The sequence below is a fragment of the Neolewinella marina genome (genome assembly GCF_002631205.1).
Classification (GTDB): Bacteria; Bacteroidota; Bacteroidia; order Chitinophagales; family Saprospiraceae; genus Neolewinella; species Neolewinella marina.
The window spans coordinates 632,428-1,354,473 of the sequence record NZ_PDLO01000001.1 but is presented as its reverse complement, the minus strand read 5'-3'; the positions used below and the strand labels follow the sequence as shown (position 1 = coordinate 1,354,473).

Here is a 722,046-nt window from a genome sequence, read left to right as displayed (position 1 = left end):
TCCCGTCGGTGGTTTTTCGGCCGGGCCACAGGCCCGACGGCCCGGGTTAAGGAGTAGCCGGGCTTCCGGGCCTGTGGCCCGGCGTGAACCTGCTGGACCAGCGTATCAGGCGACTAACTTTTGCCCCGCTCGCTAGGCCGTTACGACGCCGCTCTACGCCGGCCGTTCTGAGAATCATTTGCTTTCCTCCCGTCGGTCATTTTTCAGCCGGGCCACAGGCCCGACGGCCCGGGTTAAGGAGTAGCCGGGCTTCCGGGCCTGTGGCCCGGTGTAAAATTGCTGGACCAGCGTATCAGGCAACTAACTTTTACCCCGCTCGCTAGGCCGTTACTACGCCGCTCTACGCCGACTGCTCCGAAAAGCGTATGCCTTCTGCCCGTCGGTCATTGTTCGGCCGGGCCACAGGCCCGACGGCCCGGGGGGCGACCCGGCAAGTACCTGCCGGACTAGCGCACCAAGCAACTAGCTCGCAAACCGCTAACAAGGCCCTTCGCAAGGTGGAAAGTGATAACCGCTTTACGCCGAGTGCTCCAAAAAGTGTATGCCTTCCGCCCGTCGGTTGTCTTTCAGCCGGGCCACAGGCCCGACGGCCCGGTGGGTGTCCATTCTATTCCTTAATTAACCTTATCCTTGTCCAAAATTTACCCCTTATGATTCGTTCCATCTCCTTTTTGCTGGGGTTTGTCCTCCTTTTTGGGCTCGTCGCCTGCGGCGGCACCCGGGAAGAGACCGACACGGCCGGTGCCACGGCGGTACCTGAATCCGCCAATCAATTCGGCGGACTGGCCCTCTATACCCTCCGCGACACCCTGGCCAAGGATCCCCGGACGGTCCTGCGGGAGGTAGCCGACCTGGGCTACGCCTACATCGAGGCCGCCGGCTACAGCGACGGCAAGTTCTACGGCATGTCGCCCACTGAGTTCAAGAACTACCTCGCCGAGGTGGGCCTGAAACCCGTGAGCAGCCACCACGGCGACGTGACCCGCGACAACGCCGACGAGATGATCGCCGCCGCCAAGGAGGCCGGCTTCCAGTACTTCGTCATCCCCGTACCCCCGGAAGGACGCTTCCAGTTTGATCCCGCCACCCGAACCCTCGGCATGAACGGCACGGTGGCCGAAGCCTCGGACATCATCAACGAGATCGCCGCCAAGGCCGCGGCCCAGGGGATGCAGACCCTCTACCACAACCACGACTTCGAGTTCGTCGCCAACGACGAAGGCATCGTACCCATCGATTACTTCATCGAGAACAGCAACCCCGACCACCTGAACTTCCAGATGGACCTCTACTGGGTAACCAAAGCCGGTGCCGACCCCGTCGACTACTTCAACCGCTACCCCGGCCGCTTCAAGGCCTGGCACGTGAAGGACATCGACGCCCAAGGCCGCTTCGCCCCCGTGGGCACCGGCTCGATCGACTTCGCCCGCATCCTGGCCGAAAAGGAGAAGTCCGGCATGGAATTCTACCTCGTGGAGCAGGACATGACCTTCGACGAGACGCCCCTGGAGGCCATCGAGATCAGTCACGCCGCGCTGGAGGAGATTGGCTTCGAGTAGGATTTTCTGATGCTACTGCGGACGGGTGCCGGCTGGTTTTCAGTCGGCACCCGTTTTTTTTGGCTTCGCTTCCTTCGGAAGCTTGCGGGTTGGTTACCGCAGATTACGCGGATTAGTCGCAGATTCATTTACGTAGTGTCCTTTTTCCCGATTGGTGGCTTGTATACTCGGCGAGTGGAAGTGCCGGCCCGCCCCGGACTGCCCACGCGCCGCGTGGGCCTGATCTTTGTCAATCTGTGAAAACCAATCCGTGGCCATCTGCGGTAGAACTTCCGGTTTTGGTTACCGCAGATTATGCGGATTGGGTGGCAGATTGAATCACGTATTGTCCGCGTTCTCCATTGGTGGCTTCCACTCGGCGAGTGGAAGTGCCGGCCCGCCCCGGACCGCCCACGCGCCGCGTGGGCTTTCATCTGCTTCTCTTTTTCTTTTTCCTTGATGAAAAAGAAACAACAAATCCCCACGAAGCCGGGGGGAGGGGCCCCCGGGTGAAGTACACATCCGGCTTTATCGGCTGCCGAACCCCGGCAGGGCTTAAATCCACAAACTCGCATGATCCTTGCCTCGACCTATAGTGTACGCGGTCCATATTATGTTTCTCCTCTCCCAATAGCATTCTCCCGGCTCATACAGTGTGTATTTTTTAACGCCCTGCCGGGGCCCGTCATCCGGCCGGCTGTAAGGGCGAACCCAGTACTATTTGATGTCCAGTGAGCGTGATCAGCGTAAATCCGCGAAACCAATCCGCGGCCATCCGCAGTAGAACTTCCGCTTTTGGTTACCGCAGATTACCCGGATTAGTCGCAGATTGATTTACGTAGTGTCCTTTTTCACGATTGGTGGCTTCCACTCGGCGAGTGGAAGGTCCGCCCCGTGCCCCCGGACTGCCCACGCGGCGCGTGGGCTTTCATCTGCTTCTCTTTTTCTTTTTCCTTGATGAAAAAGAAACAAAAAATCCCCACGAAGCCGGGGGGAGGGGCCCCCGGGTGAAGTTAACATCCGGCTTTATCGGCTGCCGAACCCCGTCATCCGGCCGGCTGTAAGGGCGAACCCATTACTATTTGATGTCCAGTGAGCGTGATCAGCGGAAATCCGCGAAACCAATCCGCGGCCATCCGCGGTAGAGCTTCCGCTTTTGGTTACCGCAGAATACGCGGATTAGTCGCAGATTAATTTGTGTAGTGTCCTCCTTCCCGATTGGTCACTTCCACTCGGCGAGTGGAAGTGCCGGCCCGCCCCGGATCGCCCACGCGCCGCGTGGGCCAAATCTGTGTTCATCTGCGAAAACTAATCCGTGGCCATCTGCGGTAGAACTTCCGCTTTTGGTTACTGCAGAATACGCGGATTAGTCGCAGATTCATTTACGTAGTGTCCTCCTTCCCGATTGGTGGCCTCCACTCGGCGAGTGGAAGAGCCAAATGCGCCTAATCAGCGTAAATCCGCGAAACCAATCCGCGGCCATCCGCGGTAAAAGTTACGCGCAGCAAAGCCTACCACCGGGATTCAATCCGCCGCACAATAGACTCGCAGAGGGCGTGGGTAGCCCGGATATCCGCCGCCAGGGCGGCATCGTGGGTGGGGGAGCGGGAGATCCGGAGCCAATCGTCAATCATGGCAACGAAGCCGCGCTTTTCCAGGGTAGGCGTCCAGTGGTTGAAGGAGAGGTCGGTGCGCTCCTCCGCGCGGTAGTGGACGCCGGCGTGGAGGTCGTGGAGGGTCCACTGTTGGCCCGGGGTGTGGTAGTCGATCGTTTCGGTGGTGCGGCCGCTCACGCGGTTCATGCCTCCGGTGAGGAGGGTTTCGCCGCTGCACCAGCGGACCTGCAGGTTGGTGAGGAGTCCGTCGCGCAGCTGGGCGTGTACGGTGAGGTCTTCCACGGGGCCGGGAGCGAGGACGCGGAGTCCGTCGACTACGTGGATGAAGTCGTCAAAGACGAAGGTCCTCACTTCCCCCGGCAGGTCCACGCGGTTCTTGTGCCAGGTCACCTGCAGGGGATCCTTTTCCCCCCGCAAGGCGCTGACCAGGGGCGCGTACCGCCGGTTGAAGCCCACCATCAGGGGAACGTTGCGCCGGGCCGCCAAGCGGAGGAGGCGATCCGATTCCGATTGGGAATAGGTGAGAGGCTTGTCGACGAACACCGGGATCCCCGCCTCCAATAAGGCCTCTACCAAGTCGGCGTGACCCTCCGTCGCACTGTGCACCATGGCCGCGTCGGGCCGCCGCGCGATCACTTCCCGGACGCTGGCGAAGGTGTTCGCGATCCGGTATTGCCGCGACAGTCGCTCCAGCACCGCCGTATCCCGCGTACACAACCACGGTTCCACGTCGGAGCGGGTGGCCAGGAGGGGGAGGTAGGCTTTTTGGGCTATGTCGCCCAGGCCGATGAGGGCTATGGAGGTCAAGGGTTCAAGGGGTGAAGGGGTGAAGGGGTGAATGGGTGAAGGAGTGAATGGGGCGTGGCATTTGCCCCTCGCTTTGCTCGGGTGAGCCAAGGGGTGAAGGAGTGAATGGGTGAAGGAGGGAATGGGGTGTGGCATTTGCCCCTCGCTTTGCTCGGGCGAGTCAAGGGGTGAAGGGGTGAAGGGGTGAAGGGGTGAATGGGTGAAGGAGTGAATGAAGTGTGGCATTTTCCCTTGCTTCGCTCGGGAAAGGCACGGGGTCAAGGGGTCAAGGGGCTAAGGGCGTGGCAATTGTCCATCGCTTGGCTCGGGTGGGGGCGTTGCTGGGTGGCATCCTATCCCTTGCTTCGCTCGGGTAGGGGAAGGTAGGGGTTTGGGGGGCAATGGGGCATGGTTTCTGTTCTTGAACTTATTTGGGCGGCGGGGCGCGGGTGCCGGGGAAGGGAGCAAGGCCCACTTGGTTCAGGTATATGGTTTATATTCATTCATGGGTTTGACCCAAAGAGAATATAATGGGATCCGGGTCGTCGGGGGAAGGCGACGCATGGGGGGCGAAGCCGTATGTAAACGCATATATTCGAGTATATACGGATAAAATCGGGTGGTTCGGGGTGCGGCGTATTTCTTCGGGTCAAAACGATGAGGAATACGCTATTGATTCAGAAGGTGGTGGGGCGAACGGGAACGCGCTACGTGTTCCGGCCGAAAGGATACATACAGGACTTCCCGAAGGCTTGTGGGCGAATTGAGGGGGTGGCGTACCACCGGGAACAGCGGTATTGGTCGGCACCCGCGGAAGCGGCTACCCTGAAGGGGCTGAGTGACGTGCTGGGGCGGGATCGGCTGGAGTGGACCTACGCCCTGGTGGAGACGCCTCGGCAACCGGAGCGGCACGGGGATAGCGATACGTTGCCGGCGCGGTGGGAGGATCGCTTGTTGCGGACGGAGGAAGCCCTGCGGGTGCGGCGGTACTCGTGGAGGACGGTAAAGGGGTATACGGCCCACCTGCGTGGATTCTTCCGGGCGTGTAGGGAGCTGGAGCCCGACGAGGTGACCACTGAGACGGTAAAGCAGTACATCCTGCGGCGCTCCGGCGCGGGCGGGTATTCTTCCAGTAGTCAGCACCAGCTGCTGAACGCCCTGAAATTCTGGATGGAGCACATCGAGGGGCGGGAGAAGACCTTCATCGAGCTGCGCCCCCGCAAGGAGCATAAGCTGCCCCAGGTGCTGAGTATGCAGGAGGTGGGTCGGCTGTTCGCGGCGGTGGAGAACCCGAAGCACCGCTGCGTACTCAAGGTGATCTACGGGGGCGGACTGCGGCTGGGGGAGGTGTGCCGCCTGCGGCTGGCGGATGTCCACGTGGACCGCTTGCAGATCTTCATCCGCGGTGGCAAGGGCAACAAGGACCGGTATACCACGCTACCGCAATCGCTGGTCGCCGAGCTGAACCAGTACGTGCAGGCCTACCAACCGGACTACTGGCTGTTCGAGGGGCAGCACGGGGGGCAGTATTCGCCCCGCAGCGTACAGGCCATCCTGAAACGGGCGGTGAAGCGGAGCGGGATAAACCCCCACGCCACGGTACACACCCTGCGCCACAGCTACGCCACCCACCTGCTGGAGCAGGGGACGAGTCTGCGCCACATCCAGGAACTACTGGGCCACAACAGCAGTCGGACCACCGAAATCTACACCCACATCTCCAGTAAGGAGCGGCAGCGCATCATCAGTCCGCTCGACCGGTTAACCGACGGAGGTGGGGAGGAGGAAAACCCTTAAAGGCGGGGTGGGGTATAGGCTAGAGACGGCCAGAACGTTGTACTGGAGGCACTGCGGGGGGTGGCGCGGCGGGGTTTCCGGGCGCGCACACCCGTCAACCCGCGCACACCCGTCAATTCCGCCCCCCGCCACCCCGGGACATTACGTATTATTGGCGGGCGGGTGGCGCACACCCGTCAATAATTTCACCGCCATTGCGGGCGTACATGCAATGCGGGTGTATTAATGTTGGGCGACATGGCCCATTAAAGGGCCACGACAAAACGCGCAGATTAGAGACAATCCGATTCATCTGATCCGTTTAACATCAGCGGGAAAAAAGTTAAATATCGAGATGCCTTGTGTTATACTTGAGTCTACCGTTCGAAACTCAAACTGTATCATTGGAAATGCACATCAATAAGTCAAATAATACATAAGTAACTACACTAAATCATGAAGGCTAAGATTGCATTGTGTATTACGATTTTCATCTTGAATTGCCAAGGATTGTTATACGGCTGTGACTGTAGTACTTCAGTATTTGATCTACCAGCTATCAATGAATATAATAGCTCGTCAAATAAAATCCTGTTCAAGGGCATACTAGTTGGGGCGAAGGATACAATAATTAATGGTGACTATCTTGTAGCGTACAAATACGACTCAATTACCAACTACTCAATGGAACACAACGGATCATTATTGATATTCACACCAGCTAGTAGTGCATCGTGCGGCTTCGAAGATCAGATAGGGAGTAAATCAATAGTAAGCGCTTACCGCGACGATGATCGTTATTTTACTTATAGAGAAGATTGCACTAAAACCGTATCAGAACACAGCGATCCTAAAAAGTTTCAGCAGTGGAATAAATATTTGACTTCGGTTTCAACTGGCGTAGATGGATATTACGAGTTCAAGCAGCCAACAAAGTACTATGACGGGGGAACCATAGATACATCATACAAAGCTCCCTTACTAGAGTATACAATACAAGACGGAACGCTAAATGGGTCTTATAGTCTCTATTCACGCACCGGAATACTTATAGAGACAGGTAAGTATATAGAAGGGAAGAAATATGGTACTTGGGTCTATCGCGAGGTTCAAGACAACATTGATCACGTTGTTGAAATAGTCACCACTTCTAAATATCATGACGGAAGAGTGATGGAAGAACTAACTAAACGTACTTACAAATACTGGTAAGCTAAAATTCAATATGTAGTCTTATAGCATACTCAAGAGATTTCAAAACCTTAATCAACTATAAAAGCAAGTGGTTTTGAAGAATCGCCCAACATTGCGCCATCGTCAAGCCGGCGGTGAGCCTTTCGAGTGTCCAGTAAGCTTTACAAAACTGATTTTAAACTGGTCGAAGTCCAAGATGCTAATTGGTGGAGCCGGCCTGCGGTGGCGCCCCCGTTGGGCGACAGCCTGCCATTAAAGGCAGGCCGAAAGACTATGTACTCAACAAAGTCAATCGAATCATTTATCGATAATTATTATTTTAATAGCCATTAAGAGTAACTTTAAAAGTATATGATTATTTCAATTAGGTGGGTGAGTGTATGGATTTTGTTAGCATGTATGGCTTGTTTTGTAACTCCTTTGAGTGGATGCTATAATGGTGAAGGCAATGAAAATACTAGCATAGATTTGAATAAAGAATTTACACAAATAACAGATATAGCACCAGGAAATAGTAGAATATTCTTCATCGTAGACAGAAGCTATTTATATTATGTGGATGATGGAGATGATTCTGCAACCTTAGTAGATAGCTTGCCGAATGCAGGTTTCATTGTATCTAAGGACGTTTATGTGAAATCGCGTACACAACTATTTAAAGTAATTGAACAACGAACTGATCCGAAGTTGTCAATTGTTCCCGAGCCATTTGACATGGATTCTATCAAATCTATCGGAAAAATTGGAGAAACCTTCGAAAATTACGAAGTTATAGATTGTTGCAATGGAGAATGGGGTGGTACGGTAAGCTTTATCAATAAGTTTGATACAACTCAAGTCAACTCAATTGAAAGCACGTGTTTATTAAAGATATTATCCGGCCCAGAGTATAATATTATATTAAATTACATGATGCATGGTATGGGATCCAGTTCAATATATAAAATACGCTCGGTAGGTGACCTTCCAAATACGGAAATTTGCCATAACTTCGAGTTTAATTTAGATTCCTGGACTTTCGTTGATAGCACAATGCAAGCCATCAATACGGGTGGATTGAATGAACTCATCTTCGATACGACTGGCGTTGAAATAGTTGATGGTCAAATTATCCAAGATAATCTTTATGTTTTATTAAGATCCAGATGGCCGGATAAGATAGATCTGAGCATAATATCCAACGCAGATATCCAGACGGTAGATTCATATGAATTCCCAAAAGAAGATAATGGACTATCCATCGACGGACTTATTACTGCAAACGGTTATGTTTATATCCGCCAATCTTCGTGGAACTATGATCGATTGAAGAATGGGGAAGGTTATGAGAATCAGATAATTATTCACAACATATCTACCGGAAAGTCTAAGACAATTACATTTACAAGATAGATCGCCCAACACTGCGCCCAGCGTCAACCGGGGCTGGGTGATTTGGAACTGGTGATGTCTATTAGTGTCTGGTGTCGCCCCGTCGTCAATGGCCCGAAAGCTCCCGGTGGTCGGTTTCGGTCCATGCCGCCGCGCCGCCCCCTCGTGGGTGGGGTCAAAGTTAGTACCTTCGAATCAATAATGCCCCGGCTGCGTGGGCGCCCCCGTTGGGCGACAGCCCGCCATTAAAGGCGGACCGAAAGATGGGATGGTTCCGCTAAAGCATGTCATTGTCAAAAATATCTGCATCGAAAGCGGGGTTCTATTGTAAGTTTCAGTAAAGTGTAAAGTTGATAATGAGATACGCCAAGATTCTTTTTTGGATACTATGCCCTTGCATCCTAGCTGGCCAGATTGATTATAAATCTGAAATGTCTATCGTAGGAAATTTCGATGATTTCTCGGTTATTGATGATTCCTTGCTTTATATCGCAACAGCTGTAGGAAATACCTATGTAAGCCATAACGGAGGTAAAGACTGGGAATATGGAATCTTACAAGCTGATGAATATGACGGAGAGCACTTCGATAGGGCTCAGTTCTTTAATAAAGATGTCGGTTTAATTTCGGGATATCTGCATGATAAAGAATACAACGATTATCTGTACCGAACCACAGACGGTGGTGCTAGTTGGGAAAAGTTACCTATTGAGTTTGGAAAATGGATTGATGCGGCAGCAATTAACAAGGACGGGCGTGCGTGGTTAGCCTCTTCAGATCAGGTTCTGTACCATTCAGATGATTATGGCAAGAATTGGACAATTCGGGACCGTCCAGAAAACAAGACCAATCAACGAATTATTTCCCTGGATTATACACAAGCTGGAGTGCTTTTAGCTGGTACAGGCTGGAATAGACTCTACTTAAGTTTAGATGATGGAGACAACTGGCAAATAGTGCCTACTCCAAAAGATAATGGATTATATGAAGCTGAGGATGGTCAGCGTCCTAGTATTCAAAAGGTGGTAGCTACAGATAAACACATAATTGTAGCACAAAATGAAAAGTTCTATTATACCGAATATCAACAAATCAATTGGGTCCCACTAAACGGCATAGCTAATATTTTTCGCGATGAAAACAAATTAGCTGTTCTTTACTTAAATGGGAAAGTTTCTTTTGTAAATAGTATAGATTCTGTAGAGATCGTAAACAATAACGTAGATGTATTCTATCGCGCCGTTGCTGGTAAATACAGGAATGGAAAGTTATATTTAGTATCTCCAAGTCAGACAAAAATGGTTTCTCCAAATAGAGTTGTTAACAATGTTCACTTGACAACGGATGTCTCGATAGAGGATATATTCTTTCAACAGTATATTGACTTGTCTAATCGACTTTGGGTGAATGGGAACTTTTCGGTGTACCATAGGCCAAGTTCGAAGCACAAATTTCGCCGGATGCACACAAACAGTGGAGAATTACTAAACGACGTATACACACTTAGCACAGATAGTGCGGTAGTAATTGGGAAACAATTTACAAGTCACAAAATTATTACTGCACATTCTGATATTGATGATAGGGAGCTTGACTTGGCGGAATTTGTTCAAATTCCAGACGTGTCAGGACTTGATAAGATTCGATTTCATGAATACGCATACGGATGCTTTCACGGTGATGAAAATAGGCGGGTTTACAAACTTGATAATAATGAATTAAAGCTCATACGAAGTGAAAGTAATGTCAACAAAGACGTTTACGGTGTAAATGAGAAGAGGAGTTCCTTGATGACTTTAGAAACGTTCCGGGCAATGGGTGAAGAACTCGACTGGGTAATTACAAGCGATAACCACCTCGTCCTACCCACCAGTAAGCAGTATGATTATTCTACACTAGAATTGGAAAAAATCACGAACTACCTAAGTCTGTTAGAAACCACGGCTTTAAACAGCTATAGTACTAATCATAATGTCAGAAAGATAACCTTAGAGTACACGACCGGTGAAACAATATCCTTGTATTGTACTAATGATAGCGAGCATCCATTAAATTTCAACTGGATTGTAGATGTGGGTGGATTGAAGTTCGGCATTACTTCCTTGAATCTATTTGAAGTCTTTAACCTTGGAATGTATCAAAGCAAGAGCGATGAGCTTAGAAAAGAAATGTTACAACTTATAGATGCCAGTGAATAGGATCGCCCAACACTGCGCCATCGTCAAGCCGGCGATGAGGCTTTTGGGTGTCGATGAAGCCATTAGAAGCTTATTTACTGCTTATGCAGATCCAAATACTAGTGGTGGTGAAGCCGGCCTGCGGTGGCGCCCCCGTTGGAGTGAAAGGCTACACTTCGTTCCGCCTTCCACTCCAACGTGAACTGCCCACAGGGTGCCGGACGAAGGACATTTAAAAAAATGCCCTTCATCCAACACCTTGCCTTCGGCAACTCCACAATTTGAAATATTTTTTGAGGCTACGCCTCAACATCATTCCAAATCCCGGAGCTGCGTGGGCAGCTCACGTTGGGTCCAATACAATACCCGCACTACAGCAAGACATACCATCGTCGCGGCATGATGTACGCTCATTCTTGAAGGCCAAAACGTACAATCTTTGTCCTGATTTGTCAGATCAAAATTTTAGAAGATGAGATCGATGCTTCAAGGTGCTAGCAGTAACCGGTGTTGTTGTCGATGTTCGCTATGGACCAAAAGCCTCTGCAGAGCTACGGGTTTCGGACCATGCTCTCTATCGTCAAAAAGACCTTGCCGGGTAACCTATTGTTAGTCCCTGCTGTAAGTGTTTCAAGATTTCAGATGCCATCGCTGAGATCCTCCTTCATATCCGAAGACCGCCTTACCTCAAACCGTGACGTGTACTCTTTGTCCAGGCAAACGTCCTATCTTCCGCACATGAACTTTGATCAAAGGGGACTGCTGATACCACCTGAGAAGATAAGCTTTGAGCAGAGTCAGTTCGCTCAAATCTTTGTCAGGGACTTTCCGGAAAGTAGCACACGTGGATCTCTCTTTCAGGCCTATCAAGATTATTCCGGGTGGTTCACCCAGAAGATCACGGGTAGCTTTGTGCAGTGGATAGGTGGAAGCTTCACGACCGCCAAGCGCAGTCCACAGGATATTGATCTAGTGACGCTATGCGCACAAGAGGATCTGATCAAGCATGATGAGATTTTGGCTTCAGAGACCGAAAAAGGCAACTGGAAGTCAAGGGGAGTGGACGCCTACGTAGTAGGGGTCCGAGCCTACGATGCACCCGACTATCCCCTTTACCGGTCGGACTTCGTATATTGGATACACCAGTTCTCTACGACTCGCAGAGATCGCAGAGGGCGCAAACACGCTAGAGGCTTCGTTGAAATCACCTTTAATGGATACAGCTATGAATAATTACGAAAGCTATTTTGAGGGCGTTGAAGACCGTGCTGTTCAGATCAGTGAGCTCATAGAGGAAATCATCAAACTAGATGATGTGTTGGCAAAACATGATCAGTACGGTTCGACTGGTTTTCAGCGTGAGCAATACGTCGCGAAGCGCAAGGAATACACCGATCGACTGAATCAATTTTTGCAACCTCATAGAATGAAGATAATTAATAACGAGGCCGCGTAAAGCAAGGGAATAATAGTACTGGACCGAACACCGCCTACCCGTATAGCCACCGGTTAAGCTTTGCGGTTCTCTGGTCGGTTAAGAATCAAGCGGAGTGTTCGTCGTAAGCCGTAGTGTTGGATGGTGTAGGCGGCCGTCGGGTAGGCACTCGTTGGAGTGAAAGGCTACACTTCGTTCCGCCTTCCACTCCAACGTGAGCTGCCAACAGGGTGCCGGACGAAGGACATTTAAAAAACGCCCTTCATCCAACACCTTGCCTTCGGCAACTCCAGCATTTGAAATATTTTTGAGGCTACGCCTCAACATCATTCCAAATCCCGGAGCTGCGTGGGCAGCTGACGTTGGGGGAAATGCCACCACCGTCCAACCTGAAACCAGCCTATAATTTATGGTAAGATCAACCAGACTGAGTCCTGCACTTCTTATTCTTCTAGCAGTTACGATTGGTCTTCTTGGTTGTAACGAACCATTTAATGAAGAAAAATGGAAGTCTAAAGGCGTTGATTGGCAATTAAGCGATTCAAGAGAGAAGATGGTACAAGACTTGGTAAACAGCGACACTCTTTTAGGTTTGACAAAAGGAGAGGTTTACCAAATGCTAGGCACCCCTGAATTGCAGGCTTCAAATGATAGTACAATGCAATATTTGATAAGGGAAAAGCACGGTTGGAATATAGACCCAGAGTATATCAAGTACTTCACAATAAAGTTTGATCGAAATGATCTGGTGAAATCCTATCACTTGGAGAAAAATGAGTAGGGTGGTCGATTATAAAGCATAGATAAAATTAAAGCTACCGCGCAGAAACAGCCCGCATGCCTCTAACAAAACTGCCTCGTAGAAACAGCCCGCACTCCTCCTAAAAGCTGCCGCGTAAAACAGCCCGCATCACTCCGAATAAAAAAGCACTTCCGCCAACACCGCGCCATCGTCAAGCCGGCGATGATGGTCTTGAGTGTCGAGGATGCTTTATCGGCTAGGAATCAAAGTTCTTGATCCGTAAGTTGGTTGGTTGTAGCCGGCCTGCGGTGGCGCACTCGTTGGAGTGAAAGGCTACAGGGTGCCGGACGAAGGACATTTCAAAAATGCCCTTCATCCAACACCTTGCCTTCGGCAACTCCAGCATTTGAAATATTTTTTGAGGCTACGCCTCACCATCACTCCAAATCCCGGAGCTGCGTGGGCAGCTCACGTTCGCCGACAGCAATGCCCGCATGACTTCAAAAAAGCCCGCCCAAAGTTGATCAAAGTCATCAACATTCCGTATCTTTCGGAGGTAAGCAACCAAGATGCCCCTTAAGAACCGCCAGTCAGGTAAGTCCCTTGCATACACCATTGAAAAACTACGCGAGGACGATTACCATTGGCTCAGTTCTTCTCCTGACTTTCAATTCGACTGGACGGTAGAAAAGGCAAATGAGGTCTACAAAATCTCTCTGGTGGACGAAGCAGCGACCGTACTTGGCGTCATGTCGTTGACTGATGTACCGGAAGAATTCCGCATTCACCTCAACTTGATTGAGGTGGCGGATACGCAGCGAGGCAAGAAGAAAACCATTGACAACGTTGCCGGCTGCTTAATTGCTTTTGCCTGCCGACTGGCGTTCGCAAGAGGTTATCTCGGATTCGTTTCCCTTCAGCCGAAAACGAAACTGATTCAGTACTACCAGGCCGCTTACGGCTTTCGTCAGTACGGACGTTTACTGGGAATTGAACAGGATGGTGCCATCTCACTAATCCAAAAATATCTAGAGGATGAAAAAGGATAAAAAGCAACTTTATACGGACCTTCTCCAGCGCTACACCGAAGAAGAGGTGGCAGAGTCATTTGTCGCAAGTGAAGAACTACCTGCTGAGGCGCAAGCTAAGGTCCACAAAGAGTTTTTAGAAAAGAGGATGAAATCGCTACAGGGCACAACCGGAGATCAAAAACTCCGGTCGAAGCTATTTGCCTTTAAAATTCAGTTGGAGGACTATTTTACAGCCGACAGTTACCAAGATGAATACAAATTCGGCAACCAGCTCAAAAAGTATATTAAAATAGTGGGCAGGACTCAGACTGAAGTCTCAAGCAATCTGAGCATCCATAAAGCAAGGCTCAGTCGAATCATAAATGGAAAGGAAAATCCTAATCCGGAACTTATGTATCGCCTACAGGAACACAGTTCCGGAGCTATTCCAGCATTTTACTGGTGGAAACTTTTCGCCAAAGAACTAGAATACCAGATAAGGACCGATAAGGAAAAAATGCAGGAGGAGAGCACCAAAGTCACCAATCCGATATCTCTGAGAGCTTGAAAGATAAAAAAGCCATCGGCGAACACCACATCAGCGTTCATGCGCCCTACGGGACGCAGGGCGCCGGCGTAATCGTTGCGTGCAATTAAAAAATGAAACATCGAGTTCAAATATTATCGATTGACCTGATAGACGAGTACGAAGGGACTGTTCAGTTTGAAATTAACGGGAATGACTACAAAGCATTTTTCTACGGAGAAGAATACAAACCAGGACAAAATGCTGAAGTTGAACTCGACCATCTCGAATCTCCGCTTGAATGGGATGTGATATTTACCGAGAATAAGGAGAGCGAACTAAGAATTACAAAGACGCAGAACTCGGAATGGAGTTACTATGGATATGGAAAAATAAAATCGATTGAACCCCTCGTTGCTGACTTTGGAGACATTCAATTGGAACTTGGAAACTGGACAAATGACCCTAAAGTAATTGGCGAATATATTTATTGGGCTATTGACCGATTGGATATAAGTAAGATAAAAAAATAAAAAACTTCACACAACACAGCATTTAGCTTATGGCGGGCGAACGGCTGCCAGCAAGGTTTTCGCTCCGTAGCAAGCTTTGGTCTCTGGGGACAGGAAAGTGCTTCGAAACCGCCACAAGCCATATGCAAACCATTGGAGTGAAAGGCTACACTTCGTTCCGCCTTCCACTCCAACGTGAGCTGCCCACAGGGTGCCGGACGAAGGACATTTAAAAATTGCCCTTCATCCAACACCTTGCCTTCGGCAACTCCAGCATTTGAAATATTTTTTGAGGCTACGCCTCAACATCATTCCAAATCCCGGAGCTGCGTGGGCATCTGACGCTCGGCGCCAGCAAGCCCCCATCACTCCGGATGACAAACTTGCAAAGCAACTAAAAAGACCCTAACTTTGTTGTCTAGCCAGACAACTTAGATGCCAACCTTTTTCACCTTCTATGGTATCAAAATTCAGTTGTTCCACAATGATCACGCTCCGCCACACTTTCATGCGGTTTCAGCTGAATACGAAATATTGATCAATATTAAAACCTTAGAAGTCATGGAGGGCAACATGCCAAAGAACAAGCAAAAATAAATCATCAGTTGGGCGGAAGAAAATCAGCCTATCCTGATTGAAATTTGGGAGGCCCTGCAAAAGAGATAAGTCATGAAGACATTGCCGCGTGTGTTAAAGATTACAGAAATTACGAAGGGGAAGATTTTCTGTGTGTTCAATACTGGCGAATACAGAATTGTAGATCTTAAAAAATTTGCCGCTGATTATGAGCTGACGAATGACTTGCGGTTACAAAAGCTTATCAGCAACCAAGAAGAATTGACCCAAGCGGTAGTGGATAGTGGGACACTGTCGTTTCCCTCTATCCAGCAGACGCTCAAATTATCCAATGGGCAGACATATTCGGTATCTTTTGATCTGGACCCAATAATGCTTTATGAATCAAGTGTAGAAGATATAGAGAGAGAAAAGAAAAATAGGATAGGTGAGCAGTTGAAAGCAGCCCGAAAAAGTGCCGGTATGACACAGGAAGAATTAGCTAGCCGAGTAGGAACTTCAAAAGGTTACATCAGTAGAATAGAAAACAACAGGTCGGATATAGAACTTTCCACTCTTCGTCGCATCATTGAAGTGGGCCTGAATAAAAGGCTCGCAATAACAGATTAATTATTAAAAGCCAGCGCAATATTGAGCCAGCGGCAACCGGGGCGGGGTGAATCCGGTGCCAGTCGGTGCTAGGGGTGCCCGGGTTCGTCCTGGCGTCAATGGCCCGAAAGCTTTCAATGGTCGGTTTCGGTCCATGTCGCCGCGCCGCCCCTTTCTGGGTAGGATGAAATCTTTACCTTCGAATCGATGCAGGCCCCAGCTGCGCTGTCGCCCTCGTTGTGGCCAATCATCCAGCCAAACGTGTACCAAAAATCTAATAAATGTCCCTTATATTCGCCACATGGGACACAAGGCACCATATCAACTTCCACCCCTTCCGCCGGCAACGGAGAAGATCCAAACTATAGCCACGCTCAAGAAGGCCACTACGGCCACTTTCGCGATTGCTGAACTGAAGGGGATTGCAGAAACGATCCCTAGCCAACAAATGCTGGTTAACGCAATCACCCTAAAGGAAGCGAAAGACAGTTCTGAAATTGAAAACATCATTACCAGTACGGACGAACTTTACGAAGCTCTGGCGACCAAGGATAGTGCGGTAAAGCCTCAAACTAAAGAGGTAGTCAATTATCGTAGGTCCATCATGCTTGGATTTGATATATTGAAAGACCAAGGATTTATACGGGTCAACGATATAGTCAATATTCAGAAGGACTTACTCAATAACGATGCCGGCATCAGGTCTACACCGGGTACAGTCCTGAAAAACGATGCTACGGGAGAAGTGGTTTATACACCTCCTCAAGACAAAATTGAAATTGAATCCCTGCTGTCAAACTTCATCAAATACTATAATGACAACACATTAAGAGACGGAGTGCCAGACTTAATATGGTTAGCTGTACTGCATTTCCAGTTCGAAAGCATTCACCCCTTCTATGATGGTAATGGACGCACAGGGAGAATACTTAATATCCTGTTTCTGATAATGAATGGGATGATCGACATTCCCATATTATATCTTAGCTCACATATAATCCAAAACAAGCCAGAATACTACAGGCTACTCAATCAAGTAAACAAAACTGGTGAATGGGAAGAGTGGATTCTGTTTATGCTCGATGCCGTTGAGAGAACTGCCATAGCAACAAAGCGGCAAATTCTTGCCATACGATCCCAACTAAAAGAAAAGATTCAACTTATAAAAACAAGACTACCAAAAATATACTCGCGAGAACTGGTTGAACTAATATTTGAACAGCCCTATTCGAAGATTGAATACGTTGTAGATAAGTTGGGGGTAGAAAGAAAAGCAGCCTCCCGGTACCTAAGGCAGTTGGAGGAGATTGGCGTTTTGACAAGCAAACGGGTGGGCAGAGAAACTATCTACATAAACGTGGATCTATTTACCCTACTGAAAAAATAAGAGCACTGGCCACAACACTGCGCCAGCGGCAACCGGGGCGCGGTGAATTCAGTGCCGGTAAGTTTCCGGGTTGCCGGGGTTCGTCCCGCCCTCAATGGCCCGAAAGCTCCCCTTGGTCGGTTTCAGTCCACGCCGCCGTGCCGCCCCGAACGAAAAAATCCAGACCATTGACAACAACGAGAGTACGAAAAGGTCAGATACTGCAAAGGGCGGGAGAGCTGAACACGAAGGTGTACAAGGTGAAGCGTGGACTGATCAGGAGCTACACCATAGACGAAAAAGGCAAGGAGCATATCTATATGTTCGGCCCCGAAAACTGGATTGTGGCCGATTACTGCGGTCCGCAGGAGCCATGTCAACTCTATATCGATGTCCTGGAGGATGGAGAACTCGAGGTTACTCCGAAGGAGCTACCCGTGGAGGAAATTCCGGATCCTGATGCGCTGCTGAGGCGGCTGCAGGTCATGCAGAACAGAATCGTCATGTTGATGAGCTCGACGGCGAAGGAGCGGTACGAGCATTTTGTCCAGACTTATCCCGACATCATCCAACGGGTGCCCCAAAAAATGATCGCATCCTATCTGGGCATCACCCCGGAGGCGCTCAGCAGGGTGCGGAAGGCTTTGTCCAACCGGGAATAGGCCATCTTGCTTTCTTGATCTACATCAATGCGCGAGCCTGGGAAGGTGCGGATTTTTGCAGGATAAATACAAGAGTAAAATGGCAAATCACCACAACCACAAAGTGACCAATATTGCACTTTGGACGGTCCAGGGGCTCCTGGCCGCATCCTTTCTGATGGCAGGCGTAATGAAGGCCGCGCAGCCCATCGAGGTCGTAGTGGAATCAATTCCCTCCCTGGCGTCTACTCCCGAGGGGTTGATAAGATTCATTGGGATCAGTGAAATTGCGGGGGCATTGGGATTGTTGATTCCCTCCATCTTCCGCTTCAAACCATTCTTGACCGTTTGGGCGGCCCTGGGACTTGCTTTGGTCATGGTCCTGGCCGTAGGGTTTCATGCCGTACGGGCCGAATGGCAAAGTGTCGGGGTCAATGTCATTCTGCTCCTGCTGGCGCTGTTCATCGCCTGGGGGAGAAGTGCCTGGGTGCCCGTACTTGCCAAAAGCTGACCTCAATTCGGCGGGAGACGTCAGTAAAAAGTGGGATCGGCCAGGCCTGAAAAGGACCTTGCCTGGAGCAGGTCCGAATAGGTTCCCTCCCTTACTCCAACGGAGAGGCCCGGGAGTAGGTCAGAAAATCTGTCACCTGCTCATCCTGCAGGGGAGAATGCTTTGGCTGCGCCCCGTAGAAGATAAGGGGGATTGGGAAAAGCCAGGTGACTTCTGCCGGCTCCCCCGTCCAGTCACAAGCGGTTGTTGATCAGGTTGGCCAGCGGAGATAGGGGCCTCCTTTGCTGCGCAGGATATCACGGTTAGTTGTGCAGCGGCGTTTTCCTGGTTGCCAGTTCCATCACGCCGGACGAGGAAAAGGAACTGAGCTGCGCGGCTGCCTCCGGTGGCTGCAGGTCGGTAAGCAATTGAAGCAGTCAGGGCGTGCAGACTCGACCGTCATCCAGCAGGTCTTCCCCCGCTTGTCATTTCTTATCGGCTCCTCGCAGAAGGCTTCCAGGTCAAATGCTTCGTTTTCCTTTGTGATTATGGTGTGTGACAGAAGTTATTGGTTTAAATCGAGACACATCTTCTGAAATGATCTTTGAATAACCAATGAATTGTTGGCTATGGGTTTTGTAAATTAGACCATACGCTCAAAACATCCTTTTGCCATGGTATCCAAGCGGAGCTATATCCTGCCCCTGGCAGTGCTGTCGGTGTTCCTGCTGGGTTGCTCCACTGACTCCAATCTGGAGAAAAGAGTGGATGGGGTATTTGCGCATATGGACTCCGGGGCTGAACCTGGATGTGCCTGCTCGGTCAATCATCATGGAGAACTCGTGTACTCCAATGGCTTTGGTATGGCCAATCTGGAGTACGATGTTCCAATTGGGCCCTCCACCATATTTCACGTGGCTTCCGTTTCCAAGCAGTTCACCGCCATGGCAGTCGAACTCCTGGTAAACGATGGACTGGTATGCTGGAATGACGACGTACGGAAGTACGTCCCGGAGGTACCGGACTTTGGGACACCCGTCACTTTACGGCACCTGGTCCATCACGTCAGTGGGATCCGTGATCAGTGGAACCTCTTGTACATGGCCGGCTGGCGATGGGAGGCCGATGTGGTTACCCAGAAGGATGTACTTGATATCACATCCCGTCAGACGTCCCTAAATTTCGAGCCGGGGGAACGCTTTCTCTACTCCAATACCGGCTATACCCTGTTGGCTGTGGTGGTGGAAAGGCAGACGGGGCAGTCGCTCAGGGAGTTCTGCCGGGAACGATTATTTGAACCGCTTGGGATGAATAACACTCACTTTCATGATGACCATGAAATGATTGTGCCAAATCGAGCGTGGGGGTATGCGCCTGACCAGGAAGGCTTTTTGGGATACAGGGCGTCGATACCTGATTTTGATGTTGTGGGGGCAACCAGTCTTTTTACTACGGTGGAAGATATGTCAAGGTGGGACAAAAACTTCTATACGATGGAAGTAGGTGGGGAAGATGCATTTAACCGACTGCACGACAAGATCACGCTGGCTAATGGAGATACCCTGGACTATATGCACGGCTTGGGCGAAAGTGAGTACCGGGGGGTGAAAATGCAGGGCCACGGCGGAGCTGATGCCGGCTACCGCAGCTATTTCCTCAGGTTCCCGGATCATAATCTCACGGTAACCGTCTTGTGCAATTTCTCTTCCTCCAACCCGGGTCAGTTGGCGCAGGAGGTAGCTGAAATCTATTTGGAAGAGTACATGGAAGCGCCCTTTGAAGGTCAAGTTGCTGAGATAAATTCAAACCCCGCAGGTGATCTGGATCATTTGGCGGGCTATTACGTACACCCCCTGAGTAATGATGCATACGAGATAAAACTGGAAAACGACACCCTGGTTTTCCAGGCTGGTCAGCCGTATAAGCTGATACAAACGGGCGAAAATGAATTTGTACTCGATGGGACAACCACCACCCTGGAGTTGATAGCGGGTGATGGTAGTGTAAGCACCGCCAGGTTTTTACCTGACGATGAACCACACTACAGAAAAGACAGCTGGACGCCAGAGCTTAAAGAACTTGCTGGTTTCGAAGGGGTGTTTTACTCCCGCGAACTCGATACCAAGTACCACTTCGAATTGGTGGATTCATCATTGATGTTCCATCACCGCAAAAAGGAGTCGAATACCATGCAGCCACTGTACAAAAATGCGTTCCGTCTCGACGGGGCGACGGTGCATTTCGGAGAGGATTTGACAACCTTTACGTTATCAGATGAAAGAATCTGGAATGTGAAATTCGAAAGGATCCCGGGGATGGCAGGAAATGAATAGGGAAGGGGGTAAGAGAATCAGTGTTCTGTAGTTGGTAAATGAAGAGAAGCGCACTTATCTGGAGCGGCTAACAGCATGCAACAGGAGCAATTTCCTTAACCCAACCTCATCTTTTGGTCTCCAGGGTAAGTTCAGGTCTCGTACTCCCTTACTCCGGCGCAGGCCCCCACAGGTATTGATTCCCCTGGTTCAGGTTCGCGAACTCGATCGTTACCCGTTCGCTATCCGACACCTCGCGCGTTACTTGTCCGACGATATCGTGAACGGACTCCGGTAGTTCCGTTGTTTGCCCGGCGGAGCGCGGGTTCCAAGCGAAGACGTTGTCGCCGTAGACGTCTTCCGCGTCGATGTTGACGTTATCGCTGGTTTCCACCCGGAACTCGGTGGATGCCGAAGCCGATACAGCGCCCGTCAATCCGGACTTGGCGTCAGTATCAAACGGGCCGCTCCACACGAACCGGTTGTCGCCGAAGAAGTCCTCGCTGTTGATGACTACCCCCTGGCTGTTGGAAACGTGGAAAGTCGTGGGGCTATGGGCGGCTACGGAGCTGTTGATTTCCGGAGCGTTTTCCTGGCGCCCTTCGACGCTCCAGTTGAGGATGTTGTCGCTGCCCTGGTCTTCAAAATCAATGTTCACCTCGCGGCTATTCACGATGTGGAAGCTGGTGGGTACTTCAAAGCGGATTGCGCCACCTACGCTCTGACCGGATCCAGCGGTCCAGTCGAATGTCATGTCGCCCGCGGTGTCCTCGAGGTCAATCCGTACGCGGTCGCTGTCTTCCACCCGGAACGTTAGCGGTACTTCCAGGTCCATCGCTCCGCCGACGAATGCGGCTCCACTGCGTGTGCCACCGTCCCACCTGAAGTCACTGTCGCTGATCAGGTCCTCGACGTCGATGTGGACGTCGCTACTGTTATTCACCACTTCGATCCTGACGGACAGGTTAATGCGCAAGGGGCCGCCGACGCCGCCGGTAATGTCGGCTGTACCGGCGACGGGGTCCGGTTCGGAAGGCGTGCCAACCATCCAGGTGAATGAATTGTCGCCGAATATGTCCTCCAGATTGATGTTGACCTGGCGGCTATCGGAAACCCGGATCAGCACGGGCATGTCTACCTCGAAGGCCCCACCGACGCGGCGGTTCTGGTCTTCCAGTACCTCCAGGCGCTGCCAGGTGAAGGTGTTGTCGCCGAAGATGTCCTCAATATTCAGGGTGATGTTGTTGCTCCCGCTTACTTCGATATTGACGGGCAGTCTCAGGAAGAAGTCGCCGGCATTTGCTCCGTTTGCTGAGCCCCGGCTGCCCGACCAGACAATCGCCGTGTCACTGTAGAAATCGCCGGCGACGATGGTGTCATGAGATTGTTCTGATATCCGGAGGTTTACTGAATCCACGAGGGAATAGGTACTCGCCGCCGCTTCCATTCCATTCACTTCGTCGCCCTCGCAACCGCCGAGCGTGAAGATGGCCAGGGCAAACAGCAGAGTGGAAAGGAGGCTACGGCGGCTTGGAGGGGCAGCTGGGTTGAATGGGCCTGGCCGTGACTCACTGCCGGGTTGCTCTCTTACGTCAATAATGCCTCTCACCAATTCCTCAATCACCTCAAATAAACTCACATCGATAGTTTTGCCAACCCCGCGGGTTGCATGCTGCACGGTTCTGCTTTTTTAACGGACAGGTTGCGTAGGGTGTTTGCTCGGGCACTAGGTGGACTACATTCAAGTCAGTTCTACTGAAAAGTGAATGCGGGGAAGGAGAAGCGTACAGCATACGCTGTTCAAAATGATGGGCTTGGTTACATCTTGCTTTTCAGCGACGCAGCACCAGGTAAAACAGGGCCGTTTGCGGGCGAGATATTCAGGCCCAAACAAACTCAGAACATCAGAAACCAGGTGGTTTTTCATTGTGATGTCTGAAATCCTCACCGATGTGGCACCGGCGGCCTAAATTTATTGGGGAGACTGTTCCATTGCAGGGGGTGAACCGAATCAGATAATAATGAAAGCCGCGGCGCGATACCTCCTCCTGTTTATAATGTTGACCTCCTGTGCAATTAGGGTGCCTGAGGAGGGTGTCACTGACTTCGTAAGCCGACATGCGCACCCGCTGAAGACCGTCCTGCCGGGTAGCCCCGCTGCCGACCTTCGCCCCATCAGGGACATCGTGGGAGACGCCAGGATCGTTGCCTTAGGGGAACCCACCCACGGAAACCGGGAGGTATTCCTGCTGAAGCACCGGCTGATTGAATACCTGGTAACGGAGCTGGACTTCAACGTATTTGCGCTGGAATGCCCCCTGGGCGAGGCGTACGATATCAACAGGTACGTGGTGGAGGGGATTGGTGACCCGGAAAAAGCCCTGGCGGGGATTTATTACTGGATCTGGGACACCGAGGAAGTTCTGGGACTGATCAAATGGATGCGCTCCTACAACGCTGACCCTGCCCACAAGACAAAAGTCAAATTCTACGGGTTTGACACCCAGGATCCGGAGCGGGCCGCGAGGGTCATGCTGGATTATCTGGCGAAGGTTGACCCCGATCTGGAGCAAGATGTGCGTCCTGAGTTGGGTATCCTGGCAGTGCCTTTCTCCAACCCCGAAATCATTGGAAGGCGTCAGTTCATCCCCACGGAATACGATTCCTTGTCTCTGCTGGAAATCCGGCGGGTGATGGAAGCTTTTGACCAGAACAAGGCCGAATACCTAGCAGCCTCGGGAGAAGACGAATGGACATTTGCCCGGCAGCACGCCCGACAGGTAGAGATGTACGTCGAAGCGAATAGCAACGAGGGGAAAAACTACACCAGGATCAGGGACCGGGGGCAGGCGGAGAATCTTGCGTGGATCCTGGAGCAGGAAGGCAGTAATGCCAGGATGATGGTGTGGGCGCACAACAGCCACGTTTCCAACTCGTCACGGTGGAGAACGGAATGGATGGGCACCCACCTCAAGCGCCGGTACGGCGATAAGCTCAGGATTTTCGGGTTCTTCTTCAACCGGGGGCAATTCAGGGCCCTGGACGAAGGCGTTCCCTCCGGGGGGATGCATGATTTCTCCGTGGGCCCGGCGCCGGAAGGTACTTTTGAACACCTGATGGCCACAACCCGCAACGAGGTGGCCGTGCTGGACCTCGGAGACCTTCCCAGCCAGGGTACCGTATTCGACTGGTTCGACCAGGAGAGACCCACGAGAAGCTCCGGAGGAGGGTTTAATGATGCCGAACCCGATAGCTACCTCTGGCCCTATAACCTGGCTTCGGCATTTGACGTACTCGTCTACGTGGATTCAACAACGACAGTCAGGCCCGTGGACGAATCTGATTATGATTATGTATGGCTGCTCGACCGAAAGCTGGATAAGCCCGGAAATACCGGCTTTGAACACAACCGACCCGGAGAGGCCCCGGATGGATGGGTAACCTGGTCGAAATTCAAGCGGCTGGGGGCAGAAATGGAGGTGAGTGATGAGCGCCCCTACCGCGGAAAGAACTCCGCCCGCCTGCACCTTCCAGCGGGACCCAAGTACGGGGAGATCGCGCCGAGCATCAGGCAGTATATCGATGCTGCTCCGTACCGGGGGCATACCCTCCGCCTGCGGATGGCCGCGCGGGCTGAGTTAGCGGATTCCGATGTCGCCTACATCCGCTTGGCCATAGACCCCAAAGCCCTGGATGATGCCCACGAAGGGCTGCCTCCACTCTACGACAGCCTGGACGAATACCGGATCGAATCTCCTGATTGGCGGCTGTACACGATTGATGTCGAGGTTCCCGATGATGCCCATATGATCCACTACGGTATCTACCTGCAGCATTTTGGAACGGCCTGGATGGATGATGTGCAGGTCGAGATTGTAGATTAGGCGGCCGGTGGAATGGATTTACCAACACCCGTACACCCCGCACCGCCCCAGAATCACCAGTAATCGCGCATTGCCCCATGAATAACCTCCTCTTCCTCCTCCTCCTGACCACCCTGGCCTGGGGTGCTTCTTTCCAGCTGCCAGCCCAGGATGTGAACATCATTCCGCGGCCCCAGCAAGTAGTGGTGGGGGAGGGGGGTTTCACCGTGGACGGGGGCACCCCCATCCGGGCCGGGTCGGAAAGCGAGGCAGTGGCGCGGGTCCTGCAGGACGCCATCGGCGAGCGGACGGGGCTACGGCTGGCCATTGGCGGGGACACGGGATCCCGCGCTCCGGCGGTAAAGTTCGAAGTGGATGAAACACTGGGCCAAGAAGCCAACCGGCTGATCGTGAGCGGGGAAGGAATCGATATCCTTGCTTCCGGAAGTGCCGGCTGGTTTTACGGGGTACAGAGCCTGCTGCAGTTGCTGCCGGAGACCGACCAGAGCGTGGAGTCCTTCCAACTGCCGGCGGTAACCATCGACGACGCCCCCCGCTTCGCCTGGCGGGCGTTTATGCTCGACGAGGGCCGCTTCTTCAAGGGGGCGGAGCAGGTAAAGCTGCTGCTGGACGAAATGGCGCGCCTCAAGATGAATGTATTCCACTGGCACCTGGTCGATGACCAGGGATGGCGGATCGAAATCAAAAAGTACCCACTGCTGACGGAGATCGGTAGCAAACGGAAGAGCTCCCAGGTGGGCCCGCTGAAGTGGGAGAGCCCGGTGCAGTCGGCCGAGCCGCACGAAGGATTCTATACGCAGGAGGAAATCCGGGAGATCGTCGCTTACGCCGCCGCACGGCACATCACGGTGGTGCCGGAAATCGAAATGCCCGGCCACTCCAGCGCCGCCATCGCGGCCTACCCCTGGCTGGGCACCGCGAAGCAGAAGATCGAAGTCCCCATCCGGTTCGGGGTAAGTCAGGACGTGTACGACGTAAGCGATCCACGGGTGGTCCGCTTCCTTACCGACGTGCTCGATGAAGTGATCGAACTGTTCCCCTCCAAAGTGATTCACATCGGGGGGGATGAGGTGAAGTACGACCACTGGAAATCCTCGCCCGCGGTGCGGAAATACATGGCGGAGCATGGCCTGGACACCCCCGCGGACCTCCAGGTGTTCTTCACGAATAACATCTCCCAGTACCTGGAAAGCAAGGGGAGAAGGATGATGGGGTGGAACGAGATCATGGGGCACAACCTCCACGATTATCAGGATGCGGCGGATACCGAATCCGACCAGGAGCTGGCCAGCTCCACCGTCGTTCACTTCTGGAAAGGGGATCCGGCGCTGGCTACCCACGCCGCGGAAAACGGCTTCGAGATCGTCAATTCCCTGCACAGCCGTACCTACCTGGACTACAGCTACGAAAGCATCCCCCTGTCGGAAGCGTACGCCTTCGACCCCGTCCCGGAAGGACTGGCCCCCCAGTACCACGATAACATCATCGGCACCGGCTGCCAGATGTGGGGGGAATGGATCCCTACGGACGGACAAATGCACTTCCAGGTCTTTCCGCGGATTGCGGCCTACGCCGAGGTGGGATGGACCAGAAAGGAGAACAAGGACTTCACCGCCTTCAAGGCCGCCCTGCCCGCCCTCCAGCAGCGGTGGCAGCGCAAGGGCATCTACTACGCCCCCGATACGGTGGTCGAAAGGCAGGGGGGCGGAGATTGACCTGGCCTCGCGAAACGGAAAGAAACCCGATTTTATCCAACCTGATATGAAAATACACCGACTGCAATTTTCAATTGATATCGAGGCAGAGAGATCCGCGATATGGCAAGCCCTCTGGGAGGACAGTTCCTATCGCGAATGGACCGCCGTATTCGCGGAAGGGTCCCACGCGGTGACGGACCATTGGAAAGAAGGTAGCAAGGTGCTGTTCCTCGCTCCGGATCGGAGCGGGATTTACAGCATAGTCGAAAGGCATGTCCCGAATGAGGTCATGAAGTTCAGGCACCTCGGCCTGGTGACGGCGGGGCAGGAGCAGCCCCTGGATGATACCACCCGGCAGTGGTCGGGGACCACGGAAAGCTACACCTTGACCGAAGGGGAGCAGGGGACCACGCTTGCGGTGGAGATCGATGTCCTGGACGAGCACCTCGATTTTATGAAAGACACCTTCCCGAGGGCGCTGAAAAAGGTGGCGCGCCTTTCGGTCCGCCGGTAAAACTTAGAATAGCATGAAGAATAGGATCCTGCTGCCGATATATCTGATATTCTGCCCCGTGTTGGCGTACGGGCAGGTCATCGATATGCACCTGCACGCGTACACGGAGCAGGATTTTTGGGTGGCTACCGCCCGCAACGGGTTCGCTCCGGCGGAATCCGCCCGGGACCTGCTGGAGCAAACCATTCGTAAAATGGACGAGCACGCTATTGAATTTGCGGTCGTCAGTGGCAATCTGGAAAGCCTTGCATACTATACACAGGCCGACGATCGGTTTGTCCCCAGCTATCAGGATTACGATGCAGACCTGATACCAGTAGATTCCTTCCTGACCCTGGTGAGAAACGGAGACATCCAGGTATTCGGCGAGGTGATGGCGGTTTACCACGGCCAGACCCTGAACGACGAGAAGTACCAACCCTACTTGAAGATCTGTGAGGAGTACAACATCCCGGTAGCTTATCATACCGGAGGAACCTTCCCGGGGGCCAACGCCAGCATCTGGAAAAAATTCAGGCTGTCCCTGGGTGATCCGCTACTGATCGAGGATGTACTGGTGAGGTACCCCAAACTGAAGGTAAGTTTGATGCACGCCGGGAGCAACTTCTACGCGAACACCCTGCGGATGATGGACCAATACCCCCAACTGTACGCGGACCTGGGGGTTCTGCTGTGGCTTCACCCCGTGGAGCGGGACTATGCGGTCAAATTTCTGGAGTTGGTCAAAGCCTACGGGGTGCTTGATCGGGTAATGTTCGGCTCGGACCAGATGATCTGGCCCGACGCCATCACTGAATCTATCGAATATCTGGAATCACTGGCTTTCCTGACCGAATCGGAAAAGCAGGACATCCTCTACCACAACGCGAAGCGGTTTTTGAATATGGGAGAGTAGGACCACCGGGTGACGGTTTTTCCCTAAATTGATTACCGTAAACCACGACCGGCGGTGCCGGCAAATGAATTCCAGGTCATGACCACGAAAACCATTTCCACCGGCTTGCTACAGGCCGCCATCATCCTCACCGGACTCGGCGCGGTGGTCGTCCTGGCCTGGTTCCCCCTACTGGAGGGGCGGGCCGCGAACCTGGACCTGCCCGCCATCTACCTCGACCCCTTCATCCTCTACGGCTACGCGGCGTCCGCCGCTTTTTTCACGGGACTTTACCAGGTATTCCGGCTACTGGGGTACGTACGGCGGGGGGAGTGCCCGTCGCGGAAAGCACTAGGTGCCCTGAGGATCATCCGCTACTGCGCCATCGTGTCGGCGGTGCTGATCGCGGCGGCCGGACTCTACATTAAGGTAGCCCATCATCCGGACGACGACCCGGCGGGCTTCCTGGCCATGTGCATGATCCTGATCGCGGTGGCGGTGGCGGTGGCATTCGCCGCAGGCAGTGCGGAGAGGAAATGGGGCGCCGCCGTGGGGCGGGAACCCTGAATGGCGGATTAAATTGATTTATTGGTAAATACCAACTCCGGAACATTGGCAGATGAAGCGCATAACGAAATGTGGGCCTTGCCCAGACTATTCTTTCGGATGGATTGGGGGAGCGCAACCGACATTCCGTTCCAGGAGGTCACTGGGCTGGACGCCCTGGGAAATGCGGCGTCCACCGACGATGATCTGGTGTTCACCCTGAATGGCCGCCCCGGCGCGAGAGCCGGGAGTAGCATCACCCTGATGCGCGGGGTATTCCCCAGCGGTAATGATTTCCGGGCCTGGCACGAGGAGATCAGGGCCAAGCCGCACGCCCGCTCTCCCCTGCGACTCACACTGCTGGACGAAGAGGGGAAGCCCGTAATGACCTGGACGCTGCAGAACGCCTGGCTTACCCGGATCGTCTCGGAGGATCATGTCGCGCAAGGCGAGGTAGTCATCGAACGAATGGAGGTTGCCCACGAAGGAATAACTATTGACGTGATGACCTGACCGCCACCCCCCGAATACCTGCCCGCCAGGGCGCCGTTTCAGATCACTGTTTGGCCGTCCTGTCGATCACCGGTCCGTCACGGGCCGTCATTCATTCAAACAAGCAAATGAAGACGTTTCGTATCCTGTTTTTCCTTTTTGCCCTGCTCCTGCTAGGCGTTGCCGGACTCTTAGCGGTCAATCACACCGTAGTATCCCCGGGGCGGGAAGTGGGGCAGCAAGTTGATCAACTAAACGGGGTAGCGGTGTACTACAACGGAAGGGTAGGCAACGTAACGGGCCGCAATACCACGGCGGACGGCTATAACCTGGGACTGAAGTACCAGTGCGTGGAGTTCGTCAAGCGGTACTACTACGAGCACCTGGACCACCGGATGCCCGACAGCTACGGCCACGCCCGGGACTTCTTCGATCCCTCATTGGCCGACGGGAGCCACAACGCCCGGCGGAACCTGACGCAGTACACCAATCCGGGTCAACATAAACCCCGGGTCGACGACCTGCTGGTCTTTGCGGGCACCCTCTTCAACAAATACGGCCACGTGGCCATCGTTTCCCGGGTCGCCGACGACGAAATCGAGATCATCCAGCAGAACCCCGGTCCGCAGGGCAGCTCCCGGGCAACCTTCGCCCTCAGGCAACAGAAGGGAAAGTGGTCCATCGCCAACGACCGGATCGTCGGGTGGCTGCGGAAGGAATAGGCCAGACCCCGGTCGGCCGGGTGGTGGGGTGGCTCGTGTTCCGGTTCAGGCGGGGACGCGGGTGCCCGGGCAACCATCAGGCCCCCTAAGTGGGCGGTTTCCCCTATCTTGATTGCGGCGGCATCGCTGCTTCCATTCAGATAAAACACCCATTCCATGTTATTTTCGAGGGTATTGGCAGTATTCGTCTGCTCCCTTTGGCTGGCCGGCTGTACGGTAATCCGTACGGAGAACGACACCACGCCGCCCACCCTGACCGCCTGGTTGTACAACGTGGAATCCGACCCCGTCATCTTTCGCTCGACCGATGCCGATACGGAGGTGACGAACAACTGTCCGACCAACAACGGCTACTTCGCCGACCTGGACGACAGTACGCTGGAAGTGGGCATCCTGGCCTCCGACCCGGGGGGCGTGGACAACATGAGCATCGAGGTTTCGCCCGTGCGGGTGTCGGACATCCGCAACGTAGTGGCGGTGAACAACCCCGCCCTGACGCCCACCCTGACCCAGACCGCCCCGCTGAAGGTGACCATCTCGGCCGAGTTCAGCAACCGACTCACGGGGCAAATGATCAAATTTGACGTCATGGGGATCGACAGCGTGATGCTCATCGACGCCGCGGCCGTCGACCTGCTGCTGCACCGCGCCGCCTTCGTGGACCCCGACGCCGGTACCTTCTATCCGGCCCGCGTACTGCACAGTGACCTCTGCGGAAACTGATCCGCTCATCGCAGTAATTCAAGTCACGAAAGTATAGGATTGCCTTACCTCAAGCGGCCTTCCTAAAAATCAGCACCTACCGCTCAGGGGCAGGTGACGTTCGGGTTCCAATCCTCGAACAGGCCGGCCGGATTGGCTTTCCAGGCCCATACGTGCAGCTCGAATTTGGCGAACGGTTGGGAGAAGGGATGAAATTCTATTTCTCCGCCAAACTTCGGAGGGGTGTCGCCAATCTGCAGGTATTCGATGGCCACCAGCTTGTAGGTGCCGTTGTTCCTGAGTTCGTACACCAGTACCTCGGGTTCCATTGGATTGTGCACGCCGTCGATTCTGTCATAATGGACAAAGTGCACACCCATTGCGCCTGGTCCAGAGGGATTGGATACGCAGGTCCCGGTATTTGAGAAGCCGTCGTCAATGGCCACCTGATGGTCGTGGTACTTGACGGTAGCCTGCCGGAGCTGCGCGACCAGTTTGCGGGTATTGCTTTTGCCGGCCTTGGTTTCGTACTTCTCTACCGCGGGCGCGAGGGGAGTGGGCGTTGTAAGGTCTTCGTCTTTGGTGCAGGTGGTAAGCGCCAGCAGCGCACCGACGAAGAGTGCGAAGAAAATCCGTTTGTTGTGGTTCATAGTGTGTTGAGTGGTGATTGTCCCTTAAATTACCGGGTAAAGCGTTATCGCGCAATGGGTTAGGTTGGTTTTCTGCGCTACCTTGCGCCCCGCCCATCCCCGCCCCCATGCCCTGGCTCCTCCTCATCATTGCCGGACTTTTCGAAGTGGCCTTCGCGGCCTGTCTGGGCAAGGCCAAGGAGGCCGCCGCGGGGGAGGCCGGCTGGTGGTACGGCGGATTCGTGGTCTGCCTGGCCATCAGCATGTTGCTGCTGCTGCGGGCCACCCAGCAGCTGCCGATCGGCACGGCCTACGCGGTCTGGACGGGCATCGGAGCGGTGGGTACGGCCCTGATCGGCATCCTCTTCTTCCGGGAGCCGGCGACCCTGGCACGCCTGTTCTTTCTTACGACCCTGATCGCTTCCATCGTGGGGCTGAAGGTCGTTTCCCACTGACGCGGCTGGTGGAAAGGCACTTGGGATTTGACGCTTGACGCGCATCCACCAACCCCCGTATTTTAAGTGAGGTAACCGAAATCGTACCCACTATGAAATATCCAACCTTTCCCAAACTGTTGCTGCTCGCCGGCTGCCTGCTTGCCCTGGGCTGCGGCGAGGAACCCGTAGACCGGGAGGCCGAAGCCGAGCGGCTGATGCAGGCAAGTCGCGACTGGTCCGCCGCCGCCCAGGCCCGCGACGTAGAGAAAACCCTGGACTACTGGGCCGAAGACGCGGTGGTGATCACGGCCGGGCAACCCGAGTTGCGGGGGCGGCAGGCCATTCGCGGCATGATCGAGGGCTCCTTCGCGGACCCGAACTTCGCCATCAGCTGGGAGCCCGTCAGTGCCGAGGTTTCAGAAAGCGGCGACCTGGGGTACCTGATCGAGGATTCCCGGATGACTATGGCGGACTCGACGGGTAGTCCACTGGAACAGGAATTCCGTTCGGTGACGATTTGGAAAAGACAAGCGGACGGCTCCTGGAAAAACGTCGTCGACGTGATGAGCCCGCTGGGGGAGGGATAGCGGATCGTAAATCCGCCTCCGGCTGGATTCGCCCTTTCCCCGGCACCTGCGCGCCGCGCCCTTATATTCGAGCTATCGTAATTTGACCACTACCCCAAGACACCGGACCCGATGAAAGAGATTACGGACAGACCGTCCTTCGAACTGACCCCCGGGGGTGAGCTGCGCAACTGGCAGGGCAGGAAGGAATGGTTCTTCAACCGCGACGACACCGACCACTACGAGCAGTACTACGAAGGCCCCTACAAGCGGCAGGAGGTGTGGCAGAAGCGCACCCTGGAACAACTGATCAAGAAGGATGCCCGGGTGAAAACCCTGCTGGAATTCGGCTGCGGCACCACCCGTTTCACCCGCTGGTGGCACGAGATCGGCATCGAGGCCACGGGGGGCGACATCTCCCCCTTCATGCTGGCCCAGGGGCGGCAGCTCTTCGGCGGCGACCTGGTGATGGCCGACTCCCACCACATGCCCTTCAAGGACCACACCTTCGACGCCCTGGCCTTCGTGACCACCTTCGAGTACTACCAGAATCCCGTGCAGGTAATCCGGGAGGCGGTACGGGTGGGCAAATACGGGATCGTCTTCGGGATGATGAACCGCAACACCCCCAAGCTGATCCGGCGCAAGGTGCAGCAGGCCATCGGCCGGAACAACTACTACGTAACGGCCACCTTCTACACCCCGAAGACGCTGCAGGCCCTGATCCGGGAGGCCCTGCCCGACCGGGACTACACCATCAGCTGGAACGCCACGGGACTGCCCAAGTGGTTCCCCACCCAACAGTGGCGGGTGCCCATCGGCGATTTCTTCGGCCTCCACGTGAAACTGAACGACGTCTGATGGGAGCCTTTGAGGACCAAACCGGGAAGGTGAGCGCCCGGGTGTTCAAGGAAGACCTGCTGCCCCGCTGCGGCGCGCCAAGGCCGGAGGTGATCCAGGGGCCTTCCTTTGGCGTGGACACCAGCGTGATCGACCTGGGCAACGGCCTGGCCCTGGCGGTATCGAGCGATCCGCTTTCGCTGATTCCTTCGCTGGGACTGGAGGTCTCCGCCTGGCTGTCGGTCCACCTGCTGGCCAACGACATGAGCACCACGGGCTTCCCGCCGCAGTACGCCCAGTTCGTCCTGAACCTGCCCGCGAGCCTGTCGCGGGCCGACTTCAACGCGTACTGGGGCTTCGTGGACCACCTGTGCAAAGTCCACGGCATTGCCATTACGGGCGGGCACACTGGGCAGTCCGGCGGCCAGGAGTCGACCCTCGCCGGTGGCGGCACCATGTTCCTGACCGCCCCGCGCGGCAGCATCCTGACCAGCAACGGTGCCCGGGCGGGGGACGCCATCGTGGTCACCAAATCGGCCGCCCTCTCCTCCACTTCGTTACTGGCGATGGCCTTTCCGGAAACGGTGAAGGACCGGGCCGGCGTGGAGGTGCAGCAAAAGGCCGCCGAGAACTTCTGGAAGCTGTCGGTGCTGGAGGAAAGCAGGATCGCCGCGGCCACCCTGACCGCCAACCTGGACCTGCACGGCATACACGACGTCACCGAAGGCGGGGTGCTGGGGGCGCTGGACGAAATGGCGCAGGCGGCGGGATTGGGCTTTGCGGTCAACCCGGCGCTGATCCCGGTGGAGCCGGAAGCACGGGCCGTGGCCGAAGTGTTCGGCATCGATCCCTTGTTTGCCGTGGGCGCGGGGTCCATGCTCATCGCCGTGGCCCCCGCGGCGGAAGCTAGCCTGCGCGGCGCCCTGTCTGCGGCGGGGATTCCGGCAACCACTATCGGCCACTTTACCGAAGCGGCGGACAAAACCCTCCTCGCCGACGGTCGCCGGCAAGCGTTCGCGTTCGACGGCAAGGACCCCTACTGGGCGGCATTTTACCAGGCATACGCAGCGGGATGGAAATGAAACGACCCCACGGCGTCTACCTGGTAGTCGATCCCAAAAGGGATTGGCCGGAACTGCTCCGCCAGCTGACCCGGGCCCTGGAGGGCGGACTGGGCCTGGTGCAAGTCTGGAACCACTGGGCGGAAGGGATCTCCCGGAAGCAAAAGCTCGATTTCCTGGGGGAGGTTGCCGCCCGCTGTGGCGAGTACGGGGTGCCGGTGCTCATGCACGAAGACTGGGCGCTGGCCCGCGAGGCGGGCTTGCAAGGAGTACACTTTGACGAAATCCCCGCGGACCCGGCGGCGATCCGCATGGCCCTGGAAGGAAGCATGATCGGGGTGACGGTCGGCAATGACCTGGAAAAAATAGAACGGGCGGGGGAGCTGGGCGTGGACTACATCAGTTTCTGCGCGGTATTCCCTTCGTCCTCCGTGGGGAGTTGCGAGATCGTGCGCCCCGAAAACATCCGGGCCGCCCGGGGCGTCACCGATGTGCCCATCTTCCTGTCGGGCGGTATCCGGCCTGGTAATCTGTCGCGGCTGGCGGGGCTGGACTTCGACGGGGTGGCGGTGATCTCGGGCATCCTGGACGCGGCGGACCCGGCCGCGGCGGTAGCCGCCTACCGCGGTGCCCTCCTAGAACTGAAAAACTGAATCCATGCAAAAGAATCTCCTTGACAAGCTATGCTGCCCCTTCGACAAGGGCGACCTGAACGCCCACATCTTCCGGGAAAATGACAACGGGGATATCCTGGAGGGGCTGCTGACCTGTCCGGCCTGTCGGCGCTATTACCCCATCATATACAGCATCCCGATCATGTCGCCGGACGAATACCGGGAACGGCAACTGGAACTGCCCATCCTGGAGCGCTGGGGACTGAAGGTGGACACTCACAGCCCGTCCTTCGTGCTGGAGGCGGGCAGCGCGCAGAAACTGCTGGGCTGAGTGCCTCACATCCCCTAGCTTTAGGGTAAACGGGTAATGATGCACTACGGAATACCTTGCTGGATGGTCGCCGCCGCCATCCTCCTTTCTTCCTGCGCGACGCGCCTGTCTTCCTTGTCCGACCAGTCTGCCAGCCAGGTCGCAGCATCCTATACCGTGCACCGAGACGTGGCCTACGGGGCGGATCCCGAGCAGGTGATGGACATCTACCTTTCCGAAAGCGCGGCCTTGTACGGCAAACCCAACTACACCATCGTATTCCTGCACGGCGGGGCGTATTACCTGAGCGACAAGGCCAAGGAGGAAAAGTACATCGAGCCCTACCTGCGCAAGGGGCTCAACGTCGTCAACCTGAACTACCGCCTGAAACGCGGCATCGCCACCGCGACGAGCGATCTGCCCCTCGCCCTGAACTTCCTCCAGCACCAGGCTGACGCCTATCCCCTGGAACTCGACCGGGTGATCGTGACCGGATTCTCCGCCGGAGCCCAGATCGCCACCAACGTGGGACTGTCCCGGAACGATCCTTCCTATCCCGACCGGCTGGACGAGGGTATCAAGATCGTCGGCATCATCAATTTTTCCGGGCCGGTGGACCAGCTGGACGTCATCGAGCGGATTTTCGTTGACCATGAATACGAGTTGTTCAGCGCGGCCGGGAAATCCCTGTTCCCCGGGGATGGCTACGCCGATCCCGGGGCGGTGGCCGTGTACGAGCCGGTCAACTACTTCGACCGCCGGGACCCGCCTGTCTTTCTCTGGCACGGGGGACTGGACGATCAGATCCCGCCGGATACCTTTCGGGCCTTCACGGAGAAGTTCCGGGCCGGCAGGGACGTGCTGCGGTACGTACCGCAGGGCAAGCACAGTCCTACGGACAAGGAACTCGCGGCCGCCTACGCGGAGATTTTCGCCTTTCTGGATGATCTGCGGCGGTGAAGGGGAGAACCCTTTTCGCTACGGCCGCCTTTACGGGTAGAAGACAAAGCTGAAAAGATGGAAGTAGTCACCCGGTCGATCATTACCTGTCCGGTCTGCGGGCATCAGCAGGAGGAAGAAATGCCAACGGACGCCTGCCAGTATTTCTACGAATGTGAAAGCTGCAAAACGCTGCTGAAGCCCAAGCCGGGAGATTGCTGCGTATTCTGCAGTTACGGCACCGCCCCCTGCCCGCCCGTGCAGGAGGACCGGCGCTGCTGCTAATCGTCTTCCGGCACCCGCGCGCCGCCGCACCGGAAACCGGGCCCTGACTACCTTAGCCCCGCAACAAGTAAACGACCATGGAAGCACTGAAAGGAAAGAAAGCGATCATCACCGGCGGCAGCCGCGGGCTCGGCAAGGCCACGGCCCTGGCCTTTGCCCGAGAAGGCATCGACGTGGCCATCACCGGCCGCAGCGAGCAACAGCTGAAGGACACGGTGGACGAACTGAAAGCACACGGCGTGGACGCGACCTACGCGGCCTTCGACGTGATCGACTACGAGAGCGTGAAAATGGGCATCGGGAAGATCACCGACCACTTCGGTGCGGTGGACATCCTGGTGAACAACGCCGGCATCGCGGCCTTCGGTACCGTGCTGGAAATGGAGGCAGAGCAGTGGGCGCGTATCGTGCAGACCAACCTGCTGGGGATGTACTACGTAACCCGCGAAGTGCTGCCCCAGCTGGTGGAGAAGAACCAGGGCGACATCTTCAACGTGGCCTCCACCGCGGGGCTCAACGGCAACGCGAAGACCTCGGCGTACTCGGCCTCGAAGTTCGGCGTGATCGGCTTCTCGGAATCCCTCATGAAGGAGGTGCGCAAGCACAACATCCGCGTGACTACCCTGACGCCGAGCACCATCGCCTCGGATATGTCGGTGGAGCTGGGCATCGCCGACCGCGATAGCGCCGACCGCGTACTGCAGCCCGAGGACTTCGCGGAGCTCATCGTGGCCGGCCTGAAGCTGCCCCGCCGGGCGATGCTGCAGGGGGCCTCGCTGTGGTCTACCAATCCGTAAGGGAGGAGCACAACATCTCAAAGGAACACTGCCGCCGGAGCGACTGTGGTTCGCCCTGGACGACGGGAGCGTGGTGGAGTTCGACGGAGAAGCCTTCCAGAGAATATTTTAGCGGCCGACTATTCCCTAACCCCTCCTCACATGCACCTCCGCGAAGCCACCCCGGCGGATCACGACGCCGTCTGGGACATTTTCCATGCCGTCATCCGGACTGGCGACACCTACGTCTATCCCCCCGATACCCCCAGGGCCGACCTGCAGCGGTACTGGTTCGCCGACTATATGCACACCTTCGTGGTGGAAGCGGAAGGGGAGGTGGTGGGCACCTACATCATCAAGGCGAACCAGCCCGGCCTGGGCGACCACGTGGCGAACTGCAGCTACATGGTCGGTGAGCGGGCCCGGGGCCGCGGCGTGGGCAAGCTGATGTGCGAGCACTCCATTGAGTTCGCCCGCCGCAGTGGCTACCGCGCCATCCAGTTCAATATCGTGGTGAGCACCAACGTGGCGGCGGTGAAGCTGTGGCAGCAGTTCGGCTTCCGCATCATCGGCACGACGTCGCAGGGCTTCCGCCACGCTACCCGGGGGCTGGTGGACACCTACATCATGTACAGGGAGCTGTGAGTGGGTCTGCGGCGCGCGGGTGCCGGGAAGGGTGGAAAATCCACTGAAAACCCGTAAATTATAGGTTTACAGCCCTCCGTGGGGGGGCTTGGTCAACCTGGGGTCCGATGGCACACCACACCGGTATTTACGCTGTCCTGATTTTTCTGTTGCTCGGCCTGGCCGGCTGCCGGGACCAGCCCGAAGAGGTAGCGGACGAGCCAACCGCGCTGGACCTGCGGCAGGGGGAACTCATCCTGTGCAGCGGACAGGCGTTCGGGGAGGTACAGTCCGGATTCTCCTGCCGGCCGGCGGTCCGGGAATCCTTTGACCTGGCCATGGCCCTGCTCCACTCCTTTGAGTACGACGAAGCCGAGAAGGCCTTCGGACGGGTCATCGCGGAGGACCCCGAATGTGCCATGGCCTACTGGGGCGCGGCCATGAGCCTTTACCACGCCCTGTGGGCTCCACCGGGGGAAGCGGAACTGGAAAAGGGGGCCAGAATCCTGGCCGCGGCCCGCGAGTTGCCGGCCACCGCGCGGGAGCGGGACTACCTGGAGGCCGTCGGGTGGTACTTCCGCGACTGGGAGACGATCGACGCCAAAACCCGGGCGCGGGACATGTCGGCCAAGATGCGCGAGATCCACGAGCGATATCCGGAGGACACCGAAGCGGCCATCTTCTACGCCCTGACCCTGAACGCCACCGCGGACCCAAGCGACAAGAGTTACCGCAACCAGCGGGAGGCCGGCCGGATCCTCGAGGCCCTCTTTCCCGACCAGCCGAACCACCCCGGCATCGCCCACTACATCATTCACAACTATGACAACCCGGTGCTGGCGGAAAAGGCCCTCCCGACGGCCCGGAAATACGCCGACATTGCACCGGCCTCGGCCCACGCCCAGCACATGCCATCCCACATCTTCACCCGCCTGGGTCTGTGGGAGGAATCCATCGCCGCCAACCTCCGGTCGACCGAAGCGGCCGTGTGCTACGCGGAGGGGGCGGGCCTGGAGGGGCACTGGGATGAGGAACTGCACGGTATGGATTACCTGGTCTACGCCTATCTGCAGCGAGGGGACAATCGCCACGCGGAACAGCAAAACGAGTACCTGAATACCTTCACTAAGCTGTCTCCCGTAAACTTCAAGGGGGCCTACACCCTGGCGGCCATTCCGGCGCGTATTGCGCTGGAGAACCGGGACTGGCCCGCCGCGGCCGGGCTGGAGCTTTCCACCATGGACTTCCCCTGGGCGGACTACCCCTGGCAACGGGCTATCCTTCACTTTAGCCGGGCCCTGGGGGCAATTCACCTGGGGGAGAGGGAAGCGGCCGAAAGGGAAATCGCGACCCTGGATTCCCTGCACACGCGGCTGGCTGCCCTGGATGACCCATACCAGATGAATCAGGTAATGATCCAGATCAAATCGGCGCAGGCCTGGCTAGGTCTGGCCCGCGGGCAGCGAGCCGAGGCCCTCGCCCTGATGGAGGAAGCCGCGACGATGGAGGACAACACCGCCAAACACCCCGTCACCCCCGGGGAGGTACTGCCCGCCCGCGAACTGCTGGGCGATATGCTGCGGGTGCTGGGCCGCCCGGCGGACGCGCTGCGCGCCTATGAGGGCAGTCTGGCCACCCACCCGAACCGGTTCAACGGGTTGTACGGCGCCGCCACCGCCGCGGACCGGCTGGGCGACCACGACAAGGCCCGGCGATACTTCGCCCAGCTGGTCAGCCAGACTGCGGGTACCGATAACCAACGGCCGGAAATCCGGGAGGCGGAGGCTTTCCTGGGCCGGCGCTGAAAAGTGGGCACGGCGGGCCGGGTGTGCGGGTAAGCCGTACATTTCGTCGCCGCACGTGCAGCAACCACTAAACCCGGAACATGCAACCCGACCGCCTCCACCACATCGCCATCATCTGCTCCGACTACGGGCGCTCCAAACGCTTCTACACCGAGGTGATGGGACTGGAGATCCTGAGCGAAGTCTACCGCGAGGAAAGGCAGTCCTACAAGCTGGACCTCGCCCTGGGCGGGCAATACCTCATCGAGCTGTTTTCCTTCCCCGACCCGCCCGCCCGGCCCACGCGGCCCGAGGCCCGGGGCTTGCGGCACCTGGCCTTCGGGGTGAAGGACCTGGACCAATGGGTGGACTACCTGAACCAGCGGGAGGTGGATACGGAGCCGATCCGGGTGGATGAGTTTACGGACCGCCGCTTCACCTTCCTGAACGACCCGGACGGCCTGCCCCTCGAGCTGTACGAAGTGGAGGCTTAGCTCCTGCCGGCGCGGCCGCGGGTGCCGGGGTAAAGCCGTTGGGCCCCGCGAATTTGCGGCATTTCAATGCGGGAAAAGGCTTAGCTTACTTACCGAGTGGCAGGTAAGTGCCCGCCTGCCGGCAAAATGGGCTGCCCATGGTAAAGTCTGGTCCCGTCCTGCACTGGATACTCAGCGCCGCCGACCTGGAGGCCCGGGCGGCCCTGGTCGATCAGTTCTTCGCGCTATACGCCCACGAGGACAACTTCCCCGACGAGAACGAACGGGAGGAGCCCCGCTACATCCTGCAGCGCATCCGGGAGGGGTCCGACAAGCCGCACACCCACCTGATCGCCTACACCATCGACGGCCGGGTGCGGGCGGGGGCCATCTTCGAGTATTACCCGCTCAGCGCCTGCTGTATGCTTACCTACCTGTTCGTCGACAAAAAGGCGCGCGACCGGGGGATCGCCCGGCAGCTGATCGAAACCGACCGGGAAAGGGGTATTCCGGGACTGGTCGCTCATCTCCGCGAACAGGGGCGGCCCGTCCGGGCGGTGTTCTTCGAGACCAACAACCCCTTCCTGACCCCCGAGGGGACGGACTCGATGGCCCCCGCCGACCGGCTCACCGCCTTCTACAAGCTCGGGGCCAAGCGGGTGGACATCGACTACGTACAGCCCCCGCTGGACCGGGAAAAGGCCCCGGTAACCAACCTCTACCTCTGCACCTTTCCGCGGCTGAGCGGCGACGTATTCCTGCTCAGCATCAACACCCTGCTGTGCTTCCTGGTGGAGTTCTACCACAGCCTGGAGGCCCTGGAGGGCGACTTGCCCCGCGAACTGGAAAGGGCCCGCGACTGGACGCCGGGCACCGCCCCCGGTTTCGCGACGGCGGCCATCGAGCGGATGTACGAAAGCCTGCTGCGCAACGACTACGCCGCCGCCGGGGTCACCTACCTGAAGCAACTGCCCCGGCGGGAAAGGCCGCAACTGGTGTTCGGGCGGGCTTCCGTTTGTCTGGAGATCCTGGTGGATGAATCCTACTACCGGATAGGGGTGCGGCAGGGGGGCGCGGCGGGTTACCTGCCCCTGTCGGGGGGCAGCGGGGATCCCGACCCGCTGTCGGCCCACCAGCAGAACGACCGCTTCTGCGTGGTGACCCACTCCTTCGAGACCGACCTGCTGTCGTATGCCTACCAGTCCGCACCGCCCTTCTATACCCGCTGCTTCAACTTTCCGGGTTTCCGGGAGGTGATCGTGCGGTTCCCCCAGACCCTCGCTTTCGTATCCGAGGGGCGGCAGGAAATGCTCTACGTGTTGGCGGACGGGGAGCAGCAGCGGCACGCCACGGTGAGGACGGTGCCCCGGCGCGGGGGCGGGGGCGAGATCATTCACGCGGTGGTGAAGGAGATCCGGCTGAAGGTATTCCTGAACTACACCTACTTCTTCAACAGCGAGATCCGCATCTGGCACCTCGTGTTTTCCGCCCTGGAGGACACCGGGATCGACGAGATCGACCTGATCAAGCTGATGAAATTCTTCAGCGGCTCCCAGGAGAGCAAGACGGAAGCGGAGAAGGTGAGGGAACTCGGCAAGATCAAGTTCGTCATCCCCGGCCGGGAGGATCGGGAGCTGGACGTCATCCAGCTGTTCGAGGAGATGTCCGGCCTCCGTTACGCCAGGCGAGAAGATTACGTAGGGGAGGCTGACCTGCCGGACAAACCCTCCATCCACGCCATCCGCACCGGGGTGGTGGGCATCGATACCGATTACTGCCGCTTCACCGCCGTGGGGGAGGGCGATGAGCAGGACCGGATCCGGGAGGTGCTGGCCCAGCTCTTCGAGAACCTGCGCAGCAATGAGGAAGGGAAGAAGGTGAGCTCGGCAGACGTGCAGCGGCAGTACGCGCGGAACAAGCACGCCGAATACGTCTTTGAAGCCTTCTGCGGCATCACCCTGGGGATCTTCGACTACGACCGTATGGGCTTTGAGGAAGTAAGCGATACCCTGGTCCCCCGCAGCGCCACCGAAAGTTCCTTCCTGACGATTAACCGGGGGGTACTGTCCTCCTTCGGCTACGGCGACAGCGTGTTTGCGGCCTCCGTCAATACGATCGGCATCAACCCCTACCTGCAGATCCCGAGTGCCGTACTGGCCCACAACGAATACGTGGTGAATGATGCCTTCGCCAGGAGCCGGGCGGTGCTGGAGGAGGTGATGGGCGACGAGAGCGTGGTCGACATCCGCAAGCTGGAAGCCAGCCGCAAGCAGATCCGCCAACTGCTGAACATCGACTTCCTGCCGAACGTGTTCCAGTATCCGACGGAGCAGGACCTCTTCGAGTACGGGCTCGTCCACCGCGGCATCCTGGAAAGGCGCAAGCGTACCCAGGCCAACCTGGAACAGATCGACCACCTCATCGAGGAGAGCAACGCCAGCCTCGACCACCGCTACCAGTTCTGGGTGAACGTATTGCTGATGGTGATCTCCATCTTTCAGATCTACGAGGTGGTCACCAGCCTGATCACCGAGATCGGCGGGCCCCGGCTGAGCACCTTCCCCGTGCTGATGAAGCTGACGGTGCTGCTGGTACTCATCGCCATCTGCGTGTACATCGCCCACCGGCTGTACCGGAATTCTTCGGTAGATTCCGGCAAGCGGTTTATCCTGCGGAGCCGTCCTGCCGGGCCAACACCGTGATCAAACTGCGCTGAATGAAAAGTATCTCGCTCCTCTTCCTCCTGGCACTGGCGACTTGCCAGGCACCCGCTGCCGAGCCGGAAGCGGATGCCAGCTGCTGGATAGGGGATGCCTGGTGCGGGCTTAGGGATCGGCTGCAACGATAAACGGGAGTCCTGATCTCCCCGAATAACACCGTGCTAACGGTCCGTACAGTCGGTTGGCGGCCGGAAAAGCGGCGGCAAAGCGCGGGTGCCGGTCCCGCAGCAGAATATTAACTTCGGGCTACCCCCGGCAGAACCCCCTGCCCGCACCCTGAAAGAATTACCCCCCGATGAATTTCCTCCCCCTTGCGCTTCGGCTTTCGGATTACTGCTTCCGGCTGCCCGGCCTGATGTTGCTGGCCACGGTGGTCGCCGTGGGCTGCCGTACGACCGCTGAAAGTTCCCCGCCGGCCGAGCGGCCGAACGTGCTGATCCTGTTCACCGACGACCAGCGGTACACCGCGGTGGGCGCCCAAGGCATCGAGGAGGTGGCCACGCCGGCCACGGATGGACTGATGGCCGAGGGTACCTCCTTTACCAATTCCTACATCCTGGGCGCGCCCCACGGGGCCGTCTGCTCGCCCAGCCGGGCCATGCTGATGACGGGCCGCCATTACTTCAACCTGGAGCTGGGGGTGTACGCGGCCTTCGCCGTGGCCGACAGCCTGCGGGGAGAATCCCGCTACCTCACCTTTCCCGAGTACTTCAAGGCCAACGGCTACCGCACCTTTGCTACCGGCAAGCAGCACAACGGCAGGCAGTGGATCGAGCGCGGCTTCGAGGAGGGCAGGGCACTCTTTCTGGGGGGCATGACCACCCACTTCGGTACGCGGGTGGCGGACTTTGCTCCGGGCAGCGGGTGGTCCGAGCCGTACGCCGACGAGGACAAGTTCTCCAGTGAAGTATTCGCCGACGCCGCGGTGGATTTCCTGCAGCGGGATACCTCCGACGACGCCCCCTTCCTGATGTACGTGGCCTTCACCGCCCCCCACGACCCCCGCACCGCTCCGGAAGCCTACCACGACAGCTACCCGGCCGCGGAAACGGAGCTGCCGGTCAACTTCCTGGAAGGCCACCCTTTCCCCATCGCCGACATGAAGATCCGCGACGAAAAGCTGGCGGCCTTCCCCCGCCGCCGGGAAGAGGTGCAGCAGCACCTGGCCGACTACTACGCCATGATCACGGCCACGGACGCCCAGATCCAGCGGGTGCTGGACGCCCTGGAAGCTTCCGGTCAGGCGGACAATACCATCGTCGTATTCTCCAGCGACAACGGGCTGGCCGTCGGCCAGCACGGACTGCTGGGCAAGCAGAGCGTCTATGAGCACAGCGTAAAGGTGCCCCTCGTCTTCCGCGGGCCGGGCATCCCCGAGAACCACCGGGTGGACGCCCTGGCCTACCTCCACGACGTCTTCCCCACGCTGTGTGAACTGATCGGCCTGCCGGTACCCGAATCCGTCCAAACCGAAAGCCTGGCGCCCGTACTGAAACAGCAGGAAGCGGAGGTAAGGGAGTCCATGCACTACGGCTACAATGCCGGCCCCAACGACCAGCGGATCGACCAGCGGGGCGCCCACCGGGCCGTGCGCCAGGGCGACTACAAGCTCATCGTCAGCAGCAAGGACGGGGTGGTCACCCACCAGCTCTTCAACCTGGCGGAGGACCCCTGGGAGATGGATGACCTCAGCGGGAACGCCGAGCTCGAGCAGAAAAAAGCCGAACTGCTGGCCGAACTGAAAAGCCTCATCGAACAGACCGGTGACCCGGCCGAACTGGACCAGGACATGTTCGGCCTCTTCGCGACGGCCAACCAGTGAAGCAAGTGAGAGAAATACTCCGGTCCGCACCCATTCAATAACCCAGATTTTCCGAGCCTTGAACACCAGCCTTTCCCTTTCCCACGTATTCACCCGCCTCTTAGCCTTTTTGCTGCTGGGGGCGGTCTGGCTGTGCTCCACCGACCTCTACGGCCAGGACCGCGAGCGACCGAACATCCTCTTCATCATGTCCGACGACCACACGGCCCAGGCCTGGGGCATCTACGGGGGCATTCTGGAGGACCTGGCCCACACCCCGAACATCAGGCGGCTGGCCGCGGAGGGTACCGTGCTGGAGAATTGCCTGGTGTCGAACTCCATCTGTACGCCGAGCCGCGCGACCATCCTGACCGGGCAGTACAGCCACGTCAACGGCGTGACCACCCTGGGGGCGGGGCTGTCGCCCGCGTACAACAACATTGCCAAGGAGCTGCAGCGCGGGGGCTACCAGACCTCGGTCATCGGCAAGTGGCACCTGAAGCAGGAGCCCGCGGGCTTCGACTACTACTGCGTATTGCCCGGGCAGGGTGAATACTGGAACCCGGTGATGAAGACGGCGGACAACTGGGAGGACTACTACGGCGGCGGGCGGCCGTACCAGGGATTCAGCTCGGACATCATCGCCGATATGACCATCGACTGGATCGAGCAGCGCGACACCACCCGGCCCTTCCTGGCCATGACCCATTTCAAGGCGACCCACGAGCCCTTCGACTATCCGGAACGGTTCAGCCACCTGTACCGCGACGTGGACCTGCCGGTGCCCGCCACCCTCTACGACCGCGGGCCGGAGACCACCGGGCGCTCGTTCGTGGGACAGTCCATCGACAACCTGACGAAGCGTTACCTGGCGGCCACCGCCGACTCCTCCCTCCGCAAGGATTTCATGAACTACCCCGAACTGCCCTTCTCGGTGGCGGGGCTGACGGCCGACGAAGCCCGGATGAAGACCTACCAGAAGTACGTCAAGGACTTCCTGCGCTGCGGCGCGGCCGCGGACGACAACATCGGCAAGCTGCTGGATTACCTGGAGGAATCGGGCCTGGCGGAAAACACCGTGGTGATCTACACCGCCGACCAGGGCTACTTCCTCGGGGAGCACGGCTGGTTCGACAAGCGGCTCATCTTCGAGGAGTCCATCCACATGCCCTTCGTGATCCGCTTCCCCGGTGAGGTACGGGCGGGCGCCCGCAACCGCGACCTGATCGAGAACGTCGACTTCTCGGCCCTCTTCGCCGACTACGCCGGCGTCGATTATCCCGCTGACATGCAGGGCCGCAGCTTCCGGGAAAACCTGCAGGGCAACACCCCGGACGACTGGCGGGAGTACTCCTACTACCGCTACTGGGACCACTCCCGCGACCGCCCCGGCCACTTCGGTATCCGGGGGCAACGCTACAAGCTGGCCTTCTTCTACGGCAACGGCCTGGCCGTAAACGAATACGCCCCCGGTGAGGCACCCACCAAATACTGGGACTTCTACGACCTGGAAGAAGACCCCCACGAGCTGCGCAACGCCTACGAAGACCCCCGTTACCGGGACATCATCGCCCAAATGAAGGAGGAAATCCTGTCCCTGCGCGAAGTACTGGGCGACACGGACGACGACAACCCGGAAATCCGGGAAATCATCCGCGAGCACTGGAACGACGGAAGCGGGAAGCGGTAATCTCCGGTGCGCCCATCCGTCGGTAGTGATCGGCGATAAGCGGTTATCTTCCCGTATGCGCACCTTCCTTCGAATAGCCCTTGCCGTCGTGGCCGCTTTGCTGTTGTTCTTCGGGTATACGCTGGTTTCCACCGGTTACTTCCGGTCCATCGAGCCGGAGTTTGACGGCCGGGTACTGGATTCGGTGGCCCTGGCGGGGGCGGAGGACATCACGATCGCCCGGGCGGACAGCTTCGCCATCGTCTCCGCTACCGACCGCCGCGGCTTTCCCGCGCCGCCGCAGGAACCTGGTGGGCTTTATTTGATCGACCTGGGCACCCGCGATTTCGCGCCCGTTCCCCTGACGACTGCCTTTACCAGGCCCTTCGCGCCCCACGGGATTTCCCTGTTCAAAACGGAGGGCGGTTACCGGCTCATGGCCATCAACCACGCCGGCGGTCGGCACAGCATCGAGGTATTTAGCGTGCAGGACCGAAAGCTCCGTCATCTCCGCACCCTCACCCATCCCTCGATGGTGAGCCCCAACGACTTGGTGATGGTGGGGGAGGATCGCTTTTACTTCACCAACGACCACGGATTTGCCGGCGGGGTAGGGAAGACGGTGGAGGACTTCGCCGGTCTGCCGCTTTCGACGGTGGTGTACTACGACGGGGAAGACTACCGGGAGGTGGCGGGGGGAATTGCCTACGCCAACGGAATCGCCTACGACCCCCGCCGGGAGCTGCTCTACGTGGCGGCCCTGCGGCGCTTCTCGGTAAAGGTCTACTCGGTCGGGAAAGACGGCTCCCTTTCCCACATCGAGGATATACCCTGCGGCACGGGAGTCGATAACATTGAACTGGATGAGGCGGGTAACCTCTGGATCGGCGCCCACCCCAACCTGTTGAGATTCATCGCCTACGCCAAGGGGAAAAGGGACATTGCTCCCTCGGAGGTCATCCGGGTCGAATACCGCAAGCCGGGCGACTTCACGGTGGAGCGGCTGTACCTGGAGGATGGCAGGGGGATGTCCGGTTCCAGCGTCGCGGTGCCCTGGGGCAACCTGCTGTTGGTGGGCAATGTCATGGACGAGAAGTTCCTGGTCCTGGAAAGGAACCTGCCCGCGTCACCCCGGTAGTCCGTGAACGCTTGGAATCCCGTGGTCAAAGCCGTATCATGCTAACGCGGGAGCCGGAACCTAAGGAAATGGGGAAAAACCGGTTACCTTCGCCCCCGTCCCTGGCCGTCATCCCGCGGCGGACCGGGTACGAATCTGAGCTGATGAAATTTGCGGGGAATATTTGTCCACGACAACGTTTTGACGAGGCGAATTTACCTGCGCGCTAACCGGTCCCGATGAAAGGAATATTGTTTAATATTTTAGAGTATTTCCTTGTAGACAGGATGGGTGAAGACCGGATGGAGCACCTCGTTGCCTCCAGCGGATTGTCGACCCGGGAGCCCTTCGTAGCCCCCGGCACCTACCCGGACGAGGACTTCCTGAAGATCGTCACCCATGCCGCCCCCGAACTGGGCTGCTCCCACCCGGAGTTCATGCGCCAACTGGGGCATTTCGCGTTCTTCAAGCTGGCGGAGCGCTATCCGGTGTTCGTCACTCCCTACGACCATCCCAAGGAATTCCTGAAGACCATCGAGAAGGTCGTCCACGTGGAGGTCAAGAAGCTGTACACCGATACCTACCTGCCCACCTTCGTGTACGCGGAGCCGTCGGAGGAGGAGTTGATCATCACCTACTACTCCAAGCGGAAGCTTTACCACATGATGGAGGGGCTGATCGCGGGCGTCGCCGACTATTTCAACTATACCATCGAACAGTCTCACAACATCTACACCAAGGACGGCGTCGAATTCTGCGACTTCCACCTAAACTTCGCTGCCGGGAATGGAAAGTGAAGCGGAAAAGGTAGAGCGGTACCGGAAGAAGCTGGAACTGGCCGAACGCAAGGTGAGGATACTGGAGGATATGATCGAGGACCGCACCCGGGAGCTCCACCTGAAGAAGGAAGAAAACCTGGAGCTGGAGCTGTTTGCCTACCTGACCTCCCACGACCTGCAGGAGCCCTTGCGGACCATCATCAGTTTCGTGGAGATCCTCGAGGAGGACTACCAGGACAATTTCGAGGGGGAGGCGCGCATGGCCCTGAACTACATCCGCGAAGGTGCCGACCGGATGTCGCTGCTGATCAAAAGCCTGCTGCAGTACTCCAAGGTCGGTAAGAACCGCACCAGGCGGATGGTGAATACCAACAAGGTGCTGAATGAGATCCTCAGTGGCCTGCAGAAATCCATCCAGGAAACCGGGGCCCAGATCGTCTATTCGTCGCTGCCCCGGGTGAACGTCTACGAAATCGAGTGGACGCAGCTGTTCCAGAACCTGATCCATAACGCCATCAAATTCCGCCGGCCGGGGGTGGCGCCCAGGATACGGATAGGGGTGACGGAAGGGGAGGAGGAGTATACCTTCTTCGTGGAAGACAACGGCATCGGGGTGGAAGAGCGGTTCAAGGAGAAGATCTTCGTGATCTTCCAGCGGCTGCACAGCAACGAGCAGTACCCCGGCACGGGCATCGGATTGGCGAATTGCAAGAAGATCGTCGAACTCCACGGTGGGAAGATCTGGTTAGAGTCAGAGGTAGGGGTCGGCAGTACCTTCTACTTCACGATCAACAAAAGCCTCGCCACATGACCACGGAACACGAGTTGCTGTCGGTTCTGCTCGTTGAGGACAACCCGGCCAACGTGTTCCTCCAGAAGCGAATCATTACCAAGCTGGGGTGCGCCGGGGAAATCACCGTGGCCACCACCGGCCTGGAAGCCTTCGAAATGGTGAAGGATTGGCGGGACGCTCCCGACCGCCTGCCGGACCTCATCTTCCTGGACATCAACCTGCCCGCCATGAACGGCTGGGAGTTTATGGACCATTACAACGACCTGGAAATTCCCGCCGAACTGCGCCCCGTAGTGTTGATCCTGACGTATTCCGAATACAGCAAGGACCGGAAGCGGGCCAAAAAGACCCCGGGGGTGATGGGCTTCTACAACAAACCCCTCACCGTGCCCCTGCTGGAGTCGATCCTGCAGCGATACTTTCCGGAACTGGCGGCCGGTAGTTGATCTGGTCGGATGCGTCCCGGCGGGCTATTGCCAACGTCCCTAACATTGCGGCAGAAGATGGAGTTGTGGTAGCAGTTTACCCTCTACAGCCCACAATGCCATGAAGATCGACTTGCTCTACCTGAACGACGTGCACGGGTATCTGGAGCCCCACCCGGAAGTGTTTTACGGAAAGAATGGTCCTTACACGGAAGTGGTCGGCGGGTACGCCCGCCTGGCTGGCCTGATAGAGCAGGTCAGGGCCGGGAATCCCCATACCCTGCTCTTCGACGGTGGGGATACGTTGCACGGTACCCTGCCCGTGGTCGAATCGGAAGGGGAGGCGCTGCTGCCCATCCTGAATGCGCTGGCGTTTGACGCCATGGTGGGCCACTGGGACTTCGGCTACGGTCCCGGGCAGTTGCAGCAGTTGGCGGAGCGGCTGGATTACCCCGTCCTCGGCATCAACGTCTACCAGGAGGATGGTAGCCTGTTCCTGACGCCCTATATGCACCGGCAGGTCGGGGAGGTGAAGGTGGCCGTGATCGGAATTTGCTCCCATATTATCGACAAGACGATGCCGGCGCGCTTCAGCGAGGGACTGAAGGTGACGAGCGGGGCGGAGGAGTTGCCCGCCTACGTCAGGCAGGTCCGCGGGGAAGGGGCGGATATCGTCATTCTTCTTTCACACAACGGGTTTCCCCAGGATGTCCACTTGCTGAAGCAGACGGAGGGCATCGACGTATGCCTCAGTGCCCATACCCACAACCGCCTCTACCGGAGCGTGCGGGTGAACGACACCATCGTCATCCAGTGCGGCTGCCACGGTTCCTTTCTGGGGCACCTGCAGCTGGACATTGAGGGCGGGGCGGTCCGGGATCACAGGTATACCCTGGTGAAGGTCGAAGAGCAGCTAACCCCCGACGCGGCGGTGGAAGCCCTGGTGGCCACGGCGGTGCAGCCGTACCAGTCGCTCAAGGAAACCGTAGTGGGAGAAACGAAGGTACTGCTGCACCGCTACAGCACCCTGAATGCCTCCATGGACAACCTCCTGCTGGCCTCCGTGCGCTACGCTACCGACACCGGGATCGCTCTCTCCAACGGGTGGCGGTACGGGGCCCCGATTCCGGCCGGAAAGATCACCGCCTGGGACCTGTACAATATCGTCCCGATGAACCCTCCCGTGTCCACGGTGGAACTCAGCGGTCGGGAGATCCGGGACCTGCTGGAGGAAAACCTCGAGCGGACCTTCTCCTGCGACCCCCTGCAGCAGATGGGCGGCTACGTCAAGCGGTGCTCCGGCCTGCGGGTGAACCTGCGGATTGAAAACCCGCGCGGGCAGCGAATTCAGGAAATCTACTGCGGCGACGACCACCTGGAGATGGATCGCTACTACAAGGTAGCCTTCGTGACTTCCCAGGGAGTGCCTCCGGGGGTGGGTCAGAAGCGCCAGGAACTGAAGGTCACCGCCGTGGAGGCCATGACCGAATACCTGAAAGAGCACTCGCCCTATACCGATGCCGGGAAGGACTGCTTTCATCTGGTGTAGGGGGGCGTCGCCGCGCGCGGGTGCCGGGCCACCAAAAAAAAAGCCGGGGCCGGGAGCCGATCATCGGGAATGCCTTTTTTGTTCCTGACTGAAGAGCAACGCTTGTTGTCATGCGGACCAATTACAAAAATCGGGAGCCGACGCGTTCCATTCGGGCGGCGGCCCTCATCGGAGTGGGTGTCATGGCCGCCGTGGACGAGATCATCTTTCACCAGGTGCTGGCGTGGCACCACTTCTACGACGGTGCCACCCCCCAGATCGCTCTCCTGAGCGATGGTTTTCTCCACGCGGCGGAGTTGGTCGCCCTCGTAGCCGGCTTTTTCCTGTTGCTCGATCTGCGCCGCAGCGACACCCTGGATACCGGCCGGGCCTGGGCGGGCTTCTTCCTCGGACTCGGGGGCTTCCAGCTGTTCGACGGGATCGTGGACCACAAGGTCCTGCGGTTACACCAGATCCGCTACGTGGAAAACCTGCTTCCCTACGACATCGCCTGGAACGCCGCGGGCCTGATCCTGCTGGCGATCGGCTGGGTGCTGCTGCGTCGCAATAGAATGGAAGGATGAGCGCTTGGTTGCCCCTGGTCCTGGTCTTGCTTTTGGCGCTGGGATATGGCTATGGGCTTTACCGGCTGAGGGATCGCAAGCGGTCCGACGGATGGCGGGCGGCCAGCTTCCTCCTGGGACTCGTCCTGGTCGGAACGGCCCTGCTGCCGGAGGTGGCCCGATGGGCGCACCACGACCTGCGCGGTCATATGGTGCAGCACCTGTTGATCGGGATGTTTGCGCCACTTTTTCTGGTGCTGGGGCAGCCAGTAACCCTGGCGCTGCGGGCCCTGCCGGTGCGGCTGGCCCGCAGGGTTACCGCGGTATTTCGGTATCGCGGGGTGGCCCTGCTGACGCATCCGGTTACGGCTCTGCTGCTGAACATCGGCGGGATGTACCTGCTGTATCTCACCCCGCTGTACGCGTTCGTAGTGCACGCGCCCCACCTGCACCATCTCCTCCATTTCCATTTCCTCGCGGCCGGCTATCTCTTTACCTGGTCCGTGATCGGGGAGGATCCGGTGCCCCGCCGGCCGCGCCTGCGCCTGAGGGTTATCGTACTCTTCCTCAGCGTGGCCCTCCATGCAACGCTCAGCAAGGTCATGTATGCCTACCTCTACCCCCGGGGCGGGATCCACTCCGCGGAGGAAATCCGCGCGGCGGCCAAGCTGATGTACTACTGGGGCGATCTGTCGGAGCTGCTGCTCATCATCGCTGTATTTGCGCTGTGGTACCGCAAGCGCGGGCGGCCGCACTACGACCTGTCGCCGTTGTTGCCGTGAGGTGAGCACATACATCTCCCGTTCGGCACTATATTGCTTTACTTCCGGCGGTGGAACAGCATCCCGATACCTGCAAAAGACCATACCCTGCCTGCGGGAAGGGAATACGGGAAAGCCGAAAACCGACCAGGGTTGGCTCTAACACAACACATTGCAGTATGGTAGAATTAATAGTCCTGTATCCCCAACCGAAGGACGTCGACCGCTTCGAGGAGGACTACGATCGGCACTTGGAAGTACTTCACGAGAAGACGGGCATCCCCGCGGGGGAAAAGCCCTATACCGTGACCCGCTTCCTTCCCGGCCCGGACGGCGATCCTCCATACTACCAGATGTTTGCCATGCCGTTTCCGTCCACGGAGGCCCTACAAGCGACCATGGCTTCTTCGGGAATGCAGGAAGTCGCCGCGGACGCCAACCGGATTTCGACCGGCGGGGCGCCGACCATCCTGGTTGGAGCAGCGCGGTAGGCCCGTGCAGCCCCACCGGACGAAGCGCTAAGTACACAAAACAATAGATGAAAGGAATTGGAAATACCCCCCTGATCAGGCTCAGTCGGTTGACGACGCCGGATATGGCGGAGGTTTACGTCAAGTTCGAAGGGGCCAACCTCACCGGGAGTATGAAAGACCGGATGGCGCTGTCCATGATCGAAGGGGCGGAAAGGCGGGGCGAGCTGAGAGAAGGGATGACCGTGGTGGAGTACACCGGTGGCAGCACGGGCAGCTCACTGGCCATGGTCTGCGCCCGGAAGGGCTACCGGGCCCACTTCGTTTCCTCCGACGGGTTTGCCCGGGAAAAACTGCAGACGATGCGGGCCTTCGGGGCGACCCTGGAACTCATTCCCGCGGAAAATGGCAAGCTGACCGCTGAAGTCATCAACCGGATGATCAAAAGGGCCAAGGAGCTGATCCAGGAACCCAACACGTTCTGGACCGACCAGATCAACAACCCGGACAACAAGCTGGGCTACCACCAGATGGCCCGCGAGATCATTGAGGAGATAGGAACAGGGATCGATGAATTCGTCATGGCCACCGGCGGAGGAGGATGTATATCCGGAAACGCAGAAATATTGAAGGAGAGGTATCCGGAACTGAAAGTCATCGCAGTAGAGCCACTGCACGTCCGGAACATTTCCGGGGGAGAGACCGGCGGAACGCATAAACTGGAAGGGATCGGACTCTCCTTCGTCCCTTCCATCTTGCGAAAAGACCTGATCGATGACGTGATGGCGGTGTCGGACGAAGCGGCCTACCGGACCGCGCGCAACCTCGCCCAACAGGAGGGCATCATCGGTGGTGCCACCTCCGGGGCCAACGTGTGGGCGGCCCTGGAACGGGCGAAAATACTGGGACCCGGAAAGCGTGTGGTGACCGTGGTGTGCGATACGGGATTGAAATACCTGCAGGGAGATTTGTATACTTGAAGGCCGGTGCCGGCAACAGTCCTCGATCAGGCGCACCGTTTTACGCGCCGCAGATACTGAAAGGAATCGAATTGGGGGCGGATATTCCTCACCCAACTGCTCACTTTAGATGCACCCCGTTCACACCAGCTACCAACAGGCGGACACCCTCAAGTTTCCCGGCGCCATTACCCTCAAGTTCCTGCTGTCCGGGGAGCAAACTGATGGGCAACTTGCCATCTTCGAGGACATCGTGGAACCCGGAGTCGGTCCGGGAAGGCATATTCACCACGAGCAGGATGAAACCTTTTTCTTTCTGGAAGGACAGTTCATCGCCGAAGTCGCAGGGGAGCGATTTGAGTTTTCGCCGGGAGACGTGGCCTTCATCCCGCGTGGGACCGTCCATGCCTTCAAGAACATCGGGGATACGCCCGGCCGCTTGCGGTACATCTTCTCACCGGCCCTGTCCATTGAAGCCATGTTCCGCGCCTTTTTCGCCGCCCACGAAGCCGGAACACTGTCGATGGAATCCATGGCGGACATTTCTCTCCTACACGGGCAGGAGTTCGTGGGGCCGCCGCTGTAGGTAAACCAGACTACGAGCCCCGGTATCTGACATAATCTGCGGAAATACCCGAGATTGCCCCCATGCTAAAATTTGCTCTACCCCTGGTCCTGCTCGTGGTTTGTGTGTCGGCCGTATTTGCCCAACAGCGCACCTACTGCAACCCCATCAACATCGACTACGGCTATACCCCCTTCGAGCGGTTTTCGGAGCAGGGGCGCCACCGGGCCACGGCCGATCCGGTCATCGTCAACTTTCGTGATACCCTCTACCTGTTCTCCACCAACCAGGAGGGCTACTGGTACAGCGCCGATATGCTCGACTGGACGTTCGTCTACCGCAAGTTCCTGCTCGACGACAAGTACACCCACGACCTGAACGCCCCGGCGGCCTGGGTGATGGGCGATTCGCTCTACGTCTACGGCTCCACCTGGGAGCTGGACTTCCCCATCTGGAAGAGCGGAAATCCCACCGTCGACGACTGGGAGATCGCCGTGGACACCCTCAACGTGGGAGCCTGGGACCCGGCCTTCCACTACGACGAAGAAGACGACCGCCTCTACCTCTACTGGGGCTCCAGCAACGAGTTTCCCCTGCTGGGTACCGAGATTCGCACCGGGGACCTGCAGACCACCGGCCTCACCCGCCCCATCATGAAGCTGCACCCCGACGACCACGGCTGGGAGCGCTTCGGGGAGTATAACGACAACGTCTTCCTGGCCCCCTTCGTGGAGGGCGCCTGGGTGACCAAACACAACGGCAAGTACTACTTCCAGTACGCGGCCCCCGGCACCGAATTCAGCGGTTACGCCGATGGGGTGCTGGTGAGCGAAAATCCCCTGGGCGGCTTCCGCTACCAGGCCCACAATCCCTTCTCCTACAAGCCGGGCGGCTTCGCGCGGGGAGCCGGCCACGGGGCCACCTTCCAGGACAAGCACGGGCAGTACTGGCACGTATCCACCATCTTCATCTCGGTGAAGAACAACTTCGAGCGGCGGCTCGGCATCTGGCCGGCGGGCTTCGACGCGGACGACGTGATGTACTGCAACACGGCCTTCGGGGATTATCCCACCCTGCTGCCCGGAGCGGCGGAAGGGAAGGACTTCACCGAGGGGCTCTTCGCCGGCTGGATGCTGCTCAACTACCAGAAACCGGTGCAGGTGTCGTCCACCCTGGGCGGCTTTCACCCCAACTTCGCGGTCGATGAGGACATCCGTACCTACTGGAGCGCCGCCACGGGGGAGGCCGGGGAGTGGCTGCAGACCGACCTCGGGGAGGTGTCCACCATCCACGCCATCCAGGTGAACTACGCCGACCAGGACGCGGAGTTCCTGGGCAAGACCCTCGGCAAGAAGCATCAGTACGTCATCCACGGCTCCAACGACGGCCAGGCGTGGGAAGTGGTGGTCGACAAGCGGGAAAACCAGACGGACGTGCCCCACGACTATATCGAACTGCCCGAACCGGTACAGTTTCGCTACCTGAAGCTGGAGAACCACGCCATGCCCACCGGCAAGTTCGCCATCAGTGGCTTCCGCGTCTTCGGACGGGGGGCGGGGGAAAAGCCCGCGCCGGTGGAAGACTTCGTGGTGCTGCGCGCCTCCCGCGAAAAGGATGGCAACCGCCTGGCCTCCTGGATGAAGTGGAGGAACCACCCCGAGGCCGACGGCTACAACATCTACTTCGGCAAGGACCCCGATAAGCTCTACGGCAGCATCATGGTCTACGGCGACAACAACTACTACTTCACCGGCATGGACAAGGCCGATACCTACTACTTCCAGATCGAGGCCTTCAACGAGAACGGCATTTCGGAGCGCTCGGAAGTAAGGAAGGTGGAGTAGGGGCTTTCCTACCGTTAGCCGGAACCTGCGCGCCGCGCCCCCGCATGCAGGTACGGCTCGTAAGCGGGTGCCATGAGCAGTGACAAAAAATCCCTAGCTTCAGGGGGGATTCCCCGTGCTCCCAGCCAACTAAGGCTGCTGCAGGGCGAGTCCCCACACTATACCACGCTCAAACTTTTCGTGCCATGAAGCCTGTGCTCTATTCCTTCTTTCTCCTCCTGCCCCTCTACGCCTGTAATTCGGAACCGGCTCCCGAGGAAGTCGCCCCCGCGCCCCAAATCGAGGATGCCGGCGCGGAATTCCGGACCGAGGAAGCGGACCACGGTGAGCTGTCGGAAATCGACACCGACGAGGCCCGCATCGCCACCGCCGTACTGGCCGCCCCGGAGGCGAGCCGGGCGGGCGCCAAGGTGATCGGCTACAACGCGGCCGGGGAGTTCGTCACCCTGCGGGAGGGCACCAATGAATTCATCTGTCTGGCCGACGATCCCAACCAGGACGGCTTCAGCGCGGCCTGCTATCACAAGGACCTGGAGCCCTTCATGGCCCGCGGCCGCGAACTCAAGGCCGAAGGAAAGAGCGCCCAGGAGATCTTCGCCATGCGGGAGGACGAGGTGAAGTCGAAAAAACTCTCCATGGGCCCCGCCGGTACGGCCCTGCACATCTACTACGGCCCCGAGGCCCGCTATGACGCCGCCACCGGCAAGGTGCCCGGTGCCCAGTACCGCTACGTGGTATATATGCCGTACGCTACCGCCGCATCTACCGGTCTGCCGGAATCGCCCGTCGCGCCCAACCACCCCTGGATCATGGATCCGGGTACCCACCGGGCGCACATTATGATCTCGCCGCTGGCGGGGGAGGAGTAGGCTCTTTCGGGGGTGAACGGTCCTTCCACTCGCCGAGTGGAAGCCACCGATGGAGCAGGAGGATACCACGTATCACTATCTGCGACCTTAATCCGCGCAATCCACGGTACCCAAACCTGAAGCGGCCGCAGGAAGCAAGACGGACCCCGATACTTTCCCTATCCTTGCCCGATGTACCGCACCTTCCTTTCCCTCCTGCTTCTTTGCCTTTGTTCGTGGACGCTGTCGGCCCAGCTGATCCTGCGGATCAGCGAATTGCCAGCCAGTACTCCCGATCCCGTGACCCTCTACGTGGCCGGAAACTTCAACGGCTGGGCACCGGGGAACGCGGACTACCAAATGAAGCAGAACGCCGACGGGAAGTGGGAACTGCGCCTCGACCTGGCGGCCGCCACCTACGAGTACAAGATCACCCGGGGCGACTGGGCCACGGTGGAGGGCACCGCCCAGGGGAATAACCGGCCGAACCGCAGCGTGACCTATGCTGGTGGCGAGCAGGTCGAAGCAATAGCCATCGCCGGCTGGGAAGACGGCGGCGGGGGCGGCGCCCAACCCTCCACGGCGGCGGAGAACGTGACCGTGCTGGACGCGGCCTTCTACATGCCCCAACTGGACCGCCACCGGCGCATCATGCTGTACCTGCCACCCGACTACGCCATCAGCAACCGCCGCTACCCGGTGCTGTACATGCACGACGGACAGAACCTCTTCGACATGGCCACCAGCTTTTCCGGGGAATGGGAAGTCGACGAGACCCTCAACGCCCTCCACGCCGCCGGCGATCCGGGGGTGATCGTCGTGGGCATCGACAATGGGGGCAGCGAGCGCATCAATGAGCTGACGCCCTACGCGAACGCCCGCTACGGGGGCGGGCGGGGCGACGATTACGTGGACTTCATCGTGGAAACCCTTAAGCCCCACGTCGACGCTAACTTCCGGACCCTGGACGGGGCCGAGCATACCGGGATCATGGGATCCAGTCTGGGTGGACTGATCACCCTTTACGCCGCTGCTAAATACCCGCAGGTCTTCGGCCGCGCCGGAGTGTTCTCGCCCAGCCTGTGGTACACCGGCGACATCTACGACTTTGTAGCCGAGGCCGGTCGGCAGGCGCCGCAGCGCTATTACTTCCTGGCCGGCTACGGGGAAAATTCAGCGAGCAACCGCGTCACGGACGACGTAGTGGCCATGGCCCAGCTGCTGAGTGAGGCGGGGTTTTCGGAGGACGAGCTGCGCACCGAACTCCACCAGGACGGACAGCACTCCGAGTGGTACTGGGCGCGGGAGTTCTCGGCCGCCTACCAGTGGCTGTTCGCCGAGATGCCCAGTCAGGTAGCCCGCTTTACGGCGGAGCCGCTGAACCTGTGGCCGGTACCCGCTCGCGATACCCTCCACCTGACGGTGCCCGGCCCCGCACCCACCCACGGTTGGCTCTACGACCAGCATGGCCGGTCGCTGGGGAAGCACCGACTGGAGAGCGACCGACTGAACGTCGGCTCGCTGCCGGCGGGAGTATACTGGCTGCGGCTGCGGTCGGGGAAGCGGCAGTGGGTGGGGCGGTTTGTTAAGGTGGAGTAAGCAGGGACGCTCCCGAAGGCTGACGGGCGAAAAATGTATTTCGGCCAAAGTTTTTATTACGGAAAATTCACACCGTTCACGGCAGTAAAAACCAAACGATCGGGAAGGGGAGGGGGTAACCTGCAAATTCAGTTCGGCTTTCTGCAGGCTGGTGAGGCAGCTTCCCGTCGCTGGCGAATCGGATTTGTCTTGCGAGTTCACACACCCTTATATTGCGCTACTATTTTGGTGCACTTCACCCACTTTCTGAACTCACTAGCATGTTGAATACCCACCAGGGGGCGGCCAATTCCCGCCTCTTCCCCCCTCCGCTATGGCTGCTGCTCGTAGCCTTTCTTTGCTCCACTTCCGGATTGCTGGCCCAGACCATTTCCGGGCAGGTACTCGATAATGAGGACGGCCTGCCGCTTATCGGCGCCACGGTCGCGGAGCAGGGCACGACCAACGGAACCGTCTCCGACATCGACGGCAACTTCACCCTCAACCTGACCAAGCTGCCCGCCGTTATCCAGGTATCCTACATTGGGTACTCCTCGCGGGAAGTGCGGCTGGAGGAGGCCCAATCCGATCTCGTCTTCCGCCTCAGCGAAGGGGCCAACCTTGATGAGGTGGTGGTGACGGCCCTCGGCATCGAGCGCAGCACCAAGAACATCACCTACGCGGTCCAGGAACTGGATGGCGACCAGCTGCGGACCACCCGCGACCCGAACTTCGCCAATACCCTGAACGGCAAGGTGGCCGGCCTGGTAGTTACCACCGGCGCCGGCGGCCCCGGCGGCGCGGCGCGGATCGTACTGCGCGGCAACCGCTCCATCTCGGGCTCCAACAACGCCCTGGTGGTGGTGGACGGTGTGCCCATCGACAACTCCACCCGCGGACAGGTCGGCAACGACTTCGGTGGCTACAACAACATCGACGGGGTGTCGAACATCAACCCTTACGACATCGAGAGCGTGTCCTTCCTGAAGGGGGGAGCCGCCGCGGCCCTCTACGGGAGCCGGGGTGCCAACGGCGTCATGCTCATCACCACCAAGTCGGGCAGCGAAGGCCGCGTGCAGGTCAACGTCAACTCGGGCGTATCCTTCGAAACGCCCAGCCTCCTGCCGGAATTCCAGAACACCTACGGACAGGGCAACGGCGGTACCTCGAACGAGACCGCAGCCGGCAGCTGGGGCGGTGAGACGACCACCTACCCGGACAACGTGGAGAACTTCTTCCGCACCGGCGTGAGCCTGGACAACAGCATCAGCCTGTCCGGCGGTACGGCCACCACCCAGGCCTACTTCTCCTATACCAATAACCGCAACCAGGGCATCATCCCCAACAACGAACTGAACCGCAACACCTTCAACCTGCGGTTGCAGCAATCCCTCGGCAGTAAACTGCACGGCGACTTCAAGGCCACCATCGTGGACCAGTCGATCGACAACAAGGTCAAGGTAGGCGAAGAGAGCGGTATCGTACAGAACCTCTACAAGATCCCCCGCTCGGTGGACCTGGCCGACTATGAGAACTTCGAGGACGAAGACGGTAACCCCCGCTACTGGACTACCTCCTCCATCTACACCAACCCCTACTGGACGCTGAACCGGACCCCGAACGACGACAACCGCGACCGCCGGATGTTCCTGGGCAGCCTGACCTACGACCTGACCGAAAAAATCAAGGTGACCGGCCGGGCCAGCCTGGACCGCTCCAACGACCTGCTGACCTTCCGGATCTACGACCGCACCCTGCTCTTTGCCGGCCCCGGCGGTACCTACCAGGAAGGGTCGGGCTTTTTCCAGGAGAACAACTTCGACCTGTTCCTGAACGGTTACCAGGACGTAAACGAGGACTTCCGCGTCGACTTCCTCGTCGGTACGGCCCTCAACCAGCGGGAGTCGAAGTACACCTTCATCAACGCTAACGGATTGCTGGTGCCGAACAAGTTCTCGACGGACTTCGGCATCAACGTATCAACCAACAGCAGCGTCTCCCAGCGGGAATACCAGTCGGTGTTCGGTACCGCCTCGGTGACCTTCCGCAACTTCCTGGTGCTGGACGCTTCGGCGCGGAACGACTGGTCGTCGACCCTGCCGGCCCCCCACTCCTTCTTCTACCCCTCCGCGGGCCTGTCGCTCATCGTGAGCGATATGGTGCGGCTGCCGGACTTCTTCTCCTTTGCGAAGCTGCGGGGCACCCTCTCCGAGGTGGGCAACGACGCCGATCCCTACCGCCTGCTCAATACCTACAGCGTACAACAGGGCGGCACGAACGGCTTCATCGCCCAGGATGCCACCCGCAACATCCCGGACCTGAAGCCCGAGATCACCCGCTCGCTGGAGTTCGGAGCCGACGTACGGATGCTGCGCGGTCGACTCGGCGTCGACCTGACCTGGTACAAGACCAACTCCTTCAACCAGCTGTTCCTGGTGCCCCTGCCGGCGCCCACGGGCTTCTCCAACCAGTACATCAACGCCGGCAACGTCCAGAACAAGGGCGTGGAACTGACGATTCAGGCCCGGGTAGTGGAGAAGGAAAACTTTGGCTACATCTCTACGGTAAACTTCGCCCGGAACGTCAACGACATCATCGAGCTTTCGGACAAGACCAAACGGGTATTCCTCGGTGGTGGCTTCGGTCGCACGGCTGGTCCGCTGGTCGAGGAGGGTGGCCGCTATGGCGACCTTTACGGCGAAGGCTGGGCCCGCGACGAGCAGGGCCGCTTCCTGGTGGACGACATGGGACTGCCCATAGGATCCGGTGGTGGAGAAACCCTGCTGGGCAACTTCAACCCCGACTTCACCCTGGGTTGGAACAACAAGTTTGACTTCCTCGGTTTCAACGTCTCCCTGCTGATCGACGGTCGCTTCGGCGGCGTGATGGTCTCCGGAACGGACGCCAACCTGGCCTTCGACGGCACCGCGGACTACACGACGGCCTTCCGCGATGGCGGTCTGGTACTGCCGGGCGTCACCGAGGACGGTACCCCGAACAATACGGCCGTCAGCGCCGAACAGTTCTGGACCCGCGTCTCCGGCGGCCGCTACTCCTTCGGAGAGTTCTTTACCTACGACGCCACTAACGTGCGCATCCGTGAATTCTCGATCGGCTACGGCATCCCGGTTCCCCAAAGCCTCGGCATCCGCACCGCCCGCCTGTCCCTGACGGCCCGTAACCTGCTGTTCCTCTACCGCGGCAAGGCCATCCTGGATATCCCCGGCATCCCCGAGCGGACGATGAACTTCGACCCCGACATCCAGCTCGGTGCGGGCAACTACCAGGGCGTGGAGTACGGCAACCTGCCCTCTACCCGCACCATTGGCTTTAACCTACAACTCGGATTCTAGGATCCTTTACCTTAAAATGAAAAATTTCCCACGAATGCTACACTATTCGCACGGGGTGGTCAGGTGCCTCACCATGGGCATCCTCAGCTTCGGCCTCCTGCTGGGCTGTACCGAAGACTTCGAGGAACTCAACGTAGACCAGACCAAGCTGGCCAGCCTCGGGGCTGAAGAGTACCCCTTCCTGTTCAGCAAGGCCCAGTCCTCCTCCTCCTACGCCTTCTGGCGCTACCAGGTGGCCCAGAACCTCTTCGCCGACCTCTACGCCCAGTACTACGCCACCACGGCCACCTACTTCCCCTCGGACCGCAACGTGATCCGCATGGACTGGATGCAGTGGCACTGGCGCCCCATCTACACCGATGCCGTACCCCAGCTGAAGGTGCTGCTGCGGGAGCTCGACCCCGCCTCGCCGGAGTACGCCATGGCCAGCGTCACCTGGGTCTACGCCTTCCACCGCCTGACCGACTACTACGGTCCGGTACCCTACTTCCAGGCCGGAGAGCCGCTGGAGAGCGTGCCCTACGACCCCCAGGAGCAGATCTACGACGACTTCTTCAAGCGGCTCGACGCGGCCCAGGACGTATTCGCGGCCAACGCCGGCGACAACGCCTTCGGAAGCTTCGACCTGATCTACGGTGGCGACGTGGACCAATGGCTCAAGTTCACCAACAGCCTGCGCCTGCGGCTGGCCCTGCGCATCTCGGAGGTTGATCCCGCCCGCGCCCGCGCCGAAGCCGAAGCCGCCGTGGCCAGTGGCGTACTGGAAGATCCGGCCGACGACGCCCTGATGTTCAAAACGGAAGCCGGCACCGATGTGAACGGACTGGCGGGCATCTCCGTCTGGAACGAATTCCGGATGAGCGCCTCGATGGAGTCGACCCTCAAGGGATACGAAGACCCCCGCCTCGGGGTGTATTTCCAACCCGTGAACGAGGACGGCGGTTACGAAGGCCTGCGCAACGGATTGACCCCCGCCCAGCTCGGCGATCCCCAGAACCTGGCCCAGAACAACTCCAACGTCGGCGACCGCTGGGTCACCGGTGGCGGCTCGGCCTGGGCCCGCAAGGGAGCCACCCCCCAGAACATCATGCACGCCGCCGAAGCCTACTTCAACCGCGCCGAAGGCGCGCTTAACGGCTGGAACATGGGCGGTACCGCCGAGGAACTCTACAACGCCGGCATCGAAGCCTCCATGATTCAGTGGGGCATCACCGACGCGGCGGCCATCGCGGCCTACCAGGAGTCCGAAGCCACCCCCGTGGCCCCGAACGACTTCCTGAATTCCCCGCCGGTGTTCAACATCCCGATCGACTTCGCGGACGACGAGCAGATGCAGCGGCGGCAGATCGCCACCCAGAAGTGGCTGGCCCTCTACCCCGACGGCATCGAGGCCTGGGCCAACCTGCGGCGCACCGACATGCCCGACCTTTACCCGGTCGCCAACTCCGAGAACAGCAACCTGCCCGACGGCGGTCGCCCCAACCGCATCCCCTTTATCGACTACGAGAAGAACACCAACGCCGAAGCCGTACAGGCCGCCGTGGGTCTCCTCAAGGGACCGGACAACGTGACCACCCGCCTGTGGTGGGACGTAGACTAACTCACCCCCGCTTACTGATATTCGAATGGGCCCCAATACCTTTGGGGTCCATTCTCATTTATACCATCAACGAAACCGCCCCTTGGCCCGACTTCCCCTCCCGCTCCTGCTTGCCCTGCTGCTGACGTGGGGGTGCCGGAATACCCCCGAAACCCGCTTCACCGCCCTGTCGCCCGCCGACACCGGGGTGAACTTTGTGAACAAACTGGAGGAATCGGCCGAGTTCAACGTCCTGAAATACGGCTACTTCTACAACGGGGGCGGCGTCGGGGTGGGGGACTTCAACCGCGACGGTATCCCCGACCTCTACTTCAGTGGTAACCTCGTCCCCAACCAGCTCTACTTCGGGGAAGGAGGAGCGGAACCCCGCTACCGCCGGGCCCCGGAAAGCGCGGGCATCGCCGCGGCCGACGGCTGGAATACGGGGGTGAGCATCGTGGACATCAACGGCGACGGCTGGCTCGACATCTACCAGTGCCGCTCGGCGGCCGCCAGTCCCCGGCTGCGCCGCAACCTGCTGTTCATCAACAACGGCGACGAAACCTTCACCGAGCGCGCCGCCGAATTCGGCCTCGACGAGTCGGCCTACTCCACCCAGGCGGCCTTCTTCGACTACGACCGCGACGGCGACCTGGACTGCTACCTCCTCAACCACTCCGTACAGGAATACGCCGGCTTCTCCGCCGCCCGCTCCGAACTGAAGGAAACCTACGACCCCCACTACGCCTCCAAGCTGATGCGCAACGATGGTGGAACCTTCACCGACGTATCCCGGGAAGCCGGGGTGGCGGGCAACGTCCTCAACTTCGGCCTCGGCCTGGCCCTGGGGGATTTTGACGGCGACGGCTGGACCGACTTCTACGTTTCCAACGACTTCAACGAGGAAGATTATTACTTCCGCAACCAGCGCGACGGCACCTTCGTCCCCGCCCTGCGGCAGGCTTTCGACCACGTCTCCCTCTTCTCCATGGGCTCCGAAGCCGCCGACCTGAACAACGACGGACACACCGACCTGGTCACCCTGGACATGCTGCCCCGACCCAACGAGCGCATCAAGATGACCTCCGGGGCCGACAACTACCAGAAATACCGCGCCCTGGTCGACAACGGCTTCTATTACCAGTACATGCGAAACATGCTCCACCTCAACCAGGGCGATGGCCGCTTCGCCGAAGTGGGGCAGCAGTACGGCGTCTCGAATACCGACTGGTCGTGGTCGGTACTGGCCGGCGACCTGGACCTGGACGGTTACCAGGACCTCTACATCACCAACGGTTACGCCCGGGACTACACGAATATGGAGTTCCTGAACTACACCGTGGACGTACAGACGCGCGCCCGGGAAAAGGGTGCCGAGGTCGACCTGATGGAGGTGATCGCCAACATGCCCAGCATCGAAGTGGGTAACCTGGCCTACCGGAATCGGCAGGGGGAAGGGTTTGAGGATGTTTCGGATGCCTGGGGACTGGCCAGGCCCTCCCTCTCCAACGGTGCCGCCCTGGCGGACCTCGACGGCAACGGCAGCCTCGACATTGTCGTCAATAACGTCAATGCCCCGGCCGCGATCTACCGCAACGCCGCCCCCGAGGCCTCCTTCCTCGGGGTCGACCTCACCGCCGCCCCCACGGCCCTGGCCATCGGCGCGCGGGTGCGGCTGGTGGACGGAGAAAGCGTGCAGACGCGGCACTTCTACCCAGTGCGGGGTTTTCAGTCCAGCGCCTACGTGCCCTTCCTTTTCGGCCGGGGCGACCGCCGGGGACCGGTGGATTCTGTCGTAATCACCTGGGCGGACGGCCGCGAGCAGGTGATGACCAACCTTGCCCCCGACCAGGTGGTGACCGTAATGCCCGCGGAAAACCGCCTGGCTTCCCTTTCGGCCCCCCCTTCACCCTCCCGTGAGGTTCGCGAACTGCCCTTCGTACATCGCGAGGACCGGCAGAACGACTTCGACCGCCAGTCGCTGCTGCCCTTCATGCTCAGCTACGAGGGGCCGGCCCTCGCCGCTACCGCCGACCTCGTCTTTCTGGGGGGAGCCTCTGGCCAGTCCAGCGCCGTGCTGTCCATTACCGCTTCGGGGGACGTGCGGCTGGATTCAACGGCCTTCGTGGCTTCCGCCGGAGCGGAGGACGTGGCCGCCACCTTTACGGATCTGGACGGCGACGGGGATGCCGATCTGGTCGTGGGGGCGGGCGCGTACGCGGGTGCCGGGAGGGAGCCCGCGGTGCGCGCCTACCGCAATGAAGCGGGGACGTTTCACCTGATGCCCGCGGCCATCCCGGACGATCTCAAGGCCCATGCAGGCGTGGTCGTTGCCCTGGACGTGGACGGCGACGGTGACCAGGACCTCTTCCTCGGATCCCGGGTGCAGGCGGGCGATTACCCCCGCGGAGGCACCTCCTACCTGTTGGTGAACGACGGATCCGCCACCTTCACTACCTCCCGCCCCCTGGACCTGGGGATGGTAACCTGCGCCGTCGCCACCGACGCCAACGGAGACGGGGCTACTGACCTGGTTGTCGGCCGCGACTTCGGCACCGTAGCCCTGCTGACCAATTCCGGAGGAACCCTATCTGTGGACGGGATAACGGACCTCGCTCCCGCGGGGCTGTGGCGCTCACTGGCCCTGGCCGACCTGGACGGCGACGGTGCGAACGAACTCATCGCCGGAAACCTCGGCCTGAACAATCAGTTGGCCGCCGTAACCGATACGGGCCTGACCCTCTACCACGGGCAACCCTTCGGCGCCGACCAGCGGCTGCCCTTACTGGCCTATACCCAGGACGGGCGGGAATACCCCTTCGCGGCCCGCGACGAACTCTTCGCGGTACTGCCCGCCCTCAAGAAGCGGTACCCCGACTATACCACTTACGCCAAGGCCACCATTGGGGAGGTCTTGGGCGACGAACTGGCGGAACTGGAGGTGCTGCCGGCCCCCGAGTTGAGGAGTCTGGCGGTATCCCTGGATCCCGCCGGCCCCGGCACCCGCGCCCTGCCGCCCGCAGCCCAACGCGCGCCTTTGCGGGCCCTCCTCGTTGCGGACGTAAACGACGACGGCCACCCCGACCTCATCGCCGGGGGCAACCTTCACCGGACCCGGGTAAGGATCGGCCGGATGGACGCCAACCACCTGCAAATTTTCCTGAACGATGGTAAGGGGCAACTGCGTTACTTCGGTGACCTGGGCGTGACCGGGGAGGTGACCGGCCTGGCGTACTTCCCCACGCATCGGTGGCTGGTCGCGGCGCGCAATGATGCCCCGGCGCTGCTGATCCAGCTACCCGTGGAATCCTTCCGCCAGCGATAAAAGGACCAAATCGGGGGTTTCCAAAGTGGATTGCGGGGATTAATTTAGGAGACCGTCCACGCCAGCCGGAAACGGTAGGCGGCTACGGAAACCCTATTCGCGTATTCCGGGCAATCAATCCGCCAAAGGCAGGAAAATAACTGTTCGCGGGGGTTGGTCCGGAACAGCACCGGCACCCATCCACACGGCTATGCACAAAGTCCTTATCCTGGCAGGGCTGCTCCTGGTCGCCCCGGCCCTGCTTCCCGCCCAACTGCGCCTTTTGGTAGCCGGTAACCTCGCGGATGCTACCCCGGCTTTCTACGCCGCCCTCGGCGCGAGCATCGATGTGCCGGATGATCCGGCTACCGTCCTGCTGGTTGGCGATTTCGTGCCCGCCTGTACCGACCAGGGGGGCTATCCGACCCTGGCGCCCCTGTTGCAGCTTATCCGGGAACACCCGCGTACTCCGTTCTACCTGATTCCTGGCGACCGCGACTGGGACCGATCGGGCAGAAACGGCCTGGCCTGCGTCAGGGCGCTGGAGGACTACCTGGACGGACAGGAACTGGACAACCTGCACTGGCCCCTGGCCAAGGGCTGCCCCGGCCCCGAGACGGTGGTGCTGTCGCCCACGGTACGGATGATCCTGCTCAATACCCAGTGGTGGAACCACCCCTTCGAAAAGCCCGTGCCGGCGGATGCGGAATGCGACTTCGCGGAGCCTTCGATCGCCTTTGACGAGATCGTGAGCACCATTGATGAGCACCTGGACCAGAACATCATCATTGCCGGACATTTTCCGCCGGTTTCCCAAGGGCGCTACGGCGGGAAATTTCCCCTGCGCGACCATTTCCTGCCCCCGGTCGCGGGAAGCTTCGCCCTTTCGTACCGGCAAAACGTCGGTACGCCGGAAGAGCTGACCAACGTCCGCTTTACCGAGCTGGCCGACAAGCTCAAGGACTACAACAGCCAATTCGAGGGCCTCCTCTTCATCGGGGCCCAGGACGAGAGTCAGCAGCTGCTCCGCTTCGGCCGGAACTACATCGTCAACGCCGGTGCCGCTGGTCCCGGTTCCTGGGTAGCCCGCCACAAGCCCGCCCTGCATACGAGTCGCGCCTCCGGCTTCACCGAGTTGCACTACGCCGCCGACGGCAGCGTCAACTACCGTTACTTCACGGATAACCCGGGCGAGTGGAGCACCCGGCTGTACCGGTCGCCCTGCGAGGAGAGCGGAGGAGAGCTGCCCCGCAACCCCGCCTTCCCGCCCTGCCCGACGGATACCGTGGCCTCCCCGGAACTGGTGAGCCCCGCCACCCCTAACGTCCAAGTCGCCGCCGGACCGCAATACCGCCGTACGGCCCTTGGAGAGTGGTTTCTCGGCCGGCATTACCGGGACGTCTGGACCACGGAGGTAGAAGTGCCGGTGCTCAGGCTCTCCGAAGCGTATGGCGGACTGCAGCCCGTGCGGGAGGGTGGCGGCCGGCAGACCACTTCCCTGGTCTTGCAGGCGCCGGGCGGTGAAAGCTATGCTTTCCGCTCAGTGGACAAGGACCCTTCCGGTACTTTCAGCTACGAACTGCGGAATACCCTCATCGGGGATGCGGTGCGCGACCAGACCTCCTCGGGCCACCCCTACGGTGGGCTCATTGTCGCGCCCCTGCTGGACGAAATCGGTATCCTCCACGCGACGCCTACCCTGTATTCCCTCGCGCCCGACCCCCGGCTGGGCGACTACAACGCCACCTTCGGCAATATGCTCGGCACTTTGGAAATTCGCCCCCAGGGGCCGAGCGGCAAACTGGGCAGGGAGGGTACCTTCGGGGCGGATGAGGTGCTGAAGAGTTTCGAGTTGTTCCGGGAGCGCTTCGACGACCAGGAGGTAAGGATCGACGGTGGGGAGTTCGTCCGCGCCCGCCTGTTCGATCTGCTGATCGGCGACTGGTCGAAGCACGAGGACAACTGGAAGTGGGCCCGTTACGCCGAGGGGGACATCGACCGCATTCGGCCCATCCCCCGCGACCGGGACAATGCTTTTTCCCGCTTGGACGGATTTTTCCCCTGGCTGGCTTCCCGCCGCTGGGCCGTACCCAACCTGGAGCACTTCGGTTTCGCGCCACCGGACGTCCGCAGCCTCACCTTTCAGGCCCGGCATATGGACCGCCTGCTGCTCAGCGGCATCCCCCGGGATGCCTACCGGGAACAGGCGGCCGCTATTCAGTCGGCCTTGACCGATGAAGTACTGGCCCGGGCCGTAGCCATGGTACCCGCCCCGGCGGCCGACGGAAGACCGGCGGAAAAGTACCAGCGTGAGCAGGGCGTACTTCTGGAGAAACTGAAGCGCCGCCGGGACGATCTTCCGGCCTACGCCGATGCCTACTACGCCCTCCACGCCCGCGTCGTGGACGTAGTGGGCACCAACGACGAGGAAGCCTTTCTGCTGGAGGCCCTGCCCGACGGCCGGCTCACCGTCACCGTCACCGACCTGAAGGGCAAGAGTGAAGGCCAGGTACTGTACGAGCGTACCTTCCTGCCCGGGGAAACGAAGGAGGTGCGGCTTTTCGGACTGGGCGACGACGATACCTTCACCACCCGTGGAAGTGTGGGGGATGGCATCCGGGTACGCCTGATCGGGGGGAAGGGGGAGGATGTTTTTACCGCCAGCGGGCCGGAGGATCATCCGAAGAAAGTGTTCGTCTACGACCGGGACGTGGCCCCGCCCGCGGGAGAGGTTCCCGGAATGAAATTCGTCAGGAACTGGCGCGACGAGCTGTACTACTACGACCGCACCGCCCACGCCTACAATACCCTGGTGCCCCTGGCCAGCGCCGGCTTCAACACCTACAACGGTGCCCAGCTGGGCGCGGGGCTGATGTACACCCGCCGCAGCTTCACCCACCGCGACTTCAGCACCCGCTACCGCTTCTTCGCCGAAGGCAGTACGCTGGGGAACGCCGCTCTGGAGGCCAGCGTGGAGTTCGGAGAAGTGCTCCGGCACGCCGATCTCGTCCTGGCCTCCCGCCTCGGGCGGCCCGACTTCTACAACTTCTTCTTCGGCCTGGGGAATAACTCCGTGCTGGATCCCACCCTGGACCGCAACGTCTACTACCTGGTCAGCCTCCAGCATTTCTCGGTGGAGAGCGCGCTGCGCCGGCGGTTTGCGGGCCGCAGTTTCGTGAGCCTCAGCACCGGCTACCAGAACAACAAGACCACCGACCGGGAAGGCACCATCCTGGACCGCCCTGACCGGCTCTACGGCGACGGTGACCTGGTGTTCGCCTACCTGGAACCCGAGGTAGTGATTGACCTGCGCGACCATCCGGTCTTTCCTTCGAAGGGCGTCATGCTGGAAGCGGGGCACAAGCAGGCCTACGGCAAGGACGCGGCCGCCAACTTCGGCGTGAGCCGGATTGCGGCCGAAATCCACTTCAGCACCCGCCGCTTCCCGATCTCGCTCAGCTTCCGGACGGGCTACGCCGCCAGCAGCGGGACGGCACCCTTCTACGAACTCCCTTCCTTGGGGCGGCAGAACGGACTGCGGGGCTTCCAGCGCCACCGCTTCGTGGGAGACGGCTACTTCTTTTACAATACGGAATTCCGCACCCCACTGGCCCTCATCCGCAGCCGCATTGCCCCCTTCGCCATTGGCATCCGGGCCTTTTACGACCGCGGCAAGATTCTGCAGGACGGTGAGGAGGCCCGCGACTACCATTCTGCCTACGGCGGCGGGGTCTACGTGATTCCGCTGTCGCGCTCCTTCACGGTGAGTATGCTGCTGGGATTCTCGGAGGAGGAGACAGGGCTGGTACAGCTCGGGGTAGGGACGAACTTTTAGGTCATTCCTTCACCTTCAGTACCAGTTTCCCCTCCTTCTCGCCGGTGAAGAGGCGGGTGAAGGTGGCGTGGAAGTTCTCGATGCCTTCGTAGATGTCCTCCCGGCTCTTGAGCTGGCCGGCCTGCAGCCATTGCCCCATCTCGCGGGCGGCGGTGCCGTAGTCCTGGGCGTAATCCATCACGATCATGCCCTGCATGGTGGCGCGGTTGACGAGCAGCGACAGGTAGTTGGAGGGGCCCTTCACGTTGTCCCGATTGTTGTACTGGGAGATGGCGCCGCAGATAACCACCCGGGCGTGGAGCCGCAGTCGGGCCAGGGCGGCGTCGAGGATTTCCCCGCCGACGTTGTCGAAGTAGACGTCGATACCGTCCGGGCAGTGCTGCTTCAGTCCCGCGGGTACCGAATCATTCTTGTAGTCGATGGCCGCATCGAAGCCGAGCTCCTCGGTCAGGTAGCGGCATTTTTCGGGTCCGCCGGCGATGCCCACCACGCGGCAGCCCTTGATCTTGGCGATCTGGCCGACGATGGAGCCTACCGCACCGGCGGCACCGCTCACGACCACTACTTCCCCCTCCTTGATCTTCCCAACGTCGAGGATCCCGAAGTAGGCCGTCATGCCCGGCATACCCAGGGTGCCGATGTAGGTGGGCATGGGGGCCAGGGAGGTGTCGACCGGGTAGTAACCCTCACCGTCGGTAACGGTGTACTGCTGCACACCGCCCCAGCCGCTGAGGACGTCGCCTTCCTTGAAGTGGGGGTGGTTCTTCGCCTGGATGACCTTGCCCACGGTGCCGGCCCGCATCACTTCTCCGATGCCCACCGGGGGGATGTAGGAGCGGGAGTCGTTCATCCAGCCGCGCATGGCGGGGTCGAGGGAGATGTAGTGCTGTTCGATCAGCACCTGTCCATCCTTCAGTTCCGGCACCTCGGTTTCGGTGAGCGTCCAGGTGTCGGGGCCGGGCATTCCCGTGGGGCGTTTGGCGAGTATCTGCTGCTTGTTGGTCATGGGTTAGGGCGTTTCTTTGCCGTAAGGTACGCAGGCGCGGGCGCAGGTGCCGTAGGCAAGGCGTGGAGCGGCGTTCCCCGTGAACCCGGCACCTGCGGCCGCGCCCTGAAGCCTATATTGGAGCGTTCTCTGCCTGTCCTGATCCCATGGCGAATTACCACTTCCTCAACGGAGACGCCCTCCTCTCCCAGTTTCCGGCCTCGGTACCGGGGGAGCGGCTGGTGGTCCGTGAATGCCTGGTGCAAGGCCCGGTGCGCGCCCCCGACCTGGAGGCGTTTTTCCGGATGCGGGCGGATTTCCTGAAAGGACAGTACGGGGATGTGGTGAACCTGGACTACGCCGCCGCGGTGGCCGGTGAATTGAAACGCACCCGGGAAATTCCGGCCGGTGATAAGGTATGTCTCTGGTTTGAGGACGACCTCTTCTGTCAGGTCAACCTGTGGTTCACGGTGAGCTTGCTGCAGCGCTGGCGGCCCGCAACTCCGGTTTGGCTGGTGCGCCCTCCGCGGCATACCCCCTATGCGTTCGGGGGGCTATCGGGGGACGAATTAAGGGAGGCCTACGATAACCGCCGGAGACTGGAAGACCCCGGGGCCTTTGCCGACCTGTGGGACGCCTACCGGCTGGACGACCGCCCCCGGTTGCGGCGCACGGCGGAGTCCATGCAGGCGGCACACCCTTACATCCTGCCTGCCGTGGAGGCCCACCTTGACCGCTTTCCTCTCGATGGCAGGGCCGGGCGTCCGGAGCGGGTACTACGGGCTATCGTGGCCGAACTGGGCACGGCGGATGTAGGTCCGGTCTTCCGGGAATTTTCCCGCCGGGCGGGTATTTACGGCTTTGGCGACCTGCAGGTGCAGCGCCTCCTGGTCAGGATGCTGGGTTAAGGAGGTCAATCACACTGGCAGTAGGCATCGATCCCGTCGAGGGCGGCCTTGGCCACGTCGAGGGATTTGTAGATGGCCGTGAGGGCGTCGGCGGCGGAAAGTACGGCGATACCGACCCCGACCGGGCCCAGAACGGCAGCAGCGGCGGATTTTGCGCCCTGGGCGGCGGCGGCCCGGGCGAGCGACTTGGCCAATTGCTGGATGATGATGCCTCCGGCGCCTTTGACGATGCCTACGCCGGCGAGGGGAAGGACGTCGGTCAGCCCTTCCAGCATCCTGTCCTGGACGCACTGGGTGCACTCCCGGGTGGCGATCACGGCGTCGGTTTCACATTCCTCGGCCGAAGGGGAGCAGTCGGCGTAGTCGCTGACGTTTTCCCCGATGATGGGTTCGGTAAGCAGTTTGTAGGCCGAATATCCCGGGATAAGGTCGGTCCAGTCCATGGGAAGAAAATTATAATGGGTGGTGTAGTGTCTCTATAATATAAGGGTTTTCGCGGTGGCCGTGGGGGGCGGGGCGGTCCGGAGTGGGCATAAAACCTGTATACTTGGGTAAAACCGACCACCGCCATGGAGCCCTTCGACCGTACCCGGCACTGGGAAAAGATTTACCGGACCAAGAACCTGGAGGAAGTGAGCTGGTACCAACGCGATCCGGCCACTTCCCTGGGGTTCATTGATGCATTCGCGGTGCCCCTGGACGCCCGCATCATCGACGTGGGCGGTGGCGACAGCTTCTTCGTGGATCGCCTGCTCGACCGGGGCTACCGGCGGGTGACGGTGCTGGACATCTCCGCGGCGGCCATCGAGCGGGCCCGGCGGCGGTTGGGTGACCGGGCCGACGCCGTGAACTGGATCGTCGCCGACGCGGCGGACTTCCGGCCCCCGGAGCAGTACGACTTCTGGCACGACCGGGCCGCCTTCCACTTTCTGACCGACGAGGGGGACATCGAAAACTACCTGGCCAGTGCCCGGGCCGGCCTGGCTCCCGGCGGTGTGCTCGTCATCGGCACCTTCTCGGAGCAGGGGCCGGAGAAGTGCAGCGGGATCCGCATCCGGCAGTATTCGGAAGCCTCCATGGCCCGGCGCTTGGAGGAGCATTTCGAAAAGATCCGGTGCATCACAGTGGATCACCAGACGCCCTTCGACACGGTGCAGAACTTCGTATTTTGTAGTTTTCGCAGGCCCTGACCTCCCCCGGGGTTTCCCAAATCGGCATCCATGAACCGCAGAACCTTCCTCGGCAGTACCGCTGCCTTCGCCGCGACGACCCTCTTTCCCTTTCCGCTATCCGCCCGCGACGGCAAGCGCGGGTACAAACTGGGCCTCCAGCTCTTCTCGGTGAACGAGGACATGAACCGGGACCCCCTGGCAACCCTGCGGGAGGTGAAGGCCATGGGCTACGAAGACTTCGAGGTCTACGGCTTCGACCCCGCCCGCGGCACCTTCTACGGCCGGCCCGCGACCGAGTTCCGGATGATGCTCGACGACCTCGGGCTATCGGCTTCCAGTGGACACTTCGGCTTTTCCCCCCTCCTGGAGGCCGGTGAACCGGACATGGACCGCTTTGTCGACCAGTGCATTGCTGGAGCGGAAACCCTCGGGCTGAGGTACATCACCTGGCCATGGATGGCTCCCGAGCAACGCACTCTGGACACCTTCCGCGCCCTGCCCGCCAAACTGAACGCCATCGGCGCGCGGGTGAAGGAGGCCGGACTGGGCTTCGCCTACCACAACCACGGCTTTGAATTCGAGGACCACGGGGGAGATACTGGTTACGACCTCATCCTCCGGGAAACGGATCCCGACCTGGTCAAGCTGCAGATGGATATGTACTGGGTGATGCACGGCGGGCGCACCACCCCCAAAGCCCTGGTGGCCGCCCACCCAGGGCGCTTCGTCATGTGGCACATCAAGGACATGGACAAGGTGAGCCGCGACTACACCGAACTCGGCAACGGCTCCATCGACTACCGGAAAGTTCTGCCCGACCCGGTCGCTTCCGGCCTTGAATTTTACTATCTCGAGCAGGGAGGGAACTTCACCCACAGTCCCTTGCGCAGCGCGGCGGACAGCGCCGAATACTTTCAGCGGCACCTGCGGAAGCGCATCGGCTGATTCCGGGAGCTCACTCCCTTTGTATCCCTCTATCAAATGGGTCTTTGTGCGATATATTCCCGAAATGAGGAATTAAAACATGGCATTGCAGTTAATTTCCGCTATTTTATTCGGGAATAGAGAAGTGGGTGCAACTGCCCTCGGATGTCCTGGTGACCCGATGGTGGTGACCCCGCTTCGCCAACGCATACGGGCATGATCAGACAGGATGAACAATCGGAAACCACTACGACGGTAGATATTCAGGAGGAGGTACAGCGGATGCTGGAAGCGTACAGCGGTGCGGATATCCGCGTTGCTCACCTGTTGTGCGACCGCCACGCCGATGCGGCCAACGGGGTAGTCCTGCAGTACGAGGACGCTACGGGGGGCGGCACCAGCTGCACCTATTCCGAGATCCGCGACCTGTCGATCAAGTTTGCCGCCGTACTCCGCGGTCTGGGGGTGGGCCGGGGCAGTCGGGTAGCCACGCTGCTGCCCCGTACCCCGGAACTGCTCATTGCCGCCCTGGCCACCTGGCGGCTGGGTGCTGTCCACCTGCCCGTGTTCCGGACGTTCGGGCCGGAGGCCATTCAGTACCGACTGCACCACGGGGCGGCTACCGTCATCGTGACCGACGCGAAGAACCGCCCCAAACTCAAGCACATCCAGGAGCCGGGCCACCCCGTTGCGGTGGTGACTGTGCAGGGAGGGCAACACGATCTGGAGGAGCTCCCCGACGAAAACGACATCCCCTTCTGGCGGAGCCTCCACGCGGCGAAGGAAGAAATTGAAGCGGTGGCGGTCAGCGGCGACGACCCCTTCATCCTGATCTACACCTCGGGCACCGCGGGGGCACCCAAGGGAGTGGAGGTGCCGGTGAAGATGCTCGCCCCGATCGAAGCCTACATGCGCTATGGCCTGGGACTGGTAGAGGCCGACCGCTACTGGAACATGGCCGACCCCGGCTGGGCCTACGGACTGTTCTACGCCCTGGTAGGCCCCCTGCTCATCGATCAGACCACCCTGTTCTACAACGCCCCCTTCAGCATCCAGGCCACCTATCGGATACTGATGAAGTACGGAGTAACCAACCTGGTTACCTCGCCCACCGTCCTGCGGATGATGCGCACCGAGGGATTCCCCGAAGGGTTCCGGAAAAACATCAACCTGCGGGTGATTTCCTGCGCGGGTGAGCCCCTCGGGGCCGAAGCCATGGAGTGGACGCAGACCCACCTCGGCGTTGCCCTCCACGACCAGTACGGGCAGACCGAAGTGGGGATGGTGGTGGCCAACCACCAGGCCCCGCCCCTGCGGCAGCCCCTGCGGCCGGGCTCGGCGGGGCAGGCGTTGCCGGGTTTCCGGGTGGTGATTCTGGGAGAAGACGGCACGGAGTTGCCCGCCGGACAATCGGGGGAGCTGGCCATCGATACCGAGCAATCGCCCTTCTTTTTCTTCCGCGGCTACCTCCAGGACCCCGCCCGCACCGCCGAGCGCTTTACCGAGGGTGGGCGCTACTACCTCACGGGGGATACCGCACGGCAGGACGCCGACGGCTACTTCTACTTTACCGGGCGGATCGATGACGTCATTAAAAGCTCCGGCTACCGCATCGATCCCCACGAAATCGAACGGCTGCTGATCAGCCACGAAGCAGTAACGGAGGCCGCCGTGGTCGGGAAGGCCGACCCGGTGCGGGGGCAGATCGTCAAGGCATTCGTGGTCCTGCGTGATGGCCACGGCGGTTCGGCCGACCTGCGGGAGAACCTGCAGCGGCTGGTGCGGGAGCAGCTTTCCGGCCACGCCTACCCCCGGGAGATCGAGTTTGTCGATCACCTTCCCCGCACGCCCGACGGGCAGGTGCAGCGCTACCAGTTGCGGGAGGATGCAGCGGCCTAGTCCGGGCGCCGGTGCGCCGGTGCCGGGTTAATCCGCAAGGGCCGGCAGCCACCTGGGAATTGCCTAAGTCGGGGGGGAGCAGCCCTCTGTTTTATCCCTTTAGCCACCCACTATGAACCGAAATGAGTTTCTCCGCTGTTCCGCCCTCACCGTTGCCGGCGGCATGATCCTGCCTCTGATGGGTTGTACTTCCACCAGTACCGGCCCGGGATTGCAGGTGGATGACCCTGGCCTCCGCCAAAACTGGGCGGGCAACTATACCTACCGCGCCGAAAATCTCTACGAACCGGCTACCGTTGAGGAGGTGCAGCAACTGGTGAACCGCCTCGGCAAGCAGAAGGCCCTGGGTTCCCGTCACTGCTTCAACAACATTGCCGATAGCCCCCTGAACCAGATCTCCACCCGAAAGCTGAACCGCTTTCTGAAACTGGATGCCGAGAGTGGGACCGCTACCGTCCAGGCTGGAGCCCGGTACGGCGATTTCGCCGAAAACCTCCACCAGCAGGGCTTCGCCCTGCACAACCTGGCTTCCCTGCCACACATCACGGTAGCCGGGGCCTGCGCGACCGCCACCCACGGCTCCGGCGTGACGAACGGCAACCTGGCTACTTCGGTACGTTCGCTGAACCTGGTCAAATCCGACGGGGAGTTGGTGACCATCGACCGGAACCACCCCGATTTTCCGGCCGTGGTCGTCGGACTGGGTGCCTTCGGGGTCGTGACCCAACTTACGCTGGAGGTCCAACCCACCTTTGAAGTGCGGCAGGACGTCTTTGTCGACCTGCCCCTGGCGTCGGCCACCGATCACTTTGACGCCATTATGTCGGCCGGCTACAGCGTGAGCCTTTTTACCGACTGGCAGGACAAGAAGGTCAGCGAGGTATGGGTAAAGCGACGGATGGATCAGCATCCCGAAGATCTCGGGGACGACTTTTACGGAGCCACCGCGGCCACGGAGAATATGCACCCCATTGCAAGCTTGTCCAACGAGGCGGTAAGCGATCAGATGGGGCGGCCCGGCCCCTGGTACGACCGGCTGCCGCACTTCCGGATGGGCTTTACGCCCAGTGCCGGCAGGGAGTTGCAGGCCGAGTACTTCGTGCCACGTGACCGGGCCGTGGAGGCCATCCTGGCCGTTGAAGCCATGAGGGAGGAGATCCACCCCCCCCTGTTCATTACCGAGATCCGGACCATTGCGGCGGATGAGTTCTGGGCCAGCCCCTGCTACGGACGGGATTCGGTGGCCATCCACTTCACCCTGAAACAGGAGGAGGCCGCAGTGATGGCGCTACTGCCCCGGATCGAGGCCGCCCTGGCTCCATTCGGCGTGCGGCCCCACTGGGGAAAGCTCTTCACCATCGACGCGGCTACCCTGCGGCAACGCTATCCCAGGCTGGAAGAATTCGTGGCCCTGGCCCGCACCTACGACCCCGGAGCGAAGTTCCGCAACGCCTACCTGGACGAGCGGCTGTTCACTTGATCGGCGAACATCGCTGGTCCGATACCCCTTGCAGCAGTACAATCCCCGATTATGAAAAACGTACTGATCATTGGCGCCCACGGACAAGTGGGCCAACTCCTCACGGATAAGCTCAACGCCGACGCGGGGTATACCCCCGTGGCCCTCATCCGCAAGGAAGAACAGCGCGCGCTGTTTGAGCAAAAGAGGGTAGAGGCCCGGGTAGCCAGCCTGGAAGACGGGGTGGATGCCCTCGCGGCCCAGATGAACGGTATTGATGCGGTGGTCTTCTCCGCCGGATCCGGGGGGAGTACCGGCCCCGACAAGACCCTGACCATCGATCTGGACGGAGCGGTGAAGGCCATGGAAGCCGCGGAACAGGCCGGCATCAAGCGATTCGTAATGCTCAGCGCCCTCCACACCGACGACCGGAACCGCTGGACGGACGCGGAAGGCATGAAACCCTACTACGTAGCCAAGTACTACGCCGACCGCATCCTGAAGGGGAGCAAACTCGAATACACCATCGTGCGCCCCGGTGCCCTGAAAAATGAGGACGGCACCGGAAAGATCAACACCGCCGAGCCGGACAAGCAACAGGACGTGCCCCGGGCCGACGTAGCCGAGGTGATCCGCGAGGTACTGAACCAGGACCGCACCATCGGCCAGATCATCCCCTTTACGCGGGGCGAAACGCCGATCCGGGAAGCGGTTGGCTAACAAACACTCCATCATGTACCGTATTCCACTTTCCCTGATTTGCCTGCTCCTGTGGTTGGGGGGCGGCGGATTTTCCCTGGCGGCTGGCCAAACGGCTCCGGCCGCGGACACCTCCGCCCTTGATCCGGCCGCAGCTTTTGATTTCTGGGTTGGCGACTGGGAAGTGATTTGGTACGCGCCGGATTCTACCCTCGTGCGGGGCAGCAACCGCATTGAAAAAATCCTGGATGGTCGGGTGCTGCAGGAAACCTTCTCCGATCCCACCCGGCAGTTTTACGGTCGCAGCCTCTCGGTTTACCAGCCCCGCATCGGTGAGTGGCGGCAGGCCTGGGCCGATAACCAGGGCGGGTACTACGATTTCGTGGGTTGGGTAGGGGAGGAGCGCCGCATTTTCTTCACCACCGTTCCTAACGCCCGGGGAGAGCTATACCGCATGGTTTTCGGCGATATCACTGCTGATGCCTTCACCTGGGATTGGCAGGTAATGGCGGCGGGGGCTGAGGGGTGGGTTACACTTTGGCGGATTGATTACCGGCGGCGGTAATTTTGTCAGACATCGGATGTTGTCCTCCGGTCTTTTCGTCAGACATCGGATGTTGAATCCCTTATCTACGTACCATTTCGATGGTATCTAAGAAATACGGGGCTATCCGATCTCTTCGTAAGGCATTTTGGAGGTATATATCTCAAATATGGGAAATATAGCCTTGGCAGACATCGGATGTTGTCCCTATGTCAATTTGTCAGACATCCGATGTCCATTCTCAAAGGTTCAGCCAGTAGGAAACCTTCAGGTTGATTGAGCGGAAACGCGGCGAAAAGGTATCGGTGTAGTAATTGTCGTTGTAGACCAGGTAGAGATCCGAAAGCGGAGCGAACCGCCATTGCAGCCGCGAATTGATGCCCAGGTTATTCCGTTGGTTGCTGTACTGCAGGAGGGTAAGCCAGAAAAGCGACTTGGAAAAAGTCACGTCAAAGCGGGGTGTGAGCAACCACAGGTTGGCATCCGGGTGTGGATCCGGTAACCGGAGACCATCGTAGTTGAGGGCGAGGCTGAATTGCGCCCACGGCTGCACGCGCACGCCGACCAAACCACCAAGGGAGTAGCGGTGACCGTTGAAGAATCCACCTACCCCCGTGTTGGCAGAAAAGGTGACCAAGGAGGCCTGGTTCGACTCAAATTCCGCGGTAACCTGATTAAAGTAATATCCCTGGTCCCCGGGGATGGGCACGGCACCCGGTGTCCGGGTGGGGTCAAAGGGGTTGGCCAGGAAAATATAGTTGTGGAAGGCCTGGAGCTCGAAAGTCGACTGGTCGCGCAGATTGGCCGCCCAGGAAAACCGGAGGGTGTAATCGGTCAGTTTCATATCCAGACTGGGCCTCCGCCAGGTGAGGGCCAACACTTCGAAGCTGTGACTGGCCAGCGGCCCCTTTTTGGGGTAAAAATTGCGGCCTACGAAGTTGCCGGTCTTCAGGTAATCCTTGCGGGGAATAAAGCCCAGGTCCGATCGGAAATCTTCGTTTACATACACCAGGTCGGTGGCAAACCGCCACTTGCGGGTATCCCGGATGAGAAAGGCCTGGGAGGAAAGATTTCCGTCATGGTCGCCGGGCTGGAAGGATTTATGAAGGTAGAATTTCCCGGTCCAGACGTTGTCGGCCGAGGCCAGGTTATAGTCAACACCGACGACCCGGTTGTAGCGGTCTTCCTCCTTGAGGTAGGTTTCCTCACCGAAGGCCTGTCGGTTGACGATGAACGCTCCGACATTCGAACGGCTGAAAACCCGCCGCTGGACGGCGAGCATACTGTTGTTGTTGGAAGGGATCTGGTTGCGGTGGTCGGCCTGCCCCTGGATGTTCAGGAATCCCAACCGCCAGTTCTGGTCGAGTTTCCCGCTGAGGCGGGCGCCGGCCAGGATGCCATTTTCAATCAGGTTGCCGGCAGTATCCCGGGCCAGTCCGATGCGCCGGGAGAAAAAGGGAACCGCGTCCCGCACACTTCCGAAACTGGCGAATAGGTCACTGTTGTCAATGAAGAATTGTCGCTTCTCGGGCAGCAAGACCTCAAAACGAGTGAGGTTGGTAAAGATGTCGTCCAACTCCACGTTGGAGAAGTCGGGATTGATCGTCAGGTCGAGGTTCATCCCGTTGCCAATGGCCACCTTCGCGTCGCCACCGAAGGAGAAGTTATTATCCGTTTGCTCACTGGTGAAATCCTTGCCCGCCCGGGCATTGACGTAAGGAATCAGGGCAAGCGGGGTACGCGAACGGGCTAAAGGACGTTCGAAAACGAGCTCCCCCATGAAGGCCAGACTGGACATCCTCTGGTTCTGGGGTACCCGCACCCAAGTACTCTGCTCGTTGGTCTGGATATTATAGCGGTAGGGCCGGAACCTCCAGCGGTCGCCCGCGTCGGGAAACTTCAGGGAGGTGAAGGGGATCGCCATTTCTATGGTGTAATGGTCCTCGTGCATCTCGCTTTCCGCCAGCCACTTGGCGTCCCAGGTATTGTCAAATCCTTCCCCGCCTTCGGAAACAAGCCCCTCCCGCTGCACCCCGTAGGGGGTTACCCCAAACATGAAGGCGTTTATGCCGTCGCGGAAGGTGTCGAAAAACATACTGACGTTGTCGTTCCGGGTGCCCCGGAAATCTCGCCGCAGACTGGTTACCACGTACCCTTCCCCACTCGTTTCGGCGCGGATGCCCACGTAGAGCATGGTCGGAGAATACAGAATGCGCATTTCCGTTCCGTGCTCCGCCGTAGCCGAGTCGGTAGGGAAGTATTGCAGGAAGTCATCGATGGGCTCAGCGGTGGCCCAGGCTCCTTCGTCGAGCCGGCCATCCAGGGTAATCTCCGCCTCCGTATACCGGGCCGTAATGGATTTCACCGCATCCTGCGCGGCCAGTGGACACAGCCCAGTAGCCAGGAGAACCAGTCCGGTGATGCAGACCGTGAACCACCCTGAGGCAACGGACGAAGTCCTGAATATTTGCATGAACTTTAATAGTAGGTGGAAAGATCGACTTCCAACGGAGCCAAAAACAATCGATTGCTATTCCAAGGACAATCAAGGAATAAATGTACGAACATTAACCGCATCCTCCCTAAGACAACATCGGATGTTGTCGGTCTGACTTTTCGTCAGACATCGGATGTTGTTTGGGTAGGAGGCCGCTCATATAAGGGGGAGCTGACGCAGTTTGGCAGACGAACGGGTCGAGAATGGCCATTTCACTGGGATGACATTGTGTCAGACATCCGATGTCTGCCAATCTGTCACCATAACCACATCCGATGTTGGCGTTCGCCATTATTCACGGCACCTGCGTACCGCCAGATGGAGCTACTCCTGGTGGTTACAGGCGGGAGCAGGATGGTTCTTGCGGCGGTACGCTGGTAACAGGGGTGCGCCGGGAACCCATGCCATATGTGCTAGCGCACGAGTGGGAGTAAGCAGGAATAGACTAAAATACTTCCTGCTGTCTGTCGTCAAACACCGTAATTTAGGAGTACAGGCCCCTGCAGCCTGGCCTGCCCCGCCGATCGCCTTTTTATGGCCTGGCGCACGGGCAGACTGCCGTGCAGTACCGTGTCCGAAGAACTGATTCGCTCGTCTCGGAAAGCGCCAGGGTTTCACCGTACGTACCGGACTGGATTTACTCTTCCCCACGGCGGTGCCCGTGAGGGCTAACCCGGCAGTCAAATGCCAATTACTAAAATGCTATGAAGCGCAGAGAAATGCTGTGGGCCACACTGGCCAGCCTCGCCGTGAGCGGGTGTGCCCAGGCCAATAACCCTCCTAATCCCGCGGATAACGGGTTCCAGGTGAAGCAGGGGGAGGGGCGCCCAGGTAAGCAATACCACATGAAGGCGGTGACCCATAATCGGATGGACGTCAAGATCTCCGGAGACGATACCCGGGGTGCCCTGGCGGTCTTCGAGCAGCAGGGCCAATCGCAGGGTATCGGTCCGCCGCTGCACATCCACCCCAACCAGGATGAGTGGATGCACATTTTGGAGGGGCAGTATTTATTCCAGGTCGGCCAAGGGGAATATCGGGCCGGGCCGGGAGATACCATCTACATGCCCCGCGGCGTACAGCACGCGTTCGTTCAGCTGTCCGACCGGTCAAGGATGCTGGTATCCTACGCCCCGGCCGGGAGGATGGAAGCATTTTTCAAGGCCACCAGCGAGGCTCAGGGGAAACTCAGTCCGGACCAGATCGCCCGTCTCTTCACCGACCACGATATGGAGGTGGTGGGAGGGATGCTCAGTAGGCAGGGGTAGACATCGGATGTTGGGGTGGTGTCAATTTGTCAGACATCCGATGTGTTTCACCGCCTAATGGTTGATTTGGGACGCAATAGCGCCTATTTTGACGAGATGGCCTATCCGATACTGCGGATTTACTAGACTGACATACTGTCATACATCCGATGTCTGACAGACCGTCACCCGACCAACATCCGATGTCTAAATCACCCGAATAACCCCTATCTTCTACCCCTCACCCGCCCCCAAGCCCCCATGTGGCCCCTCACCTCCCGCCGGGAACGCCGCCTCTGGCTCTGGACCCTGGCCGCCGTCGCCGCCATCTTCGCTACCCTCGGCCTCGCCGGGGCGCTGGCCGACGCCGTGCGGGGCACCCCCCTGAACGTGTTCCTTTTCCTGACGGGCTGCCTGCTGGTGTCAGTCACCGTAGTGACCCAGGGGCTCAGGTCGTGGCCCGGACCGGCCGACGCCGCCCTCATCATCGGAATCGCCACGGCCTACTTCATGATCCTGGTGCGGATGACCTCCCCGGTCGAGCGGAGCCACCTGATTGAATACGGGGTAGTGGCCGTCTTCATCCTGGAAGCCCTGCGGGAACGCAAACGGCAGGGCGTTCACGTACCCGTCCCCGCCCTGCTGGCCATCCTGCTGACTACGGCAATCGGGGTGGTCGATGAATTGCTGCAGCTACTCATCCCCGCCCGGGTATTTGATCCCGTCGATATGGTCTTCAACGCCTGGGCAGCCATCATGGCGGTCGGCGTAAGCCTGCTGCTGAGCTGGTGGCGCAAGCGACGCCACCGGAAAGGGCGTGCCGAAGGAACCCCTGAGCCCCCCGGATAGTACGCCAAGGGGTATAATTGTTGTCGATGACCGACATTCTGGCCGACGCCCCGTTGCTGACCCTGGCGATCCTGATTGCCTTGGGAGGAGTAGCCTTTCTCATTTCCACCGTGGCCGGCGGCGGCGGGGCGCTGGTGCTCGTGCCCGTCCTGAACGCCCTGCTCGGAGTGGAGGCCACCGCGCCGGTCCTTAACCTCGGAACCCTGATCGGGCGCCCCGCCCGCCTGCTCATCTTCTGGCGGCACATCCAGTGGCGTGTGGTGGCCTACTATGCCCCGGCCGCGATCATTGGGGCCTGGCTGGGCGGCTACCTCTTCGCCCACTTCCGGCTGGAGTGGCTGCAGGTGGTGGTAGGCGTGTTTCTGGTCAGTACGGTGTGGCAGTACCGCTTCGGGAAGCGCGAACGGTCGTTCCCTATGCGACTCGGTTACTTTATTCCCCTCGGATTGCTGGTGTCCGTGCTGGGCACCATCATCGGGGCACTCGGGCCGATCCTGAATCCATTTTACCTGAACCTCGGCCTGGACAAGGAGGACCTGGTGGCCACCAAGACCGCCAATTCCTTCCTGATGGGCCTCTCCCAGCTGGGCAGTTACACCTTCTTTGGCCTGCTTACGGGGGAGCTGTGGACCCTCGGGCTGGCGCTCGGCGTGGGGGCCACCGCCGGCAATCTGCTGGGCAAGCGCTTCCTGGGTGGCATGAAAAGCATCACCTTCCGCCGGATCCTCCTGGCGTTCATGTTCCTCAGCGGCCTCTTGCTCATTTACGGACAGCTGAAACCGGATTAGGCGGGGCGGCGGCGCGCGGGTTCCGGGGAAGGGGAGTAGCTATCTTCGTCGAATGATGCTACGCCTCTTCTCCCTTTGCCTGTTGTTGACCGGACCGGTTCCCCTGGTGGCCCAGGAGCCAGGTTGTACGCTTATCCTTCCGCGCTACGTATTCGACGGTACGGAGCTGGTGGAGCACCACGCCGTGGTCGTCCGGGCCGACACCATCGCGGCGGTGGGCCACGTCGACCGCATCCAGGTGCCGCAAGGTTGCACCGTCCGTGAATACCCCGCAGCGACACTGCTGCCGGGACTCATCGAAGGCCACGCCCACCTCCTGCTGCACCCCTACGACGAAACCCCCTGGGACGAACAGGTGCTCCGGGAATCCTACGCCGAGCGGGCCATCCGTGGCGCCAACCACGCGGTGCGTACCCTGCAGGCGGGATTCACCACCGTCCGCGACCTTGGGTCGGAGGGGGCAGGGTATACGGACGTGGGCCTCAAACAGGCGATTGAGAAGGGAGTCATCCGCGGGCCGCGCCTCCTCGTAGCCGGCAAAGCCATCGTAGCCACCGGCAGCTACGGACCTAAGGGGTACACCGAGCAGGTTGCCGTACCCCTCGGCGCCGAGGAAGCCGACGGAGTGGACGGCCTCACCCGGGTAGTGCGCGACCAGATCGGCCACGGGGCTGATCTGATCAAGGTCTACGCCGACTACCGCTGGGGACCCGACGGGGAGGCCCGGCCCACCTTCACCCAGGACGAGCTGAACCTCATCGTTGAAATCGCCAACAGCAGCGGCCGCCCGGTCGTCGCCCACGCCGCTACCCCCGAGGGGATGCGCCGTGCCACCCTGGCCGGCGTGGCCACCATCGAGCATGGCGACGGGGGTACGCCTGAGGTGTTCGTCCTTATGGCCGAACGTGGAGTAGCCCTCTGTCCGACCCTGGCCGCCGGTGACGCCATCAGTCAGTACCGGGGCTGGCGCAAGGGCGTCGATCCCGAGCCGGCACGCATCCGGGCCAAGCGGGCATCCTTCTCTCACGCCCTGGCCGCCGGGGTAACTATTGTCGCGGGGGGCGACGTAGGGGTCTTTCCCCACGGCGACAACGTGCGGGAACTGGAAATGATGGTCGACTACGGTATGCCCACGCTGGAGGTGCTGCGAGCGGCGACCTCTGGCAACGCCGACGTCCTTGGCCTGGGTAACCTCGTGGGCCGGTTAACCCCCGGGTTACTGGCTGATCTCCTTATCGTGACCGGTAATCCCCTGGAAGACATTTCCGCGCTGCGCCTAGTCGAGGAGGTGTTTATCGGTGGGCAGACCGTGTACGGCCCGGACCGGGAGGACTGAGGGAAACGCTAATCCCTACCACCGCCAGGTAGCGCCCACACCGACGTCGATTCCCGGGGCCGCAATGCCACTGGCAAAGGGCTGGTAAAAGCGGTCGAGGGCGTTCTCCACCTTCAACTGCAGGGCCAGCCGTTCGCTGGCCCGGTAGTTGGCGTAGCCGTTCAGGGTCCACCAGCCGGGGGTGCCTTCCCCGAAGGGGGTGAGCTCGGGGTTGTCGGCACTGCCAACCAGTTCGAAAGTGTAGCCGTCCTGGGCCGATCCTTCGATGCCGTTAACGGCGTAGTCGTCGAGCTGCTTGCGGACCTGGAAGTTCACCCTTAGCTCAGCGTCCCAGCGGCCGGAGAGGTACCGCAGCCCGGTCCGTCCGTAGGCCGGGGGGATATGGTCCTGGGGTAACGTCAGGTACGCCCCGTCGGGCGCCAGTTGCCGGCGACGGCCGCGCAGCCAGTGGACGTCCGAGTGCAGTTCCCACCGCCGGGCGAGCCGCCACGCAAAGGCCGCATCGAAGCCGTAGATCCAGGCTTTCTCGGCGTTCACGTTGGTGTCGACGAAGAGGGTATCGCCGCGGCTCACGAAGTACGGGAGCCCGTCTGGCAGGGTGGCGGTACTGCGGATGACGGCGTCGCTCAGCAGGGTAGCGTAGGCCGTGAATTCAAGGCGCAGCGGCCCTTCCGTAAGGGCGTAGCCGGCTTCCAGGGTATTCGACCGCTCGGGACCCAGGTCCGGGTTCGGTACCTGTACCCGTCCGCTCTGCTCGCGGAACTTGGCGAAATCATCCACGTTCGGCGCCCGAAATCCCTGGGCAAACAGCAGGCGCAGCTGGTTTCCGGCCCGGCGGTACTGCAGGCCGAGGGCGCCGGTCAGGGCGTCGGAGGGGTTTACGATACCGTCCAGATAGTCGGCGGGCCAGGCGATCGGGTCCTGGGCCCCGAAGGTGGCGCGGAGTTGCTGGTAGCCGTAGCGGATGCCCCCGCGGAGTTGCCAGAAGGAATCCAGGTCGTGGCTGAGGTCGACGTAAGCGCCGCCCCCGAGCAGGCTACTGCCCCCGCTGGGGTAGCGGGTCGCCTCTTCGGCCGGGGTGGCGGTGGAGGTGACGCGGTCGTAACGGGCGTCCAGGCCGTAGCGCAGGTCGGTGCGACCGCTCAGGCCTTTGGCGAAATCTACCTGCAGGGTAGTGGCGCCCACGTCTTCCAGGTTCTGGATGGTCACGGGACTGCCCAGGCGCCGCTGGATGCGGTCCTCCTCTACGTATTGGTGGGCGACCAGGTAGGTGGCCACGTCGTAGAGGCCGGTAGCCCGCCGGTTGTCGAGGCGCAGGCTGCCCAGGGCGCGGGTCTGGGGGCCGTAGTCCCACCGGGCCCACCGCAGCTGTCCGTTGCGGCGCTCGGCGAGGGCGTCGTAACGGGGTACGTCGCCCGTGGTGGAGAACTGCAGGTTGGTGGAGAGCTCCAGCTGATCCCGCAGGCGGAAGCGGAACTTCTGCAGGACGTTGTACTGTGCGTAGCCGCTGCCCACCTGCCGGTTGGGGTTGTCGTTGGTGACTACCTCATCGCCCACGACGTATTCGTTGCGCAGGCCGAAGTCGCCGTAATTGGCCGGGCGGTTGCCGCCGGCGCGCAGGTCGCCAAAGCGGGTGAAGGAAATGTTGGTCACCCCCGCCCAGTGCTGGCCGCCGTATTCCACGCTGCCCGCCAGGTTGGCGGCGTAGGCCGCGCTGCTCAGGTTCGCCGTGGTATAGCCCGAAGTACCACCACCGTCCCGGAAGCGCGGCTGGCGGGTCCGGAAGTGGACCACCCCCCCCAGGGCGTCGCTGCCGTAGGCCAGGGCCCCGGCCCCGTAGATCACCTCGATGCGCTCCAGGGCGTTGGGGTCCACGGTGATGGCATTTTGCAGGTGGCCGTTGCGGTAGATGGCGTTGTTCATCCGTACCCCGTCGACGACCAGCAGCACCCGGTTCGCCTCGAAGCCGCGCAGCACGGGGCTGCCGGCCCCCAGCTGGGATTTCTGGACGTACACCCCACTCAGGGAGGAGAGGGCGTCGGCGGTCGTCAGGCTCTGCACGCGACGGCGTTCCTCGTCGCTGATGGTCTGGATCTGGTAGGGCAGGTCGGCGGCCGTTTCGTCGCGGCGGCCTACCACGGTAGCGATATTTAGCGAGATGCCCTGGGGGTGCGCCGGCAGTTGGACTGTTGCGGTGGGCCCTTGCACCCGCGTGCCCGCCAAAAGAGTGGTTTGGTAGCCCAGGAAGCTGACTTCGAGGGTATCTCCGGCACCCATGCTAACCAATACTTCCCCCTGGCGGTCGGTCAGGCCCACATAGGAGTCCGGCAAACGCACCACGCTCGCGCCCACCAGTGGTTCACCCGCTTCGTCGGTAACGCGCAGGGTGGTCTGGGCGGTCAGGGAGGATGAAAACAGCAGGGCCAGCAGCAGGCCAAGAATCACGGGGGACAGGCGCATTCCACGAAGGTACCCAACCCCTGAGAATCAAAAACTCACTCTTTCGGAATGAGGACGTAGCCCGTCTGCGCCAGGTCGCCAAAGTCGTCGTAGGTCATCGTTACGTAGCCGCCGTTGCCCCAGTTGCGGCCCAGGGAGCTGCGCAGCTCGAAGGTTTCCCGCTCGCCGTCGTAGCCGATGACGGTGAGGAAGTGGGTTTCGGTGATCGGCCCGGTGGGTTCGTAACCGCTCCCCTTCAGGTTGCTGAAGGCGGCGTCGGTGGCCAGCTCCACGATGACCGGGTTGCCGCGGCTGAGGGCCTTGCGGGTCTCGAAGATGCGGTTGCGGGCCTTGGTCTCCGGCCGGAAGAGGTAGCCGAAGTTGTTGATGCCGAAGCGGGCCACGGAGTAGACCGAGTTCGGGATGGTATTGCTGTTGTAGGGAACGATGGCGGCCGAAACGGTGCCGGAGTTCATGAGCAGTCCCAGTCCGTCTACCAGGTTCGGACGGGCGCCGGCGTTGGCCAGGCTCATGGCGATGTAGTCGGGACTGAGGTTATCCTTGAAGTTACTGTTCAGGTTCACGTAGTACTCCAGGGCGTCGGCCAGGGCGTAGGCCCATTCCATGCCGATCTGCGGCACCTGGCGGATGGGCATCATGTAGGGTTTGATGTTCTGGCGGAGCAGGTCTTCGCGGGCCGAGCTGCCGATGCCGGGGATGTAATACATCATCTGGTCGATCACCGCCAGGTCGCTGAGCCCCTGCAGCTTTTCGGCGCTCTTGGCGGTGCCGTAGGGTTGCTGGGCGCGGACGCCGGTGCCGAGGGAAAGCAGGAACAGCAGGGTAAGGAGGTTTCTGAATATCATGGTCGTAGTATCTCAAAGTGACTTCAACGGGAGTAACGCCAAAGGTATAGCTCCGCGTATCTATCCCAGGTCGAGGCCTTGCAGGCCGAGCGCTCAGCGTGTGATGTACACTCGACCCAAAGGGTCTCGGCCTTGAGTGCTCCGCTCTCCTCAGGTCGAGGCCTTGCAGGCCGAGTGCTCGGCGTGTGATGTGCACTCGACCCAGAGGGTCTCGGCCTTAAGTGCTCCGCTCTCCTCAGGTCGAGGTCTTGCAGGCCGAGTGCTCGGCGTGTGATGTACACTCGACTAGAGGGTCTCGGCCTTGAGTGCTCCGCTCTCTTCAGGTCGAGGCCTTGCAGGCCGAGCGCTCAGCGTGTAATGTACACTCGACCCAGAGGGTCTCGACCTTGAGTGCTCCGCTCTCTTCAGGTCGAGGCCTTGCAGGCCGAGTGATCAGCGTGTAATGTGCACTCGACCCAGAGGGTCGCGACCTCAACCCGACGGCAGGTTCCGTACTATTGTCCGCCCTACCTTCCCGATGAAATGGTAAGAATTGCTCCCACCCCCTCCGGTTACCTCCACCTCGGCAACGCGGCCAACTTCGCGGCGAATGCCCTGCTGGCCGCTGGTGGCCGGCTGCTGCTGCGGATCGACGACCTCGACCGGGCCCGCTTCCGACCTGAGTACCTGCAGGACGTCTTCGATGTGCTCCACTGGTTGGAGATCGAATGGACGGATGGCCCGCGCGATGCCACCGACTTTCAGGCCCACTGGTCGCAGGAGTACCGCATGCCCCTCTACCGGGAGGCGCTAGACCGGCTTTCCGCGTCGGAAAGGATCTTTGCCTGCCCCTGTTCCAGGCGGGAACTGGCCGACGGCACCCACGTACACGGATGCCTGAAGCGGGAGGTGGACATGATATCGGGAGGCATCGCCTGGCGGATGGATACCCGCGGAACCGCCCTCCACGACACCATGCCGTGGTTTGCCGTGCGGAAGAAAGACGGACGACCCAGTTACCAGCTGGCCTGTACGGTGGACGATCAATACTACGGAATCAGGGCCTGCGCCCGGGGGGCGGACCTGCTGCCAAGTACGGAAGCCCAGGCGCTGGTGTCCGATCTGCTGGGTTACGCGCCGCTGCGGGAACGCATCCGCTTCGTCCATCATCCGCTATTGACGGAAGGGGGAGAGAAAATTTCGAAAAGCCGGGGGGCTCGGAGCGTCCGGGAATGGGGGGTAAGCTCGGAGGAGGTATTTGGCATTGCGCGGGAGTGGATCGCCGCCGCTACACCTTGATGCCGTCTACCTTGCGGACTTCCTTGATCACCCGCACCGCGTGCTTGTTGGGGCGGATGGGGAAGCCACGGCGTTCGGCCCAGACGAAGGTGAACTCCGCCCCGAGGAAGAGGATCAGGCTGTTGTAGTAGGTCCAGACCAGCAGGGTGACCAGGGCCCCGGCGGCGCCGTAGGTACTGCTGAAATTGGAGTTGCCGATGTAGAGCCCGATCAGGTAGCGCCCCAGTCCGAACAGCAGGGCGGTAAAGATGGCACCGGCCCAGATGTCCTTCCACCGCGCCTTGGCGTCGGGCAGGTAACGGAACAGCAGGGCGAAGATCACGGCGGTGACCAAGGTGCCCAGAACCCAGGTAGCCAACGCGAGCACCGCCGGTCCCAGGGCGGGAAGCATGGTGGCAATCTGGTCGATAAAGCCAATGACCAAGGCATTGACGATGAGGGTAATCATGAGCAGAAAACCCAGTCCGATCACGAAACTGAAACTCAGCAGGCGGGTAAGCAGGAAGCCCACGACGTTGTTGGAGGGCCGGGCCTCAATTTCCCAAATCTTGTTTAGGCTCATTTTCAGGGTAGCGAATACCGTGGAGGCGGTGAACAGCAGGGTGGCTACGCCGATGACGGTGGCCCAGACGCTGTCGCCCGTGGTGTAGGCGTTGCCCACGATCTCCTGCAGCGTACTGGCGGCGTCCGGCCCGAGCAGGCCCTCAAGCTCGCCGTAGAGCCGGCCCGTTACGGCGGCCTCGCCCATGAAGTAGCTGGCGACGGCAATGGCCACCACCAGCAAGGGGGCAAAGCTGAAAACGGTGTAGTACGCCAGGGCCGCTCCCAAGGTAAAGGCGTCGTCCTGACCGTAGTTGCCAAACAACTCCTTGGTGAAGGAAACGGTACGCTGGAAAAAGTTCTTTCGGGCCACTAAACGCTGGTTTCTTCCTACAAAGCGGTTTGCCCGTATGGTGTTCGCCCGGTCGATTTACGTATTTTGCCCGCGACCCTATCCGTATGGAACGACCTCAATTTCCCTCCCAACCCGACCACGGGCTCGCCCGTAAATCCGCCACGCCCCCTTCGCCGGCCCTCACTTCCGTAGCCGGTCACCCCCCCTACCTGCGGGGGCCCTACGCCAGCATGTACGTGGGCCGCCCCTGGACCATCCGGCAGTACGCCGGCTTCAGCACCGCCGCTGAATCCAACGCCTTCTACCGCCGCAACCTGGCGGCCGGTCAGCGTGGGCTTTCGGTCGCTTTCGACCTGGCTACCCACCGCGGTTACGACAGCGACCACGAGCGGGTGCGCGGCGACGTGGGCAAGGCTGGCGTAGCCATCGATACGGTGGAAGACATGGAACGGCTCTTCGACCAGATCCCCCTGGAGAAGATGTCCGTCAGCATGACCATGAACGGGGCGGTGCTCCCCATCATGGCCTTCTACATCGTGGCGGCGGAGCGGCAGGGCGTGGCCCCCGAACAGCTCGCGGGCACCATCCAGAACGACATTCTGAAGGAGTTCATGGTTCGGAACACCTACATCTACCCGCCGGCGCCGAGCATGCGCATCGTGTCGGACATCTTTGCGTACACCGCCGCCCACATGCCCCGCTTCAACAGCATCAGTATCAGCGGCTACCACATGCACGAGGCTGGCGCCCCCGCGGAGGTCGAACTTGCTTATACGCTGGCGGACGGACTGGCCTACGTAAGGGCCGGGGTCGCGGCCGGGCTCGACGTGGACGATTTTGCCCCCCGCCTCAGCTTCTTCTGGGGCATCGGCATGAAGCACTTCACCGAGATCGCCAAATTGCGCGCCGGCCGCCAGCTGTGGGCTGAACTCATGGCCGACTTCAACCCAAAGAATCCCAAAAGCTCCATGCTGAGGACCCACTGCCAGACCAGCGGCTACAGCCTCACCGAGCAGGATCCCTACAACAACGTCGCCCGCACCGCCATCGAGGCCCTGGCCGCGGTTTTCGGGGGTACCCAGAGCCTCCACACCAACGCCCTGGACGAGGCAATTGCCCTGCCTACCGACTACAGCGCCAAGATCGCCCGCGACACCCAGCTTTACCTGCAGCGTGAGCTCGGCATCACCCAGGCCGTCGATCCCTGGGGGGGCAGCTATGACCTGGAACGGGAGACCCAGCGCCTCATTCGGGAAGCACGTCGCCTGATGCAGGAAGTCGAGGAAGCCGGCGGGATGGTGAAGGCCATCGAGTCCGGCCTGCCCAAGCTGCGCATCGAGGAGGCCGCGGCGGTGAAGCAGGCGGCCATCGACTCCGGCCGGGAGCAGATCGTCGGCGTCAATGTCTTCCGCAACAACCAGGGGGCCGATTTCGACCTCATGGAAGTGGACAACGACCGGGTACGCCAGGAACAACTCACCCAGCTCGAGCGCCTCAAGGCTACCCGGGAAACATCCGCCGTCACCCAGGCCCTCGCCCAGCTCACCCAGGCGGCCCGGGGAGAGGAAAACCTGCTGGAAGCGGCCGTGGCGGCGGCGCGCGCGGGTGCCACGCTCGGAGAAATCAGCCAGGCTCTGGAGGAGGTATTCGGGCGCTACCGCGCCACCAATCAGCTCATCAGCGGGGTGTACGCCGGCCACTCTGCCGGCGAACGCCTCCAGCGGGTGCGGCGGTTGTCTGACCGTTTCCACGAAGCCCACGGTCGCCGGCCCCGTATCCTCATCGCCAAACTTGGGCAAGACGGCCACGACCGGGGAGCGAAGGTGATCGCCTCCGGCTTTGCCGACCTCGGCTTCGACGTTGACGTAGGCCCCCTTTTCCAGACCCCCGCCGAAGCCGCCCGGCAGGCAGTGGAGAACGACGTTCACCTGCTCGGAATCAGCTCACTGGCCGCCGGTCACAAAACGCTGGTCCCCGAAGTCATCGCCGCCCTGAAGGAGCAGGATGCGGCCGACATCCGCGTAGTAGTGGGCGGAGTGATCCCCCCCGCAGATTACGAATTCCTGTATGACCACGGGGTAGTGGGCGTCTTCGGTCCAGGCACTAACATCGCCGCCGCGGCGGAGGAAATCCTGGAGATGATGCTGGGCGGCTGAGTCGGTGGCAGACATTGGATGTTGCCATGGTGTCACTTTGTCAGACATTGGATGTCTGACAAAGTGACACGTGTTGTTTTGCTAGTCTTCCGGGAAGTCAAATATTAAAACCACCGGATTGAACCGATTGTAATTGCTGAACCACATCCGATGTCTGACAAGTTGACATGAGGACAACATCCGATGTCTACCCCCCCCCCAGCCTAGTCCCGCGGCGTCCGGATCTGGTAGAACTCCAGCAGCCGCTTGGAGGCCCGGTGGGGGTAGAAGCGCGGCTCCACCCCCCATTTGTTGATGTGGATGCCGGGCTCGGCCCGCTCGTCGACGTACTTGCCGAGCAGGTCGGGGTCGAGGTGGTCGGGCAGGCGGGCCAGGATGCGCTCGCGGGCAACGGACCATTCCTCACCGAGCTGGCTGCGGATAATGCGGATGAAGTCGCGGTCTTCTTCGGTTAGTTGGTGCTGTTGCATGATCTGTTGAGGTTACTGCCCGATGGAGGGGCAAACGTAATCGGGAATGATCCCGGAGGCTTCAATTTCAAGTTCGGCGCTTTCCGGCCGGGTGTTTCCGCTCAGGACCAGGGCGGTGGCCATGCCGTAGGTGTTGCCGCCGAGGATGTCGGTGTGCAGGGTGTCGCCGACCATGAGGATGTCGCCGGGACATACCTCCGGCATATCCAGGGCGACGCTGTCGAGCCCCATCTGGAACATCTGGGTGGCCGGCTTGCCGAATTTGACAAACTTCCGGCCAAGCACGTACTCCGCCAGCCGGGCCACGCTGCCGGTGGCCAGCGCCACGTCGTTGGCCGTGGTGGGGTAGAGGAGGTCGGTATTGGCTACGACTACGGGTACCTGGCAGCGCCGCAGGATGTTGATCAGCAGGTTGATGTCGACGTTCATGTCGTAGCCCTCGTCGTCGAGGAAAGCCACGGCGCCGATCTCATCCAGCCGCTCGAAGTCGACCTCCGAAATCGGGATGGCCTCCAGGCCGGCCCCGATGATGTACTCCGCCGAAGTGGCGGTGCCGAGGTAGGCCACCTTGCCGTGCTTCACCTTCTGCTCGAGGAAGTGGCGGGTGGTGGCCCCGCTGGTGATGATCTCCGAAGCCGGAATATCCTTCATGCCGTAGTAGGCCAGGCGCTCGGCGGCCATGGCCGGACTGCGGGCGGCGTTGTTGGTCAGTACCCGGATGTGTTTGCCGGACTTGCGCAGACGGTCCATGGTCTCGACCGCGCCGGGGATCAGGCCGCGGTGGTTGCGCAATACCCCGTAGCTGTCAAAGAAGATGACGGGGTAGGCTTCAGCGATGTCGGCAAACTGGCTGATGGTATACTTGGATCTCATAGGTTCAGGGCCCGGAGGATTTTGTCGGTCGATAATTTTTCTTCGAGGGTGGGCAGGTGGATTTCCAGGGCGTCCTGCGATAGCTTCTTGGCGAAGGACGGACGGAAAAAGTACTGTCCCAGCCGCAGGACGTAGTTGAGGAGGAAAAAGCGGTAGGCCTCCTTGATGAAGAGCACCTCGGGCCGGGTGAGGGGGAAAATCTCGTGGTAGGCCTGGAGGAACATCAGGAAGCGGTCCTCGGTCAGCCGGTCGGCCTCGTAGGTGAAGACGGTGCGGTCGCCCACCTCGCTGACCACCCGGCTGAGGAAGTAGAAGTCGGTGACCCGGGTGGATACCCGGAACCAGTCGTAGTCCCACCGGCTGGCCAACCGCCCGTTCTGGTCGACGCTGAAGTTACCGATGTTCCAGTCGACGAAGACCGGAATTTTCTGAAAGCCGTAGACGTTGATCCGGAAGGTGTTCTCCAGAAAGAGGCGGCAGTGGTGGGCGATCAGCTCGTAGTGCTCCGGGTAGTCCTGCTTGGCCGAGTTCAGCAGGGCGTTGACGTCGGTGGTCATGTCGCGGTCGCTGCGGGGCAGGGTGTTGGCCACCAGGGTGCAGTCGCGGTGGAAGTAGGCCATCTCCCGGCCGAGTTGCTTCACCTGGTCCTCCGTGAGCCGCCGCGGCGGGTTCTCCTGGATCTGGATGGGGCGGTAGAAGATGATCCAGGCGTCCTGTTCCTCGTCAATGTGGCGGTGGAAGAACAGCTGGGTGCCCTTCATGAGCCCGCGGCTGAGGAAGTTGGCGTAACGCACCGGCAGGTTGTTGGCCAGCACGTTGATGATGGTGTGGTCCTCGGCGAAGCCCTCGAAGGAACCGAAGTAAGTCACCTTGGCGATGAGCACGTTGCCGTCGGCCATCAACAGCTTGAAAACGTGGTTCGTCGAAACCTGCGCACTGATGTCCTCGATGGACCGGATCGAACGGGTGTGGTCATAGGCCCGCCACGCATAGCGCAGGATGTTTTCGTAGTTGGCCATGGAAGAAATACGCGACATGCGAGCCAAGGTAGGGTACTTCCGGAATACCTACCTTTGCGGAGTGTCAACCCCGGCCTGGAGCTGGTGGTTAAATGAAAAAGTCCCGGATCGTGCGAGAAAATCCCTTACCCCTCCTGGTACTCTTCCTGGCCGTAGCGGCCCTGCCCAGCCTGGTGCGTGCCCAGCAGTCGCCACCGGCGGAGCCGGCCCCCGCCGCCGTCGAGTACGACGATTATGATAAGCTGCGCCGCGTCAAGGCCCGCCTCAACCACGGCCCCCACCGCAAGAACCCCCTGGCCGCCGGACGGGTGCGCGTCATCAACCGCACCAAGCAGGAAGCCACTCCCGCCCGCCGGCCCCTGCCCCGTACGCGTGGCCACCGGAGCAATTCCACCTTCACCACCCTGCGCTACGAAGGCCCCAGGACCAAGAAGAAACCACTGACCGGTCCCCGCTACAAGAACCGACAGCCGGATGATCAGTCGTCCGAAGGACGGGGTTAGGCGAGTTCAAAATAGCGCCGCCGCTCCCAGTCGGTAACCGCCCCCAGGTACTGTTCCCATTCCCACTGCCGGGTCGTCACGAAGTGATCCCGGAATTCGGTGCCCAGTAGTTCCGCGGCTTCCTCGCTGCGTTCCAGGGCACCCGCGGCCGCGCCCAGGTGACGGGGAAGTAGTTCCCCTACGGACTGCTCGTAGGCACTTCCCCGCACCGGCTCCTGTTCCAGCTTCAATCCATGCTTGATACCGTACAGTCCGGCGGCCAGGGCGGCGGCGATGGCCAGGTAGGGGTTGGCGTCGGCCCCCGGAACCCGGGTTTCGAGGCGGGTAGCGTCGCCACCGTCTGGTACCACCCGCAGGGCCACCGTGCGGTTGTCCACCCCCCAGTTGGCGCGGGTAGCCGCCCAGGAGCCCGCCACGTAGCGCTTGTAGCTGTTGACGTTTGGCGCAAACAGGGGCATGAGCACCGGCAGCAACCGGAGTTGCCCGGCCAGGTAGGCCTCAAAGGTCTGGCTCATGCCGTAGCGACCCTCCGGATCAGCGAAGGCGTTGCTGCCTTCGCGCCAGAGCGACTGGTGGAGGTGGCCGCCGCAGCCCGGTAAATCCCCGGAAGGTTTGGCCATGAAGCTGGATACGAGACCGTGGGCGTAGCTGATTTCCTTGACGGCCTGCTTGAACAGGATGGCGCGGTCGGCCGCCTCCAGGGCCTCGCGGTGGGCGATGGCCGCCTCCAGTACGCCGGGCCCGGTTTCGGTGTGCAGGCCCTCCAGGTGGATGTCGGCGGCGGCAAGGCGTTCGAACAGCTCCTGCATCAAGTCCGATCGTTGGGCCGTCCGCAGCCCCGAATAGCCGAACATGCCGGGGGAGAGGGGGGTGGAGGAGCGGAAGTCCTTCTCGGCCAGGGATTGGGGCGTCTCCCGGTAGGTGAACCACTCGTATTCGGGGCCGAACCGGGGGGTGAAGCCCATGTTTTCGGCGCGGGCGACCACCCGCCGCAGGAGGGAACGCGGACAGGCCACGCCGGCCACGCCGGGGTCGGTACGGAAATCGGCCAGGAAGAAGGGGACGTTCCCCTCCCAGGGCAGTTGGCGGCCGCTCTCCTCGGCGATGGTGGCGCGCGCGTCCGCGAATCCGGGGTCGGCCGCCGCGTTTCCGTACACCACGTCCTGGCTGTCCCAGCCAAAGATCACGTTGCAAAAGCCGAAGCCCTTTTCCCGGGCCGAGTCAAACTTCTCGCGGGAGATGTACTTCGCCCGCAAAATGCCGTCAATGTCGGCGGCGGCAATCTTTACGCGGAGAGCGGGGTTGTCCCCGAACAGGTCAGGCTTCGTTTGCATTCGGACAAAACTAGCGGATTTATCCAGGATCCGCCACCGCCAATTCCCCGCGCCATGCCCGCAGTGAAATCGTCCCACTTACAGTATTACGTCTACGGAATCTCCGGCCTGCTGCTGGCCGCCGCCATCGTTTCCTACTTCGCGGTGCCCTCCTTCCAGGCGGAGGTGCAGCAGGCCTACTCAATACTGAGCAGTGGCGACAAGCCGCGGATCACGGAGTACGTCCGGGGCTTCGGCTTCTGGGGCCCGCTGGTGGTAATCACCCTGATGACGCTGCAGATGTTCCTCATCGTGGTGCCCTCCTGGTTACTCATGATCATCGCCATCCTGGCGTACGGCAGCTGGTGGGGCAGTCTGCTTTCGGTGCTGGCGGTGACGGTCGCCTCTACGGTGGGCTACGCCGTGGGCAAGGCGCTGAGCCGGGCGGCCCTGACCAACCTGGTGGGGCGCCGCACCGAGGCCAAGCTGGAAAAGACCGTCAACGATTACGGTACCGGGGCGGTCGTCCTCTTCCGGCTGGCCCCCTTCCTGAGCAACGACGCCATCAGTTTCGTGGCCGGCATGCTCAAGATGGGCTACTTCCGCTTCATCCTCGCTACCCTGGCGGGCATCGTACCCCTCACCGTGCTGCTCGCCTTTTTCAGTCAGGACATCGAGCAACTCAAGAGCATCCTCGTGTGGGTGGGCGGCGTGGGCCTGGCCCTCTACATCGTCTACCTGCTCGTGCAGTATTCCCGTCAGAAATAAGGGGGTTATTCCTCGGGGCGGAGGTCGAACCGCCGGCGCAGCTCGTCGAGGGCGGGGTTCTTTTCGCGCATCTTCAGGTACTTGTCCTTGGCGGTCAGCCGCTTTTTCGCCTTGGTCTGCACCGGCTTCAGGCTGTCGTCCTGTTCCAGGATCATCACCAGGTTGGGCCGCTGGAAGGTCTTGCGCAGGTGGGCGATCAGGCTGTCGTCGTCGCGCAGGGAGGCGATGGCGCGGGCGGAGCCCACCTTCACCACTATTTCTTCCTCTCCCCGCACCAGGGGCAGGGCCTGTTTGAGGAATACGGCCAGGGTGGTGCCCTGCTGCTCGGCCAGGAAGGCATCCCAGGCGCCGCGCAGGTGCTCGTCGTCGAGTTCGGGCAGCTCGTCGGCCGGCACTTCGTGGGCGGTTTCTTCTTCCGCTTCGGCGATGAGACTGTCGAGGTTAATGCTGGCGAAGGCCGCGGGCCCGGGGGCGGAGGGCGGGGGCGCCATGGGGCTTATGGGCGGCTGCTCGCCGATTTCCTCGGGGGCGGGGTCCGGGTCAGGACTTTTTTTTTCCGCAACGGGGGCGGGCGGCACTTCTGCGGTGGGCGCGGCCGCGGGTGCCGGGGTTCCAACGGCGGGAGCCAGGCTGACGGGGTCGTTCCGGAAGGCCCGGCGAATCGTTACCATGCGCAGCAGGCTCATTTCCACGTGGAGGCGCTTGTTGCGGGCCAGGCGGAAGCCAAGGTCGCATTCGTTGGCGATGTCCAGGGCGGTCAGGAGGAGGTCGGCCGGTGCGATGGCGGCCTGCTGGTGGTAGCGTTCGCGGAGGCGGTCGCCCACTTCCAGCAGTTGCAGGGTGGCGGCGTCCTTGCACACCAGCAGGTCGCGCAGGTGGGCGGCCAGCCCGTTCAGGAAGAGGTCTTCGTCGAAGCCGCGGCGCAGCACCTCATCGAAGAGCAGCAGCATCCCCGCCCGGTCTTCGGTCAACAGGCAGTCGACCGCCCGGAAGAAGTAGTCGTAGTCAAGGACGTTCAGGTTCTCGATGACGGCCTCGTAGCGAATGGCGTCGCCACTGAAACTGACGATCCGGTCGAAGATCGACAGGGCGTCGCGCAGGGCGCCGTCGGCCTTTTGGGCGATGATGTGAAGGGCCTCCTCGTCGGCGGTGATGCCTTCCTGCTCACAGATCCCGCGCAGGTGCTCGATGATGTCGTTGGGCTGGATCCGCTTGAAGTCGAAGATCTGGCAGCGCGACAGGATGGTGGGGATGATCTTGTGCTTCTCCGTCGTCGCCAGGATGAAGATGGCGTAAGGCGGCGGCTCCTCCAGCGTCTTAAGAAAGGCATTGAAGGCCTGCTGGGAAAGCATATGCACCTCGTCGATGATGAACACCTTGTAGGCCCCCTGCTGGGGCTGGAACCGTACCTGCTCGGTGAGGGCCCGGATGTGGTCGACGGAGTTGTTGCTGGCCGCGTCCAGCTCGGTGATGTTGAGGCTGGCGTTGTTGTTGAAGGATACGCAGCTCGGGCAGCTGTTGCAGGGCTCGTAGTCGGCCGTGCGGTTCTCGCAGTTGAGCACCTTGGCCAGGATGCGGGCCGAGGTCGTCTTGCCTACCCCCCGGGGGCCGCAGAAGAGGAAGGCGTGGGCCAGGTGGTCGGTCTGCAGGGCGTTCTTCAGGGTCTGGGACACGTGCCGCTGGCCGACCACTTCGTCGAAGCGGACGGGACGGTATTTACGGGCGGAAACGACGAAGTTGCTCATTGGCGCGAAGATAGGGACTGGCGGCGCGGCCGCGGTCGCCAATCCGACTTACTGCTCGATCATTTCCCGGGAAACGATCTCGCCGGCGCGGGTATACACCGAGTCGATCCAGGCCGGTTCCTGGCGCACGATCCACATGATGCTGTCGAATTCCTGCCGGGTGTAGCCGTGGTCGGCCAGCACCGAATCGTAGTACACGGCCTGCATGGAATCGCGCACCAGTACGGGCACTTCGGCAATGATGGCTTCGGCGAGCTGGAGGTCACCGAGGGTCTCGCCGAGGCGCGCCGTGTCCACCGGGGGCGGGCCGGGGTCCACCTGGGCGCACCCCAGCAGCAGGACTACCATTGCCGTGGCCAACCGGATGCTCATTTTTTCTGCTTGGGGTAGTAGTAGGCGCTGCGTTGGGCGCGGGCCATCTCCCAGTCCGACCATTTCTTGACCTTCAGCTCGCTGCCGACGATGCCGCAGGTGGGCACGTTGCCGATGTAGTCGTCGTTGCGCAGGTGGTTGGCCACCTCGGTGTAGCCGGGGTTGTGGCCGAAGACCAGCACGGTATTCCAGTCGTCGGGGAGCTGGCGGACGCACTTCTCGATCGTCCGGGGGCCGGCGTGGTAAAGCTGCTTCTCCTTCAGGATGCGGTCCTTGCCCAGGCCGAAGGCCTCGGCGAACACCTTGGCGGTCTGTCGGGTGCGCTTGGCGCTTGAGGTGAGGATGCCGTCAACCTTTAGCCCTGATTTGGCCAGGCGGGCGGCCATGTCCGGGGCGTCGCGCTTTCCCCGGGAGTTGAGGGGGCGGTCGTGATCTTTCAGGTTCGGGTCGGCCCAGCTGCTTTTGGCGTGGCGGACGAAGTAGACTTGTTTCACGTTACTGGATTGATCGGTTGCTTTACCTGCACTTAACGTATACTTTAGGTGGAAGCCACATGCGCGGCCTACTTTTGCACCTTATATAACTGTATACACGATGAATGGTACCCCGGCGAAGATACTCCTGGTAGACGACGAACCGGATATTTTGGAGATCCTCGAGTTCAACCTCCGCAAGGAGGGCTTTGAGGTCGAGACGGCCAGCAACGGGGAAGAGGGCCTGGCAAAGGCCCGGGAGTTTCGTCCCGACCTCATCGTCCTGGACATCATGATGCCCATTATGGACGGGGTGGAGGTCTGTCGCCAGCTGCGCTCCGACAATTCCTTCGACAACACTGTCATCACCTTCCTCACGGCCCGGGAGGAGGACTACAGCCAGATTGCCGCCCTGGATACCGGGGGCGACGACTACATCACCAAACCGATCCGCCCGCGGGTGCTCATCAGCCGGGTGAAGGCCCTGCTGCGGCGCAACGTCCGCCAGGAGGAAGAGGAGGGAGATAGCTCCATCGCGATCGGCGACCTGGAGATTGACCTGGAGCAGATCCTGGTGCGCCGAGGCGACGAGCGCATCGAGCTCGCCAAAAAGGAATTCGACCTGCTCACCCTGCTGGCCACCAAGCCGGGCAAGGTATTCAGCCGCGAGGAGATCTTCAACAAGGTCTGGGGCACCGACGTCATCGTGGGCAACCGCACCATTGACGTCCACATCCGCAAACTGCGCGAAAAGCTGGGTGACCACTACATCAAGACCATCAAGGGCATCGGTTACAAGTTCGAGTTCTAGCCATGCTCAAAAACAGTACCCCCCGTGAGATTTCCATCCGCACGGCGCTCTTCATCGCCCTGGCGGCCGAGGGGGCACTGTTGCTCATCCTGGCCCTCCCTACGGTAGCCTTCAGCTGGTGGCTGCCCCTGCTGCTGGGACCCGCCGTATTCGCCATCAGCTACTTCATCGTCCTGGTCACCCTCGACCGTTACATCTACCGCAAAGTCAAGCTTATCTACAAGACCATCCACAGCCAGAAAGTAAGTACCGATATGAAGCGGGAGGGCATTGATCCCGACCAGCCCATCATCGACGACGTAGAACAGGAAGTGGCCGAATGGGCCGAAAACCAGCAGGAGCAGCTCGACCAGTACGAACGCTTCGCCGAATACCGCCGCCGCTACGTGGGCGACATCAGCCACGAGCTTAAAACACCCATCTTCAACATCCAGGGCTACCTGCATACCCTGATGGACCACGGGTACGACGACAAGAAGATCACCAAATCCTTCATCAAGAAGGCCGCCAAGAACGTCGAACGGCTGCAGACCATCGTGGAAGACCTCAGCGCCATCAGCCGGCTGGAAAGCGGCGACCTCATGTTCGACCCCGAACCTTTCAACATCAAGGACCTGGCCCAGGAGGTGATTGAGGAGCTGGACCTGAAGAGCCGGCAGGCCGGCATCACCCTCGGCTTCAAGCCCGGGGCCGATACCGGCTTCATGGTCAGCGCCGACCGGGAAAGCATCCGCCAGGTACTCGTGAACCTCGTTTCCAACTCCATCAAGTACGGCAACAGCGGGGGCGCCACCCGCTTCGGTTTCTATGATATGGAAACCTATATCCTCTGCGAAGTAGCCGATAACGGCATCGGGATTCCGGAAAAGCACCTGCCCCACGTCTTCGACCGCTTCTACCGCGTGGACAAGAGCCGCAGCCGGCAAAAGGGGGGTAGCGGCCTTGGCCTCTCCATCGTCAAGCACATCATGGAGGCCCACCAGCAGACCATCAACGTACGCAGTACGCCCGGCATGGGCAGCACCTTCGGCATCACCCTGGCGAAAGCCTGATTCCACTTCCGGCAGTCCCGCCTATTGCAATTACGAAAGCTTTCGTATATATTTGTACGAAACGATTCGTACATGATTGCTCCTACGGAAGGTGAACTCTCGATTTTACGGGTACTCTGGGAAGCCGGCCCCCTGACGGTACGTGAGGTAAACGACCGGCTGAACCGCCGCCTGCTCAAGCAACGGTCCGCGGCCGAGCCCCCCGAAAAGCCCATTGGGTATACCACCACCCTGAAGTTGATGCAGGTGATGGCCGACAAGGGCCTGGTACACCGCGACACTTCCGCGCGAAGCCACGTTTATACCGCCGCCGCCGGGCGGGAGCGTACCCAGCAGGGGTTGCTGCGCCGTTTCGTGGATTCGACCTTCGGCGGGTCACGCACCCAGTTGGTATTACGGGCCCTGGGGGAGGGTAACCCCACTTCCGCCGAGCTGGCCGAGATCAAGGACCTGATTAAGCAACTCGAAAAAGAGGACCGCCATGCTTGATCCCCTCCTCGGCACGGCCGGCCTCTACGCGGCCGGAATGACCATTCTCCACTCCTTCTGGCAGGCTTCGCTGCTGGCCCTGTCCCTCTGGCTGTTTGCCCGGTGGGCGGGTTCCACGGCCCACTCCCGTTACCGCCTGGGGTGCGCCCTGCTGCTCGGGCAGGTGGTCGTCTCGGTGTTCACCTTTCTCCAGTACTATGAGCCGGCAGGGGCCCCGGTGGCCGGTCCGTCCGCTGCCTACTTCCTGGCTTCGGTGCCGGAGGTGGTTGCACGGCCAGACTACTTCTGGTCGGCCGACTTCTGGATGTCCGCCCTCGTGGTCAGCTGGGTGGTCAGCATGCTGGCCGGCACCCTGCGGCTGGGCTGGTCGTACGGACAACTGCGACAACTGGCGGCCACGGCCGAACCGGTGAATGAAACGGGCCTGTATGCCGTTCTCTACGAGAAAGTACGGCAACTGGCGGACCGCCTCGGCTACAGTGGTGCGTTGCGGCTAGGTATCTCCGACCGCATCAGCGGTCCCATGCTGGTGGGCCACCTCAAGCCGGTACTCCTCTTCCCCCTGGCCCTGGTCAACGACCTGACCACCGAGGAGGCCGAATCCGTCATCCTCCACGAACTGGCCCACCTGCGCCGCTACGACCACCTGCTGCACCCCCTGCAGTGCCTGGTGGAGATCATCTATTACTACCACCCCGCCATCCACTGGATCGGGGAACGGATCCGGGAAGAACGGGAAAACTGCTGCGACGACCTCGTGCTGCTCCACGGCCCCGGGCGCCTGCCCTACGCCAGGGCACTGCTCTACTTCAGCGAGCACCCGCCGGCGGCCACCGCGGCACTTTCCCTCACCAACGGAGGCGGGCTACTGGCCCGCGTCCGGCGCTTCATCGATCACCAGGAAATCAAGTATACCATGAACAGCCGACTTCTTTTGCTTCCCCTGCTGGCCCTGCTCACCCTAGTGGCTACCGCGGCCTACGTACCCGACGGGGAGACCGTAACGGTAGAATCCACACTGCCGTTCCCCGTCACGGAACCCGCGCTCGCCGCCCCCGACACCCTGCCGCCCGGCAACCACCAGGTCACCAAAATCTCCAACGGCAAAACCACCCGGCTGCGGGTCGAGGACGGGAAGATCAAGGAACTGGAACTGGAGGGCCGGTCCGTGCCGCCGGAAGAATTTCCCGCCCACGAAGAAACGGCCGAAGAACTGCTGGGCATGAAGGATCACCAGAACCACTTCCGCGTGGGTCCCCTGCACTACTACGGTCCCGGGGATTCCCTGCACGGCTTCAAGGCCCTGGCGCGGATCGGCGACCTGGATTACGATAACTTCAACTTTGATTTTGAAGCCCTCGGCGCCCATATGGACTCCATCAGTGGGGAGCTGGCGCGCGTCTACCACTTGGATATGGAAGACGGCGAGGGTATGTTCCGGATGAAGGGATTCAAAATGGACAGCTTCAAGATGCCCTCCTTCCCCGAAATGCCGATGTTCCATCCGTACCGGCGCGAACTCGACGACCTCGACCTGGAGGAACTCGAGCAGCGGGAACGGGAATTACGCGATGCCCTGCGGGAACTGGAAAATCGTCGCAAAAAGCTTTCTGAGGAGGGCGACGACCGCCGCGGTGCCATTGACTGGGTACCCGAAGGGCAACTGGAACGCACGATCGCTCACCGCAAGGCCATGGCCCGGCAGGCGCGGGAGCAATACCTCGCCGAAGGCCGCCGTATGCGCGAGGAATCCCGCGCGCCGCTGGTCGACTGCCCCGAGATGATGGCCGTTGCCCTGGCGGAGGAGCTTCCCCGCGAGATCGAAGTGGAGCGGGTGGTCCGCCGCCTGGACGAGCAGAGCCGGATGATCGGCAGGACCGCGGAGACGATACGCTCAATCAGTGTCGTGCGTGGCGTCTGCCCCGGATAAACGCAGCCTTTACCGGCCAATGGCCATTTCCGCACTCACGTAGCTGAGAAAGCGGTCCAGCGCCTGCCGCTTGTCACCGTCCAGGTCGTAGTCGATGTGGTGGGTGAAGTAGTGGGCCAGGTTGAAGTCGGGACTGGGGGAGGGCAGCAGATACTGCAGCTGGGGCAGGTGGGCGAGGCCTTCCCGCAGGGCGGCGTTGAAGTCGGCCACGAATTCCGGCGACAACTCACGGGTGGTTACCCAGGCCGCGAAGACGAAGGGTAGTCCCGTGTGGTCTTTCCAGGCCGTACCGAGGTCGTAGATGTACGCGAACCGCCGGTCCAGCCCGATGCTGCGGTCGCCGATGACCAGTCCGCCGATGCTGCCCCCTATGTCGTCGATGTAACCGTCGCGGGCGTCGAGGAAGGTGACCTCGTGTTGCCAGTACTCGGCCAGCAACAGCCGGGCCAGCATGACCGAGGTACGGCTGTGGTGGTCGAGGTAGAGGTGGGTCATCTCCTCCAGGGGCACATCTCCGTAGATGCCTACGGTGGCCACGGCACCATTGGCTCCGATGCAGTAGTCGCTGATGATTTCGTAGTGGGGCAACTCCGGAAGTACGGCCACGGGGACCAGGGCAATATCCGCCTGACCGTCCACCAGTCGGCGGGCACATTCGCTCGGGATGGCCAAGTCGAGCTGGAGGCGCTCGCTGATCGGGTTGCGCAGCAGGCCGTAGAGCAGGGGTTTGGTGTTCAGGTAGCTTACGGCCACCACGCGGTGGGTCTGGTCTACCATCTTTCTACGTTGAGGGGGGCGGGCAGGTGGTCGCGGTCGTTTTGCCGGAGGAAATCGTAGCGGCCGGGTCCTTGCCGTTCGGCGACCCAGAGGCCCAGGTTGTTGTGGCGCAGCTCGTTCATCCGCTCAAGGGGGCGGCCCATCATGAGGGTGACCAGGGCGCACATGGCCCGGCCGTGGCTGCAGACCAGAATGCGGGATTCGGAGCGCTCCTCGAGGTGGTGGATGAATTGCTGTAGCCGGTCGCCGAGCTCCCGCGCGCTTTCCCCCCCGCCGATGCGGCCGTCCAGTTGTCCTGCGCCCCAGCCGTTCTTAATCGCCTGGTACTCGGCGATGCTTTCCGGGGTGCCCAGCTTGCCCTCGTGGCTGCCCCAGCACATCTCATTGATGGTCTCGTGCTTTTCCCAGGACAGTCCGCCCTCGATGAAGGGGGCTACCGTTTCCCAGGTGCGCTTCAGGCCGCTGGTGATCACCAGTTCGAAGGGTTCGTCGCGGTAGCGTTCGTGGAAGTGGGCGGCTTGCTGCCGCCCGGTTTCGTTGAGACTGGAATCCACGCCGCTGCCCTGCACGATGCCGCGCAGGTTATAGTCGGTTTCGCCGTGACGAACGAGGTAGATCAGTTTGCGATTAGTCATTTGCAATATGCCTTTTTTTGGATGCCGGCCGGAACCGGGGGGGACTGGTCCAGGGTAGGGTAGCTACACCACCGGCAGGGCCGTGTACCCGCGATATTCCTTGTCGCCGGCGAACTCCACGTCGGTATAGTCGGCCACCACGCCGTAGAGGGTATCTCGTTCGATGGGTTGGCGGCCTACGGCCCGGATCAGTTTTACGAGGTCTTCGGTGCTCAGGGCGGGATTCTTCTCCTCGGCACCGGCCATGGAGTAGATGCGGGTGGTGTCGTCGATGGTGCCGTCGAGGTCGTCGACCCCGAAGGCGAGGCTCAGCTGGGCGGTGGTGCGGCCGATCATGGGCCAGTAGGCCTTGACGTGGTCGAAGTTGTCGAGGTAGATCCGGCCGATGGCGTAGTTACGCAGGTCCTCCACCACGCTGGTTTCGGGCAGGTGGCTGAGTTCGTTGTTGGCATTGCGGAACTTCAGGGGGATGTAGGTCTGGAAGCCCCCGGTCTTGTCCTGCAGGGCGCGCAGCTTTTCCAGGTGATCGATGCGGTGGCGGTACTCCTCGATGTGGCCATACAGCATGGTGGCGTTGGACCGCATGCCCAACTCGTGCCAGATCTCGTGGATGCGCAGCCACTGCTCTCCGCTGCACTTCCCGCCGGCGATCTGGTCGCGGATCTCCTCGGCAAATATCTCGGCGCCGCCGCCGGGCATGCTGTCCAGGCCGGCTTCTTTCATCAGCCGCATCCCCTCCTCGTAGCTGATCTTGGCCTTCTTGAAGATGTAGTGGTACTCCACCGGCGTCAGGGCTTTCACGTGGAGGTCGGGACGGTGGGCCTTGATGCGCCGGAACAGATCGGAGTAGAAGGCCACGTCGTACTGCGGCAGCACGCCCCCGACGATGTGCACTTCGGTTACCGGCTGTTCGTCGTACTGCCGCACGATGTCCAGAATGTCCTCCAGGGAATATTCCCAGCCATCCTCCCGCTTCTTGATGCGACGGCTGTAGCTGCAGAAGGTGCAGGTGTACAGACAGACGTTGGTGGGCTCGACGTGGAAGTTGCGGTTGAAGTAGGTGCGGTCACCGTGCTTGCGCTCACGGATGTGGTTGGCCAGGGCGCCGAGGTAGCCCAGGGGAGCCTCTTCGTACAGCATCAGCCCTTCCTCGGGGGTGATGCGTTGACCGTCCTTAACCTTCAGGGCGGCGGCGCGCAGGTGCGGGGCCAATTCGGAATCGCGGAGCAGGGTGTCCAGGGAGGGAGCGGTCATACGGTCGTGGTTACAATCCGCAATACAACACCCGGCTCAACTTTCAGTTTTTTATGAAACTGTTATCTGGGAATTATCTCATTTCCAGGAGGTCGTAGGTCACCCGGCGGTCATCGGCCGTCCAGTTCTCGGTGTAGGTGATCTGGAGCCGCTGTCCGGTGCGGGGGGGACTGCGGCGCAGCTGCCGGGGCTGGTAGTGGAGGGTCAGTACGCGGCCGGAATCCAGCAGGATGCGGATCACATCGCGGTCGATCTCCAGTAGTTCCCCGCTGGTTTGGAGGTAAGTGGGGGCGTCGCGGAGGGTGGTGGCCGGGACATCCGGAGGAGGCCACTTGCCCACGGCGGGGGCATCGGCGGCGCGGGCCAGGGAGAAGTCGCTGTACTTCAGTTCCGGGCCGGGGCGGTCAATTTCCTCCGCGCCGAGGGCCAGCAGGGCGGTACAGTGTTCCGCCAGGGGGTCGACCAGCAATTCCCCGAGCCGCCGGCGGTCCGCGGCCAGCAGGACCGACAATTGCAGTTCATCCTGGATTCGCTCGGGGTGGGCCTTGGCTACGTCCTCGATGCAGCGCCCGGCCTGCAGGCGGGGATAGACGATCTCCGCCGCCGACATGCAGTTGCACACCTCGTCGGCGAGTTGCTGGAGCAGCGACTGTCCCGACAGGGGGAGGCCCAGCAAAAGGCAGCAAAGGAGGGGAGAAACCTGCATGGCCGGTTGAAAGGATGTTCCTGATGGTAATATACGCCAGGGAACACCAACCGGGGGGGCGGCGCATCCCCCACCGGGGCGTTAACTTACGTACCCTAATATACCCCTATGCGACTCCCGTTCCTCTGCGTCCTGCTCCTGTTGGTGGGCACCTGCGCCCGCGCCCAGCAAGCACCGCCGAACGTTCTCTTCCTCCTCACGGACGACCAGGGCATCGGCGACCTGTCGAGCAGCGGGAACGACAGCATCCGGACACCGAACCTCGACCGGCTGTTGCGCCGCGGGGTACACTTTGAGCGCTTCTACGTCAGCCCGGTCTGCGCACCCACCCGCGCCAGCTTCCTCAGTGGGCGCTACCACCCCCGCACCGGCGCCATCTCCGTGACGCGACGGCGGGAAACCATGGACGACGGGGTGGTTACCCTGGCCGAGCACCTGCAGGAAGCCGGTTACCGCACGGGGCTGTTCGGCAAATGGCACAACGGGGCCACCTTTCCCTACCACCCGGCCGGACAGGGATTCGATGAATTCCTGGGCTTCACCCTGGGCCATTTCAACGATTACTTCTCCGGAGAACTGCGCAACGAAAGGGATGAGGCGGTCCCCTTCCGTGGCGATCTCACCCAGGTGCTCACCGATTCGGCCGCCCATTTCATGTTGGCTGATACCTCACCCTTCTTCTGTATGCTGGCCTACCAGGCGCCGCATACGCCGGTGCAGGTAGCCGATGGCTACTGGCTGAAGGTGGCGGAGCGCGGGCTGACCGACTACAACACTGGCATCTACGCCATGGTCGAATCCATCGATGCCCGCATCGGAGAGTTGCTGGAAATCCTGGAGGCGGCCGGCCGGCTGAGCAATACTCTGGTGGTTTTCGCCTCGGACAACGGCCCGAACGGCGACCGCTACCGGATGGGCCTGCGCGGCATCAAGGGACAACTTGATGAAGGTGGAGTACGGGTCCCCTTCACCATGTTGCTGCCCGGCAACCACCCGGCGAACGGTACTACCATCAGCACTCCGACCGCTCACATCGACCTGCTGCCGACGGTGCTGGAACTGATCGACCTACCGGTTCCCGCGGGACTAGACGGCGTGAGCCTGCTGCCCCTGCTGAATGGCGGCACCCTGGAGCACCGCTTCCTGTATGGCTTTCAACAGGGAATGACCTTCACCGGATACCCCGGCAGCATGCGGGGCGAGCGGCTGCTGTACATCGCCCGCGACAGCCAGACTCACGAACTCTACGATCTGGTGGCGGACCCCGGGCAGAAGTCGAACATCTACTACTGGTCGGGCCACGTCGGTCCCGCCATGGCCCAGCGTTACCGGACTTTCATAGCCGGACTGCAAGTTCCGGAAGTGGCACCCCCCATCGACCTAGAAGCGGGACCGGGCACCATTCGCCTGCTGGCCCACGAGGGAGAACCCAGCGGCCGCACCCGATTCAGCGACCCCAATGGCTGGGCCAACGATTTTTTCGTAGACGTCGGAGTGGACGGGGCCTACTGGCCGGTCAGGTCGCGGGAAGGTGGCCGGTACCGGGTGAAGGTGCGCTATCACCTGGACGCCGGGCAGCCACTGGACGTTCATGTCGGGGCCGGGGAGGAAACCCTGGCGTTCCGGCTTCCGGTGGCGCGGACGGAGGTCGTGCCGGTAGCTGATCGGGTGCCGCGCAAGGAGGTGTATCCCCGGGACTGGGCCGTGCGGGAGGTAGGTGTACTACGGGTGGCCCCTGGGGCATCCCGGATCACCTTTGCCACACCCACCCAGACCGGCCCGGAAACCGGACTGTGGATCAAGGCGGTGGAACTGACCCGGCTGGACGCTACCGCAGAATGACCACCTTGCCCAGGCCGTTGGTGAAGAACTGGTCGGTGCCGTTGTCGTAGGCTTCCAGGCGCTCTCCGCTTTCGTCGGAGGTGATGACGCGGTAGAGATATACGCCATTGGCGAGCAGGTCCCCGTACTCGTCGGTGCCGTCCCAAGTGAAGTCGGTACGGTGGGTGCCCACCCGGATGTCCTCATGCGCCAGAAGATCGATGTCGCGGACGACCCGGCCGGAGACCGTCATGATCTGCACGCGGAAGACCGCCGGGGGGGTGCTGCCGGTGAGGGTGTAGACGAAGCGGGTCTGGGTGGTGAAGGGGTTAGGGTAGGTCAGCACGTTAGTGATGAGCTGCTGGTTCACCACTTCAAAGGTCTGCTGGTAATCGAGGGCACCCGCGCGGTTCCGGGCCCGGTCACTGGCCTGTACCGCCAGGGTATAGACGCCGTCCGCGAGCAGTTCGGGGCGGAAGTACACTTCGGCCAGGTTTTCGCCATCGGCGGGGGCGGGGACGAAGTCGACGCGGTCGTCGGACAGGCGAATCGTCTCGTTGGTGCCGTCCGGATGAGACAGGCGGATGGTGTAGGCGCTGGAGTCGTCGAGGCGGCGGAAGGGGTTTTCATCCCGCAACTGGATGAGGATCTCCGGCTTGGCGCTGATGAGCTCGCCGTCCCGGATCGTGCGGCCGTCGTAGTAGACCTTGAGGTCCGGAGCCACGTAATCCACTTCCACGCCCAGGTCGGTGGTCAGCAGGTTGTTGAACAGTACGTCTTCAGGCTGGTCGCCCTCGGGGTTGAGCCGGAGCTGGACGCGGAGGCCGGAGGTGATGTCCTGGGTGGGCAAGGTGAAAGATACCTTGTCGGATGCCTTCCCGGCAAGGGGGGGCTGCCGCTGGCGCAGGGTGGTCACGCTGTTGCTTTCGTCGAAGACGGTGAGCTCGACCAGCAAACTGTCCATGGGGATGGGCGACAGGTTTTCATACCCGACCTCGATGTGGCCGGCCTGCCCCTGGTCCAGCCGTTCGGGGACGGAGTAGGCAATGGCGGGACTGACGGCCACGTCGCCGGGGCGGCGGTAGTTGGCGTAAATTTCCCTGATGGTCGCTACCGTACGGTCGGTTTCGTCGTACAGCTGGAAGGCAGGCAGGAGGTAGGGATAGGTGGCTGCGTCGTATTTCCTCAGGTCCAGGCTGAAGGAGCGCTGGGAACGAATGTCGAGAGGGTATTCCTCCAGCACCCGCCGGTCGCCGTCGGCCGTCTCGCCCAGCAACTGGAAATAGCAGCTGTCGGCGGTGCCGATGGCCGCGTCGCTGAAGCGGATGGTCAGGTCGTACCAATCCAGGGCGGGACCAATGGGCGGAGTAGTGTAGTTGCCCCGCTGCCAGTTCTCCTGGATGGGGATGAGGACGTAGGTCTGGGCATCCTGGGTAGATGCGATGGCCTCGGCCAGGGGCCCCAGGCCCTTTTGGTAGCCAAAGGTATAGGGGACGGACCCCAGGCTTTCAAGCAGCCGGATTTGCTCGGCGCCTTCGGCCTCCAGCATGCCATAGATGGTGCGGCCCACCGCGGTGGAGTCGGTCTGCCAGTCTTCGTTGTGGTACTCCAGGTCGCTGCCCCGCTGTACACTATATACGAATACGTACTGCCCCTTCTGGACAAACTCGTCCAGGAAGCGGATCAAGCCGTGGCGGCCGGCGGCGGTGCGGGTGTCGAAGCTCCAGGGATCAGCCCAACCAAGAGGAGTATTGTAAGAGCCATCCCCAGCAGAGTACCACCTCATATTATTGATACTATCCACTACTATAACTTGTAGACCAACTTTGATTTTCCAGGGGTGGGGGGAATTGAACCGTTGTCCATTCCAGACAAAACGGGGCATTTCACGACTCTGATAGATCCCATTGAAAATCTCTACGTCCGTAGTAGTTCTGGTATAGCTCCAGTTATTTGATTGTGCGCTTAACTCGATATTATCGGCTGTGCCCTTTACGAACTGGCCGGGGTCGGCGATGGCGTAACCCACCTGCTCCGGTGCCTGGTCCTTTAGGTAGGTGAAGCTGCTCTCACTCCACACATAGCCAGCGTCAACGGTTTGGGAACTGTCAGGGCTTATGCGCCAGTAGTAAGTGGTACTGTCGGTCAGGGGTACGGTAGGGGTATAGCGAATTACGCCACCCGCGGCGGTAATTTCTTCGTCGAGAAGCGGCTGGCGGAATTCTGATTCTCGCGCCACCTGCACCCGGTACTGACGTTCGGGAGCAAGCGGATCGGAGGAACCGGCAATCAGCTGCAGCCCCGCGCCCACGACCGCATATTGTGGAGGGTAGGCCACCTTGGCGGTGTTGGCCACTACGGTAAATGGCACACCGGGGCGGCCGCCGATCACCAGTTCATTGTTGGTCTCGGCGGCGGGGGCGGGCAATTCGTCCACAGTACCGTCCGCGTCGACGGTCACCAGCAGTCGGTTCAGGCCAACGGCCTCCAGGCCAATGTTGGGCAATTCGAGGCTGACGAGGTTGTCGTAGTAAGGCAGGGCAACGGTATGCCGGGACAGTTCCCGTACACCGCCCCGGGGCAGCTCCTGCTGGAACTTAAGGGTGATACTGTCGGGCAGAGACTCTGCACGGGTACCCAGGTTCATCACGCGCAGGCTAACCGTGAAGGAGGAGTCCTGGGCGGGAATCACGGCGGGGGTGAACTTTACGGAGGCGGGGTCGACCACCAGGTCCGGTCCGGGCCGGGGGTGAAAGCGGAAGGCGGGATCGCCGCTGAGGGAGAATTGCTCGAGCAGGATGCCCAGGGTAAAGTTGTTGGTCGCGGCGTAGTCGGCAATGCCGGCCCGGAGGGCATCCCCCACGCCTTCACCGTAGTAGTCGTTGCCCAGGTGCCGGAAAACGCTGCGGGCATAGGTGCCCAGGGCGCTGATGTACCCCAGCCCCTTAGAGGCCGCGAAGGTGATGGCTCCCCCGTCAGGCAAAAAGATGAAGCGTTCGCTGATGCTGCGGCCGGCGGTGAAGGCATCACCGCTGTAGCAGCCGAGGCTCATCATGAACGGGTACTTGCCCGTGTTGTGGTAGTTGTCCGGGTTATCGATGTTGAAGTCGAAGCCTTCAGTACTGGAGTGGCCGTAAAAGGTAATGATGGAGGTGCCAGCGTTAATGCGGTCGAAAATGGTTTCGGTACGGGCATCCTCGATGGGTTCGCTGCTGGTCCGGAATACGCTGGTGACGTTGCCCCCGAATTTGCTGGATTCAAAAATGCGCTCCATGGTCCCCAGGTTGTAGCGGATGGCGGCCTGCTCCCCGGCGGAGGAGCCTCCTCCGAGAAAGAGGGCCTGCTTCATCCAGTCGAGATCGTCCACCGTCTGGCTGGCCAGGCTGATCTGCCGCTCCACGTCCTGGAGCTTGGTGGCGTAGAGGGCTACTTCGGCCGGGGTGATGGCCGACAGCCGGCCGGTGGAGAGTCGGGGCAGCACCTCCCCCAGGCGGGCGGAGAGCAGGTTGTCCGAGGCCGGCAGTCCGAAACTGGGAACGAAGAAGGTGGACCAGGCCGCGGCTAAATCGGCGGGGCGCCGCAAACTGGTGTACTCCCGCCCCTTGCCGATGATGAACAGGTAATGCAGGTTGGGAGCCTTGCGCAGGGCCGCGGCGAGGTAGTTCCGGATGGCCTGGGGGTGGCGCCGCAGTCCATAGCCAAAACCGTCGTATAGGTCTTCCACGTACACGGTGTGGACGCGGTAACCTCCGCCGGCCGGACTGCTCCGGTAACTGGCCAGGGCGTCGAGTCCGGCACCCGCCAGGCGGCGGCTGCTCAGGATCAGGTAGTCGGCATCCGCGGCGGGCAACTGATCGGACAGACTGACCGGGGCGGTGGCCGCAGGTGCCAGCAGGGTAGTGGCCAGTACAAAGGACCGGCGGGTAGCAGAGGCCGGCAGGTTAAAGCGTCCGGCGGATACGGGGGCATAAATCCGCCCGTTGGTGAGGTCGTACAGCCGGGCGGCGGTGGGTACGTTCCCGGAAAACGACAGGGTAAGGGCGTCACCCGCCGGCAGCTGGAAGGGAAGCTGTCCGCTACTGGCTACCGCGGCCGCCGGGTAGGTGACCGACACGAAGGCGAGGTTCGCCTTGTCCTGGTCGCCGGCCAGTCCATCAACCTTTAATGTCGCCTGTTTGCCGGAGAGGGTAAAGGGGTAGTCAAGTTCGTTGACGCTCCAGTCCTCGGAGGTGAATTCCCCCAGTACCTGACCATTTACGCTGATCCGCTGACGGTGCTCATTGCCAAATGCTAGCCCGAACCGCAGGCTCAGCTGGGCAGCGCCGCCCACGGCTTCGGGGAGCGACAGGCTGACCGTCGTGGAGGTGGTGCCGTTGCTCGACAGCAGGTCGTTGTTGCCCCGCTGCCCGTAGCCCTCGGCCAATTCGTAGTGGGAAAACTGAATGGTGGAGCCGGAACTGCGCTGGAAATACTTGCTGGGGTTGTCGGCGTATACCTTTTCCGCCGTCCGCAGGATGGTGGTAGTCACTGCACCGCCCGCTCCGGGGTCAGTCACCGGCGTGAGCCGGTCTGCGGCGGTTACCGCATCTACCACCGTTAGGTAATAGGCCGCCGTATCGGTGTACATCGCGTAGCGCGGATTCAGCTGCTCGGATTGGCCACCGGGAAAGAGGAGGCTGTCGAGTTCACCCCTGGCCGCGCGGCCGTAAAACACAGGACCTCCGGCTGCCGGGTCCAGGGGGACGATGCGCCCGTGGTGGAACATCCGAAAACGTTGTCCTTCACCTTCCACCGTGGGTAGTCCGGCGGCGGCGAGGGCGGCGGAGCCGACCTGGTACACTCCATCCTGGGATACTTCGATGCGCAGAAACGGCTGGCCGGTGGTGTACCATTCGTTTCCGTAGAGGGTGTCCTGCCCCACGGGGACTTGGGCGCGAAGACAACCGCAAACAAGGAAAAAGATCAGGCTGAGGGTAAAGGTGCGCGGCATAGATGGGAGTTCATCCGGCGGTGATCCGGAAGTTGGAGCGGGTAATCGTGAAGGTAACGTTGTCCGGGGCCGGTGGGGTACAGGCGAGGGGGGGAATTTGTCCGGTGCCTGACTTCCTATTCCGCGGCCACTATGCGGATTTCCTGCCAATCACTCTGTCTGCGCAGCGGGGGCATACCACGGTAGGCCAGCCCGAAACCGAGGCGGGCCTCTCCCGCCGGCGCATCCTCCGGTAGGGCAAGTGGGCCGGAGTAGAGCGTACGTTCGGTACCCGCGGGCAGGGCGTCGGTGGCCAAGGGCTCCAGGGGCCAGTACCGGCGCTGGTCGTCGGGGTAAATCAGAATGGCAAACAGGGAAATCGGCCAATCGGCGGTCAATTCCAGGGGTAGGGGGGATTGTATGGAAAGGGTAATCGCGAGGCTGTCGCGGACCGACAGCTGTTCGGGTAATGGCTCAAGGGTCCGCAACCGTGCCAGTCGGGCCACCTGGTAGTTCGCCACCGGCCGCAGCAGCAGTTCGCTTTTCTGGGCCCTGAAGGGTTGGGTGGCGTACCAGTTCCAGTTCTTCTGTCCCGCGATGAGTACCGAATCCCCGTGGTAGCTGCTGTCTCGCCCCCAGAGGTCGTACTGGTTGGGCCGGTAGTCTACGTCGGTGATGGTCCAGGCCGGCTGGCCGCCGCTGTAAAATTCGTAGAGGGAAGCCAGGCGGTAGCTGTTCTCGAAAATGACCGGGAGGCCATCCGCCCGCCGACTCAGTTCCTCTACCCACGGCGCGTGGTCAAAGGGCTTCTCAAAGGGGAGCCATTCCCGGGGGGCCATCAGCAGCAGCCGGGCCACCACCAACAGGAGTCCGGTGGCCAAACAGAGGCGCAGCAGGCCCGACCACCAATCCGGGAACCGGCGCGCCGCCCGGTACGTCAGGTACACCAGGGGCAGGGCCAGAGCGGCCGTCCACTGCGCCTCGGTGCGCCCCTTGGAGGTCGTGTAAAGAAAAAAGAGCAGGAAACCGACGACCAGCCACCGGCAGGCCCGCTCGAAGGCATCCCGACCGTGATCTTCCCGGAAGGTCTTCCAGTAGTGGTAGAGGAGCAGCGGACTGAAGATGAGCAGCTGATTGGCTACGTACTGCAGGGTGAAACTGAAGCGATAGGGGTCGTCGCGCCCACTCAGGTGGTAGCGGAAGGACGGATAGTCGTGGGCGTATTGCCAGTAGAGGTGGGGGAGGAACAGGCTCGCGCCACCCAGCGCCGCCAGCCAGGCACCAGGCTGCCGCAGCAAAAAGCCCAGGTTGGGCAGCACGCTGAAAAGAATGACGATCGCCCCGTGGTACTTGCTGTACATCAGACCCGCCATCGTGAGTCCCCAGACCGCGCCCCGGGCCAGCGATGGATCATCCATAAAGCGGCGGTACGCCAGCAGATACAGGGCGGTGAACAGCAGCAGCGGACCATCCGGCGTGGCGATGAAGCCGTAGACCTGCAACATCGGTTGGGCGAACAGCAGGCCGGCCATCAGCCACAAGTCGCGGCCACGCGGGCGATCGAGTAGGTAGTAGACTGTTGCAAAGGTGGCCGCGCTGGCCAGTACGTGTCCGAACCGAAGCCCCAGGGCTCCGGGAAGCCAGTCGCGCCCCAGGGCCACCAGTACCGCCACGGCGGGCGGGTGGTCGAAGTACCCCCAGGCCAGGTCGCCCGCGTACATCCAATAATAGGTTTCGTCGGGATCCAGGGGTGTGAAGGCCGCCTGGATCAGGTTCAGCAGCAACCAGGCCAGCAGGAGCCAAAGGGGCCGGACGTCACGGAGAAAGGCTTGCATGCCGCGAAGGTAACCCAGCTGGTGGGTCCGGCCCCGGCCTCCCTGTTGATGCTTTGGCGCTTGCGCGGGGGAAGGGCAGGCGCCAAAGTCCTCCGCCCGGACGATGCCGGGAGAAGGACGGTAAAGGCGAACAAGAGACACTGTATCGAAATCAGTCTCGTTCGGGACAAGGATGTTCATAGTGCCGGCCGGAGTTGGCCTGCGGACATAGCTCCGCCAGCTGCCTGAGGGGGCAGTGTACAGCGGTCCGTTTTAACTGGGGGCGATCAGTGGCTATTCACCCGTGCGGGCAGCCAGCAGCAGCCTGGAGGGGCCGTGATCAAAGGAGGGTTTCGAGAGGAAAGACATAGGCGGGTTGTAGGTGTGTTTCCGGTGTAATAGGGTTATTTCAGGCAGGCACTACCCGCCCGCGTAAAGGCTTCACGCCAGGCATTGGGCCACGGCGGGTAAGGTTTCCGGACTGACGGTAAAATTCAACAGATAACCGGCGAAAGCGGAACCGGAAAACCAGGTTCGTATCGCGGTAAACTGGGGCGCTTCCGGAGGACAAAAAAACTGGAAGCGGGGGAGGGTGTAAGGGTTTTAGTTCGAATAGTAATCTACTCTAACATACGAAAAACCCCATGGACAGGTTCTCTCGCGGCCGATAAAAATTGCAAATAAATATATATGTCAATACATTATATGGGTGTACTGGAGTGTATGTACAATTATTGATCATTCAGGAGTATTCCTGGCATATATAGCAATCTGTTTCACAACTGTATGAGGCATCAATTTCACAGTTGTACTACACCTCGTCTGGACGGGCTATCCTCGATACGCCTCCGCGAGGGAAGGGGGAGCGGGGCGAAACCACGGGCCGGTTCATATAATTCCGCCTTCACGAAGGAAATTCCTGGCGACGTTTCTCCCCGCAGAAAGCACGTTCTGTCCGTGCGGACGTATGATTTTCCACCCGGTTTCGGATATTTGCGGCCTATGTCCTACCCAACCTCAGTTTCTATTGCCATTCTCCTGTTCGTGCTGACCGCCTGTGGCGACGGGGCACCCGCCGCCGAGGAAGCCGCGAACCCCGACCTGTCCACCGCCCTCCTCGGCACCTGGGAAACGGTGGAATTCAACGTCGATTACGACACCTACATGGGGGGAGATACCGCCTACGTAGAGCGGATCCGCGAAGCCGACTGGGGACGCAAGTACGGCGTCAACCTGCCCAGCACGGTCTTTACGGCCGACGGCAAGCTGCGGCGCACCCACCGGCTCAAGACCGGTCAGGTGGCCAACATCACCAATGGTATATGGAAGGCCCAGGGCGATAGCCTCTTCGTCATCGAGCCCAACATCACCTATACCTACTACCCCGAACTGGACGGCGACCGCCTGGAGCTCAGTGGAGTAGTCGACCAGGACCAGGATGGCGTTCGCGACGACAAGTTCCGCGCCGTTTACCGGCTGGTCAGCCGCACCCGCTAAAGGTCCAGCTTCAGGTTCAGTTCACTCAGCTGCTCGGCGTCGATCCGGGCCGGGGCGTCGATCATTACGTCGCGGCCCTGGTTGTTCTTCGGGAAGGCGATGAAGTCGCGGATCGAGGACTGACCGTTCATCACCGCGCAGAGGCGATCGAAGCCGAAGGCGATGCCCGCGTGGGGCGGCGCTCCGTACTCAAAGGCGCCCATCAGGAAGCCGAACTGCTCCTCGGCCTCCTCCGGCGTGAAGCCCAGTAACTGGAAGTTCTTTTCCTGGAGTCCCCGGTCGAAGATCCGCACCGAACCCCCGCCGATTTCGGCACCGTTGATCACGAGGTCGTAGGCGTCGGCTTTAAGGGATTTCATCGTTTCGTGGTCGCCGTTCAGCATCCGCTCCACCTCCTCCCGCTTCGGGCTGGTGAAGGGGTGGTGCATGGCGTGGAAGCGCTGGCTGTCCTCGTCCCATTCCAGCAGGGGGAAGTCGACCACCCAGAGGGGTTTGAACACCCCGGCGGGAATCATATCGTATTCGGCGGCCACGTGCAGGCGCAGGTTACCCAGCTGGGTCCGGGTTTTTTCTGCGTCGCCCGACAGGACGAGCATCAGGTCACCCGCCTCGGCACCCGCGGTACGCGCCCACTGTTCGAGGGCCTCCTGATCGAAGAACTTGTCGACGCTCGACTTGTAGCTGCCGTCGGCATTGCACTTGACGTAAACGAGGCCTTTGGCACCAATTTGCGGGCGCTTCACCCAGTCGGTGAGGGCGTCGAGTTGTTTGCGGGAAAGGTCGGCCTTACCCGGCACCCGGATACCGACCACCAGTTCGGCGGCGTCGAACACCTGAAAGCCTTTGCCCTGGGCCACCTCGTTCAGGTCGACCAGTTCCATGCCGAAGCGCAGGTCGGGCTTGTCGGAGCCGTAGCGGCCTACGGCTTCTTCGTAGGGCATGCGGGGGAATTCTCCCAGTTCGATGCCCTTCACTTCCCGGAACAGGTAGCGGGTGAGCCCCTCGAAAGTATTGAGGACGTCCTCCTGGGTCACGAAGGCCATTTCACAGTCGATCTGGGTGAATTCCGGCTGGCGGTCGGCGCGCAGGTCCTCGTCGCGGAAGCACTTTACGATCTGAAAGTAGCGGTCGTAGCCGGCCACCATCAGCAGCTGCTTGAAGGTCTGGGGGCTCTGGGGGAGGGCGTAGAACTGTCCCTCGTTAAGCCGGCTGGGTACCACGAAGTCGCGGGCCCCTTCCGGAGTGCTCTTGATGAGATTGGGGGTCTCCACTTCGATGAAGTCCTGCCCGCTCAGGTAGGCACGTACGGACAGTGCCAGCTTGCTGCGGAACAGCAGGTTGCGCTGCAGGGGGCCGCGCCGCAGGTCCAGGTAGCGGTAGCGCATCCGCAGGTCGTCGCCTCCATCACTCTCGTCCTCGATGGTGAAGGGGGGCACCTTCGACTTGTTCAATACCGTCAGTTCACGGGCCAGGATCTCGATGTCTCCGGTGGGGCGGTTCGGATTCTTGTTGGTGCGCTCCCGTACCGTACCGCTCACCTGTACCACCCACTCGCGGCCCAGTTTGCGGGCCCGTTCGGTGAGGGCCGCGTCGTCGTCGCTGTCGAACACCACCTGGGTGATGCCGTAGCGGTCGCGCAGGTCCACGAAGGTGAGTCCGCCGAAATCGCGGCCGGCCTGCACCCATCCACTCAGGGTCACTTCGGTATCGGTGTCGGTCAGGCGGAGTTCGCCGCAGTTGTGGGTACGGAACATCAGATAAATTTTAGGGCCGCAAAGGTAAAGGTTAGTTGGTAAGGCGGCGGAGCGCGGGTGCCGCAAAAAAAAGAGAGCGCCCGACCGGAAGGTCGGCGCGCTCTCGACTAAACACAGGTTATTATGGTAGTTGGTTTCTTAGGGGGTCACCACGATCCGGGCGGCGCGCTGACCGATCCGCAGGGTGTAGATTCCGGCGCTGAGCTGGGGCAGCTGGAAGGTAGAATGGTTCAGGACGTAGGCGCCGATGAGGCGGCCGGCCGGACCGTACAGTTGAACCTCGGTACCGGCGGCGTCGGCCAGGTCGACCCGTAGCTCCGCTCCCGCCTTTACGGGGTTGGGGCTGATGGAAAGGACGGAAGCTTCGGCGCCGCTGAAGTTGACCGACTGTACGCCGAGTTCGGTGCGGGTACCGTCGTAGTCAAATTGCTCCAGGCGGTAGTAGTTCACGCCATCCCGGGCCGGGAGGTGGCGGTAGTGGTAGCTGTTCAGCTGCTCGGAGTCGCCCTGCCCGGCAACGGTGGCCAGGGTGCGGAAGCTGCGGCCATCAGTGCTGTGGGATACCTGGAAGTGGCTGTTGTCCTTCTCCGCGGCGGTTTCCCAGTGGAGTTCTACCTGGCCGTTGCGGGCCTGGGTTTCCCAGCTCGTCAGCGTTACGGGCATCACCGCGGCCTGGGCTGGATTGAGGAGGGTACAGGCGCCCGAGCACTGCTGCAGCTGCTGGTTGTACATACTTACGCTGTTGGCGCCGTTGCCGTTGTTCTCGCTGGCTACGGAAATGTGGTTGGCACCGTCGCGAATCTTGATTTGGGTACCGCCATCGGGGAAAATAAAGCGGGTGCTGCTCGAACTCAAGGCCGTTCCCTCGAAGCGGGCGTTGACGTTTTTCTCTACCGTAATGATGACCCCGCGGAGATCTTCCAGGTGGTAAAGGTCGATGTTGCCCACGCCGTCTTTAAGGGTAAGGGCGCACAGCTTGGCGTTGCGGTCGGCCGGGAAACAGCCCTGGCTGTAGACCAGCTGGTTATTCTGCTTCTGAATGGTGCAGTGACAGTCGCTCTGAGCGGACAGGTCAAAGGAAAGGAGGGAGGCCGCCAGGAGCAGCCCCAGAAGGGTAAAAAGTCGCATGTAAGGGTATTGTGTTGTTCAGGAAAGACCCGCTGATACCACCAATAGGCAGTTCGGGGCATGTGCTTGAAAATAAGGGTGTTGTGTTGTTCAATCCGCGCCCGCAGAGCCGCACCATTGCGGCCCGGGGCTAGTGTCTGGTAAAATTGTGTGTTGTGTCGTTCAATCAGTGGGGCGTGATACAGCCCGAAATAGTGTCAAGAAAAAAATAGTGTTGTGTTGTTCATGTCAAAAGTCCATAGTGTTATGTAGCCTAAATTCAATAAAGCAATACTCAAAATAAATACTTGTTGTATACAAACAGGTATAGGTAATAACATACGAAATGCCTTCAAGGGCGTTTCGCACACTATCACCAAACAGCAAACAATACTTGCGGGAGAAAACTCAAGGATATTGTGTTGTTCAGTGTGTGTCGAAGAGCCCGTAACAGCGCGCTAACCGGTGTTTCAGCCGCCAATCAAAGGATTGGACGGATAGGCCAACAGGGCCTGGTTAATTAGCGGAATAGACTGTTAAAGCAAAAACCTAAGTAACAAAAAGTCATCTAAGTCGGCGATCAAGACGCATATAAGCGTTTGATCTGTTGATAGTACAAATATAAGGGCACGGGGTTCGGATCAACGTACTTTTCGGGGCATTATTTCAGAATATCGTCCGCATTTAACTTTTGTGAACACTTCGCCCAGGATTGTTATTGCATGCAACGGTTTTGGGCGGGACCGCGGGTGCCTAGTTCCCGCGCAGGATGCCCCGCCCACCCGGCGGCAGGGAGTAGCGTACGTAAGCCCGGCCCCGGGCGTCGGTATGTACCGGCAGTTCGGTGGTGACCCGAGACCCTCCGGGTTGCAGCAGGTGTACCTTGGTCCAGCCTTCAGGCAGCAGGGTGGTCAGCGTCAGCGGCACGTCGTAGGTAGCCGGGGCCAGGGGGGAGGTAAGGGCTACGGTGATGCGGTTTCCCTCCAAAGAGGAGGTAACCCGGCTGCCCTGCCGCTCCCGGATGTACTTGGTGACCGTGGCGAAGGGGGCGATCCACAGGCGGTCTTCCCTTTCCTTGAGGTAGGTAAAGTATTTCCGCAGTTCTTCGCCGGGGCGGGCCGCCCAGCCGTAGTCGTCAACGCCGTGGAAGACTTCCACCAGCCACACGTTGTCGTGGGCCAGGGTGGTATCCACCCAGTCCTTCATTTCCTGCAGGGTGGTGCCGTCGACGGGGCCGCGTTGCCACTGCACGTATTCCCGGTCCTGGGACCCGGGCTGCTCCCGGCTACCCCGGTTCAGTTCCGCCAGATAGGGTTCCGGCATGCGGTTGCGCAGGGCGGGGTAGATGCGGTGGGCGTATTTCATGACGCGTTCGTCCTCGGTGCCGTAGGGGCCCTCGGCGGTGAAGGTGGCGGCAGGTCCCAGCTCCCGCGCAATGTCGGCCCGGCTCTGCTCAAGCTCGTAATGCATATTGACCGAATCCAGAACCGCGAGGCGGGGGTGGGTGACCGTATGGCTCGCGATCTCGTGGCCGGCGGCTTGGTAAGTGCGCAGGTCCTCCCAGGTGGTGGTATCCACGGGGTTATCGTGGAAGACCACCGCATCGGTATCGCGCAGCTCCCCCGCCCGCAATTTGCGATAGGCCTCGTCCATCAGCTGGTAGGCTGCCGCGATGCGTCCGGCCTCGTAGGCCGCTCCCGCCCGTGAGTGGTAGTCGACGGCCTCGGTGGTGCCCGTAAAGGCGATCAGGGAGGCCCGCTCGAAGAAGTTGTCGGCGTTTGTCGCGGTCCGCGCCGTTTCGGCAATGATGTCCGCGGGCGGCCGGCCGATAAACTTTCCCTGCCCCGACCCCGGAATCTTTCCCGTGATGACGTAGAAGGTAGCGTCCAGCCCCAGGCTGTCCAGGATCGGACGGGCCACGGTAAACTGGGTGATGATGCCGTCGTCAAAAGTAATGGATACGGCACCCCGCTTCCCGTCGGGCCAGCGGTCAATCATGGTGGTGCCGGGCAGCTGGGCCAGCACCGGAGCGGAAACCAGCAGGACAAACAGGGCGGTCAGCCGCCGCGGGGAAAGGAAAAGTATTGAGGCCATAGGGGGATCAAGATAGAAAGGGGCGCAGGAAGAAGTAACCCTTCCATGACCACCTGCAGATCAATGGGTGTGTAAACATTGTATGGTGATTGAGTTGTATGCCAGAATTAAAATTTGCCAACGCGGAAATATGCTGTTGTCGAGGGTTGTTTTATCCCCGTTCTCCAACGGAACCTTACACCTACCCCACCTGAATTACCCATTTGGCCGATTGCTCCGGCGATAACCACCTTTCCCTATCATGTTTCGATTTCTCATCCTGGCGCTGCTGGCGGCTCTGGCCCCCGCCCTGCGCGCCAATAACATCGACGTGGCGAATATTTTCCTGGGCGACCGGGACCTTAGTCAACACAGCCGGACCATCCGATTCGACGTTGGCTGGGAAAATTCCTGGCGCGTTACCACCACCCCCCTGAACTGGGATGCGGCCTGGATCTTCGTCAAGTACCGCATCGGCGATGGCGCATGGCAACACGCCACCCTCTCGGGAACCGCACAGGTGCCCACGGGCACCACGGTTGACGTCACCACCGACGGAGTAGGAGCATTCGTGTACCGCTCCGCCCCCGGGGTCGGCGACGTGCTGCACTCCGGCATCGAGGTGGTCTGGGACTACGCGGCCGACGGGGTGACCGATGATGACCTGGTCACCGTTGAAGTTTTCGCCATCGAGATGGTATACGTGCCGGAAGGAGCCTATTTCCTGGGCGCCAATGGTAACGACATTGCTGAATTCTATCAAGTCGACGGGCTCCTGCCCTTGAGCACCGATCCCTACGAAGTGGATTCGGAGGCCAGCATCCGCATCGGCACCCTGAACGGCGACCTCAATTTCCTGGGGGCCACCATTGTGGGCAACTTGCCGACGGACTACCCCAAGGGGTATCGTGGCTTCTATTGCATGAAGTACGAAACCTCCCAGCAGCAGTACGTACAGTTCTTCAACCACCAGCCGGTAACCCGCCAACTTAATCTCGACCTTTCGGTGCAGGGCACCCTCTGCGCAAACCTGGCCCAGTTTCGGCAGACCTTTTGCTGGGACGCGGCCAGCCAGGCAACCACCTCCTATCCCTACGTTCCCATTTCCTTCCTGTCGGTGAACCAGATGTTGTCTTACCTGGACTGGACCGGACTGCGGCCGATGACGGAGTTGGAGTACGAAAAAGCCAGTCGCGGCACCGTTTATCCGGTTCCGGGAGAATACGCCTGGGGCAACGCGGCCATCAGTACGACGGCCTATACGGTGAGCGAGGAAAACAACCCCGACGAGCACGTCGGCAACGCCGACGACGTCCCGCCCTCCGAGGGCAACGGTCTCTACTTTGGCTGCCGGCTCCGGCGGGGCACTGACATCCTGAACGGTCCGGTGCGGGTGGGGGCTTTCGCCGCCAGCGGTACCCGCTTCACCCGCATTTCCAGCGGGGGCAGCTACTACGGTATCCTGGAACTTTCCGGCAACCTCAGCGAACTGGTGGTGACGGTAGGCGACCCGGTCGGCCGAGCGTTCTCCGGCCTCCACGGCGATGGGGAACTCTCCGAGGAGGGGTGGGGCGACGTCCTCGACTGGCCCCTTGGTGGCTTGGGTTACGGCAGCCGGGGCGGCTCGTTCCTGACCCCCCGCAGCTCCCTGCGGGTGTCGGCGAGGGAGTTTGCCGCTACCTACTTCACGGCCGGGGAAGCCCACGGCTTCCGCGGGGTACGCAGCTACCCCAACTAGATTTTTTTACACCTTCTACCCAACAGTATTATGTCTTCCCTGTCACTCCCCGCCGGGGTGGGATCCGCCCTCCGGCTGCTCTTCGCCTGCCTCCTTGCCGCCCATCTGACCGCCCAGCCCATCTACCAGGGTGGGATCGCCGGCGGTGACGACAGCGCCATCATGTCGGAAGCTGTTCTACCCGCCCAATTGACCGAATTCCGGGCAACCGTGGACCAGGCCAACCGGGTGCTCATCCACTGGCGTACCGAGCAGGAAATTAACGTCAGCCATTACACCGTAGAGTTCAGCCCGGATGGCACAGTATTCACGGAGGTAGCGGTGGAGGCCGCACGGCCTGGCCCGAACACCGACGCCCGCCAGTACGCGGTGAGCCTGCCTACCCCGGCAGGGTACGAAGGTTACTACCGCCTGCGCATGGTGGACGCAGACGGAAGTTTCGACTATTCCTCCGTGGAGCGAGTCGACCTCAGCGAACGGGAATGGACCTTCGCTCCCGTAGCCAACCCCGTAGTAAACGGTCAACTTGAACTACGCTTTGGCGACCTGCCCGCGGCTACTTCGCTTAGCCTGGCGGTATACTCCCTGGACGGCCGGCGCCACCACCGGGCGGAACTGCAACCGGGCACGGCGGGTACCTACCGCCTGTCGGCGTCCTTGCCCCCGGCGGTATATCTCGTTACCGTAGCCGGTGACGATGGCGTCCACCGCAGCGAGCGGGTGGTGGTGGGCCGCTAGTCCGGATTCCTCACCCAAACCCGCAACTCCCCGTTGAGGTCGCCCTCCGGGCGGAAGTGGGGGAGGAGGCTCCGCGAGATGGTGGTATTCACTTCCGGGTCGTGAATCCGGCCCACCAGATACCGTACGCTGCGGTCGTCGATAATGCGTTGGGCTTCGGCCGCTTCGTCGATCTGAAAGGCCTGGGTGTGGTGCTCGAACGACAACAGGCTGGAATGCACGTAGGGCGTCGGGACCGGCCGGTCCAGCAGGTGGTAGGTGATCTGAAAGCCGTTGAGTGGGAAGAAGGTTTCCCCCGGCCCGAGGCGGGGCGCCAGGTATTCGGCGATCTGCCGGGGCTCATCCGGTTTCCCCTTATAATAGGTATAGTGCACCACTCCGAGGGCCACCGCCACGGCGGCGACTGCCCGGGGTACCCAGCGGCGGTAGAGTAGCTGCTCCCAGGCGTGGCCCACCCAGGCCCCGACGTAGAGGGCCACAATGGGGTGCAGCTGGATCTGGTAGTGGCCGAAGCGCTTGCCCGTCATCAGTACCACCACGGTGACGAGCAGGAACTGCAGGGCCAGGTAGGCCGTCCAGGGGCCCAGGCGCTCGTCCGACCGGCTCCGCACCTGCGCCACGACGCCCAAAAGCACGATGGGGGCGTAGCGCAGCAGGTAGTCGCCCATGAACTTGAGCCGCAGGTACCAGGGCAGCTCGATGGGGTAGGCCCCGCCCACCTCCACGCTGTAGAACCACAAAGCGTCCACCAGGCCGAGGTGGTAGTAATAGGCCACCACTCCCGCTACCGGAGCCAGGAAACCACCAACCAGCAGCAGCCCCCGGCCCACCATCCGCGCCGGCTCCCGCCGGTAGTACCACACCAGGTACAGCCCCACGGCCAGGGCCTCGGCGGCCACGAAGGGCTTGATGATGAAGCCCGTACCCAGCAGCAGACCGGCCACCAGCCACTGCTTGCGACTCGTGGCCACGGCTGCGGCCACGGCGGCGATGGTGAAGACGTTGAAGAAAATTTCGGTGTTGGGCGATACCCCGTAGAACTTGTATACGCTGCACATCAGGATGTACACCACCCCGGCCACGTAGCCACTGACCGGTCGGTGGGTAGCCCGGAAGGTGGCCACGCTGAGCAGGAATGCGCCCAGGGCCACCACGGCGGCGGCGGCCAGGCGCAGGAGCGCGATGCTGCCGCCCGTGAGCTTGATCAGCGCGGCGTAAACCCAGAAAATGCCGATCGGCTTGGTGTCGATGACGTCGCGCAGGTACACCTCACCGCGGAGCAGCTCGTCGGCGATGACGATGTAGGTGCTCTCGTCGTGGTTGATGACCGAGATGAAGAAGGAGCCCCAGCGCATGGCCACCGCCAGCAGGAAGAAGGACCCCAGAACAACCCACCATGGATACCGCATGCGGCAAAGATAGCGAGGCGCTTGCCTTACCTTAGCCCCCATGTACAAGCGCTTAGTCATCAAGGTCGGCACCAACGTACTTACCCGCGCGGACGGGCGGCTCGACGTGACGAGCATCAGCGGACTGGTAGATCAGATCGCGGCCCTCAAGCAGCGGGGTGTGGAGCTGGTGCTGGTCTCCTCCGGCGCCGTGGGGGCAGGTAGGGAACTGCTGCCCGAACGGCCCGACGACGGGGCGGTGGCCCAGCGGCAGATGTACTCCGCCATCGGGCAGGTCAGGCTCATGGAGCTCTACCGCCAGCTGTTCGCCGGCCACCGGCTGCTGTGCGCCCAGGTACTGGCGACCAAGGGCGACTTCCGCGACGACCTCCACTACGACAATATGCTGAACTGCTTCCGCGCCCTGCTGGTCGACGAGATCGTACCCGTAGTGAACGAGAACGACGTGGTGGCGGTGACCGAACTGATGTTCACCGACAACGACGAACTGGCCGGCCTCGTGGCCCGCATGCTCAAGGCCGACGCCCTGGTCATCCTGAGCAGCGTGGAGGGGCTCTACGATGGCCCGCCGGACGGAGCGGACAGCCGCCTCATCTCCTTCGTCGACCCCGCCGACCGGGACAGCGACCGCGTGGTTCAGGCCCGCAAGAGCAGCGGCGGGCGCGGTGGCATGGCCACCAAGCTGCGCATCGCCCGGGAAACCGCCGCCGCGGGCATCCCCGTCCTGATCGGCAACGGCCGCCGCCCCGGCATCCTCCACCAGCTGGTGAAGGGCGGCTGGCCCGGGACGGTTGTCGGCGGCGCAGGCAATAGTCAACGCCCCTAGGTAGTTCTAAACCGACGTAGCCCCACCCCGCCCATGCGCCTATTTTACCCGCTGTTGTTCCTGGCCCTCTCGTTGCTGGCCGCCTGTGAGGTGGACCGGGATTTCGTGACCGGTGAGGCCGTCCAGCTGCGCTTCGAAGTGGATACCCTCAGCTTCGATACGGTATTTACCGCTCGGGGCAGCGCCACCCGCCTCTTCAAGGTCTATAACGACGGCAGCGAGCCGGTGAAGATCGACCGCATCGCCGTGGCGGGGGAAACGGGCGTCGACTTCACCTTCAACGTCGACGGCACCATGGGGCCGGTGGCGGAGGACGTGGTCATCTTCGCCCGCGACAGCATCTACGTCTTCGTGGAGGTGGAAGTGGACCCCGGCGAGCCCGAAGAGACCAGCCCCTTCATTGCCGAGGACCGGCTGGTGTTTGAAACCGGCAGCGCGCGCAGATCCGTAGTCCTCCAGGCCTTTGGTCAGAACGCCAACTACCTCAACGGCTTCCGCCGGGGCAGTTTCTTCCAGCCCGTCTGCCAGGACGGCACCTTCGTGCTGCCCACCGACCTGCCCACCGTCATCTACGGCTCCATGTTCGTCGACAGCTGCACGCTGCGGGCCCTGGCCGGTACGCGGATCTACTTTCACGGCGGCATCCAGCGTAACGAGGTGCTCGGGGGCAGCGGCATTTTCAACGATGGCTTCATCTACGTGCTCGGCAATGGCCGGCTGGAACTCCTCGGCACCCTGGAGGAACCGGTCATCCTGGCCACCGACCGCCTGGAAGCCGAATACGCCGAAGCCCGGGGCGCCTACCGCGGACTCATCTTCGGGGCCGGCAGCCGGGGCAACCGCCTGGTCCACACCGAGATCCGCAACAGCATCGTGGGGGTGACCGCCGACAGCCTGGCCGAGGTCACCATCGACAACTCCCGCATCGTGAACAGCAGCGGCCCGGCGGTGACGGGCTACCAGTCGGACCTGACCATCCGCAACAGCCTCTTCCATTCCAACTTCAGCAATACGGTCCAGATCCTGAAGGGCGGCAACCTCCGCCTGGAGCACACCACCCTGGCGAACTACGGGGTGGACGCCTCGGCCCTCCTCATCCAGAACTTCGCCTGTGACCCGGTCACCGAACAATGCGTGGCCGCCCCCTTCACCGGCGTCATCCGCAACAGCATCATCAGCGGCTCCCGCGGCAGCGAACTGGCCCTGGCCGACGCTTTTGCGGGGGAACAACCGGGCTTTTTCTCCCTCGAGATCTCCCAGTCGGTGGTACGCACCGATGATGCCTTCCTGCGGAGCAACGACGGGCTGTTCGCCGATTTCTATACCGACTACTGCCGGGGCTGCTACAACCTCCAGCCCGGTGATCCGCTCTACGTCTCGGTGAGCGCCGACGATTATCACCTGGACAGCCTCAGCGTAGCCCGCGACCTGGGCCGTTTCCTGCCGGAACTGCCCCTTGATCTCGAAGGCAACAACCGCGATCGGGATACCCCCGACGCCGGCGCCCTGGAGTGGCAGCCCGCCGACTGACCCAAACCAAACGCCGACCGTCGGCGTTACACCTCGAACCCCAAATCCCCACCCCGCGTACATGGTCGTCACCAACATGCTTTATAACCTGGGCCGTTACGTCAACCTCCTGCGTGATGCTTTTTCGCGGCCCGAGAAATTCTCCATGTACTACAAGGAGACCATGCGGCAGATGGATGCCATTGGCGTGGGCTCGGTGTTCATCGTTTTGCTGATCTCCGTCTTCATCGGTATGGTGACGGCGGTGCAGTTCGCCGACCAGCTGGGCGACAGCTTCGTGCCCTCCTACTACATCGGATACATCGTGCGCGACATCACCATCATCGAGATGGCCCCCACCATCACCTGCCTGGTACTGGCGGGAAAGGTGGGCTCCAACCTGGCGGCGGAGATCGGGGGGATGAGGCAAAAGGAACACATCGACGCCATGGAAATCATGGGCGTCAATACGGCCGCCTACCTCATCATGCCCAAGATCATTGCTGCCGTGGTCGTCATCCCCATGCTGGTGGCCATCTCGGCCTTCGTGAGCATCATCGGGGGCTACATCAGCACCGTGCTGCCGGGTACCATTTCGCACACGGAGTACGTACTGGGGCTGCGGTCCTTCTTCGTGCCCCGCTACGTTTTCATGATGTTCGTCAAGGCGGCGGTCTTTGCCTTCCTGCTCACTTCCGTAAGTTGCTACATGGGCTATTACGTGAAGGGGGGCAGCATCGAACTCGGCCAGGCCAGCACCAACGCCGTGGTCGTGAGCGACGTACTCATCCTGGTCTTCGATTTCCTCATCGCCCTTCTGCTCACCTAAGCCACCCCGATCATGATCCGTACGGAGAATATAGTCAAGTCCTTCGGGGATAACGATGTGCTCAAAGGCATCACCACCGAATTCTACGCCGGCAAGCCGAACCTCATCATCGGCAGCTCCGGGGCGGGAAAGACCGTCCTGCTGAAACTGCTCATCGGTCTGTTCCAACCCACCTCCGGCAAGGTGTACTACGACGATATCGACCTTTTCTCCCTCTCCGACGAACGGCTGCGCGAAATCCGCATGAAGGTCGGTATGCTCTTCCAGGGCAACGCTCTCTTCGACTCCATGACGGTGGGCGAGAACATCCGCTTCCCCATGGATATGTTCACCAAGATGACCCTGAAGGAAAAGGAGAAGCGGGTGGACGAATGCCTCGAGATGGTCAATATGGAAGGGGTGAACGACCGCTACCCCTCGGAAGTATCCGGCGGCATGCAAAAGCGGGTGGGCATCGCCCGGGCCATGGTGCTCGAACCCAAGTACCTCTTCTGCGACGAGCCGAACTCCGGACTGGACCCCAAGACCTCCATCCTGATCGACGAGCTGATCTGCGACCTCACCACCCGCAACAACATCACCACCGTCATCAACACCCACGACATGAACTCGGTCATGGGCATCGGCGACAACATCGTGCTGCTCAAGGACGGCAACCTGGTGTGGCAGGGCGACAAGACCCAGGTACTGGAAAGCAAAAGCTCGGTGCTGCAGGACTTCATCTTCGCCAGCCCCTTCCTGCGCCGCCTCCGCGAGGACGCCCTCAAGCAGCGCCACGCCCAGGAATAATCCGGTGCGCCGCCAACGATTCCCGCCGGCCGCCCGTCTGCCTGGGGAAAATCATTACCCCATGCGCCACCTGATCACTTTCATCCTCATCCTCCTGCTGGCCTCCTGCACCAAGGAAGAGGTGCAGCCGGATTGCCCGAGCGGACTCGGGGTCGGTGACCTGCTGCGGCTGCCCGACGACACCGCCCTGACGCTGGTCAGCGTCCAGGACAACCGCTGCCCCTGCGGCGTCGAATGCGTCTGGGAGGGCTACCTCCAGGCCGTCCTGACCGACGGCGATACTACCCTGAGGGTCTCCACCCAACACGTCTCGGACTCCCTCGGGATTGTCGATGTGGTGTACTACCGCCAGTTCCCCATCGCCATCGACACGGTTACCCTGCTCACGGATGCGTGCAAGCCCCACTACCCCCAGGAAGCCTACTGCATTTCCTTCGTGCTGTCCGACGGGGAGTAGGGGTTGGAAAGGGGAGGCGTATTACCTTTAGCGACCAACCAAGCCCTTCCCGCCATGACCAGTTTGTTTCGTCTTTCCCTCCTGCTCTTCCTTGGCTTCTGCTTTGCCGGCTGCCAGGAATCCCCCGACAACGGCCTTACCGCCGCCCCTGCCCAGCAGCCCAGCGCGGAGGAGCGGCCGGAGTACGCCCTGGTAATCCACGGCGGGGCGGGGACCATCCTGAAGGAGAACATGACCGATGAGCGGGCCGCCGGCATTACCGCCGCGATGAACGCCGCCATGGACGCCGGCGAGGCCATCCTGAAGGCCGGGGGCAGTAGCGCCGACGCCGTGGAGGCCACCATCTGGGTACTCGAGGACAGCCCCTACTTCAACTCCGGCCGCGGGGCGGTCTTCACCAATGCCGGCATCAACGAGCTCGACGCCAGCTTCATGACCGGCCACGATCAGATGGCCGGAGCCGTGGGCGGCATCACCAACCTCAAGCACCCCATCAGCGCCGCCCGGGCCGTGATGGAAAAGTCGGAGCACGTGCTGCTCACCGGCAAGGGGGCCGAGGAGTTCGCCGCCGGCCAGGGACTGGAAGTCGTCGACCCCTCCTACTTCTTCACCCAGGAACGCTACGACGCCCTCCAGCGGGCGCTGAAAGGCGAGCAGGTGGAACAGGAAAAGATTGACGTGGACAAAAAGCACGGTACCGTGGGCTGCGTGGCCCTCGACAAGCAGGGCAACCTCGCGGCCGGCACCAGCACCGGGGGCATGACCAACAAGCGGTACAACCGCCTCGGCGACAGCCCCATCATCGGGGCCGGTACCTACGCCGACAACGCCACCGCCGCCGTTAGCTGCACGGGTTGGGGGGAATACTTCATCCGCTACGCGGTAGCCTACGACGTCCACGCCCGCATGGCCTACGCCGGGGCCTCACTGAAAGAGGCCGCCGATGCCGTCATCCACAACACGCTGGTTGAGAAGGGCGGCACGGGCGGCCTCATCGCGCTCGACGCCCGGGGCAACGTGGCCATGCCCTTCAATACGCCGGGCATGTACCGCGGCTACCTCAAGGCGGGCGGCGAGCGGGAAATCAGCTTCTACGAAGACTGACGATCAGATCGTGGTAAACATCTCGTCCAGGGAGAAGCGGACCTTCTCCTGCTCCTGGGTGGCGTCCTCGGGCGAGCGGTAGCCCACCGGCGCGATCACCGTGGCGGTGAGGCCCTGTTCTTCCAGTCCGAGGATACGGTCGTAGGCAGCTACGTCGAAGCCTTCCATCGGACAGGTATCGATACCCAGTTCCGCGGCGGCGGCCAGCAGGGTGCCCAGGCCGATGTAGGCCTGCCGCTGGTTCCAGCTGCGCACGCTGTCCAGGTCCTTGCCGGCTACCGAGCCCTTCATGTATTCGGCGTAGCCGTCCAGGTTCTCCCGCGCCACGCCACGCACTTCGGCAATGCGGTCTACGTAGGAGTCGATGTACTCGGGAGTCAGGTCGCGCTTGGCGGCGAAGACGAAAACGTGGGAGCTTTCGGTCAGCTGGGGCTGGTTGTAGCTCGCTTCCCGCAGCTGTTCCTTCACCTTGGGGTCTTCGATCACCAGTACGCGGTAGGGCTGCAGTCCGAAGCTGGAGGCCGCCAGGTTGGTGGCTTCCTTCAGGGTCTGCAGGTCTTCGGTACCCACCTGGCGGGTGGCGTCAAATCGTTTCGTGGCGTAGCGCCACTTCAGGCTATCAATGAGGGTCATAATTAATTAGTTGTACCTACATTAATTAATGAGCGGCCAGAAAGTTTTGCCGGCGGCGCGCGGGTGCCAGAAAAAAGGGGGAAGGCCGGGTGGGGGGCTCGGATTTAAATTCTCACTTTTAAATTGTAAATCTGGTTGGGGCGTATTACTTTTGCGTCCGCTTCCGGCATCACCGCCCAGGTGGTGGAATTGGTAGACACGCCAGCTTGAGGGGCTGGTGTCCATTGCGGACGTGCAGGTTCGACTCCTGTCCTGGGCACATCTTCTGACGGCCCTGTTGCTTCGGCAACGGGGCCGTTGTCGTTTTTAGTTGCCGCGCGGCGGTTATACCTTTGGCATTATGATCCTGAGCGCACTGTCCCGGGCCCGCGAGGCGGGCCGCAAGTTGCTGGCCGTCCTGGTTGATCCGGACAAGGCCACCCGGGAGAGCCTGCGGGCCCTGGGCGACCACGCCCGGCAGGGGCACGTCGACTTCTTCCTCTGGGGCGGCAGCCTGGTCAATCAGCCGCAGTCCGAATACTACCTCCGCCTCCTGAAGGCGGTCACCGAAGTCCCGGTCTTGCTTTTCCCCGGATCGGTGTACCAGCTGGACGAACAGGCCGATGGCCTCCTCCTGCTGTCCCTGATCTCCGGCCGTAATCCGGAGTTGCTCATCGGCCACCACGTCACCGTAGCCGGCCGGATCAAAAGAATGGGCATTCCTACCGTACCAACCGGCTACCTCCTCATCGACGGTGGCAAACCGACTTCGGTCTCCTACATGAGCGGTACCACCCCGATCCCGGCCGACAAGCCCGCCATCGCCGCCGCGACCGCCCTGGCCGGCGAGCAACTTGGGCTGCGGCTCATTTACCTCGACGCCGGCAGCGGTGCCCTCCACCCCGTACACCCCCAGACGATCCGCGCGGTGCGCACCGAGGTTGACCTCCCTCTGGTGGTAGGCGGCGGCATACGTACCCCCGAGCGGGCCCGCGAAGCCCTGGAAGCCGGGGCCGACCTCATCGTGGTCGGCAACGGCCTCGAGGGCGACCATAGCTGGCTGCCCACCCTGGCCCAGGCCGTCCACGCCTGCGGTCAGTCCACCGTAGCGGCCAAGTAGGGATTACTCCCGCAACAGGCGAGGGCATCCGCTTTCTGTGCCGGCTAGAACAGCCAGCGGATGCTGCCGTAGCGTTCAATGTTGGCCTCGGCCCGGGGCAGCATGCGGTCGTAGTTGGTCTGCTCCAGGGTGCCGGTGGCGGTGGTCATCAGTAGGTTGGTGTCGGGTTCCTGTTCCAGGATCAGCATAGCTCAGGTTTTGTGAGTTTGGGTTTCAGCCACTTCACAGATGCGCCTTCGGCCAGGTGCATTTCCCCCGGCACCCGCGTCCGCGCCCCTTGCCTTCGCACTTCGCTAAGCGGCAGGCGTTTCCCAGGGCACTTCCCTTCCTCCCATGGCTAACCTGAACCTCCCCGATCCCGCCGCCAAACCCCGCATCGTCGTAGTTGGGGGAGGATTTGCCGGCCTCAACTTCGTCAACCGCATCGATAGCCACCGCTACCAGGTGGTGCTCCTCGACCGCCACAACTACCACACCTTTGCGCCCCTGCTTTACCAGGTAGCCACGGCCGGCCTGGAGGCGCCCGACATCTGCGGTCCGCTGCGGAAGACCTTTCGCGGCAAGCCCGACTTCCACTTCCGCATGCTGCAGGTCCACGATGTCGACCCCGTAGCCCGGCGGGTGCACACCGGGGCCGGCCCGATCGACTACGACCACCTGGTACTGGCTACCGGCACCCGGGCCAACTTCTTCGGCAATACCAACATCGCCACCCACGCCTTCCCCCTCAAGACCGTACCCGACGCCCGCCGGCTGAGGAACCAAATCTTCCAGACCCTGGAGCGCGCCGACCTGACCGATGACCCCGCAGAACGGCAACGCCTCATGACCTTTCTCATTGTCGGTGGCGGCCCCTCCGGGGTGGAAGTGGCCGGTGCGCTATCCGAACTGCGGCGCCACGTCCTTACCCACGATTACCCCGATACCCCCATGGATCAGCTGCGCTTCGTGCTGGTGGAGGGAGAAGAGGAGCTGCTCTCCACCTTTTCCGACCGGTCCAGCCGCGAGGCCTACCGCAACCTGGAGGAGATGGACGTCGAGCTCCGCTTCCAAACGCTCATGACCGACTACGATGGGCGCACCGCCACCTTCCGCGACGGCAGTACGCTGGAATGCAGTACCGTCATCTGGGGGGCGGGGGTGACCGGGGAGATCATCGAGGGGCTCAGTGGCGAAAGCTTGGAGCGGGCCCGCTACCGCATCGATAACCACCTCCGCGTGGCGGGCTACGAAAACGTCTACGCCCTGGGCGACGTGGCCCTGCTCACGAACGACGAATGGCCGCGGGGCCACCCCGGCGTGGCCCAGGTGGCCATACAGATGGGGCGGCGGCTGGCCGAGAACCTGAACAACATTGCCCGGGGGCGGCCCACGAAAGCCTTTCGCTACGTCGACAAGGGCAACCTGGCCATCATCGGCCGCAACCGCGCCGTGGCCGACCTGCCGCGCAACCTCCATTTCAGCGGGGTGCCGGCCTGGTTCGTCTGGGCCTTCGTTCACATCTTTTACCTGATCGGCTTCCGTAACCGCCTGTTCACCTTTCTGAGCTGGGTGGGCAACTACCTCACCTACAACCGCGCCGTGCGGCTGGTGCTGGAACCTACCCTCGACGAGGAGCTGCGGGAAGAAGGGGTGGACGCCGGAAACCGGCCGGGCCTCAGGGGGCCGGCGACCGGAAGGTAAAGGGCATTTCCAGTGGTCCGGAGAAGGAAAGGTCGGTAAACTCCATGTCCATCCGGGCGGTGCCTTCGGTGGCCCCGTCGACCGTCACCCGGCGGTTGCGGGGGAAGGTGACCGGCAGTCCGTCGACGGTGGCGTAGTCGGCGTTGCTCACAGATACCGAGCGGTTCTGCCCCAGCTCCTGCAGCTGCATCGACGAGAGCTGGTAGGTAGCCGGGTCGTAGCGGTAGTCGGTGGCAAATTCCCGGCTGCGGCCGGTGAGGCGGATCGCGCCTTCGGCGCGGCTGACCTCGAGGTCGTCGGTGAGGAAAACCGCGTTGCCGAAGAATATCTCTTGCAGCAGGTCGAAGCGGGCGGGAATCTTGTACTTCTCTTCAATGTAGCTCAGGGGTTCGGCGATGTATTCTCCCTGCAGGCGGTTGTAGAGGAAGAAGCTGTCGGGGCGGATCAAGGCCCGCGCGCCTTCGATGCCGAACTTCTTGACGCTCATCCAGATTGCTTCATCGCGGTGGAGGCGGATGTAGGCGGTTCCACCGATGGAGAAGGATTCGCTTTCGACGTCCACCCGGGCGCGGGCGTCCATCCATTCGGCGGAGGCGCGGTGTTCGTCGATGGACCGCAGTACCTGGGCCAGGCGCAGTTTACCGGTGGCCGCCGCGTCATCGTTGGCGGCGGGTCCGGCCGTCTTGCGTTGGCAGGTAGAGAACAGCAGGAGGACCAGGAGGGCCAGGAGGGAAAAACGCATAGGGAGCGGTTTAGCTTTTGAGGGCGGAGATCTTGTCCGCGAGGGAGGGGGAGCGGCTGCCCGCCGCCCGGGCCCGGGCATAGAGGGAAGCGGCGGCGGCCTTGTCGCCGGCGGCCTTCCGGGCATCACCCATCAGTTCCAGCAGCAGGGCGTTGGTATTGGCCGGGTGGTCGGCGGCCATCAGGGCCGCGGCATCGGGGGCGGCGCGCTGGGCGAGGTAGAAGGCCAGGGGGCCGGCCTGTCCTCCCGGCAACCGGGCCAGGTCCAGGTCGCCCGCCGGGGCATCGTCGGCCAGGGCGGCGAAGGCTTTTTCCAGTTCGGCCACCGCGGCGGCCGCCTCCGGGTTGGCGCTCACCATCAGCTGGGCCTGCTGCAGCAGGTTGCCGGCTTCGGCGTAGTCGGCGCGGAGGGCTTCGGCCAGGGCGTAGTGGACGTAGACGGCGGGCCGGTTGGGGAAGATGTCCAGGGCTTCTTCGGCGTACTTGCGCAGGTCGGCCAGCTGGTTGTCGAGGTAGAGGGCGGCGAGCAGTTGCTCCCACACGGGGTAGACCGTATCGTCCAGCTCGAGGGTGGCCCGGTAGGAGGAGGCGGCTTCGGTGAGGCGGCCGGTATGGAAGTAGAGGTCGCCTTCAATGGCGGCGGCCTTGGCCGCATCCGGGTGGACGCGTCGCAGTTCGGCGGTGAGCGCCAGCAAGCGGTCGGCCAGGGCGCGGTCGTTGGTGTTGGCTACCTGCTGGATCAGCGGCAGCAGTTTGCCCACCTTCAGGTCCAGGTCAACGTCGGCCCGCGCCAGCAGGGCCATCAGCTCCCGGTCGTCGCCGCCGCCTCCGTCTGGGGTGGGCGCAGCGTCCTGGAGGGCCAGTTGGGCGCGGACGTCCGCCGGCTCCCGGCGGAGGATTTCTTGGTACACCTCACGGGCTTTTTTGTCCTCCTCCTGGCTGCGGTAGTAGCCGGCCAGCAGGTGGCGGTAGGCCAGTTCTTCCGGGAAGGCTTCCACCAGGGCGATCAATTCCTGCTCGGCGCGCCGGTGGTCGCCGGTGCCCAGGTAGAGGGCGTGTTTGCGACGGGAGAGCTCCGCATTAACGCCGATGCGGTCCTCCAGGTCGTTGTACACCTTCATGGCGCCGCGGATGTCCTGGGCGCGCACCAGGAAGGCGGCCTGTTCGAGGTAGTTCTCGGCCTGGGAGGGTTGCTGGCGGATCAGTTCGGCGTAGAGCTCGGCCCCGTCGCGGTAGCGGCCGGCCGCCTGGTAGAGGTCGGCGAGGAAGGCCGCGTAGACGTCGTTGGGCCGCAGGGTGTAGGCCCGCCGCAGGGCCTCGATGGCCGGGGTAGTCTGACCGGCGGCGTGCTGCAGGCGGGCGAGTTCGAAGAGGGCGGGGTCGTTGCGGGGGTCTTCCTCCAGCAGGGCCTGGAAGAGATCGATGGCGGCCTCGGTCTTGCCCAGCAGGGCCTCCCGTTTGGCGGCGATGAACTGCTCCTCGAGCTTCACCTCCTTTTCGGTCATCTCCGACTGGGCGGGGAGGGTGGCCAGGGCCAGCAGCAGGGGAAGCAGGAACAGGGTACGCATGGGACGGTAGTAGATAGGCTCGCTACTTACTAACGTTTCAAGCGGGCAAGTAGTGCTGGCAGCCGGAGCAACCCGCTCCCCGACGGCCGGGCGGCCGCCGGGGAGTGCTTGCCGGTTTACTCGACCACGGTGATCTTCATCGTATTCAACCGGCCACGCCCTTCCAGGGGCATGCTGGCGGTGTTGACGATGTGGTCGCCGCTCTGGACGTGGTTGTTTTCCTTCAGGATCTCGACGATGTCCTCCATGGTCTGGTCGGTGCTGGTGAACCCGTCGTAGTGGTAGCAGCGCACGCCCCAGCAGAGGTTAAGGGTAGCCAGCATCTGGGGGATGTCGCTGAAGATATAGATCTTGGCGTGGGGCCGGAAGCTCGACAGCTTGAAGGCCGTGTAGCCCGAGCGGGTCAGGCCGGTGATGGCGCGGGCGCCAACGTTCTGGGCGGCCCAGGTGGCGGCGGAGCTGACGACGTCGCTGACGAAGGTGCCGCTGCGGGCGTTCGACTTCGGGCGGCGCATGCCGATCTCGTAGATCTTCTCGGCTTCCTCGATGATGCTGTTCATCCACTTCACCACCAGGGCGGGGTGGCGGCCTACACTGGTCTCACCGCTCAGCATGACGGCGTCGGTACCGTCGAGTACGGCGTTGGCCACGTCGGTCACCTCGGCGCGGGTGGGGCCGGGGTTGGTGATCATGGAGTCCATCATCTGGGTAGCGACGATCACCGGGCGGGCGCGCTGGATGCACTTGCGGATCACCTCTTTCTGGATGATGGGCAGCTGCTCCATAGGCATCTCGATGCCGAGGTCGCCACGGGCTACCATGATGGCGTTGGAGTGCTTGATGATCTTGTCGATGTTCTCGATGGCCTCGGGCTTCTCGATCTTGGCGATGATCTTGGCCGGGTGCTGGGCGCGGTCGATGTGGGCGCGCAGTTCCTTGCAGTCCGAGTGGTGGCGCACGAAGCTGAGCGCGATCCAGTTCACCGGCAGGGTGAGGATGTACTGCAGGTCCTCGAAGTCCTTTTCGGTGATGCTCGGCAGGCTGATCTTGGTGTTGGGCAGGTTCACGCCCTTGTTGGACTTCAGCTTGCCGGGGTAGAGGGCCTTCAGCTTGACGGTGTCGATGCCGTTGGTGTCGGTGACCTCGAAGACGAGGGTACCGTCGTCGACCAGTACGCGTTCGCCGACGCGGACGTCTTGGGCGAACTGGGGGTAGCTCATGTACACCCGCTCGGCGTTGCCGACGCACTCCTCGTTGACGAAGGTGACGATCTGTCCGGCTTCGAGATCGAGACCGTCGCCCTCCATGAGTCCGACGCGGAGCTTGGGCCCCTGCAGGTCGGCCAGGATGCTGACGTGGGTCTTCATTTCCTCGTTGAGCTGCACGATGAGGTCAACCACTTTCTTGTGATCCTCGTGGGTACCGTGGCTGAAGTTCAGACGGAAGACGTCGACCCCGGCTTCGATAAGGCCCTTCAGGCCTTCGTAGGTGTTACAGGCCGGGCCTACGGTAGCTACGATCTTGGTATTCTGGTGGTCGGTCATAAGAGGTGTAGCTTGAATTTATAGGATAGTGTAGAAAATACAATAATACGCGAAGGTAAAGGAATTACACAGCTTCACGAAGTTAAGGATGGTCCGGGGGACTTACCTAAAGCGTCGGATCAGGGCAGGAGTTCGACTTTCAGGCTGCGGCCGGCGTGGCTGCGCAACAGGGTATCGTAGAGGAGGGTCATGGCACCCGCGTCCGCGCCCCGGGCGCTTTCGGCCCGGAAAAGGGGGAACACGCGGCCGTGGCTGTAGGCGTTGAAGGAGACGGCCAGCAGTTCGCCGTCGCGGGTCTGGACGCCGGTAGCGTTGCCCCAGCTGCGGTGCAGGATCTGGTACATGATGCGCTGCATGGCGTGGAATTTCCACTCGTTCTCCCCGCCGGAACCGTGGACGCTGAGCCAGAATTCGGCGAAGGCTTCGGGCTTCAGTACGGGCACGGGCAGCAGGTCGGCCGCCTCGGCCCGCGCCATGCGGTCGTAGTAGCCGGGGGGGAAGGCATCGGTGATCTCCTCGTAGGACTGGTTCAGGAACAGGGCCTCACCCCGGGCGGCGGTAACGGTGAAGCGGCCACTGTGACCGGGCACGGAGGCGGGCTCGACGGTGAGGTTGCCGCCGCGGTAGCTTTCGGGGATGGCGTCCCAGAAGGCCTGGATGCGTTTCGGGCTCAGGGGCTTGACGCTGTAGACGGCCAGGTCGGGCACCAGGGTGGGCTGGGTCAGGTAGGTGCGCCCCAGCCAGTTGCGGCGCTTGGGCAGCGGCATGGCCGAGACGTAATTGTCGCCCTCCACCAGCAGGTCCCACTCCTTGGCCGTGGCGTTGAGGTACCAGTCGTAGCCGTACAGGCTTCCGTTGGTGGCGTAGTGTACGCAGCTGTTGTAGAGCTGCTTGTCGATTTCTTCCTGGGGGATGAAGCGGATGTCCATACCCGTGGAAACCGGGTTGGACCAAAAAAGGTCACTTCAGTTCGGCCAGTTTCGCCGCGGTGCTGGCCGAGTCGGGATTTTTCTTCAGGGCCAGTTCGAAGTACTTGCGGGCGTAGTAGTCGTTCCCCACCTTGCTGTAGGCGTCGGCCAGGCTGTCGTAGGTATTGAAGGAGTCGGGATAATTCTGGACGTTGAGGTCAAAGACGAAGATGGCTTCTTCTTCCAAACCGGATTCGAGCAGGTCGTAGCCCAGGGCATTCATCTGGAATTCCCGGAAGACGTATTCCTGGGGGTTATTCCGCTGAAGTCCCTTGTACCAGTCCTGGGCCGCTTCCACTCCTTCCTCGGTCAGGATTTTCTTCAGTCGCTCGTGGCCGTAGTTGGCCGGTGGGCCTACTGCCAGCAGGTTGATCTTGAGGATGAGGGGCTGTCCCTGGTTGGCCATGCGTTCGCGGAAGCTCTGGGCCTCTACCGGCACGGTGACTTGTACGCTGCCACCGGCGCCCACCATCATCACGGCAGTGTTCCAGCGGGTATTGGAGGGGTCGCTGCCCACGATGTCCTGCCAGTTTTCGCCCAGGCTGGCCGTTTCGAAGAGAGTTTCCCCGCGGGCGTTCATCACCTTGCCCGACCAGGTCACTTCCTGTCCGCGCATGGGCTTGGGGCCGCTGCCTTCCTGGATCACCTGGAAGCTGATCGACTCGGTGGCCGGCGGGGTGGTTTCCCGTAGCAGCTCCCACACTTCCATGCGGGTGCGCTCCCGCAGCCCATTTAGATGCTCCATTTGCGCGCCCATATCGAGGTCGGGGTGGGTGGCGGCGGCCACTGCATCCCAGGATTCCTGGTAGGTCTGTACCTGGTCCCAGTCTGCGTAAGCGTCCACGGTAGCGAAATTGGCCCCGAAGTCGGTCCCGATGGGAATTACCCGCTCGAACACCGACCAGTTTTCCATTGCGCGGCGGCGGACGTGCTGAGCCATGATGGGCTTGAAAACCTCGTTCTCCATCCTGACGTACTCGGCTTCCTTGCCCGGGGGCACCAGCATATAGTTGACCGAAAGCAGGGGAGCGCTGGGCTCGCCCCGGGTGGTGGAGGCGGGGAAGAGGGCACCGGCGATGGCGTAGGTGATCTCGCTGTGGACTTCGGATACCTCGGCGATGCGCTCCCAAAACTGTTCCGGGGAGGTGTGGGGGAAAGTGAGCTCCACGATGCGGTTCTGCCCGGCGGTGGAGAGGTTGAGTTCCGCCAGCTTGTCGTAGACGTCCACCGAAATGTAGTCGAATCCAGCCTGACCGGCGGTGGGCGATTTCAGGCGGTAGAAGCCGTGCCAGAGCTGGGAACCCTCATTCACCCGCGTCTGGAAATAGGGCAGCATGAGGGTGTTTTCCACCTGCATGAGGTTGCCGTCGGTGTCGCTCAGCTTGGTGACGTGATAATAGATGCGGCCGGAGGAGTCGTCCGACTGGGCGGGGAGGGAGCCTACCCCCAAACAGAGGGCCAGGGCAAGGAGGATAATGCGTTGCATGTCAGCGTGTCGTTACTTGGAGGGACGGCGGGGGTAGCACCATCCATAATGCCCTATAAGATAGGGGTTTTTGCCGTTGTAACACACATATAGTCCGTCACCATATCACCACCTTACGTGGTGGCTACAGGGCCTGGTACACCCGGCGGACGAGCTCGCCGATCTGGTCGGGTTCGAGCCAGCGCGTCACGATCACCAGATCGCGCTCCTCGTCCACGACGATGAAGTTGCCCCCGAAGCCGGCGGCGTAGTAGACGTGGTCGGGTACCCCTTCCCAGCGGCGGTCGCCGGCGTTGAGCCACCACATGTAGCCGTAGCTGGCGTTGGGCGGGGCGGGGGTGCGGATCTGGTCGATCCAGCGCTCGGAGATAAGCTGCTGGTCGTTCCAGCGGCCGCGGCGGGCGAAGAGCAGTCCCAGGCGCGCGTGATCAACGGTGCTGATGAAGAGTCCGCCGCCGTGGTGGCCACCGCCGCTGACCGACTGCATGCGCAGTCCGTCCAGGTCCACCCAGCTGTCGTCGTAGCCGTGCCACCGCCAGGTGGTGCTGGCTCCAATGGGGTCCATTATGCGCTCCTTGAGGACCCGCGGCAGGGGCTGACGCCAGACCTGCAGCAGGGAGTATGCCAGCACGTTTACCCTTACGTCGTTGTACTTGTAGTGGGTACCGGGGGCGTGCAGTTCGCGGTTCTTCCAGTCGTCGTAGCTGCCGGCGGGATCGGGGCGGTCGGTCCAGTCTTCCAGTCCGAACAGGGTCCCCGACCAGTCGGAGGTCTGCTGCAGCAGGTGCTCCCAGGTGATGCCGCCGTTGTGGTCGCCGTGGAAGGTGCCGTCCCAGACGTAGCGACTCACGGAGTCGTGGACCGATTCGATCAGCCCGTCGTCGAGCGCCAGTCCGGCGGTGGTCGACAGATAGCTTTTGGTCACGCTGAAGGTCATGTCCACCCGCTCGGTATCGCCCCAGCTGGCCACCACGTAGCCGTCCTTGATGATCATGCCGGCCGGCCCCCCGCGCTCCTTGGTGGGCCCCCTGAGGGTGTGGCCGGGCTCGCGGCGGAAGCCCTCCAGGATGGCCAGGCGCAGGTCGCGGGCGCCGCTGTATTCGTGGTCGAGGGCGAATTGTACGGCAGAGTCGAGGGTGGGTGCCTCCCGTTCGGCCCACTCGGTGGGGGTGGGGTAGTATTCGGTGGTCGCGGGTGTCGGGGCCTGCGACCAACCGGTATGGCCGAGGAAAAGCAGGATAGCTAGGAGGAATGGCTTCATGGGGGGAAGATAGGTCGAGTCTTTTGGGGATGCTATGACCGCGAAGCCCATTCCTCGGGGTCCCCTCGGAATTGACTTCGCTAGTGGGGGGCGTCCCTTTCAGGGCCGCTGGGGGTTCACGCGCTATGACCGCAAAGCCCATTCCTCGGGGTCCCCGAGGGCTTGACTTCGCTAGAGGGGAGCGTCCCTTTCAGGGCTGCTGGGGGGTCACGCGCTATGACCGCGAAGCCCATTCCTCGGGGTCCCCTCGGAATTGACTTCGCTAGTGGGGGGCGCCCCTTTCAGGGCCGCTGGCGTCGTGGGAGAGAACCGCACGCTTCTTCCAGCTCGATTTATACAATCACAGTGAGCGTCTGGATCGCGCCTGGAGTCGCTCTGCCCGTAGGCTAGCGGGTTGAGGGATTTCCAGCCCATTCATATAATGAGGGGGAAAGGGTAAATTTTGGCAAAATCGGTTCCGTCCGTGGTATTGGGGAGTTGACGGATTTCCAGTCCTAGTGAGGGGACGTACGTGGGATATCGAATCTCGCCGGAAACGGCATCCCCAAGATTTATAAAATTGATGCAATTACGCGATGCAGACTTATTGTTCGCCGGGGAAAATTAAATTAATATCTATTGTATGGGTTACATGTGGTTTGTAGTGTTATAGATAGATAAACGGAATTTGTTTCGGCATGATTCCTGGATTGCCATTGTTTAGTTGGTTTCATTTTATTCAGGTCAGCCTTCAGTTTTATCGCGCTATGTAAGTCAGGGCCCTTATACATACCTCGCCATTTCTCTTCATTGGCAATGATTGATTTCCGGTGATTCGACCGGAACAGGTATTTCACTGGATAGCATCAGTTGATTAACCCACCCAACTTTTAACACACACACATGCAGGCTCGGATCCCTCGCCTGGAGCGGAGGGCCGTGCCCGCTATTTTCTCACCCTTAATTCTTGTTATGCTATGGAAAATGTAAACTATTCCTCGCCTTGTTCCGAGAGGGGAACACTGAAACGAAGGTTCTCTGGACCGGCTCGATCGAGTACAGCTTGGGGCATTCTTTTCGTCCTATTGTTCACCACTTCCTTACTGGAAGCTTCCCACTTTAGGTACGGCTCCATCAGTTGGCGGCATGTGAGCGGGACTACTGTAGAGTTCAAAATTCAGCAGGCGTGGAGGATGAGTGCCTTTTTTGGCAGTACGCCGGCTGTTGGAACACAGACATCCGGCTACGTCGATCGCATCGTCTTTGGTGACGGCCAATCGGAGTCTTTTAAGTTGGAGGTAACATCTGTGGATCCCGCAGAGGATTGGTTTTTTGGAGAGACTACAATCACCCATACCTACCCAAGTAACCAGGATTATACTGCTTACTTCAGCAGTTGCTGCCGCATTGGAGGGATAGCGAACGCAAGTGGGAACTGGCTCATACAAAGTTTGGTCACCTTATCGGCGGGTAAACTGGGGAACAATTCGCCGGTGGTGGCAGTACCACCCATTGTCAATGTTCCCCAGGGAAGTTCGGCTACTTTCAATTTGCCTTCCGCCGATCCGGACGGGGATTCCCGCCGATTCCGTTTGCCACAGTCGGGTGAGTATACCGGAGTCAACCTTTCCGGCTTTTCCATCACCCCGAGTGGGGCGGTTACCGCTAATTTGGGCAATCAATCGGTCGGAACGCTGTTTGCCATGGTTGCGGTTGTAGAAGACCTTGACCTCTCTGGCAATGTTAAGTCGAAGACGATGGTTGATTTTTTAATCAAGGTTGTTCAGCCCTCAACACCGCCAGCTTTTGATTATTCCGTTACGCCAGTGAACGGCTCCGTGGTCTTTGCCCGGCCTGGAAGCGCCGTGAATTTTGGGGTGCGCGCTACCGATACCGACCCAGGCAGTTCCGTAACCCTTAATGCGGTGGGTGTACCGAGTGGAAGCAGTTTCTCTCCGGGGCTGCCGGTCACGGCCAACCCGGTACAGAGCACTTTTTCCTGGACTCCGACTTTAAGCAATCTAGGTACCAATGTTATCAACTTTACGGCAACTGATAACGTCGGTAACCAAGCCTCTACTTCAGTTTCCATCGTGGTAAGTCAGCGGCCGGTGTTCGATGTCCCGCCCACGCCGGCCACTGCAGTACATCAGGTAGTAGCTCCTGGGCAGACCATATCCTATACCGTTCAGGCGTCGGACGACGATCCTACTGATTTGGTCAGTATCACTGAAGCTAAGGATAAAAACTCCGGAGCCGATTTCAGTACCCGGGGGGCAAGCCTGTCGCCGGCCCTTCCTACTGCCGCGGCCAATCCGATCAGTACCACCTTCAGCTGGACACCTGCGGCCGCGGATTGGGGGCATAATCACGTCATCTTCAAAGCGGAAGACAGTTTTAACGAGGTAGCCACTCACGAAGTGAGCATGCTGGTCAACACCAGTCCCGCGTTTACCAGTGTTCCGGTAACGGTTGCGGAAGCGGAGTCCGTCTACACCTACCTGGTTACGGCCTCGGATCCTGACCTCGCATACGGTGACCAGTTGGCTTTGATAGGGATAAACATTCCGCCCTGGCTTACCCTGGTTGATAACGGGGACGGGACCGCTACCCTCAGCGGTTCGCCCACTCTTGCGGAGATTGGATTTCATTCCGTAGAGATTGAAGTTCAGGATATCAACCATCACCATAACGTCGGTGGAATTCCTTCTCAGGTGTTTCAAATAGAAGTCATCAACCCCTGCAACGTCGGACTCAGCCCCGCCACCGTTACTGACCTTACCTGCCCCGGTTCGGATGATGGAGCAATCGCTATTTCTGCTACCGATGCACGCGGCAATGCCACCTTTACTGCCGTTGGTCCGGTTACCGTCAACAGTACCGATGGAACCTTCACCGGCTTGCCTAGTGGTACTTACGAGGTTACCGTTACCGATGATGGTTCACCCAATTGCACCGCCACTCAATCGAATATCATAGTAGGAATTACTACGTACTCCGCCGATAATGATGGCGATGGATTGGGCGACGTTTGCGACCCCGACGACGACAACGACGGCATTCTGGACGTCAACGACAACTGCGTCCTCGCATCCAACTCCGACCAGGCCGACAACGACGGCGACGGTGAGGGCGACGTCTGTGATCCCGACGACGATAACGACGGCATTCTGGACGTGAACGACAACTGCGTCTTCGCTTCGAATACCGACCAGGCCGACAACGATGGCGACGGTGAGGGCGACGTTTGTGATCCCGATGACGACAACGACGGCGTGCTGGACGTGAACGACAACTGCGTTTTCGCTTCGAACTCCGACCAGGCCGACAACGATGGCGACGGTGAGGGCGACGTTTGTGATCCCGATGACGACAACGACGGCGTGCTGGACGTGAACGACAACTGCGTCTTCGCTTCGAATACCGACCAGGCTGACAACGATGGCGACGGTGAGGGCGACGTTTGTGACCCCGACGACGACAACGACGGCTACGCGGATACCAACGATTGCGCGCCTTTTAACCCGGCCATCAACCCGGGCGCCGAAGAGGTCTGCGACGGAGTCGACAACAACTGTAACCTTGTAGTAGACGAAAGCGACGCTCCTGAGCTGCAATCAATCACCTTACCCCTAGATCCCGTGGCCATCAGCGAAGCGGTGAGTATTTCGGCCAACTTTACGGATGTGGATGACGAGGATGGCCACAGTGCAGATATCGACTGGGGCGACGGTACCGTCTCCACCGGCTTGGTGAACCAAAACACCAACTCCGTTAGTGGAAGCCACCAGTTTTCGGCTGCCGGGGTCTACACCGTTAGCGTTACCGTTACAGATGCTTGTGGAGAGCAGGATGTTCTTGTGAGTGCCACATATGTTGTCATCTACGACCCCAGCGCCGGCTTCGTAACCGGAGGTGGATGGATCTGGTCACCGGCCGGAGCCTACGCAAGTGATGCCTCCCTGGAAGGGAAAGCCAACTTCGGTTTCGTCGCCAAATACAAGAAGGGGCAGTCCGTTCCGGACGGTAATACCACCTTCCACCTGAACGCCGCGGACTTCAAGTTCAAGAGTACCGATTACCAATGGCTGACCATTGCGGGCCCAAATGCCAAGTTCAAGGGCTCCGGGCAGGTCAATGGCGCGGGCGACTACGGTTTCATGCTGACCGGCGTAGACGGAGACGTCAACGGCGGAGGTGGTGAAGACAAGTTCCGAATCAAAATCTGGGACAAGGCCACCAGTCAGGTAGTCTACGACAACCAGATGGGTGCGGATGACACCGGCTACGCTACTACCGTGCTCGGTGGGGGCAGTATCGTCATTCACGCGCAGAAAGGATCCAATAAGTCGATGGGAGCACCAACTCCCCCGCCGCCGGCGGCACCCGTGGACGCTGTTACTAACCTGCAGGACCTCCAAATCTACCCGAACCCGGCCCGTGATGAGGTTAACCTTCGTTTTCAGGCCCTTGATCGGGATGCCCGGGTGACGGTCTTCGACGCAATGGGCCGCAGCGTAGTCAACCAATTGGTCCCCGCCGGTCAGGCCCAGCTTCGGCTGGTGCTTCCCGAAGGGAAGTTCGCCACCGGAGTGTATACCATTCGGCTCGCTACGGGGCAGCAGGGTATTACCCGTCGGTTGCTGATCGAGCGGTAGGGACCGGTAGGTCCTCTTGCCACAATGTCTCAGCCCCAGCCCCGCCCGGATCCTCCGGGCGGGGCTCTTTGTACCCAGGATGGTTGGTTACCTCTCGGCTGGCGGTGGGTCAGGAGCTTTTAGGCCCCGTGAATGGAATCGCTGTGTGATGTTGGAGCGCGCCCGAAACCACTCAACCTAATTCTCCCGCCGGGTCCTGGGCCCTGAGTGCCGAGTCGTTGACTTACTATGGAGGTACGGGGGGATTTACCATTTACAATGTACCATGTACCATGGAGGATTTACGGCTAAGCACCCTACGTTCGCAGGCCGTAGTTCAATCACCACCGAGGCACTGAGGTCCACGGAGAACCCCGTCGTACCTCACAGTAGAACTTCGCACCTGCGTGGTTTCTCCACAGCTGCCGTGGCGGCGGCCAGAAGCGTACGGGAAAAAACCAAACAAACCGGCGTTTTCCACATTCCCCGGCACCCGCGGCCGCGCCCCAACCGCTTTTCCACCACCGGTATGTGGAAAACACCCCATGTTTTCCACAATGTGGATAACGTTATCAACAATGTGGATAACTTCGCATAAAATGATATCTTGCTGAATAACAGTTATTTATGAAAAGTTTTCCACACCTTGTGGAGAAATAGACCCCCGCGGGACCCAACCGGCGCCCTATCTTGGGCTTTATACGAGGGAAAACAACAAATTGCGTTGTCCCCCGCAGGTTCCGACTTGCTGATACCACTTAGACTAGGGCGGCGTCCATCCAATAGGGGAGCCGCCTTAGTACGCTGAAAACCATAACGATACGGTTTGCGCCGCCCTTTTTCCCGTTGCCACGGCCGGGGGGAAACGGTTGACCGCACGCCTTTACCTAACCTTCCGCAGTGCCCGGACAGCCATCCGGGCGGCCTAAAAATAGCTACGTATGAACGCCAAACCCGAGCCCATCCTGGTTGAGAATCCCAACCGCTTCGTGCTGTTCCCGATCCAGCACGACGACATCTGGAAGTACTACAAGGACAACGAGGCCTGCTTCTGGACCGCCGAGGAGATCGACCTGAGTGCCGACCTGAACGACTGGAACAACAAGCTCAACGACAACGAGCGCTACTTCATCAAGCACGTCCTGGCCTTTTTCGCCGCCTCGGACGGCATCGTGAACGAGAACCTGGCCGAGAACTTCGTGGCCGAGGTGCAGTACACGGAAGCCAAGTTCTTCTACGGCTTCCAGATCATGATGGAGAACATCCACAGCGAAACCTACAGTCTGCTGATCGACACCTACATCAGCGACCCGGCCGAGAAGGACCACCTCTTCAACGCCATTGAGACCATGCCCTGCGTGCAGAAGAAGGCCGAGTGGGCCCTGCGCTGGATCGACAACGGCAGCTTCGCCGAGCGCATCATCGCCTTCGCCGCCGTGGAAGGCATCTTCTTCTCCGGCTCCTTCTGCTCCATCTTCTGGCTCAAGAAGCGCGGCCTGATGCCCGGACTGACCTTCTCCAACGAGCTGATCAGCCGCGACGAAGGCATGCACTGCGACTTCGCCTGTCTGCTCTACAACGACCACATCGTCAACAAGCTGGAAGACGGCATGGTGACCAAGATCATCAAGGACGCCGTGGAGATCGAAAAGGAGTTCGTCAGCGACAGCCTGCCCGTGAACCTCATCGGCATGAACGCCGACATGATGTGCCAGTACATCGAGTTCGTCGCCGACCGCCTGCTGGTCGAACTCGGCGAAGCCAAGGTATGGAACGTGGAAAATCCTTTCCCCTGGATGGACATGATCAACCTGCAGGGCAAGACCAACTTCTTCGAAAAGCGCGTCGGTGAATACCAGAAAGCTGGTGTGACCTCCGACCGCGACAAGCAGGTGTTTACGCTGGATGAAGACTTTTAGGGATATGCGATTCTCGATTCTCGATATGCGATTTTTGATTTAGCTGCCGCGCGTCCATGCCCGCTTCACCCAATACCCGCTCAGCCCAACTCGAAGACCGGCTTGTTGCATTTGCCGTTCGGATCGTCCGACTTGCGAACGCCCTGCCGAAAAACTTCTCCGGGCAGCACTTCGGCAAACAAATCCTGCGGTCGGGCAGTGCACCGGCATTGCATTACGGGGAAGCCAGGGGAGCGGAATCGGACAAGGACTTCCGGCATAAATGCAGCATCGCCCTCAAGGAATTACGTGAAACCTATATCAACTTGAAAATAATTGATCAGTCATGCTTATTGGAGACCCTGCGTCTCGACGAGCTCCTCGACGAAACCAATCAACTCATCAGCATTTTCGTCCGGACGGTTCGCACCCTGGATGATCGCATCAACCAAACCAACAATTGATACGCATACGAGTATTCTTTTCCGTCTCAGCAAGTTCGATCGTAGTGACGAACGAAGGGAGCGGAGACGTGCGGTAGCCAAATCGCATATCAAGAATCGCATATCCTAAACCATCACCAGCCATGCCAGGCTAACCAATAAATCACCCGGGTTCCGATTCCTCGACGTAGTCGAGATTGCCGCCTGCCCCGTGCGGTAGCAAATCAAGAATCGAGTCTCAAGAATCGAGAATCAAGAATCATAATGCCATGCAAGTAGTAAAAAGATCCGGACGTCGCGAAGACGTCTCCTTCGACAAGATCACCGCCCGCATCAAGAAGCTGTGTTACGGGCTGGACGAGAACTTCGTCGACCACATCACCGTCTCCAAGAAGGTGATCCAGGGCCTGTACGACGGCGTCACCACCGTGGAGCTGGACAACCTGGCCGCGGAGACCGCCGCCTCGATGTCGACCGTCCATCCGGACTACGCCCAGCTGGCGGCCCGCATTGCCATCAGCAACCTCCACAAGGAGACCGACAAGTCGTTCAGCGCCACCATGGAGGGGCTCTACAACTACGTGGACCCCAAGACCGGCGACCCGGCCGGCCTCATCGGCGACGATACCATGCAGGTGATCCGCGACAACGCAACCACCCTGGACGCGGCCATCATCTACGACCGCGACTTCGAGTTCGACTACTTCGGCTACAAGACCCTGGAGCGCAGCTACCTGATGCGCCGCGACGGAGCCGTGGTGGAACGGCCCCAGCACATGCTCATGCGCGTGGCCGTCGGCATCCACCTGGACGACATCGAAAGCGCCATCCAGACCTACCAGCTGATGAGCGAGAAGTGGTTCATCCACGCCACGCCCACCCTGTTCAACTCGGGTACCCCCAAGCCGCAGATGAGCTCCTGCTTCCTGCTGAGCATGACCGACGACAGCATCGAGGGCATCTTCGAAACCCTGCGCCGCTGCGCCCGCATCAGCCAGAGCGCCGGCGGCATCGGCCTGAGCATCCACAACATCCGCGCAACGGGCAGCTACATCAAGGGCACCGGCGGCACCTCGAACGGCATCGTACCGATGCTGAAGGTGTTCAACGATACGGCCCGCTACGTGGATCAGGGGGGCGGCAAGCGCAAGGGAGCCTTTGCCGTTTACCTGGAGCCGTGGCACGCCGACATCTTCGAATTCCTGGAACTCAAGAAGAACCACGGCAAGGAGGAGATGCGCGCCCGCGACCTCTTCTACGCCCTGTGGGTGAACGACCTGTTCATGCAGCGGGTGAAGGAAGACGGGCAGTGGAGCCTCTTCGACCCCAACGAGGCCCCGGGGCTCTTCGACGCCCACAGCGGAGAGTTCGAAGCCCTCTACCACCAGTACGAGCAGGAAGGACGCGCCCGCAAGGTCGTCAAGGCCCAGGAACTGTGGTTCGCCGTCCTCGACAGCCAGATCGAAACCGGCACCCCCTATATCCTCTACAAGGACGCGGCCAACCGGAAGTCGAACCAGCAGAACCTCGGCACCATCCGCAGCTCCAACCTCTGTACCGAGATCATGGAGTACACCAGCCCGGACGAGGTGGCCGTCTGCAACCTCGCCAGCCTGGCCCTGCCCAAGTACGTCAACGAGGAATCCAAGCAGTACGACCTGGACAAGCTCGTGGAAGTGACCCGGGTGGTCACCCGCAACCTGAACAAGGTCATCGACCGGAACTACTATCCCATCGAGGAGGCCCGCAACTCCAACATGCGCCACCGGCCCATCGGTCTGGGCGTACAGGGACTGGCCGACGCCTTCATCATGCTGCGTATGCCCTTCGACAGTGAAGAGGCGCGGCAGTTGAACAAGGACATCTTCGAGGCCATCTACTTCGCCGCCTGTACCGAGTCGATCGAGCTGGCCAAGCGCGACGGCCACTACGAAAGCTACCCCGGCAGCCCCGCCAGCAAGGGCGAGCTGCAGTTCGACCTCTGGGGCGTCACCCCGAGCGACCGCTGGGACTGGGCCGGCCTGAAGGAAGACCTCGCCAAGTACGGCATGCGCAACAGCCTGCTGGTGGCCCCCATGCCTACGGCCAGCACCAGCCAGATCCTCGGCAACAACGAGTGCTTCGAGCCCTACAGCTCGAATATGTACACCCGCCGCACCCTCTCCGGAGAGTTCGTGGTGGTGAATAAGCACCTGCTGCACGACCTGATCGGCCTCGGACTGTGGAACAACGGCATGCGGAACCGCCTGATGCAGAGCAACGGCTCCATCCAGGACTTCGAGGACATTCCCCAGTACCTCCGCGACCTCTACAAGACGGTGTGGGAGATCAGCCAGAAGGTCGTGATCGACATGGCCGCCGACCGCGGCGCCTTCGTCTGCCAGAGCCAGTCGATGAACCTCTTCGTCGAGAACGTCAACTTCGGCAAGCTCTCCAGCATGCACTTCTACGCCTGGCAGAAGGGCCTGAAGACCGGTATGTACTACCTGCGCACCAAGGCCGCCCGCGACGCCATCAAGTTCACCGTCGACAAGGACCAGCTGGTCAAGCAAAGCGACGACGGCGACGGACAGGTGAAACAGGGCAACCGCAACGAATCCGCCAAAATGATTGGCGGCGTACCCCAGCCCAAGCAGGATAGTGGCCCGGCCACTGCCGTTGCCGCTAACGGATTCGAGGAACTCAGCGCCGAACAGACCGCCCAGGTAGGCCAGGCCTGCAGCCTCGATGACCCGGACTGCGTGGCTTGCTCCGCCTAAGGATAAATTGTTTACCCGCATTCACGGCCCGCGACGATTATTCGTCGCGGGCTTTTTTGTGTCCGGCCTGGTGCCGACGGCCCTCGCAGTGCCAATCAAGCGATCGTTACAGGATCTCGCGGTGTCGACGATAGTCGTCCAGCGAGTGTCCGGACATCAAAGAAAAGGTCAGCAGCGCAGAGCATTACGGGCTGGTCCTGAATCATGCGCCAGGGACGGAGCCTCACGATATCTAGGGGTGCGCCCCATTAGGGGCCACCCGCAAAAGAAAAGGCCCGCGATGCTTGCATCGCGGGCCTTCCCAATTCAAACGGTAGGTTCGTCAAGACTAGTAATTCGGGTCCTGGGTAATGGTCGGCTCACCGTTGAGGATCGAGCGGTCGATAGCCTCGGTGGGGATGGGGAAGTACTGGTTCTTGGGAGCGTCGAAGGTAACGCCACGGAGGTATACGCGGTGCTCTTCTTCGCTGTCCAGGTAGGCGTTGAGTACTTCCGACTGAACGCCCCAGCGCTGCAGGTCGAAGAAGCGGTGGCCTTCCATGGCAAACTCCAGGCGGGTTTCGTAGCGGACGGCCTGGCGGGCCATGTCCTTGTCGGTCCAGGGGTCGTCGTAGGTTGCTACCTTGTAGTTGGCGGCTACCTCACCGTCGACGAAGGAGTACTCCTGGCGGCTGTTCTGTCCCTGGACAACCTTGGGCACGAAATCTTCTTCGTTGCCGGCGCGTTCCCGGATCATGTTGACCAGTTCGCGGGCGCGCTCCAGGTTGCCGAGTTCCACTTCCACCTCAGCGAGCCACAGCAGGATCATGCCGTAGCGCATAATGCGGTAGTTGTTAGCCGAGAGGTTACCCCAGCCGGTTACTCCGAATCCTTCGGGCTCGGCCACGTGCTTCATGGAAGAGAAGGGGCCGGCGTAGGAGAGGTCGCGGATGAAGTCGGTCTGGTGGATCTGGAAGGTCTTGAACAGGATACCGGGGCGGCCAACCGTGTGGTCCAGGCGGGGGTCCAGCGGCTTGGTGTACTCGGTCTCGTAGGTTACGTCCTCAGAGTCGAAGGAGTTCAGGTAGGGCAGGCCCTCTTCATTGGTGCGGTAGGCGTTGACGAGGTTCTGGGAGGCCTGGTAGAACCCGCAGCATCCCCAGGGGGCGATGTAGGGGTGGGCCAGACCGACGCCCTGGGTGGCGGCGTCACCGGTAGCGCTGCTCACGGCGTACTGTACTTCCCAGATGGACTCCTCGTTGTTCCGGGTTTCCACCAGGAAGTTGTGGGAGAACTGGGGGGTGAGGCGGTAGCGGCCGCTGTTGATGATCTCTTCGAGCAGGGGCTTGGCTTCCTGCAGCTTGGATACCACGGCGTTGCCGCTGTCGTCCCAACCCTGGTACATCTTGGCCTTGGCCAGGAACGCCTTGGCGGCGTAGCTGGTGGGGCGACCTACCTGGGCCTGGTTGTCGGGCAGTACCGAAGCGGCGGCCTGGAAGTCGGCTTCGATCTTGTCCCAGATCTTGCCGCCGTTGGGGACCTTGGTGGATTCCACGTCGTTGATGTCGTAGACATCGTCACCTACGTAGATGGGGAAGCGCCACATCTTCTGGGCCTCGAAGTGGAAGATGCCCCGCAGGAAGCGTGCCTCGGCGATGATCTGCTCGCGGCGCTCTTCGGTGAGCCCTTCTACGTTGCGGGCGGTGGTGATCACGTCGTTGGTACGTGCCACGCCCTTGTACACGCCACGCCACTTGTTGCGGATGTGCCCGTTGAAGGAGTTGAACTCGTAGCGCTCAAGGAAGGACTGCTCCGGCTGGTCGCCGGCGTCGGTGCCCTTGAGCCCGTCGTCGGAGGTAATGCCACCGAAAACCCAGTTGCTGATCTCGTTGTTCCAGGGCGCCTGGCCGTCGAGTCCGGTACCGTCTACCATGGCGTAGGCGCCAATGAGCAGACTTTCAACCCCCTCGGGGGTTTGGGTGGAAGCGGTACTGATTTGCCCCTGGGGCGTTCTTTCAAGAAACTCTTCGCTGCAGCTCCATAGAACTGTGGCCATCGCCAGTAGCGGAATTATTACGCGGAAGCTATTCATTATTGTTGCGTTTATATCGTGGGATAGTTGGTCCGGGCACTGTGGTTGAGGCCCGGACGAAGGGGGGTGGACTTATTGGAAACTGACGTTAAGTCCAAGGATCAGGCTTCTTGCCGCGGGCATGTAGCCACCGTCAAAGCCGAGCGTCGTGTCGGTGTTGGACTGAATTTCCGGGTTGAGGCCGTTGTAGTTGGTGATCGTGACCATGTTCTGCCCCTGGAGGTATACCTGGGCGTTCGACAGTCCGAGACGGCTGCCCATATCGGTCGGCAGGCTGTAGGTCAGCTGGATGTTCCGGATGCGGAAGAAGCTGCCGTCCTCGATGAGGTAGTCCGAAACCTGGCTGCTGATCTGGTCGTTGGCGTCCATGATCGGCGAGGTGGCGCCGGGGTTGGCGGCTACCCACTGCTCGCGGGGGGCGGTGGGGTTGGTGGGCTGCCAGGCGTCGTACAGTGCCCGCCGGGAGCGGTTGCCCTGGAAGGTGTTGAAGTCGGCGAAGAAGCGGGTGTAGTTGAAGATGTCGTTACCCTGGGAACCGTTGCCGAAAACGTTCAGCTCGAAGTTGCCGTAGCCCAGCGTCAGGTTCAGGCCGTAGGTGAAGTCGGGGTGGGGGTTGCCGATGATGGTACGGTCGGCGTCGGAGATGATGCCGTCCTCGTTGACGTCCACGAAGCGGAACTTGCCGGGAGCGTTGTAGCTGCCGTAGGCGGGGTGGGCGTCGGCCTCAGCCTGGCTCTGGAAGATGCCGTCAGTCTGGAAGCCGAAGAAGGAGGAGATCGGGAATCCGGCCTGGGTGACCGTCATGGACGGTACGCGGGAGCCGTAGCCGAAGATGCGGGCGTCGGGGTCGTTCAGGGCCACTACCTCGTTGCGGTAGGTAGAGAAGTTACCGCCGATGCTGTAGTAGAAATCGCCCTTGCCGCCGGACCAGTTCAGGCCCAGGTCAACGCCTCGGTTCGATACCTCACCTACGTTGAAGGCGGGGGGGGAAGCGTCGCCCGCGCTGAAGGTGATGGGCACCTGCAGGAGTACATCGGTGGTGTTGCGGGTCCACAGGTCAAGCTCGACGTCGAGGCGGCTGTTGAACATGCTGGCGTCGAAGCCCAGGTTGTTGGAGGTGGTCGTTTCCCACTGCGCCAGGGGGTTGCCGAAACTGGCCGCGTCGAATCCGATCACGGGGGAGCTGGGGTTGCCGTCGATGGGGTAGCCGGCGTTGTAGATGTTGGAGCGGTAGGTCGTGAAACCGTTGTAGTCACCAATTTCCTGGTTACCGGTCTGTCCCCAGCCGTAGCGCAGTTTCAGGTCGCTGAATACGCTGTTGAGGCCCGAGAAGAAGGGCTCGTCGGAGACGCGCCAGCCGAGGCTGACGGAGGGGAAGAAGGCCGCGTTGTCGGCGGTGAGGAAGCGCGAAGACTGGTCGTAACGGCCGATGACCTGCACGAGGTAGCGGTCGCGGAAGGAGTAGTTGGCCTGGGCGAACATGCCGAAGAGGGAGAAGTCCTTGAAGGTTCCGCCACTGTTGCTGGCCGTGGTGAGGTCACCAAGGTTCAGGTAGGAAATGATGGCGATGTCCTCCGAGGGGAAGCGCTGGCGGCTGGCGTTGGAGAACTCTCCGAAGCCGCTGATGGCTTCTACACCGGCCAGACCGGAAACCTGGTGGTCGGCCGAAAGCTCCTTGCTGTAGCTGACGGTGTTGGTCCACACCCACTCGTACTCGTAGGAGTCACCGATGCTCAGGCTGTTGATGAAGTTACCCTCGACGTACTCGGGCTGAGGGCGGCCGATGTTGCGGCTGCGGCTGGTGTTGGCGTCCAGACCAAAGCTTGATTTGAAGGTCAGGTCGTCGATGATGTCGAACTCGGCGTAGACGTTACCGAAGGCCCGCAGGTTGTAGTTGCGGTCGTCCTGGTCGCGCGCCAGTACGGCATAGGGGTTGAAGTTGTTGCCCAGGTTGGCGCCCCGGCTACCGGCGAAGTTGCCAGCGATGTCGTAGACGGGCAGCAGGGGGTGGTGCTTGTAGGAGCCGGATACTGCGTTCTGCTCGCTGTTGTTGCTGTAGCCTCCCTTGCGGTTGCCGAAGGAAACGGTGAAGTTCTCCCCGATCCGCAGGCGGTCACTGATGGCCGAGAACTGGGTGTTGGCCCGCAGCGACATCCGCTCGTAGGAAACGAAGCGGGTGATGGCCTCCTGGTCGAAGTAGTTCATGCTGAAGGCGTAGCGCGCAAATTCAGTCGCTCCGGTGGCGGCGATCTGGTGGTTCTGGATGGGGGCGTTCGAGCGGGTCACCTCGTCCCACCAGTAGGTGTCGGCGGAGCGGGTGATGGCGTTGATGTTGCTGGGGGTCAGGGAGTACTCGTCCTCGTTGGCGGTTTCGGCGCCGCTGGGGAAGACGTACTTCGGAATGCTCACCTCACCGTTCGGGCCGAAATCGTACTGTCCGTGGGAGGGGTCCTTACCAGCGTAAAGGTCGGCCAGGTAGAGGTAGCGGCCCAGTTCCTCGGCGTTGAGGACGTCCACTTCCTGGGCGGCGTTCTGCAGGCCGTAGTAGCTGGTGTAGGAGATGGTGGGCTTGCCCAGCTTGCCCTTCTTGGTGGTGATGATCACTACCCCGTTGGCGGCCCGGGATCCGTAGATCGAGGCGGCCGAAGCGTCCTTGAGTACCTGCAGCGACTCGATGTCGTTGGGGTTCAGGTTGTTCTGGTTCCGGGTAGGCACCCCGTCGATTACGTAAAGGGGGCTGTTGTTGCCCACCGTGCCGTAGCCGCGGATGCGGATGGTAGCCTCACCACCCGGAGTGGCGTCGTTCACTACCGTGATGCCTGAGGCGCGGCCCTGCAGCTGCTGGGCAAAGGTGGTGGCCGGGACGGCCAGCAGCTCCTCGGAATCTACCGTGGCCACGGCCCCGGTGATGTCGCGCTTGCTTTGGGCGGTATAGCCGGTGACCACTACCTGCTCAAGCAATTCACCCGAGGTCATGGTAACGTCAATCACCGATTCGTCGCCGACCAGGACTTCCTGGGGCTGGTAACCGGTGTAGCTGAAGGCCAAAATGTCGGAAGGCTCCGCGGCGATGGTGTATTTACCATCCAGGTCGGTAACCGTTCCGGAGGTGGTGCCCTTGATCAATACAGATGCTCCAATCAGTGGGTCACCCGTATCGGCGTCGATCACCGTACCGGTAATCTGGGCATGGAGAAGGTTGGCGCAAAGGAAGGACGCTACCAATAACAGGTAGGCACCCGCCCCGCGGGGAAGTAGAATTCGCATGATTGCTTTGACTTAAGTTGTGCTTTTCAAGAAGCTAATGAGTGTGGACCAACGAAAGTAAGGGATACTGACTAAAGAAAAAATTTAATTGGATTTGCCAGAGGGTAGATAAAATAATGTAGCTACATCTATAAAGGGTGGTTCTTGGAGACTGCCCCAGCGGTAGAGCGTGTGTGAATTGTTGGGGGTCAGCACATTGCAGATGGTTGGGGCTGGATACGGTTCCGTAATGGCGGGAAGTAGATCGAAGTGCTCACATGAATCAGCAAACTGCCTCAGCCGGGTAGTCGGGCCTGTGGCCCGGCGTCAGGAAATCGGGACGCTCGGGTGTCGGCTTCGTCCGACAACCCGAGGTCCTGCCGGTAGTCGGGCCTGTGGTCCGGCGTTGGGAAACCGGGACGCTCGGGTGGCGGCTTCGTCCGACAACCCGAGGACCTGCCGGGTAGTCGGGCCTGTGGTCCGGCCTGAAATACCGCACTGGAGCGGGACGGGTCATTACGGACCTTGCAGCGTGCCCGCCCTCCAGGACAAAGCGCCTGAAAGTGTCCGGTATTTCCAGCAGCATGACGGCTGAAGCCGTCGCTACTCAGCCCGCCGCAGCGCCCGCCACCGCTGCCGCAATTCCCGCAGCTCGTCCAGCCGGCCCCGGTTCTTGTAGTAGCGGCGGCGGCCGAGGCGGAACTTGGTCTTCACCTCCCCGTCGCGGCCGGTGGTGTAGACCAGGAAGACCTTCCAGCCCGCGAAGGCGTAGCCGGTGGTATCCGGCGGGGCGGGCAGGAGGCCGCGGCCGATGTTGCGCAGGGGCAGGGAGACGAGCAGGTCGGGGCCCTCGGTGGGGTGGAGCTCCCCTTCCAGAAATACCTGGAAGCCGGTAGACTGCACCTCGGTACGCGGCAGAGAGAGGCGGCCGTTCTCGACCTTCACTTCCCCTTCCAGGGGGGCGAAGTGGAGGTGGCGGAACCGGTGGGCCATCCAGGCCTTGCGGCCGATACGGTTGAGCATGGGCCAGTCGGCCAGCTCGGCATCGGTGAGGCGGTAGCGGAGCTTTCCCTGGGTGCTGTCCATCAGGATGCGGCCGTCCACTTCGTCGACCAGTCCGCTGACGGAGCCGTCCATGGTGAGCTCACCGCGCAGTACTCCGATGTCGTCGGGCAGGGGGACTTCCATAAGCTTGAGTTGCTGGATAAGGGCTTCCAGGGCCAGGGTGTCGGTGGACCAGCGCGCGGAGAAGGGGGAGACGGGGCGGTCGTCCAGCTGGTAGGTGGCGTCGAAGGCGAAGCGGCCGCCCTCGAGGGTGAAGCCCGACCGCTCGAGCCGCAGTTCGGTGGAGTCAGATAGCCGCAGCCCGGAGTGCAGGTCCAGCAGGGGGGTGGAGCGACCGGCCCAGAAGGTGTCGATGCGCAGGCTCAGGTCGGGGCGAAAGGCCCGGAATATACCACTGGTGGTTGAGAGCAGGGACTGGGGGTCGAAGGGTGCCTGGTCGCTGGTGTCGGGGTTCTCGTACTCCACCAGGTTGCGCAGGTCGGCCCAGTGGAGGTTGGCGGCGGTGGCGTCGGCGCGGACGCGGAAGGTTTCTCCGGGGGTGGGCAGTACGAAGGCGGGTAGGTTGGTGAGTTCCCCGCGGAGTTCCACGGCGCGGCGGGTGGAGTCGGTGAGCAGGTCCATGCGGTAGCTGGCGTTGCCGCCCTCCACGTCAACGGAGAAGTGCTCTACGGGTACATACACTTCGGCGGGGCGGTAGGCGATGCGGCTACTGTCGATGCGCAGTTGCAGTTCGCCGTCGTGGAGGATGCTCCGCAGGTCGGAAGGGTTGCCGTCGATGCACAGGTCGATACTGAATCGGCCGGTGCCGAAGAAGAAGTCGCGGGAGCCGAAGAGCACGTTCACGATCTGGGGATCGCCACCTAGCCGCAGGTGGCTGGAGAGCCCCTGGGGCCCCGGGGAGTAAGCCAGGGAGCCGGCGAAGAGGTCGTTGCGCCCGTCGTTGAAGATGAATTCCCCGGTGTTGGTGCCGGGGCGGATGCCCAGAGCGTCCTCGATGATGCCCGCGTGGTTGAAGGAAATACTGAGGTCGTCGGGCAGGGAGTCGAGTCCGCCCGGCACCTGCACTCCGAAGTGGGTAAGGGCGGGCCGCATCCGGTTCAGGTCGAGGTGGCGGGCCTGGGCGGCGATCTGGAAGGGGGTCTGCCGCTGCCCCGACAGGTCCAGTCGGGCGCCAAAGGCCAAATTGCTGCCCGCCCAGTCGAAGGTGGTGCGCTCCAGCACCAGGGTGTCGCCGGCGAAGCGCAGGCCGGTGGCCAGGTCGGTCAGCGCCAGTACGTCGTAGTAGGCCACGGTATCGAAGCGGGCCTCGACCCGGGGGTGGAACGACCGCTGCAGGCCGCTCAGCGCCACCTTCATGGCCCTCACCTGCTCGGCGGTGGTGTCCTCCTCTGCTGCTGCGGTGGCCTCTTCACCGTTGAAGTAGCCGCCCTGGCCGAAGAAGCCCAGCCAGTCCGTCCAGTCGATCCGGCGCGAGAGCAGGGTCACGTCCGTGCTGACCCTGGCGCCGGGCTGGTCGATCAGCAAGGGGGTGAGGTTATCGATGTTGCCCAGCAGCCGGAAGGAGAATCCGGTGGGCAGGGGCCGACTGGCGAGGCGGAACCCTATATCGCCCTCCTGTTTCGTCACGGTGATAGCCTGGAAGGGCAGGGATACCCCGGCGGGGCGGTACACCACGTCGAGGTTCCAGAACTGCAGGCGGCCGTCGCTGCTGGCGGCCATATCCTCGAAGGAGAGCAGGGAGGCGTTCACGGTGGTGGTGAGGCTGAAGCGGCCGCGGTCGAAGAAGAAGTCGCGGTTCTCCAGCCAGTGGCTCACCGCGGAGGCTGGTCCGGTGATCTGCAGCGGGGCTTCCAGGCGAGCGTCACCGCCGTAAACGGCCACCAGGGCCTGCGGACTCGATATCCGGGTACCTAGGTAGGTAGCGAAGAGGCTGTCCAGGTCCACCCGCATGTTCTTCTTGCTGCCGGGGATGCCGCCGAGGGCCTCGTCGAGGCGGTTGACGATGGTTCCGCGGGTGAAGACGTCCGCGAAGTCGTACTGCTTCACCCTCACCTGCTGCCCCTTCAGGGTGAAGTCGATGGTCACCTCGGGGTCGCCGCCGCTCTCTAGGGTGGTGAGGATGCTGGCCCGCACCGGGAAGCGGCCGCTGACGTGGTATTCCGCGAGTTTCTCCCGCAGCTTGTCGTTCAGCAGGGCGTGGGTGCGGTCGTAGTCGGCATTGTCGTTGGCGATGGTAATGCGGCTCAGGGCCCCCGGGGCCCGGGCAATGGTGGCGCCAATGGTGAATTCCTGGTCGCCGATGCGCAGTGGGGTGGGGGGGAAGGTCCAGGCTTCGGGGGCCAGGCTGGCGGTGATGCGGCCGCTCAGGGGGGCGTCGGTCAGGTAGGCTCCCTTGGTGGTGTTGAAGGCCAGGGCGCGGACGCGGGATGCCAGGAGGGTCTCAATTTCCACGGTCCCGGAATCGCTGCGGGCGGCCCGCGTCCGGAGGGAGTCCACGTAGAGTTCGATGTGCTTGTCGCGGGGCGGATTGCGGAAGGTGACGTCGATGTCGGTAAGGCCGATCCGCACCCCATCCCAGGCCAGCTGGGGCGGGGCCTCGAAGGCGGCGTCTTCGTCGGGGGGGACGGGCTGGTCCTTTTCCCCCAGCAGGGTGCCGGCGTTGAAGCGGCCCGCCGAGTCGCTCACCAGGTAGAGGGCGCCGCCGCGGAGGTCGAGCCGCCGCAGGCTCAGGGTATCGTCGAAGAGGGCGGCCAGGGAGAACTCGGTGCTCAGGTTGTCGAGCCGCAGCAGGGGTGGCGCGTCCGGGGTGCCCACGGTATCGCGTACCACGAGACTGTCGACGGAGACGGTCACCCGGGGGAAGGTGGACCAGGCGGTGATGTCCACCTCCCGGAACACAATGTCAAGGCCGGCGGGATAGGCAATTTCGCGGACCAGCTTTTCTTCGTTGCTGCGCAGGTAGCCGTCCAGCAATACGAGCATTCCCACCGGCAGAAGGATCGCCAGGCCGAGGAGTACCAGTAGCCCGCGAAACAGTATTTTCAGCATAGGATGCGCTTGGGCGGGGGCGGGCGGCGCCTCGTGGGTCGCCCTTACCCCAGCCAATGTATCAAACCCGGCGCTGATGACATCAGTTCGGCGGCCCGCTAACGGTGGGGCCGGCAAAAAAAGTGGGTTTCGCGGGTAACGTTCCGCGGGTTCGTGGAATAGACACCCAAGACACTTTACAGACACTTTTCCGAAGCCCGTCGCCCGCGCCCCGCGGGCGGCGGGTTTTGCTTTTCCGCCACTCCTCCGACTGTATGATAAAATCAGGGCAAAGTGGGGGTGAGGAGCGGGTTGACCTAAGTGGCCGTGAATCACCTGCGGCTGACCACCGACTCCGGCAGCACCGCCCACCACCGGCTGGTAAAGCGGTAGGGAGGGTACGGATTGCCCGCTCCAGGAATCCTACGGCAGTAATTTGTTAGGGCCTTTAAAAAGATTACCTTCGGGAACGGGGTAACCTTTTTACTCCGCACCCATTAACTGAACAGATTATGTCCGATGAGGCCCTGCTGGCGGGCTTGCGGGATTCGGGCGATGACGCCGCAATACACGCCGTTTACCGAAAGTACCGTGATCCCTGTCTGCGTTTTCTCGTCGGTCGGATCATTCCCCCGGAAGCGCCCAACCGCCAGGACCTGGCGGTGGAGCTCTTTACGGAGGCGCTGATAATCCTGGTGGAGAACGTCCGCTCCGGCCGCCTGACGGAGCTGACGGCCCGCCTGGATACCTACCTGAATGCGGTCGCCCGCAACCGCTACCGGAAGCTGCAGCGGCGCAACCGTGAACCGAACTGGGACCCCGACCGGCTGCCCGAAGCCCTGGTGGAACCCCCCAACGGCTCCGAAGCCGAGGAGGTACGCCAGGAAGTACACCGAAAAATGCGGGAGCTTGGCCCCCGCTGCCGGCAACTGCTGGCACACTTTTACTTCCTGCAGCTCGACTGGGCAACCATCGCCGAGGTGCTGGGATACAAAAATGCCGCCTCGGCAAAAACCAATAAAGCCAAGTGCATGGCGCGCTTGCGAGTCTCATATGGAGTAAGCCCACCAACCAAATCAAATGACCCCAACTGAACTTCCGGAAGCCTGGGCTGCGGAGATCGAAGCCTACTACGCCGGGGAGCTTTCCCCCGCCGCGGAGGCCGACCTGCGCCAGCGACTGGCCCACCACCCGGAACTGGCGGAACTGGTCTTCCGGGAGGAAGTCCTCTACCGCGACGGCCTCAACCCCGGTCCCGCGGCCCTGGCCGAACGACAGCGCCTGCGGCAGAATCTCGGGGAGCTGGAGCGGAACCTGCCCCCCGTCATGGCACCCGCGCACCGCCGCCGCCCCCCCGTCCGCTGGCTCGCCGTGGCCGCCGGCCTCCTGCTGGTGGTCCTCGCCTGGTGGCTGCTCCGCCCCGCGGAAGACCCCACCGCCCGCCTGGCCACCGAAGCCTTTGCCTGGCTGCCGCGGCAAGATGCCCTGCTGGGTCCGGGCGACGAAGTCCGCGACGGCCGCACCCTTTACGACGTCCAGCGCTTCGAGGAAGCCTATCCCGCCCTGCGCGAGGAAGTGGCCAGCGGGACCATCGACAGCATCAACCTCCTCTACGCCGGCGTGGCCGCCCTGGGCGCCAAGGAGCCCGCCGCCGCCCGTGAACTGCTCACCAACCTGCTCCAAAGCGGCCGCTACCCCGAGGACGAAGCCGCCATCCGTTACTACCTGGGCCTGGCCGAACTGCAACTCGGCAACCGGGCCGCCGCCGTGGAGCAGCTGAACGCCCTGCCCGACCAGGACCCCCAGCTCACCCAGCGCGCACGCGAGTTGCTGCAACGGCTCGAATCCCTGGAGTAAATCCGGGGCTAAAAACAAATTGAAAAAAATGTATGTCTGCGGGTAACCTTTCCTCCCGGCGGGAATAAAGGGGCAGACACTATTACATACACTTTGGAGATTCCCGCCGGCAGCAACCGCTGCTGGCGGGTTCTTTTTTTTACCTCCAGCCGGTACTGCGGCTACCTCGTTGCCGTTCATACCTCCGGTACCCGCGAAGGGACGACGGATAGTTCCGTCAGTTCCCGAACCGGCCACCCCTTTACCACCAATATTTTTTTCCACTGCACCGCCGGGGCAATACCCCGGCCATTAACCCCCCCCGCATGTTCCGAAACCGCGACGAAGTAATCCTTACCAACAGTCCAAACCGCACCCGTGGCCTCGACGCTACGGCCCTCGACGAATACAGCGTGGGGGGACTGCGCTGCGTCCGGTTCAAGCAGAAACGGGATGCCCCTGGCTTCAACCCCGCGCTGTCGGAAACGGCCGGCCACCCCGGCTGCTACGCCTGCCAGCTGTTGTTGCTGTCCGTTCCCGAGGGGTTCCGCCGCATCAACCTGGATGAAATCCGCGACGAGCACGGCCACCGCGAAAATAGCCTGCCTCACTTCGGCCCCCACCTCGCGGAACCCGCCGGCCCCGTCGAGCCGGTGCTGTTGCACGTGATCTACGACCTGGATACCACCCCCACCATTACGGGCGCTGGCGAGGCACCCCTGGTCACCCAGGACCACTGCGCCGGGGAAAGGCCCAAGGGCGTGACCTACAGCGGAACGCTGACCCCCTGCGCCAAATCCTCCGCAACCAGCTGGTCGGGTAGCGGTCCCGATGCCCAGGGCCTGTTCGTCCGCTACGCCTGGCGGGGGATCTACAACAACGCCGAGCACGAAGCGACCAACGCCGCCCTGGAGTCCCTCTTCAACGGAAAGGATGAGGTTGCCCTGGCTGCCATGATTGCCCCTGACCGTACGGTCATCTGGATTCCCTTCCTGGAGGGGGAGGAGATTGCCGGGGACGGAGGGGCTCACACCGTAGTCACCTTCCAGGATAACGTTCCCTACGAATTAGGCCGGGTAGTTTACCTGGATAAGCCGGGTATATGGGTGGATCCTGAGCTGCGGTTTAGGGTTTAGTGGTTGCTGGTTGGCTGGGTACTGGTTTCTGGTTGGCTGGTTTGCTGGTTGGCTGGTTGCTGGGGGCTGGTTGCTGGTTGCTGGGTTGGCTGGTTGGTTGCTGGGTACTGGTTGGTTGGTTTCTGGTTGGTAATCACCCTTAAATCCCTATATTGGGGGTATCGCCGTTCTGCGGCGAAAGGGAATATTCGGATTGCCGGATATAACCGCACCCAACACACGATTAGGCGACCCCGGTAGGCAAATTAACCGCGTACCGGGACCGGCTGGTTCCTTATTCACTGCCTTGCTTAATCACCCGCTATGTACATCCGTTTTATGTTTCTGTTCGCCCTGCTGGGGTTGAACGCCGTTGCCGTCGCCCAGTGCGAGCAGGAGAGCATCCGCACCCAGATCAGTAACGTTACCGATCAGATGGCCGAAATCGGCTACGAAATGGTCTACCTCACCCGCTGCGGCTCCCTCGGAGAGGGGGAGAGCGCTATCCACGACGTTGAGCTCTACGGCGGGGTACCATACAAGATCTTCGCGGTCTGCGACGGCGATTGTCCCGATCTCGACCTCCAGCTCTACGACGACAAAGGCAAGCTGGTCGACGACGATACCCTCGAGGACTATACCCCCATCGTGGAGGTTAATCCGCCCGCCGAGGCGACCTACCACGCCAAGGTGATCATGTACGACTGCGAGGTAGCCCCCTGCTACTACGCCATTCGGGTGATGGCGGAATAGCCGTTCCCAAGCTTTTGAAAGCATATGCCGGCGGCGCGCGGGTGCCTGTACGCTCGGAATAGCCTGCTCCTACGCGGGAAAGTCGCCTTTCTTGGGTTACGCTTTGGGTCGGAGCAGATAAACGGTTGAACATACTATTCCGGTCATGTATTCCCGTAAAATTATGTTAACCTTGCTGCTCGGCCTCGCGCTGTTGGTGGCCCCGGGTTGCTTTTATATTGATTACGTGGACGACTGGCCGGAAGGGGCCTGGCTGGGAAGCAACGCCGCGGCCTGTCCCTCCGACTCCGCTACCCTTGCGGTTGGATCCCGAATGGCCTCAATTCCAGAGGAGTAGTCGGGGAAGCAGTAAACCCGAAATATGGTGAATAATATTCCGAAAGTTGCCGGAATACATTTTTGCGGGTATATTAAGTAACTAACCTGCACCCTATTACACACACTATTCTATTTCAACACCCGCAGGGGGCTTCGCGGCCTCGACTGCAATACTAAACCCATGCTGTTATGGCCCGAAAAAAAGACCGGGTAAAGATTGAAAACCGGTCCACGAATACTAGTGATCTGGATGTTAAAGCCCTTGACGAATACCTGGTCGGCGGGATGGACTGTGTCCGGTTTAAGAAAAGGCCAGGTGACTCAGGCTTTGACCCGAAACAACCATCGGGTAAACCACCTAACAAGCATTACGATTGTCAGCTGCTATTGCTGACCGTGCCAAAGGGGTTCCGCCGGATTCATTTTGTCGAGATCGCCGATGACAAAGGAAATAGCACTACACCATCAGACAAGTTTGGCGACCCTTTGGCTGAGCCAGCCAGCAAGTTTGAACCGGTATTGTTGCACGTCATCTATGATCTGGATACAACTAGTAAACCCGGGTTAACCGATCAAGAATTGCATCTTCCTAAGGTGGCGCAAGATCACTGCGCTCGGCAAGGTTTAGAGCAACCAAAAAGTGTCGGGACAAGAACGCCCTGTGCCAAATCCTCTGCCAAAAGCTGGACCGGCAGCAGCACTGATGGTCAGGCGCTTTTTGTTCGATACAAATGGAATGAGATCTATAAAAATAATAATAATACGTCAGATTCTCACCAGGATACCCACGATGAAATGACCAAAATTTTCAATAGCAAGAATGACATCGCCATGGCGGCTATGGTAGCCCCTGACCGCACGGTCATTTGGGTGCCTTTTTTGGAGGGTAATGAGGTAGGTGCGGGGCAGGGGTCATACAGGATAGAGAAATGGAAGGATGATCATCCCTACGAACTGGGCCCGGTGATCTACCTCGACAAGCCGGGTATTTGGGTGGATCCGGAGCTGCGGTTTAGGGTTTAGGCTGGTTGGCTGGTTGCTGGTTGCTGGTTGCTGGTTGGGTGGTTGCTGGTTGCCCGCCACTCCAACTACCCCACGATCAATCCTCCCCACTGCTGGGGGCGGGCTACGGCGTTTCCGAGGGTTCCCGACCGGCACTGCCGTTGGGCCAGGGTGAGGCTGGCTGCGGGGGAGTAGCCACTGCGGAGGTAGGTGTAGAACTGTTCCAGCACCCGTCCGGTGGCCAGGGCCGGGACGTCGTAGAGGGAGCCCACCACGTCCGGCACGCCGGCCAGGTGGAAGCTGCGGGTGAGGCTGAAGGTGCCTTCTCCCCGGTTGGCGTGGCCCTGGGCCGTGGAGCAGGCCGCCAGTACCACGAGGCGGGCGCGCAGGTCCCGGGGGCCGATGTGGAGGCCGTTGAGGCTGTCCCGGGCGGTCAGGTAGAGGTAGTTGTCGTACAACCTGCGGGGGTTACCGCGGGCGTGGACCGAGAGGTGAAGCAGGTCGTAATTGCCGGCTTCCTGCAGGAAGTTGCTGCGGACGTTGCTGCCCCCCAGGTAGTGCTCACTGCCGGCCGCGCCCCCGTTCACCAGGTTTTCGCCGAGGGGGGCCAGGTAGAACTGGAGCTCGGGGTGGGTCCAGGCGCCGACGACCGGGTTGGCGGGCAGGGCGTCGAGCCGGCCGGGTTGCAGTTGGCGGTCTACCCGCCAGCTGGGCAGATAGCGGACGCCATAGTGGTCCAGGACGTAGTCGAGCCCGGCGTAGCCCCCGGTAGCGGGGGGGGCAGAGCGAGTGGTCAGGGCCGCGAAGGGCACCGTATTCAGGCTAAGGCTCGGCACGACCAGCAGCTCCCCGCCGGCGGGAAGCATGTCCGCCACCGGTCCGAGAAGATGGTGGTAGAGTACGCCGGCGGTGGCTGAGTAGGCCGCTGCGGCGGTGTCCCGCGCGGTGGTCAGCCGTTCGGTCAATTGACGCGAAAGGTGGCGCACCGAAGTGTCCACGGGGAAGACCCGGAAGGTGTCGCAGTTTACGAACAGCCCGTAGAGAGAGGAGTCGGTTTCCGCGTATTCCAGGAAGACCTGGTCGGGGCCCAGTCCGGCCCGGATATCGTTCAGGTCGGGGAAATCCATCCCCCCCGCGAAGCCATCCAGTTCGGCGGTGAAGCCCGCGCGCATCCGCGCTTCCTGTTGGCGGTACTCGGTGGTGAGGCGGAAGAACTCCCGCAGGTCTTCCCGTGGCAGGGTGAAGTCCCGGCCGTAGCGTTCCTTGAGCAGGTTGATGTCTACCCGCAGTTGCTGGAGGCTGGCCGTTTGCTGATCGTTTGCGGAGCCGTTTTCTCCCGTTACGTCGGCCTCCAGGATGTCGCGCGTCAGCAGGAAGGTCTTGCCCATTTCCATGGCGCGCAACACGGAGGTAGCGTGAGGTTCGCTGGGAACTTCGAGGGCCTGGAGCACCGCGGCGTTCAGGGCTACTCCGAGCAGGCGGTGGCCGATTTCGTTGATCTTGTTCAGGACGCTTTCTTCCTTGGCGGTCTGGAAGGACCGTTCGTAGTCGTCGAGGGCCGCCCGGCAGAGGGCGTTGGCGGCCTGGAGGTCGGCCGGGGCGCCGCGGTCGAGGTAGCGTTCCAGGTAGACGGTGGCCCGGGCCGCCAGGTAGAAGTTGCAGGCCGGACGGGTGGTGCAGGCGAAGGGTTCTTCACCGCCGGGCCTGGTGTAGCCGTCGGGACAGCAGCCGGCGTCCTGCATTTCCCGCCAGAGTTCGTGGAGGGCGGCTTCGTAGTCGCCGGCCATCTGAGCGGCCACCATCAGGCGGTAGCCGGCTTCGGTGCGGTACTTGAAATTTTGGAGCTCGGGGCCTTCGAGCAGGCGGCCGTAGTACACCGTCGCGCTGTCCGTGACGCCGGCGTGGTAGCCCAGGATGCGGTCGGGCAGGCCGAAGTAGGGTAGGGGCTCGTGGGCGCTGGTCCGCAGTTCGGCCAGAATTTTCTCCGCCCGTTGCCGCCCGTCGGGGAAGCGGGCGTACAGGATGGCCAGCTCGTCCAGGGCCTGGCGGTAGCGGTCCGAGCCCGCGCGGCGGTACAGCTCGGCGGCCCGGCGGAACAGGGCTTCACAGGTGGCAAACCCGGCCTGCCGCGCATCACCAGGGGGCAGCGGATCGGTGATTTTCTTGCGGGCCACCCCCTGGGCAATGAGCAGGGCGGCGTACAGTTCGCTGTCCGACTGGTCGGCCGTTTCCAGCCACTGTTTGCCCAGTTCGGCAGCCATGTCCATTTCCAGGTAGGCGAAGTGGAACCAGTTGGAGTAGGCGTGGCTCAGCATCTGCCGCGCCATCCGCTCCGGGGGCGCGTCCTGCGCCAGCAGGGCGGCCGCCGTGTCGGCGTAGAAGTGGATGCTGTCGGGGTAGAGGGAGCGGTCGTAGTGCAGCAGGGCCAGGTACTGGTAGACGTCGGTGCGCAGACCTGTCTCCACCGCCGGTGCCGTATGCTCCAATTGCCACCGCAGTCGCTGCGCCCCTTCGAGGGCGGCCGTGATGTTCAGCTGGTCGTAGTCGTGCACGACGGCCGCCAGGCTATCGCGCATGCCAGAGTCGTCGCGGGAGGGCGTGGCCCGGGTGGGCTCGTCGCCGCAGGAATGGACAAGCAGGACCAGGAACAGCCCGTATAGCAGCCGGGACATAGTAGGGGGTTCAGTATGCGAAATTACGCAAATCGGGCGGTTGGCATTCCCCCCGAACCCGGCACCCGCGCGCCGCCCGCCCGCCGTGCTTACCTTAGGGAAGCCTTAAAGCAAAATATTCGCCCTTCCTTTTCGCTAGTATTGGCGGGGCCCCAGGGTAATACTTTAATATACCGTGTGCCCGTGTACTGATCATATTCCAGACACTACGTAATCGATTAAGGACAACCGTGAAACCGTTGCGGCCACGTATTTCCCACTCACATTCACTCACCCCCCGACTCATGATGAAGTTTATTTTTCTTCTATTCCTTTTTGGAGGCTCTTCCACGGCGCTGCTGGCCCAATGCAGCCAGGAAAGCATTCGCACCCAGATCACCAACGTCACCGGGCGGATGGAAGGCATCGGCTACAGTATGGTGTACCTGACCCGCTGCGGATCGCTGTCCGAAGGAGAAAGCGCCTTCCACGACATTCCCTTGTACGCCGGTACCCAGTACAAGGTATTCGCCGTTTGCGACGGGGACTGTCCGGATCTCGACCTGAAGATCTACGACAGTAAGGGTAACCTGGTGGACGACGATACCCTGGACGACTACACGCCCATCCTGGACGTCAATCCCAGCAGTGAAATGACCTACCGCGCCAAGGTGATCATGTACGACTGCGACGTGGAGCCCTGCTACTACGCCATCCGGGTGGTTGGCGAATAGCCCGCTGCGAACCCCGGCCCGCCCCCTGCGTACAGTAGGGAAAACGCGGGAAACATGACCAAAATCACATCAACCCGGTGGCAACACCAGGTCTACTTCTGGGGCCACCTGGCCAAGGGGCTGGTGTACGTCACCGTAGGCGGCCTCGCCCTGGCTACGGTGGTGGGGCAGGCCAGCGGCGGCCCCGAAGGCCCCCAGGAGATCGTGCGCTACCTCCAGAATGAGCCCGGTGGCACGGTGATCCTCATCGCCCTGGCCCTGGGGCTGTTCGCCTACTGCGGTTGGCGCTGGTACAAGGCGCTGGCCGACGAGGGGAATGAGGGAACCGACGGGGAGGGCATCCTGCAGCGGATTGCCTACGCCATGAGTGGTACGCTGTACGGACTGCTCGGCGTCTACAGCATCACCCAAATCGGGAGCGGCGGGGCGGAGGGCAACAAGCAGACCCTGATCGTGGAGCTGATGCAGCAACCCTTCGGGGTGGTGGCGGTCGGCATCCTTGCCCTTTCGGCCCTCTACGCGGCCTACCTGCAGTTCGACCGGGCGAAAAACGAGACCTTCATGGAGGAGCTCGACACCAGCCGGATGGAGGAGAAGGAACGCCGCACCTACCGCTGGATGGGCAAGGTGGGCTACGGCTCCCGCGTCATCGTGTACCTCATCCTCGCTTACTTCCTGGTGCAGGTGGTCGTGGCCAAGGACCCCAGCCAGTACAAGGGCCTGGGCGGCGTGCTCGAGCTCATCAGCCGTGGCGCCGGCAGCGTCTTCCTGGCCATCATCGCGGTGGGTTTGCTGGTTTTCGGTGTCTTCGTACTCGTCAAGGCCCGGTATCGCGACCTGAGTTAGGAGCAGCCCAGCGGCCGGCGGCGCGCGGGTGCCATCAGAACTCGAAGCCCGGAAACCGGGCGCCGGTGATGCGCCATTCGTTGTCCTCAAGCATGGCTTCTACCACCCCGGCCCCATCGAATGTTTTCGGGGTGCCGCCCGGCGAACGGAGGACCTCGTAGGCTACCAGGTAAAATTGTACGGACTGCTGGTCGCTGGGGGTAGCGATTTGCGGACCGTCGTTGACGATCTCGAAGGCCAGGGGAGTAATCTTTTGGTAGCGGTTGCGCCAGGAATTCAGGTGGCGCAGGGCCCGCTCCCGGGGCACCACCCGGTTGTCGAGGCGTACGCGGCTGGCCAGCAAGTCGGCCGGGAAGGGATTGCCCAGGTCGAAGAGCGCCAGCAGGAAAGCTTCCGTGAGGGCCTCTACGGGGTCGATGTTCGCCAGAAAGACTTCGTCGAACAGGACCACCCGGGTAGTATTGGGTGTCGGAGGTACGATTTCGTGGTTGAGGAGCATGCCGTGGAGGTAACCGTAGAAACTGAAGGCATCCCGTTGGGCCTCTTCACTGTCCAATAGCAGGATGCGCCGCTCCTGGAGGGCATTAATGATCCGCTCGGCCTCGCGACGGGCGGTCTCTTCATCCGGAATGTCGTCGGGGGGCACCAGGGGGAAGGTCCCGAGCAGGTCGCCGATGCGAACGGTTTCTCCCTGGGCTTCAAATTCGCGGATCTGTTGCTGGAAGGCTTCGACCATCTCCAGGGGCATGTCGTCGGAGAAATAAGACTGGCTGCCCATCTCGGCGTCGAACAGGGCGGTCTTGAGTTGCCGCTGGTACTGCTCTTCCTCGCTGGGCGGCTCGGGGCGGGCGTCTGGGTCCAGGTAAAACACAGATCGGAAGTGGTCGGTGGCCACCACGTGAGCCGGCAAATCTCCTTCCGGGGAGAGGCCCACCAGGCCGTAGTACGCCAGGCAGCGCTCGAACAGCCGGACCGAGGCCGCCTGGTCCAGGGAGCGACCGGGGAAATCCGCCGCCAGGTGGGGGAATGCCTTCCGCAGCCGGCGGGTATAATCCTCGACGGGCCGCTGCTCACCGCCCAGCAACAACAAGAGGTAGAAAAGATAGGGGGCAACGTACTGCAGGTCACCGTGCTGGGGGTAGCCATCGCTCCACCCCAGGTTGAATTTGCGGAGGTGGGTCAGGAGGAAATCGCGGAAAATCGCGGTGGGCGGCAGGTGCCGGGCTTTCTTGCCTTTGGCGGTCAGGCTGAGGCGGTTGTTCCGTTTTTTCATCCACCCGAGCTGCAGGAGTACGTGCTTGACCACCTGCAGGGGCAGGTAATCGTCCTCGCCGGAGAGCCGGGTGATTCCCCTTTCGATGGCGTAGTCCGGCAAGCGTCCGGTAGCGTAGCATGCCTTCACTAGTTTACCGGGCAGGTTTCCCTTGGCAGTAAGCCTGATTTCCGCCTTCGCCAACTCATCAAGGAGGTCGGTGGCGAAGCGCAGCAGCGGCAATTCGACCGCGGCGGGGTGGGCTGGGGCCTCCACCAGCTTGACCATGCTGCCCGCGCCCAGGAAGTCGTGGAACAGGTGGTGCACTTGCCGGGGGGTGAGCCCCTCGAAATCATCGAGGGGCTGATCGTTCGGGGAAGGGACGGAACGCATGGTGTGGTGTAGTGTAGGTTATACAAGATAAGGGTTAGGGGGTGATAGTGAAAGGGCCACTTGTCATGGGACGGCCCGGGCGCACGGGGCCCGTCGTCCGAGCCCCCTCCTGCGGGGCTCGCCGGACGAGGCCCGGGCTATCCGGCCAGCTTCCTGCGCTCGACGCCGATGAGTTGGCGGGTGAGGTCGTAGTTGCAGAGGGTTCCGTCCCGGTTGCCGGCGTAATCCGCGGCGGAGGAGTAGGGCCAGTCCTCTGGTGCGATGACCAGATCCCCTTTTGCAGGGTTGTTATGGATGTAGAAGAAGCAGTTGGTCAGGTAGGTGGATCCGGCGGGATAGGTGGGATATTCGTCGGTAATCACTCGCCCCGGCCTCAATTGAAAGGCGGCCTTTGCTGTGGAATGTTGTCGGAACAGACTACCGCGGCGGCCATAGCGGCGGTTGGTGGCCTTGGTGTAGCTGCTCAACAGAATCTTGATGCGGTGGCTAAGCAGTTGCTGGTAATCCGCCGCATCCCCCCGGTTTCTATTGCCGCCGGACTTAAAAACCGGGCTGGGCCCGCACCCAGAGGCATTGGGAACGATCAAAAAATGGAAATGATCCGGCATCAGGCAGTAGCACAGGATATCCGCTACCGGTAGGAGCTCGCGCCTCACTTTCCGGAGGAAGTACAGGTAATCTTCCGGCGACCGGAACACCAACTCATGGTTGTTGCTGTGATTGTAGAGGTGGTAAGCGGTGTGCTGCTGATACATGCTTGTAAATAACACGGAAAGTTTGAAATTAAGTGTCGGTGACACGACGGAATCCCGGGCGGCTTGGCACCTTGACGCGCAAGGCGACAGGGACTATCTTCCGAAAAACATTCGCCCATGCCCACCCAGTACGCCAACGAACAGACCCTGGGGTCGGAAGAGAATATCGCGGAATACCTCAAGCAGTACGCCTGGGTATATGCCTTTTCCCAGGGCTACCGCTTCGGGTCGGGTTCCGAGGGAGAGATACAGTATATGGCGGGACAGGCCGCCGCGGCGATCCTGAATCCGCCGGCCGACTACGGCGGTGCTTCCCCGGCCCAGCTGACCCGCATCGCGGAAAAGCAACTCGGCATTTTTATAGATAATATGATCATTGCCCGGGGCGAGGTATACCTCGACGGAGGGCACGGCGGGGTAATCGGCGAGGATACGCTGGCCTGGGCCAAGGCCCGCCTGTGCCCGATGTGGCCCATCTGCAAATAGGCGGTCATGGGTGACCGACAGATGAAGGCGTTCGACTTTGCCGCCGACAGTACCAAGTTGCTGATCACCCTGGCCACGGGGATGATCGCCCTGACCATCACCTTCTCCTCGGACTTCGTGGGGGATATTTCCGGGGTACCCCTGTGGCCGATCCTCACGGCCTGGGTCTTTTACCTGCTTTCCGTCGTCTTCGGGGTGGCCACCATGCTGTCGATGACGGGGGAGCTGTCGGCGGAAGCGCCCGCCCCGGAGGCCGGACAGCCCACTCCGGACCCCACCGTGTACGCCCCCAGCGTGACGAGCAAGTCGCTGATTCAGATCGCGCTCTTCCTGCTGGCACTGTTGTTTACCTGTATCCACGGGTGCGAGGCGCTGACCCAGCAGCGGGCCGCTCCCGCAGACCCGCCCACGGAGGTGGACGAATAAAGCACTGACCGGCCGGACCACCTTACCTTGGCCTTCATGAGTTTCTCCTGGTACCCGCGCGCCGCCGCCCTGCTGCTCCTACTTGCCTTATTCCTGGGATGTGGAAATGCCGACCCCGATCCGGTTACCCCTGAAGCGGATGCCGAAGAAAGGACCTACGAGCCCCTGGAATGGGAGCCCTACGCACTGGAGGATTCCGCTGCCCTCCGCCCCCGGGGTCCATATTTCACCTACCGGTTATCGACGTTGGTTGCCTTCGGCGGGGATCCGGAACTGCGCCGCTTCATCAATAAGCGCCTGACCGACCACGTGGTGGGTTCCCCCGTGACCGACGGCGGTAACCTGAAAGAGGTGATGCCGGACGTACTGGAACAGCGGTTTACCGACTACCGGGAGCAGGAGCTGGAAGAGGAATGGTTGCAGGAGGCCCCCCACTCCTTCACGGTGGAGGAGGAGGACGCGACGGAAGTGGTCTTTCAGTCGGACAGCCTCATCGTACTTGCTCACAGTACCTACACCTACAGCGGAGGCGCTCATGGGAACTACGGCACAACGCTGCTGGCGTTCGCGACCCGACCGCCCCGCCGCCTGACCCCTGCGGACCTGTTCCGCCCAGGTAGCGAAGCCGAACTCAGCCGACTGCTCATGGCCCGGGCCGATTCGCTGACCGAGGGAGGGCTATTGGTAGATTCCGTGCCGGTGACCGACAACCTGGCGCCCCTGCCCGGCGGGGTCCGTTTCGTATACCCACCCTACGAAATCGCGCCCTACGCAGTGGGGGAGGTGGTGATCGACCTGCCCTACGCCGCAGTGCGGCCCTGGTTGCGACCGGAAGTGGAGAAATGGGTGCAGTAGCCGAGGGACGGAATAGCGAACACCGGTGCCCCTCTGCGGCTTTTCACCGGTAATGCCGCTGCTCCGCCTACTTCCCTGGCTCCTTGCCACCTGCCTTACCGCCTGTTCGGGCGGACCGGACATCAACGTGTTCCCCGTCCAGCAGGATGTACAACTGGGGCAACAGACCGTGGCGGAGATCCTGCAGCAGCCCGATCGCTTTCCCGTCCTTTCGCCTGACGCCCACCCCGCGGTGTACGCCTACGTGCAGGGGATGGTCGACGAGATCGTAGCCACCGGGGAGGTGGCCCACGCCGACGTCTTTCCCTACCGGGTCACCCTGATCGACCAGCCGGTAGATAACGCCTTTGCCGCGCCGGGGGGCTACCTCTTCGTTTATACCGGGCTGCTCAAGTCGCTGGCCGGTCCCGACCAGCTGGCCGGCGTGCTGGCCCACGAAATCGCCCACGCCGCCGAGCGTCACAGTACCCAGCAGGCCACCAAGCGATTCGGGCTGGCTACCCTGGAACGACTGCTGACCGGAGCGGACAACAGCGGCATCCTGGCGCAGATCGCCGGACAACTCATCAACCTGGGCTTCAGCCGGGCCGACGAAGCCGAGGCCGACGCCCGCTCGGTCGACTACCTCTGCGGAACCCCCTACGCCACCAACGGCGCGGCGGGCTTCTTCGAGCAGGTGGAAAGCCGGGGCGGGGTAGTGGAATTCCTGAGTACCCACCCCAGTCCGCAGAACCGGGTAGCGAAGATCAACGCCCGGGCCGCCGACCTGGAGTGTGCGGCAAAGCAGGCCGATGCCGAGGCTTTTCGCCGGCTGTTACAGCAGCTATAGGGTTGTGGGTTCTTCCACGAAATACATGCCCACCTGCCCCATGTTCTTCGCTTCAATCTGTCCGCGGAAGGTGCAGTTGATGCGGTGACGGATGAGGGAGTAGGTGGCCTCGGAGACGTTGATGCGGCCCGGGGCGCTGTTGGCTTCCATCCGGGAGGCCAGGTTGACCGTCTCCCCCCAGATGTCGTAGGCGAACTTCTTCTTGCCCACCACCCCGGCCACGACCGGGCCGGAGTGGACGCCGATGCGAAGCTGCCAGGTATTGCCGTGGCTGTCGGGGGGCAGCCGGGAGATGCAGCGGTGGATGTCGCGGGCCGCCTCGACCACCTGGGTGGCGTGGTCGTCGTCGATGATGGGTAGTCCGCCGGCGGCCATGTAAGCGTCGCCAATGGTCTTGATCTTCTCCAGCCGGTGGGTACTGATGATGTCGTCGATACAGATGAAGATGTGGTCGAGGCGGTCCACCAGCTCGCGGGCGGGCAGTCCCCGGGTAAGGGTGGAGAACTGTACGATGTCCATGAACATCACCGACACCGAGCGGAAGAAGCGCGGCTCGGCGTGCCCCCTTTCCTTTAACTCGGTAGCGATGTCGTCGGGTAGGATGCTGAGCAGCAGGTGGTCCGACTTGGCCCGCTCAAGTTCCACCAGGCGGAGGGTCTCGTCGAGTTGGCGGGTGCGCTTCTGGACCCGCTGTTCCAGCAGCTCGTTCTGCTGGGCGATCACGGCGTTGGCCTCCTGGGCGGCGCGCAGGGCTTCCCGCTGGGCTTCCAGGCGGTCGCGCTTGTAGATGTTGATGCGGTCGGCCAGGGCGAAGGAGAGGAGGGTCACCTCCAGGGCCGAGCCGACCTGCATGGAATTGAGGTGGGGGCTCACCGGCAGGATGTTCAGGGATTCCAGCATGCCGGCGATGAAGCCACCGATGAGTACTCCCCAGGCCAGCAGGTAATACTTGGCCGGTGAAAAGCCCCGGCGGTATACCATCACCCCAAGCACGAACAGGAAGATGGCCATAAGCAGGATACCTACCTGGGCCAGCATGAGGGCCAGCAGGTGAAACTGGGCCACCACCAGGAGGATGATGAGGCCGCCCAGCCCCAGGAAGAAGCGCGACAGCCGGTGAAAGCGAGGGGCCTGGGTCAGGGTGGAGAGAAAGTGACGGGAGAAAAGGACGGCCGAAATGATGGTCAGTCCCGCACTCGCCACCGCATAGCGGTTCAGCTGGGGAAGGTTGGGCCAGAGGTACTGGAAGAGGTACTGGACCACGAAGCCCATGAAAAGGGTGATGCTCAGGAGGTAAAAGCCGTAGTAGAGGTACACCCTTTCCCGCAGGGAGACGTAGATCAGGGCGTTGTACACCATGATGAGCAGCATGAAGCCGAAGTAAATGCCCTGGAGGAAATCCTGGCCGTGCAAGTCTTCGAAGAGCGCCTTGGGGGTGCCCGTTCGCATCGAGAAAAAGAGCGGCTGGAGGGAACTGACGCTCAGGTAATAGGTGCGGGTTTCACCCACCCGCTGGTCAAGGCTCAGCAGGAAACTGGGGACCTGCACGTCACGCTCCGCGAAGGGCAGGTCGTCGCCCGTGCGCCGCAGCAACCGTGGTCCGTCGGTGGCCATCTGGTACAGGGCGACGCGGTCCAGGAAGGCCGAGCCCAGGTGGAGGTAGAAAGGGAGGGGGGAGACCTTGCGGACGGTGAAACGGAACCAGATCTCGTCGGAGGTGGCGGCGAAGTTCGGCGCATCCTGGGGGTGGGGGAGGAAGGCACCCGCCCGGTCGAGTTGGATGGCCTCGTCCACGGACAATTCCCGGTCGCTGCGGTAGTAGGCGGTATGGCGGCCGACGGTCTGTATCCCGCGATCGACGTCCAGTACAATGACGGGCTGGGATCGACCGGGTTGGGCGGCAGCCAGCAACAGCGCGAGGGCGAACAGTCGATGCACCAGGGGGTGACGCATAGCTGCAGGGGGGAGGCTCCGCACTGAGGGGGAAACAGCGATCAGACGAGAACCTTGCCCGAAATTAAAATTACGTCTTTTCCACTTAAATTGCTCACCCGCCCGTAGTTTAGTAAGTGGCTCATTATCAGTCCGCCAGGGCCCGGATGCAGTCCTTCGCACTATGCCAACACAAGTCGCTGCCCCGCTCGAGGATCTCGAGCGGGAGCTTCGTTCCTGGATGGAACCCTTGCGGGAATCCCCGGCGCTGCGGTACGCTTCCCGCCAGCGGTTTTACGCCCGCTACGGCCACCGGCGGGGCGGGGGCGGCGGCCTGGGTAATTCAGAGCTCGCCTTCATGCGCTGGCAGGAGCGGGCCGTTCTGCGCCCCCTGCAGGCCAAGCCCCCCGGCAGCGCCTGGTGGAACTCCGTCAACCTGGGCTACATCTACCACTGCGAGCTGGCCGTGCGCGCCCGGGAACGGGCGGTGGACCCCCGGCTCCTGCCCGCCGCGGCCCAGCTGTGGGTGGAATACCTGGAGCACCCGCGGGAGGTGAGCTGGTACCGCGCCCACAATTCGAGCGTCATCGACGGCTACCTGCGGTACCCCGACCTGGCCGAGCGGGAGGGCCCGGGCGAACGCACCTTCCTGAACGTAGTCCTCTACCGCCTGCTCTTTGCCCAGGCCATGGTGGAGGAGGAACGGTTCGCCTTCGGGGAGCTCGGCCGCATCTTCGCCGCCCCCCAGGGGCCGGCGGTGGACCTGCTTACCCAGCTTTCGGCGTTCTATCCCACCACCTACCCCCTGTCCGAGGCCGACTTGCGTCACCTGCTCGGCCGCTGCCACTGCGGCCACAGCGTGGGGGCGGAGGTGCTCGACAACCTCCTCATCCTGCCGGAGCTCGACCGGCTCTACCGGCTGGCCGCTCGCTGGAACCGGCAACCGCGGCTGGTGGAGCTGATCCGCGACGGCGAACCGGTGTACCCTTCGGGCGGACTGCCCCCTCGCACCCCCCGCCCCTGGGTCGGCCTGCTGGCCGGACTGCGCCGCACCCTCAACCGCTGGACCACCCGCCGGTGGCTTGCTCCCGCCAACTCCTGATCCCATGCGCAAGAAAATCGTCATCCTGGGCGGAGGAATGGCCGCCCTGTCCGCCGCCCACGAACTGACCGACTATCCCGGCTGGCAGGACCACTACTCCGTAACCCTCTACCAGATGGGGTGGCGGCTGGGGGGCAAGACCGCCACCGGCCGCGGCCCCCACGGTCGCATCGAGGAACACGGCATCCATATCCTGCAGGGGTGGTACGATACCACCTTCCGGCTGTTCCGCCAGGTGTACGAGGAGCGCGCCCGCCGGGGCCTGGATCCCGGAAGCCCCTTGAAAGACCTCTTCCGCGATGGCCTGGTGGCCAACGATACCACCCTGCTGACCACCGAGGAGCGGTCCGACCACTGGACGAGCTGGCCGCTGATCTTCCCCCGTACGGAGGAGTTGCCGGGCACCGCGGGGCCCCTTCCCCCCTGGGCCCTGATCCGCAAGGGGATGGCCCTCCTGCTGGAGTTCGTCATGGGCAGCCCCTACGGCAAGGACGCCAATCCGCTGGAGCGGCTGATCCTGGCCCACTTCTTCCCCAATTACGGGCCGGCGCCCCGGGGCTGGCGGGGTTGGCTGACCGGCGCAATGGGCTTGCTCTTGCGCAGTTCACGCAAAGTCATACCCAAAGGATACCAGCGCCTGCTGGACGCCTTCCACGAGGCCCACGCCGACTTTTCGGACGACGATTACGACCACCACCGCCGGCTACTGCGGTCGCTGGGTGACTTCCTCGAGGAGCACGACGACCGCCTCTACGCCGGCCTGAGCGCCCACCCGCGCCTGGAACGCATCATCCTCTTCCTCACCTTTGGCTACTACCTGCTGAAGGGGATTCTGGACGACGTGTACGATCCCACCACCCGTTCTTTCAACTTCGACGCCATTGACCGCTACGACTTCCGGGAATGGCTGCGCCGTCAGGAGGCACCGGATTACTTGCTAAACAGCGTGGTCGTCCGCTTCTTCTACACCGGCACTTTCTCCAACCTCGTCAACGATCGGGGCGGTGCCCTGGCCGCCGGCTCGGCCCTGCAGTTCCTGATCCAGTCCATTGGCTACAAGGGCAGCTTCGTCTATCAGATGCGCTACGGCACGGGGGATACCCTAGTGATGCCCCTTTACCAGCTGCTGAAGGCGCGGGGGGTGACCTTCCGCTTCTTCCAGCGGGTGGAGCAGGTACACTATTCCGACTCCGGCCGCATGGAGCGCATCACCCTCCAGCGGCAGGTGGACCTGGTGGGGGAAGACTACGACCCCGCTATTGTCCTGGCCGACGGCCTCAGTGCCTGGCCCGCCACCCCGCGCTACGAACAGCTGGATCCGGAGCAGGCCCAACGGCTGCTGGCGGCGACCATCGACCTGGAGGACCCCTGGGCCGACTGGCAGGGGGTGGGCACCTATACCCTTGAACTGGGCACCGACTTCGACGAGGTCGTCCTCGGCATTCCGGTGGGCTGCCTGCCAACCATCTGCCCGGAGATTATCGAGCGGGTACCCGCCTGGCGAAAAATGGTCGACCGCGTAGCCACCACCCCCACCCAGGCGGCCCAGCTGTGGATGAAGGTCACCCTGCGGCAGCTTGGCTTCAAGGCCTACGACTGGGGGCTGCCCCTGAGCGGTGGGGCACCGAACGTGGTGGTGTACGAAGACCCGATGTACTCCTGGCTCGACAGCTCCCTGGTGTTGCCCCACGAGCCCTGGCCGGCGGACCACTGCCCGCGCTTCGTGGCCTACTTCACCGGACCCTACCTCCTGTCGGAACCATTGCCGCCCTTCACCGACCACGGCTACCCGGTACGCGAACTGGCGGAGATGGGGAGAGCGTTCCGCGACTACCTGGACCGCTACATGGCCTTCTTCTGGCCCCTGGCCTACACCGACCCGGGCGTCTTCAACGCCATGTTGCTCCACGGCCCTGCCCCCACGGCCACCGCGGAGGAGCGGTACGCCTATCAATACCTCCGCGTCAACGTGCGGCCCACCGACCAATACACCCTCTCACTGCCGGATACCGACCAGTACCGGCTGCGGCCGGGGGGAAGCGGTTTTGCCAACCTTTTTCTGTGCGGGGACTGGACCGACTTCGGGCTCAACGTCGGTTACATCGACGGCGCCATCCAGTCGGGCATCCAGGCGGGACAGGCTCTCCGCAAGGCCGCCAACCTGGGGGGGCACAAGGAAAACTGGGCCCCGGTGCACCGTCCCCGGGCGGCCGACCCGGAGATGGAACTTCCGGTGGCGTGATGCACAATTTCGGCCTCCAACCGACCAACGTTTGGTCAGCCACCAACGTCCTATTCTCGGTGAACCAAATGCGTGATTCACCATGAACAAGTTGAGTGTATTGCCCCTCCTGCTGCTTGCTTTTCTCTCCTTCGCCTGCGAGAAGGACGAGGCCCTGCGCCTCACCTGCGGCCCCGACATCCGCATCGTAGGGTCGGTGGAGGGACTGGCCTCAGACCACTTCATCCTGGAGTCGGCCCGCGTCGAGGACCGCTGCCTGACGGTAGAGATCGGCGCCAGCGGTTGTACGGCCGACCACTGGACGCTGGACCTGGTCACCACCGGGAACGTAGCGGAGAGCAACCCCACCCAGTCCTCGGCCCGCCTGATTTTCGATGACCAGGTCGACGAATTCACCTGCATGGCCTACCTGACGCGGACGTTCTCCTTCGACCTTTCCCCCTACCTCTCGGAGGAGGCCCTGCCCTCGGAGCTTTCCCTCATCGGTACGGACACCGTCCTGCTGGTCGAGTAAGACTCGGGTGCCGGATCGTCGATCAAATCGGGGGGAGGCGTCGGAGCGCATCCCGGATGGTCGAGGGAGTATGCCGAATGGTCGATCGGGTCCCACGGGCGTGATGGCAGGCCTTTCTTTTGCCTGCATAACCCCACCACGATGAGGACTCGTTTGTATCCCAATCTACTTTTTCTTCTTGGCCTGTTGCTTCCCGGCGTCGCTTTAGCCGCCTTCCCCGCGGGCGCGGACGCCGGTGCAACGGCCTTTTCCAAGAGCCCCTCCCGCTGGCTGCCCGCGGCGGGTTCCATCACCGGGGTGGTGACCGACGCCACCGACGGCAGTCCGGTAGCCTACGCCACGGTTAGCCTCTACACGGCCGCCGAGGCACTGGTGAACGGTACCCTTACCGACGAGGCGGGGCGCTTCACCGTCACCGACGTCGCTGACGGTACCTATCGGGTGGAAATCACCTTCCTGGGCTACGAAAAGATCTCCGTTCCCGACGTGACCGTCGCCGGCGGCAAGGCCACCGCCCTGGGCACCATCAAGCTCGGCGCATCGGCTGAACTGCTGGAGGAGGTCACCGTCACCGGCCAACGCTCCCTCATCGAGGAGAAGGTGGACCGACTGGTCTACAACGCCGAGCAGGACAAACTGAGCAAGGGCGGAGACGCCGCCGACGTCCTGCGCCGGGTACCCCTGCTGCAGGTCGACCTCGAAGGCAACGTGAGCCTGCGCGGCAACAGCAACATCCGCGTACTGATCAACAACAAGCCCTCGACAATCATCGCCAGCAGCGTGGCCGACGCCATGAAGATGATCCCCGCCGACCAGATCAAGAGCGTGGAGGTGATCACCAGCCCCTCCGCCAAGTACGACGCCGAGGGATCCGGGGGCATCATCAACATCATCACCCAGAAGAACAGCCTGGCCGGCTACTTCCTGAACGTCGATACCGGCCTGGGGCTGCGGGGCTCCAACCTGGGGCTCAACGGCAGCTACCGCAAGGGCAAGTTCGGCCTCACCCTGGGCGGCTTCGGCAGGGCCTTCTACAACGACGCCGAGACCTCCCTGGTGCAGCAGTTCACCGACAGCCGCAGCGAGCAGTTCGGCGAGGCCAGCGACAACGGCATGTTCGGCCGCTACAACCTGGGACTGGACTATGACCTTACCGACCGGCAGTTCCTCTCCGCCGGCATCCGGTTCGGGCTGCGCAACTTCAACCGCGACCAGCTGCAGACCACCAGCGTCTACGCCAACGAGCAACCGCTGTCCACCTTCCTGCGCGACATCGAAAGCGAGCGCACCGGCAACAGCATCGACCTGAACCTCGACTACCTCTACGTCATCAAGGCCGGACGGGAACTGAGCGTCTCCACCCTGTACAGCACCACCGACGAGAACACCAACTTCGTATCCTCCAGCCTCAACGGCCAGCAAACCGTGCTGAACCGCCTGCAGAACCTGAACGACAACAACAACCAGGAGATCACCCTGCAGACCGACTACATCCACCCCATCGGGGAAACCCAGATCGTGGAGGCCGGCGCCAAGGGCATCCTGCGGCAGGTGAACAGCGACTACCGCTACCTGAGCGCCGAGGGCGAAGGGGCCTTCACGGCCGACGGCTCGCGGCCCGCCGGGCAGCTCGACTACGGACAGGACATCGTAGCCGCCTACGGTGCCTACACCCTCTCCCTGCCCGGGGAAGTGACCGTGAAGGCCGGTATGCGCTACGAACAGACCCGCATCACGGCTACCCAGGACAACGAGGCCATCGAAATCCCCGACTACGACAACTTCGTGCCGAGCCTCAACCTCTCCAAGCGGGTAGGGCAGGCCACAACGGTGAAGGCCGCCTACAGCCGGCGCATCCAGCGCCCGTGGCTCCGGCAACTCAACCCCAACGTGAACCTGGAGAACACCCAGAACATCGAGGTGGGCAACCCCCTGCTGCGCCCCGAACTCACCGACAACTACGAACTGGGCTACAGCAGCATGTTGGGCAAGACCTACCTGAACCTCTCCCTCTTCGGCCGCAACACGGCCAACGCCATCAACGAGGTGCGTACCCCCATCGACAGCCTGGACGGTACCCTGCTGACCACCTACGAGAACATTGGTCAGGAGCAGGCCGTGGGCATGAACGTCTTCCTGAACCTCTACCTGACCAACCGCTGGACGGTCAACGGCGGATTCGACCTCGACTACGCCCGCCTGGAAGGACTGGTGACCGGGCTGGACGGAATCTCCGTCACCCAGACCAACTCCGGCTTCAACTACGGCGGCCGCCTGATGAGCCAGCTGAAGATGAACAACGGCTGGAGCGCCCAGGCCTTCACCTTCATGCGCGGCCGTCGGGTACAGCTGCAGGGCTCGCGGGGCGGATTCGGGATGTACGCCCTCGGCGTCAGCAAGGAAATAAACGAAGGGCGGGGCACCATCGGCCTTTCCGCCGAGAACTTCGCCGGCCAGGGTTGGACCCTGCGCAGCGAACTGGAAACGGCCTCCTTCACCCAGGTCCGCGAAGACCTGCTCCTGAACCGCAACGTGAAGCTGACCTTCAGCTACAAGTTCGGTGAGCTGGAGGCCGACCGCGCCCGCCGCAAGACCCGGGGCGTGAGCAACGACGACCTGATGGGCGGCGGCGACGACGGTGGCGGCGGTGCCGCGGCCAGCCCGGCCCCCACCCAGTCGCGCCGCGCCGCCCGCCGCGCCACCGCTCCGGTAAAGAAGGACAAAAAGGCGAAGCAGGACGACAAAGAGGAATCGGAAGAAGAGAAGCAGTAGCACCAGCTCCTTCTCCCGATCCCAGAATTATGCTTTTGAAGTTTGAGTTGTGATTTTTTATTGAGAAGTGGGTCTGCCCCCGGCCAGCCGTTTCGGCCGGTCAGGGGCACCCCTTCTTTTGTTTGGGCGGGGATGTAGAAAGCTTTCCTATCTTTCACGTCATGCAACGCTATGTAGAGCAACTCTGCGGCGACCTCCTCGCCGCCGCCCAGCGCCGCCGTGAACGCCCCCGACCCCTGGCCGACGAGTACTTCGTGACCGAGGAAGAACGGCAGCGCGCGGAACTCATCCGCCACTTCTCCGACGTGGAACGCTACACCTCCGGGGAAAGCAACCGCAGCATGTACGACACCCTCGGCTTCGAGCCCGAGGCCTTCCCCCCGGCCGAGCGCCTTACCGACCACCAGCTGGAAACCCTGGTCCGCGACCTGCTGGACCTCTGGGCGGCCTACCGCACCCTGGCCGATGCCCCCCAGGGTGTCTCGGCGCGGCTGCTCTACCCCCAGCTCCTCAAGCGCATGCATGACGACTACTTCGATCCCGGCGACGGAGGCTACCTCCACTTGGAATTCTGCGAGTACGAACCCGCCCGCTGCCCCTGGCCGGAAGGGCTCTGCAGCTGCCGCATCGACCTGGGCAATTTCAGCGGGTCCGGGGAGTAGCCGGTGAGGTAAACCCTACGGTTTTTTCATCGGGACTGGCGACATCCCCCGATTCCCCATCTTTCAAGACGCAGCCGACCACGACCACCCACCTCCGGCATGCAACGCGTGTGGGTACCCCTGCAGCGCATCAATATTCGGGCCGGCGCACTCCCCAATGTTCACCGGGTTGACGGCCGGTTAAGGCGAACGGAGAACTCCCGCGCCCGCGCCACCACCCGGTGAAGGAGTGACTGGCTACCCACTTCAGGGCGGTAATTTTTTTATCAGTCTGGAAAAGCTACCTTGTAAATTGGTTAACCAAAAGCCGGTTAACCAATTTGCCCGTCGAGTGGTCATGTAAAACCGGCCGGCGCGCTCCCGTGAAATATGATATAAACTGACGATTCATGCACCAATTGAAAGAAACCGCCTACGCGCTTTCCCTGATCATCCTGGCTTCCCTGACATTCAGCTGTAGCGGGAATTCGGATGCGACCACGGCACCCGCCGCCCCGGACGACATACTGTACCCGAGCGACGTAATTCCCTCCCTCGACCAGTGGAACATTATGCTCGGTGATGGAGAGGTAATCCGCGACCTGACGGATTTTGCCCACCCGGAATACTTTTACGTAGCCCACGACAGCACGGATTGGGTCGTCTACAAAACCCCGAACGGCGGGGTCACCTCCCCCAACTCCCACAACACCCGGACGGAGCTGGGGCAGAAAGCCCGGTGGAAACCCGAAACCGGGGGCAAACTGCGCGGCACCCTCAAGGTAATGCACGTCTCCACCTCCGGAGATGCGCGGGTGGCCTCCTCTTATTCGGTGGTTGTAGGGCAGATCCACAGTGCGGACGGGCACGAGAACGAACCCATCAAGATCTTCTACAAGAAGTTTCCGGGACACGAGCGGGGCTCCGTTTTCTGGAATTACGAAATCAACACAGAGGGCGACAACGACAAACGCTGGGATTATTCCACGGCCATCTGGGGCTACGATATGTCGACCCTCGGCAGCGGTCCGGACAGCTACCCGGCCGAACCGGAAGACGGTGTCGCATTGGGAGAGGAGTTCAGTTACGAGATCAACGTCTACGAAGGAGTGATGTACCTCACCTTCGAGCGGGAAGGATACCCGCCCAAGACCTTTACCAAGAGCCTCCTGGCCTCTGATTACGCGCGGAAGGAGGATATGCCCGAGCAAATCGTAACCCTCTACGCCGGCATCGGTCGCGACGGCACCGAACGCCCCACGGCCTACGCGGGGGAGAAGCAGTTCTTCAAGCAGGGGGCCTACAACCAAACCAATGGCCGGGACCCCGCTACGAATATGGTCTGGAGCAGCGGTGCCGCTACCTACGACGGAAACCTAGCGGAGCAGTACGCCAACGGCAGCTATACCGAAGTTTGGTTCCGGGAATCCTCCATCGGGCCGGGTACAGCACCGGTGCGGTGAGGGACTAAAATGACCGGACCCTCGCGGGTGCGCCGCTGCGCTGGGCACACCACGAGGTCCTGCCGGGCCGTCGGGCCTGTGGCCCGGCGGGAGATGATTACGGACGCTCGCGGGTGCGCCGCTGTGCTGGGCACACCGCGAGGTCCTGCCGGGCCGTCGGGCCTGTGGCCTGGCGTGAGATGATACGGACACGCTCGGGTGCGCCGCTGTGCTGGGCACGCCGCGAAGTCCTGGCGGGCCGTCGGGCCTGTGGGCCGGCGTGAGATGATTACGGACGCTCGCGGGTGCGCCGCTGCGCTGGGTACGCCGCGAGGTCCTGCCGGGCCGTCGGGCCTGTGGCCCGGCGAAAAACTGGGTGGGGGCCAGCACCTACAAGGGGCCGGTGGCCGACCGTCGCTATAATACCGTGCTATTGATAAGTGCTGGCAAACGTCTCAGTCTATGGGTTGGGAATATTTTCCGGTTACGTGATGGTGAGATTTGAGCGAATTGATTTAGAATAAATATCAAGGTAGACCAAAATAAAAATTCCGACATCTGCAGCAACTTTCTGCGGCCTGTTACTAGGTTAGAAGCCATGAAATACGTCCGATAAGACTTATTTATTCTCATCCATCCTATTATTTAAATTAAGTCAAGGAGAGGAAAATTTTGAGAAAAACAATGCTTTTACTTTCTTGGGTCAGATATGCCCACACCTACGACTAATGCTGTCCGGATGCTGCTTAAGCTACTCGCAGCACCCAAGCGATTGACCCGACAAAACTTAGCTGATTTCCTAGGAGTACCCAAGTTAGATACGGTAACTGGATACATGAATAACTTGCGGGCTGCAGGAATTGAAATTGAGCACGACGTTCATTTTCGCTATTACGTGGTACCTCGAAAAGGATTCCAGGAGTTAGAGTATCTCTCCCCGCTTTCAGAAACGGACAAGTCGCGATTGAAAAGGCTACTTGGTCAACTACCAACCGCGGAGGCGACCCAACTTTACAACAAATTGGAATCCCTCTACGATTACCAGCAACTGGGGCTCGAAGCACTGCGTGAACCGGAGATCGAAAAGATCAACGATATTGAACGTGCATGTCGGGAAAAACGTCGGATCCTGCTGGTCGGCTATCGTAGTCGATCGGGTAATGACGTTCGCGACCGTAAAGTGGAGGCTTTTGCCCTCGAGCCGGAGCGGGGCATGATTCGAGCGTATGATGTCGATCCCGATAAACGCCGCACTTCTTTTTTCCTGCTCTCCCGGATGGAGCGCGTAACTATACTTGACGAACCCTGGATGTGCGAAGCGCAGCACTTCTATCGGCAGGCTGATGCCTTTAACATTGTAATGGACAAAACTGAATTGGTCCACCTCACGCTGAAGGTGAGCGCTTATAATGATCTAATTGAGCGTCATCCGCAAGCCCGGCAGTATATCCGTCCAGGGAAGGAAAGTAATACCTATGATTTTCAGGGGCGCATTAATGCTTCGTTCATCGGGTTGATACCGTTTGTACTAGGTAACCATCGCCACGTGGAGGTGCACAGGCCCAAGGGGCTTCTCATTAAGCTCGGAGAGGAAGCTGCCCAGCAACGGAAAAAGTGGATAATGAAAGGGGAGGGGGCACCCTGATTTTTGGGGTGGGATCCGTGTGACCTTTGTAATAGATATCAACGATATGCGAGTAACTTTCAACTTGAGTCCAAATTACCGCCGGATTATTCCGTTCGACTACCAGCAACAGCTAGTGGGCAGGATCCACCAGTGGCTTGGAGAAAACTCATTGCATGACGAAATATCCTTGTACAGCTTAAGCTGGCTTGGTTTTAACGGACAGGTCAGAAACGGGGGCCTGTACTACCCCAATGGAACACACTTTCACGTAAGTGCAGCCAACGATGAGTTAATGGCGGATATTATCGCAGGACTGCAGCGGGATACGGAAGTTAACTGGGGAATGCGTGTAACCAGTATTATGCCCCAGCGCGAACCCACCTTCGGTACAAGTGCTCGCTTTATTATGCAGAGTCCGGTACTAGTCAAGCGCCAAATCGAAGATGGATCCGTGCAGTTTTACTACTACAAGGACGAAATGGCAGCCACATATATGACGCAGACTATGCAGGCTAAGATGAAGCACGCAGGAGTAGTGGGGCGCATCAGCTTACGTTTTGATCGATCCTTCCCCAACCCTAAAATTAAAATGTGCACCTACCGAAAAATCAATAATAAGGCAAGCCTGTGCCCAGTAATCGCGGAGGGTGATCCGCACTGCATCGCATTTGCCTGGAACGTTGGTATTGGAAACAGTACTGGCATTGGCTTTGGTGCCATCAAATAAAACACCATGGAAAAGTTAGATTTGCGATTCTTCCTCGAGCCACCCGAACTGACGCAGAAGGGAGCAATAGAAATCTTTGCTCTGGCACCACTATCTATGGTAAGTGCGCAGCCAGGAACCTACTTCCGTAGCGAGCTGGTACCGCCCCCACAGATGGTTTACGGAATGTTGGAAAATGCACTCGGCTGGCACCTCCCACACCAGACGCGTAAGGAAGTAATGCAAGGACTCACCAAGTTGGCGAAAAAGCAGTTTGGCAAAGTACAAATCTGGAAAGGCCATCCCTGGCTGAGCGGCAAAGAATCGAAGAGTGCTAAGAGTGGGTACTTCAGCCTACTACAGTATCATTTGAGTCTGGAGAAAGCTCTGGTGCCAGAAGATTTGATGACCTACGATGATTTGTGGTCCATGCACTTACGTGATCGTGGAATGAATTTTGTGGGTGGGAGTCGCCGCTATGACTTCCGACTAGAAGGACTCATAACCAAACTACGGTCCACTGCAAAGGAGAAAGGACCAGACAAGCAGGAGGTAGGTGATCGAAAGGAATTTGTCCGAATCGAGCTTGAGGACTTGTATGAGACGGAAGAACAAAAGATTCACAGTAGCTCCTTAGGGGATGCCTTTCCAATGTATTACGTAAGTCCGAAAACCCGTGGTTTCGTGGTAACTCGAACCCCTTACCGCATACCGGTGCGTGCTACGCCAACGGTTTGGCGGATGCTCGAAACACTCGATAGCCTAGCTATGGCCCCAACTTACCTAGGCACCAGTGAGGGGTGGGTCGCCACGAAAATTTCATCCGATGTTTGATCCCAACGATCTCCACCCCCTGCCACGTTACGGACTAGCGGTAGCGATGTTTGACTTTTGGAAGCAAAACGATAACGAATTTCCGCAGATCAAGACATTCAAGCAGTTAGCTACTCTGGCGGATACTTCTTTGGGCTTAAACCACTATGGTTTTCTTCTGGAGAAAAACGCGAATGGTCCAGAAGTTGGAAAATTCGTCTACCGCAATTTTGGAGATGATAGGGGAGGACTCCGGCCAGGGAAATCTAGTGGACAGAACACGGCTAATGGTTACTTCCTTTCCCCTCACGTCCTGACCAGCAACAACTCAGCCATGATGGTCAAGGAGATGGCTGGGCTACGAAAGGCACTCAAGGGGAAGCTGACAAAAAATTATTCGCTTAAGCGTTCGTTCTCACCAATGACCACTAAAATGAACGCGGGAACGCGCTCAATGAGCGACCCTAGTGACGATGTTCTAAGCGCAGCATTCACGGCTGTTGCAACAAGTACCCCACGGAAGGCAGCTGCTTTAGATTACGGTAGTTTCACTAACGTCGGACTCATTCCAGATCTGCCTTTTTATGTTCAGTCAACGGGTAGATACCCGCTCTTCGAATACTTAGTAGTGCTGGATGGAATTCTTCACAATCTAAAGCCGGAAGTACTCACCGGTACTTTCGACGAGAAGAAAAAGCAGTACAAGCGGCCAGATATTTTCAACGGAAATTTCAGGTACGCGCTACGTAACGTGGATTTTGGAAGCTTAGGATTGGTTGCAGCCATCAGTGAGTGGCGCAAGCAGTCGGATCAGCACAGTGAAGAAAAAGTCGAAGAGGTGCTGACCTACCTAGCATCCTTTCCAATATATATCGTTGGGTATGATTCAATCCGACAGGAGCAGTTTGGTCACCATTTGGTGACCCTCACCGAAGGTGGGGTATTGTATGCCATGCTCAATGACTTGTGGAAGGTAGAATTTTACGACTCGGCGGATGGTCGCATGGATTACAGTAATCCTAAGTGGAAGCATCTGATTCGTAACGTTGATCGGTTTCTACGCTTTTTCACCCCGGCTTCTTTTCAAGGATTTCTTTCGCTGAGGGCAACCTACCCAATGTCCTTTTACCTAATATTTCACAAGTACTTTCTTATGCAAGGCATTAACGAATCCATTCTGAAGTCCGCTATGGCTCTCGGGCGTAGTATCAATCAGGCTGCTTACTTCGAAGCCAGGGCCCGCACAGATGCGGACAAAAAGACTAACCGAGACCTATATACCTACAAAACCAGAGTGCTGGCCAGTTTGGAAAGCAACATTCGCAGCGCCCGCACTGCCGATCAATTGTTAGGCCAGCTCAGTACCACGATCGGACGAATGGCTAGTATGGACATCGACAGCGCGGCGGGGCCCTTCTTTGAGGCTATGCTGACTTCAGGGCCAGATCGTATTGAGCTGAAACAAGCACAAAACCTCATCGTCACATTCATGCGGTTACGCCAGGAACACGTCAGTTCAAAGGAAGAAGAACAGGCCGACAAGAATGAACTACCGGTAGATCCCCACGGTGAGGTGGACTATTCGGAGGACGAATAAAAACCTAAAGTCAATTCCACAATTTTAACCGCGGCCCCCCTAAACTCGGGTAACCGCTCAATCCCTCAGTTAAATGGATACCATAAAATCTATTCTAGTAACCGGAGTAGCTACCCTAGAGAACCACGCCGCCAATCGCGGTGAAAAATTGCTAGGCAATGCCAGTAGCGTCAAGCGTCGCCCTGATGGAAGGGTTTACGTCAGCGGGCAGATGCAACGCCACGTACTCTTCAGTGCCCTTGATCGGATCAATGAAAGCGACCCTAACCGAGGAGAAACCTACGTGAGTAACGGAGACGGTATATCTACCAATATCGCTACCGATCTTCGCAGCGATTTGGGTGGCTTCCTGGACACAAATCTAGGTGATTATTCCGGTCGACGTACCGCCCCCCTGTCGGTAACCCCCGCCGTTGCGCTTCGAGAAAGCCAGGTGGGTCAGGACCTGCTCGTACGCCTTAAAATGTCTGGCAAGGACGCCGAGAAAAAACAGGCTCTTACCACAAACGAGTACAGCCAACAGGACGAGATGGTCATGAATTTCCACCTCGACATTGGTGCTGTGGGCGCCACCAAAAAATTTACCTACGAAGGGGAGAGCCACGTAGCGACTCACTATGAGCGGCACGTAGATGATACGGAACACCGCCGGCGAATTCGACTCTTTTTGGAGGCTACCCGTAGCATGACCGACTACGCTAATCAGGCGCGTAACGCCGTGTCTGGCGAACCCCACCGGGTACTTATCGTCCTAGATCCGGGTATGAGCCGCAAAGCTGTACAGTACTTCACGACCGATAGCGAATCGCAGCAAAGGAACATTCTTAAGGAACTGGACGCACGCGGGGCAAAGTATTTCCTTGGTAATGACGCGACCAGCGATGGGGATACGGTGTACGAAGCATACAGCAAAGCCCTAGATTCCCTGAGCAACGCCGCGGTTTACCGGCCCGAGTTTTCGTAATGGATTTGCAGAAAAAGTACGGCAAGCCCAACGGAATTCGTTTAAGTACGCACACCGAAAGTGTGCATCGTTTTGGCTCGGAAGCCCGTGTCACTTGGCCATTCCTAGCCATCAAATACCGTGACTTGACAGGCCTGGACTTGATTGAGCGCTGCGAGCTAGCCGAGCAGTACCACGACTATGGAAAGGGCCGCCGTCCCTGGCAAGAACCCTGTAAACGAGATGTCGATCTGTACCGCAAATGGTTGATAGAACATGGGCTTCCGTACGATCCAGGTGATTATAAGACCCGGGCGCTCTACGAACGGGACTGCTTTAAGCAGAATAAGTCGGCCGCGCCAAACCTAAAGTGCGCAAAGTATCGTCACGAATTTGCCTCTTGTAAGTACCTGCAGGATACCATGCCTGACTTCCCCCACGAATCCTACTGCGCGATTGCAGCACACCACGGCAAGCTTTCTTTATCCCCTCACGTAGAGAGAAGGTGGCAGGAAGATGGCTTGACCGACCCGCTCCAGAGCAATGGACCATTTTATAAACTCTACCAACGGATCGCGCGGGAGCACAACACATACCAACATGCTCCCTACCGGGAAAACGTACTGCGCCGGTTTCAGTACGCAGCCGTTCGAACATTGTTGCGCCTAGCCGATACGCGGGCCAGTCGTTGGGAAGGTATGGGTGACGATGGTATGGTTGCTTTGATTCCCTTTAAACGATCCCGTGGTTACGGTCCAGGTTCAGAGCTACGCCCCGTGCAACAGTTAGCGATCCATGCTGCAGGTGAAGAACGGACAATCCTCCGCGCACCAACCGGTAGTGGCAAGACTTACGCAAGTCTACTGTGGGCTGAGCAGCAGATTTTAGGAGAAAGGCCGAAAGCAGATCGCCTGATTGTAGCTATGCCTACTCGCTTCACCTCAAATGCTATTCTCAAGGAGATTGAGGAGCAATACCTCCCGTTGGAGTTCCGCGAGCAGCCCATATCGTCACCGTCACGTCGAGAAGCCTCACCGGTAAGCCTATATCACTCCAGTGCCTTCTATAGTCTGTATGGAAGCCAGGACGACTATACTCGTAGTAGCCAATCTGTCGAACGGCATAAGCTTAGTAAACAATTAGCGTTCCCTATTACAGTTTGCACTATTGATCATCTGCTAGCGTGCCTCACCGGCCAGAAGGAGGATCATTACGCGACATTCTACTTTCTAGCCAATAGTTGCGTGGTCTTTGATGAGACAGATTTTTATGATCCATTCATACAGGCAAACATGGTCCGGCTTCTAAAAACCCTACGTATTCTGAAGGTGCCTACGCTAATTATGAGCGCCACGGTACCAAATTCGGCTCGGGAGTTATATGGAGTCACTTCGCCGATCAGAGAAGTAGCCCAGCCGGGAAGCGGGCGCGTTACAAAGAATATGTTTTTTCTTGGGCAATCAGTTACACCAGCAGACTGTGCAAATGTCATCGAACAAATGATACAGGCGGGAGAAGGAATCATATATGCTAATACGGTACGTCGCGCACTTGATTATTATCAATACTTACGGGATCAGGACACTGAAGTACCGATTATACTCTACCATAGTCGCTTTACGGAATCCGACAAGCGAAATATTGAGACGTCATTACTGCAAACTTTAGGGAAAACTGCACACCGTAAGGGGCAGGCTCGCGGGATCGCAATTTTGACCCAGATCGGTGAGATGAGCATTAATATCAGCAGTAACCTGATGCTTTCGGACTGTTGTCCTTGGGACCGCCTGGCTCAGCGGGTAGGAAGGCTGGCCAGGTTCGCAACAGAGGCAACTGATCCTGTCCAGGCCCGGTTATACATCACGGAACCCGTGACCGAAACCGGGGAGGCCTATGCCTGGCCTTACGTTATCCCCGAAGAGAATAAACTTAAAACGTTCCAGCCGGGCAGACCCTATCTACAAACCCTGACCCAAATAGCGGCAAGTGCTAACAACGCACAGCCATTTCGCTTGACTCCGGAAATTTTGGTTAGTCTCACAAATGATCTATATCCCAGTGTAGAGACAATCACTGGCGCGGCTCAAGCCAATCAGTTAGAATACGAGAGTCTAATAAAGGGGACATGGCTTATGGCGGGAAGTAATCATATGAGTGTAGATGAAGGTAGCGTCGGGGCAAGCTGGAAAGCTCGGGAGATTGCGGACCAAGTTAGTGTACTTACAATAAAACCTGATGGACTTAAGGTGAGGTCTCAGTCTGCACTATATGATTTCTTTTTGGAGCACGGAGTGAACTGCCCAAGTTACAAGATTGAAGCAGAGTTGAGGAAGGGTGAGGCAGATGGCGGCCCTGCCATCAGCACCCTGTCTATTAGAGTAGGTCGAGAAGATGACGGCAAAGACATGCAGGTGTACTACGCCTTGCCCGGCGCATACCGGCGCGATGTTGGCCTTGCGTCAGTTTACGGTTACCCTTGGCTAGCCGATCAAACGTTATGAGTATTTCCGCCTCCCACCTAACCTACCTCCTCCTCTGCCACCGTAAGCTCTGGCTGCACCACCAGCAGTTGCGGATGGAAGACAACAGCCGCGACGTCGCCGCTGGCAAGCTGATCGATCGAACCAGTTACCGGCGGCGGCCCGGCGGTGGCGTCAGCTCAGTTTCGATGGCGTGAAGATCGATCATTTTGATCCCCGGGAAAAGGTGGTGAAGGAAACCAAAAAGAGCCCGAAGCTTAAATTTGCTCACGTAGCACAGGTGAAGTATTACCTGTACCTCCTGGAACTTCGTGGTATAAAAGCGGCCACCGGGCAGGTAGAATATCCCAGGCAAAAGCGTACTACCGAAGTGTCATTATTGGCTGCGGATCGGGATACCACTATACCGGGGTGGCTAGCCGAAATAGAACGAATCACCCAACTGGAAAAGTGCCCGGAGATCGTGCGAAAATCCTACTGTCGCAGTTGCGCTTTTCACGATTTTTGTTTTTCCTAACCTCGCTCCCACGCGCCGCCGTCATGAAAAGAGCTTACTATCTTTTTAATCCCGGAAGAATGAGCCGGAGGGATAAAACGCTTTGCTTCCAGTCCACAACGGAGAATGGTGAAGATCAGCGGCGATTCTTACCGATAAATGATGTCAGTTCGTTGTACATGTTCGGCAGCGTAGATGCCAATAGTGCACTCTACAATTTCTTAGGTCGTCATCACGTGCCGGTTCATTTCTTTGATTACCACCAGCACTACACAGGGTCTTTTAGCCCGCGAGAACATTTGCTGGCGGGGCAGATGCTGTTGGCACAGACCAATGCATACCGGCTTTCCCGCCGCCGGATGCATCTGGCCACCGGACTCGTGGAGGGCGCAACCTTCAATATGCTGCGCAACCTCAAGTATTACCAGGCCAGAGATCGTGACCTGCGGTCACAGATCGACCGTATTACCGAGCTCCGTCCCCAAATTCATGCGGCTAGTGACGTACCGGAACTGATGGGCATTGAAGGGAACTGCCGGCAGATCTATTACGAAGCGTTTCCGATCATCGTGCCCGGCTACGATTGGAATGGCCGACAAAAGCGTCCACCAAGTAACGAGCTGAATGCCTTGGTCAGCTTTGGGAATGCAATGTGTTATACCCTTTGTCTGGATGCTATTTATAACAGTCAACTTAATCCTACGGTCAGCTTTCTGCACGAACCCGGATTCCGCCGATACAGTCTCGCATTAGATATCAGCGAAATATTCAAGCCACTACTTGTCGATCGCCTGCTCTTCCGTATGTGCAATAAACGAGAACTTGGTAGCCATGATTTTGATTTGGTCGATAATGCTTGTTTTCTCCACGAGCGTGGGCGGAAAAAGTTTGTTGCTGCCTGGGAGGATCGACTAAAAACGGGGATTCAACACCGAAAATTGAATAAGCGCGTCAGTTACCGGTATTTAGTGCGTATTGAATGCTACAAAATAGCGAAGTATGTAATGAAGATCAACGAACAGTACAGTCCCTTTCATGCATGGTGGTAACACCTTAAGAGGCTACCAACAAACATTATATGTACGTAATTGCTGTATACGATGTAGCCACTGAGCGGACAAACAAGATGCTCAAGCTCTGCCGCCGGTACCTGCACTGGGTTCAAAATTCGGTTTTTGAAGGGGAGATTAGAGCAGTAGAGCTCTCGGAGCTGGAAGCCGAAGCACTGGATATTATGGACCCGACGTACGATAGCTTCATAATCTTTACTAACACACATGTTCACCGTGTGAATCGTCGCATTTTTGGCCGTCAGCGAGCCAGTACGGATCAGTTTCTTTAGTCGTCGAAGCAGCGCCGATAGAAAACCAATGCTAGATGCATTTGGTGGGCCATAGAGTATGTGACTGGTAATCAGTAGGATGTGAGGTCGTCGGTGAGCAAGAGAAATTGCGTTACTAGTTGGCGACGCGCTTGGCGGCTGTTTTTTGACTTGAAACGCCAACTAATGCTATGTTTGCTTGTCGTTTTTATCGGGCCCTGAATTGCACCTAGCGGAATTGAAAGTCTTTACGATAGAAGTAGTCCGGAGAACCGAGGGTGACCCTGAATTGCACCTAGCGGAATTGAAAGTTCACGATGCGAGGAGGGGAGCAGCGGGCAGCCATGCCCTGAATTGCACCTAGCGGAATTGAAAGGTGTCTATATGTCCCACAAACTGTTGGTCAACCTCCCCTGAATTGCACCTAGCGGAATTGAAAGTATGTCCACCATGGCCGGTACCGTGCAGGTGACCCCCCTGAATTGCACCTAGCGGAATTGAAAGCTTGCCATCGGTGGCCTTACCCGTCTTGTGGGCTGGCCCTGAATTGCACCTAGCGGAATTGAAAGGCCTTTGTATTCGGAGGTATGCGCGCCCCCACTAAGCCCTGAATTGCACCTAGCGGAATTGAAAGGTGTTGATGCTCCTCAACGTGGTTGGACTTCGGGCACCCTGAATTGCACCTAGCGGAATTGAAAGGTCTTTGCGGGCCATTATCGCCGTGTAAATAGAACCCCCTGAATTGCACCTAGCGGAATTGAAAGTCGATGATGGGGTCGTCATCCGGGGTGGTTTGGGTGACCCTGAATTGCACCTAGCGGAATTGAAAGTCGTGTACGTCCTTTCCCTGCGCCCCGGTATCAGTGGCCCTGAATTGCACCTAGCGGAATTGAAAGTGGATTGATGCCTTTCACGATCTGAACGGCGTAGCCCCTGAATTGCACCTAGCGGAATTGAAAGTTGCTACTACCCATGTTGGTGGCATTTCCGAAACTACCCTGAATTGCACCTAGCGGAATTGAAAGAACGCGAAGCGCTGCGGCGATACTATCGCCTAACCCCCTGAATTGCACCTAGCGGAATTGAAAGCAACATAGGTCTGCTTGGTCGTTTGTCCTAAAGCCCCCTGAATTGCACCTAGCGGAATTGAAAGTTGTAGTGCCTTATACCTTCCTGTTTTTTGGTACGGCCCCTGAATTGCACCTAGCGGAAATGAAAGTCTTTCATGAACATTTCTGCGCCGTCAGCGTGAAGGCCCTGAATTGCACCTAGCGGAATTGAAAGTGCCAAAGACCGAATAGGGGATGCTCTCGATCAGGCCCCCTGAATTGCACCTAGCGGAATTGAAAGTTGCTCATGGCAAACTGGCAGGAATCAACCGAAGCGCCCTGAATTGCACCTAGCGGAATTGAAAGTTGGGGTTGAAGACGATATTGGCGTCAGGCATGTACACCCTGAATTGCACCTATCGGAATTGAAAGATGAATGGTGGTCGCATCTTCGCGGAGGGCGATTTTCCCTGAATTGCACCTATCGGAATTGAAAGTAAACTACGCCACCGCTTCCCCGCAAATGGCTACTACCCTGAATTGCACCTATCGGAATTGAAAGACGTAGCCAAGCCCACTTACGCCTTTGAGCGGGATGCCCTGAATTGCACCTATCGGAATTGAAAGCAGGGAGAACCCCCACGGACGGCACATGACAACAGACCCTGAATTGCACCTATCGGAATTGAAAGTGGGTGGTATTCGTACCTACCTGGCTGGTGTCCGTGCCCCTGAATTGCACCTATTGGAATTGAAAGTGGCTGGAACGCTACGGGGGCCTTGCCCGTCCGGTACCCTGAATTGCACCTATCGGAATTGAAAGGTAAATACCTTACTGGCGTTGTAGACCTTCGCCCGGCCCTGAATTGCACCTATCGGAATTGAAAGGATGTCTACTATGGCCGGTACGGTTCAGGTGACGCTCCCTGAATTGCACCTATCGGAATTGAAAGTCGCTGTGCAGCTCGGCAATCAGCTTCAGTCGCTCTCCCTGAATTGCACCTAGCGGAATTGAAAGGCCGTGTCGAGGATGAACACCACGGCCCCCTCGCCGCCCTGAATTGCACCTAGCGGAATTGAAAGACGTTTTTTGCTGAGGCGTTCGGACCCGGAGAGCAGGCCCTGAATTGCACCTAGCGGAATTGAAAGTCGGAGCGGGCCCGCAAGTGGACGCCCAAGACCGTACCCTGAATTGCACCTAGCGGAATTGAAAGGCCTCGGCATCCGCGCCGGAAAAGCCTTCTACTACGCCCTGAATTGCACCTAGCGGAATTGAAAGTCAATTAAGGTATAAGGTCTACCGGTTCACGGCCATCCCTGAATTGCACCTAGCGGAATTGAAAGAAGTAGCCCGCAAGATCGTAGCGCAGGAAGGCCTGCCCCTGAATTGCACCTAGCGGAATTGAAAGAAAGCCTACCAGGGCAGCGCAGTGGTTGTTCTTCCACCCCTGAATTGCACCTAGCGGAATTGAAAGGGACAATCGCGTTCAAAGCCCCCCGCAGCCCCAAACCCCTGAATTGCACCTAGCGGAATTGAAAGGCCTTACGAATAATTGGACCACCAACTACGTGGTCCCTGAATTGCACCTAGCGGAATTGAAAGTATACAGGGCTATCGTATCGACTGCCTGCGCTGACAGCCCTGAATTGCACCTAGCGGAATTGAAAGCTGATACTCATAGCTGGGGCAGTGAATATCTACGGCCCTGAATTGCACCTAGCGGAATTGAAAGGCTTTCTTCCCATCGTTCCAGTTGGCCGGGAACTGGTCCCTGAATTGCACCTAGCGGAATTGAAAGTGACCCCATTGGCGTGGTGACGGGCGTGGAAGTCTACCCTGAATTGCACCTAGCGGAATTGAAAGATGGTGCCGCCATCTTCCGGGGTGCCGGGGTGCCGGCCCTGAATTGCACCTAGCGGAATTGAAAGGAGGAAGCCAAAAAGGACATTGAGGACGTAAACAAGCCCTGAATTGCACCTAGCGGAATTGAAAGTTTAATGGTGAAGTGATACAGCAGCACGGCGGCAGCCCTGAATTGCACCTAGCGGAATTGAAAGCGCATGACCTGGAATGCAAAACTTTAGAAGTCTCTACCCTGAATTGCACCTAGCGGAATTGAAAGGACGAAATGATCGGTGACACCCTCGTAAAGCGATTCCCCCTGAATTGCACCTAGCGGAATTGAAAGATGGCAAGGGTACTACCCTCGGTGGCCACGTACAGGCCCTGAATTGCACCTAGCGGAATTGAAAGGCAGCATACCCCGTCGCCGGGGTTTGCAGGTAGGCCCCTGAATTGCACCTAGCGGAATTGAAAGGCTGCTCGTGCTTAAGTCGTTCAATATCACGCTTCCCTGAATTGCACCTAGCGGAATTGAAAGGAGTTTGATCATCGTGGTAATAAGGGACTATTTTGACCCTGAATTGCACCTAGCGGAATTGAAAGTTTGCGCTGAATGCCTTCATTGCATCGGGTAGCTTGCCCTGAATTGCACCTAGCGGAATTGAAAGATATTACGTGGTATGCTTTCCTTGCTATGGGATTGCCCCTGAATTGCACCTAGCGGAATTGAAAGTCCTCAACCACCCCATGTTTGAAGATATGGGATTGCCCTGAATTGCACCTAGCGGAATTGAAAGTCTGACTTCTGGCAAGGTTAGCATCGCCACCGACATCCCTGAATTGCACCTAGCGGAATTGAAAGTAGATGGGCCGCAGGTAGGCAAGGCCCGCCACGATTACCCTGAATTGCACCTAGCGGAATTGAAAGCCGTCGAAGTCGATGACGGGGGTTTCCAGGGTGCTGCCCTGAATTGCACCTAGCGGAATTGAAAGCTCAAATGGCCCGCCCGCCGGATGGACTACCGCAACCCCTGAATTGCACCTAGCGGAATTGAAAGTGGAAGGCGTTGAGGGTGTTGGTGGCGCGGCCTCCGCTCTGAATTGCACCTAGCGGAATTGAAAGTTTGTACTGCCCTAACTGGCTGCGCAGCACCGCAGGCCCTAATTGCACCTAGCGGAATTGAAAGTGGATAGCTGGGCCGTTCGCGCTCTGTTTGCGTGGCGCCCTGAATTGCACCTAGCGGAATTGAAAGTACGATAACCTTTAGCCAGGCGCGGCAGGTATTCCGGCCCTGAATTGCACCTAGCGGAATTGAAAGTCCTCGCTTCGTAACATACCCGTCCACTGATTGCCCGGCCCTGAATTGCACCTAGCGGAATTGAAAGGTTTTGGTTTATAATAAGGGTATGCCTACCGATTGGCCCTGAATTGCACCTAGCGGAATTGAAAGGAATTATCGAACGGCTCAAAGTAACCGCCAGCAAAGCCCTGAATTGCACCTAGCGGAATTGAAAGATCGAGACGGGAAAGGAAATCGGGATCCATATTGCGCCCTGAATTGCACCTAGCGGAATTGAAAGTAGGCTAGGTACTTAATCTGCATCTTCACTGGTGTCCCCTGAATTGCACCTAGCGGAATTGAAAGGAAAGTTGGAAATCGCTGCCTACATCAACGACGACACCCTGAATTGCACCTAGCGGAATTGAAAGTCCGTGTCCGGCGTTAACCGAGCGGTAGGATTGTTAACCACCAGCCCCCGGGGGTAGTCCGTCGGGCCTGTAGCCCGGCGTGTAAATCAGTGCTGTGGTGAAATGGGTAGGCGAGGACCTTGCAGTGTGACCTCCCCGCAGGGGCCCAGCACCTGCAAGGGTGCGGTATTTCTGGCAGCATAACGGCTGAAGCCGTCGCTACGCGAATCCCGGGCCGTCGGGCCTGTGGCCCGGGGAAAAACTGGGTGACGGGAAGGACCTTGCAGCGTGCCTGCCCCGCAGGGGCCAGCACCTGCAAGTGTCCGGTATTACTGGCTGCATGACGGCTAAAGCCATGGCTACGCGTACCCCGGGCCGTCGGGCCTGTGGGCCGGCGTGAGATGATACGGACGCTTGCGAGTGCGCCGCTGCGCTGGGCACACCGCGAGGTCCTGGCGGGCCGTCGGGCCTGTAGCTCAGCGAAAAACTGGGTGGGGGGAAGGACCTTGCAGCGTGCCCGCCCCCAAGGCCCAGTACCTGTAAGCCTCCAATGCTACCCACCCCAACCCTCAGGCAACTCCAGTTTGGTAGGCAGCGGCCGACGGATGCGGCGGCGCGCGGGATCCGCTTCCGGGTCGAGGGGGCGGGCCGTGAAGGAGCGCACCTCGCCCGTCACCAGGTCGTAGAGCACCAGCCGGTCGGTGGTAAGGGAATCGATGCGGTAGGGGAGGTGGAAGTCCTGCCCCTCGCGGTAGCGGGCCGGAATACGGCGCTTGCCCAGGAAGTAATCGACGGAAAGGATCAGCTCGCGGCTGTCTTCGTCCACCCGGTAGCGGCCCATCAGGTATCGCCCGGCACCCGCGTCCGCGCCGTAGTCCTGCTGAAAGGTACCATCCGGGGTCAGTAACAACTGGTGAGGAAGGTCGTCCTCGGTCCAGTGGACGGCCCGCAACAGGGAGTCCGGAGACTGCCCATAGAGGCCGAAAAGGGGCAAAAGGAATGTAATCAAGAGGATACGCATGGCGGAAGGGGGTCTGACAAAAGACAAATCCCCGGCCCGGGAGGTTAGCGAATCGGCCGATCTTAACGGTTTGTTGGCCGGAATTGACCGATATGATCGATCCGGTTGTCGGATACCCACCCCGGACGGCGGTAAAAGCGTACCTTTGCGGCCTCAAACTTAAAGCACCCCGACCATGGGCAACGAAGCCTACGATAAACTCTGGAAACTGATTGGCCTGCGGTACAAGAGCCACCCCTGGCACGGTATCGAAATCGGCAACAACGCCCCCGAGGTAGTCAGCGCCTTCATCGAGGTGATCCCCTCCGATACCGTAAAGTACGAGGTGGACAAGAAATCGGGCTACCTGATCATCGACCGGCCCCAGAAGTTCTCCAACATCGTACCGGCACTCTACGGCTTCATCCCCCAGACCTACTGCAAGAACCACGTGGCCGACTTCTGTATGGAGCAGACCGGACGGAAGGACATCCACGGCGACGATGACCCCCTGGACATCTGCGTCCTCACCGAGCGGGAGGTCACCCACGGTAACATCATCGTGAAGGCCAAGGCCATCGGCGGGTTCCGCATGCTCGACGGCGGCGAGGCCGACGACAAGATCATCGCCGTGCTCGATAATGACGAAGTGTACGGCCGTTGGGACGACGTGAAGGACCTGCCCGAATCCATCCTGAACCGCCTGCGCCACTACTTCCTTACCTACAAGCAGCTGCCCGGCTCCGCCCCCAAGTGCGAGATCACCGACACCTACGGACGGGAAGAGGCCCAGGAGGTCATCCGCCGCAGCCAGCTCGACTACGCCGAGGCCTACGGCAACCTGGAAGAAGTGATGAGCGCCACCCTGATGGAAGCCCTTAACTTCGGACAGCGGCAGCGGGGCATCCTCGACAGCCTGTAATAACCCGTAAACCGGGTTACCCTTGCAGTAATCGGGATACGCAGGTATCAACTGTCGCTGCCGAACTTTGCGGGCGTTCGTCGCGCTGCTATCATACCCGTTACAACGTGGTTTGGGCGTTTATCTCTTGCTCTCTCCGCTCAGCTCTACGTTAGCAAGCCTCGCCGACACTCAGGTGTCGCCTGCGTTTGCTGCCTTGATCTGAACGAAGATAGCGGCGACCTAAATCTGCAAACCACGTCGTGCCGGGTATACCACTCCGGTATTGCACCGACTCACGCGCCCCCAATTCGGCAAACCCAACCGACGATCCATGCCCTACCTGCCCGCCCTCCTGATCCTGCTCCTGACGGTCACCGCCTGCGTCAGCCCGCGGTCCACGACTACGGAGGGAGCAATCCCCCTGGCCCGCCAGGGCACCTTCGCGGTCGGAGGCACGGTGAAGCGCAGCCCGGGCACCTTCGACCCCGTCGCCCACGGGGCCTTCAATCCGGGCAACCAATCCACCGCCGGGCAAACCCTCCACGGCGACCACGCCGCCGTGTTCTACCAGCTGCCGGCCCGGGCCCGTGAGCTGCCCTTGGTGTTCTGGCACGGCTACGGGCAGTCGATGCGGACCTGGCAGTCGACGCCCGACGGCCGCGAGGGCTTCCAGACCATCTTCCTGCGCCACCGCTTTCCGGTCTACCTGCTCGACCAGCCCCGCCGCGGACTGGCCGGTCGCAGTACGGAACCCACCACCATCGCGGCGAATACCGACGACCAGTTGTGGTTCGGCATCTTCCGGCTCGGGGTGGGGACCGAGTTCTACCCCGATGTACAATTCTCCCGCGACCCCGCGGCCCTGGACCAGTTCTACCGGCAGATCACCCCGGATACCGGCCCCCTGAACATCGACCTGAACGTGGCGGCGGTGTCGGCCCTCTTCGATACCCTCGGCGCGGGCGTACTGGTGACCCACTCCCACAGCGGCGGACAGGGCTGGCTGGCCGCCCTGGAAAACGACAACATCCGCGGGATCGCCGCCTACGAACCGGGCAGCAACTTCGTCTTCGCGGAAGACGAGGTGCCGGAACCCATTGAATACGTAGGCGGCACGTTGCGCGCCCGGGGCGTACCCCGCGCGACCTTCGAGCGGCTCACCCGCATCCCCATCGTCATTTACTACGGCGACTACATCCCCGATGCGCCGGTAGATAATCCCGGGCAGGAGCAGTGGCGGGCGGCCGTGGCCATGGCCCGCCAGTGGACGGAGGTGGTCAACGCTCACGGGGGCGACGTGACCCTGGTGCAGCTGCCCGACCGCGGCCTCAGGGGCAACACCCACTTTCCGATGTCCGACCTCAACAACCAGGCCGTAGCCCAGCTGCTGCTCGACTGGCTGGCCGAAAAGGGGCTGGACTGACCTTAGAAAACCTGCTTAAACTATCCGATCATGCTCCGTTTGCTCTGTTTCTTCCTGCTCGCCACTACATCGCTGGCGGCCCAGTCCGACGCCCTCTTCCCGCGGGGAGAGAAGGCCCCGAACGTCCACCATACCGGAGACGTATGGCTCTACCACCCCAGCGATGCCGATGACCACTTCGATTACAACCTGGCGGTAGCCACCTTTGCGCCCGGCGCCAAGCTCGACTGGCACCTCCACCCCAAGGGGCAACAACTCATCATTACCGGCGGGGTGGGGTACTACCAGGAGAGGGATCAGCCGGTACGGGTGGTCCGCAAAGGGGAAACCATTAAGTGTACGCCGGGCGTGGAGCACTGGCACGCCGCCACCCCCGACCATGGGGTGACCTACCTGGCCATCACCGGCGATGCACCGACGGAGTGGAAGGAGCCCGTCACCGAGGAAGATTACCTGGCCGTAGGGGCCAACGCCCAGTCGGCCACCGAAGCCGAGCTGCTGCAGCTGAGCCGCGACAAGTGGCAGTGGATGGCCGTCAAGGACGCCGACCGGCTGGCGGAACTCTTCCACGAGGATGCCATGTTCGTCCACATGGGCGGCAGCTGGGGCAAGGAGCGGGAGGTCGCCATCATCCGCAGCGGTGGCATCCACTACAAGCAGGCCGACGTCCACGAAGCCTCGGTGAAGGTGATTGACGATACCGCCATCCTGCTGAACCGCATCACCCTCCTCGCGGTGGTGGGCGGCAACGAAGTGACCAACCCCTTTGAGGTAACGGAGGTCTACAAGAAAATCGCCGGCGAGTGGAAGCTGGCCGCCCTGTCGTTTACGCGGCTGATGTCGCGGTAATCACCCCCTAGTTCACGTTTCGGTAGGCGTTCGGCGTCTGGCCAGTGACCTTCTTGAACATACGGCTGAAGTGCTGGGGGTACTTGAAACCGAGGTCGTAGGCTACTTCCGAGATCGACTTGCCGGGTTCGAAGAGCCGTTCCTTGGCCAGACTGATGACCTTGAGCTGGATGTGGTCCTGGGGCGATTTGCCCGTTTCCCGCTTGATGAGGTCGCCGAAGTAGTTGGCCGAAAGGTGGAGCCGCTCGGCGAAGTAGTTGACGGTGGGCAGTCCCTCGCTTTCCGCCTGTCCCGACCGGAAGTAGTCGTTCAGCAGGCCCTCGAAGCGGGTAAGCACCCCCTGGTTGGCGGTGGTGCGGGTGATGAACTGCCGGTCGTAGAAGCGGGTGCAGTAGTTGAGCAGCAATTCGATGTTGGTCAGCAGCAGCTGGCGGGTGTGCTGGTCGATGAGCTGGTCCAGCTCGGTGGCGATCTTGCCGAGGCAGTCCTCGATCAGCTCCCGCTCGCGGCTGGAGAGGTGGAGGGCTTCGTTGGATTCGTAGGAGAAAAAGGTGTACTGCGGCATCCGCTGGGCCAGGGGACTACCCGGCAGGAAATCCGGGTGGAAGACCAGGGCCCGCCCCTGGGGCTGGTAGTATTCGTCGCCGTTGTGGCCGATCACCTGACCGGGGGCCAGGAAGACCAGCGTTCCCTCGTCGTAGTCGTAGGTGTTGCAGCCGTAGCGGAGGTCGCCGCACTTCACTTCCTTGAGGAAGACTACGTAGAACTCGAAGCACATCCGCCGTAGTTTCCGCGGGTCGGCCCGGGAGAGGTCGATCATGGCTACCAGGGGGTGCTGGGTCTCCTGGTTGTTGAAGGCGCAGTATTGCTTGATCGTCTCGAAAATTAGAACCTCTTCCATGTCGGCTGCTATGTTTATCCTAAGGTAGCGACTGCCGCTCCGCCAATCCAGCCCTGCTGCGGGGAAACCGTAATCGGGGTAGGCATCTCCGTAATCCGGGTAGGGGAGCGGTTCCGCCCCCGGTGGACCTTTACCCGGCCTGCCGGCGTTGGCAGAAGTGGCCGGCGGCGCGCGGGTGCCGGGATGGCCCCACCAAAAATTGTAATGAAATTATGAGCCTTAAACTTCCCCTCTACCTCCTCCTGCTTTTTGGAACCGCCGGCCTGGTTGGCCAGGTTCCACCCGCCGATGTCAACACCGTCTTTCCCGCCGGACAAATGATCAGCGGGGGCAACTTTACCGGCACCGCCTGGGTGGAAAGGCTGCTGGTCGTGGATGATGAGCAACGCCCCGTGGCCGTGGGCAACGTCACCTTCGCACCCAAGGCGCGCAGCAACTGGCACCACCATCCGGCCGGTCAGTCGCTGCTGGCGCTGGACGGACTGGGTTACTACCAGGAGCGGGGCGGCCCGGTGCGCCTGCTCCGCAAGGGGGAGACGGTGCAGTGCCCCCCCGGCGTAGAACACTGGCACGGGGCGGCCAATAGCCAGTGGTTCGTGCAGCTGGCCATGACGAAGGAGCACCCCGACGGACGGGTGATCTGGGGGGAACCGGTGACCGAGGAGGAATACCACCAGGGTATCGCGGTAGAACGGGCCACCACCGACAGCCTGCAGACAATCAATGACCGCTACCGCCACATTGCCACCGTGGCTTCACTTACCACCCTGGGTGAGCTGGAGCGGTTGCAAGCCGCCCTGGGGGATGCCCTCGACGCGGGCCTCACCGTGAACGAATGCAAGGAAGTGCTCGTCCACCTCTACGCCTACACCGGTTTTCCGCGGAGCATCCAGGGACTGCGTACCCTGATGGCCGCCGTAGAGGACCGGCAGTCGCGCGGTATACAGGACGAAACGGGGCCCGAAGCCGGGGAGGTGAACGATAGCGTATCCCGTTACGAGCGGGGCCGCGCCACCCTGGAAGAACTGATCGGCCGGCCGGTGGAGGGGCGGTCCGACTACGGCGACTTCGCCCCGGTCATCGACGTCTTCCTGAAGGAGCACCTCTTCGCCGATATCTTCGGCCGGGACGTGCTCAGCTACCACGAGCGGGAGATCGCTACTATCAGCGCCCTGAGTAGCCTGGACGGCGTGGCGCCCATGCTGCGCGGCCACCTGGGCATCGCCCTTAATCTGGGCATCACCGCGGAGCAGCTGTCTGAGGTATTGCGGCAGATCGATTACACGGCCGGCCCGGCCGCTGCGGGGGCAGCGCGGGAGGTGCTGCGGGAGGTGGTGGGGCTGTAGCGCCCGGCCGCCGGTGCCGTGCGGAAGTAAGCAAATCCCTCCCCGCCGCGTTAGGAGAATAGATCCAAACCCTCCGGTCCATGAAGCTGCTTTTTCTCCCCCTGTTCTTCCTGGCCCTGCTGCGCGCCGACGGCTGCGATAAGTCCGATGCCGGAACCGCCCCGGCGGTGACCGACTGCGGCACGGAGATCCAGGTGCGGGACCCCCTGCCGAGGCTCACCTCCGATGCCTTCAGTGTGGTGTCCGCTACCGCCGAAGGCAGTTGCCTCACGGTCACCATCTCCGCCACGGGCTGCAGTGCCCAGGCCTGGCAACTCCGGTTGTGGACCGACGGACAGGTGAGGGAAAGCTCCCCTACCCAGACTTCCGCCCTCCTGGTCTTCGACGACGGGGTAGGGGAGAATGAGATGACCTGCCAGGCCATCATCGAGGAAAGCTATCGGTTCGATCTGACCCCCTACCTGGAGGCTGGCAGCCGGCCCACCACCCTGGAACTGACCGGCACGGGCACTACCGTCCGCATCGACTGACCGGAGAACCTGGGCCGCGGCTAGCGGTTAGCATTCCCAAAAAGACGCACCATGAAGCTCAACAAAGCCGCCGAGTCGAAAGCCAAACAACTCATCGAGGCCAATCAGTACGTCAAGGACAGCGACTGGAGCGAGGCCCAGCCCACCACTGAGGACGAGAACGGATACCTGGAGCGCCACAGCTGGAAGGAGTACGGGGAGTGGCACCTGGGCATCCACGAGGACGCCAGCAAGGACACCAAGAGTCACTACGGCTTCCCCTATGGTGATTTCCGGCGGGTGCACTACTCGGGCCTCATCGCCATCAAGCAGCGGGCGGCCCAGCAGAACTACGGCGAAATCGAGAAAGCCGCCAACCGGCTGCTGAAGCTGCTGAACTGATCCGAATGCGGAGCCGCCGCCCACAGAACTGTGTCGTATTTACGCTATTGTGGAGAAAGTGCAGACAACCAGGCGGAATATTAGTTGTTTAGGCTGAAAGGGTTGCACCAAAAGGCAATCCGATTGTTTCATTGCACCTGCGCGCTGCGACCGCAGCAGGGGCAAGCCCAGCTTATTTTAACCTTATGAATATGCACCTCAGTCCCGCCCAGCGCGAGGAATTTACCTACCTGAACGAACGACTTTCCCGGTTTGCGGGCCTGGACCCCACGCGGATGGAGGACGCCTACGCCAATCCGGAGTTGATCGAGCGGTTCATCCGGGAGGAAGGAGCGGAATTGACCGACGCCCAGAAGCAGGCCGTCCGCAATTTCGTGGGGTATAAAAAAGGGCATTTCTATCTGGTCAAGCAATACAAGAAATACGCGGTCCTGCTCCAGCAGAATACCCTCTACGGCGTGGTAGGGGTAGACCAGGCGCCGGCCGAAATGGTCGACCAGGGCCTGCCGGTGTATATGGAAGCGGCCCTGCTGCCCTTCAACGACACGATCGTGATGACCTCCTCGACCGTCTGCGAAAACGGCACCGTCTCCCGCTCGGATATTGAATATGAATTTAAACAGATCAAAGACGTGCGCGGCATAACCGAAACCCTTGACCCCCAGCTGCTGGAAGAGCAGACCTCCCCCGCGGCCCAGGCCGCCGAGCAGGAACTGCGCCAGTACCTCCGCACTGCCGCTACCCGCGAGAAACATGCGGGCGACATCAAGAAGATCCTGGATCAGTACCCCGAGCTGCACGACGTGTACATGCAGATGTACTCCAAGATCAGCGCCCGGACCATCAAGAAAGACCTGAAGGCCTGTGGGGTGCGCGAGCGCCACTTCGCCGTCTACCACAACTCGGTGGTGGCCGTAGCCCCCACCCGAGGTGAACTGCTGGAGCAACTCAGCGACCTGAGCTTCGACGGGGTGATGGGACAGTGCGCCTTGTTCCGCCTGTAAACCAGGCGCCGTTCCGTTTTTCATTGTTGTAACTGGCATTTATGCTGGCTGGGGCCTATTTTCGTGTGGCTTTCACACTATGAATACACACACCCACCATGCACATTCCTGCCACCGCCCTCGTCCTCGAGGGCGAAAAATTCGTCGCCGATAAGGTTACGGAACAACTGGAACACCTGGGCTACGACGTCGTAGCCAACACCTCCCGCGGAGAAGAGGCCGTAGCCCGCTGTCAGCAACAGCCCCCCGACCTGCTGGTCGCCGGAGACCACCTGACCGGGCTGATCGAGGCGGGGGTAGCCCTGCAAATGATTCAGGATGCTGCCCCCGTCCCTACCGTCGCACTCGCCGCTGTGGACAAGGCCGCCGGTACGGTAATGCCCCGGGGGAGCAGCGCCGCCGAACTGGCCGCCTGCATCGCCCGCGCTTTCGGCGTGCCCTCTTGGGATGCCGCCACCGGGCCGCCCCAGGACTACATCCTCAACGAGCGCATCCTGCTGCGGCACAATGAGCGGATGGTCAGCCTCGCCATTGCCGACATCCGCTTTGTGCAGGACTACCGCAACTACTCCAGCGTGTCGGTGCCCGGCGAAACCTACCTCATCGCCATTTCCCTGCCCCTGGTGGAGCACCGGCTGGCGGGCAGTGGCTTTCTGAGGGTGCACCGGGATCTTCTGGTTAACCTGCGCCACGTAACCGAAGCGCGCTACGACGAGCTTACCCTCGACCGGGGCATCACCATTCCGGTGGGCCGCCCCTACCGCCGCCGGGTAAACCGGGAGGTGAAAGTGGGGGTATAGGCGAAAGCTGATCCCCCTACGGGCTTCCCGTTACCGAACTTGCACCCGCGCTCCGCCGGCTGCTACACACGTATTTTCATTGTTTGGACGTTGGTATACCTCCGGGCCGGCTGGCGCGGACCGGACCCGGGCGTGCCCCCGACAAAAGATGGCACGACATCTATTCCCGGATTTTCTACCTTTGGCAATCAGGGGTTTATCCCCGACGGCTTTCTAATCTCATGAAATAACCTAATTCTCACTGCCATGCACTCCCTGTTCAGGAGCCTGGTAAGCGGACTGTTCCTCTTACCGCTGTGCGCTTTTGCCCAAAAAGGTATGCCCGTCGCCCTGGACGACCTGGGTACCTGCAACCTCCCCCCGATTTACAGTGAACACACCTACTCCCGGCCCTATACCTTCCGGGATAAGATCCGGCCGAAGGCCCTGACCTACGCCGTCAACTACCTGACCACCGGCGATACCCTGCAGGGGCGGCCCTGTTCCCCCTGGCCGGATTCGGCAAAGAACGCCTTCGAGTACGCCGCGGCCATCTGGTCGGACGTGCTGCAGAACGACCAGCTGATCAACGTCGACGCCTGCTACTCCCTCGCGATGCCCGGCGGCACCCTGGGTTCTACCTCGCCCAGTCTGCGGGCCATCGGGCCCATCCACGGACGGGATGCGGTGATCTACCCCCAAACGATGGCGGAGCAGCTTATGACGATGCAGTTTCCGGGCGCGGACATGAACGTCTTCATCAATGGAAATTTCGCCCCTAATTTCTACTTCGGAACCGACGCCCTGCCGCCGGCAAACAAGGTGGATTTCGTGACCCTGACCCTCCACGAAATGGGCCACGGCCTCGGCTTCCTCGGTACGGCCCGGATCGACGACGGATCGGCCGCCACCGGCACCGAATGCGATGGGGTAGCCGGAAACGGTTGCCTGGGCTATTACTTTTCGGCCAACAGCCAGCCGGCCACCTACCACCCTTCGATTTACGATATGTTCGTGGACCTGGGGACCGACACTTCGGCCCTTACCAGTCTCCTCCCCAATCCGGGGGCGGGGATGGCGGCCGCCCTGAAGGGGGACAGCGCTGGACTTTTCTTCGATGAGACCAACCTTGCGGCCTACCAGAGCGGAACCGGGTCGTATCAGCTGTACACCCCCGCAACCTTTCGGCCGGGCAGCTCCTTCAGTCACTTCGCCGACCCCAGTGAGGCGATGTACTACGCCCTCTCCTACGGGAACGCCGTCCACGATGTAGGCATGGCCGCTACGGTACTTCACCACATGGGATGGCCGGAGGCGGGTGCCGGGCTTCCGGTGGAGTGGCTGGCCTTCTCCGGAGCACCCGCCGAGCGGGGTATCCTGCTGGAGTGGGCCACGGGCACCGAAACCGACAACGCCGGGTTCACCGTGGAGGTGAGCCGTAACGGCGGTTCTTTTGTGGCCATCGGTCGGGTGAACGGGCAGGGAACCACCCGCAGTCGGTCGGACTACCGCTTCCTGGACCCCCTGCCGGCCGCCGGTGATAACCATTACCGGCTGCGGCAAACCGACTTCGACGGACGGGAATCCTTCAGCGAAGTCGTCAGCGTACCCTTTACGGTGGCGGCCAGCCACGTGAGTGAGGTGTACCCCAATCCGGTCCGGGCCCGCCGGGCGTCCATTGATTACCTCAGCGACGCCACCCGCACCGTATCCTTGAGCCTGCTTGACGCGGCCGGCCGGAGGCTGCAGTACCGGGAACATCCCCTCCAGGCCGGCGCGAACCGCCTGGAAGTGGACCTGTCGGGCTTACCCTCCGGCCTGTACCTGGTGCGGCTGGGGGACGGGCGGCAGCCGGTCCACCGACGCGTGATCGTCGAATAACCAGACAAAAAAAGGGGAGTGCAAGTACTTGCACTCCCCTTGCTCGTTTCCGGAAAGTGGTTCTACCGGGCCAGTCCTACGATGAGGCGGCTGGTCTGTGATCCGGTGGTGGGCTGGCTGAGGCGCAGCAGGTAGGTGCCGGCGGGCAGCTGGTCGGCCAGTGGTACCTGCAGGTAGTCGCCGGCGGTGCCACGGAGGTTGCGGGTGGCCAGGGTGCGACCGGCGGCATCGAGTACCTCCAGCAGCAGGGGTTGGGTAGCGTCCAGCGACTGTACTTCCACGCCTACGGTGCTTCCGGTGCTGGGGTTGGGGTGGATGGCGAAGGCCAGGGGCTCCTGGTCCTCACCGCGGTTTACCTCTACCAGTTCGGAGTATGTGAAAGAACCGTCGAGGTCCACCGACTTGAGGCGGTAGAAGGCGGAGCCGCGCAGGGGAGCGGCGTCGACGAGCTGGTAGCTCAGTTCGGTAGCGCTGGCGGAGGTTCCCGCGGCGGAGACCCGGCCTACGGGGCTGAAGGATTTGCCGTCGGCGGTGCGCTCGACGAGGAAGTGGCTGGTGCCGGACTCGTCGATGGTGGACCACTGCAGCTCAACAGTTTCCCCTTGGGGGGTAGCGTCGAAGCTGAGGAGGGTCAGGGGGAGTTGGGCTTGTCCTTCCGATCCACTGGCGGTAGCACCGCTGCCGAACCCGCCCACAAATTGAGCTTGGGCAGGCACAGACAGGATAAGCAGGGAAAGCAAAGTGATAGTATAGCTGAAGCGCATGGGCTTGTTGATTTTTGAGGGGTGGGGGTGGGGGAGCAACATTACAGGCCGCGGACGCCGCGGAACTGCAGCCAGTAGGGGCGGAAGTACTCGTCGGACAGGGCGTTGGTCATGTAGGTACGGTCGGAAGTCTTGAGGTATTCCTCATCGCTGTTGCTGTGACCGCCCCGGATGCCGATGCCGTTCTGGGTCTGGGGCCAGGTAGGTACGTCGGCGTAGCCCGTTTCGGGGAGGAAACCGTTGCCGTGGCGGTTGGTGAAGGCCCGGCCGTCGGCGTGGGTGACGCTGATGACGCCCTCGGCCTGGTTGCCGGAAAGCTCCATGTTGCCGTAGTAACCGGCTCCACTCCACACGCGGGTAGTTCCCAGGTCAAGGCTGCCGGAAAAGATGCCGGACCGCATCGGGCCGAGGCCGAACCGGGTGATGGAGGTGGTCTTTTCGTAGGCGGCGTAGCCCTCGTTGGGGTTGAGCTTGGTGAGGTTGGTCAGGATTTCCCGGGGTTCGTTAGGCAGAGAAGGCAGGAACTTCCACTTGGCAATCTCGTCGGTACCCCAAGCAAATTCGGCCCGGATGGGGGAGAGGGGGCCGCGGCACAGTTTCTCAAACTCCAACTCGGTCATGGGGCGCAGTCCGGACCAGTCCAGGTAGGCCATCATATCGCTGATGGAGACAAAGCCCACCGGTACGTGGGGGGCGGTGGTGGTAGCGTCCTGACCGGATTCGGGGTCGTAGGAGATGCAGTTGCGGGCCAGGCTTTCGTCGGTATTCTTGCCCGTCACATCGGTGATATCGTGTACGGCCTTCTGGGCGGGCGTCAGGGTGTTGAAGAAGTCGACGTACTGCTGCTGGGAGAGTTCGTACTTCATGGCGTAGAACGGACGGAAGCCCTTGGGAAAGGCGGCGGGGATGGGGCCGGAGATGTCGGAGCCAGTGGTGTCCACATCCCGGTAATACAGGCTGTGGGGATCATCCAGAACCGGAATGGCATTCGAAGAGGTAACCCGGTAGGGGTCCGTTTTACTGGGGTGTCCACCCTCAAAGAACATATTTACCTCTTTACCCTTGTGTCCACTGCCGAGGTAGAAGGAACCACCCGGTACGTAGACCATTTCGACGCCGAAGATCTTGAAGTCCATGATCTCGATCAGGTCGATGCCGTTGGCCGCCAAGTTCCACCGCAGTTGGACCTGGGAGTATTTGGCGGTGCCGGTCATGGGCGAAGCTGCGTAGATCATGGCACCGGTTCCGTCCATCACATCCACCACGGCACTGGCAGGGCCGCGACCGGTGGAGAGCATCAGGTGCTGCCAGTCGCCCTCACCCGCGGTGCGGTACTTGGCGAAGACCCAGGCCGCGTCCCAGTTGTTGGGGGCGGAGGTGGTACGCCAGGCGTTTTCCCACCCAAGATTGAAAGTGAGGACGGCAAAGTCCCGGTTGTCGGCCGCGTAGTCGACGCGGAGGTCGACAATCTGGATGTTGTTGCTCAATAAGGTACTGCACGGCAATAGCAGGCAGACGAACAGGTAAAATTTTACCATTTTAAAGAGGCTGCGCCTCGCTGTCCTGGGTAAAGCAACATTGACCGAACGTCGTAAAATCGAAAACGCAAATATGGTTCAGGTCAATAATGCAACATCATTACGTACTGCCTAGCCAGCAGCTGCCGCAATGAAGTACCCTGGAAAGCCAGGCTGATTCTTGAGGAAAAAGTGGTTCAATGATCACTCCCGCAAAAACGGGGCGATGGTGTCTGGTTTTAAAGCAAAAAATGTCTCGAAAACTATACTTAAAACGGGGGGGTGTTAAGTGAATTGCGCGGTAACGTTCTTTTTAACGAAAAAATTATGGGCGCGCTGGCAAATTTATTTTCCGGCAGGATTTTGCCGGAATCGGTCGGGGGTGGGCTCCACCTGACCGCTCCCAAATAGAAAAAGGGAAAGTGTCGCCACTTTCCCTTTCCTCTACCCCGCAGCAATAGTTGCGGGCACCACAATAGTGGCAGTTATCTGGATTGACCTACGATGAGTCGGCTGGTCTGGGAGCCGGTCGAAGCCTGGCTCAGGCGCAGGAAGTAAGTGCCGGCGGGCAGCCGTTGGGCCAGCGGCAGCTGGAGGTAGTCGCCTGCGAAGCCCGTGAGCTGCCGGGCCATCAGCCGGCGGCCGGAGGGGGCGATGACTTCCACTAGGAAAGGCTCGTTCGGGGCGATGGCCTCCACCGCTACACCGATGGCGTCTCCGGTGGTGGGATTGGGCCGTACGCTGAAGGCGAGGGGGAGGTCTTCCGTAGCGCGGTTCACTTCCACCAGGTCGGAGTAGGTGAAGGATCCGTCAAGGTCAACCGACTTCAGTCGGTACAGCGAGCTGCCGGCCAGGGGGGCGGCGTCGGTCAGCTGGTAGGAGCGGGTGAGGCCCAGGGGCGACATACCGGCGGCGGAAACGCGGCCTACGGGCGTGAAGTGGCTGCCGTTGGTGGTGCGTTCCACCAGGAAGTGGGAGGTGCCGACTTCGTGGATGGTCGACCATTCAAGGACAACCTCCGCATCGGCGGGGGTGGCGGTGAAGCTGAGCAGCGTGAGGGGCAGCTGGGCTTGTCCGCCGTAGTCGCTGGCGGTGGCACCACTCCCGAATCCACCCACGAATTGGGCCCACACGGGGGTGACGGTGAACAGGGCGAGGAGCAGAAGGAGGGGGCGGAGGTTCATGGGCTTACTGATTTCTTTGGACATGATGTGATAAGGGGTCAGTGAGTTACAAGCCCCGTACGCCCCGGAACTGCAGGTAGTAGTGACGGGTATACTGGTCGGTGTCGGTGAGGGTGGTGGTGGTGCGGTCGGCTACCTGGAGGGCATCCTCCTTGGAGCCGTTATGGCCGCCCTTGATGCCAAAGCCCTGCTGGGTCAGGGGCCAGGTGGGCACGTCGGCGAACCCGGTCTCGGGAAGCACGCCATTGCCGTGGCGGTTGGTGAAGCCCCGCCCGTCGGCGTGGGTTACGCTGATGACGCCCTCGGCCTGGTTGCCCGAAAGCTCCATGTTGCCGTAGTAACCTGCTCCGCTCCAGACGCGGGTGGTTTCGCTGCCCAGGCTGGCGGAGAAAATCCCCGAGCGGAGGGGCCCCGTGCCGTATTTGGTGGGCTTCGTAGTCTTTTCGTAGCCGGCGTAGCCGCTGTCGTCTTTCAGCTTGTTCAGGTTCACCAGGAGTTCACCGGAGCTGTTGAGTGCCTCGGGCTCGAATTTCCACTTGGCAACGTCGTCGGTTCCCCAGGCGAATTCAGCCTTCACGGGATCCTGCGGTCCGCGGCAGAGCTTTTCGAACTCCATCTCCGTCATGGGGCGCAGTCCGGCCCAGTCGAGGTAGGCCATCATGTCGCTGATGGATACGTGGCCCACCGGGACGTGGGGTGCAGTGGTGGTGGCATCGCCTCCAGTCAGGTGGTCGTAGGTAATGCAGTTGCGGCTGTCGACCGCGTCGGTGTTTTTGCCCGTGGCGCCGGTGACGTCGTGGACCAACTTCTGAACCGGAGTGAGGGTGTTGAAAAAGTCGACGTACTGCTTCTGTGACAGCTCGTACTTCATGGCGTAGAAGGCGCCGTATCCCTTGGGAAATGCAGCCGGGATGGGGCCAGCGAAGTCGGCGCCGTTTCCTGCCTTGTCATCGTAGTACAGCATGCCGGCCTGGTCGCCCACGGCGATTTCATCGGCCGAGGCTACGTAATAGGCGGGGCGGTCCTTTTTGTCGCCGGCGGCGTAGAACTTGTCGGTTTCCCTGCCCTTGTCCGGACTCCCGAGCCAGAAAGCGCCCTCGGGGACATAGACCATCTCAACGCCGAACACCCGGAATTCCAGGTCCTCGATCCATTCCACGCCGTTGGCGGCGAGGTTCCACCGCAGTTTGGTTTGGGCGAAGGAAGCGGGGCCGGCCGTTTCACCGGCGGCGTATACCATGGCACCCGTGCCATCCATAACGTCCACGGTGGCACCGGTGGGGGCCGGGGTGTCCTCGGTCAGGACGATGTGCTGCCATTCCCCGTCGGCCCCTACGCGGTATTTGGCGAATACCCAGGCAGCGTCCCAGTTGCCGGGGGCGGTGGAGGTGCGCCAGGAGTTTTCCCAGTTGAGGTCGAAGGTGAGGAGGGCGTAGCCCGGGTTGCCGGACTCGTGGTTGACCCTCAGGTCGTGGATCTGGATGTTGTTGCCCAAAAGGACACTACAACAAAGGAAGCTGAAAAACGCGAAGTAAAGTTTTGCCACTTTCGGGATTTTGGCTCCTCATCCCCCGGCAGTCAAGGACACGCCGGTACCACATAAAATGGTGCTGTTCGGACTGCCGGAAAGCAGCCGCAACGGAATCAACAATCAGGAGGATCAGGTTTATTCGTGAGAGTAAAAAAGCACAGGAGCCAACCTATCTGCGTAAGTCAATTCCCTGGCTCCTGAAGCAATTACATGCCACGGAGGAGATGCCTAGAAAACGGGGGCACCCTGTTGAAATTGTGGGCGAACGGCTTTTAATCCCCTGGGTTTACCTTTAGCTACATTTTCAACCGATTTTACGACTCACTCTACCCTCCCTAATTGCATGATTTGGACGTCCTGGGTGTCCAATCCGAGTTTTTCCAGTAGGGAGCGGTAATTACCCGCGGCGTGGCGGGCGGATTCCGGCGAAGGGTAGCGGGCTCCGGTGGTGATGGCTACGGTATTTGGGCCCGGGGCGTCTACGAGGCAGACCGTCGACAGTTGCTCCTGTCCCCGCATTCCGGCCGCGGCGAGTTGCTGTAGGCGTACCTCGGCCTCGGGGGTGGGCAGCAGGGCATCGACCACTACGTAGGTGGGGGTATTCGCTTCCACGGTGGGGCAGTCGGGGGCGGCAGGCGCGGGTGCCGGGGTGGATGGCCCAAGGTCCGTGGGGACATCCTGGGCCGGCCCCTCAAGATCGATGTCCGCCGGAGTACGGAATCGAGGATCGGCAAAGGGGTCGGGTACTACCGGGCCGTAGTTTTCCTCGTAGACCAACAGCATGAGCAGCCCCGTCAGCGACAGCAGCAGGGCGATGTTAAGAAAGCGGCGGCGGTTCTGCCGCCGCTCGGCGGGGGTAGCGCCGTAGGCGGGGCGGCGGCTGATTCCGTCCAGGATCTCCTGCTTGCGCCCGTAACGGGAGAGGTAGTCGTTGAAAACGTGCCGCGGCCGGGGGATCTGCTTCAGGGAAAGCCGGCCCCGGGCGTCGACCACGATCAGGCCTACGCCGTTCTTGCGGCATTGCTGCAGGAGGATGCGGTACTCTGCGGGGTTCACGAAGGTGTCTTCCCCCACGGCGATCCAGCTTTCGTTGGCCGGATAGCGCCCCAGTTGCTCGATCGCGGAGATGGAGCGGGCAAACCGCAGCCGCAACCAGGTCACCACGGCGGTGATGAGCACGGAGCCCAGGAGAAAGACGGCCAGCAGCAGCAGGGTATTCAGGGCGTTGAAGTACCACTGGTAGCCCAGCAGGGCAGACAGCCCCACCAGCAGGGCCAGACTAAGCAGTCGGCCCGTCCATTCGGCGCGGCCCCGGTGGACCTTCAGTTTCAGCTGGTGAATGGTGTTGCGGCTCTTGGCCTCTACCACCACCACGTAGGGGCTCGACCGGGTGCGGAGGAACGCCAGCAGCACGTCGGCCCGCTTCAGCCGGGTGTACACCTCCGTGCTCACGTAAGCCGACCGGCGCCGGTAATGGTCGCCGTTCAGGCGGTCGGCCACCGCATGCTGGATGAACTTTTCGGTCAGGGGAGTTGCCATGGGGCAAAGGTAGATGAAATAAAAAGTATAAAAAACTGGTTTGTGCCAACAAAAAGGCGTATTATCGTAGCGGATGAAGCGTGCTGCCAACGCAGCAGCTTATGTTAGTAAAGTCATTCGCCAGCGCCGTACAGGGCGTGGATGCCCGTTCCATCATCGTAGAAGTTAATGCCGGGGGGCAGGTTCCGGAGAACAAGCCCTGGTATAATGTTATTGGCCTGCCCGACAACGCCATTCGCGAGGGCAGCTACCGGGTAGAGACGGCCATCAAGAACAGTAAGTTCAGAAACCTGCGGGTCCGTACCGTCATCAACCTGGCCCCGGCCGACGTCCGCAAGGAAGGGGCGGCATACGACCTGCCCATCGCCGTGGCCTACCTGCGGGCCACCGGACAGATTTCCGGGATACGGGCCGATGGCCTCCTCATGATGGGGGAGCTCTCTCTCGGCGGCGAAGTGCGGCCGATCAAGGGCGCCCTGCCCATGGCCATCCAGGCCCGCCGGCTGGGCTACCGGGGCATGCTGCTGCCGCAGGAGAACGCCCGCGAGGCCGCCATCGTCGACGGCATCGAGGTGTACGGGGTATCAACCCTGCGGGAGGCGGCCGACTTCGTGTCCGGAACCCGGTCCTTGGAACCGGTACGGGTGGATACCCGGGAGGAGTTCTACCGCGACCGGATGTCGTTCGACGTCGATTTTTCCGACGTCTGCGGGCAGGAGAACATCAAGCGGGCCCTCACCCTGGCCGCGGCCGGCGGCCACAACGTCATCCTGATCGGACCGCCGGGAGCGGGAAAGACCATGCTGGCCCGGCGGTTGCCCACCATCCTGCCGCCCATCACCCTCCGCGAAGCCCTGGAGACCACCAAGATCCATTCCGTCGCGGGGGTGCTGCCCGAAGATGCGGCCCTGATCACCCGGCGACCCTTCCGGGCACCCCACCACACCATCAGCGACGTAGCCCTGGTCGGGGGCGGCAGCTTCCCCAGTCCGGGGGAGATCAGCCTGTCCCACAACGGGGTCCTCTTCCTCGATGAACTGCCGGAATTCAAACGCAGTGCCCTGGAGGTGATGCGGCAACCCATGGAGGAAAGGCGCATCGTCATCAGCCGCGCCCGCATCACCGTGGAGTTTCCCTCCGGCTTCATGCTCATCGCGAGCATGAACCCCTGCCCCTGCGGCTACTTCAACCACCCCGAAAAGGAATGCGCCTGCCCACCGGCCCTGGTGAAGCGCTACCTGAACCGCATCAGCGGACCCCTGCTCGACCGCATCGACCTGCACGTGGAGGTGACGCCGGTCCCCCTGGAAAAACTCGCCGACCCCGCCAGCCATCGGGGAGAGGGGAGTGCCGCCATCGCCGCGCGGGTGCAGGCGGCCCGCGCCATCCAGGAGCAGCGGTTTAACGGGCACACGGCCATTTACTGCAATGCCCAGATGCCGAGCCGCATGGTACGCGAACAGTGCCGCCTATCCGCCGCCGGCAATCAACTGCTGAAAACGGCCATGGACCGGCTGCAACTCAGTGCCCGGGCCTACGACCGTATCCTGAAGGTGGCCCGTACGGTGGCGGACCTGGATGGTAGTGCGGACATCGCCACCCACCATCTCGCCGAAGCCATCAATTTTCGCAGTCTGGACCGCGGCAGCTGGGGAGAAAGGCGGTAGGCCGCTACCGGCTCTCCCTCACCTTGAGGATCTTCACCTCCACCCGCTGGTTTCTCTCGTTGCACTCCGGGGTGTCGGTGATGCACACCGGCCGGCTCTTGCCGTAGCCCCGGGGCAGCATTTGGGAGGTGCCGATGTTGAGGGAGTCGAGGTAGTCGATCACCGCCACGGCCCGCTCCTCGCTCAGGCGGGTGGCGAAGACGGGGCCGGCGCGGTAGCTGGCGTGTCCGCCGATCTCCACCACCACGTCGGTGTTGGCGCGCAGGAAATTGGCGATCTCCTCCAGGGCGGCCTGGCTTTCGCCTTCGATCTCGGCGCTGTTGGCCTTGAACTTGATGTTTTCGATGGAGAATACCTGACCGATCTTCAGCTCACCGCGGGTCTGGCCCAGCTTGACCACGGGAGCGGAAGGCTTGGCCGCGGGGGGTGAGGTAGTAGAACGGTTGGGACGGGGAGTGGTAGCCGGGGGACGGGCCGGTGCCGGGGTGGGTCGGGTTTCCGGGGTGGTAGCTGCTACGATCTCGGGTTCTTCCCAGAGGTCCTGGTCGCAGGCCACCGGTTCCAGGGGCCGGATGTTGTCGAGCAGCACGTTTCCGTTGTACGGGAAGAGGATGGGGGTCTTGTAGTAGGCCTCCAGCATCAGGTGGGTGTAGTCCTGCTGGGGCTTCAGTTTGATCCGGTACTCCCGCCAGGTCTGGCTGGTGATGAGGGGGCTCTCTCCAATCACCCGGCCTACGTCACAAACGTCGAATCCGCCGCGGATGCGCAGCTTGATGGGGGTGTCGTAGTTCTCGTCGTTGTCCGTCAGTCGGCTCTTCGAGAGGTAGCGCTCGGAGCGCGCCAGGCGGATGTTGAACTCGTAGCACTGTCCGGCCTTCATAGGGGCGCTCATGCGCTGGCTGACCCGCTCGTAGGTGTCGTTGTCGCGGGTCACCATTCCCAGGTAAGTGTAGCCGTCCTGGGCCGGTTTGTCGACCTTGAACAGCCGCATGGGGTCGGGCTGGATGTCTACCGCCGATTCGCCGGGGAAGCCGCAGTCGAACCACCCCTTGGGTGCCGCCGCTACCCGGGGCATATCTTCGAAGGAGGGATTCGTGAGCAGGATGGTTCCATCGCTCTGGGCCGGCAGGGCTACGGTCAGTATCAGCAAAAGCGGCAGGAAAAGATTGTACATCACGTGTCAGTTGTGCCGGCCGGAAGATGAATTGCCCGCGAAAGGCTCCGGCGTATCCATAGTATTCTAAGTAACGCTCCAATCAACAAATTGGTGCAAAAATTCTGTTATAGCCCCGGGGCCACACCCGTCAAGATGCGAAAATTCGACTACTCCCTGGATTACGGCCAACTGGACCTGCGCGCCCACCCGGAACACTACGCCATCGGCCGGGGGGAGCAGGGCGTGCTGCTGGTCGAACCCTACAAGTCGGAGCTCCTGCCCCTGTGGCGCTTCCGCGATCCGGAAGTGGCGCGTACTTCCTCCGAGGCCATTTACGCCCGCTTTCTGGAGTACCTGGAAGCGAACGACTTTGTGGGCGCCGACATGGCGCGCAAGTTCCTGCAGATGGGGTATACCCGCTCCCGCCGCTACGCCAACTATCCCGGCGGCAAGAAGTACAAGGGGCCGGTGCCGGACGACAAAAAGGGGCAAAGCGGCGCCCACGGCCGGGAACAACATGAGCGCGGCGAGGAAGACCCGATCAAGGCTGAGTCCGCCCGCATATTCAAGGCCCGTTGGGAGGACGCCAAGAACCACCCCGAATACCAACGGCAGAAGCGGGAGTTCCGGGAACGATACGGCTGAAGACTATTCAGTGGCGGATAATTCCTCCGCCAGAGCCGCGATCATGGCGTCGCAGCGGTCGAGTTGCTCCCGGGCCACGAACTCGTTGGCGCGGTGGGCCTGGGCGATGTCGCCGGGGCCGCAGATGACGCTCGGGAATCCCGCGTTGGAGAACTGCCCGGCCTCCGCGGCGTAGGCTACCGTTCCCGTTCGGGAGTTGCCGCTGATCCGCTTGACGAGGTCGACGATGGGCGCGTCCTCGGCGGTGTCCAGGGGCGGCACCGGCGGGTGGAAGGGGAGGTGGGTGATGGAGAATTCCGGGTAGACCGTCCGCCGCAGCTCCTCCCGCTGGCAGCAGAAGGCTTCGAAGTCGGCAAAGATTTTCGCCGCGTCGTCCAGGGGGATGTTCCGGTAGTCCCACTCGAAGCGGCACTCGTTGGCGATGATGTTGAAGGCCGACCCCCCGGCGATCTTGCCCACGTGGATGCTGGTGTGGTTGGGCGAGAAGCGGTCGTCGGTGCGGCCGGCCTCGATGAGGCGGTGCATCTTGTCCTCCAGCCACAGGATGAGGTGGGCCGCTTCGTGGACGGCGTCCACCTCGTCGCGGATGCGGCTGCTGTGGCCCTGGCTGCCCCGCACCACGGTGGTATACACCATGATGCCCTTCTGCCCGACCATGGGCTGCATCATGGTGGGCTCACCAATGATCGCCCCCGCGGGCCGTTCGGTGTAGTGGTCGCGGATGGCTCCGGCGAGCAGGTCCCCCGCCCGGCAGCCCACCTCCTCGTCAAAGCTGAAGGCGAAGTAGACCGGGCGCCGCAGCTCCGCGACCCGCAAGCGGGGCACGGCCGCCAGGCAACTGGCCAGAAACCCCTTCATGTCGCAGCTCCCCCGGGCGTAAAGCTTGTCGCCCCGGGGCGTCAGCTCGAAGGGGTCAGTATCCCAGGGCTGGCCCACGGTGGGTACCACGTCGGTATGTCCGCTCAGGATGATGCCGCCGTCGGTAGCCGGACCGATGCGGCAGTGCAGACAGGCCTTCTCTCCCGTTTCGTCCGGCACCAGGGTGTACTCCACCCCCTGGTCCCGGAGGTAGTCCGCGATCCAGCGGATGATCGACAGGTTGCTCTCTCCGCCGAGGACGGGAAAGGCGACAAGGTGGGAAAGGATTTCGGTGGTGGTCATGTACGAGGTTATTGGCGGGGTAACAAAGCAACGAATATTCCCGGAACCCGCGCTCCGGCGCCCCCGAGCCACGCGATTGTGACTTTAGCGGAAAATTCCCGTCCTAAAGAAGCACACGTAACCAACAGCCCATGAAAGACTTACACTTTACCCTGATTTTCCTCGCGCTCATCCTGGGGGCCGGTACCACCCTTACCGCCCAGGTTTCCGCCCGGCAGCAGGCCATGAGCCGCGGTGATCAACCCTCCCTCGTGCTCGAACTGCCCGGCGCGGAAGACGATGACGTGGAAGACCTCTGGACCGACTGGCTCAAGGACACCTACGGGGTGAAAACCAAATCGACCAAGGGCAACAAGCAGGGGGAACTCTCCAGCCTGAACTTCCAGCTCGAAGGCGTAGGCCGCGGCTCCAAAGTCGACCTGTACAGCCGCGTAAACGAAGTAGGCGACGGCAGTGAACTCACGATCTGGATCGCCACCCCCGCCGGCTACGTCAGCCCCGCCCTGGACCAGGGACAATACGTGGCCGCCGAAAAGATGCTTATGAACTTCGCCCTGGCCGTCAGCCGCGACCAGATCGAGCAGGACGTGGAATCCGAGGAAGACCAGCTGAGCGACCTGGAAAAGGAACTCGACCGCCTGCGCCGCGACAAGGAGAAAGCCGAAAAGGACATCGTGGATGCCCGGCAGAAGATCGCCGACCTGGAAGAAGAAATCCGCCGCAACATCCTCGACCAGGAACGCAAGCAGCGGGAGATCGAGGAACAAATCAGCCGGGTGGAAGCCACGAAGCGGAAGCTGAAGGGATTCTAGGGCCTGGTCCCGTTTCGCCGGCTTGAGCCGGCATGCTGCTTTAGCGTCCGGGCAGTCTGGGCAGCTTGATGGCTGAAGCCGTCGCTACAGGTAGGTCGGGATGCTGCTATGATTTAATGACTCGGGCCGGGAGGCCCTCGACCTTTTTTGCCTCAACCGCATCTCCACGATTACCAAGACCTGGCCACCTTACCTGGCTGCGTCAGGAATTGGCGCTTAGCCACCATCCAGGGAAACCGCAATCAGCTTTCGGAACCCAACATCTCCCGCGCATTCTCACTAACCTCCAATCCGGCCCAGGAAGCGGTGCCTTCGTATACCACTTCGTTGCCGCGTTCGAGGCGTACGGCGAGGCGGGCCTGGAGGCTTTCGTGGATCTTGCCGGTCATGGCCCCGCCAACGGGAACGGCCAGGTGGCCCCCGGTAGCGGGGTGGCCCGTCACCGTGAGGCGGAGCCGGCGGCGGGTGAAGACCAGGGTAACGGTGGACCCACCTTCGGCGAAACGCACGTCGACCCGCGCGCCCGACCAGGTGGTGAAGGTGTACAACTCCCCGTCCAGCAGCAGGGTGCAGAGAAAACCCCGGAAACTGGACTTCAGCCAGGGAATCACCGCTACGCTCAACATCAGGTTGGCCGGCAGGCGGGTATCGCTCAGGTGGTTGCTCTGCCCCCAGATCCAGGCTTCGGGGAACCCGCTACCCCAGTCCTTCTCGGTGTAACCCACGCCGGAGGAGGCGTCGTAGGTCCGGTTGCCCACCTTTAGTGATCCCAGGGTGCGGTGGTGAAAGCTGACCAGCCCGTGGTAGCACTGCATCCGGGGCACGAAACTGTACCACCCCATGATGCCCGGGGCCAGCAGGCGCTTCGGCCAGGGGGTCACGCCGTCGAACCGGAGGTCGACCTGGAGGTCCGGCAAATCGATCAGCAAGCGGTCGGTGGCAAAGCGGTGGGGGCCCAGCTGCACGTCGAAGGTGTAGGCCGCGGAGCGGAAATCGACCGTGGTGTACTGGTAGGAATCGGCGGTCGCCTTCACCCCGTCGAGCACCTGCAGGAAGCTGTGTCCTTCCCCCGCTTCGTCGTAGCTTATTCCCGGGATGAAGGCGTAGGCCAGCTCGTGCTCCGGGACGACCACCTTGAAGTACCAACCTTCGAAGTAGCGCCGCCGCCGGCCCCACCCCTGGAAACGGGGGGGATCGAAAGCAGCCCGGCGACGCAGCAGGAAATCGTCCATGCCGGAAGATAGTCCCCTTCCTGCGGATTGATCGATTCCCGCTATTTTGGGACATCACCACCCCCCGCCGCCGTGTACCGCTTCGCCCCCTTCCTGCTCTTCGCCCTTGCCTGCACCGACCCTTCGCCCGCCCCCGTGCCCTACACCGCCGCCGGGGTTGACGCGGACCTGATCGAGGAGTACGGCGCCGACGAATACGGTATGCGGCCCTACGTCATGGCCCTGCTGAAGGCCGGCCCGAACCGCAGCAGCGACAGTACCGCCGCCGCCGAGCTGCAGCGGGCCCACATGGCCAACATCGACCGGCTGGCGGAAGAAGGCAAACTCGTGCTGGCCGGCCCCTTCCTCGACGACGGTGATCTCAGGGGCATCTACGTTTTCGACGTGGCCACCGTGGAGGAGGCCCGCGAACTGACCGCCACCGACCCCGCCATTGCCGCCGGCAGCCTGGTCATGGAGCTCCACCCCTGGTACGGGTCGGCCGGACTGATGGGGCTGAACGACCTCCACCACCGCCTGCAGGCCGCCCCGGTGGGTGAGTAAGCCGGCACCCGCGGCCGCGCCCCCCTGAACCGCATTACGGCGGGAACGCAGGTGCCATGACCCCACCTACGACCGGCCCTTTGACGTTTATTTAACGCAGGTGCACTGTACAAACAGGGCCTGAATTGCATCTATGGGGGTGAGAACCGCCCGCAAGCCCAGCCCTATGCACTACCTTCTGATCCTCCTCCTCTCCGCCCTCACGGGTACCCTCATGGCCCAGGACCCCACCGATACCTACCGCCGCATCGAAACCCTGACCGGGGAGGGCAAGTACCGCAGTGCCCTGACCCTGGCCGACGAGCTCTATGCCACGGCGGAAGCCCCGGACCACCGGGCGCGGGCCCTCGATTACCGGACCACCCTCACCGGCCGGCTCGCGGAAGACGGTCATCAGGCGGCCGTATATCTCCTCCGCCAGGCCCTGGCCGACAACGCCCGCCAACCCGTGGTGGCCACCGTCACCCACCTGCTGCTCGGGGAGTACTACCACCTCTACGCGGAAAGCAATGCCTACCGCCTGAGTGACCTCACCACCGTGGGCGAAGCAGCCGTGGCAGATACCCTGTCCCTGACTGACTACGGCATGGATCAACTGCTGTACCTGAGCCACCGCCACCTCTACCGGGCCCTGGAACTGGCCCGCGATAACCAGACGCCCCTGGGGGCCATCCCGGCCATCGTCAGCGGTGGGGACCAACGCATCCGGGAAGTGCCCACCCTCTATGACCTGATCGTAGACCGCGCCATGGAGGTGCTGGGCAGCAGCCTCGGCACGGTGACCGACGAGGCCCTGGCCGACGCCGAGCGGGCCCTGCTGCCCGCCGAAGCCTTCGCCGCCCTGGACCTGAGCCTGCACTACAACCTCAGCAAGGGCACCCCCCGCAAACTCCAGCTCTACCAGCAGTGGATCGCCTATCACCTCGACGCCGGTGGCCCCGCCCTGCTCCACGCCGACCTGGAACGGATGCGGTTCGTCCACCGCAGCGGAGCGCCGGACTCCCTCTACCTCGCCGCCCTGCAGCGGATGTACGACAACTACCCGGGAGTGGATATCCGCGACCGCATCCTGGTAGAAATGGCCCGTCTGCTCGACCGCGACGACGAACAGCTGGGTGCCCGCCCCCGCGTGCGCGCCCTGCGCCTCCTCGAGCGGGTAGGGGAGCAAGACCCCGTAGCCCGGGTAGAATCCAGGCAACTGCGGGAGGTCATCACCCAGCCCGTCCTGGAGGCCCAGGCCCTCAGCTATTACCCGCGGCGGCAGCACCTGCTAGTGGGGCTGGGCTACCGCAACGTCGACCGCGTACACTACCGCATCTACGCTTATGACCCCGCCCGAACCGAGCCCGACTCCTACCGGTCCGACGAACGCCTGGCCCAGGTGATGCGCGGGAGGCGCGTAGCCAGCGGCAGCCAGCGGTTGGCCCCGAACGATGACTACAGCCACCACCGCACCGAACTCGACCTCGACCCCCTGCCCGCCGGAGGCTACCGGATGGTGATCGCCGACAACGATGACTTCAACGTGAAATCCTCCAACTTCACGATCATCACCTTCCAGGTGACCGACCTGGCTACCGTAAAGGTGGACGGAACCGACGATGGCGCCCAGGTGCTGGTCACCGACCGCACCACCGGAGCCGCCATCCCCAACGTGGAAGTGACCGTGCGCGAACAACAACGCAACGGCAACTACGTGGAAGTCGTCACCCGCCGCACCGATGCCGGGGGCACCCTCACCCTGCCGGCCACCGAACGCTACCGCAGCTACCAGCTCATCCTGGACCACCAGGCCGGCCGGGACCGGATGGTGACCGAAGCATACGCCTTCAGCCGCTCCGTCAGTCCGCCCCGGGAAACCTTCTTCACCACCCTGCTGCCCGACCGGCCGATCTACCGCCCCGGACAAACGGTACACGTCTACGGCCTCCGCTACCGCAAGGGTGGCGATGAGCTGCCCAGCGTGGTACCCAACGCCACGGTAACCGTGGTGCTCCGTGATGCCAACTACCAGGAGGTGGCCAGCCAAGAAGCCACCGCCGATGCCTACGGCCGTTTCAGCCTGGATTTTACCCTGCCCACTGGCGGACTCACCGGCGAATTCACCCTGCAAACCGAACAGGGGAACGCCAACATCCGGGTAGAGGAATACAAACGCCCCCGCTTCGCCGTCGAACTGGAAACACCCCCGGCGGTGCAACCAGGTGCCGTAGCCACCGTGGAAGGCACCGCCCTGACCTACGCCGGCCCACCGGTAGCGGAAGGGCGCGTCAGTTACCGGGTGTACCTGGAGGAAGTCCGGTGGTTCTACAGCTACTTCCGTGGCGGGGGTGGGGGCGGCGGCGACCGTGAACTCCTCACCAGCGGTACCACCGAAACCGACGCCGGCGGCGCATTTACTTTCACCTTCGCGACCCGCGACAACCTCAACACCGCCGGCTTCCGCCGCTACCGATACGTGGTGGAGGCCGACGTGGCCGACCCCACCGGTGAGACCCACGAGGCGACGACCACCGTAGCCATCCGCGGACAGCGGCCCACCGTGGCCGTGACGCCCCAGCGGGAGACCATCGACCGGGGCGACAGCCTGAAATTGCTGGTGGCTACCGACGCGGCCGACACCTCCCTGCGGCTGCAGCTCAGGATCGTGCCCGTGATCAAGCCCAACGCCGCCCTGCTGGAAAGGGAATGGCCCATGCCCGACCGGCCCGTCATTAACCGCGCGGCGTTCGAGCGGAACCACCCCTATCTGGCCTACGCCCCCGTGCCGGAACTCTCCACCTGGCCTACCCGGGGCGAGGCCGTGTACTCCACCACGGTGGAGCTGGACGGAGCGGAGGTACGGCTCCCGCTGCGGGCCGACTTCCCCGTCGGGCACTACCGCATCGAATTTACTTATCCGGACGGTACCGCCGGAGTGCCCGCTACCTTCAGCGTGTATAGCTCCGCTAATAATGAACTGCCCTTGGGCGTGCTGTACGAACTGGCCGGGGCTCCGGATACGGTGACCGTAGGACAACCATTGAACCTCCGCCTCATCAGCGCCGTCGACCTGCCCCTGGTGCTCCACCAGTGGCAGAGCCGCGCGGGTACCACCAGCGGACGGGCCGGCGGCGGCCGGAGCCTCTCGTTCACCTATACTCCGACGGAGGCCGACCGCGGGGGACTCTCCGTCGAGCTGGCCTTCATCCGCCTGAACCGCCTGCACCGCACCGCCCGACAGTTGTCGCTGCCCTGGGACAACAAAGAACTCACCGCTACCTACGCCACCTTCCGCAACCGCCTGCGGCCGGGAGTCCCCGAGGAGTGGACAATCGTCCTCCGTAACGCCGACGGCAGTTCCGTAGAGGCCGCGGCCCTGGCCACGATGTACGACGCCAGCCTGGACCAGGTTTTTGCCGGACAGGGATGGGAATTTGCCCCCTACCCCCGCTTCTACGGTGGCGCGGCCCTCATTGGCGGCGGCAGTTTCGGCACCGAGTACGGCCGCAGCTACACCCGGCCCGGAGTCGCCGACCGGGATACCATCCCCACTTTGCCCCGACTGCGGCTGGCCGGCGACCGGCTGCAGGAGGTCGTGATGACCGGTATGGGACGGGCGGCCCGCTTCCGCGGCAACGTGGAGGCTATGGCCATGGAGTCCGTGGCCGCGGAAGCACAAATGGATATGGAAAAAGCGGCGGTGACCAATCAGTCACCCCCGCCGCCCCCCGCCCCCGGTGACACGGGGCAGTCCGGGGCCCGCCCCCCGGTAAACCTGCGGACCAAGCTGCAGGAGACCGCCTTCTGGTTCCCTGCCCTCACTGCGGGTAACGACGGTAGCCTCCGCATCAGTTTCGAAAGTCCCGAGGCGCTTACTGCCTGGAAATTCCGTCTCTTCGTCCACGATGCCGAGCTGAACTACGTGCTTTCGGAGCGCGAGGTGGTTACCCAGAAGGAACTCATGGTCCTGCCCAACGTCCCCCGCTTCCTGCGCGAGGGCGATTCCCTGACCCTGACGGCCCGCGTGGCCAATATGACCGACGCGGCGATGCCCGTGGACGTCTACCTGGAACTCTTCGATCCCGCTACGGACGAGGTGCTCGACCTGGCTGCTTTCGGCGGGGCCGCGGGTGCCCGGGAACTCACCGCAACGGCCTCGCTGGAGGCCCAGGCATCGGCTACCGTCCGCTTCCCGCTGGTGGTGCCTGAGGGCCTTTCTGAGCGGGGCGTGATAGGGTACCGCATCGTCGGGCGTGGCGCGACCTTCAGCGACGGGGAGGAGAACGTAGTCCCCGTGCTTTCCGATCGCACCCTGATCACCGTCAGCGTACCCTATTACCTCCGGCGCAACGACCGCAAGACGATTACCCTGCCGCTACTGGCCGACTACGACAGTGAGTCGCTGCGCCACGTGGGCTACGTCTTCGAGGCCACCACCAATCCGGCCTGGCTGGCGCTGAAGGCGCTGCCCTACCTGATGGAGTACCCCTACGACTGTACCGAGCAGGTCGTGAACCGCTACTTCGCCCACCGGATAGCGTACACCACCGTGACCAACAAGCCGGTACTGGAGCGGGTATTCCGGCGGTGGCAGGCCGACAGCACCGCCCTGCTCGGGGAGTTGCAGCGCAACGAATCCCTCACCCAGGCCCTGCTCACCGAAACCCCCTGGGTAAGGGAAGCGCAGTCGGAAACCGAGCAGCGCGCCCGGTTGGCCCACCTCTTCGACCTGAAGAAACTGGCGGAAGAACAGCGCGCCACCCTGGCCAAGCTGGTCGCCCGCCAGGAAAGCGACGGAGCCTACAGCTGGTTCCCCGGCGGCCCTTCGGACCGCTACATGACCCAGTACGTAGTGGAAACCCTGGCCCGCATGCGGCAACTGGGCGTGGTGGATGCGGCCCAGTCGGCTACGGTAAACCAGATCACCGAGCGCGCGCTGGCCTACCTCGACGAAAGGCTGACCGATGATTACCGCCGCCTGTTCGCCGACGTACGCGACTCGGTGGAACTGCGCAACACCTACCGCCCCTCGGCGCTGCAGGTACATCAGCTTTACGCCCGGGCGATGTCCGGCACTGCGGCTGGGAAAGCTACTCCGGCCGTGGAATTCTACCGGGAGCGGGCCCTGGACAGCTGGACCGACTACGGACTGTACGAGCAGGCCCTGATCGCCCTGGTGGCCGACGCCCACGGCGACGGTACCGCGAAAACCATTCTGGAAAGCCTCCGGGAGCGGGCCCTCCACGCCGATGAATTCGGGATGTACTGGAAGTATCCCCGCGGGTTCCAGTGGCACAACCTCCCCCTGGAAACCCATACCCGACTGCTGGAGGCCTTCGGCAAGATCGATCCGCGGCAGGAGGAACTCGACGGCATGCGGCTCTGGCTCCTCAGCAACAAGCGGACCAACCGCTGGCCCACCACCAAGGCGACCGCCGCGGCCGTGTTTGCCCTGCTGAACGGCGGGGAGCAATATCGGGTAGAGGACGAGGCCCGGCCCCTGGTTGCGAGTTGGCCCGGCCTCCCGGGAAATGAACTGGGCACCCGCGTCCGCGCCCTGCAACAGGAAGCGGAAACCGGAACCGGAGCCTTCACCCTGCGCCTGCCGGCCGGGGAGGTGACCCGCGACCACTCCACCGTGAAACTGCGCAACCGCGGCAACGACCTGGTCTGGGGCGGCGTGCACTGGCAGTACACCGAGCTGGCCGACCGGGTGGAAGCGAGCGCCGACGGCCCCCTGAGTCTGGAACGTCAACTCTTCAAGCGCGATGGCGACCGCCTCAGTCCCCTGGCCGAAGGCACCACCCTGCAACCCGGTGACCGCGTGACCGTCCGCCTGACCCTGAGCAGCGACCGCGACCTGGACTACGTACACCTGAAGGATCGCCGCGCCGCTACCTTTGAACCGGTGAACGCTCTCTCGAGCTATACCTACTCCGGAGGACTGGGCTACTACTTCGCGCCCGGTGATGTGGCCACCAACTTCTTCATCGATCACCTGCCCCGCGGAACCTACACCCTGGAATACGATCTCTTCACGACCTACGCCGGTAACTTCAGCAATGGACTGGGAAGGGTAGAGTGTATGTACGCCCCGGAATTTGGTGGGAATAGTGAGGGAGGGAGGGTATTAGTACGGTAGTATTTTAGTTCTTTAGTCTTTTAGTTCTTTAGGCGAATAGGTCTTTCGAGATGGCTATGCCAGGAACGCGAACACCTAAAGCCCTAACCGACTAAAGAACTAAAGCTCTAACGATCTACAACTTCAGCTTCTCAATCCGTTCAGCAAGCGTATCCCGGTAGCTTTTTCCGACGGGCAGACTGGTGATCTTTCCCTTTTCCTTTACTTCTACCATATTCCCCTGCAGGGCTTCGATGCGTTCGAGGTTGACGATGTAGCTGCGGTGGATGCGTTGGAAATTGGTGGTGGGCAGCTTGTCTTCGAGTGACTTCATCGTCTGGAGGGTGATGACGCGGTCGTCGGGCAGGCGGATGATGACGTAGTCCTTCAGTCCTTCGATGTAAACGATCTCGTCGAGGTTGACGCGGACCAGCTTCTTGTCGGCTTTCACGAAGAAGTAGCCGGGGCCGCCGTCCTGTACGGGTAGCGCTTTGGCTTTTTGCTTCAGCTCGGCCTGTTCTACGGCGCGGTTGCAGGCCTGGAGGAAGCGGTCCATGCTGATGGGCTTCACGAGGTAATCGAGGGCGTTGAGCTCGAAGCCGTCGAGGGCGTAGTTCGGGTAGGCGGTGGTGAAGATGGTGACGGGCGGATCCGAGAGTCCGCGGAGGAAATCCGTGCCGGTGAGCTGGGGCATGTTGATGTCCAGGAACATCAGGTCGATGTCTTCCTTTTTGAGGACTTCATTGGCTTCGAAGGCGTTGTCGCACTTGGCTACGAGCTCGATTTCGGAGATCTTTTCGAGGTAGGTTTCGAGGACGTCCTGGGCCAGGGGTTCGTCGTCTACGATAATGGCGTTGATCATGGGTAGTAAAATTTGGTCAATGTGAGATAAAACGGGGCCATTGGCCTTTAGAGTTCCAGGTTCAGGTGAACGGCGTAGGTGGAAGGGGTTTCGGTGATGGTCAGGTCGTGGCGGTCGGGGTAGAGCAGGTCCAACCGGCGGCGCACGTTGACCAGCCCGATTCCTCCACTGGGGCGTGCGGTGTCGGGGGAGCGGGGCAGGACGTTTCCCTTGGTGTTCTCGAGGAAGAAGTGGATGGACCGCTGGTTTACCTTCAGGGTAGCGTGCACGAATCCCCCCTTGAGGGCGGCGTTGATGCCGTGCTTGAAGCTGTTCTCGAGGAAGGGGATGAGCAAGAGCGGGGCGATCTGCTGTTCGGCTACCCGCCCCTGGACGTCGAGGCTGATATCGATCCCGTCGCGCTGCCGCAGCCTTTCCAGGTCGAGGTAATTCTTGAGGTAGTTGATCTCCCGGCTGAGCGGAACGGTGGGTTCGTTGCACTCGTAGAGCATGTAGCGCATCATCTCCGAGAGCTTGATGACGATATCGGGGGCCTTGTCGGACTTCTTGAGGGTGAGGGCGTAAAGACTGTTCAGGGTGTTGAACAGGAAGTGGGGGTTGATCTGGGACTTCAGGAAGCGCAGTTCCGACTGCATGGTCTCGTTTTCCGCCTCCTGTTTTTTACGGTTCTCGGCCAGCCAGTCGGTCATGATCTTGCCGATGGAGCTGATGCCGCCGATGAGGAAGTTGCCCAGAAAATAGGCCTCCATATGCTGGAGGAGGTCCACCTGGATGTTCTCCCGGTAAGAGAAAATGAAGTACTTGATCACCAGCTCCAGGGGGGTGAAGAGGACCGATAGCCCCACGAGGGCCGCCAGGTACACCCAGTACCGCCCCTGCTTCAGGTAGGCGGGAAAGAGGAAGAGCAGGTTGGTGTAGACTACGATGGCGAACACCCCCACCGTAATGAACTCATTGATGAGGGCCAGGCCGAATCCAATCTCCCCGGTCTGCAGCTGTAGGATGACGAGGATGGAGAAAAAGGCGAACCAGGCCAACCCGTGGTAGAACGGACGGCGGACCAACGTGCTCCCCAGGCGGTCGAGGAAATTGCCGAGCTGGGAGCCGGCGGTTTCACGGGTAGCGACGGACATATCAGGCAAAGTACGATAGCGGCCGAAAACTGCCACCCGGCATTCTACCAACCGCGCTGCCGGCCGGACGAGTGGCCGCCAACCATCCGCCGCGTCTCCCTGTTTACGGCGCATGGAAGTCTTACTCGTCACCGTCGTGGCCGCGGCCATCATCTACAAGATCGGCCGGGAAGTGCTGGGCAGCTTCCGCCACCCGGACGATGAGGACCTGCTCGAGTACTGGCAGGGCATCACCCGGGAGGAGGACCGCTCCGCCTACCGGCAGATCAGCGAGCACCTGGCCAGCTGCGACCGCTGCCGCGACCGGCTCGACGAACTGCGCAAGCGGCCCGGCGGCCCCGGTGCACATTCCCCGATGATCACGCGGCGGTACTAAACATCCGGGGGCGGGGCGGTGATTTATGGGTGAGTATCACCCAACCCGATTCCCATGCACATCCAGCGCTTTCACGACGAGACCCTCGACCAGTATTCCTACCTCATCAGTGAAAAGGGGGAGGCCATCGCGGTCGATCCCAGCCGCCGGCCGGGGGCGTACCTGGAGTACCTGAAAGACAACAAACTGCGGCTCACCGCCATCGTGATGACCCACAGCCCCGGTACCTTCGCCAGCGGGTGGGCGGAACTGCGCCGCATCACCGGGGCCGACATCTACGGAGCGGCGACCTACCGCTTCCACGGAGAGGGGCGCTACGTAAAGGCTGGTCGGGCCACCATGATTCCTTTCGGGGACGGCAGCCACCTGCAGACGCAGAAAACCCCGGGGTTCACGGCCGACAGCCTGAGTATTCTGGCCATTGACAAGGACCGCAAGGTGCACGGCATCTTCACCGGAGGCACCCTCCTGCACCTGGGCGCCGGATACCCCCTGCCACGTCTCGACGACCTGAACCCACTGCACGGCTCCAAGGACTACGCCAAAGAGCAATACAACAGCATCCACAAGATCATCGCCGGCTTCGCGCCGCGAGCTACGGTGTTTGCCGGCTTCGGGGAGGACAACCACTTTAGCAAGATGGGCAACGCCACCCACGAGCGGTTTAACCTGACCGAAGCCAAGGCCGAAAGTCCCGTCTTCCAGCAGCCCGATGCCAAGCGATTCGCCGACTGGCTGCTGGAAGACTACCCCTTCGTACCCGCTTACGTGAAGGGATGCCTGGAACAGAATTGCGAGGGCTATCCCGACTGGGCCACCGCCCTGGCCCCCTTCCGCGACTTCCTGACCGAAGAGCACCGCGGCGAACTGCAGCCCCACCAGCCGGTCGTGGCCACCCGCGGCGGAGCGGTCATCCTCACCGAAGCGGAGGCCGCCTCGGAAAGTCCCTCTCCGGCACCGGTCATGCCGTTGGGAGAGAACGTCCTGCTCATCGATACACGGAGGGCGGCCGACTTCCACGCCGGGCACGCCCGCAACGCCATCAACATCCAGGCGGACGGCCCCTTCGCCCTGTGGCTGGGCAGCGTGGTACGCCCCGGCGAGGACTTCCATCTCCTGATCGACCGGAAGGAATCGGCCTATCCCCTGGCCCAGGCCATAGCCAAGATCGGCTACGACCGCCAGCTGCGGGGGGTAACCCAGTGGACGGGAGGGCTGGTCGAGATCGAGCAACCCCCGCTCGACGTGAAACGCCTGAAAGACGATTACGTAGGGAAGTATACCATCGTGGATGTGCGGCCGGCGCCGGCCGCCGCCGAAGACACCCGGTTCTACGGCGCCATCAACCTTCCGCTGTGGCAGCTGAGGGATCGCTGGCAGGAGATTCCCCGCGACCGCCCCATTGTGGTACACTGCGGCGACGGCTACGCCTCGGCCATCGGGGCCAGCATCCTGCGGAAGCACCTTGGGCAGGATGTGATCGTCCACGACCTGGGGCACGGCATCAGGAAAATCAAGGCGGCATAAAAAAACCGTCGGCCGCAATGGATGCGACCGACGGTTGTAGTCAGACTGTCGTAGGGCCTCAGGCGGTTTCCGCCAGGGTGGGGTAGGTGAGGTATCCCTCGGGCCCCGGGGTGTAGAAGGTGTCGTAATCGGGTACGTTCAGTTCGGCGCCTTCGCGGAAGCGCTCGACCAGGTCGGGGTTCGCGATGAACGGGCGGCCGAAAGCCACCAGGTCGCAGCGGCCGCTGCTGATGTCCTGCTCGGCGCGGTGGGCGTCGTAGCCGCCGGCCAGGATGAGGCTGCGGCTGAACGTCTCGCGGATTTTGGCCTTGATCGCGTCGGGGACGGGGGGTGCGCCCATATCCTCCTGGTCGACCAGGTGGAGGTAGGTGACGCCGATCTCGTCGAGCAACCGGGCGGCGGAAACGAAGGTCTCATCGACCGTATCGAAGGACCCCATCTCGTTGAATACGCCATAGGGCGACAGCCGCACGCCGACCCGGTCGCCGCCGATGGCCGCGACGGTGGCTTCGGCGACGTTGCGCAGGAAGCGGAGGCGGTTTTCCACCGAGCCGCCGTACTGGTCGTTGCGACGGTTGGTCTTCGGGTGCATGAATTGCTCGAGCAGGTAGCCGTTGGCGGCGTGGAGTTCCACCCCGTCGAATCCGGCCTCGATGGCCAGCTTGGCGGCATTGGCGTACTCCTCGATGGTGAGGGTGATCTCGTCGATGCTCATTTCGTGGGCAACCGGAATGTCCAGCAGGCCTTTACCGTCGACGTACATCTTGGTTTCGGTCATTTCCACCGGACTGGGGGCCAGGATACGGCCGCCGGCGGGAACGTTGTCGGGATGTCCGACGCGGCCGCAGTGCATAAGCTGCATAAAGATCTTGCCGCCCTGGTCGTGGACGGCGCGGGTTACTTTCTTCCAACCCTCCATCTGCTCGGTGGAGAAGCTGCCCGGGATGCGGGGGTAGCCCAGTCCGTTCACGCTGGGGGAGGTACCCTCGGAGATGATGAGTCCGGCTCCGGCGCGGTTGCCGTAGTAGGTGGCCATCATATCGTTGGGCACGTTGCCCTCCGCCCGCGAGCGGGTGAGGGGGGCCATGACGACACGATTGGCAAGTTTGGTTTGGCCGAGCTGGTACTCGGAAAGGAGATGGTCTAGCATATTTGATTCTTTAGGGTCGGTGTTTAAACGGCGGGGTGGGGGGAAGGTTCCGATTTAGTGTCGATACATTGGATTTGGGGCTGGTCCATGGAAAATTCGTTGGACGACTAAGTGGTCCATGGTGAACTGGTCGGACCACTTAAGTGGTCCGACCACTGAGCGTTGGACCACTACCGCCGCCCCACAAAAAACACCGGCCCGATCGCCACGATCACGAGAACGGAAAACGCCAGCCCCCCGATGGTCCCCGCCGCCAGCGCGTGCCAGAATACCTCCTGCCGCCCCCCGAACAGGAAGGGCGCCAGTCCCGCCGCCGTACTGACTACCGTGAGCAGGATGGGTGTGATCTTGCGGCGCACGGCTTCCGCATAGAGCCCGGCACCCGCGTGCCCGCCATACGCCCGCCGCAGGTAATTGTACTCGCTCAGTACCAAAATGAGGCCGTTCACCGCCAGCCCGGCCACCAGCAGGAAACTGGTGTAGCCCCCCTGGTCCAGCCGTACGTCGAAGCCGTAAAAGGTGAGAAACACCCCGATGCACGACACCGGGATCAGCAGTACGATGCCCAGGGCCTGCCCCAGCGACTCAAACAGCAGCGCGCAGATGAAGAAGATCAGGATCACGGCCAGGCCCATCAGGTAGCTCATCTCCCCGGCGGCCAGCCGCTGGCGATAGTGGTTGCGTTCCGCGGAGAAGCCCAGCGGCAGTTCCGCCCGCAGGGTGTCCAGACAGGCATTCAGGTGGCGCCCCCCGAACTCGGGACTGCCCAGGTACTCGAACTCGACCATCCGCAAGTACTGCTGGTCAATCTTGTGAAGGGCCTGGGGGGCCATCGCTTTCTTCAGTCGGGCTACCGAAGCGAAGGCCAACGCGAAGGTATCCACCGGTACCGACCAGTTTTCGAGCCGCCACCTATCGTAGTCCCCTGCGTCCCTGGTGGTGATGGCCACCGGCTCCCCGCCCGCCAGGTAGAGGTCGGCCTGGTTGCTGCGGTCGAACCACTCCAGGGCCTGCCGGAGGGAATTGACGGCCAGTCCGCGCCGCGCTAGTTCGCGGCGGTCGAAGTCCAGCCGGTATTCGGCCCGGTCGCGTTCCCACCAGTTCAGGTTGGCGTTGGTATCTACCTCCTGGACGCGGGGGTGGTTGAGCAGCAGTTCCGCCAGCCGCCCCGCGTGGCGGTCCAGACCCGACTGATTGTAGCCCCGCATCTCTACGCGGAAGCCGGCGGACCCACCCCCGGAGGCATTGCTGAATCCCTGCCCTACGCCGTAGATGTTCCACTTTACCCCCCCGAAGTTTGTGGCGAAGGCCGTCAGTTCATTTTTCAACCGGAAGGGGAAGGCGGCATTCCCTTCGGGGAAGGTGATCTCCATTGCCCCGTATTGTCCGCTGTTGACCCGGGAGGTATAGCGGTCGATCCGCCCCCCGAAGCCAGCCAGGTACTTTTCCACCAGCAGCAGTACGTCGTTCAGCTGGTCTACCGTGGCGCCCTCGGGCAGGGCGGCGTTCACGTAGAGTTTCGTCTCCTCCGGCGGCCGATAGCCGCTGCCCGCGTATACGTAGTGGGTAAAGAGGCGGAAGCTGCCCCCCAGCCAGCGGTTCACGTGCGGCCGCAGTACGTCGTGGTAGTAGGGGGAGCCAAGGGTCCGGTTGTAGAGCGGCCAGTCGTCTACCCGATTGGGCAGCATCCAAAGGGGAAGCCCGAAGGCCAGGATCGTTGCCACGAGAACCGTTTTGCGGTAGCGGACGAGGGCGGCCACGAGGCGGGAGTACCCGTTGTCGGCAATGGGCGGCAGCCGCTCCGTGTCGGTATTGTCAGGTCGGGGAGTCAGGGCGGGCACCAGCAGCAGGGCTACCGCTACGGAGGTCGACAGGTTGATCGTCATCACCCGCGCGAGTTCGTAGAGTTGGGCGCGCAATTCGGCGGAGAGCAGGAAAATTACGCTCAGGCTTGCCAGGGTCGTGAGGGTGGCACCGGCGATAGCGGGCCCTACCCGACTCCCGCCGGGCCGTCGCAGGGCGTCGAGCATGATGATAACGTTGTCGATCATAATGCCGAAACTCACCGCAATGCCGGCGAAGGCATACAGGTTCAGTTCCACCCCCAACAGCCAGTACAGGAGGAAGGCCAGGCCCAGGTTGACCGCCAGGGCGAACGTCACCACCAGCAGGCGCCGCAGGCTCTGATAGGCCAGCAGCACGAACACCAGCAGGATGCCCATACTGAGTAGCGTCCGGTTGCGGGTCCTGCGCAGTTCTTCCCGGAGGTACTCGGTGGCGTCGTCCTCCAGCCGCAGGTGGTAACCGGGCAAAAGGCTTCCTTCCAGGGCGCGGACGCGGGTGCCGTATTCGTCGGCCAAGCGGAGCCGATTGGCATCGGGCGTTGCGTAGACCAGCAATCGGACGCTGGTTTCTCCGTTGATGCGGTAATAGCCGCGGGCGGGCGGCGGCTCCCGGTATACCCTGGCCAACTCTCCCAGTCGAATCACCTTACCGCTGCGCCCCACCAGTGGCAGCGCTTCCCAGTCACCGGGGGTGAGCGCGACTGCTTCCCCCGGCGCGTCCTGCCGGTAGGCATAAACCGGATTATTGCCGTCTACGACGAAGCCCAGACCACTGCGCGCGAAGTGCTCGCCTAGCCGGGTGCGCACCTCGCCGACGGTAAGTCCCGCTACCGCGATACGGGCGGGGTCCAGCGCAATGCGCCACTGCAGCCGGTTGCCCCCGGTCACCTCCGTGCGTGCAAGGCCTTCCTGCAAACTCAGTTGCGGCAGCAGCCGATCGGTGGCGTAACGGTAGAGCGCGGTGGCATCGACCGGTCCACTCAGGGCGTAGGTGAGTACCGGTGTATCGTACTCCTCGTCGTCAGGGGTAGTGTAGGATAGGCGAGGATAGGTAATGCCAATGGGCAGTTTTGGGTACAGCCGCCGGACTTGGCTGGCTACCCGGAACCGCAGGAAGTCGGCGTCCGTCCCCTCTTCCAGTTGCAGGCGAATGTATCCGCTGCCCTGCCGACTCACGGACCGGATCTCCTGCACGCCACGTACCAGGGCGAAGGCTCCTTCCAGCGGCGCGGTGATCTGCTGTTCCACCGCCTCCGGCCCCGCACCCGGCCAACCATAGTCCACTCGCAGGGTAGCGCCCGTCACCCCCGGCTGCCAGCGCACCGAGAGGCGCGGCAGTAACAGGTAACCGAGTACGGCCAGCGCGGTAAGGAGGAGTAGGGTGGGGAAGGGCTTCACGGTGAAGGTAAAATAAGCGGATATGCGGTAGGGTGGGAAAATCCAGGTGGGCAGCTACGGGAAAATTCACGCTTACTGGACTTTATTGGACAAATTATTGTATCAGGCTTGCCCCCGTGGAGGTAGCCACGTACTTACTTGTGAATAGTACTATCGTCAATACCCAATACAGCTTCGGTAGCCAAAATGCTATGCCCCTGGTGGATGATGATCCATACCGTTACCACGCGAAGCCGGCAGGGGCAAATTAAACTACTTGTATGGCTTAAGCAATTTCAGAAAATTATCCGGTACTCTAACGAAATCCATATGCCTTCAAACCGTTGCTGGCCCAAATCATTTCGCGATTGGTATATCTTGGCAGCGCAATTGAAAGGCTTATTATTACTTGTAATAAACTGCCCTTTACTGCATTGACAATATAGCGTACGGAATAGCTGCACTCCGATCATTTGCGAACTTCTTGCGGTTTAACATCATTAAACCGAATTTGCTGCCAAATGCAGATGATGGTTTGTAATCATCTGGCACCGTAGACTCGCCAATAGCTTTGAATTCCTTATCGAAAGCTACAACGCTATACTTAAAGGGCCACCCATCTTTCTCTGGAACATGAATTTTAGCGAGGCGATAGAAAATCTCATTTTTGCCGTCATAATACAAACCCGTGTAATATGACAATGAATTGTAATATCTGGTATGGTCGGCTTGGTCAGGTTGATCAGCAACATAGTATAGGTCGGAAAACGCGGGAATCTCATCAATTTCGTTAGATTGCATATAATGAGACTCTTCTAAGGTGAAGTTGGTGTTGTAAATGTGCACTTTTTGATCTACCGGAAAAGATACGCAGAATTTCAGTTCCCCCTTGGATTCAAAATGAATAATTGAGGCGTGATATAGATATGGATACAAACCATATGACTGTTGTTTATATATTTCCGGATAATCTATAATTTGTTTAGACGTCCAGGTTCCATGATCAATAATTCTAAAGGCTTTGTTTTGAGATATGTCTTTGTAATTGTGGGATATTTGTGGTACAATTGAAGCGCTGCCAATTGTCAAAGGCAGTCCTTGGTACGAACTGACGAGGTAGATGTTATCGGTGTCAACGGTTCCGTCAACAACAGAGGCAAAATTACTTTTGACTGAGTATATTGATCTCATCATATTGGCTATATACAGGTAGTGTCCAGGTTTAATCATAGCTATTCCATCGCCATCACCAGCTACTTTGATTGACCCTTTCCCTTCTCTTGGCAATGGGAGCTCTTCTACCAATTCACCATCATTAAGATCAAATCGAAAGATTCTTTCATTCGAAAGATTTAGCAAGTATTCTTTTCCGTTATAACTTGCCACACTCATCCCGTGAAGGTTATCGTAATTATACGTATTGCTCGCAATTAAATACAATGAGTCGACTTCTACTAAATCGAGATATTCAAGTTTCGAACGGGGCGTGGGAGAATCAGCGTGTGAAGTGCAAGCACATAGGAAAATGATAATTAAATGGAATATTAGTTTCATGTGAAGAAATTAGCCGCTATTGATTCGATTGAAAACGGTTAACTGGCCAAAGAGGTCTCTGTTATTACGATGTTTGCGATTGACCAATCTTTTATTGCACGTCCAAATCCTTCTCAATCGGCTACGAGCGGCCAATTTTATCCTGAGCGGCGTTGAAGATAATTGCCGATGCTACCGGCATCGCCTCGTTTTTCACCTTGCTCAGAACAGAATTTTATCACTCTCGCTCGATCAGCAAAACTTGGGCATGCTTCTACGATTAAAATTTTATGTAAGTGGTAATATTGTTAATTACATAATCGCAAATTGATATGTTTATCTAGGACGAATTCCTATGTAATAGTAACTGCATGTTTTGTCGAAAATGGGAGGTCGAGAAGTTATTGTTCGATTGGCGGCTTAGATGTTCCTCCAATCACCGTGCCATTACAACCTGGTGTGCCGCCCGAGGCCATGCATATGTCGCCTGTTCCATCACTGCAAGTCCAACAAGAGCCATTATTTGGTCCCGACGCTGAAACCGTGCACGATCCACATTCCGCACCTACTGGAATGGAAATGGCAAAAATTGAAGCAAAGACAATGACCGCAATCGCCATCGACTTTATTTTTACTATCAAGTTTTTATTCATGGTGTATCAATGTTGAACATGCAGTGGAATACTGCATCGCCTTCAAATTCAGGCGAGGCCCGTTACCGATATCCATTATATGGAACAGTATTTTTTATATCAAGCGTATAGATAGAAATGTCGCTAAATGTCGTATTGAAGTTGCGTGATTCGTGGTTAACGCGTGAACGCCTTCATCTTGTGATCGCCTATTCCTGTTGCAGGTTGTATCCAAATACGAGATTATGGTGATCACAACGATAGGGTTGATGACGCTGCTCGATTGCAGCAGTTCTCACTATCGGAGATTTGGCCATCCGGTAGTACTTTTCGGGGATGGCTAAAGCACGATCTGAGTCCGAACTTTCCCGCCTGTGTAGCTTCGACTACGTCTTCGGCCAAATCCTACATCCGTTCTTTAGCAGGCTAGACGATGGCCGCGCCTTCAACGCCAGCTATTCCCTGGGGGATGCCCTACGGGCCGCCTTCGCTATTTACTCGTTCAAGGCCGCTTCCTTGTTTGAGTTTGGTCGCCTGACGCAGGCCGAAGAGCACAACCTGGCCAGCGTGTTCCGCATCGGTCGTATTCCGTCCGACAACTGCCTGCGTAAGCTGCTCGACGGGGTACGTCCGGCCGAACTACGGGCCGGCTTCGGGCGCCTGCTGGATCACCTGCGCGGGGCGGGCCTACTGCGCCGCTAATTCGTCTGGCGAGACTTCGTGGCCGTCAGCACCGCGACGGTACGACCGACCTCTACCATGCGCTGCTGAGCGCTGCCCTGGTGCAGCCCGGCGTGGCCAAAGTATTCCCCCGGGACCACGAGCCGATCACCGGCCGCGACGGGCGGAGCAAGTAAACGGTGTTCCCCTTCGTGACCAACGTGGGACTGACTAAGGACAACGTAGGCCGCTTGCTGGCCATCGGGCGGGCCCGCAGGAAGATCGAAAACGGGATCTTCAATACGCTAAAGAACAAGGGCTACCACTTCGAGCACAATTACGGCCCCGGGGAGAAGAACCTGTGCACGGTAATGGCCTACCTGATTATGATGGCCGTTTGGGTTGACCAATTGCAACAAGCCGCCAACCAGACCTTGCGTACACTGCTCGGTGGACTCAAGACGAAGGCGAAGCTCTGGGATAGCCTGCGCACGGTCTTCCGCAGGGTGCCGGCACCAAACATGCAGAAGTTACACCTCGAAATTGCCGACATGTACTGCATCAGGCTGATCTGACCGATAGTGAGAACCGCTGGCTACCGACAGACTTTTCGTGTTCGATTGGGAGGGAAAGCTGGTCCGGAGTTACCGACTTCCCTACCGTGCCCACACCCTGGCGGTATCGGATCGGGGAACGGTCTTTATCGCATCCGACGACGAAGACGTGCGCATATACCGGAGCGATTCACCATTGTGATCGGAATGCTTATTTTATTTTTCTGAGGACGGCTTAAAAGCGATCAATACCATTCCGTCAATATCTGTATTGGGGTCGGGATTATAGTACTCAACCGGTACTGAGGGCTGATCAGCCAATTTCTGCAACTCCTCAAACTTTTCCTTGAACATCTTCACTATAAAGTAGCCGTTGGTGAGCTTGGTCGGAGTTGTCAGAGTGAACGCTCCGCTTTGGACGAACCGACCGTCAAAAAGCGTATTTCCCGAAGGGTCGGCAATGGACATCTGTGGCCTGGACGTATTTATGCCCGGGGTGTATATCCTATAGGTATAGTTGCCGGAATTAACTGCTTGAGATACGTACGCATAGTCATTCACGACAATTTCGGTGACCGGATCGGCTACGTCTGCCTCGTCGAAGAGGGCCTGGGTCGTTTCCGCGGCGCTAAGGCCGGTTGTGTATGCTGGAAATATGGTGTCCGGTTCCACCCGAAACGTGGTGTCCGTAAACTGTTGGTTAAAGTATAGCGTCCCTTCGTTCCAGAAAAATTCGTGGTAATCCAAAAATGTTTCACGAACGGGCGGCAGAGGGCCTGAACCGGCCAGGCGGACAATTTCTCCCGTACCATCAATATATATAAAGCTATGATGGCGGTCTGGATGCCCGGTTACGCTCCGGTTGTAGTAGATGTCGGTAAACAGCACCAGGTGATCGTTGGGGAGCACCGCCATGTCAGAAAAGTTGATTCCGTGCCGGATGGTTCCTACCTTGGCGCCATTCCGATCATAAACAAAGATGGTTTTGGCGGTCCAGTCGTTGACGTACAATCGGCCACTGTGCTCTGCGAAGGCAACATTGTCAATGTTTCCAGGTGAAGCATCCGGGCCTTCTACACCACAAGCGATCTGCCACTTGATCTCCCCCTCAGTCGAAAAAGAGGTGACGCGGCACCGGTCCCGATCGATGAAAATAAATTGGCCCCCCAGAGTGTCCACGAACATTTCTGACATTGAGGTGCCGGATTTGAGAGTGGCCCCGTAGGGTACATTGACCATTATCGGTTCGGAGAAAAAATGGCCGCCGGCAATTTTATAAGATTGGCCTACCGATCCTGTCGTCGTAGTGTGCAATGGTTCGCTTTCCATAGTGCAGCACTGTAGAATGACTAATAACCAAACATAAGGTAAGCACTTTGACATAGTTTTAAATTATGCCTAGCTCCTGGGGTTAACCCAAAAGCTAGGCTAAAATTGTGGAATAGGTTTATTGTTCATTGCACCCACCACAGCCGGCGGGGGTGCAGGGTGACATGCCGCAACCACACGCTACGCAGGTGCTCGACCCTCCATCGCATACGGCTCGGCACACATGGGCGGTTCCACCACCCTCTGAGCAGGTCATATATGAGCCGATAAATCCACAACCTGCAAATGATGCATTCGGTATGGAGAAGGCTGCCGCGAAAAAAGTTAATAAGACAGCTTTTCTAAACTGCTTAGTAATAGGTGGAAAAGTAAACATGGCACTATGATGTGTTCTCTAGACAACCAATCTAGTAAATGGCCTCCCATTTGAGGTAGTTGGAAGGAGCTACCGTTTACCCAAAATGCGTCGTCTAATCGCAATTGGCAAATATTTGATCTTTAATGTCTTGTGATGTCAATACCGCTCACGAACTGGTTTTCGGCCAGCAGCGATTTGAGGACGTATGAACTTTGAGCTCAGTTAGGACGAAGTCAAGGAACAGCAGTCGACGGTCCACCTGGACCACAATCTCCACCCCGACGCCGCGGACATCTGCGCCTCCGTCCGCGACACCTTCGGGGTAGAGTATACGGTGAGCGGTATGACGGACCTGCGACACCGCCTGGGCTTCGTCTACAAGGAGAGCAGGGCGGTACCGGCCCGGGCCGAGGAGGCCAGCAAAATTGCCTTTGCTGGAAGAACATTTGGGGCCGAAGCTGGATAAAGTGACGCTCGTCGCCTCGCTTCATCAAATTATTTCCGTAATTTCAGCAAGATTTCCGCATCCAATACTTCGTTAGCTTGACACTAATGGCACCTATTCCCTTCAAAACTCGTAGTCAGCTGGCCTACGAATGTTCGGTCCACACCCGAACGGTAACCAGAAAACTTGAGCAACTGGCACCGCATCTGCCCAAGCGACAGCGGTTGTCACCATCTTATCAAAAGCTGTTTTACGTACATTATGGCTGGCCGTCCTGCGTCGATCGCTCGACTTACCAAAATATTCCCCTGCCCCCCCCCCGCCCACTGATCCGGCTCAGTAATTATGGCACGCCTCCATCCTAGTTACCTCTATCTATGTTTGCTCTTCCTAACCCATTGCGGTGGGGGGGAGAAGGTGGAACCGGTAGCCGTGAACCTTTCGGGCGAATCTATAACCGAAGTGGTGGCACCGGAAGTGACGATCGTTCAAGCCCGACTCGGGCAATTACCCCTAAGGCGGCAAACCAACGGCAACCTGCGTGCGCGTCGCGAGATAACGATCAGTAGCCAGATCGGCGGCGTGCTAACCCTGGCTCCGGTGGAAGGGAAGTACTACCGCCGGGGAGACACCCTGGCGGTCACCGACCTGCGCCCGGTGCGATTAGCCGTAGACCGGGCGATGGCCGCGCGTGAGGAGGCGGCGTTCCGCCACCGCGACCTGCTCCTACGCCTATCCATCAACCTTCCACCCGGTGATACCGTCCTGCCCCGACTGGCCCGCGACAATGCGCTTATTCAGTCGGGATTGCCGGCTGCGGAGGTGGCCCTGCGGGAAGCCCACTATGCACTCACGCAGGCCATACAGCTAGCCCCCTTCGCGGGCCGCGCGGCCGAGGTAGAGGCCCAGGCCGGACAATTGGTAGGCGTGGGGGAGGAAATTTGTACCCTAATCGATCCGACGAGCCTCGAAGCGGAGTTCACTTTATTGGAGCAGGAGATTCCCCGACTCGACCAGGGGCACCGGATCACCGTAAGCCCGCTCGCCCTCCCGGAGGTCAAGATTCCCGCCACCCTCGATATCGTCAATCCACGGGTGAACGACGGTGGGCTCCTGCGGGTGCGTGCCCGTTTGGGCAACACCGGGTCACACCGCCTGTACCCGGGCATGAACGTGATGGTAACCATCGCGGGGCACTCCGACGAAGCGGTGCTCTTGCCTAAGGAAGCCTTGGTCCTGCGCTCTGGCCGCCCCGTCGTGTTCACCTACGATGAGGAGAGCGCGCGCGCGAAGTGGCAGTACGTGAGCGTCCTGCACGAGAACGACGAGATGATCGCCGTCGGCGAAGGCGTGGAACCCGGTGCCTCCGTAATCGTTTCCGGCAACCTGAACCTGGACCACGATGCCCGGGTGATCGTCAAAGTGAAATAAAGCCAGTCGCTATCCTACGCCATCTCCTGCACCGTCCCGTAGCCGTACTGCTTTCCTTCGTCGCGGTAGTGGTGTTGGGGCTCTACGCAGCGGTCCGCTTACCGGTGGGCTTACTGCCCGAAGTAGGCATCCCCCGCCTGAGCGTACAGGTGAGTTACCCCAACGCCGCGGCGCGTACCCTGGAAGACGGTGTGGTGGCGCCCCTCCGCAACGCCCTCTTGCAGGTGAACGGGCTAACCGATATCCGGAGCCGAACGCGGGATGAATCCGCGGTTCTTTACCTGGACTTCCCCTTCGGCACGGACCCTGATCTGGCCTTCATCGAAGTCAACGAAAAGATCGACCAGGCCATGGGGCAGTTGCCCCGGGACGTCGAACGCCCCCGGGTGCTGGCAACCGACGTGGCGGATATTCCCGTCGTGCAACTGAGCGTGACCTTGCGGGATACCCAGGCCACGGCCTCCGAAATGCTGGAACTCAGCGAACTCGGCCGCCTGGTGCTCAAAAGAAGACTGGAGCAGTTGCCTGAGGTTGCGTTCGCGGATCTGAGTGGCCAACTTACCCCGCGACTCAGCGTGCGGCCGAACCGGCAGACCTTGCGGGCCGTCGGTCTTACGGAAGATGACCTGGCGCGCCTGCTGAACGAGGCCAACCTGGAAGTGGGCAGCCTGCTGCTGCGCGACGGCGCCTACGAGTACGGCGTCCGCTTCACCGGGGAACTGCGTACCGCGGCCGACCTCGAGGCGCTGTATCTAAAGGTGGGTGGACGGACGGTGCCCCTGGGCGAGCTCGCCACCGTAACCTACGAAGCCCGACCACCCCGCGGGCAGTTCCTGTACGGAGACCACCCCGGCCTGGTCTTCACCCTGCGCAAGCGCGCCGACGCCCGCCTGTTTGCGCTGCAGGAAAATCTTGATAAGTTGCTCGCTGACCTAAGGCAGCAGTACCCTAGTCTGCGGTTCGCGCTGGACAACGACCAGACGGCAGTATTGCGGGCCAGCATCGACAACCTGACCGGGGGGCTACTGTACGGCGCGGGCTTCGCCGTTCTGATCCTTTTCCTCTTTTTCCGCGGCTGGCGCCGCCCGGCTCTGATCGCGTTGGCCGTGCCGGTAGCCCTCCTACTGGCTATCCTGGGCTTTTACCTGGCCGGCCTCACCATCAACGTAGTGTCGCTGGCCGGTCTGATACTGGGCATCGGGCTGATGATCGACAACAGCATCATCGTACTGGACAATATCGACCAGGTGGGCGGGGCGGGGGACCCGCAGGAAATCGCCGCGGCTACCGACGAGGTCATCCGACCGCTCATTTCCTCGGCACTCACCACGGTGGCGGTCTTCCTGCCGATGGTACTGCTCAGTGGCGTTACCGGGGCGCTGTTCCGCGATCAGGCGGTGGCGGTCACCCTGGCCCTCGCAGCCTCCCTGCTGGTGGCCTACTTTCTGCTGCCATTGTTAAGCTTTAAGCTGATCCGTCCGGAGCGGGAGAAGGGCCGCGTCTCGTCCGCCCCGGACCGGGGGTGGCGGGTATTTGACCGGACGGTTTCCGGCTTTGTTCGCCGTCCGATCATGGCAGCGGCGGCCGTGCTGCTGTGGATCGGATTGGGCGTATGGTTAGCCGCCCGGCTGCCGACTACGGGGTTTCCGGAGTTGTCGCGGCCCGATTATGTGTTGGAGGTCGACTGGAATGCCCCGCTGTCCTTGGAGGAACACGGCACCCGCGTCCGCGCCCTTATGGCGGCCTGGCGGCAACGCTTTGGCGGCGAAACGGCCGCCCTGGTCGGGGAACAGGAATTCCTGCTGGCCCAGGAGGCGCAAGCCACTACCGCCACGAGCTTGGAATTGTACCTGCCCAAGCCGCCACGCGATCCGGATTTCGCCAATGGTTTCCTGGACGGCTGGCGCCGCCGCTACCCGGAAGCCGCGTTCGCCTTCCGGCCGCTGCACAATCTCTTTGACCGTATTTTTCTCAACGACGACCCCTATCTGGAGGTGCGCTTGCGGCAGGCCGTCGGTGGCCGCACGCCAGCGTGGGAGGTGGTGGAACCGGTACTGGAAAGTCTGTCGGCCCAGGGGTACCGACCCCAACCCCCCGGCCGGAACGAAGCCATCGCGCTGCGCCTGAATTACGCGCAGTTGCAGGTGAACCGGGTCGACAGCGACCGGCTGCGCGGCCGACTGCTGACGCTTTTCGGGGAAAATGAGGTGACCCGGCTGCGGGCCAACGACCGCGCCCTACCCGTGCTGCTGGTGAACGACGAACCACTGACCACGCGCCGCCTGCTGGAGGCCACCGTTACGAACCGAGACGGGAACGAGATCCCCCTGCAGTACCTGCTGCGGCTTGACCGCCGGCCCGCTTACCGCGTGCTGACGGCCGATCGAGGCGGTGAATACCTGAGCGTGCCCCTGCCCGAAGGGCCGGTCGAGCTAAAAGAACTGACCCCGCTACTGGCCGGCCCGGGGCTGACGGCCCAGGTTGCCGGCCGCTACTTCACCGACGACGGACGGGTGCGGGAACTGGGTGGGGTGCTATTGGTGAGCTTGCTGCTGCTCTACCTCATCCTGGCGGCGCAGTTTGAATCCCTGCTGTTGCCCTTTGTCGTCTTGTTGGTCGTGCCGGTGAGCCTGGTCGGTGCGGTGCTTGCCCTTTACGTCACCGGCGGCACCCTGAATCTGCTGAGCCTGATCGGCATGGTGGTTACGGGCGGGATCGTAGTGAACGACGCGATCATCAAGGTCGATATGATCGAGCGCGGCCGCAGGGCGGGACGGACCGTGCTGGAGGCCATCCACCTGGCGGGGCGGCGGCGGTTACGGGCCATCGTGATGACCTCGCTGACGACCATCCTGGCCCTGGCGCCGGTGCTCTTCGCCGGTGGGCTGGGGGCGGAACTGCAGCGGCCGCTGGCGGTAGCGGTATTGGGTGGGCTTTCCGTCGGTACAATAGGAAGCTTGTACGTGGTGCCGTTGTTGTACCGCTGGTTTTCGGCGTTCGGAACGCGCTGGTCCAAGGAAATTTCATTGGACGACTAAGTGGTCCATGGTAAACTGGTCGGACCACTTAAGTGGTCCGACCACTGAGCGTTGGACCACTACACCACCGCGATCGGCGCCCCCAGCAGCTTGTCCGGTATCCCGAAGCCGTCCACCAACACTCCGGCCTCCGGCCGGAGCTCGGCGCAGAGCTTGTCCACCAGCTTGCGGATCGCCTTGCTTTTCTGGCCGCTGATGTAGCCGCTCTCGAGGTACCAGGCCGCGTGGCCCTCGATGGTGTGGACGGCGTAGAGCTGGATGGTCTTTTTCAGTAGGCTGGAGACATCCGATGTTTCCGAAACATCGGATGTCTCCAGCCCTTCCAGACGATCCAGCGCGGCATCCACCACCAGCTGCTCCACGTAGGCCTCGGCGGCGGCGATCATGTGGGTCTGGCAGAGGAGGCCGGCCTCGTAGGCGCTCTTGCCTTCCTTTATGTAGGCCCGCAGCCGCTGGGCCAGGGTGGTCACCAGCCGGCGGGCGCGGAAGTGGAAGGCCGTCTGGTAGAAGCCGGGGCTTTCCAGGTGCTCGCGGTCGGTCTGCCGCACCACGTAGGGGTTCTGCTCCGTGACCATGGTGGTGACCCGGCGGCCGATGAACTTCAGTACGGCGATGTTGCCGTCTTCCTGGAAGGACTTCTTGAACTCGGTCAGCAGGCTCTTGGCCAGCAGCTGCATGAGTACGGTGTTGTCGCCCTCGAAGGTGGTGAAGATGTCGGTGTCGGCCTTCAGGTCGGTGATGCGGTTCTCGGCCAGGTAGCCCTTGCCGCCGGTGGCCTCCCGGCACTCCTGGATGGCGGCGGTAGTGAACCAGGTGGCGTAGCTCTTCAGTCCGGCGGCCATGGCCTCGATCTCCCGCATGTCGTCCGGCGTGCGGGCCACGAAGCGGTCCAGCAGGTGGTCCAGTCCGAACTGCAGGGCGTAGGCCTTGGCCACCAGGGGCAGGAGGCGCCGCTGCTGGTTGGGGTAGTCCAGGATGATGGTTTCCGAGCGCATGGATTCCGAGGGGAACTGCCGGCGGCGCAGCCCGTAGCGTACCGCGATGGCCAGGGCCGACTTGGCCGCGCTCAGCCCGGCGCGCGGGACGAACACCCGTCCGCCCACCAGGGTGCCGAGCATGGTGAAGAAGCGCTTGCCGGGACTCCTGATGGGACTGTGGTAGCTGCCGTCTTCGGTGATGCCCCCGTACTTGTCCAGGAGGTTGTCCACCGGCACCCGCACCTGGTCGAACCAGATGCGGCCGTTGTCCACCCCGTTGAGTCCCATCTTGTAGCCGTTGTCCGCCACCCGGATGCCGGGCAGCACGTGGCCCTCCGCGTCGCGGATCGGCACGACCACCGCGTGGACGCCGTGGCTTTCCCCGTCGACGATCAGCTGGCAAAAGACCGCCGCCAGGCGGGCGTGTATGGCGTTACCGATGTACTCCTTCCCCGCGGCAATGCTGGGGGAATGGACGATGAGCTCCCGGTGCTCGTGATCGTACACGGCCGTGGTTTCCAGTCCGCGTACGTTGCTGCCGTGGCCCGTCTCCGTCATGGCGAAGCAGCCCGGCAGCTCCAGGGTGCCGGTTTCTCGCAACCAACGATCGTGGTGCCGTTTGCTACCCAGGTTGTACACCGCCCCGCCCCAGAGGCCGAACTGTACGCCGAACTTGATTACCAGGCTCAGGTCGTGGTAGGCAATGGCCTCGAAGGCACCGGCGTACTCCGACATGCTGTCTTCGCCCCCGTATTCCGGGGGGTAGGAGAGGGCCCCGATGCCCTCCTGGGCCAGTTCGCGGCACCAGCGGAGCACCTGCTCCCGGTAGTCCTCCTTGATGCGCAGGGTGGGGCGGTCGAAGGAGGGGCGCAGCAGGATCTTTTTGGTGCGGGCGATGATCCCGGCCCGTTCCCCCTCCAGGATGCGCTGCAGGTCGTTGGGGTCGATGCGGGATTCGGTAATCGCCTCGGCGAGCTTCTGCCGTTGGTCGTAGAGCGGGAAGAGCGAGCGGTAGGTGTCTTCCTGCACCCCGCCCAGGTTGGCTTCCAGCTCTTGCAGGGCGGGCAGCTGCGCGGCCCAGAAGTCGCGGCGCGCATCCGGGTCTTCTTCCGCGGCGAGCCCCAGCCAGACACCCAGTTCGGCCAGGCTGGCGGTGCGGTCCTCGGGCAGTGCCTCCGCCGCCAATCGCCCGCTGCTCAGCCACTGCTGATACCGCTCGCGGCTCGGCGGGCGAGCCGGATCACTCCATTCCCGCAGCACCGGCTTGTCCTCCTCGGTAAGGAAGGGCAGGGCCCCGGCTTGCTGCCGCAGGGATTCCACCTCGGGTACGCTCAGGTGGCGGTCCGACCAAGCGGCGTACAGGAAGGGGATCATGGCCTGGATGCCGGGAGACAGGGAGGTGGAGGCGGGGAGGTCGACGCCCATAGGGATTGGAAGTTTGGAAGACAACGCAATCCGCGCGGCTTCGGTTGGTGGGCCCGGAATACTACCAAATATTGGCCGGTTTTCTTACCTTAATACCACACCTGTCAAGCCCATGGAGATCCTGACCCCCCGCCTCCGTCTCCGTACCTGGAAAAAGCGTGACCTGCCCCACCTGGCAGCCATCAACGCGGACCCCCGGGTCATGGAACATTTTCCCGCTCCCCTCTCCCGCAAGGAGTCCGATGATCTGGTCGAGCGGTTCATTACCCACCAGAAACAGCACGGCTACTGCTACTTCGCCGCCGAACGAAGGGGAGACCGCCGACTGCTGGGCTTCATCGGGCTGGCCAACCAGGACTACCCCGCCTATTTCACGCCCTGTACCGACATTGGCTGGCGGCTGCACCCCGACGTCTGGGGGCAGGGACTGGCCGCCGAAGGGGGCAAGGCCTGTCTGGAACACGCCTTCGGGGAACTCGGTCTGCCGGCCGTTCACGCCGTGGCAGTGCACCGCAACATGCCGTCCATTCGGGTCATGCACGCCCTCGGCATGCAGTACGAGGCTGCCTTCATTCATCCGAAAATCGGGGACCACCACCACCTGCAACCCTGCCTGGTCTACGTCAGTCGCCCGGCGGTGGAAGCGGAGGAGCCAGCCGAATTCCCGGAGGCATAGGGGCGGCGGAGCGCAGGTGCCGGAAACTTTCTTAAGGCCCGCCTACTCGAACAAGCGCACGGTATAGTCGAGCAACGCCGCGCCACCCACCGGTCCGTGGCCGGGAATTACCCATTCTACTTCCGGGTAGGCCGTGCGTACCGCCTTGACCGTAGGCGACCAGGCCTCCGGATCGGCGTCCGCCAGATTCCCCTTTCCGGCGCCGTCGGCCTTGATGAGGCAGCCCCCGAACAGTACGCCGGTCCCGGGGAGGTAGCTGACGATGTTGTCGCGGGTGTGGCCGGCCCCGAAGTAGCGGTTTTCTACCGTGCCCAACCCCACGCTCAGTACCAGCAGGGAATCGAAGCCGTGGCGGGGCACCGCTTCGCCGCGTGCGGCCGCCAGCTCGAGGGTCCGCAGGTGGGCGTAGGAGGGGATCCGCCGCGCGTGGAAGGCATCGAGTCCGCCGGTACAGTCGGCGTGAAAGTGGGTAGCCACCACGGCCGTCGGGCGGGCCAACAGGGCGGTGTCGATCCACGCCAGCAGCTCTTCCGCCCCCGGGCCGTCCGCCGGGGTATCCACCACCACGGCTTCCCCGTCGCTGGCGTACACTATACCATTGCAGGGCACGCGACCGAAGGACTCCGTCTCCAGGTAGCTGACGTGGACGTACACCCCCGCAGCCAGCCGGTCGATCCGCAGCGTGGGCGATTCGTAGACCGTCTCAGTAGCCGCCTGGGCCACCAGCAAACAGGGGGAAAGCAGCAGCCCCAGGGCGGCCAGCAGCGAGGATGTCTTCATGGGTGATAAAGGTAGCGGTCCGTCGGGAGTGATGCCCACTACAGGGCCGGCGCAGGGGGTATTCGCCGGGACCTGGGCACCTGCGCTCCGCCGCCGCCTAGTGCAGACTGATCACCCTCGATATCAGCCAGCGTTCGCCCTCCTGCCGCCAGACGGTGATGAAGCGACTGGGTACGGAGGGCGCGTCCGGTTCCGCCGCGTTCTCGAAGCGGTGGTAGCCGATCGCGATGGCGCCGAAGCCGGGAATGGGGTGAACCTCCACGGTTTGCGGCAGGAGAATCCGGCGGACCTTACCGCAGATATTCTCCTCGATGCCCCGGAGGATCTCGGCCTTGGAGGTGGACAATCCGCCCCGATCGTGGTAGAACTCCAGGTCGTCGGCGTACATGGCCGCCTGGGTTTCCATATCGCAGTTGTTGTAGGCGTCGAAATACCGCTGGTCCATTTCAAGGATGGTGCGGTACAGCACGGTACCGGATGGGCTATAGGCGGGGATGAGTGCCTGGGCGGAGAGGAAGGCGGTGCTTAGCAGGGCAAGGAAGAAGAAGCTTGGGGTAGGGGAAGGACGCATGGTGTCGTGGGTTATTGGAAAGGTTTTGGGTAAGGACGGGACAGTTTGGGAAAGGTGGCAGGGGGAGGCGCATCTTTCTGCGCGGCCTGAGGCCGCATTGTGCTGGCGCGGCCTGAGGCCGCATCGTACATTTGGGTATGCCGAAACTGCGCTTTTCCTTCCCCTGGTTTGATCGCAAGGCCTTCCCCGTGCTTGCGGGGGTGGTAGTGGGCTTGTACCTGCTGGAGGAGGTGCTCACCCTGCGCGAGCAGCACCACTCCAAGGTCAGGCGTTCACTGACGAATACCGCCGTAGCGGCTACCGGATTCACGGTGGTGCGGGCCGCCCTGCTGCCCGCCATGGTGTACGCCGGCGACTGGAGCGAGCGCCACCGCTTCGGACTGGTCCACTGGCTGGGACTGCCCGCGTGGGCGCGTACCACCGCCGCCTTTCTGTTGCTCGACTACACCAATTACTGCTGGCACGTACTTACCCACCGGGTGCCACTACTGTACCGCATGCACCGGGTACACCACAGCGACCTGGACATGGACGTGACCACCGGTTTCCGCTTCCACCTGGGCGAGCAGGTGTTCTCGATCTTCTTTCGGGGGGGCATGATCGCGCTGATCGGGGCCCCGTCGCGACTGGTGCTCGGCTACGAAGCCGTTTTCGAGGGCTGCACGGCCTTTCACCACAGCAACCTGCGGTTGCCCGCCGCGCTGGAACGGGGGTTGGCCCGGATCCTGATCACGCCCCGCGCCCACGGTATTCACCACAGCATCGTGGAGCAGGAATTCAATTCCAATTTCGGGGTGGTGCTTCCCTTCTGGGATTGGCTGCACGGCACGCGGTGCCTGGATATTCGCCAGGAAGAGATCACCATCGGGCTACCCGCCTGGCGTGACCCGGAGGAATTGACGGTACCGCGACTGCACCGTATGCCCTTCGACGAGTTGCGCCCCTGGGCCCTGCCCGACGGTACCGTGCCGCGACGGTTGCCAGCGGCCAACGGGGAGTAATTTATTCGGTTGCGGCGGGCGCGGGTTCCGCGGATTCCGCTCCGGTGCCGAACAACTCAGCGAGGTTGCCGATTACCCAGCTTTCCGGCCAGAGCCACAGTACCAGTCCGCCGGCCGCCAGGGTGAGGGCGGTGGCCCCGATGATGTACTTGGCCAGGCTGCGGGAGCCCAGTACCACGGCCATGCCCGCCTTGAAGATCATGTTGGAGAGGGCCGCGATGAGGATGAGCGACCAGCCCCGCTCGGCGGTCAGTCCGCCGTCCTTGATCGTGTTACTCAGGCTGAGGGTGATGGCGTCCACGTCGGTGAGGCCGCTGATGATGGATACCACGTAGAGGCCCTCCTGCCCGAAGTAGTCCTTGGCCACGGCCACCGCGAAAATGATCAGAGCGTAGAGGGCTCCGAAGATGAGGGCGGCCTTCAGCTGGGCGGGGTTGTCGGGGTCGGGGAGCTCCTCCTCTTCCCCCTCATTGTTGAACAGGTAGAGGCCCAGACAGATCAACGCCATGAAGAACACCATGGCCAGGATGGGCGGGCCGATCACCCCAACTTGTCCGGGGATGACTACGCCCACCTCGATCAGCACGCGGACGAAGGAGATGGTGGAGGCGATAAAGATGACCAGGGCCGCCAGCCGGCCGGCTCCGTTGGTACCCGCCGTCCGCTTGGCGTAGGTGACGGTAGTAGCCGTACTCGAAATGAGGCCGCCGAGAATGCCCCCGGCAATGGTGCCCACGCTCTTGCCGCCCCACTTGTAGATGAAGTAAGCGGTCACGCTGAGGCCCACGATGAGCACCACCATGGTCCAGATTTCCTTGGGGTTCAGCACGCTGTAGGGGCCGTAGTCCGCGTCCGGCAGCACCGGCATGATGATGAAGGCGATGGCCGCTAGTTGCATGATGGCGCGCACGTCCTCCCGGGTCATACTCCCGGAAACCTGGTGGAGGGTGCGTTTCAGCGACAGCAGGATGGCCGTGCCCGCCCCGGTGGCCACGGCCACGGAGGTGGGCCCGATGGGCAGGAAGGCCCCGACGAGGAACATCAGCAGGATGGCAATTTCGGTGGTTTGCCCGATGCCGGCATCGTCCTCCTCCAGGCTTTCGCCGCGCACGAGGTTAGCGGCCACCACGAGCAGGCTGACGGCCACGAGGCCCGCGGCCACGATCCAGATGGAATCCAGCCGCTCGGCAAAGAGGCCGCAGACGGTACCCGTGATGGTGATGAGGGGGAAGGTGCGGATGCCCGCCAATTCCGACTCGGCGCGTTCGCGTTGCAGGCCCACCAGCAGGCCCAGTCCCAGGGAGGTGGCCAGGTGTACAAAGGGTGTGTAGTCCATACTGGAAAATGGAAGCCCCGAAGCGGCCGATCTGTTCGCAGCACCCGGCCGGCATCCCCCCGGATCAGGCCTGCCGCCGCTCGGCCTCCATCAGGCTGCGCAGGGCGGCGGTATCGTAGTATACGTGGAGGGCGGCCACCTTGCCGTCGCGGATCTTGTACCATTCACAGATGTCGAGGGGCAGCTCACCGCCGCCGGGGGCCGCGATGCGGACCGTCACCTGGGTGATGACGGTGTGGCCGTCGACCACCCGCCGGTGCAGCTCTCCACCGCGGACGGAGGCGTAGAACGGCGCGCGGTTCTCGATGAACTGATCCCGGCCGGTGGCCACCGAAAGGGGACCCGTGAAGGTTACTTTCTCGGTCAGCATCTCATGCCATTGGTCGTCGCCGGCCAGGGTGCTGTGGCGGAAGGCGTCAAAGACTTTGTCGGGGGAGTGATCATCCATTTTTATCGTGCAATTGGGCTCGATAGCCAAGGTAATAAACCCGGCGGACGTACCCCCCGGCTCCCCCTGCCGGTTCGTATATATTTGCGGCATGGAACCTTCTGACCTTGATCCGTCGGCGGAACCCGCGCCCCCGCCGGCCCAGCCAGCCTCCAAAAAACGACGGCTGGAGCTCGATCGATCGGACGTCATTGCCCTCATCGCCCTGGCGATCAGCCTGGTGGGTACGCTGGTGGCGATGAAGGAAACCCGCATCCTGCAGGAACAGCAATCCCTGATGGTCGCCCAGCAGTCCGCCAGTGTCCTCCCTTACGTGAACACCAACAAGCAATTTGAGCTGCGATCCGATACCGCCGTACGGGTCGCCCTGAGCGTGGTCAACAGTGGGGTGGGGCCCGCCCTGGTGAGCGAGATGCGCCTTACGCTGGACGACCGGCCGGTCCGCGCCGACTCTCTGGCGGCGGCCATCCGCGAGCGCTATCCGGAAGTGGCGGCCACCCAGGTCCGCAGCAACACCATGGAGGCCGGCGTCCTGCCGGTGGATGCCGACGTGGTACTGGCCACCCTGGAGTTCGACCTGCGGCGGGCTGGATTCGCGGCCGTGAGCGGGGTGATGGACCGCGTCCGCGTCGACATCTGCTACTGCAACGTCTACGGCAGCTGCTGGAAATACCGGGAGGAAGGCTGGAACGAGGCTACGGATGACTGTCCGGCGCCGATGCAGATTCAGGGAGATTGAACCCGCCGGCGAACCCCTCCGCCCGCCCGCGCCTTACCTCCCAAAGCACCCGCCCATGAATCGCCTCCAGCACGAAACCAGCCCCTACCTCCTGCAGCACGCCCACAACCCGGTGGACTGGTACCCCTGGGGAGAAGAAGCCCTGGCCCGCGCCCGCCGGGAAGACAAGCCCATCCTGGTCAGCATCGGATATTCGACCTGCCACTGGTGCCACGTGATGGAGCGCGAGAGCTTTGAGCGGGAGGAAACCGCCCGCATTATGAACGAGCACTTCGTGTGCATCAAGGTGGACCGGGAGGAGCGCCCCGACGTCGACCAGGTGTACATGGACGCCTGCCAGGCCATCAGTGGGGGAGGCGGGTGGCCCCTCAACGCTTTCCTCCTGCCCGACGGGCGACCCTTCTACGCCGGCACCTACTACCCCCCCGAGCCAAAGTACAACCGACCTTCCTGGACCCAGGTAGTCCAGCACCTCGCCCAGACCTTCGCCAACGACCGCGGCAGCCTGGAGGAGCAGGCTGAGCGGCTGGTGGAGAACATCAGTACCGGCAGCGACCGACTGCTCAGGATCGAGCCCCCGCAGGACGGCAGCCAAAGCATGATGGAGCAGCTGCGGGCGGCCTACGACGGCGCGCGCGGCGGGTTCGGCGGGGCACCCAAATTCCCCATGAGCCAGGCCCTGGAGCTGCTGCTTGCCAACGGATTGCTCACCGGAAATAACCAGGACGTCTACTTCGCCGGCCACGGCATGCGCGCCATGCTGGACGGGGGCATCTACGATCAGATCGGAGGTGGCTTCAGCCGCTACACCGTCGACGCCCACTGGCGGGTGCCCCACTTCGAGAAGATGCTCTACGACAACGCCCTGCTGCTGCGGCTGCTCGCCAAACTGCAGATGGCGGCCCCCGACCCCCGCTACCTGCAGGCCATCGGGGAAACCACCGACTGGCTGGAGCGGGAGATGTCGCTGCCTGACGGCGGCTACCGCGCGGCCCTCGACGCCGACAGCGAAGGGGTGGAAGGCAAGTACTACGTCTGGAACTACGAGGAACTGGAAGCCCTGCTGCCCCCCGATGACGTGGAACTGGTGGCCGACTTCTACGGCATCACGCGGGAAGGCAACTGGGAGGAGGAGCACACCAACATCCCCTACCGGCCGGGGTCCCTGCCCACCGTCACCGGCCTGCCCCCCGACGTAGCCGCCGCCAAAATCAAAGCGGCCAGCAAACTGATGGCCGACGCCCGCCGCCAACGCATTCCGCCCGGCGCCGACGACAAGCTCCTCCTGCAGTGGAACGCCCTGCTGGTGTCCGGCTGGTGCTGGTGCTACCGCGCTACGGGCGACGATCGCTACCTGAAGCTGGCGCAAACGCTCTACGATGACCTCGGCCGCCACCTCCAGAAGGACGGTCAGTGGTACCGCAACCTGACCAGCGGACGCCTCGGCGCCCCGGCCTTCCTGGACGACTACGCCGCCCTGGCGGCGGCGGCCCTGGACCTGGGGGAAGTGACGCTGGACCTGGATTACGCCCTGACCGACGCCCGGACCCTGGTGGACCACGTCCTGGACACCTTCTCCGACGACCGGATGACCATGTTCTACCTGCGGCCGCCCACCGACAGTGAACTGCCGGTAGCCACCCAGGACTTCTACGACAACGCCCTGCCCAGCGGCAATTCCCAGATGGCCAGCAACCTCTACCGACTGGGACGGCTCACCGGCGCGGAGCGGTACACCGACCGGGCGGAACGCATGCTGAAAGCCATCGGCGGAGCGGTAAGCCGCTACCCCAGCAGCTTCGCCGGTTGGGGCCTGACCGCCCTGCTCATGCAGCAGCCGGAGCGGGAACTGGTGGTCACCGGACCGGGGGCGCGGGCGGCGGCCCGCCCGTTCCTGTCGGAATACCGACCCGGACTGCTGATCGTCGCATCGGAGGAGGATTCCCATGACCTTCCCTTGCTGCGCAATCGTTACCTTTCGGACCTGCGCTACTTCGTCTGCGAGAACCGCAGCTGCCACCTGCCCGTTGCTACTGCCGAAGCCGCGCGCCAACAACTGAACTGACCAACCATGACCCGCCACCTGTTGCCCCTCGTGTTCATGCTGCTGTTGGGCGGGCTCGCCCCGGTGCACCTCGGGGCCCAGCAACTGGCGCAGTACAGCCTGTACTGGCTCGACCCCGTGCAGTTCAATCCGGGCTACGCCGGCCTGGACAACAGCCTGAGCGTTACGGGCAGCTACCGGACGCAGTGGGTGGGCCTGGACGGGCAACCCAGCGGTCAGCGCCTCAGTGCCCACCTGCCGGTGTACTTCCTCAGCAGCGGATTCGGCGTGGAGGCGGAGCGCGATCAGCTCGGGGCCCGCAGCCTGAACCGTTTCGGCGCCACCTGGAACTACCAACTGGTCACTCCCACGGCCGTCTGGTCGGTGGGCCTGTCCGGGCGCTATTACCAGATGAGTCTTGACGGGGCCGCCCTGCGCACCCCGGACGGCGACTACTCCGAGCCCAATTTCGTGCTTCACAACGACGACCTGTTGCCCAGCGGCAACGAAAGCGCCGGCACCTTCACCCTGGCCGCCGGCATCTACTACCAGGCCGAACGGCTGGAGGGCGGACTATCGGTACGCAACCTTACCGAAAGCGCCCTCTCCTTTCCGGGGCTGGATTACGTGCTGGGCCGGCAGTACCATGGCTACCTGAGGGGCAGCTTCGAGGTGCTGCGGTCCTGGGAGGTAATGCCCATGCTGTTCGGCGTCAGCGACGGGGTGCAGCACCAGCTCAGCGCCGGGGCGATTGCCCGTTACGACGAGAACATTTTTGCCGGGGCAGCTTACCGGGGTTACAATAATCAGACCACGGACGCCATTGTACTCATGGCCGGGTTGAACCTGAGCGATAAATTATCTTTGGCCTACGCCTTCGACGTGACGCTCTCCGAGCTGCAGTCGGTACAGAGCGGCAGCCACGAGATCACGCTGAAGTACAACCTGCGCCAGCGGATCGGTGCCGGGGTGCCGCCGCCGATCATTTTCAACCCCCGGACGAAACAATAACCCGCTTTGTCGGCTTGACGCAAATAGATCACGTCCATTTGTTAAATGTACATACGAGCTTGTCCTTTCGATACTAAGCATGTTTTACCCTTCGTTCCCCCCCTACATACCTTCCCCCTCTAGCCCGAGGAAAATTCCGGTTTTGCGCATGAAAAAGCACTTACAAACAATCCTGGCCGTAGCGATCCTGGCCGTCACCCTTTCCAGCTGCGGTGGCAGCCGGGAAACTGGCGAACTGGTCGGCTCCCTGAACCGACCCACGTGGAAGGGCGTCCAACCCTACGGCATGGTATACGTCCCCTCCGGCTTCGTCCACGTAGGCAACAGCGACCAGGACATCACCGGAACCTTCATCCAGCGCCCGAAGGCCGTGACCATCAACGGCTTCTATATGGACGACACCGAGATCTCGAACAACGAGTACCGGCAGTTCATCGACTGGGTACGCGACTCCATTGCCCACGTGATCCTGGGTGACGTGGACGAAAACGGAAACATCGACTGGGAGATCCCCATCGACTACTCCGACGAAACCCTCGCCGAACTCTACCTCGAGGAGGCCTACGCCGGCCGCCGGCAGGTGAACACCAACCTCTACGAGTACACCTACAGCGAGGTCGACTGGACCGAAGCGTCGCTGGCCCGCCCCCGCGGCATCGACGGACAAGGCATCACCGACTACATCTCCGAGAAGACCGTCAACATCTATCCCGACACCCTCGTCTGGGTACGCGACTTCGCCTACGCCTACAACGAGCCTATGGCCCGGGTGTACTTCAGCCACCCCGCCTACGACAACTACCCCGTAGTGGGCATCGACTGGCACATGGCCCGTGCCTTCAGCCACTGGCGCACCACCCTGTGGAACACCTACAACGAGGAAACCCTCATCGAGGAATTCCGCCTGCCCACCGAATACGAGTTTGAGTACGCCGCCCGCGGTGGCAAGGAGCACGCCCCCTATCCCTGGGGTGGACCCTACGCCCGCAACAGCAAGGGCTGTCTGCTCGCCAACTTCAAGCCCGGCCGCGGCAACTACGCCGACGACGGCGGCTCCTACACCGTCCCCGTGGATGCCTACTACCCCAACGACTACGGCCTCTACAACATGGCCGGTAACGTAGCCGAATGGACCATCACCGCCTTCCAGGAGAACGCCACCAGCTTTGTCCACGACTTCAACCCCGATATCCGCTACAACGCCAAGGACGATGATCCCATCTCCTACAAGCGGAAGGTGATCCGTGGCGGCAGCTGGAAGGACATCAGCTTCTACCTGCAGAACGGCACCCGCACCTACGAATACCAGGACACCACCAAGTCCTACATCGGCTTCCGCAACGTCATGTCGTTCACCGGCCGATCCATCAACGACTTCTAGGAACCCACTACAGCGCATACCTTTGAACGGCCGCTCCGATCCCGGGGCGGCCGTTCCTTTTTGTCATGAACCCTACCCAACTCGCCACCCTCATCAAGACCACCGCCTACGACCTGGGCTTCGGCTTCGTGGGCATTGCCCGGGCGGAGCGGATGGAACCGGAGGAGGCGCGGCTGGAGGCCTGGCTCAACGCCGGCCACCACGGCACGATGCGGTGGATGGAGAACCACTTCGACAAGCGGGTGGACCCCACCAAGTTGGTGCCGGGAGCCCGCTCCGTAGTCTCCCTGCTGTACAACTACTTCCCCGCCGACGATACCCCCAGCCGGGAAGCCCCCAAGCTGGCCCGCTACGCCTACGGGGAAGACTACCACCGGGTAGTGCGCGGCAAGCTGCGGGAACTGGTGGCCCGCCTCGAGGAATCGATCGGTGCGCCCATCGACGGACGGGTCTTCGTAGACAGCGCCCCGGTGCTGGAGCGCGACTGGGCGGCACGGGCGGGCACCGGCTGGACGGGCAAGAATACCCTGCTCCTGAACCCGAAAGCCGGAAGCTACTTCTTCCTGGCGGAAATCATCTCCGACCTGGCGCCCGCTACGGATACCGGCATTCGCGACCACTGCGGCACCTGCACCCGCTGCATTGAAGCCTGCCCCACGGAAGCCATCAGTCCGGCGGGCTACGTGGTCGACGGCAGCCGCTGCATCAGCTACCTCACCATTGAATTGCGGGAGGCGATCCCGGAGGAATTCCGGGGCCGGATGGAGGGATGGGCCTTCGGCTGCGACATCTGCCAGGAGGTGTGCCCCTGGAACCGCTTCAGTACGCCGCACCGGGAACCGGCCTTCGAGCCCCACCCCGACCTGCCGGGCATGGGGGAGCGGGAGTGGCGGGAAATGACGGAGGAGGTCTTCCGGCGGGTCTTCCAGAAATCGGCGGTGAAGCGGACCAAGTTCAGCGGACTGCGCCGCAACATTGATTTCCTGGCGGAGGGGACGGACCCCGTGGAGGATTAACCTGCGGTTTCCCGCTCTTCCTCCGGCGACGGTGCCGGCCGCAGGGCGAACGGCAGCATGATGAACATACCGCCCATGATGGCCATATCCGCCACGTTGAAGATGCCGGTCTGCAGACCGAAGGCCTTCAGGTGTAGCATGTCGACCACGTGGCCGTAGAGCAGGCGATCGACGATGTTGCTGAGGCCACCCCCGACGATGAGGGCCAGGGCCACGACCTGCCAGCCGTTGAGGAACTTCTCCTTGAAGATGTAGTACAGCAGGGCCACCAGCAGCAGGGCGGGGAAGAGGTTCAGCAGCAGCGGCCGCCAGAAGTCGTTCAGTCCGGAACCGATGCTCAGGAAGGCGCCGGTGTTGTGGACGTGGGTGAGCCGCAGCACGCCGTTGAAGAAGAACTGGTCGGGCTCCCCCTGGAGGTGGACGGTGGCCAGGTACTTGGTCCACTGGTCCAGGCCAACGGTGACGCCTACAACCACGAGTACGACGATCAGCCGCGATTTAAAAGTTTTCATTGGGGCAAAGTTAGCGCCTGAACGGCTAGTCGACTACCGGGCACCGAGGATCTCTTGCAGTTTTCGTTCCAGTTCGGCACCCCGCAGGTTGCGGGCCACGATTTTCCCGTCGGGATTGAGGAGCACCGTCTGCGGGATGCTGGTCACGCCGTACAGCTGGGCAAAGTCGCTGCGCCACCCCTTCAGGTCGGAAACGTGGAGCCAGCCGAGCTCGTCGGCCTCGATGGCCTGCAGCCACCGCTCGCGGCGGTCGTCGAGGCTTACGCCCAGGATCTCAAAACCCTGGGCCTTGTATTTCTTGTACATGCGCACCACGTTGGGGTTCTCCCGGCGGCAGGGTCCGCACCAGCTGGCCCAGAAATCGAGCAGCACGTACTGTCCGCGCAGGCTGGCCAGCCGCAGGGAATCTCCATCGGGCGTGAGGCCGGTGAAGTCGGGCGCGGTAGCCCCCACGATGAAGCTGCGCAGGGCATCGGACTGCCGCTGCAGTACGGCGGTGGGTCCGGGATAGATCGTGGCGTACTCTTCGACCAGGCGGTCGGCTACCGCGGCGGTAGCGGGGTGCTTGGCCGGAAGCAGGGCGGCCAGGGCTCCGCTGCGGGCCAGGAAGCGGGCGCGGCTGCCGGCCGGCCACCGGTCGGTCTGATCGAGCACGATCCGGGCCAGGGCGGGGCCGTCGAACTGCCGGACCAGGTTGTTGGTGAAGCTGCGGCCGGCCTCGTAGGTCCACGACAGCTCATTGTAGCCGGGGTCGGTGAAGTCCACGAACCGGAAGTAGGTGTCCACGTAGTGCTCCAGCGGATTGGCGTAGCGGCCGCTGTCGGCGGAGTAATGGCTCAGGTAGGTATTCAGGCTGGCAATGCGCCCCAGCAAGGGGTATTCCTTCTGCAAACGGGCGACCAGGGCCTCCTTCTCGGCGTCCAGTTCCCGCATCATCTCCCGCCCTTCCCGGTTGACGCGGGCGTCCTGGATGACCTCGATGTCCTGCTGCAGGGTAGTGTAGCGCTCGTGGAAGGCCTCGAAGGTTTCGTTCAGCTCCTGGTAGGCGGTATTGATGGCACTGCCCCGGAGGTCCGCCTGCCGGAACTGTCCGCAACGCCCGGTAACCTCTACGGCGGCGTCCTGGCCCAGGATGATGGGCAGCACATCGGCCCCCGAGCTGCCCAGGTAGAGGAATTGGGGCCCGTCGAGTTGGAGGGTGGTGCGGTATACTCCCGCGGCGACCGTGGTCAGCGTATCCAGGGGTTCGAAGCCGGCCCCGGTGAAGGTGAAGAGCTGGGGCGGCTGCTTGCAACCGGCGGCGGTGGCCGTCAGCGTCACGTCGCGCTGGGCGCTCAGCAGGGTGGCGGCCAAGAGGCCGAAAAGGGTCAGGAATACACGCATGGTGCGAATTTAGGGCTTGCCCCGGGTAAGGCCCGTCCCGCCGGCGACGCGGAGCGCAGATTGCTCGATGAAAAGGGGCATTCCGCCGAAAAAGGCCGGCTGACGGGAGGCCCCTCCCAACCCAGGATAGGCCTGAGCCGTTTACCTCGCATGGCAACTTACCGCTCTCCTTTTGACCGCTCGCCGATCGGCACCGTAGCCAGCATCATCATCACCATCGTGGTGCTCTACTTCCTGTTCACCCTCGTGGGTTGGCTCATCGGTATGCTCTACCGTTTCTCGCCCCTCATCCTGGTGGCCGCCCTCATCATCGACTACAAGGTGGTGTTGGGTTACCTCAAGGGCATCAAGAAGCTTTTCGACCGCAACCCGATTTACGGCCTCCTCGCCGCCGGGGCTACCGTGGTCCTTTACCCCTTCGTCTTCCTTTACTTCCTGGGCATGGCCCTCTTCAAGAAGAAGGTGAAGGAGGCACGCCGCGAGGCCGACATCCGCCGCAATGGCAAATGGGTAGACTACGAGGAGGTTCCCGAGGAGCCCCTCGATATCGATACCCACTACGAGGAGCTGCCGCCGCCGCCCGCCCCCCGCCGCCGCGATGAGCCCGGGTACGACGAGTATTTCAAGTAAGTGCTGGGCTGGCTAGCGGCCTGTACGCCGCCCCTGCTCTCCCTGATCTACCTGGTCTGGCAAGAACGCAATCTCCGGAACTGGCAACGGGCCACCCGGGTGACCACCGCCGCTTCCCCCGTTGCCCATCTGCCCACGGTGGCCGTTATCGTTCCCTTCCGCAATGAGGCGGATCATTTGCCCTTGCTGCTGCAGGACCTGTTGTCCCAGGATTATCCCACCGATCGGTACGAAGTTATTCTGGTGGATGACCATTCCGAGGATGGCGCGCTCGCGGGTGCCGGGCCGCTTCCTGCTAATGTCCGGGTCCTCCGGCTCGCCGACCATCCGGAAGTCCTCACCGGCAAGGCCTACAAGAAAGCCGCCCTCCAGCTGGGCATCTCCGCGACGACCGCAGAGGTCATCGTTACCACCGACGCCGACTGCCGCTGCCCCCCCGGCTGGTTAGCCACGATCGGTGGGAGGTTCTCCGACGGGGCGGATGTAGTGCTCGGCCCGGTAATGATCGCTCCGGCAACGGACTTCTGCAGCGCCTTCCAGGCCCTGGATCTCCTCGCTTACCAGCTCTTCACCGCCGCCACCGTGGCGGCGGGCACCCCGGCCCTGGCCAACGGGGCCAACTTTGCCTTCCGCCGCGCCACTTTCCGGGCGGTGGGGGGGTACGCCGGAGTTGACCACCTGCCTTCCGGCGACGACGTGCTTTTACTGCACAAGATCTCCGCCCACGGCGGATGGTCGGTGGAGGCGGTTACCGACCGCCAGGCTCTGGCAACTACCCGGCCGGTTCCCGGTTGGCGGGCCCTGTGGCGGCAGCGGTTGCGCTGGGCGGGGAAGGCTAGCCACTACGGCAGTGCCGCCCTGAATCAGGCGCAAGCCCTGGCCTTTGCTACTTCTCTGGGTATCCTGGGAGGATTGATCGTGGGCATCTGGCAGCCCGCCGTTGCTTTGGGGGCGCTGCTGGCCTGGGGGATCAAGGCGGGCATCGACCGGAGGCTGCTCGGAGCGGTCTGTACCCGTTATGGTCAGGAGACATTGCTGCGGTGGTATCCGGCGGCCCAGTTGCTCTATCCTTTTTATCTGGTTGCCGTAGGGTCCGCGGCCCTGCTGGGCTTTCGCAGCAGCTGGAAGGGGCGGCGGGCCTAGAGACGGGCGGCGGGGGCCACGTCCTGGCCGACAAAAATGCCCTGTTCGTACTTGAAGGTGGCCGTTACGCCGATCATGGCCGCGTTGTCGGTGCAGTATTCCAGCCGGGGCACGAAGGTTTGCCAGCCGCGCTCGGTACCGGTAGTCTCGAGCCGCTGCCGCAGTTCCCGGTTGGCGGAGACCCCGCCGGCCAGGGCGATGCGTTGCAGGCCGGTTTGCTCGCTGGCGGCAATGAGTTTGCGCAGCAGGGTACTTATAATGGCGTCCTGGATGGACGCGCAGATGTCGTGGAGGTGGTTGCGGACGTAGTCCTCCTCCTCCCGGGCCTTGCGCTGCAGGGTATAGAGAATGCTGGTCTTCAGCCCGCTGAAGCTGAAGTCGAGTCCCCCGGGGTCGGGCTGGGCGAAGTCCAGTTCGGGCCGCCCCAGGGCGGCCAGCTTGTCGATCTCGGGGCCGGCGGGGTAGGGCAGGCCGAGCAGCTTGCCGGACTTGTCGAAGGCCTCGCCCGCCGCGTCGTCGATGGTGCGGCCGATGATCTCCTGTTCCAGCGCGGAGCGGACCACCACCAGCTGGGTGTGGCCGCCGGAGACGGTCAGGCAGAGGAAGGGAAACTCCGGCTTCGGCTCCTCGGCGAAGTGGGCCAGCACATGGGCCTGCATGTGGTCCACCTCGATCAGGGGGATGTTGCGGGCCAGGGCGAAGGCCTTGGCAAAACTCACGCCCACCATGAGGGAGCCAATGAGGCCCGGCCCCCGGGTGAAAGCCACGGCATCTACGTCCGCGCCGGAAACCCCCGCCCGGCGGAGCGCTACCTCCACGGTAGGCACGATATTGCGCTGGTGGGCCCGGCTGGCGTATTCGGGGACTACCCCGCCGTATTCGACGTGGACCCCCTGGCTGGCGGTGACATTGCTGAGTACGCGACCGTCCCTGACCACGGCGGCCGAAGTGTCGTCGCAGCTGGATTCAATGGCGAGGATGGTGGACATGGGGCGCGAAGGTAGTACGGTCGGCAGGAAATTGTGGGTCGCCCATACACCAAAAGCACCGGCGGCCGCATCTTAGCGGCGTATATTTATCCCCGGCCGCTTCCACGGCTTAAGGGAAATGTTTTATACTTGCACAAACTAACAGCTCACGATGCGTAAAATATTTAGTCTGGCCTTCATGGTCCTCGCCTTCTTCCTCGGCTGGCTGCTCTACCGCAGTATCGAAGAACCCATCACCTTCGCCGATGAGCGGGCGGTCCGTCAGGATGCGGTTGCGGAAAAGCTGAAGACGATTCGGACTACGCAGGAAATGTACCGTGACATCACCGGGGTATTCGCGCCTAACTTCGACACCCTCAAGCAGGTGCTGCGGAACGAGCGCTTCATGGAAGTAAGAATCATCGGTGACCCCGACGATCCCGATTTCGACCCCACCACCGCCTACGATACCATCTACTCGCCGGCCATCGACAGCGTAGAGGCCCTGGGCATCAACCTGGATGACCTGGAGATCGTACCCTTCACCGAAAACGTGAGCTTCGAGATTTCCGCCGACACCATCGACTACCAGTCGACCAAGGTGCCCGTCGTGCAGGTAGGTATCCCCTACAAGGAGTTCATGGGCCGCTTCGCCGACGCCCGCTTCAAGCGCTACGACCAGCGCTACGACCCCAACAAGCCGATCAAATTCGGTGACCTGAGCAAGCCCAGCTTGGCGGGGAATTGGGAGTAAGTAACTACGATATTGCCACTGCGGCCTTCCGGCGCGACCGGACGCAGGATTACGAACTGTCCATCCTTACGGGGGTGGACAGTTTTGCGTATATCATCCGCGACCGCACCCAGAACCAGCTGCTGGCCTACCGCTCCTACAGCTTCGGCCGGGAGGAGCAGACCGACTACCCGGCGGCCCTGCAGCGACTCATCGCCGCCGACGAGCGACTCCAGGACACCCGCTACGGCAAGACGGTGCTGGCCTGGGACACCCCGGTGCTCACCCTGGTGCCGGCCGCCCTCTACACGCCGGGGAACCCCACCGCCTACCTCGACCAGCTGACGGTGATCGGCCTCGACGATGAGGTGCGCCACGAGCACTTCCAGGAACTGGACGGCGAGCTCATCTACGCCGCCCGCCGCGACCACATCCACGCCGCGGAGGAGCAGCTCCACGCCCTGCGTACCCAGCACTACGGCGGCGCCCTGCTTACGGCCTGGGGCCGGCGGTCCCGCCGCCTGGGCGAAGAATCGATCTCCTGTTCGATCCGCGACAACCGCCTCTTCCTGGCCGGCCACCGCAACGGGGCACTATTGTACTTCAACACCTTTCGGTACGACAACTCCCAGGATGGGGTCTACTACCTCCTCCTGGCCTTTGACCAGTGTGGCTTCACCCCGGACCGGGTACCCCTCTACCTCAGCGGGGAGGTAACCACCAGCGGTGAACTTTACAACCAGTTTTACCGCTACGTAGAGGACGTCCGCTTCAGTGCCTACCCAACGCCCCCGGCGGCGCCGCCGGAACTGTCGGGGCTGCCCCCCCACCTTTACTTCGACCTCCTTTGCCTGGGCTAAGCCCGGCCGTAAACCTACTGTCATGCGTATCATTTCGGGGAAATTCAAGGGCCGCCGCTTCACCCCGCCCGCCGACAACTGGCCGACGCGGCCCACCACCGACTACGCCAAGGAAGGTCTGTTCAACCTGCTCAACAACCGCCTCTATTTCGAGGACCAGCGGGTGCTCGACCTGTTCGGCGGTACCGGCAGCCACGACTACGAGTGGATCAGCCGCGGCTGCTGCGACGTGACCTATGTGGACAAACACGGCCCCGCGGTGGCCTTCGTCAAGCAGACCATTGCCACCCTGGGGGTGGAAGAGTGCATCCAGATCCTGCGCATGGATGTCTTCCGCTTCCTCGAGCGGCCCGTCAGCCAGCCCTACACCTACATTTTCGCCGGCCCCCCTTACCCGCTGCCCAACATCCCGGAACTGCCCGACCTGGTGTTCAACGCCGGGCTGATCGCCCCCGGTGGGCTCTTCGTGCTCGAACACAACCCCCACCACGATTTCAGTGAGGACCCCCGTTGTACCGAAGTGCGGAAGTACGGAAAAACGATCTTCAGCTTTTTCCAGACGGAGGCGGAAGAGGATAGTGAGGAATAATGCATGCGCCTGACCAAAGTCAGGCTCCTCTGGTAGGTCATTTTGCCGCCAGGCTGCGTTATAGGGCCAAATCTTCCGGCATGCGCTTCCTGCTGATCTGCTTTCTATTGTTCTCTACGCTGCTTTCCGCCCAGACCCTGGAGCGGAGTTTCGGCCTGGAGGTAGCTCCCCACTACAACCAGCGGCGGATTTCGGGAACCAACAACATCACCTTCACCCAGCTGGACCGCATCGACAGCCTTGAGACCGGATCAGCGGGCTACGTCCTTGGCCTAAGCTACGAATCGCGGGTCGACCGCATCGGCTACACCACCGGCATCCGCTACGCCCGGGTGGGCTACGCTACCCTGGAGCAGGAATCGGGGCAGCAGACTACCTTCTCCGACCGGGTCACGGGCCACTACCTTTCGCTGCCCTTCGAGATCAACTTCTACCAGGACGTCTCCGAAAAGGATCGGGCGCTGTTCCTCCTCGGCGTAGCCGGACAGTACCACCTGGGCACCCGCACCCGGCGGACCTCCTTTTCGGACGGGGGAGAAACGGGATCCGAGGTCCTCGCCGACGATGCCACCTACCGGCCCGTGGTCCTCTCGTTCATTACCGGCATCGGCTACGACCGCAAGCTGTCCAGCGACTGGGCCATCCGCTTCCAGCCCACCTTCCAGTTTTTCCTGAACGGCAACCTGCGGCCGGATACCGACATCCTGGCCAACCGCAACTACTACCAGGTGGGGCTGCGCGTCGTGGTGCGGAGATTGTTTATCTGACGGGGCGAACGCGGCATTTGAAAGTTGCGTTCGGGAAGGACGATCCTGTCTCACCCTAGCCTTTCCCCTTATGGCCTTCTACGGACACGTTATTAAAGCCCTGATCCGCACCAAGCACACCTTACTCCCCCACGAACCCTCCGATCCCGCCGCCGCCCAGGAAGAGCAGCTGCGCGACCTGCTCGAGACCGCCAAGGACACCGCCTTCGGTAAGTACTACAACTTCTCCCGCATCCTGGAGGCGGACGACATCCGCCAGGCCTACCGCGAGGAGGTACCCATCCACGATTACGAAACGATGAACGAGGAGTGGTGGAAAAAGCAGCGCCACGACCCGGACATCACCTGGCCCGGTCGCCCGCGCTTCTTCGCCCTCAGCAGCGGCACCACCGGCAAGAAAAGCAAGCGCATCCCCGTCACCGACGATATGCTGGAGTGCACCCAGCGGGTGGGCCGCGCCCAGGCCGAATGCCTCGCGAACTTCGATTTCGACGCCGACCTCTTCGAGAAGGACATCCTCATGCTGACCAGCTCCGCCGACCTGCGGGAACGCGACGGGTACAAGGAAGGGGAGATCAGCGGCATCAACGTGAGCAACATGCCCGAATTCATGGAGGGCGTGTACAAGCCCGGACTGGAAATTGCCCAGATCGAGGACTGGGACGAGCGGGTGCAGCGCATCGCCGAGGAAGCCCCCAATTGGGACGTGGGTGCCCTGGCTGGTATCCCCTCCTGGATGGTCATGATGCTGCGCAAGGTGATCGAGCACAACAAGCTGACGAACATCCACGAGATCTGGCCCAACCTCTCCATCTACACCACGGGAGGCGTGGCCTTTGAGCCCTACCGGCAGACCTTCGAGAGGTTGCTGGACCACCCCATCACCATCATGGACACCTACCTGGCCAGCGAGGGCTTCTTCGCCTTCAACGCCCGCCCGGATACCATGGCCATGGAGCTGGCGCTGGACCACGGCATGTACTTCGAGTTCGTACCCCACGACGCGCGGGGCTTCGATGAGACGGGCACTATGCTGAAGAAGCCCGAGGTCTTCGATTACCGTCAGGTAGAGGAGGGGGTTGACTACGCCCTCATCGTCTCCACCCCCGCCGGCGCCTGGCGCTACATGATCGGCGATACGATCAAGTTCACCGACCTCAGCCGCATGGAGATGGTCATTTCCGGCCGCACGAAATATTTCCTCAACGTGGTGGGAAGCCAACTTTCCGAGGAGAAACTCAACAAGGCCATCGCCGAGCTGAACAAGCAGACCGGGGCGGCGGTCAAGGAATTTACTGTCGGCGCCCTGAAGCGGGAAGAAGACGGGGAGTACATCCACCAGTGGGTGCTCGGCCTCGAGAGCGGTGACCTCGACCCTCAGCGGGCGGAGCAAATTCTCGATGAGCACCTGCAGGACGCCAACAAGAACTACAAGGTGGCCCGCCAGAAAGCCCTGAAGGGACTGCGCGTGCGCGTCGAGCCGGCAGACCGCCTCTACGCCTACCTCGAGCAGACCAAGAAGAAGGGCGGGCAAATCAAGTTCCCGAAGGTGATGCCGGAGGAGAAGCTGCGGGAGCTGCTGGCGTTTTTGGGGGGCTCGTCCAAGGGTTAGTGGTCGGACGGGTTAGTGGTCCGACCACTTAAGTCGTCCGACCACTTTCCCTTGGACCACTAAGTCGTCCAACGATTTAGCGTTGGACGAACTCAAACATTCTCAGCCCCCTGCCATTAAAAAGGGACACACCTGGCTCGAGCTGGCCGGCCAGCGGAACCCATCTTTTTTCCTAACCAAACCATCCCACCATGAACGTCCTATTCGTACTCACCTCCCACGACAAGCTGGGCGATACCGGCAAGAAGACCGGATTCTGGATCGAGGAGTTCGCCGCTCCCTACTACACCCTGCTCGACAAGGGCGCGAACATCACCGTAGCCACCCCCAAGGGCGGAAAGGCTCCGATCGACCCCAGCAGCGACACCGAAGACGCCCAAACCGAAGACACCCGTCGGTTTAAGCAGGACGAAAAGGCCCAGCAGGTAATCAACAACACCAAAAAACTGAGTGAAGTCTCCGCCGATGACTTCGACGCCGTCTTTTACCCCGGCGGTCATGGCCCCCTCTGGGACCTGGCTGAGGACAAGACTTCCATTGAGCTAATCGAAACCTTCAACGAACAGGAGAAGCCCATCGCTTTCGTCTGTCACGCCCCGGCGGCGCTGAAGCACGTCAAGGATGCGCAGGGAGAACCCCTCGTTAAAGGAAAGAAAGTCGCCGGTTTCACCAACAGCGAAGAAGAAGCGGTCCAACTCACCGATGTCGTCCCCTTCCTCGTCGAGGATATGCTGAAGCGCAACGGGGGCAATTACACCAAGGCGGCCGACTGGAACGTCCACGTCGTCCAGGATGGCAACCTCATTACTGGCCAGAATCCGGCCAGCTCTAACAAGGTGGCCGAAATGCTTTACGCAGCGGTCAAGTAGGATACTGAATTTAATTGAGAAGCCTGCATTCCTTGGGGGAATGCAGGCTTCTGAGTTTCCAGACAGGCCTTCGTCCAACCACCAAACGGCGGACCAGCCCCTGCCCCCCGCCCCCATAATCCGTAAGCAGGGTAGGCATTCCCGTAATCCGGGTCAGATAGCGCTGGTTACAGGCCCTACCTTGTGGCTGAATGCGGCTGCTCAACGCCAGTCCCTCGCCCCTGCCCAAAATCGATACCATGAAATCAGTTTTCACCGCCCTGTTCGTACTTGCCCTCTCCACCGTTTCCTGGTCACAGGCCAGCAGTCCGGAGCAACGCATTGCCGTACTGTCCAAAACCAAGTGGGAGTGGATGGCCGACAAGCAGATAGACAGCCTGGCTATCCTCTTCGACGACCGGTCCAGATTCGTGCACATGAGCGGCACCTGGGGCAAGGAGCGTGAGCTGGAAATCATCGAAAGCGGGAGCATTCACTACAAGCAGGCCGACGTCCACGACGTCGTGGTTGAAGTTTTCGGTAACACGGCCATTGTGTGGAACCGCATTACCCTCATCGCCCACGTGCGGGGCAATGAGGTTTCTAATGAGTTCACCGTGACGGAAGTGTACCAGCAGCGGGCCGGCGAATGGAAGATGCTGGACCTGACCTTCAGCAGCGTCCGGGATACTCACGCCCTGGAGCACTAGCCCTGGTTGGTCGGAGGACTTAAGTCGTCCGACCACTAACCCGTCGGACCACTTAAGTCGTCCGACCACTTTACATTGGACCACTAAGTCGTCCAACGTTTCAGCGTTGGACGAACTCACATCAGCCCCAAAATCAGGTACAACCCCGCCGCAATACCCCCCGCCAGACCGGCGTAGGGCAGCTGGGTCTTTACGTGGTCGATGTGGTCGGTGGCCGAGGCCAGGCTCGACAGGATGGTGGTATCCGAAATCGGGGAGCAGTGGTCGCCGAAAACACCCCCGCCCAGTACCGCGGCGATGGCCATGAGCACGTTGGCGTCCATCTCCTGGGCCATCGGTACGGCAATGGGGATCATGATGGCAAAGGTGCCCCAGCTGGTCCCGGTGCTGAAGGCAATGAAGCAGGTGACCACGAACACCAGGAAAGGTACCAGCCCCGGTGAAAGCCACCCCCGCGCCAGCTCCGATACGTAGATACCCGTCTCCAGTTTCTTGCAGAGCGCGCCGATGGCGAAGGCCAGCAGCATCAGCAGGGCCAGGGGAATGAGACCGGCAATGCCCTTCAGGACGAGGTCGACCGACTCCCGGATGCCGAAGATGCCCTGGGCCTTGTAGATCGCCATGGACACCAGGATGGCGATGGTCACCGAGGTGAGCACGGCCGTGGAGCCACTGCCGCTGCCGATCGATTGGAAGAGCATGGCACCCGCGCCCGCGCCCTCCCCCAGCAGCGTTCGGGCGTCCGCCCAGCCCGTATACGCCAGCATGAAGGGCATACACACCACCATGACCACGATGGGTACCACCATGTTGAAGGCCCGGTGTTCGATGCCTTCCTTGGCCTCCACGCTGGTGAGCGATTCGTCGACTACCGGCTGGGCATTGTCGTTGAGCACCTTGCCCGCCCGCGCCCGCCGCTCGGCGTGTTTCATGGGGCCCCACTCCACGCCGGTGAGCACCACGATGGGCACCAGCGCCAGGGCCGCGAAGGCGTAGAAGTTGTAGCTGAGCGCCTGCAGCATGGTACCAAAGGGGTTGGCGAAGCCCTCGGCCGCCAGCAGGGTCATGATGAAGGCCCCCCAGCCGTTGAAGGGGATGAGGATGGAACTCGGGGCCGAAGAGGAATCGGCGATGTAGGCCAGCTTCTCCCGGCTCAGTCCGAGCTTGTCGAAGATCGGACGGTAAAGCGTACCCACCGTAAGTACGCTGATGCTCGATTCCACGAAGACCAGCACCCCGGTGATCCACGCCAGCAGCTGTACCACGATGCGGCTGGACCCGTCCTTGCGGTCCTCGTAGGCCCGCAGCCGCCGGTCGATGCTCTCGATGAAGCCATTCACGCCCCCGCTGCGCTGCATGAACACGATGAGGGCCCCCACCAGGGCGCAGAACATGATGGTGCGTGTGTTGCCAGCGTCGGCGAAGACGTCGACCAGCCCCTGCAGGGTGTCCAGGAAGCCCAGCCACGGGTTGCCGCCGGCCAGGATCACGTAGCCCAGGAAGATGCCGACGATGAGGGATATGAAGACCTGCCGCGTCAGGATGGCCAGGACAATGGCGATAACGGGCGGCAGCAGGGTGAGAAAACCGAGGGTTTCGGACATGGAGGATCGGATGGTATGGGGCGTAACCCGCCGGAGATGGGGGCGGCGGCGCGCGGGTGCAATGCTGAGCAAACCTAAACATTAGCCCGCCAATCCACGGTTAGTAGGGTAGGATCAATGCCCAACCCGGATGGCTACTACAATAAAAACAATCGACCACAATTTAATCAAAGCCTTCGCCAAGTCGCGCAACGGTTCACCCGCCATGGTCGACCAGGTCGCCGACGGCTACAGCAGCCAACCCCTGCGGATCCACTTCGACGACCGCGATAACGAGGATACCTTCGACCTCAATCCCGTAAGCTGGGAAGTCTTCTTCGCCGAGATGCGCAACCGGGAACTCGCCCTGGCCTACGAGGAAGACGGCGACGACCCCTACTACTACGAGTTCGTACCCGCAAACGGTTAAGTCATGGCGGTTGTACTCATCGGCGGGGGCACCGGATTCGTGGGCATGCACCTGTCGCGCCGACTGCGCCGCGACGGCCACGAAGTGCGGCACCTGAGCCGCTCTCCCGATCCCGACGCCGAATTCCCCGCATATTACTGGGACGTAGACATCGGTGCCATCGACGAGACGGCCTTCCGCGACGTCAGTTACGTGATCAACCTGGCCGGCGCCGGCATCGCCGACGCCCGCTGGACCGACGAGCGCAAACGGGTGATCATCCGCAGCCGCACCGAATCCACCCGCCTGCTGACCGCAACCCTGTCCCGCCTCGGCATCACCCCCGCCCTCTACCTCTCGGCCAGCGCCATCGGTTACTACGGCGACCGCGGCGAGGAACTAATCACCGAGGATGCGCCCCCGGGACACGGCTTCCTGAGCGAATCCTGCCTGGCCTGGGAGACGGCGGTGGAAGAAGTCAGCCGCCTGGGCATTCCCACCTTCATCAACCGCACCGGAATCGTACTCCACCCGGACGAAGGCGCGCTGCAAAAAATGCTCATTCCCCTGAATGCCTGGACCTCCACCTATTTCGGCAGCGGACAGCAGTACTACAGCTGGATCCACATCGAAGACATCGTAGGCATCTACGCCTACGCCTTGGAGCACCGCCTCACGGGTATCTATAATGGCTGTTCGCCGAACCCCGTCCGCAACCGCCACTTCGCCGCGGCCCTCGGTCCGGCTCTCGGTAAAAGTGCCCTGGTGCTGCCGGCTCCCGAAGCCGCCCTGAAGCTGGCCCTCGGGGAGATGAGCCACACCGTCCTGGACAGCGCCCGCTGCTCAGCGGATCGCATACAGGGCGCCGGCTACCGCTTTGCCTACCCCGAACTAAGCCAGGCCCTCGAACAACTGCTGGGGTGACCTTTACCTACGACGGCACCTTCCCGGGCCTGCTCTCGGCCATCTTCGAAGCCTTCCGCCTGAAGGCCGAAGGGGTGGATATCGTGGCGGAGGACCGCTATCAGCAGCAACTGTTTGCGGCGGCCATTCCCGTAGCCACCGAGGCAGATCACGCGAAGCGGGTAGCCGCCGGGCTGAAGAAGCGCAGCGGAAACGACAAGGTCGTGGAACTCCTGCACCACGCCTTCCTCACCGAACAGCCGGAGGTGGAGCGGCTGATCTACTATTTTGTCCAGCGGCAGATGGCCGTCCATGCCCTCGACGTGAGCAAGGACGCAAGCGACGACCGCATCCGCCAACTGCTGCGGTTAAAGCAGCAGATGGGTCGGGAAGTCCACCGCATGCACGCTTTCGTTCGCTTTCAACAAACACCGGATGGGATGTACGCGGCCCTCGTCAATCCCGACTTCAATTGCCTCCCCCTCATCGGCGACCACTTCGCCGCCCGCTACCCAGCCATGGAATGGCTTATCTACGATACCCGCCGGCACTACGGCCTGTACTGGGACAGCCAGTTGAAAAAAGCCAGTTTCATCACCCTGGACGCCGAGCAGGACGGAAGACTGCGCAGCCTCTCCGAACAGCAACTGGACGAATCCGAAACGGGGTATCAGCAACTGTGGCAGACCTATTTCCGGGCCGTGGACATTCCCGAACGGCAGAACCTGAAACTCCACCTCCAGCACGTCCCGAAACGCTACTGGAAATACCTCACCGAAAAGACCGGATCATAAAGCGGTCGCAGCCGGAATGTCCCGTATTCCCCAGGGGAGCCGCCAGGGGGGTGAAGCCGTAGCTGGCGTACAGCCTGACCGCGGCGGTCATGGCCCGCACCGTTTCCAGGTACATCCGTTCGTAGCCATCGGCCTCAGCGGCCTGCAGGCACTTCTCCAGCAGCATCCTTCCGCCACCCAGTCCGCGGCTTTCAGGGAGGAGGTACATCTTGCGCAGCTCACATACCGTGCCGTCGCCACCCGCGAGGGGAGCGTAACCGCCCACGCCCACGGGCCGTCCGTCCTGGGTGAGCATATAATAGGCCGACCGGGGGGCGGAGTAGGCGGCGTACATGTCCGCCAGTTCCGGGTCGTTGATGGAGAACCCCTCGCCGACGCAGTTGAATTCCGGCATGACCGTACGGACGATGCGGGCTACTATGGGGTTGTCGGCCGGGGTGATGGGGCGCAGTTGCAGCATCAGTAGGATTCGTCGAGTTGATAGATGGCGGGCAGATTGCGGCCCAGCCCGTCGTAGTCCAGTCCGTAGCCCACCACGAATTTACTGGGAATGGTGAAGCCAACAAGGTCAACCGGCACCGGCACCTGCTGGGCTTCGGGCTTGTGGAGCAGGGTGACGAGGGTGATGGACCTGGGTTGTAGCTCCCGGAGCATGGGCAGGAAAGCCTGCATGGTGAGTCCGCTGTCGATGATGTCCTCTACAAGGACGATGTCCTTGCCGCGGATCAGCTCGGCTTCCGGCGGAATCAGCAGCTTTACCTGGCCCTCTGAGCGGGTACCCGAGTAACTGCTGGTGCGCACGAAGCAGACTTCCCCGTGGAGGCCGCTGGCCCGCAACAGGTCAGCGGCGAATACGAAAGCTCCCTTCAGCATGACCACAAAGCAGGGATCGCCACCGTAGAGCCGGCGGCTCAACTCCTCACCGAGCTCCCGGACGCGGGATTCCAGTTCCTCCGCCGACAGGAAAGGACGGAAGTGGAGCTCGTGTAGCTGGATGCGATTGGTGATCGGGGCGGACATAAATAAGCAAGTTTTTACGACGTGAAAACAACCGCGTGGAACCTTCCGGGGAACCTGAGGTGTCGTCAGCGATTATTCGCCGATGGCCTGGAAGGAACATAATTACGGATGAATGAATTCGGCAAAATTATATTTCAGAAAATAGCATGTGACAATCAAATTGTCGGGACATGAAAATGTGTTGATTTTGTCATTTATGGAATTTCCGATTAAAATTGGGCAGATTGTGGGCCGTTCGGAAGGAAAGTTTTACGACAGCGTAAAATTCCCAAATACCGGAATCGCAGGATTTATGGGGGATAAGTGTAAAAATCACTGTTTTTAGCCCTTATATTTGAATCAACGCTTGGCCAACCGGCCTCACCGGCGTTTGAAAATAATTTGGTTTTATTTGGTTAGGGCTGAGGTAGTGCTGTGGTGGCACTGCCTCTTTTTTATTTCCACCGTACGGTAATATCGGCGTCGAGGTCATCCCCGAAGCGGTTCACCTGATCGGTGTGCAAGTGGTAGCCGCTGAGGGGGTCGTAGACAAGGTGGTGGTCGCCCTGGCTGAGCACGGTCCCCGTCTTGCGGATGATTTCCACCCGGATCGGGCGGTCATCGCGGCTCACCACCGTAAGCCGGCGGGTCTGCATACTGCTGTCGATTGCGGTGTAGGTGCGAACGAGGCGACCTTCGGATTCCTGTTTGTCTACGGTATACTTGTCGAGGTAGGCCGGTTTATTGATGTCGGCCTCCCGGAAGACCTTCAGGTCGTTGGCAAAGTTGAGGTCGCTGAGCTCCTTGGTTTCCGTGGTACCGTTCAGGTGGATGGTCTTGGTCACCGTGGTTCCTGCCTGCTCCAGGCTATCGACCTGGGCATCCATGTAGGAGGCCAGGTCAAAAAAGGGTTCCTCGGTCATCTCTTCCCGGAGTTCGTCGGCGTAGCAGCCGGTAAGGAGGAGGGGAAGCAAGAGGAAGCGAATCAACATGCCGGTTGGGGTTTGGCATATAACGCACGATCGCCGGAATAGTCGAATCCTCACTCTGGCAGGGCGAAGGCGACGTAGCGGTCGCCGGAAGGCGTGCCCAGCTTGCCACCCCCGCAGGCCACGACCACGTACTGGCGGCCGCTCACGGAGTAAACCGAGGGGGTGGCGTAGCCCGCCGCCGGCAGGGGGGCTTCCCACAACAATTTGCCGTCGCGGCTGCGGAAGGCGCGGATCTTCTCGTCCAGGGTAGCGGCGATGAAGACCAGTCCGCCAGCCGTAGCCACCGGGCCGCCGTAGTTTTCACTGCCCGTACTGCGGATGCCGCGTTCCACCAGGTCGGGGTATTCACCGAGGGGTACCTGCCAGCGGATATCTCCTTTGTCGAGGTCGATGGCCGTCAGGGTGCCCCAGGGCGGGGACGTTATGGGGTGGCCGTCGCTGGTCTTCAGCCGCTTGTAGCCGTCCATAATGTAGGGGTAGGGCCAGGCGCCCTCGCCGGTGGCCTCTTCCTTGTCGCTTGCTCCGGCCTCGGCCGTGATCTCTTCGGGGGAAGCATCCGCGTCCAGGGTGAGCAGCCACTCGGCCACGGCCTTCACCTGTTCGTCGGTCAACCAGCCGATGGCCGGCATGGCCCCGCGGCCGTTCCGAATCAGCTGAGTGATCGCGGGTGCATCGAGGCGGTCGGCCAGTCCGAGGAGCGATGGACTCTGGAATACGCCCCCGCCCCGCAGGTCGGCACCGTGGCAGGCCTGGCAGCCAATGGCGTAGACGCCCCGCCCGGAGTCTGCGCCAGCCAGTCCTTCCACCGGATTCATCTTCAGCATCCAGGGCATTTCGTTGGCGTTGACGAACAGAAGTCGATCACTCGGCGACCAGGCCGCGCCGCCCCATTCGGCCCCGCCGTCGAAGCCCGGAAACATTATAGTGCCTTCCTCACTCGGGGGCAGGAAGGGGCCTCCGTACCGGCTGCGGGCCAGCAGTTCCCGCGCTTCGCGGTTCATCGTGGTGTCGAAAGGGTAGAGGTCTTCCGGCGTCAGTTCCTGTCGGGTGAAGGGTGGGGGGGAAGTGGGTATGGGTTGGGTGGGGCTGCTGTACTCCCCGGCCAGGTCGGAAGCCGGGAAGGGCCGTTCTTCCACCGGGAACAGGGGCGTACCACTATCCCGGTCAAAGAGAAAGAGGTACCCGCCCTTGGTGGTCTGGGCCACCGCCTCGATGTCCCGGCCCCCGTGGTTGACGGTCAACAGCACGGGCGGTGCCGGCAGATCGCGATCCCAGACGTCGTGGTGGACGGTTTGGTAGTGCCAGATTCGCTCGCCGCTGCGGGCGTCGAGCACCAGCACGGAGTTGGCGTAGAGGTTGTCGCCGGGGCGGTTGCCGCCGTAGAAGTCGTAGGAGGCCGAGCCCGTAGGAATAAAGACGTGTCCACGCTCCGCGTCCAGGCTCATGCCGGCCCAGGCGTTGGCCCCGCCGGTCAGCGGGGATCGTTCCGCCGGCCAGGTTTCGACGCCGGGGGTGCCGGGGTCCGGCAGGGTCTTGAAGGTCCACCGCAGCGCCCCGGTATGGAGGTCAAAGGCCCGGATGTGGCCGGGGGCCGCGCCGAGGTCCTCGCTCACCCGCCCACCGACGATAATGAGGTCCTCGAAGATGATCCCCGGGCTCGTTGAGACGACAAATTGCTCCCGCGCCGCGTCGCCCAGCCCGGTATGCAGGTCCACCCGGCCCCCTGTGCCGAAGGTGGTCACCGGCTGTCCCGTAGTGGCGTCGAGGGCGTAGAGGAAGGCCCCGGCGGGGTAGTAGATACGCCGTTCTTCTCCGTCGGTCCAGTAGCTCAGTCCGCGGTTGGTACCCATGCCGAAGAGTTCCTCACTGAATACGGCCGGGTCGAAGGTCCACCGCTCCCGCCCGGTGGCGGCGTCCAGGGCGAAGGCCTTGAGGCGGGGGTTGGTGCCGTAGAGGACCCCGTCAACGATGAGGGGGTTACACTGGATCTGGCCGCGGTTGAGGGAGTCAAGGTCACCGGAGGCGTAGGACCAGACCTGGGTCAACCGGGCAACGTTCCCGGTGTCGATTTGCTGAAGGGCACTGTACTGGGTGGTGGCCCGGTCGCCGAGGTAGTGGGCCCAGTTCGCGGGATCTTCCTGGGAGGGCTCCGACCCGGAGCAGGCGAACAGCATCGCAAGCAGGCAGAAACCGCAACTGCGGCTACGGGATATCTTCATCCGGGTAATATCGCAATTCGGCCACTCATCCTTGCCCCGCGAGCCGTCCCGTTCAACTACGCTACCTTACAGCTGTTAATACGCCCAAACCAAGAGTATGAAAGCCGCCCCCGACGCCAACTTTGCCACCCAGTGTATCCACGGAGGACTGGAGCCCGACCCCCAGACCGGAGCCGTGATGACCCCCATTTACCAGACTTCCACCTACGCCCAGTCGGCCCCCGGCGAGCACAAGGGCTACGAGTACGCCCGCACCGGCAACCCCACCCGTACCGCCCTGCAGAACAACCTGGCCGCCCTGGAAAAGGGGAAGTTCGGCATCTGCTTCAGCAGCGGCCTGGCGGCCATGGACGCCATCCTGCGCACCCTGCGCCCCGGCGACGAGGTGCTGGCCAGTGACGACCTCTACGGAGGCAGCTACCGCCTGCTCACCGCCGTACTGGGCAACTTCGGACTGAAGAGCCGCTTCGTGGACATGCGCGATGCCGACCGGCTGGCCGAACTGATCACCGACGAGACCAAGCTCCTCTGGATCGAGACGCCCACCAACCCGATGCTCAATATTGTAGATATCGAGGCCCTCACCGCCCTGGCCCGCGAACGGAATATCCTCACCTGCGTCGATAACACCTTCGCCAGCCCCTACCTGCAGCAGCCCCTGGAACTGGGCGCCGACCTCGTGCTGCACAGCGCCACCAAATACCTGGGAGGCCACAGCGACGTGGTGATGGGCGCCGTCATTACCCGCGACGAGGAGCTCGCCAAGAAAATCTACTACCTCCAGAACGCCGTCGGCGCCGTACCCGGTCCCCAGGACTGCTTCCTGGTCCTCCGCGGCATCAAGACCCTCCACCTGCGCGTACAACGCGCTTGCGAGAACGCCCGCCGCATCGTGGAGGTACTGCAGCAGAACGACCTGGTCGCCAACGTCTACTACCCGGGACTCGCCGATCACCCCCGCCACGATATCGCCAAGCGGCAGATGCGCGACTTCGGCGGTATGGTCAGCTTCGACCTCAAGGAGGATACCCTGGAAGCGGCCACCCAAGTGATGAAGAACACCCAATACTTCACCCTGGCCGAAAGCCTCGGGGGAGTAGAGAGCCTGATCGGCCATCCGGCCTCCATGACCCACGCCAGCATTCCGCGGGAGCAGCGCCTCAGCGTAGGCCTGACCGACAGCCTCATCCGCCTCAGCGTAGGCGTAGAGGACGCCGAGGACCTGGTGAAGGACCTGGAGCACGCCCTCGCCGCGGCCGTAGCGGTCGGGTAACCGTCAGGTGGCGGATCCCCGCCGCACATTGAGGAATTGAGATAACCGCCGCATGGCCTCCGCCAGAGCGGCGGTGCTCACTCCGCTATATACGATGCGGAACCACCCGGCTTCGGGCTGCCCCAAACCTCCCGGGGCGGTGAGCAGTACTCCCGTCTCCGTGAAAATGGCCGCCCAAAGTGCTTCAGCGGCCTCCCGGTTCCGTTCCGGCAGGTAGCCAGAAAAGTCTGCCCACACGAAAAGGCTGCCCCGCGCGGGGGTGTAAGGCACTTTCAGTTCGTCAAGGGCGTCGGTTACCGTCCGGTAGGCGGCGGTAAGCAACCGGGCGTTCCGCTCCTGGAAGGCAGTGACCCAGGCGTCGTCCTCCAGCAGTCGGGCCAGTAGCCACTGGGTGGGATTACTGATCTGGTGGGGAGCGTTGTAGTTGCCGTAGGCCTGACGGAAGGTCTCGTTGCGGCTGTACAACAACCCCACCCGGAATCCGGAGATGCCGAAGTCCTTCGAGAAAGAGTACCACCAGTGGAGGTAGGGACTGTCGCGCTGCTCCAGGTAGGGGAGGAAAGAAACGAAGGGGGCGGTGTGCTCCAGACCTGCCGTCTGTCGGTCGAACCGGCTCAGGGCATAGATTTCGTTCACGATGAGGTGAATCTGGTGGCGGATGCACCATTCGGCGATCTCCCGCAGCTGCGCCTCGCCGTAGATGGCGCCCGTCGGGTTATCGGGCTGGGTAAGGACCAGCATACGAAACCTGGTGCCCAGCGTCTCCCGGGCCGTATCCAGCTCCCGGAGGGAGAGGGGGTGCTCTTCCGGTCCGAAGGGGCGAGCATAGTGGGTTATGTCGTGGCGCAGCAGCCCCGCCTTGTTCTGGATGTCGGGCAGGTAGGCCTGGTAGGCGGGCGCGGGGAACACCGCGTAATCACCAGCGTCTCCGAGGCACATGGCACTCACCTCCACTACGGCCGTGGCACCCGCGCTCCCGCAAAAATGATCCGCCGCAAGGGGCTGCCCCGCGATGTGTCGGCTGACGAAACCGGCCACGGCCTCCCGGAAATCCGGCGCACCCCCCAGCTGGGTATAGGCGGCCATCCACTCGGGCCAGGGCTGGTCGCGGGCGATCGCCTGCAGCTTGTCGCGCATGGCGTCCCACTGCAGCAGGTTCTCAGCGATGCAAAGCGCGATGGCCCCGGTGGTATTGTCGGGGGCGTAGGGGTTTTCCGATGCCTGGGAAAGGAAGTCCAGGTCGGGCCGCAGCGGCTCATCCGCTTTCCGGCGTCCTCGTTGGGAGAGCATGGGCAGGGTTTGTGGGTTAGATTTCGAAGTCCAGCGCCCGCCGCAGCACGCCGGAGTCGCGCTGCTCCACGAGCTGCTGGTAGGTGGCCTCGTTGAAGCGGTACAGGATGGCCGGGCGGTGGGCGACGTTCTGCTGGCGGCCTACCTCTTCCAGGATGCCCGTACGCAGGATGCGGGTGCGGAAGTTGCGCTTGTTAAATTCCGGTACGCCCAAGATGGTTTCGTAGAGCGCCTGCAGCTCACCCAGGGTAAACTCTTCCGGCAACAGCTCAAAGCCGATGGGCTGGTACCTCACCTTGGCCCGCAGTCGGGTGGTGGCCAACTTGATGATCTCGGCGTGGTCGAAGGCCAGCTCCGGTAGTTTATCCAGGCTAAACCAGGCAACTTCCGAGGCGTCCGAAGCGGCGGCGGCGGGGTGTTTGCTCAGGTTTACGAGGGCGTAGTGGGCCACGCTGATGACGCGGCCACGGGGGTCGCGGCCGGGCTTGCCGAAGGTGTAGAGCTGCTCCACGAAGAGGTCCTTCACGCCGGTTTCTTCCTCCAGTTCCCGCAGGGCGCCTGCTTCCAGGTCCTCGTCCATTTCCACGAATCCGCCGGGCAGGGCCCACTGTCCCTGGTAGGGATCGCTGCCACGCTGGATCAGCAGCAGCTTGAGGTCGTGGCCACCGTCGTAGCCGAATACTACCACGTCGACGGTGACGGAGGGGCGGGGGTGTTCGTAAGTTGGCACGGTTGGTATACTTTTTCTTTGAAAGTTGTGGGCTGTCAAAAGCGGACTTTAGTGTCGGAGCAGGGCTTCCTTCTCGGCGAGCAGTTCGGGGGCCAGTCCGTAGTGGAAACCGCTCCAGTCCAGCGCCGTCCATTCTTGCCAGTTTTTCAGGGCGCGGGCGCGGGTGCCGGGTAAGTCCGGGGCGCGGTAAACGGGGCTGCCGTCGCGATAGATTGGCAGGAGCAGTTCGCGGCTCTCTCCCGACAGGGTTTGGTGAACGCCTGCGGTGTCGACCAGTCCGGGGGAGGGTGTCCCCTCCAGGACGTTGTACAGCTGGCTGGCCACGGGCCGATCATTCTGGTAGAAGCGGCGCACCGCCAGTTTGCCCGGTTGGCTCGACTTCGCGGCCCGCTCGGAGCCCTTCACCCGCGATTCCCACACCCCGGCCTCGTTCTGCACGGCGGCCAGCTTGTAGACCCCGCCCAGGGCGGGCTGGTCGTAGGCGGTGGCCAGGCGGGTGCCGATGCCCCAGACGTTGATCCGGGCGCCGGCGGCCTTCAGGTCGCGGATGGCGTATTCGTCGAGGCTGTCGCTGGCCACGATGCTGGCGTCGGGGAAGCCGGCCTCGTCCAGCAGCTGGCGGGCCTGGATCGACAGGGTGGTCAGGTCTCCGCTGTCGAGGCGGATGCCGCTCATTTCGTAGCCGCGCGTTCTCAGTTCGCGGCCTACGGTGATGGCATTGCGGGTGCCCTCCAGGGTGTCGTAGGTGTCCACCAGAAAGATGCAGTTGGCCGGCAGCACCTCCGCGTAGGCCTCGAAGGCGGTCAGTTCGTCGGGGAAGACCATCACCCAGCTGTGGGCGTGGGTGCCCCGCACCGGAATGTCGTAATACCGTCCGGCCCAGACGTTGCTGGTAGCGTCGCAGCCCCCCAGGTAGGCCGAGCGGGAGGCGGTGAGTCCCCCGTCGATGCCCTGGGCGCGGCGCAAGCCGAATTCCAGCACCGGATCGTCGCCGGCCGCGGCCTTGATGCGGGCCGCCTTGGTGGCGATGAGGGTAGAGAAGTTCATCACCGTCAGCAGGGCGGTTTCCAGCAGCTGCAGTTGCAGCAGCGGCCCCTCGATCCGCAGCAGCGGCTCCTGCGGCAGTACGATCTCCCCCTCGGGCACCGCGTCGACGTGGCCGGTGAATTTCATCCGCTGGAGGTAATTCAGGAAGGGCTCCCGGAAGAGGGGACTGCCGTCGTCGCTCTTCAACCGGCCGAGGTATTGCACGTCGTCGGCGCTGAAACGGAAATTCTCAATCAGGTCCATCGCCAGCGGCAGGCCAGCCGCCAGGGCACAGTGCCCCCCGAAGGGCGGCCTGCGGTAAAAGAGGTGAAAGATGGCCCGCCGCTCGTGCATCCGCTCGTGGTAGTATCCGGCGGCCATGGTAAGCTCGTACAGGTCGGTCAGCAAGCCGAAGCCCGGCCGGTATACCCGGGAAAGATGAGAAAGGGCCATTCCTTAGTTTAGAATTTAAACAAAGGTACGGCGCTCCGGCTTAGTGGCCAACCGGGCCGGGGTTCGTCCTGCTAGAACTTCGCGCTGCCCCGCTTCTCGAAGGGTGGCGGACTGGGCCGCTCGACCGGGTTCTCCTCCAGTTGTTTGAGCACTTCTTCGATGGCACGCTCCAGCTGGGGGTCGCGGCCGGCCATGACCTCGGCCGGGAATTGCTCCACGGTGATGTCGGGGGCCACCCCCTCATTCTCTACCCGGTAGCCGTTCTCGTCCCAGAAGGCCACGTTGGGGGCGGTGACGGAGCCGCCGTCGATGAATTCCGGGTACCCCAGTACCCCCACCAGGCCACCCCAGGTCCGCTTGCCAATGATGGGGCCCAGGTCGTTTTGCCGCCACAGGTAGGGGAAGAGGTCGCCCCCCGAGCCGGCGGTTTCGTCGATCAGCAGCACCTTCGGCCCCTGGATGGAGGCCACCGGCGCGTGCTGGATCTCGCCGTAGCGGTAGGTCCAGCTGTTCTGGTAGGGGCGCATCAGCAGTTCGATGTAGTAGTCGGCGATCTGCCCGCCTCCGTTGAATCGCTCGTCGACGATGATGGCTTGCTTGTTCACCTGGGGGAAGAAGTAACGCTTGAAGTAGGTGAAGCCCCCGCCCCCGGTGTTGGGCACGTACACGTAGGCCACCCGTCCGTCGGTGGCTTCGTCGACCTTGCGCAGGTTGCCTTCCACCCAGGCGCGGTTGCGCAGACTGTATTCCCGCTCGACCGGGGTTACCGTTACGGTGCGGGATCCGGTACCGTCGGCGTTCGGGCCCACGGTGATCTCCACGTTGCGGCCGGCCGTGCGCTCGAAGAAGCGGTAAAGGTTGTCGGCGGCGGTCACCGGCTGCCCGTTCACCGCCAGCAGGTAGTCGCCTACTTCCACGTTGACGCCGGGCTCCATCAGGGGAGCGGCGAGGTCCTGGTTCCAGTTCAATCCGCCGTAGATCCGCGCGAAGCGGTAGCGGTTGTTGGCTACCTCGTAGTCGGCGCCCAGCAATCCGCCGGGAACGGTTTCCTCCTCCTCCAGCGGGGTGCCGGAGCTGCCAAAGCGGTGGTGGCCCACGCCCAATTCACTGCCCATCCACCGCATCACGCGGTAGAGGTCGGCGCGGGTCTTTACTTCCGGCAGGAAGGGGGCGTACTTCTCTTTCATGGCGTCCCAGTCCACGCCGTGCATGTTGGGGTCGTAGAAGTAGTCGCGGTTCACCCGCCACATTTCGTGGAAGATGTTGGCCCACTCCGCGGGCGGATCGATGCGGACACTGAGCTGGTAGTCGTCGGCCGGTTTCAGGTCGTCGGCCTTGGGTTCCTCGACCGGGGTTACGCCGTAGCGGTCGCCCTGCCGCACGAGTAGCTTCTTGCCGTTTGCCGTGAGGGAGAAGCCGTCGGCGTCCATGAGTTTCTTCGCTTCCCGGTCCTTCAGGGTGAAACGGTGCATGGCCGATCCCGCGTCGGTGGTTTCCAGGTACAGCAGTACGCCTTCTTTCGGGCTAACGAGGTTGCTGTAGTTGCCGTTGGGCACCGGCAGGTGGACGACGCGGTTCTCCAGCCCCTCGAAGTCGATGGTGATGGGGGAGGGGGTGGCCGGTTCGTCGTCCTTTTCGTCTTCCTCATCGTCCGCCGCCGGTTCTTCCTGGTCGTTGCGGTGCTGGAGGGGATTGACCACCTCATCCTGGAGGGTGATCAGATAGAGATCGTTGGTGGCGCGCATGTCGTTGCTCGACTGCTGGAACCAGTTCACCACGGGGCCGGCGTCGGTGGAGACCGCCAGGTACAGGTACTTGCCCGAGGGGTCGAAGGTGGGCGCGGTCACGTTCGCCAGTCCGTCTGTAGCCGGGCGGGACTCCCCGGTCCGGGTGTCGTAGAGGTAAGCGCGCTCGAAGTTGGTGGCGGTGATTCTGGTGTAGGCCAGGTAGCGGCCGGCGGGCGACCAGGAGCCGAAGAGGTCGCGGTAGGCCCCGGGGCCGTAGTTCGTGTCCTGGTCCACGCGGCGCAGCTGGCCATTGGCGACGGTAAGCACGTAGAGGTTGCGGCCGTTGTCGACGAAGGCGATCTGCTTGCCGTCCGGCGACCAGTGGGGGTGGGCGTAGAAGCCCGTCCCGTTCAGGGCAATGCTCCGCGTTTCTCCCGTTGCGGCGGAGCGCAGGTGCAGGGCGTACTCCCCGGAAGCGTCGCTGAAGTAGGCGATGGTGCGCCCGTCCGGCGACCACGCCGGTTCGTTTTCGTGGGTGCCGGGCGTTTGGGTCAGGTTCTGCACGTCACCGTGCTCCGTCGGTGCGGTCAGGATCTCTCCCCGGTAGCCGAATACCAGTCGGGCGCCCGAGGGCGAGCTGCCCACCGAACGGATGTGCTCGCTGCCGGAAACGTAGCGGGGGCGGATGTCCAGGATGTCGGCGTTCACGGTGATGTCCAGCCGCGTACTGCGCCCGGTACCGGGGTCGAAAAGATGGAGGTAACCCGCCTGCTCGAACACCAGGGTTCCGGCCCCGGCACTGAGGCTCAGTACGGGAAAATCGGCGAAGGAGGTGAGCTGGTCGACGCTTCCACCGTCCGGGTCGTAGGCGTAGAGGTTGTACTCCCCGGCGCGGTCGCTGCGGAAGTACACCTTGCCGTCCAGCCACTGGGGAGCGGAATCGTTGCTGCCGCCCTCCGGCTGGGGGATTTCCACCACGGAGCGGTCCGTGGTGTCGAAGATCCAGATGCGGGAGATGGTGCCACCCCGGTAGCCCTTCCACATGCTGGAGGCGTCGTAGAGGGGGGTGTAGGCGATGTAGCGCCCGTCGGCGGAATAATCGGCCGCGAAGGCAGTGGGGATGTTCAGGGGCTCTACCTGTCCGCCGTCGAGGCCGATGGTGAACAGCTGGTTGTAGCGGTTGGTGAACACCTCGCGGCGGGAGGTGAAGAGGATGCGGTTGCCGTCCGGGGTGAAGGCCTGCACCTCATCGTCGTAGGGGTGCCAGGTCAGCCGCTGGGGGATGCCGCCCCGGGTTGGAACGGTGTATACGTCCACGTTCCCGTCGTAGGCGGCGGTAAAGGCGATGGTTTGTCCGTCGGGACTGAAGACGGGATGGTACTCCTCTCCGTCGCCGATGGTCAGGCGGCGTACGTTGTTGCCGTCCCGGTCGGCCACCCACAGGTCACCCGCGTAGGCGAAGGCGAGGTGGGTTTCACTGATCGCCGGGTCAGACAGCAGGCGGGTCTGGGCGGACAGGGTAATGGAGAGCAGGAGGAACAGCCCGGTGAGCATTTGGCAGGTCATGGCAGGGATTTCGGTTGGATTGAAAAGTATACATATCTCCCGACATCGGTGGCTATCTTGCCCGTATGAAGGTTTTCCCCATACTGTTTATCTGTCTGCTTGCCTGTCCGCTCCTGGGTCAGCGGCCCGCCCCCACCCGGATCGACGAAATCGGCCGACAATACGCCGATGCCACCTTTCCGGAGCTGATCGAACTCCTCAGCCTGCCCAATGACGCCCACTTCCCGGCGGATATCGAGCGCAACATCGCCTGGTGCGAGGCAGCCTTCGCCCGCCGTGATTTCAGCCTGCAACGCATCGAAACGCCCACTGTGCCGCTGCTGTTGGCCCAGCGCAAGGTGGCCGATGCAAGCAAGACCGTGCTGGTCTACCTGCAGGTAGACGGACAGCCCACCGATACCAGCCGTTGGGAACAGGAAAACCCCTTCCTCCCGGTCATCAAACGGCGGAGTGGTGCGGAGGAAGCCTGGCAAATCGTAGATGCGTACACCCCTGAGAACTTGCTTGACGACGACCGGGTTTTCGCGCGTTCGGCCTCCGACGCCAAAGGGCCCATCGGGATGTTCCTGGCCGCGCTGAATGCGGTAGCCGACCTCGGACTCGCCCCCAACTATAACCTCAAGGTCATTATGGATTTTGAGGAGGAAATCGGCTCCCCCCGGCTGCCGGCCGCGGTAGAACGCCACCAGGAACTGCTCGCGGCGGACATGCTCATCATCTTCGACGGACCGCTTCACCCCAGCAACCAGCCCACCCTGAAGTTTGGCGCCAGGGGGATCGCCGACGTAACCCTGACCACCTACGGACCGATAGCCCCCCAGCACAGCGGGCACTACGGCAATTACGCCCCCAACCCCGCCCTGGCCCTGGCCCAGCTGCTCGCCTCGATGAAAGACGCTGACGGGCGCGTACTCATCCCGGGATACTACGATGGCGTACAACTGGACGACAGCACCCGTGACCTGCTGAACAGCGTACCCGACGACGAAGCCGAGATCCGCGACCGCCTGCAGATCGGCCGGGTAGACAGCGTTGGACGGAGCTACCAGGAGTCCATCCAGTATCCCTCCCTCAACATCCGGGGGATGCGCAGCGGCTGGATCGACGACGAGGTACGCACCATCATCCCCGCCTGGGCCCGGGCCGAACTCGACCTGCGCCTGGTACTCGAATCCAACCCGGATCGCCTGATCCAGCTCATCCACGATCATATCGCGGGCCAGGGCTATCACGTACTCGACCGGGAACCCACCAAAGCGGAACGACTGGTCCACCCCCGTATCGCCACCCTTACCTCCCAGGTCTTCTACCAGTCGTTCCGTACGGATTTCGACTCCGAGGTTGGCCAATGGCTGCAGCGGGCCCTCACCTACGTGCACGGACAGCAACCGGTGATGATCCGCATGACGGGAGGTTCCATTCCCATCGCACCCTTCGTGGTCACCCTGGACATTCCCGCGGTCACCGTCCCTACCGTAAATATGGACAACAACCAGCACAGCCCCAACGAAAACCTCCGCATCGGAAACTACCGGGATGGCGTGAAAACGATGATCGGCATTCTGACGGAAACCCTGTAGTTCCGGTTTCCCCGGCACCCGCGCGCCGCCGCCAACAATTTGCCGGATCGGACGCTTTACTAGCCATGACCGTAGCCGAACACAGCATTGTAACCATGACCTACGAAGTCCGGGACGGTGGCCCCTCGGGCACCCTCCTGGAGCGGATGGACGTTAATTACCCCTTCAAGTTCATGTTCGGCACGGGCCGCATGCTCCCCGCCTGGGAACGTCGGATCTACGGGCTCAAGAGCGGGATGGGCTTCAGCTTCCAGCTGAGCCCGGACGACGCCTACGGACAGCGCAGCGACGACCACATCCTCACGGCGCCCATCCACATCTTCCAGAATGAGCGGGAGCAGATCGAGCCCGGACTCCTGGAGCGCGGGCAGTACATCACCCTGACCGACTCCTCCGGCAAGGACGTCAACGCCAAGGTGATCGACTGGAACGACAAGCAGGTCACCCTCGACGCCAACCACGCTCTGGCCGGCAAGACGCTCTTCTTCTCGGGCGCTATCCTGGACGTACGCGAACCCACGGTCGACGAGCTCATCCGCAAGCAGTACATCGACGAGGGTGGGGTGCGGCGGTGATGGAAGTACGAAGGTTGAAGTACGAAGTCTTAAGTACAAAGGTTAAAGTGAGCAGGTTACAAGCCGGATAATTACAAACAATTTGTTTTGATTATAGGAGGGGTTTATCTTTAGAATCAAACCACTTGCTATGCATAACCACGAACTGGAGGAACGACTGTTGGACTTCAGCGTCCGGTGTTCCAAATTATGCCGGGCATTGCCCACCCGTAAGTATTACGATGCTGATCACGTGGCAAAGCAGTTGTTGCGTGCGGCAACCCATGCGGGCTTCCACTATCCGGAGGCGCGATCAGCGGAATCGACAAAGGACTTTCTTCACAAGCTGAAGGTCATGCTGAAGGAATTGCGGGAGTCGAGAGCGGAACTAAGATACATTCAGCGCTTGGAGTACCTGGCCCCCGGCAGGGTGCAACCGCTGGTCCAGGAGGCGAATGAACTTATAGCCATGTTCACCGCTGGAACCAGGAAGCTCTCGGACAAGATGGTACAAAGGTCGACAGCGGAAAAGGCTGGTTAAGGAGTCATAGCCAAGCCACCCCGTCCAGTATCCAAATACTGAGCGGCACCTCCGTACTTTCTACTTTGTCCTTCAGACTTCGTACTTCCTCCCTTTGTACTTTCTACTTTGTCCTTCAGACTTCGTACTTCAGACTTCGTCCTTTCAGACCCCATCCTTCATACGCGAATACGCCTGGAAGAACTCGGGCACCGTCTCGATCCCCTTGTAGAAGTTCCACAACCCGAAGTGCTCATTGGGGCTGTGCAGTCCGTCGGTGTCGAAGCCGAAGCCCATCAGGATGCTCTCTACGCCCAGTACTTCCTTGAACTTGGCGACGATGGGGATGGATCCGCCCTCGTACATCGGCACAGGTTCCCGGCCAAAGGTTTTCTTGACCGCATCCGCCGCGGCTCGGTACTCGGCCGTATCGGTGGGGGTTACGTAGGGGTTACCACCGTGGTGGGGCTTCACTTCCACCTTCACCGTTTCGGGGGCGATGCTTTTGAAGTGGTCGCTGAACAGCTGGGTGATCTTCTCGTGGTCCTGGTTGGAAACCAGGCGCATGCTGATCTTGGCGTTGGCCACGGCGGGGATTACCGTCTTGGAACCCTCACCCGTGAAGCCGCCCCAGATGCCGTTCACGTCTAGGGTGGGCAGGATGCCAGTGCGTTCGTAGGTGGTGTAGCCCTTTTCGCCTTCCAGGCCGAAGACGCCGGGGCTGTCCATGTACTCCTGGGCGTCGAAGGGGGCGTCGCGCATCAGCTGCCGGTCGCGCTCGCTGGGGAACTGCACGTCGTCGTAGAAGCCGGGGATGGTGATGTGCTTGTTCTCGTCTTTCAGGCTGGCGATCATGTCGCAGAGGACATTGATGGGGTTGGCTACCGCCCCGCCGAAGAGACCGGAGTGCATATCGGCCCGGGCGCTGCGCACCTTCACGTCGAGGTAGGTGAGGCCGCGCAGTCCGACGGTGATGCTGGGGTGGTCCTTGCTCAGCAGGCTGGTGTCGGAGATCAGGATCACGTCCGAAGACAGCATCTCCTTGTGCTCCGTGATGAAGGGGATGAGGTTGGGGCTGCCGATCTCCTCCTCTCCTTCGATCATGAACTTGACGTTGCAGGGCAGGTTGCCGGTCTGAATCATGGCTTCCACGGCCTTGACGTGGATGAACATCTGCCCCTTGTCGTCAGTAGCTCCGCGGGCGAAGATGGCCCCGTCGGGGTGGTGCTCGGTCTTGCGGATGGTGGGCTCGAAGGGGGGAGTATCCCACTCATCCAGCGGGTCGGCGGGCTGAACGTCGTAATGGCCGTAGATGAGTACGGTGGGCAGGTCATCGCTCAGGTGCTTTTCCCCGTACACGATGGGGTGGCCGGCGGTGGGGTAGAGCTTGGCGCGGTCGAGTCCGGCGCGCACCAGGTATTCCTGTACCTGCACGGCGCAGTGGTGGGTGTCCTGCTTGTGCTCGGGGGCGGTGCTGATGCTGGGGATGCGAATGAGGGCCTTGAGCTCCTCCAGGAAGCGGTCGCGGTTTTCTTCGAGATATTGCTGGGTGGTCATGGGTCAGATTTTATTCCCCTAACGCGTAAACGCGGGGCAGGTTAAGGCGGGAACGCGGGTGCAATGATACTAAGGCGGGGCCTCCCGGCGACGTGGTGGCCCGCTGAACATCGGGGCCATCCCCCCCGGTTATAACAGCAAATGCACCCTACCATGAATATCCGCAAGCCCAATTCCCTCTTTCTGCTGCCCGCCCTGGCCCTGCTCCTGACCGCCTGTGGGGAGGAAGTCAGCGCCGGTGAGGCCGTCGCCGGCGGCATCGGCATCTGGGCCATCGGCAGCCTCCTGCTGCTGATCCTGGTCGTACTGGCCGTGATCGACCTCATCAGGAAGCCCTACCCAATGGAAAAGAAACTGATCTGGGGGGCCATCATCCTGTTCCTGCCTTACCTGGGGGCCATCCTCTATTTTCTGATCGGGCGGAACCGGTCGTCGGTATTCTAGGGCTTAGTGACAGAACCTCGAATCGTGGCCAAGCGTAGCGCAGGTGACATACGAGTGTTCGGGTTGTTGAGACAGCCTGACGCCTGAAGTCGTCGCTACAGGTACATATCCAGCAACTCGGTAAGCCGCTCCTCGGAGATGCCGCGCTCGAGTATTCCCCCGTAAGCGAAGGAGATCTTGCCCGTTTCCTCCGAAATGATGAAGCAGGCCACGTCGATCTTCTCCGTTACCCCGACCGCCGCCCGGTGGCGGAGGCCCACGGCTGAGGGCAGTTCGCTGTTTTCGGATACGGGCAGGATGGCGCTGGCCTTGATGATCCGGCGGTCGGAGATCAGAACGGCCCCGTCGTGCAGCGGGCTTTCCTTGTGGAAGATGCTGACCAGCAGGCCGTAGCTGATGTCGGCGTTCAGCTCCGTACCTCCGGTGATGACGGTACTCGGGTCGGCGTCCTGGGTGCAGACGATCAGGGCACCCGTCCGCTGTCGCGCCATCCGCAGAAACGCCCGGCGCACGGCCGCGGTCTGGGGGGCGTGCTCCCGGTCGAACTCCTCCCGGCCCAGCAGTCGGTTCCAGAAACTGTCGCGTTGCTTGATCGTACCACTACCGAGCAGGAGCAGGAAGCGGCGCACCTCGGGCTGGAAGATGATGATCAGACTGATGAAGCCTACCTGGATGAACTGGTTCAGGATGTTGCTCAACAGATCCATCCCCAGGGCCGTGAAGGCCTGGTAGCTGAAGAAGAGGGCAACGATGCCCACGAAGATGTTGAGCGCGATACTGCCCCTCAGCAGCCGGTACAACCAGTAGATCAGGTAGCCGACGATCACTACATCGAAGACGTCCCAGATGTCTACCTGAAGGAAACCGATATTAAAGGCCAGGGGCAGGAGGAGCATGCCGGTAAGTTACTGCAAGCTGTCCTGGACGGCGTTGAGTCGCTCCAGCACCATCGGCGTGATGTCGTAGGCGTCGTTGGTGATGAGGACGGCGGAATTCTGGCCCTGGTTCAGGATGTAGTCGTAGTTGTTTTCCGCCTGCAGCTCCTCCAGAACGGCCTTGACGCGCTCGGAGAACCGCTGCTGGATCTGCATCTGGTCCTGCTGAATGCTGTTCAGGGCCATGTCGCGCTGCTGCAGGATCTCCTGCTCCTTGCGGGCGATGCGTTGCTGTTCGGCCTGTACGCGGTTGGGGGCCAACTGGCCCTGCTGCATCAGGTTTTGGAGCTTGCTCACCTCCTCTTCCAGTGACTTCACCCGCGCGGCGTGGTTTTCCTGGGCTTTGAGGAAGTTATCTTCGAGGCGGCCCAGCTCATCGGCCACCTGGGTGTAACCGGCCTGGAGGCTGTCCACCTTCACGAATACGATGCTGAGGCCCGATCCGGGGGCTGCGGGGGTGCGAACTTCGGATGCGGCCGGGGCATCGGCGTTTTGGTCACAGCCAAAAAAGGTGAGTCCGGGCAGAACTAAAGCTGCACACAAAAGTATTCTAGCGACGTCGGTCATCAAGCAGTGGTTTTTTGGGGGCGCCAGCGTATTCCGCCTGGGAACGGAGAGCGCCTCCTGCATTTTATCCCGCAAAAGTACAGTTTCGTCATGGGACGTGACCGCCTGTTTATTCTCATTGCCTTCCTCATCACGTATTTCGTCTGGGGAGCCACCTACCTCGCCAACTACTGGGCCATTGATTCCATCCCGGTTTTCGGGATGGGCGCCTCCCGCTTTTTCGTAGCCGGGTCCCTCATGTACCTGTATACCCTGATCCGGGGCGACTTCAGTTTACCCAAGCTGCGCTACGTCGCGAATGCCTCCCTGATCGGCATTTTGCTGCTCGGCATCGGCACGGGGGCGGTTGTCTGGGCCCAGCAGTATATCCCCACGAGCACTACCTCACTCATTATTGCCTTCGAACCCCTGGTCGTGATGCTGATGATGTGGGGCTGGCTGTCCAACCGTCCGCCGCTGAAAGCTTTCTTTGGGGCCTTCGTCAGCATCATCGGGATGGGCCTGCTCATCACCCAGCCGATCGCGATCGGCGGGGGCGATGCCTACCTGGGCATGATCGGTATTGCCTCCGGCATGCTGTGCTGGGGCGCCGGCATGCTGCTGCGGCAGCGGCTCGACCTGGGGCAGAACCGCGTGCGCGCTACGGCCATGCAGATGTTGTCGGCCGGATTGTTCCTCTTCATCTTCAGCCTGGCGCTGGATGAGTGGGCGGGCTGGTCGTTCGACGACCTCACCGCCCGTTCGGCCTATTCCTGGCTGTTCCTGGTGGTATTCGGCTCCATCATTGCCTTTTCCGCCTTCAATTATCTCCTCGGGAAGGTGAGCGCGGACAAGGTATCGACCAATACCTACGTCAATCCGGTGGTAGCGGTATTGCTGGGCGGCCTGCTTAACGGCGAAGTGGTTACGGGACAGTCCATACTGGCTGGGGCGATCCTGCTCACGGGAGTGTACTTCATCAACTCCTCTTCCCCGGCGCCCGTCAAGCGGCCCGCTTCCTGACTTACCCCATCCGCCGTTCGTAGTCGGGGTAGTCGAACGACCGCCGTTCGGTGATCTCTCCGTCGGCGTTGACCATGACGATGTCGGGGTGGGGTACGCCGTTGAACATCGTAGATTTCACGGTGGTGTAGTGGGCCATGTCCTCGAAGACAAGGGTGTCGCCCACGCGGGCGGGCTGGGTGAAGTAGTACTCCTCGAGGTAGTCGCCGGCCAGGCAGCTCATGCCCCCGAGGCGGTAGGCGTAGGGATAACCGTCCTGCTTGTCCGCACTCGCCCCACGCACCACCGGCCGGTAGGGCATCTCCAGGGTGTCCGGCATATGGCAGGTGAAACTGACGTCCAGCATCAGGGTGGCCGATCCGTAGTTGTTTACGATATCGAGCACGGTGCAGGTCAGGTAGCCGGTCTGCCACACGTGGGCGCTGCCCGGCTCCAGGATAACCTCCAGGTGGGGGTAGCGTTCCTTGAGTTGCCGCAGCGTCCGGATGAGCAGTTCGGTGTCGTAGCCGGCCCGGGTCATCAGGTGGCCGCCCCCGAGGTTGAGCCACTCCACCTGCTCCAGGTAGTGGCCGAACTGGGCGCGGGTCCGCTCGATGAGGGTAGCGGTGGCGGCCGCGTCGCTCTCGCAGAGGGTATGCACGTGCAGCCCCTTCAATCCGCGGGGCGGCTTGCTGGGCAGGTTGGGCAGCGTTTCGCCCAGGCGGCCGAATTTGTTGGAGGGGTTGTACAGGTCGGTTTCCACCGGACTATACTGGGGGTTCCCCCGTAGGCCCACGCTGGTACCTAACCGTTCCCACTGGTCGCGGTACCGTTCCAGTTCAGTCAGGGTGTTGAAGGTGAGGTGCTCCGACATCCCCGCGATCTCCTCGAATTCTCCGGGGCGGTACACCGGGGCGTAGACGTACGGGCGGCGGCCGAAGTGGCGCTCGATGAGCCGCGCTTCGTTGAGGCTGCTGGCCGTGGCACCGCGCAGGTATTCGGCCATGAGGGGGAAGGCGGGCCAGTAGGCAAATGCCTTGAGGGCCAGGATGATGTTGACGCCGGAGGCCGAAGCCACGTCGGAGATCAACTCCAGGTTACGGCGGATCTTGTCTTCTTCCAGAACGAAAGCGGGAGAGGGTAGGGCCATGGGTAGATTTTATTCGCGACTAGAAGACCTCCCGCCGCGGCGCAACGTTCCAGCGGACGCCGGCATTGAGGAGCGTCGTTTCCAGGTCGCGGCCGGGGGCGTCCGAGTCTTTGCTGCGGGAGAAGTATTCAGCCTCCAGCCAGAGGTTGGGGCGCAGTTCGTAGCCGGCCCGCAGGTGGAGGATGGTGTTGGTATATTGAATGCCCTGACCGATCTCGTTGCCGTAGGTACTGCTCCGCAGGTTGCTGGATTGGTTGAGATTTTCACCCACTACGAGGTCACCGTCACCCTCCCCCTGTTCGATCAGGTAGAGCCGGCCGTTGAGCTGCAGGCGGGGCAGGGGGCGGTAATCCACGCCGACCAGGTTTTCGCGGAAGTTGGCCCCCAGGGGGTGGGCCAGCGGCATGGTCAGGTGGGTATAGCTGCTCAGCCCCTTGTGGGAGTAGACATAAGGGCGCGCCAGGTTGCGTTCCGCCACCAGGTCCAGCTGATCCACGCCGAAGGCATCGACGTGCCGCAGGCCGATCTGGTAGGCCCATTTGTTGGCCCACCACCCCCGCTTCTCGATGAACAGTTCGCTGAAGACGAATTCATCAAGGACGAATTGCCCGTAAAGCTGGGTGCGGAACGGCAGCTGATAATCGGCGGTAAGGCCGATGAGGACGTTGTCGGGACTGCCCACGCTGCCCTCTACCGTGCGGTAAAGGATCACGGGGTTGAGGTAGGCCAGCTCGAAACCATTGTTGCGGTTGAGCACCACCGCCTCGAACAGTCCCAGGGAGAGCCGCTGTCCTACGTTGATCGACAGGTGGTGGGCGGCAAGGTACTTGGTGGGCAAAGGCTGGCCACGATTGTCGAATGCCGGACCACTGGTCAGCTGGGCAAAGAGGTTACGGTAGTGGAATTTCCAGATCCGCCAATTGATTTCCAGAAAGGGGTAGTTGTTGCTGAAGTCACTCAACAGCAACGATCGCTCTCCGGAGCCAATAAAGTGCTGTCCGTACCCGAGCCGAAAACCGACGTGGCGGGAGAGGTCGGCCGACAAGTAGCCCGCCCCGTTCAGGAAGTCGTAGCCCCGGCGGATGCCCGCGAAATCCAGGGTGAAGTTATCCTTGATCAGGCCCGCTCCCGGCAGGGCCCGGTTCTGGCGGTAGAACTGGCGGAGGAAATTCGGGGCGCCGTACTGGTTTTCCAGGATTTCCAGGTGGAGGAAAAAGCGGTCGTCCACCCCGGCCCGCAGCCGTACGCCACGTTTGTTGAGCACGTAGTCCTGCTCGTCGTCCTGCAGCTTGCCGTACTTCAGGTCGAGGATGGGATTCACCCGCAGGTAGAAGTCTTCCCGGTTGTGCTGGTATAGGAAAGCGGGCGTTTCGTAGAAGGTGCCAAGCAGCGGCCGTTTCGCCCGGCGGTAGGCATCGGAGGCTTCGGACGCCACGCTGAAGTCCTCCCCGATCCAGAAGGGCGCCCGGTCGGCGTCGTCCGTGTCGGTCAGGGGGGGCAGGCTGAGCCACTCGTTGTTGTCGTCGTAAAAGCGCTGGACGCGGTAGCGGTCCACCCGCGACATATCTTCCCCGTAGAGCACGTCCCAGGTTTTCACCAGGCGGACGAGGTCGCCGCGGCTATTGGGCCGCAGCTCCAGGTCGGCCGCGGGGGTCGTAAAGCCCTGATAGCCGTAGCGGGTAGCGAGGCGGCGGACCAGCTCGTAGCCCTCTTCATTAACGGGGAGGGGAGCCCCCTGGGCCGGCAACACGGCGGCAAACAGCAAGAGGGGTAGAAGTCCTAGGAAGCGGAGCACGGGCGATACATGAGTTACACCGGAGCGAAGGCGCGTCCGGCCGGGCAGGGAAAGTAGCGGATAACGCCTACCCGTGCAAGGTCTTCTGACGGGCCGCGAGTACTGCCTCGCTCTCCTCCCGCTCCGGGTCGGGAACGCAGCAGTCTACCGGGCAAACGGCCGCGCACTGGGGCTCCTCGTGGAAACCGACGCACTCCGTACACTTGTCGGGGACGATGTAGTAGAACTCATCGCTCACCGGTTCCTGCTCCTCGTCGGGCTCGATGGTCTCTCCGGTTTCAATGGTATACGGTTCACTGATGGCGGTACCGTCGGAAATGGTCCACTCTACGCCACCTTCGTAAATCGCGTTGTTGGGGCATTCCGGCTCGCAGGCTCCGCAGTTGATGCAATCGTCAGTAATCATGATGGCCATGGGGGGAACATTTAAGGGGGCAAAAATAGGGACTGTATCCGTAGGGTCTCGCTAAGGTAACCGATAAGTATGCGCTCGGTTGGCTCCTTCGTTAGTAACTCGCCGGAAGTAGTACGGACGGTAATAATTTGCGCCGCCCACCAGCAAATTTGCATTAGTGGCTAAAAATTATAACATTGATCAGGTGGCAGACGTATTATGCCGACGGCCTGCCGAACACAACCCCGGAAGACCGGCCGACCTACCATAAGATTCATCTTTAGAATGGAACGATACAGCGACGAAGAACTCGAAGAGTTCAAGCAAATTATAAAGGACAACTACCAGCAAGCCAAGAAGGAACTGCAGATGCTGCGGGAGCAGATCAGCGAGTTTTCGGAAAATATCTCCGAAGGCTTCGGGGCGGACTATACCCAGGACAGCAGCTCCGTCAGCCAGCTGGAATTGCTGAATGAACAGGTGCTGCGCAAGCGCGATCAGGTGCAGGACCTCCAGAATGCCATGCTCCGCATCAAGAACAAGGTATACGGGGTCTGCTCCGTAACCGGCAAGCTGATCGACCGCAAGCGACTGGAAGCCGTACCCACCACCACCAAGAGCCTGGAGGGTATGAAGTTGCAGGCCAGCGGCGCCATGGACGTGACCGCCCAGGACCTGGCACGCATGGCCAGTGAGCGCAAGGAGGGGCCCAACAAGATCATCTCCAAGATCAAAAAGCCGCCACCGCCCAAGGCCAAGCCCGTAGTGAAGAAGAAAAGCCGCCGCCGCAAGGCCCAGGAGGAAGACGAAGACGACCTGATCTGATCCTATGGCACTGATCATGTCAGTAAGGGGCCACACGCCCGTCATCGGGGAAAACTGTTTCCTGGCCGAGAACGCCACCGTAGTCGGTGAAGTGACCATGGGCCGGGACTGTAGCGTGTGGTTCACCGCCGTCATCCGCGGTGACGTTAACCGCATCACCCTGGGCGACCGCGTCAACGTCCAGGACGGAGCCTGTATCCACTGCACCTACGAGCGGGCAGCGACCACCGTGGGCAATGACGTAAGCATCGGTCACCGGGCCATCGTGCACGGCTGCACCCTCCACGACAGCGTCCTGATCGGAATGGGCGCCATCGTTATGGACGACGCCGTAGTGGAAAGTAATGTCATCATCGGGGCGGGCGCCGTGGTACCGGCCGGGATGCGCTGCGAAGCGAATTCTATTTACGCAGGCATTCCCGCCCGCAAAATCAAGGATCTCGACCCCGCCCAGCGGGAAGACACCATTACCCGGATCGCCGGAGCCTACCTGAAGTACGCCTCCTGGTTCAAGGATTAGGCCGCGCCACCGCCCCCACCAGAACGAAGTCCGCATACTGTCGGAAGCTCAGGTCAAATTCCTGGCACAGGGTATCAGTCGTGAGGCACCCCCGCGCCACCCCCCGGTCGGGATCGTAGCCGCTCAGGTCCACGAAAAGGTGTTCCTTGAAATCAAGTTGCCGCCGCCCGTAGGCCTTGTACAGGGCTTCCTTGGCCGACCAGATAAGGTGGAGTTGGTGCAGTTCACTAGCTTCCTGCAAGTGAATGGCCTCATCCGGGCGCACGAACCGGCGGGCCAGGCTACGGATACGGGGTACGATCCGCTGTACGTCGATGCCGCAGGGGCGGGGATGGGCGATCGCGGCGGAATACCCGCCGGTATGGCTGATGGAAACGAAAAAATGAGAATCTTGCAGGTGGGGCTTCCCTGCTTCGTCCTTGACCAATTCGCCCCGGGTGTCGCGCCCGCTCATTTCGTGCAGCAGGAGGCGGGCCGCCAGGAATTCCCGACGGCGTTCCTGCCCCTTGATGCGGGCGAGTTGCTCGGCTTCGCGGTCGAACAGGGAAAGGCGTTCCCTCAGCTGGGGTTCGGGCTCATCAATGTGCCAGAGGCCCCACTCACCGGGCGGGTCGAAGGATTCGTGAAAAAGGAGGGGCAAAAGGGAGGAAGCTAAAGGCGGATCGCGTTGATCCGTGTATCAATGAAGTAGAAAACGCAAATTACAACCAGGGCCACAAAAAACATCGCTCCGACCACTTGAAGGGTGGTAGCTAACTGCGGCAGGACAAATCCGACGGTCCAGCAAAGCGTCACTAAAAACAGGTACTTCATATGACTGTACAACCCCGATTTATAACCCATTGTTCGTGAAACTGATGTTGCGACGCCAAAGCCAGCGATCCGGTCACCGGGCCGCCATTTACGACCTGGAACCCGCCCCCGACGGCTTCTATTCGGCGGCGGCCGACGGTTATCTCGTGCACTGGCACCGGGAGGATGCCGACTTCGGCCGGGTAGTGGCTACGGTGGAAGGGGGCAAGTTCCTCTCCCTGACGGCCACGCCGGAGGGGCTGGTTGCCGGTACCCTCGACGGCGGCGTACACTGGCTCTACCCCGACGATCCCGCCCGCAACCGCCACGTGGCCCACCACCGACGGGGCACCTTCAGCCTCCTCACCGTAGGGAACCAGGTGTACAGTGCGGGCGGCGACGGCGTTCTCACCCGATGGAGCATTAAGCACGCCCGGACGGAAGAAACTCTCCCCCTCTGCCCCAACTCACTGCGACGCCTGGCCTACGACCCGGTCCGAGACCGCCTCGCCGCCGGAGGGAGTGATGGGAAGGTATATCTGCTGGATGAGCCCCGGCTTTCCCTGCTGGCCTCGGCACCCGCGCACCCGCCCTCGGTGTTCGCCCTGGCCTTCTCCGCCGACGGAAACACGCTTTACACGGGGGGACGCGACGCCGCCCTGAGCCGGTGGGACGTCAGTCAGGACCAACTAAGGGAACAACAGCGGGTAACCGCACACCTGATGACCATCAATGCCCTGGCCCTGCACCCGGGAGGAAAATACCTGGCGACCGCCAGCCGCGACAAGACGGTGAAATTGTGGCAGGCCGACACCTTGGAGCTCCTGAAAGTCATCGAGGTAGTGCGCGACAAGGGCCACGTCAATTCCGTCAATACCCTCGCCTGGCTCGACGACCATACCCTCATCACCGCCGGAGACGACCGCCGGGTGCTGGAGTGGAAAGTGAAAGTGTAGACGTTCTATAGTCGTTTAGATCTTTAGTCTTTTAGGGCCCGATACAAACCTAAAAGACTAAAGATCTAAACGACTAAAGCACTCACACGTACTCCTCAATCGGCGGACAAGTACAAACGAAGTTGCGGTCTCCGTATCCATCGTCTACGCGGGCGACGCTGGGCCAGAACTTGAATCCTTGCTGCAGGTAGGGCAGGGGGTAGGCGGCCTGGGCGCGGCTGTAGGGGTGTACCCACTCGTCGGCGGTGAGCTCGGCTACGGTATGGGGGGCGTTGACCAGTACGTTGTCCTGGGCGTCGGCTGCTCCGCTGGCGATGGCGTCGGCTTCCTCGCGGATGGACAGCAGGGCGTCGCAGAAGCGGTCGAGTTCGTCCTTGCTCTCGCTTTCCGTGGGCTCGATCATCACCGTGCCGGCTACGGGCCAGCTCAGGGTGGGGGCGTGGAAGCCGTAGTCGATCAGGCGCTTGGCGAGGTCACCGGCGCTCATGACCGATTTGAAGGGGCGCAGGTCCAGGATCAGTTCGTGGGCGGCGCGACCGTTTTCCCCGGTGAAGAGGACGTCGTAGTGGTTCTCCACCCGCGCCTTGATATAGTTGGCGTTGAGGATGGCGTACATGCTGGCTTGCCGCAGTCCTTCCGCGCCCAGCATCTTGATGTAGGCGTAGCTGATCAGCAGGATGCTTGCACTGCCCCAGGGGGCGGCGGAGACGGCCGAGGTGGCACGCTGTCCGCCCGTATCCTGCAGGGGATGACCGGGCAGGAAGGGGGCCAGCTTTTCGTTGCAGCAGATGGGGCCCATGCCGGGGCCTCCGCCGCCGTGGGGGATGGCAAAGGTCTTGTGGAGGTTCAGGTGGCAGACGTCGGCACCGATGCGTCCGGGACTGGTCAGGCCCACCTGGGCGTTCATATTCGCCCCGTCCATGTAGACCAGTCCGCCGTGGGCGTGCACCAGTTCGCACATTTCTACCACGCCGGTTTCGAATACGCCGTAGGTGCTCGGGTAGGTGATCATCAGGGCGGCCAGGCGGTCGCTGTTGGCTTCGGCCTTGGCGCGAAGGTCCTCCATATCGACGTTACCGGCCGCGTCGCTCTTCACCACTACGACCTGCATGCCGGCCATCACGGCGCTGGCGGGGTTGGTGCCGTGAGCGCTTTCGGGGATCAGGGCAACGTTGCGGTGAGCTTCCTCCCGGTGCTGGTGGTAGGCCCGGATCACCATCAGTCCGGCGTATTCCCCGCTGGCTCCGCTGTTGGGCTGCAGGCTGCAGGCGGTGAATCCGGTGATCTCGGCCAGGTCGTGCTCGAGCTCCCGGAAGAGCTCCTTGTAACCCTGGGCCTGTTCGATGGGGGCAAAGGGGTGGATGTCGGCGAATTCCGGCCAGCTTACCGGGATCAGTTCGGTAGCGGCGTTCAGCTTCATGGTGCAGGAACCCAGGGGGATCATGCTGTGCACGAGGCTCAGGTCCTTGTTTTCCAGCCGCTTCAGGTACCGCATCATTTCGGTTTCCGTGCGGTAGCTGCGGAAGTTGGGGTGCGTCAGGAATTCACTCGTGCGGCGGAGCGCGGGTGCAATGCGTCCTTCCACGCCTTCCACGCCGCCGTCTTCGGTCAGGGGGGCGCCCTGGTAGTCCAGGGGGGCGTCGAAAATGCGGCAGATTACCTGCAGGTCGGTGGTGGCCACCGTCTCGTCGAAGCTGATGCGAATGCCGCCCTCGGTGGGGTAGTAGAAGTTGTAGCCATTGGTTTCCGCCCGCTGACGGATTTGGGCCGCTTTCTCCGGTGCTACGTCGAGGTGGATGGTGTCGAAGAAGGACTCATTGGCCAGGGAGTAGCCGGCCGCCTGCAGGGCGTTCGCCAGCAGGACGGTGAAGTGGTGGGTGCGCTTGGCAATGGCGGTGAGGCCTTCGGCGCCGTGGTAGCAGGCGTACATGGCGGCCATATTGGCCAGCAGGGCCTGGGCGGTGCAGATGTTGGAGGTGGCTTTCTCCCGGCGGATGTGCTGCTCCCGCGTCTGCAGGGCCATGCGCAGGGCGAAGTTGCCGTGCCGGTCCTGGCTTACGCCGATGATGCGGCCGGGGATCAGGCGCTTGTAGCTGTCCAGGGTAGCGAAGTAGGCGGCGTGGGGTCCACCGAAGCCCATGGGGACGCCGAAGCGCTGGGTATTGCCCACCACGGCGTCGGCTCCCCACTCCCCGGGAGGGGTCAGCAGGGTCAGCGACAGCAGGTCGGCGGCCACCGTGACGGTGATGTTCTTGTCGCGGGCGCGCTCCGTCACCTCACGGTAGTCTTCCACGCGGCCGTCGGCGCCGGGGTACTGTAGCAGGATGCCAAATACCCGGTCCTCATTCAGTTCAAAATCGGCTACGCGGCTCACCTGGATCTCGATGTCGAGGGGCTCGGCACGGGTCCGCAGCACGGCCAGGGTCTGCGGCAGCACCTGGTCGGAGACCAGGAATACGTTGGCGGGCTCTCCTTTCACCCGCTTGTTGCGGTGGCTGTAGAACATGCTCATGGCCTCCGCCGCCGCGGTGCCTTCGTCGAGCAGGCTGGCGTTGGCCACCGGCATACCGGTGAGGTCGCTGACCATGGTCTGGAAGTTCAGCAGCGACTCCAGGCGGCCCTGGGCGATCTCGGCCTGGTAGGGGGTGTACTGGGTGTACCAGCCCGGATTGCAGAAGAGGTTGCGGAGGATTACACTCGGGGTGATCGTGCCGTAGTAGCCCATGCCCACGAAGCTGCGGAATACCCGGTTGCGGCCGGCAATGCCCTTGAGGTGCTGGAGGTAGTAGTATTCGCTGATCGCGGAAGAAACCTGGAGGGACTTGCGGTCCCGGATGTTCTCGGGTACCGTCTGGTCGATCAGCTCGTCCAGCGACGCCACGCCGATGGTTTCGAGCATGGCTTGGGTCTCCTCGGCGGAGGGCCCGATGTGGCGGTTTCTGAACTGGTCGTGGCGGGGGGTAAGGGCTTGCATCTGGTGGAGGCTATTTGGGGTGGCAAAGGTAATGTTTCACCCTTGGTTCTGATTGCGGAAAAGGGTAGGGCGACCACTAGCCAGCAGGACCAGCTCCCGGGAAACTCCCGGACTTCCTACCTTACCCTGCGGAACCCAACCCCATGAACGCCCTGAAAAACCCCCAGCGCATCGGCCTCTTCCTCGGCCCCGCCCTTTTCCTGCTCACCCTCTTCTTTTACCACCCGGAGGGGATGAGCGTGGAGGCGAACGCCGTGTTGGCCAGCACGCTCTGGGTAGCGGCCTGGTGGATCACGGAGGCCATCCCCATCGCGGCCACCTCCCTGTTGCCCATCGTGCTGTTCCCCCTCACCGGGGCGCTCGGACTGGACGAGACCACTGCCTCCTACGGCCACAAGTACATCTTTCTCTACATCGGCGGCTTCATCCTGGCCATCGCCATCGAACGGTGGAACCTCCACCGCCGCCTGGCCCTGAATATCATCGCCCTCATCGGTACCAACGTGAACCGAATTCTGCTGGGCTTCATGACGGCCACGGCCTTTCTGTCCATGTGGATCTCCAATACCGCCTCCTCGGTCATGATGCTGCCCATCGGGGCGGCCATCATCAAGCAGCTGCGCGATAATCCCAACACCATCGAGGACGAGAACAAAACCTTCGGCAAGCTGCTCATGCTCGGTATCGCCTACAGCGCGTCCATCGGCGGCATCGCCACCCTCATCGGTACGCCGCCCAACCTTATCCTGGCCGGCATCGTCCAGGAACTCTACGGCATCGAAATTTCCTTCCAGCAGTGGATCATCATCGGATTACCCATCTCGGTGATTCTGCTCCTGATCTGCTGGCGCTACCTCGCCTTCTACACCCGCAACTTCGAGCAACGCTCCTTCCCCGGCGGCAAGCGGGAGATCGCCAACCAGCTGAGCAAACTCGGCAAGATCGGCTACGAAGAGAAGACGGTCCTCATCGTATTCTCCCTCACCGCCTTTGCCTGGATCACCCGCGGCTTCCTGCTTGAACGGTTCCTGCCGGGGCTGGACGATACCATCATCGCCATTGCCGCGGGACTCATCCTCTTCCTCCTGCCAGCTCGTCGCGGCAGCCAGCGCGCCATCGTCACCTGGGAGGAGGCGGTCCAGCTGCCCTGGGGCATCCTGCTGCTTTTCGGGGGCGGACTGGCCATCGCCCAGGCCTTCAAGGTCACCGGACTGGCGGAGTGGATGGCTACCCAGCTGATGGCCCTCGAGGGGGTTTCCCTGCTGGTACTGCTGCTGGTGCTGGTGGCCGCCGTGAATTTCCTCACCGAGATCACCTCCAACCTGGCCACGACGGCCATGTTGCTGCCGGTACTCGCCTCCCTGGCCCTCACCGTCGACGTTCACCCCTTCATCCTCATGGTGGGCGCTACCGTAGCTGCCTCCTGTGCCTTCATGCTGCCGGTGGCCACGCCTCCCAACGCGGTCGTCTTCGGGTCCGGCTACCTCACCATCCCGGATATGGTCCGGGCCGGCGTGGTCCTCAACGTGATCTCCATCTTTCTGCTCACCGCCTTCGTTTACTTCGTGCTTCCCTACGCCTGGTCCTTCGAGCCAAACGCCTTCCCCCTGGAGTGGCTTTCCGGGGCGGAATGATGCAGTTGGCGGCGGAGCGCGGGTGCCAAGAACGACGGTTGCCGCCTATACTCACCTATCGATGAAACTCACGTGGTTACTGCTGCTGCTATCCAGTGTGGCGTGCTATGCTCAACCTAAAGCTGAGGTGGACAGCCACCAAATTCCGGATGCTGTTGTGCCTCCTACTTCGGCCACCCACCCCCTGGGCATCCTTACCCTGCGGCCAAATCCCAACTTTCGGTTGCGGCCACTGGCCAGCCCTAACCTGAATTTCACCGTTTCCAGCGGCAACGTCTGGCTGCCCCCGGTGACGGCACACTACCCGGTAGTCGAAGCGGACCGGCAGTACGTAAGCCAGTTCGCCTGGCACGAGCGGGAATACAAGTTTAACCCGGAGGACCGGCCATCCCGGTCCATGGCATTAATGGCCGATGGCGTCATTCGGCACTACCAGATGGGATTGTCGTTGCCCCTGGCGGAGGACCAGGACGTTGAGCTAACAGTGCGGGCCTTTTCCCTCGACGGGGGCCGGCCGCCCTGGTCCCTGCTGACCAGCGACCGCTTTATCGAATGGTTCCATTCCAACGTAGCTGGCGGGGAAGACCCGTTTGCCCGCAAGCACTACGGCTTTGACGGGGCGGGCATCCACTTCACCGACCAGCGGGGAAATGAAATCCGGATGCAGGCCGGTGAGCTCAGGTTGGACGGATTGGACGCTGCCTACCATTATTACCCCCGGTGGAGTGGCTTGAACGCCCGGGGTATCTATTTATCCTTGACGGGGCGAATGGGATTGTCCACTACCCGGTGGAACCCCTCGGCCGACTTGGGCCTGCAGGGAGCGGTTCACTACCGTGTTCAACCGGGGCCGCGGAGTGCCCTCAGTGTGGCGTTCAGCACCGGAATCGTGAGCCAGCAACTGCTGACGGTCGCATCCGCCGTGCAATTCAGTGACAAGCCGGTGCGGGGCAGTGGAGCACTGTTGCTCCGGTATGCGGTGCAGACCACTAACAATCGCTCATTCTCCGCAGGTGCTATCGTTACCCGGGAAGGGAGCTACTACCGTCGCGCCGGCTTCGATTATGCGGTGCTGTCCGGATCGCGGATCACCACCCACTGGGCCATGGCCATCGCTCATCTGTACGAGCCGCGCATGGCGGGTAACCTTTTCGCTGCCTACGCCGCCGGACGGATTTCACTATCCGTTTACCTGCGGGAAGACATCCTGGCCGCCAATGCTCCTGACTTGCAGGTGGGTACCGGACTGCAAATCGGTCTTTAGTTACCGTAGGTGTTGCTGGTCCCAGGGTAATCCGCAGGGCTAGTCGCGCTTCGGCCGCCGGCGACCGAACTTCTTCTTGGGTTTTTCGCCGCCGCCGGATTCGCCGTTGGCGGGGCTGCTACCACCGCCGCTGTTGCTGTTGTCCGACTGGCTGCGACCACGGCCGCGGCTACGGGAACCGCCACCGCCGCCCCCACTGCGCCCGCGTCCGCGCCCGGAGCCGCCTTTGTTCCTTCCACCACCGCGACCTTCCTTACCACGGTCGTCGCCGCCCTGGCCGGGTTCGGCATCCGCCAGTTCATCGGGGAGGGGGACCCGGCGGACCTTCATTTCCACCAGTTCCTCAATGCGCTTGAAGCGCTGGCGATCTTCCTTGCTGATCAGGGTGATGGCTTCGCCTTCGGCCGAGGCGCGGGCCGTACGTCCGATGCGGTGGACGTAATCCTCGGCGTCGCCGGGCACGTCGAAATTGATGACGAGGTCGATACCGTCGATGTGGATGCCGCGGCTCAGAACGTCGGTAGCGATGACGATGGGGATCTTGCCCGAGCGGAAGTCGCTGAGGCGGTCCTCCCGTTCCTGCTGCTCGAGGTCGGAGGAAACGCTTTCGGCCTTGTGGCCCTTGCGCTGCAGGCGGCGGGTGAGGTCGCGCACCGTCTTCTTGCGTCCGCAGAAGATGAGGATACGCTCCAGGTCCTTCTTGTCCTTCAGGATGTGCTCGATCAGGCTGATCTTGGCCCAGTCGGCCACGTCGAAGGCCTTCTGGTCGATCTTTTCGGCCGGCTTGGAGATGGCAATGCTGATCTCCACGGGGTTCTTGAGGATCTCGCGGGAGAACTTCCGGATCTTGCCCGGCATGGTGGCCGAGTAGAAGAGGATCTGCAGCTTGTCCTTGGGCAACATGTCAATGATCTTGATCATGTCGTTGACGAAGCCCATGTCCAGCATGCGGTCGGCCTCGTCGAGTACCAGGTGGCGTACCCCGCTCAGGTCGGCGTAGCCCAGGTCGAGGTGGGCAATGAGGCGGCCCGGGGTAGCGACCACCAGGGGGGCGCCCGTCTTGAGGGCGTTCTTTTCGCGCTCCATACTGTGGCCGTCCCGGCCACCGTAGATGGCGATGGAGGACGCCGGGGTGTAGAAGCTGAATCCTTCCAGCTGTCGGTCGACCTGCATGGCCAGTTCCCGGGTGGGTTCCAGGATGATGGTATTCACCTTGGTGACCGGTTCGCGGGTCAGCTTGTCCAGAATGGGTAGCAGGAAGGCGGCGGTCTTACCGGTTCCCGTTTGGGCAACGGCCAGTACATCGCGGCCTTCGAGGGAGGGGGGGATGGCCTTGGCCTGGATGGGGGTGCACTTGTCAAAGCCCATATCGTCCAGGGCATCAAGCAATTCGTCTACGAGGTCGAGCTCGTCAAAGTAGACCACCTCCTCTTCGGGGGTCTGGTCGGGGATGTTATTCATTTAGGGCTTGAATGAGCGCAAGCCACCTGTCTCCGGCCTACGCGATTGATAAGGTTGCAAAGGTAATGATTAAATATCGTAGCACCGTTCCGGTGGACCACCTCAGTCGATGCGGGGTTCCCGGTAGTAAATGCGGCTGTCCGGCGGCACGCTCTTGACGATCCACGTGTTGCCCCCAATGACGCTGTTGGCACCAATAACGGTATCCCCGCCCAGGATGGTTGCCCCGGCGTAGATCACCACCCCGTCCTCGATGGTCGGGTGGCGCTTGGTGCGGGCCATCTCCTTCTGAACACTCAGGGCGCCCAGGGTGACACCCTGGTACATCTTCACGTCGTTGCCGATCCGTACCGTTTCCCCGATCACGATGCCCGTACCGTGGTCGATGCAGAACCGGCGACCAATGTCCGCGGCGGGGTGGATCTCGATGCCGGTCTTGCCGTGGGCGATTTCGGAGAGCATCCGGCTGAGCAGACAGGCGCCCAGTCCATGGACGGCGTGGGCAATCCGGTGGACGGCCAGGGCATAAAAGCCGGGATAGGTGGTGATGACCTCCACCCGGTTGACGGCGGCTGGGTCGCCGGCCAGGATAGCTTCCGCGTCCTCGATCAACGCCCCCCGGACCGAGGGCAGCAGGGCCTCGAAGGCGCAGCGCACCGCGTCGGGTGATTCGGTGAGTTCCTCGCTCATGGCATCCAGGATGCTGTAGAACTTCAGGTCGTTGGTAAGGTAGTGGAGGCGGAAGGACTGCTCGCTCTCGAACCGCAGGGTACTCAGTTCCGGAAACAGGAATTGCAAGAGACCGTCGAGCCAATCCTCAATAAGTCGGGGGGAGGGGAGTTTCCGCGCCCGGTGGTGTTCCTCGAAAAGCTGTTGGAGAAAAGCGTCGTCCATAAGGGTAAAGATATCGGGCCGGAACCAAAAAAAAGGGCCGGCAATCGGCCGGCCCCCTGAAGGTCAATGGTGATAGCAAGGTGCTTCACCAGATTGGATAATGTAAAAACTACTTGAAGACGCGTCTGCCGGTTAATTCGGAAAGCGGATTTGTCAAGTGCTTCGCTCCGGCAGATTGATAGTTTGGAATAGCGTCCAGGTGCAGAAATACAGGTTCAAAGCGTCTCGGAAAAACTAAAAAAAGGATTGTCCAAAGTGTCTGATTCAAGATAAAAAGCTGTTTGTTCAAAGTGTCTGGGTCAAGGTTAAAACGAGGTTGTCCAAAGTGCTTGCTAAAAAAATGCTTGTTCAAAGTGTCTGTCTCGGAAAAACTAAAAGTTGTTCATGGTGTCTTGGGGCTGGATAGGAGGGCTGAGGCTCAGTTGCGGTTGCCGATCATGCCCTTCATTTTCTGGCGGGCCAGGAAGATCCGGCTCTTGACGGTACCGATGGGGATATTGAGATGGGCGGCAATTTCTTTGTATTCGTAACCGCGGTAGAACATGAGGAAGGGCACGCTGTAGATCTCTCCGATGGTGCTCATCATGCGGTTCAGTTCCTTGAGGCGCATGTCGTGTTCTCCCTGGTTGGGGATGGCGCTGGTGCTTTCGAGGGCGAAAGTGAAGGTTTCGATGGGCTGGTTCACGTGCTTGCGACTTTTTTCCTTGCGGTAGCGATTGATGTAGGTGTTACGCATGATGGTTGAGACCCAGCTCTTGAAGTTGGTTCCCATGGTGAATTTGTCGCGGTGACGGTAAGCCCGCATGCTGGTTTCCTGCATCAGGTCCTGGGCATCTTGGTGGTTGCGGGTAAGCCGGAGAGCGAAGGAAAAAAGAAGGTTTTCCAGTTTATTGATCTCCTGCGTGAATTCTTGGTTGGTCATGGTTTTGATAGCTACTGTTATTAATGGGTGGCGGTGGGCGCCGCTCTTACTCGCCTACTAGCTATCAAATGCCGTGCCAAAAATATAATCAACTGATTAACAGTTAATTACAAATCGGGTGCTGTTTTCCGGATGTACTAAATGTAGCTTGGTGACTAAATACAATCATTCCCCCGCAGAATCCTCATTTGAACCGCCGGGGAGGTAGACACCGTCCGCCAAAAAGCGGAGTTCACGGCGGGGCGCATCGATGGCGGCCACCTCTTCTGCCGGGCGGCCGGCGTCCTCGGCCAGGTGCCGCAGTTCGTCCACGGCCACGGTTTCGTAGTAGGCCTGTCCCTGCATGATCACCTGCTGTCCGTCAATGTCCTTGGGTACGAAAAAGCCGTAGTCGCGGAAGCGGACGGTCATCCGGGTGCCGGAACCGGCGTCCACCGTCATCCAGCACCCCTTGGCCTGGCACACCTCGGCTACGGTGCCGGTGAGGGTGAGCTGGACAGTGTCTTCCAGCTGATCGGTGGTGTAGGTACCTAAAACAGATTCGGCCGACAGGGGACTGTCGGCCGAAAATGGGGCACCAAAATATTCCCCTGCAGGTTCGGGGGTGGAGGATGCGCAGCCCGCCAGCAGGCAGAGGGCGGCGGTAAGGGGAATCAGGAGGTACCGCATAATAATAAGGTTAGCTTATTGGTAGGCCACCAGGTCGGTGATGTAGCTGCCCGCGTAGCCGGCCGATTCGAGTTCGGTCTGCAGGGCCACGGCGTCTTCGCGGTTGACGAAGCTTTGCCGGCTTTCGATCACCCATACCTGCTCACAGGGGCGGTAGCGGGCCACCAGGGTGGGGTGGAAGGGGTATTCGGCCGGGTCGGTGTAGCGCAGGATGGCTACCTGTACCTTGTATTCCTTGGTGGGGGTGGTGCCGAATTTCGGCAGGGAGGGGGCCGCCTCTCCACCGGGAACGCCGGACTTGCCGTAGGTATCGGGGGCCTCTTCGCAGTAGGACGGCTTGGGCGCGGGGGCGGCGTCCTGGGCAAAGGCAGTGTGGGCGCCGAAGAAGAAGATCAGGAGAAGGGTCAGGTAACGCATATAGAAACGGATAATCGGTGGAGAATTGGGTCGCTGGTGTGAATGAGGATAATGATAAGTTACGGGCAAAAGTTCGGATACGGGCGCTCCGATCTACCGCATCCTGATCTCCAGGTCCACTTTCCGGTTGGCCCGGCGGTCCCGGCCTCCCGGGATTTCTCCCCGCCCGCTCACCCGGATTAATTCCGCCGGGATGCCCTGCTCCTGCAGGTAGCGGGCCACGGCCCCGGCCCGCCGCTCACTCAGTTTCAGGTTATAGGCATTGGTGCCGGTTTCGTCGGTGTAGCCGCTGATGACCACCTCGCTGATCCGGTCGGGATCCAGCCCGTCCAGCAGTTGGCGTAGGGCAGTAGTTGCCGCGGCGTCCAGTTCGTGGGATTCGAAGGCGAACAGCACCCGGAGTTCCTGGGTATCGCGCTTTTCGGGCTCGGCAGCGGGTGCCGGGGGCGGCGCGGGAGGCCGCGGCGCCGCGGGTTTGGTCAGCCGCAGGTCGATCCGGAAGGGTTGGCGGTTGTCCCAGGCGGGGATGGGGAAGCTACGCGCGTAGGGCAGATAATTGGCGTGGTCCACTTGCAGGGGCAGCGACTGGTCCGGCGGGGCGCAGATGAAGAAGCGGCCGGCGTAGTTCGTCCGGAATACATCCCCCGCCCCGGTGACTACCTCCTGCTCGGTAATCGGGGTGCCGGAGAGGCTGTCGGTCACGTAGCCGGATACGTAGGTGACCTCGCGGCCGGTAAGCTCCTCGTTGAGGGTGAACTGGTAGATGTCCAGGCCGCCCGCCCCGCCGGGCCGGTTGCTGGCAAAGAAGCCCGTTCGGCCTTCGGCTGATAGGTGGAAGCCCAGTTCCCTAGCCGGACTGTTGAGCGGCGGGCCCAGGTTGACGGCCGGTGACCAGCGCTCCGACTGCCGGTTCCAGCGGCTGAAGTAGATGTCCTGGTCGCCGAGCCCGCCGTGCCCCATACTGGAAAAATAGAGCGTCTCGCCGTCGTTGCTCAGGAAGGGGGCCTCTTCGTCCAGGGGGGTATTGACCCCGGCGCCGAGGTTGACCGGCTCCGACCAGCTGCCGTCGTCCCGTCGGTAACTGCTGTACAGGTCGCTGCCCCCGATGCCCCCGGGGCGGGTACTGGCGAAGAACAGCTGGCGACCATCGCAGCTGATGGCGGCCTGGCTGTCCCAGGTACTGGAATTCAGGTAGTCGGGCAGCCGGGCGGTGTGCTGGATGCGGCCGTCGATCAGGACGCCACTGTGGATGTCGCAGCTGCCCCCACTCTCCATCTCGTGGCACAGGGTGAAGAAGATCGTCTCCCCGTCCCGGACCAGGGTGCACATCCCCTCGGGTTGCTGGGTGTTGAAGTGGCCGAAGCGGGAAGTGGAATAGTCGCCCTGCGGCCCACGGCGCTTTCCCTGGATCAGGTCTTCGTCGCCGTCGCGGGCCTGGCGGGTAAAGAGCAGGCCCGTAAGGTCGTTGGTAAAAAAGGGGAAGTAGTCGTTGAGGGGGGTGTTGATCTGGGGGCCGAGGCGCGCAAGGGCCGAAGCGTTGCCGTAGTTGAGGCTGTCGCTCAGGATGCGGGCGGCCAGCAACCGCTGGTCGAGGGTGGTCTCGAGGATGTTCTTCTCGGTGCCGGCCTCCTGCTCACCGGTGAGGCCGTAGTTGCCGATGGGGCGGCCCTGGAGGTTCCGGAAGCGCTCCAGGTAGTCGAGGGCGCGGCGGGGTTGACCGGCGCGGAGGTATACGTCGCCGATGTGGTAATAGAGCAGCCGGGAAAAGGTGGAGTCGCGACGCACCACCTCCAGATAAGCGTCGAGGGCCGCGGCGTGGTCACCCTCCAGGTCACAGGCTACGCCGAGGAGCCGCCGGGCGGGGAGGAAGTCGGGGTCGCGCCTGACGGCCTGGTCGAGGGATTTCCTGGCCCGTTTCGGGTGGCCATCCAGCAACTGCTGCACACCCCGGTCAAAAGCGGCAACGGCTCTGTCGCGCGCAGTGGTTTCCTGGGCAAAAACCGCTCCGCCCACGAACAAGAAGAGGAGGATCGGTATTAGATGTGCGGTCCGCATCGTGTAAAGGGACTAGACGATACGTTTACAAAAAGCTTGGGCTCCGTCGTCAGACGGAGCCGCAAGTACAATGAGTGCATTAGTAAACTATCGACGCTAATGTAGATACTTTTTTACACATCCACCCCGCCCGTTCGCTCTGCGGATGCGCGGGGTGCTTCGTTTGCGGCGATGCCTCCAAGATTTCGATGATATGAGAATGTTACTTGCTTTACTGCTGGGAATGGGCTGCGCAGCCTGCAATTCCCCCCGCGGTTCCGAGGATCCGGCACCCGCGTCCGCGCCCTCGGTATTTTCGGGCGAACTGAGCGATTACTGGTACCAGGGGGAGGCCGAACTGAACGTCTATGACCTGGAACAGGCCCGCTACGGAGAACTGCGGGAAGGGCAGGCGGTCCTCATCCAGGTGACGGAACCCTTCCTGGCCGGCCGACAGGTGAAGGACGAGGGGCACAATACCGAAGCAGGGGGCTCCACCACGGTGCTCAAAACGAACCTGATCCGCCGCTTCGTGACCGGCATCTACGACTACTCGGTCATGACTTCCGTGTTCACCCCCACCGACGGGCAGGCTTTCCCGCGTACCCTGAAGGTGACCACGAGCTCCCAGGACTGGTGCGGACAGAGCTATACCCAGCTCAACCATACCGGTGGGGAGGCCTGGCGGATGGAACTGCGCAGCTACTTCGAGCGGGAAGGGGACCAGACGGAATCCCTTGCTGCCGACTTCCTCGAGGACGAGGTATTCAACCGCATCCGCATCGGGGGAGAGCTGCCCGAGGGGAGGTTCAGCGTCATCCCGGCCACGGGCTACCTGCTCATGACCCACCAGCCCTATACGGCCAGCCCGGCGGAGGCCACGAACACCGCCCAGGGCGACAGCCTGCGGACCTACACCCTGGCCTTCTCGGAGCTGAAGCGCACCCTGGAGGTGACCTACGAGGCGGCACCCCCTTACACCATCCGCGGGTGGAAGGAAACCTACCCCAGCGGCGACCAGCTCCTGACCACCACGGCTACCCTGAGCAGCCAGCGGACGGAGCCCTACTGGTCGCAGAACGCCAACGCCAACCTGCCGCTGCGGGCCGAGTTGGGCTTGCAGTAGCACAAACCGGGGCCTGCATCGTTGTCCTCCTCACAAGGTCAATAAATCTATGTACAGGATAATTACTCAACTACTCCTGGTGCTGGCGCTCCTCGTGGGCCAGGTATTGCCGGGGCAGGGTCTGCAACCGTATAATCCGAGCAATACCACCAACGCCGTCCTGCTGGGGCTGGGCGGTACCCTGACCACCACCTCCATCATGCTGGATCGGAGGGTTACGGGGCTCACCGAAGAGGATATTTCCATTCTGGAGATCAACAAGATCCCCGGTATTGACCGCTATTCGACCCGCAACCTGTCGCTGCTGGCTGACGAAGCCACCGACAAGCTGCTGCTGGCCAGTTTCGCCAGCCCCTTCTTCCTGCTCATGGACCGCCCCGGGCGGGAGAACTTTGATGAGATGGCCCTGATCGTCTTCGAGGGAGCCATGATCAACTCCGGCCTCATCAACCTGACCAAGGTGCTGGTGCGCCGGCCCCGCCCCTACAACTACAACCTGGACGCTCCCCTGGACACCAAGCTGAAGAAGTCGAGCCGCTACTCCTTCTTCAGTGGCCACAGCGCCACCACGGCCTACTTCAGCATCACCACCGCCAAGCTTTACAACGACCTTTACCCCCAGAGCAAGGCCAAACCCTACGTCTGGCTCGGGGCAGCCCTGCTGCCGGCGGCGGTGAGTTACGGACGGATGCGGGCCGGCCGCCACTTTTTCACCGACGTACTCGTAGGCTCGGCGGTTGGCACCATAATTGCAATAGCGGTACCGTCCCTCCACCGCGGGGGAGCTGAAAACTAAGTTCGACCATGGCACAGTTCATCGATTACTACCAGACCCTCGGCGTCGACAAATCGGCGGACGAGAAGCAACTGAAAAAGGCCTACCGCAAGCTGGCCCGCAAGTATCACCCCGACATAGCGCCCGACGACGCCCAGGCCGAGCAGCGCTTCAAGGCGGTCAACGAAGCCTACGCCGTACTGTCCGACCCCGAAAAGCGGGCCAAATACGATAAGTACGGCAAGGACTGGGAGCACGCCGAAGCCTTCGAGCAGGCCCGGCAACAGCGCGGATCGGCCGGGGGCGGCGGTGGTGCCGGCTTCGGGGGTTTCGGCGGCGATCCCTTCGGGGGGCAGTACACCTACACCACCGGGGGAGACGGTGCGGACTTCTCCGACTTTTTCCGCGACATGTTCGGCGGGGGCGCGGGTGCCGGGTTCGGCGGCCAACGCCGGGCCTTCCGTGGCCGCGACATCGAAGCCGAGTTGCGGGTGCAGATGAGCGATATACTCCAGGACAACAAGCAGGTGCTGACGGTGAACGGCAAGCAGCTGCGGGTCACCATCCCCGCCGGGGTGGAGGAGGGGCAGACCCTGCGGCTGCGCGGACAGGGCAGTCCGGGAGCGGGTGGGGGACCAGCCGGTGACCTCTACATCACCTTCCGGGTGGACGTACCCGCCGACTACCGCCGGGAAGGGGCCGATCTGTACAAGACCGTGGAGGTGGACCTCTACACCATGCTGCTCGGCGGCAAGATCACGGTGGATACCCCGACCGGTGCGGTCTCCGTGCCCGTCAGTGCAACCACCGCCAACAACACCCGCGTCCGCCTGAAGGGCAAGGGACTGCCGCGGTACAAGAGTAGCGGCCACGGCGACCTCTACCTTGACCTGGTGGCCCGGCTTCCCACCAGCCTTTCCGCCGATGAAAAGGAAGCCTTCACCCGCCTGGCCCGCCGCTAGGCGCCCATAAATCAAAGCGATCATGAAACCAGGAGTAGGCTACATCACCATCCAACAATTCTGCACCTTCCACCGCTGCGAGACGATCGTGGTGGAAGAGTTCATCGAACAGGGCATCTGCGAAGCGCAGCGGCAGCAGGAAATCGTGCTGATCCCCGAACACCAGGTTCCCCGTATCGAACGCGCGCTGCGGTTGCGCAACGACCTGGGCGTGAACTCGGCGGGCATCGACATCATCCTGCGGCTGCTCGACCGTCTCGAGCGCCAGCGTCACCGGCGGGTGGAAGACTGGGGCGATTTCGAGCTGGGCTAGAAGAAGCCCACCCGCCAGGGCTTGAACCGCGTACGGATCAGGGCGAGGTGGGGCCCCCTCAATTCCGGCCGGAGAAAGAGGATCCCAAAGTGGTATACGTCCACCGATGCGGTTACCCGGGGGTGGGCCTTGAGTTCCGCCCAGGCCGTTTCCATACCTGGCGACCAGTGGATGTCGGCCACCACGATCACGCTCTCGTCGGTCGCCGTCGCCAGCAGGCGGTTTACGTAGTCCAGCGTCGGGGCGTGGCGGTGGTCGCCGTCCAGGAAAGCGAGGAGTCGGGCGGGGGCGGGGGGCAGTTCTCGCTCCAGCCAGTCGGCAAAGGTTGCGGTGGAGGCCCGGAGTTGGGAGGAAGCCCGGGCGCGCTCGAAGGTGGTCCGGGCCAGCGCCGCAACTTCCGGATTGCCCTCTACGGTGTACAGTGGCGTGCGGCGGTCGGCCAGGTGGAGGTAGAGGGTGGAGAGGCCCGCGTTGGTGCCCAATTCGACGATGCGCTCGGGGCGCGCCCAGAGCGTCAGGCGGAAAAGGAAGCGGCCGCAGCGGTCGTTGATGGCGTTGCTGCTGACCAGACTGGCCGCGGAGCGGGCGGTGGACGAAGTGGTACGGCTGGGGGCGCCGAGTTGCCGCAGCCCGACGCGCTGCTGCTGTCCCCGCCAATAGGCACGGATGGACTTCACGACGGTAAAGCCGTGATAATCGCGGTCGTCGCGGTACACCTCGCGTACGAACCCGCTCAGGAAGGGGGAGTGCACGTCGTATCGCGTTCCCGCGCGGGCGTACCAGCGCAGGGCGGAGATCAGGCGGAAAATCCAGTACCGGAGGCGATCGCTCATCGGGTGCAATGATAGGCAAATTGGGCCCGCCCGTGACGCCGGGCCACCCCCGCCCGCGAAACCTGACCCGTCCGCCGGCCGTTCCCTTGAAAAAGCATCTAATATGTCCCGCGGCTTCGTCAAGGAATCAGATCAGGAAGAACTTCCCATTATCCCGCCCCGCTCCCCGCTGCCCCCCGGTGAGACGAATTACGTAACTCCGGCAGGCCTGCGCGCCTTGGAGGAGGAGCGCGCGCGGCTGGAAGCGGAAAAGCAGGACCTGCCCGGCGACAACGAAGACGAGCGCCGGCGGGCCGCCACCGTTATCGATGGCAAGCTCAACCTCCTGAACCAGCGTATTGCTTCCGCCCGGGTGCTGGAACCCGCCGATCAGCCCCAGGACGAGGTGCGCTTCGGGGCCCGCGTCAAAGTCCGCCAGCAACCCGGCAACCGCGTACAGGAGTTCCGGATCGTGGGGGTCGACGAGGCCAACGTCAGGGAGAAAAAGATCAGCTTCACGGCGCCCATCGCCCGGGCCATCACCGGCCTCAGGGTGGGGGAGACGGCCGATTTCCGACTCGGCAATGAACTCCGCAAACTGACGGTGCTGGACATAAGCTACACGACGACGGAGTGAGCGACCGGCCCCGGCATTTATCCCGTTTCCCGGCACCTGCGCGCCCGCCCTATATTAGGCCCTCCTAACGGATGCTCATGAAACAATTCCTCCCCCTCGCCCTCCTGTTCCTCCTGCTGATTACCGGCTGTAGCGAAGATCCCCCCGCCGCGGCCACCCCCGACGAAGCCGTCGGGGCCGAGTTCGCCGAACTGCTGGAAAACTACCAGGAAGCGCGGCTGCAACTGAACCCCCTGGAAGCCACCTACCTCGGCGACGACCGCTACAACGACCGGATGCCCAACCTGCTTTCCCAGGATTACAAGGCCGAGAGTCGCGGGTTCTACCAGGACTTCCTACGCCGCCTGGGGGGCATCAACCGCCGCGCCCTGGACCCCACCGACCAGGTGAGCTACGACGTGCTGGAGTGGGAGCTCAATATGGCCCTGCAGGGGGCCGATTTCGCTACCGAACTGCTGCCCCTGGATCAGTTCAGCGGCATCCACCTGGCCTTTGGTCAGTTGGCCAGCGGTGAGGGGGCCCAGCCCTTCCGGACGGTGGAAGACTACGACAACTGGCTGGCGCGGGTAGACGATTTCGCCACGATGATGGACACCGCCCGGGTAAACCTGGAACGGGGTGCCGCCAAGGGCTACGTGCTGCCGCGGGCCCTGGCCCTGAAGCTGCTGCCCCAGCTGGAAAGCCTGGCGGCCGAGCCCCTGGAGGACCACCTCTTCTACAGCCCCGCCACGATGATCCCGGATACCTTCCCTACGGAGGAACGGGAAAGGCTGCAGGGCGCTTTCCGGGGCATGGTGGGGCAGCGGATCATTCCGTTATTCACCAACCTGACCCAGTACGTGCGCGATGAATATTTGCCCCAGACCCGGGAAAGCAGCGGCATCGCCGAGATCCCCCGCGGCAAGGCCTACTACGATTACCTCATCAAGCTGTATACGACCACCGACATGTCGGCCGAAGAGATCCACGAACTCGGCCTGAGCGAAGTCGCCCGGCTGCGGTCGGAGATGGAGAAGGTGAAGCAGGAAGTCGGCTTCGAGGGCGACCTCCAGGCCTTCTTCGATTACGTGCGCACGAAGCCGGAGCTTATGCCCTTCGACAGCCCGGATGAGGTGATCGCCAACTTCAACGACATCTACGACCGGATGAAGCCGCAGCTGGAGAAGCTGTTCAACAAGGTGCCCAAGACCGAGTTCGAGGTGCGCCGTACCGAGGCCTTCCGCGAGGCCAGCGCTTCAGCCGAGTACAATCCGGGAAGCCAGGACGGTAGCCGCCCGGGCATCTTTTACGTGCCCATCCCCAAGGTGGAGGAGTACAATACCTTCAGCGACGAGGACCTCTTCCTCCACGAAGCCATTCCCGGCCACCACTATCAGATCAGCCTGACGCAGGAGAACGAGGCGCTGCCCGACTTCCGCCGCAACCTCTGGTACAGCGCCTACGGCGAGGGCTGGGCGCTGTACTGCGAGAGCCTCGGCAAGGAGCTGGGCCTCTACGAGGACCCCTACCAGTACTTCGGCATGCTGAGCGCGGAAATGCACCGGGCCATCCGGCTGGTTGTCGACACCGGCATCCACAGCAAGGGGTGGAGCCGGGAACAGGCCATCCAGTACAGCCTGGAGAACGAAGCGGAGAGCGAAGCCAGCATCATCGCGGAGATCGAACGCTACATGGCCATACCCGGCCAGGCCCTGAGCTACAAGGTCGGCCAGCTGAAAATTCTCGAATTGCGGGCCCGCGCCGAAGCGGAGCTGGGCAACGATTTCGACATCCGGGCCTTCCACGACCTGGTCCTGGAGGGCGGCTGCCTGCCCCTCAACGTACTCGAGCGGAAGGTGGACGAATGGATCGAGGCGGCCTAGGTTACCGCCGGGTCTCCTCCGCAGCGGGGGGTACGATGACCGCCGGCAGGTTGAGCTCGCGGTAGCGGGCGTTGAAGGCCGCCACGTCCTCGGCCACGATGCGGTCCAGTACCTGGCGGTACCGCTGCCAGTCGGCCGTCAGTTCCTCGAGGCGCCGTTGGGCGCCTTCGGTCACGACGGGAACGGCACCGTCCACCCGGCTCTTCAGGTCCATCAGTTCGGCGTTGAGGCGGTTGGGGAAGTTGATGACGTCCTGGAAGGTCTTCTGGTCCGGCTGGATGAGGTTTTCCTCCCATTCCGTAATCCGTTTTACGATTTCCTCTCCCTGGGCGATCAGGTTATCGGTGCCCGAGACTTCTTTAAGGCTGTTGTTGAGGGCCCGGACCTGCTCGCGTACGCGGCGCATGCGGTTGACCGAATGGTGTATGTCGCGGACGGTGGCTTCGGCGGTGGTCAGCAACTCTTGCTGGGCGGCGTAGGCGGACGCCGGCGTGGACAGGTTGGGGTCGGGGAGCAGTTCGGCGTTGGTCCTGACGGTGTCGCCGTCGGTGGACAGCCGCAGGGTATAGGTGCCCGGTCCTACAAGGCTACCGCGGTAGTCGCCCAGGACGAAGATGCCGTCGACGGCGGGCAGGGTAGCGCGGCGCAGGTCCCAGTTGAACCGGTTCAAGCCGGCCTTGGCGGGCAGGGCGGAGGCGGCCGGCGGGCCGCCGGGCCAGCTTTTGGCCTTGGCCAGCTGGTTGGTGTAGCTGCGGATCACCTCACCGGCGGGGTTGAGTACCTCCAGCGTGAGCCGGGTGCTGTCGGCAACGGAATGCAGGTAATAATCGAAAATGATGCCGCTGGCCGGGTTTTGCCCCTCGTCCCCTGGGGCGGAGGACGGAGTGGAAAAGTTGTAGCGGTAAGTGGGTTTGGGCTGGAAGATGGTCAGCGCCTCCGGCATTTTCCCGCCCGTCTGCTGGAGGGCGCTGAGGTCGTCCAGGATCCAAAAGGCCCGTCCGGAAGTAGCCACGACCAGGTCGTTGTCGCGGGTGGTCAGGTCGAGGATCGGTGCGTCGGGGAGGTTGAGGCGGGGCTTTTCCCAGCTGCTTCCACCGTTAAAGGACAGGTAGAGCCCCCGCTCGGTGCCGGCATAGAGCAGGCCGGGGCGTTTGGGATCCTCGCGGATGACGCGCACGAATTCCTCCTCGCCGAAGCCCTGGTCGATCCGCTGCCAGCTCCTTCCGTAGTCGGTGGTCTTGTACGCCTCGGGGGTGAAGTCGTTGAATTTGTAGTTCATCACCGCCAGGTAGGCGGTGGCGGGGTCGTGGGGCGACACTTCGATGGCGTTGACGAGCTTTTCGCCCAGGTTGCGGGGGGTGATCTCCTGCCAGTCGCCGCCTTCGTTGCGGGTGAGCCACACGCGGCCGTCGTCGGTGCCCACCCAGAGCTCACCGGCCCGGTGGGGGCTGGCCACCAGGTAGCTGATGGTGCCGTAGATCTCGCCCCCGGCGCCTTCGTTGGTGAAGGGGCCGCCGCCGTCGACCAGTTTGGTGGTATCGTTGCGGGTGAGGTCAGGGCTGATCTCCCGCCAGCTGCGGCCCAGGTCGGTGGACTTCAGGACGTGGTTGCCGGCGTGGTAGAAGGTGCTGGGGTCCTGGGGCTGGGCCACGATGGGGGCGTTCCAGTTAAAGCGGTACTTCATTTCGGCGGGCGGGGTAGCCAATCCGGCCACGGGGTAGGCCATTACGTCCACTTCCGTGCCGGTTTCCCCGTCGTAGACGGAGATGTTGCCCTGGTAGCTGCCGCCCATCACGTAGCGGGGGTTGTCGGGGTCAAAGGCCAGGAAGGCGCTTTCCCCGCCGGCGGTGGGGTGCCAGTCGGCATCGCCGATACCCCGGCCCCGGCTGCGGCTGGCGATGTCCACGGTGCTGTTGTCCTGCTGCCCACCGTAGACGCGGTAGGGCATCTGGTTGTCGGTGATCACCCGGTAGAATTGGGCGGTGGGCTGGTTGTTCTGGGTACTCCAGCTTTTGCCGCCGTTGAAGGTGATGGTGGCTCCGCCGTCGTTACCCAGAATCATATTATCCGGGTTGTCGGGATTGATCCACAGGTCGTGCTGGTCGCCGTGGCCCACCGGAATGGTGGAGAAGGAGGCCCCGCCGTCGATGGAGCGGAGTACGGGGGCGTTCAGTACGTACACCTCGTTGGCGTCGGCGGGGTCGGCGAAGATTTCGATGTAGTACCAGGCCCGGGCTACCGTTACGCGGTCGCTGCTGACCTGTTTCCAGTTTTTGCCGCCGTCGTCGCTACGGTAGACGCCGCCCCGCTCACCGGCGGCTTCCAGGTTGGCGTATACGCGGTCGGGGTTGGCGGGGCTGACCGAGACGGCCACCTTGCCCAGGGTGTCAGGGAGGCCTTCGGTGAGGCGGTTCCAGCTGTTGCCGCCGTCGGTGGATTTGTACAGTCCGCTGCCCGGGCCACCGCTGCGGACGGTCCAGGGGTAGCGGCGGTGGTCCCACATGCCGGCGTAGAGGATGCGCGGATTGGTGGGGTCCATGCTCAGGTCGGCGGCCCCGGTGGTGGCGTCCACGTAGAACAACCGCTCCCAGTGCTGCCCACCGTCGGTACTGCGGTAGATGCCGCGGTCCTCGCTGTCACCGTGGACGGCCCCCTGCACCGCTACGTAGACATGGTCGGGGTTGTGGGGATGGACCACAATTTCAGCGATGTGGCGGCTGTTCCGGAGGCCGAGGTGTTGCCAGGTGGCCCCGGCGTCGGTGGAGCGGTACACCCCGTCGCCGGCCGAGGTCATGACGCCCCGCACGGCGTGCTCGCCGGTGCCGGCGTAGATTACGTTGGGGTCGCTCGGGGCTACGGTGAGTGCCCCGATAGAGCCGGTATTCAGCTGGCCGTCGGAGATGTTACGCCAGCTCATGCCGGCATCGTCGCTGCGGTAGATGCCGCCGCCTACGCCCCCGAAGTAGTAGCGCATGGGGTGGCCGGGTACGCCGGTGACGGCGTTACTGCGCCCACCGCGGAAGGGCCCGATGTTGCGGAACTCCAGGCTGGCAAACCGGTCGCTGCGGCTGGTATCGGCGGCGCCCTGTCCGCTCAGTTGAGAAGTGAACAGGGGGAAGATCAGGAGGCAGGCAATTAGCGTGGCGAGCTTGTTCATATGTTGGATTTGGATCCAATATAACCCACCCGGGGCGTCGGAGCGCGGGTGCCGCGGATTTCCCCGAATGGCCGGACGGGCTAGCGGTTGTCGGCCTTGATCCAGGCGTTCAGTTCCCGGTAGTCGAGCTTGCCGTTGACCGCCTTCAGGTACTCGTGGATCTGAACGGCCTTTTTGGCGCGGGAGTCGGGGCGTTTCAGTTTGTCGATGAGCAGGAGGAGGTTGCGTTGCTTGCCGGGGGTGAGGGTGTGGAAGACCTCTCGGGCTTCGGGGTCGATTTCCCAGAGTTCCGCCGCCTCCGCGGGTAGGGGGGTGCCGTAGTCGCTGTCGTCTGGGGTGAGGTGGATGGTGACATCTTCACCGTCCGCCAGTCCGAACTGCTTCTTCACCTCCTGGCTGATGAGCAGGATGTAGTCGCCGTGGCCATCGGGCATCAGTCCGCGGTGAATCACACCTTCACCGTTGATCCGGCAGACCACCCGGTTGGCGTTGTGGGGGCGGTCGAGGATCTCCCGGACGGCCGCGGCGGGAATCTTCAGCACGTTGAAGTAGACGGCACCGTACTCGGTACCATCGTTGGCGGTGGTGAGGGGCAGGGTGAGGGTAGGCATACGGAAAGATAGGGAGGCTGGTCCATGCTAAAGTGGTCGGACGACTATAGTCGTCCGACCACTTTAGCATGGACGACTTAGTCGTCTATGGATTGAGGCATGGACGAGCTTACCTTAAGGCCCATGAAACGGGATTTCAACAAATACATCAACCACCTTACCGAGGAGGAATTGCGGGAGGAACTCGAGCGCCTCTACGGCCGGTTTCCGGTACTGCGGGAGTATTACCGTATGGAGCTCGGCGACCCGAAAGTGGTCATCGACAAGTACAAGGATGCCCTCCGCAAGGTGTTCTTTCCGGCCCGCGGACGGGGAAAGCGCGGCCGCTCACAGTCGCGCAAGATCATCAAGAAATTTGCCGAGGTATCCATCCACCCCAAGGACCTGGTGGAACTCCACTTCTACCGCGCGGAACTGATGGCCGAGTACCTCGGCGCCCGCCGGGTAGACAGCGAGGCCTACCACGACAGCACCGTCAAGGCCTTTCAGGAAGCCTGTGAGCTGGCTGAGCGGGAGGTGCTGCTGGATTACTTCGCCGAGGGTGCCCGGCTGCTGGCGGAATTGTTCGAACGCGAGCGCCGCGACCACCGCTACAGCTTTTACCCTACTTACCGGCAGTACTGGGACGGCCGGCCGGAGTAGTCCGCTCCGATTGATAGACGCCCGGACTTTTGCCAAAATGCTCTCCAAATTGCCGGGTGAAGTAGCTGACGCTGTTGAATCCGCAGCGCAGGGCCACCTCCCGGATACTCCGTGAGGGGTCCAGCAGCAGGCTCGCCGCGAGCTTGAGCCGCTCCTGGTTGATGAATTCCACGGGGGAGCAGTCCAGTTCCTGGCGGAAGGCCCGGTAGAAGGCAGATTCACTCATGCAGGCCAGTCGGCTGAGGCGGGCCACCGTGAGCTTTTCGTCCAGGTGGTTGCGCACGTAGTTCACCACGACGGCGAGGGGATTATCGGCCGGCCGTTGCCCGTCGGGAATGCGGAGGAGCTGCTGGCGGGATTCCGACTGAAGGACGCGGATGAGCAACTCCCGCAGGTGCATCTGGACGAACAGGTCCTTGGAGGGGTGGTCCTCCGCGCAGAGAAAGACGAGCCGCTGCAGGAGCTGGGTGATCGCCGGCTGCTGGGTGAAGTGGAAGTTGTAGTCGGTGGCTGACCACTCCGCTCCGTCGGTGCGGGGGCGTTGCTCGTTCAGGAACTGCACCACCTGATTCACCTCCCCGTCGTCGATGGCCAGGGCGAGGCACTTGGTCGGTTGCCGCTCGGTGGCGTCGGGAAAGTCAATCACCATTCGCTCTCCGGCGGGCAGGAGGATCGATTCGCCGGGCAGGAAGGCGAAGCCCGGTTCGTTGCGCAGGTGCATGATCTTGCGGCCGCGGATCATGCTGGCCAGTACCGGCTGGTCGAAGCGAAGTTCCACCGCCGCCGCCGATGCGTGGGTCTCAAAAAGGTTCAATTCAAGTGACTCCAGGCAGTAAGTGGTACGGTTTTCTACCAGCGTCTGGAGGGAGGAAGAGCGAAGGTGGTCGGTCTGCATCATGGCGTTCAAACATACGGAACTATTGTCTTTGTATGGTTGAACAAGCATTATTATATTGGGTGGGCGGAGCGGGTGGGAATAGAATTGTAGCATCCTGCAATGGCAAAGCAGAATAGTGCAAGGCCCGCGGGAGGCTCCGGCTTACTTTGGAGGACACCAATACCACCCGGCGCCCCCGGTCTTCCCCCGGCACCCGCGCGCCGCCGCCCTTCTCACCCTTATGTAACCATACCCATCGATCATGAGCACTACCGCAACCCACACCTCCGACACCCTCACCCGCCCGAAGTTCAAGGACCAGTACGAGAACTACATCGGCGGTGAATGGGTGGCCCCCGTCAACGGCGAATACTTCGACAACGTTTCTCCCGTAGACGGGCAGAGCTTCACCCGCGTCCCCCGGTCCACCAAGGAGGACATCGACAAGGCCGTGGCCGCCGCCTGGAAGGCCGCCGAGCACTGGAACAACACCTCCGCCACCGAACGCAGCAACCTCCTGCTGAAGATCGCCAACATCATCGAGGAGAACCTCGAGGACCTGGCCCGGGCCGAAACCTGGGACAACGGCAAGGCCCTGCGGGAAACCCGGGCCGCCGACCTGCCGCTGGCCATCGACCATTTCCGCTACTTCGCCAGCGTGATCCGCGCCGAGGAGGGTGGGGTAGCCGAGCTGAACAGCGACACCGTTTCTATGAACGTCTGGGAACCCCTGGGCGTGGTCGGGCAGATCATCCCCTGGAACTTCCCCCTGCTGATGGCCGCCTGGAAAGTTGCCCCCGCCCTGGCCGCCGGAAACTGCATCGTACTGAAGCCCGCCGAACAGACACCGGTCGGTATCCTGCTGCTGATGGAACTGATCGAGGGCGTACTGCCCCCCGGCGTGCTGAACATCGTGAACGGTTTTGGCGTCGAAGCCGGCAAACCCCTGGCCAGCCACCCCGACATCTGCAAGGTGGCCTTCACCGGTGAAACCACCACCGGACAGCTGATCATGCAGTACGCCAGCAAGAACATCATTCCCGTCACCCTGGAGCTCGGAGGCAAAAGCCCGAACGTCTTCATGAAGAGCGTCATGGACGCCGACGACGAGTTCTTCGACAAGTGCCTGGAAGGAGCCGCCATGTTCGCCCTGAACCAGGGCGAGGTGTGCACCTGCCCCAGCCGCCTGCTGGTCCACGAAGAGATCTACGACCGGTTCATGGAGCGCTTCATCGAGCGGGTGGAAAGCATCAAGATGGGCCACCCCCTGGACCCGGACACCATGATGGGCGCCCAGGCCAGCAACGACCAGTACGAAAAGATCCTGAAGTACATCAAGATCGGCAAGGAGGAAGGCTGCGAGGTCCTTACCGGCGGCAAGGCGGCCCACGTCGACAGCCTCTCCGGCGGATTCTACATCCAGCCCACCGTGCTGAAGGGCAACAACAAGATGCGGGTCTTCCAGGAGGAGATCTTCGGACCGGTGCTGTGCGTCACCACCTTCAAGGATGAGGCCGAGGCCATCGAGATCGCCAACGATACCCTATACGGGCTGGGAGCGGGGCTCTGGACGCGCGACATGCACGAAGCCTACACCGTGGCCCGCAAGATCAAGGCCGGCCGCGTGTGGGTAAACTGTTACCACGATTACCCCGCCCACGCCCCCTTCGGCGGCTATAAGAAATCGGGCATCGGCCGTGAGAACCACAAGATGATGCTCGACCACTACCGGCAGACCAAGAACATGCTGATCAGTTACAGCAAGTCGGCCCTCGGCTTTTTCTAATCACTAACCCTGATGGTAGCCATCTGATGCGGGCCGGCCGGTATGCTTACCGCGCCGGCCCCTTTCATTAAACCCTCCACCTAATGCCCAAAGTAGACCTCACGGACCGGGCGCGGGAAGTCATCGACACCCTGCGCGAAAAACACGGCCCCCTCATGTTCCACCAGAGTGGCGGTTGCTGCGATGGCTCCTCGCCCATGTGTTTCCCAGAAGGGGAACTGTTCATCGACGACAACGACATCCTGCTGGGAGAGGTCCACGGCTGCCCCTTCTATATGTCGAAATTCCAGTACGAATACTGGAAGCACACTCACCTGACGCTGGACGTCACCGAGGGGCGGGGGGCCAGCTTCTCGGCGGAAATTCCCCTGGGGCTGCGCTTCGTGATCGATTCCCGCCTCCTGACGGAGGCGGACAACTGACCCCGGCCCTACTTCACCTCCAGCAACTCCACCCGGGAACCGCGCACCCAGGCGTGGTGCTCCGGGCCGTAGGGCATGCCGAGGTAGTCGGCCGTCAGCCGGAAGGGCTCGTAGAAGCCCGGATTGACGGTGGCGTCACCGGAGCACGACAATACCCCGAGTTCCTTGCCCCGCAGGCGGCGGCCCAGGTCCTTGTGGTAGGTGAGCAGGTCGGTGAAGCGGTCGAGGAACTGCTTCATGGGGCCGCTCATGCTGTACCAGTATACGGGGCTGGCCAGGATCAGGCGGTCGTAGATGACCACCCGCTTGATCATCGACAGGAAGGCGTCGTCGATGGGGTAGTCGTTCCCGTAATCGAAGGGCGCGATCCGGTGGTCGAGGAGGTTGATGATCTTGCCTCCCATACTGTCCTTCAGGCTGCGCGCGGCCAGGGCGGTATTGCCGTCGGCCCGGGCACTGCCCATTACAATCAGCGTCTTGGCCATCTTAGCGGGAAATCGCGGCTACGGCGGTGAGGGAGACCCGGACCGTGTGGTCGCCGGGCAGTTCCATGTCTTCGGCGTCGACTGATTCGGTGAAATCCAGGCTGTCGGCCAGGGTTTCCTCCATCAGGTAGTTGCGGTGGGCCGCTACGGCTTCCCGGACCGCCTCCGGCGCGCTCAGGCGGATGTCGATGCGGTCGGTGACTTCCAGTCCGGTGTCCTTGCGCAGGTTCTGGATGCGGCTGACGAGCTCCCGGGCCAGCCCTTCGCGGGCGAGTTCCGGGGTGACGTTCACGTCGAGGGCAATGGTAAGCTCTCCGTCGCTGGCCACTTTCCAGCCGGGGATGTCTTCGGTGATGATGTCGACCTCCGCGGTGGAAATTTCTACGGTTTCACCCCCGAGGTTGAGGGGGAAGCTGCCCTGGCTTTCCAGTTCGTTGATCTGGTCGGTGGTCATGGCGCCGATGGCGGCGGCGGCGGCCTTCATCTGCTTGCCCAGGCGCTTGCCGAGCACCTTGAAGTTGGGCTTGATGGTCTTTTTGAGGAAGCCGTCGTCGGTCAGAAATTCCACCTCCTTGATGTTGGTTTCGGCCTGGATGATGTGGGCTACGTCAGCCACGCGGCGGCGGAATTCCTGGTCGAGGGCGGGAATGAGGATCTTCTGCAGGGGCTGGCGCACCCGCAGTTTTTCCCGCTTGCGCAGGCTCAGCACCAGGGAGGAGATGCGCTGGGCGTAGGCCATGCGGCGCTCCAGGTCCTCATCGATGCGCCGCTCATCGGCGGCCTGCAGGATGGTCAGGTGGACGGAGGGCTGCCGCTGCTCGCTTCCCGCCTGGTTTTCCGGGGCAGCGGGGTGCAGGTTCCGGAACAGCCAGTCGGCAAAGAAGGGGGCCACCGGCGACATCAGCTGGGCGATCTGCTTCAGACAGGTGTAGAGCGTCTGGTAGGCGGCCCGCTTGTCGGTGGTCATCTCTCCCCGCCAGAACCGCCGGCGACTTTGGCGGACGTACCAGTTGCTAAGTTCGTCGTTCACGAAGCCCTCGATGGCCCGGCAGGCCGGGGTGGCGTCGTAGGCGGCCAGGTGGCTGCTCACCTCCCGCGTCAGGCTGTTGAGGCGGCTGAGTACCCAACGGTCGATCTCGGCCAGGTCGCCGTCCGCGACGGCCTCATCGCGGCTGGGGTCGTAACCGTCGATGTTGGCGTAGAGGGCAAAGAATCCGTAGGTGTTGAACAGGGTGCCGAAGAAGCGGCGCTGCACCTCCCGGATGCCCTCCAGGTCGAACTTGAGGTTGTCCCAGGGGGCGCTGTTGCTGATCATGTACCAACGGGTGGCGTCGGCCCCGTAGGTGTCGATGGTAAGGAAGGGATCCACGGCGTTGCCGAGGCGCTTGGACATTTTCTTGCCCTCCTTGTCCAGGACCAGGCCGTTGGATACCACGTTCTTGAAGGCCACGGAGTCGAAGACCATGGTGGCGATGGCGTGAAGGGTGTAGAACCAGCCACGCGTCTGGTCAACGCCCTCGGCGATGAAGTCAGCCGGGAAGGAGCGCTGGAACACCTCCTCGTTCTCGAAGGGGTAGTGGAACTGGGCGTAGGGCATGCTGCCGGAATCGAACCAGACGTCGATCAGGTCCAGTTCGCGCCGCAGCTCACGGCCGTTCTTCCACAGCACCACCTCGTCGATGTAGGGGCGGTGGAGGTCCTGGGGAACTTCCTGCTCGAGGCCGAGCTCGCGATTGGCGAGGGCTACCTGCTCCTCCAGTTCGGCTACCGAGCCGATGAAGACTTCTTCCTGGCCGTCCTCGCTGCGCCAGATGGGCAGGGGGATGCCCCAGTAGCGGCTGCGGCTGAGGTTCCAGTCCTGGAGGTTCTCCAGCCACTTGCCGAAGCGGCCTTCCCCGGTGCTGGCGGGCTGCCAGTTGATGGTCCGGTTCAGTTCCTGCATCCGTTCCTTCACGGCGCTGGCCTTGATGAACCAGCTGTCGAGGGGGTAGTAGAGCACCGGCTTGTCGGTGCGCCAGCAGTGGGGGTAGCTGTGGTTGTATTTGGCCACGTTGAAGGCGAGGCCACGTTTTTTCAGGTGGACGGCGATGTCGACGTTCACGTCGACGTAGTCCTCCTCGTCCTTGTAATTCTTGACGTACCGCCCGGCGAAGGGGCCGGCCTCTTCGGTAAATCGTCCGGTCTTGTCTACCAGGGTAAGCGAACCGATTCCGTTGGCCTTGCCAACCTGCATGTCGTCGGCACCAAAGCTGGGGGCCGTATGCACGATGCCCGTACCCGCCTCCGTGGTCACGAAATCTCCGGGAATGACACGGAAGGCGTCGCCGTCGGTGGGTACGGCACCCGGCAGCAACTGCTCGTACCGGAGCCCTACGAGTTCGCTGCCCTTGAAGGGAGCGCTCCTGGCCTCCACGGTGGGCTGGTTATTTCCGCCGAACCACTCGTCGACGAGGGCCTCGGCGAGGACGACCTCGATAGGCTCTTTGGTGTATGGGTTGGTGGTGGTTACCCGGACGTAGTCAATGTCGGGCCCCACGGCCAGGGCGGTGTTGCTCGGCAGCGTCCAGGGAGTGGTGGTCCAGGCGATGAGGTACAGGGGGGCGTCGGAGCTTACGGCTTCCTTGCCGCTGCCGGCCACGACCTTGAACATGGCCACCACGGTGGTATCCGTGACGTCCTGGTAGGCCCCCGGCATATTCAGTTCGTGGGAGCTGAGTCCGGTGCCGGCGGCGGGGCTGTAGGGCTGTATGGTGTAGCCTTTATAGATAAGCCCCTTGTCGTAAATCTGTTTGAGGAGCCACCACACCGACTCCATGTACTCCCGCTCGTAGGTGATGTATGGGTTCTCCAGGTCGACCCAGTAGCCCATCTTGCGGGTGATCTCGTCCCAGCGGTCCTTGAACCGCATGACTGTTTCCCGGCAGGCACGGTTGTAGTCGTCCACGCTGATCTTCGTACCGATGTCCTCCTTGGTGATGCCGAGTTCGGACTCCACCTTGAGTTCGATCGGCAGGCCGTGGGTGTCCCAGCCGCCCTTGCGCTCTACCCGCTTGCCCTGCAACGTCTGGTAGCGGCAGAAGACGTCCTTGATCGTACGCGCCATGACGTGGTGGATGCCGGGCTGTCCGTTGGCGCTGGGTGGACCTTCGTAGAAGACGAAGGTGTTGTCGGTGGGGCGTTCCTCGATGCTGCGCCGGAAAATGTCGTGCTCCTCCCAGAAGGAGAGGATGGCTTGGTCGATGGCGGGCAGGTCGAGGGTTTTATACTCCTGGTACATAGGGAGAAAAGATTGCGGGGCAAAAATAAAAAAGCTCCGATGGGGCGGGTCCGTCGGAGCTTTCAGTACGTCATGCGGCGATAGCATTCCTACGGACAACCCGGGCCGTCAATAATTATACTGCCGATCATGCTGCGTACGGTCATGGCTGCAAAGGTAAGGAAATGCCGGGGGCTTGGGCTCACTACGGGTTTACCGGCTGAAGTTGCCGGGAAAGTGAAAAAAAAGTTGTCAGTTTCCTTGCTGGTGATTAAATTTAAATTACCTTAACGGTACGGAATGGCGGTAGATAATCCTGCCTGCCTTTCGAAGAATTAGTTTTCATTTGGTTTTTTGGGGTTATTGGGAGGCAACTTGTTGCCTCTTTTTTTTGTCCCTGCCCCTCATCCGAGCTGCCGCGCGGCCATCCCGATGCGGATCTCCCCGTAATCGTAAGCCTGCTCGAAGTGGTCGTAGATCTCCCGCAGGGGCTGATCTTCCGTCGTGGTGGTGAGGTAGTCCACCAGTTCTTTCAGCCGTTTTTTCTCCATCACCTCCGTCGGGGCCAGCTCGCCCCGTTCGATCCAGTGCGCGAGGTGGCCATAGATCGTGCTTTCCGAAAGCTTGCGGGCGGCGGCAATCTCCGCCACGCTTTTCCCTTCCCGCGTGAGTTGCAGGGTGACCAGGCGGGTATCCTCCTTCTGTAGTTTGGATTTGGCGGCCTGCCCCCGGCTTACGGGTTCCGCCCGACTGCGGGCGTAGGCGTCGATCAGGTCGAGCAGCTCCTTGCCGTAGGTTTCCAGCGACCGCGGCCCGAAGCCGGGAACGGCCAGCAGGCTCCGCTCGTTGGCGGGCAGGAAATTGCTGATGCTCAGCAACACCGTATTGTGGAGGATGCGGTAGGGGGGCAGGCCGGAGGCCTCCGCCACCCGGTTCCGCCACTGGGCCAGCTGGGCGTACAGCTCCGGATGGGCGGTCTCCGTGGAGGACAGCACCGTGGTGGTTCTTTTCGTCTGCTGCCGCTCGAAGTCCAGGGTCGCGTCGGCCCGGGCCCGCTGGTAACCGTCGGGGTCGAAGCCGTCCCGCACCACCTTGAACGTCCGCAGCTTGATGGCCAGCTCCCGGGCGGCCGACTTGAGGCGATCCGAGACCGTTTCGTACACTTTCTGGTTGTCCGACATGAACGACAACTGCCCCAGGTCGGCGTAGACCGATTCCAGGAGGGGCAGCAGATAGGCGCCGGCTTTCTTGAGTCGACCGGCCAGCTCCGGATGATCCGCCGGCAGCTCCGCATCGCCGGCGTAGGCACGCAGTTGCCCGCGGAAACTCCTACAAAGCCGGATGACCTCCTCTTCCAGCCGCTTACGCAACTCCCGGGTCTGGGCCAGCCCTTCGCCCTGAATGGACCGCTCGTGTTCGAACAGGGCCCGCTCGAGCAGGGCCATGGCCTGCTCGAGGGCGGTGAAGTCCAGCAATTCCCCCAGGCAGTTCAACTGGTAGCGGCGGCGGTCCTCGCGCAGGTCTTCCGCGGTAGGCACCTCCTCTTCGGCGCGGCTGGAGTAGTCGCGTACCACCCGGTCGGTCTTTACGCTGTGGTCGCCAATCCGGCTGCGGAGCACGATCCCCTCGAAGGTCTTGCACCGGCTCAGGGCCACGTACACCTGACCGTGGGCGAAGGCGTCCGCCGCATCGATGATGACCCGGTCAAAGGTCAGGCCCTGGCTCTTGTGGATGGTGATGGCCCAGGCCAGCCGCAGGGGGTGTTGGGAATAGGTGCCAATGACCTCGTCGTTCACCTCCTTGGTCTTGGCGTTCAGTTCGTACTTCCGGTTTTCCCACTCCACGGGGGTTACCTCAATGGCCTCTTCCTCTCCCGGGCATTCCACGGTGATGAGGTTGCCGGTGATGGCGGTAATGCGGCCGATCTTACCGTTGAAGTAGCGGTGCTCCGCGGTGTCGTTCTTGTTGAACATCACCTGGGCCCCCACCCGGAATTCCAGTTCGGGGTCGTTGGGGTACATGGAGGCCGGAAAGGTGCCCGTCACCTTGGCCTCGAATTTGTGGAGGGGGGCGGAGAGGGTAGCGAGTTGCCGCTCGTTAATGGCGTTGGCCGTCCGGTTGTGAGAGGTCAGGGTGATGTAATCCTCGCCCGCAGCCGGTTGGAACTCCGGTCCCCGGTACCGGCTGTTCAGCTGCGCCAGGGTGGCCGCATCGAGGCGGTCGTGGCGCACCCGGTTCAGGAGTTCGATGAAGGTGGCATCCGACTGGCGATAGATGTGGCGCAGCTGGATGGTGACCACCCCGGCCCGCGCCAGCTCCCGGCTGCCGAAAAAGTAGGGCGTCTCGTAGTCGCCGCGCAACTGCTGCCACTCCTCATCGCGTACCACGGGGGGCAACTGGTGGAGATCGCCGATCATCAGCAGCTGTACCCCACCGAAGGGGCGGTCGTCGGACCGGTACTTGCGCAGCACGGCGCTGAGGGCGTCGAGTACGTCAGCCCGGACCATGCTGATCTCGTCGATGACCAGCAGGTCGAGGCTGCGCAGCACCTCCGCTTTCTTGCGGCTCAGGCGGTGGGTACGCATTTCGGCTTCGATGCGGGCGGCCGTCAGCACGCCGAAGGGCAATTGGAACTGGCTGTGGATGGTCACGCCGCGGGCGTTGATGGCCGCCACCCCCGTGGGTGCCACTACTACCTTGCGCTTTGGCACGCTCTCCCGGATGCGGTGCAGGAAGGTGGTTTTCCCCGTTCCGGCTTTGCCGGTCAGAAAAATGTGGCGGTCGGTCTGGCTGACGTACTGGTGGGCGAGTTCCAGCTCCGGATTGGTAGACATGGGGTGGGGATTGTTTGGACCGCAAGTAAGGGCGGCGGGGCGCAGCTGCCACGTCTGTAAACGTATATAGTCGAATATAAGCGTTTACGAACGCCTGTATTGTCGCAAGTAACTGTTATACAGTGTGTTGTGTTTTGAGGGGCTGGCGGCAAATTACGGCATTATTCTTCGGGCGGGGCCGCGATCAGTTGTCGGCCGCCGTAGTTTCCGGTTCGTAGGCGAGGGGGACCTTGACGGAATTGGCGATGTAGCATTTCTGACCCACTTCCTCGTGGAGGCGGTTGGCCAGGTCGACCTTGGCGGGATCCGCGATGCGCACCCGGGGCCGGAGGGTCACTTGCGTAAATCGTCCGGCGCCGCCGTCGGTCTCCAGCATGGTCCCTTCCGCCCGGTCCTCGTAGTCCAGTACAACCACGCCGTTGACCGACGCCAGGTGGAGGTACCAGAGCATATGGCAGGAGGAGAGGCTGGAAACGAACAGCTCCTCCGGATTGTACCGCCGCTTGTCGCCCCGGAAATCGGGATCGCTGGAGGCTTCAATCTCGGCGGATTTTTCCGGGGCCTGGATCACGTGGTCCCGGGAATACGCGCGGTAGTCCAGGGTGCCGCTGCCTCGGTTGCCGGTCCAGCGGGTGTTGATTGAATAGCGGTGCAGTTTGCTCACGTAAGTAAATTGTAGGGGTGGATAAGGGTCGGGGTGGGGACCGGAAGTCCTAAGATAACCCTTGCACGGCAAGCGCGGCCACCGCTGCGGTCTACCTCCGGAAATTGACCGCGGCGGCAACTTTCGGATCTATTCCCGACTTTTAACCTTCACATGATCGAAGGCACCGTCACGAAATCCACCGGCAGCTGGTACAATGTCCGGCTCGATACCCCCACCCCCGAGGGGGACCGGGAGCTGCGTTGCCGTGTCGCCGGCAAGTTCCGCCTCGATGAGTTGAACCTGACGAACCCCATTGCCGTCGGCGACCGGGTCACCGTAGAGGTGGAAACCAACAACGACGAGGAAACCGGCGCCATCCGCGGCATTGCCGACCGCCAGAACTACGTCGTCCGCCAGAGCCCCCGCCGCAAGCACGATCTCCACCTGATCGCCAGCAACGTAGACCAGGCCATCCTCATCACCACCATCATTGACCCGGGGGTGAAACTCGGCTTCATCGACCGCTTCCTCCTCATGACCGAGCCCTTCGGCATCCCCACCACCATCGTGGTGAACAAGGCCGACCGCTACGAAGAGGAAGAGATGGAAACCTTCGCCGTCATCCGGGATATCTATACCGACATCGGCTATACGGTCATGCTGGTGAGCGCCCAAACCGGACAGGGCATCGAGGAACTCAGGGAACACATGCAGGGCAAGCGGAGCCTGCTGAGCGGACAGAGCGGGGTAGGAAAATCGACCCTGGTGAACGCCGTGGAGCCCGGCCTGGACCTGCGCACCGGCGAACTCTCCGACTACACCGGGAAGGGACAGCATACCACCACCTTCGCGGAACTGTTCCAGCTGAGCTTCGGCGGGGAACTGATCGATACCCCCGGCATCAAGACCCTCGGCTTCAATTACCTGAAGCCCCAGGACGTAGCCCACAACTTCCGGGAGATCTTCGCCGTCAGCCAGGATTGCCGCTTCGGCGGGTCCTGCCTCCACCGCACCGAGCCGGGCTGCGCCGTCAAGGAATCGGTGGAGGAGGGAGACGACCGGGTCACCGACCTGCGCTACTATTCCTACCTCCAGGTACTCGAAGAGGTGGAAAGCCAGAACTACTGGGAAAGACGCAAGGTGTAATGGCGAAGTGGTGGCTGAAAGCCGTGGTTCAGAAGGCAATCTCCTTCCTGCCGCAGCGCGAACGGGTCAATTTTCTCTTCCAGCGCTACGTCACCCGGGGCGTGGCCCTCACCGACGAGCACCTCGGCTACAAACTCGAAGCCGCCCGCGACCACCTGGCCTATTACCGCAAGTACGGCACCGTGCCGCCCGGGCAGGCCACCGCCCTGGAGCTGGGCACCGGCTGGTACCCGATCGTCCCGACCCTGCTGTACCTGGCGGGCTTCTCCCGTATCGTGTCCATCGACATCCGCAACTGGATGAGCCGCGACCGTCAGCTACTGGCGTTCACCCGCATCCTGGACTATCACGACCGGGGGCTGCTGCAGCCTTACCTGGACCAAGTGGACGCCACCCGGCTGGAAGCCCTGCGCGAGATCGCCCGCGACCCCGATCGCTATACCGTCCGCGAAGTGAACGCCCGCCTCCGGCTGGAAGCCCGCATCATGGACGCCACCCGCCTGGACTTCGCCGACGACAGCTTCGACCTCATCTGCTCCAACAATACCTTCGAGCACGTCTACCCCGAGGTGCTGCGTGACATTCTCCGCGAGTTCAAGCGGGTGGTGAAGCCCACGGGGGTGATGAGCCACTTCGTGGACCTCTCCGACCATTTCGCCCACCTCGACCCGGGAATCACGATCTACAATTTCCTGCAGTTCAGCCACCGGCAGTGGGCCCTGATCGACAACGAGATCCAGCCCCAGAACCGGTTGCGATGGCCGGACTACTGCCGCATGTACGCCGAGCTCGGCATCCCGGTCCGGGAGGAGAACGTCCGCCCCGGCAGCCTGGCCGACCTGCACACTGTAGCGGTGCACCCCGACATCGGTAACTACCCCCCGGAGCAGCTGGCCGTCAGCCACGGCTACCTCATCAGTTAGGGTAGCGGCCGCCGTGGCTACCTTTACCGTATGCGCCTGCCCCAACGACCCGCCCTGCTGGCCGGATTTCTGCTGAGCCTGCTGGTCAGCATCGGACTACACTGGACCATTTTCCCCCTGGAAATCCAGGGGCGGCACAACTGGCGGCAGAGCCAGACGATGTGGAACGTCCGCAATTTCCTCCACTACGACAACGACATCCGCAATACGCGGGTCAGTCACTTCAACGGCAGCCACGACAACCTGCTGCGCTACGAGTTTCCCGTCCTCCAGTGGAGCATCGCCCAGGTGCAGCGGGCCGTGGGGGAGAGCGTCCTCGTCGCTCGGGTAGTGGTGTGGCTGGTGGGGGTCTTCGGGCTGGCTGGGTTTTTTCTCCTGCTGCGCACCAAGGGCGTCCCGCCGGGCATTTCCCTGGTGGGCACCGTGCTGTTGCAGTTCTGTCCCCTGTTCTACTTCTACACCGTTAACGTGCTGCCCGACCTGCTGGCGCTGTCGGCCGGCATCTGGTACCTCTACTGCTGTTTCGCTTACTTCCGTGACGAGCGCTGGACCAGTTTGTTCGGGGCGGTCTCTTTCCTCCTCCTAGCCACCCTGGCCAAGCTCCCCTTCGCCATGTTCGCCATCGTCGGGGTGGTATACACCCTGGGCCGGGTGTGGCAACCGGGCCGGCGGCGGCGGGCGATGGCCTTCGCCGGCCTGCACCTGCTGTTCATCGTGCCGGCCGTGCTCTGGTACCGCTGGGTCATGCCGGGCTGGGGCAGCAATCCCGTACTCTACGGCATCTTCGGCAGCGCCAACAGCCGGGAGGAAAACCTGAAGATCCTCGATTTCTTCCTGGAGCAGTACATCCCTTACGACCTGCTCTCCCCGCCCATGTGGGGCCTGCTGCTGCTCGGTATCCTCTGGCCGGCCACGCGACGGACGCCGGTGCCGTATGCGCGGTACGTCTGGGCGCTGGCCGGGGTCACCCTCGTCTACGTCGCCCTGCAGTGGAATACCATCACCGTAGTCCACGACTACTACCTGCTGCCCCTCCTGCCGTGGCTCTACATTGTCGTGACGGCCGGTGCGGGGCGCATCTGGCAATGGACTTCCGGGACGCGGGCGCGGGGCGCGGGTGCCGTATTGGTCGGGGCCGCCGTGCTCGCCGCCCCCTGGTATGCCTACCAACTGCGGCAACCCCTCTGGGCGGCGGAGACCGGAGCCTACTACAACGTGATGCAGGACGCCTACCGCCACCAAGAGGCGCTGCAGGCCGCCGTGGACGACGACGAAAAGGTGATCGCCCTGAACGACATCTCCGCCCACATCTTTACCTGGCTGATTCGCAAACGGGGCTACGTGTTCCACAGCAACCACCTGCAACCGGAATGGATAGATGACCTCCACCGCAACCGGGGGGTGAACTACCTCTACTCCAACAGCCGCAAGTTCGACCAGGATTCCGCCGTGCAGACGCGGCTCGATACCCTGCTGCTGGAAGCCGGCGACATCCACGTCTACCGCATCCGCAGCCCGGAGGAAAATTAAAGGTCCATCTCCATTGTCTGCCCGAAGGTGCGGACCACGAACCACAGCACGATGAGCCCCGCGGCCATCAGCGAAAGGCACACCAGCCACCCGCCGCCGAGCACCGTGGAAAGGAAACCGCAGAGGAGGGCTACCGCACCCACCGTCAGGGCGTAGGGCAACTGCGTCCGTACGTGGTCAATGTGGTTGCAGTCGGAAGCCAGGCTGGACAGGATGGTGGTGTCGGAAATGGGGGAGCAGTGGTCACCCAGTACACTGGCGGCCAGCACCGTGCTGATCACGTTATAGAACAGTCCCGCCGCGGCGGCCTCTTCCCAACCGGACATCATGGCGACCGTCCAGGTCAGCGGAATGGCAATGGGGTAGAGGATCGCCATCGTGCTCCAGCTGGAGCCGGTAGAGAAACTGATGAGGGCCGCCAGGACGAAGATCACCGGCTGGAGGAAGTAGGGGTTCAGGGCATCGCCCAGCAGCTCCACCAGGAAGGTAGCCGTGTGTAGTTGCTCGGTGGTGAGGGCCAGAGCCCAGGCGAGGGTGAGGATCATCACCGCGGAGAACATGGCCTTGAAGCCGGCCGTGAGGGATCCAATCGTCTCTTCCACGTTCATGATCTTCTGGCCGATGGTCAGGACCATGGCCACGATTACGCCGCTCATGCTGGCCCAGAGCAGGGCCACGTAGCTGTCGGCGGCCCCGATGACGAGCCCCAAGTTTACGAAGAAGCCCCCTTCCAGCGCGCCCCACACCGCGCCCCAGTCGCCGGTGGCGGGTGGATTGGCGAGCCCCTGCTGGAGGCTGCCCAGACCGGTGTCCAGCAAGCCGATGATGGTCATGACGATCACCGTCAGCACGGGAATGGCGGCATTCCGGGCACGCAGCGGAGCACCCGGGATGGGATCCAGGTCCTCCTGCTCGCCCCCGGCGCTCTCTTCCGCGCCCCGGGCCTTGACGACCCCCGTGGTGCGCGCCCGCGTTTCGGCGGTCAGCATCGGTCCGAAATCGCGGCGCTGGTAAATGAGGTAGAGGATGAAGGCCAGGGTAAGGATTGGGTAGAAGCTGTACTTCAGCGACTCGATGAATACCGCGTAGGGGGTACTGTCGGCAAAGTGGGGCACCTGCTCGATGCCGTCGCCGATATAGCCCAGCTCGGCGCCGATCCAGGTGGTGATGAAGGCCACCGAAGCAACGGGAGCGGCGGTGGAGTCGACGATGTAGGCCAGTTTCTCCCGGCTGATGCGGAATTTGTCGGTGACCGACCGCATCGTGTTGCCCACGATCAGGGTATTCGCGTAGTCGTCGAAGAAAATGGCCACGCCCAGCAGCCAGGTCACGAACTGTCCGCGGCGGGGATTGGTGGCGTATTTCGACATCCGGTGTACCACCCCGGCCATGCCGCCGTTGCGGCTGATGACGGCCACCATGCCGCCGATCATGAGGCTGAAGACCAGCACCGAGAGGTGGCCGCTGTCGTTCAGGGATTCGATGATGTAGGTATCAATGGTAGCCAACAGTGACTTGATGACCCCCAGGAAAAATTCGAACCGCAGTCCGCCCGCAATGAAGGCACCTACCCAGATGCCCGCGAAGAGGGAAATGATGACCTCCTTGAAGATCAGGGCCAGCCCGATGGCGATCAGGGGGGGCAGGATCGACAGCCAGAGGGGAATCCGCCGCAGCTGATCCGGGCCCTCGGCGGGGCTGAGGTGGTAGAGTTCAGTCTGTTCGCCCGAGTGGACCAGCTGGATGCCGGGCTCCACGGAGAGCAACAATCCGCTGCCGGCGGGGCTGGCCGCTACCGTATCGCCGTTCACCGTGAAAGTGGCACCTGCGTCCGCGCCCTCTACGAATAATCCGCCTTCCCGTGCACTTACGCGATACTGGGCGTCGAGCCCGCTGGCGGTAAAAAGACTGAACAGCAGGAGGAGAATAAGGCGGGTCGGGGCGGGCATACGGAAATCTTGACGGGCCAATATACGCCGGCCACCCCCTACCGCCTAAACCGGGCTGAACGATGGGGAGCGACAAACATTCCCCGGGTACCGGCGTACCTTGGTCAAGCCATTGCCCCATGATCCGACCCGCCCTGCTTGCCGTACTGCTGATGTTCTGCCGATTCCTGGCGGCCCAGTTTGCCCTGCAGCCCGCCCAGCCCACCGCTACCGGGGCCGACGGCGAGCCCCTGCCCCTGGCCTGGATGGGCGGACTGAACGCCCCCCAGTGGATGGCCACCGACCTGGACGGCGACGGACTCCAGGACCTCTACCTCTTCGACCGGGCCGGCGATGCCCAGATCGCGCTGCGCGGCGACGGCAGCGGCAACTACCGGCCCGCCCCGGAACTCACCGCGGGCTTCCCCACCGACCTCCACGCCTGGGTCATCCTGCGCGATTACGACGGCGACGGAATCGACGACCTGTTCACCTACGCCGCCTCCTCCGATGGGCTGAGGATATACCGCGGCTTCCGCTCGGGGGAGGGATGGCTCACCTTCGGTCCCGTACCGGACTACGCCGGCCTGCGCTATCCCTTCGGTAATGGCACGGTACCCATCTTCATTACCTCGATCGACTATCCGGCCATCGACGACCTGGACGGCGACGGCGACCTGGATATCCTCACCTTCAGCGTGGCGGGGGGCTACGTCGAATATTTCCGCAACCAGAGCGTGGAGCGGGGTTTCGGCCGCGATACCCTGCTCTTCACCCTCGAAGACGAATGCTGGGGCGGCTTCTTTGAAAGCGGCCTCACCTCCGCCCTGGACCTGGCCGCCGCCCCGGGGGAATGCGCCCGCAGCCAACGGCCCGGACTACCCGTCGAACCACGCCACTCGGGCTCTACGGTGCTGACGCTGGACTACGACGGCGACGGGCTGAAGGACATCATGCTCGGAGATATTTCCTTTGAATACCTGGTGCTCGGACGCAATACCGGCAGCCGGGAAGAGGCCTACATCAGCCGCCAGGACCCCACCTGGAACTCCGACGGCACCGTGGCCGAAATCCCCTTCTTCCCCGGCGCCTACCACCTGGACATCGACCAGGACGGCGTGAAAGACCTGGTGGCCAGCCCCAGCCAGACGCTGAACGCCGAGGACGTGAACGTAGGCTGGTACTACCGCAACCGGGGGACGGACGCGGCCCCGGAGTTCGCCTTTCGCGACAGCCAGCTCCTCGTACGCCAGAGCCTGGATTTCGGGAGCGGCAGTCGCCCGGCCATCTTCGATTACGACGCCGACGGCCGACCGGATATAGTGGTCGGCAATACCGAGAACTACAGCCCGGACGGCCGCATCAACAGCCGGCTGCGCCTCATCCGCAACGTGACGCCCCCCGGCGGCCCGGCGGCCTTTGTGCTGGCCGACGATGATTACCTCCGCCTGAGCCGCTTCCAGTCCACCACCTCCGCTTTCACCGCCACCTTCGGCGACCTGGACGGTGACGGTGACCAGGATGCCATCGTCGGCGAACGCAGCGGTCAACTCATCTACCTGGAAAACACCGCGGGAGCCGGACGGCCTGCCACTTTCGACGAGCCGGTTTTTAGCTATATGGGGCTGGACGCCGGGCAGATGGCCGTTCCGGACATCGCGGATCTCGACCGCGACGGTCTGCCCGACCTGGTGGTAGGGGGCTACGACGGCCGCATCCGCTTTTACCGTAACGTAGGCACACCCACTGCCCCCCGGTACGACCCGGATACCGGAGCCCCGGGCAACGCCCTGCAGCTCGGCGGCATCAATACCAACCGTCCTGGATTCTCTACGGGCTACCCCAGTCCGGTGGTGATCACCTATCCCGACCGCTTTCTGCTGGTGACGGGCAACCGGGCCGGGACGCTGGAGGCCTACTCCTTTACCGATTATACCCAGCCCTTTACGGAACTGGAGGATACCGTAGCCGCGGTTGACGTGGGCAGCTTCTCAGTGCCCGCCGTGGGCAACCTGGACGGTGACGGATTGCTGGACTTCGTGCTGGGCAACGAGCGGGGGGGCTTGTCCTATTACCGCTCCGACCTGCCCGCCGGGGAGCCGACGACGGGGACGGCATTTCCCGGGGCGGCGGACTTCCCGCTCAGCGCCTTTCCCAATCCCGCGACCACTTTCGTTCGCCTCGGTGGTTTGCCGGGGTCGCGGGTGCAACATATCCGGGTGATCAGCGGAGTAGGGCAGGTGGTGAGGGAGTTTACGGTCCCCGGGCTGCGGGAGTACTCAGCGGACCTGTCGGGTCTCCCCGCCGGGATCTATCTGCTGCAGGTAGAGGCCACCGCCGGTACGGCTGCCGTACGGATCGTCCTGCGGTAGCCGGCGAACCTCTGCGCCCGGTTTGCGCTTGAAGATCGGAATCCATATCCCACTATTCGTGACCATGACCCGAAGCGACCAACCCATCCTTACCGAAGCCCAGCGCCGCGTACCCCAGCTGCAGTGGGTAGATACTTTCAGCCGGGTGCTGGACACCAAATTCCGTATCCCTGGCACGGGCATCCGGTTTGGCCTCGATTTCATCCTGGGGCTCGTTCCCGGGGCGGGCGACATTCTTTCCCTCGGCATGTCGGGTACCCTCGTGGCCACCATGGCGCGCCACGGGGCGAGTCCGCGGCTGGTGGCCCGTATGCTGGTCAACGTCATCCTGGACGCCTTCGTGGGCTCCGTACCGGTGCTGGGGAACATTTTCGACCTCTTCTACAAGGCCAACTACCGCAATGCGGAATTGATGCGCGAATACTACGAGGAGGGGCGCCACCGGGGCAGCGTCTGGCCGGTGGTGATGGCCGTCGTGGCGGCGATCATCATCATGATGATCCTGCTGGTCTGGGTGACCTACCTGATCTTCGACTTTATCTTTTCGGCGTTCTGATCTGGGCCACCAGTTCGGCGCCCCGCTCCACGAGTTGCTCGAGGTTCAGGTGGGTGTTGTCGAGCAGGATGGCGTCATCCGCCATGCGCAGGGGGCTATCGGCCCGGCTGCTGTCGATATGGTCGCGTTCTTTCAGGTTGGCGGCCACCTCTTCGCGGCGGACTTCCTGTCCGTTGGAGAGCAGTTCGCTGAGCCGCCGGTCGATGCGGGTTTCGATGTCGGCGGTGACGAACAGCTTCAGGTCCGCATCCGGGAAAACGACGGTACCGATGTCGCGGCCGTCAAGGATGACCCCACCGTCGGCCCCCATGCGGCGCTGCTGGTCCACCATGGCGCGGCGCACCTGCGAGAGGGCAGCCACCTGGGAAACCATATTGCTTACGTTGAGCCCCCGGATCTGGTCTTCCACGTCAACTCCGTTCAGCAATACGTGGTTGTCGGTGGGGCGGAAGCCGATGGTCGTTTCGCTGAGGGTGGATGCTACCGCGGATTCGTCGTCCAGGTCGACGCCGGACCGCTGCAGTTGCAGGGTGACGGCCCGGTACATGGCGCCGGTATCGATGTAGCTGTAGCCGAGCCGGCGGGCCAGGGCGCGGGCCAGGGTCGACTTTCCACAGGCGCTGTATCCGTCAATGGCGATGGTAAGGGGGGGAGGGCTGGCCACGGGAGGCTTATTTTTCTTGGCCTTTGCGGAGGCCGAAATGCACACGACGCCGGCAACCCAAGGTTACCGGCGTCGTGTCAGAAGGAATCTGGATCAAATGCACGCCCGTAAACCGGGGAAGCCGTCGGGATTCCTAGTATTCGTCTTCGTTGAAGAGGAAGTCGTCCTTACGGGGGTAGTCGGGCCAGATGTCGTCGATGGCCTCGTAGCTTTCGCCCTCGTCTTCCATCGCCTGCAGGTTCTCGATCACTTCGAGGGGGCTGCCGGAGCGAATGGCGTAGTCGATGAGTTCATCGCGGGTGGCGGGCCAGGGGGCATCTTCCAGGTGTGAGGCGAGTTCGAGCGTCCAATACATAACTGACTGTTGTTTAAGTACCTAAAAAAGCCATCAGGCCGCGATTTGTTTCCGGTGATTCGGGCGGCAAATGTAGTAATTCACCGAAACTCCGCGTGCCTTGCCGAAAATTAGTTATTCCGGCGCTGATTGTCAGTTACTTAGCCTGATTGTAGGTGCCGATCACCGTGAAGCTTTTATCCTCGTATCCGGGAGGCACCACCCCGATGCGGCTGCTGTTGCGGGGGCCGGTGGGGTCGATGAAGATGTAGCGCTGCCCCTTGTAGTTGAAGGAGTCGCCGGGCATATCGCTGCCCACGGCCACGGTCAGGTGGTCGTCGTAGGCGATGACCGCCATGGGCAGGTCGAGCAGGTCGCGTACCAGGGCAAAGAAGAGGGCCGAGCGGTCTTCGCAGTCGCTGTAGCTGTAGCCGAAGACCTCCTCGGGTACCATGGGCTTGGAGCGGCCGAAGTACTCATTGTCCTCCTTGTAAGCGAAGGCCGAGCGGGTGAAGCTGGCCAACAGCTCCAGCTGCTGCTGGGTATCCATGTGCTGCATGTACCGCTCCAGCTGGGGCAGCAGGCTCTGGGCCAGGGTGGGGGAGAGGGGGGTGTCGAGGTAGCAGTACTCGTGGATGAAGGGGTAGTCGGTCATGATGTCGACCATCGTCTTGTCGAAGGTGACCTTCAGGTGCTGGGTGATGCCGTGGAAGTTGAACTGCAGGGCCTTTTCCACGGGCTGCTCGGCCAGCTCCGGCCAGCTGGGCAGCTGGAAGCCGAACGACTTGCCCCGGGGGTTGGGGTGGTCGTTGAAGATGAACAGCCGCTGCCGCCCCTGGCAGTCTCCGTCCACGCAGCTCAGGTTGGCGTAGGTGCGCCCGTCGGATTCAATGATGGGTACCTCAAAGAGGTCCTCTTTGGTATATACGTTGATGAACACCTGGTCACCCCGGAAGGTCAGGCGGGCGTCGAAACCCGAGTCGATGAGCAGTTTGTAGAGGGTGATCTCCTGGGCGCGGGGGGATTGCCCCTGATAGATGGTGTTCAGGGTGGTGCGGGCCAGTTTGAAAAACAGAAAGTCGTTCAGCTTGAATTGCCCCTTGGCCGCCAGCAGGTGGTTCAGCAGCACCTGGGTGGGGCGGCGTTCCAGCTGGTTGTAGGTGTTGCGGATGGAGGCGTTGGACAGTGAGCTGGGCTCCTTGACCAGCATGGCGGGATCGTAGGTGACGGCCACCGGCTGGGCGTAAAACGGAATGCTGAAGCGCTGGTAGTTGGCCGGATTGCCCAGGTTGGTAAGGTTCGTATTCGCAAAAGCCAACAGACAAAGGGTGAGTGCCGTGAGCCGCGCGAGGACAATTTTCATGGAGCGTATTTTCAAGATCTGGGGTAGCAAGGGAGGGAGTGAACACGGATGGAACCTGATACGTAATATACGCTTCGGGCCACCGAAAAGTATAGCTCACTACGGGGAATTAGGAATTATTTAAGGGTATAATTCCGTAGCGCAGAATTAATGTCGGGCGGCTGCCCTAATCCCGATTCCCGCTTGGCTCTCTTGCCAGTCCCTGATCCCTACTCTCCCAGCTGGAAGCTGGCGGCTTCCCAGGCTTCCATCACCTGGTCCAGTTCTTCCTGCTTGCGCTTGAGCTCGGCGGTGGTCTTCTCCACCCGCTGGGCATCTTCATAGAAGGAGGGGTCGGCCATTTTCAGGTGGATCTTCTCGATGTCCTGCTCCAGTCGCTCGATCTTCCGCTCGGCGCTGCCGACCTCCTTCTGCAGCCGCCGCCGTTCGTCGTTGTCCAGGGGGGCGCGGGGCGCGGGTGCCGGGGTGGAAGCGGTTCCGTTGCTCTTGGGTTTTTCCAGTTCGACGCTGCGCATGTCGTTAAGCTGCCGCTTTTCCAGGAAGGCGTTCACGTCGCCGAGGTGCTCGTAGAGCTGGTGGTCCCGGAACTCGATGGTACGGTCGGTCAGGCCGGCCAGGAATTCCCGGTCGTGGCTGACGACCAGCAGGGTGCCGTCGTAGTCCATGAGGGCCGACTTCAGCATGTCCTTGCTGGCCATGTCGAGGTGGTTGGTAGGTTCGTCCAGCACCAGCAGGTTGAAGGGCCGCAGCAGCATACAGGCCAGGGCCAGGCGGGCGCGTTCGCCACCGGAGAGCACCATCACTTTCTTGTCCTGGTCCTCACCCGAGAACAGGAAAGCGCCGAGGATGCTGCGCAGGCGGGTCCGCATTTCGGGCGGGCTGGCCTCCTCCATCGTTTCCAGCAGGGTCTTGTTGCCGTCCAGGGCGTCGCTCTGGTTCTGGGCGTAGTAGCCAACGCTGACGTTGTGGCCCAGCTCCACCTCTCCGGAGGTAGCGGGGATCTTGCCGATCAGAATCTTGGCCAGGGTTGTTTTGCCCTGCCCGTTCTGCCCTACGAAGGCCACGCGGTCGCCGCGGTCGATCTTCAGGTCCGCCCCGCGCAGGACGTTCAGCTTGCCGTAGGTCTTGGTCACCCCCCGGGCCTGGAGGGTAATGGCCCCGGAACGGGGGGCGGGGGGGAAGCGGAGGTTCATCACCGCGGTATTCGTTTCGTCGAGCTCGATGCGCTCGATCTTGTCGAGCTGCTTCTGCATCGACTGGGCCATCTTGGTCTTGGTGGCCTTGGCCATGAAGCGGCTGATGGTCCTTTCCTTGTCGGCGATCACCTTCTGCTGGTTCAGGTAGGCGGCCTCGGCCTTTTCCCGCCGTTCGGCCTGCAGCTCCACGTACTTGCTGTAGCCGGCCTTGTAATCGTACACCTTGCCCAGTTCGATCTCGAGGGTACGGTTGGTCACGTTGTCCAGGAACTGCCGGTCGTGACTGATGGTGATGACCGCCCCTGAATAGGAGCTCAACCAGTTCTCCAGCCAGATGATCGACTCGATGTCCAGGTGGTTAGTCGGTTCGTCCAGCAGCAGGTAGTCGGGGCGCTGCAACAGCATCTTGGCCAGCTCGATGCGCATCTGCCAGCCGCCGGAGAATTCGGTGGTCTGCCGACGGAAGTCCTTCTGCTCGAAACCCAGTCCCTTAAGTACGCGCTCGGCTTCCGCCTCCATGGTGATGCCGCCAACCAGGGCGAAACGCTCGGTCAGGTGGGTGAATTCCTCCAGCATGGAGGCGTAGGAGTCGGAGGTGTAGTCGGTCCTTACCTCCATTTCGCGGTTAAGTTCCTCGAGGCGGTCCTCCATCTCCTGGATGTGGGCGAAGGCCGTCAGGGTTTCCTCCAGCACCGTATTGCCGCTGGGCAGGTCCATCTCCTGGTGAAGGAAGCCCAGGGTGGAGCCACTTTCCCGCTGCACCTTCCCCTCATCGGGGTTGACGTCGCCGGCGATGATCTTGAGCATGGTCGATTTGCCCGCACCATTGCGGCCCACGAGCCCGACCTTGTCGCGGGTGCCGATGGTAAAGGTCACGCGGTCGAAAAGGATACGATCGCCGTACTGTTGGTAGATACCGGTGGCGGTTAGCATAGGGCAGGGGATTGGGGGGCGGGCCGGAAAAGCCGGCTTAGCGGCCGCAAAGGTACAAATTGCTGACCTGAAATGCAGTAGCCCGCCACGCACCGGGTTGCCGGTGCTATACGATATAGTTGTCGTTGCGCAGGATCTCCCGCAGTTCCAGGTCGTCCCGGCTGGCCCGCCTCCGGAAGGCGTCGGGCTGACTGCGGTAAGGCTCCTGCAGTACGTAGGTGCGCTGGCTCTGTTTACCGTAGCCGGCTGAGAGGTAGAGGATGTCCACCACACCTTCGGAAGCGAAATACTTCATTTCCCGCCGGATCATTGCCAGCGGCAGTCCGGTAGCCATAATCAGGTCCTGGTCGCGGGGCCGGAAGTCGTAGCGCTTGAACAGCAGCAGAAGGTCGTCCACCGTGAGGAAGGGATCGACGGAAAGGTCCGGCGGCTCGCGGTCGTCCAGTGGCTCCCGCAGGGTGTAGTGGCTCACCAGTCGCCGGTTGTAGCCCTGGTCCAGCAGTCCCGCCATCGCCAGCCGCATCAGGCGGGAACGGGCCTCACCCTTGGTCAGTTGGGTCGATTTCGAAAGCCGATCGGGGGTGAGGAAGCCGTCGGGTTCCCGCGACAGTCGCAGCAGCAGATCGCGGTCGCTGATCTTCGACGGCAGGGAACCGGAACTGCGTTGCCGCCATACGAGGTAGATCACCAGAGCCAAAATCAACATGGTCAGAAACGACGCCAGCAAAATCAGAAAAACGGTTTTGGACATGAGGGGCTGTTGGTCGGATGGGGTGGATAAGATAGGGGATGTGGGGTAGACGCTTCGCTGGGACAGACGCTGCGCTGGGACAGACGTCCTGCGGCCTGGAATAGACGCTGCGCTGAGACAGACGGCCTGCGGCCTGGGGCAGACGCTACGCTGAGACAAATGTCCTGCGGCCTGGGATAGACGTTGCGCTGAGACACCAAGCGTATGAATCCGTATATAAACGATTTTATACGAATAATTGACGAGTAGTCGTATGGCTTGGCTCCATTTTTAAGGGAAACCAAAAAAGCGACATGAAAACTTCCGCATTTAGAGCCTGGGCTGCCTACCGCAAAGCGTTCGATCTATCCCTTAAAATCGTAAACGTCAGCCTGCGGTTTCCACCACATGAACGGAGCATGGCCGATCAGATTCGCCGCTGCTCCCGGTCGGTCTGTGCGAATTTGGCTGAGGTGCATGCGGTCCGTTCTTATCCCAGGCACTACCGGTCTAAGTTGGTGATTTGCATTGGGGAGAACATGGAAACGCAGGTGTGGCTTGAGCTGGCCCTGGCCGCGAAGTACATCCAAAAGGAACAATACAACACCCTCCTCACCCTCTCGGAAGAAGTAGGCCGGCTACTGTCGTACATGATTACCCGGCACGAGAAATTCGCAAAGTGGAAATGCTAACCCTCTACCGCCGAGCGTAGCGAGGCTCTAACCCCTCTAACCCCTCTAACCCCTCTAACCCGAGCACAGCGAGGCCCTAACCCCTCTATCCCGAGCGCAGCGAGGCCCTATCCTTTTTTCTCTCGCAACAACCCTTCCTGTACCACGCTGGCGACCAGGTGGCCCTTCGCGTCGAAGATATTGCCCCGGGTGAAGCCCCGCGCTCCACTGGCACTGGGGCTGTCCATGCTGTACAGCAGCCATTCGTCGGCCCGGAAGGGGCGGTGGAACCACATGGCGTGGTCGAGGCTGGCCATCTGAAGGTTGCGGAAGTCGGCGCCGCGGCCGTGGGGCAGCAGGGAGGTGGTCAACAGGTTGTAGTCGCTGGCGTAGGCCAACACCAGTGCCTGCAGGCGGCGGTCGTCGGGCATCTCTCCCCGGGTGCGCAACCATACGTTGCGGCTGGGGGCGTACTTCTCCCGGTTGAAGGGGTTGAGGAACTCAACGGGGCGGAACTCCAGGGGCCGCTCGATACTGAGCATCTTGCGGATGTTGTTGGGCAGCTGGTCGCCGAACTGCTTGGCCATGCCCTCGTAGCTGACCAACTCCTCGGCCGGCAGCACCTCCGGCATGGGGATCTGGTGGTCGAAGCCCTGCTGGTCGAGCTGGAAGCTGGCCGTCAGGTGGAAGATGGCTTGCCCCTTCTGAATGGCCTTGACGGCACGGGTGGTAAAGCTGCCGCCGTCGCGGATGCGGTCGACCTCAAAGACGATCGGCAGGTCGAGGTCGCCCGGCAGGACGAAGTAGCCATGCAGACTGTGGACGTAGCGGTCTTCGGGAACCGTGCGGATGGCGGCGGCCAGCGACTGGGCCAATACCTGTCCGCCGAAAACGCGGGCACTGCCCACGCTGCGGCTTTCGCCGCGGAAGAGGTTCACCTCCAGCCGTTCCAGGTTGAGGAGGCTGAGGAGTTCGGAAATCTGCTTCATGCCGCAAACCTACGAAGTCCGCTCCCGATGTGCCGCCGGAACCCCTCCCGGCACGTCCGCCAAAATGACCACGGCGTTCATCTGTACGCATATGTACGTTCCACCGTTCCGGCTGTTTATCCTGCTACCTTGCGTTTTCCTCGGCACCTGCGCGCTGCCGTCGCCCTCACCCCCGCCCTGGAGCGACCTTGCATTTGATGATCGCCTCCTTACCCGCCTGATCGTGCGCAATGCCGGGCCGGAAACGATCGATTACGAATGGGCCAGTCGGGCCCTCGAAATGAGCCGGGAATTGCGATCGGATTCCCTGGCTCCTGGCGATTCCGTGGTGTTATTTCTGCCGCTTTTCCAGCCCGTCCGCACCTATCTCTTTACTGCCCCGGGGGGCAGGGCGAACCTGCACCTGCTGCCGGGAATACACCGACGGGTAAGCTGGGACGGGCAGCACTGGCGGGAGGATAGTCCCTTATATTGCCCGCTGCGACGGCTGGAAACCGAATTGCCGATGCAGGGACCCGAAACCCCCTATACGGGGAGCTGGGAAGAAGTAATGGCTTACTATGGTCCGCGGGAGAAGGAGTTGCTGGAGTTTGCCGACAGCCTCCGCCGGGCGGGGACCACCCAGGAATGGCTCACCGACCTGCTGGAGCAGCAGATTAGGCTGGGTGTCGCCGCCGAAATCGAAACCATCCGGGGCTATCAACTGATGCGAGAGGGTACCATTCCGGCCCTGCCCGACACCCTCGAGGAACGTATTAACCGGCTGCTGGCGAACAGTGCTCTGGTGGAAGCTCCGGCATACCATCATCTGCAGCTCCGCCACCACTTCCTTCAACCTCCACAGGCCGCGAATGGCGGAGACCTCGTTGGGGCAATGGAGAGAAACCAACTGGAGGCGATCATACGGGAGCTGCCTGTAACGGAGGAAAGGCGACATGATTTCCTAGCCCGCTTCGTGGAGCGAGGATACCACGACGCCCGCGCTTACGGGACCAAATCGGCCCTGATTGATAAGGCCTTGTCTCTGCTGCCTCCGGCCTACCTGAATTATCTGACCGGGGTGAAGGATTCCATCGACGGGGTGCGGTCTGTCAACCAGGGCTTGGTTGAAATACTGGATGCGCCGCTGGTGGATAGGGCCGGTCGGCAGGTGATCCCCCGCAGTATCTATTCCGGCCGGCCGGTACTGTACAAGTTCTGGTTCCCGGGGTGTATTCCCTGTCGGCGGCAGTACCCCTTTGAGCGCCGGCTCCGGGAGGAATTCCCCCGGTTGCGGCTGGTCTACCTGGCCTACGCTACTCCGGAGGAGAGGTGGCACGCCTATCTGGACCGCCACGCCACACCGGCCGACCGTCAGCTGTACTGGGACGTTACGGCGGAGGGAGCCGTCGCCCGCGGACTGAACAGCTCACCCCGCTATGTGCTGTTTGGGACCTCCGGAGCGGTGATCTGCGCCCGCTGCCCCCCGCCATCTGACCCCGCGCTTTCCGCAGCATTGAGTACTTTGGATTGACCGTTTACCGCAGTACATCGCCCGCCGGCAACTGACTCCGGAACAAACTGTTGACAAGACAACTATCTTTACGAAAAACCAATCGACCATGCCCCAACACCACCACCCCCCCGTCTACATCGTTTCCGCCGTACGTACGCCGATCGGCTCCTTCGGAGGCGTTCTTTCCTCCCTTTCCGCCACCCAGCTGGGCAGTGCCGCCATCAAAGGGGCACTCGAGCGGGCCGGCGTACCCGCCGACCGCGTCCAGGAGGTGTTCATGGGTAACGTGGTGAGCGCTAACCTCGGACAGGCCCCCGCCCGCCAGGCCGCCCTCGGGGCCGGCATCCCCAATACGGTACCCTGTACCACGGTAAACAAGGTCTGCAGCAGCGGTATGAAAAGCGTGATGTTCGGTGCCCAGACCATCATGCTCGGCCACCATGACATGGTCGTGGCCGGCGGCATGGAAAGCATGTCCAACATCCCCTACTACGTTGCCGACGCCCGCTGGGGCGCCAAGTTCGGCGACCGCAAGCTCATCGACGGCCTCACCAAGGACGGCCTCACCGACGCCTACGACCAGAACGCCATGGGCACCTGCGCCGACGCCACGGCGAAGAAGTACGGCATCACCCGCGAGGAGCAGGACGAGTACGCTACCAACTCCTACAAGCGCAGCGCGGAGGCCACCGGCAACGGCACCTTCAAGCGGGAGATCGTACCCGTAAACGTACCCCAGCGCCGGGGCGACGACCTCATCATCGAAGAGGACGAAGAATACAAGAAGGTCAAGTTCGAGAAGATGGCCAGCCTGCGCCCCGCCTTTTCCAAGGATGGTACCGTGACGGCCGCTAACGCCAGCACGATCAACGACGGCGCCGCCGCCCTGGTACTGGTGAGCCAACGGGTAGTAGACGAACTGGGCCTCAAGCCACTGGCCAAAATCGTCTCCTTCGCCGACGCCGCCCACGAGCCTCAGTGGTTCACCACTGCCCCCACCAAGGCCGCTCCCCTGGCCGTCGAGCGGGCCGGACTGAAAATGGAAGACATGGATTTCCTGGAAGTGAACGAGGCCTTTAGCGTAGTGCCCATGGCCTTCGCCAAGGAGCTCGGCCTGAAAGGCGACAACATGAACGTGACTGGCGGTGGCGTTTCCCTGGGCCACCCCCTGGGCACCTCCGGCGCCCGCATCCTGGTGACCCTCATCAACGTACTCCACTCCCGCCAGGGTAAATACGGTCTGGCCACCCTCTGCAACGGGGGCGGCGGAGCATCCGCAGTGGTGGTGGAGGCTTTGTAAGGCGGCCTTGCCAAACGCTTCAGCCGGGGCGCTCCCGTTCATTCGGAGGCGCCCCGGTTCTTATTTATGCTTTACGGAGTTCACTTACGTGACGGAATTAAGCGACTGATCCGCCAGCCGCTGATCAACCTTCGTGAAACCCTCCCTTACCTCGGGGGTGAACTTTCCCCCTCGGCGGTCGGCAATTCATCCAGGACGGCGGGATCGTAGTGGAAGCTGTTCTCCGGAATCAGGCCCACCACCCCGTCGAAGTGGCGGTAGATGTAGTCGAAGTCCGCGCGCACGTCGTCGGTGGGGTGGAAGGGTTCGGAGAACTCGATGACCCGGTTCCCGAAGTCGAATTTGGCGAACACCAGGGGCACCTTGGCCTCCTTGGCGATCCAGTAGAATCCCGTCTTGAAGCGGTCGACCTTCTTGCGGGTACCTTCCATGGCAATGCAGAGGTAGAATTCCTCCCGCTCCTGGAAGATCTTGGCTACCGCCTGGGTAAAGTTGGTGCGCTTCTCCCGGATCACGGGTACGCCACCCATCCACTGCATCGCGCTACCCATGGGCCCTTTGAAGAGGTCGGACTTGGCCACGAACTGGATATAGCGGCCCACGACGGCCCGGGCGTAGAGCCCATACGGGAAGTCGCGGTTGCTGGTGTGGGGGCCGGTGGGCACCACGCATTTCTTCGGCCAATTCCCGTGGTTGTGATCGACCACGCGAATGCCGTTCAGGCGGAGCATCAGGCGGGCCAGCCAGGCGGGCATCATAGGAGAGGGGGTTAAACAGCTTCAAAAAAACCCGTGGCGCGGTTCTTGCGCACCCCGTCCCAGGTGAAGTAGCGACCGTTCATCACGATGTACACCCCGGGGGGGAGCGCCTGAACGAAGGCCAGGGCACTTCCCAAGTTAAAGAATCCGTCGGAAGAACTGCCGAAGGCGTAGGGAATCATGGCCCCAGTAATGACGATGGTCTTGCCCCGGATGTCCGCCTTGGCCAGGTGCTCGGCCGTTTCGGTCATGGTGTCCGTGCCGTGGGTGATGAGGATCTGATCCGTATCGGTGGAGCGGCAGTTGTGGGCGATATTCTCCCGGTCCTGGGGGGTGATGTCGAGGCTGTCCACCATCATCAGGGTGCGGATGCTGACGTCAAGGGTGGAACGACCGACTTCAAGCATTTTGGGCAGGCTGCTGTCGCGGAAGAAAAGCCGGCCAGTCACGAAGTCGTACTCCTTGTCGAAGGTTCCGCCGGTTACAAAAATTTGGATCAAGGGCTATAAATTAAGTCGCCACAGCGACGCCTGGCGGTTACAAAATTGCGGCAAAGGTATACCAGTCAATGAGATTCCCCACCCTCTACCCCCGCGAGCAACGTGAGCGACCAACCAGCGAGCAAAGCGAGCCTCTAACCGCAAGCAAAGCGAGCCTCTAACCAGCGAGCAAAGCGAGCGACTAACGGCGAGCGCAGCGAGCCTCTATTCCCTAAGTCTTCCGCTCCTTCTTCTTGGCCGCCGGGAACAGGATGTTATTAAGGATCAGCCGGTAGCCGGGACTGTTGGGGTGCAGGCTCAGGTCGGTTTCCGGGTCGTTCACCAGGTGGCGGTAATCGGCCGGATCGTGCCCGCCGTAGAAGGTGAAGAAGCCCTCACCGAACTGTCCATGTAGGTACCGCGCCTCGCTGGCCGGCTTGTTTTCCCCGAGCACCAGCACGCTGCTCTTGATGTGGCTGTTGGTGAAAGCGGTGGTCTGTCCCATGAAGCCCTTGACAGTCCGCACGTGGTTCTGCGTCAGCATGGTGGGCACCGGGTCCCACTTGGCGCTGAAGTCGAAGAGGGTAAAGTAGTCCTGCTCCTGGGTGACGGGGCGGGGGTTGTGGTCGATGTTGCTGAATTCGTACTCCAGGGGGTTGCGTTCCAGCTGGAAGTTCTCGAAGGCGAAGGTCTTGCTGTAATCTAGTTTGGCCTGGGCGTTCGGGTCGATGGGGTCGCCGTCGTAGTAGGGGGCACAGATGTCTACACCGTCGGCCGCCAGGGCAATGTCGTAGCTGTCGGTGGCCGAGCACATGGCGAACATGAAGCCGCCGCCGCCGACGTACTCCCGGACCTTTTTGACGACCCCCAGTTTCAGCTGGCTCACCTTCTGGTAGCCGTTCTGGGCGGCCAGTTCTTCCTGGTAGGCTACCTGCCGGCGGTACCAGGGGGCGGTGTGGTAGCTCCGGTAGAAGCGGCCGAACTGCCCGGTGAAGTCCTCGTGGTGGAGGTGGAGCCAGTCGTACTGGGCCAACTCATCGCCCAGCACCTCGTTGTCGTACACCGTCTCATAGGGGATTTCGGCGTAGGTCAGCACCATGGTTACGGCGTCGTCCCAGGGTTGTACCTCGGTTCCTTCCCGGAAATTGTAGTCGGGGGTGTAGACGGCGATCTTCGGAGCTTTTTCCAACTTCATCGCGTCCATATTCCTTTCCGGATCGGCGATCTCTTCCAGGATTCCGTTGAAGCGGGCGTCGGGGATGACCTCGTACTTCACCCCCCGCGTGAGACATTCCCGCTCGAAGGCCCGGCTGTGCTGGAAGGCGAAGCTGCCGCCCCGGTAGTTGAGCAGCCACCAGGCCTCAATGTTGTTGTTCAGCACCCAGTAGGTGATGCCGTAGGCCTTGAGGTGATCCGTCTGGGTGTCGTCCATCGGGATCAGGATCGTGGAGGCGCGGGCCACGGTGGCCATCAGCAGCAGGAGGAACAGGAGGGGGAGTTTGCGGCGCATGGGGGAGGCTTTCATTCTCCTAACGGATAATGACGGCAAATAGGTGTAACGGGCCGGCAACCTGCCGGCCACTTCCGTAAGATATGTCGGGTAATACTTTAGCCCATATAGGGCGCGCTGCGGTGGCCTACCGGCGAATGAAGGACTGGGTAGTGCTGTGATCCCCTTCGACTACCCGGAGCAGGTATACTCCACTGGGGAAGGAATCGAGGGGAAAGTAGGCCTGTAGTTGTTCGCCCTCCTTGTCGAACACTTCCTGCTGAACGCTCCGTCCGTGCAGGTCGTAAATGATCAGGTTCACCGTGCCGTTGTAGTCGCTGGTGACCTCCAGGGTAAGTTGATCATCAGCTGGATTGGGGAAGACCGACATGACGGGGCTGTCCGGGGCACTGTCGGAGGGCAAATCGGTGGGAGCAGCCTGCATTTGCATGCTCGATGCCATAGTATGGGAGGTGGTAGCTCCGCAATCTGCCGCGTCTGGTCCGTAACCCTCCGGCGCGGTCTTCGCCGTTGAAAAAGTCACTTTATCGATCCTGGTGCCCGGTTCACGGTTGGCAACGCGAACGGTGTGGTAGCCAGCGTTCAGGTTTAGGGTGCCGGCAACCCCGTCGTGGTTGACCATCCGCCACTCAAAGCCGTTCGTGAGCAACTGCTCACCGCTGGTTTCCCGCCAAAATTTCATCCAGGGCTGGTCGTCCACCTTTACCCACACGCTGTTGCGGGAGGGGTCGGGAGCGTCCACCCGCATGAACAGGTAGTGGGGAGCGGTTTCGGGGACATAGATCTCGTGGCGAAACTCCTGCACCATTTCACCGGCAGCAGGCTCCTCCAGGTGGCGGTCGCCGGTAAATACCAGGTACGATCCCCCGGAAGCTTCGGAAGAAAATTGCTGGTCCCAACTGGAACTGCCGGTGGTGCACTCTGCCTCCACCGTACCGACGGAGCCACTGGTAGAACTGTTGCTACTGCTACTGCCGATACAGTTGCCGGCGTCCGCGCCGAAATCCGTGGGCAGGGTACCGCTCCGGGTCACGAACAGCTTGTCGAGCTCGGTGCCACTTTCGCGGAAAGCAAAATCAATCGTGTTATTACCTGCCCGCAGCGCCACGCCGTCAGGCAGCTGGTTCCACTGGAATCCTTTACGTTGTATGATCCCGCTGTTCCACCTGTACCAGCTGCCTTCATTGACGCGCACCCAATAGGAGTCCTTGGTGTTGGAGGGGGCGTTGATCCGGGCAAAGAGGTGATAGGTCCCCGCCGTTTCCACCGACAGATCGAAGCGAACCCGGTTCTCATCGAGGTCGGCCGGAGGAACCCTCATCGAACTGCCGCGCGGTACGACGGTGTACTGTCCACCTGAGGCACCGGTTGATTCGCCGGTAATCCACTGGCTACCCACCGTGGCACACTCCGCTTCCAGCCAGTAATCGCCCGAGGGGGCGGCGGCAACTTTGGTGGGAGGGGTAAACTTCAAAATAGTCACGGAAGCGGGGGGGAGGGTGAGCGCCACCTGGCCATTCTGCAGGGATGCATCCTCGGCCGGCTTCCATTCCACCCGGGGACTGCCGGGGTGAGGCCCCGTGAATACCGACCGAGCGACGCCGGGCGCGGCGGTAAAGCCCTCGAGGGTCAGATTGGCGGGGGTGGAGAGGGTATCCTTGTTCAGCAGGAAGACCGTGAGTTGGTCGCCGGCCTTATTCGTAGTGGCGAAGGTGCGCACCACGCCCTCGGAGGTCGTTTCCACCATCCGGTCGAGCAGCTCGTCGGCCATCATGGCCATCGCCTGACCGCTGGCGTTCAGTTCATTGGTGGCGGTGAACAGGTCGTAGGGGTGGGAGTTACCGGTGTCGGGACGGATCCACCGCGAATTCCAGAACTGGGTGAACCGCACCCGGGAGTCCTCCAGCATCTGCATCAGGATGTCGAAATTGGCCAGTGCCTGCCCCAGGTTGTTGCCGGCGTCCCACTCCGAATCCAGCTGGTAGCCGGTGGCGGAGGTCTCGGTCATAACGATGAACAGCTTCTCCCTCACCTCCGGATCCGCTACCGCATCGATGGCGCGTTGGGCGACGTTCACGATGCCTCCCGGATTAAGCTGGGTGTTGAGGTACTGGTCGTAGGTTCTGAACCCGTAAGCCGGGTAGGCGTGAACGTCGAGGAAATCCACCTCCGCGGCACATTCCTTCAGGGCCAGATCGAAGTCGCTGAAACTTGCTCCGTTGATGCCGATCTTGATGGATGGATCGACGGCCTTCATCGCCCGGGCAAATTCCGCCACGTCCCGTCCGTAAGTGGTGAAACCCGGGTCCCGACCGGCGTAAGTGGTACCGTTCCAGGTCTCGTTGCCGAGTTCCCAGTACTTCACGTTATATCCCTTGGTCACGTTGGCGTAGCGCACCCAGGCTACCGCCATTTCCAGGGCCTGTTCGCGGCTCAGGGCTGTTCCCCCGGAGTGGGCCGGCAGGTACATTCCGTCGAAGGCCACGACCACCACGGGCTCGGCGCCGGTAGCCTGGCAATCTGCCATGAATTGGTCGAAGTTATAGTTGCTAGTGGCCCATTTTCCCGCACCCAGGTCCCAGAATCGGGGATCGTTGGCGGGCCAGTCCCGCTCACTCTGGCGGAGCAGATAGGCTGTGGAGGGATCGTTGTAGGGCGGGGCCGCCCAGGCGTAGGCGTCCGATTTTTCGCCGCCGGGGAAGCGCAAATAACGGGCGCCGGTGGCGGCGAGGGCGGTTCGCAGGGGGCGGGCGCCGTCCACCCGGTTGGCGTCGTTGTCCACCAGGGAGTTGAGGTTCAGTCCGAGGGGAAGCTCGGAAACCTCGTTTAGGGTGGATGTTGCACGGACGGACACTTGGGCCTGTCCGAAAAGGGATACAGACAGCATTGTAAGGAGCACAGTGCTCCATAACTTGAAAGATTTCATGAGAAGAACGCTAGTTGGATTTGGAAGCCCCCCGGGGTAAGGGGGCGCAAAAATACAATTGTTAAGGCACAATAACAACCCTGGCGGCGAAGCGCAGGTTCGGATTGCTCCTGAATGCCAGGAGATTACGGCGGTAGTGGGCTGCCGCAGCCTTACAACGGTCGCAGTCCCGCCGACCTTGTCTTACCTTTGGCATATGATCTGGAGCGACAAAAAGATACTGGCCGCCATGGAGTGCGGAGAAATCGTCATCCGCCCCTTCGACCGGGCCAACCTGGGGACCAACAGCTACGACGTTCACCTGGGAAAATACCTGGCCCGCTACAAGGATCACATCCTGGATTCCCGCAAGCACAACACCATTGAGGAGATGGAAATCGGCGAGGAGGGCTACGTCCTTCACCCCAATACCCTCTACTTGGGCGTCACCCTGGAGTACACCGAAACCCACAGTTGCGTCCCCTTCCTCGAGGGCAAAAGCAGCGTAGGGCGGCTGGGCATCGACATCCACGCCACGGCGGGCAAGGGCGACGTGGGCTTTTGCAACCACTGGACGCTGGAGATCTCCTGCACCCATCCCGTGCGCGTTTACGCCGGCATGCCGATCGGACAGCTGATCTACTTCGCCGTGGAGGGCGACATCGAGAACTACTACAACCAGAAACCCGGCGCCAAGTACAACGCGGTGAGCAACCGCCCCATGGAGTCGATGATGTGGAAGAACCATTTCTAACCCCCGACAAGCCCACTCCCCGTTGAGAACCGACGACCTGACCAAGCACATCACCCGGGAATTGCGCCCCCTGCTCGGGCGGGGCGAATCAGCCTCCGTATCCCGACTGGTAATGGAGGACCTCTTTGGCTACCGCCAGGGCAACCGCCCCCGCAAACTGACCCAGGAGGAGCAGATCCTGGCCTGGACCACCCTGAACCGCCTCAAGGCCGGCGAACCGGTGCAGTACGTTACGGGCATTGCCGACTTCTTCGGCCTCCAGCTGAAGGTGAACCCCTCCGTCCTCATCCCCCGACCGGAAACCGAGGAGCTGGTCGAGTGGATTCTGGAAGACCACAACCAGCATACCGTACGGTCGGTGATCGACATCGGTACCGGCTCGGGCTGTATCCCCCTGGCCCTGCAGGCCCGCCGGCCGGCCTGGACGTGCCGCGGCGTCGACCTCAGCGAAGCCGCCCTGGAAGTGGCCCGCGAGAACGCCCGGCGGCTCGACCTCCCGGTGACTTTCCACCAGGGCGACGTGCTGGAGGAAAGCATGGCCGAGGGGCGCTACGACGTCATCGTGTCCAACCCGCCCTACATCCCCCCCTCGGAGCGGAGCAAGATGGACGCTTCCACCCTGGAGCACGAGCCCGAAATGGCCCTCTTCGTTCCCGAGGAGGACCCGCTGCTGTTCTACCGGCGGCTGGCCGGGCAGGGGCACCACGGACTCAAGGCCGGTGGGCAGCTCTACTGCGAAACGAATGAATTCAACAGTGAAGAGGTGCTGAAACTCTTTCTGGATGCGGGCTATGCCGACGTGGTCCGCCGCAAGGACCTGCAGAATAAATGGCGCATGGTGCGGGCCACCCTGCCGGAAGGGGAAGCGACCCAGCCTTAGGCTTCCGTCAGCCCCAGGGCGGTCAGTACACTCAGCGGCCGGAGCCGGTAGCCGTCGAATTCAGCAAACAGCGACAGTGGTCCGCCGCCGCTCACGGCCAGCAGCCGGTAAAAACCCTCGTACCCTAACATTACGGGCAGGGCGCTGCCCCGAACGTCGACGAGCAACATGTCCTCACCCGATTTCACCGGCCGCACGCTTTCCAGGTACACCGGATAGTAATACAGCCAGGGGTTGGTGCCCAGGGCCCGCCGGTAGTTACCCAGCATTTCTTCGAAGGAGGGATAGCCCTTCAGCCCATCGTATGGCCGTCCCCCCGGCCGGGGATCGGTGAAGACGGCCCGCTGGGGGTAGCTGCCCGGATAGTAGCGTACCCCTCCGGAAAAGGAGGCCGACAGCGGCCAGGACTGCTCAAAGGGAAATTCACCAAAGGCATAATCCAGTAGCAGGGCGTAGCGGCGGCTTTGCTCCCCCCGCAGCCAGACCCGTCGGTACCGCAGGCGGTCCTCCGTACCGGAAACCGTTCCGAGTACCAGCCAGTGATCATCACGGGCGGGCTGGGCGAGCAATTCTTCCTTGCGGGTGGTGATGCCCGCGAACTGGTACAGCTCCGCACGCCGCTCTTCCGGTAGTTCCTCGCGGATCCGCCAGGACCGGATGAAGAGGTATAAATCGCCCAGGGTGCGGGCGATCTCTCCCTCGGTTCCCTCGGCGCCCAGGGAGGCCAGACGCCGCACCCGACCGGCTGGACCGGGCAGCTTGGCATCCGTGAGTCGGGTAGCCATAGCGAGCCATGATTCGGACCCCTGCCCCAGGGTATCGGCGATCCCGCGGCGGGCCACGTCGAGCAGCCGCAGTTCCAGCTCGTCGATGCCGGCGGTCATGAGTTCCAGCCGGGCCGCGAGTCGGTCCTCGGCCTGGGCGGCGTCCTTGACCGGTTTTGGCGCCCGCTCGGCCTGGTACTGCACCGACCGCACCCACTCCGGCGGCTGGCCCACGGTGAGCCGGTCGGGGTTGTTCTTGAGCAGCAGGACCAGGGCCAGGTTGTGGGCGCAAGGGCGGGAGCGGGATCGGCAGCTGCAGCTGAACCGCCCGCGGACTACCTGCACGGCGGATTCTACCGGGCGTTTACCACCCACGTCGAACTCCCCCCAGATCCATTCACCGTCGCCACCCAGCAACCGCCACCGCCGGCTGTAGAAGAGGCGGCGGCCGGCTTCCAGGGTCTTGGCATCGGGGGCCAGCTGAATCAGGTGGTCAATCATGGCCGGCCAAGATAGCGGGGGGAATCAGAAAACAACCAGTGAGAACTACTGCAGGAAACGGCATCCCGTACGGTAGGGAAAGACGTCCATGATCTCCCCGGCCAGCAACCGCTGCTTCAGGTCGTTCCAGAAGTCGGCGTCAAAAATCTCCCCGTGTTGCTGCCGCAAGTAGGTCAGGTGGGGGCCGGAACGCAGCAGGAAACCGGGGAACTCCTCGGGAAAGATGTCGCGGGGCCCCACGTAGTACCACGGCTGACTGGCCATTTCCTGTTCCGGAGTACGCGGCTCCGGGAGGTGGCGGAAGTTGCAGTCGGTGACCAGTTCGATTTCGTCGTAGTCGTAGAAGACTACCCGGTTGACGCGGGTGACGCCGAAGTTTTTCAGCAGCAGGTCACCGGGGAAGATGTTGGCCGCCGCCAGCTGCTTGATCGCCCGGCCGTAGTCCCGCAGCGCCTTCTGGGCCATGGCCTCGTCGGCGGTCTGCAGGAAGAGGTTCAGGGGAGTCATCTTCTTTTCTACGTAGACGTGGGAGAGCAGCACGCAGTCGTCCGTGACCGTCACCCGGGAGGTGGCCGTATCGACCAGCTCCCGCAGGCACTCGGGGCCGAATCGGTCCAGGGGCAGGGCCAGTTTTTCGAAGAGGTAGCTGTCGGCCATCCGGCCCACCCGGTCGTGGCGCTTGACCAGGTCGTACTTCGCCTTGACGGTCTCGGCGGTCACCTGCTTGGGGGGAGCGAAGGTGTCACGGATCACCTTGAAGACCATGTTGAGGCGCGGCATGGTGAATACGTACATCACCATTCCTGCGATGCCGGGGGCGGTGACGAAGCGTTCCGCGGGGTCCTTCGCGGTTTTGCGCATGTGGCGGAGCAACTCCCGGTAGAAGACCGTCTTACCGTGCTTTTCAAAGCCGATGGCGTTGTACAGCTCGCTGACCTGCTTGCTCGGCATGAAGGTGTTCAGGAAGTCTACCATGTCGCTCGGCACGCTGATGTCGGCCAGAAAGTAGGAGCGGTGGTAGCTGAAGATAGATACCACCTGGTCGGCCTCCAGCAGGAGGGCGTCGATGAGGATGCCGCGGCCGTCGGGGTGGAGGAGGGGCAGGATGAAGGGATGGACCCGGCCATGATCCAGCAGCCGCCCTACGATGTAGGCCACCTTGTTGCGGTAGAAGACGGACTGCAGGATTTCCAGGCGGGTGGAAGCGCTGGCCGGGTGGGCGGCCCAGCGGCGGGCCACCAGCGCAATGTCGCGCTCCCGGTCATCCCACTCCACCTCGAAGGGAAAGTAGTCGAGCACCTGGCGGACTACTACGTCCAGTGACCGCCCCTCCAGGTCGATGTTGTAACTGATCGCCGAAAGCCCCCGGTGCTCCCGGTAGGTGCCGGTGCGCAGGACGAACATCACCGCGGGGTCGGCCCCGATGCCGTGACTGTGGCGGTAGACCGAGTTGAAAAAGGTCTCGGCGATGTTGCGGGTGTTGAAGTGGGCAATCTCCTCGGCGAAAGCGTCGCGCACCCGGGTCCAGAAGACCGTATCGCCGCTGACGTCCTCCATGAGCCGGGCCAATTGCTCACTGGTCCGGCTCACCTCCTCCCGGTACAGGGTGATGCGGCTACGGGCGTCGGCCTGGGTACCGTGCCAGTCGCGGGCCTCGAACCGCAGCCGGGCCCGTTTGGTGATCAGCTTGAAGCGGTAGTAATAGTCCATGTAGCCCATGAGGATCCGGTGGGCAACCTCGTAGTGCAACAGGGCGGGGAACGCGGGTGCGGGGCGGTGCATGAAGGCCAAGGGGTTGTGGCTGCCTAGGACAGCCCGGTGGAAGGGTTGGGATACTGGGCGACGTGGCGTTCCATCAGGATTACATTTTCGGCATGGAACCTGCGCATGACGCCCGGAAACCGGTAACAGGTGAACAGCCCTTCCAGGTCAAAGGGCTGCTGCTGGCGGACGGACGCCTCCAACGCATCGAGGTAACGACGGGCATCCCCCAGACGCTGGTGCATTTCATCCGGATTACTGGTGGGGTCGCCGTGGCCACTGACCAGGATGCGGACGTCGTATTCCTGCAGTATCGCTTCGATCTTGTCCAGGGTGGCCCGGTAGTCGGCCACCGAGTGGTAGAGGTAGGGAAATTCCACGTTGCTGAGGTAATCCCCCACGATGAGGATACCCCGCTGGGGATGGAGGACCAGCAGTCCATCCGCGTTGTGGCCAGGGGACTGCCAGAACAGATAGGTTTCACTGCCCAGGCGGTGGGCGGTGCCTTCGCCAACGATGGCCGTGTCGATGCGGGGATAGACCACCGGATGGTCGCGGGTGATGTAGTACTGGTCGTCGAACTCCCGGATCTCCCGCAGCACCTCCTCCGGGTCGGGGTGATCCACGAAGGATTGGGAAGCCAGGGTGTGCCAGTCCGCAAACTTGCCGAAGCCCAGGATATGGTCGTAGTCCGAGTGCGTAAACAGCAGGTAGCCCTGCCGCCCCGGGAGCAGTGCCTCTGCTTCGGCGTGGATGGCGGCTACCTCTCCCGGCAGCCAGGTGGGGTCGACCAGGAGGAGGTAATCTTCGCCGACAATCAGGCTGCTGACGGTACGGAACAGCGCGCTTTCGTAGAGCCGCAGGTCGGGGCGGTCCGGTGGACTGGTCATAGGGAGGGGGTTGGGGAGGGAACGATGTCCGGCGTGGACGGAGGGTGGTGGGCCGCAACCCGGTAGCCGTACCAGCCCACCACCGCGAAGCACAGCAACGGTAGCACAAAACTAAAATTGACTTCCGGCACGCCCAGCAGGCGGATGTCGGAATAGCCGGCTCCTCCGAGGTCGAGAATCAGTCCCTGGAGGGTGGGCATGAGGGCCCCGCCCACGATGGCCATCACCAGGAAGGCGGCGCCGAACTTGGCATCCTCTCCCTGCCCCTCCAGCGCAATGCCATAGATGGTGGGAAACATGATCGACATGAAGAAACTGATCCCTACCAGGGCGTAGAGGCCGGCCACGCCGACGAGGAAGATGGTGAGCAGGGTCATGAGGGCAGCTCCGCCGGCGAAGGCCAGCAGCAGGGTGCCGCCTGGGAAGAAGCGAAGCAGGTATGTGCCCACCCAGCGGCCCACCAGGAAGATCACCAGGGCGGCGATGCCGTAGGGGACGGCGTCGGCATTGGCAATGCCGATCGATTCGGCGTACTGGTAGATGTAGGTCCAACACATGATCTGGGCCCCAACGTAAAAGGCCTGGGCAACCACGGCCTCACGGTAGCGGGGCTGCCTCCACAGCCGGTGGATAGCGGCCCGGATGCCGAGCCTCCCCCGCTCCGTTGATTTCTCGGGCATGTTCAGGGTCAGGAACAATCCGAGCAGCACCAGCACCGCCACGCCGAGCAGGATGTAGGGATCGCGGATGACCGCCAGGTCGGAGGTGCGGATGGCCGCCTTGCGCACCGGTTCCAGGGCGGCGTAGGCCTCACTCCCCAGCTCATCCGCCCGCAGGCGGGAAAGGATGAACTGCTTGGCCACGATGAGCCCGCCCAGGGCCCCGATGGGATTGAAGGCCTGCGCCAGGTTCAGCCGGCGGGTAGCGGTGGCTTCGGGGCCCAGCGACATGATGTACGGGCTGGCCGTCGTTTCCAGGAAGGCAAGACCGAAAGTGAGGATATACAGGGCCAGCAAAAAGAAACCGTAGCTTTCCCAGGAAGCCGCCGGATAGAACAGGAGGGCCCCGGTGGCGTAGAGCCCGAGTCCGAGGATGATGCTCTTCTTGTAGGAATACCGCTTGGCAAAGATGGCGGCGGGCAGGGCCATGGTGAAGTAGCCGAAGTAAAAGGCGAACTGCACCCAGCTGGCCTGGAAGTTGTCGAGCTCCAGCACCTTCTTGAAGGCCGACACCATCGGGTTGGTGATGTCGTTGGCGAACCCCCACAGGGCAAACAGCGAAGTGACGACGATGAAAGGCGTAAGGAGCGACCGGGGTACAACCGGGGGAGAAGCTTGGGGCATCGGGGCGGAATCAGGGTGAAGTCGCCCAAAAGATAGGGTCAGCCCGTGAACTTGTTGCGGTCGATGCCGAGCTTATTCATCTTGGACATGAGGGTGCGCCCGTTCAGGTCCAGCAACTCGGCCGCGCCTCCGGGGCCGGTCACTTTCCCCTTGGTGCGCTTGAGGGCTTCGATGATGTACTGCTTCTGCATCATCTCGAAGGGCACGATCTTGTCGCTGCGGAAGGACACGTTCTCGTCCGTACGGTCGTTGCGCCGCAGGGCCCGCAGGCTGGCCGAGAGGTTCAGGGTGCTGGATTGGGAGGTGATCACGGCGCGCTCCACCAGGTTGATCAGCTCGCGCACGTTGCCCGGGAATTCGTACTTGACCAGCACCTCCAGGTCCTTGGGGTTGATGTGGGTGATGTTGCGGCCCATCCGGTCGGAATACACCTTGGCGAAGTGCTTCACCAGTACGGGAATGTCCTCGGTGCGTTCCCGCAGCGGGGGGTTGTGGATTGGGAATACGTTCAGGCGGTAGAACAGGTCTTCCCGGAAGGTGCCCTTGGCGATCATGTCCTCCAGGTCGCGGTTGGTGGCGGCGACCACCCGCACGTCGACGTGGATGGAACTGGTAGAGCCGATGCGCTGTATCTCTCCTTCCTGGAGTACCCTCAGCAACTTCGCCTGCATGTCCAGGGGAAGCTCGCCGATCTCGTCCAGGAAGATGGTACCCCCGTCGGCCAGTTCGAACTTGCCCTTCTTCTGGGCGAAGGCGCCCGTGAAGGCCCCTCGTTCGTGACCGAATAATTCGCTTTCGATCAGGTTTTCCGGCAGGGCGGCGCAGTTTACGCTGACCAGGGGCTTGCGGCCGCGGTTGCTGAATTTGTGGATGGACTGCGCCAGCAACTCCTTGCCCGTTCCGGTCTCTCCCGTGACCAGCACCGTGGCGTCGGTGTCGGCTACCTGGGCGATCTGCGCCAGGATCCGCTGGTACTTCTTGGACACCGTGATGATGGATCCTCCGGTGTTTACCTGCTCGATCTGTTCGCGCAGGGTTTCGTTCTCGCTCTGCAGTTGCTTGGTGAGCTCATCGACGCGCCGTTTGGTCTTCTGCAGCTTGCGGCGGTTGTTGTACTGTACCGTTACGTCGCGGCAGATCAGGCAGAGGAAGCGTTGCTTGCCCGCTTCCACCTGGGCGAAGCGGACCTGCAGGGTACGGTCGTCGCCGCTGGTGGTACTGTAAATGTAGTCGGTGGCGGAGCGGCTGCGGCCATCGATCTTTTCCTGGCGGATGTCGGCCAGGGCGGGTATGGGCAGGTCCGGCATCAGTTCCTCGATGGGCATTCCCTCCAGCGGCAAGCTGGTTTTGCGGCTGAGTTTCCGGCGGGCGGCCTCGTTGACCAGTACCACGCCGTTGCCGGCGTCGAGCCAGATGACCCACTCGTCGAGGGCGTCCAGGGTGGTGGCGTGCAGCTGGAGGCTCTCCGAGTAGGCTTCCTGCCGGCTGTTGTCCTGGTTCACGGCGATCATGTACTCCTCCTCCCCCTTGCGGTAGTAGTGGAGGCGGGCCAGGGTAGGGAGCAGGCTGCCGTCCTTGCGGCGGATCTGGGTGGGAAGTTCCAGGTAGCGCTGTTCCCGCAATTTTGGGTAGAGCAGCCGGATCTCCTCGGCGTTGGCCGGGTTGGCGAGTTTGGAGGTGGGGGCCTGGATGAGTTCCCGCTTGGAGTAGCCCGTCATTTCGGCGGCCCGGTCGTTGGCGTAGAGGATCTTGCGGTCCGAATAGGACACCAGGAAGACGCTCTCAAACTGTTGGTCCAGGGCCAGCCGCAACAGCTCTTCCTGAAGTGAGCGATCCACGGGCTGGGAGCTCCCCGCCTCGGGGCGCATCAGGGTGCCGTAGATCTTGTACACTTCCAGCTCGTTCTCTACCGATCGGGCGCGCACCAGGTACTCAGTAGGGGCGGTGTGCTTGTCGGTGGAGGGGGTGCGCAGCGACAGGCGGGTTTCCTCCACGCCGCTGTTGACTTTGAGCCGCTTGTAGAGGGCCCGGACGTCATCGTAGATATCTCCTACGACTTGCTCTCGCAAGACCCCCAGGAACTCCGCGGCGGGGTAGAAGCGCCGCTCTTCGGAGAGGGACAGCCAGCGACTGATCTGGGGAGAGACGAAGACCTGGTTGCTGGTGAAGTTGATCTCCCACACGCCGATGTCGGCGTCTTCCTGCACCGCTTCCAGTAGGTCGGCGTCCCGTTTGCCGGCTTCGGTAGCGGTGAAGACAATCAGGCACAGCTCGGGATCGATGCTGTAAATGTCGAAGCCGGCCCGGCCCCTGACGGTGAAGAGTTTGCCGTCGGCGTTGACGAACTCCGTGTCGAAGGGTTCCGTGGCGTTCTCCTGTAGCCGGTTCCAGAACCGCTTCCACCCCAGCATGCTGAAGTGGGGATTGATCTCGAAGTAGCTGGTCCGCTGCAGTACCTTGGTGGTGTAACCCAGCAGCTTGGCCGCGCTTTCGTTGCCGTAGTGTACCCGCCCGGTGATGTCTACCCACAGCACGCCTTCGGTCACCATGTTAAAGGCGTCCTGGTGCATCTGCAGGAGGGCGTCAACGGGAGGAGCTTGGTCGGCCAGATTCAAGGGTTGGAGAGTGCGGTGTTACAAGGCTTGGTGAAGATACGAAATTCGTCAAGCAAAATGGCCCCGGAACCTGGGTTTCGGGGCCATTTGAGCGAGTATATTATCGGTGCAACCGCTGCTAGGGCATGACCTTGCCGTTGTTGTTCGGGTCGTGGGAGTTGTCGATCACGCCGGCCCATTCCTGGAAGCCTTCTTCGGCGTCGGCGGGGCGGGGACCGATCAGTTCCTCGAGGTCCTTGCGGCTGAGTACCTCCTTTTCCAGCAGGGCTTCGGCCAGTTTGCCCATCTCTTCCCGCTTGACCTGCAGGAGTTGCTTGGCCCGTTCGTACTGGCTCATGAGCAGCACGCGCACCTGGTCGTCGATCAGGGTGGCGGTATCGTCGGAGTAGGGGCGCTGGTAGGTGTCGCGGCTCATGCCGTAGAAGCTTACCTGGCCGACCTTGGGGTCCATACCGTAGACGGTGATCATGTCGTAAGCCATCTTGGTGACCTTGTCCAGGTCGTTCTGGGCCCCGGTGCTGATCTTGTTGAACACCACCTCCTCGGCGGCGCGGCCTCCGAAGGTCATGCACATCATGTCCAGCATCTGGTCCGAGCGGGTGATGTACTGCTCCTTGGGCAGGTACTGGGCGTAACCGAGGGCAGCTACCCCGCGGGGTACGATGGTCACCTTTACCAGGGGCATGGCGTGCTCCAGGAACCAGCCGCAGATGGCGTGGCCGGCCTCGTGATAGGCGATGATCTTCTTTTCGTCGGGGTTGATGAGCTTGTTCTTCTTCTCCAGTCCGCCGATGACCTTGTCGAGGGCGTAGTTGAAGTCGTCCAGGCCAATCGAATCCTGGTTGCGGCGGGCGGCGATCAGTGCGGCCTCGTTACAGATGTTGGCAATCTCGGCGCCGGCAAAGCCGGGGGTCATTTCCGCCAGGACGAGGGCCGTAACGGTCTCGTTGACCTTGATGGTCTTGAGGTGGACCTTGAAAATGGCTTCCCGTCCCTGGAGGTCGGGGCGATCGATGCCAATCTGCCGGTCGAAGCGGCCCGGGCGCAGCAACGCCGAGTCCAGTACGTCGGGGCGGTTGGTGGCGGCCATCAGGATGACGCCCTTGTCGGTGCTGAATCCGTCCATCTCTACGAGGAGCTGGTTCAGGGTATTCTCCCGCTCGTCGTTGCCGCCCTGCATGTTGGCGCGGCCACGGGCGCGGCCGATGGCGTCAATCTCGTCAATGAAGATGATACAGGGGGCCTTTTCCCGGGCCTGCTTGAACAGGTCGCGGACGCGGGAGGCACCTACGCCGACGAACATCTCTACGAAGTCGGAGCCCGACATGGTAAAGAAGGGTACACCGGCTTCTCCCGCCACGGCCTTGGCCAGCAGGGTCTTACCGGTGCCGGGAGGGCCTACCAGCAGTACACCCTTGGGGATCTTGCCGCCCAGGGCGGTGTATTTCTTGGGGTTTTTCAGGAAGTCAACGACCTCCATCACTTCCTCCTTGGCCTCGTCCAGGCCGGCTACGTCGGCGAAGGTGATGTTCACCTTGCTGTTCTGGTCGAAGAGGGTAGCCTTGGACTTGCCGATGTTGAAGATCTGTCCGCCGGGGCCACCGCCGCCGCTGCCGAGGCGGCGCATCAGGATGATCCAGATGAAGGCGATCACGGCCAACGGCAGCAACCACTGCAGGGCCGTGCCGAGGTAGTCGGCCCGCCGTTCGGCGTTCACCCTCACCCGGTCGGCGAAGGGGATGCCCTGCTCCTCGTAGGCCCGGGAAACGAAGTCGTTGAAGGAGGTCGGGTCGGTTACTTCCAGGTAATAGTCGTAGCGGGTGCCGCCCATGCCAGCCGGTGCGGAATCCTCGTAACGGGGCAGGGTCTTCTTGTCTTCCTTGAGAAAGATCTCGGCCCGCTCGCTGTTGACCAGGGTGATGGACTGCACCGCGTCGTCCTTGATCATCTCGTTGAGGCGATCCAGGTCGATTTCACTCGAAGCACCCGTGCCCCAGTTGGTCAGCACCAGCGCCAGCAACACGACGGACATGATGGCGTAGATCCAGTAGCTCTGGAACTTCGGTCCACCACCTCCGGTGCCGTCGGACTTATTATTCTGATTATTCGTGCTCATATGTATTGGCTAACGTGCGGGTTTGCTTTTCGTTGGCTGCCCGCCTATATTTTGGGGAGGCCGCCTAGAGGGTTTCGTACTGGGTCGCGACGCCGTCGCTCCACAGGTCCTCAATTTGGTAGTAGGCGCGGGTTTCGGGGTAGAAAACGTGCACCACGGTATCGAAGTAGTCGAGGCATACCCAGTTCGCCGGACGGCTGCCGGTAGTGTTCTTGGTGTACTCACCAAGCTCCTGCTTCATGCGCTTCTGCACATTCTCAGCGATGGCCCTCACCTGGGTGGTGGATTCACCCTCACAGATGAAGAAGAACTCGGCGGGCCGATCGTCCAACTTGCGGAGGTCCAGGCGGACGATGTTTTTACCTTTGATGTCCCGGATACTGTCCAGGATGACGTCGAGCCGCTCCTCCATCTGGGGAGTTATGGCCTTGCGTACTGACTCTGTGGATGTATTCAAATCAAGATTTTAGTACAATGAAGATAGCAAAAACCGTTCCGGAATGGTGGCGGACCCTGCTACGGATTTGCAAATGAAACAATGTGCTGCTACCTAAAGTTGCCCGCTATTTCTCCCGGGTTGATTCCACCAACGCCGCCCTGCTGCAGGCGCTGACCGACGGGGAGGCGCTGCCTTCCGGGGCCGTCTACCTCACGGATGAGCAGACCGCCGGCCGGGGGCAGGGGAGCAACGGATGGCACGCCACGCCGGGCGACAATCTGACGCTTAGCGTCCTTTGCCGGCCTGACCATCTGTCAGTCGACCGGGTTTTTTCCCTCACCGAAGCCGCCGCCCTGGCAGTAGCGGCCACTGTCCGCCGCTTTCTCGCACCGGCCCGTCGCGGGGAGGTCACCGTGAAGTGGCCGAACGACGTCTACGTCGGCGACCGCAAGGTGGCCGGGATCCTGATCCAGAACGGCCTGAGGGGAAACCAGGTGCAGTGGGCCGTCGTCGGCATCGGACTGAACGTGAACGAGGTAGACTTCCCGCCGGAAATTGAGGACAACGCTACCTCCCTGCGCCAGTTGACCGGCGGAGAAGTAGAGCGTGAGATGGCCCTCTCCGCCCTCTTTACCGAATTGACGGAGTGGTTCGCCTACCTCGAAGAGGGGAGGCAGGCCGAACTGCGCCGACACTACCTGGACGCCCTGTACCGCCGGGGGCAGCTCCGGACCTTCCGTCGGCTGCCGCAGGGGGAAGCGTTTCCCGCCACCATCACCGGGGTAGATCCCGCCGGGAGGTTGTTGCTGACCCATGCCGACGGTACCACCGAGGCCTTCGCCCAGCGCAGCCTGCAGTACCTCCAGGCTGCGCCGGGCGGCTGACTCAGTCCTCCAGAAGCTCCAGGTTCTGCTCGATGCCCCGTTCCAGGGGGCTCACGCCCTCCTTCATCCATTTCGGCATGGGGGCGTCCTGGAGGTAGTAGTCAAAGAACTGGCTCATGCGGGTCTGGAAGTCGGCGCGGTTCGGGGCCTTGAGGGGCCAGTGGGGCTCGCCGCGGTAGTTAAGGAACCAGGCGGGTTTGCCCAGCCGGCGCAGGGCGGTGAACCATTCGATGCCCTGGTACCAGGGTACGGCGCCGTCTTCGTCGTTGTGGAGGATCAGGATCGGGGTATTGATCTTGTCGGTAAAGAAGAGGGGAGAGTTCTCGAGGTAGCGCAGGGGGTACTCCCAGATCGTACCGCCGATGCGGCTCTGGGTGCGCTCGTACTGGAACTGCCGGCTGCGGCCGCTGCCCCAGCGGATGCCGCCGTAGGCCGAGTACATGTTGACCACCGGCGCACCGGATTCGATGGCGGCGAACAGGTCGGTCTTGGTAGCCAGGTAGGCGGCCTGGTAGCCACCCCAGCTGTGGCCCTGCAGGCCGATGTTCTCCTTGTCGATGAAGCCCTCCATCAGCAGGGCGCTCACCCCGCTCATGACGCAGTTGTAGGCGCTCTCGCCGGGGTAGCCCTCCCGGTAGATGACGTCGGGGTTGAAGATCACGTAGCCGCGGCTGGCGTAGTGGGGGTAGTTGATGGAGGAGCGGCCCGGCACCGGGGTGCGGTGGCGGTACAGCCCTTCGCTGCTCCGCTCGTAGAAGTTCACCAGCATGGGGTAGCGCTTGGCGGGGTCAAAGCCGGCGGGCTTGATGAGCAGGCCGCGGAGTTCCCTCCCCTCGTGGTCGATCCAGGTGTAGGTTTCGGCCGTGCCCCAGTTGAATTCCGACTGCTGGGGGTTGGCGTCGGAGATCACGGTCGCCTCCTCGCCCAGCGCATTGGTTACCCGCAGGTTGGGGAAGTCCGTGTAGCTCTCCCGGGTGTAGAGGTAGCGTTCGGCCGTCCGCGCCTTGCGGAAACCGTCGTAGACGTAGGGCCCCGAGGCCAGCTGCTCGAGTGATCCCGACTGGCTCAGCCGTGCGAATCCGCCGTGGTAGTCGCGGTCGCGCTGGAAGGTCAGTACCATGGGGAATTCGATAGCGGGCTCCTCCGGGTTCAGGTTGGCGTAGCGGTAGGCGGTACTGTCCTCCCGCCCGCGGGTCAGCCGTTCGGGCGCCCCGCCCTTGGGGTCCAGCTTCCACAGGTCGTAGCGGTCGTAGACGACCAGGGCGCCGTCGTTCTCCGTCCAGCCGGCGGTGCCGTAGGGGTAGGGGTCCATCGGGCGGTCGTTCAGCTCGTCGTAGAAGGTGCCCACGGCGTTCGAGGTCAGGTCGCGCACCTCATTGTCCGCCATGTCGTAGAGGCGGTACATAGTGTCTACCGGATTGTACCAGCTGATGTACTTGCCTTCCGGCGACCACTCGAAGAAGCCCGGTTCGCCTTCCACCACGGGGTGGCGCTGGCCGTTGCGGAGGTCCACGATGGTAGCATCCCGCCCGGCCGGTCCGCCGGTCCACATGGTTTCCCGGCTGTAGGGTGTTTCGGTGTAGAGCAGGACGTGGTGGCCCTTTCCGTCCTCCGGTCGGCTGCTTTCGGGCAGTTCCGGGGTGGCAAGTTGCAGGAATTCATCTTCTCCGGTGCGGTAGACGGCCAGGTAGGTGAATTTGCGGTCCTGCTCCAGGTTGTTGTTCTGCCGGGTATACAGCAGGGGGTCCTCGGTGGTCCACACTTCCACGTCGGCCATCTCACTGGCCAGGCCGTTGCTGTCGAGTTCGGGCCGCCGGGGGGTAGTGCCGAAGAAGAGGTATTTGCCGTCGGCGCTGAATTCAGGGCGGCGGTCGTCGCTGATCCGGAAGCCCTTCGGCAGCCAGCTGCGGTCGCGGCCCGTCACCATGTAGGCGGAGTCGCTGCCCCGCGACCAGTAGTGGAGGTGGAAGGGCGGCTGCTTGGCCTTTTTCTTGTCCTTTTCGCTGCTCAGGAAGGCCACGTGCTGACCGTCGTAGCTCAGGTTCAGTCCCGCGAAGTTGGCTGGGCCCTCACTCAGGCTCTGCCATTCCAGCTCGGCGGGGTCCACGCGGTAGATGCCGGCCGACCAGGTGCTGTCCTTGTCCGTGCGCCGGGCTACCACGATGGGCGCGTCGCGGGCCACGCGGAAATCCATCACCCCCTCCAGGTAGAAGCTGTCGGGCTGGGCAAAGCGGCGCACCACCAGCCGGCGGGCGTCCTTGTCGAGGCTCTCGCGCAGGCTGTCGGCCAGCAGGGAGCCCGTGGTGTAGGCGAAAATGTTTGACGAGCGCTCGCTGAGCTTCACGTCGTAGACTTCCGGGTACCGCCGGGCGGTCTGGCTCTCCACGTCCCACACGAGCAGGGTGTCCATTTTTTTCAGGGCATCGCCTTCTTCCTGCCGCTTGTAGTGCAGGACGGTGTCGCGGGAGGGCTTCAGGGTGCCCACCAGGTAGCGGCCGTCGTAACTGAAGCGGGCGTCGTGCAGCCGCGGAAAGCGGTGTTCCCGTTTATCGCGGATGTCGTAGACCACGGCTTCGGGGTCGCCCACGTCCGGGGTCAGGGTATAGAGTACGTGGCTGCCGTCGGCGCTGAGGGCCTCGTTGCGGATCTGTTTCCAGGCCTGCATGTCTTCCACCGTAATGGGTTTCTGGGCGCGGACGCAGGTGCAGAGAAAGACGAAGAAACAGGCCAGGGTAAGGGAGAATGTGCGCATCGGACAAATATCATAAATTTTGGGGGTTGACTTTCCGGGGCGGCCGGGATTCCGGGGATGCCTACCAAACATCAACCTTTGCCTCCAGTTGGATAAGCATGAACAAGCAGTCCGACTACTTTACCATTTCCGGTGAACCGGCGCCCTTGATCCTTACCGCCATCCACGACGGCTCAGCCGTCCGGGAGGAACTGGAAGGCCGTTTCGCCCTGAACCAACGCGAACGACTCTACGAGGAAGACCCCCATACGGCCACCTGGGCCCGGCTGCGGGAGCCGAACATCATCGGCCGCCACAGCCGCTTCGAGGTCGACCTGAACCGCAGCCGCGACCGCGCCGTCTACCTCACCCCCGACGATGCCTGGGGGCTCACGGTTTGGCGGGAAAAGCCCGACCAGGGCATGATCGACCGATCGCTGGCGGCCTACGACCGGTTCTACGGAGACGTGGCAGGCTTCCTGGAGCGCGTCGTGGAAGAGTACGGCAGCTTCGTACTCTACGACATTCACTCCTACAACCACCGCCGCGCGGAAAACGGGAGGGAACCCGCGGACCCGCAGGCCAATCCGGTAGTGAACGTCGGGACCGGCAACATGGACCGGCAGCGCTGGGCCCCCGTGGTCGACGCCTTCCTGGAGCAAATGCGGTCCCATACCCTCGACGGGGCACCCCTGGACGTGCGGGAGAACGTGAAGTTTGACGGCGGACATTTCAATCACTGGATCCACGACCGCTTCCCCGGCGTGAGCTGCGTGCTCTCGATTGAATTCAAGAAAGTGTTTATGGACGAGCACACCAACGAGGTCTTCTCCCCGGTGCTGGAACAGTTGCAGCAGGCCCTGGTGGGAACCTTTGAACCCGTGCTCGCCGCCCGCGAACGTGTGAGCCAACGCCTCCCAGCCTGAAGATTTATGCCTGATACAACCACCGACACCAATTTTTCCACGGAAACCGCCCTGGCCCGGCTGGCGGCCGACAAGCCGCTCTGGTTGACCCTGCCCGGCGGCGGGCGCCTGTACATCGCCCGGGAAGTTCCCTTTCTTACCCTCTACCGCTACCGGGATGACGTCCCGGACTATATGCTCCACGCCGAGGAAACCGCCTACGCCGTCCTGGGCTTCGGGGAGGAAGCGCCCGCCGGCTTTACCCAATTGTTGGAAGACCTGCTGGGCGATTTTGCCGACCGTTTCGGTGGCGTACTGCTGCTGGAAGTCTGGGTGGATGAAAAGATGCCGGGATCCGACCTGAAGGTATACGCCGAGTCCGAAGATCCGCCGGCCATCCGCGAAGTGCTGGTGGACCAGCTGTCGCGGATAAGCATCGAAGGAAGGTCCCCGTCCGTGGAAATGGCCCCGGAAGCGCGGTCCACCCTGACCGGGCCGCGGCAGATTCTGCCGGAAGGCCTGCTGAAAAGGAATGACATCCTGCTGCTGAACGTCCAGGTAGGCGGATTTTTCCTGAACGAGGACGGCCGCCCCTATCCGTTGCTGTTCCGCGATTTCCGCGACAAACTGCATACGGCCTTCCAGCGCACCTTCTTCGAGTTCGTGCGGCTGCAGACTACCTACAACGCGACCCATTTCCACCAACTCGGTAACCACCGCGTCGATGAACTGGTCTGGGAGATCGACCGCAAGCTGGTGGAGATATCCACGAGTTTCCCCTTTCTCATGCTCGTCACGGCCACCAACGACGACGAGGCATTTGAACGCTTCACCGAGGCGGGGTACCGGGGCGAACCCGCTTTTCACTACCGCTTCCTGCCCGTAGATCCCGACGCCCTGAAGCGCGACCTCTACAACCTGCCCATCGACCGGGTGAAGGACGCCACCCTGGCCTACATCCTGCGCGACAAGCGCGATGAAACCGTGCGCATGCTCGACATGCTGGCCCACCGCGGCAACGAGCTGTTCCGCTACGGCAGCATGCAGGTCTTCGGCGGGGTGGACGACGAGTTGCTCAAGGTGGCCAATGAGCTGCTGGACCGCCTGCCCGCCAAAGGAGCGGCCGCCGCGGAGGCAACCGTGGATGCCGGGCAGTTCCTGGCCCAGTGCCGCGGGGAATTTGCCTACCTGACCGAGCAGTACCCGGTAGCCCAGCCCTCCGCCCTCATCCGCGAGGACCTGAGCGGACTGATGGTTTCCCAGGGCGTGCTCAACATCGGCCACCGCCTGCGGGTGCCGGAGAGAAGGGTGGAAGCCCTGATCCAGCATGAGGTGGGCACCCACGTGCTGACCTACTGGAACGGCAAGGCCCAGCCCCTGACGCTGCTGCATTCCGGCACCCCCGGCTACGAAGACCTCCAGGAAGGGCTGGCGGTACTGGGGGAGTGGTTTGTCGGTGGCCTCACCCCGGCCCGACTGAGGAACCTGGCCGCCCGGGTGGTCGGCATCGCCCATATGCTGGGTGGCCATCCCTTTGATTCCACCTTCAGCCTGCTGCACGAGGCGCACGGGCTGCCGGCCGAAACGGCCTTTCACACCACGGCGCGGGTGTACCGCGGGGGGGGATTTACGAAAGACGCCGTGTACCTCCGCGGGCTGGTCGAACTGCTGCAGTACCTGGAGGAGGGGGGAGAACTGGAACCCCTGTTTATGGGCAAGCTGCGGCTGGACTACGTCCCCCTGCTTGACGAACTCACCCAGCGCGGGATCCTCCGGCGGCCGCCGCTCATCCCCCGCTACTTCCGCGAAGACGCCGAGGCGGGCCATCCAAAACTCAAGCGCTTGAAAGCCGGAATGTCGGTTTTTGACCTTATTGCCCAATCCTGAATCCAACCCTGACCCAAACCAAAACCCACCACTATGAAACTAGCATTTGTCGTAAACCGCGTCGAGACCGAAGGCCCGAAGTACACCACCAACATCCTGGCCCACCGCCTCCACCAGCGGGGGCATGAGGTTTTCTACTTCGACGTGGGGAGGCTGGACTACACCCTCGACGGCCGCGTAGGGGGGCTGGGGCACTTCGCTCCCGCCGGGGATTATGAAACCCCCGAAGATTACCACAACGCGGTGCACGGCAACCTGGAAAAGGCGCGCCCCGTCTACACCGATGAACTCGACATTATCTTCTTGCGCAACGACCCCGGAGAGGACGCTGCCGACCGGAACTGGGCCTCCAACGCGGCCCTGATGTTCGGACAGCTGGCCTCCCAGCAGGGCACCATCGTGGTGAACGATCCCTTCGGCCTGAGCCACGCCCTGAACAAGATGTACCTCCAGCAATTCCCCGAAAGCGTACGCCCCCGCACGGTCATTACCCGTCGGATCGACGAGATCCGCCAGTTCGCCGAACAGGAAGGCAACGACATCATCCTGAAGCCGCTGCTGGGGTCGGGCGGTAAGAATGTATTCGTGGTCCGGGAAGACGACCACCCGAACCTGAATCAGATCGTGGACGTCATCAGCAACCAGGGCTACGTCATCGCCCAGGAGTTCATGCCCGCGGCGGCCCAGGGCGATATTCGCCTCTTCCTCATGAACGGCGAGCCCCTGGTGGTCGACGGTCACTACGCCGCCGTACACCGGATCGGTGCCGACGACGACATCCGCAATAACCTCCACGCGGGCGGGTCGGGACAAAAGGCGGAAATCACCCCCGAAATCCTGAAGATGGTAGAGCTCATCCGGCCCAAGCTCATCGCCGACGGTATGTTCCTGGTGGGACTTGACATTGCGGGAGATCGACTGCTGGAAATCAACCTGGAAAGCCCGGGCGGACTGCGCGGTGCCGGCATACTGGAAGGGGTAGACTTCACCGTGCCCGTAGCCGAGGCCCTGGAAAAGAAGGTCCTCTGTATGCAGAACTACGGCAGCCGCATCCCGAACCGGACCATCGCTACGCTGTAGCACATCGCCGCGTCCCGGATGGCCGGGTTACATTTGATTTCCAATTCTACCCCTGATGGCCATACACCTCGGACTCGACCTCGGTACCACCTCCGCCAAGATCTGCGCCTTTGACCCCTCGGGGAAGCTCGTTGAGGAACGCAGTGGCGACTACGAACTGCTGCACCCGGAGCCCGGCGCGGCCGTCCAGGACGTAAAGTCCATCGTGGAGGTGGCCGAACGCATCCTGCAGGAGATCCTGGAGGCCCTGCCCGAACCGCCGGCGGGACTGGGCATCAGCTGCCCCATGCACGGTGTGCTCCTGCTCGACGCCGACGGGGAACCCACGGGACCGGTAATCACCTGGGCCGACGTGCGGGCGCAGTCGGTCATGGACCGCTTCCCGGACGCCCTGCGCCGCCGCCTGCTCCACCGCACCGGCACCCCGGTACATCCAATGTCGCCGCTGGTGAAATTGCGCTGGCTGTCCGAATTCCGCTCCGAAGAACTGGAACAAGCCACCTACCTCGGCGACCTCAAATCCTACCTGGTCAGCCGCTGGACCACCGACGGGCTCCTCCTCGACGAGCAGCTGGCCAGCGCTACCGGACTGCTCGACCTGGAATCCGGCGAATGGGACGAGGCGGCCCTCACCCTGGCCGGCAACGGGAAGCCGCTGCCCCTCAAGCTACCCAAAATCGCTCCGGCCCGCCACCGCCTCACCTGGAAACCCGCGGTGGCCGAACGCCTCGGGACGGGGGAGGTGCCCCTGGTCATCGGTGGCTCCGACGGCTGCCTGGCCAACCTCGGCAGTGGACTCCTCGAACCGGGAAAGGTATCGCTCACCATCGGCACCAGCGGTGCGGTGCGGGTCACCCACCGGGGACTGAACGACGGTGCGGAACACCAGCTGTTCAATTACCGGCTCTATGACGACTACTTCGTGCTCGGGGGCGCCACCAACAACGGCGGCAAGGTGCTCGAATGGACCTACGAGCTGCTGCGGGGACACTTCGCCAGCATCGGAAAAATGATCGAAGCCGCCGCGGCGGCCCCCGATTCTGACCTGGTGTTCCGTCCCTTCCTGAATGGGGAGCGCGCCCCGATCTGGGACGCCCTGGCCACCGCCGCCTTCGTGGGACTGCGGGGGCACCATACGCCCACCGATCTGGCCCGCGCCGTATTGCTGGGGGTGACGGATAACATCGTGGCCATCCTGCGGCAGGTCGAGGCCGCTACCTGTGCGGCCGAGGTCATCTTCGCCAGTGGCGGGTTCACCCGCTCCCGTGCCTGGGTGGAACTGCTGGCCGAACGTTCGGGGCGGAAGGTGGAGATTGCTCAGACGCCCCAGGCCAGCGCCTACGGCGCCGCCCGTATGGCGGAGCTTTCGCTTGCCTCCCCGTCCTCAGCCCAGTAGCAACAAGCCCAGCGGAGGCAGCAGCAGCATGCCGTTGACGGCGGTGGCGTAGTAATCCTCCCCCCGCAGCGGCGTGGTTTTCCAGCCGATGGTGATGGCCAGGGCGTAGGCCAAAGCCAGGCCGAAACCGGTAGCCGGCGGGTAGCGGACGAAAGACACGGCGGCGCAGACCAGCAGCAGTCCCAGGGCCACGCTCCGGTTCAGCGCGGGCCGGGTGCCGGCCAGGGTGCGAACACCCTGCCGCCGGTCCAGGTCTACGTCACGCAGGTCGAAGAGCAGGGCCACGGCCAGCGTAAAGCAGAACCGCAGCACGGGTTCCGGCGGCGCGGCGGAGATCGCGAGGGCGGGGGTGAGGTCGGTCATGCAGGTCCACGCCAGGGCAACCCATACCACCTTGAGGTAGGGCAGGTCGCGCAGCCGTGGCCCCCCGGGAAACAGGGGAATGAGGTAGAAAAAGGTGAAGGGAAGGGCCAGCAATACCGGCCAGAAAGCGCGCAGGGGCAGGGTGAAAGCCAGTCCCACCGCTGCCATGATGCCGGCCGCACCCACCATCAGCGAGGTGCCGGGGTGGAGAGACACCACCCGGTAGCGACGCCCGTCGGGCTGGCCGTCCGCCCGGTGGTAGCTCAGGAGGCGGTGGAGGGTGTACACCCCAAGGGTGGCAAAGAATACGAAGGCGTGCACGGGGTACAGGCCGGCGTCTCCACTGCTTAGGAAGGTGGATTGCCAGCTCAGTCCCGTGGCCGCCAGCGCAATCCAGAGGTGCCCGTAAAAGAGCCAGTTCAACAGCGGATTGCGCATGGGGGCGGGTTCTCCTTACACCTCGAAGTAGTTAAAGCTCATGCCGTCTTCAATGCGGACCAGGCTCTGGAGGATCAGTTCGATCACCCCTTCGACGTCGCTTTTCGCCGCCATTTCCACCGTGGTGTGCATGTACTTGAGCGGCAGGCTGATGAGGGCCGAGGGCACCCCGCCGTTGGAGTAGGCAAAGGCGTCGGTGTCGGTGCCGGTGGCCCGGCTGCTGGCCTCCCGCTGGAACTTGATGTCGTTCTCCTTGGCGGCCGCGATGATGAGCTTCAGCAACTTGTTGTGGACGGCCGGGGCGGTAGTAACACTGGGTCCGTCGCCGGCCTTCACGTCGCCGACCTTCTTCTTGTCCAGCATCGGCGTGTTGGTGTCGTGGGTCACGTCGGTCACGATGGCCACGTGGGGTTTAATGCGCTCGGTGATCATCTGGGCGCCCCGCAGGCCGACCTCTTCCTGAACGGCATTGACGATGTAGAGGGAGTAGGGGAGTTCGATCTCCCGCTCCCGCAGCAGGCGGGCCACCTGGGCGATGCAGAAACCACCGAGGCGGTTGTCGAGGGCGCGGCCGCAGTAGTAGCGGTCGTTCATCACCTCCAGTTCGTCGGGGTAGGTGATCACGCTGCCGACGTGGACGCCCATCTCGAGCACCTCTTCCTTGTCCTTGGCGCCAATGTCGATGAAGATGTTTTCCAGCTTCGGCTGCAGCTTGGCGTCGTCGCCGCGGCGGGTATGGATGGCCGGCCAGCCGAAGACCCCGCGGACGATGCCCTTCTCACCGTGGATGTTCACCCGCTTCGAGGGGGCGATGGTATGGTCGCTGCCACCGTTGCGCACTACGTAGAGGTAGCCGCTGTCGGAGATGTAGTTGACGAACCAGCTGATTTCGTCGGCGTGCCCCTCGATCACCACCCGGTAGTCCTTGCCGGGATTGATGACGCCGTAGGCCGTGCCGTAGCTATCCAGCCCGATTTCGTCGACGTAGGGGCGGATGTATTCGATCCAGCGTTTCTGCCCCTCGCTCTCGAAGCCGGTGGGGGAGGCGTTGTTCAGGTACTGGTGAAGGAAGGTTTCGGCTGATTCGGTTAGGATAGACATGGAGTGTTGTTCAGGAAAAAGGAAAAAAGAAAAGGGGCAATTATTGCCCGGATTGTTCGTAGGCCTCGCTCCAGGCGCGGGGGTCCTGCCGCCATTCGGCCAGGGTAGCGGCATCGGCCTCGGTGATGTGGCCGGTCTGTTGGGCTTCCTCGAGCAGGGTGGTGTAGTTGCTTACCGTCTGCAGGGGTACCTGGGCGGTCTGGAAGGCCCGCTCGGCCGCGGGAAACTGATAGGTAAAGATAGCCAGCGCGCCGGCGGCCTCACCGCCCGCGGCCCGCAGGGCGTCGATGGCCTTCAGGCTGCTGCCCCCGGTGGAGATCAGGTCCTCAATCACTAGGTAGCGGTGGCCCGCCTCCAGGCGGCCCTCGATCTGGTTGCGGCGGCCGTGTTCCTTGGCCGAGCTGCGGATGTAGATGAAGGGCAGTTGCAGCCGGTCGGCCAGCAGGGCACCGTGGGGAATGCCGGCCGTAGCCACACCCGCTACGCCGTCCAGACCGGACATGGCACCCGCGGCCGCGCCCAGGGCCTCGATGACCTCGTTGCGGATGGTGGGAAAGGAGAGCAGCACCCGGTTGTCGCAGTAAATCGGGGAGCGCAGACCGCTGGCCCAGGTGAAGGGTTCGCGGGGGCTCAGCTTGACGGCCCCTACTTCCAGGAGGCGGCGGGCGATTTGCCGGGATGTGTCCATGCGTCGTAAATTTCGCGCCAATGTACGTAATCTATATCAACGACCGCCCGCTCGTGCTGCGCGAAACGGCCACGCCAAGCCCCTACGGAGACGCCGCCCCCGATACCCACCTGGTGGCCCGCTACTCCGGAAAACGCAAGAGTTTACTCAACTACGCCGACACCCTGGAGAAGGGCAGTCCGAAGGTAACCTCCCTGGAATTGGTGGCCGATGACCTGAACGACCTGTGGCAGGATTTCCAGTCGCACTACCGCTGGTTGGAAGCCGCGGGCGGCCTGGTGACCCACACCCGTACCCAGCGGCAGCTCTTCATCTTCCGCCGCGGCTACTGGGACCTGCCGAAGGGTAAAATTGACGAGGGAGAGGACCGCGCCGCCGCCGCCCTGCGGGAAGTGGAGGAGGAAACCGGGGTGCAGCAGCTCACCCTCGGCCGCGCCCTGCCCACCACCTACCATACCTACCGCACCACCCACCACCGCATCCTCAAGCCGACCTACTGGTTCCACATGGCCACCGAACAGGATGAGCTGGTGCCGGAAACCGAGGAGGACATCGAACGGGCCGAGTGGCGGACGGTAAAATCGGTGCTCGAGGGCGACGGGCCGATCTACGAAAACCTGCGCGCCCTGCTGCTTGCGGTGTAAGGCCAGCCGGCCCATCGCAATTTGTCTATATTTGCGCCCCACTCACGACCGTCTCTATGTACAATTTGATCCTTTTTGGCCCCCCGGGATCCGGAAAAGGGACCCAGGCACAGCTATTGGTGGACAAGCACGACTTCCTCCACATCAGCACCGGCGACATGTTCCGCGAGGAGCTGAGCCGCAACACCCCCCTGGGACAGGAGGCGCGTTCCTATATGGACGCCGGCCACTTGGTGCCGGATGAAGTCACCATCGCCATGCTGCGCAAACGGGTGGACCAACACCCCGACGTCACCGGCATCATCTTCGATGGCTTTCCCCGCACCGACCCCCAGGCTGCCGCGCTCAACGACCTGATGCGCGAAAAGGATACCCAGATCAACGCCCTCATCCTCCTGGACGTGGACGTAGACACCATCGTTCAGCGCATCCTGGGCCGCGCCGCCACCAGCGGGCGGGCCGACGACCTGAAGGAGGACGTGATCCGTACCCGCTACCGGAATTTCGTCAACTATACCTCACCGGTCTACGACTTCTACGACGAGCTGGGTCTGGCCCGCCGCGTCGATGGCACCCTCACCCCGGAAGCCGTCGCCGCCGAGATCGACGCCATCATCGGCGAAGGTCTGCAGAACGACTAGCGCACACCCCGGCCGCTGAGCCGTTGGATTACCTGTATGGCAAAAGCAAACTTCGTTGATTACGTAAAGATCAACCTGACCTCCGGCGACGGGGGCGCGGGCTCCCGTCATTTCTACCGGGCCAAGGGCATCCCCAAGGGCGGACCCGACGGCGGCGACGGAGGCCGTGGCGGTCACATCATCCTGAAGGGCAACCGTAACCTCTGGACGCTGCTGCAATTCAAGTACAAGAAGCACATCCGCGCCGAGCACGGACAGCGGGGCAGCGAGAACAACAAGACCGGAGCCACCGGCGCCGACGTGGTGCTGGAGGTACCCCTGGGAACCATCGCCCGCGACGCGGAAACGAACGAATTCCTGTTCGAGATCACCCGCCACGACGAGGAGTATATCCTGCTGGAAGGCGGCCGCGGCGGACTCGGCAACAGCCACTTCAAGTCTAGCACCAACCAGAGTCCCGAATACGCCCAGCCCGGAGAACCGGGAATTGAGGGGTGGTACATCCTGGAATTGAAGGTCCTGGCCGACGTCGGCCTCGTAGGCCTGCCGAATGTCGGCAAAAGCACCCTGCTCTCCGTCGTTACGGCCGCCAAACCGGAAATCGCGAACTATGCCTTCACCACCCTGGTGCCCAACATCGGTATGGTGCAGTACCGCGACGGGAAGTCCTTCGCCATGGCCGACATTCCGGGGATCATCAAGGGAGCCCACGAAGGCAAGGGACTCGGCCACCGCTTCCTGCGGCACATTGAGCGCAACGCCACCCTGCTGTTCTGCATCCCGGCCGACGCCGACGACATTCGCGGGCAGTACCGCATCCTGCTCAACGAACTGGAGAACTACAACCCCGAGCTCCTCGACAAGCCCCGCGTACTGGCCCTGACCCGCGCCGATATGGTGGATGAGGAACTCAAGCGGCTGCGCGCCCATGAGGTACCCCAGGACCTGCCTCACCTCTACATCTCCGCCATCACCGGGGAGGGCATCACCCAGTTGAAGGACCTCCTCTATACCATGATCATCGAGCGGCGGGAGGACCAGGACGGCGTGCAGCTGTCCATGGAAGAAGAATAAGCGACGCCCCCCTAGCGGAAGCGCTGGAGGTCCGCTGCAAGCAGGTTCTCCAGGGCCGCGGTAGCCAGGTCCCGGGCTTCGATCGGGCCCAGTCCACGCTGCTGGTACATGGTCTCCAGCCGTACCTGCGACTGGTAGTAGCCCACCCGCAGGGCATTGACGATGCGGGCGTGGAGGGGATCTTCGCCCGCCCACTTTTCCAGGTTCTTCCACACGGTGGTCTCCCAGCTCCGGGCCTGTGCAGCCCTGGCCGCCGGCAGGGGGCGCTGGGCTGCGAGCAGTTCCGCCCGCCCCTTGGCCGCCTCACTGGCTGCGGAGGCGTCGGTTTGTCCGGCGGCGATTTCTCCGGTGATGGTGGTGGTCAGCCGCAGTTCCGGCCAGTCGGGCGTCACCTTGTCCGTTACCAGGTTTTCGGCCAGCAGGCGGTACTTCCGCAGGACCGGCATTTCCTCCCACGCCTTCGTGAAGGCGGCCGTGGTGCCGGTACCGTAGTAGCCGTCGATGCTGCCCTCGTAGAACTTGTTTTCCTTCAGTACCCGTTGCAGGTTGGCCGTGGAGTGCCGCTTCGTCTTGCCGTCGATGGCCGGTACGCTGGGGGTCGCCGTGGCGGGAACCCCTCCACCCATGGGCTCCTTCGCGGCGGATGCGGGGGGCGTGGGAGCAGGTTTTTCGGCTTCGGCGCTCGCTTTGGTCAGCCGCCGGGTGGTATCCGCGGCCGGGGGGGCGGGGGGCGTGGTTCCGGCCGTGGAGGGGGCGCTGGACGCGGGTGCCGCGGGAGAACTTACCTGCCGTAGCTGGATGGGGATCAGGGGTTTTTTGATGCCCGTCTCGAAGGTGCCCACGGGGATGAGTTGGGCGGCCGCTACCGACCGGATGAAGGCGTCGCCGTAGCCGAGTCCGCGGATGTCCGACAGGGCCTGGTTGGCGGCTTCGGAGGTGGGGTAGGGGCCCGTGAGCACCTTGGTCACCCCGTCGGTCGCGTCAACGTATAGCTTGCCGGCCTGTTCCAGCGAGCGCCAGTCGAGCGAGCGGTTGCGGCTCCTCAGGGCTACCTGGATGAAGGTGGAGGGGCCGGCGGCGGCGTTGGCCGGGGGCAGTTCGGCTACCGCGGCGTTGCGGAACCCGCGTTTGCGCAGTTGCTCGGAAATGGATTCAGCGTTCTCCCGGGTGGTATAGTTGCCGAGGTAAACGTCGGTGAGCTGGCCTTCCCGCGGCTGGCCGTAGACGAATCCCAGTTCCCGCAGGTCGATGAAGTCGTCGGCCTTCACGTCCTGGAACGTACCCACCCGGACGTGGTAGAGCGACTGGGCGGTAACCGCGGCGGAAAGTAGCGGCAGGAGGAGCAGTAGGAGAAGACGTTGCATAGTGTAATGGAGTCAGCTTAAGGAAAAACGGCAAGGCCGCCTCCTTAACGGCGGGACGGCCTCCTTGGTATAATCGCCGAAAACGGCCCGAAAGTTGGCGGCCAGGGTAAGGTTTGCTAACCTTCCCGCGGCGGACGTACGGCCGGGGTGGGTGGCAAATGTCATGGTGCCGTTAAGCCCGGCCGCGGATGCAACTTTCTGCCCCCTCAACCGTATTTTTACCACGATTCCCAGCCAATGGCCCAGGTGGCTAAGCCGGGGACGCTAAACGGTATGAATAGAAAGAGCAACGACCAGCGCGAAAAGGCGCTGATGGCCCTGGTGGCCAGATATGAAAAAGGGGCTCGCAGCGGAGAGACCGTATTCTTGGCCGAAGAGGAATTTGAGGAACTACTGGTGCACTATTTTGGTCACCACGACTACGACCAGACACTGGAAGTCGCGGACCTGGCCATCAGCCAGCACCACTATACCCCCGACTTTTACAAGTGGAAGGCCCTCATCCACAAGATCAACCTGGAAGAAGAAGAAGCCCTCTCTACCCTGGAACAGTTGAATATCTACGCCCCCAACGACGAGGAGGTAATGATGCTGCGCCTGGAGGTCTTCGTCCACTTCGAGCACCGGGAAGCGGCCCGCGCCGCCCTGGACCAACTGTACAACGTCGTGGACGAGGACGAGAAGCTGAGTCTGCTCGCCTTCTTCGACGGACTCCTCTGTATGCAGGAGGACCGCTACCGGGAGAGCTTCGCCGCCCTGGCCGAAGCCATCCGTCTGGATCCCTTCCAGGAGCCGGCCTACGACGAGCTGCTCAACGCCCCCGAACTGGCCGAGTACCGGGCCGAGATCGGAGCCTTCCTGAAGCAGCAGGCCGACCACGACCCCTTCAACGATCTGACCTGGTTCTACCTCGGACTCTGGTACGATGATGGCGGGGAGGATTACGAGGCCCTCGAAGCCTTCGGCAACGCCCGATCGCTCAACGATAGCCGCAGCAACTACGACTTGGAGTACGCCGACAAGCTCTTCGACCTGGAAATGTACGAGCCCGCCCTGCGCGCCTACAATGCCTACTTCGAGTCCGACGAGGCCGAAGAGAGCTACGAAACCTGCATGCGCATCGGCCGCAGCTACCAGATGCTCGATGAGCTGGCCCTGGCCAAGAAGGCCTACTTCCGCGCCCTCGAACTCGACCCCGAGATGTACGACATCTACCAGTACATCGCCGAGTGCTGCGTGGCCGAGGAGAAGTGGGGGGTAGCCGCCTACAACTATGGCCGGGCCGTGGAACTGCCGAACCATACCGCCGATTGCTGGCTTGGACTGGCCCTGTGCAGCTCCGCCACCAACGCCCCCCTGGAAGCCGAACAGGCCTTCCTGAAGGCGATCGAGATGGACGAGGAGTTCAGCGACGCTTACGTATCCTACGCCCTGTTCCTGGTCGAAACCGGCCGGGAAGCTGAGGCGCTGCAGATGCTGGAGGACGTGGCCGAAACCTATATGGATGCACCCCTCGCCTTCGGCCGGGTCGCCATCATGATCGTCTGCGGTCGCCGCAAGGCCGCCCTGGCCATGCTGAATGAGGCCCTCAGCGCCTTCTACGACGACTACCCGCTGCTGTTCAACTGGCATCCGGAACTGGCGGACGACCCCGAGGTCCGGTCCCTACTGCAGCTTCATAAGCAGTAAGTACACCGCGGCCCCCAGGGCCACCGATACATTCATGGAGGTGTTCCGGCCGTACATTGGCAGGTGCACCGACGCGTCGCATTCCGCCAGCAACCGCCGGGGGATGCCCGCGGCTTCGTTGCCCGCGATCAATACGATCTCCCCGGTGACGGGTGGCGCGTAAGTAAACAGTGATTCACTCCGGTCGGTAATTTCCAGGGCCAGGATGTGGGCGCCGCGTTCCCGGGCGTCGCGGACGTACTGCACGGCGTCGTCCGCACTTTCGTATTCGACGGAGCGCTCCGTGGTGCGGGCCGTCTTCCTGATTTTCGGGTGGGGTGGGCGGGGGGTACTACCGGTAAGTACCAGCCGCTGCACGCCGGCCGCGTCCGCCAGCCGGAAGGCGGCGCCTACGTTGCGGGGATCGGTCCAGTCGGGGCACAGCAGGGTGATCGGAAAGATCCGTTGCGGCTGATTGATTTCGTCGTGGTCCAGTTGTCTGATGACGGGCGGATTTACTGAACGCTCACCAGCTCGATGTCGAAGATCAGGTCCGAATTCGGGCAGATGTCACCAGCCTGGCTGGCGCCGTAGGCCAGGGAAGAGGGAACGAACAAGCGGATGCGGCCGCCCTGTCCAATGAGTGGAATACCGAGTTCCCAGCCCCGGATCAGGTTGTCCAGCACGAAGGTGCGGGGGGAAGACCCGGTCTGGTCGAAGATGTCTCCGTTGGTGGTCATTCCGGTGTAGTGCACCGTAACCGAGTTCGACAGCGTAGGCTGCACTCCGTCTCCTGCCTCCTCAATGATGTAGTAGAGTCCGGTAGGGGTATTATCCTGGAAGAGTTCAGTGGCTTGGATGCTGTCGGCGAGGTACTCCTCGATGGAAGCATCACTCGACAGGCAGTCTTCCGAACTGCAACCCAGGGCGGTGAGGAAAGCGGCAAAGAGGATGAACAGACTGGCGGTAGTGCGCATAGGAAGGGTTGTCATTAGGCGGGCAAAAGTACCGCGCGGCCCGCGATCGGGCGCGGAAACCGGAGTGGCTTGAGGTATTATTTCACAAGCCGGGGCGGAAGGTTCGCGATTATTTTGCGATTTGCTGGGTAGACGACGATTATACTGGACGATAGAAATTTTTTTCACATTTCTGAACACCGCTTATGTGGGTCGGTTACATCAATCAAACGAACTAAGCGTATAAGATAAGGTGAGTGTATGTAAGCGGTCCGTCGGTTATCCGGCGGGCCTTTTTTTATCTTAGGCCAAACTCGCCGCTCTTGAAATCAGCTCCCGGGCTGTTGTTGCTGCTCCTTTTTACGCTGTCCTGCCGTGAAACGGAACCCGCGCAACCCGCCGCCTCCTCACCTCCCCCGCCGGCCATGGAATACCGCGAATCCGACTACCAGGACGAAGCCCTGACGGACAGCCTGCTCTACGACAAGATCCTCGGATCACTGGTGGGCTCCGCCATCGGCGACGCGATGGGGGCCCCGACCGAGATGTGGAGCCCCACCGACATCAGCAACGAATACGGCCACGTCGACAGCCTCGATATGGTACTGCGGGAACCGAGCCCGGAAGGGCCCTGGGCCTTCAACCTGCCGCCCGGTGCCGGTACCGACGATACCCGCTGGAAGGACCTGATGGTGGATTACTGCCTGGAGGAGCACGACGTCCGCAGCCGCTCCCTGCCGTTGGCGTTCAGCGGCGGCCGTTTCGGGCGCTTCATTGACGACCGTTACCGCCGCCGGGTAGAGGAACTCAAGGCGGTGTCGGGGCTGGAACCCGAACCCCTGGAAGCGGCCATGCGCCGCCTGACGTGGTTGCAGGAATGGGCCACCGTAGCCCGCGCCTACACCTCCGGCGACGTGGATGCCTACCGCGACGCCCTCTCACGCTTTTACGGCGGCGAGATGTCGTGCGCCGGGATGCTGTACAGTCCGGTGATCGGGGCGGTGTACCCCGGCCGGCCCGAAGCCGCCTACCGCGCCGCTTACGAAGTGGCCCTCTTTGATCTGGGCTACGCCAGGGACATCACGGGACTCACCGCCGCCCTGACCTCAGTGGCCTTCCGACCCGGGGCTACGGCGGACGACTTCGTCACGGTGATGCGGGAAGTTGACCCCGAGGGATTCTTCCGCTCCCGCCTGATCGGGCGGGTAGCCTACCGCCTGTTCCAGCAGGCCCGCGGCATCGTGCGCACTGCCCGGGAGTTGACGCCGGAGGAAGCCCGTAGTATGGACTTTCGACTCCCGGACCGCTACCCCTACGACAGCCTCAGCTACGCCCGCACCCTGAAAGCCTACGAATTGCTCGACCGCGCCAAACAGGACGTGCCCTTCCACGCAGCCGAGATCCACCTGATCAACCTCACTGCCCTGCTGTTCAGCGACTATCAGTTCCAGCCGGCCATGGAATTCATTGTCAACTACGGGCGGGACAACGACACCGTTGCCGCCGTGACCGGCGCCATCATCGGGGCCCTGAAGGGTAGCAGCCGACTGCCCGCCGAAGAGCGGGACCGGGTGATCCGCGTCAACCGGGAAGTACTTGACATCGACCTGGAAGTTCAGGCCCGCCGGTTGACCGACGCGATTTTGCAGCGCCGCGCCCCGCTCGTGGCCGTCGACCGCTAAGGCCTACCGCCGACTGTAGTTGGGGGCTTCCTTGGTGATGGTGATGTTGTGGGGGTGGCTTTCGGTCATACCCGCGCCGGTGATGCGTACAAATTCCGCATGCTGGAGGTCGGCGATGGTGGCCGCGCCGCAGTAGCCCATTCCGGCGCGCAGTCCGCCCAGGTACTGGTTGACTACCTCGGCCAGGCTGCCCTTGTAGGGGATGCGGCCTTCGATGCCTTCTGGGACCAGTTTCTTGACGTCGTCTTCGACGTCCTGGAAGTAGCGGTCCTTGCTGCCCTTGTTCATGGCCCCGAGGGAACCCATGCCGCGGTACACCTTGAACTTGCGGCCGTCGTAGAGGATGGTTTCACCGGGACTTTCGTCGACGCCGGCGAACAGGCTGCCCGCCATGATGGTCGAAGCGCCGGCCGCGAGGGCCTTGACGATATCTCCCGAGTAACGAATGCCCCCGTCGCCGATTACCGGAATGTCGGTGCCCTTCAGGGCGGCCGCCGCGTTGGCAATGGCGGTAAGCTGGGGAACGCCCACGCCCGCCACGATGCGGGTCGTGCAGATGGAGCCGGGCCCTACGCCCACCTTTACGCCATCGGCACCGGCATCAGCCAGGGCTTTGGCGGCGGCGCCGGTAGCTACGTTGCCACCGATGATCTGCAGGTCGGGGAAGGCATTGCGGGTGTTGCGGACGGCATCCAGTACGCCGCGGCTGTGGCCGTGGGCGGTATCGATGGTGATGACGTCAACGTTCACGTCGACCAGGGCCTGTACCCGCTCCAGCATATCGGGAGTAACGCCGATGGCTCCGCCCACCACCAGGCGACCGTAGCTGTCCTTGCAGGCGTTGGGGTAGTTCTGGACCTTGAGGATGTCCTTGTAGGTGATCAGGCCAACGAGCTTGCCGCTGTCGTCGACCACGGGAAGCTTCTCGATCTTGTAGCCCTGCAGGATCTGCTTGGCCTGCTCGAGGTTCGTGCCCACGGGGGCCGTGATCAGGTTCTCGGTGGTCATCCGCTCGCTGATGGGGCGGGAGGAGGCCGTCTCGAACCGCAGGTCGCGGTTGGTGAGGATGCCGACCAGTTCAAATTTGTCGTTCACGATGGGAATGCCGCCGATGCGGTGGCGGGCCATCAGTTGCTTGGCGTCGGCTACGGTTGCGTCGTGCTTCAGGGTGACGGGGTCGACAATCATGCCCGATTCCGAACGCTTGACCATGCGGACCTGCTCGGCCTGTTGTTGGATGGTCATGTTCTTGTGGACGATGCCGATACCCCCCTGCCGGGCGATGGCGATGGCCAGGCGGCCGTCGGTAACGGTATCCATGGCGGCGGATACAATCGGGGCGTTCAGTCGAAGGCCGCGGGTAAGTTGGCTGGAAAGGTCGACCTCACGCGGCAGTACCTCGGAATAAGCGGGCAGCAGCAGTACATCGTCGAAGGTCAGGCCCTGGACGGCGAATCGGTCGGGGATACTTTTGTTGTCTTCCATGCGCAAAGGTATGTAAAATGGACCGGCTTCAACCGAAAGATTCACCGCTTTCTGATGCCCCCCCGGGAAGGAGTGGATACAAGCGGGAAAAAACATCGATCTTTTTCCCTGGGTTCTAGGGGAGTAACCAAATCCTCCCGCTATGCAAGCTACCTATCAACCGCTGGAGCACTCGCCCACCGGCCGGGTGAGTGAACAGACCGCCGATTCGGTGAACCGTGAAATCGGCCAGGACATCATCGACCGCGTAGAGCAACTGGCCAAAAATCCCTCCGCTATCCCCGGCCGCCTGGAGGAGCTCAGCAAGGAATGGGACGTGGAACGTATGCTGGAGACCAACGCCTCCACCCTTACGCTGGTGGGCCTGGCCCTGGGGCTCACCGTGGACCGCCGCTGGTTGATTCTCTCGGGCACCGTGGCCGCCTTTCTGCTGCAGCATGGCATCCAGGGTTACTGCCCCCCGCTGGTGGTACTGCGGAAACTGGGCTTCCGTACCCGCGAAGAGATCGACTGGGAGCGCATCGCCCTGAAAGCGGTGCGGGGAGATTTTGCCGCCCTGAACGACATTCACGATCCCCGCGAACGCGCCCGGGCGGCCCTCACATTTGCCGGGGAGTAATCCGGCACGGAAGGATCAGCGCTCCGCCACGGCCAGCACCGCGATGCTCAACCGAACGTCCGGATGGGCCTCCAGCAGGGCATTTCCACAGAAATGGAGGGTAGCGCCGGTTGTCAGGACATCATCCACCAGCAGGAGGTGGCGCTTTGCGAAGTCACCCCGGCCCAGGGCAAAGGAATCGCGGACGTTCTCCAGCCGCTCGAGTTTGCCGCGCTTCGTCTGTGACCCCCGGAAGGATTTTCGGCGCAGGGCCCGGGGGAAGGTGGGTACGCCCAATACCTCGCCCAGCCCGTCGGCGATGGCCTCGGCCTGATTGTAGCCCCTTTGCAGCCGCCGCCGGCGGTGGATGGGCACGGGTACGATTCCGTGCAGGTCGGCGAGGGCCTCTACGCCAGCCAACCGTTCTCCGAAGCGCCGACCCAGGGCGCGGCCAACGTCGGGGCGGTGGTGATATTTCAGGTCGTGAATCAGTCGCTGGCAAACCGTTCCCTCCCGGAAGGAATAGGCGGCCGCGCCGAATACCAGGGGCAGGCGGCCCGCCAGCCGGTCCGTTACCTCGTTCTCCGTATGCCGCCAGCTGTTGTTGGGCGGCAGTTCCGCCTCGCAGCGGACGCAAAGCAGTTGATCGTGCCCCTCGATGGCCCGCCGGCACCCGAGACAGAGCGCCGGGAAAAAGAGGCTGGTCAGGCCACGGAGCCAGGCAGCGATCGACATATCAATCTATGTAGCGCCATTTGCGGAGCAGCCGCAGCCCGATGGACAGTTCTACGGTGAAGTTGCGGATGGCCCGCTCGCCGATGGTGGTGTTGCCCCCGCCGTAGGGGTCGATAACGTTATTGATGGGGCCCTGTTTGTACTGGAAACTGAAGTCGGGCTGGGCCGTCAACTCGATAAATCCACCAATGCCCTCCGTGAGGGCCACGACCGCTCCGCCGCCCACGGTAGCGCCGTAGGTGAAGCGGTTAATAAATTCGTAGGAATCGAAGGGGTAGGCGTTGCGGATGAAACCGCCGTAGGACGCCAGCTGGTCATAGTTGCCGAGGTTGGTGCTCAGGTTGTATTCCGCCCGCACCCCGATGATGTAATAGAGGTCGGCGGTGCCGAAATAGCTCACGACCTGCTTGCCGCCCACGGCAACGGAAAGGTTGTTGAATACGAAGTCGTCGGCCGGCAGGATGACGGGGTTGCCCTGGAAGGTGAAGGCCCGTTGCCGCTTCAGCCGGCTGCCGCGCTGGTGGTACCCCAGCAGCCCCCAGAAGCCGAAACGACCCTCCGCGGGAATGCTTTCGAGGAAGAGGTCGCCGTGGTAGCCAAGGTTGACTTCGGTTTCGAAACTCGACCAGTCCTGAGTGCCCAGGCTGGCCCCGCCCCGGATACCGAAGAGGTAGCCTCCCCAGTCGATGCCGTACTCCCCCGGCTCGTCGATGATTTGGGCGGACAACGGGCGGCAGAGGCCACAGAGGAGCAGCAGGCAGAATAATCGCATGCCCGCAAATTAGCGGATGCGGAGCTGCTGTCCAACCGAGATGGTGTTGCCGCTCAGTGCATTCAGGCGCTTGATGTCGTCTACGCTCACCCCGTAGCGGCGGCTGATGGCGTAGAGGGTTTCCCCGGCGGTTACGGCGTGGTAGACGGCCTGGGTCGGGGCAGGGTTGGATACGGGGGGAGCAACCACGGGGCGCTCCGGTGACACCGTGGGGCGGGGTGCGGGGGGCGGCACCGGGGTATTGGGACTGATGGGCTCGCCCATGTCCAGGAATCCGTCCTCGTCGGGGGTGGCGGGGTCGGGGAGGTCGACGGGCGCGGGTGCCGTGGGCGTAATTGGTTCCGGGCTGGGCGCACCGCTTCTTTCGAGCCGCGGCGGGGTCTTTACGCGCCAGCCGCGCAGCTTGATCCGCTCACCGGTGGCCGGGTCGGCCTGCTCCCCGAGGCGGTTGCGGCGGGCCAGGTTATGGATGCGGAGACCGTAGCGCTGGGCCACGTCGTAGAGGTCTTCCCCGGGGGCCACGGTGTGGTACTGCTCAGGGCCACGGTAGCTGCGGCGCTTTTTCTGGAGGTAGATGCGCTCGTTGGCGGCTACGGTCTGGTTTTCCGAGACCAGTTCCTCGTTGTATTCAAGCAGGCGGCGTACGCTGAGGTCGACCTGGCGGGCGATCTGCTGCAGGCTTACGGGGGCTTCGCTGATGAAGTAGTTGACGTCGTTGGTGTTCAGGATGCCGGTGATGGCCTCCTCCACCGGCGCTTCGATGTCCACGGGGTGGATTACGCCGGGCACGTCATACTGGTGGAGGTTGTGGCGCTCGATCAGCGACATAAGCAGCTCGGGGTAGCGGGGGTTGGTGGCGTAGCCGGCCTTGCGCAGTCCGTGGGCCCAGGCCTTGTAGTCGGTGGGGTCCAGGCGGAAGAGGAAGCCGTAGCGGAAGCTCTTCTTGGGGTCGCGGAGGAATTCGGAGTGGGCCACGTAGCTGGCGTCGGCGTTGCGGTACTGCCGGAAGCAGCTTTTGGTCAGCCGGCCGCGGTCGTCGTAGTCGTCATCTTCCCGGTACACCTTGTCGCCGTTCCAGTTGCTGCCGCACTTGATGCCGAAGTGATTTTTGGCGGTGCGGGCCAGGTAGCTGCGGCCGGAGTCGCTCTCCAGAATGCCCTGGGCGAGCTTGATGCTGGCGGGAACACCCGTACGCTCCATCTCCTGCATGGCAATGGTGCGAAAGCGGGCAATGTAGGCCTCCTGTTCACTGTTTTCCTCGGCTGTCCAGGTGAAGGGGGCATCGGCGGCCGCCGCGACCAGCAGGGTAGGGGCGGTCAACAGACAAAGCAGGCTAAAGAGCAGTGATTTCATACGACGGTAGGTGGAAGGGTCAGCGGGAGGTTATGTGGCTAACGGCGAAATTCCGGAGCTTCGTAGGATCGAACCAATAATTTTAGGTTTTTTTTAGAATTAGCGTGGCACCTGCGTGCCCGCCATACCTTAGCCCACATGCCAATCCAAGTAAATTCAGAAATTGCCCCCCTGCGCCGCGTCATCGTTCACCGCCCCGACGCCGGCACGGCCACCATCACGCCCCGCCGGGCGGAAGAGCTGCTGTTTGACGACATCGTCTACCTGCCCCGGCTGCAGGAGGAACACGACGTGTTCACCTCCGTGCTGCGAAAGATCATCGGCCAGGAAAACGTCCTCGAAATCGGCACCCTGCTCGCCGAAGCCATCGCCGCCTCCCCCCAGGCCACTGCCGAAAGCCTCGACCTGATCGTGGGCTGGGAGGAACTGCCGGAACGCTACGTGGAAAAGCTGAAGGAACTCTCCCCCGAAGCCCTGGCCAACGTGCTCATCACGGGCTACGAGCCGAAATCCGAACGGGTACTCTTCGACCCCATCCCGAATTTCATTTTCACCCGCGACATTGCCGTCACCATCAACGACCACATCCTGGTCACCAAGGCCGCCAAGCAGGCCCGCAGCCGGGAGAACTTCCTCACCCGACTGATCATCATCGCCCACCCGATGTTCGCCGACCTCTGGAACACCGGGCGCGTCATCAACCTGAACAACGTGGACCAGTTCCCGCCGAGCCGCCTCGGGGAAAAGGTTTGCATTGAGGGCGGCGACGTGATGCTCCTCCACCGCGACTACCTCCTCATCGGCGACAGCGAGCGGTCGAACACCTACAGCATCCGCCAGCTGGCCGACCGCCTCTTTGCCAAGGGGGTGGTGAAGAACGTCGTGCGGGTGAGCGTGCCGGCCGAGCGCAGCTTCATGCACCTGGACACCATCTTCACCCAGATCGATACCCACGACTACGTCTGCTACCAGCCCATCATCGCCGAAGGGGGGCGGCAGGCCGGGGTGGAGATCTGGCGCAGCTCCGGAGAGACGGCCACCTTCACCAGCCTGAAGGAATGCATCCTGGCGGAAATCGATCCCCAGGCCAATTTCATCCCCGCCGGCGACGGCCGCAGCCCCTTCCAGGAGCGCGAGCAGTGGACCGACGGCTGCAATCTGGTGGCCCTGTCGCCGGGGGTAGCGCTGACCTACGACCGCAACCCGGTCACCGCCGAGGCCCTGGCCCGCAACGGCTACACCATCATCGAAGCTCGGGAGCTGCTGGCCCAGGCGGCGGCCGGAGAGCGTGACCTGAAGGACCTCCACAAGACCATCATCACCCTGCCCAGCGCCGAACTGAGCCGGGGGCGGGGGGGCAGTCACTGCATGACCTGCCCGGTGGAGCGCGGGTGATGGCAGCCAAAAAATAGCGGCTGATTTGTGGAAGCGGAAAACAAGAATGCGGGGTCGATCCTTAACCGGACTATAAATGCCATCGATGTACCGCATTCTTGTTCTCCTTTTCCTGACCGGTAGCCTTTACGGCCAGACCGACACCCTCTACACCCTGCCCAGCGCCACGGTTACCGGCTTTCGCGACGAGGCTCCGGGCTACCGCGTGGGGGCCAGCGTGAGTACCCTGGAGGCGGCCGAACTGGAGCAGATCCCCACCGACGATCTTCTGCCCGCCATGAACCGCCTGCCCGGCGTGCGCTTCGAGCAGCGGGCCCCCGGCAGTTACCGCATCAGCGTGCGGGGGAGTACCCTGCGCAGTCCCTTCGGCGTCCGCAACATCAAGGTATACTGGAACGGCATCCCCTTTACGGAGCCGGGTGGCGATACCCAGCTTAATTTCCTCGACGTCAACAACATCGACCGGGTGGAGCTCGTCCGCGGTCCGGCGGCCAGCCTCTACGGCGCGGGCACGGCGGGTACCCTACTGCTGCAAACCGACTCGCTGGAAGGAGCGGGGGAGGCCTACCTGGCCGGTGGTTCTTTCGGCTTTCTGCGGGCGGGTGCGCAGGTGCAGGGGCAATCCGGAAATGCCGGCTACCAGCTTCGCCTGGCCCACCAGCAAACCGATGGCTACCGCGACCACAGTGCCCTGGACCGGCAGACGGCCCAGCTGACGACCCGCTGGGCAGGCAGTCCCGACCGGGCGCTGACGCTCCATGCCCTCTATACCCGGCTGAACTACGAATTGCCCGGCGGACTCAACGCCGAGCAGTACGCCGATAACCGTCGGCAAGCCCGTCCCGGCAGCGCCGAAACGAACGCGAGCATCCACTACGACAACCTCCTCCTCGGCCTCACCCACGACTGGCGCGGCGGGCGGTGGACCAACCAGACCACGGTGTACGGCACCGGCTTCTACTTCGATCACCCCTTCAACTTTGACTACAAGCGGGAAACTAACCTCGGGGTAGGGGGGCGCACCGCCTTCGATTACACCCTGCCCCTGGGGACGTCGGTGGTGAAGTGGTCACTGGGGGCGGAGGCCCAGCTGCAGTACCGCATGGCCAACAACTTCGCCAACGATGGAGGAGCGCCGGGCGACCTGAACTTCAGCGACGAGATCAACAGCCGGCAACACCTCCTCTTTACCCAGGCCACCTACGACCTGGGCAACTGGCGACTGGCGGCCGGCCTGAGCCTGAGTGACCTCAGCTACCGGGTGGACCGCACCTTCGACGCCGAAGGCGAACCGGGCATCACGGAGAGCACCATCCCCGTCGTGGTCAGCCCCCGGTTTTCGGTGCTGCGCGACTTCGGAGGGTACAGCGTGTACGCCAGCGTAAGCAGCGGCTTCAGTCCGCCCACCCTCGACGAATTCCGCACCAATGAAGGCAGTCTCAACACCGGCCTGGCCGCGGAGCGCGGCCTGAACTACGAAGTCGGCACCAAGGGGAGCCGGGGGAGGGTGAGCTACGAACTCGCCCTGTTCTACCTGCGGCTCGACAACGCGATCAGTACCTACAGCGACGCTCGGGGCACCACCCTGTTCCGCAACGCGGGCAGCACGGACCAGCGGGGAGTGGAGCTGGCCCTGGACTATCGTCCTCTCGGCTGGCTGTCCTTCTACGGCAGCTACACCTGGCACGATTTCGCCTACGATAATTACGAGCGGGGCGGGGAGGACTACAGCGGCAACCGGCTGCCGGGAACGGCGCCCCACCTCTTCAACCTGGAGGTCACCGCAGGGCGGGCCACTGGCTTCTACGCTACCCTGACCGAAAACTACACCGACCGCATCCCCCTTAACGACGGCAACACCGTCTACGGAGAGGCCTACCACCTGCTGCGGGCCCGGGCGGGCTGGCGCGGCCCCGTGGGCGCGCTGCGTCTAGACGTTTTCCTGGGCGGCAGCAACTTGCTCGACCAGGAGATGAGCTTCGGCAATGACATGAACCCCCAGTTCGGCGGCCGCTACTACCAGCCGGCGCCGGGGCGGAATGGGTTTTTGGGGCTGCGGGTGGGCTGGTAGACCGCCAGGCAGACATCGGATGTTGTGCGCAGGACAAATTGTCAGACATCGGATGTCTGACAATTTGGCGCAATTCACGCCAGTCCACTTATAGTAGACTGGTAGGCAGGTAATTGGGGTCTAATCAAACCACTATTACCCATGAATTACCTTTCTGATTCACCCACCTACCCAGTCTTTCACATCTACAACCGGGCGAATGACCGGCAGACACTTTTCACCAGTGACCGGCATTACCGGTTCTTTCTCGCCAAGGTTGTTTCCAACTTCAAGGACGCCGCTCATTTGCTGGGGTACAGCATAATGCCCAATCACTTTCACCTGCTGGTTACACCAAAAGATCCCGTCGATCCGGATCTGTTGTACAGCGATAAGATCATGCCGCGGCTGCCGACGCCCGCCTTAAGTGAAGCGGTTCGGCGCACACTGATGGGCTTCACCAAGGCCTATAACCGGGAGCTTGGCCTTACTGGCTCCCGATTTCAGCAGCGCACCAAGAGCAAGCACCACTACAACCCTTTCCACCGCGGCCTGCGCTACGTTCACTATAATGCGGTAGAAGCCCAGCTCGTAGATCACCCTGGTGAATGGGGGTACTGCTCCTTCAATGAGTACACCGACCTGATCACGGGAGACGACCGGATCTGCAACGTAGAACTCGGCCGCATGCTGTTGCAGGCAGGTATGCTGCATTGAGAACAATATGTTACTTTTAGGTTTTGCCAAAATGGCAGACATCCGATGTCTGTCATTTTGGCGCCACCCCAACATCCGATGTCTACCCCCCCCTCACCATGCGCCTCACCCCCCTGCTGCTCCTCCTCACCCTGGCCTGCTCTACACCCTCCCAACCCGCCGACGATCCGGAAGACCCGGCCACTACCTTTCTGCTCGGTACCTACGATGACCCCGGCGTGCACGAGGCTGGCATCTACCGCTTTGCCCTCCACGCCGATGGCGGACTAACCAACCTGGGGCGGGTGGGGGAAGCCGAAAACCCCTCCTTCCTCGCCTACAATGCGGACCGTTCGGTACTGGTCTCGGTGGAGCAACTCTCAGGACAACCCGGGCGGGTGAAATCCTTTGCCGTGGGCGGCGACAGCTTGCGGGCGCTCAACCAGCAGCCTGCCGGCGGAGAAGGCCCCTGCCACGTCAACGTCAGCGCAGACGGCTTCGTGACCGTGGCCAACTATGGCGCGGGTACCCTCGAACTTCTGCGGCTACAGGAAGACGGCTACCTCACCCAGCCCCTCGACCTCCAGGACCACCGGCAACGGGGAGCGGAAACACCCCACGCCCATTCCTCCTATTTTCTGAACGACGGCAGTGAAGTACTGGCGGTCGACCTCGGCACCGACGAAGTCTGGCAGTATCACCTCGACACGGCCAGCGGAAAGCTCCGTGCCGCCGACCCGCCCGCCGTGGCCATGGAAGATGGCGCGGGACCCCGTCACCTGGCCGTTCACCCCGGGGGACAGTGGGTGTACGTCATCAACGAGCTGAACAGCACCGTGACCCAGCTGAACCGCACCGCCGGTGGATTGAGTGTAGTGGACAGCTGGTCCACCCTGCCCGAGGATTTTACGGGGGAGAGCTTCTGCGCTGACATCCACATCAGCGCAGATGGTCGTTTCCTCTACGGGTCCAACCGGGGGCACAACAGCATCGTGGTTTACCGGATTGATGAGCAGACGGGTGGACTCACCCCCCTGGAGTACGAGTCCGTAGCCGGCGACTGGCCCCGCAATTTCGCCCTATCGCCCGACGGTGAATTCCTCCTGGTAGCCAACCAGCGCTCCAAAAACATCACCAGCCTGCGCCGAAATAAAGAGACCGGCATGCTGGACTTCGTCGGTACAACGAAGGCCCCCATTCCGGTCTGCATCCTGTTCTAGGGGAGAAGGTCGCTACTTGGCGTCTTTCTTCGCGGCGGTTGCTTTGCCCTTCTTGGTTCCCTTGGCCTCCGGGGCCTGGTAGCGGAATACCAGCGTCGTCAGCGGGGGCAGGGTGAGCTCGATGTGGTTGGGCCGGCCGTTCCATTCCGTGGGCACGGAGGTCATCACCTGCTGGGCGTAGTTTCCGGTACCGCCGTACTTCTCGTCGTCGCTGTTGATGATGGGCACGTACTGTCCTTCAAAGGGAACTCCGACCCGGTACTTGGTGCGCACTGCGGGGGTGAGGTTGTGGATGATGGCCACCATATCGTTTTCGTCCTTGCCGCGGCGCAGGTAGCTCAGCACGCTGTTCTGGTGGTCGCCGATATCGATCCATTCGAAGCCCTTCGGGTCGTAGGCGTATTCGTAGAGGGCGGTGCTGGACCGGTAGAGTTGGTTCAGGTCGGCCACGTATTCCTGGAGGGAGGAGTGGGGTTTGTACTGGGTGAGCTCCCAGTCGATGCCCCTCTCAATGCTCCACTCGGTGGTTTGTCCGAATTCGCCGCCCATGAAGTTCAGCTTGCTGCCAGGGTGGGTCATCATGTAGCCGTAGAGGAGGCGCATGTTGGCGAAACGCTGCCACTCGTCGCCCGGCATCCGGTCGATGATGGGCCCCTTGCCGTGCACCACCTCGTCGTGGCTGAGGGGCAGCATGAAGTTCTCGCTGAAGGCGTAGACCAGGGAGAAGGTCAGTTCGCCGTGGTGAAAGCTGCGGTGAACGGGGTCGTGCTTGAAGTACTTCAGGGTATCGTGCATCCAGCCCATCATCCACTTCTGCCCGAAGCCCAGGCCGCCCACGTAGGTGGGCCGGCTGACGCCGCTGAAGGCCGTGGACTCTTCGGCGATGGTCATGGTGTCGGGGTATTCGCGGTAGACCGCTTCGTTAAACTCCCGGATGAAGTCGATGGCTTCCAGGTTCTCGTTGCCGCCGTACTGGTTGGGGATCCACTCGCCCTGCTTGCGGCTGTAGTCGAGGTACAGCATGGAGGCGACGGCGTCCACCCGCAGTCCGTCGATGTGGTAGCGGTCGAGCCAGAAGAGGGCGTTGGAGATCAGGAAGGACCGCACTTCGTTGCGGCCGTAGTTGAAAATGGCGCTCTTCCAGTCGGGGTGGAAGCCCTTGCGCGGATCGGCGTGATCGTAGAGGTGGGTGCCGTCAAACTGGGCCAGTCCGTGGGCGTCGTTGGGGAAGTGACTGGGCACCCAGTCGAGAATCACCCCGATGCCGGCGGCGTGGAGCTTGTCGATCAGGTACATGAAGTCCTGCGGCCCGCCGAAGCGGCTGGAGGGGGCGAAATAGCCGGTGATCTGGTAGCCCCAGCTGGGAAAGTAGGGGTGCTCCATGACGGGAAGGAACTCCACGTGGGTGTAGTTCATCCTGCTGACGTACTCCACCAGGTCGGTGGCAAGTTCGCGGTAGCTCAGGCTCTCGTTTTTCTTGTTCTTTTTCCAGCTGCCTAGGTGCACCTCGTAGACGGAGTAGGGGCGGTCGATGCCGTTGTGCTGGTAGCGGTTCTGCATCCACTCCTGGTCCTCCCACTCGTAGAAGGTATCCCAGACCACGCTGGCCGTCTTTGGCGGCGTTTCCCACACCCGGGCGTAGGGGTCGCCCTTTTCCAGTTGGTCTCCGTTCTGGGCCTCGATGGCGTATTTGTAAACGGTGCCGTTCTCCAGGCCTTCGATGAATCCTTCGTAGATGCCACTGCTGTCCCAGCGGGAAAAGAGGGGGTGACTTTTGCGGTCCCAACGGTTGAAGTCACCGATCACGCTTACCGATCTGGCGCTGGGCGCCCAGACGGCGAAGTAGGTGCCGCGCTTGCCGTCAACCTCGATGACGTGGCTGCCCAGCTTGTCGTAGATGCGAAAGTTCTTCCCGGCGCGGAAGAGGTTGATGTCATAATCGGTGAAGAGAGAGTGAGCGGTAACGGCAGTTGACACAGGCAGAAATTTAGATTAACAGTGGTGTTCTTACGGGCTTAACACCAAAGGTGGGGGTATGTTGGTGCCCAACCAAGCTCTAAACAAAAACCCCTATTCACGCGGGGTGAATAGGGGTTTTACTAGCGTTTCAGCGCGTTTTGGGGAGCACTACTTGCGGCCGCCCTTCAGGTGGCCCTGCAGGGCTTTGAGCTCCTCGGTCTTGCCGTCGGCCGCCAGGCGGGCCTGTTCCTGCCAGGTGTCGTGCTTGGCCAGGCGGAAGCGGGCACCGGCTTTCTGCAGTACGTCGGCGAGTTGTTTCTCCTCGGCCTTGGCCAGGTCGGAGTAGGTATGGATGCCGGCTTCGTTGAGCAGTCCGGCGATCTTCGGGCCGATGCCCTCGATCTTCTTCAGGTCGTCGCCCTTGGTCTTGCTGGCCTTGGCGGTGGTTTTCTTGGCGGCGGCCGTTTTCTTCGGGGTCACCACGGGCTTGGTGGCGGCGGCCGAATCGGCGGCCTGGATGGTGGAGCCGGCGGACTTGGCCTTAGCGGGGGCTTTCTTGGCCTTGGCCGGAGCCTTCTTGACCGTTTTCTTGGGTTCCTCTACCTGCTCCAGGCTGAAGCAGCAGTTGGTGGTACCGTGTCCGCTGTCGGCGTAGGCCTCGGCGTGGTCGTCGTTGTGCCATTGGTCGCCGTCTACGAGGTAGCGGAATTGGTAGTGTCCGGCGGGCAGGGTGGTCGAGCCGCTGTAGCCGCTCTTGCCGGCCTTCAGTTGCAGGCCGTTCTCCCAGTTCCAATCGTTGAAGTTGCCCAGTACCCGCACGTCGCGGTCCTGGCCAACCCGGTCCTCGGGCAGCTCGAAGGATACCTTGTAGTGCTGTTTGGATTTAACGTAAGTGGACTTAATCATAAATGGGTGTCTTTGTGGTGTAAAATTATAGCTGTAAGGCCTGACCGTCAAAGTGTTGGGCGGGGGCGCGGGTGCTATGCATGCAACGTGAGCCGGGGCCTCAGGTTTACTTTCCTAATATGGTGCGGCCATTTCCCGCAAATTCAGGGTTTACGGGGCCCCTGGGGTGGAAAACCCAATTTTGTACGCTTCTTCCCCGGGAGATTTTTTTTCAAAATTTATCTTCTTTTTACCACCTGGCAGGTCAATCGTGAGGAACAGGCCAGCCGACCGCGGCCATCGGTGATGTCGATCTGCCAACTTTGCACCGTATTCCCGACCCGCACCGGGCGTACCGTGCCCCTCACGGTATCGCCTTCCCATACGCTGCGCAGGTGGGTGGCGTTGATGTCCACGCCCACCACCCCGTACTGGTCGGGGTCGGCCAGCGTCAGCATCCCGGCCACGCTGCCGAGGGTTTCGGCCAGGGCCACGGAAGCCCCGCCGTGCAGCAGCCGGAAGGGCTGGACGGTGCGCCCATCCACGGGCATCTCGGCCACCAGGTAATCGTCGCCCGCTTCCACGAAGCGAATGCCCAGGTTGTCGCCCAGGGTATCCCGGCTCAGGGCGTTCATCCCCTCGAGGGTTGGGGTGGTCTTCCAGATGGCGCTCATACCTCGGTGGTGTTCAGGTGGCTAATGGCGACGATGACTTCCGCCGACTTTTGCATCTCGTATACGCTGGCCCACTCGTAGCGGGAGTGAAAGGCGTGCTCCCCGGCAAACAGGTTGGGGCAGGGCAGGCCCATAAAGCTCAGGCGGGAACCATCGGTACCCCCCCGGATGTGGGCGCGGCGGGGCGTGAGGCCGACGGACTGAATAGCGGCTTCGGCCAGGGCGGTCACCCGGGGGTGGTGGTCCAGCACTTCTTTCATGTTGCGGTATTGCTCCGTCACCTCCAGGTGGATAAAGCTGTTGGGGTACCGCTGGCGGACGTCGGCCAGGATGGACTCCAGTACGGCGGCGTGGTCGGCCAGCTGGTCGGTCTCGAAGTCGCGGAGGATGAAGTCGATCTGGGCGCTTTCCGCCTTGCCGGTAATTTCTACCGGATGGATGAAGCCCTCCCGGTCGCTGGTGGTTTCCGGGCTCAATCCCCTTTTGGGCAGGGCGGCCACGATGTCGGCGGCGATCTTGACCGCATTTTCCAGCTTGCCCTTGGCAAAACCCGGGTGGGCGGATACTCCGGCGATGGTCACCGTGGCGGCATCGGCGCTGAAGGTTTCGTCCTCCATGCTGCCGCGGGTTTCTCCGTCGATGGTGTAGCCGAAGTCGGCCCCGAGCTTATCCATATCCACCGCGTTGACGCCGCGGCCGATCTCCTCGTCCGGGGTAAAGAGGATGCGAATCTTTCCGTGGGGGATTTCCGGGTGGGCCAGCAGGTGCTCCACGGCCGCCATAATGGCGGCAATTCCGGCCTTGTTGTCGGCCCCCAGCAGGGTAGTGCCGCTGGCGGTGACGATGTCGTGGCCGATGTTGGCCCGCAGTCCCTCCAGGTCGTCGGCCCGCAGGACCACCTTTTTGTCGTCGGGCAGCACCAGGTCCTGCCCCTGGTAGTTGCGATGGACGATGGGCTTCACGTTGGTGCCGCTGGCGTCCGGACTGGTATCCATGTGGGAGCAGAAGCAGATTACCGGGCGACCTTCCTGGCCGGGGGTGGCCGGCAGGGTGGCGTAGACGTAGCCGTGGGGGTCGAGTTCCGCATCGGCGACGCCCAGGGCGTGGAGTTCTTCGACCAGCATCCGCCCGAGGTCCATTTGCTTGCGGGTGGAGGGCTGGGTGGGGGAGTGGGGGTCCGACTGGGTGTCTACCCTCACGTAACGGAGGAAACGGTCGAGTACATTCATGCCGCAAGATAACGGGTGGTGGATGAGTTTGTCCGCGGGGGGGCATGCTACGCCTATCGAACATTTGCCCCCCGCCACGGCATTTAGGGAGTTACGCCGCACCTGCGCGCCCGCCCCGAAATCCTGAAGTTTATGGCCGTATCCGCCACCGTTGTTGCCCTGATCGTGATCGCCCTCGCCGGCGGATTGCTGTACTATCTGTTCCGCGACGAACCCCTCGGTCCGTTGCCGGAATTCCGCAAGCAGTGGCGGCGCCTGCTGCGCAACAAGGTCACCTTCTACAAGACCCTCGACCGCAAGGAAAAGGAACGCTTCCAGGAGCGGATGCGCTACTTCTTCCAGCGGGTAAAGATCACCGGCATCGATACCGAGGTGACCGAACTCGACCGGGTGCTGGTCGCCGCCAGCGGGATCATCCCGACCTTCGGTTTCGACGACTGGAACCAGTATCCCAAGCTGCGGGAGGTCCTGCTGTACTCCAATACCTTCAACGCCGAGACCTTCGATACCGAGGGGGCGGGGCGCAACATCGAGGGGATGGTCGGCGGCGGCTACCTGAACGGCAAGCTACTGCTGTCGAAGCAGGCCCTGCGCACGGGCTTTGAGCAGTCGGGCCGTAACAACACCGGCATCCACGAATTCACCCACCTGCTCGACAAGGCCGACGGGGATACCGACGGTATCCCGGATTACTTCCTGGACAAGCAGTACCTCATTCCCTGGATGGAGATGATGCGGTCGGAAATGGCGGCCATCCAGCAGGGAAATTCGGACATCGACGACTACGCCCTGACGAACAAGGCCGAATTTTTCGCCGTGGCCGCGGAATATTTTTTCAACCGTCCGGCCGCTTTCGCCCAGAAGCACCCCGAGCTGTTCTCCCTGATGGAGCGCATCTTCCACCAGGACCTGGACCACGACGGCGGGGTAGGGACCGTAGACCAGGAAGACCCGGTGCCTGTACTGCGCGAATAGCAACAAACAAGTGCTGGCAGCGGCGGTTACCTAACCTATGATACCCGCCATTCGCCGCCATTACAACGAAAACTTCACCAACGAAGCCTACCAGGCCATGCTCAGCTGGCTGGGGGGGCAGTACAACCACGACCCCAAATTTCACGTCTGCGAGACGCCCGTCTTCTTCCCCCGGGCCTTTCGCGAACACGTGCTCGCCGCCTGCGACGACGTGCTGGAAGTGATCACGGCCCCCGACTACGCCGAGCGGGCCGCGGCGGCCATCCCCCCCGGCGAGCGGGTTCCCCGGCAGAACGACCGGCCGCTCTTCATGCAGCTGGACTTTGGCGTGTGCCGGAACGCGGACGGCGAATTGGTACCCCAACTGATTGAAGTGCAGGGCTTTCCTTCCCTGTACTACTTCCAGGCCCTGCTCGACCGCAGCTTCCGCCGCTTCTTCACGATTCCGGAAGGCTACTCCGCCCGTTTTGACGGCAGTACGCCGGAAGGTTACCTCGAGCAGCTCGCCGACGTCATCCTGGCCGGCCACGACCCCCGGCACGTGGTGCTGCTGGAAGTGGACCCCAAGGGGCAGACCACCCGCATCGACTTCGTGGTGGCCTGCGCCGAGCTCGGGATCCGGGAGGTGTGCATCAGCGAGGTAGAACTGGACGGTGGCAAACTCTACTACGACCGCGACGGGGAGCGGACGGAAATCAAGCGGATCTACAACCGCGTCATCTTTGACGAACTGAAGGCCCGCACCGATCTGGTGCGGCGGTTCAACCTCATCGAGGAGGCTGAGGTAGAGTGGGCGGGCCACCCGAACTGGTTCTTTCTCATCAGCAAGTACAGCCTGCCGTTCATCGACAGTCCGTACGTGCCGGAAACCCACTTCCTTTCTGACCTGGACCACTATCCGACGAACCTGTCGGACTACGTGCTCAAACCCCTTTACAGCTTCGCCGGCCTCGGCGTCAACCTCCACCCGACACTGGAAGACCTGCAGGTGATCAAGCAGCCCGAGCACTTCATCCTGCAGAAAAAAGTCACTTACGCTCCCGTCGTGGAGACGCCGGATGAGCCGGCCCGCGTAGAGTTGCGGATGATGTACATCTGGCCGCCGGACCGCGACAAGCCCCTGCTCATCAACAATCTCGTCCGCCTTTCGAAGGGCGAAATGATTGGCGTGCGGTACAACAAGGGCAAGAGCTGGGTAGGCGGCACCCTGGGGTATTTCGAACCTTAGCTCTGAATCAAAGACTTTTCTGAATCTTGTGGTGCCCACCGGGCCTAATCCACTCTTCGTATGCGATGTTTGCCGGTTTTCTTTCTCTTCCTGTTGGTCGCCTGTGACAATCCGGAGCCCCTTGCGGAAACCACCCCGGCGGCGGTTCCCCCCGCCGAGGACCTCTACGCCCTGCCCAGCACCGACGGGGAGGCCCTGAACGTGGTCATCGAGATTCCCGCCGGTACCAACCACAAGATCGAGTATCACCGCGGGATAGGGTTTACCAATGATACCCTGGCCGATGGCTCCGACCGCATTGTAAATTTCCTGCCTTACCCGGGGAATTACGGCTTCGTCCCCTCCACCGCCGTGGACGAGCGGCGCGGGGGCGACGGCGATGCCCTCGACGTGCTGGTCATCGGCGAGAGCCAGCCCACCGGAACCCGGATGCGGGTATTGCCGATCGCGACCCTGATGCTGAGGGACCGCGGGGAGATCGATACCAAGATCGTGGCCATCCCCGCCGACACCAGTTTGCGCACCATGGGGGTCGAGAACTTCCTGGATTTCTCCCTTGGCAACGACGCGGCCAAACGCATCATCGAAACGTGGTTCCTCAACTACAAGGGCCCCAACGTAACCGAACTGCTACGCTGGGAGGACGAAAGCTACGCCTGGCGGGAGGTGCGCAAATGGCGTACCGATCCCCAATAGTTAAAGTTCCACCAAAGCCCCTGGGGCAGTGAGCATTTTGTAGTTTCAGCCGTTATCATTGCCCCGTACCTTGAGATTTTTCTCAGCCGTACCAATGATTTAAGCTCTTCGGGCGTTACCCGTGCCCGAGCTTTTTAACCGGCCGGTCAGGCCCCGACCACCCTTGATTTTTTGACCGGCTCCAACCGTACCCTATACATGAAACGCCTACTCTCTTTAAGCCTTGTCCTTACCGCCGCTTCCCTCGGTGCCCAGAGCTTTGAGTGGAACGACAAGGCCCGTCCCGCCCCGGCCCACCCCAAGGAAGTCCAGCTGGATCCCCAGCAGTACGAGCAGGGGGTGCAGCCCCAGCAGGACGGACTGGCCGGTGTGTACGACCCCAGCGCCGACGGCACCCCCACCGCCTCGGGTGAAACCTACCAGCCCAGTGAAATGACGGGCAGCCACGCCGCCCTTCCCCTGGGTACCCTGCTGCGGGTAACCAATACCGAAAACGGCCGTTCGGTGGTCGTCCGCGTTACCGACCGCGGTCGCGAGTGCGACGACTGCCTCATCACCCTCAGCAAGGTGGCGGCGGAAAAGCTGGGCATCGTCAACCGCTCCGCCGTACGCCTCGAGCGCAACGGCTTCAGCAACTGGAACCCCCAGCCGCCGACCAGTGTGGCCGTGGCCGCCCCCCAGGGTGGCAGCGGTGCCCCGGCAGTAGCCAACACCGGAGTGGTAGCTCCCAAGCCCAATCCGGTCACGGCCGCCCCCGAGCTGCCGCGCCCCAGCGTGATCTCGCGGGAAGTGCAACCCCAACCCATCCCGGCCGAGCCCGCCCTGGCCGCTGCTCCCGAAACCTACAACCGCTACCCCGTCACCCCGCCGCAGCCCACCGTGCCCGGCAGCCAGCAGGCCCGAGGAGTTGACGCGGCACCCGCGGTACCCGCCGCCGCAGCCCCCCAGACGGCCGCCGGAGACTACGCCGTGCAGTTGGCCGCCTACACCAACGAAGCCTACGCCCTTCGCCGGATCAGCGAACTGAAGGAACAGGGACTCACGGACGTGTACTACCGCAGCTTCACCAAGGACGATGGTCAGGTAATCAACCGGGTCTACCTGGGTTCCTACGCCAACGTAACCGAGGCCCAGGATGCGGCCAAGTCCTTGCAGGAGGAATACAACCTCAGCGGCATCGTCGCGAAGAAGTAAGGTCCACCAAACGGATCAATTGCCTGGGCGGTACCGAAGGAATTCGGTACCGCCCAGCTTGTATTGGCAGCGGCCGATTGCGGTGATTGTCAGCCGGATAAAAAATAAAGCAGGTAAATTTTATATTAAATCAAGGTAAATGTTGGCGCATTGGGGATAAAGTAGAATATTATGCCCGACCAGCAAATCCGCCGTTGGTGTCGTCTCTAACTTTTCCCCACCGCGTTACTCATGACCAATCATTCGTCGTCGCCCCTCCAGCCCTCCGCCGTGATTTTCATCGTCGGCGTCCTGCTGTTCCTGGTTTACGGATGTGCCGGCGCGACCGACACCACGCGATTGCTGGTCTTTTCCAAGACGGCCGGATTCCGGCACTCCTCCATTCCCGCCGGCCAGGAAATGTTCCGGCGACTGGCCGCTGAGCACGACTTTCAGGTCGACTTCAGCGAGGACGCCACGGTCTTCAACCAGGAAGACCTTTCCCGCTACCGGGTGGTGGTTTTCCTCAGCACCACCGGCGACATCCTGGATGCCGGGCAGCAGCGTGAGCTGGAGCGGTACCTCGAGGCCGGCGGGAACTGGCTGGGCATCCACGCCGCCGCCGATACCGAATACGACTGGCCCTGGTACAATTCCCTGGTAGGAGCCTATTTCTCCGGCCATCCCCGGGGAACACCGGAAGCCACCCTCCGCGTGATCGAGGCCGATCACCCCTCCACCGCCCATTTGCCGAAGGCCTGGACCCGGAGCGACGAATGGTACAACTACAAGTCGATCCAGGAAGACCTGCAGGTGGTCATGTTGCTCGACGAGAGCACCTACTCCGGAGGGACCAACGGCGACCGCCACCCCATTGCCTGGTACAAGCCCTTTCACAACGGCCGCATGTTCTATACCGGGTTGGGGCATACGGAAGCCAGCTACCAGGAACCGGCCTTCGTGGCGCATATCGCCGGGGCCCTGCGGTACCTGCTGGCCAATGACCGACCCCTGGAATACGCCCGGGACCGGCCTTAGCGGACATTTCCGGGAGCAAGCTCGCGGGTGCGGAACTTTATTTGGTTGATCACCGGGTTTGCCGTCTGCTACTGATTTTCCGGTGGCCGGATCAGGGGATCGCTTGGATTTGGGTACCTTTGCGTACACCTATTTCCCTGTGCTATCGACCTTCCTTCCATGAAATGGCATTTGCTGAGTATCGTAATCGTACTGAGCACCATCGCATCCTGTTCCGGAGGTGCCGAGCCGTCCGGCCAAGCCCTGTCCTCCTCGGTGGGCCAGGAAGTACGGATCGTCCTGAAGGCGGAGCCCGTGGGCCTGAACCCGATCCTGTCCGTCCAGAGCATCTCCCGCTACGTGGGCGAGCAAATCTTCCAGACCCTCAACGCCCAGGACCCCAAGACTTTTGAATTGCAGCCCCTGCTGGCTTCACTGCCGGAGATCGAAACCCTGGCCGACGGCGGCCTGTCGTACCGATACCGGATCGACAGTACGGCACGTTGGCCGAACGGGGAGCCGGTGCTGGCCTCGGACGTGGTCTTCAGCCTGAAGGCCTTGCTCAACCCCCTGGTGGAGGCCGGCCCATACCGTCCTTACTACAGCATGATCCGGGACGTGGAAGTGGCGGCCGACGATCCGCGGGCGTTTGCGGTCGTCACCCGGGAGCCCTACCTGCTGGCCGCCCAGGCCATTGGCGACCTGTACGTCTATCCCGAATACGCCTACGATCCGAAAGGGCTGCTGCGCGGTGTCCCCCTGGTCGAACTGACCGACGTCGCAGTTGCCGCCCGCCTGGCGGAAGGGGATGGACCGCTGAAACGATTCGCGGACCACTTCAATGATCCCGCGCTGGCCTACGAGCCGGACCGGATCGTGGGCAGTGGCCCCTACCGGTTGGTCTCCTGGGAAGCCGGAGAGCGCTTGCGGCTCGAGAAGCGGCCGGAATACTGGGCCGACGACCGCACCGAGCCCTGGCTGGCGGCTTACCCGAAGGCCCTTACCTTCCACGTCATCCTGGACAATACCACTACGGCGAATGCCCTGAGGGACCGGCTGGTGGACGTGGTGGTAGATATGCCCATCGAACAGTTCCAGGAACTGCGGGAGGAGCAGTACCTCCAGGAATTCTTCGAATTCGTCACGGTGCCCAGCTTCAAGTACTACAGCATCCTGCTGAATCAGGCCGACCCCCTGCTGGCCGATTCCCTTACCCGCCGGGCACTGGCGCACGTCGTCAATGTCGATCAGATCATCGATCAGCTGCTGCCCGGGCTGGCGGAGCGAGTCATCGGGCCAGTGCTGCCCCTGAAGGATTACTACCACCGCGACCTGCCCGGCATCCCCTACGATGAGGAGCGGGCCCGCGAGCTGCTGCAACAGGCGGGCTGGCGGGACACCAACGGCAACGGGGTAGTGGACCAGGTCATTGAAGGCGAACGGCGGGAGCTGAGTTTTGACCTGCTCTCCTTCCCTTCACCCACCAGTGAGGCGGTCTCCATTCAGGTGGCCCAGTCGGCTGCCCGGGTGGGCATTGAGATCCACGTGATCAAGCAGGAACCCCGGGCGCTGCTCCGGGAGGTATCCACCGGGAATTTCACCGCCTCCTTCTACGGACAGGGCTTTGAACCAACCCCGGACGATTTCTCCCAGGTGTGGTCGTCCACCTCCGTTCCGCCCAGTGGAACGAACCGCGCCAATTTCCGCAACGCCGAGGCCGACCGCCTCATCGATCGCATCGCCCACACCATCGATCCCCGGGAACGGGATCCCCTCTACCGGCGGTTCCAGGAAATCATTTACGCCAATCAGCCGATGATTTTCTTATACTCGCCCTTCGACCGGCTCGTGGTGGCCAACCACCTGGAGTACCTGGCCACTTCCCTGGCACCGAACGTAAGGTTCAACGCCCTGCGGCCGGCACCGGCTGACCCCCTCTAACCAACAGACATGAAGTCCATACTCACCCTCCTGCTGCTTTTGCCACTCCTGGCCTTCGGACAGGACACTACCTCCACCGTCGCCCCGGTGGATACCACGATCTACAGTTTTGCCGACGAAGCGGCCCGCTTCCCCAGCCCCTGTGAGCGCTACGACACCACCGCGGCGGCCAAGTTCGAGTGCGCCCAGCAGTACTTGCTGGAATACGTCTACCAGCGTGCCCTCTATCCCGCCGAAGCGCGGGAGCAGGGGATCAGCGGAACGGCCGTGGTCACCTTCATCGTGGAGCCCAACGGCATGGTGAACCGCCCGGAAATCCTGAGGGACCCGGGTGGAGGGATTGGCATTTCGGCCCTCCGCAGCGTGGTGGGTATGGCCCGCGAGGTGCGGTGGCGCCCCGCCTTCCACGAGGGCAAGCCGGTCCGCTACCGGGTGGTGCTGCCGCTCCGCTTCCGGCTCGAGGAGCCCAAACCCTACATCGTCATCGGCCGCGATACGGTATACACCGAGCTGACCAAGGGCGTGACCTTCACCGGGGAAGCCGGCAGCGTGGCCGCCTACTTCGACAAACACCTGACCTACCCCGACATCCCCCAGGACAGCTGCGCTACCGGACAGCTGGACATGCAATTGCTGGTGAAGCCCAACGGCCTGGTGGAAGTCCACGACATCATCGACTACAACGACCTGGGGCTGGACTTCACCTCCAAGGCCATCGACGTGGCCACGGGTTCCTACGGACAGTGGATTGCCGCCGAATACGAAGGCCGCAAGGTGACGAGCGCCTACGACGTCAGCGTCACTTTCGCGCCCACCGATCCGGGCTGCGGCTACATCATCGATCAGTACAACGAGGCCCTGGCCCTGATGCAGGATGCCCAGGTGCTGGTGCGCGATTCCACCAAAGCGGCCGAGGGGCTGGAGAAGATGGACCGGGCGGTGGAACTGTTTCCCCGCGACGGCCGCTTCCGCATCCTGAGGGGGCAGGCCCGCCTGGACAACAACCAGCTGGGCGGGGCCTGCGAGGACCTGACCCTCGCCAAGCAGATTGCCCTTGTAGACTGGTACGATTCGGTGCTGCCCCTGATTTGTCGTCTCAGTCCAAAAGAAGAGGGCGAAGAGGAATAATCCCCTTCGCCCCGCTTGCTTCGTTTACTCGAAGGCCTGGTCGACCAGGCGTTTCTGCTGTTTGACGTGTACCGGCTTGTAGCCGGTGGCGGGCGAAGCCGAGGCCGGCCGTCCCACGTAATCCAGTTTCTGCTCGAACCCTAGGTCGGTATTGTACAGGAACTGCTCGCTGATGTAGCTCCAGGCTCCGGCGTTGCGGCTCTCCTCCTGTACCCAGCGGTAATCCTTGGCGTTGGGGTAGCGCTCGCGCACCTCCTGCAGCTGGCGGATGGGCAGGGGGAAGAGTTGTTCCATCCGGACGATGGCCACGCCTTCCGCTTCCTCCGCGGCCTTGTGCTTGGCCAGGTCGAAGTATACCTTACCGCTGCAGAGCAGCACGCGGGTGACCTTCGCGGGGTCCTTCACGGTGGGGTCGTCGATGACCTCCTGGAAGCGGGTGCCGGGCCCAAAGTCATCGATGGAGCTGACGGCCATTTCGTGGCGCAGTCCCGATTTCGGAGACATCAGGATGAGGGGCTTGCGGAAGTTCCAGGTGAGCTGCCGCCGCAGCAGGTGGAAGAGGTTGGCCGGCATGGTCACGTTGGCCACCACCATATTGTACTCGGCACACAGCTGCAGGAAGCGCTCGAGGCGGGCGCTGCTGTGCTCGGGTCCCTGCCCCTCGTAACCGTGGGGGAGGAATACCGTGAGTCCCGACATGCGGCCCCACTTGCTTTCCCCGCTACTGATGAACTGGTCGAAGACCGTCATGGCGCCGTTCGCGAAGTCACCGAACTGGGCTTCCCAAATGACCAGGTTCTCGGGGCTGGCGGTACTGTAACCGTATTCGAAGCCGAGCACGGCGTATTCGGAAAGAAGGGAGTTGTAGATATGCATCTTGCCCTGGTCGTCGCTCAGTCCGTCTAGCCGGTTGTAGATGCTTTCTCCGTCCTGGCTCTTGAGCACCGCGTGGCGGTGGCTGAAGGTGCCGCGGCGAACGTCCTGTCCGGACATGCGCACGCTGTGACCGTCCATCAGCAGGGTAGCGTAGGCGCTGAGTTCCCCCAGGGCCCAGTCGAGCTGGTCGCTGCTGACCGACTGTTCGTAATTGTTGTAGAGGCGGTTGACCTTATTGACGGGCTCGAAGCCTTCCGGCAGGGTAGTGATGTGGCGCAGGATGTTCTTCATCTGCTCCAGGGGTACCCCGGTCTCGGGCGACTCGCTGAAGTGCTCGTAGCTCCAGTGATCGCGGTTGAGCATGCTCCAGGCCTTTTCGGGTGGCTGGTAGCTGTAGGGCAGGTCGCTGTTCTTGACCTTGGTGTGGACACTTTGGAGGCGGGACTTGAACTTCTTGGCCATCTCCTTGGCGAGCTTGGCCTGCACGTCTTTGCGGGCCACCAGCCGGTCGGTGTACACCTGCCGCACGTCGGGGTGCCGCTTTACGCGTTCGTACATACCGGGCTGGGTGTAGCCGGGGTCGTCGCCTTCGTTGTGCCCGTTCTTGCGGTAGCAGAGCATGTCGATGAAGACGTCGGAGTTGAACTCATTGCGGTACTCCATGGCCAGCTTCGCCACGTAGTAGACGGCTTCGGGGTCGTCGCCGTTGACGTGGAAGACGGGGGCCTCGATGACGGTGGCCACTCCGCTGGCGTAGATGCTGGTGCGGGCGTCCTCGTAGTCGGTGGTGAATCCGATCTGGTTGTTGATGATCAGGTGGATCGATCCCCCCGTGGTATAGGCCTCAAGGCCGCTCATCTGGGCGGTTTCGAAGACCACGCCCTGTCCGGCCACGGCCGCGTCGCCGTGGACGAGGATGGGCACGATCTTGTCGTAGTCGTTTCCGTAGAGCACATCGGCCTTGGCGCGGGCGAACCCTTCGACCACCGGGGCCACGGCTTCGAGGTGGCTGGGGTTGGGGGCCAGCTTCACGTTTACGGGCTTGCCGACACGGGTTTCGATCAGGGAGCTGTACCCCATGTGGTACTTCACGTCGCCGTCGCCCTTGATGTTGTCGGGGATGACGCCTTCGAATTCCTGGAAGATGCTTTCGTAGCTCTTGCCCATGATGTTGGCCAGGACGTTGAGGCGGCCGCGGTGGGCCATACCGATCACCACTTCCTCCACCCCGTCGCGGGCGGCTTCGCTGATGATGGTATTCAGGGCCACGATGGCGGCTTCACCCCCCTCCAGGCCGAAGCGCTTCTGGGCGGGGTACTTCGTCTTCAGGAAGTCCTCGAATCCCACGGCGTCGTTCAGGGTTTCGAGGATGTGGCGCTTGTCGTCGAGCTGGAGGCCGTAGGCTTCTTCCGGGTGGTGCTTTTCGATCCGTTCGCGGAGCCAGCGGCGTTTTTCCCGGTGGAAGATGTGGTCGGTTTCGAAGCCGATGCTGCCCAGGTAGATGCGCTTCAGGTTGTCGACGATCTGCCGCAGGGTGCTGCCCTCGGGCATAAAGAACTGGTCGGCGGCCCGGAAGGGCTTGTCGAGGTCCTCCTCCCCGAGGTCGAAGTCGGAGAGCTCCAGACCGGCGTCGGGGTCCTCAAACTCCTGGATGGGGTCGATATTCGAGGCCACGTGACCGCGCATGCGGTAGGCCTTGATCAGCGCAAAGACGCTGAGTTCCTTCTTTACGTGTTCCCAGTCGATGGTTCCCTCCGGGGTGGTGGGCATTCCGGGGCCGGTGGGCGACTTTTCGGAAGCGTAGTCAAACCCCAGAAAAAAATCCCGCCAGCTCGCATCTACGGAGTCGGGGGATTCGGAATACTGACGGTACAGTTGTTCGATATAGCCCGGATGGGCATTGGCAAGGTGGGAATAATTGCTCATAATAGTTTTTTTCAACACCTGGGTAAATGGGTTGTTCAACTGCGATCAGCTGTAATACCGGCCCAGGATCCACTCCCAAGCCCGGGCGGGCAGGAGGCGTCGGGCCACCGTACTGATCTTTTGAACGGGTTCCCCGATCACGTAGTGGGGGGCGAGTTGTTTTTTTAGCAGGATACGCATCATTTCTTCGGCCACGTGACTGGCGGACATGCCGTGGTCCACGTTGGCGGCCATGGCGTCGTCGGCGCGCTGGTACCGTGCCCGGTACAGGGGGTCCAGTTCCGCGGCGGGCTGTCGGTACTGGGTGGCGATGGAATTGGTGGCAATGTCGCCGGGGCTGATGCAGCTTACCTGCACGGCCGAACCCTGCAGTTCCAGCCGCAGGCTGTCCGAAAGGGCAATCACCGAAGCCTTGCTGGCGCAGTAGACCGAGCGGAAGGGGATGCCCATGTGGCCGGCGATGCTGCTCACGAGCAGCAACCGGCCCCGTGGACTTTGCCGCAGCAGGGGCAGGGTGGACTGACAAAGGTTCCAGCTGCCCCAGAAGTTGGTCTCCATGATCCGTCGCGCACGGCCCGTAGGCATGGATTCCACGGCACCCGCGCCCCCGACCCCGGCACAGTGCAGCACGGCATCGAGCCTTCCCTCCCGGGCCTTGAGCTCACCGATGGCGCGCCCGAGGGCTTCGGCGTCGGATATATCGGCGGGCAGGGCGAAGACCCCTGGCAGGTCAACGCTGCGGCGGCTCATCCCGTAGACCCGCCAGCCACGGCTGGCCAGCAGGGGAGCGAGGGATTCACCGACACCGGAGGAGGCTCCGGTTACCAGGGCAACTTGGGACATGAAACGACGTTTAGCGGGTCCAAATAACGGTACAATTGAAGCAAACCACCACCCGGATGCGTTCAGGAAATGTACCTTTGTGTTTTTAACACCGATCTGGAAGACCAAGAAACGTATGGCTACCCCCGAAAAAGACCTGGAAACTACCTTCAACGAGAAGGGTGAACTGATCAGCCCCGTCCTCCCCGCTGGCGTAAAAAATTTCCTCATCGACATCGACGGCACCGTCTGTGACGACATCCCCAACGAGGAACCCGAGCGCATGTCCACCTGCCTGCCTTACCCCGATGCCCTGCGCATCGTCAACAAGTGGTACGAAGACGGACACATCATCACCTTCTTCACCTCCCGCACCGAGGAGCACCGCGAGATCACCGAAGAATGGCTGAACCGCCACAACTTCAAGTACCACGGCATGCTCATGGGCAAGCCCCGCGGCGGCAACTACCACTGGATCGACAACCACATCGTGAAGGCCACCCGCTTCAAGGGCAAGTTCACCGACCTCATCGTGAAGAACCGCGACGTCGAAGTCTTCAACGACTAGACCGTACCCTTCACGTTCCAGCCTCCTTCCGCACCGCTTCCCGCGGTTGAGCCACTCCAGTGCCCGGATACGCCCGGGCTACCACCGAATCTCCCCTGTCAGGATGCTTCGCAAGCCGGTACGATTATTTTATCACCCGGCTATTGCATTGTGTCACCCCGCTTCCTATATTTGTTAAAGGCCTAAGACCTTAACTGTAGAGACGCGAGTAACAAACATCCTTTCCCTGACGGGCCTTTCCCGCCGGGGTTTTTTAAGCTTTCTGACATACCATATTGCACCCCTTCGCACCCCGCGGTACGAAGGGGTTTGTTTTTTTACTCACTCCCTTCCTCCGCGTAGAACTCCTCCTTCTTCACAACCTGTACGGTTTCTCCACCCTTCAACGTGCGTGATAGTGCTCCGTAGGGCCCGGCCACGACCCGGTCGCCAGCTTCCACCCCGGTTTTGATCTGAATGAATTTGGCATCCTGCAGGCCGGTGACGACCTGTACCTGGTCCACCGTATCGCCGCGCACCAGGAAGACCACTTCCTCCAGCTCGGTGGTGCCAGCCGCCTGGGTGCTGTCCCCGTCCCGGGGTTCCCGGGTGGTGACGGACTCGATGGGGACGCTGGCCACGTCCTCGGCCAGCTCCGTGAGGATATCTACGCTGGCCGACATGCCGGGGCGGAAGGGGTAGGGATTGCCGCCCGATACCAGGTCGGCGTAGCTGGCCGGGTCGATGCTGATGCGCACTTCAAAGTTGGTCACCTGGTCGCTGTTCAGCACGTTGTCGGCTACCCCGGCCGTGGTGCTGCTGTTGGCGATCTGGGTCACCGTGCCGGCGAAGGTGCGGTTCAGGTAGGCGTCCACCTCGATTTCGGCGCGGTCGCCCACGTTGACGGAGGGTACGTCGTTCTCGCTCACTTCCACCCGCACTTCCATGGCGTTGAGGTTGGCGATCCGCATCAGTTCCGTGCCGGTCATCTGGATGGTGCCGACCACCCGCTCGCCCTGCTCGACGTTGAGCAGGGACACCACGCCGCCCATGGGTGCGTAGATGGTGGTACGGCGCAGGCTGGTGCGCAGTTCGTTCAGGGTGGCTTCGCTGGATTCGATGCCGTACTCCGCGGCGCGGGCGCTTTCCTCCGCGGCGCGGATGTTGCTCTCGGCGGCGGACAGGTTGGCCTCCAGGGCGCGGACGTTGGACTGGCTGGTTTCCAGCTCGGCCTTGCTGATCACCTCGTCCTTGAACAGCTGTTCGTTACGCTTCAGGATGTCGCGGGCGTTCTCGAGCTGGGCCAGGATCTGCTCCCGCTGGGCCTTCTGGGTGTTGATCTGGGCACGGGCGTTGGCCAGCTGGGCCTTGCTGCTGTTCACCCCGGCCACGCCCCGGGCTACCTGCGACTGGTAGGCGTCGGCGTCGATCTTGGCGAGCAGCTGGTTGGGAACGACGCTGTCGCCCTCCTCCACGTAGAGTTCGACGACCTCGCCGGACACGTCGGAACTGATCTTGACTTCCGTCTGGGGGAAGATTTTGCCGCTGGCGCTCACCACCTCCTGGATGTTGCGGCGCTCCACGTCCTGGACAAAAACCTTGGTGCCTTCCTCTCCCCGGCCGGAAAAAATGACAACGGCTACGATAACTAGGATGAGGGTGCCGACGAGCAGCAGGATGGCTTTGCGAGACATATCAAGTGAGAATTTTGCTGGGGGGAGGGGTTAATTGAGGGACAGGCCCTGTCCGAGGTAAAACTGGATGACCTCGCGGTTGAAGATCAGCTGGTACTTCGAGCGGGTGAATTCCACCCGGGCCTGCTCCAGGCGGTTGGTGGCGGTGATCAGGTCGAGGGTAGGCGCGGCCCCGGCCGCGAAGCGGCGCTGGGCCACGTCGTAGGCGTTCTGGGCCGCCTCCAGGCTGACCTCCGCCGCCCGGTAGGTTTCGCGGGCGGCCCGCAGGTCACCCAGCGCCAGCTCTACGTCGGAACGCAGCTGGTTTTCCGCCTGGGCGATGTCGAGGGCGGCGTTGTTGCGCATCACCTCCGCCCGCTGGACGTTAAGCTGGTTGCGGTTCTGGTTGTAGATGGGGACCGACAGGCTGATGCCGATCGACTGGCCGAAGTTCTGGTCCAGCTGGTTGAAGTAGGGCAGGTTGGGGAAGATGATCCCCGTCTGGGAGAAGGTGGACAGGGTGGCTTCCTCTCCGTTGATTACCACGGGCACGGGCGGGCCCTGCACGAATTCCACCTGGGAGGCGTCGGGGTTGTTGAAGTCCTTGGCCAGGTTGGAGTAGTTGGTGCTCACGTTGGCGTACAGCTGTACGCTGGGGCGGCGTCCGGCACGGGCGATCTCGATGTCCATTTCCGCGGCGGACCGGCGCAGTTCGGCGGCGCGGATGGTGGGCTGGGTCTGGCGGGCGGCGGAGAGCACCTCCTGGGCGTTGTAGTCGGCGAACAGCATGGCTTCGTCGGGATTCAGTTCCGGGGTGACGATGTCGAAGTCGGCGTCGGGCTCCAGGAGGAGCAACAGCTGGAGGTCCAGGAGGGAAAGGCGGACCTGGTTCTCCAGTTCCACCACCGTGCGCTGGTTGGCGGCCTGCTGGGCCACGATGTCGTAGCGCTGGGCGGCGGGTACGCTACCGGCCTGGATCATGGCTTCGGTATTGGCGAGCTGCTGGGTGGTGAGTTCGAGCTGGGCGCGGGCATTGGCCAGCTGCTCGCGGGTGAGCAGGATGGTCAGGAAACTGTTCGCCACCTGCAGGCCCACGTTGTTGGCGGTCACGGCCGCGTCGGCCTCCGCGGCCTGGAGGTCGAGCTCTGCCTGCTGGCGGGCGTTGCGGATCAGGCCTCCGTTGTAGAGGGTCACCGCGCCCTGGAGCTGGTAGCCCTGGGAGAGGATGTTGCGGGCCTCGAAGCTGTTGGTGGTGGGGTCGATGGTGCGGCCCAGCTGCAGGTTCAGCCCCGTCCCTCCACTCAGGGTAGGCAGGCGATTGTTCTGGCTTTGCCGCAGCGCCAGGCGGGCCAGTTCGGTGGAGTTGTCCAGCCGCCGGACCTGCAGGTTGTTGTCCTGGGCGTGGGCGACGGCCTCGGCCAGCGTCCAGCCACCCGGTTGGGCAACGATCCAGGCGGGCAGGAGCAGGGCGATCCACAGGTGTACTAGATTCCGCATTCTACTGATTTTATAGGTCAGCAAAACTACGTTATCCGACAGGGCGGCAAAATTTTATCTATCAACGTGCACGGCGGGTAGACCGGCAGCCGCCGGGGGCCGTTACTGGTTGCTGTTCACCACCGTGGTGCCGACCAGCTGGTCGTAGCGCCCGCCCAGGGGACGGTAGTAGATCAGCCCGATGTAGTCGTTTTCCGTCACGTCGAAGCTGTCTTCCGTTTCGTCGTATCCGACGCGGTCGCCGGGGCGGGCGAAGCGCGTTTGCCCCCGTTCCTTGCCCAGGTCGGTCACGTAATAGTAGTTGTAGAAGCCCTGTTTGACCAGCGCCCGGCCTACGTAGGCGTTGATGCTGGTGTTCCACACCATCCGGTAGTCGTACTTCAGCTGCCATTCGGTCAGCCCCCCGAAGAGGTAGAGATCGTAGTCCAGCGGCTGCCCCGTGCGGGTCTTCAGGATGAAGGTAGCCTCGATATACTCCCCGGTGAAGTCGAGGCCGAAGCGCGCGAAGTTGTCCTGCAGGAATTCATCGGCCAGGTTGACCACCGGGCGGTCTAGGCGGAAATTCACGAAGTCGCCGTTCAGGTCGAAGTACTGGATGTAGACCGTGTTACCCCGCGTTTCCTCCGGGGCCAGCACCATGGCGTAGAAGTCGCCCTCGTTAGTGATGCTGCTGACGTCCGTCCGCGGGGCCTGCACCGAGCGCAGGTCCAGGTTGCGGAACTCGTTCCCGCCGCGGAAAATGATGCGGTCCTGGTAGTTGAACTGCACGTTCTCCCGCCCCAGCAGGTTGGGTTCCACCCCGGTGACGGCGTTGTCCCAGCGGCCGTTCTGCAGCACCGTGGCGGTGAGTTCCTGCAGCGGCGCCCGGGGCTGCAGCTGCTTGGTATTGGCTACCAGCCGCACCTCCTGGTGGGTCTGGATCTTGTCGACCACCGAGGGGCGGGTCACCTGGGCGCTCAGCCCCACCAGGTTCTCGGAGACCAGGAAGCGGCGGGTGATCACCGGCCGGTCGTTGTCCTGGGTGTCGAAGACCACCAGCAGGTAGTTGCCGCTTTTTTCGAGCCGCATGTTCCGGTTGGGGAAGACCAGGTCGTAATGGGTATACTGCTTCAGGGTGCGCAGGCTGAAGTCGTAGTCCTCCACGTAGTCGTTGGCGTAGCCGCTGTTGTACTCCATCTGCCCGAGGCTGGAGGGCGTCCAGTCGCGGTCGCAGTGGATGAAGGTGTAGGCGTAGCGGCGTACGTCGCGCGACAGGTCATCGAAGGATAGCCGCAGCTGGGCGCCCCCGTTCAGGTCGATGATGGGGTAGGAGTGGGGGAAGCCCGCCACGTGCAGCCGTACCGTCTTGATGTAATCGACGTAGGTGTTGTCGTAGAACTTGTATTCCCCCCGCTGGGCGCTCAATCCGGTGCTGATCAGGACGAGCAGGAGGGCGGCGGCGCGCAGGTGCCGGGAAGAGTTGCAAAAGTGCCGGAGGCTCATGTAAAGGCGTTAAGTCGGCTTACGAATCGGCAGTCACGGCGGTAAAACCGCCACGGCCGCGCGGCCCATTCCTCCCCCGAGCCGGCGATGCCAATGCGGGGGGTCGACACAATGTCTTCCGCCGGCACCACCTTGCGCGGGGGCAACAGCAGCAGCGGACCCTCCCCCGCAAGCAGGTCGAGGGCGTTGTGGTCCCGCGTGATGCCCAGGGCCTTCGAAACAACGCCGGGTCCGGCGCTAAGTTGCGGCTTTAAGCTTTCCATATGACGGCGTTCCAGCATCCGGGACAGGCCCCGGGAGGGCTCCACGGCGCGGATCAGTACGGCGTGGGGAACCTCCGCCGGGCCGGTGATTACGTTGAACAGTTCGTGGATGCCGTAGCACAGATAGACGTAGCTGGTGCCCGCCTCCTGGTAGAAAGGCTCGGTGCGGGCCGTACGCCGGTGTCCGTAGGCGTGACTGGCCCGGTCTTCCGGGGCCCAGTAGGCTTCGGTCTCCGTGATGAACCCACCCGTTTCTACCTCCCCGATCCGGCTGACCAGTTCGGCGCCGATCAGTCCGCGGGCAATGTCCACGGGGTTTTCACCATTCAGGAACGCACGAAAGGATTCCTGGTCCATCATTTCGAAGTATTTCGGTGGCCCGGCTGTCCTCAGGCTTCCCGGAGTTCGCGGCGCAGGATCTTGCCCACGTTACTTTTGGGCAGCTCTTCGCGGAACTCCACGGCCTTGGGGATCTTGTAGCCGGTCAGGCTTTCCCGGCAGAAGGTCACCAGTTCGGTCTCGGTCAGGGAGGGGTCCTTCTTCACCACGAAGAGCTTGACCACTTCGCCGGACCGCTCGTGGGGGATGCCCACCGCGGCGCATTCCAGCACCTTGGGGTGGGCGGCCACTACGTCTTCCACTTCGTTGGGGTAGACGTTGAAGCCCGATACCAGGATCATGTCCTTCTTGCGGTCCACGATGCGGAAGAAGCCGTCCTCCGACATCATGCCGATGTCGCCGGTTTTCAGCCAGCCGTCGACCATCACCTCGGCGGTGGCTTCGGGGCGGTTGTAGTATCCCTTCATCACCTGGGGGCCCTTTACCTGGATCTCGCCGCGCTCCTCGGTGGTGGCTACCCGCTGGGCCTCGTCGTTCCAGATGCGCACCGAGGTGTTCGGCAGGGGCACGCCGATGGTGCCCACCCGCAGCTTGTCGTTGAAGGGGTTCATCGTGGCAACGGGGCTGGTTTCGGTCAGTCCGTAGCCTTCCGTCAGGGGCGAGCCGGTGAGCTTGTGCCACCGTTCGGCCACCACCCGCTGTACGGCCATGCCACCACCACCGGTGAGCTTGAGGTGGCGGAAGTCCAGCTTCTGGAAGTCCTTGTCGTTGAGCAGGGCGTTGAACAGGGTATTCACCCCGGTCATGGCCTCGATCTTGTTGTCCTTGAAGGCCTTAACGATGGTGCTCAGGTCACGCGGGTTGGTGATGAGCACGTTGCACATGCCGATGTTGAAGCCGGCCACCGCGTTTACGGTGAAGGCAAAGATGTGGTAGAGGGGCAGGGGGCAGAGCATCCGCCCGTCACCGCCTTCGGTGAGGGTCTGGGTGAGCCAGGCGTACATCTGCAGGGCGTTGGCCACCAGGTTCGCGTTGGTGAGCATGGCCCCCTTCGATACCCCCGTGGTGCCGCCGGTGTACTGCAGGGCGATGGTATCGTCGGGTTGTCCGGTGAAGGTGGGCAGCCGGTGCTTCTTGCCCTCGTCCAGGGCCGTCTGGAAGGTCACGGCGCCGGGCAGGTTGTAGCTGGGGACCATCTTCTTCACCTTGCGGACGACGAAGTTGGTCAGCCCGCCCTTCACCCAGCCGAGGAGTTCGCCGATGCTGGTGGTGATCACCGTATTGATCTGGGTATCCTTGATGATCTGCTCCAGGTTGGCCGCGAAGTTCTCCGCAATGACGATGGCCTTGGCCCCGCTGTCGACGAACTGGTGCTTCATCTCCGGCGGAGTGTACAGCGGGTTGGTGTTCACGATGATCAGCCCCGCCTTGAGGATGCCATGGAGGGCGATGGGGTACTGCAGGAGGTTGGGCATCATGACGGCCACCTTGTCGCCGGGCTGCAGGCCGCGGTAGTGCAGGTAGGCCCCGAAGGCGGTGCCCAGCTCGTCCAGTTCCTGGTAGCTGATGTCGCGGCCCATGGAGGAGAAGGCCGGCTTCTTGCCGAATTTCTTCATCGTGGCCTCAAGCAGGTCCTTGAGGGTGGGGTAGGCGTCAACGTCAACGTTCGCCGGAATGCCCGCCGGGTAATGCGTAAGCCACGGGCGCTGGTCGGTATTCATGGTGAGGGAGGTTATCTTTCGTGCGTCGTAAAGTACAACACCATCTGCGGAATCGACGAGTGTATCAACCCCAGCACCGTTCAAGACGTTCTATTACAAGCACGTGCGAATGACACAAGGTTTCGCACCCGGGCGTTGCCCCCCAGGGTGTCGAGAATTTTATGGATATTCGCTTTTAGATAATATTTAGTTAATCTTCCCACCCACAATGGAAAACGGAATCCTCACCGACGCCCAGCAGAAAGACGCTGAGCTGATCAAGACCTTGCTCGAAAAGATCGTAACCAAGAAAGGCTTTGACAACATCAAGGCCAACGCCGAAGGCTACGAAACCCCCGCCAAGATCCGACGCAGCAAGGATACCGAAGAGTACTTCATTCCTGACGTAACCGGTGAGGTGAATGGCCGCAAAAGCTACTTTGAACTCGGCATGAAAACCGACGACGAGCGCGAACTGGTCACCAAATGGCGCCTGCTCAGCAGCCTGGCCGCCTACAAGCACGGCAAGCTGTACCTGGCCGTCCCCCGCGGCCACATGGCCTTCACCAACCGCATCCTGGCCGATTACCCTATTCAGGCCGAAGTGGTCAAGATCTAAACGCCGCCCCCGGTTGCCCCGGGCATTAAAAAACCCGGCTGGTCCTCAGGATCAGCCGGGTTTTTTTGTTTTGGGTCGGGTCCTACAGCACGTAGGCGTTGGCTTCGATGAGTACGTCGGCTACCGTCCGCCGCAGGTGCTTCACATTCTGGGGCGGGTACTTGGTGAAGCGGCGGATGCCCATGGTGAAGGTGCGCAGCAGGTCGCCCTCCACGAAGCTGGCCACGGCGTCGGTGGCGTTCTTGGCCATGCGGGCAGTGGCGTCGTGGAGGTAGGTACGCAGGATGGCGTCGTAGACTTCAAGCGGGTGGCGGCCCCCTCCGGTTTCCCGCAGTTGCTGCACCCGCAGCAGGGTACTTTCGGCCTGCAGCAGGTCGCCGAGCATGTCGGCTACGTTCATCAGCACCTCCTGCTCGCTTTTCAGGTTGATCTTGCCGTCCATCTGCTGTTTGGCGGCGGCACCGGCCACCATCAGGATCAGCTTCTTGAAGTCGGCCACGGCCTTGATCTCCTCTCCGTACTCCCCTTCGGGTCGGTCGAGTCCCGGCATGCCGGCCAGCTCCTTCTGTACGTTCCAGGCGGGCCCCACGATATCAAGGGCACCCTTCATGGCGCGGCGCAGGAGCATATCCACGCTCAGCAGGCGGTTGATCTCGTTGGTGCCCTCGTAGATGCGGTTGATGCGACTGTCGCGGTACATCCGGGGCGCCAGGGTCTCCTCGCTGTAGCCCATGCCGCCGTGGATCTGTACCACCTCGTCCACCACGTAGTCCAGGGTCTCCGAGCCCAGGAACTTCAGCAGGGCACACTCGATGGCGTATTCCTCGGCGCTCAGCAGCTTGGCCTGGGCGTAGGTCTTGCCCGCTTCCATCAGCTGGTGGTTCATGTCCTGGATCTGCTGGCTGACGCGGTAGAGCGCGCTCTCCCCGACGAAGATGCGGATGGCCGATTCGCCGATCTTGTACTTGATGGCTCCGAAGTTCGCAATAGGCTGCTTGAATTGTATCCGCTCGTTGGCGTAGCGGATGCCCACCTCCAGGGAGCGCTTGGCACCGCCCACGCTGAGGGCGTGCAGCTTGAAACGGCCCACGTTCAGCACGTTGAAGGCGATGAGGTGGCCCTTGCCGATTTCTCCTAGGCTGTTGGTGGCGGGTACCCGCACGTTCTCGAAGAACACCTGCCGGGTCGAGCTGCCCTTGATGCCCAGCTTGTCCTCCTCGGCCCCCAGGGTCAGTCCCTCCAGATTGCGGGGAACGATGAAGCCGGTAAACTCGTTGCCGTTCACCTGGGCGAAGACGATGAACACGTCAGCGAAGCCGGCATTCGAGATCCACATCTTCTGTCCGTTGAGCACGTAGTGGTCGCCGTCCAGGATAGCGGAAGTCTTGGCCCCCATGGCGTCCGATCCCGAGCCGGGCTCGGTCAGGCAGTAGGCGGCCTTCAGCTCACCGCTGATGAGGCGGGGCAGGTACTCCTCCTTCTGGGCATCGGTGCCGAAGTACAGGATCGGCAGCATGCCGATCCCGGTGTGGGCGGCGTAGGAGACGGTGAAGGATCCCGAGCTGCCGCCCATGACCTCACAGATCAACGTGTTGGTGTTGGTGTCCATTTCCAGACCGCCGTAGGTCTCCGGCATGTGGCTGCCGAGCAGTCCGAGATCCGCCATCTTATCCAGCAGCCGGGGGGCAATGTTGTCCTCCTGCTTCTCGATCTTGTCGAGGTTGGGCTTGATCTCCTGGTCGATGAAATCCTGCACCATCCGCTGTACCATCAGCTGCTCCTCGTTGAAGGCTTCGGGGATGAAAGTGGTACGGTAATCGGCGTCGGCGATGAGAAACTCACCTCCTTTCAGGACATGCTTTTCGGTCAGTGTAGCGGCCATGGCGGTTCGGGTTATTGCTGTTTTAGCGAAAATTCGCTGTGAAGTTACACGCTGCACGCTGGGCATTCAAGCCGGCGGACGACTTTTTAGCGAAAATTCGCTAATTGATAAGGTAGCCCTGCTCTCGCTGCTCACTCCTCCGGGTCAGACCAGTAAAAGATCACGTTAGGGTAGGACCGCATGACGCTTTGGCCGCCCGCTTCCCCGGTAACGCTGAGGGTGGAGGCCAGCCCGTCCGCCAGGAGGCCAGTGGGCGCAATGACCGTTACCGAGCGGGGATCGGTCACGCCCAGGCCGGTGCGGGGGTCCACCAGGTGACTGTACCGCCGGCCGTCCTTTTCCAGGTAGCGGTAGCGGGAACCCGAGGTAGCTACCGCCACCCGGCTGGTATCGAGGGAGCCGGTTGGGGTGGCGATCCGCCAGCCGGCGGTTCCCGGGGGGGGCTCACCCAGCAGCAGGTCGCCGCCGCCGTCGATGAGGTAACTATGCAGGCCGGCTCGCCGCAGTAGGGCGGCTGCCGCGTCCAGGGCGTACCCCTTGGCCACTCCGCCGAGGTCGAGCTCCAGGTCGTCGCGGGCCAGCCATACCCGCCCGGCGCGGCGCAGCCGCACGTCCTTCCATTGCACCCGCGACCGCGCCGCCGCCACCGTGGAATCCGCGGGGAACACCCCCTGCCGGAGGGCCCGCCGCCAGATCTTCGTCAGGGGTCCCACCGTAGGGTCGAAGGCACCGCCACTGCGCCGGGCCAGCTGCCGGCTGAACGTGAGCACCCGGTACAGGTCATCTGATACGGGGTGCCACCGCCGGGGCGCCTGGCGCACCAGCCGATTGATCTCGCTGTCGGCACGGTAGTCGCTCATCGATTGCTCGATCTCCTCAATGCGGGCGTAGGCGAGCTCGATACTGTTGCGGGCCGCCGCGGTATCGGAGGTCACCACGGTGATCGACCACGGCGTGCCCATGGCGGCGCGGGACACGGTAAGCCGGTGCTGGGCCGCCAGGGAAAGCGGCAGCAGGCAGAGGAGCAACGACAGGCAGTAAGGCATAGGAAAGTGCGGGGGCACGGGGCAGTTCCGCCGCGCCCCCGCTCCGTTATTTCACCTTGGTCTCACCCGGTACCGGTACGGGGTAGTAGCCGCTGGGCAGGGGCAGGATGGGGGGTGGGGCGTCGAAGGCGTAGGTGGCCGGCGAGAGGTCGAGGTCGGAGTTCATGGCCTCGTCCCAGGTGATGACCTGGCCGGAGTAGGTGGCCATGCGGCCCATGATGGCCGTCAGGGTGCTCTTGGCGGCGTTCTCGGCGTCGGCGTATTTGTATTCTCTGTCGGCGACGGCCTTGAACAGCAGGTCGTGTTCCCGCTGGTAGGGGTTGGGGTCGCGGCGGTCGTTGTGGTCGAGCAATGCGTAGCCCGACTTGGTCAGCAGCTTACCCGGGGCGGGGGCCGACCCGTTGGTGCCCTGGAACTCCTCGGTCACCTTGGTGCTGGCGCCGTTCCAGTGGCGGCACTGGCTGATCATGCGGCTGCCGTCGGCGTAGGTGTACTCCACGGCGTGGTGGTCGAAGATCTCACCGTGCTCCTTGCCGTTGCGCATGTGGCGGCCGCCGTAGCCGGAGGCTTCTTTTGGATAATCCTGCTTCACCCAGTTGCCCACGTCGAGGTTGTGGATGTGCTGTTCGTTGATGTGGTCGCCGCAGAGCCAGTTGAAGTAGTACCAGTTGCGCATTTGGTATTCCATTTCGGTCTGCCCGGCCTGGCGGGGCCGTACCCACACGCCGCCGCTGTTCCAGTAGACGTAGCTGGTGGTGATGTCGCCGATGGCGCCGTTCTGCATCATGTCGACCCAGCCCTGGGTGTACTTGTCCTGGTAGTGGCGCTGCAGGCCGACCACCACGTTGAGCTTCTTGCGCTTGGCTTCCTCGGCGGCCTTGAGTACGCGGCGCACGCCGGGGGCGTCTACGGCCACCGGCTTCTCCATGAAGATCTGCTTGTCGGCCTTCACCGCTTCCTCGAAGTGCATGGGGCGGAAACCCGGCGGGGTGGCGATCACCACCACGTCGACCAAGGGGATGACCTTCTTGTAGCCGTCGAAGCCCACGAATTTGTGCTCCTCTGGCACGTTGAGTCTGGCGGCGTCCAGCTCGTTCTCGGCCAGCTGCCCCTTGATGCCGTCGTAGGCCTGGTCGAGGCGGTCGCGGAAGGCATCGGCCATGGCCACCAGTTGTACGTTCTGCTCGGTGGACAGCGCCTGGGTAGCGGCGCCGGTACCGCGGCCTCCGCAGCCGATCAGGCCGACGCGGATCACGTCGCTGCCGGTGATGTGGGCCCGGGCCGAGAGCTCGGGGACAATGGCCAGGCCGGCGGCGGCCAGGGCGGTGGTTTTCTGTAGGAAGGATCGTCTGTCAAGTGGCATAATCGAGCGTTGGGCGGTGGGTGGGGAACGGCTTGCGGCCCCGGCCCGACCGAATGGGGAAATTAACGGGTAAAAGATAGTAAGGATCGGCGGTACAATCGAGTGTAACGGCCAAAAATGCGGTGGCGTCAGTCTATGATGGCCTCGGCGAAAAAGGCGCGGACTTCCTCCTCGCTGGGTTGTTGGGCGGGGGACACCAGCCGGAAACCGAGGAAGGGGCTGTCGACGTTCCACCACCGGCTCTTGGGGATCTGGGGGTCGCGGGCCTGCCAGCGGGGGCTCGACTTCTCCCGCACGCGGCAGCCGGCCGCGGCGGTTTCGGTATCGAAGGAGCCGCCCCTCACGGTGCGCGAGTGCTTGCCGTCGGGGCGCATCCAGGGGTCGGGTTCGCCGTTGAGGCGGTCGGAGTAGTCGTCGTAGTATTCGTCCAGCGTCCACTCACTCACGTTGCCGATCATGTCGTACAGCCCCCAGGGGTTGGGTTGCTTCAGGCCGGTGGGGTGGTAGGTCTCTTCGCCGTTCTCGTAGAGCCAGGCCAGGTCCTGGAGGTCGGCGGGGTCGGGTTCCTGGCCGGCTACGCAAGCGTACTCCCATTCCGCCTCGGTAGGCAGTCGGAAGAAGCGGCCGGTCTTTTCGTACAGCCATTCGCAGTACCGCAGGGCGGCCTGCTGGGTGGTGTTTACCTGGGGGTAGCCGCCCCGGGTCCCCATGCCGTAGGTGAGGTCGAGGTAGGGCGGGGAGGGGCGGGTGACGGCGTCGACGTCCCAGCCGGCGGCGGCGGCCTCCGGACTGTCGTTTTCCCTTACCTGGAAGAGGCGGTAGGCGTCGTGGGTCACCTCGTGGCTGCTGATCGCGAAGGGGGACAGGGTTACCGGTGTTTCCGCTTCCCCGAAGGAGTAGGTGCCCCCCGGCAGATTGACCATGGTGAAACTGATGTCGCTGCCGGGCAGGTGTACGGTATCGGTGGTCTGGGCGGCGAGCGCGGGTGCCGCAAAAAGCAGGAGAAGCCAGGGCCGGAAAAGTCGCATCATCGGGTGGGGTAGTGGAATAATTGTTATTCCGCCAAATATAATCAAGGTTCTTTGCTCGCCGCGGGAAAGGTAATTCCGTGTTTATCCACCAATGGCCGAACTACTGCGGGGGTGAAAACCTTAAAAAAAGGAGTGATTAATGAAAATCCGCTACCGCATTGTGCTTCTTTTTACCTATTTTATAGGAACGGTCCCGGATTGCTTAAAGCCCTAGATATGAAACTACTGTATACCATTTTCTTCGTTCTCTTTACCCTGCTGCTCATCAGCGGGGCGTATATCCACGTACAGACCGCCGGATCCCAGTTCTGGGCCGATATTTTGCTGGGGGGAGGGCTGTTGACGCTGTTTGGCCTCTTCGCTACCGTGCTGCTCGCCGGCGGCGGGAAGGTGGGGGAGATATGATCCCCCGGTGGCGGACGGCTTTAACCAATTGCTAACCCCTTCCTTAACCTATTCTTTGCGCCAGGCGGCGGGCCAACGCCGTTTGAGGGTACAAATGATACCCACCATGAAAGCTCAATTGTTGGCCCTTTTCGCCCTCCTCGGGAGTGGATTGCTCACTGCCCAGGCCCAGTGGGGCTTCCGCGCCGGCGCCGGACAATCGGAAGTACGCTCCGGAGATATATTCGACCCCGTCACCGACCGGCTGGACGCCATTGGCACTACCTCCTTCGGGGCCTTCGCCGAGATTCCCGTTACTCCCTTTATTTCTCTCCGTCCGGGCCTGGAATACGGCAGCCGCGGCAGCAGTCTCGGACTCACCGAAAAGGTAGAGGTATACGGTGTGGAACTCCCGATCGGGGCCCGGGTCAAGACCCGCATCAGCTACCTTGACGCCCCCCTGCTGGTCCAGCTCACTCTCCCCACCGAGAGCGCCGTACAGCCCTACGCCCTGCTGGGGCCCAGATTCGGTTACGCCACCAGCGCGAAGTTGACCACGGCGGCCCGCGCCGTCATTGAAATGAACCTTTACTCCACAGACCTCGATCTTGAGTCCATCGGTTACGAGCGGTTCCATGTCGGCCTGATCGGTGGCCTCGGGGCCAAGGCCCGCGTTGGCGAATCGGTGGGCCTCTTCGTGGAGGCGCGCTACGAGCACGGCCTGAGCCAGCCCTACGACGTTCCCGTGATCCGGGACAAGGTCGGCTTCCGCGGCTGGAACCTCGGGGCCGGGGTGACCTTCGCCCTCTCGCCCGCCGGGCGGTAGGGATGGCCGGTCGTCACCGCCGCGTAATGTTGCCGGGGTTCGCCTTTCCCAGCGAACCCCCGGCGCCCGCCGCGCCTTTGTAGTGCCGGACCCGGTGGTTGCCGGTCCTTACTGTTTCTATGCGCTATTCTCTCTTTTTCGGTTCACTTGTTCTGCTCCTCCTTACCCTGGCTTGCGAGCCTGCCGCGGAAACGACTGAAAGCTCCCGCCACTGGCTTTTCGTCCGCAGCGGTCCGGGGCTCGGGGTGCTCGACCACGGCGACGTGCTCACCCCACAGGGGGAAGACCTCAGGGTCCGCAACGTCATGACCGGCCGGGATACCCTGGTCCGCCTGGCATCGGCGGGCCATAACGTAAGGTTGTCCGCCGGTGGTGAGCTCACCCTGGACGCCGACAGCGGTTCCCGCCTGCTGCCCCTGCAGCCGGCCGCAACACCGCTGGATACTTCCTTCCTCACCCGGCAGCCTTTTAATTACCACTTCCGAGGGCAGGACTACTGGGCGAGTTTTGAGCCGGCCTATACCGGTTTTCCCGAATTCACCCGCCCGGGGTCCCGCGACTTCGTCAACCGCATGGTCGACTGGGCCGCCACCGCCCCTGGCCTGGAATACTCCGAATACCGCCTCGTGGAAGGCTACGGTCAGCCCATCCTGCTGATTTCGGAACGGCAGCGCGGCCGCTACGTGAATACCCTGGGCATCCTGGTGGATACGGTGGCCGCCGATGTCTTCGGCGGTCGGGTATTCCACAGTTCGGATCCCGATTATGCGCAGGAGCTCCTGTTCCACGCCCTTCCCGTGCCGCCGGCTCCCTACTCGGCGGAGTCATTCGTGGACAAGGTCAACCAGGGGTATTCCCGCTCCTACCTGCTGGTCGATCCGGCCCGCGAGCGGCCCGTCGGGGAAGACAAGCGGTTGCCCCGCAAGAGCCTGATCGATCCGGGAGACCTGGGCCGCATCAGCGCCAGCTTCCTGGAAGACGGCAGCGTGATGTTCCTGTCCGACGACCACATCGTGTTGCAGGGCAGCTACGTACTCGACCTCGACAAGGGGATGCTCACCGTCACCGATCCCGACGGGGCTTCCTTCCGCGTCTTCGTGGATACCGACAACGGCATCCGCTTCACCCTGCCGGTTTCCGTAGTGGAGCTGGAGGGCGGCCAACTGGTGGGGCAGGACAACTACTTGCGCATCGAGGTCGTGGAGTAAGGGTTGGCGTAGACGGACCCGGTAGGACCGGGATACCCGCAAATACCGAGGTACGTATATTCGGCGGATACATACCGCTCGATCATGACCACTAACCGGCGCACCTTCCTCCGCCAGTCCGCCGTCGCCGCCGCGGGCCTCACCTTCATTCCCTCCTACCTCAGCGCCGGCATCGGCGGCGACCGCAGCAGCAACGACCTGGCCGTGGGCCTGATCGGCTGTGGCCGACAGGGGCTGGGACTGGCGCGCAACTTGGCCGCAGTGGCCGGAACCCGACTGGTGGCCGCCTGCGACGTTCACCCCGCCAAGCTGAAGCACTTCCTGGAGCAGGCCCGGGAACGCACCGAGAGCAACGGGAGTGGTAGTGCCACCCCGGTAGCGTCCTACGCCGATTACCGCGCCCTGCTGGAACACGAGGGCCTGGACGCGGTGATCGTCGCCACCCCGGATCACCAGCACGCCACCATTTGCGTGGCCGCCCTGGATCGCGGCCTCCACGTCTACTGCGAAAAGCCCCTGGCGCACACCGTCGAGGAGGGGCGCTCCATGGTGGAAGCCACCCGACGCAACGGCAAGGTGCTGCAAACGGGCAGCATGCAGCGCTCCATGTTCAACTTTCAGAAGGCGGTCGAGGTCATCCAGGCCGGCCACCTGGGAGAAGTGAAGGAAATCCTGGTCAGCGTAGGCCCACCCCCCATTCCCTTCGACCTGGAAGGCCACCCGCTGCCCGCCGGAGTCGATTGGAGCAGCTGGATCGGGCCCACCGTCGACCGCCCCTACCACCCGGACCTGCTGCCGCCCATCGACGCCGACTACTGGGGTCGCTGGCGCAACTACGCCGAATTCGGGGGCGGCATGGTCACCGACTGGGGTGCCCACATGTTCGACATCGTGCAGTGGGCGCTGGACAAGGACGATACCGGTCCGATCGCCTTCTACCCACCCCTGGAAGAGAACCCTCAGCAGGGACTTACCATGTTCTACGCCGACGGTACGCGGGTGGAACACCGGGACTTCGGCCGCGGCAACGCCGTCCGATTCATCGGCAGCGAGGGCAGCCTGGACGTGGCCCGGGGCTTCATCGACAGTACCGTGCCGGGGCTGCTGTCCTACGCCGACATGCGCCACCGCGCCCCCGTCCACGCCCTGGTGAGCCACCTTACGAACTTTGTCGAGTGCGTACGAACCGGCGCAGTACCCATCTGTCCCGCCGAGACCGGCCACCGCACCGCCAGCGTGTGTACCCTGACCAACATCGCCTACCGCCTGGGGCGGCCCCTGGAGTGGAACCCCGACACGGAACGGGTACAGGGAGACGCCCGCGCCAACCGGCTGCTGGGCGACGCCTACCGGGATTCCCTGGCCTAAGCCGTAGTGAAGCCTACCTACCGGTGGCTGGCGTGGATAGCCCTCCTGGGATTCATCCTGGCGGACCTGGCCCATTCCGGTCTGCAATACTACCATCAGCCCCTCGACGGCGACGTGGCCTGGAACCTGGTCCCGGCCAGGGAGGTCGAGCCCATCCTGAACGACCCCTTCGGAATACAGACCTGGCGGGACGGCCGCAGCTATCCCAACCCGAATCGTTTTTTCTGTCACTGGACGTACCGCACCTATTTCCTCGGTGCTCCCCGGCTGCTGCAGGCGGTGGTCGATCCGGTCACCAGCGTGTACCTGGCCGGCGCTTTGGCCAGGCTGGCCGTACACCTGGCCCTGCTGCTGCTCCTGGCGCGCACCGTGCTGGGCCACTGGCGATTCGGCAGCCTGTCTTTCATGGCGGTGTTGGCACTGCTTACGCCGTTCTTTCAGGCGAATGGTTACCGGCATGACCTGGGGATCATTGACCCATCGGTCACCTACACCTTCTTCTACGCCCTGCCGTCGGCCGCGCTCCTGCTGTTCCTGCTGCCCTTCTTCGATCTGTTCTTTCACCGGAAACCGCCGAAAACGGGGTGGCACCGTACCCTCGCCTGGGCCGGGCTGGCGGTATTCGTCTGCCTGAGCGGCCCCCTTAATCCCGCGGTCATTCTGGTCATCACCGCAACAGCCGGACCGCTTTGGTTTATCCGTATCCTGCGGCGGGAATGGCGACCCGTGCCGCAGGCGTATTACCTCTGGTGGGGCTGGGCGACGGCGCTGGCGCTGTATTCCCTCTACGTGGGCAGTTTTAACAGCCTGACGATCGCGAACGAACTCCCCCTGACCGAGCTCTACGCCCGCTGGCCCCGTGGGGTCTTTCTGCAGTTCACCCGCAAACTTGCCTGGCCAGTTCTCTTCTTTTCCCTGGGGATTATCTATGTCCTGCTCGGGCGTGGTGGCGACGGCGCCCGCCGGACGCGGCAGCTGTTTCCGTGGGTCGGCTTGTTCTGCCTGCTTTACCTCCTCCTGCTGCCCCTCGGGGGGTACCGGAGCTACCGGGAATTCATCCTCCGCTATGATACGATTCTGCCGGTCACCCTGGCGGCGATACTCGTTTACGCGGCCGGTATTCACCGGTTACTGGCAGATGGCAAGGACTCCCGGCGGTGGTGGCTGCTGGGCCTGCCTTTGGGGGTGGGACTAATCTTTACCCTCGCCGACCGGCCAGATTTCCAGTTGCAGCGCTGCGAGGAAGCCGCACTGCGTACCCTGGCCGCCTCCACCCGGGATACGGTAGCTCTGCCGGCCGACTGTCCGGTGCTGAGTTGGGAGACGTTTACCGATCCGGCCTGGTCCGAACAGAACGCGCGCCTGTTGCGGGCCTGGGGCATCGTCGATCGCCCCCTGCTGTACCACCACTCCCGCTAGGGTGGGGCGCGGACGCGGGCGCCGGGCTGGAAATCAAATTCCGGGAAGGGAATGTATCCTCATTGGGCTGCCGAGTACTACCTTGGATCAGTAAAGCGATCCTTCACATGCACCTGAGTAAATCCCTGGCCCGCCACCTGCGGGGTGCCTTCGACGGCGACAACTGGACGGCCGTCGGTTTCCACGACAAGCTGGCCGACGTAAACTGGAAGCAGGCGACCACCCGCCTGGGCGACCACAACACCATCGCGGCCATAGTCTACCACGTCGGATATTACTTCATGGGAATCACCTCCGTGCTGCGCGGTGGGCCCCTGGAGATCCGCGACAAGTACAGTTTCGACCACCCCCCCATCACCGACGAGGACGACTGGCAGAAGCTGCTGGAGGACACCTACGCCCACGTGGTCACCTTCACCAACCTGGTGGAAGCCATGCCCGACGAGCGGCTGACGGAGGTCTTCGTGGACGAGAAGTACGGCACCTACTTCCGCAACCTTACGGGCGTGCTGGAGCATTCCTTCTACCACCTCGGGCAGATCTCCCTGCTCAAGAAGCTCATCCACCAGCACGAGGCGGCCTGACCCTTGTTCCCCGGTAGCGCCAACGGCGGGTCCTGAAATCCGGGCCGGATCGATTATATTGGCTGAAGCAAAATGCTTCGATCATGCCCAACCACTACCTGAATAGCCTGCTATTCCCATGCCTTTTCCTATCCCTATTTTCCCTCTCCCTGCCCCTGGCCGCCCAGTGCCCTAACCTGGTTTGGGCGGATGAATTTTCCGGCAACAGTCTCGACCAAACCAAATGGAACTACCAGATCGGTGACGGCTGCGACCTCGGAATCTGCGGATGGGGCAACAACGAACTGCAATCCTACCAGCAGGATAACGTCGTCGTCAGCAACGGGAAGCTGCAGATCACGGCGCGCAAACAGCGGGTACGCGGCAGCCAGTACACCTCGGGGCGGATCAACACCAAAGGGAAGGCCGATTTCGCCTATGGCCGGTTTGAAGCCTCGATCAAGCTCCCCTACGGGGACGGACTCTGGCCCGCCTTCTGGATGTTGCCTACGGATGAAGTGTACGGTGGGTGGCCCCAGAGCGGGGAAATCGACATCATGGAATTCGTGGCTTCCAATCCCGGTCAGACCCTGGGGTATATTCATTACGGAGATCCCTACCCGAACAACCAGTCACAGGGTACCACCTACCGCCTGGGGAACGGCAACTTCCCGGATGCCTACCACGAGTTTGCCCTGGAATGGGAGCCGGGCGAGATCCGCTGGTTCGTCGATGGCGTGCTGTTCTCCCGCAAGACGGCGGCGGACGTTGCCCCCTACCAGTGGCCGTTTGACCAGGATTTCCATTTCCTGCTTAACGTAGCCGTAGGCGGGAACCTCGGTGGACCGGTCAACAACGGTATGCTCCCCGCTACGATGGAGGTAGATTACGTGAGGGTATACGACGGATTCCGGGCCTACCTTACCGGTGACCGCATCGTAGGGCATCAGGCCACGGGCGTCGTCTACCGGTTACAGAACCTTGCGGCGGGCACCAACGTCACCTGGTCGGTGCCGGCTGGAGCTACCATTGTCGGGGGGCAGGGCAGTGCCGAAATCACCGTGGATTTCGGGGGCAACAGCGGTATGGTAAGCGCCGCCTACAACGACGGTTGTCAGACCCGCGAAACCGGCATGTACGTGGAGGTGGAAGCTGCCTACAGCCGCGATTTCTCCTTTGAGAACTTCGACGAGCCGGCCACCGCAGTCTTTGCCAGCAGTACGGGAGTACTTACCGAGGTGAACAATCCCGCTCCGGATGCCACCAACGGGAGCGCCCTTGCCGGTAAGTACGACCGCAACGCCGCTGAACAGTATGACGTACTGGTATACAATGTGAGCAACATCCCCGACGCCTCCGCCTACGTGGACAAGAGCAGAAAATTCTATCTCGACCTCTATACTACCGCACCGGCAGGTACGGAGATCATCCTGCAACTGGAAACCCCTTCCGCAACACCGACCAACTTCCCCACGGGGCGGCACAGCCGGTACGTCGCTACCGTAACGGAAAATGGTAACTGGCACCGCCTGGCCTTCCAGCCCCTCGACCGGCCGGATGCGAGCGCTCCGGATGCCGACGTATCCAAGATGATCTTGCTGTTCGCCTCCAATTCCTTTACCGGCGACACCTATTTCTTTGACAACCTGGACAGCTATGCTACCGGCGGCGGTGGCGGCGGGGAACCGGGGGTAGCCACCGCGGTCCACGTCAGCGGACTGGCTACCGGTACGACCGGTGCCGGAAAGGGCAGCAAGGCCGGAACGGCCACCGTAACCATCAGCGACGATCTCGGGCAGCCGGTTGCCGGAGCAGTCGTCCAGGGGACTTTCAGCGGCTCCTTCAACGAGACGGCTTCCGGCACCACGGACGCCGCCGGAACCGTCGTCCTAACCACCCAGGCCACCACCAAGGGGGGAGCGACGGTCGGATTTTGCGTAGATCAGGTCTCGGCCTCCCTTCCCTATAATCCGGCCGCCAATGCAGTAACCTGTACCTCGGGTTCCGCCCTGAAATCGCCCGACCGCACCGGAGCGGCCACCGACCTGCAAACCGGGCTCAATGTGTTTCCCAATCCGGCCCGCGACATAGTTACTGTCTCTCTGGCCGGAGCCGGGGAGATGGAACACATCCGGGTATTCGACGCTGCCGGCCGGGTGGTGATCGACCGTCACGTGACGACCGCTACGGTCCGGCTTCCCGTGAGTGACCTGCCAGGGGGGACCTACCGTGTGCGCGCCATGGCCCGTGATGGCCGGACTTACGTAACACCTTTTGTGAAATAACGGGACCAACTGGCCGTTGCCCGCAGCGAGGATTTGCCGGAATGGACTATCCGTAAATGACATCCCCTCATGGAACGATTTCGCAACCGGGGGATAGAGTACTTTACCGCCATGACCAAGCCAGGAATCGCAGGGTCTCGTGAAAGGATAGCCCGAAGGGTGCTGGTCTTGCTGAGCCTAATGGTGGGGGGGACTTTCGGGCTACCCGCCCAAACGCCGGTTGAATGTGAACCAGAGTTCCTGGAGAAGGAGTATCGTCCCCGGCCTACCGACCTCATCCTTTCCCGCGCCGACTACCAAAACCGCCTCTACGGATTCTGGCTGGGGCAGTGCATCGCCAACTGGACGGGTCTGGTGACGGAAATGGACAAGGTCGGGAACGTAGGGGAGGTCCGCACGGGTGCTTTCTACACTCGTGCGGACTGGGGGCAACCCGACCAGCCGAGTATCTGGGCGGAGGGGGTGCCGAGTGATTTATCACCGACCATCGATTTCGTATTCCGGGGGGAGGATGAAGTGTGGGGCGCCGACGACGATACCGACATCGAGTATATGTACCAGCGACTGCTGGCCCGCCACGACACCAGCTTCCTGACGCCCGCCATGATCCGGGAGGGCTGGCTGCGCCACATCCGCCACGAAGAGGAAAACTACCTTTGGGTGTCCAATCAGCGGGCCCTGGACCTGATGCTCGAGGGAATGCTGCCTCCCGCCACCGGTAATCCGGCGAACAACGAGCACTACGCCATGATTGACGCCCAGCTCACTACCGAGATATTTGGCTTCTTCGCGCCCGGCCGGCCGGCGCTGGCCCGCCGCATGGCCTACCTGCCCATCCGCACCGTGGCCCGGGGCAACGCCGCCCACATCTCCGAGTTCTACGTGACGATGTACAGCCTGGCCGCGGCGCTGCCGTCCTCCATTCCCGTACGGGAGCGCGTACAGGCGGTAGCAACCGCCGCCCGGACCATCCTGCCCGATACCTCCTACGCAGCCCGGATGTACGACTTTGTCCGGGAACAGTACACCTCCGGTGTTCCGTGGGAAGCGGCCCGCGATTCCATCTACGAACGCTATCAGGTGCGGCAGGAGGACGGGTACGAAATCACCTCCCAAAACCTCTACTGCAACGGCTGCTTCGCGGCGGGCATCAACTTCGCGGCCAGCCTGGTGAGCCTCTTCTACGGAGAAGGAGACCTGAAGGAAACGATCAAGATCGGCACCTTGGCTGGCTGGGACTCCGACAACCCCACCGCCACCTGGGGTGGCCTGCTCGGCTTCATGCTGGGGCGGAACGGGGTGGAGGAGGCCTTCGGCCGCCGCTTCAGCGACCGCTTCAACATCCACCGGACGCGGCAGAATTTCGAGGGAGACGGCATCGATACCTTCGACCGGATGGCCGCGGAGGGCGTGCGGATCATCGACCGGGTGGTGGTGGAGGAGATGGGGGGCGGAGTAGATTGTGAAGAAGGGCGGTGGTACATCCCCCGGCCAGAATAGGGGGAGCGCAGTCGGCTACCCCTCCCGCAGACTGCGACCGGTCTGTCCGTTCCGGTCCACGTGCAGTACGTCAAAGCCCCGCTGCTGCCCGCAGTCCTCGATGGCGTCGATGAATTCGGAGGAGCGATCGAGGTCGGATACCGAGATTTTCACCTTGTCGCGGCGGGTGTAGATGGTCATGACGAGGCGGGTGCCGCCAAAGGCATTGAAAACCTCCTGCACCACCACCCGGTCGACGTCGGTGAGGTAGATCCAGCGGCTGGCCCCAAAGAGGTGGCGCACTTCCAGGTGGTTGTCCAGCAGGCGGATGCCGGAATTAAGGGTGTGGCCATAATGGATGAGAAAGCCGATGGCCGTCAGCGAAAGCAGGGTCTTGAGCAGGATCAGCGGGTCGTTGGGCTCATTATGGAAGAGCGTAAGGACGATTACCACGATGGCGGCCACCACCAACACCTGCCCCGTTCGGGCGCCTCGCAGATAGGTGTAGGTGTTTTTTCCGGCTGCCATGCCTCCCAATATACGTCCCCTGCACGACAAATCCTAGCCCGCTAATGCAGCTCCAGGCGGTCGATCAGCAGCTGAAAGGCCTGGTCGCGGCCATCGGCAATGAGGAAGGATATCTCGGCGATGCGGCTGCCGTCGAAATTCGGCAGTGACAGACGATCCCCCCGGCGCACGGGGTACATCTCCGCCAGGGGCACCTCCACGGTTTGCCATTCCCCACTGGTGGGGAAGGGGTGAACGTAGGAAAAGTCCTGCTCGATGTTCGGCTTGACCCGGAACTGGTAGTTGCTGCCGTCGCCCCGCAGGTGGAGGAGGACGCGTTGGTAGGCCAGGGTTTCTACCGGGGGATTGAAACGGTGGCGCACGGAGGAGAACCCGCCGCCGTCGCGCAGGGACACCTCCCCGTAAAACCGCCCCCGCTTTTCCTCGGTGATGGCGAAGTGGCCGTCGGAATGCCCCCCCATCACGATATCGTCCACTACCCGCCAGCGGGCGGCCACGGAATATTCGTTGAAGGCGTACAGGATGGCGGGAGGGTTCATGCGCGGGGCAGGTTAGTAGTCATAAAAGTAAGCGGTAGGCGGGATGTTTGCGCGCCCGCATCCGCATTGTTGCCCCCGGCAGTGCGGAAGGGCATGACCGGCGGAAAACCGGTCCGATTCCTTAGCTTGGAACCCAAGCCCCGCCCGCCCATGACCACCCGCCCCGGAGAAGAACTGCCCACCGACCGCCTGCTGCCCTACCTGCGGGAGCAGTTGCCCGGCCTCGACGAACCGCTGCAGGTAACCCAGTTTCTGGGCGGCCACGCCAACCTTACCTACGAGCTCAAGTTCGGCGACCGGGAGCTCGTACTGCGCCGACCCCCCTTCGGCACCATCGCGCCCGGGGCCCATGATATGCGACGGGAGTACCACGTCCTTTCACGGCTTCACCCTCACTTTGCACCCGCGCCCCGCGCCCTCCTGCTCTGTACGGACCATGATATCCTGGGGGCCGACTTCGTGGTAATGGAGCGCCGCCACGGCACCGTAATCCGCTACCGGCTGCCGGAGGAGTTTGCCGGTCTGCCAACCGTAGAGGAGCGACTCACCGTGGCGCTTATTCGCGTAACGGCCGACCTCCACCGGGTAGACGCCGGGCGGGCGAAGCTGACCGACCTGGGGCAACCGGAAGGATTCGCGGAACGGCAACTGCGGGGGTGGACGAAGCGGTGGCAACTGGCCAAAACGGAGGAGAACCCCGCGATGGAAACCCTGAGCCGGGCACTGCCCCGGGCCATCCCCACCCCCCAGGCGGTGTCCATCGTGCACGGCGACCTGAAGTTCGACAACTGCCAGTTTCAACCCGGGGAGCCCGACCGCGTGACCTCGGTCTTCGACTGGGACATGGCCACCCTGGGGGATCCGCTGATCGACCTGGCAGGTACCCTGAGCTTCTGGCCGGATCCCGCACTCGACCCCGCCGAAATGCCACTGCCACTACTGGAGGGCGACTGGCCCACCAAAGATTTTCTGAAGCAGCAGTACGCCAGCTTCACCGGTTTTGACCTGGAGCGGATGCCCTGGTACGAGGCCTTCGCCTGCTTCAAAACCGCCGTCATCGCCCAGCAACTTTACCACCGCTACTTGCAGGGCAGTACCCGCGATGCGCGCATGGAGAAGTTCGGACTGGCCGCCAAGGCTTTCGCCCGTTTGGGGGTGGCCAAGCTGGGGCAAGCGGGGTGACAACTCTGGCGGCAACCGCCAAACAATACACCCGCCACCCGCCCTACACTCGCGCACGGTATATTTCCGGAACCCATTTCCGCAGCAGGCCGATGGAAGTCGGCACCATCCGCCACCCATGCACTTTGACTACTCCGATACCACCCTCGACAACATCCGTCACCTGGAAGCCTTCATGCGGGAGCACATCTACCCCCTGGAAGGCGACTACCGCCGCTTCACCGCCGACCACCCCTGGCAGGTGTATCCGCGGATGGAGGAGCTAAAGGAGAAGGCGCGGGCCGCCGGGCTATGGAACCTGTTCCTGCCCCTCGACTACGGCGACCTCAGTCCGGGGCTCACCAACCTGGAATACGCCCCCCTGGCCGAGATTATGGGCCGGGTGCCGTGGGCCAGCGAGGTGTTCAACTGCAGTGCCCCGGACAGCGGCAACATGGAGGTGCTGGCCAAATACGGCACCCCGGAGCAACAGCGCGACTGGTTGCTGCTCCTGCTGGCTGGACAAATCCGCTCCGCTTTCCTGATGACGGAACCCGCGGTGGCCTCCTCGGACGCCACCAACATCGAAACCCGCATCGAGCGCGATGGCGACGACTACGTCATCAACGGCAGAAAATGGTGGAGCACGGGGGCCATGCACCCCGATTGCCGGGTGTACGTGGTGATGGGCAAGACCGACCCAACGGCGGACCGCCACCGACAGCAGAGCATGATCCTGGTGCCGGCGGATGCGCCCGGGGTGGAGGTGGTACGTCCCCTCACCGCCTTCGGTACCTACGACAGTCCCCACGGCCACGCCGAGATTCAGTTTACCAATGTGCGGGTACCGGCGTCCAACCTGCTGCTGGGCGAGGGCCGTGGCTTCGAGATCGCCCAGGGGAGACTGGGGCCGGGCCGCATTCACCACTGCATGCGGCTCATCGGCGTAGCCCAGCGGTCACTGGAACTGATGTGCGGGCGGGTGGGGGAGCGGACCGTCTTCGGCCGGGAACTGGCGAAATTCAGCAGCGTACGTCAGGAAGTGGCCCGGAGCCGCTGCGAGATCGAGCAGGCGCGCTTGCTCACCCTGAGTGCCGCCGACCGCATCGATCGCCACGGCATCAAGGGCGCGAAGGACCTGGTGGCCATGATCAAGATCGTGTGCCCCCAGATGGCCTGCACCGTGGTCGACCGGGCCATCCAGCTCCACGGGGGGCTGGGGGTGTCGTCCGACCTGCCCCTGGCCGAATTCTACGCCTACGCCCGCAGCATCCGCCTGGCCGACGGGCCGGATGAGGTGCACCTGTACCAGCTGGGGCGGAATACGATTGCTGGATATCAAATAACGCCACCTACTCAAACACCACCCGCTCCCCGCCCATGATCCACCCCTCCATCCGCTCGCGGTAGAAGGCGTGCACCTGCGGCCGCTTGACCTTCAGGGTGGGGGTGAGGCGGTCGTTCTCGATGCTGAAGGGCTCTTTTGCGATCACCACCGTGGCCACTTTCTTGTAGCTGGGCAGCTTGGCGTTCACCTCGGCGAGTTGGGCCTCGAGTTGGGCCTTCACGGCCTCGCGGTCCCTTTCCTGTCCGATTTCGGAGAGGGACACCACCAGCATGGGTTGGGGCATGCCGAGGCCCAGGATACAGAGCTGGTCGACGTCGGTGTTGCCGGCAAACTTCTCCTCGATCTCGTTCGGGACGATGAACTTAGCCTTGGAGGTCTTGAAGGTGTCCTTCACCCGGCCGATGAGGTAGAGAAAGCCGTCCTCGTCCTCCCGGCCCTGGTCGCCGGTGTGCAGCCAGCCGTCGGCGTCGATGGTCTCGGCGGTCTTTTCCGCTTCCTTGTAGTAGCCCACCATGGTATAGGGCGAGCGGGTGAGCACCTCGCCGCTCTCCGGGTCGATGCGGCATTCGGTGCCGGGCAGGGTCTGCCCCACGGAGCCGGGCTTGTTCTGGTGGGCGAAGATCATGTGGCTCACCGCGCCGTTTTCGGTCATGGCGTAGGCTTCGGAAATGGGGATGCCGATGCGGGCGAACCAGTCTTTGGTGGCCTGGGCGATCGGGGCCGCGCCGGTGACGTTGCAGCGCGACTGGTCCAGTCCCAGCCCCTTGCGGATCTTGCGTTTGATGAACCAGGATACCACCGGAACCTTCAGCAGGGTATCCAGCTTTTCCTGGGGAAGTTTTTTCAGTACGCCCTGCTGCAGCTTGGTCCAGATGCGCGGCACGGCAAAGAAGAAGGTGGGCCGCGCGTGCTGAAGGTTGGCGGCGAAGCGGTCGATGCTCTCGGTAAAGAAGATCTCCCCCCCGTGGGTGAGGCACATGGTCTCGATGGTGCCGCGCTCCGCTACGTGGTTCAGCGGCAGGAAGCTGAAGTAGCGGTTGTTGCCCTGGTAGTCGTTCTCCAGCGGATTTTTCGGGTAGAGCTCCCGCATCAGCGCGATCTGGTTTTCGATGCTCAGCATCACCCCCTTGGGCGTTCCGGTGGTGCCGGAGGTGAAGATCAGGGTCCAAAGTCCGCTGCGGTCCGGTACGGGCTGTCCGGGAATGGGCTGGTAGTCGCGGAGGATTTCGTCCCAGTCGGTACCGCGGTCGACGACGTCATTGCCGGGGTAGTGGGGGAAGCGGACCACGGGCATTTCGTCGGGGATGCCCGTTTTCATGGAATTCCACACCTCGGTTTTGCCTACGAAGAGCAGGTCCACGTCGCCCAGCTCCAGCACTTCGGCGATTTGCTCTCCCGTGAGGGTGGCGAAGAAGGGGACGCTCACGTGGCCGGCCATCATGATGGCCAGGTCGGCGATGATCCATTCCCGGCAGTTCTTGCTCACCAGCCCGATGTGGCTGCCCGGTTTCAGCCCCTGGTCGTTGAGGAAGGCGGCTACCCGGCGGGCCATCTGCCCGACCTCCCCCCAGGTATAGGTTTCCCACCGCTCCCCGAAGGGCTGGTGCAGGAATGGTTTTTCAGGGTGGGCCACTTCCTTTGCGTAGAAGGATTCCAGGGTGGTGCGGTCGTACATAGGCGTCGGTCGGTTAAATCGGGCGTAAGGTAGGAATTGGGGCGGCGGCGCGCGGGTGCCGGGCGACAGGCACAAAAAGGCCCCCGTGCATCGCATCGGGGGCCAGTTACTCAGTTATACGGAAGGGGAGGGGTAGGAGTTTATTCCTCAGTTGCCGCCGGTACATTCCCGGCGCAGTTCCTGCAGGGCATCCCGGTCGGCCACCTCTACCGTATCCCCGCTTTCCTTCACGACCACCTCGATGGGGTAGTTGAGGTAGGCGCGGGTGTCGTCGCCGCGGCGGCGGAATACCCGACAGAGGTCACGGGCGTTTTCTACGTCGATCACCTCATCGTTCACGGTTACGGAGACGGGGAAGACCAGTTGGAAGCAGGCGCGGAAGGCCTGCACCCGCTCGCGCCAGCCGTAGCGGCCGAATTCGGCGCCGCAGCTGCGGCGGGCCTGGCGGAAATCCCGGAAGTTCTGGATCTCGATCACCTGACCGTCGATGGTGGTCATCTCAAAGGGGTACACGAAGCTGACCGCCCGGCGGCGGGGCTCTACGCGGCGCACGAAATCACGCAGCTGCTGCTGGTCCTCCACGGTGACGATGCTGTTGTTGGGCAGCTCAAAACTCACGGGGAAGACAAAGCGCAGGCAGGGCTCGGGCCGCTGGTCGGGGGGCGTCTGGGTGGTGTCTTCGTCGGGGGGCAGGGTGGACAGGACTTCGACGGATAGTTCTTCCTGCTGGGCGACGAGGTCGGGGGAGAGGGCGTCGTTCAGGGCCTCTTCGTCACAGGCGGTGAGGCACAGCAGCAGGATTAGGGCGGGGGCGCAGCGGCGGAGCAAGTGGGAAAAGTGCATAGGTACTCTGGTTTTGTTTCGCGGGGCACATACCCCGCAGAGGATGATGAACTGGGACGGCGGCTGAACCACCGGCTTTCGGCACTATAATCCGCAGCCCTCCGTTTACCCTACCTCCCCAACGCAGATTTTTTCCTATTACTTTGTCAGCATGGCAGAATCCGTCGCCGGCGTCTGTGCCGAAGCCGTCTATGAAGGACTCTTCACCCGCCTGTCGCCGGCCCTGTACCGTTTCCTCTACTACCGCTGCGGCGATCCCGCCCTGGCGGCCGACCTGGTGCAGGAAGCCTTCCTGCGCCTGTGGGAGAACTGCGCACGGGTGATGCCTGATAAGGCCAGGGCCTACGTCTACCAGGTGGGGCAGAACGCTTTCTTGAAGACCAAGGCCCGCGGCCGGGTAAGGGAGAAGTACCGCCTCCGGGTGGCCCCCCGGGAAGCGACCACCGAAGATCCGCAGTTCACGCTGGAGGAGGCCGAGTTTGCCGAGCGGCTCAGCCAGGCGCTGACGGCTTTACCCAGCGCCTCCCGGGAGGTTTTCCTGCTGAACCGGGTTGACGGACTCAAGTACCGGGAAATTGCCGAACTGCTCGGCATCTCCCAGAAAGCCGTGGAAAAGCGCATGCACCGGGCGCTGGTCGAGCTGCGGCGGCTGCACGGAGAGATATGAATCAGGAGCAACACCCGTATTTTATTCCCCGAACAGGTAGGGTATACCTTCACCAAGGGATTATAACCCTCGAAACCGTCTGAATAGACCATGGAAGAACCCTTTAGCGACGATACCCTCCTGGCCCGCTGGCTGGCCGGTGAGCTTTCGCCCGCGGAGGAGCAAGAGCTGCGGGCGCGGCCAGATTTCGCGGAGTACGAACGCCTGGCGCGCGCCGCCACCCGGCTGTCGGCCCCGGAGTACGACATAGTCAAAGAACTGGAGCGGCTGCGGCAGCGCAGGCAAACCGTCCGGAAACCTTCCCGGCCCCGCCGCTGGCTACCGTACGTGGCCGCCGCCGTAGCCGTGTTGCTGGCCGCCACCATCTTCCTCTGGCCCGCGCCGGAGCAGACGATACTGGCCGCCGCCGGCGATGGACCCCGCAGTCTGCAACTCGAAGACGGTACCCTCATCCGCCTGAACGCGGGCAGCCGCCTCACCTACCGGAACACCGACGCCCTGCGGCTCGCCCGGCTGGAAGGGGAAGCCTTTTTTGCCGTCGCCGGAAACGGCCAACCCTTCGTCGTGGAAACGGAACTCGGTGAGGTGAGGGTGCTCGGTACCCGCTTCAACGTCGACAGCCGGGGCGAACGGCTGTCCGTCACCTGCACCGAAGGACGGGTGGGCGTGACGCCTGCCCTGGGCGACACCACCTACCTGCTCACGGCGGGGGCGGCGGTGGAGCTGCAGGCGGGTCGCACCCCCGGGGTGGTCGCCGCCGATACGCTGCTGGCTACGGACTGGCTCACGGGGCGTTCGATCTTCCGCAGCCGCCCTCTGGCGGAGGTGAAAGCGGAACTGGAGCGGCAGTACAACCTCCAGATCACCCTGGACCCCGGCATCGACTCCACCCAATTGCTGACGACTTCCTTCCCCAACCAGGGGCCATCCACCGCCGCCCTGGAAGTGGTCTTCGGGGCGCTGCCCGACGTCAGTTTCCGGCAGTCGGGCCGCCGGGTAAGCGTAACCACAAGCCGCTGATCCATGCGGTACGCCCTCTGGTCCCTTCTCGTCCTCCTCCTCGGCACCACCCCGCTAAGGGCCCAGCAAAGGGCGGAACTGAGCATCACCGCCAACTGGAGCGACGAACCCCTGCCCCGGGTGCTCGCCGAGCTGGAACGGGACTACGGAATTCCGTTCAGCTATCTAGACGCGACGGTAGCGGGCAAGGTGGTGAACTGCCAACTGGTGGAGGCCGGGTGGGACGAGCTGGCACACTGCCTGTTCACCCTCCACGGGGTACAGGCCCGTCGGACGGCCGGGGGAGCGGTCAACCTGGTACCGGATCCCTACCACCGCTTCTGTCTGCGGGTGACGGACCTCCAGGGAGAGGCCCTGCCCTTTGTTACCCTTTCCGACCCGGCGGGCGGATGGGTAACCTACAGCGACGGAGATGGTTTCTACGCCGGCCACGTCCGGGCCGACAGCCTGAGGGTGGAGTTTCTCGGCTACGCCCCGGTGAGCGTCGGCCCGGCGGGACCGGAATGCCAGGAAGTAAAACTGCAACCCGCCGGTATCGAACTGGCGCAGGTCACGGTGCGCGATTACCTGTCGCCGGGGGTAAGCACTACCGTGGATGGCCGCCAGGTGGTTATCCAGCCCGCAAGCACCCCGCCGCTTCCCGGCTTCACGGAGGGGGAGCTGTACCGCTGGATCTCCCTGCTGCCCGGCGTCTCCAACCGCGGAGAATCCGCCGGCGACCTGAGCATCCGCGGCGGGGCCAGGGACCAGAACCTGATCCTCTGGGACGGCATCCCCGTATACGCGCCGGGACACTACTTCGGGATGATCTCCCACTTCGAGCCGGGACTGGTGGAGGAGGTCCGGCTGCAGCGCGGCCACGCCACCGCGGGCTACGGCGGCCGGCTTTCGGGGGTTGTGGAGATGGAGACCGATGCAGCGCCCGCCCCGGGGCTGGTGGGGGGAGCCGCGGCTAACCTGTTGTACGGCAGTGCTTACCTGAAAACGCCCCTGGCGGCCGGCCGCTCGGACCTCCAGCTGGCGGCCCGCCGCTCCCTCCACGGCTGGCTCGGCGGGCCGACCTACCAAAGCTACCGCGAGCAGGTCTTTCAGCGGCAGGCGGACGACACCCGACTGCGCGGCTTCCGCCGGCCGGTTACCAACGAGGAAACGGCCGGCTTCGGGGAGTTCAACGGCCGCTACCTGCAGCGGATCAATCCGGCGACCACCCTGACCGCCAGCGCCTACCGCCAGCACAACGACTACCGCTATGCCGAGGAGGGCGGCTACGCGGTGACCTACCTGACGGATGCACTGGAATCGCGCAACCATGGCCTGGGCCTGTCCCTCCACCACCGCCGTCCTTCCACGGGCAGTGAGTGGCGGTGGGAGCTTACCCGTAGCCGCTTCACCAACGCGGGACACTACCGTTTCCGGGAATTCCGGGTGGGTTCGGAGGACAGCCTCTCCACCCACATTGCCGAAACTTCCCTGCGGGGGGAGTACGCTACGGACCTTGCCGGCGGGCGGTTGACGGTGGGTACCCAGGCACAGCACCTGGACAACGGCTACCGCATCAGCCGCAGCAACCGCCTGCTGGCCATCTCCCGCGAAGACGAGCGGACGGCCCGGACCACCATCCTGTCGCCCTACGCCGAATACCGCCGCTCGCTGGGGCGCTCCGCCGAAGTCCGGCTGGGGCTACGGGTGCCGTACTACGGGCCGACCGGGCGGGGGTACGCCGAGCCGCGCCTCAGCGGATACTACCGGCTGGGCCCGAACTGGCAGGCGCGGGTGGCCTACGGCACCAACCACCAGTACGTGGCGGAAGTGGCCGAGCTCAACGCCTACCGCATCAGCACCCGCGCTACCTTGTGGACCCTGGCGGACGACCAGCGGGTACCGCTGTCCACGGGGCGGGAAAGCAGCCTGGGGCTTACGGGTCGCCACCACGGCTGGTCGTTCGACGTGGAGGCCTACCACAAGCGGGCGGAGGGGCTGCCGAGCATCAATCAGTTGCCCACGGTGGCCGGCCCCCTGATCCAGCGGCTGGCCAGCCGCAGCAGTGGGCTGGACCTGCTGCTCGAGCGCCGCTGGTACCACTACGCCGCCTGGGGCCGGTACTCGCTGAGCCGGACCGACTGGCGGCTCGACCGGAAGGGGTCCGCTTTCTTCTCCGCCAACAACGACCAGCGTCACCAGCTCCAGCTCATGCTGAGCCGCTCCCTCGACCGCTGGGACCTCGCCGCCGGCTGGCAGTACCGCACGGGGCAGCGGTATACCGCCCTCTCTCTGATCCAGGAGCAGGACGGCAAACGACGGTTGGCCGCGGCGGACATCAACGCCGCCCGGCTGCCGGATTACCACCGCCTCGACCTCACCCTGCGCTACCGCTGTTTTGCCCCCGCCCGCCAGTCGGGCCTGCGCGCCACCCTGGAGCTGTCGCTGCTGAACGTCTACGGTAGGGAAAACCTACTGGAGCGGGGCTACCGGGCCCGCGAGGGGGCTTCCGACGGGGCCGACGGCGTGGTGCTGGAGGCGGCCGACCGCGTCGGGCTGGGCTTTACCCCTAATTTCGGCGCGCGCATCGTCTGGGATTAGTCGGGCGGCGGCGCGCCGGTGCCGGGGAACCAACTTGCGCCAAAAGGCTATCTTCCCCGCCGAGCCAAAAAAGACCACCCCAAGTTGAAGATTCTGACCCCCCTTCTATTGCTTCTCGCCCTGTTCCCGGGAACCCGCGCCGCGGCGCAAAACTCCACCAGTGAAGACCAGCCCCGGCAGACGTCGAACAGCCTGGAAGACCGCCCGCTGACCTATTACCTGCCCGACTTGGACTACGACCCCAGCATCCCCACCCCCGAGGAATTCCTGGGCTGGCAGATCGGCGACTGGCACATCAGCCACGACCTGCAGCAGGCCTACATGCGCACCCTGGCGGCGAGCAGCGACCGCGTCACCCTGGTGGAGATCGGCCGCACCTACGAGGACCGCCCCCTGCTGAACCTGATCTTCACCACCCCCGAGAACCACGCCAACCTGGAAGAACTCCGCCAGCGCCACCTGGCCTGGAGCCGCCCCGACGGGAACTCCCGCCCCGGCGAGGTGGACGACGTACCCGGCGTCCTCTACCAGGGCTTCAGCATCCACGGCAACGAGCCCAGCGGCGCCAACGCCGCCCCCCTGGTGGCCTACTACCTGGCCGCCGCCCCCCTGAGCGAAGTCGGGAAGCTGCTGAGCGACAATATCGTCGTTTTCGACCCCAGCTTCAACCCCGACGGCCTGAACCGCTTCGCCAGCTGGGCCAACAGCCACAAGAACAAGAACATGACCGCGGACGGCAACGACCGCGAATACAACGAGGCCTACCCCCGCGGCCGGAGCAACCACTACTGGTTCGACCTGAACCGCGACTGGCTGCCCGTGCAGCACCCCGAAAGCCGCGCCCGCATAGAGCAGTTCCACCGCTGGATGCCCAACGTACTCACCGACCACCACGAGATGGGTACCGACGCCACCTTCTTCTTCATGCCCGGTGAGCCCACCCGCGTCCACCCCATGACGGCCCCCGTCAACCAGGAACTCACCGCCAAGATCGGCACCTACCACGCGGCCGCCCTGGACGAGATCGGCTCGCTGTACTACAGCGGGGAGGGCTACGACGACTTCTACTACGGCAAGGGATCCACCTACCCCGACATCTTCGGCACCGTGGGTATCCTCTTCGAGCAGGCCAGCTCCCGCGGCCACCTGCAGGAGTCGGACAACGGACTGCTCACCTTTCCCTTCACCATCCGCAACCAGGTGACCACGGCCCTGAGCACCTTCAAGGCGCTGACGGAACTGCGCCCCGAACTGCTTACCTACCAGCGGGAGTTCAACCGCGACGGGGTGACCCGCGACGGCTACGTCATCGACGCCGACGGCGACCCGGGCCGCGCCCGCGAACTGGCCAATATCCTGGCCCGCCACCAGCTGCCCGTACAGCACGGCACCAACGACCAGGGGCAGGAGGCCTACTACGTGCCCAAGACCCCCTTCAGCGAGGCGGCCTTCGAGCCCATCCTGGAATTCGAGGACAGCCTCTTCTACGATGTGTCCACCTTCAGCCTGCCCATGGCCTTCAACCTCCCGTACCGCCAGGTGAGCGGGGGAGCGCCCTCCGGGATGCGGTGGACCGACTTCACCCTGGGCGGCACCCCAACGGAGATCGACCGCAGCCGGGCGGAGTACGCCTACTTCGTGCCCTCCAACGACTACTACTCGGTGCGCGCCATCTACCAGCTGCAGGACGCCGGACTGCGGGTGAAGGTGAGCGACCAGCCCTTCTCGATCAACAACGGAGCCACGAAGTTCGGCCGCGGTACGGCCATGATCCCGGTAGTGGGACAGGAGATGTCGGCGGAGGAGATCCACCGCATCGTTTCCGAAGTGGAGGACGAGACCGGCATCGACATCCTCACCACCAACAGCGGACTCGTGGACGCGGGCGGGCTCATGCTCGGCTCCCGCTCCGCCTACCAGACCCTGCGCAAGCCCGAGATCGCCCTGCTGATCGAGGGCTCCACCAGCAGCCTGGACGCCGGAGAGACCTGGCACCTCCTCGACCAGCGCTTCGGCATGCCGATCACCAAGCTACCCATCGACGAGGTGGGGCGCGCCGACCTGAGCCGGTACAACACCATCATCATGCCCGACGGCTACTACAACAACCTGGATGAGTCGGTGGCCACCGCCCTGAAGGAGTGGATGGGCCGCGACAAGGTGTTCATCACGGTGGAGCGCGCCAGCGCCTGGGCCGCGAAGAACGGCCTGGCGAAGCTCACCGAGCGCAAGCCCGCTAATCCCGACAGCAGCATTACCCAGCGACCATACGCGAAAGCTTCCCGCGACGGGGGTGGCCGCGTCCTCGGCGGCTCGATCTACCAGACGGAGGCCGACCTGACTCACCCCCTGCTGTTCGGCATGCAGCGGAAGGAGATTCCGGTCTTTCGCAGCGGCACCTTGCTCTTCGAGCCGGCCAAGAACGTATACGCCACGCCCCTGCGCTACGCCGAGGAGCCCCTGCTGAGTGGCTACAGTCCGCGCGGCTTCGCGAAGTCGGCCGCCGGGTCCGCGGCGATCGTGGTGAGCGGCAACCGGGGCGGTCGTACGATCGCCTTTGCCAACAATCCGAACTTTCGCGCCTTTTGGTTTGGGACGAACCGCCTGTTCATGAACGCCATCATGTTCGGCAGCACCATCGACGGCGCTGCGGTGGAGTGAGGAGTGGTCGGACCATTAAGTGGTCGGACGACTTAAGTCGTCCGACCACTTAATGGTCCGACCAGTTTCACTTGGACGACTTTACAATAACCATGCCACAACCCCCGCAACCCCGGCGGCGGCCCCTAACCCCCTACCCATGAAACTCTACGCCGCCCACCTGCACGCCATCGCCGAAGCCCTGCAGAACATCTTCCGCGAGGGGGCCTACGCCGACCGGGAAATCGCCCGGGTGCTGAAGGCCGACAAGCGGCGGGGCAGCAACGACCGCGCCTTCATCGCCGAGCACACCTACGCCATCGTGCGCTACTACCGGCTGTACGCCCACCTGGCCGGGGTGGAGCCGCAGTCGAAGGCCGACTGGTGGAGGCTGATCGGCATTCATTTGCTGTTGAACGATTATCAGCTGCCCGACTGGCGGGAGTTCCAGGGGCTGGACCGGGAAGAGCTGCAAAGCGCCCTGGAGGCCGCCCGCCAGGACCGCGCCCTGCGGGAGAGCATCCCGGACTGGCTTGACGCTCTCGGAGCGAGCGAACTGGGGGAGGAGTGGGAAGCCACCATCGCCGCCCTGAACGAACAGGCCCCGGTGGTGCTGCGGGTCAACCGGCTCAAGGCCGACGCCGTAACCGTCATCGAAAGCCTGGGCCGCGAAGGGATCGTGGTCGAACCCCTCGCCGACGACGCTCTCCTGGTCACCGAGCGCAAAAACCTCTTCCGCACCAAGGCTTTCCGCCAGGGGCTCTTCGAAGTGCAGGACTACAGCAGCCAGCAGGCCGCCCCGGCCCTCGAAGTGGAGCCCGGTCAGCTCGTGGTCGACGCCTGTGCCGGCGCTGGCGGTAAGAGCCTCCACCTGGCGGCCCTGATGGAAAACAAGGGGCGGCTGCTCAGCCTGGACATCCACGGCTGGAAGCTCGAGGAACTCAAGCGGCGGGCCCGCCGCAACGGGGTCGCCAACCTGGAAACCCGTCCCATCACCTCCACCAAGGTCATCAAGCGACTGACCGCCAAGGCCGACCGGGTGCTGCTCGACGTTCCCTGCTCGGGGCTAGGCGTGCTCCGCCGCAACCCCGATGCGAAGTGGAAACTCAGTCCGGAATCAGTCGACCGCGTGGTGGAGGAGCAGCGGCAGATCCTGGCCGACTACAGCCGCATGGTTAAGCCCGGCGGCAAGCTGGTCTACGCCACCTGCAGCATCCTGCCGCGGGAGAACGGGGAGCAGCTCGCGGCCTTCCTTTCCTCACCCGCGGGTGAGGGCTGGGAGCTTGAGGAAGAACGGAGCCTGCTGCCGCAGCGCGACGGCTACGACGGGTTCTTCATCAGCCGGCTGTCCAGGACGCGGTAGCGGTCCAGGGTTCCCATATTCTTGGCCTCGAAGGTGCCAATCCGCTCGCAGACGAAGCGGCTGTCGAGCAGTTGGCGGGTAGCCTTGCTGATGGTCACCTCCCCGGGACAGCCAGCCGCCTCCAGCCGGGCGGCCTGGTTTACCGTATCGCCCCAGATGTCGAAAGCAAACTTCTTGCGGCCGACCACCCCGGCTACCACCGGGCCGGTATGGATACCGATGCGCGCCTGGAAGTCGCCGGTGTCGGCCAGGTACTGCTGGATTTCCAGGGCCGCACGCACCGCCTTGGCGGCGTGGTCGGGGTCCTCTTCCGGCACGCCGCCTACGCACATGTAGGCGTCCCCGATGGTCTTGATCTTCTCCAGTCCGTGGCGTTCGATGATGTCGTCAAAGGCCCGGAAGGTGCGGTCGAGTACCTCCACGAGTTCTTCCGGTTCGCGACGGCTGGCCACGTGGCTGAAACCCACGAAGTCGGAGAAGACCACCGTCACCGATTCGTAGCGCCGGGCGGTGGCGCGGCCGGTTTCCTTCAGCTCCTGGGCTACGGTGCGCGGCAGGATGTTCAGCAGCAGCTCATCACTCCTTTTCTGGGCGGCCCGGATACTTTTCTGGTAGCGTTGGGCCGAACGGAAGCGGAGGTACAGCAGGGCCAGGGCCACCATTACGCCCAGGGCGAGGGCGACAAAGAAGTTGCGCCGCTGCCGTTCTTCGTTGGTCAGGGATTCCTGCTGCTTAAGTAAAAACTCTTGACGCTCGAGGCGGAAGCTGTCGTTCAGCGACTCGAAGCGCAGCGAGTCCAGGGCGAGGTCCTGCTGCTGAATGCGCAGCAGCTGCCGGAGCTGGCTGTCGTTCAGGGCCTCGATCTCGCGGTTCTGCAGGGCGACGATGGCCGTCAGGGCACTTTCGTCCACCTCATCGTCACCGTCCCTCACCGTAGGCGGGGCCGTGGGGCGAATCTCGTGGAGGAGGGGCAGGCGGCCTACGGAGCGTGATTCCCGGGCGGCGATTTCCCGCAGTTGGGCCACTATGGAATCTACTTTGGCAGTCAGCCCGGCGTCGCTGAAGCCCGCCGAGGCTCGCCGCAGGGCTTCGATGCCGGCGACCCGATCGCGGGACTCGGAGGCCGGATCTTCCAGCAGAGCGCGGCCGTAGAGGTAGTTGCCGTAAGCCTCCACGTTATTGAGCCGCTGCTGCCGACCGGATTCGGCCAGGGCCCGGCTCTGGGTGCGGGCCACCTCGAACTTGCCGCGCTGGATCAGACTTTCGATGGCCTCGATCTGCCCGTCGTAGATCGACTGGGCCATGGCGGGCGGGGACGCGGGTGCCAGGGTAAGCAGGGCGAGTGCCAACAACAGCCGGCTTATCCATCCCCGCCCAGGAGGGAGGAGATGGCTCAGGAAACCGGGATTGGAAGGTGTGATGGCCATGGTGGGGGGTATTATGTACAACAGCCGTCCCGTCAGCGGGGATCGGTGGGGGTATCCTTGGCTTCGTCCTTCCGGGTTTCGAAGGTGGCCCGGTCGCCGCCGCAGAACTTCACGACCAGCCTGGTCCTCTCCGCCAACTGGTAGATGAAGCCCTCACCGATAGCGAACAGTCCCGCGTGATCCATACTAGTGGAGGTAGCTGGCCCCGTTGATGTCCAGCACCCCTCCGGTGGTGAAGGCCGCTTCGGGGCTCGCCAGGTAGAGCACGGCGCGGGCCACCTCATCTACGGTGGCGACCCGGTTCAGCGGGCTCTGGGCGCGTACGGCTTCCCCGGCGGCACCTTGCAGGTGGGGGCGGGCCATGGCGGTTTCTATGAAGCCGGGGGCTACGGCGTGCACGGTGATGTTGTCGCCCCCGACCTCCCGGGCCAGGGACTGGCTCAGGCTGTGGAGGCCAGCTTTGGCGGCGCCGTAGCCTACCTGTCCGGGCTCTCCGCGGTAGGCGCCCCGGCTGCCGACGTTGACGATGGTACCTCCGCCGCGCTGCCGCATGTGCTGGATGGCCTGGAAAGCGGAGGCCGCGGGGCCTACGAGATTGGTATTCAGGGTGCGCTGGAAGGTCTCCAGCCACTGTTCGAAAGGCAGGCTTCCGTCGACCGGGTGGGGGGTGAAGATGCCGGCGTTGTTCACCAGAATGTCCAGGTGACCGAGCTGTTCCACGGCCTCATCGACCAGTCGGCGGGCGGCGGTGGGGTCGGACAGGTCCGCCTGCAGTACGGCGTGCCCGCTGCCGGGCAGTTCGCCGAGCACCTCGCGGGCCGCTTCGGCACCGTGGTGATAATGGAGACACACGCGGGCTCCGGCCCGGGCCAGCAGGGTAGCGGTGGCCCGCCCAACGCCCCGGCTGCTGCCCGTTACCAGGGCGGTGCGGTTGCTGAAGTCGACTGTTATCATAATGCAAATGTAGGCGGTGAGGTCATACTTTATGGGGGGTGCAAACGTCTTATGGAGTAGACCGTAATCTGACCTATGCACTACCGTAGATTGTTTTTTCTCCTCCTCGTGTTCGCTGCTCCCGGCCTCTTTGCCCAGACCGGTCGGTTGTCCGGGGAGGACCGCGCCGCCCTGGCCGCCGCCGAAGGCCGGCTCGCGGCCCTGGTGGAGACCATCTACACGGACAGTTCCGAAGTAGACCGGTTCACGGCCTGTCGCGACCTCATCAAGGAGCTCGTCACTGCCCTGGATCGCCCCCACTCCTTTGAGTATGCCTTCGATGAGGTACCCGGACTGAGCATTCAGTACCCGGAGGACCGCAGCTTCCGCATCTTCACCTGGGAGCTGTTCGTCGACCGGGAAACCTACCGCCACTACGGTGCCCTGCAGCGCAACACGGCGGAGCTGGAGTTGATCCCCCTGGTAGATCGGGGGGAGAGCTGGCTGGAGAACCCCGAAAACGCGGTGGTCAAGGCCGACAACTGGCTCGGCTACGTGGTCTACGACATCGAAGGGGGCGGCAGTTACCGGGGGCGGCCCTACTACTTCGTCTTCGGCTACGACAGCTACGACACCTACCGCCGCCGCAAGATTCTCGACGTGCTGTCCTTTGACTCAGCCGGCAAGCCGGTCTTCGGCCTGCCCATCTTCGACACCTATACGGACAACAACCTGCTGCTGGAGGGCCGCGCCCGCCTAATCCTGACCTACGGGGCCGAAGCGACGGTAGCCCTGCGGTTCGACCCGGAACTCGGCGGGGTGGTGTTCGAGAATCTGGTCATGATGCCGGGCAATCACGGCGAGGGGCCGGTGAGCATGCCCGACGGCAGTTACCACCTGTTGCGCCTCGAGGAGGACGGCCGCTGGCACGAGGAAGAGCAGATCTTCACCCATAAATACGAAGAAGCCCCCCGCGAGGTACCTAAACCAAGCGAGGGGCGAGATATCATTGGCCGGGGGGGCAAGCCAAAAAGTGGGGGTGGCCGTTAGCCCTAGCGGGCGGCGGGGGCCACGGGGAAGCTGATCGCCAGGTCGGACCACATCATCTCGACGTTGTTGCCGTCCAGGGCGAAATCCATCCGCTCGGCGGGGGTAGAGAGTTCCTCAGCGGATCCCTTGATGCGCAGGGCATCGTCGTCGGCGGAGTAGTCGTAGGCACCCCACTGGTCGGCGGTCTTGTTGAAGATGATCGTCCAGTTGCTCTTGTCCTGGGGAAGGGTAAAGAGTGAGTAGGTGCCAGCGGGGAGGGCAGCGCCCTCGGCACCGACCTTCACGTCCTGCTTGAAGGTGATGCGGGTGGCTTCGTTTGCCCCGGTGCGCCATACCTTGCCGTAGGGGACGAGGTCGCCGTAGATGTTCCGCTCATTGACGGCTGGACTGCCGTAGTTGATGGTCACTTCCACGCCGTTGACCTTGCCGGTGAGCTCCTTGCGGGGGCTTTTGACGGTGGTGTCCAGTACGGTGATGGTGTAGGGACGGTTGGAGTCCATGCCTGGATCGGTAACGGTGGAGGCGTCCGCCTGGTCAACGGTGGGGTCCTGGTCGGTGGTGTCAGGTGTTCCGTTGGAAGGGGTGTTGCAGCTGGCGACGAAGAGCAGGCCTCCGAGCAGCAGACAGAAAAAGGTGATGCGTTGCATGGTTGGTTAAATTATTACGTAAAAGTGCAGCTAAAACGTGGCACGCTGGAGAAAGGTGGAGTTAAATGTGGGGTTTTTTTGCCCCTTCCCGGATGCGATCGACGAACTGGGGGGAAGCGGCGTAGGCCGACCAGCCGCCGTCGACCAGCAGCTGCTGGCCGGAAATGTGGCCGCCACCGGGTCCCAGCAAAAATCCTACGGCCGCGGCCACGTCGGCCGGCAATCCCACCCGGCCCACCGGGTTCAGTGTAGCCCAGATGCCGGCGTAGTCGGGTTCCTCCTTTTCGGTGCGTTCGGTGAGTACCGCCCCGGGGGCCACGCAGTTGATGGTGATGCCCAGGGGAGCCAGGTCGAGGGTAAGCTGCTGGGCCAGCATGGCGATGCCGGCCTTCGACATGCCGTAGGCGCCCAGGTCGGGGTAGGCGCGGTTGCCCACGTTGGAGCCGATGAGGACGATGCGGCCGGCCGTCCCCTCGCGGCGGAAATGGCGGGCGGCGGCCTGGACGAGGAAGAAGGTGCCCTTGAGGTTGAGGGCCGTGAGGCGGTCAAAGCTGTCTTCCGAAAATTCGAAGAAGTCGCCGAATTCCGTCAGCCCGGCGTTGGCGACGATCATGGACAGCGTGGTGTCCTCCAGCCCGGCGGCGTAATCCACCAGGCGGTAGACGAAGTCTACCTCTCCGGCATTGCCGACGAAGGGGAAGGCCGTGCCGGGACCCGTGCTGTTCAGTTCGTCCACCGCGTCGGCGGCCGCAGCCGGGTCGATGTCGTTCAGGACCACGGTAGCCCCCTGTTCCACCAGGTAGCGGGCGATGCCGAAGCCGATGCCGGTGGCGGCACCCGTAACGATGGCGGTCTGTCCGGTAAAGAGGGAAGAAGGCATAGCAGGTAATTGAGCACTCATGGCGGGGCGATAGAAAACGTAAAGGGTTAGGGTTCAGCGGCCCGCTGAGCGAACCATCGTATAAAGTCCGGTACGCGGGGATAGTTTTACCTTAGCGGCGGTTTTACGGCGGGGCTGTCGAATAAAGGCTGCATATGAAAACGTATCTGGACCTCCTGGGCCACATTCTGCAAACGGGTACCCCGAAGGGCGACCGGACCGGCACCGGCACGCTTTCCGTGTTTGGCTACCAGTCGCGGTACGACCTGCAAGAAGGCTTCCCGCTGCTGACCACCAAGAAGGTCCACTGGAAGAGCGTGGTGCATGAATTGCTCTGGTTCGTCCGGGGGGATACCAACATCCGCTACCTGGTGCAGAACGGGGTACGAATCTGGAACGAATGGCCTTTCCAGCATTACCTGGAATCCACCGGCCGGGCCGAGGAGCTGCCGAAGCACGGGCCGGAATGGAAAGCCGCCCTGAAGGAATTTATCTCCAGGATTGCCGACGACGAGGAATTCGCCGCCCGCTGGGGAGAGCTCGGTCCGGTATACGGCAAGCAGTGGCGCGACTTCAACGGGGTGGACCAGCTCCGGGAGGTAATCGAGGCCATCCGGCAGAACCCCGACAGCCGCCGCCACATCGTCACGGCCTGGAACCCCACCGACATCCCCGCCATGGCCAAGGCCGGACTGCCGCCCTGCCACACCCTCTTCCAGTTCTACGTGGCAGAGGACCGGCTGAGCTGCCAGCTGTACCAGCGGTCGGCGGACGTATTCCTGGGCGTGCCCTTCAACATCGCTTCCTACGCCCTGCTTACCCACCTGGTGGCCCGCGAATGCGGACTGGAAGTGGGCGACTTTGTCCATACCCTCGGGGACGCCCACCTGTATCAGAACCACCTGGAACAGGCGGAATTGCAAGGCACCCGCGCGCCGCGGCCCCTGCCCACCCTGCACATTCCCGCTGACGCCTCCGGGATCTTCGACATTCAGTTCGCGGACATCGAGCTGCGCGACTATGACCCCTGGCCCGCCATCCGGGCCCCCATCGCCGTGTAGCCATGGACGTAGTCAAGGAACTCGAAAGAGCCGCCCACGAACACAAGGGCAACCGCAAGTTCGTCTCCCGCCTGCGCGCCCGGCCCCCGCGGGACCTGGACGAACAGATCCACGAGCAGCACGCCGCGGCCTTTGCCAAGATCGACTGCCTGGAATGCGCCAACTGCTGCAAGACGACCAGCCCGATCTTCCGCGACATCGACATCGACCGGCTGGCCCGCCACCTGGGCATCCGGCCGGCGGAACTGGTGGAGCGCTACCTCCACCTGGACGATGAGCAGGATTACGTGCTCAACGTCGCGCCCTGTCCCTTCCTCGGCCCCGACAATTACTGCTCGGTATACGAAGCCCGTCCTAGGGCCTGCCGGGAGTATCCCCATACCGACCGTAAAAACATGTTGCCCCTGCTCCCGTTGACCCTGAGGAACAGCCTGGTCTGCCCCGCCGTTGGGGAGGTACTGCGCGGGCTGCGTGAATAGCATGGGACACTTATACCGTACGCTGCAAACCTTATCCAAGCAAGCCGTAAGAAGCGTAGCTTTTCTGCCGGTGCCCATGATCGTCACGGCGGTGATGCTGGGCTTCCTCTTTTATTGGTTGGAAAGCAACACCGCGATCAGCCAGTGGGCGGCCGACGCCTTTCCCGCCCTGGCCATCTCCAGCCAGGATACGGCCCGCACCATCCTGGGCATGTTCATCGGCGGCCTGATCACCCTGACGGTGTTCACCTTCACCCAGATCATGAGCCTCCTCAACCAGGTGGCCAACAGCTACTCCCCCCGGCTGCTGCCCAAGCTTACGGGCGACCGTGCGCTGCAGTTCGTCATGGGCCTTAACCTGGCCAGCATAGTCCTGACCATCACGGTGCTGCTGTCCATCCGCAGCAGTGAAGACTACAAGATCCCGAACTTCTCCATTCTGATCTGCACCATTCTCGGCATCACCTGCCTGGTCCTGTTCGTCTATTTCGTCACCACCATCACCCGCAAGATCCAGGTGAACAGCATCATCGACGCCACCGCCAACGATGCCCTGGACAGCCTGCGCCGCCAGCGGTCCTGGAACGAAAAGGGGTACGCCGAGGGGAGCGTCCCGCCGGAGGTGCAGTTCTGGCCCGGTATTCCCAGTCCCATCGGCGGCTACGTCGGCACCGTTGATCACGAGCGGCTGGCCCGGCTGGGTACCGAATACGGCACGCGCTTCTACATCGGCATCACGAAGGGGCAGTACGTACCCCGGGGCCTGCCCCTCTTGCAGACGGAGCATCGCCTGGGCGAGGAGCAGATCGAGAAAGTGATGGCCGCCGTTTCGCCCATTCCGGACCAATTCGACGACTGGTACCTGCCGAACCTCAAGCAACTGACCGAAATCGCCCTCAAGGCCCTTTCCCCCGGCATCAACGACCCGGCCACGGCCCTGATGGTCATCGACCGGCAGACCGAAGTGCTGGCCGAAATGATGGAGGTGCCGTTGTACAACGTGTTCCGCTCCAAGGACGGAGGGGAGGTGTGGTTCGCCCGCCACGGCTACCGGGAGGTGCTGGCCGCCCTGATGCAGGAAATGCGGTGCTACGGAAAGCAGGACCCCCTGGTGGCCCGGCGGCTGTTCCAGATGCTGTACCACCTGCTGCAACTGGCCGGTGACCGCCTTTCCTACCACCGCTACATCCGGGCAGAAATAGCTGCCCTGGTAGCCGACGTCCGCGACAGTATCCAGAACGCCACCGACCGCTCGATCATCGCGGGGGATCTCCGCCACCACCGGCGCGCCCTCGCGATCGCCCGCAAGGTGACGGTACTGCAGCAGGTGGAGACTACGGCCTAGGCAGCGCTCCGCTAGAGCTTGTAGTTGGGCTCGAGGCGCCCGCCCTTTTCGTCGTAAAACTCCTGGATGATGGCCAGTACCTCCTCCGGGGTATCCACGATGGGGATGAGGTCGAGGTCCTGGGGGCTGATGGTCTTCTCCCGCTCCGACATGGTGTCGAAGATCCAGTCGCGCAGGCCGGACCAGTAGTCGGTGCCTACCAGGATCACCGGTACGGGGGTGATCTTCTTGGTCTGGATCAGGGTGAGTACCTCAAACAGTTCGTCCATTGTGCCAAAGCCGCCCGGGCAGCAGACGAAGGCCTGGGCGTACTTGACGAACATGACCTTGCGCACGAAAAAGTAGCGGAAGTCGATGTCCTTGTCGTGGTCCACGTAGGCGTTACTGCTCTGCTCGAAGGGCAGGTCGATGTTCAGGCCGATGCTGGCGCCCTTGCTGTCGTGGGCGCCCTTGTTGCCGGCTTCCATGATTCCGGGGCCGCCCCCGGTGATGATGCCGTAACCCTGGCGGACGAGCAGGCGGCCGATCTCAGTGGCCGTCTTGTAGTACTTGTGGTCGGGCTTGGTACGGGCGCTGCCAAAGATGCTGACGCAGGGGCCGATGCGGTTCATGACCTCAAAGCCTTCTACGAATTCGCTGATCACTTTAAACATGGTCCAGCTGTTCTCACCAAAAGGCTCGGTGTTCCAGCGGCGGGGGGCGTGGCGGTTCAGCCCGGAAAAATCACTCATATTATTCGATTATCGGCGGCCAGGAAAACCAGACCGCTCGAAGGGAATGCACCAAGGTAGTTCACGGTTTTGAAAAGAATAAATTTTAGGGGAAAGGCAACGCTTTTCCCCGGTCCGTCGTTCTTCCAGCGAATATTCGCTACGAGCTTGTTTGCGCTTTGCTTTCCCGGTGGACAGCACCATTTGCCGACCAGAAGGACAAAGTCCGAACCAGCTCCTAACTACCCAACGCCAGCAATTTGGCCGCCAAATGAACAGCATGACACAAGTTACCCCCCCGGCCATGGCTTCCCGCAGCGCCGCCCTGATGCAGAACCTCAGCAGTGAACTGCGGCTGCCCGGCCACCGGCTTCACCCCTTCACCCGCCTCCGCGAGGACCTCTTCCTGGATACCCTGGATATTGAGCTGCTCGTAGCCGGACTGGAAAGCCGCCTGGAATACTACCTCACCGAAGAGGAAGCCAGCCAGATCGAAACCGTAGGCGACCTGCAGCAATTCTTCCTGCGCTGATTCCGTCTTGATTACTGGGGGTCCGCCGCGCTGCGTTCCAGAGCGAAATCGAAGAGGAACCCTTCGTGGCGGGCCCGCAGGTTCAGGGCTTTGGGCTTGAGGGCCTGGATTTCGTAGGTCAGCGGCAGCTCCACGCCGCTGGTGATGATCTGTTCCCCCTCGCGTTCCCAGCTGCCGGATTGGGCCTCGCCCGTCAGCAGGTTGGTTTCGAATGCGCCCTCGGGGCCGAAGTCGAAGTACAGCCCGTCGAGCAGTCCCGTCTTGACGTTGTCGCGGCGGGCCTCCGTGAGCTCCCATCTGCCTTCCAGGTGGACGGCTTCCTCGGCGGTGACTTCGGGCTCGGAACCGCAGCCGGCGCAGAGGAGGGAAAGAAGGAGCAGGGGAAGGAAAAAACGCATGGTGGGGTCAATTGCAATTCCGGAAACACGGTGGACGGCAGATTGTTAAGCGCAAAGGACTATTGACTGGCCCGGCGCAGCCGGTCGTTGATCGCCTGCCCGAGGCCGTGGTCGGGCACCAGGGGTACGGTAGCCTCCCGGTAGCCCCCAGCGGCCAGTAAACGCAGGACGGTAAACAGACGCTGCGCGGCTTCCGCGAGGTTTCCACTTTCCGAAAGGCTGTATTCAAAGGCATTTGCGGCGGGCGCGCCGAAGCGTACCACCGCGTGCTCGGCGGTGCCGGATCGGTCGGTTTCCTCCGCCAGGTGCAGCCGGATCCCCGGTGAGTAGTGGTGGGTGAGCATGCCCGGGGCGGCGGGGCGGCTGCTGCCATAGGTGCGCACGTCGACGCTCTGGCCCAGGACCTCCTCAATCTCTTCCACCGGGGTGCCCCCTTTACGCAGTACGGTGGGGCGACCGGCGGGAAAGCCTACGATGGTGCTTTCCAGGCCCACCCGGCAGGGACCGCCGTCGAGGATGTAGTCGATGCGGTCGCCCAGTTGCTCGCCCACGTGGGCCGCGGTTACCGGACTCACGAAACCGAAGGGATTGGCACTCGGGGCCGCTACGGGGAAATCAACGGCCTCGAGTACCTCCCGGATCAGGGGGTGGGAGGGCACCCGCAGGGCCACGGTGTCGAGGCCGGAGGTGACCAGATCGGGCACCGCTGCCACCCGTTCCAAGACCAGGGTGAGCGGTCCCGGCCAGAGGCTGTCGGCCAGCCGGCGGGCTTCTTCCGGCACCCGCCGGGCGTAGGCGAAGATGCGTTCCGGGGTAGACTGGTGCAGGATCAGGGGGTCGAAACTGGGGCGGTTCTTGGCCGCGAATATCCGGCTCACCGCCGCCCCGTCCAGGGCGTTGGCGCCGAGTCCGTAGACGGTTTCGGTGGGCAGGGCCACCAGCTGCCCCCGCCGGAGGCGAAGGGCGGCTTCGAGGGGGTCGGTTCCGATGATTGCACGCACGGCGCAAAGCTAGTAGTAAACCGCGTAGCTGAGGTAGGGGATGGGTGGGGGAAAGAAAGTTTCCCCGTCGTGCATTACCGTCGCCAGCCCGAAGCCCCAGCGGTGACTGCGCCGCGCCAGACCAACCGTCAGCGAAGGCAATACGGCCAGCTGACCGGCATCGGTGCCCACCGCCAGCAGTTCTCCGGAGAGGTGGACGGATGGACTGATGCGGCGGCCCGCCCCGAGGCGGAAATTGGCCAGCGGCCCTTCCCCGGCGATGTAAAACAGGCCCGTTCCGAAGTGGACGAACTGGTCGCTGCTGCCTACGGTCAACAGGCCGGTCAGGTCGCCCGCGAGACCCACGCCCACTGAGTAGAGGCTCAGGGTGGGAATGACCAGAGTTTCATTGCTGACGCCGAGGTGCAGCCAGGAAGACAGGGAAGTGCGGTAGCGCTGGCTGAAGGTCAGTCCCAGTACCGCCGCATTGCCTACCCCCAGTTGCAGGTGGGGGTTCAGGTTGAAGTCGAGGGCGTTGTACATCAGCATCACCGTCTTGAAGCGGCGGCGGCCCGCGAAGGGCAGGGCGGTGCGCACCAGGGTGAGGTCGTCCAGGGCCAGCTGGGCGGAAGGGGCACCCCAGCCGCCCCGGTAACGGGAGATGCGGTGGACTCTCTCCCAGGGGACCACCAGGGGATCGGCGAAAGAGCGGCTGACCAACCGCACGCTGTCGCCCGTCACGGCGGTAACCGTCCCGAAGAAGGTACTGTTGTCCACCAAGGTCAGCAGGTGCACCTGGCTGGTATCACCGATCGTGACCCGGGCGGAGATTCGCCCGGGGCGGTCTTGCCCCGCCAGCAGGAAGGGCAGCAGACCGGCGGCGAGGAGGAAAAATATGCGCATTTGCTGGGGGTTATGCGGGGGATAGACGGGGAAGGGGCCATATTGCGTTGGTCATCCCTCAATCCGCCCCCCTTGCTGTACACCGATGAAGTCGTCCGTTACCGCCCCAGCCGGCTTTACATTTTCCTGGCGGGGTTCTTTGTTGCCAATGCCCTGGTGGCCGAACTCATTGGGGTGAAGATATTCGCCCTGGAGGACACCCTCGGGCTGGACCCCTGGAATTTCAACCTTTTCGGGGAGGTCGGCGCCCTGCAGTTCAGCGCCGGGGTGCTGCTGTGGCCCATCGTGTTCGTCGTTACCGACCTGCTCAATGAGTACTACGGCGAGCGGGGGGTGAGGCTGCTCAGTTACTTTACCGTGGCGCTGATCCTCTACGCCTTCGTGATGATCTACTTCGCCATCCAGCTCGTACCGGCGGAATGGTGGCGGGCGGGGGCGCAGGTGCAAGGGGTCCCCGACAACCAGGCCGCCTTCCGGGTCACCTTTGGCCAGGGCCTGTTCATCATCGTGGGCTCGGTGACCGCCTTCCTCATCGGCCAGCTGACGGACGTATTCGTCTTCCACCGCATCCGCGAGCGCACCGGCGAGCGGATGCTGTGGCTGCGGGCCACCGGCTCCACCCTGGTGAGCCAGCTGGTGGACAGCTTCGTGGTACTCTTCGTGGCCTTCAAGCTGGGGCCGGAGCTTTTCGGCGGGCTCACCGAGCCCTGGCCCTGGTCCAGGCTGCTGGCGGTGGCCACGGTGCAGTACGTATTCAAGTTTATCATGGCGGTGGCGCTCACCCCCGTCATTTACGGCTGCCACGCCGTGATCGACCGCTATCTGGGACTGAAGCCGGGGCGCAACTTTTCCTGAGTCAGTCCGCCGGGGTCACCTCCTCCAGAAAGGCCCGCAGCCGGCGGAAATAGGCGTCGCCACCCACCTCCGTAAGGTCGTCGTGACCGCCACCCTTCACCACGTAGAAGGCCTTCCGGGTGCTGCCCAGCCCCGCGTAGAGCTGGCGGCCGTGGTCCAGGTCGATGTTGCGGTCCACCTCACCGTGGACGACCAGTACCGGCTGCTGCACGTGGGCCGCGGCCTGTAGGGGATCCACGGAACGGTGCTCGAAGTCGGCCAGCTGGGCGGCGCGGTCCAGCAGCAGTTCGATGAGGGGGCGGGGCAGGTCCAGCCCCGTCTGCCGACAGGCGTAGGCGTGGGTGATCTCGCCCAGGTGGGTGAAGGCGCTCTCCACGATGCCGAAGTCGATCTCCGGGCTGCGCGACAGCGCTTGCAGAGCGACAGCGCCCCCCATGCTGTGGCCGAAGACCCCGGTGGGCAGCCCCGGTGCCAGGTGGCGCAGCTGGCGGACGGCCGCAACCACGTCGGCCCATTCCCGGTATCCGAAGGTGGTATAGGTGCCTTGGCTGCGCCCGTGGGCGCGGGCGTCCACCAGCATCACGTTGTACCCATAGGGGACGAGCTGGGGCAGGTATTCCAGGTAGCGCTCCCGGGCGCTGTCCTTGCCGTGGAGGATGAGGAGGTTGCCGCGGGCGGGGACGGTGGCCGGTATGTAGTAGGTGGCCAGCCGCAGGCCGTCGTCGGTAGTAAGGGTACTGGCCTCGAAGGGGTAGCCCAGCCGACCCGGATCCAGGTCGAGCAGCAGCCGTCGCGGACGGACGATGCGGCGGGGCAGCCAGTATAGGAAGACCGCGGCGAACCACGCCAGCAGCAGGACGAGAAGAAACCATACCATGGGGGGAAGATACGCAGGGCCGGCAGCCGCGTTCGTCGAAGAAACTTGAGCGGGCCCGCGGCCGGTGACTACATTCCGACAAATTTCTGCCCGTGCGCCTTCTTTGTCTTCTGCTTCTTAGCTGCCTTACCCTCACCCTGAACGCCCAGGAATCCTTCCCCGAATGGCACGCCGACGTTCACCCCCGGGCCGACCGGTCGATCGAAGTCACGGAACGCATCACTGTCGTCAGCCATGGTGAAACCGTCAAGCGGGGCATCACCCGCACCCTGCCGAACCCCAAGGCCCACCCGGTGGAGGTGCTGTCGGTAGAACGCGATGGGGAGGAAAGCCCCTACCATACCCGGCGTTCGGGGGGTAACCTGACCATTTACGCCGGCGACAAGAAGAAGACCCTGCGGCCGGGCACCTACACCTACCGGGTCCGCTACCGCATCGACGGGGCCGTGGCGCGGGAGGGTGAGCTGGATGAACTCCAGTTCGAGGTGATCGGCCCGGATGTAAGCCTGCCCGTCGGCCGGGCCACGGCCACCGTCCACCTGCCCGACGGGCTGAGGGTGGCTCAGTACGCCTGCTATACAGGGAAGGCGGGCTCCACCCAGGGCAATTGTACGATCGCGGCCCCCGAGAACGGGCGGCTGTCCTTCACGGGCGTAGGGGAATTTGGCCTGGGAACCCAATTGTCGGTGGCCGCCGGTTTTGAGCCGGGTTTCTTCCGGGCGATTGAGGCGTCCACGGCGGCTCCGGAAGCGGCCCCGAACTGGTTTGAGCGCGAGGGCAGTCTCCTGCTGTTCGTGCTCTGCGTAATTGGTGGGATTTACTTTGCCTATACCCGGTGGCGGACCTACGGCGTAGACCCGCAGGCCCCGCGGGTGGGTCACGTCTATGCTCCTCCCCAGGGGCTCTCCCCGGCGGCGGTGAGCCATTTGGCCTCCGACTTCGGGGCTTCGCCCACCCAGGAATTTACCGCCTCGCTGCTGGCGCTGGCGACCCGCGGTTACCTCAGCATCGGATCCGAGGAGGAGTCCGGCTGGCTGGGTACTCACTACCGCTACTACCTGCGGAAGACGGACCAGCATCCGGTTCCCGGCGAACTGCCCGCGGAGCAGGCCCTGCTGTACGAGCAGCTGTTCGCCGGGCGGGATACCGTCAAGCTGAAAGGGGAGTACGACAAATTCCTCTACAAGGCTTCTCAGTCCCACCACGAGGCGGTAGCGAGCGCATATAAGGATCGGTACCCCGTAGCCCATAACCTGGGGAAAGCCTGGCCGCTGCTGGGCATTTACCTGCTGGGGATCGCCGCGGGCGTATTCGCCAGCCTCCGCGCCACCGGGGCACCCCTCTGGCCCTGGGTAATCACCTATATCGTACTGGGCGGAATCGGACTGGGCATCTTCATCTGGCTCATCCGCCGGCCGAGCCCGGAACTGGTATGGCTGCGCGCGGAAATTGCCGCCCTCAAGGAATACCTCAGCCTGTCGGAAGGCAAACGCAAGCGGCTGTTGAACGCCCCCGAGATGAGCCGGGAACACTACGAGGAGCTGCTGCCATACGCGATCGCCCTGGGCATCCACACGAAATGGACGGACTACTTCCAGGGGCTGTTCGACCCGGCGGGGTACCGGCCGGTGTGGTACTTCGGCGGCGGGGCTCCCTTCCACGCGGCCACCTTCAGTGAGCGGTTCACCCAGGTGGCCGGCAGCAGCGCCACGCCGGTGCAGTCTTCGGCCTCCGGGGGCGGCGGATCCGTCGGCGGCGGGGTTGGCGGCGGGGGCGCGGGTGGCTGGTAAATTCTCCCGGGGCCGCCCCCGGGAGGTTGCGGGCGGGGCACTACCTTAGCAGCAAACCAAGCCCGCATGACCAGCCAAGATTACATCGCCCTGGAGGACCGCCACGGTGCCCACAACTACCACCCCCTGCCCGTCGTGCTGAAGGAAGGCCGCGGCGTCTACCTCTACGACGTGGAGGGCAAGCAGTATTTCGACTTTCTGTCGGCCTACTCGGCCGTGAACCAGGGCCACTGCCACCCCCGCATCGTGGGGGCCCTGAAGCGGCAGGCGGAGCTGCTCACCCTCACCAGCCGCGCGTTCCACAACGACCAACTCGGCCCCTACAAGCAGTACCTGACCGAGTACTTCCACTTCGACAAGGTGCTGCCCATGAATACCGGCGCCGAGGCCGTCGAAACCGCCATCAAGATCTGTCGCAAGTGGGGCTACGAAGTAAAGGGCATCCCCCGGGACAAGGCCCGGATCATCGTGTGCGGGCAGAATTTCCACGGGCGCACCACCACCATCATCAGTTTCAGCTCCGACCCCAACGCCAAGGGCAACTTCGGTCCCTACACCCCCGGCTTCGAGTCGGTACCCTACGGTGACCTCGAGGCACTGCGCCGGAAACTGGCCGACGACCCCGCGACCATCGCCGGCGTCCTCGTGGAACCCATCCAGGGGGAAGCGGGCGTATTCGTACCGGAGGACAACTACATCCCCGAAGTGGCCGCGGCCTGCCGCGAACAGAACGTACTCTTCATTGCCGATGAGATACAGACCGGCGTCGGGCGCACCGGGGCGCTGTTGCGCGTCTGCGGGGATTGCAGCTGTACGGGTCACTGCGAGCGGCAGGCGACCTACACCCGTCCGGACGTGCTCATCCTGGGCAAGGCCCTCAGCGGCGGTACTTATCCGGTCTCGGCGGTGCTGGCGGACGATGCAGTCATGCACGTCATCCAGCCGGGGCAGCACGGCAGCACCTTCGGCGGGAACCCGGTGGCCTGCGCCGTGGCCCGGGAAGCCCTGGAGGTGGTACGCGACGAAAAACTGACGCAGAACGCCCGCCGCCTGGGCGAGATCTTCCGCGCCCGGATGCAGGAACTCGTGGAGCAGTATCCCGCTACCCTCCGGCTGGTGCGCGGAAAGGGCCTGCTGAATGCCCTGGTGATCAACGACAGCCCGGAAAGCGATACCGCCTGGAACCTCTGTATGGCGCTGGCCGACCGGGGACTGCTGGCCAAGCCCACCCACGGCAACATCATCCGCTTTGCGCCACCGCTGGTGATCTCGGAAGCGGAACTGACGGAGGCCTGTGACATTATCGGACAGGCCATTGCCGACCTCGCGGAGACCGCCTCCGTCGGGGCGGACGACCAGGAAGTGAACCGGGCCTAACCCTCAGATACCCGGGAAGGCTGGAAAACCTCCAGCAGGTCGGTGCCGATCCGGTCGCTGCGCAGCAGGCGGGCGCTGGCCGGCAGGGTAGGGGCGTGGAGGCCGTGGCCGAAGCGCGCCGGCCCGGTAAAGATGCGGGCCTCGTCCCACAGGCCCTTGCTCAGAAACGCTTCCAGGGTGGTGGCCCCGCCTTCGACGGTGACGTGGCTGAACTTGAGTTCGTGCAGCTTGCGCATGATCTTCTTCAGGGCCTTCTTGTTGAGGTCTTTTTCCTTGATCTCGACGGTGTCGGCCTTCATTTTCGCCGGGCGGCGGCCGGTGAACACCAGGGGGCGGATCCGGCCGTCGCTGAATACCTTCTCGCGGCCCGACAGGCGGTCGTGGAGGTCCAGGATCACCGGTCGGGGGTCGGGGCCGGGGAAAAAGCGGCTGTCGAGCTTGGGGTCGTCTTCGATGATGGTACGGGCACCCACGATGACGGCGTTGGTGGCCGTCCGCCAGCGGTGGACGAGGCGGCGGCTGATGTCGTTCGTGATCCAGTACTTCTTGCTGCGGTCCTTGGGGCGCAGGAACCCGTCGGCCGAGCGGGCGTACTTCAGCAAAATGAAGGGGCGTTGCTCGGTGGTAAAGATCATCCGGTTGCGGTTGGTGAGTTCGGTGGGGGTAAAGTCGGGATATTCCTTGACCCGCACGCCGGCTTCCCGCAGGATGGCCGCGCCGCGGCCCGACACCTCGTCGGTGGTATCCCGCTGGGCGAAGACCACCTTGCGCACCTTTTCCCGCAGGATCAGGCCGGTGCAGGCCGGGGTGCGCCCCTTGATGCAGCAGGGTTCCAGACTGACGAAGAGGGTGGCCTCCGGAATCAGCGGCAGGTCCTCCTCCCGCACCGAGGCCAGGCAGTTCACCTCGGCGTGGGCCTCGCCCGCCCGCTGGTGGTAGCCCTCGCCGATCACCCGCCCGTCGTGCACCAGCACGGCCCCCACCCGGGGGTTGTCCATCACCTGGGAATCCGCGAGGTGGGCCAGTTGGGCGGTACGGGCGAGAATGTCAGTATTTTTCACAAAATGTCGGTTGGAGGGGTGAGTTGTCGGATAAATCGGGCGAATGGTAGATTTACATGCTCAATCTTTCGGGAAAACGGTAAAAACAATTAGTTTTGAATTCCATTAGTGAATAACATAAACAATACGTGGGTGGGTGACCGGCATCACCGCCCGACGCACTTATACAAAGCAAGGTTATGGTACACCGTATTCAACTGAAAAATGCCCCCGAAGTGGCGGTTGTCGATCAGCATGTTTTTCAGGAGTTAAGTCGTGATCCCTATTTGCGGGAGCTGGAGGTGTTGGACAATTTACGCCTTCATTCCTCGGGTTGCGTGGTCTTTCAGAAAACGTTCAAGTGTGAGACGGCAAAGAAAGGGTACCGGACGGTAACCCTGTACCTGCACAAGCTGATCGCGGAGCGCTACCTGAGCCACAAGCGGGTGGGGGAGCGCAAACTGGTGGGCTCCCTGAACGGGAACAAACTTGATTGCCGGCTGGAGAACCTGGAGTACCGGAGCCGTTCGGTGGCCAGCCGGAAGCGGCGCTCGTCGAGCAAGATCGGCTACACCGGCGTATACAAGGAGAACAACCGCTACCGCGCCGTAATCTCGGTGAATCGCCGCAGCGTCCACATCGGCATGTACGGTACGGCCGAGGAGGCAGCCCTGGCCTACAACCAGAAGTCGCTGGAGCTCTACGGCAAGCTAGGCAAGATCAATGACGTGCGCCCGGGTCATCTCCCGCTTGCCCGGCGGGCCCGGTAGGGCCTCCACCCGGAAGCCGGCGGCGCGCAGGTTCCGCTTGAACTGCCCCTTGGCGCAGTAAGTCACCAGCACGCCCCCCGTACGAAGCCGGCGGGCGCAGTGACGCATGGCCTCCACCGACCACAGTTCGGGCTGGTTCTCCGGCGCGAAGGCATCGTAGAAGATCAGGTCGCAGGGCTCGGCATCGGGTGACTGGTCCGATAGAAAGTCGGCCTGACGTTTCAGCAAGGTAAAGTTGGGATCCAGGTCCACGGCTTCCTCCCAGGGCGCGGCGTGCAGGCCGTGGAGAAACTCAGGCTCCACCCCCAGTACTTCCGGATAATTCAGTTGCTCCACGACCTCCGCGGGCACCGGAAAACGCTCAAAGGTGGTGTAGTAAAAGCGGTGGTCCGGGTAGGCGCGGGCGATTTGGCGGACGAGGAGGGCGTTGAGCCCGGTGCCGAAGCCCATTTCCAGGATGCGGAGGGGCTGGCCAGGGGGATATCCGGTCAGCAGGGGGTGCAGGCCGGCCTCGATGAATACGTGGCGGCTTTCCTGGAGGGCGCCGTGGGTGCTGTGGTAATTGACCCCGAAGCGGGGGCTGTGCAGGCTGTGGCTGCCGTCGGCGGTATGGACCAGTGCGGGCCGGTCCACTCAGGCGGTTTGCCGGAGTTCGTCGATGCGAATGTCGAGGTGGCTGGCGTCGTACACGCAGCGGCCGTCGCGGATGAGCAGTACCTGGGGCGACTCGTGGCGGACGCCGAATTCGGAAGCGATGTAGTTGCTCACCTCCCGGTAACGGATCAGGTCGAGGTAGTAGGGCTCCAGGGCGTCACCTTCGATGTCCCACTGCTTTTCCAGGCGGTTCTTGGCCATGCTGCTGATGGGGCAAGAGGTGCTGTGCTTGAGGATGAGGCAGGGCACGGTATGGCTCCGCTCGATGATTGCCTCGATGTCGTGTACGCTAGTAATTGAATTCCAGTTCATGGAGATGGTCTTCCGGTTGGGGCATGGCGTTGACCGGGGCCGGGGCACCCGCGTCCGCGCAAAAAAAAGTGAAAAAGCGCCCTACACCAGCAGGGGCCACACGCCGGAAACAAGCTCGTCGAGCGAAAGGTTTGTGGGGCAACCGAAGCCCCGGTTGCAGGAGCTCAGCAGCAGTACGCTGGCGGCGGAAAGGAAGGTAAGGGAGCGTCGGAGTGATTTCATATATACGGCTGCTGGGGGAGGGAAGGTAAGGGACTGAGGCTTTGGTTGGCGCAATTGTTCGGCGTGGCGTACTTTTGCCGGCCACCGCCGAAAGGCTACACCGATTGCAAATAGAACCGAAAATGGCCAGAAAAATTGCCCTACGTGACGCCCTCCGGGAGGCGATGATTGAAGAGATGCGCCGCGACGAAACCGTCTTCCTGATGGGAGAGGAAGTTGCTCAGTACAACGGCGCCTACAAAGTTAGCAAAGGGATGCTGGACGAGTTCGGCCCGGAGCGGGTGATCGATACCCCGATCGCCGAGCTGGGATTTGCCGGTATCGGCGTGGGTGCCGCGATGAACGGCCTGAAGCCGATCGTGGAATTCATGACCTGGAACTTCGCCGTCCTGGCCTTCGACCAGATCATCAACAACGCCGCCAAGACCCTGAGCCAGTCGGCCGGTCAGTACAGCTGCCCCATCGTCTTCCGCGGGCCCAGCGGCAGTGCCGGACAGCTGGCGCAGCAGCACAGCCAGACCTTCGAGAGCTGGATGGCCAACACCCCCGGCCTGAAGGTGATCTCCTGCACCGACCCCGCCGACGCCAAGGGCTTGCTGAAGAGCGCCATCCGCGACCCGGATCCCGTGTGCGTGATGGAGTCCGAGCTGCTCTACGGCTACGAAGGTGAAGTGCCCGAGGGCGAGTACCTGGTGGAGATCGGCAAGGCCGCCGTCCGCCGCCAGGGCACCGACGTCACCCTGGTGAGCTACAACAAGATGATGCTGCCCGTCATGGAGGCCGCCAACCTGCTGGAGCGGGAGGGCATCAGCGCCGAGGTGATCGACCTGCGCACCATCCGCCCCCTGGACCGCAAGACCATTGTCGAGTCGGTGAAGAAGACCAACCGCTGCGTCGTGATCGACGAAAGCTGGCCCTTCGCCGGGGTGAGCTCGGAGATCGCCTACGAGATCCAGAAGTCGGCCTTCGACTACCTCGACGCGCCCGTCATCCGCGTGAACTCGGCCGATGTCAACCTCGGTTACGCCGCCAATTTCGTGGAGGAGTTCCTGCCCAACGCCGAGAAGATCGTCCGTGCGGTGAAGCAGGTGTCCTACGCCCGCTAGTCCCAAATACATGCCGCCGCCGCCCCCGGCGGCGGCTACCTTACTGAATCATAGGCCACCCGCCCGGCGGGCTTGGCGAAGACGATCTGCCAGAGGTGGTTGCGGTGACTGCGGAAACCGCCGGCCGCCGTCAGCAGGAAGAACCGCCACATGCGGTAGAACCGCTCGTCGTAGTCGGTGAGCTCCCCGCGGTGGCGCTCGAAATTGGCGTACCAGGCCAGGAGGGTCCGGTCGTAATCGCCGCCGAAGTTGTGCCAGTCCTTGATGGTGAACAGCCCCTCCGCGGCCCGGGTGATCTGTAACGCGCTGGGGGCCACGCCGCCGGGGAAGATGTACTTGTCCGTCCAGGCGTCGGAAACGATCCGGCTCAGGTTGGTGCCAATGGTGTGCAGCAGGAATAGGCCGTCGTCGGACAGGCAGCGATCCACCACCCGCATGAAGGTGTGGTGGTTCTTGGGCCCGACGTGCTCGAACATGCCCAGGGAAACCACGTGGTCGAAGGTTTCGTCTACCTCGCGGTAGTCCTGGAAGCGGAATTCGACGTCGAGGTGGCCGTAGCGTTCCCGCGCCAGGCGGAGCTGCTCCTTGGAGATGGTGACGCCCACCACCGATACCCCGTAACGCTCCGCGGCGTAGCCGGCGAAGCTGCCCCAGCCGCAACCGATGTCTAGCACCTTCATGCCGGGCTGGAGGCCGATCTTGCGGCAGACGAGGTCGAGTTTAGCTTCCTGGGCTTCGTCCAGGGTGGTGGCGTTCTTCCAGTAGGCGCAGGTGTAGGTCATGCGCCGGTCCAGCATCCGCTCGTAAAGGTCGTTGCCGATGTCGTAGTGCTGCTCCCCGACGCGGAGGGCCTTCGACTTCCGCTGCTGGTTGGAAATTTTGGCGCGCAGGACGGGCCAGAACATCTTCAGCGGGCGTACGCGCTCGGCGAGGTTGGCCCGCAGGACCTGGGTGATGAGATCGTCGAGGGCCTCGCAGTCCCAGTCGCCGTCCATGTAGCTCTCCCCGAAGCCCAGGATGCCCTCGGCCAGCACCCGGTCGTAGAAGCGCTCGCGGTGCACCTGGAGGTCCACCGGCCGGCGGCCGTTGACGACGATTCCGGCCCGACTGAGGAGGTCGGTGACTGTTTGTTTCGCGGTGCTCATAGTGTTCAATGCATAAGGCTGCTTTGAATGTATGCCATTTCGCACGAATTCCCGAATTCCACCAACGAAACCCCAACGGCCGTCGTCTGCTGGAAAAATCAAAACCTATGGTACGTTACTGCTGCTTTACGGGCTTGTTTTTACTGCTGATGCTCTCGTCCTGCAGCCCGCAGGAAAAGGTGATTACCGGTAACCTTCCCGGCACCTGGGAGCTCGTGGCCGTCTACGCGGATCCCGGCGACGGATCCGGTACCTACCAACCGGTGGATTCCGACAACCTGCTGGTGCTGCGCCCCGACGGGACCCTGTCCGCCAACTTCAACTTCTGCGTGGGCGACGCGGAGACCTCCTCGGGCACCTATTCGCTGCAGGACAGCACCCTGCGGCCCGACTGCCCCGACCTGCGCCGGCTGCCCTTCGTGTTGGTGGGAGATACGCTGACGGTGACCAACCCCGCCTGCATTGAAGGCTGCGGTGAGCGCTACGCCAAGGTGAGCGACGAGCCCACCTCCCTTTAGGGGCCGCCCGATCTCGATCTAGTGCCCTGCGGCCGTGGGCAGCGGTCGGAAGGGGCCGTACACCGCCCGGCGGAAGTCGTGGTGGAGGCCGATCTGGTCGTAGGGGAACAGTTGTACGAATAGCACCGCCGTGAGTTCATTCGCCGGATCCACCCAGAACAGGGTGCTGGCCGCGCCGTCCCAGAAGAACTCGCCAACCGTGCCGGGGTTTTCCTCCGCCGTGGCGGGGGGGCGCTGGCGCACGGCGAAGTCGATGCCGAAACCCACCTGCCCCTTGGAGGGCAGCCAGGAGCGTTCGGTCACCGTATCCGCCAGGTGGTTGGTACGCATGAGGCGGACGGTTTCGGGTTGCAGGATGGTGGTGCCCTCAAGGGTGCCTTCGTTGACGAGCATCCGGGCGAAGGTCATATAGTCGTCCAGGGTGGAAGTCAGTCCGAAGCCTCCGGGGGTCAGGGGCCACTTGCGCAGGTTGAACGCGTGGGCCTCTTCGTTCGGCAGCTGGGTAAGGGTGCCGTCCGCGGCGCGGTTGTAGGCCGCGGAGAAGCGGTCGAGGTCGGCCTCCGGCACCACGTAGCGGGTCTCGTCCATGCCCAGGGGGTCCAGGATGTGCTCCCGGATGTATGCATCGAAGGGCTGACCGGAGAGCCGCTCCACCAGAAGCGCCTGGACGTCGACCGACAGGCCGTAGTGCCACTGGGTGCCGGGCTCGAAGAGGAGGGGCAGGCGGCCGAGTTTTGCGCCCATCGCCGACAGGGTATTGTCGTAGTTGCGCAGGTCGGCGGCTTCGTAGGCGGCCTGGAGGCCGGGGGTATCGCCGCCGTTGTAGAAGCCGCTGGTGTGGCGGGTGATGTCGCGGACGGTCAGGGGCCGCCCGGGCGCGGTGGTGTTCATGGCACCCGCGTCCCCGACGCCCTGGTAGACGCGCAGGTTGGCGAACTCCGGCAGGTAGTCGGCCAAAGGATCATCGAGCTGGAACTTCCCGGCCTCGTACAGCTGCATCAGGGCGACGCCGGTGACGGGCTTGGTCATGGAATAGATCTGAACGATGGTGTTGCGCTGCATGGGCGTGCCGGCTTCCCGGTCAGCCTCCCCGAAGGCGCCGAAGTAGACCTCTTCCCCCTTTTCGTAGACGAGGGCGGATACGCCGGCTACGTCGCCCCGCCGGACGAATCCCTCCAGGGTGCTGTCGATCCGCTCCATGGCCGGTGCCCCGACCACCTCACGGCGGGGCCAGCTGCGCTCGGCCAGGGCTCGCGTTTTTTCGATCCCTTCGCGGGGGGGCAGGCTGTCGCCCTCGTATTCGATGCCGAGGTAGCCATCGTAGCCGGAGGCGCGGATGATGTCGAACAGGGCGGCGAAGTCCATGCTGGTTTCCCGGCCGTCCTGGTCGAAATTGAAAGCCTTCACGCTCACGCCGCCGGCGTAGGGCATCAGTTCCTGCAGGCCTTCGTAGCGGTCGTAGCGTTTGGTGCAGTTGCCGCCCCACAGCTGGCCATTGTCGCGTTCGATGCACCAGTTGTCGAAGTCGGCCACCGACCCAACCTCGTATTCCCGCAACCGGCTGAGCAGTTCGGTGAGCCAGGCGCCGCTGTTGCTCCAGCCCCCGTGGTTCTCGATGAGGATGCGGATGCCCCGCTGGTTGGCGGCCCGCGCCAGGCGACCGATGCCGTCGACGCTGGCCTTCAGCACCTGCTCCGCGTCGCCGTCGCCGTGGGCGTTGATGCGCATGGCCGGGATGCCGAGCCGCTGGGTGGCTTCCAGCCAGGCGAGGTGCTGTTCTACCGCGGCGTTCCTCGCGACGGGGTCGCTGGCCCCGAGGTTGCCGGCCCCGTCGATGAGGAGCATGGTCAGCTCCACGCCGGCGTCCGCGGCGGTGGCCTTGAGGCTGTCGAGGAAGGCCGGATTATCCACCCGGTCGGCGAAGAACTGGTTCACGAGCTCCACGCCCTCGAAGCCCATCTCCCCGGCGGTGCGCACGAAGTCGAAGTTGCTCATCTCTCCGTCGAAGAGGGCGCGGTGGAAGGACCACTGCCCGAGGGAGTAGCGGGGGCCGCCGTGTTCGGCGGTAGTGGCCGTCCGGGGGGCATCGGTGGCCGCGCAAGCGGAAAAGAGGAACAGCAGAAAGACGAGGTAGCGCATGGGGGGTAAAAATTTAGGGGAAGATAAGCTGCCCGTATGCCTTTTTACCCCGGGTGAATCACTCGACAAGGGTTCCCTCCCGGAGGTTTTCCAACAGCAGCACGTCGGTGGTGCCCTCCCGCCAGCGGGTTTCCAGGCTGTCGGGTACGGGGGCGGGATTGAGGGTGAAGGACCCCAGGGCGATGTCATCGTCGCCATCGCCGTCGAAATCCCCGGCCTCCAGAATGAGCCAGCGGCCCTCCAGCGCGGCCGGAGTGGTGAAGGCGCGGAAAGTCGGGGTGCCGTCGGCGGGGTGGGGGGGCGTGCCTTCCAGGTACACGAAGGAGGCTTCCGGGCGGGTGGCGTAGTCGGCGAAGTTGCAGGCCACGGCCAGGTCCAGGTCTCCGTCGGCGTCGAAGTCGCGGGCCACCACCCGGGTGGCGCCGGGCAGGGGCTGGAAGTAGACCTCGCTGAAGGTCTGGTCGCCGGCGTTGGCGAAGATGCGCAGTCCGTGGTAGGGCTTGCGGACGTTCGAGTAGTCGGCGTTGTCACCGTGGACGGTGACGAGGTCCAGGTCGCCGTCGCGGTCGTAGTCCACCAGCTCGAACCAGCTCGTACCCCAGACGGGGGAGAAGCGGAGCAATTGCTCGCGGGAGAAGCCGCCGTCGGGCCGTTGGTAGAGGGCGTCGATCCCCTCGTCGCCCTGGGCGTGGAGCACCACGAGGTCCTGGCGGCCGTCGCGGTTCAGGTCCGTGGCCACTACGCGGGTGGCCCCGGCTGCGCCGAGCAGTCGGCTGCGGGTGTAGCCGCCCCGGCCTTCGGGGCGCAGCAGGGTCAGGGCGCCGGAATAGTTGCCGAACTCGGAGACGACGATCTCGGCCTGGCCGTCGCCGTCCAGGTCCTCCACCAGCAGGTGGACGGGCCGGTGGAGACTGTCGGCCACCACTTCGGAGCGGCCGTCCGCCACCCGGTACAGCTTGCCGTTACGCGCCTCGGTGGGGTAGATGTTGCCGATCTCCAGCAGGAGGTCGCCCGTCGGGGTGGGTTGGTAATGGACGAGGGGTAGCGTCAGCCCGTGGTGTTTGTGGAGCTTTCCGGTCGGGTCGAGCAGGTGCAGCTGTCCGTATCCGTCACCGATGGCCAGTCCGTCGGGGCCAGGCGCGAGAAAGGTGACCAGCGATCCACCCTTCCCGTCTACGTCGATGAAGCGGGGGGCGAAGCCCGGCAGGCTGTCCAGCGGCAGAGCCGGTGGCGGCGGCAGGGCGGCGGGTGCCCGCTCCAGGATGTAGGCCTGGATGGCTGTCCAGTCGTCGTAGGAGAGCGTCGGCAGGTCGGGGTAGAAGCCGTGGGCCACGGCCAGGTCGTATTCTTCGGGGGCTAGCTGTCCGGCCGGGTCGTAGGTCATTGAGCGCATCCCCATCCGCGCACCCATTTCGGGGAGTACCCGCTGTTCCCAGATGGCCCGCGGCAGGGCGGCCGGATCCGGGGGCAGGTGGCAGGATCCGCAGTGGCGCTCCACCAGCTCGCGGGCTTGGGGTTTTGGCGTACAGCGGCCCAGCAGCAGCACGCCGAGGCCGAGGAGGAAACCGTAGAGGGGAAGTTTGCGCATGGGCGGCGCCAAGGTACTGCACGCCGGGCGGCGGCGCTTGTCGGCGGTGACGCCAAAAGGGGGTACTTTCGCGGTCCGCAATCACTGCCTCCATGACCGTTGTTTCCCTGATCGGTGGACTGGCCGCCCTGCTCACCACGGCCGCCTTCGTTCCCCAGGCGTATAAGTCCATCCGCTACCGGGATACGGCGTCCCTCTCCCTGGCCACCTTCAGCATGCTGCTGGCGGGCACACTGCTGTGGCTGATCTACGGTTACTGCATCGGCGACCTGCCCATCATCGTGGCCAACGCCGTTACGGCCAGCCTGGCCGGACTGATCTTTTTGCTGAAGCTGCAGGCCGTGTACCGGGCGCGGCGGTAGGGTGTCGTTTTCCGGACACTGCGCAGGTCACCGGCTGCGCCCGGCGACACTGCGAGGTCCTTTGCTGTGTCTAGGACGCCGATCATCAGGACCTCGAAGTGTCCCCAGGACCTTCGAGGGTCCGGTTCCACAAGAACTTAGAGGGTCCGGTTCCCCCCACGAAACATCTCTACCTTCGTCCCATGGACAAGCTACGCGTGATCGCCTTCGACGCCGACGATACCCTGTGGGTCAACGAGCCCTTCTTTCGCGAGGCGGAGGACGTCTTCTGCGGACTGCTCGAGGATTACCTGCCCCACCACACCGTGAACCGGGAGCTTTACGCCACCGAGATCGCCAACCTGCCGCTTTACGGCTACGGCATCAAGGCCTTTGCCCTGTCGATGGTGGAGACCATCATCCGGGTCACCGATGGCCGCGCGCCGCTGTCGGTGGTGGAGCGGGCCATCAACATCGCCAAGGAGATGCTCGATAAACCCGTAGAACTGCTGGAGGGGGTGGAGGAAACCCTCGAGTACCTGGGCGCCCGCTACCGCCTGGTGCTGGCCACCAAGGGCGACCTGCTCGACCAGGAGCGAAAGCTCGAACGCTCGGGACTGGCCCGCCACTTCCACCACATCGAGGTGATGAGCGACAAGGGGGAGGAGAACTACCGCAAGCTCATCGCCCACCTCGACTGCCGGCCGGAGGAGTTCCTCATGATTGGCAACAGCGTCAAAAGCGATATCCTGCCCGTGCTGAAACTCGGCGGATTCGCCGTCCACGTGCCCTTCCACACAACCTGGGTCCACGAGGTGGTAAAGGAGCCCGTGGAGCACGACCGGCTGCTGCGCTGCGACACCCTGGGGGAGCTGAAGGGGTTGTTGCCGGGGTAAGCCAACAACCGCCCGGGATCTCCCTACTTTCGCCCCATGCGAACACTCGACCTCGCCACCTGGCCCCGCCGGGACCACTTCCACTTCTTCCGGGCCTTCGACGAGCCCTTCTTTGGCATCACCGTACGGGTTGACGCCACGGCGGCCCACGCCCGCTGCCGCCGGGAGGGGCACCCCTTCTTTCTCTACTACCTCCACCGCTGCCTGCTGGCCATTAACGCCGTCGAGCCCTTCCGCTACCGGATCCGCGACGGGCAGGTGGTGGTCCACGAAGCCATCCACGCCTCGGCCACCATCGGCCGCGACGACGGCAGTTTCGACTTTTCCTACCTGCCCTTCCACGCCGATTTTACCCGCTTTGCCCAGGACGCCCGGGCGGAGATCGAGCGCATCCGCCGGTCCTCCGGACTCAATCCGGGGGTAGCCGGCGACGACGTCATCCACTTCAGCGCCGTACCGTGGCTGGACTTCACCGGGCTGAGCCACGCCCGCCACTACGGCCGGGAAGACAGCTGCCCGAAGATCAGCGTGGGCAAACTCACCGAACGGGACGGCCGCCTGGGTATGCCCGTTTCCATCCACGGCCACCACGCCCTCCTCGACGGCCGGGACGTCGGCGCCTTCGTGGATGCCTTCCAGGCGGGTATGGACGCGGCCGACTAGCGGTCCTCCTCCCCGTTCTGCCGCCGCCCCTGCCGCACCAGAAAGCGCGACAGGAAGTACAGCAAAGCAACGAAGGTGGCCGCCGGGATCAGGAACAGCAGGGCATCGGCAAAGGAAAAGTCCATAGGATAGGTTAACGGGTGTATAAACCGTCGCCCCTCGGATTGTTGCACCGCTAGGCTCGGCCGTAACTTGTACCCCATCCTCGTTTTCCATGCTGTACCGCTGCCTCCTGCTGTTTCTACTGTTTGCCGCCGGAGCGCGGGTGCCGGGGCAATCCGTCAAGCCCGCTTCCCCGACCATGGACGAGATCCGGGAGCTGCCCGATACCACCCTGCGGCTGGCCTTCCACTTCGTGGCCCTGCCCGACGGGACCAACTTCGTCCGTGACGCCCGCGACAGCCTGGTCGTCGCCCACGGGGGCCACGAGAAGCTCCGGGCCGACGTGCTCATGTACTACCTGCTGCGGGAGCTGAACCACCGCTTCCGCGTAGCCCTCCTCGATTACCCCCCGAGCCGCGACACCAAACTGCGCTTCGCCCTCGTTGGCGGAGCCGATCGCCCCCTCGAGAGCGCCGCCTTCTACCGCGAAGGGGAACCCCTGCGCCCGGTGGCGGAGGGCTTCAACATCGTCTTCACCCGCTACCGTGGGAGAGGCCGGCCCGACGCCGCGACCACCGGAACGGGGAGTACCACCATCTACGTCTACGACCGCTTGCAAACCTACCTGGCCGGCAGCCACGATACCTGGACGGTGGCCCGCCTCATCGGCCACGAGCTCGGTCACGCCCTCTCCCTCGACCACACCTTCAAGTGCGACAACCCCTGCGCCGGCCGGGGCTTCGACCCGCTGGAGGAATGCTACGGCGAATGCACCGACCACAACGGCGGCAGCGGCGCGGTAAACTGCTTCGGCGGCAGCCCCCGCGAACTGATGATGGGCTACGGCAGCCAGCTCCACCTTACCGTTTGCGAGGTGGAACGGATGTGGGCTTTTTTGCTGCGGTGACACCGGCAAGGCTGCGATAGGACCGGGTGGGCAGCGGGATAGGGGGAGCGCTACCGCTACAGTTAACCCCTGACTCCCTGGCCATGCAACGATTGCCACCAGCTACTACGTTACCAACGCCAGTGGTATGAACCACCGAGGCACGGAGGTACCCCAACGGGTTGCCGGCCTGTGGCCCGGCGGCATATTGAGTGCCGACCGGTGCAATTACACGCTGAGCGGAAGTGGCGGCAGACATATCCCAAATCACCATTGCGACCACTCCCGACCTCGGAGTGTCGCCCGGCGTAGCCGCACGACCTCCGAGCGTCGCTTCCCAACCGCACAATGCCGAAACAAACCACCGAGGCACGGAGGTACCCCAACGGGTTGCCGGCCTGTGGCCCGGCGGCATATTGAGTGCTGGCCGGTGCTATTACACACCGAGCGGAAGCGGTGGTATACATATCCCAAATCACCAATGCGACCACTCCCGACCTCGGAGTGTCGCCACCCGGCCGCACGACCTCCGAGCGTCGCTATCCAACCGCACAACGCCGAAACAAACCACCGAGGCACGGAGGCACCCCAACGGGTTGTCGGGCCTGTGGCCCGGCGTGGCATTATGTGCCGCCCGGCGCTTCCACACACCGTGGAGGAGAGCGTGAAGAGGCCTTTAAGAGTTGACCCTCAGATAGTATCATCACAAGAAGCAAAGTGTTGAAAACCAGCGGGCCATATCTATGATAAAATATCGATTCCGCATTCACCTCTCGCCAGAAACCGACACAAAAGAGCCAAAACCTTGCGAAAAATTAAGGGCTCCCTCCCCAATCACGATCAACTCGACCTTTTCCGTAATCGCCTGACCTCGATTATCAGTCTCGACCGCGAAGGCTGCCGTCTGGCCGGGGGGCAACTGGCAGTAGATCTATACGGATTTGGTTAGCTCCTACGCCCGCGAGGGTCGGCCAAGCATTTCAGTCCGTACCATGGTGGAGATGCTGATGTTGAAGCGGATGTACGATTTATAGGGGGAAAAACCAGTACTTTCCCGGGAGGACCCACTTCCAGCACCGTCCGCCCTTGGATCCCACGGAAGTCGTCTACATCCCCAAGTGGGTAGGGGGGCGGCATGGAGAACATCCCAAACCTGACGGTGCGCCTACCCTGCAGGAGCGACCGGGAAAAGAGGCGATGGTCGACAGGACTGCGGTAAAAAGAAAGGCGAGATTGGGCGAGTAGCATGCAACAACGCCCGCGCCGGGCCAGGGCTACTACCCACGATCGGCGCGCTAGTCAGCAACACCCGAAGGTGTTCGGTAACCTATTGGGGGGCAGTGGGATAGATACGGTAGCTGCCCGGCGACGTGGTCGTGGGGAGCCTTTTTGTCCACTGTCTGCACACTATGCCCAATGCTACTTTCGATGAACAAATGTACCGTTTTCACCCTCCTGTCCGGTTTGCTTTTCTCCTGCCTGCCACTGGCGGCCCAGCCCTTCCCCGGGCTCAGTATGGATAATTATTCCGGCGTTCACGGACTGCTCCTCAATCCCGCCAACGCGGCGGACAACAACGTCGGTTTCGAGCTCCACCTCGGGGCGGTCGACCTGCGGCTGGCCAACGATTACATCACCCTGCCCCCCCTGGGAGAAGTGTTCAGGGGGGAAGATCCCAGTACGGACGACCTGGTGCGCACGCCCCGCGACGACAACTTCGCGGCCACCAGTACGGACGTGCTCGGACCTTCGGTACTGCTGGGCCTCGGCCGCCGGTGGGGGGTCGGCATCCTCACCCGCGTCCGGGCGATGTACGACCTGACGAACCTCGACGGCCGCATCCTGGAAGGGCAGCAGGACGGCTATGAGGATTTCCCGAATTTCTCCACCACCGCCCGCGACTTTCGGTCCAACCTCCACAGCTGGGGGGAGGTAGCCCTGGTACTGGGTACCGTTCTGGTGGACCAGGAGCAACTGCAGGTCAGGGGCGGCGCCGCGGTTAAGGTTCTCCGCGGCCTCGGCGGGCACTACGCCCACAGCCCCTCCCTCCGCCTCGACTATGCGGCCGACACCGAGCAGCTCACTACCGGCGGGGCGCTGGAGTACGGGAGTCCGGGAGCCTTCGAACTGGACGATTTCGAGCTGGCCAACCTCACGGAACCGGCCGGTTCCGGGCTGGGATTCGACCTGGGATTTGCCGTGGAGTGGCGGCCCGGGGAGGCCCCGGCCGGTAAACTTCGTACGCCCTACCGCCTGAAATTCGGCGTTTCCCTTACGGACCTGGGGTCCGTCACCTACGACGCCACCGAAGTCTCCACCTACCAGGCCGATGCCACCCTCGCTACCGAGGACATCGAGGGCTACAGCCTGGGGGAAATCCTGGAGCAGTACTACGACGGCAGCTACCGGGAGGAGGCCACCGACTTTCGCCTGCCCACCGCCCTCTACCTCCACCTCGACTACCGGCTGGCCGGCCGCCTCTACGTGAGCGCGCTCTCCGCCTCCGCCCTGGGCCAGGACGCTGCCACCCCCGGCACCCGCATCAGCAACGCCCTCACGATCGCGCCCCGTTTTGAATCCAAGTGGTTCAGCCTCTACGCTCCGGTCCGCCTCGGCGGACCCTCCGGCACCGCCCTGGGCGCCGGGCTGCGGCTGGGTTACCTGACCGTGGGTTCCCACACCCTGCTTTCCCACCTGTTTACTGATACCAACTACGCCGCCGACGTCTACGCCGGCGTCAAAATTCCTTTTTACCGCCGTACCAACGTCAAAAAGCAGGCGGGGGCGCAGGTGCCCGGGGCCTGATCCGTCAGCCGCCCCGAACATCGGCGGGCCGTCGGGTATTTCGCTACCGTTACCCAAAGGTTTAGCATGGAACAACCCGTCATCGTCATCACCGGAGCCGGACAGGGCATCGGCCGCGCCACCGCCATTTACCTCGCCGGCCGCGGCTACCGCGTGGCCCTGCTGGAGCGCGACGCCGAGGCCGGCCGCGAGGCCCTGGCGGAAGTCGAATCCCGCGGTGAAGGCCTTTTCGTGGAGACGGACGTAGCGGAGGAGGAAGCGGTGCGGCGGGCCATCGACCGGGTGGTCGCTACCTGGGGCGGCATCGATTACCTGGTCAACAACGCCGGCTTCGCCATCAACAAGCCCGTGGAGGAGCTCTCGCTGGACGAGTGGAACCGGGTGCTCGCGACCAACCTCACCGCCCCCTTCCTCTGTACCAAGCACGCCGCCCGGCACCTGCGTTCCCGCAAAGGAGCCATCGTGAATATGTCCTCCATCCGCCGCAAGATGTCGATGCCCGACACCGAAGCCTACTCCGCGGCCAAGGGCGGGGTGGTGGGGCTGACGCAGTCCATGGCCATCAGCCTCGGCCCCGAGATCCGGGTGAACAGCATCAGTCCCGGCTGGATCGACGTGACCCCCTGGCAGAAGGAAAGCGCCCGCGACCCCCAGGCACTCACCCCCGCCGACCACGCCCAGCACCCCGTGGGCCGGGTGGGCGTACCCCAGGACATCGCCTACATGGTCGAGTACCTCTGCTCGGAAAAGAGCGGCTTCATCACCGGCCAGGACTTCCTCATCGACGGGGGCATGGTGCGCAAGATGATCTATGTCTGAGCCGGGGCGGCCGCGCAAGTTTTCCGGAATTGTACCTTTAGGGAGTTCACGATTTCCCGCCCACTACTTCCGCCGACCATGCGCGCTACCTTGCTCTCCCTCTGCCTGCTCATCCTGCTGCTGACCCCGCCCCTCGCCGCCCAGTTCTCCGCCCCGGAGCAGGCGGTGCTGCAGGAACTCGACCGGAAGGCCGACGCCTACTTCGGCGTGGCGAAACGGATCTGGGACTGGGCCGAGGTGGGCTACCAGGAAGAGAAAAGCTCCGCGCTGCTGCAGGAAACCCTGAGGGCCGAGGGCTTCACCGTGGAGGCCGGCGTGGCGGGCATTCCCACCGCCTTTACGGCCACCTTCCGCTCCGGCGCGGGCCCCACCATCGGCATCCTCGGGGAGTTCGACGCCCTGCCCGGCATCACCCAGACGGCCAGTCCGCGACGGGAGGAGCGCACCGACGTCCACGCCGGCCACGCCTGCGGCCACCACCTCTTCGGGGCCGGCTCGGCCGCGGCGGCCATCGCCGTCAAGCACTGGATGGAAGCCAATGGCGTCAGCGGTACCCTGCGCTTCTACGGCTGCCCGGCCGAGGAGGGCGGCGCTGGGAAGGTGTACCTGGTGCGGGCCGGGCTCTTCGACGACGTCGACGCCGTGATCCACTGGCACCCCTCCGACGGCAACTCCGCCCACGCGGCCTCCTCCCTGGCCAATAAATCGGCCAAGTTCCGCTTCCACGGCGTGTCGGCCCACGCCTCCTCGGCCCCCGAAAACGGCCGCTCGGCCCTCGACGGGGTGGAGGCCATGAACGCCATGGTGAACATGCTGCGCGAACACCTGACCATGGAAAGCCGCACCCACTACGTCATCACCCGCGGCGGGGAAGCGCCGAACGTCATTCCCGACTTCGCCGAGGTGTTCTACTACGTGCGCCATCCCGATATGGCCGTGGCCGCCCAGAACTTCGAGCGGGTGGTGAAGTGCGCCGAGGGAGCCGCCTTGGGCACCGGCACCCGTATGGAGTACGAGGTCATCCACGGCTCCTACAACCTGCTGCCCAACGTCACCCTGAGCCGGCTCATGCACGCCAACCTCAGCCGGGTCGGCGGGGTGGACTACACCCCCGAGGAGGCCGCCTTCGCCGCGGAGATCGCCCCCACCTTTACCACCCCCGCCGGGGAAGACCCCGCCCGGGCCGCCGCCGCGGTCGACAGCTTCCGCGTCATCCGCAAGGGGCAGGGGGGCAGCACCGACGTGGGCGACGTGAGCTGGGTAGTGCCCACCGTGGGCCTGCGCACCGCCACCTGGGTACCCGGCACCTCGGCCCACAGCTGGCAGGCCGTAGCCGCCGGCGGCACCACCATCGGCCAGAAGGGCATGCTGGTGGCCGCCAAGACGATGGCCCTAACCGCCCTGGACCTCTTCCGCCAACCCGCCACCCTGCAGGCCGCCCTGCGGGAACTGAACGAACAACGGGGGCCGGACTTCGAATACCAGGCCCTGCTCGGCGACCGGGAACCGCCGCTGGATTACCGGGATTAGGAGGGCGGGGGCCGCTGGAGCCGCGCCTATTCGTTTTGCCAGTACATTTGGATAGAAAGCCCATGATCAGGGCATAAGTGACCCACGCCAGAACGGGAAGCATGGCGCCGGTGCGCTGGATGGTTACGGAAATCATGGAGTTGGATCGGCAAGCAACCAGAGCGACGGCTTAACGATTCATTTTTCACCCGTGGTAGGTGGCTTGAGCATGGCGTAGAGGAAGAGGGCCGCGGCGAGGACTAGTATAAGGTAGGGGATTAGGTTGGGGGTAGGCATGGAAATTACATGGATTTGTAAATGGGGTTTCCCATATCGATGTCTGGCAATTTCCGTACAGGGAATTCCATTAGTCAGTGGGAAGCGTACAACCCTGAGCAAACCGATACACGCTAACCTGAACCGGGAAAATTGATACCCACCGTAGGATTGTGGTCCGCCACTTGGCGGGACAATACCTCGGCTTGCCGCCGGCGTTCAATTTGTCGACTGTATGGATCGGCCGGCCTGGAGCCGATTTATGTCCTCCCGGCTTAATATGGCGTAGGAGGCGGCGGCGCACATCAGGCCCAATCCGAAACTGAAGCCAACCAGCTCATGGATCTCAAAAGAAATTTCCGCTAATGAGTAGATGCGGATTGGATCGTCGTCAAACAACAGATCGTACTCCTTGGTAATGTTGACGATGAAGTGGAGAGCCACGACGTGGAGGAGGGAACCGTACTTCAGGTATACCGCCGACAGAATCATACCTAGCCCGTAGGCGATTATGACCTGGTTCATGGCGAGCATCAGGTTGCCATTATAGAGTAGGTTGCCGAAGTGTGCTGCGCCGAAGAGGATAGCGTATTTGTGCTGGTACAGCCGGAGACCATATTCAGGTAGCGAACTAAATGGGAGGCCCCGAAAAACTAACTCTTCGAAGCTGACAAAAATAAGAGTGCCGATGATTGCCAAAATTAAAAGGCTGAGTCTCCAGTCGAACTCAATCTTGATTAAGGCAATGACGATAAACAAAGTGAGAAACATGAAGTAAATCACTGCTAATTTAACATCCGAAGAAGCAAATGCGGAGGTTGATTTAAAGTTATTGTTTCGACATAACATATATATAGCAGGGCTGAGAAAGAGAATTTTGGCTATAGCAAACGCAACTCGGGAATTAGCTGCAAGTGAGTTGGTGAGGTAAGCGGCTACAATGGTTGAAGCTAGTGCGTAGATTACCCAGAGCAAGATTTTCATGTGTTGCAGGTAGAACCCTTGGTCAAGTGAATTGACCAAGGGTTTTGGATTTGTTAGTTAGTATATGCTATCCTCAATTTAGTCCACGCGTAGCCAAGGAAATAGTCCAATCTCCCAATTACGGTGTCAGGCGGTGAATAATAGCATGGGTCTGCGCCGCCACAAATGTTCTTTACTTCGAGGGATGTTAATTTATTCATGATCATGTTATTCACAGTTTCCATTACCAGCATTCATGCCATCGTGAGCATCTTCGGAGTTCACTAATGCGCAACCGGCATAGGTAGCGATAAATGAGATTAAAAAATATGCGAGTGGGCCGATTCCCCCTCGAATATGTTTTTGGTCATTAATACTTAATGGTTTCATAGGTATTGCGTTTTAATGTGTTATAGCATAAAGCAAAGTTCCTGCTGTTATCCCAGCTAGGGTAGCGACAGTTTCAGCCCCTATCACGTATCCTAGGATTAGGACTGGGACAAAGCCGCCATCAGTTCGTTGAAGTTCCTCTGATTTGAGGTCTGTTAATTTATTATAAGATTGCATGGTATAAGAATTGTATGTTGATTAGAAAGGAGTTTTTAATAGGCAGGAAGTAAATTGATAACTACCTCGTTGCAGTATGCGGCCAGGGAATAGGTAGGAGTGCTTCGCATGACTTCTCAATTCGTGCCCGCCGCCGTTCCATCCGTTCCAGGTACTCCTCCAGCGACAGGTGTTCGTTCCAGTCGAGGGGGAGGTGGGGGATGAGGACGCGACCATCCGGTGAGGAGGGTTTGAAAATATCGTACTCGTTCATGGGATTAAGGGTTTGCGGCGGGGCGGCCCGGATCGGGGGCCAACTCCGCCAGTAATGAATGAAATAGGGTAAAGGTGTTTGCCGGGCCGCAGCCCGAATGATTTGATATGGTAAAAGTCGGCCCCGGCAGTCTACTATAAGTGGAGTGGTGTTAAATCTTCGTTCCAGGGTGATTTTTTTTGATTACCGGTATAGCGGCTATTTAATGGAGATTAGATTTCGAGAACCATCTACCGGCCTACCCGTTTCCCCGGCACCTTGAGCCCCAATCCGAACCTGCCCCATGAATGCATTACACAGCGACGTTGCCATAATTGGAGGGGGACTGTCGGGACTGACCCTGGCCTACCGGCTGGAAAGCATCGGTCGGTCGGTGCGGTTATTTGAGGGGCGGACCCGGTTGGGCGGACGTATCCATACCCTGTACCCACCGGATGGGCCGTCGCTCGAGATGGGGGCAACCTGGTTGGGACGCAAGCATACCGCCCTGTGGGACTTACTAGAGGAACTGAACGTGGAGGTCTTCGAGCAACGCCACGAGCGGATCGCCCTGTTTCAACCCGGGGCCCGGTCCGCCGTGCAGGGCATCCACCTGCCCGCGGGTGAGCCGCCCAGCTACCGGATCAGGGGAGGAAGTGATACGCTGATTCAAGCGCTGAACCTTCGGTTGAGGGAAACGGATGTACGCACCGGATGTGCCGTAACCGGTTTGCGCCGGGGAGTGGACGGGGTCGAGATCCTGACGGATAAGGGACTTTTCACGGCGACTACCGTGGTTTCCACCCTGCCGCCCGATTTGCTGGTGCGCGGGGTGGACCTTGCACCGGCCTTGCCCCGGGAACTGACGGACCTGGCCCGGCAAACCGATACCTGGATGGGACGATCGATCAAGGTGGCCCTGACGTACAACCACCCCTTTTGGCGGGAAAACGGTCGGTCGGGCACCTTCTTTTCCAATGCCGGACCGGTAACTGAAATGTACGACCACAGCAATGCCGCCGACGACGTCTACGCCCTGAAGGCCTTCGCAGATCCCCGGCTCAGCGAGCTTTCGCCGGATCGCCGTCGACAGCGGGTCGTGGAGCAGCTGGTAGGCGTCTACGGACCGGCGGCCGGGAGATATACGGACTATAGAGAAACGCCCTGGGCCGCCGAGCCCTTTACCACCCACCCGGCCGCGGCGGATCTGCTGCCGCACCAGAACCAGGGGCATGCCCTGTTCCGCCGGCCGTTCTGGGACGGCCACTTGTGGCTCGCGGGGACGGAGACCGCCACGGCCTTTCCGGGATACATGGAAGGAGCCGTCCGGAGCGCGGAATGGACGGCGGCGCGGTTGCGGCAGTAGTCCGCGGATCACGGGTCAGTTTGCCCGCGCTCCGGCCGCGGCGGGTGCTCGGCCCTGCCCATCCCGGAAACCCCTCACGATCGCATCGCGGTCGAAACTGAGGTAAACGACAAGCAAGAGGGCCGCGAGGAGGAGCAGGCGGATAAGGTATTTGGGAACGGTATTGCGCATGCCAGTACGAGGTTGAATAGGGTTTGGATAAGGTGGGCGGAGGTGGAAGCATACCGGGCGGTTACGATTTCCGGGTTTCATCCCGGACAACAAAGCCATAGCCCACTACGAGCAGTTTTGCCGCGGAGGCCACCCGGGAGGCCCAGAAAGTGCATTGGACATCGTCAAATCCGTAGCCGTGCTCCAGGCCCGTGGCCACAAGGGAGAAGGTGAGTACCCACGCGAGCACGCCTGCGATCAGGTAACACACGATCTTTCCGAGGTAGCGCAGTACGGCCATGGTGGGTTGGGTTTAAAGTGAATGTCTTCAATGATGATCAAGGCATTCCTCGGTATAGGGTCAGGTATGGGCGATCTTCCGCGTGCCTCGGAGCATCGGGAAAGGTGGCCGGAAAAGCCACGGGTTCAAATTGAAACCGGGGGAAGACGCAGGTAATGATGGGGACGTATCCGCCGGTGACGGATAGCATATCGAGGGTAGTCATGGGTGGATCTTTTGTTTTTGGGATAAAGGGGGGCAGACAATGCCGGACGAAAGGCAGCGGTAGAGCGTTACAGCCCGGCGGTTTTGTAGTTCAGGGGGCGGGGTGATCCGAGAGGGATTACCCGGGCACCGCTTCCGATGGATACGGTCTGTATGGTGGCCATATCCGGTACGGATATGTAGCAGAGTTGCAGCTCTACGCTGCCGTAGTAGGTATAGGACTTGCGCAGGTGGCAGTAGTGGATGGGGGCGCCCATGTCCTTGAGTTCGCCCAGCAGGCGGAACAGTAAGCTGCGGCTGACACCGATTCGCTCGGCGAATTGGTCGGGGGTGCCGGTGCGGCGGAACTTGATGAGGTTGTGCATGCGACGCAGGCGGTCTAGCGGTCTGGAGAATGACATACGGGTGTTGTTTACGGTGTTTGAAGGGAAAAATATTCGACTAGGCGGCCAGTCGGCCGGCTACTTGGGGAGGGAACTGTTTGGTCCATAATTCGCGGTAGATGCCCGGGGCAGCCAGGAGGGCTGCGTGGGTCCCTTCCTGGGTCAGGCGGCCCTGATGCAGGACCACGATCTTGTCCGCGTCTACGACCGTACTCAGGCGGTGGGCAATGAGGATGATGGTCTTACCGGCCGCGCGCAGGGTGCGGAGGGTTTGCTGGACAAACTCCTCGCTGCCGCTATCAAGGGCGGAAGTGGCCTCGTCCAGGATGAGTACGTCGGGGTCCCGGTAGAGGGCGCGGGCTATGGCCAGCCGCTGTCGTTGCCCCCCACTCAGGTTGGTACCGTGCTCCCCGATGGGGGTGGCGAAACCGGCAGGCAGCGATTCGATGAAGGACTGCAACCCCAGGTCGCGGCAAATGCCCAGTACCCGCTGGAGGTCGGGGGTGTAGTCCCCGATCGCGATATTTTCCAGCAGGGTTCCGGCGAACAGGGTGAGTTCCTGGGGAACCACCCCGACGCGGGCCCTCAGGCTCCGGTTGCTGACGTAGGCCAGGTCGGTATCGCCAATGAAGATTTTGCCGCCGGTGGGCGGGTAAAGTTTTTGCAGCAAGGCAGCGAGGGTGGATTTGCCGGAGCCGCTTTCGCCCACTACGGCGGTGACCTGGCCGGCGGGTACCGTCAGGTTGAGGCCGGCGAACACCGGCTGCCGGGATCCGTAGCTGAAGTCCAGTTCCCGGAATCGGATGTCCCCCACGTGCTCGGCGGAGAGGTCCACCGTGACGCTGCTGTCTTCTTCCCCTTCGAGGTCGATGATCTCGAAGAGGCGGTCCGCGGCGATCATGGCATTTTGTATGGTCTTGTTCATCCCGATCAGCCCCTTGGCCGGACCGGTGAAGTAGCCCACCAGGGCGTAGAAGCCGAGCAGCTCCCCGGCGGAGATCACCCCGTCGATCACGTAGGTGCTGCCTACCCAAAGCAGGATGATGGTGAACAGCCGGCTGACCAGTTCGGAAGCGTTGCCGCTGAAGATGCCGTTGAGCCCCGAGCGGTAGGTGGTCTGCAGCAGGCGCACGAAGCGCGTCTCCGTTTTCCGGTTGGCGTGGTCCTCCAGTCCGAGCTGTTTCAGGGTGCGGACGGCGTTGACGCTCTCCACCAGCTGGCTCTCCAGGTCAGCGGCCCGCTCCATCAGCTGGCGTTCGCTGCGGCGGTTCAGCTGGTTGGTGATGGCGTAGATGAGGGTGTAACAGGGCACTACGGTGAGCAGCACCAGGGCCAGTTTCCAGTAGTAGGTGAACATCAGCCCGAAGGAGAAGATCACGATGAAGACGTTGACGAGCAGGGTGATGGCCACGTCGTTGATGAAGGCCCGGATCTTCACGGCGTCGCCGATGCGGGAGATGATCTCCCCCGTGCGCATGGTATCGAAGAAGCGCTGGGGCAGCCGCAGCAGGTGCTGGTAGTAGCCCAGGATCAGTCGGGCGTCGATGAGCTGGCCGGAGCGCATCACGAGCACCGATTTCATGACGCCGATGAAGATGGATACTACCAGCAGCCCCACCATGATGAGGCTCATCAGGTTCAGCAGCCGGGTATTCTGGTTGATCAGTACGAAGTCGGTGATCTTCTGCAGGTAGATGGAGGTGCTCAGGCCCAGTACCGTATAGACCACGGCCCCGAAGAGGGCCTGCAGCAGGGTGGCGCGGTGGGGTTGCAGCAGGGCGCGGAAGCGCGACAGGGTAGAGGCCCGGTGGTGGCCGGCCGTAAACCCTGCGGCGGGGGCCAGCAGCAGCAGTACACCGGTCCACTCCTTGCGCCAGCGGTCCCAGGGCCGCTTTTCCATCCGCCCGCTGGCGGGGTCCATCACCACCACGTGTTTTCCGGTCACCCGGTACACCACCACGAAGTGGTGCAGTCGGCCGCCCACGACCACGTGGGCTATGGCCGGGAACTCGGCTTCGGTCCTCAGGGCTTCTTCTTCGGCCCTCACCCCCCGGCAGGTGAAGCCCAGCCGTTCGGCGGCCTGCATCATGCCGAGCAGGTTGGTGCCTTTCTGGTCGGTGCCGGCCATTTGGCGGATGCGAGCGATGGGCAGGTCCAGCCGGTAGTGGGCGGCCACGGAGGCCAGGCAGGCGGCCCCGCAGTCGGTCACGTCGTGTTGTTTGCGTGTCTTTTTCATGGTCTAGTGGAATTGGGGGTTGAACCAGTCGTCGACCCGGTCGTGGAGCAGTTGGAAGAGGCTCCTCCGCGCCAGGGTGAAGTGGGCCGTCAGCGTCATGCCCTTGCGCAGGGTGCCGCGGTAGCCGTTGCGCAGTCGCAGTTCGTTCTCGCTCAGGGTACAGAGGACGCGGAAGGCAGCCCCCCCGTCGAACTCGGTCACGTCGGTGCTGATCTCCGTCAGGGTGGCGGCGGCCAGCCCCCACTGCTGATAGTCGAAGGCGTCGAGCTGCAACCGCACCGGCAGCCCCTCCCGCAGCAGGCCGATGTCGGCCGGGCCCACGTACACTTCGGCCCGCAGTTCACCGTCCGGACTCACCTGGGCCAGCGCCTGCCCGGCGGCTACGAAGGTGCCCGGTTGCAGTCCACCGGTCTGGGTGAGCTGGCCGTCCAGGGGGGCAACGACGACGTACTGTCGTTCCCGTTCCTTCAGTTGATCGAGGGCGCGGCGCAGGTCGGCGGTTTCCCGGCGGAGCCGCTGCCGGTCCTGGGTCCAGTCGTGGTCCTGCTGTTCGGTGAGCTGGCGGATCTGGCCGTCGAGGAGGTCTCTTTCGTAGCCGGCCTGTTCCACCTCCGCGCGGGCCACGGAGCCACTCTCCAGGAGGGTGCGCTGTCGGGACAGCTGGCGGTCGGCGTGGTCGCGTTTCAGGGTGGCCGCGGCGAGGCGGCGGCGGTACTCGCGGTAGTCGCGCTGGTACAGGGCGGTGCGCAGGGTAGGGTAGGGCGCTCCGGCCGCGGGGTCCAGGCGGTGGAGGTCCGCCAGCAGCTCCCGCCGTTCGGTCAGTTGTTGCTGCAGGTGGGCGGCTTCGGTGGACAGTTCCCCGGTCGACAGCCACAGCAGGGTATCGCCGGCGCAAACCTGTCGGTTTTCTTCCAGGCGGGTGCCCACGACCTGTCCGCTCACCGCCGCCGTTACCGGGCTCAGTGAGTTTCCGGGGCGCAGCATCCCGCGGCTGCGGGCGTTCACGTCCACGTGGATCAGCGGCAGGGCGGCGGCGGCAAGCAGCAGGGCGGCCACAACGGTCAGGTAGATCCAGCGGCCACTGCGGCCGTGGCGGGCGCAGAGTCCTTCTACCCCCTGGATCTCGGGGAAGGGAATGAGGGGTGGAGTATCTTTCTTCATTGGGTGCAGGTGTTTGTCGTTGCGGGCGGCGGCGCGCGGGTGCCCCGGTCCTCAGGCGGCGGGCCGGGGGAGGGGCTGTATCCCCCTTATTACGCAGGCCAGCGGCAGGGAGGCGGTGCAGAAGGTGCCGTCGTCCAGGATGGGGTAGCGCCCCGTGGGGAGGGTGTATTTGCCGGCGGGCAGCCCAAGGGCCCGGAGTAGGGGCGGGGAAAGTCGGTAGGGGTGGGTGAGGGTGAGGAAGCCCCCCCGGAAGTGCCTTTCGCGCACTTCAGGGGTGAGTGCACGGCCGGTGAGGTGCAGCAGCAGGCGACCGGTGGCCGCTTCGATGCGCAGGAAGGTGGGAACCACGTGGCTACACGCTGCAGCCGAGGTGTTTTGCCCCCGCAGGCGGATGCTGCAGATGCCCAGTCCGCCGCAGTCGCGCAGCCGGGGCGAGCCCAGCCGGACGTCGGTCGGCAGCCCGGAGCGGCAGGCCCGGTGGTAGAAGGATAGGGTAGCAGGGTTCGGTGAGTACATCGCGGAATGGGCGTTCGAAGGGTTAGCGGGCGGCGGATTTCCCCCCGGACTACCCCAAATATCCGCCTGCACCCCCGCCGGGAAAAGGACGTTTTACGGCCCGCTGTTCCGGATTTCGTAACCGGTTGCAGGTAATTTGGCAGGCACTAATGAACTGACCCTTAGGTGGATGAAAAGTGCACCGAAAACTTCCAAAACTGGCCGCCACGAAAAAAAAATTGCCCGGGGAGCAATTTTTTTTTGGCCCTTTTAAGTGTCAAAAGAGCCCCTTTTTCAACTTTTCGTCTTTTTGACCATAACCGCCGGAAGCCGCATCAATACTGACTTTTTAGCCATTAGGCTAGAAGGGTGTATCGACATCAATAATTTGGGTATTAGGTGTAGGTACGAGATAAAGGATGATGGATTTTGTTGTCCGAGCAATTAATTTGGGGCACCCGGAATCCGGCCGGGGCGACATTTCGTACCTCTCTCGTATTCCGGACATGAACACCTCAGTGCAAACCAACCGCCGCGCGTTTCGCGGCGGCATTGTTGAACGCGTTACAAATCCATAAAACCGTACTAATGCTACGACCTTTACTCTCTCCGCGGCGCGGCTTACTGGCAGCCACCGTCGCTTTTTCCGCTCTCCTCTCTGCCCAGCCTCAGTCCCAACCATTACCCGCTAAATACCAAGAGCTTCAGGCCCGCCCGGAAGTCGCAGAGATGGTCATGAGCGAGGAGCGGCAGACGCCGGCCCTCGTGCGGTTCACCCCGGAAGTCCGCCAGGCCCAGCGGGCGTCCAAGGAGGTGATCGCCGACCTTTTCCAGCTGGATGACCAGGGGATCACCACTACCCTGGACCACACCACCCGCGACAAGTCCGGCCTGGTAGTCGAGCGCTACCAGCAGTACTACCGTGGGGTGAAGGTGGAGCACGGCCGCTACAACGCCGTCTCCAACGCCGAAGGGCTCCAGCTGGTCAGCAGCGAGCACTACGAGCTGGACCCCTCCGTCAAGGTGCAGCCCACCCTGAGCCGCGACGCGGCCCTGCAGCGCGCCCTCGACTTCGTGGGTGCCAAGCAGTACGCCTGGGAATACATCGAAGACCAGTACGTCCGCCTGGCGTGGTCCCGCGATTTCCTGGCCCACGTACAACGGGAACTCGAAGAGGTCCGCCCCGGCGGTGAGCTCGTCATCGTCGACGACTACGGTACCGAAGCTGCCGATCCGGACCTGGCGTGGAAGTTCAACGTGTACGCCAGTGAGCCCCTCAGCCGCGCCTGGATCTACGTGAACGCCCACAGCGGCAAGGTCATGTTGAAGAATCCCATCATCAAGCATGCCTCTGACCCCGTCACCGTGGAAACCCGTTACGCCGGCCAGCGCACCATCATGGTGGACCGTCAGACCCGGCTCACGGACCCCCACAGCGGACTGCCCCTCACCGACAGCCGCACCAACCTGCCCGCCACCGGTCCGCTCTACGTCCTGCGCGACGACACCCGTGGCAACGGCCTGGAGACCTACGACCTGAACGGTCAGGGCGGCATCCCCCTGAGCATCGCCGCCCTCTACGCCCAGGGCAAGGCCTTCACCGACGACGACCTCAACTGGACCGTCGCCGAGCACCGCCGCGGCGGAGAATTCAACGAGGCCGAAAACGACGACATCGCCTGGGACGCCCACTGGGGTACCCAGATGGTCTACGATTACTGGCTGGACGTCCACGGTCGCCGCAGCTACGACGACAACGACATTGCCATCAAGAGCTTCCTCCACTACGGGGTGGCCTACGACAACGCCTTCTGGAACGGCTCGGCCATGACCTACGGCGACGGTAGCTACCAGGGCGGACTGAACCCCGACGGCACCTTCGCCCCCCTCATGAGCCTCGACGTCTGCGGCCACGAGATCGGCCACGCCGTCTGCAGCAGCACCAGCGACCTGGTCTACGCCAAGGAGTCCGGCGCCATGAACGAAGGCTTTTCCGACATCTGGGGCGCGGCCATCGAAGCCTACGTAGCCCGTGCCGTGGACCCCTCCCTGGCCGACATTATGGCCCCCTGGGGCATCGGCGAGCAGATCGACGAGCGCGACGGTGGCGTACAGTACCCCGAAAGCGGCTGGCGCGCCCTCCGCTACATGGACGAGCCCAATAAAGCCGGTGACCCCGACACCTACGGTGGTGCCTTCTGGGTGAGCCAGGACTGTTCGCCCACCCTGGCCAACGACCAGTGTGGCGTGCACACCAACTCCGGCGTCCTCAACAAGTGGTTCTACCTGCTCACCGAAGGTGAGGACGGCACCAACGACAACGGCGACGCCTACAGCGTCAACGGCCTTGGCTTCGAGGTTTCCGAGCGCATCGCCTACGGTACCCTCCTGCTGCTGACCCCCAACGCCACCTTCGCCGAGGCCCGCGCGGCCTCCATCGCCTTCGTGCGCAGCATGAACGAAGCCGGCGGCGGCAGCTGTGGCAACTACGAGGAGCAACTCACCAACGCCTGGTACGGAGTAGGAGTCGGCGACGCCTTCAACTGCGCCCAGGTAGCCTCCTTCGTCGAGCCCGTTTCCTTCGTCAGCGAGCGCATCACCGACGCCAGCGGCTGCTACGTTGGAAAAATTATTGAAGTACCCGCCGCAGTAGTAAACGACGGATTCGTGCGCCTCGGCGGCACCGCCAAGGAAGGTGTCGACTACCAGGTGCTGAACAAGGTCTTCCACACCCGTGGCAAGGACTTCGCCGTCCACACTTTCCAGGTCGAGATTTACGACGACGGATTTATCGAGGGCGACGAAACCATCATCATGAGTCTCGGTCAGGGTAGCCCCCACCAGATCACCATTCTCGACGATGAGGTTCCCCTGACCATCGGTAACGGTACCGAGGTCCTGCTGGAAAACAACATGCGCAACTCCAGCTTGCCCGCCGGATGGTCCACTACCTCCTTCATCGACAACGGTGCCAATGGATGGTACAGCTCCGTCGTACACGGTGCCCTCGTTAGCCCCGCCGTCCTCGGCGGCGTAGCCCCCACGCCCACCTATACCGGTAACGACCTGACCGGCGACGACTTTGTGCTCTCTTCTCCCCGTATCGACGCCCGCGGCCTGCATACCGTACAGGTGAGCTTCGACTGGAAAGCCGGTGGAGAAACCGACGTGCCCACCGGCATCTCCGGCCTGCAGCCCGTAGCCGTCCCCCTCGATTACGGCAACCTGGCCTACTCCTTTGACGGGGAGCACTGGAACGACTTCCGGGACTTCGACCCCTTCGTCGGCGCGGCCGGCACCATCGCCACCGGTTCCTTTGATGACGCCGTCCTGCCCGATTTCCTGGAAGGCACAACCTTCTTCCTCGGCTGGCGCTGGCGCAATGACGCCCTGCTGAATACCGCCTACAGCTTCAGCTTCGAGAACGTAAAGGTTACGGCCAAGCACCTCGGCATCGCCACCAAGGTTACCTCGGCCGAGCGCCGGACGCGCGGCAACGAAAGCGTCTACTACCTCACCAACGGAGGCAAGGAAGTGATCGCCGGATTCGAAAGCCGCAGTGCCCACATCTTCGGGTGTACAACCATGAAGCTCCTCACGGAGGGCAGTGGCAAGAACCGTTGCTCGGGTGGCATCTTCCTGGACAAAACCTATAAGCTCGAAGCCACCAACTTCAAGAAGGACCGGCCGATCACCGTCCGCTTCTTTCTGACCAACGAGGAGATCGAGAACTTCGAACAGGTCTCCGGTAAGTCGCGCCACGAACTGTCGGTCTACCACAGCACCTCCTACGTCTGCACGCCCGGCACCAAGGCCGAGAAAGCAGCCCTCACCTACATCCAGGAGTTCGACGGCGGTATCGCCTTCGTAGCCGAGATGAAGAGCGGTGGCCAGTACTTCTCGATCGGCGCCGAGGACAACAGCCTGCCCTTCCTGCAGGCCCGTACCGACGGCAGCCCCGCTGCGGCATCTTCCTACCCGAATCCGTTCACGAATGAACTGACCGTCATGGCTCCCGGCGACAACCCCGCCGGTACCGTGCGCCTGTTCAGCCTGACCGGACAACTGGTGAAGGAGGCCGTAGTGACCGGACAGCGGACTACCGTATCCGTCAGCGACCTGCCCACTGGCGCTTACCTGCTCCGCCTGCTGCTCGACAGTGGTGAGCACCACGAGGAGCGCGTCGTCAAGCATTAAACAGCGATTCCCGAATCGGGACATCCTACCGTTATCACGGCATGTTTACCGCCCCTGCAGTTGCAGGGGCGGTTTTTTTATGGCTGGTGGGGAATGGCCCGCTCGGTCAGCATCACGAAGTCCGCTACGCTCACCTGCTCCGGCCGGCGTTCAAACAGGGGGAGGTCGGCCATGACCTCGGCCGGGAAGATCGATTTCAGGCTGTTCCTGAGCATCTTCCGCCGCTGGCCGAAGGCGCTCTTCACCACGTGCTTGAACAGCCCATAGTGGGCATCCGGAATCAGGGGCGTTTCCCGCCGGACGAGTCGGATGACGGCGCTCTCCACCTTCGGGGGCGGAGAGAAGTTGCCGCGGCTTACGTTGAAGACCAGGGCGGGGGCGTAGCGCGACTGCACCAGGACGCCGATGACCCCGTACACCTTGCTGCCGTGGTCGCTGATGACGCGGTCGGCCACCTCCTTCTGGAACATGCCCACCATCTCGGGGATCAGCTGGTAATTGTCGAGCAGCTTGATCAGGATCTGGCTGCTGATGTTGTAGGGGAAGTTCCCCACCAGGCCGAAGGGATGGCCGGAGAAGGTGGTTTCCAGGGGCAGCCGCAGGAAATCACCCTCCAGGATGTCGGGCGAGAGTTCCGGGTAGTGCGTCCGCAGGTAGTGGACCATGTCCTGGTCGGCCTCCGATACCTTAAGATGAAAATCGTCCCGCCGGTCCAGCAGGTGCTTTGTCAGCATGCCCTGTCCGGGGCCCACCTCCAGCACGTGTTTGTACTGATCGGTGAGCTCCAGCGCCTGGGCGATCTGCCGGGCGTAGTGCTCGTTGGTAAGGAAATGTTGACCGTAGGATTTTTTGGCGCGCATAGGCGCGAAGATACACCAGGTCGATCAGCGTTGGGGGCCTTCGCCCGCGAGCCGGCGGAAGGCCAGCCAGGCCATCAGGGCGCTCCCGGTGGTCAGGCAGTCCTCGTCTACGTCGAAGGTGTCGGTGTGCACCGGGGAGGGGCTGCCCACGCCGAGGCGGTAGAAGCAGGCCGGCAGGTGGTGGGTGTAGAAGGCAAAGTCTTCCCCCGTCATCCGGATGGGCAGGTCGACCACCCGGTCCGCGCCGAGCAGCTCGCGGGCGGCGTCCCGGGCCCAGTGGGTGAGGGGCTCATCGTTCTTCAGCAAGGGGTAGCCGTGGCGGATCTCCAGTTCCGCCCGCGCGCCCAGGGCGCTGGCGATCCCTTCCGCGGTGCGCCGCAGCCGCTGGTGCAGCTCCCGGCGCCAGTCCTCGTCCAGGGTACGCAGGGTGCCTTCGAGGTGGACGGCGTTGGGGATGACGTTGGTGGCCCCCCCGGCGCTGGCAATCTTGCCGAAGGTGAGGACCACCGGCAGGGTAGGGTCGCTCTCGCGGCTGACGAGCTGCTGGAGGGCGGTGATGACCTGGGCCGTGACCACGATGGGGTCGGTGGCCTGGTGGGGCATGGCCCCGTGGCCGCCCCGCCCGTGGATGGTGAGGAATAGCTCATCCGTGCTGGCCATGTAGATGCCCGGCCGGAACCCCACCGAGCCGGCCGGCAGGGGCGGGTGGACGTGCTGGCCGAAAAGGGCCTGGGGCACGGGATCCTTCAGGGCCCCGTCGCGGATCATCAGCGTGGCCCCGCCCGGCAGTTGTTCCTCCCCCGGCTGGAAGAGCAGGCGGACCGTGCCGGGCAGTTCCGCCCGCAGCTCATTCAGGATGCGGGCCGTACCCAGTAGGCTGGCGGTATGTACGTCGTGGCCGCAGGCGTGCATTACCCCTTCGCGCGTTGAGCGGTAGTCTACGGTGTTGGCTTCCTGGATCGGCAGGGCGTCCAGGTCGGCCCGCAGGGCGATGGTGGGGCCGGCCCCGCCGCGGATTTCCGCCACCAGCCCCGTGCCGGCAAGGCGGCGGTAGGGGATGGACAGCTCATCCAGCCGGTCGGCCACGTAGGCCACCGTTTCGTGTTCCTCGAAGCTCAGTTCGGGGTGGGCGTGCAGGTGGCGGCGGTCGGCAACCGTGGCGGGGGTATGGTTTTCGGCCAGGGCGCGGACGCGGGTGCGGAGGTCTTTCATCAAAGGCAAAGATAGAAGGTTCCGCCAGGGAGGATCAGGACTCGCCCTGCTGCTCCTTGCGGAAGGTGTTGACCATCTGGTGGGCCAGCCGGGTCGGTTCCGGCAGCTTGTACCGGCCCAGGCAGTGACGGGCAATGTCGAGGGCCCCATCGAGGTCCAGCAGGTGGCCCGGCGAGATGAATAACGGATTGGTGCGAGGCTTGGACCGCAGGGCATAGCCAACGGCCTCCCCCCGGTCCTGGATCAGGCTGGTGGCCCCGGACTCCGGCCCGAGGGTGGGGTAGCTGCCCGTGAGGATCTTTTTGGCGCAACCCAGGGTGGGCGAACCGGTGGCCAGCCCGAAGTGGGTGGCGATGCCCATGCGCCGGGGGTGGGCGATGCCGTGACCGTCGACCATGGTCACGTTGGGCTTTTCCTTCAGTTGTTCCCAGGCACGCAGCAGGGTAGGGATCTCCCGGAACGACAGAAGGCCGGGGATGTAGGGAAAGGAGACCGTCTCGGTGTAGTAGGCGGTATCCACCACTTCCAGGCTTTCGTAGTCGAGTACCACAATGGCCGCATAGAAGACGTCGGAGTAGAGATTGAAGGAAATGTCGGCCCCCGCAATCCGCCGGATGGGGCCGGGGAGGGGTTGCAGGATGATCCTTTCGCGCAGCTCCCGCTGCAGTTGAATGGCCTCGGTGGGCGACAGTTTCCAGGGGTGGTCGATGGCTTCGGGCACGGTAGCGAGGTTACGGTACGGTGATGCGGGTGATCCGGCTGCCGGGCACCAGGCGGTCCACGACGGACTGCCCTTCGATGACCTCGGCGAAAATGGTGAACCTGCCGTCCAGGTGGGGCGTCGGCCGGTGGGTGATGAAAAACTGCACCCCCTCGGTGTCCTTGCCGGCGCTGGCCATGCCTACCAGGCCGGCGCGGTCCCAGTGCAGCATCGGGGTTTCGGTGCGCACGATGAAGTCCTCGGAGCCAAAACCGTCGCCCCGCGGTCCCCCGCCCTGGGCCACGAAATTGGGGACGACGCGGTGGAAGACTTTGCCATCGTAGTATCCCTCACGGACCAACCGCAGGAAACTGGAAACGGTTGCCGGGGCCGCCGCCGGCCAGAGCCGCAGACGAATGGCCCCCTCGGCGGTTTCGATGCGTACGACGGGCGGGGTAGCGGTGGTGACTAGGCTCCAGTCGATCGGGTGGGCCTTGCCGGACGCCAGGGCGGGTTCGGGGACTTCGCTCTGCAGCAGGGCGTTGCGGGCCCCCAGCACCGCCCGGTAAGTCTCGATCTGCCGGGGGAGCTCCAGGTCATCCAGTGCGGTATCCAGCCAGCCGAAGTCGGCGTAGGCCGAGCGGTAGGTGTCCGCCCGGTTGGTCAGGGCCTGCCCCGCGTGGTAGGCGGGTCCGGCCTCGCCCGCCTCGATGATGCGGCGCAGTTGCTCGGCGATTTCCAGGCGGACGCGGCGGCTGCTCCAGCGGAAGAATTGGTCAAAATCTTCCCGCTCCACGATCGCCTGCAGGGTTTCGGCGGCGGCGGTGCGCAGGACGGGGGATTCGCTGCCCACGTAGTGGTTGTAGATCTCCCGGTAGAGCCAGGGGAATTCCCCGAGCGCCCGCAGGATATCCGCCTTCACGTAGGGGTCCGCTTCGGTCTGGTAGGCCCGCCGTAACCCCTCGGCGATCCGGTCGCGGTAGTCGGTCAGGAAGGGGGAGAGGTGGCGGTTGGCGGCGCGGTAGAGCAGGGGGTACAGTTGGTGGGGTAGTCCGCTCTCGGCCAGCTGGAGGTAGAGGGGGGCATCAGGGGTCACTCCGTGGCGGATCAGGTATTCGGCGGCCGTGCGGGCCACGAGGGGGTGGCGGTCCCGCAGGGCTTCGATTACCGATTCTCGGACGGCGGCGTATTCAAAGCCTTCGAAGGCCCTGAGTACTTCCACCCGCGTGCGCCAGTCGGCGCTGGTCTCGAAGTAGCGCAGCAGGGAAACCCGGGCCGGCAGCAGTCCGCTGCGGCCCAGGGTACGGATGATTCCCATGGAGACCACCGGGTCCTTCTCCCGCCGCAGTTGTTCGTGCAGCTTCCGCTCGGCGGCGGTATCCACCGGGAATTCGATGCGGTAGAGGTAGTGGGCGGCCGGGTGGCGCACCGCCGCGGGGGCCGTCCGGTCGAGCAGGGTGTTCACCATCACGGCGTCGGAAGCCGGGGAGCGGTTGCCGTTCAGTCCGGCGTAGTACAGCCCCCAGGCCCGGCCGGCCATCAGGGCGGTATCCCGCATGGTGTAGGTGGTGATGCCAGTGAGCAGGTTTACCGTGGTGCTGTCGCCGGTACGGCCGGCCGCCTCGAGGACGGCCGCGTTGAAGGTCGGGTACTTTCCCGTGCGGTCGAAGCTGGCGGTAAGCCAGGCGGCCGCCTCCGGGCGGCCCGTCTGCCCCAGGGCGTAGGCGGCCTGGGTGCGTACCGCGGCGTTGGGGTCGCGGAGGGTGGCTCCCAGGGAATCCACGGCACCCGCGGACAGCGCCGGAAAACTGGCCAGCCCCTGGGCCGCCAGGTAGCGCAGGCGGGCTTCGGGGTGGGCCAGGTAGGCCAGCAGGCTGTCTTCCGCCCGTTCGTTCTGCAGCTCGTACACCCGCTGCACGAGGGAGTCGGTCAGCTCGGCGACGACCACCGCCGATTCCTCCTCCTCGTCGGCGGGAGGGATACAGGCCAGGAGCAGGGCCCAGAGCAACAAAACGGCGGCCAATCGGTACGGCATGGGGTAAAGGTAACGCAGCAGAAGGCAGAGGATGTAGCGTTCGCTGCCTACCTTTGCACCGCCGGATCGCCGGGCGGGCCGGGACGATACCATCCGCCCGGCAATCCGGCCTCCCACGCCCGGTTTCCAAGAACCGGGCCGCCCAACTCCGAACAAGCTCTAACTCATGATCCAACGCATCCAGACTGTTTTTCTCGCCCTCGGTGCCATCACCTCCTTTGGCCTCTTTGGCACGGATGCCGCCGAAACCGAAGTGGCGGTACCCGGCAGCGAGGTTTTTGCGGATGCCCAGTACGACGTCTACGACAGCCTGCTGCTCACCGGCGGCGTCCTGGCGGCCGGATTGCTCCTCTTCATCGCGATTTTCCTGTTCACCAACCGCCGGCTGCAGGTGGTGCTGTGCAACGTGGCCCTGATCATCACCCTGGCCTACGCCGCCTACGGCGGGGTGCTGTGGTACACCGATTCGGCCGCCGCCCAGTCGCAGGTAGATTTCGGCGCCCTGCTGCCGATCCTGACGATGCTCTTTGCCGCCCTGGCCGCCCGCTACGTGCGCAAGGACGAAAAGCTGGTGCGCAGCGCCGACCGGCTGCGGTAATTCCTTAACTTACAGGTGTACACACACTCACCGTAGCCCTCCCGGCTACACAACGCTACACCTATGTTTCAGGAGTTCAAGGCCTTCATCATGAAGGGCAACGTGCTCGAACTCGCCACGGCGGTCATCATTGCCGGCGCCTTCGGAGCCATCGTCACCTCATTCACCAACGACATCCTGATGCCCCCCATCGGGCAGCTGCTGGGCGGGGTGGATTTCTCGGAGCTGGCGATTCCCCTTTCGGAAACCGTCTACGACGCCGATGGCAACGTGGTGGAAGAAGGGGCGGCCATCCGCTACGGCATCTTCATCCAGCGCATCATCGACTTCATCATCATTGCCTTCGCCATCTTCCTGCTGATCCGCAGCTACAACCGCATGACGGAGAAGCCCAAGCCCGCGGCCGCCCCCGCGCCGCCTCCGGGCCCCACGGAGAAGGACATCCTGATCGAAATCCGCGACCAGCTGGCCAAGCGGCCGCTGTAAACGAAAAAGGGCCTCTGCACTGGTGCAGAGGCCCTTTTTCTATCAGTTTTGCAGCTTGATCTCGTCGTCCTTGCTGTCGTAGAACTTGAAGGTCGTAATCGGGAAGTCGTTGTCGGACTGGATGTCCAGCCAGCGGTAATGCTTCATGTACCACTTCATCTGGGCGCTGGGCAACCCGCGCTTCAGGTAGGCCGATATATAGGGGTGGACCTTCAGCTTGAGCTTGGCCTTGGGCCGCGCTTCCATGATGAAGTTCAGGTCGCGTTCGATCTCGTCGGTCAGCAGGATGGTGGCGTTCACCTTGCCGGTGCCGTTGCAGGTCGGGCATTTCTCGGCGGTGGTGATCTTCACCTCGGGGCGCACCCGCTGGCGGGTGATCTGCATGAGGCCGAACTTGCTCAGCGGCAGGATGGTGTGCTGGGCGCGGTCGTTCTTCATGGCGTTGCGCATCGTCTGGGCGAGCTTCTTGCGGTGCTCGGCGTCGCGCATGTCGATAAAGTCGATCACGATGATGCCCCCGATGTCGCGCAGCCGCAGCTGGCGGGCGATTTCCTCGGCGGCCTCCAGGTTGATCTTCAGCACGGCCTCGGCCTGGTTCTGGCTGGGCATCTTGTTGCCGCTGTTCACGTCGATAGTGTGCATCGCCTCGGTGTGCTCGATGACGATGTAGGCACCGCTGGGCATGGTGGCCGTCTTGCCGAAGCTGCTCTTGATCTGCTTGGTCACGCCATGGGCGTCGAAGACCGGCTTGCTCGCCTTGTGGTACTGCACCAGGTTGGGGCGGTCCTTGGCGATGTCCTTCACGTAGTCCTTGATGGTCTCGTAGAGGTCCTTGTCGTCGACCACGATCTTGGTGAAGTCCGGCGTAAGCAGGTCGCGCAGCAGCCCGGTGGTCTTGTCGACCTCGCTAAGCAGTTTCGCCGGCGGGGTGGCGTTCTTGGCCCCTTCCACGATCGACTTCCACTTGTCCATGAGGGAGTTGATCTCCTCCAGCAGCTCGCCCACGCCCTTGCCTTCGGCGGCGGTGCGGACGATCACCCCGAAGTTCACCGGGCGGATGCTCTCGACGAGCAGTTGCAGGCGCTTGCGCTCCTCGCTGGTGCTGATCTTCTTGGATACGGCGACGGTCTCGCTGAAGGGGGTGATGACCAGGTAGCGACCGGGAATGGTGATCTCGCAGCTGAGGCGGGGCCCCTTGGTGCTGATCGGTTCCTTAAGCACCTGGGTCAGGACCACCTGCTTCTTGGAGAAGACCTCGTCGATCTTTCCCGTCTTGACGATCTCGGGTTCGTAGTCGACCTTTTCCAGTTTGGAGGTCGACAGCTTGCCCTTGATGGCGGCGTCGGCGTACTTCTGCAGGGTGCGCACTTTGGGGCCGAGGTCGGTGTAGTGCAGGAAGGCGTCCTTCTTGTGTCCGATATCGACGAAGGCGGCATTGAGGGGGGCGGTGACCCGCTTCACGCGGCCGAGGAACACATCCCCGACGGTGAATTGGTCGGTCGACCGCTGGCGGTGGATCTCCACCAGTTTTCCGTCTTCGAGGAGGGCTACTTCAACTTCTTTGCCCGTACTCGAGACGATCATTTCTTTTTCCACTGTACAACAGGGTTGGGTAGATACACAAATTCCCCCCGCCGTAAAAGGTAGACGGAGGGATGCTGGGTGCATCCGGTAAGCAAAAACACACCGAAAACCGGCGGCGGGCTGGCCGCGCTCGGTGCCTGTTGTCCTGCTGTACTGAGGCGAAAATCGAAACGTCGTAGGGGGGAGTCCGGGGTAAAGTCCGCCGCACGTGTTCGAACACGGCAGGTGGCGGAAGATTTCTTGGCGGTGACATCGGAGTAATTACCAGCCGATGCGACAACGAAAAAGGTGGACTGTAAACGGGGTAGGTAGACGTTGGGGCTGCGGAGTGTAGGTGGCTCGCAACGGTCTCAGAGAGAGGAACAGCGTAAGCGCCGGAACGGTAAACTGCCACACCGGTCACGACCGGGACGGCAAGCCTGCCGCCCCGGTCGGATAGGGTATGCTGCTAGTTAGTTCTAGCGGTTCTTCTTCTTGTGACGGTTCTTGCGCAGGCGCTTCTTCCGCTTGTGGGTAGCAATCTTATGACGCTTCCGCTTTTTTCCACACGGCATATTGAGTCGTTTAGGTTAAGTAAATGGGGTGATTGAGGCAATGCTCTCCCAGTAATACAATCAGGGAGGAGGATAAGTTGTCGAAAGTACCCGATGATTGGGCACTACGGCCCGCAAAGGTAGGGATATTTCCGTTAGCCGGCCGGGTCAACCATTTTCGCTCAGCAATTCGGCGCATTTGCGGGCGTAGATGTCGGCTTCGCCGGGGCGGTTCAGGTTTTCGTACACCTTGGCCAGGGGGCAGACCACGTCGCGGTTGCCGGGGTCGAGGGAGTCGGCCTTCAGCAGCCGTTCCACGGCCCGTTCGAGCTGGTTGGTGCGGATGGCCAGTTGGGCCAGGGTGATGTACACCCGGGGGTTATCGGGGTACTGCTGCTCCAGCTCCCGCAGCATGAGGATACCCTTCATGGGGTTGTCGGGGGGCGGATTGTCGGTATAGGTCACCGCCAGGTTGATGCGGTTTTCCGGGTTGTCGGGGTTCAGGCTGATGGCGGCCTGGTAGGCCTGTTCGGCCTGGGCGCCGCAGAACTGCCGGGTCTTGTCGTCGATGCCCTCCTGCCGCAGGCAGAGGCTGTAGGTGGTGGCGGTGATGGCCCAGGCTTCTTCGGTATTCCGCAGCTCGGCGATCTGCTCGGCGTAGGCACCGGAGATGGCGGGCTTGCCGGCCTGGTACCATTCCCGGGCCAGCTGCTGGAGGATTTCCACCTTGAGGCTGTCGTCTTCCTGGGCCTGAAGCTCGGATTCGAGGCCCGAAAGGGTAGCGGCCTGGGCCGGCGTGAGGTCGTCGTGGGCCTCGCGGATCAGCGACTGCACGCCGGTGGCCTGCAGGGGACCGCGGCTGAAGCCGGCCTCCATCTCCGGGGGGCGCACCGGGCAACCCCAGTACGTCAGGAGTACGAGTACGAAGGCCGCTGCGGCCGCGATCCACTGTGCTTTTCTCATCTAGTCCAGGTCACTGTCGTCTTCGTCGGGCAGGGAGGACACCTTGTCCTTGACCTGCTCCACGAAAATCTTGGCCGGCTTGAAGGCCGGGATGTAGTGTTCGGGAATTTCGATGGCCTTGTTCTTCTGGATGTGGCGGCCGATCTTCTTGGCGCGCTTCTTGACTACAAATGAACCGAAGCCCCGGATGTAGACATTCTCGCCTTCGGCGAGGCTGCCCTTCACTTCCTTGAAGAAACTTTCAAGGGAGACCAGTACATCGACTTTCGCGATGCCGGTCTTGTCGGCAATATTTGCCACTAAATCAGCTTTTCTCATTCTGGTATTTTTGATTCCGAGCGTGGGTTTTCAAAAGCGGTGCAAATATCTGCTTTTCGGTGACTTTAACCCAATGAACAACACTATTTCTTTTGTAATCAATCACTTAGATAATTATTCGGTAAAAGTTTGCCTTTCGTCCACCCCATTCCGGCCAGCGGGGCGGCAGGGGGCGAGCGGCCCCGCGATTTACCTCTATATTCGCCCCCCGTATCAACACCCTTCCCATGCTTCTTTCCATGACCGGCTACGGTCGCGCCGTCCGTACCGACGGCGGAAAAACCTATACCGCCGAGCTGCGCGCCCTGAACAGCAAGCAGTCTGACCTGCGGCTGCGCACCAACCTCAACCTCCAGGCCCACGAACTGGAACTGCGCAAGCGGGTGCTGGCCGCGGCCAAGCGCGGCAAGCTGGAAATGAACGTGGAAGTGGCCGACGAGGCCGGCACCGGCAAGGTGAAGGTCGACCTGCCCCTGCTCTCGGCCATCAGCCAGGAAGTATACTTCCGCCTCAACGACCACGGCAAGCGGCCGCTGCCGGAGCATACCATGGACGGACTGGTGCCCGCCCTGCTGCGCACCCCCGGCATCGTGGAAACCGGACTGGCCGAACTGGAAGCCAACGACTGGGCAAACCTCCAGGCCGTAGTGGAAGACTGTCTCGACCGCCTGCACGCCTACCGCAGCCAGGAGGGCGCGGCCCTCGCTGAAGACCTCGGCACCCGCGTCCGCGCCATCCTGGAACTGCTGGATCAGGTAGACGACTACGCCGACCAGCGCATCGAAGCGGTACGCAGCCGTATGGAACGCCACCTGGCCGAATACCTGGGCCGCGCCAACGTCGACAAGAACCGCTACGAGCAGGAAGTGCTCTTTTACCTGGAAAAGATGGACATCAACGAGGAAAAGGTGCGCCTGGCCCAGAACTGCGAATACTTCCTCGAAATCCTGACGAACGACGACGAGGTGAAGGGGCGCAAGCTCGCCTTCATCGGCCAGGAAATGGGCCGCGAGATCAATACCCTGGGGGCCAAGTCGTATTCGGCCGACCTGCAGAAACTGGTGGTGACCATGAAGGAACACCTCGAAATGCTGAAAGAACAACTCGCCAATGTCGCCTGAGGAGCCCGCCCACGGAAAACTGCTCATCTTCACCGCCCCCTCCGGGGCCGGAAAAACCACCTTGGTGCGTCACCTGCTGGCGCGCTTCGGGGAACTCGCCTTCTCGGTATCGGCCACCACGCGGCCGCCCCGGCCCGGGGAGCGCGACGGGATCGACTACCACTTCCTCACCCCCGAAGCCTTTCTGGCCAAGGTGGCCAACGACGAATTCGTGGAGTACGAGGAGGTCTACCCCGGCCGCTTCTACGGTACCCTCCACTCGGAGGTGCGCCGCATCTGGGCGGCCAACCGGACGGTCGTCTTCGACATCGAAGTGAAGGGCGCCACGGCCATCAAGCGACAGTACCCGGAAGGTAGCCTGGCGGTCTTCGTAGCGCCCCCCTCCCGGGAGATCCTCTTCCAGCGGCTGCGCGACCGCTCCACCGAAGACCCCGAAAGCCTGAGGGTCCGCATCGCCCGCGCCGCCGAGGAACTGGCCTACGCCGACCGCTTCGACCGGGTGCTGGTCAACGACGACCTGCAGGCCGCCCTGGCGGAAGCCGAACTCATCACCCGCGATTTCCTGAATTCCTAGAGCCGCCGTCCGCGCACCACCCGCCCCCGGGTGTCCTCCTCGCGGATTCGCTTCAGCGGGATGAGCAGGCTGGCAAAGGCGTCGGCGCTCGATACCCGCCATTCCCGGCCGGCGTAGGTGACCGTACCGCTGTTGCGGTCCCAGTTGCTGGCCAGCAGGCTGTACCGCCCCCCGTTCTTCGGGTTGGGGCCGAAGAGCAGGAAATTCCCGTCGTCTTCCTCGAAGGAAATGGCGATGCGCTGCTCCTTCGGACTGAAGGTGAACACCCCCGGCGTATTGCGGCGGAAAACCACCTGCTCCACCTCGCGGCCGTTGATCACCTGCACCGACCCGTTGCGGATGCGGGAGTTGCCGCTGCGCAGCTCGCGCTGCAGCACCACGTCTTCCGAAAGGTAAAACTGGATGCGGCGGAGGTCTTCTTCCTGCCATTGCTGTTCTTCCTGGAGCGACTGGGTATAGGGCCGCAGCCGGGGTCCGCAACCGGTGAGAAAACCAAGGGCGAGGAGCAGCAGGGGGAGGGTACGGAGCATCGGGCGGGTGGGTGGTTGGTCTGCCAATAGTACGGGAAGGGCGCGGCCGCGGGTGCCCGGGAACCGGGGTTTAATCCAAGTTTAACGCCGGTTCTGGAAAAAGCCCGTCATCAGCTCGGCGCACTCATCGTGGAGAATGCCGAATTCGAGCTTCGTCTTGGGGTGGAGGAGCTCCCGCCCGAAGCGCATGAAGCCCCGCTTGTCGTCGCTGGCGCCGTAGACGATGCGGGCGGCCTGGGCCCAGGCCAGGGCACCGGCGCACATGGGGCAGGGCTCCAGGGTCACGTAGAGGGTACAGCCGTGGAGGTACTTGTCGCCCAGGTGGTTCGCCGCGGCGGTCAGGGCGATGATCTCGGCGTGGGCGGTTACGTCGCTCAGCCGCTCGGTTTCGTTGTGGCCGCGGGCGATGATGCGGCCGTTGGACACCACCACCGCGCCGACGGGGATCTCACCCATGGCCGCGGCCAGGCGGGCCTGTACCAGGGCCTGCCGCATGTAGTAAGCGTCGTCGTACACCTCAAGCATCCAGCACTTCTTCTACGAGGTAATAGTTGCGGTCGGGGTTGGAGCGGGCCACCAGCTCGGCCAGGAAGCCGGTAACGAACAGAATGGTACCCATCACCATGGTGGTTAGGCTGATGTAAAACCAGGGGTTGTCGGTCACCAGCGTCTTGGGCATGTTGTTGGCCAGGGCGTACACCTTGGTCGTGCCGATCACCACCGAGGAGGTGAAGCCGATCAGGAACATCAGGGTGCCCAGGGTGCCGAAGAGGTGCATGGGGCGCTTGCCGAACTTGCCCACGAACATTAGCGAGAGCAGGTCGAGGAAGCCGGTCACCAGCCGGGAAAGCCCGAACTTGGAGTAGCCGTACTTGCGGGGGCGGTGCTCGACGACCTTCTCGCCGATCTTGCGGAAGCCGGCCCACTTGGCCAGCAGGGGCAGGTGGCGGTGCATGTCGCCGTAGACCTCGATGGACTTCACCACGTTGCGGCGGTAGCTCTTCAGCCCGCAGTTGAAATCGTGCAGTTTGATGCCGCTGACCAGCCGGGTCACGAGGTTGAAGAAGCGGGAAGGGATGGTTTTGCCGATGGGGTCCTTGCGCTCCTTCTTCCAGCCCGACACCACGTCGTAGCCTTCCTCGACGATCATGCGGTAGAGGGCCGGGATTTCGTCGGGGCTGTCCTGGAGGTCGGCGTCCAGGGTGACGATCACGTCGCCGGTGGCGTGCTGGAAGCCGACATTCAGGGCGGGGCTCTTGCCGTAGTTGCGCTGGAACTTGATGCCCTTCAGGCAGGGGTTGGCGGTGGTGAGCTCCCGTACTACCGCCCAGCTGTCGTCGGTGCTGCCGTCGTCCACGAGCCAGACTTCGTAGGCGTAACCGTTGGCCTGCATCACGCGGTCGATCCAGGCGGTGAGTTCCCGCAGGGATTCTTCCTCGTTATACAGGGGGACAACTATGCTGATGTCCATAAACGGTCGTGGTTTACGGTACCCAGGATGCGTCCGGGCAGGGAGTGTCCGAGGAGGGGGTGGTTAGTGGTCTTGCCGGGCAGGTCCGCGGTGGTGAAAGTGGAGGTACCTTCGGTGGTAAACAGCGTCAGGCGGGCCGGGGCGTCCACTTCGATGTGGAGGGGTTCCAGCCCCAGCAGGCGGCGCGGGCCGGCGGTGAGGGCGGCCACTACGGCGTTTAGCTTCTCGGGGGTGTCGGTCCACTGGAGTTGCTGGCGGAAGGCGGTTTCCAGGCCCAGGGCGCCGAAGGAAGCGTAGCTAAATTCCAGGTCTTTCTCTTCCCGGTGGCGGGCCCGGTGGTGGCTGACGATGGCGGCAATGCTGCCGTCGAGGATGCCGCGGCGCAGGGCGTCGCGGTCTTCCTCCGCCCGCAGGGGGGGCAGGATCTTGAAGTTCGGGTCGAAGGAGGCCAGGTCCGCATCCGTAAAGGTGAGGTGGTGGGCACCAACGGTACAGCCCACCAGTCCGCGTTCGTTTCCGATGCCGAAGCGCCGCAGCAGCTCCAGTCCGGTAGCCGAGCTCAGCAGGTGGGCGATCAGCCGCCCGCCGGTGTACTCCAGGATGGTCAGGTTGCGCCGCAGGGGGATAGTTTCGGCCATGGTGGGGATACCGCGCAGCCCCAGCTGGACGCTGACGGAGCCTTCGTGCATCTGCCCTTCCTCGGCCAGCTCGGGGTCGTAGGGGGTATCCAGGATCACGCCGCCGAAGGAGCGGGCGTACTCCAGTCCCCGCTTCAGCAAACTGCCGGAGGTGGTGCGCCCGGGGCCGTCGGTGAAAGCCAGGGCCCCGGCAGTGTTGAGCTCCATCATTTCGGTCAGGTCGCGGCCGGCCGTTTCCCGGCTCAGGGCGGCCAGGGGCAGCAGGTCCACGGCGCCCTGTCGGTTGTGGCTGCTGAGGTAGGCCATGTCGGCCACCGTCTGCCGGACGGGGTCGGTGTTGGGCAGTACGGCCACGGATACGTAGCCGCCGGCCCGGGCCGAGGCCACCAGGCTGCGGACGTCCTCCCGCTCCTCGTGACCGGGGTCGCCGAGGTAGGCGCCGATGTCCACGAAACCGGGAGACAGGCGGGCGTTTTCAAAGGCGACGACCTCCTCGTCTGCCCGGGCTTCGAGGTACTCGGCCAGTTCGCTAATCACCCCGCCGGTAACGCGCACGTCGCGGGTTTGCCCGTGGTGGGAACTGGAGGGGTCGGTGATCAGGACGGAACGGAGCAGCATAGGCGGGCAAAGGTATCAAAGCGGGGCGATATGTGGGCCGCTGGAGCCTAGACCTTCCAGAAGCGCAGCAGGAGGACTTCGGCCAGTAGAAATAGCAGGGCGGCCCAGATGAAGTACCGCCAGAGAGGCTGGCCTTCGTTGCGGCTGCGCACGGCCTCCACCAGCGCGGCCTGGCTGTCGGCCTCCAGCAGGGTGGTGTTGGGGATGGCCCGGAGGTCTTCTTCCGTGGCGTAGCTCAGGTCGGATTCGGTCCGGTCGTAGTTGAAGGCGAAGGACTCTACGACCTCATCGTTGATGAGCAGCTCGTAGATGCCGGCCTCGGGCACCTGCCCGCCCAGCCCCAGGGCCACGCGGTTGCCGATGGTGCGCTGTTCGGGGATGAACTCTCCGCCCGGGCCGCGCAGCTTGTAAACGATGTCGCCGGAAGCCTGCCGGCGGCTGGTTTCGATCACCTCGTCGCGCCCGATGGTGTAGGCCGCGGGCCGGCGGCGGCCGCTGCTGATGCCCATCTTGTAGAGCATCGGGATGAAGATCTCGGCGTTGAGCGACAGGTTGTTGGTGGCCGTGGACAGGGGGGCGGCGCTCAGGTAGAGGTTGCCCTCCCCGACGGGGTAGTGGGCCAGGGCGGTGCTGCCGTCGCGGTAGGTCAGCAGGGCCTGCTGAGCGCGGCTGCCGTAGCGGGTCAGGGGGAAGTTGCCCTGGGTGGTCGGCAGGTTCAGGGCCGCGCGGCGGTTGCGGAATACCTCGCGGAAAACGAAGGCTTCCTCGTTCAGGCCGCTGACCTCCCGGACCTGTTCCTGGTAGTCCTGCAATTCATCCGCCGGAATCGACTGCAGGAAGGCGTTGTAGCTGCCCAGGTCAGCGTTCCGGGGAGGGAAGACCAGCAGGTTGCCCCCGTCGCGGACGTACTGCCGCAGTTGTTCCCCGAGGCCGCTGCTGATGGCGGGCAGTTCGGTCAGGATTACCAAGCCGTAGTTGCCCAGGCTGCCGTAGTCGATCCGCTGGGCCGCCACCCGGGTAGGCTCGAAGACCCCCAGCCGGAGGGCGGCTGAGAGGTTGCGGTCGTAGGCTTCGTCGGCGTTGATGTTGAGCACCCTCACCCGGTCCGTGGTGCGGAAGGCCAGGTGGTAAGTGTCGTCGAACTCCACCGGGAAGTCGGTGATGTTCAGTCGCGCGGTGCCCGATCCCCCCTGGGTGATGTTCAGGAAGACGCTGTCGATCACCGCGCCCCGGGGCGGCAGGCTCAGCGTACCCACGGGTTTGGTTTGCCCGTCGTAAGTGAGGCTCAGCCGCACGTTATCCAGGGTCACATCGCTGAAGTTGCGGATGCGGACCAGCAGCAGGTTGTTCTGGTTGAGCTGGGGCACGGGGGCGTCGAACCACACCGAGTCGATCGCCAGGTTGCGCTCCTGCACGGCCTGCAGGGGCAGCAGGTGGACATCGAGGCTGGTGTCGGAGGGGGCCAGGTCGGTGATGTTGCGCTGGAAGTCGGAGATCAGGTACACCTGGCGGTGATCGACGTTCTCGGTGCCGAAGGCGGCCACCTGCCGGTCGAGGACGCGAGAAAGCAACCGGCTCTCGGGGCCGATCCGGATGGCCTCGAGGGCGTCCAGGGCTTCCTGCTGGCCCACCAGCCGCTGGGCGCTGCCGCTGAAGGCGTTGGTGATAACCTGGTAACGGTCCTCCACCCCGTAGGCGGTCACCAGGTCCCGGGCCCGGTCCTTGGCCACCTGCAACAGGGGAGCCCGGTCGCCTTCGGCGGCCATGCTGAAGCTGTTGTCCACGAAGATGCTCACCGCCTTGCGCCCGCGCAGTACCCCCTCCGCGGCCGGCAGGAAGGGCTGGGCGAAGGCCACCACCAGCGCGGCCACCGCCAGGCACCGCATCAGCAGCACCAGCAGGTTGCGCAGCCGGCTGCGCATGCTGGTTTCCTCCTTCACCTCCCGCAGGAAGCGGACGTTGCTGAAGTACACCTTGCGAAACCTCCGGAAATAGAACAGGTGGATGATCACCGGAACGGCGATCAGCCCGAGGGCCCAGAGGAAGGAAGGGTAAAGGAAAGCCATATGCTGGGGGTGGTGTTGCCGGGCGCCCGCGCTAGATCATCGACTCCGGTTTCACCCAGGCGTCGAATTCTTCCGCGGTCAGGTAGCCCAGTTCCAACGCCGCGGCCTTCAGGGTGGTGTCCTCTGCGTAGGCTTTCTTGGCGATGGTCGCGGCCTTGTCGTAGCCGATTTTGGTATTCAGGGCGGTCACAAGCATCAGGCTGTTGTTGAGGTGCTCGGTGATCCGGTTGCGGTTCGGCTCGATGCCCACGGCGCAGTTGGTGTCAAAACTCCGGGCGGCGTCGCCGATGAGGCGGGCGCTGACCAGGAAGTTGTAGATCATCATCGGCTTGAAGACATTCAGCTCGAAGTGGCCGTTCATGCCGCCAACGTTGATGGCCACGTCGTTGCCCATCACCTGGGCCATGGCCATTGTGAGGGCTTCGCTCTGGGTGGGGTTCACCTTGCCGGGCATGATGCTGCTGCCGGGCTCGTTGGCCGGGATGATGATCTCCCCGATGCCGGAGCGGGGGCCGCTCGAAAGCATGCGCACGTCGTTGGCGATCTTGAACAGGCTGGCGGCCAGGGTTTTCAGGGCGCCGTGGGCCTCCACGATGGCGTCGTGGGCGGCCAGGGCCTCGAATTTGTTCTCCGCCGTGCGGAACGGCAGTCCGGTCAATTCCGCAATCTCACCGGCTACGTGCTCGGCGTAACCCTCGGGGGCGTTCAGCCCCGTACCCACGGCCGTGCCGCCCAGGGCCAGTTCGGCTAGGTGGTCCAGGGTGTTGCGCACGGCCTTCAGGCCGTGGTCGAGCTGGCTGACGTAGCCGCTGAACTCCTGGCCCAGGGTGAGGGGGGTGGCGTCCATGAAGTGGGTGCGGCCGATCTTGACCACGTCCTCCATTTCCGCGGCCTTGGCCTTCAGGGTGTCGCGCAGCTGCTCCACGCCGGGCAGGGTGTTCTCTACCAGGATCTGGTAGGCGGCGATGTGCATGGCGGTGGGGAAGGTGTCGTTGCTCGACTGGCTCTTGTTCACGTCGTCGTTGGGGTGGAGCACCTTGTGGTCGTCGGCCAGGTCGCCGCCCTGCAGCACGTGGGCCCGGTTGGCGATCACCTCATTGACGTTCATGTTCGACTGGGTGCCCGAGCCGGTTTGCCACACGACCAGGGGGAATTCTCCGTCGAGCTGGCCGGCCAGGATCTCGTCGGCCACCCGGCCGATGAGGTCCGACTTCTCCTGCTCCAGAACGCCGAGGGCGGCGTTGGTGCGGGCGGCGGCTTTTTTCAGGATGGCGAAGGCGTGGATCACCTCCCGGGGCATCTGCTGGCCTCCGATTTCAAAGTTGGTAAAGCTGCGCTGGGTCTGGGCGCCCCAGTAGCGTTCGGCGGGTACGTCTACGTATCCGATGCTGTCTTTTTCCTGGCGGGTATTCATGAAATGATGATTTGGCAGGACGAAGGTAATTGATATTCCGGGCGTAGGCGGGCGCCGAGGCCGGGGGCTTCCGGAACGGTGACCGCGCCCCCCGGGCCGTAGGTGATTCCCCCCTCCACCACGTCCTCGGAGTGCATCAGCGGGGTGTCAAAATCGCAGTACGCCACCCGCTCGCTGCTCAGCGCCAGGTGGGCGGCGGCCGTGAAGCCGAGTCGGGACTCCAGAAAACCACCCACCTGCAGGGGCACGTCCGTAGTTTCAATGATCTTGCGGGCGGTATGGAGGCCGCCGGACTTGCTCAGCTTGATGTTGATGCGGTCCACGGCACCGATGGCCAGCAGGCGGCGGGCGTCGTGATGGTCCCAGCAGCTTTCGTCGGCCATCAGGGGGATGGGGCTGTTGCGGCGCAGTTCCGGCAGCCGCGTCCATTCGTAGCGGTCGATGGGCGCCTCGCAGTGCTGGACGTTGAAGCGGGCCAGTCCCCGCAGGGCCCGGCCGGCCTCCTCGAAGCTCCAGCCCTGGTTGGCGTCCAGCCGCAGGGGGATGTCATTGCCCACGGCCGCGACGATGGCGGCCACCCGCTCGATGTCGGCCTCGGCCCCGTCGCCGAGCTTGATCTTGATCACGGGGAAGCCGCGCGCCACAATGTCCCGGGCGTCCTCGGCCATGTCCGCGGGGGTGCCCAGGCTTACCGTATAGTCGGTGTACAGGGTGCGGTTGGTGGCCCCGCCGAGATAGCGGAAAAGGGGGAGGCCGGCGGCCTGGGCGGCAATGTCGTGGAGGGCCAGGTCGAAGGCCGACTTCAGGGCGTGGTTGCCGTGGAGGGCGCGGGCCATCAGGGCGGTGTACGCTGGTGCCGCGTCCGCCCGTAAGCCCAGCAGCCGCTGGCCAAGGTCGCGGCCGATGGCCAGGGCGCCGGCCAGGGTTTCCCCGTGGATGGTGGCGAAGGGACTGGCTTCCCCCCAGCCCTCGTGGCCGGAATCGGTGCGGATGCGCACGAAGAGGTTCTCGGCGTGGGTCAGGGGGCCCAGGGAGATGACGAAGGGCTTCCGCAGGGGCAGGCGGACGGGGAACAGGGTGATTTCTCTAATCTGCATACCGGGTTTGGAATGGGGCGGTCGCGAAGGTAAGTGCTGTGACCGCCCCCGGCTCCCGGCATTATTGTACTTTCGCGGCACCCGCTGCCGAGCCGTGCGGAACGCCTGAAGCCCGTATGAACACCCTGTCGCCGAATTTCCGCAACGTAATTGTCATTGGCGCTTCCGCCGGTGGGGTAGAGGCGTTGGTGGAGGTGGTCCGTAACCTGCCCCCGGACCTGCCCGCGGCCGTCTTCGTGGTGCAACATCTGCCGGCCCGGGCCAAGAGCAACCTGCCTTCCATTCTGCAATCGTATACCGGGATGGTCGTCCGGGAAGCCACCGATGGTGACCCCGTCCAAGCGGGCACCATCTACCTGGCCCGCCCCGACCGCCACCTCCTGGTGGAGGGCGACCGGGTGGGGGTAGCCCCCGGACCGCCGGAAAATCGCTTCCGCCCGGCGGTCGACGTGCTGTTCCGCTCGGCGGCCTACACCTACCGCGAGCGGGTCATCGGCGTCGTGCTGACGGGCGCGCTGAGCGATGGCACCAGCGGCATGTGGATGGTGAAACGCTGCGGGGGATTGGCCATTGTTCAGGACCCCGAGGAGGCCAGCTTTCCAGATATGCCATTAGGCGTGATGCAGTATACGGAGGTGGATCACGTCAGTCCGCTCGGGCAACTGGGGGGGCTGCTGGGGACATTGGTGCGGCAGCCGCTGGTGGAAGCCCGCGATATTTAATAACTAACGAAATATCATAAATTTATCTCCGCTTTCGTATCGCATAGGATAGATCTGCTTATTTGGGAAAATACATAATGTGTATTTAGTTAAAATATAGCGCATTGTAAATATGGCATACTTCTTGCAAGTAGGGGGCTAGAAATACACCTCCCTATGTCCAGTATTCAAGATACGTCTTCTGATTTTCAGCATAACACCCTGGCATACATCAATCGTCTCGATCAGCAAAGTGCCCAGGTAGTAGCCCTGGCGGAAGAGTTGCCCATGCCCTTATCGCTTCGTCTGGAGCTGCAGCAAAGCTGGCGCATCACGCGGCAGAAGCTGGCCTACTTCCGGCGGGAGCTGGAGCGGGCGGACGACGGTTTCAAGCGCGAGCTCGAGCAACTGCATAATGCCCTGTTGCCGGAAGTAATCTCTTACCAGGTCCGGGTCGGGGCCATGATGATCTCCGACACCTGCACCGATCACCGCTACCTCCATCGCTGGAAGGCCATCTGGACCAACTTCAAGCTGTAAATCTCGTGGGGGAATTTTCCCTCGTGTGATTAAAATTCATATGTTTGACGGTCCCCGCCGACAACTGCGCGTCAGTCGTGCGGATTAATACCGGGTGGTACCTGTTGTACCGTATTTTCGCGGCCGCTTCCGGTTTCGCGATTACCGGACTGTGCTATACCCAGGTAAATCGTACCAACCTACCCAAATGTCTGTAAGAATCGTTGGCATTGGAGCTTCTGCCGGCGGCCTTGAGGCACTCGAATCTTTTTTCGCCGAACTTCCCACCGGACTGGGTTTGGCTTTCGTGGTGGTACAGCACCTGTCGCCGGACCACGAGAGTCTGTCGCCGGCCATACTGCAGCGCGTCACTCACCTGCGGGTGGTGGCCCTGCGGGAAATGACGGTACCCCAGCCCGACCACGTCTACGTCAGGATGCCAGAGGTGGACGTGCAGGTTGACAAGTTTGCCCTGCGCACCCTTCCCCGCAGTTCCGCCCAGGCCCCGCATTACCGGCCCATCGACGATTTTTTCAGCAGCCTGGCCGCCACCCGGCAGGAAGATGCCATCGCCATCCTGCTGTCCGGCATGGGCACCGACGGCAGCCGTGGCCTGCAGGAGATCCGCGCACGGGGCGGTATCGTGTTGGTGCAGCACCCCGATTCCGCCCGCTTCGACGGGATGCCCCGGGCGGCCCTGGTGGACCAGGCGCCGGATCTGTTACTTCCACCGGGTGAACTGGCGCGGCGGCTGGCGGGCCTCGTAAGCGGGGTGGACGATCCCACGACTACGGAACCCGGACAGCCGGGGCCGGTTGAGCTGCGGCAGGCATTGCTGGACCGTATCAACGAACAATCGCGGATCGACTTTCACCGCTACCGGCCGGGAACCATCGTGCGGCGCATTGAAAAGCGGATGCTGGCCGGCCAGTTCGGCAGTCTCCAGGAATACGTGAGCCACGCCCTGGGCAACGAGGAGGAGTTGCGCGAGCTGCGGCAGAGCTTCCTCATCGGTGTTACCCGTTTCTTCCGGGATGAGGCGGCCTTCGAATGCGTGAGCCGGGAAGTGCTGCCGGTGTTGTTTGCCCAGGACCCGGGCCGCGACGTGCGCATCTGGGTTCCGGCCTGCTCCACGGGGGAAGAAGTGTACTCCCTGGCCATCCTGATCGACGATTACCTGCAGACCCACCAGCTCAGTCGCACCTTCAAGATTTTTGGCTCGGACGTAGACCGGAAAGCCATTGTCGCCGCCGCCAACGGATCCTACCCGGACACCATCGCGGCCAACGTGCCCCAGCCCTTCCTGCGGCGGTATTTCGAGCGTACCCCCCAGGGCTACAACGTCCGCAAGGAGCTCAAGGAGCACGTGCTGTTTGCCGTCCAGAACCTCCTGGAAGAACCGCCCTTCATCCGGATTGATTTTCTTTCCTGTCGCAATTTCCTCATCTATGTCAATGGTGAGGGACAAAAGCGGGTACTCAATAATTTTTACTTCAGCCTCAACCCCGCCGGCGTGCTGATGCTGGGGCCCAGCGAAAGCCTGGGCAGCCTGCAAGCCGCCTTTTCTACCATCGACCGGCGGTGGAAGATTTTCCGCAAGCGGCAGGGGGAAAAGCCGGGGAACAGTCGTCCGCCGCTCCCCGTGGCGGCCCAACCGCCCAGGCCCCCGGCGCGGGTTGTCCCGGAAGCCGCCGAAGCAGCCGCGCCCCCGGACCGTAAACACCCAAACCCTACCGACAAGATCATGGACCATTACGCCCGTTACCTATCCGAGCGCTACGCTCCGACCACGCTTTTCGTCGACCAGCAGTACAACATCCTCTACCTGAACGGGGATTTCAACGGCGTACTTCGGCTCCCGCGTTTCAACGCCCACCTTACGCTGCAAACCGTGGTGAACGACGAGGCCCGCAGCCTGCTCACCGCCGGGGTCGACCGGGTGTTCGCCACCGGGAAAAATGGGAGCTACGATCGCCTGAACGTATCGGAGCACGCCGCGGCCCCCCACTTCGTGAAGGTCCGCCTGAGCCTCCAGGAATTTCTGCAGGTGGATCATCCCGTGGTGATGATCGAATTCACTCCCCTGGCTGGGGAGGTAGACGCCGGTGAAGAGGGAGGCGAGTCCCGGACGGAGGAGAGCTACACCGCCGACCGCCAACTCCGCGAAAAGGTGGAGGTGCTGGAACACGAGTTGATGCGCAGTGAACAGCGGGCCCAGAAGCTGTACAACGAACTGGAGGCGACCAATGAGGAGCTTCAGTCCAGCAACCGGGAGCTGCTGGCCTCCAACGAGGAGATGCAGAGCGCTAACGAAGAGCTGCAGTCGGTAAACGAGGAGCTCTACACGGTCAACAATGAGTTCCAGCGCAAGAATGAGGAGCTCAACAACATCAATAACGACGTCAACAACCTGATGAAGAGCACGCAGATCAGCACGATCTTCGTGGACGATCAGCTGCGCATCCGTCGGTTTACCCCCGGCATCGGCCAGCAGTTCGACCTGCACGTTACCGACCTGGGCCGGCCGATCACTTCCTTTTCCACCCCCTTTGAGGACCTGGACATTGAGTCGCTGTGCCGGACGATCCTGGAAACGAACGACCGCTACGACCGGGAAATCGAAGACCGCCACGGCAACTTCTACCTGCTGCGGATGCTGCCCTACATCACCGACCAGGACCGGGTGGCGGGGGTGGTCATCACCTTCGTCGACATCAACGACCTGGTGCACACCCGGCGGCGGCTCACGGATATGGCCCAGAAATACGCGGCCATCTTCAACAACACGGAAGAGACCATTGCCATCCTCCGGGAGAACAGCCGCATCGAGGAAATCAACCGCTCCCTGGGCGGTCGGGAGCGGGAGGCCCTGGTGGGCACCTACTTTTCCGACCTTATTTCCGCGGTGGAAGACAAGAACCGGTTCAACGAGGGCCTGCGGGCCACCTTCAACGGTAAGGGAGCGGGGCAGTTGTCGCTGTCCATCGAGGACCAGAGCGGGCAAACGCTCTACCTCGACCTCCAGCTGTTGCCGATCGTCCAGGATGGACGGGAGCCCGATACCGGTGAAGTTCACCAGGTCGTGGTGCTCGTCCACGACGTTACCCACTTCGAAGTGGAACGGCAGGAGTCCAACGCCATCATCGACCAGTACAAGAAGACGCTCAGCTACCTGCAGCAGGATGCGGGGCTGCTCAACCTGAACGAACAGCTCATCCTGGTCAACCACATGCCCACCCATCAGCGGGCGCCGGAGCAGTACCCCCAGCGCTATCTGAGCGATTTCGTCCGGCCTGAGGGTTTGGAACGATTCCGTCAGGCGCTGGCCCGCCTCAGGGACGGTAGCCCGATGGAGGAGGTGCGCTACACCGAGGATGAACTGCTGGACGACGCCCACCCCCGCCGGGTACTGTACCGTCCGGTATACATCAACAACCGGCTGCGGTACATCAGCTTCGAGGTGGTGGAGAATATTTAGTGGTTTGCCGGCTGATGCCCAGCTTGCGCATCTTGCTGAACAGCGTCTGGGGGTTAAGGCCGAGCAGCTCGGCGGCCCCTCCCTTGCCGCTGACCTTCCCCTCCGTCATGTTGAGCACGGCCATGATGTGCCGCCGCTGCATTTCCTCAAAATCAAGTACCTCCGGTCCCGCGGACTGGGCCGCGGCCTCGCCTCCTTCTACCGGAGCACGGGTGGGGCCTTCGTGGGCTATTTCCAAGACGTCGCCGGTGCTGATGATGAGGGCCCGCTGGATGATGTTCTCCAGCTCCCGTACGTTGCCGTCAAAAGGGTGATTCATTAACCACTCCATGTCCTGGGGGTGGATTTTCGGCAGGGGACGGTTCGGGGGGGCGTGCTTTTGCAGGAAGTGGTCCACCAGTACGGGAATATCTTCCCGCCGCTCCCGCAGGGGCAGGCTGTGGATGGGGAACACATTGAGGCGGAAGTAAAGGTCCGACCGGAAGGTGCCCTCCATCACCCGTTTGCGGAGGTTGCGGTTGGTGGCGGCGATGATGCGCACGTCGGTCTGAATACTCTCGGTGGCTCCGAGGGGAGTGAATTCCCCGTCCTGCAGTACCCTGAGCAATCGGGTCTGCAGCAGCATGGGCATTTCACCGATCTCGTCGAGAAAGAGGGTGCCCTCGTCGGCCAGTTCGAAACGCCCCAGGTGGTCGGCCCGCGCTCCGGTGAAGGCACCGCGGCGGTAACCGAACAGCTCACTTTCGATGAGGTCGGCGGGCAGAGCGCCGCAGTTCAGGATGAGCAGCGGACGGTTGGCGCGCAGGCTTTTGGCGTGAATGGCCCGGGCGATCAGTTCCTTTCCGGTGCCGGTTTCTCCGGTGATGAGTACCGTGCTGTCGGTAGAGGCCACCTGCTCGATCTGCTCCATGACCCGGCCGTAGGCCGCGCTGCGGCTGATGATGGTGAAGTCGGAGGGGGCGCCGTACTTCTCCTTGATCAGGGCACGCCGCCGGTCCAGTTCCTTGGACATCCGCTCCAGTTCGATTTCCAGGGCCTGCTTGCGCTGCTGCTCGTTGCGCCGCTCGGTAAGGTCGTGGGCCGTAAGCATGAACTGGTCCTGGAATTCAACCTTGCGGATGGGCTTGATCACCACCCGGACCGGGAACAGGGTGCCGTTGCGCCGCTGGAAGCTGGTTTCGTAGCTGACGCTGCCCTGGGCCCGCGCCCGGTCCATCAGCTGGGCCAGGGCCTGGGCGTCGTGTTCGGCGTCGATGTGGGGTAGGGGAGGGTGGGCGTCGCTGCGCTCGAACCCCAACTCGATCATCAGGGGCAGGTTCAGGTGCATGAGCCGGCCGGAGCGGTGTACCCTCAGGGTGAATACCTCCACGTTGTCGAGCAGCCCGTCGAAGCCCCGGGCGGGTTGGTTGCTCAGGATCTCGTCGCTCACGGGGGTGCGGCTGATCATGCCGCAGAGGGCCGGGTGGTGATTAAAGGTTATCCGGCTGGCGAAGAGGATGAGGGGGCGGGGCGACTTGGTCAGCCGGCCCACGGGCAGCACCAGGCGGCGGGTACTGCCACCCAGCTTGAAACTCTGGATGAAACCCCGGTATTCCGCCGGATTGTGGAAGATCCCCAGGCCGAAAACCGTCTGCTCCGCTTCGGCCACGTCGGGCTGGCCGGCAATGGTCACCAGGGGCTGGTTGGCATACACGATGCTGCCGTCGAGGAGGGCAATAAAGCCGGGAATAGGGACCGTTTCAAGGATTTGCCCAATGTCAACAGACTGATCCGGCATTAATAGGGAGGTGTTTCGCCAAAGTACAATAATCCGTCATCAATATAGACCGCCGTGATCGACATTCTCAAATGTCAGCGGCTCAGGGAGCGGGGGATCAGCGTATCGGCATCGAGCTCCCTGAGGTAGCGCGGCACGGTAAATCGTTGGCCGTAGCGCTCCTTCAGTTCACCGCAGCGTTCCAGGAAGTTGTCCTTGCCGCAGCTGTAGATGTAGCGCATCACGCCACCGGTGTATCCGGGGAATCCCCAGCCGTATACGCTGGCCAGGTTGGCGGCCTCGATGTGGCCGATGACCTTCTCCTGCAGGCACCAGCCGGCCTCGATCACCTGAGCGAAGAGGAAGCGGTCCTTCATCCGCTTGCGGTTGTAGTCGTCCTTGGTGACGGGGAAGTGCTCCGCCAGGCCGGGCCAGAGGCGGGCCACCCCCTCCACGTCGTAGTCGTAGAAGCCGACCCGCTTGCTCTTGCCGCTGCGTTCCAGTTCCTCGCGCATTTTGGTCAGGGCGGGCACGGCGGGGTGCTGTTTGTACCGCTTGCCGTAGTGCTCCGCCGCCTGCTGCTCGTACCGCAAAACGAGCTTCAGTCCGAGCTCGTCGGCCATGGCCAGGGGGCCTTTTTTCATCCCCGCCTGCTTGCCCATATTTTCGATGAGGGCGGCGGGGTAGCCCTCCCGGAGCATGGTCACCCCCTCCAGGATGTAGGTATTCAGCACGCGGGCGGCGAAGAACCCCCAGCTGTCCTTGACCACCACGGGCAGCTTGCGGATGGCAATGGCAAAGTCGAAGGCCCGAGCCACCGTCTCGTCGCTGGTTTGGTCCCCCACCACCACCTCGACTACCGAGGTCCGCTCCGCGGGGGAAAAGAAGTGGAGGCCGACGTAATTCTCGGGCCGCAGGCTCTCCTTGCCCAGCTCCGTGATGGGGATGGAAAGGGTATTGGTGGCGAAAATCGAATACTCATCCAGGTGCTCCTCGGCCTCCCGGGTCACCTTGGTTTTTACCGACTTGTTCTCGAACACGGCCTCCACCACGATGTCGCAGTCCTTGAACAGGTGGCTGCTGTTGGTGGTGGTGATCCGGCTGAGCAGCTTTTCGCGGTCTTCGGGCTGGAAGGTACCCCGCTCGGTGTACTCGTCGATCTTTTCGGCTACGTACTCCTTGCCACGGTCGGCGATGGGCTGGCTCACGTCCTTAAGTACCACGTCCAGTCCATTGCGCAAACACAGGAAGGCGATCCCCGAGCCCATCATGCCGGCGCCGATGACCCCTACGCGGCGCGCGCGGAATTTTCCGTAGCCCTTGGGCCGGCCCACGCCGCCGCGCACCGCCTGCTTGTCGAACCAGAAGGTGGAGATCATATTCTTGGTGACCGGGTCGGTGGCCACCCGGGCGTAGTAGCGGCTGTCAAGGCGGTAGGCGGTGGCGAAGTCGAGCTTGCTGGCCTCGGCCAGCAGGTCGATGATGGCCCGCTTGGCGGGGTAGAGGTCGTTGGTCTTGGCGGAGAGGCGGGCCGTCAGCAGGCGGATGCGGTGGCCGAGATTGGGGTCGGCCGCCGTCCCTCCGGGGATGTCGCCGTCAGGGTCGTCCCAGGTGCGGCGCACGTCGTGGTGTTTGAGCAACCACTGCTTGGCGCGGATCAGCATCTCCTCGCGGGTGTTGGCCAGCTCGTCGATCAGGCCCACCTTCAAGGCTTCCTGGGGGCTGTAGCGCCGGCCCTCCAGCAGCAGGGGGTAGGCCCGTTCGATGCCGAGCAGCCACATGAGCCGGATGATGGCCCCCCCGCTGGGGATCAGGCCGATCTTCACCTCGGGGTGGCCGAGCCGCAGTTCGGAGTCGGCCAGCACGATGCGGTAATGGCAGGCCAGGGTGAGTTCGAATCCCGTGCCGAGGGCGTCGCCGTTGATGGCGGCCGCCACTGGCACGCCGGGCACCTCCACGTCGCGCAGGAACTGCTTGAGCTGCTGGGCGGCCTCGTAGGCCTTGGCCGGGTCGTTGAGGCGGTAGAGGTAGTCCAGGTCGCCGCTTTCCAGGAAGTCCTTCTTGGCCGAAGTGATGATCACTCCGTTGAGCTTGCCCGCCGCCTTTTCCTGTTTCAGGTGGTGGATCACCGGGGCGAAAGCGGCTACGATTTCGTGGTTCAGCAGGTTGCCGGATCTCCCGGACATGTCCAGGATCAGGGTGACGATGTTGTCGGTATCCTTACGGTAGTGAATCATAGTCTTTCGATGATGGTCGAGACCGCCAGGCCGGCGCCGGCGTCGATGGTCAGGCTTCCGAGGGTGAGGTCGCGGCGCTCCAGCTCGTCCAGGATCTGGCAGAGCATCATGCCGCCCACGGCCCCCAGGGGCTCACCCAGGGCGATGCTGCCCCCCAGTACGTTGATGCGGTCCTCGTCCATGCCGATACGCTGCTGGAAGCGGATGGCGGGGGCCGCGAAGCTTTCGTTGAATTCCCACAGGTCGATGTCGCCCCGGGTCAGCCCGGCCTGCTTCAGGGCCAGGTCGCTGGCGTTGACCCCCCCGGTGAGCAGGGTGGCGTCGACGGCCGACATGGCCACGGCCCGGATATGGGCCCGCGCCCGGAAACCGAGGCGCTCCCCGGCCGAGCGGTTGCCGAGCAGACAGAGGGAGCAGCCATCGGCGGGCGGACTCGTATTGCCGTTCGTGTGGCAGTGGCCCACGTGGTCTACCAGGGGGAAGCGGTGGAGGGCCATCTCGTCGAAGCCCGCCAGGCCCATCTCCGCGAAGCGGGGCGACAGCTGGGCCAGCTTTTCCAGGTCCAGGTCGGGATCGGGCAGGGCGTCTTCGGACAGGATGGGCAGGCCGTTCTGGTCGGTGATGGGCTCCAGACTGGGCGAGAAATGGCCCGCCGCCCGGGCGGCCACGGCGCGTTCGTGACTCCGCAGGGCGTAGGCGTCCAGATCGCCCTGGCAGAGCCCGTGGGTGCTGGCCACCAGGTCGGCGGCCACCCCCTGGGGGATGTAGTGGCTGTTGATCACGGTGGCCGGATCGTTCATCATGGGGCCCCCGTTGAGGTAGGTGGGTACCCGCGACATGATCTCCAGGCCGCCGGCGATGATGACCTCCCCGTAGCCGGCCGTAATGCGGGCCGCGGCCAGGTTGATGGCCTCCAGTCCGCTGGTGTTAAAGCGGTTGATCTGCAGTCCGCCCCGGGCCTGTCCCCAGCCCGCGTAGAGCAGGGCCGCCCGGGCGATGTTGTAGCCCTGGTCGCCGGCCGGGGTGTTGCAGCCGATGATCAGGTCGTCGATCTCGGCCGGAAGGTCGTCGCGCCCGCTGCGCCGCTGGAAGGCGGCCAGGCACTGGGCCAGGATTTCAATGGGTTTTACCTCGTACAGGTCGGCGGGGTGGACGGCGCGGCCCCGGGGACTGCGCAGCGCGTCGTAGATAAAGGCTTCGGTAGGCAAGGGCGACGGGGCTTGTGGGTTTGTTCGGCAATATAACGCAAGGGGCGACATAGGTTCTGACGCCCCGACCCTGCAACCGGTCTAATATCCTTCGGTGTTAGTAGACTTACCTTGCACCCGCCCCGATACCTAGCGGAAGGGCCCGTATCTTAAAGTAAATTCCCTTGCCATGCCACGTACCCGATTGACCGTTTTCAGCCGCTTCATCCTGTTCCTGCTCATTGCCCTGCCGATCGTCTACGTTGCCGCCGCCCTGTTCAACGGCGAGGATCCGGTGGCCAACGTGAAAGGTTGGCTGGGTATGGATGAGCCCGAACCCCGGGAAGAAAATTACGAAATACCCCCGCCCGACGACCAGCAGCAGGAACAATTGCAGGACCTGCGCATGGAGAACGAACGGCTGAAGCTCGAACTGGAGCGCTGCCGGACCGAGCAGTCGAGCTGATGGGAAGAGACTGGCGCACGAAGTTCCGCTACGGCATCCACGAGTTTTGCTACACCCTGATGACCTTCCCCCGGGCGTGGCAGTTCATGCTCAATCACCGCCTCTGGACGGGCCTGCGGCAGTACGGCTGGGTGGCCCGCGGCCTGATGGTGGTAGGGGTGCTGGCCGGACTCTTCATGATTTCCGAAGTGGTCGACTGGTTCCAGGGCCACGCCGATGCCCCCCTCTACGCCCTGGCCATCGGGTCGGACAGCCTGCTGCTGCGCCTGGTCTGGGATTTCTACGAAAGCCTGTCTGAAGGCACCCTCAACTGGGTGGTGCTGGTATTGCTGGAGGTGGTCATCTACCACTTCATGCGTCGCACCCTCCAGATCATCCTGCGCAAGGACGTGGAGGCCGCCCACCAGTTCCGCCCCTTCCTCCAGGCCCAGATCCGGATGATCCAGGTGTCCATCATGGCGCTCATTCTGCAGGAGATCCTGCTCAACGCCGGCGGTGCCCTGCTGCCGGGCGGACTGGAATGGGTATTTGCCGTGGTGGCCCAGTCGGTCATCCTGGGCTACGCCATTGCCGACAACTACAACGAACAGTTCGGGCTCACCATCCGCCAGAGCCTGCGCCACCTGCGGCGCCACTACATCGGCATCTGCATGGGCCTCGGCCTGCCGCTGTTTCTGCTGCTCAAGGTGCCCGTGGTGGGTACTCTGCTCGGGCCACTGGTCACCTCGGTAGCGGCGGCCATCGTCCTGCGCGAGAAAAGCGACCTCCACCTGGTGGGGTACCGCATGAGTCCCGCTGAGCGCAAGAAAGCCGCAGCCCGGGCCGCCCGCCGCGAGCGGAAGGCCCAACGGAAGGCCGCCCGCTCCCTATCTTGAGGCCATAACCCCGCCCCCCGATGCAGAAATTTGCCGCCTGGTCCGTACACGTCTTCACCGCTTCCGGGCTCCTGGCCGCTTTTATGGGGTTGCTGGCCGTCAGCGTGGGAGATTTCCGCCAGGCGATGCTGTGGATACTGGTGGCCCTCGTCATCGATGGGGTCGACGGTACCCTGGCCCGCATGGCCCGGGTGCGCGAGGTGCTGCCCCGCGTCAGCGGAATGACGATCGATTACGTGATCGACTTCTTTTCCTACGCCATCCTCCCCGCCTACCTCTTTTATGAAGCCTTCGCCGAAATGGCCTACGGACTCCGGCTGGGGTGCTGCTTCGCCATGCTGCTGTCGGCCGCATTGTACTACGGGATCGAGGGCATGGTCAGCGCCGACGGCAAGCACTTCGTCGGCTTCCCGGTGATGTGGAACATGGTGGTGTACGTGCTGGTCTTCGTGGTGCCGGAGCTGCCGCCGGTGGCCATTCTGCTGGCGGTACTGGCGTTCGCGGCCATGCACTTTATGCCCATCCTCTTCGCCTACCCCAGCCGGGGCGGCCGGTGGTGGGCGCTCACCCTGCTGGCCACCGTGGCCTTCCTCGCAGCGGCCGTGATGAACGTCTGGTACTACCCCGAACCCAGCCCGTTCTGGCGGGGCGTTTGCCTGGTCACCACCCTTTATTACGGGGTTCTGGCCGCGGTCGATACCTATTCCGCCGCCGGCGCGCGGGTGCCGGAGGGACGGGCGGAACAGCCTTAGGCCACGGCACCTGCGCGCCGCCGACAACCTATCGCGCCGTTCGGGCGTCCTGTTAGCTACCATCCCCCCAAAGCAACCATCGTCTTGATCCGCAAGCTCCTTTTCTTTTGCTGTCTGGCGCTGCTCACCGTGGCGCAGTTCTTCGGTCTCCAGCGGTGCGCCACCCCCTCGCCGCCCAACGGAGGCCCGCGGGATACCCTGGGCCCCGTCCTCGTAGCGGAAGAGTCGACGCCCAACTTCCAGACCAATTTCCGGCCCGAGCGCATCGAGCTGACCTTCGACGAGTGGGTGGAGCTGGACCAGCAGCAGGAAATCATCATCAGTCCGCCCATCGACCTGACGGGCAACAACCGACCCGCCCTGCGGCGGCGCACCCTGGTGATTCCCCTGGAGGGGGTGGAGTTGCGCGACAGCGTGACCTACGTAGTCAATATCGGGGCCGCCGTCAAGGACCTTAACGAGGGGAACCCGACCGAGAACCTCCGCTTCGTTTTCTCTACCGGGCCGGTGCTCGATACCGCTTCGGTAAGCGGAAACGTGGTCGACGCCTTCAGCGGTGAACCCCTGGACGAGATCGCCGTCACCCTCTACGACAACCTGGCCGACTCGGCCGTCTTCACCGAGAACCCCACCTACTTTGCCCAGACCGACGCCGACGGGGCGTTCACCATCAGCAACGTCCGCCCCGGCCGCTACCGGGCCGTGGCCCTGCAGCGGAACCCCGCCGCCCGGGGCTATTACGCGGACTACAGTGGCGTGTTTCCTCCACTGTCCGTGGGGTTCCTGGACAGCCTGGTCACCGTTGAGGACGGGACCAATGCCGTCGGTACCATCCGGCTTTCGCCCGTCCCCCTGGCTCCGCGGATTGTGGCGGCCGAGGTCGGCAATTACGGACTAATCAAGCTGACCCTGAACCAGCCCGCGGGTGGGGTAGACCTGCGCAGCGACAGCACCTACGTCCGCGCCAACGTAAACGATACCCTGCTCCTGTACTACCGGCAGGCGGGCCCCGATACCCTGCGCGTGGGACGTAACGGGGTATTTCCGGACAGTCTGGTGTTTAATCCCGACCGGGTCGATCCTTCCTTCTCCAGTCCGCTGGCCGTGGTAAACCGCCCGACCTCGAAGGTGAATCCCGGAGAAGGGATCCGCCTGGTCTTCAACCGGCCGGTGGAGGAGCTCGACACCGCCCGCGTGCGCCTCTACCGCGATACCCTGCCGGGGGCCGTGGGCTTCACCTACGAGATTGATAGCCTGTCTCCGGCGGAGGTGAGGCTGCGCCCCGCCCGGGCGCAGGCGGCCCCCTACCGGCTGGAAATGTTGCCGGGGGCCGTCCGCGACTGGTACGGGGAAGAGAACCGGGACTCCATCGTCCGGGCGGTCAACGTCGAATCGACGGAACTGTACGGCGACCTGGTTATCTTCTTCACCAACCTGAACCCCACCATCGATTACATCCTGCGGCTGATCAACGAGAACAACCAGGTCATCCTCGGTTCCCGCCGCTACATCGACGAGCAGTTCGAATACGTGGCCGAGTACAAAAGCCTGAGTCCCGGCACCTACCGCATGGAGCTGATCTACGACAGCAACGGCAACGAACGCTATGACGTGGGCGACCTTCGCTTCGGTCTGCAACCCGAGGTGGTGCAACGTTTTGAGATCGAGCCCCTGCGGGCCAACTGGACGGTGGAAAAAAGGATCGACCTGGAGAACAACTAGGGTAGGCCGCCGTTGCCGTAGCAACAAAATCTGCGCGAATGACCCTGCAAGAAAAGTACCGTGGCGTACTGAATTTAGGTGAAGAAATGAAAGCCCGCAACGCCTTCGTCAAGGAGGATGGCGGGAAACTGCGCTACAACGCCGTCGTCGATAACCAGCACGAGAAGGACCAGCTCTGGGACGAGATCAAACGCAGCGGCGGCGAGAACCCCCGCGATATCGAAGCCGACATTAAGGTGACGAATACCGCCTACTACGCCAAACACACGGTACAGAAGGGCGACAGCCTGTCCAAAATGGCCAAGGAATACTACGGCGATCCCATGGACTACAAGCGGATTTTCCAGGCCAACACCGACGTGCTGGAAAACCCCAATATGATCTATCCCGGTCAGGAACTGGTGATTCCCTTCCCCGAGGGGCGGTCACCGGATCAGTAGCTGCTGATCGTAGTGTCAGATAAAGGGGGGAACAGGCTGACGGGAGGGGTAGAAACCAGGTCATAGTGACATTTTGGCACCAAGATTCCAGTTTTTCATGACAAACTGTCGTTTGCTCTGATTTGTTTGTTTTGGCCCGTGAGTTGCTTGGCAGAGGGTAACCAATCAAAAATCTTCTGCCATGAAACTCATCAATTATCATCGTCCATTCCCCGCCTCCTTCCGCTTCTTTGACGATTTCCGTCAGGCTGAGCGCCGGCACACCCCGCCGGTAAACATTCGGGAAACGGAGGACCATTTCTACCTGGAAATGCTGGCCCCCGGTCGCCGGAAGGAGCTGTTTTCGGTCGACTTCTTCGACGGTATCCTGGAAGTGAGCTACACCAGCGAAAAGACCGGTGCCGAAGATCAGGTCGACTACCTGCGGCATGAATTTGACCTGCCGGACTTCAGCCGTCGCTTCCAGCTCAACAACGAGGTGATCGACGACGAGGCCATCCAGGCTACCTACACCGATGGTGTCCTCCGGCTGGCCATGCCCAAGCGCGAGCAGGCGGTCAAGACCGTGCGCCAGATCGCCGTTGCCTAACGGTCCGCTATTTGAACTGAATCATTTTGTAAGCCGCTACCGATCGCTCGGGGCGGCTTACGTATTTGGGGAGGGTGGGGGAGCCAGGTTTTCCGCTTCGGAATTGGGGGTGTCGTCGAATTCAACACGTATGGGGATATCCCGCTCGCTGCCGTAGAGCCGGATTTCGGTGATGTCGGCCGGCAGGTTGTAGTGGGCGGCGTCGATGGCGTTCTTGATGTCGCGGATCACCTCCCCCCTCACCTGCAGGGCCCCCGCCCGGAAGTCCTTGGTATCCAGCCAGAAATACACCTTCAGGTTGACGGTGCTGGCGGCCAGCGCGTCCTCGGCCACGAAGCTGATGTGTTCGCCGTCGTGGATGATGCGGTAGTGAGTATCGAGTACGCCCTGGATGACGTCCTTGGCCCCCTGGATATCGTCCTCGTAGGCGATGCCCACGATGAAGTCGTAGCGGATAAAGCCGTCGGCCGTGTAGTTCTGCACCGGCTGGGTGAGCACGTCGGAGTTGGGGATGTACACGTCCTTGCCGTCGAAGGTTTTGATGTGGGTATAGCGGAACTGCAGGCTCTTCACCTTGCCGAAGTGGTCGACTACCCTAATGGTGTCGTTGATGTTGAAGGGGCGGTTGAAGGCCAGGATGATTCCGGAGATGAAGTTCTCGCCGATGTCGCGGAAGGCGAAGCCCAGGATGAGGGCACTGGCCCCCAGGGCGCTGAAGAGGGCGGTGGCGATGCCGCTGAGACCGGCCGCCCGCAGGGCGAGGAGGGCAGCACCGATGATGATGAGCACCTTGAGGGTGGTCAACAGGAAACGCCCCATCAGGGGGTCGTCCATGCGGCCCAGGACCCGGGAGCCGAAGAAGCGGGCGATTGCCCGGGCGGCGAACAGGCCGACAATCATGATGACCAGGGCGAGGATGATTCCCGGGATGGCCTCCAGGAAGTTGTTCCAGGCTTCAATAAATATGGTGCCCAGGTCCCTTACTTCTTCTTCCATGCCCCTCCAACCCCCAGGCTGCCCGGGGTGTTTGCCGGCGGGACTAGTTGTATTCCCGTACCAGGATCAGGGTATCGAGCTGCAGCTGCCGCCGGATGAACAGTTGCATGCGGTCCACGTCTGCGGTGGCAATGCGTGGTGTACCTTCCCGGATCGTCACCAGGGGCAGGCTTTCGGCGTAGGGGGGCTCATCGTCCGGGCCGAAGCGGCGCATGCTTTGCACCTTGCCCAGCCGCACCCCGCTCACGCCGGGGAAGGCCAGCATCAGCTGCTGGGAAAAATCCACGAAGGCCAGGCTGTCCATGCGGTAGCCCCGCATCGCATCGAGCATCTGCTGTTGCTGTCGCTCGTTCCGGATCTCGGATTCCTCCAGCGCCTGCAGGCGGCTGTTGATGTCCTGGAGGCTGGCCAGTTCCCCCTTGATACCCGCGATTTCCGAGGGACTGAAGCTGGTATCCACCACCACCCGCGCACCCGCCACCCGGTAGGGGGGCGCCTGCAGCATTTCGCTGTAGATCGCCAGGCTGTCGGTGGGAATCTGCCGGTCGGTAACGGGGAAGATGAGCAGGGGGCGCCGGGGATTGCGGCGGTCAAAAATGGAGGAGCTGGCCCCGGTAGGGAAATAGCGCTCGGTGAACAACTCCACGGCCCGGGCCTCCCGCTGCCGGTTTAGCATGTCGCGGAAAATGTAGTAGCCCGGCAGAATCATCAGGACGCTGATCAGGCCAATGATGATCTGGCTGCGCCGGCTCTCGCGCCGGGTCATGTACGTACGGTAGGGGAAACGCAGCAGCCGGATGATCACGTAGGCAGTGGCCGCGATAAAGAAGGAGTTCAGGAAGAACAGGTAAAAGGCCCGCCAGAAGATGGTGAAATCACCGCCGGATTTGATGCCTACCGTAAGCCCGTAACCCGCCACGCAGAGCGGGGGCATCAGGGCGGTCGCGATGGCTACCCCCGGGATGGCGTTCGTTTTGTCGGACCGCGTAACGGAGATGATGCCGGCCAGTCCACCGAAAACCGCGATCAGTCCGTCCAGCAGGGTGGGCTCCGTGCGCGACCGCATTTCGGAGGTGAAGACGTCCAGGGGGGTGAAGTAGAAGTAGATGGAACTGGTGATAAGGGCGATGGCAATCGCGATGCTGAAGTTCTTGAGGGCGATTTCCAGCATGCCCCGGTCGTTCGTGCCCACGCTCAGTCCCACCCCCAGGATGGGGTTCATCAGGGGGGAAATCAGCATGGCGCCGATGATGACCGCCCCGGAGTTCAGGTTCAGGCCCAGGCTGGCAATCATGATCGAGCATACCAGCATCCAGGCATTGCTGCCGCGCATGATGTTTCCGTTCGTGATGGAAAGCACCGCTCCTTCCCGGTCGCTGCCCACTCGCAGGTTCATGAAATCGCGGAACCACTGCTGGAATCCGCCTTCTCCGGGCGTGGTTTCCCCGGAATGCGGTGGTTTTCTTTTCTCTTCCATGCGTGGGGGGGCTTACACTAGAATGCCGTCGATCATCTCCAGGCGGCGGTCGCTCATCTCGGCCAGTTCCTCATTGTGGGTCACGATGATGAAGCTCTGCCCGAAGTCCGCCCGCAAGCGGAACAACAACTCGTGCAACTCCTGGGAGTTCACGGAATCCAGGTTGCCGCTCGGCTCGTCGGCAAAGACGATGGCCGGCTCGTTCATCAGGGCGCGGGCTACGGCTACCCGCTGCTGTTCGCCGCCACTCATCTGGTCGGGCTTGTGGGTGGCGCGGTTCGCCAGTCCGAGGTAGCTCAGCAGTTCCCGGCCCCGGCGCTCGGCCCCGGCCTGGTCGCGGTTGGCGATGTAGGCAGGGATGCAGACGTTCTCCAGGGCGGTAAACTCCGGCAGCAGGTGGTGGAACTGGAAGACAAAGCCGATGCGCTCGTTGCGGAAGGCGGCCAGCCGCTTATCGCGCATGGCGAAGACGTCTTCCTGCCCGATGAGCAACTGACCTTCGTCCGGCCGGTCCAGGGTGCCGAGAATGTGCAACAGGGTACTCTTGCCGGCCCCGCTCTTGCCCACGATACTCACTACCTCGCCGGCGGCGATGGTGAGGTCTACCCCCCGCAGTACCTCCAGTTCGCCGTAACGCTTCTTGATGTTGGTGGCCTCTAGCATACGTCAGTTGAAAATGATGGTCCGGTTGCCAAAGGGCAACACGAGGTGGCGGAGTTGGAGGTAGACGGCCTGGCTCAGCACCCGCTTCTCTACGTCCTTGCCGATGCGCTTCAGGTCGTCCACGGTGTGGTGGTGGCTGACGGGCTCGACCGACTGGGCAATGATCGGCCCCTCGTCGAGGTCGGCGGTCACGTAGTGGCTGGTGGCCCCGATCAGCTTCACCCCCCGCTCAAAGGCCCGCTCGTAGGGGCGGGCGCCCTTGAAGGCGGGCAGGAAGGAGTGGTGGATGTTAATGACCCGGTACGACCAGGTGCGGCAGAAGGCGTCGGACAACACCTGCATGTAGCGGGCCAGGACGATGAAATCCGTATTCAGTTCCCGCAGGAGGGCGGTGGTCTTCTCCTCCTGCTCCGTCTTATTCTCCCGGTTGATGGGGATGTGGTGAAAGGGAATGTCAAAGCGTTCGGCGATGTACTCCAGCTGCCGGTGATTGCTCACGATGGCCGTGATGTCGCAGTCGAATTCGCCGGTGCCGTGGCGCTGCAGCAGGTCGTACAGGCAGTGGCTGGCCTTGCTCACGAAGATGGCCATCCGGGGCCGCTTCTCGGTAAAGTGCAGCTGCCACTCCATCCCGTAGGCCTTGCCGATCAGCGTTTCGAAGTAGTCGCTGATCTTGTCCGGGGGGATAAGGAAATTGTCCAGGTCCCACTCGATCCGCATGAAGAACTGCCCGACGTGGCGGTCAACGTGCTGGTCCAGGTTGATGATGTTACCCCGGTTGCGGTGGACAAACTCCGTGACCTGGGCAACCAGGCCCGGCTGGTCGGGACAATGAATAAGTAGAATGGCACTGTTGGACACCGGGAATGCTGAATTTGGGGCGGGAAGATAACACTCCCGGACCGCCCCACCTGAATACAAAAACCCCCTCACCAGGGGCGAGGGGGTTCCAAACGTTGTGAAGTCTTAGGTCTGTTAGACGTTCTTGTAGGTCTGCTTGAGCTGCTTGAGCTCGGCTACCGTCCGTTCGATGGTCTCGAGCTGGCGGGTGATCACCTGCCGTGCGTCGCTAGAGTAGCTGGTGTCGGTCAGTACGTCGCGGTAGGTTTCGACGGCGCTCTCGTCACCGCGGATGCACTCCTGAAGTACGGCGGCTTCGTCCTGGGTGGCCAGGGCCGACTTGATGTCGATCCAGGCGCGGTGCAGGGCGGCACCGGTGCTGCCACCTTTGTCTACCTCACCGCCCAGCTGGGTGATGAAGGGCTTGATCTCGTGGCCGAAGTTGTAACGCTGCTGGCTGAGCTCTCGGAATTTGGTGGCCAGCGATACGCTGTCTACCTCTTCGGCGGCTTCCTTGTAGCCCTTTTCGCCGTCGTAAAGGGTGGTGATGAGTCGGTTAAGTCCTTTGGTCTGTTTGTTGCTGATAGTGTCCATGCGGGAATAAATTAGAAACGGAGAATACTCTCCGCTGATGTAGAAAAAATAATATGCGTAAAACCCCCGTATTCACGAGGGTTGCACTACTATAACGTAGGCCGTCAAACAGACGTTCGGTTCCCGTTCAAAATTTTCCTCGGAGCTACTTGACGCGGATGGTACTTTCTCCGCGCTGGGTCATGTCTTTCTCCAGCATACGCTGTTCGAGCCACTTGCGGTTCTCGGCGATTTCGCCGTTGAGGTACTTTTCGATCATCAGGCTGGCGATGGGGGCGGCTACGGTACCGCCGAAGCCACCGTTTTCCACGTAGACCATGATGGCGATCTTGGGGTCGTCGGCGGGGGCGAAGGCCACGAAGCTGGAGTGGTCGCCGTGGGAGTTCTGAATCGTCCCGGTCTTGCCACAAACCTCGATGCCGGGTACGTTGGCCACGCGGGCCGTTCCCTCCGTTACGGTTTTTCGCATGCCGCGCACCACGGTTTCGAAGTGCTCGCGGTCGATGTCGATATCGTGGCGCTGGGGGTCCAGCCGGCGGGTGGTGCCCTGGTTGCCCTCCTGTACTTCCTTGACCAGGTGGGGGGTGTACCAGTGGCCCCGGTTGGCGATGGCGGCGGCCATATTGGCCGTCTGCAGGGCCGTAAGCTCGTATTCGCCCTGCCCGATGGCGAGGGAGCGGATCCAGATGGCGCGCCAGAACTGGTCGCGGGCGAACCGCTCGGTGTAGTATTCCGAGGTGGGGACGTTGCCGGCAATCTCCCCGGGGAAGTCGATGCCCAGTTTCTGGCCGAGTCCGAACTGGTAGAGGTATTCGTTGAACTCATCCAACCCGCGCTCCGGCGTCAGGCTGCCGTAGCGGTTGATGTTCTCCAGCCAGGCGGTGACGAAGTAGGCGTTGCAGCTCTGGGCGATGGCATCCTCCACGCTGCGGCAGGTAGCGTGGCTGTGGCAGCCCAGCAGTACCCGCCCGCCGCTGGCAAAGCCGCCGGGGCAGGAAATCGAGCGGTTGGCCTCCAGGGTGCCGGTCTCCATGGCGATCAGGGCCACCAGCGTCTTGAAGGGCGAGCCCGGGGGGTACTTGCCGTTGATGGCCCGGTTGAGCAGGGGCTGGAGGGTGTCGTGCTGCAGGCGGGTGAAGGAGCGCCCGCGGTCGCGCCCGATGCGGAGCGAGCGGGGGTCGTAGGTGGGTGCCGAGATCATGGTGAGCACCTCGCCGGTGCTGGGCTCCAGGGCCACGATACTGCCGATCTTGTTAATCATCAGCGATTCCCCGTACTCCTGCAGTTCCAGGTCGATAGTGGTGACCAGGTCGGTGCCCACCGTGGCGTTGACGTCGAGGGCACCGCCGAGCACTTCTCCGGCTTCGCGGCCCAGGCGGTCGCGGTATACCAGGCGGCGGCCCTTGTCGCCCCGCAGCACGCTTTCGTACTGGTACTCCAGTCCGGAAATGCCGTGGTAATCCCCCGATACGTAGCGCCCGCCGCCGCGGTCGATGGTGCGCTGGCTCACTTCCCCCATGTAGCCTAGCAGGTGAGCGGCTACGGTGTGGGGGTAGTTGCGGGAGGACCGCAGGCTGGCCGAAAAGCCCGGAAACTGGAACAGGTTCTCCTGGAAGGTGGCGTAGACGGCCGGAGAGACGTTCGAGAGGAAGGTGAAGGGCTTGGATTTACTGTACTTGCCGCCCCATACCTCGGGGATGGCCTCCTCAAAGTAGTCGCGGGTGATGCCCAGCAGCTCGCAGAAGCGCAGGGTATCGAAGGTGGCCGCCCGGGCGGAAAACTGGTTGTAGGTCAGCTCGATCTGGTAGATCGGCTCGTTGATGGTGAGCAGCTTGCCGTTGCGGTCGAGCATCAGGCCACGGGCCGGGTACTGGTCGATCTGGCTGTTGCCGACGCTCTCGGCCCGGGTACGCCAGGCGTCGCTCACCACCTGGAGGTGGAAAGCCTTGCCGAGCAGCATCAGGGTGATCACCACCATAATGGTGCGGATGCTGATGGTTCGTACGTCTGGTTTCGTGGCAGCCATATCAGGCCCGGGGATTGAAGATGAGGATCAGCGCACCGAGGACGAGCAGACTGGCCGGAAGCGAGAGCAGGGTCTTGACGATGATGTCGGTCAGGAACAGAACGGAAAAGGTTTGCAATAAAAAGAACGCCAGCAGGTGGGCCAGCAGTACCAGGCTAAGATAACGAAACATCCACCCACTGCCCAGGTCCTCGGTGGTGGGGTTGGCCTTTATGTTGTAACCGTCTCTGGGGCGGACGAGGCGCAGGATCAGGGGGCGGCAGTAGGCCGTGAACGTCAGGGCCCCGGCGTGCAGCCCCAGCGTTTCACTGAAGAAGTCCACCCCCAGGCCCAGCAGGAAGCCCAGCAGGATCACCAGCGGCCGCGGCGTGCGCAGGGGCAGCAGCGCGACGAACAGGGGATAAACGAATACGAACAGGAAGTCCTTGCCCGACCAGCCCCAGGCGATCTGATTGAAAACGAAGACCTGAGCCACCAGCAGCAGGACGAACCGGAGGACATTATTTATCAGCATCCCAGTCGTCATCGTACCCGGTTGAGTTGATCGAGTTCCTCCTTAAAGAGGTCGCGGACGATGTATCCGTTGCCGGCCAGCAGGGGGTCGTTGAGCAGCACCACGGTGAGGTCCTGGCTGCCCGTGCCCGGCAGGGGCTCGCTCGACTCCACGGTGCCGATGGGCAGGCCGGAGGGGAAGACATTAGAGTATCCGGTAGTGTATATGGTATCGTTCGGCGCGATGGGGACGTAGTCGGGCATGTCGGTGATGGTCACCCGCCGCGGGTCCCGACCGTTCCATTTCAGGGTGCCGAAGGCGCTGTTGTCCAGTCCGGCGCTGATGCGGGTGTCGAGGTGGAGGATGCTGATGACCCTGGCGTGGCGGGGCGTCACCTCACTGATGATGCCGAGCAGTCCGCCGTCGGATACCACCCCCTGGCCGCGCTCCACCCCTAGGTTGGCCCCGCGGTCGATGACCAGGGTGTTGTAGGGGCCGTAGGGCGACTTATTGATGACGCGGCTGGCCAGGTAGGTGAACCGCTGCTGGAATGCGGAATCCTGCACCGGGATGGTGTCCACCGCGGTGTTGTAGCCGGAACCCGGAATGCGGGCCAGCAGGGCGGCATTTTCCCGCCGCAGGATCTCGTTTTCCCGGGCCACGTCGAGGAAGGCCAGCTTGTCGGAGATGAATTCCGACAGGGTAGACCCGTAGACGGACTTGGTTTCCACCCAGATCTGCCGCTGGGTATCGTTGTGGTTAACGATGAGGTAAAGACAAAGAAGTTGTAGGCCGGCAAAGGTGAATAAGCCGCTGCTGTTGAGGAGTATTCTCAGCAGTCTTCCCATCAACTGACGCTGCTGGCGGGTACGAGAATCGCTTTATAACGCTGGGTGTCCTGCAGGGCCTTGCTGGTGCCGCGGACGACGGCCAGCAGGGGGTCCTCCGCTACGTGAACGGGCAGTTGGGTCTTCTTGCTCAGGCGGCGGTCCAGGCCGCGCAGCATCGCTCCGCCCCCGGTGAGGTAGAGGCCGGTGCTGTAGATGTCGCTGGCCAGCTCCGGCGGGATGGTTTCCAGGGCACGGATGACCGCGTCCTCGATCTGTACCACGGCTTCATCCAGCGCACCGGCAATTTCCTGGTAGGTGACCGTGATCTGCCGCGGGATGCCGTTCAGCAGGTCGCGGCCGTTGACCGAGAAGTCGGCCGGTGGGTCGTCCAGCTCGGGCAGGGCGCTGCCGACGTGGATCTTGATCTGCTCGGCGGTGCGTTCGCCGATCAGGATGTTGTGGGTCTTGCGCATGTAGTTGACGATGTTCTCCGTCAACTCGTCCCCGGCAATGCGGATCGATTGATCGCTGACGATCCCCGACAGGGCGATCACGGCAATCTCCGTGGTGCCGCCCCCGATGTCGATGATCATGTTGCCGACGGGCTCCTCCACGTCCAGGCCAATACCCAGGGCCGCGGCCATGGGTTCGTAGATGAGGTAGGTTTCCTTGGCGTCCACCCGGGCGGCGCTTTCGAAGACGGCGCGCTTCTCCACCTCCGTGATGCCGGAGGGGATGCAGATCACCATCTTCAGGTGGGAAAAGAAGGCGCGGCGGCGACCGATCATGTCGATCAGCCCCTTGATCATCTGTTCGGCGGCGCGGAAATCGGCGATCACCCCATCCTTGAGGGGACGCACCGTTTGAATATTTTCGTGGGTTTTCTCGTGCATCTGCATCGCCCGACGACCCACGGCGATGGTCTCTTCCGACTTGCGGTCAATGGCAACAATCGAGGGCTCGTCGATGACGATCTCCCCGTTTTGCATGATGAGCGTATTGGCTGTGCCGAGATCTACGGCCAGCTCCTGCTTAAAAAAGTTTAAAAATCGCATTCCCCTAAGTTGCAGACCGGTGAGGGTCAGAGTTCGGTTGGCAAAGGTCGTAAAATAGTCCGGGAGATAGGTAGTTCAACCATACCTTATTACCCACTGGCCAAAAGTGAATGGACGGTGCCCGGTGGCGGGGCTCCCCTGACCCCAACGCGGCCGTTCCCGTTTCATTGCACCCGCGCGCCGCCGCCCCGGAGAAGCCGCCGGTAAATGGCTTGTCGGGTAGTGCCGGCTCATGCTACCTTTGCGGCATGACTGCTACCGAAATCCGCCGCGCCTTCCTCGACTTCTTTCGCGAAAAGGACCACAAACTGGTGCCCTCCGCGCCGATCGTGAACAAGGACGACCCCAGCCTGATGTTTACCAACGCGGGTATGAACCAGTTCAAGGACTACTTCCTGGGGGACCGGGTGCCCGACAAGCGTCGGGTGGCCGACACCCAGAAGTGTATGCGGGTGAGTGGCAAACACAATGACCTCGACGACGTGGGCCGCGACGGCACCCACCACACCATGTTTGAAATGCTGGGCAACTGGAGCTTCGGCGACTACTTCAAGGACGAAGCCATCGCCTGGAGCTGGGAACTGCTGACCGACCGCCTTGGCATCGACCCCGACCGCCTCTACGCCACGGTCTTTGAAGGCGCCCCCGAGGAAGGGATCCCCGTCGACGACGAGGCCCGGCAGTTCTGGCTCCGTTACCTGCCCGAGGACCGCGTCCTCTACGGCAACAAGAAGGACAACTTCTGGGAGATGGGGGAGACCGGCCCCTGCGGCCCCTGCACCGAGATCCACGTCGACCTGCGCTCCGACGAAGCCCGCGCCGCCACCCCCGGCCGGGAACTGGTGAACGTGGACGGCAGCGGAGTGGTGGAGATCTGGAACAACGTCTTCATCCAGTTCAACCGCCGCGCCGACGGCAGCCTGGGTAACCTGCCCGAGCGCCACGTCGATACCGGTATGGGCTTCGAACGCCTCTGTATGGTGCTCCAGCAGAAGGACGCCACCTACGATACCGACATCTTCACCCCCATCCTGTCCGAAATCGAACGGCTGACCGGCCACCGCTACGGCGGCAGCTACGCCCCCGACGCCAAGTCGGACATGGCCATGCGGGTAGTGGCCGACCACCTGCGGGCGGTAGCCTTCACCATCGCCGACGGACAACTGCCCGGCAGCGGAGGCGCGGGCTACGTGGTGCGCCGCATCCTGCGGCGGGCCGTCCGCTACGGCTATTCCTTCCTGGACCAGAAGGAACCCTTCATGTACAAGCTGATGCCGGTGCTGGTACGGGAGATGGGCCACGCCTTCCCCGAACTCACCCGCCAGCAGGAACAGATCGAACGCATCATCCAGAGCGAGGAACGGTCGTTCCTCCAGACCCTCGAAAACGGCCTGCAGCGCTTCGCCGCCCTGGAAACCACCGACGGGACGATCAACGGTCGCGATGCCTTTGAGCTGTACGACACCTTCGGCTTCCCGATCGACCTGACGCGGCTGCTGGCCGAGGAGCGCGGACTGACGGTGGACGAGGCGGGATTCCGCACCGCCCTGCAGGAGCAAAAGGACCGCAGCCGCCGCGACGCCGCCAAGGAGGTGGGCGACTGGACGGTGCTAAGTGATGAGCCCTCGGTCTTCATCGGTTACGACGTGCTCTCCGACGCCGGGGCCCGCATCACCAAGTTCCGCACCGTCAAGGTGAAGGACAAGCCCCAGTACCAGCTCGTGCTGGACCGCACCCCCTTCTACGGGGAGAGCGGCGGACAGGTCGGCGACCGCGGCCGCCTGCGCGTAGGCGAGGAAATGCTGGAGGTGATCGACACCCTGAAGGAAAATGACCTGACGGTCCACGTGGTGAACCGGCTGCCCGCCGAGCCGGACGCGGAGGTCTACACCGAAGTGACCGCCCGGGAGCGGCAGGCGATCAGCAACCACCACACCGCCGCCCACCTCCTCCACGCCGCCCTCCACACCGTACTCGGCAAGCATGCGGTACAGAAGGGGCAGGACGTCCGCGCCGCCAAGCTGCGCTTCGACTTCAGCCATTTCGAACGGCCCACCGCCGAAGAGCTGGAGCGCATCGAGCGGCTGGTCAACGAGAAGATTCGCGCCAACATTCCCCTGCTGGAACAGCGGGACGTGCCCATTGCCGAAGCCCGCAACAGCGGGGCCATGATGCTCTTCGGAGAGAAGTACGGCGACACGGTACGCATCATCACCTTCGACCCTGAGTTCAGCTCCGAACTCTGCGGGGGTACCCACGTGAAGCACACGGGTGAACTGGGCTTCTTCAAGATCACCAGCGAAAGCGCCCTGGCCGCCGGCGTCCGCCGGATCGAGGGGGTAGCCGGCGTGGCCGCGGAAACCTACCTCAACGACCGCCTCGGCACCCTGGATACGGTACGCGAGCTGCTGAAGGGCAACCCGAGTCCGGCCGACGCCGTCCGCAACCTACAGGAAGAAAACCGCCAGCTGAAGAAGGAGCTCGATAAGCTGCAGTCCGAGCGGGCCGGCGACCTCAAGGGGGAGCTGGAATCGGCCTTCGAAGACGTGGGCGGCGTACGCTTCCTGGCTCGTCAGGTACCCCTGTCGGACGCCGCGGCCATCAAGAACCTGGCCTTCCAGCTCACCGGGGAAACCGACAACGCCTTCGTATTGCTGGCCAGCGAGGACGATGGCAAGGCCCTGCTCACCCTGGCCATTAGCAAGGGACTGGCCGGCAAGGGAGAGGGGGCGCTGGACGCGGGTGTCCTAATCCGCGAGTTGGCCCGCAACATCCGCGGCGGCGGTGGGGGACAGCCCTTCTTCGCCACCGCCGGCGGCAAGGACCCGGGAGGGATCCCCGCCGTGCTCACCCAGGCCCGCGAGCGGGTAGGGGAGTTAGTCGCCTCCTCCTGACCCGGTCGGGAGATGGAATACAATGATGAAGTAGCCCGGCAGTACGCCACTTACCGCCCGCCCCTCCACGCGGCGCTGCTGCGGCAGTGCCTGGCGGACCGTTTCCACCACGGGTTGGACGTGGGCTGCGGAACCGGCCACTCCACCCACGCCCTCCGCGCCCATTGCGACCGGGTGGTGGGCACCGACCCCAGTGCGGAGATGCTCCGGCAGGCGCCGCCCGGGCCGGGGATCAGCTACCAGCTGCAGGGAGGTGAGAAACTTGATTTTCCGACCGCCACCTTCGACGTAGTGACCTTCGCCGGATCCCTGTACTACGCCCGGTCGCAGTCGCTGGTCGACGAAGTGGTGAGGGTGTGCCGCCCCGGCGCCCGGATCGTGGTATACGATTTCACGGCCCCGCTGCGCGCCCACTGCACCGCTTTACTGGGGCTGGAGGGAGTGGAGGACCTCGTAGAGGACTACGACGCCACCGTAAACCTTGACGGGTTAAACCCATCGGTCCTGCGGGTGCTGACCACGGCCCGGGGCGCGGTGGCGGTAGCGGTCGAGCCAGACCAGCTTACCGCCCTGTACCTGTCCGACCCCCCGCTGGCTGAATTGCTGCAGGAGCACTACGGCAAGCATGAAGATGAACTGCCCCAGCGAATCACCACCGCCCTGGCCGCGAAGGCAAAAGGTGAACCCGGCCGGTTGGCGGTCACCTTTGAGACCTACGCCACGGTATACGCCGTAGGGTAGTGATCCGCGCGGATTGCTCCGGGCCGTTTACATTGCCTACCTTGCCGGAAAATATCACTCCATGACCTTTCAGGAACTCAACGACGGCATCACCAAGGCCGCGACCAAAGCCCCGAACCTCGGTAAAAGCATCAAGCTGCAACTCGACGAGGGTATTATCCACATCGACATGACCGGCGATACGGCCCAGGTGACGAATGAGGACAAGGAGGCGGATACGGTAGTGACGACCTCGGTCGACGTGCTGGAGCAGCTGCGGACCGGGAAACTCAATCCCATGATGGCCATGATGAGCGGCAAGGTGAAGATCAAGGGCGACATGGGACTGGCCATGAAGTTGCAGGGGCTGCTGAGTTAGCGCCAACCAAGACATTTGGCGGCATCGGCCGTTGCCCGGCCCAAGCATTTTCCGGAATTATGCGTTACTTCCAGTAGCGGCATGTCGTTGTCGCGCCCAGAACAACCGACCGCCCATGCGCCTGCGCCTGTTACTCGCCTTTCTAGCCTTGCTCCCCGCCGTGATGACGGCCACCCACAACCGCGCCGGCGAGATCATCGTACGGGCCGCGGGCGACTGCGCCAACCCCGGCGACCAGCTGCGTGCCTGCGCCACCATCGTCACTTACACGGAAACCGCCCAGACGGAAGTGGACCGCGACAGCCTGGACCTGAACTGGGGCGACGGGACCACGGAGCGGATCGGCCGGACCAGCATCACGCCGGTGGCACCGGGCATCCAGCGTAACGAATACACCTTTTGCCACCGCTATCCGGCCTTCGGGCGCTACGTGCTGAGTTTCCAGGACGTCAACCGGGTGAGGAACGTCCGCAACATCCCCGGTTCGGTCAATATCCCTTTCAGCGTATTCACTTCCTTCGCCCTGGTCAACCCCATCGTGAACGGGTGCAATACCTCCCCCGAGCTAAGCCAGGACCCCATCGACAACGCCTGTATCGGTTCGGTGTGGACCCACAACCCGGGGGCCTTCGACATCGACGGCGACAGCCTGGCGTTCGAGTTCACCGTGCCCACCTTCGCGCCCCGCGCCCCGATCAACAACTACGTGCTGCCCAACGCGGTGAGCGGTTCCAGCGGAAGCCTCCGAATCGACCCCCAAACGGGGCAAATTACCTGGGATACGCCCACCATCCCCGGGGAATACAACCTGGCCTTCATGGTCAAGTCTTTCCGCAACGGCATCCCCCTGGATACCCTCGTACGGGATATGCAGATCTTCGTGGACGACTGCTCCAACGAACCCCCGGTGATCGAGCTGGCCCGGGAGGAAATCTGCGTAGTAGCCGGTGAGGTGGTCGAGTTCTCGGTAATTGCCACCGCCCCCCTCACCGACACCGACCAGCGCGTAAGCCTGACGGCCAGCGGTCGGCCCTTCGACCTGACCGATAACCCCGCCATTTTCCTGCCGGGTACGACGGGCCCTCAGGAGGACCCCGTCCGCAAGACCTTCCGGTGGCAAACCACCTGCAACGACATCAGCAACCAGGAGTACTTCGTGGTGCTAAAGGCGGTGGATACGGGAGACCCCCGGCCGTCGGGGCTGGCTACCCTGCGTACCGTGGCCATCAAGGTGGTGGCCCCCCCGCCCGACGACCTGCAGGCGGAAGTAGGGGAGGAGGAGATCACCGTCTCCTGGGCCAACCCCTATGCCTGTGAAACGAACGAGGACCCCGATTTTCTGGGCTTCACCGTCTGGCGGCGGGAGGGCAGCAACAACTTCGTTCCGGATACCTGCCAAACGGGACTGGCCGGGCGGGGGTACACCCAGATCTCGGACGCGGAGGTAAGGGACATTGCCGATGGTCGCTACGTATTCACCGACCCCGACGTGGAGCGTGGCCGTACTTACTGCTACCGGGTGGTGGCCGTCATGGTGCGCCGTACCGCCAGTACGGGACTGATCTTCGAAGACATCGAATCCCTTCCTTCCGAAGAAATCTGCGTGCAGCTGGCCCGCGACATACCCCTGCTGACCCGGGTAGACGTGGTGAGCACCGACGCTACCGGCGGTCAGATTGACGTCTGCTGGCTACTCCCCGACGCCCAGAGCCTGGACACCATCCAGAACCGGGGGCCCTACCGCTACGTCCTCAGCCGGGCTAGCGGACAAACCACCGACCCCGCCGCCTTCGAGCCCATCCAGACCTACGAAACCCAGTTCTTCGGTGACCCGGTGGACACCTGCTTTACCGACGGCAACCTGAACACCGCCGGACAGGGCTACAGCTACCGCATCGAGCTCTTCGTCGAAGGGGAGAATCAGCCGGTAGGGGAGGCCCAACCCGCCAGCAGCGTCCGCCTCACGGCCGCCCCCACCGATCGCGCGGTGGACCTGAGCTGGACGGAGCGCGTGCCCTGGACCAACGATACCTACCAGGTCTTCCGCCGCGCGCCGGGAGCCACCACCTACACCCAGATCGCCACCGTGACCGAGCAGCAGTACCGGGATGAGGGCCTGACCAACGGCCTGGAATACTGCTATTACGTCCGGTCGGTGGGTAGCTATAACCTCGACGATATACCTTCCCCCCTGCTGAACCGCAGCCAGGAAGCATGCACCATTACCGCCGACAACGTGGCCCCCTGCCCGCCGGTGCTCACCGTGGAATCGGTTTGTGACCGCGGGGTCGACTGCACCGACGAGGACAACCTGTTCAACACCCTGGAGTGGACGGCCCCGGCGGACCTCTGCGGCGACGACGACGTGGCGGGCTACCGGATCTTCTTCTCGCCGGACAGCTCCACCACTCCCGCCCTCGTGGCCGAAGTGGCCACCCCCGATCAATTGATGTTTGAGCACTACCCGGGCGCCGGCATCGTGGGCTGTTATACCATCGTGGCTTACGACGCCAACGGGAACGAAAGTTCCGTGAGCAACCGCGTCTGCGTCACCAACTGTCCGATCTACGAACTGCCGAATGCCTTTACCCCCAACGGAGATGGACAAAATGACCTGTTTGAGCCCCGCGGACTCTGCTTCGTGGAGCGGGTGGAGTTCAAGATCTTCAACCGCTGGGGGCAGCTGGTCTTCGAAACCGAGGACCCCGCCATCCGGTGGGACGGAACGAACCTGAACGGCGATGCCCTCCCGTCCGGCACCTACTACTACGTGGGTACCGTGTTCGAAAGGCTGCTACAGGGTGTTGTGGCCGGCGACGCCGCGGTCAGCGGGTACATAGAATTAATCACCAATCGCTAGGGAATTTGATTAATTGCTTCCCGGGATAAATCATTGTCCGGTTAGCCGGTGATGAACCATAAGGTATGCGGAACTTCCGTAATATCAGCAGGTTACGTCCGCCATTGCTCCGGCCCTTCCCATTCCGGGCCGCCGGGGTCGGCAGAGCCTGGATACGTGGACAACTATTGTATCGACCATTTTTAGGAGCAAGGTTTTTTCGTATGGACATTTACTCCTATTTTTGTGACACAGGCGAACTTTTTGTTGTGTCGTCCAGCCAACATCAATCAGTTGCACTGTCAGGCAGCCCGGCTGCCGAAATAGAATAATAGGGTTTTAGGTGTTTATTTCCGGACCGGCTGCGCCTGCGCGACCGGTCTTTTTTTATCCCACAAGACTAATCGGGCAAAAGGGGGCGTTACATTGCCAAAGGCCCCGCCTGTACCGGCTTTTCCGACTGTTTTCGTCTATTGCGTTCGGCCTTGCGTCTCTCAAAAAAAGCTTAAACCGCCCCTTGATATGAAGTTAGTCCATACCCTGCTTTTTGTTCTGTGCTGCGCTACCGCGTTGCAGGCGCAGGACATTCATTTTTCCCAGTTCTACATGTCGCCGCTGAACCTCAATCCGGCCATGACGGGGGTGATGAACTGCAACAGTCGCATCGCGGTCAATTACCGCAGCCAGTGGGCTTCCGTCCTGGGCGAGAATGCGTTCCAGACCTACAGCGTGAGCTACGACCAGCGGGTTGCCGTGGGGCGCAGTGACTTCTTCGGCATCGGAGGCACCTTCTGGGGCGACCGCGCGGGTGAGGCGAACTTTGCCACCACCACCGGCAAGGTGAGCGCCAGCTACAGCAAGAAAATGGGCGGCAGCCGCAAATACGGCAACTACCTCGTGGCCGGCGCCGAGCTCGGCGCGGCCCAGCGCAGCCTCGACTTCCTGGCCCTGCGCTGGGGCTCCCAGCACGACGGCGACGGTGGTTTCGACCCCACCGCTCCCAGTGGAGAAAATGGCCTGGACCGCGACCAGTTCCTCTTTGCAGATATGGGCGTTGGCCTGCTGTGGTTCATGGTATTCGATGAGAACAACAGCCTGTACGCCGGCGGTGCCTTCCACCACCTGAACCGCGCCAACCAGAGCTTCGACAACGAAGGGAAGGACCTCCTCTACAGCCGCTTTACGGCCCACGCCGGGGGTGAGTTCATGCTCAACAACCGCTTCGGACTCGTTCCCGGGGTCATCATCATGAACCAGGGGCCCAGCTTCCAGGTGAACGCCGGTACCAACCTCAAGTTCCTCCTCGACGGAGGGGGTAACGCCGCTACCCAGGCCTTCCAGATCGGCCTCTGGACCCGCGTCAGCAACCGCCTCGACAGCAGCGTGCTCACCGACGCCCTCATCCTGAGCACCCGCTTCGACTACGACAGCTTCGCCCTCGGGTTCAGCTACGACATCAACACCAGCGACCTGAAGGTAGCCACCGACGGCAACGGCGGATTCGAGCTCTCCCTCCAGTACAAGATCTGCGGCAACCAGCGCCGCGGGGTTTACTGTCCCACCTTCTAGCGACTTCCCTCACCTCACACCACCAAGCCCCGCTTACCCATGCCCGCTCCAAAACGCAACACGAATGACGCGCGGGCCTGGACCAAGTACATGGGCATCGGGGCCCAGCTCATCGGAACCATCGGGGTCTGCATCTTCATCGGGCTGTGGCTCGACGGGCAGTTCGGCACCAACCCCTGGCTGACCATCCTGCTGAGCCTGGTCGGCGTAATTGGCGGCCTCTACGTCAGCGTCAAGGATTTGCTGTAAGCAGACGAAACCAAACTTCTTCCCCCGGCCGCAGTTGAAAGACGGCGTCGGGCAGGGGAGCGGCCACCAGCACCCGCGGGTAACCCCCCACGGTCTGGGCATCTGGTCCCAACAGGATCGGGCCCGCGGGCGTCCACTGCACGGTACCCGGTAAAACGGGTGAGCTGATCATCCCCGGCAGGGCCATCCCCCCGAACCCCGGTGCCTCCAGGCGAATCCCCTGCCGATCGGAGGCCAGTCCCAGGTGAAAAGAGGATTCCTGTAGAAACCTTTGCTGCTTCGCGGAAAGCCAGTCCCATTCCGGACCGGGCACCGCCGGGATGACCACCTGCCCCGCCCCGAGGTCCGCAGGCGGCCAGTCGCTACGTACCGGATGATGGTCATCCGCCTCGACCAGGAATGAGCGGCCGGGCTCCGGCGACACCGTACCCGGCAATCCGCTTTCCACGCTGCCCTGCACCCGCGGCAAGCGCCATCCGCCCCTCAGGCAGAGATACCCCCGGCAGCCAGTGCGTGCCAGCCCGCCCCGCAATTCGTGCACCCCGTCGAGGGCAATGGTTTCGTAGCGGCTGATGGGTTCCCCGTCCAGCCGCCAGCCCATATCCGCCCCCGTCAGGGCCAGGGACCCACGACCATTGAGTTGCCAGCGCCCCCCGGAAAGGGTAAGTTCCAGGCAGCAGTGATGGGGGGACTGCTCCAGCAGTTCATTGCCCGTGGTCGCGCTCCGGCGGTCGGCGGCCCCGCCGCCCGGGATGGCCAGGTGCTGCAGTCCCGGCCGCCCGCCATCCACGAAGCGGGCACCCCCTCCCCCCGAAAGTCGTGCGATGGTTAGGATGCGGCTCATGCTTTCAACTGGTTCAGGCGGATAAACTCCGCCTCGTCGATGGAATAGAAGCGCACCCGGTCGCCGGCCCGGAAGCGGGGCCGCCCCTCCGCGTCCACCAGGGGCAGGGGGCACTGCCCGATGAGTTGCCACCCGCCCGGGCAATCGCCGGGGTAAATGCCCGTTTGCCGGCTGGCCAGCCCCACCGCCCCCGCCGGGACCCGCGCGCGGGGTGAGGCCCGCCGGTCAACCGCAAGCCGTTCGTCGGTGGGCCCGAGGAAGGCGAAACCGGGTCGAAAGCCCAGCAGGTAGACCAGGTAGTCGCGACTGCCGTGTAGTTCTATTACTGCCTCGGCCGACAGTCCCGTAGCGGCGGCGACCGCCTCGAGGTCGGGCCCCGCACTGCCGCCGTAGCGGACGGGCACGGAATGGTAGGTGGACAGCTGCTCGGATGGCGCCACCCGGGCCGCGTAGATATACTCCCGCAACTGGTAGGCGGAACTCCGGTCGGGGCGGAACTCCACCAGCAGGGAAGCGTAACCGGGCACGCATTCCACCACGGCGGGGTGGGCGGCGATGGCGGCGGCGTAGGCGTGCACGCTCCGGCTGATGCCCTCGTCGATCAGGGGCTCCCAGTCCAGCAGCAGGGCGGCGGAACCGTAAGGGCGGATGAAGCGGGGGCGTCGCACGGTGGGAAGGTAGCAAGCCCCCAGGGAATGTCGCGGGAAGCGTGGTCGCCCAAAAGGTCGTACTTTTCGGCCCTCAATCACCAAGCCTGCCCGCCATGCCCAACGATACTTCCGACGACGACCTGAAGCGCTACTATTCGATTGGGGAGGTAGCCAAAAAGCTCGACGTCAATACCTCCCTGATCCGCTTCTGGGAGAATGAGTTCAGCCACATCAAGCCGAACAAGAACAGCCGCGGTGACCGCCGCTTTACCAAGGAAAACATCCAGCAACTGCGGGAGGTGTACCACCTGGTACGGGAGCGGGGCTTCACCCTCGACGGGGCCCGCAAGGAGATTGCCGCCGGGGGCAAAACCGACAACGGCAAACAGCAGGTCATCGACAGCCTGCTCAAGGTGCGCCGCCGCCTGGAAGAACTGCAGAAGAAGGCCTAAGCCCCGTTTCCTTGGCCTACCTGCTCTACTACCTTATCCTGCTGCCCCTGAGCTACCTGCCCTGGTCGGTGCTCTACGGCATCGGATCGGCCCTGGCGGCCCTCAACTGGCGCTGGGTGGGCTACCGCAAGGAAGTGGTTCTGGACAACCTGCGCAGGTCATTGCCGGACCGCAGCGAAGCGGAGATCTTGGCCCTGGGCAAGGCCTATTATATATACTTTTTCGAGACGATCGCGGAGAGCATCAAGCTGTTCAGCCTGGACGAAGCGGCGGCGGTGCGCCGGTGCCGCATCCTCAATCCGGAAGCCGTGGATCACCTGCGGGCCCAGGGGCGGAGTTTCATCGCCTACGGCGGCCACTACAGCAACTGGGAAATGGCCGGCATCTCCTTTCCTTCCCAGCTGCGTGGCTTTACCCTGATGGCCATCTACGCCCCGCTGAAGGACCGCGTCATGGACCGCCTGGTCACCGCCAACCGGCAGCGGGCCGGGGTGCTGATGGTGCCGCGGAAGGGAGTGGAAGACTTCTACGAACACCCGCCAGTTTCCCCCACCGTCGATTTCTTCGTGGCCGATCAGGCGCCCAGCAACGCCCGCTGGGAGAAGTTGCACTGGACGACCTTCTTGGGCCGCACCACCGGTTTCATGGCGGGCCCGGAACGCTATGCCGTACGCTACGACCGCCCCGTCTACTACATGACGCTGCGGCGGGAGGGCCGCGGCCAGTACGTGGCGGAACTGCTACCGGTGACCGATACCCCCCGCCAGGAGGCGCCGGGCTTCATCACCGAAGCCTTCGCCCGCCAACTGGAGCGGGAAATCCAGCGCGACCCCGTGCCCTGGCTGTGGAGCCACCGGCGCTGGAAGCGGGAAGTGCCCCCCGAGGTAGTCCGGGAACTGGAGCACCGTCCCTTTGTCCCGCCGGTATACGACCGCTCCCTGCGGGTGGGTGATTCGGATCGCCCCGCCTGAAATGAGCGGTGGCCGGAACGGTAATTAACCCTCCCGGCCACCAGCCCGATTACGTCATTTGGGGAAGCCCCGGCCCTATTCGGGGCCGGCGTTCACGATGGCCTTGTCGGCCTGCTTGGCGTAGTTGGCGAAGTTGTCGTGGAACAGCTTCGCCAGCTTCTCCGCGGCTGCGTCGTACTGCTGCTCGTTGCGCCAGGTATCCCGGGGGTTCAGGATGGCGTTGGGTACGTCGGGGCAGCTGGTGGGGCGGCTGAGCCCGAAAACCGGGTCGGTCACGTAGTCCACATCGTCCAGGGCGCCGGTCAGGGCGGCCTTGATCATGGCGCGGGTGAAGGCCAGCTCGATGCGCGAACCTTCTCCGTAGCCGCCGCCGGTCCAGCCGGTGTTGACCAGCCATACGTTGATGGGCTCGCCTTCCTCGTCGGCCTGCTTGAGCTTGTTGCCCAGCATGTCGGCGTAGTGGGTGGGGTGGAGGGGGATGAAGGGGGCACCGAAGCAGGCCGAGAAGTTGGGCTGGGGCTCGGTGATGCCCGTTTCCGTTCCGGCGATCTTGGCGGTGTAGCCGCTGATGAAGTGGTACATTGCCTGCTCGGGCGTGAGCTTGCTGATGGGAGGCAGTACCCCGAATGCGTCACAGGTGAGGAAGAAGATGTTGCGGGGCAAGTCTCCCCGGCTGTTGTACATGATGTTCTCGATGTGGTCGATCGGGTAACTCACGCGGGTATTCTGGGTGATGCTGTCGTCGGCGTAGTCGGGGGTGTGGCCGTCTTCCTTCAGCACGATGTTTTCCAGCAGGGCACCAAACTTGATGGCCCGGTAGATCTGAGGCTCCTTCGACTCGCTCAGGTCGATCACCTTAGCGTAGCAGCCGCCTTCGAGGTTGAAGACGTTGGCCTGGCTCCAGCCGTGCTCGTCGTCGCCGATGAGCCGGCGGTCGGGGTCGTTGCTCAGGGTGGTCTTGCCGGTGCCCGACAGGCCGAAGAAGAGGGCGGTGTCTCCCTTGGCGCCTACGTTGGCCGAGCAGTGCATGCTCAGCACGTCGCGGCGGGTAGGCAGTACGTAGTTGAGCACCGAGAAGATGCCCTTCTTGATTTCACCGGTGTAGGCCGTACCTCCGATGAGGATGGTCTTCTTGGTGAAGTTGATGATGCTGAAGTTGTCCTGGCGGGTGCCGTGGATGGCCGGGTCGGCCTTCACGCCGGGGAAGGCGTAGATGGTCCACTCGTCGGTCATCAGGTTGGTGATGCGCTCGTCGTCGGGCCGCAGGAACATATTGTAGGCGAACATATTCTGCCAGGGGTACTCGGTGTACACCCGGATGTTGATGCGGTACTTGCGGCTGGCGCAGGCGTAGGCGTCGCGTACGTACACGGCGTCGAGGCCCTGGGCGTAGTCGAGGGTCTTCTCCAGCAGCTGGTCGAAGGCCTCCTGGCCGATGGGGATGTTGATCTTGCCCCAGTCGACGGTGTCGCGGGTGATGTCGTCCTCGACGATGAAGCGGTCCTTGGGGGAGCGACCGGTGAACTTGCCCGTGTTGATGATGAGGGCACCGGTGTCGCTGAGGTGGCCCTGTCCCTGGGTGATAGTATCTTCTACCAGGGCGGCGACCTTCAGGTTCTCGCGCAGATTGTGGTGTTGCATGAACGCAATGCTTTAGTTAGGGGACTGCAAGGTACGGATTGGCCGGCGACTTTTTGAACGCCGCAGGGGGCAGAAATCAGCGGGGCCGGGGCGGGAGGCCTACACCCCGGAAAAGGCGCTGAACCCACCGTCTACGGGCACCACGATGCCGGTCACGAAGCTGCTGGCGTCGGCGCAGAGGTAGACCAGGGTGGTCATGAGTTCTTCGGCTTCCCCAAAGCGGTTCATGGGGGTGCTGGCAATGATGGTCTTGCCGCGGGGCGTAAGGGAGCCGTCTTCCTCGAGCAGGAGCCGGCGGTTCTGTTCACCGATAAAGAAACCTGGAGCGATGGCGTTCACCCGCACGCGGCCGTCGTACTTGCGGGCCATTTCCACGGCCAGCCACTTGGTGAAGTTGTCGATGCCGGCCTTGGCGGCGCTGTACCCCACCACGCGGGTGATGGCGCGGTCGGCGGCCATGCTGGAGATATTCACGATGCAGCCCCGGTCGGCTTCGGTAATCATCTCCCCGAAGATGAGGCTGGGAATGACGGTGCCGTCGAGGTTGAGCTTGCTTACCCCGGCGAAATCGTCCAGGTTCAAGTCGAAGAAACTCTGGTCGGGCCCGATGGTGGCCCCGGGGCGGTTGCCGCCGGCGGCGTTGACCAGAATGTCGAGTTTGCCCCACTTCCGGCGGAGTTCCTCCCGGGCGGCTTCCAGGCTCTGGCGGTCGGTCACGTCGCCGCGCAGCAACAGGACGGATTCCGCATCGCCCGCTGACTGGCTCAATTCGGCCGCCGCGCTGGCGAGGTTGTCGGGATTGCGGCTCAGCAGGGCCACCCGCGCGCCGGCGCCGAGCAGTCCGCGCGCCATGGCGGTTCCGAGGGCACCGGTGCCGCCGGTGAGGAGGGCGTGCTTGCCGGAAAGATCAAAAAGGGTAGACATGGTGGGTATTTTCTGAAGTGGGTGTAGTTATGCTTTTGACCCGGGCAGCTGTGGCAAGCTTACCGGGGAGGGGAAATTTGCCGCTCCGCCTTCAGCGAAAGCACCCGCTGGTAGGCAGCCTTGTGTTGGGAGGCGCGATCGAAGAGGAGGGGGTGGTTGGTACGGCCGCGGATGGGCCAGTTGTTGAGCCAGCTCTGGGCGTCGTTGACGCCCCAGAAGGTTACCCGGGAGATGGCGTCGTCGTGCTTGAGGAAGAGGGAGAACAGCTCCGCGTAGCGATCGGCCAGGCGGTTGGCTTCCTCTTCCGGCAGGCCGTCGGGGTAGGGGTCCATGGAGGGGTCCCCCTCGTAGTTCTGGCTTACCTCGGCACCCTCCAGGTCCCAGGGATTGGGCAGGGTGGTCAGGTCAAGTTCGGTGATCATCACCTTCACCCCCGTGGCGGCGTAGGCCTCGATGCTGGCCTCGACCTCCTCCAGCGGCGGCCCTTTCAGGCTGTAGTGGCCCTGCATGCCCACCCCGTCGATGCGCACGCCGTTGTCCTGCAGCAGCTTGATGATGCGCAGGGCACCTTGTCGCTTGCGGGGGTTATAGAGGTTGTAGTCATTGTAGTAGAGTTCAGCATCCGGGGCGGCCTCGGCGGCGATGCGGAAAGCGTCCACCAGGTACTGCTCGCCCAGCACCCGGTAGAAGACCGATTCGCGGTAGCTGCCGTCTTCGTTCAGGGCTTCGTTGACCACGTCCCAGCCATCGATGCGGCCGGCGTAACGGCCGGCAACGGCGCGGATGTGTTCTTCCAGGTAGCGGCGCAGCTGCCCGGGGTTAGTGGTCTGGCTGACGTACTCGGGCAGTTGGCTGTGCCAGACCAGGGTGTGTCCGATGGTCCACATGCCGAGCCGCTCGCCCAGGTCAACGTAGCCGTCGGCCGCCGCCCACGCAAACGAATCCGGCCCGGGTTGTATCCTCTCCCATTTCATGACGTTCTCGGGCGTGATGGAAGTGAATTCCCGTTCCAGCAACTGCAGCCCCGCGGTATCCTCTCCCGCAATCTGGGTGCGGTTGACGGCCGCCCCCACGTAAAAGTGATCCGCGAACACCCGGCCGATGCTGGTTTCCGCCACCGGAAAGTCCTCCCCCTCCGGCGGGGGGGGCGGGGTGCCGCCTTCCGAACCACACGATCCGAACGACAGGAGAAGGACCAGCAAGGCAAAGGGTAGGAAGGGGGCGTTCATGCAATTCCAAGGTTGTAGGGTTAGGTGTAAAACGGGCCGTGGCCAAACGAAGGTGCTAAATGTACAGGTTACCGCCCAGCTTATGAAATCGATTGCGCCCGTTTTCCATGGGCTGTTGGTTGGGAGGGTGGGGTCAGCGGCGGCGCAGGGAGGAGGCGCGGGGGACGAGCTGGGTCTCGAGTTCGATGCGCCGTTCCGTGACCGGCATTTTCGCGTTGGCGACCCGCAGGGCCTGTTGGAGGGCCATGCGGCCCATTTCCACGGCGGGGTGGGTGACCGAGGACAGGGGCGGGTCGATGATTTCGCAGACCGGGTCGTTGTTGAAGCCGATGATGGCCAGTTGTTCCGGGACGGCCACCCCGAGTTCGCGGGCGCATTTGATGGCTCCGACCGCGGCGTTGTCGTTGGTGCTGAAGATGCCGTCGGGGGGGTGGGGCGACTGCAGCAGCTGGCGGGCCAGGCGGTTTCCTTCCTCGAGTGTGAGGTGGTCGGAGGTAAGGATCAGTTCGTCGTCTACCCTGAGGTCATTGGCTTGCAGGGCCTCCCGGTACCCGCATTCCCGCTCGTGGTAGATGATCTGGTGGGAGGCCCCCTTGAACAGGGCGATGCGGCGGCAGCCCTGGTCGATCAGGTGCTGGGTGGCCAGCCGGGCCGAACGGACGTTGTCGATCACCACCCGGTGGCCATCCAGGGTACTGGGTACGCGGTCCACGAAGATGACCGGGGTACCACTGCTGCTGATCTCTTCGAGGTGTTCGTAGTCGGTGGTTTGCATGGCCAGGGATACCACCAGGGCGTGGATGCGGCTGGAGAACAGCGTCTTGGCGTTGGCCACTTCGTGGTCGTAGGAGTCCTGCGACTGGGAGATGATCACATTGTAGCCCGATTCGCGGGCCGCGGCTTCCACCCCGTGAATCAGGGAGGAGATGAAGGGGCGGTTGATCCAGGGCACTAGCACGCCGATGGTATTGGACTCCCGGGTGCGCAGGCTGCTGGCCAGGATGTTGGTGCGGTACCCCCGCTTGCGGGCCAGCTCCTTCACGGCGGTGATGGTGGCCTTGCCGATGCTGTAGTGATCCTTCAGGGCCCGGGAGACCGTAGAGGGGGCCACGTTCAGCTCCGTAGCCAAGTCGTAGATGGTTACCTGCTTTTTGCGCTTGTTGCTCATGCCGCTGACCGAATGGGGATAAGGAGGGTAACCCAGGGCTCCCCCGTGGCGACAAGATACGTTCCAGTAAAATGGTAGCGGAAACCGGTCCGCTCAGGAAAGGGCACCCACCAGGAGGTTGCAGCCGCGTACGTCGGAGTGGTCCAGGCGGCCCAGTACCTCAAAGGTGTCGTCGGCGAACACCCGCCCCAGGTCGTCGCTGGCGATGAAGCTCACCGTGTCGAGGTTGGCCAGGTCCGTGAGGTTCAGGGCGGCGGTCCGGCCCCGGGGGGCGGGTGCCAGGGGGTCGGTGATGTCGCGGGGGGTGACCGAAAGGGTGGGGGCGGGGTGGAAGCGGCCGTCGGCGGGGGCGTAGGCCTGGGAGAGCAGCTCCGTCATGCCGTATTCACTGTGGATGTGGGGCACGGAGAAGGCGGCTGAGAGGGTAGCGTGCAATTCCCGCCGGGTCATCTCGCGGCGGCGGCCCTTCATACCCCCGGTTTCCATTACGATGGTGTTGCCCAGGGGTTGGGGGAAGCGTTCCCCCAGTTCCAGGAGGGCGAAGCTTACGCCGAGCAGCAGGGTAGGGATGCGCTGTTCGCGGAGGCGGGCGAGTCGGTCGGCCAGGCCGGGCAGGTCGTCCAGGAAGAAGCCCGAATCGGGGTGGCCACTGCGCTCGATAAAATCCTGGGCCATAAATACCAGGCTGGAGCCGCTGCGCTCCAGGTAAGCCGGCAGCAGGGCCAGCACCGCCCGGCCGGCCAGGGGGCCGTACTGCCGCTCGAAGGTGAGGGCCGCGCCCCGCCGGTACCAGTCCGCGTCGCGCAGGTCGTGGCGGCTGGTGGCCGCCCCCGTGGTGCCGCTGCTGGTGAAGGTGCGCACGGGCTGCCAGTCGCCGCTGCGCAGTTGCTGCGACTTGAACAGGGCAATGGGCAGGTGGGGAATGTCCGTCCGCCGGCCTACCGTGCGCGGGTCTACCCGCAACAATTCGAGGTATTGGGCGTAGATTTGGTTGTTGGCCGCCTGGTAACGGAATACGTCCAGGGCCAGGGCCGCGAAACCGGCGGGGCTAACTTCCTCAATCCGTCGGGCGAGTTGGTCGCGCGTCATAGTAAACCGTTTATCTGCCATGCAATACACCCGCTTCGCCCTATGGTTGCTTGCCGTCGGTACCCTGCTCACCGGCTGCGTAAACCCGCCGGAGTACCCCGAGGAGCCGGTGATCCAGTACGAGGGCATCAGCAAGAATACCATTTACCAGTTTACCAACGGCCCCCAGGACAGCCTCGTCATCCATTTTTCCTTCACCGACGGCGACGGCAACATCTCTTCCCAGGACAGCACCGACATCTTCATCAAGGACAGCCGCTTCCCGGAACTGCCCCCGACCATCGTGGGCGCCTTTCCCCCCATTCCCGCCGAGGGCACGGGCAACGGCATCAGCGGCGACGTCTTCTTCACCGTGATCAATTCCGGCCAGGGCGTCTGCTGTATATATAATGACCGCTTCTGCGTGGCCGACGAGGCCTTCCCGGTCGACACCCTCACCTACGAGATCTACATCCTGGACCAGGCCGGCAACCGCAGCAACACCATCCGCACCGAACAGATCCGGGTGCTCTGCTTGGGGCAGTAGCGGGCGGCGGTGCGCGGGTGCCGGGCCGAAGCTTCCGGCCTTACCTTCGCCGTATGCAGTTCTACGAATTTCTGGCCCACCTCACCCACCAGCGCCGGCTGAGCGCCCACACCGTGGACGCCTACCGCAGCGACCTGCAGCAGTTCGCCGACTACTGTCTGGAGAGCTACGCCGTGGAACGGGCCGGGGAGGTGAGCCGCGAGATGGTCAAGAGCTGGCTGGCCCGGCTGGTGGAGGAGGGGAAGGCCCCTACCTCGATCCGCCGCAAGCTCAGCGCCCTGAAAGCCTTTTACCACTACCGCCAGCGGCGGGGGCAGCAGGCCGAGAACCCCACCGTCCGCATTCCCACCCCGAAGGTAGGGCGGCGGCTGCCGGCCACCGTGCCGGCCCAGGACCTGCAGCGGCTGTTCACCGCCTTTCCCGACCCGGAGGAGGAAAAAGATTATTTTTTACTGCAGGATCACCTGCTGCTGGCCCTCCTCTACCAGGCCGGCCTGCGGCGGGCGGAACTCATCGGGCTGAACTGGTCGGACGTCGATCCGGACCGCCGCCAACTCCGGGTGAGGGGCAAGGGGAACAAGGAACGCCTGCTGCCCTTCGGCCCCCAGCTGGCCGGGCTGTTGGAGCGGGCACGGCACCTGCGCGCCGCCGCCCCCACGGATGTTGATCCGGAAAGCCTGCTGATTACGGAGCGGGGTAAACGATTGTATCCCAAATACGTATACAACAAAGTGAAGCGCTACCTCTCCGGGGTGACGCGGGAAACCAAGAAGAGCCCCCACGTGCTCCGCCACAGTTTCGCCACCCACCTGACCGAAGGGGGGGCGGACCTCAACGCGGTAAAGGAGTTGCTGGGCCACGCCAGTCTGGCGGCCACCCAGCTGTACACCCACAACAACCTGGAACGGCTGCGGGAGGTGTACCGCCGCGCCCATCCGGAGGGCGGAGAATAAAACGATGATAAAATTTCATCCGGTAGTGCTTTGTCAATTGTATCAAACAACATACCTTTGCAATCGCTTTGGGAAAACGTCCTCAAGCTGACTTGAAAAACGGTTATAGATCCCAGGATTTTCGTCCGGTGCCCCTCTTTGCAGCTTGCTGCGGGTAGTGGCCGCCGATGGGTTTCCGGTCAGAGGGCCCAACCAGCCGGTGTAGCTCAGTTGGTAGAGCAGCTGATTTGTAATCAGCTGGTCGGCGGTTCGAGTCCGTCCATCGGCTCCAGACGCGGGAGTTCCGGGATCTAGAAGTAAGATGCAAAACATGGGGGTGCGCCACAGTTGGAGAGGTGGGCTGGACTGTAAATCCAGTGTTTCGGCTGAGTAGGTTCGAATCCTACCACCCCCACACCATGTTATTTGGTCTTGACGACGGATCGTCGTCGGTTTTTTACCAGTCGCGGAAGTAGCTCAGCTGGTAGAGCATCAGCCTTCCAAGCTGAGGGTCGCGGGTTCGAATCTCGTCTTCCGCTCCACGTCGCCTTTCCCTCGGGAGGGGCGGCCAGTTTTACTTCAACCGAATTGCCGACGTAGCTCAGGGGTAGAGCACTTCCATGGTAAGGAAGGGGTCGTGAGTTCAAATCTCACCGTTGGCTCAAGGGTAATACTTCTCCCTCACTCGTGGGTGGAGATAGGGGCGGCCGGGGTTGCGGTCGGCACCCTGAATAAGCACCATTTTTTAAATTCAAAATAGGTTATCCTAAGATGGCTAAGGAAAAATTTGAAAGAACTAAACCCCACGTTAACGTGGGTACCATTGGTCACGTTGACCACGGTAAGACCACCCTCACCGCAGCTATCACCACCGTACTTTCGGAGGCCGGCGGCGCAAAGAAGATGGACTACGACACCATTGACTCGGCTCCCGAGGAGAAAGAGCGTGGTATCACCATCAACACCGCTCACGTAGAGTACGAAACGGCTAACCGTCACTACGCTCACGTTGACTGCCCCGGTCACGCTGACTACGTAAAGAACATGGTAACCGGTGCCGCCCAGATGGACGGTGCTATTCTGGTAGTTGCTGCTACCGACGGCCCCATGCCCCAGACCCGCGAGCACATCCTCCTGGCCCGCCAGGTAGGTGTACCCAACATCGTGGTCTTCATGAACAAGGCTGACCTGGTCGACGACGAAGAGATGCTCGAGCTGGTCGAAATGGAAGTACGCGAACTGCTGAGCCAGTACGAGTACGACGGCGACAACGCCAGCATCATCATCGGCTCCGCCCTGAAGGCCCTCGAAGGAGACGCCGAAGGCAAGAAGCAAATCATGGACCTCATGGCCGCCGTCGACAGCGACATCCCCGAGCCCGAGCGTCTGGTTGATCAGCCCTTCCTGATGCCCGTTGAGGACGTATTCTCGATCACCGGTCGTGGTACCGTTGCTACGGGTCGTATCGAGCGCGGTGTCATCAACGTAGGTGACTCCGTAGAGATCCTGGGTATGCAGGCCGCTGAGGCCAAGCCCCTGACCTCCACCATCACCGGTGTAGAGATGTTCCGCAAACTGCTCGATCGCGGTGAAGCTGGCGACAACGCCGGTCTGCTGCTCCGCGGTATCGACAAGGAAGCCATCAAGCGCGGTATGGTAATCTGTAAGCCCGGCAGCGTGAAGCCCCACAGCCACTTCAAGTGTGAGGTTTACGTTCTGTCGAAAGAGGAAGGCGGCCGTCACAAGCCCTTCTTCAACGGCTACCGTCCCCAGTTCTACTTCCGTACCACCGACGTAACCGGCGACATCACCCTCCCCGAGAACGTGGAGATGGTAATGCCCGGCGACAACGTCACCCTGGAAGTGAAGCTGCTGAACACCATCGCCATGGAGAAAGGCCTCCGCTTCGCTATCCGCGAAGGTGGACGTACCGTAGGCGCCGGTCAGGTAACTGAAATCCTCGAGTAGGACTCCGCGGGGCTCCGGCCCCTCCGGTTTACTCATCGAAAGTGAAAGTTAAGCGCTCGAATGAGGGTGCTTAACTTTCTCATTTAGAAAGTACGAAATACGAAAGCGGAAACAAGAAGGACAAAGGTTATGGTTAACCCGTAAGCTACCTTCGGCCTCTTTCCTTTTGATTTCGTACTTCATCCACGGGTGTAGCTCAATTGGCAGAGCACTGGTCTCCAAAACCAGGGGCTGGGAGTTCGAGTCTCTCCACCCGTGCATAAGCGAGCAGGTAAAGGACTTTCGGGACTATCTCCCGGTCCTTTCCCGGCTCCATAACTCAATCCCCAACAATGGATAGGTTTGGATTATACCTGCGGGAAAGCTACAACGAGCTGGTGCACAACGTGACCTGGCCACCGTATTCCACGCTTCAGACGAATACGATCCTGGTGCTCACCGGCTCCGCAATTTTCGCGCTGCTCATCCTGATGATGGACTTTGTTTGGAACAACGTCGTTGACTTCATCTACTCCGCAGGGTAAGTACAGTATAAGCACAGCATGGCAGACAACAAATGGTATTCGCTGCGGGTAATCAGCGGCAAGGAAAAAAAGATCAAGGAGCGCATCGAGAAGGAAATCGAGCGCAACAACTGGGGTGACCTGGTGACCAAGATTGTCGTGCCCACCGAGAAAGTCTACAAGATCCGCAGCGGCAAGAAGGTCATCTCCGACCGTAACATCCTGCCCGGCTACATTCTCGTCGAAGCCGACCCCTACGCCCTTAACGCCGAGGTAGTCGACGCCATTACCAGCCTGCCCAACGTCATCCATTTCCTGGGCAAAAGCGAGCCGGTACCCATGCGGGAATCGGAAGCCAACCGCCTCCTCGGCAAGGTGGACGAAAGCCTCGAAGCCGGCGATACCATGATCGAGCCCTTCATCGAAGGCGAGACCGTGAAGATCATCGACGGGCCCTTCAACGAGTTCGTGGGCGACATCCAGGAGGTGAACGAAGAAAAGAAAAAACTGAAAGTGATCGTCAAGATCTTCGGCCGCGGCACGGAAGTAGAGTTGAACTTCATGCAGGTCGAAAAGCAGTCTTAAGAATACTAATCATTCCACACGTCGGAGGGCCCGGTTGCAACACGATCCGGTCCGTTGGTACGACACAAATAAGTCAGCATGGCTAAGGAAGTAGAAACCTTTATCAAACTACAGGTCCGCGGTGGCGCGGCCAACCCGGCCCCGCCGGTCGGTCCGGCACTGGGTGCCAAGGGCGTCAACATCATGGAGTTCTGCAAGCGCTTCAACGCCGCTACCCAGGACAGCCAGGGTAAGATCCTGCCCGTAGTCATCACCGTCTACAAGGACAAGTCGTTCGACTTCGTCATCAAGACGCCCCCCGCCGCCGTACAGCTGCTCGAAGCCGCCAAGCTCAAGAGCGGTTCCAAGGAGCCCAACCGCAACAAGGTGGCCAAGGTAACCTGGGAACAGGTTCGCGCCATTGCGGAGAACAAGATGCCCGACCTCAACGCTTTCAGTGTAGAAAGCGGCATGAAGATGGTTGCCGGCACCGCCCGCTCCATGGGGATCACCGTAGAGGGCACCCCGCCCTGGGAAGCGTAAGCGACCCCGTCTCAATCACACCATTTATCAAGTAGGGAGCATACCCCCGGTATGCGCTATAAACCTCAAAATCATTACTCATGGCTAAACTTAGTAAGGCGCGCAAAGCCGCCACTGAGAAAGTCGATGCTACGAAGCAGTACAGCCTCGAGGAGGCCCTCGCCCTCGTCAAGGAGGTGAACACTGCCAAGTTCAACGCATCGGTTGACGTACACGTACGTCTGGGGATCGACCCCCGCAAAGCTGACCAGGCCCTCCGCGGTACGGTCACCCTTCCCCACGGTACCGGCAAGACCAAGCGTGTACTCGCTTTCGTCACCGCCGACAAGGAGCAGGAAGCCCTGGACGCCGGAGCCGACTACGCTGGTCTCGACGAGCTGGTGGCCAAGGTGAACGACGGCTGGACCGACTTCGACGTGGTCGTGGCTATGCCCCAGACCATGGCCAAGGTAGGACGCCTGGGTCGCGTACTGGGCCCCCGTGGCCTCATGCCGAACCCCAAGACCGGTACGGTCACCATGGAGGTAGGCAAGGCCGTTTCCGACGTGAAGGGCGGCAAGATTGCCTTCCGGGTAGACAAGTTCGGTATCGTCCACAGCAGCATCGGTCGGGTAGAGTTCTCTCCCGAGCAGCTCAAAGACAACGCCAACGAACTGCTGTCCACGCTGGTGCGCATGAAGCCCAGCAGCGCCAAGGGCAACTACATGAAATCGGTGACCGTTGCCTCTACCATGAGCCCCGGCATCAAGGTCGATCCGAAGACCATCGCCTAACCGTCCAAACTAAGAATCATGAATAAGCAAGACAAAGCGACGGCCATCGAGTCTCTGAAAGAACGCTTTCAGAACAACGAGTACTTCTACATCGCCGACGCCTCGACCCTCTCGGTTGAGCAAGTAAACCGCCTGCGCGGCCTCTGCTACAAGCGGGGCGTAAGCATGCAGGTAGTGAAGAACACCCTGGCCCGCAAGGCCCTGGAGCAGCTGCCCGAGGAAAACAACTATGCCCCCCTGTTCGACGCCCTGAAGGGCCCGTCGGCCATCCTGTTCTCCGAAGTAGGCAACGCGCCCGCCAAGGTGATCAAGGAGTTCCGCGAGGACAAGGGTGAGCGCCCCGTACTGAAGGCGGCCTACATCGCCAGCTCGATTTACTCCGGCGACGACCAGCTCGACGCCCTGGTAAAACTCAAGTCGCGCGACGAGGTACTGGCCGACATCCTGACCCTGCTGCAAAGCCCCATGCAGAACCTGCTGGGCGGCCTGAAGGGACAGGGCAGCAAGCTCGCCGGCGCCCTCAAGACGCTCGAAGAGCGCGAGGCGTAACCCGCCGCACCCCGGTACTCCGGTACCACCAAACCAATTAACTGGCTTCCAAGCTGATACGCGATACTCTATCGTACATCACTATTAAATACATTTATATTATGGCAGACGTAAAAGCAATTGCCGACCAGCTCGTAGAACTTACCATCAAGGACGTTACCGAGCTCCTGCAGATCCTGAAAGACGAACACGGCATCGAGCCCGCAGCCGCCGCCGTAGCGGTAGCCGCTGGTGGTGGTGGCGAAGCCGGTGGCGACGCCGCTGCTGAGCAGACCGAGTTCGAGGTCGTTCTGGAATCTGCCGGTGGCAGCAAGCTGAAGGTCGTGAAGGAGGTTAAGACCCTGCTGGGTCTGGGCCTGAAAGACGCAAAGGAAATGGTTGACGGTGCTCCCGCCACCCTGAAGTCCGGCGTCGACAAGGCTGAAGCCGAAAGCATCAAGGCCGCTCTCGAGGAGGCCGGTGCCACGGTGGTACTTAAGTAATTAGGTACACTCCTTTCTAGGATATAAGCGCGGGGGCGCTGCCGCACGGCGGCACCCCCCGCTTTTCCTTTTTACTATAGGCTTAGCGGACAACGGTCCGGCTGGGCCATTCGCGTATTAGAAATCGCCTGCGGGCTGCAACTTTAATGGGGACCGTCCTGTTAACATACTTCGCAGTACCCCATACCTCCGGAGAATTTTTCGCCGGAATCCATACTATACCATTCGGGCCAGTGCCACCGCGGAAGGCCACCGTCCGGATAAAACCAAGGAATGCTAATGACGTCAAACGGCCAAATTCTTAATGCCGAAGAGCAACGGGTGAGCTTCGGCAAGATCAAGCTAACCGATCATTCTCCCGATCTTCTAGAAATACAATTAAAATCCTTCCAGGAATTCTTCCAGTTGGAGACCACCCCGGAAAACCGGGCGCTTGAGGGTCTCTATCGGGTATTCCAGGAGAACTTTCCCATTTCTGATACCAGGAACATCTTCAATCTGGAGTTCCTGGATTATTTCGTTGACCCCCCCCGCTACACCATCGAGGAGTGTATGCAGCGCGGCCTGACCTACAGCGTTCCGCTGAAGGCCAAGTTGCGGCTCTCGTGTAACGACGAGGAGCACGTCGACTTCAAGACCATCGTGCAGGACGTCTTCCTGGGGAACATCCCCTACATGACGCCCAAAGGCACCTTCGTCATCAACGGCGCCGAGCGGGTCATCGTTTCCCAGCTGCACCGCAGCCCCGGCGTATTCTTCGGCCAGAACTTCCACCCCAACGGCACGGCGATCTACTCCGCCCGGGTCATCCCCTTCAAGGGCGCGTGGATGGAATTCGCCACCGACATCAACACGGTGATGTACACCTACATCGACCGCAAGAAGAAGTTCCCCGTAACCACCCTGCTGCGAGCCATCGGTTACGATTCGGACAAGTCCATCCTGGACCTTTTCGACCTGGCCGACGAGGTAGCCAATACCCGTGAAGCCCTCACCGCCGCCATCGGCCGCAAACTCGCCGCCCGCGTACTGCGCGCCTGGACGGAAGACTTCGTCGACGAGGACACCGGCGAGCTGGTCATCCTGGAGCGTAACGAAATCATCCTCGAGCGCGACACCGTGCTGACAGAGGACAACATCGAGGACATCCTGGCCGCCGACGGCATCGAGAACATCATCCTGCAGAAGGAGGACGTTGCGATGGACTACAGCATCATCTACAACACCCTGCAGAAGGATCCTTCCAGCAGCGAAATCGAGGCGGTGCAGTACATCTACCGCCAGCTGCGCGGCAGTGACCCGCCCGACGAAGAGACCGCCCGCGGCATCATCGACAAGCTGTTCTTCAGCGACAAGCGCTACAACCTCGGGGAGGTAGGGCGCTACAAGATCAACCGCAAGCTGAACGCCGGCACCGACGACGAAACCCTGGTACTGACCAAGGAAGACATCATCGCCATCGTGAAGTACCTGGTCGGTCTGATGAACCAGCGCGCCGAGATCGACGACATTGACCACCTGAGCAACCGCCGCGTACGCACGGTGGGTGAGCAGCTCTACGCCCAGTTCGGCGTAGGCCTGGCCCGGATGGCCCGCACCATCCGCGAGCGGATGAACGTGCGCGACAACGAGGTCTTCACCCCGATCGACCTGATCAACGCCCGTACGCTGTCGAGCGTCATCAACTCCTTCTTCGGAACCAGCCAGCTGAGCCAGTTCCTCGACCAGACGAACCCCCTCTCCGAGATCACCCACAAGCGGCGGATCTCGGCCCTCGGACCTGGAGGTCTGAGCCGGGAGCGCGCCGGATTCGAGGTGCGTGACGTTCACTACAGCCACTACGGTCGCCTGTGTACGATCGAGACGCCGGAAGGTCCCAACATTGGTCTGATCTCCACCCTCTGCGTGCACGCCAAGGTGAACAAGATGGGCTTCCTGGAAACCCCCTACCGGGCCGTCGCCGACAGCCAGGTGGTCATGGAAGGTGATCCGATCTACCTGAGCGCCGAAGGAGAAGACTTCAAGAAGATTGCCCAGGCCAACGCCACCATCGACGAGAAGGGAGCCTTCACCAGCGACCGCGTCAAGGCGCGCGACCACGGCGACTTCCCCGTACTCGAACCTTCCGAGATCGAGTTCATGGACGTAGCTCCGAACCAGATCGTGGGTGTTTCGGCTTCGATGATCCCCTTCCTGGAGAACGACGACGCCAACCGCGCCCTGATGGGATCGAACATGCAGCGCCAGGCCGTACCCCTGCTGAAGCCCACCAGCCCCATCGTGGGTACGGGCCTCGAAGGCAAGGTCGCCCGCGACAGCCGCATGCTCATCAATGCAGAAGGTGAAGGTACTGTCGAGTACGTCGACGCCAACGAGATCATCGTACGCTACGAGCGCAGCGAGGAAGACCGCCAGGTCTCCTTCGACGACGACACCAAAACCTACCGCCTGACCAAGTTCCTGCGGACCAACCAGGGAACCTGCGTCAACCTGAAGCCCATCGTCCGCCGCGGACAGAAGGTGAAGAAGGGTGACATCCTCTGTGACGGCTACGCCACGGAGAAGGGTGAACTCGCCCTCGGACAGAACCTGAAAGTGGCCTTCATGCCCTGGAAAGGATACAACTTCGAGGACGCCATCGTGCTGAGCCAGCGCGTGGTCCGGGAGGACATCTTCACCAGCCTCCACATCGAGCACTTCGAGCTCGACGTGCGCGACACCAAGCTGGGCGAGGAGGAACTCACCAACGACATCCCCAACGTCAGCGAGGAAGCCACCAAGGACCTCGACGAGAACGGTATCATCCGCGTCGGCGCCTGGGTCAAGGAAGGCGACATCCTCATCGGCAAGATCACCCCGAAAGGGGAGAGCGACCCCACCCCGGAGGAGAAGCTGCTGCGCGCCATCTTCGGCGACAAGGCCGGCGACGTGAAGGACGCCTCGCTGAAGGCCAGCCCCTCCCTGAAGGGTGTGGTCATTGGCAAGGACCTCTTCAGCCGCACCAAGAAGGAGCAGTCGCAGAAGGACGCCGAAAAGCTGGAACTCCAGAAGCTGGAGGACGAGCACAAGGTGAACCTGAACAACCTCAAGACGGTGCTGGTCGACAAACTCGACAAGCTCGTCCGCGGCCGCGCCAGCCAGGGTGTCAACACCATCTACGGTGAGGTCGTCGTACCGAAAGGGGAGAAGTTCACCCAGAGCCTCCTGCGCGAGGTGGACTACACCACCATCGACTACAGCGGCTGGACCACCAGCGACGAGCTGAACGCCCTCATCGCCCGCCTGCTGCACAACTTTAGCATCAAGGTGAATGAGGAAGTCGGACGCTACAAGCGGGAAACCTTCAACATCAGCGTGGGCGACGAACTGCCCGCCGGCGTGCTGAAACTCGCCAAGGTGTACCTGGCCAAGAAGCGCAAGCTGAAGGTAGGCGACAAGCTCGCCGGTCGTCACGGTAACAAGGGTATCGTAAGCCGCATCGTCCGCGATGAGGACATGCCCTTCCTCGAAGACGGCACTCCTGTCGACATCATCCTCAACCCCCTCGGTGTACCCTCGCGGATGAACCTGGGGCAGATCTTCGAAACCGTCCTCGGATGGGCCGGAGAGAAACTGGGTATGAAGTTCGCTACCCCCATCTTCGACGGTGCCAGCCAGGACGAGATCGAGGAGTACATCCAGAAGGCCAAGCTGCCCAGCCTGGGTCAGGCTTACCTCTACGACGGGGAAACGGGCGACCGCTTCCACCAGCAGGCAACGGTAGGCGTGATCTACATGCTCAAGCTCAGCCACATGGTGGACGACAAGATGCACGCCCGCTCCATCGGACCCTACTCCCTCATTACCCAGCAGCCGCTGGGTGGTAAGGCGCAGTTCGGTGGACAGCGCTTCGGTGAGATGGAGGTGTGGGCCCTGGAGGCCTTCGGTGCCTCGAACATCCTGCAGGAACTGCTGACCATCAAGTCGGACGACATTCAGGGACGGGCCAAGGCTTACGAGGCCATCGTCAAGGGAGACAACCTGCCCGAGCCGAATATCCCCGAGTCGTTCAACGTACTGGTCCACGAGCTTCGCGGCCTGGCCCTGGACGTCAAGTTCGACTAGTCACCTGATCCCTCCGTCGTCCGAATGCGGCCGGCGTTCTGTTGAAAATCAAGTTTCAGGCGCGGGCGCGGGTTCCTCCCCCGGAACCTGCGCTCCGCCGCCCGAAACTTCCCTATAAAATTAACTATGGCATTTAAGAAGAGTAACAACCTCCAGAAGCAGGACTTCGATGCGATCACCATCAGCCTGTCGAGCCCGGATGACATCCTGGAACGCAGCTACGGTGAGGTGCTGAAGCCCGAGACCATCAACTACCGCAGCTACAAGCCGGAAAGGGATGGTCTGTTCTGTGAGCGGATCTTCGGCCCGGTAAAGGATTACGAGTGCTACTGTGGTAAGTACAAGCGGATCCGTTACAAGGGCATTGTATGTGACCGTTGTGGGGTCGAGGTGACCGAAAAGAAGGTGCGGCGCGAGCGCATGGGCCACATCCGCCTGGTGGTTCCCGTGGTGCACATCTGGTTCTTCAAGAGCCTGCCCAACAAGATCGCATACCTCCTCGGCTTCAGCTCGAAGCACCTGGAGAGCATTATCTACTACGAGCGCTACGTGGTCATCAACCCCGGTATCCGGGAGAGTGAGGAGATCATGCACAAGACGCTCCTGACCGAGGAGCAGTACCTCGACATCCTCGAGACCCTGCCCCCCGAGAACCAGCAGCTCGAGGACGGCCACCCTGACAAGTTCGTCGCCAAAATGGGTGCCGAAGCCATCCGTGACCTGCTCGAAGGACTGAAGCTCGACGAGCTCAGCTTCCAGCTGCGCCACCAGGCCAACACCGAAACCAGCCAGCAGCGCAAGAGCGAGGCCCTGAAGCGGCTGCGCGTAGTGGAAGCCTTCCGCGACGCCCAGGAAAACGTGACCAACAAGCCGGAATGGACCATCATCCAGTACCTGCCCGTCGTTCCCCCGGAACTGCGCCCGCTGGTACCCCTGGACGGTGGCCGTTTTGCCTCTTCGGACCTCAACGACCTCTACCGCCGGGTCATCATCCGCAACAACCGCCTGAAGCGCCTGTTGGAGATCAAGGCCCCCGAGGTCATCCTCCGCAACGAGAAGCGGATGCTGCAGGAAGCCGTCGACAGCCTCTTCGACAACAGCCGCAAATCCAACGCCGTAAAGGCCGAAGGAGGCCGCGCCCTGAAGTCGCTGTCCGACATCCTGAAAGGCAAGCAAGGTCGTTTCCGCCAGAACCTGCTCGGTAAGCGGGTCGACTACTCCGGTCGTTCCGTCATCGTGGTAGGCCCCACGCTGAAGCTCCACGAATGTGGTCTGCCCAAGGGCATGGCCGCCGAGCTTTTCAAGCCGTTCATCATCCGCAAGCTCATCGAGCGCGGCATCGTCAAGACCGTCAAGTCGGCCAAGAAGCTGGTCGACCGCAAAGAGCCCGTAATCTGGGAGATCCTGGAGAACATCCTGCGCGGCCACCCCGTGCTGCTCAACCGGGCCCCGACGCTGCACCGTCTTTCGATCCAGGCCTTCCAGCCCAAGCTGATCGAAGGAAAGGCGATCCAGCTGCACCCCCTCGTCTGTTCGGCCTTCAACGCCGACTTCGACGGTGACCAGATGGCCGTCCACGTGCCCCTGAGCCAGGCCGCCATCCTGGAAGCCCAGGTGCTGATGCTCTCGGCCCACAACATGCTCAACCCCCAGAACGGTACGCCCGTGACCCTGCCCAGCCAGGACATGGTACTCGGACTGTACTACATCACCAAGCAGCGCCGCAGCGAAGGCGACATCAAGGTGAAGGGTGAGGGCCGCAAGTTCTACAGCTCCGAAGAGGTGATGATCGCCTACAACGAAGGGCAACTGGAACTGCACGCCGTGATCCACTGCCGCGTACCCGTAGAGCAGGAAGACGGCAGCCTGAAGCTGAAGCTGATCGAGACCACCACCGGTCGCGTGATGTTCAACTCGGCCGTTCCCGAAGGCATGCCCTTCCAGAACGTGCTGCTGACCAAGAAGAACCTGAAGCTGGTGATCGCCGACATCCTCGAGCGGTCCAACTTCGCCACCACGGCCACCTTCCTCGACAAGATCAAGGATATGGGCTTCACCTGGGCGTTCAAGGGCGGTCTGTCCTTCAACCTCGGTGACCTGATCTCGCCCTCCGTCAAGCAGGACGTACTCGACCAGGCCCGCTCGGAAGTGGATGAGGTGATGGACAACTTCAACATGGGTCTGATCACCAACAACGAGCGCTACAACCAGATCATCGACAAGTGGACGTACGCGGATAACCAGATCACCAACACCCTCATGCAGGAGTTGGCCACGCACAAGCAGGGCTTCAACTCGGTCTACATGATGCTGGACAGCGGTGCGCGGGGTTCCACCCAGCAGATCAAGCAGCTGTGTGGTCTGCGGGGACTGATGGCAAAGCCGAAGAAGTCGAACGACAGCGGCCCGGCCGTAATCGAAAACCCGATCCTCTCCAACTTCGTCGACGGACTCTCCGTACTCGAGTACTTCATCTCTACCCACGGTGCCCGTAAGGGTCTGGCGGATACGGCCCTCAAGACGGCCGACGCCGGTTACCTGACCCGCCGACTGGTCGACGTGGCCCAGGACGTGGTTGTCATGGAGAACGACTGTGAAACCCTGCGGGGCATCGATACCTCCGCCCTGAAGGAAAACGACAAGGTGGTGGAAAGCCTCTCGAGCCGCATCGCCGGCCGCTTCGCCCTCCACGAAATCGTTCACCCCGTCACCGATGAGGTGATCGTGAAGGCCGACGAGTACATCGACGACCGCACGGCCAAGTACATCGACGACGAAGGCATCGAGGAAGTGACCATCCGTTCGGTCCTGACCTGTGAGGTCAAGCGGGGCGTCTGCGCCAAGTGCTACGGCAAGAACCTGGCCACCGGACGTCAGGCCGAAATCGGCGACGCCGTCGGTATCATCGCGGCCCAGTCGATCGGTGAACCCGGTACCCAGCTGACCCTGCGGACGTTCCACGTAGGTGGTATCGCCTCCGTAACCCGCCAGGAAAGCGAACTGGTCTCCAAGTTCAACGGAAAGCTCGTCTTCGACGGCGTCCGGGTCGTTACGGCCGAGAACGAAATGGGCGATAAGCAGGACGTTGTCCTCTCCCGCTCCGGTGAGATCAAGATCGTGGACCCCGAGACCGGCAAGGTCTTCGCTACCCACCACCTCCCTTACGGCGGTACCATCCACGTGAAGGACGGCCAGGACATCAAGAAGGGCGACGTGATCGTGGAGTGGGACCCCTACAACGCGGTCATCATCTCCGAATTCAAGGGTACGGCCCGCTTTACCGACATCGAGGAAGGGGTAACCTTCCGCACCGAGCGCGACGACCAGACCGGCTTCGAAGAGAAGGTGGTCATCGAAACCCGCGACCGGAAGAAGATCCCGACCATCGCCATCCTGGGCAAGGACGGTGAGGAACTGCGCAGCTACAACCTGCCCGTCGGTGCCTACATCAGCATCGAAGACGGTGCCTCCGTGGTTGTTGGCGAGAAGATCGTCAAGATCCCCCGGAAGCTCGGCAAGATTGCGGATATCACCGGTGGTCTGCCCCGGGTAACGGAACTCTTCGAGGCCCGTAACCCCAGCAACCCGGCCGTAGTATCCGAAATCGACGGCGTGGTCACCTTCTCCAAGAAGATCAAGCGCGGTAACCGCGAACTGATCGTGGAGGCCAAGGACGGCCAGAAGCGCAAGTACCTCATCAACCTGAGCAAGCACATCCTGGTCCAGGATCAGGACTTCGTGCGCGCCGGTATGCCCCTCTCCGACGGTGCCATCGCTCCCCGCGACATCCTCGACATCAAGGGCCCCTTCGCCGTACAGACCCACCTGGTCAACGGCGTACAGGAAGTATACCGTTCGCAGGGTATCACGATCAACAACAAGCACATCGAAGCCATCGTCCGCCAGATGATGCGCCGGGTGCAGATCGTGGACAGCGGCGACACAAGCTTCCTCGAAGGAGAAGCCGTGGAGCGCTACGAGTTCTTCGAGCAGAACGACTGGATCTTCGACAAGAAGGTCATCACCGACGCCGGTGAAAGCGAGAAGCTCAAGGAAGGACAGATCGTGACCATGCGCCAGGTGCGCGAGGAGAACAGCTACCTGAAGCGGAACGACCTGAAGGGAGTTGCCTACCGCGACGCCCAGGCTGCTACCAGCTTCCCGCTGCTGCAGGGCATCACCAAGTCGAGCCTCGGTACGCCGAGCTGGATCAGTGCCGCCTCCTTCCAGGAGACGACCAAGGTGCTCTCCACCGCCGCCATTGCCGCCAAGCGCGACTACCTGGAAGGCCTCAAGGAGAACGTCATCGTCGGTAAGCGGATCCCCGCCGGTACCGGTATGCGTCGCTACGACCGCCTCTTCGTTACCACCAAGGAGCAGCAGGAGGCCTGGGAGGCCCGTCAGGCCGCCTTCGCCGAGGAGGAAGCCGCCGCCCGCGCCGCCGAGGAAGCCGAACTGGCTTCGGAGGAGCCGGCCGAATAAGCCGCTGCTCACTGAACTGAATAGATCAACGCCCCGTCGGAATCCTCCGGCGGGGCGTTTTCCATTGAGGGGGCAGTGACATTCTTCCCGGGCATGCCGGTAAGTCCGCCCCTGATTACCTTAGGGCCATGATCTATGCCGCCCTGCCCCTCGAGCCCTCCGAACTGGAATACCTGCGCGCCGGGGTGGGGGAGGAGGAAGTCGTCTACGGTCCGGAAGTGACCGCGGAAGCACGCGAGAAGACGGCCCGGCAGGCCGACATCATCGTCGGCAATCCGCCCCTGGAATGGCTGCGGGGAAACGACCGGCTGCAGTGGCTGCAGCTGAAATCGGCGGGCTTCAGTGAGTACACCGAGCTGAGTGGGGAGGAACTTCCCTTCACCATCACCAACTGCACGGGACTGTTCGGCACTCCAGTAGCGGAAACGGCCCTGGCCGGGGTGCTGTCGCTGCTCAGGGAGATACCCACCTTCGTGCGGGACCAGCAGGTGGCCCACTGGCGCGGTGCCGAAATCCGTCCGACGCTGGGGACCCTGTCCGGCAGTCGGGTGATCATATTGGGGCACGGTTCCATCGGCGGCACCTTCCGCGAGCTGCTGACGGGCTTCGGCTGCCGGGTGGAAACCATGGGCCGGCGCGGTAAGGCCGACTTTTACACCCTGGAGGAACTGGACGACCGACTGCCGGAAGCCGACGTGGTGATGGCCGCCCTGCCCGAAACCGAGGAAACCGTGGGGCTCTTCGGTGCCGAGCGGCTGGCCCGCCTCAAAGCGGGCTGCATCTTCGTGAATGTCGGCCGGGGCAGCCTGGTGGACGAAGCCGCCCTGCTGAAGTTGCTCCACGGTGGACACCTGGGCGGGGCCGTACTGGACGTAACCCGCCAGGAACCCCTGCCCGCCGATGATCCCCTCTGGCAAGCCCCCCGCACCCTGCTCACCCAGCACAGCGCCGGAGGAGCGGCCAACGAGATGCGGCGCATCATGGATCGCTTCCTGGACAACCTTTCCCGCTTCCGGGCCGGTCAGCCCCTGGAGCACGTCGTAGAACTTGGGCGCGGCTATTAGTCACCGGCGCCTGGGAAATTGCCTATACTTGGAGGCGAAACCAACCCCTTTTGCGCGTGGATCTTGGATTGACAGATAAGGTAGTAGTCGTGACCGGCGGTAGCCGCGGCATTGGCGCCGCCATTGTACGCGCCCTGGCCCGCGAAGGGGCCCGCCCCGTCATCGTGGGCGACGGTAGTTCCGAGGCCGCGGCCCTGATCCAGCAGGTGGAGGCCGCTGGCGGACAAGCCTATTTCCTGGACCGCTACCTCAGTACACCGGCCGATAGCGAGGCGGCCATCGGGGAGGTCCTTCGTCGGTTCGGCCGCATCGACGGACTGGTCAATAACGCCGGCGTAAACGACGGCGCGAGCCTCGAACGGGGGCCCGCGGCTTTCCGCACCTCCCTGGAGAAGAACCTGCTGCACTACTTCGATATGGCTCATTATGCCCTGCCGGCCCTGAAGGAAAGCCGGGGCGCCATCCTGAACATCGCATCCAAGACGGCCCTCACCGGCCAGGGCGGCACCTCGGGCTACGCGGCCAGCAAGGGCGGACAGCTGGCCCTCACCCGGGAATGGGCCGCGGAACTGGCCCCCCTTGGTATCCGGGTCAACGCCATTGTACCGGCGGAAGTGATGACGCCGATGTACGCGGACTGGATTTCCACCTTCGACGAACCGGATGGCAAACGCCGCGAGATTGAACGCCGCATCCCCCTCGGCCAACGGATGACCACCGCCGAGGAGATCGCCGACACCGCCGCCTTTCTGCTTTCCCCCCTCAGCAGCCACACCACGGGGCAGTGGATTTTTGTAGACGGCGGTTACGTTCACCTCGACCGGGCCCTCTAAACCCATACGGTATGCCCCTTCACTATTTTTTGTGCGACTTAAAGGACGACGCGGCGGCTATTGCTGCCTACGAAGACCACCATGCCCCCGGCAACGTCTGGCCGGAGGTGGTCGAAAGCATCCGCGGCGCGGGAATCCGCAATATGGAGATCCTGCGGGCGGGTAACCGGCTGGTCATGGTCATGGAAACCGGTCTGGAATACGATGCGCAGGCGAAAGCCGCCGCCGACGCAGCCAACCCCGTAGTCCAGCGGTGGGAGAGGCTGATGGATACCTTCCAGCAGCGGCTGCCTTTCGCCGCCGCGGATCAAAAATGGGTGCCGCTGCACCGGATCTTCAACCTGCACGATCAGTTGTAGGGCTGCTCTCCCGGTCGCTACTCCCAACCCAGGCATTGCCAACCGTTTCAACGCCCCTCGTCTGGAGGTCCTTTTCCGTACGTACATTTTAGGTGAAGAAGACTGGGGTTGTCTTAACGACGGGGCCGTACTTACGAGGAGCAATCCAGAAGAAATGCTAGAAGGGCAGCCGGTCTGCGGATGACCTGCCTCGGGCGATGCCGCCCACCATTCTGGCGTAGTCCGGCGGCATCGGAACTCGGGAGGAACAGATCGGATCATTGACCTTTCCCTTGGCAAGACTCACCATTCTTTCGTGGGGAAAAGTCCTGATGCTCCTGATAGATATTGATCGAAGATACAAGCAGAAAAAGCGGCCTGGGGTACCCGAATGGGGTAAATGCATAGTAAATAAAATAATGTGTAGACAACTGTAACTTGGAGGTTAGCGGCAAGATAAAACGGGAACTATGCGGCACGTGGCCATCATTTCGCCTACGCTAAACGGCTGCATGCAAATCCTAAAACGCACTTTCTTATGCCTACCATTACCCCCTCCTTCACCCCTCACGCTGCACTAATCGAGCAGTTGGGGTACCGCGACAAAATCTTCACCGAGAACCCCCGACTGATCTACCCCTGGTGGCGGCTCCCCTGCCGTGTCCGGCTGTTGCTTGTCACCGACAGCTTCCTGGATTTCGGGACCGGCGACTTCGGCCTTTCGACCTTTGTCAATATGCTGGTCAACGATCAGCGTTACTATGTTCGCTTCGAGATCACGCTGGGCCACCGCGGCAATTTCGTAGGAGATCCCGGAGTGGCCGTGGAGCGCAGCATCCCACAATTCCGTTTCAATAATGCCGACCACTTCGCGGGCGACAAATACGACGAGGTTTGGTTATTCGGGGCCGATTCCGGATCCAACGAACTCGGCAACGACGAACTCCTCGCCCTGGCCGGTTTTATGAACGGCGGTGGTGGCGTTTTTGCCACCGGCGACCACGGCAGCCTCGGCAAGGGCCTCTGCGGAGATGTCCTGCGGGTGCGGGCCATGCGCCTGTGGGACAACACGAGCGGAAAGGTTGGCATGACCGATCCCCAGCGAAACGACACGAATCGAATTGGTCACGATGTCGGTTCCCAGTTTGATGATCAATCCGACGATATCCCTCAGACCATTGCACCTAAGCTGTACAGCAATCGGCTCAATTTCTTCTGGAAAGAAACCTATCCACACCCCCTTCTCTGCAGCCCCCTTGGCCGCATCACGGTATTGCCGGACCACCCGCACGAAGGGGAATGTATTGCCCCGACTGATTTGGCCACGACCTACATAGATGGGTCGGCCGAATTCCCCGGTGGCATAGCCCCCGAAGTTATAGCCCACTCCACCGTACCCGCTGGTAACACCGCAGGTTTCAAGCAGGCCACCCAGCACCACAGTTTTGGCGCTATCAGCGCCTACGACGGATATCTCGCCGACGTCGGGCGTGTAGTCACCGACGCCACTTGGCACCACTGCGTGAACGTCAACCTGGTTGGAGAGCAAACCGATATTGAAAGCAACCGCGGCACTACCGAGCACCCAAGCAAGCTGACCGGCTTCCTGAGTACCGCCAGCGGGCAGCAGCACTTGCAGCAGATCAAGCATTACTTTATAAATACCGCAGTTTGGCTGGTGCGCAAGGCCCAACGGTGGTGCTTTACTTCCCGCTACCTCTGGCACCTGACTTTCCATCACCGGGTGATTGAAGCCACGACAAACTACGCCGACCTTCCACTCGACCGGTACAGACCCAGTTTGCTCTACGAGATTGGCACCCACGCCATCGACGTCCTCGGCCGGAGGGCCGGACAGTGTCGACGCCTGGAATTGATCTTTGAAATCTTTTACGAATTCGACCCCCTGCGCGACCTCATTCCCTCCATTGACCCCTGGGTTTTCCGCCTGGAGGAGGAGGAGGAGGACCCGCTACTGCCCTGGATCAACCTGGAACCGCTGTACGGGATCATCATAGGTGCTGGGCTGGTAGCGCTCCGCCAGCAGTTCAACGACCGGGATTTTGCGCCGGACCAAATTGAGGACGAAGAAATTCGCCGGGTGTTCCTTGAGGGTGCCCAACGTGGCATAGATTTAAGCAAGGAGAGCTTTAAACGTCAGATGGCCACCGTAAGGTCCTTACTCTAGTGCCGCACCGCTACCGTGAAGTCCCCCGGCGCCCCCTGCCTAGAACAGACTCACCCGCGAGAGGGTAGGGGGCGCCAGGGCATCCGTAATCTCGATGATGAGCTGGTCGGTCACCACGGAATCCACCGGCAGAATACGCTTGTACCCCACGGTTTGCGCGGTGCCGATCTCCTGGAGCTCACCGTCCACCCGGGCCAGGACCCGGAAGGCGGCGATGCGCTGACCGAGGCGGATGTTTTCCTGCAGCATGACGTAATTCACCTCTCGGGGCTCGGGCAGGGTGAGGGTAAGGGCACCGGTGGTCACGCCGTCGTCGGTGGCCCAGTAGGTGGCGGGGTCGTCGTCCAGTACCTGGGTGGGGGCGTAGTCCGCGTGCCCACCGCGGTAGCCGTCGCCCTCAGCCGTAGCGTCTTCGGCCAGGTTACGGGCGAAGGTGGAGTCGATCATCTGCCGCCATTGCAGCAGGTTGGCGGAGTCAATTTCGTGGATGCGGCCCCGGCGATCCGGCGGCACGTTGAGCAGCAGTACCGATCCGCGGCCCACGGAGGTCAGGTAGATCTCGAAGAGTTCCTCGGGGCTTTTCACGAGGCTATCCTCCTCAGGGTGGTAGAACCATCCCGGGCGGATGGACACGTCGACCTCGGCGGGCATGCAGGTGTCGGCACCGCGGGTGCCGTGGTTCAGCAGGTCGGTGATGCCTGCTTTGCCAGCGTAGAGGGTGTCGGGGTCGATGGTGTTCCAGTTCGGCTCGCCGGCGTAACCGCGTTCGTTGCCCACCCAGCGGATGTCGGGGCCGGCGTCGCTGAAGATGATCGTCTGCGGATCGGGCTGCAGTTCGCGCACCATCTCGATGGTGGTGGGCCAGTCGTAATAGTGCTGCCCATCGATGCTGCGCCTTTCGTCGGCCCCGCCGTAGTGGCCGTCGCCGCCGTTGGCTCCGTCGAACCACATTTCAAAGATGGGGCCGTAGCGCTCGAAGATCTCCGTCAGCTGGTTACGGTAGTAGGTGATGTAGGTGGAATCCCCGTAGTCGGCCCGGTTGCGGTCCCAGGGGGAGAGGTAGACCCCGAACTTCAGTCCGTGGCGGCGGCAGGCTTCCTCGACCAGCCCGACGATGTCGCCCTCCCCGTTTTTCCAGGGGCTCTGCTCCACGGAGTGGTCGGTGTATTCACTCGGCCAGAGGGTGAATCCGTCGTGGTGCTTGCTGGTCAGGATAACGCCCTGGAAACCGGCCGCTTTCAGGGTGGTGATCCACTGATCCACGTCCAGGTCGGTGGGGTTGAATATCTCGGGGCTCTCGTCTCCGTATCCCCACTCCAGGTTCGTGAAGGTGTTGGTAGTGAAGTGGATGAAGGCATTGGTTTCCATCGCGTGCCAGTCGAGCTGCGCCTCAGTAGGGACGGGGCCGTAGGGGGCGGGTGGCTCAGGGGGCGGCGGCGCGCAGGATCCCAGGCCAAGCAGGAGCGCCAGGCCGACGGAGAAGATGGGGTAGTGGGTGGAAGACATGAAAGCGTTTGGGGGTGGGTTAATGCGTGACGGGGGGTAGGCCGTAAATCCGCTCGGCGTTAGATCCGAAGCAACCGGTGGAATCCAGCCCCGGGAAGTTTCGGTAGACCGCGAACTGGGCCGCGTAGTCGGCCGCCAGCAGACAAACCGGCCAGTCCGATCCGTAGAGGAGGCGGTCCGGGCCGAAGGCCTCTACGGCAACGGTGAGGTAGGGTTGCAGGGCTTCGGCCGTCCATTGGTAGCCGGGTACTTCGGTGACCATGCCGGAAAGTTTGCAACTCACCCCGGGGAAACCCGCCAGGGTGCGCAGATTCCGCACCCAGGCGGGGTCCGGAGGCCCGTCGATCACGGGTTTGGCCAGGTGGTCCAGGACGAACCGTTGCTCCGGGAAGGCATCTACCAGGTCGATGGCCTCGGGCAACTGGTAGTGGTACACCAGCAGGTCGTAGGTGAGCCCGTAGCGGTGCAGCAAACTGATGCCCCGGCGGAAATCCGGCCGCGCCATGAAACCCGCCGGCTCGCCCTGCAAGATGTGGCGCACGCCGACAAACTTCGGGTGGGCCGCGTAGCGGGCCAGCTGCTCCTCAACGTCCGGGGCGCAGAGGTCGACCCAGCCCACCACCCCGCGGATGAAGGGGTGGCGGTCGGCCAACTCCAGCAGGAAGTCGCTTTCGGCCAGCGACTGGTCCGCCTGCACCGCCACGCAGCCGTCGACTCCGTTAGCGGCCAGGATAGGGGCCAGGTCAGTGGGGAGAAAATCCTGCCGGAGCACGCCCATGGAAGCGTCGATCCATGCGTCCCGGACGGGGTCAAATTGCCAGAAGTGTTGATGGGCGTCGATGATCATGTCCCCAAGGATACGGTTTCCCCCCCGAACCGGGAAGCCGGGCTTTGCGGAATTTCCCGGCACCCGCGACCGCGCTCGAAGACCCGCTATCCTTCCCGGCAATCCAAGTCCGTACCGCTCACTACCTTATCGGCGCAAACCCAAGCTACCAAATGCGTTCACTACTCCTTTTGCTCCTGCTGTCCTTATTTGTTTCCCCAAATCTGGACGGACAGGCCCCCGTTGATACTGCGGAACTGACCCGCTTCTTCGCGCCGCTGAAGTACCGCAACATCGGTCCCTTCCGGGGTGGCCGCTCCGTCACCGCTACCGGCGTGGCCAACGATCCGCTGACCTACTATATGGGCACCACCGGCGGGGGGATCTGGAAAACGACCGACGCCGGGCAACGTTGGGAGAACATCAGCGACGGCTATTTCGGAACCGGTTCCGTGGGTGCGGTGGCCGTCTCGCGCAGCCACCCCCGGATCGTTTACGCCGGAATGGGCGAGCACGCGCCCCGGGGCGTGATGACCTCCCACGGCGACGGGGTGTACCGCTCCAACGACGCCGGCAAAAGTTGGCAGCACCTGGGCCTGAAGGAAACCCAGCACATTTCGCGCATCATCATCCACCCGGAAAACCCGGACGTGGTCTACGTGGCCGCCCAGGGGCAGCTCTTCGGGCCCAACGAGGAGCGCGGCGTGTACCGCACCACCGACGGCGGGGCCAATTGGGAACGGCTGCTGTACGTGAACGATCTGACGGGGGCGGCCGAGCTGAGCATGGACCTCAGCAACCCCGACGTACTCTACGCGGCCATGTGGGAGCACCAACGCTTCCCCTGGCAGGTGATGAGCGGCGGACCGGGCAGCGGACTGTACAAATCTACCGACGGCGGCGACAGCTGGGAGGAGATGACCGAGGGGCTGCCCGAGGAAAAGGGCAAAATGGCCATCGCCGTGGCCCAGTCGAACCCGGACAAGGTGTATGCCCTCATTGAGAGTGATTCCGACGCCGAGAAGGGCGGGCTGTTCGTTTCCGAAGACGCCGGCGGCAGCTGGTCGCGGATTAGCAAGGACCACCGGATGGTGCAGCGGGCCTGGTACTACCTGGAGGTCTTCGTGGACCCCACCGACGAGGACGTAGTGTACGTGCTGAGCGCCTCCCCCCTGCGCAGCATCGACGGGGGCAAGACCTGGGAGACCCTCGGCGGCACCCACGGCGACTACCACGACCTGTGGATCAACCCCGACAATCCCCGCAACCTCTGCATCGCCAACGACGGCGGGGCGGCCATCAGCTTCAACTACGGACAGACGTGGTCGACCCAGGACAATATGCCCACCGGGCAGTTCTACCGCATCAACGTGGACAATGCCTTCCCCTACAACATCTACGGCGGGCAGCAGGACAACACCTCGGTCAAGATCGCGAGCCGCAACCTGGCCGGCTCCTCCATCTCGGCTTCCCAATGGGAGGCCAGCGCAGGGGGAGAAAGCGCCTTTCTGGCCTTCGACCCCGACAATCCCCGCTATGTGCTGGGCGGCAGCTACCTCGGAACCATAGAGGCGCTGGATACCCGCTCGGGCGCCAGTACCAACATCATGGCGGCCCCCATCCAGTACCTCGGCCGGGCGGCCCGCGACATGAAGTACCGCTTCAACTGGAACGCCCCCATCATCTGGTCCCGCCACGAACCCGACACCTACTACCACGCCGCCCAGCACCTGCTGCGGACCCGCGACCTGGGCCGTACCTGGGAGGAGGCCAGTCCGGACCTGACCCGCGACCAGGACGACAAGCAGGGCCTCGGCGGCGGCCCCTACACCAACGAGGCCGTGGGAGCCGAGAATTACGGCACGATCAGCTACGTCACCGATTCCCCCCACGCGGCCGGTGAAATCTGGGTCGGCACCGACGATGGCCGCATACAGCTGACCCGCGACGGAGGCACAAGCTGGACCGACGTTACTCCGGCCGGACAGGGAGAAACCCTGGTCAACGCCGTGGAGCTCTCCCCCCACGCCGCCGGCACGGCGTACATCGCCACCACCCGCTACAAGTTCAACGACCACACCCCCCGCCTGCTCAAAACGACCGACTACGGCAAGAGCTGGTCCGACATCACCGGCAACCTCCCGATGGGGGCCTACACCCGGGTGGTCCGCGAAGACACCGAGCGCAAAGGCCTGCTGTTCGCCGGTACGGAAACGGGCATCTTCGTGTCCTTCGACGACGGCAAGCGCTGGGACCGCTTTAACCTGAACCTGCCCGTGACGCCAATCACCGACCTGATGGTCGCCCACGACGACCTGATCGTGGCCACCTCCGGGCGGGCTTTCTGGATACTGGACGACCTGGAACTCGTGCGGCAGTACCGCAAGCCTACCGGTGCGCCCCGGCTGTTCGCTCCGGCGGACGCGGTGATCGGGGGAGGGGGCAGCCCCCTCAATGGCAGCGATGCCGGATTCGATGGCACCCAGCCCCTGGAGGGCGTCAATCCCGCCTCCGGAGTCGTACTCTACTACTACCTGCCGGAAGCGGCGGACTCCAGTGAGGTAACCCTCACCCTTACGGATGCGGATGGAGAAGTGGTGAGGACCCTGAGCAACCACCGGGACGACAAGCGGGAAGTGTACCCCGGTGGTCCGCCGGCAGAATCGGTGATTCCCGCCCGCAAGGGCCTGAACCGCTTCGTCTGGGACATGCGGCACGGGGAGCTCACGGGCGTGCCTTCGGTGTATATCGAAGCCAGCTTCCGCGGCCACAAGGTGGCGCCGGGTACCTACCGGGCCCAGCTGGACATAAACGGTACCCGCCTGGAGGAAGAGATTACCATCCTGCCCAATCCCCTGTACGACCTCACCGCGGCCGACTATGCCGACTACCACGCCTTCATGGCCCAGGGAGAGCAGTCGGTAAACGAAATGCACGCCCTGGTCAACGACCTGCTGTCCGTACAGCAGCAACTGGAGCGGCTGACGGAACGGCTGGAAGCCGGAGCAGCGTTGGAAGCCGCCCGGGCTTTGCTGACCGACCTGAGAGACTGGGATGAAAAGATGGTGCAGCGGAAGTCACAGGCGTACGACGACGTAGAGAACTTCCCCAACAAGTTTACCGCCGACTACCTCTTCGTGCTTAACCACGCCGAAAGTGGCCTGCCCCGGGTGAACGAGCCGACGCGACGGGAAATGCAGGAGATGGAGGCCCGCTGGGCAACCCTGCGGCAACAGGGAATGCAACTGCGCAACGAGCGCGTCAGTGAGCTGAACCGGAAACTTTGGGAGGAGGGCATCGGAGCCCTGTGGATGCTGGAGTAGTGTAGTGGGGTCGATGCTCTAATTCAGGAAATAGATTTTGGCTACTGTTTACCTGAATAGAGCATCGACACTAGAGAGAGACACTATGAACAAACACGTGGTTACTTAGGCAATGGCTGAATAACCGTATTCCACACTTGCAGAATCTGGGGTTAAAACGGGACGGCTATCCGTTTATTTTGTCAGGACACGCATTGCTTAGTGTTAAATCTGCACGATGTGTTTGCGAGCAATACATATTCCTCGTTAAGCTACTGTGTCTGAGTGTTTTAAGTATTGTGACATTCAATGACCGTGACGGGAGAAATATTCCCTTTTCCGCTAGGTGAGCGTGGTTAATGCACATAACGGGCTTCTACTCCGGCGGAGTGGCGATTTGTACTCCGGGCATGAGTACGACAGTACCCGGCCGTCGTGGCGGGGCTGCAGCAGATTATCCTACTTGGGAGGTGTGGCTACCGCTTGGCGCGGAAGTTGCCGGCCATCTGGGCCATCATGGGGTTGTTGGACAACTTGTGCATCATCTTGCGCATCTGGTCGAACTGCTTGACGAAGCGGTTGACGTCGTCCATGCCCTGGCCGCAACCCCGGGCGATCCGCTTCTTGCGGCTCAGGTTGAGCAGTTCGGGGCTGGCGCGTTCCTCGGGCGTCATGCTGTAGATGATGGCTTCCACGCGGGAGAAGGCGGTGTCGTCGATGTCGATGTTTTTCATCGCCTTTGACATGCCGGGGATCATGTTGAGGAGGCTCTTCATGTCGCCCATGCGTTTGAGTTGGGCCAGCTGGCTGAGGAAGTCGTTGAAGTCGAACTTGTTCTTCTTCATCTTCTTCTCGAGGCGCTTGGCCTCCTCCTCGTCGAACTGGTCCTGGGCCCGCTCCACAAAGGAGATAATGTCGCCCATGCCGAGGATACGCTGGGCCATCCGGTCGGGGTAGAAAACGTCGAGGGCATCCATCTTCTCGCCGGTGCTGACGAATTTGATGGGCTTGCCGACGGTGTACTTCACCGACAGGGCGGCACCGCCGCGGGTATCGCCGTCCAGCTTGGTGAGTACCACGCCGTCGTAATCGATGCGCTCGTTGAAAACCTTGGCGGTATTCACGGCATCCTGTCCCGTCATGGAGTCCACGACGAAGAGGGTTTCGTTGGGGTTGATGGCCTGGCGGACGTCGCTGATCTCCTGCATCATCTTCTCGTCGACCGAGAGGCGGCCGGCAGTGTCGACGATGACGACGTCAAATTTGTTTTTCCGGGCGTGGTCGATCGCCTTAAGGGCAATCTCGACCGGGTTCTTGTTCTCCGGCTCCTTGTAGATCTCGGCGCCTACCTGTCCGGCCAGTACCGTCAGCTGGTCGATGGCCGCGGGGCGGTATACGTCGCCCGCCGTCAGCAGCACCTTCAGCTTGCGCTTTTCCTGGAGGTATTTGGCCAGCTTGCCGCTGAAGGTGGTCTTACCCGAACCCTGGAGACCGGCGATGAGCACCACGGCCGGGTCACCCTTTACGTTGATGCCGACGGACTGTCCACCCATCAGCTCGGTGAGCTCGTCCTGTACGATCTTCACCATCAGCTGACCAGGCTTCACGGCCTTCAGCACGTTTTCGGTGCCGAGGGCTTTTTCCTTGACCTTGTCGGTGAATTCCTTGGCGATCTTGTAGTTAACGTCGGCCGCTACCAGGGCCCGCCGGATTTCCTTCAGGCTCGTGGCTACGTTGATCTCGGTGATGCGATTGTCACCGGTCAGTGATTTGAAGGCGCCTTCCAGGCGGTCGCTGAGGTTGTCGAACATGTCGGTAAATTTTACCCGCAAAGGTACAAAATCCCCGCCGCCTGAACTTCCGTCAAGTATTGCGGGCTACCTCTTCCCACTCCCACCACCGTTCGCGGCAGGGGGCGGGGTTGCCCACCGCGAACCGCTGGCCGATCATCGGACTGATGACCACCTGCTCCTCATCGGCGGCCAGGATGCGGACGATGGGTTCGGCCCAGGGGTGGTCGGAAAGGCTGAAGCCACCCCAGTGGATGGGCAGCAGTGAGCCCCCCTTCAGTTCGGCGTGGGCCTTCAGGGCTTCCTCCGGCTGCATGTGTACGTTTTTCCAGCGGTCGTGGTACTGTCCGCAGTCGAGCATCGTCAGGGCAAAGGGGCCCAGGCGTGCGCCGATTTCGGCAAAGTGCCGCCCGTAGCCGCTGTCGCCACCGAAGAAGATCCGGTAGTGGTCGGTCTGGAGGACGAAGGAGCACCAGAGGGTTTTGTTGCGGGTGGCGGGGCTGCGCCCGCTGAAGTGGCGGGCCGGTGCGGCGGTAATTTCCACTCCCGCGGCCCGGGTGGTCTCCCACCAATCGATCTCGGTGATCTGTTCCGGCGGGATGCCCCATTTCCGCAGGTGGGCGCCGATGCCGAGGGGGACCACGAAGGCCTTCGTCCGGTCCTTCAGGGCCATCAGGGTATCGTAATCGAGGTGGTCGTAGTGGTCGTGGGAGTACAGGATGCAGTCGATCTCCCCCAGGCTCTCCAGCGGGTGGTAATCGTTGTAGGGAAAGCGGTGGCCGAGGAAGGGTACGGGGGCGACCCATTCGCCGAGCATGGGGTCGATCAGGATGGTCCGGCCGGCGGTTTCCAGGCGCACGGCGGAGTGGCCGTACCAGGTGAGGTAGTCTTCCCCGTGGGTCGGCTGCTCCAGGGTTTCGGTAACGGCCACCGGCAGGGGAGCGGAGGGCTGGGTGTTTTTGGCCTGGAGGTAACCCAGCAGGTCGCCCAGCAGGCTGCCGAGGTCTTCTTGCAAGCGGGTTTTATCCAGGTTGCGGAAGCGCCCCATCTTCCAGGCTACGGTGCCCTGGTAGTTGTCGCGCTGCATGTCCTCCAGGGTCGCCCCGAATTGGGGGTCGTTGCGCAATTTCCGGGCTACGTAGCCGGCGGGCAGCAGCATCAGGCCGACGAGCCAGTGTGGTTTCATGGATGGTGGTCTGCGGACTAGAGGAGCTCAGCGTCCGGGTCAGACAAGTTAGGGGAGGAACCGGACTTTTCCAGCCATACGGCAAAGGCAACCGTCAGGACGCAGCCGATGAGGTTGAGCCACAGGAAGGCCAGGTTGATGTAGCCCGCGTTGCCGGCTACGAAGGTGAGGGTGACGAAGCCCTGTCCGATCAGCGCCGCCCGGAATACGGCCCTGCCGCCGACCTGCTTGAAGAAGAAGGCCACGACGAAAACCCCCAGGATGACCCCGTAAAAGAGGGAGCCGATGATGTTCACCGCCTGTATGAGGTTGTCGAAAAGGTTGGCCACCGCGGCGAAGGTCAGGGCTACGCCCCCCCAGAGCACGGTGAACCACTTGCTGGCCAGGAGGTAGTGGTGGTCGTCGCGGTCGGTAACCAGCGACCGGCGGTAGATGTCGACCACCGTAGTCGTGGCCAGGGCATTGAGTTCCGAACTGGTACTCGACATGGCCGCCGAGAGGATGACGGCCAGCAGCAGACCCACCAGTCCCGCCGGCAGGTACTTGGTGATGAAGGTGATGAAGACGTAGTCGCGGTCCTCGGTGATGAGTTCGGGGTTGTACTGCCCGATGAGGCCGTCTACCGAGGCGGCAATGGCCGTCCGCTCCGCCAGGGTAGCCTGCACCTGCTCCCGGTACTCGGCAACGCCCGCGGCGTCGTCCTGCCGCAGGGCCTCGGCCAGGGAGAGGGTGGCCGCCTCGTTACGCCGCTGTATCTCCTCGTTGCGGGCTTCGAGTTCGGTAAGCTGCTCGCCGTACTCCGAGGAGCGCAGCAGTTCGAGGTTGGCGGCGTTGAAGTGAACGGGCGGCGCCTGGAAAAGGAAGAACACAAAGACCAGAACCCCTACCAGGAGGATCAGGAACTGCATAGGGACCTTGAAGATGCCGTTGAACAGCAGGCCAAGCCGGCTTTCCGTCAGGCTCTTGCCCGAGAGGTAGCGCTGCACCTGCGACTGGTCGGTGCCGAAGTAGGAAAGGAAGAGGAAGGTACCCCCGAGCAGCGCTGACCAGATATTGTAGCGGTCGTTGAGGTCGAACTCCAGGTCGACGACCTCCAGCTTGCCCAGGTGGCCCGCTACGCCGATGGCGTCGCCGAAACCGATGCCCGCCGGCAGCTTCAGCACCACCACCACGCCGGCGATGAACATGCCGCACAGGATGACGATCATCTGTTGTTTCTGGGTAACGGAAACGGCCTTGGTGCCCCCGATCACGGTGTAGAATATGACCACGATCCCGATGACGGCGATCGTGATGCTGAGCGACCAGCCCAGGATGGCCGACAGCACAATGGCCGGAGCGTAGATGGTGATGCCCGCCGCCAGTCCGCGCTGGATGAGAAAGAGGATGGCGGTGAGGGTACGCACCTTCAGGTTGAAGCGCCCCTCCAGGAACTCATAAGCGGTATAGACCTTGAGGCGATAATAGATTGGCAGGACGAAGATGCACAGGATCACCATCGCGATGGGCAGACCGAAGTAGAACTGGGCAAACCCTAATCCGTCGTGGAATGCTTGCCCCGGCGTACTGAGGAAGGTGACGGCGCTGGCCTGGGTGGCCATCACCGACAGGCCGATCGTCCACCACTTCAGGTCGCGGTCACCCATCAGGTAGCTCTTTACATTGTCGACCTGACGGGTTTTGTAGACGCCGTAGATAACGATGGTGGCCAGGGTGCCCGTCATCACGAGCCAGTCAAGGGTACTCATAGGGGGAGTTTAGCCGCTCGGGCGGACGAACCTAGTGGGTGTAGGTTTGGGAGAAAAGATAGAAAGCGAAAATGAGCAGTACGTGCAGGATCAGCACCACCAGGTACATGTTTCTCCAGTTGCCCAGAACGGGGGGATCATCGATCTCCAGATTTTCTTCCACGGCGTAATGATCGGACTTCATTCCCGCAAGGTAGGAATTACCCCAGCAGATAGTCAATCTCGCCGGGGTCGAGGTCCAGGCCGGCTCCACCGTCGATAATTTCGGTGGCCAGTCGCTTCTTACGTTGCTGCAGTTGGAAGATCTTTTCCTCCAGGGTGCCCTTGGTAAGGAACTTGCGGGCGAACACCTTGCCCTGCCGCCCGATCCGGTGGGCCCGGGCGATGGCCTGCTCCTCTACGGTAGGGTTCCACCAGGGGTCGAGGAGGAAGACGTAGTCGGCCCCCGTCAGGTTAAGCCCCGTACCACCGGCACGGATGGAGATGAAAAAGGTCTGGACCGCGGGGTCCTCCTGGAACCGGCGCACCTCCTCGGCGCGGCGGTCGGCGGGTACGTCGCCGGTGATCCAGGCGTAGGGCTGTCCGGCCTCCCGCAGGGGCTCGCGGTACAGCTCCAGGTGGCTGACCATGCTGCTGAATACGAGCACCTTGCGGCCCGCCCGGCGAATGGTTTCCAGCTGATTGGATACCTCTTCGAACTTGCCACTGCCCTTGCCGTAGCCGGCATCCACGATGCCGGGGTGGTTGGCCAGCTGCCGGAGGCGGGTCAGGGCCTGGATTACCCGCAGCTTGTAGTCGCCACCGCCGTTGTCGTCTTCCCCGCGGATGCCCAGCAGCGCATTGCGGGCCGCGGCCCGTTCGCGTTCGTAGTAGCTGGCCTGGGCCGAAGTCATCTCGCAGTAGAAGACCTGGGTCTCCAGGTCGGGCAGGTCCGGAGCAACCTCCGCCTTGGTGCGCCGCAGCAGGTAAGGGGCCACTAGCTCCCGGAGTTGCCGCTTTTTCGCCTCGTCGTCGTGCTGCTCAATGGGCTGGATGAACTCCCGGCGGAAAAAGGCGAAGCTGCGCAGCAGACCGGGGTTGATGAACTGCATCTGGGACCACAGGTCGGACAGGGAGTTCTCAATCGGCGTGCCCGACAGGCTGATCCGGTGGCGGGCTTCCAGGCTGTTGAGGGCGCGGAAGACCTTGCTCTTGCGGTTCTTGATCTGTTGGCTCTCGTCCAGCACGATGTATTCCAAGTCCAGGTCGCGAAGGACCTCCACGTCCCGCTGGGCGGTCTGGTAGGTGGTCAGCAGCACGTCGTAGCGCCGCAGCACCCGCGCATCCCGGCTGCGCTTGCTGCCTACGTGAGACAGGACCGTCAGGCCAGGGGCAAAGCGGCCGAGCTCGGAGCGCCAGTTATATACCAGGGAGGCCGGCAGGACGATCAGGGCCCGCAGCGGCCGCAGGAATTCCTCGTCTTCGGCTGGTGCGCTGAACAGGTCGAGCGGAGGGGCGGGAGCGGCAGCCGCGGAATCGGTACCGATGCGCTCCTTGGCGTAGAGCAGGGTAGCGATGGTCTGCAGGGTCTTGCCCAGGCCCATATCGTCCGCCAGGCAGGCCCCCAGCCGTTCATCGTGGTGGCGCGCCAGCCAGCGGACACCCTCCAGCTGATAAGGCCGCAGGGTAGCGCGAAGTCCTGCCGGGGGCTGAAAATCGGCGACGGCGGTTTCCGGTTGGGCCGCTTCGGTGGCCAGGCCCATCGCGGTCAGCAGCGGAGCGTGGCTGCGGGCCAGGCGCACCGCGCTGCCCTCCACGCGGGCGAAGGCGAGCCCGGGGGCGTAGCGGGTGAACCACTCTTCCGGGATCAGGAACCAGCGGCCGTCGGGCAGAAGAAACTTGCGTTCGCCCCGCTGCAGGTTCTTCACCAGTCTGGTGAAGGGAATGGCGTGGCCGTCGGCCTCCACCGTCCCGTTCAGGTCGAGCCAGTCGCCCCCCGCCCGGGAGTTCAGGCTGAGTTGGCCGCGGCCGCGGGAAAAGGAGTGGCCCTCTTCCTCGGGCACGATGACCTCAATGCCGGATTCAGTCAGTTCTTCCTCGTGGGCCAGCAACCAGGCCAGATTCTCGTAGGCCCCCGGGGCGGGGCGGACGGTCAGGGCCCGCCGTTCCCCCACCTCCTCCAGTCCCCGGGCGTACAGGGGGGGCAGCCGTTCGGCCTCTGCGTCCGAGTCGCGGAGTATGCGGTGGATGCGGTAGGGCGGTCGGTCGCGGAAGTCAACGGCGGTGGTTTCGGGGTCGCCGAGTGCGAACCAGTAATCGCCGTAGCCCACGCTGAGTTGCAGCAGGTAGTGCCCCGCGAAGGGGTGGGGGGCGGCCGTCAGTCGCAGGCCCGTGGGTTGGGTTACCTCGGCGTATTCCATCCCCGTAACCGTGAGGGGGTGTTTCCGGGCCGCGCGGGCCACGAACTCCCGCAGGTATTTGCCTACCTCCGGGGGCGGGATGTGGACCGCATCCCGGGTGAGGAAGGGTTTCAGGCCGTTGCCCGCCATTCCGGCTACGCGCAGGAGGCGGTGGTCGGTAAGTACCCAGCCCGGCGCCGGCCGGTTGGTCACGATGCGGGGGTCGAGGTGACGCACAAGGTGGGCGGCCCCATCGTGGGGGGATTGCAACCGCAGTCGGTATTCCAGTCCTTCCGCCGTCAGGGCAAAGTCGAGAACCGGTACCCAGGGGGCGGGGTCCAACGCAACGGTATAGGCGTGCGGCGAGGCGCGGGTGTCCAGGTTCACGGTGACCCCGTACCCATGGCGCTGGCACAGTTCCAACAATTCCGCGCTGCGGGTATGGATGTAGAGCAGTACATCCTTGCGCTCGCGGGCGGTGGGGGCGACGAGGCCGGCCAGGGTGGGGCGGGACTTGCTGCCCTTGCGGAAGCGTTCGGCGATGGTCCGGTCGCGCAGGCCGGCCGCAAGTTCCAGGGCCCGCAGCAGGGGTGGGTCGGCGGGAATATCGTAGGTCGCCAGCAGTTCCGGCTGGGCGGTCTGGTGCACCACGCGGGGCCGCCCCCCGGCGTCGAGCCCCACGAAGTAGGCCTTGGGGATCCAGATGCCGGTACGGAACTCGAAGAAGTTGAAGAAGACTGCGGACTGCAAGGCGGGCTACGCTTTAAAGGGGGGCGTAAAGCAGGTAAAGGTAGGCCGGGTACGTATTTTGCGCCGTGTCTATAGCCCTCGACCTCCTGTTCCTCCTGCTGGGATTGCTCCTGCCCGGTATTCTCTTCTTCACGACCCGCCAACGGACCGCCGGCCGTCCCCACAGCTGGCCGCCGGAGCTGAAGGTCCGTATGTACTACGCCAATGGAGTGCTGCTGCTCAGTATGGCCTGTGCGGTACTGATCCTGTGGTTCCTCGCCGGCCGCCCCTTCACCGAACTCGGGCTGGGGTGGGGGCAGCACCCCTACGACCCCGTGGCCGTGGGGATTCTGCTGGCTTTTCTCGCGCTGTACGGCCTGGATCTCTACGCCGAAGCCGGAAACCCCGCCCGGCAGCGGGAAACCCACCGCCGGTTCCGCGAACTTGGCTTTCTGCCCGCCAATGGCTGGCAGTACCTCCACTTCCTCTTTCTCTGCCTCTGCGCGGGGGTGGGGGAGGAGATCGTTTACCGCGGGTTTATGATCACCTACCTGCAGGACGCCCTGGGCACCGAACCCTGGGCCATTGCCGCCACCCTGCTTTTTCCGGCCTTCTCTTTCGGGGTGGCCCACTTTTACCAGGGCGGGCAGGCCGTCCTCAAGATCGTGGCCATGGCCCTGCTGTTCGGCTTCTTCTTCTACCGCACGGGCAGCCTCTGGCCCCTCATCCTGCTGCACATCGCCATCGACGCGGTGGGGGGATTGCTCAGCTGGTACCTGGAAGAGAAAAATTAGTGGGCCTTCAGACAAAAATATTGGCGAAGTGCTTGTGTCGGTAAAAAAGTGTTCTTACCTTTGCGACCGCTTCGAAAAGGGGCAGATGGCTGCGTAGCTCAACTGGATAGAGCACTTGACTACGAATCAAGAGGTTTCAGGTTCGAATCCTGACGCGGTCACCATCACATTTTGAGCAGGCTGCGGTCTGCTTTTTTTTTCCCCACCCAGCAGGTGCGGGTTTTTCTGACAGCAACGCCATACCGCAATGTCTAAAGTTTGCAAACTCACGGGAAAGAAGCCGATCAGCGGCAACAACGTCTCCCACTCTAACCGGAAGACCAAGCGTCGTTTCGTGCCCAACATTCAGAAGAAGCGCTTCTTTGTCCCCGAGCTCGACAAGTTCGTGACCCTGCGGGTATCCACCAGCGCCATGCGTACCATCAATAAACTTGGGGTTTACGCTTACGTTAAGAAGCTGGAGAACAAAGGTATCGAAACCGGCGTCAAGCTCTAATCTACATCCCCCATGGCTAAGAAAAGCAAAGGCAACCGCAACCAGATCATTCTGGAGTGCACCGAGCAGAAGGAAACCAACGTACCCGGCACCAGCCGCTACGTCACCCAGAAGAACCGGAAGAACTCTCCCGGCCGTCTGGAGCTCAAGAAATACAACCCCAACCTGCGCCGTATGACGGTGCACCGGGAAATCAAGTAATCCGTTCAACCCGCCGCTCCCCGCGGCTGTTCGTTGATTAAAATAAACACCAATCATGGCCAAGGTATCAAAGAACTCCCGCGTAGGTAAGCGCGCAGCCAACGCCGGCAGCGGCCGCGACTACGTCAAGGTGGTTCAATCCATCAAGAACCCCGAAACCGGCAGTTACTCCTACAAGGAAGTAATGATCCACAAGGATAAGCTGGACGACTTCATGAAGGACAAGTAACCCTTCTTCTTCAGAAGCCGGAAGCCCGGTCTGCCTAGCGCGGGCCGGGCTTCCTTGCGCCCGATACCCACCCTTCCCGTTTACCGCCGCCCGCCTCCGTTATGACCAACGATCAACTTAAAGACCTGCAGTCCCGCCTCGCCCTCCTGCGCGGTTACCTCGACGTGGAGAAACGGAACTTCAAGATCGAAGACCTCACCCAGCGGAGCCTCGACCCCAATTTCTGGAACGACTCCCAGCAGGCCGAGGCCGTCATGAAGGAGCTGCAGAGCCACAAGAACTGGGTGGCCCAGTACCAGAAGGTGGCCGACCGCGTCGACGACCTGGAGGTGCTACAGGAATTCCTGCGCGAAGGGGAGGGCACCGAAGAGGAAGTCGACCGCCGCTACGAGGAAACCGTGGCGGTACTGGACGACGCCGAGTTCCGCGCCACCCTCAACCGTCCCGAAGACGAGCTGGGCTGTATCCTGGAAATCAATGCCGGGGCCGGGGGCACCGAAAGCAACGACTGGGCGGAAATGCTCATGCGTATGTACACGATGTACGCCGAGAAATACGCCAACTACAAGGTAAGCCTCGCCAGCGAGACGCCGGGCGACGTGGCCGGCATCAAGTCCGCGACCCTGGAGATCATCGGCGACTTCGCCTACGGTATGATGAAGGGGGAGAACGGCGTCCACCGCCTGGTACGCATCAGTCCCTTCAACGCCCAGGGCAAACGGCAGACCAGCTTCGCCTCCGTATTCGTGCACCCGCGGGTCGACGACAGCATCGAGGTGGAGATCAACCCCGCCGACATTCGCTGGGATACCTTCCGGGCGTCCGGCGCCGGCGGTCAGCACGTCAACAAGACCGAATCCGCCGTGCGGGTCACCCACGAACCTACGGGCATCGTGGTGGAATGCCAGGAAGAGCGCAGCCAGCACCAGAACCGCGAGCGGGCGCTAAATATGCTGCGCAGCCGGCTCTACGAAAGGGAGCTCCAGGCCCAACGGGCCGCCAAGGACGAGATCGAGGCGGGGAAGACCTCCAACGAGTGGGGCAGCCAGATCCGCAGCTACGTCCTGGACGACCGCCGGGTGAAGGACCACCGCACCAACTGGCAAACCAGCCAGACCGACGCCGTGCTGAACGGCGATATTGAGGACTTCCTGAAGGCCTACCTGCGGTGGAGCGGAGAGGCGAGATAAAAAAAAGCATCCAACGAGGGTGTCGTTGGATGCTTCAAAAGGGTTAAAGGAATTCCAAAGGTTGTGTCGTTCAATGCGTCATAATGTAGCCATCAAAGAAAGTGTAGTATATCTCTGGGTACCGGCTCTCTTCCGGTGCCATACATTTATCAATTACCGTGCCAAATTGATAAAACGCTGATAATCAGTATTTTGCTTTGGCTATATTTTGATTAGTGTTAAATCCGGCGAAGAATCGAGTTAAATATCATAAGGTTATTAAACTTAATAATCTTACAGTATTTCCCAAAGCAGCTGATTGATCAGGAAAAAAACCACCAGGTAAATCCACAGCGCATCAAGAAAATGCCAGTAGATGGTGAGCAGCCGCAGGTTAAGCCGCTTGTCGGGATCGCTGAAGTAGACCAGTACGCTCACCGGCTCCCGCATGTATTTCCTGGCCCGGTGCAGGAATACCGCCAGGAAGGGGAGGCCTCCGATGACGTGGGCGAAGTGGAGGGCCGAGATGACGTAGAGGTAGCCCGCGGAGTTGTCGCTGTATACGTAGATCTGCTGGCTGAACAGCTGGTACCAGGCCAACGCCTGCATCACCATGAAAAAGAGGGAAAGAAAGAGGGTATACCAGAGCATGCGCTGGTAGCGGTCGGTATCGTCGGCGAGGTAGGCGCGCTTGGCGCTGACCATGGTGTAGCTGCTGCCCAGCAGGATCACGGTATTGGCCAGGAATAGCAGGGGCAACTTCAGTGGGGGCAGGTCGCTCTGGATGCGGGTATACACGAAGGCGGCCGTGAGGGCCAGGAAGAGCATGCTGAGGCTGAAGAGCAACAGCATGAGGTAGATGTTCTTCGGGTGGAAGGCGAAGTTGTCCTGGCTGTCGTCGTCGGCGCGCTCGATTTCGTGGGGGCGGTCGTACATGGTCTATTCCTTGCGGTCCTTGGCCGGCGGCCGGTTGCGGCGGCACCGCTCGGAGCAGTACCGGACTTCCGGCCAGTGTCGCTCCCACTTCTTGCGCCAGGCAAAGGGACGCCCGCAGACCGGGCAAACCTTCACGGGCAAATGGGATTTCTGGTGGGCCAAGCTACTTTGCTTTTTCGTCGCGCAGCTCCACGATACGGTCCATCATTTTTTCCGCCTCGGCCGACTTGGCGGCGTACCCCTTGATGTCGCCGCCCCGCTGCAGCTGCATGGCTTCCTCGAGCAGGCGGGTATACTCCTGTTCGAGCTTCTTGACGGGGTCCTTTTTGAATAATCCGAACATGGGATGGGCTTTGGTGGTGTAACGGGGTGGCGCGGGTTTGGTTGCTGAATCCGCGGGCGAGGAATACTATCTTTTACGGATTGCGGCGCGTGCAGTATGTTCGTCGTCGCCGCGGAGAAAACCATTCCCGGCTTAACCCACTGCCCCGACCATGCGCTATCTCCTTCCCCTGGCTCTCGCCCTGATCCTTTGCACCGGCGTCCGCGCCCAGAACCTCAAGGCCCTCGTGGGCGGTACCCTCATCGACGGCTTCGGAGGCACCCCGCTGCGCAACAGCGTCATCCTCGTGGAGGGCAACCGCATCAAGGCCGTGGGCACCCAGGGCGAACTGGCCGTGCCCCCGGGAGCGGAGGTGATCTCCACCGAGGGGATGAGCGTACTGCCCGGGCTGTGGGACATGCACGTCCACCTGATGATCAACGGCCACGCCGACTACGCCCACTGGGATACGGTGTACCCGCCCCAGCTGTCCGAAGTGATCATGCCGGCCAGCGCCCGCCAACTGCTGATGGCCGGGGTGACCAGCGCTCGTGACCTGGGCGGCCCCCTGGAAGAGAGCCTGAGCGTACGCGACCGCATCAACGCCGGAGAACTGAGCGGTCCGACGCTGTACGTGAGCGGCCCCTTCCTGCAGGCGCGGCCCTATCCGGGCACCGAAGCGTTCCGCTGGGGTATTCAGTCCGTAGCCCAGGCCCGGGCAAAAGTAGGGGAGCTGGCCGATGCCGGTGTCGACTGCATCAAGGTGGTCGACCAGGACCAGATGCCGAAGGACGCCTTCCTGGCCCTGGTAGATGAAGCCCACCGCCGGGGTCTCACCGTAGTGGCCCACGCCCACCGGCCGGAGGAGATCCGCCTGGGGCTGGAGGCCGGCGTCGACTGCTTCGAGCACACCGGCCTGAGTTCCGCCCCCGAATACCCCGAAGACGTTATGGAAATGATCCGCGAGCGCACCGCCCAGATGAACCTGGGGCCGCTGTACTGGACCCCCACCGTGGAAGGGCTCTACAACTACGAGTATACCCGCGACAACCCCGAAAAGCTGGACGGCGACTGCTGGCACGAAGGCCTCACCCCGGAAATCATCGCCGACATCGAGGCGAGCCTCCAGCATCCGGGGCAGTTGCCCTACTTTCAGCTGACCCCCGTGCGGCGGCCTACCCTGGAGCGGAAGGTAAACCAGCTCCGGGAAGCCGGGGTGGTCCTCATGGTCGGCACCGACTCCGGAATTCCCATGAAATTCCACTGCCAGAGTACCTGGAACGAGCTGGACGTGTGGACTAACGAATTTGACTTCCCCGCCATGTACACCATCAAAGCCGCTACCTACTGGCCCGCCAAGATGATGGGCGTCGACGCCGACTATGGCACCGTATCCGCGGGCAAGTACGCCGACATCATCGCCGTGAAGGGCGACGTGCTGCGCCATATCGCCCTGCTGCAGGACGTCGATATGGTGATGAAGCACGGCGAGCGGGTGAAATAAAAAAAGCCCGCCACAGCGCGGGGCTGTTGCGGGCTCTCAAAGGGTTTACAGTGTATGTCCTGGCAGACGGGCCGGGTCAGGCCAGCTGCGTATCGTGGGCGTACGAGCGACGCTCTACGCCGTAGTGCTTGTGGAGGCTGTCCCAGTACTGGTGATCAGTAGATTTGGGCCAGTTGTGCTTGTCAAATCCGGGGGCGTTCTCCAGCCGGTCCTTGGGTACATCGAGGACGAATTTCTCCGTGACCGTATTGATGGTGAAGGCTTCGAAGGGGACGGCAAAGTATTTGTCGCCCATACCCAAGAAGCCACCAAAGGACAGTACGGCGTAATTCACGGTACCGTTTTCGGTATCGATCATCAGGTCTTTTATCTCGCCCAGGTTGTCGCCATTGGCGTTGATTACGTTGGTTCCGGTGATTGAGGTAGAGGAAAGAATCAGGTTTCTCATGGTTTCATGTCTTTTTAAGTGCGGTTCCGGGGCCGTTGCTCCCCGCTGTTTCCGCTGTTTATCAAATCAAAATACACTAATATAACAACACAAAGCGTGATAAAGTTTAATATGTAAGCTATTAAATTATAATTGTATACGATTTAGGTAATTTCATCTGGTATGGCGTCTGGGGGCGCGGCCGCGGGTTCCGGGAAGGGGGTGAAAGGGCCGGGGTGGCGGGGTACATATGTTAATTGCACCAAATCTTTGTCGTATATGGTACTCCGCCCGGCAATGGGGCTGATGTATGCCGGCAGTTTTGCACATTTGTGGGCACCGCTGCGCGGCGGCTGTCCGCTCCGACAAAAGCTAGTATATGAAACGACCGCTACTCCTCACCTGCTTCCTGCTGCTTGCGCTGGTCGTCACGGCCCAGACCGCCCTGTCGGGAAAAGTGACGGACACGGACAATGGGGGAGAGCCCCTGCCGTTCGCGGCCGTTTCCCTGTTCCGGGACGGGAGCTTCGTCCAGGGAACCACCACCGACCTGAGCGGTAACTACTTTTTCTCCAACATCGACCCGGCCACCTACGACATTGAGGTCAACTACACCGGCTACCCACCCACCAAGCTGACGGGCATTCCGGTACTGCCCGGCCGCACCAACGTAGCCGACGTGGAGGTGAGCAACGCCGGCGGCGTGAACCTGGACGTGGTGGTGGTGACCGACTACGAGGTGCCCCTCATCGAGGTGGACAATACCACTTCCGGGCAAACCATTACCGCCAGCGAGATCCAGCGGCTGCCCACCCGCAACATCAATCAGCTGGCCTCGATCACCGCCGGGGCCGCTTCCGCCGACGAGGGCTCGGCCATTACCATCCGGGGCTCGCGCTCCAACGCCACCGACTACTACGTGGACGGCGTGCGGGTCCGCGGCAGCCTGCTGCCGGAGTCGGAGATCGAACAACTACAGGTCATCACCGGGGGACTGGAAGCCCGCTACGGTGACGTAACCGGCGGCATCATTTCGGTGACCACCAAGGGGCCGAGCACGGACTTCAACCTGAGCGCCGAGGCCGAAACCAGCGAGGGCCTCGACGACTACGGCAACAGCCTGGTGGGCGTGGCCGTCTCCGGCCCCCTGCTGAAGCAGGGCAACGACCGGGCCATCCTCGGCTACCGCTTCAGCGGCCGCTACACCTACCGCCGCGATGACGATCCCAGTGCCGTACCGATCTACCGCGCCCGGGAGGACGTCATCGCCGACCTGGAGGCCAACCCCGTCATCCTCCGCGGTGGCCTGCCCTTCGTCGCGGCCGACTTCCTGACCAACGCCGACGTAGAGGCCCTAGATACCCGCCCCTTCGAGGCCTCCGACGCCCTGAACCTTAACGGCAAACTCGACGCCCGCCTCAGCGACGCTATCGACGTATCGCTGTCCGGCTACTACGGCTCCTTCAACGACCAGTTTACGCCCAGTGAGTCCTTCGGCAATACCTGGCGCACCTACAATGCCTCCCGCAACCCGACTTCCGAGCGGGCCGACTACCGGGGCAACTTCCGCTTCCGCCACCGCCTCGGCGGCTCGGGCGTAGCCGGCGAGAGCGGCAACAACCGCAGCGTCATCCAGAACGCCAGTTACACCCTGCAGCTGGGCATCGAGAACAACGCCTTCAACGTGGCGGACCCCGTCCACCAGGACCGGCTGTTCGACTACGGCTACGTGGGCCGTTTCGAGATCGACTACATCCCCGTCTTCGCCCTGGAGCTGGACGACACCGGCTCCCCGATCGGGGCCTTCCAGGCCGACTACCGCGAGGTGCTCCGCCGTTTTGACCCGACCACCTCCGCCAATCCCATCCTTTCCAACTACAACAACTTCCTGGGGTACGGGGGCGACCAGAGCTTCACCACGGCCACCTACGGAGTACTCGGCGTGGCCCAACTCACGCCGGAAGGTCTGCCCATTCCCACCCTGGACCGCTTCGCTTCGGTGAACGGCCGTACCCAGACGCTATACCGCGACAGCTGGGGCTTCCACGCCAACGTAGGCACGGTGTACAACTCCTACTTCAGCCAGGACAACGACACCTACACCTTCAACGCCAACGCGAACTTCGAGATCGTCCCCGGCAATTCCGACCTGAGCCGCCACAGCATCCAGTTCGGCGTGGTGTACGAGCAGCGGGTCAACCGGCAGTACAGCCTGAGCCCGAGCGGACTCTGGACCGTGGGCCGCCAGCTCATCAACCGCCACCTGAACGCCGTGGACACCGCCAACCGGGTGATCAACACCATCGACGTATCGCTGGGCGAGGGCTTCTTCAGCTACGAGGGGCCGGCCGACGTGGTGGCCCCCACCATTGAGACGGACGCGGGCACCTTTTATCGCCGGATCCGTGAGGACCTCGGGGTGCCCCTGGACCAGTACGTCAACATCGACGGGCTGTCGCCGGACCAGCTGTCGCTGGACCAGTTCAGTGCCCAGGAGCTCACCTTCGCCCAGCTGATCGACTACGTAGGCTACGATTACCTCGGCAATGAGGTGGAAGGGACCTTCGACGACTTCTTCGCCATCGATCCGGTGACCGGGGAGCGCAAGTTCACCGTGGCCCCGAACCGGCCGATCTACGCTTCGGCCTACCTCCAGGACAAGTTCACCATCAACAACATGATCTTCCGGGTGGGCGTACGGGCCGACCGCTACGACGCCAACACCAAGGTACTCAAGGACCCCTACAGTCTCTACGAGATCATCGGCGCCGAGGACTTCCACGCCAACTTCGGCGGCGAACGACCGGGCAACATCGGTGACGACTACGTGGTCTACACCACCGAGGAAGGCGGCACCGACGTGCGGGCCTACCGCTTCAACGACAACTGGTTCCGGGCCGACGGTACCCCCACCAACGGTCCGCAGGAGATCGAGGGCATCCGTACCGGCCTGGTGTTTCCCCGCTACGCCAATCCCGCCGCCCAGCGGTCGAACAACTTCATCAAGTCGGAGGAGTTCACCACGGCCACTTCCTTTGAGGACTACGAGGTACAGTTCAACATCATGCCCCGCCTCGCCTTTTCCTTCCCCATCTCCGGGGAGGCCAACTTCTTTGCCCACTACGACGTGCTGGTGCAGCGGCCGTCCAGCAACACCCTGGCGACGGCCCTGGACTACTATTACTTCGTGGAACGGCCCGGGTCGGCGGGTGCCCCGTTCAACAACCCCGCCCTGCGGCCGGAGCGGACCATCGATTACGAGGTGGGCTTCAAGACCAAGCTCAGCAACTCCTCGGCCATCACCCTGGCGGCCTACTACAAGGAGCTGCGCGACATGATCCAGCTGCGCACCTACTTCCCGGTGCCGCTGGTGAACCAGTACACTACTTACGATAACCAGGATTTCGGTACCGTCAAGGGCTTCAGTTTCACCTACGACCTGCGGCGGACCAGCAACGTGACCGTCAACGCCAACTACACCCTGCAGTTCGCCGATGGCACCGGCTCCAACGCCACCAGCCAGCGGGGCCTCACCAACCGGGGCAACCTGCGGACCCTCTTCCCCCTGAGTTTCGATGAACGCCACCGGGTCAACCTGGTGGTGGACTACCGCTTCGACAGCCGCAACGGTACGCCCCGCTGGCTCGACAACTCCGGCATCAACCTCCAGGGCGTTACGGTTTCGGGGCGGCCCTATACCGCCACCTTTATTCCCTCCGAGCTGGGCGGCAGCGGCACCCGCGGGGCCATCAACGGCAGCCGCAACCCCTGGAACTTCACCCTGAACGGTCAGATCGAGAAGAACTTCCAGGTCGCCGGCCGGGGTGGGGTGAACGTCTACTTCCGCGTAAGCAACATCCTGGACCGCCAGAACATCATTGGCGTCTACTCCGCCACCGGGTCGCCCGACGATCCGGGCTTCCTCCAGAGCAGCTTCGGCCGCGACCAGGTGGAGAGCCTGCAGGGGGGGACCCGCCCCGTGGAGTCCTACCTCGACAGCTACCAGTGGCGGGTACTGAACTCCGATTTCTTCAGCCTGCCCCGCCGCATGTACGTGGGCGTCCGCTTCGGCCTATGATTTCCCCAGTGACCGCCCTAACCCCCACAACCACCCCGACCATGCGTCTTTCCTCTCCCTTCGTCGTCTGCTTGCTGATCGCGGCCCTGGCGCTGCCCCACGGGGTATGGGCCGCCAAAGGGCCGGGCGACCGCTCCGGAAGCGACCGACCGTCGCGGTCGGAACAGGAGCGCATCGACTTCCGGGAAGCCTGCGACAACGCCACCCGGCAGACGGATATGGAGATCAACAATGTCCGGGCCCGCCTCACCACCGGCGGCGACGTATGGTGGGACGGCGACAACGGCCGCTACATCGTGCCCAAGCCACCTCCCGGGGTTCCGGAGGTGAGTTCCATTTTCGCCGGCGCGGTCTGGCTGGGTGGCCGCGATCCCGGCGGCGGGTTGAAGGTGGCGGCCCAGGACTACGGCCGCAGCTCGGGGCAGTTCGATTACTATCCCGGGCCCCTCACTCCCCAGGGTACCATCCAGCGGGACACTTGCGAGCGGTGGGACCGCTTCTTCACCGTCAAGGGGGAAAGCATCCGCCAGCTGCGGGCCGCCTACCAGACGGCGCTAGAGAACGACGCCCTGCCCCTGGATCCGGACAATGTACCCAAGGATATCCTGGGTTGGCCTTCAGTGGGCAACCCCTACTTTGCCGAGATCAACGGCTTCGAACTGCCGAACCCGAACGAAGGGGGCGGCCTGGCCGGCTTCTGGGATGAGGACCTCGACGGACTTTACGATCCCACCCTTGGCGATTACCCCATCATCGAAATTCGTGGCTGCGGAGAGACGCCCCAGTTCCCCGAGGAAATGACCTTCTGGATCTACAACGACGCCGGCAACACCCACCGCCAGTCGAATACGCCCCTCCAGATCCAGATGGAAGTGCAGGTACAGGCCTTTGCCTACACCACCTCGGACGACATCAACAACATGACCTTCCAGCGCTACAAGCTCATCAACCGGGCGCAGGAGGATATCCTGGATACCTATTTCGCCATGTGGGTGGACCCCGACCTGGGCTGCGCCACCGACGACTACATTGGCAGCGACACCACCCGCTCCCTGGCCTACGTCTACAACGAGGATGAGCTCGACGGCGCCCAGGGTTGTACCTGCGACGGGGGAGTGGAGACCTACTGCGACGAGATTCCCATTCTGGGGGTCGACTACTTCCGCGGCCCCCGGGCACCGATCTACGACATCAACGGAAACCAGATCGGAGAGCGGGAGCTGGGCATGAGTTCTTTCGTGTACTACAACAACGCCGGGGTAGGTGGGCCGCCGCCCGCCACTACCGACCCCAGTACTGCCGAGGAATACTACAACTACCTCCAGGGGCGGTGGCGCGACGGTGCCCTGCTGCAGAGCGCCGGCGACGGCTACGACGAGGGCGGCGCGCCCGCTACCCGCTACGCTTTCCCCGATCCGCCCAACGTCAGGGGGTGGAACATGACCACCGAGGACCTGCCCTTCGGCGACCGCCGGACCATCCAGGCCTCCGGCCCCTTCACCCTACAACCCGGCGCGGTCAACGAACTGATCATCGGCGTGGTGTGGGTGCCCGACCAGACCTACCCCGCGCCCTCCATCCAGCGGCTGCAGCAGGCCGATGACCTGGCCCAGTCGCTCTTCGACAACTGCTTCGACCTCCTCGACGGCCCCGACGCTCCCGACGTGGACCTGCTGGAACTCGACCGGGAGGTGGTGATGCTGTTCTCCAACAGCCCGGTGAGCAACAACTTCATGGAAGGCTACCAGGAAGAAGGACTGGGCATCCCCGCCGGAGCCGACAGCCTCTACCGCTTTGAAGGGTACCGCGTCTTCCAGTTCTCGGGCCCCGACGTGACCCTGGCCGACATCGGTGATCCGAACCGGGTGCGCGAAATCGCCACCTACGACCTGGACAACGGGGTGACCCGACTGTTCAACTGGACCGGCATCTCCGCCGAGGAAGAGGACCGCAACCCCCTCAACCAGACCTACTTCGTTCCCGAACTGCGGGTGGCCGGCGAGGACGAAGGGATCCGCCACAGCATCAGCATCACCCAGGATGCCTTCGCCAGCGGCAACGATACCCGGCTGATCAACCACCGCCGCTACTACTTCACCGTAGTAGCCTACGCCTACAACAACTACGAGGAATACGACCCCTTCGACCCCGACAGCCCGGGGCAACCGACCCAGTACATCGCCTCCAGCCGCAACATCGGCGACCCCCTCACCGGGAACGCCTTCTATACAGCCATCCCCCGGCCGATTCTCGATCGCGACCTGAAGGCCGACTACGGCGACAACGCCCGGGTAACCCGCTTGAGCGGCCAGGGCAACAACGGCAACTTCCTCGATCTCACCGAGGAAACCGTGGCTGAAATCGAGGCGGCCATCGCCGCGGGGCAACCCTTCACCGGTGAACTGACCTACGAGCGCGGCGCCGGACCCATCGACGTATTCGTGGCCAACCCCCTCGACATCCAGGACGGGGAATACGAGATCACCTTCGTGGACGACAACCTGAATGACGACCGCCTCACGGCCCCCGTCCGCTGGACCCTCCGCTGCCTGAACGACTGCGGGGTACCCACGGTGGTCAGTGAACGACCCATCGACTCGAACAACGAGCAGATCGTCGGCGAATTCGGGTTTTCCGTCCGCATCGGCGACGTACCCGAACCCGGTACTACCGGCACGGGCCGCAACGGTGCGCTCGGCGGATCGCTGGTGTACGACAGCACGGAGGCGGAGCCCTGGCTGCTGTTCGTGCCCGACAACCTTTCCCTCGGCTTTAACAACGTGGAATTTGACCAGGCCCTCTTCGACTACGTGGGGACCGACGACTTCCAGGACCGCTACTACGACCTGGACCAGGACCGGGGCCTCACGGATATGTTCCCCGGCATCGTTCCCTACCGCCTGCTGGACCACCAGGAGAACGATGGGGGCATCCCCTTCCTTTCGCCGGTGTACCTGTCGGAGTTCCGCCTCAACGACGGGGTAGTGCGCGGGCAGTCGCTGCAGGACCTGAACAACGTCAACATCGTGCTGACCTCCGACAAGTCGCTCTGGAGCCGTTGCCCGGTCATCGAAACCAGCAGCTACTTCTACAAGGACGCCGCCTACCGCGGACAGCGCATCAAGACCGACTCCGACCGGCGCATGTTCGACACCCGGGATGCACCCAGCGTTAGTCGGGAAGCGGGTCCGGACGGGCTGCCGGCCATCGACCGCGGCATTGATCCCCAGTTCGCCACCGGCATGGGCTGGTTCCCCGGTTACGCCATCGACGTGGAGACGGGGCAGCGGCTGGAAATTTTCTGGGGCGAAAACAGCACCTACGACGGCCGCCGCCTCGGGGATGCCTTCGTCGCGGCCAGCAACGGCGACGACATGATCTTCAACCCCTCCAACACCCTGTTCGAGAAATCGCCGATCAACGGACTGAGCATCTACGACTTCCCGGCCGGAGGGCAGCACTACTTCTACGTCACCGACCAGCCCTACGACGGTGGCGTGCGCCTCTACAACCGCCTGTTTCCCCGGAACAGTCCCAACTCAACCGCCAAGGTGCGGGCGTTGCAGGACATCACCTGGGCCGGCTTCCCCCTGCTGGCGGGCGGCGTCAACCTGAAGTCCTATGCGGACGGCATCATCCCGGAGGACGTCACCATCAAGCTGAGGGTCAACAGCGCCTTTGCCTATGCCGAGGGCGTCCCCGAAGCGAATGGCTACCCGACCTACCGCTTTACGATCGACGGCAAGCAGGCCAACCGGGAACTCGACGAAGCCCTGACGAACCGGGCGCTGGACATGATCAACGTGGTGCCGAACCCCTACTACGGCTTCAGCATCTACGAGGACAGCCAGTTTGAGACCAACGTCAAGATCACCAACCTGCCCGCCCGCGCCACGGTGACGATCTACTCCCTCGATGGCAAGTTCATCCGACAGTACAACCGCGACGAATCGGAGGCCCAGCTCGGCGGCAACGACCGCCCCGTCGGCGTACGCCAGATTTCTCCCGCCCTGGAGTGGGATTTACGCAACCAGAAGGGGATTCCGGTCGCCAGCGGGGTGTACCTCATCCACGTAGACGCTCCCGGTCTGGGAGAGCGGACCCTGAAGTTTTTCGGCGTGCAGCGCCAGTTTGATCCCTCCGGACTGTAACCCGGGTTACCCACCGGCAAATCCGTGATTCAACGATTCACCATGAAGAAGATTTACCTGCTGGCCCTCTGTTCCGCCCTTTCGCTGGTGGTATCCGCCGGCAACCCCGACCGGCAGGGGGAGGCCGGGGCCGCCCAGCTCCTGATGAACCCCTGGGCCCCTTCGGCCGGGCTGCACTCCCTGGGCACCTCCTACGTGACCGGGGTGGAAGCCATGCGCATCAATCCGGCGGGGGTAAGCCGATTCGCCGGCACCCAGGTGATGCTGGGCTACGCCAACTACCTGCAGGGCACCGACATCTCGATGCAGGCCATCGGCGTGAGCAGCCGGGTGGGGGAGAGCGGCGGCTTCGGCTTCAGCATCATGAGCCTGGACTTCGGCGACATCCCCATCACCACCACCGAGCAGCCGGAAGGTACCGGGGCGCTCATGAACCTCAGCTTCATCAACGTGGGGCTCACCTACAGCCACCAGTTCGAAAACAAGGTATCGGTGGGGCTGACCCTGAGGGGCGTCAGTGAATCCACCAGCGACGTAAGCTCCTTTGGTGTGGCCATCGACGCCGGGGTGCAGTACGTCACCGGCGTGCAGGATGCCTTCAAGTTCGGGCTGAGCCTGCGCAACGTGGGATCACGCATGGCCTACGGGGGGCAGGGGCTGGCTACGGCCGCCGACAACCCCGACCAGGCCGCCGATTACAAGCTCACTTACGCCCAGCGGGCGGCCGGATTTGAAATGCCCTCCATGCTTAATATAGGTGCCAGCTACGATTTCCTCACCCACCTGGAGAACCAGCGGGTCACCGTGGTGGGTAATTTCACCGCCAACTCCTTCAGCCGCGACGAGGTAGGTGCCGGCCTGGAGTATGCCTTCCGGGAGCAGTTCCTCGTCCGGGCCGGCTACCGCACCGACCTGGATGCCCCCGGGAGAAGCGAAGGCACCGCCGCTGATGAATCACCCATTTACGACGGCATCAGCGCGGGAGCCAGTATCCGCGTGCCCTTCGCCAAGGGAGACCTGACCCGCCGCTTTTCCGTCGATTATGCCTACCGGAGTACCCGGATTTATGGCGGGACCCACAACGTTGGATTGAGCCTTTCCTTCTAGGATCAGAAAGGTTTCCGGCGGGCGGAAGCAGGGAACGCTATATCTTATTTTCCCTATATTTGCCTTATTAAGTATAATAGCAAACGTTCCTACCCCCGTAGGGGCGTTGCTTTTTTTTAGCCGTCCGCTCCAGCTTACCGGCGGGCGGTTTCACCAATGCCAGGCAGGTCCCCACCGATCCCAAAACGGGAAGGGTAGAACTGACTGCTGCGACGAAAATATTTGCACCATGGCAGGAACACACTATCTGTCGCAAGAGGGTTACGACCGCCTCCGCGCGGAACTCGAGGAACTGAAGACCACCGGACGGGCTGAAGTAGCCCGCGCCATCGCCGAAGCCCGGGAAAAGGGCGACCTCTCCGAGAACGCCGAATACGATGCAGCCAAGGACGCCCAGGGACTGCTGGAGATGAAGATCAACGAACTGGAGAAAGTGATGGCCAACGCCCGGGTGCTCGACTCGAGCCAGCTGGATACCAGCAAGGTGACGGTGATGAGTAAGGTGACGATTAAGAACCTGGCCAACAAGGCCACCATGGTGTACGAACTGGTGGCCGAAAGCGAAGCCAACCTGAAGGCCAAGAAGATTTCTGTCAACAGCCCCATGGGGCAGGGCCTGTTGGGCAAGGCCGTAGGTGACGTCGCCACCGTCAACACCCCCAACGGAACGATCCAGTTCGAGATCGTCAACATCGCGATCTGATATGGCGTCCATCTTCACCCGCATCATCAACCGTGAGTTGCCCGGCTATATCGTGGCCGAAACCGACGACTTCATCGCCTTCCTCGACGTGCGCCCCATGATGGAGGGCCACACCCTCTGCGTGCCGAAGCGGGAGGTGGATTACTACTACGACCTGACCGACGAGGAAATCACCGGCCTGACGCTTTTCTCCAAGCGGGTCGCCCGGGGCATCCAGCAGGTCGTCGACTGCCAGCGCATCGCTAACGGCGTGCTGGGTCTGGAAGTCCCCCACGTCCACGTGCACCTGGTGCCGGTGACCCACGAGGGCGATTTCCGTTTTGGTAAGACCGTCGCGGTAAGCGAGGAGCGGATGAAGGAGTTGCAGCAGCAGATCTCAGCGGCCATCACCCTGGATTAAAAGTCCGGTGGGCTCAGCTCCTGGAAGTGGCCGTTCAATTCGGCGCGGGCGCGGATGCCCAGCGGATCACCCACTCTGGGCCTGACTTGCAGCAGGTGTTCCAGCAGGTACCGTTGCCGCTGTCCGGCGTCCAGCAGCGTAAGAAAAAGGTACTCCTGCTCCAGGGTGAAGCCCACGTAATGCCCGAGGTCAAAGGTGCGAAATCCGTCGGCCACTGATCTCACTTCCCTTTCTATGCGCAATTTGCTGTAGATTTCGCGGGTCAACTGCACGATGTGTTCGTTCAGTTGCGTACTCTCATCCTCATCCACCGGCAGGTAACTTACCTCCCCGCCGGGGTAGGGCTTTCCGGGATATTCCCGGTAAAACCGGTCAATATGAAAAATCCGCCCCCCTTCCGCCCGAATGTCGCTTTCTCCCCCGGGATAGCGGTTCGCTACCTCGCGCAACCGGACTTCGGTGGCAATGGGCTGCAGCCTGCCCTCCATGACGGTGGGCACCCCGAAATGATGGCCTTCGGTTTCCACGTCGGCGACCAAATCCCGGTAGCGGGGCTCAAAAATGTGTAAATTGAGTACCTCGCCCGGAAAGACGACGAGCTGTAGTGGGAAGAGTGCTAAGGACTGCATATCGTTTCCCCAACAAGGAATCGGCATACTTTGCTCATAGTTAACTGATTATCACCTAGCCCTGACGCGCCGAAAGAATCATTTGCTGGCGTACGGCCTGCGCAAGCTGCTGTACCTTCCGTTGGGCGTGCTCCTGCTGAGCCTCGTCAGCTTTGCCCTGACCTGGCTGACTCCGGGCGATCCCGTCCAGCAGCGAATGGTGGCCGAAGGGGTGCGCACTTCCGGCGTGGACCTGAAGACCTACGAGCGGGAGTACCGCCTCCTGGCCAGCCGGCTGGATTACGACCTGCCGCTGTTCTACTTTACCGTCACCCACGCCGCCCTGCCCGATACCCTTCACCGGATCGTCCAGGCCGATCGCCGGCAGACCGTACGCCGCCTGGCCCTTCGCCACGGCGACTGGCCCCGGGTGCAGCAGTATTACCGCGCCCTGCTGGGCGCCCGACTGGCCGAAGAGGAAGCGGTGCAGGTGACCGCCCGCCGCCTGCTTACCCGGGCCGAGCGGCCGTATATCGAGCGGCAGCTGAGGGGGCTGCCGGACGGGGAGAATACCACGGAATTGCGCACGGCTTACCAGGACATGGTCCGCCACACCGACCGCAGTAGCCTGCTCTGGCCACGGATTTACTGGAACGGCACCGAGAACCGCTACCACCGCTATCTGCTCCGCTTGGCGGACGGCGACCTGGGTATTTCCTACGCGGACCGCCGGCCCGTGGCCCAGAAGATCGCCGTAGCCCTGCCCCGCACCGTTTTGCTCAATGGCCTGGCCCTGCTGGTGGTTTACCTCCTGGCCATTCCCCTGGGCTTGTACATGGCCCACTACCACCGCAGCCGGTTTGATCGCTGGGCCACCGGTCTGACGTTTCTGGCCTTCGGCTTGCCCGCTTTCTGGGTAGCTACCCTGCTGGCCAACTTCTTCACCACGCCAGCCTACGGGATGAACTGGTTTCCGAGCATGGGATTCGGGGAGGTTCCGCTGGGCGCGGGTTGGTGGGAGGCCCTCAGCATCCGCGCTTCCCACCTGCTGTTGCCGGTATTTTGCCTGGCCTACCCAAGCCTGGCGTACGTTTCCCGCCACCTGCGTGCTTCCACCCTCGTGGAGCTGGAGCGCCCCTACGTCAAGACCGCCCGGATGAAGGGTATGACGGGGTCGCAGGTGCTGTGGCGACACGTGTTCCGCAACGCCGCCTTCCCCTTGGTCACCCTGCTGGGCGGACTGTTGCCCGGGCTGTTGGCCGGCAGCGTCCTCATCGAACAGATCTTCAACCTCCCCGGGATGGGGCAACTGCTGTACGAAGCCGCCACGGCCCGCGACTGGCCGGTAGTCACCGCCCTGGTTCTGGTGAACGGGGTACTGACCATCCTGGGGCTGCTGCTGGCCGACATCGGCTACGCCCTGGTGGATCCCCGGGTGCGGTTGGGTAAATTGCCCCCGCGATGAAGAACGGATTCTGGGCATACGGATACCTGGCGGCGCTCCTGGTGGTGGCGCTGCTGGCGGACTTCATCGCGGGCGACAAGCCCCTGGTGGCCTCCCACCAGGATTCCCTTCACTTCCCCGTGTTTGAGCGCAGCCTGCCTTCGGAAGACTGGGCTACCGTAGCGGTCGACTGGGCAATCTGGCCCCCGATTCCCTTCCGGGCTTCGGCCACCGACCTGAGCCAACCCGGCTACCTGCGACCCCTTTCTCCCGCGGCCGATCACCGCGGCATTCACTGGCTGGGCACCGACCGGCTGGGCCGGGATACCGCGGCGGGGCTGGTGAGTGGCGTACGGGTGGCCGTAGGGGTCGGACTGGGGAGCGTACTGATCTCCCTCCTGCTGGGACTTCCTCTGGGGGCCGTCGCCGGCTTTTTCGGGGACCACGGATGGCAGCTCCCCCGGGGGCGATTGCTGGGCGGGGTGATCGGCCTGGTGGTCGGAGGGTTGTACGTCGTTGGCAGCATCGCGGCCCTGTCGACGGGGGTGTTTCACTTTCTGTTGCTCGCCTCCCTGGTCTTACTGGCTACCTGCAGCGGGGGCATCCTGCTCTTCGATGCCCTGGGGCGGGCCATCCCCTGGTTGCGGCGCCCGGCGGGGGTGCCCATCGACCGGCTGGTCGTCCTACTGCTGGAGCTCACGGTCAGCATTCCCGGACTGGTACTGCTGATCGCGGTGCTGTCGTACGTCGACCGCTCCTCGCTGGGGGTGGTCGTCCTGACGATCGGGGTGCTGGGGTGGACCCCCGTGGCCCGCTTCCTGCGCGCGGAATTGATGCGGATCCGCGAATTGCCGTACATCGCCGCGGCCCGCGTGGGCGGGGTGGGGGAGCTGAGGTTGCTGTTTCGCCACGCCTTGCCCAATGCCATCGGACCGGTAGTGGTGGTGGCGGCCTTCATGGTCGGCACCAGCATCCTCGCCGAGGCCATGCTGAGTTTTCTGGGCATCGGCGTTCCGGCTGAGCAGGTGACCTGGGGCAGTATTTTACAGCAGTCGCGGGCCAAACCCAGTGCGTGGTGGCTGGCGGTCTTTCCGGGCCTCCTCCTGACCCTGACCCTCCTGGCCTGTAACAGCCTGCGGCAGACGCGATAGCCAAAATGAGCACCATGGACAGAGAACAGATGGCCATTCGCACGAGCTACTTCAGCATCGCCGGCAATACGGGGCTGGCCATCATCAAGGCCGTAGCGGGCATCCTGGGCAACTCCTACGCCCTCATCGCCGACGCCATCGAGTCCACTACCGACATCTTCTCTTCCCTGCTGGTGTTGCTTGGGTTACGCTACGCCCAGCGGCCGGCCGACGAGAACCACCCCTACGGCCACGGCAAGATTGAACCCCTGATCACCTTCGGGGTGGTTGCCTTCCTGGTCTTTTCGGCCACCGTGATCGCCCACGAAAGCATTGACCACATCCTGACGCCCCACCAGGTACCCGAACCCTGGACCCTGCTGGTGCTGGGGGGCATCATCCTCTGGAAGGAGGTTTCCTACCGCATCGTAATGCGCCGCAGCCGCCTCACGGACAGTACCGTGCTGGCCGCCGACGCCTGGCACCACCGCAGCGACGCCATCACCTCGGTCATGGCCTTCATTGGCATCACCATCGCCCTGTTGGGTGGCCCCGGTTATGAGAGCGCCGACGACTGGGCCGCGCTGGGGGCCTCCGGCATTATCCTTTACAACGCTTACCTGATCTTCCGGCCGGCCCTGGGGGAAATCATGGACGAGCACGTATACGACGACCTGATCGAAGCGGTGCGCACCTCGGCATTGACCGTCGACGGCATTCTCGGAACCGAGAAGTGCTTCGTGCGCAAGTCCGGCATGCGGTACTACATCGATCTCCACGCCCTGGTCAATGGCGACCTCACCGTCACCCAGGGCCACGACCTGGCCCACCGGCTTAAGGATCGGCTGCTGGAGGATTTCCCCAGCGTGGAGGAGGTACTCATCCACATCGAACCCGCTTGAACGAAGGGCAAGTCAAGTCCCCGCGGGCTGGTGCCAAAAATGGCTACCTTTGCGCCTATGTCCACGAAGTACGAGCAACGCGGCGTCAGCGCCACCAAATCAGAGGTCCACGACGCCATCCAGGGGCTGGATAAGGGACTTTACCCCAAAGCCTTCTGCAAGGTCCTGCCCGATATCGCGGGCGGAGATCCCGAATACTGCAACGTGATGCACGCCGATACGGCGGGCACCAAAACCAGCCTGGCCTACCTCTACTGGAAGGAAACCGGCGACCTGAGTGTCTGGGAAGGCATCGTTCAGGACAGCCTGGTGATGAACCTGGACGATATGGGTTGCGTGGGCGCAGTGGACAACATCCTGATCTCGTCCACCATCGGCCGGAACAAGAACCGCATCCCCGGTGAGGTACTCAAGACCATCATCCAGGGCGCACAAAAGTTCGCCGACCGTATGGCCGAACAAGGCGTAGGGCTGCACCTCACGGGCGGGGAAACCGCGGACGTGGGCGATATCGTGCGCACCATCGACGTAGGCTACACGACCTTCGCCCGCTTGCGGCGCGATGAGGTAATCGTCAACGACATCCGCCCCGGCAACGTGATCGTGGGCCTGGCCAGCTACGGGCAGGCTACCTACGAGGACGAGTACAACGGCGGCATGGGCAGCAACGGCCTCACCAGCGCCCGCCACGACGTCTTCCGTAAGGAGTACGCCGACAAATACCCCGAAAGCTTCGACCCCGAAGTGCCCCGGGAAGTGGTGTATACGGGCAGCCGTGCACTCACCGACAAAATCACGGTAGACGGCGTGGAAACCACGGTGGGCAAGCTCGTACTTAGCCCCACCCGGACCTATCTGCCCGTGCTAAAGAAACTGCTGCAGGAAGTGGGCCCCGGTCTCAGTGGCCTGATCCACTGTACCGGTGGTGCCCAGACCAAAGTGGTCAAGTTCATCGACCCCGACGTCCGGGTGGTGAAGGACAAGTTGTTCCCCGCCCCCCCGCTGTTCGACCTCATCCGGCAGGAGAGTGGCACCGACTGGCGGGAGATGTACCAGGTCTTTAACATGGGCCACCGGCTGGAAGCCTACGTAGGCGAACGGGATGCCCAGACGGTGATCGACCTGGCCCGGTCCTTCGGCATCGACGCCAGGATCATCGGCCACGTGGAGGCGGGCGGCGAACAGGCGTCGGTACGCCTCACCACCCCCGGTGGCGTAGAGGAGTACACGGACTAGCCGTTCAGATTCTTGGCAAAGAGCCGGGAAATGTCCTTGAACGCCTTGAATTCCAGGGCGTTACCCGCAGGGTCGTAGAAGAACATGGTCGCCTGTTCGCCGGCCTGGCCGGCAAATCGTACGTAAGGTTCAATCTCGAACTTCACGCCGTGGTCCCGGAGCCGCTGGGCAAACTGCTCGAACTGCTCCCACTCCAGAACCACGCCGTAGTGGGGTACGGGCACGTGCTTGCCGTCGACCTCGTTGCGGTGGTCGGGCTGTTCCTTTTTCGGGGCCAGGTGGGCTACGAGCTGGTGGCCAAAGAAGTCGAAGTCAATCCATTCGGCGTCCGTGCGGCCTTCGGGGCAGCCCAGAACGGTGCCGTAGAAGTGGCGGGCGGCTTCGAGATCGTCAACGGGGGCGGCAAGGTGAAAAGGCTGCATTAAGAATGGGCTTTGCAAATGTGAAAGGGTGACGCCCCTTGGGGCGGGAGGAAAGATAGCTGATTTCCTTTCACGGCAAAAGCCTGCCTACTGCCCCCTCAGCTGGCGGCTGATTTCCCAGACCGCCATCCCCGCACTTACGGCAACGTTCAGGCTGTGCTTCGTGCCGTACTGGGCAATCTCGATGGTGCCGTGGGCGGCGTCGATCACCGCCTGGCTGACCCCGGACACCTCATTGCCGACCACCAGCGCCAGGGGCAGGGGGTCGGCCACCCGGAATGCGTGCAGGGGGGTGCTGTGGGCGGTTTGTTCCAGGCATTGCACCTGCGCGCCGCCGCCCGTGAGCTCCCGGACCAGTTCGGCGCAGTCCTGGTGGTAGGACCAGGACACCGTAGCCGTGGCCCCCAGGGCGGTCTTGAGGATGTCGCGGTGGGGTGGGGTAGCGGTGATGCCGCAGAGGTAGACGTGCTGGAGGGCGAAGCCGTCGGCCGTCCGGAAGAGGCTGCCCACATTGTTGGCCGAGCGGATGTCGTCGAGTACGAGGGAAAAGGGAAGCTTCTCCGCGGCGGAGTACTGCTGGGGCGACAGGCGGCCGAGCTCGTGGAGGGAAAGTTTGCGACGGTGCATGGGACGGATTAATATAGCAGCAGGGCCTTCCCGTTGCGTCGAGAAGGCCCTGCTTGAGCTTGGAAGTAAAACCCCTAAAGCAAAATTGGAATGGACTGGGGCGGCTAGTTGCCCAGGTAATTCTTGAGCAGCTTGCTGCGGTTGGCGCCGCGCAGCTTGTTGATGGCTTTGTCCTTGATCTGGCGGACGCGCTCGCGGGTCAGGCCGAACTTCTCGCCGATGTCCTCCAGGCTCATGGGGTGCTCGACGCCGATGCCGTAGTAGAGCTTGATCACGTCGCACTGCCGCTCGGTGAGGGTGCCCAGGCTGCGGTCGATCTCGCGGCGGAGGGATTCCTTGTACTCCAGGGCGGAGTCGGTGCCGGGGGTGGCGGTGTTGGCCAGTACGTCGAGCAGGCTGTTGTCCTCCCCTTCGACGAAGGGGGCGTCCATGCTGACGTGGCGGGCGGCGACGCCCAGGGTGGTTTCCACCTCGTCGGCGTTGATCTCGAGCTGCTCGGCGAGTTCCTCGCTGCTGGGCTCCCGCTCAAAGGTCTGCTCCAGCTGGCTGAAGGCCTTGTTGATCTTGTTGAGGCTGCCGACCTTGTTCAGGGGCAGGCGCACGATGCGGCTCTGCTCGGCCAGGGCCTGGAGGATCGACTGGCGGATCCACCATACGGCGTAGGAAATAAACTTGAAACCGCGGGTTTCGTCGAAGCGCTGGGCGGCCTTGATGAGGCCGAGGTTGCCTTCGTTGATGAGGTCGGAGAGGCTAAGTCCCTGGTTTTGGTACTGTTTGGCAACGGAAACGACGAAGCGGAGGTTGGCCTTGGTGAGTTTCTCCAGGGCGATCTGGTCTCCCTGCTTGATCCGCTTGGCGAGGTCAACTTCCTCCTCGGGGGTCAGCAGGTCTACTTTACCAATTTCTTGTAGGTACTTTTCGAGCGACTGACTCTCGCGATTGGTAATCGACTTCGTTATCTTAAGCTGTCTCATTTAGGGGACGTTTTCTGAAAGTGGCCGCAAAATTACGGGGTATATAGTTGGAAATCAAGGCCCCGGAGGGTGATTACCGCGCAACGTGTAATTAACACTGCGAAGAAACAATAGGTTGGGGGGCGATAAACTTTTGGTAGTCTCAGTTAAAATACCGTATTTGCCCGCCACCACTACCGCCAACCCCCTGATATGGAACGTGTTAAGTTTACTTCGGAGTTTATTTTTCGTGCCTCCCCGAATATTGTCTACCAGTTTCTCACCGATCCGGCCTGCCTGACGCGGTGGTTTTGCGATGAAGTGGATATTAACGACAGCACCTACACCTTTGTTTGGAGCGGTTCCCCCGAGGCCGCCGAGCTTATCGAGGACAGTGAGGGCGACATGGTCCGCTTTGCCTGGGAGGACGCCGACGACGAGGACGAATACCTCGAGTTCAACATCACGAAGAGCCCGGTAACGGGGGAAACGATCGTTTACGTGACCGACTTTGCCGACGACGACGAGGTAGAGGACCAGAAAGCGTTGTGGGAAACCCAGCTCACCCGCATGCGCGCCGAAATGGGCGGCTGACCCGCCGGGGCTTCCGTATTTTGCCGGCACCCATGACCAAGATTTACCTCGGACTCAGCTTCGCGTCCCCCATTCTGCCCGAGCCCCCGGCCTCCGCCGCCGGCGAATTGTACCTCGATTACCCGGGGCTCGTCCGCTACCTGGAGCATTTTTACGCCCTGTCGCGCAACCCCGCCAACCGGGAAGCCCTGCGCACCGAGCAGTACCGCCAACTGATCGAGCACCACCTCCAGCGGGCCGATACCACCCCCTTCTACGCCGCCGCCTTCGCCGCCGACCCCTTCGCCACCGCCGAGGACCTGCTGGCGCGCCGCGATGAGCTGCTGGAAGCCGGCTACCGGCTCACCCGCCCCGTGGAAACCGACACGCCGGAACGCATCGCCGTCCTCCACGAACTGGAACAACAACTGCTGGACGCCAATAACGACTTCGCGCTACTGCCCGGCCAGGCCGACCGCCTGCAGGCCCTGCTGGCCGCCCTCCACGAGCGACGTCACCCCGACTTTGACCTGCTGATCCACGAGCCGGCCGACCTGCTGCCGCCCGGTCTGCAGCGACTGCTGGCGGCCCTGGAAGCGGCCGGTGACCAGGTCCGGTATACGCCACCCGCGGCGGGGCCGACGGCGGAAAGTGACCTGGGTGCCTGGCAGCAAAAGCTCGCCGGACTGCTGGATGGCGGGGAGCAGCAGCAGCCTGCGGCCGCCCCCCGTACCCTGAGCGGAGACGGGAGTTTGGTGGTGGTACGGGCCGAGCGGGAAACCCACATTGCCGCTTACCTGGCGCGGATGGTCCGCGACAACGCGCAGTGGAGGCCCGGTGTGCTGATGACGGTCCGCAACCAGACCCTCGATACGACCATGCTGATGGAGGGGCTGCCCAGTATGGGCATCCCGTCGACCAGCCTGGCGCGGCCGAGCCTGCAGGTACTGAAGCTGGTTACCGCCTTCCTCTGGGAGCCCGTGGAGGTACAGCGCATCATGGAGTTCGTCAGCCTCGTCGCCAAGCCCCTGGACCGCCGCCTGGGCCAGCGGCTGGCCGAGCACCTGGCCGATACCCCCGGATTGTTCGGCGCCCGCTGGAACTACGCCGTGGAAGAGTCCTTCCGCGAAATGGAGGCCCGCAAGGTGCCCGCCAACCGCCGCCGCCGGGCCCGGGAGCAGTACGACTTCTGGTTCCGCCGCCGCCGCTACCCCCGCGACGGGCGGGCGCCGAAAGCCGACGTACGTGGTCTGTTCGTTTTCCTCCGCAACTGGGCCCTGGAAGCCTACGACGAGGACAAGGAGCAAACCGGACTGGTGGTGCTGTCGGCCCAGGCCGAACGGGCCACCGAACTGCTCGACGCCCAGCCGGAAACGGAACTGAGCTACCTCGACGTGGAACGGCTGGTGCGGACGATCTACCAACCCGCGCCCACCCAGTTCCAGCCCACGGAGCAGGGGGCCTTGCCGGTCGCCTTCGCACCCGCGTCCGTCGCCCGCCTGCCCGGCAGCGGACAGGGCACCCTGGAGCGCCTGATCTGGTGGGACTTCGTCGAAACCGACCCCGTCTACTTCTTCAGCCGCTACTATCCGCCGGAAATCGAATACCTGCGGGAACGCGGGTGCCGGGTAAGCAGTCCGGAGCAACGCAACCGCCTCCAGCTCTGGCAAAACCTCCGGCCGGCCCTCACCGCAGGTCGCCAACTGCTGCTGTGTATCCCGCGGCGGGTGGACGGTTCGGAAGTCGAGCCCCACGCCCTGATGGGCGACCTGGAAGCGGCCTTTTCTGCTGATGACCTGGCGACCATCACCGTCGACATTGACGAAGCGGGGCAACCCACCGGCTTGCTGTCCGACCTGCGCCTGCCGGGGTTCCGGCCGGTACCCATCCGCCCCCTGGATCCGCCGGTGCCCCACCTGGAGATCGCCCGGCCGGATGCCCTGCGGCCCCGGAAAAAAGAAACCCCCTCCTCGATTGACGACCTGCTGTACTACCCCCACAAGTGGGTGTTCAGGCACCAGCTCGGACTGAGGGGTACGCCCATCCTGTCGATCGCCAGTGAAAACCGGCTGCGGGGCAACCTCGGCCACCTCTTCGTCGAGCAATTGCTGGCGGAAGTAGCCGCGGCCGATACCCCCTTCAGCCGGGGGCAGGTGGAGCACTGGATTAACGAGAACGCCGACCGGCTGCTGCGGCAGCAGGGGGCCGTATTGCTGGAGTACGGGCAGGAGCCCGACCGGGTGCAGTTCCTCCTGACGATCAAGAAGTCGGCCTGGACGCTGGTCAACTACATCCAGCAGAATGGCTGGAAGGTTCGTGGATCCGAGGAAGAGGTCGAAGGCTGGCTTGAAACCCGCAGCGGACAGTGGGTATTGGGCCGCGCCGACCTGGTACTGGAGCGGACGGCCGCCGACGGAAGCCTGGAAACGGCCGTGGTCGACCTGAAGTGGCGGGGCAAGACGACCTTCCGCAACCTGCTGCGCAACGGAGGGGATATCCAGCTGGCCCTCTACGCTGAATTCCTGCGGCAGCAGGGGAGCAGCCGGGTGCATTCCGCCTACTACCTGCTGCGCGATGCGCTGATGCTGGCCCGCAACGAACTGGCCTTTGAAGGGGCGGATACCGTTCCGGCAGAGGAGGACCACCTCGTCATCCAACGGGACACCCTCCGCAAGATCCTGGCTACCCACGACTGGCGGTGGGAGCAACTCGAGCGAGGGCAGGTGGAGATCCGCTGCACCGAAACCGCGCCCTTTCTTGATGACCTTTACGTAGACCTGCCGCACGATAGCCTGCTGGCCATGAAGGACGATACCTCCCCCTTCGACGACTACCGCAGCCTGATCGGCCTGGTCCGCTAGCCCCCCGCGGGTTTACCCGATGTTTTCGATGAAACTGCCGGTCGTGAGGTACCGCATCACGTACACCAGGGCAATGCTGACGACGAGGCCGAAGGCCACCTTACCCAGGTCACTGAAGATGTTGCGGAAGGCGGACATCAGGTTCTTCCGGCCCGGGATGGTCTCCAGGTAGGCCAGGGCGGCACGGGCCACCATGGCCAGGGCCATGATCACGATGACGAAGTTGTTGATGTCGTCCCTGAGGTACACCACGTAGCCGATCAGGATCAGGATCAGGACGTTGAGCACCACGCCGGCGATGTAGGCCGGGCGGGCCCGGTCGCGGTCGCTGGGCTCGGCGTCGAGCTCCAGGCGGTAGCGGATGGCAATCTCCCGTCCAGCCAGCAGTCCCAAAAATACCCAGGTGGTGGACATGGGGACGTTGCTGAACTCTTTGAAGAACAGCAGGATGATGCCGTAGAAAAAGTCAATGATGGTGGCCGAGCGGATGTCCGTCGTGTTGGTCTTGGCCTTGACGATCTTCTGGATGTTGCCCCCCTTGCTGTAGAAGATAAAGGCCAGCATGGCGAGCAGGATCGCCAGCGAAACGGCGATTTCCATCGCGGTAAGCGACCGCGGCAGGTAGACGAAGATGTTGGCGAAATCCTGGATCAGCCACTGCCCCCAGAGGAATCCGGTGGACGCCCACTGCAGGGCGGTCCAGATCTTGGTTTCCCGTCCCGATATTTCCGAATTGATGAAATGCTTGTCCAGCCAGCGGGTTACCAGCTGCCAGACGATGATCGCCACGCAGAAGGCCAGGGCGTAGCCCAGGATGGACTTCATGGTCATGTCAATCAGCCCCTTGGGCTTGAAGAACGTCAGGATCAGGAAGGAGGTGGATACCGGAATGCCCGTCCGCGTCAGCAGCATCAGTACCAGTGGAGGCAGCAGGTAGGGCCAGGTCATGTCCTCTACGTAGGCGTAGCTCTCCAGGCGGCCGTAGCTGACATCGCCGTCGTACACCGACCAGCCGTACACCAGGGTGAGGGCCAGGATGGTTCCGGCGAAGGCCCACAGGACGTACCAGGGTTTGTCTTCGTTGGAGGACAGGAAAGTTCCCAGTGTCTGGATTGAGTCGTTGCCCACGACCGCGTAGCCGGCTAAAATGAAGCCGGTCCACATGATAATCAAGGATGCATCCATACGAAGGGGTACTGGGGTGGGGGTGGAAGGTTATTTCCGCGGCGCAAGTTCACCACAGGGTGTAAACTGTATGTTAAGTCGCCGGTTCCGCCCCCCCACGATCAGATGGCCAGGATGCTGGCCATACGGATCATTTCGTCGCTCGGAATCTTCTGCTTGGTGATAGCGTCTTCGAAGGGCATGCTCGTCACTTCACCGTTCACGATGCCGACGGCAATGTTCTCCGCGCCCTGCAGCAGCAGCTCCACGGCGGCGAAGCCCAGACGGCTGGCCAGCAGACGGTCGGAAGCGGTGGGTGCACCGCCCCGCTGCAGGTGGCCGATGACGGTAACCTTGGGCTCCATACTGGCCAGTTCGTGCTGGATCTTTTCCGCAATGCCGGTGGCGCCGCCCATGGGGTGGCCCTCGGCTACGATCACCACGCTGAACAGCTTGCCGCGGGCCTTATTTTTGCGGAGTACCGACTTGAGGTCCTCCAGGTCGGTTTCGGACTCGGGGATCAATACGCTGCTGGCCCCGGAGCCGATGGCGGTGTACAGGGCGATGTAACCGGAGTTGCGCCCCATCACCTCCACGAAGAACAGGCGGTTGTGGCTGTCGGCCGTATCGCGGATCTTGTCCACGGCGTCGATGGCGGTATTCACGGCGGTGTCGAAGCCGATGGTGTAATCGGTACCGTAGAGGTCGTTGTCGATGGTACCCGGAATCCCGATGAAGGGGATCTTGAACTCTTCACTGAACACCTTGGCGCCGGTGAAGGTGCCGTTTCCGCCGATGGCGATGCAGGCGTCAATATCGTAGGCCTTGAGGTGTTCGTAGGCGGCCCGGCGGCCTTCGGGGGTCATGAAGCGCTTGGAGCGGGCCGTGCGGAGCATGGTGCCCCCCCGCTGAATGATGTTGGCTACGTCGCGACGCTCCAGCCGCTGGAAATGGCCGTCGATCATTCCTTCATAGCCACGTTCGATGCCGTAAACGTGCAGTTTGTTCCAGGCGGCGGTGCGTACTACGGCCCGGAGCGCGGCGTTCATGCCCGGCGCGTCCCCACCGGAGGTGAAAACGGCGATGCGGCGAATATCCTTTCTTTCCATATATGGCTACTTCCCGGAGTGGTAATCGGCGAGGGCTTCGATGGGTTTGTGTACAAATCGGCCGGCAATGAGGTCGCGCTCGTGGAGGGCGGCCAGCAGGATCTTTTTGAAGTGGAAGGCGATGCTGCCGATGAAGTGCACCGGTACTTCCAGGTGCCCCTTGTACTTGCGTACGTGGCGGTCCAGAAACTCGGCGAAGCTCTCAAACACGATCTTCTGGATAAGGGGGTGTTGCTGGTGCTCACCCATGAAGCGGGTGAAGCCGGCCAGGTAGGTGTTGGGCATCTCCGACTCGTAGACGTTGTTGAGGACGGTCATCCGGTCGGCGGTGGTGTACCGCTCGAAGGCGGCGTTGAGCTCGTCGTCCAGTTCCCGGTAGAAGTACGACCGGAGGAAGGCCTTGCCCAGGTGGGAACCACTGCCCTCGTCGCCGAGCATGTACCCGAGGTTGGTAACGTTGTCCACGACTTCCTTGCCGTCGTAAAGGCAGGTGTTGCTGCCCGTACCGAGGATACAGGAAATCCCGGCCTCGTCACCGCAGGTAGCGCGGGCCGCGCCGAGGAGGTCGTGCATGACGGTGATGTCGGCGGCCGGCCAGACGCGGTTGATGCAGTCGGAAATGACCTTCTTGCGGCGGGGGTCCCAGCAGCCGGCCCCGTAGTAGTGTACTTCGGTAACCTTGGCGCCGGGGAGCAGTTCCTGGGAGAGCTTCTGCACCTCCACGTGCAGGAGGTCCTGGGGGTGGACCACCGGGTTGAATCCGCGGGTATTGACGTAAACGTTTTCACCGCTTTCGTCGATCAGTACCCAGTCTGCTTTCGTGGAACCAGAATCCGCAACAAGTATCATGACGCTATTATTGACCGTCGCGAAGGTAGTGTAAAGTTAACACTAAGGAAAAGCCCCCAGCCACGTAGGTTCTTGCCGGGAGAATGGTAAAAGAAGGTTATCAAACATTTTGTTTGATTATTACGGGATTTGGCCTACCTTTGACAGGGGCTACGGCCCGCTTACCGCAGGTTCCATGCTTCACTGATGCCGCTTGACCCTAAAACTTCCTTCGCATGCCTGCCCGACCATCAACTTCATCCCGAGAGGCCGACCAGGCCCGGGCCCGCTGGATCGAATTTCTCCGGAACTACGGCCTGGAACTCATCCTGCTGCTGTTCATTCTCTACGTATGCCTAAACCGTGGACTCGCCGTGGAAGTAGCCATCCACGACGCCCAGCCCGCGGCTGCGGGAGCTACGGTTTCGGAAGCCGGACTGGGCAACTGGTTCGCCACACTTACGAACCGGGCCCTTGGTGGGGTGGTACGGCAGGAGGAGCGCACCGAGGTGGTGGATCTGGCCGAACCGGATGCCGGGGCGGACGACTTCAACAGCGTGGCGGAGACGGACGATCCGGCCCCCCACATCAGCAACCTTACCCTGGTGCTCAGTCCCGACTACGGGGAACGCAAGGGGCTATCTCCCCATATCGTGGCCGCGAAGCGCAAGCGGGTGAGCGACTACCTGCGCAGCTACGCCCCCGCCGCCCGGCGGGAAATGGAGGAATTCGGCATTCCGGCCAGTATCACCCTGGCGCAGGCCCTGCTGGAGAGCAACGCCGGAGACAGCAAACTGGCCGTGGATTCCAACAACCACTTCGGCATAAAGTGCCGCACCAAATGCCTGGGGTGTACCTGCCGCAACTACGGCGACGATACCCGCTACGACATGTTCCGGGTATTCGACTCAGTGGCGGATTCCTACCGGGAACACAGTATCCTGCTGACTTCTTCCCGCTACGCCCGCCTGCACAACTACGGCCGCGACTACCGCAAATGGGCCCACGGACTGAAGGCCTGCGGTTACGCTACCGATCCCCGCTACGCCGAAAAGCTCATCACCATTATCGAGAACCTGGAGCTGGATCGCTACGACGCCCTGGCGCGGTGAGGCCGGGAAGTTTTGGTGACTGCCTTACCTTTGGCGGCCAATTATAAAAACACCCCGTCTTGCGTAAACTGCTGTGCCTCCTCCTTACCCTCTTCATCCTTTCCGCTCCCCGCCTGAGTGCCCAGGAGAGTGATCTCGGCAACTGGATCATTTACCTCGGCAACAAAAGCCTCGGCGATCGCTGGAACCTCCACCACGAGGTGCAGTACCGGAACTACAACTTCGTCGGTGACCTGGAACAACTGCTGCTGCGGACCGGGGTAGGGTACGACGTGACGGACAACTTCAACGTCCTGCTCGGGTACGGTTACATCAACAGCCAGAACTACGTGGACCCCGCCGACGACAAGGTCGTGATCGATGAGCACCGCATTTACCAGCAGCTCGTCACCCGCCAGCAACTGGGCCGTGTTGGCCTTCAGCACCGCTACCGTTTCGAAGAGCGCTTTGTTGAAAACAAGGACTTCGGTTTCCGCTTCCGTTACTTCCTGTCGATGAACGTGCCCCTGACCGGCCCCGATATGGCCCCGAAGACGCTCTACCTCTCGGCCTACAACGAAATCTTCGTGACTACCGAGGATAATCCCTTTGACCGCAACCGCCTCTACGGTGGCCTCGGCTACGTGGCCCGCCCCGGACTGCGTTTTGAGCTAGGGTACATGAATCAGTTCTTCGCCACCGGCGGCCGCGACCAGATCAACCTGATCACTTCGGCCAGCTTCTAGCGGACCTGTCCTGGCCGCGGGGCCACCATGCGCCTCAGATAACCTCCAGGTCCGAAAGCGACACATAGCCCTGGCGACCGTCCGGCAGCTGGACCTTCACGAATTGGTTGACGCGGTCGGTAATGTAGAGTTTGTGGCCCTGGGATAATTCCGCCTCCACCGAGCCCTCGGACGAGGGCGATACCCGCAGCGTGGCGTCCGTCACTAGGATGGCCTCCGTCGAGGCGTGGATGGCCGCATACCGGCTTTCGGCCAGCAGGAAGCATCCCCCGCCGATGAGCGCCAGCAACAGGGCGGTGGGCAACAATGCGAAACGCCGCTTTTCCTCCATCTCCCGGCGGCGCAGGTACCACCACACCGTGCCGGCTACGGCCAACCACCAGAAGACCAGCGCCAGGACGTAAGCCCCGGTAGTGCCAATCCAGGCGCCAAGCATATGCCACCAGCGGATGATGGCGGCCTCGGGCAGTTCGGGAGTGGCAATTCCGGCTTCCGAATACACGTACCGCAGGTTGTTGGCCAGGTCCGCGTTGCCGGGCCGCAGCCGCAGCCCCCGTTCATAGGCTAGGATGGCGCGACCGATCCGTCCGGATTCGTAATGGGCGTTGCCCAGGGCCAGGTAAAATTCGGGACTTACCACCCCGGTGGATTCGAGGCTGTCGAGGATTTCCGCGGCCCGGCCATAATCGCCTTCTCGCAGTTCCGCTTCCGCCGCCCGCAGGGTATAGTCGGTTTGGGCGGCGGTCGGCGCACTCAGGGCAACCAGAAGGAGGAGGATCATCATTCTCACCATACCACAAAAGTAATCAGTCCTCGACGGGGGGCACCAACATAACTTCCGGGGGAGGGACGCTCCCGCCGGCGGGGCGGAAGAGGTCGTCCAGGGTGAGGGGCTTGCGCCCAACTTCCCAGCGGAAACCGTCCAGCCGCATCCCTTCGTGGTTTACCGCGTCCATGGGGTCCAGCCGCCCCGACGGCGCACTCAGGAACTTGATGCGCCGGACGCTCCCTTCACCAAAGTACAGGATCATGGCGCTGCAGGCCGTTTTATTGACGCCAATGTAGGCTCCGGCCTCGTCCTGGGCGTAGTAAATGGCTTCGGCGTTCCCCTTCACCTCGGTACGCTCCAGCTGGCTGCTGTCGAAGTGGGCAACGATCTCCTTGCCCTTGACCTGGTTAAAAAAGATCAGGTCAGGGGAGGTGATGACCATGGCGTTACGCTTGAGCTCCACCCGGTCCGGCTGGTCGTTCTTCAGAAAGAGGTCGATGGTGTCGGCGGTGAGCTGGCTGGTGTCCTGCCAGAGGATCGGGTTCTGGTAGAGGGTCAGGACGGAATCGACGGTATTAAAACCCAGGGAGTCCGCCACCGCCTGTAGGTCGGACTTCAGGATGCGGACGTCGTGGTAAGCCGACAGGTGGCGGACGGTATCTCCGGCCGCAGTGGTTTCATCGGAGCGCACGGAAAGCAGGGTGTCGGCGGCCATGTAGAGGGTATCCTGGTCGAGGAGGGAGGTCAGCAGGGCCCGGCCCCGCCGGCCCCCGTAGGCCTTGAGGTAGCCGGTTTGTCGGTCGTAATCGGCCGCTTCCGCCTCGATGCGCAGGTCAGCGGAGGTGTCCCGCCAGATGATGTTGCCAGTGGCCCGCCCGAGACCGGTGCGGTCGTCGGAGTACATGCGGTCGGCCACCATGAGCATGGGTGGGTTGGACACTTCGGGTCGACCGCCGCTCACGGCGTAGGCTTCGGTAGCGGCGTTGTAGTCGATGGTGTCGCCGCGGATCGTTTGGGTGGAATCGATGACCACGGCCCGCCCCTCGAGGGTATAGCGGTCGCGGGCGCGGAAGTAGTTGATGCGGTCGGCGGTGGCCCGCTGGGTGGTGCCCTCGGCCACGTAGGCCCCTCCCTGCAGGATGTAGAGTTCTTCCCGGCCGAGGTAGCGGATCGAGTCGGCCGCCGCCCGCCGTTCCCCACTCAGGTACTGGGCGTTCTGGCGGAACACGGCCTCATCGAGGCGAACATTATAATACCCGGCCTCGCAGTAGATGGAGTGGGTATCGCTGCGGATAACGGTAGGCCCGAGAAAGTAGACGATCTCGTTGCCGAGGTCGTAGCGCAGGGTGTCGGCCCGCATTTCGAACCGGTCGTCGACCACCACCACGCTGTCCCGGAAGTAGACGTTGCGGGCGTCGGCGTAGTAGTACCCGTGGGTACTGGTCAGCTCCGTGGTGCCGTTCGTGACGCGGCCGCCGGTGTGGTAGGTGGCCAGTTTGGTGGCCAGGTCATAGGTCAGTTCGTCGGTGAACAGCTCGGTTTGCCCGCGCTTCAGCACGACGTCCGTCCGAAGCTTGGCCACCAGGGTCTCCGCATGGTAGTCCAGGTATTCGGAGAAGGCGGCAATGCTGTCGCCCTGCTGGATGGTGACGTTGTCGTAGGCGTAGAGCTGGACTTCCCGGACGAGTTCCGCGCTGTCGCAGTACATGAACACGCTGTCCTGGCTCAGTTCCACCTCACCAATCAGCCGCTGTACACTGCCCTGGCGAAGCAGCAGGAGGGCATTCGCGTGGTCGATGCTTACCACCTCCCGCTGGGCCGCCGGTGCCTGGGCTGCGGCGGTTCCCCCGAGCAAGTAGACAAAGGACAGCAACAAGAATAGGGAGCGTAACATCATGGAGGGGCAAAAGTAAGCGCTGGGCAAGCGGAGAACGGCAAGGTGGGTACCATAACCGGACGGTGGCCCTGCTTTAACGGGGCATTAACGCCGTCATATACGCTATACCGTCAGTTGCATCCCGTCGTAACCTACTTCAACCCCGGCGGGCAGGCTGGCGCTGAATTCGGCGTGGGGCCCCAGGCGGTGGCTCAGGTGGAATAGCACCGTGCGCCGCGGCCGCAGCCGATCGACGTAGGCGAGGGATTCCTCCACCGACATATGGCTGTGGGTGCCGTGGTGGTTCAGGCAGGAGATGATCAGGGTGTCGAGGTCCGTCAGCCGGGCCAGGGTTTCCTCCGGCAGGGTCTTTACGTCGGTGAGGTAGGCCAGCTTCCCCACCCGGATGCCGAGGATGGGCAGGTTGCCGTGGTTGACGCGCAGCAGTTCGACGGATTGACCGCCGAACTCGATCCGGTCGCCGAAATCTACGCGGCGGACGTCCAGCTTGGGTACGCCGGGGTAGTCAGTAAAGGCGTAGGCGAAGCGTTCCCGCAGTTCCCGCGCCACCCGGTCCAGGCAGTAGACCGGCATGTCCATCTGCTGCATGAAGCAGAAGGGGCGCACGTCGTCGATGCCGGCCGTATGGTCGTTGTGCTCATGGGTAAGCAGGATGGCGTCCAGCCGTTCCATGCCGGCGGCCAGCATCTGGTGGCGGAAGTCGGGGCCGGCGTCGATGTTAAAGCGGGCCTCGCCGGCGCAGAGCACGGCACTGGCGCGCAGCCGCTGGTCGCGGGGGTCCGTGGAGGTACAGGCCGCGCAGTGGCAGCCGATCACGGGCACCCCCTGGGAGGTAGCCGTGCCGAGTAAACGCAGGTACATGCTAGCGCTTTTCTTCCCAGTTCCAGGCCGTTCGCATGATGTCGTCCACGCCAAAGCGGGGCTTCCAGCCCAGAACCTCGGTGGCCTTGCTGCGGTCGGCGTAGACGGCCACCACGTCGCCGGGGCGGCGGGGGCCGATCTCGTAATTGAGGGATTTACCACTCACCCGCTCGAAGGCGTGGATGGCCTCCAGGACGGTCAGTCCCTCGCCGATGCCCAGGTTGAAGAGGGCCGGATTTTCGGTCTGCTTGCCGGACATCAGGTACTCCAGGGCCAGGGTATGGGCGTGGGCCAGGTCGGCAACGTGGATGTAGTCGCGCACGCAGCTGCCGTCGCGGGTATCGTAGTCGTCGCCGAAGACGGTGAGTTTCTCCCGTTTACCGGCCCCTACTTCCGTAATGACGGGCACGAGGTTGCTGGCGGGGTTGGCCGCGTCCTCACCGATTTTACCGCTGGGGTGGGCACCGGCCGGGTTGAAGTAGCGCAGGAGCACGGCGGCGAAGTCGGGGTAACGGCCGCAGAAATCGTATAGAATGTCCTCACCCATCTGCTTGGTGCGGGCGTAGGGGCTTTCGGCTTCCTTCCGCGGGGTGGCTTCGGTCACCGGCAGTTCGTCGGCGTTGCCGTAGACGGAGCAGCTCGAGGAAAACACCAGGTTGCTTTTTTTCTGTTTGCGCAGGCCGTCGATGACGTTGAGCAGGCTGTTCAGGTTGTTGCGGTAGTACTCCAGGGGGCGGTCCACGCTCTCGCCCACGGATTTGTAGGCCGCGAAGTGAATGGCCCCGTCGAAGGCGTGCTTCTCGAACAGCTGGGCGGTGGCCACCGGGTCGGCCAGGTCGATGGTGTGGTTCACGACCCGCACGCCGGTGATGGCCTCGATGCCGTCCAGCACGCTCGCCTTGCTGTTGTGGTAGTTGTCGGCACTGACCACCTCGAAGCCGTTTTCGATGAGGTCGACCACGGTGTGGCTACCGATGTAGCCGGTACCGCCGGCGACGAGAATTTTTCCTTTACTCATGGGTGTGGTTTAATCGTGGGTCAGTTTGATGTCTTCGGGGTCGATCTGTATGCCCATGCGGGCCATCAGGGCCGTAGCGTTGAAGCTGCGGCTCACGCCCCGGTGGAGCTTGTAGTCGAAAACGAGTTCGCCGTCGCGGGTCTGCACTTCCATGGCGTAGTTCTCCACCCGGTGGCCGGCGGGCCCTCCTTCGGTTTCCAGCACCGCCAGGTCGAGGTCGTGGGTGGCAATGATGCCGGCCCCCCGCTCGCGGATCAGTTGGCGGATCAGGGCCCGGGAGCCCGTGTGCCGGTCGCGGCTGTTGGTGCCCTTCAGGATTTCGTCCAGCAGGAAGAAGACCTGTTGCTGTGGATCGCTCACCGCTTCAATAATCGCCTTCAGCCGCTTAAGTTCGGCGTAAAAGCTGGAAGTGCTCTCGCTCAGGTCGTCGTGGGTGCGCATGGAGGTCCATACCTGGAGGGCGGCGGTGCGCAGGTGCCGCGCGCAAACGGGACCGCCGGCGCGGGCCAGCACCAGGTTGATGCCCACGGTGCGTAGCCAGGTCGACTTGCCGGCCATGTTGCTGCCGGTGACCAGGTGGATGTGGCCGTCGGTCTGCATGCGGATGTCGTTGGTGACGCGCACCTCCGGGCGCAGCAGGGGGTGGCCCAATTCTCGGCCATCCAGCATGGCTTCCTCGGTGAGTTCGGCCTCCGTCCAGTCGGGGCGGTTGAAGCGCAGGGTAGCCCAGGACACCCGGGCGTCGGTTTCCGCCAGCTCCTCCAGCCAGCGGGGCAGGTCGTCCTGGTGAGTAGCCCGCCAGCGGTCGAGGCGGTACAGCCAGTGCAGGCTCCAGAGCCCGGTGATTTCCAGGACGAATACGAAGGGGTTGTAGCGTACGTCAAGTTGCCTTACGTAAAACCCAAGTTGGTCGATAGCCGGAGCGGCGACGGCCGCGCCCGGACGGTAGCGCTCCTCCAGGTGACGGAAGAGGGATGCGTAGGACGCCAGCGCCGCGCCGGCACTGGCCGTATAGGCGTGCTCGGCCGCCGCGGGGCCGGACAGCCGGCGCATCAACCACAGGGCGGGCAGGAAGAACAGCAGTCCGGCCTGCCACGGCTCCTGGGTGAAGCAGAACCAAAGACCGGCTATCGAGAGGGGAATGGCGGCCCAGCGCATCAGCCGGGCGAAGGTACCGGTGACCACTGGTGGCCGACCGACCCACTCGAGCAGGCGGGAGGCGTAGGCCAGGTCGTCGCGCAGTTCGCTGCCGCGTTGCCGCCATTCCTGGCACCATTCCGGGTCGGGAACCAGGGCCAGAGCATCGCGCCGCCGCTGGACGGCGGTAGCCGGTGGAGCGGGGTGCAGCAGCTGTTCGGCCAGCCGCCGCCCGCCGACGGCCGTGACCGTCCGGTTGATGAATTGGTAGAGAGAGTGGGGCCCAAAGATGTCCAGGTCGGTGGCGTAGGGGTGGGCGGGATCCGCCCAGCGGGCACCATCGGGCCAGTTGCTGAAATCGTGGCGCAGACTACGGATCTCGGCTTCCGCGAGTTCGTACCGCACCCGCGCCGCCGCCGCCCGCCGACCGATGCGTGCGTGGGCCCGGACGCCCACCACGAGGAGGGCTACCAGGGGGAGGGTAACCGAAAAGCCCCATACCGGACCCTGCGACCACGCCAGAATAAGCACGGCCACGGAAGCGAAGAACACCAGCAAGCGAACTACGGCCAGGCGGTCGTACCGCTGCTGAAGCCGCCGGGAACGGGCCTGCTGGGCGCCGGAAACGTTTTCGTAGTGAGCCAGGGGGGTATCCACGCCACAAAGATGGGAATAGTATCGGCGATAACCGCCAATTCCGCCGCCATTGTGGGTGGGGTGGGGCGGCCGCCTTACCTTCGGGGAAACCGCAAGCCCACTGTCCATGCACGTCTTTCAGGTAGCCACGCCCTTCAGTACCGGCACCGGCATTTATCTGCCGGGGGCCGACCTCCTGGTGACCAACGAGCACGTGGTACGCGAAAATGCCTCGGTGGTGGTGACCGGACCTAAGCTGGAGGAACAACTCGCCCGGGTGGTGTACCTGGATCCCTTTTATGACCTGGCGTTCCTCCGGCTGGAAGCCCCCCTGGATCGCACGGCGGTAAGCATCCTGTCGACCCTGCCGGCGGTGGGTACGCCCGTTCTCTCCGTGGGGCAGCGCTTCGGTGAGCCGGCCCGTACCGCCTCCGGCCAAGTCGCAGTCGAGGAGTACCGCCGCCACGGGATCCCCTACCTGGCACACGATGCGCGGGAGGGAAGTACCCTGGCCGGTAGTGGCCTCTACACCGAGGCCGGCGAACTGGCGGGTATCAATATGCTGGACGACCCGGAATCCGAGGAGCGCAGCCTGGCCCTGCCCGCCCCCCTTGTGCTGGAGATTCTTGAAGCTTTCGCAGCGGGGGAGGGGAGCCCCGCGGCCCGCTGCTTCGCCTGTCAGCGCGTCACCTTCGAATCCGGAAGACGGCTGCCGGAGCGCTGCCCCCACTGCGGTGGTGAACTGACGCTGCCCTCCACGGTGGAAGATGTCGCCCCGACTGGCGTAAATGCGACGATCGAGGAGATCCTGCGCGTGGCCGGCCACGACCCCCGGCTGGCCCGGCGGGGCCCCAACCTCTGGAGCATCCGGCAGGGGAGCGCCAGCATACAGGTGGCCTACCACGAGGAGAGCGGACTGGTAACCGGCGACGCCTACCTCTGCCAGGTGCCGGAAGCCCCCTCCGCGGAACTGTTCGAATACCTCCTGCGGGAGAATACGAAGACCCGGCAACTGACCTTTTCGACCTACGGCCGCGACATCATCCTCTCCCTGCTGATCTACGACCGATACCTGACCGTGGAGACGGCCCTGCCCCGCTTTGAATACCTCTTCGAGCAGGCCGATGCCTACGACAACGTGCTGGTAGAAGAGTACGGCGCGGGCTGGTAAGCCATTGGGACTGTCCCTCGAGGGACCTAGGAAAAGAACTGGTCGTAGCCTGAATCCTGTTTACCCCGCGTCTGGGGGTCGGGGCGGCGGGTGAGCTCGTCGAGGTCCAGCTTTTCCGCATCGGCGTCGGGGGTGGAGGTCTGCCGCTTGGTCTGGTCGAGGTCGAATTCCAGGTGGCCTTCGCTCAGCAGCAGCTCGCTTTTCTTTTCCCACTCCTCGAGCATCCGCAGTCCCTCTTCGGCAAAGACGCCATTCTGAAGGTCGACGCTGTCCATAAAGTTGGTACTCAGCTCCATCATTCGTTCCATCTCACCCACCTTGTTGGCCACGTCCTCGGCGATGGCCTCCATGGCCTGGTCGAACATGGCCCGCTGGTCGGGATTGCCGTTGATGACGCTCATGGCCGACTGCATGGCGCCGTGGCTGGCGCGGATGGCCTTGCGCTCCTGGATGCGGAGCTCGACCTGGTCGCGGGTATCTTCCAGCAGCACCTCACTGTTCTGGTGCATGCGGTTGAGGACGCGGTTCAGGACTTCCATCTTGGTCAACAGCACCTGGTACTTCTGATTGCTCTCCCGCAGGCGGGCGGCCCGGCGGCTGCTGAGGATCATCTGCTGTTGTTTGCCCTTTTCCTTGGCCAGGGCGGCCAGCTTGAGCTGCTTGTCCACCTCGGTGGCGTTGGTTTCCATCAGGGTGGTCAGGTGCCGCATCTGGCCGCGGATCTTGCCGATTTGCTTCCGCATATCCTGGAGGTTACGCTCCAGCTCCTCCACGTAGGTTTTCAGGATGCCGATGGGGTCGATGTTGACGAACAGCCCCGTCACCTTGCGCATGGCGCTCTTGTAGAGGTAGGCCAGCAGGGTACGGGTGCGGGGGTCGGCGATGGCGAAGACCACCGCCAGCAGGGTGAGGCCGGCCACTACAATGCCCAGGGTGGTAGACAGAAAGGGAAGGATCACCCCGGCGAAGGTGGTGAACAGAAAGCCCAGACCGGCTGCGAGGGCAAAGATGAAGATCAGTCCCGTCACCCCTTCGGGCCGTCGCCAAAACGATTTTTGTGCATGGGGGGCCGGTGGGTTCATACGCGTATTCGGATTTAGGAGAGTACCCGACGGATGTCGGCCACGTCCTGTTGGATGGTATTCGTGATGACTTCCAGGGCCTCGTCGAACCCTTTCTGGTTCTCCTCGGCCTTGGTGCGGGCGGCGCTGATCTGGGAGTCGGCGGCCTCGATCTGGGCCTTGGCGGCTTCGATCTGTTTCTGCAGCTCCTCGATCTTGGACTCCCAGTTCGCGATTTTCTTTTTCAGCTCCCCGGTCTGCTTGGCCTTGCCCTCTACGTTGTCGACGAGGTGCTTCTCCAGGCTCCGCATGAACTGCGCCTTTTCATCCTGCAGCACATCGGCGTAGTACTGGGCCGTCTTGATGAGCTTTTCCTTGGTCAGCCCCACCGAGGATCCGGTGATGAAGGCGGAGTTGATGGCCGTGTCCAGGTCCATGCCGATCTCGGTGAGCCGGCCGACCGATTGCTTGAATTCCAGGTAGTCAAAACCCTCCAGGTTTTTCTTCTCCAGGGCTTTCATCAGGGCGGTGGCAAATCGGTTGTTCTGACCGGACATTGAGTTGTGTTTAGGGTGTGGGTTAAAGGTAAGGCGTGGCAACTTGGAGCCGGGGGTTATAGCCGGTCGTCGATTTCCTGTACATCCTCCGGCCGCGACTGCGGAAGCCACTGCCCGAGTTTGTCTTTTGCTCGCTGCCGCACGTCATCGTTCACGTAGGCGGCTACGGTAGCCAGGCCGGCGGCCAGCACGCTGATGTCGTCGGTGTAGCCCAGGATCGGCGTCAGGTCGGGGATGGCGTCCAGGGGCATCAGCAGGTATCCCAGGGAGCCCAGCACCACCCGCTTGGCCCACTTGGGGGTCTCCTGCCGCTCGTAGGCGTAGTACAGCAGCAGGGCGGTGTAGATGGACTTGGTGCCGGTAGCGCGGGCCAGGGTGCCCAGGCGGCTCCAGAATCGGTTGGGGGTAAAGAAGCGGCGGTAAGGTTGCAGGTTCATATCGCGGAACGCAAGGTAGGTTCTCCCATAAAACGCGCAAAGCGCCGTCGGGGTTATCTTTACGGGGATGGACCCAGCAATCGAGTCGGCCGAGCTACTGCACGAAGCGGAAAGTTATGTGGAGGATTACATCCGCGACCACATTGACCCCCGCTACGTTTACCACAATTTCCAGCACACCGTCGCCGTGGTGGAGGCCGCCATGGAGCTGGCCCAAGCCTATGACCTCAGCGACCGGGAACTCCTCATCGTGCGTCTGGCGGCCTGGTTCCACGACACGGGCTACAACGAAGGGTGGGAGGACCACGAAGTACGCAGCGCCGACAACGCCGAGCGGTTCCTGCGCGAGCGCGACATCGACGATGAAGAACTGATCGCCGCGGTCCGGGGCGCCATCATGGCCACCCGCATGCCCCAGCAACCCGCCAACTTCCTGGAGGAGATCGTGGCCGACGCCGACCTGAGCCACCTGGGCGACCTGAGCTACTGGGACCGCTGCGGCCGGGTGCGCCAGGAGTTCGCCCTCACCCGGCAGATGGTGATGTCCGACCAGGAGTGGATCGACTTTGAGCTGTCCTTCATGCTCAACCACGAATACCACACCGAGGCGGCCCGTGAGCTGTTCGGCAAGCGCAAGAGCAAGCACGTCCGCCAGCTGTACAAGCGGAAAAAGGCCCTGTTTCCCGATCCTACGCCGGCCAGCCTCGACGAGCTGGAGAAGGTCAAACGGAAGAAAAAGAAGAAACTGAAGCGGCGCCCCGACGACGAGGTGACCGAAGGTTCGGACCTCAAGCCCGGCCGCGGGGTGGAAACCATGTACCGGGCCACCTATCGCACCCACGTGAACCTGAGCAGCATCGCCGACAACAAGGCCAACATCATGCTTTCGGTCAACGCCATCATCCTGAGCATTTCGGCGGCCAACCTCTTCCCGAAACTCGACAGTAATCCCCACCTGACCCTGCCCACCATCGTGCTGGTAGGGGTATGCCTGTTCTCCCTCTTCTACGCCATCCAGGCCACGCGGCCCAAGGTCACCGAGGGCAACAGCAGCCTGGAGGACATCAAGGCCCGGCGCAGCAACCTCCTCTTCTTCGGAAACTTCTACAACATGAAGCTGGAGGACTTCCACTACGGCATGATGGAGATGATCCGCGATGAGGATTTCCTGTATTCGACCATGACCCGTGACCTGTACTACCTCGGCGTCGTACTGGCCAAGAAATACAGCTACCTCCGGATTTGCTACAACGTATTCCTCTTCGGCATCATCCTGGCCGTCCTGTCCTTCATCCTGGCGGCGGTCATCTACAACCAGCAGACGGGAGCGGAGTCGTTCTGGAACTCCCTCTTCGGCTGGTAAACCCTACTTGACGTCTACCTGGATGCGCTTGTCCTGGTTCGCCAGCTGCCAGGCGTTGTGGAAGATCAGTTGACCGATGCGGACCATCTTGTCGAAGTTGATCTTGTCGACGGTGTCGGTATCCCGGTGGTAATCGGCGTGGGTACCGTTAAAGAAGAAGACACTGGGGATCCCGCGCTCGGCGAAGTTGTAGTGGTCCGAACGCTCGTAGAAGTTGTTCGGATCGTCCTTGGCGTTGTAGGTGTAGTCGAGCTCCAGCTGGGTGAAGTCGCGGTTCACCGCCTCGTTGATGTTGTGGAGTTCGGTGCTCAGGCGGTTGCTCCCGATCACGTAGATGTAGTTGGGGTTGCCGGCGTGGGCGTCGTCGATGCGGCCCACCATATCGACGTTGATGTCGGCTACGGTATTCTCCAGGGGGAAAATGGGGTGGGTGGCGTAGTACTCCGAGCCCAGCAGGCCCTTCTCTTCTCCGCTGACCCACAGGAAGAGCACGCTGCGGCGGGGTCCTTTACCGGCCCGGGCGGCCACGGTGAAGGCTTCGGCGATCTCTAGGATGGTGCTGCTGCCGGAACCGTTGTCGTCGGCCCCGTTGAAAATGGCGTCTCCCCGCTTGCCGATATGGTCGTAGTGGGCACTGACCACGATCACCTCGTCCGCCAGTTCGGGATCGTTGCCCTCCAGGTAGCCGAGCACGTTTTCGCCGATGAGTTCCCGGACCTCCTTGTCCTGGGTGAGGGTAATGTCGGCCGCAACGACCACGGGGCGGAAGCGGCCCGTTTTTTCGGCCCTGGTGCGGGAGCGGATCACCTTGCGGTAGTCCTTGCCGAGGAGGGTCCGGGCGAGTTCAGGCGTGATGTACACGCTGTTGGCCTCTTCGCGCTCGGATTCGGTTTGCTCGGTCATCTTCAGGCGGCCGTCGAGGGTTTCGCGGCGCACCTGCTGTACATTTTTCTTGAAGGCGGGGTCGATCACGATCACGGTGCTTACGCCGTGGCGGCGGGCGGCACGCATTTTGGCACCGTCGTCCAGACTGTAGGCGCTGGGGTCCTTGGTGCCCGTGATGAGGTAATTGCCGTTGCGGCCCCTGGGCTCCCCGGCAAAGATCATGATCGTTTTGCCTTCCAGATCCCGACCGGCGTAGTCGTTATAGCGCTCATCGTCGATGCCGTAACCCAGGAAGGTGATCTCGTCGATCTCTTCGCTTTCGCGGTCGGCGTTCCGGCTCGGTGCACTGTAGAACTCCCAGAGGTGACGCAGCTCCTTGCCATTGACGGTCATGGCGATCGAGTCCCACTTCTGGCGACTGAACTTGATGGTCTGAAAGTAGCCGTTGTTCTCCCCGATGGTGGGCATGCCCAGGGCGGCGAGTTGTTCGGCGAGGTAGGCCGCGGCCCGCTTTTGTCCGGGCTGTCCGGTTTCCCGCCCTTCCATGTCGTCGGCGGCCAGGATGGTCAGGTGCCGCCGCAGGTCCTCCGCCTCAATGGTGGCGGCCAGGGCGCGGGCTTCGGCATCGGTGGTGGGTAGCGGAGCGCGTTCCTGGGCGAAAATATTCAGTGAAAGGAGCAGGGCTCCGACGTAGAAGAATCGGGTCATGAATAGCGAACGTTAACGCAACAACGGCTGGTTGCCGCGCTAAGATAAGTTTAACGGCCCGAGTGCCTACTTGTCCGTCAGCCGGATGCGGGTGCCGAGGCGCAGCATCGTATTGTGGATGCGGTCTTCCAGGGGGCCCTTCCCGCCGTCGGTGTCCCGGACCGTAAACAGCCGGGTAACGGTGGGGGCGAAGTAAAGGCTCCAGCGGTCGTTCAGCAGCCGTTCGACGCGCAGGGTACCGCTTACGTAAAGGCTGCTGTTGTCGAAGATCGATCCGCCCTGCAGGTAGCCTACCTCGGGGTTGAGGATGTTGCGGCGCCCGCTGGAGGCGCGGCCGTCGGTGGAGGACTGATGGGTAGCCACGAAGTGATCAATCACCCGCTCCAGGTCTTCCTTGGTGTAGTTGTCCGCCAGCTGGAATTCCGAATCCAGAATGACGTTCATGGCCATTCCTACCCCGCCGGAAAGCCGCCAGCGGTCGTTGGTGGCGATCTCCCTGACGTAGTTCAGGGGCAGGGAAAGGGTGCGGTAGGTCAGGCGTCCGTAGCGGATGTTTTCGTCCTGGGGGGTGAGCAGGGAGTCCTGCTCGATGTTCAGGATCTCGGCCGGTACGTAGGAGCGGTAGCCGTAAATGAAGCCCACCTGGATGGCGTTCTTGCCCTGGCTGACGTCGAGCAGGGTGCCGATGCTGTAGCCGGTCGAGAGCTTGGATTGGCCCTCGATGCCGAGCCGCGGATTGGCCTGGGTGATCACCTGGTTCAGATCCACGGGCGAAACGAAGGCGTTCAGCACGTACTGCACCGGCTCCCCACTGAAGAGGTTGCCGAATTGCAGGGGGGCGTAGATCTTCGGACGGGGCTGCTCAACGCCGTAAGTATTGGTCGGAATGGTACCCACCGGTTCCTCCGCCAGGGGGCGGGGGAGTGCTGCAAGCTGATTCCGCCCGGATTCCGGGTGGAAGTCGAGGGTGGGCACCGCGGGGGTGGGGCGCAGGGAGGCGGGGGAGGTCCGGGGTTCGTCCCGCGGGGCTTGCGCCGGGGTGGGGGTAACCGCTTGGGCCGGCAGGGCGGGGGCGAGGGCTTCCGTGGCTTTGGCGGGGGATTGCGGCAGCTGGATGGGGAAGCGGCCCTTGGAGCCTGTATCGGCAATGGGGGCGGATTGGGGGGGCGTAGTCTCGGCGAAGCGCAGGGCCACCAGCAGCAGGCTGAGCAGCAGGGCGGCTTCGGATATCTTGAGGCACATCACCATTTCGCGCCGCTGCCCGATGAGTTCGAGGCGGGCGGCCAGCTGGGCCCAGCCGGAAACGGGGGGCGTACTGGCCTGGCTCAGCACGGTAGCAACCGCGGAGTCGATGGCCGCGGCCGTTTCGGCTTCGGCGGCGGTGAGTTTCTGCTCGAAGGCCGACCAGCTGCCGGGGGGCGGGGGCGGCGCAGACAGGGTGTTGAGTTTGTCAGCAACGGCGTCGTCGGCCGTGTCCAGCATGTCAAGACGACGTTCCAGCTCCTCCCAGCCCCGGACGGCGCCGGGGGGCAGGTTGGCGATCCGTTGCCGGATCAGGTCATCAAGGGGGTGCTTTTCTTGTTTCATTACTAGCGGCCTGGGGCAGTAAGCGTCTTTTGCAGCTTACTTCTCGCTTTTACCAGGTTGGAACGCGAGGTGGAATCAGTAATATTCAATCGTTCGGCAATCTCTTTATGGCTGTATCCCTCGATCACGTAGAGGTTGAAGATCGTCCGGTAGGTCGGCGGGAGTTGCTGCACGGCGACCAGGATTTCCTTGGCGGAACACTGGCTGATGACGTCGGGCAGGTCCGAACTGACCTGGTAGGCACGCTCAATATCCTCGGTGCGCCGCCTTACGGTGCGCCGGTAGTGATCGATGGCCGTGTTGACCGTGATGCGGCGCATCCAGGCCAGCAGGGCCGTACCGCTTTCGTAGCGGCCAATTTTGCCGAAGATCTTGATGAAACTTTCGTGCAGCAGGTCCATGGCCTCGTCTTCGGTACCGGTGTAGCGTTGACAGATGGACATGAGGGCGCTATAGTGCGTTTCGTACAGGACGCGTTGCGCTTCGCGATCGCCCCGCAACAGCGCGGCCACGAAACGTTCCTCGTCGTTCTCCAGGCAAATTGAATAATCCATAAAAAGCTGACGGGTAAAAGGCTTCCGCTCGTTGGGGCGGGCGATCGCCGGAATTACCGTAAGGTAAACGGTTTCTACCGCTCTACCGCTGCCAGCCGCCGGTATTTTTGTCCGTCGCCCGCCCGGGCGACCATCTTGGGCTGGTTTTTACCGGGTCCCGGCACCCGCGTTGAACCGCCCAAAGCAGTACCTTCCGGGGCATGAGTGAAATCCGCATTTCCACTACCCGGGGGGGCTTGGCGCTGCGCAAAAGCAAGCAACTGGTGGGCCTGAAGGGCCGTCCCGCCACCTCCCCGCCGGAGGTTGGCCAGCGGCTGCTGCCCGACGTGGGCGGCTTTGAGGTGGTCAGCCTCCCGGTCGCCCGCGACGTGGAGGAAGCGCTCGACGAGGTGCGGCAGCGGCCGGAGGTGGAAGTAGGTACCCACGTCTACTTCGCCGACCACGACAACCGGCCCGTCGTGCCCACTGGCATCATCTACTGTACGCTGGCCCCCGGGGTGGGGGAGGAGGAGAGCCAGCGGGTGTTCGACCTCTTTCACCTGGAGGTGCTGGAGCGGCGGCCCGCCGAACGGACGGTGGTGCTGTCGGCCACCGCCCGCAGCCGCAACCCCCTCTACGTGGCCCGCCAACTCGAGAAGCTGGCCATGGTTTCCTCCGCCGTGCCCGACCTGGACGTGCCCCTCGACCAGTACTTCACCGAACCCCGCGACGGCCTCTTCAGCCAGCAGTGGTCGCTGTCCAACCCCGGCCACGTGCCCGGCGTGCCCGGTTACCCTACCCGCCGCGGGGCCGACGCCCGCGTCCAGGCGGCCTGGAAAAGGCTCGGGAGCCTGGGCAGCCCGGAAGTTACCGTGGCCATTATCGACAACGGCTTCGACCTGCAACACCCCGACCTGAGCGCAAAGTCCATCGTGGCCCCGCTCACCATTTCCTCCGGCGCTTCCACCCTCCCCACGGGCATTGCTCACGGCACCCACGCCACCCCCTGCGCCAGCGTGGCCGTGGCCGCCGCCAACGGAACGGGAATCGTGGGCGCCGCCCCCCGGGCCCGGCTGATGCCCCTGCACGGGCTTACCTACTCGGCCTACCTCACCGAACGGATGTTCGACCACTGCATCCGCAATGGGGCCGACGTGATCTCCTGTTCGTGGGGGACCGTGGATCCCCGTTTCCGACCCGGCACCTTCCACGAGCGCGCCGTGCGCCGGGCGGTCACCGAAGGGCGGGGCGGCAAGGGATGCATCGTAATCTTCGCCGCTGGAAACGAGGGCAAGCACTACCTCAATTACTACTGTGAACTGCCCGGGGTGATCGCGGTAGGGGCCTCCACCAGCAACGATACCCACCCCGCCTACTCCAACCGGGGCAGCGGCCTGAGCGTGGTCGCCCCCAGCGACGGCGGCTGGCCCCTGCTCGCCGCCCGCGCCAGCTGGGACCCGGGGCATGAGCACCTGCCCCCCGGGAAACGGTACTACGTGGACGGTCGCGACCGCGGGCCCCACCACAAGCACTTCGGGGGTACCTCCGGCGCCACCCCCCTCGTGGCGGGAGTGTGCGCGCTGCTGTTGTCGGCCCATCCCGGACTGACGGCCGCGGAGGTGAAATCCATCCTGGAGCGTACGGCAGACAAGATCGGTGACCCCGGTGAATACGACGTCCGGGGCTACAGCAACCGCTTCGGCTACGGCCGCGTCAATGCCGATCGGGCGGTAGCCGAAGCCCTGCGCCTGGCGGGCCGTCCCGCTCCGGCTACTCCCGCTTCGCTCGCCCGAACGGCTTTCCGGGTAAGGGCGGAAGACCCCCCACGGTCGGGGTTTGGCCTGCAGGTCAGCGCCTTCCGTCAGGCGGCCAGTGCCCTGGAGCTGGCCACCCGGCTGGAGCAGCAGTTTGAGCTCCCCGTCGTGGTAGCTGAAGCCGGGGGGATGCATAAGGTCATTCTCGGTACATTCGCCGATGCCCCGTCCGCCCGCAAGCTGTTGCCGCGGGCCCGGGAGCTGGGTTACCAGCCCTTCGTCCGTGATTTGTCTACCCTAAGCTGACCCCGAATGTCCCTGCTCTTCCTTCTGTTGCTTTTCCTCACCGCGCCGCTGACCGCCCAGCTCGACTGGGTGGCCGATCACCCGGGCACCATCGTGTACACCCTCGACCTGACCAACGTACAGCAGCACGAACTGGGGGTGACGGTGGAGTTCCCCGCCGTACCGGATGGGGTATTCTACGTGAAGATGCCCCAGTCCAGTCCGGGACGCTACGCCCAGCACAACTTCGCCCGCAACGTGTACGACCTGCGGGCCAAGGGCGCGGACGCGGGTGCCGTGACGGTCAGCAAGGTGGATCCCACCACCTGGGCCATCACCGGCCACGGGGGGAGCGTCACCCTGAGCTACACCCTGTTCGCCAACGGCGGCGACGGCACCTATTCCGGCATCGACGACCGCAAGCTCCACCTCAATATGCCGGCCAGTTTCCTCTACGGGGAAAACCTGAACGACCGGCCGGTCCTGCTGCAGCTCCCGCCCGATCAGCGGCCCGATTGGGAGGTGGCCACCCAGCTCGTGCGGCTGGGCGAGCGGCGGTTTGCCGCGCCGAACTACTATTACTTCTTTGATTCGCCCACCCTGGTGGGCCGGATGCTGCGCGACGAATTCACCGTGGCCAGCGGCGAACGGATAGACACCATCGAAGTCGCCCTGATGGGGGAGGACGGCCGCGAAACCTTCGATGCCTACGTCGGCTGGATTGAAAGAGTGGTAAAGGCCCAGCAAGCGGTGTACGGCGAACTGCCGGCCTTTGACTACGGGCGCTACGTCTTTCTCCTCTCTTACAACCCCTGGATCGGCGGCGACGGCATGGAGCACCGCAATTCCACCGTCTGCTCGGCCCCGATACCCCTGGAGGGAAACCAGCAGCGGCTGATCGGGACGGTAAGCCACGAGTTCTTCCACAGCTGGAACGTGGAGCGCATCCGGCCCGCCAGCCTGGAACCCTTCCGCTTTGATCACGTCAATATGAGCGGCGAGCTCTGGTTCGCCGAGGGCTTCACCAGCTACTTCGACGACCTGTCGCTGGTGCGCGCCGGCCTCCTCGACCCGGAGGAATACGCGGCCAACCTGGCCGGTCAGCTCAATTACGTGGTCCATTCCCCGGGGCGCGACTTCCGGGGGCCAGCCGACATGAGCCGGATGGCGCCCTTCGTGGACGCCGCCACCGCCAATGATCCCGACAATTACGAAAATACCTACGTCAGCTACTATACCTACGGCGCCGTGCTGGGCCTGGCCCTCGACCTCGAACTCCGCCAGCGCGATCACACCCTGGATGAGCTCATGCGGCTGATGTGGGTGAGGTACGGGCGGCCGGAGATCCCCTACCACATCCGCGATATTGAAATGGCCCTGGGGGAAGTGTCCGGCGACCCAGCCTGGGCCGCCCAGTGGTTCGACGCCCACATTCACGGCAGTGAGTTGCCGGACTACGCGGTGCTTCTGAAGCCCTACGGGATCGAAGTTGCCCCAGCCCGTCCCGATAGCGTCGGATTCCACCGCCTGCAGCTAAAGGAATCGGACGGCGAAGGACTGAGGGTATCCGGTACGGTGTACGAGAACAATCCGCTGTACGCCGCCGGGGTCGACCGGGGCAGTGTAATCACTTCCCTGAACGGCACCCCAGTCACCGACCGGGCGTCCTGGGACGCGGCCGTGGGCGAGCTGAAAATTGGTCAGACCTACTCGGTGGGTTTTAACCAGCTGGGCGAAGCCAAGTCGGGCAACTTCAAGGCCGCGGCGGGACCCGACTTCCGCTCCGGACTGCTCGAAAACACCGGAACGGAAGCCGCCGCCCGCCGCCGGGCCTGGCTGGGGCACTAGCGCCGCATCGATTCCTTGTTCTTGACGTGCTTCTCCAGCCACTGGTCCTGCTCCCAGAGCAGGTGCAGGATGCTCTCCTTGGCGCGATAGCCGTGGCTTTCTTTCGGCAGCATGACCAGCCGCACCGTGGCCCCCAGGCCCTTCAGGGCATTGAAGTACCGCTCACTCTGCAGAGGGTAGGTGCCGGAATTGTTGTCGGCTTCCCCGTGGATCAGCAGCAGGGGCGTTTTCATCTTTTCCGCGTGCATGAAGGGCGACATGCCGTAATACACCTCGGGGGCTTCCCAGTAGTTGCGCTGTTCGCTCTGGAAGCCGAAGGGGGTGAGGGTCCGGTTGTAGGCCCCGCTCCGGGCGATGCCCGCGGCAAAGAGGTCGCTGTGGCTGAGCAGGTTGGCTACCATGAAGGCGCCGTAGCTGTGACCGCCCACGGCCACCCGTTCGCGGTCGATGTACCCCATGCGGTCCACGGCCTCAATGGCGGCCTTGGCGTTGGCCACCAGCTGTGAGCGGAAGGAATCGTTGGGCTCTTCTTCGCCCTCCCCGACGATGGGGAAAGCGGCGTCGTCGAGCACGGCGTAGCCCCGCGTCACCCAGTACACTGGCGAGCCGTAGGAGGGGTAGGTAAATTCATTGGGGTTGGAAGTGGACTGGGCCGCACTGGCCTTGTCCTTGAATTCCCGGGGGTAGGCCCACAGGATCAGCGGAACCTGCTCGCGGCGGGTGGTGTCGTAGCCCACGGGCAGGTAGAGGGTGCCCGACAGTTCGAGGCCGTCGTCGCGGCGGTAGGTGATCACTTCCTTGTGGACGTCCTGCAGGCTCTGGAAGGGATTCGGAAATGCGGTGAGCCGCGTCAGCTGGTCGCCACCGTCGAGGTCGCGGAAATAGTAGTTGGGGTACTCCACCGGCGATTCGATGCGGACCAGCAGGCGGTCGGTTTCCGGATCGTAGTCACTCAGTTCTTCCAGCTTGTCGGTGTAGGCGGAGGTATATAGGTTTTCGGTATTGCCGCTGCCCAGGTCGACCGCGTTCAGAAAGGGGAATTGCCCTTCGGGGGTGTACCCGTCGCCGATCAGAAAGGCGCGATCACCTTCCAGCGCCAGCACCTCGCTGCCGTAGCGGTTGCGGGTGGTGACAAAGTCGCCGGGGTCGGCGTAGCGGTCCTGGTAGTTCAGGTCGAACAGCACCCGCGGCGCGGCTTCCGGTGCCGAGGGGTCAAACACGTACACCTTGCTGTTGCGGGTGTCGAACCAGCGGTCGTAGGCCACCGCGGTTTCCTCGTCGCCCCAGTGCAGTCCGGACAGCCGGTTGGTGACCTGCAACAGCTTCGTGCCTTCCCCCGCGAAGGGGGCTTCCAGTTGATACACCGCATCGCGGTACTCGGCCTCCCGCTCGGGGTCGCCGCCGTCCAGAGCCTGTACGTATACCAGGGTGGCCGGCCGGTCGGTGCGCCACTGCAGGTTACGCCGTTCGGTGGTGGTGGCCATGAAGCCCTGGGGCAGCACCTCGGTCAGTGGCAGTTCGGCTACCGTCTGCACCCGCGCCCCGTTCCGGGTATATACCGTGGTAGTGGTCGGGAAGCGGTAGTAGGGGACGATGTAGGAGAAGGGCCGCTCGATGGTTTCGACCATCACGTAGGTGCCGTCCGGACTGAAGGTGATGCCGTCGTACATCGCCGCGCCGAGGAATTCGGTGGCGGTGCCGTCCAGCGACACCCGCTGCAGGACCGAGCGGGCCAGCTGCTCGAAATTGTACTCGTCGTTGGGGTTGCTCAGCAGGTCCTGGTAGGTGCGGTTCTGGGCCTTTTCGCCGTCGGCCACCGATACCGTCGGGCCGGAGGGCACGCTGTTGCGGGCGTCGATGAGGGGCTGGCGGTCGGGGGGCAGCATCTTCACGAGCAGCGATTTGCCGTCCTCATCCCAGTTGATGACGTCGCGCAGGTTGGCGTTTACCCGGGGCTCTGTCAGGCGGTGGGCCGCAGCGGTTTCCAGGTCGGCTACCCATACTTCCACCCCCTGTTCGGTGGTGTGGGTCATGGCTATTTTGCGCTGGTCGGGCGACCAGCTCAGGTTGGCCAGCCGCGGTTGATCGGGCAGGCCGGTGAGGGAGACTTCCGTTCCCGGGGCCCCGTTCACGGCCCTCACCTTCACGTCGGTATAGTAGGTGGTGCGGCTGCCGATGTTGGTGGTGGGGTCGATGCGCAGGCCGGCCAGTCGCAGTTCCGTTTTGGAAAGCTCGGCAATGGTAGCGTAGGGTTCCCGGTACAGCAGTACCATGTGCCGCCGTTCGTGGTCCATCAGGACGGCGGGGGCCAGGGGGACATCGACCAGGTCGAGAATCTCTTCGGGCGGCGTCTGGTATTCCAGGTTTTGCTGGGCGCGCACGCAGGTTGCCGTGGGCGCAAAGGGAGCCATTCCCAGGGCAATCAGGAAACAGCAGTATCGGTACAGGGCGGACATATTGGTATTTTTGAATTCCCAATATACCGCATCACCCGCCGTTGCCGCCCGGAGCGGGCCTGTCAGATCTCCACGATGTCCGGCATTTCCCCCTCCTCCTCGTAGGCCGCGATGAGGGCGTCGATCTCGTCGGCGGAGAGGTAGTACTTCCGCAGCCGCTTCTTGTAGTGGCGGGGCAGGGTGGCGTGGTTGATCAGGTAGCGCTTGGTGGCCTGGATCTCGCTGCCGAAGCCGTGGTCCACCGCGATGGTGTCGGCCCGCCGCTCCGCCTCCCGCATGTAGCGTGACCAGAAGGCGTAGCCCAGCCCGAAGGCAATCATGCCCCGCCACGGCCGGTTGAGGTAGTCCACAATGTGGCCGAGCTCGTGGGCGAACCAGCCTACCACTACCTCCTTCGGTAGTTCCCTCACCTTGACGTGTACCGTCACTTCCGTATGGTTGCTGAAATCAACGCGGTAGTGGCGCAGGGCGCGACGGAAAAACTGCCAGTTGATGACCGGCTGGGCGCGCATGGTGCTGTAGCGCATGGATACCTTCCGCAGGTAAATGGGGCGGGAGTGCAGCTCGGGGTAGGCGGCGAGGGTTTCGGCGAACCACTCCTTCAGGTGATCAGCGTGTACGTGCTGAAAGCGCAGCTGGGGATTCATTTGGGGCATACGCCGTCAACGAGAAAAATGCCCCGGAAGTTGGTGGTTGCAAATTAAATGCGTATCGAACACCGAACGGAAATGGCCGGTTGTAGAAAGTAAGAAAGCGAGCAGCCACAGCCTGGTACCCAGAGCGCTTTCGGCAACCTTAACCAAAATAGCACAACATGTTACGTTACGCCCTTATATTCTTCGTGATCGCCATCGTAGCGGCACTACTGGGATTTGGTGGCTTCGCCGGCGCGGCCGCGGGTATTGCCAAGATCCTGTTCTACATCTTCCTGGTTCTACTGGTAATCAGCCTGGTTTCCGGACTGTTCAGAAGGGCCTAGAAGTCTCACGATATTGAAAATAAGGCCGCGTTCGGGAATGCCCGTTCGCGGCCTTTCACATCCTTACAAATCCACTATGCAGCTATACACCTCCCGCTTTTTTCTCGTCCTGGCTTCCCTCCTCCTTTCCGCCACCGCCCTGCTCGGGCAGGCCGAAGGGGAAAGCCCCTACAGCTCCTCCACCGTGGATGCACCTCCCGGGGACAACTTCTTCAATACCTACGGCGTGGTCATCGTTACCGGCGTCATTTTCTTCGGGTTGATCCTGTTTCTGGCCTTCCGCGGACGCAGAAGAGCGGCATGACGTCAGGGGTTTGATCCCCGACGCCCCCCATTAGTGAACTTTAACCAAGACCAACCATGATTACCCGAACGCAATTTGATTCCCTCGCCGCCGCCCAGTACCCTTACTGCGTGAGCATTTTCATTCCCACCTACCGGGTGGGTAAAGAGGAAGAAGACCGCATCCGCTACAAGAACGCGGTCCAGACGGCTACCCAGAAGTTGGAAAAACGCTACGACCTTTCCCGCAACGAGGCGGACGCCTTCCTCAAGCAGGCACATGACCTGGCCGACAACCTCGAATTCTGGAAAAACCAGAGTGAAGGGCTGGCGGTATTCGTCGCGAAGGACCGCTTCGAGCACTACGTCTGCCCGATCGACTTCGAACCGATGATCTACGTTTCGGAGGAGTTTTACCTCCGGCCGCTTATCCCCATCGTGGGGGAGCAACATCGTTTCCATTTCCTGGCCCTCAGCAAGGGCGCAATCAAACTCTACACCGCTACCGAGTTCTCGATCAGTGAGGTCGACCTGAGCGGACTGGTGCCCGTCAACATGGACGCCGCCCTGATGCAGGACACGACCAACAACCACTTATCGCGGTCCGGTGGTCCGGAAGGCGGTCGCGGCAGCAACAACCAGGTGTACTTCGGCCGCGGCGGTGACCCCAGCAACGACGTGGAGGACGTCAAGACCTACCTGGACCGCGTAGACAAGGGCATCAGCGATTACCTCTGCGATGACAATGCCCCCCTCGTCCTGGGCGGCGTAGAAGAACTTATCCCCATTTACCAGGAAGCCAACACCTACGCCCATCTGTATACCGACGGCTACGCCGCCGGCAACCTGGAAGAAGAAAATCCCGGACTCATCCACGAAAAGGCCTGGGCGGTCATCGCGGATCACTTCGATGCCCAGCGGGAGCGTGACCGCAAACTGTTCGGCGACAACCGCGCCGCCGGGGAAGCCAGCACCAGCATCGAGGAGATCGTGCCGGCTGCGGTAAACGGCCGGGTAGCCGCCCTGTGGATGGACCGCAACGCCTACGCCTACGGAGAGTATACCGCCGAAAACAACGGCGTGAACATCATGCATGATGAGCACAAGAATGCCACCGAGCTGTACAACCTGGCCGCCGTGCGGGCCTTCCAGTCGGGTGCCAGGGTCTACAACGTGGACCGCGACGAGCTGCCCGACGACACCGAGCCGCTGAACGCCATCTTCCGCTACGCCGTGGACGCCGACACCACCGACCTGTAATCACCCCAAAATCAAGACCATGAAAAGCTATATTTATTTCCTATTCCTCCTGCTCGGGGTGGCTACCCTGTTCACCTCCTGTGGCGATTCTCCGGAGCGGGAAGGAGAAATCGATCCGGCGGAAACCGTCGAAACGGCCCCGGACTACGAGGACGATGACCAGGACGGCGACGGGAATCTCGAGTTCGAGGAGCAGTCGCCCTTCGAAGGCGGCATCACCACCCGCACGACGAACTACGCCCGTCGGGCCGATTCCATTCGTATGGCGGGGGATACCCTCGTGGACGCCAAGTACACCGACAACGAGTACAAGGCGGCCTTCACCACCGCTACGACCAATCCCAAAAACCAGGTCGCCGGTGGCGTTACCCCGGGCAACAATCAGAAGAAGCAGTAAGCCAGGGGAACACAAAAAAAGTCCCGACTTCCAGCAGGAGGTCGGGACTTCTTTTTTGGGGTGGAGCCATCCATCGGACTCGAACCGACGACCTATTCATTACGAATGAATTGCTCTACCAACTGAGCTAGGATGGCGATTGGCCGGCAAAGATATATCTTTGCGGCCGATTATGACCAAGCAAAATTCAGAAATTGCCAAACGCCGGACCTTCGGCATCGTTGCCCACCCCGACGCCGGTAAGACGACGCTGACGGAGAAACTCCTGCTGTTCGGCGGTGCCATCCAGGAGGCCGGTGCCGTGAAGAGCAACAAGATCAAGAAGAGTACCACATCGGACTTCATGGAGATCGAGCGCCAGCGGGGCATCTCGGTGGCCACCTCCGTTATGGCCTTCGACTACGCCGGCAAGAAGATCAACATCCTCGATACCCCGGGCCACAAGGATTTCGCCGAGGACACCTACCGTACCCTTACGGCGGTCGACAGCGTGATCGTGGTCATCGACGTCGCCAAGGGCGTAGAGGAGCAGACCGAAAAACTGGTCGAAGTCTGCCGGATGCGCAAAACCCCGGTCATCGTCTTCATCAACAAGATGGACCGCCCGGGCAAGGAAGCCTTCGACCTCCTGGACGAGGTGGAGCAGAAACTGATGCTGAAGGTGGTCCCCCTGAGCTGGCCCATCGGCATGGGCGACCGCTTCCAGGGCGTCTACAACCTTTTTGAGGAGCGGATCGTACTCTTCCGCCCCGACAACAAGCAGGGGAGGCCCGAGGAAACCATCGAGTTTACCGACCTGGACGACCCCGAACTGACCCGCCTGATCGGTACCGACGCGGCCAAGGAGCTGCGCGAAGAAGTAGAAATGATCCGGGGCGTCTACCCGGCCTTTGACCGGGAAGTGTACCTCCGGGGGGCGGTAAGCCCCGTCTTCTTTGGTTCAGCGGTCAATAACTTCGGGGTGAAGGAGCTCCTGGACTGCTTCGTGCGCATCGCCCCGCCACCGCTTCCGCGGCCCACCGAAGAGCGGCAGGTATTGCCTGAAGAAGAGCAGTTCGCCGGCTTCGTCTTCAAGATCCACGCCAATATGGATCCCCGCCACCGCGACCGGATCGCCTTTTTGCGCATCTGTTCCGGTACCTTCGAACGCAACACCAACTACCTCCACGTCCGCCAGGGGCGCAAGCTGAAATTTGCCAACCCCACCAGCTTCATGGCCGACCGCAAGGAGGTGATCGAGGCAGCCTACGCGGGAGACGTGGTTGGCCTGTACGATTCCGGCAACTTCAAGATCGGCGATACCCTCACGGAAGGGGAGGAGCTGCACTTCAAGGGCATCCCCAGTTTCAGTCCCGAGCAATTCCGCCGGGTGGTGAACGGCGACCCCATGAAATCCAAGCAGCTGGCCAAGGGTATCGACCAGTTGATGGACGAAGGAGTAGCTCAGTTGTTTACCCGCGGCGTCGACAATGCCCAGATCATCGGTACCGTGGGAGCCCTGCAGTTTGACGTTATCCAGTACCGGTTGGAGCACGAATACGGCGCCACGGTGATCTACGAACCCATCAACCTCTACAAGGCCCTGTGGGTAAGCAGCAAGGATGAAAAGGCCCTGCAGGCTTTCGCCGAACGGCGGCGGCAGCAAATCGCGGTCGATAAGGAAGGCCGCATGGTGTACTTGGCCGAAAGCGCCTGGACGCTGCAGATGGCCCGCGACAATCACCCCGAGATCGAGTTCCACCAGACTTCGGAGTACTAAGGTCGCCTGGATTTCTTCCGCCAACAAAAGTTTCGGCGGGGACGTACCAAGGGCGGTGCGCGTCCGTTAAGATTCTGTTAAACAGTACATTTGCCGCATTTCAGTTGGAATGCTCAGCAACCCTGTCTACCTTTGTATTGTATTCAGTCAGACCCCCCCGGGGTAGCCCCAGTTTTAGCCGAGTCGCCGGCCACTTCAAGCGACCTTCCAATCCAAGCAACACCAGACTAAGCCTAATTCGGACTTCCCTCACAAGGGGGCAAGCCGAGCCCTATGTTCACGTGCAAGTCTATCACTTATGTTGAAGAAACCCTTTTTCCTTTTCCTGAGCGTCGCTGCCGCCTTATTCATGAGCAGCTCCGATCTGGACCTTTCCCGCTACCTCAACGGAAACTTTACGGCCGCCAACGCCTTTTTTGTCCCGCTTAACCTTGAGACGCCCACCGCAGAAAAAGTCACCGCAGAAACGCCCGTTTTACCCGAAATTTCTGAAGAAGTACTCGCGCCCAGCTTCCGGCTGCGCGATTTCGAGGACAAGTCCTTCGAAGCCCAGCTGAAGGCCGCCATTCTGGCCAATCCCGTCTGGGCCCAGCTGTACCGCAGCAAGAAACTTTCGGTCGGCCTGGTCGACCTCCGCGACGAAACCAATCCGCGCTTCGCCACCCTGAACGGCAAGCACATGATGTACGCCGCCAGCCTCCCCAAGATCGCCGTACTGGCCGCCGCCCACGACGCCATCGAGCGGGGTGAACTGCAGGAAACCGCGGAGATCAAGTCCGACATGCGCATGATGATCGCCAAGTCGAACAACGCCGCCACCACCCGGATGATCGACCGCGTCACCTTCGAAAACATCGAAAGGACCATGCGCGATCCCCGCCACGAACTCTACGACCCCAAGAACGGCGGTGGGCTGTGGGTAGGCAAGCGCTACGCCGCCGGCGGACGCCGCTACCCCGACCCCCTGAAGGGCATCAGCCATGCGGCCACCACCGACCAGATCTGCCGCTACTTCTACCTGCTGGCCAACGGTCGCCTCGTCAGCCCCGAAAGCAGCGAAAAGATGATGAGCTACCTGGTAGACCCCGAGCTGCACCACAAGTTCGTCAACACCCTCGACCGGGTAGCCCCCAACGCCAAGGTGTACCGCAAGTCGGGCTCCTGGAGCGTTTACCACGCCGACTGCGCCCTGGTGCAGGATGCCGACCGCAACTACATCATGACCGCCCTGGTGGAAGACCCCGCCGGCGAACAGATCATCCGCGAGTTGGGTGAGGTGATGGACCGGCTCGCCCAGAACTAGTCAAACCATAAGTTGAGGCCCGGGCAATGCCCTGGATTCTGCAACAGACATGACCATTTTCGGCCCCCGTCGCCTCCGCGGCGGGGGCTCTTTTATTTTTGGGCCAACCGCCCCGCCGCTTAGGCGTTGCTTACTGCAAAACCACTAACCCCATATGAACCGCATTTTCTCTTTCCTGGCTTTGCCCCTGCTGCTGCTGTGGTCGGCCTGTACTACAAAGGCAGACCCCATAATCGAAAACGAGGAGGAAGTCATCACCGACGTCATTTACCAACTTCAGCCCGTGGGCGGCGGCGAAGAAATCACCATGACGTTCTCGGATCCCGACGGCGACGGAGCTGAACCGGCCCAGATTAACGTCACCGGTCCCCTGGCAGCGAATACGCTCTACGATGGTACCCTTGTCGTGTCCAACCTGTCTGACTCCAGCAACCCGGAAGACATCACCGCGGAAGTCGTTGCCGAAGCCGAAGACCATCAGTTCTTCTACGTGCCGAGTACCAGTCTGGAAGTGGACCTGACCTACCAGGACTCCGACGGTGACGGCAAGCCCCTGGGCGTACTTACCCAACTGGCAACCGGCGGGTTATCCAGCGGCACGCTCACCATTATCCTGCGCCACCTGCCCAACAAGTCGAGCCAGGCCACCATTTCGGACCCTGCCGGGGCCGGCGGGGAAACCGACGTGGAAGTGACCTTCCCGGTATCGATCGAAGATTAAGGTGGTGAGCCGCAAAAGCTGGTTGGTCGGCCTCCTGCTGTTGGCCCTTGGCACCTGCGTCCGCGCCCAGCGCTGTGACCTGCGGGTGTCCGGAACGATGCTGGATGAGCACGGGCGGGAAGAACTGGCCTTCGCCAGCGTCTACGCCGTGGAAACCGGAGAGGGGGTACAGGCCGACGCCGACGGCAACTTCGTCCTCCCTGGCCGATGCCCCGGGCCCCTCACCCTGCGGTTCAGTCACATCGGCTGTGACCCGAAGGTGATTACCCTGAACCTGCAGCGGGACACCTCCTTTGCGGTTTATCTGCACCACCACGATAACTACACTGAAACGGTCACCGTTTCCGCGACCGGCGCCGGGGTCGACTACGAAGAACGCCTCGACCGCCAGGCCGATCGCCAGCTCGGGCTGGTGCTGGAACGGATCACGGGGGTCAGCAGCCTGCGTACCGGAACGGCGGCCAACAAGCCGGTATTCGAAGGACTGTACGGCAACCGGCTAAGCATCCAGAACAACGGCGTGCCCCAGGCGGGGCAGCAGTGGGGCAACGACCACGCCCCGGAAATCGATCCCTGGGTAGCGGCCTACGTCCGGGTAGTGGAAGGGGTGGATGCCCTGCGCTACGGTGGCAGTACCCTGGGCCCCACCGTCCTGATCGAACCGGCCCCCCTGACCGAGCGGACCACCCCCGGCGGTAAGGTGGCCTACGGACTGCGCTCCAACGGCTGGGGCCACACCCTCAACGCCCGACTCACCGATACGGCCTACGTGGCCTACCGGATCAGCGCCAGTGCCAAGGCCAGCGGCGACCGGCGGGCCCCCGACTACTACCTGACGAACACCGGACAGCGGGAAGGGAACGTGGCCGTGCAGGCCGCCAAGTTCCTGAACCCCCGGTGGACCGCCCGGGCCTACTACAGCCTATTCAATGCCTCCATCGGAGTGCTCCGGGGCTCCCACGTAGGCAACCTGAGCGACCTGGAGGAGGCCATCGGCCGCCCCCGGCCTTTCTACACCGATCCGGGGTTCAGCTATGATTTTGGCTCCCCCCGGCAGCGGGTGAGCCACCACCTGCTGAAGGGGGAACTCACCTTCACCCCCTCCCCGGGTAATACCTACAGCCTGCTCTACGGGGGACAGCTCGACGACCGTCAGGAGTTTGACGTCCGCCGGGGCGGCGACGACGACCGGGCGGCCCTCAAGCTGCGGCAGTACAGCCACCTGCTGGAGGGACAGCACCAACGCAAGCTGGGCGACCAGCGCAGCCTGGAAGCGGGGGTACAGCTCGAGAACGTCGACAACACCAACCAGCCCGGCACCGGCATCCTGCCCCTCATTCCCGACTACCTGGCCAATCGGGTGGGGGGCTACGTGACCTACCACTACAAGCCCGAGGTCTTCCGCTACCATTTCGGTGCCCGCTTCGACCACCAGTACTACGAGGCCCTCACCATCAGCCGCGACCTGCCCCGGCGCGTGATCCGCTACCGCCACCACTACAATACGGTGGGCGCGAGCGCGGGTGCCAGTCTGCGGGTGAACCGCCGGCTGGGCGGGGAAACCGAGCTTACCTACCGCCAACGGGCCCCCCAGATTAATGAGCTGTACAGCCAGGGCCTCCACCAGGGCGTAAGCGGGATCGAGGAAGGGGATTCCTCCTTGCTGCCGGAACGCTCGCTCAAGGCCTCCCTGGAGCTCAACTACGGCAGTCGCGACGGTACCCTGTCGCTGTCGGGCGGCGTCTTCTACCAGCGGGTGGCCAACTTCATCAACCTGGAACCCGAACAGGAATTCCGCCTGACCGTGCGCGGGGCCTTCCCCGTCTTTACCTACCGGGGCGTGGACGCCGAACTGTACGGCGGACAACTGACCGCCCTGGCCCAGCTGGGTGACCTCGACATCGAGAGTGGGGTAGCGGTGGTGAGGGGCTACAACCGCGAAGATGACCTGCCCCTGGTGTATATGCCACCGACGAACTGGCGGACGGCCCTGGCCTACGCCCTGCCCGCCGATCTACTGCTGACGGCCTCCGCCCTGGTGGTGGCCCGGCAGTCGCGGCTGGAGGCCGAGCAGGATATTCTGCCGCCGCCCCCCGGATACGCCCTCTTCGGCCTGGGCCTGGCCCGCACCCTGAGTCTGGGCGGCAACGACCTGAATCTGGAACTGGAAGTGGACAACCTGCTCGACCAGGCGTACCGCGATTACCTGGACCGCCAGCGCTACTTCGCCGACGCTCCCGGCAGAAGCATTAATTTTCGCCTCAGCTACAGTTGGTAAAGCAGGGAATAGGTCGTACTTTTGCGGACTAATTCAGCTCTATCCACGCGGCGGAGCGTAACCACGACTAAAATATCTACCAATGGCACATCACAAATCAGCAAAGAAGCGGATTCGTCAGGACGAGCGCAAGCGCCTCCACAACCGCTACTACAAGAAATCTGCCCGGACGGCCATCCGCAAGCTCCGGGACCTCGAGGACCGCTCGGAAGCTGAGAAGCAACTGCCCCAGTTGTTCAGCATGATCGACCGTCTGGCGAAGCGCAACCTTTGGCACCAGAACAAGGCTAACAACCTCAAGTCGGGTCTGGCCGAACACGTCAACCGCCTCGGCTAAACCGGTTCGCGCGTTATTCTCCGCCGCCGCTGCTGAAGTTTAAGCATAAAAAAAGCCCCGTTACGCGAGCGTAACGGGGCTTTTTCGGTTTACCGCCGCCGGCGGCCGCGGCTGCGACCTCCGGAGCTGCGGCTGCGGTTTCCGCCGCCGCCACTGCCTCCGCCGCCACCGCCGCTCTTCTTCTTTTTCTTCTTGCGGCGGGTGCCGGTATCCTGGGAAGGCTGGTTGCCGCTGGGCTCACCGATTTTGGCATCCTTGGGCAGGACCAGCGTCTTGTCGCTCAGCTCGTAGAGGTCCTTGCGGATCATGTCCTCATTGAAGAACTTGCCGTCGCGCCAGTCGGTCAGGGCCACCTTCATGTAGTAGGCGGCCGTGTAGGTGACCAGGTCGCGCTCCGGCCCGTCTTCCATGGCCTTGCCCTGCTCGATGAGGTTGAGCACATTCTTTCCGTAGTGGAGCATCCGCTTGTTGGAGTCCGGGTAGGGCAGGGGCTCGGGGGTCACTCCTTCGGGATCGGGAGTAGCGTTGATACCTTCGGGGACGGTCACGTTCAGGCTGCCGCCCGCGATGCGGAAGGCGTGTTTCCAGAGTCTTTCCTGGTAGTTCTCCTGCTGCTTGACGCTGGGTTGCATCTGCAGCATGAGTTTGATGACCCGCTCAACGTAGGCCTGACGATCGTCGTCGTTCTCGATTTCGTCAGCTTTCTGCAGCAATTCCTGGACGGTACGTCCGTACTCGCTGTAAATCAGTTCTGCGTTGCTGGTATTATATGCTATATCCCATTCCATATAGGAGAGTGTGTTTAAGGGGTGATACGGATGTCGGTCCGCCGGGGTTTACTCGACGGTTACGGACTTGGCCAGGTTCCGGGGCTGGTCAACGTTGCGGCCCAGTTCCACGGCGATGTGGTAGCTCAGGAGCTGCAGGGGGATGACCGACAGCAGGGGGGAGAGCTGTTCCTCGGTGTTGGGGATTTCAATGACGTGGTGGGCCATGGCGCTGATGGCGGTTTCGCCCTTGGGCACCACGGCGATGACTACTCCCTTGCGGGCCAGTACTTCCTGTACGTTGCTGATGATCTTTTCGTAGGCCGACCGGTTGGTGGCGGTTACGATGACCGGCATGGTCTCGTCGATGAGGGCGATGGGGCCGTGCTTCATTTCCGCGGCCGGGTAGCCTTCGGCGTGGATGTAGCTGATCTCCTTGAGCTTGAGCGCACCTTCCAGGGCTACGGGGAAGTTGTACCCGCGGCCCAGGTAGAGGGCATTGTGGTGGTGCTTGATCTCCTTGGCGATGTAGCGGATGTGCTCGTCGGCCTTCAGGCACTCCTTCACCTTTTCGGGGATCCGCTCCAGTTCGGCGGTCAGGGTATGGAAGGTAGTGGTGCTGATGGTGCTCAGCTTCTGGGCCATGCTCAGGGCGAGCAGGGTCAGCACGGTTACCTGTCCGGTGAAGGCTTTGGTACTGGCGACGCCGATCTCGGGGCCGGCGTGGATGTAGCTGCCGGCGTCGGTGAGGCGGGCGATGCTGCTGCCGACCGAGTTGACGATGCCGTAGATCATGGCTCCTTTGCTCTTGGCGAGCTCGAGGGCGGCCAGGGTGTCGGCCGTCTCTCCACTCTGGCTGAGGGCGATGACGATGTCGCGCTCGTTCAGGATGGGGTTGCGGTAGCGGAATTCGCTGGCGTATTCCACCTCTACGGGGATGCGGGCGAGGTCCTCGATGAGGTATTCGCCGATCAGGCCGGAGTGGTAGCTGGTACCGCAGGCAACGATGATGATGCGGTTGGCCCGCACGAAGCGGTTGGCGTATTCTTCCAGTCCCCGCAGGGTCACGCGGTTTTCCTTGCTGCTCACCCGTCCGCGCATCGCGTCGTAGATGGTGGTGGGCTGCTCGTGGATCTCCTTGAGCATGAAGTGGTCGTAGCCGTTCTTCTCGAGGGCTTCGATCTGCATGTCCAGTTCCTGGATGAAGGGCGGCTGGGTTTCGTTCTGGGTGTTCTTGATCTGCAGTCCCTCTTCCAGGGTGATGGTGGCGATCTGGTTGTCGTCCAGGTATACTACCCGGCGGGTGCTGTCCAGGAAGGGGGAGGCGTCGGAACCGATGAAGTATTCACCTTCCCCGATGCCGACCACCAGGGGGCTGGCCTTGCGGGCGCCCACCAGGACGTTGGGGTTGCGGCTGTCTACCACGGCGATGGCGTAGGCTCCCTCCACGCGTACGAGGGCGAGGCGTACAGCTTCCTCCAGCGGGAGGTCTCCCTCGTCCTGGATCTCCTCGATGAGGTGAACGAGGACTTCGGTGTCGGTTTCGCTTTCGAAGGTGTGGCCTTCGGCGATGAGGGCGTTCTTCAGTACGGCGTAGTTCTCGATGATACCGTTGTGGACCAGGGCCAGCCGGCGGTTGCCGCCGGTGTGGGGGTGGGCGTTTACGTCGTTGGGTTCACCGTGGGTGGCCCAGCGGGTGTGACCGATACCTACAGTACCGGTGGTGTCATTCTTGGCTATTTCCTTGCGCAGGGCGGATACCTTTCCTTTCTTCTTCCAGATCGAAAGCTCACTGTTCAACACCGCGATGCCGGCACTGTCGTAGCCCCGGTATTCCAGCCGCTCAAGGCCCTTGATGATGAGGGCATCGGCCTGACGGTGGCCGATGTAGCCTACAATTCCACACATAATTTCACTAGTTTAAGATGTTTTCGGGATACGAAGGTGCAGTCTTAGGTGAGGGTAGCTTCCGCACGACCCGCGAGGGTGAGGCGGTGATTAATGCAGCACTTGAAATATCAATCGTCCCGGGGTATTAACAAGGTTGTGGAACCTTGCCCTGGGTAAGGTTCCATGCTTTCAAACGATCCGCGACGGTATTAGTTGTCTTTGGCCTCAGTCCAGGTCAGTGTAGGTGACCCGGATCCGGGCGGGGTTGGTGCCGGCGGCCGGCCCGTTGAGCAAGGCCCGGGCGGCACGGATCTCGGTTGTTTCCAGGGGAGTGACGCGAAGGTACAGTTGGGCGGGTACTTCTCCGTCGATAATCCGCTGCATGTGGATGGAAAAGGCCGGGGAATACAGCTGAATACCGTTTTCGGTTTCCAGTTTACCTCCAAGGAAGAAGTTGATGTTGGTGTTGCTGGCCCGGGTGCGGACCAGTTCCACCCGGTCTTCGATGAGCAGGAGGGGGCCGTCGCTGCTGGCGCGGTAGAACAGTTCCAGGCGGGTAGGCAGGGGGTAGTCGGTATAGCTTACGCCCTCCACCTCGGCGACGGGGATTTCGAGGACGGCCCGGTTGATGACCCGGTTTTCGAGGGAGGAGACGTCGGTAAGGTTGATCTCCGTCATGATGCCGCCCTGACCGGCCACGGCCACCAGTTCGTTGTCGGGACCGGACTCCAGCAGGGGTTCTACCAGCGACCCGGAGTAATCGTAGGCGTTGTTCGCCAGGGCCAGCAGGATGGCCATCCGGTACACCGCCGGCTGCCCGGTGGAGTCCTGGTAGAATACGTTGAAGCCACTGTAGGGGGTATCATTCGTCGATTCGGTGGCCGCCAGGGTAACCAGGGCTTGAGAAGGGCCGTCGGGGGTGAGGTATACCCCGGCGAAGGATTCCCAGAAGGTGGAATCCGCGGCGTAGGCCTCCGTGGTAAGACCGTCGATGCGGGCAGCGAATTCGTCCGACAGCCGTACCCGTACGTGGGCCCGGTTCAGGGCGGGGCTGGTGATGGCCGTATCCCGCACCTGGGTGGCTTCGCGGGTGGCGGTGAAGGAGCCGTCGTAGCTGAGGTTACCGCCCTCGGTGGGGAAGGTATGGTCGGTGTAGTAGTCGGCCAGGAAATCTACCGGCTGGCTGATCTCAAGGGCCTGGTAGGGGAAGGTGCGCCCCGGACCGTAGAAGGCGCGGGCCGTATCGATGGGCAGCACGATGACCACCGAGTCGACCTTGGCGTTGACCAAGCTGGCGAACTGCGGTACGGTTGGCAGGCCACTGGCGTTCAGGGGCAGGCGGGGCACCAGGTAAACGCCGTGCTTGATGGTGCCGAAGGTGGGCTCCTCGATTCGTCCGAAGGTGAAGGATCCCGGGGTGGGCACGGCGCGCACGTCGTCGAACTGCACGCTGGTGCCGTTGTACGACAGCAGGCTGTCCTCCCGGACCACGCGGGTGGTGAAGGGCAGGTCGGTGCGCTCGCCTACGCTGGCGCGGTCGTTGTCCAGCAGGTCGGAACCCACCGTGATGGGGTCGGTGCAGGCCAGCAGGGTAGAAAAGAGCAGGAGCGCGAAAACAACTTTCATCTGGTGTGATCTAGGGAATAAAGGCCACCGGGGGCGGAAAATCATATGCCGGCGAAAAGTAAACGAGCCCTTCCCCGCCACCGGGAAAAGGACTCGTTGTTTGTCAGTAGGGAGGCTGCCTCGTTCGCAAAGGTTGGTTACTTCTCGACTTCGGCGGCCAGCAGTTCCTTGTAGAACTCGACGCTGGCCTTGGGAGCTTCGGCGCCCTGTACGTTGAGGACGGGAATGTCGGCGTTGGCCAGGGCCTCGTGCAGGCTGTCGTCGAGCTCCTCGCTGCCGCGGATGACGGCGTCGCTGTACTTGATGGCCCCACGGTGGAGGGCGGGCTTGCCGTCCTCGAGGTAGGGGGCCAGGTCATCTTCACTCAGGGCGTTGATGCTGGCTTTCATGGCGAAGTCTTCCGAGATGTGGTCTTCCGGACCGCTCTGGTAGAGGCTGTAGACGATCTTGCTGTTCTTGAACAGCGGCTCGTTTTTGTAGGCCGTACGCAGGTAGAAGGGGATCAGGCTCGTCATCCAGCCGTGGACGTGGATGATGTCGGGCGGCCAGCCGAACTTGCGTACGGTCTCGATAACGCCCTTGCTGAAGAACACGGCGCGGTCGGCGTTGTCCTCGAAGGGGTTACCGGCCTTGTCGACGTGGACGAACTTCCGCTTGAAGAAATCCTCGTTGTCGAGGAAGTACACCTGCATCCGCACGCCCTTGTCGGGCAGGGAAGCGACCTTGATGATCAGCGGGTAGTCATCGTCGTCGACGATGATGTTCATGCCGGAAAGGCGGACGACCTCGTGCAGGCGGTGGCGGCGTTCGTTGATGGTGCCGTAGCGTGGCATCAGCACGCGGATTTCCATCTGATTTTTCTGGAGGTAGGGGGCCAGGGCCCTTACGGTAGTGGCTATTTCAGTCAGCTCCGTGTAGGGATCCATTTCCTGGGTTACAATCAGCACCTTAGTTTTGCTCATATCTTATGATCGCGTTTCAGGTTATTGACGAGCCCGGTCGACATTACGCCCCGGCACGGGAGCCCTCGCACGGCCCCAAGGCTGGCAAAGTTACAAAATATTGCCGACACCCCCTATCTTCGCCGGCCCTTAGCGGCCCCGCCGCCGGCTCAATCCGTACGGTACTTGAAGATTTTTTCCACCGCATCTGACCTCTCCCTGGCCCTGGCTGCTGACCGGGCTTCCGGGCGCTCAATTGGCTTCGTACCTACCATGGGTGCCCTCCACCAGGGGCACGCCGCCCTGGTCCGCCAGAGCGCCGCCGACCGGGCCATTACCGTAGCCAGCATCTTCGTCAACCCCACCCAGTTCAACGAGGGCGCCGACCTGGCGGCCTACCCCCGCACCCCCGAGGCGGATACGGAACTGCTGCGGGAATGCGGTTGCACCTACCTCTACCTGCCCACCGTAGAAGACGTTTACCCCGGGGGAATGGAGGTGAACCCGGTAGCCCACCTGGAGTTCGGCTCCTTCACCACCCGCATGGAAGGCAGCAGCCGCCCCGGCCACTTTGCCGGCGTGGTGCAGGTGGTAAGCCGTCTGCTCGACATCGTCCGCCCCGAGGTCCTCTACCTCGGCCAGAAGGACTACCAGCAGGTAGCCGTGGTGCGGCGGATGGTCGAATTGCTCCGGCTGGACGTCGACGTCGTGGCCGTACCTACGGTCCGGGAACCCGACGGCCTGGCCATGAGCTCCCGCAACCGTCGCCTCTCCACCGAGGAGCGCCGTGCCGCGGGCAAGATCAACCACCACCTGGCCGTGGTCGCCGCGGGATTGCGCGCCGGCTGGCCCGCCCGCGAACTGGAGCGCCTGGCCCTGAAGGGTATGCGCGAGCAGCCCCTCCTGGCGCCCGAGTACGTGGAGGTCGTCGACGGGGATACCCTGCAGCCCTACCAGGACGGGGAGCCCGTGCGGGAGTTGGTGGTGGCCACCGCCGTCCGCGTCGGAGACGTCCGCCTTATCGATAACCGTATCGCCCTGCGCGCCAACCCTTAGTGCCGCCGGCGCGTTTGTATGCCGGCAAAGCTTTTCGCCCAACCACCCCAATCGATTATGCTCATTCAACGCTTTAAAGGAAAGATTCACCGCGCTACCGTCACCGAGGCCAACCTCAACTACGTCGGCAGCATCACCATCGACGGGCAGCTGCTCGATGCCGCCGGCATCATCGAAGGAGAGAAGGTGCAGATCGTCAACAACAACAACGGTGAGCGGATTGAAACCTACACCATCCGCGGTGAAGAGGGCTCCGGCGTCATCTGCCTGAACGGGGCCGCAGCCCGTCGCTGCCAGGTGGGCGATACCGTCATCATCATTGCTTACGGCTACATGACCGAGGAGGAGGCCCGCGCCTTCGAGCCCAAGGTGGCCTTCCCCGACCAGGACAACAAGCTCTAGGGTGCGTTCGCGGGTGCCGGGAAATACGCCACGGCCTACCGCTCCCGACTATTCATCTTATCTTCGTCCTCCCCAAAAGATATCCAGGATGAAGGTTGCCGTAGTTGGTGCCACCGGTCTCGTCGGTGGCGTTATGTTCGAGGTGCTCAAGGAGCACGATTTCCCGATTACCGAGTTGCTGCCCGTGGCTTCGGAACGCTCCGTAGGCAAGAAGATCAGCTACCGGGGCAAGGAGTACACCGTGGTATCCCTCCAGGATGCCGTGGATGCCCACTGCGACGTGGCCATCTTCTCCGCCGGAGGATCCACCAGCCTGGAATGGGCCCCGAAGTTCGCCGCCGTTGGAACCGTCGTCATCGACAACAGCAGCGCCTGGCGGATGGACCCCGACAAGAAGCTCGTGGTGCCCGAAGTGAACGCCGACCAGCTCACCCCCAACGACCTCATCATCGCCAACCCCAACTGCTCGACCATCCAGATGGTCGTGGCCCTGGCCCCCCTCCACCGGGTGTTCGGGATCAAGCGGCTGGTGATCTCCACCTACCAGTCCTTCACCGGCACCGGCGTCAAGGCCGTAAAGCAGTACGAAACGGAGCGCGACGGTGGCCAGAGCGAAGAGCCGGCCTACCACTATCCGATCTTTGAGAACTGCATCCCCCACTGCGACGTCTTCCTCGACAACGACTACACCAAGGAAGAGATGAAGCTGGTCCACGAAACCCGCAAGATCCTCGGTGCCCCTGATCTGGCCATCACCGCCACCGCCGTCCGTGTGCCGGTCCATGGCGGCCACAGTGAAAGCGTTAACGTGGAGTTCGAACGCCCCTTTACGGTGGAAAAAGTCCGCGAACTGCTCAGCCAGGTACCGGGCGTGGTGGTACAGGACGACCCCAAAAACAACACCTACCCGATGCCGCTGCTGGCCAAGCACCGCGATGAGGTATTCGTGGGCCGTATCCGCCGCGACGAAAGCATTGAGAACGGACTCAACCTCTGGATCGTGGCCGATAACCTGCGCAAGGGCGCAGCGACGAACGCCGTACAGATCGCCGAATACCTCCTCGAGAATAAACTGATCGGCCAGGACATCACCGCCTGACCATTACACAATTTGTAAGTTAGCACTGTTGCTGATTTGAACCAATACCGCTAGGCCGGCATCCGGGAACTCCGCACCCGCGGACCCGCCAGCCATGACAGACTTCCGCTATGCGAAACAGAATTGCCGTCTGGGGGCGCGACGCCCAGGAAAAACGCGTACTGATTACCATCGAGCTCCAAGTGACCGATAACATCGTACGCATCGAGACCTTCCCCGAGAAAGTCGTGACCGACGAAGTGTACGCCGCCTTCATGGACAAGTGGCGGAAAGGAGAGGAGGTCGAACTCCCGGAACCGGACCGGGTCATCGCCCGGGAACTCAGCGTCTCGGAATCCCTGCTCCCCGACGACCTGCGGGCCGAGCAGACCGACATGATCCTGCGGGCCCAGACCGAATGGCACTTCCACGTCCTCAGCGAAAAGCTGGCCCAGAACTACCGCAGCGAACTCGCCGAAATCGAGGACCGCATCGAGCGGGCCGGAGCCTACAGCGGTGAACTGTGGAACCAAGCCAAGGCCTTCTGGCAGAAGGTACAGGGGCAGCTCCAGGACAAGACACTGATGCGCGAGCAGGGCAACGAGCTGCGCAAGCGCTCCGACGCCGTCTTTGCCCGCCTGAAGGAACTCCGTCAGGCCGTCAACGCCCAGTACGAAGCCGAGTCGGCCAAGCAAAAGGAGAAGTTCGGTAAGCTGCTGGAGGACCTGGAGACCCGCATCAACGAGGGTACCCACCTGAACAAAGTGTTCCAGGAACTGCGGGAAGTACAGCGGAAGTTCCACGGCGTCAAGTTCACCAAAGAGGACCGCGACGCCATCTACGGCCGCATTGACGCGGCCTTCAAGTCCGTCAAGGAAAAGCGCGGCCAGGGCGGCGGCGCCGAAAAAGCGGCCGGTGGCGGTGCCCTCGGGCGCAACGAAGCCCGCTACCAGGGTCTGATGAAGGCGATGGAACGGATGCGCAAGAGCATCAGCCGGGATGAGGAGGACCTCAAGTTCGAGCGCCGCCGCATCGAGCGTACCGACGGACAGCTCGAGGCCCAGATCCGCCAAGCCAAGATCGTTATGATCGAAAGCCGCATCGCCAGCAAGAACGACAAGCTGGCCGATATGGTGAAGACCCAGACCATGCTGGAAGGGCGCATCGAAAAGGACAAGAAGCGGGCGGAGAAGGAGGCCCGGAAGGCCGCCGAGCGGCAGGCCAAGGCAGCTGCCAAGGCCAAGATCGCCGCCTCCATGGCCGAGAGCAACCTCAGTCCCGAGGAAAAGGCAAAGCTGGAAGCCGCCGCCGCAGCCATCAAGGCCGGCAAGAAGCAGGCGAAGGCCGACCGCAAAGACATGAAAGCCGCGCCTCCGGGCGACCTGGTGGCCAACTTCGCGGCCCTGAGCCAGGTACTGGCAGGGGAAGTACACGTGCCCCGTAAGCAGCGCACGGCAGCCCCCTCCCTGCTTGATCAGGCCACGGCCAAGATTGACCAGGCGGTCGACGTAGCCGAGCACGAAGTACAGAAGGTGGTCGACACCGTCAAGGCCACGGCACAGGTACTGAAAGAAGAAGAATAGGCTTCTCTCCTCCGCCGGGCCCGGTCACTAGAACTCGAAGAGGGTATTGGCCGTACCCGGCGGGGTAGCCCCGATGTGGTAATACGCCTTCTCCGTGGCCTGTCGGCCGCGGGGCGTCCGCATGAGGTAGCCCTCCATAATCAGGAAGGGCTCGTGTACCTCCTCGATGGTTCCGGTTTCCTCCCCGACGGCGGTGGCGATGGTCGACAGGCCAACCGGCCCGCCCTTGAACTTGTGGATGATGGCGTCTAGGATTTTGTTGTCCATTTCGTCCAGTCCGCCCTCGTCCACGTTCAGGGCCGCAAGCCCGTAGTCGGCGATCTCCTTGTCGATGGTACCGTTGCCCTTGACCTGGGCAAAATCGCGGATCCGCCGCAAGAGGGCGTTGGCGATCCGTGGGGTGCCCCGGCTGCGGCGGGCAATTTCCTGGGCACCGTCGTCGGTGATCGGCATATTAAGGATATCGCAGGAGCGCTTGATGATCTTCACCAGCGTGGCTACGTCGTAGTAGTCCAGCAGGCAGTTGATGCCGAAGCGAGCGCGCATGGGGGCCGTCAGCAGTCCCATGCGAGTGGTAGCTCCCACCAGGGTAAAGGGGTTCAGGGAGATCTGCACGGAGCGGGCGTTGGGGCCGCTGTCGATCATGATGTCGATGCGGAAATCCTCCATGGCGGAGTAGAGGTACTCTTCTACAACGTTGTTCAGGCGGTGGATCTCGTCGATGAAGAGCACGTCGCCCTCGTTCAGGTTGGTCAGCAGCCCGGCCAGGTCGCCGGGCTTCTCCAGTACGGGGCCGCTGGTCAGCTTGAGCTCAGCCCCCAGCTCATTGGCGATGATGTGGCTCAGGGTGGTCTTGCCCAGCCCCGGAGGGCCGTGGAGGAGCACGTGGTCGAGCGAGTCGCCCCGCTGGACGGCGGCCTGGATAAACACCTTGAGGTTATCTACGATTTTGGGCTGCCCGCTGAATTCACTCAGGCTGTCGGGCCGCAGGGCGCGTTCCATGGCTCCATCCTCCGGAGAAAGACGGGCGGCGGTAGGGTTAAGATGCTCGTTCATACCCGCGCAAGATACAGAACATTTTGTGGCAAAATAACAAAGATGCTGCGGTTTGCGAGGCGGCCGGCAAAGGTGGGGGAGTGGGGTGTCGGGTCACACCAATTCATCCTCGATCATGGGGTAGGTATTCTCTAGTTTACTATGCAGTGTGGCGCCTCCCGCTGGGGCCCTCAGGCCTGGCTAGTGGCGTATTCCAAAGATAGAAGGCAGAAAAAGGATTGGGCAAGGACACTTTTCACCCCCGTGTTCCGGGGAAAAGTGGCGGACAATTGCCGAAAATACCAGATAACCTGCTGATAATCCGGAGGATAGGAGTGGGGTAAAATGAGAAAAGGCCAACTTGCTAAGCAAGCTGACCTTCTCACGTGGTGTCGGGATGACTGGATTCGAACCAGCGGCCCCACGCCCCCCAGGCGTGTGCGCTACCGGGCTGCGCCACATCCCGAACTCTTCTTATGGGTGGTCGATACTGGATTCGAACCAGTGACCTCTGCAATGTCAATGCAACGCTCTAAACCAACTGAGCTAATCGACCCTGTAAAGCTAAGCGGCTGCAAATATACAACTACGGCAGAGAGCACAAAAAGTTCTCGCCAATATTTTTCCTTTTTAAGCCTGTGCGGTGGGCGTAAAGGAAGTCGGGGGAAACTGGGGGCCGTTTCCGCCGCTGCTGTTGTTGATTACGCCGAACTGCCGTTCGTACTTCTGTACGTTGTCGGCCAGGGCCGCCAGCAGGCGCTTGGCGTGCTCGGGCGTCAGGATGACCCGGCTTTTCACCTTCGCTTTCGGGGCGTTGGGCACGATGCGTACGAAGTCGACCACGAACTCCGAGCTGGAGTGGGTGATGATGGCCAGGTTGGAGTACACGCCTTCGGCAATGTCCTCCGGCAGGTCGATACTGAGTTGGTTCTGTGGTTTTTTGTTGTCCTCTGCCATTGCTCATGTTATGGCCCGCGGCCGGGGGGCCGCGGGCGGTCGGTTATTTCTTCTTGGCCGGCGCCGCCTTGCGCTTGGCGGGGGCTTTCTTTTTCGGGGCGGCTTTCTTGGCCTTCGACTTGAAGGCGTTGGGCACCTGCTCCTCGATGATCTTCTTGACCTCCTCCAGCGAGAGTTCCGCCGCCTGTTCTCGGGTCATTTTCTTCCCGTCGACGGTGGGCAGCTTCAGCGACTTCTTCTTGAAGCGGATGAACGGACCCCAGCGGCCCTGTTCCACGTCGATTTTATCCTCCTCAAAGCGCTGGATGTAGCGATTGGCCTCTTTCTCCTCCTTGGCCTGTATCAGCTCGGTCATTTCGTCCTTGCTGAGGTTGTCGGGGTTGTAGCGCTTGGGAATGTTGACGAACATGCCGTTCCACTTCAGGAAGGGGCCGAAGCGGCCCTCGCCCTGGGTCACCGGCAGTCCCTTGTAGGTCATCACCGGCTCGTCGGCCTTCTTCTTGGCCGCAACGAGTGCCTTGGCGTCGCTGAGGGTGGTGGAGTGGGGGTCGTCGCCTTTCGGCAGGCTGATAAAGTCGTCGCCCCAGCGGATGTAGGGGCCGAAGCGACCGATGCCCACGGCCGTCTCCCGGCCGTCGATCTCACCCAGCACCTTCGGCAGGTCGAACAGGGGTAGGGCGGTGCCCAGGTCGATCTCTTCCATGCTGACGCCGGCCGGCAGGTTGGCGTAGCGCGGTTTTTCGTCGGGCACGAGTTCGTCGGGGGCACCGAGCTGCACGACCGGGCCATTACGGCTCAGGCGCACCAGCACCGTCTTGCCCGTGGCCGGATCGTTACCCAGGATACGCTCACCGGTGACACGGTCGGCGCTTTCCGTGGTTTCCTCCACGTTTTCGTGGAAGGGGAGGTAGAAATCCTCCAGCATCTGGGTCCAGGTCACCCGGCCTTCGGCTACTTCATCGAACTTGTCCTCGATCTCCGCGGTGAAGCGGTAGGTCATGACGCGTTCGAAGTGTTCATCGAGAAAGTCGCTCACCGCCATCCCAATATCGCTGGCGAAGAGGCGGTTCTTGACCGCTCCCGTGATCTCGGTCTTGGTTTCGCTGCTGATGTTTCCCTCTTGGAGCGTGAGCACCTCGTAGGGGCGTTCCTCGCCGTCGCGGTTCTCGCGGGTGACGTAGCCCCGCTTGGGGTCCATGATCTTGGAGACGGTAGGGGCGTAGGTAGAAGGCCGGCCGATGCCGAGCTCTTCCAGTTTCTTGACCAGGCTGGCCTCGGTATAGCGGACCGGCGGGCGGGTGAAGCGCTGGGTAGCGGTCATTTCCCGCAGGGGCAGAATTTGTCCCTTGGTCAGGGGGGGCAGGATGCCGCCGGTGGTTTCGTCTTCTTCATCGTCGTCGTTGCTTTCGATGTAGAGCTTGAGGAAGCCGTCGAATTTCAGCACCTCACCCTGGGCACGCAGCCGGGCGTCGGGGGCCTTATCGATGGCGATGTTGACGGTCGTCTTCTCCAGCTCGGCGTCGGCCATCTGGCTGGCCATGGTGCGCTTCCAGATCAGCTCGTAGAGCCGCTGTTCGTCGCGGTCGCCCTGGGTAATGCTGTGGCGGTCCACGTAGCTGGGACGAATGGCCTCGTGGGCCTCCTGGGCGTCCTTCTTTTTACTCTTGAAGCGGCGCACCTTGCTGTACTGGGCACCGTATTCCTTGGTCACCTCCTTTTCGATGGACTGCAGGGCGGTTTCGGAAAGGCTGATGCTGTCGGTACGCATGTAGGTGATGAGGCCCGCCTCATACAGGCGCTGGGCCGTACGCATGGTACGCTCCACATTCATGTAAAGCTTGCGGCTGGCCTCCTGCTGCAGGGTAGAGGTGGTGAAGGGCGGGGCCGGCTTGCGCTTGGCGGGCTTCACCTCGATGTCGCTGATGCTGAATTCAGCCCCTACGCAGCGCTTCAAAAAGGCCTCGGCACCTTCCCGGTCGTCGAAACGGTCGGGGGAATCTGCCTTGAGCTCAACTTCCTTACCCTGCTCGTTGCGCACGGTGAAAATGGCGTTCACCCGGAAGAAGGGCGTCGCCTCGAAGTTCATGATCTCGCGCTCCCGTTCCACGACCAATTTCACGGTCACGGACTGCACGCGTCCGGCGCTGAGGCCGAACTTGACCTTCTTCCAGAGGACACCGGAGAGCTCGTAGCCCACCAGCCGGTCGAGTACCCGCCGCGCCTGCTGGGCGTTGACGAGGTTTACGTCGACGGTGCGCGGGTTGTTGATGGCCGCCTTGATGGCCGGGGGGGTGATCTCGCGGAAAACGATCCGCTTGGTGGAGTCTACGGGCAGTTTGAGCACTTCGCAAAGGTGCCAGCTGATGGCTTCTCCTTCGCGGTCTTCGTCCGTTGCGAGCCAGACGGTGTCCACCTTGCTAACGGCGGCCTTGAGTTCCTTGACCACCTTCCGCTTCTCCGGGGAGACGACGTACTTGGTGGCGAAATTGCGGGATACGTCTACGGCTCCGTCACCCTTGTCGAGGTCACGTACGTGGCCGAAAGATGATTTAACGGTATAGTCCTTTCCTAGGATTTTCTCTATGGTCTTCGCTTTGGCGGGAGACTCGACAATCAGTAAATTCTTTGACATATAGTTGGTGCTTCCTCTAGGATTACGGTTCTAGGCGGCAATAAGTTGTTCGGCCTGCAGGCGAAGTGCGTTTTTCGTATCGGCGTCGGAGAGCTCGTCCCCCGACAGCAGGTTCTCAACCCCCGAAATGGGCAGTCGGTTGGGCAGGACCCAGGCGCCCATGTGGGCAAAAACATCGGCGAGGTGGTCCATGCCCCGGAGGTTGCCGGCGCGGCCGGAGGCTACTCCGATCAGGGCTACGTGCTTGCCGTTGAAGTTGCCGGCGTAGTCCAGCACGGAAATCCCGTCGAGGAAAAGTTTGAGCACCCCGGGGTAGCTGCCGTTGTACTCCGGCACGAAGACGGCGAACTTGCGGGTGGGCTGTATATACTCCCGCTGCAGGTCGTGCAGCCGCGGGTCGCCGGGTTTTCCGGTGTACATCTCCTCCTGTACGTAGCCATGGTGGATGTCGGCCAGGTCCAGCAGGCGGGGCGACTGCCCCAGTTCATCCAGGATACTGACGAAGTAATCGGCAAACAGCCGGGTACGGCTTTCAGGACGGTTGGTACCGGAAATGACGGTGATCATAGCAGCGGGCATTAGGCAGTGCAAACGTAGCATAAAATTGTCGACTCGCTTCCGGGGTGCATGCACGGCACCTGCGGCCGCGCCCCCCAAAACGAACAACGCCCCGCTTCGGTGAGGAAGCGGGGCGTTGATTCACGGTTGGTTGGAAAAGACGCTTAGCAGTTGCAGCAGTCGTTCTGTTCCAGGGCGGTATTGCGGTCGATCTCGCGCTGGGGCAGGGGCCAGACGTGGTCACAGGCATCGTAGCCGCCGGGGCCGAAGATCTCCAGGGCGCGTCCCATGCGGCGCACGTCCCAGAGGCGGTGGCCACTTTCCAGGGCCAGCTCCACGAAACGCTCCTGCAGGATGGCGTCCTCGAAGTTATTGGCGTTCAGCTCGATGTCGTCCAGGCCGGCACGCTCGCGGACCATGTTGATCATCTCGGTAGCGGTGTCGAAGTCACCCAGGCGGGCCGAAGCTTCGGCGATGATGAGGACCATCTCCGCTCCGCGGATGAAGCGGATGGGGTCGGTCTGCGAGCCGGAAGCCAGGTTGAAGTCGTCGTACTTGATGCCGTAGACTACACCGTCGAGTTCAGCGATGGTCTGGTCCTTGCGCAGGTCACTCGGCTCGAAAGCGTTGATCAGCTCGCTGGAGGGCGAGATGCTGAGGCGGCCGTTGAGGGCGGAAGGAGCGTAGAAGAAGGCCAGGCTGTTGCCGTCGGTGGAGCTGTACTTCAGGAACCAGATCTCGTCCTCCATGTAGGGGATGCTGGTCAGGTCGTAGTCCTCACCGATCGCCAGGGTGGCGTAGTTGAGGGCGTCCTGCCACCGCTCCTGGTAGAGGGCGACGCGGGCCAGCAGCGCGTTGGCGGCGGCCTTGGTCATGCCGAGGGTCAGGTTGTCCTGCAGGTTGGCAGCGGCAAACTCCAGGTCGGAAATGATCTGGGCGTATACGGCCGAAGCGGGATCCTTGGGAACGTTCAGCTCCTCGCCTACGCCCCGGGTGGGAGTGAGGATGAGGGGCACATCACCCCAGCCCAGTACGAGCTCCAGGTAAGCAAAGGCGCGGCCGAAGCGGGCCTCGGCCAGGATGCTGTTGCGGAAAGCGTCGTCGCTCAGGGTCGGGTCTTCCACACTGGGCAGGATCTCGAGGATGTTATTCGCTACGTTGATCGTGTAGTAGTGGGAGGAGAACATGCCGGCCAGGGTCGAGTTGCCGGTCTGCACGCTGTAGATGTCGAACTCTTCCCGGGTGGGGAAGGTGCCGGTCCAGTCGGCTTCGTCGCTGTAGTACTGGTAGCCGGCCAGGTGGCGGTCGAAGCTGTTGTCCTGCAGGGCGTCGTAGACACCGGCGCGAGCGGCGCGGGCCGAGGTGGCGTCGGTGATGGCGGCCTCCGCGGGGACGGCGTCGATGGGGTCGATGGCATCCATATCGAAGTAGTCACACGAGGTGAACCCGACCAGGAAGACCAGCCAGATGAGGCTGTTATATTGCTTTAACATAATTGTAATTTGAGTTCTTTGGAGTGAAAGACTAGAGCCCGATGTTGATGCCAAATTCAACCGTACGTCCCACGGGGGAGGTCAGGAAGTCGGTACCGAGGGCTACGTTGGAGTCACCGAAGGCGTTTACCTCGGGGTCAAACCAGCTGTAGTCGGTCCAAGTGATCAGGTTCGTGCCACGAACGTAGAGGCGCAGGGCGCGGAAGTTGATGGCGTCGAGAACGCTGCTCGGCAGGTTGTAGGAGAAGGTGGCGGTCTTCAGGCGTACGAACGATCCGTCCTCGACGAAGCGGTCGCTGTCCTGACGGTTGTTACTGGCGCCGGAGCCGCCGGTGATGCGGGGGAAGACGTTGCCGTCTCCTTCCTCACGCCAGGCGTTCTCGTAGGCCCGTACGGTGGGGGCGAATACGCTGTTAAGACCTTCGGCGAAGGCGAGGTTGTTGTTGTACACCTCGTTGCCCAGGTTGAACTGGAAGAAGAACGACAGGCCGAAGTTTTTGTAGTTCAGCTTGTTGTCAACACCACCAGTGAAGTCGGGCAGGGCGTTGCCGATGAAGGTACGGTCGTCGTCGTTGATGATGCCGTCGCCGTTCTGGTCCACGAAGCGGATGTCGCCGGGGGCAACACCGGTCTGGTAGTCACGGTCGTCGTTCAGGGCGTTGACGGCGTCGATCTCGGCCTGGTTCTGGAAGATACCGTCGGTCTCGTAGCCGAAGAAGCTGCCGATGGGCTGGCCGACGGCCAGGCGGGTAGCGAAGCCAAAGTCCTGGGGCTGGTCTTCGTAGAGGGAGAGTACCTCGTTCTTGTTCACGGCACCGAAGAGGGTGGTGGTCCAGTCGAAGTCGGTCTGCTGCACGTTGACGAAGGTCAGCGAGGCCTCAACGCCGACGTTGCGCATGTCGCCGATGTTCTGGGGAACGACGGAGAATCCGGAGGTGGTCGGGATGGGGCGGTTCAGGATCAGGTCGGAGGTGTTCTTGACGTAGAAGTCGACGGTGGCTCCGATGCGGTTGTCGAGGAAACCGGCGTCAACACCGATGTCGAACTGAGCGGTGCTTTCCCAGATCAGGTCGGGGTTGCCGATCTGCGAGGGTACGATACCGGGGGCATCCAGGTAGGTAGCGCCACCGGCGTAGAGCTGGCGGGTGGTGAAGTTGCCGATGTTGTTGTTACCGGTCAGGCCGAAGCTGGTGCGCAGCTTGAGCAGGTCGATGTTGCCGAGGTTTCCGCCATTGGCGAAGTTGTAGCCGGCGGCCACGCCGGGGAAGATGCCCCAGCGGTCGTTGATGAAGCGGCTGGAACCGTCGGCGCGTACCGAACCGGAGAGGTAGAAGCTGCTGCCGAAATTGAAGTTGACGTTGGCGATGTAGCTGTGCAGTACGTCACCCGACAAATCACCGGTTACGGAGGAGGGGTTGGCGGCGGCGTCGGCGCTGGGGAAGTTGTTGGTCGGTACGTCGTTGGTGACGAAGTAGTTACGAACGATATCGTCCCGCTGGAAAATGGCACCGGCAACGGCCGTGAACTGGGTGGTTCCGAAGGAACCGTTGTAGTTCATGGTGTACTCGTTGATCAGGCGGGTGTTGGTGGTCGATCCTTCGGCAATCTGTCCGTTGGCGCTCGACTGCAGGGTGCTGGGCTCGAATACCTTCTCGCGGATGCTGGCAATGTCGGCGCCGAGTTTGGCGGTGAACGACAGCTCGTTGAGGATGTAGTAGGTAGCCGCTACGTTACCGATAAGGCGGTTGGTGATCAGGCGGTTCTGGTACTCAGTGGTCGCCGCGATGGGGTTCTCCAGGCCGAAGACCGAACCGAAGGTGCCATCAGCGTTGCGGATGGGAACGGTGGGGGGCAGCAGGATAGCCGAAGAAGTGGCGCCGTAGATGTTGTTGTCGTTCTGGATCAGCTTGTTGTTGCTGTTCGTGTAGCCCAGGTTGAAGCTGGTGACCATCTTGTCGGTGGGGTTGTGGCTCAGGTTCAGGCGGGTGCTGTAGCGGCGGAACCGGGTGCCGTTCAGGGCGCCCTGGTTGTCGTCGTAGCTGAGGGCCGTGTAGAACTTGGTCTTGGCGTCACCACCCGACATGGAGACGTCAGTGCTCAGGATGGGGTTGCGGTCGTAGATCAGGTCCTGCCAGTTGTTGTACACGCTGGTGTCCAGGCCCGAGCTAAGGGCGCTGATGTTACGGGTTCCGTAACGCTCCTCGATGTAGTCGGTGTAGCCTTTGTTGTCAACCACGTCGATCAGCTTGATGGGCTCGTTGAAGCCGTAGGAGCTGTTGATGTCGAACTTGGTCTTGCCGGCCTTACCCGACTTGGTGGTGATGAGGACAACACCGTTGGCAGCGCGGCTACCGTAGATGGCGGTGGTGGAGGCGTCCTTCAGGATTTCCATCGACTCAATGTCGGAGGGGTTGATGTCGGCCAGGGCGTTGGCTCCCTGTCCGCCGATGCCCGTTTGGGCAAAGTCGCCGGAGATAACCGGTACCCCGTCCACTACGAACAGGGGCTCGTTGGAGGCGGTGATGGAGGTAGAACCCCGAACGCGGATGTTGTAGCCGGCACCGGGGGCACCGCTGCTCTGCTGTACAACAACACCGGCGGCGTTACGGAGGGCCGACTGAACGGTCGATCCGGCCTGCACGTCGATGTCCTCAGCGCTGATGGAGGATACCGAGCCTACCAGGTCCTTCCGCTTGACGGGGGAGTAGCCGATAACGAGTACCTCATCGAGGCCAATGCCGTCTTCCGTGAGGATGATCTGGTAATCAGTCTGACCTTCCAGCAGATTCACCACCTGTCCGGAGAATCCGGTGTAGGAGATGGTCAGCGATTTGGCGACCGGCGGAACGGCGAGAGAGAAGTTGCCGTCGATGTCGGTTACGGTACCGGTAGACGTACCGGTTACCAGCACGGTAGCGCCGATGAGGCCCATTCCGGACTCATCCACCACCGTACCGGTGATTTGCTGCGCGTGCAGGGCGCTGACACTCCCCAGGAGGAGCACCCACACAATTAGTTTAAATGACTTCATACTGTGGTTTGATTAGTAAAAAATGGTTGATTGGGTCCGGGGAATGATCCGCAATTTTGTTCGGATGGACGCCGGGGTGGAGAAATAAAAACACGTTTACGTAATGCCCTCCAAATAACTTTTTCAGGCGGCAAAACGCTGCCCGGGAATTTTCTGGGTAACGGCAATTGTCGGGACAACTACCAGGCCGCAAATATATAAAAAGGGATTTGCCGAATCTCGCTTATCTAAGATTTGGTTGTTTTGCGACCGGCAAAACGGAGGAGATTTTCGGCGGTGTCCGCGTTCAGACAGTTCGCTGACGTCAATCCGCCCTTGCGGGCCGCCACGGTCCCCCAGTGAATGTCGTCGATGCCCCCCGTGCTGTGGGCGTCGGGGTTAATACTGATCGCTACGCCCCGCTCGGTGGCGTAGGGAATCCACGACCAGTCGAGGTCCAGGCGGTAGGGGTTGGCGTTCAGTTCGATGGCCACGCCGTGCTCGGCGCAGGCGTCGATCACCCGCTTGTGGTCGATGGGGTAGCCCTCCCGGCTCAGCAGCAGGCGGCCGGTGGGGTGTCCGAGAATGGTGGTGTGGGGATTGGCAATGGCGGCGAGCAGTCGTTGGGTGGCCCGCTCCTCGTCCATGTTGAGGTTGCTGTGGATGGAGGCAATAACTATCTCAAAACCAGCGAGTAAGTCCGCGTCGTAGTCCAGGCTGCCATCGGAGAGGATGTCGCACTCCGTCCCCTTGATGATGCGGAAAGGGGCCAGTTCCGCGTTGAGGGCGTCGATCTCCGCCCATTGCTCGCGCACCCTCTCGGGCTTGAGCCCATTGGCGTAAAAAGCCGCCTGGGAGTGGTCGGAAATCACGATGTACTCGTAGCCCTTGTCGCGGGCGGCCACGGCCATCTCCCGCAGGGAGTAGATGCCGTCGCTGTAGGTGGTGTGGGTGTGGACCACCCCGCGGATGTCCTTGGCGGTGATGAATTCCGGCAGCGGAGTGGTTGCCGAAGCAGCGGGCAGGATCCAGTCACCTTCCCGCAGTTCCGGGGCGATCCACTGCACCTGCGCCCGCGCGAAGACGTCCTCCTCCGCGGGTAATCCGCTGAAATCGATCTCCGGAAATTGCGCCACGAAGGCCCGCAAGAAATCCGGGCTCCCGGTATACCGGAATTGTTTGCTTCCGAAATTATCCGGGATACAGTGATATAGGGTTACCGGCATTTCGTCGACCTCCGCGCGGGTCATCTCATTGTCAGTTTCTTTCACGTTTAGTCCGGGAATTTTGGCGACAAGCGCGGGTGCCAGGGTCGTCAATAATTCCAGGTGAGAGAGGGTGGGGCAGCCGCGCCGCAGGGCGCCCGTGGTCTCAAAGCGCTCGCCCGGGTGCAGGTCGCGCAGTTGCTCCAGCAGGGCTGCGCCGGCCAGGGCCGCGGTGGGGTAGAGAAAGCGTCCGCGGCTCTTCTGGAGGAACTCCAGTTTATGCTTCAGGGTCTCCTGGGTCTTCAGTCCGAACCCCTTCAGTTCCACCAGGCGGTTTTCGTTGATGGCGTAGAGTAGTTGGCCTACCGTAGTGACGCCCAGTCCGTCCCACACCGCCTTCACCTTTTTCGGACCGAAACCGCTGATGTTAAGCATCTCACGTACGCCCTCCGGAGTCTGAGCGCGCCACTTTTCCAGGGTTTCCATCCGGCCGGTGGTAGCCAGTTCGTGGATCTTTTCGGCGATGGCCTTGCCCACCCCTTCCAGCTTCTGCAGCTCCTCGAGGGTCATCGCGGCCAGGTCGCGGTCTTCCTTCCGCAGCTTGTTGTAGGCGTTGGTGTACGAGCGGATCTTGAAGGGGTTGTCGCCGTGCAGCTCCATGAGCTTACCCAGTTCACGGAAATGGCGGGCGATCTCGGGGTTGGTCATGGGGCGAAGGTAGCTAGCCTCGGGGGACTTGGTTCGCGGGGTGGGGCGACACCTTGTCAGACATCGGATGTCTGACGTATTGTCAGTTCTTAAAGCCAGTGTAGACAAGGTCTTCAAGCATGACTTTTTGTCAAACATCCGATGTCTGACAAAAAGGCCGAAAAACCTCCTTAACCATCAATCATCGAAGGAATCATCGAAGCCGCGGTAGGGTAGGCAAAGACCATCCGTTTCAGCTCGCGGATCGGGATCTCCTGCCGAATGGCTACGTAGAGAAGATTGATCAGTTCAGAAGCATCCGGACCGAGGAGGTGAGCGCCGACCACCACGCCGCGATCGTCGTCGGTGAAGAGTTTGAACGCGGAAACCGCGGCGTTCCGATGACGGGGATGGAACCAGTCGGTGGATACCTTATAGTGGACGCCGATGTTCCGGGGGGAGGCAGCCGCCTCGGCAGCCGTCATGCCCACGGCCGCCATACCCGGCAGGGCAAAGGCAACGGTCGGGGTGGGGTGGAGTTCGAGCGGACGATCCTTGACTTTAAAGAGATGGTCGGACAAGACGGAAGCAGCGTGGCCGGCCACGGGCGTCAGGGGGAGTCCTACATTGGTGCAGTCCCCGACGGCGTATACGTGGGCGAGATTGGTCTGCAGCTGGTCATTGACTTTGATCCGGCCTTGGTCGTCGGTGTTGATGCCTGCGGCCTCTAGGTTCAGCCGGTCCGTGTTGGGCACCCGCCCGGCGCAGTGAATCACCCGATCCGTGCGAATTTCCGTCCGCCGTCCACCCGCGTCCTCAATGGTGACGACAAAGCGGCCATCATCCGGCCGGACGGCCACCGCCCGACTGTTGAGGTGGTAGGTCATCCCCCGGTCTTCGTCGGCCTGGCGGAGGAGGTCCGTGAGGTCAGGGTCGAATTTTTCCAGGGGCACCGGTCCGCTGGCCACTACCGTGACCCGGCAGCCGAGGGCGTGACTGATGTGGGCCACTTCGGTACCGATGTACCCGGCGCCCACGACGACCATTTCGTCCGGCAATTCTTCCAGGTCCAGAAATTCATCACTCGTCAGCATGTGCTCGTGACCAGGGAAATCCAGTGGGGCCGGCCGCATACCGGTGGCCAGCACGATGGTCTTCCCGCGGAGGTGGACGCCGCCGAAGGACAGGGTGTGGTCATCGACGAAGGAAGCGTAGTCGTCATAAACGTCGATTCCCGCCTCGCGCATGGCGGTCCGGGCCTTCTCAGGCATGGGCTCCGTGAAGGACCGCTTCCAGGCCATCAGGTCAGGCCAGTGGAATCCCGGCGCGGCAGTGAACCCCTTGCCACTGAGTCGCTGTACGCGGTGTACGGCTTCGGCGGCCGCGTGAAGCACCAGTTTGGGGTCGCACCCCCGCAGCGGGCAGGTGCCCCCGTAGGCCCGCCCCTCGGTCATGGCAACCGATCGGCCCGCGCGGGCGGCGGCGGTAGCTACGGATTGTCCGGCCGATCCGGCGCCGACGACCAGGACATCATACTGCTTATCTGACATAGAGTGGAGGTTGGGGAGGGCCTCAGTGGCCGACGGTTGAAGTTGCGTTTTGCAGGATACCGTCGACGATGATCTGGCCGTGGTCGCGGGTGTTCTCGATGAAAAGCTTGCTCGTTTCCCGTCCCGCGCAGGCTACCCCCGCCATGTAGACGCCTGGCAGACTGGTCTCCAGGGTGTTCGGGTCGAACACCGGCTTGCAGCTGTCGTCCTCCTGGATGGGCAGCCCCAGTCGTTCGAACAACTCGTAGTTGGGTTGGTAGCCGGTCATCGCCAGCACGAAATCGTTCTCGAGGACCAGCGGACCATCGGGAGTTCCGAGCACGACCTCGTGGGGGCGGATCTCTTCGGTGGTGGTGTTGAAGTAGGCTTTGATGCTCCCTTCATTGATCCGGTTTTCGATGTCGGGCTTGATCCAGTACTTGACGCGGTCGTAAATGGCGTCGCCGCGGATGGCCATGGTCACTTCCGCTCCCTTGCGCCAGCATTCCAGGGCCGCGTCGCAGGCCGAGTTGGCCGCGCCCACTACCAGCACCTTCTGGCCGATGTATACGTGGGGATCGTCGTAGTAGTGGCGGACCTTCGGCAGGTCCTCCCCGGGGATATCCATCAAACGGGGGGTGTCGTAGAATCCGGTGGCCACGACGACGTTGCGGGTGGCGTATTCCCCCTTGTCGGTGGTGACGCGGTACCCTTCCGTGGCGGGTTCCATCCGCAGTACTTCTTCGTACAGTTTGAGATTGAGCCGAAAGCTCTGCACCAGCCGCCGATAGTATTCCAGGGCTTCCGAGCGGGTGGGCTTGTCCTGGTGGCTGATGAAGGGGGTGTCCTGGATCTCCAGCTTCAGCGAGGTGCTGAAGAAGGTCATATTGACGGGGAAGTGGTAAAGGCTGTTAGCGATTACTCCCTTTTCGACAACGAGGTAGTTCAGTCCGGCGCGCTTGGCGCTGATGGCCACGTTGATGCCCGAAGGGCCGCCACCGATGATGAGCAAGTCTAACATGGGGTAGAAAATCGTGGGGTCAGGTAGTTCACCATAGGACGCATGGCGGCCCACTAAGTTCAGCCCCGCCCCCGGTTCGCCACAGGCCGAATGCGTATGTTTGTCCGGTGACCAATGATCCCCCCGCATGCCGTTTCGACACCTGAGCCAAATCCAGGAACTCCACCAACTGTTTCTGGATAAACTGGCCGACAGCATCTGGTCATCCGAGCCCCGCGGCCTCTACGAACCCATTGAATACATCCTGTCCATCGGCGGCAAGCGCGTGCGCCCCTTGCTCGCCCTGATGGCCGCCCGGATGTTCGGCGACGCGGAGGACTGTCGGGCGGGACTGCCGGTGGCCCTGGCCGTGGAGGTGTTCCACAACTTTACCCTGCTGCACGACGACGTCATGGACGAAAGCCCGCTGCGGCGCGGCCAACCGACCGTCCACGAAAAGTGGGACGTGAATACGGCCATCCTCAGCGGCGACCTGATGCTCATCAAGGCTTACGACCTGCTCAGCCGCTTGCCCGACCGCTCGCGGCTGCCCGAACTCCTGGACACCTTCAACCGGGTAGCCACCGGAGTATGCGAAGGGCAGCAGTACGACGTCGACTTCGAGCGCCGCAGCGACGTGACCATCGAAGAGTACCTCAAGATGATCGAACTCAAAACCGCGGTGCTGCTGGGCGGTGCCCTGGAAATGGGCGCCCTGGCCGCCGGGGCTTCACGGGCGGACGCCGATCACCTCTACGCCTTTGGTCGCCTCACCGGTCTGGCCTTCCAAGTGCACGACGACCTGCTGGATACCTTCGGCGACGGTGCCCAGACCGGGAAGCTGACGGGCAACGACATCATTCGCAACAAAAAGACCTTCCTCTACATCAAGGCGGTGGAGGACCTGGAAGCCGGGGAGCGGGAAGAGCTGATCCACTGGTTCAGCCACTCCCCCAAGGATCCGGCACCCAAGGTGGCCCGGGTAACGGAGCTGATGCGGCTGCGGCGGATTCCGGAACTGGTAGGGGAGATGCGCGATACCTTCCAGTCCGAGGCCTACGCCCACCTGGACGCCGTCAGCGGCGACCCCGCCTGGAAAGCGGTGCTGCGGGAGGTAGCCGACAGCCTGCTGCGGCGGGAAAGCTAGAGGGGCAGCTTACCATTGTACCACTCCGTCTCGATCTCCGCATCCTGGGATTTGTAGAAGCGGATGGCGTCCTCGTTCCAATCCAGGACTTGCCACTTCATCAGTTTGCACCCGCGTTCGCGCCCCCTTTCCTTCAGCACGTCCCACAGTCGCTGCCCAATCCCGAGCCGGCGGTAGCTGGGGGTAAGTACGAAGTCCTCGAGGTAAAGCATGCGGCCTTTCCAGGTGCTGTAGACAAAATTGTAGAGGGCCATGCCGACCACCTTGCCCTGCTCCACGTCTTCGGCGACAATCACTTCAAAGAAGCCGTCGGCAAAATCCTCCTGGTATTCTTCCAGGGTGGCGGTGAAACTGGATTCCGCGCGTTCGAAACGGGCCAGTTCGCCTACCAGTCCGTGCACGGCGGGGAGGTCCTGGGCCGTCCCCTGGCGTAGCTGTATGTTCATATGGCTAAGAAAGGGGTTGTCTAGCGAACGACCACCTTGCGCACCACGAAATCTCCACTGGGCAGGGTAATGCGTAGCAGGAACAGCCCCCGGCGGTCGGATCCCTTCAGTTGGATGGAGCGATTGGCGTCCAGTGTGCCCCGTTGCAAGGTGCGTCCACCCACGTCGTACAGCTCGTAGTGCACGGGGGTGGGCGGCAGGCCGTGGAGCTGGAGGTTGCCGCCCGCGGGTACGGGGTTCGGACTTAGGGTGAAGGCGGGCAGTTCGAGCGGTTGTCCCGTGCTGGTGGCCGGGTCCCGGCGGGCGAATTGCTCAAAGAACTCCAGGGTAGATTCCAGTGCCGGCACGAAGCACTGCCCGTGACCGCGCGCGCCTCCGCTCTCCAACACTACACTGGTGGAGCCGAGGGCGGTCATGACGCTGTCGGCGACCACCGCGTTGCGGCCGGGGACCTGCTCGTCCTGGGTGCAGTAATACAGCAGGGTAGGGGCCTCGGGGGGCCAGGCGTAGGTGTCGTTCTCGCGCATCACCCGCAGCAGGCGGCTGTCGGGGTCCTCGCTGAGGAGCTGTTCGCGGATGGAGTCCTGCAGCACGTCGGTTACGGTTTCGGCCCGCTCCTCCAGCAGTTGGATGAGCTCGGCGTTGAATTCCTCCAGGGTGGTCGCCTCGGTTTTGAATCGCCTGGCGGCCTCCAGATAGGGCGGGGTGATGAGTTGGTTCAGCTCGTCGAAGAGGCCGTACACGTAGTCGTAGCTCAGGTAGGTGGTGACGATGAAAGCCGGAAAGGTGGTGGGGTTGTCCGAGAGGGTGGCTTCCCGCATCACGTCGCTGATGCTGTAGGGGCCCGACAGGTGGGCGCCCGCTGTAACGACCAGGTCATCTTCCGCCGGATTGAGCTGCAGGTAGCGGTGCAGGGCCTGGGCGGCGTGGCCCCCCTGGCTATACCCGGCCACGAAGAGCTGGTCGTTGAAGGGAATGTTCCTTTCCTCCAGCCACTGTCGGGCGGCGAGCAGCAGGTCACGCCCCGCGCGGGCTTCGGATTCGGCGTGGACGTAGGGGTGGAAGCCGTCGCTGTCGCCGAGCCCACTGTAGTCCGCCGCAACCGTAATATAGCCGTAGGTGGCCAGGGCATTCACTACCAGTCGCTCCTGTACGCCCGGTCGGCTGGGCACGGCTTCCCGGCTGGTGGCGGTGCCGTGTTGGTAGGCTGCCAGGGGGAACTGCAGGCCCCGGTCATAGGGGATGCTGAGCAGACCGCTGGCCGTATCCGGCTGGCCGAAGACGTCGACGGTCCGGTAGCGTACCTTATAATTGACCACGTCGTAGCGGGCGTCGATGGGCAGTACCAGTGCAAGCAGGGCGGTAGTCACCGAATCCTGGCGTTCGACACTTATATAGGTCTGGGCGCGGACGCAGGTGCCGAGGAACAGGGCGAGGAGCAGGGGGCTTAGGTACTTCATCGGGGGGGCTTTAGGCTTCGAAGGTAACCCGTGGGCGCCTACCGCGATTGGCAAAGTGGAGAGAAGATTAGCGCGCTACGAAAATATTCCCTACCTTTGCGGGCCGAAATTTTTCGCTTTAACTGATTAGTCGTCACTTCCGGCGGCTATTTACTAAAGGCTCTACATTATGCCAGTATACCTCACGCAGGAGAAGATGGATGAAATCTTCACCGAGTACGGCGGCTCCGCTCAGAATACCGGATCCACCGAAGGACAGATCGCTCTGTTCACCTACCGCATCAAGTCGCTTTCCGATCACCTCCGCCAGCACCCCAAGGACCACAGCAGCCGCAAGGCGCTGCTCTCCCTCGTGGGCAGCCGGGGCAAGATGCTGAACTACCTCAAGCGCAAAGATCTTGAAGGATACCGCTCGCTCATCGGCAAGCTTGGCATCCGGAAGTAGGAATTCGCAAAGAATTTCACCCTCGGCTTGGTAAAGTAAGATGGGTGTTATTACCTTTGCGTCGCTTTAGAAATAAAGCATCCTCCAGAGCCCCTAGCTCAGTTGGCTAGAGCACCTCACTTTTAATGAGGGGGTCCAGGGTTCGAGCCCCTGGGGGCTCACTATACACTAAGCCCCGTTCACGATTCGTGGATGGGGCTTTTGTTTTTTCCCCCGGTCGGGCCACCATAGGTCCGCGGGGGTGCAACATAAGCCATAACCATAGCCATGCCCCAACTGACCAAAATAGGCGTCTTCTACGACGGAAATTACTTTCTCCACGTCAGCAATTACTACAACTACGACCATCCCCAGCGCCGCCGGTTAAGCATCACCGGTCTCCACCAGTTCATCGAAAGCCGGGTGGCCCAGGAAGAAGGGGTGCCCCTGAGCCGCTGCAAGATTGTCGACAGCCACTATTTCCGCGGCCGCCTCAACGCCACCGAGGCCCAGCAACGCGGCAGCGCCCTTTACTACGACCGGGTATTCGACGACATCCTGATGTCGAGCGGAGTGACCACCCATTACTCGCCCCTGCGTTCCAGTCACGGTCGCCGCCACGAGAAGGGGATCGACGTCTGGTTCGCCCTGGAAGCTTACGAGCAGACCGCCCTGCGCCGCTTCGACGTGGTGGTGCTCATCGCCAGCGACGGTGATTACGTCCCCCTGGCCCGCAAGCTGAACGCCCTGGGTGCCCGGGTGATGGTCATCGGCTGGGACTTCGAGTTCACCACCGATAGCGGCAGCGGAATGGTGACGCGGACCAGCCAGGACCTCCTGCGGGAAGCCAGCTATCCCATCGCGATGTCGGAACTGATCGACCATCCGCAGACGGAAGCCGACCGCCGGGTGGTGGACAGCCTCTTCGTGACGGAGAAAAAGAAGGAATCGAACGGTGGCGAAGAGAAGCCGGCTCCCAGCCCGGTGCTCGAGGATCCCGTGGAGGGAGAGATCGGGGAGGTGATGGAAAGTCACATCTTCAGCCTGAAAGGCGGCTACGGCTTCATAACCTATCCCCCGAACAACCTGTTCTTCCACCATACCAACGTCAAGAACGTCCGCTTCGAGGACCTGCTGGAGGGTGATCCGGTAGAATTTACCCTGGCCCACAGCGACAAGGGCAAATTGGTCGCCCAGGAGGTCTACTTCCTCGGTGAACTCGAGGAGGACGGCGAACAGGAATAAGCATGATCTTCATTAGCCGCGAACTGAAACCCGATAGTCCCCTGCGGAACTGGGCGGAACAATCGGGGGCGGCGATCCACGCCCAGTCGCTGCTGCGGTTTTCCGCGGTGGCCTTTACGCCCCCGGCGGCGGCCGACTGGTGGTTCTTCTACAGTGCGCGGGCCGTGCGGTTTGCCGGGGGGGAGGTTCCCTCCGGGGTGCGGGTCGCAGCCATCGGGGGCAGTACCGCCACGGCGCTGCTGGGGCGGTCCCTGCCGGTTGATTTTTGCGGGGATGGCCATCCGGGGCGGGCCGCGGAGGATTTTCTGGCCGTGGCGGATGGCCGGCGGGTCTTCTTTCCCCGGGCGCGGCAGTCGCGGCTCAGTGTGCAGACCGCCCTGGCCGACCGGCTCACCGTCCTCGACGCGGTGTGCTACGACAACCTGCCGGTACCCCCCGCCGGACCCATTGATGCCAGGACCTACATCTTTACCAGCCCCCTGAACGTGGCGGCCTACCTGGACCATTACCCCCTGCCCGCGGGGGCGCGGGTAGTCGCCATCGGGCCGAGTACTGGCAGCGAGCTGGCGCGGCGGGGCATCGACTGCCGCTGGCCGGCGGAGCCGAGCGAGGAGGGGTTGGTGCAGTTGTTGGCTGGTCGTCCGGCGTAAAGTGGTCGGACGACTTAGTCGTCCGACGAATTTTGATTGGACCACTTAGTCGTCCTTGCTGAACTGGTCGGACGACTTAAGTGGTCCGACCACTAACCGGTCGGACGAGTCACCCACGGACGGCTGGCGCGAAATACCCAGCAACTGCTCCGTCAGGGCGAAGTTGCAGATTCCCGAGTCCCGGTACCCCGCATAATCCAGCGCCGACGAGTGTTCCCACTCCAGCGGATCGGTGACCAAGTTGGCCTTGGTCGGGTTGTCGTGAATGTAGAAGAAGCAGATCTTCAGGTAGGGAATAAAGAGGGTAAACGGCTTTTCCGCGTCGAGGGCGGAAGCGTCCGGGTAAAAATTCTCGTAACCGGGTTTTGCTTCGGTGCCCGCCTTGAACAACGATCCCCGGCGGCCCACCTCCTTGTAGAGTGCCCGGGTGTAGCTGCTCAGCAGCACCTTCAGCCCGTGGGATAGATTCTGCTGGTAAACCGCCTTTTCGGTGGGCTCCTCATCCTTGCGTCGGTAGCGACCTGAGGGGCTTTGCTGACAACCCAGTTCGTTTGGCTTCAGCAAAAAGTGGAAGTGATCGGGCATTAAGCAGAACGCGAATATGTCCGCGTAGGGGCAGAGGTGTCGTTTCACCTTTTTTAGAAAGTAGCGGTAATTCCGCTCGGAACGGAATACGGTTTCATAGTTAATACTTTGGTTATAGACGTGGTAGATGACTTCGGAACTATACATAGCCGCAAGTTCTTCCCTGGCAGTCTACTATATGTGGACTGCTGTTAAAGTTTGCTCCCCGGCTGCTTCCTCCGACCGGTTAGTCGTCCGACGATTAACCGGTCGGACCACTTAAGTCGTCCGACCACTCACCCACGGACCGCAACCCCGCCCCGCCCCCGCCTGTTGTGCTAGCATGATAGGCTGGAAATTCTCAAACTACATCCCCGGGCAGAACGACGAAACCCCCTTCGAAAAGCTCCTCAAGCTCTTCCAGGAACTGCTCACCCACACCTCCGGCAACGTGGGCGAGGCCCTGCAGTGGCTCACCAACCTCGACCGGCAGTACGAGCTCACCGACGACGACTACGGAATCGGGGATTTCATCCAGGAGCTGATCGACAAGAACTACATCCAGCCCGGCGACGGCCCCGGCTCCCCCGGCTACGTGCCCACCGCCAAGATGGAAGGAGAGCTGCGGCAGAAGGCCCTCAAGGACATCTTCGGAGAAATCAAGAAGACCAAACGCGGCAACCACAGTACCCGCTACAGCGGCCGGGGCGACGAAACGACCAGCGAACGCCGGCCCTTTGAATTCGGCGACCCCCTCGACAAGATGGCCGTCAGTGAAAGCCTGCGCAATGCCCAAATCAACCACGGCATCGACGACTTCCAGCTCACCACCGGCGACCTGGAGGTGTACGAAACCCACTACCAGGCCCAGATGTCGACCGTGCTCATGATCGACATCAGCCACTCCATGATCCTCTACGGCGAGGACCGCATCACCCCCGCCAAGAAGGTGGCCATGGCCCTGAGCGAGTACATCACCACCCGCTTCCCCAAGGACACCCTCGACATCATCGTCTTCGGCAACGACGCCTGGCCGGTAGAGATCAAGGACCTGCCCTACCTCCAGGTGGGGCCCTACCACACGAATACGGTGGCCGGCCTGGAACTGGCCATGGACATCCTCCGCCGGCGGCGCAACCCCAACAAGCAGATCTTCATGATCACCGACGGCAAGCCCACCTGCATCAAGCGCGGCAAGCGCTATATCAAGAACAGCATGGGGCTCGACCGCACCATCGTCAACCGTACCCTCAACCTGGCCGCCCGCCTGCGCAAGATCAGCATCCCCGTCACCACCTTCATGATCGCCCGCGACCCCTACCTCGTACAGTTCGTGCAGAGTTTCACCGAAACCAACGGCGGCAAGGCCTACTACAGCGGACTGCAGGGGCTGGGCGACTTCGTCTTCCGCGACTACAAGCAGAACAAGAAGAAATGACGCGCGGCCTGCTTACGGCACTGTTCCTGGTGTGCGCGGCCGGGCTGATGGCACAACTTCGGGTGGGCGCGGACGCGGGTGCCGGATCTCCAATGCAATCGCCGGCGCGGGCCCTGACCCCGCAGTTGGGATGGACCCACCCCGTGGGTTGGCCCTCCATGACCTTCCCCGGCACCCGCGGCCCCGCCCCCCTGGCTTCGACCTCCAGTGGATACGGATCGCCCGCCTTCGACTTTGCCGCTACGAAGCCCTACCTGGCCTTCTTCTGCCGCCTGGAACTCAACATCGAGGAAGCCACCCGCTTCCCGGTGCGTTTCCGTCTCGGCGAGGTGCGCGGCTGGCAGCAGGAACTCGGCCGGCGCGACTGATCCCGGGTCCCGGCAATGGGTAAGCAAATTGCGAACAAGATTCGTGTAGCTACGTTGGAAATGGTAAACGATACCTATGTCCAGCACTCCCAATCCCCTGTTTGTCGAAGAAAAGAAAGGCCAACACATCTATCACAATGTATGGGGCGGAGATGATCTACACATCGGTATTTACCGGCCCAAGAGCCTGAGCCTGTACGAAGCCAACCGCAAGACGACCGAGCGGATGATCAAGCTGCTGCCGCGCATCAAGCGGGCCTCCAAGATCCTGGTGGTCCAGTCCGGCTTCGGCGGCGCGGCCCGCTACATCGCCGAGAAGTACAAGTGTAAGGTCTGGTGCCTCAACGACGACGAGAAGCAAAACGAGTACAACGAGCGCAAGATCGAGGAGCTCGAACTGAGCAAGAAAGTGAAAGTGGCCAAGGGTTTCGTGGAGTATATGCCCTACGAACCCGACTTTTTCGACTTCGTGATCGCCCAGGATGCCTTCAGCCTGACGGGCAAGAAGCGGGAAACCTTCCGCGCCATCCACCGCGTACTCAAGCCCGAAGGCCGCCTCATCATCAGCGCCCTGATGCGCAGCGAAAGCTGTGACGACCCCGATTCCGAAAAGCTGATCAAGAAACTGCCCCTCGAGGAGCTCATCACCGAAGAGCAATACGGCAGCGACGCCAAGCGTGGATTCCTGCAGCAGATCTACAGCGTCGAACTCTCCGAGCAACTGGTACACCACTACACCAAGGTGCTCTATACCCTGGAGGCCAACAAGGAGAAACTCATCGAGCAAAGCAGCGAACGCTTCGTCAACGAGCGCATCCAGACCTACCGGAATTTCATCCGCCTGGCCGAAGACGGCTGCCTCGACTGGGGCATCCTTATGTTCCAGAAGATGAACAGCTAGGGGGTAGTTTTCGGGTTTTTGAGTTGGTGGGGTACCGGCCTTTGTGCCTTGCTTCACTCGGCATTCGTATTGGTGTCCATAGTGGACGCTGGGGTCCGAGATTTCTATGCCCATACTTCCACAATTGACTCCTTTCTGCCAAGAGCATCTGCTTGTTGGAGGATAAGGGTGTTGATTTTTCCCTACCGTAGGTATCAAAATAGGTCAGATACCCACTCCCGGACTTCGATCCCACTACCGCGGTGAGAAGGGGGGGGCGCCGTCAGCGGAGAAACCTGAATTTTCTGTAAGCAATTCGCGCAGGGTCAGCTGGTGCTTCGACCAGGGTAGACTGCAGGATAAAAGCAGCGTCGGGAAGCGCAGCCAAGAAAACTGCGGTAGCAACCCAACAACCCATAGACTCAAGAACTCACTCCGCTACTCCTCCTCGAAGGGCAGCAACAGCTGCAATCCCTCGCCGCCTTCCCGCTCCAGGTTGCTGACGCTGATGCCCAGCAGGCGGACTACGGGCACGTCCTCGATGTTCTCCACCAATAATTGCCGGGCCACCTCCTTGAGATCCTGCAGCTTACGGATCTCCCCGCTGAAGCTGCGGCTGCGGGTGTGGATGACGAACTCGGGGCTCTTCATTTTCAGGGTCACCGTGCGGCCGTAGTTGTCGCGCTCCGCCAGGTAGTCGAACACCTTTTCCACCAGCCAGTCCAGCTTCTCCTGCATGGCGGACAGGGTTTTCAGGTCGTCGCTGTAGGTCCGTTCGGCCCCCACGCTCTTCCGGTTCCGGTTGGGGTTAACGGGGCGGTCGTCCAGGGCCCGCACGATGCGGTAGTAGTGGCGTCCCACCTTGCCGAACCGCTGCGCCATCTCTACTTCGGTGAGTCGCCGCAGGTCGCCCCCCGTGCGGTAGCCCATCCGGTGCATTCGAGCGGCGGTCACCTTGCCGATGCCGTGGAAGTCTTCCACGGGCAATTTGGCCAGAAAGGCGGGCGCTTCCTCCGGCATGATGACCTTCATGCCGTTGGGTTTGTTGATGTCGCTGGCCACCTTGGCCAGGAACTTGTTGAAGCTCACCCCGGCCGACGCCGTCAGCTGGGTAGTCGCGTAAATCTCCTCCCGGATGGCCCGGGCGATCAGGGTGGCCGAGGCCGGGCCGCGCTTGGTTTCGGTGACGTCCAGGTAGGCTTCGTCAAGGCTCAGGGGCTCCACCAGGTCGGTATAGGAGTAGAAAATGTCGCGGATCTGGTCGGAAACGGCCCGGTATTTCTCAAAGTCGGACTTCACGAAAATGAGCTGGGGACAAAGCCGCTTGGCCGTCACGCTGGGCATAGCTGAGTGAACGCCGAATACGCGGGCCTCGTAGCTGGCCGCGGCCACCACCCCCCGCAGCTTGCTGCCGCCCACGGCGATGGGTTTGCCGCGCAGCTCGGGATTGTCGCGCTGCTCGACGCTGGCGAAGAAGGCATCCATATCGATATGGATGATCTTGCGGTCCTTAGTACGGGGCCCCGGGACGGCCTTGCGCTTCCATTTCATTCATCAGGACTTCCGTATCGGCGGTCAGCCTATCCAGTTCGCGGCGGGCGCGGGTGCCCAGTTCCCGGTTGCCTTCCAGGGAGTCCTCCAGGGCTTCCCGGCGACGGGTCAGTTCCGACAGCCGGTCCAGTGCGCCGGAGTCGTTCACGTCGTGGGCCGCTTCCCGCAGGCCGGTGTACAGGGTTTCCAGTCGCTCCAGGGCATCGTCGTACTTGCCTTCCCGCATTTTTTCCCGTTCGCCCTGCAACAACTGCCAGGCGTCCCGCCCCAGATCGCGGGCCTTGCCCACGATCTCCCGGCTCTGCTCCCGCTCATCGGGGGTGCCGTAAAAGTAGTTGTAGGCTACCACGGCAACCACCAGGATGATGGCCAACTTGAAGAGGGATCGGAACATGACGCTGCGTTTTTCACAAAGATAGGACTCTTTTGACGGTGAATGTGTTGGATGAACCGACCGGACGCAGCCATAGCTCCTGGTAGGTGTAATCAAATAGTTAACTAAAAGGTGCAATCCGCTGATAAATTCAGAATATGCGGAGTGTTTGAACAAAATAATTACAAATATTTTGTTTTAAACTTGTTTGCTATTCCAACAGGGTATAAATTTGTTGCATCATCAGCAGGTATCCAATATGGACCTTACCATCAGAATCAGCAAGAAGGGCACCCGGGTAGTGAAGGCCAGCGAGCTGCATCGCGCGCTGGGACTGGCCGACCACCATTACCAGGCCAACGTTCGCGCCTGGATCAAGGACGTGTACCAGTTTTCGGATGGCATTCGCAAGCCCGTCGGGATGCAGGACTACGCCCGCTCCACCCATACCAAGACGGACGTGGTACACGAGTACTACTTCAACCTGGAGCTGGCGCGGCTGGTGGCCCTCGCCACGAAATCCAAGGTCAAGCAGGCCATCGCCACCAAGCTGAGCAAGGAAGCTGAAGTCTATCCCGACCAGGTCCAGCTCACCGCCGAGCAAACGATGCAGCTCCTCGAGCAGACCCGGGCCATGACCCGGCTGAGCTGTCAGATCGCCGCCGAAGAGCGGCACTATAAGGCATATGTCCGCCGTACCGGATCGGGTGATTACTGGAATCACTACCGCCACGAAAACGTCGTCAAGGTCACCATGGAGGAATTACGGCAGCGACTGAGCGATCGCGGGATCTCCTACACCCGCAACCACCGCATCCGGGAACTCCTGCTCCGCTACGACGCCCTGGAATGCATCCGGGTGGGTATCGTCGACCACTACGCCGCCCAGGGGTACAGCATTTCCTACGCCGATCAGCTGGGCAAACTGGCCCGGGAACTGGCCGCCACCATGCAACTGGAGGTCACCGACGATCGGCAGGGGGAAGGACTGTTCACCCCCCAGGCCGATATCGAACTCGTACGCAAGCTGCAACGGGTAGCCGCCTGATTGGGCGGAGAGGGTAGAGGCTTCTCCGCCGCAGTGGAAACTAGCCCTGGGGCTGGTGCTCGGCCACGAACTTGAAGTACCAGTACATCAGCAAGGCGCTTTCCCCCTGGTAATCTACGGGCCGCAGGCTCTCCCGGTAGGTAGCCATGAGTTCCTCGTCCTTTTCGAGAAAGGGACGCAGGGTGGCCAGCAATTTGGTGTAGCGGGGAAAGTCGGCTGCGGGCGGGACGTCTTTGGCCCCCAGCTTTTGGCATACTGTCTGTAGCAAAGGCGTGCTGTAGGGGGCGTAGACCGCCGGGTACTGCCCCATCAGATAGATCGACGCCATGTTGTAGTCGTCGTCGTGGTAGTGGGTCGGGATCCGGGCCTTGGGTTTGGCGTCCCGGTAGCGGTTGAACAGTTCGTTGACGTAGAAGACGAAGCGCTGGATGCGCCCTTCGAGGTCGCGGTCCTCGCTGAAGAGATCGCGGAAGGCATCGCGGACGAAATCCGGTTCCCATTCCATGATGGCCAGCATGCTGCGCTTGGGGTCATAGCCTCCGCGGCGGTAGTGGCGGCGGTTGGTTTTGCTGTCGAGGGCGGCATCGTAGCTTGCGGCCAGATCCGGGGCTTCGACGTTGAAGTTCGTTTGCCAGTTCTGTTGGGTTTCCCAGAGTGGGAGGTATTGCTGGGCTTCGTCGGTAGGCATCCAAGCTTTGAACTGCTCTACGGACTGGCGAATTTTGGGGACCTGCATAGGGGCAAAATTACGATCTTTAGCAACTGATGAAGCACGAAGGCGACTTTCCTTATCCCATAGGCAAGCTCTATGGCCAGTATCGTTCCTTCGATCTGGTCATCGACAGCCGGTTGGTGGGCGATCCGGCCCGGGTGCTTTTCTTCGCCCTGCCCGGAGAGCGGCGGGATGGTCACCAGTTCATTGCCCCCCTCATCCGGTTGGGCGTGCGGCACTTCATCGTGGCCCGCGACCGCTATTTCTCATTCCGCGATGAGGTAGCCGCCGCGGTGGCCTCCGCTCCCGGTCCGCCGCCGACCATCAACGTGGTGCGGGATCCAGCCTTCACCCTGCGGCAATTGGCGGCCCTCCACCGCCGGCAGTTTGACCTGCCGGTTGTCGCCATTACCGGCAGCAACGGCAAGACGATCGTGAAGAACTGGCTGAAGGAGTTACTCGCCTCCCGCTACCGGGTGTGCAGCAGCCCCCGGTCGTACAACTCCCTGCTGGGGGTGCCGCTGTCGGTATGGCAGCTCAACGCGGACCACGAGGTGGGGGTTTTCGAGGTAGGCATCAGCCACCCCGGGGACATGGATCACCTGTTGCACCTGCTGCAGCCCACCCACGGGGTGCTCACGAACGTGGCTACGGCCCACCTGTGCAATTTCGATTCGGCGGACCACCTGAAAGCGGAAAAGCTGCGGCTCTTCCGACGGGTGAAGTGGCTGGTGCTACCGCAACTCGAACCGCTGATCTCCCTGGCCACCCGGGCCGTGCGGCGTGGCAAGGTGCTGCCCTGGACAGGGGAGGGGCGCCATGGCCTGGAAATGGACGGGGAAACGCTGGAGGTAAAGTTCCCGGAGCTGCCCCCGGTGTACCTGGAAAACGCCCGCTCGGCCGCGGCCGCGGCTTACCTGCTGGGGATTGACGTGAAGACCATCAACTGGGTAGCGGCCAGTTTCGTACCCCTCAGCAACCGGCTGGAACAGCGGCAGGGCCGCGACGGCGGACCGGTGATCAACGACAGCTACTCCAACGACTACAGCGCCCTGGCGGCGGCCATCACCTTCGCCGAAACCCTCGACCCCTTCGGCCACCTCACCCTGATCCTGGGTACGGTGCAGGAGGTCCCCGACCTGGAAGCCCGGCTCAACGCCCTGCTGCGCGGGCGGGTGCAGCGGCTGATCGCGGTGGGGCAGGCCAACCGGATGCTGTTCGCGGATTTTCCCGGGGCAGAGTTCTTCCCCGACGTAGCTGCCCTGGTGCAGGCCCTCGACCGGCTGGATTTTCACCGGCAGACGGTACTCGTGAAGGGGGCCAGCTACGAGGGCTTGGACCAGGTAGCCACCATGCTCAGCCGACAGCTGCACCGCACGACTCTGCTGGTGGACCTGACGGCCCTGCGGCACAACTTCCGCACCTACGCCAACGGGCTGCCCGACGATTGCCGCATCATCGTCATGGCCAAGGCCTCGGCCTACGGCAGCGGTGCCCTGCCCGTGGCCCGCACCCTGGAAGACATCGGTGCCCACAGTCTGGCGGTGGCTTACCCCGAGGAGGGGCGAGAGCTGCGAACGGGGGGCATCACCCTGCCCATCATGGTCCTCAACGCGGAGGCCTACAGCTTTCCCCTGCTGGCGCAGTACGACCTGCAGCCGGTCATCCACCGGGCCGAGCAGCTGAGGTGGGCGGCCAACTTCGGCCTGAGCGTACACCTGGAACTGGACACGGGCATGGGGCGGCTGGGATTTCAGCCGGAGGAGTTCCGGAACCTGCTGCGGACGGAGGGCGGACTGGTCGGTGCCCCCCTGGCCAGCATCTTTACCCACCTGGCGGCCAGTGACGACCCGGCCCTGGACGACTTTACCCGCCAGCAGCTCGCTACTTTCGACCGGTTGTACGAAGAGTATCTGGCCTGCGGCGGAGCGCCGGTGCCGCGCCACGCCCTGAACAGCAACGGCATCTCCCGCTTCCCCCGGGCGGCCTACGACCGGGTCCGGCTAGGAATCGGACTCTACGGGCTCGGCGACGACGGCCTGCGGATGCAGCTGCAACCCGCGCTGACCCTGACCACCACGGTAACGGCGGTTTCCACCCGGCCCGCGGGGCAGACCATCGGTTACGGCCGGCGGGGCAGGGTGGACCAGGAGAAGTCGGTGGCCGTCATCAGCATCGGCTACGCGGACGGACTGCCCCGGCTGGCCGGAGAGGGGCGCTACGCGGTGCGCATCAACAACCAGCTGGCGCCCACCATCGGCAGCATCTGTATGGATATGTGCACGGTGGACGTAACGGGAATCGCCGGCGTAACCGTGGGCACCGACGTCGTGGTTTTCTCCCCCGACCACCCCATCGAACTGCTGGCCGCGGCGGCCCAGACCATCCCCTACGAGATACTGACGAGCATCGGGCCCCGGGTGCACCGCATCTACGTCGGCGAGTAGCTAGGCGAGGCTGAGCGCCCGTATTACCTTGCGGCCATGAAAGTGATTTTTCTGGACCCCGACGCCCACCCCTTTCTGCGCGAACAGCTCCGGGCGGACGGCCACACGGTCGATCTCCACGGCACCTGCGACCGCGCCCGCATCCTCGAAATGCTGCCCAACTACGACGGACTGATGATCCGCTCCCGCTTCAACGTGGACCGGGAAATGCTTGACGCCGGGGGGGAGCGACTGAAGTTCGTCGCCCGCTGGGGGGTAGGCACCGACCACATTGACCTGGACTACGCCAAAAGCCGCGGGATCACGGTCTTCAACAGTCCGGAAGGCAGCAAGCACACCGTAGCCGAACACACCGTGGGCATGATGCTGATGCTGCTCAACCACCTGGGCCGGGCGGACCGGCAGGTGAGGGCCGGGCAGTGGGTGCGCCGGGAGAACGTGGGTACGGAACTACAGTCGCTCACGGTGGGCCTGATCGGTTACGGCAATATGGGGCAGATGACGGCCCGCCGGCTCAGCGGCTTTGGCTGCCGGGTGCTGACCCACGACAAATACCGTACCGACTACGGCGACGAATACGCTACCGCCGTCTCCCTGGAACAACTGCAACGGGAGGCCGACGTCGTGAGCCTCCACATCTTCCTGGAGGGCAATCACTTTTACGCCAATCGCCAGTGGTTCGAGTCATTTGCCAAGCCCATTTACCTCATCAATACGGCCCGGGGCCTGCTGGTGCGTACCGTCGACCTGGTGGAGGCCATGGAGTCCGGCCGCGTACTCGGTGCCGCCCTCGACGTAAACGAATACGAGGAGCAGAGCTTCGTGAGCCTTGCCCCCGATGAACTGCCCGAGCCCTACCAGTACCTCCGCCGCAGCGACCGCACCGTGCTCACGCCCCACATCGCCGGCTGGAGCCACGAAGCAGAGGAGGGACACGCCCGCACCCTCTACCAAAAGATCACCACCGCCTTTCCCAATCTCTAAGCCCCGATCATGTTACACCGACTACTGCTTTTCTCCCTGGTATTGCTGACCACCCTGACCCTCCGCGCCGGCGGGGGCATGTGGCTCCCCCTCCTGCTGGAAAACCTCAACGAGGAAGAGATGCGGGCGATGGGCATGGAAATTACCGCCGAAGATATCTACAGCATCAACCGCGGCAGCCTGAAGGACGCCATAGTCCACTTCGGGGGCTTCTGTACGGGAGAGGTCATCAGCGACCAGGGCCTGGTGCTGACCAACCATCATTGTGGATTCGGCGCCATCCAGGAACACTCCTCCCTGGACCACAACTACCTGGAGGACGGATTCTGGGCCATGAACCAGGCCGAAGAACTGCCCAACAAGGGCCTTTTTGTCACCTTCATCGACCGCATTGAGGACGTCACCGACCGCGTACTGGCCGGCGTAACTACCGAGATGAGCGAAAAGGACCGTGCGCGGGTCGTACAGGCCAATACCGCCGAACTTAAATCCGGCTACGCCCTGGGAGACTTCGAGGAGGTGCTGGTGAAGCCCTTCTACGAGGGCAACCGCTACTACGCCTTCGTCACCAAGACCTACCAGGACATTCGCCTGGTGGGGGCACCGCCTTCGTCGATCGGCAAGTTCGGGGCCGATACCGATAACTGGGAGTGGCCGCGGCACACGGGCGACTTCAGCCTCTTCCGCATCTACACCGCCCCCGACGGCAGCCCCGCGGAATACGCTGCCGAGAATGTACCCCTGCGGCCCCGTCAGCACCTGGAGATCAGCCTGGCGGGCACCGAGCCCGGCGATTTCTCCATGGTCTTCGGCTTTCCGGGGACTACCGACAGCTACCTGCCCGCCACGGCGATGCAGCAGCGCACCGAGGTGATCAATCCCATCCGCATCGGAATGCGCGACCGCAGTCTGGCCGTGATCGACAGTGCCATGCGCGCCAACCCCCAAATCAAGATTGACTACGCCAGCAAACAGGCGCGCATCGCCAACGCCTGGAAAAAGTGGCGGGGGGAAAGCCAGGGCGTCGCCGCCGTCAACGCCGTAGCCGAGCGGCGGGCCTTCGAGCGGGAGTTTACCCAGCGGCTGGATGGAAAGCCCTCCGCCCGCGAAGCCTACGGTGACCTGCTGCCGGAACTGAACGCCCTCTACCAGGAGCGGGAACCTTTGGAAATCACCCGGGCCTACGTGGGGGAGATCAACTACAACGTCGACCTCTTCCGCATCGCCAACCAGCTGGCGGGAGAAATCCGCCGGGCCGAAAGCAACGGTATGGAAGCTTTCCGGGAGCGGGTACCCCGGTTGCTGGAGTACCTGGAAGGATTCTACCGGGGGTACAGTGCCGCGGTGGACCGTGAAGTGGCCCGCTCGCTGCTCCGCGCCTACTACAATGAAGTGCCGGCCGATCACCGCTCGTCCTTTGCCACGGACCAGCTGGCCTTCGCCAAATCCTACGACGCCCTGATCGACGACCTCTTTGACCACAGTTACCTGACGCGGGGCGACCGCCTCCTGGAACTGCTGCGCAACGATCCGGCTGCCTTCCTGGAGAACGTGGAAGGGGACCGCGCTTACCAGTTCGTCCGCCAGCTCAACGGCTACAACGAGCGGCACATCGTCGACCCCTACAATGCCTACGCCGAGCGCATCAATGCGCTGCAGCGGCGGTACATGGAGGGACTGCTGCGCTTTTTCCCCGAACGCAACCTCTACCCGGACGCCAACAGCACGCTGCGGGTCAGCTACGGGCAGTTTGAAGGGTTTACGGGGCTGGACGGTGACCAATACGACTACCAGACCTACCTCGACGGGGTGATCGCGAAGTATCAGCCCGGCGACTACGAGTTCGACGTTCCCCTGAAGTTGCGGGAGCTTCACCAAGCTAAGGATTACGGTCAGTACGCCACCGAGGATGGCCGGATGCCGGTCTGCGTCCTCGGCTCCAACCACACCACCGGGGGCAACAGCGGCAGTCCGGCCCTGAACGGCAAGGGGCAGCTGGTGGGGCTGAACTTTGACCGTACCTGGCAGAGCACGATGTCGGACGTTCACTACGATCCCAGCATCTGCCGGAACATCATGGTGGATATCCGCTACGTGCTCTTCCTCATCGACAAGTTCGGGGGCGCGCCCCACCTGGTGGAGGAGATGACCATCGTGGGGCGCTAGCCCTTAGGGCGTGACCACTATCCGGCGGGTGACCAGGCGATCGTCGAGCCGCAGGCGGACGAAGTAAGTGCCCGGCGCGAGCCCGTCGGTGGGCAGCTGGGTGGTGAACTGCTGTCCCACCCGGCGGCGGGGCTGGTCCACGAGCACGCGGCCGGCCAGGTCGATGAGTTGAACGGTGAGCTCACCGCCGGCGCCCAGGTCCTTGCCGTTAATCGCCAGCGGGGCACCGGCGGCCGTGGGGTTGGGGGCAATGGAGATCCCCGCATCCAGGCTGGCGTCCACGGTGGCGGTGGTGTACATGCCGTTGCGGAAACGCTGGTAGCCGCTGAAGGAGCCGCTTACGTCGTAGCGGTTCACGGGCCGTACGCGCCAGTAGTAGCGGGTATTGGGGTTGAGGATGTCCTTGATCACCGTGGCCGTATCCGAGGTGAAAAAGGAGGTGTAGACGGAGCCATTGAAGTTCTGGCTGATGTGGAGCTGGACCAGGTAGAAGTCCGCGTTCGGCACGCTGTTCCAGACCAGCTGTACGCTGTCGGAAAACTGGACGGTCTCGTTGTTGGCGGGGCTCAGCAGGGTGAGGTCGGCGGCCCGGGCCGGGGCGAAGGAGGGGGTATTGCGCTGCTCCAGTCCGAGGCGGCCACCCAGGTTGGTGTTCATGGCCGTGATCTGGGAGGGGGAGAAGCTTTCCACGCAGCCGTCGAAGGCGTAGCTCATGATGTTTTCGGCCTGTACGGCGAAGCGGGTGGAGTCGGGGTCGAGCAGGCTGTCGGGGTAGATGCCCTGGGCGTTGCACCGCCACCGCTCCGGCAGGTAATCCGGGGGGGTATCGCAAAAGCCGTCGGCCGCGTCCTCGCAGTTGCTGCCGTCGACCCGCTCCACTTCGACCGTGCGGCCGTTGTAGGTCAGGGTAGCGGGGGCGGGTTTGTCAAAGGCGTCGACGTTGGCGATGTCGTCCTTGCTTTCCCAGCCGTAGAAGGTGTGGGGCAGACCGAAGAAGTGGCCAACTTCGTGGCTCCAGGTCCGCTCGCCCGGGCTGATGCAGTCGATGCCGAGCGCGATGCCGTCGCCGCGGCCGCTGTAGTAGCCGCAGGCGCCGGCGGGATTGCCCACGATGTAGCTGTTGACGGTATTGGGGCGGTTGAAATTGCGCATCAGGTCGGCGCCGGTGGAAAAGTCGTGGTCGTAGTAAAGGGTGCTGTTGAGGTAGTCGATGTCGTTATCGATGAAGAAGCGGACGTCGATCTTGGCGAAGTCCTCATTGAGGAGTTCGAAGCTCTGCAGTACGGTGAGGGGATCGGCGTAGCCGGCGCCGTTGTCGTCGCCGACCAGGGTCAGGTGGACGGGGATGTATTTCACGGCCGCCGACTTCGGCACGGGCTTGATGCGGCCGGACTGGTAGGCGTCGATCCAGGCCGAGCGGCCGTTGGTGGCGCAGCCTCGGATGACCGTCTGGCCCTGGGTGGTGGTGGGAAGGAAGGCCGTAAACAGAAGGAATAAAACACTGAGTAGCCGTGGCTGCATCTGGGGTAGGGTTGTGATATTTTCCGTAAATGTAGCCCGCGCCGTCGGGGCCACGCGTCACACTGGCGGCATTTGCTGTGGTAAGTCGAAATTTGGCTACTTTCGCCCAACCCTTCAAACAATATCTTGCCGCTCAACCTATTTGCTGGGCGGGGAGTAACAAAAACCGTAAGCAAGTAATGAGCAAAGTAACCGTAGTCGGCGCCGGAAACGTAGGTGCCACCGTAGCCAACGTACTGGCCCACCAGGACCTCGTCCGCGAGGTAGTAGTACTCGACATCAAGGGTGACATGGCCCGGGGCAAGGCGCTCGACTCCTGGCAGCAGGCCAGCATCGACAACTACAGCACCCGGCTGACCGGCACCGAGAACTACGCGGACACGGCCGACAGCGACATCGTGGTCATCACCGCCGGCATCCCCCGCAAGCCGGGTATGAGCCGCGACGACCTCATCTCGACCAACGCCAAGATCGTGACCATGGTAACCAAGTCGATCATGGAGCACTCCAAGAACCCCATCATCATCGTGGTGTCCAATCCCCTGGACGTGATGACCCACGCGGCCTACAAGGCCAGCGGACTGGACAGCAGCCGCGTCTTCGGAATGGCCGGTATCCTGGATACGGCCCGCTACCGTGCCTTCCTGGCTACGGCGCTGGACGTGAGCCCCAAGGACATCCAGGCCATGCTGCTCGGCGGCCACGGTGATACGATGGTACCCCTGCCCCGCTACACCACCGTCAGCGGTATCCCCGTAACGGAAATGATCTCGGAGGAGGACCTGGACGCCATCGTCGACCGCACCAAGAAGGGTGGGGGAGAGCTGGTCAAGCTGATGGGCACCTCGGCCTGGTACGCCCCCGGCGCCGCCGCCGCCCAGATGGTGGCCAGCATCATCCGCGACGAGAACCGCATCTTCCCCTGCTGCGCCAAACTGAACGGCGAGTACGGCATGAACGACATCTTCCTTGGCGTCCCCGTGAAGCTGGGCAAGGAGGGCATCGTCGACATCATCGAACTGAAGCTCAACGAAGCGGAAATGGACCTGCTGAACACCAGCGCCGACCACGTACGGGAGGTGATGGAGGTATTCGAAGGACTGGACATTTCCTAGTCGGGATGGTCAGGGTTCGTGCGCCGGCGGTCCGCTTGCGCACGAACCATCCACCCCTTCGCCCGGGGGGATACAACCCAATCGGGCCATATCTTGTATTTAAGGGCAATATTCCCTGCCCCAGCATGAAACAGATCAAGCCTACCGTATTAAATCCTCAGGAAGCCGAGAAGCTGGAACGCATCGCCTTCATTCTGAAAACGGTAGCCCACCCCCTGCGGCTGGGGATCGTGCATTTGCTCGAACAACACCCCCGCCTCAGCGTCACCAGCATCACCGATGCACTGGAATCCGAGCAGTCGCTGGTCAGCCACCACCTGCAGACCATGAAACTGAAGGGGATCCTCAGCGCCAAGCGCGACGGACGTTCCGTAATGTATTCCCTCAAGGAGCGCGACGTCAGCCTCATCATCGAGTGCCTGGAGAATTGCCAGTGCAACATGTAGGCCGCTGCTGCAATACCGGCTCCTTTCCAAAGTTCCCGGCACCCGCGTCCCCGCCCAAAGCCCTTTGCGCTATATTTGCGGCATGACGGAAAAGGTGCTTATTCTCGACTTCGGCAGTCAGTACACTCAACTCATCGCTCGCCGCATTCGGGAGCTCAACGTGTACAGTGAAATCGTCCCCTACAACAAGATCCCGGAGCTGGACGACAGCTACCGCGCGGTCATCCTGAGCGGTAGCCCCTTCAGCGTGCGCGAGGAGCGGGCCCTCCACCCGGAGCTCGACAAGGTCGTGGGCAAACTGCCGGTCCTCGGCATCTGCTACGGGGCCCAGTACATCGCCAACCACTACGGCGGTACCGTGAGCCGCAGCCTCAAGCGGGAATACGGCAAGGCCAATCTGGGGCGGGTGCAAGGGTCCAGCGACCTGTTTGCGGGAATCGAAACCGGCTCCCAGGTGTGGATGTCGCACGGCGATACCATCCAGGACCTTCCCGAGGGTTTTGAACTGCTGGCCTCAACGGCCGACGTGGAAGTGGCGGCCTTCGGCAGCGTAGACCGCTTTGCCCACCCGGTGTACTGCATCCAGTTTCACCCCGAGGTGTACCATAGCCTGGACGGCAAGCAACTGTTGGAAAACTTCGTGATCAACATCGCCGGATGCACCGGAGACTGGACGCCGGCCCACTTCATTGAGCAGACCGTCGAAGAGCTGCGGGAGAAGGTCGGCGAGGACCGCGTACTGCTCGGACTGAGCGGGGGAGTGGACAGCTCCGTAGCGGCCATGCTGCTGCACCGGGCCATCGGCGACCGGCTGTTCTGCTTCTTCATCGACAATGGACTGCTCCGCAAGGGGGAGTTCGAGGAGGTGGAGCGCAGCTACGAGGGCATGGGCCTGAACGTGACGGCCATCGACGCCAAGCAGGAATTCTACGGCGCCCTGGCCGGTGAATCCGACCCCGAAAAGAAACGCAAGGCCATCGGCCGGGTCTTCATTGAGGTATTCGAGCGGGAGGCCAAAAAACTGACCAACATCAAATATTTGGCCCAGGGGACCATCTACCCCGACGTGATCGAAAGCGTGAGCGTACACGGCCCCTCAGTCACCATCAAGAGCCACCACAACGTAGGCGGGCTGCCCGAAAAAATGGGACTCAAGATCGTGGAGCCTCTGCGCAACCTCTTCAAGGACGAGGTGCGCCGCGTAGGCGGAGAGCTCGGCATGCCGGCCCACCTGATCGGCCGCCACCCCTTCCCCGGGCCGGGGCTGGCCATCCGGATCCTGGGCGATATCACCCCGGAGAAAGTCCGCCTGCTACAGGAGGCCGACGCCATCTACATCAACAAAATGCGGGAGTACGGCCTTTACGACCAGGTATGGCAGGCGGGGACCATCCTGCTGCCCGTCCAATCCGTGGGCGTAATGGGCGACGAGCGCACTTACGAGCAGGCGGTTGCGTTACGGGCGGTAACGTCCACCGATGGAATGACCGCCGAATGGAGTCACCTGCCCTACGACTTTCTGGCCGCCGTCTCCAGTTCCATCATCAATAACGTAAAAGGAATCAACCGCGTCGTTTATGACATCAGTACCAAGCCGCCGGCTACCATCGAGTGGGAGTAGCCTCCTGTATCACTGCCTACTGGCGCTGCTGCTGACGACGGTCACCTCCTCCTGTGCCCTCTTCCGCCCGGTAGACGACGACCGCTCCACGGCGGGCAACCGCCCGGACCGGGATGAAGAAGTGCTGGACCCCGTGCAGAGCCGCCGCGTTTTCGACGAGGCCACCGGGACCTACATCGAGGTGAACGCCCCGACGGAGACCATGGATACCATCGTGTGGACGGATCGCCAGCCCACGCCCCCCATCGCCGAGGACGGCAGCCACCCCTACGTGGCCCCGACCCCCGCGGCACCGGCCGCGCCGGGGTTGCCCCCGGTTACCCAGACCGGCACCGGCCGCAACGGATCCCGCCTGCTGACCGGTTACGGCGTTGACTTTGTGCTGCCTTTCCTGGCGGACCGCTACGGAGAGGGCACTAACAAGATCGACGCGAATTCCCTCTGGGCACTTCACTTTTACAGTGGCGCCGAACTGGCGCTGGAGGAACTGCGGAAGGGAAAAACCTTCTTCGACGTGCGGGTGCAGGACAGCCGGGCCAACCCCCGCAAGGTGCAGTCGATCCTGGAGTCGCCGGAGTACCAGCGCTCCCAGCTCATCATCGGGCCTTACCTGAAGGAGAACGTAAGCCTGGTCGCGGAAGCGGTGCGCGGGCAGGAGAAAGTGCTCATTTCTCCCTACAGTGCGGCGACGGGCATTAGCGAAAAAAATACCAACTACATCCAGGTCAATCCTACCCTGGAAACCCACCTGCGGCAACTGCTCGGCCACGCCTATCGCAGCCAGGGCGCGGACCGCATCGTGCTGGTGGCCCCCCAGGGGGAGCGGGGCAGGCTGGCCTACTTCCAGGACGAATACCGACTGCTGACGGGTGACCGCCAGGCCGAGCCCCTGGAGGAGGTGATCATCGGGGAAACCTTTCCCGACCTGAAGCCCTACCTGCGGGGGCGGCGCACCGTATTCATGGTGCCCGTTTACCAGGACGAAGCCTTCGTATCAAACTTCCTGCGGCAGGTCTACCAGGCCACGCGAGCGGAAGCCGGCGACAACGTCGCGGTGTACGGACTGCCCCAGTGGGCTGACTTCGAGCGCCTGAACCCGGAATTCGTGCAGGGAACGAACGTGCACATCAGCAGCAGCATCTTTATTGATCCGCTGGATCCCAAGGTGCGGGAGTTCCGCCGCAAGTTCTACGACCGCTTTTCGACCCTCCCGCGGGATGAGGCCTACATTGGCTACGACGTGGCCCGCTACTTCCTGCGGATGGCGGGACAGTACGGCACCCGTTTCCAGTTCGTCCTGGAGGACCACCCGGAAACCCTGTTGCACACCAGCTTCCGGTTCGCGCCGGTGGCCGTCATCCCGGCCGACGCCGGCAGCCTGGAGGAGGCCGTGATCGATCGCTTCGAGAACACCTTCGTCAACATCCTGCGGTACACCGACTACACCTACAAACGGGTAAATTAAGAGCTTGTTTGAGCTTTACCATTCGACCTGCAAATGGCCCCTTTTCACCTGCCCTTCGTTGCTGAAAATGGCTTCGTAGCTGGGCTACGATCCACTTCCAGCGCCTCGGTCACCCGAAAAGTGACTCATTTTCGGTCAGAAGAGCAAAACTCAAACAAGCTCTAGGTCGTGCGGGTCGCCTTCAGCCCCGTATACCGCTACCGGTTGCCCCCCGGCCACCGTTTTCCGATGGACAAGTACACCTTGCTGCCGGAGCAGCTGCTGTACGAGGGGACGGTTACGGAACAGCAGTTCTTTACGGCTGAACCCCTGACCGAGGAGGCCATTCTGCGGACCCACACCGCGGCGTACTGGACGAAGCTCCGCGATAATACCCTGACACGGAAGGAGGCCCGCGCCATCGGCTTTCCGATGCGCCCTGACCTGGTGGCCCGGGGCCGCGTCATTGCCCAGGGGACCCTGGAATGTGCGCGTTTTGCCTTCCGCGACGGGGTGGCCCTGAACATTGCCGGGGGCACCCACCACGCCTTTGCCGACCACGGGGAGGGCTTCTGCGTCTTCAATGATATTGCCATTGCGGCCAATGAACTGCTGCACACCGGGGAGGTGGAGCGGGTCCTCATCGTCGATCTCGACGTACACCAGGGCAACGGCACCGCCAGCCTGTTCGCCCAGGAGCCGCGGGTATTCACCTTCAGCATGCACGGGGCGCGGAACTATCCCGCCCGCAAGGAGCGGTCGGATCTCGACATCGGACTGCCGGACCAGACGGGCGATGAAGTGTACCTCGATACCCTGCGCCGCCACCTGCCCGGCCTCCTCGACGGGGTGCAGCCCGACCTGGTCTTCTACCTCAGCGGGGTCGACGTGCTGGCGACCGACAAGCTGGGCCGGCTGTCGATGACCCTGCAGGGCTGCAAGGAGCGCGACCGCTTCGTGCTGGAAAGCTGTCACCGCCGTAATCTGCCGGTAGCAATTGCGATGGGGGGAGGATACAGCGACCGGTTGGCCACCATCATCGAGGCCCACGCCAATACCTACCGGGTCGCGGCCGGGCTGTACGACTAGCGGAAGTAGAGCATGAGGGCGATGAGGGCCGCCACCACCAGTCCGATAGCCAGCAGGGGAAACTGGCTGTTGCGGTATTTATCGACCAGCCGTTCGAGGGCCTCGTTCCAGGTGAGGCGGGTGCCGATGGCCTCCCGGCAGAAGAACAGATAGCGCTCGGTGATATTGGCGGCATTGCCGTGGCGGCGCAGCAGCAGGAAATCCTCATCGAGGAAGGCCAGCTCGTAGAGGAAGCTGTCGCGCATCACGCTCTGGCCGATGATGATCCTTTCCCCACTTTCTTCCACTTCGTAGGTCTGGGCGTCGACCTTGCCGTCGATGACCACCCGGATCTCCCCGCGCATGTAATCCTGAAAGGTGTAAAGCTGTACCTCGGTGGCGCCGGGGCGGTCGGTCATGCGGACCCAGTTGACGGTGTAGAGGGGGCTGTCTTCCGGCAGCAGATTTGGCTCGCTGAACTGGGCCACGGCCGGCAGCACGCTCTCGATCATTTCCTCGAGGGTGGCGTACTCCGGCAGCTGAAGGTTAAAGGGTTCGGCAATCTTGTCGAGCAGGCGATCGTCCATACGGACGCTAAATTACGCCTTTGTCTCCTGTCGGGACCAATCGGAGCGCTTACCGAAGTACTTGCGGGCAACCACCAGCAGGCCGAAGCTCTCCGCCCCGTCCTTTTCGGTGATGGAATGGTGGTGGCCGTGGGCGCGCAGGATGGCGCGGCTGTACTTGTTGTCCAACTGCCGGAACCAGGAGAACCGCCGGTGGATGTATACGTCGTGGATGAGGAAATAAATGGCGCCGTAGATGCTGATCCCGATGCCCACGAAGGTGAGCCAGAACCAGCCTGCCACGTTCAGTCCTATTATATAGGATGCCGCGCTCGGCACGGCGAAGACCAGGAAGAAGAGGTCGTTCTTCTCGAAGAAGCCTTCCTTGTCGTGGTGGGGGCGGTGGTGGTCCTCGTGCCAGGTCCAGAGCCAGCCGTGCATGAGGTACTTATGGGCCGCCCAGGCGACGAATTCCATACCGGCAACGGTGGCCAGGGTGATGAGGATATACAGCAGGACTTCCATACGGGAGAGAAACAGGGCCGGCGGAGGATGGTTTACCACTTTTTACCACCGGACAGTCCCCGTACTCCCGTTGTAGTTTTCAAAACATTTTGCGTTCTTTACCCGAAATTCGCCAACACGTCATCATCGATTGGTGATTTTCGGCCGCGTTGCCACTGATATGATTCCACCGCGCCGGAGCGGTGGAAGGGGTGGGGGAGAAAGTGGTAAGCGCGGGCCAAAAAAAGTGGGCAAAAGTGGTAGGAAGTGGAACTAGGTGTTACCTTAGCGCGAGCGGTAGGTAAGCGTACCTGCCCTCGATCGTTTTATGGCACAACAGTATGATTTGCTGGGCGAGTATTACGTAGCGCTTGATTCCAAGGGCCGTTTTCGTCTTCCCAGTGGACTGCTGAAGGAGCTCGGTGATCGCGACACCTTGAAGTTTGTCGTCAACCGCGGTTTTGACCACAGTCTCACCCTCTACCCCAAGCCGGTGTGGGAGCAGATCAAGGCCGAGGTGGATGCACTCAACAAGTTCAACCAGAAGAACCTCCGGTTTACCCGGCTCTTCTACCGCGGTGCTACCGAGCTTGTCCCCGACTCAGCCGACCGGCTGCTGCTTCCGAAGCAGTTGCTGGCCTGGGCCCGGACCGACAAAAACCTGGTACTGAATGCCATGAACGACCGGATTGAAATTTGGGCGGAAGCCGAATACGAGGCCCTGTTCAGTGAGGAGATGGATGACTACTCCACGCTGGCGGAAGAAGTACTCGGCGGTTCGAGTCACGGAACCACTGATCCGGCGTAATGGCCTATCACGTACCCGTACTGGCCGGCGAAAGCGTCGGTTTTCTGAACCTCCGCCCGGGAGGAGTTTACGTTGATGCTACCTTCGGGGGCGGTGGCCACAGCCGCTTCATCCTCGAGCAAGCGGGGTCGAAAGACATTCGCCTGTTCGGCTTTGACCAGGATGAAGAAGCAGTGGCCAATGCCCTGGACGACAGCAGATTTACCTTCGTAGCCGCCAACTTTCGCAATCTCACCAATTTCCTACGACTCTACGGGGTCGACCGGATTGACGGCCTGCTGGCCGACCTGGGGGTTTCCAGCCACCAGTTCGACCAGGCCGAGCGCGGGTTCAGCTTCCGGTTCGACGCCGCGCTGGACATGCGCATGGGGACGATTGCGGACCGCACGGCCGCCGACGTAGTGAATAACTACAGTCCGGAGGACCTGCAGAAAGTTTTTGGCGAATACGGTGAAGTCCGCAACGCCCGCTCCCTGGCCTTGGCCATCGCCGAAGCCCGGGAGCAATCACCCATCGTCACCATCGAGGATTTTCTTCAGGTGGTGAATCCCTGGGTTAGGGGGCAACGCCCGCGCTATCTGGCGCAGGTTTTTCAGGCACTTCGCATTGAGGTCAACGACGAGATCGGCGCACTTTCTGATTTATTGGCACAAGCCACCGACTTACTGATACCAACACACGGCCGACTCAGCGTGATCAGCTATCATTCACTGGAGGATCGCATCACCAAAAACTTCCTCAAAACCGGGAACGCGGAAGGAATCGTGAACAAGGACTTTTACGGGAAAATTGACCGCCCGTACAAGGTTCTCACGAAGAAACCCGTGTTGCCATCCGCCGAAGAAATTCGGCAAAACTCCCGTGCGCGCAGCGCCAAGCTGCGGGCGGGGGAGCGGCTCTGACCGCCGACCGGCCGCGCCGCCCGCTTTCCGAAGGGTGTAATTCTCTTCGGAAAGCGCGACGGGCCATCGGGGGCAAGGGCAGATAGTGAAGTGGCAGCGGGTGATCCGCACGGTTTTGGATACCACCGGCTGCCGACCAAAGGTGTGAAGTGATATGGCAGCAAAACGCAAGCGCGCCACGGTACCCTCCGTGCCCGCCCTCATTCTGGATAACCTCGGCTACCTCTCCTTTTTAGGAGTGCTCGCGCTGCTGTACATCGGCAACGCCCACTACGCTGAATACAACGTTCGGCGCATCCAGGAACTCGAATCTGACATCAAGGAAAGGCGCTGGCTCTACATGTCGCTGGAAAGCGAGAACATGTACAACGGCCTGCGCTCCGAAGTGGTGGACCAGGTGCGCCCCGCCGGCCTCCGCCTCCACCGGGGTAAACCCAAAAAGATCTACGCGCCTCCCCGCGCCAAATAGCCCCGCCGTTCTTCTCTCCTTTTTGTCTCAATTCATCATTCCCTACCAGTGGCCGTCAATTTTAAAGACGAGGTTCTCATTCGCATCTTCGCCATCCTGGCGGTGATCATCGTTCCGGTGGCCGCCCTGCTGATGTACCGTACCGTGGACATCGCGGTGGTGCGGCAGGCCGAATTCCAGGCGATGGGGCAGGAGCGCTTCCGCATCGTCACGGTGCAGGCCGAGCGGGGCAACATCTACAGTCACAACAACAACCTGCTGGCTACCTCGGTGCCCTACTTCAGCCTGCACTTCGACCCCTACGTGGCCAGCCCCCGCGACTACTACGACAACATCGACAGCCTGGCGCTGCTGCTGTCCCGCCACGTCGACAGCAACCACACCCCCGGTGCCTGGCGCGACAGCCTGCTGATGATGCGCGACAGCGCCGGCGGGGTAGCCAACCACTACTTCAAGCTGGCGGAGAGCGTGAGCTACAGCGAGCTCTCGCGCATCCGCACCTTCCCCATCTTCAACCAGGGCCGCATGGGCGGTGGCCTCATCGTCGAGAAGCGTGCCGCCCGCAAGCGCCCCTTCGGCTGGCTGGCCCGCCGTACCATCGGGTACAGCCGCGAGGGCGGAGCCCGGGTGGGACTGGAAGGCGCCTTTGACGAGCAGCTCGCCGGCGAAAGCGGCAAGCAGGAGATGTTCAACATGGGCGGCGGCATCTGGCTGCCCACCGATAACCTGGCCATCGTGGAGCCCACCTCGGGCGCTAACGTATATACCACCCTGGACGTCAACATCCAGGACATCACCGAAAACGCCCTCGAGAACGGACTGCTCCGCCACCGCGCCGAATGGGGAGCGGCCATCGTCATGGACGTGAAAACCGGAGCCATTCGGGCCATGGCCAACCTCGGCGCCGTGAACGCCAGGCGCAACCGCTACGCCGAACAGTACAACTACGCCATCTCCCGCTCCAACGAGCCGGGCTCCACCTTCAAGCTGGCCACCATGATGGCCCTGCTGGAAGACGGCTACGTGGACCTGGACAGTGAGGTAGATATCGAGAACGGCGTGAAGAAGTTCTACGACCTCACCATGGAAGACGCCAGCAGCCAGAGCCGTGGCTGGCGGGTAATCTCGGTACGCGACGCCTTCGAGCAGTCCTCCAACGTGGGCATGGCCAAACTGGTGGACAGCCTCTACAAGAACAATGAGTTCACCGAGCGGCTGCGCGACTTCCACCTCGAAAGCGAAAGTGGAATCGAGCTGGAGGGAGAGCGGGCCCCCTTCCTGAACGATACGAGCCGGGCGGAATTCTCGGGCATTTCCCGCGCGTGGATGGCCATTGGCTACGAAAGCCGGCTCACCCCCCTGCAGATGCTCACCTTCTATAATGCGGTAGCCAACGGCGGACGGATGATGAAGCCCTACCTCGTTACCCAGGTAGAACGGGGCGGCCGCATCCTGGAGGAGTACAAGCCCACGGTGGTCGACAAGCAGATCGCCAGCCCCCAGACGATCGAACAACTGCAAAGCCTGCTGGAAGGGGTGGTGGAGCGCGGCACCGCCAAGCGGCTGAAGTCGGACCAGTACCGCTTCGCCGCCAAGACCGGGACCAGCCAGCAGAACTACGGCCAGCGCAACCGCAAGAAAGAATACCAGGCCAGCTTCGCCGGCTATTTCCCGGCGGAGAACCCGACCTACAGCATCATCGTCGTGGTGAAGGACCCCACCAATGGCGCCTACTACGGTGGCGACGTGGCCGGACCAATCTTCAAGGAGATCGCCGACAACATCTACAACAGCATGATCGAGGTACACGAGCCACTGAACCGGGGCCCCCGCCCCGTCCTTTACGCCGGCGAGCTGCCAAGCCGTGATGCCGGCTACCTGCCGGAGCTCCTCACCGTGCTGGACTACGTGAACGTCGCCGTGGATACCCTGCCCGATGCCGAACTGGCCGTGGTGAGCGCCAGCGACGAAGCCGTGGAACTGGCGGCGATCAACCCCGCCGGCCAACAATTTCCCAATGTCCGGGGCATGCGCCTGCGCGACGCCCTGTACGTCCTCGAAAACGACGGCTACACCGTCCACCCCCGCGGGGTGGGGCGGGTGGTCAACATGCGCTGGCAAAGCGACGGCAATGGCCGCCGCGGTCGCGACGTAGAACTGATCCTGAAGTAACCATGCAGCTCGAACGCCTCATAGCTCCCCTCGACGTGCACTCCCTCAGCGGGGAGGTGGCCGGCCGTACGGTGACGGGCGTGGCCTTCGACAGCCGGAAGGTGCGAGCGGGATTCCTGTTCGTCGCCGTGAGGGGTACCCAGGTCGACGGCCACGACTACGTGCAGCAGGCGCTGGACGCGGGTGCCGGGGCCGTGGTAGCCGAGCCGGGCCGGGTGACGCAAGAAGTATTGTCCGCCGCGGACGCAATCGGTGTATTCGTTCCGGACACCACGGTAGCCCTCGCCCAACTGGCCGACAACTGGTACGGCTCCCCCAGCCGCGAAATGACCCTGGTGGGCGTCACCGGCACCAACGGCAAGACCACGGTAACCACCCTGTTGCACGAGCTGTACACCGAACTGGGCTTCCGCGCCGGACTGCTTTCGACCGTGGAAGTGAGGATCGGCCGCGAAAAGCACCCCGCTACCCACACCACGCCGGATGCCCTGGCCATCCACGGCCACCTGGCCGAAATGCGCGACGCCGGGGTGGACTACGTATTCATGGAGGTGAGCAGCCACGCCGTCCACCAGCGCAGGACGCTGGGGCTGGACTTCAATGGTGGTGTGTTCACCAACCTGAGTCACGACCACCTGGACTACCACGGCACCTTCGCCGAATACATCAACGCCAAGAAAGCCTTCTTCGATCAGCTGCCCGCAACGGCCTTTGCCCTCGTCAACGCCGACGACCGGCGCGGCGGGGTCATGGTGCAGAATACGGCCGCCCGCGTACACCGCTACAGCCTGCGCTCCAACGTGGACTTTCACGCCCGCCTGCTGGCCAACACCCCGCAGGGGCTGCAGCTCGACCTGGGGGGCACAGAGGTTTTCTTCAAGCTGCTGGGGCGGTTCAACGCCTACAACCTGCTGGCGGCCTACGCCACGGCAGTCCTGCTGGGTGCCGACCCCCAGGAAGTGCTGGTGACCCTGAGCGCCCTGCCCGGGGCGGAAGGGCGGCTGGAACACGTCCACGACCCGGCGGGGCGCATTACGGCCCTGGTCGACTACGCCCATACTCCCGACGCCCTGCGCAACGTACTGGAAACCCTGCGGGCCCTGCTGCCCGACGGCCACCGCCTCAGCTGCGTGGTGGGGGCCGGGGGCGACCGCGACCGGTCCAAGCGACCGGAGATGGCCCGGATCGCCGCCGAACTGGCCGACCAGGTCATCCTGACCACCGACAACCCGCGCTCGGAATCGCCGGAAGCCATCCTCGACGAAATGGAGGCCGGCGTACCGCCCGCCGCGGCGCCCCGGGTGCTGCGCATCACCGACCGGCGGCAGGCCATCCGCACCGCCGTCCGCCTCGGCCACGAGGTGCTGCTGGTGGCCGGCAAAGGACACGAAACCTACCAGGAAATCCGGGGAGAGCGCTTCTCCTTCGACGATCGCCTGGAATTAGCTCACGCCCTAAAGGAATTCACCCGTGTTAATTGAACTCTTCGAGTGGTTAAAGGCCACCTTCGGCGATTTCCCGGGTGCGAACCTGCTGGACTTCCTCAGTGTGCGCACGGGGTCGGCGATCATCGTCTCCCTGCTGCTCAGCATCGTTACGGGTGGCCGCATCATCCGCTACCTGCGCCGGCAGCAGATCGGCGAAACGGTCCGCGACCTCGGCCTGGAAGGACAGATGGAAAAGAAGGGTACCCCCACCATGGGCGGCCTGATCATCCTGTTGGCCGTCCTGCTGCCCTGCCTGCTGTTCGCCCGCCTCGACAACGTCTACCTGTTGACGATGCTCGTCGCCACGATCTGGATGGGGGCCATCGGCTTCGTGGATGACTACCTCAAGATCAAGCGGAAGAACAAGGACGGCCTGGCGGGGCGCTTCAAGGTTCTCGGGCAGATCGGACTAGGCCTGCTCATCGCCCTCATCATGCTGTTCAACGAGCAGGTGGTGGTGCGTCTGACGGTGGCCGAGGCCGAGTCGGTCGGTATCCAGGATACCCAGCGCGTCAGTCCCATCACGACCACCTCCCTGCGGGACGGTGCGGTGGAAGAGCGGGCCAATTACCAGACTACCCTGACCAACGTCCCCTTCCTGAAGAATGGGGTGATGACCTACGCCGACGTGTTCGACATCGGCCGCAACCTGGTGTGGATCATCTTCGTACCCCTGATCGTCTTCATCGTCACGGCGGTTTCCAACGCCGCCAACCTGACCGACGGGCTGGACGGCCTCGCCACCGGCACCTCAGCCATCGTGGCGGCCACCCTGGCCGTGTTCGCCTACGTGGGCAGTAACGCCATCGCCGCCAATTACCTGGGGATCCTGCACCTGCCGGGGACGCAGGAACTGATCGTCTTCAGCGGTTGCCTGGTGGGGGCCTGCCTGGGCTTTCTGTGGCACAACAGCTACCCGGCGGCCGTCTTCATGGGCGACACCGGATCGCTCGCCCTCGGGGGTATCATTGCGGCCCTGGCCATCCTGCTGCGCAAGGAGCTCCTGATCCCCATCCTCTGCGGCATTTTCGTGATCGAGAACGTCTCGGTAATGGCCCAGGTCGGCTACTTCAAGTATACCCGTATGCGCTACGGGGAAGGCCGTCGCATCCTGAAGATGTCGCCCCTCCACCACCACTATCAGAAAGGCGGTATGTCGGAAGTCAAGATCGTGATTCGCTTCTGGATCATCGGTATCCTGCTGGCCGTAGCTACCATCCTCACCCTTAAATTCCGCTAAGTCCCGATGCCCACCCAACACCTTGTCGTCCTCGGAGCCGGAGAATCCGGAGCCAGCGCCGCCCGCCTCGGGCAGCAGCGGGGCTACACCGTGTTCGTGAGTGACTTTGGCCCGGGCAGCGACCGCTACCTGGCCGAGCTGCAGCAGGCGGGCATCGCCTACGAAACCGGCGGGCACACCCTGTCGAGGCTGCTGCAGGCGGAAGTAGTGGTCAAGAGCCCGGGCATCCCCGACACGGCACCGGTGATTCGGGAGATCCGCGCGGCCGGCATCCCGATCATCTCCGAGATCGAGTTCGCTTTCCGTTACGTCGACCCCCGCGCCACCATCGTGGGCATCACGGGCAGCAACGGCAAGACCACCACTACCTTGCTCACCCACTACCTGCTTCAGTCGGCGGGCGAGAAGGCCGTAGCCGGCGGCAACCTGGGCGACAGCTTCGCGCGGTTGCTGATCGACCACGAACCCCAGGACATTTACGTGCTGGAACTGAGCAGTTTCCAGCTCGACGGCATCGTGGATTTCCGGCCCAACATTGCGGCCATCCTGAACATCACGCCCGACCACCTGGACCGCTACGGCTACGAACTGGACCGCTACGCGGACAGCAAGCTGCGCATCGGCAAGAACCAACGGGCGGAAGACCATCTGCTGGTCCTGCTGGACGAGAAGACCCTGGCACCCGCGCTCCGCCGCAACCCCACCCGTGCCCGCATCACCACCATAGACCCCGACCGTGACATCCGGGGCGGGGCCATCCACCCGGGCAGCCGGCCCTTTGACCTGAGCGGTGGACGCCTGACGGGCCGCCACAACGCCATGAATGCCCTGTTCGCCGTCCACATCGCGCGGCTGCTCAACGTGAGCGACGAAGAGATACAGCTGGCCCTGGACAACTTCCAGCCGGCGCCCCACCGCATGGAGCTCATCCCGACCTCGGACGGACGCACCTGGATCAACGACAGCAAGGCCACCAACGTGGACAGCACCTATTTTGCCCTGGAAGCCATGGACGGTCCCACCGTCTGGATCGCCGGCGGTACCGATAAGGGCAACGACTACGACCCGCTGCGGGAGGTGACCGACGGCAAGGTGCACACCCTGATCTGCCTGGGGTTGGAAAACGAAAAACTGCGCGCGGCCTTCGCCGACCTGGAACGGGTAGTGGAGTGCCGAAGCGCCGCCGAAGCCGTCCGGCTGGCCAACGAATACGCCCGTCCGGGCGACCGCATCCTGTTGAGCCCGGCCTGCGCCAGCTTCGACCTATTCAAGAATTACGTTGACCGCGGGGATCAGTTCCGCGACTGCGTCAAAACGATCGTGGCATGAACCTCTCCACGCGCATAGCCACCGAATTGCGGGGCGACCGGGTAATCTGGGCGATCATCTTCCTGCTGTCGCTCATCTCCATCGTCTCGGTGTACAGCGCCGTAGCCAACCTGGCCTACCGCAACTCCGGCGGCGCGGTGAGCGGTTACCTGTTCAAGCACGCTGTCATTCTGGGCTTCGGGCTCGTGGTGGTGTACATCGGCCACCTGCTGGCCTATACGAAGTATTCCCGCTGGGCGCCAACGCTGCTGGTGATGTCCATCGTGCTGCTGGTCCTGACCCAGGCCTTCGGCACGGAGATCAACGGGGCCAGGCGGTGGCTCACCGTACCCTTCATCAACCTGACCTTCCAGAGCTCCGACTTTGCCAAACTGTCGCTGATCATCTTCGTGGCCCGCTCCATCGGGTCGAAGCAGGACGTGATCAAGGACTTCAAGGAGGCCTTCGTGCCCATCATCCTGCCCGTATTGGGGATCTGCCTGCTCATTGCCCTAAGTGACCTTTCCTCGGCCATCATGCTGTTCCTCATCTGTATCCTGATGATGATCGTGGGGCGGGTGGCCATGCAGTACATCCTCATGCTCATTCTGCTCGGGATCAGCGTCTTCAGCATCCTGGTCATGGTGGGCAGCAAGTACCCAAACCTGGTACCCCGGGCGGCTACCTGGGAAAAGCGGATCGAGACCTACTTCAACCCCGCCGCCGCCAAGGTGGACGACCGCCGGCAGATCACCGGCGCCATGGTAGCCATCGCCAACGGTGGCGTGGTGGGCGTGGGGCCGGGCAACTCCACCCAAAGGCACACCCTGTACAGCGCCCAGAGCGACTTCATCTACAGCATCATCGTCGAGGAGTACGGCGCGGTGGGGGGCATCGCCGTCATCGGGATCTACCTGCTGCTCTTTTTCCGCGTCATCCGGCTGGTGACCCGCAGCAGCAAGGCCTTCGGGGCCATGGTGGCCTTTGGGATTGGCCTGTCGTTGTTGCTGCAGGCCTTCCTGAATATTGCCGTCAACCTGGACTTGCTGCCGGTGACGGGACTTACCCTGCCGCTCATCAGCATGGGGGGTACCAGCACATTGTTTACCTGTATTTCGCTGGGCATCCTGATGTCCGTATCGAAGTACATAGAAGCCGTGACCGCCGATGCCACTTAACCGACCTCCCCGATTCGTGATCAGCGGCGGTGGCACGGGTGGCCACGTCTTCCCCGCCATCGCCATTGCCGACGAGCTGCGCCGACTGCATCCCACGGCCGAGTTCCTGTTCGTAGGGGCGAAGGGGCGCATGGAAATGGAGAAGGTGCCCGCCGCGGGTTACCGCATCGAAGGACTGTGGATCAGCGGACTGCAGCGCAGCTTTACCCTGGACAACCTCAGCTTTCCGGTGAAGGTGCTCAGCAGCCTCTTCCGCTCGCGGACCCTGCTGCGGGAGTTCCGCCCCGACGTGGTCATCGGCACGGGGGGCTATGCCGGTGCCCCGATACTGTACGCCGCGGCCCGCATGGGCATCCCGACCCTGATCCAGGAGCCGAACGCCTTCGCGGGACTGGCCAACAAGTGGCTGGGCCGCCGCGTCGACAAGATCTGCGTGGCCTTCGGGGGCATGGCGAAATTCTTCCCCGCCCACAAGCTCATCATCACCGGCAACCCCGTGCGGGAGCAGCTCCTCGACCGCGCCCGGGAGATGAACGTGGACGGGCCGCCTACCGTCTTCCTCATGGGGGGCTCGGGTGGGGCCCGCTCGCTCAACGAAGCCATGGCCGGCAGTACGGAACTGATCAGGGCGCGGCCGCAGGTGCAATGGTTGTGGCAATGCGGCAAGCACTACCTGGCCGACTACGCGGATTGCGCCACGGCCCAGCTGCCGAACGTTACCCTTACCGCCTTTGTCGACAAGATGGACGAGGCCTACGCCCGGGCTACCGTGGTGATCGGCCGGGCCGGTTCCACCACCATCGCCGAAATTGAATACCTGGGCAAGCCCGCCATCCTGGTGCCTTCCCCCTGGGTGGCCGAAGACCACCAGACCAAGAACGCGGAAGCCCTTACCCAATCCGGAGCGGCCCTGCTGGTGCCCGACCACCGGGTAGGGGAGGAGCTGGTGCCCGAGGCCCTGGCCCTGGTCGACGATGCGGAACGGCGGGAAACCCTCGGGCGGAACGCCCGCGCCCAGGCCAAGCCGGGGGCCGTCCACCGGATCGCCACCGAAGCCCTTAACCTTATTTCTCCCACCACCAACAAGAATTCTGTACATGCGGCTGTCTGACGTCAAGCGGGTCTACTTCATTGGCATCGGCGGCATCGGCATGTCGGCCCTGGCCCGCTATTTCCTTTACCGGGAAATACCGGTCTCCGGCTACGACCGTACGGCCACCGACTTGACCCGCAAGCTGGAAGCCGCGGGCATGGACATCCACTATACCGCCCGGCCCGAAGCGATGCCGGAACCCGCCGACGACCTGCTGGTGGTGTATACCCCGGCGATCCCCCAGCAATTCCCCGAACTGGTGCGCGCCCGCGAGGGAGGCTACACCCTGATGAAGCGGTCGGAGGTGCTCGGACTCATCAGCCGCGACATGCGCTGCGTCGGCATCGCCGGTACCCACGGGAAGACCACGACGACGACCATCACCACTTACCTGATGGTGACGGCGGGACTGGACCCTTCGGCTTTTCTGGGGGGCATTGCGCGCGACTTCGACGGAAATTACGTCCACGGCGACAGCGACTGGGTAGTGGTGGAAGCCGACGAGTATGACCGCAGCTTCCTGCGGCTGACGCCGGAGATCGCGGTAGTGCTGTCCACCGATCCGGACCACCTGGACATCTACGGTGACCACGGGCAGATGCTCGAGACGGGCTTCCGGGCCTACGCTCGCAAAATCAAGGAAGGCGGACAGCTCATCGTACGCTACGACGTGGAGGAGCACTTCCGCGGACTGGACCACGTAATGGTCTCCACCTTCGGCATTGGCCGCGGCGACTTCTGCGCCCAGAACATCCGCGTCATCGACGGGGCCTTCCACTTCGACCTGCGTGAACCGGACGGCCACCTCATTTCCAACCTGCGGACCACCCTGCCGGGGCGCCACAACGTAGAGAACGCCATCGCCGCCTGCGCGGTGACCCGCCTGGCGGGCGGAGCGGAGGATGACCTGCGGGAGGGGCTGGCCAACTTCCAGGGCATTGCCCGCCGCTTCGAGACGGTGCTCCGCAACGGTAACCTGGTGGTGATCGACGACTACGCCCACCACCCGACGGAATTGCAGGCCGCGATTACAGCGGCCCGGGAGCTGTACCCTGACCGGACGATCCGCGGGGTATTCCAGCCCCATCTCTACAGCCGGACCCAGGACTTCGCCGCGGGCTTCGCCCGCGCGCTGGACCTGCTGGACGAGGCCATCATCATCCCCATCTACCCCGCCCGGGAAGAGCCCATCGAGGGGGTAACCAGCCAGCTGGTGTACGGATTAATGAAAAATGAAAAGCGGCGGCTGCTGAGCAACACCCAGATGCTCGAAGCCACCGCCGAACTCAAGGACGGCGTGTTGCTGTTACTCGGGGCGGGCGACATCGACGCCCTGGTGCCCCGGGTCGTGGCCCAACACCGCAAAACCCAAGGTCATGGCTACTAATCGCGTACCGGGAAAAATCGGTCGGTTTTTCGCCGGGGTATTCATCGGCATCCGGACCTACGGATGGATCTTCGTGGCCCTGGGGGCCGCCGTACTGGCCGTGTCGGCCATCTCGGAACGGGAGGCGACCCACATCAAGGCCATCCGCCCGATGGTGCACCCCCTGGCCGAAAACGCGAACCTGGTGGAGGCCGACGAACTGCTCGAACTGCTGGCCGCCAGCTTCACCAAACCCCTGGACCAGCTCAAGTTGTCGGACATCGACGTGGAGCGGGTAGAGGAGGTGCTCGAGCAGCAGGCTTTC

Annotated in this window: 607 protein-coding genes, 11 tRNA genes, 2 pseudogenes and 1 CRISPR repeat array (1 of these 621 only partly in view); of the genes and pseudogenes, 359 read left to right on the top strand and 261 right to left on the bottom strand. The window is 62.1% G+C overall.

Annotation, left to right across the window (positions count from 1 at the left end):
• Positions 1 to 650: 650 nt before the first annotated feature.
• Entirely contained in the window at positions 651 to 1,559 is a 909-nt protein-coding gene (locus CGL56_RS05545) for a sugar phosphate isomerase/epimerase family protein (protein ID WP_099105472.1), read from the top strand.
• Positions 1,560 to 3,049: 1,490 nt separating this feature from the next.
• Here the strand turns inward: CGL56_RS05545 and CGL56_RS05540 are convergent.
• Positions 3,050 to 3,961, bottom strand: coding sequence for a Gfo/Idh/MocA family protein (locus tag CGL56_RS05540; protein ID WP_167641463.1), 912 nt, complete (start codon positions 3,959 to 3,961; stop codon positions 3,050 to 3,052).
• 636 nt (positions 3,962 to 4,597) lie between these two features.
• Here CGL56_RS05540 and CGL56_RS05535 point away from each other — a divergent pair.
• From CGL56_RS05535 to CGL56_RS05480, 16 genes are all read left to right on the top strand, one after another.
• Positions 4,598 to 5,737 (top strand): tyrosine-type recombinase/integrase, encoded by a 1,140-nt coding sequence (locus CGL56_RS05535; RefSeq protein ID WP_099105470.1) that lies wholly within the window; start codon positions 4,598 to 4,600, stop codon positions 5,735 to 5,737.
• 435 nt (positions 5,738 to 6,172) lie between these two features.
• Positions 6,173 to 6,928 (top strand): toxin-antitoxin system YwqK family antitoxin, encoded by a 756-nt coding sequence (locus CGL56_RS18040; RefSeq protein ID WP_143470627.1) that lies wholly within the window; start codon positions 6,173 to 6,175, stop codon positions 6,926 to 6,928.
• Positions 6,929 to 7,261: 333 nt separating this feature from the next.
• Positions 7,262 to 8,302 carry a hypothetical protein gene (locus tag CGL56_RS18035; RefSeq protein ID WP_143470626.1) on the top strand — a complete coding sequence of 347 codons (1,041 nt, stop codon included), beginning with the start codon at positions 7,262 to 7,264 and terminating at the stop codon, positions 8,300 to 8,302.
• A gap of 335 nt (positions 8,303 to 8,637) precedes the next feature.
• Entirely contained in the window at positions 8,638 to 10,479 is a 1,842-nt protein-coding gene (locus CGL56_RS18030; protein WP_143470625.1) for a WD40/YVTN/BNR-like repeat-containing protein, read from the top strand.
• 717 nt (positions 10,480 to 11,196) lie between these two features.
• The gene (locus CGL56_RS05525) at positions 11,197 to 11,691 is read left to right on the top strand and encodes a DUF6932 family protein (protein ID WP_099105468.1); all 495 of its coding nucleotides are present in this window, start codon (positions 11,197 to 11,199) and stop codon (positions 11,689 to 11,691) included.
• Positions 11,672 to 11,914 (top strand): hypothetical protein, encoded by a 243-nt coding sequence (locus CGL56_RS05520; protein WP_136460426.1) that lies wholly within the window; start codon positions 11,672 to 11,674, stop codon positions 11,912 to 11,914. Before CGL56_RS05525 ends, CGL56_RS05520 begins: the two co-directional genes overlap by 20 nt.
• 388 nt (positions 11,915 to 12,302) lie before the next feature.
• Positions 12,303 to 12,674 carry an outer membrane protein assembly factor BamE domain-containing protein gene (gene bamE, locus CGL56_RS18025; RefSeq protein WP_143470624.1) on the top strand — a complete coding sequence of 124 codons (372 nt, stop codon included), beginning with the start codon at positions 12,303 to 12,305 and terminating at the stop codon, positions 12,672 to 12,674.
• Positions 12,675 to 13,204: 530 nt separating this feature from the next.
• Positions 13,205 to 13,684 carry a hypothetical protein gene (locus CGL56_RS05515; RefSeq protein WP_099105466.1) on the top strand — a complete coding sequence of 160 codons (480 nt, stop codon included), beginning with the start codon at positions 13,205 to 13,207 and terminating at the stop codon, positions 13,682 to 13,684.
• Positions 13,671 to 14,213: a helix-turn-helix domain-containing protein gene (locus CGL56_RS05510; RefSeq protein ID WP_099105465.1), complete on the top strand. Its 543-nt coding sequence runs from the start codon at positions 13,671 to 13,673 to the stop codon at positions 14,211 to 14,213. Before CGL56_RS05515 ends, CGL56_RS05510 begins: the two co-directional genes overlap by 14 nt.
• A gap of 92 nt (positions 14,214 to 14,305) precedes the next feature.
• Complete coding sequence (locus CGL56_RS18020; protein WP_143470623.1) at positions 14,306 to 14,704, top strand: hypothetical protein; 399 nt, start codon at positions 14,306 to 14,308, stop codon at positions 14,702 to 14,704.
• Between the two features lie 414 nt (positions 14,705 to 15,118).
• Positions 15,119 to 15,280, top strand: coding sequence for a DUF4160 domain-containing protein (locus tag CGL56_RS05505; RefSeq protein ID WP_099105464.1), 162 nt, complete (start codon positions 15,119 to 15,121; stop codon positions 15,278 to 15,280).
• A 72-nt stretch (positions 15,281 to 15,352) separates the two neighbouring features.
• Positions 15,353 to 15,868 (top strand): helix-turn-helix domain-containing protein, encoded by a 516-nt coding sequence (locus tag CGL56_RS18335; protein ID WP_209280240.1) that lies wholly within the window; start codon positions 15,353 to 15,355, stop codon positions 15,866 to 15,868.
• 280 nt (positions 15,869 to 16,148) lie between these two features.
• On the top strand, positions 16,149 to 17,234 hold the full coding sequence (locus CGL56_RS05495) for a Fic family protein (RefSeq protein ID WP_099105463.1): 1,086 nt from the start codon (positions 16,149 to 16,151) through the stop codon (positions 17,232 to 17,234).
• 167 nt (positions 17,235 to 17,401) lie between these two features.
• Positions 17,402 to 17,875, top strand: a complete 474-nt coding sequence (locus tag CGL56_RS05490; protein ID WP_099105462.1) for a Crp/Fnr family transcriptional regulator — start codon at positions 17,402 to 17,404, stop codon at positions 17,873 to 17,875.
• 79 nt (positions 17,876 to 17,954) lie between these two features.
• Positions 17,955 to 18,365 carry a DoxX family protein gene (locus CGL56_RS05485; RefSeq protein WP_099105540.1) on the top strand — a complete coding sequence of 137 codons (411 nt, stop codon included), beginning with the start codon at positions 17,955 to 17,957 and terminating at the stop codon, positions 18,363 to 18,365.
• 653 nt (positions 18,366 to 19,018) lie between these two features.
• Positions 19,019 to 20,677, top strand: coding sequence for a serine hydrolase domain-containing protein (locus CGL56_RS05480; RefSeq protein ID WP_099105461.1), 1,659 nt, complete (start codon positions 19,019 to 19,021; stop codon positions 20,675 to 20,677).
• Between the two features lie 148 nt (positions 20,678 to 20,825).
• On the opposite strand, the gene CGL56_RS05475 is transcribed toward CGL56_RS05480, so the two are convergent.
• On the bottom strand, positions 20,826 to 22,073 hold the full coding sequence (locus CGL56_RS05475; protein ID WP_099105460.1) for a hypothetical protein: 1,248 nt from the start codon (positions 22,071 to 22,073) through the stop codon (positions 20,826 to 20,828).
• Positions 22,074 to 22,677: 604 nt separating this feature from the next.
• Between CGL56_RS05475 and CGL56_RS05470 the strand changes: the two genes are divergently transcribed.
• The 8 genes from CGL56_RS05470 to CGL56_RS05435 all read left to right on the top strand — a co-directional run bounded on the left by CGL56_RS05470 (position 22,678) and on the right by CGL56_RS05435 (position 30,108).
• Positions 22,678 to 24,540, top strand: a complete 1,863-nt coding sequence (locus CGL56_RS05470; RefSeq protein WP_099105459.1) for an erythromycin esterase family protein — start codon at positions 22,678 to 22,680, stop codon at positions 24,538 to 24,540.
• Positions 24,541 to 24,617: 77 nt separating this feature from the next.
• Entirely contained in the window at positions 24,618 to 26,255 is a 1,638-nt protein-coding gene (locus CGL56_RS05465) for a beta-N-acetylhexosaminidase (protein WP_099105458.1), read from the top strand.
• 46 nt (positions 26,256 to 26,301) lie between these two features.
• Positions 26,302 to 26,751, top strand: coding sequence for a hypothetical protein (locus CGL56_RS05460; RefSeq protein ID WP_099105457.1), 450 nt, complete (start codon positions 26,302 to 26,304; stop codon positions 26,749 to 26,751).
• Between the two features lie 13 nt (positions 26,752 to 26,764).
• Positions 26,765 to 27,646, top strand: a complete 882-nt coding sequence (locus CGL56_RS05455) for an amidohydrolase family protein (protein ID WP_099105456.1) — start codon at positions 26,765 to 26,767, stop codon at positions 27,644 to 27,646.
• A gap of 78 nt (positions 27,647 to 27,724) precedes the next feature.
• Positions 27,725 to 28,192 carry a DUF2975 domain-containing protein gene (locus CGL56_RS05450; RefSeq protein WP_099105539.1) on the top strand — a complete coding sequence of 156 codons (468 nt, stop codon included), beginning with the start codon at positions 27,725 to 27,727 and terminating at the stop codon, positions 28,190 to 28,192.
• A gap of 78 nt (positions 28,193 to 28,270) precedes the next feature.
• Positions 28,271 to 28,684, top strand: a complete 414-nt coding sequence (locus tag CGL56_RS05445) for a phage tail protein (RefSeq protein ID WP_167641464.1) — start codon at positions 28,271 to 28,273, stop codon at positions 28,682 to 28,684.
• A gap of 107 nt (positions 28,685 to 28,791) precedes the next feature.
• Positions 28,792 to 29,385 carry a CHAP domain-containing protein gene (locus CGL56_RS05440; RefSeq protein ID WP_099105454.1) on the top strand — a complete coding sequence of 198 codons (594 nt, stop codon included), beginning with the start codon at positions 28,792 to 28,794 and terminating at the stop codon, positions 29,383 to 29,385.
• A 156-nt stretch (positions 29,386 to 29,541) separates the two neighbouring features.
• Entirely contained in the window at positions 29,542 to 30,108 is a 567-nt protein-coding gene (locus tag CGL56_RS05435) for a hypothetical protein (protein ID WP_143470622.1), read from the top strand.
• Between the two features lie 83 nt (positions 30,109 to 30,191).
• Here CGL56_RS05435 and CGL56_RS05430 read toward each other — a convergent pair whose 3' ends face one another.
• On the bottom strand, positions 30,192 to 30,737 hold the full coding sequence (locus tag CGL56_RS05430) for a hypothetical protein (RefSeq protein WP_099105452.1): 546 nt from the start codon (positions 30,735 to 30,737) through the stop codon (positions 30,192 to 30,194).
• A gap of 107 nt (positions 30,738 to 30,844) precedes the next feature.
• On the opposite strand from CGL56_RS05430, the gene CGL56_RS05425 reads away from it, so the two are divergent.
• The 32 genes from CGL56_RS05425 to CGL56_RS05270 all read left to right on the top strand — a co-directional run bounded on the left by CGL56_RS05425 (position 30,845) and on the right by CGL56_RS05270 (position 69,916).
• Positions 30,845 to 31,171: a DMT family transporter gene (locus CGL56_RS05425; RefSeq protein WP_099105451.1), complete on the top strand. Its 327-nt coding sequence runs from the start codon at positions 30,845 to 30,847 to the stop codon at positions 31,169 to 31,171.
• Positions 31,172 to 31,263: 92 nt separating this feature from the next.
• Entirely contained in the window at positions 31,264 to 31,740 is a 477-nt protein-coding gene (locus CGL56_RS05420) for a YybH family protein (protein WP_099105450.1), read from the top strand.
• Between the two features lie 111 nt (positions 31,741 to 31,851).
• On the top strand, positions 31,852 to 32,580 hold the full coding sequence (locus tag CGL56_RS05415; RefSeq protein WP_099105449.1) for a class I SAM-dependent methyltransferase: 729 nt from the start codon (positions 31,852 to 31,854) through the stop codon (positions 32,578 to 32,580).
• Positions 32,580 to 33,641 carry an AIR synthase family protein gene (locus CGL56_RS05410; protein WP_099105448.1) on the top strand — a complete coding sequence of 354 codons (1,062 nt, stop codon included), beginning with the start codon at positions 32,580 to 32,582 and terminating at the stop codon, positions 33,639 to 33,641. The genes CGL56_RS05415 and CGL56_RS05410 overlap by 1 nt, the downstream gene beginning before the upstream one ends.
• Entirely contained in the window at positions 33,638 to 34,273 is a 636-nt protein-coding gene (locus CGL56_RS05405; RefSeq protein WP_167641465.1) for a thiamine phosphate synthase, read from the top strand. Before CGL56_RS05410 ends, CGL56_RS05405 begins: the two co-directional genes overlap by 4 nt.
• Positions 34,274 to 34,277: 4 nt before the next feature.
• Entirely contained in the window at positions 34,278 to 34,565 is a 288-nt protein-coding gene (locus CGL56_RS05400) for a Trm112 family protein (protein ID WP_099105446.1), read from the top strand.
• A 63-nt stretch (positions 34,566 to 34,628) separates the two neighbouring features.
• Positions 34,629 to 35,504 (top strand): alpha/beta hydrolase, encoded by an 876-nt coding sequence (locus CGL56_RS05395; RefSeq protein WP_167641466.1) that lies wholly within the window; start codon positions 34,629 to 34,631, stop codon positions 35,502 to 35,504.
• 57 nt (positions 35,505 to 35,561) lie between these two features.
• Positions 35,562 to 35,768 (top strand): GDCCVxC domain-containing (seleno)protein, encoded by a 207-nt coding sequence (locus CGL56_RS05390; protein WP_099105444.1) that lies wholly within the window; start codon positions 35,562 to 35,564, stop codon positions 35,766 to 35,768.
• A 77-nt stretch (positions 35,769 to 35,845) separates the two neighbouring features.
• On the top strand, positions 35,846 to 36,565 hold the full coding sequence (locus CGL56_RS05385; protein WP_099105443.1) for a 3-ketoacyl-ACP reductase: 720 nt from the start codon (positions 35,846 to 35,848) through the stop codon (positions 36,563 to 36,565).
• Between the two features lie 141 nt (positions 36,566 to 36,706).
• On the top strand, positions 36,707 to 37,189 hold the full coding sequence (locus CGL56_RS05380; protein WP_099105442.1) for a GNAT family N-acetyltransferase: 483 nt from the start codon (positions 36,707 to 36,709) through the stop codon (positions 37,187 to 37,189).
• A gap of 107 nt (positions 37,190 to 37,296) precedes the next feature.
• Positions 37,297 to 38,973: a tetratricopeptide repeat protein gene (locus CGL56_RS05375; protein ID WP_099105441.1), complete on the top strand. Its 1,677-nt coding sequence runs from the start codon at positions 37,297 to 37,299 to the stop codon at positions 38,971 to 38,973.
• Positions 38,974 to 39,053: 80 nt separating this feature from the next.
• On the top strand, positions 39,054 to 39,446 hold the full coding sequence (gloA2, locus tag CGL56_RS05370; protein ID WP_099105440.1) for an SMU1112c/YaeR family gloxylase I-like metalloprotein: 393 nt from the start codon (positions 39,054 to 39,056) through the stop codon (positions 39,444 to 39,446).
• 137 nt (positions 39,447 to 39,583) lie between these two features.
• Positions 39,584 to 42,127: a GNAT family N-acetyltransferase gene (locus tag CGL56_RS05365; RefSeq protein WP_143470621.1), complete on the top strand. Its 2,544-nt coding sequence runs from the start codon at positions 39,584 to 39,586 to the stop codon at positions 42,125 to 42,127.
• Between the two features lie 313 nt (positions 42,128 to 42,440).
• A complete protein-coding gene (locus tag CGL56_RS05360) occupies positions 42,441 to 43,967 on the top strand; it encodes a sulfatase-like hydrolase/transferase (protein WP_099105438.1) in 1,527 nt (508 codons plus the stop codon).
• Between the two features lie 58 nt (positions 43,968 to 44,025).
• Entirely contained in the window at positions 44,026 to 45,636 is a 1,611-nt protein-coding gene (locus tag CGL56_RS05355) for a sulfatase family protein (protein WP_209280241.1), read from the top strand.
• 55 nt (positions 45,637 to 45,691) lie between these two features.
• Positions 45,692 to 46,753, top strand: a complete 1,062-nt coding sequence (locus tag CGL56_RS05350; RefSeq protein ID WP_099105437.1) for an SMP-30/gluconolactonase/LRE family protein — start codon at positions 45,692 to 45,694, stop codon at positions 46,751 to 46,753.
• Between the two features lie 218 nt (positions 46,754 to 46,971).
• The gene (locus tag CGL56_RS05345) at positions 46,972 to 47,529 is read left to right on the top strand and encodes a heme NO-binding domain-containing protein (RefSeq protein WP_099105436.1); all 558 of its coding nucleotides are present in this window, start codon (positions 46,972 to 46,974) and stop codon (positions 47,527 to 47,529) included.
• On the top strand, positions 47,519 to 48,322 hold the full coding sequence (locus CGL56_RS05340; protein WP_099105435.1) for a sensor histidine kinase: 804 nt from the start codon (positions 47,519 to 47,521) through the stop codon (positions 48,320 to 48,322). Before CGL56_RS05345 ends, CGL56_RS05340 begins: the two co-directional genes overlap by 11 nt.
• Positions 48,319 to 48,750 (top strand): response regulator, encoded by a 432-nt coding sequence (locus CGL56_RS05335; protein ID WP_099105434.1) that lies wholly within the window; start codon positions 48,319 to 48,321, stop codon positions 48,748 to 48,750. The genes CGL56_RS05340 and CGL56_RS05335 overlap by 4 nt, the downstream gene beginning before the upstream one ends.
• Before the next feature lie 100 nt (positions 48,751 to 48,850).
• Positions 48,851 to 50,278, top strand: a complete 1,428-nt coding sequence (locus tag CGL56_RS05330; protein ID WP_099105433.1) for a bifunctional metallophosphatase/5'-nucleotidase — start codon at positions 48,851 to 48,853, stop codon at positions 50,276 to 50,278.
• 110 nt (positions 50,279 to 50,388) lie between these two features.
• Entirely contained in the window at positions 50,389 to 50,841 is a 453-nt protein-coding gene (locus tag CGL56_RS05325) for a DUF2243 domain-containing protein (RefSeq protein WP_099105432.1), read from the top strand.
• The gene (locus CGL56_RS05320) at positions 50,838 to 51,602 is read left to right on the top strand and encodes a cytochrome c oxidase assembly protein (protein ID WP_099105431.1); all 765 of its coding nucleotides are present in this window, start codon (positions 50,838 to 50,840) and stop codon (positions 51,600 to 51,602) included. Before CGL56_RS05325 ends, CGL56_RS05320 begins: the two co-directional genes overlap by 4 nt.
• 158 nt (positions 51,603 to 51,760) lie before the next feature.
• Entirely contained in the window at positions 51,761 to 52,072 is a 312-nt protein-coding gene (locus CGL56_RS05315; RefSeq protein WP_099105430.1) for an EthD family reductase, read from the top strand.
• Between the two features lie 47 nt (positions 52,073 to 52,119).
• A complete protein-coding gene (locus tag CGL56_RS05310; RefSeq protein WP_099105429.1) occupies positions 52,120 to 53,031 on the top strand; it encodes a PLP-dependent cysteine synthase family protein in 912 nt (303 codons plus the stop codon).
• Positions 53,032 to 53,140: 109 nt separating this feature from the next.
• Positions 53,141 to 53,596: a cupin domain-containing protein gene (locus CGL56_RS05305; RefSeq protein ID WP_099105428.1), complete on the top strand. Its 456-nt coding sequence runs from the start codon at positions 53,141 to 53,143 to the stop codon at positions 53,594 to 53,596.
• A 62-nt stretch (positions 53,597 to 53,658) separates the two neighbouring features.
• The gene (locus CGL56_RS05300; RefSeq protein ID WP_099105427.1) at positions 53,659 to 55,419 is read left to right on the top strand and encodes a discoidin domain-containing protein; all 1,761 of its coding nucleotides are present in this window, start codon (positions 53,659 to 53,661) and stop codon (positions 55,417 to 55,419) included.
• A 185-nt stretch (positions 55,420 to 55,604) separates the two neighbouring features.
• Positions 55,605 to 56,288, top strand: a complete 684-nt coding sequence (locus CGL56_RS05295) for a hypothetical protein (protein ID WP_099105426.1) — start codon at positions 55,605 to 55,607, stop codon at positions 56,286 to 56,288.
• A gap of 171 nt (positions 56,289 to 56,459) precedes the next feature.
• On the top strand, positions 56,460 to 57,866 hold the full coding sequence (locus CGL56_RS05290; protein ID WP_099105425.1) for an alpha/beta hydrolase-fold protein: 1,407 nt from the start codon (positions 56,460 to 56,462) through the stop codon (positions 57,864 to 57,866).
• Between the two features lie 260 nt (positions 57,867 to 58,126).
• Positions 58,127 to 61,198, top strand: coding sequence for a SusC/RagA family TonB-linked outer membrane protein (locus CGL56_RS05285; RefSeq protein WP_099105424.1), 3,072 nt, complete (start codon positions 58,127 to 58,129; stop codon positions 61,196 to 61,198).
• A gap of 34 nt (positions 61,199 to 61,232) precedes the next feature.
• Positions 61,233 to 62,798 (top strand): SusD/RagB family nutrient-binding outer membrane lipoprotein, encoded by a 1,566-nt coding sequence (locus CGL56_RS05280; protein ID WP_187305571.1) that lies wholly within the window; start codon positions 61,233 to 61,235, stop codon positions 62,796 to 62,798.
• Positions 62,799 to 62,880: 82 nt separating this feature from the next.
• Positions 62,881 to 66,102 carry a VCBS repeat-containing protein gene (locus CGL56_RS05275; RefSeq protein ID WP_167641467.1) on the top strand — a complete coding sequence of 1,074 codons (3,222 nt, stop codon included), beginning with the start codon at positions 62,881 to 62,883 and terminating at the stop codon, positions 66,100 to 66,102.
• A 190-nt stretch (positions 66,103 to 66,292) separates the two neighbouring features.
• Complete coding sequence (locus tag CGL56_RS05270; protein WP_099105421.1) at positions 66,293 to 69,916, top strand: BamA/TamA family outer membrane protein; 3,624 nt, start codon at positions 66,293 to 66,295, stop codon at positions 69,914 to 69,916.
• A gap of 1 nt (position 69,917) precedes the next feature.
• On the opposite strand, the gene CGL56_RS05265 is transcribed toward CGL56_RS05270, so the two are convergent.
• Positions 69,918 to 70,922 (bottom strand): NADP-dependent oxidoreductase, encoded by a 1,005-nt coding sequence (locus CGL56_RS05265; RefSeq protein ID WP_099105420.1) that lies wholly within the window; start codon positions 70,920 to 70,922, stop codon positions 69,918 to 69,920.
• 146 nt (positions 70,923 to 71,068) lie between these two features.
• On the opposite strand from CGL56_RS05265, the gene CGL56_RS05260 reads away from it, so the two are divergent.
• Complete coding sequence (locus CGL56_RS05260; protein ID WP_099105419.1) at positions 71,069 to 71,809, top strand: DUF1835 domain-containing protein; 741 nt, start codon at positions 71,069 to 71,071, stop codon at positions 71,807 to 71,809.
• Between the two features lie 5 nt (positions 71,810 to 71,814).
• Here the strand turns inward: CGL56_RS05260 and CGL56_RS05255 are convergent, their stop codons facing one another.
• The gene (locus tag CGL56_RS05255; protein ID WP_099105418.1) at positions 71,815 to 72,252 is read right to left on the bottom strand and encodes a hypothetical protein; all 438 of its coding nucleotides are present in this window, start codon (positions 72,250 to 72,252) and stop codon (positions 71,815 to 71,817) included.
• Positions 72,253 to 72,378: 126 nt separating this feature from the next.
• On the opposite strand from CGL56_RS05255, the gene CGL56_RS05250 reads away from it, so the two are divergent.
• The 6 genes from CGL56_RS05250 (at position 72,379) to CGL56_RS05225 (ending at position 78,527) form a co-directional block, all read left to right on the top strand.
• Complete coding sequence (locus CGL56_RS05250; RefSeq protein WP_099105417.1) at positions 72,379 to 72,999, top strand: class I SAM-dependent methyltransferase; 621 nt, start codon at positions 72,379 to 72,381, stop codon at positions 72,997 to 72,999.
• A gap of 30 nt (positions 73,000 to 73,029) precedes the next feature.
• Positions 73,030 to 73,926, top strand: a complete 897-nt coding sequence (locus CGL56_RS05245; protein ID WP_099105416.1) for a sugar phosphate isomerase/epimerase family protein — start codon at positions 73,030 to 73,032, stop codon at positions 73,924 to 73,926.
• Between the two features lie 195 nt (positions 73,927 to 74,121).
• Positions 74,122 to 75,804, top strand: a complete 1,683-nt coding sequence (locus CGL56_RS05240; protein ID WP_099105415.1) for an acyl-CoA synthetase — start codon at positions 74,122 to 74,124, stop codon at positions 75,802 to 75,804.
• 112 nt (positions 75,805 to 75,916) lie between these two features.
• On the top strand, positions 75,917 to 77,284 hold the full coding sequence (locus CGL56_RS05235; protein WP_099105414.1) for a D-arabinono-1,4-lactone oxidase: 1,368 nt from the start codon (positions 75,917 to 75,919) through the stop codon (positions 77,282 to 77,284).
• Between the two features lie 51 nt (positions 77,285 to 77,335).
• A complete protein-coding gene (locus CGL56_RS05230; protein WP_099105413.1) occupies positions 77,336 to 77,983 on the top strand; it encodes an SDR family oxidoreductase in 648 nt (215 codons plus the stop codon).
• A 13-nt stretch (positions 77,984 to 77,996) separates the two neighbouring features.
• The gene (locus CGL56_RS05225) at positions 77,997 to 78,527 is read left to right on the top strand and encodes a hypothetical protein (protein WP_099105412.1); all 531 of its coding nucleotides are present in this window, start codon (positions 77,997 to 77,999) and stop codon (positions 78,525 to 78,527) included.
• Positions 78,528 to 78,747: 220 nt separating this feature from the next.
• Here the strand turns inward: CGL56_RS05225 and CGL56_RS05220 are convergent, their stop codons facing one another.
• Positions 78,748 to 80,979 carry a DUF5916 domain-containing protein gene (locus tag CGL56_RS05220; RefSeq protein ID WP_209280242.1) on the bottom strand — a complete coding sequence of 744 codons (2,232 nt, stop codon included), beginning with the start codon at positions 80,977 to 80,979 and terminating at the stop codon, positions 78,748 to 78,750.
• Positions 80,980 to 81,707: 728 nt separating this feature from the next.
• On the opposite strand from CGL56_RS05220, the gene CGL56_RS05215 reads away from it, so the two are divergent.
• The 4 genes from CGL56_RS05215 to CGL56_RS05200 all read left to right on the top strand — a co-directional run bounded on the left by CGL56_RS05215 (position 81,708) and on the right by CGL56_RS05200 (position 85,223).
• Complete coding sequence (locus CGL56_RS05215; protein WP_209280243.1) at positions 81,708 to 82,271, top strand: cupin domain-containing protein; 564 nt, start codon at positions 81,708 to 81,710, stop codon at positions 82,269 to 82,271.
• A gap of 240 nt (positions 82,272 to 82,511) precedes the next feature.
• Positions 82,512 to 83,099, top strand: coding sequence for a VanZ family protein (locus CGL56_RS05210; protein WP_099105411.1), 588 nt, complete (start codon positions 82,512 to 82,514; stop codon positions 83,097 to 83,099).
• 26 nt (positions 83,100 to 83,125) lie between these two features.
• Positions 83,126 to 83,887, top strand: coding sequence for a sulfite exporter TauE/SafE family protein (locus tag CGL56_RS05205; RefSeq protein ID WP_099105410.1), 762 nt, complete (start codon positions 83,126 to 83,128; stop codon positions 83,885 to 83,887).
• A 55-nt stretch (positions 83,888 to 83,942) separates the two neighbouring features.
• Positions 83,943 to 85,223 carry a metal-dependent hydrolase family protein gene (locus CGL56_RS05200; protein ID WP_099105535.1) on the top strand — a complete coding sequence of 427 codons (1,281 nt, stop codon included), beginning with the start codon at positions 83,943 to 83,945 and terminating at the stop codon, positions 85,221 to 85,223.
• Between the two features lie 15 nt (positions 85,224 to 85,238).
• Here the strand turns inward: CGL56_RS05200 and CGL56_RS05195 are convergent, their stop codons facing one another.
• Complete coding sequence (locus CGL56_RS05195; RefSeq protein WP_099105409.1) at positions 85,239 to 87,683, bottom strand: TonB-dependent receptor; 2,445 nt, start codon at positions 87,681 to 87,683, stop codon at positions 85,239 to 85,241.
• A 35-nt stretch (positions 87,684 to 87,718) separates the two neighbouring features.
• Positions 87,719 to 88,528 carry a C1 family peptidase gene (locus CGL56_RS05190; protein ID WP_099105408.1) on the bottom strand — a complete coding sequence of 270 codons (810 nt, stop codon included), beginning with the start codon at positions 88,526 to 88,528 and terminating at the stop codon, positions 87,719 to 87,721.
• A gap of 522 nt (positions 88,529 to 89,050) precedes the next feature.
• Here CGL56_RS05190 and CGL56_RS05185 point away from each other — a divergent pair.
• Positions 89,051 to 89,806, top strand: a complete 756-nt coding sequence (locus CGL56_RS05185) for a glutamate--tRNA ligase family protein (protein ID WP_099105407.1) — start codon at positions 89,051 to 89,053, stop codon at positions 89,804 to 89,806.
• On the opposite strand, the gene CGL56_RS05180 is transcribed toward CGL56_RS05185, so the two are convergent.
• Entirely contained in the window at positions 89,796 to 90,719 is a 924-nt protein-coding gene (locus CGL56_RS05180) for a YihY/virulence factor BrkB family protein (RefSeq protein WP_167641468.1), read from the bottom strand. The two genes, CGL56_RS05185 and CGL56_RS05180, sit on opposite strands and share 11 nt — an antisense overlap.
• A gap of 86 nt (positions 90,720 to 90,805) precedes the next feature.
• On the opposite strand from CGL56_RS05180, the gene scpA reads away from it, so the two are divergent.
• Positions 90,806 to 92,857 (top strand): methylmalonyl-CoA mutase, encoded by a 2,052-nt coding sequence (gene scpA, locus CGL56_RS05175; protein WP_099105405.1) that lies wholly within the window; start codon positions 90,806 to 90,808, stop codon positions 92,855 to 92,857.
• A gap of 203 nt (positions 92,858 to 93,060) precedes the next feature.
• Here the strand turns inward: scpA and CGL56_RS05170 are convergent, their stop codons facing one another.
• Genes CGL56_RS05170 through CGL56_RS05160 form a run of 3 tightly spaced genes read right to left on the bottom strand, consistent with a single transcriptional unit; the run spans position 93,061 to position 95,237 of the window.
• Positions 93,061 to 93,327, bottom strand: a complete 267-nt coding sequence (locus tag CGL56_RS05170) for a hypothetical protein (protein ID WP_099105404.1) — start codon at positions 93,325 to 93,327, stop codon at positions 93,061 to 93,063.
• A 12-nt stretch (positions 93,328 to 93,339) separates the two neighbouring features.
• On the bottom strand, positions 93,340 to 94,200 hold the full coding sequence (locus tag CGL56_RS05165; RefSeq protein ID WP_099105403.1) for an HAD-IIA family hydrolase: 861 nt from the start codon (positions 94,198 to 94,200) through the stop codon (positions 93,340 to 93,342).
• The gene (locus tag CGL56_RS05160; RefSeq protein WP_245183927.1) at positions 94,197 to 95,237 is read right to left on the bottom strand and encodes a hypothetical protein; all 1,041 of its coding nucleotides are present in this window, start codon (positions 95,235 to 95,237) and stop codon (positions 94,197 to 94,199) included. Before CGL56_RS05160 ends, CGL56_RS05165 begins: the two co-directional genes overlap by 4 nt.
• A 92-nt stretch (positions 95,238 to 95,329) precedes the next feature.
• On the opposite strand from CGL56_RS05160, the gene CGL56_RS05155 reads away from it, so the two are divergent.
• On the top strand, positions 95,330 to 95,722 hold the full coding sequence (locus tag CGL56_RS05155; protein WP_143470620.1) for a hypothetical protein: 393 nt from the start codon (positions 95,330 to 95,332) through the stop codon (positions 95,720 to 95,722).
• On the opposite strand, the gene CGL56_RS05150 is transcribed toward CGL56_RS05155, so the two are convergent.
• Positions 95,719 to 97,056 carry a glutamine synthetase family protein gene (locus tag CGL56_RS05150; protein ID WP_099105400.1) on the bottom strand — a complete coding sequence of 446 codons (1,338 nt, stop codon included), beginning with the start codon at positions 97,054 to 97,056 and terminating at the stop codon, positions 95,719 to 95,721. The two genes, CGL56_RS05155 and CGL56_RS05150, sit on opposite strands and share 4 nt — an antisense overlap.
• 54 nt (positions 97,057 to 97,110) lie before the next feature.
• Here CGL56_RS05150 and CGL56_RS05145 point away from each other — a divergent pair, with 54 nt between their 5' ends.
• A complete protein-coding gene (locus CGL56_RS05145; protein WP_099105399.1) occupies positions 97,111 to 97,803 on the top strand; it encodes a TVP38/TMEM64 family protein in 693 nt (230 codons plus the stop codon).
• Between the two features lie 5 nt (positions 97,804 to 97,808).
• Here the strand turns inward: CGL56_RS05145 and dnaX are convergent, their stop codons facing one another.
• Genes dnaX through CGL56_RS05130 form a run of 3 tightly spaced genes read right to left on the bottom strand, consistent with a single transcriptional unit; the run spans position 97,809 to position 100,414 of the window.
• Complete coding sequence (dnaX, locus tag CGL56_RS05140; RefSeq protein ID WP_099105398.1) at positions 97,809 to 99,548, bottom strand: DNA polymerase III subunit gamma/tau; 1,740 nt, start codon at positions 99,546 to 99,548, stop codon at positions 97,809 to 97,811.
• A 48-nt stretch (positions 99,549 to 99,596) separates the two neighbouring features.
• Positions 99,597 to 99,920, bottom strand: coding sequence for a hypothetical protein (locus CGL56_RS05135; RefSeq protein ID WP_143470619.1), 324 nt, complete (start codon positions 99,918 to 99,920; stop codon positions 99,597 to 99,599).
• Positions 99,917 to 100,414: a SixA phosphatase family protein gene (locus CGL56_RS05130; RefSeq protein WP_099105396.1), complete on the bottom strand. Its 498-nt coding sequence runs from the start codon at positions 100,412 to 100,414 to the stop codon at positions 99,917 to 99,919. Before CGL56_RS05130 ends, CGL56_RS05135 begins: the two co-directional genes overlap by 4 nt.
• 100 nt (positions 100,415 to 100,514) lie before the next feature.
• Here CGL56_RS05130 and CGL56_RS05125 point away from each other — a divergent pair, with 100 nt between their 5' ends.
• The 4 genes from CGL56_RS05125 (at position 100,515) to CGL56_RS05110 (ending at position 104,675) form a co-directional block, all read left to right on the top strand.
• The gene (locus CGL56_RS05125) at positions 100,515 to 101,204 is read left to right on the top strand and encodes a response regulator transcription factor (protein WP_099105395.1); all 690 of its coding nucleotides are present in this window, start codon (positions 100,515 to 100,517) and stop codon (positions 101,202 to 101,204) included.
• A 2-nt stretch (positions 101,205 to 101,206) separates the two neighbouring features.
• On the top strand, positions 101,207 to 102,256 hold the full coding sequence (locus tag CGL56_RS05120; RefSeq protein WP_099105394.1) for a sensor histidine kinase: 1,050 nt from the start codon (positions 101,207 to 101,209) through the stop codon (positions 102,254 to 102,256).
• 72 nt (positions 102,257 to 102,328) lie between these two features.
• A complete protein-coding gene (locus tag CGL56_RS05115) occupies positions 102,329 to 102,745 on the top strand; it encodes a BlaI/MecI/CopY family transcriptional regulator (RefSeq protein ID WP_167641469.1) in 417 nt (138 codons plus the stop codon).
• On the top strand, positions 102,738 to 104,675 hold the full coding sequence (locus CGL56_RS05110) for a M56 family metallopeptidase (protein WP_099105393.1): 1,938 nt from the start codon (positions 102,738 to 102,740) through the stop codon (positions 104,673 to 104,675). The genes CGL56_RS05115 and CGL56_RS05110 overlap by 8 nt, the downstream gene beginning before the upstream one ends.
• A 9-nt stretch (positions 104,676 to 104,684) precedes the next feature.
• Here CGL56_RS05110 and CGL56_RS05105 read toward each other — a convergent pair whose 3' ends face one another.
• The 4 genes from CGL56_RS05105 to CGL56_RS05090 form a co-directional block, all read right to left on the bottom strand.
• Positions 104,685 to 105,452: a menaquinone biosynthetic enzyme MqnA/MqnD family protein gene (locus CGL56_RS05105; RefSeq protein WP_099105392.1), complete on the bottom strand. Its 768-nt coding sequence runs from the start codon at positions 105,450 to 105,452 to the stop codon at positions 104,685 to 104,687.
• Complete coding sequence (locus tag CGL56_RS05100; protein ID WP_099105391.1) at positions 105,446 to 106,087, bottom strand: histidine phosphatase family protein; 642 nt, start codon at positions 106,085 to 106,087, stop codon at positions 105,446 to 105,448. The genes CGL56_RS05105 and CGL56_RS05100 overlap by 7 nt, the downstream gene beginning before the upstream one ends.
• Before the next feature lie 63 nt (positions 106,088 to 106,150).
• Positions 106,151 to 107,341 (bottom strand): aminofutalosine synthase MqnE, encoded by a 1,191-nt coding sequence (mqnE, locus tag CGL56_RS05095; RefSeq protein ID WP_099105390.1) that lies wholly within the window; start codon positions 107,339 to 107,341, stop codon positions 106,151 to 106,153.
• 73 nt (positions 107,342 to 107,414) lie between these two features.
• Entirely contained in the window at positions 107,415 to 108,047 is a 633-nt protein-coding gene (locus CGL56_RS05090) for a hypothetical protein (protein ID WP_099105389.1), read from the bottom strand.
• Between the two features lie 108 nt (positions 108,048 to 108,155).
• Between CGL56_RS05090 and CGL56_RS05085 the strand changes: the two genes are divergently transcribed.
• A complete protein-coding gene (locus CGL56_RS05085; protein ID WP_099105388.1) occupies positions 108,156 to 109,889 on the top strand; it encodes a sulfatase-like hydrolase/transferase in 1,734 nt (577 codons plus the stop codon).
• On the opposite strand, the gene porU2 is transcribed toward CGL56_RS05085, so the two are convergent.
• Both porU2 and CGL56_RS05075 read right to left on the bottom strand, forming a co-directional pair.
• Positions 109,876 to 114,858: a putative type IX secretion system sortase PorU2 gene (gene porU2, locus CGL56_RS05080; RefSeq protein ID WP_099105387.1), complete on the bottom strand. Its 4,983-nt coding sequence runs from the start codon at positions 114,856 to 114,858 to the stop codon at positions 109,876 to 109,878. The genes CGL56_RS05085 and porU2 overlap by 14 nt on opposite strands.
• A 116-nt stretch (positions 114,859 to 114,974) precedes the next feature.
• Positions 114,975 to 116,672, bottom strand: a complete 1,698-nt coding sequence (locus CGL56_RS05075; protein WP_167641470.1) for an ArnT family glycosyltransferase — start codon at positions 116,670 to 116,672, stop codon at positions 114,975 to 114,977.
• Between the two features lie 981 nt (positions 116,673 to 117,653).
• Here CGL56_RS05075 and CGL56_RS05070 point away from each other — a divergent pair.
• Positions 117,654 to 118,148, top strand: a complete 495-nt coding sequence (locus tag CGL56_RS05070) for a hypothetical protein (RefSeq protein ID WP_099105385.1) — start codon at positions 117,654 to 117,656, stop codon at positions 118,146 to 118,148.
• Here CGL56_RS05070 and aspS read toward each other — a convergent pair.
• The 3 genes from aspS to CGL56_RS05055 all read right to left on the bottom strand — a co-directional run bounded on the left by aspS (position 118,145) and on the right by CGL56_RS05055 (position 123,103).
• Positions 118,145 to 119,902 carry an aspartate--tRNA ligase gene (gene aspS, locus CGL56_RS05065; protein WP_099105384.1) on the bottom strand — a complete coding sequence of 586 codons (1,758 nt, stop codon included), beginning with the start codon at positions 119,900 to 119,902 and terminating at the stop codon, positions 118,145 to 118,147. The two genes, CGL56_RS05070 and aspS, sit on opposite strands and share 4 nt — an antisense overlap.
• Positions 119,903 to 120,040: 138 nt before the next feature.
• Positions 120,041 to 121,030: a T9SS type A sorting domain-containing protein gene (locus CGL56_RS05060; protein WP_099105383.1), complete on the bottom strand. Its 990-nt coding sequence runs from the start codon at positions 121,028 to 121,030 to the stop codon at positions 120,041 to 120,043.
• Positions 121,031 to 121,762: 732 nt separating this feature from the next.
• Positions 121,763 to 123,103, bottom strand: coding sequence for a polysaccharide deacetylase family protein (locus CGL56_RS05055; protein WP_099105382.1), 1,341 nt, complete (start codon positions 123,101 to 123,103; stop codon positions 121,763 to 121,765).
• A 241-nt stretch (positions 123,104 to 123,344) separates the two neighbouring features.
• Here CGL56_RS05055 and CGL56_RS05050 point away from each other — a divergent pair, with 241 nt between their 5' ends.
• Both CGL56_RS05050 and CGL56_RS05045 read left to right on the top strand, forming a co-directional pair.
• A complete protein-coding gene (locus CGL56_RS05050) occupies positions 123,345 to 124,820 on the top strand; it encodes an SUMF1/EgtB/PvdO family nonheme iron enzyme (protein ID WP_099105381.1) in 1,476 nt (491 codons plus the stop codon).
• Between the two features lie 30 nt (positions 124,821 to 124,850).
• Positions 124,851 to 125,558, top strand: coding sequence for a discoidin/SUN/FTP domain-containing protein (locus CGL56_RS05045; RefSeq protein ID WP_099105380.1), 708 nt, complete (start codon positions 124,851 to 124,853; stop codon positions 125,556 to 125,558).
• Here the strand turns inward: CGL56_RS05045 and CGL56_RS05040 are convergent.
• A complete protein-coding gene (locus CGL56_RS05040; RefSeq protein WP_167641471.1) occupies positions 125,555 to 126,967 on the bottom strand; it encodes an ArnT family glycosyltransferase in 1,413 nt (470 codons plus the stop codon). The two genes, CGL56_RS05045 and CGL56_RS05040, sit on opposite strands and share 4 nt — an antisense overlap.
• A 40-nt stretch (positions 126,968 to 127,007) precedes the next feature.
• Here CGL56_RS05040 and proB point away from each other — a divergent pair, with 40 nt between their 5' ends.
• The 6 genes from proB (at position 127,008) to CGL56_RS05010 (ending at position 132,481) form a co-directional block, all read left to right on the top strand.
• Complete coding sequence (gene proB, locus CGL56_RS05035; RefSeq protein ID WP_099105533.1) at positions 127,008 to 127,793, top strand: glutamate 5-kinase; 786 nt, start codon at positions 127,008 to 127,010, stop codon at positions 127,791 to 127,793.
• 33 nt (positions 127,794 to 127,826) lie between these two features.
• Positions 127,827 to 129,323, top strand: a complete 1,497-nt coding sequence (locus CGL56_RS05030; RefSeq protein ID WP_143470618.1) for a right-handed parallel beta-helix repeat-containing protein — start codon at positions 127,827 to 127,829, stop codon at positions 129,321 to 129,323.
• 61 nt (positions 129,324 to 129,384) lie between these two features.
• On the top strand, positions 129,385 to 130,131 hold the full coding sequence (locus CGL56_RS05025) for an MlaE family ABC transporter permease (RefSeq protein WP_245183928.1): 747 nt from the start codon (positions 129,385 to 129,387) through the stop codon (positions 130,129 to 130,131).
• Between the two features lie 12 nt (positions 130,132 to 130,143).
• Positions 130,144 to 130,920, top strand: coding sequence for an ABC transporter ATP-binding protein (locus tag CGL56_RS05020; RefSeq protein WP_099105377.1), 777 nt, complete (start codon positions 130,144 to 130,146; stop codon positions 130,918 to 130,920).
• Between the two features lie 61 nt (positions 130,921 to 130,981).
• The gene (locus CGL56_RS05015) at positions 130,982 to 131,377 is read left to right on the top strand and encodes a hypothetical protein (protein WP_099105376.1); all 396 of its coding nucleotides are present in this window, start codon (positions 130,982 to 130,984) and stop codon (positions 131,375 to 131,377) included.
• 54 nt (positions 131,378 to 131,431) lie between these two features.
• Entirely contained in the window at positions 131,432 to 132,481 is a 1,050-nt protein-coding gene (locus CGL56_RS05010; RefSeq protein ID WP_099105375.1) for an isoaspartyl peptidase/L-asparaginase family protein, read from the top strand.
• 3 nt (positions 132,482 to 132,484) lie between these two features.
• On the opposite strand, the gene CGL56_RS05005 is transcribed toward CGL56_RS05010, so the two are convergent.
• Positions 132,485 to 133,114: an NAD(P)H-dependent oxidoreductase gene (locus CGL56_RS05005; protein ID WP_099105374.1), complete on the bottom strand. Its 630-nt coding sequence runs from the start codon at positions 133,112 to 133,114 to the stop codon at positions 132,485 to 132,487.
• A 174-nt stretch (positions 133,115 to 133,288) separates the two neighbouring features.
• Here CGL56_RS05005 and CGL56_RS05000 point away from each other — a divergent pair.
• Positions 133,289 to 133,373 (top strand) — tRNA-Leu (locus tag CGL56_RS05000).
• A gap of 81 nt (positions 133,374 to 133,454) precedes the next feature.
• Positions 133,455 to 134,213 (top strand): geranylgeranylglyceryl/heptaprenylglyceryl phosphate synthase, encoded by a 759-nt coding sequence (locus CGL56_RS04995; RefSeq protein ID WP_099105373.1) that lies wholly within the window; start codon positions 133,455 to 133,457, stop codon positions 134,211 to 134,213.
• Between the two features lie 44 nt (positions 134,214 to 134,257).
• Here the strand turns inward: CGL56_RS04995 and CGL56_RS18205 are convergent, their stop codons facing one another.
• Positions 134,258 to 134,401, bottom strand: a complete 144-nt coding sequence (locus CGL56_RS18205) for a hypothetical protein (protein ID WP_167641472.1) — start codon at positions 134,399 to 134,401, stop codon at positions 134,258 to 134,260.
• Between the two features lie 145 nt (positions 134,402 to 134,546).
• On the opposite strand from CGL56_RS18205, the gene CGL56_RS04990 reads away from it, so the two are divergent.
• Positions 134,547 to 135,896 carry an NAD(P)/FAD-dependent oxidoreductase gene (locus tag CGL56_RS04990; RefSeq protein ID WP_099105372.1) on the top strand — a complete coding sequence of 450 codons (1,350 nt, stop codon included), beginning with the start codon at positions 134,547 to 134,549 and terminating at the stop codon, positions 135,894 to 135,896.
• On the opposite strand, the gene CGL56_RS04985 is transcribed toward CGL56_RS04990, so the two are convergent.
• From CGL56_RS04985 to CGL56_RS04960, 6 genes are all read right to left on the bottom strand, one after another.
• Positions 135,871 to 136,638: a DUF4292 domain-containing protein gene (locus tag CGL56_RS04985; RefSeq protein WP_167641473.1), complete on the bottom strand. Its 768-nt coding sequence runs from the start codon at positions 136,636 to 136,638 to the stop codon at positions 135,871 to 135,873. The two genes, CGL56_RS04990 and CGL56_RS04985, sit on opposite strands and share 26 nt — an antisense overlap.
• A gap of 10 nt (positions 136,639 to 136,648) precedes the next feature.
• Entirely contained in the window at positions 136,649 to 138,205 is a 1,557-nt protein-coding gene (locus tag CGL56_RS04980) for a tetratricopeptide repeat protein (protein ID WP_099105370.1), read from the bottom strand.
• Between the two features lie 116 nt (positions 138,206 to 138,321).
• Positions 138,322 to 139,749 carry a pyruvate kinase gene (pyk, locus tag CGL56_RS04975; protein WP_099105369.1) on the bottom strand — a complete coding sequence of 476 codons (1,428 nt, stop codon included), beginning with the start codon at positions 139,747 to 139,749 and terminating at the stop codon, positions 138,322 to 138,324.
• A 119-nt stretch (positions 139,750 to 139,868) separates the two neighbouring features.
• Positions 139,869 to 140,678, bottom strand: coding sequence for a hypothetical protein (locus CGL56_RS04970; RefSeq protein ID WP_099105368.1), 810 nt, complete (start codon positions 140,676 to 140,678; stop codon positions 139,869 to 139,871).
• Between the two features lie 31 nt (positions 140,679 to 140,709).
• A complete protein-coding gene (locus tag CGL56_RS04965; RefSeq protein ID WP_099105367.1) occupies positions 140,710 to 142,203 on the bottom strand; it encodes a tetratricopeptide repeat protein in 1,494 nt (497 codons plus the stop codon).
• Between the two features lie 124 nt (positions 142,204 to 142,327).
• A complete protein-coding gene (locus CGL56_RS04960) occupies positions 142,328 to 143,464 on the bottom strand; it encodes a serine hydrolase domain-containing protein (protein WP_099105366.1) in 1,137 nt (378 codons plus the stop codon).
• 956 nt (positions 143,465 to 144,420) lie between these two features.
• Here CGL56_RS04960 and CGL56_RS18665 point away from each other — a divergent pair.
• From CGL56_RS18665 to CGL56_RS04940, 5 genes and pseudogenes are all read left to right on the top strand, one after another.
• A pseudogene (locus CGL56_RS18665) lies at positions 144,421 to 144,891 on the top strand (hypothetical protein); the annotation flags it as partial.
• Positions 144,892 to 146,157: 1,266 nt separating this feature from the next.
• Positions 146,158 to 148,101 carry a thrombospondin type 3 repeat-containing protein gene (locus tag CGL56_RS18330; RefSeq protein ID WP_222837660.1) on the top strand — a complete coding sequence of 648 codons (1,944 nt, stop codon included), beginning with the start codon at positions 146,158 to 146,160 and terminating at the stop codon, positions 148,099 to 148,101.
• A gap of 920 nt (positions 148,102 to 149,021) precedes the next feature.
• The gene (locus CGL56_RS04950) at positions 149,022 to 149,999 is read left to right on the top strand and encodes a ribonucleotide-diphosphate reductase subunit beta (protein ID WP_099105364.1); all 978 of its coding nucleotides are present in this window, start codon (positions 149,022 to 149,024) and stop codon (positions 149,997 to 149,999) included.
• A gap of 56 nt (positions 150,000 to 150,055) precedes the next feature.
• Positions 150,056 to 150,442: a four helix bundle protein gene (locus CGL56_RS04945; protein WP_099105363.1), complete on the top strand. Its 387-nt coding sequence runs from the start codon at positions 150,056 to 150,058 to the stop codon at positions 150,440 to 150,442.
• A gap of 248 nt (positions 150,443 to 150,690) precedes the next feature.
• Positions 150,691 to 153,180 (top strand): ribonucleoside-diphosphate reductase subunit alpha, encoded by a 2,490-nt coding sequence (locus CGL56_RS04940; RefSeq protein WP_099105362.1) that lies wholly within the window; start codon positions 150,691 to 150,693, stop codon positions 153,178 to 153,180.
• Positions 153,181 to 153,508: 328 nt separating this feature from the next.
• Here CGL56_RS04940 and CGL56_RS04935 read toward each other — a convergent pair whose 3' ends face one another.
• From CGL56_RS04935 to CGL56_RS18525, 3 genes are all read right to left on the bottom strand, one after another.
• Complete coding sequence (locus CGL56_RS04935; RefSeq protein ID WP_209280245.1) at positions 153,509 to 155,215, bottom strand: RagB/SusD family nutrient uptake outer membrane protein; 1,707 nt, start codon at positions 155,213 to 155,215, stop codon at positions 153,509 to 153,511.
• Positions 155,216 to 155,323: 108 nt separating this feature from the next.
• Positions 155,324 to 158,518 (bottom strand): SusC/RagA family TonB-linked outer membrane protein, encoded by a 3,195-nt coding sequence (locus tag CGL56_RS04930; protein ID WP_099105360.1) that lies wholly within the window; start codon positions 158,516 to 158,518, stop codon positions 155,324 to 155,326.
• A gap of 582 nt (positions 158,519 to 159,100) precedes the next feature.
• Positions 159,101 to 162,610 carry an AsmA-like C-terminal region-containing protein gene (locus tag CGL56_RS18525; RefSeq protein WP_099105359.1) on the bottom strand — a complete coding sequence of 1,170 codons (3,510 nt, stop codon included), beginning with the start codon at positions 162,608 to 162,610 and terminating at the stop codon, positions 159,101 to 159,103.
• Positions 162,611 to 163,101: 491 nt separating this feature from the next.
• Between CGL56_RS18525 and CGL56_RS04920 the strand changes: the two genes are divergently transcribed.
• The 6 genes from CGL56_RS04920 (at position 163,102) to CGL56_RS04890 (ending at position 167,634) form a co-directional block, all read left to right on the top strand.
• Positions 163,102 to 163,683 carry an RNA polymerase sigma factor gene (locus CGL56_RS04920; protein ID WP_099105358.1) on the top strand — a complete coding sequence of 194 codons (582 nt, stop codon included), beginning with the start codon at positions 163,102 to 163,104 and terminating at the stop codon, positions 163,681 to 163,683.
• A complete protein-coding gene (locus CGL56_RS04915) occupies positions 163,670 to 164,446 on the top strand; it encodes a tetratricopeptide repeat protein (protein WP_099105357.1) in 777 nt (258 codons plus the stop codon). The genes CGL56_RS04920 and CGL56_RS04915 overlap by 14 nt, the downstream gene beginning before the upstream one ends.
• A 305-nt stretch (positions 164,447 to 164,751) precedes the next feature.
• Complete coding sequence (locus CGL56_RS04910; protein WP_099105356.1) at positions 164,752 to 165,561, top strand: hypothetical protein; 810 nt, start codon at positions 164,752 to 164,754, stop codon at positions 165,559 to 165,561.
• Positions 165,562 to 165,864: 303 nt separating this feature from the next.
• On the top strand, positions 165,865 to 166,293 hold the full coding sequence (locus tag CGL56_RS04900; protein WP_099105354.1) for a hypothetical protein: 429 nt from the start codon (positions 165,865 to 165,867) through the stop codon (positions 166,291 to 166,293).
• Between the two features lie 163 nt (positions 166,294 to 166,456).
• Positions 166,457 to 166,630, top strand: coding sequence for a hypothetical protein (locus tag CGL56_RS18200; protein WP_167641474.1), 174 nt, complete (start codon positions 166,457 to 166,459; stop codon positions 166,628 to 166,630).
• Positions 166,631 to 166,800: 170 nt separating this feature from the next.
• The gene (locus CGL56_RS04890; RefSeq protein ID WP_099105352.1) at positions 166,801 to 167,634 is read left to right on the top strand and encodes a hypothetical protein; all 834 of its coding nucleotides are present in this window, start codon (positions 166,801 to 166,803) and stop codon (positions 167,632 to 167,634) included.
• Between the two features lie 65 nt (positions 167,635 to 167,699).
• On the opposite strand, the gene CGL56_RS04885 is transcribed toward CGL56_RS04890, so the two are convergent.
• Positions 167,700 to 170,285, bottom strand: a complete 2,586-nt coding sequence (locus tag CGL56_RS04885) for a CHAT domain-containing protein (RefSeq protein ID WP_099105351.1) — start codon at positions 170,283 to 170,285, stop codon at positions 167,700 to 167,702.
• Between the two features lie 284 nt (positions 170,286 to 170,569).
• On the opposite strand from CGL56_RS04885, the gene CGL56_RS04880 reads away from it, so the two are divergent.
• Together CGL56_RS04880 and CGL56_RS04875 are read left to right on the top strand one after the other, a co-directional pair.
• Positions 170,570 to 170,998: a hypothetical protein gene (locus CGL56_RS04880; RefSeq protein ID WP_099105350.1), complete on the top strand. Its 429-nt coding sequence runs from the start codon at positions 170,570 to 170,572 to the stop codon at positions 170,996 to 170,998.
• A 54-nt stretch (positions 170,999 to 171,052) separates the two neighbouring features.
• Positions 171,053 to 171,844, top strand: a complete 792-nt coding sequence (locus tag CGL56_RS04875) for a DUF1206 domain-containing protein (protein ID WP_099105349.1) — start codon at positions 171,053 to 171,055, stop codon at positions 171,842 to 171,844.
• Between the two features lie 34 nt (positions 171,845 to 171,878).
• Here CGL56_RS04875 and CGL56_RS04870 read toward each other — a convergent pair whose 3' ends face one another.
• Positions 171,879 to 173,489: a hypothetical protein gene (locus CGL56_RS04870; protein ID WP_099105348.1), complete on the bottom strand. Its 1,611-nt coding sequence runs from the start codon at positions 173,487 to 173,489 to the stop codon at positions 171,879 to 171,881.
• Positions 173,490 to 173,626: 137 nt separating this feature from the next.
• Positions 173,627 to 174,244 carry a transposase gene (locus tag CGL56_RS04865; protein WP_099105347.1) on the bottom strand — a complete coding sequence of 206 codons (618 nt, stop codon included), beginning with the start codon at positions 174,242 to 174,244 and terminating at the stop codon, positions 173,627 to 173,629.
• Positions 174,245 to 174,361: 117 nt separating this feature from the next.
• On the opposite strand from CGL56_RS04865, the gene CGL56_RS04860 reads away from it, so the two are divergent.
• Genes CGL56_RS04860 through CGL56_RS04845 form a run of 4 tightly spaced genes read left to right on the top strand, consistent with a single transcriptional unit; the run spans position 174,362 to position 176,840 of the window.
• Positions 174,362 to 174,730: a hypothetical protein gene (locus tag CGL56_RS04860; RefSeq protein ID WP_099105346.1), complete on the top strand. Its 369-nt coding sequence runs from the start codon at positions 174,362 to 174,364 to the stop codon at positions 174,728 to 174,730.
• 6 nt (positions 174,731 to 174,736) lie between these two features.
• Positions 174,737 to 175,156 carry a hypothetical protein gene (locus tag CGL56_RS04855; protein ID WP_099105345.1) on the top strand — a complete coding sequence of 140 codons (420 nt, stop codon included), beginning with the start codon at positions 174,737 to 174,739 and terminating at the stop codon, positions 175,154 to 175,156.
• A gap of 36 nt (positions 175,157 to 175,192) precedes the next feature.
• Positions 175,193 to 176,011, top strand: a complete 819-nt coding sequence (locus tag CGL56_RS04850; protein WP_099105344.1) for a DUF3298 and DUF4163 domain-containing protein — start codon at positions 175,193 to 175,195, stop codon at positions 176,009 to 176,011.
• 52 nt (positions 176,012 to 176,063) lie between these two features.
• Positions 176,064 to 176,840: a M48 family metalloprotease gene (locus CGL56_RS04845; protein ID WP_099105343.1), complete on the top strand. Its 777-nt coding sequence runs from the start codon at positions 176,064 to 176,066 to the stop codon at positions 176,838 to 176,840.
• Here the strand turns inward: CGL56_RS04845 and CGL56_RS04840 are convergent.
• Positions 176,835 to 178,793 carry an adenylate/guanylate cyclase domain-containing protein gene (locus tag CGL56_RS04840; protein ID WP_099105342.1) on the bottom strand — a complete coding sequence of 653 codons (1,959 nt, stop codon included), beginning with the start codon at positions 178,791 to 178,793 and terminating at the stop codon, positions 176,835 to 176,837. The two genes, CGL56_RS04845 and CGL56_RS04840, sit on opposite strands and share 6 nt — an antisense overlap.
• Before the next feature lie 163 nt (positions 178,794 to 178,956).
• Here CGL56_RS04840 and CGL56_RS04835 point away from each other — a divergent pair, with 163 nt between their 5' ends.
• The 16 genes from CGL56_RS04835 to cas2 all read left to right on the top strand — a co-directional run bounded on the left by CGL56_RS04835 (position 178,957) and on the right by cas2 (position 197,489).
• The gene (locus CGL56_RS04835) at positions 178,957 to 179,874 is read left to right on the top strand and encodes a hypothetical protein (RefSeq protein WP_143470617.1); all 918 of its coding nucleotides are present in this window, start codon (positions 178,957 to 178,959) and stop codon (positions 179,872 to 179,874) included.
• A gap of 4 nt (positions 179,875 to 179,878) precedes the next feature.
• The gene (locus CGL56_RS18325; RefSeq protein WP_209280246.1) at positions 179,879 to 182,116 is read left to right on the top strand and encodes an NAD(P)-binding protein; all 2,238 of its coding nucleotides are present in this window, start codon (positions 179,879 to 179,881) and stop codon (positions 182,114 to 182,116) included.
• A gap of 82 nt (positions 182,117 to 182,198) precedes the next feature.
• On the top strand, positions 182,199 to 182,630 hold the full coding sequence (locus CGL56_RS04825) for a hypothetical protein (protein ID WP_099105340.1): 432 nt from the start codon (positions 182,199 to 182,201) through the stop codon (positions 182,628 to 182,630).
• Between the two features lie 141 nt (positions 182,631 to 182,771).
• Positions 182,772 to 185,402, top strand: a complete 2,631-nt coding sequence (locus CGL56_RS04820; RefSeq protein WP_099105339.1) for a TonB-dependent receptor — start codon at positions 182,772 to 182,774, stop codon at positions 185,400 to 185,402.
• A gap of 161 nt (positions 185,403 to 185,563) precedes the next feature.
• A complete protein-coding gene (locus CGL56_RS04815; RefSeq protein ID WP_099105338.1) occupies positions 185,564 to 186,064 on the top strand; it encodes a hypothetical protein in 501 nt (166 codons plus the stop codon).
• Positions 186,065 to 186,453: 389 nt separating this feature from the next.
• Positions 186,454 to 187,506, top strand: a complete 1,053-nt coding sequence (locus tag CGL56_RS04810) for a polysaccharide lyase family 7 protein (RefSeq protein WP_099105337.1) — start codon at positions 186,454 to 186,456, stop codon at positions 187,504 to 187,506.
• Positions 187,507 to 188,224: 718 nt separating this feature from the next.
• Positions 188,225 to 189,130: a helix-turn-helix transcriptional regulator gene (locus CGL56_RS04805; protein WP_167641475.1), complete on the top strand. Its 906-nt coding sequence runs from the start codon at positions 188,225 to 188,227 to the stop codon at positions 189,128 to 189,130.
• Between the two features lie 46 nt (positions 189,131 to 189,176).
• Positions 189,177 to 189,839 carry a CRISPR-associated endoribonuclease Cas6 gene (gene cas6, locus CGL56_RS04800; RefSeq protein WP_143470616.1) on the top strand — a complete coding sequence of 221 codons (663 nt, stop codon included), beginning with the start codon at positions 189,177 to 189,179 and terminating at the stop codon, positions 189,837 to 189,839.
• 6 nt (positions 189,840 to 189,845) lie between these two features.
• A complete protein-coding gene (gene cas5, locus CGL56_RS04795) occupies positions 189,846 to 190,652 on the top strand; it encodes a CRISPR-associated protein Cas5 (protein WP_143470615.1) in 807 nt (268 codons plus the stop codon).
• Positions 190,645 to 192,228 (top strand): hypothetical protein, encoded by a 1,584-nt coding sequence (locus CGL56_RS04790; RefSeq protein WP_099105333.1) that lies wholly within the window; start codon positions 190,645 to 190,647, stop codon positions 192,226 to 192,228. Before cas5 ends, CGL56_RS04790 begins: the two co-directional genes overlap by 8 nt.
• A gap of 73 nt (positions 192,229 to 192,301) precedes the next feature.
• On the top strand, positions 192,302 to 193,192 hold the full coding sequence (cas7p, locus tag CGL56_RS04785) for a type I-PGING CRISPR-associated protein Cas7/Csp1 (RefSeq protein ID WP_099105332.1): 891 nt from the start codon (positions 192,302 to 192,304) through the stop codon (positions 193,190 to 193,192).
• On the top strand, positions 193,192 to 195,672 hold the full coding sequence (gene cas3, locus CGL56_RS04780) for a CRISPR-associated helicase Cas3' (RefSeq protein ID WP_099105331.1): 2,481 nt from the start codon (positions 193,192 to 193,194) through the stop codon (positions 195,670 to 195,672). Before cas7p ends, cas3 begins: the two co-directional genes overlap by 1 nt.
• On the top strand, positions 195,669 to 195,848 hold the full coding sequence (locus CGL56_RS04775) for a Dna2/Cas4 domain-containing protein (protein ID WP_099105330.1): 180 nt from the start codon (positions 195,669 to 195,671) through the stop codon (positions 195,846 to 195,848). The genes cas3 and CGL56_RS04775 overlap by 4 nt, the downstream gene beginning before the upstream one ends.
• Positions 195,845 to 196,168 (top strand): Dna2/Cas4 domain-containing protein, encoded by a 324-nt coding sequence (locus CGL56_RS04770; RefSeq protein WP_167641476.1) that lies wholly within the window; start codon positions 195,845 to 195,847, stop codon positions 196,166 to 196,168. The genes CGL56_RS04775 and CGL56_RS04770 overlap by 4 nt, the downstream gene beginning before the upstream one ends.
• 23 nt (positions 196,169 to 196,191) lie before the next feature.
• Positions 196,192 to 197,196, top strand: coding sequence for a type I-B CRISPR-associated endonuclease Cas1b (gene cas1b / locus CGL56_RS04765; RefSeq protein WP_099105328.1), 1,005 nt, complete (start codon positions 196,192 to 196,194; stop codon positions 197,194 to 197,196).
• Between the two features lie 29 nt (positions 197,197 to 197,225).
• Positions 197,226 to 197,489, top strand: coding sequence for a CRISPR-associated endonuclease Cas2 (cas2, locus tag CGL56_RS04760; RefSeq protein WP_099105327.1), 264 nt, complete (start codon positions 197,226 to 197,228; stop codon positions 197,487 to 197,489).
• 195 nt (positions 197,490 to 197,684) lie between these two features.
• Positions 197,685 to 202,071: direct repeats of the CRISPR family, unit length 29 nt; unit sequence CCCTGAATTGCACCTAGCGGAATTGAAAG.
• Between the two features lie 532 nt (positions 202,072 to 202,603).
• Here the strand turns inward: cas2 and CGL56_RS04755 are convergent.
• Positions 202,604 to 203,071, bottom strand: coding sequence for a hypothetical protein (locus CGL56_RS04755; protein ID WP_143470614.1), 468 nt, complete (start codon positions 203,069 to 203,071; stop codon positions 202,604 to 202,606).
• A gap of 175 nt (positions 203,072 to 203,246) precedes the next feature.
• Here CGL56_RS04755 and CGL56_RS04750 point away from each other — a divergent pair, with 175 nt between their 5' ends.
• From CGL56_RS04750 to CGL56_RS18610, 4 genes and pseudogenes are all read left to right on the top strand, one after another.
• Positions 203,247 to 203,972: an inorganic pyrophosphatase gene (locus CGL56_RS04750; RefSeq protein ID WP_099105325.1), complete on the top strand. Its 726-nt coding sequence runs from the start codon at positions 203,247 to 203,249 to the stop codon at positions 203,970 to 203,972.
• Positions 203,973 to 204,285: 313 nt separating this feature from the next.
• Entirely contained in the window at positions 204,286 to 205,377 is a 1,092-nt protein-coding gene (locus tag CGL56_RS04745; RefSeq protein ID WP_099105324.1) for an alpha/beta hydrolase, read from the top strand.
• 30 nt (positions 205,378 to 205,407) lie between these two features.
• Positions 205,408 to 205,767, top strand: a pseudogene (locus CGL56_RS18615) (cupin domain-containing protein); the annotation flags it as partial.
• A 63-nt stretch (positions 205,768 to 205,830) separates the two neighbouring features.
• Positions 205,831 to 206,226 (top strand): nuclear transport factor 2 family protein, encoded by a 396-nt coding sequence (locus CGL56_RS18610; protein ID WP_406603291.1) that lies wholly within the window; start codon positions 205,831 to 205,833, stop codon positions 206,224 to 206,226.
• Positions 206,227 to 206,233: 7 nt separating this feature from the next.
• On the opposite strand, the gene CGL56_RS04735 is transcribed toward CGL56_RS18610, so the two are convergent.
• Positions 206,234 to 207,127, bottom strand: coding sequence for a helix-turn-helix domain-containing protein (locus CGL56_RS04735; protein WP_099105322.1), 894 nt, complete (start codon positions 207,125 to 207,127; stop codon positions 206,234 to 206,236).
• Positions 207,128 to 207,339: 212 nt separating this feature from the next.
• On the opposite strand from CGL56_RS04735, the gene CGL56_RS04730 reads away from it, so the two are divergent.
• The 6 genes from CGL56_RS04730 to CGL56_RS04705 all read left to right on the top strand — a co-directional run bounded on the left by CGL56_RS04730 (position 207,340) and on the right by CGL56_RS04705 (position 213,048).
• Positions 207,340 to 208,473: a cupin domain-containing carboxymuconolactone decarboxylase family protein gene (locus CGL56_RS04730; protein WP_099105321.1), complete on the top strand. Its 1,134-nt coding sequence runs from the start codon at positions 207,340 to 207,342 to the stop codon at positions 208,471 to 208,473.
• Positions 208,474 to 208,553: 80 nt separating this feature from the next.
• Complete coding sequence (locus CGL56_RS04725) at positions 208,554 to 209,003, top strand: hypothetical protein (RefSeq protein WP_099105320.1); 450 nt, start codon at positions 208,554 to 208,556, stop codon at positions 209,001 to 209,003.
• 51 nt (positions 209,004 to 209,054) lie between these two features.
• Positions 209,055 to 209,384, top strand: a complete 330-nt coding sequence (locus CGL56_RS04720; protein ID WP_099105319.1) for a hypothetical protein — start codon at positions 209,055 to 209,057, stop codon at positions 209,382 to 209,384.
• A 191-nt stretch (positions 209,385 to 209,575) separates the two neighbouring features.
• The gene (locus CGL56_RS04715; protein ID WP_143470613.1) at positions 209,576 to 210,388 is read left to right on the top strand and encodes a hypothetical protein; all 813 of its coding nucleotides are present in this window, start codon (positions 209,576 to 209,578) and stop codon (positions 210,386 to 210,388) included.
• A 98-nt stretch (positions 210,389 to 210,486) separates the two neighbouring features.
• Positions 210,487 to 211,188 carry a LytR/AlgR family response regulator transcription factor gene (locus tag CGL56_RS04710; RefSeq protein ID WP_099105317.1) on the top strand — a complete coding sequence of 234 codons (702 nt, stop codon included), beginning with the start codon at positions 210,487 to 210,489 and terminating at the stop codon, positions 211,186 to 211,188.
• A gap of 246 nt (positions 211,189 to 211,434) precedes the next feature.
• On the top strand, positions 211,435 to 213,048 hold the full coding sequence (locus CGL56_RS04705) for a T9SS type A sorting domain-containing protein (RefSeq protein WP_099105316.1): 1,614 nt from the start codon (positions 211,435 to 211,437) through the stop codon (positions 213,046 to 213,048).
• A gap of 62 nt (positions 213,049 to 213,110) precedes the next feature.
• Here the strand turns inward: CGL56_RS04705 and CGL56_RS04700 are convergent, their stop codons facing one another.
• The 5 genes from CGL56_RS04700 to CGL56_RS04680 all read right to left on the bottom strand — a co-directional run bounded on the left by CGL56_RS04700 (position 213,111) and on the right by CGL56_RS04680 (position 219,583).
• Positions 213,111 to 213,812, bottom strand: a complete 702-nt coding sequence (locus CGL56_RS04700) for a T9SS type A sorting domain-containing protein (RefSeq protein WP_167641477.1) — start codon at positions 213,810 to 213,812, stop codon at positions 213,111 to 213,113.
• A gap of 41 nt (positions 213,813 to 213,853) precedes the next feature.
• Positions 213,854 to 215,350 (bottom strand): SUMF1/EgtB/PvdO family nonheme iron enzyme, encoded by a 1,497-nt coding sequence (locus tag CGL56_RS04695; protein ID WP_099105314.1) that lies wholly within the window; start codon positions 215,348 to 215,350, stop codon positions 213,854 to 213,856.
• A 464-nt stretch (positions 215,351 to 215,814) separates the two neighbouring features.
• Positions 215,815 to 216,513, bottom strand: coding sequence for a T9SS type A sorting domain-containing protein (locus tag CGL56_RS04690; RefSeq protein ID WP_167641478.1), 699 nt, complete (start codon positions 216,511 to 216,513; stop codon positions 215,815 to 215,817).
• 46 nt (positions 216,514 to 216,559) lie between these two features.
• Complete coding sequence (locus tag CGL56_RS04685; RefSeq protein WP_143470612.1) at positions 216,560 to 218,059, bottom strand: SUMF1/EgtB/PvdO family nonheme iron enzyme; 1,500 nt, start codon at positions 218,057 to 218,059, stop codon at positions 216,560 to 216,562.
• A 306-nt stretch (positions 218,060 to 218,365) separates the two neighbouring features.
• Positions 218,366 to 219,583, bottom strand: coding sequence for a hypothetical protein (locus tag CGL56_RS04680; protein ID WP_099105311.1), 1,218 nt, complete (start codon positions 219,581 to 219,583; stop codon positions 218,366 to 218,368).
• A gap of 101 nt (positions 219,584 to 219,684) precedes the next feature.
• On the opposite strand from CGL56_RS04680, the gene CGL56_RS04675 reads away from it, so the two are divergent.
• Complete coding sequence (locus tag CGL56_RS04675) at positions 219,685 to 221,250, top strand: YifB family Mg chelatase-like AAA ATPase (RefSeq protein WP_099105310.1); 1,566 nt, start codon at positions 219,685 to 219,687, stop codon at positions 221,248 to 221,250.
• 4 nt (positions 221,251 to 221,254) lie between these two features.
• On the opposite strand, the gene CGL56_RS04670 is transcribed toward CGL56_RS04675, so the two are convergent.
• On the bottom strand, positions 221,255 to 222,424 hold the full coding sequence (locus CGL56_RS04670) for an OmpA family protein (protein WP_099105309.1): 1,170 nt from the start codon (positions 222,422 to 222,424) through the stop codon (positions 221,255 to 221,257).
• Between the two features lie 135 nt (positions 222,425 to 222,559).
• Between CGL56_RS04670 and CGL56_RS04665 the strand changes: the two genes are divergently transcribed.
• Complete coding sequence (locus CGL56_RS04665; protein ID WP_099105308.1) at positions 222,560 to 223,051, top strand: DUF4385 domain-containing protein; 492 nt, start codon at positions 222,560 to 222,562, stop codon at positions 223,049 to 223,051.
• A 3-nt stretch (positions 223,052 to 223,054) separates the two neighbouring features.
• Here the strand turns inward: CGL56_RS04665 and argE are convergent, their stop codons facing one another.
• Positions 223,055 to 224,212: an acetylornithine deacetylase gene (gene argE, locus CGL56_RS04660; protein WP_099105307.1), complete on the bottom strand. Its 1,158-nt coding sequence runs from the start codon at positions 224,210 to 224,212 to the stop codon at positions 223,055 to 223,057.
• 131 nt (positions 224,213 to 224,343) lie between these two features.
• On the opposite strand from argE, the gene CGL56_RS04655 reads away from it, so the two are divergent.
• A complete protein-coding gene (locus tag CGL56_RS04655; RefSeq protein WP_099105306.1) occupies positions 224,344 to 225,024 on the top strand; it encodes a hypothetical protein in 681 nt (226 codons plus the stop codon).
• Positions 225,025 to 225,266: 242 nt separating this feature from the next.
• On the opposite strand, the gene CGL56_RS04650 is transcribed toward CGL56_RS04655, so the two are convergent.
• Positions 225,267 to 226,256, bottom strand: a complete 990-nt coding sequence (locus CGL56_RS04650) for a tocopherol cyclase family protein (protein WP_099105305.1) — start codon at positions 226,254 to 226,256, stop codon at positions 225,267 to 225,269.
• 72 nt (positions 226,257 to 226,328) lie between these two features.
• Between CGL56_RS04650 and CGL56_RS04645 the strand changes: the two genes are divergently transcribed.
• Positions 226,329 to 226,799: a YciI family protein gene (locus CGL56_RS04645; protein WP_222837659.1), complete on the top strand. Its 471-nt coding sequence runs from the start codon at positions 226,329 to 226,331 to the stop codon at positions 226,797 to 226,799.
• A gap of 166 nt (positions 226,800 to 226,965) precedes the next feature.
• Positions 226,966 to 232,923, top strand: coding sequence for an alpha-2-macroglobulin family protein (locus CGL56_RS04640; RefSeq protein WP_143470611.1), 5,958 nt, complete (start codon positions 226,966 to 226,968; stop codon positions 232,921 to 232,923).
• 115 nt (positions 232,924 to 233,038) lie between these two features.
• Here CGL56_RS04640 and CGL56_RS04635 read toward each other — a convergent pair whose 3' ends face one another.
• Positions 233,039 to 233,764, bottom strand: a complete 726-nt coding sequence (locus CGL56_RS04635; RefSeq protein ID WP_099105303.1) for a LytR/AlgR family response regulator transcription factor — start codon at positions 233,762 to 233,764, stop codon at positions 233,039 to 233,041.
• A gap of 47 nt (positions 233,765 to 233,811) precedes the next feature.
• Entirely contained in the window at positions 233,812 to 234,897 is a 1,086-nt protein-coding gene (locus tag CGL56_RS04630) for a sensor histidine kinase (protein WP_099105302.1), read from the bottom strand.
• A gap of 112 nt (positions 234,898 to 235,009) precedes the next feature.
• On the opposite strand from CGL56_RS04630, the gene CGL56_RS04625 reads away from it, so the two are divergent.
• Positions 235,010 to 235,273 carry a hypothetical protein gene (locus CGL56_RS04625; RefSeq protein WP_099105301.1) on the top strand — a complete coding sequence of 88 codons (264 nt, stop codon included), beginning with the start codon at positions 235,010 to 235,012 and terminating at the stop codon, positions 235,271 to 235,273.
• Between the two features lie 54 nt (positions 235,274 to 235,327).
• Complete coding sequence (locus CGL56_RS04620; RefSeq protein WP_099105300.1) at positions 235,328 to 236,800, top strand: rhodanese-like domain-containing protein; 1,473 nt, start codon at positions 235,328 to 235,330, stop codon at positions 236,798 to 236,800.
• Between the two features lie 58 nt (positions 236,801 to 236,858).
• Here the strand turns inward: CGL56_RS04620 and CGL56_RS04615 are convergent, their stop codons facing one another.
• The 4 genes from CGL56_RS04615 to CGL56_RS18015 form a co-directional block, all read right to left on the bottom strand.
• On the bottom strand, positions 236,859 to 237,950 hold the full coding sequence (locus CGL56_RS04615; protein ID WP_099105299.1) for an alkene reductase: 1,092 nt from the start codon (positions 237,948 to 237,950) through the stop codon (positions 236,859 to 236,861).
• Between the two features lie 170 nt (positions 237,951 to 238,120).
• Positions 238,121 to 241,192, bottom strand: coding sequence for an efflux RND transporter permease subunit (locus CGL56_RS04610; RefSeq protein WP_099105298.1), 3,072 nt, complete (start codon positions 241,190 to 241,192; stop codon positions 238,121 to 238,123).
• A 405-nt stretch (positions 241,193 to 241,597) separates the two neighbouring features.
• Complete coding sequence (locus tag CGL56_RS04605) at positions 241,598 to 242,725, bottom strand: DUF4221 family protein (protein WP_099105297.1); 1,128 nt, start codon at positions 242,723 to 242,725, stop codon at positions 241,598 to 241,600.
• Positions 242,726 to 243,105: 380 nt separating this feature from the next.
• Positions 243,106 to 243,357, bottom strand: a complete 252-nt coding sequence (locus tag CGL56_RS18015) for a hypothetical protein (RefSeq protein ID WP_143470610.1) — start codon at positions 243,355 to 243,357, stop codon at positions 243,106 to 243,108.
• A gap of 315 nt (positions 243,358 to 243,672) precedes the next feature.
• Between CGL56_RS18015 and CGL56_RS04600 the strand changes: the two genes are divergently transcribed.
• The gene (locus CGL56_RS04600; protein WP_099105296.1) at positions 243,673 to 244,038 is read left to right on the top strand and encodes a hypothetical protein; all 366 of its coding nucleotides are present in this window, start codon (positions 243,673 to 243,675) and stop codon (positions 244,036 to 244,038) included.
• A gap of 179 nt (positions 244,039 to 244,217) precedes the next feature.
• A complete protein-coding gene (locus tag CGL56_RS04595; RefSeq protein WP_143470609.1) occupies positions 244,218 to 244,571 on the top strand; it encodes a hypothetical protein in 354 nt (117 codons plus the stop codon).
• 195 nt (positions 244,572 to 244,766) lie between these two features.
• Here the strand turns inward: CGL56_RS04595 and CGL56_RS04590 are convergent, their stop codons facing one another.
• Positions 244,767 to 245,879 (bottom strand): YncE family protein, encoded by a 1,113-nt coding sequence (locus CGL56_RS04590; protein ID WP_143470608.1) that lies wholly within the window; start codon positions 245,877 to 245,879, stop codon positions 244,767 to 244,769.
• Between the two features lie 617 nt (positions 245,880 to 246,496).
• Between CGL56_RS04590 and CGL56_RS18605 the strand changes: the two genes are divergently transcribed.
• From CGL56_RS18605 to CGL56_RS04575, 3 genes are all read left to right on the top strand, one after another.
• A complete protein-coding gene (locus CGL56_RS18605) occupies positions 246,497 to 246,703 on the top strand; it encodes a helix-turn-helix domain-containing protein (RefSeq protein ID WP_099105293.1) in 207 nt (68 codons plus the stop codon).
• A 360-nt stretch (positions 246,704 to 247,063) separates the two neighbouring features.
• Positions 247,064 to 248,113, top strand: coding sequence for an efflux RND transporter periplasmic adaptor subunit (locus tag CGL56_RS18420; RefSeq protein ID WP_245183930.1), 1,050 nt, complete (start codon positions 247,064 to 247,066; stop codon positions 248,111 to 248,113).
• A complete protein-coding gene (locus tag CGL56_RS04575) occupies positions 248,110 to 251,151 on the top strand; it encodes an efflux RND transporter permease subunit (RefSeq protein ID WP_262490626.1) in 3,042 nt (1,013 codons plus the stop codon). Before CGL56_RS18420 ends, CGL56_RS04575 begins: the two co-directional genes overlap by 4 nt.
• A 59-nt stretch (positions 251,152 to 251,210) precedes the next feature.
• Here the strand turns inward: CGL56_RS04575 and CGL56_RS04570 are convergent, their stop codons facing one another.
• Positions 251,211 to 253,553: an acyl-CoA dehydrogenase family protein gene (locus CGL56_RS04570; RefSeq protein ID WP_099105290.1), complete on the bottom strand. Its 2,343-nt coding sequence runs from the start codon at positions 253,551 to 253,553 to the stop codon at positions 251,211 to 251,213.
• A gap of 112 nt (positions 253,554 to 253,665) precedes the next feature.
• On the opposite strand from CGL56_RS04570, the gene CGL56_RS04565 reads away from it, so the two are divergent.
• On the top strand, positions 253,666 to 254,229 hold the full coding sequence (locus tag CGL56_RS04565; protein WP_167641479.1) for a GNAT family N-acetyltransferase: 564 nt from the start codon (positions 253,666 to 253,668) through the stop codon (positions 254,227 to 254,229).
• Between the two features lie 42 nt (positions 254,230 to 254,271).
• Here the strand turns inward: CGL56_RS04565 and bla are convergent, their stop codons facing one another.
• Positions 254,272 to 255,009 (bottom strand): subclass B1 metallo-beta-lactamase, encoded by a 738-nt coding sequence (gene bla, locus CGL56_RS04560; RefSeq protein ID WP_099105289.1) that lies wholly within the window; start codon positions 255,007 to 255,009, stop codon positions 254,272 to 254,274.
• Between the two features lie 97 nt (positions 255,010 to 255,106).
• The gene (locus CGL56_RS04555) at positions 255,107 to 255,580 is read right to left on the bottom strand and encodes a nuclear transport factor 2 family protein (protein ID WP_209280248.1); all 474 of its coding nucleotides are present in this window, start codon (positions 255,578 to 255,580) and stop codon (positions 255,107 to 255,109) included.
• A 137-nt stretch (positions 255,581 to 255,717) separates the two neighbouring features.
• On the opposite strand from CGL56_RS04555, the gene CGL56_RS04550 reads away from it, so the two are divergent.
• Positions 255,718 to 256,581: a sterol desaturase family protein gene (locus tag CGL56_RS04550; protein WP_099105288.1), complete on the top strand. Its 864-nt coding sequence runs from the start codon at positions 255,718 to 255,720 to the stop codon at positions 256,579 to 256,581.
• A gap of 1 nt (position 256,582) precedes the next feature.
• On the opposite strand, the gene CGL56_RS04545 is transcribed toward CGL56_RS04550, so the two are convergent.
• Positions 256,583 to 257,917, bottom strand: coding sequence for an MgtC/SapB family protein (locus tag CGL56_RS04545; RefSeq protein WP_099105287.1), 1,335 nt, complete (start codon positions 257,915 to 257,917; stop codon positions 256,583 to 256,585).
• Positions 257,918 to 257,981: 64 nt separating this feature from the next.
• A complete protein-coding gene (locus CGL56_RS18195; RefSeq protein ID WP_167641480.1) occupies positions 257,982 to 258,365 on the bottom strand; it encodes a nuclear transport factor 2 family protein in 384 nt (127 codons plus the stop codon).
• A 91-nt stretch (positions 258,366 to 258,456) separates the two neighbouring features.
• Between CGL56_RS18195 and CGL56_RS04535 the strand changes: the two genes are divergently transcribed.
• The 5 genes from CGL56_RS04535 (at position 258,457) to queG (ending at position 264,556) form a co-directional block, all read left to right on the top strand.
• Entirely contained in the window at positions 258,457 to 259,104 is a 648-nt protein-coding gene (locus CGL56_RS04535; protein WP_167641481.1) for a hypothetical protein, read from the top strand.
• Positions 259,105 to 259,159: 55 nt separating this feature from the next.
• Positions 259,160 to 261,169 carry a thioredoxin domain-containing protein gene (locus CGL56_RS04530; RefSeq protein ID WP_167641482.1) on the top strand — a complete coding sequence of 670 codons (2,010 nt, stop codon included), beginning with the start codon at positions 259,160 to 259,162 and terminating at the stop codon, positions 261,167 to 261,169.
• A 6-nt stretch (positions 261,170 to 261,175) separates the two neighbouring features.
• Complete coding sequence (locus CGL56_RS04525) at positions 261,176 to 262,159, top strand: PorP/SprF family type IX secretion system membrane protein (protein ID WP_099105283.1); 984 nt, start codon at positions 261,176 to 261,178, stop codon at positions 262,157 to 262,159.
• A 148-nt stretch (positions 262,160 to 262,307) separates the two neighbouring features.
• Positions 262,308 to 263,540, top strand: a complete 1,233-nt coding sequence (porK, locus tag CGL56_RS04520; RefSeq protein ID WP_099105528.1) for a T9SS ring complex lipoprotein PorK/GldK — start codon at positions 262,308 to 262,310, stop codon at positions 263,538 to 263,540.
• A 65-nt stretch (positions 263,541 to 263,605) separates the two neighbouring features.
• A complete protein-coding gene (queG, locus tag CGL56_RS04515) occupies positions 263,606 to 264,556 on the top strand; it encodes a tRNA epoxyqueuosine(34) reductase QueG (protein ID WP_099105282.1) in 951 nt (316 codons plus the stop codon).
• On the opposite strand, the gene lspA is transcribed toward queG, so the two are convergent.
• Positions 264,553 to 265,068 carry a signal peptidase II gene (lspA, locus tag CGL56_RS04510; protein ID WP_099105281.1) on the bottom strand — a complete coding sequence of 172 codons (516 nt, stop codon included), beginning with the start codon at positions 265,066 to 265,068 and terminating at the stop codon, positions 264,553 to 264,555. The genes queG and lspA overlap by 4 nt on opposite strands.
• Positions 265,069 to 265,101: 33 nt before the next feature.
• Positions 265,102 to 266,451: a TlpA family protein disulfide reductase gene (locus CGL56_RS04505; protein WP_209280249.1), complete on the bottom strand. Its 1,350-nt coding sequence runs from the start codon at positions 266,449 to 266,451 to the stop codon at positions 265,102 to 265,104.
• A gap of 150 nt (positions 266,452 to 266,601) precedes the next feature.
• Between CGL56_RS04505 and CGL56_RS04500 the strand changes: the two genes are divergently transcribed.
• Both CGL56_RS04500 and CGL56_RS04495 read left to right on the top strand, forming a co-directional pair.
• Positions 266,602 to 267,081 carry a hypothetical protein gene (locus tag CGL56_RS04500; protein WP_099105280.1) on the top strand — a complete coding sequence of 160 codons (480 nt, stop codon included), beginning with the start codon at positions 266,602 to 266,604 and terminating at the stop codon, positions 267,079 to 267,081.
• On the top strand, positions 267,082 to 268,224 hold the full coding sequence (locus tag CGL56_RS04495; RefSeq protein WP_099105279.1) for a glycosyltransferase: 1,143 nt from the start codon (positions 267,082 to 267,084) through the stop codon (positions 268,222 to 268,224).
• Here the strand turns inward: CGL56_RS04495 and tsaD are convergent.
• A complete protein-coding gene (gene tsaD / locus CGL56_RS04490) occupies positions 268,221 to 269,213 on the bottom strand; it encodes a tRNA (adenosine(37)-N6)-threonylcarbamoyltransferase complex transferase subunit TsaD (RefSeq protein ID WP_099105278.1) in 993 nt (330 codons plus the stop codon). The genes CGL56_RS04495 and tsaD overlap by 4 nt on opposite strands.
• A 151-nt stretch (positions 269,214 to 269,364) precedes the next feature.
• Here tsaD and CGL56_RS04485 point away from each other — a divergent pair, with 151 nt between their 5' ends.
• From CGL56_RS04485 to CGL56_RS04455, 7 genes are all read left to right on the top strand, one after another.
• Positions 269,365 to 269,946, top strand: coding sequence for a hypothetical protein (locus CGL56_RS04485; RefSeq protein ID WP_143470606.1), 582 nt, complete (start codon positions 269,365 to 269,367; stop codon positions 269,944 to 269,946).
• The gene (locus tag CGL56_RS04480; RefSeq protein ID WP_099105276.1) at positions 269,937 to 270,785 is read left to right on the top strand and encodes a DUF3822 family protein; all 849 of its coding nucleotides are present in this window, start codon (positions 269,937 to 269,939) and stop codon (positions 270,783 to 270,785) included. Before CGL56_RS04485 ends, CGL56_RS04480 begins: the two co-directional genes overlap by 10 nt.
• Before the next feature lie 22 nt (positions 270,786 to 270,807).
• Positions 270,808 to 271,374 (top strand): RsmD family RNA methyltransferase, encoded by a 567-nt coding sequence (locus CGL56_RS04475; RefSeq protein WP_099105275.1) that lies wholly within the window; start codon positions 270,808 to 270,810, stop codon positions 271,372 to 271,374.
• An 80-nt stretch (positions 271,375 to 271,454) separates the two neighbouring features.
• The gene (locus CGL56_RS04470) at positions 271,455 to 272,141 is read left to right on the top strand and encodes an outer membrane beta-barrel protein (RefSeq protein WP_167641483.1); all 687 of its coding nucleotides are present in this window, start codon (positions 271,455 to 271,457) and stop codon (positions 272,139 to 272,141) included.
• 70 nt (positions 272,142 to 272,211) lie between these two features.
• On the top strand, positions 272,212 to 273,753 hold the full coding sequence (locus CGL56_RS04465; RefSeq protein ID WP_099105273.1) for a GH3 family domain-containing protein: 1,542 nt from the start codon (positions 272,212 to 272,214) through the stop codon (positions 273,751 to 273,753).
• A gap of 191 nt (positions 273,754 to 273,944) precedes the next feature.
• Positions 273,945 to 274,622: a type 1 glutamine amidotransferase domain-containing protein gene (locus tag CGL56_RS04460; RefSeq protein ID WP_099105272.1), complete on the top strand. Its 678-nt coding sequence runs from the start codon at positions 273,945 to 273,947 to the stop codon at positions 274,620 to 274,622.
• 239 nt (positions 274,623 to 274,861) lie between these two features.
• The gene (locus tag CGL56_RS04455; RefSeq protein ID WP_099105526.1) at positions 274,862 to 275,311 is read left to right on the top strand and encodes a nuclear transport factor 2 family protein; all 450 of its coding nucleotides are present in this window, start codon (positions 274,862 to 274,864) and stop codon (positions 275,309 to 275,311) included.
• Between the two features lie 116 nt (positions 275,312 to 275,427).
• On the opposite strand, the gene CGL56_RS04450 is transcribed toward CGL56_RS04455, so the two are convergent.
• A complete protein-coding gene (locus tag CGL56_RS04450; protein WP_099105271.1) occupies positions 275,428 to 276,915 on the bottom strand; it encodes a Na+/H+ antiporter NhaC family protein in 1,488 nt (495 codons plus the stop codon).
• A 130-nt stretch (positions 276,916 to 277,045) separates the two neighbouring features.
• Between CGL56_RS04450 and CGL56_RS04445 the strand changes: the two genes are divergently transcribed.
• The 3 genes from CGL56_RS04445 to CGL56_RS04435 are packed head-to-tail and all read left to right on the top strand — an operon-like array spanning position 277,046 to position 279,000.
• On the top strand, positions 277,046 to 277,324 hold the full coding sequence (locus CGL56_RS04445; protein WP_143470605.1) for a hypothetical protein: 279 nt from the start codon (positions 277,046 to 277,048) through the stop codon (positions 277,322 to 277,324).
• Between the two features lie 3 nt (positions 277,325 to 277,327).
• A complete protein-coding gene (locus tag CGL56_RS04440; RefSeq protein WP_099105269.1) occupies positions 277,328 to 278,227 on the top strand; it encodes a TIGR01777 family oxidoreductase in 900 nt (299 codons plus the stop codon).
• Entirely contained in the window at positions 278,224 to 279,000 is a 777-nt protein-coding gene (locus tag CGL56_RS04435; protein ID WP_099105268.1) for a TIGR03915 family putative DNA repair protein, read from the top strand. The genes CGL56_RS04440 and CGL56_RS04435 overlap by 4 nt, the downstream gene beginning before the upstream one ends.
• Here CGL56_RS04435 and CGL56_RS04430 read toward each other — a convergent pair.
• The 4 genes from CGL56_RS04430 to CGL56_RS04415 form a co-directional block, all read right to left on the bottom strand.
• Positions 278,978 to 279,460 carry a GNAT family N-acetyltransferase gene (locus CGL56_RS04430; protein WP_099105267.1) on the bottom strand — a complete coding sequence of 161 codons (483 nt, stop codon included), beginning with the start codon at positions 279,458 to 279,460 and terminating at the stop codon, positions 278,978 to 278,980. The genes CGL56_RS04435 and CGL56_RS04430 overlap by 23 nt on opposite strands.
• Positions 279,460 to 280,020: a hypoxanthine phosphoribosyltransferase gene (hpt, locus tag CGL56_RS04425; protein WP_099105266.1), complete on the bottom strand. Its 561-nt coding sequence runs from the start codon at positions 280,018 to 280,020 to the stop codon at positions 279,460 to 279,462. The genes CGL56_RS04430 and hpt overlap by 1 nt, the downstream gene beginning before the upstream one ends.
• 434 nt (positions 280,021 to 280,454) lie before the next feature.
• Positions 280,455 to 280,991, bottom strand: coding sequence for a hypothetical protein (locus CGL56_RS04420; RefSeq protein ID WP_099105265.1), 537 nt, complete (start codon positions 280,989 to 280,991; stop codon positions 280,455 to 280,457).
• A gap of 50 nt (positions 280,992 to 281,041) precedes the next feature.
• On the bottom strand, positions 281,042 to 283,210 hold the full coding sequence (locus CGL56_RS04415; RefSeq protein WP_099105264.1) for an outer membrane protein assembly factor BamB family protein: 2,169 nt from the start codon (positions 283,208 to 283,210) through the stop codon (positions 281,042 to 281,044).
• Between the two features lie 97 nt (positions 283,211 to 283,307).
• Here CGL56_RS04415 and CGL56_RS04410 point away from each other — a divergent pair, with 97 nt between their 5' ends.
• Entirely contained in the window at positions 283,308 to 284,483 is a 1,176-nt protein-coding gene (locus CGL56_RS04410; protein WP_099105263.1) for a cystathionine gamma-synthase, read from the top strand.
• A gap of 3 nt (positions 284,484 to 284,486) precedes the next feature.
• Here the strand turns inward: CGL56_RS04410 and CGL56_RS04405 are convergent, their stop codons facing one another.
• From CGL56_RS04405 to CGL56_RS04390, 4 genes are all read right to left on the bottom strand, one after another.
• On the bottom strand, positions 284,487 to 285,773 hold the full coding sequence (locus CGL56_RS04405) for an aminotransferase class I/II-fold pyridoxal phosphate-dependent enzyme (protein ID WP_099105262.1): 1,287 nt from the start codon (positions 285,771 to 285,773) through the stop codon (positions 284,487 to 284,489).
• 16 nt (positions 285,774 to 285,789) lie between these two features.
• Complete coding sequence (locus tag CGL56_RS04400; RefSeq protein WP_099105261.1) at positions 285,790 to 286,503, bottom strand: NUDIX hydrolase; 714 nt, start codon at positions 286,501 to 286,503, stop codon at positions 285,790 to 285,792.
• Between the two features lie 48 nt (positions 286,504 to 286,551).
• Positions 286,552 to 287,982 carry a nicotinate phosphoribosyltransferase gene (locus CGL56_RS04395; RefSeq protein ID WP_167641484.1) on the bottom strand — a complete coding sequence of 477 codons (1,431 nt, stop codon included), beginning with the start codon at positions 287,980 to 287,982 and terminating at the stop codon, positions 286,552 to 286,554.
• A 71-nt stretch (positions 287,983 to 288,053) separates the two neighbouring features.
• Positions 288,054 to 291,275: a S41 family peptidase gene (locus CGL56_RS04390; protein ID WP_167641485.1), complete on the bottom strand. Its 3,222-nt coding sequence runs from the start codon at positions 291,273 to 291,275 to the stop codon at positions 288,054 to 288,056.
• Between the two features lie 65 nt (positions 291,276 to 291,340).
• Here CGL56_RS04390 and CGL56_RS04385 point away from each other — a divergent pair, with 65 nt between their 5' ends.
• From CGL56_RS04385 to CGL56_RS04375, 3 genes are all read left to right on the top strand, one after another.
• Entirely contained in the window at positions 291,341 to 292,855 is a 1,515-nt protein-coding gene (locus CGL56_RS04385) for a M20/M25/M40 family metallo-hydrolase (RefSeq protein ID WP_099105260.1), read from the top strand.
• A 65-nt stretch (positions 292,856 to 292,920) separates the two neighbouring features.
• Complete coding sequence (locus tag CGL56_RS04380; protein ID WP_099105259.1) at positions 292,921 to 293,430, top strand: FKBP-type peptidyl-prolyl cis-trans isomerase; 510 nt, start codon at positions 292,921 to 292,923, stop codon at positions 293,428 to 293,430.
• A gap of 130 nt (positions 293,431 to 293,560) precedes the next feature.
• A complete protein-coding gene (locus CGL56_RS04375) occupies positions 293,561 to 293,950 on the top strand; it encodes a four helix bundle protein (protein WP_099105258.1) in 390 nt (129 codons plus the stop codon).
• A 144-nt stretch (positions 293,951 to 294,094) separates the two neighbouring features.
• Here the strand turns inward: CGL56_RS04375 and CGL56_RS04370 are convergent, their stop codons facing one another.
• Entirely contained in the window at positions 294,095 to 295,486 is a 1,392-nt protein-coding gene (locus tag CGL56_RS04370; RefSeq protein ID WP_099105257.1) for a dipeptidase, read from the bottom strand.
• A 153-nt stretch (positions 295,487 to 295,639) separates the two neighbouring features.
• On the opposite strand from CGL56_RS04370, the gene CGL56_RS04365 reads away from it, so the two are divergent.
• Positions 295,640 to 295,930, top strand: a complete 291-nt coding sequence (locus CGL56_RS04365; protein WP_167641486.1) for a PLD nuclease N-terminal domain-containing protein — start codon at positions 295,640 to 295,642, stop codon at positions 295,928 to 295,930.
• A 95-nt stretch (positions 295,931 to 296,025) separates the two neighbouring features.
• Here the strand turns inward: CGL56_RS04365 and cdaA are convergent, their stop codons facing one another.
• A complete protein-coding gene (gene cdaA, locus CGL56_RS04360; RefSeq protein ID WP_245183931.1) occupies positions 296,026 to 296,826 on the bottom strand; it encodes a diadenylate cyclase CdaA in 801 nt (266 codons plus the stop codon).
• 9 nt (positions 296,827 to 296,835) lie between these two features.
• The gene (locus CGL56_RS04355) at positions 296,836 to 297,432 is read right to left on the bottom strand and encodes an OmpH family outer membrane protein (RefSeq protein ID WP_167641487.1); all 597 of its coding nucleotides are present in this window, start codon (positions 297,430 to 297,432) and stop codon (positions 296,836 to 296,838) included.
• Positions 297,433 to 297,522: 90 nt separating this feature from the next.
• On the opposite strand from CGL56_RS04355, the gene CGL56_RS04350 reads away from it, so the two are divergent.
• Positions 297,523 to 298,434, top strand: a complete 912-nt coding sequence (locus tag CGL56_RS04350; protein ID WP_099105254.1) for an EamA family transporter — start codon at positions 297,523 to 297,525, stop codon at positions 298,432 to 298,434.
• A 1-nt stretch (position 298,435) separates the two neighbouring features.
• On the opposite strand, the gene nspC is transcribed toward CGL56_RS04350, so the two are convergent.
• The 3 genes from nspC to CGL56_RS04335 form a co-directional block, all read right to left on the bottom strand.
• Positions 298,436 to 299,563 (bottom strand): carboxynorspermidine decarboxylase, encoded by a 1,128-nt coding sequence (gene nspC / locus CGL56_RS04345; protein ID WP_099105253.1) that lies wholly within the window; start codon positions 299,561 to 299,563, stop codon positions 298,436 to 298,438.
• Between the two features lie 19 nt (positions 299,564 to 299,582).
• Positions 299,583 to 301,358: a hypothetical protein gene (locus CGL56_RS04340; RefSeq protein WP_143470604.1), complete on the bottom strand. Its 1,776-nt coding sequence runs from the start codon at positions 301,356 to 301,358 to the stop codon at positions 299,583 to 299,585.
• A gap of 67 nt (positions 301,359 to 301,425) precedes the next feature.
• Complete coding sequence (locus CGL56_RS04335) at positions 301,426 to 301,773, bottom strand: 4Fe-4S dicluster domain-containing protein (RefSeq protein WP_099105251.1); 348 nt, start codon at positions 301,771 to 301,773, stop codon at positions 301,426 to 301,428.
• A gap of 264 nt (positions 301,774 to 302,037) precedes the next feature.
• Here CGL56_RS04335 and CGL56_RS04330 point away from each other — a divergent pair, with 264 nt between their 5' ends.
• Positions 302,038 to 302,577, top strand: coding sequence for a TraR/DksA family transcriptional regulator (locus tag CGL56_RS04330; protein WP_099105250.1), 540 nt, complete (start codon positions 302,038 to 302,040; stop codon positions 302,575 to 302,577).
• Between the two features lie 4 nt (positions 302,578 to 302,581).
• Positions 302,582 to 303,097: a gamma carbonic anhydrase family protein gene (locus tag CGL56_RS04325; RefSeq protein WP_099105249.1), complete on the top strand. Its 516-nt coding sequence runs from the start codon at positions 302,582 to 302,584 to the stop codon at positions 303,095 to 303,097.
• On the opposite strand, the gene CGL56_RS04320 is transcribed toward CGL56_RS04325, so the two are convergent.
• Complete coding sequence (locus CGL56_RS04320) at positions 303,087 to 303,737, bottom strand: 4'-phosphopantetheinyl transferase family protein (protein ID WP_099105248.1); 651 nt, start codon at positions 303,735 to 303,737, stop codon at positions 303,087 to 303,089. The genes CGL56_RS04325 and CGL56_RS04320 overlap by 11 nt on opposite strands.
• 217 nt (positions 303,738 to 303,954) lie before the next feature.
• Between CGL56_RS04320 and CGL56_RS04310 the strand changes: the two genes are divergently transcribed.
• Positions 303,955 to 304,845: a WD40 repeat domain-containing protein gene (locus tag CGL56_RS04310; protein ID WP_143470603.1), complete on the top strand. Its 891-nt coding sequence runs from the start codon at positions 303,955 to 303,957 to the stop codon at positions 304,843 to 304,845.
• Positions 304,846 to 304,927: 82 nt separating this feature from the next.
• On the opposite strand, the gene gcvP is transcribed toward CGL56_RS04310, so the two are convergent.
• Positions 304,928 to 307,819, bottom strand: a complete 2,892-nt coding sequence (gcvP, locus tag CGL56_RS04305) for an aminomethyl-transferring glycine dehydrogenase (RefSeq protein WP_099105245.1) — start codon at positions 307,817 to 307,819, stop codon at positions 304,928 to 304,930.
• 143 nt (positions 307,820 to 307,962) lie between these two features.
• On the opposite strand from gcvP, the gene CGL56_RS04300 reads away from it, so the two are divergent.
• Positions 307,963 to 309,453, top strand: a complete 1,491-nt coding sequence (locus CGL56_RS04300; protein ID WP_099105244.1) for an SLC13 family permease — start codon at positions 307,963 to 307,965, stop codon at positions 309,451 to 309,453.
• A 157-nt stretch (positions 309,454 to 309,610) separates the two neighbouring features.
• Positions 309,611 to 310,717, top strand: a complete 1,107-nt coding sequence (locus CGL56_RS04295) for a S8/S53 family peptidase (RefSeq protein ID WP_143470602.1) — start codon at positions 309,611 to 309,613, stop codon at positions 310,715 to 310,717.
• A 39-nt stretch (positions 310,718 to 310,756) separates the two neighbouring features.
• Here CGL56_RS04295 and CGL56_RS04290 read toward each other — a convergent pair whose 3' ends face one another.
• The 6 genes from CGL56_RS04290 to CGL56_RS04265 form a co-directional block, all read right to left on the bottom strand.
• Complete coding sequence (locus CGL56_RS04290; protein ID WP_099105242.1) at positions 310,757 to 312,178, bottom strand: DEAD/DEAH box helicase; 1,422 nt, start codon at positions 312,176 to 312,178, stop codon at positions 310,757 to 310,759.
• Positions 312,179 to 312,280: 102 nt separating this feature from the next.
• Positions 312,281 to 313,072 (bottom strand): serine O-acetyltransferase EpsC, encoded by a 792-nt coding sequence (gene epsC, locus CGL56_RS04285; protein ID WP_099105241.1) that lies wholly within the window; start codon positions 313,070 to 313,072, stop codon positions 312,281 to 312,283.
• 418 nt (positions 313,073 to 313,490) lie between these two features.
• A complete protein-coding gene (locus CGL56_RS04280) occupies positions 313,491 to 313,994 on the bottom strand; it encodes an RNA polymerase sigma factor (RefSeq protein WP_099105240.1) in 504 nt (167 codons plus the stop codon).
• A gap of 165 nt (positions 313,995 to 314,159) precedes the next feature.
• Positions 314,160 to 314,663, bottom strand: a complete 504-nt coding sequence (locus tag CGL56_RS04275) for a DUF4920 domain-containing protein (protein ID WP_099105239.1) — start codon at positions 314,661 to 314,663, stop codon at positions 314,160 to 314,162.
• Positions 314,664 to 314,678: 15 nt separating this feature from the next.
• Positions 314,679 to 315,080: a hypothetical protein gene (locus tag CGL56_RS04270; RefSeq protein WP_099105238.1), complete on the bottom strand. Its 402-nt coding sequence runs from the start codon at positions 315,078 to 315,080 to the stop codon at positions 314,679 to 314,681.
• 93 nt (positions 315,081 to 315,173) lie between these two features.
• The gene (locus CGL56_RS04265) at positions 315,174 to 317,024 is read right to left on the bottom strand and encodes an OmpA family protein (RefSeq protein ID WP_187305569.1); all 1,851 of its coding nucleotides are present in this window, start codon (positions 317,022 to 317,024) and stop codon (positions 315,174 to 315,176) included.
• 304 nt (positions 317,025 to 317,328) lie between these two features.
• On the opposite strand from CGL56_RS04265, the gene CGL56_RS04260 reads away from it, so the two are divergent.
• From CGL56_RS04260 to CGL56_RS04245, 4 genes are read left to right on the top strand one after another with little or no spacing between them, the layout of a single operon-like run.
• Positions 317,329 to 318,240 carry a septum formation inhibitor Maf gene (locus CGL56_RS04260; protein WP_143470600.1) on the top strand — a complete coding sequence of 304 codons (912 nt, stop codon included), beginning with the start codon at positions 317,329 to 317,331 and terminating at the stop codon, positions 318,238 to 318,240.
• A gap of 49 nt (positions 318,241 to 318,289) precedes the next feature.
• Positions 318,290 to 319,036 carry a phosphatase PAP2 family protein gene (locus CGL56_RS04255; protein ID WP_099105235.1) on the top strand — a complete coding sequence of 249 codons (747 nt, stop codon included), beginning with the start codon at positions 318,290 to 318,292 and terminating at the stop codon, positions 319,034 to 319,036.
• Between the two features lie 8 nt (positions 319,037 to 319,044).
• Positions 319,045 to 319,977: a DnaJ C-terminal domain-containing protein gene (locus CGL56_RS04250; protein WP_099105234.1), complete on the top strand. Its 933-nt coding sequence runs from the start codon at positions 319,045 to 319,047 to the stop codon at positions 319,975 to 319,977.
• A gap of 22 nt (positions 319,978 to 319,999) precedes the next feature.
• Positions 320,000 to 320,290 (top strand): chaperone modulator CbpM, encoded by a 291-nt coding sequence (locus tag CGL56_RS04245; RefSeq protein ID WP_099105233.1) that lies wholly within the window; start codon positions 320,000 to 320,002, stop codon positions 320,288 to 320,290.
• On the opposite strand, the gene CGL56_RS04240 is transcribed toward CGL56_RS04245, so the two are convergent.
• Complete coding sequence (locus CGL56_RS04240; RefSeq protein WP_099105232.1) at positions 320,287 to 321,123, bottom strand: O-methyltransferase; 837 nt, start codon at positions 321,121 to 321,123, stop codon at positions 320,287 to 320,289. The two genes, CGL56_RS04245 and CGL56_RS04240, sit on opposite strands and share 4 nt — an antisense overlap.
• A 103-nt stretch (positions 321,124 to 321,226) precedes the next feature.
• On the opposite strand from CGL56_RS04240, the gene CGL56_RS04235 reads away from it, so the two are divergent.
• The gene (locus tag CGL56_RS04235) at positions 321,227 to 321,739 is read left to right on the top strand and encodes a GreA/GreB family elongation factor (protein ID WP_099105231.1); all 513 of its coding nucleotides are present in this window, start codon (positions 321,227 to 321,229) and stop codon (positions 321,737 to 321,739) included.
• Positions 321,740 to 321,816: 77 nt separating this feature from the next.
• Positions 321,817 to 323,601, top strand: a complete 1,785-nt coding sequence (locus CGL56_RS04230; RefSeq protein WP_099105522.1) for a DUF885 domain-containing protein — start codon at positions 321,817 to 321,819, stop codon at positions 323,599 to 323,601.
• Between the two features lies 1 nt (position 323,602).
• On the opposite strand, the gene CGL56_RS04225 is transcribed toward CGL56_RS04230, so the two are convergent.
• Positions 323,603 to 326,758, bottom strand: coding sequence for a WD40/YVTN/BNR-like repeat-containing protein (locus tag CGL56_RS04225; protein ID WP_099105230.1), 3,156 nt, complete (start codon positions 326,756 to 326,758; stop codon positions 323,603 to 323,605).
• A gap of 80 nt (positions 326,759 to 326,838) precedes the next feature.
• Entirely contained in the window at positions 326,839 to 327,369 is a 531-nt protein-coding gene (locus tag CGL56_RS04220; RefSeq protein ID WP_099105229.1) for a YdeI/OmpD-associated family protein, read from the bottom strand.
• 123 nt (positions 327,370 to 327,492) lie between these two features.
• Here CGL56_RS04220 and CGL56_RS04215 point away from each other — a divergent pair, with 123 nt between their 5' ends.
• On the top strand, positions 327,493 to 328,011 hold the full coding sequence (locus CGL56_RS04215; RefSeq protein ID WP_099105228.1) for a DUF6155 family protein: 519 nt from the start codon (positions 327,493 to 327,495) through the stop codon (positions 328,009 to 328,011).
• Here the strand turns inward: CGL56_RS04215 and CGL56_RS04210 are convergent.
• Entirely contained in the window at positions 327,974 to 328,909 is a 936-nt protein-coding gene (locus tag CGL56_RS04210) for an AraC family transcriptional regulator (protein WP_099105227.1), read from the bottom strand. The two genes, CGL56_RS04215 and CGL56_RS04210, sit on opposite strands and share 38 nt — an antisense overlap.
• A gap of 241 nt (positions 328,910 to 329,150) precedes the next feature.
• On the opposite strand from CGL56_RS04210, the gene CGL56_RS04205 reads away from it, so the two are divergent.
• Together CGL56_RS04205 and CGL56_RS04200 are read left to right on the top strand one after the other, a co-directional pair.
• A complete protein-coding gene (locus CGL56_RS04205) occupies positions 329,151 to 330,674 on the top strand; it encodes an aldehyde dehydrogenase family protein (protein WP_099105226.1) in 1,524 nt (507 codons plus the stop codon).
• 83 nt (positions 330,675 to 330,757) lie between these two features.
• On the top strand, positions 330,758 to 331,096 hold the full coding sequence (locus CGL56_RS04200; protein ID WP_099105225.1) for a DUF779 domain-containing protein: 339 nt from the start codon (positions 330,758 to 330,760) through the stop codon (positions 331,094 to 331,096).
• Positions 331,097 to 331,104: 8 nt separating this feature from the next.
• Here the strand turns inward: CGL56_RS04200 and CGL56_RS04195 are convergent, their stop codons facing one another.
• The 4 genes from CGL56_RS04195 to CGL56_RS04180 all read right to left on the bottom strand — a co-directional run bounded on the left by CGL56_RS04195 (position 331,105) and on the right by CGL56_RS04180 (position 338,335).
• Positions 331,105 to 331,581: a flavodoxin family protein gene (locus CGL56_RS04195; RefSeq protein ID WP_099105224.1), complete on the bottom strand. Its 477-nt coding sequence runs from the start codon at positions 331,579 to 331,581 to the stop codon at positions 331,105 to 331,107.
• 1 nt (position 331,582) lies between these two features.
• Positions 331,583 to 334,858, bottom strand: a complete 3,276-nt coding sequence (gene ileS / locus CGL56_RS04190) for an isoleucine--tRNA ligase (RefSeq protein ID WP_099105223.1) — start codon at positions 334,856 to 334,858, stop codon at positions 331,583 to 331,585.
• A gap of 383 nt (positions 334,859 to 335,241) precedes the next feature.
• Positions 335,242 to 337,671, bottom strand: coding sequence for a helix-turn-helix domain-containing protein (locus CGL56_RS04185; protein WP_099105222.1), 2,430 nt, complete (start codon positions 337,669 to 337,671; stop codon positions 335,242 to 335,244).
• Positions 337,672 to 337,855: 184 nt separating this feature from the next.
• Entirely contained in the window at positions 337,856 to 338,335 is a 480-nt protein-coding gene (locus CGL56_RS04180; RefSeq protein WP_099105221.1) for an OsmC family protein, read from the bottom strand.
• Positions 338,336 to 338,488: 153 nt separating this feature from the next.
• Between CGL56_RS04180 and rsgA the strand changes: the two genes are divergently transcribed.
• From rsgA to CGL56_RS04165, 3 genes are read left to right on the top strand one after another with little or no spacing between them, the layout of a single operon-like run.
• A complete protein-coding gene (rsgA, locus tag CGL56_RS04175) occupies positions 338,489 to 339,463 on the top strand; it encodes a ribosome small subunit-dependent GTPase A (RefSeq protein ID WP_187305568.1) in 975 nt (324 codons plus the stop codon).
• Entirely contained in the window at positions 339,463 to 340,386 is a 924-nt protein-coding gene (locus CGL56_RS04170; protein WP_099105220.1) for a class I SAM-dependent methyltransferase, read from the top strand. The genes rsgA and CGL56_RS04170 overlap by 1 nt, the downstream gene beginning before the upstream one ends.
• Before the next feature lie 30 nt (positions 340,387 to 340,416).
• Positions 340,417 to 341,916, top strand: a complete 1,500-nt coding sequence (locus tag CGL56_RS04165) for an ArnT family glycosyltransferase (protein ID WP_099105219.1) — start codon at positions 340,417 to 340,419, stop codon at positions 341,914 to 341,916.
• Here the strand turns inward: CGL56_RS04165 and CGL56_RS04160 are convergent.
• A complete protein-coding gene (locus CGL56_RS04160) occupies positions 341,913 to 343,865 on the bottom strand; it encodes a Na+/H+ antiporter NhaC family protein (RefSeq protein WP_099105218.1) in 1,953 nt (650 codons plus the stop codon). The genes CGL56_RS04165 and CGL56_RS04160 overlap by 4 nt on opposite strands.
• 119 nt (positions 343,866 to 343,984) lie before the next feature.
• Here CGL56_RS04160 and CGL56_RS04155 point away from each other — a divergent pair, with 119 nt between their 5' ends.
• A complete protein-coding gene (locus tag CGL56_RS04155; protein ID WP_167641488.1) occupies positions 343,985 to 346,216 on the top strand; it encodes a T9SS type A sorting domain-containing protein in 2,232 nt (743 codons plus the stop codon).
• A gap of 64 nt (positions 346,217 to 346,280) precedes the next feature.
• Positions 346,281 to 346,772, top strand: a complete 492-nt coding sequence (locus tag CGL56_RS04150; RefSeq protein ID WP_099105216.1) for a DUF4112 domain-containing protein — start codon at positions 346,281 to 346,283, stop codon at positions 346,770 to 346,772.
• On the opposite strand, the gene cmk is transcribed toward CGL56_RS04150, so the two are convergent.
• The 5 genes from cmk to CGL56_RS04125 all read right to left on the bottom strand — a co-directional run bounded on the left by cmk (position 346,753) and on the right by CGL56_RS04125 (position 352,013).
• Positions 346,753 to 347,436, bottom strand: a complete 684-nt coding sequence (gene cmk / locus CGL56_RS04145; protein WP_099105520.1) for a (d)CMP kinase — start codon at positions 347,434 to 347,436, stop codon at positions 346,753 to 346,755. The two genes, CGL56_RS04150 and cmk, sit on opposite strands and share 20 nt — an antisense overlap.
• 133 nt (positions 347,437 to 347,569) lie before the next feature.
• Entirely contained in the window at positions 347,570 to 347,791 is a 222-nt protein-coding gene (locus CGL56_RS04140) for a DUF2795 domain-containing protein (protein ID WP_068220307.1), read from the bottom strand.
• A 136-nt stretch (positions 347,792 to 347,927) separates the two neighbouring features.
• Positions 347,928 to 349,133, bottom strand: a complete 1,206-nt coding sequence (locus CGL56_RS04135) for a hypothetical protein (protein ID WP_143470599.1) — start codon at positions 349,131 to 349,133, stop codon at positions 347,928 to 347,930.
• Positions 349,134 to 349,342: 209 nt separating this feature from the next.
• Complete coding sequence (locus CGL56_RS04130; protein ID WP_099105214.1) at positions 349,343 to 351,262, bottom strand: ABC-F family ATP-binding cassette domain-containing protein; 1,920 nt, start codon at positions 351,260 to 351,262, stop codon at positions 349,343 to 349,345.
• A gap of 106 nt (positions 351,263 to 351,368) precedes the next feature.
• Positions 351,369 to 352,013, bottom strand: a complete 645-nt coding sequence (locus CGL56_RS04125) for a hypothetical protein (RefSeq protein ID WP_099105213.1) — start codon at positions 352,011 to 352,013, stop codon at positions 351,369 to 351,371.
• A 293-nt stretch (positions 352,014 to 352,306) separates the two neighbouring features.
• On the opposite strand from CGL56_RS04125, the gene CGL56_RS04120 reads away from it, so the two are divergent.
• Entirely contained in the window at positions 352,307 to 352,684 is a 378-nt protein-coding gene (locus tag CGL56_RS04120; protein WP_099105212.1) for a four helix bundle protein, read from the top strand.
• A 107-nt stretch (positions 352,685 to 352,791) separates the two neighbouring features.
• Here CGL56_RS04120 and tesB read toward each other — a convergent pair whose 3' ends face one another.
• The gene (gene tesB, locus CGL56_RS04115; protein WP_099105211.1) at positions 352,792 to 353,652 is read right to left on the bottom strand and encodes an acyl-CoA thioesterase II; all 861 of its coding nucleotides are present in this window, start codon (positions 353,650 to 353,652) and stop codon (positions 352,792 to 352,794) included.
• A 91-nt stretch (positions 353,653 to 353,743) separates the two neighbouring features.
• On the opposite strand from tesB, the gene CGL56_RS04110 reads away from it, so the two are divergent.
• Entirely contained in the window at positions 353,744 to 355,165 is a 1,422-nt protein-coding gene (locus CGL56_RS04110; protein WP_143470598.1) for a TlpA family protein disulfide reductase, read from the top strand.
• An 88-nt stretch (positions 355,166 to 355,253) separates the two neighbouring features.
• Positions 355,254 to 356,447, top strand: coding sequence for an acetyl-CoA C-acyltransferase (locus tag CGL56_RS04105; RefSeq protein WP_099105209.1), 1,194 nt, complete (start codon positions 355,254 to 355,256; stop codon positions 356,445 to 356,447).
• Between the two features lie 146 nt (positions 356,448 to 356,593).
• Here CGL56_RS04105 and CGL56_RS04100 read toward each other — a convergent pair whose 3' ends face one another.
• From CGL56_RS04100 to CGL56_RS04085, 4 genes are all read right to left on the bottom strand, one after another.
• The gene (locus tag CGL56_RS04100; protein ID WP_245183932.1) at positions 356,594 to 357,205 is read right to left on the bottom strand and encodes a 1-acyl-sn-glycerol-3-phosphate acyltransferase; all 612 of its coding nucleotides are present in this window, start codon (positions 357,203 to 357,205) and stop codon (positions 356,594 to 356,596) included.
• 11 nt (positions 357,206 to 357,216) lie between these two features.
• The gene (locus CGL56_RS04095; protein WP_099105208.1) at positions 357,217 to 357,705 is read right to left on the bottom strand and encodes an asparaginase domain-containing protein; all 489 of its coding nucleotides are present in this window, start codon (positions 357,703 to 357,705) and stop codon (positions 357,217 to 357,219) included.
• Positions 357,706 to 357,916: 211 nt separating this feature from the next.
• Positions 357,917 to 359,194: an asparagine synthetase B gene (locus CGL56_RS04090; RefSeq protein WP_099105518.1), complete on the bottom strand. Its 1,278-nt coding sequence runs from the start codon at positions 359,192 to 359,194 to the stop codon at positions 357,917 to 357,919.
• Between the two features lie 127 nt (positions 359,195 to 359,321).
• Entirely contained in the window at positions 359,322 to 362,081 is a 2,760-nt protein-coding gene (locus CGL56_RS04085; RefSeq protein ID WP_167641489.1) for a T9SS type A sorting domain-containing protein, read from the bottom strand.
• 235 nt (positions 362,082 to 362,316) lie between these two features.
• Between CGL56_RS04085 and dcd the strand changes: the two genes are divergently transcribed.
• A complete protein-coding gene (gene dcd, locus CGL56_RS04080) occupies positions 362,317 to 362,853 on the top strand; it encodes a dCTP deaminase (RefSeq protein WP_099105206.1) in 537 nt (178 codons plus the stop codon).
• A 22-nt stretch (positions 362,854 to 362,875) separates the two neighbouring features.
• Positions 362,876 to 363,733 carry a peptide chain release factor N(5)-glutamine methyltransferase gene (gene prmC / locus CGL56_RS04075; RefSeq protein WP_099105205.1) on the top strand — a complete coding sequence of 286 codons (858 nt, stop codon included), beginning with the start codon at positions 362,876 to 362,878 and terminating at the stop codon, positions 363,731 to 363,733.
• Here the strand turns inward: prmC and CGL56_RS04070 are convergent.
• The 7 genes from CGL56_RS04070 to rsfS all read right to left on the bottom strand — a co-directional run bounded on the left by CGL56_RS04070 (position 363,730) and on the right by rsfS (position 374,180).
• Positions 363,730 to 364,998: a hypothetical protein gene (locus CGL56_RS04070; protein WP_099105204.1), complete on the bottom strand. Its 1,269-nt coding sequence runs from the start codon at positions 364,996 to 364,998 to the stop codon at positions 363,730 to 363,732. The two genes, prmC and CGL56_RS04070, sit on opposite strands and share 4 nt — an antisense overlap.
• Before the next feature lie 45 nt (positions 364,999 to 365,043).
• Positions 365,044 to 366,780: a bifunctional isocitrate dehydrogenase kinase/phosphatase gene (aceK, locus tag CGL56_RS04065; RefSeq protein WP_143470597.1), complete on the bottom strand. Its 1,737-nt coding sequence runs from the start codon at positions 366,778 to 366,780 to the stop codon at positions 365,044 to 365,046.
• Positions 366,781 to 366,803: 23 nt separating this feature from the next.
• Positions 366,804 to 367,649 carry an MBL fold metallo-hydrolase gene (locus CGL56_RS04060; RefSeq protein ID WP_099105202.1) on the bottom strand — a complete coding sequence of 282 codons (846 nt, stop codon included), beginning with the start codon at positions 367,647 to 367,649 and terminating at the stop codon, positions 366,804 to 366,806.
• Complete coding sequence (gene fucP / locus CGL56_RS04055) at positions 367,646 to 368,992, bottom strand: L-fucose:H+ symporter permease (RefSeq protein WP_099105201.1); 1,347 nt, start codon at positions 368,990 to 368,992, stop codon at positions 367,646 to 367,648. The genes CGL56_RS04060 and fucP overlap by 4 nt, the downstream gene beginning before the upstream one ends.
• Positions 368,993 to 369,030: 38 nt before the next feature.
• Complete coding sequence (locus tag CGL56_RS04050; protein ID WP_099105200.1) at positions 369,031 to 371,607, bottom strand: sigma 54-interacting transcriptional regulator; 2,577 nt, start codon at positions 371,605 to 371,607, stop codon at positions 369,031 to 369,033.
• Between the two features lie 118 nt (positions 371,608 to 371,725).
• Positions 371,726 to 373,723 (bottom strand): ATP-dependent zinc metalloprotease FtsH, encoded by a 1,998-nt coding sequence (ftsH, locus tag CGL56_RS04045; RefSeq protein WP_099105199.1) that lies wholly within the window; start codon positions 373,721 to 373,723, stop codon positions 371,726 to 371,728.
• Between the two features lie 64 nt (positions 373,724 to 373,787).
• Positions 373,788 to 374,180 carry a ribosome silencing factor gene (gene rsfS / locus CGL56_RS04040; protein WP_245183933.1) on the bottom strand — a complete coding sequence of 131 codons (393 nt, stop codon included), beginning with the start codon at positions 374,178 to 374,180 and terminating at the stop codon, positions 373,788 to 373,790.
• Positions 374,181 to 374,263: 83 nt separating this feature from the next.
• Between rsfS and CGL56_RS04035 the strand changes: the two genes are divergently transcribed.
• Positions 374,264 to 375,046, top strand: a complete 783-nt coding sequence (locus CGL56_RS04035) for a biotin--[acetyl-CoA-carboxylase] ligase (RefSeq protein WP_099105197.1) — start codon at positions 374,264 to 374,266, stop codon at positions 375,044 to 375,046.
• Position 375,047: 1 nt separating this feature from the next.
• Here CGL56_RS04035 and CGL56_RS04030 read toward each other — a convergent pair whose 3' ends face one another.
• Positions 375,048 to 377,798 carry a S9 family peptidase gene (locus tag CGL56_RS04030; RefSeq protein ID WP_167641490.1) on the bottom strand — a complete coding sequence of 917 codons (2,751 nt, stop codon included), beginning with the start codon at positions 377,796 to 377,798 and terminating at the stop codon, positions 375,048 to 375,050.
• Between the two features lie 98 nt (positions 377,799 to 377,896).
• On the opposite strand from CGL56_RS04030, the gene CGL56_RS04025 reads away from it, so the two are divergent.
• Genes CGL56_RS04025 through CGL56_RS04010 form a run of 4 tightly spaced genes read left to right on the top strand, consistent with a single transcriptional unit; the run spans position 377,897 to position 383,045 of the window.
• Positions 377,897 to 378,703 carry an N-formylglutamate amidohydrolase gene (locus CGL56_RS04025; protein WP_099105195.1) on the top strand — a complete coding sequence of 269 codons (807 nt, stop codon included), beginning with the start codon at positions 377,897 to 377,899 and terminating at the stop codon, positions 378,701 to 378,703.
• A 6-nt stretch (positions 378,704 to 378,709) separates the two neighbouring features.
• Positions 378,710 to 380,569, top strand: a complete 1,860-nt coding sequence (locus tag CGL56_RS04020) for a flavohemoglobin expression-modulating QEGLA motif protein (RefSeq protein WP_099105194.1) — start codon at positions 378,710 to 378,712, stop codon at positions 380,567 to 380,569.
• A 33-nt stretch (positions 380,570 to 380,602) separates the two neighbouring features.
• Positions 380,603 to 381,649 (top strand): ATP-grasp domain-containing protein, encoded by a 1,047-nt coding sequence (locus CGL56_RS04015; protein ID WP_099105193.1) that lies wholly within the window; start codon positions 380,603 to 380,605, stop codon positions 381,647 to 381,649.
• A gap of 55 nt (positions 381,650 to 381,704) precedes the next feature.
• Positions 381,705 to 383,045 (top strand): gluconokinase, encoded by a 1,341-nt coding sequence (locus CGL56_RS04010; RefSeq protein ID WP_099105192.1) that lies wholly within the window; start codon positions 381,705 to 381,707, stop codon positions 383,043 to 383,045.
• Here the strand turns inward: CGL56_RS04010 and CGL56_RS04005 are convergent.
• From CGL56_RS04005 to pyrE, 3 genes are read right to left on the bottom strand one after another with little or no spacing between them, the layout of a single operon-like run.
• Positions 383,034 to 383,846 (bottom strand): UbiA prenyltransferase family protein, encoded by an 813-nt coding sequence (locus tag CGL56_RS04005; protein ID WP_099105191.1) that lies wholly within the window; start codon positions 383,844 to 383,846, stop codon positions 383,034 to 383,036. The two genes, CGL56_RS04010 and CGL56_RS04005, sit on opposite strands and share 12 nt — an antisense overlap.
• Before the next feature lie 15 nt (positions 383,847 to 383,861).
• Positions 383,862 to 384,947, bottom strand: coding sequence for a M42 family metallopeptidase (locus CGL56_RS04000; protein ID WP_099105190.1), 1,086 nt, complete (start codon positions 384,945 to 384,947; stop codon positions 383,862 to 383,864).
• A gap of 40 nt (positions 384,948 to 384,987) precedes the next feature.
• A complete protein-coding gene (gene pyrE, locus CGL56_RS03995) occupies positions 384,988 to 385,635 on the bottom strand; it encodes an orotate phosphoribosyltransferase (protein WP_099105189.1) in 648 nt (215 codons plus the stop codon).
• A 20-nt stretch (positions 385,636 to 385,655) separates the two neighbouring features.
• On the opposite strand from pyrE, the gene CGL56_RS03990 reads away from it, so the two are divergent.
• The 3 genes from CGL56_RS03990 (at position 385,656) to obgE (ending at position 387,994) form a co-directional block, all read left to right on the top strand.
• Positions 385,656 to 386,279 carry an NUDIX hydrolase gene (locus CGL56_RS03990; protein WP_167641491.1) on the top strand — a complete coding sequence of 208 codons (624 nt, stop codon included), beginning with the start codon at positions 385,656 to 385,658 and terminating at the stop codon, positions 386,277 to 386,279.
• Positions 386,280 to 386,398: 119 nt separating this feature from the next.
• The gene (locus tag CGL56_RS03985; protein ID WP_245851909.1) at positions 386,399 to 386,920 is read left to right on the top strand and encodes an adenylate kinase; all 522 of its coding nucleotides are present in this window, start codon (positions 386,399 to 386,401) and stop codon (positions 386,918 to 386,920) included.
• Between the two features lie 36 nt (positions 386,921 to 386,956).
• Positions 386,957 to 387,994 (top strand): GTPase ObgE, encoded by a 1,038-nt coding sequence (gene obgE, locus CGL56_RS03980; protein ID WP_099105187.1) that lies wholly within the window; start codon positions 386,957 to 386,959, stop codon positions 387,992 to 387,994.
• 11 nt (positions 387,995 to 388,005) lie between these two features.
• On the opposite strand, the gene CGL56_RS03975 is transcribed toward obgE, so the two are convergent.
• Positions 388,006 to 389,358, bottom strand: a complete 1,353-nt coding sequence (locus CGL56_RS03975; protein WP_099105186.1) for an SPOR domain-containing protein — start codon at positions 389,356 to 389,358, stop codon at positions 388,006 to 388,008.
• Between the two features lie 273 nt (positions 389,359 to 389,631).
• Between CGL56_RS03975 and CGL56_RS03970 the strand changes: the two genes are divergently transcribed.
• Positions 389,632 to 391,047, top strand: a complete 1,416-nt coding sequence (locus CGL56_RS03970) for a tetratricopeptide repeat protein (protein WP_167641492.1) — start codon at positions 389,632 to 389,634, stop codon at positions 391,045 to 391,047.
• On the opposite strand, the gene CGL56_RS03965 is transcribed toward CGL56_RS03970, so the two are convergent.
• Positions 391,024 to 391,470, bottom strand: a complete 447-nt coding sequence (locus CGL56_RS03965) for a TrmH family RNA methyltransferase (protein WP_262490625.1) — start codon at positions 391,468 to 391,470, stop codon at positions 391,024 to 391,026. The genes CGL56_RS03970 and CGL56_RS03965 overlap by 24 nt on opposite strands.
• A gap of 71 nt (positions 391,471 to 391,541) precedes the next feature.
• Entirely contained in the window at positions 391,542 to 392,003 is a 462-nt protein-coding gene (locus tag CGL56_RS03960) for an FKBP-type peptidyl-prolyl cis-trans isomerase (RefSeq protein WP_167641493.1), read from the bottom strand.
• A gap of 302 nt (positions 392,004 to 392,305) precedes the next feature.
• Here CGL56_RS03960 and CGL56_RS03955 point away from each other — a divergent pair, with 302 nt between their 5' ends.
• Entirely contained in the window at positions 392,306 to 393,664 is a 1,359-nt protein-coding gene (locus CGL56_RS03955; protein WP_143470596.1) for an ADP-ribosylglycohydrolase family protein, read from the top strand.
• Positions 393,665 to 393,667: 3 nt separating this feature from the next.
• On the opposite strand, the gene guaB is transcribed toward CGL56_RS03955, so the two are convergent.
• Positions 393,668 to 395,149 (bottom strand): IMP dehydrogenase, encoded by a 1,482-nt coding sequence (guaB, locus tag CGL56_RS03950; RefSeq protein WP_099105181.1) that lies wholly within the window; start codon positions 395,147 to 395,149, stop codon positions 393,668 to 393,670.
• A 142-nt stretch (positions 395,150 to 395,291) separates the two neighbouring features.
• Between guaB and CGL56_RS03945 the strand changes: the two genes are divergently transcribed.
• Positions 395,292 to 395,768, top strand: coding sequence for a DUF2892 domain-containing protein (locus CGL56_RS03945; RefSeq protein WP_143470595.1), 477 nt, complete (start codon positions 395,292 to 395,294; stop codon positions 395,766 to 395,768).
• Positions 395,769 to 395,783: 15 nt separating this feature from the next.
• Here the strand turns inward: CGL56_RS03945 and CGL56_RS03940 are convergent, their stop codons facing one another.
• The 3 genes from CGL56_RS03940 to CGL56_RS03930 are packed head-to-tail and all read right to left on the bottom strand — an operon-like array spanning position 395,784 to position 398,607.
• On the bottom strand, positions 395,784 to 396,482 hold the full coding sequence (locus CGL56_RS03940; RefSeq protein ID WP_099105180.1) for a ComF family protein: 699 nt from the start codon (positions 396,480 to 396,482) through the stop codon (positions 395,784 to 395,786).
• Between the two features lies 1 nt (position 396,483).
• Entirely contained in the window at positions 396,484 to 397,254 is a 771-nt protein-coding gene (locus CGL56_RS03935; protein ID WP_099105179.1) for a hypothetical protein, read from the bottom strand.
• 9 nt (positions 397,255 to 397,263) lie between these two features.
• Positions 397,264 to 398,607, bottom strand: coding sequence for a glucosaminidase domain-containing protein (locus tag CGL56_RS03930; RefSeq protein WP_099105178.1), 1,344 nt, complete (start codon positions 398,605 to 398,607; stop codon positions 397,264 to 397,266).
• Between the two features lie 138 nt (positions 398,608 to 398,745).
• Here CGL56_RS03930 and CGL56_RS03925 point away from each other — a divergent pair, with 138 nt between their 5' ends.
• From CGL56_RS03925 to CGL56_RS03910, 4 genes are all read left to right on the top strand, one after another.
• Positions 398,746 to 400,002: an arginine deiminase family protein gene (locus CGL56_RS03925; RefSeq protein WP_099105177.1), complete on the top strand. Its 1,257-nt coding sequence runs from the start codon at positions 398,746 to 398,748 to the stop codon at positions 400,000 to 400,002.
• 85 nt (positions 400,003 to 400,087) lie between these two features.
• Positions 400,088 to 402,073: a TonB-dependent receptor family protein gene (locus tag CGL56_RS03920; protein ID WP_167641494.1), complete on the top strand. Its 1,986-nt coding sequence runs from the start codon at positions 400,088 to 400,090 to the stop codon at positions 402,071 to 402,073.
• A 141-nt stretch (positions 402,074 to 402,214) separates the two neighbouring features.
• Complete coding sequence (locus tag CGL56_RS03915; protein ID WP_099105175.1) at positions 402,215 to 402,769, top strand: hypothetical protein; 555 nt, start codon at positions 402,215 to 402,217, stop codon at positions 402,767 to 402,769.
• 98 nt (positions 402,770 to 402,867) lie between these two features.
• Positions 402,868 to 403,968 (top strand): lactonase family protein, encoded by a 1,101-nt coding sequence (locus CGL56_RS03910; protein WP_099105174.1) that lies wholly within the window; start codon positions 402,868 to 402,870, stop codon positions 403,966 to 403,968.
• A 12-nt stretch (positions 403,969 to 403,980) separates the two neighbouring features.
• Here CGL56_RS03910 and glgB read toward each other — a convergent pair whose 3' ends face one another.
• The 4 genes from glgB to pepT all read right to left on the bottom strand — a co-directional run bounded on the left by glgB (position 403,981) and on the right by pepT (position 408,715).
• Complete coding sequence (gene glgB / locus CGL56_RS03905; RefSeq protein ID WP_222837658.1) at positions 403,981 to 405,945, bottom strand: 1,4-alpha-glucan branching protein GlgB; 1,965 nt, start codon at positions 405,943 to 405,945, stop codon at positions 403,981 to 403,983.
• 150 nt (positions 405,946 to 406,095) lie between these two features.
• Positions 406,096 to 406,833 (bottom strand): helix-hairpin-helix domain-containing protein, encoded by a 738-nt coding sequence (locus CGL56_RS03900; RefSeq protein WP_099105172.1) that lies wholly within the window; start codon positions 406,831 to 406,833, stop codon positions 406,096 to 406,098.
• A 218-nt stretch (positions 406,834 to 407,051) separates the two neighbouring features.
• Entirely contained in the window at positions 407,052 to 407,486 is a 435-nt protein-coding gene (locus CGL56_RS03895; RefSeq protein ID WP_099105171.1) for a hotdog fold thioesterase, read from the bottom strand.
• Entirely contained in the window at positions 407,483 to 408,715 is a 1,233-nt protein-coding gene (gene pepT, locus CGL56_RS03890; protein WP_099105170.1) for a peptidase T, read from the bottom strand. The genes CGL56_RS03895 and pepT overlap by 4 nt, the downstream gene beginning before the upstream one ends.
• Positions 408,716 to 408,847: 132 nt before the next feature.
• Here pepT and CGL56_RS03885 point away from each other — a divergent pair, with 132 nt between their 5' ends.
• The 7 genes from CGL56_RS03885 to CGL56_RS03855 all read left to right on the top strand — a co-directional run bounded on the left by CGL56_RS03885 (position 408,848) and on the right by CGL56_RS03855 (position 416,873).
• Positions 408,848 to 409,690, top strand: coding sequence for a M90 family metallopeptidase (locus CGL56_RS03885; RefSeq protein WP_099105169.1), 843 nt, complete (start codon positions 408,848 to 408,850; stop codon positions 409,688 to 409,690).
• A 37-nt stretch (positions 409,691 to 409,727) separates the two neighbouring features.
• On the top strand, positions 409,728 to 410,918 hold the full coding sequence (locus CGL56_RS03880; protein ID WP_099105168.1) for a hypothetical protein: 1,191 nt from the start codon (positions 409,728 to 409,730) through the stop codon (positions 410,916 to 410,918).
• A gap of 60 nt (positions 410,919 to 410,978) precedes the next feature.
• The gene (locus CGL56_RS03875) at positions 410,979 to 411,614 is read left to right on the top strand and encodes an inorganic diphosphatase (protein WP_099105167.1); all 636 of its coding nucleotides are present in this window, start codon (positions 410,979 to 410,981) and stop codon (positions 411,612 to 411,614) included.
• A 198-nt stretch (positions 411,615 to 411,812) separates the two neighbouring features.
• A complete protein-coding gene (locus CGL56_RS03870) occupies positions 411,813 to 412,808 on the top strand; it encodes an RlpA-like double-psi beta-barrel domain-containing protein (protein WP_099105166.1) in 996 nt (331 codons plus the stop codon).
• Positions 412,809 to 413,039: 231 nt separating this feature from the next.
• Positions 413,040 to 413,825 (top strand): ThuA domain-containing protein, encoded by a 786-nt coding sequence (locus CGL56_RS03865; RefSeq protein WP_099105165.1) that lies wholly within the window; start codon positions 413,040 to 413,042, stop codon positions 413,823 to 413,825.
• A gap of 159 nt (positions 413,826 to 413,984) precedes the next feature.
• Positions 413,985 to 415,745, top strand: a complete 1,761-nt coding sequence (locus CGL56_RS03860) for an ABC transporter substrate-binding protein (protein ID WP_099105164.1) — start codon at positions 413,985 to 413,987, stop codon at positions 415,743 to 415,745.
• Positions 415,746 to 415,754: 9 nt separating this feature from the next.
• Positions 415,755 to 416,873 (top strand): energy transducer TonB, encoded by a 1,119-nt coding sequence (locus tag CGL56_RS03855; protein ID WP_099105163.1) that lies wholly within the window; start codon positions 415,755 to 415,757, stop codon positions 416,871 to 416,873.
• A 24-nt stretch (positions 416,874 to 416,897) separates the two neighbouring features.
• Here CGL56_RS03855 and CGL56_RS03850 read toward each other — a convergent pair whose 3' ends face one another.
• Positions 416,898 to 419,675: a 2-oxoglutarate dehydrogenase E1 component gene (locus tag CGL56_RS03850; protein WP_099105162.1), complete on the bottom strand. Its 2,778-nt coding sequence runs from the start codon at positions 419,673 to 419,675 to the stop codon at positions 416,898 to 416,900.
• Between the two features lie 45 nt (positions 419,676 to 419,720).
• Positions 419,721 to 420,518: an SDR family NAD(P)-dependent oxidoreductase gene (locus CGL56_RS03845; RefSeq protein WP_167641495.1), complete on the bottom strand. Its 798-nt coding sequence runs from the start codon at positions 420,516 to 420,518 to the stop codon at positions 419,721 to 419,723.
• Between the two features lie 115 nt (positions 420,519 to 420,633).
• Between CGL56_RS03845 and CGL56_RS03840 the strand changes: the two genes are divergently transcribed.
• Complete coding sequence (locus CGL56_RS03840) at positions 420,634 to 421,065, top strand: LNS2 domain-containing protein (RefSeq protein WP_099105161.1); 432 nt, start codon at positions 420,634 to 420,636, stop codon at positions 421,063 to 421,065.
• Positions 421,066 to 421,382: 317 nt separating this feature from the next.
• Here CGL56_RS03840 and CGL56_RS03835 read toward each other — a convergent pair whose 3' ends face one another.
• From CGL56_RS03835 to CGL56_RS03815, 5 genes are all read right to left on the bottom strand, one after another.
• Entirely contained in the window at positions 421,383 to 422,738 is a 1,356-nt protein-coding gene (locus tag CGL56_RS03835; protein ID WP_099105160.1) for an HlyD family secretion protein, read from the bottom strand.
• 30 nt (positions 422,739 to 422,768) lie between these two features.
• Positions 422,769 to 424,214 carry a TolC family protein gene (locus CGL56_RS03830; protein WP_099105159.1) on the bottom strand — a complete coding sequence of 482 codons (1,446 nt, stop codon included), beginning with the start codon at positions 424,212 to 424,214 and terminating at the stop codon, positions 422,769 to 422,771.
• A gap of 102 nt (positions 424,215 to 424,316) precedes the next feature.
• Positions 424,317 to 425,696 (bottom strand): type IX secretion system plug protein, encoded by a 1,380-nt coding sequence (locus CGL56_RS03825; RefSeq protein ID WP_099105158.1) that lies wholly within the window; start codon positions 425,694 to 425,696, stop codon positions 424,317 to 424,319.
• On the bottom strand, positions 425,693 to 426,319 hold the full coding sequence (locus CGL56_RS03820; protein WP_245183934.1) for a DNA-3-methyladenine glycosylase: 627 nt from the start codon (positions 426,317 to 426,319) through the stop codon (positions 425,693 to 425,695). Before CGL56_RS03820 ends, CGL56_RS03825 begins: the two co-directional genes overlap by 4 nt.
• A 29-nt stretch (positions 426,320 to 426,348) precedes the next feature.
• Positions 426,349 to 428,019, bottom strand: coding sequence for an AMP-binding protein (locus CGL56_RS03815; protein ID WP_099105156.1), 1,671 nt, complete (start codon positions 428,017 to 428,019; stop codon positions 426,349 to 426,351).
• A 208-nt stretch (positions 428,020 to 428,227) separates the two neighbouring features.
• Between CGL56_RS03815 and CGL56_RS03810 the strand changes: the two genes are divergently transcribed.
• Positions 428,228 to 428,617, top strand: a complete 390-nt coding sequence (locus tag CGL56_RS03810; RefSeq protein WP_099105155.1) for a hypothetical protein — start codon at positions 428,228 to 428,230, stop codon at positions 428,615 to 428,617.
• A gap of 82 nt (positions 428,618 to 428,699) precedes the next feature.
• On the opposite strand, the gene CGL56_RS03805 is transcribed toward CGL56_RS03810, so the two are convergent.
• From CGL56_RS03805 to CGL56_RS03790, 4 genes are all read right to left on the bottom strand, one after another.
• The gene (locus CGL56_RS03805) at positions 428,700 to 430,499 is read right to left on the bottom strand and encodes an acyl-CoA dehydrogenase family protein (protein ID WP_099105154.1); all 1,800 of its coding nucleotides are present in this window, start codon (positions 430,497 to 430,499) and stop codon (positions 428,700 to 428,702) included.
• Between the two features lie 131 nt (positions 430,500 to 430,630).
• Complete coding sequence (locus CGL56_RS03800) at positions 430,631 to 431,545, bottom strand: FAD:protein FMN transferase (protein WP_099105153.1); 915 nt, start codon at positions 431,543 to 431,545, stop codon at positions 430,631 to 430,633.
• 46 nt (positions 431,546 to 431,591) lie between these two features.
• Entirely contained in the window at positions 431,592 to 432,908 is a 1,317-nt protein-coding gene (locus CGL56_RS03795) for a Gfo/Idh/MocA family protein (protein ID WP_099105152.1), read from the bottom strand.
• 128 nt (positions 432,909 to 433,036) lie between these two features.
• Positions 433,037 to 433,939 (bottom strand): formylglycine-generating enzyme family protein, encoded by a 903-nt coding sequence (locus tag CGL56_RS03790; RefSeq protein WP_099105151.1) that lies wholly within the window; start codon positions 433,937 to 433,939, stop codon positions 433,037 to 433,039.
• A 216-nt stretch (positions 433,940 to 434,155) separates the two neighbouring features.
• Here CGL56_RS03790 and CGL56_RS03785 point away from each other — a divergent pair, with 216 nt between their 5' ends.
• From CGL56_RS03785 to CGL56_RS03745, 8 genes are all read left to right on the top strand, one after another.
• On the top strand, positions 434,156 to 434,344 hold the full coding sequence (locus CGL56_RS03785; RefSeq protein ID WP_143470594.1) for a hypothetical protein: 189 nt from the start codon (positions 434,156 to 434,158) through the stop codon (positions 434,342 to 434,344).
• Positions 434,345 to 434,450: 106 nt separating this feature from the next.
• Entirely contained in the window at positions 434,451 to 435,149 is a 699-nt protein-coding gene (locus tag CGL56_RS03780) for a porin family protein (RefSeq protein ID WP_167641496.1), read from the top strand.
• A 119-nt stretch (positions 435,150 to 435,268) separates the two neighbouring features.
• A complete protein-coding gene (locus tag CGL56_RS03770; protein ID WP_143470592.1) occupies positions 435,269 to 436,357 on the top strand; it encodes a hypothetical protein in 1,089 nt (362 codons plus the stop codon).
• An 84-nt stretch (positions 436,358 to 436,441) separates the two neighbouring features.
• Positions 436,442 to 437,725 carry a Gfo/Idh/MocA family protein gene (locus tag CGL56_RS03765; protein ID WP_099105146.1) on the top strand — a complete coding sequence of 428 codons (1,284 nt, stop codon included), beginning with the start codon at positions 436,442 to 436,444 and terminating at the stop codon, positions 437,723 to 437,725.
• A gap of 6 nt (positions 437,726 to 437,731) precedes the next feature.
• On the top strand, positions 437,732 to 439,144 hold the full coding sequence (locus tag CGL56_RS03760) for a hypothetical protein (RefSeq protein WP_099105145.1): 1,413 nt from the start codon (positions 437,732 to 437,734) through the stop codon (positions 439,142 to 439,144).
• A 107-nt stretch (positions 439,145 to 439,251) separates the two neighbouring features.
• A complete protein-coding gene (locus CGL56_RS03755) occupies positions 439,252 to 439,728 on the top strand; it encodes a DinB family protein (protein WP_099105144.1) in 477 nt (158 codons plus the stop codon).
• Positions 439,729 to 439,811: 83 nt separating this feature from the next.
• Complete coding sequence (locus tag CGL56_RS03750) at positions 439,812 to 441,992, top strand: family 16 glycosylhydrolase (RefSeq protein WP_099105143.1); 2,181 nt, start codon at positions 439,812 to 439,814, stop codon at positions 441,990 to 441,992.
• Between the two features lie 162 nt (positions 441,993 to 442,154).
• On the top strand, positions 442,155 to 443,492 hold the full coding sequence (locus CGL56_RS03745; protein ID WP_406603290.1) for an ADP-ribosylglycohydrolase family protein: 1,338 nt from the start codon (positions 442,155 to 442,157) through the stop codon (positions 443,490 to 443,492).
• A gap of 15 nt (positions 443,493 to 443,507) precedes the next feature.
• On the opposite strand, the gene CGL56_RS03740 is transcribed toward CGL56_RS03745, so the two are convergent.
• Together CGL56_RS03740 and CGL56_RS03735 are read right to left on the bottom strand one after the other, a co-directional pair.
• Positions 443,508 to 443,999 (bottom strand): hypothetical protein, encoded by a 492-nt coding sequence (locus CGL56_RS03740; protein WP_099105141.1) that lies wholly within the window; start codon positions 443,997 to 443,999, stop codon positions 443,508 to 443,510.
• A 41-nt stretch (positions 444,000 to 444,040) separates the two neighbouring features.
• Positions 444,041 to 444,538: a CIA30 family protein gene (locus CGL56_RS03735; RefSeq protein WP_099105140.1), complete on the bottom strand. Its 498-nt coding sequence runs from the start codon at positions 444,536 to 444,538 to the stop codon at positions 444,041 to 444,043.
• A gap of 150 nt (positions 444,539 to 444,688) precedes the next feature.
• Between CGL56_RS03735 and CGL56_RS03730 the strand changes: the two genes are divergently transcribed.
• Positions 444,689 to 445,720, top strand: a complete 1,032-nt coding sequence (locus CGL56_RS03730; protein WP_099105139.1) for a phosphotransferase family protein — start codon at positions 444,689 to 444,691, stop codon at positions 445,718 to 445,720.
• 118 nt (positions 445,721 to 445,838) lie between these two features.
• Positions 445,839 to 447,083, top strand: coding sequence for an acyl-CoA dehydrogenase family protein (locus tag CGL56_RS03725; RefSeq protein WP_099105138.1), 1,245 nt, complete (start codon positions 445,839 to 445,841; stop codon positions 447,081 to 447,083).
• Here the strand turns inward: CGL56_RS03725 and CGL56_RS03720 are convergent.
• Positions 447,052 to 448,722: an AMP-binding protein gene (locus tag CGL56_RS03720; protein WP_099105137.1), complete on the bottom strand. Its 1,671-nt coding sequence runs from the start codon at positions 448,720 to 448,722 to the stop codon at positions 447,052 to 447,054. The genes CGL56_RS03725 and CGL56_RS03720 overlap by 32 nt on opposite strands.
• A 147-nt stretch (positions 448,723 to 448,869) precedes the next feature.
• Positions 448,870 to 449,565 carry a hypothetical protein gene (locus CGL56_RS03715; RefSeq protein WP_099105136.1) on the bottom strand — a complete coding sequence of 232 codons (696 nt, stop codon included), beginning with the start codon at positions 449,563 to 449,565 and terminating at the stop codon, positions 448,870 to 448,872.
• A gap of 151 nt (positions 449,566 to 449,716) precedes the next feature.
• On the opposite strand from CGL56_RS03715, the gene CGL56_RS03710 reads away from it, so the two are divergent.
• The 5 genes from CGL56_RS03710 (at position 449,717) to CGL56_RS03690 (ending at position 457,835) form a co-directional block, all read left to right on the top strand.
• Positions 449,717 to 450,232: an RNA polymerase sigma factor gene (locus CGL56_RS03710; protein ID WP_099105135.1), complete on the top strand. Its 516-nt coding sequence runs from the start codon at positions 449,717 to 449,719 to the stop codon at positions 450,230 to 450,232.
• Positions 450,233 to 450,322: 90 nt separating this feature from the next.
• Entirely contained in the window at positions 450,323 to 451,252 is a 930-nt protein-coding gene (locus CGL56_RS03705; RefSeq protein WP_099105134.1) for a FecR family protein, read from the top strand.
• Between the two features lie 3 nt (positions 451,253 to 451,255).
• Entirely contained in the window at positions 451,256 to 453,832 is a 2,577-nt protein-coding gene (locus CGL56_RS03700) for a TonB-dependent receptor (RefSeq protein ID WP_099105133.1), read from the top strand.
• Between the two features lie 84 nt (positions 453,833 to 453,916).
• Positions 453,917 to 456,493 (top strand): M14 family zinc carboxypeptidase, encoded by a 2,577-nt coding sequence (locus CGL56_RS03695; protein WP_245183936.1) that lies wholly within the window; start codon positions 453,917 to 453,919, stop codon positions 456,491 to 456,493.
• A gap of 139 nt (positions 456,494 to 456,632) precedes the next feature.
• A complete protein-coding gene (locus CGL56_RS03690; protein WP_099105132.1) occupies positions 456,633 to 457,835 on the top strand; it encodes an RsmB/NOP family class I SAM-dependent RNA methyltransferase in 1,203 nt (400 codons plus the stop codon).
• On the opposite strand, the gene CGL56_RS03685 is transcribed toward CGL56_RS03690, so the two are convergent.
• From CGL56_RS03685 to CGL56_RS03680, 3 genes are read right to left on the bottom strand one after another with little or no spacing between them, the layout of a single operon-like run.
• A complete protein-coding gene (locus CGL56_RS03685) occupies positions 457,793 to 459,262 on the bottom strand; it encodes an adenylate/guanylate cyclase domain-containing protein (RefSeq protein ID WP_099105131.1) in 1,470 nt (489 codons plus the stop codon). The two genes, CGL56_RS03690 and CGL56_RS03685, sit on opposite strands and share 43 nt — an antisense overlap.
• A 32-nt stretch (positions 459,263 to 459,294) precedes the next feature.
• Entirely contained in the window at positions 459,295 to 459,447 is a 153-nt protein-coding gene (locus tag CGL56_RS18190) for a hypothetical protein (protein ID WP_167641497.1), read from the bottom strand.
• 1 nt (position 459,448) lies between these two features.
• On the bottom strand, positions 459,449 to 460,216 hold the full coding sequence (locus tag CGL56_RS03680; protein ID WP_099105130.1) for an SDR family NAD(P)-dependent oxidoreductase: 768 nt from the start codon (positions 460,214 to 460,216) through the stop codon (positions 459,449 to 459,451).
• Between the two features lie 75 nt (positions 460,217 to 460,291).
• On the opposite strand from CGL56_RS03680, the gene CGL56_RS03675 reads away from it, so the two are divergent.
• Complete coding sequence (locus tag CGL56_RS03675) at positions 460,292 to 461,245, top strand: hypothetical protein (RefSeq protein ID WP_143470591.1); 954 nt, start codon at positions 460,292 to 460,294, stop codon at positions 461,243 to 461,245.
• A 2-nt stretch (positions 461,246 to 461,247) separates the two neighbouring features.
• Here CGL56_RS03675 and CGL56_RS03670 read toward each other — a convergent pair whose 3' ends face one another.
• Together CGL56_RS03670 and CGL56_RS03665 are read right to left on the bottom strand one after the other, a co-directional pair.
• Positions 461,248 to 461,892, bottom strand: coding sequence for a DUF2911 domain-containing protein (locus CGL56_RS03670; RefSeq protein ID WP_245183937.1), 645 nt, complete (start codon positions 461,890 to 461,892; stop codon positions 461,248 to 461,250).
• Positions 461,893 to 461,953: 61 nt separating this feature from the next.
• Positions 461,954 to 462,772, bottom strand: a complete 819-nt coding sequence (locus CGL56_RS03665) for an SDR family NAD(P)-dependent oxidoreductase (protein WP_099105128.1) — start codon at positions 462,770 to 462,772, stop codon at positions 461,954 to 461,956.
• 155 nt (positions 462,773 to 462,927) lie between these two features.
• On the opposite strand from CGL56_RS03665, the gene thyA reads away from it, so the two are divergent.
• Genes thyA through CGL56_RS03650 form a run of 3 tightly spaced genes read left to right on the top strand, consistent with a single transcriptional unit; the run spans position 462,928 to position 465,657 of the window.
• On the top strand, positions 462,928 to 463,833 hold the full coding sequence (thyA, locus tag CGL56_RS03660; protein ID WP_099105127.1) for a thymidylate synthase: 906 nt from the start codon (positions 462,928 to 462,930) through the stop codon (positions 463,831 to 463,833).
• Positions 463,834 to 463,835: 2 nt separating this feature from the next.
• Positions 463,836 to 464,312: a YkgJ family cysteine cluster protein gene (locus CGL56_RS03655; protein WP_099105126.1), complete on the top strand. Its 477-nt coding sequence runs from the start codon at positions 463,836 to 463,838 to the stop codon at positions 464,310 to 464,312.
• Position 464,313: 1 nt separating this feature from the next.
• Positions 464,314 to 465,657, top strand: coding sequence for a DUF2254 domain-containing protein (locus CGL56_RS03650; protein WP_099105125.1), 1,344 nt, complete (start codon positions 464,314 to 464,316; stop codon positions 465,655 to 465,657).
• Between the two features lie 11 nt (positions 465,658 to 465,668).
• Here CGL56_RS03650 and CGL56_RS03645 read toward each other — a convergent pair whose 3' ends face one another.
• Positions 465,669 to 466,388, bottom strand: a complete 720-nt coding sequence (locus CGL56_RS03645; protein ID WP_099105124.1) for an LOG family protein — start codon at positions 466,386 to 466,388, stop codon at positions 465,669 to 465,671.
• 259 nt (positions 466,389 to 466,647) lie between these two features.
• Between CGL56_RS03645 and CGL56_RS03640 the strand changes: the two genes are divergently transcribed.
• The gene (locus CGL56_RS03640; protein ID WP_143470590.1) at positions 466,648 to 466,899 is read left to right on the top strand and encodes an acyl carrier protein; all 252 of its coding nucleotides are present in this window, start codon (positions 466,648 to 466,650) and stop codon (positions 466,897 to 466,899) included.
• An 11-nt stretch (positions 466,900 to 466,910) separates the two neighbouring features.
• Here CGL56_RS03640 and CGL56_RS03635 read toward each other — a convergent pair whose 3' ends face one another.
• From CGL56_RS03635 to CGL56_RS03625, 3 genes are read right to left on the bottom strand one after another with little or no spacing between them, the layout of a single operon-like run.
• Positions 466,911 to 467,297, bottom strand: coding sequence for a hypothetical protein (locus CGL56_RS03635; RefSeq protein ID WP_099105122.1), 387 nt, complete (start codon positions 467,295 to 467,297; stop codon positions 466,911 to 466,913).
• Positions 467,298 to 467,356: 59 nt separating this feature from the next.
• A complete protein-coding gene (locus CGL56_RS03630; RefSeq protein ID WP_245851907.1) occupies positions 467,357 to 468,298 on the bottom strand; it encodes an L-threonylcarbamoyladenylate synthase in 942 nt (313 codons plus the stop codon).
• A 9-nt stretch (positions 468,299 to 468,307) separates the two neighbouring features.
• Complete coding sequence (locus CGL56_RS03625) at positions 468,308 to 469,180, bottom strand: hypothetical protein (RefSeq protein WP_099105121.1); 873 nt, start codon at positions 469,178 to 469,180, stop codon at positions 468,308 to 468,310.
• 72 nt (positions 469,181 to 469,252) lie between these two features.
• Between CGL56_RS03625 and CGL56_RS03620 the strand changes: the two genes are divergently transcribed.
• Positions 469,253 to 470,035 (top strand): queuosine precursor transporter, encoded by a 783-nt coding sequence (locus CGL56_RS03620; protein ID WP_245183938.1) that lies wholly within the window; start codon positions 469,253 to 469,255, stop codon positions 470,033 to 470,035.
• A 1-nt stretch (position 470,036) separates the two neighbouring features.
• Here CGL56_RS03620 and CGL56_RS03615 read toward each other — a convergent pair whose 3' ends face one another.
• The gene (locus CGL56_RS03615; RefSeq protein WP_099105119.1) at positions 470,037 to 470,912 is read right to left on the bottom strand and encodes an alpha/beta hydrolase; all 876 of its coding nucleotides are present in this window, start codon (positions 470,910 to 470,912) and stop codon (positions 470,037 to 470,039) included.
• A 92-nt stretch (positions 470,913 to 471,004) separates the two neighbouring features.
• On the opposite strand from CGL56_RS03615, the gene CGL56_RS03610 reads away from it, so the two are divergent.
• A complete protein-coding gene (locus CGL56_RS03610; RefSeq protein WP_167641498.1) occupies positions 471,005 to 472,702 on the top strand; it encodes a DUF2207 domain-containing protein in 1,698 nt (565 codons plus the stop codon).
• A 66-nt stretch (positions 472,703 to 472,768) separates the two neighbouring features.
• Positions 472,769 to 474,079, top strand: a complete 1,311-nt coding sequence (rocD, locus tag CGL56_RS03600; protein ID WP_099105117.1) for an ornithine--oxo-acid transaminase — start codon at positions 472,769 to 472,771, stop codon at positions 474,077 to 474,079.
• Here rocD and ribD read toward each other — a convergent pair.
• On the bottom strand, positions 474,076 to 475,140 hold the full coding sequence (ribD, locus tag CGL56_RS03595; RefSeq protein WP_099105116.1) for a bifunctional diaminohydroxyphosphoribosylaminopyrimidine deaminase/5-amino-6-(5-phosphoribosylamino)uracil reductase RibD: 1,065 nt from the start codon (positions 475,138 to 475,140) through the stop codon (positions 474,076 to 474,078). The two genes, rocD and ribD, sit on opposite strands and share 4 nt — an antisense overlap.
• Before the next feature lie 179 nt (positions 475,141 to 475,319).
• Here ribD and CGL56_RS03590 point away from each other — a divergent pair, with 179 nt between their 5' ends.
• On the top strand, positions 475,320 to 475,889 hold the full coding sequence (locus CGL56_RS03590; RefSeq protein WP_099105115.1) for an AP2 domain-containing protein: 570 nt from the start codon (positions 475,320 to 475,322) through the stop codon (positions 475,887 to 475,889).
• Here the strand turns inward: CGL56_RS03590 and mnmD are convergent.
• From mnmD to CGL56_RS18185, 3 genes are all read right to left on the bottom strand, one after another.
• Positions 475,830 to 476,522 (bottom strand): tRNA (5-methylaminomethyl-2-thiouridine)(34)-methyltransferase MnmD, encoded by a 693-nt coding sequence (mnmD, locus tag CGL56_RS03585; RefSeq protein ID WP_209280253.1) that lies wholly within the window; start codon positions 476,520 to 476,522, stop codon positions 475,830 to 475,832. The two genes, CGL56_RS03590 and mnmD, sit on opposite strands and share 60 nt — an antisense overlap.
• Positions 476,523 to 476,855 carry a bacillithiol system redox-active protein YtxJ gene (gene ytxJ / locus CGL56_RS03580; RefSeq protein ID WP_099105114.1) on the bottom strand — a complete coding sequence of 111 codons (333 nt, stop codon included), beginning with the start codon at positions 476,853 to 476,855 and terminating at the stop codon, positions 476,523 to 476,525.
• An 81-nt stretch (positions 476,856 to 476,936) separates the two neighbouring features.
• Complete coding sequence (locus CGL56_RS18185) at positions 476,937 to 477,077, bottom strand: hypothetical protein (protein WP_167641500.1); 141 nt, start codon at positions 477,075 to 477,077, stop codon at positions 476,937 to 476,939.
• Between the two features lie 122 nt (positions 477,078 to 477,199).
• Here CGL56_RS18185 and CGL56_RS03575 point away from each other — a divergent pair, with 122 nt between their 5' ends.
• Positions 477,200 to 478,183 carry a pyruvate dehydrogenase complex E1 component subunit beta gene (locus tag CGL56_RS03575; protein WP_099105113.1) on the top strand — a complete coding sequence of 328 codons (984 nt, stop codon included), beginning with the start codon at positions 477,200 to 477,202 and terminating at the stop codon, positions 478,181 to 478,183.
• Between the two features lie 35 nt (positions 478,184 to 478,218).
• Here the strand turns inward: CGL56_RS03575 and cfa are convergent, their stop codons facing one another.
• A complete protein-coding gene (gene cfa, locus CGL56_RS03570; RefSeq protein ID WP_099105112.1) occupies positions 478,219 to 479,328 on the bottom strand; it encodes a cyclopropane fatty acyl phospholipid synthase in 1,110 nt (369 codons plus the stop codon).
• Positions 479,329 to 479,435: 107 nt separating this feature from the next.
• Between cfa and CGL56_RS03565 the strand changes: the two genes are divergently transcribed.
• Positions 479,436 to 479,846: a hypothetical protein gene (locus CGL56_RS03565; RefSeq protein WP_099105111.1), complete on the top strand. Its 411-nt coding sequence runs from the start codon at positions 479,436 to 479,438 to the stop codon at positions 479,844 to 479,846.
• Positions 479,847 to 479,864: 18 nt separating this feature from the next.
• Here CGL56_RS03565 and CGL56_RS03560 read toward each other — a convergent pair whose 3' ends face one another.
• Positions 479,865 to 481,985 (bottom strand): serine hydrolase, encoded by a 2,121-nt coding sequence (locus tag CGL56_RS03560; RefSeq protein ID WP_167641501.1) that lies wholly within the window; start codon positions 481,983 to 481,985, stop codon positions 479,865 to 479,867.
• Positions 481,986 to 482,043: 58 nt separating this feature from the next.
• Positions 482,044 to 483,573 carry an FG-GAP repeat domain-containing protein gene (locus CGL56_RS03555; protein WP_099105109.1) on the bottom strand — a complete coding sequence of 510 codons (1,530 nt, stop codon included), beginning with the start codon at positions 483,571 to 483,573 and terminating at the stop codon, positions 482,044 to 482,046.
• Positions 483,574 to 483,665: 92 nt separating this feature from the next.
• Between CGL56_RS03555 and CGL56_RS03550 the strand changes: the two genes are divergently transcribed.
• From CGL56_RS03550 to CGL56_RS03540, 3 genes are all read left to right on the top strand, one after another.
• Positions 483,666 to 483,935, top strand: a complete 270-nt coding sequence (locus tag CGL56_RS03550) for a SemiSWEET family sugar transporter (protein ID WP_099105108.1) — start codon at positions 483,666 to 483,668, stop codon at positions 483,933 to 483,935.
• A gap of 182 nt (positions 483,936 to 484,117) precedes the next feature.
• Positions 484,118 to 484,810 carry an HAD family hydrolase gene (locus tag CGL56_RS03545; protein ID WP_099105107.1) on the top strand — a complete coding sequence of 231 codons (693 nt, stop codon included), beginning with the start codon at positions 484,118 to 484,120 and terminating at the stop codon, positions 484,808 to 484,810.
• 36 nt (positions 484,811 to 484,846) lie between these two features.
• Positions 484,847 to 485,473, top strand: a complete 627-nt coding sequence (locus tag CGL56_RS03540) for a chloramphenicol acetyltransferase (RefSeq protein WP_099105106.1) — start codon at positions 484,847 to 484,849, stop codon at positions 485,471 to 485,473.
• On the opposite strand, the gene CGL56_RS18520 is transcribed toward CGL56_RS03540, so the two are convergent.
• On the bottom strand, positions 485,470 to 485,598 hold the full coding sequence (locus tag CGL56_RS18520) for a hypothetical protein (RefSeq protein ID WP_262490622.1): 129 nt from the start codon (positions 485,596 to 485,598) through the stop codon (positions 485,470 to 485,472). The genes CGL56_RS03540 and CGL56_RS18520 overlap by 4 nt on opposite strands.
• Before the next feature lie 89 nt (positions 485,599 to 485,687).
• Between CGL56_RS18520 and CGL56_RS03535 the strand changes: the two genes are divergently transcribed.
• The 4 genes from CGL56_RS03535 to CGL56_RS03520 all read left to right on the top strand — a co-directional run bounded on the left by CGL56_RS03535 (position 485,688) and on the right by CGL56_RS03520 (position 491,615).
• The gene (locus CGL56_RS03535) at positions 485,688 to 486,482 is read left to right on the top strand and encodes a M43 family zinc metalloprotease (protein ID WP_099105105.1); all 795 of its coding nucleotides are present in this window, start codon (positions 485,688 to 485,690) and stop codon (positions 486,480 to 486,482) included.
• Between the two features lie 1,407 nt (positions 486,483 to 487,889).
• The gene (locus CGL56_RS03530) at positions 487,890 to 489,266 is read left to right on the top strand and encodes a DUF5723 family protein (RefSeq protein ID WP_099105104.1); all 1,377 of its coding nucleotides are present in this window, start codon (positions 487,890 to 487,892) and stop codon (positions 489,264 to 489,266) included.
• Positions 489,267 to 489,332: 66 nt separating this feature from the next.
• Entirely contained in the window at positions 489,333 to 490,085 is a 753-nt protein-coding gene (locus tag CGL56_RS03525) for an SDR family NAD(P)-dependent oxidoreductase (protein ID WP_099105103.1), read from the top strand.
• A 78-nt stretch (positions 490,086 to 490,163) separates the two neighbouring features.
• Positions 490,164 to 491,615, top strand: coding sequence for an amidohydrolase (locus CGL56_RS03520; protein ID WP_099105102.1), 1,452 nt, complete (start codon positions 490,164 to 490,166; stop codon positions 491,613 to 491,615).
• Positions 491,616 to 492,089: 474 nt separating this feature from the next.
• On the opposite strand, the gene CGL56_RS03515 is transcribed toward CGL56_RS03520, so the two are convergent.
• The 3 genes from CGL56_RS03515 to CGL56_RS18005 form a co-directional block, all read right to left on the bottom strand.
• Positions 492,090 to 492,854, bottom strand: a complete 765-nt coding sequence (locus CGL56_RS03515; RefSeq protein WP_143470589.1) for a CPBP family intramembrane glutamic endopeptidase — start codon at positions 492,852 to 492,854, stop codon at positions 492,090 to 492,092.
• Positions 492,855 to 493,235: 381 nt separating this feature from the next.
• Positions 493,236 to 493,400, bottom strand: a complete 165-nt coding sequence (locus tag CGL56_RS18600) for a class IIb bacteriocin, lactobin A/cerein 7B family (protein ID WP_143470588.1) — start codon at positions 493,398 to 493,400, stop codon at positions 493,236 to 493,238.
• Between the two features lie 61 nt (positions 493,401 to 493,461).
• Complete coding sequence (locus tag CGL56_RS18005; protein ID WP_143470587.1) at positions 493,462 to 493,653, bottom strand: hypothetical protein; 192 nt, start codon at positions 493,651 to 493,653, stop codon at positions 493,462 to 493,464.
• A gap of 283 nt (positions 493,654 to 493,936) precedes the next feature.
• Between CGL56_RS18005 and CGL56_RS03510 the strand changes: the two genes are divergently transcribed.
• On the top strand, positions 493,937 to 494,998 hold the full coding sequence (locus CGL56_RS03510) for a flavin monoamine oxidase family protein (protein ID WP_099105100.1): 1,062 nt from the start codon (positions 493,937 to 493,939) through the stop codon (positions 494,996 to 494,998).
• A 15-nt stretch (positions 494,999 to 495,013) separates the two neighbouring features.
• Here CGL56_RS03510 and CGL56_RS18180 read toward each other — a convergent pair whose 3' ends face one another.
• The 6 genes from CGL56_RS18180 to CGL56_RS03485 all read right to left on the bottom strand — a co-directional run bounded on the left by CGL56_RS18180 (position 495,014) and on the right by CGL56_RS03485 (position 499,949).
• Positions 495,014 to 495,169: a hypothetical protein gene (locus tag CGL56_RS18180; protein WP_167641502.1), complete on the bottom strand. Its 156-nt coding sequence runs from the start codon at positions 495,167 to 495,169 to the stop codon at positions 495,014 to 495,016.
• A 61-nt stretch (positions 495,170 to 495,230) separates the two neighbouring features.
• Positions 495,231 to 495,449, bottom strand: a complete 219-nt coding sequence (locus tag CGL56_RS03505) for a hypothetical protein (protein ID WP_099105099.1) — start codon at positions 495,447 to 495,449, stop codon at positions 495,231 to 495,233.
• Positions 495,450 to 495,721: 272 nt separating this feature from the next.
• Positions 495,722 to 496,054, bottom strand: coding sequence for a hypothetical protein (locus CGL56_RS03500; RefSeq protein WP_143470586.1), 333 nt, complete (start codon positions 496,052 to 496,054; stop codon positions 495,722 to 495,724).
• 40 nt (positions 496,055 to 496,094) lie between these two features.
• Positions 496,095 to 498,272, bottom strand: a complete 2,178-nt coding sequence (locus tag CGL56_RS03495; protein WP_099105097.1) for a peptidase domain-containing ABC transporter — start codon at positions 498,270 to 498,272, stop codon at positions 496,095 to 496,097.
• 3 nt (positions 498,273 to 498,275) lie between these two features.
• Positions 498,276 to 499,433: an HlyD family secretion protein gene (locus CGL56_RS03490; RefSeq protein WP_099105096.1), complete on the bottom strand. Its 1,158-nt coding sequence runs from the start codon at positions 499,431 to 499,433 to the stop codon at positions 498,276 to 498,278.
• Positions 499,434 to 499,484: 51 nt separating this feature from the next.
• A complete protein-coding gene (locus tag CGL56_RS03485) occupies positions 499,485 to 499,949 on the bottom strand; it encodes a hypothetical protein (RefSeq protein ID WP_099105095.1) in 465 nt (154 codons plus the stop codon).
• Positions 499,950 to 500,516: 567 nt separating this feature from the next.
• On the opposite strand from CGL56_RS03485, the gene CGL56_RS03480 reads away from it, so the two are divergent.
• Complete coding sequence (locus CGL56_RS03480) at positions 500,517 to 504,125, top strand: M4 family metallopeptidase (RefSeq protein WP_099105094.1); 3,609 nt, start codon at positions 500,517 to 500,519, stop codon at positions 504,123 to 504,125.
• A gap of 77 nt (positions 504,126 to 504,202) precedes the next feature.
• Here the strand turns inward: CGL56_RS03480 and rsmA are convergent, their stop codons facing one another.
• The 4 genes from rsmA to CGL56_RS03460 are packed head-to-tail and all read right to left on the bottom strand — an operon-like array spanning position 504,203 to position 508,932.
• On the bottom strand, positions 504,203 to 504,985 hold the full coding sequence (gene rsmA, locus CGL56_RS03475) for a 16S rRNA (adenine(1518)-N(6)/adenine(1519)-N(6))-dimethyltransferase RsmA (RefSeq protein ID WP_099105093.1): 783 nt from the start codon (positions 504,983 to 504,985) through the stop codon (positions 504,203 to 504,205).
• A 24-nt stretch (positions 504,986 to 505,009) separates the two neighbouring features.
• Positions 505,010 to 506,197, bottom strand: a complete 1,188-nt coding sequence (locus CGL56_RS03470; RefSeq protein WP_099105092.1) for a M20 metallopeptidase family protein — start codon at positions 506,195 to 506,197, stop codon at positions 505,010 to 505,012.
• A 34-nt stretch (positions 506,198 to 506,231) separates the two neighbouring features.
• Positions 506,232 to 506,918: a deoxyribonuclease V gene (gene nfi / locus CGL56_RS03465; protein WP_099105091.1), complete on the bottom strand. Its 687-nt coding sequence runs from the start codon at positions 506,916 to 506,918 to the stop codon at positions 506,232 to 506,234.
• Between the two features lie 10 nt (positions 506,919 to 506,928).
• Positions 506,929 to 508,932 carry a peptidylprolyl isomerase gene (locus CGL56_RS03460; protein WP_167641503.1) on the bottom strand — a complete coding sequence of 668 codons (2,004 nt, stop codon included), beginning with the start codon at positions 508,930 to 508,932 and terminating at the stop codon, positions 506,929 to 506,931.
• A 166-nt stretch (positions 508,933 to 509,098) separates the two neighbouring features.
• Between CGL56_RS03460 and CGL56_RS03455 the strand changes: the two genes are divergently transcribed.
• Together CGL56_RS03455 and mscL are read left to right on the top strand one after the other, a co-directional pair.
• Complete coding sequence (locus tag CGL56_RS03455) at positions 509,099 to 509,530, top strand: DUF4293 domain-containing protein (RefSeq protein ID WP_099105089.1); 432 nt, start codon at positions 509,099 to 509,101, stop codon at positions 509,528 to 509,530.
• A gap of 63 nt (positions 509,531 to 509,593) precedes the next feature.
• The gene (gene mscL, locus CGL56_RS03450) at positions 509,594 to 510,016 is read left to right on the top strand and encodes a large-conductance mechanosensitive channel protein MscL (protein WP_099105088.1); all 423 of its coding nucleotides are present in this window, start codon (positions 509,594 to 509,596) and stop codon (positions 510,014 to 510,016) included.
• A gap of 42 nt (positions 510,017 to 510,058) precedes the next feature.
• Here mscL and CGL56_RS03445 read toward each other — a convergent pair whose 3' ends face one another.
• The 3 genes from CGL56_RS03445 to CGL56_RS03435 all read right to left on the bottom strand — a co-directional run bounded on the left by CGL56_RS03445 (position 510,059) and on the right by CGL56_RS03435 (position 513,414).
• Positions 510,059 to 511,612 (bottom strand): Rne/Rng family ribonuclease, encoded by a 1,554-nt coding sequence (locus tag CGL56_RS03445; RefSeq protein ID WP_099105087.1) that lies wholly within the window; start codon positions 511,610 to 511,612, stop codon positions 510,059 to 510,061.
• A gap of 689 nt (positions 511,613 to 512,301) precedes the next feature.
• Complete coding sequence (locus CGL56_RS03440; protein WP_099105086.1) at positions 512,302 to 513,096, bottom strand: tetratricopeptide repeat protein; 795 nt, start codon at positions 513,094 to 513,096, stop codon at positions 512,302 to 512,304.
• A complete protein-coding gene (locus CGL56_RS03435) occupies positions 513,097 to 513,414 on the bottom strand; it encodes an HU family DNA-binding protein (protein WP_099105085.1) in 318 nt (105 codons plus the stop codon).
• 227 nt (positions 513,415 to 513,641) lie between these two features.
• On the opposite strand from CGL56_RS03435, the gene CGL56_RS03430 reads away from it, so the two are divergent.
• Both CGL56_RS03430 and gmk read left to right on the top strand, forming a co-directional pair.
• Entirely contained in the window at positions 513,642 to 514,535 is an 894-nt protein-coding gene (locus CGL56_RS03430) for a YicC family protein (RefSeq protein WP_099105084.1), read from the top strand.
• Positions 514,525 to 515,109 (top strand): guanylate kinase, encoded by a 585-nt coding sequence (gmk, locus tag CGL56_RS03425; RefSeq protein ID WP_099105083.1) that lies wholly within the window; start codon positions 514,525 to 514,527, stop codon positions 515,107 to 515,109. Before CGL56_RS03430 ends, gmk begins: the two co-directional genes overlap by 11 nt.
• Here gmk and CGL56_RS03420 read toward each other — a convergent pair.
• The 7 genes from CGL56_RS03420 to CGL56_RS03390 form a co-directional block, all read right to left on the bottom strand.
• On the bottom strand, positions 515,106 to 515,639 hold the full coding sequence (locus CGL56_RS03420; protein WP_099105082.1) for a hypothetical protein: 534 nt from the start codon (positions 515,637 to 515,639) through the stop codon (positions 515,106 to 515,108). The genes gmk and CGL56_RS03420 overlap by 4 nt on opposite strands.
• A gap of 81 nt (positions 515,640 to 515,720) precedes the next feature.
• Entirely contained in the window at positions 515,721 to 516,164 is a 444-nt protein-coding gene (locus CGL56_RS03415; protein ID WP_099105081.1) for a nucleoside deaminase, read from the bottom strand.
• Positions 516,157 to 517,110, bottom strand: a complete 954-nt coding sequence (locus tag CGL56_RS03410) for a glycosyltransferase family 2 protein (protein ID WP_099105080.1) — start codon at positions 517,108 to 517,110, stop codon at positions 516,157 to 516,159. The genes CGL56_RS03415 and CGL56_RS03410 overlap by 8 nt, the downstream gene beginning before the upstream one ends.
• On the bottom strand, positions 517,095 to 518,366 hold the full coding sequence (locus CGL56_RS03405) for a dihydroorotase (protein ID WP_099105079.1): 1,272 nt from the start codon (positions 518,364 to 518,366) through the stop codon (positions 517,095 to 517,097). Before CGL56_RS03405 ends, CGL56_RS03410 begins: the two co-directional genes overlap by 16 nt.
• 47 nt (positions 518,367 to 518,413) lie before the next feature.
• The gene (locus CGL56_RS03400; RefSeq protein ID WP_099105078.1) at positions 518,414 to 520,432 is read right to left on the bottom strand and encodes a vWA domain-containing protein; all 2,019 of its coding nucleotides are present in this window, start codon (positions 520,430 to 520,432) and stop codon (positions 518,414 to 518,416) included.
• A gap of 31 nt (positions 520,433 to 520,463) precedes the next feature.
• Positions 520,464 to 521,846, bottom strand: a complete 1,383-nt coding sequence (gene fumC, locus CGL56_RS03395) for a class II fumarate hydratase (protein ID WP_099105077.1) — start codon at positions 521,844 to 521,846, stop codon at positions 520,464 to 520,466.
• On the bottom strand, positions 521,843 to 522,943 hold the full coding sequence (locus CGL56_RS03390; RefSeq protein ID WP_099105076.1) for a mandelate racemase/muconate lactonizing enzyme family protein: 1,101 nt from the start codon (positions 522,941 to 522,943) through the stop codon (positions 521,843 to 521,845). Before CGL56_RS03390 ends, fumC begins: the two co-directional genes overlap by 4 nt.
• A 116-nt stretch (positions 522,944 to 523,059) precedes the next feature.
• Between CGL56_RS03390 and CGL56_RS03385 the strand changes: the two genes are divergently transcribed.
• The 3 genes from CGL56_RS03385 (at position 523,060) to CGL56_RS03375 (ending at position 527,641) form a co-directional block, all read left to right on the top strand.
• On the top strand, positions 523,060 to 523,665 hold the full coding sequence (locus CGL56_RS03385; protein ID WP_099105075.1) for a chemotaxis protein CheB: 606 nt from the start codon (positions 523,060 to 523,062) through the stop codon (positions 523,663 to 523,665).
• A gap of 156 nt (positions 523,666 to 523,821) precedes the next feature.
• Entirely contained in the window at positions 523,822 to 524,184 is a 363-nt protein-coding gene (locus tag CGL56_RS03380) for a hypothetical protein (RefSeq protein ID WP_099105074.1), read from the top strand.
• Between the two features lie 187 nt (positions 524,185 to 524,371).
• The gene (locus CGL56_RS03375; protein WP_099105073.1) at positions 524,372 to 527,641 is read left to right on the top strand and encodes a CheR family methyltransferase; all 3,270 of its coding nucleotides are present in this window, start codon (positions 524,372 to 524,374) and stop codon (positions 527,639 to 527,641) included.
• Here CGL56_RS03375 and CGL56_RS03370 read toward each other — a convergent pair.
• The 3 genes from CGL56_RS03370 to CGL56_RS03360 all read right to left on the bottom strand — a co-directional run bounded on the left by CGL56_RS03370 (position 527,613) and on the right by CGL56_RS03360 (position 532,842).
• Entirely contained in the window at positions 527,613 to 529,418 is a 1,806-nt protein-coding gene (locus CGL56_RS03370) for a sigma 54-interacting transcriptional regulator (RefSeq protein WP_099105072.1), read from the bottom strand. The two genes, CGL56_RS03375 and CGL56_RS03370, sit on opposite strands and share 29 nt — an antisense overlap.
• A gap of 74 nt (positions 529,419 to 529,492) precedes the next feature.
• Complete coding sequence (locus CGL56_RS03365; protein WP_099105071.1) at positions 529,493 to 531,634, bottom strand: 3-hydroxyacyl-CoA dehydrogenase NAD-binding domain-containing protein; 2,142 nt, start codon at positions 531,632 to 531,634, stop codon at positions 529,493 to 529,495.
• Complete coding sequence (locus CGL56_RS03360; protein WP_099105070.1) at positions 531,631 to 532,842, bottom strand: acetyl-CoA C-acyltransferase; 1,212 nt, start codon at positions 532,840 to 532,842, stop codon at positions 531,631 to 531,633. The genes CGL56_RS03365 and CGL56_RS03360 overlap by 4 nt, the downstream gene beginning before the upstream one ends.
• Before the next feature lie 169 nt (positions 532,843 to 533,011).
• On the opposite strand from CGL56_RS03360, the gene CGL56_RS03355 reads away from it, so the two are divergent.
• The 6 genes from CGL56_RS03355 to CGL56_RS03330 all read left to right on the top strand — a co-directional run bounded on the left by CGL56_RS03355 (position 533,012) and on the right by CGL56_RS03330 (position 537,665).
• On the top strand, positions 533,012 to 533,287 hold the full coding sequence (locus CGL56_RS03355) for a hypothetical protein (RefSeq protein ID WP_143470585.1): 276 nt from the start codon (positions 533,012 to 533,014) through the stop codon (positions 533,285 to 533,287).
• Positions 533,287 to 534,162 carry a hypothetical protein gene (locus CGL56_RS03350; protein WP_099105068.1) on the top strand — a complete coding sequence of 292 codons (876 nt, stop codon included), beginning with the start codon at positions 533,287 to 533,289 and terminating at the stop codon, positions 534,160 to 534,162. Before CGL56_RS03355 ends, CGL56_RS03350 begins: the two co-directional genes overlap by 1 nt.
• Before the next feature lie 20 nt (positions 534,163 to 534,182).
• Positions 534,183 to 534,914 (top strand): CDP-alcohol phosphatidyltransferase family protein, encoded by a 732-nt coding sequence (locus CGL56_RS03345; RefSeq protein WP_099105067.1) that lies wholly within the window; start codon positions 534,183 to 534,185, stop codon positions 534,912 to 534,914.
• Between the two features lie 84 nt (positions 534,915 to 534,998).
• Positions 534,999 to 536,636, top strand: a complete 1,638-nt coding sequence (locus CGL56_RS03340; protein WP_099105066.1) for an Ig-like domain-containing protein — start codon at positions 534,999 to 535,001, stop codon at positions 536,634 to 536,636.
• Between the two features lie 38 nt (positions 536,637 to 536,674).
• Positions 536,675 to 537,076: a LysM peptidoglycan-binding domain-containing protein gene (locus CGL56_RS03335; RefSeq protein ID WP_099105065.1), complete on the top strand. Its 402-nt coding sequence runs from the start codon at positions 536,675 to 536,677 to the stop codon at positions 537,074 to 537,076.
• A 181-nt stretch (positions 537,077 to 537,257) separates the two neighbouring features.
• On the top strand, positions 537,258 to 537,665 hold the full coding sequence (locus CGL56_RS03330) for an Hsp20/alpha crystallin family protein (protein ID WP_099105064.1): 408 nt from the start codon (positions 537,258 to 537,260) through the stop codon (positions 537,663 to 537,665).
• Positions 537,666 to 537,722: 57 nt separating this feature from the next.
• Here the strand turns inward: CGL56_RS03330 and CGL56_RS03325 are convergent, their stop codons facing one another.
• The 9 genes from CGL56_RS03325 to CGL56_RS03285 form a co-directional block, all read right to left on the bottom strand.
• Positions 537,723 to 538,661 (bottom strand): mechanosensitive ion channel family protein, encoded by a 939-nt coding sequence (locus CGL56_RS03325; RefSeq protein WP_099105063.1) that lies wholly within the window; start codon positions 538,659 to 538,661, stop codon positions 537,723 to 537,725.
• Positions 538,662 to 538,704: 43 nt separating this feature from the next.
• Positions 538,705 to 540,138, bottom strand: coding sequence for a DUF389 domain-containing protein (locus CGL56_RS03320; protein WP_099105062.1), 1,434 nt, complete (start codon positions 540,136 to 540,138; stop codon positions 538,705 to 538,707).
• A gap of 12 nt (positions 540,139 to 540,150) precedes the next feature.
• Positions 540,151 to 540,801 (bottom strand): ABC transporter ATP-binding protein, encoded by a 651-nt coding sequence (locus CGL56_RS03315; RefSeq protein ID WP_099105061.1) that lies wholly within the window; start codon positions 540,799 to 540,801, stop codon positions 540,151 to 540,153.
• Positions 540,802 to 540,804: 3 nt separating this feature from the next.
• Positions 540,805 to 541,662 carry a formyltetrahydrofolate deformylase gene (purU, locus tag CGL56_RS03310; RefSeq protein WP_099105060.1) on the bottom strand — a complete coding sequence of 286 codons (858 nt, stop codon included), beginning with the start codon at positions 541,660 to 541,662 and terminating at the stop codon, positions 540,805 to 540,807.
• A gap of 114 nt (positions 541,663 to 541,776) precedes the next feature.
• Positions 541,777 to 542,235 carry a ferritin-like domain-containing protein gene (locus CGL56_RS03305; RefSeq protein WP_099105059.1) on the bottom strand — a complete coding sequence of 153 codons (459 nt, stop codon included), beginning with the start codon at positions 542,233 to 542,235 and terminating at the stop codon, positions 541,777 to 541,779.
• Positions 542,236 to 542,380: 145 nt separating this feature from the next.
• The gene (mrdA, locus tag CGL56_RS03300) at positions 542,381 to 544,261 is read right to left on the bottom strand and encodes a penicillin-binding protein 2 (RefSeq protein ID WP_099105058.1); all 1,881 of its coding nucleotides are present in this window, start codon (positions 544,259 to 544,261) and stop codon (positions 542,381 to 542,383) included.
• Between the two features lies 1 nt (position 544,262).
• Complete coding sequence (locus CGL56_RS03295; RefSeq protein WP_099105057.1) at positions 544,263 to 544,775, bottom strand: hypothetical protein; 513 nt, start codon at positions 544,773 to 544,775, stop codon at positions 544,263 to 544,265.
• An 8-nt stretch (positions 544,776 to 544,783) separates the two neighbouring features.
• Complete coding sequence (gene mreC, locus CGL56_RS03290; RefSeq protein ID WP_099105056.1) at positions 544,784 to 545,602, bottom strand: rod shape-determining protein MreC; 819 nt, start codon at positions 545,600 to 545,602, stop codon at positions 544,784 to 544,786.
• Positions 545,602 to 546,639 carry a rod shape-determining protein gene (locus CGL56_RS03285; protein WP_099105055.1) on the bottom strand — a complete coding sequence of 346 codons (1,038 nt, stop codon included), beginning with the start codon at positions 546,637 to 546,639 and terminating at the stop codon, positions 545,602 to 545,604. The genes mreC and CGL56_RS03285 overlap by 1 nt, the downstream gene beginning before the upstream one ends.
• Positions 546,640 to 546,887: 248 nt before the next feature.
• Between CGL56_RS03285 and alaS the strand changes: the two genes are divergently transcribed.
• The 6 genes from alaS (at position 546,888) to CGL56_RS03255 (ending at position 555,289) form a co-directional block, all read left to right on the top strand.
• Positions 546,888 to 549,533, top strand: a complete 2,646-nt coding sequence (gene alaS, locus CGL56_RS03280; protein WP_099105054.1) for an alanine--tRNA ligase — start codon at positions 546,888 to 546,890, stop codon at positions 549,531 to 549,533.
• 12 nt (positions 549,534 to 549,545) lie between these two features.
• Positions 549,546 to 550,274, top strand: coding sequence for a class I SAM-dependent methyltransferase (locus CGL56_RS03275; RefSeq protein ID WP_099105053.1), 729 nt, complete (start codon positions 549,546 to 549,548; stop codon positions 550,272 to 550,274).
• A 61-nt stretch (positions 550,275 to 550,335) separates the two neighbouring features.
• Positions 550,336 to 550,632 (top strand): SCP2 sterol-binding domain-containing protein, encoded by a 297-nt coding sequence (locus CGL56_RS03270; protein ID WP_099105052.1) that lies wholly within the window; start codon positions 550,336 to 550,338, stop codon positions 550,630 to 550,632.
• Between the two features lie 115 nt (positions 550,633 to 550,747).
• A complete protein-coding gene (locus CGL56_RS03265) occupies positions 550,748 to 553,492 on the top strand; it encodes a gliding motility-associated C-terminal domain-containing protein (protein ID WP_099105051.1) in 2,745 nt (914 codons plus the stop codon).
• Between the two features lie 501 nt (positions 553,493 to 553,993).
• Entirely contained in the window at positions 553,994 to 555,040 is a 1,047-nt protein-coding gene (locus CGL56_RS03260; protein WP_099105050.1) for a PorP/SprF family type IX secretion system membrane protein, read from the top strand.
• A gap of 39 nt (positions 555,041 to 555,079) precedes the next feature.
• The gene (locus CGL56_RS03255; protein ID WP_099105049.1) at positions 555,080 to 555,289 is read left to right on the top strand and encodes an AtpZ/AtpI family protein; all 210 of its coding nucleotides are present in this window, start codon (positions 555,080 to 555,082) and stop codon (positions 555,287 to 555,289) included.
• On the opposite strand, the gene CGL56_RS03250 is transcribed toward CGL56_RS03255, so the two are convergent.
• Positions 555,273 to 556,133, bottom strand: coding sequence for a 5-oxoprolinase subunit C family protein (locus tag CGL56_RS03250; protein WP_099105048.1), 861 nt, complete (start codon positions 556,131 to 556,133; stop codon positions 555,273 to 555,275). The two genes, CGL56_RS03255 and CGL56_RS03250, sit on opposite strands and share 17 nt — an antisense overlap.
• The gene (pxpB, locus tag CGL56_RS03245) at positions 556,130 to 556,801 is read right to left on the bottom strand and encodes a 5-oxoprolinase subunit PxpB (RefSeq protein WP_167641504.1); all 672 of its coding nucleotides are present in this window, start codon (positions 556,799 to 556,801) and stop codon (positions 556,130 to 556,132) included. The genes CGL56_RS03250 and pxpB overlap by 4 nt, the downstream gene beginning before the upstream one ends.
• A 95-nt stretch (positions 556,802 to 556,896) precedes the next feature.
• Between pxpB and CGL56_RS03240 the strand changes: the two genes are divergently transcribed.
• Positions 556,897 to 557,235 (top strand): MerR family transcriptional regulator, encoded by a 339-nt coding sequence (locus CGL56_RS03240; protein WP_099105046.1) that lies wholly within the window; start codon positions 556,897 to 556,899, stop codon positions 557,233 to 557,235.
• A gap of 11 nt (positions 557,236 to 557,246) precedes the next feature.
• Positions 557,247 to 558,206: a lysophospholipid acyltransferase family protein gene (locus CGL56_RS03235; protein ID WP_099105045.1), complete on the top strand. Its 960-nt coding sequence runs from the start codon at positions 557,247 to 557,249 to the stop codon at positions 558,204 to 558,206.
• Between the two features lie 75 nt (positions 558,207 to 558,281).
• Here the strand turns inward: CGL56_RS03235 and pckA are convergent, their stop codons facing one another.
• From pckA to CGL56_RS03210, 5 genes are all read right to left on the bottom strand, one after another.
• Complete coding sequence (gene pckA / locus CGL56_RS03230; protein WP_099105044.1) at positions 558,282 to 559,847, bottom strand: phosphoenolpyruvate carboxykinase (ATP); 1,566 nt, start codon at positions 559,845 to 559,847, stop codon at positions 558,282 to 558,284.
• A gap of 99 nt (positions 559,848 to 559,946) precedes the next feature.
• Positions 559,947 to 560,771, bottom strand: a complete 825-nt coding sequence (locus CGL56_RS03225) for an SDR family oxidoreductase (protein WP_099105043.1) — start codon at positions 560,769 to 560,771, stop codon at positions 559,947 to 559,949.
• Positions 560,772 to 560,830: 59 nt separating this feature from the next.
• Positions 560,831 to 562,000 carry an endo-1,4-beta-xylanase gene (locus CGL56_RS03220; protein WP_099105042.1) on the bottom strand — a complete coding sequence of 390 codons (1,170 nt, stop codon included), beginning with the start codon at positions 561,998 to 562,000 and terminating at the stop codon, positions 560,831 to 560,833.
• A gap of 133 nt (positions 562,001 to 562,133) precedes the next feature.
• Positions 562,134 to 563,168, bottom strand: a complete 1,035-nt coding sequence (locus CGL56_RS03215; protein ID WP_099105041.1) for a LacI family DNA-binding transcriptional regulator — start codon at positions 563,166 to 563,168, stop codon at positions 562,134 to 562,136.
• Positions 563,169 to 563,261: 93 nt separating this feature from the next.
• Positions 563,262 to 564,257 (bottom strand): long-chain-fatty-acid--protein ligase, encoded by a 996-nt coding sequence (locus CGL56_RS03210; RefSeq protein ID WP_099105040.1) that lies wholly within the window; start codon positions 564,255 to 564,257, stop codon positions 563,262 to 563,264.
• Between the two features lie 19 nt (positions 564,258 to 564,276).
• Between CGL56_RS03210 and CGL56_RS03205 the strand changes: the two genes are divergently transcribed.
• The 20 genes from CGL56_RS03205 to CGL56_RS03110 all read left to right on the top strand — a co-directional run bounded on the left by CGL56_RS03205 (position 564,277) and on the right by CGL56_RS03110 (position 584,106).
• Positions 564,277 to 564,783 carry a hypothetical protein gene (locus CGL56_RS03205; RefSeq protein ID WP_099105039.1) on the top strand — a complete coding sequence of 169 codons (507 nt, stop codon included), beginning with the start codon at positions 564,277 to 564,279 and terminating at the stop codon, positions 564,781 to 564,783.
• A gap of 53 nt (positions 564,784 to 564,836) precedes the next feature.
• Positions 564,837 to 565,736 (top strand): tyrosine-type recombinase/integrase, encoded by a 900-nt coding sequence (locus CGL56_RS03200; protein ID WP_099105038.1) that lies wholly within the window; start codon positions 564,837 to 564,839, stop codon positions 565,734 to 565,736.
• Positions 565,737 to 565,931: 195 nt separating this feature from the next.
• A tRNA-Thr gene (locus CGL56_RS03195) sits at positions 565,932 to 566,007 on the top strand.
• A 41-nt stretch (positions 566,008 to 566,048) separates the two neighbouring features.
• Positions 566,049 to 566,130 (top strand) — tRNA-Tyr (locus tag CGL56_RS03190).
• 51 nt (positions 566,131 to 566,181) lie between these two features.
• A tRNA-Gly gene (locus CGL56_RS03185) sits at positions 566,182 to 566,257 on the top strand.
• A 48-nt stretch (positions 566,258 to 566,305) separates the two neighbouring features.
• Positions 566,306 to 566,377 (top strand) — tRNA-Thr (locus CGL56_RS03180).
• A gap of 109 nt (positions 566,378 to 566,486) precedes the next feature.
• Entirely contained in the window at positions 566,487 to 567,683 is a 1,197-nt protein-coding gene (tuf, locus tag CGL56_RS03175; protein WP_099105037.1) for an elongation factor Tu, read from the top strand.
• A gap of 185 nt (positions 567,684 to 567,868) precedes the next feature.
• Positions 567,869 to 567,941: transfer RNA gene (locus tag CGL56_RS03170), tRNA-Trp, on the top strand.
• Positions 567,942 to 568,015: 74 nt separating this feature from the next.
• Positions 568,016 to 568,207, top strand: a complete 192-nt coding sequence (gene secE, locus CGL56_RS03165; RefSeq protein ID WP_099105036.1) for a preprotein translocase subunit SecE — start codon at positions 568,016 to 568,018, stop codon at positions 568,205 to 568,207.
• Positions 568,208 to 568,225: 18 nt separating this feature from the next.
• On the top strand, positions 568,226 to 568,771 hold the full coding sequence (nusG, locus tag CGL56_RS03160) for a transcription termination/antitermination protein NusG (RefSeq protein WP_099105035.1): 546 nt from the start codon (positions 568,226 to 568,228) through the stop codon (positions 568,769 to 568,771).
• 78 nt (positions 568,772 to 568,849) lie between these two features.
• Positions 568,850 to 569,293 carry a 50S ribosomal protein L11 gene (gene rplK, locus CGL56_RS03155; protein ID WP_099105034.1) on the top strand — a complete coding sequence of 148 codons (444 nt, stop codon included), beginning with the start codon at positions 568,850 to 568,852 and terminating at the stop codon, positions 569,291 to 569,293.
• Between the two features lie 80 nt (positions 569,294 to 569,373).
• The gene (rplA, locus tag CGL56_RS03150; RefSeq protein ID WP_099105033.1) at positions 569,374 to 570,066 is read left to right on the top strand and encodes a 50S ribosomal protein L1; all 693 of its coding nucleotides are present in this window, start codon (positions 569,374 to 569,376) and stop codon (positions 570,064 to 570,066) included.
• Between the two features lie 18 nt (positions 570,067 to 570,084).
• On the top strand, positions 570,085 to 570,615 hold the full coding sequence (rplJ, locus tag CGL56_RS03145) for a 50S ribosomal protein L10 (RefSeq protein WP_099105032.1): 531 nt from the start codon (positions 570,085 to 570,087) through the stop codon (positions 570,613 to 570,615).
• A 101-nt stretch (positions 570,616 to 570,716) separates the two neighbouring features.
• Positions 570,717 to 571,097, top strand: coding sequence for a 50S ribosomal protein L7/L12 (gene rplL / locus CGL56_RS03140; RefSeq protein WP_099105031.1), 381 nt, complete (start codon positions 570,717 to 570,719; stop codon positions 571,095 to 571,097).
• Positions 571,098 to 571,376: 279 nt separating this feature from the next.
• Entirely contained in the window at positions 571,377 to 575,201 is a 3,825-nt protein-coding gene (gene rpoB / locus CGL56_RS03135) for a DNA-directed RNA polymerase subunit beta (RefSeq protein WP_099105030.1), read from the top strand.
• Positions 575,202 to 575,327: 126 nt separating this feature from the next.
• Positions 575,328 to 579,683, top strand: a complete 4,356-nt coding sequence (rpoC, locus tag CGL56_RS03130) for a DNA-directed RNA polymerase subunit beta' (RefSeq protein ID WP_099105029.1) — start codon at positions 575,328 to 575,330, stop codon at positions 579,681 to 579,683.
• Positions 579,684 to 579,811: 128 nt separating this feature from the next.
• Positions 579,812 to 580,747 (top strand): D-2-hydroxyacid dehydrogenase, encoded by a 936-nt coding sequence (locus CGL56_RS03125; RefSeq protein WP_099105028.1) that lies wholly within the window; start codon positions 579,812 to 579,814, stop codon positions 580,745 to 580,747.
• A 56-nt stretch (positions 580,748 to 580,803) separates the two neighbouring features.
• Complete coding sequence (locus CGL56_RS03120; protein WP_099105511.1) at positions 580,804 to 581,580, top strand: L-fucose dehydrogenase; 777 nt, start codon at positions 580,804 to 580,806, stop codon at positions 581,578 to 581,580.
• Positions 581,581 to 581,591: 11 nt separating this feature from the next.
• Positions 581,592 to 581,939 (top strand): L-rhamnose mutarotase, encoded by a 348-nt coding sequence (locus CGL56_RS03115; protein WP_099105027.1) that lies wholly within the window; start codon positions 581,592 to 581,594, stop codon positions 581,937 to 581,939.
• Positions 581,940 to 582,456: 517 nt separating this feature from the next.
• Entirely contained in the window at positions 582,457 to 584,106 is a 1,650-nt protein-coding gene (locus CGL56_RS03110) for a hypothetical protein (protein WP_099105026.1), read from the top strand.
• A gap of 39 nt (positions 584,107 to 584,145) precedes the next feature.
• Here the strand turns inward: CGL56_RS03110 and CGL56_RS03105 are convergent, their stop codons facing one another.
• Both CGL56_RS03105 and CGL56_RS03100 read right to left on the bottom strand, forming a co-directional pair.
• Positions 584,146 to 585,612 (bottom strand): alpha-L-fucosidase, encoded by a 1,467-nt coding sequence (locus CGL56_RS03105; protein WP_099105025.1) that lies wholly within the window; start codon positions 585,610 to 585,612, stop codon positions 584,146 to 584,148.
• A gap of 19 nt (positions 585,613 to 585,631) precedes the next feature.
• A complete protein-coding gene (locus tag CGL56_RS03100) occupies positions 585,632 to 586,459 on the bottom strand; it encodes an amidohydrolase family protein (RefSeq protein WP_099105024.1) in 828 nt (275 codons plus the stop codon).
• 152 nt (positions 586,460 to 586,611) lie between these two features.
• Between CGL56_RS03100 and CGL56_RS03095 the strand changes: the two genes are divergently transcribed.
• The gene (locus tag CGL56_RS03095) at positions 586,612 to 589,761 is read left to right on the top strand and encodes a VPS10 domain-containing protein (RefSeq protein WP_099105023.1); all 3,150 of its coding nucleotides are present in this window, start codon (positions 586,612 to 586,614) and stop codon (positions 589,759 to 589,761) included.
• A gap of 455 nt (positions 589,762 to 590,216) precedes the next feature.
• Here the strand turns inward: CGL56_RS03095 and ffh are convergent, their stop codons facing one another.
• From ffh to CGL56_RS03075, 5 genes are read right to left on the bottom strand one after another with little or no spacing between them, the layout of a single operon-like run.
• Positions 590,217 to 591,551: a signal recognition particle protein gene (gene ffh, locus CGL56_RS03090; RefSeq protein ID WP_099105022.1), complete on the bottom strand. Its 1,335-nt coding sequence runs from the start codon at positions 591,549 to 591,551 to the stop codon at positions 590,217 to 590,219.
• Between the two features lie 52 nt (positions 591,552 to 591,603).
• Positions 591,604 to 592,716 (bottom strand): MBL fold metallo-hydrolase, encoded by a 1,113-nt coding sequence (locus CGL56_RS03085; protein ID WP_099105021.1) that lies wholly within the window; start codon positions 592,714 to 592,716, stop codon positions 591,604 to 591,606.
• Between the two features lie 17 nt (positions 592,717 to 592,733).
• A complete protein-coding gene (locus CGL56_RS03080) occupies positions 592,734 to 594,464 on the bottom strand; it encodes a sodium:solute symporter (protein ID WP_099105020.1) in 1,731 nt (576 codons plus the stop codon).
• Between the two features lie 31 nt (positions 594,465 to 594,495).
• The gene (locus CGL56_RS18175; protein WP_167641505.1) at positions 594,496 to 594,648 is read right to left on the bottom strand and encodes a hypothetical protein; all 153 of its coding nucleotides are present in this window, start codon (positions 594,646 to 594,648) and stop codon (positions 594,496 to 594,498) included.
• Between the two features lie 16 nt (positions 594,649 to 594,664).
• Complete coding sequence (locus CGL56_RS03075; protein WP_099105019.1) at positions 594,665 to 597,592, bottom strand: DEAD/DEAH box helicase; 2,928 nt, start codon at positions 597,590 to 597,592, stop codon at positions 594,665 to 594,667.
• A 65-nt stretch (positions 597,593 to 597,657) separates the two neighbouring features.
• Between CGL56_RS03075 and CGL56_RS03070 the strand changes: the two genes are divergently transcribed.
• The 6 genes from CGL56_RS03070 (at position 597,658) to prfB (ending at position 600,481) form a co-directional block, all read left to right on the top strand.
• Positions 597,658 to 598,365, top strand: a complete 708-nt coding sequence (locus tag CGL56_RS03070) for a CPBP family intramembrane glutamic endopeptidase (RefSeq protein ID WP_099105018.1) — start codon at positions 597,658 to 597,660, stop codon at positions 598,363 to 598,365.
• 87 nt (positions 598,366 to 598,452) lie between these two features.
• Positions 598,453 to 598,529: transfer RNA gene (locus CGL56_RS03065), tRNA-Arg, on the top strand.
• 83 nt (positions 598,530 to 598,612) lie between these two features.
• Complete coding sequence (gene rpmB / locus CGL56_RS03060; protein ID WP_099105017.1) at positions 598,613 to 598,861, top strand: 50S ribosomal protein L28; 249 nt, start codon at positions 598,613 to 598,615, stop codon at positions 598,859 to 598,861.
• 12 nt (positions 598,862 to 598,873) lie between these two features.
• Positions 598,874 to 599,062 carry a 50S ribosomal protein L33 gene (gene rpmG / locus CGL56_RS03055; RefSeq protein WP_099105016.1) on the top strand — a complete coding sequence of 63 codons (189 nt, stop codon included), beginning with the start codon at positions 598,874 to 598,876 and terminating at the stop codon, positions 599,060 to 599,062.
• A 55-nt stretch (positions 599,063 to 599,117) separates the two neighbouring features.
• Positions 599,118 to 599,291 (top strand): DUF4295 family protein, encoded by a 174-nt coding sequence (locus tag CGL56_RS03050; RefSeq protein WP_187305567.1) that lies wholly within the window; start codon positions 599,118 to 599,120, stop codon positions 599,289 to 599,291.
• A 101-nt stretch (positions 599,292 to 599,392) separates the two neighbouring features.
• Positions 599,393 to 600,481: a peptide chain release factor 2 gene (gene prfB / locus CGL56_RS03045; protein ID WP_099105014.1), complete on the top strand. Its 1,089-nt coding sequence runs from the start codon at positions 599,393 to 599,395 to the stop codon at positions 600,479 to 600,481.
• A gap of 273 nt (positions 600,482 to 600,754) precedes the next feature.
• On the opposite strand, the gene CGL56_RS03040 is transcribed toward prfB, so the two are convergent.
• From CGL56_RS03040 to CGL56_RS03030, 3 genes are read right to left on the bottom strand one after another with little or no spacing between them, the layout of a single operon-like run.
• The gene (locus CGL56_RS03040; RefSeq protein ID WP_099105013.1) at positions 600,755 to 601,396 is read right to left on the bottom strand and encodes a cytochrome c oxidase subunit 3; all 642 of its coding nucleotides are present in this window, start codon (positions 601,394 to 601,396) and stop codon (positions 600,755 to 600,757) included.
• 3 nt (positions 601,397 to 601,399) lie between these two features.
• Positions 601,400 to 601,558: a DUF2256 domain-containing protein gene (locus CGL56_RS03035; protein ID WP_099105012.1), complete on the bottom strand. Its 159-nt coding sequence runs from the start codon at positions 601,556 to 601,558 to the stop codon at positions 601,400 to 601,402.
• A gap of 1 nt (position 601,559) precedes the next feature.
• A complete protein-coding gene (locus CGL56_RS03030; RefSeq protein ID WP_099105011.1) occupies positions 601,560 to 601,739 on the bottom strand; it encodes a DUF6435 family protein in 180 nt (59 codons plus the stop codon).
• 151 nt (positions 601,740 to 601,890) lie between these two features.
• Here CGL56_RS03030 and CGL56_RS03025 point away from each other — a divergent pair, with 151 nt between their 5' ends.
• Positions 601,891 to 603,222 (top strand): amidohydrolase family protein, encoded by a 1,332-nt coding sequence (locus CGL56_RS03025; protein ID WP_099105010.1) that lies wholly within the window; start codon positions 601,891 to 601,893, stop codon positions 603,220 to 603,222.
• 76 nt (positions 603,223 to 603,298) lie between these two features.
• Here the strand turns inward: CGL56_RS03025 and CGL56_RS03020 are convergent, their stop codons facing one another.
• Positions 603,299 to 603,670 (bottom strand): PRC-barrel domain-containing protein, encoded by a 372-nt coding sequence (locus CGL56_RS03020; protein WP_099105009.1) that lies wholly within the window; start codon positions 603,668 to 603,670, stop codon positions 603,299 to 603,301.
• A gap of 358 nt (positions 603,671 to 604,028) precedes the next feature.
• Here CGL56_RS03020 and CGL56_RS03015 point away from each other — a divergent pair, with 358 nt between their 5' ends.
• The 5 genes from CGL56_RS03015 (at position 604,029) to CGL56_RS02995 (ending at position 614,088) form a co-directional block, all read left to right on the top strand.
• Complete coding sequence (locus tag CGL56_RS03015; protein WP_099105008.1) at positions 604,029 to 607,727, top strand: TonB-dependent receptor; 3,699 nt, start codon at positions 604,029 to 604,031, stop codon at positions 607,725 to 607,727.
• 41 nt (positions 607,728 to 607,768) lie between these two features.
• A complete protein-coding gene (locus CGL56_RS03010; RefSeq protein ID WP_099105007.1) occupies positions 607,769 to 611,878 on the top strand; it encodes a hypothetical protein in 4,110 nt (1,369 codons plus the stop codon).
• Positions 611,879 to 611,920: 42 nt separating this feature from the next.
• Entirely contained in the window at positions 611,921 to 612,985 is a 1,065-nt protein-coding gene (locus CGL56_RS03005) for a PorV/PorQ family protein (protein ID WP_099105006.1), read from the top strand.
• A 229-nt stretch (positions 612,986 to 613,214) separates the two neighbouring features.
• Positions 613,215 to 613,688, top strand: coding sequence for a transcription elongation factor GreA (greA, locus tag CGL56_RS03000; protein WP_099105005.1), 474 nt, complete (start codon positions 613,215 to 613,217; stop codon positions 613,686 to 613,688).
• Between the two features lies 1 nt (position 613,689).
• Positions 613,690 to 614,088: an HIT family protein gene (locus tag CGL56_RS02995; RefSeq protein WP_099105004.1), complete on the top strand. Its 399-nt coding sequence runs from the start codon at positions 613,690 to 613,692 to the stop codon at positions 614,086 to 614,088.
• Here the strand turns inward: CGL56_RS02995 and CGL56_RS02990 are convergent.
• On the bottom strand, positions 614,085 to 614,717 hold the full coding sequence (locus CGL56_RS02990; protein ID WP_167641506.1) for an LON peptidase substrate-binding domain-containing protein: 633 nt from the start codon (positions 614,715 to 614,717) through the stop codon (positions 614,085 to 614,087). The two genes, CGL56_RS02995 and CGL56_RS02990, sit on opposite strands and share 4 nt — an antisense overlap.
• Before the next feature lie 127 nt (positions 614,718 to 614,844).
• Here CGL56_RS02990 and CGL56_RS02985 point away from each other — a divergent pair, with 127 nt between their 5' ends.
• Genes CGL56_RS02985 through CGL56_RS02970 form a run of 4 tightly spaced genes read left to right on the top strand, consistent with a single transcriptional unit; the run spans position 614,845 to position 619,408 of the window.
• The gene (locus CGL56_RS02985) at positions 614,845 to 616,161 is read left to right on the top strand and encodes an ABC transporter permease (protein ID WP_143470584.1); all 1,317 of its coding nucleotides are present in this window, start codon (positions 614,845 to 614,847) and stop codon (positions 616,159 to 616,161) included.
• On the top strand, positions 616,158 to 617,291 hold the full coding sequence (locus CGL56_RS02980) for an ABC transporter permease (protein ID WP_099105001.1): 1,134 nt from the start codon (positions 616,158 to 616,160) through the stop codon (positions 617,289 to 617,291). Before CGL56_RS02985 ends, CGL56_RS02980 begins: the two co-directional genes overlap by 4 nt.
• Before the next feature lie 14 nt (positions 617,292 to 617,305).
• Positions 617,306 to 618,172 (top strand): cation diffusion facilitator family transporter, encoded by an 867-nt coding sequence (locus CGL56_RS02975; protein WP_099105510.1) that lies wholly within the window; start codon positions 617,306 to 617,308, stop codon positions 618,170 to 618,172.
• Between the two features lie 57 nt (positions 618,173 to 618,229).
• A complete protein-coding gene (locus tag CGL56_RS02970; RefSeq protein ID WP_099105000.1) occupies positions 618,230 to 619,408 on the top strand; it encodes an AIR synthase related protein in 1,179 nt (392 codons plus the stop codon).
• On the opposite strand, the gene CGL56_RS02965 is transcribed toward CGL56_RS02970, so the two are convergent.
• The 3 genes from CGL56_RS02965 to CGL56_RS02955 all read right to left on the bottom strand — a co-directional run bounded on the left by CGL56_RS02965 (position 619,405) and on the right by CGL56_RS02955 (position 621,431).
• Entirely contained in the window at positions 619,405 to 619,830 is a 426-nt protein-coding gene (locus CGL56_RS02965; RefSeq protein WP_099104999.1) for a VOC family protein, read from the bottom strand. The two genes, CGL56_RS02970 and CGL56_RS02965, sit on opposite strands and share 4 nt — an antisense overlap.
• 87 nt (positions 619,831 to 619,917) lie before the next feature.
• On the bottom strand, positions 619,918 to 620,457 hold the full coding sequence (locus tag CGL56_RS02960) for a TrmH family RNA methyltransferase (protein ID WP_099104998.1): 540 nt from the start codon (positions 620,455 to 620,457) through the stop codon (positions 619,918 to 619,920).
• Between the two features lie 104 nt (positions 620,458 to 620,561).
• On the bottom strand, positions 620,562 to 621,431 hold the full coding sequence (locus CGL56_RS02955) for a sigma-70 family RNA polymerase sigma factor (RefSeq protein WP_099104997.1): 870 nt from the start codon (positions 621,429 to 621,431) through the stop codon (positions 620,562 to 620,564).
• Between the two features lie 192 nt (positions 621,432 to 621,623).
• On the opposite strand from CGL56_RS02955, the gene CGL56_RS02950 reads away from it, so the two are divergent.
• Together CGL56_RS02950 and CGL56_RS02945 are read left to right on the top strand one after the other, a co-directional pair.
• Complete coding sequence (locus CGL56_RS02950) at positions 621,624 to 622,004, top strand: START-like domain-containing protein (RefSeq protein WP_099104996.1); 381 nt, start codon at positions 621,624 to 621,626, stop codon at positions 622,002 to 622,004.
• A gap of 32 nt (positions 622,005 to 622,036) precedes the next feature.
• On the top strand, positions 622,037 to 624,844 hold the full coding sequence (locus CGL56_RS02945; protein ID WP_099104995.1) for a PD-(D/E)XK nuclease family protein: 2,808 nt from the start codon (positions 622,037 to 622,039) through the stop codon (positions 624,842 to 624,844).
• A gap of 12 nt (positions 624,845 to 624,856) precedes the next feature.
• On the opposite strand, the gene CGL56_RS02940 is transcribed toward CGL56_RS02945, so the two are convergent.
• From CGL56_RS02940 to CGL56_RS02930, 3 genes are all read right to left on the bottom strand, one after another.
• Positions 624,857 to 626,029: a hypothetical protein gene (locus tag CGL56_RS02940; RefSeq protein ID WP_245183939.1), complete on the bottom strand. Its 1,173-nt coding sequence runs from the start codon at positions 626,027 to 626,029 to the stop codon at positions 624,857 to 624,859.
• A 101-nt stretch (positions 626,030 to 626,130) separates the two neighbouring features.
• Positions 626,131 to 627,117 carry a 6-phosphofructokinase gene (gene pfkA, locus CGL56_RS02935; RefSeq protein ID WP_099104994.1) on the bottom strand — a complete coding sequence of 329 codons (987 nt, stop codon included), beginning with the start codon at positions 627,115 to 627,117 and terminating at the stop codon, positions 626,131 to 626,133.
• 6 nt (positions 627,118 to 627,123) lie between these two features.
• Positions 627,124 to 627,966, bottom strand: coding sequence for a BadF/BadG/BcrA/BcrD ATPase family protein (locus CGL56_RS02930; RefSeq protein WP_099104993.1), 843 nt, complete (start codon positions 627,964 to 627,966; stop codon positions 627,124 to 627,126).
• 215 nt (positions 627,967 to 628,181) lie between these two features.
• Here CGL56_RS02930 and CGL56_RS02925 point away from each other — a divergent pair, with 215 nt between their 5' ends.
• Positions 628,182 to 629,057, top strand: coding sequence for a glycoside hydrolase family 73 protein (locus tag CGL56_RS02925; RefSeq protein ID WP_099104992.1), 876 nt, complete (start codon positions 628,182 to 628,184; stop codon positions 629,055 to 629,057).
• Positions 629,058 to 629,116: 59 nt separating this feature from the next.
• Positions 629,117 to 629,782 carry a DUF2490 domain-containing protein gene (locus CGL56_RS02920; RefSeq protein ID WP_099104991.1) on the top strand — a complete coding sequence of 222 codons (666 nt, stop codon included), beginning with the start codon at positions 629,117 to 629,119 and terminating at the stop codon, positions 629,780 to 629,782.
• 34 nt (positions 629,783 to 629,816) lie between these two features.
• Here the strand turns inward: CGL56_RS02920 and CGL56_RS02915 are convergent, their stop codons facing one another.
• The 5 genes from CGL56_RS02915 to CGL56_RS02895 form a co-directional block, all read right to left on the bottom strand.
• A complete protein-coding gene (locus CGL56_RS02915; RefSeq protein ID WP_167641507.1) occupies positions 629,817 to 630,563 on the bottom strand; it encodes an SH3 domain-containing protein in 747 nt (248 codons plus the stop codon).
• Positions 630,564 to 630,588: 25 nt separating this feature from the next.
• The gene (locus CGL56_RS02910; protein WP_099104989.1) at positions 630,589 to 632,448 is read right to left on the bottom strand and encodes an OstA-like protein; all 1,860 of its coding nucleotides are present in this window, start codon (positions 632,446 to 632,448) and stop codon (positions 630,589 to 630,591) included.
• A 102-nt stretch (positions 632,449 to 632,550) separates the two neighbouring features.
• On the bottom strand, positions 632,551 to 633,309 hold the full coding sequence (locus tag CGL56_RS02905) for an MBL fold metallo-hydrolase (protein ID WP_099104988.1): 759 nt from the start codon (positions 633,307 to 633,309) through the stop codon (positions 632,551 to 632,553).
• A 1-nt stretch (position 633,310) separates the two neighbouring features.
• Positions 633,311 to 634,327 (bottom strand): UDP-glucose 4-epimerase GalE, encoded by a 1,017-nt coding sequence (galE, locus tag CGL56_RS02900; RefSeq protein WP_099104987.1) that lies wholly within the window; start codon positions 634,325 to 634,327, stop codon positions 633,311 to 633,313.
• A gap of 9 nt (positions 634,328 to 634,336) precedes the next feature.
• Positions 634,337 to 636,121, bottom strand: coding sequence for a MutS-related protein (locus CGL56_RS02895; protein WP_167641508.1), 1,785 nt, complete (start codon positions 636,119 to 636,121; stop codon positions 634,337 to 634,339).
• A gap of 106 nt (positions 636,122 to 636,227) precedes the next feature.
• Between CGL56_RS02895 and CGL56_RS02890 the strand changes: the two genes are divergently transcribed.
• Positions 636,228 to 637,271 (top strand): trypsin-like peptidase domain-containing protein, encoded by a 1,044-nt coding sequence (locus tag CGL56_RS02890; RefSeq protein ID WP_099104985.1) that lies wholly within the window; start codon positions 636,228 to 636,230, stop codon positions 637,269 to 637,271.
• 26 nt (positions 637,272 to 637,297) lie between these two features.
• Here the strand turns inward: CGL56_RS02890 and CGL56_RS02885 are convergent, their stop codons facing one another.
• Genes CGL56_RS02885 through CGL56_RS02875 form a run of 3 tightly spaced genes read right to left on the bottom strand, consistent with a single transcriptional unit; the run spans position 637,298 to position 639,326 of the window.
• Positions 637,298 to 638,353: a hypothetical protein gene (locus CGL56_RS02885; RefSeq protein ID WP_099104984.1), complete on the bottom strand. Its 1,056-nt coding sequence runs from the start codon at positions 638,351 to 638,353 to the stop codon at positions 637,298 to 637,300.
• Between the two features lie 14 nt (positions 638,354 to 638,367).
• Positions 638,368 to 638,889 (bottom strand): hypothetical protein, encoded by a 522-nt coding sequence (locus tag CGL56_RS02880; protein WP_099104983.1) that lies wholly within the window; start codon positions 638,887 to 638,889, stop codon positions 638,368 to 638,370.
• A gap of 56 nt (positions 638,890 to 638,945) precedes the next feature.
• Complete coding sequence (locus CGL56_RS02875) at positions 638,946 to 639,326, bottom strand: YkvA family protein (RefSeq protein WP_099104982.1); 381 nt, start codon at positions 639,324 to 639,326, stop codon at positions 638,946 to 638,948.
• A 67-nt stretch (positions 639,327 to 639,393) separates the two neighbouring features.
• Between CGL56_RS02875 and CGL56_RS02870 the strand changes: the two genes are divergently transcribed.
• Entirely contained in the window at positions 639,394 to 640,689 is a 1,296-nt protein-coding gene (locus CGL56_RS02870; protein WP_143470582.1) for a Pycsar system effector family protein, read from the top strand.
• 3 nt (positions 640,690 to 640,692) lie between these two features.
• On the opposite strand, the gene CGL56_RS02865 is transcribed toward CGL56_RS02870, so the two are convergent.
• The 3 genes from CGL56_RS02865 to CGL56_RS02855 all read right to left on the bottom strand — a co-directional run bounded on the left by CGL56_RS02865 (position 640,693) and on the right by CGL56_RS02855 (position 644,423).
• The gene (locus CGL56_RS02865; protein ID WP_099104981.1) at positions 640,693 to 642,282 is read right to left on the bottom strand and encodes a M28 family peptidase; all 1,590 of its coding nucleotides are present in this window, start codon (positions 642,280 to 642,282) and stop codon (positions 640,693 to 640,695) included.
• A 66-nt stretch (positions 642,283 to 642,348) separates the two neighbouring features.
• A complete protein-coding gene (locus tag CGL56_RS02860) occupies positions 642,349 to 643,869 on the bottom strand; it encodes a hypothetical protein (protein WP_099104980.1) in 1,521 nt (506 codons plus the stop codon).
• 2 nt (positions 643,870 to 643,871) lie between these two features.
• Positions 643,872 to 644,423, bottom strand: coding sequence for an RNA polymerase sigma factor (locus CGL56_RS02855; RefSeq protein ID WP_099104979.1), 552 nt, complete (start codon positions 644,421 to 644,423; stop codon positions 643,872 to 643,874).
• Positions 644,424 to 644,623: 200 nt separating this feature from the next.
• Here CGL56_RS02855 and CGL56_RS02850 point away from each other — a divergent pair, with 200 nt between their 5' ends.
• Complete coding sequence (locus tag CGL56_RS02850) at positions 644,624 to 646,462, top strand: S8 family serine peptidase (protein WP_099104978.1); 1,839 nt, start codon at positions 644,624 to 644,626, stop codon at positions 646,460 to 646,462.
• 6 nt (positions 646,463 to 646,468) lie between these two features.
• A complete protein-coding gene (locus CGL56_RS02845; RefSeq protein ID WP_099104977.1) occupies positions 646,469 to 648,289 on the top strand; it encodes a M61 family metallopeptidase in 1,821 nt (606 codons plus the stop codon).
• On the opposite strand, the gene CGL56_RS02840 is transcribed toward CGL56_RS02845, so the two are convergent.
• Both CGL56_RS02840 and CGL56_RS02835 read right to left on the bottom strand, forming a co-directional pair.
• Complete coding sequence (locus tag CGL56_RS02840) at positions 648,286 to 650,700, bottom strand: S9 family peptidase (RefSeq protein WP_209280295.1); 2,415 nt, start codon at positions 650,698 to 650,700, stop codon at positions 648,286 to 648,288. The genes CGL56_RS02845 and CGL56_RS02840 overlap by 4 nt on opposite strands.
• Before the next feature lie 107 nt (positions 650,701 to 650,807).
• Positions 650,808 to 651,401: a M48 family metalloprotease gene (locus tag CGL56_RS02835; protein ID WP_143470581.1), complete on the bottom strand. Its 594-nt coding sequence runs from the start codon at positions 651,399 to 651,401 to the stop codon at positions 650,808 to 650,810.
• 158 nt (positions 651,402 to 651,559) lie between these two features.
• On the opposite strand from CGL56_RS02835, the gene CGL56_RS02830 reads away from it, so the two are divergent.
• The 4 genes from CGL56_RS02830 to CGL56_RS02815 all read left to right on the top strand — a co-directional run bounded on the left by CGL56_RS02830 (position 651,560) and on the right by CGL56_RS02815 (position 653,663).
• Entirely contained in the window at positions 651,560 to 651,724 is a 165-nt protein-coding gene (locus tag CGL56_RS02830) for a DUF1328 domain-containing protein (protein ID WP_099104974.1), read from the top strand.
• 76 nt (positions 651,725 to 651,800) lie between these two features.
• On the top strand, positions 651,801 to 652,028 hold the full coding sequence (locus tag CGL56_RS02825) for a hypothetical protein (RefSeq protein ID WP_099104973.1): 228 nt from the start codon (positions 651,801 to 651,803) through the stop codon (positions 652,026 to 652,028).
• Positions 652,029 to 652,084: 56 nt separating this feature from the next.
• Positions 652,085 to 653,266, top strand: coding sequence for a baeRF3 domain-containing protein (locus tag CGL56_RS02820; protein WP_099104972.1), 1,182 nt, complete (start codon positions 652,085 to 652,087; stop codon positions 653,264 to 653,266).
• A 19-nt stretch (positions 653,267 to 653,285) separates the two neighbouring features.
• Positions 653,286 to 653,663 (top strand): hypothetical protein, encoded by a 378-nt coding sequence (locus tag CGL56_RS02815; RefSeq protein WP_099104971.1) that lies wholly within the window; start codon positions 653,286 to 653,288, stop codon positions 653,661 to 653,663.
• Positions 653,664 to 653,724: 61 nt separating this feature from the next.
• Here CGL56_RS02815 and CGL56_RS02810 read toward each other — a convergent pair.
• Positions 653,725 to 653,800: transfer RNA gene (locus tag CGL56_RS02810), tRNA-Thr, on the bottom strand.
• A 35-nt stretch (positions 653,801 to 653,835) separates the two neighbouring features.
• Here CGL56_RS02810 and CGL56_RS02805 point away from each other — a divergent pair.
• From CGL56_RS02805 to rpsT, 5 genes are all read left to right on the top strand, one after another.
• The gene (locus CGL56_RS02805) at positions 653,836 to 655,422 is read left to right on the top strand and encodes a peptide chain release factor 3 (RefSeq protein ID WP_187305566.1); all 1,587 of its coding nucleotides are present in this window, start codon (positions 653,836 to 653,838) and stop codon (positions 655,420 to 655,422) included.
• A 298-nt stretch (positions 655,423 to 655,720) separates the two neighbouring features.
• A complete protein-coding gene (locus CGL56_RS02800) occupies positions 655,721 to 656,725 on the top strand; it encodes a serine hydrolase (RefSeq protein WP_245183940.1) in 1,005 nt (334 codons plus the stop codon).
• A gap of 154 nt (positions 656,726 to 656,879) precedes the next feature.
• Positions 656,880 to 657,446, top strand: a complete 567-nt coding sequence (locus CGL56_RS02795) for a type 1 periplasmic binding fold superfamily protein (protein WP_099104970.1) — start codon at positions 656,880 to 656,882, stop codon at positions 657,444 to 657,446.
• A 4-nt stretch (positions 657,447 to 657,450) separates the two neighbouring features.
• Positions 657,451 to 659,724 (top strand): TonB-dependent receptor, encoded by a 2,274-nt coding sequence (locus tag CGL56_RS02790; RefSeq protein WP_143470580.1) that lies wholly within the window; start codon positions 657,451 to 657,453, stop codon positions 659,722 to 659,724.
• A gap of 82 nt (positions 659,725 to 659,806) precedes the next feature.
• Entirely contained in the window at positions 659,807 to 660,061 is a 255-nt protein-coding gene (gene rpsT, locus CGL56_RS02785) for a 30S ribosomal protein S20 (RefSeq protein WP_099104968.1), read from the top strand.
• An 89-nt stretch (positions 660,062 to 660,150) separates the two neighbouring features.
• Here rpsT and CGL56_RS02780 read toward each other — a convergent pair whose 3' ends face one another.
• The 4 genes from CGL56_RS02780 to CGL56_RS02765 all read right to left on the bottom strand — a co-directional run bounded on the left by CGL56_RS02780 (position 660,151) and on the right by CGL56_RS02765 (position 665,306).
• Positions 660,151 to 660,849 (bottom strand): DUF4290 domain-containing protein, encoded by a 699-nt coding sequence (locus tag CGL56_RS02780; RefSeq protein WP_099104967.1) that lies wholly within the window; start codon positions 660,847 to 660,849, stop codon positions 660,151 to 660,153.
• A 48-nt stretch (positions 660,850 to 660,897) separates the two neighbouring features.
• Complete coding sequence (gene glmS / locus CGL56_RS02775) at positions 660,898 to 662,736, bottom strand: glutamine--fructose-6-phosphate transaminase (isomerizing) (protein WP_099104966.1); 1,839 nt, start codon at positions 662,734 to 662,736, stop codon at positions 660,898 to 660,900.
• Between the two features lie 207 nt (positions 662,737 to 662,943).
• Entirely contained in the window at positions 662,944 to 664,344 is a 1,401-nt protein-coding gene (locus tag CGL56_RS02770; protein ID WP_167641509.1) for a DUF4270 family protein, read from the bottom strand.
• A 137-nt stretch (positions 664,345 to 664,481) separates the two neighbouring features.
• A complete protein-coding gene (locus tag CGL56_RS02765) occupies positions 664,482 to 665,306 on the bottom strand; it encodes a glycogen/starch synthase (RefSeq protein ID WP_099104964.1) in 825 nt (274 codons plus the stop codon).
• A gap of 165 nt (positions 665,307 to 665,471) precedes the next feature.
• Between CGL56_RS02765 and panC the strand changes: the two genes are divergently transcribed.
• From panC to CGL56_RS02745, 4 genes are all read left to right on the top strand, one after another.
• Positions 665,472 to 666,341 carry a pantoate--beta-alanine ligase gene (panC, locus tag CGL56_RS02760; RefSeq protein ID WP_099104963.1) on the top strand — a complete coding sequence of 290 codons (870 nt, stop codon included), beginning with the start codon at positions 665,472 to 665,474 and terminating at the stop codon, positions 666,339 to 666,341.
• 57 nt (positions 666,342 to 666,398) lie between these two features.
• Complete coding sequence (panD, locus tag CGL56_RS02755) at positions 666,399 to 666,743, top strand: aspartate 1-decarboxylase (RefSeq protein WP_099104962.1); 345 nt, start codon at positions 666,399 to 666,401, stop codon at positions 666,741 to 666,743.
• Between the two features lie 88 nt (positions 666,744 to 666,831).
• Positions 666,832 to 667,842: an aspartate-semialdehyde dehydrogenase gene (locus CGL56_RS02750; RefSeq protein WP_099104961.1), complete on the top strand. Its 1,011-nt coding sequence runs from the start codon at positions 666,832 to 666,834 to the stop codon at positions 667,840 to 667,842.
• 110 nt (positions 667,843 to 667,952) lie between these two features.
• The gene (locus CGL56_RS02745; RefSeq protein ID WP_099104960.1) at positions 667,953 to 669,404 is read left to right on the top strand and encodes a hypothetical protein; all 1,452 of its coding nucleotides are present in this window, start codon (positions 667,953 to 667,955) and stop codon (positions 669,402 to 669,404) included.
• A 27-nt stretch (positions 669,405 to 669,431) separates the two neighbouring features.
• Here CGL56_RS02745 and ruvB read toward each other — a convergent pair whose 3' ends face one another.
• From ruvB to CGL56_RS02690, 11 genes are all read right to left on the bottom strand, one after another.
• Positions 669,432 to 670,460, bottom strand: coding sequence for a Holliday junction branch migration DNA helicase RuvB (gene ruvB, locus CGL56_RS02740; protein ID WP_099104959.1), 1,029 nt, complete (start codon positions 670,458 to 670,460; stop codon positions 669,432 to 669,434).
• A gap of 371 nt (positions 670,461 to 670,831) precedes the next feature.
• A tRNA-Pro gene (locus CGL56_RS02735) sits at positions 670,832 to 670,905 on the bottom strand.
• 15 nt (positions 670,906 to 670,920) lie between these two features.
• A tRNA-Val gene (locus CGL56_RS02730) sits at positions 670,921 to 670,995 on the bottom strand.
• A gap of 74 nt (positions 670,996 to 671,069) precedes the next feature.
• Positions 671,070 to 671,396: a DUF3467 domain-containing protein gene (locus tag CGL56_RS02725; RefSeq protein ID WP_099104958.1), complete on the bottom strand. Its 327-nt coding sequence runs from the start codon at positions 671,394 to 671,396 to the stop codon at positions 671,070 to 671,072.
• 43 nt (positions 671,397 to 671,439) lie between these two features.
• Complete coding sequence (gene topA, locus CGL56_RS02720; RefSeq protein WP_099104957.1) at positions 671,440 to 674,028, bottom strand: type I DNA topoisomerase; 2,589 nt, start codon at positions 674,026 to 674,028, stop codon at positions 671,440 to 671,442.
• Between the two features lie 30 nt (positions 674,029 to 674,058).
• Positions 674,059 to 674,595 (bottom strand): NADPH-dependent FMN reductase, encoded by a 537-nt coding sequence (locus tag CGL56_RS02715; protein WP_167641510.1) that lies wholly within the window; start codon positions 674,593 to 674,595, stop codon positions 674,059 to 674,061.
• Between the two features lie 155 nt (positions 674,596 to 674,750).
• Positions 674,751 to 676,079 carry a RagB/SusD family nutrient uptake outer membrane protein gene (locus tag CGL56_RS02710; RefSeq protein WP_099104955.1) on the bottom strand — a complete coding sequence of 443 codons (1,329 nt, stop codon included), beginning with the start codon at positions 676,077 to 676,079 and terminating at the stop codon, positions 674,751 to 674,753.
• Positions 676,080 to 676,110: 31 nt separating this feature from the next.
• Positions 676,111 to 679,110: a SusC/RagA family TonB-linked outer membrane protein gene (locus CGL56_RS02705; RefSeq protein WP_099104954.1), complete on the bottom strand. Its 3,000-nt coding sequence runs from the start codon at positions 679,108 to 679,110 to the stop codon at positions 676,111 to 676,113.
• Positions 679,111 to 679,337: 227 nt separating this feature from the next.
• On the bottom strand, positions 679,338 to 681,002 hold the full coding sequence (locus CGL56_RS02700; protein ID WP_099104953.1) for a DNA polymerase/3'-5' exonuclease PolX: 1,665 nt from the start codon (positions 681,000 to 681,002) through the stop codon (positions 679,338 to 679,340).
• Positions 681,003 to 681,172: 170 nt separating this feature from the next.
• Positions 681,173 to 682,531, bottom strand: a complete 1,359-nt coding sequence (locus CGL56_RS02695) for a dihydrolipoyl dehydrogenase family protein (protein ID WP_099104952.1) — start codon at positions 682,529 to 682,531, stop codon at positions 681,173 to 681,175.
• Positions 682,532 to 682,553: 22 nt separating this feature from the next.
• Positions 682,554 to 683,531, bottom strand: a complete 978-nt coding sequence (locus CGL56_RS02690; RefSeq protein WP_099104951.1) for a YpdA family putative bacillithiol disulfide reductase — start codon at positions 683,529 to 683,531, stop codon at positions 682,554 to 682,556.
• Between the two features lie 127 nt (positions 683,532 to 683,658).
• On the opposite strand from CGL56_RS02690, the gene CGL56_RS02685 reads away from it, so the two are divergent.
• Positions 683,659 to 684,657: a polyprenyl synthetase family protein gene (locus CGL56_RS02685; RefSeq protein ID WP_099104950.1), complete on the top strand. Its 999-nt coding sequence runs from the start codon at positions 683,659 to 683,661 to the stop codon at positions 684,655 to 684,657.
• Here CGL56_RS02685 and CGL56_RS02680 read toward each other — a convergent pair.
• Together CGL56_RS02680 and CGL56_RS02675 are read right to left on the bottom strand one after the other, a co-directional pair.
• Positions 684,654 to 685,103, bottom strand: coding sequence for a GNAT family N-acetyltransferase (locus CGL56_RS02680; RefSeq protein ID WP_099104949.1), 450 nt, complete (start codon positions 685,101 to 685,103; stop codon positions 684,654 to 684,656). The two genes, CGL56_RS02685 and CGL56_RS02680, sit on opposite strands and share 4 nt — an antisense overlap.
• A 20-nt stretch (positions 685,104 to 685,123) precedes the next feature.
• On the bottom strand, positions 685,124 to 686,563 hold the full coding sequence (locus tag CGL56_RS02675; RefSeq protein ID WP_099104948.1) for a T9SS type A sorting domain-containing protein: 1,440 nt from the start codon (positions 686,561 to 686,563) through the stop codon (positions 685,124 to 685,126).
• A 169-nt stretch (positions 686,564 to 686,732) separates the two neighbouring features.
• Here CGL56_RS02675 and rpsO point away from each other — a divergent pair, with 169 nt between their 5' ends.
• From rpsO to CGL56_RS02655, 4 genes are all read left to right on the top strand, one after another.
• Entirely contained in the window at positions 686,733 to 687,008 is a 276-nt protein-coding gene (gene rpsO, locus CGL56_RS02670; RefSeq protein ID WP_099104947.1) for a 30S ribosomal protein S15, read from the top strand.
• Positions 687,009 to 687,095: 87 nt separating this feature from the next.
• Positions 687,096 to 687,169, top strand: a tRNA-Lys gene (locus CGL56_RS02665).
• A gap of 106 nt (positions 687,170 to 687,275) precedes the next feature.
• Positions 687,276 to 688,232: an NYN domain-containing protein gene (locus tag CGL56_RS02660; RefSeq protein ID WP_099104946.1), complete on the top strand. Its 957-nt coding sequence runs from the start codon at positions 687,276 to 687,278 to the stop codon at positions 688,230 to 688,232.
• 2 nt (positions 688,233 to 688,234) lie between these two features.
• On the top strand, positions 688,235 to 688,882 hold the full coding sequence (locus tag CGL56_RS02655; protein WP_099104945.1) for a uroporphyrinogen-III synthase: 648 nt from the start codon (positions 688,235 to 688,237) through the stop codon (positions 688,880 to 688,882).
• 45 nt (positions 688,883 to 688,927) lie between these two features.
• On the opposite strand, the gene CGL56_RS02650 is transcribed toward CGL56_RS02655, so the two are convergent.
• Positions 688,928 to 689,467: a hypothetical protein gene (locus CGL56_RS02650; RefSeq protein WP_143470579.1), complete on the bottom strand. Its 540-nt coding sequence runs from the start codon at positions 689,465 to 689,467 to the stop codon at positions 688,928 to 688,930.
• 322 nt (positions 689,468 to 689,789) lie between these two features.
• Here CGL56_RS02650 and CGL56_RS02645 point away from each other — a divergent pair, with 322 nt between their 5' ends.
• The 3 genes from CGL56_RS02645 to CGL56_RS02635 all read left to right on the top strand — a co-directional run bounded on the left by CGL56_RS02645 (position 689,790) and on the right by CGL56_RS02635 (position 692,153).
• Positions 689,790 to 690,884: a vWA domain-containing protein gene (locus tag CGL56_RS02645; protein WP_099104943.1), complete on the top strand. Its 1,095-nt coding sequence runs from the start codon at positions 689,790 to 689,792 to the stop codon at positions 690,882 to 690,884.
• Positions 690,881 to 691,252, top strand: a complete 372-nt coding sequence (locus tag CGL56_RS02640; protein WP_143470578.1) for a hypothetical protein — start codon at positions 690,881 to 690,883, stop codon at positions 691,250 to 691,252. Before CGL56_RS02645 ends, CGL56_RS02640 begins: the two co-directional genes overlap by 4 nt.
• A 76-nt stretch (positions 691,253 to 691,328) precedes the next feature.
• The gene (locus CGL56_RS02635; protein WP_099104941.1) at positions 691,329 to 692,153 is read left to right on the top strand and encodes a methyltransferase domain-containing protein; all 825 of its coding nucleotides are present in this window, start codon (positions 691,329 to 691,331) and stop codon (positions 692,151 to 692,153) included.
• A gap of 417 nt (positions 692,154 to 692,570) precedes the next feature.
• Here CGL56_RS02635 and dinB read toward each other — a convergent pair whose 3' ends face one another.
• Positions 692,571 to 693,683: a DNA polymerase IV gene (dinB, locus tag CGL56_RS02630; RefSeq protein ID WP_099104940.1), complete on the bottom strand. Its 1,113-nt coding sequence runs from the start codon at positions 693,681 to 693,683 to the stop codon at positions 692,571 to 692,573.
• Positions 693,643 to 694,077 carry a hypothetical protein gene (locus CGL56_RS02625; protein WP_099104939.1) on the bottom strand — a complete coding sequence of 145 codons (435 nt, stop codon included), beginning with the start codon at positions 694,075 to 694,077 and terminating at the stop codon, positions 693,643 to 693,645. Before CGL56_RS02625 ends, dinB begins: the two co-directional genes overlap by 41 nt.
• Before the next feature lie 238 nt (positions 694,078 to 694,315).
• On the opposite strand from CGL56_RS02625, the gene CGL56_RS02620 reads away from it, so the two are divergent.
• Entirely contained in the window at positions 694,316 to 695,104 is a 789-nt protein-coding gene (locus tag CGL56_RS02620; RefSeq protein WP_099104938.1) for a hypothetical protein, read from the top strand.
• Positions 695,105 to 695,144: 40 nt separating this feature from the next.
• Here CGL56_RS02620 and CGL56_RS02615 read toward each other — a convergent pair whose 3' ends face one another.
• The gene (locus tag CGL56_RS02615) at positions 695,145 to 695,840 is read right to left on the bottom strand and encodes a hypothetical protein (RefSeq protein WP_099104937.1); all 696 of its coding nucleotides are present in this window, start codon (positions 695,838 to 695,840) and stop codon (positions 695,145 to 695,147) included.
• 29 nt (positions 695,841 to 695,869) lie between these two features.
• On the opposite strand from CGL56_RS02615, the gene alr reads away from it, so the two are divergent.
• The 3 genes from alr to CGL56_RS02600 are packed head-to-tail and all read left to right on the top strand — an operon-like array spanning position 695,870 to position 701,413.
• Positions 695,870 to 698,263: an alanine racemase gene (gene alr, locus CGL56_RS02610; protein WP_099104936.1), complete on the top strand. Its 2,394-nt coding sequence runs from the start codon at positions 695,870 to 695,872 to the stop codon at positions 698,261 to 698,263.
• A gap of 36 nt (positions 698,264 to 698,299) precedes the next feature.
• Positions 698,300 to 699,247, top strand: a complete 948-nt coding sequence (locus tag CGL56_RS02605; RefSeq protein ID WP_099104935.1) for an NAD(P)-dependent oxidoreductase — start codon at positions 698,300 to 698,302, stop codon at positions 699,245 to 699,247.
• Between the two features lie 9 nt (positions 699,248 to 699,256).
• The gene (locus CGL56_RS02600) at positions 699,257 to 701,413 is read left to right on the top strand and encodes a S46 family peptidase (RefSeq protein WP_099104934.1); all 2,157 of its coding nucleotides are present in this window, start codon (positions 699,257 to 699,259) and stop codon (positions 701,411 to 701,413) included.
• A 3-nt stretch (positions 701,414 to 701,416) separates the two neighbouring features.
• On the opposite strand, the gene CGL56_RS02595 is transcribed toward CGL56_RS02600, so the two are convergent.
• The gene (locus tag CGL56_RS02595; RefSeq protein ID WP_099104933.1) at positions 701,417 to 702,934 is read right to left on the bottom strand and encodes a T9SS type A sorting domain-containing protein; all 1,518 of its coding nucleotides are present in this window, start codon (positions 702,932 to 702,934) and stop codon (positions 701,417 to 701,419) included.
• A 179-nt stretch (positions 702,935 to 703,113) separates the two neighbouring features.
• Between CGL56_RS02595 and mdh the strand changes: the two genes are divergently transcribed.
• The 5 genes from mdh (at position 703,114) to CGL56_RS02570 (ending at position 708,649) form a co-directional block, all read left to right on the top strand.
• Positions 703,114 to 704,049, top strand: a complete 936-nt coding sequence (mdh, locus tag CGL56_RS02590; RefSeq protein ID WP_099104932.1) for a malate dehydrogenase — start codon at positions 703,114 to 703,116, stop codon at positions 704,047 to 704,049.
• Between the two features lie 125 nt (positions 704,050 to 704,174).
• Positions 704,175 to 704,495 carry an ArsR/SmtB family transcription factor gene (locus CGL56_RS02585; protein WP_099104931.1) on the top strand — a complete coding sequence of 107 codons (321 nt, stop codon included), beginning with the start codon at positions 704,175 to 704,177 and terminating at the stop codon, positions 704,493 to 704,495.
• Between the two features lie 82 nt (positions 704,496 to 704,577).
• A complete protein-coding gene (gene guaA, locus CGL56_RS02580; RefSeq protein ID WP_099104930.1) occupies positions 704,578 to 706,116 on the top strand; it encodes a glutamine-hydrolyzing GMP synthase in 1,539 nt (512 codons plus the stop codon).
• A complete protein-coding gene (locus CGL56_RS02575) occupies positions 706,073 to 707,581 on the top strand; it encodes an ABC transporter substrate-binding protein (RefSeq protein ID WP_099104929.1) in 1,509 nt (502 codons plus the stop codon). The genes guaA and CGL56_RS02575 overlap by 44 nt, the downstream gene beginning before the upstream one ends.
• A 168-nt stretch (positions 707,582 to 707,749) precedes the next feature.
• A complete protein-coding gene (locus tag CGL56_RS02570; protein WP_245851902.1) occupies positions 707,750 to 708,649 on the top strand; it encodes a histone deacetylase family protein in 900 nt (299 codons plus the stop codon).
• On the opposite strand, the gene CGL56_RS02565 is transcribed toward CGL56_RS02570, so the two are convergent.
• Both CGL56_RS02565 and CGL56_RS02560 read right to left on the bottom strand, forming a co-directional pair.
• Entirely contained in the window at positions 708,646 to 709,215 is a 570-nt protein-coding gene (locus CGL56_RS02565; RefSeq protein ID WP_099104928.1) for a hypothetical protein, read from the bottom strand. The genes CGL56_RS02570 and CGL56_RS02565 overlap by 4 nt on opposite strands.
• Before the next feature lie 12 nt (positions 709,216 to 709,227).
• Positions 709,228 to 709,719: a sterol desaturase family protein gene (locus CGL56_RS02560; protein ID WP_099104927.1), complete on the bottom strand. Its 492-nt coding sequence runs from the start codon at positions 709,717 to 709,719 to the stop codon at positions 709,228 to 709,230.
• Positions 709,720 to 710,026: 307 nt separating this feature from the next.
• Here CGL56_RS02560 and CGL56_RS02555 point away from each other — a divergent pair, with 307 nt between their 5' ends.
• The 11 genes from CGL56_RS02555 to CGL56_RS02505 form a co-directional block, all read left to right on the top strand.
• Complete coding sequence (locus CGL56_RS02555; RefSeq protein ID WP_099104926.1) at positions 710,027 to 710,506, top strand: division/cell wall cluster transcriptional repressor MraZ; 480 nt, start codon at positions 710,027 to 710,029, stop codon at positions 710,504 to 710,506.
• Positions 710,506 to 711,408 carry a 16S rRNA (cytosine(1402)-N(4))-methyltransferase RsmH gene (gene rsmH / locus CGL56_RS02550; protein WP_099104925.1) on the top strand — a complete coding sequence of 301 codons (903 nt, stop codon included), beginning with the start codon at positions 710,506 to 710,508 and terminating at the stop codon, positions 711,406 to 711,408. The genes CGL56_RS02555 and rsmH overlap by 1 nt, the downstream gene beginning before the upstream one ends.
• A gap of 154 nt (positions 711,409 to 711,562) precedes the next feature.
• A complete protein-coding gene (locus CGL56_RS02545; RefSeq protein ID WP_099104924.1) occupies positions 711,563 to 711,877 on the top strand; it encodes an FtsL-like putative cell division protein in 315 nt (104 codons plus the stop codon).
• A gap of 48 nt (positions 711,878 to 711,925) precedes the next feature.
• Entirely contained in the window at positions 711,926 to 714,049 is a 2,124-nt protein-coding gene (locus CGL56_RS02540; protein WP_099104923.1) for a penicillin-binding transpeptidase domain-containing protein, read from the top strand.
• Between the two features lie 2 nt (positions 714,050 to 714,051).
• Positions 714,052 to 715,530, top strand: a complete 1,479-nt coding sequence (locus tag CGL56_RS02535) for a UDP-N-acetylmuramoyl-L-alanyl-D-glutamate--2,6-diaminopimelate ligase (RefSeq protein ID WP_099104922.1) — start codon at positions 714,052 to 714,054, stop codon at positions 715,528 to 715,530.
• Positions 715,520 to 716,776 (top strand): phospho-N-acetylmuramoyl-pentapeptide-transferase, encoded by a 1,257-nt coding sequence (gene mraY, locus CGL56_RS02530; protein WP_099104921.1) that lies wholly within the window; start codon positions 715,520 to 715,522, stop codon positions 716,774 to 716,776. Before CGL56_RS02535 ends, mraY begins: the two co-directional genes overlap by 11 nt.
• A 6-nt stretch (positions 716,777 to 716,782) precedes the next feature.
• Positions 716,783 to 718,105 (top strand): UDP-N-acetylmuramoyl-L-alanine--D-glutamate ligase, encoded by a 1,323-nt coding sequence (gene murD, locus CGL56_RS02525; protein ID WP_099104920.1) that lies wholly within the window; start codon positions 716,783 to 716,785, stop codon positions 718,103 to 718,105.
• Positions 718,102 to 719,262, top strand: a complete 1,161-nt coding sequence (locus CGL56_RS02520; RefSeq protein ID WP_099104919.1) for an FtsW/RodA/SpoVE family cell cycle protein — start codon at positions 718,102 to 718,104, stop codon at positions 719,260 to 719,262. Before murD ends, CGL56_RS02520 begins: the two co-directional genes overlap by 4 nt.
• Complete coding sequence (murG, locus tag CGL56_RS02515; protein WP_099104918.1) at positions 719,252 to 720,373, top strand: undecaprenyldiphospho-muramoylpentapeptide beta-N-acetylglucosaminyltransferase; 1,122 nt, start codon at positions 719,252 to 719,254, stop codon at positions 720,371 to 720,373. Before CGL56_RS02520 ends, murG begins: the two co-directional genes overlap by 11 nt.
• Positions 720,360 to 721,742 carry a UDP-N-acetylmuramate--L-alanine ligase gene (gene murC, locus CGL56_RS02510; protein ID WP_099104917.1) on the top strand — a complete coding sequence of 461 codons (1,383 nt, stop codon included), beginning with the start codon at positions 720,360 to 720,362 and terminating at the stop codon, positions 721,740 to 721,742. Before murG ends, murC begins: the two co-directional genes overlap by 14 nt.
• On the top strand, positions 721,732 to 722,046 hold the 5' portion of the coding sequence (locus CGL56_RS02505; protein ID WP_099104916.1) for a cell division protein FtsQ/DivIB. Its footprint extends 504 nt past the window's final position; only the first 315 of its 819 coding nucleotides appear in the window; it begins with the start codon at positions 721,732 to 721,734; its stop codon lies beyond the right edge, outside the window. Before murC ends, CGL56_RS02505 begins: the two co-directional genes overlap by 11 nt.

Coding starts and splice junctions, on each gene's coding strand:
- CGL56_RS04885 (WP_099105351.1), bottom strand. CDS start 170,285: ATGTCCCGGCTGCTATACGGGCTGTTCCTGGTCCTGCTTGTCCATTCC.
- CGL56_RS04705 (WP_099105316.1), top strand. CDS start 211,435: ATGCACTCCCTGTTCAGGAGCCTGGTAAGCGGACTGTTCCTCTTACCG.
- CGL56_RS04605 (WP_099105297.1), bottom strand. CDS start 242,725: ATGAAACTAATATTCCATTTAATTATCATTTTCCTATGTGCTTGCACT.
- bla (WP_099105289.1), bottom strand. CDS start 255,009: ATGAAGACATCCTCGCTGCTGGCCGCCCTGGGGCTGCTGCTTTCCCCC.
- CGL56_RS04310 (WP_143470603.1), top strand. CDS start 303,955: ATGTTGCGACGCCAAAGCCAGCGATCCGGTCACCGGGCCGCCATTTAC.
- CGL56_RS03535 (WP_099105105.1), top strand. CDS start 485,688: ATGCTGTACCGCTGCCTCCTGCTGTTTCTACTGTTTGCCGCCGGAGCG.
- CGL56_RS03615 (WP_099105119.1), bottom strand. CDS start 470,912: ATGGTATGGTTTCTTCTCGTCCTGCTGCTGGCGTGGTTCGCCGCGGTC.
- porU2 (WP_099105387.1), bottom strand. CDS start 114,858: ATGCCGCGCACCTTTACCCTCAGCCTGATCTTTTTCCTTGTTTGCGGT.
- CGL56_RS03315 (WP_099105061.1), bottom strand. CDS start 540,801: ATGCTAGAGGCCACCAACATCAAGAAGCGTTACGGCGAACTGGAGGTA.
- CGL56_RS04445 (WP_143470605.1), top strand. CDS start 277,046: ATGGCTACTACAATAAAAACAATCGACCACAATTTAATCAAAGCCTTC.
- proB (WP_099105533.1), top strand. CDS start 127,008: ATGTACAAGCGCTTAGTCATCAAGGTCGGCACCAACGTACTTACCCGC.
- CGL56_RS18600 (WP_143470588.1), bottom strand. CDS start 493,400: ATGCAATCTTATAATAAATTAACAGACCTCAAATCAGAGGAACTTCAA.
- CGL56_RS03050 (WP_187305567.1), top strand. CDS start 599,118: ATGGCCAAGGTATCAAAGAACTCCCGCGTAGGTAAGCGCGCAGCCAAC.
- CGL56_RS05120 (WP_099105394.1), top strand. CDS start 101,207: ATGCTCAAAAACAGTACCCCCCGTGAGATTTCCATCCGCACGGCGCTC.
- CGL56_RS03725 (WP_099105138.1), top strand. CDS start 445,839: ATGCACTTTGACTACTCCGATACCACCCTCGACAACATCCGTCACCTG.
- pckA (WP_099105044.1), bottom strand. CDS start 559,847: ATGCAACACCACAATCTGCGCGAGAACCTGAAGGTCGCCGCCCTGGTA.
- CGL56_RS03080 (WP_099105020.1), bottom strand. CDS start 594,464: ATGAGTACCCTTGACTGGCTCGTGATGACGGGCACCCTGGCCACCATC.
- hpt (WP_099105266.1), bottom strand. CDS start 280,020: ATGTCCGCCCCGATCACCAATCGCATCCAGCTACACGAGCTCCACTTC.
- CGL56_RS02710 (WP_099104955.1), bottom strand. CDS start 676,079: ATGTTAAAGCAATATAACAGCCTCATCTGGCTGGTCTTCCTGGTCGGG.
- pyrE (WP_099105189.1), bottom strand. CDS start 385,635: ATGGACACATCCCGGCAAATCGCCCGCCGCCTCCTGGAAGTAGGGGCC.
- CGL56_RS03920 (WP_167641494.1), top strand. CDS start 400,088: ATGTACCGCATTCTTGTTCTCCTTTTCCTGACCGGTAGCCTTTACGGC.
- CGL56_RS05535 (WP_099105470.1), top strand. CDS start 4,598: ATGAGGAATACGCTATTGATTCAGAAGGTGGTGGGGCGAACGGGAACG.
- CGL56_RS03830 (WP_099105159.1), bottom strand. CDS start 424,214: ATGCGGAATCTAGTACACCTGTGGATCGCCCTGCTCCTGCCCGCCTGG.
- CGL56_RS05005 (WP_099105374.1), bottom strand. CDS start 133,114: ATGACCCTCATTGATAGCCTGAAGTGGCGCTACGCCACGAAACGATTT.
- rocD (WP_099105117.1), top strand. CDS start 472,769: ATGACCAGCCAAGATTACATCGCCCTGGAGGACCGCCACGGTGCCCAC.
- CGL56_RS05225 (WP_099105412.1), top strand. CDS start 77,997: ATGTACCGTATTCCACTTTCCCTGATTTGCCTGCTCCTGTGGTTGGGG.
- CGL56_RS04420 (WP_099105265.1), bottom strand. CDS start 280,991: ATGTTGATTCGCTTCCTCTTGCTTCCCCTCCTCCTTACCGGCTGCTAC.
- CGL56_RS04865 (WP_099105347.1), bottom strand. CDS start 174,244: ATGTATCAGCAGCACACCGCTTACCACCTCTACAATCACAGCAACAAC.
- CGL56_RS03250 (WP_099105048.1), bottom strand. CDS start 556,133: ATGAGCCGCATCCTAACCATCGCACGACTTTCGGGGGGAGGGGGTGCC.
- CGL56_RS02535 (WP_099104922.1), top strand. CDS start 714,052: ATGCAGCTCGAACGCCTCATAGCTCCCCTCGACGTGCACTCCCTCAGC.
- alaS (WP_099105054.1), top strand. CDS start 546,888: ATGACTGCTACCGAAATCCGCCGCGCCTTCCTCGACTTCTTTCGCGAA.
- epsC (WP_099105241.1), bottom strand. CDS start 313,072: ATGGACGACGCTTTTCTCCAACAGCTTTTCGAGGAACACCACCGGGCG.
- murC (WP_099104917.1), top strand. CDS start 720,360: ATGCGGCTGTCTGACGTCAAGCGGGTCTACTTCATTGGCATCGGCGGC.
- CGL56_RS04655 (WP_099105306.1), top strand. CDS start 224,344: ATGAAAGACTTACACTTTACCCTGATTTTCCTCGCGCTCATCCTGGGG.
- rsmA (WP_099105093.1), bottom strand. CDS start 504,985: ATGCGCGCCAAAAAATCCTACGGTCAACATTTCCTTACCAACGAGCAC.
- CGL56_RS03200 (WP_099105038.1), top strand. CDS start 564,837: ATGCAGTTCTACGAATTTCTGGCCCACCTCACCCACCAGCGCCGGCTG.
- CGL56_RS04675 (WP_099105310.1), top strand. CDS start 219,685: ATGTTAGTAAAGTCATTCGCCAGCGCCGTACAGGGCGTGGATGCCCGT.
- CGL56_RS04505 (WP_209280249.1), bottom strand. CDS start 266,451: ATGCGTGTATTCCTGACCCTTTTCGGCCTCTTGGCCGCCACCCTGCTG.
- CGL56_RS05160 (WP_245183927.1), bottom strand. CDS start 95,237: ATGTCGCGTATTTCTTCCATGGCCAACTACGAAAACATCCTGCGCTAT.
- CGL56_RS04875 (WP_099105349.1), top strand. CDS start 171,053: ATGACCAAAATCACATCAACCCGGTGGCAACACCAGGTCTACTTCTGG.
- CGL56_RS03755 (WP_099105144.1), top strand. CDS start 439,252: ATGCACCTGAGTAAATCCCTGGCCCGCCACCTGCGGGGTGCCTTCGAC.
- CGL56_RS03530 (WP_099105104.1), top strand. CDS start 487,890: ATGAACAAATGTACCGTTTTCACCCTCCTGTCCGGTTTGCTTTTCTCC.
- CGL56_RS04750 (WP_099105325.1), top strand. CDS start 203,247: ATGGGCAACGAAGCCTACGATAAACTCTGGAAACTGATTGGCCTGCGG.
- CGL56_RS03560 (WP_167641501.1), bottom strand. CDS start 481,985: ATGCGCTACCTCGTCTTTCTGCTGTTCCTCTTTTCCGCTTGCGCGGCC.
- topA (WP_099104957.1), bottom strand. CDS start 674,028: ATGTCAAAGAATTTACTGATTGTCGAGTCTCCCGCCAAAGCGAAGACC.
- CGL56_RS04240 (WP_099105232.1), bottom strand. CDS start 321,123: ATGAGCGATCGCCTCCGGTACTGGATTTTCCGCCTGATCTCCGCCCTG.
- CGL56_RS04010 (WP_099105192.1), top strand. CDS start 381,705: ATGGCCATACACCTCGGACTCGACCTCGGTACCACCTCCGCCAAGATC.
- CGL56_RS03285 (WP_099105055.1), bottom strand. CDS start 546,639: ATGCGATTTTTAAACTTTTTTAAGCAGGAGCTGGCCGTAGATCTCGGC.
- CGL56_RS04405 (WP_099105262.1), bottom strand. CDS start 285,773: ATGCTCTCCCAACGAGGACGCCGGAAAGCGGATGAGCCGCTGCGGCCC.
- CGL56_RS04720 (WP_099105319.1), top strand. CDS start 209,055: ATGAAGCTCAACAAAGCCGCCGAGTCGAAAGCCAAACAACTCATCGAG.
- CGL56_RS05465 (WP_099105458.1), top strand. CDS start 24,618: ATGAATAACCTCCTCTTCCTCCTCCTCCTGACCACCCTGGCCTGGGGT.
- CGL56_RS03470 (WP_099105092.1), bottom strand. CDS start 506,197: ATGAAAGACCTCCGCACCCGCGTCCGCGCCCTGGCCGAAAACCATACC.
- CGL56_RS05315 (WP_099105430.1), top strand. CDS start 51,761: ATGGTAGAATTAATAGTCCTGTATCCCCAACCGAAGGACGTCGACCGC.
- CGL56_RS02840 (WP_209280295.1), bottom strand. CDS start 650,700: ATGGCTCCCTTTGCGCCCACGGCAACCTGCGTGCGCGCCCAGCAAAAC.
- CGL56_RS03740 (WP_099105141.1), bottom strand. CDS start 443,999: ATGGCAGCCGGAAAAAACACCTACACCTATCTGCGAGGCGCCCGAACG.
- CGL56_RS04820 (WP_099105339.1), top strand. CDS start 182,772: ATGAGGACTCGTTTGTATCCCAATCTACTTTTTCTTCTTGGCCTGTTG.
- CGL56_RS03815 (WP_099105156.1), bottom strand. CDS start 428,019: ATGAATACCGACCAGCGCCCGTGGCTTACGCATTACCCGGCGGGCATT.
- CGL56_RS03910 (WP_099105174.1), top strand. CDS start 402,868: ATGCGCCTCACCCCCCTGCTGCTCCTCCTCACCCTGGCCTGCTCTACA.
- CGL56_RS05375 (WP_099105441.1), top strand. CDS start 37,297: ATGGCACACCACACCGGTATTTACGCTGTCCTGATTTTTCTGTTGCTC.
- CGL56_RS03110 (WP_099105026.1), top strand. CDS start 582,457: ATGCCTACCATTACCCCCTCCTTCACCCCTCACGCTGCACTAATCGAG.
- CGL56_RS03655 (WP_099105126.1), top strand. CDS start 463,836: ATGGACGTAGTCAAGGAACTCGAAAGAGCCGCCCACGAACACAAGGGC.
- CGL56_RS02620 (WP_099104938.1), top strand. CDS start 694,316: ATGGACCTTACCATCAGAATCAGCAAGAAGGGCACCCGGGTAGTGAAG.
- CGL56_RS04850 (WP_099105344.1), top strand. CDS start 175,193: ATGAGTTTCTCCTGGTACCCGCGCGCCGCCGCCCTGCTGCTCCTACTT.
- CGL56_RS05335 (WP_099105434.1), top strand. CDS start 48,319: ATGACCACGGAACACGAGTTGCTGTCGGTTCTGCTCGTTGAGGACAAC.
- CGL56_RS04355 (WP_167641487.1), bottom strand. CDS start 297,432: ATGACCGACGTCGCTAGAATACTTTTGTGTGCAGCTTTAGTTCTGCCC.
- obgE (WP_099105187.1), top strand. CDS start 386,957: ATGGCAAAAGCAAACTTCGTTGATTACGTAAAGATCAACCTGACCTCC.
- CGL56_RS05455 (WP_099105456.1), top strand. CDS start 26,765: ATGAAGAATAGGATCCTGCTGCCGATATATCTGATATTCTGCCCCGTG.
- dcd (WP_099105206.1), top strand. CDS start 362,317: ATGATCTGGAGCGACAAAAAGATACTGGCCGCCATGGAGTGCGGAGAA.
- CGL56_RS05110 (WP_099105393.1), top strand. CDS start 102,738: ATGCTTGATCCCCTCCTCGGCACGGCCGGCCTCTACGCGGCCGGAATG.
- rpsT (WP_099104968.1), top strand. CDS start 659,807: ATGGCACATCACAAATCAGCAAAGAAGCGGATTCGTCAGGACGAGCGC.
- CGL56_RS05470 (WP_099105459.1), top strand. CDS start 22,678: ATGAAAGCCGCGGCGCGATACCTCCTCCTGTTTATAATGTTGACCTCC.
- dnaX (WP_099105398.1), bottom strand. CDS start 99,548: ATGAGCAACTTCGTCGTTTCCGCCCGTAAATACCGTCCCGTCCGCTTC.
- CGL56_RS04930 (WP_099105360.1), bottom strand. CDS start 158,518: ATGCGAATTCTACTTCCCCGCGGGGCGGGTGCCTACCTGTTATTGGTA.
- CGL56_RS03025 (WP_099105010.1), top strand. CDS start 601,891: ATGCGCTATCTCCTTCCCCTGGCTCTCGCCCTGATCCTTTGCACCGGC.
- CGL56_RS03875 (WP_099105167.1), top strand. CDS start 410,979: ATGCGATGTTTGCCGGTTTTCTTTCTCTTCCTGTTGGTCGCCTGTGAC.
- CGL56_RS05380 (WP_099105442.1), top strand. CDS start 36,707: ATGCACCTCCGCGAAGCCACCCCGGCGGATCACGACGCCGTCTGGGAC.
- CGL56_RS05440 (WP_099105454.1), top strand. CDS start 28,792: ATGAAGACGTTTCGTATCCTGTTTTTCCTTTTTGCCCTGCTCCTGCTA.
- CGL56_RS03770 (WP_143470592.1), top strand. CDS start 435,269: ATGCGCTATTCTCTCTTTTTCGGTTCACTTGTTCTGCTCCTCCTTACC.
- CGL56_RS03625 (WP_099105121.1), bottom strand. CDS start 469,180: ATGCGCATATTTTTCCTCCTCGCCGCCGGTCTGCTGCCCTTCCTGCTG.
- CGL56_RS02615 (WP_099104937.1), bottom strand. CDS start 695,840: ATGCAGGTCCCCAAAATTCGCCAGTCCGTAGAGCAGTTCAAAGCTTGG.
- panD (WP_099104962.1), top strand. CDS start 666,399: ATGCTCATTCAACGCTTTAAAGGAAAGATTCACCGCGCTACCGTCACC.
- CGL56_RS04805 (WP_167641475.1), top strand. CDS start 188,225: ATGCTGCTTAAGCTACTCGCAGCACCCAAGCGATTGACCCGACAAAAC.
- CGL56_RS03750 (WP_099105143.1), top strand. CDS start 439,812: ATGCCCAACCACTACCTGAATAGCCTGCTATTCCCATGCCTTTTCCTA.
- CGL56_RS05260 (WP_099105419.1), top strand. CDS start 71,069: ATGGCGAATTACCACTTCCTCAACGGAGACGCCCTCCTCTCCCAGTTT.
- CGL56_RS04140 (WP_068220307.1), bottom strand. CDS start 347,791: ATGTATTGGACGCTCGAACTCGCCTCACACCTGGAAGATGCCCCCTGG.
- CGL56_RS05245 (WP_099105416.1), top strand. CDS start 73,030: ATGAACCGCAGAACCTTCCTCGGCAGTACCGCTGCCTTCGCCGCGACG.
- CGL56_RS05215 (WP_209280243.1), top strand. CDS start 81,708: ATGAAGCGCAGAGAAATGCTGTGGGCCACACTGGCCAGCCTCGCCGTG.
- CGL56_RS04385 (WP_099105260.1), top strand. CDS start 291,341: ATGAAGGTTTTCCCCATACTGTTTATCTGTCTGCTTGCCTGTCCGCTC.
- CGL56_RS04715 (WP_143470613.1), top strand. CDS start 209,576: ATGCACCTCAGTCCCGCCCAGCGCGAGGAATTTACCTACCTGAACGAA.
- CGL56_RS05250 (WP_099105417.1), top strand. CDS start 72,379: ATGGAGCCCTTCGACCGTACCCGGCACTGGGAAAAGATTTACCGGACC.
- CGL56_RS03935 (WP_099105179.1), bottom strand. CDS start 397,254: ATGCGATTATTCTGCCTGCTGCTCCTCTGTGGCCTCTGCCGCCCGTTG.
- mscL (WP_099105088.1), top strand. CDS start 509,594: ATGTTTCAGGAGTTCAAGGCCTTCATCATGAAGGGCAACGTGCTCGAA.
- CGL56_RS02605 (WP_099104935.1), top strand. CDS start 698,300: ATGAAAGTGATTTTTCTGGACCCCGACGCCCACCCCTTTCTGCGCGAA.
- gmk (WP_099105083.1), top strand. CDS start 514,525: ATGTCGCCTGAGGAGCCCGCCCACGGAAAACTGCTCATCTTCACCGCC.
- CGL56_RS04025 (WP_099105195.1), top strand. CDS start 377,897: ATGAACAAGCAGTCCGACTACTTTACCATTTCCGGTGAACCGGCGCCC.
- CGL56_RS04825 (WP_099105340.1), top strand. CDS start 182,199: ATGAACAAGTTGAGTGTATTGCCCCTCCTGCTGCTTGCTTTTCTCTCC.
- CGL56_RS04995 (WP_099105373.1), top strand. CDS start 133,455: ATGATCCTGAGCGCACTGTCCCGGGCCCGCGAGGCGGGCCGCAAGTTG.
- CGL56_RS05510 (WP_099105465.1), top strand. CDS start 13,671: ATGAAAAAGGATAAAAAGCAACTTTATACGGACCTTCTCCAGCGCTAC.
- CGL56_RS02645 (WP_099104943.1), top strand. CDS start 689,790: ATGATAGGCTGGAAATTCTCAAACTACATCCCCGGGCAGAACGACGAA.
- CGL56_RS03650 (WP_099105125.1), top strand. CDS start 464,314: ATGGGACACTTATACCGTACGCTGCAAACCTTATCCAAGCAAGCCGTA.
- CGL56_RS05015 (WP_099105376.1), top strand. CDS start 130,982: ATGCGCCACCTGATCACTTTCATCCTCATCCTCCTGCTGGCCTCCTGC.
- CGL56_RS02880 (WP_099104983.1), bottom strand. CDS start 638,889: ATGTCCGGTCAGAACAACCGATTTGCCACCGCCCTGATGAAAGCCCTG.
- CGL56_RS02805 (WP_187305566.1), top strand. CDS start 653,836: ATGACCAAGCAAAATTCAGAAATTGCCAAACGCCGGACCTTCGGCATC.
- CGL56_RS03825 (WP_099105158.1), bottom strand. CDS start 425,696: ATGAGCCTCCGGCACTTTTGCAACTCTTCCCGGCACCTGCGCGCCGCC.
- CGL56_RS02910 (WP_099104989.1), bottom strand. CDS start 632,448: ATGATGTTACGCTCCCTATTCTTGTTGCTGTCCTTTGTCTACTTGCTC.
- CGL56_RS04470 (WP_167641483.1), top strand. CDS start 271,455: ATGCGCTTCCTGCTGATCTGCTTTCTATTGTTCTCTACGCTGCTTTCC.
- CGL56_RS03835 (WP_099105160.1), bottom strand. CDS start 422,738: ATGTCTCGCAAAGCCATCCTGCTGCTCGTCGGCACCCTCATCCTAGTT.
- CGL56_RS18040 (WP_143470627.1), top strand. CDS start 6,173: ATGAAGGCTAAGATTGCATTGTGTATTACGATTTTCATCTTGAATTGC.
- CGL56_RS03240 (WP_099105046.1), top strand. CDS start 556,897: ATGCCCAACGATACTTCCGACGACGACCTGAAGCGCTACTATTCGATT.
- CGL56_RS03845 (WP_167641495.1), bottom strand. CDS start 420,518: ATGTCCCAAGTTGCCCTGGTAACCGGAGCCTCCTCCGGTGTCGGTGAA.
- CGL56_RS05520 (WP_136460426.1), top strand. CDS start 11,672: ATGGATACAGCTATGAATAATTACGAAAGCTATTTTGAGGGCGTTGAA.
- CGL56_RS05485 (WP_099105540.1), top strand. CDS start 17,955: ATGGCAAATCACCACAACCACAAAGTGACCAATATTGCACTTTGGACG.
- CGL56_RS04985 (WP_167641473.1), bottom strand. CDS start 136,638: ATGCGTTTTTCCCTCCTGGCCCTCCTGGTCCTCCTGCTGTTCTCTACC.
- CGL56_RS02595 (WP_099104933.1), bottom strand. CDS start 702,934: ATGCAGCCACGGCTACTCAGTGTTTTATTCCTTCTGTTTACGGCCTTC.
- CGL56_RS18195 (WP_167641480.1), bottom strand. CDS start 258,365: ATGGATGATCACTCCCCCGACAAAGTCTTTGACGCCTTCCGCCACAGC.
- CGL56_RS03765 (WP_099105146.1), top strand. CDS start 436,442: ATGACCACTAACCGGCGCACCTTCCTCCGCCAGTCCGCCGTCGCCGCC.
- CGL56_RS04110 (WP_143470598.1), top strand. CDS start 353,744: ATGTACGTTCCACCGTTCCGGCTGTTTATCCTGCTACCTTGCGTTTTC.
- CGL56_RS05085 (WP_099105388.1), top strand. CDS start 108,156: ATGCGACTCCCGTTCCTCTGCGTCCTGCTCCTGTTGGTGGGCACCTGC.
- bamE (WP_143470624.1), top strand. CDS start 12,303: ATGGTAAGATCAACCAGACTGAGTCCTGCACTTCTTATTCTTCTAGCA.
- CGL56_RS05505 (WP_099105464.1), top strand. CDS start 15,119: ATGCCAACCTTTTTCACCTTCTATGGTATCAAAATTCAGTTGTTCCAC.
- CGL56_RS05300 (WP_099105427.1), top strand. CDS start 53,659: ATGCTAAAATTTGCTCTACCCCTGGTCCTGCTCGTGGTTTGTGTGTCG.
- CGL56_RS05220 (WP_209280242.1), bottom strand. CDS start 80,979: ATGCAAATATTCAGGACTTCGTCCGTTGCCTCAGGGTGGTTCACGGTC.
- aceK (WP_143470597.1), bottom strand. CDS start 366,780: ATGCACCGCCCCGCACCCGCGTTCCCCGCCCTGTTGCACTACGAGGTT.
- CGL56_RS04700 (WP_167641477.1), bottom strand. CDS start 213,812: ATGCGCTTCAGCTATACTATCACTTTGCTTTCCCTGCTTATCCTGTCT.
- CGL56_RS03525 (WP_099105103.1), top strand. CDS start 489,333: ATGGAACAACCCGTCATCGTCATCACCGGAGCCGGACAGGGCATCGGC.
- CGL56_RS02965 (WP_099104999.1), bottom strand. CDS start 619,830: ATGCAGCCTTTTCACCTTGCCGCCCCCGTTGACGATCTCGAAGCCGCC.
- CGL56_RS04500 (WP_099105280.1), top strand. CDS start 266,602: ATGGCAACTTACCGCTCTCCTTTTGACCGCTCGCCGATCGGCACCGTA.
- CGL56_RS03710 (WP_099105135.1), top strand. CDS start 449,717: ATGGCAGAATCCGTCGCCGGCGTCTGTGCCGAAGCCGTCTATGAAGGA.
- CGL56_RS03855 (WP_099105163.1), top strand. CDS start 415,755: ATGAAGTCCATACTCACCCTCCTGCTGCTTTTGCCACTCCTGGCCTTC.
- CGL56_RS18525 (WP_099105359.1), bottom strand. CDS start 162,610: ATGCTGAAAATACTGTTTCGCGGGCTACTGGTACTCCTCGGCCTGGCG.
- CGL56_RS04475 (WP_099105275.1), top strand. CDS start 270,808: ATGCGTATCATTTCGGGGAAATTCAAGGGCCGCCGCTTCACCCCGCCC.
- CGL56_RS05210 (WP_099105411.1), top strand. CDS start 82,512: ATGTGGCCCCTCACCTCCCGCCGGGAACGCCGCCTCTGGCTCTGGACC.
- CGL56_RS04230 (WP_099105522.1), top strand. CDS start 321,817: ATGAAACAATTCCTCCCCCTCGCCCTCCTGTTCCTCCTGCTGATTACC.
- CGL56_RS04155 (WP_167641488.1), top strand. CDS start 343,985: ATGATCCGACCCGCCCTGCTTGCCGTACTGCTGATGTTCTGCCGATTC.
- CGL56_RS04365 (WP_167641486.1), top strand. CDS start 295,640: ATGAATATCCGCAAGCCCAATTCCCTCTTTCTGCTGCCCGCCCTGGCC.
- CGL56_RS03555 (WP_099105109.1), bottom strand. CDS start 483,573: ATGCGCAAACTTCCCCTCTACGGTTTCCTCCTCGGCCTCGGCGTGCTG.
- CGL56_RS04980 (WP_099105370.1), bottom strand. CDS start 138,205: ATGCGTACCCTGTTCCTGCTTCCCCTGCTGCTGGCCCTGGCCACCCTC.
- CGL56_RS04170 (WP_099105220.1), top strand. CDS start 339,463: ATGGCGAAGTGGTGGCTGAAAGCCGTGGTTCAGAAGGCAATCTCCTTC.
- CGL56_RS03820 (WP_245183934.1), bottom strand. CDS start 426,319: ATGATGGACCAGGAATCCTTTCGTGCGTTCCTGAATGGTGAAAACCCC.
- CGL56_RS02980 (WP_099105001.1), top strand. CDS start 616,158: ATGAAGAACGGATTCTGGGCATACGGATACCTGGCGGCGCTCCTGGTG.
- CGL56_RS02545 (WP_099104924.1), top strand. CDS start 711,563: ATGGCAGCAAAACGCAAGCGCGCCACGGTACCCTCCGTGCCCGCCCTC.
- CGL56_RS05420 (WP_099105450.1), top strand. CDS start 31,264: ATGAAATATCCAACCTTTCCCAAACTGTTGCTGCTCGCCGGCTGCCTG.
- CGL56_RS03400 (WP_099105078.1), bottom strand. CDS start 520,432: ATGGCTTTCCTTTACCCTTCCTTCCTCTGGGCCCTCGGGCTGATCGCC.
- CGL56_RS03270 (WP_099105052.1), top strand. CDS start 550,336: ATGACCTTTCAGGAACTCAACGACGGCATCACCAAGGCCGCGACCAAA.
- CGL56_RS03900 (WP_099105172.1), bottom strand. CDS start 406,833: ATGATTAAGTCCACTTACGTTAAATCCAAACAGCACTACAAGGTATCC.
- nusG (WP_099105035.1), top strand. CDS start 568,226: ATGGCAGACAACAAATGGTATTCGCTGCGGGTAATCAGCGGCAAGGAA.
- CGL56_RS04350 (WP_099105254.1), top strand. CDS start 297,523: ATGGGACGTGACCGCCTGTTTATTCTCATTGCCTTCCTCATCACGTAT.
- CGL56_RS03645 (WP_099105124.1), bottom strand. CDS start 466,388: ATGAGTGATTTTTCCGGGCTGAACCGCCACGCCCCCCGCCGCTGGAAC.
- CGL56_RS04665 (WP_099105308.1), top strand. CDS start 222,560: ATGCGAAAATTCGACTACTCCCTGGATTACGGCCAACTGGACCTGCGC.
- CGL56_RS04915 (WP_099105357.1), top strand. CDS start 163,670: ATGACCCCAACTGAACTTCCGGAAGCCTGGGCTGCGGAGATCGAAGCC.
- mrdA (WP_099105058.1), bottom strand. CDS start 544,261: ATGGCTGCCACGAAACCAGACGTACGAACCATCAGCATCCGCACCATT.
- CGL56_RS04920 (WP_099105358.1), top strand. CDS start 163,102: ATGTCCGATGAGGCCCTGCTGGCGGGCTTGCGGGATTCGGGCGATGAC.
- CGL56_RS04640 (WP_143470611.1), top strand. CDS start 226,966: ATGCACTACCTTCTGATCCTCCTCCTCTCCGCCCTCACGGGTACCCTC.
- CGL56_RS05495 (WP_099105463.1), top strand. CDS start 16,149: ATGGGACACAAGGCACCATATCAACTTCCACCCCTTCCGCCGGCAACG.
- CGL56_RS05055 (WP_099105382.1), bottom strand. CDS start 123,103: ATGGCCTCAATACTTTTCCTTTCCCCGCGGCGGCTGACCGCCCTGTTT.
- CGL56_RS02560 (WP_099104927.1), bottom strand. CDS start 709,719: ATGGAAGTCCTGCTGTATATCCTCATCACCCTGGCCACCGTTGCCGGT.
- CGL56_RS05325 (WP_099105432.1), top strand. CDS start 50,389: ATGCGGACCAATTACAAAAATCGGGAGCCGACGCGTTCCATTCGGGCG.
- CGL56_RS04395 (WP_167641484.1), bottom strand. CDS start 287,982: ATGGCCCTTTCTCATCTTTCCCGGGTATACCGGCCGGGCTTCGGCTTG.
- CGL56_RS02890 (WP_099104985.1), top strand. CDS start 636,228: ATGCACGTCTTTCAGGTAGCCACGCCCTTCAGTACCGGCACCGGCATT.
- CGL56_RS05185 (WP_099105407.1), top strand. CDS start 89,051: ATGGTAAGAATTGCTCCCACCCCCTCCGGTTACCTCCACCTCGGCAAC.
- CGL56_RS04200 (WP_099105225.1), top strand. CDS start 330,758: ATGCCCAAAGTAGACCTCACGGACCGGGCGCGGGAAGTCATCGACACC.
- CGL56_RS03500 (WP_143470586.1), bottom strand. CDS start 496,054: ATGTCATTCTCCAGACCGCTAGACCGCCTGCGTCGCATGCACAACCTC.
- CGL56_RS04620 (WP_099105300.1), top strand. CDS start 235,328: ATGCACATCCAGCGCTTTCACGACGAGACCCTCGACCAGTATTCCTAC.
- CGL56_RS05235 (WP_099105414.1), top strand. CDS start 75,917: ATGAACCGAAATGAGTTTCTCCGCTGTTCCGCCCTCACCGTTGCCGGC.
- CGL56_RS18205 (WP_167641472.1), bottom strand. CDS start 134,401: ATGCTGATCCTGGAACAGGAACCCGACACCAACCTACTGATGACCACC.
- CGL56_RS04415 (WP_099105264.1), bottom strand. CDS start 283,210: ATGAAGATATCCCGTAGCCGCAGTTGCGGTTTCTGCCTGCTTGCGATG.
- CGL56_RS03840 (WP_099105161.1), top strand. CDS start 420,634: ATGGCTACCCCCGAAAAAGACCTGGAAACTACCTTCAACGAGAAGGGT.
- CGL56_RS03790 (WP_099105151.1), bottom strand. CDS start 433,939: ATGATGCGACTTTTCCGGCCCTGGCTTCTCCTGCTTTTTGCGGCACCC.
- glmS (WP_099104966.1), bottom strand. CDS start 662,736: ATGTGTGGAATTGTAGGCTACATCGGCCACCGTCAGGCCGATGCCCTC.
- CGL56_RS04845 (WP_099105343.1), top strand. CDS start 176,064: ATGCCGCTGCTCCGCCTACTTCCCTGGCTCCTTGCCACCTGCCTTACC.
- CGL56_RS03680 (WP_099105130.1), bottom strand. CDS start 460,216: ATGATAACAGTCGACTTCAGCAACCGCACCGCCCTGGTAACGGGCAGC.
- CGL56_RS05105 (WP_099105392.1), bottom strand. CDS start 105,452: ATGGTAGACCAGACCCACCGCGTGGTGGCCGTAAGCTACCTGAACACC.
- CGL56_RS03330 (WP_099105064.1), top strand. CDS start 537,258: ATGAAACTCATCAATTATCATCGTCCATTCCCCGCCTCCTTCCGCTTC.
- CGL56_RS05545 (WP_099105472.1), top strand. CDS start 651: ATGATTCGTTCCATCTCCTTTTTGCTGGGGTTTGTCCTCCTTTTTGGG.
- cas5 (WP_143470615.1), top strand. CDS start 189,846: ATGGAAAAGTTAGATTTGCGATTCTTCCTCGAGCCACCCGAACTGACG.
- CGL56_RS02705 (WP_099104954.1), bottom strand. CDS start 679,110: ATGAAGTCATTTAAACTAATTGTGTGGGTGCTCCTCCTGGGGAGTGTC.
- CGL56_RS04130 (WP_099105214.1), bottom strand. CDS start 351,262: ATGCTAACCGCCACCGGTATCTACCAACAGTACGGCGATCGTATCCTT.
- CGL56_RS03945 (WP_143470595.1), top strand. CDS start 395,292: ATGCAAGCTACCTATCAACCGCTGGAGCACTCGCCCACCGGCCGGGTG.
- CGL56_RS02875 (WP_099104982.1), bottom strand. CDS start 639,326: ATGAACCTGCAACCTTACCGCCGCTTCTTTACCCCCAACCGATTCTGG.
- CGL56_RS03210 (WP_099105040.1), bottom strand. CDS start 564,257: ATGACGCGCGACCAACTCGCCCGACGGATTGAGGAAGTTAGCCCCGCC.
- CGL56_RS03720 (WP_099105137.1), bottom strand. CDS start 448,722: ATGTACGACCGCACCACCCTGGAATCCTTCTACGCAAAGGAAGTGGCC.
- CGL56_RS04735 (WP_099105322.1), bottom strand. CDS start 207,127: ATGGAAGAGGTTCTAATTTTCGAGACGATCAAGCAATACTGCGCCTTC.
- CGL56_RS04690 (WP_167641478.1), bottom strand. CDS start 216,513: ATGAACCTCCGCCCCCTCCTTCTGCTCCTCGCCCTGTTCACCGTCACC.
- CGL56_RS05410 (WP_099105448.1), top strand. CDS start 32,580: ATGGGAGCCTTTGAGGACCAAACCGGGAAGGTGAGCGCCCGGGTGTTC.
- CGL56_RS02815 (WP_099104971.1), top strand. CDS start 653,286: ATGAAAAGCTATATTTATTTCCTATTCCTCCTGCTCGGGGTGGCTACC.
- thyA (WP_099105127.1), top strand. CDS start 462,928: ATGAAAACGTATCTGGACCTCCTGGGCCACATTCTGCAAACGGGTACC.
- mqnE (WP_099105390.1), bottom strand. CDS start 107,341: ATGACCGCTCCCTCCCTGGACACCCTGCTCCGCGATTCCGAATTGGCC.
- CGL56_RS04625 (WP_099105301.1), top strand. CDS start 235,010: ATGGAAGTCTTACTCGTCACCGTCGTGGCCGCGGCCATCATCTACAAG.
- CGL56_RS05385 (WP_099105443.1), top strand. CDS start 35,846: ATGGAAGCACTGAAAGGAAAGAAAGCGATCATCACCGGCGGCAGCCGC.
- CGL56_RS02565 (WP_099104928.1), bottom strand. CDS start 709,215: ATGGACGATCGCCTGCTCGACAAGATTGCCGAACCCTTTAACCTTCAG.
- scpA (WP_099105405.1), top strand. CDS start 90,806: ATGGAACGACCTCAATTTCCCTCCCAACCCGACCACGGGCTCGCCCGT.
- CGL56_RS05400 (WP_099105446.1), top strand. CDS start 34,278: ATGCAAAAGAATCTCCTTGACAAGCTATGCTGCCCCTTCGACAAGGGC.
- CGL56_RS04280 (WP_099105240.1), bottom strand. CDS start 313,994: ATGACCAACCAAGAATTCACGCAGGAGATCAATAAACTGGAAAACCTT.
- CGL56_RS02870 (WP_143470582.1), top strand. CDS start 639,394: ATGGACCCAGCAATCGAGTCGGCCGAGCTACTGCACGAAGCGGAAAGT.
- CGL56_RS03510 (WP_099105100.1), top strand. CDS start 493,937: ATGAATGCATTACACAGCGACGTTGCCATAATTGGAGGGGGACTGTCG.
- CGL56_RS18185 (WP_167641500.1), bottom strand. CDS start 477,077: ATGAAATCACTCCGACGCTCCCTTACCTTCCTTTCCGCCGCCAGCGTA.
- CGL56_RS05295 (WP_099105426.1), top strand. CDS start 55,605: ATGAAGCCTGTGCTCTATTCCTTCTTTCTCCTCCTGCCCCTCTACGCC.
- CGL56_RS05350 (WP_099105437.1), top strand. CDS start 45,692: ATGCGCACCTTCCTTCGAATAGCCCTTGCCGTCGTGGCCGCTTTGCTG.
- CGL56_RS04465 (WP_099105273.1), top strand. CDS start 272,212: ATGGCCTTCTACGGACACGTTATTAAAGCCCTGATCCGCACCAAGCAC.
- CGL56_RS04020 (WP_099105194.1), top strand. CDS start 378,710: ATGCCTGATACAACCACCGACACCAATTTTTCCACGGAAACCGCCCTG.
- CGL56_RS02680 (WP_099104949.1), bottom strand. CDS start 685,103: ATGAACATACAGCTACGCCAGGGGACGGCCCAGGACCTCCCCGCCGTG.
- CGL56_RS03305 (WP_099105059.1), bottom strand. CDS start 542,235: ATGGACACTATCAGCAACAAACAGACCAAAGGACTTAACCGACTCATC.
- CGL56_RS05090 (WP_099105389.1), bottom strand. CDS start 108,047: ATGCAGGTTTCTCCCCTCCTTTGCTGCCTTTTGCTGGGCCTCCCCCTG.
- CGL56_RS05125 (WP_099105395.1), top strand. CDS start 100,515: ATGAATGGTACCCCGGCGAAGATACTCCTGGTAGACGACGAACCGGAT.
- CGL56_RS04810 (WP_099105337.1), top strand. CDS start 186,454: ATGCACCAATTGAAAGAAACCGCCTACGCGCTTTCCCTGATCATCCTG.
- CGL56_RS03040 (WP_099105013.1), bottom strand. CDS start 601,396: ATGTACGACCGCCCCCACGAAATCGAGCGCGCCGACGACGACAGCCAG.
- CGL56_RS04370 (WP_099105257.1), bottom strand. CDS start 295,486: ATGACCACCCAGCAATATCTCGAAGAAAACCGCGACCGCTTCCTGGAG.
- CGL56_RS05450 (WP_099105539.1), top strand. CDS start 27,725: ATGACCACGAAAACCATTTCCACCGGCTTGCTACAGGCCGCCATCATC.
- CGL56_RS03810 (WP_099105155.1), top strand. CDS start 428,228: ATGGAAAACGGAATCCTCACCGACGCCCAGCAGAAAGACGCTGAGCTG.
- CGL56_RS05415 (WP_099105449.1), top strand. CDS start 31,852: ATGAAAGAGATTACGGACAGACCGTCCTTCGAACTGACCCCCGGGGGT.
- CGL56_RS05075 (WP_167641470.1), bottom strand. CDS start 116,672: ATGCAAGCCTTTCTCCGTGACGTCCGGCCCCTTTGGCTCCTGCTGGCC.
- CGL56_RS04205 (WP_099105226.1), top strand. CDS start 329,151: ATGAGCACTACCGCAACCCACACCTCCGACACCCTCACCCGCCCGAAG.
- CGL56_RS04390 (WP_167641485.1), bottom strand. CDS start 291,275: ATGACCTGCCAAATGCTCACCGGGCTGTTCCTCCTGCTCTCCATTACC.
- CGL56_RS03435 (WP_099105085.1), bottom strand. CDS start 513,414: ATGAGAAAAGCTGATTTAGTGGCAAATATTGCCGACAAGACCGGCATC.
- CGL56_RS03730 (WP_099105139.1), top strand. CDS start 444,689: ATGACCACCCGCCCCGGAGAAGAACTGCCCACCGACCGCCTGCTGCCC.
- CGL56_RS04710 (WP_099105317.1), top strand. CDS start 210,487: ATGCACATTCCTGCCACCGCCCTCGTCCTCGAGGGCGAAAAATTCGTC.
- CGL56_RS18015 (WP_143470610.1), bottom strand. CDS start 243,357: ATGAATAAAAACTTGATAGTAAAAATAAAGTCGATGGCGATTGCGGTC.
- CGL56_RS02625 (WP_099104939.1), bottom strand. CDS start 694,077: ATGTTCCGATCCCTCTTCAAGTTGGCCATCATCCTGGTGGTTGCCGTG.
- CGL56_RS02750 (WP_099104961.1), top strand. CDS start 666,832: ATGAAGGTTGCCGTAGTTGGTGCCACCGGTCTCGTCGGTGGCGTTATG.
- CGL56_RS02945 (WP_099104995.1), top strand. CDS start 622,037: ATGACCAAGATTTACCTCGGACTCAGCTTCGCGTCCCCCATTCTGCCC.
- aspS (WP_099105384.1), bottom strand. CDS start 119,902: ATGTTCCGTACCCACAACTGCGGCGAACTCCGCCTGACCGACACCGAT.
- CGL56_RS02770 (WP_167641509.1), bottom strand. CDS start 664,344: ATGAAAGTTGTTTTCGCGCTCCTGCTCTTTTCTACCCTGCTGGCCTGC.
- CGL56_RS04125 (WP_099105213.1), bottom strand. CDS start 352,013: ATGTCCAAAACCGTTTTTCTGATTTTGCTGGCGTCGTTTCTGACCATG.
- CGL56_RS05270 (WP_099105421.1), top strand. CDS start 66,293: ATGCACAAAGTCCTTATCCTGGCAGGGCTGCTCCTGGTCGCCCCGGCC.
- CGL56_RS04725 (WP_099105320.1), top strand. CDS start 208,554: ATGAAGCTGCTTTTTCTCCCCCTGTTCTTCCTGGCCCTGCTGCGCGCC.
- CGL56_RS04835 (WP_143470617.1), top strand. CDS start 178,957: ATGCCAACACAAGTCGCTGCCCCGCTCGAGGATCTCGAGCGGGAGCTT.
- CGL56_RS03205 (WP_099105039.1), top strand. CDS start 564,277: ATGCAATACACCCGCTTCGCCCTATGGTTGCTTGCCGTCGGTACCCTG.
- CGL56_RS02885 (WP_099104984.1), bottom strand. CDS start 638,353: ATGAACCCACCGGCCCCCCATGCACAAAAATCGTTTTGGCGACGGCCC.
- CGL56_RS03495 (WP_099105097.1), bottom strand. CDS start 498,272: ATGAAAAAGACACGCAAACAACACGACGTGACCGACTGCGGGGCCGCC.
- CGL56_RS02960 (WP_099104998.1), bottom strand. CDS start 620,457: ATGCACCGTCGCAAACTTTCCCTCCACGAGCTCGGCCGCCTGTCGCCC.
- CGL56_RS03675 (WP_143470591.1), top strand. CDS start 460,292: ATGCACTACCGTAGATTGTTTTTTCTCCTCCTCGTGTTCGCTGCTCCC.
- CGL56_RS03010 (WP_099105007.1), top strand. CDS start 607,769: ATGCGTCTTTCCTCTCCCTTCGTCGTCTGCTTGCTGATCGCGGCCCTG.
- CGL56_RS02915 (WP_167641507.1), bottom strand. CDS start 630,563: ATGATCCTCCTCCTTCTGGTTGCCCTGAGTGCGCCGACCGCCGCCCAA.
- CGL56_RS05525 (WP_099105468.1), top strand. CDS start 11,197: ATGAACTTTGATCAAAGGGGACTGCTGATACCACCTGAGAAGATAAGC.
- CGL56_RS03915 (WP_099105175.1), top strand. CDS start 402,215: ATGAATTACCTTTCTGATTCACCCACCTACCCAGTCTTTCACATCTAC.
- CGL56_RS03020 (WP_099105009.1), bottom strand. CDS start 603,670: ATGAGAAACCTGATTCTTTCCTCTACCTCAATCACCGGAACCAACGTA.
- nspC (WP_099105253.1), bottom strand. CDS start 299,563: ATGGCCCTACCCTCTCCCGCTTTCGTTCTGGAAGAAGACAAGATCCGC.
- murD (WP_099104920.1), top strand. CDS start 716,783: ATGCCCACCCAACACCTTGTCGTCCTCGGAGCCGGAGAATCCGGAGCC.
- CGL56_RS04015 (WP_099105193.1), top strand. CDS start 380,603: ATGAAACTAGCATTTGTCGTAAACCGCGTCGAGACCGAAGGCCCGAAG.
- CGL56_RS05200 (WP_099105535.1), top strand. CDS start 83,943: ATGCTACGCCTCTTCTCCCTTTGCCTGTTGTTGACCGGACCGGTTCCC.
- CGL56_RS04860 (WP_099105346.1), top strand. CDS start 174,362: ATGCCCACCCAGTACGCCAACGAACAGACCCTGGGGTCGGAAGAGAAT.
- mdh (WP_099104932.1), top strand. CDS start 703,114: ATGAGCAAAGTAACCGTAGTCGGCGCCGGAAACGTAGGTGCCACCGTA.
- CGL56_RS05515 (WP_099105466.1), top strand. CDS start 13,205: ATGCCCCTTAAGAACCGCCAGTCAGGTAAGTCCCTTGCATACACCATT.
- rpmB (WP_099105017.1), top strand. CDS start 598,613: ATGTCTAAAGTTTGCAAACTCACGGGAAAGAAGCCGATCAGCGGCAAC.
- CGL56_RS05280 (WP_187305571.1), top strand. CDS start 61,233: ATGCTACACTATTCGCACGGGGTGGTCAGGTGCCTCACCATGGGCATC.
- CGL56_RS03545 (WP_099105107.1), top strand. CDS start 484,118: ATGGACAAGCTACGCGTGATCGCCTTCGACGCCGACGATACCCTGTGG.
- CGL56_RS03215 (WP_099105041.1), bottom strand. CDS start 563,168: ATGAGCAACAAGCGCAAAAAGCAGGTAACCATCTACGACTTGGCTACG.
- CGL56_RS03265 (WP_099105051.1), top strand. CDS start 550,748: ATGCGCCTGCGCCTGTTACTCGCCTTTCTAGCCTTGCTCCCCGCCGTG.
- CGL56_RS03415 (WP_099105081.1), bottom strand. CDS start 516,164: ATGCTTGAGGTGTACGACGACGCTTACTACATGCGGCAGGCCCTGGTA.
- CGL56_RS03325 (WP_099105063.1), bottom strand. CDS start 538,661: ATGGAAGAAGAAGTAAGGGACCTGGGCACCATATTTATTGAAGCCTGG.
- CGL56_RS02655 (WP_099104945.1), top strand. CDS start 688,235: ATGATCTTCATTAGCCGCGAACTGAAACCCGATAGTCCCCTGCGGAAC.
- rplL (WP_099105031.1), top strand. CDS start 570,717: ATGGCAGACGTAAAAGCAATTGCCGACCAGCTCGTAGAACTTACCATC.
- CGL56_RS02800 (WP_245183940.1), top strand. CDS start 655,721: ATGTTGAAGAAACCCTTTTTCCTTTTCCTGAGCGTCGCTGCCGCCTTA.
- CGL56_RS03350 (WP_099105068.1), top strand. CDS start 533,287: ATGGGAAGAGACTGGCGCACGAAGTTCCGCTACGGCATCCACGAGTTT.
- CGL56_RS04235 (WP_099105231.1), top strand. CDS start 321,227: ATGTCCCGCGGCTTCGTCAAGGAATCAGATCAGGAAGAACTTCCCATT.
- CGL56_RS05030 (WP_143470618.1), top strand. CDS start 127,827: ATGCGCCTATTTTACCCGCTGTTGTTCCTGGCCCTCTCGTTGCTGGCC.
- CGL56_RS18030 (WP_143470625.1), top strand. CDS start 8,638: ATGAGATACGCCAAGATTCTTTTTTGGATACTATGCCCTTGCATCCTA.
- CGL56_RS05025 (WP_245183928.1), top strand. CDS start 129,385: ATGGTCGTCACCAACATGCTTTATAACCTGGGCCGTTACGTCAACCTC.
- CGL56_RS03335 (WP_099105065.1), top strand. CDS start 536,675: ATGACCCTGCAAGAAAAGTACCGTGGCGTACTGAATTTAGGTGAAGAA.
- CGL56_RS03430 (WP_099105084.1), top strand. CDS start 513,642: ATGCTTCTTTCCATGACCGGCTACGGTCGCGCCGTCCGTACCGACGGC.
- CGL56_RS04940 (WP_099105362.1), top strand. CDS start 150,691: ATGCAAGTAGTAAAAAGATCCGGACGTCGCGAAGACGTCTCCTTCGAC.
- CGL56_RS02845 (WP_099104977.1), top strand. CDS start 646,469: ATGTCCCTGCTCTTCCTTCTGTTGCTTTTCCTCACCGCGCCGCTGACC.
- CGL56_RS05070 (WP_099105385.1), top strand. CDS start 117,654: ATGTCCTACCCAACCTCAGTTTCTATTGCCATTCTCCTGTTCGTGCTG.
- CGL56_RS03870 (WP_099105166.1), top strand. CDS start 411,813: ATGAAACGCCTACTCTCTTTAAGCCTTGTCCTTACCGCCGCTTCCCTC.
- CGL56_RS04670 (WP_099105309.1), bottom strand. CDS start 222,424: ATGTACAATCTTTTCCTGCCGCTTTTGCTGATACTGACCGTAGCCCTG.
- CGL56_RS03865 (WP_099105165.1), top strand. CDS start 413,040: ATGACCAATCATTCGTCGTCGCCCCTCCAGCCCTCCGCCGTGATTTTC.
- CGL56_RS02930 (WP_099104993.1), bottom strand. CDS start 627,966: ATGATACTTGTTGCGGATTCTGGTTCCACGAAAGCAGACTGGGTACTG.
- CGL56_RS04650 (WP_099105305.1), bottom strand. CDS start 226,256: ATGGACGATTTCCTGCTGCGTCGCCGGGCTGCTTTCGATCCCCCCCGT.
- CGL56_RS04275 (WP_099105239.1), bottom strand. CDS start 314,663: ATGCGGTACCTCCTGATTCCCCTTACCGCCGCCCTCTGCCTGCTGGCG.
- CGL56_RS03885 (WP_099105169.1), top strand. CDS start 408,848: ATGGCCGTATCCGCCACCGTTGTTGCCCTGATCGTGATCGCCCTCGCC.
- CGL56_RS02820 (WP_099104972.1), top strand. CDS start 652,085: ATGATTACCCGAACGCAATTTGATTCCCTCGCCGCCGCCCAGTACCCT.
- CGL56_RS03895 (WP_099105171.1), bottom strand. CDS start 407,486: ATGAGCGCCATCTGGAAGACCACCCCAACCCTCGAGGGGATGAACGCC.
- CGL56_RS02925 (WP_099104992.1), top strand. CDS start 628,182: ATGCCTGCCCGACCATCAACTTCATCCCGAGAGGCCGACCAGGCCCGG.
- CGL56_RS04260 (WP_143470600.1), top strand. CDS start 317,329: ATGAGAATGTTACTTGCTTTACTGCTGGGAATGGGCTGCGCAGCCTGC.
- CGL56_RS03795 (WP_099105152.1), bottom strand. CDS start 432,908: ATGCCACTTGACAGACGATCCTTCCTACAGAAAACCACCGCCCTGGCC.
- CGL56_RS05320 (WP_099105431.1), top strand. CDS start 50,838: ATGAGCGCTTGGTTGCCCCTGGTCCTGGTCTTGCTTTTGGCGCTGGGA.
- CGL56_RS04150 (WP_099105216.1), top strand. CDS start 346,281: ATGACCCGAAGCGACCAACCCATCCTTACCGAAGCCCAGCGCCGCGTA.
- CGL56_RS05395 (WP_167641466.1), top strand. CDS start 34,629: ATGGTCGCCGCCGCCATCCTCCTTTCTTCCTGCGCGACGCGCCTGTCT.
- CGL56_RS04815 (WP_099105338.1), top strand. CDS start 185,564: ATGCAACGCTATGTAGAGCAACTCTGCGGCGACCTCCTCGCCGCCGCC.
- CGL56_RS04290 (WP_099105242.1), bottom strand. CDS start 312,178: ATGAATAACATCCCCGACCAGACCCCCGAAGAGGAGGTGGTCTACTTT.
- CGL56_RS02690 (WP_099104951.1), bottom strand. CDS start 683,531: ATGTTAGACTTGCTCATCATCGGTGGCGGCCCTTCGGGCATCAACGTG.
- CGL56_RS02955 (WP_099104997.1), bottom strand. CDS start 621,431: ATGAGACAGCTTAAGATAACGAAGTCGATTACCAATCGCGAGAGTCAG.
- prfB (WP_099105014.1), top strand. CDS start 599,393: ATGACCAACGATCAACTTAAAGACCTGCAGTCCCGCCTCGCCCTCCTG.
- CGL56_RS03295 (WP_099105057.1), bottom strand. CDS start 544,775: ATGCTGATAAATAATGTCCTCCGGTTCGTCCTGCTGCTGGTGGCTCAG.
- CGL56_RS03345 (WP_099105067.1), top strand. CDS start 534,183: ATGCAGAAATTTGCCGCCTGGTCCGTACACGTCTTCACCGCTTCCGGG.
- CGL56_RS03320 (WP_099105062.1), bottom strand. CDS start 540,138: ATGGAAGAGAAAAGAAAACCACCGCATTCCGGGGAAACCACGCCCGGA.
- CGL56_RS05060 (WP_099105383.1), bottom strand. CDS start 121,030: ATGCGACTTTTTACCCTTCTGGGGCTGCTCCTGGCGGCCTCCCTCCTT.
- CGL56_RS04570 (WP_099105290.1), bottom strand. CDS start 253,553: ATGGGCGTCGACCTCCCCGCCTCCACCTCCCTGTCTCCCGGCATCCAG.
- CGL56_RS02780 (WP_099104967.1), bottom strand. CDS start 660,849: ATGGAATGGGATATAGCATATAATACCAGCAACGCAGAACTGATTTAC.
- CGL56_RS03030 (WP_099105011.1), bottom strand. CDS start 601,739: ATGTTCGGATTATTCAAAAAGGACCCCGTCAAGAAGCTCGAACAGGAG.
- CGL56_RS03670 (WP_245183937.1), bottom strand. CDS start 461,892: ATGCAACGCATCACCTTTTTCTGTCTGCTGCTCGGAGGCCTGCTCTTC.
- CGL56_RS02725 (WP_099104958.1), bottom strand. CDS start 671,396: ATGGCAGAGGACAACAAAAAACCACAGAACCAACTCAGTATCGACCTG.
- CGL56_RS03805 (WP_099105154.1), bottom strand. CDS start 430,499: ATGGCCGCTACACTGACCGAAAAGCATGTCCTGAAAGGAGGTGAGTTT.
- CGL56_RS04185 (WP_099105222.1), bottom strand. CDS start 337,671: ATGTCTACCAATCCGGAGCTGGAACTCGCCCACCAGTACGTCAGCCAG.
- CGL56_RS04120 (WP_099105212.1), top strand. CDS start 352,307: ATGAAAACTTCCGCATTTAGAGCCTGGGCTGCCTACCGCAAAGCGTTC.
- CGL56_RS02860 (WP_099104980.1), bottom strand. CDS start 643,869: ATGAAACAAGAAAAGCACCCCCTTGATGACCTGATCCGGCAACGGATC.
- CGL56_RS05135 (WP_143470619.1), bottom strand. CDS start 99,920: ATGAGCATCCGGTTGGCCACGGCAATGGTAGTCCTGCTGCTGGGGTGC.
- CGL56_RS04335 (WP_099105251.1), bottom strand. CDS start 301,773: ATGGCCATCATGATTACTGACGATTGCATCAACTGCGGAGCCTGCGAG.
- CGL56_RS04450 (WP_099105271.1), bottom strand. CDS start 276,915: ATGTCCGAAACCCTCGGTTTTCTCACCCTGCTGCCGCCCGTTATCGCC.
- CGL56_RS05405 (WP_167641465.1), top strand. CDS start 33,638: ATGAAACGACCCCACGGCGTCTACCTGGTAGTCGATCCCAAAAGGGAT.
- CGL56_RS05010 (WP_099105375.1), top strand. CDS start 131,432: ATGACCAGTTTGTTTCGTCTTTCCCTCCTGCTCTTCCTTGGCTTCTGC.
- CGL56_RS03125 (WP_099105028.1), top strand. CDS start 579,812: ATGATCTATGCCGCCCTGCCCCTCGAGCCCTCCGAACTGGAATACCTG.
- CGL56_RS05480 (WP_099105461.1), top strand. CDS start 19,019: ATGGTATCCAAGCGGAGCTATATCCTGCCCCTGGCAGTGCTGTCGGTG.
- CGL56_RS03375 (WP_099105073.1), top strand. CDS start 524,372: ATGTCTGTAAGAATCGTTGGCATTGGAGCTTCTGCCGGCGGCCTTGAG.
- CGL56_RS03705 (WP_099105134.1), top strand. CDS start 450,323: ATGGAAGAACCCTTTAGCGACGATACCCTCCTGGCCCGCTGGCTGGCC.
- CGL56_RS04555 (WP_209280248.1), bottom strand. CDS start 255,580: ATGCGTCCTTCCCCTACCCCAAGCTTCTTCTTCCTTGCCCTGCTAAGC.
- CGL56_RS04325 (WP_099105249.1), top strand. CDS start 302,582: ATGGCACTGATCATGTCAGTAAGGGGCCACACGCCCGTCATCGGGGAA.
- CGL56_RS04165 (WP_099105219.1), top strand. CDS start 340,417: ATGCGCCTGCCCCAACGACCCGCCCTGCTGGCCGGATTTCTGCTGAGC.
- CGL56_RS04870 (WP_099105348.1), bottom strand. CDS start 173,489: ATGCGTTCCGTCCCTTCCCCGAACGATCAGCCCCTCGATGATTTCGAG.
- CGL56_RS04070 (WP_099105204.1), bottom strand. CDS start 364,998: ATGATTGACCACCTGATTCAGCTGGCCCCCGATGCCAAGACCCTGGAA.
- CGL56_RS03575 (WP_099105113.1), top strand. CDS start 477,200: ATGGCCAGAAAAATTGCCCTACGTGACGCCCTCCGGGAGGCGATGATT.
- CGL56_RS03410 (WP_099105080.1), bottom strand. CDS start 517,110: ATGGACATCAGCATAGTTGTCCCCCTGTATAACGAGGAAGAATCCCTG.
- CGL56_RS03550 (WP_099105108.1), top strand. CDS start 483,666: ATGACCGTTGTTTCCCTGATCGGTGGACTGGCCGCCCTGCTCACCACG.
- dinB (WP_099104940.1), bottom strand. CDS start 693,683: ATGAAATGGAAGCGCAAGGCCGTCCCGGGGCCCCGTACTAAGGACCGC.
- CGL56_RS03505 (WP_099105099.1), bottom strand. CDS start 495,449: ATGGCCGTACTGCGCTACCTCGGAAAGATCGTGTGTTACCTGATCGCA.
- CGL56_RS04565 (WP_167641479.1), top strand. CDS start 253,666: ATGGAGATCCTGACCCCCCGCCTCCGTCTCCGTACCTGGAAAAAGCGT.
- ileS (WP_099105223.1), bottom strand. CDS start 334,858: ATGTACCAGGAGTATAAAACCCTCGACCTGCCCGCCATCGACCAAGCC.
- CGL56_RS18035 (WP_143470626.1), top strand. CDS start 7,262: ATGATTATTTCAATTAGGTGGGTGAGTGTATGGATTTTGTTAGCATGT.
- argE (WP_099105307.1), bottom strand. CDS start 224,212: ATGACCACCACCGAAATCCTTTCCCACCTTGTCGCCTTTCCCGTCCTC.
- CGL56_RS02995 (WP_099105004.1), top strand. CDS start 613,690: ATGGCGTCCATCTTCACCCGCATCATCAACCGTGAGTTGCCCGGCTAT.
- CGL56_RS03260 (WP_099105050.1), top strand. CDS start 553,994: ATGAAGTTAGTCCATACCCTGCTTTTTGTTCTGTGCTGCGCTACCGCG.
- CGL56_RS05205 (WP_099105410.1), top strand. CDS start 83,126: ATGACCGACATTCTGGCCGACGCCCCGTTGCTGACCCTGGCGATCCTG.
- CGL56_RS04840 (WP_099105342.1), bottom strand. CDS start 178,793: ATGCGTCACCCCCTGGTGCATCGACTGTTCGCCCTCGCGCTGTTGCTG.
- porK (WP_099105528.1), top strand. CDS start 262,308: ATGAAAAAGCACTTACAAACAATCCTGGCCGTAGCGATCCTGGCCGTC.
- CGL56_RS04375 (WP_099105258.1), top strand. CDS start 293,561: ATGCATAACCACGAACTGGAGGAACGACTGTTGGACTTCAGCGTCCGG.
- CGL56_RS03355 (WP_143470585.1), top strand. CDS start 533,012: ATGCCACGTACCCGATTGACCGTTTTCAGCCGCTTCATCCTGTTCCTG.
- cas6 (WP_143470616.1), top strand. CDS start 189,177: ATGCGAGTAACTTTCAACTTGAGTCCAAATTACCGCCGGATTATTCCG.
- CGL56_RS04730 (WP_099105321.1), top strand. CDS start 207,340: ATGAGCCTTAAACTTCCCCTCTACCTCCTCCTGCTTTTTGGAACCGCC.
- CGL56_RS04270 (WP_099105238.1), bottom strand. CDS start 315,080: ATGCGTTACCTGACCCTTCTCCTGATCTTCTTCTTCGGCGCCCACACT.
- CGL56_RS05150 (WP_099105400.1), bottom strand. CDS start 97,056: ATGCAAACGAAGCCTGACCTGTTCGGGGACAACCCCGCTCTCCGCGTA.
- rpmG (WP_099105016.1), top strand. CDS start 598,874: ATGGCTAAGAAAAGCAAAGGCAACCGCAACCAGATCATTCTGGAGTGC.
- fumC (WP_099105077.1), bottom strand. CDS start 521,846: ATGAATACCCGCCAGGAAAAAGACAGCATCGGATACGTAGACGTACCC.
- CGL56_RS03520 (WP_099105102.1), top strand. CDS start 490,164: ATGCGCGCTACCTTGCTCTCCCTCTGCCTGCTCATCCTGCTGCTGACC.
- CGL56_RS05240 (WP_099105415.1), top strand. CDS start 74,122: ATGATCAGACAGGATGAACAATCGGAAACCACTACGACGGTAGATATT.
- CGL56_RS03785 (WP_143470594.1), top strand. CDS start 434,156: ATGAAACTACTGTATACCATTTTCTTCGTTCTCTTTACCCTGCTGCTC.
- CGL56_RS04900 (WP_099105354.1), top strand. CDS start 165,865: ATGTACATCCGTTTTATGTTTCTGTTCGCCCTGCTGGGGTTGAACGCC.
- CGL56_RS02765 (WP_099104964.1), bottom strand. CDS start 665,306: ATGAGCAAAACTAAGGTGCTGATTGTAACCCAGGAAATGGATCCCTAC.
- CGL56_RS05425 (WP_099105451.1), top strand. CDS start 30,845: ATGCCCTGGCTCCTCCTCATCATTGCCGGACTTTTCGAAGTGGCCTTC.
- CGL56_RS04695 (WP_099105314.1), bottom strand. CDS start 215,350: ATGGTAAAATTTTACCTGTTCGTCTGCCTGCTATTGCCGTGCAGTACC.
- CGL56_RS05050 (WP_099105381.1), top strand. CDS start 123,345: ATGTTTCGATTTCTCATCCTGGCGCTGCTGGCGGCTCTGGCCCCCGCC.
- CGL56_RS05290 (WP_099105425.1), top strand. CDS start 56,460: ATGTACCGCACCTTCCTTTCCCTCCTGCTTCTTTGCCTTTGTTCGTGG.
- CGL56_RS04030 (WP_167641490.1), bottom strand. CDS start 377,798: ATGCGCACATTCTCCCTTACCCTGGCCTGTTTCTTCGTCTTTCTCTGC.
- CGL56_RS03015 (WP_099105008.1), top strand. CDS start 604,029: ATGAAACGACCGCTACTCCTCACCTGCTTCCTGCTGCTTGCGCTGGTC.
- CGL56_RS04545 (WP_099105287.1), bottom strand. CDS start 257,917: ATGGACTACACACCCTTTGTACACCTGGCCACCTCCCTGGGACTGGGC.
- CGL56_RS05195 (WP_099105409.1), bottom strand. CDS start 87,683: ATGCGCCTGTCCCCCGTGATTCTTGGCCTGCTGCTGGCCCTGCTGTTT.
- CGL56_RS03970 (WP_167641492.1), top strand. CDS start 389,632: ATGAATAGAAAGAGCAACGACCAGCGCGAAAAGGCGCTGATGGCCCTG.
- CGL56_RS04550 (WP_099105288.1), top strand. CDS start 255,718: ATGCCGAAACTGCGCTTTTCCTTCCCCTGGTTTGATCGCAAGGCCTTC.
- CGL56_RS03850 (WP_099105162.1), bottom strand. CDS start 419,675: ATGAGCAATTATTCCCACCTTGCCAATGCCCATCCGGGCTATATCGAA.
- CGL56_RS02825 (WP_099104973.1), top strand. CDS start 651,801: ATGCAGCTATACACCTCCCGCTTTTTTCTCGTCCTGGCTTCCCTCCTC.
- pepT (WP_099105170.1), bottom strand. CDS start 408,715: ATGAATGTACTCGACCGTTTCCTCCGTTACGTGAGGGTAGACACCCAG.
- CGL56_RS03665 (WP_099105128.1), bottom strand. CDS start 462,772: ATGCCTTCTTCCCTCTTTACCGGACAGACCGCCATCGTTACGGGTGCC.
- CGL56_RS02745 (WP_099104960.1), top strand. CDS start 667,953: ATGCGAAACAGAATTGCCGTCTGGGGGCGCGACGCCCAGGAAAAACGC.
- CGL56_RS04250 (WP_099105234.1), top strand. CDS start 319,045: ATGGCACAGTTCATCGATTACTACCAGACCCTCGGCGTCGACAAATCG.
- CGL56_RS03715 (WP_099105136.1), bottom strand. CDS start 449,565: ATGCACTTTTCCCACTTGCTCCGCCGCTGCGCCCCCGCCCTAATCCTG.
- CGL56_RS02975 (WP_099105510.1), top strand. CDS start 617,306: ATGGACAGAGAACAGATGGCCATTCGCACGAGCTACTTCAGCATCGCC.
- CGL56_RS03480 (WP_099105094.1), top strand. CDS start 500,517: ATGCTACGACCTTTACTCTCTCCGCGGCGCGGCTTACTGGCAGCCACC.
- CGL56_RS02635 (WP_099104941.1), top strand. CDS start 691,329: ATGTCCAGCACTCCCAATCCCCTGTTTGTCGAAGAAAAGAAAGGCCAA.
- CGL56_RS03440 (WP_099105086.1), bottom strand. CDS start 513,096: ATGAGAAAAGCACAGTGGATCGCGGCCGCAGCGGCCTTCGTACTCGTA.
- CGL56_RS18005 (WP_143470587.1), bottom strand. CDS start 493,653: ATGAACGAGTACGATATTTTCAAACCCTCCTCACCGGATGGTCGCGTC.
- CGL56_RS03925 (WP_099105177.1), top strand. CDS start 398,746: ATGCCAATCCAAGTAAATTCAGAAATTGCCCCCCTGCGCCGCGTCATC.
- CGL56_RS04455 (WP_099105526.1), top strand. CDS start 274,862: ATGAAATCAGTTTTCACCGCCCTGTTCGTACTTGCCCTCTCCACCGTT.
- ftsH (WP_099105199.1), bottom strand. CDS start 373,723: ATGAGCACGAATAATCAGAATAATAAGTCCGACGGCACCGGAGGTGGT.
- CGL56_RS02600 (WP_099104934.1), top strand. CDS start 699,257: ATGTTACACCGACTACTGCTTTTCTCCCTGGTATTGCTGACCACCCTG.
- alr (WP_099104936.1), top strand. CDS start 695,870: ATGAAGCACGAAGGCGACTTTCCTTATCCCATAGGCAAGCTCTATGGC.
- CGL56_RS05285 (WP_099105424.1), top strand. CDS start 58,127: ATGTTGAATACCCACCAGGGGGCGGCCAATTCCCGCCTCTTCCCCCCT.
- CGL56_RS04000 (WP_099105190.1), bottom strand. CDS start 384,947: ATGTCTATCCTAACCGAATCAGCCGAAACCTTCCTTCACCAGTACCTG.
- CGL56_RS03455 (WP_099105089.1), top strand. CDS start 509,099: ATGATCCAACGCATCCAGACTGTTTTTCTCGCCCTCGGTGCCATCACC.
- tesB (WP_099105211.1), bottom strand. CDS start 353,652: ATGAAGCAGATTTCCGAACTCCTCAGCCTCCTCAACCTGGAACGGCTG.
- CGL56_RS05310 (WP_099105429.1), top strand. CDS start 52,120: ATGAAAGGAATTGGAAATACCCCCCTGATCAGGCTCAGTCGGTTGACG.
- CGL56_RS04945 (WP_099105363.1), top strand. CDS start 150,056: ATGCCCGCTTCACCCAATACCCGCTCAGCCCAACTCGAAGACCGGCTT.
- CGL56_RS03005 (WP_099105006.1), top strand. CDS start 611,921: ATGAAGAAGATTTACCTGCTGGCCCTCTGTTCCGCCCTTTCGCTGGTG.
- CGL56_RS05360 (WP_099105438.1), top strand. CDS start 42,441: ATGAATTTCCTCCCCCTTGCGCTTCGGCTTTCGGATTACTGCTTCCGG.
- CGL56_RS18325 (WP_209280246.1), top strand. CDS start 179,879: ATGCGCAAGAAAATCGTCATCCTGGGCGGAGGAATGGCCGCCCTGTCC.
- rplJ (WP_099105032.1), top strand. CDS start 570,085: ATGAATAAGCAAGACAAAGCGACGGCCATCGAGTCTCTGAAAGAACGC.
- CGL56_RS04745 (WP_099105324.1), top strand. CDS start 204,286: ATGCCCTACCTGCCCGCCCTCCTGATCCTGCTCCTGACGGTCACCGCC.
- CGL56_RS02865 (WP_099104981.1), bottom strand. CDS start 642,282: ATGACCCGATTCTTCTACGTCGGAGCCCTGCTCCTTTCACTGAATATT.
- CGL56_RS05170 (WP_099105404.1), bottom strand. CDS start 93,327: ATGCAACAGCACCAACTAACCGAAGAAGACCGCGACTTCATCCGCATT.
- CGL56_RS03115 (WP_099105027.1), top strand. CDS start 581,592: ATGCCCCTTCACTATTTTTTGTGCGACTTAAAGGACGACGCGGCGGCT.
- CGL56_RS02905 (WP_099104988.1), bottom strand. CDS start 633,309: ATGTACCTGCGTTTACTCGGCACGGCTACCTCCCAGGGGGTGCCCGTG.
- CGL56_RS04880 (WP_099105350.1), top strand. CDS start 170,570: ATGATGAAGTTTATTTTTCTTCTATTCCTTTTTGGAGGCTCTTCCACG.
- CGL56_RS03880 (WP_099105168.1), top strand. CDS start 409,728: ATGATACCCGCCATTCGCCGCCATTACAACGAAAACTTCACCAACGAA.
- CGL56_RS02990 (WP_167641506.1), bottom strand. CDS start 614,717: ATGCAGTCCTTAGCACTCTTCCCACTACAGCTCGTCGTCTTTCCGGGC.
- CGL56_RS02660 (WP_099104946.1), top strand. CDS start 687,276: ATGCCCCAACTGACCAAAATAGGCGTCTTCTACGACGGAAATTACTTT.
- rplK (WP_099105034.1), top strand. CDS start 568,850: ATGGCTAAGGAAGTAGAAACCTTTATCAAACTACAGGTCCGCGGTGGC.
- CGL56_RS05365 (WP_143470621.1), top strand. CDS start 39,584: ATGGTAAAGTCTGGTCCCGTCCTGCACTGGATACTCAGCGCCGCCGAC.
- CGL56_RS05255 (WP_099105418.1), bottom strand. CDS start 72,252: ATGGACTGGACCGACCTTATCCCGGGATATTCGGCCTACAAACTGCTT.
- CGL56_RS02850 (WP_099104978.1), top strand. CDS start 644,624: ATGAGTGAAATCCGCATTTCCACTACCCGGGGGGGCTTGGCGCTGCGC.
- queG (WP_099105282.1), top strand. CDS start 263,606: ATGAACCCTACCCAACTCGCCACCCTCATCAAGACCACCGCCTACGAC.
- CGL56_RS02640 (WP_143470578.1), top strand. CDS start 690,881: ATGACGCGCGGCCTGCTTACGGCACTGTTCCTGGTGTGCGCGGCCGGG.
- CGL56_RS03635 (WP_099105122.1), bottom strand. CDS start 467,297: ATGCGTTTTTTCCTTCCCCTGCTCCTTCTTTCCCTCCTCTGCGCCGGC.
- CGL56_RS04220 (WP_099105229.1), bottom strand. CDS start 327,369: ATGCCTACCCTCACCCTGCCCCTCACCACCGCCAACGATGGTACCGAG.
- CGL56_RS04210 (WP_099105227.1), bottom strand. CDS start 328,909: ATGATGCAGACCGACCACCTTCGCTCTTCCTCCCTCCAGACGCTGGTA.
- CGL56_RS03565 (WP_099105111.1), top strand. CDS start 479,436: ATGGTACGTTACTGCTGCTTTACGGGCTTGTTTTTACTGCTGATGCTC.
- CGL56_RS18020 (WP_143470623.1), top strand. CDS start 14,306: ATGAAACATCGAGTTCAAATATTATCGATTGACCTGATAGACGAGTAC.
- CGL56_RS03515 (WP_143470589.1), bottom strand. CDS start 492,854: ATGAAAATCTTGCTCTGGGTAATCTACGCACTAGCTTCAACCATTGTA.
- CGL56_RS03990 (WP_167641491.1), top strand. CDS start 385,656: ATGTACGTAATCTATATCAACGACCGCCCGCTCGTGCTGCGCGAAACG.
- CGL56_RS05115 (WP_167641469.1), top strand. CDS start 102,329: ATGATTGCTCCTACGGAAGGTGAACTCTCGATTTTACGGGTACTCTGG.
- CGL56_RS04410 (WP_099105263.1), top strand. CDS start 283,308: ATGAAAGCCGCCCCCGACGCCAACTTTGCCACCCAGTGTATCCACGGA.
- CGL56_RS04950 (WP_099105364.1), top strand. CDS start 149,022: ATGAACGCCAAACCCGAGCCCATCCTGGTTGAGAATCCCAACCGCTTC.
- CGL56_RS05330 (WP_099105433.1), top strand. CDS start 48,851: ATGAAGATCGACTTGCTCTACCTGAACGACGTGCACGGGTATCTGGAG.
- murG (WP_099104918.1), top strand. CDS start 719,252: ATGCCACTTAACCGACCTCCCCGATTCGTGATCAGCGGCGGTGGCACG.
- CGL56_RS04135 (WP_143470599.1), bottom strand. CDS start 349,133: ATGAAAATTGTCCTCGCGCGGCTCACGGCACTCACCCTTTGTCTGTTG.
- CGL56_RS05460 (WP_099105457.1), top strand. CDS start 26,302: ATGAAAATACACCGACTGCAATTTTCAATTGATATCGAGGCAGAGAGA.
- CGL56_RS05230 (WP_099105413.1), top strand. CDS start 77,336: ATGAAAAACGTACTGATCATTGGCGCCCACGGACAAGTGGGCCAACTC.
- CGL56_RS03960 (WP_167641493.1), bottom strand. CDS start 392,003: ATGCGCACTACCGCCAGTCTGTTCATCCTCTTTGCCGCTTTCCTCACC.
- CGL56_RS18180 (WP_167641502.1), bottom strand. CDS start 495,169: ATGCGCAATACCGTTCCCAAATACCTTATCCGCCTGCTCCTCCTCGCG.
- CGL56_RS03800 (WP_099105153.1), bottom strand. CDS start 431,545: ATGCCTTACTGCCTGTCGTTGCTCCTCTGCCTGCTGCCGCTTTCCCTG.
- CGL56_RS04005 (WP_099105191.1), bottom strand. CDS start 383,846: ATGCGCAATCCGCTGTTGAACTGGCTCTTTTACGGGCACCTCTGGATT.
- CGL56_RS04100 (WP_245183932.1), bottom strand. CDS start 357,205: ATGATGCCCGCCTGGCTGGCCCGCCTGATGCTCCGCCTGAACGGCATT.
- CGL56_RS04790 (WP_099105333.1), top strand. CDS start 190,645: ATGTTTGATCCCAACGATCTCCACCCCCTGCCACGTTACGGACTAGCG.
- CGL56_RS03485 (WP_099105095.1), bottom strand. CDS start 499,949: ATGTACTCACCGAACCCTGCTACCCTATCCTTCTACCACCGGGCCTGC.
- CGL56_RS02685 (WP_099104950.1), top strand. CDS start 683,659: ATGCCGTTTCGACACCTGAGCCAAATCCAGGAACTCCACCAACTGTTT.
- CGL56_RS05040 (WP_167641471.1), bottom strand. CDS start 126,967: ATGCGGTATCCATGGTGGGTTGTTCTGGGGTCCTTCTTCCTGCTGGCG.
- CGL56_RS04530 (WP_167641482.1), top strand. CDS start 259,160: ATGAATCGCCTCCAGCACGAAACCAGCCCCTACCTCCTGCAGCACGCC.
- mreC (WP_099105056.1), bottom strand. CDS start 545,602: ATGGGAAGACTGCTGAGAATACTCCTCAACAGCAGCGGCTTATTCACC.
- CGL56_RS02830 (WP_099104974.1), top strand. CDS start 651,560: ATGTTACGTTACGCCCTTATATTCTTCGTGATCGCCATCGTAGCGGCA.
- CGL56_RS05340 (WP_099105435.1), top strand. CDS start 47,519: ATGGAAAGTGAAGCGGAAAAGGTAGAGCGGTACCGGAAGAAGCTGGAA.
- CGL56_RS02970 (WP_099105000.1), top strand. CDS start 618,230: ATGTCCACGAAGTACGAGCAACGCGGCGTCAGCGCCACCAAATCAGAG.
- CGL56_RS02940 (WP_245183939.1), bottom strand. CDS start 626,029: ATGGATGCATCCTTGATTATCATGTGGACCGGCTTCATTTTAGCCGGC.
- CGL56_RS04960 (WP_099105366.1), bottom strand. CDS start 143,464: ATGAAGCCATTCCTCCTAGCTATCCTGCTTTTCCTCGGCCATACCGGT.
- CGL56_RS04105 (WP_099105209.1), top strand. CDS start 355,254: ATGCCCCAACACCACCACCCCCCCGTCTACATCGTTTCCGCCGTACGT.
- CGL56_RS18520 (WP_262490622.1), bottom strand. CDS start 485,598: ATGGACTTTTCCTTTGCCGATGCCCTGCTGTTCCTGATCCCGGCGGCC.
- CGL56_RS04965 (WP_099105367.1), bottom strand. CDS start 142,203: ATGCAACGCATTATCCTCCTTGCCCTGGCCCTCTGTTTGGGGGTAGGC.
- CGL56_RS03095 (WP_099105023.1), top strand. CDS start 586,612: ATGCGTTCACTACTCCTTTTGCTCCTGCTGTCCTTATTTGTTTCCCCA.
- CGL56_RS03735 (WP_099105140.1), bottom strand. CDS start 444,538: ATGAACCCTCCCGCCATCCTGTACGCCTTCAACGAATATTCCGTGGCC.
- secE (WP_099105036.1), top strand. CDS start 568,016: ATGGATAGGTTTGGATTATACCTGCGGGAAAGCTACAACGAGCTGGTG.
- CGL56_RS02795 (WP_099104970.1), top strand. CDS start 656,880: ATGAACCGCATTTTCTCTTTCCTGGCTTTGCCCCTGCTGCTGCTGTGG.
- CGL56_RS03370 (WP_099105072.1), bottom strand. CDS start 529,418: ATGCCGGATCAGTCTGTTGACATTGGGCAAATCCTTGAAACGGTCCCT.
- CGL56_RS04090 (WP_099105518.1), bottom strand. CDS start 359,194: ATGCGCCGCAAACTCCCCCTCCTGTTCCTCCTGCTGCTGATGGCCACC.
- rpsO (WP_099104947.1), top strand. CDS start 686,733: ATGCCAGTATACCTCACGCAGGAGAAGATGGATGAAATCTTCACCGAG.
- CGL56_RS05345 (WP_099105436.1), top strand. CDS start 46,972: ATGAAAGGAATATTGTTTAATATTTTAGAGTATTTCCTTGTAGACAGG.
- CGL56_RS02675 (WP_099104948.1), bottom strand. CDS start 686,563: ATGAAGTACCTAAGCCCCCTGCTCCTCGCCCTGTTCCTCGGCACCTGC.
- CGL56_RS02700 (WP_099104953.1), bottom strand. CDS start 681,002: ATGACCAACCCCGAGATCGCCCGCCATTTCCGTGAACTGGGTAAGCTC.
- CGL56_RS02555 (WP_099104926.1), top strand. CDS start 710,027: ATGGCACAACAGTATGATTTGCTGGGCGAGTATTACGTAGCGCTTGAT.
- fucP (WP_099105201.1), bottom strand. CDS start 368,992: ATGCCCCAAGCTTCTCCCCCGGTTGTACCCCGGTCGCTCCTTACGCCT.
- CGL56_RS04245 (WP_099105233.1), top strand. CDS start 320,000: ATGAAACCAGGAGTAGGCTACATCACCATCCAACAATTCTGCACCTTC.
- CGL56_RS05305 (WP_099105428.1), top strand. CDS start 53,141: ATGCACCCCGTTCACACCAGCTACCAACAGGCGGACACCCTCAAGTTT.
- CGL56_RS04215 (WP_099105228.1), top strand. CDS start 327,493: ATGAAACGGGATTTCAACAAATACATCAACCACCTTACCGAGGAGGAA.
- CGL56_RS03100 (WP_099105024.1), bottom strand. CDS start 586,459: ATGATCATCGACGCCCATCAACACTTCTGGCAATTTGACCCCGTCCGG.
- rplA (WP_099105033.1), top strand. CDS start 569,374: ATGGCTAAACTTAGTAAGGCGCGCAAAGCCGCCACTGAGAAAGTCGAT.
- guaA (WP_099104930.1), top strand. CDS start 704,578: ATGACGGAAAAGGTGCTTATTCTCGACTTCGGCAGTCAGTACACTCAA.
- cas3 (WP_099105331.1), top strand. CDS start 193,192: ATGGATTTGCAGAAAAAGTACGGCAAGCCCAACGGAATTCGTTTAAGT.
- CGL56_RS03930 (WP_099105178.1), bottom strand. CDS start 398,607: ATGAAATCACTGCTCTTTAGCCTGCTTTGTCTGTTGACCGCCCCTACC.
- CGL56_RS18190 (WP_167641497.1), bottom strand. CDS start 459,447: ATGGATCACGCGGGACTGTTCGCTATCGGTGAGGGCTTCATCTACCAG.
- ffh (WP_099105022.1), bottom strand. CDS start 591,551: ATGTTCGACAACCTCAGCGACCGCCTGGAAGGCGCCTTCAAATCACTG.
- pfkA (WP_099104994.1), bottom strand. CDS start 627,117: ATGGAAAGAAAGGATATTCGCCGCATCGCCGTTTTCACCTCCGGTGGG.
- guaB (WP_099105181.1), bottom strand. CDS start 395,149: ATGGAAGACAACAAAAGTATCCCCGACCGATTCGCCGTCCAGGGCCTG.
- CGL56_RS04085 (WP_167641489.1), bottom strand. CDS start 362,081: ATGCTGTCTGTATCCCTTTTCGGACAGGCCCAAGTGTCCGTCCGTGCA.
- CGL56_RS03225 (WP_099105043.1), bottom strand. CDS start 560,771: ATGTCTACCCTTTTTGATCTTTCCGGCAAGCACGCCCTCCTCACCGGC.
- CGL56_RS02695 (WP_099104952.1), bottom strand. CDS start 682,531: ATGTCAGATAAGCAGTATGATGTCCTGGTCGTCGGCGCCGGATCGGCC.
- CGL56_RS03490 (WP_099105096.1), bottom strand. CDS start 499,433: ATGAAGAAAGATACTCCACCCCTCATTCCCTTCCCCGAGATCCAGGGG.
- CGL56_RS04460 (WP_099105272.1), top strand. CDS start 273,945: ATGAACGTCCTATTCGTACTCACCTCCCACGACAAGCTGGGCGATACC.
- CGL56_RS03380 (WP_099105074.1), top strand. CDS start 523,822: ATGTCCAGTATTCAAGATACGTCTTCTGATTTTCAGCATAACACCCTG.
- CGL56_RS03390 (WP_099105076.1), bottom strand. CDS start 522,943: ATGCAGATTAGAGAAATCACCCTGTTCCCCGTCCGCCTGCCCCTGCGG.
- CGL56_RS05145 (WP_099105399.1), top strand. CDS start 97,111: ATGCCCGCAGTGAAATCGTCCCACTTACAGTATTACGTCTACGGAATC.
- CGL56_RS03385 (WP_099105075.1), top strand. CDS start 523,060: ATGAACACCCTGTCGCCGAATTTCCGCAACGTAATTGTCATTGGCGCT.
- CGL56_RS03685 (WP_099105131.1), bottom strand. CDS start 459,262: ATGGCCATCACACCTTCCAATCCCGGTTTCCTGAGCCATCTCCTCCCT.
- gloA2 (WP_099105440.1), top strand. CDS start 39,054: ATGCAACCCGACCGCCTCCACCACATCGCCATCATCTGCTCCGACTAC.
- CGL56_RS18175 (WP_167641505.1), bottom strand. CDS start 594,648: ATGAAGTCCGATCATTACGCCGTGGAAGAAAATCTGGAGATCGATGAT.
- CGL56_RS03975 (WP_099105186.1), bottom strand. CDS start 389,358: ATGCAACGTCTTCTCCTACTGCTCCTCCTGCCGCTACTTTCCGCCGCG.
- CGL56_RS03220 (WP_099105042.1), bottom strand. CDS start 562,000: ATGAACGCCCCCTTCCTACCCTTTGCCTTGCTGGTCCTTCTCCTGTCG.
- CGL56_RS04225 (WP_099105230.1), bottom strand. CDS start 326,758: ATGAACAAGCTCGCCACGCTAATTGCCTGCCTCCTGATCTTCCCCCTG.
- tuf (WP_099105037.1), top strand. CDS start 566,487: ATGGCTAAGGAAAAATTTGAAAGAACTAAACCCCACGTTAACGTGGGT.
- rsgA (WP_187305568.1), top strand. CDS start 338,489: ATGATCGAAGGCACCGTCACGAAATCCACCGGCAGCTGGTACAATGTC.
- cfa (WP_099105112.1), bottom strand. CDS start 479,328: ATGAGCACCGCGAAACAAACAGTCACCGACCTCCTCAGTCGGGCCGGA.
- cas7p (WP_099105332.1), top strand. CDS start 192,302: ATGGATACCATAAAATCTATTCTAGTAACCGGAGTAGCTACCCTAGAG.
- CGL56_RS02585 (WP_099104931.1), top strand. CDS start 704,175: ATGAAACAGATCAAGCCTACCGTATTAAATCCTCAGGAAGCCGAGAAG.
- CGL56_RS05020 (WP_099105377.1), top strand. CDS start 130,144: ATGATCCGTACGGAGAATATAGTCAAGTCCTTCGGGGATAACGATGTG.
- CGL56_RS05100 (WP_099105391.1), bottom strand. CDS start 106,087: ATGACTAATCGCAAACTGATCTACCTCGTTCGTCACGGCGAAACCGAC.
- ytxJ (WP_099105114.1), bottom strand. CDS start 476,855: ATGAACTGGAATTCAATTACTAGCGTACACGACATCGAGGCAATCATC.
- CGL56_RS03085 (WP_099105021.1), bottom strand. CDS start 592,716: ATGAAACCACACTGGCTCGTCGGCCTGATGCTGCTGCCCGCCGGCTAC.
- CGL56_RS04680 (WP_099105311.1), bottom strand. CDS start 219,583: ATGGCAACTCCCCTGACCGAAAAGTTCATCCAGCATGCGGTGGCCGAC.
- CGL56_RS18335 (WP_209280240.1), top strand. CDS start 15,353: ATGAAGACATTGCCGCGTGTGTTAAAGATTACAGAAATTACGAAGGGG.
- CGL56_RS04535 (WP_167641481.1), top strand. CDS start 258,457: ATGGAACCTTCTGACCTTGATCCGTCGGCGGAACCCGCGCCCCCGCCG.
- CGL56_RS03275 (WP_099105053.1), top strand. CDS start 549,546: ATGGAATACAATGATGAAGTAGCCCGGCAGTACGCCACTTACCGCCCG.
- rpoC (WP_099105029.1), top strand. CDS start 575,328: ATGGCATTTAAGAAGAGTAACAACCTCCAGAAGCAGGACTTCGATGCG.
- CGL56_RS03405 (WP_099105079.1), bottom strand. CDS start 518,366: ATGCTGCTCCGTTCCGTCCTGATCACCGACCCCTCCAGTTCCCACCAC.
- CGL56_RS03690 (WP_099105132.1), top strand. CDS start 456,633: ATGAAACTCTACGCCGCCCACCTGCACGCCATCGCCGAAGCCCTGCAG.
- CGL56_RS03860 (WP_099105164.1), top strand. CDS start 413,985: ATGAAATGGCATTTGCTGAGTATCGTAATCGTACTGAGCACCATCGCA.
- pyk (WP_099105369.1), bottom strand. CDS start 139,749: ATGACCGACCACCAGAATACCAAGATCGTAGCTACCGTAGGCCCGGCC.
- CGL56_RS04485 (WP_143470606.1), top strand. CDS start 269,365: ATGCGTAAAATATTTAGTCTGGCCTTCATGGTCCTCGCCTTCTTCCTC.
- CGL56_RS03540 (WP_099105106.1), top strand. CDS start 484,847: ATGCGAACACTCGACCTCGCCACCTGGCCCCGCCGGGACCACTTCCAC.
- CGL56_RS04160 (WP_099105218.1), bottom strand. CDS start 343,865: ATGCCCGCCCCGACCCGCCTTATTCTCCTCCTGCTGTTCAGTCTTTTT.
- cas1b (WP_099105328.1), top strand. CDS start 196,192: ATGAAAAGAGCTTACTATCTTTTTAATCCCGGAAGAATGAGCCGGAGG.
- CGL56_RS04060 (WP_099105202.1), bottom strand. CDS start 367,649: ATGACCAGTCCACCGGACCGCCCCGACCTGCGGCTCTACGAAAGCGCG.
- CGL56_RS04300 (WP_099105244.1), top strand. CDS start 307,963: ATGAACGCCCTGAAAAACCCCCAGCGCATCGGCCTCTTCCTCGGCCCC.
- CGL56_RS04990 (WP_099105372.1), top strand. CDS start 134,547: ATGGCTAACCTGAACCTCCCCGATCCCGCCGCCAAACCCCGCATCGTC.
- CGL56_RS04255 (WP_099105235.1), top strand. CDS start 318,290: ATGTACAGGATAATTACTCAACTACTCCTGGTGCTGGCGCTCCTCGTG.
- CGL56_RS02855 (WP_099104979.1), bottom strand. CDS start 644,423: ATGGATTATTCAATTTGCCTGGAGAACGACGAGGAACGTTTCGTGGCC.
- CGL56_RS03460 (WP_167641503.1), bottom strand. CDS start 508,932: ATGCCGTACCGATTGGCCGCCGTTTTGTTGCTCTGGGCCCTGCTCCTG.
- CGL56_RS03940 (WP_099105180.1), bottom strand. CDS start 396,482: ATGTCGATCGCTGCCTGGCTCCGTGGCCTGACCAGCCTCTTTTTCCCG.
- CGL56_RS04630 (WP_099105302.1), bottom strand. CDS start 234,897: ATGTCCGTCGCTACCCGTGAAACCGCCGGCTCCCAGCTCGGCAATTTC.
- CGL56_RS04755 (WP_143470614.1), bottom strand. CDS start 203,071: ATGCGTATCCTCTTGATTACATTCCTTTTGCCCCTTTTCGGCCTCTAT.
- CGL56_RS04935 (WP_209280245.1), bottom strand. CDS start 155,215: ATGGCCACAGTTCTATGGAGCTGCAGCGAAGAGTTTCTTGAAAGAACG.
- CGL56_RS04890 (WP_099105352.1), top strand. CDS start 166,801: ATGGCCCGAAAAAAAGACCGGGTAAAGATTGAAAACCGGTCCACGAAT.
- CGL56_RS02520 (WP_099104919.1), top strand. CDS start 718,102: ATGAACCTCTCCACGCGCATAGCCACCGAATTGCGGGGCGACCGGGTA.
- lspA (WP_099105281.1), bottom strand. CDS start 265,068: ATGAAAACTTTTAAATCGCGGCTGATCGTCGTACTCGTGGTTGTAGGC.
- CGL56_RS04615 (WP_099105299.1), bottom strand. CDS start 237,950: ATGCTAGACCATCTCCTTTCCGAGTACCAGCTCGGCCAAACCAAACTT.
- CGL56_RS03780 (WP_167641496.1), top strand. CDS start 434,451: ATGAAAGCTCAATTGTTGGCCCTTTTCGCCCTCCTCGGGAGTGGATTG.
- CGL56_RS05390 (WP_099105444.1), top strand. CDS start 35,562: ATGGAAGTAGTCACCCGGTCGATCATTACCTGTCCGGTCTGCGGGCAT.
- CGL56_RS04440 (WP_099105269.1), top strand. CDS start 277,328: ATGGCGGTTGTACTCATCGGCGGGGGCACCGGATTCGTGGGCATGCAC.
- CGL56_RS05435 (WP_143470622.1), top strand. CDS start 29,542: ATGTTATTTTCGAGGGTATTGGCAGTATTCGTCTGCTCCCTTTGGCTG.
- galE (WP_099104987.1), bottom strand. CDS start 634,327: ATGAGTAAAGGAAAAATTCTCGTCGCCGGCGGTACCGGCTACATCGGT.
- CGL56_RS04330 (WP_099105250.1), top strand. CDS start 302,038: ATGGAACGATACAGCGACGAAGAACTCGAAGAGTTCAAGCAAATTATA.
- CGL56_RS03590 (WP_099105115.1), top strand. CDS start 475,320: ATGGTACACCGTATTCAACTGAAAAATGCCCCCGAAGTGGCGGTTGTC.
- rpoB (WP_099105030.1), top strand. CDS start 571,377: ATGACGTCAAACGGCCAAATTCTTAATGCCGAAGAGCAACGGGTGAGC.
- CGL56_RS04910 (WP_099105356.1), top strand. CDS start 164,752: ATGTTCCGAAACCGCGACGAAGTAATCCTTACCAACAGTCCAAACCGC.
- CGL56_RS04195 (WP_099105224.1), bottom strand. CDS start 331,581: ATGGCCAAGACGCTGATTGTAATGGGCAGTGCCCGGGCCGACGGCAAT.
- CGL56_RS03700 (WP_099105133.1), top strand. CDS start 451,256: ATGCGGTACGCCCTCTGGTCCCTTCTCGTCCTCCTCCTCGGCACCACC.
- CGL56_RS03420 (WP_099105082.1), bottom strand. CDS start 515,639: ATGCTCCGTACCCTCCCCCTGCTGCTCCTCGCCCTTGGTTTTCTCACC.
- CGL56_RS02715 (WP_167641510.1), bottom strand. CDS start 674,595: ATGATCACCGTCATTTCCGGTACCAACCGTCCTGAAAGCCGTACCCGG.
- CGL56_RS02575 (WP_099104929.1), top strand. CDS start 706,073: ATGACATCAGTACCAAGCCGCCGGCTACCATCGAGTGGGAGTAGCCTC.
- CGL56_RS04775 (WP_099105330.1), top strand. CDS start 195,669: ATGAGTATTTCCGCCTCCCACCTAACCTACCTCCTCCTCTGCCACCGT.
- CGL56_RS02650 (WP_143470579.1), bottom strand. CDS start 689,467: ATGCCCGATCACTTCCACTTTTTGCTGAAGCCAAACGAACTGGGTTGT.
- CGL56_RS02950 (WP_099104996.1), top strand. CDS start 621,624: ATGGAACGTGTTAAGTTTACTTCGGAGTTTATTTTTCGTGCCTCCCCG.
- CGL56_RS04855 (WP_099105345.1), top strand. CDS start 174,737: ATGGGTGACCGACAGATGAAGGCGTTCGACTTTGCCGCCGACAGTACC.
- CGL56_RS04525 (WP_099105283.1), top strand. CDS start 261,176: ATGACCCGCCACCTGTTGCCCCTCGTGTTCATGCTGCTGTTGGGCGGG.
- cas2 (WP_099105327.1), top strand. CDS start 197,226: ATGTACGTAATTGCTGTATACGATGTAGCCACTGAGCGGACAAACAAG.
- CGL56_RS03255 (WP_099105049.1), top strand. CDS start 555,080: ATGCCCGCTCCAAAACGCAACACGAATGACGCGCGGGCCTGGACCAAG.
- tsaD (WP_099105278.1), bottom strand. CDS start 269,213: ATGTCCACCATCCTCGCCATTGAATCCAGCTGCGACGACACTTCGGCC.
- CGL56_RS04600 (WP_099105296.1), top strand. CDS start 243,673: ATGGCTAAAGCACGATCTGAGTCCGAACTTTCCCGCCTGTGTAGCTTC.
- CGL56_RS03365 (WP_099105071.1), bottom strand. CDS start 531,634: ATGATTCACTACCGTAAGGATACCGACAACATCGTCACCCTGATCCTG.
- CGL56_RS04590 (WP_143470608.1), bottom strand. CDS start 245,879: ATGGAAAGCGAACCATTGCACACTACGACGACAGGATCGGTAGGCCAA.
- CGL56_RS04430 (WP_099105267.1), bottom strand. CDS start 279,460: ATGCTGCAACTGCGCCCCATCACCCCGGCCGACAACCCCATAGTAGCC.
- CGL56_RS18200 (WP_167641474.1), top strand. CDS start 166,457: ATGTTAACCTTGCTGCTCGGCCTCGCGCTGTTGGTGGCCCCGGGTTGC.
- cdaA (WP_245183931.1), bottom strand. CDS start 296,826: ATGCTCCTCCTGCCCCTGGCCTTTAATATCGGTTTCCTTCAGGTAGAC.
- CGL56_RS05165 (WP_099105403.1), bottom strand. CDS start 94,200: ATGAGATCCAAGTATACCATCAGCCAGTTTGCCGACATCGCTGAAGCC.
- CGL56_RS03105 (WP_099105025.1), bottom strand. CDS start 585,612: ATGTCTTCCACCCACTACCCCATCTTCTCCGTCGGCCTGGCGCTCCTG.
- CGL56_RS04635 (WP_099105303.1), bottom strand. CDS start 233,764: ATGATCAACGCCATTATCGTAGACGACGAACCCCTGGCCCAGGACGTC.
- gcvP (WP_099105245.1), bottom strand. CDS start 307,819: ATGCAAGCCCTTACCCCCCGCCACGACCAGTTCAGAAACCGCCACATC.
- ruvB (WP_099104959.1), bottom strand. CDS start 670,460: ATGAACGAGCATCTTAACCCTACCGCCGCCCGTCTTTCTCCGGAGGAT.
- rsmH (WP_099104925.1), top strand. CDS start 710,506: ATGGCCTATCACGTACCCGTACTGGCCGGCGAAAGCGTCGGTTTTCTG.
- CGL56_RS03640 (WP_143470590.1), top strand. CDS start 466,648: ATGACACAAGTTACCCCCCCGGCCATGGCTTCCCGCAGCGCCGCCCTG.
- CGL56_RS05045 (WP_099105380.1), top strand. CDS start 124,851: ATGTCTTCCCTGTCACTCCCCGCCGGGGTGGGATCCGCCCTCCGGCTG.
- CGL56_RS05190 (WP_099105408.1), bottom strand. CDS start 88,528: ATGATATTCAGAAACCTCCTTACCCTGCTGTTCCTGCTTTCCCTCGGC.
- CGL56_RS05265 (WP_099105420.1), bottom strand. CDS start 70,922: ATGACCAACAAGCAGCAGATACTCGCCAAACGCCCCACGGGAATGCCC.
- CGL56_RS02835 (WP_143470581.1), bottom strand. CDS start 651,401: ATGCCCCAAATGAATCCCCAGCTGCGCTTTCAGCACGTACACGCTGAT.
- CGL56_RS04380 (WP_099105259.1), top strand. CDS start 292,921: ATGACCGTAGCCGAACACAGCATTGTAACCATGACCTACGAAGTCCGG.
- CGL56_RS05430 (WP_099105452.1), bottom strand. CDS start 30,737: ATGAACCACAACAAACGGATTTTCTTCGCACTCTTCGTCGGTGCGCTG.
- greA (WP_099105005.1), top strand. CDS start 613,215: ATGGCAGGAACACACTATCTGTCGCAAGAGGGTTACGACCGCCTCCGC.
- CGL56_RS04970 (WP_099105368.1), bottom strand. CDS start 140,678: ATGGACATCCGCTTCATCCCCCAGGAAGAAATCGACAAGCAGCTCTAC.